Genomic DNA, 922,746 nt, shown 5'->3' on the forward strand with positions numbered 1-922,746 from the left:
GTCTTCTCCGTGTGGTACTCGGAGTTGCGACCAATCTGATTTTCACGATTCTTGTAGCCTATCCACTCTCCAAAGAGGCAGCGAAGTTTCGTTCCAGAACGTTCTATGCGTGGATATTTGTCTTTACCATGCTGTTCAGTGGAGGATTAATCCCGGGTTATCTGATCGTCAAAGAAGCAGGTCTGTTGGATTCGATCTGGGCCCTGATCTTACCGGGAGCGGTTCCGATCTTCAATGTGTTGCTTATGCTGAATTTCTTCCGAGGTTTGCCAAAGGAGTTGGAAGAGGCGGCTTGGATGGATGGTGCTGGCCATTTCCGCACGCTATGGAGCATTTATCTTCCTATTTCATTGCCCAGTATCGCAACCATCACATTGTTTGCCATGGTGGGACACTGGAACGCCTGGTTTGATGGCATGATCTATATGAAAAGTCCGGAAGGTTATCCACTAGCCACGTATCTGCAATCGATGCTCCAGCAAGTGACGATGATCCAGAGTGAAATGATGACCCTTGAGGATGCGACACTGTTAAGTCAGGTGTCGGATAGAACGACCCAGGCATCCCAAATCTTTTTGTCCGTGATACCCATTCTGCTCGTGTATCCGTTCCTGCAAAGGTATTTCGTTCATGGACTTGTTGTCGGTAGTGTAAAGGGATAAGATCGATGGAGGAAAACCAATGGGAGGAGCCGATTTCCGGCTCCTTTTTGCCGTTGAGGAGAGGAGTGTAGTGAAATGAGATTCACATGGGGGAGATGGAAAAATGCATCCATCGTCGTCAAACTGATGATTGCCTTTGTGCTCGTCATTCTGCCCTTATATGGGATCAGTATTATGATCACGCATACCAGCTCCAAGCAAATGCAGACGGAAGTGGAGAAGGCGCATGAATCAAAGCTTTATTTTTACCACAATCATCTGCAATTTGAATTGGAGCGAATGAGTGGACTTGTTACCGAATTTTCATTCGATGAAACGATGTCCACCCTAAGTACACGAGCTGCAATTATGGGCAGATATGAGGTGACTTCCAGTCTCAATAATATACATAACAAGCTGGGGCAGATCATGGTGACGAGTCCCTATATCAGCGATGTTGTGTATTATGTTCCGGCTCTGCATAAACGGGTCAGCGCGGTGGACGGAATTCGCAATGTGGAGGATACAGAATGGAAGGATCTGCTGGCGACCATGGGCAATCTGAATGGTGAGTTGTCTTATTCGGATAACAATCTTTATTTTCTCAAAAGCAATCCGTATAACATGAATCATGAGGAACCGCCCAATTTTATATTAGGCATACGTTTGTCTGCGGAAGAACTGAAGCACAGATTGCAGCAGCTCGCGGAAACGGGAGGCAGTGATATTACACTGAGCTTCGGTGAGCAGCACAATGTGGTCATTTCTTCTTCTGATAAACCTGTATCGGCAGCACAATTGCAGCAGGTATCACCGGAATCACCAGAATCCATGCAAGTGACGAGATTTCAGTCCGATCCATATCTGTATTATTCGCTTTATGATCCTGATCACTCGTTCACGCTGACAGCCAGCATCCCTAATGATGTGCTCCAAGCTCCCCTGGAACAATATAACCTGTGGCTGTGGACATTGACGCTTATCTCAATCATTATCATTATGATCTTCTCCTTTTCAATCTACAGGTCAATTCACAAGCCGTTATCTGTGCTCATTCGCGGGTTCAGAATGGCGGAGCAAGGTCAGACAACTATTCATATTCCGCAATCCAGACGAGATGAATTTGGTTATTTATACTCTCGCTTCAACCACATGATAGAACGCTTACATATTTTGATTGATGAAAATTATGTTGCCCGGATTCGAACAAGCGAGGCAGAACTCAAACATTTGCAGTCCCAGATTCAGCCTCACTTTCTATATAACAGTCTGTTCAGCATCAAACAAATGGCCGAGGTCGAGAATGTTGAATTGATTCAGGAATTTACCGACTATTTGGGTCAATATTTCAGGTATATGTCCAGGGATTCTCATTCTGAGGTTTCGCTCGGTGAAGAGGTGGAACACGCCTTAGTCTATGCTTCTATTCAGAAAATCCGATTTGGCTCAAGAGTCCAACTGCAATTGGAGGAACTGAGTAGGGAGTACCGAGACATCGCCATTCCCCGAGTCATTATTCAGCCGATTGTGGAGAATGTCTTTGAACATGCCCTTGCCAAGCGCAGTCAGGGAGGGATTCTGAAATTATCCTATCAAGTGGACCACCAACAGTTGTCCATTCGGATAGAGGATGATGGCGATCATTTAACGGAGGAAATTCTGAGTAGCCTGCAAGTATCCTTTCAGGAATCTGCGAACCAGAGGCATGGGAATGAAGAGATTACAGGACTGATGAATGTGAATCAACGTTTAAGGATCAAGTTTGGGACAGGCTATGGCCTTTGTGCGCAGCGCAGTGAGTTGGGCGGTTTATGCATGATATTAAATATTCCATGGAGACAGGAGTAGTCGTATGCAGCGGATGTTAATTGTAGATGATGAACCGGTTATTTTGGATGGTCTTTATGCTTTTTTTCAAAAAGCGGATTTTCACGATATGGAGATCATTAAGGCATATTCTGCCTTTGAAGCAATCGAGTGGTTGAATTCCGTTAAAATCGATATCGTACTCAGCGACATCTGCATGCCTGGCATGGATGGCATGGAGCTGATCGAGAAGATTATGGATCGTTGGCCACGATGTAAAGTTCTGTTGCTGACAGGTCATAACGAATTTGATTATGCACATCAAGCGATACGCAACCCTTGTGTTGTGGATTACCTGTTAAAGACAGAAGGCATGAGTCATATTCGTGCAGCGGTAGAGCGGGCTTTAACACAAATATCGGAGGAAAATGATTTCCGTTACCAACATGCCTGGTTTCGCAGCAAGCTGCCCAGAGCGCTGCCGCAGCTGCAAAGACAGCTGCTGCTGGATCTCCTAAAACGAACGGAAAGACATGATATCGCCTCGCTTCAGGAAGAATTGGATGCAGTCCAGTTACCTTTCATGTCGAATGAGTCGGTAATCCCGATCATCATACGGGTTGAGGAGTGGAACAACTATCAATCCCATTCGGACCGGAGTTTAATTCGCTATGCGGTTGCCAACGTTGCAGAGGAACTGCTTCAGGATAAGGCCAAGGTCAAAGCTATTGATCTGGATTATCAGGTGATTGCCTGCTTTGTTCAGCCCAAGGCTCAGCCATCGAGCTTCCATACAGGACAGCAGGAGAAGTGGGAACAGACACTGCGTTTTGTCTATGGAACGCTGGAGTCTGTGCAGCAATCCTGTGCGGATTGTCTGAATCTGTCCGTCTCCATTATGGTGAGCGAACAGGCGGTGGAGTGGATGGAGTTAAGTCAGGCCATTGCACAGCTGCGCCTGTCGATCCATGAGGGCCCTGGACTTGGGATGGAGAAGCTTCTTCGGGTCAAAGTACAGCATGATTCGCCTTACATCCCCAATATTTTGAATCAGCAGAGTGTTGCCAGTCTTCATCTGGATCAGATCAGGCAGCGCGTTACATCAGGGGATCGGGAGTGGATGGAGTCATTTCACAAGTGGACAGAGGCTTCAAAAGAAGGACTTCAAGATCCATTCTTTCGAATGAGAATCTATTCAGGTGCAGGTAATGGACTGATGGAGCTTCTTCATGAACTGGGCTTGTATGAATCAGCAATGGAGGAAATTGCGTTATCTCGAATGCTTCATTTTAATATCCATACGCCTTGGTCTGATCTGGTCGTTTTCTATCAATCGGCTTATGAATGGATCATCTCCAAAAGAAGTGTTACTCGCATCCATGATCAGTCGCAGATTCTCGTCACTATTCATCATTATATCAAGCATCATCTGGAGGATGACCTTTCACTAACCCGAATTGCACAGGAGGTTTCCCTCAATCCGTCATATCTATCCCGTTGGTACAAACGTATTACTGGCAAAGGCATATCCGACTATATTCATGAACGGCGCATCGAGCGCAGCAAGGAATTACTTCTCGGCTCTACCTGCAAAATGCATGAAATATCCGCCAAGGTTGGATTTAGTGATCAGCACTATTTTTATCGTTTCTTCAAAAAGGCCACCGGCTGCACACCACAGGAATATCGGGATCAAAAAAGTTAGATCAAGTATGAAATGGTAAATCAAAGATACCAGATGTCAACGGGGTACACTCGAGGTGATAGCGCTTTCTTTATACAATAAAATTATACCTCGCTGGAGGAATAAAAAGGGGGATTCGCATGAACACGTCATTAAAGAAATTCTCATTGTTAACGTTAACCATGGTTCTGGCAACCACGCTTGCAGCCTGTTCATCGGGTACGGGAAGTGCTGAGAATGAAGCCCAACCGAACACACAGCAGGATGCCGGAGGTCCGCTTACGAAGTATGATCCACCCATCAAATTAACATCAACCATGAATGAAACCGGGAAAGAGTCGCTTGCTGAGGGAGATACACACGCCAATAACATTTGGACCAGAGGATACAAGGACGAGCTGGGGATCGATGTCACCTATGACTGGATTGTCCCGGATGCCAATTATAACGATAAAATGAACGTCACCCTGGCTAGTGGCGATTTGCCTGATGTTCTGAAAGTAAGTGCTGTGCAGTTTGAACAGCTGCATGAAGCGGGGATGCTGGAAGATTTGACCGAAGTCTATGATAAGTACGCATCCGATCTGGTCAAGGAATTTATGTCTGCTGAGGATGGAGCAGGTTTGAAGCCAGTGACCAAGGAAGGCAAGATATACGCAATGGTCAGTTTCCCAGGCTCGCTGGATTCCTCAGATATGATCTGGATTCGTCAGGATTGGTTGAAGAAGGTCGGACTTGAAGCACCAAAATCGATGCAGGACGTTATCAAAATTGCCGAAGCCTTCACCTTTGAAGATCCGGACGGAAATGGCAAAGATGATACGTATGGAATTGCGCTCAACAAGGATTTACCAATTAATGCGTTCCTGCTTGGTTATCATGGTTATCTCGAAACCTGGATCAAGGATGCTTCAGGTCAGGTTGTGAATGGAACCATTCAGCCTGAGGTGAAGCAAGGATTACACGAACTGCAAAATCTGTATTCAAAGGGTGTTCTCGACCCTGAGTTTGGTGTTAAGGATTTTACGAAGATGATGGAAGATGTGAATGCAGGCAAATCAGGCATGTTCTTTCTACCACAATGGGCACCATTTCAGGTTAGCAGCATGATCAAGAAGGATAAGAATGTGGACTGGCTTCCTTACCCGGTTCAATCGATCGACGATCAACCTGCCAAAACGCAGAATCACTTAAGCTTGGGCGGCATATTTGCCGTACGTAAAGGCTACGAGCACCCGGAAGCATTGATCAAGCTGCTGAATTTTCAGGCAGAGAAAATGTTCGGTGAGTCGGCCAAGGAAGAGCGTGCTGCGTATTTGAACGGCTTGACCGGACTTGGTTTTCATAATGCGACTGTATCCAATCTGCCTGCCAACAAAAACGTGAAGGCACAGGATGAGGTCGAGCAGGCGCTCAAAACGGGAGATACATCCGGATTAGAGCTTGAAGCGAAGCTGTTCTACGATGATATTATGGATTACCGCAATGGAAATCTGGATAAGTGGCATATGGAACGTATTTTTGGACCGGAAAGCTCGCAAGGCGTCATTAAATATTATCGGGATAACGATCTCATTGTCATGAATGAATTTATCTACGCCCCAACGAGAACCATGAACACGAAACAGGCAACCCTGGATAAACTGCGCGCTGAGACGTTTCTGAAAATCATCTACGGCAACCTGTCTATTGACGAGTTCGACAATTTTGTTGCAAATTGGAAAAAGCTTGGTGGTGACCAGATCACTCAGGAAGTGAATGAAGTCATTAATACGAATAAGTAAAGTGCAGTAAAAGAGCAAATGCCACCCTGCGTGCGATACGCAGAGTGGCATTTTTTAGCGAAAACATATAAATCAGAGGAATCACACTCATACAATTAAAGTATAAGCTTTTAATTCTCCGCTAGGGTACCCGGGTCATCCGGTCTCATGTGAGCCTTCTTTCTGCTTCTTGCGATATTCATTGGGGCTGCAGCCCATCTCTTGCTTAAACAGTTTGGTGAAGTGAGAGTAATTGGTATAGCCAACATTTCCAGCAATGGTATGCACCGATTGTGCGGTGGTCTCCAGCAAATGTCGGGCCGCCACAAGACGGGTATGGATGACATAATGGCCCAGTGAAATGCCCATCTCTTTCTTAAACAACCTTGCCAGATAATCCGGATTCAGATAGACCATCTCTCCCAGGTTATTCCTCGTTAAATCTTCTCCGTAGTGCGTGCGTATATAATGGGTAATCTCATGTACAACTGACTTCGGCTGCTCGGCAACATTCAGATATTCCGCAGCCGTATTAACCAGGTAGGCAATGTAGGATTGCATGTCTTCAATTGAATGCAGAGATTGCATGAATAATTGATCGTTTGTTTTGCCCATATACAGCTTGTGCACTTCGATCTCCTTACTTTTCAACTGGGCATACACAAGTTGTACCAGATCAAGACGTAGCAGACTTAGAACGGCGGTACCCACCACACCTTCACGCACCAGTTGATGCATATAACGACCCGTTTCATCCAGAAACGCCTGAAATCGATTTTCATTTAACAATTTCTCCAGCAATCCCAGATCAGGCGGTGTGTAATTCAACTCGGGTCTATTATAGTTTTCAAGTAAAAAGGTTTGGTTACGATGTTTAATTCGTTCTTCATTCATAAGCAACAACTCGTTGATGGTATGACGAATCTGACCCAGTGGTAGAGAGAATCCGATACTACAGCAAACATCGGACTTTAGGTAATTATTAACCTCGGGGATGAACAAACCACACATGGATTCGATCAGCTGTGCATCCGGCGCTCCGTTCCATTTTAGAATAATCATCCAGTTATGATCCTTGATCTCGATAATGGCTTCAATGGAGAACAACGTGTTCTGGAACCGCTCAACCATTACATTCAAACACGCGTAATCGAACAGATTCTTGTCCGTCTTGCCCAGCGTATGATCGTACGGAAAAAGGTTAACCAGAATAGGAAGAAACAGATCGGTTATTTCATAAGGCAGATTTTGTTCTGTCAAAAAGGCAGAGACGTTGGTCGGGCCGGAAGGAAAAGCTTTACCGGAGATTAGCCTGCGCCAGCTGTCCTCAATCAGTTTGCTTCGGTTTTTCTGCCAGAGCTCACCCTCATGAATGGCTTTCTCAATGAATTGCTGGTCGCGGGCTTTGGCAACCGCCTTTTGAATAATAAGAGTTAACTTGTCAAATTCAATAGGCTTCAGAAAATAATCAAAGCTTTGCAGCTCAATTGCTTTCTGGGCATAGTTGAAATCGGCATAGTTGGTCAGAAATATCGTCTGTACATTATGCGATTCCTCCCGGACCCATGCGAGTAATTCCAGCCCGCTGCCCTGGGGCATCTCAATATCACATATGAGAATCTGTACGGGATGATTTTGCAAAACTTCCTTGGCCTGCGCAATATTGTAGGCGGTGAATATTCTATGGATCCCCAATGCCTTCCAATCAATTTTCTTTTCCAAAGCCATGACAACAAAGTAATCATCATCAACCAGCAATGCATTCATGGTTTGTCACCTCTCCCGGAGTATCTGAATTTAGTATCATTTTAGGCAAGGAAAGCGTGATCCGAGCGCCACTTTCGTCGTTTGCAAACGTAATATTTGCTTCATCTCGATATAACAACTCCAAACGTTGGATGGTATTCATAATGCCGATCCGGTTACCGCCAGTTTGTTCCAGCGCTTCTCCACGCATCAGAGCGTCAAGCACATCCGGGCTGAAGCCTGGTCCTGTATCCGAAATCTGGATGAGTACATGATCGCCATTTTCCTGTCGTTGTTCCGTCACGGACAAAGTAATACATAGTTCCCGGTCCCGAGAGACCCCATATTTGACTGCATTTTCGATGAATGTCTGAATGACAAGTGGGGGCACGGCGATGCCCGTGATGACCTCAGGCTGTTCGATTCGATAGGAAAAAGCGTCGCGGTAACGCGACTTCTGGATGTCCAGGAACGTTCTCACATGTTCAATTTCATTCTCCAGAAGAACGAAATTCTCTCCACTCTGAAAGATATATCGGAAATATCGGGACGTAGCCATGGCCATGCTCTCAATTTCTTCGTACATCTGCATCTGTGCCATACTGTACATGCTCGTCAGACAATTCAGGAAAAAGTGGGGCTTAATCTGTAATTTCATATAATCCAACCGTATTTTTTGTTTCTCCAATTCCTGCTCGTAGCGATCGATCTTGAACCGTTTAATCTGGCCCACCAGTTCCTTAAACTGTGCATTGACCTGCTCCAGTTCCATAATCCGGCTGCTCTTGAAGTCTGTCGCTTCGTCCCCTTCGTTAATACGCGCCAGGTTTTTGGAGAATCGCTGAATGGGAACAAGCAGATTTCTTCTGAAAAACATGATGATTGCGCTTAACGTGGAGGTCACGATCAGAAAAAGCAGCATAATGAGCAGCTGAGCGACCATGATTTTCTCGAATGCGCCAAACTTGATGGCCATATGTACGCTGAATGCCGCATTGGAAAAGTCGCTGCTGACAATGTTATGAGACTGGAACAGATCGAGAAACGAATGTCTCTCTTCTGGTATGTGATCCCCGCCGGCAGGTCCGGAAAGTTGTACTCCATTCTCATCTACCAGAGAGGCGTACCCGTTGGCACCCAGATTAATCTGCTGGAGAGGGGCGATCAGTTCATCTGCGGATATCAAGGCAACAAGATAACGGTTGTAGTACGGCACAATATTGATAAGATAAGAAGTGCCATTCACGTGAATTGGTGTCCAATGGGAATAGAACTTCTCATATACACCTTTATCACGGGTAAGCGTAATGATCTGCTTTTTAACTTCTGAATAATCCGAATAGGAGATACTTATTGGTGCGCAGTTGAGGAAATATTCACTATTCTCCAAATAATAAAAGAAATTGTATGACTGCCCGTAGTTTCGCTGTAGTTCGGCGAAGAGCAAATGTAGTTTCTCGTTGGCCTTCAGGAACGGAATACTGTTCACGCCATATGTATTCATGTTGTCGAGATTCTCGTCATTGGCCAGTGTCCACCCCATGAAATGGTTAATGTACGCAAAATCGTGATTAATGCGATTGATGTACAGATCGGCTGCATCCTGCAAGTATTGGGTGGATTGCTGTTTGACCATGGAGATGGAAGCAATGCTGATCACGAGATCCAAGATGAGCACGACAAAAGAAATGACGAACATCATGCGGATATAATGCCGGATGGGGTAGGGTTTGATGGTGTTCAGGTTTGCCATGGAACAATGCACCACTTTCTTGATTGCTTGGTTATGAATACGCTTTAATATCTCAGGAATAGTATAAAACCTTTATCTAAAAAAAACATAAAGATTTGCATCTTTTGATTCGGAAGTCCGGATTACACACACGAAAGTCTGGATAACGATATGATTTTTGCTCGTAAGCATCTTGGTTACTTGTAAAGTTCATGGATGGAACTATAGAGGTCCGAATAACGTCCTTAGCGGTCCGATAAACCCAATGTGAAGCAGTTTATACTGAAGCTATTCCAGAGATGACAGGTCCTACGGGAGAGCAGCATCAGTATATTTACAGGAGGGAAGGAAGAACCATGAGGACCAATCCACTTTATATTGGAAGAACGCTGGAGAGAATCAGGCGAAACTGGGGCCTTTACGTTTTGCTTTTTCCAGCGGTTCTGTTGACACTTTTATTTGCCTACAAGCCGATGTACGGCGTATTAATCGCCTTTAAGGACTATAGTCCGGCGCTTGGGATCGGAGACAGCCCTTGGGCTGGATTCAAATACTTTGAGAAATTCTTCAAATCCTATCAATTCACCAACACGATACGTAACACACTTGTGATCAGTCTGTACAGCTTGGCTACTTTTCCGATCCCAATTATGCTTGCATTACTGGTAAACCAGATGAGAGCAGGAAGGTTCAAGAGGTTTTTTCAGACAGTCTCCTATATGCCTCACTTTATCTCAACGGTAGTTATGGTCGGGTTGATGCTGATCCTGTTCTCGCCAAGTACAGGACTTGTTGGTAATATGTATCAGCTGTTTGGAGCACAAGCACCGGACTTAATGGGTTCATCAGCTCTGTTCAGCAGTGTGTATGTATGGTCTGACGTGTGGCAGCATGTCGGTTGGGACAGCATTATCTACATTGCCGCACTGTCTGCCGTAGACCCAAGCCTCTATGAAGCGGCCAAAGTTGATGGGGCAAGTCGATGGCACAAGGTTCGTTATATCGATATACCGATGCTGCTGCCGACTGCTATTACGCTGCTTATTCTGCGGGTAGGCGGATTACTCGGAGTAGGATTTGAGAAGGTTTATCTGATGCAAAACGACTTGAACATTCTCTCAAGTGAAATTCTGTCCACTTATGTATACAAAATCGGGTTACTGAGCAGCCAATACAGCTTCTCCTCAGCGATAAACCTGTTTAATACCGTCATTAATTTCATTTTGCTTATTCTGGTCAATCAGTTGTCCAAGAAATACAGTGAAAACAGTCTATGGTAGGGGGGAGACAAACAAGATGAGTGTTATGGAACCGGCAGCAATGACCAGAACTCCCCGTACAAAACGTCGATCACGTGTTACGGTTGCAGAAGTTGTGCTGTATGCCTTTGCTGTTCTTTTTCTAATTGCTATCATTTATCCGATCTATTTTATTGTCATCGCCTCGTTCAGTGATCCTTCATCTGTGGCTAACGGACAGGTGTGGGTTTTCCCTAAAGGTTTTACGCTGGAAGGGTATAGGGAACTGCTGCGACACGAGAACATCTGGATTGGATATCGAAATACCATTCTATACACGGTGGTAGGAACGCTCTTCGGGCTTGTTGTTAATATTTCGGCGGCCTATGCCTTATCGAGAAAAGATCTGGTCGGACGCAAATTTTTCTCGCTGTTCTTTATATTCACGATGTTCTTCAGCGGGGGATTGATCCCAACTTTTCTGACGATTCGCGACTTCCATCTGTACAACACGTTCCTCGTAATGGTGCTCCCGTTCTCCGTGGTCGTGTTCGACATGATCGTTGCCCGGACATTTTTCCAGACCAGCATTCCGGGAGACTTATGGGAAGCGGCCCAGATCGATGGCTGTGGTAACTTGCGGTATTTCGTACTGATCGTATTACCGTTGTCCAAAGCAATCATCGCAGTCCTCGGACTATGGATTGCAGTAGGGTATTGGAACTCCTATTTTAACGCCCTGATTTATCTGAAAGACCCGAATCTGTATCCGCTGCAATTGATTCTGCGCAATATACTCATCACAAATCAGATGCAGTCCGGCATGGGCACAGGCGAAGCAGCACAAGTAGCCCTGCGTCTTGCCAATTTGATGAGATATTCCGTTATTATTATCGCTACAATTCCAATCATGTGTGTGTATCCGTTCATCCAAAAGTATTTCAATCAGGGGGTGATGATCGGCGCAGTGAAGGAGTAAGTCAGGTTGAATTTCATTACGAATCGAGGGGGTTCCCAAATGGGGAAAAAGATAGGCAAGAAGTTATTTACCAAAATGAGCAGCGTGCTTCTCGCGTCGGTCATGTTGGTCAGTGTTGTTGGTTGTAGTAGCGGGAATGGTAGTGATCCTGCCGAAACTACAGTATCAAGCGATTTTAATCAGGAAGGACTGCCTATTGTCAATAAACCGGTCACACTTAAGGTGCTGACGGTTCGTTGGGGGAATATGGGCGACACCTTTACTCAGAATCAATGGCTCAAGGATTTGGAAAAGGATTCCAATGTAAAAATTGAGTGGCAGGTCATGTCCTCCAATGACTGGGGTGAACAGAAATCCATTATGCTTGCCAGTGGTACGCTCCCGGATATTATCTTGGGTGACCAGGTGTTCAGCGACTCCGACATTGTTAACAACCTGAGCTATTTCCGTCCACTGGATGAGTACATTGACTCGTATATGCCCAACTTGAAGGCGGCTATGCAAGAGACGCCAGACATGAAGAAAATCAGCACGTTCCCTGATGGCAAAATCTATTCCATGCCAACAAGACTGCCTGCCCGTCCGAAGAGCCGGAATCAGCCTGTAATCAATAAGGCTTGGCTTGATAAGCTGGGGCTGAAAGCACCAACGACTACGGAAGAATTGTATCAGGTGTTGAAAGCGTTTAAGGAAAAAGATCCGAACGGAAATGGAAAACAGGATGAGATTCCGTACACGGAAACGGGGCTGAATGTGGACTTCCTGAATCCATTCGGAATTACTGACATTAATGCCAGCAGTATGATTGTGCAGGACGGTAAACCGGTCTTCTTCCCAACGACCGATGCCTATAAAGAAGCTCTTATTTATACACACAAGCTGTATTCAGAAGGTCTGATTGATCAGGAACTGTTTACACAAGACAATACAATGACATCAGCCAAATGGCAAAATGCAGACATTCCAATCGTCGGCTTTAGCAACCAATGGACGCCTGATGCCGTGTTTGGCAAGTGGAGCGACCAATATGAAGCGATTGCACCTATTGCCGGACCTGATGGCAAACGCTATCAGCCAGGGGATCCTGGCGGCATGAATCTGGCCCGTAATGAACTGCTCATTACAAGTTCATGTACTGTTCCTGAAGTAGCCGCACGCTGGGCAGATCAGTTCTATTCCAACGAAGCCAGCATTCAGAATTTCTGGGGTGCGATCGGAACTGTAATTGAGAAAAATGATGATGGCACATACACGTTGATGGACCCGCCGGCAGGCACCAGCGCCGATGCTTGGTACTGGGATCAATCCTTGCGTGATTTCGGACCCAAATATGTAAGCCCTTCCTTTGAAGAGAAAATTAAGCTTAATCCGAAGGCTGGTGACGGACTCAAGCTGGAAATCGATCAGTTGGGAAGTGCCGATGTAACGACACCTTATCCGAAGGTTATGTACAATGCAGAAGAGTTCCAAGAGCTGCCAACATTAACGACGGATATTGACGGTTATGTAGCAACGATGCGTGCCCAGTGGGTAACCAAAGGCGGCATCGAGGAGGGCTGGGATGCTTATATCAAAAAGTTGAATGATATGGGACTTGAACAGTTACTGACCATCCGTAATAATGCCTTCGAACGTTATATGAACGTCAAATAGAGTGGAGTTCAGTCACATAATTCATTGAATAAATAACAAACAGGTGCGCTTCCTTATTGAAGGAGGGCACCTGTTTGTTCGCTTATGATCTGCGTTTCAACAATAAAACACCACTGATGCTCGATGTTTTTTTGCTGTAGACCACTTTAAAACCAATATCATTGTCCAGCAAACAGTTTAAGGCATTAATCAGCAATGCACCACGCACCAGTGTGAAGGTACAAGGGGACGTGTTCCCAATCACACGTACACTTCTGATTCGGCGTGCAGAACCGGGAACGAGCGGATTTCTGGACCAATAGATCAGTACCAAATCCGGTTGTGGAACAGCTTTTACACTAGCCATCCTCATCATCTCTTTTCTATTAGATTCTTTATAGTAAATGAAAAGCAGATTCAGAAGGTGCTAGACAGAAGACGCGATATTTAATAAATGGACAATCACCAGAGATGCCTCATGGCAAAGCTCATGCAATTCGTATTTGTAGTCACACACGGGATTTGCATCAAAGTATGGTATACCGGGCAATCATAAGTGTTCTTCCAGTCCCATACATATAATGCTGGAGGTGATTGGAATGAGCAAGGAACCCATGGATGAGAACAAAAAGATAGAGCAGCGAAATGCCTTTCTTCGGGATAATAACGGCAAAGAAATGTCCTCCAACGAAGGGATTAAAATATCGGATGACAGCAACTCGCTAAAAGCTGGGGATCGCGGGCCCACGCTGCTTGAAGATTTTCTGATGCGTGAGAAACTGTCTCACTTTGATCGGGAACGCATTCCGGAGAGAGTTGTGCATGCACGGGGATATGGAGCCTACGGTGAATTTGAGTTATATGAGTCACTTGAAGAGTTAACAATGGCTCATTTTCTTCAGGATCCCGGTGTGAAAACACCGCTATTTGTTCGTTTTTCCGAGGTAGCAGGCTCCAAAGGAGTGAACGAAACGAATCGGGATGTGCGTGGGTTTTCAGTAAAGTTTTATACCGATGAAGGCAATTTTGATCTGGTCGGGAACAATATTCCGATCTTCTTCATTCAGGATGGGATCAAGTTTCCTGATCTGATTCATGCCTTGAAGCCGGAACCTAATAATGAAATTCCACAAGGCTCCACTGCGCACGATACTTTCTGGGATTTTATTGCAAATAATCAGGAGTCGGCAGCGATGGTCATGTGGATTATGTCGGATCGCACAATACCGCGAAGCTTTCGAATGATGCAGGGATTTGGAGTACATACCTTCAGGCTGGTGAACAAAGAAGGTAAATCCAGATTCGTGAAATTTCATTGGCGGCCGGTACTTGGTATGCATTCTTTTGTGTGGGATGAGGCGCAGAAGCTGGGCGGAGCGGACCCCGACTTTCATCGCAGGGACCTGTGGGAGAATATCAATGCAGGTAACTTTGCTGAGTTCGAACTTGGAATACAGGTGCTGGAGGAAGCGGATGAGTTCAAGTTTGATTTTGATATTTTGGATGCAACGAAATTATGGCCAGAAGAAGACATTCCGGTACGAATCATTGGCAAAATGACGATTAACCAAAATGTCGAGAATGTATTTGCGGAAACGGAACAGTCGGCTTTCCATCCTGGCAACATTGTACGTGGTATTGATTTCAGTAATGATCCACTGCTTCAAGGCCGGCTATTCTCGTATACGGATACACAATTGGCAAGGGTGGGCACGAATTATCAGGAATTGCCGATTAATCGTCCCGTGTGCCCTGTACATAACAACCAGAGAGACGGAGCTTCCCGTTACACCATTGATCGGGGAAGAGTCGCCTACCACGAAAACTCTCTTGCCAACAATTCTCCTTATACTGTTCCCGGTGCCAAAGGAGGCTTTGTAACCTATCCTTCCACCGTGCAAGGTCTTAAGGAACGGAAAACAGCACCCAGCTTCCTGGATCATTTCTCGCAAGCACGTTTATTCAGGAACAGCATGACAGACGTGGAAAGGAGTCATATCATTCAGGCACTCACGTTTGAGCTCGGAAAGGTAAAGGATGTTTCGATTCGTCAACAGGTCGTTGATATGTTAGGAAATATCAGCTCAGAGCTGGCGAACATTCTGGCCCGCGAACTTGGAGTCGCTGTACCGAACGTGCTTGAATCCACAGTGACAAAAATCTCCCCTGCGTTAAGTATGTCCAATACCGTGTTTTCTCCCAAAACGCTACGCGTCGGGGTGATTGTCGGTGAAGGATTCGATGGTCCGAGCACACAATACATTTTGGATGAGCTTAAGAGCGCGGGACTACGTCCAGTCATTGTTCATGAAAGACAAGGTGTGGTCCATGGAACGGGTGGTGTGGGGTTGAAGGTGGACGACAGTTTTTTGACCGGGTCACCTTTGGTATATGATGGGTTATTCATTGTTGGAGGACAGAAGGAAGATGATTATTTTCAAAAATACACCCGGTCCTATGCCATTGAAACATACAATCATTTTAAACCGATAGGAGCTACACCGGTGGGGGCAGTACTGATTCAGCCAGTCGGCATTATCGGCAAACCTGGTGTCATTGTTGAGCAGCAACCTGCGGCTTTTGCAGATCAATTCATTCAAGCAATGACCCAACAACGCTTCTGGAATCGAACGTAGCAGGCAGGGTGCCTTCAAACAAGCGGATCTCAAATAAAAAGAAAAGGACCTCACTAGAGATCCTTTTTCTTTTTTTCTTGTGCCTGAAAAAATAAGAGCGCTATTTCCCTAATTTGCTTCAATTGATTATTGCCCTTACTTATTGGTGCTATGCTGTTTCGCCGGCAGTTTATCCGTTGGTGTACCTTTACCATTGTTTTTGTTATGCCGTGCCTTTTCGGCGTTCTCATTCACTTTTTTTACAAAATCATGGGTGCTCTCCATGTTTAAGCAAACCTCCTTCAAAAAATCAAAATGTGCAGCCTGAATCTTAATATAACCATTGGGAGGTCATTATATTTGGATGCTCCACTCTGACCGTAATATCATTACGATTAGAAAGAAACGACGGTGGGATAAACTGGACATGGGAAGTTCAGGCGTCTAAACTGTATAGAACGATACAAAAGAAAAAGGAGCCCGAATCGAACCATGTTGCAGAAATTCGGTTTTACACAATATGAAAGTCAGGTATATGAGGCCATATTTGCACAGGATGCACCGCTCGATGCCACATCCATTGTTAATTACTCCAATGTACCCAAGGCCAAGATATATGAAGTGCTTAATCGGCTTATTGATAAGGGTACCGTCCTAACAACCATGCATGGAAAGAAAAAATTGTATATGGCAGTTGATCTTCAGTCCATTATCCTCAAAATAAGGGCTGACTTTGAGAAGGATATTGAGGAATTAAAGACATATAAAATCAAACGTACATTCACAGATGAACATATCTGGACATTGAAGGATGCATCATCCATTGCATCAAATATTGAACAGCTTATTGAGGAAGCGGATTCATCTATCCTTTTTCTGGCCTGGAACGAGCAAATGGAAAAGTACAGGGAGCTTCTGGAGCAAAAAGAAGCTGAAGGTGTACATGTAGAGGTCCTGGCTGTAGGAGGAATGCAAACTTCTCTAGCCCATAAATATTCGTTAATACCTATGCTTGAGGATAGTAATCTTGAGCCCTCGCAGCTAATCATTGTTGACCATGGTTATCTTTTGTTTGCAGGAATCGAACATGATTCCTGGAAGGCTATCAAGACAACGTCCAAACCAATTGTTAAAGCAATGACGGATTATTTCTATCATGACGTCGCTCTTACTCAAATCACCAAAAAATATGGTGACCAGCTGCTTCAAGATGAAGAAATTGCACGTCTGCTGGCACGATTAATTTATTAATATGATGATTCCAAAGCTATTCTTTCTGTTGAGAATAGCTTTTTTGTATTGAAATCTTCTCTTGATTAAGTTACTATCGTAGTTGTAACTTTCGAGGGGGATTCAAAAATGAATAAAAAAGTATATGTCCTGGCAATCGCAGCATTTGTGGTTGGTACCGTTGAACTCATTTTAGGCGGCATTCTGGACTTGATCGCGACAGATCTTCACCTGACTTTGGCAAAAGCCGGATATTTAATTTCCATCTTCTCACTTGTCTATGCGCTATCTGCGCCTATTTTGTTGAATATGACGGCCAGATTCGAACGTAAAAAAGTATATATGTGCACTTTATTCGTTTTTCTAATCAGCAATCTGATCTCTGCGTTCAGTGCCAATTTCTATATGCTCCTGGCAGGCAGAGCACTGGGGGCCGCGACGGGATCTCTGATTTTTGTCCTGTCTCTGACGCTGGCAGCCCGTATTGTAGAGCCCCAGTATAAAGGGCGTGCTGTGGGAATTATCACGATGGGAGGAAGTGCTTCACTGATCCTGGGTGTACCTATCGGAATCTTTGTGGGTAACCTGGCCGGATGGCGTGAAGTGTTTATGTTAATCGCAATTCTGACTGCAGTGGTCATGGTTGCCATTGGCATTGCCATGGATCGTGTGCAGCCGATTCCGGCAGTGCCCCTGAAGAAGCAGCTTACTGCTCTATGGAACCCGAAAATGCTGGCAATCCATGTTACAACATTGCTTGTGCTCGCAGGACATTTGACGTTATATGCCTATTTCACACCATTTCTCCAGGAAGCGCTGGGAGCCAGCTCAACAATGGTCACCTTTATCTATATGATGTTTGGTATTGCTGCTGTAGCAGGCGGCGGGATCGGCGGCATATTATCAGATCGCTTACACCCAGCCCAAGCCATTATCATCGTGCTGATACCCTTTATTATAAGTATGGCGGTAATTCCGTTTAGTACCGGCTTGCCTTTGATTGCTTTCTTGATTCTGCTAAGTATCTGGAGTGCATTAAGCTGGACTGTTACCCCGGTACAAAATAGTCTGATTATCAAAACCTCTCCGGCAACGGCTGAAACGTTAATTAGCACCAATTCAGGAATTGCACATGCAGGTATTGCTCTCGGAACCTATATTGGCGGCGTAGTTATCGATCATTCGTCCATTATGTATACAGGATGGGTGGGATCGGTTCTGATCCTGATGGGTCTGGTGTCGGCAGTTTACGCAATTAATCGCAAAGAGCAAACGGTTCAGGCAGTTGGTTAATGCATTCATTTAAAAGTTGTCTATGTAAACTGCTCGATATTGTTTTACTTCAACAAACCTCTGTGATCCAAAAATTATTGGATCACAGAGGTTTTTTTAATAACATTAGGCATAATATCTCTATATTCAATTTGCAAAGGAACTTGATTTATTTAAGTTATCCCATATAATTATAATAGCTTTATAAAGTATCTTAATTTATAAGTTCAAATATCAATATTAGACGTAGAGGGGAAACAATCATGAGCAATATCACAACAAAATCGGAAAAACAAAAAATGATCGATGGTGAGCTATACTTGGCTTCCGATCCCCAATTGTCTCAAGACAGGGAATATGCAAGAAGAATGACACGCATGTACAACCAGACGACAGAAACAGATGGTGAGCTCCGTACAAAGGTATTGAAAGAGCTGCTAGGTTCAACGGGTGAACACCTGAGCATGGAACCGAATATTCATTTTGACTATGTTTACAACATTCATGTTGGAGAGCATTTCTATACCAACTTTAACTGTACGATACTTGATGTATGTGAAGTGCGCATCGGGGATAACTGTTTAATGGGACCTGACGTTCACATATATACCGCTACGCATCCCTTGAATCCATTCGAACGGATAACAGGTGCCGAGTATGGGAAACCAGTGACAATCGGGAATAATGTTTGGATCGGAGGCAGGGCAGTCATTAATCCAGGGGTCACCATTGGGGACAATGTCGTTATTGCTTCCGGCGCTGTAGTCACAAAAGATGTTCCGGACAATATGATTGTTGGTGGAAATCCTGCTAGAATCATTAGAGAGATAGAGCTTTAATCTATTCAATTTGGACAGAAGAGTTGGAGGCATAAGAATTCATGACAGAAAAAGAGAAATCACAACTGGGACTACTGTATAATGCGAATTACGACAAAGAATTAATTGATGAGCGGCTGTACGCAAAGGGGCTTTGCTACGAGTATAATCAGCTTCATCCAGGCAAGATCTCTGAGAGAGAGGCGCTGCTCAAAAAGTTGCTTGGAAAAACAACGGATCGTTTCCTGATCGAGCAGCCTTTTGTATGTGACTACGGCTATAACATTGAAATTGGTGAGAACTTCTATAGCAATCATAATATCGTTATGCTGGACGGGGCAAAAATTAGTTTTGGTGACAACGTTTTTGTTGCACCGAATTGTGGATTCTATACTGCTGGTCATCCTTATGATGTGGAGCAACGTAACGAGGGTCTCGAAATTGTAGGTCCGATCACAGTGGGCAATAATGTATGGATTGGTGGCGGCGTGACTGTGCTTGCAGGTGTGACCATTGGAGATAACACAATTATCGGAGCAGGAAGTGTAGTTACCAGGGACATTCCTTCGGATGTAATTGCTGCGGGTAATCCATGCAGAGTTATTCGCAAAATAACAGAAGCAGACAAAACGAAGTATAGAAGAAGCTAATTCAAGTGTATAGAAACCCTCAGAATGCCCGATGTTTTTCATCGGGTGTTTTTAAACCCTTTGGAGATATTGTATAGTTACTACATTGGAGAAGAAACTATGGAGCAGGGGTGCTTATGAAAATAGCGAATGCGTATTTGATGAAAGAAATTAATATAAACCATGTACGCCAGGTCATGAAACGGATGGAAACAGCAACCAAGCCACAACTGGCCTCCTTGACCAAGCTCAGTGTAGTAACCGTCAATTCACTGGTAAAAGAGTTGTGTGAACTGGGTGAACTGTTTGAGGACGAGACAGTACCTTCCAACGGAGGGAGACCTGCATTAACTTACCGATATAATTACGATTTTAGCTTGGCTTTGGTCATGTATATCAACGAAAAGCAGGGGCAAGATCTGATTACAGCCACTGTCATTAATCTAGAGGATAACATGGTGTTTAGAGAAGAATATACAATGCCCACCTTTGACCAGAAATATTTCTATGAAATCATTGGAAATGTACTGTCTCAGCATACTTCCATTAAAGTGATCGGTATCGGTATTCCGGGGCAAACCGTGAATGGAGAAATTACGGTGAGCAGTCATCGGCAGTTAGAAGGTATCCGCATGATTGAAGATCTTGAAGCACAGTTCGGAGTACCAGTTCTGGTGGAAAATGATGTGAACGCTGCAATTAGCGGATATTGCGCCAAAAAAGAGTTAGACGAGGATCAATGTGTCATCGGAATTTATTTTCCAACCAAATATCCTCCAGGCATGGGCATTTATCTGAACGGTAAAGTGATCAGAGGAAAACTTGGCATGGCCGGGGAGGTCAAATACCTTCCTATGGGAATTGATTGGTATAATTCAGTGGAAAAGGAAGCATTTATTGCAACGGTATGCAAAATGATTCAAACGGTAAATGCGATTCTTGCTCCAGACCAGGTTGTGATTTATCAGAAGATCGTTGAAGAAGATGCTTTGGTTCAAGCATGGCAAATGTATCAAGCGGATCTGTCCATGCCATCTTATCCTGATGTCATTCTGATCGATTCTTTCCGGGAAGACTTTGAAGCAGGGATGCGATGGCTGACATTGAAATCGTTGGAACCGGATCTGGTTCAATTCAACTGAAGTCGGGACTCACTATATTAGTAAAAAATCCTCCAGCAGCAAACAATACATCATCAGATCGTATATCAATGCATGTCCTTGTTTTCTGCTGGGGGAGAGCAGGAATGTACCTGCTACGGATGTAACAACTACTTAACGTTTTAGGCTCATGCCGTTACTGCCGATGACATCTTTGTACCAGTGGAACGACTTTTTACGATACCGTTCAAGTGTTCCTGAACCATCGTCATGGCGATCAACATAGATATAACCATAACGCTTTTTCAATTGTGCTGACGAAGCACTGACCACATCAATACATCCCCAGGACGTATATCCCATAACTTCAACACCGTCTTCAATGGCTTCCCCGACCTGAACAAGATGATCATTCAAGTACTGAATGCGATAGTCATCTTCAACTGTCTTTTCACCATCAGGTCCGGTAATAAGCTCGTCCACAGCGCCCAACCCATTTTCCACAATAAAGAGTGGTTTCTGATAACGGTCATAGAACATGTTCAAAACATAACGCAGTCCTTGCGGATCGATCTGCCATCCCCATTCACTTGCAGGCAAGTAAGGGTTAGGTATACCGCCAAGCAGATTACCTTCACCTGCAACTTGTTTTTCCGGATCAGCCGTTTGGCAGATACTCATGTAGTAGCTGAAGGAAATGAAGTCGACGGTATGGAGCAGCAAGTCTTCGTCACCATCTTCCATTTGAATCTGGATTCCATTTTCACGGAAGTAACGTTTCATGTATCCAGGATAACGGCCTCTTACATGCACATCTCCGAAGAAATAATTACTGTGTTCGAATTCCATCACTTTAATCATGTCATCGGGATTCGGTGTTAACGGATAGGTCGGCATACTGAGCATCATACAACCAATCTGTGCAGTTGGAATGATCTCATGACAGAGTTTTACAGCAGAAGCGCTGGCTACAAACTCATGGTGTATCGCCTGATAAAGATCCTGTTTACTCAATTTCTCTTTTGGTGTGTAGATCCCACCACTCATGAATGGTGCTTCCAGAATTGAATTGATTTCGTTGAATGTGAGCCAGTATTTCACTTTATTTTGATAACGTTTGAATACGGCTGTCACATAACGCTCGTAGAAGCCGACCATCTTCCGATTAACCCAGCCATCATATTCCTTGGAGAGATGAAGAGGTGTCTCGTAGTGGGAAAGGGTAACCAGTGGTTCGATTCCGTATTTAAGACACTCGTCAAAGAGATCATCATAGAATTGAAGGCCTTCTTCATTGGGTTCCAGCTCATCGCCCTTAGGGAAAATACGAGACCAGGCGATGGAAGTGCGGAATACCTTGAATCCCATCTCAGCGAACAGTTTTACGTCTTCTTTATAGCGGTGATAGAGGTCAATCCCAATCAGTTTCATATTATCTTCAGTCGGTTCTTCAGTAATGGGACCCATGATACCTCTGGGAGCCACATCCTGAGTGGATAAACCTTTTCCACCTAAATTATATGCACCTTCAGCCTGGTTGGCGGCAATCGCACCACCCCACAGAAAGTTTTCGGGGAAATGAAATGATGGATGTTGAGAATGAGTCATGTGTATCGCTCCAATCGTTATGAATTCGTTGTGGATGTTACATACAGCAGCACTGCATAAAAAAAGCTTAATCGTTGGAACGGGTTACACGTCAAGTTTTACTTTTTATTTATTTTGAGGCAAACTGTAAATCATCATAGAAAATCAGCAAGGGAGGAGACTTCATGTGTCCAAATTCGATGAAATTATGAAGCTATCCGGCTACTCGAAGGCCACGGTGTCCAGAGTAATTAATCATTCACCGCATGTAAGTGACGAGGCCCGGCAAAAAATAACGCAAATCATGAAACAGCTAAACTATATTCCGAACCGAAATGCCGTTTCGTTATCCACCGGACAGACCAAGCAGATTGGAATTGTCACATCCGCAACCAACGAAATTATCCTTACATTCATGAATCAATTCATTGATACAGCGATGGATTATGGATTTCAGACCCTGATCTATACTTCGCGTGGAGATAAAGAGATTGAATTGCAGGCGTTCGAGGATCTGCGGAGTAAACGGGTGGATGGACTGGTGATTATGACCTGTGTCAATCATCCAGACAAACTGAAAGCCTACTGCGAGTATGGTCCGATTGTATCCTGGCAGCGGATGGGAGATGACGAAATTCCGTCAGTGGCTATGGACCAGGCGCAAGGCTATAAGCTGGCTCTTGAACATCTGGTGTCCAAGGGCTATACCCGCATTGCTAATGCCTTTGGCAGAGCAGAAAGTCTGAATACCCAGAGTCGGCGTGAAGCCTATGAATCATTTATGGCAGATAAGGGGCTGCCTATATTGCGTGAAGCTTATCAGTATTCCGTGTTCAGTTCATCTGACGGGGAAGAGGCGATGCGAAGAATGGCAAATGGGCCTGAACTTCCTCAAGCGGTGTTATGTTCAAATGATTATGCAGCAATCGGGATCTGGTCCGAAGCACGCAAACAGAATATACAAGTTCCCGAACAACTTGCTATTGTTGGTTTCGATGATATAGAGCTGTCCCGTGTGCTTGGAATAACGACCATACATAATCCAATTGCAGAACAGGCTACTCAGGCATTTCATCGATTATGGGCCGTTCTTGGCAAGCAGGAGCTAGAGCCTCAGCAATTGGAATTCCAACTGATCGAACGTGCAACTACCTGAATTTTTTTGTAGGGAAACGTACATCTTTGCCTATAAAATTTTTACAACATATAGAGGCTGGAAGCATAATAAAGGAGGGGTAGCTGTGGCCCGTGTTTTATTTATTAATGGTGGATCAGAGGGACATGTCAATCCAACGATTGGCGTGGTACAAGAGCTTATTACACGCGGGGAAGAGGTTGTATACTTCACTATAGAAGCGTATCGGGAACGAATGGAGAAGACGGGTGCTATAGTCCGAACCTTTGACGGTCAAAAATTCATTAAAGCTTTTGTCTCAGGTGGCAGAACTTATTTGCTCGAGCGAGTCAACGGTCTTTTGCTTACGGCAGATATCATCATTCCAAGTGTGCTCGAACAGATCGAGGGTGAACATTTTGATTACATCATCCATGATTCCATGTTTGGCTGCGGACATTTGCTTGCGCAAATTCTGAAGCTGCCTGCAATTAATTCATGCACTTCTTTTGCGCAGACCGAAGAATCTTTCGATCATTTGATGCAACACTTTTTCTTAAATGTTCCTGCAGAAATCGTCCAACCTATAAAGGATTCATTCCATAGCCTGACAATCAGGTTACAGGAAAAATATGATGTGGAGATTGCTTCGCCCTACGAGGTGTTTTGCAATCCTGCGCCGCTTACCATTGTATATACGACAAGGGAATTCCAGCCCAATGGAGAAGAATTCGACCACACGTATCAATTTGTAGGACCGTCCATATTTTCGCGATTAACGGATGATGACTTCGACCTGACAGCTATTAAAGGGAAAAGACTTATTTACATTTCACTGGGTACAATTTTTAACCAAGCTCTTGATTTCTATAGGCTTTGCTTGAAGGCATTGGGGAATACCGATCATACCATTGTCATGTCTGTAGGGGATAGAACACAGCTTGCTGATCTGGGAGCAATTCCGGAAAATTTCATCGTTAAACGTTATGTTCCGCAAATGGATGTATTGCAGTCCGCTAAATTATTTATCACACACGGTGGGATGAACAGTACCAATGAAAGTTTATATTACGGGGTGCCCCTCATTATACTCCCTCAGAGCGCGGATCAGCCAATCATTGCAGAGCAGGTTGTTACTAGGGGAGCAGGCCTCCGTTTACAAATGCAAACCTTGACTGCCAGTCAGCTGCGTGAAGCTGTGGATCATGTGTTGAGCGTTCCTTCTTTTGAGAAAACTGCTGCGAATTTGAGGGAATCCTTTCGAAAATCAGGTGGATATCATTATGCTGTTGATGCCATTTTCGAATTTAAGACTCAACATATCATTCACGGATAGTTCAGTCATTAATTATTCAAAATTGAAGCATTTCCGGACCAGAACCATGCGGTATACTGAACAAGACGTTTCAAGAGAAGCTGCATTATTACAAATTATGTGGCTTCAAGTTGAAACATCTTGTAACAAGTTACATATTTCACAAACTAGCCGCTGGAAAGGTGAGATTGAACAGGATGAAGACAGTCACGGGTCGATTCAGAATTGCAGGCATATGGGAAGGTGTATCATTATTGCTATTGATTTTTATAGCCATGCCGCTAAAATATTTTGCCGATATGTCTTCCCCAGTAACCATTATGGGAATGATTCACGGTATTCTTTTTCCGCTATATCTGATTGCACTTGTTCATTTAGCAGTTGTGAAGAAGTGGAAAGCTTCACGCTGGTTCATGGGATTGGTAGCAGGCTTATTGCCTTTCGGAACATTTGTATTCGAGTCCTATCTTCGCAAGAGAGACTGGAAGTAAGGATTGCAGAAAAAACAATGACAATGACAGCAGGCGACCAACTCCGGATGTTATCCGAACTGGTCGCCTGCTCGTTTCTGTGCAGGTTCTTTTCTTGGAAAGAGTGTGAAGCGCTTATTTTACGGTGCCTGTTTGACGATCTGATAGCAGGCTTACTCCAATATCACCAGAGGCATCAGTTGCAGGTGCATACGCGGAGAAGGAGATAACAGCAATCAGGGCAGTAAACAGTAAAAGAAAGGATTTTTTCATACAATAACCTCTTTTCATATGGGATGATCTTCCAACTATATTTTAATGCAGGTAGGCTGTGTTTGAAAAGGAAATGTTTAGGCGAACGCAAAATTTGTACAGTAAGTCATTCGTGATAAAATATAGTTTAACTCTTGCTTCAACTGACTGAAAGGGGTGATCCTTATGGAAGAGCTTAATGACATAACATCGATAGAATTGATCGAAGAGATGATTCAACAAAATGAATTGGTCTTTTTGTACGTATCACGGCCAGAGTGCAGTGTATGTCATGCCTTACTCCCTAAAATTAGGAATTTGCTCAAACCCTATCCACTGGTGCACCTTGTTCACATCAACGCGAGCCAAGTGGAAGAGGTGGCGTCCAGATTTCTTATTTTCTCAGTTCCCACGATGATTATGTTGGTGGAGCAGAAGGAATTTATTCGAGCTGATCGCTTTGTTCGCTTCGATCGATTGGAAGAGCAGGTGCAGCAGATTTATCATATGTACACCCGTCTTGAGGAATAGGAAGCATAATTATCGGCAGCTCACATAGGAGCTGCTTTTTTACATATCTATCTCTAACGTCGGTGCTAAGTGATCAAGCTATCGCCAAAGCAAAAAAAAAATGTGGAAAATAATTAAAAGAAAAAGTGTTGTATTGAAAACGGTTTTATGCTAATTTAAAATATATAAAAACGTTTTTATAGCAAAGGAACAAAAATTATGGGAAAGATTACAATTAAAGATGTTGCAAGGGAAGCCGGTGTTTCCATTTCTACGGTTTCGAACGCCTTGAACGGCGTGGATGTCTTAAATCCGGAAACTAAATCGCATGTTCTGAAAGTGGCAGAGCGTTTAAACTACGTTCCCAATCTGAATGGCAAGCTGCTGAAATCCGGGCAAACCAAAATGCTGGGCTTTTTCACTACAAGTGTATCGGGTCCGTATTTCTATAAGCTGGTTGAGTCCATGTCTCGCGAATGTGATCGTTTAGGTTACGGTCTGAACGTATTTGTGACCAAGGATAAGCAGGTCATTATGAGTAATATTCTGGGACGGCGTGTGGATGGCGTCATCATCTATGAAGAGCTTCGGATTGATGAGCAGGATATTGTCGCTATGGAGAAAGACAAGATCAAGGCTGTATTTCTGGATCGGGTCTATCAGAGTGATACGATGGGAAGCGTCATTTTTGACTCCTATGTGGCGGGTTACGAAGCGACCAAGTATTTAATTGGACTGGGGCATAAGAAAATCGCCTACATATCCGGCGTGGACACCATGTTTGACAGTAATCAGCGTAGAGATGGATATCTGGCCGCTTTGCGTGAGTACCAGCTTCCACTGGATGATGATTACATCTTACAGGGATATTTTGAGGAAGAGGGCACCTATAGTGCTGTAAAATCTTTTCTTCATCTTCATCCTGCCAAGCTGCCTGATGCTTTTCTTGCAGGAAACGATGTGAGCGCAATCGGCTGCATTCATGCCCTGAAGTCTCATGGATTCGAGGTTCCTCAGGATATAAGTGTAGTAGGCTTCGATGATATTGATATTGCCCAATATTTTTCCCCACCATTGAGTACCGTAAGAAACCAGATTGCAAGGCAAGGCATCCTGGCGGTCAATCACCTGGTTCGCATGATTAAGAAGAAGGAACATGGGGTTTCGCAAAAGCTGGCGGGTGAACTAATCATACGGGGCTCAAGTCATGTGAAGATCGACCGGAGTGATTTTTTAACATAGCGGATTCAATCATTTCCGGTCTTTTTTAATTATAGATTTGAGATTAGGGGGTTTTTTTGTCGGAAAATAAAAACGTTTTTATGAAGGAATGCTTAAGTTGGAGGGGAGCAAAAGAGCGTGAGTAAATTAGCCGTAGAGACGTCGTCAACCGGTAAAAAGCCTATAAGACCGGGGGGAAGGAAGCCAATCGGACAAAGAGTAAAAGAGTTCGTCATCGATTATCGTAGACAATGGGAAATTCAATCGATGATAATACCCGGCATCATTTTTATGATTATTTTTTGTTACATTCCAATATACGGATTGACGATTGCATTCAAAAATTACACCGTCATTGACACGCTGTCTAGCGCGCCATGGGTTGGTTTGGAAAATTTCAGAATCATTATGTCAGACAAATACTTCTGGGATGCCGTAGTGAACACGCTGGGAATCAGCTTTTTGAAATTGGGTATCGGATTCGTTATTCCCATTATCCTGGCGATCATGATCTATGAATTAAACAGCGGACGTTTCAAGAAGTTTGTGCAAACGATTTCATACCTGCCTCACTTTCTATCCTGGATCGTATTGGGCGGTATGCTTATCACTTGGTTCTCAACAACGGGATTGTTTAATCAATTGTTACTCAGTCTTGGACTGATCTCACAACCACAAAACATTTTGCTGGATGCAGGCAAGTATTGGTGGATTGCAGTCTTATCCGATATTTGGAAAGAGGCCGGCTGGGGAACGATTCTGTATTTGGCGATTATGTCGAAGATTGATCCTACGTATTACGAGGCTGCCAAAATTGATGGGGCAAGCCGTCTCAGACAAATTTGGAATATCACATTACCCAACATGAAATCGATCATTAGCCTTAATCTGATTCTAACTGTAAGCGGTTTACTTGGTTCCAATCTGGACCAGACGTTGGTGCTGATGAACTCGCAAAACCGTGATAAGGCAGAAGTTATCAATTCGTATGTATATCGTATGGGGATGTCACAGGGTGACTTTTCGTATGCTACCGCGGTTGGTCTGGGCGTCTCGATCGTGTCCGTTATTCTGTTGGTCACCGCGAACAAAATTACAAGCAAATTAAACGATAATCAATCTGTGCTGTAGAAGGAGGCATCCCGTGTGAATGGAAAGGTGGCTAAAGAAGATCTCGATAGTCGGATCTTTGATACCTTAAATATTATTTTGCTCGTTATTTGTACTGTCATTATTGTGGTTCCGCTCTGGAATGTCATTATCTCTTCTTTTAGCTCAGGCAAGGCTTTGGCGGAAGGCGGGTTCATCTTCTGGTCACCGGAGTTCTCGCTGGAGAATTATAGAGCTGTATTCAACGATTCAAGCATCTGGCAAGCGTTCTTCATCTCCGTATCCAAAACAACAATCGGAGTTGTTACACACGTGTTCTTCTGTGCCATGGTCGGTTATGGTCTGAGCAAAAAGTACATACGTGGCCGTAAGCTTTACGTAGCCATGGGGGTTATCACGATGTTCTTCTCTGGCGGGATGATCCCAACGTACCTGTTGATCAAATCACTTGGCCTGCTCAACAGCTTCTGGGTGTACATTATTCCGGCATTGTTCAGCTTCTATGATGTTGTCATTCTGATGAATTTCTTCCGGAATGTACCGGATTCCCTGGAGGAGTCGGCCAAAATTGATGGCGCAGGAGACTGGCATATTTTCCTGAAAATTTTCATCCCGCTGTCCATGCCTGCGATGGCAACCATCGCACTGTTCAATGGGGTAGGGCAATGGAATGACTTTATGACAACCAAGTTGTACATTACCGATCAGTCTCTATATCCATTGCAAATGATGTTATACGAGATTATCGTTCAGTCCCAAACGCAATCGATGCAAAATATCGGTGGGTCAGCTGTTATCGAAACAACGACCAAAGGCGTTCAACTTGCCACGATTGTTATTACCACATTACCTATCGTACTAATCTATCCCATACTTCAAAGATACTTTATCTCGGGTATGATGCTTGGTGCAGTCAAGGAGTAAGAGTAAGAGGAATCTAAGCTTGTTCGAAAGTTCGTGCTATTCAATATTTCTTACCTAACCATAAGGAGGAAACAATATGTTCAAGATGAATAAGGCAGCTGGCAAAAAAGGAGTTAAACTGTGCGCGGCATTGCTGACAGCGGTGATCATGATTACAGGCTGCAGTGGTGGATCAGGGGGTTCGAGCGAAGGGAACTGGGTTTCCATTGAAGATCGCTATACAGTCGATCCGGAAAAACCAGCTTGGCAGCTGGATAAAAAGGAAGAAGCAACAGATCTAACTTGGTATGTTAATGCCGACTGGTGGAACACGGATTTCGGCAAAGACATTGTAACCAAGAAGATTAAGGAAGATCTGAACATCAATATCAAATTCATTACAGGTGACGACACGAAGTTAAATACTTTCTTTGCCGGTGGAGATATGCCTGACCTGCTGACCGTGTTTGATTCCAACTCTCCTGTGGTGCAAAAAGCCGCAACTTGGGCTATGCCGCTGAACGATCTTGCAGAGAAATATGATCCATATTTCAATAAAGTTGCGGCTGCCGATACCCTGAACTGGTTCCAGCTAGCTGATGGCAAGACGTACGGCTATCCAAACTACTCCAATACGCAAGCCGATTATGATAGCGGCAACATACCTGCCAAAACGGCATTTATCATCCGTAAAGATGTGTATGAAGCTTTGGGGAGTCCAGTTATGGGAACGCCAGAGGAATTTGAAAATGTGATGAAACAGATCAAGGAAAAGTTCCCAACGCTGATTCCATTTGGTTTTAACTCGATTGGGGAAGGAACTGGTTCACTCGGAGATACGCTGCAAGACTTCATCGGCGTACCGCTTGAAACTGAAAATGGAGAATTCTATGATCGCAATCAGGATGAAGATTATCTTACATGGCTGAAGACTCTAAATAAAGTATACAGAGACGGAAATATCAGTGATGACAGCTTTGCTGATGATGGTACGGCCTTTGAGGAAAAAGTGAAATCCGGAAAATATGCGACGATGCTGTTAGATGGTACTCCACAACAGGGAGGAAATCTGCAAATTTATCTGAGTGCCAATGAAGGCAAAGAGTATGTTGCCGTTGATGGACCGCAAAGTACCAAAGGGAATGCAGCAACACTCAATCAATCCGGTATTACAGGCTGGATGATCAACTTCATCTCCAAGGATGCCAAAGATCCAGCCAAAGCGATTCAAATCTTTACGTACCTGCTGAGTGAAGAAGGTCAGCTTCTGATGAACTATGGTATTGAAGGCGAGACGTATAAAAAGAATGCAGATGGTACGGTTGAGCTGCTGCCGGCTGTGAAAGACCTGCAACTGCACAATGCGGACAAATTCAAGAAGGAATACCGGTTGGGTGAATTCATGTTCTTTGGCCATGACCGTCACAAAGCACTGAGTGCGGATGCTTTCCCGGAAGCGATTAAACAAATGCAAGAGTGGGGCAAAGGAAAACTGAAACCACACTTCATTCTGGAGAATATTAGTCCGGATCAAGGAACACCTGAAGCACGTGCGTTGTCAGCAATCAACGCCAAGTGGAATTCAACACTGGTAAGCATGGTACGTGCCAAAGATGATGCCTCTTTTGACAATGCGCTCGCAGCTTACAAGTCATTTTTAGGTGAAAACCGTTGGGATGACATCCTGAAGGTACGTAGTGAGAAAATGAAACAAAACAAAGAGAAATTGGGTATCCAATAAGAGGAATGTGGAGGGAAAACATATGACGAAATTCAAAATGTACAAATCCACGGGAGAAGATGCATTGTTTGTATCCGTGTCCCAGGATCAATTGAAATCTCAGGACTCCGGCAAGGAGACAACGACTGTTCTTCTGGATGATCAGCAGACGTATCAGGAAATGGATGGTTTTGGAGCTTCTTTTACCGATTCTTCTGCCTATCTAATCAACCAGATACTAAGCGAAGAGCAGAGAGCTGAAGTCATGACCCGGTTGTTCCATCCCGAGGAAGGCATCGGATTGTCGGTCATTCGCAATCCGATGGGAGCTTCAGACTATGCCAGAACGGTATACAGCTATAATGATCTGCCAGAAAATCAAACGGACCCGGAATGTTCCGGGTTCAGCATTGCACACGATGAAGCAGATGTTATTCCTTTGACTCAGAAGGCTTTGGAGCTGAATCCTCAATTGAAGCTGTTCGCTTCTCCTTGGAGCGCGCCCGGCTGGATGAAAACAAGTGGCTCCATGATTACAGGACAATTGAAAAATGAGTGGTATCCGGCATATGCGGAATATTTTGTGAAATATATTCAAGCCTACGCATCCCATGGATTGCCTATCCATGCAGTAACACCACAGAATGAGGCGCTTTATGAACCAGGTCATTATCCCGGCATGTTGATGCCAGCTGAAGCGCAAGCGAACTTTATCAAAAATCATCTCAAGCCGGCTTTCGTCAGAAATGACATTCAGTCCAAAATCCTTTGTTATGATCACAACTGGGATCGTCCGGATTATCCGCTGACAGTGCTTAATGAGGCGGCAGAAGAGGTAGATGGAGTCGCTTGGCATTGGTATGGGGGCGATGCCTCGGCACAAACAAAGGTATATGAAGCCTTTGCCGATAAAGAGGTACATTTCACCGAAGGATCAGGAGGAGAATGGATCCCTCCATTCGAACAGGCTTTCTCCAATGTCATCAGAACAGGGATTGAGATTCTTCGCAATTACAGCAAATCTTTTGTGCTCTGGAATATGGCACTGGATGAGAACAACGGTCCTACCGTTCCTGGCTTCGGGAAAAGTACGTGCCGCGGCATTGTAAAGGTTAACCAACAGACGAAAGAACTTACTTATACACTGGACTATTATGCTCTTGCTCATTTCAGTGCATTGATTCGTCCCAAAGCGGTACGTATCGATTCGTCCTCCAATGAGGCAGCCATTCGTTCCGTAGCCTTCAAAAATACGGATGGTTCGATTGCTCTCGTGCTTTTCAATGACGGGGAAGAAACAGGAAATGTGCAGGTTCAGCTAAGAGAAGAAGAACTGTTAAGTTTCCAACTCGAATCCAAAAGTGCTTTGTCCATATTGATTAACCAAGATTAATAATGTTGTAATGAAAGAAAAGGCGATACTCAGAGAATTAACTCAGAGTATCGCCTTTTAATATTGCATCCAGTGATCTATACTCTTTGGATTGCTAGATTTGGTGTTCCTCCACTCTCATCAATAAATAAAACATACTTATTTCCGTTGGTGCCTGTTAACACTAGCCCCGGTTGATTCAGAACACCGGGATTATAATATAACAATTGCTGGACGAGTGGCAAGGCAACTGGATGAGTCGGCTGATTCATGGCCATTAACTGCGTCGTTGCTTTTACACTGTCGCCCGCCTCGATAACCCCACCGACACCTAGGTTATTGGTAATGGAGGAGCTATCGTTAATCTGCAAGCTGCCAGCAACCGTCTGGTCTCCGTTCACTTGCAGGTCCAATCCAATCGTTTCATTACCGTTTACCTGCAAATCCTGATTAATGGTCTGGTTTCCTGTGACAAGAATGCTATCGAATGTTGGCAATCATATCAACTCCTATCTGGTTTAATATATTTTATGAGGACAAGAACCGTATGGACACGGGGTTGTGGCACATTTAAAGACACGGGTGAAGCCCATCTTTGAGTAGTTAAACACCTAAAAATCAGTCGATAGAAACCTAGCCAAAGACAGATGCATATTGTAGGCAAAGAGAGTCAATCCGTATCGTGATTGGAGGGTATGATCATCAAAAAAAGGAGGAGTACGCCAACTAAGTCCCAAAAGAATCGGCGCACTGTCCAGCATCCCAATCAGGTGTATCTTAGAAAAATAAACGCAACATTGAACCGTAAACTCAAATCAATCCAGCATCATCTGGTTGTACAGCAATCGGATTTGCAGCAGCATCTTATGAAAATAATTCAAGACGGCAAGGAACAGATCGTGGAAAGTAAAGACAGCAGAATAGTATCAGATTTTCCCCGTGTTCAATATAAACAGCTGAATGTTCTCCTCATAACTCCTGTTATGGAAAGAGATAGCTCTGCGAATTCTGTTTTGATTGAACAGAGCTTGAGGCATCTGGTTCAATATGTCAATGAGATCAAAACGATCCAGCCAGTGGCAGATCACACTTCAGGACAGCAATTGGATTTGATTCTAGTTCTGCATGGAGAAGATGTTCTGTCGAATCAGAATTTGGAAGCAATGAGCGCTTCCTCTGCCAAAAAGGCAATTTGGTTGACAGATCAGTCGGATCTAAAACAGATGGAATCGATAATCCATTTTTTTGATTATGTTTTCACACAGAATTCCGCTCACACTCCATCTATGGGAAATGTCTCATGTCATGAACTTCCTTTCCCACCGAATCCCACAGTGTTCTGTCCGCAGGTGGTGGGAAGAGAATACGAGTCAGATGTCTATATCATTGGGGATGCACATCCTGGCAGTTGCCTGTTTGCTCTTGCCACTCATGCGTGGTTATCAGATAAAAAAGTGCGTGTTGAGGGAAAGGGATGGGAGGGTTTCGGTGCATTTGTACCCGTGCAACCTCATGAGCTTCGGGAAAAGTTGTACAACGGCAGCAAACTTGTTGTTCAGGACAACTCATCCGCGAGACGTATCATGGAAGTAGCGGCATGTGGTACATTTCAACTCATTTCGGCTTCATCTAACGCTCCTGCGAACACGGATGCTTTCCAACGCTATGCAACTTTTGAAGAACTTGTACAGAAGCTTGGACAATATTGGGACCATGTGGAACAACGAAGATTGGCTGCTTCCCAGGCACTTTCTTATATGAAATACAATCAATCCTATCTTCATAAAAGTTTGCAACTTATGGATATTATTTTCCAATGAATACGTCTGTTAATTGGAGGAGTCCTGCTTGAAGCTTATTGCGTTACATTTGCCCCAATTTCATCGAATTGCGGAGAATGACAAGTGGTGGGGAGACGGATTTACAGAATGGACGAATGTAAAAAAAACAATCCCTCTTTATCCAGGCCATCTGCAGCCAAGGAAGCCATTGTATCAAAACTACTATGACTTAACAGATCCCAAGGTGCGCAAATGGCAGGCCGAAACAGCCAAAAACTATGGAATATACGGCTTCTGTTATTATCATTACTGGTTTAAGGGCAAACGATTGCTTGAAAAACCGTTTGATGAGATTTTGGACAGTGGAGAACCGGATTTCCCTTTTTGTTTGTCATGGGCCAACGAAACCTGGACACGTAAATGGGACGGACGCGAAGAGGATATTCTTATTTCGCAAGACTACGGGGATGAGACTGATTGGAAAGAACACTTCGATTATCTGGTCAGAGCGTTTAAGGACAAACGATACATTTGTGTAGGGGGAAAACCGTTATTCTTGATCTATCGGCCTGCAAACATACCCCGATGTCAGGAAATGATCCATTATTGGCGCAGGCTTGCGATAGAACACGGGTTGGAGGGTATCCATTTTGTGCAGACAATAGGTGGTTTTCCTACCTTTAATTCTCCTGTCTTTGATGCGAGCATGGAATTTGAGCCCCACTATACGTTTGCGCATGGTCAAATGAATGGAATCTGGATTGAACTGGACATTAAGGGGCAGAAGCACATTGTGGTAAATTACGATAAAGTATGGTCATCCATTCTCGAAAGAACACCTCACCGAAACGGCGAGGTTGTATATCCTGGTGCATTTGTAAATTGGGACAATACGCCGCGCCGATCGATTGATGGACAGAGTACGGTAGGATCAACACCTGAAAAATTCGGAATGTATTTATCGCGACAGATGACGAGAGCAAAGGAATTGAACAGGAGTGGTTTCCTGTTCGTCAACGCATGGAATGAGTGGGCGGAAGGGGCGTACCTTGAACCGGATGACGATTATGGGTACGCCTATCTGAGAGAGGTCAAAAGAGTGGTTGAACAAGGAGCGGTCAAGCGCAGCAAGTTATGACGATGGAGTTCCCTTGTGGAGCTCCGTTTCATTTGGCTGTGTGCGATCCTATTATCTCTTTCGCTGTTCTTCCTGTGATTTGTTTGCGGTACTCCGTTGGATTAAGACCTGTATGCTTTTTGAATTGCCTTGAGAAATAATATAAGTCACTAAACCCAAGGTGTCCGGCAATAGCAGTGACTGTTTTTGGCGTACAGGTCAGAAGTTCTTTTGCCTTATCCATTTTTTTGCTGGCAATGTAGTGGATGGGTGGAACGCCGATGTGCTGTTTAAAGAAACGAATAAAATAATTGGGATGCATGTAGGCAACCTGAGCCAGATCCCGTACAGTAATATTTTCTTCAATGTTGGAATCGATATAGGCCAGTACGGCAGATATTTTCTCCATAACAGGCACATTGATATAACTAATCTGTTCCTGATCCAGATGCATAATGTAATGTGACAACAGCTCTATTAACTTGCTTTTTGCCATCATATGGGCATAGACTTCACCTGATCGTGCGTAATCAAGAATGCTGTTGAATATTTCCTGTATCAGTTCGGGTCGATCCGATGTACAGAAGTGGGGGAAATTAAGAATTTGAAATAGGTTGATGCCTCCCACTCTCGCACTAAAATGACACCAGTATTTGAGAAAAGGACGATCATTGATGGCCGAGTAAGATTGTGTAACCCCCTCAGGCATTAAAAAAAGCTGTCCCGGTGCAGGGTAATACTCCTGATCACCGATCTTGAGCCAGCCCTCGCCTTCGCAGATTAAATAAAATTTGCTGTAATCGGGTGTGTAATCGAGGTCCCGCCAATCCGTATCGCAGCGATTGAAGTTGACCATGAACAATTCAACCTGCAGATTGGATAAGTGGTTTGTAAGCAACTTCGTATGATTCATTATCCTCAACTCCCGACAAAGGTTAGTATTGTCCATCCTAAAGTTAACGTTCTGCATGTCTATCCGCTGGTCGTGCCACTACAATACAAGTGGATATGATAACGGAAGGAATGAGAATGATCATGGATAAAAATGAATATTTGCAACAGATCGAAGAGACCATTGCCGAAGGAAAGTATAAGGACAATTGGAATTCCCTTAGTGCATTCAAGGTTCCCGAGTGGTACCAGAACGCCAAATTCGGTATTTTCATTCACTGGGGGCTGTATTCTATTCCGGCTTATGATAGTGAATGGTATTCACGAAATATGTATATTGAGGGCTCCAAAGCTTATGAACATCACCTTAGCGTTTATGGTCATCCGAAGGATTTTGGTTATAAAGATTTTATTCCGATGTTCCGTGCAGAGAAGTTTAACGCAGATGAATGGGCTGTGCTTTTTAAAAAGGCGGGGGCCCGATATGTGATGCCAGTAGCCGAACACCATGATGGTTTTCAAATGTACAAAAGCTCCATCTCCCACTATAACACACTTGAAATGGGACCCAAACGTGATCTGCTGGGTGAGATGAAGGACGCGTATGAGAAGCAGGGACTTACATTCTGTGTCTCGTCACACCGTGCGGAACATTGGTTTTTCATGTCTCATGGAAAAAGCTTCGATTCAGATGTCAAGGAGCCGCTCAGACGTGGTGATTTCTACTGGCCAGCCATGCCGGAACCGGATCATCATGACTTATACGGCTCACCTCCAACGGATGAATATTTGGAAGATTGGCTGATTCGTTGTTGTGAACTGGTGGATCAATACCAGCCGGGTGTTTTTTATTTTGACTGGTGGATCCAGACGGCAGCGTTCAAACCTTACTTGAAAAAATTCAGCGCCTACTATTATAACAAAGGTGAAGAGTGGGGCATTCCGGTAGCGATTAACTATAAGCATGATGCCTTTATGCTCGGTTGTGCCGTACCGGATGTGGAGCGTGGACAATTCGCCGATCTGAAACCGTATTTCTGGCAAACGGATACGGCTGTCGCCAAAAATTCCTGGTGTTATACAGAAAACAACAACTATAAAACAGCAGATGAGATCATCAGGGACCTTGTTGATATTGTGAGCAAAAATGGCAGCCTGCTGCTGAATATTGGACCAAAAGCAGATGGCAGTATTCCAGATGAAGACAGAGATATTTTGCTCGCTATAGGACAATGGCTGGAAGTGAATGGCGAGGCGATCTATGACACGACGTTCTGGCGGACGTATGGGGAAGGGCCGACCGAGGTGAAGGAAGGACAGTTTACAGATGGCGAAACCAAGATCTTTACAAGTGAGGACATCCGTTTCACCGTAAAAGAAAGCTGCCTCTATGCCACGGTTATGGCCTACCCGGAGAATGGGATCGTTCATATTCGTTCGCTGAAGGAAAACTCTCATCATTTCCATGGACTGATCAGGGACATTCAGATATTGGGCTTTGACGAAGAACCGGAATGGAGCAGAACTGAAGAGTCCTTGGCGATAACGACAAGAAACGTTCAAAGCAGCTCACCCATCGTATTTAAATTAGAACTGGATTAAGAGAAAAGGACAAAGGGCTATAACCAACAGGAACATGTACTGGTTATAGTCCTATTCTTTGTGCGAATCTGCAATGGACTACACTCGTTTGCGGGTTGAAAAAGATCGAGGGAGCGTTCTTCGTTTTTTGGACAAACGATGTAACTTCGCCAAACGCTGCCGCTTCAATAAGCGTTGGCGCAGATGGCGAGGCCGTCTTTTTTCTACTGTTTTGAGAGGTGATGTCATTTGTATTTGTGGTAGTTCGCATGATTCTTCCGTGGTATCCAGCACGGCTCTGTAGTTTATTGGCACAATGCCCAGCGCCTGTATCGTTCGGGGAACATCCTGATTGACAAACACGGCAAGCTCATGCTCGCGGATGTCCAGCCAGTTGGAAATTTCACGCAGAGCATCATCGACATATCCCGGATGACATACAATCTCCGTAATGCCATCTGGGAGCGTAGATAAATGTTGAAGTAATCGTTGCAAACCCTCATGATCTCCATAAGTATCCAACAGAATCGTATCCGTCATCCGAGGGGATGGCAGATCAGGGCTTGCATGCCGGACCTGAGATCGCCGAAGCGGGATGTTTTCCCGGACAGCTTTCTCGGCCATGATTTTGAATATGATGGGATCGTTTTGATGCAGCAGCTGATGGGAGTCGAGATGTGTAGGAGGAAGTAACGCTTGAGCCAAAACATTCCATTGAGCATCGAGTTCTATAGCAATATCAGCGAATTCTCGTATTAATCCGCACTGGCCTTGATGAAAAGCACCGTCAGGCTTCACCAAAGAAGGCACAAGAGCCGGATCGGACACAGGTCTCCCGTATGTCAGGTTGAAATGCAAACCGACTCCGAGGTCTGGCAGCGACCGGGCTAAACTCAATGCATGATCAAGGCCCGGCATATTTACCATCATTGAAGTGCTCGTAATTCCACCAGCGCGATACGCTTGAATAATTCCCTGACTAACGCCGGGCGACAGTCCGAAATCATCCGCATTAATGATCACTTGCCTGCTCATGCCTTTATCTCCTTCCTTATTTTGAGAACGAATCATTCGCCATGTCCCCAATATATTAAAGGTCACAAGGTATGGACCGTTCATTCGCACAGGCCAGATAAAATACTTGGAATGCTGCCTTGTCCATGGTATATCCAGTTCGCAATAAGAAATAATCGAGCTACATACAGAATACATTTAATGTAAACGTTGTTACGGATTGAGAAAAATGGGATGTCCCTTTTCGGAATCAGTCCGTTAATATGGGGAGGGAAAAGATTGTTGAGAAAAAGAAAAATCGTAAGTATGTTGGTGCTGTTCAGTTTCCTAATCGCTTTACTGCCTGGCACGACGACAAACGCAGCGACCAATTGGAATCTGGTGTGGAGTGACGAATTCAATGGAAGCTCTCTGAATACGTCGAACTGGTCTGCAGAGATTGGTACCGGCAGTGGTGGATGGGGAAATAATGAATTGCAGTATTATACGAATCGCACCGAGAACCTGCAAGTTACAGGTGGCAATCTGGTCATCACTGCACGCAAAGAAAATTACAATGGCAGTAGTTATACCTCGGCGCGAATCAAAACCCAAGGCTTGAAGGATTTTACTTACGGGAAAGTCGAAGCACGTATCAAGCTGCCGTCAGGTCAGGGACTCTGGCCTGCTTTTTGGATGCTGGGAAGCAACATTAATTCCGTTGGCTGGCCAAAGAGCGGAGAGATCGACATTATGGAGCGGGTCAACAACAATGCTTTTGTAAACGGTACCGTTCACTGGGATGCTAACGGGCATGCCGATTATGGAAAGATATCGGAAAATCTTGATTTTTCCCAATTTCATGTGTATAGCATCGAATGGGATTCCAAATATATAAGATGGTTTGTGGATGGCAAACAATTCAATGAGTTTTACATTGAAAATGGAACAGGCAATACTGAGGAGTTTCAGCGTCCTTTTTTCCTCCTGTTGAATATGGCTGTGGGCGGGAATTGGCCTGGCAGCCCTAATAACGCGACACCTTTCCCATCCCAAATGCTGGTGGATTACGTACGGGTATATCAAGCAGCGAATACACCGAACATTATCAGCGGAGGCCTCTACACAATTGGTTCCAAAGCAAGCGGTAAAGTGTTGGATATCGTGGATGTATCCACGGCAAGCGGAGCCAAAGTACAACAATGGACCAATTACAGTGCGAGTAACCAAACGTTCAGGGTCGACAGCACAGGGGATGGTTTCTATAAACTTACGGCGGTTCATAGCGGAAAAGTTCTTGATGTGCCCAACTCAACAGCGTCACCCGGTGTGCAGCTTCAGCAATGGGATGATAACGGCTCTAACGCCCAAAGGTGGAGCATCCAGGATGCAGGGAACGGTTACTATAAAATCATTTCCAAAGTGAATGGATTGGCAGTAGATGTGTCGAGTTCTTCAACGGCAGATGGGGCTGTAATCCAGCAATGGAATGATAACGGTACAGATGCACAAAGATGGTCGTTTAACAAATTGAATTAATTAAACGGCAATAATTTTAGGTGTATTCATCACAAAATTTGATGTTGGTAATATATTGTTGACATCAGGCAAGTGATGTTCGCCCGGCCTGCGGACATTATCAAAGCTCCCAAGGAGGAGATTATGGAACATGAAATACAAAAAACGCAGTGGAGCCGGGGGAAGCGGCTTTAGAAAAGGCGGAGAAGAATTACATCATACGGGCATTGGTGAAGAAGCTCATTTACTCCTCAAATTAATAGGTGAATTGAGAACTACCATTGCACAGGTATTTGCTAATCCAACTCAGGTTAATGTTTCTGTCTTAATAGAAATTTTGCGAAAGTTGCTGGCTTTGGTTCATCATTTGAAATTAAAGAAAGGAAACAAGTCGAGCCTGGAAGCAGCTTTGGAACTTTCGATTGCTTCAGCGGAGGTCATTCCCTTCTCTCCAATAAGTGTAGGCATTAATTTGCAGCAATTGCTTGATTCGCTGTTGTCTGTAGTTTTACAGGAATGCATTCATTCCGCGGACAAAGACCAGTTGGTCATTGCTATTCGAGCAGCAGAAGTAGCTCTTGCCAACACACTTAGAAACTCAGGACTTCCAGGACCTGCGGGACCCGCAGGCCCAGCAGGTCCTGCCGGACCTCAAGGTGTTGCGGGTGCTCAAGGAACGATAGGTCCAGTGGGATCACAGGGTAACCCTGGCCCAGCGGGTGCAGCTGGTCTGAACGGAGCTACGGGAGCAACCGGAGCAACGGGCCCAGCAGGTGGTGCAACTGGAGCCACAGGAGTGACTGGAGCGACGGGAATTGTTGGATCAGCAGGCGTAACCGGAGCGACGGGCGATCCTGGTGTGGCGGGAGCGACGGGAGTAACTGGTGCTACGGGAGCCGCAGGATTGGCCGGAGCCACAGGGGTGACTGGAGCGACAGGAACAGCCGGCGTCACTGGTGTGACTGGTGCTACGGGAGCCGCAGGATTGGCCGGAGCCACAGGGGTGACTGGAGCGACAGGAACAGCCGGCGTCACTGGTGTGACTGGTGCTACGGGGGCCGCAGGATTGGCCGGAGCCACAGGGGTGACTGGAGTAACGGGAACAGCCGGCGTCACTGGTGTGACTGGTGCTACGGGGGCCGCAGGATTGGCCGGAGCCACAGGGGTGACTGGAGCGACAGGAACAGCCGGCGTCACTGGTGTGACTGGTGCTACGGGAGCCGCAGGATTGGCCGGAGTAACTGGTATTACAGGCGTTACAGGAGCTACAGGTTCGGGAGCGATCATTCCTTTTGCTTCTGGTGGTCCAGCCATTTTGACAACGATCGTTGGTGGATTGGTTGGTACAACAAGCCTGATTGGTTTCGGTAGCTCAGCAACGGGAATCAGCTTGGTGGGAGGCGCCATTGATTTAACAGGATCGGTAGTTGGACCACTCATTAACTGTGCTTTTTCGGCTCCAAGGGATGGAGTTATAACTTCCATAGCTGCGTATTTTAGCACAACCGTAGCCTTATCTTTGGTTGGTTCAACGGTAACCATCACAGCACAACTGTTCAGCTCGCCTACGCCAGACAACGCATTTACGGCTGTTCCTGGAGCTGTCGTGACACTGGCGCCTCCACTTACAGGTATTATCGCATTGGGCAGCATCTCCAATGGTATAACAACCGGATTGGCTATCCCTGTGACTGCACAGACTCGTCTGTTGTTGGTGTTCTCGGCGACGGCTACCGGACTCACACTCGTGAATACCGTTGTCGGTTATGCAAGTGGTGGCGTGAACATTACCTGATTTAGTTTAGCGAACAACAGAATTAATAAATTGATGAAACAAGCTGCGCTCCATTTGAATTGGAGACAGCTTGTTTTTTTGTTCTTTTAGGTTTATCTTCGACACAAACAGGATTGAATGAATTAACTGAGAAACCATCATCAGCTGAATGTCCCTGTATATTAAACATGCTACTCTTTGGAAATCCTGAACAGGTGAACTGGAAGAGTGAATAATACAATTAGACGATATGTGCGTGGAGGGAACCATGAATATAGAACAGCTCTTTTTCCATATTTTATACTGCAACTCAAGAAAGCCGAAAGAACTTCGAACATTTTCAAATAAAGGAGTGCGAACGCTTCAGCATCATGAACTTATATTTATTACAGGTGGGAAAGCGGAGATTACCATCGATAGTAAAAGATATTCCATTCAGGAAGGCGTTCTAATCTATCTTCAACCGGATGTCCCTCACTTGATAGAGATTGACTTTAAAAATCCCATCAGTTTTTTTCAGTTCACTTCAGTTATGTCCGGATCGAGCAGAATGATAATACATGGACTGTGAACAATGACGTAGAGGTGTTTCCCTTGCCTGCTGTCCAGCAATTACAGGACTATTACCAATTGGAAGAAGTATTTAAACATATGGTGGAGACCTGGTATACGAAATTACCGGGTTATGAGTTTAGCACCAAGTCCTTATTACAGCAGTTGATTATCGCGATCGGCCAAAATGTAAAAAAGCGTCATCGTAATTATGCGACATCCCTGAAAGTGGAAAAGATCATCAACTATATGAATCAACATCTGCATCGTAAAATCACCTTGACCGAATTATCTGAGCTCGTACAGTTATCAGCCCCGTATTTATCAAGAGCTTTCAAAGAGATTACAGGATACTCCATCATAGAATTTTTCAACAAACTGAAGATGGATAAGGCAAAAGAGATCATTTTGGAAGGAAACAACAAAGTTAAAGAGGTTGCGCAGTTACTCGGTTACACGGATGAATTCTATTTCAGTAGGTTATTTAAACAATTGGAAGGGATGAGTCCAACGGAATTTTACAGCAAAAATGTCCATGGAGTTTAACATAATGCATGGTGTACAGTCGTTCTGATCGCTAAGATGAGGATATGATTCTGAAGCGGGAGGAAGGCTTGTTGATATGCCGCTGTGGAAAAAAAATTTGATTGTATGTTGGTTTGGAATGTTTGTGACCGGAGTTGGGATGAGCCAGATCGCACCGATTTTGCCGCTGTACATCAAGCAGCTTGGTGTGAACGACTCAGCAGCGATTGCCCAATTCTCCGGAATTGCCTTTGGCATCACATTTGTACTTTCTGCCATTTTCTCCCCCATATGGGGAGCGGCTTCCGACCGATGGGGAAGGAAACCGATGCTTCTTCGAGCTAGTTTGGGCATGGCTATAGTAGTAGGTTGTATGGGATTCTCAACAAATGTGTACATGCTCATTGGACTTCGGCTACTACAGGGTGTCATCACAGGATATAGCACCGCCTGTACGACGCTGATTGCGACCCAAACCGATTCCAAACATGCGGGCTATGCTCTGGGCACACTTTCAACGGCCAACATTGCAGGTTCCTTGATCGGACCTACAATTGGTGGTTTCATCGGGGTGAATTGGGGACTCCAGAATTCATTTTTTATAACGGGTGGGCTGATGATGATAGCCTTTATTACGACCGCCTTGTTTGTGAAAGAATCGTTCACGAGAGAGGACAAAGTGGTGCTTGGCCTCAGGGAAGTATGGCGAAAAGTGCCCGAGAAAAGTTTGACGATTAACTTATTCGTTACTTTTTTTGTACTCACTGTGGCCTTATATTCGGTGGAGCCTATCATTACCGTGTATATTACGCAGCTTTCCGGTAACACTTCGCATGTTGCTCTGTTGGCCGGAATCGTATTCTCGGCATCAGGACTCGCCAATCTCATTGCTGCACCAAGGTTGGGCAGGCTTTCGGACCGAATAGGCGCACAGAAGGTCATATTGGTTGCTCTTCTAGCTGCCGGAATTCTCTTCATAGCACAGGCGTTTGTAGCGAGTCCGTGGCAATTGATGGGCCTGCGTTTTTTATTGGGATTGGCGGCAGCCGGGCTGATTCCTTCGGTGAATACTCTGATCAAAAAAATTACACCAGCTTCACTTACAGGTAGAATGTTCGGTTTCAACATGTCAGCAGGATATCTAGGAGTATTCGGCGGTGCCGTTTTAGGTGGACAAGTGGCTGCCTGGATGGGAATACGATATGTGTTCTTTATTACCAGCGCATTGATATTGATCAATGCTGGCTGGGTGTATTTTAAGGTCTACAAAAAACTTGAAACGAATGGGAGAGAAGATCATGGAAAACTTGAAAAAAGCAGAAGCTGAGCAGCTTACAGCCGAAAGAACAGCGTTGGTTGTGATTGATTTGCAAAAGGGGATTGTGAATAGCCCGCTACAGGCTCCACATACAGGTGAGCAGGTGGTGCAGAATGCGGCCAAGTTAGCACAGGCTTTCACGGAAAAGGGAGCCTTTGTCGTGCTTGTAAAAGTCTCGTCAGTCGATGGAAAAGACATGTTGAAACCAAAAACGGATATGGAACGGGGAGCGATTCAGTTTAGCGCAGACTGGGATCAATTCGTGCCTGAAATGACTGCCCATACTCCTTATCATACGGTTGCCAAGCGTCAATGGGGTGCGTTCTTCGGTACCGATCTTGACCTCCAGTTGCGACGTCGGGGAATAGATACCATTGTATTAAGTGGCGTTTCCACGTCGATCGGTGTGGATACTACAGCGAGAGAAGCTTATCAGCACGGTTATCAACAGATTTTTGTTGAAGATGCAATGACGGCTGCTACCAAGGAAGAGCATGACTACGTTTGTAAAACCATTTTCCCCAGATTGGGCCGCATTCGCTCCAGTGAAGAAGTGGTTACGGCGCTGAAATAGTATAAGCGGGTGTATAACCAGGGATTCTGAGGCAGATAAGGATCTATCAACAATAGCGCTAAAATACTCCAAGAAGGAGACATCTGATCAGATGTCTCCTTCTTGGAGTTTGGCATACAAGATTAGAACAAATTATTGGCTGCAATCAACAATAAGAGAACCCCGCTGACAAGTGTTCCGAACTGTCCCAATGTGAACGAACCAATACGAACGTTAGCCGCTTTGGCCCCCATCCACACGCCAAACCATACGGTAACAAAACTGCCGATGGCTGCGGTAAGGGAAATATACAAGGGGGATAGGCCCATCAGCCCGGCGCTTAGACCATTCGTCAGTGCATTTGTCGAAAGAGCAACGCCCAGAATCAATGCTTCAAGGATTCCAATATGGTTTGATTTGTCTAAATCTACCCGTTCTGGATTTTGCAAAATAGACCCAATCCCGAGGGTTTGAGAGTCAGTCTCTTCGTGATCTTTCTTCTTGCGGGGAACCGATAATAAGATGATACGAAAACCGATAACGAGTAGGATGAATGTCCCCAGCAGTATAGGAAAAACGCCAGGAAGCACGATCGAAATCCATTTTCCGAACAAAATACCTGAATAGCTGAACAATAAACAAACAACGGCGATCAAAAAATTCGAAAATAGGCTGATTCTGATTTTTCGGATCCCGTATGATAGTCCGACACCCAGATTGTCAAGACTCGAAGAGACGGCCAAAGCAAGAATAAGCATCCACGCCATAAAATCACCTCATGATCTGTAGTCTGCTCTTAATGTATGTCGTGTTGAGATTCATGTGCCCGTCCTTGAGAAAAATGCAACAAACCGTTGTTGATGAAGAAAGAATAAGGTAAACTTTCACCACGTTGTCCCATATACTAGACTATGGATCATATCTCTGGAGGGATGCTGGTGAGAGCACATGATCAAACAAAGGATTGCCATATTGGAGATTTGATCAAGCCTCTACTTGCCAGACGTGAGCTCTCGATGCGCAAATTTAGTACGTTGTGCGGAATGGACACGGCTACCATTTCTCGGATTCTGAACGGGAAGCAGCAACCGAAGCTCACACATTTGCAGATTTTTTCCGAACAGTTGGACGTTTCACTGGATCATCTTATTGAGGCTACAGGCTACAAAATCAATCATGTCAAAAGAGAGACTGAGCGGGGTATTCTGGATTCGCTTGAATCGATCAAAACGGTTCTGCAACATACGAAATTATTGGACCTCGATATAACAACAGAGCGGATAGAACAGGAGATGGTTAAGTATGAACAATACGCACGTACGGATGAAGGGCATCGAATAATATGTAAGGAGTTTGATCTAAAAATCAATCAGATAAACGGTGCGGGACCGTTTATAGATCACTTGAAGGAAATGCATATTCAATACTGTGATGAGATTACACCCGAGAACGATCGTACTCTGATCGGTAGTGCGTTATTATACTTTATTTCGTCTGCCGATCTGATCCCGGACTATCTCTTTCCGATTGGTTATCTGGATGATGCCATTGTTGTGTATCTGGTGTTGGATCGTCTGAAGCAACGCTCATGACGGGAATGGTTTGGAAGTACCCCAAAAGAACGGCGCGAAGTATCTCGCATCGTTCTTTTTGATGTGAATGAATCAGATATAGTTAAAAAGAACTGTTTGAATCAATCGAAACGTCAGAGTTTTCGTATTCGCGAAAAGAAGATGCATTACAGAGAGTCATTAGACTTATGAAAGCATTAAAAAGGCTTATTTTCTATATTTTTCTATAAAAGTGCTTGTATATCTCATTTTGTGACTCTATAATATACCATAAATATACAATTTGATTCTAAATTTTATATTATATGTAATTTTAAGAGTTTGTTTGTACATAGGTTAAGAAATCTCCCGTTCTACCCAGGTCCATAATACTCCCATGTAAAGTATGCGTTCTTGCTAACGCCGGTGATTACCCTCCTTAATGCATGCGAATAAACTTCCGCTCACAAGATGGATTAATTTGAAGTCCACCTCTTCCATATATACGCTGAAATTGGCTATCTAATAATCTTTCACATACGATGTAATTTAATAACCTGTCCTGTAAAGGAGGTGAGGCTTGATGTAAGTAAACGCAATCAGTCTGTCCAGTTGAGGTTGTTTCATCGTTTCATTTAAAGAAATGGATACAGTGAATCACTGTATTACAAAAACCGGGTAAAGGGAGTGGAAAAGTTTGATAAAGATGAATCGTTTGCGTAAGCCGCTTTCCATGGGCCTGTCGCTTCTCCTTGCATTATCTATCATTCATCCGGTTTCAGCTGAAAACGCCGCATCGCAGAAGATCGACATGAAATCCAGTTCGGGCAAGATCACCACCTCCAAAGTTAACGCAAAGCTGAGCAAGGAATTTGAGAGCAATGATTATGTTACTTATCTGGTGAAAATGAAAGAACAGGTAGATACAGCCTCAGTATCCAAGCTAGCCTTGGAAAAGGCGACGATTGACAAGCAAACGGCTTCGGCAACGAAATTGTCCGTGCGAAGCACGGTTGTAAGTACTCTGCGGGAAACGGCCTCACGATCCCAGTATACCCTGGAAAGTTTTCTTGAAAAGGAACTTGACCTTGGCAAGGTCAAAGAATATAAAAGCTACTTTATCGTTAATGCACTCGCAGTAACGAGCACGAAGGAAGTCATGGAACAGATTGCACTTCTTCCCGAAGTGGATAAAATACTGCCTAACGAGCAGCGTTATATGCAGAAAACCGAGATCAGTAGTGAAAGTGCAACAGCTGCTCCAGCAACGGAGTCTGCCAAGTCACCAGCCAAAGAGGCAGATAAGAAGGAAAGTGCGGCTGCTAACGATAAGAGCCTGCAGACAGAGAACGTTGAATGGAACATCGATTCTATCAACGCGCCAGCAGTCTGGGATAGAGGAATCGACGGTACAGGTATCGTTGTTGCCAACCTGGATAGCGGGGTCGATTACACCCATCCAGCACTCCGCAGCAAATGGAGAGGACTTGATGCTTCGGGAAATGTCGTTGATCCCGAGCTAAGCTGGTATGATCCCCATAGCCATGCTTCCCTTCCTGCGGATGGAGATGGCCATGGTACACATACAATGGGTACCATGGTAGGCTCCGAAGCGAATGGCACCAACAAAATCGGGGTTGCACCCGGAGCAAAATGGATTGCTGTTCGAATTTTCAATCCGAGTACGACCGATGCCATTATACTGGATGGCGGGCAATGGCTGATTGCTCCAGTGGATGCTGAAGGAAACTTGCACCCTGAGCTTGCCCCGGATGTGGTTAACAATTCCTGGGGTGGTGGCGCAGGATTGGACGAGTGGTTCCGTCCAATGGTACAAGCTTGGCGTGATGCACAGATTTTTCCGGAATTCTCAGCCGGGAATGTGACACTGACGAATCCGGGAGGTCCAGGTTCAGTCGCGAACCCTGCGAACTATCCAGAGAGTTTCGCAACGGGAGCAACGGATATCAACGGGAATCTAGCTTCGTTTTCCCTTCTGGGTCCTTCCCCTTATGAGGAAATTAAGCCGGAAGTTTCGGCTCCAGGTGTTAACATCCGTTCCTCTGTTCCGGGCGGTGTATACGAGGGTGGCTGGAACGGCACGTCCATGGCAGGCCCACATACCACTGCACTGGCCGCACTCCTGCTTCAAGCCAATCATTCCCTTACGGTTGATCAGTTGGAGCAAATTATTATGGATACAGCGACACCGAGAACAGACAGCCGGTATCCAACTTCGCCCAATAACGGCTACGGTCACGGTATTATCAATGCACTGGATGCTGTGGGCTCCGTCCTCGAAGGTATAGGGACGGTATCTGGCAGGGTTGTCACAGCAGGTGACGATCTAGAAGCGCCGGTCCTGGAACATGCGCCTGTCAATTCTGCTTTTACGGGGCTTGATATTCCACTTACTGCACGTGTTACCGATAATGTCGGTGTAACCACAGTAGAGGCTTTTGCCAAAACAAAGGGCACGAGCCAGTACGTATATCTGCCGATGAATCGAGTAGCTGGGGATGCCAAAGATGGAACTTACACAGCGACAATTCCGGCATTTCTGATCGAGTCACAAGGCTTGGAGTACTATATCCGGGTCAATGATTATGGCAATAACGGATTTGAGAGTGAAGTTTATAAGGTCGCTGTCTCCAATGGAGTTCAGCCTGGGTATCTGCAAGACTTTGAGGAAGACAATCTGGGCTTTACCTCGGGGGGAGTTGGCAACACCTGGGCATGGGGAGCACCAACGAGTGGACCGGGAAGTGCATACTCTGGTGACAAGGTGATTGCAACCAATCTGACAGGGACATATGCAGCCAACAGCAATGCCTACTTGCTCGCACCACCAATTGATCTTACCCAGAGCTCTGAGGGAGCTTTGTTATCCTTCAAGCACTGGTATGATTTGGAGAGCAATATCGACTTTGGCAAAGTGTACATTGCAACAGAGGATAGTGATTTCGTATTTGAAGAGGCATTGAGCTTTACAGGTGCCGGTGGAGGTTGGAAAACTCAATATATTGACTTGCGTGACTACGCCGGCCAACAGGTATTTATCAAGTTTAATCTGACCAGTGACAATTCCGTTCAAAAGGCTGGTTGGTATATTGATGACTTTTCCGTACAAGCTCCAGATGATATTGCTCCGGGAGCGCCAAGCGGATTGTCCGCTTCTGCCGACATTCTGGGGAACGTAAACTTGTCCTGGACGGGATCGGACGATGAGGATCTGAAATCCTATAACGTGTATCGTTCAACGAATTCCGGCTCAGGTTATGAATTGCTCGGAAATACATCATCAACAACATTTACGGATACGGCTACAGTAACAAATTCGACTTATTTTTATAAGGTAGCCGCTCTTGACTATAGTGGCAATGAGAGTGACAAGTCGAATGAGGTATCCGTTACCGTGGAGGTCCCGGAAGATATCTTCATCGACCACTTTGATGGTAGCAGCGACAATGGCTGGACTCATTCCGGCACCAAGGATGAGTGGGAACGGGGAGTTCCCGTCGTTGGACCTGCCAATGCAGTTTCTCCGCCAAATGTATGGGCAACCGATCTGGACAGCACTTATGAGAACGGTTCAAACTACTCTCTGGTTTCGCCAGTTGTAGACTTAACCCAGGTAGATCAAGCTACGCTGACGTTCAATCATTGGTATGAAATCGAAAGTGGATACGATTATGGTTATGTTGAAGCCACGAAAGACGGTGGCAACACATGGTCGGAGCTTGGTAAATTCTCTCATTCTTCAAATGGAAAACAATGGACTCCAGTATTCTACGATCTGGCTGCACTGAAGGGGAATGAAGTTCAATTCCGGTTCAGATTGACTTCGGACAGCAGTGTCGTCAAGCAAGGCTGGTACATCGATGACTTCCGCATTCTGGGTATCGCCGCTGAGACGGTTACGGAAGATACGGCGATTGTTCTGAACAGTGACAAGCCTAAGCCGGAATATGATAATGCTTGGTACAAAGTTTCAAGTACGGACAAGGCTGAATTCAATAAAACCAAACAGGAACAGCCTGAAATACAGAAACCTGGAGCAGGCTCTGTAACGCCTCAAAGCTTGCCTGCAAGTGCAACGGTTACCGTTCTGGAAACAGGACGTTCCGTGAAGACGGACCCAACGACAGGTAAATACAGTTTCACTCATGTGGCTGGTGATTACACGTTGAAGGCTGAGGCCTATGGCTATTATCCTCAAACGAAGACGGTAACCATCACGGATGGAAGTGGAGCAACAGCCAACTTCAATCTGGAAACCATTCCTCAAGGAAAGATTGAAGGTATTGTGAGCGATGAGCGTACAGGGAAACCTATTGTTGGAGCATCAATTCTCGTGTTGGAAGATGCTCAAGTAGGCGCTGTTCGCACAGGAACAGATGGTAAATTTACTCTGGATGTTCTGGAAGGAAGTTATACACTGTCGATCATCGCAAAGGACTACTATAGCAAAACTGTGAATGTAACAGTGCCTGGGAATGGTACAGCCGAAGCGAAAGTTATTTTAAAACCATTTATTGGATTTCCTGGAGAAATTGCTTATGACGATGGATCGGCTGAAAATGCAAGAGCCTTTGTGGCCGCAGATAATGCATGGGCTGTACGTATGACACCAGAATTGGAGACAGCACAGCTTACAGGTGCATCACTTCGATTCTGGAATACGGAGTGGCCAGTACCAGGAGGAACAGCATTCAAATATGCCGTCTATGATGCCACTGGATCGGGTGGAGCACCAGGCCGATTGCTGGCGGGACCGTTCGACGGTACGGCATTGCGCAATAATCAGTGGACAACCGTTGAATTTCCCGAGCCAGTAGTGGTACAAGGCGATTTCTATATCGTATATGTTCAGACTGCAGTTGGAACGAGCGCACCAGGACTCGCAACCGATGAAAATGGTGTGAATGCAGGGCGGAGCTGGCAGCGTGTAGGCGGTGTATGGAGTACTGCACCAGCAGAAGAGGGTAATTATATGATTCGTGCAGTTGTGAAATATCCGGTGAATGCACCTGTACTGACGCAACCGACGAACACCTATACCAACCAGCCGACATTTGATGTATCGGGAACTTCTCCAGCTTCTGGAGCCCAAATTAAGATTTATAACGGAAAAGAAATAGCGGGAACCACAACAGTGGAGAATGGAAAATTCAAGCTGAATGTTAAACTTCGTGCAGGGGTTAATGCCATAACTGCCGAGGCAGTAGTTAACGGAAAAACAACGGATCGCTCCCTTCCAGTTGTGGTCATCTTGGATCAGACAGCACCTGTGCTAACGGTCCTTACACCTGAAGAAGGAAGTCGAATCAACACCGAAGTGGTTCATATAACCGGAGATGTACAGGACCAATTCCTCGACAAAGTGACCATTAACGGACAGAAGGTGAAATTGGAGCAAAATAGAAGCTTTAATCACCGCGTACTTGTGAATGAGGGCAAGAATACGATCACAATCATTGCGACAGATATTGCAGGCAATAAAACAACCGTGACACGGACTGTTTATGTGGAAACGTCTTTGCCTGAACTGACCAATATCTCTCCGGCTGAGGATGTACGGATTGTAGCAGGAGAAACCGTAACAGTTTCGTTCGACAGTAACCCTAAATTACAGGCCTCTTTCCGGATTGAACTGCCATCCAATTTGAGCACACAGGCTGGCGCAGAGATTCCATTGGTGGAAACGGAAGCTGGTCATTATACAGGCACCTATACAACTGCTTCTTCGCTGGTGCTTGAGGGTGGAGTGATCGTGATCCGTGCTCAGGACGCAGCGGGGAATAAAGTTGAAGTGGAAGCGCCCGGACGGTTGTTCGTATCTGCAGCAGAAGCTCCCGACACGAATGTCCCAGTTGACGAAAATCTGTTGCCATAATCGAACAATCAAGAAGAGGCGTATATTCCAGTTCAGCTTCAAATAGAAACAGAAATGATATCTGAACATGTAAATTGAAAAGCCGACAAGCTCACGAGATAGTGGCTTGTCGGCTTTTTGTGTGTAAATTCAGGAGGTATTGCCTAAGATTCGTTCAATGATATTGCATATGATGCATCAGATTAATGTAACAGCGAATGTGTTGAATTTGAAAACAGGAGGAACGATCTGTGGGTATTGAGAAATCACAACCGTTACGAAGCAAATGGCTTAAAACAAAGCAGCTTATCAATAATGACTCAATAAAACCGTTCATACCTGATACACAAAAGTTTAACAAGGTGAATCTAAAATCTATGATAGCCAGATATGGGATGTTATATATCAAGCCTGAAATAGGAACCCATGGAATGGGCGTAATAAGGGCTGAGATGAAAAATCAACAGGATTTTGCGTATCAGATAAATCAAAAGCGTCTGACGTTCAATAGCTTCGATTCGTTCCATAAAAGTCTTGCACATGTTGTAAATCAGAGAAGCTATCTTATTCAGAGAGGGATTCATCTGCTAAAACACAATAAAAGGCGCTTTGATATCCGCGTCATGGTGCAGTTAAGCCCAAAACAGCTGTGGGAAGCAACGGGGGTCATTGGCCGACTTGCACATCCCCAAAAAATAGTAACCAATTATCATAACGGCGGTCAGCCAGTGGATATTCACAAACTACTGGAATCTCACGTATCCGCCAAGCGCAGCAAAGAACTGATTCAGGAAATGAATGAGCTTGGTGTTGTGATCGCTCGTCATATGAATAAGAAATACACGCGATTGAAGGGAATTGGCGTGGATATTGGACTGGATCAAAGTCTGAAACCTTGGGTCATTGAAGTGAATGCCAAGCCGGACCCTTATATATTTAATCAATTAAAAGACAAGACGATGTATCGCAAGGTAATCCGGTACTTCCGTTACACAGATCATAAGCCATAAAATCTTCAACCTAACTTTGGACATCCTTGATTTCGAACGGTTACATGCAGCGAAAGCTTCCTATTATCACGAATTGGTGAGCAGGAAGCTTTTTTGCTTGTTTTCTTAAGAAGGTCATTCTGATTCATGTCGTAATTTTATATAGTTATTGTCGTAAGTTCCTATTAAAATTAGATCAGGTCTGTGTTAATTTATAGTTAGATGTCAGAATATCATATAGTATGGAGGTTAATCATAGTGACCATTCGAATAGGTAAAATAAGCTTATGGCACGTACATGCCTGGGATTATATTAAACAGGCTCAGGAGCACGAAGATACGGTGATGGCTGCTGTATGGGATGAAGATGCCAAGCGTGGACAGGAAGCTGCTGAACGTCTGAATGTACCATTCTATGCTTCGCTTGAAGATATGCTGGCACAGGACAACATCGATGCCGTCATTGTAGATGCACCGACACGTCTTCACGAAGAAGTGATTACTGCTGCTGCAAAAGCGGGCAAACACATTTTTACAGAGAAAGTTATCGCTTCAACTATTAAAGAAGTAAATACAATCATTTCGGATGTACAGGATAACGGAGTGAAAATGACGGTTTCTTTACCGCGTTTGAACGATGGATATACATTAACGATTCAAGATGTTTTGAACCAAGGACTACTTGGTAAGGTAACTTATGTTCGTGTGCGTCTATCGCATAACGGTGCGATTGCCAATTGGTTGCCTGAGCATTTTTACGATCTAAAAGATTGTCAGGGAGGGGCACTAATTGACCTCGGTTGTCATCCGATGTATCTGACGAATCTGTTCCTGGGTCAAGAAGTGACAGGTGTTAATGCTAATTTTGGATATGTTACTGGAAAAGAAGTGGAAGATAATGCGGTAGCTACCTTACTTACGGATTCCGGAGCGATCGGTGTGGTCGAGGCTGGATTTGTGAACAGTCATTCGCCGTTTGCGATAGAAGTGCATGGTACGGAGGGTACACTGTTATACGGAACACCGGACGATAAGCTATTGATTCGCACGAATGTTGGTTCAGATCAACAGAAAGAATGGACGGAAATTCCTTTGCTGGACAGAAGAGAAAGCGCATTCAGCCAGTGGGTATCCCATATTCAAAATAATACGAGTGCTACCGAGAATTTGCAGACGGCTACTCAGTTAACTCGCCTGATGGAGGCGGCCAACCTTTCTGCGAAGGAAGGGCGCAAAATCTCCTTGAAGGAGTTACAGGGATAGGGTATTGGGAGGTGCCGCATTGAGCCGATATCCTTTTGAGAAGATGCTTGAACGACAGGATATCCTGGAAAGGCTGGATGTCTCGATTCTGTGGGGGCACTACGAAATACGCGTACTGCGATTTCATCTGACTTCTTTTCCAGCAGGCAGAATCGTTGATTTTCATAACCATGCAGAATTCGAGTTACATTTCATCCCTAGAGGGAAAGGGAAAGTCATTCTGGGGGATGAGATGCATCCGCTCTCTGAAGGCATGCTGTATTTAACGGGCCCGGGTCTTGTTCATTATCAGGAGGCGGATTCACAAGAGGCCATGGATGAATTATGCCTACACGTGGATATCATCGAACATCCCAGAGAGGGTGTAGATCCGTGGGAGGCAGCAGAATCAGAGGAAACGATCGAAAAGCTTAGAACACTTCCGCTTGTTCCGGTACATGATTATCATCGCGCCATGAATTGCTTCTTGGAAGCCTATGAGGCTTGTGACCGAAAACTGATCGGATATTACACGTCTATTAAGCAGCAGGTAATCAGTATTCTGCTGAAGACTGTCCGAGCCTACGATATCGGAGGAAATCGGGCGGAAGCTCCCGTGCGAGACATGTCGGTGTACAGGTACGATTATGCCATTCAGTATATGGAGGCAAATCATCCTTCGGCAGTAACGCTGGAGAATGTAGCGGAGAAGCTGCATATTAGCAGCAGACAACTGCAACGCATCTTTTATCAGGTTCAACCGGAAATGCCTTTCAGCCGTGTGTTGGAGGATATCCGCCTGCGCGCGGTATGCCGCAATCTGGAAGAAAGTAATGTTTCCATCGAGCAAATTGCCCTGGCTTCAGGGTTTACCAATGCGAATTATTTGCATGCTGTTTTTCGCAAGCGTCTGGGGATGACCCCATCGGCTTTCCGTAAAATGAAACAACCAAACCAAAAGTGAGGGTGATTAGATATGAGTAAAACGTATCGTGTAGGGATTATTGGCTGTGGCGGGATTGCAAACGGCAAACATCTGCCAAGTCTGAGCAGGCTTGATAATGTTGAACTGGTTGCTTTTTGCGATATCGTTCAGGAACGTGCCGAAGAAGCCAAAGAAAAGTATGGTAGTGCCGAAGCACAGGTATACACGGATTATCAAGAATTACTTCAGGATGCGACAATTGATATTGTTCATGTTCTTACGCCAAATATCTCTCACGCAGAGATTTCGATTGCTGCACTGGAATCCGGAAAACACGTTATGTGTGAAAAACCAATGGCCAAGACTTCTGCTGAAGCGCAAAAAATGCTTGAAGCAGCGGAGCGTACTGGTAAAAAACTGACTATCGGATACAATAACCGTTTCAGAGAAGACAGCTTATACCTGAAGCAGATGTGTGAAGCTGGCGAACTGGGTTCGATTTACTTTGCCAAAGCACATGCGATTAGAAGAAGAGCGGTACCGACTTGGGGTGTTTTCCTTGATGAGGAGAAACAAGGCGGCGGACCGTTGATTGACATCGGTACACACGCACTTGACCTGACACTCTGGATGATGGATAACTATCAACCGAAGGTTGTTCTGGGCACAACGTATCACGAGCTTTCACAAAGAGAAAATGCAGCCAATGCATGGGGCCCTTGGGACCCGGAGAAATTCTCGGTTGAAGATTCCGCTTTTGGTATGATCGTAATGGAGAATGGCGCGACAATTATGCTGGAGTCCAGCTGGGCGCTCAATTCACTGGATGTGGATGAAGCGAAATGCAGCTTGAGCGGAAGCGAAGCGGGTGCGGATATGAAGAATGGTTTGCGCATCAATGGTGAGAAATTCAGCCGTTTGTACACCAACGAAATTGAACTGAGTGCAGGCGGTGTCGCTTTCTACGATGGGAAGAGTGAAAGTGCACCGGATGTAGAGATGAGAAAGTGGATCGAAGCGATCGATAAAGATCTGGAGCCGGTTGTAACACCTAAACAGGCTTTGGTAGTTTCACAGATCCTGGAGGCACTCTATGAGTCTGCTCGCACAGGTAAAGCCGTTTACATGAACGAATCCAATCAAGCCTAGAATGAATTTAAAAACCCTTTGTCTGGTATTATCCCCTTTAAGTAGACACTTGAAAAAACCTTCATGTTATCATGAGGGTTCAAGTGACACTTGGAGGGGATATTTTTATGGCCAAAAAAGGACAAACATTTCAGACGTATACCGAAGAGTTTAAATTGAATGCAGTTAGATCCTATGTCGAAGGTTCTTCAAGTTACAAAGTGGTCGCTGATCGCGAAGGAATTCGAAACTGTTCACAACTGAAGGTGTGGGTAAAAAAATGGAAAAACGGGGAAGTGTTTGATGAGCGAAAAAACAATGTTCCGAATCCAATGAAAGGACGTCCTCGTACTGCCTTTAGCAGTGTAGAAGAAGAACGGGATTACCTTCAAGCACAGGTGGATTATTTAAAAAAGCGGTATCCAAATCTAGTAAAGGAGAAGCGCTGAGCCAACGGGAGAACTACGATATCATAGACGAATTGCGCTGCTCGCATGGCATTACACGCCTATTATCGATTACAGGAATACCCCGTTCCAGTTACTACAAATGGCGAGCAACACAGCCGCAGCGAGACGCAAGACAAGACCGTGAGCGTGAGATCAAAGAACACATGATGGCTATTCATTTTGCAAACCGAGAGTTTGGTTATCCTCGCATGACAACGGCGTTGTGGGAGGCTGGTCTGAACGTTAATCACAAGAAAGTATGGCGAATCATGCGGGAACTATCGATCCAATCGGTAATTCGTAAGAAGCGGAAGAAGTCCAGCTATACGCCATCTGTGATTTATCCGAATCGCCTGAAGCGCCAGTTTCATGCGACAGCACCCCAGCAAAAAATGGTGACGGATATTACCTATATTCCGAATGGAAGTACATTTGTTTACCTGTCCGTGATTCAAGACCTGTTCAACAATGAGATTGTAGCTTGGCAGTTGTCTAAACGGAACGATGTTCAGCTCGTATTGGATACGGTGGAACAATGGACACAAAAAAGAGACGTTTCAGAAGCCGTGCTCCATTCGGATCAGGGCTTCCAATACACGTCTCAGGCGTACAACACACGATTAAAAGCATTCGGCGTGAAGGGCAGCCACTCTCGCAAAGCAACCTGCCTAGATAACGCATGCATCGAATCCTTCTTTTCGCATCTCAAGACAGAGAAGCTGTACCTTAACCAGTGTAATTCAGAAGTAGAGATTCGACAAGCCGTGGAAGATTATATGTACAATTACAACTACCGACGCTTTCAAGCCAAACTCAAACAGCGCGCACCGATTGAATATCGATGCGCACTGGCAGCATAGCTTTTTTTATCTGTCTACTTGACAGGGGTAAGACCATGTCCTGATCTTGAGGACAGAGGGTTTTTTGGCCTTTTATACGCTATCGATTCGTCTATACCATTCTCTACTTCTGAACGTATGATGAAAAAACATATTTGTGCAGAAAAGAGGGTATGTCATGACAGCAAATAAAACGGGAAACGGTGTCTCTATTATAGTATGTACCAATCGGCCACAATTCTTTGACAATATCCTGCAAAATTACAATCGACAGCGCTATAAGGCAAAAGAGCTAATCATCATTTTGAATCATGACAGCATGAATCTGCAATTATATCAAAATCGCGTTCGAAAACATGCAAATGTTAGCGTATATCAAGTACCAGAAAGCATATCGCTTGGACAAAGCCTGAATGCCGGGATTACCCGAGCCCGATTCCCGTTGATCGCCAAATTTGATGATGATGACTACTACTCGCCATTTTATTTGAAAGAACAAGTGAATGGACTAAAACGAACGAAAAGCGATATTGTGGGCAAACATTCATGTTTGGTTTACTTGGGTGCTTCAAAAACGCTGCTGGTGAGATCACCCAAAGAAAAGAATAAATATGTGGAATTTATACAAGGCGGCACACTTCTGTTCAAAAGGGAGATATTGAAGAAGGTTCGTTTCACGGATCGTTCCGTTGGAGAAGATGTAACCTTTCTAAGACAATGCAGAAAAAGAGGATTCAAAACCTATGCTACGTCACCATATAACTATGTGTATCACCGGAGACAAAATAAAAAAAGTCATACCTGGAGAGCAGATGATAGCTTTTACCTGGAAGGAAGCAAACGGTTAGCAGTTACGGAAGATTTCAGATCATATGCAGATAAGGGATTATAGAGGGGATAATTCAAACTAAAAAGATGTGTCTGTCTAATGCAGATGCATCTTTTTTTGTTTGGAAAACGGGCCGAGTTGAAAACTATTTATAAAATCATCAAAAAAAGTATTGCATATCTGTTTAGTCGGAATTATATTAATGGTATAAGGTCTAGACCATTTACAGATCGGAGTGTTCACATGTCCAGTACGTTTTCATTTCGTTTTGAAAAAGTATCTACCAAAAAGGTCAGTGAATTTATTAGAGAACAACTGGAGGAAGCCATCATACTAAAAGAATTAATGAGTGAAGAACAGCTTCCTTCTGAACGAGAATTGGCCGAGATTTTTAATGCGAGTCGCATTACGGTACGTGAGGCGTTATCCACGCTGGAAGACAAGGGTCTGATTGAGAAACGCGTGGGAGCTAAGGGTGGAACTTTTGTCTTGCCTTTGACAGCCAATTCTCATAAACGCACAAGAGAAGAAATTAAACGGGATTGGGAACAGATGCTGAAAGTGTTTGAATACCGAACCATTATTGAGCCGGAAGCGGCTTTTCTGGCTGCTGAGCGGATTACTGCAGGCGAGCTTGAGCTGCTGGAAGCTTATATGGAGCAAAGCATTGAACCTCATTGTACAAGGGAATGGTTCCGGGCTCTGGATGTGAAGTTCCATCTAACCATTGCCAAGGCTTCTGGGAATCCTTACTGTGAGGCCGCTGTGAGACAGATCAGAACAAAAATTAATCCGGCATTGGATCTGATGCCATATGATGACCGAATCCGCTCCGTCAATCATGGGATACATATGGAGATTCTTGAAGCACTGAAAGCACATGACAGTATCAAGTCCCGGGAAACAATGAAAAGACATATTGAATTCTCGGCTGATGCGATCTATGCGCGACTGGTATCAGAATCGGATGATAAAAAAGGGGATGAGAACTAATGGACCAATCACAACTATATCAACTCGCACAAGCATTGCAGCCCCAACTCATTGCCTGGCGGAGAGATTTTCATCGCCATCCGGAAATCGGCTATGAGGAGTTCAGAACGTCAGAGATCGTAGCCAAACATTTGGAAAGCCTGGGTCTTGAAGTAACGCGCAATGTCGGAAAAACCGGAGTGGTAGGTTTGCTGAGGGGAGAGACTGAGGGCCCCACGTTTGCACTTCGGGCAGATATGGACGCATTGCCTATACAGGATCAGAAGTCGGCTGAGTACAGTTCCCAAGTAGAAGGCAAGGCGCATCTGTGCGGGCACGACGCCCATACAACCATTCTGATGGGAGCGGCTGAGCTGCTAACGAGCCTCGGCCGACCGAAGTCGGGCAACATCAAATTTGTGTTCCAGCCTGCGGAGGAAGGATTGGCAGGTGCACGTGCCATGATTCAGGATGGAGTACTTGAAAATCCGAAGGTGGACGCGATCGCAGGACTGCATATGACTCCAGGACAAGATACGGGTACCGTCGGGGTAAGCAAAGGCGTAGCGTTTGCTTCGGCAGACCGTCTGGTAATTCGGGTACTTGGCAAGGGTGGACATGCTGCGAGGCCGCATGAAGGTATCGATGCCATTGCTGTATCTGCTCAGGTCATCACTGCACTACAGAATCTGGCTAGTCGTATGGTAGACCCGCTGGAGCCTGTTGTGGTAACGATTGGTAAAATCACCGGGGGCTACATGGGAACAGCAATTGCACCGGAGGTTGAGATGATCGGCACGGTTCGAACACTCTCTCCAGCCATTCGTGAACGCATGCCAGCCTTGATTGAACAGGTCGTAAGTGGGGTGTGCAGTTCGTTCGGGGCTGGTCACGAGGTCATCTATGGCGATGGTTACCCCGTAGTGGTTAACGATCTGGGTATGGTTGACCTGCTGACGGAGACCGTTGACGGACTCGAATGGGCGAAGGGATGGAGCAGTATTCCACCATCCACGGGTGGAGAAGATTTCGCATTCTATTGTGAACAGATTCCGGGTGTTTTCTTCCGATTGGGTTCAGGAAACGAGGAAGAGCGAACTCGTTATCCGCTTCACCATCCGATGTTCGATCTGGATGAGGCGGTCATGCCATATGGTGTGGGCATGCTGTCCGCCGTAGCGCTTGAATTTTTGGCAAGACACACAACTTCTGAGGGGGAGCATGGAAAATGAAAAAAAGACAATGGACTGGCATGTGGATCACATTATTGGCTGTAGTACTGGTGCTGAGCGCTTGCGGTGGCAAGACCACTGGCACGGATAGCAATTCAGCATCAAGTGAATCTGGCAGTAGTTCTTCTGCCAGCACTACGCTTACCATCGCAGCTGCTACGGATATTGAGAGCTTTGACCCGCACAACAACAATAATACATCCAGTGAAGCGGTGCTGGTCAACGTATTTGATTATCTAATCAAAAATGATAGTGAACAGAAGAAGGTTCCAGGTCTCGCAACTACATGGGAGCAAGTGAATGACACCACATGGCGCTTCAAGCTGCGTGAAGGAGTGACCTTCCATAACGGTGATCCATTCACCTCAGCAGATGTGAAGTATACACTGGAGCGCGTAGCCAAAGACAGCACTCTGAAACAAAACAGCTACTTCAAAAACATTGTAGAAGTGAAAGTGGTCGATGAATATACGGTAGATATTATTACCGACGGACCAGATCCGTTGCTGCTTAATCGTCTGTCCAAGATGGGGGCTGGCATTCTGCCTGCCAAATATATTAAGGATAATGGGTTTGATAAATTCCTGAAACAACCTGTTGGCACAGGTCCATATAAGTTTAGTAAATGGACAAAAGATGATCGCGTCGAACTTGTGAAAAATGAAAATTACTTCGATGGTGAACCGAAATGGAATGAGGTTGTATTCCGTGTCATCCCCGAAGCTTCCACACGTGTATCTGAACTGCTGGCAGGTGGTGTTGATATCGCAGCTTCCATTCCGTCGACAGATATTGCCCGCATTGAAGGAGAAGCAGACAAGAAGATTGTCAAAGCGCCGATTCAGCGTGTACTTCAGTTGATTTTCCGCCAAACAGAGGGCAGTGTCACAGCTGATCCGAAGGTTCGGGAGGCTATTGATCTGGCAATCGACAAGCAGGGCATTGTAGACAGCATTGCCGGAGGTGCAGGTATTGTGACTCGCACATCCGTAACACCTGGTAACTTTGGGGCAGATCCTTCGTTGTACCAAACATCACTTTATGATCAAGAGAAGGCGAAGCAGCTGTTACAGGAAGCAGGTTATGCAGAAGGTGAAGCGGAGATGACCATCTCGGTATCCTCACAGTACAAAGAGCCTGCCGAAGTTGTGGCAGCGATGCTGGAGCAAGTGGGCTTCAAAATTAATCTGGACGTGCTTGAACCAAGTGCTTTCAGTGAACGTTACAGTTCCAAATCATTCAAGGAAATCTTCATGATTGGAATTGGTAATTCCCTCTTTGATGCTTCAAATAACTACAATCGGTACATGTTGGACGAGGCCAAAGGAGAGTCGGATTATAACAATCCGGAAGTGGAGAAATTGCTTCAGTCCGCACTGGTTAACATGGACCCGGCATCCAGGGAGAAAGAGTACCAGCAAGTACAGCAAATTCTTGCTGAAGATCGCCCAGCTGTGTATTTGTACCAGATGGAAGGGGTATATGGTACCGATAGCCGTGTGAACTTCGAGCCGCGCAGCGATGAAATGTTCTATGCTGACGAGATTACACCTGCACAGTAACATCAGACAGAACAACCTGTTATGACAAGGATAAGCCGAGAACGGCAGGGACTGTACCACGTTCCTGTCGTTCTTTTTTAGAAGGAGGTGGACAGAGAAATGGGCAAATATGTACTTAAGTCACTACTGCAGGTTATTCCGGTCCTGTTCATTGTTTCACTAATCGTATTTATATTAGTCCGCGTCACGGGTGACCCGGTTGCTCTGATGCTGCCCGAAACAGCAACTGCTGAAGACCGCGCTGTATTAACGCAGGCACTCGGATTGGACCAGCCGTTATACACACAGTATATGAAGTTCCTTGGCAGCGCTTTGCAGGGAGACTTTGGTCAATCCTTCCGTTATGGAGAACCTGCTTTACAGCTTGTACTGGAACGATTACCGGCCAGCTTTGAACTGGCTGTTGCAGCGATGTTTTTTGCCATTGTTATGGCTGTACCGCTTGGAGTTGCCTCAGCAGTCAAACGTAATACGTTTACCGATCTGATCATCTCCGGGATATCGGTCATTGGTAAAGCTATGCCGAACTTTTGGATGGGCATCATGCTCATTTTGTTATTTTCCGTGATGTGGGGAGTTTTGCCTGTATCTGGCCGCGGCGGAGTATCACATCTGATATTGCCTGCCTTTACATTAGGGGTCGGGCTTGCTGCTCAGATGACTCGTCTGATTCGCTCTAGCATGCTGGAAATTCTGAGTCAGGATTACATCCGTACAGCACGAAGCAAGGGGCTTGGAAGGATGGTCGTGATTGGCAAACATGCGTTTCGTAACGGATTGATTCCGGTCGTAACGATTATGAGTTTGCAGTTTACAAGCTTGATTGGTGGGACATTGATTACGGAGACGGTATTCTCCTGGCCCGGGCTGGGTCAGTTGCTGGTTGTTGCAGTCAACACCCATGACATGGCGATTGTACAGGCAGCTGTTTTTGTTATTGCGTTTATCGTGGTTGTAACGAATATTCTGACGGACGTGGCCTACCGACTGCTTGATCCACGCATTAAATACGATTAGAAGGAGGTGCAATCGATGACAGGCAGCAATGAAATGCCAATGCCGGGTGCACAGGAACATGAGAATGTACGTACACCAACAGGACTTCGCTATATCTGGAAACAACTGATCGTCAGCAAGACCGGAATATTTGGTGCTGTGCTCGTTTTGTTGGTTGTGTTAATCGCCATATGGGCACCTCTGTTAACGAGTCATGACCCTGGTGCAGTGAATCCCATCAATCGTCTTAAACCGCCAGCTTGGCTTAATGGGGGAACGGCTGAATACTGGCTGGGTACGGATAATCTGGGCAGGGACATGTGGAGCCGAATCGTATATGGTGCGCGTGTTTCATTAATCGTAGGAATGGGAGCAGTCATCGTGTCCGGAATCATCGGTGCCATTCTTGGTCTCTTGTCCGGATTTTACGGAAAATGGCTGGATGCAGTTATTATGCGCGTGGGTGATGCATTCATGGCCATCCCTACCATTCTGTTTATGCTCGTTGTGATGGCTATTGTGGGGCCTGGGATTACGACACTGATATTGGTTATCGGTGTGACGAACTGGGTTCCTTTCACCCGTGTGGTCCGCAGTGAAGTGTTAAGTATCAAGGAACGGGACTTTGTTCACGCTGCAAGATCGATCGGTGCCAAGAATGGGAGATTGATTCTAAAACACATTCTGCCGAATATCTTATCTTCCTTTATCGTGATCTGCGGTATGAATGTTGGGACCACGATCATAATGGAAGCTTCGCTCAGTTTCCTGGGCCTGGGCATTAAGCCACCTGACATTTCCTGGGGAGGTATGCTCAGTGATGGAAGACAATATGTAGCAACAAGCTGGTGGGTGGCAACTTTCCCTGGATTGGCAATTACCCTGACGGTTCTAGGTGTCATTTTCCTGGGAGATTGGCTGCGCGATGTACTTGATCCACGTACGGATACAAACAAGAAATAAGAAGAACGGAGAGGAGAGCCATGGACATGAATAAAAGACCGATCTTGCCAGAGGACTTATATCATTACCGCTGGATTAGCCAGCCTGTAATCAATCAGGATGGTCAGGTGGCGTATGTTGAACAGACGATTGATCAGCAGAAAAATGAATATATTACGCAAATTCGTGGCGTTTCACTTGATGGCAGTAGGGACAAGCCGCTTACTGACGGAGTAAAGGATTCATCTCCTTCCTGGTCACCAGATGGAACACAGCTCGCTTTTTTACGATTGGAAAGTGGGGGTAAAGGGTTGTGGACCCTTGTCTCAGGTGATACAAAGGCTATAAATCTCATCTCGCCTGAGCGCAAGCTTTTACAATTTGTCTGGTCTCCGGATGGGCAATATATTGCATTTACAAGTAAAGTTGTGGAAGGCAAAGAAGAAGCGATGGTAGACAAAGAATCAAAGACAGAAGAACCACCTAGGGTAATTCCCCTGCGCGGCAAGGTGTTTGAACGTACGACACCCAAGGCGGAAGGCTCCGGCTGGTGGGATGGTCTGAATAGCCATCTGTTTGTATATGAGATTGGAAGTGGAAACATCACACAGGTCACAACCGGATCATGGAATGTTACTGCTCCGGTCTGGTCGCCAGACGGTCAGGCTATTTCCTTCATTTCCAAGCAGGTACAGGATGAGGGGGCGGATGCGGATCTGTTGTACTTTGCAGATGTACATACCGTGAAGCTGGCAAGCGGCGAGCAGTATAGAGTAACGAATTCCAGTCTTCAGGTGAGCCAGTTCGCCTATTCACCCGACGGAGAGCAGCTGGTTCTGATCGCCAGCGACCGAGAGTATGGCAGTGGAAGTCACAATAGACTATATGAAGTGCCGAGTAGTGGAGGTATTCCAAAGCAGCTGGCACCTGATGTCGATATGCAGTTGGGGAACGCAGCACTTGGGGACATGAAATCGGCAAGTCCATCCCCGTCGCCACTGATGGATGACCATCATGCGCAACTTACGGCATATATATTGGGTACCCGGGGTGGAAATGTGGACGTGTATCAATTCACCGAGGATGGGCATTGTCAATCCGTTACGGGAAGCGGGGAGAAGGATGTATATCAATATACCCTGTCACCTGATGGTAAGACGCTGGTCATTGGTACATTGACTGAGGATCACCCTGGAGAACTGTACCGTGTGGATATTAACAGTGGTGTTATGTTCAGACTCACCCGGCGCAACGATGAATTTTTGGCAGGTTTGGAAGTCAATGTACCTGAACGTGTCGAGTTTACTTCGTCAGACGGATGGCCTATCCAGGGTTGGTTAGTGAAGCCGGCTCTGCAGAAATCGGATACGAAAGTGCCGATGATCTTACAGATTCACGGTGGACCGCATGCCATGTATACAGGCATCTTCAGCCACGAAATGCAGACACTTGCTGCACAGGGGTATGCCGTCCTATGGGTGAATCCCCGAGGAAGTATGGGGTACGGGCAGGAATTCGCCAGAGCTTGCCGCGGAGATTTTGCCGGGGGAGACTGTCGAGATCTGCTTGAGGCGGTGGACTATGCACTGGCAACATATGATTTTCTGGATGAAACACGTCTTGGTATAGGTGGGGGCAGTTACGGAGGTGTCATGACCAACTGGATCGTTGCTCATACCCATCGGTTTAAGGCGGCAGTAACGCAGCGCTGTATATCCAATTGGTTGTCCTTATATGGAACAAGTGATATTGGAATCTCTTATGTGGAGGGCGTAATAGGCGGCAATCCGGCAGAACATCCAGATATGTTATGGTCTCGTTCTCCCCTTGCTCATGCGCACAAGATTGAAACACCACTTCTGATTATGCATGGAGAGCAAGATTATCGTACACCGATCGGACAAGCGGAGGAGTTATATACGACGTTAAAACGATTTGGAAAAACGACTAAACTGATTCGATATCCAGGCTCCAATCATACTTTGCTCAAAAGCGGAAAACCCTCGCTGCGCGTGGATAGCTTTGAACAGGTAAATGCCTGGTTTAATCAATACCTCAGAGATGGAGAGGGTGGAGTATGAGCCGTGTTCAACTATCCATTCCTGTAGCTCTGTTCGTGGAAAATGTGCTGACGAGCGGTGAACCGGGCGAATTAATCATTGATTATTTGCAGAGAAAAGACTTCTCTTCGTTGTTATCCAAGATTAAGGAACCAACGATGGATATGAAGGAGAGACTGGACACAGCAGCTGAAGTTGGAGACAACTGGGAAGAGGCCATACGAAGCAGAGTCTATGAATTCAAATTTTTGCATATTAACGCCCTGAAAAGACTGCTCTATTTCCGGTTTGATCTCAAGGTAGAACAGGATTATATCCAGAATGAACTGTCACTGAAACATATTCACCTGACCTTACAAGAGATCGAGTTGCTGCAATTGTTGGTTGGCAGACAGTGGATTGTGCAAGAAGAAAAACAAAACCAAGACGAGCATAGAGACAAGGGGGGAGATGTATCGTTTCGCATCCCTGTTCATATCCGATTGAAGTACTAGCTAAACACATTTATGGAGCCAAAAAGCCGCGTTTTTCGCGGTTTTTTTTATTAGAAGTAGCTACGTTTTTTAGAAAAAAGTAACTTGACTTTTGCAGACGTTTAAGCAGGTACTTGACAGCCGTATGGTATATTATAAAAAGCTCTTTAATGGTGAACACATGATAATCTACAAGATGAGGTGTACGTGATGTATCAATATAAGGATCAGGAGTATGAAGGTGTGCATTTTGAAGGACGTGACTTGCGTTATGGAGAACTAATCAGCTGTGTTTTCAAACAGTGTACCTTTATGAACGCTTCGATGGAAGAAATCGAGACAAGCAACTGCCGTTTTATCGAGTGTGACTTTAAAGGTGCTTCCATGAATGGCTCCATCCATAGAGAATCGGCGTTTGAAAACTGTTTATTTGGCGGTGCTAATCTTTTTGCTTCCAAATTCACTTCCTGCAAGATGACTGGATCGGACTTTTCAGGTGCACAAATGGATGGTATTACTCTAAGTCAGGGTGATTGGTCTTATACGAATCTGAGACATACCCGATTGGGCAAACAGGATTTGCGAGGAATTCGTTTCTTTGAAGCTGACTTTACGGATACGGATTTTACGAAAGCAGATCTGAGAGACTGTGATCTCACAAGAGTAGTTTTAAGCAGAGCCAAGCTGCAAGGGGCCGACCTTAGAGGCGCTAACCTGGAAGGAATCGATCTGAAATCATTGGATATTAAAGGTGTGCGTTTGGATCGCGAACAAGCGGTTCTATTTGTACGCTCTTATGGTGCGAAAGTAGATTAAGCTGAACCAGAAATAAGAAACCGCCTATAAGGCGGTTTTTTTGATATGGAAGTATTCCTATTCCATATCAAGCAATTTGCAGGAATAAGAGATATAAACTAGAAATTATAAATAAGTTTCAAATAAAAGGAGGCCGTTTATGTCGCCTACATTAATTACTATTGTTGCTGTTATTGGCTTTGGGCTTATAACAGGCACAATCACTATGATTATGGTATTTAAACTGCTCCGTAACAATAAACAGAGACATCACCTTCGAAAGAGTGTTTTAAGGGATGGAATTCCCGCAGAGGCGATAATTCATGACATTACACAAACTTCATCCAGTATGGATGGAAGGCCGGGAGTTCGATTGGATTTGACCGTAACTCAAGTTGACGGCCGTACCTTTCCCACGATTGTAGAAACATATATCCCGGTTACACATATTCCCCAATTCCAGAAAGGAAGTGTCATTCACGTAAGATACATAGCAAACGGAAATGAACGAAAGGTTGAAGTGGAGGATGCTTACATCCCGTAATTGAACTTGAATTTGAAAAACTTAGCTGAGACAAATAAAACAGAAATCGATTTAATCCAGGGGGGGTATTTTTTGGAATTCATTAAAACCTATGATATGGATTTGAACGAAGAATGGTCAACGAATCTTCAGGAATTGCTTATTGCCAGTTTCCCAGAGGTTTATCCGAAAGACCGATTGTTTTTCCAGCAAATTCCACATTGCAGAATATTAGCATTCACTTCGGATAATCAACTGATTGGGCATGTAGGATTAGATTACAGAATGATGAATTTGAATGGAAAAGCAATAAGAGTCCTGGGTATCATTGATCTGTGTGTTTCCACTGCACATCGCTCTCAAGGGATCGGTTCCTTGCTGCTAGCGGAAGTGGAGAAGCTGTCCAAAGGGCATATTGATTTTGTGCTATTATTTGCTGATCATGAAGGCTTATATAGTAAAAATGGATACAAAACGGTTAACAACACTTGTAAGTGGTTGAAAATTGAGCATGAAACCTTAACAACAATTGGAGTTGGAATTCAGAAGGTTGAGGGGTTAATGGTTAGAGAAGTCGGAGCCATGCCATGGAGTGAAGGAGAACTCGATTTTTTAGGTTATCTGTACTGAGTACAAAGAGCATTCACCCAAAAAGAATGAGAAATACTTGAGCCCATAAAAAAGGTGATCGAGCCACGAAATTTCGTGGTTTTTTTGTGTTTTAGGAGGATTTGTTCATAAAATTAATTTGTTGATAAATCTCAAATTGATAAATTTTATTTATCGAAGTGAAATTGAATTTCATTCATGAAAGTTTCATGGGTTCGTTTACATGCCATAGAAAATATTTTATAATTGTCATCGGAAGAACTGTAACTAACTAAAAGTTACTTGGTGTTAAAAGTAAATTAAAAAGACGTTAAAACGTCAAGAGACATCATGAAAGAAGGCAATCAGTAAATGAACTCATTTTTTGTAGATTCTGATGGAAACTTGAAAACCTCTTTGAAAGGTAAGGATGTTCTGTCCAATCCTATGTTGAACAAGGGTACTGCCTTTAACGAAGAAGAAAGAAGAGAGCTTAACCTGAATGGCATCCTGCCACCGATGGTTTTAAATATTGAAGAACAAGTGAGTCGGGTATATCAGCAATTGCAAAATGAATCGGATAATTTGCGGAAAAGCATCATGCTTAGTGATTTGTTCAACCGAAATATTGTACTATTTTACCGACTAATGAAGGATCATCTTAGTGAAATGCTGCCGATTGTGTATACACCTACGGTCGGACAAGCTATCCAGGAATATAGCCATCAGTACCACAGACCAGGTGGTCTATATTTATCCATTGATGATATGGATGGGCTGGAGGAAGCTTTCCGCAACAGTGGATTACATGCTGGAGATGTGGATTTGATTGTGGTGACCGACTCGGAAAGTATTCTGGGTATCGGAGACTGGGGCGTTGGCGGCATTAAAATTGCAATTGGTAAACTCGCGGTTTATACAGCAGCCGTAGGCGTTGATCCAAGCCGTGTATTGCCTGTTGTGCTGGACGTGGGAACCAATAATCCCAAACTGCTTAATGATCCATTGTATGTAGGTAATCGCCATGAACGTATTCGCGGGGAAAAATATGAGCAATTTATCGAAGCCTTTGTGAAAGAAACAACAAAGTGGTTCCCGGATGTGCTTCTGCACTGGGAAGACCTGGGCAGCGTGAATGCCAGAAATATTATTCAGAAATATGGGGAAGAACTGCTTACGTTTAATGATGATATACAGGGGACGGGTGCGGTAACACTTGCGGCGATTATGTCCGGGGTTCAAGTGACGGGTGTACCTCTTCGTGAGCATCGTGTTCTTGTATTTGGTCCAGGGGCCGCTGGTATTGGCAACGCGGATCAGATTCGTGACGCCATGATGGAAGAAGGGCTTGAGCAGGAGGAAGCGGAGAGCCGCTTCTGGGCATTCGATTACCGCGGAATCCTTACCGATGAGACGGAAGGTCTATTTGAATTCCAGAAACCATATGTACGTAAAGCTGCCGAAGTGAAAGATTGGGTATTGAATGAGCAGGGGCAGGTCAGTTTGCTGGAAGCTGTGAAACAGATTAAACCAACGATTCTGATCGGGACGTCCGGTGTGCCAGGTGCCTTTAATGAACAAGTTATCAAAGAAATGGTGAAGCATGTGGAACGTCCAATCATTATGCCCATGTCCAACCCAACCTCGCTTGCCGAGGCAGCACCAAGAAGCTTAATTGAATGGACGGATGGCAAAGCACTCATTGCAACAGGCAGTCCATTTGAACCGGTCATGTTTAATGACACGTTGTATGAAATTGGTCAATCCAATAATGCTTTTGTGTTCCCTGGTTTGGGTCTGGGAGCGATTGTAGCGAAAGCATCTAAATTCACCAAAAACATGTTCACCGCAGCTGCAGTGGCCGTAGCTAATTCAGTAGACTCCTCTGCCCCAGGTGCTCCACTTCTGCCCAGAGTGAAAGAACTGCATGCTGTTTCGTACAAAGTTGCAGTGGCGGTCGCCAAGGCGGCAGTGGAAGATGGCGTTGCGCGTGTAGAGCTGAAAGACGTTGAAGAGGCTGTAAAAGCTGCCATGTGGCATCCGGTGTACAAACCGCTGTATGCGGCTGTTTAATAATTGAATACAGCGCGTAGTGACTATAAATCCTTATGGGTCTACTAAGGTGAATTTAGATTCTAATAGGGGCTCAAATTGATTTCTCGCCTTGACCCATGGCTGTATTCCATGTTAAGTTTCTGATATTAAATTGTTGAGCTTTTAAAAGGGGGATAGAGCAATGACTGAATTAGAGGTTGTAGATGTTTATGTGGACCTGTCAACGAACATGAACACTGACATGGTTCACAACATAACTAATCAGAATCCGGTACTTTATCCTCCTATGCATAGATCATCTTGGCGTTAAGTTCTTAGACGCCAGGTTTCTTTATCGTATAGTCAGGTTGATGTAACGCAAAAAAGCACCGGTGAATGGGGGCTTTTTTGCGTTTTTTCATTTGAGGATATTCTAATCACTCTGACACGACAAATATGTCATTCATGCAAGAGCGGATTGAAATTCTGAATTATGTTCAAATATAAAGTGAGGGACCATGTCGTAATAAATATCCCGTCGGTTTACTTTTATATTTCACATAAAAAGGATGATCTTTATGTCTTTAATTAACGTTACGAACCTAACTTTTGCCTATGATGGCAGTTACGATAATATATTTGAAAATGTGAGTTTTCAGCTGGACTCCGATTGGAAATTGGGCTTTACCGGAAGGAACGGCAGAGGCAAAACGACGTTCCTAAATCTGCTGCTTGGTAAATATGAATACAGCGGAACTATTTCTGCGAATGTTAGCTTTGAGTACTTTCCTTTTCAGGTTGAGAATAAAGAAGCTATGACTCTAGATGTCATTGAGGAGGTCTATCCTGAATATTTACACTGGCAGTTGGTGCGAGAGCTTAACTTGTTAAAAGTTTCCGAAGATATCCTGTATCGGCCTTTCGATTCCTTGTCAAATGGAGAACAAACGAAGGTGATGCTGGCTGCCTTGTTCTTGAAGGATAATCGATTTTTGCTCATTGATGAACCTACCAATCATCTCGACATTCATGCGAGAAAACTCGTCAGTAATTATCTTCGTAGCAAAAGTGGATTTATTCTGGTGTCGCATGATCGATCCTTTCTGGATAACAGCGTAGACCACATCCTGTCCATTAATAAAAATAACATTGAGATTCAGAGAGGGAACTTCTCCGCTTGGTGGGAAAATAAACAAAGGCAAGATCAGTTTGAACTTGCAAGTAATGAGAAATTAATAAAGGACATCAAGCGTTTATCCGATTCTGCCAAACGGACGGGTGGATGGTCGCATGAAGTGGAAAGAACCAAAAATGGTACGAGAAATTCCGGTTCAAAGGTGGATAAAGGCTATATTGGACACAAGGCTGCCAAAATGATGAAACGTTCCAAAAATATTGAGCAGAGACAGCAATCTGCCATCCAAGAAAAGTCCAAACTGCTCAAAAATATCGAAAATGCAGAACGCCTCCAGATTCATCAACTGGATTTTCACAAAAAAGAACTTGTCGAATTGGAACATGTGTCGATTGCATACGGCTCCAATACGGTATGTAAGGACGTGTGTTTCACAGTTGAGAAAGGGGATCGTATTGCACTTTATGGTAAAAACGGATCGGGGAAATCAAGCATCCTTAAACTGATCTGTGATGAGGATATCCCTTATACAGGTCATTTTCGAAAGGATCATCAGCTTAAGATCTCCTATGTGTCGCAGGACACGTCTGATCTCGGCGGCCAATTATCGGATTATGCTGTCACGCAGGGAATCGATGAAAGCCTGTTTAAATCGATACTAAGAAAGCTTGATTTTTCCAGGCTGCAATTGGAGAAGGATATCTCAACGTATAGCGCAGGCCAAAAAAAGAAGGTGCTGATTGCCAAAAGTCTCAGTGAGCGAGCTCATTTGCACATTTGGGATGAACCTCTCAACTTTGTTGATGTCATCTCTCGTATGCAAATTGAAGACTTGCTGCTGGAGTACTCCCCAACCCTTCTGTTTGTAGAGCATGACAGTGAATTTTGCGCAAATATTGCAACCAGAATTATCGAGTTATGAGCAAAAGGGAAAGATAAAAGGTATATTCTAAGAGTCGCCGCTTGGCGGCTCTTAATCATTACATCTATCTTTGCAATACATAACCAATCATAGGTGATGCTTGTTACGTGTTCAGACATCGGAATTGTGAGCAACTATGCTATAATTTTATAGTCACAGCCAATCAAATGAGGGTTCATTGAATCAATTTATTGAATATATTCTCCAAGAGGTGTAAACCCGTTGAAAAAAGAAATGACATCGATGAAGCAAACGAGACTTAATTCCATCCTGGACGAAGCGACCAAACTGCTGATTGAAAAGCCCAATGCATCCATGAATGATATCGCAGACTCTGCAAAAATCGGCATTGCGACTCTTCATCGTTACGTGGAGAGTCGTGAACAATTAATGGTTTTTCTGGGCTTGCGTGCGATCGAGGTGGTCAGTGAGGCCATGCAAAACGTTCATCTGGATGAGGAAAACTGTGAAACGTATATTCCGGAACTGATCGAAGTGCTCATTCCGTTAGGGGATAAAATATTTTTCCTTACCCATGACGCAGCTATACACTATAACCCTGAGATTGAAGGAGCAGATTTGAAGCTGAGAGAACCTATACTGCATGCGGTCAGCTTGTTGCAGCAAAAGAATTATTTTCGCCAGGATGTCAATAAAAACTGGATTGTAGATGTGTTGTATTCTATCCTGTTTCTGACGTGGCAGCAGGTTGTAAGTGGTGACATTGCTCGTAAATCAGCAGCTTCGCTAGTTGTGGATACGTTCTATCATGGTTTTAGGGCCAGATAAGTAGCCGCTACCTTATAGCAACGTACATTAATGCAAAATAACACCCCATTGTGGAGTCGGTCGTGTCATTGGATACGGACTCACTTTGGAGGTGTTTTTTTTGCGTGGAGAGCTATCGGCGCTACTTGAAAGGCGCATATTTTGTTTTCGGTACATATTCATATTTTAACAGAGTTCAGAATTTAAGATTTAAAACTTACAAAAAATGATATAAATTTCTAGTAGATTCAAATCATTACCAAAATAATACAGTGGATCTGCGACAAGGAGGTCGATAATCTGCACTGAACACGGTACCGTTTCAACTCGCTTTTACACTCATTCCATCATATCCAACAGGAGGGATTCCATGCTTTACACCATTATTGTGCCAGTTAACCAGGACTATAACATTTTGAACCTGTTCACGGACTCATTGCTACGGACTGTAAGCCCGTCCACTCAAATCATTTTTATCAACGATGGTTCCGGTTCTGCTGTCTCACAGCATTTGGAGAAACTGAAACAAGAGGTTAGAGAAGGTGTAACGATTGAAATTCTTCAGCATGATTTTCCACTTGGCTGTGCCGTATCAATCAATAGCGCGCTTCGGCGAGCAGAGGGAGATTATATTTTCTTCCTGGATTCCGATACGATTCTTCAACCGAACTGGCAATTAATGATGAAAGAGACGATGGACAGCGACATCACAATCGGTATGATTGGCGGTGTTCTGCTCTATCCGCAAACGGGAGGCGTGCAGCATTGTGGAATTGCATTTGCCGATACAATTGGTCGCCACTTATTTCTGAACGCTTCGCCTGAAGATATTCCGAAGGAAACATTTTCAGTTCAGCTTGTCGTATTCGCCATGTTTGGCATGAAGAGGGAAGTGTATGAAACGGTAGGCGAGCTGGATGAAAAGTTCTTTAACGGATATGAGGATTTTGATTATCAGATGCGAGCACGGGCAGCCGGATATGATACGGTCATTAATCCGAATATTCTCGCCTATCACTGGGAACGGAGCAGTGGCATTCATCGCAACTTCAACCGGAAAAACAATCTGGCACGTTTCTGGAAAAAGTGGGGTGGGGAAATTGAAGCCGATGTTTGGCCATTTGTATTCGGTCATCTGAAAGAACAGCTGGATAGTCAGAGTGAATATCAGCATCTGCCGATCGTTGGCATTGATCTTGCAGAGGTTCGCAGTGACGCGGATACGTTCTGGACCAAGCTGGAGGAAGCTGATATTGCACCTGTTGCTGAGGTACGTGACTATTCCAACCGTTTTAACTCGAATGGAGCCATTTGGCTACCGCAGGTTCTGGGCAAGGAGCTGATTCATAGCGAGAACCGATTATTGTTTCTGGTGGACAATTTCGCCCGGTTGTTGGAAAACCGTTACTGGATAGAGATGAGACATGCTCATCGGGCTAAAGATCTGATTATTGATCTGTATGGCAATGTCATCACCATGGATCGTATATATGATGGCTGCTGGCCAGGCTCCAAAGTTCGCTAACGCACAAACCAAGTAAACAGGGAGGAACCAAAGGTGAAATCAAAAGAGAGCACGCTGGATCGTGCCGTAAGGTTTACACGGAATCTGGAGTGGTTGGAACATGTCGAAAAGGTTATTCCGAGCGGATGCAGTACGTTAGCCAAAGCACCAGAACGCTTATTTCCGGGATATACACCCGTATGCTGCGCAGAGGCACGCAATTCCCGTTTTATCGATATCGATGGAAATGAATGGTTGGATTGTGAGATGGCCATGGGTACGGCTCCATGGGGACATGCACGACATGAAGTTCAACTGACCGTCATCCATCAGCTGAAAAAAGGGACAAGTTATTCTATTCCTGCTGACATTGAACTTGAATGCGCTGAATTGATTTTGGAACGGTTTGAAGGCCGCTACCCCTCATTGCGGTTCACCAAAAGTGGCGCCGATGCAGTCAGTGGAGCCGTACGTCTGGCTCGTGCGGGAAGTGGCAAAAGCAGGGTCATCGCGACGGCCTATCATGGGTGGCATGACTGGTCTGCCTATGGGTACTATGGCCGCGAAACGAAAGAACGAGGCATCCCCGTGGATATCGAACGCACAACAATCTGGATAGAAAAGCCCTCACCAGAGCGTATCGAGGCCCAAATCCAATCCTCTCCCGAGGATATCGCCTGCATTGTCCTTTGTCCAAATGAATGGAAACGTGAGCCGTTGGCACAAGTTGTTTCCCTATGTCGGTCATTGGATATCATTGTCATATTTGATGAAGTCACCTCAGGCATACGAATGGGCAAGCAAGCTACAGCTGGGGAATATGATATCTGGCCGGATCTGCTCTGTATTTCCAAAGGCATGGCGAATGGACTGCCACTCGCAGCCGTAATGGGGCCAGAACATCTGATGTCATTATCAGGACAGGTCAGATTCAGCAATGCCCATTCCAGCGAGACCACTGCACTAGCGGCAGCGATTGCATGTGAGAGATTGATGAAAAGCGCTAAAGTATGGCCGAGCTGGCGCGAGGCTACTATCCGGATTATGGATCTGATTGAAGCTGAACTCGTACTTCTTGGATTAACCGATCAATTGGTGCTGAAGGGTACTTATGCGAGTTTCTCCATTAGCTCTATTTCGGAGGAAAACTTTCATACTGATCCTTTTCGAGAGTTTATGGTCAAACGAATGGCCCACTTCGGAATATTCACCAAAGGGTACTTTATTTTCTCTGATGCTCATACCCGGGAAGAATTATTGTGGGTGGAAGAAGCTCTCTTGCAGACACTATCCGACTGGAAAGAAGTTCTGAAACAGGAACACTTTTCGAATTGAGATTTACGAAAACGTTTAAAATTATATTCAAATTATATTCGTTGAACTATTCATTTACACGTGAACGGAGAGGACAGAATAAACCTGAAAAAGCGGAGCGGTCGCCTTTATCCCCGGATTTTCCCCTTTTAAAAAGAATTAAAAAATCTGGGGATAACAGCGATTGGAAGGTTGTTCTGTCATCGGAGTGGATTGTGTAAAATCTTTATTTCAACTTATATAAAACATCGACTAGGAGGAATATTCAATGAAAGCACTCGTATATCAGGATCTTAAACAGGTGACTTACCAGGATATTGAGGAGCCAACCATTCAAAAGCCAAACCAGGTAAAAATTAAAATCTATGGTTCAGGTATTTGCGGTACAGACCTGAATATTGTCAAAGGCAAAGTGCCTGCGAATAAAGGGACGATTATTGGTCATGAAGGTGTCGGCACAGTAGTTGAGGTGGGCGATGAAGTTCGTGGTTTCAAGATCGGTGATCGGGTATTGGTTGATCCCACGCAATCTTGCGGTACCTGCTCCTATTGCCGCGAAGGTCTGTTCATCTATTGCGAGAATTTTGATGACTATCAAGTAGGCATGACGACACACGGAACCTTTGCTGAATATTTTGTTGGGGACGAAAAGTATATCTATGCCATCCCGGATTCCATGAGCTGGGAAACGGCCATGATGATCGAACCACTGGGATGTGTACTTCAGACGTTCATGAAAGCAGGGACTAAGCCTAGTGACTCTGTACTGGTCCTCGGTTCTGGTGCAATCGGTTCCCTGTGTCAGCTTGTGAGCAAACGATTGGCAAGGCTTACTGTAGGCACGGAAGTTGATCCATTCCGCAAAGAGTTCGCTTCAGAGATCGCGGATCATGTGTTCTATCCTCAGGATCTGACACTGGATAAAGTATACGCGATCAATAATAACAAGAAGTTTGATATTGTAGTGGACGCGGTTGGTAACCAGCTTCATGTAGGCTTTGAGATGATTGCCAAAGGCGGCAAGATCATTCCCATGGGTTATGACGACAGCTATGAGGTCACGTTCAAATCAACTGCCGTGATTAATGATGGCATTAGTATCATTGGTGCGGTAGCTAATCACTCGATGATCAGTACAGCATTGAAATTTGCACAAAGTATTCCGGAACTGGAGCAAATGGTTACCTCTACGGAACTGCTGAGTGATTATGAACAGGCATTCAATGGGACAATCGGTTATCATCTGCGTACCGGAGAGAAATTGCCCATGAATTCGGTTAAAACAGCTCTGATCTTGTAAGCATGTAGACATTAGCGGTTTTACCGCTGCGAAAAGCAGGAATACGCAGCGGTGAAACACCGCAGAAAAGGGGAGATATCGATTGAAGCTGCTACAGGATTTGCCGAGAAATCCGCGGTACTCCATCTTACTTGAACCGGTATGGGCCATTCCGGGCACGATTGTTCTTTTTTATGCTCCCTTATATATGAAGGAAGCCGGACTTTCGGATATTGAAATTGGTTTGATCAATTCGGTGAATCTTTACTTTGCCTTTATATTTCAGTTATTTGCGGGTTCAATCACGAATAAGCTTGGTCGCAAGCGAACAACACTGATTTTTGATCTGATAGCCTGGAGTGTTCCCATGTTCATCTGGGCGTTTTCCCAGAATTTTTGGTTGTTTTTGATCGCTTACCTGTTGAATGCAACCTCCAAATTTGTGACAGTTTCCTTCAACTGTCTCATTATCGAGGATGTTGAGGAACACAAGCGCTCCAAGGTATTCGCCATTCTTAACATGATCATTACTGGTGCTGGAGTACTTACACCGATCGCCGGGGTAGTGATTGCCGATTTTGGCATTGTGCCAACACTAGCCAGTATTTATTTTGTCGGTGGCATCCTCATGACCGTCATGTTCTTCATTCGCAACCGATATACGGATGAGACCGCAGTAGGGAAGGAACTTATGGGAATGCATAGCCAGACCCGGGTGATTCAGAGTCTGGCTTCCAGTCTGCGACTTTTCGGCAAATCGTTCTACAAACGGAGGCTTTTACCGATTATTCTCATCACGGTGCTTTCCAATCTGATCCTGCAGCTGAACTTTTTTCAGGTGATTTTTTTCAAGGAACAGTTAAAATTCAATGATCAGATTATTTCATTTATCCCGGTCGTCACCGCAGTAACCGTCATGCTCTTGTATTTAGTCATTATCCCGCGTCTGAAACGGCGTTCAGAAGAAACGTATGTCAGTTTCTCGATCATTCTGAGTACAGTGGGTGCAATACTTTTTCTGTTGATACCTGCGGGGAATATGGCCATGTTATTTCTGACTCTAATTATACTTGCGGCAGGCAATTTCATCTTGCAAACGTATCGGGATTCACTGCTTATGAACCGATTGGGTACACATGAAAAAGCAGATATGTTCTCGGCTGTGCAGACCGTTATGACGTTAACAGCGATTCCATCAGGTTACCTGACAGGGCTGCTGTATCACTATAACCCCGTGCTGTTATTCAGTGTCATTCTTGTACTTTATATCGTACTCATGGTCATCATGTTATTCCTCCCTGATCCCCGGAAACACTCCCAGGCAATCAGTACTTACAAAAATATGTAGGAGAAGGGGTTTTCTGTATATGAAACGAATATATAATACAGAAAATGAACCTGGGAGGCATAGCAATGACAAACGTATTTGCAACAGAAACAAGAAACCAAATGAACTGGATTAATGAGCCGAAGAGCTGGTCTTATACCGATCAAGGAGTTCTAATTGTAGAAGCTCAGGCTGATACGGACTTTTTTCAAGATCCAGCGGGTAAGCATATCCGTGCAACCGCGCCATTTCTGTCGATGCCGGTGCCTAACGATTTTGAAATGACGACCCAGCTAACCGTGGACATGCAACATCAGTATGATTCCGGATGTTTGATGGTGATGGCGGATGAGCGAAACTGGTGCAAACTTTGTTTTGAGTATGATGGAAAAGCGGCGACCATTGTGTCGGTAGTAACAAAGGAAGGTTCATCCGACGATTGTAATTCGGTTGAAGTTCCCGTAACCAATCCTTATCTGCGCATACGCAAAGTGGAGGACTGCATTTCATTCTTTTATTCACCCGATGGGGTGGAATGGAAATTAATTAGATATTTCGGCATGCCGATAGAGGGGGAGATCCGGGCTGGAGTTGTTGGACAGTCACCAGCCGGAACGGGATGCACCTGTCACTTTTTGTCGATGAATGTTACCCGTCCGGACGTGACTGCACGCTTCTAAGCCCATCTCCCTGCCAATCGGCTGATCATTGGAGGGAGAAAAGCGGAATGGTAAAAGCTTTTATTTTGGATTTTGATGGACTTATTGTGGACACGGAGACACCTTGGTTCTATGCTTTTCGCGATATTTATAAAGAGCATGGACTTGAACTTGGCCTGGAGCTTTGGTCGAAAAATGTAGGGACATCGTTTGAAGAATTTCATCCTTTTCTATATCTGGAGCAAGCGTTGCAAAAACCGATCGATCATGATCATATCAAGTTGCTCTCTGAACAGAAATATGAAGCATATCTGGGGCAGGCAGCCATTCTTCCAGGCGTGCATGAGCTGCTCCAGTCTGCCCGTAAAAAAGGGATTGGGCTTGCCGTTGCTTCCAGTTCTACCCGGGATTGGGTTCATGGTTATTTGCGGACACTCGGCATTTTCGAACTATTTGATGTCATTCATACAGCAGAGGACGTCAAGCGGGTCAAACCGGACCCGGAATTGTATCTGCTTGCCCTGGAGAGTCTCGGGATCGGGGCGTCCGAAGCGGTTGTGTTCGAAGACTCACCGAATGGACTGAAGGCAGCCAAAGCCGCGGGGATTCGCTGTGTCATTGTGCCTAACGAGGTAACGCGTAATCTGGAATTCTCGAAGTATGATCTGCGGTTAACCTCGCTGGCAGAGATCACGATGGAAATTCTTTAACCCTGGTATTGCTTGCGTAACTCAATAGGAGAGATCCCTTCATATTTTTTGAAAACGGATCCAAAATAACTGGCGCTGTTGAAACCGACAGCCCGAGCAATCTCGTGGGCCGTTATTCCAGCGTTATGGACGAGCATTTCCTTGGCCTTCAATAACCGATATCGTGTCAGATAATCAAGCGGAGTCATTTGGAATTCCTTTTTGAATATCCGATTTAGATGCTGTTCGGTGACGTCCATTTGCTGAGCCAGCATGGAGAGCGAGATATCCTGATCATAATTTTGCTTGATAAAAGTAACCAGTCCGCCCAGCTTTAATCGGGCATCCGAACGTTCATAAGCACCATAACGATCGCCATCAATCGTTAACCTGACCAGAAGCATGTACAGCAATGCGGATACGTGCCAGATCTGATCCTTGTGCCGGGACTGTAGCGCCAACGTTATTTCATGCAGCAGGATATGAAGCATTCCATCCGGCTTGAAGGCGCGCAGCTCCCCGATTTGCAAGGTATGCAGAAACCGTGGCAATAAATAGCCATTAAAAGACAGACAATCGAACAACAATGAATCACTCAGATTGTCGTAACGATATGTCACCTCCGGAAACATAATAAGAGCTGTTCCTTTTCGAATTGAAAACTCATGATTTTGGGCTGCGATTTTCCCTGTTCCCCCGATACACTGCACAATACTGTAATCCCGCGAATGGCCGTTCCAATTCATTAATTCATCTACGGTCAGCTGGTTTTGACCTGTAATCATAAGCGGCATATCGGGATCCAGTGAATTCCCCATACTAGGTTTCGGCATCGTTGTGTTATTCCTCATTTCGTTAAAGGTCGTGTGCGTAAATGGCGTGGATACAGCGTTAAAAGAAACCTGATTTGAATTATATTACATAAATAACATTTTATCGAAAACCTTTTAGGAACATGTATCATAATGTCGATGCCGTACCATTATCAGACGAAGCAGTATGCGTTATAATGGTTACAGTGATTTAGGAAAGGGATGCAGTCATGAAGAAAGTCATCGTCGTAGGATCAGGAATTCTTGGGGCTTCCACAGCGTATCAATTGGCAAAACGGGGTGCGGAAGTTCTTATTATAGACCGGAAAGATCGGGGACAGGCTACGGATGCTGCTGCCGGGATTATTTGTCCATGGTTATCTCAGCGCCGTAATCAGGATTGGTATCAGCTTGCCAAGGCAGGTGCACGTTTTTATCCCGGGTTGATTGAAGAACTCAAGAGTGAAGGGGAAACGGAAACAGGTTATGCTCAAGTTGGCGCTCTTAGTATCCATACGGATGTGGAGAAAATTAACAAGATGCAGGAGCGGGCACAACTTCGTAAAGAAAATGCGCCGGAGATTGCCGATATTACCCGTCTGGATGCAAAAGAAACCCATGAGCGTTTTCCTCTTCTGGAGGAGAACTTTCAGTCAGTCTACATCAGCGGAGCTGCGCGTATCGATGGACGCGCGCTGCGTGATGCTTTAATTCGATCGGCTCAGCGAAATGGGGCGGTCCTGATGAATGGGGACGCGACACTTCAATATGAATCGGACCGAGTAACTGGAGTGGTTGTTGAAGGTAAAGTCATATCGGCTGACGAGGTTATTGTGTGTGCCGGCGCTTGGGCTAATGAACTGTTGAAGCCCTTGGGCATTGATTTTAAGGTTCATTATCAGAAGGCGCAAATTATGCACTTGCAGGTTCACGATCGAGAGGACACTGGGAACTGGCCTGTTGTCATGCCTCCTTCGGATCAATATCTGTTAGCCTTTGATCAACAGAAGATTGTGATCGGAGCGACTCACGAAAATGATACTGAAGGATACGATACAAGAGTAACCGCAGGCGGAATGCAGGAAATTTTGAATAAAGGATTGGAACTGGCTCCCGGTTTAGCTGATAGCACGTTTCAGGAAGTAAGAGTAGGATTTCGTCCATTTACACCAGGTTTTCTTCCAGTAATGGGTGCTGTTCCAGGTTGGAATGGTTTGATCACAGCCAACGGGCTTGGAGCGTCTGGTCTAACGATGGGGCCTTTTATTGGAAGTCAACTTGCCAAATTGGCTCTGGGTATGGATTTGGATATCGATATTCAGCCATATGACCTTGGAAAAGCAATGGATGATCAGAAATGAGGTGAACTATGACGTATTCACAGCGCTTAACCCACGGCTACTCCTCAGACATCATCTATCTGGAGCACCAGATTGCCATCGAAGAAGAGGAATTGGCAAAAGCTGAGGAAAAGCGGCGGACATACGAATCGGATTTAGATCAGTTAAGGACGTCTCCCGGGCATCATTCAACTTCAGCAACGAACGTCTCTAATGAGCAAAAATGGGTCGATGAATTAAACAAATTACAAAGTATAATTAAGGATATCCGGACCCGACTTAAGAACTTGCAAGAAGATTTAGCAGAACTTGAAGATTAATAGGAATGGATTGACATTTGGAAAAACACATGTTGTAATAAGCCTGAGCTATTTGCAGGGGGACTGTTCGCAGTTGAGAAGGTTAAAACCTGACCCTTTGAACCTGTTAGTTAAGACTGACGTAGGGAGCAAATGACATGTACTCATGTTATTTTGCCCTTGCCGAAAATAGGTCAAGGGCTTTTTGGTCTGCATTTTGTACGACAGAACGCGATAGCTGGATGTGAAGCGGGACATTATGATTTTAATAAAAGGAGAAATGATCATGTCATTTTCGAGAACGTTAAAAGACAAGTCCAGAGCCGTATGGGAAGATGGATACAACCATCCTTTTTTACACGAGATGGGAAAAGGCACATTGGATCAGGAAGCGTTTAAGTTTTATCTTCTTCAGGACTATACATATCTGATTGAATATGCGAAGATTTTTGCCATGGGTGCGGTGAAGGCGACAGATGAAAAACTGATGACGAACTTTACGGTGATTCAACACGCTATTCTGTACGAAGAAATGGATTTGCATCGAAATTATATGAATGGATTTGGGATTACACTGGATGGAAATCATGCTGTCAAACCATCACTATACAACAAGGCGTATACGTCGAATATGATGAGTGTTGCACAAACAGGTGGGGTAGCCGAAATCATCGCCGTCATTTTCCCTTGTGCATGGACGTATTACGACTATGCCACAAGATTAAAAGAACAATATCGAGATTCATTAGAGGGCAATTTCTATCAGACTTGGATCGAAAATTATGCAAGTGATGAATTCCGCGACTCATTCGAATGGTTCTATGATACACTTGATGCATTATGTGAACATAAAACCGAGCAGGAGCTGGAGGCCATAGAAGACATATTCAGAAGAAGTGTTGAATTTGAATATCTGTTCTGGGATATGGCGTATAAACGGCAACTCTCGTACTTCTGATGAATGCAATCTACTACAACCAGAGATAAGGATGAACATACAGATGGACAATCGTGAGGAACGTATCTATTTACGATTTTTGAATGTGGAGGACGCGCCGACACTGCTGGATTTGCAGATCCGGAACCGGGCTGTTTTCGAAGAGATATCGGCAAGTGAACGATCGGAGACATTCTATACACTGGAGGGTCAAGTTGCACTTCTCGAAGGTTGGAGCAAGGCCAGGGAAGAAGGGAAACGATACTCTTTCGGGATCTTCCTGAACCATACACATGAGCTCATTGGAGAGATTTCTCTGTTCGAACTTGAACTGGATTCCACAGCCAAATGGATTGTCGGTTATGTGCTGGATCAGGTACAGAATGGCAAGGGATACATGAGTGAAGCCCTTCGGCTAGCCCTGGATTTCGCCATGAATGAAGCGGGAATAAAACGAGTGGAGGCAGGTGCACTTCCCGACAATGCCGGATCAATTCGAGTGTTGCGTAAAGCGGGCTTCCAGGAAACAGATCGCCAGAATATTAAAATCAAGGGGATTTGGAAAGAACATGTGATGTTTGCAGTGGATTTGCAGTAGATTATTAGATGTCTTGAAGTGAACCGCTCAAATCATCCAGGGGGAGCTTATGAATAAACGGAAACAAATGTTATTGGACTCAGCACTTGTGCTCTTTGAGAAACATGGAGTAACCAACACCTCCATTCAAATGATCCTAGACGAGTCAGGTGTGTCCAAAGGAACATTTTATAAATTCTTTGGTTCCAAGGATGATTGTATTCTTGCCATTCTAGAGCAGCGTGTAGAGGAAGATATGATGATTCGCAAAGATTTGGAGAGCCGAAGCTATGCATCCGATTTTGACTTACTGGTAGATCAAATTATGGTTCCGATGATTTTGCCGGAAAAAAAGCTTGTTGTGGAGCTATTCTGGACAGGCTTCTACTCTGGAGAATGCAATCTGGAGAACTTGACTCGTATGCAGTTAAATTGGTTATCTGACCGACTGGTTCAGGTATTTGGTGAAGAATTGAAACCCTTTGCTTATGAAGGGGCTATTTTTGGTTTTGGCATGATACATCAAATCTCGAATATGTGGAGAAACTTCCAACTTGCCCAGCCGAATTGGAAGCATCTTGTACCCAAAATCCTGATTTACATTGAAATTTTGCTTCGTTCCATGCTGGAAAGACAAGAGCATATTATTGATTTTCCAAGTCTGTTGGTGATCGCTCCTGGTTCCAAAGAAATTGCACTGGATAAAAACAACCTGATTGCGAGTCTTCAGAAATTCAGTCATTCCATTCTCCACTCGGAAGCGTCTATGAAAGCGAAAGAACTGACCAAAGGGCTGCTTGCTTTAGTCGAGCAGAAAGAGATCAATATTTCCATGTTGGAAGTAACGCTGCAAGCGTTTCAAACGGAATTTGAATTGTCTTCTCTGAACTGCGAAGCTAGTATGATTGTCAAAGATTGTAGCTTATATCTCGAACAAATCAGACAGGGTCCGATGGATAGCACGAAATAGAGCACACCTTAACACAGCGTTTATCCCTGAAGTGGAGAGGCTTCTGTTTATTTGTAATACACAAAAAAAGCGGCAGATTGGACGTAAAGCTTAGGGTCCTAATCTGCCGCTTTTATATAAGATACGATAGGCTCTACATGAAGTAATTCATGTAAATGTTGTTCTTAATTTGTATTCATCGAGACTTTTTGTCTTACAGGCTGCTTGGAGTCTTCCTCCGTCGCTTGTTTGGTACGTTTGATGAAGAAGGAAAGTAGCAATCCGAGAACGGCAATACCGATAATGACTACATAAGCATCATTAATTCCCTGGATCATGGATTCCATTCCCAACTGCTGCTGGGTTAAGCCTTTGGCTGCACCCGTTGCCACCATATCCTGTACATGTGCCGTTGTGCGACTAGTCATTACACTTACGAGCAATGAAGTACCCACAGCGCCAGCTACTTGTCTCACGGTGTTGGATATCGCTGTACCGTGTGGCCCAAGTCTTGGAGGCAGTTGATTCAAACCTGCCGTTTGGATAGGCATCATGAGCAAGGCCATACCAATTCGGCGACCTGTTGACATTAATACCAGGTAAGTATAACTGGTAGAATCCGATAGATCAATGAAACCAATGGTGGTTACGATCGTGATAACCATCCCGATAATCGCCAGCCATTTTGCACCAAACCGGTCAAACAATCTACCTGTTATTGGCATCAGGAAGCCCATGACAAGTGCCCCTGGAAGCAATAATAATCCGGACTCCAATGCAGTGTAACCCCGTGCATTTTGGAGGTATAAAGGAAGCAACATCATATCAGCATACATGATCATCGTGATCGCGATATTAATGACCGTGGTCAGTGAGAACATATTATACTTGAAAGCACGCAGATCGAGCAGCGGATTTGTAGACGCGAGCTGTCTCCATGTGAACAGTCCAAGAGCAACTACTCCTGCTACAAGGCATATGATTACTTCAGCGCTTGACCATCCCAGACTTCCCGCCCGACTGAAGCCGTACAGCAATGCACCGAATCCAATCGTGGACAGCAACACGCTGAGTGTGTCGAACTTGAGTTTGATTCGTTCCGATACATTTTTGAGATATACAAACGCAAAACCAATAACAATAACAGTTAGTGGGATCATCCCGTAAAACATCGTTTGCCATGTGTAGTTCTCAAGAATATATCCAGCAAGTGTCGGCCCAATCGCTGGAGCGAAAATGATGGCAAAACCGACCATGCCCATCGCGGCGCCCCTTTTCTCAGGAGAGAACAGGGTTAGAATGACATGCATCAACAATGGCATGATAATACCAGCACCAGCTGCTTGAACCATACGTCCTGTCAACAATGTACCGAAATTACTCGCAAGGGCAGATATAATCGTACCGATGAGGAAAATAAACATCGAAGCTTGAAATAATTGCCGTGTCGAAAAGCGTTGCATGAAATAGGCCGTGATAGGAATGAGTACACCATTCACCAGCATGTAGCCTGTCGTAAACCATTGGGCTGTTGCTGCTGAGATATTAAAATCCCCCATCAGCTCCGGAGTTGCCACGCTCATAACGGTTTGGTTCAATGTGGCAAGAAATGCACCCAAAATCATAACAAACAGTATGGGGCCCTTTTTTACGTCATCTTTTTCTTTTAATCTAGCCTGACTCAATCCATTCCATCCTTTCAATCCACACGTGACTAAATTTACAACGTGTTGTATAGTTTACATTGTATTTATTGAATTATATACATATTCCCGGAGATTACAATTTACGATTTTGGGTATTTTCGTTGCTTATTTTACGAAAAAATAAAATATGTCGTCTAATTCGGAAATAAACGACTGATCATTTAAAATTGTAATTTTTAAAATTTGAGGAGTGATTTGCATGAAGAACGAAAAGAAGTCTGCTACAGATCCTCGTATACTTCGTACAAGACAGTTGATTCGTGATGCTTTTGTAGATCTTTTACAGGAAATGGACATCGAGAAACTATCCGTCAATCGGATTGCAGAACGAGCGACGATCAACCGCGTGACCTTCTATCTGCATTATCGGGATATCACAGACATGATGGAGAAAATGGCGGATGAGATGATTGAGCACATTGAACGGATTGTGGATGAACATGCACCTCAATTTGAGTATGCTGCCAAAGATGATGGTTGGCCAGTACTAGTGAAATTGCTTGAACACTTTGCTGATCACTCCAAATTCTATCGCGTCGTTCTCGCGTCCAGACGAACACCCATTTTTACGGAGAGACTATTGAAATTGCTAACGAAACTCGTTTCAGCCAAGATTGAAAGTTTGGAGCTGGGAAGCACACTTGAACAAGCAGGTATCCATAAGGAGATCGCCATCTGGTACAGTTCTTCAGCCCTGATTGGGACCATTGTATCCTGGCTTCGCAATGACATGCCTTATGCACCTCATTTTCTAGCCAAACAGTTCTCTTTAATTCGCGCTTATTCTTACAATGATTTGATATAAAGAAAAAAAACATCTAGCTATTGTCAGAATCAACCATACGCAGATGTTTTTCAAGAATTTAATGGGCTACTCTCCTATCGGAGTTCGTAATATCATATACAGCCCGATGAGTGCTGCCAGGGCACCAAAAATGATGCCTGACATTCCATTGTAAAAGGTGGGATCCCCTTTGAATGAAAATGACATGATCGCAGTTTGTGTTAATGAAAGTGAGATCAATGATGAAGAGAAGTTCGTCAGTTTGATGGCTTCAATGACCGGTTCATTATTTCGTCTCGCCATAATGGCACCACCTAAAGAAACCGCGATTTCGGTAAAAGTAACGGCAGCTATGATGAAGGCGACATAATGAGGATAATGTGTTCTGCTGCCTGTAACAAATAATAATTTACTGCAATAAATGATGTACACCGCACTTGAAGCGAGCACAATATTACCTATAAATCGGTATGCAGCGTATTGTTTTTTTAGGATTTCCTCCGGGCTGGAATCATCAAGATTCGAGTCCTCATGTGCTTTTGCTGCGTAATACTTGGCAACAGCGATGCCGATATTATAAAAGGCGTTAATGCATAAAAAGAAGGAGAGCGTAAAAATCCCTAAGAGTATTTTTCCAACTGCGATAAGGGCATTTAGTGGAATAGATAATTTTGCAAAGTAGATAATGCGATTATTTTTAACTTTAAAGACAGATTCTCCTCTATTCACTGGACGTATCCAATTCACTGTATCCCTCCCGAACGAAACCCCGATGTACAAAGAATGGCCTAGTGTTCAAGCATACCATAGTAAACCATATGGTCCACGTTTTAGGTTTAGACATGTTCATGCTTACCTATCTGTAATCCTGTATTATAACCGTTAAGAACTTAATTTTCGTCATAAATATACTATTAGTATAAAAACACACCTTAAAATATCCAAAATATGAATATAGTTCAAAAGTTTCATTCCAAATAATATACGGTTGGTATAAAATTGTTGTGCGCTGAACTGTCAATTCATGTGCCAACCAAAGGAGGAATGAAAAGGAACCGAAGAACTGGAGTGACGCCGTGGCATGATTATCAAAGGACATGGAAGAAATCCCTCTTTGCACTGAATAAAAATAGTTTTAAGGCGGTGTTTGGATGTACAAAGAAGTGATTCGAGTTCACGATATAACCAATTTTCAGTCCAGATCGGAAGAGTTTTTTCCACTTCACTGGTTTCGGAAAATGTTGTCGGAAAAACCTGTTTACTATCATGAGGATACGGATACCTGGAATGTATTCAGATATGACGATGTTAAGCAGGTACTAAGCAATCATGAATATTTTTCATCCGAAGGCTTAAGAACAACCATTGCAGTTGGGGCGAAAAACAAGGAAGGCACACCGCCGGACAAAATGAATATTTCGAGCATAGATCCACCGCGTCATCAAAAAAGCCGTTCGTTGCTCTCTGCTGCTTTTACACCCCGCAGCCTGAAAAACTGGGAGCCGCGGATTCGGAACATTGCGAAGCAGCTGGTGGAGGATATTGAACTTAATACAACGATCGACATCGTGCAAGCCCTGGCAGCGCCATTGCCTTCCATGGTTATGGCAGATTTGTTGGGCATACCGCTGACGGACAGCCACCGCTTCAAAAGCTGGGTAGATATTCTGTTTCAACCCGCCAATAGAGAAAATGCAGAGGAAATGGAACTGAAAAAGCAAGTCGCAGCACAAGAGTATTATCAGTTCCTTTATCCCATTGTCGTTCAGAAACGGACTCAGCCTGGCGACGATATCATTACAGACCTGTTGAAAGTGGATGTGGATGGCGATAAGTTTTCCGATGATGAGGTTGTTCGAACCACAATGCTCCTGCTGGGGGCTGGTATCGAAACCACCAGTCACATGGTTTCCAGTACATTTTATTCTTTTCTCTATGATGAGCCCAACTTGTATGTTCAATTACGAGGGAACCCTGAGTTGATCCCACTTGCGGTAGAAGAGATGCTTCGTTATCGCTTCCATAATGCCAAGCGGCACCGGACCGTGAAGAAGGATAATAATCTGTTGGGTGTTGAATTGAAAAAAGGGGATGTCGTTATTTCCTGGATGAGTGCGGCGAATATGGATGAAAAAATATTTGAAAATCCATTCGATTTGAACATTCACCGTCCCAATAACAAAAAACACCTTACCTTTGGCAATGGTCCACATTTCTGTCTGGGTGCTCCACTGGCGAGAATGGAATTGAGTGTTGCTTTGACTGCATTTGTAGAAAGAGTGCCTTCCATCGAATCGGTTGAATCATTTGAGTTGGAAAACAACCTGACCGTCTCGGCTCCAGGCCAGTCTCTGACATACTTGCCTGTGAAGATTGTTCATTAAGAAGAAGATAACTATCATATAGTCCAAATAACAAAAGCCGTAGATTTGATGCTTACAGCATCCGATCTACGGCTTTTAAAACGTTCAGGTTATTTTCTGAAATGCCGACCAGTTGTTCTCATGTTGAATAAGGGGAGCCTTCATTCATTCGTCTCGATTATCTTTCCCAATGAATATTTCATTGTTTTTTGTGCTAGGATGGTTCATAGAATTAAACCATTCGACAGAGGGGAAGGTTCATGGCTAAACAGGATCGCATGAAAAGATTGGCAAGTGAATTTAATGATTGTCAACAAGCACTGGTTGCTATTGGAGATCAGACACGTCAGTCCATTATTATGGCATTAATTCAGAGTGAAATAGATAGTGATCGGGGAATCCGTGTGGGGGACCTGGCCAAACAGACCAATTTATCTCGTCCAGCGGTCTCCCATCACCTGAAGATATTAAAAGATGCAAATCTCATTGAAGTGAGTCGGGAAGGCACCATGAATTTTTATTTTCTGGATATTACGAGAAGTGATTTCTCGAAGCTTAGGAAACTTTTTGGCAATATTGAAGCATTTCTTCATGAATTTCAGGACGAATCGTCCGAAGGAGAGTGAGTATATGAATATCATTATTTTTGGAGCAACCGGAAGAACAGGAAATGAGCTGATGTTACGAGCACTGGAAGCAGGCCATACAGTTACTGCATTTGTTAGAAATCCATCCAAGATTAGTGTGTCACATCGTAATCTGAACGTAGAGAAGGGTGAGGCAACACGTTATTCGGATATCAACGATGTGCTGAGCAAGGAGAAATATGATGCTGTTTTTTCAGTGTTGGGTGCCAAAGGAATGTTTAAAAGGGACTTGCCTTTGATTGATGCCATGAAGAACATCGTGCGGGCAGCGGAGAATAACGATACCGGGAAACTCATTCACGTATCCTTTATCGGTGTTCATCCAGACGCAGGGAAACTGGGCTTTTTATACAAGTACATCATCCCAACATTCATGACCAACTTGCTTCGCGATCACCGGGAAAAGGATGCAATCATCACCAGCAGCAAGCTCAATTGGGTTTTGATTCAACCTCCGGTTCTTACATCAGATGTTTACAATGGAAACTATATTCATGAGGCAGAGATTCATGGGGATAACTCACGCAAGCTGAAGCTGTCCCGAAGTCATTTGGCTGAATTTATGCTTAAGCTGGCAAATGATCATACGTATGACAAAAAAGCTGTTTACGTAACAGAGTAAAGAGTGACTTACAAGAGTAAACATAAATATCATATGAGAAGATCACATTAGAGGCGTTTGCGATGAATGCTCGAAGTGGTCTTCTTTTTGCGTCATATCTTGGTTTGTGTTAGGGACGGAAAACCGCTGAGCGAGAAGCTGTTGTTCCTTGATGAGCAGATCGATTTTATGGTGAAGATGGTCCAATTGTTTGTTGTAATGCTTGTAGGTATAGAATCCAATTACAGCCTTAATTGCGAAGAACATAACAGCAGCCGCAATAATCAATATATAGTTAGAAGCAATATGTCTGATCCAGCTATTGATTTCGCTTATCACGTATATCCTTCCTTTCGCAAGAAATGCAGATTACTTCTATTCATTGCCTTTACCATAAGAAAGATTACGTGGAAAATGTTCTCAAATGATTTCATTCGGAAGCGTGATTAAGCATGGCAACATTGTGTTTATTCCTCTTATTCAGTAGAATTATTTTAAATTAATATTTTCCAAAGGAGAGCAAACACGTGCTGGAACTCAGCTTTAATGACCCGGAAAAACTGGTAACTGTAACCCACGCTTTGTCGACTCGTTCCCGGATAGACATTCTCCAGCTTCTTAATTCCAACAAATTAAACATTATTGAAATTGCAGAAGCACTTAACCTGCCGGTCTCAACGGTAGCCAACCATATTAAAGTGCTGGAGGCAGCCCATTTAATACATACGGAGATGCTCCCGGCCTCTCGCGGGGCCATGAAGGTTTGCAGCCGCAATTATGATGATATTCATATTGCCCTTAATCGGGTGAATTCCTTTCCCGCACGGGATACCAATATCTATGAAGTGCAGATGCCGATAGGGCATTACAGCGACTGTGAAGTAGCGCCGACATGCGGCATGGCGAGTACGGAGGATATGATTTTGAAGGAAGACGACCCGGCAAGCTTCTATCATCCCAAGCATATTGATGCTCAAATCATCTGGTTGGCAAAAGGGTATTTGGAATATTTACTTCCTATGGATATTCCGCAAGGTGCAACGATTGAAGCTTTGGAATTGTCCATGGAAATCTGTTCTGAAGTAGCGACCTATAACAATGATTGGCCCTCGGATATTTCCGTTTGGGTGAATGGTACTGAGATCGGGATGTGGACTAGTCCCGGAGATTTGGGCGACCGTCGTGGTAAACTGAATCCGGTATGGTGGTCTGATGGTTCCACTCAATACGGTATTCTCAAAAAATGGCGTGTGGACAGCAACCAGACCATGCTGGACAAGGAGAAAATTTCGGATGTGTCCCTGTCAGATCTTCATCTTGAGGATAAACCCAAGTTAAGATTACGCATTGGAATCCATCCGGATGCCAGGCATCAGGGAGGCATGAACCTGTTTGGCAATGAGTTCGGGGACCATGAACAGAACATTATTATGCAGGTAAGGTATACCATGAATGCGGGTGATAAGGATGCGAGATATGCCAAATAACGATACTTCATTTATCGTGAGTATCGAGCGTTTTAAACCGAACTTGTTTCATCTGGAGCAGGGTGAAGGTTTATTCAAATCCCATTCACATGCCTATGATGAATTGACACTTATACTGGATGGAGAAGGGTATTATAGTTCACCAGAGCAGAATGTCAAAGTGGTTGCAGGTGACCTCATTATGATCCCGCCAGAGCTGTATCACGGTTATGTCTGTACCGAGCCATGGCAGGGCATTTCCGTACATTATTACCATGACTCCTTGCCCGTGCATTGTCGATATCTCTTCCATGGGCAGGAGCATCAGAGGAATCGCATTCAGCTTGCCCATCTCAATCAAGACAGTCTTCGCTGGGCAGATATCAGTTTGTCCGAATTAGAAAAGGAATGGCGTTCCGAAGACAAGCAGAGTATTGACTCCAGTCATTTAATCCGTCTAGCGCTGGAGACTGCACTGCTACTGTTCCAGCGGAATTGCTCAGTCAATGCTTCTCATGCTGTTAAAGATCCAACGGTTCAAGGCATCATTCAGGAAGTACTGAAAGAGATCCATTCGTCTTACTACACGCCGATTACGGTTAGTGAATTGGCCTCCCGACACTTTCTGTCGGAGAGCAATCTGCGAAAGAAATTCACAGAAACGGTGGGGGTTTCTCCAAAGCAGTACATTATCAATCTTCGTTTAATGGAAGCCAAACGACTGTTACAACAAACCAACAAAGCGGTTGAAAGGATATCTTCGGAAGTAGGGTTCACCTCGTCCAGCCGATTTTATGATTATTTTGTCAGATCTGTAGGAGTTACCCCACTCGAATGGCGGATGCAGAACATTCAGTAAAGCTCCAATAGGAAAAACCGTCTTGAGGGCGTTTTTTTTCGACCGACGAAATCGCTTGAAGGTTGTCTTTTTTTACAACCAAATTAAAGCGTTTTCACAATTGTCCGCAAACCAATCCTGCCAGATAATAGAAAATAGCATGACATGAAGGGAGAGATAAGAAATGACAACCAGTACATTTTGTAACCCGGTGGCGTTGCAGTCCGCAGACCCTTGGGTCTATAGGCACTCCGATGGCAATTATTATTTTATGCGCACACGCTCTAATTATCTGGAGCTTATTCAGTCCCCTCGATTATCGCAAATTAATGAAGGGACTCGGAAAATCATTTGGTCACCGGAACCTGGAGGGCGTTACAGCCATCATTTGTGGGCACCGGAAATCCATTTTTTGAATGGGAAATGGTACATATACTTTACGGCCAATGATGGGGGAGGGGACGATTCACGGCGGATTTGCGTGCTGGAGAATGAAAGCCCGAATCCACTGGATGGCGAGTGGGTATGGAAGGGGGCTCTGGACACTCCTGTCCCTGGTTTGGATGGTACCGTGCTGAAACTGGATGGTCAGCTCTATTTTCTGTACGCAGGCTACGGTCATTTTCCGGACTATGGATCAGCGATCTATATTATGCGGATGTCTAACCCTTACTCTCTGACAGGCGACCATGTGCTGTTAACGGCTCCAACCTTTTCGTGGGAAAAGCAAGGCGGAATGGCCATTAATGAAGGTCCGGTTACGCTGCATCGCAATGGACGGGTTTTTCTGATTTTCTCGGCCAGCACAACCTGGTCAGAAGATTATGCACTTGGTATGTTGACCATGAATGAAGAGGATGATCCGATGCTGACTTCATCATGGACCAAGTCCCCGCAGCCCGTTTTTCGGAAAAGTGTGGAAAATGGAGTATATGCCACAGGACACAATAGCTTCACAACGTCACCGGATGGTATGGAGGATTGGATCGTATTTCATGCCCTTCCTGCGGCGGGTGCAGATACCGGTTTAAGGGCAACGCGCATTCAAAAATTTGAATGGAACAGGGATGGAACACCTGATTTTGGTATACCTTTCAGCGATGATCATGCGCTCCAAGTTCCATCGGGAGAGTAAGACATAAGACTCGAGAATAGTGGATGAGTATGCCTATAGTTACAATTATTTTGTAATTAAAGAGGGAATAGATAAACGCTACGGTGAAAATGTATGTTGTCATGAGATGAAGAAGGCTATGTTCATGTTAGCTTTGAATAGGATTATATCGCGCATTAACAGCGGTTCGACGGTGTTTATCAGTGATGTAATCAACTTTCCCATGCTGTTTGAAGGGAAAAAAGCAGGAATATTAGATATATTTTATTACAAGAAAATAAATTGAAAACGTTGACATCTAATTATTGTGTAATTATACTTTGATTCAAATACAGAACAAATATTGCACCATTGTTGTGTCCACCATTCCAATACTGATGGTATACATCGGTTCAATCAAAGGTTAATAGGAGTGATTTGCAGATGAATGAACAAAAGTTGAAACCAATCCCACGCCCTGAGTATCCCCGGCCTCAATGGGTACGAAGTAATTGGATCAATCTGAACGGAACTTGGCAGTTCGAAATGGATCATGGCAAAAGTGGGAAAGAACGCGGTTATGAGCAGTCCGAGCATGCCCTCTCAGGAACAATCACTGTTCCGTTTTGTCCAGAGAGTAAGCTGTCCGGAGTGGCCTATACCGATTTTATGGCGGCAGTATGGTACAAACGGGAATTCTCGATCCCGGAAACTTGGATGAATGGACGCATTTTGCTTCATTTTGGCGCTGTTGATTACGAAGCCGAGATCTGGGTCAACGGAAAAGCCGCTGGCAGGCATCGGGGAGGCTATTCGCCATTCCATTTGGACATCACATCCCATGTTTCGCCAGGGGCGAATGTGGTCACGGTCTATGCCGAAGACGATGTGCGTTCTGGACTTCAGCCGCGAGGGAAACAGAGCGAACGATTCCACTCGCATGGCTGTGATTACACGCGGACGACCGGCATCTGGCAAACGGTGTGGCTGGAGCAGGTGCCAGAGGTGTATCTCTCTGACATGAAAGTCGCCGCTGATCCGGATAATGCTTGTGTGCACCTGGACCTGAAAATATGCGGTAACGCTGCTGGAGGGGAGCTGGCTGCAATTGCCCGCTTTGACGGCCAGGATGTAGGGTCCGCAACAGTGGTTCTTCATGGACCTGCTGTGAAGCTTACTATTCCATTATCCGAAATCCACTTATGGGAGCCGGGGAACGCCAAACTGTATGACTTGGAACTGAAGCTGCATGGGCAGAATCAGACCAGCGATACGGTTGACTCATATTTCGGACTGCGGACAGTGAGGTTGGATGGCATGGCTTTTCGCATCAATGAGAAATCTGTTTTTCAGCGGCTCGTGCTGGATCAGGGCTTTTACCCGGATGGGATCTACACGGCACCCAGCGACGATGATCTGCGCAAAGACATCGAGATCTCCATGGGACTTGGCTTTAATGGAGCGAGACTGCACGAAAAGATGTTTGAACCGCGTTTCCTGTATTGGGCTGATCAGCTTGGTTACCTGGTATGGGGAGAACACGCCAACTGGGGACAGGATATTACAACAACCGAAAGTCTCGCACGGTTCCTGCCGGAATGGATGGAAGGCATGGAACGTGACTTCAATCATCCATCGCTTATCGGCTGGTGTCCGTTCAATGAAACGTGGGATCGCGATGGAACCCGGCAGGATAACGATGTGCTCCGCGTTGTCTATGAGATGACTAAACGTATGGACCCGACTCGTCCTGTCATTGACACCAGCGGCAACTTTCATGTGGTGACAGATATCTTCGATTTGCATGACTATGATCAGAACCCGGAAACGTTCCGGGCCAGATATGAACCGATGAAAAGCGGCGGGGAAGTATTCAATACGTTTCCGGAGCGGCAGACGTATGAAGGGCAGCCTTATTTTATTAGTGAGTATGGCGGTATCTGGTGGAATCCGGATCAGCAAGATGAGAAAGCTTGGGGCTACGGGGACAGACCACAATCCGAAGAAGCTTTCATTGCACGTTATGAGGGACTAACCAATGTCCTGCTGGACCATCCAAAGATGTTTGGTTTTTGTTATACCCAGCTATACGATGTGGAACAGGAAGTGAACGGACTGTACACCTATGACCGTCGTCCCAAATTCGACCCGGAAACGATTCGTCGCATTAACACCCGCAAGGCTGCCATCGAAGATTGAACGTTGCAGGTCAGGTGCGCGCATGATTCATAATCCTATAGGGAGCGTGGCTGTAGATGAAAATAATGAATTACAGGAACAAATTGTTGCTGGCCTTATGTGCATTTCTTATTTTCCCAATGGGACAGACGACGCATGCAGCGACCGTTCAGAATAACTTCTACAATGTCGTGATGCAGGATGGAGCAGATCCTTGGGTCTACAAGCACACTGACGGATTTTATTATTTCACCAAAACAACTGGTGACAACGTTACCATCTGGAAGTCAGCTCAATTAACAACCATTGATGCGGCTCCAACCACTGTGGTGAATACGGGTTGCTGCGGCATCTGGGCTCCAGAGCTTCATTACATCAATGGTGCATGGTACATCTATTATGCCAAGGATGATGGAGACAACGTCAATCACCGCATGTATGTCATGGAAAATACGTCAGCTGACCCCACACAGGGAACCTGGCAATACAAAGGACAGATTACGGATCCCACTAACAAGTGGGCTATCGATGGGACGGTATTACAGGTGACCGGACAGCTCTACTTCATCTGGTCGGGCTGGGAAGGAGATACGAATGTTAGGCAGAATCTGTACATTTCCCATATGAGTAATCCCTGGACCATCGATTCAAATCGTGTGGAGATTTCACGACCAACGTATGCCTGGGAAACCAATCATTCCCCGAATGTAAATGAAGGACCGCAGGTGATCGTTCGAAACGGTGTCATCAGTCTTGTGTATTCGGCAAGTGGCAGCTGGACCAATGATTATTGTCTGGGGCTTATTACCGCCAACGCCTCAAGCAATTTGCTGAATCCGGCATCATGGAACAAGCGCAGTCAGCCTATCTTCCAATCGGGGAACGGCTTGTATGGTCCGGGTCATCATTCCTTTACGAAATCACCTGATGGGACTGAGGACTGGATCATGTACCATACAGCGAAATTCAATAATTCCGGATGGAATCGTGAAATTCGTTTACAGAAGTTCACCTGGAATGCCGACAATACCCCGAACTTGGGTACACCGGTGAATCCCAACGCACCTATTGCTCTACCTTCGGGAGAGCAATCAATCGTTCGATATGAAGGAGAAGAGGGAACTTTTGGAGGGATCGCTTATGCATCCCAGAGTCCTTCTGGTTCAGGCAATATGAAAGCCGGTCATATCGATACGGCGGACAGCTATGTAGAATTTAACGTTAATGCAGCAACTGCGGGCCCGTATATTCTACTGGCGAGGACAGCGAATGGCACAACAGGCGGTAACTGGTCCAACCTGTTGCTAAGAGTGAATGGAGGCACATCCAGTCCTTTCTACATTACGAATAAGGGATGGGAGAACTGGGGACTGTCTACAGCGAGAGTTCAGCTAAAGGCTGGTGTGAACAAAATTCGTTTCTCCAAAGGTGAAGGCTATGGAGAACTGGACTCCTTTGATATCAAACCTGTAAATTAGAGATTGATAAATCCGATTCGAACCCTGCTGGTGTCCATTTGGACATTGGCGGGGTTTTGTGATTTGAAATTGAAAACTTTCCGATTCCATTCATATTCAGTTCATAAAAGTACGATATTCTTCCCCTATAAACGATATGGGAGGAACCACAATTGACAAACATACAGCAAAGAACAACAGGTAATGAACTTGGAGATTGGGCCATTGAAGCAGAGGGTCTTGTAAAAATCTTCGGAGATAAGCGTGCAGTTGATGGTGTAAATCTGAATGTAAAGGCAGGTACAATTTATGGCGTGCTGGGTCCGAATGGAGCAGGGAAAACAACAACAATTCGTATGCTGGGCACACTGCTTCGGCCCGATGGAGGATCAGCCAAAATATTCGGGCATGATGTGGTGAAGGAGTCACATATCGTACGCCAGCTGATTGGACTTACAGGGCAATACGCATCGGTTGACGAGTCACTTAGTGCCAACGAAAATTTGATGATATTTTCACGGCTCCTGGGTCTTGGCCACACAGAAGCGAAGCGCAAGACAGCCGAGCTGCTCGAAGAATTCGGCTTGACGGAGGCGGCGAAACGTCCGATCAAAGGGTTCTCGGGAGGCATGCGCCGCCGTCTGGATCTGGCAGCAAGTCTTATTGCTCAGCCGCCGCTGATCTTTCTGGATGAACCGACGACGGGACTTGACCCGAGGACACGTGCACAGATGTGGAATACGATTCGCCAGTTGGTCAAGACGGGCTCAACGGTGCTTCTGACCACACAATATCTTGATGAAGCGGATCAACTGGCCGATCGTGTGGCGGTAATCGATCAGGGCCATGTCGTTGCCGAAGGCACGGTGGATGATTTGAAAGCATCAGTTGGCACTGCATCACTTCAACTACGTATCCAGGAACCGACACGGATTGAACACGCCCGTCAGATTGTGGAGCAGATCCTTCGAACAGATTCCAGCGTATCAGCGGAAGCAGGAAAGATTACTGCACCGATGGCAAATGCGAATATTGCAGCAGATCTGCTGATTGCCTTCCGCTCCGCAGGCATTGACCTGGCAGAGATGAGTGTACAGAAACCCACACTTGATGAAGTATTTCTTACCATTACGGGCCAAGGTGCGAGCGGCAATACGTCTCATACGTCTCAAGAATCAAAAGCAGTGGAGGAGTTGCAAGTATGAACAGTACAATAGCGAAACAAAACCCAAGCCGTAGGCTGAGAAAATACACAAGCTTTGGGCAAACCGTCCGAAATTCCTTAACGATGGCTTATCGCGGAATTTTGAAGGTTCGACGAACACCAGAGCAATTATTCGATGTCACCCTACAGCCGATCATTTTCACATTGATGTTTACGTACATTTTTGGTGGTGCGGTCTCGGGAAACATTCAAGCTTATTTGTTGGTCATTATTCCGGGTATACTTGTGCAGACAGTAATTACAAGCTCAGTCGTTACGGGTGTGCAATTGCGTGAGGATATGGATAAAGGGGTGTTTGACCGATTCAAATCACTGCCTATAGCGCGTATTGCGCCACTGGCCGGAGCACTGCTGGCAGACACGATCCGATATACTATTGCAACATCCCTTACCTTTGCGATCGGCTATTTATTGGGATATAGCCCTGCAGGTGGATTGGGTCATGTCGCCATGGCTGGATTGCTGGTTATTGTGTGTGCTTGGGCGATCAGTTGGATTTTTGCTTTTCTCGGTGTTATTGCGCGTACAGCGTCCAGTGTACAAGGGATTTCCATGCTCGTATTGTTTCCGCTCACCTTTGCTTCGAATGCTTTCGTTCCGGTAGATACGATGCCAAATTGGCTTCAGTGGATTGTTAATGTCAATCCGATATCCCATTTGGTCTCAGCTGTACGGGATTTGGCGAATCAAGGTACAATGGGCACAGATCTAGTGACTAGTCTTGCTGGAGCGGCGGTTATTGTAGCCATTTTTGCACCATTAACAGTCCGGGCATATATGCGCAGAACGTAATTGAAAATCATAACATTTTCTGGAAATGTTGAGTTATCAGGAAAGAGACGTTATGCCTTCATGGTATGAGGTCTCCTTCTTGAAGGGGTGTGAAGTATAAGGCAAAGTTAAAAAATGGAGGTGATCACTTTGACAAGCATATTGGTCGTTGATGACGACCCGCATATCCGAGAGTTGGTAGGACATTTTTTACAGCAGGAGGGTTTGCATATAATTGAGGCTGTTGACGGTTTGGATGCACTGCGATTACTCGCTGACCATAAGGTTGACCTTGTCGTTCTCGATATTATGATGCCAGGCATGGATGGATGGGAATTGTGCCGCCAATTGCGACAGCAGACGGATCTACCACTACTGATGTTGACGGCCAAAGGGGAAACCTCGCAGATCATCAAGGGTTTTACCCTGGGAACTGATGATTATCTGGTGAAGCCTTTTGATCCGCTGGTGCTGGTTGCACGGGTGAAGGCTTTATTGAAACGATATCGGATTATGACTTCACAAGTGATCTTTCTTGGTGAACTGGTTCTACGGGGGGATACGTTTGAGTGCAAGAAAGGTGATCAGGATATTGTGTTGCCACGCAAGGAATTTGAACTGCTGTTCACCCTTGCGAGTTATCCTGGCAAAACCTTTACCCGTGATCAGTTAATCGAAAAGATCTGGGGTTATGATTACGAAGGGGACGAGAGGACCATTGATGTGCATATCAAGCGGCTTCGTGAACGGTTTCCGGAGGAAGAGCATGCTTTCGTCATTCGTACCATGCGAGGTTTGGGCTATCGCCTGGAGGTAAGGCAATGAAGAGGAAGGAGCCTGGATTTCTTCATATTGCCAGAAACGTCATTCTGGTATCTTTGGCCCTGTTTTCCTGCTGGACAGCGGCTTTCTACCTTACGAGATATGTGTATTCATTTATCCCATGGGAACCACATGAATTGCTTGCTTTTCTGATTAATGCCATGCTGGGGTTCGTTTTCTTTGGAATAGGCATTACATTCATCGGTCCGCTGGTTAAAGGCAGGCAGTATGAATTTTTTAATGAGATGATTCAGGCTTTGAAAAGTATTTCCCGGGGGGATTTTCGTGTGAATCTGGATCCTGAATTTGCCAATAGAAACGGGAGACAGCGAAATCCCCACCCGTTTGTGCAGTTGGTTGAGAGTATCAATGATATGGCGGCAAATTTGAAAGTGATGGAAGATTTGCGTCAGGAATTCATCTCTAATGTTTCCCATGAAATTGGATCGCCGCTTACGTCAATCAGCGGCTTCGCCAGAGCGCTGAAAAATAAAGATATGGACCAGGAGACACGGGAAAAGTATCTGACAATTATTGAGACGGAATGTGTTCGTTTGTCCAGACTCAGTGACAATTTAATGAAACTCGCCGTTCTGGATTCATCCGAGCATGCATCTCATAAAACAACTTACCGATTGGACCGGCAGCTGGTGACTCTGGTTCTGGCTTGCGAACCCCAATGGGATGAGAAGAAAATTGATATGAACGTAGAGCTGGAAGAAGTTGGAATTTTTGCTGATGAGGACTTGATGATTCAGTTGTGGATCAATCTGATTCATAATGCAATCAAGTTCACGCCAGAAGGCGGAAAAATTGATGTTTTCCTTACAGAAAGTGATGGCAAGGTCAGTGTACGTATTACTGACAGTGGACCCGGCATCACCAAGCAGGATCAGCTTCGCATATTCGAACGGTTCTACAAAGCGGATCAATCCCGGACACGTGCCTTGGGCGGCAGTGGGCTGGGCCTTTCCATCGTGCATAAAATTGTGGAGATGCATAAGGGTGCGGTCTCCGTGTTCAGTGAACCTGGAGAAGGTGCGACATTTACTGTACAGATACCTGTCCATTCAGAATAATAAAAAGGGTAATCGATGGATGTTGTCCGTCAATTATCCTTTTTTTCAATGAATTCGGCTGTTATTGTACAAAATAAGGTATATAAGCGATAATCTGCAGGGGAGCTAATACATAAGGCTGCAAGGAGTGAGCAATCTGCTGATATCTTCCACTCACCTACAACGTCTGATTGATGTGATGAATTCATTACCGATTCAACCAAAGTACTCCAAAGCACAGCTGCTGATTAAGGATTTGAAATTAAGCTCAGCGGGAGAGGTGGAGATGTTCTACTCTCCACATAATGAATATATCAATCCTTCCGCAAAAGTCATGCTTGTGGGCATCACACCAGGTTGGCAGCAAATGGAGATTGCATATAGAACGGCTATCCAGGTTTTGAAAGCACACAAATCATACGAGCAAGCTTGTAAAGAAGCCAAAATATCGGCAAGAATGGCCGGCTCCATGCGCAGCAATTTGATTCAAATGCTCCAGGAAATAGGCTTGCATGAATATGTGAAAGTGCCCCATGTGCAAAGGCTATTTGAAGCAGATTGTACATTGTTACATACAACTTCTCTGATTCGATATCCAGTCTTGGTAAACAAACAAAATTATAATGGACACCAGCCTTCCATTCTTAAAAATACATTTTTATATCAAGCCGTACTTGAGTCTTTTCTGCCTGAGTTGGAACAGTTGAAGTATCCTCTTATCATTCCCTTAGGAAAGTCAGTGGAGGCTGTACTACATCAATTGCTTGATGAACATCGGATAAAAGAAGGGAAAATTTTATGGGGATTTCCACATCCATCGGGTGCCAATGGTTCTCGTGTGAAACAGTTTCTTCATACCAAGACTGGCATGCAGAACATTCTAAGGGAGTGGCGTCATTAAATTTCTTACTTGCTTCTTGCTTTTTACAAATTCAATAATAGTATAATGATTACGACTACATGACATGGAAACAGGAAAAGAGGAAACACATGCCTACAATACTGGTTGCTGACGATGATCCGAACATTCGTGAACTCGTCTGTTTATTTTTGAGAAATGATGGATTTGAAACGGCTGAAGCTGCGGATGGCAAGGAGGCACTGACCGTTTACGGCTCAACACATGTCGATCTTGTTGTGCTTGATATCATGATGCCTATCATGGATGGTTGGACATTATGCAAGGAGCTGCGAAGAGCCAATCCAGATCTTCCGTTGCTCATGCTGACGGCGAGAGGGGAGACCTGGGAGAAGGTGAAGGGATTCGAACTGGGAACGGATGATTATCTGACAAAACCGTTTGATCCATTGGAGCTCACGGCACGTGTTCGAGCATTACTGAAGCGATACAAAATCGGCTCCACGCAGACGATCCATTTCGGCAACGTCATTCTGGATCGACAAACCTACAAGGTGACGAGCGGAACAGAGTCGCTTACGTTGCCGCTGAAGGAATTCGAATTGCTCTATAGACTCGCTGGAACGCCCGGACAAGTCTATACACGTGAGCAATTGATTGATCAAATCTGGGGAATTGATTACGCCGGTGATGATCGAACAGTAGACGTACATATTAAACGCCTGCGTGAACGGTTCGCAACAACACCCGATTTTCGGATTGAAACGGTGCGAGGTCTGGGGTACCGGCTTGAGGTTTACGAATGATTAGATCGTTATATATCCGTGTGGTCCTGACATTTCTGGTCTCCGTCATCGCCGGCACGGTCATTTCTTTTTTTGTGTCCACGATGATATTCGAAGATCAATTGAATGAAAATGCTCAAATTAACATACGTAACTTCGGCCAGGATATCGTGCAGATTTACAAGACCCTTCCATTAAGTGAAGCAGAATCGTACGTTAGTGGAATGAAGCTACTGAATTCATATCATATTCGAATTTACGATGCAACGGGTCAGTTCCAGTCGTATGGAAAGCTTAACGGACATAAATCGGCCACGGTGACGAAAGAGCAACTAAAGAAAGTGCTAGATGGAGGCGTAGTTCAGGACAATCCGAATGGTATTGCAACAGTTCTTTTAGGTTTGCCGGTGAAAACGGAAATGGGAGCGAAAGCGATGTTTTTTGAGACACTCACTCCCCCTTCTTCCTTGTTTGTCGTCCAATGGGCTTCGATCTTTGCAACTTGTTCATTGATTGCAGGAAGTATTATCATTCTGATTGCTTCCATATTTCTGGTTAGACCGATCAAAAAACTGACAAAAGCAACGAAGCGGATCGCTGCTGGAGATTTCAACGTCAAGCTGAATATTAAGCAAACCGGAGAACTGGGCACACTGGCGCGCAGTTTCGAAGAAATGATTCATGATTTGCAGCAGTTGGAGCAGATGCGCAGGGAATTTGTAACGAATGTGTCACACGAGGTTCAATCTCCGCTGACTTCGATATCCGGTTATGCTCAAGCACTGAAACAAGTAAATCTCTCAGAGCAAGAACGAAGCCGATATCTTGAGATTATCATCGCTGAGGCGAAGCGGATGTCCAAAATGAGTGATAATCTGCTCAAGCTGAGTATGCTTGAATCGCAGTCACAGCAACCACGACTTAGCACACTTAGCCTGGATGAACAGATCAGGCGGGTCATTGTAACTCTCCAGCCGCAATGGTCTGCTCGCAACATTCACTTTGAGCTCGATCTCCAAGCTGTTAAAGTATTGGCTGATCACGACCAACTGAACCAGGTATGGACGAATATTCTCAGCAACGGTATCAAATTTTCAAAGGATGGCGGCGTAATTCACGTCAGCACCAAGCAGGATATCAAGAACGTGACTATTCGAATCTCCGACACAGGTATCGGTATCCCTCTTGAAGACCAGAAGCGCATATTCGAACGATTTTTCAAGTCGGATCGTTCTCATAGTCGCAAGTATGACGGCAGTGGTATGGGACTTGCTATCGTTAAACAGATTGTATCGCTTCATCAAGGGGACATTCGAGTAGAAAGTGAACCTGGTCAGGGAACGACTTTTATTGTCACGTTGCCAATCACTCCACCAACGGAATAGTTAATTTTACAGGATAAGGTGGATATGTAGAATATCCATCCGATTGTCTAAACCATATTTTCTGGCCACGTTTCACATGCAAGCTTCCTCGCATGTGAAACGTGGCCTTTTTTTTGTTAGTTCATATTCCGTTCATATTGTCGTCATGATGAGGACATCTTTGATAGTTAATCTTGAATTAAAGGCTTGTTACAGCCATTAAACAGATGAGGACAGGAGCAGATGAGTGTGACACAAGAAACGGAGAAGAAACAGTCGGGTGGATCCAAAACAAAGAAAGTGTTAAACATTTTGCTTAAGGTATTAGGTGCAATCGTTATAGTCATTCTACTTTTCGTGGCCACCGTGTATAGCGTTAACAAAATTAGCAGTCATTCGGAGCAAAAAAGAATGGAAACGTATGGACAGCGCGTATCTGTAGATGGAAAACAGATGAATGTCAGCATTCAAGGAAAAGGAGAAGAAACGATCGTCCTTTTACCAGGGTTTGGAACAGCGTCACCTGCACTTGATTTTAAGCCACTTATTTCAGAACTATCCCCATATTATAAAGTCGTCGTGGTTGAACCTTTTGGTTATGGATTGAGTGATCAGACCGAAAGGGAGCGCAGTACAGCAAATATCGTAAGTGAAATCCACGAAGCGTTGCAAAGTCTTCATATTGATCGTTATATCCTTATGGGTCATTCCATTTCCGGGATCTATAGCCTGGATTATGTGAACAAATATCCAAACGAAGTAAGTGCATTTGTCGGACTGGATAGCAGTGTTCCAACAATCAGTGAACAAAAGATTGATTCTTCAGATACGCAACCGATTAAATGGTTCCGTAACTTAGGATTCGCACGATTACAATTGAAACTGAGTGCTGATCCTTATGATGGACTGCCTTATGATGAGCAGACTAAAGAACAATTGAACATTATGATCCGAAAAAATATGTATAATACCACTCAATTAAATGAGGCAGAGAGTATGTATTCCAACTTTAAAGCAGCTGAACAGCTAACGTTCCCTGTTAATCTGCCGGTTCTATTCTTTGTTCAAAAGAATCATCCGGCAGCGGAGAATTGGATTCCCGAGCATGAGAAGCTTATAGAGAACACTGTGCATAGTGAAGTGGTGCTGCTGGAAGCGAATCATTATTTGTATCGTTCCCACGCCAAAGAAATTGCGGAAAAATTCAGGGGGTTTATGACGTCCCAGTAAGTAATAATTTATTTGCTTGTTCATATTCAGTTCATATTGACGTCACGGGGAGTACATTTTCATCGGTTAAGATTTCATTAGCAGCAAAGAAGAAAGCCGAACTAACAGTTCAAGACAGGAGAAGATGAGAGTGACACAACCAGAGGAAAAGAAAGCGAAGAATGGATCGAAGGCCAAGAAAGTACGGAATATTATACTTAAAATACTAGGAGCAATCGTAATCGCCATTATTTTGTTTCTAGGTATTGTTTATATCACGAATGTGATCAGTAGCAATTCCGAAGCGAAAAAGATTGAGCCTTATGGTCAGCACGTATCTGTAGACGGGAAAAATATGAATGTGCTCATTCAAGGTGAAGGCAAGGAAACGATTGTGCTTCTGCCCGGTTTTGGAACAGCGACACCAGCGCTTGATTTCAAGTTGCTTATTGATGAATTATCTCCATATTACAAAGTTGTTGCAGTTGAGCCTTTCGGTTACGGATTAAGTGATGGAACAGAAAAAGAAAGAACCACAGAAAATATCGTAAGTGAAGTTCATGAAGCTCTGCAGCAACTTGATATTCATCAGTATATGCTCATGGGTCACTCTATTGCAGGCATTTACGGCATTGATTATGTGAATAAATATCCGGATGAAGTGACTGCTTTTGTCGGTATTGACAGTAGTGTCTCCACCCAACCAAGTATTACAGATGCGAAGTTCCCATTAAAAACGTTTGCTCTTCTCAGAAATACAGGTCTCTTAAGATTAATAATGAAAGTGAGTGCAGACCCCTATGAGGGACTTGCATTTGATGGTCAGACGGTTGAGCAGATGAAAATGATCTCGAATAAAAACATGTATAATCCTACGTCATTAAACGAGATGGATCATATTTATTCCAATTTTAAAGGTGCTCAAGGTTTAACCTTCCCTAAAGACCTTCCACTTCTTCTCTTTGTACAAGCAAATAATGAAGGTGTAGAAGGATGGATACCGCTGCATGAAGGGCAGATCAAAGATTCCGTACATGGGAAAGTAATCCCAATGGATGGTTCACATTATTTACACCATACTCAATTCAAAAAAATTGCTGAAGACGTTAGAGCTTTTATGAACGAAGCGAAATAAATAGGGTGTAAAAGTACACGCTTTGACTTAACAGGTGTGTATTAATGAATATGAAAAGCCGTCCTGTGGGACGGTTTTTCCATAGTATGTCCAATTCGGTCGATGTCCGTGATGAAAGAGAGGAATTCAAATGAGATTATTTGAGATACTTTTAGTTTTATCCTGTTTCGCTTTACTGGTAGATCTATTGTTTATTAAAAGAAGTGCAAAGAAAATAGGCTTGGGTTTGGGTATAGGAAGTAGCGTTATATTATTATTTCAATTGTTTGTTGAGGGATACAGATGGCAGTTGCTTTTGGTATATATCATGACGGCGCTATTCATACTCATCGTTTTATTCAGACATTCCGAAAAGATGGTGAATCTAAAAATAGGGAAGTTCTTGAAATATAGTTTATCTTCCCTAGTCGTCATTCTGCTGGTTGTTTCTACTGTCTTGTCTGTGTACCTACCTGTTTTTAATTTGCCGAAGCCGGATGGTCCAGAGAAAGTGGGTACTCAAACATTTCATTTTACAGACCAGAATAGAGCTGAAGTCTTAACTGAAGATCAGAGTGATAAGAGGGAACTCATGGTTCAAGTCTGGTACCCTACTGAAAACAGCAATAACCACAAGCGTGACACGCTGTTTCCAAATAATAAAGAAATGTTCAAAAAGTATATTCAGAGCTTCTCAACTTCTTTAAAACTGCCCGAATTTGTGCTCGACTACTTGAAGTACAGTAAAACCAACTCTTATGAAAATGTAGAAATATTACCTTCTACAAGTCCTTATCCTGTGGTACTACTATCTCATGGTATGGGAACCAGTAGAGTTTTACATGCATCACAGGCCGAGAATCTGGCCAGTAATGGTTTTATCGTGGTCACCATCGATCATACGTATAGCACCTTTGCTACCCTTTTTCCAGACGGCCGTGTAACGGATTATAAAAAAAGTACGACTACACTAGATGAACGTACAAAAACAGGGAATATATGGACGAAAGACGTGGAGTTTGTAATCGATCAAATCGAAAAGCTGAATTCAGGTGCAATCGAAAGTCAGTTTAAAGGAAAAATCGATCTAGATAACATTGGCGCGATGGGTCATTCTTTTGGGGGTGCAACCGCGTTTAATGCAACGTATTTAGATGAGAGAATCAAGGCCGGGGTTAATATGGATGGGTCACTATATGAAGTGGAAAATAGAGATGATATAAACAAGCCGTTTATGTTCATCCGATCGGGAAGTTTTGAAGACTGGTTAGCCAATTTTGAAATGGATAGAAATTCGGATGACGAAGTAACTAAATCTCTTTCAGATGAGTTGCACATTATGAAAAATGTTATCAATCAGGGGGGGAGTGTGGTTTATGTAGAAGGAACCCAGCACTTCAATTTCACGGATCTTCAATTCTATTCGGAGCTGATTAAAATGTCCGGGGTCACAGGAGACATCAATGGTAAAAGAGGATCAAATATCATAAATCAATATGTACTCGATTTCTTTAACAAGCAGCTGAAAGAAACGGGTGGAAATCTGATTCAGGGACCGAGCGACTTGTATCCAGAAGTGAAGTTTATAGATCCAAAAGAACTCTAATCAACCAAAATATTAAAATCAGGAGATGATGTGAATGGGACGACAAAAGGGAAAACGAACTTCAATCGCTGCGTTAACCCTGGTGTTAACGATGTTAGCTCCGATGTCAGTAATGGCTGCACCAACTGCCGATAACAGAAGCAATCTTTCGTATGAACCAACCAAGAAAATAGTAGCGGAGAAAGCCAAGATCCTTACGGAGACGTACGGCACGACCAGTGTGCAATATGCACTAATTGATGGTGGAGAGATTGTGGTGTCCGGTCAAACGGGCAAAAACGATATCAATAACAAGGTGCCTCTTACTTCAAATACGATCTATGGCATCGGTTCAACCAGTAAAATGGTACTTACCACTGCTGTAATGAAGCTGGTTGACGAAGGCAAGATTGATTTGGATGTGCCTGTTGTGAACTATATCCCTGATTTTAAAATGAAAGACAATCGCTACAAACAAATCACATCACGCATGCTGTTAAATCATTCTTCAGGTCTGATGGGCAGCTCCGGAAGCAATGCCACATTGTACGGGGATAATGACACCTATTCACACGATACGTTTCTGGAGCAATTGGCGAATCAAAACCTGAAGGCAGATCCCGGAGCCTACTCTGTATATTGTAACGATGGTTTTACATTAGCGGAGATTCTAGTCGAAAGAGTTAGTGGCATGGGCTTTACAGCTTTTATACACAAATATATTACAGAGCCTCTAGACATGAAATATACCAAAACACCGCAGGATGTGGTTGAACCAGCAGAAATGGCGGGAATCTATTCCTCTTTGGTTGAAGGCCAGCTTCCGCAAGAGAATTATAATATCATCGCTACTGGAGGCATCTACTCTACTGCTGAGGATCTTGTGAAATTTTCACAAGTTTTCACTGGAGAGGTCAAAGGCATTCTTTCCAGTAAGTCGGTAGAGGCTATGGCGCAAGAAGAATACAAAAGAGGCATGTGGCCGGAGGATAGCGATACGTCTATATCTTACGGGCTAGGGTGGGACAGTGTGAATTTGTTCCCATTCAGTGAGTACGGCATCAAGGCCGTTACGAAAGGTGGAGATACCATATCGTATCACTCATCATTAGTCGTACTGCCGGAATACAATCTGGCTGCAGCTGTTACCTCTTCAGGTGGGACAAGTGCCAAAGATCAGTTCATTGCGAGTGAATTATTACTCAGCGCACTTGAAGAAAAAGGCATTATTACAGAACGGAAGCCGGAAAAATCATTTGGGATACCCGTAAAGGCAGATATACCTAAAGAAATATCCACGTATGCAGGTATGTATGGCGCCAATAATTCGGTTAAGAAGATCGAAATAAATCATGCTGGAGAAATGACTGTATCCACACTCGAAGCTCCGAGTGATTCGGCTCAAACATACACATATACAGCGGATGGTACTTTTGTTAACGATAAAGGTACAGAAAAGTTGAAATTCGTTACGGAGAAGAACGGAAGTATGTATCTGTGGTCTCGATCTTATATATCCTTGCTGGGACTTGGGCAGTTGGCTTTCTCAGAATATACAGCGGAGAAGCTGGAAACCAATGAATTATCCCAGGATATTACGGCTTCGTGGGAGGAACGTGAAGGTAAAAGATATTACGTGGTGAATCAGAAATATACATCAACGGTTTATCTCCATTCATCACCAATCCTTCCTATTCATTCAAATAAAGAGACACCAGGATATATGTCTAATATTAAGATTATTGGAGCAAACGAAGCAGCCACTGAGCTGCAGATCCCTGGCATGGCTGGTCGTGATACAAAGGAAATCAATTTCTCTAAAAAGAACGGAGTAGAGTACATTACAGCCGTAGGTAGCGTATACGCCAGTGAGGAATTTGTACAACCACTCTATTCGGGTAAACAATCTGCAACAACGATTCAAACAGATGGATATGCCAAATGGTTTTCGGTACCAACAACGGTGAAAGGAAAAGTTATGACCGTTAAAATGCCTTCACATGGTGCCTTTGCCGTATATGACCAGACGGGTATTTGTATTAATCACACCGTGGTCAGCGGTAAGAATGAGGTTGTTTTACCGGAAAACGGACGCATTGTATTTGCAGGTGACGTTGATTCCACATTTGAAATTTCATTAAAATAGATGAATTCTAGTAAGGTAGCATGTTTAACGAAACTAAGAAGGCAGCCGTTCAAAGTAATCGGCTGCTTTTGTTCAATTTAACTATAATTAGTTTGTCACTTCAGTTAGAAAGAAGTACGTGTGTTATAAGGAGTTTATCTTTGAGGTTCATACAGTGATAGAAAAGAGAACGGAAAAGGGGCATTATACAAAGAGCGAAGGGGATGCAGCTTGCAACGCCGACTCAGGATATATATGGGAGCAGCGGGACTTGTTTATGGAATTATGCAAAGAAGAAGATGTATTTATAGTAGAACAGAGTGATTTCAACCAATGAGGTAGCATGATTTAGATTTCTTCGCTCTTGTTCAACTGGAGAATTATTCTTTTTTAGGAGAGTGGAAACGATGCCCACGATATTGGTTGCTGACGACGATGCGAACATTCGCAAACTCGTCTGTTTATTTTTGCGCAACGACGGATTTACAACCATCAACGCCGCAGACGGAAAGGAAGCCCTGGCTATCTATACCTCCACGTCAGTCGATTTGGTCATTCTTGATATTATGATGCCGGTCATGGACGGTTGGGCATTATGTGAGGAACTCCGAAGAGCCAATCCGGATCTTCCGTTACTAATGTTAACGGCAAGAAACGAGACCTGGGAGAAAGTACAAGCATTTCAACTAGGGACAGATGACTATTTGACGAAGCCATTCGATCCGCTTGAGTTGATGGCTCGCGTCAAGGCACTGTTGAAACGATACCGTATAGGTTTAACGCAGACCATCCAGTTAGGCAACGTCATCCTGAACCGGCAGACTTATAAGGTCATGAGGGGTACAGAGTCGTTTACCTTGCCACTTAAGGAGTTCGAATTACTGTATAAACTTGCTGGATTACCGGGACAAGTCTATACGCGGGAGCAATTAATCGATCAAGTTTGGGGAATTAATTATACTGGCGGTGATCGAACGATAGACGTGCATATTAAACGTCTTCGCGAACGTTTCACTGATATCTCCGATTTTCGTATCGAAACGGTGCGGGGACTTGGCTACCGGCTAGAGGTGCAGGAGTGACAGGTTCCTTATATACACGCGTAGTCCTGACTTTTCTGGTCTCCGTAATCGGGGGCACAATCCTTTCTTTTCTTGCTACAACCTGGATATTTCAAGATAAATTAAACGAAAACCTGCAAAGCACCTTGCTTGACTTTGGCGAGGATATCGTCCGCATCTACGAGACATTGCCGTTACGTGAAGCAGAAATGTTTATAAGTGAAATGAAACAACTCAACTCCTACCACATTCGAATCTATAAAGCAACGGATCAGTTCCAGTCCTACGGAGAACTTAAAGGACAACATCCTTTCCCAGTGACTACAGAACAAGTGAAGAAAGTGCTGGATGGAGGAAGGGTCCAAGTCAATGGGATCAATACGATCTTCTTGGGATTGCCAATAAAAACTGAAATGGGAAGCAAAGCGATGTTTGTAGAGCCCCTCACTTCCTCTTCCACCTCATTTCTCATCAAGTTTGTTGTAACTTTTTTGATTAGTTCATTAATAGCAGGAAGTCTATTGATACTAATTGCGGCTATGTTTCTGGTGAGACCGATCAAAAAATTGACAGAAGCAACCCGGCTTATAGCTGCTGGAGATTTCAACGTCAAGCTTAATATTAAACATAAGGGTGAGATAGGTACTTTGGCTCGCAGCTTTGAAGAAATGATGCACGATCTAAAGCAGCTTGAGCAGATGCGCAGGGAATTCGTAGCAAATGTGTCCCATGAAGTTCAGTCTCCGCTCACTTCCATTTCCGGTTTTGCTATAGCGCTCAAGCAGGTAGACCTCCCGGATGACGAAAGAAGCGAGTATCTCGACATTATCATCACTGAAACTGCACGAATGTCCAAAATAAGTGATAGTCTGCTAAAGCTGAGTTTGCTTGAATCTCAATCATTGCAAATGCGGCTCGCCACGCTCAGTCTGGATGAACAAATCAGACGAGTAATCGTCGCTATCCAACCCCAATGGTCAGCCCGAAACATTCAGTTCGATCTTGATTTACAGCCAACCAAAATCACGGCTGATCATGACCAGTTAAATCAAGTGTGGATCAATATCCTAGGCAATGGCATCAAATTTTCCGAAGATGGTGCCCGTATTAGCATCAGCATCAAACAGAATATCAAGAACGTGACGGTCCGTATATCGGATTCAGGTATTGGTATTCTCCCGAAAGACCAAAAGCGTATATTTGACCGTTTCTTCAAAGCTGATCGTTCCCACAGCCAGAAATATGAAGGCAGCGGTATGGGACTGGCTATTGTAAAGCAGATCGTATCGCTTCATCATGGGGACATCCGAGTAGAGAGCGAATACGGAGTAGGAACGACCTTCATAGTAACCTTGCCAATCACAACACCAGCAGGGTGATTGGATTTCATGCCTTCTCTAGGCAATGACACCATGTATAAACCTTCTTGCATGTGATGATGAAAACTTTTTTTGCTTGTTCATCCTCCGTTCATAGTGTAGTCATTAGGGGGACATCTTGTTTGGTTATACTGTCTTTAGCGCCCCCGTTAAGGTGGCCTAACAATGATGAAGACAGGAGTAGATGCAATAGTGAAACCAAGAGAGGTAACAAAACTGAAGATGAGCGTGAGGACAGCAACAAAAAGAAATACTTTAGCTGCTGTGACTCTCATGCTGACGATACTTGCCCCAATGTCTGCAATGGCCGCACCGACTGCCATGAATAACAACAGCAACCTGACGTATGAGACAACGAAGAAAACCGTAATCGAAAAAGCCAAATTACTGACTGAGACGTACGGTACGACGAGTCTGCAATATGCGCTCATTGATGGTGGAGAGATTGTGGTGTCTGGTCATACGGGCAAGAACGATATAAAAGACAAGGTACCTCTTACTTCAAACACGATCTATGGCATTGGTTCAAGCAGTAAAATGATGCTTACAGCCGCTGTAATGAAACTGGTTGACGAAGGCAAGATTGATTTGGATGTGCCTGTTGTGAACTATATGCCTGATTTTACAATGAAAGATAACCGATACAAACAGATTACACCGCGCATGCTGTTAAATCATTCCTCTGGTCTTCTGGGCACCTCAACCAGCAATGCCACATTGTACGGAGATAATGACACGTATTCACATGATACGTTGCTCGATCAATTGGCGAATCAAAACCTGAAAGCAGATCCCGGCGCATACTCCGTCTACAGCAACGATGGCTTTTCGTTAGCCGAGATTTTGGTTGAAAGAGTGAGCGGCCTAAATTATACCGCATTTATACACAAGTATTTTACGGAGCCTTTGGATATGAACCATACCAAAACACCACAGGATGTGGTTAATCCGGCAGAAATGGCGGGAATCTATTCCCCTTTTTATAAGGGACAACTTCCAAAAGAGAATTATAATATCCTCGGTACTGGAGGTCTGTATTCCACCGCTGAAGATCTGGTCAAATTTTCACGAATCTTCACGGGAGAAGTTAAGGGTATTCTTTCAAATAAGTCTGTAAAAGCTATGGCACAAGAAGAGTATAAAAGAGGCATGTGGCCTAAGGATAGCGATACGCTGATGTCTTACGGGTTAGGATGGGATAGTGTGAACTTGTTCCCATTCAACGAATACGGTATTCAGGCTGTTATGAAAGGAGGAGATACGTTATCTTATCATTCTTCACTCGTGGTACTTCCGGAATACAACATGGCTGCAGCCGTTATCTCTTCAGGCGGGTCAAGCTTAACCAATCAATTCATTGCGAGTGATTTATTACTCAGCGCACTTGAAGAAAAGGACATTATTAAAGAACGGAAGCCGGAAAAATCATTTGGCGTACCTGTGAAGGCAAATATGCCTAAAGGAATATCCAAGTATGAAGGTATCTATAGTGGTAATAATTCAGTTACGAAGATCAAAATAAATACGGCTGGACAAATGACGCTCTCCTCACTCACAGCTCCAAGTAATCCGGTACAAGAATACACCTATACATCAGAGGGTACTTTTGTGAATGATGATGGTACAGAAAAGTTGAAATTCGTTGTGGAGAAAAATGGGAATACCTACCTGTGGTCTCGATCTTATATATCCGTTCCAGGGCTCGGACAGGTGGCTCTCTCGGAATATAATGCGGAGAAGCTTAAAGCCAATACATTACCCAAGGAGATTAACGCCGCATGGGCAAAGCGCGATGGTAAAAAATATTATCTGGTGAATGAGAAATACACATCCATGCTCTATCTTAATGCTACATCGATCCTGCCTATTCAGTTGAATAAAGAGAATCCAGGGTATATGTCCAATAATAAGATTATTGGAGCAGGCGAAGCAGCCAATCGATTGCAGATTCCAGGTTCTGCTGGACGTGATACGATGGACATTCATTTCTCCAAAAAGAACGGAGGAGAGTATCTTACATTTTCAGGTTATGTATACGCCAGTGAGGAAATGGTGAAACCCATCTATTCGGGTAAACGATCCGCAACAACCATTCAAGCAGATGGATATGCCAAATGGTTTTCGGTACCAGCTACTGCGAAAGGAAAAGTCATGACAGTGAAGTTGCCTGCAAATGGAGCTTTTGCTGTCTATGATCAGAACGGAATTTGTATTAATCACAGCGTGGTCAGCGGTAAGAATGTTGTGGTTTTACCCGAAAACGGTCGTATTGTATTTGCAGGTGAGGCTGGTTCACAGTTTCAAATTTCATTAAAAAAGTAAAAGGAATAGAGTTTCAAACGGCTGTACCATAAACGAACTCAACAGGAGAGAAACATCATGATGAAAAAAATATTAATCATTTTGCTCAAAATATTTGGTGCGATCGTTATCGCTTTTGCATTATTTATTGCGACTGTCTTTATTGTTAATGCAGTTAGCAACAAATCGGAGGAAGGGAAAATAAAACCTTATGGCCAGTTTGTAGCGGTTGACGGCAAAAACATGAATGTATTGATTCAAGGAAAAGGCAAAGAAACGGTGGTACTGCTTCCTGGATATGGAACACCCGCCCCAGCCCTTGATTTCAAACCGCTTATCGATGAGCTATCTCCATTTTACAAAATCGTTGTCATTGAACCTTTCGGTTATGGATTAAGTGACATTACTGAAAAAGAGCGTACTACTGAAAATATGGTTAATGAAATTCATGAAGCGTTACAGCAACTTGGTATTGATCGTTACACGCTCATGGCTCACTCCATTTCAGGGATATACGGCCTGGATTATGTGAACAAATATCCAAACGAAGTAACTTCCTTTGTCGGCATTGAGAGCAGTGTCCCAACGCAGGGAGGTAACGATGATCCATTTCCAACTGAAACGTATAAACTGCTTAAAAAATCAGGATTCTACCGTTTGTTAATGAAACTGGCCCCTGATCAACTGATTGAACCCGATGTTGATGATGAAACCAGAGAGCAAATTAGAATACTTTCACTCAAAAATACGTTTAATCCGAACAACCTGAATGAAGGCGAAAATTTTGGTCCTAATTTCAAAGCAACTGAGAACTTGTCCTTCCCTAAAGATCTTCCTGTAATTTTCTTCTTACAAGCAAATGATACCGAAACGGAAGGCTGGATACCCTTGCATGAAGAGCAAATCAAAGATTCTGTGCATGGAAAAGTGATGATATTTGAGGGAGAACATTATTTGCACCACACCCGATCCAAAGAAATAACCGAAAACTTCAGAAAGTTCATGAATGAAATAAAATAAGCGTAGTACCTTTCAGAATTGATTTCAGAAAGAACGAAACGCCCGTTCCCCATAAGAACACCGGGGAACGGGCGTATTTTCCATACTCATTACTATTGATTTGTTAACGAAATTTCGAACCTTGAACCAGCTTCACCAGCAAATACAATCGTACCATTTTCAGGCAATTTAACTTCATTCTCGCCACTAACCACGGTATGGTTCGTACTGATACCTGTCTGGTCATATACAGTGAAAGCGCCTTTCGAAGGTATCTTCACTGTCATCACTTTACCTGCGGCGGATGACGGTATCGAGTACCATGTCGCATAACCATTTGTTTGAATCGTTGTCTTCGATTGTTTCCCTGAATAGAGTGGTCTCACAAGTTCTTGACTGACGTAGACCTTTCCTCCTGCTGAAACGTATTCCACGCCGTCTTTCTCAAAGAACTTATACTCCATCGTATCGCGCCCAGCCAAGCCTGGAATTTGCAGTTGGTTCACAGCCGAATTTGCATCAATAATTTTATTGGTATACACATACCCTGGTGCTTCATCGAACATATGAATAGGGATGATCGGCGTTGCACTGTCATATACCGTTGAGGTGTATTTTTCATTCACCAGGTAATAAATGTTGCCTTCGCGCTTCTGCCAAGCGGCTGTTACATCTTCGGGCAATATATTGGTTTCAAGCTTTTCTGCCTTGTATTCCGAGGAGGCGATCTGTCCAAGCCCTGGCATCGACTGATACGAACGGGACCACAAGTATGTATTCCCGTTATCCCCTTGGGCGAATTTCAACTTTTCTGTACCTTGCTCGTTCACGAAAGAACCATCTGCGGTATACATATACTTTTGTTCCGTACTGTTCGGCGACAATAGCAGAGACATCGTCAATTGCCCTTCATCATTCACTTCCAACTTCAATAACGAGCTGCCAACAGCCCCATAAATGCCAGCATACTGCGTTAGTTCCTTCGGCATGGTTGTTTTTACAGGTACGCCAAATGATTTTTCCGGCTTCCGTTCTTTAATAATATCTTTTTCCTCAAGCGCGCTAAGCAACATTTCGCTCGCAATCAATTGGTCGGTTGTGCTTGACCCACCTGAAGAGGTAACGGCTGCAGCCATATTGTATTCCGGAAGCATAATTAATGACGAATGATAGGCAATTGTATTCCCGCCTTTGGTAACTGCCTTGATGCCGTATTCGCTAAATGGGAACAAGTCTACACTATCCCAACCTAACCCGTACGAAATCGATGAATCGCTGTCCTCTGGCCACACGCCTTTTTTGTACTCTTCCTGCGTCATGGCTTTTGCCGACTCACTGGAAAGAATACCTTTAACCTCTCCCGTAAAGATTTGCGAAAATTTGACGAGGTCTTCGGCAGTAGAGTAAATGCCTCCAGAGCCAATCATGTTCGTTTTCTCTAGTGGAAGTTGTTCCTTATTCAGCTGCGAATAAGTTACTGCCATTTGGTCGGGGTCAACCAGATCCTGTGGCGTTTTGGTGTGGCTCATGCCCAAGGGTTCCGTGAAATTCTGTTGGATGAAACGGCTAAAGCTTATTCCACTAACCTTTTCGACCAGAATTTCAGCTAAAGTAAAGCTGTCGTTACTATACACCGAGTAGGCTCCCGGATCTGCCTTCAAATTTTGATCGGCCAATTGATCCAAAAATGTATCATGTGCATAGGTATCATTGTCTCCATACAGAATGGCACTACCGCTTGAAGTCCCGAGAATCCCAGATGAATGATTCAGCAACATACGAGGTGTAATTTGTGTGTAACGGTTGTCCTTCATCTTAAAATCCGGGATATAGGTCACAACCGGCACATTCAGATCAATCTTGCCTTCATCAACCAGCTTCATCACAGCGGCGGTAAGCACCATTTTACTGGTTGAACCGATGCCATACATTGTAATAGAAGAAAGGGGGATACGGTTCTCTGGGTCGTTTTTGCCTACTTGTCCGGAGATTACGATCTCTCCCTCATCCATGAGTGCGTACTGCACACTTGTTGTACCATATGTTTCGGTAAGGAGCTTGGCCTTCTCCATCACTGCTTTTTGGGTCATATCATACTTAAGGTTCTTACTGTTACTGGTTGCCGGTGCGGCGAGAACAGTCATTGGGGCTAACATGGTTAACACCAGGGTTACGGCGGTTATTGAAGTTCGTTTTTTCAGTGTCAATCTCATCTTCTCCTGTCTTGTCTGTAAATTGGGGATCTCTGTGGTGGTACGTAAGTTAGTGTACTCTAGGGCGGTGAACTGAATATGAATTAACCCAGAATAAAATGGAAAAATACGGGTTGACAGAAAATTCCTTTACGTATACAATCGTATACATAAACAATTTGTATACAAATGTATACGAAAATGGAGGTGCTTTACAAATGAGAGAAAGACATATAAATGTGAACGAACAACCGGATCGCCATGAAGAGCGGTCCAGACGTGGTCGTGGTGAAGATGAGCAACAAGGTGAACGTTCAAGACGTGGGAGAGGGCATGGAGAGCATCACGGAAAACGGGGTAATGGGGCACAAACGTTTCGTCGTGGAAGAATTCTAGTCTTTTTGGAACAAATGCAGAATCGAAGAGCTACGTTGGCCAGACAGCTTGGTCAGGAGGAGTTCCGTAATATTCATCAGATGATAAGTGGTGAGCTGAAAGCCATTGATCAGGTCATTGATGAATACATCCAACTTTTTGAATTACAAAATGAAGAAGAAAGCCCTAATCAGGATCTGGAGAGTGAATAAGAATGATTCGTCGTTTTTTCTCGTATTATCGTCCTTACAAAAAACTATTTTTAATTGATTTTGGTTGTGCAGTACTAGCTGGTTTACTAGAGCTGGCATTTCCACTTGCTGTAAGCAAATTCATTAATGAGTTGCTGCCAGGTCAAGATTGGCCACTCATTATCCTCGCATGTGTTGTATTGCTGTCGATCTATGCGCTGAATACCGTCTTGAATTATGTCGTGACCTACTGGGGACATATGCTTGGCATTAACATTGAGACCAACATGCGCTCGAAGATGTTTGCTCATTTGCAAAAGCTATCCTTTCGGTTTTTCGATAATCGTAAAACGGGTCATCTGATCGGTCATCTTACGAATGACCTTAACGATATTGGCGAGGTGGCTCACCATGGACCAGAGGATGTTTTCATCGCGATTATGACTCTAATTGGATCTTTCTGGCTTATGGCGAACATTAATTTAGAGCTTGCACTGATCACCTTTGTCATTATTCCTATCATGGCCTGGGTCATTATCGTATTTGGCGGGCGCATGACGAAGACCTATCGGCGCCTCTTCGGAGATGTGGGGAATTTCAATTCCCGTATCGAAGACAACGTAGGCGGCATTCGTGTCGTACAATCGTTCGCTAACGAAGAACATGAGAAAAAACTTTTTTCCGTAGACAACGAGAACTTCCGCAAAACAAAGCTGCTTGCCTATAAAACGATGGCGAAGAGTATATCGGTCAGCTACATGATGATGCGTCTCGTTACCGTGTTCGTTATGATCAGTGGTGCCTGGTTCTTTATCGATGGCAGAATTGATATGGGTGATTTCATGGCATTCCTGCTGTTATCCAACATCTTCTTCCGTCCGATTGAAAAAATTAACGCCGTAATCGAAAGTTATCCTAAGGGTATTGCAGGATTCAAGCGTTACCTGGAAATCATTGATACCGAACCCGAAATTGCCGATGCGAAAAATGCGGTTGAGCTAAAAAGCGTCCGTGGAGATATTCGCTTCGAAAATGTCTCGTTCGGTTATGAGGAAAATCGACGTATTCTGAATAATATCAGTTTGTCTATCAATCCAGGCGAAACCGTTGCATTTGTGGGTCCTTCCGGTGCAGGTAAAACGACCATCTGCAGTCTTCTTCCGCGATTCTATGAAGTAGAGGAAGGTCGAATCACCGTTGATGGAGTTGATATTCGTGAGGTTCAGCTGGAATCCTTGCGTAGACATATCGGTATTGTTCAACAAGATGTATTTCTCTTCTCAGGCACAATTAAGGAGAATATCGCTTATGGCGATTTAACGGCAACAGACGAACAAATCTGGGATGCGGCCCGTCGTGCCTCTTTGGAAGAGTTGCTTCTTACTTTGCCAGAAGGGATCGATACCATTATTGGTGAACGTGGTGTCAAACTGTCCGGAGGTCAAAAACAGCGTTTGTCCATTGCTCGTATGTTCCTGAAAAATCCACCGATTCTCATCTTGGACGAAGCAACGTCCGCTCTGGATACCGAAACTGAAGCATTAATCCAGAAGTCCTTGGCGGAACTGTCAGTGGGTAGAACAACACTTGTTATTGCACATCGACTGACAACCATCAAGAATGCAGATCGCATCCTTGTAGTCAATGCTGATGGCATCGCAGAGCAGGGGAACCATGAGGAACTGGTCGCTGCCGGAGGCATATACAGCAGACTTCACCAGGTGCAATACAGACATTCTTAATAGCCAAAAAACAAACCGTGCATTTGCGCGGTTTGTTTTTTTTGTTTTTCAATAAAATGGGATTCATTTAAAGTATAAAGTTCATTGATATTATATTGTTGACAACGTCCACTAAACTGATTAATATTATGTTGACAATGTCCACTAAAAGGGAGGGTTTGACATCGACTCTCAGCAAATAAATGCAGATATGTTGACTGAAATGCGGCGTTTCAACCGTTTTTATACCAATATACTCGGTGTACTTGATAAACATATCCTGGGCACGGGATACTCCTTCGCCGAAGCAAGGGTCATTATTGAAATTGGCATTCAAGGGGAGAGCATTGCGAACAATCTGGTGGATACACTGACCATTGATCGCAGTTACATGAGCCGAATTGTAAGTAAACTGACCAGAGAGGGACTGCTGATGAAAGTGGATTCTGCTGCTGACAGCCGGGTGAGTTTGATTCGCCTGACTGCGAAAGGGCAGGAGCTTTACGGTGAGTTGAATGAACGTTCAGATCAGCAGATTGTGAAGTTAATGCAAGGTTTGGATGAGGAAGAGATCAGAGAAGTTTACGCTTCAATGATGAATATTCAGGATAAGTTGAACAAAAGAGCAGGAGAGACAAGACGATGATACGATTCGAATGTGATTACAACGAAGGTGCGCATGAGCGCATTTTGCAAAGACTGATTTCAACGAATATGGAACAAACGAGCGGTTACGGTAAAGATGCCCATTGTGATCGGGCGAGAAGTCTTATTCGACAAGCTTGTAAAAATGAACAGGCGGATGTGCATTTTTTGGTTGGTGGTACACAGACAAATACAACGGTTATTGCCTCCATTTTACGTCCATACCAAGGCGTGATTGCAGCGATTTCGGGCCACATCGCGGTCCATGAGACAGGAGCGATTGAAGCCACAGGTCACAAAGTGATCACGGTACCAAGCGAAGATGGGAAGATCACTTCAGATCAGGTCAAAGCCGTCTATGATGCCCATTGGAATGATGCAGCACCTGAACATTGTGTCCAGCCCGGAATGGTTTACATATCCCAGCCTACTGAGAACGGTACGATGTACAGTAAGGCAGAGCTGCAAGCATTATTTGATGTGAGCCAACAGTGTGGTCTCCCGTTCTTTATTGATGGGGCGCGTCTTGGTTATGCTCTTGCTTCCCGGAATTGTGATATGACTCTCGCTGATCTCGCCCGTCTATGTGATGTATTCTATATTGGCGGAACCAAGATCGGAGCATTGATGGGAGAAGCGGTAGTCATCCTGAATGACAAGCTCAAGCCAGATTTTCGTTATATGATCAAACAAAAAGGCGGCCTGCTTGCCAAAGGCAGATTGCTGGGGATTCAATTTGAAACGCTGTTTGAAGATGGTCTGTATCTTGAAATTTCCCAGCATGCGGTGGACATGGCTATGTTGATTCATGATTCACTTGCGGAGCAAGGTATTACTTTCCTATATGACTCGCCAACCAATCAGCAATTCCCGATTCTGCCAGATGACCTGCTTCAGGATTTACAAAACCGTTACTCGTTCACATTCTGGGAAAAGGTGTCCGATTCACACAGCGTCGTTCGTTTTTGTACCAGTTGGGCAACCCAGCGGGAAAATGTGGACTCACTGATTCGTGATATTTCCCAGGCTTTGAACAAATTGAAAGCTTGTGTGTAATCATTAATTTCTAAAGGTTAGTTTATATGGGGGAGTAATCCGCCAATCAGGACCACCCGTCCAACGGGTGGTTTGCTCTTGGGGTATAACCCCCTGTTGCCAAACTGCGCCTAAAGACGCTAGCCTGACAGCAGGGCCGTTCAGGCTCATTGTTATTTGTCTCTTTCACTTACCAGTTAAACTGGTTTCACTTCTTTTGCTCCGATTACTGCTAAATGGATCTTCGTATTCTTTTACACTCAGCTTATCTAACGCCTGATCATGTGCTTCTTGCTCACGAATATACTTTCTCACTGTTGCTTCATTTAGCCCCACTGTGCTCACGTAGTACCCTTCGGCCCAAAATTTTTGATTCCCATATTTATACTTGAGCTGGGCATGCTTTTCGAAGATCATGAGCGAACTTTTCCCCTTCAGATATCCCATAAATGTTGAGACTGCAATTTTAGAAGGGATAGCTACCAGCATATGGACATGATCGGGCATCATGTGACCTTCTATAATTTCTACTCCTTTGTACTTACACAAACGTTTGAAGATTTCGATTAAATCTCTTCTCACTTGATTATAGATTTCTTTCCGTCTATACTTCGGGGTAAATACAATGTGGTATTTGCACATCCACTTTGTGTGAGCTAGACTGTAGCTCTTGGTTGCCATTGAAGACCATTCCTTTCTTTTGAGCCTGAACATCTCAATTTTATCGGAATGGTCTTGGTGGTCAAACCCTCGATCCCTCCACCCGCATAGCGGGTGGTTTTTTGTTTCGCGCGTTTCACGCACTCAACTGGCTAAAGCCATAATGAAAAAGTCGCCATGTTGAATGGCGACTTCTTTTTTTGTCTAATGTTATATGTTTATAACTGTACTTCTAAAATTGAATCACGATCATTTGATGACAGGACCACTCCGGTATCGTGTAGGTCACAAGGCCGTTCACCTGACTGAATGGAAGACTAAGGTTCTGAGGAGCCAGATACACGTCCTGTACTTGTTCGGCAACCGCCACCGCCACCTCTGTATTGATAAGTGGAGGGATATCCTCGATAACTTCCACACCTTGTCCTCTACGTACTGGAGAGGCATACAGCAGATGATTCACCCAACGATTCGAGTTCGTCTGCATCTGCAGCGTGGTAACCCCTTGGGCTGGCAGGTTGGTCATCAGCGACTTGTTGTTACTCAGTAAACGGTCAAGCGCGTAACAGATGATTTCCTTGACAGCCAAGCTCCCCTTCGTCGCATAATCTTCAAAAACATTCCATGCGATATAGATTCCATCCTGACCCTCAGCCATGCCAGTTCCCGATTCCTGCAGATCAGAAGGCGTATGCTGGTGAGAGCAGAACGTGAACAATTCACGGTTAAAATATGAATTTTCCTTACTGCCAAGTACGATGCCATCTGTCGTTGGCACGGTGTTTTGTCCTTCGGTGTACATGACGAAAGAGGCTGTACGCAGGGAAGGAAGTTCGAAATTCGGACGGAAATAGGAGGGGCGGAATGAGGAAACCTCCTGATATTCTACACCCAAATCGAATTCAAAGCCCGTTCCATCCGGTGAGAGTCCGGAACGGCCAGTGGCGAGAATTTTGCCGCCCCCGGCAAGAAAGGTTGTCAGTTTGATTTTGATTAACTCTGTAACGCTAATGGCATCCGGCAAAATAACAACTTTATATTTGGAAAGATCAGCCTGCAGATCTACCACATCGAAGAGATAGTGGCCTTCCAGCAAAACTCTTACAGCGCCTGTATCGTGGTGGTGCATGTGCTGGTTATGAGGATCGCTTCCAGATTCCCATAAAGTTGCCTCCACTGACAGCAACGCGATATCGGCAATAGCGGTAGTATTTCGGCACCATTCTTCCTTTGCTTCTACCTCGCGGTAAGCTTCCCCGATCAACGAATACGTGGCATGATCCATCTGACCACCCGGATGCAGCTGATCTCCAATGGAGCAGCGTGCCCCGTTCGCAAGACTCAGTGCAGTTTCATAACGCAGCGCGTTGGGATGTTTGTATCCACCAAATTCACCCCAGGAAGTATGGAATTTTCCGGTCATGCCGAGGAAATCCATGCCCAGTGTTTGCGCATAACGTGCAGAGAGCGGGAAGTGGTCATACCCCCAGCCGCCCGTTGGTAGCGATTCCAACTCCAAATGGGTATTCATATGGGCGAGATCCCGCCGCCCACGGTCGACGTGACTGCTGTTGTGGAACACTGGTAATCCGGGTTTCACTGCATGCACAGTCTCATTCATTCGATTAGCGTAACGAGCATACGTCTGTTCCCACAGTTTTCTCATATCTTGAATGTTCCGTGGATCGGAACCCTGTGAGCGAATCTCGGCAACACAATATTGACAATAACATTCCCGAACACCAACGATATCGAGGAAAATGCCGTCCACATCATATTTCTTTACAACTTCCTCGACCTGTAGGGTAAGAACGTCAAGATAAGGGGTGTTCATGCAAAATTGATGATATCCTGGCGTCATGAAGTCGGCTGTCCAACTGATCTGCTCCTGCTGATTGCGGATGAGCCATTGTGGATGTTTGCGTGCGAGTCGCTCATCCAGGCCAGCAGAGAGATAGACCGGTGTTTTCACGCCTATCTCATGAGCAGCCTCAATCTGGGCACCCAGAAGATCGAAATTCAGATGTGGATGCATTTGATTAGCAGTAGTTGGATGATATGCCCAGCCATGATGGCACTTGGAGAATATGGTGATGGAATCGACATGCCCAGTTTTGAGCATCTCCTGAAATTGCTGCTTCGAAAAATCACGGCCAATGCCTTCAATGGCTTCTGACGTATGAAAGTCGAGATGAACCTGACGAAATTTCATGCTTGCTTCCCCCTGGTTATTAAATGATAGAATCATATTATATCTACCACTCTAATCGATCATTAGCTCCGATACAGCTGACAATTACGACTATATATAGCACATTATCTACATTTTGAACTAAGGGGGGACCTTATGCTTGTACTTGAACTTCAAGTTCCGCCGTTTCCGCTACTAGCAGCCATTGGACACACCGAATGGCAGCCGGGGATGCAGCATGCCCAGCGTAGCTTTGAGGTGTTTGATCTTATTATTTGCGCCAAAGGAACGCTGTACATGGAGGAAGATGGCATCCGTTACGAGATTGTGGAAGGTATGATGCTTGTTCTTGAACCTGGCAAAGACCACCGTGGCTATAGACCAACGGATGTGCAGACGGAGGTATACTGGATTCATTTCCAGCTTCCCTCTGTGCAAAAGATGATTTTAAAAGAAAAGACGACTTGGGAGCAGCCTTTGCTTCAACAAACAGACCAGGATATAGAGGCTCCCCCAGGAGTCATTGAAATTCCCAAATTCGCCGGGGTGGATCTACGTAACCTGGAGCCGATACTGAAAGAAATGCTTGAGCTGCACCATGTACTCACCCGTCAGCGTGCCTTCGAGCTGCATGTTTTGTTGGGCCAATTCCTACTGCAATTACAGAAGGGAATGAGACAGAACAGCCCGCAGGCTCGTTCCTATTTTTTGAGCGAAAAGGTGGCGAATTATCTTGGTCAACGCTTGGAGCAGCCGTTTGATTCGGGACAGATGGAGCGTGATCTGCTTTATCATTTTGATTACCTGGCCCGCTGCCTGAAGCAGTATACGGGGATGAGCCCGCTGCAATACAGGCATCACCTGCAAATGGAGAAGGCCAAGCGGTTATTGGCACATTCGGAGCTTCCGCTGAAGCGTATCGGCGAGTTGTGTGGACTGCAGGACCATAACTATTTTACACGGCTGTTCAAACGTCAAACTTCCCTTACGCCTGGAGAGTACCGCAAAAAACATCAGTTATATTTCATGGAATAGATAGGATCAAACAAAAAAACCGCCCGTAAGGGCGGTGGATGATGACGTATTCAATGTCCTGGAATTTCAAATGCTCAAGCTTTAAAGTCATTGCTTCGTACAGGACTAGCATTCGATAAGGCCTGCCGAAGACTATCCGCTCCATGCTCCTGGTAACTGGGAGTGCCCGGTTGTTGGCGCCAGGATTCATCCAATCCGCCGGCGTCTATGGCGTCAAATCCCAGCTCCTCGACAAGTTGAAGCACAATTTTCTTTGTATCAGGATCATCACCAGCTATCGGCAGAGCAAGTCGATCCGGTGAACCGGCAGGCAGTCCACGTTCAAGCAAATTTATAGCGGAAATGCCATTAAAGGCTTTGTTAACAGGATGTTTCAAATATTTCTCGACCCAGCGACTTTCAGGTAAGCCACCTTCGATCTCGGGAATCAAGCCGTCACGCTGTCGGGGGTAATAGTTCCCGGTGTCAATAATGGCAGCACCAGGTGCAATGTGATCTAAGATACCATCAGGGAGATCCGGAATATTTTTTTGTGGAATCGTTACAATGACCAGCTCGGCTCCATGGGCGACTTCCGTTACTTCAAGTGGTTTTGCGCCTGTCTCTTCAGCCAGATCCGTCAAGGTATGAGGACCACGTGAGTTAGCAATCGAGACATCATGACCAAGTTTGGTGAGACGACGGGTGAGATTACCACCGATATTTCCGGTTCCAATAATTGCGATTTTCATTTATTCCGACTTCCTTTCCCGATTTAATATGGTATGACAGTTTTACTGTAACAGAGAACAATGAAGCTGTAAACTACTTCTTGACTGAACGTTACAAATTACCTATACTAAGATTTATTATTTCGTTGAGAAGGGAGGGAATGCAGTGACCAGAGGTGGAAGACCACGAGAATTTAAGGATACGGCTGTAATTGACGCAGCCATGGATGCTTTTTGGTTGAATGGATACGAAGGGTGCTCTACTGAGGATCTATGTAAACAGACCGGTCTCGGGAAGGGCAGTTTATATAATGCGTTTGGCAGCAAACATGATTTATACGAAAAGGTACTCCAGCGTTACCATGAGGAAGGGATACGGGAGCAAAGCGAGATTTTACAGAGCTCCTTGCCGTTGAAAGAAAGATTACGCGGCCTGCTGGAGTGGGGTATACAGGAGGATTTTTCGGAATCAGGACGAAGAGGCTGTCTTCTAATTAATGCAGCAATGGAACGGGCACGGGTTGATCCTATGGTTGAACAAGTGGTAACACGTCATATCGGATTTTTGGAGGATGCACTTTGTGATCTGATGGAGCAGGGTACGCAGTCAGGAGAGATTACTTCAGGGAGACCAGCCAAAGAACTGGCAAGCCTGTTTCTAAGCAGCTATTACGGACTTCGTGTACTTAACAGCTCTTCACAGAACCGTGATCTGGCAAAAAGTATTGTAGAAGGTACATTGGCAGCTATTTACTAGCCGGGGAATCCGGCACTTTTTTTGCATTAGTTTTGTACCGATCATTACAATAGTGTGATTTTATAAGTCATATGAAAAGGGGAATTGAACATGCCATTGGCAATCTATGTGCTTAGCTTGGCTATTTTTTGCATGACTACCTCAGAATTTATGGTAGCTGGAATGATGAATACCCTTGCTGGGGAGTTTGGAGTATCTGTCTCGCAAGTAGGCTATTTGATAACAGCCTTTTCAGCAGGAATGGTCGTAGGAGGTCCCTTACTAACCGCTGCTCTGCTGAATATGCCTAGGAAAAAAGCGTTTATTATGCTAACCGGACTGTTTCTCGTTGGACAGTTGCTTGGCGCGATCGCTGGCAGTTATGAGGTTATGATGGCCTCACGCATCATAGCAGGTGTTGCTTCCTCGGCTGCGTTTGGCGTATCCATCTCGATCTCTGCATCGCTCGTGGAGGAAAACCAGCGGGGACGGGCGGTGTCGATAATCTTCGGTGGTCTTATGATCGCCACGGTTCTGGGTACACCTGCTGCAACGTGGGTGGCCGATGCATATGGCTGGCGTTTCAGTTTTTGGGCGGTCGCCATTCTTGTTCTACTGTCAGGTGTAACTGCATTGCGGTTGATCCCCGTATTATCCAGACCGGAGCCCACAAGTTTGCGTCATGAAATGAAATCTTTTCGCAATCGCAAGTTATGGGCGGCTTACCTGACAAGTTTTCTTATTATAGGAGCCGCCTTTGCAGCATTCAGCTACTTTGCTCCAATTTTTACAGAGTTGACAGGCTTTTCAACGTCCGCGGTGCCACTATTGTTTGTTGTGTATGGAGCTGCTACGGTTGTTGGTAATCTGATCACTGGTCGACTGGCGGACCGATATACTATGCTGATTCTAACGATAGGGCTTGTTCTCTTGACGTTTGGTCTTCTGATATTCGCTATTGGCGTACATACAGCTGCCGTGGTTATTCCTGCCGTAATCATCATCGGGTTGGCCGGAGTTCCAATGAACCCGCCTATGGTCGCGCGAGTGATACGTACGGGAGGAAGTGGTCTGATGGTGAACACCGTTCACACCGCAATCGTCACCTTTGGTGTAGTGGTAGGGTCTTCTGTTGGAGGCTTGGCTATTAGTGCCGGTTATGGTCTGGTTGCACCGATCTGGGTCGGGGTTGTGTTGGCTTTGGTAGGTGTAATTTCACTGCTTCCGTATATGCGAGGAATCTTCAAAGTTAAGGTTGTAGATATGGATATAAAACATTAAAAAGTGTTTGATTGTGGGTAGTCTTTCAGAACATGGTGTTCAATCATAGGAATAAAAGCAGCCCAGATACGATAAAAGTACTGGACTGCTTCTATTTTTTTGAAATGTGCCCCGGGACATTTCTTCGTAATATTTATAATCCTAATGAATTATTCTAATAGATTATTCTTCTGAGATAAATCTTTTGCCAAGCAACCACATTACGCCGCTAATGATTAGAAAATATAAGGGCATTACCAGCAGTGAACCGTTATGCAGAGCACCCATTCCCCATGTGGTCAGGCTTACCAGCAAGTAGTAGCCCAAGCTGAATATGGCACCTGCTGTGCCGATTACATCTTTAAAATGGACAAGGGCAAGACTCAGACAATTGGGCAAAGCAATACCTGCGCCAATCAACAGAACAAACATGGCAGTTAACATGCAGATGATCTGCAAAAGATTGGGCAGCATAGACAAGCTGCTTCCAAGGGTTAGGAGCATAGCTCCACTGGTCATGACCAGACAGCCCAAACGAATGATCTTTTCCGGTGTGTAAACGGTCAATAATCTTTTGGAAATCATTGCACCGACCACCGATGCCAAAGCCACAATAATGCCCAGAAAACCATATACGCCAGGCGACAGATCAAAGTGTTCTATGAAGATGAAGGGAGCTTCGGCATAATAACTGAATAAAACTCCGTTAATACCTCCGATCAATACGCCAAACACCATTACGCGTGGCATAGCTAGCATCTTTTTAACAACCGGAAGTATAGCGACTTCGGACCGTAAAGAAACGTTCGTTGTCTCTGGCAGTTTAAGAAAAGCATATATGAACAACAAAACGCTCATCAGTACTAACGCCAAGAATACCCATCTGAAGCCAAGGGCCTGATCAATCCAACCACCAATAAGTGGTCCAACTGCCGGCGTAAATGCAATAACGGCAGAGATTTGGGCAAACATCGCATGTCTTCGATCTCCCGATACACTTTCTCGAAGCATGGTTTGGGTGATAATCGAGCCAGTTGCGGCACCAAAAGCCTGTACGAAACGGCCGACGAGAAGCAACTGAATCGATTCCGAATAAAAGCACATCAAGCTTCCAATCCCATATACGATGAGACCGCCCAGCATTGCAGGTCTACGACCAATCAAGTCGGACAGCCAGCCCCAGCAGAAGACGCCCAGGGCAAACCCTATAAAGTAGATGCTTAACGTGAATTGTACGGAACTATTAGATACACCAAGTGCTGCTGCGATATCTGGCAGCGATGGAGTGTAGATGGTCTCACTGATTTGTGGAAAAGCGATAAGAACAATCATTAACAGCAAAGATGGTACTGCATATTTCTTCATTATATATTAGCCCTCCTACAAGCTTATACTCTGTTATGACAACAAGAATATGAGCCTAGCTAGGGAAAGGGGGGCATCATGATGGCGAGACGACTATATATCATCATTTGTTGAATTACCTTTCATCATTATAAGAGTAGGAGGGTTTGACAATCATTGCTAATACTCGGCCTAGGTTAACATGCTTGATATGGCAAGTCAACCAGCTCTGGCTAATCGTACGATTAAGCGGTTTTGTCCCAAGCTCTGAACGTACTTGATTTGGAATTATGAAATTTAATGAAGCTAGCTATTCGCCAAATGGCGATATAGGATAAGGCGACTACATTATTCAGGAATCCAAGAGTCTTGGGATCAATGCCTGAGATGAACAAGAAGTCAAAGAATCGGATCGAGAAGATAACAATAATCAAAACATAAAGAGATACGTTTCTTTTATAGTACATCTTGCCATCCGATTTCCGCTCGAATTGCGTCACCAGAATTAATGGGATCGACAGAATTGCACCTATAGCGATTGAAATGATCATTCTGCCAGATGTAAGCACCAACGTAGGGTCAAACAATTCAAACAAAGACGTAGAGATATAAAGGATCGGAATTAATAATTTCCGGCCAGATTCGTGCAATGGTTTCTTGCTGCCCTGGATAACGCCCCTCAAAATAAGTACGACAATTACTAATGAGATCGTTAAAGATATTGGATTCATGGTAAGCACCTCGTCTGTTTTTTTGTGTAACTTAAGTATCGAGGATATTTAAAATTTATATCAGTGTACAAAGTAATTCGTTTAAGGTGACTTTTGTCATCTTCCCGCAAAGATTTATTTTCACAACATGGAACGTTTCCAAAACAAATAGGGCGACCTTTCCCTAATTGAATTCCGGGAAAAAGTCGCCACTTCATCAAATTTCTTTTTTTTATTGTCTATGTGACAGGGCTATGACCTCGGAAGGCACCTGAATGATCTGCTCATATCTCTCCTGAATCATCTATACGTTGTAAAATTACTAGCCCAGCTCTTGCGATGGGCAGCTCGTGCAAACCGTCCTGAAGCTCGATTTGACGAAGTAGCACAACTTGACCGCAGCAATTTTTTACAGTTAGATTGTAACGACCCGGATGGTGGCAACGGACAACTACTTGTTCGTTATAAGTTCCGTTGGCTACAATGAATCGGTCATAGGAAGCATCCATTGGGACAACGATATTAGCGTAAACAGCGACAATTTTCGCATCTCCTTTTTGAGCACTGATAAGTGGGTAAAGTAGCTCGGGTTGTTCCGGAACTAACTTACCTTTTAGCAGAATGTCACTATTCTCCTTACAGAAGGAGAGCCAGAAGCGGATCATTCCAGCGTACACTTCTCCAATCTCATCGAGACGAACAGAAATTTGAGGCACGGAGAAGAGAACGTTGATCAGCTGCATGGCTGCGCTTTCGACCGATTCTTTAGGGTTGAACATAATCATGTCGGAATGTACGGCTGTATTCCCCGACAATAGTCGCAAGTCGAGCGTACGGATGCGATTTTGGATGGAGTCGTTCGGGCAATCATTGGCCCGAAACATGTTGCCGTATTTTCGCATTAACGGGCCGATGTACGTTTGACGGAATTCGATGAGAATATCCGGCTTGATGGCTCTCAGTCGCTCCATAACATCAGAGAGCAGAAGGTCCACCGCTTCAGGCACTGATTCATAATCCCGACCTTCCGCCGTTCCCTCCTTCTGATCCGGGCTCAGTCTGAAACTATCCACGAAATCCAGCTTCAGACCGTCAATATCCCACCCGGATACGGCCTGTTCATAGGTGTTGATCAGGTATTCCCGCACATCCGGGTACCGGGGGTCCAGTACTCCCGCATTCAGCTTCTCATCTACGCGCAATAGTTTATTCTCGAACTTGCTCCATACCTTGCTGCGCTTCCCTACAAATGGAACGGAGTACCATAACATATATTTCATACCCAGCCGATGTACGGTATCCACATGAGCTCTCATGTCCGGAATCTTGCCCGCATAGACTTCCCAGTCCCCGGTATACGCATAACCCCGGTTGTTGTCGTCCGTCTGCCAGCCATCATCAACAATAATGGTGTCACATCCAAGTTCCTTAGCAAGTCTGCATTGCTCCTCCAATTCGGCAGCGGTCAGTTTCTGATGATAGGAATACCACGTGGAGTACATAGGGCGGAGGGCCACATCAGGAACTGCGGCGGGTTCATAGCCGGGAAGGCCTTCCCACCACTTGGTTACATCTTCAAGCGCCTTATAGAAGGGGATATCCCTACGGTCGATTCGAAGCATTGCTTCGTAATGATCGAGTTTGGGCATCGCTTCTTCAAATAGGGTAACAGAGCATAGGAAAGTGGAATCCTCTTCATGAATACCGGCTTTTATCGATACGTTGTTCAATGCATCAGTAAAAGCGAAGGTCATTCGATTTCGTCCCTCTAGATTATATAGAGAGGCCACAGGCGCAAGAGAAGTGCTTTTGGACTGGAAACCATCACCCCAATCGACTTGAAGGGCTTTATTGCGGTCGGTTCCCGGATGCCATAAAGAGTGGATGTCAACGGCGGGAGTAGACCACTCGATCCGGCACACTGGCGGCTGTTCTTTTTTCACAGCTGTTAGCCGGATATGGACCAGAAAAAGGTTCTCCGTAATGGTTTCGATGTTGGTAAAGCTTTCAAACAAGGTGCTGTTACCGTCAATAATTACAGTGGGACAATCGTAGTTGATTAAAGTTTTCATAATACCTCCTGCTTGTATAAATAGATAATGGAATAATGATACCTTGTTTAGAGTATAATGTTTACAAAATATTTAGTAAACAAATAAAATAAATATACGTAATGCGGGATATAATCATCGTTTTATACTAATAAAATAGATTGTAAGCGATGACAATAAGGTATTGTCAAACAAATTGATCTCTGATATATTGAAAACACACATTAGTTCGCTAATGTTTAGTAAACAAAATACAATGTGATTGGCAAGTTGTCAGCAAAACTATAAAATGATTGTGAGGGGTGTTTCCCAAATATGAAGTGAAAAGGTGATCAGTAATGCCAACAATTCGTGATATTGCAAGTCTGGCCGGTGTTTCTCCATCTACAGTTTCCCGTGTACTGAACGGAGATCCTTCCTTATCGGTTTTGGAGGAAACAAGAAGAAAAATTCTTTCTGCTGCAGAACAGCTGCAATATAAAGTAACCCAGCGTCGTCATACCAATCAAGCGGCGCAGTTGAAAGATTATAAAATCGGATTGGTGACCTTCTGCTCGGAGCAATTTGAGTCGGAGGACCCGTATTACCTGACTATAAGGTTGCAAATCGAGAAAGAATTCAATCAGCTGGGGCTTCACATTACTCGGACGATTCGCTGGGTGAACCATGATTCGTATGAAAGCCTGTCGGGGCTTGATGGACTTATAGTGATTGGCAAGTTCGAATTTGATCCATACAATTTGTACTTCAGCCGAATACATAACATTGTTTTTGTCGACTATTCGCCGGATGAGGACCGCTTTGATTCCGTCGTTGTCGATTTTGACAAGGTAACTCGGATGGCTTTGGATCATCTTACCGGACTTGGCTATACAAAAATTGGCCTGATCAGCTCACGTGATTTCATCAATCGTTTTGGTTCCAACTCAGGTATCGATTCAGTGGATCAACGGCAAAGCAGTTTTGAATCTTATATGAAGCAGAAAAATCTGTACCTGCCTGAGCATGTCCATATCGGTAATAATTTCTCCATGTCTACCGGATATCAGCTCATGAAGGAAGTGATTGATAAGCAGGATTTACCGGAAGCTTTCCTGATTGGTTCCGACCCCATGGCGATAGCTGCAGGGAGGGCATTAAAAGAAGCCGGTTTAAAAGTTCCGAAAGATATCGCAATGGTCGGCATCGATGATATTGAAATGGCTTCTTACGCCAATCCGCCGTTAACCACGGTGAAAATTTACACTGAACAAATGGGCCAGAGCGCGGTGAAAATGCTGCTGGAACGGATCGGCGGCAGAGAAGTGCCTTTAAAGATCGTGATTCCGTCGAAGCTGATTATTAGAAGCAGCTGCGGCGCGAAAATCAGATCCATAGGAGACGTGGAAGATTGATTTTTTTTGAAATATTCAATTCAATAGGGGGAAAAATGATGAAAAAATGGTCTTTGATTATTTTATCTCTACTTGTTGTAATTGCATTGTCGGCGTGTTCCGGAAATGGAGGGAACTCGTCGGAAAGTCAGGGCGGGACAAAGGACAAGGGGAAAATAACATTTGCCTTCTGGGGAGCTCAGTCAGAAGCTGATGCGATCAAGCAAGCCATTGATAACTTCGAGACAAATTACCCCGACATTCAGGTTGAGAGCCAGTGGATTCAGAAGGATTATCTCACCAAGCTACAAACGATGATTGCAGGAGGTACGACTCCTGATGTCATGCTGATCTCAGGAGGGGATTTGCCTGGTTTTGCAAACGCTTTCCAAGAATTGAAGTTGGATGAATCGCTCTTCAGTTCACCTTCGCTCGTCGATTCCATGAGTGTGGATGGCAAAGCATATGCAGCACCATTTATTATCAAGCCTAAAGTTATGGCGATTAACGTCGATCTTTTTGAGAAAAACAACATTCCGCTTCCAAGCAAGACTGAACCGATGACGGTTGAACAATTCAATGACATCGCAAAGAATCTCACGTCTGGAGAAGGGGCAACAAAGATTTTTGGTTCAGAACCACTGTGGCTCGGTAACTGGATATATGCGTTTGGTGGTCAATTTTACAGCGATGATCTGAGTAAGTCAGCATTAGATTCACCAGAAGTCATAGCCGCTGCCGAGTATATTGTTTCTAGCAAACAAGCCGGCATCGTGCCGAACGATAGTGAGAAGCAGGGACAAAGCATGATGAACTGGTACCTGGGTGGAAGAATTGGCATGTTCACCGACTTTGGTCCTTGGTATTTACCGCAAATGGCTGATGTGCAGAAGTTCAAATGGGATATTGTTCCTTTCCCAGGGAACGGCGGTTCCAAAGAAGTTAATGGACTGGCTCTAAGCAAGGACAGCAAGAATGCTGAAGCCGCAGAAACGTTCATTAATCACCTTACACAAAACGAAGAGGTGCAAAAAATCATCGGAGGGAACAAGAATGCCTATGGCGTTCCGGTTATTTCCAGTGCAACAAGTGCGTTTGAAACGGTTTCCCCCGACAAGAACCTGAAAGCCTTCGTACTTGCCGCCGAGAAACAGCATACACAGGAAGCCCAGAAGGGTACGAATGAAATCAACAACGAGATGAAAGCTATCGATGATACAACACCAATCGGAATTGGAAACAAGGATGTTAAGGAAGTATTCCCGCAGGTGGCAGAGAAGATAAACAAGATTTTACAACAAAACTAACGGGAGCAAACTATGAATGGAATAATAGAAGGGATCTACAGTTTCTATGAAGGAATAGGGGCACCGGCATCATTGTTGCCTCTTCTCCCTTTTCTGACCGTAATCGTGCTAATATTCGCTATTATTTATACCATTACCAGAGTTCTTGTGAAAAAGAGGATTATCCATACCAAAACGGCAAGTTTTTATTTGTTCGTCTCAGTCTGGATTATTGGCTTTCTGTTATTTACGGTAGGTCCGATGATTTTCTCATTCTATATCAGTTTCAACAAATGGGAGGTCGTCAGCGACCCGAAATGGATCGGTTTGGACAACTATCGCATGCTGTTCAAGGATACTATGTTTTATAAATCGCTGTCCGTGACCTTCTATTACACACTCGTAAGTGTACCCTTGCAGGTCATTCTCTCTTTAGCGATTGCCTTGCTGATGAATTTGAAGCTGCGCGGGATCTATTTTTTCCGTACCATCTATTATTTGCCAACGCTCGTGCAGGGTGTAGCACAAATGGTGCTGTTTATCTGGATCTTTAACCCGAATGTCGGTCTGGTCAATTCATTACTGCGTTTGATTGGTATCGAAGGCCCTGGCTGGTTCTCCAGTCCAGAATGGTCAATGCCGGCAGTCATTATCATGAGTCTTTGGACGGTCGGAGGCAATATGATTATCTATCTGGCCGGTCTTTCGGATATTCCACAAAGCTTGTATGAGGCGGCTGAGATTGATGGAGCAACGGCAGCAAGAAAAGCCTGGCATGTGACGCTACCACAGATTTCACCGATTTTATTTTTCAACACCGTTACAAGCATGATTGGGGCATTCCAGACCTTTACCCAAGGTTTCATGGTTAACGGCGGACCTGATAATTCATTGTTATTTTATGCCTACTATCTATATCAAAATGCCTTTATGTGGTTCAAAATGGGTTACGGTTCGGCCCTGGCCTGGGTACTCTTTGTGATTATCCTCGTGTTCACTGCGCTTGTATTCCGCAGCAGTGCATTATGGGTTTATTACGAAACAGAGCAAACCGGAAGGAGGAAGCGTCGTGTCCGTAAAAAAAGAGCGTAAATCTGCTCACAAAAAGGTGCATTGGCTGGCCTATATATTGCTGCTGATCGGAGCCGTTATGTTCCTGTATCCCTTTCTGTGGATGGTTTCTGCCTCTCTAAGGAGTCTGGAAGAGGTTGCAGTTTCAGGAATGAGCATATGGCCTGATCACTGGCGCTGGGATAATTATGCGAAGGCGCTTACCGCGTTCCCGTTTGGTCGTTATCTGGTCAATACGGTAATTACAACGGTGTTCCCGATCGTGGGTACGGTTCTTTCTTCATCTATTGTGGGTTATGCCTTTGCCCGTTTGAAGGTGAGGGGAAGCGGGATCTTGTTCGTACTGGTGCTGTCAACCATGCTGCTGCCGGGCGAGGTTACGATGATTCCGCAATTCATTCTGTTCAAGAATCTGGGCATGCTCGATACGCTGTACCCGCTGATCGTTCCATCCTTCTTTGGATCGGCGTTCTATATCTTTTTGTTACGTCAGTTCTATTCCCGGCTACCCGTCGCATTGGAGGAAGCAGCGATCATCGACGGCTGCGGTTACTTTAAAATTTGGTGGAAGATTTTCCTGCCGCTGTCCAAACCGGCTCTGATGGCGGTTGGCGTCATGGTCTTTATGGGCTCCTGGAACAACTTCATGGGACCGCTGATTTATATCAACAGCGACAAATGGAAGACACTCACGCTCGGTTTGGCGGGTTTTCAGGGTACCTATGCCACAGATACCAACTTGTTAATGGCAGCGGCTGTTGTAATCACTTTACCGTGTATCCTATTATTCTTCACCGCGCAAAAAGCGTTTATGGAAGGTCTGACCTTCTCAGGTTCCAAGGAAAGTTAAACCGAAAAAGGATAGGAGTGACTTTGACATGCCTTATGATAGAGAGATAGAATCCCAAGCTGGTGCAGTAACTTTTCAATCTTCCGATAAGGAGTTGAATGAAGGTTTTGTTTGGGCCAAACGGCAGGCGCTGGAATATGCCCACTTTGGTGAAGATCCCGTCGGACTATGGTACGAAGCCGCTCTTCCAGCCAGAGAAGCATTTTGCATCCGTGATGTCATGCACCACAGCACCGGAGCTGCTGTTCTCGGACTTCGTTTCCATACCAAGAACATGATCATGCACTTTGCCGAAAATATTGCCGAGTCACGTGACTGGTGTACCTACTGGGAGATCAATAAGGACAATGTTCCTGCCCCAGTCGATTATGAAAGCGATGAGGATTTTTGGTATAATCTCCCTGCGAATTTCGACATTATTGACGCAAGCTTACGTCAGTACTTATGGACAGGAGATAATTATTATTTGAATAACAGCAAGTTACTGGATTTCTTTAGTTTAACTTTAAATGAATATACAAACACCTGGGACAAAGACGGAGACGGGGTATTGGAATATTATCCTGAATACGGACGCAGGGGCCTGGCTACCTTCAACGAGGCTGGACATCAGCCTTTGATAGGTGGTGATATGATTGCTGCTCAAATTGCCGGTTACCGTGCATTTGTCCATCTTGCCCGTCTCAGGGGCCAAACGGAGATAGCGGAAGTGTACGCCACCAAGGCGCAAGACCTGAAACAGCGTTATGAGCAGGAATGGTGGAACGAGGAGGAGGGGCGCTTCTTCGGAGCCAAGCTGCAAGATCATTCTTTCCTAACAGGTTATAATGCAGAAGGGACATTTCTCCCCCTCTATTACGGTTCGGTCAGTGAACAGGAGAAACTGCACAAGGCGCTTGAGGATGTCAAGATCCATCGTGTTGCTAACGTTGAAGGAAAGACTTACCTGCCGGATATTTTTTATCGGTATGGTCAAAATGAAGAAGCTTTTAGTGAATTGAAAGAGCTGATAAATCCATCATTGGAGCGACGGGATTACCCGGAGGTATCTTATTGCGTGATAGGTTCCGTGGCCGCGGGATTGATGGGAATTACAGGAAACGGTGCATCGGTAATTAGCACCTTGCCCAGACTTGCGCATTCACTGGAATGGGCGGAAATGGGGAATATTCCTATCCTTGACCGGGACATTAGGGTTAAACATAAGGGGAATACAGAGAGTGAAGTGACACTGCAATCTGGAAAACCTTTTGTCTGGAAGGTTGCTTTCCCTGTAAATACCGAGACGTTATACCACAATGGCATAGCCGTTGCTGCCGAGCAGGAAACAAACGAAGGTGGAGAACTGATCAGCTTTATTTCTGTAAAAGTGGCTGAAGATGAGATACACCGCGTTTCCATTGCGCAGGAAGGTTAATACTCAAGATCTCTAGTCTCTTCCAATGGAAGACAAACATCAGTATGAGGAAGGGCTTCTGTCTGCTGCAATGCGGATAGAGCCCTTTTTTTGATGATTGCCTCAAAAGCCTTGTCAATACACTAAGAGTTGAATACCTTATGACATAACACAAAAGAGGAGGAGATTACATGAGTGAAGTAGGATATGGAAATGTTGGAGGTCTTGGTGGATACGGTGGTTTCACATCCATCGGCGCAATCCTTGTTCTGTTCATCTTGTTGGTCATCATCTCTAAAGCTTTCCTGGTTTAATTCCTTTACCATAATAATAACTCTGCTGGCATTACGCTGGCAGGGTCTTTTTGTCATAAGCACAATTTGAAAGCGTTTGACATATTGAATTATCAATCTATAATTATGGAGTTATGCATTCAACATAGAATGGATGAAGTTAAGGAGAATAGGTTGGAATGACACTTAAAAAAAGAATCTTTTTGCTGTTTTTTCTCAGTGCGTTTATTCCCTTCATTAGTATAGTTGCGATTTCCTACTACACCATTGATTCCATTTTTGCGAATAAGATCGATGATGGCATTCGGAGCAATTTACAGCAGGTGACTTCCTCACTGGAGAATTCGATCACCAACCTGAATCATGTTACTCAGCAATTATCCTACAGTGGTACATTAGGCAAGAAGTTGGATGAGGTCTTGAAACCAACCTCCAATATATTTGAATTGATTGAAACTCGGGATGAACTAAAGAGCGAATTAAATGTCGTAACCTTTACCAACCCGAATATAGGTTTGACATTGTATTATTTTCAGAAGGATGGCTCCACACAGTTTGGAAACTTTCCCATAAAGGATCGTTTTGCACCCGAATCATTGCCTGTGCTCTCCAAAGCATATGGGATTACCTACTATGGTCCTCATGTCAGTATGAACCGGTTTGATGATCAGCTCGTCTTATCCGCGATGCGGAAGGTAAAATTACCCCAGAGGGACGATGTGTATATTTACGTTGAATCCGGTTTTCACCTTGCGCAGGATATATTGGGTTACAATCAGTACAAAGGAGATTTATCCCACTTGATCCTCGATGGAGAGGGGAATATTGTGTATAGTGAGATTCCGGAAGCGATGAAAGTCGGGGAGAACTTCTCCAACTTATCGAATGGTGCAGCATCGGACGGAATAGCTCGCGATTATCATTGGTTCAGACAGGGTTCCACTCAGAACTGGAGCGTTGTGTCGGTGATCTCGCAGGCCAAATATCAACAGGAGAAAAACCAGTGGTTGCTTCAAATATTACTGGTCGCTTTATTTTTCCTTGGTTTTACGGTATTTCTGGCTTGGTTGCTGTGGAAGATGGTTTATAAACCCCTCGGTCTGTTCCATTCGGAGATCAACGGCATGTCTCAAAATCCACAAATGGCAGGCAGTCAGACCCGCACGCAGATTCCAGAATTTGATTTTCTGTTAGGCGAATTCTCGAATATGCAGCATCAAATCGGTGACCTCTTCAAAGAGGTGCAGCAGAAAGAGAAAATTCGTGCAGACCTTGAAGTAGAGAAGCTGCTGTACCAGATCAATCCTCATTTTTTGATGAATACGCTGGATACGGTCCACTGGCTGGCGGTAATGAATGGACAAGGTGAGATTGACAAGCTGGTGCAGTCCCTGAATAAACTGTTGTACTACAATTTAGGTAAATTAGGACAGGTTTCCACGATGGAAGAGGAAATTGACGCGCTTAGACAGTACTTGATCCTGCAGCAAATCCGCTATGACTTTGAATTTGATGTGCGTATTTCCGCTGATGAGCAAGTGCTTCAAATACCTGTACCTCGTTTTATTCTACAGCCACTGGTTGAAAACTCACTATACCATGGACTGAGCGACGAAGGTTTTATTCAAATTGAAGTGACACGCAAAGAAACGCTGAACATTATGATTCAGGATAATGGAGCTGGCATGACGGAGGAAGCGATTGAAAGACTTCTGAACAATCGTGTAGCAGATCATCAAAAAGTAGGGATGGGCATCGGGCTCAATTATGTTCACCGCATGTTACAAGCACAATACGGGGATCAAGCTCAACTGGTGATTGAGAGTGAATTGGGAACTGGCACAAGCATATTGCTTATACTTCCGATCAAAGGAGAAGATATCTCGGCATGATTAAGGTATTGATTGTGGATGATGATAAATTGGTGCGAAAAGGAATAAGCTCCGCAATGCCATGGAACGAGTTCGGCATGGAGGTTGTTGGAGAAGCAAGTAACGGGGCTAAGGCGCTGGATTTTCTGGAATCCAACTCGGTGGATCTGATGCTAACGGATCTTGCGATGCCTGTGATGTCAGGCATTGAACTGATGCGCTCTGCAAGGCAGCTATACCCGGAACTTCATATTGTCGTGCTTACCCTTCATCAGGATTTTGATTATATCCAGGAAGCGCTTAGGCTGGGAGCGATCGACTATATAGCCAAAGTTCAGCTTGAGAAGGAACAATTCGAACATGTACTGAATCGAATACATACCCGGATTGGGGAGCTCACGAATACAAGACGAAAGATGCCGCAGCTAGGTGAAACCAACGTCCATTATCGTAAAGTGTATGCACTTGTTTCACTGGACCGAAAATCCGGCCAGATCTGGCCTATCGGTCTCGAATCCGGTTCAGACGAGGTCCAATTTGAAGTGGAACGGAACAGCTGGATGTGGGCGGTACCTCAGGATGGAGAGGATCAGCTATTCGATAAATTGAAGGGATATTTGGATCAAATTCCTCAAGGTGCGCTACTGGTGTTGTCTGATGTACAGGAACGGACATGGTCGCAAATTCAAAACTGGATTATAAACTATACAGAAACGTCCTTGTTTTATGCGTATGAACCCCAAGATCCAGTTATTTCCGTTTCCATGAATGAAGAAGATACAGCTCCAACAGAACCTCGGGATGAGGACTTGGATCGTATTAAACGAAGTTGGTTTTTATCTCCGTGGACGCATAACGATCATTATTATAACCAGCTTGTTGAAGAGTTTAGATCTCTAAGGTTGCAAAAAGGGCAGCTGATGGGATTACTGTACTCCCTGGTCATGGAGTGGAACCATCTTTTCGCAGAGACTACGCTGGGCAGAATCTCCATGATCCATTCTTTTCAATCATGGTACGAGGTGGAACAGTGGATCAAGCTGACCTCTGAAAGTATTCGAAAGGCGGATGAACAGGTTTCTTATTCTCAGGAAATGATAGATGGGGTGAAAAAAGCCGTGATGATTATGCAGAATGATCTGGATCAGGCATTTACAGCTTCAGGGTTGTCCCAGCAACTCAACATTAGCCGCAGCTATTTCAGCCAATGCTTCAAGGACATCATGGGAAAAACCTTTAATGATTATTCCCGATATATACGAATGGAGAAGTCGAAAGAGTATTTATTGAACACAAACAACACGATTTTCTGGATTGCAGAGCGGGTGGGTTATACGGATGAGAAATACTTCAGCCGAATCTTTCGCGAACTGACAGGCGTGCTGCCAAGTGAATATCGACAATTAGGCAGAGGCGACAAATAGTATAATCTCAGCATAACCGACTGACAATCCGGTGAAAGAAGGTAAAGCAATGATCAAGAAGATGGCTGTGTGTGGTGTTGTCGTCAGCTTGATTGCAGGTATCGTATTTTTTAATATTTCATACTTTCGGGAATCGCCAATTGGTCCAACGACAACCGCTCCTGACACAGCTGTCACCGAGCCATTCGGTAAATATAAACATCCCGTTTCCATCCGGTTGGGATATGTGGTTGACCCCACAGGTACGGATCTCTCCGAAGGAGAAACATTAGAAAAGAATATGTGGAAAACGGTGATTAAGCAAAACCTCAACATTGACGTCGAGGTCATGTGGCAGGTATCCAAGGAGAATTTTGGACAGAAAATCGATCTGGCTATTGCCAGCAATGATTTGCCTGACGCAATGATCGTTAATCAAGTTCAGTTGAATGAGATGGTCAAAGCGGGAGAGATTGAAGATCTGACCAAGGCATATGCAAGCAGCGCTTCACCTGAGATGAAGAAAATCATCGACAGCACCAATGGATTGGCTCTGGAACAAGTGACCTTTGAAGGGAAAATGATGGCTGTTCCGTCTGTGACGGCGGAGGACTTCAGTATGCTCTGGATCAGGCAGGACTGGCTGGATCGTCTTGGATTAGAACCACCGAAAACAGTGGACGAATTGGAAGCTGTTGCGAAAGCCTTTGTGGAGCAGGACCCGGATGGGAACGGAAAACGGGATACGATCGGGCTTGCTTCAAGTACAAGTCTGTTTAACGATTTCAACAACAGCGCTTTTGCCTTTGATCTAACGCCGATCTTCGCGGCTTATGGAGCCTTCCCTGGATATTGGCTCGAAAAAGATGGAAAACCTGAATACGGTTCGATTCTACCAGAGACAAGGAACGCTTTGGTCAGGCTTCGTGATATGTATGCCACAGGTCTCCTTGATCCAGATCTGGGCATTCGCAAAGAGCCGGAGGAAACTGTCATTAGCGGACAGGCAGGGATGTTCTTTCAAGGTTTCTTTGCAGGATACTGGCCGCTTCCAAGCGCTTGGCTGAAAGATCCCAAGGCGAACTGGCAGGCTTACGCGCTCCCACTGGATGCAAACGGAGCATTTCGTGTGAAGGTGGATAATCCCTCAAGTTCTTTCCTGGTGGTTCGCAAAGGGTATGCTCATCCCGAAGCGATCATCATGATAAACAATCTGTACCTCCGTGATGAGTTCAAGTATGGTACCAGTTTTATGCTCAGTCGCAATTTCTTTGCCCCGGCAGATGAAGCACGATATGAATCCAAAGCCGTGCAGGAGATTCTGGCCGGAACCAAAACCCCAGCTGATTTTAAGGACAAGTCCGAATATAAGCTGCTGGAAAATACAGTTTCGACGATAAAACAAACTAAGCTAAAGCCTTATGATCAACTTGGCATTTCGTTTTGGGATCAGCACAACGAGAACTTTATGCGTGGTTATTCACTGCTCGTGGGTGGAAGAAATTTTTTTGATCCGAATATCCATAAAGTTCGAAGTCTTACCTACAAACGAACGCCAGCGGTGGAGAGATTATGGAGCAAATTATCCAAGCTGGAGCATGATACATTTTTGAAAATTATTTTAGGTGCTGCACCGATCGAGTCATTCGATCAATTTGTACAAGAGTGGAAAGAACAGGGAGGCGACCAAGTGACTGCTGAAGTGACTGCTTCCCAGAATCAACGCTGAAATGCTAACATATCTGCGTGAATTCCCACGTTTTTTACTCCATTTGATTATTCATAGCCGGTAGACTCCTGATTGAGGAGTTTGCCGGTTTTTCTTTGTGCGACACTAGCTTTGCTACCCTCACTTATTAACGAGGATAGACAAATGTAAGTCAGTAGGTGAGATGAATGTTCACAACCTCCAAGTTGCTCGTTGATTCGAGTGAAAACTGTATACATTTCTCTATCCAAACTAGCGTTTAATCCCTATCTCGATTAAGCTTCTCCAAGTTTTATAATGAAAGCGCAAACAACATGATAGAGAAATAATCAGAACGAAGGGGAGTTGAATTTGATGAGAAATAATTGGTCAATAAAAAGCAAAATGTTGACGAAACGACTGGCAGTGCTGTCCATGTCCGCATTGATGGTTTCCGTCCTTGCAGCCTGTGGGGGATCCTCCAATCCGCCGACTGCTGAGGATGCAGGTCAATATGAGGTAACACCTGGAGATCCATTCAGTGCTTATAAAGACGAAGTGACGGTAACGATGGGGCGTGTTACGACGGCGAATCCGAAATTGCCGGCTGGAGATACATATGAGAACAATGCGTATACCCGTCTGGTTAAAGAATCGTTTAATGCACAAATTAAGGACCAATTTGAGGCTAATGGTGAAGATTACAGTCGTCAGGTCTCTCTTGCAATCGCTTCCGGGGAATTGCCCGATATGATGCGCGTCGATTCCAAGGATGAACTTAAAGAATTGGTTGATAATGATCTGATTGAAGATCTGACGGAAGTATACAAACAATATGCCACCGATAATATCAAGCAGATTTACGACTCTTACGATGGCCGTGCACTTGACAATGCCACGATTGATGGCCGATTGATGGGCCTTCCAGCGACCTCTCTGGACTCCGCACCAACTATGGTTTGGGTTCGTCAGGATTGGTTGGATGTGCTGGGAATAAAACTTGATGCTGACGGAGACGGTGCCATCAAGCTGGAAGATGTAGAGAAAACAGCAGAAGAGTTCCTGAAAAAAGATCCTGGGCAAACTGGGAAACCGGTGGGCATTCCTTTTGTGAACACCTTGAATACAACGGACTATAACGGTTCTGCATATACCATGCTGGGTGTTGCTTCAACCGAAGGCGCGTATCCTCAATATTGGATGAAGGGTGAAGACGGCAGCATCGTTTATGGTTCGACTACAGAGGAAACCAAGCAGATGTTGGGCGTTATGGCCGACTGGTTCAAGAGAGGTATCATTGACCCGCAATTTGGAACCCGTACATTTGACGATATTACTGCACTTTATACCAATGGTCAGAGCGGAATTGCTTTTGGACCGTGGCACATTCCAGACTGGGGACTGAGCAGTGTCAAGCAGATGGATAAACATGCGAAATTCACGGCTTACACGCTGGAGGATGCAGACGGTAAGGTAAACGTGGCACACGCCAATCCATCCGGTCAGTTTATCGTTGTGAGAAAAGGTTATGAACATCCGGAACTCGCGATTAAAATTATTAATCTATTCTACGATAAATTGGCAAATGACAAAGATGTCGCAACTACCATGCCAGAGGCAGCCAAGTATTTGGAAAGCGGCGTAGACGGTTCAACCAGACCTTTTAATATTGAAGTCAACTCGGCAACATCCCTGTTGGATGATTACTCCGACGTTGTTCGAGGAATTAAAGGTGAGATCGGTTTGGATCAGGTCCGTACAACGGAATCGAAGAACAATATTGGCAGTATCCAAACATACTTGAAAGACCAGGATACGGATGATTTAACAGCTTGGTCGAAATATCACTCACGTATGAACGGAGTGGGGCTGATCGATAAGTTGACACAGGAAGGTAAATTCAACTGGATGACGCCAGCGTTCTCTGGAACTACACCAAGCATGAAACAGACGTGGGCTAACCTGACCAAAATGGAACAGGAATCTTTCATCAAAATCATAACGGGTGCGGAACCGCTGGATTACTTCGAAACATTCGTCAGCAATTGGAAGAAACAAGGCGGAGACCAAGTGATCCAGGAGATCGAAGCCGAGACTACATCCCAAAAATAATTAAGCTAACACTGCTGATGGGCTGCGCTAAGCAGCCTTTCTTCAGGAAAGGGGTTCATCCATGAAGCAGGAAAAATATAAAGCAAGAAACCGCTTGGGCACGGGTGCCATGTATCATATGATGATGCTGCCTGGCATTTTATTTTTGCTGGTATTCAGCTACATTCCAATGGTTGGTGTCATTACGGCATTTCAGGATTACGTACCAGCCAAAGGTATGTTTGGCTCCGAGTTTGTTGGACTCAAGCATTTTATTTATATGTTCAAGCTGCCGGACATCGGGCAAGTAATCAGTAATACGTTGGTGATTGCCATCGCCAAGATTCTACTCGGCACACTGATGGCCATCATTTTTTCCATTTTATTAAACGAAATCCGCTTTAAATTTGTTAAAAAATCCGTGCAGACCATTGTATATCTGCCTCACTTTTTGTCTTGGGTTGTTCTGGCCTCCGTGGTTGTTAACATGTTCAGCCTGGATGGAAGTGTAAACCAGATTTTAGCCTTTTTCGGCTTGGAAAATATTAATTTTCTCGGAAGCAACACCTGGTTCCAGCCGCTGATTATCGGGACGGACGTATGGAAGGAATTCGGTTATAGCTCCATCGTTTATTTGGCTGCAATTACCTCGATTGATCCCGGCCTATATGAAGCGTCAGGTATAGATGGAGCGAGCTGGTGGAGAAAAGTATGGCATATTACGTTGCCGGGCATGCTGCCTATTATTCTGCTCATGGGGGTTATGAGTCTGACCAATATTTTGAGTGCAGGCTTCGATCAAATCTACAATCTGTATAACCCGGTTGTCTATGAGTCGGGCGATATTCTGGATACCTATGTATACCGGATTGGTCTCGTTGGCAGACAGTATAGTTTCGGTACGGCTGTTGGGTTGTTCAAATCAGTGATTGGTATTGTTCTATTATTGTCCGCCAATGAATTGGCCAAAAAATACACCGACAGAAAGATATTCTAAGGAGGCGAAACTTGTGTCTTATTCCGCAAGCCTGAAAGACCGAATGGGCCGGTTTGTCATCTACGCCATCGTTATATTGCTGGCTTTGATCTGCCTCCTTCCATTATGGAATATCGTTGCGATTTCATTCAGCAGCAGTGAGGCCGTATCGGCCAATGCCGTAGGTCTGTTACCCGTTAAGTTTACAACAGCCGCTTATTCGAAAATTATTGATGATGCGCAGTTCTGGCGCTCCTTTGGCATTTCCGTTCTACGTGTGGCTCTGTCCCTTGTGCTCAACATGATTCTTATTGTTTTGATGGCTTATCCGCTGTCCAAATCAAAAAGGGAGTTTAAGGGCAGAAATATTTATATGAATATCATGATTTTTGCCATGCTGTTCAGTGGGGGCATGATCCCCAGCTATCTGTTGATCAAAAACCTGGATATGCTCAATACGATTTGGTCGCTTGTACTGCCAGGTGCTGTTCCAATATTCAGTGTCATTCTTGTGATGAACTTCTTCGCCGCAGTGCCAAAAGCGCTTGAAGAAGCGGCATTCATCGACGGGGCAAATGCATTGCAGGTCTTGTTCAAAGTGTATGTGCCCGTGTCTATTCCTGCGCTGGCGACCGTATCCCTGTTCAGTATTGTGGGCACGTGGAATGATTTCTTCAGTGGTTTGATCTATATGACCAAAGTTAGCAATTATCCGCTTATGACCTATATTCAGTCGCTTAATGTGAATATTGCGGAGCTTCTTCAATCTGGCACAAACTCTGCTCAGCTCAGCAATCTGACTGAGATTTCGAACAAAAATCTGAATGCAGCCAAAATCGTAGTAGCTGTCATTCCGCTGCTGCTAATTTACCCGCTGCTGCAAAAATACTTTGTGACCGGAATTGTTGTGGGGTCGGTAAAAGAATAATCGTGAATGGAACGGAGTCCGGATGAGCAGAATCTGGTTTAAGAGAAAGGTGGTGCGTTATGGGAAATCAAAAATGGTGGAAAGAAGTTGTCGTATATCAAATTTATCCCCGCAGCTTTCAAGATAGCAATGGTGATGGCATCGGCGATCTGAAAGGTATTTTATCCCGACTCGATTATTTGAAGAATCTTGGCATCGGTGCGATCTGGCTGTCACCAGTGTGCAAGTCCCCGCAAGATGACAACGGGTATGACATTTCGGATTACCAGGATATCGATCCGATGTTTGGTTCGCTTGAAGATATGGAATTGCTGATTCAGGAGGCAGGCAAGCGGGACATCCGAATTATTATGGATCTGGTGCTTAACCACTCTTCAGACGAACACCCCTGGTTCAAGGAAGCCCGGAAAAGCAAGGATAATCCGTACCACGATTATTACGTGTGGAGAGATGGTGTGGAAGGAACACCTCCCAACGATTTAGGTTCAACATTTGGTGGATCTGCCTGGGAATGGGTTCCCGAGTTGGGACAGTATTACCTGCATCTTTTCTCTGTTAAACAACCGGATCTGAACTGGGAGAACCCCAAGGTACGGCAGGAAATATACGATATGATTCAATGGTGGATGGATAAAGGCGTAGGTGGTTTCCGTCTTGATGTTATCGATCTGATTGGCAAGCAGCCTGACCTCAAAATTACAGGCAATGGGCCAAATCTGCACCAATATATGCGTGAACTCAGTAAAGAGACATTCCAAAAGGGTGACCTGCTAACTGTCGGAGAAACCTGGGGGGCAACGCCTGAGAGTGCCAAGCTTTATAGCAACCCTGACGGCAGTGAACTATCCATGGTCTTCCAATTTGAACATATTAGTCTGGATGAGCAGGAGGGAAAAGGAAAGTGGGATCTCCAGCCGCTGGGTCTGCTTCAATTAAAGAAAGTGTTGTCCAAATGGCAGACTGAGCTAAAGGGCGAAGCCTGGAACAGCTTGTTCTGGAATAACCATGACCTTCCGCGGATCGTGTCTCGTTGGGGAAATGACGGGGAATATCGTGTACAGTCTGCCAAAATGCTGGCGACTCTTCTTCATGGCATGCAAGGTACGCCATATGTGTATCAGGGTGAAGAGTTAGGTATGACGAATGTACGTTACCCTATTGAAGAATACCGTGATATTGAGCTGCTGAATCTGTATAAGGAACGGGTCGAGAATGGGTATCCTGAGGAAGAAGTGATGGAATCCATTTATGCAAAGGGCCGTGATAACGCACGTACGCCGATGCAGTGGGACGCTTCCGAAAATGCGGGTTTTACCGAAGGCAAACCATGGATTTTGGTAAATCCGAATTACACGGAGATTAATGCGGAAGAATCTATACATGATCCGGATTCCATTTACCATTACTATAAAACACTGATTCAGCTGCGAAAAGAGCATGAAGTGATCATTTATGGGGATTATGAACTGTTGTATCCGGAAGACCCCAACCTTTTCGCTTACACACGGACACTTGGTGATACCAAACTGCTAGTCCTGTGCAACTTCTATGGCAAAGTTGTTCCATTCCAGCTTCCAAGCGAATTTGCAGGGGATAAACGTTTATTAATTAGTAACTATTCGGACGTTGTTTCAGAGAACGCACTTCGTCCTTATGAAGCAAGAATGTATCTGCTTGTGTAGTTCGAAAGAGGGTTGAAGGCGAATAGCCTTCAACCCTCTTTTTTGACGAAAAGAAGCTTTTGCAAGAAAACATCAAGCGCCATGGAATGTGAATATTCGTTGAGGCGAATGATGGAGAAATTGCGCTCCAGATGCAGCTGTCTGATTCGCAGTTCTTCGACTTCCCCGGTGGCCAGCTCCTTATGAACAATCCATCTGGATACCATTGCAATACCGAGTCCCGCAGCAACCGCTTCCTTCACACCCTGACTGCTGGTGAAGACATAGGAGCGTTTGGGACGGATCGCAGTCTGTTCCATAAAATGATCGCTAAACGCGCGTGTTCCCGAACCCAACTCACGAAGAACCCAGACCTGATCCTGAAGCATATTCTGCTCTACCACTACCGAACCGGAGAGAGGATGGCCGGAAGGAGCTACTACGATCATCTCATCCTTCATGTAAGGGATAACGTCAAGGTCTGACGAGGCTTGTGCCTCACCCTCCACAAATCCGATATCCAGTTGGTTTCCCCTAACCGCAGACAGAATCTCCTGGGTATTGCCAATCGTAACCTGAATGTTGACCTGCGGATACTGCGCTGCGAATTCTGCCAGCTTCTTAGGCAAAATATATTCACCGATGGTGAAGCTGGCCCCGATCTGAATGCTTCCGGTCACCTCATCCCGCAGCATTTGAATCTCCTGGCGCGCTTCATCGTAGCGGGCCTGAATGACTTTGGCATGTTTGTAGAGGATTGCCCCCGCTTCAGTCAGGGACACATGCTTTGGCGAACGATGCAGCAGCTTGGCTCCTAGCTCATTTTCCAGATTTTTGATGTGCAGGCTCACCCCGGGTTGGGACAGGTTCAGCAGTTCTGCGGCCTTGGAGAAATGGCTTTGTTCCGCAACGGTAACGAAGACTTTTAATGCATCAGTTATCATTAGAATTCCTCATTTAAATAATGTGTTTTTATAGTTATAAGCCTATTGAGCTCATTTTAGCACAAGATACCTAATTAATCATAAGTTTTTGTAATGGTTAAAATCGCAGATTCATATTTCACTTCCTTCCTGTCTGCTTCTATAGTAAGGATATACTTTATCCGATAAGGAAGTGTAGAGCTATGATTTTACAGACACAATTGAGATTCGTTAAAAACATAAAAGGTGTTAGGAACAGGGGATTTCTGCAGGGGATCGGACTGACTTTACTGCTCTCGTTGATCGCCAAGCTGCTGGGTTATCTGCCGCTCTTAAATATCATGGGACAACTCGTTATTGCAATTCTGCTTGGCATCTTGTACCGGGCGGTGCGTGGCGTTCCGTTGACCGCGCAATCAGGGATATCCTTTTCGGGAAAGCGATTGCTGCGGTTCGGCATCATCCTGCTGGGTTTGAAGCTGAACCTTATGGATATTGTTCATGCAGGCTACAAAGTCGTTGCGCTAGCGGCAATCAATGTTGTTGTTACGATTTTTGTTGTTTACGTGCTGAGCAAGTGGTTAAAGATCGACAAACGAATAGGGCTGTTGACTGCTTGTGGTACAGCCATCTGCGGTGCAGCGGCAGTGGTCGCGATTGCGCCACAGATCAAGGCCAAAGACGAAGAAACAGCAGTAGGAGCGGCTACGGTGGCGATATTGGGCACAATCTTCACCCTTGCATATACTTTGTTATACCCTGTGTTGGGTTTAAGTGCGAATGGATATGGCCTATTCACAGGGGCTACGCTGCATGAAGTGGCACACGTCATTGCTGGAGCTGCACCTGGAGGGCAAGCGGCAACTGATATGGCAGTCATCGTAAAGCTAACCAGGGTCGCCATGTTGGTGCCCATTGCGCTGATCATCGGTTTGTGGAGTGGACGACAGGCGCGTGAGGGAGAGCAAAAATCATCTAAAGGAATCTCTTGGCGTGAATTGCCAGTACCCTGGTTCATTTTCGGGTTTCTGGCTATGAGTGGTTTAAACACGCTGGGTATTATTCCGCAAGAGTTGATCTCGGGACTTCTGGTTCTGTCCTATATGCTGCTCGCGATGGCCATGGCTGGATTGGGGTTGGGTGTGGATATTGCAACCTTCCGTCGTCTGGGTAAGAAACCTTTTTTGGCAGGATTACTGGGCTCTATAGTGTTGTCCATTCTAGGCTTCATGCTCGTTTGTGGCTTTGGCCTGAACTAGGGCGTGTGTTTCAAAAATAGGTATCCCGCTGCATGAATTTAACAAAAAGCACGCATTGACCATAGGTGGATCAATGCGTGCTTTTTGTTGTTTGAAAGATGCTGATCATCAGATCCAGAACGAACAGGACAGAAATAGTATAAATTCATTGCTTGAAAAAATATAAATATTTACCTCTTTTGGTTCAAAAGTCCGAAATGCACACAGGAAAGTCTGGATAACGATGTATTTCCTGATCGCAAGCCTTAAGGCTGCTCGTAAACATCCAAAAAGGAACATCAGAAGTCCGAATACCGTCTCTAGGGGTCCGATAAGAAGGAATGAAAGTGGTTTATACTAAATCTATTCCAGAGATGGCAAATCCAAGCAGGAAAGCAAATCAGTATATCCGAGAAACTCCTCAAAGTAAGTAGCGTCCACGAATTACTGTCGTGAAGTCCATGTTGTTGTATGAGTTTGCCATTTTTTTGTCTTGTACTTTGATAAGGGGGTGATGATCGGCGCAGCGAATGAATAAGGCAGATCAACCGTCCATTTTTCTTTGAAAAACCATTTTGCTAATAACCTGAGGAGGAATTGAATTTGCGCAACAAGTACATTGTGTGGTCACTCGTATTAACGATGCTGATCTCGAACGTATTCCTGACTGTCGGATTTCCATCTCCTGTATCAGCAGCCGAAAGACCGGATCTGGCACAGGGCAAACAGGTTACCGCGAGCGGGTACAACCAAACATACAGTCCAACCAATGTGATTGACAGTAACCAAGCAACCTATTGGGAAAGTACTAATAGTGAGTTCCCCCAATGGATTCAAGTGGACCTTGGCACCAACACCAACATTGACCAAATCGTATTGAAGCTTCCGACAGTGTGGGAAAAGAGAACCCAAACGATAACCGTGCAAGGCAGCACGAACGGTTCATCGTTCACAGATATCGTAGGTTCTGCGGAATATGTATTTAATCCATCAGATGGGGAGAACTCGGTTAAGATTGATTTTCCTGCTGTGGAGACAAGGTACGTTCGCTTAAGCATAACAGGCAATTCCGAGTGGCCGGCAGCTCAACTGTCGACATTTGAAATTTACGGCCCAGGCAGTGAGGGACCAACGTTACCTGGCCCCGATCCTGTGGATCCCCCAATCATCCCTACAGAGGGAAGCAACATCGCCATCGGCAAGTCGATTACTGCATCATCGAGCACTTTATCCTTCGTAGCTGCGAATGCAAACGATAACAATATCAATTCGTACTGGGAAGGGGGCAGCAATCCAAGCTCACTGACGTTGGATCTAGGCTCCAATCATAAGATTACATCCATTGTACTTAAACTCAACCCGGATTCGGTCTGGAGCACCCGAACACAGACCATTCAAGTGCTTGGACATAACCAGGATACAACAACCTTCAGCAATCTGGTTTCCGCTCAATCATATACATTTAACCCGGCTTCCGGTAACACGGTGACCATTCCCGTTACAGCAACGGTTAAACGTCTTCAACTCAACATTACCACGAACTCGGGCGCTCCTGCCGGGCAAATTGCTGAGTTTCAGGTATTCGGCACACCTGCACCCAATCCTGATCTGACGATTACAGGCATGTCCTGGTCTCCATCGTCTCCAGTCGAGAATAATGCCGTCACCCTCAATGCCATCGTCAAAAATATTGGTTCTGCCGCTTCTCCAGCTTCTAGCGTCAACTTCTATCTAAACAATGAACTGGCGGGTTCCTCCCCAGTAACTGCTTTGCAAGCAGGGGCTTCGACAACGGTCTCGCTTAATGCTGGCAATAAAGCAGCTGCATCATATACGCTCAGTGCCAAGGTAGATGAGAATAACCAGATCATCGAAGAGAATGAAGGAAACAACAGTTACACACACACCTCTTCATTGGTGGTTGCACCGATTACAAGTTCTGATCTGGTAGGCATTCTCTCTTGGAGTCCTGGAACCCCTACAGCAAACAGCACAGTAACTTTTACGGTTAATCTGAAAAATCAAGGCAACATGGCCTCCGCAGGCGGTGCACATGGAGTTACAGTAGTTCTCAAGAACGCTGCCGGGGCAACACTTCAGACGTATAGTGGTTCCTATACTGGTACATTGGCACCTGGAGCTTCGGTCAATGTCAATGTAGGTACCTGGACTGCTGCAACCGGTAACTACAATGTGACAACTACCGTAGCAGTGGACAACAATGAAGCTCCGGTCAAACAAACGAATAACGTCGTTACAACAGGTTTGAACGTATATTCAGCCCGTGGTGCAAGCATGCCTTATACCCGGTATGATACGGATGATGCTACGCGTGGTGGCAGTGCCACACTGAAATCCGCACCAACCTTTGATCAGGCTCTGACGGCTTCGGAAGCCTCTGGCCAGCGCTATATCGCTCTTCCTTCCAACGGTTCCTATGCACAATGGACGGTTAGACAAGGGGAGGGAGGCGCAGGTGTAACCATGCGATTCACGATGCCGGATTCCACAGATGGCATGGGTCTTAACGGCGCACTTGACGTCTACGTTAACGGGACCAAGGCCAAGACGGTTCCTTTGACCTCCTACTACAATTGGCAGTACTTCTCCAGTGATCATCCGGGGGATACACCAAGTGCAGGACGTCCGTTGTTCCGTTTTGATGAAGTGCACTGGAAACTTGATACACCTCTAAAAGCTGGAGACACCATTCGTATTCAAAAAAACAATGGAGATAACCTGGAATACGGTGTGGATTTCCTCGAAATCGAACCCGTTCAGGCGGTGATCCCGCGTCCGGCCAACTCCGTCTCTGTAACCGATTTCGGCGCGATTGCAAATGATGGAAACGATGACCTTGCCGCATTTGAAGCGGCAGTCCAATCCGCGGTATCCACAGGCAAGACTCTATATATCCCTGAGGGCACGTTCCATCTGGGCAATATGTGGAAAATTGGTACGCCGACGAATATGATTAACAACCTCACCGTTGTAGGTGCAGGCATCTGGCATACGAACATTCAGTTTACCAACCCTAATGCAGCCTCAGGCGGGATTTCTTTCCGTGTGCAGGGCAAGCTGGATTTCAGCAATATTTATATGAACTCCATGTTGCGTTCGCGCTATAACGAGAATGCAGTGTACAAAGGATTTATGGACAATTTCGGTAAAAATTCGAAGGTTAGCAACGTATGGGTCGAGCACTTTGAATGTGGTTTCTGGGTAGGGGATTACGCCCATACACCTGCAATCATTGCCGATGGCCTAGTGATCGAGAACAGTCGTATTCGGAATAACCTTGCTGACGGTGTCAACTTTGCCCAAGGCACGAGCAATTCGACTGTACGCAACAGCAGTGTCCGCAACAATGGTGATGATGGTCTGGCCGTATGGACCAGCAACGTGAATGGTGCGCCTGCCGGTGTGAACAACACATTCTCGTTCAACACGATTGAGAACAACTGGCGCGCAGCAGGCATTGCATTCTTTGGTGGCAGCGGACATAAGGCAACCAACAACCTGATTGTTGACACGGTTGGCGGTTCGGCGATCCGGATGAACACTGTTTTCCCTGGATACCATTTCCAAAATAACACAGGTATTCTGTTCTCCGATACAACGATCATTAACAGCGGCACAAGTAAAGATCTGTACAATGGTGAACGCGGAGCTATTGATCTTGAAGCTTCCAACGATTCCATCAAGAACGTAACGTTTACCAATATTGACATTCTCAATACCCAGCGCAGTGCTATTCAATTCGGGTACGGCGGCGGTTTCCAGAACATTGTGTTTAATAACATCAACATTAATGGTACTGGTCTGGACGGTATTGAGACATCTAGGTTCACAACGCCGCATAAAGGTGCAGCAATTTACACCTATACCGGTAATGGTTCTGCCACATTCAATAATCTGACAACAAGCAACATTGCGAACCCTAATGTGAATCAGATTCAAAATGGCTTTAATTTGATCATTCAATAAATGAGTTCAAACAAAAACAGGGAGCTCTAAGAGTTCCCTGTTTCTTAGGTTAATTTGATGAAGTATGGGTGAACATTGAGCGGGATCTGAAATATTAAAAAATAGCCGCGTAAAGCAAGTTTTTAAGATGCCCCATATTTGCTTCTGTAGTGACTTAATGTGAGAAGAGGCCAAATATATGTATAGCTGTGATAATGGGAATAAAAATTCCCGGGCAAACCAGCTCCTGTTGGATAAGTGGTTCTCCAATCGTTCTCGTGCATTGATGCAATAAGCCTTAGAATGCCTTGATTCATCTCAAGTGTAGGTTCGGATTGGACTGCAATTAGTGTGTCAAGTGCCCAAGCGGTCTGAGAAGGGGTGCTCTCCCCTAATGGCACATAGTGCAGGAGTCGGTCACTCTGACAGGATTCTCCCCAGCCACCGTCGGAGTTCTGGATATTTAAGAGCCACTGCACTCCTTTTTGCACTGTATCATGGTTTGCAGGTAGCCCAACTGCCGTAAGACCGGTTAATGCTGCCCAGGTACCGTAGATATAACATACGCCCCATCTTCCGTACCACGAGCCATCTTTCTCCTGGTTTCGAATAAGCCATTTCGTTCCACGATTAATCCATTCATGCCTGGTGTCAAGCCCGGCAAAGTTACCGAGGTACTCCAAGGTACGTCCCGTCAGGTCAGCTTCTGAAGGGTCTGTAGCCGCGGATTTGGCACCATCAATGGCAAGCCAGGTGAGCATCTCCTTGTTTGTATTTTTTTCGAATGCCGGCCAACCGCCATCTTTATTTTGCATGGACAGAACCCAATTCAGTCCGCGATTCCAGGATTCCTGAAACGTTGGAAGAGTAGTGGACATGCTTCGGATAGCCCGTAAAGCTGCCGTTGTATCATCCACGTCTGGATTGATTGTATTCGACTCCGAAAATCCCCATCCTCCAGCGACTGTATTCGGATTATGGATGCTCCAGTCGGCTCTTTTATTTTGCTGACGGGAGAGCAAATAGGAGGCCGCGAGCTGAATAGACTTATGGTCATCGGTGAGAGAAGCCTCCTGCAATGCGTAAGTGATTAAGGCCGTATCCCATACGGTTGATGGAGAGTTTTGAATCGTTGTTTTACCTCCTGAAGAACGGCACTGCATTGCCGTGAGTCCGGTTATGGCTTTTGTAATCAAGGGATGCTGCTTATCGTATTTTAGGGCCAATAGGGCAAAAATCATGAGAATTGTACTACTGGCGTAGCTGTATAATGTGCCATCAGACTCAATCCGTTCTATCATGAACTGTTCCGCCTTCGTTCTTGCCGTGTTGTGGATGTGGCGAGGATTACCGAGCATTCGGCTTCTCCCGCTTAGAATGTTGTTCTGCATTTCCTGATATCCACGAGCAGTTGACTCATCAGCAACATTCCGTAAGTCTGTCAGATCAGACAGATCGGGAGCATGGGTTGCTGTAATGGAGAAGCGCAAGTCTGCCATAATGAGCATAGGAGTGAGGTGAACTCTGGAATAACCGGAAAATTCAAAATAGTTGATGGGAAAATAGTTAGGGAACATGAGTATCTCCAGGGGGATCATAGAGATGGATAAAGGCCATTTCATTTGTCCGGTGGCGGCAAGTATGGCTTTGGTCAAAATGCTGGTAACTTTTTCGATACCTCCTTTGGACTGAATATACTGTTTGGCCCGCTGAATTGGCTCGTCCGTGCTCTGGCTGTACCCGGAGTAAAGAAGGGCGTAATAGGCTTCAACCGATGCGGATAAATTTCCATCCTCTTCATCGGTGTACAATCTCCAGCATCCATCCTTTTGCTGTTCTTTAAGGATACGATCATGCAACTCCCGGATCAGCGCTTCATTTGGGACTTCCAATATTCGAAAGAGAATGATGACATAAGCATCAATTACTGTACCGTTCTCAAAACAGAAATGCCAGGAACCATCTTGTCGCTGCTGTTGAAGTAATGAAGTCGTCATCCGACTTATTTCCTCATCAATCGTGCTCAGTATATGGCTCATTGCGCGGATACCTCCAGAGTACGTCATTTATGTATTATATGATGGCAATCAGGGGGAAATGAGGAGCAGAATGAGCGTAAAATCCAGTCCTTTTCAGGTTTTTTTACAATTTTAAATAAAAAAATAAAATTTACTGTTGAAATTTTTTCCAATAAAGTGTATAAATATCTTTGTTAACGCTTACAAGTTTTTTGATCTATATCTTTCTCCGATACCCTTCAAAAAGGAGGTGTTAGTACTACGGTATGCAATAAAGTGAAAAAGGACTTCATGATTTTAAAAATGAAATCGATTTCATTTTCTGGTATTTGATATTTGGCTGTTCAAATAATAACAAATTAAAGGAGATATGTTGATGAAGATATGGAAAAAGAGTGCGTTAGTGTTGCTGTCCACTTTTCTGGTAACGGCGGGTTCATATGGTTCATATATGCCCAAGACTGCGCATGCAGCAGGTGAACAGGTGGAGGTATGGATTTCAACTTCAGACCCCAATTCCGAACCGGCAGTGGGGCTTAGAACAGATGCGAGACTCACCAAGATTGCATCCAAAAACTTCAGCAGCAACTCAGGCAATGCTGATGTTACTATTACGGTAAATGAGAACAAAACGTATCAGCAAATGGATGGTTTTGGAGTGTCGTTAACGGATGCTTCCGCATGGCTCATGAACTACAAGCTGGATAACAATAAGCGCGCGGAAGTGATGGAGAGGTTGTTTGGCACCACAGGCATTGGACTTAGCTTATTGAGACAGCCGATCGGAAGTTCTGATTTTGCCTGGGCCGCCTACACTTATGCCGATACGCCAAATGATACTTCTCTCAACCAATTTACGATCGACCGGGACAAGGCTTACATACTGCCCATGGTCAAAGCGGCAATCGCTAAGAATCCCAATATCAAAGTCATGGGTTCCCCATGGAGTGCGCCTGCCTGGATGAAATATTCCAACAATCTGAACGGCGGCAAACTGAGAGCAGAACACTATGGCACATATGCAAACTATTTCAAAAAATACATTGAAGCCTACCAGGCTGAAGGTGTACCCATCTATGCTGTTACGTTGCAAAATGAGCCAATGTACGAGCCATCCCATTATCCTTCCATGGGTATGAATGTACAGGATCAGACGGGCTTTATCGGCGATTATCTTGGACCAACACTCCGCAATGCCGGAATTAACACGAAGATTATTGCATTCGACCATAACTTTCTGGACTGGAACTTCCCGAACCAAGTTATTACGAATCTGAAGAACGCAGGCAAGGGTAGCTACGTATCCGGTAGCGCATTCCACCATTATGACAGTGGGGACGGATCGACAATGACCTCCATGAATAACAGTCACCCGGACAAGGAAATTTGGTTCACGGAGGGTGGTTTCGGCAACTGGAATGATCCGCAGAATGGGACCTCTTCAGGCTTCGATAATATGATGAACGAGTTCATTAATATTACGAGAAACTGGTCCAAATCGATCATTCTCTGGAACGCTGCCCTGGATCAAAAAGACGGTCCAGCATTGCTTTCACCGAACAACACGAACAAAGGCATGATTACAATCCGTAACTCGGACAACCGTAATGATGCTCCTGAGAATAATGTCACATATCACAAACAATATTATTTGCTAGGTCACTTTAGTAAATTTGTAGTACCCAATGCATACCGCATTGACAGCAACACCGGATCTGAAGTCAAAAATGTGGCTTTCCGCAATCCGGACGGTTCCAAAGTGGTAGTTGCCTACAACTCTTCCAGTGCGTCAAAAAATGTGAAGATCCAATGGGGCAGCCAAAGCTTCGTTGTCACTATTCCAGGCAAGTCGGCCATGACGTATAAATGGTATGGAAATGTATCTTAAGGGATAGCAGGAATTCAGATTCCCGCATCCAGCAACCTGGGGGCCGCGAGCAGTCGCGGCTCTTTTATTTTCTTTTATTAAAAGATCATCCACTGTATACATTTGTTGTGATTTTTACATATTCAAGGATTTTACAATTTTAATAATATGATTTTTTAGTTTAACTGTCCTCTTACATTGGGTTGATATACTAGCCTGAGCTTTTACATGGGAGAGGGGTTAACAACTTGAAAGATATCAATCAACGCTGGGTAGCAACGATCCTTGTGGCCGTAATGGTTATTCAAACATTCTGGACATTTGCAGGAATCGGCCATGCTGCAGCATCAGAAAACCTTAACACCAGCAATTTAGCGAAAAACGTGGTGATCAGCCATTTTTATGGAGGCAAAAAAGACGACGTACTCGACGTGTACGGCAACGATTTTGTAGAACTATATAATCCGACAGCAGAACCTGTTTCGCTGAGCGACTGGTCTATACAATTTGCGGATACCCAAAAGAATAATTGGAAGTTAGCCCAGCTAGGGACAACGACTGCCCAGATTCCGGCATATGGTTATTATTTGATTGCGCTTGGCAGCAACGGAAACGTCGGAGAGCAGCTTCCACAGCCGGATGCCACTGAAGCTTCATTTAAATTAGGCAACAACAGTGGCAAACTCGTTTTGTTAAATACGACACAACTGTTGACAGCAAACGATCCAACGGCAGATGTTTTACAGGAACATGTAATTGATTTTGTTGGATATAGTGCTGACGCTTATTTGGGGAGTCCGGCGCCGGAAGCGGGCAAGCAGAGTACCATGCAGCGTTTGGTGTATGATCCGCTAAATCCAGAAAGTAGCACGACTGCAGCTGCGTTTCCGAATCGCGGAAACAACTGGGACACACGGAATAACGGAAATGACTTCGAGAAGGTCAAAGGGGCGAAGGCTCGCAATTCAAGCACAACTTCCGCCTATGTCATTTTGGAAAGTAATCAAAGGTTAGAGATGCAATCTGCTTCGAGTGTTGATCCTGTACATAACAAGATTACGTTAAATGCATTTGGAGGCTTGGTTAAGCAGGGACCATGGTCATCCGATGACTTCAGTGTACTAGGCCTCCCGGCAGGATTCACTGCTGAAGCCAATGCGAACGGAGATCAGATCGAAGTGACCATAACTGGAGACGGTACCGGGAATGTGGTTTCAGACAGCCTTCTGACATTTGAGATTCAACCTGGTGCGTGGGATCAAGTACACAGACCAGTCTCATCCTTAACGGTGTATCAAGGAAGCAATACTGTAACATTGGCACAGTTCATACCTTCCAATAAGATTGTAGCCACATTGGACTCCTCATCGTCCAACATTCGAATGAACGGTGCGAAGAACTTGAATACCACGATTCAACTCAATCTTAGCGCCGGCCTTCCCGTGGATGGAGTACTGGACTCGAATGCTTACAGTGTGACGGGCCTTCCTGAGGGAGACTGGAGTATCAAGGCTGAGGGCCGAAGCAGTGATCGTACAATTACACTCTCCATTTCGGGTACATCCACTTCTGCTGTCATGAACTCCGTCATGCTGAATGTGACGTTAATGGCTGAGGCAGTACAGGATACAGACTGGCTGGCTTCGGAAATGATCGGCGTCCCCCTGCTTCGGTACAGTCAACCACTTCTGGCTGATGAGAATCGCAGACATGCCGTTGAAGACAGCATCATAGCGGACAATACAGGTTTTAATGACCCTGCCACCAAAGAATATAAATATGGAAATGATGCCATGGGAGCGAACGAATACACCTTCCTGCGCGGTACACATTCCTTATTCAAAGCGGATCTGGCAGACGGCCTTATTCCTTCTCCAAATTCGATAATTCCAGGCTGGAATGAGAAGGACATTCTTACGTACACGCAAGGCGACGCGCATATTCAGAATGTGGGGACTTTTAACGATAGTACCAACCAAATGGTGTTCAGCTTAAACGATGTGGATTCTTCCGGAATCGGCAGCTTTTATGACGATCTGATTCGCTTTGTTACAAGTGTTTATGTAGTCAAATACGAAAAAGACAGCTCTGCGATTACCAATCTGCAGGACGCCGATTTCCGGGATGTATCTCGAACCTTTCTAAATACCTATAAAGATACGCTGATAGAGATTAATAGCGAGAAAAACCCCAAGAACACCAAGTTGACCAAAAGCAATGTAACGGCTTATACGAAAGAGGTCATGGACAAAGTCTCCAAAGTGTCTTATGAGGAAGCTTTGCAAAAATTGCTCGGCAAGCGGGCACTTGATGGGAAATTGAACATTGCTGGCAACTCCGATAAGTTTGAATCCGCTACAAATGCAGAGAAATCTTCCCTGCAAGCCGCTTGGGAAGCATACAAATTACAAGTCAGAAGCAATTTCCCGAACCTGAGTGACGATGAGTTCGATGCCTATTTTAAGATCAAGGATATTGTACGCCGTATTCATCAGGGAATTGGCAGCATTGGAGTTGAACGGTACAATGTGTTAATCGAAGGAGCAAGTGAGGCCAATACGGATGATATTCTGCTTGATGTGAAAGAGCAGACTCGGGACGCCAATGTATCGAAAGATGCTTATCTTAAAACTTCAGTTGATCCCGATTCTTATCTGGGTGTACTTGAAGCAATGAATCGCTCATATCTGATCAAGGAAGTCTCACCTTTTAAAGGTGATTACACAGATAAGCCATTTAAGAACAAACAAGAGCTGGAGCAGTATTTGGTCGATGCGGCCAAGGCTTATGCTTATGCAAGTTCACGCTTGGACAAGGTATCCGATGAGTTGGACTATCGTTTTGAGGAACGTTTTGTAACGAATATTGTACCCATCTGGGATGATTTGCAGAACTTTATTCTTAATGCAGCGGAGGATTACTCCCACCAGGTCGCAGCGGATTTTGAGCTTGTAAAGGAAGATATGCGAAACGGGAAGCTGATTGACGTTTCCACATTGGATGATATATCCGTTGATCAAGGTTCTTTGACTCCAGCATTCAATCCTGCAATTACAACGTATACTCTGAATGTTGAACAAGCAACAGACTCCATCAACATTACGGCGAAGGCTACGGATAGCCAGGCTGCCTTGTCTGCCAAAGGTGAACCTTATCCAAACGGAATAAACCAATCGTTCGGGCTGTCCGTTGGAAAAAATGTAATTCCAATTACGGTGCAAGCACGTAATGGATCAAGCAAGACTTACAGTGTAACTGTTGTTAGAGCCGGAGAATCCACCTCCGTTCCACCAACGCCTTCGAATCCTTCAACTCCAACTGGAGGAACGAATGGTGATCAAACGGGTATCACTGCCAACAGTGGAACGATTACTGTGAATGGTGGATTGTTGAGCCTGGGCGGGGTCAATATCAATGTGCCAGCTGGATCGACGGATAGCAGCATCGTCATTTCCGTAAATAAAGTAAGCCAAACGGCGAATCTGTTCACCAATTCCACATTGAAACTGCTCGGGGATGTCTATGAGATTACTTCAAGCAAGAGTGGAGATTTCAGCAAGCCGGTAACTGTCACTTTGCCATTTGACAAGAACAATGTAGACTTTGACAAATCAATAGTGGGATTGTATTGGTTCAATGAGCAAGTCCAAAAGTGGGTTTCACTCGATAATATGAAAGTGGATCAAATGAATGGAACGGTATCGGGGACCATTAATCATTTTACCAAGTTTGCTGTTCTGGTATCCGATAAGACCATAACGCCAACTCCGGAAGGAAGCAAGAATTTCACGGATCTCGTAGGACATTGGGCTTCCGGCAGTATTATGGATTTGGTTGAACTCGGGGTAATCCAGGGTTACCCGGACAACAGTTTCAGACCGGATAAAAAAATTACCAGAGCCGAATTTATCACTCTTATCATTAAGGCTTTACATCTGCAAGGCTCTTCTGACAAAGGATTTGCGGATACTGCGACGCATTGGGCGCAAGACGCAATTTCCACTGCGGCAGGTCTGGGCATTGTGAATGGATATAGTGATAACACCTTCCGTCCAGATGAATTGGTGACCCGCGAGCAAATTGCGACTATGGTCGTTCGTGCAGCGCAGATCGCGGATTCAGATAGTAATATCAGCTTCTCCGATGGCGCTGAAATATCCGGTTGGGCACGTTCTGCACTTGCTGTGGCCATTACCAACGGGCTCGTTAACGGTTATCCAGACGGAACATTGAAACCGAAAGGGAATACAACTCGCGCAGAAGCTGCTACACTCATCGAAAGAACTATTCAATTGACAAAACAATTCGCAAAATAAATCATAGATTTCAGAAAGGCTGCTCTCCAGCAGGTTTAACTTGTTGGGAAGCAGCCTTTTTGTATTCTTTGTATATTTTTGTATCTGGATCATTCGTTTTGTTACAACGAGATCCCATTTTCGATAATGACACGATTGAGCTTGGTATTCACTGGGTTGGAGATCGTATCACCCACAGGACATTTACTTTCTAAAAATTGTACAAATGATTCAACTTTTTCTTCAGATGAGCTGGTTTTAATATAAAATGTGTATCGAATATCGGAATAACCGGGACGTACATCAGATCGGTTAAAAAATCCGTCAAGATCCAGATCACCTTCAACTTCAACTCTGAAATCATCAAGGATAACATCGAATTTGGAGGCATATACCCGGGCCACAATGGATTGACATGCGCCAAGTGAGGCGAGTAAAGCTTCTACAGGATTCATTCCCGTATCCGTACCACCAAGGTTTGTTGGCTCATCGATGATCAGTTCGAATTGTCTTGCTTTGGTGATCACTTTAACCCCATCTTGTAGATGGGCAGTAGCTTTGAAAGTCTGAACATTAGCCATCTGATCCCTCTCCTTTATAAAACATTGTATGTAACTTGGTTTAGTAAGGATTATAGTTCCATGAATCATATGCTGTCAATATAAGGATGGGAATAGAATTAGATATTCACTCTTTAAATTAAAAAATGGATAGCCCAATGGCTATCCATTTCTCTAACATTTCCATTTCTCAGCCGATGTACTTATTCGCTCATAACATGATCGTATTTTTCTTTCAACCGTTTGATATCTGCTCTCGGCGGCGCGCCGAACATGCGGGAGTACTCCCGGCTGAATTGGGACGCACTCTCGTAACCAACCCGGAAGGCTACATCCGCAGCATCAGCTGACTCGGCCATGAGGAGTCGACGTGCTTCCTGAAGCCTAAGCTGCTTCTGAAACTGAAGTGGGCTCATGGCGGTAATTTCTTTGAAATGTCGATGGAATGAGGACACACTCATGTTGGCTGTCTCCGCAAGATCTTCAATTCGAAATGGTTGTTCCCAATGTCGAACAATATGCTCAATGGCTTCCCGAATCCGGTAGCTGCTGCTGCCTTCCACTGCAATCTGTGCCAGTTCAGCTCCATAAGGTCCCTGCAAAAGGCGATACAGTATCTCCCGCGTATAGAGTGGGGCAAGGAACGGGATTTCTCCCGGTGTATCCAGCAGCCGAACCAATCGAAGTACAGCATCTTGAATGGAGGGCTCCATCTGTCCAACAAATAGGGCGCGTCTGGCGTTTTCTTTAGAGGTGACCTTAATATTACAATCATTCAGTACTTCAAGAATCTGGTTCTGTGTAAACTCAAGCTTCAGACTTAAGTAAGGCGTATCAGTGGATGCTTTTATAATCTGACCAATCACTGGAAGGTTCATGGAAGCAATCAGATAATTGGATGGTCCGTATTCGAATCTTTCCTGTGCCAGCAAGATTTCTTTCAAGCCTTGAACGATCACACAAAAGGAAGGCTTGTAAACCCGGTAAGCAGGCTCACTTATGCTGGAATGCTGATAGACATAAAGGGAAGGGATTGCTGTTTCCTTAGAGCTGTTATGAATGGAGTGACGTTGGATTAGTTCGGTGAGTTCCTGTTTCTGCTGCACTGCATTATCGGACATACATATCCTCCTTGCGAGTTGTTCTTGCTTCATTATAAGACTTAACGACTTTAGAAAAAAGTGGGCCTGAGAGGATCAGGCAATCAATTAAGACAAATGATATACCGCTTCGCTTCTTCAGTTCGGCATAATAATATTAGGCTCGCAGAATCAAGCAAGAGGACCGAAAAGGCAATCAGACAGCATAGCTGTAGTACCTCTACGAAAATAGCAACTTTATCCTGAACAAAAGGAGGTAAGGAAATGAGTCACGTATTAGTTTTGGGTGCCAACGGTCAAATCGCCCGTGAAGCGATAGACTTGTTTCTAAATGAAACCGATGTCAGGCTAACACTTTATTTGCGGAAATCCAGCAGGCTTGGAAATATCGATTCGAATCGTGCGCGTGTGATCGACGGTGACGTGATGGATCAAGTCAAATTGAAAGACGCCATGAACGGCGTGGACGTTGTCTATGTCAATCTTGCAGGTGACCTGGAACAGTATGCCAGAACCATCGTGGAAACAATGAAATCTGCAGGAGTGAAACGTCTGATTTTTATCAGTTCCATGGGGATCTATGATGAAGTGCCTGGACAGAAGTACAGCAGCATATTGGACCCTTATCGTAAAGCTGCTTCCATTGTTGAAGCTTCAGATCTAGATTATACAATCTTACGGCCGGCGTGGTTTACCAGATCTAACGAGATTGATTATGAAATAACCCAGAAAGGCGAACCATTCAGAGGTAGCGAAGTATCCTGCAAAAGCGTGGCCGCTTTGGTTGTTAAGTTGTCAGAGTCACCAGAACTGGAAATACGTCGCAGTATAGGTGTGAGTAAACCCCATTAATTCAGTGTACTCCTAAATGGAGATAATAAATTCATGTACGTTAGTTCACATTCACATCATTTGAATGAAGAAAGGAAGTTATATGATGCAAAAACGAACACTGGGAAATAGCGGATTGGAAGTTTCGGCAATTGGGCTTGGTTGTATGGGAATGAGTTACGGGTATGGTCCAGCTTCGGACAAAACGGAAATGATTGCGGTCATACGGGAAGCTGTTGAACGCGGAGTAACTTTCTTTGATACCGCCGAAGTCTATGGTCCATATATCAATGAAGAACTCGTTGGCGAAGCACTTTCCTCTGTACGCGATCAGGTTGTCATAGCGACAAAGTTCGGATTTGACATTCAAGGTGGCAAACAGAGCGGGATGAATAGCCGTCCTGAGCAGATCAGGAAAGTTGCCGAAGAGTCTCTTAAACGACTTAAGATCGAGACAATTGATTTGTTTTACCAGCATCGTGTTGATCCTGACGTGCCGATTGAAGAGGTTGCCGGAGCCGTGCAGGATCTGATTCGAGAAGGTAAAGTGAAGCATTGGGGGCTGTCGGAAGCTGGCGTGAACACGATTCGACGTGCACATGCCGTTCAGCCGGTCACTGCTGTTCAGAGCGAATATTCCTTATGGTGGAGACGTCCGGAAGAAGAACTGATTCCAGCGCTTGAGGAGCTCGGTATTGGTTTTGTCCCTTTTAGTCCTTTGGGTAAAGGATATCTCACGGGAAGTTTTAATGCGAAAACAACGTTTGATCAGGGGGATTTGCGTAATATTCTGCCACGCTTCACTCCAGAGGCCCTCGAGGTCAATCAAGTGCTGGTTGATCTGTTGAAAGAGAAGGCGGATAAGATCCAAGCAACCCCTGCACAGATTGCACTTGCTTGGCTGCTGGCCCAGAAACCGTGGATTGTCCCGATCCCGGGAACGCGCAAGTCGAGTCGCCTCATAGAAAATATGGATGCCGCGGATATTAAACTTTCACCCGATGATGTACAGAGCATTAATGATACAGCTTCAAAAATCACCCTGATGGGTTCCAGATATACGGAAGAATTGGAGAGAAGAACGGGTCTTTGATCCATTTTAGTATGCCAGAAAGATGGGTGGAAAGGTTGAGTAAACGCTTATCGAACCAAATGAAGCAAATTGTAATCGAGAGATTGGAGTCCCAGATCAGATGGGAAGAAAATCCGATTTTCAAAGAATTGTATCTCAGTTATTGGATAAAATTAACTTCATAAAGGGGTGTTTGATTTTGGAATATGTAAAACTGGGTAGTACCGGACTGGACGTATCGAGATTATGTCTTGGTTGCATGAGCTATGGTGTCCCTGAACGCGGAATCGCTCCATGGTCGTTGAACGAGGAAGAGAGTCGTCCTTTTATCCAAAAAGCGCTGGACTTGGGTATTAACTTCTTTGATACAGCCAACGTCTATTCGGATGGTACAAGCGAAGAAATCGTGGGTCGAGCGTTGAAGGATTTTGCTCGTCGTGATGAGGTTGTTATTGCAACAAAGGTTTATTTTCGCATGAAGCCGGGGCCGAATGGTGCAGGTTTGTCCAGAAAAGCCATTATGAATGAGATTGATAACAGTTTGAAGCGCCTTGGGACCGATTATGTGGATCTGTATCAGATCCATCGATGGGACAGCAGTACTCCAATTGAAGAAACGATGGAGGCGCTTCATGATGTCGTTAAGGCGGGAAAAGTCCGATATATTGGAGCTTCTTCAATGTACGCCTGGCAATTTATGAAGGCTCAGCATACGGCGGAACGCAATGGATGGACCCCATTTGTCTCCATGCAGAATCTGTTGAATCTGATGTATCGGGAAGAAGAGCGGGAAATGCTGCCTCTCTGTCGTGAAGAGGGGGTTGGGATCATTCCGTGGAGTCCTCTCGCCAAGGGGCGTCTTACCCGAGATTGGGATGAGAAGACTGCGCGTTCATCGAACGACGAAGCAGGAGACCGACTCGCTGCGGGAATGGTTGATGCCGATCGTAAAATTGTGGAGACTGTCGCTGATATTGCGAACAAACGAGGTGTTTCCAGAGCGACCGTTGCACTGGCATGGGTATTGCAAAAAGAAGGTGTCACCGCACCAATTGTGGGTGCAACGAAAGAACATCATCTGGAGGAAGCCGTATCTGCCTTGTCCGTCAAGCTGGATGCGCAGGAGATTGCAAGCTTGGAGGAATTCTACGTACCGCACAAAATATACGGCATGTAAGATCCTCTTGCCCTAGTAGAGAAAAAGGGTTGCCAATCAAAAAGAATTGTGTATAATTGGAGTCACATCAAAATATTCAAATGTTTTCTAGGGTTCCGCGACAGTTATGTCGGTCTGGTCCGAGAGGAAACTCACAGCCTATTGGTTGTGTCACGGAGGGACAAAAGCCTGGGAGATGAACTGCTTAATGCAGTTTGTTTCCCGGGCTTTTTTATTTTGGCTTCATGTAACTAATAATACACGTAGCAAAATTTGATAAGGAGTGTGACAGAAATGAACAAAACATGGTTGTCCGTCGTTATTGCAGCTTTATTTGAAGTCGGTTGGGTCATTGGATTGAAACATGCCAGTGGTTTTCTGGAGTGGGGGGTTACAGTGATCGCCATTATTGTCAGCTTCACCTTGATGATTGCGGCATCCCGCTCACTTGATGTAGGAACTGTTTATGCAGTATTTGTTGGACTGGGTACAGCAGGGACTGTACTAGCAGAGATTATATTGTTTGATGCGGCAATTCAATCTGAGAAAATGCTGCTCATTGGGGTTCTTTTATTGGGCGTAATCGGTCTTAAAATGCTCAGCAAAGGAAAAACAAAGGAGGTAAATGAATCATGAACTGGGTATATCTTATTTTGGCAGGTGTCTTTGAAATGATTGGGGTTCTGATGATTAATAAATTGCACAAAGATCGTAACTTGATGTCAATCATACTGCTGGTTGCGGGTTTTGGACTAAGCTTTCTGTTCCTATCGCTTGCGATGAAGACTCTTCCGATGGGGACGGCATACGCCGTATGGACGGGAATCGGCGCTTCCGGGGGAGCCATTCTCGGCATGATATTTTATGGGGAACCACGAAATGCGTTAAGAATTCTGTTTATTGCCATGGTGCTTGGATCAGCAGTAGGGTTGAAATTGGTGAGTTAATGGACTGATTGATATGAACGAAAAAGAAAAGCGTTGACGTTCAGATTGTATTCTGAACTTAACGCTTTTCTCAAATTTAAAAGGTTTAGTTTAAGGTTGAACTATTTTATCGAGATAGTAATTCTGTATCCATCCCCACGCCTGATATTTGTAACTGTAGACATATAAGTAAGTCATCCCATCTACAAGAACGCTCTCAGTCCCACCATAAACCAAATCGCCGTAAACATGTGAGCCAATATTCACGCCAGTAGGTGACGGGGTTTTCCGGAAATTAGAATAATCATTTACTTTATAGTAGGAAGACAAAGCCATTATGCTAACTTCTGAATTAGGTGACTCCTGAACAACGACTGGTGTGGAAGATGGAATGATGGCTGTATCACTTACAGCTTGAGCTGCAAAAGCTCCCGAAGCGGGAATTAACGTCGTGGCCAAAAGAGAAGCTGCAATGAATTTTTTTAACATTTGAAAGTCTCCTTTTTCATTAGGATTAGAATACGTCACCTTTTTAAGTATTAATAATCTCTAGATGATGTTAAAAAAATGGATCTTCTCTAACATTGAGATGGAGTGATATTTTATTGAATAAAATTAAATATATATACTCCTTTCTGTGTACTATTCACTCTATATGCACCTGTGAACATGTATAATATACCATATTTTGTAATGGAAAATGTTTGAAATGTTTATGTCATTTGGAATAATAAATTGAGTACAATTTATGAGAAAGTGACTTATTTCATAGTGATGAGCTGATATAAAGAATAATACATAGGGTATTAGTCCAAAGAAAAATTAATAATGCCAAGATGAAGCCGCATAAGTTTATTTAAAAGGAATTGTTAAGAAACTTTTAAAAGAACATATACAGATAGCTCTTTTAATGTTATCCTTATGTGTTACGTTTTGAAATGAGATATACGTCAAATGAATATTTGTTGCGTAAATTAAGGAGACCTAATGACATTTAAAGACTTGAATATTATACCCGCAATTTTGGAAGGCTTAAGCAAAGCAAACTATACTGCCCCAACACCTATACAGGAACAGGCGATTCCAGCCGTATTGGCGGGAAGAGATTTGCTTGGCTGTGCACAAACAGGTACAGGAAAGACAGCAGCATTTTCTGTTCCTATCATTCAGTTATTAAGTGAAAAGTCGAACGGCCCCAAAGCTGCACGTCATATTCGCTCATTGATTTTAACACCTACAAGAGAACTTGCGATTCAGATTTCAGATAATATTAAGGCATATAGCCGTTTTACCGATATTCGTTGTGCCGCAATCGTGGGTGGCGTTTCACAAAAAGTCCAGGAGCGTGCGCTCAATCAAGGTGCAGATATTATTATTGCAACGCCCGGTAGACTGATTGACTTGGTTAATCAAAAGCGCATTGATCTTAAACATGTACAAATACTGGTTCTTGATGAAGCAGACCGTATGCTGGATATGGGCTTCATTCATGATGTGAAACGGATCATCGCCAAGATGCCGAGCAAGAAACAGACGTTGTTCTTCTCAGCTACAATGCCTCCGGAAATTACAAAAATGGTAAAAACGCTGTTGGTTGATCCGGTAAGAGTAGAAATTACGCCCGTCTCCTCCACAGTGGATCGAATTGAACAGTCTGTGTATCTATTGGAAAATGGCAAGAAACAGAGTCTGTTGAATCATATTTTGCAGGATAAATCTATTGTTTCAGCACTGGTGTTTACTCGTACAAAGCGTGGAGCTGACCGTGTAACTCGCGATTTGTCCAAAGTAAATATTACGGCTCAGGCCATTCATGGCAACAAATCTCAAAATGAGCGTCAAAGAGCTCTAAATAATTTCAAAAGCGGAGTTACTCGAGTGCTGGTGGCGACGGATATAGCGGCAAGGGGCATTGATGTTGAAGAGCTGTCACATGTAATCAACTTCAACCTTCCTAATATTCCAGAAACGTATGTCCACCGAATTGGCCGTACGGGCAGAGCAGGGCATAGCGGAATGGCGATTTCGTTTTGTGAAAAGGAAGAGCTTCCATTCCTGAAGGATATTGAGAAAGTAATCAAGAAGACCATTCCTGAAGTGAAAAATCATCCTTATCCGATGACAAGTGTGCCTGCGTTTGTAAAATCGAATCAAACATCAAAGTCCGCTCCCCATAAATCTGCAGCCGATAAACCAGGGAAGTCAAAAGTGAATCCGGCTCGCAAGCCTAAATCCGAGTGGTTTAAAAAGAGCGGTAAAGCTAGCCACAGTAAGCCAAACAGTAGTAAGCCTAACAGCGGGAAACCAAACCACAATAGTACAACTCACAGTAAACAAAGAGCAGCAAAGTGAATAAAGCTCTTTAAATAACGAGTAAAATGCCTTCTCCATTTCGTGGAGGAGGTTTTTTTATGGACACAAAATCGATGCGATATTGATAATCATTTTCAATAAGAATAGAATAAGAGAGTGGGAAATTAGCAAATGTCCCAAGGCCATTGTATTCAAGCAGTGACTTGTGGCGATTAGGAGGCGTAATTCATGTTCATTCAAACTCGTATTATGGTAGTCGAAAAGGGTCACAGTCATAAACTGGTGGAACGTTTCAGTGCCCCTAGCCCTGTAGAAGAAATGCCGGGACTGATTGATTTCAGTGTAATGGTTAACAAAAAGAGTAAAGAACACGAAGAGGTAATGGTGCTGATTCGTTGGGAATCAGAAGAAGCATGGAAGAATTGGGAGAAGAGTGATGTGCATATTAAAGGTCATCGGGAGAAAAGAGGACAGGAGAAACCCGAGTATCTGATTAGCACTACGGTGAATATGTACGAAGTACAGAAAGTAAAGACAGCTAGAGTATCGAATGCTTAATTTGAATGATGAAAAACCGATCTCATGAATTATTTCATGGAGTCGGTTTTTTTGTTTGTATGTCCATAGAAGCTTTGTCGCATCATTCTATGTAGAGGTACATTGTAAATCTACAACCTGATCCATCTGGTTGGCCCTGCGCGAAGGTCAATGGTTTCTCGACACTACCCGATTACGTATCGTAGTGATTAAAGAACCTGTCTGAGAAGATAATTCCTATATTACTGGAAGAATAATTGAAATGAAATGCTTGATATTTACATGCAAACGTACATTCGGTATCATTAGATTGGGTAAGGAAGTTGTTGTCTTCTGCGCAAAGGAGAGATACTGAATTGAAGAATAAGATTATCGAGTACTGTTTGAAGAAAAAGGGTGCAACGAAGGATTATCCCTTCGGAGCCGATCCTGTTGCTATGAAAATTGCAGGGAAAATGTTTGCGCTTATTTTTGAGGACAAGGCGGATAACGTTCGCTTGAACTTAAAATGTGATCCGATCATTGCGGAAAACCTCAGAGAGCAGCATGAAGCCGTTCAACCGGGGTACCATATGAACAAAAAGCATTGGAATACCATTGTTATAGATGGTTCCTTGTCCGAGCAGGATATCTTTGTGATGATTGATCATTCGTATGATTTGGTGGTCAAAACCCTGTCCAAGAGTCTTTTGGAATCCATATCGTAATTAGTCCACATGCAATAACAATTTAGATAGCAGGTAGTTGGCTCCAAGTGCAGAAAGATCAGTTTTTTTGAAAAGTAATAGCGGTAGTCCTGGGATGTTAACTTCGTATCCTGAGACTACCGCTATTTTGGTTACGTGCACTTTGCATGTTATCCCAAATTCATTTTAATTAATTCTCCTAATTGCTCAGACATGACCTCAGGTGGATGTGGCATTTCGTTCTTGATCCACCACTCAACGACCCCTACATAAGACATAACCACATATTGGCGAATAATATCCTCACTTAATCCGGATTTTCTGGCCTGAGATAACTGTACTTCCTCCTTGAAATCCTCATTCAGAAACTCAACCAGCCGGTTGCGGAATTGTGCCGCTCCCTTACTGGCCAGCATCGTCGAGAAGAACAAGTAATTCTGTTCCAAATAGGTAAACCAGGGAATAATGGATTCTTTCCAATCCAAGTCGGCAACCGAATGGCAAATTTCACTTAATTCTTTGATATGCCCGTCAATCAGCTTGTCCAGCAGATCATACTTATCGACGTAGTGAAGATAAATGGTGCCTCTGCTTACGTCTGCCCTATCGGAAATATCTTGTAGGGTAATATCATCAAAATTTTTTTCAGCCATCAATTCAATTACTGCTGCCTTGATGGCTTCTTGTGATTTTCGAATTCTTCGATCCACTTTGGTCATATGATTCTCACCAAACTTTCTATAGATAATGAACATTTTTATGATTCATGTTCAGTAATTAACAAAATGCGTTCAATTAACAATGGTAAGCTTTCTTATTCTGTCTATAATTATTAACAGATGTTCATTAATATATCAATATTTGTTTTTGTACAAGAACAGATCAAGTTATAGATATCATAATAAAAATGAGGGGGATGAATGATGCAGCGTTTATGGACAAAGTCATTTATTTTAATGACGCTGGGTTTGCTTTTTTTATTTACTGCATTTTATATGCTGTATCCTACACTGCCGCTTTTCATTAAAGAGATGGGTGGCAATGAAAAACAGGTGGGCTTCGCCATGGGTGCATTAATGTTATCTTCCGTCATCATTCGTCCTTTTGTCGGTGGACTATTGGATCGATTCGGCAGACGTCCGTTTATGATCGGGGGGTTGCTTTTATTTATATTGGTGATGTACATGTATAACTGGGTTGGTGGGATCATCATGCTGATCGGACTTCGTATCGTGCATGGAATGAGCTGGGCTATATCCACAACTTCCATGATGACAGCTGTGACTGACATGATTCCCTCCGCACGGCGCGGGGAAGGTATGGGGTGGTTTAGCACCTCCATGACGCTGGCGATGGCGGTTGGCCCCATGATTGGTCTAGGGATTATGCAAGGCACATCATATCAGACGATGTTTCTCTTTGCTGTTGGTTTGTCCGTCGTGGCCCTGCTTTTGACGCTGGGAGCCAAAATGCCATTTCAACCACATACGGACAGAAAGAAAATCCAAATCTTCGAAAAATCAGTCTTGCCTGTGATGGCGCCAATCTTTTTTCTTTTCATTGCATATGGCGGAATTACTACATTTGTACCCTTGTTTGCGGAGCAGATTAAAGTCAATTCCGGCACATTCTTTCTGGTCTATGCCGCAACACTTGCGCTATCCAGGCCCATTGCCGGAAAGCTGTCCGATAAGAAAGGAGAAACAGCAGTCATTGTCCCGGCCCTCATCATTACGATCGTTGCTTTGATTGTGCTTAGCTTCGCAACCAATTTGCTTGGCGTGCTCGCTTCAGCAGTTCTGTACGGGATCGGCTTTGGTTCCGCTCAGCCAGCTCTTCAGGCCATAACGCTTCGCCTTGCCCCCGAGGATCGGAAAGGGGCAGCCAATGCTTTCTTTTCAACGGCGACTGATCTCGGTATCGGACTGGGTGCCATGGTCCTGGGGCTGGTATCCGAATACATGAGTTATCACATCTTGTTTATGGTTAGTGCCTTGTCGGTGATGGTTTCTTTTTTGCTTTTCATAATCTACGTAAGACGGTTGTTGAAAATCAAGCAGACACAGCCTTCCGATACGAGTGATTCCGTTTCATTGTAGTTGAATGGTAGTGTGTTACATCCAAATTGTAGTATAATTTGTGCAGTTAAGAGCAGCAATTATTTCATGATGTGGAGGCTTACTGCATGTTCATTAGAGAGATAGAGGAAAAAGATAATCAAGAAGTAGAGTCTCTGATTCGAAGCTGTTTGATTGAATTCGGGGCCAATAAGTCAGGAACGGCCTGGGCTGATCCGAATCTGGGCGATTTTTATCATCTTTATCAACGGGAGGGCTCCAGGTATTGGGTGGTGGAGCATAACTCAACCATTGTAGCCGGCTGCGGAATCGGACCCGTGGAGGGATTTTCACATATTTGTGAATTGCAGAAGATGTATGCATTAAAAGAAGCACGAGGCACCGGAATCTCATATGAATTGCTTCAGATTTCGCTGGAATATGCCAAAGACCACTATGAACAATGTTATCTTGAAACGTTGAGCAGCATGGTCGCAGCTAACAAGTTCTATATCAAGAACGGTTTTATAGCATTGGACGAACCGTTAAATGCTACGGAGCATTTCGCTTGTGATGCATGGTATATCAAAACATTATAAATTCACACCTCAAGCTCCAAAAGCCTAGTTCAAGCGTCAGATTGTCGACGATGAATTAGGCTTTTTTGCATTTTTATATACCCATATACGTTAAAGAAAGGTCAAACAAAGCTGCTCCACGATGCGATTGGGAGAGTTACCGCGCACGTTTTTTTGAAAAAGATACGAGTCATTGCTCATGGCCGTCAGAAGCATGTCCGTTTTGAACAAACTGATGGCCTGTGATTCGTTACTCTCTGTTGCCATCTCTTCGAATAGTTCAAATAGCTGCTGATGCAATTGGTCATAAAGAGGACTTGAGGTTCTGGACTCTGATCCTTGATATACTGCATTCTCAATACCCGAGAGCAATTCCGCATTTTTCTCTCTAAATTGGATAAATAACGTCAGCAGACCCCGCAATCGCTCAGATGGTGGACGCTGTACATTCTCCTGCAAGTATATCTCCACATCATCGAAGAACAGCGCTGCATTATCTTTGATCAAGTCCATGCATAACTCACTCTTATTACGGTATCGGCGGTATAAGGTACCCGCTCCAATCTGCGCTGCGGAAGCGATCTGATTCATGCTGACCCGCTCGACGCCGTGCAGCTCGAATAATTTGCTAGCCACATCCAAGATACGTTGGCGATTCTCGGCGGCATCCCGTCGCTCCGAACGAGAGGTGGTATTGGTTATATCCACTGTCTGTCACTTCCTATCCTTCGACGTCCAAAATTTGACAAGAGGAGAACCCTCCGTTTAATATCAAGAAGAGGTTAAGCGGAGAGTTCTCCTCTTAATCTTAATCAAAATGAGAGGGATGTGCAACCCATGGAAAGTCATCATAACCAAGCTGCACTTCTGGTCATGGATATGCAGAACATCATTGTATCGCAATATGTGAAGCACGAGGATGCACTGTTCCCGTTTCAGAAAGCGGTAGAAGCAGCTCGCAGACATAACGTACCCGTGATTTTTGTGAAGGTTGGTCATCGCCAGGAAGTCCCTCCAATAAGTGAGCGCAACAAGTTATTTGGAAAAAAGTCTAGCCGCGGCGATGTGAGCGAACCCAATCCGGCGATGAAAGTGGCAATGGACATTCATGAGTCGGTGCAGCCACTCCCAGGCGAGCTCATTGTGGACAAGTTCCGCGTCAGTGGATTCTCGGGAAGTGAATTGGAAAATCTCCTTCAATCCCATGGCATCAATACACTGGTCCTCAGTGGTATCGCAACCAGCGGAGTAGTTCTTTCTACATTATGTGAAGCGGCGGATAAGGACTACGCGCTGACCGTACTTTCTGATGCCTGTCTGGACAGAGACCCTGAAGTTCATCGTGTTCTCATCGAGAGTGTATTCCCCCAACATGCCGATGTGCTGACTGTAGATGATTGGATAAAAGCATTAATTTGAACCTAATAAAATTTTCGAAGTGAAAGGGTGGTTATAATGAGCGAGCTAGATCCTAATGCTTCACAACAAGCAGCGCTGAGTCTGTTTAGTGGGGATAGTGGTGAAAACCCGTTTTCACTGATCAAGCAGTTGCGTGATACAGGTCCTGTTATTCCGGTATCTTTGCCAATGGGTGGTACAGATCGCGGGCAGTGGTTGGTCACACGAATGGAAGAAGCTTCACAGGTGCTTAAAGATCATGCCCACTTCACAGTTGACCCATTATCCATCGACGGCAATGAGAATGTCCTGAAAGCCTATGTGGAGAATATCGATCCAGATGCTCCTCCAACGTTCTTCACCGGGAAATCAATGCTCTCTGTAGATGAGCCTGATCATCGGCGATTGCGCCGACTGGTCTCCAAAGCTTTTACCCCAAAATATATGGAAAGTCTTCGCCCGCGTGTGCAGCAGATCGCTGATGAATTACTGGATCAGGTTCAATCCCAGGGCGAGATGGATTTGGTCAAGGACTACGCCTATCCCTTACCGATTCATGTGATATCCGATATGCTGGGAGTACCTAAAGCGGATCGCCCACAGATCCAGACCTGGTCCTCCGCAATTGCACATGGTCTGGGCCTCGGAGTGCGTGAACCGGGAGTGGAGGAACACCTCCGAGCTTTCGGAGACTATACTGCGCAGCTGGTAGCTGAAAAACGCAAATATCCTGCGGATGATTTGATCAGCCAATTGATTGCCATAGAAGAAGAGGGCGATCGACTCAGTGAACCGGAACTGTTATCCATGATTACGTTATTGATTTTTGCTGGCCATGAGACAACATCCAATCTGATTGCTACGGGTGCAATGATGTTATTGGATCATCCTGAACAATTGGAGAAGCTCAAGGCTGATCTTAGTCTGGCACCTTCTGCTGTAGAGGAATTGCTGCGTTTTAACGGGCCAGCAACCATTGCCGGACCTCGTTTTGCAACTGAGGATTTAGAGCTAGCAGGGCAACAGATCAAAAAGGGAGATATGGTCATCCCCGTACTGAAATCAGCCAATCGGGATGAACTTCAATTTGAACAGTCAGAGGATCTGGATGTTGCCCGTCATATTAATCGTCATCTGGCTTTTGGTCATGGCATTCATTCCTGCTTGGGGGCTCCACTTGCTCGTGTGGAGGGAGATATCGCTTTTACAACGTTGTTAAAACGCATGCCTAATTTGCGACTTAATATTCCTCGGGAAAACATTGAGTGGCATTTGGCGCTAAGTTCGCAGAGCTTGGCTGCCTTACCTGTCGCATTTTAGCAGCAAGAGTTAGCGTTACGTTTTTTCTTGCGGCAAGAAGAAATGTATAATTCAAAAAATCCGCCATGTTTGGCGGATTTCTTGTTTTGGGCTATAAGTTTCATGACGAATGGCAACACTCCAGAAATATAGCTGTTTCATTTCAATATTATGTCAGATCAATGACCACTTTAACGGTTCCCTTGGCTTCAATGGCTGTAGTAAAGGCTTTCTGAATATCATCCAGTTTAAATACATGGGTGACCAGTGTGGACAGTTCTTCTTGGAAGCTGGTCAGATGCTCCACCACCTTGGCAAAATCCTCGTGCGTATAGCCGCTGGAGCCTTTGACCTGAACTTCTTTGGACATAATCTGTTGTAAACTGATTGGTACTTCAGATTTATATACGGCGATAATTGAAATTCTAGCTTTAGGTTTAACGATCTTCATCATGTTCTCAAACAAAACCGGAGCACCTGCCGCATCAATAAACACATCGACATCCGGGACGTCAACACCGTATACGTTCACAGAACCGTAATGCCGGGTCAATCCTTCTTCAAGAGTGGTTTCACCTGTATTCACGGTTAACGCCCCAAGTCCCGCAGCTTTTGTCAAACGCCATTCATCCATGTCCACCACGCAGACATGTTTCATGCCTTCGGCAATCAAACTGGCAGCGGCCAGCAAGCCGATTGGACCAGCCCCCATTACAACAATGTGGTCTTCGGTCTCAGGGTTGGCACTGAAAGCGCCGTGTCGCCCAACACTCATTGGTTCAATCAGTGAAGCGACTTCTGCGGATACCGTTTTATCCATTTGGTACAGATTATAATCAAGCTCGGCGTCTTCGATTAATACATATTGGGAAAATCCGGAGCATTCCAGGGACTTGCGTCTTCCTGCTTTTTTGGCAGTGATGGGATTAATCCCAACGCGCATTCCAATTTTGATCATCGCAGAAACTTCTGATCCAATTTCGACAATATCGCCGACCATTTCATGTCCAAATTCCGAACCAAGGCTGATGCCCATGTTACCGTTGCCTGCCTTAACAATATTAATATCCGTACCGCAGATGCCAGCCCGTACATTTCTGACCAGTACATCTCGGGGACCTACGACCGGGGTTGATCTTTCTTCAACACGAATATCATTTTTACCATAATAGATGGCTGCTTTCATCATGACTTTCACTCCTTATGACTGATTATCGTCCATCTGCAGGTGCTGCCTATGAACGATTCGATAGGGCAATCATGAAGTACTGATGTTTCCAAGTTGTTAGCAAGATGTTTGAGAGATATGAATTTAAATCATGAATTGAGAATAATAGATCGGTGTGCGCCGCCATAAACAATTTGTTAACAACTTTTTATTATAATGACCCCATTCAGTCAGCCGGAAAGGATGTTTTTTATATGATCCATATACTTGTTGTGGAAGACGATACCAAGCTCAATCGAATTATTTGCACCTATCTATCGAATAATGGGTATGAGGCCAAAGGGTGCTTTAATCCGCGTGAGGCTTATGATTTGATGTATAACCAGATGTACGATCTTCTCATTTCCGATGTGATGATGCCAGAGATTGATGGTTTTGAATTTGCCGAGACCGTAAGAGGCATCAATAAGACGATTCCCATTCTTTTTATTACCGCCCGTGATGATATTTCCTCCAAACAAAGAGGTTTTCTTGCAGGCATCGATGATTACATGGTCAAACCGGCGGATCTGGACGAACTGGTCCTGCGCGTGGGTGCTCTCCTGCGGCGGGCTAATATCGCCCATGAGAAGAAATTGATTGTAGGCAGTCTGCTCATGGACGCCAATGATATGACGACTACGGTGGATGGCATAGATATTCCTGTGACAGTCCGGGAATTCAACATTCTTTACAAACTGTTATCCTATCCGAAACATACCTTTTCAAGAGCTCAGCTTATGGATGAGTTCTGGGGTATCGAAAGTCAGACGAGCTTGCGTGCCGTGGATGTATACATTGTCAAACTTCGCGATAAGTTCTCCTGTTGTGAGGATTTCAAAATCATGACGGTACATGGTCTGGGTTATAAGGCTGTACTGCAATGAACAAGAAGCAGAAACCTGATGCACGAATCAAGTCCCACCTTTTTTCTTGGAAAGAGTTCTTGCTTACCTACCTTTTGCTGTCGATCCTGACGGCGGGTCAAGCCCTAATCTATGATGCGTATTTACCGGTGGAAGTTGTGCCGTGGCAGTACATTTTTGGAATCTCGGGATATTGGAGCATTGTGAGTCTCATTTTTTGCCTGGTCACCGCACGACAAAGGTACAAAACGTTTGATAAGCCTATGCGAAAACTCAGTGAGGCTGCAAAGCAGGTAGCAGAAGGTGACTTCTCGGTATATCTCGAACCGATTCATAGAGCGGACAAGCTGAACTATGTGGATGTCATGTTTGAGGACTTTAACAAGATGGTGGAGGAATTGAACAGCATTGAGACGTTGAAAAACGACTTTATTTCGAATGTATCCCATGAAATCAAGACACCACTGTCTGTCATTCATGGCTACGCCACGGCCCTACAGCAGGATGATTTGGAACCCGATCTTCGAAAGGAATATACGGATACTATTATTTCCTCTACCAATAAGCTGGCGACGCTCGTCGTCAACATCCTCAAGCTGAACAAGCTGGAGAACCAGGAGATTCTGCCTGTTGCCGATCCGTATGATTTATGTAGGCAGCTCGTGGATTGCGCGATATATTTTGAAAATACATGGGAAGAAAAAAATATTGAATTTGTGGTCGATATTGAGGATCGCGCGATGATTCAATCTGAAGAGAGTATGCTGGAGATCGTATGGCACAACCTGATCTCCAATGCGCTTAAATTCACACCCTCCGGTGGAACAATTACCTTGAAGCAAAGTTCGGATGACGATACGATCACGGTTATGGTATCCGATACAGGCTGTGGGATGGATGAGGAAACGATGAGGCATATCTTCGATAAATTCTATCAGGGCGATGCTTCCCACCATGCGGAGGGGAACGGTCTGGGGCTTGCTCTTTCGCTCCGCGTTATTGAGCTGGTAGGTGGCGTCATATCGGTAAAAAGTGAGCCTAATAAGGGCACGACATTTACAGTCCAGTTACAAGTTAAACGTTGATATGCAATGCATAAGGACAGCCTGAATTCGGATTATTTCGAATTCAGGCTGTCCTTATTAATATTTCGTTAACATTTTATAAGCAACTTATAAACAACTTACCACTACGATAGGAACATCCAATACAGGGTGAAGAAAAAAGTTGAAGGAGTGTTGAAAAGCCATGAAAGAGCTAACGAAAAATGAACATAACTTTATAGGCTATGAATACAAGGACATTACGGTAAAACAGGACTCCGAGTCCGTCTATGCCGATGGCTATACCCATTTTGGCTGGATGTTGGAAGGAACCTCGACGCCGTTTCAGAATGTGGGTTCTGTAACAATGAAATTCAAGCGTGATCGCAAAATCCGCAATAAAGCGGAGCTGACTCGTCTTCAGCGGCAGTTCGAAGCCTGTGTGACTGACATTGAAACGTTGGAACGCTCGAAGCTTACGAGTGCTTCTATCGTTGCCTATGGGATCGGTCTCTTGGGAACGGCATGTATGGCTGGTTCCGTGTTTGCCTATCTGGACAATATGCTGCCACTGTGTGTCATTCTTGCCATTCCCGGTTTTGCGGGCTGGATCATTCCGTATTTCAGTTTCAATGGTATTCGACGGAAAAAGACAGATAAAGTAACACCTTTTATTGACAAGAAATACGACGAAATCTATGAAGTATGCGAGAAGGCCAATGGTTTGCTGGCCAAGTAAGAAAAATGCATTCGGAAAGGAAGATATATATTAAGGCAATCTTTGTTCATTACCTCGGAAACAAGCAAGATCGAGCTGCCATGTCTAACGCTGCATCTCTTGTCATCAACGCATTGATCGGCATAGGCAAGTTAATCCTTGGTTTATATCTCTTTTCCGGATGGTTTATTACGAATGCGGTATATTATCTGATCCTTTGTGTCGCCAGAGCACAAGTACTTCATCAATATAACGTAGCCAAAAGAATCGAATCCCCGCAGGAAAGGTATGTATTGGAGATTCAAGTCTATAAACGTGGAGGAATTCTGTTATGCATACTGGGCGTTTCCTATCTGTTGGTTTGTCTAAGGATGTATCTGCTTGGTGACACTTTTGTATTTAAAGGTTACATCGTGTACCTTGCAGCCGCCGTTGCTTTTACCAAACTGGCTTTTGGTATTTCCGGAACAATAGCTAACCGGCATTTGAAAAATCCCTTGATCTCCACATTAAAAATGATTAACTTTACCGATGCCATGGTATCCATTGTTGTTACTCAAGCCACGTTGCTGACGATGGAAGGCTCACCTCATGCAATAAACACGAGTGCCTGCTTTGGCATGGGGTGCAGTGTATTGTTTTGTCTTATCGGGGTATGGATGATGCTTCATAAGAAAAAAGAGCCTGTAACGGAGGGATGAACATGGAACTATGGTATGTAATCCTGCTTAATATCTGTCTAATTCTGATAAAAATCATCAAAGAGAAGTTCACAAGTCGCTGAGGGGGAGCAAAACATGAGCATCATGCACAACAGCTTTTTTAGAAGCAATACAATCAAAATAAACAAAATTATCGTTACGATTTTATGGTTAACCCTGTTATCATTCTGTTTCTTCATTGCGAGCAATAAGGTTCAACTCGAAGTCGTGTTCTCACTGTTAATTGAGCTGTCTATTGCTACTGTATTGATTATTCGCAAAAAAACAGTCTTGACGATGGTCGTTCTGATGATTGCCATACTGACCTGTACGACGCCATATATTGAATCACCTGCTGCAGGCATGCTCATTATGGTTGTTCTCTGTGTGATCTCTCTTTATTTGAATAGAGTTCTGCTATACGGGTTTGGGGTGATGTACAACATTGCTTATATTGTGATTTATTATTCAGGCCATCAGCAATATGATTCGACTTTTTTCATGACGATTGGGTTTATCGAACTGACGATCGTTGCTCTATATTTTGTCTGCAAACGTGGCAGAGATCTGATTCAGGTGGCTCTTAACAAGGAAGCGGAAGCGAGAGAGCTTGTGATAGCACTGGATACTATGGTAAGAGCCGTTCGCGAAAATACATCTATGCTGAACACGGATATTGCCAGCTGCAATAACGATATTCAAATGTTGAAAAACATGAGTAATACGATAACCACGAATATTCAGGAAGTGACGGAAGGCATACGCGATCAATCCGGGAGCATTGCACAAATTAGTGAGGAGGTAAACAAAGCTGATGGGAAAATGTCCGAAATCAACCAAATGTCACATCGGCTCGCCGACATCTCAGAACAAAATGGTCTGGTTGTTCGCCAAAGCTCGGATCGAATTGTTCAAATGGGCAATCAGATGACTATTATTAATGCCACAGTTACAGAGTCAATGACTACCGTTGAGGAATTGAACAAAAGCATGGATGAAGTGAATACCTTCCTGACAGCCATCAACCAAATCTCTGATCAGACCAACCTGCTAGCCTTAAACGCAAATATTGAAGCCTCCAGAGCAGGGGAAACAGGAGCGGGGTTTGCCGTCGTAGCCAATGAGGTCAAAAAGCTCGCGAAGGAGTGCTTCAACACGGTTAAACAGATCGACGAAATTATTCATAATATCAAGCGTAAGACACAGCTTGTAGTTGAAAAAGCGACTAACGGAAGTGAAGCAGTACAAGAAGGTAAAGCCATCTCCAGTCAGGTACTTGAGAGCTTTGACCATATCAAGTCTACGTTTGAGCATATTGATCAATACATAGCGAAGGAAATGGATATGACCGATCAGATGAGTCTGATTTTTAATCGAGTCCGCCAACAAGTGGATCATATATCAGCTATCTCGCAGAAGCATGCAGCAGCGACGGAGGATGTTCTGGCAACAACGCAGGAGCAGAAAAGCAATATGGATATCATGTATGCATTAATGGGAAAAATCAACCATTCCAGTAATCGTTTGCAGGATCTGATCGGGAAAAATGAAGAAGAATGATGAAGTAAAAAGCAATTTGATACAAAATAAATGTTTTGTTACAATATTATCGACTGAATTAAACTTTACGTTTAAATTTCCTGTTTCATAAATACATAAGAGGTGGTGAACGAATGCTTGAGCTGAGTTTTGATAATCCGGATGAGCTGGTCATGGTCACGCATGCGTTGTCGACTCGATCCAGAGTGGATATTCTACGACTGCTGATCTCCCAAAACCTGAATATCGTTGAAATCGCGGAAGCTCTCAAACTTCCAGTATCCACGGTAGCCAGCAACATCAAGGTGTTGGAAGCTGCAAGGCTGATCAATACGGAATTGCTGCCTGCCTCTCGAGGGGCGATGAAGGTATGCAGCCGCAATTACGATGATATTCATATTGCTCTTAACCTGGAGAAAGCAATTCCCAAAGGCGATATCCAGGTGTACGAAGTGGATATGCCTATCGGTCATTATAGTGATTGTGAAGTGTCACCCACTTGCGGCATGGCGAATGGTGAGGGCATGATCATTCGTGAGGATGAACCCGCCAGTTTTTATCATCCGAAGCATGTGGGAGCGCAAATTATGTGGTTTCGTAAGGGTTATGTCGAATATTTGATGCCACTGGAGATTCCGGCAGAAGCGGTAATCGAATCATTGGAACTGTCCATGGAAATATGTTCTGAAGCACCAAACTATGATCATAATTGGCCTTCCGATATCTCTGTATGGATTAACGGTGTGGAAATTGGTATGTGGACATGTCCTGGTGACTTTGGAGATCGGCGCGGAAAGCTCAACCCAGCGTGGTGGTTTGAATGGTCAACACAGTATGGTTTATTAAAGACATGGAGAGTGGACAAAAACAAGACGACGCTGGATATGGAGAAAATTTCAGCAGTTGATCTGGCTCAGCTTAATCTTCAAAACAGCCATAAGTTAAGGGTGCGAATCGGTATCAAACCGGATGCGGTTCATCAAGGTGGCGTAAATCTATTTGGTCGACAATTTGGAGATTATGACCAAAATATTAAGATGACTGTACATTATGCCATTCATTAGAATGAAATGAGGAAGAAAGACCTTGGTTGCAGATATTATGTAACTAAGGTCTTTTTTTATTTGATAATTACATTAAATATGTTTGAAAGCGTTGACAAGAGGTGATTACCCTTATATAATCCCCTATAGATACAGTAATAATGTAATAAAACAATTATATCGTTTGTATCTACAAATTAGAGTAAAGGGGATACTCGCATGAAAAAAAAGATCGGCAGGTTAGCACTGACATTATTGCTCTCATTCTCAACCGTTTTAAGTGCATGTAGCGGAGGCAGTAACGAGGCGGTTGATAATGGCTCCGGTGAAGGAAAAGTGACATTGTCCTTCTGGACATTGTTCGATGGCGGTGATGGTGCCAACATGCAGACTCTAGTCGATGAATTCAACAAAAGCCATCCGGACATTGAAGTCAAAAATACCAAATTGGCCTGGGGTGAGTATTATACGAAGCTCGTAACTGCTGTGGGTAACGGCAATGGACCGGACATTGGGATTTCCCATTCCTCCAGACTTCCCGACCTGATCAATCAGGGGGTTGTCACAGAGCTTGATACTCCGGCTACGGATGCAGGTGTGGACTGGAGCACCTATAACCAGAATCTCTTGGATGCGGTTACCGTAGAAGGTCAACATTATGCAGTCCCCATTGATACACATCCCTTTATCATGTTTTACAACAAAAAACTACTAAAAGAAGCAGGCTTGCTTGGTGAAGACGGAAAACCGATTCTGGAGCAATCTGCTGACGGGTTTATTACGTTTCTTCAAACTTTAAAAGAGAAGCTGCCTGCCAAAACGACCCCGTTTGCATTATCCAATAATAATGATGACCCTTACCGCTTGTGGTGGTCGCTGTACTCCCAGTTGGGTGGCAACGATGTGGTGTCGGATGATCTGAAGTCCGCAGCCATTGACAAAGAGAAAGGTATCAAAGCTGCTGACTATATCCAGAAGCTCTATACCGAAGGTTATATCAAGAAAAATGATCCGGACTTCTATAAAAATTTTCAAAGTGGAACAGCCGCTATTATCATGACAGGGGTCTGGACGACAGGAACGTGGGAATCCACCAAAGGACTTGAGTTTGGAGCTATGCCTATCCCAAAATTCTACGACCAGGAAGCTACGTGGGGAGATTCCCATACCATAGTTTTGCCACTGACTAAGGATGAAGACCCGGCTAAGCGCAAAGCCGCGATGGTTTTTGCCGACTGGGTTGCTGACAATGGTCAGGTCTGGGCGAAGGCCGGACATATCCCTTCCAAGCCATCCGTGCTGGAAAAACAGGAATTCAAGGATCTGCCATACCGCAGTGATTATTCCGAAGTTGCAAGTGTAGTTAAATTCAGCAAACATTCTACCAAAAATGCACAAATCCGCGATGAAGCTGCCTTTAAATTTCTGAATGAAGTATGGATGAACAAAATGACCCCAGCAGATGCCATGAACAACATGGAGACCGCCATTCAGAAAATAGTGAGCGAATAGAAGGAAGACGGGTCGCGCAAGCCTGCGTAATCACCATCTCTAAATAAGAAATCGCCGGCTTGCGTGCCAATCAAAGGGGAGACGCATATGAAGATCAAAAAAATGAGAGCGGATATGCAAGCGCTGGTATTTCTGCTTCCATTCTTAATTATTTATGGTTTATTTACGATCTGGCCCATGATTAAAGGTGTGGAGATGACGTTCTATAAATGGACGCTGATCAAGAAAATGGATTTTGTTGGCCTGGATAACTTCCGAAAGGTTTTTCAGGACAGGGAGGTATGGGAGGCAATCTGGCATTCAACCTTCTTTGTTTTCTTGAGTACACCGACCATGATTATCCTCGCGATTCTGCTGGCTTTGATAGCTAACCGAAAATCGTCATTACAAAAGTTCTACCGTATCATCTTCTTTATACCTAGCGTACTCTCCGTCGCCGTCGCAGCTTATCTGGGTTTATTCGTATTTCAGCCTTATACGGGATTTGTCAATTCCGTCCTGCACCTTGTCAGGTTATTGCCTCAAAATGCCGAGATTTTCTGGTTGACGGAAACAGGGCTCGCATGGGTCGTTATTACCGTAATTACCTTGTGGTGGACAGTCGGATTTAACTTTATTTTGTATCTTTCCGCCATGCAGGAAATACCGGATGAAATTTATGAAGCAGCAAGGCTGGATGGTGCGAGTGACACACAAATATTTTGGAGGATTACTCTTCCTTATCTGAAACCACTGACCAAAACCATTACCATGTTGCAGATCATCGCTTCTTACAAGGTCTTTATGCAGATTTATGTCATTACAGGCGGGGGACCCCTGGATCAGACACGTCCGATTATTCAGTTAATCTATCAGACCGGATTCAAGAACAACAACCTGGGTTATGCCGCAACGATGTCCTATATTTTATTCGTGATCCTGCTGGTGCTGTCGGCGCTGCAATACTGGATGACTAACCGGAAAGGGGCGGAATACTGATGAAATGGTTATATCGCACCGGTTCTGCGTTGATGGCCGTTATGTTTGCGGCCCCACTTGTGTGGATGCTGATGGTCTCCATCAAAGAAGAAGGCATGAAGATTATTACGGTCCTTGACTGGTTTAAACCGCCATACTCACTTGCCGTCTATAACGAAATTCTGACAACGACAAAGCTGTCACAGTGGGTGGTTAACAGTTTGTTTGTCGCAGTGGTTGTGACTGTATTGACTGTTATTTTCGCGGCGATGGCCGGATTCGCTCTCTCCAAAGTGCCGTTCCGTTTCCGTACCTTTGTATTCTTTTTTATTCTTGGTGGATTACTTATCCCCGGAGAAGCTACCATTATTCCACTCTATCAGGTAGCCAAGGATTTGCATTTGCTGAACTCATACAGTGGGTTGATTATTCCTGCATTGGCTTCACCTGTAGCTGTCATAGTACTCAAAAGCTTCTTCGATGGCGTTCCCAATGATCTGCTGGAGAGTGTGCAAATTGACGGTGGAGGCTTTTGGCGAATCTTTACCAGCATCATGCTGCCTTTGACACGTCCAGCCATGGCATCCATGGCAATTCTTACATTTATCGGTTCGTGGAACAATTTCCTATGGCCATTCCTATCCATAACCGATGATAATCTGTTTACGCTGCCAATGGGGATCCCAACGCTAATGGGCCAGTATTCAGAAGATTACGTTAAACCAATGGTTATCAATGCCGTGGCTTCTGTTCCCATCATTATATTGTTTATCATTTTTGAGAAACAGATTGTTAAAGGCATCAGCATGTCCGGTATTAAGGGTTAACACTTTTTCAGGCCTATGAGCCAAATACAGAGGAGATCGGAGAGAAACAAGATGACAACTAAATTTTACAACAAGGATTATCCAAGACCGCAATTTGTACGCAATGAGTGGTTGGATTTGAATGGAGAATGGGATTTTAGTTTTGATGACAATCAGGCGGGTGAAAGCGAGCAGTGGTACGATCAGAATCAGTTTCCGGAAGGGACCAAAATCAAAGTTCCCTTCACGTATGAGACCCAAGCGAGCGGTATCGGAATCGAGACATTTCATCCTCTAGTCTGGTACCGCAGAAGTGTTCAGATTCCCGAAGAAGCAAAAGGAAAACGGAGCATTCTGCATTTTCAGGGAGTGGATTATCGCGCAAAATGTTGGGTGAACGGAACGGTTGTTGGTGAACATGAGGGAGGGTATGCAGCGTTTTCATTCGACATTACCCCTTATATCACTTACGGCTCGGAGAACAATATTGTTCTTGAAGTAGAAGACAGTCAGAGCGCGATGCAGCCTCGGGGGAAACAACGCTGGGTGGATGACAATTTTGAATGTTTTTATGTGCAGAGCACCGGGATATGGAAAAGTGTCTGGATGGAGCATGTGAGTGAAGCAAGGGTTGAAGCAGTCAAGATGACACCGGATATCGATCGTCATATGATTCGTTTGGACTTTCAATTGAATGGGATCGAAGGCAAGAACAACTTGCGTTTGGAGACACGGATTGAGCTGAAGGGTCAGCATGTGCAAACCATCAGCCTATCTCCAGACAGACCCTGGATGACCGTGGAAGCCAGTGTTAAACATGAAGCAGGCGGTCCGTGGAAACAGTCGTTATGGTCACCGGACTCACCGAACCTGTACGATATCGAGTTTGTGATGTACGAAGATGAGAAAGAAATCGATCGGGTTCATTCCTATTTTGGTATGCGAAAAATATCGATTGAAAATGGGCAGATTCTGCTGAACAATGCTCCATTGTACCAAAGAATGATTCTGGATCAGGGCTATTGGACGGAGAGCCATTTGACTCCACCTTCAGTGGAAGCACTGATTGAGGATATCGATAAAATTACCGAGATGGGATATAACGGAATCCGTAAACATATGAAACTGGAAGATCCACGCTTTTTGTATTGGTGTGATGTGAAAGGCATGTTGGTCTGGTCAGAGATGGCAGCAACCTTCGAGTTTAATGATGAGGCAGTGAGCCGATTCACCAAAGAATGGCTTGAAATTGTTCCCCAGCAATACAATCATCCCAGCATCATTACCTGGGTGCCATTTAATGAATCGTGGGGAATACCGACAATTGGTCACGAGGTAAGGCAGCAGCAATTCACGCAATCCATATACCATCTGACCAAAGCCATTGATCCGTATCGTCCGGTCATTACCAACGATGGATGGGAGCATACAGTTTCGGATATTTTGACAATCCATGATTATGTGGAGACGGGAGAAGCTTTTCTGGAACGGTATCAGGATAAGGACTTAATCGTAAGTAACAAGATTGCTTCCAATCGATGGAAGTTTGCTTTTGCGGAAGGTTACCACTATAAAGGACAACCCATTATCATCAGTGAATTCGGCGGTATTGCTTTTCAATCGGATAAAGGCTGGGGTTATGGCAATCAGGTGGACTCGGTTGAAGCCTTTATTGAACGTTTCCGTTCCATCACCGAAGCGATCAAAGCCATTCCCTATATCTCGGGCTATTGTTATACACAAGTCACTGATGTGCAGCAGGAGATTAATGGTCTGTTGACGGAAGACCGTAAACCGAAAGTGCCACTGGAAGTGATTCGGAAAATCAATCTAGGGTGACAGGAGAGCTGAACATCATGCTGCGACAGGATTATCCAAGGCCTCAATTTGTACGTAAAGATTGGTTGAGTTTGAATGGGGAATGGGAATTTGAATTCGATGATGATAACAAGGGACGTTCGGAAAAATGGAGTGAGGGCAAGCGAGTATTCAGCCGCCGAATCCAGGTGCCCTTTGCTTTTCAAAGTCAACTGAGTGGCATTGCAGATCCGGATTTTCACGATAATGTATGGTACAAACGGACTTTTGACATTCCGGAGAACTTCACTGGCAAACGTCTACTGCTGCACTTCGGAGCTGTGGACTATGAAGCCTCTGTCTGGGTCAATGGACAGCTTGTGGTTCGGCATGAAGGGGGACACACCCCTTTTCATGCCGACATTACGGATTCTTTGCTCGAAGGAAATAATGTGCTGACCGTACAAGCGATAGATTATAGCAGGGATGTAACGTTACCACGAGGGAAGCAGTTCTGGCAGGAGCAATCTGCCCAAATTTTCTATACCCGCACGACTGGAATATGGCAATCGGTGTGGCTTGAAGCTGTCGCACCCGTTCATCTACAGAAGGTGCGTCTGACTCCTGATGTCGATCGCAACGAAATCGAAGTTACAGCGCATCTTCAAAGGAATCAAACAGAATCAAGGGATTGGGAAGTGCAAGATATCAGACTACGAGTACAAATTGCCTATCAGGGAAAGCAGCTTTCTGAGGATGAATATCGAATCAGCGGCAGGACAGAGACCCGTACCATCGGGCTTCACACCTTTAACGAGCATGGCCTTGGCAGGCTATGGTCACCAGAGCACCCCAATCTGTATGATATTCATTTCACTGTATTGGTGGATGGTGTGTCCGTCGATGAAGTCGACAGCTATTTCGGTATGCGCAAAATCTCCATTGAACAAGGCAAGCTGTTTCTGAATAATCGTCCTTATTATATGAAGCTCGTTCTGGATCAAGGGTATTTCCCGGATGGAAATCTGACTCCGCCGAGTGACGAGGCCATCCGGCGTGATGTGGAATTAACGAAGGAACTGGGATTTAACGGTGCCAGAAAACACCAGAAGATTGAAGATCCAAGATACCTGTACTGGTGTGATAAGCTGGGACTGCTGGTATGGGGAGAGATGGCGAATGCTTACGATTTCTCAGAACAATATGTCGCCCAGGTAACACGGGAATGGCAGGAGGCGCTGGAAAGGGACTACAACCATCCATGTGTTGTGGTCTGGGTACCTCTTAATGAAAGCTGGGGTGTTCCCAACATCCTGACCAGCAAGGAGCAGCAGTATCATGCCTTGTCGATGTATTATTTGACCAAGTCGCTGGATTCCACTCGTCCGGTCATTTCCAATGATGGCTGGGAGATGGTTCAGACCGACTTGTATAACATCCATGATTATGAATGGAGAAGAGAGGTTCTGGAGGAACGCTATCGCACTCGTGAAAATGCGGTAAACGCCCTTCCGGGTAGTCGAAAGCTTAGCGTGGGTGACTATCGTTATGAAGGACAGCCCATTTTAATTACCGAATTCGGTGGAATCGGGTATAAGAAAAGTGACTGGGAAGGCTGGGGTTACTCTGGAGCGGAAAATGACGAAGATTTCGCACAGCGATTGCATGCCGTAGTACAGCCGCTATTGGATTCTCCAGTAGTAGAAGGATTTTGTTACACACAGCTGACGGACGTGGAACAGGAGATTAACGGTCTGCTGACGTATGACAGACAACCCAAGATGCCGATGGAACAGATTCGGGCCATTATCGAAGGACATTATCTATCGTCCGCTGGCGAATAAGGAGGGGAATACGTGTTGAATACAAAGGAGACAAGTAGATCCTGGGAAGGCGATTTTCTAGGTGAAAAGGCTATTTACCTTCGCTTTGGCTCCAGTGAGGCTGTGATGCTGCCGAATATTGGTGGAAATCTGGTCGCGTATCGTGATCTTGAGCGAGGGCTTCGCTTCCTTCATGAACCGTCACCCGAAGAAATGCAATCATTTAAAGCTAGACCCATGATTCACGGGATTCCCGTTTTGTTTCCGCCGAATCGCTATGAAGACGGGCAGTTTGCCTGGAACGGGCAGACACTTCAGTTTCCGGTCAATGAGGAAGCAACAGGCAATCATTTGCATGGATTTTTGTATAATGCGCCATGGGTTGTGGATGAGTATGGACATACCGAGAAGGAAAGCTATGTCTCGGTGTCCATTACCGTTGATGAAACTCATCCGGCATACGTATCCTTTCCTTTTCAATTCAGTATTACATTACGCTACTCGCTGAGCAGTGATGGATTAATGCAGCATGTCCGCATTCGCAATCATGGAAGCTCCTGCATGCCATGCCTGATCGCTTTTCATACCTCCATTAACGCTCCCTTTAATCCGGGAGGATCAGCTCGGGATTACAAGCTCAAGCTGACCATTGGAGACAGATGGGAATTGGATCAACGTATGCTGCCAACGACATGTTTTCAGCCGCTGATTCAGGAGGAAGAGCATATGCGAGACTTAGGGGTATACCCGTTCTTTGCAGCAATGGATAATCACTACACTGCTGTACCGCAAAACGGGAGAAACCGGATGGAGCTTCAGGATACGAAGAATGGAATGACACTGATCTACGATGTGGGAACGTCCTATAAACAATGGATGATCTGGAACAATAACGCGGAAGAAGGTTTTTTCTGCCCCGAACCGCAGATTAATCTCGTGAATGCACCTAATCTGGATATGCAGGCCGAGGAAGCTGGATTATTCAGTTTGCAGCCGGGAGAGATCTGGGAAGAAACGAGCAGATTATATCTGCGTCAATCGTAAAAATAAAGATAAAGGGAGCAGCCAGGACAGCTAATGCTGTGATCGCGCTGCTCCTTTTAAAAACCAATCAAGGAAGTGGCTACTGCTGTCGGTCGCCACGCTGAATTTAAAATAAAATAATGCCTGCTGCTCCAGCGACAGTGAGAATCAGAAGGGGATGAAGCTTGTATTTGAGCAGAAGAAACAAACAAACTCCGCTAATCAGCAGTGTCGCAATCCATACCCAGCTTAAGCCTGTGTCTTCAGTTGGATAGCCGAAATGAATGGCAGCATAGATAATGAGTCCCGTCGTTACGGGGCGCAAGCCATATAAAGAGGACTTTACCCATGAATTGTCGTGTATCCGGTAAAATAATGCGGAGAGTATGACAATTACAACGAGTGAAGGCAATATCATACCTGCAGTAGAGACAGCGGCTCCGATATAACCTGCCGTCCGATAACCAATCAACGTTGCGGCATTGGTTGCAATCGAGCCGGGCGCCATACCGGCCAGCGCTACGGTTTGTTGGAATTCAGCGCTTGTCAGCCATCCTTTTTCTGTTACCTCGTGTTGAATGATCGGTATAACGGCGTAACCGCCACCAAATGAAACGAGGCCTACACGTATAAACATCATGAACAGGTCCCAGTACATCTCAATCGCTCCGATTCTTCTTGCTTAAATGTAATATTCCAGTTCGGGGTAGCTTCCTGTTCCAGACTTCTTCTCCATTTTCACTTGAAGGCCCAGCCGGTTTTTGATCCGAATCACGGCCATACCGCATATCAATCCTGAAATAATAAGATAGAGGGGGTGGATTCCTGCAAACAGAAGCACAGCTACGGTCACAATGGCAGCTATCGCTGTTGTTGTATCTAGGATGGAATACCTGGCCGTCCGATAAGCTGCCATGCTAATTAGTGCAATAATGCCACCGTTCATTCCGTTTAAAGCAGCCTCAACTTTGGGTTGGTTACGAAATAGGATGGCGAACACGCTGATCAGGATCACAATCAAAAACGTGGGACATGTCACGCCGATGACGGCAGACACAGCTCCCATAATTCCTGCCTGGCGATGTCCGATCATCGCAGCGGCATTAACGCCAACTCCTCCGGGAGCCGAGCCGGCAAGCGATATAAGCTCACCGATCTCGTCCTCTTGCATCCATTTTTTCTTGTGCACCACTTCGCGTTCGATAATTGGCAGCATCGCATATCCGCCTCCGAAGGTGGAAGGACCGATGCGAAAGAAAGTCCAAAAAAGCTGGATCAGTAACATAAATTGTTCATTCAGGTTCTTGATGCTACCCTCAACCTTTCCATCACGCATGATGAATTCGAGGCATCGGCATGGACTCCTTGCCAAGCTCAGCCCAGATGTATTTGAGCAGAAGCTCAGACTTGAGCCCGGTGTACTCAGGTTCATTCCACAAGTTAAAACGTTCATCTGGATCCTGTTCAAGATCGAAAAGTTCACCATAGGTTTGATTGTAATAGACGGTGATTTTATGCCGCTGTTCGACATAGGTTTTTTGATGAATCGTCGTGGGTTCTTGTCGAAATTCGCAGAGAGCATGATTACGAACGGCTTCCTTGGCGCCCAGCCACACTTTCTTCTGATCGATTCCCGTCATGGCGTGCGGAATTGCAATGTTGCAAAAGGACAAGAAGGTAGGAGCCAGATCGACCAGCGATTGTATGGCATTTGACTTTTTCGCAGCAGGCACCTCACCAGGATATCTTACGATAAATGGGATTTTGATAAGATCCTCGTAATGGAATCCGCCCTTGGCCTGAAGACCATGCTGTCCGAAGAAATGACCGTGATCGGTAGTGAAAACGACGATCGTATCGTCTGCAATACCCAACTCATCCAACTTATCGAGGATTTTGCCAATATATTTATCCATCATGCTGATCATTCCATAATACACGCCGACCAGTTTTTTCTTGTCATACGCCGTTAACCGGAATTTGTCGCCATATTCATAATAATGATGCGAACGGTAACCGTGGATGCCGAAGCCGGTTTCAACCAGATGCTCAAAATTCGGATTCTCCTCCTGGGTCAGTTGAAAATGGGGTGGGTTACGATCATGCTCTCCAGGTGTTATAGAGGGAATTGTCAGATCATTGGGGTCATACATGGAATCCCAAGGTTCTGGTACCAGATATTCAGGATGCGGATCGAAAAAGCTGGCCCACAGAAAAAATGGATCATCAGCATGGGTGTACTGCTCCAAAAGGGAATTGGTTCGTTCGGCGATCCAGGTGTTGTAGTGATATTTCTCAGGGATGGGCCATGTATAGGTTGAAGATGGATCCATCGTTCCGGTTGGGGGAAGGAAGTAATCTCTCCAATTCGTACATCCCTGTTCTTCCAACCATAACGCGTAATGCTGACCGACATGCGCTTCATTCGTATGATTACGTGTTAACTCTACGTGGTCAAAGCCGTAAAATGGACCGTGGAAATGTCTCCAGTACTCCAAATCCTGCAGGATGGGATACGCTTCAGACGACGGGTATTCCTCTGTAGATTTTAGAGGCTGAAAATGTGCTTTACCTACTAGGGCAGTGCGGTAGCCTGCCTCTTTGAAACTCTCCCCGACGGTATGACGATCTTCAAGCAGTTTTGTGCCTAATGTCCAGGCTCCATGCTGACTGGGGTACATACCTGTAATAATAGAAGCACGGCTCGGGGTACAGGTAGGGTTCGGGCAATAGGCCCGATCAAACGTTGTTCCTTGATGGGCGAGCCGGTCCAGATTGGGCGTGGAAATTTCAGACTGAAAAGCTCCGATCGTGTTCCAGTGCTGCTGGTCGCTAGTGATTAGCAAAATGTTAGGTGTTCTCGACAAGTGTAATCGCCTCCTAGTAAGATGATATTGAAAAAAACGAGTTATCAAAATAGCCCGGTGTTATATTTTTATTGTCATTTTGTTATGATCAAACAAAATAGGTGAAGGAGGGAACTCCCTACGATGCAGGAATATGAGTACGAGTATGCAGAATTCATCTACTATAAGCCAGGATATTTGGATAAAGAGGAACACATCTGGCCAGTCCGGGCAGGGAGAAGTATAGCCAAATCCAATTACAGGGTTGGCCCCAAACGTATCGAGTGTTACAGTCTTCATTTTGTGCGTGAAGGTATGGTCAGGCTTGAGTTTGATGGCAAGCGAGTGGACCTGCAGAAGAATGATCTGTTTTGTCTTTTTCCCGGCAGAACCTATTACTATCACATGCTTCCCTCGGAATCTCCACTGCAAATGAACTGGCTGGCATTGGATGGGTCTAAAGTCAAACCTTTATTGGAGCTGGCTGGCTTGACTCCGGAAAGTCCGTTTGGCAAACAGATGTGTTCTCCACAGGTCCAGCAAACGTCTGAACGTCTGATTCATGCATTGGCATGTGTGGAACGATGGAAGCCAGCAGTATCGCTGGAGTTGCACGGGCTGGTATATGGCTTGTTGGCCAGTCTTGTTCCAGACACCAACAATGCACAGCCTACAGAACTGGCGGGCTGGATACATGAGTGCATGGATTACATGGAATTGCATGCAACAGAGGGCATTTCGGTGCAGCAGGTTGCTGACTTCGCAGGGGTGCATCGTTCATACTTCTCCAATATGTTCACCAGTCAGGTTGGTCTGCCCCCGTTAAAATTCATGCAGAAAATACGTATGGATAAGGCCAAACAGCTGCTTAAAGATACGGATGCTACCGTTACGGAGATTGCTCTATCACTCGGTTATCCCAATTTATATTCATTTACCAGAGCATTCAAAATCTACTATAAAGTACCTCCTATCATGATGCGGAGAACCTCAAGCTGATCCTGAAGATACCGATGTCCAGTATGGAGAACGCTTACTTTTTTATTGGATCATGAAAAAGGAGACTTCCACAATGAAACTCTCTACATTGCAGAGATGGATATCACCGAAACGCAGCATTCAGGGCAAAATTTTTATCGCTTTTATTGCAGTTACGCTAGTATCCATCGTTTCGATTACGGTCATTGTTTATATGAGTATGCGTGAGACAATTACGCAAAATGCCATTACGTCTGTATCGGACAGCATAAGGCAGGCAGATGAATCATTGAACAGAATGCTGGAAGAGATCGACCGGCTGAATACGGTCGTGGTGACTAACAAGAACACGGTCATTGACACTTTGCTCAGTCCAAATGAGGAGATCAGCTATGAGTGGTTTCAGGAGCAGAAGCGAATGGATGAATTTCTATCTTCCCTCATCGATTATAAGGCTTACATTTCACGGATAGCCGTTGTGGGCCTGAGCGGGAAAGTTTTTTTCTCAGGTGGACCTTGGCTGGACAGAACCATCTTGGGCACGCCATTGATGAACTATATGCTTCAAAATGGTTCAAGGCACGCATATTTCAAGCAGACAGGAGTGTCAGATGCGGTTACCATTGGTCGGGAGATTCGTTATAACCGTGCGACTATTGGGTTTGTCATGGTGGATCTTAATTATGAGTTTATCCAGAAAACATACGACGTGAGGCCAACTACAGACAGCATGATCTATGTGCTGGACAAGGGGAATCAATTCATCTATGAAACCCGATCTGCCTCACCTCTTACTCCATCTTACCAGCAAATTAAGGAGATCAATCAGCAATTTAAGACGGATGGTGAAGCGGTCAGACGGTACATTGATGGAAAAGAATATATCGTTGTTTGTCGTCAATCCGACTATACTGGGTGGAGTACTATTTCTTTGGTTCCGATGGATTCTCTTCTGACCGAATCTGTGAAGCTGCGCAACCTGCTCGCAGAGGTGTCCATTATTGTGTTTGTCGTTGTTCTGATCGTTTCACTTCAAGTCTCTTCCCGAATTACCCTAAATATCCGGAAACTAAAATCACTGATGATGTTGGTGAAGGACGGTAATCTGACACTCCCCCAAAATGAGATTAAAACTGAAGATGAAACAGGACAACTGTACCATGTCTTTAACGGAATGGTGGAAGAATTGAAAGATCTGCTCGAAGGAATCCGCGTCAGCGAGAAAGAAAAGCGGGAAGCTGAGCTAACTGCGCTCCAAGCACAAATCCATCCTCATTTTTTATACAATTCGCTCAATACAATCAAGTATCTAGCCAAGCTGAACGGAGTGCCAAACATTGAAGAGGTCTCGGGTTCATTAATTGAGCTCATGCGGAGTGTCCTTGGTAATTCTAATGAATTTCTTACGGTACGTGAAGAATTGGCATATGTTGAACATTATATTTCAATCATGAAGTACAGGTATATGAAGCCGATTAGGATGATTACCGAAATTGAGGATGAAACCTTATTGGATTGCCTGGTGTTGAAGCTGATGCTGCAGCCCCTGGTTGAAAATGCAATTATTCATGGAATCGGACCACTCGAACAGGATGGCTTCATATTGATACGGGTGTATGAAGAAGGAAATAATCTCAATATTGATGTGGTGGACAACGGTAAGGGGATCACGGAGAAGCAGCGGGAGTATTTACTGAAAGGTACGGGTACAAACGGCGATACATCACGTTTTAGTGGAATGGGTGTACGTAATGTACACGAACGAATCGTTCGCACGTATGGCGCACCGTATGGGGTTCATTTGTGCAGTGAACCGGGATTGTACACCAAAGCCGAGGTTCGGCTCCCCAAAATGGAGAAAAGTATGGAAAATACCAAACGAGAGGTGAAATAAGCCATGTTTCAGGTGCTACTCGTCGATGATGAGCCGTTAGTATACCATAATTTATGGACGTTATTGGACTGGGCTAACTATGGGTTCGAATTATGCGGTCAGGCGCATAATGGGTTAATTGCTTTAAGAATGATTGAGCAGTCGCCACCGCATATGGTCATTATTGATGTAGATATGCCTGAAATGAACGGTGTAGAGCTCAATCGAGCAATCAAGGAACGTTTTCCGTGGATTAAGACGATTATGCTTAGCAGCTATGACGATTATGACTATGTGCGGGACTGCCTGAACAATGGCTCCATGGATTATTTGCTCAAGCATCGATTGGACGAGTCAACACTGCTCAACATCCTGAATAAAGCCGTATCGGAATTGCAGCAGGAAGATCAGATGCGTGTGAAACACGTCACCGAGAGCGGCATGGTCGAGAAATTGAGTTCAGAGGCTATACGCGATTACTTACTGTATATGCTCAAAAGACAGACGAAGGCAGCCTACAGATTTGAAGATTTCTCCCGGAGAGACAATCTGTATCCGCATGCGTCCAGATATGCAACAGCAGCGTTACAGATTGTTCCGTTCCTGCTGCTGACAGAGTCATACAGTGACGTGCAGACGAATGGTCTGGTTCAACAGGTTGTTGATATGATGCAGCAGAGCCTGGGTGATATCCATGAGCGGACAGCGGTGTACGTTGAGGAAGGGCGATTTGTCATCGTGTTTTCCTTCAGGGAACGAAGCGAACACATCATGCAGCGTGAGGTAGACGGACAACTGCGGAAGATTCAGCATGCATTGGAACTGTTCCTGAATCTGCAAAGCGTAACCGCTGTAGGACCTATATGCACCAGTCTGTCACAACTGGAATCCAGCTATTGCTCAGCCGAATATGAACTTGATAAATCTTCTTCTGCAAAAACGCTCAGAAGCCATATCTCCCAGGTGGAAGCCCCATGCTCGGACAAGCATTCCAATGAAAATGATGAGCCACAGCGTGTTTCTCTGACCATTGAGGAGCACAAACAGCTTCTGTTATCCATAGAAAGGTTTGACAAGCAAGGTGTGCATCAATTGATTTCCTCCATTTTTGCTTCGATCGACCACCTGCCTATCCATTCACATAAAGTTCAGATGATTGTCAGCGAGATCATGCAAACGGGCGATAAAGCATGGAGAACCTTCTTGCCTTCCACAGATCCAGCGGTAGCTAATCTGCCTTCAAGAAGCGAACTTGGGCGGATGAAAAATATAAGGGAATTGGAGCAAGGCCTGCAATCCTTCTTCTCCGGCCTGTTTCATTTGTTGCGTCAGCATCGTGTTATTGGGTCCTATTCTCGCCATGTCACGCAGACGATCCATTTCATACTGGAGAGGTATTCCGGTTATGTCACATTGGAGCTTGCGGCAAGCGTAATTGGTCTGAACGCATCCTACTTAAGCAGAATATTCAAGGAGGAGACGCAGCGGACTTTTTCGGAATATCTGAATCAGGTTCGGATTGATGCAGGCTGCAAGCTGTTGGACAGCGGCCGATATTCAATCAAGGAAATAAGCATGCAAGTGGGATTTACGACACACAACTATTTTTTTAAAGTATTCAAAGAAATAACGGGTTTAACACCGCAAGCATATTTGAGCGATCCGGGAAAAAGGAAGAACGCCACGAAGCTGACGTCTTTGCACTTGGGGGACTAGGCCGATAAGGGCAGAACTCTAAACTCGTAAAATATGTGGAGTAAAGGGTCATATTATTGTAATTACCTTCCATGACCGGTGAATTATAATGAGCACACACCAATCGGAAACGCTTACAAGTTACGTTGGTGATAAAGAATTGTGGGGGGCACAACTTTATGCGCAAACGCTGGGGAAGAAAGATGATCATGATGATGATCGCTTCCAGTTTGATGCTGGCTGGATGCAATTCCGGTGGAACCAATAACGAAGCTGCACCGGAGGTTTCGAAGAACGATGTTCATACGACGGGGTTTCCGATTGTGGACCAACCGGTAAATCTCAAGATGTTTACCCGAATTGCACCTGTAAATGGCACTTTCAAAGAAATGCCGGTTTTCCAGGATTACGAGAAATTAAGCCAAGTGAAAGTGGAATTTATTGAAGCTCAGACAGATGGTTTCCAAGAGAAAAAAAATCTGTTGTTTGCTTCGAATGAGCTGCCGGATGCCTTGTTCCGTTCAGGTATTTCCCCACTTGAAGCCATCCGATATGGCTCTGCCGGCCAATTGATCCCACTGGAAGGTCTTATCGATGAATATGCTCCGAATTTGAAGAAATTAATGGATCAATATCCCGAAATCCGCTCAGGCATTACTACACCAGAGGGCCACATTTATGCGATCCCGGGTATTGTTACGCTAAGTGCGGCGCGTACAGATAAGAAATGGATCAATCAGATGTGGCTTGACAAGCTGAATCTGGAAGTGCCGGAAACTACAGAGGAACTGTACAACGTGTTGCTTGCCTTCCGTGATGGTGATCCGAATGGAAACGGCAAACAGGATGAAATTCCGATGACTGCACGCGTGGGATTGGCTGTTGTAAGTGCGATGAGCGGCTCATTCGGATTGGATTCGCAGCTTGGATATAACATCAATATTGAAAATGACAAAGTACACATCTGGATGGGCAGTGACCAGAACAAAGAAATGCTGATGTATTTAAATAAGCTGTACAAGGAAAAGCTGCTGGACCCAGAAATATTTTCACACACAGAGGCGCAATACCTGGCCAAGCAGGGATCGGGAAATACAGGTTTTTTCTTTGACCAGACGAACAATAACTTCTTGTCGATCAAAGACCAATATACCGGTATTGCCCCACTGGAAGGTCCCCAAGGTGACCGATTGCAGAGTCAGGCTCTGCCAATTGCCAGAGATTTTGGAGCCTTTGCAATCACATCCGTCAATCAATATCCGGCAGTGACGATGCGCTGGATTGATTATTTCTACAGTGATGAGGGTTCCACCCTGCTCCGATTCGGAAGAGAAGGTGAGCACTACGAGATGAAAGATGGTATTCCTTATTATAAAGAGGACTTCCTGAAAGAAATCAGTAACCAGGCCAAAATTACCCCTTATGCCGGCGGAGGCGCGCCACATCTCATTAGCGAACAGGTTGCTTCTTTTATCAACCCGCCTCAAGTGCAGGAGGCGCAGCAAAAGCTCGATCCGTTCATGCCAAAAGTCCGCTATGCGGCTCCAATGTTTGATGAGCAAACTGCCCAGGAAGTCAACATTCTGCGAAATGATATTGATAAATATTACGAAGAACAGAGTACAAAATTTATTGTGGGTGCAATCGGTTTTGACAAGTGGGAGCAATTCCAGACGACGCTCAAAAAGATGAGAGTTGAGGAACTGGAGAAGTTGTATCAGGATGCCTTTGACAAGATGCAGAAATAATGCTGAAACATCATGGATAAGGAGCAGTTGCCTATGAAAAGCGTCAAAACCGATACAACGATTACGATGCCACGAAGTCATCCGAAAAAGAGTTCAGGCCTGTTAAGGCAAATGGGCAAAAGATTGGACCTGTACCTTATGCTGCTTCTGCCAGTCACTTGGTATGTGGTATTCCACTATGCCCCGTTGTATGGACTGCAAATTGCGTTCAAAAATTTCAATCCGGCCAAAGGGATTCTGGGCAGCAGCTGGGAGGGATTTGGCCACTTTCAACGATTTTTTGATTCCTATTATTTCTGGAGACTTCTATGGAATACACTTTCCATTAACTTGTTCTCCTTATTGATCGCCTTTCCAATTCCGATTCTGCTGGCATTAATCATTAATGAAATTCGCAATAAAACCTTCAGCAAATGGCTGCAAAATATTACGTATATTCCCCACTTTATTTCAGTAGTCGTTATCGTTGGCATACTGAATGTGTTTCTCTCACCCCATACGGGTCCAGTCAACCTGCTGATCGAGGCATTCGGAGGTACACCGATCCGTTTTCTTGAAGAAGCCGGTTGGTTTAAGACTATTTTTATCAGTTCGAATATATGGCAGAACATGGGCTGGCAATCCATCATCTATATTGCAGCCTTGAGCGGAGTGAACCCGCATCTGTATGAAGCTGCCAAAATGGATGGGGCGTCAAGGCTGCGGCGTATATGGCATATATCGCTACCCGGCATCGCTCCAGTCGTCATCATTTTGCTCATTTTGGATATCGGTCATTTCATGAACATAGGGTTTGAGAAAATTTTGCTGATGCAAAACAATCTCAATCTGGAATCTAGCGACGTCATTTCAACCTTTGTCTATACGACAGGTATCCTCAAGGGAGAATACAGCTATACAGCTGCTATCGGGCTCTTTAATTCAATCATTAATCTGGTGTTACTTTTACTGGTCAATCGGATTGCACGTAAGACGTCTGAGACGAGCTTATGGTGAAGGAGGGCAAGAAGCCATGTCCAAGCAGGCGACATTACAAACCAGTTCCAATGAACGGATTTTCGATGTAATCATATACGTCATAGCCTCAATTATTATCATCGCTGTGTTGTACCCGTTGATTTTTATCGTGAGTGCTTCATTCAGTGATCCCACGAAAGTATTGAATGGAGAAGTCTGGTTATTGCCCAAAGGACTGACGTTGGACGCCTATACGAATATTTTGCACAACGAAAAGATTTGGCTGGGATACCGTAATACGATATTTTATACGGTCGTGGGCACGGTGATTAACATTATCATGACCGTGTTGGCCGCATACCCTCTTTCCAGACCCGACCTTCCTGGACGTAATGTAATCATGGTGTTCATCACGCTAACGATGTTTTTCAGTGGCGGATTAATTCCAACGTATCTATTGGTCAAAAATTTGGGCATGGTGGATACGATGTGGGCTCTGATCATTCCCGGCGCGATCGCCACGTACAATCTGATCGTGATGAGAACGTATTTTCAGTCGAGTATTCCCTGGGAGCTGCAAGAAGCTGCCCACATGGACGGGTGCTCTAATTGGCGGCTGCTTGTGAGCATTATCCTGCCCTTGTCCAAGCCGATTCTTGCCGTGATGGTGCTGTTCTATGCCGTAGGCCACTGGAATTCATTTTTTAACGCACTCATCTATATTCGTAACGAAAATCTGCATCCGCTTCAGTTGATACTGCGCGAAATTCTGCTGATCAGCCAATCCGATGCCGTGGACGGAAGCCTTGGATTGGAAGACAAAATCCTGCTTGCGGAGAGCATCAAGTATGCGGTCATTATCGTCTCCAGCTTGCCTGTACTGTTGATGTATCCTTTTGTGCAGCGGCATTTTGTTAAAGGGGTCATGATTGGATCGATCAAAGGTTAAATCCATATCAACCACAATGATGGAGGAGTTATGTTGAAATCAAACGCCAGAATTAGTGTAGATTGTAGTCGCGTAAGTGAGCATAAGGTCAACCCGTATTTGTTTGGGCATTTTGTGGAAGACATCCGGGATCATATGGAGGCGATGCTTGCCTTTCCATTGAAGGATATGGACTTTGAAAGCGAGGCCGAATCAAGCACTTCTGTATCAGGAAGCTGGTACGCCTCCACCAACGGGAGAAATACGCAATATGCGATGGAAGCTCCAGCCCCCAGACATTCGGGCCGCGCTCAGCGTATTCGTATCTTTAGTGATGATGAAGCGCATGCCGGAATTGCACAAAGCTGCGCATTGAAAGGGCCCATGGATTACACCGTACGTATCGTTGCGCGAGCCTCTATCGAACTCCGATATTTGATGGTGGAAGCCGTCGATAGACGTACGGAAGAAGTGCTTGGTCAGTTGAAAGTCGAATTAAACAGCCATAATTGGCAGGCTTATGAAGCACGGCTGACGATGTTACGAGCTTGTCCCGATGCGGAGGTCAGGGTGTATATTCCGGCAGAGCATCCAAGATGGATCGATCATGTCTCCACGGGAATGCTCTGGCTGGATCATGTGTCTTTATTGCCTGTCGATCATATTGCCCTGGTAAAACGTGAAGTTGTAGAGATGACCAGAGCGTTAAACGCAGGCATGATGAGACTTGCAGGGAACTACATTAGCGCCTATCACTGGGAGCATGGCATCGGCCCGATGCTGGAGAGACCTGTTATGTACAACGAGGCATGGGGAGGATGGACCAGCAAGTATTTCGGAACGGATGAATTTATCCGCTTTTGCCACGAGCTGCAAGTGGAACCTCTGATTTGTGTGAACGATGGATCGGGTACACCTGAAGAGGCAGCCCAATGGATTGAATATTGTAATGGAAGTGTAGATACGCCAATGGGAGCTCTTCGGGCGAAGAATGGATCGCCGGAACCATATCATGTGAAGTATTGGGAGATCGGCAACGAGGTGTGGGGACAATGGCAAGTTGGAGCTTGCTCTGCCGAGCAATTTGCGGAGAGGACCGTACAGTTTGCGAAGACGATGAAGGAATCAGATCCTTCCATTGTATTACTGGCCTGTGGACATTACGAGCAGGATTGGAATAAAACAGTGCTTGCTCTCGCCGGGGAACATATCGATTATCTAACGTTGCATTTGTATCATGGCTATGGTCCCTTTGGCATGAATCGGGATACGCCGGTGGAGGATCGGTATAAAGCAATGGCCAGCTATCCCGAGTGGACGCGGCACTATATACGTCAGACAATGGAGGTCATTCATTCCGACATCAAACATCAGCATGTGAAGCTGGCCATCACCGAATATAACACGATGTATTATCCAAACACTGTGCGAAAAGGACTGCCAGACGAGCATACCCTTGGAGCAGCCGTGGCGAATGCCGCCAATCTGAATGAAATGATTCGTTGCAGCGATAGCGTGCACATCGGCAGTTTCTCTGATCTGGTCAATGGTTGGCTCGGCGGATGCATCCGTGTCGGAGATTTTTATGCTGATCAATATCGAGGCAAGCAGGCTGGATGGAGTGGACACCCGCTCACGATATATGGAACTCCAACCTATGAAGTATTAAAGCTTTACGCGAATCGGGATATTCGTCATATCCTCCCCGTAGAAGCTGAATGTGGAACATTCTCTGTAATTTCCAACAAAAAAACGCCTGTAGAGCTGGACGCACTTCCCAATCTGGATGTTGTAGCCGGAACGAATGATGATCGCAGCAGGGTCACCATGTTTATTGTGAACCGAAGCTTGGAAGAGGTACGGGTTGAGCTCGATTTACAATCTTTCGATGCGAGCGAAGAGGGGACCTTATATGAGATTACCAGCGATTCGCACCATAACATCAACTCGGTCTTTCAACCCGATCATATCAAGTGCACAGAACGGAGTGTTTTGACCGAGAACTGGCAGCAGGGTTATGTTTTATGTCCTTCATCTATCTATGTACTGGAGTTTGGAAAGGCAGACTAATTGAATTGACATTCTGGGGTGGAGACAAATAGGGTTTCAGAACTTATACCTAAGTTCTGAAACCCTATTATCTGTTCTATGGTGCCTAGGCACCCATCAATTCAATGCATACCTGATGAAAGTTGGCATTTTAAATAGTTACTTGCGTTCGCTTATACAAAACGGGTATTGCCGCTGCAATAAGGATCACGCCCATAATGGCGGGTGCAGCATGACCAAGTGATACATAGATTTGACCTCCAATGATAGGACCAATCATTCTTGCTAAAGCCTGTATAGATTGACTACCACCTTGAATCCTTCCTTGTTCACTAGAATCGACAGACTTGGAGAGCATGCCATTAAAGGAAGGCCCGAAGATCGAATCACCAAAACCGAAGATAAACATGCCGGCGATAAACAGAGGGTAAAATGAGAACAACGTAGACAGTGCGATGAAACTGTAGCCTATAATCTCTGAAATCATTCCAAGAATGGCAATCTGTTTATCACTAAATCTTTTCAGAAGCTTAGGCATGATGAAAGCTTGTGAGATGATGTCCTGAACACCCATAATCGAGAACATAAGTCCAATGATTGCAGGCTTCCAATTGAAAGTATCCACTGAAAATTGTGAAAAGACGGCCTGTAAAGATCCGTTGGGTATCCAAAGTAAAAACGCTGAGATCAGTAGTCTGTTTAAGTTTTTCATGGAAAGCAGGTTTGCAAGCTGTATGAATGGATTAAGTCTCGCCAGTGTAATTTCTTTCAGTCTATGTTTCTTGTCCAGACTCTCAGGCATAAAAAAGAATCCATACATAACATTCACTAAAGTGATGATTGCTCCAAAATACATGGGTGCAGAATAATCAATCTTGGCGAGTAATCCGCCTACAGTCGGGCCAATGACGGTGCCTACACCGACAACCGCACTTACCCATCCAAAGTATTTGGTTCTCTGTTCGGGTGGGATGATGTCCGCAAAATATGCGAAGATGGTGCCTATGCTTCCGCCTGTTATACCCTCAATTATGCGCCCCGCAAAGAGTACCCACAGCGCTCCACCTATCCCGAAAACCAGGTATCCGATTGCAGAACCCAAAAGGCATACCAGGAGTAGTGGGCGACGGCCATATTTGTCGCTGAGAGCTCCAAGCACGGGGGACGCAAAAAATACGCAGAAGGCGTAAACAGAGGTCAGCAGCGTAACAACGGTAGCTTGTTCTCCCGGAGTGCTTGTGTAAGGCTGTACTAAGAATGGGACGACAGGTGCTATGATGCTGAATCCTATTCCGCAAAGAAACACAGAGATTAGACCGAATAGCAAAGCATGCTTGTCTATGGTTTGTTCAGCGTTCTGTGTATGTTGTGATCGTGATTTAAACATTCAATTCTCCCCTCAAACGCCGTTATTTTATTTCCTTGGAAACATTAATATCGTACAACCACTTTGTTTCCTTGTCAACAAAATAATAACGATAAAAAAACAGCCTGTACTCCAATAGAGTCCGGCTGCGTTTAGTTTAACTTGCATAATTCAGATTTATTCCGACTTCAGATCTGTACCCAGTTTCTTTATTTCTGCGTCGAGATGCCGATTATACTTATCCACGAATTTAAGCATACTGTCAAATTGACCATCGGTTATCTGTTCAAATACGGCTTTATCTCGCTCATGAAACTCGTTGTGCAGGTCCTCATGGATTTGATAAATGACTTTCCCTTGCTCGGTAAGCCTAAAATAGATTTCTTTCTTGTTATCCGACTTCTGGTAGCTTTCGATCAGGCCTTTTTCGATGAGCTTCTTCGTTAATTTACTTATCGCACCGCGAGTCATATAAAAATACTCCGCAAGTTTTGTCACATTGGAATCTGCATTCTTTTCAATGTATTCGATGCAATGTACCTCAGAAGGCTTATAACCCTTAAGACTTTCTTCCATCTTATCTTTATTAAGCCAAACCAGCTTGTTATATAAGTCCCTGAAACCCAATAGGACCTGTTCTTCTTTGTTCATGGACTATCCTCCCACCTGTTGGTGCATTACAATATTATATAAAATTTTGGGTTCCAGTTCAAAAGTATTAATGATTAAGGTAGGGATCCGTACGTGATAAAAGAGAGATAAAAGCCTTTGTGGCTACTGCATAACTCAAGGTGATTTTCTGAATAAACTTTTATCTTAACGACATACTACTTCAAAAGAGGTGGTAAAATTTGCAGCAAATCCATGAACAAGATTTTCACAATATAGAAAAGCAACTCAAAGATCATTTCAAAAAGAGCTCGGATTTCTTAAGCAAGAATGTGGTTATCGCGGATCAGGAATTCAGAGCGTATTACATGGAGACCCTTGTCGATCTTCCAACAACATTGTCTACAATTAACCAGGCGGCGAGTGGCGATGATAACGGATCATTTCAAAATATGTTCAGGCCATTTGAAGAAGAGGCCTCCATGTCAATGGACGAGATACGCAATCATATTTTGCATGGAAAGCTTGTTCTGTTCAGCACTGAAGGGATGGCAGCTGTTATGGAACCGGAGCATACTGATATTTCGCGATCTGTCAGTGCACCGGAGAGTGAGAATCCACTTCAATCCGCGTACGATGCTTTTACAGAAGATATTAATAAAAACATCGGTTTGCTGCGGAAAAAGATGATTTCCGAAGATTTGGTTATTGAGCGACGAGAAACGGGGACCCGATCTACCAAGAAAATTGCCATGGTGTATTTGGAGGGAGTTGCCCAAGCCAAAGTCATCGAGTCTATTCGCGAGAAACTGGAACAAAACAAGGACGAGGAATTGACTACGGTAAGGGATCTGATACGTATACTGGGGCATCCAAAATTCTCAATAACACCAACGTACATCTCTTCGGAGCTACCTGGGGAGATGGTGCAGAATCTGATGAACGGAAAAGTGGTTATTCTAATTGATCAATTTTCGTTTGCTTTTGCTTTTCCAGCCATCATCACGGATCTATGGTCAACAACACTGGACGTTAACTACCCTTATTTGTTTCAAGTGTTTTTACGAACCGTACGGGCCATTGGGGCACTTTTGGCCATTACGCTCCCAGGTCTGTATATTGTGCTAAATTCGGTGAATCCGGAACTGTTGCGAATCCAGTTAGCCATCACGGTTGCCAAGAGCAGGGAAGGGGTTCCTTATCCTTCGTTGATCGAAATGCTGCTGGTTATGCTGCTTTTGGAGATGATTATCGAAGCCACCATTCGACTCCCAAAGAACATCGGACCCACCATAACCATGATTGGCGGTATTCTGTTGGGACAAGCCATCGTTCAAGCCAAACTCGTCAGTAATCTATTAATTATTATTCTGGTTGCCTCGGCAATTGCCAACTTTGTATTGGCAGGCTATATGAACACGACGGGCATACGAATGTACAAATACGTTGTTATGCTCATCAGTTCCTTTTTCGGGATATGGGGTCTTGAGGCTGCGATGATTTGGATCATACTGTATTTTGCCACGTTGAATACTTTCTCCGTTCCCTACTTAAGTTTAAGTGTGAAAGGAAAGGCTTCGGATGAATAAAGCCCAGATTCTAACCATGTTTGTGCTGCTTCACTTCGCTTCGATCTTTGCCATCTTCCCTGAACGTATCATATCTGCGACTTCCAAAGGACACTGGGAACCCATAATGATTCTCTTTTTGGCAGAGCTACTTGTTCTTTGGATGTACTTAAAAGCGTTATCGCAGTTTCCAGGGAAAACAGTGGTGGACATCTGTAATGAATCACTGGGCAAATGGGTAACGAGACTGATCGTTCTGCCGATGCTTTTCTTCCTGTATATTGAGCTGCTATTACTTATGTACTTTCAGTCAGTCGAGATTAAAGCCGTATTACTACAGAGAACACCGCCAGCAGCAACGTCGGCTCTTTTTATCATTCTCTGTTTCTATGCTGTTTGGAAGGGACTTAGCGTAATGATTCGGGCCAGCATCGGATTGTGTATTCTCTTGATGCCATTCATTTTCTTTTCCATGATGATCAGCATCCAGAATTTTAGAATCAGCTACATTTTTCCGATTTGGGATAGCGGAATGTCGTTTTTCTCCAATTCGGATTTCTATGTATGTACGGTCATTTCAGCCGGATTTCTATTCCTTGGTATGATTCCCTCCAAACAACGGCTTAGCTTTGGCAAAGCAGCTGGTGCAGTGGGTATCATATTTGTGTTTGCTTTGGGATCTGTATATGTTCCGCTTCTTGTATTCGGACAGGAAACGGTAATCCATCTGCAATATCCGATGCTCATGGCATCGGATACTATTGATCTGGAGTGGGTTGTATTTGACTGGCTTCCAAGCTTTTATGTGGTGGCCTCCAGTGCACTGGGTGTTTTGAAGGTTTCCGTTTTACTCTGGATGCTGGTGGCCCTGCTGCATCAGCTCTTTATGCCAAAAATCAACCGATTATGGATTCTTTCCGTGGTGTGCCTCACCTTGTACGTGATTAGTCTTTTGATACCGGATGTTAACGCTTTGAATTCATACCTGTACCTGAATTCTTTCTTTTGCGTTTATAGCGTTATCGGTTTTCCAATCATTGTATTCCTCGCCGCGCAATGGCAGCGAAAGAAGGTGAGTACATGAACATGCGCACCATAAAAACTCTGATTGTAACTTTATCTATGATCATGTTACTTCCGGGATGTTGGGATACAAAAGATATTAACAAACAATATTTGCCTGTTGTCATGGGTGTGGGGAAGGGAAAAACGGAGAAATACAGGATCATTCTCCAAATCCCCGATGCATCAGGCAAAACCCAAATTCTTGACAAAGAGGCGAAATCCATCAGTAAAGCGATTGATTTGATACGAACGGATTCTGAAAAAAGCATCGAATTGGTACATTTGAGGCTGTTGTTAATCGACAGGAAAGTCGCAGAGAAGGGGATTGACAACATTATCGATTTTGCCGTTAGAGCGAACGATATTTCGATTAAGGGCTTGGTGGCGGTGATTGACGGTGATTTTGAGAAGACGATGTATCATCAAATCTCGCCAACACCTGAAATTTCTTCTTACGACTTTTTTAGCCAGGATGCCGGATGGACGCCGAATCAATCCATCGTCCGAATATGGGAAGCCTATCAAAACCAAAACTCATATACAGAAGACATGGCCATCCCCATGCTCAAAAACGGCGATCGAACCTTGTTCACTTTTAAAGGCACGGCTGTAATGCGTGAGGACCGCATGGTTGGGACGCTGAATCAGGAAGAGACCCTTTTATTTAATTTATTTAAAGGGAAATATTCAGGGGGAACCATTGAAGTCGCTCAAAACACGAGTGTCCTTATTCAGGATGCTAAAACAAAACATAGGACCCAGTGGTCGGAAAAAGGACCTTCAATCCAGACGGATGTTACACTTGACGTCGTCATTACTGAAAGCCCTGAAGGAAAAGGCAACGCGGTGATTGAAAAAGAAATGAAGGAACAATTGAGTAGTCAATTCAATGAAACCGTGAGAAAAATTCATTCCTTAAAATCAGATGTACTCGGAATAGGCATGATATTCCGTCCGAAGATGTCGGAAGGGAAATTAAAGGAATGGAAAACCAAGTGGTTTCCGAAGTTGGAGCAAAAGATCAACGTTCGTGTAAACGTTCTGAACGAAATTTATTTTAAAGAAAATGCCAACGATAATGAGAGTCAGGGACAAATGTTAAAAAAATAGCGTAGCACTGTTCACCCTGCCATAAGAGAGGAGAATGCTTTACCGTTATGGAGTCGCCCTGGTGGCGACTTTTTTTATAATATCAGCAAGGTTAAGCATAACGTGTTATTTATGAAAGATTCAGTTCCAATATCTTATTCACTTGCTCTTCCATGACATGAGGTGGATAGGGCATTTTGTTTATAAACCACCATTCCACGATTCCCACATAAGCTGGCGCAAAAAATTGAAGCAAAATATCTTCACTTATCCCGCGATTTTTCCCATCAATCATGTCCCATCCGTTCTTTATGTCCTCGATGACAAATTGGAGAAAACGGCTGCGAAAGAAGGGTGCTCCTTTACTTGTTAACATAGCTGAGAAGAATAAATAGTTGGTTTCAAAGTATTCAAACCAGCTCATTCCCCCATCTGTAGTGCTCATTTCAGATTCCGGTTCACACAATACTTGTAGTTCGTTCATGTGTTCCTCGATGAGCTTATCCAGTAAATCATACTTATCCATGTAGTGAAGATAGATGGTTCTACGGCTAACGTTCGCTGTGTCGGAAATATCCTGAATTGTAATTTGGTCAAAATGCTTTTGAGACATAAGTTCAATCATCGCTTTTTTAATGGCATCTTGAGATTTGAGTATTCTTCGGTCTACTTTGGTCAATTCGAGCACCTGACTTTCCATGTTTGTATCCAGATTTTCATGATCTGTGCACTAATGCACAAATCCTCATCAATTAGTCATTGTAGATTACCTGTGCTTCTATAATAATACACACAAGCGCAAAAATACATTCTTGTGTATTTATTTTATTTATATGCCATTCGTAAGTTAAAAGAATGAATCAGAAATAGTGAAGGAGTTTTGCACGTGGTCAGATCAAATCATGTATTGATGTATATTTTAATTGTTGGTGTTTTCGGCATCCTGACTACGGAAATGGGAGTCATTGGCATATTGCCTCAAATAGCTGATTATTTTCATGTCAGTGTTTCCAAAGCTGGATTGCTCGTGAGTCTCTTTGCACTCGCTGTTGCGATCTCCGGTCCTACAATGCCGTTATTATTCTCCGGTATCAACCGCAAAACGGTAATGTTGCTCGTGCTCGGTATTTTTGTAGCATGTAATATTATTTCCATCATTGCACCAACGTTCACCGTTGCCCTCGTGGCTCGCATCATCCCTGGCTTTTTCCATCCTATTTATTGTTCATTGGCTTTGACCGTAGCTTCGACCTCTGTAAGCAGGGAAGAAGCTCCCAAAGCGGTCTCTAAAGTCATGTTTGGAGTTACCGCAGGAATGGTACTTGGTGTACCGATCACCAACTATATTGCGAATGGAACATCCGTAGAGATGGCGATGTTATTCTTTGCGATTGTAAACGCAGTGGCGTTTGTGGGTACATGGATATTTATCCCTTCTATGCCTGCTAAGGAAAAACTTTCGTATGGAACACAATTGGGCATCTTAAAAAGAGGCATGACCTGGCTAGCTATCACTGCCGTGATTCTTATGGCTTCCGCAACGGCAAGTGTGAACAGTTACATCGCAGAGTATTTGGGCTCTATCACTCATATTTCAGGGAAAACATTGAGTATCGTGTTATTTATATATGGTTTGGCAAGTCTAGTGGGAAATGTGGTGGGAGGCAGATTGCTTTCTAAAAACACGCGAAAAACAGTCATCCTGTTTCCCGTGGTATTGGGGATCGTATATCTGTTATCTTTTTGGACGGGCACATCCACTGGACCTATGATTTTAACGGTGATTTTATGGGGAGTATGCTATGCCATAAGCAATTTGATTGGTCAGTATTGGATTGCCTCTGCCGCTCCAGAAGCGCCCGATTTCTCCAATGGTTTGTTCCTGTCATGCGGTAATTTGGGAATAACGCTAGGAACTGCTGTAGGCGGGCTGTTCATTTCGGGGATTGGCACACAGTACATTGTACTTGGAGGTGTATTGTTCCTGATACTAAGTCTGCTATCCATTTTGCTGAGAATTCGTTTATTTGACCCTGTAAAAAAACATGTAAGCTAAGTAACCTTAAGTGACATACACAAAAGGGAAATGTTCATTATTCATCTTCTTGCTTACCAAATAATGAACATTTCCCATCGTGTTGTTTACTAATGCACGTTTTATAGCCATTTGGGAATTGCGAGATTATTTCTCATGCTTAATACTATACTCAAGACTAGTTATTCTTCCGTGTGTATCATATTCAGGCATCAGAGCTATTTGCAAAGGTAGCAAAAACCATCCGAAAGCGAGGAATACGCAAATGGATTATGTGAAGCTTGGCAATACAGGTCTGGATGTGTCCCGTCTGTGCTTGGGCTGTATGGGGTTTGGTACAGCCGTTCCTGGAGGCCATCAATGGGTTATTAATGAAGAGAACAGTCGTCCCGTTATTAAAAAGGCGTTGGATCTAGGCATCAATTTTTTTGATACAGCGAATGTATATTCAGCCGGAACCAGCGAGGAAGTGATTGGGCGCACCTTACGTGACTATGCCAATCGAGATGAAATTGTGCTTGCAACGAAAATTAATGGTCGTATGCACCAAGGCCCAAATGGTGCCGGACTTTCCCGTAAGGCCATTATGAGTGAGATAGATAAAAGCCTGAAGCGGCTGGAAACAGATTATGTGGATTTGTATCAGATTCATCGCTGGGATTACACTACACCCATTGAAGAAACGATGGAAGCCTTACATGATGTGGTCAAAGCAGGAAAGGTAAGATACATAGGCGCTTCTGCGATGTATGCCTGGCAATTTTTGAAAGCGTTACATGTAGCCGAGCAAAATGGGTGGACCCGCTTTGTATCCATGCAGGATCATTACAATCTTATCTATCGTGAGGAAGAAAGAGAGATGCTTCCGCTCTGTAAAGCTGAGAAAATCGGTGTGATTCCGTATAGTCCGCTTGCGGGAGGCCGATTGACAAGAGACCCTCAGGAAAAAACACATCGTTCCGAAACCGATCAGATTGCAAAGCAAAAATATGATGCAACTGCAGATACCGACCGATTGATCATTGATCAGGTTGCCGCGATTGCCGAGAAGCAAGGGGTTGTTCGTGTACAAATCGCACTTGCCTGGTTACTGCAAAAGGAACCGGTCACAGCTCCCATCATTGGCGCTACCAAAATATCGCATCTGGAGGATGGCGTAGCCGCTCTTTCGATTAAGCTAACACCTGAAGAAATAGCATCGTTAGAAGAACCCTATGTGCCTCACCGAATTGTTGGTCATCAATAACAGGTTCATCACATATACAAACAGAAGTCGCCTAAATTGGCGGCTTCTTTATGTTTTTATCTGGCGATGCAGCATCAAATTTATTCATTTTAGAGTGTAATGAAATTAAGCATTCTGAGATGGGGGAACTCTTCGTAAAATAACATATCCTAGCTCTTACGATTATAAGATTTTGTTAAGGGAATAACTGTGAATTGGATAAACTCACTCACAATTTATAGCTGTAAAGGAGCGGGATCATGTCCTTCTTTAGAACACTATCCGTACGGGCAAGGGAAGACGAGTTGAGCGAAGCCCTCAAACATTTGAGACGCCTCAACAAAATATTCGCTGCCCCCGGTCCAACCCGTGCAGGCGTGGAGAAGTTATGGAAAGCGATTGGCAGTCCAACTACGCTGACCCTTCTTGATGTGGGAGCAGGTTCAGGTGATGTAAACCAGAAGTTATTGCGCTGGGCGGACCAGAAAGGAGTTAAGCTTGAGATTACTCTGGTAGATCTGACAGAGGAGGCATGTGAGGAAGCGAGAAACCTTTTTCGGAATGAACCGAGAATCAATGTGCGACGTGCCGATGTCAGGGAATTACCGGATGCCTCAGCAGACATCGTGACTGGCTCGCAATTTGTCCATCATTTTGAAGGAAAGCAGCTCGTTGAGATGGTCTCCCATATGCTCCGTGCCTCCAAATATGGCGTTGTCATTAACGATATCCATCGGCATCCTGTATCCTATGCGGCTGTCTGGGTAACCACTCGAATGATCTCACGCAATCGGTATATTCGTCATGATGGTCCGTTGTCTGTTGCAAAAGGCTTCACGGGAAGAGATTGGCAGGACTTGAAACAGCAGTTGAACCATGACACCTTGACCTATGAATGGAAGCCTCTGTTCCGCTATTCCGTCGTGATACCCCAACAAGGGACGTTATCATAGCATCATTACATCAATAGGCAGTTATCTTAAATGGACAATGAAAGGCGGGTGTTCTTACGTGTCTACACCAATGGATGCCATAGTCATCGGAGCGGGAATTGCGGGCAGTACCTGCGCGTTGCAACTTGCCAGGCAAGGACATCGGACACTGCTGCTGGATCGGCAAGAATTTCCACGTCACAAAACATGCGGTGAATTTATGTCGCCTGAGACAACGGAGATGCTGGATTATTTGGGGATCAACCTTAGTGAACAAAAGATAAAGCCGAGTACCCTGGATCATGCCAAGATCATTATGCCTCAGGGCGGGGAGATCGTGGCACCTTTGCCTGGATTGGCCTATGGCATTAGCAGATATGAGCTGGATCGGATTTTACACGAGCAGGCCACAGCCGCAGGCGTTGAGATCGTTACAAAGGCAACGATAACCAACATTCAGCAGTTAGATGATTATAGTTATGAAGTCGAAGCCCAAAAAGGAAATGAGCGGATTCATTATAGCGCAAAAACCGTTATCGGAGCCCATGGCTCGAAGAAGCTGAGGGGGATGACCTCGCCAGCAGAGCTGCGGGATAAAACAGCATATGTTGGTATCAAATCACACTATCGGGGGATCACCATCCCCCTAAGGGTAGAGTTGTATTTTTGCGAGGGAGGGTATGTCGGGATTTCGCCGATTGAGGATGGTATCGCAAATGTAGCTGCATTGCTGACCCTTGATTCGGTGCGGGGAAGCGGCAAGTCTATAGAAGATATTTTGCAGTCTGCTTCCTTGACCAACGAAAGATTGGCAGCGAGGCTAGCCGAGGGAAGCTCAGTTCCAGGAACACAAGTCTCGATTGCACCACTCCATCTATCCAATGTTCCTGATCCGTGGTCCCATTATCCTCATATTGGGGATGCCATGCTAATGATACCACCTCTGTGTGGTGACGGAATGTCTATTGCGCTTCGTTCCTCACTGTTGTGTGCTGAATGGACTGACAGGTATCTTCAAAGAAAGATCAGCTTTACGCAGTGGCAGTTAGGGTATTCGAAGGAAGCCAATCTTGAATTCGCCCGACTGCTCCGGCGTGCACGACGGATTCAGAAGCTGGCTTTTGCCAAAACGAACAAGTTCTATCCTGGTTTGGCCCGCATGGTCCCTGGTCTGGCGACTTATCTGGTGAAGGCAACACGGTTATCGGAGATTAATCTTGTCCATCGATCTTAGATGGCAGCAAAGTGAAATTCATAGAAAATGGGGCGGCTTATGTCAGCCTCTTTTTGTTTCTCTGCCAATTTTGACGAGACCGTTTAGAAATCTGCCAAATACTCGTATAATAGAATCTAATTGTAGCTATAGAGACAAGAGTCTGATTTGAATTCGGGAGGCATTATTTTAAGATGAACTATTCATTTTCCAACCGGATTGCTGCATTGCAGCCATCCATCATTCGTGAGATTCTGAAGGCTTCTTCGGGTCAAAATGTAATTCCGTTCTCTGCGGGAAATCCCGCTCCGGAGACTTTCCCTATTGAGGCAATTCGCACATTCACCCAATCGATTCTGGAACAGGATCCGGTAACAGCACTGCAATACGGAATTACCGAAGGTTATGCCCCGCTGCGGGATACATTGACTACACATCTGAAGACAGGCTTTGACACAGGCAAAGCGTCGGATGAACTGTTCATCGTATCTGGAGCACAGCAAGGAATTGAACTCGCTTGTAAAGTATTCTGTAATGAAGGGGATACGATTATTTGTGAGAGCCCAAGCTTTATAGGTTCACTGAACTCTTTCCGTGCTTCAGGAGCAAACCTGGTCGGCGTTCCAATGGAGACGGACGGTATGGATATCGGGAAGCTGGAGCATGCCCTGCAAACCGAGCAGAATGTAAAACTGATCTATGTCATTCCGAGTTTCCAAAACCCTACAGGTTTTACGACCAGCCTGGAGAAACGCAAGGCAATTTACGACCTTGCCAAGAAGTATGGAGTCATGATCCTGGAAGATAACCCATACGGAGAACTTCGGTTTAGCGGAGAAGATGTAGCGACGATTAAGTCGATGGATGATGAAGGTCTGGTTATTTACGTAGGCTCCTTCTCCAAGATTCTGTCCGCTGGCCTGCGTGTTGGTTATGTTCTGGCTCCTTCCGAGGTTGTGCAGAAGATGGTTGTTGCCAAACAGGGAGAGGACGTACATACAGCCATGCTGCCGCAGATTCTGGCACACAAGTTCATGACTGAGTATAACTATGCAGAGCATATCAGCAGTATCCGTGCGATTTACCGCAGGAAGTCTGCCTTGATGATTGACAAGTTGCAGGAGCATATGGGTGAGTCCATTACCTTTACTCAACCGGATGGAGGGCTGTTCCTCTGGTGTGATCTGCCGGCTCATATCCCGATGCTGGATTATGCCAAAACAGCCGCTGCGGAAGGCGTAGCTGTTGTTCCGGGCACTGCTTTTCTCGTTGATGAGAACGAACCCTGCAATGCAATCAGACTTAATTTCTCAACACCTTCCGATGAGCAAATTGTGAAGGGCATTGAAATTCTGGGACAGGTTCTGCACAAATTCTAATTGGAGGCATATTTCATGAATCAACGTTTTCGAATCACTCGATCCATGCAAGAAAATAACGAAGAGAAATCCATTTCCTTGGAAGAATGCAAACAGTATTTTGCATCCAAACCGGACTTTATGTACTCACCTGTTCTTACCGTTCAGGGGCCAGAGAGCGTCATGTCTATCGATGGGGATTTCTTCATGTGGACGTATGAGAACCAACAGATTCCATTTCGCCTGTATATGGGAGATCTTTATGTTGCCATTGTCAATGAAGCTGTCGTTCCGCAAATGGTTGAGGTTGCAACGGATTTGCGAGCCGATGTGGTTGAAGGGTAAGAAGAGGCCTGAAATGAAGTGCATCTGTACAATCGTATTTATGGAGTTTCGGGAAAGTCGCCAATCTGGCGGCTTTTTTGCTGTGAATCTATTCTTCAATTTGCTTATTGAAATATTCAATCGATGGGGGAATTGACGCTCAGGACCTGTTCGTGATAATTTATATAAATCACAAAATCCAATAAATCCAATGAGGGAAAGGGGTTTTACGCAATGTCGTCAATTGTGCTTGCAGCTGCCGAAGATATACGAAGCGAGGATTCGGAACTATTAATCAAGGAGCTAAGCCAAGAACTAGGGTTGTTATATGGCGGCGATGGGACGGCGGGATTTCAGCCATCCGATGTGGAGACACCGCGAGCAGCCTTTATTGTAGCGCGTTTGGATGGATATCCGGTAGGTTGCGGAGCCATCAGGCCCCTTGATGACACATCCGTGGAGGTCAAGCGTATGTATACACGTTCTGATTTCCGTCGCAAGGGTGTGGCCCAGGCTATTCTGGCCGAAGCGGAACGTCTTGCGCTCGAATTTGGCTACACCAATTTGAAACTGCAGACTGGCCCCAAGCAGCCGGAGGCGGCGGCCCTTTATGAAAGAGTTGGATACTATCGGATACCGATTTTTCACGGGGACTGGGATCAGGTACTTGCTTATCAAAAAGATCTGGTACTCAGCGCAACCCACAGAAATGAGCCTTCCTCATTGAACGCATAGATATCATCTATAACAAATGAACCGAAATCTCTTGTCAGCATCCAGAGATTTCGGTTCGTTTTTTTGGTGTGTGGAAGCCGATGGAGTCAAGAATATCAGAAATCCTTTACTCTTTTATAACAGAGGCATTGACAGCGCCTTCCATCTGATTATTGTAAGTACGGAATAATCCAAGGCGCCAGAAGGCAGCTCCCTTAAGATCATATCGCTTGGCAAGACCCAGTTTATCATCTATGGAAGATGAAGTTTCACTATTTAAGCTGATACCGAGCAAAAGTTTTTGCTTGGAGACGCCAGCATCCAGCGCAAGCTGGATGGCCTGATCCACAAGGCTGTTCGGCTCGGGAACCTGCGATTTGGTGCCGACGGGATTATATTGGTAAGCCATAATGATGATGTCGTCTGCCAACGAAGCGAGCGTTTTGTAATCATAGCCTTTATACGCACTATTTAATGGAGGGACCGCCAAGGATAGAGCGATATCTTTAGGTAAAGAATCCTTCAGCTGCTTGACGTAATTGTTCAGCAGTTTCTGTTGCTCTACAGCGTCCAGTTTAAAACCCAGTCCTTCAAAATCAAGAACAACGCCTCCAAAACCATTCTCAGCTATGGCAGCAGTTATCCCCTCAATGGATTTCTGGCGCATGCTGCTATCACTCAGCACCTTGGTCAATTCTCCATTACCATCCAAAGCATACACCATAAGATACGGTTTAATACTCTGATTCGCTGCATCGGCAACGATGGATTGAGGTGTAACGTCCCCGGCAGCAGCTGGGAGGCGGTACTCATCACCCTGAAGCGTAAATTGTCCTTCGCGATCAATGCGACTCCAGCCAAAAGAGACAGAGTTCATCGAAGACACCAAATCGATTTCCTTATAGGATTGCAGCGCATAGAAAGCTCTTAAATGCATTTCGCGTTGAGGTGAAACAAGAGAAACGGTGCGAGAGGACTGGTTCCAGCCGACACCAACACCGAACTGACTACTGAACGAACTGAGTGGAATAAGCACACGACCTTCTCGCTGAACCGGTGGCGCTGCGAGCTTCACTTTTTCTCCATTGACGGTTGCTATAGTGCTTCCCACTTGAAGCAGAACTTCCGTCGCCTGACCTTTTACTTTTCCAATCGCTTTTACGGTTTGTGCCTTGCTGTTCCAGGTAATATTAATTCCCAGGGCTTCGCCAACGGTCCGGAACGGAACATAGGTAACGCCTTTATCAATCCGAGGGTCTGCATCGAATTTCAGAGGAACATCATCCAGCAAGACCGAAATGACCGGTGCAGCATAGGCATCATTAAGGTTTGCAGTGGTTCCGAGCAAGGATATGGCAAGAATAGTGGCAGCAGCAGTCTTTCCTATTCGTGTATGTAACATGTTTTTTGCTTTCCTCCAACTCATCAAATATAGTAGAATTGCATCTCATCTAAATGAAATCTAGCATAAGTTAGTATAGCAAAATTTTCATAGAGTTCCAATTACAAGATATAATGGACGTATGAAGAGTAACAATTGAAACAGCGAAATTAATTTTAGTAGGGGAGGAGAATGCTATTGGATTTTCATGAAAAATTACAGCGTTACGCAGCACTTGTGATCAACATTGGTGTACATATTCAGAGGGGACAAATACTTGTCATAACCGCGCCGATAGCGGCTGCGGCGTTTGTTCGACTAGTTGTAAAACATGCTTATGGGGCAGGCGCTTACGATGTTTATATCGAGTGGAGCGACGATGAGATTACGCGTTTGAAGTATGAACTTGCACCGGATTCGGTGTTCCACGAATATCCTGCGTTCCGGGTAGCCGGATGGGAAACTTTTGCCGAAAATAATGCTGCTTTCCTGACGATCACTGCACCCAATCCCGATCTTCTACATGGAATAGATCCACAGCGAATCATGAATTCGAATGCATCCAAAGGTAAGGCATTAGCCAAATTTCGCAGCTACGGCATGTCCAACAAGGTCAGTTGGTCTATAGTTACGGTTCCCTCAATGGCTTGGGCAGCCAAGGTGTTTCCTGATGTTGTCGAGGAGCATTTGATCGATACGATGTGGGAAGCTATTTTTGACGTTACGAGGATTAATTCGGACGATCCCGTTGAGGCATGGAAGACGCATCTTGAGCTGCTTAGAAACAAGACGAATCAACTTAATCGTAAAAAGTATCGAGCACTGCGATACCGTGGTCCTGGTACCGATCTGCGGATAGAATTGTCGCCTAAACATATCTGGGTTAGTGATGCGGATAACATCAACGAAAAGGGTGCTTCATTTTTGGCAAACATTCCGTCAGAAGAAGTATGGACTGTTCCGTTAAAGCAGGGCGTGAACGGCACGGTTCGCAGTACTAAGCCGTTAAGTTATGAAGGATATTTAATCGATGATTTCTCCTTGACGTTTGAAAACGGGAAAATTATTAATATTCAAGCAGCGCAAGGGCTTGAGGTGCTAAGTAAACTAATTAGCGTCGATGAAGGCGCGGCGTATCTGGGCGAGATTGCGCTGGTACCTCATCATTCCCCGATTTCGGAATCAGGGCTTGTTTTTTATAACTCTCTCTTTGACGAAAATGCATCCAACCATCTTGCGATCGGTAATGCGTATTCCTTCTGTCTTGAGGGAGGGAACGAGATGACTGAAGCGGAAAAGGCGGCAAACGGTGTGAACTCAAGCCTCATTCATGTCGACTTTATGATTGGATCGGCTAATATGGATATTGATGGAGAACTTGCAGATGGTGATTTGGAACCTGTGTTTCGTCACGGTAACTGGGCGTGAAATTAATATTCATGGATCAATAACTGGTAATAAAGCGGAGGAGGATTCAAATGTCACCCAGAAACATACTAAAGGACCAACAAATGAGAAAGGAACGCATCGAGCACATCTTGGATTCAGCATTACAAACCATGGCCAAACGTGGAATTGATTCAACCAATATTAAAGATATTGCCAAGGAAGCAAAACTTAGCGTCGGCAATATTTATACTTACTTTACATCGAAGGATGAAATTTTCAGTGAGGTTCTGCTTCGAGGACAAACAATGTATGGAAGGACCATTGCACTGCTAGCAGACCTGGATATAGACCCTCGTGAAAAACTATTTGAGATTGGTAAAGGCTGGTTATCAAACGAGAGTAATTGGGCCTTCACCATCATGTTGCAAAGTATACGAACGAATCAGGCCGTCAGCACCGAAATAAAACAAGCTGCAACCCAGAGATTTACCGACAATCTGGAACCTTTGGCAGAGATCTTTCGCCAAGGACAGAACGCCGGAGGCATCATACAAGGAGATGCTCGGCAACTTGCGTTTTATTTTGTAAGTCTGATTCAAGGTCTGACCTTGCAGCTCGCTCCAGGTTATGAAATACAAGTAGATATTGACCCGGAGAAAATCGTTCGTCTTTTTATGATACCAGAGAAAGAGGGTTCAACAAGCGATCTGTTTAAGAAAAACAATGATTTAAGTTACATAAATAAAAAAATGTTTGACAGGTAAGAAATGGTATTGATAATATATCGTATAACAAAACGAACCGAAATTCACTTTGTTGATTTGGTCACATTGAGATTTACACTGCACCGCTTTATACGCTGTGGGAATGGGTAAATCTCTTTTTTTTGAATCAAATCCAAGTAAACAAGTAAGTATTATTGATTAAATGCGAAAGGGTGTCTTTAATGTCTGGGGATATGCTTATGATCAGCGATCTGAACAAAACGTTTGTCGCCCCTGTTGGCGAAATCATTGCATTAAACAACATTCAGCTCAACGTTCGAAAAGGTGAATTAGTAACCATCATTGGTCCGAGCGGATGTGGTAAAAGCACTTTGCTTAAAATTGTGGCTGGCTTAGATATGCAGTATACGGGAACCGTTTTGCTCAACGGAAAACCTATTACAGGCCCCAGCATAGAGAAAGGATTTATTTTTCAGGAGCCCCGGCTATTCCCATGGTTAACGGTGGAGAAAAACATTGCATCTAATCTCTCTCTTAGAGATCCGAATGTGCGCAAAAAGGTGGAGGACCTGATTGAGCTGGTCCGTTTAAAAGGATTTGAAAAATCATATCCTCGCGAATTATCGGGTGGTATGGCTCAGCGCGTCTCCATTGCCAGAGCATTGCTGCGTAATCCGGATGTATTACTGCTCGATGAGCCGTTCGGAGCACTCGATGCATTTACTCGCTCTCATTTGCAGGAAGTGCTGCTTGATATTTGGCAACGTAATGGAACAACCATGCTGTTTGTAACCCATGATCTCGATGAAGCCGTCTTCCTGGGGGAACGAGTCGTCATTATGAATCCGCGTCCAGGCCATATTCGAAGTATTCTTTCGATTGACTTGCCTTTTCCCCGAAAAAGATCAGGTAGTGCGTTTCAGGAGATGCGCAGACTGGTATTAAATGAGTTCGAAAAGGTAGATGAGCCTTTATATGACGTAGGCGGCGGTATATAGCGTAATCCATAGACGAATAAGGATGTACAGCATATTAAAGGGAGAGTGATTATATGAAAAAATCTCATCTGGTTCTAGTTATGGTGCTCGCGTTGTCTTTATTGACAATGGCTTGTGCATCCAAAACTTCAAATGAAAATGCAAGTGGTTCAGGTACGAGCCAAAATGTAACCGTGAAAATCGGGATTCAGGGCAGCGGTGGCTTATTCGGTAAAGCACGCGAAGAAAAATGGTTTGAACAAGAATTTGAAAAAACAGGTGCCAAAGTGGAATGGATCGAGTTTCAGAGCGGACCGCCCATGACAGAGGCAATTGCATCCAATAAGCTGGATATTGCCAGCCTGGGGAACATGCCAATTATCGCGGCACAAGCCGCAAATATTCCTTTCAAAATCGTATCGCAAGTTCTGGACGGAAAAAATAACGTTGCAATTATTGTACCTGCTGGTAGTACCGCTCAGTCACTTAGTGACCTGAAAGGCAAAAAGATTGCCGTTACAAAAGGAAGCAATGCTTACAACTTTTTATACCGTGGTTTGGAGAAATCTGGTTTAACGGATAAAGATTTTGAAATCATTCAGTTACAGCCAGATGAGACACAGTCTGCGTTTGAAACCGGCAGTGTGGATGCCTGGGCGACATGGGACCCTTACATTACACTCAATACCTTAACTGGAAAAGGAAAAGTGCTGTCCGACGGAGAGCAGCTTGGTGTATTGTCGCCTTCATTTACGATTGCGGGAACTGGTTTTGCAGAGGAACATCCAGAGCTTGTTACTCTGTACTTGAAGGTAGTTAATAAAGCATTGAAGTGGGAAAGCGAGCATGAAACCGAAGCGATCGACAGATATGCAGCTGAACGTAATGTTCCTGCCAGTGTAATCAGTGGGACATTCGAACGTTCCCGCATGATTAACACGTCAGTTAATGAAGATATCGTAAACGAAATGCAGCAAACTGCGGATTTTCAATACGAAATGAAGAACATTCGAAATCAGGTCGTCATCAAATCAATAACGGACAATCAATATATCGACGCAGCTCTCAAGGATCCACTGAAATAAACATAATGACCCCTATAGAAGAGAGGCGTTCACTACATGCAGATGCGTGCGGAAAAGGCGGTTATCCCGCCTTTAATTCCAAAGAAAAACTCGGTTAAGAGGCGAAAACTTTACTTAAGGGCTAGCAATACGGTACTAGGGCTTTTCGTTCCGGTGACTCTGCTACTCGTGTGGGAGGTGGCCGGGGTTATGGGATATTTGAACCCCGTTCTACTGCCAACGCCAAGCAGTATATGGAAAGAGCTTGTCAGCATGACGGAGACGGGTGAACTTGTGAAGCATTTGGGCATATCAACGTGGAGAGCTCTGCTTGGTTTTCTAATCGGAGGTGGTCTTGGCCTATGCATGGGTTTGTGGGTGGGATTCTCTTACAAGACAGAGCGACTGCTGGACCCTTCTTTTCAAATGTTGCGGACGCTGCCCCACTTGGCCATTGCTCCCCTGTTCATTTTGTGGTTCGGTTTCGGTGAAACTTCAAAATTGTTGCTGATCGCTAAAGGCGCTTTCTTTCCGCTGTATGTTAATACTTTTCTGGGTATCCGATCGGTTGACAGCAAGCTTTTTGATGTAGGAAAGGTGCTGCAATTCAGCAAATGGCAGATGATCACGAAGTTAATTCTTCCCGCATCTCTGCCGAATATCTTTCTGGGTATCCGATTATCCGTCAGTGTCGCCTGGCTGGGTTTGGTCGTTGCCGAATTGATGGGTTCTAGTGCAGGCTTGGGTTACCTGATCAATGATGCCAGATCGTTCTCACTGACCACCGTAGTGTTTGTGGGAATCATTGTTTTTGCTGTCGTGGGAAAACTATCAGATTCCATCATTAAGTTTCTGGAAGCGAGAGCGTTACGGTGGCAAGACGGTTTTAAAGGAGAAGAATCAAAATGAGCAAGCTGGAGATTGGAAAACAAACCGAACGAGCAGGAGACTGGCTGAGCAGAATTCCGGGTCGTCTTCACGGGTGGATTATTCCGTTAGCTATTCTCCTCATCTGGGAATTGGCTTCTGCCCTTCAGCTGGTTTCAGCGACTATGCTACCTGCTCCTTCCAAGATTGCAGAGCAGTTCATGCGTCTAATCTTGAACGGCGAGTTGCTGGAACATCTCGGGATCAGCTCCTATCGAGCGGGCTTGGGATTTCTGCTTGGAACAGCTGCCGGGCTCATGCTCGGTCTATCCACAGGGCTTGGGAAATTAGCAGAGCGCACACTTGACCCCTCATTACAGATGCTGCGGATGATCCCGCTCCTTTCCCTTATTCCACTATTCATTTTATGGTTTGGTGTAGGAGAGTTTTCAAAAATTCTAATGATCTCGCTAGGCGCGTTTTTTCCTGTATATGTGAATACATTTCTCGGTATACGAAACGTTGATATGAAGCTGATTGAAGTCTCCCGGATTTACCAGTATTCAAAATGGGAGCTACTCGGAAAACTCATTATTCCTGCGGCGCTTCCCAATATTCTACTTGGAGTCAGATTGTCTCTGGGCGCGGCGTGGCTAGTCCTTGTTGTGGCTGAAATGATGGGAACCAGCGCAGGTGTCGGCTACATGATACAGGATGCCCGTGCTTACTCGCAAACGGATATTGTATTTGTCGGTATTGTAGTCTTTGCGGTTGTAGGAAAGCTCTCGGATTCGACTGTCCGGCTCCTTGAAAACAGATGGCTTCGCTGGCGAGATACGTTCAAAGGGTAATCCGATAATTGAAACAAGAAGGGAAGATTTATATGGGGACGAGACAAGAGCAACTTCATCTAGGAGCATTCATTTATTATACAGGTCATCATCACTACGGCTGGCGCCGTTCGGATTCAGGTGCTGAACAGATTTTTGATTATAAATTTTATCGTTCCATCGCACAGACGGCTGAACGTGGGAAGTTTGACATGATGTTTCTGGCTGATCTCCTCTACGTGATGGGCGCTGATCAATCGGCTGCAGGAATGCTGGACCCGCTAACGCTCCTGTCGGCATTGGCTACAGATACGGAAAAGTTGGGTTTGACCGCCACAGTGTCGACGACCTATAACGAGCCGTATAACGTAGCTCGAAAATTTGCCACATTGGATCATATCAGTGAAGGACGCGCAGGATGGAATATCGTGACCTCCCAATTGGATGTTGAAGCCAATAACTATGGAAGAACCGAGCATCCCGAGCATGGGCTTCGATATAAAATGGCCCGGGAATTTGTCGAAGTAGCCACCCTGCTCTGGGATAGTTGGGAAGATCAATCCTTAATTGTGGATCGGCAGGCTGGACAATTTGCGGACCCGTCTAAACTAAAGGAAGTTTCATATAAGGGGCAGTGGTATTCTACCCAAGGTACAATCAATGTGCCTCGTTCCCCGCAAGGATATCCTGTACTCATCCAAGCCGGATCATCCGAACCGGGACAGGATTTTGCTGCCAACTACGGTGAAGTGATTTTCACGGCCCAGCAGTCTCTGAATGCTGCGAAAGAGTTCTATAAGAACGTCAAATCCAAACTCGCACGATATGGGCGCGAACAAGGCAGCATGAAAATAATGCCTGGTTTATCACCGATTTTGGGTAAGACGGAGCAGGAAGCTCAGCGAAAATATCAAGAACTGCAGGAGTTAATTCCTCCGGCTGCCGCAGTGGGTATGTTATCCGGAATGCTTAAGTTTGACCTTTCGGAGTATCCTGTCGAAGGCCAGCTGCCTGACATTCCAGATCCCGTGGAGGCTTCCAATGGCATGAAAAGCCGGGTACAGCTGATTATGGACATGGCTCGAAAAGATAAGTTGTCCATTCTTGAGTTGGGTCGGAGGCTGATAGGGGCAAGAGGGCATATGCAGTTTGTAGGTACCTATGAACAACTGGCTGATTTGATGCAACAATGGTTTGAAGAATATGGTTGTGACGGATTTAATATCATGCCGCCCGTTCTGCCGGGAGATTTGAATGAATTTGTGGATCATGTGGTGCCGATTCTTCAAGCACGTGGACTCTTCCGCACGGATTATACGGGCAGCACGCTTCGTGATCATCTTGGGCTGGATCGTCCGGGAATCAACCATTTTCAAAAAGAGAACGCGTTAGACAAGACCTCCATAATTATATGAACATATTTGTCTCAACCTAATCCAGTTTCAATCACATTTCTTCCGATAGTAAAGAGAAGAAAACAAGTCGCCTATTGGCGGCTTTTTTCGTTTGGGACGAGATAAGTTCTTGTTCTCAGATAAAAAAATCAAAAAATTATATCTTCTTTAAAACTATTTTCGACTCTCAGCTGTCTAACATGCGAAACAACATACAAAGTAAGCTTTATTAAAAATGCGGCAATAATCAAAATATACAGTCGCAACGGGGGTGGACAAACTGAGCAAGGTAAGTACAGCACTAACTGAACAGCAGTTCAGTGATCGTCTGGAGGCATGTAAAGAAAAGCTTTATCGCTTCGCATTCTCTTATGTGAAAAATGAACAGGAAGCACTGGAGATCATATCGGAAGCCTCTTATAAAGGTTTTCTATCTTATGAAAAAGTGAATAGTCCTGATTATTTTGAAACCTGGATGACCCGGATCGTCATCAACTGTTCTCTGGATCACATCAGACGAAAGAAGAAATACACGTATATGGAAGACAGTATAATACCGTTTGCAGCCGAAGAGAGTTCCATGGGGCTTGAAGAGCAATGGGATTTGTACGAAGCACTTGATCACCTGCATCCCGAAGATAGGGCATTTATCGTTTTGAAATTTTTCCAGGATCAGCGATTCAAGGATATGGCAGAGGTGCTGTCCCTGCCGGAAAGCACGGTGAAGACCAGGTTCTATAAGATCTTAAACAAACTCAAAAAACATCTGACCAAGGAAGAGGTTGATTTTACATGACAGGAAAAGAACGATATGAACAGATCAATATTCCATCCGGCCTTTCCGGAGTTATTCAGCAAGCCCGTCAGCGTGCACGAAATCAAAAACGAAGAAAAATGATGATCTGGCGCAGTTCCTCCCTGGTTGCAGCCTGTGCTGCGGTGATGATAACAGCCAACGTACCAGGTGTGGCCAAGGCATTATCCGATGTACCTGTTATAGGTTCTGTCGTCAAAATTCTGCAAGTTGGTGGTGGCGGGGAGCGCACAGATGGGGTTTCGGTTACCACGACCAAAGAATCGGATACACTAAACATTAATTTTCAGATCGATGGTGAACAGATCACCTCTGCTCCATCATATACTGTGGATCACAAGGAAGGGCCGAATCGCTTGATCTTCACCTTCAATGGGGTACGTCATCTGGATTATGACAAGCTGGAGCAGGATATTAAAGCACTTAAGAATGTAAAAGATGTCTATCAAAATATCATTTTGGATGATTCTGCGATTGGCTTTGTGGTTGAACTTAAGGATGATGTGGATTATTCCGTGTCAGAGTATCAGCAGCCTGGATATATTCAGTTGAAGCTGTCTTCCGGCGGCGGGAAGTCAACACAAGCGCATGAACTTTTCTTCGTGCGAAGCGAAGACATGGAGCAGGGTGAGGCACTGGCCATGTTGGCTGAGCAGTATTCTGCCGATGGCAGTAGCGTTGTGCAGACTCAAAATGGAAAATTCACCGTCGTTATGGGTGCCTTCGATAACCGTGCAGATGCAGAGAAACACCTGAAAGAATTTACTGACCGGGAAGACTACAGTGAACCACTGCATGTCGACAGCTGGATGAGTAATGAAAATCCGCAATAATGTTAGAAGCCTGCCCTAGCGCAGGCTTCTTCTTGTAGACTTTATTATCTGAAGTCCATTTCCGTTATCTTTTACGAGTCGCCTATTGGCGGCTTTTTTTGTTGTAACTATGAGATGTTCAAATCTGTAATCTTACATCGTTGTCAGTTTTGTGTAAGTTTGATCGATAGGAGCTGAAGTCGCCTTAATATACACTTAAATCAATTCAACGCACTACATTCACACCTTTAGGAGGCCAAAAAAATGAAAAGTGCATATGCGGATCTGCTGAAAATAGAAACTAAAAACAAGCCATCTATTCGGTTGGGGAGATCATGGGATGTACCGAGATACTTGGGCTGAAATAGATTTAACGCAAATTCGCGAGAATGTCATACAGATCCGCAAATTTCTACCCCGTTCGACCAAACTAATGGCAGTTGTTAAAGCAAATGCATACGGGCATGGAGATATTGAGACAGCCAAAGAAGCAGTAGAGGCAGGCGCGGATTATTTAGCGTGTGCCTTCATTGAAGAAGCCATCCGCATTAGAAATGCTGGCTTAAAACAACCGATTCTTATTTTGATTCCGATTCGTCCCGAACTTGTACCTCTGGCTCTGGAACATGATTTGATGCTTACCGTTACACAAGCGTCGTGGTTTCATGAGATGAGAAAATACAAGCCTGTTCATACCCCGCATAAGTTATCTGTGCATGTGAAAATGGATACTGGACTTGGGCGAATCGGTATACGCACGCAAGAAGAGTGGCTTGAAATGGTTCCATGGCTCAGAGCGCCAGATGTAGTAGTCGACGGGTTCTATACCCACTTCGCGACTGCAGGTGAGGCAGACAACCGTTATCTACAGCTTCAGATTCAACGCTTCCTGGAAATGAAAGAGTGGAGCAGTATGTCACGGATTCCAATCAATCATTATCACTGTGCCGGAAGTGTAGCGGCACTTCGATTCCCGGAATTGTGCATGGATATGGCTCGCATAGGAGCTGCAATCTATGGCTTTTATCCGAAAAAACTAGTACCTAACATCCAACTAAAGCCGGCATTCAGTATGCATAGTAGATTATTACAAACGAAAAAATTAAAAAAAGGCGAATATGTGGGCTACAACAATGCTTATCAAACAGACTCAGATCAATGGATCGGAACCGTACCTATCGGCTATGCCGATGGATGGTCGCAGAGAATGCAAAATTCGGAGGTGTTGGTGGAAGGGGTTCGTTCAGAAATTATTGGGAAAATCTCCATGGATCAATTGATGGTCAAGCTTCCGATGTATTTTCCGGAAGGATCAAAGGTGACCTTCATTGGCTATTCAGGTGAGCAGGAAATTCCGATTCAGGAGCTGGCCCATCATATCGGTGGTGTCTCTCAAGAAATAACGAGTTCCATCACGGACAGAGTATTACGAATTTATAAAGAAGGTGGGGAGTTTCATCATGAAATCACGGGGAGTCGTACAAGAACCTATTGAAACCAGCGTAAGTAACGAAGAATTATTTCAAGGGTACTTAGTGTTAATAAATGATCAAAACCCAATCAGAAGGCAAGTACAAGTCCATCAACTAGAGTCATTGGATTCCCTGCCTTCAATAAAGAAGTTAAATAAGGAGATGCTTCTGGAGAAGCAGTGCTTCAATCAATTTCATGCTCTGCTTAAAGCTTGTGGGGGGACGGATGAAATTGTCGCTGTCAGCGCATATCGAACCAAAGAAGATCAAGTCCAGATCTATCAAGATTGTTTGATAGAACAGGGTTCCGAATATACTTCCAAATACGTAGCCTTGCCTGACCATAGTGAACACCAAACGGGGTTGGCTATCGATGTGGGTAAATTGAAATCGAATATCGATTTTATTGCTCCTTCCTTTCCGGATACGGGCATTTACAAGTCCTTCAGACAACATGCCATAAAATTCGGTTTTATCCTTCGATATAAACAAGAAAAAGAATCAATCACTCGTATTGCTTATGAGCCATGGCATTTTAGATATGTAGGATATCCCCATTCCAAAATCATGGAAGAAAACAATCTATGTTTAGAGGAATACATCGATTTTGTACAGCAATATCGATACTCTGGAGAGCAGCTCACGATGAAAGAAAAGGACATGACAATCCAGATATATTATGTTCCCGCGGATAAAGGGAAATCCAGCCATATCCCGATCTTGAGTTGTGATTCTTATCGGATATCAGGAACGAATCGTGAAGGATTCATTGTTACGACTTTTTCCAAAAATTAAGTTATAGCAATAAGGATGAGTTAGACATATCACATTATAGGAGGCTATTGCGATGCAGAAAAAGTCGATTGCGGTCTTGTTTGGCGGATGTTCAGGTGAGTATAACGTTTCTTTGAGCTCGGCCGCTTCAGTGATTGAAAATTTGGATACGGAAAAATACAATCTTGTGTTAATTGGAATTACACAGCAAGGTGCTTGGCTCAGATATAGTGGAACGGTTGAGGATATTCGCAATGATCGATGGCATTTGCATCCGAGTTGTATCCCATCCTTTTTCTCGCCGAGTAGAGAAGTCAGAGGACTCATTGAGCTTGTTCATACGGAATATCATGTAACACCGATTGATGTTGTGTTTCCAGTGCTTCATGGCAAATACGGTGAGGATGGGACCTTGCAAGGATTATTGGAACTGGCGGGTATACCGTTTGTTGGATGTGGCATGTTATCCTCCGCGTTATGTATGGACAAGGAACTGGCTCATAAACTGGTGCAGGCAGCAGGAATAGATACGCCTCGTTCCCTTACAATACATAGGAGTGAACGCATGGAAGAAGTGCTACCAGCAATAGAAGCACTGGGTTTCCCACTCTTTGTTAAGCCGGCTAGATCAGGATCGTCATTAGGCATATCGAAGGTGAATAACATGCAAGAGTTGATTACCGGAATAGAACACGCCTTCATACACGACAGCAAAGTAGTCATTGAGCAAAATGTTAACGGTTTTGAGGTGGGTTGTGCTGTATTGGGCAATTCTGATCCCATAATCGGCATGATTGATGAGATTGAGCTACAGGGGCACTTTTTTGACTTCTCGGAAAAGTACTCCTTGATCAGTTCGAAGATTCACTTGCCAGCCCGCATTGATGAGCACACTGCAATGAAGGTTAAAGAGAGTGCTCTGACTATTTATAAAACGCTTGGGTGTAGAGGGTTAGCACGCGTAGATATGTTCCTGAACACTGATGGAAGAATTGTGTTCAATGAAGTCAACACGATACCTGGCTTCACATCGAATTCCCGCTATCCTAACATGCTCCAAGCTGGCGGCATGACTTATGCAAATATTCTTAACCAGCTCATAGATCTCGCCATTGATGAGAATTGAGAGTGGTTGAATGGAATATAAACTGAAAAGAAAAATTTTAATTACCCATTGTGTAATAATGCACAATGGGTAATAATATTATTGTGAAGGAATGAAGATTTAATCTATCGTAAGAGAAAGGCAGGCGTCATTTAGGGATGAATAAACCAAGCTTGCGTGATATCAAAAGAGAAGCAACTACCAAAGCGCTGGCCAGCGCAGCGTTTGAACTTGCGGTTGAGCGGGGATTGGATGGATTCATTATCGATGATCTCGTTCAAAGGGCCGGATACTCCAGAAAAACGTTCGCTAATCATTTTTCCTGTAAAGAAGAAGCGATAGCCATGGCGGCAATACTTACAACAGATCATTACGAAGACGAGCCATTAAATGAAATCATACAAGAAAACATACTGCCGTTGGATGCTCTATATGTGTTGATAAAGAGATCTCTAACCACAGAGTATGTTTCTAAAATGCGTCAACTCGTATCGCTTTCCACACAATATCCGACGCTTGAACCCTATCTTCTCAGCGTGCTTTCTCGTTTGCAAGCTACGGCTCAGGAAACATTAACTGATTTATCCCAGGGACGGTATCCCCAAGGATATTCCCATCTTCTTTCGGGGGCTGTATACGGTGCTGTTCTCGCAATATTTGATGGAAGTATCAACGTGCTGCTGCCAGGGCAAGGAACCACGGATTCTCCTGGGGAGATGACATTGGATCAATATTTGTATGACATGTTCAACTACTTGCGAAGCGGATTTTAGAATACTCCCGAAAGGAAGGGAACATGATGAGAGTTACAACTAAAATGATTGATAAACAATTAAGAGTGAAAGGCAAACTGATTGATTTATTAATGAAATCTTCCCATGAAGAAAAGTGGCTTAACTCGATGAGGAAAATCAAAAAAAGATCGGATGCGACAGCGGGGAAAGACATCGACGGTTTACAGTGCAGTGAAGAGTGGATACCACGTACAAGTGACGGTTCCAAGATCCGTGTTCGAATTTATAAACCTCTACATCCCAAAGGAAATGCGCCAGGTGTACTTTGGATACATGGAGGGGGATATGCGATGGGAAACCCGGAGCAATTCGGGGCAACCTACAAGAAATTAATTAATGCAAGTCATTGTGTAGTCGTTGCGCCAGATTATCAATTATCGATTGATGCTCCCTATCCAGCAGCGTTAAATGATTGTTACGATACCCTTTTATGGATGAAAAGCCATGTGAAAGAACTTGGAATTAGAGAAGATCAACTCATGGTAGGTGGAGAAAGCGCTGGAGGAGGACTTACCGCCGCACTTACTCTGTATGCCAGAGATAAGGGAGAAGTGAACATTGCATATCAAATGCCACTGTATCCCATGATCGATGACAGAATGATTACTGAATCCGCTAAGGACAATAATGCCCCTATTTGGAACTCTGATTATAATCAATGGGCTTGGACATTGTATCTTGGCGAATTGGCAGGCAAGGATGTACCTTCTTATGCGGCTGCTGCCCGAGCTACCGATTACAGTAATCTTCCTCCGACTGTCACTTTTGTTGGTGATTTGGAACCATTTCGTGATGAAACGATTCAGTATGTAGAAAACTTAAGAAAAGCAGGTGTACCTGTTGATTTCGAAATCTACAAAGGCTGCTATCATGGTTTTGATATCATTCAACCCAATGCAGAAGTGAGTAAAAAGGCAGTTTCCGTTTTTATTAATTCATTTAAATACGCAGTGGATCATTATTTTGCTGAACAGACAGCAAAAAGATGATATTAAAAGGCGGACATTCCATAGCCTAGGAATGTCCGCCTTTTATAAACGAATACTTGAGTTATTTATCTATTCAACTTAAACCGTTGTTGCAACGTGCTTTTCACGAGCAATCTTAGTTGCATCAACCATGTTGCGCAAGGAAGCAACGGTTTCTTCGAGTCCACGAGTTTTGAGACCGCAATCCGGATTAATCCAGAACAGTTTAGGATCCAATACACGCAAGGCGCGTTCGATCATGTTCGTCATTTCATCCACACTTGGAACACGTGGGCTATGGATATCGTATACGCCAAGTCCGATGCCCAGTTTATACGTGTTCAACTCAAAGCTGTGAATCAGTTCACCGTGACTACGGGATGTCTCGATCGAAATAACATCGGCATCCATCGCTTCGATGGAATCGATCATGTCATGGAATTCGCAATAGCACATATGTGTATGAATTTGAGTCGTGTCTTGAACCGTGCAAGTGGAGATACGGAAAGCTTTGACAGCCCAAGCCAGATAATCGGCTTGCTCGTTTTCCTTCAACGGCAGTCCTTCGCGAACCGCTGGCTCATCGACCTGGATCATGCCAATACCTGCTTGCTCCAGTGCTTCGACTTCTTGTCTCAGTGCATACGCCAATTGATATGCGATGTGCTCGCGCGGGATGTCTTCACGTACAAATGACCAGTTCATGATGGTGATCGGTCCGGTGAGCATTCCTTTTACAGGACGTTTTGTTTGGGACTGTGCGTATTTGGTTTCTTCAACGGTCATTTCTCCGGTAAATGCAACGTCTCCGAAAATAATTGGTGGTTTTACGCAACGGGAACCGTATGATTGTACCCATCCAAATTGTGTGAAGGCAAACCCTGCAAGTTTTTCGCCAAAGAACTCTACCATGTCGGTACGCTCAAACTCACCATGCACGAGAACATCAATCTCAATCTCTTCCTGAATTTTGATCCAGATATCAATTTGATCCCGGATGAAAGCAGCATACTGCTCATTGTTCAACTCACCCTTGCGCCACAATTGACGTGCTTTACGCACTTCTGCGGATTGTGGGAAGCTGCCGATAGTCGTTGTCGGGAAAAGTGGCAATTTCCATTTGTCCTGCTGCGCGATATGACGCTCGGCAAACGGACGGGAACGTTCCGGCTGTTGAACGCTGAGTGTTGCCACGGCTTCTTGAACAGCAACACGATTGCGCTCTTCGGATTGCTGGAGAGCCTGGATCGTACGATCAGAATTTTCAATTTCAGCGATGATTTCAGCGTTTCTTGAAGACAATGCTTTTGTCAGAAGAACGATCTCGTCCAACTTTTCATCTGCAAAGGCCAGAGCATTTTTCAGTTCGGATGTGAGTTTAGTTTCACGTGCTGTCGTTACCGGAACATGAAGCAAGCTGCATGAGGATTGCACGATTAAACGTTCAGGTGTTACGAGTTCAGCCAGTTCATCCAACAGCTTCAGTTTTCCTGGCAAAGAGGCTTTCCAGATCCCGCGGCCGTCAATAACCCCAGCACCCAAAACTTTATCCGCTGGGAAACCGGACGTTTGAATGGACTGAATGTTACCTGTGGCTCCGTGTACAAAATCAAGTCCGATACCTTGAACCGGCAGGGCAACAATGCTGCTATAGTTCTCTACGGATTCAAAGTAGGTTTGCAGCATAATGTTCAGACCCGGTACAGCAGATGCAAACGTCTCATAAATTTTACTCAGCAGCTCTAGGTCAGCGTCACTTGTTTTGGTAACGAGGATTGGCTCGTCAATCTGTACCCACTGAACTCCTTCATTTGCAAGCTCTTGAAGCACTTGTACATAGAGCGGAAGCAAGCGGTCCAGCCAAGCATTCGTTTCGGATTTATCGTATCCTTTGGACAGTTTCAGGAAGGTCAATGGACCGACAAGAACCGGTTTGCCTTCAATGCCAAGCTTTTCTTTGGCTTCACGATAAGCAATAAGGGGTTTATTTTCCGTAAGAGCAGGGGAAGCGTCGTCCAGTTCAGGTACGATATAGTGATAGTTCGTGTTAAACCATTTTGTCATTTCACTTGCTGCTGCATCTTTCGTTCCCCGGGCAATTCCGTAATAGACGGACAAAGGTACAGCGCCACCGTCATATGCAAACCGTTTTGGAAGAATTCCGAACATAACGGCAGTATCCAGAATGTGATCATAGTAACTGAAATCATTGACAGGAATAAGATCAATACCTTTTTCTTGCTGCTTGCGCAGATGATTTAACCGAATCTCCTGCAATCTTGCTTGAAACTCTGTTTCTTCGAGCTTGCCTGACCAGAATGCTTCCAAGGCTTTTTTCCATTCCCGATCCGCACCAATTCGTGGATATCCCAATACGCTGCTTTTTGCCATGACGTAAAACTCCTCTACAATATGTTACCAAAAAGTTATCACATATCTGGAGTTATAATGTAATTCCATTAAGTTATATCTAGCTATAGCCTATGGCTATATCGGTGTGGCATGAAGGCTATTTGTAATGGCAAACATCAAAATAGTATAAAACTGTACAAAAAACCGTCCGGACGGTATAGTTAACTGGAGATTGAATATTGTTATTTATGTGGGAGGTGGAATGAGAGCATGGTTGCATATTTTTTATTGGGATTGGCGATTGTATCTGAAGTTTTTGGTAGTTCCATGATGAAATTATCAAATGGATTCCAAAAGAAACTTCCGATAGTAGGATTGGTTTTGGGAATGGGTACAGCGTTCTTTTGTCTTTCTCTGGCGTTAAAAACCATTCCGCTTGGTACCGCATATGCAACGTGGTCGGGTGTGGGAACTGCTCTTACAGCACTCGTTGGTATCGTGTTTTATAAAGAGAGCGTGAACCTCAGAAAAATCTCAGCATTAATTTTAATCATTGCTGGGGTTGTCATTATGAAATTGGCTCATAGCTGAGCAAGAATGGAGGGATGAATAATGAAAGGTTATTTCGCACTGGCCATTGCCATTATTGCTGAGGTTTTCGGTACAACCATGTTAAAATTGTCGGATGGATTCACGAATTTGCTACCTTCAATTGGACTTGTTGTTGGCATGGCATTATCATTTTATTTTTTGACAATGTGTTTGAAAACCATTCCTTTGAGCACGGCTTACGCCATATGGGCAGGTGTAGGGACAGCAATAACCGCCTTACTAGGCGTCATTTTATGGAACGATCCTTTCAACATGCTTTCGGGAATCGGACTTATTTTGGTTATCGGGGGTGTAGTACTATTAAACTTATCGAAAAGTCTCGTTCAATCATCAAACGCAAGTCAGTCATAAATAAACGTATTTAAAGGAGGTTATCTTTTGAGAAGTAATTCAAGACGTCATGAGCTTTTGGCATCCGCATCCTATATTGTTGAACATTTGGGCATGGAAAAATTAACGTTGGAAGCTGTAGCCAAACATGCGGGAGTAAGCAAGGGCGGATTGCTTCATCATTTCCCGAATAAAGAAGCCATCGTTACAGCTATGATCGAGGAATTCGGAGATTCGTTTTTCTCGGAACTACAGCAAAAATCGAGCGAAAGTATAAACGAAGCCGGGAAATGGAGCAGGGCATATATTGAAACAACCTTCCATGACTCCAAAACAACTGCAGCTTTGAGTACGGCACTTTTGGCCGTGTTATTTTCAAAGCCCGAATTACTTGCAGCGTACAATAAAAAAAATAACGTTCTCCAAGAAGAAATGTTAAATGATGGCATTGATCCTGTGAATGCTGCTATTATCAAATTAGCAACAGATGGGTTATGGTTTTCCGAGATTTTCGGAATTGGAATCTTGGATCAGGATATTCGAAATCAAGTGGAAGAAAGACTCATGAAGATGTCTTTCGAAGCAAAATGAGAATGTCCGCATCAACTCTTTTTTTCATATTTGAAATTAGAAAGGAGAGGTATTCCATAATGCGAGGACTGATGGCTTTCGCAGGATCAAGGCATTTTCAATTAAATGAGGTGACTGAGGGTGTCTTTGCTGCGATTGCAGTTCCCGGTACAGGTTCATTGGGGAATGCCGCAATCGTTGATTTAGGAGATACAACGTTAGTTGTGGATACATTCACGACAATACAGGCTGCAGAGGATTTGCAGGCGGCGGCTGAGTACCTTACCGGAAGAAAGGTTTCCTATGTAATCAACACGCATTGGCATAGTGACCATACTTGCGGCAATCAAGTGTTTGTCCCTGCGGCTCAGATTATTTCGACAACAATTACTCGTGAGATTATGGATACCTTTGTAAGGAACAGGATAACGCAGCAGCTGGCAAAACCGGAAGCAATATATGATGCTATAGACGAACTCGATGAACAAATACAACGAGAGACAAACGAAAAGTTAAGACAGGAAATGCAATGGGATAATGCCAGTGATCGTGAATATATGAAGATGCTCCCCGATCTGGTATATACATTACCGAACTTAACGTTTGATCAGCACATGACGATTCATGGCAGTAAGCGCAGTGTTGAACTTATTACTTTTGGTGGAGGTCATACCCAGAGTGATGCCCTGGTCTTTATTCCGAAAGACAGAATTGCAATAATGGGGGATCTGGTGTTATCTAAACATCATCCGGTTCTTATGTATGCCAATCCTCAGCAATGGCTGGATATTTTGAACAAAGTTGAACAGCTGGATATAGAAATCATCGTACCGGGGCATGGAGAAGTATGCTCATTGGCTGCATTGCATGAAGTCAAAGCCTACATAGCGAATCTATTGGAGATCGTGACCGACGCTGCTCAAAGTAACCAAAGCTTGGACGAAATTACTGTACCATCAGCCTATCAGGACTGGTTCTTTACTACGTATTTCAAGTCCAATTTGCAAAGCATCTATGAATGGATCAAGAAAAGTGGTAAAAGTTGAACCTGACACCACCACTTTTGCGGTCATTTGTGCATCTGGTTGTAAAGAAAGTAAATCAATTTTAGGGCTCCTTAACAAATGTTGGGGGGCTTTTTTTGTTTTTTTATCCGTTTTTTTTAGCTCGATTAGAAGGGACAGCTATACTTGATGCATAATAATGATAACTAGATCATTGTTGAACTGGAAAATGAGGAAAGGGTGATTCGATGGGGGTACCTACTTTTCTTGAAACAGGTCATATGACAGAAGGTTTTCCAATCCGGGTGATTCATACCGAGGAACAGTTTAATTTTGCCGCACACTGGCATGAAGAGGTTGAATTGGTTGTAGTCAATGGCAAAAGCGCGAGAATTGGCGTGAATAACCATGTATTTGACCTTGAACATGGAGACGTGCTGCTTATTAAACCGGGAGACATTCACTGTTTCTTGCCAGGTACAGATCATTTAACCATTATCCTGTTTCGACTGGAATTATTAGCAGGAAGCTTTACAACCGAAAGAGAAACCCAGGACCTGGGTGAGCTTTTCAATAAAACGACGGTCATCCCGTGCAGCCTTTGTCATGAGAAAAACCTCGGGAAATATATAGACGCCTTAGCCAATGAAGAGAAGGATCAACAGGTGGGGTATCGCTGGTTAATGGTTGCCAGATTATATGATCTTATTGTTCATATGCTGCGCACAAAGGCACCGATTACAGATAAATTAACTTCAGGTTGGCCCTGTACTCCTTCCAAAAAATTCGAATTTCTCGAATCGGTCTGTGAATACCTGGAAGAGCACTATGCTGAACCTATTAAACTCGATCAGGTCGCGGAGCACATTAAATTCAGCAAGTTTCACGTATGCAAACTGTTTAAAGAAATCAAAGGAATCACATTGATGGAATATCTGAATCATTTTCGAATCATCAAATCGGAATGGGCGTTATTGTTTCGCGAAGAATCCATTCTGGATATTGCCATTGGTCATGGGTTCAACAATGTGAACTCATACAACCGTCTTTTCAAAAAATATAATGACTGTACTCCGTCCGAATTTCGGAAGAAGCATCGTACGAACATCACAACATATGATGGATGATTCACAATATTTGGGGAGAAAGCCTTCTTCAAAATCCATATACTCTAATAAATTGTAAGCGTTTCCTTTTTGAAGGAGGGGGCCCATGAAGAAGTTTAAGCTTAAATATATCTCCATGATTGCACTCGTAAGCGCAGTGATAATGGTGTCCGGCTGCCAGCCAAGTGGAGCCAACCAGTCCAAGCAGGAGGAGATCACCGTCTGGAGCTTTACGGATGAAGCAGGTTATGCGATTGAGAAATTCGAGGAGAAATACCCTGATATTAAGGTGAACTTTGTCAATATTCCAGGCAATTTCTACATCACCAAGCTTAAGTCTGCACTACAGACAACGTCCAAGGCTCCGGATGTGTTTATGATCGAGAATGCCAATATAAGAGAGCTGATTGATGTGCCTTATCTGGAAAATTTATCGGAGGCACCGTATAACGCAAATGAACTAATTCCAGAGCAATATGCCTTTGTGCAAGCTAATGAGAAGGATAGCGAAGGAAATGTTAGAGCAATCGGTTATCAGGGAACGCCTGGAGGCATTTATTATCGGAGAGATCTGGCCAAAGAATATTTGGGTACGGACGATCCGGAGAAGGTAGCGCCGCAAATGGATACATGGGAGAAGATATTCGAGATTGGAGAGAGGGTAGAGCAGCAAAGTGGAAGTAAAGTTCATGCCCTTGCCAACTGGAATGCAATATCCAATTCGTATGATGGTATCCCATGGGTTAAGGAGGGGAAGTTAGTCATCGATCCCACCTATATGAAGGTGCTTGACCTTGTTCGTGAAGCCCGTCAGCGGCATGTGCTTGCAGAGTTGGATGATGGTAGCGCCGGATATGCGGCTTCAATGCAAAAAGGCCAGGTGATGTTCTATCCGGGAGCAACATGGGCGTTGCAATATACATTTAAGGCAAATGCTCCGGATACCGAAGGATTGTGGGGTCTCGCACCGGGGCCATCCGCTTTTAGTGCCGGAGGAACTTATATTGCAATGTATAGCAAAAGTGAAAAAAAGGATCTAGCCTGGAAGTTTATTGAGTTTTATAACTTTAATCATGATTTTCTGTCTGGGCTTGCGAAGGAACAGGACTATTTTACAAGCAATATGGTCGTGAATGATCAGCTTGCTGGATCTGCAACCTCAGCGTATTTGGGCGGGCAGAAGCATTTTGAGTTTTTCTCGGAAGCGGCCAAGCAGGTCCCTGTATATGAACGAACCAAATATGACTCAATCATTAACAATGATATCTTCAAAAATGTACTCCAGTTGTATCTCAATAACGACATTCAGACCAAAGAAGAAGCCGTAAAACGGATCAAACGTGATGTCAAATTGAGATTTCCGGAGCTGGAAGTGGATTAGCTTAGAAGTAAGCAAATGACTTTTAATCATCCGATGACTGGGGGTACAAAACATGTTTGCCAAGTCCATCCGCAAAGACCATTACGGATACTATTTCATTGCTCCGTTTTTCATTCTTTTCGCCATTTTTGGGCTATACCCCATTCTGTATTCTCTCTATATCAGCTTCACCAACTTTGATGGGATTACTACGCCGGACTTCGTCGGAATGGGTAACTATATTGCTGTTCTGCAAGATCCTTTGTTCTACAAGACGTTATTTAATACCCTTTTTATCTGGGGTGTCTCTGTAGTTCCACAACTAACCGTTTCGCTTGTACTCGCCTTTATCCTCAACGACAAGCTACTTAAGGGAAGAGACATTTTCAGAGCGGTTTATTTCTTTCCCAACATCGTGACCGCTGCATCATTGGGTCTGCTTGTGAGTCTGATCTTTGATTGGCAATCCGGCGGTTTGAATCATTTTCTGGTTCAGGTTGGACTCATCGATAATCCAATTAACTGGAAAAATAATCCCTGGTTTATGCGACTGATCGTTTCATCCATCCTGTTCTTTCAATACTTTGGTTACTCCATGGTCATCTATCTGGCAGGGCTTCAGGGTATTGATCCCGCTCTGCAGGAAGCCGCTCAAATGGATGGGGCGAAAAAGAAACATATTTTCATTCATATCATCGTTCCAATGTTGCGCCCAATCATTCTGTTTCAGATGATCACATCCATTATTGGGGGCATTCAGATTTTCGATCAGCCGTTTACACTGACGAATGGATCGGGTGGTCCGGACCGTGCAGCCATGACAAGTATTATGTATCTATATAATGTGGCATTCCAAAGTACACGTTTTGGTTATGGGGCGGCGATTGCATTCTGTCTGTTCATCATCATTATCCTGCTATCGGTCGTATCCTTCATGATGACGAAGCGCAAGAGCCGTGCATAGGGAGGGGGAAATGTAATGCAAACCGTCAAACCAGTCGAACAACAAAAAGTCACTCTACAGCAATACGATACTGTAAGGCGTCTGACCCTGGGCAAAGTCATCATATATTTGTGTCTGATTAGTCTTGCCGTAATCTGTATCATCCCATTTTATCTCATGCTCATCTATTCCACACATAACAATGCAACGATTGCATCGACATTTACGTTTCTGCCTGGACCCTTCCTGTTGGATAATTATACGAACATGGCTTCCAAAATCAATATCTGGCGCGGGTTTGCCAACAGTTTTTTCATTGCCGGAACTTCTACGGTGCTATCCTTGTATATCGGTTCCCTGACGGCATATGGCTTCGCCAAATTCAAATTCAAAGGTCGCAACTGGCTATTTCTGTTCCTGCTTGCCACCATGATGGTACCTGGGCAGCTCGCACTGATCGGGATGTATCGTCTGTTTAGTACGTTAGGTTTGCTGGACAGCTATGCAGCGATCATTTTGCCGGCAGCGGCGAATGCATTTAATGTATTTTTTATCAAACAATTTATGGAGAGCAGCATTCCGGACGAGATTATTGAATCTGCACGTGTAGATAGCGCAGGGGAGTTCCGTACGTTCAATCAGATTGTTTTGCCCATACTGGGTCCGGCCATCTCAGCCCTTGGCATATTTACCTTTATCGGTTCGTGGAATAATTTCCTTACGCCGCTGGTGCTGTTTTTCTCCCTGGATAAATATCCGCTTCCGGTACTCGTTGCGCTGGTGCAAGGATATTATGGCATGGATTACGGACTGTTGTATCTGGGGGTTGCGATCTCGATCTTGCCTATTATCATTGTGTTTGCGATATTCTCCAGACAAATTATAGGCAGTGTTGCCTTGGGTGCGGTTAAAGGATAACATGTGTACGGAACTAGTCGCCTTCTTGGCGGCTTTTTTTGTTGTTTATATAAGTATGCCTATTGCAAAAGTGGCGGAACACCATTTTGAAAGCCTTTTCAAAAATCTATGATATACTACGGTATGACTGGCATACCATGGAAAAAAAGATGTTCCAACTTATCGTTTCCTTCAATTTCACCTGCAAAGGAGATGTCATGATGTTTAATGTTCTTGTTGTTGACGATGAGTGCGCTCAAAGAGAAGGCATTAAGGATTTGATCTCTCACTACGGCTTTCCCTTTCAAGTATTGGAAGCTGAGAACGGGATGAGCGCAGAGCGGATTCTGGTTCAGAACGCGATTGATATCCTCATCACCGACGTCAAAATGCCGCTTATGGACGGACTGGAGCTTAGCAAACAAGCCAGGAAAACGCAGCAGAACATAAAAATTGTCATCTGCAGCGGTTATGATGAATTTGAATATGCCCGCAGTGCGATTCGGCTGGGGGTAGTTAATTATTTGCTCAAGCCACTGGTCAGAGAAGAGTTTCTACAGGTGATAGAAGATATTACGCAAATCCGTCCTTTTGGCGGAGGTCCCGAACCGGAATCAGTGGAATCGAAGGTTATTCGACAGGTGAAGGATTATGTAAAGGATAACCACCAGAGAGATATTTCATTGTCCGAGGCAGCCCATGATGTTTATTTATCGCCAGGGTATTTGAGCATTTTGTTTAAAAAAGAGACCGGAGAAAACTTCTCGAAATATTTGACCGATTATCGTTTGCGGCGTGCAAGCCATCTGCTGGCTCATTCGAATATGAAAATCAATGATATTGCAGAGGCAGTTGGTATCGACAATCATTCTTATTTTGCCAAGCTGTTCAGAAATAGGTTCGGTGTCAGTCCGTTACAGTTCAGAGAGTGCGGGGTGCTTCATGATCGGATGGATCAAGAGCAAATTCAATGATATCAAGTTCCGAAACAAGCTGCTGCTGTCGCATTTGGTGATTGCACTCATTCCGATTCTTCTGCTGGGGTTGCTCTCCTTCATTCAGTCTTACCGAATTCAAATGAAGGAGTTGCGGAGCGAAGCAGAAGCGAGTCTGGAGCAGGTGTCTAACATTATGGATTATAAGATTAATCGGTATAACACGTTAAGTGAGTTCATGGTGCTTAATCGGGACTTATCGCAAATATTTACGAAAGACTACGAAGAAAATTATTATCATATGTACCTGGATTTCCGGGATATCCTGGAGCCGTTGATCTCGAACATCCGGCTGATGGATGATGATATTGAAGACATTACCTTTTATACGTCCGGGGAGTTATTGGGAATCCGCAATAATATTTTGCCAATCGGGGATCTCAAGAGCAAGTCCTGGTATGACGGATTTCGAGGCAGACGCTGGATTGTGGATGGGGAGAAGCTTTATCTCGTTCAGGAATTGATCAGCAATCCGAAAGACAGCAATTTCATGGTGATCTCCATTCAGCATGATAGCATCTTTGCAGACCTGGACAATCTGTCGGAACATGTAGCCGTTTATATTGAGGATGCGAAGCAGCGTCTGATTTTTCAGGAAAACCACGAGCGTGCTGCTGTGGCCGCAGGTTCGAAAGTTGGGGAATCTGGCGATCTAAGTCTTAGCCGCTCACTCGCCAACAACGGATGGACCATTCACTATAATCTGCTGAATACCAATGCGTACGCCAATGCAATGAGTATTTTTCAAATTACGCTGTTTGTCATCATTCTCAGTCTGATTATTACCTTCCTGCTCATTTATGTCATTTCTAATAACTTTACGCAAAGAATTATCCATATCAAGAACAAGGTGGACAAGGTAGAACGGAACAATCTGGATGTGATTATCCGAAGTTCATCCAGGGATGAATTTGGTGAGCTGACTAACGGTATCGGGAAAATGCTGACAAGGATCAACAGCCTGATCTCCCAGGTGTATCATGCCGAGATCGCCAAGAAGGAGAGTGAATATAATAAGTTGATTAGTCAGATCAACCCTCACTTCCTGTACAACACACTTTCGTTTATACGCTGGAGGGCCGAGAAAAGGGCGGATATAGAAACGAGTTATATGGTATCTGCATTAGCCCGTTTCTATAGGACAACACTTAACCAGGGGAAGAATATGGCCACCCTCAAGGATGAGGTTCAGCATATTAAGGCATATTTGGATTTGCAGCTCATCATGAACGATGGCCGATTTGATGTGGATTATCATATCAATGACGAGGTATTACATATCGAGGTGATTCATTTTATTTTGCAGCCTATTGTGGAGAACGCTATCAAGCATGGTTTTGTGGAGCCAGATGCGTCCGATTGTCACATTCACATTGCGGTTAGCCGGGTGGAAGAGGGGATTAAATTAACCGTTCGTGATAACGGTGTTGGCATGACGCCGATGCAGACAGCTGGCTTGTTAACAGGAGAGAACGGTGGATGTGGTGTTCGGAACGTTAATGACCGAATTAAGCTGTATTATGGTCGGGATTACGGGCTTGTTATCCATAGTGAGCCAGGCAGCGGAACGGAAGTGTCAATTGTCCTTCCTGCCCCTTGAGTGCGTGTAATTCTATTAAAAACATAGCGGTAGTATTGAGGCGGTTGCTGCGGCAACCGCTTATTTATTCCTGTTATAAACTTTTAATACCCAGAAATAAAGTAAATTGGAGGTCATAAAAAAAGTGTTACATATCCGAAAAATGTGGCATATACGCCATTTGTGAAAACGCATACAATTTGGTTATCAAAAGCAAATCAGATAAAGGGGATGACAGGATGAAGAAGCGCAGCAAGATGGCTACGCTGCTGATCGGTAGCATGATGATGGCTGTGATCAGTGGCTGTACCGGAGGCACTAACGAGAGCGCACAACCGCAAATTTCAGAGCAGGACTATGAACCTTATGGTAAATATGAGACACCCGTGGAATTTACGATTGGCCGAAATACCAATCATGTGAACAACCTGCCTTCTGGTGATACCATTGAAAACAATCTGGCTACACGCTATGTAGAAGACCGGGTGAACGTCAAGGCCAAGGTCGCTTGGGAAACAGATGATATGGATCAGAAACTGTCACTCTCGATGACGACAGGCGACCTGCCGGATGTCATGCTTGTCAGCCGTGAAATATTTAATCAACTGGTGGATAACGATCTCATCGCCGACATGACAGAGATTTATGAGAAGACAGCTTCCGAAGGTGTTAAAAATATTTATGGTTCTTACGGAGATTTACTGCTGAATCAGGTAAAGGTGGACGGCAAAATCATGGGTCTGCCCATGACGAATATCGGCAATCAGCATCAATTGCTGTGGGTCCGTAAGGATTGGGTGGATAAAGTAGGCGCGAAGCTGCCTGAATCCGTCGAGGATGTATGGAATCTCGCCAGAACGTTTGTAGAGAAGGATGTCTCGGGAACAGGTAAGACCGTAGGCATGGTCATGGATTCGAATGCGATGAATTTTACGCCAATCTTTGCCGCGCATGGTGCCTTTCCCATGAACTGGATACAGAAAGACGGTCAGGTTGAGTATGGATCTGTTCAGCCTGAAGTAAAGCAAGCACTGACAGAACTGAGCGCCATGTATAAAGAAGGTTTGATTGATAAACAGTTTGCTGTCCGGTCGAACGAGGAGAAGGAAGCCCTAGTTATCAACGGACAGGCAGGAATGGTATTTAATCCATGGTGGATCGGCTACACCAACTACAAGGATTCCATTAAGCAAGATCCTAAAGCAGTCTGGGTTGCCGTATCTGCACCAGTAGATGAGAATGGCAAGTTCAAGACGATCCGGCAAGATCCGGTGGGCGGCGGCATTGTCGTTGTGAAGAAGGACTTTGCGCATCCTGAAGCCATCATGAAATCAGTCAATTTAACAACGGATTTTCTGTACTCCTTAACGGAAGACGCAATCAATTACAAGAAAGAGCATCCTGACGAGTTGCTGACCGATGCAAGCCGCTGGAACAATGATCCTACCCAGATTCCGATGCAAGTCGATTATGATGATGTACTCAAGCGTTATTACGACGATCTGATCAAAGCAGATGAAGCCGGTGATGCTTCTGCTGTTCAGGAAGATCGAGTGGTTTCTTTCAAGGCCTATCAGGAATTCAAAGAGAAAGGAAATGCGATTGATGCAAACACCTACGGTGAATACCTCTCCCGGATCGAAGGGCAGCGTGAGGCGAACAATCCAAACCTGGAAGTGATCCCCGCAGGCTTTTATGGGACAACTGAGACGATGAAGCTGAAGTGGGCGAATCTGCAGAAGCTAGAAGAGGAAACCATGCTCAAGATCATTATGGGGGAAGCGCCTGTAGATGAATTCGATAAATTTGTCGACACTTGGAAACGTACGGGTGGCGATGAGATTACAGAGGAAGTTAACGAGATGAGCAACAGATGACAACTGCGTGAGCTTAGGTGCGGAAGCCTGATTGTGGACTTTCGCACGGGCTTTCGCCGATAAAGCCTGTCCAATTAGGCACATGATGGAGGTGGAAAGGACAATGGCCCAAATGGAAACAACCGTTAATCAAGAGCGGGAAATGCGTTACGGGAGGAAAAAGAAACGTAAAACGTTTGATGAAATGACCTATCATTTTATGCTGCTGCCTGGCATGATCATGCTGTTCATTTTCTCAATTGTACCGATGTTCGGGGTTGTGATGGCATTCCAAAAGTTCATTCCTGCCAAAGGAATATTCGGGTCCAAATGGGCAGGGCTATCCAATTTCACGTATATGTTTCAACTGCCTGACGCGAAGCAGATTTTCATTAACACATTGGTCATCGCAGTTGGAAAGATTGCTCTAGGATTGATTGTACCCATCATTTTCGCTCTGCTGTTAAACGAGGTGCGACTGAAAGTATTCAAGAGTACAATTCAAACCATCGTCTATTTGCCGCATTTTATGTCCTGGGTGGTTCTGGGCACGATGCTGACCATGATCTTTTCCTTCGATGGTATGGTGAACAACTTCCTTGAGTTTCTCGGACTGGAGCGAATTATGTTCTTGGCAAGTAATGGCTGGTTCAGGCCGCTGCTCATTGTGACGGATACGTGGAAGGAATTTGGCTATGGGACGATAGTCTATCTGGCTGCATTAACGGCAATTAATCCTGCATTGTACGAATCAGCCGCAATGGACGGCGCAAGTCGCTGGAAACAGACGCTGAATATCACGCTTCCGGGTATGTTCCCGACGATTATCCTGCTGGGTACGCTGAGTCTTGGTAATGTACTGAATGCGGGTTTTGATCAGGTGTTTAACCTGTATAATCCGTTGGTATATGAAACGGGCGATATTATCGATACTTTTGTGTACCGTATGGGTCTGATCAACATGCAATATTCATTTGCAACAGCGATCGGACTGATGAAATCGGTGATCAGCTTTGTGCTGATTGTGATTTCCTACAGATTGGCTTCGAGGTATGCGGGGTACAGAATTTTCTAGGAGGGTTAGCATGATTCAATCCAAATCGCTCGGCTCCAGGCTATCCCGCCTGTTGATTATGTTTGCGTTAATTCTGATTACGTTCATGTCTTTGGCGCCGATTGTCAATACCATTATGGTGTCTGTCAGCAGCAGTACGGCTGTTAATGCAGGTCGGGTCTATTTTTTTCCGGTGGAGCTGAATTTCTCATCGTATGGCCAGATTCTGAATGATACGAAGTTTTGGAAGGCTTTTTTCATCTCGGTCGAGCGGGTGGTGCTTGGAGGAGCAATCAATATGTTTTTGACCATCCTCATGGCCTATCCGTTGTCACGAAGCATCACACAATTCAGATCGAGAAACACATATATGTGGATTATTGTGTTTACAATGCTGTTCAGCGGCGGAATCGTACCCTGGTATATGGTTATCAGCAAGTTGGGGTTAATCAACAGCATTTGGGCGCTAGTTTTGCCGGGGGCAGTTCCTGTCTTTAATGTAATTCTCCTTATGAACTTCTTCAAAGGAATTCCAAAGGAACTGGAAGAGGCCGCATTCATTGACGGTGCCAGTCCGCTTAAAATTCTGCTCAAAATCTTCATCCCCATTTCCATGCCGAGTCTGGCAACAATCATGCTGTTTGTCATTGTCGGGCACTGGAACAATTTCTTTGACGGGATCATTCTGATTAACGACAGCTCCAAAATCCCGCTCCAGACCTATCTGCAGCAGCTCAGCCTCACACGGGACCAGATGCAGAATCTTTCAGTCGAACAGTTGCAGCAGTTCAATAAAATCTCCAATACAACGTTAAATTCTGCCAAAATTCTGGTATCCATGATTCCCATTCTGCTGATTTATCCTTTTCTGCAACGTTATCTAATCCACGGAATCGTACTCGGAGCTGTAAAAGAATAGTTCTGGTTATCAGCATCATTAGCCGTTCTGCCTGAGAAACGTGGGAGGGGGTGAAGGAACATCGTCAGGGAAAGGCGCGAACAGAGCTGGAGCAAGGGATTGACACTGCTTTACGAGTGAACTGTTAGTTAAACGTCGACTGGAGAAGGGAAGGGATCTGATGAGCAAAAGGAAAATGGTGAGCCTCACGCTGGTAATCAGCATTATTCTGGTCACCACCATGGGGGCAACAAGCGGTGGCAAGAATCGCTATGCCGATCAGGCGCAGTGGTCGCAAGAGAAGCTGCATGAGTACTACTGGAATGATGCATCCAAAATGATGAATAATGCTTATCCGTCAACACCAGAAGGTGAAAAGGCCTTGAATTACTGGTGGAAGGCTCATGCAGTCGATGCATTGGTGGACGGATTCGAACGTACAGGAGACAAAGCGTACACTGAACGTGCGGAAGAACTCGTTCGCAGTATCATTGCACGCAACGGTTCACTTCACAATGAATTCTACGATGATATGGAATGGCTCGCGCTCGCCGGGCTTCGTCTGTATGATGCAACAGGCAGTGAAGAGATGAAGGGATACGTAATGGAGCTGTGGGATGACATTAAGACCGCCTGGTGGGATGATGAGCTTGGCGGCATGGCTTGGAAAAAGGATCAGCGATATAACCGCAATGCGTGCTCCAGTGGGCCTGCCGCCATCTTGGCCGCAAGGCTGTATGAACATTTTGGCGATGTACGGGATCTGGAATGGGCCAAAAAAATATATGAATGGGAGAAACAATATCTGGTAAATCCGCAAACGGGCCTGGTAGCGGATGGTTTGGTGCTGAAGGAGGATGGCACACTGGATGTGAATGAAGCATGGATCTTCACATACAATCAAGGCACGTTTATCGGAGCGGGTGTTGAACTCTACCGGATAACAGGGAAGAAGACGTATTTGAAAGATGCCGAGAAAACGGCAGCAGGTTCTTTGAAGACCTTAACGGATGAGAAGACGGGCATATTTAAAGAGGATGGCGACGGCGACGGTGCGTTGTTTAAAGGCATCCTGATCCGCTACATGGTTGAGTTATATGAAATTGGACATAACAAAAGTCTGAAAAAGGCGGTTTACCGTAACGCCGATGCCTTGCTGAAAGGTAGCCGGGATACTGGCTTATTCGGTCAAGCTTGGGGCAAAGCACCCCAGAACCCACTCGATCTTACCGCTCAGCTCAGCGGCGTATTTCTGCTGGAAGGAGCGGCTAAGCTGGAAGCAGGCAAAGTGGGTAAGCCAGATAAACCGGAAAAACCGTAAAAACCAGTGAAAAAGTAGGCATTTGAGTGGAAGATAGGCTAATTAGAAAAGTAATTATCGGAGGTCAGCGCCGTATGAGTCTTTCCAAGAGAAAGATCATGCGGTGCTGTTCTGTTCCGGTGTCACTGTTAAACGGTAAACAGCGGTGAGAGGTCTCATCAGAAAAAAGCATCGTACCCGATTCCTCAGGGTACGATGCTTTTTATGCGTTTGCAGATTCATTGTAAGTATGGTTATTACTTGCTAGGGGGTAAGTGGTAGCTTTCTCGGATTAAGGAGAAGTAGTCATCAGCACGGACAACCTTAAATTCTGTTCCAAGTTCTTCGGTGATCGCCAGTGCATCGGATGGAGTCGTGCTCCATGCAAGCAATCCAAGGGAAACGAACAATGGGGACTTACCATCCCAATTCGCTTTCGCTTCATTCAGCACTTGTAATCCGTCCTGCACCGTACTTATTCCACGAATCGTGGACACAGGCAGGCTATCGTCAACGATTTCCACACCATAGTTGTCTTCATAGCTGATGAATAAGCCGGGCGCATGATAATCCTGTGCATAAGCCTTGGCTTTAAATGGCGAGAGAGGTACATTCTCGCTGTCTACACGGTTCAACACATAAGGGATGGTCATGCCGGTCTTTTTCATATATTTTTCGGTCTGCTGCAAAAATTGCCGGAAGCTTGAGTCGGGCCATGGCTCTGGATAGAAGTATCCTGCACCGGACGGTCCTGCGATCAGCAGGTCATTCGGGGTTGCAGTGTTCACATAATAATTCAATATTGCTGGTGCGCCTTCGTAGAGAAGCGGGCTTGAGGTCCAGTTAATCGGAACCTTTCCTCTGGCCGGATCATCCCACATCACACGCATGCGATGCTGGTTATACTGGAAATTATCGCCTTCCGTAAAGGTATACGTTACATAGATTTTGTTCTCCAGCGCAGGTCGCGGAGATTTTTTCACCGGGGTGAGATTCGGTTTTGTTCCCGAGAAAACAGTCAGGTTGCTGAACCAATCGGCTGCGAGAACATAGACACCATATCGAGATGCAATCTCAACGGAGCTGAACTCACCTTCGACATCATTGCTGAACCAGCCAAGGTAGGGAGTTCCGGGTTTTACTTCAGACATGATCTTCTCGAAGAGTGCTTTTTGCTCAGGTACATTGGAATCCAGCCAGAATACCATCGCTTTATTAGCGACTGCATAATCCCTTAAATATGCATAAGGCTCCCGTTGCTCAGCGGAGAGAGGGCGGATATTGCCTGCGGATACTTTATACTGGTTCCACATGTCCACTTCAACCGTCAGGTTCTGAGTACCTGCGGGAGGAGTGAATTCATACACAAAATAATTGCCATTATCTGCAAAACGATGGCCGCCTTCTCCTTCGGCAACCTTGGAATTCTGTCTATCATACAGGAATTGTTCTTCTTCCGGTGTTCCTGCGATGAAGTTAGCGATCTCTTTTCCATCCGCCTTGACCGTAACCTCATGTACAGCCGGCCCCCAGCCATCCTGAGTAAAAGCGTCATCAAATCGGAGATATACCGAAGATTTTCCCAAGAGTGAAGAAAGATCCAGGGAATACGTATCACGGTTGCTTGCATCTCGAATCTGTTGTTTCTCCTCCGCAATCGTAACGAAGGATTCAGGCATGCCGGATGGGATGCGAATCGCTGTATCCGGATCGAGTCCAATTAACATCTGGTGATTCGTTTTCTTCCACAGATTCTCATATTGCCAGGTATAGGCATCTATCCGATTATTGAATTTACCCCGCAGGTCATCCATAATCTTCAATTTGTAAGGAGCTTTGGACAATTTGGCTGCTAACTCGGGACTGGCAACCACAGCATTCTTCAGTCCTGCAAGCGTGGTTGCTACGTTGATCGTATCAGGTACGTTGGGATCATATACAATCATGCCTTTGACTTCGCTGCGATAAGCGGAGAACACTTCCCAATAATCCTGATGAAGCGTGTAAGGTACCTTGATGTCCTTAAGCCAGGTCAGTTTTCCTTCTTCCTGGGACTCAATCAGATAGATTCGGGGTTGCTCTCTGTTAACGATTCCCTGTAATGTTCCCAGCAACAATTTGATATCACCTGGCGCATCATAGATGTCGGCTGCATCCAAATGTTTCGGCTTTTTGAAACTTGGCAGTTCACGGTGTTTGGACCCATCAGTTTTAGCTGTCTGTACCTGTACATCCGTTTCCGAAGCTGAAGCTGCACCGGCGGTTAATGAAAAAGCGCATATGAAAGCTAAACAGAGCATCGTGAATCTACGAGCCATGGCGAATTCACTCCTTGTAATAGTCAGAAATTAGAGCATGTGCCTTTGTAGTACCAACCCTCCTCTTGTGGCCAAAAGCCAATCCACACATCTCTATCCAACACATATTAAATATATTCATATATAATTTTACAAGGGGTTCGACAAAACTTCCCATAATTCCTGGAAATCAGGCATATTTAATGCGATGATATCAAGGAGATGTTCTATGCAACTGCAGATAAGCTCAGCTTGTTTATTGCACTTGCAGGTGAAAGGATATATTATATATCTCAAATATTATGAATGAATTGGTGATGTGATCAAAATGAGTACAAATGATCGAATTCCACTGTATCAACAAATCCAGGACTATATCAGACATGTCATAACTCAAGAAAATATGAAACCCGGTGATCGCATACCAACAGAGAAGGAACTGATGGATCAGTTTCAGGTCAGTAAAATTACGGTTGCCAATGCCTTGACCGGACTAGCAAATGAAAAGTTAATTGCACGTGTGCCGGGGAAAGGCAGTTTTGTAGCTGAAGAAGCGGATAGTGCTTCTGTGACCTCAACGCAAGCGACCCCCATGAAAGGTAGAGAGGGGACACTATCTACAGGAATGATTGGCATCATTGTGCCATCCATCCATGATTACTTTGCCATTCGGCTCGTTGAGGGAATTGAGCAAGCCTTGCGTGAGAAAGGATATCGCAGCATGATCATGTTTACGCATGGCAAGGTGGATAAAGAGAAGGATGTCATCAAGGAAATGAAGGCGCTTGGTGCAGAAGGTCTGTTAATCTTTCCCGTCGATGAAGAAAACTACAACGAGGAGATCCTCGGCATGAAGCTCTCGGGTTTTCCTTTTGTACTAATGGATCGCTATTTGCCAGGGGTCGAGACACATTATATTGCGGCAGATGGGAGACGGGGCACGAGGCTAGCTGTGGAGCATCTATGGGAGCTGGGACACCGGGATATCGCTATTTGCTCCGATTCTCCCCTTCAGACAGTCACGGTTCAGGAGCGGATCGAAGGTTATATTGAGGCATTAAAAGGCAAAGGCGCGTTAATCAATCCTGCTCATATGATTACGGATTTTCAACCGTTAAGTGAACTTAAGGAAGCGGAAGCGCACCCTTTGTATCGATATATCCAAAATCGAATGGTCACAGCCTATGTTTCGCTTAACGGCAGGTTAGGTGTGCAAATCTATCAAATGGCCAAGCAAGCAGGGCTTCAAGTGCCTGAAGATGTGTCGATAGTAAGCTTCGATGATCCCACCTCAATCGTGGAGGAATTCAGTATATTTACCCATGTGAAGCAGTTTGAGCGGGATATGGGGTATCGGGCGGCTGCTAAATTACTTGAAGTATTACGTGGTCATGGGGAAGCGAAAAGTTATAGCAAAATGCTGATTGAACCCGAGCTGGTCGTACGTCAAACCACCGGAACGGTTCCTCGAACTTAAATTTCACAAAAAAAGAAAACCTTTTCCGTAGAGAAGCGGAGAAGGTTTTTTTTATATTTGTGTAAAAAAACATATTGAATATATTCATATCATATATTATAGTCTAGAAAATGATGGATAGTCATACATTGCAACCCAAATCAAATACAAGCTTGGGGAGGTTAAGAAGATGGCACGAGATCGAAAGGAAGAGCGTACGGGATTTCAAGAATCTGCTGCTTATCATCCCGATTATGATTTACAGACAGACTTTGTGATGGTTTACGGGATTGATGAGTCGATGCAGGAACGCATTCTGAAGTGGAAAGAAAAAGGCTATGTGGTTCATTTGATGACAGGAGTTGCTTGGGGGACCTACAACAGCTATCTGGATGGCGAAGTCGATGGGGCAACACATTGGGATGAAGCTCAAATGGATCGGGAAGGCAACATGATTCTTCATGGGAGCGAGCCAGTCATTCCATATATGGTGCCTACCATTTCTTTTGGTCATTACATAGCGGATCGAATACGTATTGCCGTTGACGCCGGTGTGGAAGCCATCCATCTGGAGGAACCTGAATTCTGGGTAAATGGGGGCTATTCGGAAGCTTTCAAACGGGAATGGCAGCTGTATTACAAAGAGTCTTGGATTCCGCCACACGCTTCACCTGATGCACAATTTCGAGCTTCCAAATTAAAAGCGTATTTATATACACGTGTTCTGGACCGATTATGTGCAGAAATGAAGGACTACGCGTTAAAACGTTATGGTCGTGTCCTTCGCTTTTATGTTCCGACCCATAGTCTGATTAATTACACGCAGTGGCGTATTGTCAGTCCACAATCTCAACTTTTGGAGCTGCCCTCCATCGATGGGTATATTGCACAGATCTGGACCGGGACATCCCGAACCCCCAATGTGTATGAAGGGTTGCGTAAGGAACGTACGTTTGAAACCGCTTACCTAGAATACGGCGTCATGCAGGAACTGGTTCGTGGAACCGACAGACGGATGTGGTTCCTGCATGATCCGATCGAAGATAACCCGAATTACACCTGGGCTGATTACCGCCAGAACTACTTACAAACGGTGGTTGCCTCACTGCTGCATCCCGGGGTCGCTCATTATGAAGTCGCACCTTGGCCTCGACGAATCTTTCAAGGGAAATATCTTTCAGAGGATGGCTCAGGCAAGGAGCAAATCCCGTCAGATTATGCCACAACTTTGCTTCAGGTCATGCACACCCTTGGTAACATGAATCAGGATGTGATTGAAACCGCAGAGGAGCCATTACAAGTCGGCGTTTTTATTGCAGACTCAGCGATGTTTCAACGAATGAAGCCAGATCCCCATGCACCTCATGCCGGTAAATACGATGGAACAGATCCTGAAGGATTCCAGCAGGATGGCGATACAGAGCTGCTCGATTTCTCTCCTTTTTACGGTCTGACACTGCCGTTATTGAAACATGGTATTCCTGTCCGTCCACTTCAACTGGATAATGTAAGGCGGTATCCGGGTTACTTGGCAACTTATCGTGTACTCATACTGAGCTATGAATTTATCAAACCGGAATATCCGGACATTCATTATGCCCTTGCACAGTGGGTACAGGATGGCGGAGCGTTAATCTATGTAGGAGATGACAGCGACCCGTACCACGATATTCGTGCATGGTGGAACCATGACCGCAAGCAAGGGCAGTCAGATCCGACGTATAACTCCCCTCGAACGCATTTGTTTGAACAGCTAGGTCTAAAAGATAAGAGGCAAGGTGTCCATAAGGTAGGAAAAGGGGTAGTTTGCTGGCTGGATGAACACCCGGCTGACTTCACTTTATCCAAGGCAGGGGCTGATCGGCTGCGCCAATCTGTCAAAGAAACGATGGAAGTTGTCCTCGGACCAGAACTACGGTGGGAATCGAAGCCTTATTTCAAAATTAGACGAGGTCCCTATCTGATCGTATCGGTTCTCGATGAATCGGTCAGCGAAGAGGCAGTAGTCATTCCAGGTCCGATTGTGGATTTGTTTGATTCAAAGCTCTCCGTGCTGAGCCAGGTGACCCTAAATCCGGGTGAGCAAGCCTTGCTCTATGATATTGAAGCGGGTCGTCCAACGGATGGAGAAGTATCCGTCATTGCTGCTTCTTCCCGAATAGAAGATCTGTCCTCGTCGGCCACAGGTTTTCGATTCATTGCAAGAGGACCTGCCAGCATGAAGGCAACGGCAAGGTTGTACTGCAAGGCCAAACCATTATCTGCCGAGTATGTGGTTCAAGAGCAGTCGGCGCCAGTCGTATGGGATTGGGACCCGGAATCAAAGACAGTTCTTCTTCAGTACGAACATGGCAACGAGAACAATGCAGAGGTTCATGTCCGCTGGACTTCCTGAATTTACAATACAACCTGATTGATGTAACAGAGAGGAGTATACTAGCATGCCATACGAACCGATAAGGCCAGAACGGTTAAAACAGATGTTAAACAAACTTCGGGAAGCCATATATGAGCCGATTGCCGAATTGGAAGTGACGGCTTGGGTTACACCAGAGCCTGTACCTTACGAGGAACGGACGACTGGCGTAAAAGTGACACTCAAGCAAGGAGAACAATGGGGGCAGTTATGGGACTGTGCCTGGTTCCGTTTTGCAGGTAATCTTCCGGCAGTCACAGGTAACCAAACCACGGTCCTTTTGCTGGATGTCAACGGTGAGCTGTGTCTGGTTGACCATGAAGGATCACCTATCCAAGGATTGACGACGATTAACTCCGAATTTGATTTTTCATTAGGTCTGCCTGGGAAACGAGTCGTGCAGCTTCATGAGACTTCTGTAAATGGACAGGAAGTTGAAGTGTGGGCAGATGCAGGCAATAACGATCTGTTCGGCAAGTATCGGGGAGGGACGTTGAAAGAGGCACTCATCGCCTTCTGCAGGGAAGATATTCGGGATATCTATTACGATACCGAGGTGCTATTGGAGACCGCAGAGCAGCTTCATGACGGTTCCGCTCGGAAGGAGAGAATCTATCAGACGCTCTATGATATTTCGGTACAGTTAATTGATTTCTCGAAAGAGAATGTCGAGCAAGCGAAAAAACGACTAAATGAACAGCTAACCCTGCAGGGGGGCGATCCGGTCTTAACCCTAAGCGCTGTGGGCCATGCTCATATTGATTTGGCCTGGTTATGGCCGATCCGTGAAACGATCCGTAAAGGAGCTAGAACGTTCTCAACTGTGCTTCGCATGATGGAGCGTTATCCCGATTATGTGTTCGGAGCGAGCCAACCGCAGCTGTACGATTGGATGAAGCAGCATTATCCCAAGCTGTATGAGCAGATCAAGGAGCGTGTACGTGAAGGCAGATGGGAACCGCAAGGCGCCATGTGGGTAGAATCGGATACCAATGTGCCTGGTGGTGAATCACTCGTACGCCAGATTTTGTATGGCAAACGTTACTTCCAGCAGGAATTTGGCCTGGAAATGAAATCGCTCTGGATGCCTGATGTATTCGGCTACTCGGCCAGTTTGCCCCAGTTATTAAAAAAATCCGGTGTGGACTACATGATGACCCAGAAGCTCTCCTGGAGCGAGTACAACCGGCATCCGCATCATTCCTTTCTATGGGAGGGAATTGATGGTTCAGCGGTATTAACACATATGCCGCCAGAGGATACTTACAACAGTCCAGCAGCTCCGCGTTCAATCATCAAAGCTGAACAGGGGTATCTGGATAAAAATGTATCAAGCCATGCACTAATGCTCTTTGGTATAGGAGACGGAGGCGGAGGGCCTGGCGAAGAGCATTTGGAGCGGCTGACACGGGAGAAAAACCTGCTTGGTTTGTCCCCTGTTATACAGGAACCTTCTTGGAAATTTTTCGAACGACTCAATGAAGAACGTGAACGGTTCCAGACATGGCGCGGTGAGCTTTACCTGGAGAAGCATCAAGGAACCCTGACCAGTCAGGCGCGAAGCAAGCGGTATAACCGGAAGATGGAGAAAGCACTGCGAGAGTTGGAGTTCGCCTCCGTACTTGTGGTTTCACAGCTAGGCAAGTCTTATCCGTCCGAGACACTGGAAACGATATGGAAGGAAGTTCTCCTGTATCAGTTCCATGATATCCTTCCCGGGTCTTCCATCAAGCGTGTGTACGATGAGTCACTCATACGATATGCAGAACTTTTAGATCAGACGGAAAATATGATCAACGAAACCTACAGCCATATGGCAGACCAGATCTCTGCAAATATCGAATCCTCATCCAGCTCTTCCGTGGTGATATTCAATTCATTGCCTTGGGAGCGTCAGGAATGGATTAATACGAATGGAAGCTGGCGCAAGGTGCATGTTCCATCCATGGGATACACAATGGTATCAGATCATGTGGACCAGGATGCTATAGATGAGATTGCATCATGCGTTCAGGTAGTTCCGGGAATACAGGGGTCGGAATTTCACGTTTCCGCTGAAGAACGCTGTGTGGAGAACGACACATTCATCTTGAAGTTTGATCGGAATGGAGCCATCATCTCCATCCGGGACAAGGCTGAAGCTCGGGAAGTCATTCCGCAAGGTCATCCCGGAAATGCACTTCGTGTGTATCACGACGAAGGAGATGCTTGGGATTTCAGCCATGACTATTCCGCACATACAGGAATGCCATTAACGCTCCATGATATTCGCGAGCTTCGTGAGGGTCCAAAAGTCGGGCTGGTCTTCGAATATAACCATGGAGAATCCACTCTGATCCAGACCGTGGTTCTGACAGAAGGCAGCAGACGGATTGATTTCGAGACGACCGTGGATTGGAGAGAGAACGGGAAAATGCTTCGTACTTCATTCCCGGTGAATATTCGTACAGATCAGGTTCACTGTGAGATCCAATTTGGCAGTTTGACCAGACCGACTCATCGGAATACCATGTGGGACTTTGCCAAGGATGAGATATGTGCTCATCAGTGGATTGATTTATCGGAGCCGAATTATGGAGTCGCCTTGCTTAATGATTGTAAATATGGTCATAGAGCCATCGATAATGTGCTTGGTCTAAATTTGCTGCGAAGCAGCTCGTATCCTGATCCGGAAGCGGATCGTGCGGAGCATACGTTCACCTACTCGTTATATCCGCATCAAGGCAACCATGTTCAGGCTGAGATCTATCGAAGAGGTAATGAACTGAACATCCCGCTTCGTCCCGTTTCCTTATCATCTGTATCTGCGAAGCAGAACAGTAAGCTCCCGTATTCCAAAGCATTTCTTCAGCCGGAGCATCCGCACATCATGGTGGAATCCGTCAAAAAAGCCGAGGAGGGAGATGACATCATCGTCCGTCTTTATGAAACTTCGGGAACACATGCCACCACGGCATTACATCTTGGATTCCAGGTAGCAGAAGCGTGGACGACGGATCTTATGGAGAATATCCTTTCACCTGTTTCCATTGCAGGAGCATCCGAGATGGCTTTGTCCTTCACGCCATTTGAGATCATCACATTACGATTGAAGCTAGGACAGCTATAGCTGGGATGGTTGACCGCCCATCATGAGAAAGGAGAGGTTGGAATGTGATCAAGACACGAGTGAGCAACAATCGATTGATGAAGCGAATCTGGCAGCATAAACTCTTTTATTTGTTTATGCTGCCCGGAATCGTCTGGTTTTTCCTGTTCTCCTATGTACCACTATATGGAATTCAGGTCGCTTTTAGGGATTACAATTTCGTTGGCGGATTCACCGGAAGTCCATGGGCAGGTCTTAAGTACTTTCAACAGTTCTTCAATTACTACCAATCCGGTGACATCATCCGTAACACGATTATCATCAGTCTCATGAAATTGCTAATTGGCTTTCCGATGCCTATCATTCTTGCACTCCTCTTAAATGAAGTACGAATGATCAAATTCAAAAAGACGGTTCAGACCCTTTCCTACTTGCCTTATTTCGTATCCTGGATCGTTGTGGTTACGCTGATGCAACGGCTCCTAACGCCGTATGGGGGGCCAGTCAATGACTTATTGGGTTCATTTGGAGCGGAGTCAATTCAGTTCCTGAACAATCCAACATGGTTCTATCAGATGATCGTCGGTTCAGACATCTGGAAGAATATCGGTTGGAATTCCATTATCTTTATGGCCGCCATTGCGGGTATTGATCAGCAGCTTTACGAAGCTGCCAAAATGGATGGTGCAGGACGCTTCAGACAGATGTGGCATGTGTCGCTTCCAGGTATCCGCAATGTAGCTATCATATTATTCATACTCGCTGTGGGCAGTCTGATGAGCGCAGGTTATGAACAACTGCTGCTCCTGAATGGACCAGCAACCGCAAACCTGGGCAGTGTACTGGACGTGCATGCCATTAACTCAGGGATTCGAGAGGGGCGTCTCAGTTATGCTGCAGCTGTCGGACTATTCCAAAGTGTTATTGCACTCATTCTGGTTGTAACCGTTAATCGCATCGCCCGCAAAGTCAGTGATGTATCCCTGTTCTAAGGAGGTGACCTTATGGAACGAAAATGGTCCTTATTCTCGGTACTTAACTATATCTTTCTCGCTTTGGTTGGATTCTCGATGATTTACCCGTTTATATATATCTTGGCTTATTCACTGAACGACGGTAAGGATTCGATGCAAGGTGCGATTTATTTTCTTCCCCGCCAATTCACGTTGGATAACTACGCCCAGGTATTCGATAACGCACGGATCTGGAAGGCATATCAAATTACGATTATGCGTACCGTGCTGGGTACGTTCCTCCACGTTGTATTGTGTACACTCATGGCCTATGCACTTTCCAAAAAAACGTTGCCAGGTCGCTCCTTTTTCACCTTTTACATCTTTTTGCCCACGATTTTTAGTGCAGGATTCATCCCGTTCTTCATTACGCTTCAAAAACTGCATCTGATTAATAGTTTCTGGGTGTACGTTTTACCCTTGTTGTTCAACTTCATGCACATCATCATTATTCGGACATTCCTGCAAGGCATACCGGAGGAACTGGAGGAATCGGCGCGTATTGACGGGTATGGTGATTTTCAAATTTTTGTACGCATCATTTTGCCTCTTTCCGGGCCAGTACTTGCAACAATCTCGCTTTTTATCGGGGTAGCCCACTGGAATGACTGGTTCTCGGGCGCTTATTACGTCTCGAACAAAGATTTGATTCCGGTGCAGACTCTACTGCAAGAAATGCTGACGGAAGCAGAGGCGTTATCCAATTCGATGCAGCGTGCAGCACAGCAGGGTGGACAGACGGTTGGTGGTGTCGGTGGAGCAGGAGCAACACCTGAATCGCTTCGAATGGCCTTGCTTGTCATTACGGTTTTCCCGATCTTATGTATATATCCGTTTCTGCAACGATATTTCGTGAAGGGGGTAATGATTGGTTCGGTTAAAGGGTAGATCATCCTGACCTGAATTTGCTAGAGCTTTACCGAGATCATTTATTCAAGGAGGCGATTGGTTTGAACAGGATTTGGTCGAAAGGCGTATCCATCTTGCTCGTGTCCATCATGGTTGGAGGTTTGCTGAGCGGTTGCACGAATTCATCAGGGAACGGGGAAGGCGCAGAAGGCGAGAACGGAAATAAACTCAAAATCTTGCACAACTGGAATGGCTCAGGCGGATCGGATAATGGGATAACCCCTGTCGAGGAAGTCATCAAAGAGAAAACGGGTGTCACTTTAGAGTGGGAATATACGAAAGGCAGCGAGACGGAGAAAGTAAACCAGATTTTCGCCACACAGGATTTGCCGGACATTTACACCGGACCTGCATGGGGCGGCGAGCTGGACGGGATCATCAAGGCTGCCAAAGAAGGACAGCTGGTCGATATATCCGATAAATTGGGAGATTACCCGAACCTGGCGAAATCCATTGCGAAAGAGAATGTGCCACCAGCGTTATATGAAAAAGCAATAGATGCGTATGACGGCAAGAAATATTTACTTTTACAAAATCAGCCCGCAACGAACGAAGACGGCATGGATTGGCTGTATGGCTTCTACGTTCGTAAAGACATTGCCGAGAAAGTCGGCGTGGATCCTCAGTCTGTCGTGACGAAGGAAGACTTCTATAATTTTCTCCAAAAAATCAAAGATGCCAACCTGAAGGAGAGCGGTCAGCCGGTGTTTCCACTGGGGGGATTTAGTAACGGATGGTCCGTAGGCATCGGAAACACGATGTTCTATTCGGGAGCAGGCTATGTAGACAAAGGTGACGGAACGGTAGAACATAACTTTTTCACCAAAGGATACGAAGAATATACGCTGTTCTATCGTAAACTGGTTGCAGAAGGGTTGATGGACCCTGAAGCCTTTACTCAGACGGATCCTATTGCCAAAGAAAAAATTAATCAAGGACGCATTGCTATCCTTGCCGCACATTATCCGGCCATTTTGGACGCCTCCAAAGAATATGTTACTTCACATCCTGGGAGCGATTACATCCCGATCGGACCATTGGAGCGGGCAGATGTTGACCCGAGCCGGCCTGTTGATCTAGGCATTCAAGGAAACAACGTAACGGCTATCACCAGTAGTTGCAAGGGTGCGTGTGTAGATGCGGCGCTCAAGTTTCTCGATTACATGGCTTCTGACGAAGGCTTCATGCTGGCCCGGTACGGAGTCCAAGGGGTTCATTGGGATATGAAGGATGGTAAACCTGTACCGAATAAAGAATGGTTTGATAAGTTTACCGCAGATCAATCCGGTAAAGTTCGCAAAAACGAGGGCATTTCCATTGGTCTGGAATCGATCACAGGGCTTGACCGCATCAATTCGGCAGCAGGCGGCGACATCTGGGCAGACCAGGAAAGACTCGATGCCATGGAAAATGCCCGGAAAATCCTGCGTCCAAACGGCATTCATGTGATCACAGCCTATAACCCGGGCGATGTGATTACCAAATCACCGGAATGGGAAATGTTGAAGCCTTCCATGGATCGGATGGGAGATGCCTGGAAGGAGGCTATTTTCGCCAAATCGGATGAAGCGGCCCTCAGCATTATTAACGACCTTAGGGAACAGCTTCGGAAGACTGGATACGATCAAGCGATGCAGTTCACCAATGAGAACCTGAAAGGAAAAGAAGTAGTAACTGTTCAAATGCCGAACTGATGTTGAAGGGTTAGGATACCAATTATCACGGAAATCAAATAGGCTTTGCAGCGCCTTGGCTAACAAGGCGAGCGAAGCCTTTCCCTTTTATCAGGACGTACCGTTTGCGTTGAAAAAATGAATTGAAGGAGATGAAATAAATGACGACATTTAGACCACCATCCGTACCTTTGATCACGGTAGACCCTTATTTTAGCGTATGGTCTGCTGCTGACCATCTCTATGATGATCACACCAGACACTGGACGAACAAAACGCAAGGTATGGTTGGCATGATTGTCATTGACGGCAAAATCAGAAGGTTTATGGGGAAAGTAGACGTTCACGAAAATTCAACCATTGAGGAGCCTGACGTGCTCAATCAGACGAATCTAATTGTTGAGCCAGTAACCACCCGTTACACTTTTGAAGGAGAAGGCATCGAACTTGAGGTTCATTTTACCACACCGCTATTGCTCGATGATCTTGAGCTGTTATCCAGACCTGTGACGTATGTTACGTTCCATGTTCGAGCGATAGATGATCAAGGCCATCAAGTGAAAATCTATTTTGATGTGACAGGGGAATGGTGTGTACATACTCCTGATCAGCAAGTCACCTGGGCGTCTCATGTAATCAATGAACAATTACACGCCATGTCCATGGGAACGGTGGAACAACCTATATTAAAACGTACAGGCGATGATACGAGAATCGACTGGGGTTATATGTATCTGGTGGTTCAGCGATCCCATCAATCGCAATCAGTCATCCGTTCGGTATCCAGGCGTGAAGAGTATGCCCGGTCAGGTCTTTTGAAGACAGGAGATGATTCTACCAAGCCGAAATCCATATCTGGCGATATGCCTGTTATGGCAACCGAAATGGACCTGGGTCTTATCCATGAAGAGTCAGCATCCCGCTACCTGATGCTCGCCTATGATGATATTCATGCGATTGAATATTTTCACAAACCGCTGAATGCGTATTGGAAAAAAGAGGGTGTGACATTTCAGGAGATGCTGGTAAAAGCTGCGGATCAATATGAAGAGGTAGTGCAACGGTGCAACCGCTTTAATCGGGAACTCTTAGCAGAGAGTCAGGCTACAGGCGGGAACCAATATAGAGACATTCTGGCATTGACCTATCGGCAAGCGATTGCTGCACATAAATTGGTTGCTGATGAAGCAGGAGAAGTATTATTTTTCTCAAAGGAAAATTTTAGTAACGGTTGTATCGCTACGGTGGATGTGAGCTACCCGTCGATTCCGTTGTTTCTAAGGTATAACACCGAATTGGTCAAAGGTATGATGCGACCAATCTATAGGTATGCCGAGAGCACGGATTGGACGTTTGATTTTGCTCCACATGACGTAGGGACTTACCCCCAAGCCAATGGCCAGGTATACGGAGAGAACAAACTCGAATATCAGATGCCCATCGAGGAATGTGGCAATATGCTCCTGATGGCAGCAACGGTATGCAACTATGAGAAGGATGCGGAATTTGCCCGTGAGCACTGGGGACTTCTCACAACATGGGCTTCATATTTGCTGCAACATGGACTGGATCCTGACAATCAACTGTGCACGGACGACTTTGCCGGACATCTTGCGCACAATGCCAATTTATCCATTAAAGCGATATTAGGCATTGCCGCCTATGCGTATATGTGTGATGAGCTTGGTTTGCCGGATGGTGCCGTTTATCGTGAAGCGGCTGAAAAAATGGCAGAGGAGTGGTCTTCCATGGCCGCAGCAGGTGATCACTACAAGCTAACTTTTGACAGCTCGGATGAGTCATGGAGCATGAAATACAATCTGGTGTGGGATCGTCTGCTCGACTTCAACCTGTTCCCAAAAGAAATGGCGGCCAAAGAGTTGGTGTATTATCAGCTAAAACAGAATCGATATGGCATACCGCTGGATAGCCGTGAGATGTACACCAAGTCCGATTGGCTCGTATGGTGTGCCTCCATGAGCGAATCGCAGCCTCTATTCGAACAGATAATTTCGCCTCTGTGGGACTTTATGAATGAAACATCGAGCCGTGTACCTGTAACAGACTGGTATGACACCATCACCGGAAAGCAGTTGAATTTTCAAAATCGATCGGTTGTCGGTGGATTTTTCATTCCTCTGCTGAGAAAGACATCTGTATCAAAATCATGATGAGATCAGGTGATGAAGGTGGAAACGAAAATTACGGATATTCATGCATTACAACAGCAGTTCAAGAATCCTGAGGCAACGTATCGTCCACAGCCCTTTTGGTTTTTGAACCACAGTTTTACCAAGCCAGAGCTGGAAAACCAAATTCAATCCATGGTTGAAGCCGGTGTTGGCGGCGTTGTATTGCATGCGCGTCACGGGATGCAGGCCTCGTACCTGTCAGAGGAGTTCATGGAAACGCTGGATTTCTGCACAAAAGAGTGCCAGAAGCGCGATATGGTTGCCTGGCTCTATGATGAGGACAATTGGCCGAGCGGAACACTGGGAGGTAAGCTGACGAGGCAGTATCCCGAATATCGGATGAGATATTTGAGGGTTGAGGAACGAAGATATTTACACGATGCACAGCAGGAAATGTTATCTCTCGATTTTGCCTCCTACGCTAACAATGAACTGATCGCAATTCTCGCTTATCGTGCCATCCAGCAAGAAGGGGAATGGCTGATATATGATCAACCTGAGGTTATTACAGCGTTATGCGGACAGAAATGGAAGCCTGAAACCGACGAAGATTATATTATACTTGCCTGTTGGTCCTGTGAAATTGCTGAAGGGATCACGTTTGCAGAAGGGTATTATCTGGACACGTTGAACCCGGAAGCCGTGCAGGCTTTCATTCAATCGGCATACGAGCCCTTTCAGCAATTTCAGCCTCATTTCGGCGTGACCATTCAAGGTGTATTCACGGATGAACCTGGGCTCATGATCCACGACGGTTTTTTCGGAGTCGAAGCCATCCGAACGTCGGTTCAGGATGTGAATGCCACTCTTCCGGGTATTGTGTTCGCTTGGACCCATGGGATGGTGGAGCGCTATCAACAGGAGAACGGATATGATCTGATTCCAAGATTAGGCGCGTTGTTATATGGTATGGCTGACGGCAGCAGGTCTGCGAGGCAGGACTATTATGATACGATTACCCGTTGGTATGTAGAAGGTTATCATGAAGCTATTCGTTCGTGGTGTGAATCACACAGCTTGCTGTACATCGGCCATACGCTGGAAGAACCCGTCTGGGGGCAGGCTCGGTCACAGGGTAATCAAACCCGCGTATTACAGCAGTTCCATTATGCGGGTGTGGACTACCTGACACATGGGATAGGTACAAAGGAGAATCCACATCGAATCGTATCCGTAAAGACGGCCGCGTCTGTCGCACAGTTGGACGGGAAAAAAAGAGTTATTTGCGAGTCATTTGGTGCAAGCGGTCATGCTTATGCCATGCGACAAAGGCGGCTTGATGCCAATTTTATGGCATTTCTGGGTGTTAATCTGTTTATCCCGCATGCATTCTACTATTCATTTGCAGGGTATCGGAAAACAGACTTTCCACCTACCGAATTCAAGCATGCACCGCATTGGCCGCATTATCGGACTTTTGCCGATTATCTTGGTCGGTTGAGTGTACTGGGTACTTTCACGAAGCGTACACCTGAAGTACTTCTGTTATCACCCATCCAAACGGTATATGAGCATATGTTTTTATCCGGTGAATCGAACCAGCATCCAGCTGCGGATCAACTGTTTTCGTTATTGTCAGACCGCATGCTGCGCAGCTCTATTGATTACGATTATGTGGATGAGTGTCAGCTCAGAGAGGCCAAGATTACTGATGCTGGAGGATATCAGTTTAACGGAGAACGAAATGAATATTCGATTTTGATATTGCCAGAAATTACGGTCATGTCGATAGACATCGCAAAACAGCTTGTTACCTTTGTAAACCGCGGTGGAACGCTTATTGCGGTGGGGGCAATTCCTTGTGATAGTGAGCGACAGCGCCAAGATCCGGAATTACGGAAGTATATGAACGAACTATATGGCTCCGATCATCAGTATGGGAAATTACAAGCGATTGGCAAAGGGTACAGCTTATTCTATTCCATGAAAAACACCGCTCATAACGACACACTTATGAACTTTTGTGTTCGGTTAAGAGAGTTAACGACATCATCCCCGGCGATTGCCTGGAAACAGATCGAAGGAAACACCGAGGATCTCATTACCATCGAACGCAAATTTGAAGATCATGTGCATATATGGCTGATGAACTGGTCGGAGCAGCCCGTGACTATTCAACTCCATCAGAACCCTGTAAAAGAACACATTGAAGAACAGATGGAAGAATGGAACTTGGAAAACGGGAGCATGAATCAGTTGAGAGATGATGCTGTTCTAACATTTGTACCGGGTGAGCTCCGGGTTCTATCCGTTAGACAGGATCATGTACCTGATTCACTTTTTACGGAAGAGACGACTCTTCCCAACGCGCAAGAGCCTATAAATCATAAAGTGCAAGATGCCGCCGATGTGTGGGTACTGGGTGATCATTGGCAGTTTCAGACTCTCGAACCCAATGTACTTGTATTGGATCAATGGCAGGTTACATTGAATGACCGCCAGTCCAGAATGAATGCAACAATGCCAGGCCAAGTCAACACGTACCGGACAACATTTGTCGTAACTGAAGAATGGATCGAGCTTATGAAGTCACAGCAAGATGCAGTTCATTTAAACGAATCTGGAAATGAGCAGATCTTCACGATTGAGCTAATCCTTGACGATATCGAGCAAAAAATCCCATCCCATATTGGCTTCCTCCAACGCAGACGTAATGTTGAAATCTTTGTGAATGGAGTGCGGATGAAAGCACTTCGGCCTTCACTGTGGCAAGATACTCATTACGCTGGTGTGGATATTACCCAACATCTGGTGATAGGCGAGAATGTGCTTGAAGTTCTCACGGTTTCATTGCTGGAACCTATGCCGGCCATTTCCTTTCCTGCTTATCTGATTGGTTCATTTGCTATACAAAATCAGACTACATTAACCGTTGAACCTGAACAAATGACCGGGGTTTGGAATGTTGAAGGTTATCCTTTCTATTCAGGAGCGGGAGTGTACTCGCAGCAAGTGGATTTGTCTGATGTCAGCTTGAGTCCGGAAAATGAAATTTGGCTGGAAGCGGAAGAGATTAGAGAGACGGCTTGCCTGTATGTGAATGGGGAGAGAGTTGGCATCCGGTTATGGCCACCCTACCATTGGAACGTCACACCTTACATGGTGCGAGGTAATAATGTAATCGACATTCATGTGGCCAATACACTGGAGAATATTTACGGAAAGTCATCACTACCTTCAGGCATAAATGGGCAGGTAAAACTTGTAACTAAAATTTAAAATAATACACGATTCAGGTTTAGGTTTTGGATTCGCCGGGGAAGAATATGAACGCAATAAAGTCGCCATACTGTCGGCTTTTTTTGCATTGAACCAACATGACTGAGCTTTGATGTGCTGGAAATAATTATATTTGAACCGGGTTATTCCTCAAATGATTAGACCTCACACGTAATGAAAGCGATTTAAAATTGTATTGACGAAAACCATTTTCATAATTATTATGTAAATGAAAATAGTTTTAGAGAGGTGGATCACTGTGAAACAATATTTTGAGAAGGCTCAGAAGTTTGGTAAATCGTTCATGCTTCCTATTGCTGTTTTACCAGCGGCGGGTCTATTACTGGGGATTGGAGGGGCCTTGTCCAACGCCAATACGATTAACTCGTATCCATTTTTGCAGATCACGTGGCTGCAGCAAGTGTTTACGGTGATGAGCAGTGCAGGAAGTATTGTATTTGATAATCTGGCTTTGATCTTTGCCATTGGTGTAGCCGTCGGACTCGCCAGGGCGGACAAAGGTACAGCGGGTTTGGCAGCTGGACTTGCCTATCTGGTCATGAATGCATCGATCAATGCGATGCTTGTCAATTCGGGTAAACTTGCGGCAGATCATTTGGCTAGTGCCGGTCAAGGTATGGTACTTGGAATCCAGACCTTGCAAACCGGTGTACTCGGAGGGATCGTTGTCGGATTGGTTACCGCATGGCTTCATAATCGGTACAACAAAATAGAACTTCCTCAATTCTTAGGATTCTTTGGAGGTTCACGTTTCATTCCTATCGTTTCATCTTTTGCGGCCATCTTTATTGGTATTGCTTTGTTCCTGATCTGGCCAACGATCCAGCTTGGCATAACGCAGCTTGGAGGTTTGGTCGATAGAACTGGGTATATCGGAACATTGTTGTACGGATTTATTTTACGGATGCTGGGTCCACTTGGGTTGCACCACATCTTTTATCTGCCTTTCTGGCAGACGGGAGTTGGCGGAACAATGGAAGTTGCGGGAAAAGTTTACGAAGGGACACAGAATATTTTCTTTGCTCAACTGGGAGATCCTGCAACCGAGAAATTCTTCTCGGGTACATCCCGATTTATGTCAGGTCGTTTCATCACGATGATGTTTGGTCTGCTCGGTGCGGCGCTCGCTATTTATCACACGGCCAAGCCAGAACGTAAGAAAGTGGTTGGCGGATTGATGTTGTCTGCGGCGCTCACTTCGTTCCTGACAGGAATTACGGAGCCTCTGGAATTCTCATTTCTGTTTGTTGCTCCAATCCTGTATGTCATTCACGCCGTATTTGATGGTTTGGCATTTATGCTTTCACATATTTTTGAGATTACCATCGGTCAGACTTTTTCAGGTGGTTTAATCGACTTTATCTTATTCGGGGTACTTCAGGGTAATGCCAAAACGAACTGGATTATCGTTCCCATCATCGGTGTGGTCTGGTTCTGCCTTTATTACTTCACCTTCCGAATCTTGATCGTGAAGCTCAATTTAAAAACTTCGGGACGTGAGGAAGAGGTAACATCGGAGCCAGACACCAAAACGCAAAGTCAGCCCTCCAGTACACCCGCATCAGCGAAGGGTGAAGAACGCTCCATTGCTATCCTGAATGGACTTGGCGGTGCAGACAACATTAATGAATTGGATTGCTGTGCAACACGGCTTCGCGTATCTGTGAAGGATATCGAGAAAGTTCAAAAGGATGCGCTTACAGCTACAGGAGCCAAAGGGGTAGTACTTGTCGGTAACGGAGTGCAGGTTATTTATGGCCCTCAGGTTACGGTGATCAAAAATGAAATCGAAGAAATTATGGAAACGGAGTAATTGCAATGAATTTAGATAAATTAGATAACTTAGGTTTACAAGGTGGTCTCGTTGTATCATGTCAGGCTTTGGAGCATGAGCCACTTCATAGTTCGCTGATCATGGGACGCATGGCAGTCGCAGCAAAAGAGGGGGGAGCCATCGGTATTCGTGCGAATACGGCGGCAGATGTGAAAGAGATCAAGGAGCAAGTTGATCTTCCCGTCATAGGTATTGTAAAAAGAAACTACGGAACCAATCCGGTATTCATTACTCCAACGATCTTGGAAGTGGATGAGCTTGCCGAGGTTCATGCAGAGATTGTTGCAATTGATGCCACTTTGCGTGCGCGACCGGACGGTAAAACACTGGATGAATTCGTAAAGGAAATCCGCACCAAACATCCTCAACTTCTATTAATGGGGGATATTTCAACCAAAGAGGAAGCCATTAATGCAGAACGACTTGGTTTTGACCTGATCTCTTCTACATTGGTTGGATATACAGAGGAGACAGCAGGGCTTAAACTGTACGATAATCAATTTGCAGCCTTGAGGGAAATTTTATCTAGCGTACAAACGCCTGTTGTTGCGGAAGGGAATATCATGACACCGGAGATGGCGGCAACGTGTCTGGAAGCTGGAGTCTATTGTGTAGTTGTGGGAGGAGCCATTACCCGCCCGCAACAAATTACGGAACGTTTTGTCTCTGAAATTGCAAAATTGAAGCAGTCTTCTCCTTCTGTCCAATAAAAAAAGAGAAATAAACAAACAGCCAACGAATCAAGTTGGCTGTTTGTTTATTCAGCTGAATAAAGAGCTTTTAACGTTTGCTGCCGCGCAAGGAGTAAATGTTCATCTTCAAGTAATAGAAGAGAAATCACATCCAGGATGTAAATGATAGCCAATTGGCTGTTGATGAAGTGTACATCTCCGGTTCGCCCGATATCGGGTGTGAAAATGCATAAATCCGAGACTTCAGACAGCGGTGTGTGATCAAAATTAGTAATTCCAACAACTTTGCTTCCTCTTTTTTTGGCGGCATTTAATGCATCACTGACTTCCAGTGTTCGTCCTGAATTGGATAAACCAATGACCAGATCATCTTCACCCAAAAGGGAAGCGCTCATGATCATCATGTGCGAATCCGTCACCGCATCAATGACGATATCCATCCGCATTAGTCTGTATTTGAACTCCAGTGCAGATAAACCTGAACTTCCCAAACCATAAACATAGATTTTGCGTGCTTTTTTTATGTACTGGACCACTTGTTCAATCCTGTCGGTATCCAGCATTTCTGCGGTTGCGTTAATGATATCATTGTGGATCTGCTGTGTTCTTATAAAGAAATCCGTTTGATTGCGGGGTTGATCCACTTCACGGTTAAGCCGAATTTTAAAATCTACAAATGTAGAACAACCTACTTTTTTACAAAATCGAGTAATGGTCGACATGGAGGCATTGGTGTAAGCAGCCAAATCCCTAATATTAATGTTATTAATGGATGATTTATTGCGCATCACATAATCAGCGATTTCCTTTTCTTTTGCTGAAAAACGCTGGTATTCAAGCTGCAGCATGTCAATGACACTGGATGACATTACGAATCCCCTTTCCCAGAACATGTTAACTTTTGTATAGTCTGTCCTCATTAGTCTACTTCCTAAAAGCCAATTCATCAAACTTTAAAAATAGTGAGTATATTTTATCTAAATAGGAGTGAAAACCATATTAATTATTATGTTAACTTGAAATGTTATCGAAATTATAAGTTTAATAAATGTAAGAGTTTACATAAGTTTTACTTCCCGCTAACCGGATGCTGATCTTCCCTTGTTATGCTAGGCCTGTTTGGATTTACATAAGCCAACCAATCATACATACAAAGGAGAGAATTATGATCAGTCACCTCTACAAAAAAGTGTTATCCATCCTGTTATCGATTGCTTTGGTATTCGGATGGCTTGCGGGATTTGGGGGAGTTAATTCAGCCCAAGCCGCATCATTGTCGGAGCCTGAGATGCTATTACAGCGTAATGCCAATTGGAATTATTTCGATCAGGGACAGGATCTGCAATCGGATTGGCGTGCTTCATACGATGATTCGTCCTGGAATTCGGGACTAGCTCCATTCGGTTATAAAGACAATGGTAATGGCGTAAGCACTTCCTATTTTGGACCTCTTCAAACGGAAGTCAGTTACGGTCTGGACAAAAAATTCAAACCCCGTACAACCTATTTTCGGACAAACCTTACCGTTAACAAGGACCGAATTGACGATTATGGTCAAATTCTCGGCACATTCGGTATTGATGACGGTGCAGTGATCTATGTGAATGGTGTGGAAGTCATTCGTTTTGGCATGCCGGACGGCGAGATTGAGTACTCTACCAAAGCAACTTCTGGTAAGGATTTGCCGGTAATGTATGAGGATATTGACCTCACTGCGCCGATGAAAGCCAATTTACGTGATGGCTCAAACGAAATTGCGGTCGAAGTACATCAACAGAGCGACAGCAGCTCGGACCTGTATTTTGACATGGAACTTAAAGCCTTGGCTAACGCGCCATCGCTGGATATCAGCAAAGTTACGGTTACCTTCTATGGGGATGCAACAAGTAGCAAAGGCTTCACTTGGTATACGCCTCTTGCATCTGCACAGAGCACTGTTCAAGTGGTGCCGAACCTGGGAGGCGTTGCCGACTTCAGTCAGGCCCAAAGCTTCAGTGGACGTGCAACCGTAGCTTCCAACTCCCCTGGAGAAATGGTGCATAAGGCGGAAGCGACAGGCCTTTCCCCTGACACTTCTTATTCTTTCCGTGTTGGTGATCAGGATCTGGGCCTATGGAGTGAAGTTGGAACGTTCAAAACGGCTCCGGTTGACGGAGCGTTTACCTTTATCGACCTGACGGATACACAAGCGAAGGAAGAGGATGAGGCGATCCTGTCCGGATCAACTCTGTCCAAAGCACTCGCAACGGTTCCAAATGCTGAATTCGTTGTCCATAACGGAGACGTTGTAGAGAATGGTACTTCAGAACAAGAATGGAATTGGCTGCTTGGTCATTCGCAAGTCAGTCTCATGAACACGACCATTGCACCATCTGCTGGCAATCATGAGAATCAAAATTATGCGTTCTACGAGCATTTTAATGTGAAGCAGCCAGTCGGTGCTGCAACGGAAACAGGCGCATATTATTCTTATAATTACAGCAAAGCCCATTTTATCGTATTGAACTCCAACGAGAATTCAACGGAGTACGCCAACTTCTCGAATGAGCAAGTCGCATGGATGAAGCAGGATGTAGCGGAAGCAAAAGCCGCAGGAGCCAAGTGGATTATCGTTAACATTCATAAAGGTCCATACACGACATCGAATCACGCTACCGATAGCGACATTATTGGTGCAAACGGGGAACGAAAAAAAATCGCCCCGCTCATGAACGAACTGGGGATTGATCTGGTCCTTCAGGGACATGACCATATCTATGCACGGACGAAACCGATCAAGAGCGATGGCACGGCTGAAGAAGTGTCCAAAATAACGGAGACCTTCAATGGGCAGAGCATCGAGTACGCGGTTAGACCGGATGGAACCATTTATATGATTCCTGCTACTGCCGGGGCCAAAGTATATTTCAAAAACGTAAAACCGGCGCTGGGTGAAGCGTACTTCAGCTTGTTCGAGCGTGCGGAGGAAAACCACGCACGGCAATATGGAGACACTACAAGTTTGGCCAGAGGTCATGTGCAGAACTTCGTTTCATTGACCATTGATGGAGAGAAGCTGTCCGCCATAACCTATGAGATTGACCAAAATAAAAATAATGCTGAGCCATTTATTGTGGATACGTTCGGAATCATCAAGGAATCGGATACAGTTCCTGTTCCAGAACAGGTAAACAAGGTAACGGTAACGTTCCATGGAGATCCTACCAAGAGCAAAGGCTTCACGTGGTACACTTCCGATCAAGTAACGAATAGCAACCTTCAGGTTGTAGAGAAAACAGCTGCAACACCTGATTTCACGCAAGCCAAATTGGTTCAAGGGCGCTCTGCAAAACCTGCTAATGCTCCTACAGAACTGATGCACAAAGCAGAAGTGACAGATCTGAAAGCTAATAAGACCTATTATTTCCGTGTAGGCGATGCTTCTCAGCAAGTATGGAGCGAGACAGGTACCTTCCGTACAGCACCGGAAAATGGAAAATTCACTTTCATTGATCTGGCGGATACACAAGCGAAGGAAGAGGATGAGGCAATTCTATCCTCTGAGACATTGGCCAAAGCATTGGCTACAGTACCAGATGCACAATTTGTCGTTCATAACGGGGATATCGTCGATAATGGAGTGAAAGAGGAACAGTGGAACTGGCTGCTAGGGCATTCGCAAGAAAGCCTCTTAAATACAACCATCGTTCCGTCCGCAGGGAACCACGAGGACAAAAATTATGCATTTATCGATCATTTTAATATTCAGTCACCGGTGAATTCCGCTACGGAGACGGGAGCTTACTATTCTTATAATTACAGCAATGCGCATTTTGTTGTGTTGAACTCCAATGAGGATTCGGACGAGTATGACAACTTCTCTTTAGAGCAAGTCGAGTGGCTGAAGAAAGATGTTCAGGCTGCCAAGAAGAATGGATCCCAGTGGATAATCGTTAACATTCACAAAGGGCCGTACACGACGTCAAATCACGCAACGGATTCGGACATCATGGGAGCAAACGGTGTACGTACCAAGATTGCACCGATCATGGCGGAGCTTGGCATCGATTTTGTACTCCAGGGACATGATCACATCTATGCCCGCACAAAACCGATTGATCAGCAGGGGAAAGCGCGTCAGCCAGAAATGATCACGGAGATGCAAAATGGACAGAAAATCGAGTACTCTGTGAATCCGGATGGCACGATCTATCTGATTCCGGCAACAGCTGGTCCAAAAGTGTATTATAAAAATCCGAGCACAAGTCTTGGTGATGCTTATTACAATCTTTTTGAACGTGCAGAAGAGAATCATGCAGCCAAATATGGCCCTGATCCGAATGACAACCGTCGACCAATGCGCAGTCAGGTGCAGAATTTTGTAGGCATTACGATTGACGGCAGCAAACTGACAGCTGTAACGTATGAAATTGACCAAAATCTGAACGGAGCAGCCCCGTTCATTATTGATCAGTTCGGTATTGTGAAGAAGACAGAACCATCAAATCCGGGACCAGGAACGTCCAACCCGGGAACGTCCAACCCGGGAACATCGAATCCCGGCTCCGGTTCAGGCTCAGGTAACGGTTCCGGCAGCAGTAATGGCTCTTCAGGAACCGGTGGCGATACAACAACCGGAAACGGTTCGAACAGCGGTAGTGGTAGCGGAACTGATTCCGGCAACAAACCGGATACTGGATCAGGCAATAACGGAAACGGAGGCACAGCGCCAGCGTTGAAAGATACAGCTGGACACTGGGCAAAATCTGCAATTGATAAAGCCCTGGCGGCTGGATTCGTCAATGGTTATGGGGATCAGACCTTCCGTCCGAATCAGAAAGTCACACGTGCCGAGTTCATTACGATGCTGGGCCGTGCCCTGAATCTGAATACCGTAAGCGAGAGTATTCACTATACGGATGATAACAAGATTCCTTCTTGGGCGAAGCCGTATATTACAGCAGCTGCGTCCGCTGGCATTGTCAATGGTTACGAAAATGGCTCGTTCGGCCCTGGCAAGACGCTTAGCCGGGCAGAGATGGTAACCATGATTGCACGTGCTGGCGGAATCCAAATGAATGCCAATGCGAAGCTGGATTTCAAAGATGCAAAGGATGTCCCGGCATGGGCAGTATCCTATGTAGCTTCTGCCGTGGAAGCAGGTCTGGTGGGCGGTGTAGGTGGCAATCGATTTGCTCCGATGCAGACAGCTACCCGTGCTGAAGCAGTTACACTTATTATTGGTCTTCTTGAACAATCGAAATAACACTAAACCTAATTTCTTCGAAACCAATGCGGAACGTTCCCGCATTGGTTTCTTGTTTTATTCTGGGGACCAGAAAATATTGGAGACATTGCAAAAGAATCAGAGTCCCTGTACAGTGGATGAATCATTGAGCAAAGAATCCCAGAAGGAAGGTATTTATGAAATCCCACACCTCTGAGCGTATTAAATTCCCGGCAGGGTTTTGGACAGGCTTGCATCAATTAGGGATTGCCGCCCACGATGTAGCCCGCAATGCACAACTGCCGCTCACGATTATAACTGAACCAGCCGTCACGACCGCTCAATATTTTGCGATCTGGCAGGCATATTCCGATCTCGTCGGTGACACGGCCGAAGCAATCATCAAGCTTGCAACCGTCTTTGAAACAGGGAAATACCCGCCAAGTGTATTAGCAACCTATCATGCGCGTGACTACCGTGATGCATTACACCGAATGGCTCGGTACAAACAACTTTGTCCCCCTGAAAGCTTACGTATTACTGAGGAAGGCGATGATTGTTCAATTGAACTGGAATGGTTAACTAACGAACAACCAGGTCCGTCATTGCTGGTTGGAGTCACATTGGCATTTCTCCTCGAACTTGGGCGCCGGGGAACAGGTCAACCTTTGACCGCTCGGCTTGTCGAATTTTCGCATACCATGGGCGATGTTCACACCCTTGAGACTTATTTTGGCTGCCCAATTCGAATTGGTGCAACATGTAATCGGCTCACCTTACATCGTAAAGATTTGGACCGTTCGTTTCTTTCATACAACGAAGAGTTACTGGAGATCCTTACTCCCGCCCTGGACCGATCGCTGGATGAACAGCAGGGCAGTCGTTCTATTACAGAGATGGTCAAATGGATTATGAAACGCAGTCTCACAGGAGGTCGCCCTGACATTCAGGTCGTTGCCAAGGAATTGGGTATGAGCGATCGGACCTTGCAGCGCCGACTTACAGAAGAGAATACAAGTTTCAAGCATCTATTGACACAAGCCAGACATGAGCAGGCACGAGCCTACTTGGCAGACCCTAGACTGGACATTAAAGAAGTGGCTTTCTTAATTGGATATGAGGACCAGAACTCGTTCTATCGTGCCTTTCGTTCATGGGAAGGGGATACGCCAACGAATTGGCGTACGGAATATTTAGGCACGAATTCACGATCCGAAGGACCCTCAGCATCAACAACTCTTCATTAATTAAGTGCTTTGTATCATTTGGCGTGTTATGCAAGAACTTTGGCGTAACACGCTAGTTACTGGACAATGTAGACAAGGTAATATAAATCCTATCCGGAGCACAAGACTGTTTTTAACACGAAAACGAATCAGCTTGCCGCTACAAGAAAATAAAAGGAGTAGTGTGATATGGATATGGGTTTATACGGTAAAACAGCTTTGGTTACAGGATCGACGAAAGGGATAGGGAAAGCCATTGCGATTGAACTTGCCCAAGAAGGGGTTAATGTAATCATCAATGGACGAAATGATGCAGAGGTTGAGCGCACGGTTCATGAAATAAAGTCCGATTTTCCCGCTACCTCACCTCAAAAAGCTACAGTTGATCTGGTGGACATTGGTCAAAGAGAAGCCTTATTTGAAAAACACCCCCAAATTGATATCCTGGTGAACAATATGGGGATATATGAAATGATGCAATATGAAGATATCAGCGATGAGATTTGGGAGAAATACTTCCGTACGAATGTGCTGGTTGCAAATGCATTGTCCAAATTTTATATGCCTAAAATGTTGCAAAATAATTATGGCCGCATTATCTTTATTGCGAGTGAAGAAGCCATCATGCCTTCAGGACAAATGCCTCAGTATTGCATGACCAAATCCATGTTATTATCGTTGTCCAAAAGTTTATCGAAATTAACGGTAGGAACAGAAGTTACCGTCAATACAATCATGCCGGGACCAACCCTCACTGAAAATGTGCAACATATCATAGAGAGCATCTACCCTGATGAATCGATGACTTTTTTAGAAAAAGAGAAGGATTTTATGCGGAAAAACCTGCCTCAATCCGAAATTCAACGATTTATCAAGCCTAATGAGATAGGCAGATTGGCTACATTTGTATGCAGTCCTTATGCATCGGCATTCAAAGGTTCTCCAATTCGTATGGATGGGGGAATGGTGCCTACCATCTTCTAAACTTACTATACAACTGAACGAAAAGAACCATGAGCTGAGCTCAAGGTTCTTTTTTTGTTTCCAAATATCGATAATCTTAATGAATCAAATCCAATTCGTTATCTGATACAGAGATTGATTTTATAACAAGCTCACTGAATGTTTTCACGGCATTTGATCATATCCTCACGAATATCTCGATATACTGGTTTACCAATACGATTGCATCCTCCATGCGAATCTATACCGAAGGTAATCACGAATGATGTTCTCTAACCGTATATATGCAGTTTCTTCCTCCAGCCAAAATATACTCTCCCCGTTCAATATGAACTTGATCTCCAAGAACTGTTTTGAATAAATGCAATTCATTCTTACATAACCCGGTACATACTGCTGCAGCTTCACAGATTGGACAATGCTTCTCTATAAATAAGAGGCTACCATCGCCTTGATCCTTGACCTCAGCCATATATCCTTCATTTGTTCGAATTTCAGCAAGTTTTTCAAGCCTTTCCTTCACGCCGCATGCATCACCAATGTATTGAAGATATTGATCTTGCATGTTTTTATTCCGCACACTGAGCAGCTTGTCCAGCCCTTCATTTCCGAAAGCTTCTTTCATGGAATTGATCAGACTGACGGATAACTCCGAATAGCCACTAGGGAAAAAACGATCAGCAGCGGGGGTTAATCTCCATAGTTTGGTTGGTCGGCCCATAGGACGAGCCTCTTCTTCGAAAGTAACCAATCCTTCTTCTTTCAGTGCATTTAAGTGCTGCCTGATGGCCATGCCAGATAACGCAAATTGGGAGGAGAGTGCAACCACATCCATTCCACCTTGATGCTTAAGCAGGTTAATGATTGCTTTTCGGGTACTGGTTGAGGCATCCTTTTTCGTTTGATCCCGGCTCATGGTGAACCTCCTTTTTAAGCAACTGGATCTTCATTATTTCATACATTTTAAACAAAAACATTGACAAAGTCAAAAGTGAACTGTAGTTTAAACTTTGTAAAGTATAATGTTTACTAAGTATCCGGATACGGTGTATACATAAAAATCTCTTGGAGGTCACATATCATGTCGTCCCATTCTCAAAGTATCTTCAGTCCGCGTTATTTTGCATTATCCATAGGAATTATATTGTCAGTGATGGCTGTTGGATTTGAAGGTTTGTCGGTAACGACGATTGCACCTTCCATTGCTGGAGACCTGAACGGTCTTAACCTGTTCGGCTGGATATTCAGTACATATCTGCTTGCACAGATTATCGGAACCTTGGTTGTTGGTCGGATTATTGATAGGAGGGGACCCGCAATACCCTTTACGCTAGCACTTCTTTTGTTTATTGTTGGGCTGGTCGCTGCCGCAACTGCAGGAGATATGTATACCATGATCGCCTCACGGGCCATGCAGGGTTTGGGGGCCGGGGCTATGATGACTTGCGTATACACGGCCATTTCCTTAAGTTATCCGGACGAATTACGTGCCAAAATACTGGGAGCATTCGGTACAGCCTATGTTCTTCCGTCCATGCTCGGTCCATACATTGCAGGCCTTATTGCAGATCAGTGGTCATGGCGCTTTGTGTTCTGGGGGATTCTACCGATCCTGTTGGTTTCAGCACTTCTTAGCTTACCTGCGTTTACAAAGTTAAAATCACAGCCTGTACAAGGGGAGAATGGATCTGCCGCTACATGGATGGCGCTGCTATTAACGATAGGTACAGGGACTTTATTAGTGGGACTTGGCAAGCTTCCGTCAATTATTGGATTTGTTATTGTCCTCATCGGGGGAGTACTGATGGTATACCCACTGCGCAAACTGCTGCCGGCGGGAACCCTTGTTTTGCGAAGAGGTATGCCCGCTATACTCGCTACGCGTGGACTGTTCTTCGCTGCTTATACCAGTACACAAAATTTCTTGGTATTGGCTTTAATTGAGGTGAAAGGCATTACACCTTCTCAGGCCGGATTAATTGTAGCAAGCGCTGCACTGAGCTGGTGTGTCATTGCTTATTTGCAAGGGCTTTGGGACTCGGCAGATCAGGGTCGTGGACGTCATACACGAATTATTATTGGTGTACTCCTGCTTGCCATCGGAATCACCATCGTATTTTGGGTTCCTGTTGTGACCGTTACTGTAGCGGTTATAGGTCAGATCATAGCTGGAATAGGCATTGGATTAGCGCATCCGATTAGCGGTGTTGTGGCGTTTTCCCAAACAGGAGAGGGCGGCGTTGGCAAAACTTCGGCAAATCTGCAATTTGCAGATTCGTTTACACCAGGCGTAGTCATCGGGATCGGCGGTTCCATCCTGGTGGTGTGTCAAGCTGGCGGGATGTCATTGCAATCAGGATTAATCGTAACGTTGGGTTTTCATCTGGTGTTGATCGTATTGAGCTTGATTGCCAGTACTCGGATTGCACCAGAAACAGGACAAATAAAAATGGGGCTGCGATCGTTGGGATTGAAAAACAAATAAACGGGGGTAAGCCAAGGAAGGTGTGTTCATGCGATGCTGACTTCGGATACCGAGAAACTTTTCACAGCCTATCGTATTATCGGAACGAAATGGACGATCCATATCCTATGTACTCTTTCGCAAGGTCCTAAAAAATTCAGCGAAATTTACGAACATGTGCCTTCCATCTCAGAAACGATCCTCTCCAAACGATTAAAAGATCTTCAGAATGATCAGTTGGTGAAGAGAAAAGTCCTAACACATCCCATACAAATCATGTATGAACTTACACCCAAAGGGGCTGCTCTAGCTGCTTTCATACCCTGTTTGATGGAATGGTTTACTACAAACATGAATTAACCCAAAGGAATATCCTGAGATTGCCATCATTTTATCCGGAGGTTTTCTGAATGAACCATGTGTTAATCCTATCCGATACGCATCACATTGTTAAAAGTTTAAGTTTGTTGATTCAAACCGAGCCGTCTTTACATGTATTGGACGTTACTCGTAATGTGATCGGTAACATGGATCAACTTCCGGATAATTCTGTGATCATCATAGATATGAATGTGGACAATATCGAGCTGCTTATAGAACAATTTCCCGAGAAATATCCAGTGATATTGTACAGCGGATCGCTGGAACTTATGGATATTCCTATTCATTTGCAATCAGCAGGTTGTCGTTATTTTAATGCATATACGAGTCCTGAAGAAATCATTAAGATTTTAATGGGCTGCTTTCAAAATATAATAAGCTAGCCAAAAAATACGCTCCAAGGAGGTATAACAATGATTCAGGTCAGTGAAGCAGCAGCAGAAAAAATCGTTGAAATCCTGGCAAGTGCGGATACACAGAAATCTTTCCTTCGGGTAGGGGTGGATGAGGGAGGATGCAGTGGACTATCCTATACCCTAATCGTAGATGAACAGCAAGCAGAAGGGGATATCTTATTAGATAAAGGTGTGTTTCGTATTTTGGTTCACACCAATACGGTTCCATATATTGATGGACTGGAAATTGATTACGAAGAAAGTGGAATGTTAGGGGGATTCACCATGAATAACCCTAATGCAAAAGTTTCATGCGGATGCGGGGCCAGCTTCCGGATGGCGAATTATCGTGGTGAGGTCAGAAAATGTGATTAATTGTCAGGATCACGGAATAATATCAACCAATATCTCATATTAAACATACAATGAAGGAGCTTTCTATTCGGCGCTCGTGTAATCATGTCTTTTCAACTCAGGGAGAGAATGTCATGGATATTTTTGAAAATCAAATACCTTTGGAAAAATTAAAATGGAATGAACCATTAAAAGACCACACGTATATAAAACTTGGTGGTAAAGCAGACATACTTATCCATCCTACAACGAAAGAAGAAATTGTTAACACGGTTAACATTGCAAAAACACATCAAATACCTCTGACGGTTCTTGGAAAAGGATCAAATGTCATCATTAAAGATCAAGGTGTGCGTGGAATAACGCTCTCTCTGAGTCAATTCGATCAGATTAAAGTCTATGGTGACAAGATTGTCGCGCAGAGCGGTTCCAATATTATTGATGTGTCACGTACTGCTTTGCATAACAGCTTAACAGGTCTGGAGTTTGCATGTGGAATACCCGGAAGTACAGGTGGCGCTTTATATATGAATGCGGGAGCTTACGGTGGTCAGATGGATGAGGTCGTTGAGCGAGCGCTAGTGGTTACTAAAAATGGAGAGTTGCTTAACATGGTCCGAGATGACATGCAGCTTGGCTATCGAAACAGCATCTTCCGAACGGATCAATACATCATACTTGAAGTCGAGTTTAAGCTTAAACCAGGGAACAAGGATGTTATCTCCAGTACCATGCAGGATTTAACGTTTAAACGGGAATCCAAACAACCGCTTGAATTTCCCTCTTGCGGAAGTGTATTCAAACGTCCAGAGGGACAGTATGTTGGAAAACTCATTCAAGAGTGTAAGTTACAAGGCACTCGCATTGGGGGAGCGGAAATTTCCAAGAAGCATGCAGGTTTTATCATTAATGCAGATGACGCCACTGCTGAGGATTATTTGGAATTAATCAAATTAATTAAAAAAACAGTACGTGATCAATTTAATATTGAATTGGAGACAGAAGTCATTATTTTGGGGGAGTAGGCTGCTATAAACAGTGAGCTAAGTGTTGTCGTCTATATTCTGGTTCTCCTTAGTGCAGAATGCTTCATGTGATGAAGGAATGTGCGTTGGAAACCATGGCATAGTTTCATAATGAAGAAGAAATCATTGGAGGTTAATGTTGTGAAATTAATCGGATTGTCCGGGTCACTGATTGGATCAAAGACACCAGTGGGTGTGGATGCTGTGCTCCAATTCGTGAAAAATAATCATCCCGAAATTGAAGTGGAGCTCATAGACCTAAGAGATTATAAAGGGATCGAATTTTGTGATGGCCGCAAGTTGGAGGATTATAATGAAGACACCCAGTTGGTTGTTCAAAAATTGATTGATGCTGACTTTTACGTGATCGGCACACCCATTTATCAATCCTCTCTGACAGGTGTACTAAAGAATGTATTCGACCTATTGCCTGTGCAGAGCATTTACAATAAAGTAATGGGTTTTATAGCAACTGGGGGCACCTATCAGCATTATTTGGTAGTGGAAAATCAATTAAAACCGATTGCCGGCTTTTTCCGCTCCTATGTTGCCCCAAGCTACGTATATCTGAATAGTGATCATTTTGATGCTGAGAATAACATTAAAGATACTGAAGCAATAAGTCGGCTGGAAAAATTGGCTGAGGAACTGGTCTTCATGCAGACTCAATTAAAAGCTTCATCCCGCTGAAATAAGCAAGAATTAAAATTTATGTTTCAATAAAGAACAAAGGTAGCCGGTCAGTGTGATCGGCTGCCTTTGTTTGTTTTTCAACTTCATAAGTTAGCAGAATTCATATCAAAGAGGTGGGTAGTCAAAAATTATTTTTTCTCATGCGTGGCTTTTTTGCTTCCTCCGGTGTCTAATTAAATGTAAATCAAGAGGAGGTTCCCCACCATGTCAGGAGCTCATGACACGAAACCTGTTTATCCGGATGAACAGGACAGCATCACCATCTTTGAGAACACGTATGAGCAATATCGTCAACGAATCAGCAAATACTTCTCACTGAAATTGAATCCAGTGGTTGCAGATGATTTGACCCAACAGGTATTTTTGAAAGCAGTCGAAAATATTCACAATTTTAAAGGGAGCTCAAATTTATTCACCTGGATCTTTAAGATTGCTCAGAACACGGTGAAGAACGAATATCGCAGGTTATCGAGACAAAAAGAATCTCCTTATGATTTTACAGATTATGAATCGCAATCGATCTCTCTTGAATTTACGAAACATGTTGATATTCGAATTGATATTGGCTCTGCGTTACAAAAGCTGGATGAGATTGATCAGGAAATTATTGCATTACGCTTTTTCGTTGACTGCACCTTGCCCGAAATATCCAAGATAATTGGACGACGGGAAAGCGCAGTAAAGAACAGACTGTACCGGGCTTTGGAGAAATTAAGAAAAGAACTGAAAGAGTGGGGGGATATTGCCATCATGTCTATTCAAGACCTGATTTCCATTGTAAATAAAGGTGATAACCAAGATACGAATGATCATACGAAGAAAGTGCATCAGGATTTGTTCGATGAGCTCAACAATAGTGTTGAACAAGTGTCGACCAAATATAAACATCATCCATCACAAAAGGTAGTTATTGAAATATATCCTGATTTGCCAACGTTCCATCAAGCAGTCGGAGAAACAGATGCCCCGAATTGGTTTATGGGGACATATGAAGGGCGTACTCTGAAAATTGTCTCTCCATTGGAACCGGGACCGGAGCATACGTATCAATCCATTCTGAAAGGTACAGTCCACTTGTTCGCCATGTGGCTAATCAGCGATATTAATCCTGCAGCTCCCAAATGGATCAGACAGGGCATTGGTGGATATGAGGCGAAACAGATGTCCCGAGATTTCATTAAAGGTTCGACGGAAGATAGCATTCGCAACCAGACCATTCCTTCTTTTGATGAATTAAATAACGATACGTGGGATTTTGAAACGATGAAAGGTTTTCAGTTCTCTTATATGATGGTGGAATTTGTGGTTGAGCGATACGGAGTAGATGCATTGAACAAACTGATCCGCAGTCCTCAAGATTTCGAAGGGATCTTTCAATGTAGTGAGACTGAACTGTATGAGCAATGGGTGAAGTATATCAATGCATAATAGAAATACAACCAACCTTATACTTTGACTGTAGGCCCGGTGATGAACCGGGCTTTTTTTGTATTAGTAAAGGTTTGGGACATTCATTGAGTAGAGGAATTCGTTCATATTTGACTTAGAGTACACTCTAAGCTGTAAACTTGAAGAAAACACATCTGAAAGGAGCTTATTTTAATGACCCAGAATAACAATTCAAAAACCTTACAACATAAAATCGGTTCCGGATTCAACCATCGCACAACAGCTGCGGAAGTATTGAGTAACACGGATCTATCCGGAAAACTTGCCATCGTCACGGGTGGATATTCCGGATTGGGACTGGAGACTACGCGCGCACTCGTTCGTGCTGGTGCCAAGGTTGTTGTGACCGCACGTCGGCCAGATACCGCCAAAGAGGCTCTTGCAGGACTAGATGGTGTAGAGATTGATGAACTGGACCTCGCAGATCTCCCTAGTGTCCGTGCTTTTGCCGATCGTTTTCTGGCAAGCAACCGGAATATCGACATGTTGATCCTGAATGCGGGCATTATGGCTTGTCCAGAGACTCGCGTAGGCCCGGGTTGGGAAGCTCAATTTGCTACGAACCACCTTGGACATTTCACACTGACTAACTTATTATGGCCGGCACTCGTCAGCCATGGAGGAGCACGAGTTGTATCCGTTGCATCAACTGGGCATCATTTTTCACCAATTCGCTGGGACGATATGCAGTTTGAGAACGGCTATGAAAAGTTTCCTGCATATGGACAGTCCAAAACAGCAACCATTCTGTTTAGCGTCGAACTGGATAGACGTGGTGCGGATCAGGGAGTGCGTGCATTCTCTGTACATCCAGGTGGAATCATGACGCCGTTGCAACGACATATGCCGAAAGAGGAAATGATGGCATTGGGCTGGATTGATGAGTCTGGTCAAGTCGCTAATCCAAACTTTAAAACGCCTGAGCAAGGGGCAGCAACGCAAGTATGGGCAGCGACCTCTCCGCAACTTGATGGAAAAGGTGGCGTGTATTGCGAGGATTGTGACATCAGTGAGCCAGCTCCTGCGGACGGAGCCTTCTTTGGAGTCAAGGACTATGCCATCGACCCAGAGCAAGCCCGTCGTCTATGGGAAGTTTCAGCCCAGTTGACTCAAACGGATCTACCAATCTCTTAAGATCTGTTTTCTGTTCACGAGGAAAGTCGCCTGAAATGGCGGCTTTTTCGTATTATCAGGTTAGCCAGTAATTACTGGTTGGCCTTTTTTTGTGGTCGTTTTACGATGGGGGGAGCCGGGAGAACGTGGCGGCTTTAGGGGCTAGGACCTCGTAACAAAAACAGTTCTCCCACGACCTCCAAAAGACCATGTTTGGGCTGGTAGGGGCAGTTGACCCCGTATAACAAGCGAAGCTATGGGTTTGGAACCATCGTGGAAAAGGACCGGCGAAACAAAAGATAAGGAGTGAGGACATGGAACCTGTTGTCGGTGTGGATGTTGCCAAAGGTTCGAGTGTAGTTCAAGCGTTTAGGAAGAGAAATGAACCGTATGGCAAAGCAGTAGAGATTATACATGAAAAGAATGGATTCGAACGTTTCTCGGTCATGCTAGACACGCTTCAGGCCGAAACGGGCTTGGCGCCCGTGGTGGTTCTGGAAGCGACAGGGCATTACCATCGCGCATTGGTTTCGTACTTGGAACGAAGTGGCTACACCTACTATATGGTGAATCCGTTGCAGTCCAAACGAGCCAAGGGAGCCCAGCTACGCAAAGTCAAAACGGATGCACTGGATGCTTGGCATCTGGCAGAGATGTACTACCGTGGCGACGTGAAGCCGCACCGGACCTGGGATGAGACGTATACGGAGTTGCAACATTTGACACGGCAGCATGAATTCGTTACAGGAATCTTTGTGCAGGCAAAACTGAACAGTAGAGCCCTATTGGAGCAAGTGTTTCCGAGGTACGAAGGGTTATTTTCGAATGTGTTTTCGGTAACGTCATTGACGATACTAGCCCGTTGTTTAGAGGAAGGTACAGCGGATTGGATTGAAATTATTCAAGGAGGCACACGAAAATCTCGTTCCCAGCAGTGGGCGATTGAAAAAGTCGGAAAACTGGAGGAAATGCTGTGTGACTGGAAAAAAACTCGGCGTAGTCCGTCTCAAAGCCAGGCTCTTCTCGGGATGGTCACGTTATTGCTGACAATAATCGGGCAACTGGAGGGGCTCGAAAAGCAAATGGAGGAAATAGCGGCAAGCCTACCCGAAGTTGAACTTGTGAAAAGCATCCCGGGAATTGGAATGAAATTGGCGGCAGCTATTGTAGCTGAACTAGGTGATGTAAAACAGTTTAGTGATGCGAAGCAACTTGTGGCGTTTGCAGGCCTTGACCCAGGGATTTTCAGTTCAGGAAAGTTCACAGCGACCAGTACACGAATCACGAAACGAGGCTCTAAAAGGCTCAGACGATCGCTGTATTTAGCGGTGCAATGCGGAATGCGGAAGAATGCAAATGCAAGAATCCATTCGTACTACGAGAAAAAAAGAAACGAGGGCAAGCCCTACAAGGTGGTTGTGATCGCTTGCGCGAACAAGCTGTTGCATCACATTTTCGCCATCTTGCAGAAGGGGCAGCCCTACCAAGCGTAATCCATATTTAACCAAAACCTCCATGGCCGTGGAGGTTATTCGTGTTGGTCGAAAAAAGTATAACACGAAAAGAGAACTCATCCAACCTGAAATGCTTGACAAACATTAGCTGGTTTTTGTGTTGGAAATGCCCTTCGTGAACAGCCTCCTGTGTAAAAGATGTTTTATAATCGTTTGTTATATACGCCTCCAATGGTCTGTTCTGTATAATTCGTTGTACATCTGGATTCGCTTTCGGATGATGAATGAGGAGGACAATGATGACTTTTTTTCAAAATGGGACGCATGAAGAACTTCAAAGTTTGCTCGTTCAGGCGAGAAGTATTTGTCGAAGGGCATTAGATCAGTATGAATTAGCATGGGATTGTGTACATTTTATTCAGGTGTCAGATACCATCACGTACAAAATCGATACAACTTCATCGAAAAGCTATTTGCTTCGCATTCATTCCAATCGGCTAAGTAAAGAGACTATTCGTTCAGAACTTACTTTGCTTCAATCATTGGGCACATCCGATGAACTCCATGTACCTCAGGGTGTGGTGAGTCGCGATGGTTCATATGTTTTGTTTATGGAGGCAGAAGAAGCAGGAATGTACTTTTATGTCACGATGATGAATTGGGTAGACGGAGAGCATATGGATGAAAATGAGCTTGATGAACGTTGTGCATACCGTATGGGCTTTATGGCCGCAAATCTCCATGAAGCAACAGCCCGTTTTGTGCCATCTGTTGATTTCGCTCGTCCCGCATGGGGCGAAGAAAGTTTCAAAGTGGATATGGCCAAACTGAGACGTTATTACACAAGGTTTTTATCCGATCAGGCATGGAAGACATATCAGAAAGCATCCAGTAAAATATTATCCCAACTCGCAGACTTGGATCAGAATCCACAGCATTACGGAATCATCCACGGAGATTTACATATTGGTAACATCGTTTTCAACGATGAACAACCTAATCCAATTGATTTTGGCCGATGTGGCTACGGGTATTATCTTTACGATATAGCACACACAATAGTAGGGCTTTACCCAGCACAACGTTGGGAGTTCATCAGAGGTTATGAAAGTGTAAGGACACTTCCATCAAATTATGTTGAGGTTCTGGAAAGTTTCTTTATCATGTGCATAATTGAGAATTACAGCCACCACTCTTCCGACCCTAGAGAAACATCAGGATTAATAGATGAGCAGCCGTATGCACAAGCGTGTATCAGAGAATATTTAAGGAATGCTCCATTTCTTTTCAATGCGATAGAGGAGCAGGAAGTCACGGAAAAGTTCAAGATTTAGAAACTTAATCATTTCAAAAGAGAAATGTAAAACGCATCGAGTCCATGGACTCAATGCGTTTATTTATATTTGGTCGTAGATTTAATTTTTAGTATAAGATCCTAATTGTTTCTGTGAAAAAGGATGAACAGAGTTTTTGTTTCTCAGCCATATATTGCCTTTAACAATTAAAACATAGACAGCTACAACAAAATAAATGGTGCTCCACATCCAATTTGCTGGTGTTAACATATTCTGTTCATAGGCACTTTTAATGTACCAGATTCCAATTGGCAAATGAAGAAATATCGCTGAAAATAATCCGGGATTATATATACTTTTTGCCTTTATATTAGCGAAGATGCCATGCCAGATAATCTGAAAAAAACCCATTAATACAGGTGCCAGACCCAGCCATACAATGGAAGGGAAGAATACAGGCGGTAAATAAAACACATAGGCGATAATCAGATTAATAATCATGGCTGACTGCTGATTTAACGGATATCTCTCAGGTATCTTACTTTGGAACAGAACTTTATTAAACAAGCCTGCAAAGTAACCCGGCCATCGATATTCTTCAAATTGATGCAGGAGAATGGCAATAAAGCTTAACCACAAAATGCTGTTAATGCGCGGAAGTGTTCCCCAATCCAAGATGAGATAAATACATACAAGGAATGCAATGATCAATCCCAAGTCCTGCCAATGTTTTCTTAACGTGTTCATCTGAATTGCCTCCATCAATGTTGTTTAATGAAAGTATCTTTCAAAGAGCAAGTCAATTTGTTCTTCTATAGGAGCAATCTTGACAGAAGGTCCTTTTTCCAGAATAGGACTCATAAGTGCCGGAAGAAAAAGCGCCCCAAAAATTTGCGTCATCATTGTGGTCAGTCTTTCCGGTTGTTGTTCTCCGGTTATCTCTTTTAATGTATTTTGAACTTTGGGGAACCCCAATAGATTTAAAAACGACCCATATTCCTGTTGAGATGAGAAATCTGCTGAACCCATAAGAATAATTCTGGATAACAATTCGGGATATTCACGAATGACTTGTAAATAATCCATCAAGAATTGCTTTAATCGATCTCGGGCAGGGATGGATAATTCATCGAGTATAGCAAAGGTATGCTGAAAGCTACTCAGAATCATTTTAATAGATTCACTGATCAGATTTTCTTTGGAGCCAAAGTAATAATTAACCAGGGATACATTTGTGCCAGAGGCTTCGGCAATTTTTCGGATGGTGATGCCTTCAAATCCACTTTGTTTGGTGAACTCCAGTGTGGCTTGCATAATCTTTTCCTTTGTTTCACTTTTCTTGTCTGGTTCCATATATAAAACCTCCAATGAAGTCATTTAAACGATGTTTTAAACGTTGTTTAAATTTATATTATCATGTTTTCCTAATATTGCAAGGCACACATATGGAAGTATTGACCACTAACTAAGAAACAAAAAAATCTCTAAACAAAAAGGGCTATACCTGTGGTATGTTTTACGTACGAATACCGCTTTAATGTGAGAGGAGATTGTATGCCACTATTGAAAAGAGTAATTCGAAGCAAGTGGTTTCTATGGATAACAGGTGTTGTCGGTATTTTAATCGCTGCATTTTGCGTATTATCCTTCATTCTCGTAAATTCGGTATCTGCTACTTTCGAAGCCGGAAGTGTTGAAGAACAATATGCTCTACCCGGCACGTACGAGGTAGATACTCTGGAGATCAAGGACGAATATGGCGAGAAGCTCTACAGGGTTTATTCTCCGCAATCAACGGATGTCATGCACCCGCTCATCGCTTGGGGCAATGGAACCGGGGCATTACCTGACAATTATGATCAGTTGTTAAGACATCTGGCCGGTTGGGGATTTATTGTCATCGATACATATAGCCAAACCACGGGTACAGGAAAAGAAATTATGACTGCCATAGAATATATGCTTAGTGAAAATGAAGCGAGGGTCAGCCCGTTCTATCACAGGATTCAAAAAGATCGGGTCGGTGCGGCAGGGCATTCGCAGGGATCAACGGGTGTGATTAACGCTCATACGAATTTTGAGAACGGGGGTCTCATCAAAACGGTTGTATCGATTGCTCTGCCTGATCTGAAATATTGTGATCCAGAGGATGTGTATGATACATCAGCATTGAAGGTACCATTTTTTGTTATAGGGGGAACCCGGGATTTCATCATCTCCCCCTCAAACTCCAACAAATTGGCCTTGAATAATACCAATTCGGATCTTCCGGTCTTGATGGCCATGGCTAAAGGAGCTGCACATACAGCGATAGAGCAGGATGGAGGACAGCATCGAGGTTATTTGACAGCTTGGATGAGATATCAATTGATGAATGATTCGGAGGCAAGAATGGCCTTTGTTGGAAAGCATGCTGAAATACGAACGAATAAACATTGGAAGGATGTTACTTCCGCAAATTTACAATAGTCATCGTTCACATAGCTAGAAGGACCCTTCTGAAATGGAAGGGTCCTTCTTCGTATTTACGTGAAAAACATTTTGAGGCATTGAAATGGCGATATCTAATACCACTATAAACGTTTTCAGTAAAGGCATCCTGTTAAATGCCAAGTAACGGTAGCTATAATTTCGCTTTTGCTGTTGACTGTCTGGGAATAAGCATCGTGGGTAACTTAACCTGAAGATACTCACTGCTTGGATTCTCCACTTGTTTCAGGATGACTCTGCCCGCTTCTCGTCCGAGTTCAAGTTCCTGCTGGACAACAGCCGTGGGCGGAATGATACAGAACTCCGGAAATTCGACATCATCGAAGAACACGACAGATAAATCTTCTGGTACAGAAATCCCCATCTGCATCGCCGCTTGAATAACATGAGGGCTGAAATTGGAGGATAGAAGGGCCGTCATCTGCGGATTTGCCTGTAAAAACTTCTGAATCATCATGATAACCTCTTCATCGCTGTCACTCATGGCCAGACGTGTCATCTGTATACTGCGATCAATCAGAATATGACGGTCCTCCAAGGCTTTCTCATACCCATGCAATCTGTCCTCAATACTTGATGTCCCCTCAGCAAGAGTGGAAATAAAGCCAATTCGACTGTGTCCAAGCTCATAAAGATGCTTAACTGCCTGAATAGCTGCCTCATGGTTGTCCGAGCTGATGGAGTTGGTCTCTACCCCTTTCAGATTGCGGTCCAGAAGGACCAGGGGAAAGCGATTTAGCGTAAGGGCAAGAATCTCGTTGTTATAGTGCTCACCCTCAACGGGATAAATGATTAGTCCTCTGACGCCCGCCTGTTTCATTTCCTGGATTTTGAGAATCTCCGTCTCTTGTGAATCATTCGTCTTGGCAAATAACAATTGATAGCCATTCTCTGAAAGGGTGTCCTCAATGCCGCTCAGCAGATTGGCGGTAAACCGATTGTCGAGACGGGGGAGAAGGAACCCGATTGTTGGTGCTGTGAGCTGCTCTTTTACCGCTGATGTGATGTTATGAATCTCCTCGGGGCTATGATCGTTAACAAAGGTGCCTTTGCCTTGAAGTCGGTAGACAACTCCTTTATCGACCAGAGCAGTAAGGGCATTTTTCACCGTGATACGGCTCACACTGAATTGTTCAGCCAGTTCATTTTCGGAAGGAATTCGGCTGCCCGGTTTCCAATTTCCGCTTCGAATCTGGTCAATGATATATGTTTCGATTTTCTTGTACATTGGCTTGAAGGTTCTCACCATCGCATTTTATCTCCATTCACTATTAGTTCGTTCTAAATATATTATATTAATACAACATATACAAGTGCTAAAAATCAATAACAAGTGAGTAAGACAAGAAGATTGAAATTACGAACAAATATAATAAAAAAACCTTATGAATAAACAATTTATTAAGAATGTAGTTTGTTAAGTTGTATCTAAAAATAAACATTTACAAGTAAAAGTATGTTGTTTATATTGTTTTTAAAGTTTGTTGGATAAAGCGTTTCCAACGAGCCTTCACAATCTTATCTATGCCAAGAATTTTAATCAAGTGTTCCTTAGTTCAAAAAGGGGGTGCAGCGGTTTTCAACGCCAATTTGTTGTCGTGGAATATTCATTAAGCCAGAAACGATCCAAAATTAAAGATAAGGGTGGTTGCGGGATGAAAAAAAGAGCAGGCATGATCGTTACTTTGTTAACTGTTTTCTCACTCATTGTAAGCGCTTGCGGTGATACGCAGTCCGGGGGGACGGAACCCAAAGCGAGTAAAGAGCTGACCATGTGGACGTGGAAGGTTGCTTACACGCCAGGGATTGAAGCAGCTGCGAAATTGTATGAAGAGAAAACAGGAATCAAAGTCAAACTCGAGACCTTTACACCAGATGATACGTATCGCCAAAAATTCCAGGCAGCAGCCAACTCCAAAAGTTTGCCGGATATCGTGAACTGGTGGGCAACGGCAGGGGATTCCATCGAGAACTCGGTTCTCGAGCTGTCTGGTGAAGTCGACGATGATCTGTTGAACAGCTACTACAGTGCTGCAATGGACCCGATCATTGTTACACAGAGCCAGGTTGACTCCTGGAAAGAAGACAAGAATGCCACCACCATTCAAAAGTCACTGAAGACTGGACAGTTCTATGGACTGCCGCTCGATATCGGAGGATTCTTTACTTTCTACGGTAACAAGAAGCTGATAGAAGAAGCGGGTCTGACAGCGGAAGCGCCAAAAACGTGGGAAGAATTCGTCACCATGATGGAGACTGTCAAAGAGAAAACAGGCACTCCTGGGCTTGTGTTTGGTGCAAAGCTGCCTGATCTGTGGGAAAACTGGGCCGGTTCGGCACTGTCCATCATGCTGAACGAACCTCAAGGTTATATTGATCTGCTTGAAAGAAAGTCCAAACTAAGCGACCCTTCTAACCTGCCGGTAGTGAAAGCGATGGAGACACTGGCAAACAAAGATCTGCTTATGCCGGGAATTTTATCAACGGATATTGATGGAGCAGATCAGGCGTTTGCCGCTGGCAAGGCCGCTTTCGATCTCGGTGGTTCCTTCACAATGTCTACGCTACTGGCTATGGGAATGAGTCCTGACGATATTTTCACCTTCCCGGTACCACCGCTTGAAGGATCAAAAATTAACAGCTGGACGACTGATCCATTCACGTTAACGATGTTGTCAGTGAATAAAGATTCGCAGAACAAGGCTGAAGCACTCGATTTCATTAAATTCCTGACAGGTGATCCGGATGCTGCTGTTGCTTTTGCTAATGCGGCCTATACAGTACCTGCGCTGAATCTGGGCGATCGTGCAAATGATCTGGACCCGAATCTGAAATCAATTTCAGAAGCATTCGCTGCCGAGCCTGGCCCTTACAGTCAAGCTTCACCAGCGATCAATACGTATCGTGGCAAGCACAAAGAGTGGGAAGTGTATGCTCAGTCCATGCAATCCATGATCGAGAAAAAGATGACCGCTGAACAAGTCGCCAAGAAGTTCGACGACACCATGGAAAGTCTGAAAGCAAGCGGGAACTAGAACATCAAAGCAATCGGCAAGCCCCGTAAGGGGCTGTCGATTGCCAAATTGAGAGCAAAAGGTGATTGATCATGATAAAAAGTCGAAATAAGTGGATGCCGTATCTCTTCTTACTGCCTGGCGTGCTTTTGTTTCTCGCCATTGGGGTGTATTCGGTCGGATTCTCGATCATGCTCAGCTTTTATAACTGGTCCGGGATCGATTTTTCCACCGCAAGGTTTGAAGGTCTGGCGAATTTTCGTCAGTTCCTGCTCGGTGATGATCCGATTGTAACCCGGAATTTCTATAATGCCGTTCTGCACAATCTGATTATTGCGGTTTCACAGGTTGTGGTCGTCGTTCCAATCGCACTTGTGCTGGCATTTGTGCTGCAAAATACGAAGGCAGCAACTTGGTACCGGACGATTTATTTTCTGCCGATGATCGCATCTGGCGTAGCTATCTTTTATGTATGGAAAGGCTTGTTTGAACCTAGTGGAGCATTCAACTCACTCTTCTTATGGATGGGCTTGGATTTCCTTGCTGTACCTGGTGGAATGCTGGGGAGTTCATCTACTTCTTTACTCGGTATTATTTTGACATCAATCTGGGGCGGTCTGCCGGGAACACTGATTCTGTATTACGCTGGCCTGACTTCCATTGATCCGACACTGTATGAAGCAGCAAGTGTGGATGGTGCCAAGAAAACAACCATGATATTGAAAATTACCTGGCCGTTGCTGAAGCCAATTACGCTTATTGCCGTCATTCAGATGGTGAACGGAGCCTTTCAGGCCTTTGAGAATGTGTTCATCATGACGGGCGGCGGACCGGCAGGCAGTTCCGAGGTTATTGGTACACTCGTATACCGTACAGCTTTTCTAAACAATGATTATGGTCTGGCCAGCGCAATCGGGTGGGTATCATTTCTGATTACAGGTGCCATTGCCATATTCAGTATTCGCTCATTCAAGGCAGACATCTAAAAGGAGGAGCACATGGTCAAATATATTAAACATATCATTCTAATCTTGTACGGATTGACCTGCCTGTATCCTTTTGTCTGGATGATCGGCACTTCGCTGAAGACATCACAGGATGCACTAGCCAATCCACAAAGTCCGTTTCCGCAAGCTGCACCGATGTGGTCCACATTTGGTGACGTATGGAACAAATTGAATTTCTATCAGTTTTTCATCAACAGCGTGATCGTAAGTGCGGTCGTGATTATAGGCGTCATTCTCATCTATACCATGATGGCCTATTCGTTTGCCAAATTTGTTTATCGGGGCAAAAAATTCATCTACTACACGTTTATTGCCTTGCTGCTCGTTCCAGGGGTAACCACATTGATTCCACTTTATATCAACATGACCAATCTGGGGCTGCAAAACACGTATATTGGCATGATCCTGCCCATGATTAATGGTGCTGCACCGTTCGCGATTTTCCTATTCACCAGTTACTTCCGTACTATCTCACATGAATTATACGAGAGCGCCGTCCTGGATGGATGCAACAATTTCAAAATCTACTACAGAATCTATCTGCCATTAGCGTTGCCAGCTATCGGAACCATTGCGATTCTGAACTTTATCGGAAGCTGGAACAATATTTTGTGGCCGATGATCATCGTGGATAGCAGGGATATGTTTACGTTACCGATGGGACTTATGTATCTGGATTCATCTTCATTTAAGAAATGGAATGAACTCATGGCAGGGGCTTTGATTACGGTCATTCCAATCCTGCTGGCCTTCCCGTTCATGCAGAAGATGTATGTCAAGGGCATGACAGTAGGGTCAGTAAAAATGTAAATACACAACAACTAAATCATACACGATTGGAATGAAATGAATGACTACAAAAACCGCGCATATTGTCGCACATTCTCACTGGGACAGGGAGTGGTATCTGTCCTTCGAGAAGCACCGAATGTTGCTCGTTCAGCTTATGGAGGATTTAATCCAGACGTTTGAAAAGGACCCGGAATTTACGAATTTCCATCTGGATGGACAGTTTATTGTACTCGAGGATTACCTGGAAATCATGCCGCACAGGTCGAATCAGGTCCGCAAGTTGATTGAAGAGGGCAAGCTGATCGTTGGTCCATGGTACATCCTTCAAGATGAATTCCTCGTCAGCAGTGAAGCCAATGCACGAAATCTGTTAATTGGGATTCAAGCCTCGGAACAAATGGGAGGATATGCGAAAATCGGATATTTCCCAGATTCCTTCGGCAATATGGGTCAGGCACCACAGCTCATTAGCCAGGCAGGCATTGAAGTAGCTGTATATGGACGTGGAGTGAAGCCAGTTGGATTCAATAACGAAATTCAGTCTGGCAATGAACATACCTCCAAATACTCGGAGATGTATTGGGAATCACCCGATGGTACTCGTGTACTGGCGATCCTGTTCGCCAATTGGTACAACAATGGCATGGAGATCCCGGTGGAACCGGAGAAGGCGAAAGTTTATTGGGCCGAAAAGCTGGCTGCAGCAGAAGAGTTTGCTTCAAGTTCGGAACTCCTATTCATGAACGGATGTGATCATCAGCCGCTCCAGAAGGATCTGACGCAAGCGTTAAAAACAGCCACGGAGATTATCCCAGATGTGACGTTTCGTCATTCCAGCTTTCCCGAGTACATTCAGGCTTTGCAAAAAGCGAAACCCCAATCATTGGATGTCATTCGCGGTGAACTTCGAAGCCAATGGACCGACGGCTGGATTACACTTGTAAATACTGCTTCAGCAAGGGTATATATCAAACAGCAAAATGTAAAAAGTCAGACGTTACTGGAGAAGGTGGCTGAGCCGCTGGCAGTCATGGCCTCTCTGTCCACAGGCATTTATCCACGGCATGAACTGTTATATGCCTGGAAGACATTACTGAAGAACCATCCCCATGACAGCATCTGCGGGTGCAGTGTTGACGAAGTCCACAGGGAGATGATGACCCGATTTGCCAAATCGCAAGAAGTGGCTGAAGGGATATCGGTTCAGAGTGCTCGTACAATAGCCGAATCCGTGGATACATCTGGCTTTGACGCAGATTCTGCGTTGCCTTTTGTAGTGTTTAACACTTCGGGGCATCGCCGATCCAATGTGATTGTAACTAGAATGGACGTTGAGCGACGTTACTTTGACCACGAGCCTCCGCATGAAAAGTATCAGGAATTTAAGCGCGAATATGAAGCCTTTGACCCGAACGACTGGATTGTATGGAACGCGGAAGGCAAGCAAGTGGAAGCCGTTATCACACCCGTTGGAACCACATTTGGATATGATTTGCCGGATAACCGATTCCGTCAACCATACTGGGCATATCAAGTGGATGTAGAGCTTCATGTCCAGAACATCCCTGGTTTTGGATATCATACTTTTGCTCTTGCGCCTAAGCGTGTTTCTGGAGAGAATGCGTTTAGCGAATTGACTACCCCTGAACTTGTTACAGAAGAGCAAGTGATGGAGAACGATTATGTGCGGATCGAGATTGCGGGGGATGGATCGTTTACCATGCTGGATAAAGTGAACGGTCGTAATTATACAGGGCTTGGTATTTATGAGGATACTGGGGACATCGGAAATGAGTATATGTACAGACAACCGGATCATGAAGCTCCGTTAACTACGCAGGGGCTGCCTGCCCAGATTAAGCTGGTGCATCATACACCACTGAAAGCCGTTTATGAGATCGTGCATAACTGGAAGCTCCCGGTCGGTGCAGATGAACTGTTGGATGAAGAGATCCGCTCCATGGTTCCATTTCGTTATCGTAAATCCCGGCGGCTTGATGAAACCAGGGAGGTGAGCATTCGTACAGAGCTGAGCCTTGAAAAAAAGGGGCGTTCGGTTGGCATTAAAAGCTATATCGACAACACGGTTCAGGATCATCGTATCCGCATGTTGTTCCAAACGGGACTCGAAGCAAGTCATGTTACCGTTGACTCCATATACGAACTGGCAGAGCGCCCGATACAGCCGGAAGCGGAATGGAGAAATCCCAGCAATGCGCAGCATCAGAATGCATTTGTCAGTATCAGCAATGGTCGTGAAGGGCTGACGATTGCGAATAAAGGTCTTAATGAGTATGAAGTATTAGCTAGTCAGAACACCATTGCGGTGACACTCTTGCGTGGGGTTCGTGAGCTTGGGGATTGGGGAGTATTTGCAACGCCGGAGGCCCAATGTCACGGACAGCACATTCTGGAAATGGAGCTCATCTCGCATGATTTGGATGTTATTGAGTCCGATGCTTATGTGCAGGCGTATCAGTTCCCGGTTCCCTGGACTGTTCAACAGACAGGAGTACATGGCGGCACGTTACCCGCTACCCACGAGTTTTTGCAATGGGAGGGTGATCATCTTGCTTTTAGTGCGCTTAAACGGGGCGAAGCAAATGATGACATGCTGTTCAGGGTGTTCAATGTATCATCGAAATCGACTTCACTGAAGGTAACGCCTTCGTTTGAGGCCAAGGAAGTGTATGAAAGTACAATTGTTGAAGATCAAGGTGAAGCCATGAAGGTAGTGGATGAGGAAAGTTATGTTTTGAATGTGGGACCGGCAAAAATTCAGACGATCGGCATTCAACCCACAACACGTTTAGTATAAACAATTCAGTCTTGGAGTTCTCTCCACTGCTGCGGATTGAAAACGGATGCATCATGTTCCACATACGACAACCCTGTTTTCGTGCAGCTTGATTACATGATCAAGTGAATGGGAGGTACGATTGTGAACAAACGATTATGGTTAGGTGCCAGGTGTACCATTTCAGTGCTGTTGACGATTGTCATGTTATGTTCAGGGCTATACATCACACCAGCAACCACACACGCGGCAGCAGAGGGGGAAGAAACTGAACAGGGAGACGTCCATCCAAATGATGTGTCACCTGACTCGGTAAGTATTACGTTGGGAGAAACTCCTGTACAGCAGGGCATAACGGCTCGTCCCGGCGATGGACCTCCAGAAGGTCTGCTAGTGGGGATGACTGACGGCAAGGAGTATTGGAAAACAAATCAGACGGTGAATCCAACAAATCCAGCCGATAACATCCTGTATTTTTACTTCAATGTTGCGGATGAATATTTGTTTGAAAATACGGATCAGGACGTATTCGTCACGGTTGAATATTACGATAGCAATAGCGGAGCGATGTCTCTGCAATACGATTCGAAGCAATCCAATTTCAAGGATGCTCCTTTGTTCCGGTATGAAAATACGGGAACCTGGAAGACACATACCTTCAAGCTCAGCGATGCCAATTTCGGTAACCGCACCCATGATGCGGATTTCCGGATCGGGGTTAGCGGCGCAGGGGCACCAGCCAACAATTCGGAACTTCATCTGGCCACAGTAACCGTCCATAAGCAGCCTCAGCAGCAGTCGGGGACTCAGACCAAGGTCTATGATACGGAATTCCCTACATCAGATATCGTCATTGCAGATCGGAGCGTAACCGATTATGGAGCAGCAGGAGACGGGGTCTCAGATGATACTCAAGCATTCAAAGAAGCGCTGGCAATAGCGGGAAATCAAGGCGGTGGCGTTGTGTTCGTACCATCTGGAACCTATAAATTAACCGGAGAGCTGGTTATTCCAACAGGCGTTACGCTTCGCGGCGATTGGGGGAATCCCGATGAGCATGGCGGGTTAGTCAAAGGTACAATCCTTGCTGTATATGGCGGCAAAGGTCAAGCTAACGGGAACAGCTTCATAAAGATGGAGCCTTCCAGTGGGGTAACCCATGTGTCTATCTGGTATCCCGAACAGAATCTGAATAACCCGGTGGCTTATCCATGGACGATGGAGCAGCTTCCAGGTGACAGTGCTACGGTGAAAAATGTAACACTCGTCAATGCGTACCAGGGGATTAAGATTGGCCCGGAATGGAACGAACTTCATTATGTGAAGGATGTATACGGCACCACCCTGAAAACCGGTATCTTTCTGGATTTCACAACAGACATTGGGAGACTGGAAGAGCTTCACCTGTCCCCGGATGTATGGGCGAACTCTGGTTTGCCAGGAGCACCTGAACGGTCTCAATTGCGGGAATATATGATACAGCAATCCGAAGGTATCGTAATGGGGCGCTCGGACTGGGAGTACATGTCGAATATTCATATCTCGGGTTACAAGACAGGGATACGAATCACGACAAGAACAGGAAGCCTTGAAACAGCCAATGCGCAGCTGTACAAAATCCAGATCGACGACTGCAACGTAGCGTTGAAGATTGAAGGCGTCAATGATTATGGATTGCTGGTGACTGACAGTCAATTTGAAGCGAGTGCTGGTCCGAATCCTGTTGCCATTTATGCAACGGAAGGCTTTCACTCCATTGCCCAGTTTAACAAAGTAACGGTGGGCGGGGAGCCCAAACATGCGGTTGTAAATGAAGGGCGTGGAACGTTGTCCTTTGAGAGCAGCTCTTTCGAGAATTGGGGTGAAGGAAACGGAGATTATGCCATTGTTGCGAAGAGTGGTTCGCTTATACTGGGCAGTTCTACCTTCGTCAAGCCGGATCGTCACCTGCTTCTTCAGGGAGATGTGGCAACAATCAATGCCATTCATTCCGGATACGAAGGCAATCTTGCGGTGAACGATGAAAGTACCTCGGCGGAACTGAACATCCATCAGGAAGAAAATTTGGTGTTGGAAACCATCCCCGATGTTCCTTCAGTGGATATGGCTGTGCAGCCCAAGCCGGGTACTCGCGAGTTGTTTAACGTCGTGAGCCAGCCCTATTTGGCTGATAACACAGGGAATACGGATTCATCCCAAGCCATTCAACAGGCATTGAATGATGCCGAAGCGGCAGGTGGAGGAACGGTCTATATGCCGGCTGGCATATACCGCGTTGAGCAGGCTTTAGTGGTACCGACTGCCGTAGAACTGCGCGGCAATTATGATGTACCTCATCATACGATCGGGAATGGAACGGTTATTTTTACGAACTATGGAGAAAACGACCCGGATGCCGATGCCTTCATTCAGCTGAAGCAAGCAGCGGGATTGCGCGGATTATCCGTCTATTACGATCAACAAACATGGTCTGATGCCAATCCGGTGAAGCCTTATGCCTGGACTGTGCAAGGTCAAGGGAAAAACGTATACCTGATCGATACAACCTTGGTTAATCCCTACCAGGCTGTCGACTTCGGCACCCATGATACAAGTGGTCATTATATCGATTATGTAGCGGGATCACCGCTCAAGGAAGGCATATATCTTGGTGGCGGTTCAGACGGAGGATACATGCGGAATGTGCAGTTCAATCCGCATTATTATGGACGGAACAATTATCCGAATCATCCATCGAATGATGAAGAATTTAATCAAATTTGGAATTATCAAAAAGAGAACCTGGACGCCTTCCGTATAGGGGATGTCACCAATCAGGTTATTTTCAATACATTTGTATACGGTTCAAAGTACGGTATTCATTTTGAAGAACAGAATGGAAGAGGGCCCGAAGCCGTCGTTATTGGTCATGGCACGGATGGCAGCAAAAAGGGAGCCGTATTGCAACATGCGGGAACAGCAGGTCTGTCGTTTATCAACACAGAGCTTGTTTCCATGAGTACTACAGACAAGGTATACGTGGAGGTTGGGCCAGATTTTGGCTCTAAAGCGGTGTTCTTCAATACGTCCATGTGGGGAGATACAACCAGGTCCTTTGATATACACGGAGGAGATATCCGCATACAGCAGGGAAACTTCACGAACGTTGGTGAAATCGGCATTAATGCAATCGGTGGTGATATTACTCTCTACAATTCCTATTTTCAACAGCCTCGTACGAATCACGTGGTTGCAGGACCAAACGTAGAGAAGATGGTGATATCCAACAACCTGTTTAATGGCGGTTTTCAGATTGAGAATGAGGCACCTCCTGGAAAAGTGACGGGTACCAATCTGTTTCCTTTGGCATTCAAACTGAACCAGCTTGGGTATGATCCATCCAGACCAGGTGAACCCGGAAGCACACTGACTTTGACTAACGTTGCAGGTGAGGCTCTGCTTAAAGGGCAGATCGAACTGATTGAACCGAGTGTGTATCATGCGATGTTTAAGCCAGTGCGATTTGAGGGACTGGGCATTGGAAAAAGCATGGATGTGGCGCTTCCCTATATATCAAGTGACTTGCTCAAATTCAGAGTAACGCTTGAGAACGGGTTCCGTTATGAGACTTCAGTCAAGCTGTCACAATCCTTTGCGGCACAAAAAGATGCTGTTGGAACGCTGCCATTCATTGAGGTTTCGAGTCCGGAGCATTACAACAGCGTCGGTGGAAGCTGGGGAGGTCCGAATGACCTCAGCATTCAAGCTAAAGCAAGTTGGGATGCGGAAAATTTGGTTCTCAAGGTGGACGTCAAGGACGATATTCACCATCAAACCAATACCAATGGCGATATATGGCAAGGTGACAGCCTACAACTCGGTATTGACCTTGGCAAAGAGGATGGTGCGGCCAGCAAACAGGTGAATGAGCTTGGTTTTGCACTGAATCAGGATGGTGTCGTCACGAAATGGAGATGGCGAGCTCCAGAAGGGGTTGCTTCAGGATTGTTGGAATCCGCTTCAGCAAACATTACCCGAGACGAGACGACTCATATTACGCATTATCAAATTACGTTGCCTTTTGCAGCACTTCACCAGGAAGGATATTCATTCCAACCTGACAAACCTATCGGTTTTGCACTGCTTGTCAATGAAAACGATGGGCAAGGGCGATCTGGCTTTATGGAGTTTAATGGAGGGATCGGTACAAGTAAAGATGCACGATTATTCGGAAACTTGTATCTGCTTACGGGTGATTATGTGACATTGTTGGAGCAATCGGCTGAGGCGAGTGTTCGTACTGCGGAGCAAAAGAAAGATGTGACCTCTATAGACACAGCAACCAACTTCGTCAATCTGCTACCGGGCGGCACATTAAAGTCCTCATTACTCGTGAGACTCACTGCTCTTACATCAGGTTCCAATCCGAATCCAGGGGGACCCAATCCCCATCCAGGCTCGGGCTCTGGTTCGCAGCCAAGTGCTGGAGGGGGCTATACGACTGGAGGGAAGAATGAAGCAACACCTGACTCTCCTGGTGCTACAATGCAGCTTCAGCCCAAGCTGGATAAAGCTGCTGCATTAGCAACAGCCGACCTTACCAACAAGATGATGGAGGATGCATTCAACCGCATCACCCCTGATCAGGACGGGAAAAAGAAGCTGATTGTAGACATCGAATCCGTGGATGGTGCTGAAGGGTATGCTCTTACACTTCCATCCAGATTTTTGCAGGAAACACCATCTACCCATTGGTTGGAAATTCGAACAGTATGGGGAGTGCTGCTGGTTCCGAGCAATTTGCTGGCCAATACCCAAGGAACGATTGGAGATCGTATTACCTTGGTATTAAGCAAGGCTGACCGAAGCTCTTGGAGTGCCAAGATGAAATCAGACTTAGGAGAGCGGCCTGCAATTTCATTATCTGTGATATCGGATGGCAAATCCGTTGCATGGCAACATTCCATTACGCCAATCACAGTAAGTTTGCCCTATCAGCCTAATGTAAGTGAACTGCTGGACCCGGAAAAACTCGCAGTACGACGTATCGCGGATGACGGGCAAATGATCTCCATTCCGAATGGAAAGTTCAATAAAAAATCGGAACAAATGATTTTCAAAACAAGGCAAAACGGAGTTTATGCAATTACTCAGGATAATCGAACATTCCAGGATATACGGCAGCTATCATGGGCCCGCCATGCCATCGAAGTTCTAGTGTCCAAAGGGGTTATTCTTGGAATGTCAAAGGCAGAATATCAGCCTCAATCCATGATCCGCCGAGCGGATTTCGTGACCCTGCTTACCAATGCCTTGGAACTACAACCTGATCAGGGAACCAAGGTGGAACGTTTCGTGGATGTACCTGAGCATGTTTATTACGAACAGTCCGTGAACACAGCAAGAACGCTGGGCATTATTCAAGGGGCAGGAGCTGATCGATTCTCGCCAGCGTCTCCAATTACCCGTGAAGAAGCAGCCGTTATGATCTACCGAGCTATGCAAGTTATCGGGATGCAGCCACTTCCTGAAGGTGAATACGGTCTGAATGACTATAAAGATATTCATTTGATTAAGGCATATGCTCGCGATGCAATTGATTCGTTAACCAGATCAACAATTATGGAAGGAAGTAATGGCAGCTTCCGTCCGGGAGATACAATGACTCGTGCTGAGACCGCAGTGCTGCTGTATCGTTTATACAACCGTTTGCCTTAAATCTTCCAGTAGGATCGAAATGGAGCAGATGAGGAGAGTGAACACATGGCTAAAATTACACGGATAGAGTGCATACGTACAAGGCACGACGGAAGCTGGACCATTGTGAAGATTTCGACGGATCAGGATGGTCTTTACGGATTGGGTTCTGCTTCCGATCTTTATAATCCCGAAGCGGTGGTACAGGTCATCGAACAACTGCTGGCACCATTACTCATGGGGAAGGATGCATCCCAAATTGAAGATTTGTGGCATCTCATGCATATGAGCGGATATTGGAGAAATGGGGCAATACTTCAGACGGCCATTGGTGGAATTGACATGGCCCTGTGGGATATCAAGGGCAAGGAAGCGAATCTTCCGGTATATCAATTGTTAGGAGGGGCCTGCCGCTCGGCAGTTCCCTGTTATGGCCATGCCGGAGGTGCTGATATCAGCGAGTTGAAAGAAGACGTATCTCGTTTTATGGAAGAAGGATACACGGTCATTCGAGTGCAGATGGGAGGTTATGGTGGCGGGGGGTTTGTCAGCGGCAAGGACGCGAATTTGCCGCGCGAGCCCTGGAGCAGTGGTCCTGTATTTGATGAACATGCGTATCTGCATGCTATACCTGACATGTTTGAGAAGTTGCGCCTGGAATTCGGGAATGGAATTCAGTTTACCCATGATGTGCATGAGCATTTGTCTCCCATTCATGCCATTCAGCTATCGAAGCGGCTTGAACCTTATCATCTATTCTTTCTGGAAGATGCACTGGCACCGGAACAGATCGGATGGTATCGACAGCTTCGTCAACAGAGTGCTACGCCGCAGGCCGTGGGAGAATTATTTGTTAATCCTCAGGAGTGGACGGGTTTGATTCAAGAGAAGTTGATCGATTTTATCAGAGTTCGGGTATCGAAAGCAGGCGGAATCAGCGCTTGCCGCAAGATCGCTACGCTGGGCGAAGCTTACGGAGTACGAACAGCCTGGCAGGAGGGTGGGGAGAATGATCCTGTTAACCAGGCAGCTGCTGTCCATCTGGATATGGCCCTGTGGAACTTTGGTATTCAGGAAATCAATCATTTTAAACCTCATGAGTTGGAGGTATTCCCGGGACATATCGTCAGAGAGGGCGGATATCTATATCCTTCCAACAAACCGGGACTGGGCATTGAATTGGATGAAGTGAAGGCCAAATCATTACTAAGTGACTTATGGAATCCCAACAAATATCATCGGCCGTATCCTCTGGACCGCAAAGCGGATGGGACATTGGTGCGACCCTAACGAAGTGACAAGAACAGACAGGAGAGATATAGGAATGAAGACGATTGCAGTTACAGGCGGAGGCGGAAAGCTGGGTTCACAGGTCATTGAGAAGCTGCAATTACAGGGTCATGATGTGGTATCGCTGGATAAACACCTGTCTAATCGGGTGCGTTGCAAACAGATCATTGTCGACCTGAACGATTATGGTCAAGTCGTGGGAGCGCTCGCCGGAGTGGATGCGATCATCCATCTGGCTGCGATTCCTGCGCCGCTTCACTACCCACACACTTACATTTTCGCTAATAATACAATTTCCGGATACCATGTGCTGGAAGCAGCCACTTTGCTCGGTATAAAAAAGGTGGTCATGGGCTCCAGTGAATCATCCTACGGATTTGCCTGGGCCAACAAACCCTTCTCTCCGGATTATTTCCCGGTGGATGAACAGCATCCTCAACAGCCGCAGGAATGTTACGGCCTGTCCAAGATCGTTAATGAGGTCACTGCAGAGATGTTTCATCGGAGAAGCGGGATGCAAGTAATTTCCCTCCGTTTTTCAATGATTGTGGGACCGGGAGAGTACAGACATTTGGCTATTGCGAAGGCGGAGACGTTCAAGCACATATTGTGGAGTTACATTGATATAAGGGATGCCGTGGATGCTTGTTTGGCTGCTCTGCACGCCGATTATGATGGGGCTGTTCACGTTAATGTTACCGCTAATGATACGTTAAGCGATCGCCAAACGACAGAATTGCTCGCCACCTTTTATCCTAATGTAAAAGATCTACGGACACCTTTCTCTAATCGAGAAGCCATTGTCAGTAACGGAAGGGTGAAAGAGGTTCTATCCTGGGGTCCGAAGCATTCGTGGACGGATGGAGAACAGGAGTAGCTCACACGCAACTATAATGAATAGGGGGATACTATGCTAAATTTCATGCAAAAAAACAAGAAGGTTTTGGCTTTTGCAAGTGCGGCATTATTGATTCTTACGTTGTGTTTGTCTATTTCTCCTTCCATCGTATCGGCAGCTTCCGCGTTTAATCAAACGCAGGCTTCCAGTTATAACAGTCAATCCGGAGTCCAGCTGGAAAGTTCCAGCGAGGGCGGGCAAAATGTCGCATTTATTGACAACGGTGATTATATTGTATTCAACAATGTTGATTTTGGCAGCGGTGCCAATTCAATTGACGTGAGAGTAGCCAGCAATAACAGTGGCGGTACCATTGAGGTCCGTCTGGATAGCCTAAACGGGACACTCGCGGGAACGGTTGCTGTTCCAGGTACGGGCGGCTGGCAATCCTGGCAAACGAAGTCCGGTTCAATCAATGGTGCCACTGGTGTACACACGGTCTATCTTAAATTCACGGGCGGAACCGGAAATTTGTTCAATTTGCTCTGGTTCAAGTTCAGTGCTTCCGCCGCAGGCAGCGGAGGCGATGTTGTAGGCAAACTGTATGCCGGATATCAAGGCTGGTTCAACGCAGCCGGAGACGGCTCACCGAACGGGGGCTGGGTGCACTGGTCCAAAAATAGCAGTGCGCCATCAGCAAATGGCAACGTGAATTTCGAGTTGTATCCAGACCTTCGCGAATATTCCAAGCTGTATCAGACAAGTTTGGCGAACCTCGGAAATGGTTCTCCTGCCAAATTGTTCTCTTCATATGATCAAGAGACGGTCAACAAACATTTTGAGTGGATGCAAACCTACAATATCGACGGTGCAGCGTTGCAACGGTTCGGCGCAGATGAGAGTGATACACCTAACAACTGGAAAAACAACCGGGACAGCGTAGCCGTCAAGGTTAAGAATGCCGCGGAATCCTATAATCGCAAGTTCTATGTCATGTATGACATTACGGGAATGAATGCGAGCAATTGGGTACAGGCAGTCAAGCATGACTGGACGACCAATGTCGTGAACAACATGCACCTGCCATCATCTTCGGCCTATGCGAAGCAGAACGGTAAGATGGTTGTCTGCATCTGGGGTATTGGCTTCACGGATCGGCCGGGTACAGCAGCAGAGGCTGCCGATCTGATCGGTTGGTTCAAAAACCAGGGGATCTATGTCATCGGTGGTGTGCCTACGTATTGGAGAACGGGTAATAACGACTCCCGATCTGATTTTATGAATGTCTACAAGTCGTTGGATATGATCTCGCCATGGTCCGTTGCTCGCTTCGGCAATATTCAGCAAGCGGACAGCTTCAAAACCAATCAGCTTCAGCCCGATCTGGCCTTCACCCAGCAGAATGGAATTGACTATCAGCCAGTTATCTGGCCGGGTTCGGCTTGGTCAAACATGACTGGAGGCCCAAGAAACGAGAATCCGCGTCTGCATGGTGACTTCATGTGGAGGCAGGCCTTCAATCTGAAGAGCATTGGTATCAATACCGGATATATCGCAATGTTTGACGAATACGATGAAGGTACAGCCATTGCCAAGATGGCAGAGAATAGCTCCATGATTCCAACCAATCAATATTTTCTGACACTGGATGCTGACGGTGTTGCCCTATCTTCAGACTTTTATCTCCGACTTGCAGGGGATATCAACCGCATGTTCAAAAACCAGATTCCAGTGACGGCAAACCATCCAACGAGTCATCAATAGAGCCCAAGTGCACGATTTTAACAAGCAAGTTTACGTTCAGGAGGATTAAAATGACCATAAATGATATTGACTTTGAAACCATACGCCAAAAAACTACATCCATGAATCCAGCAATCACATCTATATATACAGCAGATCCTTCGGCCCATGTATGGAATGACGGTAAAGTTTATATTTACGCATCTCATGACATGGACCCAGCCAGAGGATGCGATCTCATGGACAGATATCATGTTTTCTCCTCGGAGGATATGGTTCACTGGTTGGACGAAGGGGAAATACTCCGTTCAGACGACGTTTCCTGGGGCAGACCAGAGGGCGGCTTCATGTGGGCGCCTGACTGTGCATATAAGAATGGGACCTATTACTTCTATTATCCACATCCAAGCGATTCGAACTGGAATGATTCGTGGAAGATCGGGGTTGCCACCAGTCGCTATCCAGCGCATGGCTTTACGGATCAAGGGTATATCGAGGGACTTGGCGGGTTTGCATTGATTGATCCGTGTGTACTCGTAGACGATGACAATAGCGCCTATATCTACTACGGTGGGGGAAGTGTCTGTCTGGGAGGCAAGCTCAATGAAGATATGATGTCCCTGGAAAACGGCATGACAGAAATGCAAGGTCTCGAGGATTTTCATGAAGCGGCCTGGGTGTTCAAAAGAAATCATCTTTATTACCTTACCTATGCGGATAATCTGGAAAACAACAACCGTATGAGATACGCAACAAGCGAGAATCCGCTTGGTCCATGGACGTACCGAGGCATTTTCCTGGAACCGACCGGCTGTTCCACGACCCACGGGTCGGTAGTGGAATTCAAAGGACAATGGTATCTTTTTTATCACAATCAAGCGATCTCTAGGGAAGGCACGCTGCGCAGTGTATGTATTGACTATCTGGAGTTCGATGAAGATGGTTCCATCAGACCTGTGGTTCAGACAAGGGAAGGTGTATCCTCCGTCGGTCCAGCCCCGGTTCCTGTCCAGCAACGGAAGATTTATGCAAGTGCAACTAGTGAGGTTTTTGGAGGAGCTGAAATTAGGGCATTGCAATCCGGTCAATGCGTGGTCGGGAATCTTCAATCCCCAGAAGCTTACGCCTTATTTAAGAATATAGATGGAGGCGAAGGTGGCAGAGCATCGATTGAGCTTCATTATGCGACAGGTGAACGACTGGCCAAATTGCATCTGACCGTTAATGACCAGGACTATTCCTTACTGAATGCGCTATCTACTGGTGGTTTGCAGGAATTCGGTGGAATCACCAATATCACCGTTCCTTTGGAGCCGGGTAATGTTAACACAATCCAAATTTCAGGTGGACATGGTGAGATCAATCTTTTAAGCCTCACCGTTACCCCGTTGTTGGATTAATACGTAAGAAACGGGATAGACGTTTAAACCTCAGGAGAGTTTCCTGAGGTTTTTTCTTGTAAATATGAACGAGTGAGTTCTAATAAAAGATAAGCACTTTTTTCCAACAAAATGCCAAATAAATGACAACGAAATGTTATTTCTATTTGTAACGGCTTACTTTATGCTAGATTTCAACACCCGATGAAGAGACTGGATTATGTCTGTAAATACGGTTATGAGGCTTAACCGTTGTGCAGAAGAAAACAAGTTCTTCAGATGTTAGACAGAAGCGTACGTAAAGAACCTTGATGTATTTGTAAGCGGTAACAAAAAACAGACTAGGAGGAAATCATGTGAGGAAGAGTCGTCGATTCATGTTCACGCTGTTGGTCATTTTATTAATGGTTTCGTCGGTGCCACTCCCTGCCACAGCCTATCAAAATCCGCAAACGTTACCGGATGAATGGGGACAATATGGACTCGGGGACCCCTATGTATTGAAATTTAATGGATACTATTACCTGTATGTAAGTACAAGAGATACGGACGACGGTGTCAAAGTCTGGAGCTCCAAAGACCTCGTGAATTGGTCGTATCGTGGGTTAGCTGCAACAGATCCCATTACGCACGGAGCTTATGCTCCTGAAGTCGTTTACTGGAATGGCATGTTCTACATGTATACATCACCTGCCGGTAACGGTCATTACGTGCTGAGCAGCACAAGTCCTACCGGACCCTTCAACGTAGTAACGGGCAACCTTGGAAAGTCGATTGACGGTAATGTGTTTATTGACGACGACGGCTCGTTCAGCTTCTATCATGCCGCACAGGGCCGCATAGATGCAGCACCGATGAGCAGTCCGACTGAGATCGGAGTGAGTGCGTCTACAGGAGTGGGGATGGGAGGCTGGACTGAGGGTTCAACCGTCTTCAAACGAAATGGAAAATACTATATGACCTATACAGGTAACCACGTATTTAGCAAAGGATATCGGGTCGATGTGGCTGTTAGCACCACAGGTCCGAGGTCCGGATATGTTACGGATAGCACCAACCCGGTATTAATTCGTACAGAGGGCCCAACCGTGGGATTGGGACACAATACCGTAGTAACAGGACCTAATCTGGACGCACATTATATGATGTATCACAACTTGGAAGGTAACGGAATAATTGGACCGCTGCGGCATCTGAACATGGATCGAATTGTATGGAATAACGACAAGATGATTGTGCAAGGTCCGACTTCAACGGATCAACCCAATCCGGAAATGCCTGTGTTCTATGACTACTTCGATCGTTCTGCAATCGGAAGCAATTGGTCCAACGTGAACGGTGGTAATTGGGGCATCTACAATCAGGAACTCATGTGGCAAAATTCAATGGGCAGCTCAACTTGGTATAAACAAGTGACGGCTTCGAGCAGCGCATCGGATTATACGGCTGAATTTAACATGAAGGAAATGAATCGGGGAACGTCCACCAATCCGAGATACGGCGCTACTTTCTCCTATACGAATGAGAACAATTACGGTGTTGCGCTGATCAGTTCGAAAAACAAAAGACTTGAGACATTTTTCCGGATTAACGGGGTCGATCAGGCTTGGCAAACATTCGATCTGCCTGCCGACTTCAATTATTCGAAATGGCATAACATACGGATAGAAAAATCGGGATCAACGTTTAAATATTACGTAGATGGTATGTTCAAAGCAACGCGTACCGCCAATGTAGGAGCAGGTAAGATTGGTGTTCTGACAGAGGATACGCATGCAGACTTCGGCTATACTGCTTTTAACAATGATGTGAACGGAAGCAGTGCATGGAATGCCTCCAAGCCGATTCCAGGCACAATCGAGGCTGTTCATTATATGAAAGGAGGCGAAGGTGTCGCTTATCACGATACGACGGCTGGGAACCTGGGCGGGGCATATCGGAACGATGCTGGGGATATTCGCCTGAATAACGAAGGACTGTTCAACTTAGGCTGGAATCAGACTGGAGAATGGTATAAATACAAAGTAAACGTGGAGTCAAGCGGATATTACGATATTGATTTTCGCATGGCCACCTCGTTGGATGGAGCTCAGATCCGAGTGTGGGATGGTTCGACCGACTTAACGGGTATCGTCAATGTACCTAATACGGGCGGATGGGATAATTGGAAAAACATCTCCAAGAAAAAAGTCTATTTAAACGCTGGACAACGGGAATTAAAGGTTGAATTCGTAACAGGCGAGGCCGATTTCTCAAGAATGACGTTTCAGAAGAATGTTGATGTGACAAGTGTAAGTGATAATTTCAACGATGGCGACGATAATGGATGGACACGGTTTGAAGGAACCTGGGCTGTAGAGAATGGTGAATACAGTGCAGGAAGCACGGGACCGGCCAAATCTACATTTGGGGATTCGCGATGGGCGGATTATACAGTCGAGGCTGATATCAAGATGATTGACTCGGGGGGAGACGGAGGTTTACTTGTCAGAGTGTCCAATCCATCCCACGGTACAGAGCGAGGCCAGAACAATTATGATGCTTTACAAGGATATTACGCCTATCTCACCACAAGCGGAGTCAGTTTGGGCAAGATGAATTATAATTGGGCGCTCCTCAAGAGCAACGCGCAATCATATTCCACTAATACCTGGTATCATATGAAAGTTGCCGTTAATGGCACAAACATCAAGGTGTATGTGGATGATATGGTCAATCCGAAGATCGATTATACGGACAACAGCCTGAATCCGTTTACGCATGGCAAAATCGGTGTCAGAACGGCAAACAAGCATACGCATTTCGATAACGTATCCGTTTCTCCTTGAACCGGAAGCTAGGCGTTGAGAATGCAAATGGTTGTAATGAGAAGTGATTGCATATTAAGCCGCCAATTGGCGGCTTTTTGCTTTAAACGATAACAAGCTATGGCAACCCAATGGTGCCTTCCTCTGATCTCCTTCACCACCGTCATTTCCCATTAGCCAATCCATCCCATATCATTGATAATTAAATGATGGATTCGACAGGAGAGGGTGGTTGGTAATGAAAAGTAGTGAACTGCTAATTGGATCTCATGTATCCTTTGGAGGAAAAGAGATGCTTCTTCAGGCTAGTAAAGAAGCTGCTTCTTATGGTGCATCTACTTTTCTGATGTACACCGGCGCACCGCAGAATTCGAAACGAAAACCTATTTCGCAATATAATATAGAAGCAGGGCATTTGCACATGAAGCAGCATGGCATTTCCAATATTGTCGTGCATGCTCCATTCCTGATTAATCTGGCGAATAGTTGTAAACGAGAGGTATTTGATTTTAGCATACAATTCCTGCGGGAAGAGATCGAACGAACAGCATCGCTTGGATCAAAACAGCTTGTTCTTCACCCCGGGGCCCACGTCCACGCTGGATTGGACATCGGTATTCGCCAAATAATCCGAGGCTTAAACGAAGTATTACAAGACGATAATCATCCAGAGGTACAGATTTCGTTGGAGACGATGGCGGGAAAAGGAACAGAGTGTGGAACAAGCTTTGAAGAACTGGCACAGATTGTCGATGGCGTGCAGCGGAATGAACGGATTTCCATATGTCTGGATACTTGTCATATTCATGATGCCGGATACGATATTGTTCATAATTTTGATGGGGTACTCGAGCAGTTTGACAAGGTGCTTGGCCTTGATCGATTAAAAGTCCTGCACATCAATGATTCCAAAAATGTGCGGGGATCGAGGAAAGATCGCCATGAGAACATTGGGCACGGACATATCGGACTTCAGGCTTTGGATTATATCGTACATCATCCCCAACTCGTGTCACTTCCGAAACTGCTTGAGACGCCATCGATTGGCAAAATAAAATATAAAAGTGCACCTTATCGACATGAAATTGCCCTGTTAAGAAGAGAGTGCACCGAACCCGTGCAGAAGGAAGAGGATTCTTTAGAAAACAGTAAATAGAGAGTATTACAAACATTCGCTCACTCATTCCATGTTTATTCTCACGGGACATATGTTAAAATGGATGTTGAACGTTACTTTTTACTAAAAAGGAGGCCGCCATGCAGCCAATAGAGCCTCAAGACATCCAACACCGGATCAATCAACTTCTCGATCAGGACCTATATCTACACCTCGAACTCACGTCAGGTGCTTACGCCAGTCACTTCGATAGCACCAGGCACCCAGGGTCGGCATTCATTTCCAATGCGGTCATACGATATACGCAAGGATCTATCTCGGGCACAGGCCCATACCGAGTTGGCTTAAAGACCACTCACGGCTGGATATACGCTGAAGGACTTACACACATTGACGAGCTGGAACAAGAAAGACTCATTTTGGCTGGTCACGATAGTCAAGGAAAACTGGTTGTAGCTTTACAACTTAGTCGGGAATTGTTCTGATGAAAGCGGAGGATCAAATAAGCATGAATAACAAACAGATTGAACATCAGCGTATTTTAGTTGTGTTTCCCCATCCCGATGATGAAGCATTCACTGCTTCGGGAACGTTGGCGAAGTACATAGAAGGCGGTGCTCAAGTCACTTATGCTTGCCTGACTCTAGGGGAGATGGGACGTAATATGGGCATCCCTCCATTTGCCAACCGGGTCACCTTGCCAATAATCCGTAAGGATGAACTCATAGAGTCCTCCAATGCGATTGGTATTCAAGACTTAAGAATGCTCGGTTTTCATGATAAAATGATCGAATTTGAAGACCCTGAATTGCTAGATGGCCACATCTTGGCCCTGATCAAGGAGCTTAACCCATCACTGGTCATTACTTTCTATCCAGGGTATAGTGTACATCCCGATCATGATGCGACCGGAGCCGCAGTTACTCGAACGATTGGTCGATTGCCAGTAGGGGAGAGACCTATTGTGTACTGCTGTGCATTCTCGAACAATCACGAAGAGAGCATCGGGAAAGCGGATGTAATTGAAGACGTGAGCGGATTCCTTGCCAAGAAAATGGCTTCGATTCGAGCTCACCGTTCACAATTCCAAGCGCCTGAACTTGTCGGCAAGCGGGAATTGGATGATGAACAAATCCGAAATCGGTTTGGAAGAGAAGCGTTTTGGACCTATAAGTTCGATTAATTTTACAGTTTGTAAAATCTAATTTTCGTTAAAAGTCGCCATTATGGCGACTTTTTTTGTTATGGCTTCAGCCAGTTGAGTGCGTGAAACGCGCGAAACAAAAAACCACCCGCTATGCGGGTGGAGGGACCTGAGGTTTGACCACCAAGACCATTCCGATAAAATTGAGATGTTCAGGCTCAACGAAAGGAATGGTCTTAGATGGCAAATAAGAGCTACAGCCTAGCTCACACAAAGTGGATGTGCAAATACCACATTGTATTCACCCCGAAGTATAGACGGAAAGAAATCTATAATCAAGTGAGAAGAGACTTGATCGAAATTTTCAAACGTCTATGTAAGTACAAAGGAGTAGAAATTATAGAAGGTCACATGATGCCCGATCATGTTCACATGTTGGTAGCGATCCCACCGAAAATGGCTGTCTCCACGTTCATGGGATATCTAAAGGGAAAAAGTTCGCTCATGATCTTCGAGAAACACGCCCAGCTCAAGTATAAATACGGAAATCGAAAATTTTGGGCAGAAGGGTATTACGTAAGTACAGTGGGTCTAAATGAAGCAACGGTAAGAAAGTATATACGTGAACAAGAAGCACATGATCAGGCGATAGATAAGCTGAGTGTAAAAGAATATGAAGATCCATTTAACAGCAACAAGAGCAAAAAGAAGTAAAACCAGTTTAACTGGTAAGTGAAAGTGACAAATAACACTGAGCCTGAACAGATTTGCTGTCAGGCTAGCGTCTTTAGGCGCAGTTTGGCAACAGGGGGTTATACCCCAAGAGCAAACCACCCGTTGGACGGGTGGTCCTGATTTTTAGACATACTATATTGTTCAGGTATTGAATGGAGTGCGAAGGGGCAATCGTATGGTTTCCATACGTTTTCATGGGTAATAACATATTGACCATTAAACTCGTAAGGAGTGATACAATTGAAAGAACTTCGTTCTGTTTTTGTTAAAATCCCGATGTTCGTCATGTTTCTTGCACTTACAGCTTGCTCTGGAGAAACAGAGCCGCCAGCAACCTCTGAACCGTCAGCACCAACAAATGAATCGGTTACAGCTCCCACCACAGAAAATGAGGAAACATCGGAAACGACACGACCGCACACAGAAAATTTTGATTTGATGACAGGTGAAGGGAATTCATCACGAACGGCCACCTTGCATCAAGGAGAAGGTTTTACATTGTACGTGTTTGAGAAGTTTTCTTTTGAAGCTGCCAAAGGTCGCTTGTCGCTGACAAGCAATCCGGACTACTATGTGGATATTAAACCGCTGCCCTCTGATTATGATCTGGAAAAGCTTGAGACAGATGGGCGAGAAGAATTGGACAAATTCGGTGCGGTGACTGATTATAGTGGGGAGCTGATTGAGCACCCGCTTGGTTTCGCTGAGCTTTATCTTCAAGCCTCAGGTGAAAAAGGGATAAACGATTATATGGTCTGGAAATCAGAAAAAGGTGACGCTTTTTTATTCCGTCTTCATAATCCCAAAGGGGAAGAAGCCTCCGATTTCGCTGGTCCGGTCCTTGTGTCCTTATCTACGGTTCAGGGCGAATAGTTATCATCGTCATCTTAAGGAGTGAGTGGACATCGTAATGCCGAAAATGCGAAGCAAACGAATCATTCGAATTACTGCGTTAATCATTTTACTTTTGCTCATATCATGCATCGCATTTGTTTATGTTAATGACAGACCTGGCGGATTAGCCGATCGGCGTATGTCCAAAGCGATGGGAATGAGTGAAACCATCCATATTCCTATAGGGAAAACTGCTGAAGAATCCATTCAGAAGTTTAGAGGTAAGGATGATTCATTACAAATTATTTTTCAAGAACCGGTAGACGGCGGCATGATTTTGTTTAAACAAAAAGTTGGTCAGAAGAATAACAGCAATCTTCAAATGGAATATGCTCGGAAGATAATGTTCGGATGGAAGTGGGCTTGGGGTGGCGGATATTCTATTGGGGAATCATCTCAATTCACGTCTGCAATGGATTATATGAGCATGCCTGAATTGAGTCATATATCGACACCTTTCCCTATGCTGTTTGGACATATATTAGACCAGGCTATTCAGCGTGTAACTGTCGAGTTCGAGGGGGATGAGAAACCAGCAGTTACCGAAGCCAAGTTGGTTGAGGTGGGACCGGAAAGCATAATCTGGTTTGTATCACTGCCCTCGTCTGCAACAATTCCTTATGAAATAAAGGGATTCAACGATAGAGGAGAGCTCATAACCCATAAACAAATTGATGATCCGAATGGCATGGGTTCCATGGTTCTTGGAGAGCGTTAATGAGTATTCGTACGGAACCTGCAAGTAGGGCGGGATCGTCAAGTTTGGAAAACAATAAAAAGGGAACAACCACTGTTGAGGGTTGTTCCCTTATACGTTACAAGGAAATTCGGGTTTACAAAAAAATAAGTAAAAGTATTCCGACTATAAAGCAATAGTATGAAAAGTAAATCAAGTTCCCTCTTGCCATAATTCCCATGAACCATTTCATTGAAAAGTAGGTTACGATAAGGGTCGTAATGAACGCTAAAATGTAAGGTATAGCCAACTGCGCTCGGTGCGGATCGGTTACGATGTCAGAAGCTCCTAATATTACCCCGCCGATGCTAATCGGAATGTAGAGCATAAAGGAAAATTTCAACGCCGTTTCTTGTTTCATCCCGACAGCAATTGATGCAATAACTGTTGCACCAGAGCGGCTTATTCCCGGAATAAGAGCCACCGCTTGAGCCAGACCCACCAGTACTGCGTCTTTTGCAGACAAATCGCCATCTCTTTTGCGCCCACGAAGGTTTCGAATGAGCCATAGGGCAACCCCTGTAATCAGTAGACTAATCGCAACCGTATAGACAGAAGTGAATATTTCTTCAATTTTATCCTTGAATAGCACGGCCCCGATCGCAGCAGGGAGGGTACCAATGATTATGTATAGACAAAACATAAAATCTGCTCTGTACTCCGCATTGCGAGAGACTAGGAATCGCCAGCCTCCTACAATAAGTTTTTTGATATCTTCCCGAAAGATAAACATAATGGCAATCAGTGAGGCGGTGTTCGTCAAAATTTCAAAGGATAATCCGTTCTGCTCCATGCCAAGCAATCGTTGAACGATAATCAAATGTCCGCTTGAAGAAACCGGAATAGGCTCTGTAGCCCCTTGCACGACACCCAATAACACATATTTCAACCACAAAATAAAGTCTTCCATTGTATCCTCCTACTCATTATTTTCGATTAGCTTTGACATATTTCAATTGGGCCACAATGATGACACTAATAATCACCAAAAGGAACCACGAACTGATCTTGCTAAAACTGACCAGCTGCCAGGAGTCATGCTGGTCAGGATATTTCCAGCCGTTAAAAAATGTAGCTATATTTTCAGCGGTCCAGATGAAAAAACCTACGATGATAAAAGCGAGTGTTAACGGCATTCGATAGGTAGTTAATCGTACCCGATAGATAATCCATGTTTTTCGAAAAACAATAAATACCAGAGCGGTCAACCACCAACGGAAATCGGGAATAAAATGATGTGTGAAAAAGTTGATATAGATGGCTCCTCCTAACAGAACCGAAGATGCAAACCCAGGCCAGCCCGTCATGTCCATACGCAATCTGCGCCATATTTGACACATAAAGCTTGCTACACTTGCATACATAAATCCGCTATAAAGGGGGACACCAAAGAGCTTGGTATAACCAGGCTCGGGGTATGACCAGGACCCCATCCATACCTTATACATCTCCAGTACCAATCCAATCACGTGAAATATACATATGACTTTGATTTCATCACGTGTTTCCAATCCGCTCCGGTACATAAGGTATTGTACTGCTAATAAAACAAGCAGAATGGCATCATAACGATAGAGAAGAGGTATCTGAATAACGCTAGAAAGGGCCAACGTTCCAAAGATCGCCACAGGAAAAATGCAACTCATCGCCTGATGATAACCGAAATGCAGGAGCTGTACTAAAGGTTTCAAGTTATGTTTATCTCCTTCCTAAGCCTTGTTCATAATAATATAGATATGGTCCGTTTGTAAAAAGAGAAAAAAAGAAATATATATTTTCTTATTTTCAATTCGAGCTGATTCAAAGACAAAACAGGCCCCTCGTCAAATGGAGGGACCTTGTTTTTTGGCTAATTCATTTATGCATTTTCAGATAGCTTGTAGGCAGATTTAATCGTATGTTCGATGAGCGTCGCAATTGTTACAGGACCAACACCGCCCGGTACAGGTGTAATTGCTGAAGAAGGAACAAAGCAAGCTTCGTAGTCCACATCTCCGACGTTGCCTTTGTTATAACCAGCATCAATAACGACAGCACCTGGTTTAATCCAGTCGCCTTTAACAAAGAGCGGTTTGCCCACGGCTGCAATTATGATATCGCCAAGCTTCACGATTTCCTCCAGATTCACGGTTTTGGAGTGGCAAGTCGTCACCGTTGCATTCCGGTTTAGCAGCATGGCTGAGACAGGTTTGCCCAGAATAGGGCTTCTTCCGATGACAACCGCATGTTTGCCCTCGATCTGAATATTGTAGAAATCCAGAATACGCATAATAGCCTGTGGTGTACAGGAAGGGAATTCTGCGTCTCCAAAAGCATTAAGTGCAAAACCGAGGGTCGTTACACCGTCAACGTCCTTCTCGATACTAATGGCATCAAAAGCTGCTCTTTCATCGATGTGATTCGGGACAGGGTGCTGAAGCAAAATACCGTGTACGGAAGGGTCATCATTTAGCTTGTTAATTTCTTGAATTAATTCATCTGTGGTGGTATCCGCAGAAAGAACAACCTTAATGGATTGCACGCCTAAGCGAGCACAAGCATTTCCTTTCATACGTACATAGGTCGCTGAAGAAGGATCATCTCCGACGAGAATTGTAGCGAGACAAGGCTGAATGCCTTTTTCCTTAAGTATGGCAACCTTCGAGGCCATGTCTTCCTTCATAAAGTCCGCTACCGTTTGTCCATTCAAGATCAGTTTGTCAGTACTCATTATCACATCGCCCTTTCAACATAAAAAAGAGGCAAGGAAATAAATATTCCTTACCTCTGCCCAGGCGTACGGCTTATTACAAAACCATATGCTCCCTCACGGTTCACCGTGTTCGCCAGTTACATATGATCGTTTTAAATTGTTTAGATTGATACTACTTGAAAAAGCAGAATTGTTCAATAGTTAATGGATTTGATAACTGTTCTCACTTATGATATATTATTGTTAACCAGTAAACTATTTGCGGTTGAATTAGTGCATTAGATTCATTATTTAAGGTTTTTTTATTATTTATAGGTAAATAAGGAGCGATTGAAGAATGGATTCAAACGATCGATCAAAACAGTTACTGTATGACCAATTTATCCGCTTTTTACATGTATATGAGAATCACAAGGATACGGAAATTGAACATTTTCTAAGTATCGCCCAGCGGGAAAGCATGGACAAAATCCCTCAGCATTTGACCGCGATTCATATGATAGATTGCATTGGCAAGCATGAGCCTATTAACAACACGGGTATTGCCGAGGCGATGAATTTGTCCAAAGCAAGCATTACCAAGATAGGCAACAAACTGCTGGAGGAAGGATTCGTTAAACGTACGAAAATGAATGACAACAAAAAGGAGAGCTATTTCCGGTTGTCACCACAAGGCAAGAAGATCTTTGAACTGCATGAACGTCTGCATGTACTCGAGGCTGAACGGTTTTATCAATCTTTGGACAAATATTCGGAACCTGAGCTGAAAATAATACATCGATTTCTTCAAGACAGCAGCATGGATATGGAGTCCAGATAAACTGAAGGAGAGTGAATAACTTGAGCCTGACAGAATTAATCAGGGAACGCAGAAGTATTCGTAAATGTAATTCAAAACCGGTGGAACAGGAGTTGGTTGTTGAATTGTTGCACAAGGCCACACGGCTTCAACCATCTGTTGAAGCTGGCTCATGGCGTGTTGTGTATGCTGGAACTCCCGAAGCACGCAAACGGTTGGTGGACTGCATGCTGGAACAGATGTCGCAGAGCAAGCTCGGCAAGCTGATTCCAGGTAAATTGCTGGATGTTTTTAAAAAGAGGTTTACCGATATTCCAGCTCACGTCATTGTTATGTCGACTGTAGGACCGGATCGTCTGACCAATGACCGCAATTATGCGGCAGCCTGCGGGATGATGCAGAGCTTCCAACTGCTGGGATGGGAAAAAGGGTTAGGAATGTTGTGGGATACAGAGTCCATGATTCAGAATGAAGGATTTTTCAAAGGCATTGGACTACGTGAGGATGAAAGATTTGTTGGCATTCTTCATATGGGATATTACGACAAAGCGCCAAGAAGCCGGAAAAGAACACCTGCTGAGCAAAAGTGGACTGTATTTCAGGGTCAAACTACGTAGAAGGGGAGGAAGTAAAAATGGAATTAGCCGATCTGCAAGGAGGCATACATAGTCCAAAAGATTTTTTGGATCGACCGGTATCACAGGAGCTAATCCTTGAATTGCTCAATCACGCCGTGTGGGCGCCAAATGATGGACTTCGTGAGCCGTGGCGATTTATTTTTGCCGATAACCGTAATGGGAAACTCATGCAGGGATTACAGGAGCACGCTCCAGCCTATCTTCTGGTCTTGGTAAAGGAAGAGGCGGATTATCATAAGCGGGAAGAGGACTTTGCAGCCGTCTGCTGTCTGATCCAAAATTTCCGTTTGCTTGCCCATGAACAGGGCCTGGGTGTGCGCAGCACGCTGCATGACTGGATGTACGACCGGAATCGTGCTGAAACGTTTGGCGTGTTAGGCAATGAGCGAATTGCTGCGGTTCTGGAATTGGGATATGGTGCCGAACAGCCGGAAGCGAAAGCTGAGATAGCTGAACCTCAGCTTCATTTCGAACTATTGTAGCGGGGAAGATATAGGGAAGAGAATTGATATGAATGAGGAACGACAATGCCTTGATCAGGATTGTCGTTCTTTTTTATGTGGTGTGTATCCGGTTTGCAGATTAAAAGTCAGCTAAACCGGATACACACGACTAATCCAGAGATTCACCTATTTTTTATAAATGATATTCCTATAATGTTTTTATTACCTTGTTATGAGAATTTAATTGCGTTCTGTTCTGTAAAACAGATAAATCACCATCTAAATTCTTCAGATTTGGAAGGAATGCTGCAGCAACCGAACAAAGCAAGGGGAGCAGACCCAAAGACAAGAATAAAAAAGGAATACCATATAGTTCTGCAATCGCTGCACCTGCAAAAGCTCCTACAGGTTGCAGGCCGCCACCAATGAGGAACCGTATTGAGTTAACTCGGCCTTGCAGAGGTCCAGGGACGAGCGTGCCATGTAATGATGAACTGAGAGAACCAAAGAAAGGTCCTGCTGCACCAGCGGCACATAAAGCAACGAGCGCAAATGGGTAACTCGGGAACAGGCCCAGTAAGGCGTTAAAAAGCCCCATGGCGGCTAGGCTGCACAGCATGACTGTCCGTCGTCTTTTGATTTCGCACATGCACGAGATGATCAAAAGTCCTACTAATGTGCCACATGCTGAAGCAGTGGTGAGTGTGCCCATAGCAGCGGCATCCCGATCTAACACTTCACGAACAAAAGGAATCATCATCGTCCAGATCGCTATAGAAGACATGTTGCTGATCGAAACTATCCCCATAATCGAAAGCATGGCCGGAAAACTACGATAAAAGGAAAAACCTTCATGGATATCTCTAAAATAAGCCTTAAATGAAAAGGAGGGCTTAGCTGCTACTGGCTTCTGCATTGTGGGCAGATAGAGCAACGTGGCAATGGCGGCGGTGTAACAAACGGCGTTGATGCCCAGCGTCGGCAATGCCCCAGCTACAGCAGTAAGAGCTCCGGCTAAGGCTGGGCCCAATAAAGCAGCTGCATTACGGCAGCCGTCGATTACCGCGAATGCACGCACCAGTTTCCGCTCATCTGATACTCCGGGAACAATTGCCATTGCGGTGGGCATGAATAGAGCAGAACATGCCCCGCTTAGTCCTGCGGCCAGAAAAAGGTGCCATAATTGCAAGTGGCCTGCGAGTCCCAGACTCAGCGGTAATAAGAGAGCAAGCAACCTTACAGAAGCAAGCACTGCCATGAACCGCCCTCGGTGTAACCGATCGGATAACGGCGACCCGAGCAACCGAATGACCACTTCTGGAATGCTAAAGCTTAGTGCCATCGCACCCATGGCCATCTTAGATGCAGTTATTTCATAGACAAGCCATTCCATAGCCAGAAGACCAAATACGTCACCAAATGAACTCAGAGTGACAGTAGCTAGTAAACCATAATAACTGCGCTTAAGCATGAGTGTTCCTCCGTGTGCGTGGGTTAAAGGACATTATCATCATTCTTCAATATAACCTGAAATCTGGTCCGATAGCTTGTTGAGAGCTTCTAAACGCAAACTGTAAGAGGTCGTTTTCTGGTTATAATGCACGATGACAAGCCCCGCAGCCCTCAATGAAATCAGGTGGTAGTGTACCGTACTCTTGGATAGTTTAACCTCGCTAACGATCTCCGTGAATGTTAACTGCCTTCCAGCCAACAGGCGGAGGATGTATAATCTGGTTTCGTCGGACAATGCTCGAGTTAGACGCAACAACCGATGTTCAGGCCGACCCGTTGCTGGTGGGAGAATATCGGCAGAGTAACTCGTGAAAATCACTTCATCAAAGATGGCTGAGGTGACAAAGGGCCGAGCATGATATTGAGGGATTAGAATCACTTGTTTGAGCAGAGGGGTGGGGTATAGACGCATGCCTTCCGTTGCTTTCTCATAGACCTCCAAGTCATTGGTTCCGTTCAGACTGGACCGTCTGGTTTCAGCTTCTAAGGCAAGACCTTCAATAATTGCCGAATCAATTTGGCTAAAATAGTGGGTATCCCATTCACGAAGCGCTTCGGATGTCCGGCTGCGCAGTTCAGGAAGATTAGAGGGAACGGACAACTTCACGTTAGCGGCGATGTCATATAGCTGGCCTGTGGTTAGGTCTTCAAGCCAATCCAAAAAACCACTCACTGAGCGCTCTCCAGGACAACTCCAAATATAAGGTGCTAGGCTAAAATCATCTACAAGTTTCATCGTCTCCCGCATTTGTTGCAATTTGGCAGGAGCGAACCGATCTTGCACTTCTCTGACCCATAATTTTCCAGCATCTAGAGCATTATGGTTCTGTTTGCTCATGAAAACCGTAAGGCTACTTACACATTCATAGATGGGCGCGAAATCAACTTCCACTTTGTAGTTCATAGCTCGAATTTCCCCCTGTTTTTTCTTGTTCTACATTTATAGAACAACTAATTTGTTTTATTGTATACGAACAATTATAGGTTTGCAACAAAAATGTCCAATGATTTGCTTATTCTCTTCAACGAAAAAAGACGTTCCCACGGGTGGCGAGCACCTGAAGAAGCGTCTTTATGATTTATAATGACAGAAAAATGAGCAGTCTGGTTTTAAAATAACTGAATAATACTCACCGATAGTGTATATTGAAAATTTAATCTTGGTTGAGTGCTGCTATCTGATCTTTCACATTTACATTACTTAATCCCCCGTGGTAACAAATGACAGATGTAATATCGAAATCTGCATATTTTCTCAACGAGAGCTTTGCTGCGTTCATATCCGGTGTAGTCGGGGCGTGAATTCCACCAAGTATACCTTCTACACTGTACATGGAATCCCCGGCAATGAGAGTTTTACTTTCCTTCAAATAAAGACTGATATGACCGGGTGTGTGTCCAGGCGTGTGAATAACGCGAATCCCGCCGCAAAACGGCAGTTCCTGACCATCTATTAAAGTATGGTTTACTGTACCCTTCGGGGGATTCTCCAGGTGACTATCTTTGATTAGAGGCAGTTCCCCTTGGATGTACGGCTTATCCATTTCGTGTGCATATACTTTAATAGCGTTGCCACACGTCTGTAAAATCTCCGGTAGATTCCCTATATGATCTACATCCTGATGGGTCAAAATAACTGCATTTAATTGGTCTATTGAAACGCCAGCCTTCTCCATTGCCACACGTAAATCCTCAAATTGACCTGGAAAACCAGTGTCTATTAGAATAATCATTTCTTGATCCTTTAAAAGAATAGGGTGTATCACATTCCCATGATAGTCTAGATGGAGCATTTCGACTCCCTTTGCAATTTCCATAATATTAGTCCTCCGTAGAATGAAATAGTATCTCTTTGTAAACGAATCAACTTCGTAAAAGGATACGGGGATAGAATTGAAAAAAATTAGTGTTTTCTTGTGAACCAAACCAAGTATAGGATGATCTAATGAATAGAAGGAATGAGAGGAAAGGGGGGAGCATTGGTGGATTTATCAGAAAAAGCGGAACTTGCAAGAAAAGGGGATAAGGAAGCTTTTGTCTATTTAATTCGAGCTGTCCAGCAAAGTCTATTTGTTATAGGAAGATCAATTGTTAAAACGGATGAAGATTGTGCAGATGCAATACAGGAGACCATTGCTAAAGCTTTTTCTAATGTACATACACTGAAAGAGCCCACTTATTTTAAAACGTGGATTATTCGGATTTTAATCAATGAGTGTAATCGGATTATTAAGAAAAAAAAGCGAGTATCCCTTGTCCCTTATGATATGAGAAAGACATCTTATAAAGGGGATTTCGAACAAATTGAGCTGTTTGAGGTAATTGACGAATTGGATGAACAGCTTCAAACCATCGTGACACTTTTTTATATCGAGGATTTATCGGTCAAGGAAATATCTAGAGTGCTTGAACTTTCTGAAGGAACAGTAAAGTCAAGGTTATTCAGGGCCAGACGACAATTATCAGAGCTCGTTCTAGGGGAAGGAGAGGGCAAATATGAATTTTCATGATCCGGTTGACCGTGAGATCAAGCAAATATTAGATGTTAAAAGAAAAGACCTGATCATTCCTGATACAGTACAACTTGCTATGGAGAACGCACTTTCCTCCATTTCTGAGCAGAAGGTAAAAAAGAAATATCCCCGTAAACGATGGAGATGGGCAGCAGCAGTTATAGCCCTCTTTTTCATCCTAGGAGCGGTTTCGATTTATTCCGTACCAACATTTGGTGAGATGATCCGGTCTTTATTTGCCAAGGATAACCCGGATATTGGACTATTACGTGCACAAGAACTGGGACTAGTGCATAATCCTCACATCAAAGTAAAGGACAAAGGTTATACGCTGGTAATTGATGAAGCTGTTGCAGACCCTACCCGAGTGACAATGGCTCTTCAACTTTTTGATAAAAAAGGTAAACACGATCGCTATAAGTTACTCCTTGGAGATCTGAACAACATTACTATTAAAGATGCTAACGGTAAAGACTTGGATACCATGTACGATATGGGATACACAAATGATTTTTATTATATGGTTGCTTTTTTCAATGAGCCATTGCAGACAGACAAGATTACGATAGAAGGAAACATTGGGATGCTTGGCAACAAGAACGAGCCTTCCGTTGAAGGAGATTGGAACTTTAACTTTGATATAGATATGAGAGAGGCTAACCAGCAAACGAAAATAGAAGAATTATCAGGTAGCTACACAACGCCACACGGAATGACAGTCACTTTAAAGAGGTTAACGAGAATGGTGCAGGGAGTCCGTTTTGAACTGGAGACTGAACTTAATGATGCTGCAATGGCAAGGTCACCCGGTGATTTATGGGAAAAGCAGATGCTGAGTTTTCACTTTGAAACCATAGAGAATGAAGAAATTCATTCGGTAAATTCGAGAAAGAATGGTGACATGGTTAGTTTGATGTCTACTGATTATGCTGTCATAGGCGACGGGAAGATCCGATGGAGTTATATTTTCAAGTACTTGCCAGAGGATGAACCGTATCGTTTTATTTTGGATGGTTACTCGGTCGCTGAAATAGACGGCAGCAAAATTTCCTTTAGCCCATCGGAGCTGATAGAACCCAAATCTTTTCAAATATTAACAGATCGCATAGAGTTGGTTGGGACCTCGCTTGAGGACTCACAAAACCCTGATGCCACATATGAAACAGCCGTATCGTTCTACGGGGAAATGGATAATGAAATAAACAATGAAGAATGGAAAGCATACGATTCAGCAGGCAAGCAGTATGAGGTTAGTAAGTGGGGGGTCTCAACCTTAAAAAATACGCTTTCTGATAATTGGAGAGAGGGATTTATTAGTATGGGAAATCGCGATATGCAGCAGCCTTATGAATACCGGATCACGGGGTTAAACCACATCCCAGAGGAACTTATCCTGGTAAGACGAGTAGTAGATAAAAGGTACAAAGACCCTGACTGGTCTGTATTGCTAAAATAATTTAATAATGTGTAATCTATCGATCACTAATACCCTCATTTTTACTTTCTCTGCCGCCCTTCTGGGCGGCTTTTTGCATATTTGTTTTCCTATAGGTACAAGTCGATTTTTAGAAGGGGAACAGACATAAATCTAAACATATTAGAGATTAATCTTTAGTTTGTCAGGTTTTTATGTAACCGCTATCATTCTATAATTTAGTCAGAAAGGAGGTAAAAGTAAAAAAGAATTGCTTCAAATGGCAATAGAGAACTTCAACCGAGAATCAGACGAAAGCAGTCGATAGTGAAAATAAAACCATATTAGGAGGTAGAGTATGTTTAAATTTAGCAAAAAAATGTTGACGGTCATTCTTGCAGCTTCCATGAGTTTTGGCGTGTTTGCAGCAACCTCAAGTGCAGCGACAGATTATTGGCAGAATTGGACCGATGGGGGCGGCACGGTTAATGCTGTGAATGGATCGGGCGGAAATTACAGCGTGACATGGCAAAATACGGGGAATTTTGTTGTTGGTAAAGGCTGGAATGTTGGATCTCCAAACCGGACAATTAACTATAATGCAGGTGTCTTTGCACCATCTGGCAATGGGTATTTGACGCTCTACGGGTGGACGAGAAATGCACTCATTGAATATTACGTTGTAGATAGTTGGGGCACATACCGACCAACAGGAACGTTTAAAGGAACTGTCAACAGTGATGGAGGCACTTATGACATCTATACAACGATGCGATATAATGCGCCTTCCATTGATGGCACACAAACCTTTGCCCAGTACTGGAGCGTAAGACAGTCGAAGAGAGCGACCGGGGTTAACTCCGCAATTACTTTCAGCAACCATGTTAACGCATGGGCAAGCAAAGGAATGAATCTGGGTAGCAGTTGGTCTTACCAGGTGTTAGCGACAGAAGGATATCAAAGTAGTGGAAGTTCCAACGTAACGGTGTGGTAAGCAATCCACGATCTTCCGTTTAATGAAAGTAAATCAGATTTTTATACATTAGGGACAGGCTCAATGTTCTTTCTTCAGTTCTACCATCATTCCGGATATGTTGAAGGCCGTTTCAGTCAGAAAAACGGTCTTCGATGTTGCCGGATGCGAATGGCCGGCATCATATCCATATCTTCCCATTAGCTTAAAGGAGATCGTTCAATGAGAAAGCTATTAATGTTCTTTTTAATAGCAACAATGCTAGTAATTAGCGCTTGTTCGCAGGATAAACCCGAACCGAAGGATAACCTTGTATTCGTGCAAGGTGGAACGTTTAAAAACAATAAGTCCAATTTTGCTGGAAGAAATGTGACTCTGTCGAACTTTTATATCGGGAAGTATGAGGTAACTCAAAAAGAGTGGGAAGATGTGATGGGAAATAACCCCTCCGGATTCAAAGGTGATCAATTACCGGTAGAAATGGTGAGTTGGTATGACGCGGTAGAGTATTGCAATCAAAGAAGTATAAAAGAGGGCTTAAAGCCGCACTACAACATCGATAAGAATACCCAAGACCTGAATAATAAGAATGATAACGATAATATAAAATGGACAGTAACCATCAATGAGGGAACTAACGGATACCGACTGCCTACAGAAGCGGAATGGGAATATGCTGCAGGCGGAGGTCAGGAGAGCAAGAATTACACGTACAGCGGCAGCAACAAAGCTGACGAAGTCGCATGGTATTGGAAGAACGCCGGGGACAAAATTTTAACTGGAGACTGGAACTGGCCTGCCATAGAGAGCAACAAAAACAAAACCCAATCGATTGGTACCCAACAGCCCAACGAGCTTGGTATCTACGATATGTCTGGCAATGTAAGAGAATGGTGCTGGGACTGGTATAGCGATGCTGAGAATCAAATTGCTTCATTTCGGGTTGTAAAAGGCGGAGGCTGGATCGGTGGTGTTAACAATAACGAGATCGCTTTTCGAGGCAAATTCGATGCAAATGGTTTTGGTCCGGATCAGGGTTTTCGTGTTGCTCGCGGAGAATAGTCGAAATAATCAAAAGTATTCTAACTATACTATTGCAGTACGCCCAGGCTCATACGTTGAAAATTAAATCGTTGAACATACAGGGATGCTCACGCTAATGTAGATTAGCGTTGGCATCCCTTATTTGGACTGTTGTATTCCTTCTAATGCATCGGTTGATCATGTCCCACTTGAGCTTCATCAGGAGCTTGGGTACGTTTAACGAAGAATCCTAGCAACAAAGCAAGAAGACTAATAAAAAAAGCAACCTGAATCGCGACTTGCATCCCGCTCACCAATCCGTTTATCGCTTCGGCAGGTGCCATGGGATCTGAGGAGGATTCCAAATATTTTTTAGTTCCGTTTGAAAATATGCTAATGAACAATGCTGTACCGATTGCTCCCGAAACCTGCTGTAACGTACTCATAATGGCAGTGCCATGTGGATAAAGCTTCTTGGGAAGTTGATTAAGCCCAGTCGTTTGTGCAGGCATCATAATCATGGAGATGCCAATCATCAAAATGATGTGAAGCGTAATTAATACTCCTGTACTCGTTCCGAGATCAACTCTGGATAGCAGGAATAAGGAAACAGCTGTAATGACAAGTCCAGGTACGATCAACACTCTCGGTCCAAATTTATCGAAAAGCTTGCCAGAGATTGGAGACATGATTCCATTGGCGATACCTCCCGGCATTAATGTCAAGCCTGCTGCCAAGGCTGTCATCATCATAGCCTGCTGCATATATAGTGGCAATATAAGCGCTGTCGAGAAGAGTGTCATTGTCATGACGATCATTAGAGAGACAGTTAGAGCAAACATCGGATATTTGAATGCCCGCAAATCCATCATGGGTTCTTTGACGACCAGCTGTCGCCAGGTGAACAAGATAAGGGATACGAAGCCTGCAGCAATGGTCCAAATGACCTCTGGTTCTGACCATGATACTTCGCCGGCTGTACTGAAACCGTAAACGATACCACCGAAACCGATTGTTGAGAGTAAGATCGATAACAGATCAACCTTCGGTTTTGTAATATCAGAAACATTTTCCAAATACATAAATCCGAACACAATGGAAACCACGACTAACGGAATAACAAGGAAAAATAACCAATGCCATGATAAGGAATCAATAATAAGACCTGATAAGGTAGGACCAATAGCTGGACCGAACATGAGAACGAGACCCATCATGCCCATAGCCGCACCACGATTGCTTGGTGGAAAAATAATAAGAATGGTATTCATCATAACCGGAATCAGTAATCCAGTACCCGATGCTTGAATGATTCGTCCAATTAAAAGTACAGGAAAAGAACCGGAAAATCCGCAAATTATTGTACCTACCAAAAAGAGTAGCATCGCCGATAAAAACATCTGTCGTGTGGTAAACCATTGCTGAAGCATGGCTGTCACGGGTACCAGTATACCGATAATCAGCATATAGACAGTGGATAGCCATTGAATTGTGGACGCTCCTACTTCGAATTGCTTCATTAAATCCGGAAATGCAATACCAAGCAATGTTTCATTTAATATCGCTACAAATGCGCCTATGATCAAGGCTATGATAATGGGCCCTCGTTTTATGGAGCTTAAATCCAAATCTCTCTTCGTTGAACTACTTCCTTCTGATATCATTTTATTGCCTCCTATTGATGTGGTTTCTTTTTTTTCGTTTCATCCACTACCTAAGTATAAGGAGGTTTATTTACTCGAAATACACCGGATATTTTGTTGATTAACAATTCAAATAGTATAATAACTTTAAAAAACTAATTAGAATCGTTAAGGAGACAAGAAAGTGGAGCTTCAGCAATTAAAATATTTTGTGGAGGTTGCCAGTCAATTGCATTTTGGCCGTGCAGCTGAACGTTTGCATGCTTCCCAGCAGACGGTAAGCCACCAAATTGGGCAATTAGAGAATGAGCTTGACCTCAAGCTATTCAAACGAACAACACGCAAAGTCGAATTGACTATGGCTGGAGAGGCACTATTAGCAGAAGTCCAACTCGCTTTCAAGCATTTGCAACGGGGGATAGACGAAGCCAAAAGATCAGAAACCGGCAGAAGAGGGAGGCTGACCATCGGTTATTTTGGAATTATGCTATATACCGTTTTGCCAAGTGCTATACGGCTTTATCGTGAGCTCTATCCCGATGTCGAGATTGTTATGCAAGAGATGGAATCCGATCAAGTGGAGCAAAAACTGTTACAGGGCGAAATAGATATTGGTTTTTCAGTTGATCTAAATGACAAGCATAGTGAACACAGCATGAATTGGCTTCCATTTTCAACGGAGCCCCTCGTCGTAGCTCTGCCCAAAAAACATCTTTTATCGGATAAACAACACATTACTCTCGCAGATTTAAAAAATGAATCCTTCGTTATCTTAAATCGGAATGATTCGCCAGCCTTGTTCGACTCCTTTATTCTGTTATGTCGCCAGGCTGGGTTCACACCCCATATTGTGCAGCAAGCGGCAAGTGACCAAGCGGTAGTCGGTCTCGTAGCCACGGGCATCGGTGTCGCTTTTGTACTTGGATGCATGAGTAAAATGTTTGAGAATGACGTTACGTTTATCCCGCTCACGGAACCAAGTTTTGAATTAACTTTGGCAATCTGCTGGCTGCGCAGCAATCAGTCCTCGCAAGTCGATCATTTTGTAGACGTCATGCGAAGCTTTAATGAAGTCTAGATATATAACATATAGCATAAGATTCGAGAAAGAATGAGTTACTTGGAGAGTCGCCTAACAGCGGCTTTTTTTTACTGTACCTGCAAGCTCGTTTTACAAGCACAGGATGGAAAACTTGTTAAAAAATCGTACCATTCGATTCTTTGTTTTTGCAGGATCAAAAAGTATCCTACGACACAAAAATGATCGGATCATACAAAAAAGTGCGTACTATTCAGCGATCAGGACACCTGATAATCTAACATTCGAAGGGCAAGTTGAATTGTCGTTCAATATATAAATCGTACTGAAGGGGTGGAATAAATGCCAGCGTATCAACTTCACTTGAAAGATAAACGTATCGAATGGGGAAACGCAATAGATGTGGAGTATCTCATTGGCACATATTCACAGGACTCGATTAGAACAGGAGAGAATGCGGCTTTGAATTGGAAATTGCCTGACGGCATATATAGAGCAAAAGAGGTCGTCATAGAGCTGGATAAACTACTTGAAGCCATACTGGTTCAGCTTGGCGAACCGATAGACGGTAATCCTTCGGTGTTATTGGACAGCCTTCAGGCCAATTTGGCAATCTCCGGTGATCTTTCATCACTACCGCTTGGACCTTTGGCTTTGAAGGATAAAGCGGGTGTTGAAATTACGGCACAGGCTGCACGCATTGGTGAACAATTGGTTCTCTGGGCACGAGAGATTAATTATGAAAAGAGGGCACTGGCGCAATATGGGGCGGAAACTCTTGGAGAGCTGGAATTTAGAAGTCATTGCTACGGTCATACTCTGATACCGGAAGCTATAGCTCAGGTTTGGGGACCCGCTGGGGGACCAAAAGTTATGCAGCTATATAATGAATACTTGCACCAATTTGTATTGCTGCGTGATGCATTACTTCCCTTTGCCAATTGGGAACAAGTACCCTTTGAAGTCAAGGAACACACGCAATTCAAAGGATTACGTTTTCTGGAGCCTGCCCGTAAGATCTTTTTAACTCAATTGCTCGGGAAGGAATTAACTCACAAGGCGATTGTTCAATATGCACAGAGTGTCGTTAGCTCGGGTTTGACCTCTGCTGGTTATGGTTTTCAATATTCTCTAGGAACCGTATTTCCAGCTGGCTTGGGAGAGTCGGCTGGCACGGCTGCGCGTTATCTTCTGAAGTGGCATCCAGTACAAACCATTGAGACTGAAGATACAAAAGATATAGTTGCCATCTCATTCGAATATGAATATGACGATTATTATGCTGCACCACGCGACGAAACAGGAACGGGTATACCTGGTAGCAAGAATCATCTTCACATTTCAGAAGATCACAGTGATCTTCCATCCATCGCACGACTGCTTCCGAATATAGAGTCAGATCGAACAACCCTGCGTTTCAGTGTGGAGAGAGAAGGTCATGCATCATCTAGTGTAGAATCTAGTGTGGATCTCGGTCAGCTCTTTAGGGGGCATCGATTTTCATATCGGCCTGAAAAGAACAGCCATTCCAAGGATGCTGCCGTGGAGCGACCATCGACCAGCATTCATCAGGTAGCAGACATTCTGTCGCATCCCGGGTTGGTGACAAATACGGACGCAGGAGTCCATTTCATTTCAACAGGTGGGAATGAACTTGTACAGTGGGCTTTGTTAGGCAAGCTGTATCCTGAAAATGTGGTGTTATTGGAAAAAGGAGATCAAGAGGAGCTGGAAGCAGCTTTGGTTTCCGGGAAGGGGTATGGAACGCAATTTCTGGTGTTGTAATGCCTTAAACCATTCGTGACAGATGATATGACGGCGGCAGCGTATTCGTACACAGCTGCTGCCGTCAAATTACGAATACTCTAATTTACATTAGCGATGTCACGGCGAGAGTCATCATTGTCGCAAGATACTTCGTCGGGGAACTTCTCGATATAAGTCGTGCCAAACTTGCACAACATCTGAAGCATGGGGGCCAGTTCCTCACCCAGATCGGACAAATAATATTCTACTTTTGGCGGTGCAACCGGATAGACCTTACGAATAATCAGACCGTCACTTTCAAGCATTCTAAGCTGCATCGTAATCATGCGTTGGGTTGCATCAGGAAGAAGTCGCTGTAGCTCATTAAATCGAATGGGACCTTTTGTTAAGTGATTGAGTATAGAAATTTTCCATTTGCCGCTAAGTAAGCTCATGACAATTTCCGATGTACAGCGATAGGTTTTATTTCTAAAGTTAATCATCCTCCGACACATCTCTTTCACTTTGATTTTGTACTCCCCACTCGCACAAACCTTCCAGAACGGGCAATAATGTTTCTGCTTTATTGGTCAGACTGTACTCGACTTTAGGTGGGACTTGAGGATACTCTTTCCGTTCGACCATACCATCCGCTTCCAATTCTTTGAGTTGTGAACTCAATGTTTTAAATGTAATTGCTCCAATTTGTCTTTTCAGTTCATTAAAGCGTACCGGTTGGTTTTCTGCCAAAAGATAAATAATGACCATCTTCCATTTACCGCCAATGACAGACAGTGTGTAGCCAAACGGCGTATCTTGAATATGTTTAACCTTACCCTGATATTCAGCCATGCTCATATTTATGCTATCCTTTCGGGTAGTACCTGTCATAATAGTGCGTACTACTTTTTGATTTGCGTTCAGTTTATACTAACCTTACTTTGAAGTAAAGGAGAGAAAAACATGAATCAAAAAACAATACGTCTGTTAATGCCACAGTGGCAAGGCGGGAATAATCCTAACTACTCTTTTGGGGCGGAACTGCTTGCCTGGCTGGCTCCTGATAATGATCAACCACTGATTCAAGTACCTGTACGAGCATATGATGGAACTCCACTGGAAAACGAGGATGGTGTCAATGGGAGAAAACAACTCATCGAACAACTGGAAGCGGCCCAGCATATTATTCATGCTCACATGCCTGACCGCATCGTCATGTTTGGTGGGGATTGCTTGGTCGAACAAGCCCCATTTGCCTATTTAAATGAACGGTATAATGGAGAATTAGGATTGATTTGGATCGATGCGCACAGTGATTTGGTTGGTTACGTGGGTTATGATAACGGACATACGCTACCACTAGGAAATCTTTTGGGAGAAGGGGATGAGGAGTTTGCAAAACATGTAAAAATCCCTCTAAAACCTGAAAATGTCTTTATCGCGGGGTTGGCAACACCTACAGAAGAGGAAAGCGAAGTAATCTCAGCAGCATTTGAAAGATTGGGTATAACAACCGCTGAATCAGATACAGAAATGATTCAAAGACTTGGCATTAAAACTGCCGGAGCCGAAGAATTAACGAAAAGTACAGCATCCATCAAAGAGTGGATTAAAGAAAGCGGCATTAAGCATCTGGCTGTTCACCTGGATCTGGATGTGCTGGATCCCAAAGCTTTTCGCTCCTTACTATTCGCGAGTCCTGAAGGACCTTATACGTTCTCTCCTGCGGGAAGCTTGCAAATCCCTCAGCTCCTGCATCTACTTAAAGAAATATCGAAAGAAACAGATGTCGTGGGGTTAGGTATAACCGAGCACATGCCATGGGATGCAATTAACCTGAAAAACCTGCTGGGGGAAATACCTATTTTAAATCAATAAAGTTGTACACGAGAAGAAATTATCGTTGAACCATAACTGATTTGCTTCATCAAACCCAAAAAAGCCGTATATTACTACGGCTCTTTTGGGTTTGATGCTAATTCAATACACCGCTTCCGATCACTTTGACCTTCACTTCCGGGTGAAAACGAACCTGAGCATATTCTTTGTTCCAATCCAACTGTTTCCACAAGTCCGGATAATGTGCAATTAACTGCCTTCCAATACCAAATGAATCACATCCACTTCGCTGTAGTGTCTGGATAATTACCTCAGCATCCCGGGTCATGGCTTCCGATAGCTGACGGTTTAGACGTTCAATCGTACCCTTTTCCTGAAGATGATCTCTTGGATATTCAACAATAGTAACAGGAAGATTTACACGGAGACTCACATCAATCTTACTGTCGTTACCCACCTTTACGTTCAGCTTGCGTTTAATTTTTTCCGTATTTGCTTCATAAGTAACGTAATTTCTCGGATCATTGGAAGGACCGGAGTGTATCTTTTTGACAAAGCGCGCAGCCTTATTCCATTTCCCGCTCATAATAACGTAAAGTGGCCCTTGTTCCGTGTTCAGACTCCCGGTGAACTTTTGATCATGGAACAGGGCAATCCCCCGTGCAGCAATCTCTTCTCCGTCCTGATAAAGATAGGGCAGCGCAAAATCCTGACCTGGGTCAAGCATGGGTGGAAGCAGGGTTTCCAACGTCATCTCGGGGAAAATGCACAATTCCTCCAGACTTTTAATCTTTTTCGTTATAAACTCACCAATCAAAATGCTGCCGACTCTTTTTTGTTGTAACAAATCTCCGGCTGCGCCATCAACGATGCCTATTTTTACGTGTGAGGTTGGATAATCGGGTTCCCGATATAAGACGTCCAAATAGGGATAAATATCGTTTTGTGCAAGTTTGTTACCATATAGAATCATTCCATACTTGAAGAAACGAATGTCCCCAGTGACTTTGGCCCGAATTCGATCCGTGCTCTGACGAACAGATCTCCCCGTACCTGAATGAATTTCATTATCGCTGTTGCCTTGTTCACTTTCAAAATCATCGACAATTTCGAGAGTTTGCTTGATTTCCCCCTCAGAAGTTATATCATACGCAGAAGCATTAGCTAATCTTGCATCCTTTAGACTGTCCTGATCCCAGCAGCCTGTCGACAGCATAAGTAGTGTCAGCGTTCCAAGGACCGTTCCTCGCTTTCTCATATCGTCTTCTCCTTTCGTCTCAATATATAAGACAGGATCAGCAACAAAAGAGGAAGAATGATGAGAAATAGGTAGGCTGATTTGTTGGCATCCGTACTAACCATCTCGAGATTTTCTTGCTGCTGTGGCAGGTAGGCAATGATACAAGATGCAATGACGACATACGGCACGGCTTTTTTATGGTTTTTTTGTTTAAAAAGATAACCTAAACCATAGGAAGCAGCATAATAATAACCGCAAATCGCGCCGAAAATGGAGATTAACCAAATCGGGAGGAACAGAAAATCGGCCCGATCCATTGTCCCGAGCGGGATGGAACGGAGCAGATATATAACAGGTTCAGGCATCATATCGAGCTGCTGGGGACTGAATGCCGTTGAACATATGAACACGCTGAACGAATACAGTACAGCGACGACTGCACTTGCTGCAGCAATGGATTTGAGCTTACCCGTACTTTTGCCTTCTACCATGGGATACACAACGAGGAAAAATTCAAATCCAAACATGGCCATTAACGTTTCGGTTGAGCCGCTTATAATATTGGGCCAGCCTGCTTCGTCCAAAGGCAGCAAATACAGCAAATTAACTTTCTTGAGTCCATAACTGATCAAAACCATCATGGGTATAACCAAAAACGAAATCAGTACAAGCACTCTCGCAATAATTCGCAGGTTTTGACGAACCAGATAAATGCTGCTGAACAGAAAGAGGGACAGTATGGCCCACCTGGGTGTGTCCTGCAGCATCCAGCGATTAATAACACCGTAAGCGTTCACCAGCACAGAAGTCCCCATGAACAGGTAATATCCAATGTAGCCAATTGTAAGAATTTTTCCAATCACATTACCGGTAATCAGGGTCGTGATTTCATATATGGAAGAGCTAGGGAAACGCCGCATGAGCATCCAGCACATGAATATGATTAATTGGATCAAAATACCGCCAAGGAAAACAGAGATCCACCCGGCGCCATGGGATAGAAGATGGATGCGATAAGGGAGTGACAAAATATCCACGCCGATTTCGAATTTCAAAATCAGGAAAAATAATTGTCCCCGAGTGATCGTAATATCTTTATTCACGTTTTTTCCAACTCCTAGAGAACTTCTGCTGTTTCAATTGTTGTGGTCTGGCATCATGAGGTCGTTGACGAAGCGCCCAGATCGGAAAACGAATGAATACATCCTTCATGTCGGCTAGTCGAAAAGGTGCCACTGGCGCAAAATAGGGAGAACCGAAGGTTTCCAGCTTGCACAGATGAATTGTAAGAAATACCAGTCCAAAAGCAATACCAATGTATCCAAAGATCGCTGCGCCAATCATCATTGGAAAACGAAGAATACGTACTGCTGAACTCATCTCATGAGATGGCACGAGAAAGGAGGAAATGGCAGTTAACGATACAACGATGATCATCGTATAGGATACAAGGCCTGCACGAACAATGGCATCTCCAATAACCAAACCGCCAACGATACCGATGGTTTGACCCACGCGGCTGGGCAGTCTCACTCCGGCCTCTCTCAATACTTCAAAGATTAGTTCAAGCAGCATTGCCTCAATAAGAGCAGGGAACGGGATGTTCTGCAAAGATTTTTTGATTGTATGTGCCAGCTCCAACGGTAAAATGGCCGAGTGGAAGGAGATGGTTGCGATATAAACAGCAGGCAACGTGAAAGCAATGATAAAGCTCATCATTCGAATTAATCTTAAAAATGAACTTACCATCCACCGACCGTGATAATCATCCGGGCTCTGGTAAAATGCAAAAAATGTAACGGGAGCGATAAGGGCTGAAGGGCTGCCTTCTGCAAGAATGGCTAAACGCCCTTCCAGCAGATTGGCAATAACCCGATCTGGCCTTTCAGTGCTCAGCTGTTGCGGGAACAAGGAGAATGGGCTATCCTCTATGAGCTCTTCAATAAATCCGGGTGCCAGAACCATATCTGAGGTAATGGACAAAATTCGCTCTTTCACTTTATCCACCAACTCCGGATTGGCTACATCCTGTAGATAGACGACAGCAATTTTGGTACGGGTTTTCTCACCCACATTAAAATAACGAACTATTAATGACGGACTAATAATTTGTCTGCGAATCAGATTCAAATTGACGGAAAGCTGCTCAATGAATCCATTATGCGCACCTCGAATAACGCCTTCGTTTTCCGGTTCCGTCGTTGTACGGGCATACATTTTCTCTGTAGAAAGAATATAAAACTCGGTAGCTCCATCCAGTATGTAGAGGCACTTTCCTTGAATGAGTGAATCTATTGCCTTTTGCAGATCCGTTTCCAGATGACTACCCAATGTGGTAAATAAGGGATGGTCTACAGGATTGCAGTGGTCGTACAACGAGGCTAATACATGTGTCTGTATGATCTCCTGATCCACAAGTGACTCAATATAGAGAAGTACACCCTCGACACCATGTAACGAGATAAAGTGTTTATTCAGATCATCAGTTTGAAAAAGGGACTGCTCCACATAGGAGATGTTTTTCTTTAATTCAGAAAAAGTAGTGTGGGGTTGGGTCATGAGACACCTCTTGTCCAATATGAGATGTTCATAATGTGTACTTAGCTAGGATGATTTATCCAACAAGGATTCGGATGAACACAAAAAGTCGCCAGAAATGGCGACTTTTATCATTAGAAAGGGTCAGATATCAAGTTTACGGGTACCGAGCCATTTTACCATCTCTGGGTCATTGTGAGAAAAGAACAGACTCTGCTTCGTATCTAAAGCAGTAATTGATTCCATATCATTTGGGCTTAATTCAAAATCAAAGATATCAAAATTCTCCACAATTCTTTCTTTACGAACAGACTTCGGAATGACAACGACTTCTCTTTGTGTCAACCAGCGTAAAACGACCTGAGCAACGGATTTATTCAGCTTTTCCGCGATGGATACCAACAATTCATTCTGGAACAGATTATTTTTACCTTCAGCAAAAGGAGCCCACGATTGAATCTGAACATGATTCTCTTTCATAAATGCAGCACTCTCAATTTGTTGATTGAAAGGGTGTGTTTCCACCTGGTTTACCGCAGGAACTACCTCATTATGAATGATTAAATCGATCAGACGATCCATCTGGAAGTTACTTACCCCTATGGCACGGATCTTTCCTTCACGATACAATTCCTCCATAGCTCGCCAAGAGCCGTATACATCGCCAAAAGGCTGATGAATTAAATACAGATCCAACACATCCAACTGCAAGCGTTCCAGAGATTTTTCGAATGCTTTTTTAGTGTTTTCATAACCCGTATCCTGAACCCAAAGCTTCGTAGTGATAAATAGCTCTTCTCTTGCCACACCACTTCGTTTAATGGCTCGACCAACGGCTTCTTCATTCAGATATGAAGCAGCTGTATCAATCAGGCGATATCCTGCCATAATGGCATCGTAAACGCTTTGTTCGCATTCATTTTGATCTGCAATTTGAAAAACACCAAAACCCATAATGGGCATCTCTACACCATTGTTAAGTATTACTTTTTCCATGTTAAAAGCCCTCCTTTTAATATCTTTATTATGTACCGAATCATAATTCTGGCGTTATATCATTCATATCAAATGTTTGCCTAATTATCTCACTGGGTGTATAAATTCACTCTTGACCTTCAATTGAAAGACTTCTATTCTGCCTCGAATAGAAGTCTTAGGATTTTCCTCTGAAATTACCCTTGCTCGAAACGTCCAAGCTGATCGAAAGAACTAACCTTTCTTTTTACAGCTTGACCCAGGCAACCAGCCCATCCGGTTGATCCGGGTTAATACCATGGCGTTCGGCATTAGCCAAAGCAGCGATTTGCGAGATGAAAATGAAAGGGATACCTCTTACCGCTGTATTAAGCGGACGATCAGTTGTGATTTCAAGGTCAATGAACTCCTGCGGGATGTCCATCGTCCGGTCGGCAAACGTAATAATGGTGGCTCCACGCTCCTTAATATCCCTCAACAGATTGCGCTGATGCTCAATACCGCTGTCCGACAAGGCAGCAATCACTAGTGTATCTGAACCTACAGTGACCATCGGCCCGTGCCGGACGTCAAGAAGATGGTATGCGTGGGCTTGCGTCTTGGCAATCTCGGTCAGAGCGATGGCACCCTCGGCTGCCAGCCCTTGTAGTTCACCGTCTGCGAGCAGGACTGCGTTCGTCCAATTGAAGTTGGAGACGCGGCGGATGCTGCCCTCTACACGTGCCATATAGGCTTCACCTTGATGAATCGCTTCCTGCAAATCAATAATCAGCTCCTCATCACCAGCAAGAAAAGCGGCAAGAAGGAGATTGGCTGCATACAGATTGGTCACTGTGCGGGTCTGGCAAACGCTATGGTCAAAAGCCCAGGGCAGTTCCAGAGGGAAATCGGCGCTTTTGGATAACGGCGAGTCCGTTACACAAGAAATCGTTAATAAAGGAATACGTTGATCGGACTGGAGTAAACGTAACGCTTCAACGACCTCACTCGTACTGCCAGATCGTGACGGCGCTATGATCAGGCTGCCCTCCAGCATGGGACGATAGCGGTCTGCATGGAGCATGAGATCACCAGCAGCAAGTGACATTGCAGGCAGGCCAGCACGCAAACGGAAGGAAAAAGCGGCCGTTTCGCTCAAGCAATAGCTGGACCCGGCGCCAACGAAGGTTACGGAGGTAATCGCTTGAGCTTGGACAAAGGCAGTAAATTCCGTGCGCTTGGCCAGTAAATAGTTGTAGGTCTGCTGCAATGCCTTATATTGTTCTTTTACTTCGTGATACGTCAAACTCATAAAAATACCTCCCGGGAATGATTTAGATTGATAAGTTCAGTTTTTGATCTTTTCGATCAATTATATAGTTTATTGATTGTGTTAATCATAATTATGCCTTTATATCCCTGTAAATTGCAATAGATTTCCAAAATAATGATTGATTTAATCAAATTAAAGGATTATTATGATCACAAGCTAGAAATTTTCAAATGTTTCCCAATCTCATCTGACCCGTGAAGGGAGGTGCAGGATAGATCGAATCATCGCCATGTATCCTGATAGAAGGTGTTAATTAACTTGAAGCCTTGAAGCAGGAAGTGACGAAACCTTAAGAGGGGGAATGGATATGCCACTGATCTCGTCCACTGAAATGCTGCAAATAGCTCGTAGGGACCAATACGCCATCGCTGCATTTAACGTTCATACCCTGGAGATGCTTCAGGCTGTCGTTGAAGCGGCTGTAGAAACCGAGTCACCACTCATTATTCAAACTACGGTGGGCACAGTCAACCACTTGGGTCCGGATTACATTGCCCATGCGGCCAAAACCGCAGCGGACTTGACGGATATCCCCATCGCACTTCATTTGGATCACTGTACTGATTTTTCGACAATTATCCGATGCATACGAGCAGGTTATACCTCCGTTATGATCGATGCATCCATGTACCCTTTTGAAGAAAATGTGAACCTAACCCGTAAAGTGATGGAGGTTGCACAGGCATCTGGCGTGAACGTGGAGGCGGAGCTTGGCAAGGTCGGGGGCGTTGAGGACGATATTGTCGTCGATGAACACGATGCTTCCCTGGCAGATCCTGAAGATTGCGTGCAGTTTGTTGAACGCACCGGCGTAACTACGCTCGCTCCCGCAATCGGAACCGCACACGGTATTTATAAGGGACAGCCGAACATAGATTTTGAACGAATGGAAACCATTGCGAATCGAGTATCGGTTCCTTTGGTGCTGCACGGTGGTTCGGGTATACCAGCTGAACAGATTCATCGGGCGGTTGCACTGGGGATGTCCAAGGTAAACATAGCCACAGAGCTGCGTATTGCTTTTTCCGAAGCTATCAAAGATGTATTTGTAATCCATCCGGAAGAGAATGATCCACGCAAATACATGGCTCCAGCGAAGGAAGCGGTTAAACGGCTTGCCATGGAGAAAATACGGTTATGCGGAAGCACTGGCAAAGCCGGCGTAGTCCGATGATTACCACAGTCACACTCCATGCGGCCATCGACCGGACGTTGTACGTTGACAAGTTTGGCGTAGGCCAAGTGCATCGGGTGACAAGACAGGTTAATGAGCCAGGTGGCAAAGGCAATAACGTAGCCAAGGTGATCCGGCAGCTCGGCGGTGAAGTCACAGCTACAGGCATTATTGCCGGCAATAACGGTGTATTTATTGAGAGAAATCTGACTGAACGAGGGATACGGACTGCTTTTATCCAATCAGCGGGAGACTCACGAGTTTGCCTCAACATTGTGGATGATTCCAGTGGTAGCTCTACCGAGCTGCTTGGGCAGGGTCCAAATATGTCAGAAGCTGAAGTTGAAGCGATCAAGAAAAAAGTACAGGAGCTTGCCACCCAGTCCAGTACAATTGTGATGTCTGGAAGTTTACCTCCAGGTGCACCGGACACATTGTACGCAGAATTGATTTGTATTGTCCGTTCAGCAGGCACGAGAGCCTTTCTGGATACTGGTGGAACAAGTTTCAGCATTGGGCTGAGTGCAACGCCCCATTTCGTGAAGCCAAATGAGCTGGAACTGGCCGAATGGCTGGGGCAAAAGCCGAAAGACGTAAATGGATGGGCCCGTGCAGCGCACAGGTTGGCGCATCAAGGCATTGACGAAGTGTGCATAACACTCGGTAGTGACGGTGCTTTGGCTATTATAAACGGAAATGCATATCTGGCGAAGCCGCCATCCATTCAACCTGTGAATACGGTAGGTTGCGGAGACTCCTTTGTTGCCGGCATGGCATATGCAGGGGAGCGCGGCGAATCGCCCGAGTCCAAACTGCGTACGGCTATCGCGGCTGCCGCTGCGAATGCAATGTCTTCCAAAGCAGGAGACATCGACTATGTTCTCTTTGAGGGGTACGAACATCAGGTGCAAATTATACCTTTATGATGGTTGAAGGTTTGGATAATCAGCCTCTTATCCCTCATGAATAACCGTTAGAGAGATGCTTTTCTTATGGGATGCAGTTCACGTCGACATATTGCAATCCATCCTTTCATCCTACACAATAGAGCTAGCACGGGCTGAAGTTAACGGATATCATGCAGGCCCAGACATATTAAAGGAGAGACTTATGCAATATTCAAAGGGTGAACTGCGCAGAGCACAAACACTGGAACTGATTAAATCGCATGGAAAAATATCGCTGCAAGAGATTGTCCAAACAGTTGGCTGCTCGGAAGCAACCGCAAGACGGGATTTGGACGTACTTGAAAAAGCGGGCGAGATTATTCGAACAAACGGGGGAGCCATATATGAAGGGGGTCTGACGTCGGCGGTATCGGAGCTGCCTTTTGCAGCAAAACGCGATTTCCGACGGATGGATAAGGAACGGATTGCCGCTACAGCGGCAGCCCTTGTTAAAGAGGGGGACATTATCTGCCTGACGGGAGGTACAACAACGTTCTTTATTGCGAAAGCACTCAAAAAGCAGCGTAATATTACGATTGTCACCAACGCGGTGAATATCGCTTATGAATTGGCTGATGCCGAAGATATTCAGGTCGTCGTCATTGGCGGTGTTATGCGGTCTAAAAGCTACGAGTTATGCGGTCCGCTGGCGGAAAGCGTGATCGACAAAATTAACATTACGAAAATGTTTCTCGGGGTGGACGGATTAACGCAGAATTTCGGCTTTACGATGCATTCCGAGCTTGAAGCCCGTATAGCCCAATTAACGATGGAACGATCCAGCGAGGTTTATGCTGTATTCGATCAAAGCAAAATTGAGAAAAGTGCTTTGTTTACCATTGCTCCTTTAACGCAGGTGACGGGGGTAATTACGAATAAACAGCCGGAAGGTTGGTTTGAGCAGGCGTGCCGGGAGCATCAGATTGCCATACATACAACTACAGAGCACATTGCTTCTATATAAATACGCGTAATCCTCAAACGCCCTTCCCTTCATATGCTGGCAAATTTGCAGGACAAGGGAGGATATGCGAATGCATTTTTCCAAGTTTATGCTGATCCTTGCGATGGTTTGTGTTGTATTCGCTGAAGCGGGCTGTTCCAGCTCCTCCTCTTCAGGCGGCGATACATCCGCAAACCCGCAAGGAAAGGTAAATCTGGTCTTTTGGAGTCATCAGGAAGACGCCATTGTGGGCGCATACAAGAAATTAATATCCAAATACCAGACCTTACACCCCGATGTAACGATTGAGTATCAGACCTTTCCATATGATGTATACAGCCAGAAGCTGAAAGCCTCATTCTCCGCGAAGAAACCACCCGATATTGCTGAATTTTTCGGTACGTGGGTGCCCGAATATTCCAAGAACGATCTGCTTGTCGAAATCCCTGATAGTGAAAATGTAAAAAAAGAGTACTATGATGCTCCCCTTGGGGGATATTTGCGAGATAACAAGCTATACGGATTGCCACTTGAGTACAACATTGAGAATGGCGGCATGTTGATTCACCCGCAAATGCTCAAAGACCAAGGTTTCGATCACGCACCGTCCAACTGGACAGAGCTTGTGGACTACGCCAAAAAATTGACTGTCCGTGAGAACAATGTCATCAAAGTCAAAGGCTTCGATTTTGTATCGGCAGACAATATTACGTTTACATTCTTATCCCTTATTTTGCAGCAAGGTGCAAGTTTTATGGGTGAAGACGGACATGTTAACTTCCACTCACCGGAAGCAGAGAAAGCGATGTCCACCTTGGTCTCGCTCGTGGCCGATGACCAAGTTGCGGATTTAACCACGTTTGGCGGTGAGCTGGATACCTCTGACTATTTTTTTCAGGGCAAATCAGCCATGACCTATCGTGGTCCCTGGACAATTGCTGCGGGACAGAACAACTACAAGGTTGATGATTTTGAATACGTTTCCGTTCCTTCCTTTACTGAATATCCACCCGTTTTTGCTGCCGAATCCGGTTGGGGTCTTGCGGTGTCTAAGAAAAGCAAACAGCAGGCGGCCGCGCTCGATTTCATCCAATTCATCTCGGAGAAAGAGAACCTCACGACCTGGAATACGGACACCTTTACCGTTCCTGCCAAAAAAGAAATTGCCGAAAACCCGGAATTCCTGAAGAACAATCCTCATCTAAAGCCTTCGCTGGCTATATTGGCGTTAGGTCAATGGATCGGCCCGATAGCCGACCGGGATTTCTTCTTCAAGCAGGTTAACGACAATTTCCAACTGATGGCCAGTGGACAGCAGAGTGTCCAGGACGGATTGGCGAATATCGAACAGACGATCAATGATAATCAGGATCAACATAAGTGATAGGGGTGCTGGGGCATGAGTACTGCTATATCAACCAATAAGGCGGACAAGGTTAACCCAGCGGTAAAGTCAACAGCTTACAGGGCAAAACGAAGGTTCATCATCATCTCACTCGTACCGATCTTGCTTCTGTTCGGGGTGTTTGCCTTCCTTCCCATCGCATGGAGCCTGGGCTTGTCCGCATTCAAGTATGACCCGCTCAGCTCAAACGCGATATTTGTGGGGGCGGAAAACTATATTCGCATGTTCCAGGATTCCATCTTTCTGAAGTCACTGTGGGTAACCTTCAAATTTGTATTTATCGCCGTATTGATCAACATTGTTATTACGCTTTTGATTGCTTCAGCGATTCAGCGAGTCCGCATCCCTTGGCTTAAAAATGGCTTTCGAACTGTCTTCTTTCTTCCCACGATCGCTCCGCTGGCGGGAACGGCTATCGTATGGAATACCATGTTCAATTACAATGACGGCTTGTTCAACATGATTCTCGCCAAGGTGAATATGGCCCCGATCCAGTGGCTCAGTGATCCACATTATGCGCTCTATTCCGTTATTATGATGACCTTGTGGGCTGATATCGGCTATAATATCGTTCTTTTCATTGCCGGTCTCGATTCCATTCCGGATATGTACTATGAAGCAGCAACGCTGGAGGGGGCGGGCCGCTGGCATGTCTTTCTTCACATCACACTGCCACTGCTGCGCAGAACGCTGCTGTTTGTTTCCATCACGACAGTTGTTTCCTATTTTCAGGCCTTCCCACAATTTCAGATTATGACCAAGGGCGGACCCTTTAACGAAACACGAGTGCTGTCCCTGCAAATCTATGAACAGGCCTTCTCCAGCTCCAATATGGGGTACGCATCGGCTATGGCAACCGTGTTTCTAATGATCATCCTGCTTGTGACCCTGCTGCAACTTCGATGGGGACGCACGCAATGGGAACATTGAGAGAGAAGGGAGAAAAAGTAGATGCCGCGTAAAATCAGCCTGTGGGAAGGGTTTACTATCGCAGTACTTACAATTATAGCTTGTGTTATGCTTTTGCCTTATGTCTGGATGGTGCTGTCATCACTGAAAAGTAACATGGACATCGTCTCGGGTTCCGGCGGTTTTTTTCCAAGTAAGCCCAGTCTGGACGGATACCGAACGGTTTTTAGCGAGGCGCCGTTTGTCACATGGTTGCTGAATAGTCTTGTGACTTCTGTCATCATAACGGTGGTCACCTTGTTTACTAGCGCTTTAGCCGGATATGTCTTTGCCAAACATCAGTTTAAAGGCAAGAAACTGCTGTTTATTCTAATCCTGGCAACCATGATGATTCCCTTTCAGGTTATTATGATTCCCACGTATTTGATCACGGCTGAGCTTGGATTGGTTAACCATTTGCTGGCAATTATTTTACCCAATCTCGTCAGCTCCTACGGCGTATTTCTGGCTAAACAATTCATAGAAGAGATTCCACAGGAGCTGCTCGAGGCAGCAAGAATGGACGGTTCAGGGGAATTCAGACTGATGCTTCGCATCGTTATGCCGCTTATATTGCCGATGTTGTCAGCGCTGGGAATATTCACGTTTATGAACTCCTGGAATAATTACCTGTGGCCACTGATTGTATTGAATGATGAGAGCAAGATGACCGTTCCGCTGGCATTGGTCTATTTTAACGGAACGCACCAGGTCAATTACAACGTCGTTATGTCAGCTGCAGTACTGATTACAATACCGGTTATTATAATGTTCCTGATCTTCCAGAAGCAATTTATTAAAGGCCTAGCTATGACGGGCATGAAATAACGGGTGAGGAGAAGAGTTATGACTAAAATCTCAATTATTGGAGCAGGCAGTGCATTCACAGGAGAAATCGCTATGGATATTCTGCTGATTGAAGGTTTGGAGGGTGGCACGATTGCCCTGGTTGATATCGACGAGCGGCGGCTTGAGTTGGCACGCAGGCTGGTGCTTCAGATCGTGGAACGGACAGGTAAGACGTGGGAGGTGATTGCCTCTACGGATCGCAGAGAGGTTATCGGCGGTTCACAGTTCGTGATTAACCAAATTGAAGTAGGCGGGCTGGAGACGGTTCGTTATGAATATGAAATTCCATTGAAATACGGGGTAAAGCAGTGCATTGGCGATACGCTGGGACCCGGAGGATTGTTCAAAACACTCCGTACCCTTCCCAGCTGGATGGAAATCGTACGGGACATTGAAGTACTCTGCCCAGATTGCATCATTCTAAACTATACCAACCCGATGTCTGCGGTTACACTCCTGACTTCCCGCATTACGGATATTCCGGTAGTGGGACTATGCCACTCCATCCAGAACACGTCGGCTCAACTGGCCGAATATGCCGGAGTTCCATATGAAGAGATGTCATGGAAAGCCGGCGGCATTAACCACATGTCCTGGTTTGTGGAGCTGTCCCATGCCGGAAGGGATTTGTATCCGGTTCTGTTAGAGAAAATTCAAACTCCTGAGCTGCTGCGGCAGGACCCGGTCCGCTTTGATGCGATGAAATACCTGGGTGCTTTCGTCTCGGAATCGAGCGGTCATTTCTCGGAGTATATCCCGTATTACCGTAAACGCCAATCGCTGATCGACCAGCACTGTAACTCAGGTTATAACGGAGCCACGGGATTCTACGCTGACAACTGGCCGATCTGGCGGAGAGAGAATGATGAGCAGATCGTTTCACAGCTTGAGGGAACGGCACCGCTTGAGCTGAAATCCAGTAATGAATATGCAGCCATGATCATTGAAGCAGTATTGAAGAATGAGCCGAAGGTCATTTATGGTAACGTTCCTAACCGGGGATTGATTGAAAATTTGCAGGCTGATGGTGTGGTGGAAGTGGCCTGTCTCGTTGATGGGAAAGGCGTTCAGCCTTGTCGCTTTGGAAGACTGCCCGAGCATTTGGCCGCATTGTGCCGCTCGAACATGGCTTTTTTTGACCTGGCTGTGGAAGCTGTGCGGTGGAGTGACATGGAAATGGCTCGCCATGCACTGATGCTGGACCCGCTAACTGCTGCCGTATGCTCCCTGGAGGAGATCGGAAGTATGTTCGATGAACTGTATGAGGCGGAACGGGGCTTTGTTCCGGTATTGAAATGATGCAGAGACAGCAAACAAGTCCCGTTGTTGTCATCGCTGGCGAGCTAAATGTAGATGTTATTGTATCGGGAACGGATGTCATGCCGGAATGGAATCGGGAGAAAATGGTTGATGGCTTCGAAATAGTACTTGGTTCCTCATCAGCAATTACGGCCTGTGCGCTGGCAAGCCTGGGAGCGGATGTGAGATTCGTAAGCGTAGTGGGAGATGACGATTTCGGAAAATTCTGTATAGCTGAGCTGCAGCGTATGGGCGTAAATACAGAGCATGTAACCCGATTATCTGGCATCAAGACAGGTGTAACTCTGTCGCTCTCCACACCCGATGACCGCGGATTGTTAACTTACGCTGGCAGTATCCCTTTGTTAACACCGGATTATATCCCGGAGTCCCTGTTGCAGCAGGCCACACATCTTCATTTTGGTTCCTATTATTTGCAGGATGGAATGAGACCTCATTGGCGAGAACTCTTTACAAGATTGCGGGCAGATGGAATCAGCACATCTTTTGATACCGGTTGGGATGTATCCAATCAATGGGACCGTGAGGGCATAAGTGCACTACTGACGGTGACTGATTTGTTTATTCCCAGCGAGGATGAACTGCTGCACATTTTCCCTGCCGATGGGGTAACCCATGTGCTTGATTCCATGCTTCCTGCTGTGGCAGGAATTGTAGCGGTCAAACAAGGGTCAAAAGGGGCTACGCTACGCGAACTGGACGAAAGTAAAATATCGGCCAGATCTTACACTTTGACCCCCGTCGATACGACAGGAGCAGGAGATTGTTTCAACGCAGGAATCATATACGGATACTTGCTTGGGATGCGAAGCGATGAACTGCTGCGATTTGCCAATGCATGTGGGGCTCTATCCACACTTGGCATTGGTGGCACAGGAAGCTTGCCGACGGTGGAGGCAGTCCTTCTTTTGCAAGCAAAGCATGAACAATAAATCCTGGTTTTACGCTATACATCCAATTTGATCAAAGGGAGTTGAGGATATGTTGAAATTCGGTAAAACATTGTTGGTGGGATTAAGCATGGCGGTAGGAATAGGACTGGTTTCAGGCATTGAATGGTCCTCCTCTGCTGCCGCAGCAGGCACAGATTACTACGTAGCGACAAACGGAAATGACTCCAATGCTGGAACGAGCAGCGCGCCATGGAAGACACTTCAACACGCAGCGGATGCTGTTCCTGCCGGCAGTACAGTGCATGTTCGTGGCGGTGTGTACAACCAGAAGTTGAAGATCACTCGCTCAGGCTCCGCTTCACAGGGACCGATTGTATTCACTAACGATGGCACGGAGACTCCAATTATTGACGGCACAGGACTTTCGGTTAGCGGGATTGAAGGGTTGATTGACCTGACCGATGTGAATTACGTTACTCTTCAAGGATTTGAAATTCGCAATTATACTACAGCTACCAAGGACGTCATGCCCGTAGGCATTTATGTTCACGGATCAGGCAGCTTTATCAATTTGTCTGGCAACAAAGTCCATGATATCAAAAACACGGCCACTCCAACTGGTAGTGATCTGCTTGGCCGTGACGCACATGGGATCGCCGTATACGGCACAAAAGCACCTGAATCCATTCACGATATTACGATTAATGGTAATGAACTGTATAATCTTGTGCTCGGCTCCAGCGAATCGCTGGTTCTCAACGGGAACGTGGACACCTTCGCGGTGACGAATAATGTCATTCACGATAACGACAACATTGGCATTGATCTCATCGGTTTTGAGGGGAAAGCGCCGAATACGGCTTACGATCAGGTGCGGAACGGACTCGTGAAGGGCAACAGAGTCTACAATATCACTTCCAACAATAATCCTTCGTATGGGAAGTCACTTCCGAATAACAGTAATGCGGCCGATGGCATTTATGTCGATGGTGGCAAGGATAGTATTATTGAACAGAACTACAGCTACAACAATGATATCGGTATCGAGATTGCGTCAGAGCATGCCGGTAAATCTACCAGCAATATTACAGTACGCAGTAACGCAGTCTACAACAACCGACTCACCGGCATCGCGATGGGCGGGTATGATACTAAACGCGGCTCCACAGTAAACTGTAAGATAGTTAACAATACCGTGTACAAAAATGATACGCTTGGCGATGGCAGCGGCCAGCTTTACGTCCAATACGACACACAAAACAACGTAATTAAGAACAACATTTTCGTAGCAAGCTCTACCGATGTATTGATCTACAATGAATATACCAAGAATTCCGGAAACGTTGTGGATTATAATCTCTATTTCGCCCCTGCCGGAAGCAATGGAGCGAGCTGGACCTGGAAAAATAAAGATTATACAGGATTCTCCGCATATAAAACGGGAACTGGCAATGACGCGCATTCCTTGTTCATCGATCCCAAATTTGTGAATGCTTCGGGATACGATTTCCATCTTCAATCTACATCTCCAGCGATTGATGCGGGGAACACGGACAATGCAATTATCGGAACATTGGACATTGAGGGGAAACCAAGAGTACAGGGAGCTGCTGTGAATATCGGCGCTTACGAGTGACACTTATAAACGAATGGGAAGATTCTTCCCAAGGACAAACCGACAAAGGTAGCTGAGTGATCAGCTACCTTTGTTTTAATTAAATATAAGGCTATGTTACATCTTAATTAATGTTTTAAAAACTAAAATAAAAACTAAATAAAAACTGATTTTTCACTAAAAGGCAGTTAATTAAACGATCGTGTCCTGTTACCTCAACGATTTAGCTTATAAAAATCATTTTATTGTATTTGCTATGTCAATCAATGTTTGGTAATCGTATAACGGTTCAATATTGTTATTTTTTCCTGAAATAAGAGAGTAAGTTAAACCCTCGTTTCTCCAATAGATGGCATTTACATGTTCGTCCCCTTGGTCCCATGTTTGCGAACCGTTAGTTAATTTTAGACCTTTTGTCCCATTCGGTAGCGTATCAGCCTTTGAGTTTGTAATCATTGTTATCAGGGTCAATCCTTCGTCGGTATTTGCATACGTAATTTCAACTGCATCAAATTTACCATTGGTCTCAAGAATCCTTGCTGATTCTTGAGTAACTTGGAAAGGAACAGACGGTTGTTTGATTTCAAAAGGGATGTTTGCTTCCGCTTCTTCAAGTGAAATTTCAACTGGAGGACTTAGATCCGAAATATTGGTTGGTTGATTACTTTCCGCGTTTTGGAAGCAGGCAGATAATAAAAGAGGTATCATGCATAGGAACAGCAACTTACTTACAAATTTCATGTAATCACCTCGATATCAGAATAGATAATTTTATTACGTTTCTATTAACTGGATAGTTGCATTATTCTACCATTGTTGTTTTCCATGACCGCCAACCACTGCTTTCAATTTTGTAGTCTGAATACGTCACGTCCAAGAAAACAGAATAATTCATCTTCTATTTAGGTAGGGAGCGGCATTTCCATTTCGAGCCAAGGATAGTAAAATCGGTTATAGCATGATTAATGATAAGGTTAATTCACAACTGTAGCAAAGAAAGGAGGGGATGGAATGAAACTCGGCTCCCTCAAGCACTGCATGGTCATTTGTTGGAGCTTAATCTTAATGCTAGTTTTGGCTGCATGTTCCCGATCAGAGCAAAATGAGAATCTGCCACCTCTACAGCCTGCTCACCCTTTACAACAGCCCGTTGAATACAAGGCGAACCCAGATCAACCCGCATGGAAGCTTGATAACACGCCTGTGGATTTGACCTGGTTTGTCGGCGCGAACTGGTATGGTCACACATGGGGTAAAAGTATGACCTCCAAGGTTGTAACAGAGAAAACGGGTGTTAACATCAAATTCGAAGTGCCCTCCGGTGAAACCAGTGAACAAATTGCGCTCATGATGACCTCTGGTAAGCTGCCGGATTTGATGACAATAGGCTCATGGGAAAGTGCGATTAATAAGTTGTGGGAAGGCGGACAGGTATATGCTTTAAATGAACTGGCGGAGAAATACGATCCTTACTTTTTCAAGGTCGCAGGGGACGGTGCATTGAAGTGGTATCGTCAAGAAAATGGCAATACATATGGCATTCCAAATGATTCATACAGCCCCAGCCTGATGCAGGCTACCGGTTTGACGGCTGCGAACCAAACTTTCTTAGTGCGAAAAGATCTGTATGAGGCTATGGGGAGACCGGATTTGAGCACTCCGGAAGGCTTTCTGAATGCACTGCAATTGTTGAAAGATCAGTATTCTGTGTACAAAGGACAGCTCATCAGTCCCTTCTTTGCTCAGGGGAATGTCTCTTATGGAATGACCGAATATCTGCAAAACCTGCTGGCTATCCCGCATGAAAAGGACGGTAAATTTAACGACCGTATGACCGACCCGGACTATATCATCTGGCTGAAAACGTTCCGCACAGCTTATGAGCGTGGCCTGATTAATGTGGATTTTCTGGTGGATTCGAATGCTCAGGTAGAGGAAAAAACCAGTAATGCCCGTTATTTTATGATGATTCGCGAGTGGACTGGTATGGTGGCTATTAATCCGATCCTGGCTGCGGGTGCATATCCGAATTCGTACTACATCGCTGTAGATGGACCGCAAAACAGTCACGGTGATCCCGCCAGACTGTTTCCTGGCAACATGGACGGTTGGATGGTTACGATGATCAACAAATCCACCAAGAATCCTGAGCGAGCCATCCGATTTTTGACCTATTTAGCCAGCGAAGAAGGACAAAAGGATGTATTTTTGGGCAAAGAAGGCGAAACATGGGCGATGAGGGATGGCAAACCGAAGTTGACGGCCGATATGGTCCAATTGCTTGACACAGATAGGGAGCGGCTGGAAAAGGAATACGGTATCATGGATACCTACTGGATGCTGCGTAACCCTGCCTTCGTTAATCAGTGGAGACCAGAAAAAGTGCCATCCGTTAAGCAAATGGAGGAGTTCGCGAACAAACAAGCGGATCTGGACAGCGGCATCTATAAGGGAATAGATCCTGTTGGAGATTCCGATATAGCCTTATCCTGGTCGCGTATTTCTCAGAATTGGGAAGAAGTTCTGCCAGAACTGATCACTGCCAAAGATGAAGCTGCATTTGATAAAATTTTCGAAAATTTCTTGGCCCGCCGAGTAAATTACGGTTTTAATCAGGTAATGGAATACCGTCAGACCGAGCTGGAAGCGAGAAAAGCCAAGATGGCTGAATAATCATTCCTAACATCCGCGCTCTCTATCGGCCAACTTGTAATATATGGTATAACAAAGGTGGTGAGGAGTTCAGAGTGAATTACCTACTGACTAGATTGAGGAAACTTTACCGCAATGCCCGTATATCCCAAAAGCTGTTTTTGGCGTTTAGCCTGATGATTGCCATACCTGTTATTTTAGTATCCTTCTTATATATTCGCATGCAGGAAACTCAGCTATATAAGGACGCTATGGCAGCAGGTAATAGCCACGTTTCATGGTTAAACGAACAATTGCGCAGCAGAATGGATATCATTGAGAACGCTTCCAACACGGCACTCACTCAAAAATCATTTGTTGATTTTATTCATTCCAATATGCTTGTGGATGGACTACGACTGGTGAAATTTAAGCAAAACCAATTTGAGCAAATGCAAAATATCATTCAAAGCAATGCAATGATCAGTGAGCTCAGCTTTTACGTCGATAACCCGAACTTGTATGAAATCTGGCCTGAAATCTATCATTATCAGAAATTTTGGCCGCAGGATTACTGGGCTAAGCTTCGGGATGAAGGTGGGGCTGCTTACCGCTTATTTTCTTTTAAGGATGGTGAACATACGCTATCATACTACCGGCTGGTTCGCCTTCAGGGTCAGGAGAAAAAACGACCTAGTATTATGGAAATTCGCGTTCCACACAGTATGTTTTTCAGCGACCTGCTCCAGGAGAGCAAGGGGGATTTCTTTTCTGTTTTAATGAACGAAAGCGATTCTCCCCAATATGTTTATAATTCCCAGCATGAGTTTTCTCGAAAAGCCGGAGAGGGACTGGATGAAATTCTTGGCGGTATTCATCGCCAGTTGGATGTACTGCCACAGGAAAGTCCAGTTAAGATTAAGGTTGGAGATCAGAGCTACTATGCACTATACCGTTACATCGCTCCGCTAAACACTTATGTGGTTGATATCGCCTCCCATCAGGCATTGATGAAGGGGCCACGCAGCTGGTATGCATTTGTGGTAACGATTACATTATGTGTTCTGCTGCTTATCATGCTGCTCGTATCACATACAACTCGGCGCATTTTCCGACGGCTGGACAGCGTATTGGCTTCAATGCGTCAAGTGCGAAAAGGAGAACTGGATGCAACGATTGATACCGGTCTTGATGAGAACGAAAGAGGGGATGAGATTGATGAAGTGGCTGTGAGCTACAATAAAATGTTACATGAGGTCAAACGTCTGATGACACAGGTCGTGGATAAGCAATTGATCGCCAAAAACGCACAGCTGCATTCACTGCATTCGCAGATCAACTCTCATTTTTTGTATAACGCACTGGAATCTATTCGAATGCTCGCGGAGGTTCAACGACAACCTGCTATTGCAAATTCATTGGTATCATTAGGTTCACAACTTCGTTACAGCATGCAGTGGCGCAGCGATACGGTTGCGCTTCGTGAGGAACTTGCCAACATTCAAAGTTACATTCAATTTATTAATTTGATGGAAGGCGGCAGCATCAAATTGACATCAGATCTTCCGCTGAAGGTGCTCCGCTATGCGATTCCTAAAATGTGTATGCAGCCTATCGTTGAAAACGCAGTGCATCACGCTGCACCATCAGGCGGTAGTGTGTGTATTCAGATCACCGTATCAGTGGAGAATGACCGCTTGCTCATTAACATACAAGATGATGGAGAGGGGGTAGACCGGGAGATGTTACTTCGACTGCAAGCGGCACTGCGGGGAGACTCGGATTCGCCGATTGTTACCAGCAAGAACGGACTTGGTTTGGAAAATGTGAATAAGCGGCTGCAGCTTCATTATGGCGAGGATTGCGGTCTTTGGATTGATAGTGTTCAGGGCGCTTATACCTGTGTAACGATACGTTTGCCTTGGGAAAATGTAAATCTTGGAGGGTGGTAGGAGTGATCAATATTCTGGTTGTGGACGATCAAAAGCACATACGTGACGGTCTGCAGGCGATGCTGCATCAATTTCCTCTGGAGCTGAACAACATTTACTGTGCTGCAAGCGGGATGGAGGCGCTAATCTTTTTGCGCCAGCATAACATTCACATCGTTATTACTGATATTATGATGCCAGACATGGACGGGCTGGCACTGATGGCACAGTCCAAAGATGAGCGTATCGAGGTGGAATACCTCATTATTAGCGGTTATAGTGATTTTACATATGCTCAGAAGGCCATCGAACTAGGGGCAAAGGGATACTTGTTAAAACCTCTGAAGCGAGGGGATCTGCTAACTTCACTAGAGCATGTTTGGCAAGAAATTCAGACACGGCAGGCTCTTGCGGACAACATACAGCATGTCTCCCGTCTCGCCCAAGAGACAGATCGCAAAGAATTAAGAATGTTTATGCACGGAGCGTTAAACGATGAGGCCTGGATCCTCCAAATCCAGGAACAACATCCTGCACTTTGGCACAATTATCGCTTATGTTTGCTGCGAGAGAAATGTTGGATCAATCAGCCGGGTTCCAGCAGTGTCCATAGCATGGAAGCTATTGCTTATGATGTGTTCGGTAGACAAGGTTGCGTTTGCCTGCAACACAGCCCGTATCTGATTCTCGCAGTGGATTCATCGATAGATCCGGAGGCTTTACCAGCGGCGCTCAAGGAAGGGATGATCGATGCCATAACCGTTATGACTGACCCGCAGCAAGGATTAAAGATGTTGCCCGGTAGCTATACACAAGTACATGAGTTATTCCATCATAGTTATCTGTTTCCAGATCAATATATCATCCTGCCAGCAACTATTGAGCATATGGAGCAGCAGTGGCAACTCCCTTATGAAGAGCTTTATGAACTGTTCCAGTCTGTTGGGACCGACGATAGTGGTAGAATTGCTCAGGGCATTTCAGCAATATTTAACAAAAATGTACTGCAACGCTATCATATTCGCTATACCCAACAACTCTGCGGCGCCACAGTGCAGATGATGGAGGAATACGAACGAGTTATTCGTCCCTACATGGGTGAAGAAGCGCTGGATCTTGAATCTTTGCGTAATCTCTTTGATTATCCGGGGATGCGCGATTATATTCAAGCGCTGCAACAGCAGCTGCTTCGATTGAATCAGTTCTATTTTGAATATAAACAGAGTTATCGCAATTCTCAGGATCTAAACGAAGCCATCCGTTTTATACACGAAAGCTATCATAAGCCGCTGGACCTCGCGATGGTATCCAATCATGTGTCGCTTAATTATGCCTATTTCTCAAATCTGTTCAAGAAGAATATTGGTAAAGGATTTGCAGAATACCTGAGAGATGTACGTATGGATAAAGCGCGGCGTCTCCTAGCCGAAACCGATCATAAGATTGTTGAAGTTGCTGCTATGGTAGGCTATGAAAGTTACAAAAGCTTTACGCGAGCGTTCCGCCTAGCGATGGAAATTCAACCCACAGAGTATCGACAAATGATGCGTCAAAAGGTAGAACGTGAAGTGCAATACCACAGTACAAATATATAAATTGAATCAAAACCCAAAAAAATGGGATATAACAAAAATAATTGTACCTTTTCAGCAGATTATCCTATTCGATAGAATAAAGATGTTCCCCGATGTAAGCGATTACCTTTAAACGCATAGATTGGGAGAAACTATTATCTTATCAAAGGAGGGCAATTATGAAACCATCTCACTTTACGGGGAAACGGTTTATGAAAAAGGTACTTGGCTTGTTCCTAGTGGTTGTGATGCTAGCTAGTGTTGGCGTGCTGCCAACATCGAAAGTTCAGGCAGCTGGAACGACAGTTACCTCAATGGAGTACTTCTCACCAGCAGATGGACCTGTTATTTCAAAATCTGGGGTTGGCAAAGCCAGCTACGGATTTGTTATGCCTAAGTTCAATGGGGGCTCCGCCACGTGGAACGATGTCTACAGTGACGTGGGTGTTAATGTGAAAGTGGGTAACAACTGGGTTGATATAGATCAAGCCGGAGGTTATATCTATAACCAAAACTGGGGGCACTGGAGCGATGGTGGTTTCAATGGTTATTGGTTCACCCTTTCTGCAACAACCGAAATTCAACTGTACTCCAAAGCGAATGGCGTTAAGCTTGAATATCAACTTGTATTCCAAAACATTAACAAAACAACCATCACAGCCATGAATCCGACACAAGGGCCGCAAATTACAGCAAGTTTCACAGGCGGTGCAGGCTTTACATATCCAACTTTCAACAATGATTCTGCGGTAACCTATGAAGCCGTAGCGGATGATTTGAAGGTGTATGTAAAACCTGTAAATAGCAGCACATGGATTGATATTGACAATAATGCAGCCAGCGGCTGGATTTATGATCACAACTTTGGCCAATTCACCGACGGTGGAGGAGGTTACTGGTTTAACGTAACGGAGTCGATCAACGTCAAATTGGAATCAAAGACTTCCTCGGCTAACCTTGTTTATACCATTACGTTTAATGAACCTACAAGAAATTCATATGTCATTACGCCATACGAAGGAACAACCTTCACAGCAGATGCGAATGGTTCCATTGGAATTCCACTTCCCAAAATTGATGGGGGTGCGCCAATCGCCAAGGAACTGGGCAACTTTGTATACCAAATTAACATCAATGGGCAATGGGTGGATTTGAGTAACTCCAGTCAGAGCAAGTTTGCATACTCGGCAAATGGCTACAACAATATGTCTGATGCCAACCAGTGGGGTTACTGGGCCGATTACATCTATGGACTTTGGTTCCAGCCAATCCAGGAAAATATGCAAATCCGTATCGGATATCCGTTGAACGGGCAGGCGGGTGGAAATATTGGCAATAACTTCGTCAACTATACCTTCATCGGCAATCCTAATGCTCCACGTCCGGATGTATCCGATCAAGAGGATATCGCGATCGGAACACCAACCGACCCGGCTATCGCGGGCATGAATCTCATCTGGCAGGATGAATTTAACGGAACTACGCTGGATACCAGTAAATGGAACTATGAAACAGGATATTATCTCAATAACGATCCTGCTACTTGGGGATGGGGTAATGCAGAGCTGCAGCACTACACGAACAGCACCCAAAATGTATATGTACAGGACGGAAAGCTGCATATCAAAGCCATGAATGATAGCAAATCTTTCCCGCAGGATCCGAATCGCTATGCACAGTATTCTTCAGGTAAGATTAACACCAAGGATAAACTTTCCCTGAAGTACGGTAGAGTAGATTTTCGTGCCAAGCTTCCTACAGGGGATGGCGTTTGGCCAGCACTGTGGATGCTTCCAAAAGATTCAGTATACGGCACATGGGCTGCATCAGGTGAAATTGATGTTATGGAAGCGAGAGGACGTCTTCCAGGGTCTGTAAGCGGTACCATACATTTTGGTGGACAATGGCCCGTGAACCAGTCTTCAGGTGGCGATTATCACTTCCCTGAAGGGCAAACTTTTGCCAATGATTATCATGTGTACTCGGTTGTCTGGGAAGAGGACAACATTAAATGGTATGTCGACGGCAAGTTTTTCTATAAAGTGACTAACCAGCAGTGGTATTCTACAGCTGCACCGAACAATCCGAACGCTCCTTTCGATGAGCCGTTCTACCTCATTATGAACTTGGCAATCGGCGGAAACTTCGACGGAGGCCGTACTCCGAACGCGTCCGATATCCCAGCGACCATGCAAGTGGATTATGTACGTGTGTATAAAGAACAGTAATAAAACAGCCGTTTCCGCGATTGGGGTCGTGTCGAGGCCATTCACCATAGTTACGGGTGATGAGGCAAGTTGAACGGAGAATAAAGACAGGGAAGACCAACAACAAAATGTTGTTGGTCTTTGTTGTTCAAGAAGGTTGACGGTTAGGCTCAAACGAAATGCCTCTTCTCTACAATAATGAAGCAGCCTTGGTTCAACAATTGAACAAAGGCTGCTTCTTGGAGTCTTTATATCTTGCCTATATATTTTGTGATTTCATGTAAAAAGCTTTTAATGACGGGAAGCTTCTTGAGCTGGCACTACAGAGGGCTCTTCACGAACTGCCGATTGTAATGTTGGGCGTGTTACCCCAGCTGCTTCTTCACGAACTGTGGCTTGAGCTGCCGAAGGTCTTACCTCAGGAGCTTCTTCACTAACAACTGCTTGTGCCGATGGACGTGCTACTACAGTCGCTTCTTCGTGAACTGCCGCTTGAGCTGATGGTTGTGTTACTACAGGAGCTACCACTTGGTCATCTGAACGTGTTACAACCGAAACTTCATCACGAGGTGTCGCTTGAGCTGATGGGCGTGCTACCACAGGAGATTCTTCACGAGCTGATGGACGAGTTACTGCAGGAACTTCTTCGCGAACAGCCGCTTGCTCCGATGGACGCGTTACAGCGGATGTTTCGTCACTTGCAACCACCCTCGGAGTATTGCTCGAAGCCCAAGCCGTTGTCACTGTACTAATTGTAGCAACGACGAAAAGCGTCGATATCGCTATAATAAAGGTTTTCTTGTTCGCATTCTTTACGTTCAGCATAAAAGTTAATCTCCTTTTTAATTGTTTGCCGTCCCCTGATAAAGAGGAGCAGAATTGTATGGGTAAATTCCTTGACCCTGCCACTACGTTCAAGATGGTTTCCCCATAGCGTTTACGATCCGCAAAGGACATTCCCTTTACGACTTCTTCATCGCAGGACAGTTCGCTCCACGTATGAATATCTTTGGAAAGCATATGAACTAATGGATTGAACCAATGCAGTGAACGGGCTACTAATATGAAGGCCTTGATCCATAGATCTTTCCTTTTCAGGTGAATCAGTTCATGATGGAACACCATACCGATATCCACGTTTGCAGAATTCTTCATAGGCAGATAAATAGTAGGTTTCATCAATCCAACTAGAAAAGGACTGCGAACCAGAGGGCTGTAAGCAAGCCGAACCTCGTCCTTGAGACTCAGATTCTCCTTAATTGCAGGGAGCAGCATAGCAACCTCACTGGTCTTCGGAACGATGGTTCGCGTCAGTTTTAATGTCTTGAGAAACCTGTGATAACAATAGGTTTGCCATGCTGCAAAAACTATGGCTCCGATCACCCACAAGCATATTAAAGTGAAAGCTATGTTTGGTGAAATAGTCTGTACCTGTATGGTAGGAGCCGGATTGAATGGTACAGGTAACACGTGTTGAACAGTTAAGGGTGACTCATTTACAGTAGTACGGGATGTAAACAACGAAAAAATCCAATGAAATACCAGAAAGATAGGCAATAGATACAAACCTAAAGCCATTTTCCCAATTCCAAAACGCCATTTTGCAGGAATGACTTGAAAGGGGGCAAGCCGCAAAGACAGAATGAAAGCGACAACGACACTTCCGGCAACGGTCAGCGTAGACAGTAATACAAGAATGGTATTCATAGACTACACCTACTTTTCTGAAAACCATTGTCTCAGCTCTGCAATGTCTTTATCCGAGAGCTTGTCGCCATCATACAAAGCTGAAATCATATTTTTTACAGAGCCTTGATATAATCCATCCAGAACTTGCTGTGTCTCCAATAGCTTGTAGTCTTCGGGCGAAATACGAGGCACATATTTGTTGGTCCGTCCATCCCTTGTCGCTGTAAGGGCCCCTTTGTCTACCAGCCGAGAGAGAAAGGTGGAAATTGTTTGCGCCTTCCATGCCTTACCCCTTTGGGAAAACATGTTCAGCAGTTCGGTGGAGGTGACTGGTGGCTCACACTCCCAGATCACTTCCATCAGTTCCATTTCAGTATCCGATAATTTTTGAAGATGGTTCACGGTGAACACTCCTTAACTTCGTTATGCGTCCATATCGAAGGTTATTACTACACTACGTAGTACATACAAGTTACTACAACGTGTAGTAGATAGTCAAGTGTTGAATGAATACTGCAAAATCAGAGTCAGGTTCTACTAGCAGTATGTTCAATCTTTGATTGATTTTAATGCAGAGACGAATGTCTGGAGTATATACTTAGTCTTAAATCCTGAAATCACTATGGGGGAGGAACCACATGAATCTATTTCACATACAATCTACACTGCAAGAGATTGATTGGACCGCATTGTTCCTTGAGAATAACTTTATCGGCATTGGTTGGCCAGCGACAGGAGATTTGGAGAACGAGCCTGCTGCAGAATGGACAGAGCAATTAGTTCAACGCTACAGGATAGGAAAGACGGAGCTTAGTGATGTCCTGGATACGCTCCATACTTTTGTCTACATCATGCAGGATGGGGACTATGTCTTGATAAACGATGATGAGTGGGCATATGTTGGGGATATGGGAGATTATTTTTACGATGATTCCAACGGAACCGGAGAGGAATACATATGCCACCGACGAGGTGTTACCTGGCTGGGACGCATTCCCTTAGCAGAGTTAAACGACAAAGTACTTGAACTTGTAAGTCATTACTCAATTATTGCAAAGTTCGAACATCCAATTTCCCGGGCTCAACTGGAGCCATGGGTTTCGATCACCTCTGCAACCACTGAAGAAGATAAATATTCTTCAGTTAGAGTAGATGAAGGCACAATTCAAGAAGCGCTCAATGTTCTAAAAAACGCATTGCAAAGCGAAAAAGAGGACCTTCGCATCCAAGCAGCGACGGCAATTTTACAATATGCAAAATCCTAGGGGTTTCTCTCCTTGGTTTCTTTAATATGGGTTGACCCGACGCCAAAAGGTATCATAATATTAAAGCGACACTACATGGTATGAAATGAAATTAAAGGCTTTTTCTTGGCAATCATATGTAGAGAGAAGCATTTAATAAAATTCAATTACAATCTCAATAATATGACTAGCATGATGAAGGATGGTCCCTGATGACAGCTAATAAAACAAATCCCAAGGTGGATGAATATTTAAACAAAGCAAAGAAGTGGAAGGAAGAATCGGAGAAGCTAAGAGAGATCGTTCTTTCCTGCGGGCTGACCGAAGACTTTAAGTGGATGCATCCTTGTTACACGTTGGAGAATAAAAACATCGTTATCATTCATGGATTTAAGGAGTATTGTGCGCTTCTTTTCCATAAAGGAGCCTTGTTAAAGGATAAGCAAGGTATTCTAATCCAACAAACAGAAAATGTACAAGCAGCTCGCCAGATCCGGTTCACCAACCTTCAACAAATCGTTGATATGGAAAACATTCTGAAAGAGTACGTTCTTGAAGCCACTGAGGTTGAAAAGGCAGGATTGAAAGTGGAACTCAAAAAGAATACAGAATATGTTGTTCCAGAAGAGTTTCAGGCTAAACTGGATGAAAACCCTGCTTTGAAAACGGCATTTGATGGATTAACGCCTGGACGTCAGCGGGCATACCTTTTTTATTTTTCCCAACCCAAGCAATCCAAAACCCGCGTCTCCAGGGTTGAGAAATCTACACAGCAAATTCTGGATGGAAAAGGATTAAATGATTAAACCGTTAATGACCAGGGAAGCAGTCTGTTTTGAAATTAATTTATATGCGTCAAAGCACCTGCCTTCGTAGGTGCTTTTTTGTTTGTCTTTTGTCGAATTTGAAATCATCTTGTCAAATGTCTTATCGCATGGTATCGTTGATAACGATTATCAATATCATTTGAAGAGGTGGGTTTATTTTGCTGAAACGAAGAAATTCGATATGGATAATGTCCGCATTGATTGTATTGCTCGTACTGAGTGCATGTGGTCAGTCCGTAACATCAAGCAATACAACGGAGACTATAAACACAACCGGAGCTGCGGACACGGGATCATCAATCGACTCAACTTCTGCTTCTGATGCCGATACCACAACAGGTACTGAAGGAGAGACCGTTACATATCAATCGGATGCAGGTGAAGTGGAAGTACCTGTGGAGCCGAAACGGATTATCGATTTGACCGCATTTTCAACAGGGTACTTTGTTGCACTCGATGCTCCAGTCGTCGGAGCCTTATCAGGTGCAATAAACAACAAGTACATCAAGGCTCAGCTCAAAAGTGAGGGGACAACAGATCTAGGAGAGCAGCCAACAGCCGAGCAATTGATCAGCCTAAAGCCTGATCTGATTATCGCATACACAGGTACGGAGGGCCTCGACAAGTTGTCGCAGATTGCACCAGTAGTACAGTTACAATATGGTAAGCGTAATTTCAAGGATCTCATGTTGGAGATGGGGAAACTGACCAATAGAGAAGCCGAAGCAAAAGACTGGCTCACACAATGGGAAGCGAAGATCACTGAGCTGAAACCGAAAGTACTTGCTGCTGTGGGTGATCGTACAGTCTCCATTTTGAATCCATACGCCAAGGGATTATTTGTATTTGGTCATAATTACGGTCGTGGTGGTGAAATACTGTATGACGAATTTGGCCTCAAGGCACCTATGAGGGCTCAGACAGAGGCCATTGACAGTGGTACAGGCTGGGCCTCAATCTCGATGGAAGTATTACCTGAATATGCAGGCGACATCATCTTCACTAGCCCGTGGTCAGGGGATACAACCGATCCCAAGATTGTTTACGATAATACGGTGTGGAAAAACCTAACTGCAGTCAAAGAGGGCCATGTGTTCCAGCTTGATCCGACCTCTGATACATACAACGACCCTGTATCGCTTGAAGGTCAGCTGACGTTTATCTCGGACAGTCTGCTTTCGGTGAAGTAGTCCATGGTTAAATGTTTGAAGAGGTCCGTGCACTTTAGCACGGACCTCTTCAAATTATACTTGTTTTGATTTGCTGACTCGTGTTCAATCACTCGTCGCAGTAATTACTTCAAAACCTGCTTGATAATCTAAATTAGCATATCCCGTTCCAATTCAGATGTACGTGTATCGATTGTATTTTACAACCGGAAAAATGGCTTGGGAGGGTTGCTTGTGAAACGCATATGATTTAATTCCTCTGCAATGATGCCGATTCCCTCTTCAATCGCTTTTTCGTCGGTACGAACGATACTAAGACGTAACAAGTTCAGCTTGCGAAACGATGAGAGAAACTGATTATCAGTGGCCAGAACGTCAACGCCACAATTCTCCAACCGTTTGATTAAATCTTCTATGTTAATGGAATCGGAAAGGCGTATCGTTGCGAAGAGTCCTCCACAAGATTGAACAGTATATAAGCACTCCTTGGGAAGTAATCGCTGTGAAGCTTCCTTTAGATACCTAATGCGCTCATGGTACAAGGCTTTCATCTGTTTGGCATGATGATCATACATACCCGACTTCATATAAATTTCAAGAAAACCTTGGGACAATACTGAGGTGCTTAAATCAGCTGCATGTTTGTGCCATTGCATTAATGGAATTAGCGAATCGGGTATAACGGCAGCAGCAATCCTTAATCCAGGCAACAGCACTTTGGAGAAACTTCTGAGGTAAATGACATGGCTGGCACCATGATATGCGTGGATTGGATCAGCTTTACTGTTAGTTTCAAGATCTGCTAGATAGTCATCTTCAACGATGTAAACATCATAGGCCTTGGCAAGTTCAGCCAGCCGCTGCTTTTCTTTCTCCGTATATGAAGTTCCTAAAGGATTATGGAAACGGGGGATTGTATAAAAAAATTTGATCATATTACTCTGAAAATGCCGCTCCAAGGTCACCCAGTCAATTCCTTCATGAGTTCTCTCGATACCAATGACGGTTTGGTTCTGTGTCTTAAGTGCTGCAAGCATGCCCCAATACGTCGGCTGTTCAACCAGAATGTTAGATTTGCCGTTAGGGAAAGGCATGCCAGCTAACAGATGTAATGCCTGTTGAGCACCTGAATAGATAAACACCTGCTCCGACGAAGGGAACACCTGTTGTCTTTGAAAAAGCTTTATGAGCTGTTGCCTAAGAGACAGCAGCCCCTGCGGGTCTGCATAAGTGAATATGGACGATTCAAATAGTTCCAGAGCTTTATTCATACATTGACGAAATTCAGCTTGAGGAATCGAAGATGAATCTGGAGCAGCAGATGCAAAATCGATTCGTTTTGTTTCCAACAACGGGAGAAGGGCTTCCTTGGCTACGACAAAATAACCACTCTTTGGGCGTGAATATATAAGATATTGATCTTCAAGCTCTTGATATACTCCAATAATGGTATTAAGACTACAACCAAATCGTTCACTTTGCTTACGGATGGAAGGCAGTTTCTGACCGGGTCCAATCAAACCATCAACAATCTCAGAACGAATCAGTTCAACAATAGATTCTTTTTTATTGCCCATTCCTATGCTCCTAACTTTATAAATGACCTGTTCTAATCTGTACCCATACAGATCGATAAATATTCAATGTACGAGATGATTTGTATCTAATATAATACAAATCAATCATAAAAGTGCACTTATGAATTGATTTTTTTGCATTATTTCTAAACTGTACAGTTAATTAGGATCATATGGAGTGGATTGGATGAATCAAAAGAGTAACGGTTGGATCAATGGTTTTCTGGGCGTACTTATTTTCAGTGGGTCACTTCCCGCAACACGATTAGCAGTAATAGACTTTGATCCGGTGTTCCTCACTGTATGTCGAGCGGCTATTGCTGGGGTGTTGGCTGGAATTCTGTTGCTGCTATTCCGACAACAGCGTCCAGTGCGAGGTGATATCTTTCCTTTATTCGTAGTAGCATTATGTGTAGTAGTTGGTTTTCCGCTGCTTACAGCCATAGCTCTTCAGTATGTAACATCTGCACATGCAATCCTCTATCTCGGCCTGTTACCACTTTCAACAGCTATATTTGGGGTGCTGCGGGGCGGTGAGCGTCCAAGAGCTGCTTTTTGGATCTTGTCAGTTCTGGGCAGCAGTCTTGTTGTGGGCTTTGCGCTGACAGAAGGAGCAACATCGTCGCCTATTGGTGATACGCTTATGCTTGCCTCGATCATCGTATGTGGTTACGGTTATGCGGAAGGGGCACGACTATCACGGAGATTAGGAGGCTGGCAAGTAATCTCTTGGGCACTTGTGTTATCGCTTCCCTTTATGGTTTTGCTTTCAGTTTATTACATGCCTGCTTCATGGTCGGATATTCATGGTTCTTCATGGTTAAGTCTTGGCTACGTTTCCCTCTTCAGCATGCTTATTGGTTTTGTGTTCTGGTACCGTGGCCTGGCCCAAGGCGGGATAGCTGCGGTAGGACAACTGCAGCTTCTTCAACCGTTCTTCGGATTAGTGCTTTCGGCGCTCGTTCTCCATGAGTCCATTGGCTGGTCCATGTTTGCAGTAAATATCGGTGTCGTGTTATGTGTGGCAATTGCCAAACGTTTCGCATGAATTCAGAGCCTATTCATATGCTGATATGTTATGCTAAATATCGTTACTTCTGAGACTTGTATAGAGTCATAATCCGTATATTCTTCCAACCCTTTGGCGAATCTGTACCAAAGGGTTTTTCAATTTCATTTTCATGATAATATGAGATGAAGTATGCGAATTAAATTCTGGTTAGGAGAAGATAATATGGACGTTTTTGCAGAATATCTGGCACGAATTGATAACCTGGGACATCGGGATCGTACGGAAGAAGTATTAGAGTGGATTATCAACAAGTACCCCAATTTAGTACCTAAAATAGCGTGGAATCAGCCCATGTTTACCGATCATGGCACATTTATTATTGGATTTAGTGTATCCAAACATCATTTGGCTATGGCGCCTGAAAAGGCAGGGATCAATCATTTTTCCGATGAAATTGCGAAAGCTGGTTATGATCATACGAAAGAGTTGGTGCGCATCCGGTGGGATGGGCCGGTTGATTTTTCATTACTGGAAAGAATAATTGACTTTAACATCACAGAAAAGGCAGACTGTTCAACCTTTTGGCGGAAATAGGCATGCGAATATCCTACAACAAAAGACCTCGCTCTCACTTACGTCGGTGAGCGGGGTCTTTATAATGCTCATTCATCCATTGAGTTGGACATTGCACCAAAGTAATCTATAACTACGCTGCGAAACGCGATAGCTGCATTCGAGATATATCTGTCTCTATGCGACAATAAAGCAATTTCCCGCACGAGGCTCTGATCCTCAATTTGAAGATATACAATGCGTTCCTGCGGGTTTCCTGCTGTATTGGGTTTGAATGCAAGCCCAATCTCCGCTTCCACAAGTGCAGTTAATCTTGCAGGTTCATCTCCTTCATAAACATACTTCGGTACAAACCCGACGGATTGGCATTTGGAGTCCACCAGATCACGAATACCATATCCTTTTTTCACCCCCACAAACCATTCATCCTTAAGCTCTTCTAAAGTGATGCTGCTTCGATCCGCATATCGATGACCGAGAGGCACAGCGACTACAATGGGGTCCTCGAACAGTATCTGACATTCAATATCATCCCCATGGATCGGAGGGGATGATAAGCAAAAATCAATTTCACCGCGGTGGAGAAGGGTGGACATCTCTTCCAAAGTAACCATTTGTACATGAAACTGAACATTCGGCTTATTTTTTCGGAATTCCCGCAAGATTCCTGGTAATGTGCTTGCTGTAGTGACTGCCAAGTTAAGTGTACCGTGATCCGGGTTGGAGAGATCAGCAATTTCCTGTTTTCCCTGTTCCAATTCGAATAGTGCTTTTTCTGTCCGTCGAAGGAATGTTCTTCCGAATTCATTTAATCGCAGCTTTCTGCCCAATCGATCAAATAACGGTGCACCCAAGTCATCCTCCAAACGTTGTATCGTTTTGCTCAGTGAGGATTGAGTGACATGCAGCTTGCCCGCAGCTTCCGTAACATGTTCACATCGGGCTAACGTTAGAAAATAGCGTAGCTGAAGAAGTTCCATTTCGCACCACTCTCTTATTCCTTTTGGTTCATCAAATCATAACATAAAATGCGTTGGAATAAATAACGGGATTCCATTAAGATGACAACAGAAGAAGGGGGGATATACGTAATGAACGCTCGAAATATATGGTTAATGATATCTGTGGGTTTGGGAATCATGCTGAATCCGCTCAATTCCTCCATGATCTCTATAGCAATTGCAAGACTACAACAGGAGTTTTCACTTGATGTTACAGCCGTTTCATGGATTATTTTTTCCTTTTACATTGCAAGTGCAGTGGCTCAACCCGTCATGGGAAAATGCAGTGATCTGTTTGGCCGAAGACAGATATTCCTTATCGGTCTGGTTGTTGTCTTCGTTTCCTCCATGTTAGCTCCGTTATCACCAAACTTTTCTTGGCTCATCGTATTCCGGATCATTCAATCTGTTGGCACAAGCATGATGGTAGCCGTCGGGATGGCGATTGTAAGAATCCACGTTACTGAGAAACAGGCAGCTGCCCTGTCTATCCTTGCGATGTTCCTGTCTGGTGCAGCCGCGGTAGGCCCTTTTATTGGCGGTGTATTGATTCATTGGTGGGACTGGCAAAGTATTTTTCTTGTGAATATTCCATTGGTGATTGCAAGCTTTATATTCGCCTGGAAAACCATTCCCAAAGAAGGGGCACTTAAATCCAACTATGGTGACTTGTCCATCAGAAAATGGTTCCTGCTGATTGATGCGCCAGGCATACTCTTGTTCACTGTCGCTTTGGTGACTCTGCTAATGAGCGTGCTTTCCGTTAAATCAACCGGACATTTTTCATCATGGCACCTTATGGCAGGGGGAATCGGTTTGATTGCATTAGCAAGTTTTATACGACATGAATTGAAAACACCGTCTCCTTTTATCCCGCTGAGGGTATTTGCCAAATATCCCGAAATGACCTGGGTGAATGTACAATTTATGCTGGTTAACACGTTGTTTTACGCGCTGTTCTTTGGTGTGCCGTCTTATTTGCAGCAGGTACGCCATCTGAACGAAGTTCATACAGGACTAATGATGCTAACCCTCGGTTTATGTTCACTCATTAGTTCTCCACTCGCCGGACGCTGGATTGACAAATCAGGTACGCGGCCAGCTTTGATCGTTTCAGCGGTGTTAATGACGTTCGGTTCCATCTTGATAGTGGCATTGGATAAAAATTCACCCGTGGTGAGTGTCATCTTGCCCTTAGCTATATTCGGCATAAGTAACGGGCTGAACAGTGTCGGGATGCAGGCGGCTTTGTTTACGAGCACACCCAAAGATATGATCGGGGTCGCATCAGGCATTTTTAATACATCGAGATATCTGGGGACCATTTTGTCGTCGTTGTTGATTGGCATTGTCATGGGAAACACTTTCAGTTTTATCGGATTTCAAACGCTCGGAATCATCCTGTCGGTATTAGCTGCATCTTTAATCATGATGACCTTACGACGCCATAAATCATCCGAAGCACAAGCGATATAGTGACAAACCACATGATTCACATTTTTACGTAGTCATATATTGCTTTCGAAATTGAAGCGGAGACAACCCGATATACCGTTTGAAACAAGACGAGAAGTAGGGTGCATAACGAAAACCCACTTCTTCCGCAATGCGGTCGATTAACCAGTCTGTAGTAACCAGTAATCGCTTTGCACGTTCTAAACGAAGCTCATTTAAATACTCAATCGGTGTTTTACCATACTTCATTTTCATGCAACGGATAACATAGTTGGGATGAAAATGGAGAGCTGCGGCCAAGGTTTCATTTGTGACCTTTGTCTTGTAATTCTGTTGAATATATATTGCTGCTTGTTCTGCTAATCGTGTCTGCACGGAATCCATCACCCGCAAGCTACCTTCTTCCAGCATGGACAGCAATTCACCTAGCAAGCGCTGCTCCTGCCAAAAGGAGCTTTCCATTTCAAGTGTCAACAATTGCTCCAGAAGGTTGAAAACCGCTTGTGGATTGGCTAATTTTGAATGCTTAGGAAGCCTTAATGTATAAGGGTTGCCAAACGGTCTGGAGGAGTCTTGCAACTCCGGTTCATGGATAGAAGAGGTGAGCAAACTTTCATATCTTTCAACATGCTCGAAATGCAGCCAGTAAAACACCGTTTTCTGTGTACACGGCCTGACCGAATAGTGTTCTCCTTCTGGCAGCAGGATTAGTGAATCTCCTTTTTCCAAGGTCCATTGCTGATCATTCTCTCCTATATATAACTCTCCCTTGACCACAATCAGTACATCGTAGATACCAAGCTTTTTTCGGTTCGGATGATGATCTCCAATTTCATATTCTGAACGTCCTGCTCCTAAATAATAGGGGAGTTGGGGGACTTTAAGCTCTATGATTCCTTCTCCATTCAAAACAGATAACCCTCCCTATTAGTGTTAAATTTTATAGAAATAAGTTCAATTCAATTCTATTTTCCCACGTAATCACAGCTTATAATTGAAAATCATAAGAGTCAATTTTATAGGAGGAATTCCATAATGCCAAAAACCAAAGTAGCCATTCAAGACACCTTCTGGAAAGAATACTCCGAATTAGTCCGTCAGACTGTCATTCCTTATCAATGGGAAGCGTTAAATGACCGAATCGAAGGTGCGGAGCCGAGCTATGCCATCCGTAATTTTCGAATTGCAGCTGGTTTGGAGAAAGGTGAATTCGGGGGATGGGTGTTTCAGGATAGCGATCTCTATAAATGGTTGGAAGCGGTTGCTTATTCGCTCGGTAACCATCCTGATTCCAAACTTGAGAGCATCGCTGATGAAGTGATTGACCTGATTGGTCAAGCTCAACATGAAAATGGGTATGTAAATACCTATTTCACCATTAAAGAGCCTGGAAGACAATGGACCAATCTGTATGAAGCTCATGAGTTATATTGTGCCGGTCATATGATTGAAGCAGCAGTTGCATATTATCAAGCGACAGGGAAGCGCAGATTGCTTGACATCGCATGTCGATTCGCTGATCTCATTGACAGCATGTTTGGAACCGAGCCAGGTAAAATTCAGGCGTATTGCGGGCACCAGGAAATAGAGTTAGCCCTGGTTAAACTGTATAACGTTACGGGAGAACAGCGTTACTTGGATCTGAGCAGTTATTTCATTAATGAACGCGGCAACCAACCCAGTTATTTTGTGGAAGAATGGGAACGCCGGGGAAGGAAGAATATTTGGTCGCAAGGAACTCCCAATCTTGAGGTCTATCAGTCTCATCTGCCTGTGAGAGAACAATCTGTGGCCGTAGGTCATTCAGTTCGTGCGGTGTATATGTACACCGCCATGGCCGATTTGGCACGCCTCACGAATGATTCAAGCTTGCGAGAAGCCTGCGAACGGCTCTGGATCAATACAACGCGCAAGCAAATGTATATTACCGGGGGCATAGGTGCAACACATTTGGGGGAAGCATTCACGTTCGACTATGATTTGCCTAACGATACGGTATATGCGGAGACCTGCGCTTCCATTGGGCTGATTTTCTGGGCACGTCGGATGCTGCAATTGGAAGCCAAAAGTGATTATGCTGACGTCATGGAAAGAGCACTATACAATAATGTACTTGGCAGCATGTCCAAGGACGGACAACATTTCTTCTATGTAAACCCACTAGAGGTATACCCGGATGCGAGTGAAAAAAATCCAGATAAACATCACGTAAAGCCCGTACGTCAGAAATGGTTTGGTTGTTCATGCTGTCCGCCTAATGTGGCACGTTTATTAAGTTCACTTCATGATTACATTTACGACGTAACCGATGACGGAAAAACGGTGTATGTTCACTTGTTTATCGGCAGTGAGCTTCAATGGGTGACAGGAGACGGTTTGCAATTGACAGTACACCAACAATCTGAATTACCGTGGCAGGGGAAGGTGGAATTTTCGATTTCTATTGGTTCCAACCATGCTAAAGCCGCACCATTTGAGATTGCACTCCGAATTCCTCAGTGGTATCAAAGCCAAGATCCAATATTAAAGATCAACGGGGAACCTCAACATTATCGTAAGGAAAATGGTTATGCGAAAATGGAACGTAATTGGTCCGATGGTGATACAGTACAGTGGATATTGCCACTGGAAACCCAATTGATTGCAGCACATCCTCTGATTCGATCGGATGCTGGCAAAGCTGCCATCCAACGCGGACCGCTCGTTTATTGTCTGGAGCAAGTGGATAATGGATCTCCACTGTCTTCTCTCTCGTTTGCCGAGGAGCCAAAGTTGGGAGAACATGATGCGCCTGAACTGCTTGGTGGCTGCATTACTGTAGAAGTTGATGGACTACTTGTCGATGAATCTGCTTGGGTGGAGAATCAGCCATACCAACCGCTGCACAAAAAATTAAAACCGGTACAACTCACAGCAATCCCTTATTATTTATGGGGCAATCGACAAGCGGGAGAGATGAATGTTTGGCTTCGTACCTGATTATATAATTCGGATGTGACAGCTTTAATTGAAAATCGGAAAGAGTCACAAAGTAAAAAGTCGCCTAAATGGCGACTTTTTGCTTTTAAGGTCAGGCTCATTTAATGCAAACAGCTACTTTTTTTAAACGAAATTTAAGATACGTATTAAAACAGTGTAAGGTTGATCTTCTATACTTGCCTCTGAGCTTCAAAAATCATTCGAGGGAGAGATTTTTATCAATCATTCACGTTCATTCACATCAAATCGAATCAGAATAACAGCCATAAGCGCACTCGCTATGATTCTGACCGCATGCCCGATCATAAGTACGGGTAGTGCTGCCGCTAATGCAGCTCCTGTATCTGCTATTTCACAAGCCACCAAAGATATTCAGGCTCAAGCGCCTATCCAATATCGAATTCAAGCCCGGCTGGATGAGAAGAAGATGACGATAGAGGGGAGTGAATCCATTACTTACCGCAATACAAGTAAAGATACATTGAAGCAACTGGTTTTTCATACTTATGCTGATGCCAACCTTTCGGAATCGACACAGACGACCATGTTTAAACGTTCCAATGAAGAGATTAGCAAAAATAACCCTGATAAGAAACCGGAAGACTTTCTTGGAGGAATTAATATTGAGAAGGTGACGTCCGGCGGACAAGCCCTTGATTTCAGTAATAAAAACCAAGCTATGTCGGTGAAATTGGAGCAACCCCTTCAGCCGGGTGAATCCGTGTCGGTTCAAGTCCATTTTAATCTAAAGATTCCCTATGGCTCACAGCGCTTATCGTATTACAAAGATATTATCAATGGCGCTCATTGGTTCCCTGTAATGTCGGTCTATGACGAGGCCAAGCATGAATGGGATAGCAAACCTTATAGTAAGACATTTGAAACGGATTATTATACTTCCGCGGATTATGAAGTTCAGTTCAATGTTCCCGATCAATATCAGGTAGTGATGCCTGGTACGATAACCACACAGGATGATGCAGAGACTGGACGCAAAGTGGTATCCACTGTAGCCGATAATACGAGGGAGTTTGCTTTCTTTGCCAGCCCGAACTTCAAAGTGGACAGCGTAACCCGGAATGGCCTCACCGTAGAGTATTATTATTTCGACAACCAGCCAGGTAAGAAAAAAATCGTTGATGGATATATTGACCAAGCATTCAAAGCCATTGATTTTTTCAGTGATAAATACGGTAAATACCCTTATCCGGAATTCCGGGTTGTTGAATCATATGTAGAAGGTGTAGCTATCGAGTATTCAAGAATTATCCAAATGGGGCAAATCGGAATAAATTCCGACCCAGAACAAGACACGGTATTTGTCCATGAAATCGCGCACCAGTGGTTTCATTCGTTAATTGGGAATAATTCGGAGACAGAGTCTTTCCTGGACGAAGGCTTTGCAGATTTCTCCAAAGTGTATTTCTCTGAGAAGCAGGGGGATACGATGAATGGTTTTAAGTCCATCCAATTTGGCGATTCCACTGTGGATAAGGCCATTGCTTCAACCAATGATGAGGTGGGAGATTGGGCAAGTCCGGTTTATTACGATAAAGGCCGCCAAGCGATATACCAGTTGTACCGTTCCGTCGGGGAAGAGAAATTCGATGCCTTTATGAAAGAGTACTTTAAACGCTATGTGTACCAAAACGCTACGATTGACGGACTTCTGCAAACGATAGAAGATGTACTGGGAAAAGAGGTACGTAATGATATGAAGACGGCTTTATATGAGCCTAATTTTGCTCTAAAGTCTGAGTATCAACTGTCGAATGAGGAGAAAACGGCATATCTGCATTATCAGTTTCAATCGCTGTATGAATCAGCATTAACTCAGGTTCCGAATTTACCTTTTGAAACGATGAGCCGTGTGATGGAAAAAGCCCTTCAAGGTGAGCCATTAGCCATTGTGCTTAGTGATCAGGTGAGCAAGGCAGCGAACAACCAACAGGAAGCCATGGTAAACCAACTGACAACTCTACTGGATTTGAGCGGAGTGAAGTATGATGTGATCCGGGACCGCAAGGAGTTGAAGCAAAAAATGAAAAAAGAACTGGCTACCAGCAATCTGATTGTACTTGGTACTTCCAAATCAAATGGTTTTGTAAAAGCATTGAAATCCAGCATTATGGACCGTGCTAGCCATATCGGGTTTCACTGGAAAACGACTATGAACCAACCTTCTGCTGCTGGAGCATATGTGATCAAGCATCCTTATAATCAAAATCGTTTGATGCTGCATTATTTCTGGAATGAAGATCATCTAAGCGGTGGGAGTCTTGAATCATTCGTGATGAAAATGCAGGAATCCATTGGATTCAGCAGCGCTTATTATCAGTATTATGTGTTGGACAAGACGGGCAAGGTGACACTGGATAAAAAAGTTGAAAATCCACTTTCAAAATTTTTCGCTGAAGAATAACCGGAAATGTTCATTATATAAAGAAAGATTAAATTCCCTTTGGGAATTATCATTTAAAAATATAATATTACCTGTTATGGAGTCGCCTATATGGCGACTTTTTTTATTTAAGTTCAATTTAGGTTTTTAAAAGCTGTTCTGAAGGGTAAATATAACGTGGATCTTTAAATGGATGTCAAATAAAACGTTACGGAGGAACATGAAGAATGTTAGGGAAAGCATTGATTGTTAATATACTGCAAATAATAACAATATAATGTGCAAGACACCTAAAAATGTACGACAGTAACATCAATGACAAGTAAATGATCAGAATTCGGAGAACACCGAGATGAGGAGGACATATGAAAACAACCAAGGTCTCATTTTATGTACTATCACTAATTCTGCTCCTAGTGGCGGGGTTATCCGGATGGTCGGGGGATGCCAATGCAAACTCCAATTCAGGTAAAACCTATGTGATCGGCACGGACATCACATTTGCACCGTTTGAGTATCAAGATGAAAATGGGGATTATGTAGGCATCGATATGGATTTGCTGGATGCGATCGCCAAAGATCAGAACTTTAATTATCAAATCAAAGCGCTGGGATTTAATGCTGCTGTGCAAGCTCTTGAGTCCAATCAGGTGGATGGCGTCATCGCCGGGATGAGTATCACGGATGAACGAAAACAAAAGTTTGATTTCTCAGATCCTTACTATGAATCAGGTGTTGTTATGGGGATTAGTGCCAATAATGATACTGTAAAAAGCTACGAAGATCTTCGCGGTAAAAAGGTCGCCGTGAAAACGGGAACAGAAGGATACAGCTTTGCTGAATCCATCGCTTCAAAATATGGTTTTACCATTGTACCATTCGACGATTCTTCGCAAATGTATGATGATGTGAAAACTGGAAACTCGGTTGCATGTTTTGAAGATGAGCCTGTTCTAAGATTTGGAGTAAAACAAAATAACGGCTTGAAAATCGTGACCAAGAAAGAGGACGGAGCTTCTTACGGATTTGCGGTAAGCAAGGGGCAGAATCAAGAACTCCTAAAGATGTTTAATGAAGGATTAGTGAATATCAAGGCTAACGGTGAATTTAAGCGCATTACCGAGGAATATGTCGGTGAAAATGCCGTTGTCGCAAACCAAGGTCGTTGGGAATTAGTTCAAAAATCTCTGCCCGCACTATTCAAAGGTCTGGGAAATACTCTCTTGTATACGATTATTTCGCTGTTTTTCGCCTTTATCATCGGCTTGATTTTTGGCTTTATGAAAGTGGGACAGAATAAGGTCCTTCGCGGGATTGCTACTGTATTCGTGGATATTTTCCGCGGAATACCGTTGATCGTCCTGGCATTCTTTATATATTTCGGGATTCCTCAGGCGATGGGCTTCACCATGCCACTGTTCCTGGCAGCCATTCTAACGCTTAGTTTGAATGCAGGAGCGTACGTAACGGAAATTATTCGCGGTGGAATTCAATCGATTGATCGTGGACAGATGGAGGCTGCCCGTTCATTGGGACTTCCTTATCGCAAAGCGATGATAAAAATTGTAATCCCTCAGGCCATACGGGTTATGATTCCTTCATTTATTAATCAGATGGTTATTACATTGAAAGATACTTCGATTTTGTCTGTCATTGGCCTGGTGGAGTTGACGCAATCCGGTAAGATTGTTATCGCAAGGACTTTCGCCTCTTTCGACATTTGGTTGACCGTTGCGATTATGTACCTGATTGTAATCATCACATTGACTAAAATTGCTGACTATCTGGAGGTGAGGGTTCGTCGTGGGTAAAATTAAAGTTGAAGGATTAAAGAAAAGTTTTGGTACGAATCATGTGCTGAAGGGCATCGATATATCGGTCAACGAAGGTGAAGTTGTCTGTGTTATTGGACCTTCAGGTTCAGGTAAAAGTACGTTTTTGCGTTGTATTAACCAGTTAGATGAGATCACAGCTGGACGGGTTATCGTAGATGATCGGGATCTAAATGATTCCAAAACGAACATTAACAAGGCTCGCGAGAACATAGGTATGGTATTTCAGCACTTTAACCTGTTTCCTCATTTCAGCGTGCTCAAAAATATCATGTTTGCACCCAGAGAACTTGGCATATTAAAAGAACAGGAAGCCCGCGATACGGCACTTCGTTTACTGGATCGGGTTGGCTTGTCGGATAAAGCTGACAGCTATCCCAACCAACTTTCGGGCGGACAAAAACAACGCGTAGCGATCGCACGTGCGCTTGCCATGAATCCGGACGTGATGTTATTTGATGAACCAACTTCAGCGCTCGACCCCGAGATGGTAGGAGAAGTCCTTGGTGTAATGAAGGATCTTGCGAGCGAAGGTATGACGATGATTATCGTGACCCATGAAATGGGGTTTGCCCGTGAAGTTGCGGATCGGGTTATCTTCATGGATGGTGGATATGTTGTAGAGCAGGGCACCCCTGTTGAAATATTCGGGAATCCAAAAAATGAACGGACGATCAGCTTTCTGGAGAAAGTACTTTAAAAAGCCAAACCAACCCCCCCTTCAAGATCCGTTCTTGAGGGGGGGTTGGTTTGTATTTAATTTTGATGGGTCATTGCCCGTAGACGTTTGACATCTTCCCTTGGCGGAAAACCAAACATGCGAGAATATTCACGACTGAATTGTGAAGGGCTCTCATAGCCGACCTGGAAAGCGACATCCGCAGCATCCGTTGATTCAGACAATAAGAGGCGCCTGGCTTCCTGCAGTCTTAATTGTTTTTGGAACTGAATTGGACTCATGGCGGTAACCTCTTTGAAGTGTCGATGAAGTGAAGCCACGCTCATTTTTCCAATCTCCGCAAGCTCCTCAATCCGAAATGTTTGATTATAACTACTCACAATCCGTTCAATCACATCTCTGATTCGATAAGTAGCACTTCCTTCAAGTGCGATCTGCTCCAACATGCCCCCATGCTCACCTTCAAGAACTCTGTAGAGAATTTCCTTGATATAAAGGGGGGCTAGTATCGAGATGTCCTTTGGTTTATCCAGTAATCGGACTAATCGAATTACGGCATCCAGCATCGTTAACTCCGTCGGGCTGACATATATGCCTCGCTTGGCATTTTTCTTCTGCCTGCCTTGAATTTCGGAATCGCGTAACACGTCCAGCACTTGCTCCGGCGTAAATACAAGATTGAGAGCCAGATAGGGGGCATCCGAGGAAGCCTCAACCACTTCCGAGGTAACCGGAAGATCCAAGGAGGCTACAAGATAATCGGCTGGACTGTATCTGAATCGCTCCTGTGCCAGCCATACATCTTTGGCACCTTGAACAATAATGCACAAGGAAGGTTTGTAAACACCATGCTTTGGACCGGTAACTGTTGAGCGACGAATAAAAAATAATGAAGGAATTGCAGTCTCATTTAAACCTTCATATTGTGAATAATGCTTAATAACATGGGCAAGCTCTTCCTGTTGCTTATAAATGGGCTTAGACATAAGATCCTCCTTACTCCTTCAACGGAATAGCCCAATTATAAACCATGAAGATCTCATATAAAAATAGTCTTGAGAAGATTAGGCAAGCTTTTGCGATGATTTGGTTATCGGTCATTCATTCATCTGGTGCATAATTGGATGACAGAGACACCACAACAGTCTTACTTTCTTTAGAGAGGAGAATCAGAATGGAAAATCGTTCACTTGGAACTACGGGATTAAAGGTAACGAATCTATGCCTGGGTACAATGACTTTTGGTAATCAGGCAGATCAAAATACTTCATTCCATATTCTTGACCAGGCTTTTGATGCAGGTGTGAACTTCATCGACACAGCCGATGTATATCCCATTGGCAGGGCATCGTATGCAATCGCAGGAGCTACCGAATCGATCATTGGGGAATGGATGAAGGGTAAACGGGACAAGGTTATTCTGGCTACAAAGTGTTTTGGAGCAATGGGACCTGGTCCTAATGACAAGGGTTTAAGCAGAAAGCACATCATTACAGCCTTTGACGAAAGTCTTCGCCGCCTAAAAACGGATTATATTGATCTTTATCAAGCTCATCAATTCGACCCAAGTACACCCTTGGATGAAACGCTGCGTGCATTTGATCAGCTTGTGGAACAAGGTAAAGTTCGTTACGTGGGGGTATCCAATTGGCGTTCCTGGCAAGTGGCGAAAGCAAATGGAATTGCAGAGAGAAAAAATTACACACGAATTGCAAGCGTCCAGCCACGCTACAACTTGTTGTTTCGGATGATAGAGGAAGATTTGATTCCAATGGCTCTCGATGAAGGTGTTGGAGTGATCAGCTATAACCCACTGGCGGCTGGTTTGTTAACGGGACGATACAGTAATTCTGCAAACATTGAAGAAGGCACCCGCTTTGGTCTCGGAAACAATGCAGGAAACTTGTATCAAGAGCGATACTGGCAAAAGGCTAATTTTGATGCAGTTCAAAGATATGTTTCCTGGTGCCATGAGCATAATTTGAACCCTACCACAACAGCTGTACGTTGGGTTATCCAACAACCTGGCATTACTTCAGCTATCATCGGAGCGAGTCGTCCAGAGCAGTTGGAGGCAAGTCTGAGTGCAGCGGATGTAAGTGAATTGACTCAACAAGAGCTGGAATGGCTCGATGAGTTATGGTTTTCATTGCCTCGTCGAAAAGAGCTCAGTTAATATGCAACCAACCAAATAAATAAATTTCAAGCGAAGGAAGGGATTGTACAATGTCGGATGCTAAAGAACAAACTGTCGCTCAGAAGAAAATTGGGGATTTTGCACCAAAGCTTGTGTCATTAACCGATGATGTGCTGTTTGGAGATGTATGGAATCGGAAGGAACTTTCCCGCCGTGAACGCAGTTTGATTACTGTATCCAGCCTGATTACTGGAGGAAATACACAACAATTGAGATCCCATCTGGATCTGGCGAAACAGAATGGTTTGACTGAAGAGGAATTAATCGAAGTCATGACACATCTTGCTTTTTATGCTGGTTGGCCTAAGGCCATGTCCGCTATTACGGTTGCAAAAGAAGTATTTTCAAAAGAAAAATAGAAAAGGAAAAGGGGTTAATTCCAAATGTCCAATATTCAAGGGAAAGTTGTCATTATTACCGGTGCTTCCAGTGGGATTGGAGAAGCTACAGCCAAGGAACTCGCGTCCAGGGGAACAAAATTAGTACTGGCAGCTCGCCGTGAAGAACGATTAAAGACATTACAACTTGAGATTCAAAACAACGGTGGGGAAGCGATTTATAAAGTTACGGATGTAACTTCGCATGAACAAATGGAGGAACTTGCCGAGCTCGCCCTGGGTACGTTCGGAAAAGTGGACGTATTGGTCAATAACGCGGGACTTATGCCAAACTCATTCCTCCATACGAAGAAAATTGGAGACTGGAATAACATAATCGATGTCAACATAAAAGGTGTGCTTTATGGGATAGGTGCTGTTCTTCCTTCAATGAGAGCAAGAAAAGAAGGTCATATTATTAACATTTCCTCTGTAGCCGGGCATTCAGTTGGTGCCGGAAGCGCTGTATATGCAGCTACCAAGTTTGCCGTGCGAGCAATTTCTGAGGGTTTGCGTAAAGAGGAGTATGCCAACAATATCCGAACAACCATTATATCCCCAGGAATGGTTACAACCGAATTAACCGAATCCATTACTGATGGGAATTTCAAACCGGTCGTTGAAAAGATGTATGAAGGGGCCATCGATGCAGACAGCATTGCTCGTTCCATTGCATTTGCCATTGAACAACCCTCTGACGTGGCAATTAACGAAATGATCATTCGCCCTACAAGTCAGGAGCGGTAATCTAGGGGATATGCGTTCTGCTGCTTGGAGGTGAGCATTTGAATACACGGATTAAAAATCTGTTTGAGATAAAAGGATATCGTTTATTCATCATTTGCATACTATTGGTCGGAATAGGTATTTCAATTACGCAGCCATACTTATCCTTATATGCCACCGAAGTTTTGGGAATGAGTATGGGGAAATTTGGCGTTTTCATGGCGATAAGTTCATTAGGTGGAGTATTGGTCAACTCGCTTATTGCCAAACGGTCTGATAGCGGTTTGGATCGAAAATGGTTAATTATTTTGGCTATGTTATCATCTGCGTTGGGATACGCTTCCTATTTGGTGTTTGATCATTTCATTATTTTATTGATTGTCATTACTTTTTTTAGTGGATTAGGCGCACCGGCGATGCCGCAAATCTACGCCTATGCACAGGAATCAGCAGTAGCAAGTCAAAACAATGATAAAACATTTGCGATGTCTATTTTACGTTCACTTGTGTCTTTAGGCTTCCTGATAGGACCTCTTGTCGGTACAGTCATTTTGGGTGTACTTGGATATAAAGCTCTCTTTCTAGGCACATCTTTTATCTATATTACCATTGCGTTTCTTGTGTTCTTTTTCTTACAAAGACGAAAATTGGTCCAGCAGAATAAGAATAAGGTAAAAAGTGCACATACTTCATCGTTGAAAAACAAAAAAATCATGCTGCCGTTTATCGCTTTTATCTTCCTGTTTGCTGTAAATGCGATGAATACCATCAACACACCGTTGTTTATTGTTCATGAGCTTCAGGGTACACCGATGGAAGTTGGATTGGTCGTTAGTATCTCTGCTTGTTTGGAAATCCCTATTATGCTTGTATTAGGTTCCTTGGGCAAGAAGATATCAAACCACGCCTTGTTGATCATCGGTTGTTTTGTGGGGCTTTTTTATTACGCCATCTTAAGTCTATCCACCCATTCTTGGCAGCTTATCGCGGCGCAGCTCCTGCAGGCAATATATGTAGCCATTGTGATGGGGAATGGGCTAAGCTATTTCACGGATTTATTGCCTCATTCACCGGGACAGTCCACGACCCTTTATTACAATGGCTCCATTATTGGCAGACTTGTAGGAAACATGGGTGGGGGTATTCTTGCCCAGTTCATCGGATTTCGTCATGTGTACTGGATGTGTATCGCTATCATGATTTTGTCTCTGTTGATCCTATGGGCGACAAGGGCTCATTCAAAAATCAAACCATCAGTAGGACATTCACTATAGTTCGTAATCCTCCATTTCCAGTTTAAAAAGAAAGAGGCTGGCAGGTATTCACCCAGGTGAATCTTGTTTAGGCTTCTTTTCCATCTGTGATGGTCTTTTCGGCCGTTGCATAAACCAATCGGTTGCGAACCAGAGAGGGCAGAAATTTCAGATAGAAAAAGCTGACGGCTAGCGTGCAGAATGCCAGCATGTAATGCAGCCAGGTGACCGACAACCAGACTGGAAAGGCGAGAGCAATACCTCCCAAAGCCAGTGAGTGCCCTAGCATCATAATCGGTTCGATCAATGAATTAACTCGGCCCATATTCTGAGGGGGAACAAGTTCCGGCATCCAACTACCCAGCGCAATGTTAATAGGAGCTATGGCGATTCCCGCCAACAGGATGAGAAAAAGATAGATTTCAATCCGCATGGTTGTTCCAAGTCCTCCGATAAGCAGGCTGGAAATGAAAAGTCCCGATATCAGAATCGGAGTTCTTGTGAAGCGCTTGATGAAGTGAGGAGCGATAATGCTGCCAATCAGAAATCCGATCCCCAGAAAGACAGTAATGAGCGAAGAATGAACAACGTAATTGTCGGGACTTAACTTGTATTTCATGGCGAAGATAGGGAGTACAGAGAAGACACCGTTTACAATACCGAAAAACAGAAATCCACTAATCAGTACGAGAAGCAATCGATTCCCGGCAATATACCGAAGACCATGCCAGAAATCCTTAAATAGAAGTGATAGCCGCAGTTCCCGAATAGCGGTTCTTCCATTGGGAGTTCGGGCACGTTCGGGAAAATCTCCCCAAGCTAAAAGAAGACCAGAGATCAGGAAACTAACACCGTCGATGATAAAGGCGCCTTTAATGCCGATATAATGATAGGCCGCTGCGCCCAAGCTCATGCCAAAGAGCATAAACATCCCCATGATCATCTGATTGAGGCCGGAGGCCTGAACATATTGTTCCTGATCAATGCTGCCTTGCAGCAATCCCATTTCTGCGGGACCAAAAAATTTGGATATCGAACTGCGTAAAAAGAGCATCAAAAAGCAGAAGAACAGCATGTCATAATGAACAAATAACAGCAGTAGCAGAGTAAGCCCTGCCCTGATCCAGTCGCTGTAGGCAGCGATATGCTTGCGGTCGAATCGGTCAGCAATGACACCAACGATCCAGAATACAGCCAAGGGGGGCAGCGAGTACATTAGCTCCGCCAACGTAGCGAGCGACGGACGCTCACTGTACCGGTCTACCAGATAAAAGGCGAATGCCATATTTCCAATTACGGTGCCTAGCTGCGACGCAAAAGCTGCAATGAACAGCTTGCAAAATGTCGGATTACGAAAAAGCGTCTTCATTCTTTCTCCCCCTAACACTACATCTCTTTCATCGATACTGGATGGAGCAGATTTTTCAAATAAAGCATCAGGGCATCATATTGCATTCGAGTGTTCGCTTTTTGGGGACCAATTGTGATGTAGTGGGTCATAATGCCCTCCTGAAAGGAAGCAGCAAGTCTCGAGATATCCATAACATCCATGGCAGGTGAGAATTCTTCACGTTCCACACCGATCCGAAGCAGCTCCGCAAATTGTGCGATTCCTTTTTCATATCGTTCAAGAAGCAGCTCGCGGCGTGGCATATCCCGCCATCCGACCAGAAAGTACTCATAGAACGCAGGCATCAATCCTCCGTGGGGAGAGCGATAAAGCTCCTGCCACTGCTGGGAATAAAGTGTAGTCACCGTTTCCCATATGGAGGAAGAGGACTCCATTAGCTGATTGATATACTGTTCATAATCTGCGTCTTGATAATCCAGTAATGCCTCGAAAATATCCTCTTTGGTCTGATAATACAAGTAAATCCAGCCACGGCTCATTCCGGTTTCCTGAATGATATCCTTTAACGTTGCAGCGCCATAACCCTTTTCGGTAAACACCCGTTTGGCTGCTTCAAGGATTTGCAGATTTCTCCGTTCTTTTTGACTATCTGTTAATCTGGGTGACATTTCACCACTTCCTTTCCGTTTTGACAAAATGAACCTCGTGTCATTTTAATAATAATGACACGAGGTTCATTTTGCAACAAAAAAATAATCAACGCAAGAAAAATTCTTCAAGTGCGCTGATCATGTTAATATCATTCATCCAAATTGAAATTCTTTAAAGAATATGTAGTCATTTGCATGTTTTTGGCGTAGTCAATTTGAAATATACAGGAATATATCACGTTTAATACGTAATCAAAAGCAATTTGCGATGAAAAAGTACCGATCTTTGCGTGTTTTGTTTCATCATTCGGAACTTGGATACAGATCCTACTGAATTTGGCCAACTCACTTTGATGATTTGCGGTAATCGTGATAAATGGTATTTTTTCATGCGAGAAATGTTGGGCTGCCTTTAGGAAAATGGGCGATTTTTCATGATAGGTCAAAAAAATGGCGCAATCCTGTGGGGTAAGATTTATGGTGTGGTAGGCCCATTCAGATAGCTCTGTTGTAATCACGACGTATTTATTGATTTTAATCAACTTATTCTGAAAGCTCTTCGCGCGGATTTGGGAATCCCCCAACGCATAGATGAAGATTCGTTTCGCCTGATCCAGCAAATGGGCTGCTTCTGTTAGAGAGGCTTCATCCATAAAAGCAAAGTTTTTCTCAATCGTTTCTTTCATTAGTTCAGCTATATCTTTTGCCACCTGGAGTGAAGATTCACCAATTGCGAAGGGATAATTGGGATCAACATTGGAGATGTTCTGAGCATTCTGCTGAAACTCTCGAGCAAGCTTTATACTGAACTCCTTAAACCCTGAAAGTCCAAGCTTATGAGTCAAGCGGTTGATAGCAGAATGTGACGTGTATGTGGCTTTGGCAAGCTCCTGAATATTCAAGTGAAGCATTAACTCCTTATGAGTCAGAATATAAGAAGCGATGCTTTTTTCATTTGGTGTAAAGTTGTTCATGTCTGTTAATTGGGTCAATATTTTCAACAGGTTCACCCCGGATTCATTGAAATAACGTTGATGTAGAGCATCCAGTAAACATTTTGTTTAAAAAGAGGGCATTAGAATACATAATATTGGTCAAATGTACCGTAATTTCTCCAAAGCTCCTCCGGAGGATTTTCTTCTTCTATAATAAATGAAAAAGAGCCTAAGGGGGAATTCATATGTTAACTATCGGTTACATTGGCAATGGCAAAAGTACAAATCGTTATCATCTTCCTTTTTCATTGAATCGAGATCATTTGAAAGTAAAAACGATATATGCTCGGCATCCTGAAAAAACAGAATGGGAGAAAGCTCCTGGCGTTCTCTACACAGATGATCTCGCAGCTTTAATGAATGACGATGACATTCAGTTGGTCGTGGTCTGTACACATACCGAATCCCATTATGAGTATGCAAAAATGGCGCTAGATCACGGAAAACATGTACTTGTTGAAAAACCTTTTATGCTGAGCAAAAAAGAAGCCGAATCCATTTTCCAGTACGCCAAAGAAAAAAATCTCTTGATTCAATGTTATCAGAACCGACGATATGATTCGGATTTTCTGACAACCAAGAAAGTGATTGAATCAGGAAAGCTTGGCGATTTGCTGGAAGTGGAGATGCATTACGATTATTATCGACCGGAGATCCCGAATGCTACCACCCATTTTTCCAAATACAAAAGTTATTTATACGGGCACGGTGTTCACACCATTGATCAGGTATTATCCTATTTCGGGCAACCGGACAAGATACATTACGATGTTCGTCAATTGCTGGGTCCTGGCAGAATGAATGATTATTTCGATCTGGACTTTTATTACGCTTCACTCAAAGTATCAGTCAAATCCAGCTTTTTCCGTTTGAAGCCCCGCCCGAGTTTTGTAGTATACGGCAAAAAGGGGGTATTCGTAAAACAAACAGAGGATCGTCAAGAGGAACATCTAAAGTTATTTTACCTTCCCAAAGGACATGCCGATTTTGGCAAGGATTTGCCTCAGCATTATGGAGTACTAACGTATCTGGATGACGCAGGAATGTACCATGAAGAAAAAGTGATTTCTGAACAAGGAGATTATGCAAGAGTCTACGACGATATCTATGAAGCCATCAACCATGGCAAAGAAAAAGTGATTCAAGACAAAGAAACGATCGCAGTTATGGGAATATTGGAAAAAGGTATGGAGGAGTGTAACTAAAATGAGACTGGGAATTGTCGGAGCCGGAATGATTGTAAGGGATCTATTAAGCTTTATTCATGAAATTTCTGCGATTACGTTGGAGGCCATCTGTTCCAGACCTGGTCATCAGGATAAGTTATTGTCTCTGCAAGAGCAGTATGGTATCGCACAAATATATTCGGAGTACAGCGATATGATTGCAAATGATGAAGTGGATACAATCTATATCGGACTTCCAAATCATCTTCATTATGCATATGCCAAAGAAGCGTTAATGGGCGGCAAACATGTTATCTGTGAGAAACCGTTTACTTCCAACCTGCAAGAATTTGTTGAACTTAAAGAGATTGCACAGCAAAAACAGCTGGTGTTGGTCGAAGCCATCACAAACCAATATTTGAAGAACTATTTGTCCATGAAGGAGAATCTGCCCAAACTGGGTGACATCAAAATCGTGGAGTGTAACTATTCCCAATATTCATCCCGCTATGCGGCTTTTCAGGCTGGAGAAGTCCTGCCGGCATTTAATCCGGAAATGTCTGGTGGAGCCTTGATGGATATTAATTTGTATAATATTCACCTAGTTGTAGGGCTTTTCGGGAGCCCGAAGAAGGTGGAGTACTGGGCCAACATGGAACGCGGGATTGACACTTCAGGCATGTTGCTTTTGGACTACGGTGAGTTCAAATGTGTTTGCATAGGTTCCAAAGACAGCACCGCTCCCAATGCAACGAACATCCAGGGGAATAAAGGGTATATTCATATGACAAGCTCCGCGAATCAATGTGAATCATTCGATCTTGCGCTTCATAAAGAAACGCCGATTCGGATAGATAACAAGGATCATCGTCATCGCATGTATGACGAGTTTGTTGAATTCGAGCGTATGATCTGCGAACAAGATTTGGAGAAAGTTACAGCTATGCTTGAGCATAGCGAGAAGGTGATGGAGGTTATTGAACAAGCCAAACAATCCGCAAATCTTGTATTTGGACCTGATCGATAATATATTCTGAAATTCCAGTATGTTTGTATCTTTTTGTGCATTTCCCAAGATGACTGTGTTAAAATGCGATGAATGATATAAAAATCCTTAATGCCAGTGACCAAAAACAGTCTTCTTGGGGAGTATTTAATGATAACGATTAAAGATGTAGCAAAGTTAGCGGGTGTTGCGAGTTCAACCGTATCCTATGTACTTAACGGCAAAAAACATGTAAGTGAGCACACAAGACAGAAAGTGCTTGCAGCAGCAAGTGAGCTCAATTACATCAAGCATGGAGCCGCATCCGAATTAAAGCGAAAAAACACACAAACGATCGGTGTTATTGTTCATGACATGTCCGTTCCCTATTTTTCCGACTTGGTGAGTGGAATTGAATCCAGTGCCATAAGTCAGGGATACGACCTGATCGTATGCAGTTCTTTAGGCGGAGAGCGATCAACAGCAGCACGCTTTATCAGAGAGAGAAGGCTGGACGGCGTGATTGTAATCGCTGAAAATATTGAAGATGAGTTGTTGTTGCACGCTGCTGAAACGGGATTTCCTATTGTTGTGATGGATCGGGAACTCCATAATAAGCATATTGTAAATGTTCTGATGGATGATGAGCAGGGTGGTTATATGGCAACCCGTTTCCTTCTGGATAAAGGGCACCGCGCAATAGCCTATATTAGTGGACCTTTAGGTTCGGATTGTAATCAGATGCGATATCAGGGTTATCTGAGGGCCATGCATGAAGCTGGGGTGGAAGAGAATGAGAATTGGAGACTTGGCGGTCAATTTCTGAAAACAGGCGGCTACAACGCAGCCAAATTGCTAATGGAGGGAGAGCTTCCAACGGCAGTCTTTTTTGCGAATGATGAAATGGCCATCGGTGGCTTAGAGGCTTTTAAAGAACACAAGGTCTCCATACCCGAAGATCTATCCATTATTGGATTTGATAATATACATGTATCCGAATACTTAAACCCACCTCTTACGACTTTTCGACAACCCAAAACAGACGCAGGTTCTTTTGCTGGACATGTGCTCATTCAAATGTTAAAAGGAGAAGCTGTAGAATCTACTTATAAGATCAATATACAGTGTGTCGAACGTGAATCCGTTTCAGAGTTATCCCTTTCTAAACGTTAAGGATGACACGTAGAGGCCCAACCTCAAACAAAGGAGGTTGGGCCTCTACGTGGTTAATTCTTATTTGCAAGCAACATTCTCATGATCACTAACAACTGTTCCATGTTGATTGGTTTACTCATATACTCTGTAGCTCCGGCATTAATAATCCTCTTGCGATCTTCAATCATAGCCCTTGCGGTCAAAGCAATAATCGGCAGATTTTGATATTCTTCCATCAGCCTGATCTGTTGAATTGCTTCATAACCATCCATAACCGGCATCATGATATCCATCAAAACAAGATCTATTGCCGAGGACTGTTCTAGTTCCAGCAACGCTTGTTCACCATCCTTAGCAATGGATACATCCAGGTGGTGTGCTTTCAGTACCTTGCTTAAGGCAAACAAATTCCGATCATCGTCATCCACAAGCAGCACATGTTTGTTCTTTAATATATCATGTTCTACCAAGGATGCTGATTCTGCAGTGGATAATACCCGTATATTTTCGGAATTTTCCAAGTCATCGGTGGTATGCTCCTTTGTGATGGGCTGCTCATGCTGGGCGAAAGGGTTGTATTGGACAGGTAAATAAACGATAAAGGTACTTCCACGTCCAATATCACTTTCTACAACAATATGGCCACCTAATAACAAAGTAAGTTCTTTCGTAATAGAGAGGCCTAAGCCCGTTCCTCCGTAGTGACGTTCCGTGTCTTTTTCAGCCTGTTGGAAGGCCTCGAAAATGATGGATTGTTTATCTTCTGAAATTCCGATTCCTGTATCTTGAACGGAAAACGCCAAAAATGGCTCTTCTGTCAATCTTTCCGTTTCCGTTAATTCTTCCTCATTGGCCATTCTAATATCAAGTAGAACAGACCCTTGAGAGGTGAATTTTAAAGCATTGGATAACAGGTTATTGATGATTTGTTTTAATCTCTGTCCATCCGTGAACATTATATCCGGTACAGTCTCTTCAACACGAACTTGAAGATCAATTTGTTTTTCTCGGGCAATCTCACCAAAGTATTGCATCACACTTTCCGGAATTTCGGAGACATTGACGGCTTCAGCCTCAATATTCAATTTGCCGGCCTCCACTTTGGACAGATCCAAAATATCATTGATCAGATTTAACAGATCCTGCCCGGATGAGTGTATGGCCTGAGCATATTCCAATTCATCTGTTGTCAACGAATTGGAATTGTTCTCTTTAAGAAATTCGGATAATAACAAAATTCCATTCAGTGGTGTACGAAGTTCATGTGACATATTGGCTAGAAATTCCGACTTATAACGTGTGCTTCGTTCAAGCATTTCCGAATAGGTAGTCATTTCGGCTTGGGCTCTTTGTGCCTCAATGGTTTTTTCGTCTGCAATGAGCTGTCGTTCCTCCAATTTGCTATTTAGCAATTGTAATGTTTCGGATTGCATCTGAAGCTCCTCAGATTGCGTCTGTAATTCTTCCGTATACACCTGCAATTCCTCATTCAATCGTTGGGACTCTGTTAACAAGGAATCAATTCTCATTGTATTTAGTGTGCTGTTGATTGCAGCCCCAAAATCCTCTGTAATCGACTCCACATATGAGATTTGTATAGGTGTTAACGGTGAGAAAGCAGCAATTTCCGCCACAGCAAGAACTTCACCCAAGAAACAGATGGGAAACAGTAATAGCGAATCGGGAGGAGCGGTACCAAGAGAAGAAAAGACCTGGACATAATTTTCGGGTACCTGACGGAATTCCATAAGTTTGGCTTCCTTGGCACACTGACCCACGAGCCCTTCTCCCATCTGAAAAGAGGTGCGAACATTTAATTGGGCATCACCAGCATAAACAGCAGTTCGAATCATGAGATCCTCTGCTTTCTCCTCTTGACGTACATAGAGTGCTGCATAGGGATAATGAAGTTTATCTGCCAAATTGCTTAGGAAAATGTCACTGAGCGATTCAATTTCATGGACTCCCTGATATTTTGACATCATACTATTGGTGTGTTCCTGCAGTTCAATTCGTTCCTGCTGAGAACGAAGCAATTCATTCGTAACATGTCCCAAATCACTAATCTCATCATTGGATGTGATGGCGATTCGGCTCATCAGGTTTCTGGATGACGTAAAGCCCGATATACTCTCCGTAATATTCTGTACGGGTTTGGAAATTGCTCGCGACATTAACCAGGCAGCCGATATTGTCACAAGAGCAATGAGCCCCCATATGAGATAAAGAAGTTCAATTAATAATTGGTTTCGTTCTGCTTGCCTGACTATTAAATGATCTGTGTTTGCAGTCATGATTGTACGATACTCATTAATTTGAGAACGGATTTGATTCATTTGATTGATACCGTCATCCGTTTGATACTGTGCGATAACATCACGGTCCCGTCCATCTCGTTTTAGAGTAATCAAAGGTTCACTTGAAGAAGCGATCCATTGATCAACATTCGTTTTTAGGCTGGCAAGACGATTGGCCTGAGTTGAACCTTCCGTACTCCACGACATCAGTTCATCATAGTTGTTCTGCAAATCTATACGACCAGCCAGATAAGGTTCCAAATATTTGTCATTACCTGTAATGACATAGCCTCGCTGACCTGTTTCCATATCCAGAATATTTTTCTCCATCTGATTGGTCAGATTGGTGATCTCGCGATCCTGATGCGTGATTACGTTTGTTTCCTCCTGAAGCGCGTTAATTCTGGAATGCATAATAAGTACAAAAATCAGTAAAGCTGTGATCATAAAAACAGTTAATGATAGTATTTTATTTTGAATCGTAAAACGTCTTCTGATGACACATGGCCTCCATTCGGGTTATAAAAAAAATGTAGTACGGACCCGTTCAATTCTACGCGATTTCCCTAGGATAAGATAGGTAAGTATACCGGTTTATCAGGATTGATCAATCCTCTGGATGATGTTTGGGCTAAATGGATAAACTTTATGGGCTTTACAACAAAGCACCCATTCACGTTTCCTGTTATTCTATTATCAAAAGCTGAAAAGGCGGGACTGTTCATGTCCATGAAAAACGGAAAGATAATTAAAGCACCAGAAGGGCTGGAACGTGCCCCGGACAAACAAGGAAGCTTAAAGCAGAATGGTTTGTCCGTCATTAAATTCTGTTTGCACACAGAGGGAACAACAGGTTCCTATTTTCTGAAGGATCACATGTTGTTGTTCGTTATATCAGGCGTATACACGGTTCGATTCAATGATCAGGAGTACACGGTGCGCAGTAATGAAATGGTATTTCTTCATAAATCAATTCGCATTGATTACATAAAGTCGGGTGAACCCGGCGCTGAATTTATGCTGGACTATATGATGTTTTTCCTGAATGAAAGTATGCTTGAAGAATTTGTTCAATTTTCTGGCTTCAAACCGACGAATAACGTGAATGAAATCACTCCGGTGTCCATTATTCAGGTCAATGAAATCACTCGCTCTTATATAGCATCATTGAAACCCTATTTCGAAAATCCAGACGAGGTACAAGACGGACTGATCCGGCTAAAATTCATGGAACTCCTGTTCCATCTGGGGCATGCCAATGATCAATTCTTACATCAACTTCTGCAACCGAATCATGATAAAAATAATGACTTTGGCAAAATAATGGAGGAGAATATCACGAATCCCATTTCAATAAGTGATCTGGCTTATTTGTCTGGCAAAAGCTTATCTACTTTCAAAAGGGATTTTCAGACCCTATACCATACTTCACCCCTGAAGTGGATTCGTAATCAGAGGTTGGATAAAGCCAAGAAAATGTTGGCCGAGACGTCTCTGTCCGTCACCGATGTCTGTTTCTCAACAGGTTTCGAAAACGTTGCCCATTTTTCCAAAGTATTTAAACTTCAGTTCGGACTCCCGCCATCAGAGTTTAGACAGCAATGCAAGCGAAGCGAGGAAAAGATAAAATAGAGGGCCTCACAAATGAGCTAAATAAACAAATCCTATGAGCTTAGTAGCAAAGAAGCACAGCTATTTTCTTGTTATTCTTATCTCATGCGTTACACCGTTATCGCGGAACCAAAACTTCTGAGGAGGATTAACCAATGGAATATGTGAAATTAGGAAATACAGGTATGGATGTATCTCGACTTTGTCTTGGCTGCATGGGATTTGGTGAACCAGGGCGTGGATTTCATCAATGGGTGTTGGATGAAGAGAATAGTCGTCCCGTCATTCAGAAAGCGTTGGAGCTAGGCATTAATTTCTTTGATACGGCCAATGTATATGCAGGTGGAACAAGCGAGGAGATTCTGGGACGGGCTCTAAAGGACTACGCGAGTAGAGATGAAATTGTCCTTGCCACCAAAGTGTTTTCCCGTATGCATGATGGTCCGAATGGAGCCGGACTTTCTCGAAAAGCAATTATGAGTGAGATCGACAAGAGCCTCAAAAGGCTGGGGACCGACTATGTGGATCTGTATCAAATTCACCGCTGGGACAACCATACTCCTATTGAAGAGACCATGGAAGCATTACATGATGTGGTGAAGGCAGGGAAGGCAAGATATATTGGTGCTTCTGCCATGTCAGCATGGCAATTCCAAAAGGCTTTATATGTCGCCGAAAGAAATGGATGGACCCGCTTTGTATCGATGCAGAACCACTATAACCTAATCTATCGTGAAGAGGAAAGAGAAATGATGCCTCTTTGTCAGGAAGAGAAAATCGGTGTGATTCCTTACAGTCCACTTGCTTCTGGCCGGTTGACCAGAGATTGGCAGGAAACAACACAACGTTCCGAAACGGATCAGGTTCAAAAGGCAAAATACGATGCAACAGCCAGCACCGATCGATTGGTAGTAGAGCGGGTTGCAGAAATCGCGGAAAAACGCGGCGTTCCCCGGGTACAAATCGCTCTTGCCTGGTTGCTGCACAAGAATCCGGTTACAGCTCCGATTATTGGCGCTACGAAGACATCTCATCTTGAAAATGCGGTTGAAGCTCTGTCGATTGCGTTAACATCAGAAGAAATGGCGTGCTTGGAAGAGCCGTATGTGCCTCATCCGGTATATGGACTTAATGTTGGATTTAAGTAGTAACCATAGGCTAACACGAGTCGGCATTAACCGTTTCATCCACACGGAGAATAGACAAACAGGTCAACGGAAAAGAGACAAGATGGCTAATCATGAACCATCTTGTCTCTCTTTTCTTATTCTTTTTTTTAGAATGCTGAATTCAGTTCATGAGGGAACGTTTCTTCAAATTGGTCCTTTTTCGTATAGAGGCTATACCATGTTTTTGCAATAAGATCCGGATCTCCATCCGTCCCGACTTGAATCAAAGTGCCAACAGAGAGATGGCCAACATATATTCCTTTTTCCTTCAATTCGTTATGCAGGTTTGTCGCATAATTACGAATACCTGTCATGACGATGCCCATGTTTCCGAGAGGTGGATAAGGAATCATTGCAGATATGCCAGTTGTAAAAAGAATTGCGCCTGAACCTTTACTCAACATGTCGGGTAATATTTCGTTCACCGAAAGCACCGCTGGTAATAAATAACTATTCATAGGTTCCATTACGTTCTCAGGTGTTGTTTCTAACACATGTCTAAATACATTGGGACCTCCATACGGACTAAATTCAAGTACATCAATTGGACCAAAGTCTTGTTTAACAGCTTGTAGAGCCTGTCTTAAGGCAGGCATATCCGTGATATCCGCTACATATGACTTCGCTTCAATAGTTAACTTTTGAAGTTCAGATACAATCTGCTTAAGTTTCTCGGCGTTTCGCGAAATAACAGCCACCCTAAATCCGTTTTCACCAAACTTTTTAGCGAGCGATAAGCCTAATCCAGGTCCGGCACCAATAATGACAATGGTTTTCATCTTTGAAAAACTCCTTTTATGTGGTATATATATCAACACGTGTTGTTTTAATAGCTTAGATCGATTAATCCATCGGAACAACCAACAATGTGGTACGAAATGTTGCTATAGCAACAGAAACAACCATTTTATCGGCTTAGGAGGGTATGCCGTGGGAAACAAGGTAAGAGATATGCGAACAACCCAGACGAAGCAATCTTTAATAAATGCTTTTTTTTATTTCGTGAGTGTAAAGGATTTTGAAAAAATCACAATTGCTGATTTGACCCAGGAAGCAAAAGTAAATCGGGCAACCTTTTATGCGCATTTCAAAGACAAATATGACTTGTTGGATTACATTATGGGTGATTCGGCGATCATGGCGATTGAAAGACGAACTTTAGGAGTAACTAAATTCAACCAGGAAAGCATAAATCAGCTCATTTTAGCGGTCTGTGATTTTTACCAGCAACCCAAATTGAAATGCCGCCAAAGCTATATCGGATTAGTCATACCTCAGTTGAAAGAAAAAATAATATATGAGTTGAAACAGTATTTGTCCAAAAGTACTGATCATCCATTTTCAGATAGGGAGAAGGATTTATATATCCCGATTTATGCACAAATTATTCATGAAGCTGGCTATCTGTGGGCTTCGGAAAATATTGAATTTAGCAAAGAGGAAGTAGCGCGCAAAATTTCTAAATGGATATAAGAAGGTGTCGTTTTGACTCTAAATATAGTTAACAGCGAGGTACACAGCCTTTTTGATCAATTTACTGGTCTGATACAAGCACAATCCCGGCTTCAGACATGGGAGCAGCATATTACGATTCCGCAAGAGATGGGCCAAGGAAGCATACACAGAACACATATCCGTCCGGGTATGGAAATTGTTAAAACGGATGTGACCTATGTCCAGGATATGAAACTTCGGATTCAGGAGGCTTGTCCGTTATTTGAGATAAGTTATTGTCTTAATGGCGATATCTATTGTGAGTGGGAAGGGAAGGAAAGCTATACCCATCATTGGACAGGCAACGTGTTATTTTTCGAGGATGAATTGGTATATGAAGAGAAAAAAGCGGACGTCCGGCATCATATGCTTGAAGTTCGTTTATCCCCGCATGAACTGTTGCATTATGCGGCAGATCTAACCGAGAAACAGAAAATGCAGTCTTGGCTGCAGCGATATAAAGGAAATATTGATAACTATCCCAATACACCGGAGATTCATCGATGTGTTTCGGATATGTTAAATTGCACGTATAATGGAGCCTTGAAGAGGTTGTACATGGAGAGCAAATCCATGGAATTAATTGCTTTGTTTGGTGAAGTAGAAGGGCATCAGGTGTTAACTGGAAAAAGCTTCCTGAGCCGTGATGATCTGGGGAATCTTGATTATGCCAGGGAATTGGTTATTCGTCATTTTGAACGACCCTTATCCATTCAGGAGCTGGCCAGAAAGGTAGGGATCAATGAATTCAAGCTTAAAAAGGGATTTCGCGAACGCTTTGGCATGACTGTATTTGAGCTGGTACGCAAGCAAAGAATGGAAATGGCGCTTTATTATATGGAAGTACAGCGAATGAATGTCGGAGAAGCGGCGGTATCCGTTGGCTATAGTAATGTCAGTAATTTTGCGACAGCCTTTCGTAAGATTTATGGATATAACCCCAGTGAGCACCTCAAAATGTTACCTCAACGGGATATAAAAACCGATTAGGGCAATTCAGAAGGAATTTCAGACATGACGATCATGTTGAGATTCCTTTTTTCGTTTACCCACGCTCCTTCTATAGGGATAGAAAATCCCTTTGCAGGTAGACCCTCTCTCACCAATAACTGATAATTATTATCAATTGGAGAAGGATAGGAGAGGATCATAATCATGCATAAATCAACTGCTACAGTTACAAGTGAAGCATATACAGCACCACAGGTGGACCCGCGCCGCTGGATGGCTCTAATTCTGATTTTGTTGCCAACACTGCTGATTTCGTTGAACAATTATATGATACAGGTGGCTCTTCCAATGATGCAATCCAGCATAAAAGCAAGCTTTGGCGAGGCCCAGCTTATTTTTTCTGGATATTCGTTAGGACTTGCAGTTGCATTGATTCTGGGTGGGAAACTTGGGGATATATATGGTCGAAAACGCATGTTATGGATTGGCGTATTAGGCTTCACCCTGATGGGTCTGCTCGGTGGCCTGGCTTCTCATCCAACGATACTCATTGCCATTCGTATCATCCAGGGTCTATCTGCAGCGATGATCCAACCCCAGGTTTTGTCGATTATACAGAGCAGCTTTCCGGAGAGCGTAAAAGGGTTTGTTTTTGCCATCTATGGTGCTGTTATCGGTGTAGGTTTTACACTTGGTATCATATTAGGCGGCATATTAGTGGACTGGAACCTGTTCAATCTTGGCTGGAGGATCGTTTTTCTATGCAATGTGCCAATAGGATTGCTTGTACTAGCAGGACTCCGTATCATTCCCGAATCTCGGGGACATTACAGGCAGAGTATTGACTGGCTCAGCATGGCTGTGGTCATATTCGGCTTGCTTATGCTCATTTATCCGTTAACGATCGGGCAAAAATCAGGATGGCCGTTATGGACTTGGGGCTGTGTGTTTGGCTCACTCTTGCTGCTATTCCTATTCGTGCTTCGTCAGAAACGGAGGGAAGAGGCAGGACGCACGCCGTTAATGGAGCTATCCATTTTCAAAATAGGTTCGTTTCGGATAGGTATTATCACAGAAATCGTTGTATATCTGAGCATGTTCTCTTTTTTCTTCATCTTAAATTATTATGTTCAGGTGGGATTACAATTGGATGTTCAATCAACCAGTCTTGTTTTTTTGCCGCTAGGCCTTGGATTTTTCGCCACTTCATTATTGTCCTCGCGGATGGTGAAAAGGTGGGGAGATGCGGTATTGAAAGCAGGTACACTTACCATGGGTGGAAGTGTATTTTTACTGATGTGGTCTTTGCATACGGATGCCGTTCATTTATTCCATTACCACAATATATTGATTCTCTTGGTGTACGGGCTTGGTCTGGGCATGGCCACAACCCCACTCGCCAATACGATCTTGAATCGCGTGCCAGCGGCCTCGGCAGGAACCGGATCAGGGCTGTTCACAACCTTTATGTATTTGGCGAACACATTGGGTGTGGCGATGATCAGCATGTTGTTTTCTGCCGTACTGCATTTGCCCCTTGACGAGGCCGGCCTTGGGGATTATGTAAGAGCTTTTTCCATCTCAAGCGCCGTGAGCGGTATACTTGCCTTTGCTGCTTGTGCCTGCATTTACATGTTAAAAGAAAAGTGACGAAATGCATCATACTAATTATTTCTTTGATGTTTGATCTCATTACTCGAATTCCGAAAACCCTTAGGTGTTTGGTTTTGATGTTTTTTGAAAGACTGAATGAAGTTATTTACATGATTAAAACCAACCCTGTGAGCTATTTCGGTTACTGTATAATCGGTTGAAATTAATAACTCCATGCTTTTTTTGATCCGGTACTTAATTAAGTAATCATACGGTGTCATATGAATGGTCTTCTTAAAACTCCGGGTGCACTCCGAGATGCTCAGATGTGCTGTATCAGCAATTTCTTGCAGTGTGATATTCATTGAATATTGCTGATGGATAAAGCTGAGCATGAGTTGAAGGCGCTCTTGCTGAAGTTTTACATATTTGGGCGCCTCCTCGGAGGAAAGCGTAATATTATGAATCAAAATTAACCACAATTGTACTGTCTTGATAGAAACCTCATATTCCCAACCCCACTTTTTTGTCATGTCAAATCTCTTTTTCATATCCCATAACATATCTAGCACAATCTGTTGCCATTCTACATCACCCTTGATTACCAGCGACACCAGGGAAGAGTCTGTATAAGGTAAAACATAATTTTTCTCCATGGAACTATCTGCGTAGAAGGCTAACAGCTTTTCAGGGAAATTAAAACTTACATATTGACCGTTGTGAGTCAGATGCGTTGTAACATGCAAAACTCCCTTATTAATTAGGATAGCTTGACCCGCCATTAACTCATGATCAACACCGTTTACCTGGATAACCAACCTTCCTTGAGTAACCAAAGTAATTTGTAGTTCTTCGTGCCAGTGCAAGTCGTTAAATCCTCTACCTTCAGGAATAATTTTCTCGGAATTAGCTGTGTACATAATGTATGGGAATGAAGCATCAGGGAAAAGAATCGTCTCGTGGAGCTGCTTTGACATTTAAATGCGTCCTTTCAAATGGTGATATTTATATATAATATAGCGATATTATTACACAATTAAAATATTAACGATGATATTATTATATCCAATCTTTGTTTTATCACTATAATCCTGTGCACAGAATTTGGATAGAACATATTGAAGGAGTAAGTATGAAAATGAATAAAAGGTTGTATTCGCCTCATCCGTACCTTTTGCTTTTTATCAGCATTTTGTCCATCTCGATCTCTTCCATATTGATAAAGTCCTCAGAGACGCCAACCTCTGTAGCTGGGATGTACAGATTGTTCATAACCGTAATACTAATGCTTCCTTTTGTACCTTGGAAAAGTCTTCGAAATCTTAAGATGAGCAAAAAAGATTGGAGTGTTGTGTTGTTAGCGGGGCTCTTTCTCGGGTTGCATTTCTTATTCTGGATGGAGTCATTGGTGCATACCTCCGTTGCAAGTTCCATGGTCATTTTATCGTTGCAGCCTTTATTTGTAATGTTGGGGTCATACTTCATCTTCAAGGAACGAGCAAAGATGGTTACGATACTATGTCTGGTCACAGCGCTTGCAGGATCAGTTATTATCGCATGGGGTGACATCGGGGTATCTAGAGAGGCGTTGGTTGGGGATGGATTATCTTTACTAGGTACAATCGCGGTTTCGGCATATATGCTTGCTGGACAAAAGGTCAGTCACAAAATCGATGCAAATGTGTACAGCGTTATTGTTTTCTTCCTTGCGGGAAGTGTCTTGCTTATCTACAGTCTATTCAATCATATCTCCCTGACCGGATATAACACTTCAGATTGGATGTATTTCTTGTTACTTGCCATAATCCCAACCATTTTTGGTCAATTTCTTATTAATCTATTATTGAAATCTTTAGGAGCAACGACGGTTTCTGTAGGCATTATTGGAGAGCCTGTTCTTGCGATCATACTCGCCTTTGTATTTCTGGGAGAAACCATCTCTTTGTTTCAGTTTATAGGTGGGATGATGACTGTACTCGGCATGGGGGCATTTTTTGGGGCAAAATCCTGGCGTTACGCCGTTCCTGAAGTTCGAACTTAATGTGAATTTATAACAACTATTGTATCCATAAAACAAGTAGAAGAGGAGAATATATATGGCTACCATTGATGATTTTTTGAAACTGGATATTCGCGTCGGAACCGTTAAAAAAGCTGAGTTTTTTGCAGAAGCGAAAGTGCCTGCGATCAAACTTGAGATTGATTTTGGACAAGAAATTGGAATAAAAAAGTCTAGTGCACAAATTACCAAAAGATATGCAGCCGAGAAACTGGTTGGACAACAAGTCATAGGGGTAGTCAACTTTCCACCGCGCCGGATAGCCGGGTTTAAATCAGAAGTATTGGTTCTGGGAGGAATACCCGAAAAAGGGGATGTCGTTCTGTTAAAACCAGATATCGAGCTGTCTGACGGAACACCGATTGGATAATAGAACATATTGTCATATTGGCGTAACAGACAACGGGTAAGATGGCTATCGAGGTGATTGACCATGAAGAAAATATCAACCAAATCGAGTTGGCCCATCGGAAAAAATGTCTTACTCTCGGCGGCCATATTGGTTGCACTAGCTGGATGCAGTTCTAACTCAGCTTCTCCAAAGCCATTGGAGATTTCAGGGATGAACAGCAGTCAGGAGGAGAAGCAGGCTGTTCCTTCGGAGAAAATGAGCTATTGGAATGAACAGCGAAAAGGGACTAATTTTATGAACTCCACAACTCTTCCTGACAACTATGAAGCAGCCAAGGAACAGGGCATAGAGTTTGTACGGCTTGCACCCGATAAGTGGAGTAAGGATCGAGATTTTTTGTTTAACGACAAGCCAGATGCCAATATCAACGCAGATTTTTTGATAGGCAGCTCGGATAAGTACGAAGGTATCGTGGATGCGGATTTTGCCCGACTCAAAGCAGATCTGGACGCCGCCGAGGCTAAAGGGATGAAAGTGATTATTACAGTGCTTAGCTTACCGGGAGATCGCTGGCGGCAGTTCAACGGGGCCAAGAATGATGATCGGATCTGGAATGATACTGAATATCACAAACAGGCCGCTGAGTTTTGGAAGGATCTTGCAGCACGTTTGAAGAATCATCCTGCCGTTATCGGCTATAATCTGATTAATGAACCTCATCCGGAAACGGGTACGGGTTTTCATGACTTTTGGACGCAGGATTATTCGGAGTGGTATGCCAAAGTAGAACATACCGCAGCTGATCTGAATTCACTCTATGACACGATAACCAAAGAGATCAGGACGGTAGACCAGACAACGCCCATCATTGTGGATTCGGGGCTCTACGCAACGCCTTGGGCCTTTACGTATCTGAAGCCGATTGATGATCCTAACGTGCTGTATGCTTTTCATATGTATGAGCCTTATGAGATGACAAGCCAGAACAAGAAAAAAGGATTTACGTATTCATATCCGGGGATCGTAAAGGTTGGAGATGATGAGTCTGAAAAAGAGTTTAATCGTCAGACGCTGAAACAATTTGTCGGACCTGTCGCCAAATGGGCATCTGATCATAACATACCTGCGAACCGGATTATAGCTTCCGAATTTGGAACGAATCGAATGGTTCAAGGTGCAGACCGGTACATTGCGGATCTGATATCTATCTTTAATGAGTACGGATGGCATTGGGCGTTCTATGCATTTCGCGAAGATACGTGGGATGGTATGGATTATGAATTAGGTAGCGCGAAGCCCGACTGGAAGTATTGGGATGCCATTGAAAAAGGAGAGCAGCCTGCACGCGGTACGGCTGACAATCCGATCTGGAATAAGATAAAAGCAAGTCTGACGAATTGAAATAGAGCAGACAAGGATCACCATTGCATTCTTACTTGTTCTACTAAAGCTAGAATGCAGAACAGCCTCCGAAAGATTATTCGGGGGCTGTTTTCAATTTGAAGTTCATTCTGATGATGAATTCTGGAATAACTAGCAGCAAAGCAACAGAGCCATAAATACTTATAGTGTAGCTTGTAGCATAAACCAACCCAAAACCCAGATGAAAAAGGGAAGTGATGAGATGAATCAACATGTTCGTGAAGCAAAAGGCATAACTTCGAATCATCCAGTTCCGGTGTTGGATCATTCGTTTCTGTTTAATTTGAATGAGAGCGGTAATTGTAATGAATAGCCAGATGATATTAAGCGCATTGAAACCAATACTGCTTATTTTCCCTCCAGTAGCGTAAGGTGCCATATAGCCGGAAGTCAGTACAACAAGCGCAACGGACACAATATAAACATAACCGTTTATACGGTGGAACCTGCGGCTCTTTTCCAAAGTCCAACTAGAGAAGTTGAGCAATCCAGACGCCATCGCCAAACATGCAAACGCAACATGAACGTACATGACATTCAGCCAGATCGGAAGATGAAGCTCACGCTTCAAACCTGTCTTATGGCTTAAAAAGCCTGAGGCTTCTGGGTCTATCCAATAGTTCTTCACTAAAGCGTACACAATAAATAAAATAGTGACGCAGCCTAGCCATCCGTACAGTCTTCCTCGTTTCTTCATATCTACCTATGCAACCCCCGAGACTCCTTTTGTGAACATAGACAACAAGGCTAGTTTATTCGTTTTCCCGTTAATTTGGAAGAAGGAAGAAGGCCAGCCTTAGCGGTTCCGCTCATCTGATCTTCATCCACGGTAACTTCGAATTTCAGATTCAAACGCATGGGTTTGGTAATCGGCAGGGTCCAGGTCAACTTGTTGTCGCAGAGTACAGGGTTCAAAAAAGCGATTGTTTCATCACCTTGTGTAGCCGTGCCCTGGATCACATCGGTACTTGTCTTTATATAGAGCTCGACTTCCAGTTTACCAACTGGTGTATTGATTGTTGTATTCCAATTACCGTCAAAGAAGGATATCTTTGTTTTCTCGTTTTGCAATATCTCCGAGGTTCCTATCGTTTGATTGAATACAATGCTTGGTTCATTGTCCGTTAACGACTTGTGAGTGCTGGGTACAATGCCTTTTGCACTCCAAACGGTTCCTCTTCGCTCATACTCAAACAATTGCTCTATCTCGTGTGCAATACGTGGTCCCAGTTCACGTTCGACCAGATATAGCGCAACATCGAGTCCCGAGGTCACACCGCCACCGGTAACCAAGTTACCATCATCCACTACGCGTGCCGGGACTGGAATTGCCCCGGCTGCACCAAGTAAATCCATACCCAAACGATGTGTTACCGCATGTCTGCCTTCCAGGACTCCTCCCATGGCTAACAAAAGGGAACCGCCGCACACCGTAGCGATTACGACGTCTTTGCGTTCGAAAGCTTCCTTGATCTTATTGGTCAATCCCGTATTCATGGCTTTGCCCAGAATAACTGGAATCGAGTCTGGACCATCTCCTTCTACATCGCCGGCTGCGCCTGGCACAAGTATGATACCCCCACGTTCCGGGTCCAGTGTGTCGTGCGCTTCAATGGTCAATCCGTTCATACCGCTAGTAACTGATCTTGGTCCTTCAGCCGTGACCAGTTCTACCTTTAACATGTTGTCCATATGTGTGGAAGCGGCGCAAAATACTTCGTAAGGTGCAATAGCATCCAGTAGGTCGAAGCCGTCAAATAAAACAATTTGAACAGTTATCATTAACCCATCCCCCTTATCATAATTTGGTCAAAATATCTTTCAGCAAGTGATATTCCTTCACGTCAATTTCTCCTTTAGCCATTCGAATGGACAAAATGGGATGCGGGTCGTCCTTGCTAACAGGTAGAATCATAACAAATGAATGTCTCAAAGGAAGTTGTAGAAAGGTCACAAAACGATAAACAAATCATCACAGATTACAGCCTCGTCTTGGTAATGGAAGAAAAAATGGTAAACTAGATGGCAGAGGTGGGATAGACATGAGTAAATATCATACGATACTTGTTGTAGATGATGACCTAAGTATCGTCGAACTATTAAGAGACTTTCTAGAGAATGACCATTTTCACGTAAAGACTGCTTGTGATACGGAACAATCGTGGACCATACTTCAACAGCATTCCATAGATTGCATTGTTCTGGACATCATGATGCCGGGACAAAATGGATTTGAGCTATGCCGTCGAATACGAGGGGAAAGCAATGTTCCAATCCTTTTCTTGAGTGCCCGAAGTGATGATGTGGACAAGATCCGTGGTCTGACGCTCGGCGGGGATGATTATATCGTCAAAACGGCTTCACCTGGGGAAATTGTTGCCAGAGTGAAAGCCGTTTTGCGGCGCACCACTTCTAGGCAACCCATGGAGGGAAAAGTCTTGGATTACGGCCGCATCCAGTTAAATCTTACCGCAAGAGAAGTCCTGGTCGAAGGAGAAACAGTCGAGCTTACGCCTAAAGAATATGAGTTACTGCGATTATTTGCTGAACACCCGAGACATGTTTTTTCCTATGAACAGTTGCTTGCAAAGTTTTGGGAGGGTGTGGGCGACAGACATACCATTCGGGTCCATCTTAGCCGACTTCGCGAAAAAATTGAATCCGATCCAAACCATCCACAATTCCTCATTAACATATGGGGAGTAGGATACCGCTTTGAGGGAGTGTAGCATGAGAAAACTTCGCATTCGGACTTTTACTATGCTTTGCCTATTCTTTTTGCTTACGATGCCTTGGATCTTCTTTGTCACGGCTCACTTTATGGATACTCAGACGTTTAGCATCTCAGCAAACCAACAGCAAAATGAAACGCTGCAAAAGCATCTCAGCGAGATGATCCACATGATTGAAGTTGGTACGGATAAATGGGCGAGTACCGTTTGGCAAAACGAACTTCACACCGAGCTGAGCAAAGCAAAGATGGATGTGGTGATTGAATCTGCGTCCAATTCGGAAATTTATCGTTCCAGCCAAAAGCACCATAGTAGATTATCGTCTACTGAACAGTTTTCTGTCATAAAAGATGGACAATTACGGGGAAGAGTGGTTCTTTATCTTCCTAAATCCAATGGAGTTCCAATGCTTGCGGCATTTTTTGGGCTGCTGCTTGCTTTCTTTGTGGTTGGAGTTGAAATGAGAAGGTTCCTTCTTAAACCGCTTGAGAAATTGAGCAAGGCAGCCAGACAAATTGCAGCTGGGCATTGGGAAGTGCAGTTACCTAACTCCAGAATTACGGAAATTGCCGAAGTCCGGGATGGATTCGATGTTATGGTAAAAGGACTCGAGCAATCCCACCGAAAACAAGTGGAGCTGGAGGAAGAACGCAGATTTGTCATCGCTGCCGTTGCACATGATTTGCGCACGCCGTTGTTTGCCTTGCGGGGTTATTTGGATGGATTGGAACAAGGGATAGCTCAGTCACCGGAGAAGGTCGCCCGATATATTGCCGTATGTAAAGAGAAATCTGCCCAATTGGATCGATTGGTTGAAGACCTTTTCACTTATACAAAAATGGAGTACTTGGACAATGAGCTTAAAACTCATAAGCTAGATTTGACGCACATCCTTCGAAAGTCGATTGACAGTTTGAGCCCGCTAGCTGAGCAGAAACATATTTCTATCTTAAAGGAATTAACAGACGGTTGTTTCATTAGCGGAGATTCTCATGTATTGGAGCGTGCGATGAACAACGTTTTAGAAAATGCTGTTCGATACACACCTACAGGTGGCGAAGTAACGGTCCAATGCTGGAAAGATGGCAACAACATTAGGTTTATAATACGGGATACCGGACCAGGTTTCTCTTCCGAAGAACTAGAGCGCGTTTTTGAACCCCTATATCGTGGGGAAGCTTCCAGAAGTCGTGCAACTGGGGGCAGTGGATTAGGATTAACGATCTCACAACGAATGATGAGGCAACATGCAGGCGAGCTTATGGTAAGCAACCACCCTGACGGTGGGGCAGTTCTGACAGGATGGATACCTCGATATAATACTTGATTTGTTTAACGTGTTAGATATAATGTGTTTATATGTTTAAACTTATAAACACAATGGAGTGATTTAAATGCAGGCCATGGTAATTGAGAAATACGGGAAAGATGTTCCCTTGTTACGGAAAGAAATGCCTATTCCTCAGATCGGAGATCATGATGTATTGGTGGAAATCCATGCAGCAAGCTTAAATCCAATTGATTTTAAAATAAAAGAGGGCAAGGTAAAGCTCCTGCTGAATTACAAGATGCCATTGATCCTTGGAAATGATTTTTCCGGTGTTGTGGTCAAGGTGGGTAAACAGGTGAACGCTTATAAACCTGGAGATGAGGTATATGGCAGACCCCGTAAAGACCGAATTGGAACTTTGGCTGCATACATTGCTGTCCATGAAGAAGATATCTCGCTGATGCCCCAAAACTTAAACTTTGAAGAAGCAGCATCCATACCACTGGTCGGTCTTACGACATATCAAGCCTTTTACGATATTTTGAACCTTCAGAAAGGCCAAAAAATATTAATTCACGCAGGATCAGGAGGAGTGGGCACGTTTGCCATCCAATTGGCCAAATTAATGGGAGCTTATGTTGCCACTACTGCCAGCGATAGAGGATACGAATTGGTCCAATCCCTTGGCGCGGATCGTATCATCAATTATCGTAAAGAGAATTTTGAAGAAATGCTGTCGGGATATGATGCCGTGTATGACACGATAGGAGGCGAGGTACTAGAAAAATCCTTTCAAGTACTAAAGCCAAATGGAAATATAGTATCTGTTTCCGGCTTGCCGAACGCGAGATTCGGTCGAGAAGCCAACTTGGGCTGGTTAAAGACAACATTGCTATCGATTGTGAGCCACAAGATTACAACTCTTGAGAAGAAAAACCAAGCAAGATATCATTTCCTGTTTATGAAACCAAGCGGGATGCAATTAGAGCGAATAAAGAGTTACTTGGAGGAAGGTCTCATCAAACCCGTGATTGATAAGGTTTATGATTTCAAGGATGCCGGGCAAGCGTTTCGGTATCTTGAAAGTGGAAGTGCCAAAGGAAAGGTCATCGTGAAAATGAAGTAAGCGTTCAAAGGAGATGAATACCGTTCTTGTCCAAATGGAGGGCAAGAACGGATACTATAATACTCTTTATTTTATCGGTATCCAGATTTGAGGTGGCTGGTGAGGTCCTGGATATACTTCAAGCTCAGGTATACCCGCATGCTCGTAAGGGTTGGAAGGGAACCATTCAGAAATAATCTGCTTCCATAAACGCTGCATACTGTCTGGCATCGGACCTTCAACTTCAAAGACACTCCATTTGGAAGCTGGAATTGTGAATGATGATAACCCTTCAGGTACTTCGCCATCATAAGCCGTAGCAATCCAATATTCCATCTGCTTCTCCTGAATTTCGTTCTGATCCACACATACACCAAGCAACCCTTGGATTACACCATTATTCAATTCAAATAAACGATCTTCTGTACCGCTCGTATATGCATCCTGCCACATCTTGCCTATGCCTCGTAAGTTTTCCCCATCAATATAAGAGAAAGCCTGCTTTATCCCTACTAATGTAAACGACGCTTGTTCAACAATTCTGTGATTCATTGGTTCTGCTCCTTTTAGACTTAATTGAATAACCAAACGATTATACGATTTGACAGAGGTACTGTTCTTACGTGCTTCACTGGGGGCAATTCCGTGCTGTCTACGAAAGGCTTTGGAGAAAGATTCAGGAGTGTCATAACCATACTTGAGCGCCAGATCAATGATTTTGTAATCACTCTGTATCAGTTCATTGGCTGCCAATGTTAACCGTCTTCGTCTGATATATTCGGCTACCGTAACATCAGTTAATAGGGCAAACGTACGTTGAAAATGAAAGGGAGAAATATGGGCTTGAGCTGCAATTTGCTCCATAGTCATATTTTCGAGTAAATGTTCTTCCATATATGCAATAGCTAGCTGTAATGATTCGATCCAGTTCATACGATTAACCACTCCTTGATTCCTATAATAGATGAAGACTGATCCAAGAACCTGTCATTATGTGCTTTCATTTGTCCGGTTAGGGAAAGCGGGGGAGGGTGACCCAATAGACATGAAAAAAGATGACCTCTGGTGAATTCAAAGGCCACCTTTTGGCAAACAAAAAAAGAATTGAACGAAAAATAACGCTATGATATAATCGTTAGCGCCATTGACAAACAAAATCAAAGTATGTACTTGTTTTTATCCCTACTTTAATTTTACATCTGGAATTTTGATTTGTCAATGCTCTTTTTCATCCCAAAAATAGGAAAAGGAGTGGTTCGGAGAGATGCAATCAAAAGATTGGCAACTGGAACAGGAACGTCTGGAGTCTGTAAGGAACAAACTGCAGGCCAAAATCACAGAATTGGAGCCAGAGGTTGCCGGAATGCGTGACCAGGCTTCGGAAATTCGCAAGCGCTTTTGGGAAGAGGTGACGATCAATACCAGCACCCACGAAGATTTCGAAGAGACCTTCTATACCATTAACCAGCAGTCTGCGGTACTGGCCGAGCGGGAACGTGGTCACATACGGTTGATGCAGCAATGGAACAACATGAAGCGTTTGCTCCCGTCCCCTTATTTTGGCCGTATCGACTTTCAGGAGAAAGGTCTGGCCCTCACCGATCAGATTTATATCGGCGTATCTTCTTTTATGGACGAAGACGGTTTGAGCTTTCTGATCTATGATTGGCGTACACCGATCGCGAGCATGTATTACGACTCTTCCCCCGGCATAGCGTCCTATGTGACTCCGATTGGACGAATCGATGGCACAATGGAGCTCAAACGGCAATTTCAGATCCATAACGGACAAATCCGCAATATGTTTGATGCTAACGAAACGATTGGAGACCAATTGTTGCAACAAGTGCTCGGCAAAGGTGCAGATTCACAAATGAAAAGTATCGTGGCAACCATACAGAAGGAACAAAACGCCATTATCCGTAATGACACAAGCCGAATGCTTATCGTACAAGGAGCAGCCGGTAGCGGTAAAACTTCCGCAGCCTTGCAGCGGGTGGCGTACTTACTATACAAACATCGCCAGACGATCAGCGCTGATCAGATCGTCCTTTTCTCACCAAATCCGATGTTTGGCAGTTATATTTCCACTGTCCTTCCGGAGCTCGGCGAAGATAACATGCAGCAGACTACTTTTCAACAATTCCTCGACTATTGGCTTGGCTCTTCGTTGCGTCCAGAGGATGTCTTTGATCAGATTGAATATGTACTGACCTCGCATGAAGCTCCGGGCTATGAGGCTCGGCTTCAAGGGATCGAATATAAAGCTTCCGATGCTTTTCTGCAGGCCTTGCAGAACTATGGAAACTGGTTGGGACAGGAAGGTATGCGATTCAACAGCATTCGGTTTCGGAACCGTGATTTGATTACTGCAGAGCAAATGAAAGCCAAATTTTACGGTTATGATCGGTCCCTACCCTTGCTAAATCGCGTTGTACTCTTGCAGGAATGGCTGCTGAAAGAGCTGGCTTCTCTGGAACGCAAGGAACGTGAAGAGTCGTGGGTACAGGAAGAGTTGAATTATCTCGACACTGATCAGTATGCGGATGTCTTTGAAGTGCTGCATAAAGATAAGGAAGTATTCGATATCGCGGAACAGTACGCCCAAATTCGCGAGAAAATAAGCAAGAAGCGCCGAGAAGACGAAGGTGACTTTGACTTTGCCCAGAAGGAGGAGGAGCTGCTCGGCCGTAAGATCGTGAAAGAACGTTTTAGCCCACTAAGAAAAAGTGTCAAGAAATTCGCGTTTGTTGATATCAAAGGTATATATGGTGAATTGTTTGTTGACGAAGCAGCTTACCGGCAGAAAACAAATACTGAGGTTGTCCCATCGCTATGGCTTGAGATATGCATTCAAACCAAGGAAACTCTGCTCCGGAACGAGTTGTTTCATGAGGATGCGACTCCCTATTTGTATGTAAAAGAACTGATTGAAGGTGTCCGGACGAACACGGAAATCAAGTATGTCTTCGTTGATGAGGGTCAGGATTATTCAACATTTCAATATGAATATCTCAAAAAGTTGTTTCCCCGTGCCCGAATGACTGTGCTGGGCGACTTTGGGCAAGCGATCTTCACGCAGGCTACCAAGTTGGCCGCAGCTGATTCACCACTAGTCCGTCTCTACGGTGAAGCCGAAACAAGCCGTTTCTCTCTAGTACGCAGCTATCGCTCAACGAAGGAAATCGTTGAGTTTACAAGAGCGATGCTTCCAGGCGGAGATGAAATTGTACCCTTTGAAAGACATGGCCTAAAGCCCCTGCTGACGAGAAGCATCGACAGGGAGAAGCTGAATACACAAATGGTTGCAGATATCGCTGCGCTAAGAGCCGAGGGCTTTGATTCCATCGCTATTATTACGAAGACCGCCGCCGAAAGCCTCAAGGCCCATGAATCGTTACAGATTCAAGGAGGTGAAGCGTTGCAGCTCGTAACGAAGGAAACGTTCAACTTTGAAAAAGGTGTAATGGTCATTCCTGTTTATCTCGCCAAAGGTGTCGAGTTCGATGCCGTCTTGGTCTATGATGCTTCGTCTGGAACTTATGGTCGAGACAATGAACGCAAGCTTCTTTATACGGCGTGTACGCGGGCTATGCATCGGCTTCATCTATACACGACGGGCGATTGGTCGCCTTTCATACAGGCCTTGCCAGCAGATTTGCATGAGGAATCGGAGGTCTATACAACGGAATAACTTTGCCGGTATTTTCTGATCTAGCTGTGTATAAGAATAGAACAACCCAAATAAGTAACACTAGTCGCCTTTGGGCGACTTTTTTTTGAATTTTCAAGTCATTATAGCGACGAACTTGTTAGCGACAACCTTTGGATTATTTCCATATTGTTATACTCAGCATAAATTTTATTATATGGGTGGACTAAGGTTACAGTTATATAATAGTAATACGAACTAGAAGAATAGATTACATACATAAAGGAATAGAGGAGTTGGGATCATGTTAACCAAAATGAACTTGCAGGGAAGCTGGGAGCTTCAACTGGATGAACATAAACAAGGCGTTCAAGGCCCATTTGAAGACACTATAACACTGCCGAACACAACTTCTCATGCGCGCAAGGGTAGGAAGAATGATGTGGCTCACATCGGGTCTCTGACTGATGAATATTCATATGAAGGATGGGTATGGCTGAAACGGGAAATTGATATACCAGCTACACATGCTAGCAAGAGATGCAGTTTGTATCTGGAACGCACGCGTATAACGAAGTTATGGGTCGATGGTGAAGAAGTTGGAACACAGGATAGCCTTAACACCCCCCATGTGTACAGTTTGCCGGAAGGACTACTGGAGGGAAAACACACCCTCACCATCCGGGTTGATAATACGGACTATCCGACGAAAGGCGGGCATCTTACATCCGCCGATACTCAGACCAACTGGAACGGAATTACCGGGAAGCTGGAGCTTCATTTTTACCACGACGTGCATATGGGTGAGGTACAGATCTATCCCGATGCGAAAGAGCGATCCTTTAGAATCGCAAGTACTTTGTCCAAATCGATACCAGGTACTGTATTGTCTGTTACTGCGCAAACCTTCAAGCCTCTTTTAGAAGAGACTCATGGATATATAGCTTCAGACAGAAATCATGTGGTGAGTGAGCAAACCTACCCATGCAGTCAGGACGAAGTGAATGTGCTCTACAAGATGGGAGACGACGCATTGCTCTGGAGTGATTCGGACCCACATCTGTATGTGCTGACCCTTAATCTGTTGGGTGAACATGGCGATGTGCTGGATACAACCGAAATCATAACAGGACTGCGAGATTTTGAAGCTGCTGGAGATTCTTTTACTATCAATGGTCGAAAGACTTTTCTTCGCGGAAAACATGATGGTTTAATCTTTCCACTTACAGGTTACGCACCAACCGATGTGGATGATTGGCTGCGAATCCTGAGCATTTCCAAATCATATGGTATAAATCATTATCGTTTCCATACCTGCTGTCCGCCTGAAGCAGCGTTCACCGCTGCAGATATGCTTGGCATCTATATGGAGCCTGAATTGCCATTCTGGGGTACAATCACGGATGAACTCGACCCACAGCATAATCAGGCTGAACAGGACTATCTTATTCGTGAAGGCTTTGCCATGCTCAAGGCGTATGGGAATCATCCTTCTTTTGTCATGATGTCACTCGGTAATGAACTTTGGGGAAGCAAAGAAAGACTAAATGCCATTATCAAAGCGTATAGAGCATTTGATCCACGACCTCTGTACACTCAGGGTTCAAACAATTTTCAGTTCACTCCGCACATTCTAGAGGAAGAAGATTTTTACTGTGGTGTGCGTTTTTCCAAAGATAGACTTTTCCGCGGCTCCTATGCCATGTGTGATGCCCCGTTGGGTCATGTGCAAACCGACGTGCCTGGTACTCTGAAGGATTACGACAACATGATCTTGCCCGTTGGGACAGTTTCGGAGAACGAGGGAATTCAAGCAGAGGAATCTGAAATTCAAATTCAATATGGCACGGAGGCCAAGACCGTGAAAGCCGCTTCTGTTGAACAACAGCTCATTCCACACCTGCCCGTCATCTCCCATGAAATTGGACAATATGCCATGTATCCGAATTATGAAGAGATCGAGAAGTATACCGGGTCGTTGAAAGCAAAAAACTTTGAGGTGTTTCGGGAACGATTGCAGTCCAAGGGAATGGGACATCTGGGTGAACCCTTTTTCAGAAACTCTGGCAAACTTGCCGTTGACTGCTATAAGGAGGAGCTTGAGGCGGCATTTCGATCCAATCATCTGGCAGGGTTTCAATTGCTTGATCTTCAGGACTTTAGTGGACAGGGGACAGCACTGGTAGGTATTTTGGATGCCTTCATGGATTCGAAAGGGTTAATTACTCCCGAGGAGTGGAGGACGTTTTGCTCCGATGCAGTCCTTCTGGCCCGATTCGAGAAATACAACTACAATTCAGGAGAAGATTTCAATGCCCACATTCAATTAAGGTACTACCGAGCAGATTCATTGACAGGTCATGCTGTGGTGTGGGAATTACGTGATTCGGATCAATTGCTTGCGCGAGGAAAAGAAGAGATTTCCTTTATCTCTGGCGAAACTTGGTTTGAAATAAGTCAAATCAAGTTCAAGCTGCCTGATGTGAAAAAGATGACGCCAATCACTCTATCCCTGCATATTCCAAATACCGATATTCGGAAACAATATGACCTTTGGGTATACCCTGATCATGATGTGACAGCTATTGAACATGACCATATTTATAAGGAATTGTCCAATGGAGTCATTAGCTTGCTGGAAAAAGGGGAGAGTGTGCTTCTGCTTCCAACACTCGAGGATAACGATAATTCAATCGAAGGCACATATTGTACCGATTTCTGGTGTTATCCGATGTTCCGATCCATTTCGGAAAGCATGAACAAGCAAGTGCCGGTCGGCACGCTTGGTCTTCTAATCGATAACGCGCATCCAGCATTGAAGCACTTCCCAAGTGAGACGCATTCCACGTATCCTTGGTGGCATATCGTCATGAATTCACGGTCTATTATTTTGGATAAGGTTGCCGCGAATGTTCAGCCTTTCGTTCAAACTATCGATAATTTTGAACGTAATCATAAGCTGGGGCTGCTGTTTGAATGCCAGGTTGGAAAAGGCAAGCTGTTGGTTGGGGCGCTAAATTATGATAAATTGATTAGCCAAACGGAAGGGCGGCAATTGCTTTACAGCCTTGCACAATATGTGAGAAGTGAGGAATTCCAACCGGAAGCCCAGATAGAGATGGTTGAGCTTCAACAATTGTTCGGCAACAAATAGAACCTTCATTATGTAGGTTATTAGCTACAAGAACATCCACCGACAGATTCGCCTTAACAAACGAGAAGTTTGTTCTCAGGAACTAACAAGAAACCCTTCAAACTGTTTTTCAGTTCGAAGGGTTTTCATTAATGATAGAAGCTTAAAAGTGTTACTACTGTTTTATTCCAAAAGCATTGATGTATCAACAGCAACACCATTAGTTAACGAGATTATTATTATGTAAACTAAATATATTGTCAGTTTCATTTTCTTTTTTACTTTAATGACATAAAAAATCCATCATATGTAAACCGTAATGGGGTACGCATGAAGGAGGATACATATGAAAAGTCATGTGCATCAAAAAGAAGAAGATAAACTGAGCTGGATTAGTCTTTCCTTATTTGGAGCAGGATGTACGCTAGGAACCGGATTTTTCCTCGGAACAAGTCTGGCTATTCATTGGTCCGGTTTATCCGTGCTTGTACTTTTGGTGCTGGCTGCTGCAGGGACCTACTTTGTTTTTGGAGCATTGGCTCAGATGACGGCAGAAGATCCGAAGGAAGGGGCTTTCCGAACATATGCCGGGGAAGCGTTCGGCCCATGGGCCGGTTTTGGAAGTGGATGGATGTATTGGTCTTCCGAAATGCTGATCATGGGGAGTTCATTAACGGCGCTGGGATTGTTCTCTCAATTTTGGTTTCCCAAGTTTCCATTATGGGTGTTCGTTGCGGTATATGCATGCATTGGATTGTTCATCGCCGCATTGGGAGCCAAAGGGTTAACCCAAACGGAGAATGTGCTCGCCGTAATCAAGCTAGCTGCAACGGTTGCTTTTATCGGGATTGCAGCAGCGGCTTGTCTTGGCTGGTTAAATGTAAAGATTACACCGCAGAAAATAACGAATGAATGGTTCCCTCACAAAATAAAAGGCGTGTGGACCGGGTTTATTTATGCTTTTTTTGCCTTTGCTGGGATTGAGGTCATGGGTTTAATGGCAGCCAAGCTGAAAGAACCTAAGGACGCTGTGAAGTCAGGAAGAGTGATGTTGTTAACCGTCAGTACGCTGTATGTTGTGGCGATTGCCTTGATCCTGCTACTGGTCCCCGCTGCTAAGTTAACACCAGATGAGAGTCCTCTCGTCAAAGCGATGTCATCGATTGGGTTTACGGTCGTGGTTCATATTCTCAACGGAATTTTGATAATCGCTGGATTCTCCACGATGGTTGCATCAATCTATGCGATTACATCCATGCTGGTTAAATTGGGTGAGGACGGAGATGCACCGAAGATGTTTACGAAGACTTGGGGAAAAAAGAGCATGCCCCTGTATGCATTAGGATGCACTGCGGCCGGATTAATCCTTTCTACTCTCCTGGCATTATGGATGCCTAAGAGCCTATTCGAATATGTAACAACCGCAGGCAGCTTGGTATTAATGTATACCTGGCTTTTGATTTGCATCACGTATATCAAGAAAATGAAGCCAACGAGTTGGAATCGGATCAAAGTATGGATCGCCATGGTCCTTATACTTGCAGCAGTAGCTGGCACGGCTATGGAAAAAGCCAGCAGAAGAGGTCTGCTGGCCAGTATAGGTCTTGTTGTATTGATAGCCTTGATCACTTACATTGTAAACAAAGTACGAAAACCGCGACCATCTCCAACCACTGAACCATCAAAGACTTGAAAGGGTGTCTCGTATAAGCTATTTTGTCATTTTGCTAATGGCTTGCTTCATGCGCATGAATGGGCACTTGGAAGGGGTCTGCTCGTCATCGGGCAGGAAATATTGTTTCCATTCCAGGTTATCCTGCTGTCCATACCACATGAGGGAAGGATGAGCAGGAATGGCATCATAGGCTGCTAACCGCTTGCGGATCAAAGTTTTCATTTTCCGGCCAAGAGGTGTGTTGTCATTAATCGATTCAAACACCCATCGTGGTTGAAAAGCAAACATAAGATAGGGGAAGTGCCTGCTGGCTCTAAGCTCGTGCGCGGGAGTGGCACAGAAACAAAAGTAAGGCTCCCCGCCAAAGCAAAATTCCCATGTCGCTTCATGCGGATCAGTTGAAATATGTTCAGGCCAAGAGGCGGTATCGAGTGAGCTTACCCGGTTAAGCATCTCCCAGAACAAGGACTGATACTGCTCTACCGTAGTGTTGTTTCTCAAATCATCTGTTGTATCGCAAATGACAACCAAAGAAGCATAATGTCCCGTATCCCGAGAAATGGGACCATATTGACGAAGTAATTCCGCCATGTCTTCAGCAGAAGCTTGTGTACGTGGATCCCTTGTGAATCCATATCTCAGATGTCCTGAGAGAAAACCCATACGTCCAGGTACACAAGGATACGTATTATCCTCATCTGCAATCATATTGGAAAATTTTGAATACGCGTCCTGCTGCCATTCGGGCAGGCCTTTGAATGATGCATTTATTTCATCGGCACTGTACAGCTCTGCCATTGATTCCCCAACTCCATTCCACATGATACCGTTAACGTATTAATGCGGATGGTGTTGGGTGACTGTCCAGTGTAGTTTTTAAGTTAGAAAAAGATAGATCGTACAGCTTCAAGCCCGAAGTACAGGCCAAAACCAATCAGGCAGATACCCGAGATGATGGAGATCCAACGCAAAACGGTTTCGTTGCTGCGTTTATGGAATCGACTGGCCATGCCAGCCATGATGACATCCCATACAAGGATGCCTATGAAAATACCAGAACTGTATATTAGCAGATGAGCGGTATCGGTATGCTTCACGGTTGTAGCGAGAATAGAGCCGTAAATGCCGAGCCAGAATAGAATATTCAGGGGATTGGACAGGGCCATGAGAAAGCCAGAGACAAAAGATTTCCCAACCCTCGCTTCTGCTGTAGAAGAGGCCTGAATGCCGTCTTTTAACTTGGACAGTGTTTCCACACCGGTATACACCAGAATAAAGCTGCCAAATGACCAAAGAAACGAGCGCATGAACGGCGTGTCCAGAAAATGAGCAACTCCAAAGTAGATCAGAAGCATGTACACCAAATCTGCAAACATGGCACCAAGTCCCAAAATCCAGGCATGCATAAATCCATGGCGGGCTCCGCGATCCAACTGAGCGGCATTGATCGGACCAATTGGAGCTGATAGTGAGATTCCCAGAATAATATAACTAAACAGTACAGACATGTACGCGTTCACTCCTTAACGGGTTCGACGAATTGTACCGGTAAGTCAGACCATATGGGTACAAGTCATCGTATTCCCGACTGGAGCAAATTAGAACAAGCTGTGCGTCGCTTAATCTGCCATGGATTCTACATCCAGCTGAATGGCTGTGCAATGAAATCCGTTGCATGAGCTCTCTTCACATGGGCAGGCGGATAAACCGATAATCAGATCGGTCAGTGCCTCCATCTCCACATAGTCACCGGCGCGCGAATCTGGAGCTACAACGTCAATCTTGCCAAGATCATCTACAACCGATTTCATAAACAGATTAAACGGATAATGCTGATCCGGCGGCAAGATCCCGAACGGTTCAAGAGCCTGATTTAGGTTATGATAGCAGCTGGCATGATCCTTTTTATCGTATAAAACTTCATACATTTCCGGACGACAGGCGGAGTTGAAAAAATCATGAACACCAACCGTGTCACGAACGATCTTAAGCAACGGCTGATATTGATTGGAATACACGGTTTGTCCTGGTTTGATCCGGTAGGACCGCAGTACGTCCATCGTTACACCTGGGTCTAGTCGATTATTGGCATTTTGAGCATCATATGCAACAAAATCAACGACCTGCTGCCCCTCCAAATCGGTCACCCGAATTAATGAACCCTTATTTACCTTAACGGCATAACCCGTTTTGGCCGGGATGCGAACAGACTGTTTGTGGCGTTCCGTTGTATTCATATTCATTCGTCACATTCCTCCGCTGTTTTTGCTTTCAGTATGCGGAGCTGACATGGCTTTCATGCATTTTGGCAAACATACGGCTCCGGCTCACATTGAAAATGATATAGATTGTAATCAGAGTTTATACTGGAAACAGTGGATTACCCTGCATGCCGACCCATAGTTCGGATGTTTCCAGCTGACCAGCCAGATGAAGCAACCAGTCTTCACGGCCTTTCGTTGCCATAATTTGTACACCCATGGGCAGGCCTTCAGGAGTCAGGTGAACAGGAACACTCATGGCTGGTTGACCTGTCAGATTCGCGAGCTGAGTGAACGGTGTGTAGGTAAGACTTGGTTCAAACATCTCATAAATCAACTGTTGCTGCTGGATCTTGTCCAAATCACTAATGCGCATCAAATACTGAATCTGTTCATCATGAGGTGTCAATTCTCCAATCTTGGGAGCGGAAAAAGCATTGACGGGTGTGACATAAAAATCATACCGTTCAAACAACGTAGACATCTGAGCTGCGGCAACATCCCATTCGGCCAAACTATGTACGAATTCGGCAGCGGATACTTTTTTGCCGGCCTCAGCCAGAACCCAAGACTCGATCTCCATATCATCAGAGGTTAATGCTCTACCCATAGAACGTTCCATCGAAGAGATCATCGCCGCCATTTCGCCGCTGTTCATCATGTAATAGTTCTCCATTAATTTGACACCATTCACCGGACTTAGTTTTTCTTCAACCTCATGACCTTGTTCTTCCAGCCAGCGGACTGTCTTATATACAGCTTGTTTGGCTTCTTCACTCACTGGTGTACCTACAGGCGAAGCTGTCGTGTAAGCAACTCTCAGTTTGCGTTGATGAGGGTAGTTCATATCAGCCAGATAGCTGCCTGGGAAGAGGGGAGCATGAAACGCAGCTTCCGGTTGAATCACTTGCAATGTATCCAGTAAAGCAGCGCTGTCGCGAACGGAACGGGACAAGGCAAAATCAATCGAAGCACCCTGCCACTGACGGCCAACCCCTGGTCCAACAGGTGTCCGTCCACGTGTAGGTTTGAGTCCGAACAAGCCGCTGAATGAAGCAGGAATTCGGATGGAACCGCCGCCGTCACTTGCTCCTGCAATGGGGACAATACCCGAGGCTACTGCGGCAGCGGCACCGCCACTTGAACCGCCTGGTGAGTGATTCGTATTCCATGGATTTCGAGTTGGACCGTGAAGACGGGGTTCGGTAATGTTTTTCAGGCCAAATTCCGGCGTATTGGTATGTCCAATGATAATGAAGCCTGCATCGCGCAGACGGGAAACGAAATTGGAATTCCGTTGTGAACGATGCTCACGGAGAAGGTGGGAACCTGAGGTGAGAATTTCACCTTCCAGGGATTGAGAGATATCTTTCAATAACAAGGGCACGCCGGCAAAGGGTTGCTCTCCCGGATGAACCATACTTGCTTCCTGGCGAGCGCGTGTTTCATATGTACGAATGACTGCATTGAGCTGCGGGTTCACTTCTTCCAGGCGAGCATAAGCCGCTTCAAGCAATTCGACAGGAGATATCTCCCGAGCGCGAACCAATTCAGCCAAACCTATGGCATCGTAAGATGTATATGAAAATGATGAAGATGAAGACATGATGATCGTTCCTCTCTAAATTAACTTGATCTATTATTCCCTAAGTCATCGTACCATCGGAATAGTAAAAAGACAAAAGGCACTATACATCTCTAAGGATGTGCAGTGCCTTAATTGATTTGCGTTTATATACAATTTCAATTCGTACGAAGCTTCGGTGCAGCATCAGCCGGACTCGCTGAGCGTTCTTGCTGTTTGGAGATAGCGAATAGCGCAATCCAGATGAGGATGAAGCCCACCAGTTGCTCCCATGTAATTAATGTACGGAATGCAATCCAGTTTACCAGTACACCGGCCATCGGGAAGCTCAGTTCTGCGAGCGTTGCGACTGAGGCTTTGGTGGAAGAGAGCCCTTTGTAATATAAGAGAAGACTCAGTAACCCTGGCAGTAATGCCTGACCCAGAATATTAAGTGCTACAGCCGCCTGTTCACCTGTAGCGGAAGGGAATGTCCAGGCAGCACCTTCGTTCCACGTCATAAAGATCAGCAGCGGCAAGGCTACGACAAAGCGCAGGGAGGTGACCGTTTCATAACGGGTTTGCCCCAGCATCAGCCGTCCCATAACCGTTGAACCGCCCCACAATGCAGCTGCACCCAGTGATAACAGGCTGCCTGCATGAACCCAATTGTCCCAGTTGCCAATGGGAAGAGTGAATCCGAACGTGAGCAGGTATGTTCCTGCAAGTGCAATGATAAACAGTCCGCCGAAGCGGCGAGGCAATGTTTCTTTCAGCAAAAGCTTAGCCAGAACAATCGCAAATAGCGGCTGCATCTTCTGCAATAACAAAACGGTGTTGGGATCGTTATGTGTCAGCGCCAGGGTGAATAAGACCGTGGCGAGAGCAGATCCTCCCCAGGAGATAAAAATCACGGCAATCCAGTGGCGTGCACGCAGGTTTTTCAGATCAGCCCGGAACTTCCACAACACGGGAATTGCCACAAGGCTGACAATAATATGTTCCACCAGTACAATCTGAGTGGAGGTCATCGTTTTGAGCAAAATAATACGAAACAGTGGATCTACACCCCAAAAGGCGGCGCCGAGCACGACGAGCCAGAATCCGGTATTGCTTCGTTCCTTGCGGTAAGCTGTTGATGCAGATTGGGTCTTTTCCATATTCAGGACTCCTTCGTCAGAACACGGAATCTTCAGTTGGCAAAATCGACAAAAGCCCCCGTTTTGGTATACACCAAATAAACGGGGGCTCAATCATAAACATGTCGTACGAAAATAAGCCTTTCCGTAACGGCATGTCAATGTGTTGATCTTCTCTCATCCGGACTGTACCGTCGGCCTTGGAGTCACACCAAGTCAGTCGCTGAATCCCTACATCGGGTCAAACAGCGAGTCGCGGGCTGGTTCCGAAGAACATCACCGCCGGTTGGGAATTGCACCCTACCCCGAAGATCCTATTCAATTATATTGTGTATTGAACAAGCTGTAACATTAATAAGTCCATCTTATTCCTGTAAGCGCTAGCAGTTCAAGTGTTTTTTTTAGAATATGATATTCCAGCTCCCTTGTTGTCTGCGTAGTAATACAATCTGGCCTGCATGATACGCATCGTGTAGTACCCAGCGAGCTAGTTCATGAGCCCATTTTTCATCCGTATCCATATATGGAGCTTCAAGATCGGATTCTTCCAATGAAGCTAGTTGATCACGAAGCTGTCCGGCTAATTGTGTTGTATGTTGCATAAGTGTATTCCAGCCAGTGGTATCGGAAGGGTCGCCGGGATCACCGAAGGTGGATTCATTGTTTTCGGCAGGTGTACCGGAGGGTGTTTTGCCCTGAATGCGACTCATCAAACGATAATTATAGTAATACATATGGTTAGCCAACTGCCAGATGCTTAATCCACCGGATGATGGAACCCAGGCTGCCTGTTCAGCAGTAAGTCCTTCGAGTGCCTTGGATAAAGGCACAATCCAGTTACATTGATCCCAGGTGTCATCTTTCTGAATGAGCAATAGTTCTGTTACTGTTGTAGTCATCGATTTTCCTCCCTAAAATAATTTCGTGGTAACTAGCTAAAGTGCTTAAATGTGGTTACAATTAATATAACCCAAACAGGAGTGGTTGTAACTATCTTTTTCACCATTAGAACGTTACAATTTAGCGGAGGTATATATGGATAGACTATGGACTGATTATGTGAACAGTGATTACCATGACTGGCGTGGCGGAAATCGTTCAGAGGACAGGCTTGGTAAAGCTCAATGGCAGCAGGCATTCCTCAAACAATGGCAACTGAACGCATTGGTACCTGCTTCTTCAGAAGAGCATGGAGCCTTGAGAAACTTCAGAAATGAATTGCAGGCGCTTGCAACTCGTTTATCTGATGGTAATACATTATCGGACAAAGACAAGGAATGGCTTAACGGCATAATGGAGAAAGGTCAAGTCATAAGAAGATTGAACACTGGAGATGAGGGACTGAAACTTTCACTTATTCCTGTAGGAAGTCAATGGCAACAGGTCATGGCAGAGGTCGCGGCCGATTTTGCCAACACATTGGTTGAAGGGGATGGGAGAAGGATACGTATCTGTGATAATGCGGATTGTCGCTGGATTTTCTATGACGATACGCGTAGCAGAACTCAGAAATATTGTGATGACAAGATGTGCGGTAATTTAATGAAGGTTAGAAGATTTCGGGCAAAACAGAAGAAGGATCAGCAGCAAGAGTAAGATGTACGCACAGAAAGTGTGATTTGCTGTACTTTGTTGTTATAGACAGGAAAATACTAGAAAGAAAATATGAAATCCAGAAATTGCATGTTCCCAATAACTGCTATATAATATATATGAACTTAAAATAATTCAGTTAGTAATTCAGTCAGAGATTAACATCCGGGATTCAAGCGTAAATCCAAAAAAACAATGATTGGAGATGTGTCTTGTGGGGACAAGTTATCTACTGAAAAATGGTTGTGTATTGTCTATGGATTCGTCGGTGGGTCAGTATAGACGGGCAGACGTTCTCATTGAGGATTCTCTTATAACTGCCATCCAGCCCGACCTGAATTGTATTGAAGCGGAAGTTATAGATGCATCGGAAATGATTATACTCCCTGGACTTGTAGATACGCATCGGCATGTATGGGAGTCACTTGTAAAAACAGCGGGAACCAACTGGTCACTGCCGGTCTATCTGCAAAATCTCTATTATGGAGCGATGGGAAGTAAACTCCGGCCACAAGACAGCTATATCGCCAATTTGTTGGGTTCATTGGAAGCGCTTAATGCAGGGGTGACCACGGTGCTTGACTGGAGTATGCCGTATTCCTCGGAGCACACGGATGAACTGATTCGTGGACTTCAAGATGCGGGTATTCGGTCGGTTTTCGCTTATGGTCTACCAGGTGAGACGCCCTACTGGAACAGAGAGAGCCAGCTGACGTATTCGAATGATGTGAGAAGAGTCAAGGAACAGTATTTTTCCTCACGGGATCAGCTGCTTACGTTCGGCCTTGCTATTCGTGGTCCGGAGTTCAGCCATTGGGATACCGCGGTGAAGGAAATTCAGCTTGCCCAAGAGCTGGATGCGATATGTTGAATGCATGTCGGCTTTGGAAGCTGGGGATCTGTAGATCGATCGATAAGTAAAATGTATGAGGCTGGTTTGCTGAGCCCAAGTCTGAACGTCGTACACGGAAATACGATGGATACGGATGAATATAAAATGTTGGCCGACAGCGGGGCCTCGCTGTCCGTCACACCGGAAGTAGAGATGATGATGGGACACGGGTACCCGGCAACAGGGTACTTTCTTGAAAATGGAGGAACTCCAACCCTGGGAGTCGATGTTGTAACATCAACGGGTGGAGATATGTTCTCCCAGATGAAATTTGCACTTCAAGCTGAACGTTCCCGGGAAAATGAACAACTTTTGCTGCAGGGTGAAATGCCAGGTGAGCTTAATCTGCAATCCAGTCAAGTGTTGAGATTTGCAACTTCTGCTGGGGCGAAGGCTCTGGGACTTGAACAGAAGATTGGTACACTTACGCCAGGTAAAGAAGCGGATCTGATTATGATCCGAACTACCGACCTTAACTTGTTCCCGGTGCATGATCCGGTTGGAGCCGTCGTTCAATTTGCCAATCCATCTAATGTGGATACTGTATTTGTAGCAGGTCGTCCGGTGAAGCGCGAAGGTAAGCTGCTGCATGTCGATCTGAATGAGGTCCGGCGGAAGGCTTTGGACAGCAAAGAATATCTGCTATCTCAATATCGCATGTCGGATGCAGAGCGAATTGTATTTTCATAAGTGTGATGATCCATGTGAGTGAAAGAGCGATTCTCATAATGAATGGAAAGTGAGAGTGTTCTCATCTGTCTCATATATTTCTCTTAGATCTAATAGCGTAACAAGTGATGGGCCGCATAGGGATATGCGGCTCTTTGGCGTACCTTTTTATCGTGCAACATGGCAGGGGAAACAAGGATTTAGCAACAAAAAGAGGCGAAAAGGCACTGTATTTGCACAATTGCATGTAACAACGGATTTATGATGTTTTGCTGAAGAAAAAAGCTGTTAAAAAACTGCGCATAATATAAATTATACGCAGTTTTGATTTAAAACGATTTTCATAATCACCCCTGTCCAACAGATCATGATAATTTTCGTCTGGAATGAACAAAATATACCATCATCCCGAAATAAATTTAACAAAGCAACGCGACAAAGTGTAGAAATCGATAGATTTTTGTAGTTGATAGGTAAGATAGAACAAAGGGCTTTTTCATAGAACAGATGAACCAAAAAAAATATTAGAAGTTTAGGGATACAATCATCATTTTCAATACGAGAGGAAACTGTGTATGAATCAAAACCAGAATCGATCTTCCCTGTTTAGAAAAAAGCCGATAGCCACCGGAGATAACGAAAGCAACATGTTGAAAAGGGTGCTTGGCCCATTTGATCTGATGACTCTCGGGGTAGGAGCAATCATCGGTACGGGTATCTTTGTACTCACAGGCGTTGCTGCTGCAAAATATGCAGGCCCCGGTTTGGTACTGTCTTTTCTGCTGGCAGGTATTATCTGTGCCTTCGCTGCATTGTGTTACTCGGAGTTTGCATCCAGTGTGCCTGCTTCAGGAAGTGCGTATACATATAGCTATACCGCTTTTGGCGAAGTCATTGCCTGGATTCTCGGATGGGATCTTATTCTGGAGTATGGATTTGCAAGTGCGGCTGTTGCTAGCGGTTGGTCTGGATATTTTCAAACGTTATTGTCCGGATTTGGGTTGCAATTACCCCATGCACTCACCAGTGCATTTAGTCCTGAAAAGGGGACCTATTTTGATATCACCGCAGCAGCGATCACGTTAATCATTACATTCCTGCTCACCCGTGGAGTGAAAGAGGCTGCTCGTGCCAACGGAATCATGGTAGCGATTAAAATTATCGTTGTTCTGATCTTCATCGGTGTGGGTGTGTTCTATGTGGAGCCGGATAACTGGAAACCATTTCTTCCATTTGGCATCTCCGGGGTAACCGCAGGGGCGGCAACAGTATTTTTTGCTTACATTGGTTTCGATGCGGTCTCTACGGCTGCGGAAGAAGTGAAACGTCCTCAACGGGACTTGCCAATCGGTATCATTGCCTCCCTTGCGATCTGTACCGTGCTTTACATCGTTGTATCGTTGATCCTGACAGGGATGGTACCTTTTCACATGTTGAATGTGAGCGATCCGGTTGCCTTTGCCTTTGAATTTGTTCAGTTGAAAGGATTGTCCTGGATTGTTTCGCTTGGAGCGATTACGGGAATTACCACGGTATTACTTGTAATGATGTATGGTCAGACACGTTTGCTTTATTCCATGTCACGGGACGGACTCTTGTCTCCGGTATTCTCCAAAGTCAGTGGCAAAAGCCAAACACCCGCTACGGGAACTTGGGTTGCTGGGATCATCGTCGCTTTATTCTCAGGTTTCATATCACTTGGCCATCTGGCAGAGTTAACCAACATCGGAACACTGTTTGCTTTCGCGGTTGTGAGTCTGGGGATTATCGTATTGCGGAAAAACAACCCCGAACTGAAAAGGGGATTCCGCGTGCCTTTGGTTCCACTGATTCCTATTCTCAGCGCTGTTGGCTGTATGTATCTCATGACACGTCTTGCGGCTCTGACCTGGATCACGTTCTTTGGTTGGTTAATTATTGGTTTAATCATCTACTTTGCCTACGGACGTCATCACAGCCATTTGAATCCGGCACGCCGCATATCGGACACGTTCAGAACAATAAAGGGAAAATAGCTACCATAGCAGATGCCCTACATTGTAGAGATATCTTAAAAGGTTAGTAAATTAAATTAATTTGTAACATTGGAGCTATACGTTAATAGAGTCAACTCCACAGTCTCATACCGCATCGCCAAAACGGCGTGGTATGGGGCTTTTTTTTGTGAGAGCAGTTCGTGTGTTATGAAAAAAATGGTAATATTTAAGGTTATATATGGGTATCTAATAAGTAATACATCTGTCCTTGTGAGTGGAACCGGGGTTGCGGTCAGGGCAAATATAACATATATTTGGGGGTGTGACATGCCATCAGACATAGGAGAGGGGATGTATCATGAACACACCATTACATACCAATCAACATCACCAAAATTCGAATTTCGGTTTTGCATTGGCTGACTCAGCCGTACTTGCCGAGACGAAGCTAATCCTTTCACATCCAGAAGACACAAACGAATTTGTATTGGACATTGATCCGCAGCGCCTTTTGAAGGATGGACGCAAAGTATCGGTTGTTGCGCAGCATATGGATACACCGCCAGTTCGGCAAGATACCATTATCATATATGGGGAGGAGCTGGGATTCTCACAATATACAGTTACCCTGCGACCAGACAGTACATGCTCGCTCACTCCCATTGAAGGAATAGATCATCCGATCGTATTGGATTTGAGAGACTTTGCAGAAGGGGAGTACGAGCTGCGAATTTCACTGCACGTCAAAACACCCCGCATCGCGGAGGGGCCACTGGAGCCCGAGCAGCATGCCATGGTGAAATATGCTCAGGTGGTAACTGTAGCGATATGTCTGTTTCCAGCCGAAGCTTCGCAGATGAATACAGCGCTTGAAACGGTGTGGACACGGGATAATCATGTGTTTGACTCCTACGGCAGTGGTGGCTTTATTCTCGCAGATCTGTCTCGTATGGCGAGACGTGTAGAAGATCTGATCGGTTCTGGAAACCATAATCTGATTGAACAATTCAGTGAGGGTGATCTATCGGATACCTTGCTGGAGGAAGGTCTCATGGCGATTGCCTGGGGAGTAACACCATGGTGTTATTCGATATATTCGGCTCCAGATGAACATTCGAGAACTATAATTTCGGTAGACAAGCTGGGTGATAAACCTCAGACCACGGGAATATACCGTGTGCATCCTGAAATTAAACAATTAAGTATCGTGCCGGTAAACGAATTGGCTTACTGGCCATCCTGTACAGAGAAAACATGGCCTGTAATTGATGTTGCGGGTGAAGGTGAGACCTTGCGTATGGACTTGTTTGTTCAGATCTGTGAATCAGTGAATGGACTGCACGAAAATCCACTGCCTTCATTTTTACTCACCCGCAGTGAGGGAAAACCCGAAGCGATCATCCCACTAATCGACGTCATTATAGTAGACTAATAAATAGAAGTGTGGTGACAAACACAGATGATGACTGAAGAGATTCAGGAGCAATACGCTGATGAGCTTGAAGCTTTTCATATATGGATGAAAGATGCAGGGTACACGGGACATACGGTAAAATCATATACAGGTGACGTTGCTGAATTTCTCGTCTCTATTCATGGAAAGTCACTGGAGCAGGTCAAAAAACTTCATGTGTTATCCTTCTTGTCCCGAGCTCGGGAAAGAGGGGTCAGTGACTCGACGCGGAATCGGAAACACGCAGCGGTTAACTGTTTTTACAAGTCATTGATTGAGCTTGAATTGGTGACCAATAACCCCGCTTTCGGAATCAAGAAATCCAAAACCGAGCAAAATCGGGCCCCCGTCTTTCTTGACGAAAGCGGTTTGGAACGATTTTTGCAATCGGTCGAGGGCAAGTATCGTACACGAAATCTGGCTATTTTTCTACTCATGGGATATATGGGGTTGCGGGTTGGAGAGGTGCATGCCTTGAACTGCAAAGACTATAATGTGGATCGGCGCACGTTGGATGTATTCGGTAAGGGCCGGAAATGGCGTACATTGCCTGTACCTGAGACCGTTGCCGAACTGTTATCGCAGGCTCTTCAGGAGCGGCTGGATCCATGGCGGGCGAAGGAAGAGGCATTATTCGTCTCACAAAAGGGGAAACGATTGTCGATTCGCAGTATTCAGCTTATATCGACTGAAACCTTCGAACGTTTTCAACAGGAATCAGCCTCCAATCAGCGTGTGAACTATTCCAGTCATAAACTGCGTCACTCATTCGCAACCATGATGCTTAGACGCGGAGCAGATCTGCGAACGGTTCAGGAGCTGTTGGGTCACTCCTCCATTCAAACCACCACGGTGTACACCCATGTAACCAGCCGCGAGAAGGAAGAAGCGATGGCCTTACTGGATGTCAAACTTCCCGCATTTGTGGCTGATATGTAAAAGAGAAGCTTCATTTATATAATAGAAGCAAGTAATGGTAGAGAAACCTGTCCAAAATGACAGGTTTTTTGCATTTTGATGATAGAGCAGCAATAATACATTTAATGGAAGTATGAGAGGGGATCAGAAATTATAAAATAATCTCGTGATATTAACGGAATAATTATTATGTTAACTTAAAATTATATAATCAATGTTTGCTTTTCTTGTTCATAAGAAATAGGGTGATAAACTAGCCAGAGATTGAATTGAAACTTAACGATATACAACAGTGTAAGCTATTTACAAGACTAAAGGACCACCCGTATCCTCTTAAGGAAGTTACAGGTGGTCCTTTAGTTATACAAACTTAACGATTTTGCTCATGATAAAACGTGATTGGTCCAACACCAGGATTTACTCCAGTCCGGCAATCTGCTCTTTCAATTTGTTGGCAGAGGCCTGGAAAGCGACTTTCTCCGTCTCATTCAAAGGAAGGGGAAGAATCTCGCGCACGCCGTTGCGGTCAACCACACATGGAACACCCAGATATACATCGGATACGCCATTGTAATCTTCCAGCAATGTGGAAACGTTCAGTACAGAGCCTTCATTGCCCAGAATGGCAGCGACAATACGGTCCAAAGCGAGCGCAATTGCATACGAAGTGGCTCCTTTGGCATTAATAATCTCATAAGCTGCATTTTTGGTCCGGTCGAAGATATCCTGCTGTGTTTCTTCATCCAGCTCCAGATTCGTTCCTGCAACGTTGGCAAGACTCCATACTGGTACTTCGGAATCACCATGCTCCCCGATAATATGCGCGTGAATACTGCGTGGGTCGATTCCTTTGTTTTTACCAATAAGGTAACGGAAACGTGCGCTGTCCAGTAACGTACCAGAACCAATTACGCGAGAAGCGGGCCAACCGCTTTGTTTCCAAGAAGTATAGGACAAAATATCTACAGGATTCGTTGCAATCAAAAGAATACCATGGGAATTAACTTCAGTAATACGTTCAATGATTTCTTTGAAAATGCTTGCATTTTTCTTCAGCAGATCAATGCGAGTCTCTCCTGGTTTTTGGGAAGCACCCGCAGTAATAATAATAATGTCTGCGTCTTTGCAGTCAGAGTAATCGCCTGCCCATACTTTAACACCTCCGGTAAATGGGAGACCGTGGTTCATATCCAGCATTTCGCCGGTAGCCTTATCATGATTCACATCCACAAATACCAACTCGGACGAACGCTGTCTTAACATCAGCGTGTATCCCGTTGTTGTTCCCACCGCACCCATGCCTACAATAACGACACGACTTGGTTTGAGCGCTGCACTGTTTACCATTTTCATATCCTCTCCTTTTTGGGGTATACTTCCATCCATATTAAGGGATAAGCGTGTGAAAAGCGAGCGATGTCTATAAACTTTTTCACATTTCATGTCTTTTTGCGGAAGGTTTCGTCGAAACCCTGGTTTATGTTCCACAGAAGAAACAGATACAGTAAAAAGATCGCTGTTTGCTTCCAGAGAGTGGAGATGAGCCTTTTCGACATCGTTTGTGGTAGAATAGGAGCAGTGGATTCAGATGAATCGTAAAAACAACATGAATGGACAGGCATGCGCGCCTGCTTATTGGATGAGAGAGGTGGAAACCACTTGCGTTCGCAATGGATCAAAATCGCGCAGACAGTGTTGCTGTCTATCGGTATAGCTGCTCTGCTGGCGGCTTGCACCGATTCGGGAGAGCCCCCGGTGGCAGAACCGCCACAGGAGCAAGAAGATAACGGGAATATGGGCCAAACATTAACTGTTGTTCCTCCCGCAAACAGTACACAAGCTGCGGATACAGCTAAATATCAAATTCAGACCCGTTTAACTGATTTCCAGTTGCTTAACGGTAACGGTGGATTAGCATGGGGCGTGACGCGGAACGCCTTGCGTCTGTATTATACTCAGGATCAGGGAAGTACCTGGATCAACATCTCACCTTCTGAAAATGTCCAGTTTCCAGCTAATCCGCAATATGGACAAAGCATTTATTTTGTAGATAGTACACATGGATGGATTGTTCGTGAAGGGATGGGCGGAACAGATACAATGGTACTGCGCACGAACAACGGAGGAGCGAGCTGGAGTCTGTCCTCCTTGTCGAAGACGGATAAGGTGACGGCCATTACATTTGTTTCTCCTGAAAAGGGCTGGATATTGACCACAGTGGATACTTCCATTGGCAAGCAAGACAAAAAACTGTATCTTACCGAAGATGGTGGCATTACATGGAATCAGATGACTTCCAGTGACGAGGACGGCAAACCAGCATCTGCAGAGATCCCCACACGGGGATATTCAACTGGGATGACTTTCTCGGACTCGGATCACGGGTTCTTGACCGCTCTAGAGTTCGGTACGCCGAAATTGTACGTTACAGCGGACGGTGGCCAACACTGGAAGGTGGGACCTTCGTTTTTTGACCGAAATAAATTTAATGGATGTGGTAATTTCAACATCAGCTCCCCACAATTTTTTGGTCGGGAAGCTAAAACAGCTTGGATGTCGATATCCTGTTCTCAGGGGGAGAGTACCAAATTTAACGGATTTTTCACTACCAATGGTGGAGAGAGTTGGCAGTTATCAACGTTCAGTCTGAATAAACAAACCGGAATCAATCGCGGTCTGACTCCTACATTTCTGAACTCTTTGGAAGGTTGGGTCATGCAGAAAGGCAAGACTTATTACACCAAAGATGCCGGTAAAACCTGGAAGGCACTTCCTGTAAGTGAAGTGTTGGAAAACATTCTCAAAGAGTATCCTGAAATCGTCAAGCTCCAAATGGTTTCTTCGAAACTGGGCTGGATTTTGGTCGAAAATACGGATGCCAAAAGATCGCTGTTGCTGCAAACCGTAGACGGCGGTGTACGGTGGAAAGTACTGTAATTGCGGTTGAATATAACGTGTTTAGAAGAGGAACCTCCGGGTTTCTTTTCATTTTAATTACTTTGTGAATTAAATCACAATAAATCCCTTCAAATGATGTTATATTGAATTCAAGAAGAGATGGGAGTGATGAACATGAGAACGAATGAACAAGCTCAATTCACGCAGGCGGACGAGTTAACCAGATACATGCTCCAATTATGCTACACATGTGATGATGCCAACCGTTGCACTACTGAGGAAGAAGTCAAAGCATGCATGGCGAAGTACGCACAGGCTGATGAGCCGGAGCAGACGGATGGCGGAGAAGTTACACGCGGATATATGGATATGATGTACGCTTAACAAACGAGCAGATAACATGTAGCTTATAGCAATATATTGCCTCCAGATTGGGGGCATTTTTTTATTGTGATTTATAAATCGCATCTGGATACAAATAAGGTCAATTCAGGATTTTTACTTTTTAAGGTTCGTTAGCATGGAAAATGCATTTAAGTCTGATATAGATCATTTGGAAAAATTACAACCAACAGAAAAACCAATTTGAATCCGAAATAACAATTTCCCTGTTCAAGCGCATATATATTACAGAAGACGGGTCAAGACTCCGGCTGTCCTAGGTTTGATGAACGGAGGGGAGAGACATGGGCATTGAATCATCCTGGATGTTTGATTTTTTTGGAACCGTCTTTCCGGTAGTATTTGTCCTGATTATAGGTATTGTTCTTCTGTCGGTAGGGAAAGAAGTATGGAGATGGGGGCGCAATAACTCAGAGCCTCTGCTTACCGTACCTTCACGGATTACCAGCAGGAGAATGCAGATGAGTCAGTCGCACTCCGAACCAGGAAGTACAGCCCGTACGCTTTATTACATTACTTTTGAAGTGGAGAGCGGGGATCGGCTCGAATTCAAAGTGAATGGTGATGAGTACGGTTTGTGCGCCGAGGGAGATGAAGGTCGACTCTCTTTCAAGGGAACGCGTTATGTAGGCTTTGAACGCTACAATCGTTTGTATTCAGAACGTGTACGCGGATAAACCGGCTGGCTTGCGCCATAGTGGCGTAAGCTTTTTTTAATTTCTTTTACGGACAAGCGTTTCTTAATGGGGCTAACGTGTTTGTATATAAGAAGAGACTTTATTCAATTTATGGTTCATATTCGGTGAGTTGATGTAGACTTATGTGATGAATGGACCATCCCAATAGAGGAGGAAATGATGATGTCATTTACAGATCAAGTCGTGGTTGTGACGGGAGCAGCCAAAGGAATCGGTCGAAGTGTAGCTGAGGCCTATGCGGTTGCAGGGGCTAAAGTCGTACTTGCAGACCATGAGGAAGCGGAAGGGGCTGCTGCAGCAGCTTCGATTCGCAATGAAGGCGGAGAAGCCATCTTTGTCCAATGTGATGTACGTCAAGAGAAGGATATAACGAACCTCATTCAAAAGACAATGGATGAATTCAAACAGATTGATGTACTTATAAACAATGCGGGTGTCTCCAGATGGAAATCTCCCTATGAGCTAACGCTGGAAGAGTGGGACGATATACTCAATACCAATGTGCGAAGTTGCTTTCTCGCAAGCCGGGAAGCGGCCAAACATATGAAGCACAACGAAAATGGCGGAGCGATTGTGAACATGGCCTCAACACGTGCGTTTATGTCAGAGCCAGAAACAGAGGCTTATGCTGCTTCGAAGGGAGCTATCGTGGCATTGACGCATGCCATGGCTGTATCCTTGGGTAAGGACAAAATTCGGGTCAATTGTATCAGTCCGGGATGGATTGAGACAGGCAATGTTGAAAAATTGAAGCCAGAGGACCATGAACAGCATCCGGCAGGACGTGTGGGTGTTCCTTCAGATATCTCCCGCGCTTGTTTATATTTGTCCGATCCGAGCAATACCTTTGTCACAGGGACCAACCTGATTATTGATGGAGGCATGACCCGAAAAATGATATATGAGGACTAGTACCGGGATTTCTCCGGTCAATTGTAAACTTTTGAAAACATAGCAGAAATAAGCCCAAGTTAAGCACTTGGGCTTATTTGTTTTTGATAACTCGGTTGCTATAATAAATGTGATTTTACCACAGTACAGGAATGGAGGGAGATTATGTTCGGGAACTCATCCCGGAAAGTGTTTTGGCTATTACTGCTGATTGGAGGGATTATAATGACAGGCTTTGAATCTACTGCGGAAGCTGACGCAGATATACGAGCAGCCTGGGTATGGCAGGCCAAGTCTGTCAGTGATGGAGGAAATGAGCTGCTGGAAAATGCAGCTAAACATAAGATTAACAGACTGTATGTGAATGTAGATATGAATCTGTCAGAGGAGGTCTATCATACGTTTATATCCAAAGCCAGCAAGGCTGGAATTGCAGTTGAAGCTCTGGGCGGAGATCCTTCATGGGCAGTGAGTGGTCGTGAAGGTCCAATGCTCAAACTGGCGTCCTGGGTGAGCAATTATAACTTGGCTGCTAAACCGGAAGAGCGATTTGACGCCATTCATCTGGATATCAAACCTTATGTATTGCCACAGTGGAAAGAAGATGCCAAACCGCTGGTCCAATCCTGGGTTGTCAATATGAAGCTCTTGCTGGAACAGGTGAAACAGGCTGGTGCGGTTGAAGTGAATGTCGACTTGCCTTTTTGGCTAGATTCTTATACTGTGACGGGTAGCAGAATTACTGACGATGCGGATAACGAGTCGTTGTCACACTGGTTTATCGGACAATTTGATCATATTACGCTGCTCGCTTACCGTGACAGCGCGCAAGGAAATAATGGAATTATACGTTTGGTAGAACAGGAAATGATATGGGCGGACGCCAGAGATGTATCTGTTACCGTTGGCGTAAATACCAAGCCGATGCCTGGGGAAGAGTTCACTACTTTTGCCGGAAAAGGTGCAGCACAATTGGAGAGTGTCATAAGGGAAGTGGCATCTGCATTCTCGGATCATGCTTCCTACGCAGGTTCAGCTGTGCATGACATCGTGTACTGGGGGCAGCTGGAGCCAGAGGAAGTACCATTACCAGAGAATCCATCCAATCAACCGGAAATCAGGGGAACCTATATCTGGCAGGCTTCTCAAGTTACAAATGACGGTGGAGATCATATTCTGGAATTCGCCAAAGAGCAAAACATTAATTGGTTATACGTCCGGCTTGATTTGGATCAGCCATACTCCAGCTATCGCAGTTTTGTGAAGCGCGCACAGGCTCAAGGTATTGAGGTTCATGCCATGGGCGGCCATCCAATCTGGGGGAAAAAGGAAAATCGGCCACGGATACAACGCTTGATTGATTATGTAAAAAATTATAACGCTGAGTCTGAACCGGATGAACGTTTTAAGGGAATCCATCTCGATATTGAACCATATACCTTACCTGAATGGGAAAATGATCGGGATACGCTGCTGACTGAATGGGCTGCCAATATTGCTTATTTCCATGAAGAGACGAAAAAGGACAGTGATCTGGAAACGAGTGCCGATCTGGCCGTTTGGCTGGATACGTATCCGTTACCAGGAAGGGACATGTCTGTCAGTGAATACATGATCACAACACTGGATCACATATCGCTGATGGCATTCCGTAACATTGCTGAAGGCTCCAATGGAATTGCCGACGTCGTCAGTCAGGAAATGAAAATTGCGGATCGTTTGGGCAAGCCACTCTTGATCTCGGTGGAGATGAAAGAGAATTTTGAAGGTAGGCATATTTCATTTTATGATAAGGGCGCAGCGGAGATGGAGCGTCAGCTGGCACTGCTTCCCGATCTGTTAAGTGAGTATAAAGCCTACAAAGGTAATATCGTACATGCTTACGATTATTGGATTCAAGCCAAGCCCTGAATAGGCAGGTTATATAGGAAATGTTATGTCTCGGGACTTCACTTAGGGTGAGGTTCCGGGATTTTTTTTACGGTAAAAAAATAAAATCGTGTCACCGAATAGGCATCTGCACAATACGATATACGGTGATGAAGAGGTTCAACAAGGGAGGAAACAGGATATGGCTGTTATTAAAGCCAACTCGGAAGACGTCAAGCTGCTCGCTAGACTGATGAGAGCGGAGGCTGAAGGTGACGGCGAACAAGGCATGCTGCTTGTAGGCAATGTGGGTGTAAACCGGGTGCTCGGCGATTGTTTGGATTTCGGTGATATTCGGGACATTAATCGAATGGTGTTTCAGAACCCGGGTGGCTTCGAATCTACGCAAAAAGGATATTTCTACCAACGGGCAAGACAATCGGAAATACGCTTGGCACAGCGTGTCATTAATGGTGAACGCTTCTGGCCGGCCAGCAACTCTCTCTGGTTTTTCCGTCCGGTGGGAGAATGTCCGCCAACTTGGTATGATCAGCAAAATACAGGCCGCTTCAAGGCGCATTGTTTCTTTAGTCCGACAGGCGAAGACTGTCCGAGTGTATTTTAAATTTTGGGAGGAATCAATATGATTAACCAGCCTTATCAACCGACACAAGTTATGGGCCAACAAGCCAATTCACAAGTGCAAGGAACGTCTTATAAAATCGGTAACGGTATGCCGATGATGTCGCCAACACCAGGCATGGTTTCACCTAGTTCCACAAGCGTACCTCCGCTTGTTTCAAGCGGCGCTCCAATGACACCTACGGGTGGAGTGGTAACCACTACTGCGCCACAGTTTGAACAATCCTACATCGAAAATATTTTACGGCTTAATCTGGGTAAATGTGGAACATTCTACATGACATACGAAGGCAATAAAGAGTGGAATGCCCGCATTTTCCAAGGTATTCTGGAAGCCGCTGGTCGTGATCATATCATTATCAGTGACCCGAACACTGGAAAACGGATCATGCTTCTCATGGTCAATTTCGACTACGCAACATTCGATGAGCCATTGTTGTATCAATATCCAGGTGTGATCGGCAACTATCCGCAACAACCAAGCAGACGCTAATCTGTAGAGAAAAACAGAACATAATATAATATGGCGATACACAGGCTGTCTCGAATGTGGAAGTTATTCCGCAAACGGGGCAGCTTTTCCTATAATATGATAAAGAGCATAATCAAATAGAAAATTAAACATAAGCAGAAGTAACCTTTTTCTCAAATCATGGCACTTAAAGATAAATACATCAAGCAGCAAGCGCATAGGAAGGAGCAAAACATATTGAAAACATGGATCGATGGAGCAATCCAGGGGGAAGCCGAGGCTTATGAACAGCTGGTGAAGCAATTTCGCGGGATGGCACTGGCTGTCGCCTATCAAAAATTAGGGGATACGTTCCTGGCCGAAGATGTGGTACAAGAGGCTTTCACGGAGGCCTTTGCGAATTTGTCCAAACTGGACAATCCTGATGCTTTTCCCGGGTGGTTCAAAATCATCGTGGAAAGACAGTGTTACCGTCTTATGAGGCGTAAGCAGCATGGCACCATCCCGGTCCTGGAGATTCAGGATGCAATTCAGGAAGAGAATCAGGCTCATAATCCTGAAGAACAGGCTTTGAAAGGAGAGGTGCATCGCCTCCTGCGAGATTCGATTTCCATTTTGCCAACTTCCATGCAGCTTGCTGTTGAACTGTTTTATTTTCAGGGCTACTCGCTCAAGGAAATGTCGGAATTCCTCGGGGTTAATGTTCCGGCTCTAAAAAAACGGTTGTATGATGCCAGATCCAGGCTCAGACGTTCTTTGCCTGTGGCGGATGTGATTTCAGTATTTAGTGATCTATACGAAGGAGGAAAAGGAATGCTTCACATTATGAATGGTGACCATGCGGCAGATCGATTAAGACAAAGCGGGATTCAAGGTGAAATTTTGGTCTGGCGAGAGCTCTATACATTTGGACCGATAACAAGAGATATGGGTAATGAGAAGGATCGAAGTGAACGTGCCATATATTTGGAGCAGCACTTGGGTATTCCACAGAATGAATATTTAAAAATCAAAGAACTTGAGCAGACACTTAAGTCATTCCATCAGCACGAAGAGATCGTCCTTTGGTTTGAGTATGACCTTTATGATCAGGCAATGCTATCGTATTTGCTGCATTATTTCAGGGAACAGGACCTAAAGAATACAAAGCTGAATCTGTTATGCATCGATACCTATCCGGAAATAGAACATTTTCGGGGACTTGGGCAGCTTACACCATCACAGATTGGACGTTTATCAGGTACTTGGCACGTGATGGGGGCAGAGGAAATTCAGGCTGGCAGCGAATTTTGGACAGCGTATGCATCATCAGACATTCAGGATCACAAGGACTACTTGCTGAAAAATACATCGCTTCTCCCTTTTGCACATGCCGCTTTCAAGGCCCACCTGTCACGTCTGCCCTCTGTATCGAACGGACTGGGCATCATTGAGCAATCCACACTGGAGGCCGTAAGAGAGGGCGTGGATAGCCCTTATCCATTATTCAAGCACGTTGGAGACCAATTGCATGTCTTGGGAATGGGTGATCTGGAGTATTGGGCTCATCTGAAGAGAATGACGGATGAACCTCATGCTTTACTTCAACTAAGTGGTGTACAAGCTTTTCCAAACTTCCAGCAGCATCATGACGAATTCCGTCACGGTGTCTTGTCTTTGACCGAACTAGGTATTCAGGTACTGAACGGAGAAGCAGATTGGGCACTATTAAGACATGATACATCCTGGATTGGAGGTCTTCAGATAGGGGAAGGGGAAGACACGCTGTTGCGCTGGGACACCGTTAATGAGTCCGTAGTGATCCTATAGAGAATGAGATGGCATCAGAAATAAAATCAGTAGAAGCAGTAAAGAAGTGTTAAGTAAACAGGCTAACTGATCCTCATCATCCAAAAAATCGTGAAAAAAGAGTATCCCGCCATGCCCGAGCATGAGCTAGGATACTCTTTTGTTAGTTCAACCGTTATTCTACTTGGACGCATCCAACTTCAATGCAGTTACCATTTTGCGGAACACGTCCGTATTATCGAGATAGCCAGAGAACAAGCGGGACCCTGGTCCCGAAGCGTTGATGGGCACATCGTCGAATGTGTGGACTTCCTGCCCTTCATCATGAGGCAGGTTACCCGTATAGTGAACACCGTCCGGGTCTTTGTCCGGGTTAGCGATATACCATGTTTTGTCTTTCACGTTAGGGTCCTGGATGGTAGGGCTGATTGGCACCGGATTAGCGAGATAATCCTCATTGTTATCCGGCATATTGCCCCAACCAACAGCAATCTTCCACTCGGAATCCGGATTGTCCGGGAATCCATCTCCGTTTGCATCCACATACGTCGGGAACTTGGAATCAGCATATGTGCCGATCAATTCGCGGAGTTCGTCACCCGATTTACCTTTGGCGGCTTCCGTGTTGTACGTTCCGTTTAGAGTAAGGGAATGACCGTGGTCGGATGTGACGATAACGAGCGTATCCGGGTGTTTCTTCGCATATTCCTTAACCCGACCAACCGTTTGATCGAATTCAATGGCATCCCATACGGAGCGTTCAAAATCCATCGTGTGAGCCTGTTTATCAATCGATGCACCTTCGACCATCAGAAAAAATCCGTTTTTGTTCTGTTCCAGTACCTGAAGAGCTGTGTCGGTCATTTCCATCAACGTTGGCTGATCGGTATCCTTGCCTACAATTTCTGCATTGTTAGGCTGAGTATACTCCCGGTCATAATATACGTTCATGTTGCCTTTGCGGAACAATCCCAGCAAAGATTTGGTAGAGGCAGACTTGTCCAGATTTGTTGCATCCGTAACGTAGGTATACCCTTCTTTTTTGAACTCCTCCACAATATTGCGTCCATCTTTGCGTTTTCCGCCGTCAGCTGCTGGAAGGAACCACTCCAGACCACCGCCCAGAATAACATCCGGTCGATTGGCTTCATTCAGATACATGCTGGCAATCGCTTCTTGCTCCCCGCGCTTACGTGTATGTACAGCCATCGCAGCAGGTGTCGCGTCTGTCACATCCGCAGTCGTTACAAGGCCAGTAGCCATACCACGTGTCCGTTTCACCAGCTCAACGATGTTTTCCACCTTCGGATCGTCAAATGGGTCTGGTGTATTGTCCGGGTAGACACCTTCGGCATTGACGGCCGTTTTGTGACCAGTTGCATAAGCGGAAGCACTATTGGCGGAATCAGTGACGATCGAATCCATACCGGACGTGGTGACCATGCCCATGGCATCCATTTGCTCCATCTCCAGCCAACCCTTGAATTTACCTTCGTTAATACCCTTGGATACAACACGAGCGGCGGTGCGAATATTGGCACTCATGCCATCGCCAATCATCAGAACGACATTTTTGGCTTGCTCACCGTTTGTCAGTGTTGCCGAGTCTTTGGAAGGATCGAACACTTGGTATACGACCCGTGAATATGTACGCTTGCCTGTAGCCGTCGTCTCGGCGGTTACCACAATGGAATCACTCTCTTTAAAGGCAACATCCCGGATGGTGTATTCCGTGCTCAGGTCGGTGCTGCTTGTCCACGTTCCAGACTTGCCAAAGTATTTGTCCGGTGACAAGCCATTAACCTGGATTTTAATGTCTTTCGAATTCAACTTGGCACCGTTTAGCTCAACCCGGAAATCGAGCTTTTGGCCTGCCAGAATTTGAGCGCGGTCAATAGGTAAAATGGTAAATGCGGCAGGGGCCGTCTGTTGCTGAACAGATACGGGTTCAGCATTGACCTGCCAAGGCACTGCTGTAATTGCAACAGCCGCGCTGAGTAGTAGAGCATTCCATTTCATAGCATGATGGCTTTTCATGAACATACCTCCGAGATCAATTTGTTGTTCTATTTGGAAGTATATAGCTGAATGATTAACGGAGCGTAAGAGAAAAGTTAAACCGAAAGCAATAAGATGCATATATTTGTTTGTAAAACGTAAAAAAAACGGCGTATTCGGCACATTTGTTAACGAAATAGCCTGTATGCATCATTTCGTTGTCATAGGACACGGATTGACTGTGTAGTGTAGAATTATATAATAAAAGAAGCATATCCTTGTTATTCGACAGAAGAAGGTGGAGGTGAACGCATTGGGAAGTTGAAACTGCATATGAGCGGCAGAATGGCAAATATCCTACATTTTCGAAGGAGGTGGACCTATTTGCCGAAGAATGACGGCGAATAGGAAGATAATTTGAGTGACCCCTTACCGAGTATATTAAATTTATTTTTAATTGCTTTGCTTGTATTGATGAATGGTTTCTTTGTCTCGGCAGAATTCGCGATGGTCAAAGTTCGTGGCAGCCGGATTGAAGCATTAGTGGAAACGGGTAATAAAAATGCGATTTATGCTTCCAATATTGTACGCAACCTGGATGCTTATCTGTCCGCGTGCCAATTGGGCATAACGCTTGCTTCACTTGGACTTGGGTGGCTGGGAGAGCCGGCGATTGCTCATCTGTTAGAGCCCATGTTTACTGCATTTGGAATGGGTCCGGTATACGTACACGGAATCTCCATTGCGATTGCTTTTGTTATTATTACGATTTTGCATATTGTACTCGGGGAACTTGCTCCCAAGACGATGGCTATCCGCAAATCAGAGACGATCACGTTATGGTCTGCGGCGCTGCTTACGTTCTTTTACAAATTAATGTATCCCTTTATATGGGCATTGAATGGTATGGCGAACAGCCTGCTGAGAGTGTTTCGCATGGCACCGGCCTCGGAGCATGACTCGGCGCATAGTGAAGATGAAATACGCATTCTGATGAAAGAAAGCAATAAGAGCGGTTTAATTGATAATACTGAATTGGCGCTTGTTGATAATATATTTGATTTTACGGCAACAACCGCCCGTGAAATTATGATTCCGCGGACGGAAATGATCTGCCTGAATGCCAATCAGTCCATGCTGGAAAATCTGGAGATTGCCAGTGAAAGCATGCGTACCCGTTATCCGGTTTATAACGGTGACAAAGACCATATTATCGGTTTTATTCACATTAAAGACCTGATGCGATCTCAGCTTACAGATACCATTTCGGTGATTCGGCCGATTCTCGCAGTACCCGATTCCACTCCGATCAGTGACCTGCTCAAGCGGATGCAACGTAGTAAGACACAGATTGCCATCCTGATTGATGAGTACGGAGGAACCTCCGGGCTTGTAACGCTTGAAGACATCATGGAAGAGATCGTGGGCGAGATTCAGGATGAATTTGACCAGGAGCGTCCGGCGATTGAGAAAGTGGATGAGATGGAATACTCCATTGACGGCCTCATGCTGATTGAAGAAGTAAGTGAGCGCTTTGGGCTGGATATGGACCGGGCGGATTATGATACGATTGGTGGTTGGTTATACTCCAGAGTAGAGACCATCCCACCCGAAGTAGGGCAGTCGGTAGAGTATGATGGATATGTCTTTGTAATTCAAGAGACCGAGCATAAGCGGATTTCACGTGTGAATGTGATTAAGCTTGATCTGATGGTTGAAGGCGAGGGCGCCTAATCCAAAGTATTATTTTTGGAGACAGGTGATCCCGGTCTATAGGGAGGCCGTACGGTGGATGATTCCACTGTGCGGCTTTTTGTTTACCCTATAATCGTAGCATGCACGGCTGCAAACAGGGTATAATGGAACGACTTTGCAAGATAGGAGAGGTTGAGATTGAGCTATCGCATTGAGGTTGGATTTACGCCTGTATTTGAATTCATGGCCAGTTTGCATACATATATTTGCCGAAAATCGCATAAAAAGATTGATTTATCCATAGCCTGGGCGCAAGAAACAGAAAGGCAGCTAACCCCTGAGCTTGCTGCTGTCTTGCAAGAGATGAACGTGAATGATGATTGGAAATGGATGTATCTGCTTGTCTGTTTGCGAGTGGAAGCTGAGGAGCCAGAGGATTTTATTGAATGGTTCAGCCAACGAACAGTACTTGACCTTCATGACATTTTTAGTCGGTACAGTTTCCCGTATACGGATGATATCGCTGCTTTCCAGACCAATATGACCTATGTCCTAACGGGCTGGAATGAGCAATATTTTCGCTTGTTGGATCCCGTAATCCTACAACATCTGCGCCAGGAGGTTCTGAACCGTAAGGAACAGTTAAATCAATCTCCCCAGAAAGAGGTACTGGATGATGCGACCAACGGGTTGATGTTCCGGGACATGAAGGGGCTGGATAGACTGCTGCTTGTGCCACAATTTCATTTTCAGCCCCTAAATGTCATCCTGCATTTTGGGGATACTCTGCTGTGCCATTATTCCTCCAGATTGTATATGGGAGACCAGGAATATATTCCGACCCATCATTTGCGTGTGATTCGCAGCTTGGGAGAGAAGAATAGACTGAAAATCATGCGTTTTCTGCATCAGGGACCACGTTCGTTCATCGAAATTGTTCGTCACTTGAAGCTTTCCAAAGGGATTACTCATGACCATCTGTCCAAGCTTCGTGGAGCAGGGTTGGTCTATGCGCATTTTGAAGGAGAGAGCCTGGTTGAGTATTCACTTCGTGTTCATGCACTGGAGCAAATTTTACCGAATGTCATGAATTATTTGGAGCAATAACGTTTATCAAAATGTGGTTTTTAGAAAAAAAGTATTCCCTCGATACAGCCGTATGTTTGTTGTGGCCGAACTGAAATTTATTCAGGAAATCCGCGCAAAACATACGGCTATTTTATCGCTTTAAAGTGGATATTAATGGGTTTAATATAAATATTTTTTTGTGGTTCTCTATTTACAGAACCAAATGCGGTTCTTATAATAGGGCTTATCGAACTTATACCTTACTAATTTCATAGGAATTATATATATTCTGGATTACTCGGGAATTAGGAACGGCTGAGCGAGAAAAATATGGATTATTTACGAATTGGGGAGGATTTTATGAGAATGAAAGGTTTATCTGTGGCATCGTTAATCATCAGTAGTGCAATTGTGTTATCGGCATGTGCTGGAGGTGGGGGAGCAGAGACTACTACTGCTGGAAGCGGGACAACAAATTCGGGCACACAAGCGACTCCGGTTTCAGCAGCACTGGATGCACCCTTTCAGGCAACGGACCTGAATCAATTACCTGAGACGGCAAAAAAACGAACGGATACGGTGATTGTGGGACTTACGGATCCCAGTGGGGCTTTCACACCGTACTTCCATCAGAGTGGATATGATGGCAACGTTGCTTCATTGTTATTTGCTTCACTAGTGACCGTAGATGAGAAAGGTTTACCTGTTCCTGATCTCGCTGAAAGCTGGGATGTGTCCGAGGATCAGCGTACATACACGTTTCATCTGAGAAAAGATTCCAAGTTCAGTGACGGCTCGCCGCTCACCGCAGAGGATGTCGCTTTTACATGGACCATTCTGCATGATAAGTCGTATGACGGGGGATTTGATATTTTCTCCACCAAGGTAAAAGGCGGCAAAGCGTATACCGAAGGAAAGGCAGATCACATTGAGGGTATTCAAGTCATTGATCCGTTAACGATCTCGGTCACGCTGGAACAACCAAACGCAACTGCTCTGCTTACATTGGGCTCAGAGGTGTTGTCCAAAGCCTACTACGGCAAAGACTATCTATTTGGAAAGCTTGAATACATTAAAAATCTTCATGCAGCACCTGTAGGCAATGGCCCTTACAAACTTGAAAAGTTCATTCCGGGTCAGGAAGTACGATTCGTTGCCAACGAATTCTACTACAAGGGCAAACCGAAAACGGAGCACTTCATATATAAAACATCGGAAGGAGACACCTGGCAGTTTATTGAGACCGGAGAGATCGACTTCACTTCGTTCACGGCTACCCAGGAGAATATTGATAAGCTGAAAAACATCCCATACCTCAACCTTCTGCCTTACACACCAAGTACATACGGATATTTACAGCTTAATCTGGAGCATGAACAACTTCAGGAAAAAGAAGTACGGCAAGCCATTACCTATGGCCTGGATCGTCAGTCCATCTATGTGGACGCCAACCAAGGGGCAGGCGCTGTTGCCAACATTCCGACTTCACCAATTTCATGGTCTTATACGGAAGACGGCATTAATCCATACGCCTATGATCCGGACAAAGCGAATCAATTGTTGGATGATGCAGGCTGGGTGCCTGGAGCGGATGGCATCCGCGAGAAAAACGGGAAGAAGTTGTCCCTGCATTTCCTCGGAACGAAAAGTCCGGCCACGGATATCTTCATTGCTGTAGCCAAAGAAAACTTCGAAGCGATTGGTGTGCAGTTCCAGCCTGAAGTGTTTGCCGATTTCAACTCACTTGTATCCAAAGTGGAGGGCGGAGATTACGACGTGGCTTCCTTCTCCACCCCGATGTTAACAGATCCTTCAGACGGTGTGCTGCAATTTGTAGATGGTGAGCTGAAAGGGTACGACAATCCCAAAGTGAAAGAGCTGTACAACAAAGGACTGGCTACGACTGACATTGAGGAGCGTAAGGCAGTATACAAAGAGCTGTACCAATTGCTCAATGATGAGCTGCCTGTCATTTTTACCAGTTACAAAAAAACAGTTTATGCCTATAACGGTCGGATCGATGGGCTCTCTGTCAGTCCATACCGCGGGATTGCAACCAGCTTGCCGGAATGGTCTTTGAAATAAGCGGTTTTATGAATCAAGTAACATCAATACCGAAATAAACAAAACGTCCCTTGTGTTTGCGATGTCGCAGATGCAGGGGACGCATTGATAAGGAGCCTGATATGAGCACTTACATTGTGAAACGGATGACATACATGGTTCTTATTTTGCTGGCCGCTTCCGTTCTGATATTCAGCCTGTATGCACTTACCCCTGGCGACTACATCTCCAGCAACATTAAGCTGAGTCCAGAGCGCAAGGCCGAGCTGCGAGAATTGTATGGACTGGACAAGCCTGTTATCGAACGGTATCTCATCTGGATGAAAAATGCTGTACACGGGGACTTCGGATATTCATTGGCACAACAAAAGCCTGTGCTCGCGCTGTTCAACGAATATATCTGGAATTCATTCCTGTTAGCTGCGGTGTCCACGTTCCTGACCTGGTTCATCGCGGTTATTATCGGTGTGATTGCTGCTTATAAGCAGTATTCGTGGTTCGATACTTTCGTGATGATAGGCATATTTGCAGCCATGTCCGTGCCATCTTTCTTTATCGGATTGTTTTTGATCAAACTGCTGGCGGTTGACCTAAAATGGTTGCCTCCAGGCGGCATGATGACTACAGGAAGTAATGCTACCGGTCTGGCCTATGTCAAAGAGGTGATTCAACATATGACCTTGCCTGTAATTGTGATGACTCTGCTTGGGGTAGGCTCACTTACCCGTTACTTTCGCAGCAACATGATTGATGTGATCAAGCAGGATTATATTCGGACAGCACGAGCCAAAGGTTTAAAAGAAAGCAAAGTGTTATACACCCATGCCTTGCGCAATGCTCTGCTGCCTGCGATAACACTGATTGGATTCGAGCTGCCGTCCTTATTCGGTGGTTCACTGATTATTGAGAAAATATTCAGTTGGCCCGGTATCGGTCAGTTATATATGCAGTCCTTCTCACTGCGGGATTATCCACTGCTGATGGGCTTTACGATGTTTATCGCCATCCTGACCGTCATTGGAACGCTGCTGTCCGATGTGCTCTATCACATCGCAGATCCGCGTGTCCGTTTGCAATAAGGGGGCTATAAACATGACAATCTCTTCATCGTCTGTAACGAGAAATGCCACAGAAGCTGCATTACCTTTAAAGGTTCCGGCCAAGTCTTCTTTATGGAAATTGTCGATCCGAAGACTGCTCAAGAACAGACTTGCTGTTGGCGGATTCATCGTGGTTTTGTTGATGTTTGTAGCTTGTTTCATTGGACCGCTGTTCTCACCATATACCGATAACAAGATCAATATGACAGCAATGAAACAAGGTCCTGGCATTCATCACTGGCTTGGTACGGATGCGCTCGGCAGGGATGTGCTTACCCGTGTGCTGATGGCAGGTCGTATCTCGCTCACTGTTGGTTTGGCTTCCATGGTTCTATCCGTATTTATCGGCTCCTTGCTTGGAGCCATCGCCGGATATTATCGCGGCATTGTTGATCAGGTCATTATGCGGATTGCCGATTTGCTGCTTACGATCCCGGGACTGCCGCTGCTGTTCATTTTCGGCGCGTTGTTATCGGATTGGAAAGTTCCGCCGGATTCCAGAATGTATATCGTCATGCTGATGCTCAGCTTTGTCAACTGGCCTGGTATGGCCCGAATGGTGCGAGGACAGATGTTGAGCTTGCGGGAGCGGGAATTCATGCAGGCTGCAGTTGTTCTTGGCCTGCGTGACCGTCGCAAACTGTTTCATCATCTTTTGCCCAATATCGTTCCACTTCTCATCGTCATGGCGACTCTGAATATCGGAGGGTCCATTCTCAGCGAATCGGTACTCAGCTTTTTTGGACTAGGTGTCATGCCGCCAACGCCTACATGGGGCAATATGATCGATGCGGCCAACAACATGATTGATTTTCAGCAGCACCCGTGGTTATGGATTCCGCCAGGGCTGTCCATTTTCGTGACCGTTATTGCCATTAACATATTTGGTGATGGACTTCGAGACGTATTAGATCCCAAACAGAAGAGAAGGTGAGCACGCCTCATGCAAAATATGATTGAAATTGAACAATTGGAGACTCATTTTTACTCGGAAGAAGGCCATGTCAAAGCCGTGGACGGCGTAAGCCTGAATGTACGAGAAGGGGAGACGGTGTGTATCGTTGGTGAATCGGGCTGCGGCAAAAGTGTAACCGCCATGTCGATTATGGGTTTGATCGAGGAACCGGCAGGCAAGGTGGTAGGCGGTGCAATCCGTTTTGGTGGACGGGATCTGCTCCGTGAAAGTAAATCCTCATTACGTGCCATCCGGGGCAACGATATATCCATGATCTTTCAGGAGCCGATGTCCTCGTTGAATCCCGTGCTTAAGATCGGTGAGCAATTGATGGAGCCGCTGATTGTACACTTGAAAATGAGTAAAAAGCAGGCTCGCGCACGAGCGGTTGAACTTATCTCCGAAGTTGGTATTTCACGTCCGGAACAGATTGCAAACAGCTATCCACACGAGCTGAGTGGAGGCATGCTGCAGCGCATTATGATTGCCATTGCCATCTCATGTAACCCGAAACTGTTAATCGCAGATGAACCAACCACCGCACTGGATGTGACCATTCAAGCGCAGATACTGGATATGCTACAACACATTAAGTCCCAGTCAGGAACTTCCATTCTGATGATTACGCATGACCTTGGCGTTGTAGCCGAAATGGCGGATTATGTCGTTGTGATGTATGCAGGTAAAGTAGTGGAAGAGGGGGAAGTTGTGCAATTATTTGAATCTCCCAAACATCCATATACCCAAGGATTACTACGCTCCAAGCCAATTATCAATCAACGGCAGGATGAATTGTATTCAATACCCGGACATGTACCTGATCCACTGTCCTTAAAAGATTCTTGTCATTTTGCTGACCGTTGTGAGCACTGTATGTCGATATGCACCACGCAAATGCCTACGCTGAAGCAGCTTGGGCCCGGACAGAAGGCTGCGTTCTGGCTGTATGAGGAGGCGTTGAGTCATGTCTGAACCTCTATTGGAAATCGAACATCTCAAAACCTATTTTCCTGTGCGCAAAGGCTTATTGAATCGTACAGTAGCCCATGTGAAAGCAGTCGATGATATCAGCATCACAATCCATGAAGGCGAGACGTTTGGATTAGTGGGTGAATCCGGAAGTGGCAAGAGCACCGTTGGCAGAACGATCGTACGCTTAACGGAGAAAACGGAGGGACAGATTCGTTTTCAAGGTGTAGACTTGCATCATTTGTCTATGCAGGAAGTACGGAAGATCCGTCCACAGCTTCAACTTATTTTCCAGGACCCCTACAGTTCACTGAATCCGCGCATACGCATTGGTGATGCGATCGGGGAGGCTGTATTGGATCACGGGTTGGCGACCGCAAGCGAGGTGCGTGATCTCGTCAAGGAGGTACTCGGAGCCTGTGGATTATCAGCTTATCATATTGATCGTTTTCCCCATGAATTCTCTGGTGGACAGCGACAGCGGATTGGGATTGCACGAGCTTTGATCTTGAATCCAAAACTGATTATTGCAGATGAACCGGTATCTGCACTGGACGTGTCCATTCAGGCTCAGATTATCAACCTGTTCAGACGGCTTCAGCAAGAGCGAGGTCTTGCTTACTTGTTTATTTCGCATGATCTGAGTGTGGTGGAACATCTGTGTGACCGTATTGGCGTAATGTATCTGGGCTCCATGGTCGAGACGGCTTCCAGAGATGACTTATTCGGCAATCCATTACATCCGTATACGAAAGCCTTGCTATCAGCTGTACCTGTGCCGATTCCCAAATTGAAACGGGAACGCATTGTTCTTAAAGGGGATATCCCCAGTCCGGTGAATCCGCCAACAGGCTGCAAGTTCCATACACGTTGTCCATGGGCAGAAGATATCTGCAAGCAGCAAATTCCAGCGTATCGGAACGTTGGATCGGATCATTTTGTAGCCTGTCATTTGGTCTGAAGCATGTGAGAGTAATTTCATATCAACGGTATCTTATGGATACGTAATGGAATTATTTAGGTTTCATCCATTCTGTATGTGTTCATTCGAAGAAGTATCAAAGTACCAAAAGACGCTGCCGACATGTAAGTCGGAGCGTCTTTTATTTTTTTGAAACCTTCTAACCACTACATCCGTTTAATATTTACACAAAATCAAATTTGGAAAATGAAGGGTGGATACACATGCGAAAAATAAGAATAACGTCCATGCTGAAAGTCATGATTGTTGCAGCACTATCGGCTCCCATAATTCTTTCCATACCAACCGCCGGGGTAGCTGTCGCCAGTCCAAGCATCAAGCCTCACGCGCTTACTCCACCACCACCGCCTTTGGAACCAAGTATTCATGCACTGACTTCCCCGAAATATATTTATCAGGCAGTGGGGACGGTTACACCTGGAGGTGGACTGACTGCGATTGTAAATACAACGACAACGACCTTCTCGGAAATGAAATCATTGCAAGTCGATTATCGACTTGAGCGCTGGACGGGATCAGCCTGGATACTCTATCAATCCGGTTCCAAGAAGAAAACGCAAACGCAGACCCTTAATGCCCAATCGAGCTGGACCGTTATAACCGGATATTACTATCGAGTAGTAAGTCTTCACACGGCGGACGATGGGGTCAAGCCTGAGTCGTCAACACATATTTCAAGCAACGTATTGTTTTAATTTACTTGCGAGTACTACCTGGAAATTTTTGTTCCTGCAGGTCATTGGCAATGGCAGTCATCTCTTCTTCCGAGATGGTTCCGAATAAGCTCATGTTGACAGAACCCATCATCCATTGAAAGGTATTATAGGGGGGGCCGAGGTACATAAATGCATCGCTGCCATCAGCCAATTTGACGATACTTGTTTCGCGAAGCATGGGCCCCTCTATGACCTGACCAGGCGAAACATATGCATAATCAAACTGAATGACTTCTTCTTCACCATTTTTGCCTTCGCCGCTATAACGAACCCTCATTCGTTGAGATTCATAATAATCTTCCGGATTGACGGGATAGAGGGTGTCCAGCATAAGTTCATATTTAATCTTTGTAAACCGCTTCGGTATGGCTTTTGACAGCAGAAAGTCGCCCTTAAATCCCGATCGTGCGATATCCTTTGTTACTATAATTGGTTCAAGCATGTGTGACTCCTCATAGAAGGGGAGTTTAATCTCTTCATCTTCTTCTTCAGGTGTTTCATCCCTACTGGAAAAAGTGGGAGCCTCATTGATACCTCGCTCAGGAGGTGGAGGCGTCTTGGCAGTCGACGGATCGGCGCCTAGTTGGGTGGTACGATCCTCAATAACAATGGATTTCATCCCATTGCCCCATTCCTTGATCGATTGTACAAAAGGGGAGACGGCTTGTGTCCCAGTGGGCATACTGAAGATGACGGCGCCGATGGTCACGGACGCAGCAACAATAACAGATAAACGTATGGTGCGCATTCTTTTCTTGCGTGCGCCAACCCGGGCAATTTCCTTTTGAACTCGGAGCCAGGATTGACGCATAGGTTCGGTGTTGGAAGCAGGGGTGGCAGATGCAGCCTGATGGAAGGCTTCGTCAAAAGCCATATCAAACGCGGCATCGAAAAAATCGTCTTTCAGCTCTGAATCGAATGAATCAATATGCTTATCGGACTTGCCTTTGCTCAATACTTCCACCCCATTCCTTATGTAATTTCTTTTTGATACTTCCGCGGGCTCTGAACAAACGTTGCTTCACAATTTCTTCGGATGTATCAAGCAGATCGGCCATTTCCCGATAGGAAAGACCCTCTTTCCAGCGTAGCTCCACAAGTACACGGTATTCCGGCTTAAGCTGTTCCAGATAGAATTCGATGGATTCCTGCATCATTTGAGTCTCCACCGTGCTCTCCACGGAAGCGGCCGTTTGATTAATTGTCTCCATATCTATAAAAACACTATCCGTATCCAGTTGGTTACGGTTATTTTTATTTTTTCTTAGATAATTAATGGCGGTATTCCGTGTGACAACCTTCAGCCATGCTTTCAGTTTGACTTCGTTGTCGAAGAGAGGTTTGTTTTTAATAATTTTAATAAAAGCTTCCTGAATGATATCTTCTGCAGCTGCACGTTCTTTGATGATGTAAACGATGAGACCATGTACCATATTATAGTATTCGTAGTACACTTCTTCTTGAAGCTGTGGGCCCAAATTATGGAAATCTGAGGCTAAGAGTAATTGGAGCCGATTGGCCATGATGTTCTCCTTTCTGGTGAACAATCCACAAACATTGGTATCATTTCATTTTACAACATTATATGGAAGCGATACAATGGGAGGTTAGTCCGACAGAAGTAGAAAAAGTATAGCGAAAATAGTTAGAGGCTGCCCTATTAACCAGTAAATCATGGTTAGTAGGGCAGCCTCTATGAGTTATTTAATAATCGTAGAATAACTGATACAAATGGCTTAGAAAGCCCAGTCACCGTTAAGGAAGATGGCTTCACGCTCACCATTCGCTGTCACGCCATAAATATTCGTTTCGGGTGATCCCATCATGAAGTCCACGTGAGTAATGCTGGAGTTCATGCCGCGAGCTGCAAGCTCTTCGGTTGACATGGTTTTGCCACCATCGATATTGAAGGCATAGGAACTGCCGATTGCGAGGTGACATGAAGCATTCTCATCATATAACGTTGTGTAATAGAGAATACCACTTTCCGAGATTGGAGAGTGGAAGGGCACCAGAGCGACTTCGCCGAGATAATGGGAACCTTCATCCATATTGATGAGTCTTTCTAGTGTATCCTGACCTTCTTCAGCATGGAAATCAATGATGCGTCCTTTTTCAAACGTAAGAGAGAAGCGATCAATGATACTTCCGCCATAACTGAGTGGTTTGGTGCTAGACACTTTACCGTTCACCCCAAATTTGGCTGGTGCTGTGAACACTTCCTCTGTCGGGATATTGGCCACAAAACGGGTGCCTTGTTCGTTAATGCTGCCTGCTTGCGCCCAAATGTGCCCTTCAGGAAGATCAACGGTAAGGTCAGTTCCCGGAGAAACAAAATGTAGAGATTTATATTTTTTGCTGTTCAGGGCAACTGCTTTGTGCTCCAAACGCTCAATATGTTGCTCCCAAGCCGCTACAGGATCTTCCAGATCAGCTCTTACAGCAGCAAAAATGGCATCCCAGAGCTGTTTCATCTGCTCAGCAGGGGGAAGGTCAGGGAATACTTTGGCGGCCCAATCCGGCGAAGGACAAGCTACTCCTGTCCAGCTCATTTTGTCGGCCTGCTGGTACTGACGATATTTGGACATCGCCTGACCATATGTACGCTGATGGGTGGAAATGCGTTCTGGATCGATGCCTTTCAACAGGTCCGGGCTGGATGACAATACGGTCAAGAACGAAGCATTGTTCGCTGCCAGCTCCTCAAGCTCAGCAGCATGCCATTTCGGCGGATCTTGGAAGGAATCCTCAGGCGCCATTTCAAAGCGCAGCCGATTGACAGTTTCGTCTCCATATTTGACGATAACTTTCTTTGCTCCGGCCTCGTAGCCTTTGCGCACCAACAAACGCACAAATTCAGCTGTATCAATCATCGCGCTAATAACGAAGATTTGCCCGGGCTGAACGTTGGCTCCGACTTTTACGGCCAGTTCAGCATAACGATCCAGTTTTTGTTCAAAACTCAACATATCAAGTTCCTCCATATCATGAATGCCCCGCATACGCAGGAAAAGAGAGGAGTGACCCTCTCTCTCATTTACACTATTTTAAATTAGAAAGCCCAGTTGCCTTGCAAGAAGATTGGCTCTTCGCTACCTTCGGAAGTGACACCGTGAATGTTCATTTCTCCTGATCCAATCATGAAATCCACATGAGTTAGACTGGAGTTCATGCCATGGCTGATCAATTCCTCTTTGGACATCGTTTTGCCGCCTTCCAGGCAGAAGGCATAGGCGTTACCGATAGCCAAATGGTTAGATGCATTTTCATCAAAGAGGGTGTTGTAGAACAAAATATTCGTATCTGAAATCGGCGATTGATGTGGAACGAGAGCTACTTCACCCAAATAATGTGCGCCTTCATCCATTTCGATCAAACTTTTCAATGAATCAAGTCCTTGTTCAGCAGTATAATCGACAATTCGACCATTTTCGAAAGTGAGGGAGAAGCCGTCGATCAGGTTGCCGCCATAACTCAGTGGCTTGGTGCTGCGAACTGTACCGTTAACTCCAGTTTTCAGTGGAGCAGTGAAAACTTCCTCTGTAGGCATATTGGCAACGAAGACATGTCCCTGCTCATTAATACTGCCACCGGAAACCCACAGATGACCTTCAGGAAGCTCGATAGTCAAGTCTGTACCTGGGGCAGTATAGTGAAGCTTTTTGTATTTCTTCTCGTTAAGCAGATCAGCACGGGAGTCGAGATTCAGCAAATGCGTTTTCCATTCAGCGACAGCATCCTGCTCACCAATGCGAACGGTTTTGAAGATGACATCCCACAATTTATCAATTTGTTGCTCGGCTGGAAGATCAGGGAATACTTTGGCTGCCCATTCAGGGGAAGGAACTGCCACAATGGACCAGCTGAATTTGTCTGCCATCTGATAGGAACGATATTTCTCCATCGCTTTACCACGAACCTTCTGACTAGTCACGATCCGTTCCTGAGGAACACCTGCAAGCAGGTCCGGATTTTCTGCGATCACATGCAGAATGGCGGCACCTTCTTCTACGAGTTCGGTCATTTCTCCTGCAAACCATTTTGGTTCAATGGAGAAGGATTCCTCTGGTGCGAGATCATAATGGAGACGTGTAATCACCTCATCGCTCCAGTTTACTTTGACCAGCTTGGCACCTGTGCCATAAGCCGCTTTGACGATCAGGCGTACAAAATGTGCTGCCGAGATTGGTGCATTCACGACGAGAGTCTGCCCAGGATGGACATTGACACCGACTTTGACAGCCAGTTCGGCATATTGTTGTAGATTCGTTTCAAAATTGTTCATGCTATTTTTTCCTCCAATTTGGTATAATGTCGTAGCTGTTTGTTATTATAGTCCTCATTACAGGTATGTAAGGAGTCAGTTAGGTTCCCTCATGGAATAAGGTATACGTTGCTACGATATATATTGTACAATTAACCAATAATAATTACCAAACTAGGTTTACCATAAATTGTGGAGACCTGCAACTGATGAGAGTTTAAAGGAGAGAACGATTGTGAATATTGAGATTATTCGTGCAGAGATGCGTCGTGAAGATGAAAAGAATTTTGTGGGAAATACCGTTTTTCGTGCAGAAGGCGAAAAGTCCGTTTATGAGATTACGTTTATGAGCAAGAACGGCAAGGATTGGGATTATAGTCTGCATTTCACTGAACAATCCGGTGATGAAGATGAATTGCTGCGTATGGACGAGCTGCTGGAAAACGATGACGATATGTACAATCAGCTGCTTGATGCGGCACTGGACGCTTACCCTGCATAATCGGACCGAGAGGTTCTTGTTCTAATATGGAATGAAGCTGATTATACTAGACGGTGTATGCCTGAAACAGGGCGTCCATCGTCTATTTTATTTGGAAATAAAGAATAGTTAATCCAGAAAAGGGAAGTCTATGACAGATGAATGGAACCAGAGAGACAATCCGCCTGAATGGGAGGTAACCGTGAATGGCATCTGACAATCTGATTACAGCAGGAATGACGGGACTTGAAGAAGTCGCACACGATATCCTCAGTCTGCGTACACTGTTCGTTAATGTTGTGTTCATCGGGGAGCCTGGAAGCAGGAACTGGGTACTCGTGGACACTGGAATGGCAAGTTTCACTGATCAGATTCTTCATGTTGCAACTGAACGCTTTCCTGGTCCACCGTCTGCGATTATTTTGACACATGGTCATTTTGATCACGTCGGGACCGTCATCGAACTGGAACAATTCTGGGGCGTCCCGGTGTACGCACACCCGCTGGAACTGCCTTATTTGACAGGTGTGAAGGATTATCCTCCGGCCGACCCAACTGTTGGTGGCGGTTTGATGGCACGGCTGTCATTTGCTTACCCTAATGAAGCTATTAATCTGGATGATCGGATATTCAGTCTGCCGGATAATCATTCCATCCCAGGTGTTTCTGGCTGGGAATGGCTGCATACACCAGGTCATACACCGGGCCATGTGTCGCTATTTCGAAAAGAAGACCGTACACTGATTGCGGGAGACGCGATCGTCACTGTGAAACAGGAATCGCTCTGGAGTGTGCTGCTTCAGGACAAACAGTTGCACGGTCCACCCGCGTATTTCACGACGGATTGGGAAGCGGCTCATCGCTCAGTTCAGCATATTCGTCGACTGCAGCCCATAGTTGCTATTACCGGGCACGGACATTCCTTAACCGGAGAAATGCTGAGAGATTCGCTGGAGCGACTCGATCTTGATTTTGAACAGACCGCCGTTCCGGATCACGGCAAGTATGTGGATTAATATAGCAGATGCCATACATGGGTATTCCATTGAAATCTGGAATGATTCCATTACGGCAGCATAAGGGGATGGAGACAGCCACGGAGCATCGTAGCTGTCTTTTTTGTTGTTCCATCATGAATTTGTTCTCTATCATAGATTGGTATTTTGTGCCCGGTCATGATATAGTCGAGCCGTATAATATAACCTTAGTATGCAGGAGGTACATATAACGATGACACAGCAAAATGCAGCTTTCGAAGAACAATTTGGTGGTATACCAGCCGTCTGGCTTCGTTTTAATCAATTCGAAGCGGCAGTTATTCCGAGCGTGGGTGCCAACCTTGTCGCTTTCCGTGATACAGAGCAGGGATTCCGTTATTTGCGTGAGCCGGACCAGGAACATATGGACGAATTTATGGCAGCACCTGCCGTATACGGTATTCCGATTCTTTCCCCACCAAATCGTTATGAGGATGGTCGGTTCCCATGGAGTGGTGAAATCTATCAATTACCTGTGAACGAACCGGCTACAGGTAACCATCTGCACGGATTTCTGCATGATGCCGAATGGAAGGTTGAAGGCTACGGATCTAACGAGCTAGAAAGTTATGTTGTGCTTAGTCAGGAAGTGAAGGAAGGACATGAGTTCTACAAATACCTGCCATTCACTTTCACAGTGACACTCCGTTACTCGCTAAGTAGTCTGGGACTTCAGCAACAATTGAATGTCAGCAATAACGGGAAGGAACGTATGCCGAACCTGTTCGCATTCCATACAGCCATTAGCGTACCTTTTGCACCGGAAAGCCAGGCATCCGATTACACGGCCAAAATAACGATTGGTCAGCGTCGTGAATTAAATGAACGTTCTTTGCCTACGGGACAATTTCAACCGCTTACACCAGAGGAAGAGCAATTAAAGGGTGAAGGTGTTAGTCCGTTTTTTGCAGCCATGGACAACCATTACACGGCAGAACCGCAGAATGGGCGTAACTATATGGAACTTACTGATCATCGTACTGGAGACAAGCTGGTATATGATGTCGGCACGTCCTACAAGCACTGGATGATCTGGAATAACAACATGTCGGGTGGCTTCTTCTGTCCTGAACCACAGATGAACCTTGTTAACGCCCCGAATGTACAAGGTATTCCTGCTGAAGAGATCGGTCTGATCGGTCTTGAGCCAGGGGAATTATTTGAGCAAACCAGCCGTCTTTATCCGATCAAAGCGCAAAAATAAATACTCAAACACTTTGCGTCACGCTTACATTTTTGTCGAAAAGGTGAAAATCGGACAGGCAATCATGTATAATATGACAAGATACACAAGCTTTGCTCATAAGAGCATTTTGCATAAATGCCAAAGTTCACTTTGGAATCACTCAATGCAAGATGCTGTGAAGAAAAGAATGTATACGTATTTTTGTAGAGCCCAAACCATCTTTTTGGAGGAGGAAAAGCAAGTGGAATACCGCATTGAGAGAGATACGTTAGGTGAAATGAAAGTACCAGCCGACAGGCTGTGGGGAGCTCAAACGCAGCGCAGCAAGGAGAATTTTCCGATTGGTCGCGAGCATATGCCGATGGAAGTTGTACGTGCTCTTGCCATTTTGAAAAAAAGCGCTGCTGCCAGTAACCATAAATTAGGTAAATTGTCCGCTGCCAAAGCCGATGCAATTGCTTATGCCGCAGATGAAATTATTGCAGGTCGCATTGATGATCATTTCCCGCTCGTGGTATGGCAGACGGGTAGCGGAACACAGTCCAACATGAATGTAAACGAGGTCATTGCCAATCTGGGTAACCAGCTGCTGGAACAAAAGGGCAAGGAAGAACGTCTGCATCCGAATGATGATGTAAACATGTCCCAAAGCTCCAATGATACATTCCCAACGGCTCTGCATGTTGCAGGAGTACTTGCTGTTGAAGATCAACTCTTGCCGGCAATCGCGGTGCTGAAATCCACTTTTGCAGACAAATCGGAAAAATTCAAAGATATTATCAAAATTGGACGTACTCATCTTCAGGATGCAACGCCAATTACACTCGGTCAGGAAATCAGCGGCTGGGAAGCGATGCTCGATAAGAGTGAACGTATGATCCGCGATAGTGTGAATTATATGAAAGAACTCGCAATTGGTGGTACAGCTGTGGGAACCGGAATTAATGCACATCCTGACTTTGGTGATTATACTGCCAAGGAAATTGGCAAGCATACAGGCAAGGATTTCGTATCTGCACCTAACAAATTCCACGCACTTACAAGTCATGATGAAGTGGTCTATGCTCACGGTGCAGTTAAAGCGCTTGCAGCTGACTTGATGAAAATTGCCAATGATGTTCGCTGGCTGGCTAGTGGCCCACGCAGTGGTCTGGGAGAGATTCGTATTCCGGAGAACGAACCGGGCAGTTCCATTATGCCGGGTAAAGTGAATCCAACCCAGAGCGAGGCGATGACCATGGTGGTTACGCAAGTAATGGGGAACGATGCGGCGATTGGCTTCGCGGCAAGTCAGGGTAACTTCGAGTTGAATGTGTTCAAACCGGTTATTATCTACAATTTCCTGCAATCTGTTCAGCTTCTTGCGGACTCCATCGTTGCATTCAATGATAAATGTGCGGTGGGCATTGAGCCGAACCTCGGTCAGATTGAACACAATTTGAATAACTCGCTTATGTTGGTTACCGCCCTTAATCCGCATATCGGTTATGAGAATGCAGCTAAAATTGCCAAGCTCGCGCATAAGGAAGGACTGTCTCTGAAAGAAGCAACATTGCAGACCGGTCTGCTTACGGAAGAGCAATTCGATCAGTATGTTGATCCAGCGAAAATGATTGCACCGAAAGCCTAATCAGTCATTATCATGCGAACTTCATTCCAATAAAAAAGCGACCTGCATACGCAGGTCGCTTTTTAGCTCATGAGGTCTTTGAACTAATGCTTGTCAGTATATACGTATACATATAAACTACATATGCGACTGTTTTTTTTATTGATCGGAATTGTTTATTTCATTGGAGGTTTCTGCGTTGTCGAAAAAGAGAAGATTCACGATACGCTCCAAAATTTTATTGGGCTATCTAATGGTTGTGTTGTTATTTGGTGCCGTTTTGCTGGTGTTATCTGCCCAAATTGATGCATCGCAGAAGGAAATCGATTTTATAAGCCACCACGACCTGGAAGTGCATAACCTGACCAATGCAATTGAGAAAAATGTTCTGAATATGGAAACAGGACAGCGGGGATTCATGATCACCGGGGAAGAAAGTTATTTGGAGCCATACAATCAAGCGCTTACCCAGTGGAACTCCAATTATGCCGAACTGTATGAGCTTGTTAGTGATAACCCATCCCAGCAGATGACTCTGGAAACCATCAAAACTCATATTGTCCGCTGGATTGATGTTGCCGGTTCAGCCTCGGTGGCCCTAAAGAGACAAGGAGATCAGGAGAAAGTCATTGAATTTTTCCATGCCGATCCAGGGAAAAGTGAAATTGATCTGTTAAGATCCGAGTTCGAGAACTTCCGCAATACAGAGTTGCGACTGACGGAAAGCCGGGTGACCGAGCTCGCAGCACGAAGCTCCACATTGCTTACTATTATGTATACCCTTTGGGCTGCCGTTGCCGGACTATCTGTAGCCGCAGCGCTAGTCATTTCGGGCAATATCGTCAAAACTCTTCGTGAAGTCAAACATACCATCAGCGACATATCTCAAGGCGGCAATCTCACACAGCGTATTATTGTCCGTACGCAAGATGAGGTCGGTGATTTAGGTAAAGAGACGAACTTATTGCTGGACACGGTACAGGAACAGAATCGACTTAAGGATCGGGTTGCCAGCATAGCTACACTCCTGCAGAACCCTACAAGTTTGGAGGGGCTGTCACGGTTGTTCCTAAACCAAGTCGCGATCCTGCTGGAAGCCCCTTATGGCGTGTTATATGCAATGAAAGAGAATCGTCTCATTCGTGTAGCTGCGTATGCGGCAGATGGAGAGAAAGAGCGTTCCCTCGGTAAAGTATCCGTTGCACCGGGCGAAGGATTAGTCGGTCAGAGTGCGATTGAGAAGCGAGTTTTGCAGATGAACGACTTGCCTCAAAATTATATTCGCATCTCATCGGGACTTGGTGATGCGTCAGCTGCATCACTCACGGTAGCTCCGGTGGTATTTGAAGGTAAAACAATAGCTGTAATCGAACTGGCTTCCATGAAGCAGATCGAACCAAAGGAAACAAAGCTGTTAACCGAACTCATAGAAATCTTCGGTGTCTCGCTTCATTCCACCGTAACACGCATGGAATTACAGCATTTGTATGATGAATCACAGGTGTTGAATGAAGAATTACAGACACAATCGGAGAAACTGCAGGCACAGACCGAAGAGATGGTGTCCCAGACGGAAGAATTACATATGCAGACAGAGGAACTGCACATGTTGAACGAGCGGCTGGAAATGCAGAAAAATGCGGCTGAGACATCTGCTAGCGAACTTGCAGAAGTAGCCGATCAGTTACGGACAAGCTCTGGTTATAAGTCTGAGTTCCTGGCGAATATGTCGCATGAACTGCGTACCCCGCTGAACAGTATGCTGATTCTGTCCGAGATTTTGGCTGAAAACAAACATCAGCACTTAAATAGTGAGGAACAGAAATATGCTTCGGTGATCCATGCATCAGGTAAGGACCTCTTGAACCTGATTAACGACATTCTCGACCTTTCCAAAGTGGAGGCAGGGGAGATGGAAGTGGATTTGGATGATGTCTATCTTGGAACCCTACCGGAAGCGATGAATCAATATTTCCTGAAAACGGCGGAGCAAAAAGGAATTGATTTCCGGATTCAGCTTCAAAGTCCTCTGCCGGAAACGATTGTTTCCGACGAGATGCGGTTACACCAGATTTTACGGAATTTGCTCTCCAATGCATTTAAGTTTACCAATGAAGGGGAAGTAGCCTTAACCATCTCCAGAGTGAGTCTGTCCAATCCTGAAGCGAACGGAGCAGAGACGGATGTTATAGCCTTCTCGGTTAGTGATACCGGGATTGGCATTGCGGACAACAAACTGCTGCAGATCTTTGATGCTTTCAAACAGGCAGATGGGGCCACAGCTCGAAAATACGGGGGAACCGGACTGGGACTGTCGATCTCTCAATCCCTTGCCAATCTGTTGGGAGGATCAATCTCGGCAACAAGTCGTGAAGGACAAGGAAGTGTCTTTACCCTATTCCTCCCGCTTAGAAGGGAAGAGCCTGAGGTTGTGCAAAACTCCAGATTGTTCTTGAACGAGGTTGCCGTGACTGCTCCTGAAACCAACAAAGCTTCAGGTGAGAATTCAACAAACGTCGAGATGTTTCTGACTCCACTTGAAGAATCATTATTGAATGGCCGCCAGGTTCTTGTTGTCGATGATGATATTCGAAATGTATATGCCTTGGCCAATGCCCTTGAACAGTATGACATGAAGGTGATTACAGCTCAGAATGGCTACGAGTGTCTGGAGATGTTAGAGAGCGGAGAAGCGAATCCGGATATTATCTTGATGGATATCATGATGCCAGAGTTGGATGGGTATGAAACCACTCGCCAAATCCGTGAGAGATTAAATCTCAAGCAGCTCCCTATTATTGCTTTGACTGCCAAAGCCATGAAAGAAGATCGTGATAAATGTATAGCGGCAGGAGCCTCAGATTATATTAGCAAACCGCTCAATATGAAAGAGGTACTGTCCCGGATGAAATTGTGGCTGAGTCACGAAACATTGGGAATCTGATCCTTTCCGTTTGTAATTCAACATGTATCAACTCGAAAAATAAAACCTATGCCAGTTGCGCAACGATTGCTGCAATTGTGTGATGGGTTTTATTTTTTTTCATGTAAGCTATTCAAAAGAAAATGATGTTATAATACTTAACAACATTCAAGATTTATTTCAATAAAATGGTTAAAATCAAGTGTTACACCTTTGCTTAGATCCGGATAAAGGATATAAACTGCTCTACGCGTTATATATATGGGAGGTAATGTCCATGCAGCTTACGGTTAAAGAAGCTTTACAGGTGTACCCGTTGTCTGAGGCCAGACTGGTTGCAGGTGGGGAAGGGACTTCGCGGATGATGAAATCCGTTAACGTCATGGACGCTCCAGATATAGCGGATTGGATCAAATCCGGAGAACTGCTGTTCACAACCGCATTTATTATGAAAGACAACGAGACCGATGCACTTCGTTTGATGCGCCGTCTGAACGAACGTGGTTGTGCCGGATTAGGCATTAAATTGGGCCGCTTCTGGCAGGCCATCCCGCAAGGAATTATCGAAGAAGCAGATCGACTGCGGTTGCCGCTGCTGGAACTGCCGTTCCAGTTTACATTTTCGGATCAAATGAATGCGTTATTCAAGGCTGAACATGAACGCAGCAATCGTTTACTGCACGAGGTGGTTCAAAAACAGAAAAAATTGATGCAGTTTGCATTGCAGCAGCAACAGCATCGGAATGTATTTGCCGAACTTGCTACCGTGTTAAATTATCCACTTGCGGTTATTGGCTCCCGCGGCCATGTGCTGTATGGAAGTGAAGGCATTTCAGGAGATGCAGTAGTACAGGGTTGGCCCTGGAAATCCGTCATGCACCGTGTGAAATGGAATCAGGGAAGTTGCCACCGGGTACCTATCAAGCAGAATGATGAAGAATACGGATTTTTACTCGTCTTTACAGACTCGGCGCTGTCACTTAGAGCTGAAGAAGAATTGTTTCAGCAGGCTGCGGATGTCCTGGCCTTCTATATGGATATGACCTATCGAGAACACATTAACCCCACGGTTCAGGATGAGATGCGCACGCTGTTAACCCAATATCTAGATAACAAAATGACGGTAGATGAACTCACCAAACTTAGCGAGAATAAAGGCGTTCATTTGTTCCAGGGGACTTATCAATGTGTGTTGATCACGCTGGAGCCATCTGTTTTTGCAGAAGGGAAGCTGCTGAAGCAGATCCATCGCGAGTTGCAGTACAATCCACTGATGCAATTCACGGCCTCGCAGCATTTTCAGATCGAAGATGGCATATTATCCATCTATACCTGTCCAACAGGGCGGGATTATGGAGAAGAATTATCAGCATTCCTGCTAAATCGGTTCAGTGATGTTCTTGCAGCACAGGAAGCTAAGCGAGCATCTGCACCACGGTTCTGGATCAGCAAAATGAAGCATGAACCGAAGTCGCTGCGCGAGGCCTATCAGGAATGTCTAGATACGCGTCAACTGGCTCGCCGATTTGGTATGAAGGATCGGGCTCTCCAGTTTGAGATGCTGGAATTCGCCTATGTGTTCCAACATGTTCCGGATAACATCATGGAGAATTACTGCAATAAAGTACTTGAGCCCTTATTGGCTAGGGATGGTGATCCCAATCAGGTGCTGATGAATACATTGGAATCATTTATCGAGAATGATGGACTCATTAACGAAGCTGCCAAGCAGCTGTTTGTGCATCGAAACACTGTTACCTATCGGATGGAGAAGGTCGGAAGTTTGCTGCAAATGGACTTTAAGAAGACGAATGATCTTTTGAAATTAAAGCTGGTGTTCACCTTCCGCAAGTTTGTGCGGGATAAAACCTCGGCAAGACCTCATTCGCAGCATCATTAATCGGTCGACAAACCTTAATACTCATATCCAGTTATGATCATAATCATTATCCCTAACAAGGTTTGTGCAGCATAACAATGAAGCAGGCATGTCAGATAAAACCGTACTTCCCTTGAGAAAGTGCGGTTTTTTTGCGCTTTTCATTACATTTGAACAACCAAATCCCGTGCACTACTAACAAATCACATAACTGATGTTATGTTATATTACAAAATTGCGTAAATATTGTTGTCGCTGTACGAAGAGACAACTAAAATGAAGAACAATAATCCACAGAAGACCGGAGGTTCTAACATGGGCGACTTCATTAAACTCGTTAACAACTGGTCTATAACCCAGTTCGTGCATACGTTTGGCGGACTATTCGAAGAATCACCTTGGGTGGCGGAGCGTTCTTGGCCTTCGCGGCCATTCGACTCTTTTGAACACATGATGAACGTGATGAAGAACGTGGTTCAGACATCCAATGAAAAGGTGAAGTTGCAACTGCTTTGCAATCACCCGGATCTCGGTGCGCGAATCAGCATGAGCAGCAATTCCGTTCAGGAACAGGCTGGTGCAGGGCTGAATTCACTTTCGGTGGAGCAATATAACGAGCTTAGTAAATTAAATAAAGAATATACAAGCCAATTCGGCTTTCCTTTTATATTGGCCGTGAAAGGTCACACAGCTCAGTCCATCCTGGAGTCCATGCGGAACCGCAATCAGAGAGGAAGAGAGGAAGAATTTCAGACCGCCCTGAAGGAAGTGTTCAAGATTGCTTCCATTCGATTGGAGCAGTGGCTGCTACAGATTGGTCATGAACATGAATTTGAATTAAAGCCACCCGAAATAAAGCAGCGGACTATGTATTACGGCAAAGGGGATGTATGGATGTACCGTTCATACGCCAAACCGTTGACGGGTATTCAGGCCATTCCGGAATCTCCATTTACTGGACGCAATAATATCCTGTTCGGATTAAACATTAAAGTAGCCGTGCAAGGCGACGAATTTCTGCCTTCTTTTATCGAAGGAGATAATTCTCGCGTCGTTGCAACGGATTCAATGAAGAATTTCATCCTGAAACATGCTGCGGATTACTACGGAGCTACGGTGGAAGGTTTTCTCGCTTACGTCAGCCGACGTTTTCTGGAGACATATCCACAGATGATCAAAGTGCAAATGACGGCAGATCAGATTCCTTTTGAAGATGTGCCTGTTCGCAAAGAAGGAAGCCTTCGTGCAAGCGAGCTGGTATTCCGTTATTCCCAGAATGATCGCGCGACGGCAGCAATTGAAGCGCAGCGAAAAGGAAATCAGGTCGAGCTGAGCAATCATTTCAGTGGTGTTGCAGATATCAGACTTATTAAGGTAAAAGGCAGTGAATTTGCCGGTTTCGTCAAGGATGAGTACACCACCTTACCCGAGTCATGGGACCGTCCGCTCTTCATTTTCCTGAATATCAATTGGCGTTACGAGGACCCGAGAGATGGCATGGACGATCAGCTCGGACGTTATGTAGCGGCAGAGCAAGTACGAGATGTAGCTGCTGCCGTATTCCATGCGTGGCGTTCGGCATCCATTCAGCATCTGATTTATCAGATTGGACTAAGGCTCTTGCGGAGATTTGGACAGCTCAGTGAGGTTTCATTTGAATCCAACAATCGGACATGGGAAACGGTGCTGGAGGAAGTAAAAGAAGGAGAAGGCAAAGTATTTACCGAGGCCAGACCTCCTTATGGGTTTCAGGGCTTTTCAATGACAAGAGATGATCTAGAGGTTGACAATTCGGGCTCGAAAAAAGAAAGGGAGGCATGATGCCGGTGGCTGGAGGACGGATTACCACGCATGTGCTGGATACTTCCAAGGGTGTTCCGGCCGCAGGTGTGCGGATTGAACTTTTTATATTGCATAGGGATGGCGAAAAGGAAAACAAAATGAAAGTTGCTGAATCGTTGACCAATGCCGATGGGCGTCTGGATGCACCGTTGCTTGAAGGTGGGAAGCTTGAGCAAGCGGTCTACGAGCTTCAGTTCAACGTTGAGAGTTATTATGCACAGCGACCATTTGAAGAATTAGGGCAGGTATTATGGACGGTTGTACCGATTCGGTTTGCCGTTTCCGATGATGCAAGTCACTACCACATTCCTTTGTTGATTGCGCCAGGAGGTTACAGTACATACCGGGGAAGCTGAAATATACGAATCCGGTTCTGATCAAGGGAGGGTCATCCATATGACAAGATTAGACACGATCATCCGGGGGGCCCGGGTTGTATTGAGAGATAGCGTGGAAGAACTGGATATAGGGATTACTGGTGAAAAAATATCGGCTTTATCCTCACAGCTGGTGGGTGATGAAGATACTGAAATCATAGAAGCAAATGGCCTTACTGTAATGCCGGGAGCGGTGGACATTCATGTTCACTTCAATGAACCCGGACTGGAGAGCTGGGAGGGATTCAGATCTGGATCAGCGTCACTGGCTGCTGGCGGAATTACGACGTACGTTGATATGCCGCTTAATGGTGTCCCCCCAACGATAAGACCGGAGGCATGGGAGTCGAAAATGAAAGCAGCCAACGGTCAGTCCTATGTTGATTATGCGTTCTGGGGAGGACTTGTTCCCGGCAATCAGGGCGAGCTTGCGCCTTTGGCTGAACTGGGGGCGGCGGGATTCAAGGCATTTATGTCCGAACCTGGCGGCGAAGGGGATGACATCTTCGCCAGAGCGGATGACGATACACTTTTAAATGGCATGTATGAGATAGCAAAACTAAACCGTGTGCTGGCGCTTCATGCCGAAGACGAGACGATGGTTGCTGAACTGGGGGCCAGGAGTATTGCAGATGGACGAATTGGCCCGATGGATTACGTACAATCTCGCCCAGCAGAAGCAGAGGTTAAGGCGGTGTCCCGAGCACTGCAACATGGGGAGCAAACCGGATGTGCGCTGCATTTTGTTCATATCAGTACACGGGAAGCGCTTGATCTGATTGCAGAAGCAAAACAGCGCGGGCTGGATGTAACTTCTGAAACATGTCCCCATTACCTGACTCTGACAGATGAGGAAGTTGTCCGGTTGGGAGCTGTAGCCAAGTGTGCGCCGCCATTGCGGAGTCAGGCTGAACAAGATCGGTTATGGGATGCGCTGGCAGCAGGTCTAATTGATGTTATTGCATCCGACCACTCACCCTGTCCGCCATCGATGAAACAATCTGATAATTTCTTTGAAATCTGGGGTGGCATCTCGGGTGCGCAAAGCACGCTGCTGCTCATGTTGGAGGAAGGACATCTTCAGCGAAGTGTAGCCCTTCCGTTGCTCGGAAAAGTCCTGGCTCTGCAACCTGCCCGAAGGCTCGGGCTTGAGAGTAAAGGTGAGATCGCCATTGGCAAGGACGCGGATCTGGTACTAATTGATTGGGAGAAGAGTACAACCTTAAATACGGATGATCTGCACTACACACATAAACAGAGTCCTTATGTGGGACGCACTTTTTCCTGCAGCATTGGAGATGTGTTCTGCCGGGGCACACGAGTATATAGTTCAAAAACAGGATTATCGGATGAACCTGTGGGACGGTTTATCCGTGCTTACTCATCTGTTCCGGTTGGTGTTGAAGGAACGGAGGGGATGTCATGAACGACTTCGAAGTACACACATCTTCTGGAACGAAACGTCCCGCCCAACCTTTGCCGCAATTGGAGCAGGTGGGGCTGAAAGGCATGCTTAACTGGTTGTCCGCCTATGGCGCTGACCCCCAGGGAGGTGTGACACGTCTATTGTACGATCAAGCATGGTGTAAGGCACAGCATGCGCTTGCGGCAAAAATGCAGGAGAAAGGGTTGGCTCCTGAATTCGATCAATCGGGCAACCTGTATGGAACTCTTCAAGGTACGGGTTCAGGAACAGGAATGGAAAAGGCACCGATTGTTACGGGGTCCCATATCGATACTGTGGTGAATGGTGGAAAGTATGACGGTGCTTATGGCGTAGTTGCAGGAGTGCTCGCTCTAGAGTACCTGCAGAAACATTTTGGGGCACCCAAACGAACGCTTCAAGTCGTGTCCTTATGCGAGGAAGAAGGTAGTCGATTCCCCTTCGCTTATTGGGGATCACGGAGTATAACGGGAGTAAGCAGGTTGGTAGAAGTTCAGCATTTGAAGGATCAAGAAGGCATTACCTTTGCACAGGCAATACATGATGCAGGCTTTGGACCAGATAGCAGCTATAGATCGGCTTCACACACATACGGTGCGTTTATCGAACTTCATATCGAGCAAGGTCAGGTACTAGAAAGATTGGGCCATTCGATCGGTATTGTATCGGATATTGTAGGCCAGAAACGCTTTAGCATTACAGTAAGTGGCGAAGCTAATCATGCCGGAACTACACCGATGGCCTGGCGCAAGGATGCACTTGCGGGTGCAGCCGAGATGATTACAGCCGTAAGAGGCATTGCGCTTGAAGCGGGAGAACCACTTGTAGCCACTGTGGGACGAATAACAGCTGATCCAGGTGTGGGTAACGTCGTTGCATCCCGGGCTGTATTCTCGCTCGATATCCGGCATATCAGGCAAGAAAGTATTGATCGATGCTGGCACAATATGCTACAGGAATTTAGCAGAATCGCAGCCGAGCAACAGCTCGGACTGAACTGGGAGGAGCACTTGTCTGTCACGCCTATTCCGATGAACGAACAGATTACGTCAGACATTCGAGATATCTGTGAAGTGGAGCAATTATCCTATATGCACTTGCCAAGCGGCGCAGGACATGATTCGCAGATCTTTCAGCCGGCTTGCCCCACAGCGATGATTTTTGTCCCTAGCCATGATGGAATTAGCCATAATCCCCTTGAATATACAGCTGAAGAGGACCTAATGAAAGGTTTCAGGGTTCTGGTTCAGCTACTCTATAAATACGGTTACGGGAGTTGAGTGAAGATGTCCAACTATAAAGAATTGTCCCCGTCCTTGCGGACGATCATGACACCGGGGCCAGTTGAAGTCGACCCAAGAGTTCTGAGGGCATTATCCTTCCCGATCCTGGGGCAGTTTGATCCGGAGTTTACTTCCCTGATGAATGAGACGATGGTCATGCTGCGTGAACTATACATGACAGACAATGAGTGGTGTTATCCGGTAGATGGCACATCCCGCTCAGGGATTGAAGCCGTGCTGGTCAGTCTGATTCAGCCGGGGGACAGAGTGCTGGTCCCCATCTATGGTCGCTTCGGACATCTGTTGGTTGAAATTTCGGAGCGTTGTGGTGCCGAAGTTATCTTCTTTGAAACAGAGTGGGGAACGGTATTTGATCCCGAAGAGGTAATCAAGGCGATCCATGCACATAAGCCGAGTCTGGTTGCGATGGTTCACGGCGAGACATCAACCGGGCAAATGCAGCCGCTCGCCGAGATTGGCAAAGCCTGTCGTGAACTTGATATTTTACTTGTGGTTGATGCGGTTGCCACCATTGGTGGAACACCTGTCGAGACAGATGCATGGCATCTGGATGCAGTCATGGGAGGAACACAGAAGTGTCTGTCCGTTCCGTCCGGGATGGCGCCATTATCGTATAACAGCCGTGTGGAGAAGAAATTGATGAGCCGCAAAACCGTCGAACGGGGCCTTCGCGATGCAGCAAGTGCTCGGGCTGAAGGGCGCACGATTGCCAGTAATTATTTTGACCTGAGCCAATTACAAGACTACTGGAGTTCGGCACGGTTAAACCATCATACAGAGGCTACTTCGATGCTCTACGCTCTTCACGAAGGACTGCGAATTTTGCTTCAGGAAGGTCTGGATGCCCGTTTTCAGAGACATCGAATCAATGAACGAGCGTTGGTCGCGGGGATTCAGGGCATGGGGCTCAAACTGTATGGAGAAATGTCCAGTAAACTTCCGATGGTCACCTGTATCGAAATTCCGGATGGTATAGACGGCGAGTTGGTACGCAGCATGCTTCTGAACGATTTCAGTATTGAGATTGCCAGTTCGTTTGGACCATTGAAAGGCAAGATTTGGCGTATTGGTACGATGGGATTCAGCTGCCAGCGCAAAAATGTACTGCATGTGCTAGGTGCGCTGGAAGCTGTCCTGTTGCGTCATCGTCACAACTTGCCAGCAGGGGAAGCCGTGCAGGCAGCACTGGATGTGTATGCCGGGAAGGAGGGTGTCTTATGTTGAACCAGATGCCGATATCCAGGGAGGTAATGGTTACCTCCCCGCATTATTTGGCAAGCGCAGTTGGCAGCTCAATCCTCCAGCAGGGAGGGAACGCTTATGATGCTGCTGTAGCTGTAAGTGCAGCACTCGGCGTAGTCTACCCGCACATGACAGGACTTGGCGGAGATGCATTCTTTCTGATTCACGATGGAGCAAGTGGTGACATAACGGCCTACAACGGAAGCGGTCGTTCGGCAGCAGGCATTCATGCCGACACATTCAAAGCAATGGGGATGAGCACCATACCTCAGCGAGGTGTGCTTAGCGCGATTACCGTTCCTGGAATGGTAGACGCATGGTGGGAAGTCTGGTCCCGCTACGGGAAGTTAAAGTGGGAACAGTTGCTTGAACCAGCCGCGCAATATGCGGAAAAGGGATGTCCTGTATCCCGAAATCTGCGCCTATGGCTGGAACGTGATGAGGATTTCATTATGGGGCATACACCGTTGCGAGCGGTATTTGCCCCTTTTGGTACACTTTTGCAGGAAGGGGATCTACTCTTGCAGCCTGATCTAGCTTCCTCCATTCGCCTGATTCAGGCAGGTGGGCGCGATGTTTTTTATAGCGGGGAACTGGCAGGGCAGCTAACTTCAGCTATTCGTGAGGATGGCGGCATGCTTGCCCCAGCGGATTTCGCAGCTCACAAGGGAGAGTGGGTGAAGCCGATCACTACTGATTACCGTGGCTATCAAGTTCATCAGATGCCGCCGAATTCACAGGGTTTCTCGATGCTGATGATGTTGAATATGCTGGAACATATTGATCTATCTTCCGTGGCGCGTACGTCCCCCGAGTTTTATCACCTGATGGCTGAAGTGGTCAAAAAGGCTTTTCGTGACCGTGATCGTTATCTCACAGACCCGGAGTTCAGGGATATTCCGCTGGAAAATCTGTTATCCAAGGTTTATGGAGATGAATTATGGAACGAGATTCAGTCCACTCCACCTGTGGCACAGCCTTTTTTGTCCAAAATGATGGGTCAGGATACGGCTTATGCGGCGGTTGTGGACAATCAAGGCAATGCCGTCTCGTTTATTCAAAGCCTGTATTTTGATTTTGGTGCTGCTTATGTGCCGGGGGATACGGGTGTGATCATGCAGAATCGCGGGTCCTTTTTCTCACTTGATCCGAAGGACGCTAACGTATTGGAACCAAATAAACGCTCATTCCACACCCTAATGCCGGGTCTTGTCACTCGTAACGGGAAACCTTATATGCTCGTAGGCACGCAAGGCGGTGAGGGCCAACCTCAGACACAGTTATCAGTTCTAACAGGTGTGCTGGACTATGGTCTGAACATTCAGGAAGCCATTGGGCTACCGCGATGGGTATATGGGCGCACTTGGGGCGAGGAAGGTGACACGATGCGAGTAGAGAACCGCTATCATGACGATGTATGTGACACGCTTGCCCAATGGGGGCATAACGTCGAAGCCAGAGCGCCGTGGGACGGGATTATGGGGCAGTCACAAGGAATTGTCATCCGTGAAGATGGCATGATCAGCGGGGCAGCAGATCCCAGGGGAGATGGCATGGCTATCGGGTGGTAACGTGATTTAAGTAGTGCATCATGCATAGAACCGAAGAAGATTATCCTCAATGTGCAGGATCAGAATAAGTAAAAATTACGCAGATAGATACGGATAGGGGAGATTATCATGGGAACGATCCTGCTAAAAGGTGCACAACTCGTCACAATGAATGCAGAAGAGGATGTATTTACGGGAGATTTGCTGATCGAGGACAATAAAATCAAAGAAATTGCAGAGCATATCGATGTTCTGGCGGATCAGGTCATTGATGCTCGAGGCAAAGTGCTGCTTCCAGGTTTTATCCAGACGCATATTCATCTGTGTCAGACCTTGTTCCGCGGACGTGCGGACGATCTGGAACTGATGGATTGGCTTCGTCAACGCATCTGGCCGCTTGAGGCAGCGCATGATGAAGAGTCTGTCTATTACTCGGCGATGCTCGGCTTGGGCGAATTAATTTCCAGCGGTACAACGACGATTTTGGATATGGAGACCGTGCATCATACCGATTCGGCTTTTCAGGCGATGGCACAGAGCGGCATTCGGGTAATTTCCGGTAAAGTGATGATGGATCACGGGGATGAAGTTCCTGAACCGCTGCGTGAAAATACAGCTACCTCGCTGCAACAAAGTGTCGATTTGTTGGAGAAATGGAATGGATTCGGCGGTGGCCGCATTCAATATGCTTTTTGTCCACGCTTCGTTGTCTCGTGTACCGAGGAATTGCTGGTTGAGGTGCGCGACCTGTCGAATAAGTACCATGTGAAGGTGCACACCCATGCCTCCGAAAATCGTGGCGAGATTGAATTGGTGGAACACGAACGCGGTATGCGGAACATCGTCTATCTGGATCATATCGGTCTGGCTACCCCAAGATTGGTGCTTGCCCATTGTGTGTGGCTGAGTGAGGAAGAGAAGGAGATTATTCGCAAACGCGGGGTAAAAGTCACCCACTGTCCCGGGTCGAATATGAAACTCTCCTCGGGTATAGCGGATATTCCTGATCTGTTGAATCGCCAGATTGCGGTAGGGATTGGTGCCGATGGTGCGCCGTGCAACAACAATCTGGATATGTTTCAGGAAATGCGCCTGACCGCGCTCATTCAAAAGGTACCTCATGGTCCAACAGTGATGGACGCCCGGACGGTGCTGCGCATGGCGACGATGGGTGGAGCGGAAGTGCTAGGAATGTCCAAAGAAATCGGAAGTCTGGAAGTGGGTAAAAAGGCAGACATGTTACTGCTGGATCTGGATGATTTCCATACGTATCCTTCCTATGAGACCGATGTGTACTCCCGCGTAGTCTATTCTGCAACTCGCAGCTGTGTAGACACCGTTATTATTGATGGAAGTATCGTGCTCCAAAACCGGAAGATTCAAACGATTGATCGCGGTATCGTACTTCGTGAATCGGATAAAAGTATTGCAAGATTGATGAAACGCATCTAATCAAAAGCAAACGGATGAAACTCATCCAATGGACTGTCTGAGCAGGAGTTGGCATTCAACTTCGCCCAAAACTTCGCCCAAAAGGTCAAGAATTACTTCTTCGGATTCGGATTCAAATCCCTGAAAGGATGGAGACACGATGGAAATGCATGATCTGTGTGCAATTGCAGGGCGGGAACCGCGCTGTGTTCTCGCAACAGCGGTTAAGGTAGAAGGTCATGCTTACCGTAAGCAAGGAGTCTCTATGCTTTTGACCGAAGAAGGCGCGATGTATGGCAGTATCAGTCCAGGTTGTCTGGAGAGTGATCTGCTGGCTAGGGTGGACCGTGTGCTGCATACACAGCAGTTGGAATTCGTGGAGTATGATATGCGTCCCGAAGATGATCTGTCCTGGGGAGAAACGATAGGCTGCGGCGGGTTAATTATAGTGTTGCTAGAGCCGGTTTGTGTTGAACTCAGGTCGATCATGTCCCATATGCATGCGTATTTTCAATGTGGCTCAGCTGTGGTACTAACCCGTTCATTCAACGATCAATACACCGAGATTCATTATGTGATTCAGCTCGCTGAGGAAGCTGATGCTGTAGCATCTAATTCTGGAGAGAATGATCTTCAGAGGCATGAATTGACCGAGGCAGAGCGGTGGGATCTCCCCCTACAGATCTCTGCAAGATATGAGCCCAAACCCCGTCTGATTATCATTGGAGCCGGAAATGATGTGATTCCGGTCGCCCGACTAGGCATATCAGTAGGATTTCGTGTGGTCGTAGCAGATTGGCGAGAAACCTTATGCACCGCTGAACGCTTTCCGGGTGTTGAGCTTGTCCGGGGTTTCCCAAGTGAGATCATGCCTGTGCTGAATATTCAAAGCGTGGATTATATCGTATTGATGAGTCATCAGTTTCCGAGAGAACGGGAATTCCTTGAATTACTTGAGGATCGGAACTATGCGTATCTTGGTATTATGGGCTCCAGAACACGGACAGCACGTTTGCTGAACGATCTCCCCCCGCTAAAAAATTTGCATTCACCCATCGGCTTGACCATTGGTGCGGATGGACCGGAAGAGATCGCAATTAGTATCGCAGCAGAACTTATTGCCTGTAAAAGTGCAGCTGTTGCCGCAGAGCGTCGCAACTTACAAAGGGGGATTGCACATGCAACTGACGGGCATCTTGCTAGCGGCAGGTAAGAGCAGCCGAATGGGGCGGGATAAACTATCTATCGTCATGCCTGACGGAAGATGTTTGGCTGCATGGACATTGGAAGCTGCTCTGAATTCCGATTTGGAGAGAGTCATTTGTGTGGTCAAACCGGAGGATTCATTGGCATGGATTCCCTCCATGTGGCTCAATGCAGCATCATATGGCTGTAGTCTGGATATGAGGACGAAGCTAGAGATTGCAATCTGTACCGATTATGCATACGGTATGGCCATGTCCCTTCACTGTGGCCTTCTGTCTGCCATGGCATACAGGCCAGAAGGTGTGATGATGATTTTGGCAGATCAGCCGCTATTGCAGGCACAAGATATTAACAGGGTTGCTGAAGCGTTAACCACCAACAAACTGTGTGATTATGCAGCAGCTACGGATGGGGGTGGAGGCAAGCCTCCGGTAGCCTTTCGTGAGCATATGCTGGGGCAACTTTTGTCGCTTAGCGGAGATGAGGGGGCGCGAAAGATCATGCGCAATGCCAAATATACAGGCACACATGTATCGTTGTCTGAATTTAGCTTTTGGGATGCGGATACCGAACCAGAGCTGGAGCGCATCTTGGATTATGTGAATGGGATAAGATGATTGAAAATAAAGGCAGAAGGAGCGATTCCTTGTGTATTATTTCTTGAAGTGAAGAGGTCAGCCGGACCATCTGGTTGGGCTCTTTATTGTTTTTATCTAATTGGTTATGAAGTGGCTTATGTTAGCTTTTGATAGTTAATAATGCATCAGGCACAAATCAAACAATCTATTTATACATTTATCCAAAATGATGTGAAGATAATTGACCTAATTGTTGCAGTGCCATATGATTTGAAGAATTATTTGGATCATTCGTTCATATCCAACACCCCGCAGACAGATTCCAGATAGATAGAGAAGGGAGATGGAAGAATGGTCATGGAGTCCTATGGATCTGGAGCGCAGCCAACGGTTTGGCAGCCCGTAAATCTGGATGAACTTCAAGCTTTAAAGAATAAGCTGTCCGGGAGTTATTGTTTTGCAGCAGGGGCCACTTTATTACGTACTCAGTGGGAGGGCGGCCTTGTTCCTGTACCCGAGCATATGATCAGTCTTGCTCGTATTCCAGATGCTAGCGGCATATATGTGGATGGAGATCATCTGGTCATTGGAGCACTGACGCGATTAAGTCATTGTGCCACAGACGTTCTTCTACAACAGCTGCCCTTATTACAGTCTGCAATGAATGCCATAGCGGCTCCTTCTATTCGGAATATGGCGACAATTGGCGGAAACATTGTATCGGGTGTCGGTGACTCCATCCCCGCACTTCTTGTCTACGATGCACAGCTGTACTGGAAAACGGACAACGGAATGGAGATGCGCAGTCTTTCGTCCTGGCTGAACGGCGGCCGTGAAGGCAGGCGCAATCCGAATGATGTGTTAATCGCCATTCATATTCCGATGAAACATAGGCCTTTCCTTGATGCCAATAGGGAACGGAGATCTGCGGCGCGTGAAATTTCATTTTACCGTAAGCTGGGTCGGCGGGAGACCTTTACAGCATCGCTGGTGACGATTGCATTTTACGGAGAATTGGGTGCAGATGACCGCTGGAAAAAGATTGCGATCGCTGCAGGTGGAGGTTCAGGTATCGCCATGCGACTTACGGAGTCGGAAAAGCTGCTTCTTGGCGTGAAGGCTTCTGTTATGCAAGCTTCATCTCTAGCTACCACGGTGATGACGGAATTCGAAACTTATAGTGATGCATTCGCTACAGAACAGTACCGCAAACAAACGGCAGGGAATATGTTCGGTGCCGGGCTCTGGGAAGCACTTCGCTCTTAGAAGAGAACCATTTTGGAGAAGCAAAGCGTAAGACCATAAGCTTCTTAGGGAGAAAGGGGAGAGAGCATGCTGTTGAATCGGGAGAGTAGCGGGAAACGCTGGCATCTGCGGCCAGATGGCGTAGGCAAAGTAACAGGGAAGCTTCAATACCTGACAGACATGACTCTACCTGATATGGTTCACGGAAGGGTTCTTCGAAGCTCTTACCCATATGCCCGAATATTGTCTATCGATATTACCGGAGCAGAGGCTATGGAGGGTGTACTTGCTGTACTCACCTCCAAAGATGTACCCGGTTTGAACCTATTTGGCATTGCAACTCCGGATCAGCCAGTATTTTGTGAGCATGTTGTTCGTTATGTCGGTGATGCCATCGCTGCGGTTGCAGCAGATTCTCCGGAACGTGCAGCGATCGCTCTGGATGCCATCCGGGTAGAGTATGAAGAATGGACTCCGCTGGACAGCCCAGAGGCTGCCCTGGCACCCGGTGCACCAGAGCTCCATGAACATGGTCCCGGCAATGTGCTGCACCGTACCGAAATCAAGCGAGGTAATGTAGATGAGGGCTTTGCTACATGCCAACATATTGTGAGTGAGACTTATTATACCCCTCGCCAGATGCATGCATATATGGAGACAGAAGGCGGATTATTTGTTCCTGATGAAAATGGGAGACTCCATGTCTACGCGGCTACACAGCATGGTTACAAGGACAGGATGCAGCTTGCCCGAATCATTGGGTGTTCTGAAGAAGATATCCGGGTGGTCTCGTCTCCGATAGGCGGTTCTTTTGGCGGGAAAGATGAGCTGAATGTACAGCCTTATGGGGCACTACTTGCTTTAAGGTCCGGACGTCCTGTGAAAATGCACAATTCACGCAAAGAATCGGTACGTGCAGGATTGAAGCGCCATCCTATGAAAATTGAAATGCAGACTGGTATCAGCCGTGAAGGCATGATCCAGGCTCACCGAGTTCGAATTACCGCAGATACTGGAGCATATGCCACGCTAGGGGCACCCGTCCTGAATTTTTGCACAGAACACTGTCTCGGGCCTTATTCGATTCCCCACGTAGATGTGGAGGGTGTCTCGGTGTACACGAATAATGGGGTGTCGGGAGAGTTTCGCGGATTTGGCGGCAATCAGGCAATCTTTGCAATGGAGGGTCAGATGGATCGACTCGCCGAGATTATGGATATGGACCCTTGGGAGTTTCGGAGACGTAACATGAGAGGGAAAACCGATCCTGGGCCATTAAATCAACGGATTCTGGTTACGGATGGACTGTCGCAAGTATGGGAGGCGATGGATCGTTCGGAGTTATGGCAAAAACATCAACATCCCCCGGCAAATCCTGCTTCGCCTCCCTGGATTAAACGTGGAGTGGGGGCAGCCATCGCGATGCACGGAGCAGGACTGGGTTATGGCATTCCCGATCCGGCGGGAGGGCGTCTATCCCTGAATGCCGAAGGTAAGATTGAAGTGGCATTCAGCTACGAAGAATTCGGTCAGGGACTTATTGCCACGCTTGAAATGATGCTCTGCGATCTGTTCTACTGCTCAACATCTGATCTGAGTATTGTTATTGGGGATACGGATCGAGTGCCGCACAGTGGTTCAAGCACCGCTTCACGTTCAACGACGATGGCCTGGATGGCTCTTCAGCGATTACAGACACCATTCCGTTCCAAAATGTTGTCAGTAGCCTCGGCCTTGTCAGGTATTCCGTCAGATGAACTGGTGACAGGGCCTGGTGGTATATGGTTAAGAGGAAAGTCGACTGAAAGTAAAGCCGAGAAAATAGCCATGTCTCCGGTAATCACCGAAGTGGTGGGTGAACGGACGAGTGGAAGTTCAGAGTCCTTCAATGATACGAGTGACACTGTGGATAATGCGGCCTTGATATCGGGATTGGTTGTTTCTTACGTAGATCTAGCGAAGCAGGGGAAATCCGAGGAATGGATATTTGATACTCAATTTGAATATCCGACCACGCCGGACAATGTTGTGGGTGGGCATTATCTATATACGTATGCGGCAGTAGCAGCAGAGGTGGAGGTAAACACGCTAACAGGTGAAGCCAAATTGCTGGATACGAGGCATGTAGTGGCTGCTGGCCCTGTCATCAATCCAATGGGATTCATCGGACAGATCGAAGGTGGGAGTGTGATGGCTCTGGGGTTTACATTGACCGAAGATGCCTTGATGCAAGACAGTCGTTACATGACAACCAATCTGGACACCTACCTGATCCCGACGATTCGCGACATTCACACCAACCTGGAGGTGGAGGCAATAGAAAATCTGCCGGAAGGTGATCCGTTTGGACCGCGGGGGATTGGCGAGATCGGTTCGGTGGCGCTTGCTCCGGCGATAACCGCTGCGATTCATCAGGCTACAGGTGTGTGGGTTAATCGTTTGCCAGTTCCGCGTGATCAACTAATCAAACCACTAGACGTCTCGCTTCAGAAAGGAGTGAGCTCAACATGACTGAACCTTTGGGCAATTTCTGGACAGCCGTTGTGAATGGGGAAAAGAAACAATTGCGCATCGCCCAGACAACCCGTCTTGTGGATGTACTACGGACGCAACTGAGTCTGACCGGAACGAAAGTCTCATGCGAAGTTGGCCGCTGCGGTGCATGTATGGTACTGATGGATGGAGAGCCGGTCAATTCCTGTCTCGTTATGGCTTATCAATGTGTTGGCAGTGAAATAACAACAATAGAAGGGTTGCACGGTGAAAAAGAAGGTGAGTTACATCCAATTCAACAGGCTTTTGTGGAGGAGGGCGGCTTCCAATGCGGATATTGTACTCCCGGAATGGTCATTTCCACCAAGGCATTGCTGGACCGCTATCCGCAGCCTAGTCAGGAACAGATTGAAACGGGATTATGCGGTAATCTGTGCCGCTGTACCGGATATGGAGGGATACTACGAGCGGTAAAAAAGGTGATCGATGAGCAAGATAGAATGGGTTCTACCTAATGATCATGGAAGTAGTAAGGTCCGAGCTTTCTCTGGATTTCAATATCATAAGAGTTTTAAAGACCAACCTATGCTCTAGGGTTGGTCTTTGTTGTTCTATGAAACATCTTACGAAAAGAGTGGACACAGGCACACTGAGAACTTGTTAATCGGTCTGCTTTTCAATTGTCCATATGTTACTTATAATAGATGTCCAATGAAGATGAGTATAATTAGTATTACACAAAAGGAGGTGTGTTCTTGAACAAATCAGATCGTATGCTAGCCATCGTACTTGAACTGCAGCGTGGGAAGGTTCAACGTGCGGAAGATTTAGCCCTCTTGTTTGAAACAAGTGTCCGAACCATATACAGGGACATTCAGGCGTTATGTGAGGCAGGAGTTCCTGTGGTGGGAGAACCCGGAGTGGGATATTCACTTATGGAAGGGTACTTTTTGCCGCCGATCAGCTTCACTGCTGAAGAAGCAGTAACACTTCTCATCGGACTTGATTTTGTGGAACAGCGCTTCGATAATTACTACAAAAGTACATCCTATACATCTCGTTCCAAAATCGAAGCAATTCTGCCCGTGCCTCTTAGGGAAGAGGTAGAACAGATACAACAGGGTATCCGTTTACTTCGTTCACCGGACAGTGATGCACGTGAGCGAGAGATCGAACATATGGGAATCATCCGAAAGGCAATGCAGCATAAGCTCAAAATTCGCTTTCATTATCATAAACCTGGAACTATTAATGAAACCGTGCAAAAGACCATTCGTTTGGCCTCCCCATACGGGATGCTTTGGATGCAAGGCTCATGGATGCTGATTGCCCGATGCGATTTGCGACAGGAGATTCGTCATTTTCGTATATCCCGCATGAGTGATCTGGAGATTAGTACAGATCCATTCGATCTTCCTCCAGGTTTTAATATTCATAGCTACTCGCCCCCTGACAACCGGGATGTTCATGTCCGTGTATGGTTTCATGGCCGAATTGCAAATAGAGTGATTGAAGCGAATAATTACTACATGGAGAAAGCAGAACTGCAAACAGATGGATTATACGCAGATTTTCGTGTAAGGCATCCAGAAGACGTACTGCGTTGGATACTTGGCTGGGGAGCCTCGGCTCTGGTTTTGGAGCCTGAATCATTGAGAAACCGTATTCGCGAGGAAGCAAGCAATCTCCTTAAACACTACTGACATAACGCTGTCAGTAGTGTTTGTGTATGATCGGTTTATAACCGATTGAAGGAGTTGTGTATTTGTATGGAAACTAAAAGAACAAGAAACAACGAAGAGATTCGACGTGATTTTGAACGGATGCTTGAACGTTATTTGCAGGAACTGGAGCTGATGAGTGATGCTCAGTTAAGCTACAAACCCAGTGAGACTGAGTGGTCAGTGGGCCAGATGTACCAGCATTTAATTCAGTCTGCGATGAAAATGCATTTAGCCAATGTTAGGCTGTGCATTAATGCAGACGAGAAAGCAGTCAAGAAAACAGAACAAGGCAAAACAGAAGCTGGTAAAGCTGTTTTTGCGCAAGGAAGTTTTCCTCCGATACGTATCCACGTTCCTGCTTCTCCTGAGTATACTCCGCTTCAACCGAATGGAAGAGAATCAATAATTCAAGGATTCAGTGAGGTAAAGGATGAAATGCGGAGAATGGAACTGCTGCTGGAAGAAACAACGCTGGAATCTACGTTGCCACATCCCAGTTTCGGTAGATTAAATGCTGAGGAATGGTTTGCATTGGTGGAGATGCATTATCGTCATCATTTCTTGCAGCTCGAGCGCCTGAAGAAGGCATGGGAAGAACGGGTGCAGAAATGAATGAACAGGAAAAGCATGATTTGATGGCCACCAGCAAAGACATTATGCAGATTCATACAAGCGAACCCCTACCTTCCCTATTAGATGTTGAGAATGAACCTGAAAAAGAAAACCGTTACTGGATCGGCGTTGTGTCTGCATCACATGTGGAAAAAGGAGTGGAAGGGGGCTTCGCCCAGCTCTGTCACGGCAAGGTAGCTTCACTGCGCAAAATGAATGCAGGAGACTGGCTGATCTATTATTCGCCGCGAACAAGCATGCAAGGAGGCAAGGTACTTCAAGCATTCACCGCCATTGGGCGCGTAATAGACAATCATGTCTACACGTACCAGGTGTCAGATTCCTTTGTACCGCATCGGAGGAATGTTCAGTATTATCCTTGTCAGCAGGTGAAGATCGCCGATTTACTGGAACAACTGCTCCTTACTCGGGGACAGGCACGTTGGGGATATCATTTTAGATATGGTCATTTGCAGATTCAAAGAGAGGATTTTCTGAAAATTGCAGCTGCCATGTTAGGGGCTGAGGTAGAAGACCTTTTGAGTGGAAGTAATAAGAACTGAGTTTTTAATAACGTAATAATTATTATGTAAACTTATTATTTTCGATGCCCTCCATAAGCTGTATCTATATTGCAGACGATTTTTAAGGGGCGGACAGAGCAGGATTCAGGTGGATTTTCAGTTCGAATTTTTGAATTGAAAACCTTACTTATAAGGTTTTCAATATTGTTACTTTGAAAGTGCAGAATGGTTGTAGCAGCCTTAATTAAATCGTTTTCGACGAACGTGGGAATGGATGATAATTCTCTTTGGCAATGTAAGTTTTATTACATAAATAACGTTGTTATATGAATTATATTTGCGATAATCTGTTCCTGAGACACACTCAACGCAATGAAAATGAAGTATCGAAATAAAAAGATGCAGCCACTGCTACAAACCAAATATAACCCGTAGATTAGACCTGAAAAACGGCATGTTCAAATGTGTGTAAATGTGTTCATTTATTGATGAAGGACATAATGAGTTCATTTCTCAGTATCGGCTTATTGCTTCCGTTTTAGATCAATTTCATATGGATTTGCGATGGATTTAGTACCGCTTTCAATGTATGCTTTTGGAAACTGGAAAGGAAGTGGGAAAAATGGAACGCGAACTGGCGTTGGAAATTGTCCGAGTAACAGAATTGGCTGCGTTAGCTTCAGCACCCTGGATGGGGCGGGGAGACAAGAATAGTGCAGATGAGGCGGCTACTTTGGCTATGCGCGCCATGTTCGATTCCGTGTCCATTCGCGGCACGGTGGTAATCGGTGAAGGAGAAATGGATGAAGCACCCATGTTGTATATCGGCGAGGAAGTCGGCAACGCTGAGGGCCCCGAAGTTGATGTGGCTGTAGATCCTTTGGAAGGTACAGAGATCGTTGCCAAGGGTCTTAACAACGCTTTATCGGTTATTGCAGTGGCGGGAAAAGGCAACCTGCTCCACGCACCGGATATGTACATGGAGAAGCTGGCTGTAGGGCCGGCTCTGGTGGGCAAGGTCAGTATCGAAGACCCGGTTGAAGTGACATTGGAGAAAGCTGCTGAAGCATTGAACAAAAACATCTCAGATCTTACTGTCATGATTCTGGACCGTGTTCGACATGAGAGCACGATCAAGACATTGCGCAAGGTTGGTGTGCGAATAAAGTTCCTCAGCGATGGTGATGTTGCAGGTGCAATGGCACCTGCATTCCCAGAGGCGGGTATTGATCTGTATGTCGGATCAGGAGGAGCACCGGAAGGTGTGCTTGCTGCAGCCGCCTTGTCCTGCCTGGGAGGCGAGATTCAAGGTCGCCTGATGCCTGCAAACGCAGACGAGTTCCAGCGCTGCTTGCAAATGGGAATCGACAATCCCTACAAAGTATTAACGATGCAGGATATGATCGGTACGGAAGACGTTATTTTTGCAGCAACAGGTGTTACCCCAGGAGAAATCCTTGGCGGTGTGCGCTACCTCGCAGATGACCGGGCAGAGACCGATTCCATTGTTATGCGTGCCAAAACCAAAACGATCCGTTTCATCCGTTCTCAGCATTTCCTTCCTAATAAGGAAGTGTTGCACAAAGTACGGAAGCTTCAATCTACACCTGAGCCTTCGGATCGTATTCAAAGTCATGTCACTATTCTGGAACAGGCAGAGTTCAGTCAATCATCGGTTGGTAACGGTGTGACGACCTGATGTAGTTCTGTACTATAGTTAGCTGGGTCAACATGAATCCATGTGAAAGCATGTGAAGAAGAAGGTCATAGAGGACAAGTTACAAAAAAATATAGTAAGCATGAGGTGGGGAATTTGTTTACACAAATCCTCATCTTTTTTTGTGTTAAAAGCATTGACAACGGTTACAACACATGAGAAGATGTACGCGCGTACATAATTATTTGATACATTGCATCGGTTTTGCATGTGTTCAGGAAACATGAAGGAGGTGAGATCCATGGCATCCCGTAAAGAAGTGGCTGATCTTGCCGGTGTTTCGGAAGCTACAGTATCCCGAGTTCTTAATGGCGTTGGTCCTATTAAAGAGGAAACCCGACGCAAAGTACTTGAAGCTTCCGAGCAATTGGGTTACGTGCCCAGCGCACTGGCCCGCAGCTTTGCGAGAAGTAAGAGTGGTAACCTCGGCGTGGTGTTACCTTACGTTCCGAAAGCGCATTTGTTCTCGGCGTATTTCTTCTCGGAAATGCTTAGTGGGATTGGGAGTAAAGCCAGAGACAGCGGCATGGACTTGCTGGTCATGTTCAGGACACCGGGTGAAGTGATGAATTATAAGGATCTGTTTCGCCGTCAGAAAGTGGATGCTTGCATCATTCTTGGCGCTCGAGATGATTATGGAGAACTGAATGCCTTGCAACAGCTCCAGCAGGAAGGACATCCCTTTTGCATCATGAACCAGCACTTTGGCGGCGAATCATTCATGGAAGTGGATGCTGATCATGTGGAGGGTAGCAGACTGGCAATCCGTCACCTTACCGATCAAGGGTATCGGAATATTGCTTTTCTCAATGGACCAGACAGCTATTCCAACAGTCAGGAGCGGCTTCAGGGCGTCCAGATCGGCTTGAGTGAAGCCGGAATGAATTTGGATTCCAGTCTGTTGTTGGAGGGGAATTATGGCAGACGAAGCGGTGTGGAGGCAGCATCCACCATTGCAGCCCGACTTGACGAGATTGATGCTGTATTTGCTGCGAATGACCGGATGGCGATCGGTGTTATGCATGGTTTGCGTGAGCGTGGGATCAAGGTTCAGGATTTCCCCGCCTTTGTAGGTTACGATGACTCCGATGCGGCCGAGATGGCAGTTCCACCGCTGAGCAGTGTCAGGGTCCCCTTTTATGAAATGGGAGAACTGGCTGCATCCAAGCTTATTCATGCATCATTGGGGGCAACAGCTTCCATAGTGAATTCCGAAGTTCCCTCAGAAACTGCAAGGCAGTTGTTGCCTACAGAGCTGATTATCCGTGCATCTTCAATCCGTAATTAATACATGGCTATATAGAATGAACTAACCATTTACACGTGAACGGAGAGGACAGAAAAAACCTGAAGAAGCGAAGCGTTCGCCTTTATCCTCAGATTTTCCCTTCTAAAAGGATATCAAAAAAATCTGGGGGTAACAGCGATCAGAAGGTTGTTCTGTCATCGGAGTGGCAAGTGTAAATACTATTTAGATCAACCTGTATAGCATTATCCCAAAGGAGGAAATGACCATGTCAAATCGTCTTCGTGTCGGAATGGTTGGATACAAATTTATGGGAAAAGCCCACAGCAACGCATATCGCAGTCTGCCGATGTTTTTCCCGTCTGCCCCGCTGCAGCCAGAGATGTCTGTAATCTGCGGACGGAACGTGCAGGGAGTTGAGGAGGCTGCCAGTCAGTTCGGCTGGTCTGAAAGTGTAACAGACTGGCGCGAATTGGTGCGCCGTGATGACATCGATCTAATCGATATCAACGCTCCAAGTGATGCCCATAAGGAGATCGCACTGGAAGCCGCCCGCCAGGGTAAACATCTGTTCTGTGAAAAACCGCTGGCTCTGTCGCTAGCTGATTCGCGTGAAATGCTTCAGGCAGCTGAAGAAGCAGGGGTTGCACACATGGTCGGATTCAACTACCGTTTCTCTCCAGCAGTGCAGCTGGCCAAAGAGTTGGTGCAAAGCGGACGCCTGGGCAAAATCTATCATTTCCGAGCGTTTTTTCTTCAAGATTGGATCATGGACCCTTCGTTCCCATTGGTATGGCGTCTGCAAAAAGAAGTTGCAGGTTCCGGTTCGCATGGCGATCTTGGCGCACACTTGATTGATCTGGCACGTTTTCTGGTAGGTGAATTCAAGGAAGTAATTGGGATGAGTGAAACGTTCATTAAAGAGCGGCCGCTGGCATCGGAAATGACCGGACTTAGCGCCAAAGGTAGTTCGAATGCAGATGCTCCGAAGGGCGAAGTGACTGTAGATGACGCCACTTTGTTCCTGGCACGATTTGCAAATGGTGCACTGGGAAGCTTCGAAGCTACACGCTTTGCAGCAGGCCATCGTAGTACGAACTCTTTTGAGATCAACGGCAGTCTGGGCAGCGTCCGGTTTGATTTTGAACGGATGAATGAACTGGAAGTGTATTTTACAAAGGACGATGAAGATGTGCAGGGCTTCCGCCGTGTTCTGGCGACCGATCCGGCACATAAATATGCTGAGGCGTGGTGGCCTGCGGGACATACGATTGGATTCGAGCATACGTTCACACATGAAATGCTGGAACTGGTGACTGCGATCTCGGAAGGAAGGCAGCCTGAGCCAAATTTCCATGATGGTGTTGCCTGTCAAGCAGTATTGGAAGCCGTTGAACGTTCCGTTACAGAGCGCCGATGGGTGCCGCTAGAAGAAATGTAAGAATTGAGCCGCTCACTGAATTGTGAAGTGGACATCGTGTTGGCACTCGTTTGACATAAATAAGCTGGATTGCAGCTAGGATGTTGACCTCGGAGAGGTCTTAAGTTTGCACAAGATTTAATAGAGAATGACAATAACTTTACTACCGGAAAGCGAGTGATGGGTGATGAGCAAAGCACTAATCGTATGGGGCGGCTGGGATGGACATGAACCAGAACAGGTAGCAGCGATTTTTGAACGCATTTTGAAAGAAGAACAATTTGAGGTTGAAGTTTCAGATACACTGGAAGCCTATGCGGATGCAGAGAAACTGCTGGGTCTGGATCTAATCGTTCCGCTGTGGACAATGGGACAGATTGAACAGGAACTGGTCAACAACGTATCTGCAGCTGTTCAGAGCGGCGTGGGACTTGCGGGTCTTCATGGCGGGATGTGTGATGCGTTCCGCAACAACGTCGACTGGCAGTTCATGACGGGTGGACAGTGGGTTGCGCATCCAGGGAACGACGGTGTGGAGTACACGGTAAATATGAAGCGTGGATCCAGTCCGCTATTGGATCATATTGAAGATTTCCAGGTGAAAAGTGAACAGTACTACCTGCACGTGGATCCTGCTGTGGAAGTACTGGCAACAACACGTTTTCCTATTGTTAACGGTCCGCATGCAGCGAATGGCCCAGTGGATATGCCGGTTGTTTGGACCAAACGCTGGGGTGCAGGCCGTGTGTTCTACAATTCCCTCGGACACCATGCAGATATCGTGGAGATGAAACAAGTTACTGAAATGATGCGTAGCGGTTTCAAATGGACTGCGGCAGGCAAGACGCTTGCGCAGAGCCGTTCGAACGAAGTGTCTGAAGTTTACACAGGAATGGCTGATAACCAAAGTCATTAATAATAAATTTAATCTAAGTTAATCTAATTCAAATTTGTTGAAATAAATACATTGACCCACATGACAGCGGTCTAGAGTTTTTTATGGAAGCGCTATATCAAATGGGAACACGAAGGGAGTCCAGGCATGAAAACAATGAAAGTAGGCATTATTGGCTGCGGTAAAATCAGCGGTATTTATATGGAAAACTGTCACCGATTTGAGGTTCTCGATCTTGTTGCGGTTGCGGATCTTGACCGAAAAAGGGCTGAAGAGCAGGCAGCTGCTTATCATGTTCCTAACGTATATACGGTAGATGAAATTTTGGCAGACCCTGACATCGACCTAATTATCAATTTGACGATTCCTGCTGTTCATGCGGATGTGTGTTTGCGAGCGCTCGAAGCAGGTAAACATGTCTACGTGGAAAAACCACTCGCTGTTACACGTGAAGAGGGTCAGGCGGTCCTGGAAACGGCTAAGCGTAAAGGTCTGCTGGTAGGCTGTGCACCAGAGACGTTCTTCGGTTCAGGTATCCAGACGGCACTCAAAGTGGTAGAGGATGGTGTCATTGGCAAACCTGTGGCAGCCACCGCATTTATGATGAGCCGTGGGCATGAGCATTGGCATCCAGATCCAGAGTTCTACTATGCAGCCGGTGGCGGGCCGATGTTTGATATGGGGCCTTATTATCTGACTGCGCTCGTACAATTGCTGGGACCAATCAAGTCAATTGCTGGCATGACGGGCAAAGCGATGGAACAGCGGACGATCACGAGTGAGAAAAAGCGGGGTCAGAGCATTCCTGTTGAAATTCCGACACATGTAGCGGGATTATTGCAATTTGAGCAGGGAGCTATCGGCACGCTGATTACGAGTTTTGACGTATTTGGCGGAAGTGTATTGCCACCGATTGAAGTATACGGCACTCATGGAACCCTACAGGTTCCTGATCCAAACACATTCGGTGGTCCAGTTCGGTACCGTTTGCTAGGTGATGAGGAATGGACTGAGGTACCACTTCTGCCAGGGTATCAGGAGAATACACGTGGCATCGGTGTTGCAGATATGGCTTATGCCGTGGGCAGTGGACGCGCTCACCGAGCAAGTGGAGAGCTGGCCTACCATGTGCTTGAAGCAATGTGGGCGTTCCATGATTCTTCGGATGAACAGAGTTTTTATAAAATGGATAGCACATGTCAGCGACCAGCTGCACTGCCGGCAGATCTTCCATTGTACACACTCGATCAATAATCGATTAAGTTAGAAGAATAGCCCTGACTCCCGATGCGAGGGAAGCAGGGCTATATTTATTTTATATCAAGGCATGATTAGGGTTCGAATCCGGCCTGGCTAATCCAGATTTCATCTTCCTCAAAATGTGCCTTCATTCGTTCGACTACCATTTTGTATGCCTCAGGACTATACCAATCTTCCCTGTCCACTTGTTCGTAAAGCGGCTGCATGCCAAGTCTCCGGGTTCGTTTGCCTTCACTTCCATCTCCCATGAAGTAATCATCTACGCATATACGCTGTACAAGCGGCCTCAGGATGGCTGCAAAGTTTTCGCTGCTGGGTAATACTGGCGCAATAGCAGCCTGTGTGGGTATACCGGCATCTCGCAGTTGTTCAAGGGCACGCAATCTGCCTGCGATTGGAGGTGCTGCGGGACTGAACTGCTTGCGGATATCATCCAGATCCGTTTCTACGGTCATGCTGACCCGGACCCGGTCACCCAACTTTTGCAGCAGATCGATATCTCGGGTCACCAATGGACTTCGGGTCTGCACCAATATAAAATCGGGTGGATCCTGGGCCATGACTTCAAGTAAAGAACGCGTGATTTGCTCCTTATATTCTACGGGCTGATACGGGTCTGTACTGGATGACATAAAAAGAGTGACTTTACCTTTCGATTTCGCACGCTTAAGCTCCTTGGCAAACACATTGGCGGCTTCCTGTTTCACATCAACCCAGCTGCCCCATGGCTCTTTGCGAAATAAAGATACAGGCATTTGCCTTACATAACAGTAGGAACAGCCAAAAGCGCAGCCTGTGTAGGGATTCAGCGTATGCGTATAGCCATTCAGAAATCCTGTTCCTTTGTTCAGCAATGTTTTGGGTACTTTGTATACCAAGCTGGTCTTCATAATTGATCACGCCTTTGTTCACGATAATTGGCAGGTGTGCTTCCTGTATGTTTTCGAAATACAGTAATAAAATACGCCGGATTGGCTATGCCGACCAGTCGAGCGATATCGGTGACGGTTAGTTCAGTGCTTTCTAGCAATTTCCGGGCTTCATTGACTCTTTTTTCCTGAATATACTCCACCGGAGTTAGACCAATAATCCGTTTGAACACCCGATGCAGATGATATGGGCTACCGTGACTTACATTTGCAAGAATATCAAGTGTAAGGGGCTCGGCAAAATGATGTTCAATATAGTCTGTTACAACAGAAATCCATTCCTGATCGGGGACACGCTCGCCTGTTGGTTTGCACCGTTTGCATGGACGGAAATGTAGAGCCAATGCTTCTTCAGGGTTGTTAAATATAGAGACATTCTCATATTTGGGTGTTTTCGACTTGCAGGAAGGTCGGCAAAAGATGCCTGTTGTTTTGACACCGTAATAGAATTTTCCATCAAAGCTGCTGTCGTTGTGGATAATGGCATTCCACTTTTTGTCATCTATAGGGTCTGAATCTTTGTGATAGGGGTTGTGACTGTCCAAAAGAATCACCTCAAGTCTCATTATACCCCTGATTTATGGAGATCGACGAAGTTTCAAACAAAAAAGCAAGATATCAATATGTTGGAAATGGACATCCCTTCAATCTGATTGAAATATAGGCTACAATGTACAGGATGGCAAGCTGTATAATTGTGAAATTTATTTACGAAAGAGGTAGATTGAATGGTTCGTTTTGGAGTGGTAGGTACCAATTGGATTACAGAGAGACTTCTTGAGGCTGCTGCACAAGTCGAAGGATTCGAATTGACCGCCGTATACTCAAGAACTGAAGATAAAGCTAATGCGTTTGCAGATCAATATCAGGCTGCACTTCGATTCACCAACCTGGAAGAGATGGCGACGAGTGATGGTCTTGATGCCGTGTACATTGCTACACCGAATACCTTTCATGCCGAGCAGGCAGAGTTGTTTCTGAGAAACGGCAAACATGTACTGTGCGAGAAGCCTTTGGCTGCCAATGGGGCAGAGGTCCGTCGTATGATTGATACAGCGAAAGAACATGGAGTTTTGCTTATGGAGGCCATGAAATCGACCCTTGTTCCCTCGTTCAAAATGGTACAATCTCACCTACATAAAATTGGCCCGGTACGTAAATATGTTGCGAGTTACTGCCAGTACTCTTCACGGTACGACAAGTATAAGGAAGGAATCGTCCTGAATGCGTTCAAACCCGATCTTGCTAACGGAGCGTTAATGGATCTTGGGGTGTATTGTCTCTATCCTTTAATTACGCTGTTCGGCGAGCCTAAACAAGTTCAGTCTCAGGCGATGATGCTGGAATCGGGAGTAGATGGACAAGGCAGTGTCATTCTGAATTATGATCAAATGGAAGCGGTAGTGTCGTACTCCAAAATCTCCAATTCTCATGTTCCAAGCGAAATTATGGGCGAAAGCGGCAGCATCCTCATTGACAAAATTGGTTCACCCGAACATGCAGAGATACGCTACAATGATGGTACGGTGGAAAAACTCACTGCCGAACAAATTCATCCGTCAATGTATTATGAGGTGGAGGAGTTTGTCAATCTGATTCAGCAGGGCAAAAAGGAATCGGACATGAACACGTATGAACGTTCCTATATTACCATGCAGGTGATGGATCAGATCCGACAGCAGATCGGTCTTGTTTTTCCTAACGATTAATTCTGAAAGTGAGCTGAGACGAGATGAGCAGAGATGAGCAGAAGAGCAGAGTAGCCGGGCTGGAGCTGGCACAGATTATTTTTATCGGGCGAACCTTCGAGGAATATATGAAGATGTTCAACCTGACCGTGGAAGATATTAAGGGTAAGTCTATTCTCGATTGTCCGGGCGGGGCTTGTTCATTCAGTAGTCAAGCGCGGGAGTGGGGTGCAGATCCCATGGCAGCGGATATTGCTTATGAACATGAGATCGGACAACTGGAAGTGAAGGGACTTCAGGATATTGAACATACGATGAAACAAATGGAACAAGTACAAGACAAATATAGATGGGATGATTTCGGTTCGATTCATGGCTTGAAAGAAGAACGTAGACGTGCAATCACCGACTGTGTAGCGGATATGAGATGTTTCCCTGACTCTTATGAGGCTGCTGTACTGCCAGAGTTACCTTTTGCCGATGAACAGTTTGATCTGACATTGTCTGCGCATTTCCTGTTTACGTATGCAGATCGCCTGGATGCGGAATTCCATCTACAGACAATCTTTGAGCTGTTGCGTGTGACCAAGCGGGAGCTGCGGATTTTTCCTACGGTAGACTTGTCCGGGAGACGTTATGAGCACATGGATGAACTAAAGGCTATACTGGAAGAACGCGGATATATTACATCTGAAGAGAAAACTTCATACGAATTCCAGCGGGGAGCAGACACAATGCTCCATATTGTGAAATCTCGGTAAAAATACCTGAATTGCAACAGCACTTCATTCATGAAGGTTTTAATAAGTTACGCATGAACATAACAGGTTAGGAGGTTTTATCGGATGAAAAAAGTACTTATACTTGGTGGGACACGGTTCTTCGGCAAACGTCTGGTTGATCATTTGCTGTGGGAAGGAAAGTCTCAGATCACCGTCGCAACTCGTGGCAAAACGGATGTAGACTTTGGGCCTGAGGTCAACCGGATTAAAATGGATCGTGAAGACCCGAAATCTCTAGCCGAGGCTGCGCAGACCGACATGTGGGATATTGTCTATGACAACATCTGTTACTCGCCGGATGCGGCGAAGTCGGCTTGCGAAGCTTTTGCGGGACGTACCGAAAGGTACATTTTGACATCAACACTTTCTGTATATGGAGATCCCAAACCGGGATTCACCGAAGCCGATTTCGATCCGTACACCTACCCGGTGCAATACGGAAGCCATGAAGATTTCTCCTACGGCGAGGGTAAACGTCTAGCGGAAGCTGTGTTTTTCCAGGAAGCGGATTTCCCGGTGGCAGCGATGCGCATTCCGATTGTACTCGGAATTGATGATTACACACGAAGACTCCATTTTCATATTGAACATGTGCAAAAAGGAAAACCTATCGGCATGCCCAATCCGAATGCTGAAATTGGATTTATCAATTCCACCGAAGCCGCGAGATTTCTCGCTTGGCTCGGACATTCATCCATTACAGGACCTGTAAATGCAGCGTCCAAAGGGACGATAACACTTTCCGCCATGATGCATCTAATCGAAACGGTAACTGGCATGCAATCACAGGTACTGGCCGAAACGATCAAAGAAGACATGTCACCCTTTGGAATTTCGGAATCCTGGACAATGGATACATCCAAAGCAGAGCAGGCAGGATATACGTTTGAAGCATTAATGGATTGGTTTCCGGGTCTGGTTCGGGAAGTCGCTTTGGCTCTTCAATCCGAGGGCTAGATTCCATATATAAGAGGTACATTTCATAAAAAAGGACGCAATCAGAGAGATATTCTCCGCTGCGTCCTTTTTGTGTATTTGCTTCAACAAAACAGTTTCTCTCAAGTCAGGGTTGATCTTCGAATGATTTTCCTCTTTATTCGCAAGGTACAGAGGCCGAAGCGCGAATACGCAGCTCAGATGGCATAATGACGGTCTGTGGTTCCTCAGGAGCCTTACCTTCAATTCGGTCAATCAGCATCTGCATGCCGATTGCACCGAAATCATAGGCAGGCTGTGCAGCAACCGTGAGAAAGGGATCAAAGGCAGAAGCCAGATCGAGATCATCAAAACAGACGACCGAGATATCTTCAGGCACACGCAGCCCCCGTTTACGTAAAAGTCGAATGACGCCAATGGCGAGCATGTTGTTTGCTGCAAATATGGCTGTGGGTTTGTGCTCATGTGCAAGCAAACTATCGATACCCACTTCATCGCTGAAATCCCGGTAGCCTGTTCGAAGGATTAAATCTTCATCAAAGGGCAGGTCAGCTTCCCGGATTCCCTCCATGTATCCTTCTTCTCGCAGCCGCGCTGTCGAAACCTCGGAAGAACCATTAACCAGAGCAATGCAGCGATGTCCCAGATTCCTCAGATATCGAATCAATTGAAGCGCCCCATCTCGGCTGTCCCCAGCGATAACGTCGGATGTGATTCCCGGGACAGTACGGTCCAAAATAACAAACGGAATGTTACGTTCTTGCAACTGCTTCAAGTGATTCAGCGAGCGGTCCCCTGCAGGTGCAAACAATACACCATCGACCCGGGTAGACAGAATGGTTTCCACATAATTTTTTTCCTTGTCATAATCCTCGTCGCTATTGCTGAACAAAAGGCGGTAACCACGCAGATTGGCAGCGTCCTCCGCTCCTCGGGCCAGCGTAGTATAGAAGGGGTTGGTAATATCCGTAATCAACAATGACAGCATCTGAGTTCGTTGCAGGACAAGACTGCGCGCATTCGAGTTGGGTATGTAACCAAGTTCTTCGATGACCTGTTGTACACGCTCGCGCGTCGCCGGGCTGATGCGGCCTGTTTGATTAATGACTTTGGAGACAGTCATAGCGGAGACGTTGGCCTTTTTGGCAATATCATAAATGGTAATCAATAGGATCTAACCTTTCCGCAACATAGTCTTTCCATTCTATAGGATAATGCCGATTGACAGCAACATAGGCTCATGCTATCTTAGGGTTACCGATAACCCTAATCACAAAAAAAGTTGATTTATTTCAGTCTAACCGCTCTTCATTTTTGCTCACATCGCTTCCTTCATACTTCATAACAGGGCAGTAGAACGGAGCCAATAATAATAGAGCGTTTTTTTTAATTAAATATTTGTAAACGCATTCATTACAAGAAAAAGAATTGACCATTGGCATGAAATGGTAGTGTGTTACCTCGGGTATCGGTGAACAGAAGGAACAGAATCCCTAATCTGCCTTAACAAACTACACAGAGACAAGTCACAAGTAATTCGTACCTATTCTATGAAACCATTGAAGGAGGACGTTTTAGTATGACACATCAGGATTATCGTTATAAACAGGCATTTCCCAAGATTGGTATTCGTCCCACAATTGACGGCAGACGCAAGGGCGTTCGTGAATCATTGGAAGAGCAGACGATGCGCATGGCAACTTCCGTTGCTCAGCTGCTCGCAGCAGAACTTCGGTATCCCGATGGTTCGCCGGTAGAATGCGTCGTTGCCGAGTCCTGTATTGGTGGCGTGAACGAGGCGGCAGCAGCAGCGGAGCTATTCAGTCGCTCCAATGTGGGCGTGACCATTACTGTTACACCTTGCTGGTGTTATGGAACCGAAACGATGGATATGTCTCCATCTATTCCAACGGCGATTTGGGGTTTTAACGGAACTGAACGTCCGGGTGCAGTATATCTGGCAGCAGTACTCTCAGCACATGCACAGAAGGGGATTCCCGCTTTTGGTATCTATGGCGAGGATGTTCAGGATGGTGGAGATACGACGATTCCTGATGACGTTCGCGAGAAATTGCTGCGCTTCAGCCGTGCGGGTCTTGCCGCTGCAACCATGAAGGGACGTGCTTATCTGTCCATCGGCTCGGTATCCATGGGTATTGCCGGCTCCATCGTGAACGATTCCTTTTTCCAGGAGTATCTGGGCATGCGGAACGAATATGTGGATATGAGTGAACTGACTCGTCGTATAGAAGAAGAAATCTATGATCCTGAGGAGTATAAGTTGGCGCTAGCTTGGGTGAAGGAGAACTGTAGTGAAGGAGCGGACAACAATCCTGCCCATCTGCAGACAGATCGCAAACGTAAAGAGTATGAATGGGAAACGGTTGTGAAAATGACGCAGATCGTACGTGACCTGATGGCAGGCAATCCGAAGCTGGCGGAGCTGGGATTCACTGAGGAATCCATGGGCCATCACGCGATTGTCTCCGGGTTTCAGGGACAACGACAGTGGACGGATCATTCACCCAACGGAGATTTTCTGGAATCCATCCTGAATTCTTCCTTTGACTGGAACGGCAAACGCTCTCCTTATCTGGTGGCAACAGAGAATGACAGTCTGAATGGTGTGTCGATGTTATTCGGTTCCCTACTTACACATACCGCGCAGATCTTCGCAGATGTACGCACCTATTGGAGCCCGGATTCAGTAAAACGCGTGACAGGGCACCAGTTGGAAGGAAATGCAAAAGATGGTATTCTGCATTTAATCAACTCCGGTTCAGCTGCTTTGGATGGTACAGGGCAACAATCAAGAGCAGGTGAGCATGTGCTCAAGCCTTTCTGGGAAATTACAGACGAAGAGGTTCAAGACTGCCTGAAAGCCACCTCATGGCGGCCGGCATCCGTAGAATATTTCCGGGGCGGCGGCTATTCCGCTGATTTCCTGACCAAGGGCGGTATGCCTGTTACGATGACACGTCTCAATTTGGTCAAAGGACTAGGTCCGGTACTGCAAGTGGCTCAAGGTTACACCGTCGATCTGCCTGAGGATGTGCATGATACGCTGGATCAACGGACAGATCCGACATGGCCATCCACCTGGTTTGCACCAGTTCTGACGGGATCAGGGGCTTTTACTTCGGTCTATGAAGTGATGAATCAATGGGGCGCGAACCATGGCTCGATCTCTTATGGACATATCGGAGCGGATTTGCTGACACTGGCCTCCATGCTTCGTATCCCGGTGAGTATGCATAATGTACCGGAATCCGAGATTTTCCGTCCACGTGCTTGGGGACTGTTCGGCACAAGTGAACCGGAGAGTGCCGATTACCGCGCATGCAGCGTCTTTGGACCGTTGTATCGTTAACATCCAAACGGCTTGTCGCGGAAGCGAAGGAGGCATGAGAGATGGGAACTCAAGCAACACATGTGCTCGCTGCCGATTACGGCGCCGGGAGCGGCCGAGTGGTCCGTGGGACTTTTGACGGGAGCAAGCTTTCGTTAGAGGAAGTGCATCGATTCAGTAACGATCCTGTACTCCTGGGGGATGGATTATACTGGGATTTCCTGCGACTTTTTCACGAACTGAAACAAGGGATTGCAAAGGGCATGCAAGGCATCTCCCAACCAGTCCGTTCCATTGCTGTGGATACGTGGGGAGTCGACTATGGATTAGTGGACGGAGAGGGAAGATTATGCTTCAATCCCCGCCATTACCGGGAATCACGTAATGCGAAGTGGATGGAAGAAGCCCTGCGCATGGTAAATGAAGAAGAGCTATATTCCATGTCCGGTGTCTTGCCACAACAAATAAACACCGTATTTCAACTGCTTGGAAGTGTGCGTGAGCACTCGGAAGGTTTGCGGCCAGATGTACGCATGTTATTGATGCCAGATTTATTTAACTATTATCTATCTGGTCAGCAGGCCTGCGAGTACACAATTGCCAGTACAAGCGGACTATTGCATGCCGGAGAGGTCCGTTGGAATGAACAATTGATTGGGCGACTGGGTATTCCGGAGACGTTATTTCCACCTCTCGTACAACCAGGCACGGTGCTGGGGCAGTTAACGGATGACTTGTGTGCAGAGTTGAAGACTGGACCGATGCAAGTGATATCTGTAGGTTCACATGATACAGCTTCTGCATTAGCAGCCATTCCTGCGACAGATTCGGAATTTGCCTTTATTAGTTGTGGTACCTGGTCACTCATGGGGGTGGAACGCGAACGTCCTGTATTGGATAATCGTAGCCTTCAACTAGGGTTTACCAATGAGGGCACGGTAAATGGCAAAGTGCGAACCTTGAAGAATCGCTCAGGCCTGTGGTTATTGCAGGAGTGCAAACGGCAGTGGGAACGGGAGAATCAACGTTTTACCCATGAGGAATTGGTCCAACTCGCTGCTTCGGCAACCGCACATCAATGTTATGTATTGCCCGGTGATGGAGTGTATTTGGCTCCTGGTGACATGCCATTGCGAATCCGGCAACAGTGCAGTGCCAGCGGGCAAGCAATACCCGAAACGACCGGAGCCATTGTGCGTTGCATTCTCGAAAGTTTGGCACTGGAGTTCAGGCAGACTTTAGATGAACTGGAGCTAGTTACAGGCACCCGGCCACGGGTGATTCATATGGTCGGTGGTGGTGTGCATAATCGCTTATTGTGCCAATTTACGGCGAATGCAGCAGGGATTCCGGTGATAGCGGGTCCTGCCGAGGCAACTTCAGCCGGAAATTGCATGCTGCAATTCCTGGCACATGGCGAAGTGAGCAGCTTGTCCGAGGTGCGAGAAGTTATGGCTTCTTCCTTTTCTCCCGAAACCTATGAGCCAGAAGATAGCGCAAAGTGGCAGGAAGCCTACGTAAGATACCAAAACTTGAATCAAACATTGGCAAGCAAAACCAATTAGATAAGCATTTTGTAAAATGCTTAAAAAGAAAAATCAAAGGAGTGGAGCAGAACATGTCTGAACAACAGGTAAGGGAAGAGTTGACCAAATATGCCCGCAGAGCGGTTGCTCAAGGACTAGTGGTTGGACCTGGGGGAAATCTGAGCGCACGTTTTGAAGGAACGATGCTTCTTTCGCCGAGTGGTTACGCACTAGAGGATCTGGAGCCTGACGAATGGATCGCGATTGATATTGCGACAGGAGATACACGTGCCGGATCGACACGCCCTTCCTCCGAGGTGTTGATGCATCTGTATAGCTATCGGGTCAATCCTGACATTCAAGCCATTGTGCATACACATCCGGCATACACCATTGCCCTGAGTCTTGTTTTCGATGAATTGCCTCATTTGTTCCCTGATCAGTCGGCACTGGTGGGAGATATTGGCTTTGTCCCTTATGTTCTGCCCACAACCAAACTTCTTGCTGATGCGGTGGCTGCCAAGGTTGAAGAACACACAGCGCTTATTCTGGTTAACCACGGATTGGTTACGACAGGTAAAAACCTGCGCGAAGCCTACTACCGCACTCAAGTGGTTGAGGAAAGCGCCAAGGTGTACATGATCGCCAAGGCTGCAGGGGAGCCTAAAGTACTTACCGCGGAAGAATACAAGGAGATCCAATCTCTTGAAAGTGAAGCCTACCGTGTACAACTACTGCAACAACTCAAGTCGTAAATGAATATTTATAATTAAACGAAGTTTAAGGTTATCTCAACAAAGAGCAGATTACGTCCTCCAGAAAAAAATCTGGGATACAGGATGTGAATTGCTCTTTTTTTATTTTGGATCAAACGGGGAGTACATGGTCGGAAAAAATAATACATAGTAATTAGGTAAGAATTATTGAAATTATTGTCGATTGAAGTTATACTTTCGTTAATCATCAGTGAGTAACAACAAAAAAGAAATACAATTATTTATATATGAGGAGTGAATTTAGTGGGTCCTGAGCTAAACGAATTGGAGTTGGAATACGAACTGCTGAAGCAGCTTCGGGACGCGAGCGCTCCCATCGGGGCCAGCACGTTGGTTCATACCCTGGGCAAAACGTATGGTCTAAGTCAGGCTACAATCGGAAGAAGACTTATGGAGATGGACGTTGAAGGTTTCACGATACTGGAGGGACGGAAGGGAAGGGTTCTGACCGAACAAGGGCTGGAGCGAATCAAGATTCTGGAGAAGGATTTACAGCAAAAAAGTGTGAATTCCCAGCTCATTCAGATGCTGAACCATTCCGGTGAAAAGGCTCTGCTCGATGTCCTTGTAGCCAGAAGGGCTCTGGAACGGGAAATTGCTTCCCTTGCAGCACAACGAGCCTCAAAAGAATACATATTGCTACTGGAAGCCTCTATCGCTACACAGCATCAATTGCTTTCCCAGAATATTATTCCTTACGAGGAGGACCGGGAATTTCACAGGCTGCTGGCTTATGCGGCTCAAAACCAGATTCTGCTGCATGCGGTTGAACTGGTCTGGGAGACAAGCCGTGATTTCCTGGAAACAGCCTATATTAGGCAAAGAGTAGGAAGTGAACTGGTTGTGGACCATCAGCGGATTCTGGAGGCAGTAGCAGCGGGCTCCCCGGAACAGGCTGAAGCGGCAATGGTGAATCATATTAACCAGATGATTGAGGATGTTAAACGATATTTTGCTATGCAGAACCTTAATATAGCTTCGGATGAGGCCCGGTGATAAAGGAGTTGAGCTTGTGAAAACAATTTATCGATTAGGTATAGATATCGGAGGCACATTCACGGATGCCCTCGTTATGGACAATCATGGCAGGGTGATTGCGGCACTGAAGACGCCATCGATTGCAGTAGCTCCGGAACAGGCGATTTTTAATGCACTTGATCAGCTCAAGGCGGGTGGAGTGGATCTTCAGGAGATCGATCTGTTTGTACACGGAACAACGCTTGGTGTTAACACCCTAATTGAGCGTAACGGCGCAGTTACAGGTCTGTTGGTCACCAAAGGGTTCCGAGATATTCTCGAGATTCGGAGGCTACGACTCGAGGATACTACCAATCTGTATGGTGACAAGACCGATGCGCTTGTTCCGAGACATCTCGTTAAGGAAGTGGATGAGCGAGCGCTTGCGAGCGGTAGCATACTTCAACCACTGGATCAGGAACAACTGCTTCAAGCGGTAGACGAGCTGGTGGAAGAGGGGGTTACAGCCTTGGCGATCAGTTTCTTGCACGCTTATGTCAATCCTTCTCATGAACAGCTCGCGGAAGAGTTAATCAGGGAACGTCATCCGCACCTGTTTCTCTGCAGAAGCAGTGCCATTTGGCCGCAGCAGCGTGAATTCGAACGTACACTCGCGACAGCCATGAATGCATATGTTGGGGAACGCATGGGATCATACTTTCTGCGTCTGCAAGAAGGAATTGGCGCTTACGGTTTGAGAGCCAATCTGCTATCCACGATGTCCAATGGTGGAATCATGACGGCGGCCAGAGCAGCCAAAGAGCCTGTCCGTACTCTTCTGTCCGGTCCTGCTTCAGGCGTAATCGCTGCAACCCATATTGCCGAACAGGCAGGCATTCATCAAGTCATCACGTTCGACATGGGCGGGACAAGCGTTGATGTTGCGCTCATTGATAAAGAGCCTACCTATTCTACCGAGAATAAGGTTGGGGATTTTCCAGTTATCATTCCCGCTGTGGATGTAACCGCGATTGGAGCGGGTGGGGGCTCGATTGCCTGGCTTGATTCCGTAGGTGTACTCAAGGTGGGACCACGAAGCGCAGGAGCCAATCCGGGTCCAGCCTCCTATCACCGTGGGGGAGAAGAGCCAACAACCACGGATGCCTATCTGCAACTGGGCATTTTGCAGGCTGATCGCTTCCTTGGCGGACAGATGCGTCTCTATCCCGAGCTTGCAGAACGTGCTCTAGGCAATCTTGGCGAACGTCTTGGACTAAGTCCCACGCAAACTGCACAGGCCATTCTTGATGTGGCCACCGCCAATATGTATGCCCAGTTCTCTCCGCTCATGGCACGCAAAGGTGTTGATCCCCGTGACTTTACGCTGCTCGCCTATGGTGGAGCTGGGCCGATGCATGCTTTTCTCATGGCGCGTGAAGTAGGCATCCGCCGAGTGCTGATCCCGCCATCTCCAGGAACACTTTGTGCCATGGGCTGCACCGTTGCCAACCTTCGCAATGACTTCGTTCATACCTTGCACAAAAGCAGTCACACGCTTGAGCCTGGTGAGTTATCGAATCTATACACCAGATTGGAGGATCAAGGCCATAGTTGGGTTGAGGAGGAAGCTCGCGGCGGAGTGAAACTAGAACACATCTATTGTTTATACAGCGCCGACATGCGTTACGAAGGTCAGGCCTTTGATTTGGAGGTTACGCTCACATCCGGAGAAATCGCCGATCCTGAGAAAGCAAGGAACAAATTTCATATGTACTACCAAAATGTGTTTGGCATCAGCCAGCCTGAAGCTGATGTGATGTTTGTTAGTCTGAGGGCGACCATTGTTGGCATTCTGCCTACCCAAAGCACGGCTTCTCCGGCAGAGTTGCCATTCGATGAGAGTGAAGCAGAAGAGCGGATCATTACTTTTGACCACGAACAGCGAACAGCAAAAGTTCTAAAAAGGGGACAGATCCCACTGGATATGCCCATTCTTGGGCCCATTATTGTGGAAGAATATGATACAACCATTTTCATCCCGCCTGGCTTTACGGTATACCGGGATGGTTACGGAAATGTGATTGGGGAGGTGGAGCAATGATTGGCGATAAGGTTTTTCTTGAAATTTTCAACAACCGGATCCAGGCTGCGGTGGAGGAAATGGCCAATGTTGTGCTGCGTACGGGATTCACCGCGTTTGTTAAAGAAACAGGCGATTTTGGAACCTACCTCTTGTCACCATCGGGGGAAACGTTTGGGTCTCCATTGGAGACGGGTTACAATCTGTCCCTTGGCATCCCCGCAGCGGCGACCATAAACAGCATTACAGATTGGAAGGAAGGCGATCTAGTCATCTGTAATGATCCTTATTCCACCAAAGGCATGGTGACACATCTACCGGATGTTCATCTGATCAAGCCCTACTTTCACAAAGGAGAAATCATCGCATACGGCATGTGCTTCGTTCATTCCTCCGATGTAGGTGGTAAGGTACCGGGGAGTGTATCTCCAAGCGCCTACGATATTCATATGGAAGGCATTCGTATTGCTCCAGTCAAGCTGTATGAAGCAGGCGTTCTTAATGAGCAAATACTCCGTATGTTTCTGGACAATAGCCGCATTCCGGAGCAAAACCTCGGTGATCTCAAGGCACTGATGGCAGCCTTGAATCGGGGGGAGCAGCGAATAGAAGAGCTTATCGGCCGCTACGGTGTAGAGCGAATTCAGCAGGGTATTGAGCATTTACTGGAATACGCTGAGTTGAAGGCCCGCGCCATCGTACAGGAGATCCCGGATGGTTCGTATGAGTTCTGGGACTATCTGGAGAAAGGTCCTGGCGGTTATCCCATCCGATTGCGCTGCAAAATGACAATCGCTGGCAGTGATATTCATCTGGACTTTAGCGGAACCGACCCTCAGGTCAGAGCTTCGTTCAATATTCCTACCCACAATCAGCAGGGGCATTACATGTTGGTTCCCGCACTCATTCGTTATTTCCGTACGCTCGATCCAACGATTCCATGGAATTCGGGCATGATTCGCATGGTTCGAAACTACGCACCACCTGCTTCAGTTCTCAACCCGGATCCGATGGCAGCAGTTGGGGCACGAGCAGCTACCTTTATTCGGCTAATGGATGTCATCACAGGCGCTCTCAGCAAAGCTCAGGCAAGTAAGGTTCCCGCCGCAGGGGCCGGACAGGCATGCATCGTTATGATGGCGATGACAGATGCGTCAGATGGCAAGAAAAAGGTTGGCGTGATCCAGCCGATATGTGGCGGTTCAGGAGCAAGACCGATGAAAGACGGGATTGATGGCATGGATTTTGCCGTAGGTCATCTTCGAAACATTCCTGCGGAAACAGTGGAATCCGAAATGCCTGTGCTCATAGAGCATTATGGCCTTCGTGCTGATTCCGCTGGTGCGGGAACCTTCCGTGGTGGAAGCGGAATCGACCTGTGCGTCAAAATTCTTACACCAGATACCGTAATGACCGCCAGAAATATGGAGCGTATGGAGTTTCATCCGTGGGGCAGGCTTGGCGGAGGTGTTGGTACCCATGGGGAAGCGATTCTCAATGCTGGACGTGCAAGTGAACATCAGCTGGGAAGAATTGATGAGTTGCTGCTCCAACCCGGAGAGACGGTGACGTTCCTGTCACAGGGCGGAGGTGGATACGGCGATCCATTTGATAGGGATCCACTGCTGGTTCTTGAGGATGTTAGAAGAGGACTGGTATCCACTGAAAAAGCTCTTGAACTGTATGGTGTAGTCATAGAAGGCCTTAACCTGAACGTGAGCGAGACCAGACAGTTGCGGGCAAAGCGGGAACGGCAGCAGGAAGAATTCGATTATGGCTGGACAAGGAAACAGTTCGAGGCGATATGGACTGACGAGATGCAAGTATCGCTGAATCAGGCACTGCTGAATGTTCCGCTGGCACTCAGAGACTACCTGAAGCGTCAGACCATGGGTGTCGTGGAGGAGAAGCAAACCGCTTCCGTATCCGTATCTCCACATGAGATATCAGGCATTATGGAAGGATTGCGTCAGAAAATAGGATTGCATTGATTAGGTACATGAAGGAAAAACGAATTGAATTTTGTCACATTCATAAAACCAACTAAATCGATGGGGGAAATTCTCATGTTTAAATCAAACAAGAAACGCTTTCTCAGCCTCGCCTCACTGACACTGGCCGGTACACTGGTTCTATCTGCATGCGGTGGAGCAAGTAGCTCCAGCAATACAGCAGGAGGGTCCGATTCTTCTGGAGGAAGCGGAGACAAGGTTAAACTGACTATGTTTATCTGGGCTGGTTCCAATCAGGATGTCGTTCCAAAAGAAGTGGTTGCAAATTACGTCAAAGAGCATCCAAACGTCGAAGTTACCTTTGAGGAATCATCCAACGCAGTGATGTATCCGAAAATGGTCGCTGGCAAGCAGGCTGATCCCAACAATCCAGTTGTCAACTTTGGGTACTTCAACGCAGATGCGACGGCAAAAGGTTTGAACGATGATATGTGGGAGCCTCTGGACACAAGCATCGTGACCAATATCAAGGATATCCCGGAGCAGTTCCACAAGCCTGACAATAAGGGTGTCGTGTGGGGAGTTTCGAGCTTCGCGCTCGTATATAACAAAGACCTTGTAAAAACACCGCCAACAAGCTGGAATGATCTGTGGGATAACGAGGAATTCAAAGGGAAAACGGCACTCTGGGACTACATGTTTTATTCCTATATTTCTCCACTCCTTGCAGTCAAAGGACCGGAGCTTGGCGCATCGTATGAGAATCCTGAACCAGCATTCCAGTTCTGGGCAGATCACAGTGATCAGATCGGCACTTTGGTTACATCCAACGACCAGTTGAAGGCTCTTCTGGAGTCGGGAGATGCTCTGATTGCTCCTTTTAGCGCACAGGTTGCACAGACATGGATTGATGGCGGTTCTCCACTCGCTGTAGCATATCCGACCGAAGGAGCCATTTCCTTCCCATACACACTTCAGGTTGTGAAGGGGTCAACACCTGAGCAGACACGTGTAGCCAACGAAATTATCAACGAGCTGCTGAGCGCAGAGGCGCTGTCACAATATGCAGAAGCAACAGGTACACCGGTAACAAGCACCACTGCAGCCGTTCCGGACAATTACAAAGACGATCCTTCCTTCTCCGTGGAAACACAGAGTAACGGTATTAATCCTGACTGGGATATTCTTGCTCAGAACAGCTCTGCCTGGAAAGAACTATGGGACCGACTCGTCAAAACCAAACTTCAATAAATGATGGTTTTCAGACAAACCAAGATAACGGTTTCTATTTCGAACCCGTTATGGACGGGAGGGAAACTGAGATGAGCAGTGAACAAGAACTCATTTCCATTGAAACAAGAGAAGTTACGAAGATCTACGGAGAGCGAGCCGCAGTTAACCATGTGTCACTACAGGTGAAGAAGGGAGAATTCGTTTCCCTATTAGGCCCGAGTGGCTGCGGCAAAACAACACTGCTGCGGATGCTTGGCGGACTTGAGCAGCCGGATCAGGGGAGCATTATGTTGGGAGGTCGGGATGTAACCGGCATCCCAGCCTATGGTCGTAACAGCAACATGATTTTTCAGCAGCTTGCACTATTCCCACATATGGACGTTTTCAACAACATCGCCTATGGGCTAAAGGTGAAGAAGTTACCGAAAGCCGATATCAGAAGGCAAGTACACGAAATGTTAGAGCTGGTACAGCTCGGAGACTATGTCAGACGGTCTGTTTCCCAGTTGTCCGGAGGACAGGCTCAACGCGTAGCGATTGCTCGCGCTTTAATCAACAGACCCGAAGTTTTGCTGCTCGATGAGCCACTTTCCGCACTGGACATGCAGCTGCGTCTGGATATGCAGCGCGAACTGAAACGCATACAACGAGAGTTCGGCGGTACGTTCATTTTTGTAACGCATGATCAGAATGAAGCCATGAACATGTCAGACCGGATCGGAGTCATGCGCGCTGGCAAGCTGCTGCAATATGCTACGCCGGATGAAATCTATGAACGACCGGCAGACAGCTTTGTGGCCAAGTTCATCGGCGATACCAATCTTCTGGCAATAACGGTTCTTGGACAGGATACGAATGGAATCCGCGTTGAATGCTTCGGCTATTCGCTGCTGGTGAAGACAAGTGAGGAATCCTCAGTTGTCAAAGTGGGAGCCGGACACTCGTTGTCCATCCGCAACGAATATATTCGACTTGGAGAGGATGCGATTCCTTGCTTGAACAAGCTGGATGGACGTGTCATAGAAGCAGTATATGGCGGGGCAAATATTCGTTACACGATCCAGATTGCTGAGGGGTTTCTGGTTCAGGCCAGTGTACTGCATCAGCGGGGAGCCTCTCGTTTTAGCCCGGGGGAGCCAATTCGGATTGGCTTTGATCCGGAGGACGCGCTCTTGTTATCCGAACCAATGCTGCCTGATACAGCACAGGAGGCAGGGATATGAATCGGATTGCGGATCGGATCGTGAATCTATATTCTTCGAAAAACCGCCGATGGATTACCCAGTTGCTGCTTCTGCTGCCTGCACTGGCCCTGATGGGCATCGTGTATCTGGGTGGGCTGCTCATCTTTGGCAGGTACAGCTTTGATATCTATGAAAATGGCAAGCTCATCCGAGGATGGGAGTGGGATGCATATCGCGCTTTTCTGTCCGATCCGTACTATTGGAAACTGATAGGCACCACGTTTCGCGTTGCCTTCAAGGTTACGCTATGGAGCCTGCTGCTTGCATACCCATTAGCTTATTGTATTGCCGGCCTGAAGAAACCGGGCATGAAGCAATTGCTGCTGCTGCTGACGTTTCTTCCACTGCTGGTCAGCGCAGTTGTTCGATCCTATGGCTGGCAGCTGCTGTTATCCAAACAGGGCTTCATGAACTGGCTGTTCATACGGCTTGGAATTACGGATGAAGGCTTCAGTATGATATATAACGAGACTGGTGTGGTCGTTGCACTTGTTCATATTTTTCTGCCATTCATGGTCTTTCCGATCCTGAATGTATTGTCGCAAAGTGACGTTTCTCTAAAAGCGGCTGCTCAGGATCTGGGAGCAGGAAGCTGGCGGACATTCCTGACGATTACCCTGCCTTTATCAGCGAGAGGTATTGCTAGCGGGGTACAGATTGTATTCACGTTATGCCTTACGGCCTTTACAACGCCCCAACTGATTGGCGGAGGCAGAGTCATGACACTGCCGGTATTTATTTACCAGCGAACACTGGACACCAACTGGCCGATGGCTGCGGTAGCAAGCATGTTCTTGCTCGTTTCTTCCATCATCGTTTCACTTTTGGTCAATAAAGGAGCGGAACTGCTGATGTTCCGTCGTTCCCGGAAGGGAGGTCAGGCTTATGGTTAAGTCCAACAGGCTCACCAAACTACTGCTCTATATATTTGCAGGGGTCGTGGCGGTTTATCTGCTATTGCCATTGCTTATGATCCTATTGACATCGGTAGGTTCCGGATCGGCCAGTAAATTCCCGCCAGAAGGTCTTACCCTGAAGTGGTATGCAAATTTGGGAGAGCAGACTCAATTTCTCGTTGCATTTAAGAACAGTCTGATTGCCTCCACAGGAGCGGTATTATTGGCTCTGATTACCGGAACACTTGCGGCGCTGGCTATCGTACATCACCCTTTCCCGGGTGCTGGCATCTTAAGAGCCTTTTTTGTATCCCCAATGGTTATGCCGAAAATTACGCTTGGTATTGCGTATCTAATTTTGTTCTCCAAAATGCATATTGCGGGCGGATTGTTCGCTCTTATTTTGGGTGAAGCGGTCATCGTGCTTCCATTCGTGCTGACGCTTGTTGGCAGTGCATTGGCCAACCTGCAGCCCGCACACCGAGAGGCGGCAGCAGACCTTGGAGCAGGTCCACTGCGTATCTTTTTTACAATCACCTTGCCACAGCTTAGACTATCTCTGCTCCTTTCAGGATCAATCGCATTTGTCTTCACTTTTGATCAGGTAGAGGCTGCATTGCTGCTGCTTCGTCAGGACAGCTACACACTACCGATACAACTGTTCCTGTATATGGAGAAGTGGCAGGACCCAACGATCGCGGTTGTATCTGTCGTACTTATCGCTTTTGCACTGGCCTTGTTCATGATCATCAAGCTGGTACTGCGCTCAGTACCCGGACTTGAGAGTTTGTTTGGGGGCAGGAAAAACAAAAGGAGGACTGGATCATGATAAATTCCCATCATATCTCCCATAGCTCAGGTCTAAACCGGGACCGGGCGGAAGACGTAATGAAAACTCAGGGACTTAGTGCCCTGATCGCAACCACACCGGAAAATATTCACTATGTCATCGGCTCACAGCTACGCGCAAGCAACTGGACAATGCAGATTTACGCCATTTTGCCTGCCGACCGATCCGCTCGGCCATGTATCGTCATTCCGACGAATCGTTTGGGCGTTGTGGCTCAATTCGGTATCACTGGAGTAGATATATTTGCCTACAGTGACTTCTTCGTGGAAGGTTCGATCGAAGGCAAACCTTCTACGGATGATATTGATCTGTTCTACTCTCTGCTACAAACGACAGTCATTCATCCGGGGCCGATCGAAGCGCTTAAGGCTGCACTGAAACAGCTCGATATCGAGAATCAACCGATTGGAATCGATGAGATGCGAATTGCTCCTGAACTTTTGGCACGGGTCAAGGAGGATGCTCCTCAAGGAGCAGTTGTTCCCGCGTATAAGCTATTTCGTCAAATTCGCTTGGTTAAGACACCTTTCGAGATTGAGCAGCTCCGACAGGCTGCCGAAGTGAATGAGAGAATTGAGCAAGAGCTGATTGATCTGATCGCAGCCGGTGTTCATGAGAAGCAGCTTGCCGACCATTATCGGCTGGCTGTGATGAGAGCAGGCGGGACACCTGCAATGACTGCGGTAGGGGCGGGTCCGCGCAGTGCGCTGCCGCTCATCGAAAATTATTTTCATGCCATCGAGTCAGGGGATCAGATCCGCTTTGATCTGTGCTTGCAGTTGGAAGGATACTGGGGAGATACAGGACGTACCGTTGTGGCAGGAGAGCCAACCCCCTGGATGAAAAAGCATTTTAATGCGGTAAAAAGCGGATGGGAGACTGCACTTGAAACCGTGCGCCCTGGCGTCAAGGCTTCCGACGTATTTCATGCGGTTGTGTCTCGCGTGCAGCGTGACGGAATTCCGCATTACCGACGTCAGCATGTTGGTCATGCCATTGGCTTGGAACTGTACGACGACATGACTCTCTCTCCTGGTGACCAGCGCATACTGGAGCCCGGCATGGTACTGTGTGTGGAGGTACCCTATTATGAGCTCGGCGCTGGTGGCTTCCAAATCGAGGATACGGTTGTTGTAACTCCAGATGGATATGAGTTTTTGACTCATATGGAGCGTAAACTGTTCATTAAATAACGATTAATGGAAGGCTTCAGCCAAGCGATCAGTCAGCAGCCGATCATGGAGCTTTCCTGCCGAGAAAGTTGGAATATCATGATTCAGCAGGGAACTAAGACGTTTCGTAACATTAGCCTTGCGCTGTTTGCCGGAGGTTTTGTGACTTTTGCGTTACTATACAGCCTCCAGCCCCTGATGCCCGAGATTAGCGAGGCATTTGCGATCTCGCCAGCACATTCCAGTCTTACCCTCTCAGTTACGACGATTGCCATGGCACTGACCATGTTGTTCATCGGTTCCTTATCCGATTCATTGGGAAGACGCTTTATTATGACAGCAGCTTTAGTTGTTTCTTCTATTATTGCAATGATTAGCGCGTTTAGCCCTGGATTTACTGAACTGCTTCTGCTTCGCATTCTCCAGGGAGTTGCACTTGCCGGGCTGCCCGCGACAGCCATGACATATCTGTCTGAAGAGATTGAGCCTTCCAGTCTAGGGTATGCGATGGGCCTTTATATCAGCGGGAACTCGATTGGAGGTATGGCTGGTCGTTTTATCAGCGGCGTGATCACAGATTGGATCAGTTGGCGTGCTGCAATTGGTTTTATCGGTATTCTAGGCCTTTGTGCGGCTGTTATCTTCTGGCTTGTCATCCCGCCATCCCGCCATTTTGTCAAAGCGACTCCTGGACTCAAAAAGATCATTCCTCTTTTGTGGTCACAGTGTCGAAATCCACGTCTACTTTGCCTGTACGGACTGGGCTTTCTTCTGATGGGGGGGTTCGTGACGTTATTCAACTACATCGGATTTGAATTGACAGGAGAACCTTATCATCTTAGCCAATCTGTCGTTGGTAGCCTTTTTGTCGTGTACCTTATGGGTACATTGAGCAGCACCTGGATGGGCAGGCTTGCAGATCGGTATGGAAGATCGAATGTCCTTGGAATCGCGCTGGGTATTATACTGGCTGGTGCAGTTTGTACCATTCACCCAGAGCTTTGGGTCAAAATAATTGGACTTGCCCTGTTTGCCTTTGGTTTCTTTGGCGGACATTCCATCGCAAGCAGTTGGGTTGGACTCGTGGCAGATCATCATAAATCCCAGGCCAATGCCTTGTATTTGTTTTTCTACTACGTTGGATCAAGTGTCAGCGGAACTGGAGGGGGCCTACTTTACAGCCATGTGGGTTGGATTGGCATTGTGGGCTTGATTGGTGTGTATGTGATAATCGGCTTTATTTTGTGTCGGTTGCTTATAGAAAGGGTACAAGAACATACCAAGCTTACTTTTTAACTAAACATAGATCGAAAGTTTGTTCATTAAAGCACTCATTTTGACCCATAATCATCCAATAGTCCCTTGTACAATAAATAACTTTTTTCGACAAGTCTTGCATATCCCGAAATACCGAGTATAATACTGGGTAAATAGTTGCAAAGGGGATGCAATAAACGATGAAAACACATGCTGAATTGAACTCACTTCTTGTTGACGATTATCTGGATCTCCTGAACATAGCGAAACAGCTAGGTGATGAGGAGTGGAAAGAAGCTATTCTGCAAGCATTGAAAGAAGAAGTGGATGCTAATCATCATCTGGATTCAACCGAGGTCAGACAGGATCTTTGGAGTCAATTTGAAGGTATAAACGAACAGATGCATGATCTGTTAATGCAACTCAAAAATGCCGATGGGCCTGAAGAGAAAGAACAGATTATTGAAGCCATTTGGGGACTGAAAGTGGATCGCAATGCCATTACTCGCAAACTTGAAACCATGAGCCGTGCTAGTGCTGGACATCAATAAAGCTCTATCGGTTATTATAAAAAAAATTAAAACCCGCGTGCCTCCCTTGGAATTAATATCCTTGGGTTGGCATGCGGGTTTTGTGTTTGTTGTTGTACTTGTTCTATTTAAGGGTTAGAACTGTTTAGCGAGTGTACGTGCCTCTTCTATAGCTTGCTGTTTGATCTCATCTGCGCGTTCCTTATATTGGTTATGTCCTTCCACAAAAATGCCTTCAAGCTTAGGCACACCCAGGAAAGACATGATAATGCTCAGGTAACGATGACCGGATTCCATCTGAGCCGCAGGCCCTTCGGAATAAATGCCGCCACGAGCCTGAATATGCAGTGCCTTTTTGTTGGAAAGCAATCCAACCGGGCCTTGTTCCGTATAACGGAACGTTTTACCAGCTACACAGATGGAGTCGATATAAGCTTTCATAATTGGAGGGAAAGAGAAGTTCCACATCGGAGTTACAAAAACATATTTGTCAGCAGAGGCGAATTGATCCGATAATTCATTCAAACGTTGAACCTTAACCTTTTCTTCAGAAGTCAATTCGCTGCCGGATTGAAGTTTCCACCAACCACTGAATACATCTGCATCAATATGAGGAATATCTGAGCGATAAAGATCCAGATGAACAACCTCATCCGAGGAATGGCTTTCACGATATGCATCCACAAACGCTTTACCTGCAGCCATGCTGAATGAAGTTTCATGATCATGAGGATGGGCAGTAATATACAATAATGTAGACATACGATTCTTCCTCTCTATGATGTTTTTTACAAAAAGGGCCGACATTAATAAGCGACCGATGTAGTATGCATCGTTTGTAACGTTTTATACCTGGATAGTGACCTGATACTCATTCATGTATAATACATTGGTGTAAGGTGAATCGAACGATAATAGGAATGAGTGAGATGAGCGCATATGGGAATGGATCTGGAGAAGCAACGATTAAGCATTGAAGCAGCGAAATTGTATTATCAGTCGGATTACAGCCAGCAAGACATTGCGGTCAGGCTGGGTGTGTCACGTCCAACGGTATCAAGATTACTTCAGTACGCGAAAGATCGTGGTTATGTTCGCATTGAAATCATGGATCCGCTGGAGGATATCGACATTATCGCCGGGGAACTCAAAGCCAAGTACAATCTCGATACTGCGCTTGTATGTTTTGCCCCGTTGAAGAGTGACGAAGAAATTTTGAAACATATTAGCAAAAGAGCAGCAGATTACTTACAGGATACCGTTCAGGATGCGGACATTATTGGGGTAACCTGGGGCACAACGATGAACGCCGTAGCCCGTCAGCTTCGTCCCAAGCAGGTCAAAGGCGTGGAAGTGGTTCAACTCAAGGGAGGCGTAAGCCACTCCCATGTGAATACGTATGCGGCAGAAATTGTTCATTTATTTGCGGAAGCTTTCCATACGGTTCCCCGATATTTGCCTTTGCCCGTGATCTTCGACAACATTGAAGTCAAAAAAATGGTAGAAGCAGACCGACATATTGGCAGGATTGTGGAACTTGGCCGACAGGCGAATATTGCCATGTTTACTGTAGGTACAGTGAAGGAAGATGCACTTTTGTTCAGACTGGGGTACTTCAATGATGAAGAACAGCAATTGCTGATGCATTCAGGTGCAGGTGACATTTGTTCACGTTTTTTTGATGCCGAGGGCCGCTTGATCAGTGAAGAAATTAACAACAGAACCGTCGGAATTGATCTGGCCGAGCTGCGAAATAAGGAAAAATCGATTCTTGTGGCCGGGGGAAAACGTAAAATAGAAGCTATTCATGCTGCGCTCAAAGGTCATTACGCCAACATTTTGGTAACAGACCAATACACAGCCCAAGCTTTGCTTCGATTATAATGCAAGGGATGACAACATCTGCCACGCGACATGGGCGGATGTTTTGCTTTCTTAGGCAGAAGCTATATTATACGATTGCATCCCGGTGAGCGAAGTCATTTGTTTAGTGAAGTTTCTACGGAATGTGTTTAAATTTCAAGAGTGAACAAAAGTTCATATTGATTTTTACATATGTTCATGTTAGGGTAGGGATATAGAAAATAACTAGTTCAGATAAGGGGAGATTAAATTGACTACACCACAATTAGCCAAAATGATAGATCATACCTTGCTTCGTGCAGATGCAACACAAAGTGAAATGGCCAAATTGACCGAAGAAGCGAAACAATATCAATTTGCTTCTGTATGTGTTAACCCGGGCTGGGTTGCTTATGCTGCTGAACAGCTTCAAGGTACTGGCGTGGATATTTGTACTGTTATCGGTTTCCCTCTGGGAGCTTCCACTTCCGAGACCAAAGCATTCGAAACCAAAGACGCCATCGCTAAAGGTGCTACTGAGGTGGATATGGTCATCAACATTAGTGCTTTGAAGGATGGCAAAGATGACGCTGTTGAACAGGATATCCGTGCAGTTGTTGAAGCAGCAGCGGGTAAAGCATTGGTGAAAGTCATTATTGAAACTTGTCTGTTGACGGACGAAGAGAAAGTACGTGCATGTCAGGCAGCAGTAAAAGCTGGAGCTGATTTTGTCAAAACGTCTACAGGATTCTCCACGGGTGGAGCAACTCCAGAAGATATCGCTTTGATGCGTCGTACCGTAGGTCCTGATGTAGGGGTTAAAGCTTCCGGCGGCGTGCGTAGCCTGGAAGATATGCAAAAAATGATCGCTGCAGGAGCAACTCGGATTGGCGCTAGTTCTGGTGTGAAGATCATGCAAGGTGAACAATCGACTTCTAATTATTAATTTATTCGTGAGTTAATTGTTTTCGATAAATTTTATTAGATTGAATGCTTGGATGCTTTAAAGGTACTAACTTGTTCTTCATATCTATTCGGTGGATGTGGAGAACAAGTTTTAAAGCTGATCCAACTTTCTATATTTTAATTAAAATTGAATCATAAAAAACCGAATTTATTGTAAGCGCTTCAACCGTTTTCTGAAAGGTTAATTCATCACATATATGGGAAACCTTTGAGCTGAATAAACATCCGGCTTAACTACCTTCAAAGGAGAGATAGAATGAAATTCCTAATTGCCCTTCTTGGTATACTTGTTGTCTTTGGACTAGCTTATCTGGTCAGCAACGGTAAGAAGAAGATCAGATATCGTCCACTAATCATCATGATTGTTTTGCAAGTAATATTGGGATACGCATTATTGAACACAGAAGTGGGTACATTTTTGATTGGCGGTTTCGCAACCGTATTTGAAAGCTTGCTTGGCTATGCGAATGACGGTATCTCATTTGTATTCGGTGGCTTGACTACCGTTGGTGCAGACAGTGGGGGCGCGCCGTTCTTCCTCAGTGTACTGATGCCGATCGTTGTTATCTCAGCGCTCATTGGCATATTGCAGTATATCCGAATCTTGCCTTTTGTTATAAAATATATTGGTCTGATATTAAGCAAAGTCAACGGAATGGGCAAACTGGAATCATATAACGCGGTTGCTTCGGCTGTATTGGGGCAATCTGAAGTGTTCATTTCTGTGAAAAAACAAATTGGGTTGCTGCCTAAACATCGACTGTACACTTTGTGTGCCTCAGCGATGTCCACGGTATCGATGTCCATTGTCGGTGCCTATATGTCCATGATTGATCCTAAATATGTGGTTACGGCACTTGTGCTGAACCTGTTTGGCGGTTTTATCATTGCTTCCATCGTGAATCCTTATGAGGTTTCCCCGGAAGAAGATATATTGGAAGTACAGGAAGAGGAGAAACAATCCTTCTTCGAAATGTTGGGCGAGTACATTTTGGATGGTTTCAAAGTTGCGATCGTCGTAGCTGCAATGTTAATCGGTTTTGTTGCTCTGATCGCACTGGTTAACGGGATCTTCAGTGCAGTGCTCGGCATTTCGTTCCAGGAACTGCTTGGTTATGTGTTTGCACCATTTGCCTTCATTATGGGTGTTCCTTGGAAAGAAGCGATTCAAGCGGGAAGTATTATGGCTACCAAAATGGTATCCAACGAATTCGTTGCCATGCTTGATCTGACCAAACAGACTACATTGTCTGCCAGAACAACAGGAATCGTATCCGTCTTCCTTGTATCGTTTGCGAACTTCTCCTCCATCGGAATCATTGCCGGTGCGGTGAAAGGACTTCATGAGAAACAAGGTAATGTGGTGGCCCGCTTCGGTCTGAAACTGCTTTACGGTGCATCGCTTGTCAGCGTGCTGTCTGCGATCATCGCCGGACTGTTCTTGTAAAGCCGGATTATTGGAAGGAGTGCTTAAATTATGTCAACATTCAAAAGAGTACATCTGATTGTTATGGATTCAGTGGGAATTGGTGAAGCGCCGGATGCAGCGGAATTCGATGATTTCGACGTCGACACCTTTGGTCACATTGCACGTGAACGCGGAGGATTGAAGATGCCGCATATGGCCAGTCTTGGACTGTCCAATATTAAGGAAATTGAAGGTGTGCCTGTAGCGGATGCACCAAAAGCTTTTTACACCAAGATGCAGGAAGCATCCAGAGGTAAAGACACCATGACAGGCCACTGGGAACTAATGGGTCTGTACATTGATACTCCTTTCCGCGTGTTCGCTGACGGGTTCCCGGATGAGTTGATTCAGCGCATTGAGGAAAAAACAGGCCGTAAAGTGATCGGGAACAAACCGGCAAGCGGCACGGAAATCATTGATGAATTGGGCGAAGAACATGTAAAAACAGGTGCCCTGATTATATACACATCCGCAGATTCGGTTCTGCAGATTGCAGCTCATGAGGATGTTGTTCCACTGAAAGAATTGTATGAAATCTGTGAGTTCTGCCGCGAGATTACTCTCGACGATCCTTACATGCTGGGCCGCATTATTGCCCGTCCGTTTGTAGGCGAAGTAGGTAATTTCAAGCGTACAGCTAACCGTCATGATTATGCGCTCAAACCTTTTGGCCGTACCGTGATGAATGAACTCAAAGACGGTGGATTTGATGTTATCGCTTTGGGTAAAATCTCAGATATCTACGATGGCGAAGGCGTAACCAAGTCTGTACGTACCGTCTCCAACATGGATGGCATGGACAAACTTTCCGAAACGATGGATGAAGAATTCACTGGACTCAGCTTCCTGAACCTGGTTGACTTCGACGCCCTGTTCGGACACCGTCGTGATCCACAAGGGTACGCCCAGGCGCTTGAAGAGTATGATGCTCGACTGCCAGAAATCTTCAGCAAAATGACAGACGAAGATCTGCTGCTCATCACAGCCGACCATGGCAACGACCCAACCTACCGCGGCACGGACCATACACGTGAGTATGTGCCATTGCTTGTGTACTCTCCACGCTTCAGCGAGGGTAAAAAGCTTGAACTGCGCAGTACATTTGCTGATGTTGGAGCAACAGTGGCTGAGAACTTCGGAGTAAAACTGCCGGAATATGGAACAAGCTTCCTGAAAGATTTGAAATAATCAGCATTCTTATCTTTAACTCAACATGGGGAAACTGTTGTTTTCTTGAAACATAAAAGTCGGACAGGATGACCGTGGGGGCAGCTTCGGCTGCTCCGGTTCCTGACCTTCATTCAATCATATGGATAACTGGAGGAGATTTAATCATGAGTACACATATTGGAGCTAAACCCGGAGATATTGCAGAAACAATCCTTTTGCCAGGAGATCCATTGCGTGCAAAATTTATTGCAGATACGTACCTTGAAGATGTCGTTTGTTACAACGAAGTTCGCGGAATGCTCGGATTTACGGGTACATATCAAGGACACCGTATCTCGGTGCAAGGCTCTGGAATGGGTATTCCATCGTTCAGCATCTATGCCAACGAACTGATCAGCGAATACGGTGTAAAAAACCTAATTCGTGTTGGAACTTGCGGAGGTATGCAACAACACGTTCGCGTTCGTGATGTTATCCTTGCTCAAGCTTCATGTACCGATTCCAGTATGAACAAGCTCGTATTTGGTGGATATGATTTTTCCCCGATCGCGACGTTCTCCCTACTGAAAGAAGCCTATGACCGCGCAACTGCCAAAGGCATGAAAATCCATGTCGGTAACGTGTTCAGTTCCGATTCCTTCTATCGTGACGACCGTTCCGTGACTGAGAAATTGATGCAGCACGGCGTACTGGGCGTTGAGATGGAAACAACTGCACTGTACACACTCGCAGCCAAATTTGGCGTAAATGCACTGACGATCCTGACGGTAAGTGATCACTTGCTGACAGGTGAAGAGACTTCCGCCGAAGAGCGCCAAAAAACGTTCAACGACATGATGGTAGTAGCACTGGAAACAGCAATCACGCTGTAATTGTTGCATTTTATATTCAAATCAGTTGATTTTAATCGATACTTTTGTTCCACGAGCGTAGTGGAGGAACCGGAATCGATTCTGTAGAAGCGTTCGCCCTATTACAAAGAACATAAAATTTACACGATAACGAAGAGGGCAGAAAAAACCTGAAGAAGCGAAGCGTCCGCCTTTATCACCGGATTTTCCCTTTAAAAAAGGGAATCAGAAAAATCTGGGGATAACAGCGGTTGGAAGGTTGTTCTGCCATCGGAGTGACGCGTGTAAATCACCCACAACGAAGGAGAGATCATCATGAGAATGGTAGACATTATTGCTAAGAAACGCGACGGAAAAGAACTGACAACAGCTGAGATTGACTTTGTTGTTCAAGGATATACACAAGGCGAAATCCCGGATTATCAAGTCAGCGCTTGGGCGATGGCTGTATTCTTCAAGGATATGACCGACAAGGAACGCGCTGATTTGACGATGTCCATGGTGAACTCGGGCGAGACCATTGATCTGTCAGCAATTGAAGGTATCAAAGTAGACAAGCACTCCACGGGAGGCGTTGGTGATACTACAACGCTGGTACTGGCACCGCTTGTTGCTGCTCTGGATGTTCCAGTTGCCAAAATGTCCGGACGTGGATTGGGTCACACTGGTGGTACAACAGACAAACTGGAATCTGTTGCTGGTTTCCACGTGGAGTTGGAGAAAGAAGAGTTCATCCGACTCGTTAACGAACATAAAGTTGCCGTTATCGGTCAAAGTGGCAACCTCACGCCGGCGGACAAAAAGCTCTATGCATTGCGTGACGTTACAGCTACCGTTAACTCTATCCCACTGATCGCAAGCTCCATCATGAGCAAGAAAATTGCTGCAGGTGCAGATGCGATCGTATTGGATGTCAAAACAGGTGCTGGCGCATTCATGAAGACCACAGAAGATGCAAAAGAACTGGCACATGCCATGGTAAGCATCGGTAACAATGTAGGACGTAAAACAATGGCCGTCATTTCCGATATGTCCCAACCATTGGGTCTCGCTATCGGTAACGCGCTTGAAGTGAAAGAAGCCATTCTTACGCTGCAAGGTAAAGGACCGAAGGATCTGGAAGAACTCTGTCTGGCGCTTGGACGTCAAATGGTATTCCTTGCTGGCAAAGCTGACTCCCTGGAACATGCTGAGGAGAAATTGAAAGAAGTGATCCAGAACGGTAAAGCACTGGATAAATTCAAAGACTTTCTGGCAAATCAAGGCGGAGACGCTTCAGTTGTAGATCACCCGGATCGCTTGCCACAAGCCAAATATTTGGTTGAAGTACCAGCGGATAAAGACGGATATGTAGCTGGTATCGTCGCTGACGAAATCGGTACTGCTGCAATGCTGCTCGGCGCAGGTCGTGCAACAAAAGAATCCGAGATCGATCTTGCTGTGGGCTTGATGCTCAACAAAAAAGTGGGTGACCAAGTTAAAGCTGGCGAATCACTCGTAACGATCCATGCCAATCGTGAAGACGTAGCAGACGTAATCGCGAAAATCAAAGAGAACATTACTATTGCTGACCATGCGGATGCTCCTGTATTGGTCCATGATATTGTAACTGAATAATATATCAGGCAAACAAGTTTAATCTTATGCCTGAATCAAATTTAAAGCCCTGAAGCTGTGCGTTCCATAGCTTCGGGGCTTTTACTTATTCATTTTGCAACTTATCATACGTCACAATTGAATCTGCACTGGTGTAAATGTAAGGGGTGGGTGGCTGATCGACCGGAGTTACCTTCGTCGCCCGAATCTCAATGGTGTCTTCGCCATTCACTTGAGCAGAACCAATGGTGCCATCGATTTGTACCCAACTGTCTGTAGGAAAGCTGTCTGCATTCGGGACATGAATCATCACGCCAAAGGGCGCAGCGTCTGCCGGGCAGCACATCACGAGAAATCGCCCTAATGCAAAATGAGATTCATGCTCCATGCTTTTGTCTCGATATACAAACCCGGTAAGGCTTATGGCCTTGCCTGCAAATTGTCGTTGGAACATGTCGATGGACCCTAATGTCTCGGAGAAGATTTCAGGATATACCTTAATGACCGATTCCGCATATAACTTCTCAGCGAGTTCGGCAAATTCACGACTATACTCATCCGGAGGAACGAATTGTACTTTCGTGGCAGGCACAGATGATTCAACATTTGCAGTTTTTTTGGATAGATCTTTAATATCCAATTCTGCTGCATCTGGTAAGGGTTCTTTTCGAAGAATCTCGGGAGGTCCATAGGTTAGGGACATGCCTTTTTGACTGGCCATGGAACTGCCTAGTGCCTGATCCGGCAAAAGAAAACCAAGTACTAATGGAATGGCAATCAATCCGTACATTAGCGAGCTGCGTACCCATCCTGAAGGAGGCGGATGCTCACAATCGCAATGGATCTCGCTATTACCAAACAGTCCGTGCCAGGCCATTATGGCGGCAATAAATAAAAAGGGAACAGGGCAGCAGAGAAGCAATCGCTGCATTGTCGGCGCCAAGTAATAATGAAGAGAATCCGTTGTATTCAAATGAATGATGTATACAGCGAGCCCGCCGATCCACAGCGCACGAATCAGGTTATGCCATTGGATAGCATGAGATTTGGTAACCGGAGCTTTGGTCACTGTATAACCAGGATGGTTCATGTAAGCACCTCTTTTGATCAGATATTATACTCAAAACTGTCATGCCAAAAGGTTAATCAACCACGACCCTGCGAAAACCAAAGCAATAATGGCCAAGCTCAGGCCAATAACAAACCGGGTGCGGAAGGTGGAGAGCAGCATCAATGTGCTTTTAAAATCAAGCATTGGACCGAGAACGAGAAAGGATAACAGCGGTCCTAATGCAAACGTGTGAGAGAAGGCAGAGGCTACGAATGCATCTGATGTCGAACAGAGAGACAATACATACGCAAAACCCATCATGAAGGCATAGGAGGCGACAGGTCCGTTACCTAGAGAAATGAGATCACTCCGGCTGATAAAGGTTTGGATGCAGGCTGTAATAAGAGCGCCAATGACCAAATATTTGCTCATATCGACAAATTCGTCACCTGCATGGATGAAAAAGCTGCGCCAATTTTTATCGTGCACGTGATCATGATCGGCTGAATGGGAATGAGGTTGTGCCATTTTAAATCCGGGATGTGTCTTGACCTCTGTCACTGTAGCCTTCGGTTTACGCAATGGATTCTGGCGGACGAACATATAGACCAGACCCCCGATGGAAGCTGCTACAGCAAAGGCCAGTCCCATACGGGCGATCGTAATTTCGGGATGGGAAGGAAAAGCGAGCAGGGTTGCGGTAAAAACAATGGGATTTACAACAGGACCGCTAAGAATAAAGGTCACCGCGATATAAGGCGGCATGCCTTTGTGCATCAAGCGTCGCACGACCGGAATCATGCCACATTCGCAGATGGGAAAAATGATTCCCAGCAGCCCCGCTACCAGAACACCCCCTACAGGGTTCTTGGGTGTTAGTTTGCGAATCATTTCCTCCGAAACAAACCATTGCATTAGCGAAGACAACAGCACTCCTATGAGCAGAAAAGGAACGGCTTCGAGAAAAATGCTGATGAATACCGTTTTCATATTTTGTAAGGCTTCACTGTTCCATGCTTCTTTCAGATTGGGAGCCATCGTGATCAACACGGGAACAAGAAATGCACAAGGAATCAGGAATGACAGGAGCTTAAGATTGGCTGCCATTTTCATGGGATAGACCTCCAGAACCGGGACTTTGGTAAAATATATGCTTGTACCGTCCGCATCATACTCGTTCTCGTTAATTAATCGACATTTTTACGATTTACATATTTGGACCTTGAAAACTTCTAATATTGACAAAAGAAATGACATTCAGGTATAGTTTGTTTTGTTAATCGTAATAATTACTATTAATTATTATTTTTAGCCCATTAGTGGAGTGGAAGCTACATATCATTCCGATTTTTTAGTTTTAAGAGGATAAATGGAAGGGAGTCATTGAAATGAAAGAACAACAGGTACAACCCCGAGTTCCGGTGACGGTATTGAGTGGATATCTGGGAGCAGGCAAAACGACATTACTGAACCACGTGCTCCATAATCGCGAGGGCATGCGAGTTGCTGTCATTGTGAATGACCTGAGTGAAGTGAACATTGATGCTGGCTTGATCCGGGATGGTGGTGGATTGTCACGTATTGATGAGAAGCTGGTGGAGATGTCTAATGGCTGCATCTGCTGCACGCTGCGGGAGGATTTGCTTAAAGAGGTGGAGCGGCTTGCGCTGGACGGTTCTTTTGACTATATATTGATTGAATCGACAGGCATTGGAGAGCCAGTACCCGTTGCCCAGACGTTTACATATATTGATGAAGAGCTGGGGATTGATTTAACGAAATTTACGCGGCTCGACACGATGGTAACGGTAGTGGATGCTGCTCAGTTCTGGCGTGACTTCTATTCCAAAGAAACGTTGAAGGATCGGGGGCAGGAAGCGGGAGAGGATGATGTAAGGGGGATCGTTCATCTGCTGACGGATCAGGTTGAATTCTGTGATGTGCTGATTTTGAACAAGTGCGATCTGGTATCGGAAGAAGAGCTGCTCAAACTTGAGAAAGCACTACATGCGATGCAGCCGGAAGCCCGACTTATTCGCACCACTCATGGGCAGATTGACCCGAGGGAGATATTGAATACCGGACGGTTTGATTTTGAAAAAGCAAGCCAGTCTGCGGGCTGGATCCGCGAATTAATGAAGGAAGAACACACGCCCGAGACAGAGGAGTATGGCATTCACTCATTTGTTTACCATCGGAAACGTCCGTTTCATCCGGAGCGTTTGCTGCGTTGGATTGCGAAATGGCCTGATAGCATTGTACGTTCCAAAGGCTTAATGTGGCTGGCTACGCGTAACCATATGGCGGTGTCGTTCAGTCATGCGGGAACATCCAAACAGTTGGGACCAGCCGGATTGTGGGTAGGCGCAATGAGTGACGAAGAGCGACACATGCATTTTGGTGATACACTTCCACCGATTCCGGATTGGGATGAGCAGTGGGGTGATCGGGTAACGAAACTGGTGTTCATCGGGATAGACATGGACCGATTGGAGATCGAACGGACATTAGATGAGACACTGCTAACCGACGAAGAGATGCTGATGAACTGGCGAGAACTGAAAGATCCATTTCCAGCATGGAGTTGACAAACGTAAAAGCATGGGCTAAACTCATTAAATAGTAATTATTACGATTAGAAAAAATCAGAGGAGGCCATTCCATGAGAGTCATTGTAACCTTAGCTTGCACCGAGTGCGGAGATCGCAACTATACAACAACCAAGAACAAGCGTAACCATCCGGAACGGATCGAATTGAAGAAATATTCACCACGATTGAAGAAGATGACCATTCACCGGGAAACCAGATAAATTTTTTTGTCATTTTTACATCGTAATATTTACGAAAAGAGGAAAAACCATGATTTTATCTTCCATTCGTGATGTGGTATTTGGATACGGCAAAGAGCCAGTCATTGATCAACTGTCGCTGGATATCCATGTGGGGGAGTTTGTCGGCATTACAGGACCGAATGGTTCTGCGAAGACAACCATGCTGAAATTGCTGCTGGGGCTGTTACAGCCTTGGAGCGGCACGGTACATATGAATGCGGAGTCCGTACGTGGCAGTAAGCTGAACATCGGATATGTACCCCAACAGGTCGCATCGTTCAACAGTGGATTTCCCAGTACGGTGATCGAACTGGTGCGATCCGGATGTTACCGCAAACTCGGTTTGTTCCACAGATTCACAATCGAGCAGGAAGCCATTGTGGAACGCAGCTTGCGGGAAGTCGGCATGTGGGAATACCGCAACGCTCGGGTTGGCGAACTGTCTGGTGGACAAAAGCAGCGAATCTGCATTGCCAGAGCCTTGGCAGGCCAGCCGCAGGTGCTTGTACTGGATGAGCCGACTACAGGCATGGACCGGCGCAGCCGTGAAGGGTTCTATGATCTGATGCGCCATTATGCAGACGTCCATGGACTGACCATTATTATGGTCACCCATGGATTGGAAGAGATGGGCAACCGGTTGGACCGGACGATTACCCTGGAGCGGCAAGAAAGTGAGGAATGGCAGTGTTTGAGTACGAATTCATGCAGCGTGCTTTCTGGGCAGGCGGACTGATCGGAGTCATTGCTCCAATTTTAGGAGTTTATCTGATGCTGCGACGGCAGGTGCTGATGGCGGATACGTTATCCCATGTTTCATTGGCAGGGGTTGCCCTGGGTTCCGTGTTGAATCTTGATCCGGTGATCTGTGGATTTGCGATTGCGATTATCGGCGCATTGCTGGTGGAACAACTCCGGCGGAATTACCTGACATATAGCGAGGTGCCTGTAGCAATTATTATGACGTCGGGTCTGGCCCTTGCTGTGGTGCTCATGAGTCTGAAAACCAATCTGTCCAAGACATTCAGCTCCTACCTGTTTGGTTCCATCGTTGCAGTTAGTGATATGCAGTTGTGGATTATGGCGGCTGTGTGCGTCATCGGACTGATTTTTTTCATCGTGCTCCGAAGACCATTGTACAATTTGACGTTTGATGAAGAGACAGCTTCGATTGGAGGCATTCAGGTTAAAGGGTTGTCCTTTGCCTTTGCCGTTCTGACAGGAATGACCGTTGCTTCAGCCATGCCGATTGTCGGCGTATTGCTAGTGTCTGCTTTAATTGTACTGCCCGCTGCCCTGGCACTTAGATTGTCACGCAGCTTTGCTGCAGCGATCCTTATTGCAGTCGTCACCGGATTAATCGGTATCTTTAGCGGACTAACAACCTCTTACCATCTAAACACACCACCGGGGGGAACGATTGCTCTCATCCTGTTGGTCTTTCTATTGATTGGAATATCAGCACAAAAGCTGATTGGACGATATAACCGTAAACGTCATCGTAAAGAGAGAAAACAACAACGTGCAACTCTATTCATACATTCAAGGGAGAATACGCCACATGAAATTCAATAAAAAATCTGCTCTCGCTCTATTGTTCAGTCTTACACTTATCGTTGCCGGTTGTGGACAAAATCAATCCGCTTCCGATTCCAGCACCAGCTCAAACACGCCGGTACCAACAGAGACTGAAGAAGCCAAACTGAACGTTGAAGTCAGCTTTTATCCGATGTACGAATTCACCAAAAATGTAGCAGGTGATCTGGCTAATGTTCATACACTCGTTCCAGCGGGTATGGAGCCGCATGATTGGGAGCCGACACCACAGGATATTGCGAGCATCGAAAAAGCGGATGTGCTTGTCTATAATGGGGCAGGAATGGAATCCTGGATCGATCAAGTTACGGATAGTCTGAGCAATGCCAAACTCATTCAAGTGGAAGCGAGTCATGGAATCGATCTGCTGGAAGGATCGGAAGAAGATGAGCATGATCACGAACATGGCGATACAACGGATGCACATAACCATGCGGATGAAGCCACAACTGAGGAGCATGATCACGATCATGACGCTGAGGCAGAAGAAGGACATACACATGATCATGATCACGGTGGACTTGATCCCCACATATGGTTGTCACCTGCACTTGCCGTGAAGGAAGTGCGGAATATCGAAGCTGGACTCGCACAGGCTGCGCCTGAACATGCAGAGCAATTCAAGCAAAATGCCGATGCCTACATTGCCAAACTGGAGGCACTGGATCAGGATTTCAAAGCAGCTGTAGCAGACAGCAAACGTAAAGATTTCATCACACAGCATGCAGCATTCGGATATCTTGCACAGGAATATGGTCTGCAGCAAGTACCGATTGCCGGTCTGTCTCCTGAACAAGAGCCTTCCGCTGCGCAAATGGCATCCGTTATTGATTTTGCCAAGGAGCATCAGGTGAAGACAATTTTCTTTGAAACATTGGTTTCATCCAAAGTGTCAGAGACTATCGCCAACGAAGTAGGTGCCAAAACGGCTGTGTTGAACCCGATTGAAGGGTTGACGGAAGAGGAGATCGCTGCTGGAATGGATTACATCGGCGTAATGCGGCAGAATTTGGAGGCACTGAAACTGGCGCTGAATGAATAGCGTTGTTGCTTCTTATCAAGTTGAATTTACGAAAAAAGAAAACCCATTTGATGCATGTCATCGAAAAAGGTACAATAATACAACATGCTGAGGAATGGCACAGCCATTCCTTCGCCTTTGGCCACGCAGAGAGCACAGGGATGTGCTCTTTTCGCTGTTCAAGGTGACGGAGATCATGCGGGGAACGGGAGGAAACGCATTATGGATTTACATGAAGAACAGGAAGTACTGTTAAGCCAGCAACCTACCCATTTATGGAGAAGACGCAAGCTCGAGTTAATGCAGTGGACGGAACGCGAAAAGCAGACCGTGGCAGCGAAGAGAACAGAGATTTGGAACGATGTCGAAGTAGATGCTGAGCTTGTCGCTGCCTTGACTTTGCTTCACAGAGCAGGTGTACGTACCGAGTTTTCTTGCGCTGGTGTAAGCCCACTCGATGAGCCGATAGATCATTCTCTTTATGCTTATGTTACACTTGTTCAAAACGAGGCAGCCGATCGATTTGTGAACTTTGCGCTGTCGAAGATGCGGAGCAGATTGCTTGCTACACTGGAGACAGGAACGGGTCGGTATGATCTGTCTTCTTTTTTCATCGGCCATAACCGGAGTTTCTGCTGGTGGATGCAATATTGCGCCGCACATTTTACGGATCGAAACGATTACAGTGTAGCCACGTAGTACAGTGATAGGCATTTTTACTTGGAGGCAAGGGAGGTAGGACCCGATTGAATAAATGGCTCAAAACCATACTGTTTCTGGTGGGTTCAGCGCTACTGACCCGCTTTATCCCATTTTCTTCATTGTTCCGTAACCTGGATACGATGATTCACGAATTTGGCCATGCGCTGGTAACACTGTTGTTATCAGGCAAAGTATTGCGCATTGAATTGTACGCAGATCACAGCGGCGTTACCTATTCATCCATGCTGACACCAGGCAGATCGATATTGGTTTCGTTAGCGGGGTATGTCACGGCGTCTCTCTTTGCCTGGCTGCTATTCTATCTTTACCGGAAGGGACGACACATGTGGGGGCTCGGCATTATGACTGGTGTAGCTCTTGTATCGCTTCTCTTCTATGTAAGGGGAGAATTCGGCATGCTCTGGCTTACAGGCTTTAGTGCGCTGAATGTTGTGATTATGATCTTTGGTGCCAAAATCGCAAAATTCTATTATTTATTATTGGCTTTCCTCACACTGGAAGAGTCCGTAGTTAGTGCCATGTACGTTGGACTAATGTCCTGGACACAACCGTCCCGGGCAGGGGATGCAGCCAATCTGGCTCAGCAGACATTTCTGCCAGCGCTGTTCTGGGGAACGTTGTTTGCATTGTTTGCACTGTGGTGTGCGAAGGGGGCACTTACGCTCTTTTTCCGAAAAGAAAGCACGGCCCGCACGTCAAAATCCCGTGGATTGCGCGGGCGTAATGTTTAGAAAGAAGAAAAGGCACTTCCTTTTTCATTAAAGGAGAGTGCCTTTTTGGTGTCTTGGGGTCAATCTCCAAGATTGTCCCATAACACATAAAAGTAATAAATTTCTTCCATGATCGCCTTATCATCCTCTGCGGCAATACCGCCCTTCATCCGGGCAAGCGTACCCAGAATATCGTAAATCGTCTCACGCTCCACACTGAACTGTATGCGATTGACGATCTTGTCCCAGGCTTTCATCGCGTAATCGATTTGGGACTTGGCTTCAGTCCATTTTTTGCCCTCAACCTGTTTCTGCAATGTTTGTACAGATTCAAGCAAGCGATCATCAGCACCAAAGGGCTTTTTGAGAAGGGCTCCGCTTGCCATTATCGCAACGAACACAAGAATGAGGCAGATCGGAAGCACATACAGCAACCAGAAACGCGTTTTCATTCCATCGCCTCCTTCATGTAAATTTAGAAAGGCCCCTCATAATCGCCCATATCGATTTTTTCAGTAATCTTGTCCTTAAATAGATCAATATACAATTTATCGTTAGGCAATATGGCGGCAAAAGCAATATCCTGTATTGTCACTTTTTGCTTCTTAAGCTGCTCGCTGAGCCAATTTGTATCTTTGTTTCGTTCCGCCAGATTTTGCTTAATCAGCACGCCATCAATGATAATCTCGGTCATCAGCTTATTCTTAGGAGGATGCATATGCATGTCTTTGGCCGTTACAGGTTGATTCTCAGGTTTCAACACAACAGAGAGACTTCCATCCGGTTCAAGAATCGCATAATCCAGCGTAGTGATGTCAAATACATCCTTTTGCCGCAGCATCATGGTCAATTCGTCGAATTTCACCCGCATTTTATGCAGGTTCTGTTCAAGAATTTTACCGTTCTGGATAACCAGTGTAGGGTCGGAGTCCATCAGTTTGGAGATGGTACGATTTTTCAGCGTAATATACTGAAAGATAATCGTGATGATGGTAAAAATGGTCAAGGCCACAAAATGAATCCACGCCTTGGAAGATAGATCAGTCGCAAATGTACCTGCGATGGAACCGATCGTAATACCGTTAATGTAATCAAAATACGTCAAGTTGCCCATTTGTTGTTTGCCCAGCACCCTCGTATAGATAATTAGGGTCAGAAAGGCGATAATTGATCGCACAGCAACAACCCATGTTTCTTCCATCATGTATGTATCACCTTCCTTCGCTTCGTCTTACAAATTGAAAACGTGAATGCTTTGAACCAATTTTTAATTCCACCCAGCATAGTAGTGGACTATAACAAGCTTTTCCTAGGCAGGATAATCTTATTCTTGAACGCAAAAAACCGAAACCTGGCTAAGTGCTCCAGGCTTCGGTTAATCATTCAACACATATCTTTAATTCGGTCAATCCATGTAAGAGTAAAATAGAATAGAGATCATACACCCGAATAAGCCATAAACCCACCATCCACAGGAATAACCGTACCTGTAACAAAACCGGACTGACGTTCATCTGCTAGCCACATCAGCGTGCCCAGAAGATCTTCCGGTTTGCCGAAGCGGCGCATTGGCGTGTGCGCAATGATTTTGCTTGAACGTTCGGTCGGTGAGCCATCCGGCTTAAGCAGCAGATTACGATTTTGTTCAGTCAGGAAAAACCCTGGTGCAATGGCGTTTACCCGGATTCCCGATTCGGCCAGATGTACCGCAAGCCATTGCGTGAAATTGTTAATCGCCGCTTTCGCTGCACTGTACGCAGGAACTTTGGTCATGGGCGAAGGGGCACTCATGGACGAAATATTAATGACGGTAGCTGGAACATCACGTTCAATCATTTGTCTTGCGAAGATTTGGGTAGGGATGAGGGACCCAACAAAATTCAGATCCATCACCTGACGGAATCCTTCGACACTTACATCAAAAAAAGTAGTGATATCCGGCTGCTCCAAATCTTCCTGTCTGAAAATTTCATTCGTGGTATTGGCGCTGGCATGGTTGCCGCCCGCTCCGTTAATAAGGATATCGCAAGGTCCAAGCTTCTCCTGAACAACAGCTGCTGCCGCTATTACACTATCGGCCTGGGTCACATCACAAGCTACCGCGATCGCTTTTCCACCTGCCGCCTCGATTGCCGTAACAACTTCTTCCCCTTTGGATACGGTACGGTTCAGAATGGCTACACTTGCACCATGTCGCGCGAGCTCTTCAGCCATGGAACGACATAGAACACCAGCCCCACCAGTAATTACAGCTATTCTGCCTTCCAGACGGCTTGATCTTTCTTTGGCAAAGTCACTCATGCTTTTGACCTCCTTTGCAGGGAGTCCCAGACGCCCCACAGATACATAATTCCCAGAGCACGATCATAGAGTCCATATCCTGGTCTGCATTGTTCTCCCCAGAGATGACGTCCATGGTCCGGTCGTGCATAACCTTCAAATCCAATATCGTGATAAGCTTCCACAACACCGGCAATATCGACATTTCCATCCTGACTTCGGTGGGATGTCTCGATAAAGTCTCCATTATCGTAGATTTTGACATTACGGATATGGGCAAAAGGAATACGGTCCTTGAACTCGTGAATCATGCCGATAATATCATTGTTCGGATTAGCCCCCAGAGAGCCGCTGCACAACGTTACACTATTGTAAGGGCTATCATAGAGGTTCAGATATCTGCGAACATTGTCTTGACTCGTAATAATCTTCGGCAGACCAAAGATCGGCCATGGCGGATCATCCGGATGAATGGCCATTTGAATACCTAACCGTTCAGCAGTAGGAATGATTTCCTGCAGGAAATAACGAGCGTGTTCCCACATATGATCCTCGGTTACATCCTTATAGGCTTCGAACAGACCTGTTAAATACTGCAATCGTTCCGGTTCCCAGCCTGGCATAGTTAAAGCCGAATTCTCGGTAATCCGGCTTACCAGTTCAAGAGGCTCAATATCGGCGAGTTTGCTGTGTTCGTAGAAGAGGGCAGTAGAGCCATCTTCCATCTCCTTATGCATATCGGTACGCAGCCAATCGAAGATCGGCATGAAATTATAACAGATGACTTTGACGCCTACCTGGGCGAGTTTTTCCATCGTTTTTTTGTAATTCTCAATATATTGATCACGTGTAGGCAGGCCGAGTTTGATGTCTTCATGAACATTAACACTTTCAACAACATCCAGATGCAATCCGGCTTTGTCGGCAGCAGCTTTCACTTCCAGAATTTTGTCCATGGGCCATTCCTCACCTGCAGGAACATCATGCAGCGCCCATACAATGCCTTCAACACCAGGAATCTGCCGGATATGGTCAAGTGTTACGGTATCATTGCCTTCTCCAAACCAGCGAAAAACCATTCTCATCACATTCACCTCATCAAGATTAGTTTAAAGAACAGGTAGATCCATCATTATTGAAAATAGGAAGGGTATGTATCCCGCAGGACAGCCAGATCCGTAACGGTCAAATGCAGATGTTCCTGCATCATGTGCTCCGCCGTTTGGGCATCGTGCTGTTGTATCGCCTGAACCATGGACCGATGCTGCTCAAGCAAGTGATCCCACTGATGATCCGAAGACAGGCGGAGCATTCGGCTCCGGTTCAGATGCACGTTCATGTGCTGGATCACGGACCAGGTGTTTTTTTTGTTGCAGCCTGCAAAGAGAGTACTATGGAATTCCTCATCCAATCCGAACATTCGCTCATCATCCGGTTCAAGTATGCATTCCTGCTGCTGTGCAAGGTTTTGCTCCAGTATTGTCATGTGTTCATCTGGAAATTGCACGCATGCAAGCCGTATGACGGCCCGCTCAAGCTGTTCACGCATGAAACGCGCTTCCTCCACGAGATCAACTTGAATCAATGATACATAGGTACCTCGCTGCGGATAAACTTCCAGCAGACCTTCCTGAGCTAATCGGACAAAGCTTTCTCGAACAGGGGTCCGACTTACATTGAACTCAAGCGAGATCTCTTTCTCCGAGATGGCGGTGCCGGGAGGCAGCTTCAAACTCAGAATCAACTGCTTCAACGTTGTATAGACAGCCTCACGAGAAGAGAATGCCTGTTTGTTCAGAGAAGACGGGTTTATTAAGGATGATAATAATTCGGCTTTGGACGAAGACCTAGGGGGAAATTCCATATTCTCAACTCCTTCAAGGATATACTACCATACTTGTATGGTAGTGTGGAAGCGCTTTATATAAGTTGTTCTAAAATCTATCGCACATGGCTTGCTGTTAGCGGGATGCTGGGGTAAACTATAGACATTAGGTTCAAATGTTTAAACCAACAGACATGACAGTTGTGATATCTGTAGAACATATAGAGGTGAAATTATGGGACAAAAAGCGATATCTATTTTTCAAACCTGCATCCCCTTATTCCAGGTACTTAGCGACAATCACCGTCAGGCGATTTTACTTGCTCTTAGTGAGAAGGGCAGCATGACAGTGAATGAAATTACAGAACAGTTCAACCTGTCACGACCTGCTATATCTCATCATCTCAAGCTATTGCTTGAAAAAGGGCTCATCTCCGTAGAACAGAAGGGTACACAACGGTATTATTCCGCTTCGTTAAGGTCTTCAGTGGAATTATTGAAGGAACTGGTTGGGGCGCTGGAAGAAGAGTGCTTATAGGCAAGAGTTGTTAACATGCTTAGGCATGTGGGCTATATGTTCGTATGTTTAAACGAATCATCATTAACTCGAAGAGGGGTTGTATTAATGAGTGTCATGCAGGAATTAAGCGAACATGAAGTCGAAGAAATTTTACAGCAGCAACGGCAGTTTTTTCGCTCAGGGGCTACTCGTTCGGCAGAGTCTCGCATTACACATTTAATCCGATTGAAACAAGCCATTCAGCAATATGAGTCACATCTTACTGAGGCGCTCTATCAGGATTTGGGCAAGAGTGAGTTCGAATCGTACACTACAGAGATTGGATTCATGCTGGATAGTATTACACACACCATTCGGCAATTGAAGAAATGGGTCAAGCCAGTCAAAGTCAAAACCCAATTCGCACTGATCGGGTCCAAAAGTTATATTATTCCTGAGCCTTATGGTGCGGTATTGATTATTGGACCTTTTAACTATCCATTCCAGCTTTTAATTGAACCTCTGGTTGGGGCGTTGGCAGCAGGCAACACGGCAGTACTCAAAGCATCTGAGAACACACCAGCCGTATCAGCTGTTATTCGCGAGATGATTAGCTCGGTATTCGAACCAGCATACGTTCACGTGGTCGAAGGAGCCAAAGATACAACCACGGCGCTTATTAATGCGCCTTTTGACTATATCTTTTTTACAGGAAGTGTACCCGTTGGCAAAATCGTCATGGAGGCTGCTGCCAAAAATCTCGTTCCGGTTACGCTGGAGCTTGGTGGTAAAAGTCCGGTCATCGTGGATAAGCATGCAGATCTCAAAGTGGCTGCACAGCGTATCATATGGGGGAAGCTGCTTAATACGGGTCAGACCTGCATCGCTCCGGATTATCTGCTTGTGCATGAACAGGTGAAGGATTCGTTAATCACCGAAATGAAAGCAGCAGTGGAGTCGTTCTTTGGGACAGATATCCAGCACAATCGTGACTATGGAAGAATCGTCAACAAGGCCCATTTCAAACGTCTCACGACTCTTATTGAACGGGATCAGGCTCATATCATCTACGGTGGCCAATCCGATGAGGACGATCGTTTTATTGAACCGACGTTTATTGATGCTGAATCGTGGGAAGCAGCAACGATGGAGGACGAAATTTTTGGTCCGATTCTGCCGATTATCAGTTATTCCCATATAGATGAGGCGATTGCAGGTATTGTAAAGCGGCCAAAACCGCTGGCGCTCTACCTGTTTACATCGGATACACAATTACAAGATAAAGTGATGCGAGAGGTTTCTTTTGGGGGAGGATGCATTAACGATACGATTACCCATGTAGCCAACCCACGTCTGCCTTTTGGCGGGGTAGGACATTCCGGCCTTGGCTCGTATCATGGACGTTACAGCCTCGAGACCTTCTCTCATATGAAAAGTGTGCTTAAAAAGAGCACCAGATTAAACTTGTCGATTTTATATCCCCCATACGATAACAAGCTGAAGACCATTAAACGTCTTCTGAAATAAAAAAACGGACGTTTAATCGTAAGCAAATTAAGTGTCATACTGGAACGATGTTCAATGGTTAAAGCTCATTCCGGAGCAGGCTGTTCCTGTCTGTAGCGTGTGGGTGAAATCCCTGACCAACGCTTGAATTGACGACTGAAATGGGCAATATCCTTATAACCTAGCATGGCAGCGATGTTCTGAACCGACAGCTTGGGGTTACCCAGCAGAACTTTGGCTTCATGCAGAACCATTTCAGATAAATATACACGCGGAGACTGACCATATACCTGCCGAAATACACGGTTACAATGTGAGGAACTGATGCCCAGCTCTGCTGCAATATCATCAATGCCATAATGGCTGTCGGACTCACGTCCCTGCTTGAACTGCTGACTCACCAGTCCTTGCAGCCGATTGCGAATTTGATGGGCCAGTTCGATCTTCTCATATCCGTCCGTAAACAATTGAGCGGCTTCCTGAGAGACGGCCTCCCACAAATGGCCGAACAACTCAAATACCGCCGATTGCAGCTGCATGCGCTGCACCATCGTACTCGCTGCCCGGTTGTCCGCAGAAGACATTAATTTACGAAGTACAGGCTCGATCTGGCGGGTAACCGGACTATCTGCATCGAACAAAACCTGCTGGATTCGTGCAAGCAGCGAGAGAAATAACTGATCATCGATATCAAAATGCATGCAAAAATACGTAAACCCCTTGCCGTTATGGCTCAGGCTGGAATGAATGCTTCCTGGAGGAATCAGGAGCAATTCGCCAGCCTTTTGAATATACAGCTTGCCGTCCACGGTCATGTATTGTTCGCCTTCCGTTACATAATTCAGCTCATATTGTGGATGTTCGTGGGCTGGATAATCCCAATCCGATCCGACACTTCGCAAATGTATAGCGAACAAATTCACCGTTGTTTGGACATCCGGGTAAAACACCTCATGCACACTTTCTCCCAAAGCGGGAGGCAAATAGGTGGAAGACATGGAAGACCCCCTGAATAAATAATATGGAAACAGATGTAACCGCTTTATTTATATTATAGTCCATTAGCTTGATTTGGGTAAACATCCGATTGATTTGACCATGGTCTATGGTGGAATGCCCGTGGTAGGATGGGGCTAATGAAAACGTATGCAAACCATTTTGAGAGGGGTCATCGTTCATGAGCACATCCAAATCCATCTTTTATAATGCCCATCATTCACCGATCGGGGCTTTTGCCAGCTTTACGCTTGGATACAAAGGAGCCAAAGGCGGATTAGGCCTGGAGCTTGGCAAGCCAGCAGATCAGAATATATATATCGGTTTACAATCTCGCGACAGTGACAACTACGAAGCTTTACCATTTTTCGAAGCCGTTGAAGATGCAAGCGTTCGATATGATGTAGAAAAAGTCGACAATTCGGATTCAGATCAGGTGCCTTCGGCCTCGACAGAAAGTGGATTGAACACGCTAGCGGTAGGGGCAGCACAGGGAACACGCCCGCTAATTTCAGCGTTCCGCGATGAAGAGATTACGCGCGAGTTTACTTCGGGAACAGATACGTGGACGGCGGGTGATCTGACTTTCCGTATTTACTCACCTGTGCGTCCTGTACCCGAACCGCTAAGTGGCGATCGTGAAGCATTAATGGATGCGCTTGTGCCTGCGGTGCTGGTGGAGATGACGATTGATAACACGCAAGGACAGCAGCCGCGTAAAGCCTATTTTGGCTACCAGGGTAATGATCCCTACGCAGCCATGCGTATCATCGGAGGGCCTGAGGGTGGGTCATTAACCGGAGTTGGACAAGGTCGCGTAACCGCCATTTTATCTGCCGATGAGGGACTATGGCCTGCACGCGGATTTACATTGGAGAAGATATTGCAGGAGAAGCACCGTGAGAATCTCGCGTTCGGACTGGGTGAAACAGCTGCCTTGTTGATGGACGTTCCCGCCGGAGAGAAGCGTACGTACCAATTTGCCGTCTGTTTTTATCGCGGTGGAATCGTTACTTCGGGTATAGACACGACGTATTGGTATACCCGTTATTTTGCAGATATCCTGGAAGCCGGGAAATATGCGCTTAACCGCTTCAATGAGCTGACTGCTTCCTGTAAGGAAGTTGAGCAACGTCTCGGTGTAGCTGCTTTGAGTGAAGATCAGTCATTTATGCTTGCCCATTCCATTCACAGCTATTATGCAAGTACACAACTGCTCGATGCGGATGGAGAGCCGTTCTGGATCGTAAATGAAGGTGAATACCGGATGATGAACACACTCGATCTGACCGCAGATCAGTTGTATTTTGAACTTGCTTTGAATCCATGGACAGTGCGTAACGAGCTGGAGTGGTTTGTGAAACGCTACAGTTATACGGATCAAGTGCGATTCCCGGGCGAAGAGAAGGAATATCCGGGTGGCATTACGTTCACACATGATATCGGCGTAGCCAATGTATTTTCACGTCCGGGACACTCGGCCTATGAACTGGTGGGCATCGATGACTGCTTCTCGCAAATGAGTCACGAGGAGCTGGTCAACTGGCTCTGCTGTGCAACTGTATATATTGAGCAGACGCAGGATCGGGAATTTGTTAAAGAGATGCTGCCCGTCATACGGGATTGCTTCGAAAGCATGTTAAACCGGGATCATCCCGACGAACAGCAACGCAACGGCCTGATGGGGCTGGATAGCAGTCGTACCAAGGGCGGAGCCGAGATTACCACTTACGACAGCCTGGATGTGTCGCTTGGTCAGTCCCGCAACAATATCTATCTGGCAGGCAAATGCTGGGCCGTCTACGTTGCACTGGAGAAGTTGTTCGCTACAGAGAAGCTGGCTGAACTGTCTCATCATGCAGGACGTCAGGCGGATAACTGTGCAGCCAGTATTGCAGCCCAGTTAACCGATGGTGGCTACATTCCGGCAGTGATCGCCGAAAATAATGATTCCCGTATCATTCCGGCCATTGAAGGCTTGGTGTTCCCATACTTTACTGGCTGTGAAGGCGCGCTGGATGTAAATGGCCGTTTCGGTCCTTACCTGCAAGCGCTCCGAACCCACTTTAAAACGGTTCTTGTCCCTGGTACATGCCTGTTTGAAGATGGAGGCTGGAAGCTGTCATCTACGAGCAATAATTCATGGCTCAGCAAAATATATCTGTCCCAGTTCATCGCACGAGAACTGCTGGACGTGGAATGGGATGAAACAGGGAAGGCATCTGATGCTGCCCATGTAAACTGGCTGCTGCATTCAGAGGAGTCCTACTGGTGCTGGAGTGATCAGATCCTGGCAGGTGTGGCGGTCGGAAGCAAGTATTACCCGCGCGGAGTAACATCTATTCTATGGCTGCTCGAAGGCAAAGGTAATCGTCTGGAGCAGATCTATGCCAGCAAGGAGGCTGTACAATGAGCAATACAACCGTTCAATCCAATATTTCCGGCCCGCAATATGATGCGTGGCTTGGATATCTTCAAAGTCAATCTGTAGTGAATGGAGCCGCCAAAAAGGCTGCCCCTGTCTGGAGTCATAACGTGTCTGTGACGGAAAATCACGAAATCATATCAACAGCAACAGCCGAGCTGATTCAGGGATTGGATAAGCTGTTTGGCACCAAACCGAAAGTTAGTCAGGAAACGGCCAGTCAAGTAAGTAAGTCGGATTCAGCACACCAGGAGGCACAAGGGATCTGGCTTGGCACATGGACGGGCTCTGAAGCCGTAGCTAAGGCCTTCAGCGACACGGAACGCTCTACCGTGCAAGGAGAAGGTTATATTATCCGCCAAGATAAGGAACGGGGCAGTCTGTATATTGGTTCTGAAACTCCTCAAGGTGTTCTTTATGGTACTTTTCATCTGTTAAGGGAGCTTGTTCTGGAGCAAGAAAATTCAAACGATGTACATCCTGCTGCGGGAAGATTAAGTTACATTTCCGAGCAGCCTGCTAATGCATTACGCATGATCAATCAGTGGGATAATGTAGACGGCAGCATTGAGCGTGGTTATGCTGGAAAATCGATTTTCTATGACAATGGAGAATTCACTCGTGATCTCGGGCGTATCCGTGATTATGCCAGGTTGCTCGCTTCTACAGGCATTAACGCCATTTCAATCAATAACGTAAATGTGCATCAGCGTGAGAGCCTATTCCTAACGGAACGTTTCCTGGGTGATGTTGCGAAGGTTGCTGCCCAATTCAGAGCGTACGGCATCCGATTGTTCCTTAGCGCCAACTACGCTAGTCCGATAGAGATTGGTGGCTTGCTTACGGCAGATCCGTTGGATGAGCAGGTCCGTGAATGGTGGAACATTCAGACAGCCAAGGTATATGCGGCAATTCCGGATTTTGGCGGCTATCTGATCAAAGCAGATTCTGAAAATCGGCCTGGACCCTTCACATATAAACGTGATCATGCAGATGGAGCGAACATGCTAGCCGAGGCACTTCGCCCGTTTGGTGGACTGGTGATTTGGCGCTGCTTCGTCTATAACTGCAAACAAGACTGGCGTGACCGCTCCACGGATCGCGCACGGGCGGCATATGACCACTTCAAACCACTGGATGGCCGATTTGCGGATAACGTCATTTTGCAGATCAAAAATGGGCCGATGGACTTTCAGGTTCGCGAGGCCGTATCACCGCTGTTCGGTGCAATGGAGAACACAAATCAGGTATTGGAATTCCAGATTACGCAGGAGTATACTGGCCAGCAGCGGCATCTGTGTTATCTGATTCCACAGTGGAAAGAAGTATTGGATTTTGATACGTTCTCCAAGGGACCGGGTTCTGAGATCAAACGCATTGCTGACGGTTCTCTGTATAACAGACCCTACAGCGGCTTTGCCGCAGTATCCAATATTGGTGCAGATGCTTGCTGGACAGGACATCCGCTCGCTCAGGCAAATCTATATGGATATGGGAGACTTGCCTGGAATCCGGAACTGTCATCCGAAGAGATCGCGGGGGAGTGGGTCAGACTTACATTCGGACATGACGAAGAGGTCGTTCGTCTCATCTCTGGCATGCTTTTGAATTCATTGGATATCTATGAAAGTTATACGGCACCACTCGGTGTAGGCTGGATGGTTAATCCGGAGCACCATTATGGGCCTAATGTGGATGGCTATGAATATTCCAAGTGGGGGACGTATCATTTTGCCGATTGTGATGGCATTGGTGTGGACCGGACAGTGGGCAGTGGAACGGGATATACATCGCAATACCACCACGAAAATGCCGAAAGATATGAATCCGTAGACTCCTGTCCGGACGAGCTGCTGTTATTTTTCCACCATGTCCCGTATACGCATGTTCTGCATTCTGGCAAAACGGTCATTCAGCACATTTATGATACACATTTTGATGGAGCAGAGCAGGCGGAAGCATTAGCACAGACCTGGAGACAGCTGGAAGGCAAGATTGATCCGACTGTATTTGATAAGGTGTCTGCGTTACAGGTAGGGCAGGCGGAACACGCCAAAGAATGGCGAGACATGATCAATACGTACTTCTATCGCAAAAGTGGTATTGCCGATAAACAAGGAAGAACGATATATTAATCTGGATACGAAAACTAGAATCTTCGGATCTTCTTCGGAGGAAAGAACAACGTTGGTATACACGAGATGGAGGGAACATATGGGACATCATCAATTACCCGAGACCATGAAGGCTGCTGTCATGACAGAGCCAGGGCACATCATCATTGAGGAACAGGCTGTACCACAGCCTGCTGAAGACGAAGTGCTCATTCAAGTGATGGCCGTTGGCGTCTGCGGATCGGATGTGCATTATTTTGAACATGGCAGAATTGGCCGATTTGTAGTGGAGAAACCGATTATACTTGGACATGAATGTGCAGGTATCGTAGCGGGCGTAGGCTCGAAAGTATCACGGCTGAAAGAAGGAGATCGGGTAGCTATTGAGCCTGGGGTAACCTGCGGACGATGCACGGCATGCAAAGAAGGTCGTTATAATCTGTGTCCCGATGTGCAATTTCTGGCGACGCCTCCGGTGGATGGGGCATTTGTACAGTACATGACCATTCGGGAGGATATGGTTTTCCCGATCCCGGATCATCTGTCTTTTGAAGAGGCAGCCATGAACGAACCTTTCTCGGTTGGCATTCATGCTGCAAGACGTAGTAAACTGGCTCCTGGCACCACACTTGCTATTATGGGCATGGGACCTGTTGGACTGATGGCTGTTGCAGCTGCAAAATCGTTTGGCGTAGAACGCATCATCGTGACAGATCTGGAGGAAGTACGGTTGGAGGCTGCTCGTCGTATGGGCGCCACCCATACCATTAATGTACGGAACGAGGATGCACAGGCGGTAATCCGTGAGTTAACGAACGGCGTCGGTGTAGATACAGCTTGGGAAACTGCGGGGAATCCAAAGGCGCTTCAGTCGGCATTATATTCGCTCCGGCGAGGTGGCAAGCTTGCTATTGTAGGACTGCCTGCACAGGATGAAATTGCCCTGAATGTTCCTTTTATCGCGGACAACGAGGTGGATATATACGGAATCTTCCGTTACGCCAATACGTATCCGGCGGGAATTGAATTTCTAAGCTCAGGCCAGCATGATGTAATGTCACTGATTACTGACCGTTATTCGCTTGAGGAGACACAACAGGCCATGGAACGGGCATTGCACAACAAGAGTGGCAGTCTCAAAGTAATGGTGTATCCGAACGGCAAATGAATTTATTTTCAAAGAAGCCCTGATGTTTAGGGTTTCTTTTTTTGTATTTTTCGCCATAAAAGGATTAAACAAGCTTCCATAACGTGGTATAATGCTTGAAGATTTTAATATATAAAATTATACACACCAAATTGGTTAAATAGCATCTAGCGAAAGGAACTGAAGGTTGTGAGAACACATGAATTTATGATTCACTCTGATTTCCACCGGGATGATCTGATGTCTGTATCTTCTCAAGCGTCGCGTTTTGCCTCGGATATCTCATTGTCATTTATGGATGCGAATCATGAGCATCGTGTAGATGTCAAAAGCCTGCTCGGGATGGCGCTACTTCCCATTCGACATGGCAGTGTGGTGAGATTGCAGACACGGGGAAGAGATGAACTTGAAGCATTGGAATATTTGCTAAATGTGCTGGAGAAAGGATTAACTTGAACTCTGAAACCTGTGCAAATCACAGTGAATTGTAAAATATTTATCGTTTCTTCAATTCCGACTGGTACTTCGTCCAAAAAAAGAGTATAATAAAATTTAGTTCTATTCTAAGAAGTACCCATATTAAAGGAGTGTAAATAGATTATGCCAAAAGCTGATATCCATCCAAAGACACAAACAGTAATTTTCTTCGATGCAAGTGCTGATTACAAATTCCTGAGTTCTTCGACTAAATTCTCGAACGAAACAATGGAATGGGAAGATGGTAACACTTACCCAGTAATCCGTGTGGACACTAGCTCCGCATCCCACCCATTCTTCACTGGTAAACAAAGAAACGTGGACATCGGTGGTCGTGTTGATAAATTTAACCGTAAATACAACATCAAATAGGTTGTCCAACCATTACAAGAAAACCTCGGGATTAATCCTGAGGTTTTTTTGCATGCATGCCGATAGGAAACTCACGTAGTTCAGAGTTAAAAGTAATTCTAACACCCGTACATATTCATTTCCTCTAAAATTAATTCAACCAATTATTGCGCTTACAACACTTTCGGATGTACACTAGAAAACAGAGTCAGACATATTGGAGGAGGAAATAGAGATGAGCAGCATCAATCATATGGTAACGTTTACACTTTACGCAGGTAAAGATACACCCGAGGCAGAGGCATTTTTAAAAGAGAGCGCGGATGCACTGGCGAATATTCCCGGTGTTGAGCAATTCCAGATCCTGCGTCAGGTGAGCGGAAAAAATGAATTTGACTATAGTTTTTCAATGGTATTCGCCAATCAGGCAGCGTATGATGCATACAATGATCATCCGGTTCACCGCCAATATGTAGAAGAACGTTGGGAAAAGGAAGTTAGTCGCTTCCAGGAAATCGATCTCATTCAGCACGGAGAGTAAAGAAGTGATAAATCTCATTGAACCGATCATAGAATTCCACTGAAATCCGAAAGCGTTTTCCAGTTTAATTAATGAGATTGAAATCATTTGAAATCCTTCTTTCTTCATCGCTAAATTTCGTGATTACACATGTGGCTTAAAGGAGGGGACTGTCCCTATGAAATTGGATCTTACAGGTAAGACAGCACTGGTAACAGGCGCAACTGGTCAATTGGGAAGGGTCATTGCACGTACGTTGGCAGATTGTGGTGCTGATCTCGCGCTGCATTACATAAATAATGAAACGAAGGCTAAAGAGCTTCAGGCTGAGATTGAAGCCATCGGTCGGAGAACCCTCATTGTTCAGGGCGACATCACGAAGCAGGATACGGCATTTCGGTTGCGGGATGAAATCCAGTCCAGCCTTGGCGATGTGGATATCGTGGTTGCCAATGCAGTTATACAATATGCCTGGACAACGGTGCTGGAACAATCACCGGATGATTATATAAGTCAGTTCGAATCTTGTGTGATGCAGAGTGTGTATCTTGCCAAAGCATTCATTCCTTATATGAAAGAAGCGAGAGCTGGTCGATTCATTGGTATCAATACGGAATGTGCGATGCAGAATTTTGCTACCCAGTCTGCATATACAGCGGGAAAACGCGGAATGGATGGTTTGTACCGTGTACTGGCGAAAGAGGTAGGCGAGTATCAAATTACGGTCAACCAGGTTGCGCCTGGATGGACGATCAGTGAACGCGACCGCAACAACGAGTCGGGGCATGATGAGGGCTATATTCAAACTGTACCGCTGAAACGTAGGGGGGAAGATCAGGAAATTGCCAATGCCGTAGCATTTCTGGCATCCGACCTGTCCTCTTTTATTACAGGAGCTTATATCCCGGTCAGTGGTGGCAATGTGATGCCCGCCATTTAATTTGGCTTTGGTGATGTGAATGAATTACTAAATATGCAATGTACGCATTTTAAACCATAGTAGCGCATGATCCGTTTGTCAGTCCATGACAAGCGGATTTTTATATATATCCATAAATACATATGAATTTGTTTCTAATTTCAAAAGATTGGGGTAAAAGAATAGGTAGTTTAACGCGGTGGAAACATAACTCAAAATAAGCGAATAAAGGAGACCGACCTGTCATGAAAAAAACAATTGCAGACGTTCTGGTCGAAGCACTATTGAACGCAGGCGTCAAACGCATCTATGGTATCGTTGGAGACTCCTTGAATGCGGTACTCGATTCCATCCGTCGTTCGGGTAAAATTGAATGGATTCATGTCCGCCATGAGGAAGTGGCTGCTTTTGCAGCTGGGGCAGATGCCCAAGTGAGCGGAAGTATTGCCGTATGTGCGGGCAGCAGCGGACCGGGAAACATGCATTTGATTAACGGTCTGTATGACTGTCATCGGAACCGTGTTCCGGTACTTGCCATAGCTGCTCATATTCCAAGTGATGAGATCGGGAGTGAATATTTTCAGGCGACTCATCCAGAGTATTTGTTTCAGGAATGCAGTCATTATTGCGAAGTCATTACAACGGCCAAACAGATGCCGCGTTCCTTTACGATGGCGCTTCAGACTGCAGTCTCACGTTCAGGCGTTTCCGTCATTATATTGCCTGGTGATGTAGCGGCTTTGGAAGCGGCTGATTTGCCTGTGCCGGAGCATGTGTATCATGCCACACATCCTGTCGTACACCCTTCCGAACCTGAACTGCGGAAACTGGCGGAATTCCTGAATCAAGGAAAAAAAATTACGTTGCTGTGTGGTGCAGGCTGCGCCGGTGCGCGTGAACCTCTGATGCAGCTCTGTGATCGCTTAAAATCCCCTATGGTCATTGCTTTGCGAGGCAAGGAATATCTGGAATATGATAACCCGTATTCGGTGGGACTCACGGGATTAATCGGGTATTCCTCCGGTTATCATGCCATGATGGACTGTGATGTGCTCCTGATGTTGGGAACAGATTTTCCGTACCGACAATTCTTCCCGGAAGATGCGGTTGTACTTCAAGTAGATATTCAGTCTTCACACCTTGGTCGCCGTACAAAGCTCGATTATGGAGTGTGCGGAGATGTGAAAGCTACCATTGAAACATTATTACCTTATCTCACGGAAGAGCATAGCGACAAACATTTGCATAAAAGTGTGGAACGTTACGAGAAAGTTCGTAAGGAATTGGATGAGCTTGCCGTAGGTAAACCCGGAAAAACGCCAATTCATCCTCAGTATTTAACCAAGGTCATCAGCAATGCTGCAGCAGAAAATGCAATCTTCACCTGCGATGTAGGTACACCTACGGTATGGGCAGCTCGCTATATTGAAATGAGCCGCAATCGCCGTTTGTTAGGTTCATTCAGTCATGGCACCATGGCAAATGCTCTTCCACAGGCGATTGGAGCGCAAGTGTCTGATCCGGGAAGACAAGTGATTTCATTATCTGGTGATGGTGGCATTGCCATGCTGATGGGTGATCTTCTGACGCTTAAACAGCATAATCTCCCAATAAAAGTTGTCGTGTTTAACAACGGTGCACTCAGTTTTGTTGAACTGGAGATGAAAGCTGCCGGATTGCTTGAATCCGGTACCGATCTCGTAAACCCCAACTTTGCTATGGTAGCTCAAGCGATGGGCCTGGAAGGGATACGGGTTGAAGATCCAGCTGATCTGGAAGGGGCTGTAGAGCGTGCATTGCAGCATGATGGCCCTGTTCTGATTGATGTTGTGGTGAACCGTCAGGAACTGTCCCTGCCTCCGAAGATTAATATAAAACAGGCCGAAGGCTTCACCTTATGGATGATGAAGGCGGTGCTGAATGGGCGTGGCGATGAGCTGATCGAGCTGGCCAAAACGAATTTTCTAAGATAAGTATTAGGTTTTCCTTAGCAATATCGCAACATGTTCCACCGTCGTTCCGACAAAGTAAATGCATGAAAATATACTTTACATCTCACTAAAAAGAAGGGGAATGTTACACGCTTTTATTAAGGAGTTCTCCTTCTTGAGATGTGTGGAATGTGATGAATTATATAGTATGTATTCATATTATATGGTTTGTTTTTAAATTGAAACTCCTTTAAAATAGGTAAAGTCAGGCAGGATTCAAGGCTTTTTACCCTACATATGTTGCATTCCAACGCAATACCGCTTCATATCGAATTAATCGATCCGATGACAGATGACGAACACACATGGAGGAGATCAAAATGAGTCACAAAGGAAAAGTAGCAATTATCACTGGAGCAGGAAGTGGATTGGGCCAAGCGACTGCACTGAAGCTGGCAGAGAAGGGCGCATTTATTGTGGTCGTTGATCTGGTGGCAGAGACTGGTCAGGAAACTGTAAAACAGATTGAGAAGCTGGGCGGTAAAGCCATTTTTGTACAAACAGACGTAAGCAAGGCGAACGAAGTAGAGAATTATGTTAACAAAACGATCGAGGAATTCGGTCGAATCGACATGTTCTTCAATAATGCCGGGATCGCTGGTCCTGGTGTCAAACTAATTGAGCATACTATCGAGCAGTTTGACCAAATCATTGATATTAACCTGAGAAGTGTATTTTACGGATTGAAGTATGTGATTACCGAAATGCTCAAAACTGGCGGTGGTTCCATCGTCAATACGGCATCTACAGCAGGAATTGTGGGTGTTCAAGCAGTTGCACCTTATGCAGCGACAAAGCATGGCGTAGTTGGACTAACACGTACTGCGGCCATTGAGTATGGCAAAGAAAACATTCGTGTGAATGCTATTGCCCCAGGTACGATTGAAACTCCAATGGTGGTTCAGTTTGGTAAGGATAATCCTGAAGTATTCAAAGCAACCCTTGATAGCATTCCGTCCGGTCGTCTCGGTAAGCCTGAAGAGATTGCCAATCTGGTATCCTTCCTGCTGGGAGACGAAGCTCCTTATATTAATGGTGCTGTATATCCCATTGATGGTGCTGTAACTGCACAATAAGGCATTCATCAAACGTAATAAGAAAGAGAGGCGACTGTAATGTTACAGTGCCTCTCTTTTTGCGTGGTTTCATTTTATTCTTGAGCTTACGCTCCATTATGCCACATTGGAAGATTCGGTCTGAGCTGTTGTGGTAACTGCCGGACGATAGGCAAGTATGATGATGATCATTGCAATGACCACCCCTGCAGCTCCTATCCAGGTGATAGATGACAATGAAACTGCGCTGACGGCGATTCCCCCAATACCAGCACCCGCAGCCATGGCCAGCTGCATAACGGAACTGTTCAGACTTAACATAATCCCGGACGATTCTGGAGCCATTGTAACCAGATTATATTGCTGTGTTGGGCCGGAAGACCAGGCGGAGAAGGACCATAGAATTAACACAATGAAGATGGCCATACCTGAATGAGCCGTGATGTTCAGCATCAGCAGACTTATGACATGCAAGGCCATTCCCAGGATGAGTGTTCTCTTTACCCCCATACGATCTGCGCTGTACCCTCCCGATTTGGAACCAATCAGACTTGCGATCCCAAAAGCCAGCAAAGCGGAACTTAACAACGTTTCGCTCATGCCTGCAACAGATACCAAGTAGGGTGAAATGTAGGTATACGCAATAGAATAGCCTCCTAACCAGAAAAAGCTGACAAGCAGCGCAAATCCAATACGAGGTTGTTTGAGGAGCGCTAATTGTTTTCTCAAAGGAACGGGTGCTTCACCTTCAGATGGGGGAATCGTAGATGCAATAACAATCATGGCAATCACGCCCAAAATCGCGATACCTGCAAAAATCAGTTTCCAATCCCAAGCTGCAGCGACCATTCTTCCCAGTGGAACTCCCACGATCAGAGATGCGGTAAACCCTGTAATGACCGTTGCGATTGAGCTGGCTTGTTTGCCTGCGGGCGCTATTTTGGAAGCGACTGTCAAGGCAGTTACAACAACAACTCCGGCTCCCAGCGCCATGAGGACACGTGCGGCGATAAAGAGTCCATATCCAGGTAACAGGTAGGCCAAAACGTTACCTGCAACAAAAAGTCCCAGAAAGTATAGCAGCAGCTTTCTTCGGTCCATGCGGGATGTTAAGGCAATGATGATGGGCGTACCGAGTGCATAAACGAGTGAAAAGATTGTGATCAGCTGTCCCGCAGCAATCAACGATATATTCATGGTGTCCGAGATCCGATCCAGAATGCCCGCAATGACATATTCGGAGGTCCCTACAAGAAAGCTGACCAAGGCCAGGACATAGATTTTCCATGTGTTAGACATGAGTATATAACCTCTTTCTGATTGTAATTATTATATTTTTAGAAATATAGAAATAAAGACGAGAGAACAGGATTAAGATAAAACTAATCTACCAATGAGGCAAAGGGAGTACTTAATTTATCAAATGTACCGCGTGTTATAGCAAAAGGGTATTTTATACGACTATGATAAGGCTCAGCGGACTAGGTAGCATTACTAATCATTGATTTTATATTTCTAGTATTATAGAAATATAAAACAAAAATTTCACTTCTCCAACAGATAAGGAGCGAATCTCTGTACCGTGTCCGTATTCAGACTGTAGTAAATATACGTACCTTTCTTTTGTGAGGTCAACAAACCACAATCGGAAAGTTGTTTCAGGTGATGAGATAAAGTGGAGAGTGCTACGGTCACAAGCCGATTCTCCAAATCAGCTGGGCACAGGTTGCTTTCACCCGAAAGGATCTGAATGATTTTATATCTCGTTTGTTCACCCAGAGCTTTATGAATTTTGACGGCCTGTTCAGTTTCAATCGACTTGGATTGCATCAAAATCGGTCCTTTCGTCTTTATTTCTTATTTCTATAAATATTGAAATAACTTTATCATGTCTTTAGAAAAAAGTAAACTCCCCACGAAGATCGTTGTTTCCAGTCAAACTATGAAACAACTGAAAGCAAAACCTTTGCAGGGAGTTGGGAAGTCCATCTAAACTCATTAATTACAGGCGTTCAAGAGACTCAACGTAATCTTTGGCTTCTTTAAGAGACAGGTTTCTGGCTTCACGAGCCTTTTTGATTGCTATTATTTTTTTGCCCTGTTGTGCAAGTGCCTGCAATTCTTTATCAAGTTCAGTCAGCCCAGCCTTTGCCGGTGGAAGTGGAGATATATTCACTGCAGAATTGTTATAACTGAGAGGGGAGTGTGTGTTAAGGCCTGAACTATTCTCCAGACGTTCAACATCCCTTTTCAATTCATTCAACTGTGTCTGTAAGCTAATGACGCGAACTAATAAGATGAGAATAAGAAATAAAAAAACGACTAGAACAATGGTGTTAATTCCCATGCAGTCAGGTGCCTCGCTTTCCTTCCTTCAAATACATAACTATTTAAGCTGTACCGGGATCTCCTTAACGCCTCGAACAATCATTCCGGGTCTCCATTCAAGTTCATTAACATCCGTCTGAAGCTGCATATCGGGAAAGCGGCGAAGCAGTGTGTTAATCGCAATCTCGCCTTCAAGTCGCGCGAGAGGGGCTCCCAGACAGAGATGAATGCCTTTGCCAAAAGCCAAATGTGGGCTCTTCTCACGAGTGATGTCAAAAACATCCGCATCCTTGAACTTCTCTTCATCCCGATTGGCTGAATCCAGTGCTACGATAACAAGTTCACCTTCAGCGATGTGATGTCCATGAAACTCTATGTCCTCGGACGCCCAGCGAGACGTGCTGAATTCAACCGGGCCGTTATAACGAAGCATTTCTTCAACAGCATTATGGATTAACTCAGGTTGCTTGATCAGCAGGTCGCGTTGCTCCGGATGCTCCAATAGCGCAAGTACACCATTACCAATTAGGTTAACAGTGGTTTCATGTCCGGCAATGATCAGCAGAGCGACAACACCAAGCAGTTCCTTTTCTGTGAGTTGTTCTCCTGATTCTTCTGCCACAACGAGCTGACTGATCAGATCGTCACCCGGCTGCTCACGTACTTTGGCAAACCAATTATTCAGGTAATCAATGAACTCCTGGGCATGCTTCTCAAACACTTCGGAATGCTCCGCACTTGTCGCATCGATAATGGAATTGGACCATAAACGGAATTTGTCCTGATCTTCAAGAGGTACACCCAGGATCTCGCTGATGACAATGATCGGTAATGGAAATGCAAACTCATCAATCAGATTCATCTTGTCCTGGGAATTGAGATTATCCAGGAGATCGTCAGCAATATCTTGAATATGGCTTCTCATGCCCTCAATCAATCTGGGAGTAAAAGCCTTCTGTACGAGTCCACGTAACCGGCGATGATCAGGTGGATCGGAAAAAAGCATGTTATGCACGAATATGTTTTGTTGATCGGGTCCATAACGTTTGACTACATCCTTGCTGAAACGGTTGTCTTTCAATACTTCCACTGCATCCTCATAGCGGCTAATAATCCAACCGAAATCACCATGAGGGAAAAGGACTCTGTGAATAGGATCATTTTGTCTCAGCTTTTCGTATACGGGGTAAGGATTCTGTGTAAATTCACGGGTGAATAACTCAGACTGTGAAGTTTCATTAGTACTCAAATGGTTAATCTCCTCTCATCAAAAGCTCGTATTGTTACGCATCTTATCTAAGGGATCATATGTTAATTTCGGTGGCTTCATACGAAAAGCCTGCACCATCTATATATTCAATATTGGAGCAATTGAAACCTTGTTTTTGACTAAGCAATATGGTATGGAAAGCTTACATATTTTAGAGGGAATAGCACTCGGAATAAGGAATAAAATCAATAGAAATGAAGTAAAGACACAGACTACTGCTGTGTTTTTTTGTGAGATTAGACTTAATCTGCTTGAACCATATTACGTGGTGTTTAATGAACTATAGGGACGTATGACCTATAAATTGAAGTTTTCTACAACAACAACACGGAATCAAATTAGTTTTGAATGCAACCGCCATGATGTAACGATATAAGTAATTCACAATTGTGCTATGCACCATGTCCACGGACTTATGAAGAATGCTGATAAGAAGGACGTTTCAACCATTTTTGTCGTTTTCTACGTTCGTTCAAAGGCTGCTGTGATAAGATAAAATGTAATAAGAACATACGATCTGTTTATGCGAGAGGAGAAACCTTGACGATGGAAATGCTTAAGCCGCCCGCCGAGACACTATATGAGACAGAATTAAGGGCACTGCGAGAAGAAGATACGGGAAAACGTCCTCCAAACTGGCTGCTGTCCCCAGCCTATGTCAGAGATTTTATTATTGGCAGGGATAAACCTGCCATATTGGACGGAGAAGAGATCACAATTACACGGAAATTTTATGGCAACGATGTTCTCATTGAACGAGCCGTGGTAACCTTGGCAGGAAATCGGGGATTGATGCTCGTTGGAGAACCCGGAACTGCCAAGACTATGCTCAGCGAATTGCTGACCGCGGCCATTTCTGGAACCAGTTTGAACACAATTCAGGGTACGGCAGGTACAACTGAAGACATGATCAAATATTCCTGGAATTATGCCATGTTGCTGGATAAGGGTCCATCCGAAGCGGCGCTTGTGCCCTCACCGTTGTACAACGGAATGAAGAAGGGGATTCTTACGCGTTTTGAGGAAATTACGCGTTGTCCTGCTGAAGCGCAAGATAGCCTGATCAGTATTCTCAGTGACAAGGTAATGAGTATTCCTGAACTGGACGGCGGTGTGCTGTTTGCCAAACCAGGGTTTAACGTGATTGCTACGGCGAACATTCGCGATAAAGGTGTCAATGAAATGAGTGGTGCACTGAAGCGCCGTTTCAATTTTGAGACGATCAAACCGATTAGCAGTGTGAAAATGGAAGCCAAAATTATTGAATCCCAGGCACGAAGCCTATTATTACATAGCGGAATAGACACCGAGATTAATACGGATGTGGTTGAATTACTGGCCACGACTTTTATGGAGCTTCGCACAGGAATGACGCGGGAAGGTTACAAGCTCGATACGCCCCAAGCGTCCATGAGTACGGCTGAAGCCGTATCTGTATATGTACAGAGTGCAATGACTTCCTATTATTACGAAGACAAGGGGATTGCATTGGATCGGCTGGTACAAAACATGTTGGGGACGATAGCGAAAGAAAGCGACAAGGATCTGTCCATTCTCAAAACCTACTTCTCTAAGGTCGTAAAGGAGCGTTCGAGAGAAGAAGGGATTTGGAAGGATTACTATGAGGAAAAGAAATGGATCGGTTAACAGGAAAAGCGGATTTGGATGTTGCCCGGTTACAGACGCTATTTGAGTTCCAAGTGTATAACCTGAACAACGGAACGCTTTATTTTCCCATACGCCATCATAGCCCGGCCTGTTCCTATCATTTGCTGCGATTGATTGAAGAATACAAGCCGGACATCATTCTAATCGAAGGCCCTGAGAGCGGCAATCCCTTACTTCAAGTTCTGGCTGATGAGGCGACGATACCTCCTGTCAGTCTTTACTACACCTATGAGAATGAAGGTGAGAGAGCAGCCTGTTATTATCCGATGCTTCGTTACTCTCCTGAATATGTAGCGCTGAAAGAAGCAGCTCGGCTGAGCATCCCTGCGACTTTTATCGACCTGGATTATCATCATTTCTCCAAGCCCAACAAGGCAGAACAGCGTGAGATATCCATTCAAGACGAGACATTGCTTGCAGGGTCTGAGTTTATCCACCGTTTATGTCAGAAAACAAACTGTCGAAGTTTCGATGAGTTGTGGGAGAACGTATTTGAGATTGGTGGTCTGGAGAAGTCAACACAGGCATTTGTACAGGATGTATTTACGTACTGCACCTTATCTCGGATGTGTTATTCTTCGGCACGCTTGCACAGTACAGGTGATTTGGCAAGAGAAGCTCATATGAGAAGGCGTATTAAACAAGCTGGGCAGGATCATGAACGTGTGCTTGTCATCACTGGCGGATTTCATACGTATGGACTGGTGATGCCCGAGAATCATGTGACGGATTCAGAAGAGATGACGATGCAAGAGCATGTGAAGGCTCAGAATTCGGTGCATCAGCAGATGTATCCCATGGTCTACACGTTTGCCGAAGCAGATCGGCTGAATGGGTATTCAAGCGGTATGCCTTATGTGAATTATTACGAACAGATCTGGACCCAGCTGCTTCGGCATAAGAACTCCGTGTATAATTTGACCGCTTTGGACTTGTTATCACGACTAACCCGCAAGCTGAGGGAAGGGCATGAACATGTATCAACCAGCGACGCTATTGAGGCTTACAGCATGGTTCAAGGACTCGCAGGACTGAGAGGGAAAAGGGAAGGCGGAGTCTATGAGCTGATGGATGCAACCCTTTCTTCCTTTGTTAAGGGTGAACTTACGTTAGCTTCAGACAAACCTCTGCAAGAACTGCACAGCTTGCTAACCGGGGATGTCATCGGAAAAGTGGCTCCCAACCCATTCAGTATTCCGATCGTTGAGGATTTCAAAGAACGTTGTGGAGAATCAAAACTTCTAATTCGTACTACAGGCCAACATAAGAAGATACTTGATTTATATGCCAAACCAGATCATCGTCGGCAAAGTCAATTGTTTCAATGTATGGTCTATCTCGTTCCGGATTTCGCGAAGCGACAATCAGGCCCGGATTGGATTGCTCAGCGTGACATGAACCTTGTTCGGGAGACGTGGGTATATACCTATTCCTCCAGAATTGAGGCTCGATTAATCGAGAATTCTCTCTATGGAGGCACAATTCGGGAAGCCTGTACGCGCAAGATGGAAGAGGAAATGCAGGGAATACCGGATCATCACAGTGGTGACCTCGCCAAATCCATGCTTCAGGCTCTGCTCATGGGCCTGCAGGATACCGCCATGAAGCTGTATGAACAAGTGAAGTCAGCACTCCGAAAGGATGGAAATTTCTTGTCGTTGTGCGGAAGTCTGCATATTTTGAATCGAATTCAGCAGCATCGCAGACTTCTTGGGTTGTCTGAGGAACAGCAGCTCCTTAATCTCGTATCCGAAGCTTATAACAATGCCGTTGACAAACTGATACTGCTCTCAAGAACGAATCCGGATGAACATGAAGCGATTGTCCAGGGACTAAAGCTGCTTGCCATGCTGGCGGAATCGTCCGAAGAGCATTTCCGGGATGAACCATTCAGGGCACACCTGGATGAACTTCTGTCAGACAGCCAGCTTCCGGCACAGCTGGAGGGGGTGTGTATTGCCATATCTTCAGGATTTGGGGACAGGCCTAGAGATGAGATCGTGGATCGGGCACGTGCATATATCCGGGGATCGCAAGAACAGACTCGCCAGACTGCACTTTATCTACAGGGTGTTTTCTCTGTAGCACGGGACGCTTTTCTGTATGAAGATCAGCTTTTATCAGAATTGAACTATATGATCAAGCAACTTGATTATGAAGAGTTTATTCGCATGATCCCTGAGCTTCGCTTGGCGTTTACTTACTTTACCCCCATGGAGACAGGCCTGATTGCGGATCGGGTTGCGAGCTTGCATCAGGTAGAGAACGAAGAGATGTCATGGCCTTCCGTTGACGAGCGATTGCTGATCCAGACGAAAACATGGGATGAAGCCCTTCGGAAGGAGTTTGATGCATGGAAACTGATCTGAATGAGCTGGATAAAACCAAGGAAATGGTGAAAGACAATGCTGAGCTGAATCGGGTGGAAACCTTAAACCGTTGGCGCCTTATTCTAGGTGAATCCGCCGAAGAAGGACTGTCCAATGCAGAAGATTACTCCCCTGATGATTTTAAATATACCGAAGTCGATGAGATTCTGGGATATCTGTATAATCGCGAATACGGTGAAGAGCAGGGTTACAGAAAAGGGGGAGGTAGGGGCACCTCGGATCTAACCGTTCCCAAATGGTTGCATAAGGTCAGGGAACTGTTCCCGAAATCAACGGTAGAAATTCTGGAGAAACAGGCGCTTGACCGTTATGGTCTAACCGAATTGTTAACGGACAAAAAGCTGCTGGAATCCCTCGAACCCAATATGAACCTACTCAAGAACATCATGCAATTTAAAGGACGAATGAAAGGCGACGTATTAAAGAGCGCCAAGGAAATCGTACGAGTCGTGGTTGAAGAGCTGCGACGCAAACTCGAATCTCAGACCAAAGCGAGCATTATGGGGAAACGCAGCCGTTATGCATCCAGTTCGGTGCGTTCCTTACGCAATTTGAATTTCAAGCAGACGATTACCAAGAACTTGAAGAACTATGACAAAAACAATCGAAGATTTGTAATTGATCGTCTATATTTTGACGGGAATATCCAGTCTCACAACAAGTGGGACATCATCATTGGTGTGGATGAGAGCGGAAGCATGTTAGATTCAGTGATATACAGTTCGGTGATGGCAAGCATTTTCTATCGCCTAAATGCACTACGAACGAAATTGTTCATTTTTGACACACAGGTCGTCGATTTGAGTGACAGGCTGGAAGATCCGGTAGATGTGCTCATGAATGTGCAGCTTGGCGGGGGAACACATATTACCAAGGCACTCCGTTATGGTGAGACGTTAATCGAAAATCCTGGTAAAACAATATACATTCTCGCTAGCGATTTGGAGGAGGGTTATCCGATCCAGCACATGTATAAGGCATGTAAGGATATTCTGGATACGGGCTGCAAATTGCTTGTGTTGACTGCACTCGATTTTAACGGAGATACCGTGTACAACAAACATGCTGCGCAGACGTTATCCAATATGGGTGCACATGTTGCTGCGATTACACCCAATGAGTTGGCGGACTGGATTGGCGAAATTATTACTTAATTGGTTATATACAAGATGATTTATACACTCATATTCAAGGAGGAATGTGTAATGTTAACCGCAGACCGCGCAGTAGAAGCTTTGGTGGAGAAGTTTGCAGAGGTGTGTTCCAATGAATATTCGTTGAAAACGGATCGGAGTTTGGAAATCATTGATTTTGTGATGGGAACGACGGACAAGTTTCCGGATATGATGGGAGGTTCCAGTCATTATGCCTACCAGACGATAGACGTACTCATGAAAATTGCCAAAAAAGATGACGGAGATATCTTTTTTCGAGCTGGAGCCATTGTAATTCATATGGAATCCAATTATTCCAGAAGAAATTCATGGAGAACCGATGGTTTTACACTCTGCCTTGGGAACGACTCCGAAGCTTATGGACTGAGTGGAAAGAGCAAAACCAATGATCGGATGGGCGGGTTGCTGTCCCGTTTGGAGAAAATCAATCGCTATGCTGGAGAGAAGGAAATTCTGGATGAATTGAAGAGCAGACTGAAGGGGAATTTCAAGGATGTAATCAATGGAATGATACTCCTGCGACTCTATTCAGATCTCAATGATAGCCCTTCTCATTTTGCCCAGGTGCAACAGTTCACTCAATCTCTGCCAACATTGTTTCAACATGTGATGACCCATGATACAAGTAAGCTGCGGAACGAATTGCATGCATTGATTGAGCCACTGGTGGTTTGCAATTTTCAAACGAAACATAACAGATCTGCATATGAATTGAATGATGAATTCCTCCGGGAGAAGCATAATCAGGTTATAGCTGAGAACTATTTGAGTTCTTCTCTCTCCAAAAAGGAGCAGCTGTCTTACAGTGAGTTCGACAAAACGATGATCCTTTTGAGCAATGCATTGTTGTATTTGGTTAACATCAGTGGCGGCAAACAACGTTTCCTTGAAGACCAAAGTGAGACCGGTCTTATTTTGCTCGAAGCCATAAACCAATTACATGAGATCTATCCACTTGAAGTCCGTCGCTACTTGTTAAGCATGGATCCAAGAACAAAAAATGCTAATGAATTGCTGTCAGGGCTGTTGCCTCTAGACGAGCCATATCAACTCATCGAAATGTTGCGTAATGAACTCGAATCGTACACCATACCCTGGCAATTTCTGCAATCTGCGATTGTGAATGAGCCGCAGCAAGCGATTCGTGCATACCACATTTTAAAACCCCCGTTCCTCAAATTGTGTATTCAAAAAATGCTGGAGGACCATGGAATCGAAGTGCCAGATGTGGATGAAACGGTTGAACAAGCCGTGTTCAGTGCGCTTCGACATCCATTAGATGGAGGGAGACAGGGGCTTGCGATTGCACGATATTTGCACGGTGAAAGCTCCCTTGAAGAATACTGGGAAGATCCGAATAGTCGTGGGCTGTTTAATAACCTGAATCGTGACAAAAAGCGCGTTCATAACTTGATCAGCATTAGCTTCCTGCCTTTGGATTCGGAGGCGATGCGTCGGTTCGTGATTCTGACTACGTATCCCGAGTGGACTCTGGATATCGTTTCTGATATGTATCAGTCTTACGCATTTAGCGGTGAGAAGCTGTTGGAACTTTACGGCCAAGATCCAGAGGTAAAACAAGAGAAATTGCTGTCCAGTCTGATTTCTCTCAACGGTATGACCGATTACAAGTACAAATCGATGCCTCAGGATGAATATCGCCGGATCATTCAGCAAAATCTGGACTTTGCTCTGGGACAGTACAAGAAACTACCCACGGACACGCGCATCATCATTTTGGAAATCACCTTTGAACAACGTCACGAGCTATCAACAAAACAAGTAGCTGAAGCGATTCGTGCCGGATTGCAGGATTCATCCAAAAAGGCAAATGGCGTGGCGTTATCTGAATTCAATCGGATTCCTGACCAGGACTTATACACGACAATATATCGTTCGGAGAAAAAAACGGGTGTGAAAGAAATGGCTCTGAGCGCCATCCGCAGTTTGGATAATAGCAAGGATATATACCTTGGGCTTCTGGAGGGTGAGAAGTCTGCCGAATGGAAGAACCTGATTCAAATTCTGCTGGATACCACGGATCAAAGCCCAGAGTATGCTCATGCGGCACTTGCAGATCAGGCAGATGCCAAAAAGCTGACCAGACTAAGCTGGTTGTCTTTGAACGATCTTCCTTCTCTGATACGTTCAGAGGACAATCAACCATTAGATGATCGAATCAAGCAGTATATCTTGGTGCAATCAATAGATCATACATCTGCTCCAAACGAAAGACTGAATGAACTACGTGAGTATGCAAGCGAGGAGTCGCTCGCAAGGTTTGCTAGCGAGCTGCTACAGTTGTGGATTCAGGACGGTGCTTCTGCGAAGGAGAAGTGGGTAATGTACCTCTCGGCACTCTTTGGCGATATTCAAATTGTGAATACATTGGCTCCCCAAATTAAGGAATGGACAGAAAACAGCCGAGGGGCCATTGCGGCTGATGCTGTAAAAGTACTGGCCTATCTTAAGGAACCATCCGCTCTCATGGCGATTGACAAGATCAAACGCAGTGTGAAGAACCGACAGGTTAAGGGTGCGGCTGAAGAAGCATTGCAGCTGGCTGCAGAAAATTTGGGACTCACCTCGGAACAGTTGGAAGATCGACTCGTCACCACACTTGGTTTTGATCAGAATGGAACGATGCAGCTGAGCTACGGGGAGCGTTCATTCCTGATAAAAGTGAATGGAGATCTGCAGGTGGTTGTTGTAAATGAAGAAACGGGTAAATCTGTGAAGAGTCTACCTGCTCCTGCACAGAAAGATGATGCTGAACTTGCAGCACATTCTAAGGCGCGTTTCACACAATTGAAGAAGGATCTCAAAACAATGGTTAACATCCAGGCACAACGTCTGGAAGAATCTTTGTCTAAACAACGGCTGTGGTCTGCTGATGAGTGGACAGCATTGTTTGTACAGAATGTAATCATGCAGAAATTTGCTGTAGGTCTGATATGGGGCACATATGAAGATGGTCAGTTGGTCACCACGTTCCGTTATATGGAGGATGGCACGTTTAATACCGTCGATGAGGATGAATACGAGCTGCCTTCGGGATCTCTAGTGGGATTGATTCATCCACTCGAACTTGACCAATCTACGCTCGAAGGATGGAAAACGCAGTTGGAGGATTATGAGATCAAGCAGCCGTTTGAGCAACTGAATCGTCAAATTCATGTGCCTGAGGATGAAGACAAAAACAAGGTTGAATATGACCGCTTGCCGGAGTCTGATTTCTCTCCCACCGCATTCCCCAAAGCACTGGAGAAATACGGATGGATCAAAGGTCCAGCACAAGACGGCGGCTGGTATCATGAATTTTACAAAGAGTATGGAGATCTTGTCGCAGAACTGCGCTTCAGTGGTACCAGCATTTCATATTATGAAGGATTGGAAGATATCACGCTTGAATCTCTGCACTTCTTCAAACCCGGCAGTCAGAAACACTATTATTATAGCGATAACAAGTCCATTGCTTTGGGTGAAATTGCAGGTCGTGTGTTCAGTGAGACGATCTATGATATTTTAAGAGCGTCAGGACGTTGATCACGTGAGTGGATTTGAACAGAAATATCGGATATTTTTGGAGTTGTGTACGGAGGATTATTTGATTCGATACGCTAACAAGGGATTGTACAAACGGTCTCTGAAAGAGTTGGATAATGGCGTGACTGTGCAATACACCTGGAATGATGCCTCTGTGAGTTGTCAGTTGAGTGATGGTACACATTGTACACTTGAAAATACACTGGATCATTGGCAGTGCTCCTGTCCTTCAGACAACATTTGCAAACATATACTGATTTCAATTTTGTATTATCAACGGGAACATCAGACAGAGGATACATTAAATCAGGGTGAAGCAGCGTCATCAGCAGAGTTGGAGCCTGAGTCTGTTCTGGTAACGGAGTCCCGCTTCCGCTGGATGATTGAATCGGATCTTGCTCCTTTAATTAAATCGTTTAGTTCTTCCTTGATTGAGGAGGTTCTGTTCCGATTAAGATATCCCGAGCAGATTGAAGTATTGGAAGATTCTCTTCTAACGGTGCGACTGGTGAAACAAGAAATTGAGGTTTCGTATACAGAGGAAGCTAGTCTCGCTAAGGCACTGTGCAAAATAAAACAAACTGCCGGCAATATGGCCAAGCTTGAAGCATTATTGCGATATCGTATGCAACAAGGTTTGGATGATACGGAAGCCATAAGTGGAAGAGTCCATGATACCACGTTTTCACTTCAAACGGTACGGGAATGTCGTTCCATGCTGGCAGGTCTGTTAAAGACGGGACTTGCTCGTCTACCGCAATCGTATATGACTCAATTGGAGACACTGGCCATTACGGCCCATAGTGGTCATCTTCCTGAAATTGAGCGGAGTTTACGCGGGATTCAAGGGGAACTGCTACTGTTTTTTAACCGACACGTGCGGTTCTCCATGCAATCGATGCTTGATCGGGTAAGCAAGTTGTATCTTGCATTACAGGTGCTTGAACAAGAGAAGGTATCTGCGTTCAAACAAAGTCAGCTCATAGGCAGTTTCCGAAGTAAATACTATACGGTTCCAGAGCTGCATCTGTATGGACTGGGTGCTGATGCATGGCAGACACGCTCTGGTTACCGTGGAATCACTTATTACTTTTATTGCTTTGATGATGCGGAGATCTATACGTACAGCGATGTGCGGGCGGTATACTATGAAGATAATCAATTCTCATATACAGAGCATTATGGTTCCTTCACTCCGTGGCTGCCCAATCTGACTTTTCGTCAATTTGCCGGGGAAGAGATGCAGTTTCGCTCGGTCAAAGTAAATGAAGAGCATAGACTCTCCTCCGGGGAAGGTGCAAGACTTACGGTGCTGCCCCGAACAGGAGTTGAAGAGGTAAATCTGGGCAAGTACATGCAAGATGTAGCTTCCGTACTTGCTGAGGATTCACGCCCATTTGAGTTATTTTCCGTTCCGCAAGAGCGACTGGCAATGATTAAGGTTGCCCGGGTTGTAGAGCATCGCTTCGATAAGCAATCTCAGGACCTTATTCTAACCATGGAGAGTGACCAAGGGGAGACGTTGGATCTGACTCTTCCTTATTCAACGGAATGGGAGACCATGATCAAAAGGTTGGGGTCAGGTTATGGACCAAGAACACTCGAACAATTTTATGCTTTTGTACGTATAGAGCAACAACGGATATACCCGATCAGCTTTCTGAAGGGTCCAACAGTGATCAGTCTGAAACTGGATACGGGTTATGGAAGGACGGGGAGAATTGGAAGACTATAGTCAGTTGATGCAGAAGATCAGCAGCTGGTCAGAAGAGCTGTTGCTTCGCGGGTTATCCCAATTCACACTGAAAGATATTGAAGTATTGGAACAGCTAATCGTGGAGACCTCGAGGTTCCAAATGACTTTCCTTCGTGAAATACTGGAACTCATGATCGAAGAGGGCCGAAAAACTGCTCTGGGGAGCGGTAATGAGGAGCATATGTTGCTTCATTATTGCCGCCTCACACAGTATGTACAGCTCAGCACTCAGGAATCATCCTGAACTGATTGACACATAAAGAATTGCAGAAGCGTGAGCCTCTGCAATTCTTTTTATTTCATTTAAGTAAATTAGGTTTTTAAATCCTCCAAAGTTAACGGTTATATTCGCTCAGATGTCATATCCCCGCTTATGATGCATACCCATACCATTAGGCGAATGCTGTCTTAAGGAGGAAACAGGCATGTCCATGAGCGAACCTCTATTAACGCAAATTTTCAATCAACATATCCCGGCTGACGCAACTGTCGTCACCATTGATAAACCGGTCAAACATCCGGCTATTTATGCTTCAGATTTAACGGGAGACGGAATGCCGGAGATTGCTGCTGTATATCAGCAGGGCGGAGAATTAATGCTGCTTGTTCTGAAATTTTACCAAGGTCACTGGATCAAGATGTCTTTGACGAAAGGCTTGGGTTATGGCGTTACCTTGCTGACAGCGGCATCTGTAACATCCACAGCGAGGAACAATCTCATTGTCGGCTGGCAGATCGGTGCGATCTGGTCGAAGCTTGCTGTATACGATTGGACGGAATCAGGACTGACAGATCAGGCGCCAAAAGATTTGTATTACAGCCATGCGGAAATCATCGATATGCCGGGTCACCACGGCAGAGATGGTAAAGTAGAAATTGCACTCTGGATTCATGATACAGGTGAAGCTTATCGGGTCGAAATCATCCGCTGGCAGAATGGGAAATGGGTTCCCGCAACAGATGTATACCCGTATTACTTCCCCAAGGTCGTACAGTATTACGAACAATTGACTGAACAATTTCCAGACTACACGTTCTATTGGTACTATCTCGCAGATGCCCAGTACAAGGCCGGATTATTTCCTGCTGCACTCGTTTCGGTCCAAAAAGCGCTAAGCTTCAGTTCCCCGTACCCTTCACGGGAAGTTCTGCTTGAGCTGGAAAAGAAAATTAGGCAAGCCATGGGTACAGAGGGTCCGCGTGAAACGACGTGGTTATTTCCGATATCGGTCAGGACAACGACTGGAACCCGGTGGGGTTATATGGACGCCCAAGGTCGTATTCGACTGGAACCAATACTTGACGATGCCCAAGACTTCCAACGAAATGGCCTGGCTGTTGTGGTAAAAGACGGGAAGACTGGCATCATCAATCTTAACGGACAATTTGTCGTTCAACCTGTATACGATTCCATTAATTCTTTTTCAGAAGGTCGGGCCATTGTCATTGATTCCCAAGGGTTCAAGATGATTGATGAACAAGGCGCAGTATTGACCAAACGGGCATATCCCTTTATTGCCGATGTGAAGGACGGTCGAGCGTTGTTTTACCTTTCAGACAGCAGTCAGGCAGGTGGGGAAGTCAGTCGCTACGGTTATTTGGACACCTCTGGAAATGAGGTCATTCGGGCGCAGTTCGCTTCAGCGAACGATTTTCAGGATGGCAAGGCCGTGGTGCAGATCAAGGAAAATGAATATGCGTTAATTAACCAAAATGGTCAGCGGCTGGCGACGTATCCATATGCCTATGTAGGACCTCTGGGTAACGGATTACTTCCTTTTCAGAAAGAGGCATCGGGGAAATACGGTTATATCGACGAAAGTGGTCATATCCGAATTCAGCCGAGCTTCACATCGGCATTTCCGTTCAGTGGTGGGTACGCTATTGTGAATACCGCGGAGGATTACAACTACATCTATGGCGTTATTAATACACAGGGCACATTTACCATCCAACCCGCCTACAATGACATTCGAGACCTGGGAGAGCATCGGCTGGCCCTGGGGCAAGCAATTGATCCCAAACAGTCTTTTCTAGGTTCGGTCTATGCAATTGCAGATGTCAATGGTAGAAAACTTTCGGATTTTGTATATACGGATGTATCGAATTACAAGGGAGGCCTGGCTTCAGCCACGAATGGAACACAAACGTTCTTTCTGGATCTAAATGGTCGACCTGCATCAGGATACCCCCGTGTAGAAGGCTCGGGCACACTTGAATTGGTAGCTCCCGATCTGATCAAGGCGTATGTGGATCAACGCGTATCCTATGTAAACCGGGCCGGGCAGATCATTTGGCGGCAAAATACGATTGTTCCGCTTCACCCACCTTATCGTGTAAGGGAAGAGAAATATAAGCCAAACCCTAATTACCTCGTGTATTATCCGCAGGTGGAAGGGTTAACCGATCAAGCTGCTCAACTTGCACTAAATGCGAAGTTAAAGGCACTTTCCCAAGTGAAGCCCATCCCTGCGGATCAGAAGCTGGATTACACATATACAGGGGATTTTGATATTACCTTCTACCAGCAGCAATTGCTTCAACTCAAACTCACAGGTTATAACTACCCTGCTGGTGCAGCACACGGCATGCCAACGATGATCTATGCAATCATTAATCTGAGCAGTGGTCAGATGTATGAACTCAAGGATTTGTTTAAACCCAACAGTGATTATGTGAAGGTGCTTAGCAAAATCGTAGGAGATCAGATCAAGAATGATCCACAGTACTCTTATGTTTTTCCGGACACCTATGAGGGAATAAGCCCGGATCAGCCTTTTTTTGTCACAGCAGATGCACTGCATCTATACTTTAGCCCTTATGAAATTGCTCCTTATGTCGCGGGATTTCCGACATTTACAATTCCTTTTACCCAGATCAAGGATATCATTAATACAGAGGGTTCATTCTGGAAAGCTTTTCACGAGCTACCGTAACTAATCCATTTCACCCCGTAACCTAATGCCTACGAATGGTGTTTAGATAGGGGAGGGGATTTGGATTGTTGCTGAATGCTGTTCAACGTTTTCTGATTTTGGGAATTGAGTTCGTTATCGTGATACTGAGTGCCTTAATCGCACTTGAATTTCTGGAAGGGTTCAAAATCGCAACGAGTGAGTATTATGGCTTACGAAATGCGGGTCACATCTTTTTTCTTCTGATTTTCATCACCTTTAGTCCATACGTATTCGCATTTTATACTGTAGTTGTAAGTCCAATTTCATGGCTTCTGCGTAAATATGTCCCCTTTATTATCGCCAGGGTACTTATATATAGTGTCAGTTGTGGGTTATTAGGCTCGTGGGTATTTGATCAGATGTTCAGTGACTACATGATCGAGTCGTATTCTCTGAACCGAGCGACTTCCATCTGGCTATTTGCTCTTGCGGGGCTGATTTACGCAGTAGTAGAAAATAGGGTTATACAACGGCATAAAATGCGAGCAGAGAACATGGAAATTTCAAATCAGGTTTGAGAAGCAGAAGGGTGGTAAGATCTCTCAAAGAGATCCATTTTCTGCTCCGGATTATTCCTCACGAAGTTCGAAATTATTCATTCGTCATCGACAAGAGGCCATATGTTCCATATGGTCTTTTTTTGTTTGCCTCAATTTTATTTGAAACAAAACAGAAGGATGCCATTTATTATCCGTATAGAGGTATTTTTGCTCCGTTTTGAGGTAGTAGCCGATCGATATCCTGTGAGATATTAATTGGGCGTATATAACACTGCGTGATATTGAGAATGATTATTAATGTCAGGAGGAGCAGGATGAACACCACATCTGAAGTATCCGGTTTAATGGAAGTAACCAAGGAGCGGAAAGGTTTGCTAATTACAGCAAGTATCTTCTCGGTATTATCGAGTCTGCTGCAAATGGTTCCATTTATCGGAGTGTATAAAATTGTCGAAGAACTGTTGATCCATGCTCGGGAGCCATCTGCCCTGGACAGGGATTTGCTGATGTATTGGGGATTCGTCTCTTTTGGAGCGCTGATCGCCGGTCTTATCGCACTCTATATCGGAGGAATGTGCTCGCATATCGCTGCGTTCAACATCCTGTACCAGCTCAGAGTAAAGCTTGCCAACCATGTGGCAAAAGTGCCGATGGGGTATCACACTCGAACTGCGACAGGTGAGCTGAAAAAAATCATTGAAGTCAGCGTTGAGAAAATAGAGAAGTTTATCGCGCATCAGCTTCCCGATCTGGTGAGTGCGATCGTCATTCCACTGGTACTGCTTTGCTATTTGTTCTGGCTTGACTATCGTATGGCACTGGTCTTGCTTGTTCCCATGATTATCGGGTTTTGGCTGCAAAGCAGCCTCTTCCGAAGTGAACGGGGGCGTCAGGCATATCGTGATTTTCAGCATGCGATTGAAGAGATGAACTCAACAGGGGTGGAATATGTAAGAGGAATGCCGGCTGTAAAAGTATTCGGTATTACAGCGGACTCGTTTCTTACCTTTAAACAGGCGGTAACGCGTTATCGCGATATTTCGTTGAGAATAACCGATTTATGCAAGACGTCGTATGGCATGTTTTTCATCATCATTATTTCACTGGTGACCTTTATTGTTCCGATTGGCATTTTACTTTCCAGCGGAAACGCAGGCAATCAGTCTTTCGCGATCACCTTTATTCTTTTTCTGATCATTACACCAAGTTTGTCCGCGCCACTCTTGAAGCTGATGTATCTGGGCAGTGGCATGCGTGAGATTGTGGAGGGTCAGAATCGAATCAAGGCTGTATTTGCCGAGTCGGTTGTACAGGAACCTCTCACTCCGCAAGTGCCCGATACATATGAAGTGGCTTTTCGGCAGGTATCCTTTGCTTATGAACAAAAGGATAGCGAAGCGTTCAAACCTGTACTTCAAGAAGTTGATTTTGTAGCTAAAGCAGGACAAATGACCGCATTGGTTGGACCTTCAGGTGGCGGAAAATCTACTATTGCCAATCTGCTTCTGCGTTTCTGGGACGTGCAGCAAGGCGAAATTACGATCGGCGGGGTTCCCATTCAGAAAATGGGGACAGAGAAGCTGATGGAGACGGTTTCGTTTGTCTTCCAGGACGTACATCTGTTCTACGATACGATTGAGGAAAATATCCGAATGGGCAATACAGCTGCATCACGGGATGACGTCATTGGTGCGGCTCGAACAGCTTGTTGTCATGAGTTTATTGAGAAGCTTGATGAGGGATATGACACCAAAATTGGAGAAGGCGGTACGTACCTGTCTGGCGGTGAAGCTCAACGGATTGCCATTGCGAGAGCTTTACTCAAGGATGCTCCCATTCTCGTATTGGATGAAGCGACAGCGTACGCCGATGCAGAGAATGAACATAAAATCCAGCAAGGTCTGGCCCAACTGGTTCAAGGTAAAACGGTCCTGATTATTGCTCATCGTCTAACAACGATTCGTTCAGCTGAACAGATCCTGGTCATTCGCCAGGGTACCATTATTGAGCGAGGTACACATGATCAATTACGCGAGGCAAACGGTTTGTATGAGAAGATGTGGCAGGCCCATATTCATGCAGCTTCCTGGAAGCTTGGAGGTGCGAAGCAATGAGGAACTATTTATACAACATATCGGGTGGTAACCCCCGCAGTCTGCTTCCATCCATCATAGCCGCCATTCTGGACGGGATTGCCAAGATCGTTCCGGCTGCGCTGCTCGTTGATATTTTCAATACGATATACAAATCCTTCGCTGAACCGGATAAGGGACTGGACATCCAGCGCATGTGGATGGTGTGCTGCATTCTGTTTGCATGGCTGTTGGTGGAATATGCGGCTTACTCTTCTCTCTATGATAAAACCTATCGGGCAGCATACAGCCTCGCCGCAACGGGGCGTTTGAAGCTGGCTGAACATATTCGTCATCTATCATTGGGTTTCTTCGGCAAAAGGGACCCGGGGGATCTGACCAATCTGATTCTGAGTGATTATGGGCAGGTGGAGCATACGATCTCTCACAATCTGTCACAGCTCATCAGCGCCATTGTGCTGCCGGTGTTGGCTTTTGCTGGACTCCTGTTTATAGATTGGCGCATGGCAGTGGCGATGTTCGTCGCTGTTCCACTTGGTGTGGCCTTGTTATGGATGACAGACTCCATTCAGGCTCGCTTAAGCGAAAATCATGTGAGAGCCAAGAACGAAGCAGCCAGTCGACTGCAAGAGTATTTAACTGGAATTCGTGAGATCAAAGCCCACAATATGGGCGGAGAACGATTTGAACGGCTGCGTCGCTCTTTTGATGAGTTGAAGTCGGCATCCATTCGGTTGGAAGGCATTATGGGTCCGATGATAATGGGGGCGATGCTGCTTGCGCGTTCCGGGATGACGTGGATGATTTTGGCGGGAAGTTATTTGCTTGCTGGCGGGGAATTGACATTGCCGATATTTCTGCTGTTTTTGCTGGTCGGTACAAAAGTATTTGAACCTCTGACCGTTGCGCTGATGAGTTATGGTGAAATGCGATACTCCGCATATAGTGCACGGCGCATTATGGAAGTGCAGCAGGAGGCGCCAATGACAGGAACAGACAGCGTACAACCTAATCAGGCCATTTCGTTTGACCGCGTAACCTTTGGCTATGATGATGAGCTGCCTGTGCTGAAGAATTTGTCATTTACCATCCCTCCGCATACGATCACTGCACTTGTTGGGCCTTCCGGCAGTGGCAAAAGTACGGTTACCCGTCTCATTGCGCGTTTCTGGGATGTGCAGTCAGGTATCATTACGATTGGCGGACAGCCCATTAGCGGCATGGACCCGGAAAAACTATTGGAGGATATCTCTGTTGTCTTCCAGGACGTCTATCTGTTCCAGGATACAATCGGTAACAACATACGTGTAGGGAAGAAAGAGGCTACCCAGGCAGAAATCGAAGAAGCAGCACACCGGGCTTGCTGTCATGAGTTTATCGCAAGTTTGCCTCAAGGATATGACACGTTAGTGGGAGAAGGCGGCTCGACGTTATCTGGTGGGGAAAAACAGCGTATATCGATTGCTCGTGCGTTATTGAAAAATGCATCCATCGTATTGCTGGACGAAGCTACGGCGTCACTCGACCCGGAAAATGAAGCCGCAGTACAGCAAGCGATTAATGAGCTGGTCGCGAACAAAACGGTAATCCTGATCGCCCATCGTTTGAAAACGATCCAAAATGCGGATCAGATCCTTGTTCTGGATCAGGGCCAGCTGGTGGAACAAGGAACGCATGAGCAATTATTGATTGGCTCGGGCATCTATTCGCGTCTGTGGCAATTACAGCATGATGCCGAGGGATGGCAGGTAAAGGTATAGCGATGCACGCAGTCTTCCAAACCAGATAGATGAATTGACTCAAAAGGAGAATAATTTAAATGTTAAAACGAATTTCTATATGGATTGCTTTATGCTCCATACTGATGCTTACGGCTTGTGGAACGGATCAGACAAGCAGTCAGGAGGTTAGTTCGTCAGAGGGAACGGCGCAAGCGACAACGAAAGTCATCACCAATCCAAATGGAGAAGAAGTTACGATTCCCCTTCATCCGGAGCGGATTGTGGATCTATCCGGCTCAACAGAAGAATTACTGATCGTTGGCAAAACGCCTGTCGCTACCACCAGCGCCGATTATGGGCAGCAGGATCAGATCACTCCACCCCTTAAAGACAAGTTGGATGCCAATACCGTGGTTCTGGGGTGGCTCGGCAGCAAATTCAGTATAGAAGCAGTGACTGCATCAAACCCGGATCTGATCATTCTGGGAAAGGATTTTAATACAGATCAGTATGAAACCTTATCCTTGATCGCTCCGACGATTGTATTACCATACTCGTATTATGATTGGAGAGAACGTCTGACGTTCCTGGCAGATGCGTTCGGAGAAGAAACCAAAAAGGATGAGTTCCTGGCTAAATATGATGCAAAATCAGCGGAGTGGAAGCAAAAACTCGAATCGGCTGTGAAGGGTGAATCTTTTGCGGTCATTGAAACCTATCCCAATAATCTGGTGATCTATTCGAATAAAGGTGCGGCCGAGATGTTGTACGGCGAGTGGGAACTTAAACGCACAGAAGGTATTCCTGAGCCCGAAGGCTGGGGAGGCAAACAGATCAGTATAGAGGCGCTGATCTCCGTCAATCCGGACCAGCTGGTGCTGATGGAGAATAGCGAGAACAAGATGGAAGACAGCAAGGTATGGAATAACATGAATGCCGTCAAGGATGGCAAGATCTATAAAATCTCCAGCGTAGATAACTACAATTATTCTTATACGGCTATGGGACGAATGGAGCTTATGGATCGTTTGGGTAACATGATATTGGAAGGACAGAAGTAACGCAGAACAGAAATATAACGAAAGCTTTAAAAGTTAACGATTCGCCATGGAGGGGCTTCTCAACAAAAGTTGAGAAGCCTTTCTTGATTCCTTGAATAGGATGATTAAGAACATAATGGAATATTTTTCTGTTATACTACATGGATATGTGTCTACATACATTCAACTAAATCCATATGAAAGGAGGCATTCATTTGAGAGAAGCGGGATTTTGGATTAGATTTGGAGCAAACTTGTTGGATGGAATTATCGTTTCAATACCTTTAGCCATTATTGTAGGTGTACTGACAGGGAATTTTGATCGTGACGAGCCTTTAGCCAAACTACTGGGTGGATTATATTCCATTTTATTACCTGTATTATGGAGTGGCCGAACGATAGGAAAGCGAATTTGCGGAATTCGAATTCGAAAATACGGTACACATGAGCCACCAGGAATAGGAACCATGCTGATGAGAGTTGTTGTTGCAGGACTGGTATATGGAATTACATTTGGTATTGGTTTCATTATAAGTGTTTTCATGGTGGCGATACGTGAAGACAAACGGGCAATACATGATTTTATCGCGGGTACCGAAGTTGTATGGGACTAAACATGAGAAAGCGAGCCCTGGCGTAATATAATTGTGTTATTGTATTCCACTTATCACTCATATTCACCCACACTACAGACGATGAACAGTGTTCATCGTCTGTTTTTTTTATGCTCTCATAAGTACAGTCACAAACCCGCGCCACCACTGCATTTTTAAGGCATTGCAGAAGATTATATAGAGAATTCGTCTATCGTTTTGGCTAAATGATCATTTGGTTATGACGAAATCAACATGTCATTTTAACTTTTGCGAATATCGCTATAATGGGCTCTCCCTTACTCTGAGGTAGAGCACAGACATTCCCAAAAGGTGGAGGATAAGATCCATGAGAAGAAAAGTGTTAGCTACAAGTTTGATGATGCTGTTATTAGGTACAACGATCCTGGGGTGTTCGTCCGGAGACAGTAAAACGGGCGAGGCTGATAAAGGAACACCAAGCGGATCAACGGAAGCAACCACTTATCCGATTCAAACGGATAAGACGCTTACGTACTGGGGTGAAATTAACGGAAACCTGATCGGGGTCAAAAATTCGCACAGCGAAATTCCATTCTTTCAAAAATGGCAGGAAAAAACCGGCGTGCCACTCAAATTCACGGCACCACCGACAGGTCAGGTCAGAGAATCCTTTAACGTAATGCTGGCTTCCGGGGATTTGCCTGATATGCTGGAGTACAATTTCATTGGAGATTTCCCGGGTGGACCGGAGAAAGCCATCAATGATGGTTACATCCTTAAGCTGAACGATCTGATTGACCAGTATGCTCCGAATCTGAAGAAATACCTGCAGGACAATCCGGATATCGACAAGATGGTCAAAACGGATAGTGGCAGCTACTACGTATTCCCTTTCATTCGGGGAGATGAGTATCTTCGTGTCTTCCAGGGACCCATCATTCGTCAGGATTGGCTGGATGAACTGGGACTGCCGGTTCCGGAAACGATTGATGAGTGGACTACAACCCTGAGAGCTTTTAAAGAGAAAAAAGGCGCATCTGCTCCGTTCTCTGTTGTAAGTAAGCCACGATTCTTTAACGATTCCGGTAATGGTGCTTTCCTAGGCGCCTTCGGTGTAAACCGCGGATTCTATCAGGAAGACGGACAGATCAAATTTGGTCCTGCGGAAGAAGGTTTCAAAGAATACTTGACGTTATTTCAGGAATGGTACAAAGAAGGTTTGATTGATAAAAACATCTCAACAGCAGATACCAAATCCGTTGACGGCAACCTCGCTTCGGGTGCTACTGGCGCTAGTGTCGGTAACGCAGGCGGAGGTATCGGCAAATGGCAGCCGCTCGTAGAAGCAAATGATCCGGATGCCGTTCTGGTCGCCGCTCCATATCCGGTACTTAAAAAAGGTGATATTCCTAAATTCGGCCAGCTTAATCAGGGTTATGCCTCGGAAGGCACGGTTGCCATCACGACGGCAGCCAAGGACCCGGAACTTGCCGTTCGCATGTTGGATTACGGCTACAGTGAGGAAGGACACATGTTCTTCAACTTCGGTGAAGAAGGTGTCAGCTATAACATGGAAGGCGATTATCCGAAATTCACGGATTTGCTGCTGAAGAATCCGGATAAACTCGCTCCTGCACAAGCAATTTCACTATATGCCCGCAGCAGCTATAACGGTCCATTCGTTCAAGACAAACGTTATGCCGAGCAGTTCTTTGCATTACAGACTCAACGTGATGCCATTGATGTATGGAAGAATACACAGGCTGCCAAATATAATCTGCCATCAATCACACCTACACCTGAAGAGAGCTCCGAGTACGCGACCATCATGAATGATATCAACACGCTCGTCGACGAGATGACCATCAAGATCATTCTCGGCAACGAACCAGTGGATCAATTCGAGAGTTATGTCGCGAAAATGAAATCGTTACATCTGGATCGAGCGATTGAAATTCAAACAGCAGCACTCGAACGCTACAACAACCGGTAATTGTAAAAGGGGAGGGCACTTGCCCTCCCGATTGAAAAGAGGTGAAAAGGTACATCATGAGCAATCGTCAATCCTTTAGAAGCCGGTTCGTACGGGACTTCATGATGAACAAGTATTTATACATCATGATGATTCCCGTTATTGGATATTATTTAATATTTCATTACGGTCCGATGTACGGGGCAATTATTGCCTTTAAAGATTATTCTCCGATGAAGGGCATTTTGGGGAGTGATTGGGTTGGGCTGAAACACTTTGAAGAGTTTTTCAACAGTTATTATTTCTTGCGTGTGCTGAAGAACACCCTTCTTATCAGTTTGTACACGCTGGTCTTTGAATTCCCCGCACCGATTATTCTGGCGCTGCTAATTAACGAAGTACGCAAGCGCACGTTCAAGCGGGTCGTTCAGACGATAACGTATATGCCTTATTTTATCTCTCTCGTCGTCATATGCGGTATTATTACGGACTTCACGAACGCGGATGGTTTAATCAACCGTCTGATCATGATGCTTGGATATGACGGTCAGGCGATGCTGCAAAAGCCGGAGCTGTTCCGTCCGATCTATGTTCTGTCTGAAATATGGCAACGAATCGGTTGGGAATCCATTATCTATATCGCTGCGTTGATGAGCATCGACCTGGAGCAGTATGAAGCGGCGAAGATAGACGGAGCAAGCCGTCTCAAGCAAATGTTTCACATTACGCTCCCCGGATTGCTGCCTATTATTACGATCATGTTCATTCTCCGGATGGGTAATATGCTGAATGTCGGGTTCGAGAAAATCATTCTCCTTTATAATCCGGTGACCTATGAAACGGCTGACGTAATCTCCTCCTTCGTATATCGAAAGGGATTGTTGGAGTTCGGATGGAGTTACAGCTCGGCAGTTGGTCTATTTAACTCGGTGATTAATCTCGTTCTTCTGATTTCGGCGAACTATATCAGCCGCAGAGTGAGTCAAAACAGCTTATGGTGAGGTGGTAACTTTGATTAAGGAAAGCGGTTGGTTTGACCGAATCTTTACAATCTTCAATTATACGTTTCTAATCCTGCTCGTCATCGTCACATTGTATCCGCTGCTCTACGTGTTATTTGCGTCTTTAAGTGATTCGGCGCAGTTGTTAGCAAACAAAGGTCTCCTGTGGAAGCCGGTCGGCTTCAGTCTGGAAGCTTACAAGAGTGTACTTGCCAATCCAGGTATAGCCACAGGTTTCCGTAATACATTATTTATTCTTGTGTTCGGAGTTATCGTCAACCTGTTCATGACTGCGCTTGGTGCGTATGTGCTATCCCGTAAAAATGTGATGTGGAACAAGGTGTTCATGTTCTTTATCGTGTTCACGATGTTCTTTGGCGGCGGGTTGATTCCACTATACCTTGTTGTAAAAGGCGTTGGCCTGTTAGATACATTGTGGTCGACCATTCTGCCTTTTGCCATCAGCACATTTAACCTGATCATCATGCGAACGTCATTTATGGGCATTCCGGACAGCCTGGAGGAATCGGCCAAGATTGATGGAGCCAATCACTTCACCATTTTGTTCCGCATTATTATTCCGTTGTCCATGCCAGTCATTGCCGTGATGATTCTGTATTACGCGGTAGATAAGTGGAACGGATGGTTCTATGCGTCTGTATTTATCAAAAGCCGAGAACTGTTCCCACTGCAATTGGTGCTGCGTGAGATTCTGATTGCCAATTCCACGGAGAGCATGTCGGCAGGTGCATCGGCCGGAGATCGCTTCCAGATCGGGGAAACCATCAAGTATGCAACGATTATGGTAGCGACGATACCAATCCTATGTATCTATCCGTTTTTGCAGCGCTTTTTCGTGAAAGGTGTCATGGTTGGTTCATTGAAAGGTTAAATGAGAGAATTGAAGAACGGTAAGGAGGTATGAGATTACATGAGCGTATTAAATGAAGTGAACAAGGACGTGTGGGATCAGATTAAAAGTAAAGCCGACCAGATGCTTGCATCTATAGGTGAAAAGTCTCCGCATGTTGCTGGAGCAAATGGCATCTATGACGACATGAGGATCGATTGGTGGACCTCGGGATTCTGGCCGGGCATATTATGGATTGTGTACGATATGACAGGTGATGAGAAATATAAAGAAGCTGCATGGAATTGGGATGAGCGACTATCGGAACGTTTTCTAGAAAACAACTACTTTGATCACGACGTGGGCTTTCATTTCCTGCCTACGGCCGTCATCAAATTCAAGCTCACCGGAGATGCCGATGCCGCAAGGCGTGCTTTATTTGCCGCCAACTTCCTGGCTGGCCGCTTCAATACCAAAGGCAGCTTCATCCGGGCTTGGAATGGAGACATGCTAGGCTGGTCGATCATCGACACCATGATGAATCTTTCCTTGCTCTTCTGGGCATCTGAGGAGAGCGGAGATCCTCGTTTCAGCCATATCGCCAAAGCTCATGCGGATATGGTCATGAAGCAATTTGTGAGGGAAGATGGTTCTGTGCATCACATCATTCGATTTGATCCCGAGACCGGTGAACGTGCAGAAGCGATAGGGGGACAGGGAGCGGCACCGGATTCGGCATGGAGTCGTGGAGCCGCGTGGGCTTTATATGGATTAACGAATACGTATCGTTATACAGAGGACCCGGCATATCTGGATGCTGCACAGCGTGTGGCGAACTTCTTCATTTCCAGCCTGCCCGAGGATAGTGTTCCGCATTGGGATTTCCGTGCTGAGCCGGAAGAGGGGGAGGAGATTCCACGAGACAGCTCCGCTGGTGCTATTGCTGCTTCCGGATTGCTTGAGCTTGCAGATGTACTTCCTGATCCAGAGGGCAGACTTTATGCTACCGTCGCTAAACGTATCCTGAGTTCCTTGCGGGATCATTATGGAACCTGGCATCTTCCTGAGCACGAAGGTATGCTTCTCGAGGGAACCGGTCATAAACCGGCAGGTCAGAACGTAAACGTTTCACTTATTTACGGTGACTATTTCTACATCGAAGCGAGTGCCAAATTAAACGGTTGGAAGCATCGCATTTTCTGAAGTCTTCTGAAATTAACAAAAAACATTCTCAACTTGATACCGAATGCCCGATAGACGAAATTAGTCTATTGGGCTATTTGTGCTTGATTTGACGGGGAAAATCGGGGCTTGCTACCCTTTTTGTCAATCGAATTGAACTTTTTATCTATATCCCAATCACGCTCTTACCGTTATAATAAATTCCTGATCCAAACATAGATAATCTACGAAGAGTTGGGTGATGAGTTGTTGCTAAACATTCGATATTTGTGGCAAAAACGTGAAAGCATAATTGTGACCTGGCTTGTCTCTTACAGTGCTGTTTTAATTGTGCCGATTTTGATCAGTTTGGTTATATACATACAAGCCAATGAGACATTGAAGAGTGAAATCCATCGGGCCAACGATTCTTTATTGAAGCAGATGCGATATACGATCGATACTCAAGTTGATCTGATGAAGCGGTTAAACATGGAGATGACATGGAGCCCAAATCTGCAAACGCTGATGTATTCCAATCAGCCGGCCAAAGAGGCGCCTTATACGGCATACCAACTGGTAAAGGAACTTCGTCTCTATAAAACATCCTACGCATCCATCGATGAATTCTACGTCGTGTGGAAAAAAGATCAATCCATTCTCCGTTCAGGTAATATTCGGGATATGCGAACGGCATTTCATACCTTACATAACACAGGTGCCATGTCTTTCGAAGCGTGGCGGGATCAGATTCTGGGTACAGAGACGAATCAGTTCGTCATACTGCCACATCAGAATGCAGCTCCGGTGGAGTCTTCCATTGCATACGTTACCCGTCTGCCTGATGATTTGAATGGTCAGGAGACCGGTACGGTTGTCGTCATGGCGGATACGCGAAGATTTCAGGAAGCGATTGAGAGCATTTCGGGTTTTAGTGACGCCACGCTGCTGATTCTGAACCAGAATAACGAGATTCTGATGAGCAATCGTCCCGGATCGGAGGAATTGAAGCCATTCATGAATGGTAATCAGGTTCAGTTGGATAACGCCAAGGTAGGCAAGTCGGAGATGTTCTACATGGACTCCGCGGTATCCGATCTGAAGTACGCATTGATTATTCCCAGCAGTCTGTATTGGGAAAAGGCAGTATATGTCCGCAATTTTACGTATATCAGTATCGTGGTGAGTCTCATTAGTGCGGGTGTACTGACCTGGTTCTTCATGCGCCGGAATTACTCCCCAATCCAACAGCTCGTGGAATCGCTAAAAGACAAAAATTCGCAGAACGAACCTGCTGATCGGAACGAACTTCGGTTTATTCAGAAAGTCATCATGAACACACGGTCAGAAAAGAACGAGATTGCCCAGCAGCTGCAGAAACATCAGCAGGTGCTGCGCTCCAATATGATTAATCGACTTCTGAAAGGCAAACAGGATACGCTCGTGCCTTATGAAGATGCATTCCGGTCCTTTCATATGCCGCTGTATTCAAGTGAATTTGCTGTTATCCTATTTGTCATCGAAAATGAAGAAAATCTCTATGGAAAGCTGCCAGGTATTGATATCAATGAACGAAACAAATTGATCCATCTCATTATTTCCAATGTGGTTGAAGAACTGGCTTCAGAGCGTCAGCACGTCGGATATGTAGCAGAAGTTGATGATATGATGGTTTGCCTTGTAAATATGAAAGCGGATTCTTCGGATTGGAACCAGGATCTTCATCACATTGCGGCAGAAGCGCAGCGCTTCTTGGAACGCTATGATATGGAACTTACGATTTCCATCAGCGGACGCCATACGTCGTGGATTGGCATTGCCGAAGCATACCAGGAAGCAGTCGACGCAATGGAATACAAAATGGTTCTTGGCAAGAAAGGCATCATTACCTATGGGGATGTACGCAGCGATGCGATGGCGGATGACCCGTTTGGCTACTACTATCCGCTTCAGGTGGAACAGCAGCTCCTTAATTTCATCAAAGCGGGAGATACAGACCAAGCCAGCGCTTATATGAACGAGATTACAGAGCGAAATTTTGATAAACCGATTATGTCACTCACACTCGCACGTTGCCTGATTTTTAACCTGGTAGGTACAATGATAAAGGCTATCAATGATCTGGGGGACAGGGATAACCATACGCTAACCCAATACCCGCATCGGATTGAGGACATTATTGCCGGGGATACCATCCAGGAGATGCAGGAGGCTTTGCAGAATTTGCTTGAGGAGGTATGTTCCTACGCCGCTGACAAGCGCGCAACGAATGTATCACAAGAACGTGAGGATTCTCTGCGTCATCTCAGTACCCAAGTCACACAGTATATTGAGAGCAACTATACAGACGTGAATTTGAACGTCAACGCGATTGGTGAACATTTTGAGCTTAAGGGCAGTTACTTGTCCAAACTCTTCAAGAATCAGACTGGTGAGGGTCTGCTGGACTGCATTCATAAGTGCCGTATCCGACAGGCGAAAGAAATGATGGAGCATAAACAAGAATCCATTACCGAAATATCCCGATTGGTCGGGTATAACGATGCAGCAACTTTCATCCGGGTATTCAAGAAATATGAAGGCATTACGCCCGGTAAATATAAAGAAATCAGTTAATTGATTTGAAAGGAGACCGGAACATGAACGTAAAGAGGGAGTTGGCATTCATAACAAAGGTGACAGGATTCATCCTGCTGCTTGGCATGCTGACTGCTTGCGATCAGAACGGGACAGATTCGAATGCCAAGCTGGATGAACGTTCCGGCTCATCAGAGTACCAGACCGTCTCAATTACTTCACCCAATGACGATGGAAAATTAACCTACTGGGCAGAATTGAATGGCAATGCAGCAAGCATTAAGTCCAGCTTCAATGAAGTTCCTTTTTTTCAGGAGTGGCAGCGGAGAACCGGAGTCAACCTTCAATTCATCCGGCCTCCCGCCAATCAGGCCAAAGAAGCGATTAATGTACTGCTTACGTCTGGAGAACTGCCGGATATGATTGAATACGAGTGGAGCAATTATCCCGGTGGGCCGGAGAAAGCGATCAAAGACGGTTATATTCTGCGATTAAACGATGTTATTAATCAATACGCACCTCATCTAAAACAGTACCTGACCGAGCATCCAGACATTGATATGCAGATTCGCACAGCGAACGGAAGTTATTACGCGTTTCCTTTTATTCAGGGAGATGATAAGCTGCGAACCTATCAAGGGCCGATTATTCGGAAGGACTGGCTGGATGAGCTTGGACTTGATGTGCCAACCACGATTGCCGAATGGCATACGATGCTTCAGGCATTTAAGGACAAAAAGGGAGCTGAGGCCCCGCTTACTTTTCTAGGTGTTCCGAATCCGTTGTTCGGTATTGAAGGTGGCGGTTTTATTGGCGCTTTTGGCATTAAAAAGGGGTTCTACGTGGAAGATGGCCAAATTAAGTTTGGGGCACAAGAACCTGAATATAAGGCTTTCCTATCCTTATTTCGTGAATGGTATGCAGAGGGACTCATTGACAAGAATCTGGCTGCTGTCGATTCGGAGACTCAGGATACAAACATGACCACAGGACGCAGCGGCGCGAGTATCTGGAATGCAGGGGCAGGGATTGGTACATGGCTACCGATCTTGCAGGAGACGGATTCCCAGGCAAAGCTTGTGCCAGCGCCATATCCTGTCATGAACAAAGGGGATCGCCCGAAATTTGGTCAACTTGCTCCCGCTATCGGTTCCAGTGGAGTCGCCATATCCAGCAACAGTCACCATGTAGAAGAAGCAGCACGGATGCTGGACTACGGGTATGGGCCTGAGGGACATTTGCTGTTCAACTTTGGCATAGAAGGTGTTAGTTTTGAGATGAAGGACGGGTATCCGACGTATACCGAGACTATTTTGAAAAACCCTGATAAGTGGTCGCCGGCACAAGCGCTTGCGATGTACACCAGAGCGAGTTATTTCGGTCCATTTGTGCAGGATACGCGATATATGGAACAATATTATATTTTGCCGGAACAGAAAGAGGCGGTGCAGCTATGGTCCAGTACAGATGCTGTTCTCCATCAGGTACCGACCCTGCCCAAAACCGAGAAAGAAAGCACGGAGATGTCAGTCATCATGCAGGAAGTGAACAAGGTGGTGGACGAGATGTCGCTTAAAATCATTTTTGGTATTGAGCCGGTGGATGCTTTTGATACGTATGTCGAGCAAATCAAGTCATTACAGATTGATCGTGCGATTGAGATTCAGCAACAGGCGTTAGAGCGATATAATCGCGCTGTATCCTCTAAATAAATCCTTATATTGTATAAAATAGGCATTTAAGTGTCGTTTTTGTTAATGTAATTTCGTTCCCTCGTGCTCTACAATCGGTTATGACATGCTGAGTTGGCATGCACATGACTCTTGCTTGAGCAGGATCGGAGGTGACTATAGGGTTTCTTGAAACCGCTCACATACTCTGGAATCCAAAAGGAGGAGAACGAAAGTATGCGTAGAAAGTGGCCTTTTTTAGTGTTGGCATTTACGTTGACCGTTGGATTGTCTGTACCTGGAACCCAGGAGGTTCGAGCGTCAGAGGGTGACTCACAGCCATCTATTGATCGTGTCGGTGAGAATCTGTCTCTGGGTACGGATGGCAGAAGCAGACTCTATCCAAACGATTGGTATCCAGGATTTAAAGATGAACAGGGAAGGTTTCTGCATGACTTTTCGTATGCCGGTTATCAGCGCGGGGAAACAGAACTACCTAAAACGCCTAAAAACAAACGTATCGATGTTACCAAATCACCGTACTTTGCTGATCCTTCAGGGAGTCGTGATGCAACGCAGGCTATTCAAAAGGCAATTGATGCTGCTGTTGCGTTAGATGGGGGTGTCGTGTATCTTCCCAAGGGTACATATCAGGTTAACCCTCAGGACGGCAAAGATTATTCACTAAACATTCCTGCAAGTCGTGTGGTCCTGAAAGGTGACGGGATGAACAAGACTCATATCTATAATGCACAGCAAAATATGAAAAACAAGGATATTATCCGGATCGGTAACGGAGATTGGAAGAAAACCGGAATTTCCACGAAACTTCGCAAATCGGTTACTGATCCAACCGTCCTGCTACCCGTTGAGGATACGAGCGGGTTTGCAGTGAATGATTACGTGGTCATTTCATTTGAAACGACGCCAGGTTTCTTACGTGAACTCGGCATGCAAAACAAGTGGTCGTCACGTCTCGGGAAAGTAGAACCGTTATTCTATCGCCAAATCGTGGGCGTAGATTCAGAGAACAAAACGATTACGTTAGACATTCCGACGCGTTATCCAATGAAGTTGCGCGATTATATTACGATTAGTCAGACCGCTGATCCGATTGTCGAAGTAGGTTTGGAGGATTTCTCGATCGCCAACATTCAAAATGCGAAATCGGGGCTTGGTGAAGATGACTTCAAAGTCGTTGGGACTGCTGGATATGAAGCCGATAATGCCAAAGCGGTCAATGTGATTGCAGTGGCCAACAGCTGGATTCGAAATATTAACACCTATAAACCAGCCGGCAATTCAGATTATCATCTGTTGTCCAAGGGTATTATTCTGGACCGTACGAAGAACATCACTGTGGATCATGTAACCATGCAGTACCCGCAGTATCGTGGAGCGAATGGGAATGGTTATTTATATCAATTTATAGGCAATGATAATCTCATTAAGAATAGTAAGGCAATAGGAGCTAGACATAGCTTCACATATGCCAACTTCTCTGCGAACGGGAATGTCCTGCAAAGTTCGTATTCTGAGAAGCCTTCATTATTGACTGATTTTCATATGTATTTAAGCATGGCGAACCTGATCGACAACCTGGTCGTTAACGGGGACGGGATCTCTGCCATTACACGGGATTATGGATCATCCGAAACGAATCGTCATGGGGTGGTAACCACTGAAAGTGTGTTCTGGAATACGACCGGACAGGCGGCACACCCTAGTAAATCCGGCGTTATTGTAGAATCAGAACAATTCGGGAATGGATATGTCATTGGAACAAAAGGAAAGGACACCGGCGTGAACGTCAACATTGTAGGTTCCATACCCGATGCGAATACGCAGCCATTTGATATGGCAGAAGGCATTGGGGAGGGCGATCGTTTATCCCCACAAAGTTTATATCAGGATCAGAGCAAGAAGCGAATCAAAGATATTCATCTGGGGCTTCAATCCCTGTTGGTGAACGGCGAAGCTATCGGGGGTATGCAGTTTTTAAGAACCGATTACGTTCACACTTTGCCTTATGGCACAACCGAAACGCCGATCATCTCTGCAAAAGCTTATGCCAAGGATGCAAAGGTAAAAATTAAGCAACCGCAACAGACTAATGGAACTGGAGAGATCACTGTATCCTATCGGGGCCACAAACAGAACGTGCGAGTTAAGTTTAAGGTAGCTGAAACACCCGTACTTCCAGAGAATATCTCCATAAGTCCCAATAAAACAGTACCCGGCTGGAGAGTTGCAGGTAATGCGATCAGCGCAGGCGGAAGCGGAGAATTATCCTCTTTTCTAACATTAGATAATGGCGAGATCGTAAATATTGCAGAATTGAATGTTCCTGTGACGTACACATCAAGTGATGATACGATCGGATATACAGAAGGAACTACATTCCATGCAGTAAAAGCGGGAAAGGTCGACATCGTCGTGAGTTGCGTCTTTAATGGAGTAACAGTCGAGGCACGTGAGAAATTTGAGGTCAAAGAGCCTATGGCTGAACCGGAAGGACCTTTCGCTGTCATAAGCAAGGTTACGGCAAGTGCAGATGATGGCAATCTGCCGATCCATACAATCGATCGTGATCCAGACTCCAGATGGTCTGCAGATGGAAAGGGACAATACCTGCAGTTGGAGCTTGAGCAACAGACTCAAGTAGGGCAGGTAAGCATTCAATTCTATAATGGACATACACGATCCAATTATTTTGATTTGGAGATATCAACTGATGGTATTAATTACCAAAAAGTGTTAAGTAACGTGGCCAGTCAAAAACAGGCGGCTTATGAGACATTTGAATTTGAACCGGCTCAGGCCAAATTCATTCGTTATGTCGGCCAAGGCAACGAATCGAATACCTGGAACAGCATTATTGAATTTTGGGTGCACGAGAATTAAAAATGACGTAGTAGGATAAAATCAGAAGAAATTCAGAATCAAATATAATATGCGTTCAATATAAAGCTGTAATGGGCGCATATTATATTTAAGATAACTGAGTTGTGTGATACGACAATTATAATTATGTGCGATCACATATTTATCCATACGAAATTAAAAATATCTCGGGGGTTATAAAAAGAAAAAGCCACATTTATCCATGGGATGTAAGTGTAAGTGAGTTGATTATTGAATCATCAGTTAACTGAAGAATGTGTTGTGATGAGGTTCGTAACAACTGTTTCACAAAACTCGTATTTTGTACATATGTAATATTGCGTTGTAATAGGTCGGTCGTTCCTTCCGTTCGTTGTTCTAAATCATGATCAATAAAATAACCCATGCAATCCTTTACTCCCAGGACTGCATGGGCTTACTCGCGGAAGAGCAAAGCATGCTTAAAATATTATTTTTGCACCGCTTCTTTCAGAATTTTGACCTTTTGTTCCTTGGACATATCCCATGTGGTTGAAATGCTGTATTCGAATCCGCCTTCATGCCAAAAAACGTATTTTGGATAGATATGTGCCGGTAAGTCATCCTCAAAGAAACCTTTTTTCTTGTTTCCTTCTGAGTCTAACATATATTTAGAAATGGCCAGCGTATCGTTCCCGTTCGTATATTCAAGACGGATGGTTGCCGCCTCTTTCCAGCTTATCTTTTTCGCGTAGATGGGTTTTCCGCTCTTCTTGCCTTCCGCCCTTATTTCATCAAGGAACCTTCCTTCGGTTGGACCTTCAATTCTCGCTTTGGAAAACTTATATCCCTCCGGCAAATTTTTGGGCTGCTTCAGAATGGAACCCTCCAGAGTGGAAGCTTTTTTCAAGTAGTCCTCGTAAGCAGAGAATCTTTCTACCGCTCCCCAATAACTCAGGTCGAGACCGTTGTTAAGATCCTTATATTTATAATACAGAACGTACATATCACCTGTCTCTTTACTTAGCTTCTTCACTCTATTGGTCTCATCTTCGATATACTTCTTTTCCTCTGGAGTTAGAGCCTTGGCTGCTGCTTCTGCTTTTTTTCGGGCCTTTTCCAGTTCTTTCTTATAGAACTCGCGGTCTACATCCCCCTCGGGATAGATCATATCCGGATCATTATTCAAAGCAGCGTTTAAATCCTGTTCCGATTGCACGGAAGCCTTTGGTGTTACGCTCCCCGCATCGCTTTCCTTGGCATTAACTAATGTCACGCTGCCAAGCGCGAGAATCATCCCCATCCCCAGAATGGACAGGCGGTATGATTTTTTATGAAAATGTTTAATCATCGTAAGTCTCCTTTTCATTAGTTTATGCGTGGCGGACAGGCCGGCAAGTCCCGGTTGGCGTTGGTTTCCTGAAAAATGCTCCAACACATGGATGATCGTTTGTCCGTATGCAATATTTTGCTGCGGGTTCATCCGATTCAAGACACATGCATCGCAGGCCATCTCCTGGTCCTGTCTTGCTTTATATACGGCTAGCCATAATAACGGATTAAACCAATGGATGATCAGGATGATATGGATCAACCAGTTCACTGCGACGTCCCGCCGCTTAATATGTGCAAACTCATGCGCGAGAATATATTGAAGTTGATCTTTTTGCAGCGTGATGAGCAGACTGGGCGAAATGACAATCGCTGGCTTGCTAAAACCGACCACGGCAGGTCCGGGAATTCGATCGCTGGCCACAAACTGCACTTTTCGCTTTACACCTAATTGTTGTTTCGTCTCGTGAAAAACTGCCAACAGAAAAGGCGTGTCCATTTTTCGGCTTTCGCGCAGGGCTTGTTTTAATCGAAGCTGGTCGTATACCGTTTTCGCGGCAAGAAGCAGCACGCCCGCAAGCCAAACCGACAGCAGCATATTGTTGGAGCCATTCCACCAAAGGCCGCTCTCCTGCACGGGTCCCGATTCAAGGGATGGATCAGGTACTTCTGAAGTTCCACTCACTTCCGGGCCTGTAAAGCGCTCAATATGAATCGTCGCCTCGCTCATTCTCCCCGCTTCCTTCCAACCCGATGAAGTTTGAGTTTGTTTATGAATACCGGGCGCTATGGCCTCCAGGGACAAAACATTGTATAGGCTAAGCGAGGATTCCGGGGCCCAAGGGAGCAGCAAACGAATGACCACAGGAAGCCAAAGCCAATATTTCCATCTGGCTTCAATCTTGTTTCTTAATAGAAATTGCAGGATTAGGACAAGTAGAATCAGGATGGAGACCATGAACGATCCGCGAATTACCCAGCCTAAAAAAGACAATAAATTTTCATGCAATGTAAGACTCATCAGGGCTCTCTCTTTTCTGTTTCCCCGTCTTCTCTGCGGTTTTCGTCAAACAAAGCCTTTAGATCCTCGATTTCTTGTGCATTCAGTTTTTTATCCTGTAGAAAGTTGGCCAGCATTGGCTTTAAAGCCCCCCCATAAAGTTTTTTCATGAAGGACTTGGTTTCAGACTGCAGATACTCCTGCTCGCTGATGATCGGATAAAATAGTTGGGTGCGCTTTGAACCCTTTTCCAGTTTCGCACCCGCTGCTTCCTTCTGCACCAGACGGCTGAGGAGCGTCCGGGTCGTATTGGGGCTCCACCCCATTCGATCCGTCATTTGTTTTACGACCTCGCTGGAAGGGCAGGACGGATTTATCCATAATACGCGCATAATTTCCAGCTCTGCATCCGTAATCGGTGGTATTTGATTCATGCATGAAACCTCCAAAGTCAATTTACTTAGACTACATATGTAGTTACAATACACATGCTACATTTGTAGTTTAGTAATGTCAACTTGTTTGTCAGAGAGTAATTTCCTCGTTTTTGTTACACGCAAAAATGCTTCGTACCGCTAGTCCGACATGATGATCCACAAAAGAAACCCACTGTAATCACATTTTGGAGCACCTGTTCGAGAAAACTTTTAGCTGACGTAAAGTGTTATTTTTTCACGGCTGCTTTTAGCATTGCGATTTTCTGTTTCCGTGAAATATCCAACGAAGAGGTTGAAATGTTGTATTCGAATTTGCCACCATCATTCCAAAAAACGTATTTTGGAAAGATATGGGCCGGCAGCGTATCATCAAAGAAACCTTTCTTCTTGTTTTCCTCCGAATCTACCGTATACTTGGAAAAGCCCAGCGTGTCTTTTCCATTCGTATATTTAAGACGGATGGTTGCCGCCTCTTTCCAATCTATCTTTTTCACATAGATGGGCTTTCCGCTCTTCTTACCTTCGGCCCTTACTTCATCAACGAATTTCCCTTCGATCGGACCTTCAATGACCGCTGATAAAAACTTATATCCCTTTGGCAGGTTAGCGGGCTGCTTCAGAATCGATCCCTTCAGGGTAGTTGCTTTTTTCAAGTAGTCCTCGTATGCAGTGAATTCATGTACCCCTCCCCAATAACTAATATCAAATCCGCTATTTAATTTTGGGTACTTATGATACAGGACATACATATCACCCGACTCTTGAGTCAACTTCTTCACTCTTTCAATCTCTTGTTCGATAAACTTTTTTTCCTCAGCAGTTATAGGCTTGGCTGCTTCGGCTGTTTTTTTAACAACGGCTTGTTGGGCTTTCTCGTAGGATTGCGCCTTCGCCACAAGGCTTACGGAAGAACCCATTAATAAAATGCTGCTTAGTGTCGCAATGGCTACTTTCGTTGCTGCTTTCATTTGGTAATGCTCCTCTCCTATAATTTTTTTATGAACTACAGTTGTAGTTCGGAATTAATACTACATCTGTAGTTTAATAATGTCAATACGGTTTGTTCAGAAATTTTTCAGTTTTCGTTAAACACAAAAAAAGCCGCTAATCTAAGCGACTTATTATGGGACCATGTTTTTTGTCCCTCAACCAGTTTAGTAAAGCGGAATTAAATTGATTAAATCCCTTCAGTTTGAGCCTCTTTAATTCCTTTTACGTTTCTCTTTAGCAAGCCAGCTCAGTACCCGAACATCAGATCCCGTATGAGCTGCACGATCCCTTCCAGATCTTCATACTTATGTGTATCCAGAATGGAAACGTCGATGCCACAACATTAATTTTGATCAACCACTGCCAATCTTCATTCTGATCTTTGGTTGATACTCTAGCGTGTTATTTTAAGCTGCTCTAAAGACATACAAAAAAAGGATCGTCAGCAATTCTGCAACGATCGCTATTGTCAGTCCGCTAGTTAAAAACAGCAGATGATCATTTTGATGACTTCTCAGTTAGTTTCCCGTTAGTTTTACGAGTTTTAATAATTTCTTGCCAGTTAGGAGGCAAGTTATAATCCCTAATGTGCTTATACTCAAGAACTACTACTGAACCGGAGTTATCTATACTAAACCTCATCGAGTCGAGTCCAACATCCAAATGAGGTCCTACGTACGGGATTGTTTTAACCTGAACATCAATATGCGAAGAATGATATTTAACGTCTACATCAGTTCCATCCAAAAAAGGCGCATACGTAGGTGATACAGTTAATTTACTTATATAGTATTGGTTAATCTGTTCCTGTATTTTTGGAGCTAACAAAGTAAGTACAAGTCGCTTCAATGGTTCATCGTTTGGCTTTGCACAGACGTGCTGTATTGTCACAAAGAAAATGATAACTGTTAGCAGTAATCCGATACATCTTTTCATTTCTAAAGCCCTCATCCTAAGCAATTTTTAAGGGTAGTTTTCACTAAATGAAGAGAATTTATTATGCTATCCTGTCTGTTAGTTTAATGAATTAACAGGCAAAATAACGATTAGATATAAGCCTAATCGGCAATAGGAGCATGTTCTCGTCCAATACGGTAATCGGTACAAGTTCTTGTCCTTGGCTTGGGACAAGAACTTGTACCGATAAAACAAAAACCAGCTAATGTTTGTCAAGCATTTCAGGTTGGATGAGTTCTCTTTTCGTGTTATACTTTTTTCGACCAACACGAATAACCTCCACGGCTATGGAGGTTTTGGTTAAATATGGATTACGCTTGGTAGGGCTGCCCCTTCTGCAAGATGGCGAAAATGTGATGCAACAGCTTGTTCGCGCAAGCGATCACAACCACCTTGTAGGGCTTGCCCTCGTTTCTTTTTTTCTCGTAGTACGAATGGATTCTTGCATTTGCATTCTTCCGCATTCCGCATTGCACCGCTAAATACAGCGATCGTCTGAGCCTTTTAGAGCCTCGTTTCGTGATTCGTGTACTGGTCGCTGTGAACTTTCCTGAACTGAAAATCCCTGGGTCAAGGCCTGCAAACGCCACAAGTTGCTTCGCATCACTAAACTGTTTTACATCACCTAGTTCAGCTACAATAGCTGCCGCCAATTTCATTCCAATTCCCGGGATGCTTTTCACAAGTTCAACTTCGGGTAGGCTTGCCGCTATTTCCTCCATTTGCTTTTCGAGCCCCTCCAGTTGCCCGATTATTGTCAGCAATAACGTGACCATCCCGAGAAGAGCCTGGCTTTGAGACGGACTACGCCGAGTTTTTTTCCAGTCACACAGCATTTCCTCCAGTTTTCCGACTTTTTCAATCGCCCACTGCTGGGAACGAGATTTTCGTGTGCCTCCTTGAATAATTTCAATCCAATCCGCTGTACCTTCCTCTAAACAACGGGCTAGTATCGTCAATGACGTTACCGAAAACACATTCGAAAATAACCCTTCGTACCTCGGAAACACTTGCTCCAATAGGGCTCTACTGTTCAGTTTTGCCTGCACAAAGATTCCTGTAACGAATTCATGCTGCCGTGTCAAATGTTGCAACTCCGTATACGTCTCATCCCAGGTCCGGTGCGGCTTCACGTCGCCACGGTAGTACATCTCTGCCAGATGCCAAGCATCCAGTGCATCCGTTTTGACTTTGCGTAGCTGGGCTCCCTTGGCTCGTTTGGACTGCAACGGATTCACCATATAGTAGGTGTAGCCACTTCGTTCCAAGTACGAAACCAATGCGCGATGGTAATGCCCTGTCGCTTCCAGAACCACCACGGGCGCCAAGCCCGTTTCGGCCTGAAGCGTGTCTAGCATGACCGAGAAACGTTCGAATCCATTCTTTTCATGTATAATCTCTACTGCTTTGCCATACGGTTCATTTCTCTTCCTAAACGCTTGAACTACACTCGAACCTTTGGCAACATCCACACCGACAACAGGTTCCATGTCCTCACTCCTTATCTTTTGTTTTGCCGGTCCTTTTCCACGATGCTTCCAAACCCATAGCTTCGCTTGTTATACGGGGTCAACTGCCCCTACCAGCCCAAACATGGTCTTTTGGAGGTCGTGGGAGAACTGTTTTTGTTACGAGGTCCTAGCCCCTAAAGCCGCCACGTTCTCCCGGCTCCCCCCATCGTAAAACGACCACAAAAAAAGGCCAACCAGTAATTACTGGCTAACCTGATAATACGAAAAGCCGCTAAAATAGCGACTTTTAATGGGACCATGTTCTTTTCTTTCGACAATTCCTCTATTTTTATTACCTTTTCTGCGATATCTCTTAACTACTGAATTTCAACTAGAATTACTTCTTCCGTTGGGAATACTTCTTCTTGTTCTACGGCAATTTCAGTAATCGCTTTAGCCCAAGCCATTTTGTAGGTGTTATCAAATGAACAATTGCGAATGATATGTAGCCATTATTCTAAGAAGTTCACTCATTTACTCCGATCTATCATATGGTTATTCCACAATGCTAATACAACATCCATCTGTGAGTCATGAGACATGTGTTCCCCATTCATCACCTCTCTCCACAAACCTAGCTTGTCCTTTGACAATTCAGGTTTGCATTTCAAAACTTCAATCGCATCGATAGCGTAATTTTTATTCTTATTTGAGCCACTTCTTACAGAGTAATTGCCATAAGATACACCATGTACTAAGCCCTTCTCGCATAATCCAATAAATGCATTCTTAGGACAGGATTTACGCTGCCCCCATGTCCCCTCTCCGAAAGAAATTGACGCTGCTTTCTTCCAAGCAGAGAGTGGATGGGTTACTTCACCATTTATTATGAAAAGAATTGCACGAAGCGCGACTTCACCGTACTTGTTCACCACTATTTCCTCCAGTAAAAAGTCCATGGGCTTTGACAAGATATGTTGTACTCCCTATATCCTAACATATCCAATTGATCTCAAGGTATAGATTTAGGAGTTGTTTGGTTCTTGTCCTATCATTACGTCCCCAGTCAGCGTCCTTCTACGTGTTCACATAGCATTTTTGCTAGCAGCATCCTCGATCCCGTTAGTTTATTAGTGAACGATCTAATCATAGCTAGGCTTATAGAACAGTAAGAAAAAAAGAGCACGTCTTTGTAGACATGCTCTCATTGATAGATTCTATCCCATATGTAAATAGTTTGAAGTAGCTCGAATTACTTGGGCGTAGAGCTTGACGTTAGCAATGCAGCAGACAAAGCACAACAACAGTTAATCATGGATCTGGGATAAATTAATCATTTTCTTTTAATGAGAGGGCTCCTAATATAAGACCGATAATTGTCGTCGAATATAAGAAATACTCGATATACTTTGAATCATTCATGCCGAGTAATTTTAGTATTAGGCCAATTAATCCAAATACAATAATACAAGAGATCAACACTTTCTTTTTATTTCGTTGTAAAAATTCAATTGATTTAAGATAAAGATTTGATTTATTTGGTTCAGGTTTGTAATGATTTATTTCATCTACATATTTTAAAAGCATACTAAATTCATCTTTATCAACATGTCTTTCATTAATTTTACTCTCGTATATGTTATTTAACGTTTTGTAAAAATTTAATACTGATACTGATACTTTTTTATCAGTAACATTACGTAACTTATTTGATGAGATATCAGCAAGTTTAGAAATATTAGAACTTATCTCATCGTTTTCAAATACGTATATAGAATTTGCATGAACAGACATCCTATACAGATACCTTTTAAATAGCAAAGTTAATTCAGTTAAGTGATAAGACCCAGTTTTACTCTTCTCAATTTCTAAAATCAGTAACTCTATAAGTACAAAAAGTTGATTATTAAACTTCCCAACCTTTGAGATTGGATTGTAACTATCAGACCAAACTACTCCAATTATTGATAACAGCCAACCACCAATAATAGATAAGGACCAATAGCTCATCTTGTCGATATTTCCGAATATATTTACGTATAGTGATCGGAATAGCATAAGAATCATTAATAGGGTAAACAATAGCATTAGTAAAAGTGATAATCTTTTAAGATTAGTTCTTCTACGCAAACTCTTTGGTAAATTTCTGTCTCTTGTCAAAATATCTAAAAACTCTAATCTTTTCATAATAGACGACTCCTCTGAACAAGATACCTAAGTCAATGCTCTTTCATTTTTATCCAAGTCGGATCTTCTTTGACACGCCGAAGCCTCCGAACCGAGTCGGAGGCATCTTCGCCTTTTGATGTTGAGTTTGCGAACATGTTTGTGGGGACTTTTTTCTTAGCTTGAATAATCCGACGCGTTCATAGTACCTCTTTTGACCCTGATAGCATAGGTCGTTCCTTCTGTTCTTAGATACACATTCAGGAGCGCGTCGCTATACGTACCTGTGGACGATACAGAGAATCGCCCCGACGAATCGATCTGCACTGGAATTTTTGCTAGCATCTTCCCACTTTGCAAGTTATCCTTGTGTTGATCAATTTGGATCTCCAACTGCTTGTTCGCCTGATCCACGAATTGTCCTTCCACCGACAGGGTGCCGTCCGCGTGAAATTCGACGATTAACGTCTTGCTGCCAAGCGCAGGTTTGAGATACACTTCCGGAAACAGACGTTCAGGTAACTTCTTCTCGGACGTGACCGACTTCGGTGCGCCGACCAATTGCTTCATGCCGGAATGCAATTGCATCAATATCACTGCCGCCTGCGCCCGAGTAATGATATCGTTGGAACCGAACATCCAGCTCTGATTGCCTTCGGTCCCACGCATGTAATTATGAGCCAGCACGTAGTTCACCGCATTCGAAAAATCGAAATTCACGCCGTCCGCCGACGCGATCAGGCCAGCCGCGCGATAACGGTTAATTGGTTTGTCCCGGAAGTCGCTTTTGCCCGGACTTGCACTGAACAGCAGCAAGTTGCGGGCCGTCGCCACTTTGTAGGCGCCTTCTGCCCAGTGCTTCTTCTTCTTGGAAGCGTACGATTCGTCATCGACTTTGTAGGTGCGCAGCAGCATGATGAGGAACTGCGCTTCGCTCACGGAATCTTCTGGGCGGAATTTGCCGTTTGTGTCCACTCCGGCGACGCCCGAACGAAGCGCCCACTCGATCGCCGCTTGATCAGAGCGTCTTGCGATATCTTTAACCTTGGTCGGATCAGTTGCTGGATAGCTCTTGCTCTTGAGGCGCTCGAATACCCGCACTGGTACCGTTCCTCTCACCGCCCCAGAGCTGAGCGTCACCTTGTAACTGCCGGGCTTAACCCCACTGAGTGTGCCGTCCGCCGAGACTTTCAGACCGGCAGGCGAACTGCTGGAGTAGGTGATCGCCGTTTTCGGGGTTCCGAATGTGCCATCATCGTAAGATGCCGTGATCTGAATAGGCAACTTGCTTCCCGGATTCAGCACCAATTCGTCGTATTGGGCAGATAAGCCCTTTAACGTGCGCCCTTTGCCTGTCGTGAACGACCAGGACTTGCTGCGAAGCTGCGACTCCTTATACAGCGTATAATCGAGCTTCACCGTATAGACGCTGTACCCGTCCAGCACATCTTTCGGATACAAGAACACCGTATCCCCTTTCAGTTCACTGTAGTACGGGACTTCTTGCCCCTGCGAGTCCACGATGTTCGCTTCGAACGAATCGATGGCGAAGCCTGCCGCAGCCGATATAATGCCACCCGAGTGTTCAACACCGAAGCGGACAAGCGGATTTGGAATCTCGTTTCCGTAGAATCCAACGTCGGCTCCTTTCATGCCGTCATACGGATACACTTTGGCTTCCGGACCATTCTTTTCGAATTTCACATAGGCCGGGTTCATGACCGCAGTACCACCTTGCAACCCGATGCCGACCGATGTATATTTGTCATCCAATATAATCGCGCGATGATAAGCGGTGCTAAGCCAGGAATCGATCGCTTCGCGTGTTGTTGCATTATTAAAAGACATGACTTCAGCTACCGAAGTGTTTGGCCATCCGGCTGCTTTGCCCCGGTCTCCAGCAGTCACTCCCGTAAATCCTGCCGTACCCGGCTCCTCCCGATGGGCCGACAATCCTTCGAAGTGGGTGGTATTGTAATAAGCCGCGTGCGCCTGCGACGCCTGCGTCAATCTCGTATCCAGCTCCAACGGGCCTACGCCTACCTTCGCACGAATCTCGTTCAGATAAGCCAATCCGTCAAGTTGATCCTGCGTGAAGCCTCCTTGCGAGGCCGTCGTAGCGGATGCCGCGGATGCACGTTCTGCCGGATAAGCCGGTACGACGACCGTTAGGCCCAAGACCGCGGCGAGCAGACATGTTACCCACCTGCGCCCCGATCTCCGGTTGTTCTTGCTGCGTTTGCTTGCTTTCATTGTGTTTCTCCCCTCATCTTCCCTTTTTTTACGAATCTTTCTAACAGACTTGTCAGTATTTGAACTGATAGTCTTTTTCATCGAATCATTTCACTTACTTGAATGGATTGATAATGGCTACGGCGCACTCGTCCAAATCGCCATCACGCAAAAGAATATAATCTGCTGAAGAAAGCTTGAACTTCGTGTAATCATAATTCTCTACGAACTTTCCATATTGGAAGAGATCCAAGCTACTCACTACCGGATAGTTATTCATTCCTGTTTTATCACCATTATTTATAAAAGCAGCATCTAGCACATGGCGCCCCTTTGCAAAACTCTTCTTTACTAAGAACGCGATAGGATTTCCTCTGACACTACTTCTGATCTGTACCACATTCCCGCTACGTACAGGATCTTTTACCAAATCAATGCTATATACTACTTGACTATTCGCTAGTTGGATGGGTAAATCACTCTCTTTGATAATCTTCACGCCAGGGGAAGTTTCATTCTTCAGGTTTTTAACTTAAACGCCTTATCATCTGTACTACGGAAGTCTTTGTTCCCGATCCAGACCCAGCGGCCAATCTTGTCCAACTCTACCTTCTGGCCAAATCCTTCACTCACCAGACGCAGGGGAACAAAGGTCCGGTTTGGCTTCAGGATGATTTGCGTGCCATAGTCTTTCTTCTGGCCATCGACGAGGGCTGAAGTATGCCTGATCGTCATGTCCACTTGATGATCTTTGCTGACCATCCCAACCTTGGAAACTTTTCCTTACTTGGAGCACGTCACCTTTGCACCCAGCGCTTTAGATACAAAGCGGATCGGAACCATGACACTACCTTGGCCATCTTGGAATGGCTTCGCATCTGGAAACTTCATTTTAACGGTATTCAGCAATACCTCTACTTGCTTCGGAGTACTTGCAGCTGCAACTGCTTCGTTTCCCGAACCTATCATGCTTACAGTCAATATACTTGCTATTACTGTTAATAACAGTTTCTTCATTATCTAAATCCCTCTGCTTTCCATATGTACTTATTCTCACTATCACATCCCAGTATCTTTTTCTTTACATAGGTCTACAAATCCTAAATATCAAACAAACTTGGCAATAGTAAGAATATTTTACCATGTACTATAGTTTATAAATAGGTATTTTATCCCATTTTTATTATACAAGACTTTCTATGTGAATTAATTAGATGCACCTCTAATCAAATTACAAAATTCATCCTTAGTCCAAGTAACCAATGTAAAAGAGCGGTAATTTATTGTCATTGCTAGCCGCCATTTGGCTAAGACTCCAACATAATTAGCAAAAAGATGTACAGAGTTTTTTTTCAATCCACCACCTTTTCTAAAGAGACTAATCACTGAGTCCCTACATTTTTTAGAGAATCATGGTAGTTCTTATCTAGCTGCAGCCAAAAATCAGCTGGCGGCTGAACAATTTAGCAAACTTTTCGGCAAAATATAATACGGTTCTTTGGTGATATTTTCAATATCATTCATTAAACTAACCTGCCAGTTAGCTTAATGAAATAAGGCAAAATACCGATTAGATATACGCCGAATCGGTAATTGGAACATGTTCTTGTCCATCTCGGCAATCGGTACAAGTTCTTGTCCTTGGCTCGGGACAAGAACTTGTACCGATAAATTAAAAAAGCCGCTAAAATAGCGACTTCAATGGGATCATGTTCTTGTCCCTCGACATATTTCTTGTAAAGAAAGATTTCGATCATAATTCTCTACCGAGTAACGTATGCCCGCATCAACAAGCGCACTGTATAGAGACATTGCCATAGGAGGATGATGAGATGATAGATGCTGTAATATTCGGTTCATAAATCGGCTCATTTCGTCCGCTGTAGTAATATCAGAGATATCTTTATGGATTAGATGAAAAATCTCCTGGTACTCCTCCGTGAGCCTCCCCTCCGCGATTACCTAAATCGTCGTTAACTTATCGTTTACGCCCTTTATTTAGTGCCTGTGCTCCTTCTACCCTCGCTATTTTTATTCCTCGACGGCGATGCCGGCAGCTCTTAAATGCCCGTAGGCAACTATTCTACTAAACTGAGATGAAACTTCATCTGCAGGAAGGGGTTTTTCGTATTTAATCCACCAAATTACAATCCCCATGAAAGCCGATCCGAGGTATTCGAGCAGCAATTCCTTGGATACCGCTAAAGGGGAGTTTCCCTGAACAGGTTTCCACCCCTCAGTCAATTTAACTTTAATGATATTCTCCATTTTCACTTGAAACTGATAGATTCGATTCTCTTCAATTAACATGGAATGGTAAAAAGTCATATTAAGAGAAATATGTTCCAGTACAGTTTCCATCACTGTCTCAAGTAGAGAAATACTGAAAGGATTCATGCTGATCGGACAAAGAACGACTGCATCCTTTAAATCGCTTAACAATTCATTCATACATGTATCTAATAAATCAGGCTTGTTTTGGTAGTGAAGATAAAAAGTGTTTCGATTGATCATAGCCCGATCGGCAATATCCTGAATCGTTATCGCTTCATATCCTTTTTCCTGAATAAGCTCATAAAATGCCTTTCGAATCGATTGTTTCGTACGCAGTATTCTTAGGTCGGTTTTCTTGTTCATTGTGTTCGAACCCCCTCAATTTATTTAGCGGATTATGCGACAAAGTTATATGAGTTGTCTATTATACTTCAAAACTAAAAATATTGAATATTGAGCGTTATATTAACCTCTAATATAATGAGCATCAGATAAATAAACAACGTTTTGTTCATTATTTATCTAATGACCAAAAAAATTCCGAGGAGGATTTACCAATGACATTCAACCATCAAAATGAGCTTGTTCGTAAGACAGTCGCCGTGCTGGAAAGTTTTGAGAGCGGCAATCCCGAAGCGATTACGGCTTACGTTCATCCAGATCAATATATTCAGCACAACCAGGCCTTACTCGATGGTCGTGAAACCATGCTTGGTGCTCTTGATCATTTAAAGGAAATTGGTACAAAGGTAAGCATTAAGCGGGCTTTAGTTGACGGAAATTATGTGGCTCTTCATTCTGTATATCATTTTCACGGCCCTAAAATCGTATTTGATATCTTCCGTTTTGAGAATGGGATAATCGTTGAACATTGGGACAATTTACAAGAGATGGTGGAAAAGACACCAAGCAATCATACAATGATTGACGGACCGGTTACGATTAAGGATATCGACAAGACGGAGGCCAACAAAGCATTTGTCAAAAGCTATGTTGAAAACATCTTGCTCGAAAAGAACCCTGACCTGCTTGCCTCTTACTTTGATGGAGATACCTACATTCAGCATAGTCCTCATATTGCAGACGGACTTTCTGGTCTTCACGCTGCTTTGCAGGCTCTGAAGGAGAAAAAAGTTGAGTTTCAATATACTCATGTCCATCAAGTTATCGGGCAAGGCGATTTTGTTATTACCGTGAGCGAAGGTCAATTTGGTGGTCAACATACTGCTTTCTACGATTTGTTCCGCGTACAGGATGGAAAGATCGCTGAGCATTGGGACGTAATTGAGGCCATTCTGCCGGAAGAAAAACGAAAAAATACGAACAGTAGATTTTGAAGTTTGTGTAGCTGAATCGCAAGAAAGACATCGCCGAATTTATTTACGGTGATGTCTTTCGCTTCACGAAAGTACTTGAATGGAAAACTTTAAAGTCCAATGGATACAGGAGCGTTGCTTCAGCAACGCTATTTTTGTTCATTGCAATGAAGTGATGAGGGGAAGAGAATCATGAAAATATTGACACAAAAAATGATGTAGCTCGGATTAGTGCTCGTCCTGATCGTGCTGACCGTATTCGGGGTAGCGATGATGGGATCGGTGCTGGGATCGAAGCCCAAGGAGCTTCCGGTGGCCCTCGTTATCCTTGACCGGCCAGCGGATCTGTCGACTGGAGGAATGATTTCGGTTGGGGAAATGATTCGGGAAACGTTGGTGTCAGACCCGGCAATGCCGTTCGTTTGGCATATCGTGGATTCCGAGGAAACGGCTCGGGAAGGATTGGATAAACGCGAATATTACGGAGTGATAGTGATTCCGGCGGATCTGAGCAGCGGTTTACTCTCGTTAGCAACTCCCTCACCGATTCATCCTAATGTGAAGATCATCGCCAACGAAGGGATGAACAGCCAAGCCTCGTTGGTTGTAAGACAGACCATGAGACAAGCGATGCAAATGATAAGCGAGGAACTGTTGCAGCTGCTGCTTGAGCAGATCGGGCAGCAAACGGAGCAAATTCCCGTTGAATCGGCTACAGCTTTAATGACACCGGTGACCGTTCAGGAGGACGTCGTGCATCCACCGGGAGTGAATAATGCGTCGGGGAATGCGCCGGGTTTGTTGACCCAGATCATGTGGATCGGCAGTCTGGTGACCGGGATAGTTTTGTTCCTGGCTAGCCAGAAGGCGGTCGCCAAGGGTTCAAGGAAATGGACAGTAAGTGCACTGCAAGCTATCGTGGGACTTGCGACCGTTGGTATAGCGTCAGGCTTCACCTTATGGATGGCTTTGTCGTGGTACGGCATGGAACTAGCGAACGCGAGGGAGACTTGGTTCTTCTTATGGTTGGCTGGATCGGCGTTCTTCTTGTTGCAATCTTCATTGATCAATTGGATCGGATTTCCGGCTATGCCTCTGCTCGTACTGCTGATGTTCTTCTCCATGCCGCTGCTGAACATGGCTCCGGAGTTCTTGTCGCAGACAACGCGAGATTGGATCTATTCGTGGACGCCACTGCGGTTCACGGCAGAAGGGCTGCGGGAAGTGATGTACTTCGGAGGACTGGACGCGGTCGGCTCAAACGCCTTCGTTTTGTGGGGCGTCGCCGTGGGATTTTTGGTCCTGCTGCTCGCTTCCGGATTTAAGGCCGGTCGAACGACAGATGCGCCCCTACTTCTGTTACAGGAGATTAAAATATGGTAAGAACAAACAAAGTTGTGTTGTCGGTATTTGGTTCGGTTAGTTGGGTTCGATATTCTCCATCATGATATTATTTAGATAATTACCTAATCCGAAATGACACAATGTTCTTATCCCGATACAGATATCCTTTACTCTTGAAGAATAGCAAAGAATCGCTAATCCACATATTTATGGATTAGCGGCTAAAAAATTTTTCTCTTCGACGAATTGTCAAACCAAGTGCGACAGTTCCTCTGTGAAAGATTCGTGAGCGGTTCTCCAACCCAAGCATTTTCGGGGTCTGTGGTTAATCAGATCCAGTGTTTGGCCGAGTTTTTCATCCTCTACGAGAGCGAAATCGGTTCCCTTGGGGTGGAATTCCCGTAATAACCCATTCCCATTTTCGTTGGAACCGCGTTGCCAGGAAGAATACGGGTCAACAAAATAGATGTGCACACCATGGGTGTCTTTCAGGTTGGCATAGCAAGCAAATTCCTTACCTCTGTCAGCCGTGGCTGTAAGGAAGGTGCCTTTAGGGTATTGGGAGATGGCCACACCAAGCGCAATTTCCATGGACAAAGCGGTAAGATCAGGCATGAGAATGGCGGTATACAGACGGGTTTTGCGTTCAATGAGCGTGGCTACACATCCCTTACTTTTCCCACGACCCGATACGACGGTATCCAGTTCCCAGTGTCCAAACGTTTCACGGGAACGAACCTCATTGGGGCGATCCGAAATGGATCTGCCGATCGCAAATTTACCGCGAGTTTCTGCAGGTTTCTGACGCTTCCCTTTGTGTCGAAGGACCTGTAACGCGCCTCGAACCAAACGCCCCGTGTAGAGCCAGCGATAGATGGTTTTGAAGGAGATTACAGGCAGGCCATCGACTCGGAAGTGTTCGGTAATTTGTTCGGGAGACCATGTGGCCCTCAGTTTTTCCTCAAGCAAAGCAGCTAGGGAAGCAGACCACTTGCCGGTGGATACAGATGCCTTACGACGTTCCACACACGCATTCTGGGCTTGTTCTGCTTCATAGGCTTCAAATGAAGCTGTACGCTGTAATTCACGACAAATAGTCGAAGGGTGTCTGCCGAGTTCCTTTGCGATCGCTCGTGAACTTTTGCCTTGCTGGTGGAGGATTTCTAGCTTGCTGCGTTCGATTATGCTAAGATGTTTGTAGCTCATGGTGGATTCTCCTTGTGTGAATGGTGGTTATGGTGACTTCATTCTACACGAATCCGGCCATGGGCCCTTTTTTATTTATTTCCAGTAGGTGTCGCACTTCATATTACAATCCGTCCTTCATAAAAACTTCAACAGATTATTGAAGTATCTTATATTCAATAGTTTGGACCATCGCGTTGACGAGTTAATTGAAGATTCGGAGTACTTTGCGGCGATTCCTTGTAACTCTGACCAATACATCGCCTTTGGCGAGCTTGTAGTCAAAAGTCGTGAACTTCACATCGAGAACCTCTTGTGGATCACAGAAGCGATTCTGATGGTACTTTGCCTTTGCGGCCCATAGTATGTCTTCCTTGCAAATAACTCTAATCTTTTGTTAGAATTAAGTTGGTAACATGCCAGTTTTCAATCTTCAATTTTAGAAAACGGCGATTTGATTTTAAAGAATTCTTTATACGTTATTGGTTTTCGGCCAATCAGACGTTCAAGATCTCCAGACGCCTCCGAGAATTCTCCAGTGTTGATTCCTCGCACCCTACCTAATAAGAAATCAGTCATAAGAACAGGTAAACCATTCGCTACCATTTAAAGTATATGACTTATTTTCGTGCCCGTTTTGAGTGAGAACGGCTACGTTTGCTGCCGCCAAATCGTCCAGAGATGCAGCGGCTACTTTGCCGGAACCCGCGGGTACTCGCACGCCGACTTTAAGCGCATCTCCGAAATACGAATGCATGACTTCAAGATACGGTGGATTCCACAAAATGGTATAGTCTAATCCGGATGCTTTAAGCGTTTGTTCAGCAAATAAGTCTGACATCGATACTTCGGGCACAATAAGATTTGAATGTTCTCTTTGTATGATTGACGTGAAAATCACTTGTTTGACACCAGCCTGTTTTGCAGCTGCGATGACATTGAAATGTTGCGTATTGCGGTCGGTAAATGCTTGCGCGGCTTTAATCTTATAACTAGAACCAATCACAACTTCCGGATCATTCACCTGTTTTATGACCATATGATTGACTGAAAGTCCTTAACGTTAGGTGGTGCATGAATATGGGAGTTGGTAAATGTCCACAAATAACGAAACATTTCAACCAATAAGATTTGGTTCACACATCTGCTGGCACTTGCAACCTAGAATAGCGTTATCGTACACTGTATCGCTCCAACAGATTTAAATTCAATCCAGCAAGAGGACCTCCTATTTGCTGCAGCAGACCGCCCTGGCTTAAGGAGCCAAGATCAATACAGGCAAAACCAATATTCTCCCAAATTTCTTGCAAGACTTGTTTTGTTTGGATGTCGTCACCGGACATGAATAGGACAGTCTTTGGCTTCTCTTCCGTGTAATTCTTAATCCATTCCATCGGAACACTGTTAAAAGCTTTGATTACCAGAGCACCCGGAGCATATTGTGCTACGATTTCACTCGAATTCTTTCTGATAATTCACCGACCAAAGGTTCCATATTTTCAAAACGGTTGGTAGCATCAATAAGAACACGGCCTGTCCAGTCAGGAACCATGGACAAAGCAATAGGCATTTGCGGCCACATTACGCTCAAAATTACAAAGTCCTGCTCAGCTGCTTCTAAAGGTGTTCCAGATTTTGCGCCAGTACCGAGCGAGCTTACCAGCTCTGAGAGCGTTTCGGGACCACGGCTATTACTGAGCATAACTTCATGACCGTAAAGCAAGAGATGCCTTGCTAGCGTTTGAGCAACTATTCCAGCACCAATAAAGCCAAATTTCATTAGGCACCTCCATGAAATTATATTTGTTTAACATTCTCATCTTACTCTTCAATGAAGGTAAGTTAAACGAAATCTAACAATATAAGTTACATTGTGGTCAAAAAAAAGGTTATCATATCGTCCAGATCATCTTTTATCGTGAAGCTAGCGAGAACTCTTCCATTGATTAAGTTTGGCAGTAGATCGAGTGACTGTTGTTTCACGGTGAAATATTCAGAGATTATTTGTAAAATTCGAATTTGGAGGTACTGAGTGGATTGCACGTGATAATCCTTACCATTAAAAAACTTACCGTCTTACATTCGTCAGTGTACTTCCCCATTCACCGACTGGTTCAAGCCAGCTTACGATTCTATCATCAATTAGGTTGGTAAGTGCACCTTCATACTCAGCACGATAAGGTTTATTAAGTTCGTGTTGAATCCAACTTTCTCTTGTACCCTGCCAGATCTCATAGATGACAAGATCATCAGAATGATCAAGATCATTGGAGACGATCGCATTGACAAAGGTAGGTTCACTCTTGAAGTTGCTAATCATTGCATCATTAGAACACTCCTCTTATTAATTTTTTTATTTTCTTCATGGTCACAAGTCTCATTATGTACTATGTATCACTTTTAAAATAGTACGTACTTTTTGGTTATATAGTAACCAAATAGTGATAATTGTGATGAAATGCAGAATAAATTGATTTTTTAAATTACTCTATTCTACATTTAATCTCCGATATTCATCCTTGTTCCATGTCTTCTCTGCATAATCCTGACCCCAATCACAAAGAGCTCGCAAAGTGGGTTCAAGTGACATACCCATTTCTGATATTGCATATTCCACTTTTGGTGGTACCTGATTTTTCATTTTTCTTATAATCAAATTATTACTCTCCAACTCCCGCAATGACTGTACTAACATTTTCTGAGAAATTGATGGTATGAGCCTTTTCAATTCACCGGTCCGTTTAGGACCTTTTATTAAGTAATACAGTATAAGAGGTCTCCACTTTCCGCCAATGACATCTAAGGTTATTTCCAGATCACAATAAAAAGTTTTCAATTGAGAAACACCATCCCTTATTTAATTTCCATTATTATAGTACATGTGTTGATTAAATCCACCTCCCTTGCCATATATTCTGTCTGTTTTTATCAATGCTATTACATGGTCTGTTTAAATCAGATAATTTTTAAGACGATTGAACTAACGGGAAATGATTGCTCAAAATGCCTGAGTTGTTTATCCTTTTTCAAGATTCAAATACGAAAAAAAAGAGCTGGACGCGTACCTTAACTGGAATGGATAAATCCAGTTCAGTCAGGGGCTTGCTCCAGCTCTTATACATTCTTATGTATAACTCCTATGAGTGCGATTATCCGTTAAGCTTTGACATTTGAAGTAATCTACACTCTCAGATTCACGAAGAAAAAACGAGTATTCTCTATGGAGCTGGGATATCGAAGATGAAATCCTGCCTACGGTGCAAAAACTTGCACGATTCATGGATTACTACAATCACAAACGCATTAAGACAAAATTACAAGGTATGAGCCCGGTACAATACCGAGCTCATGCCCAACAAGTTGCATAGAAATATTGGTCTAACTTTAAGGGGGCACTGTAATGTTGGTCGGCTGGTTTCTTAATTATACTGAGTTATCGTTTCTACGTTAGCTTACCGTTTTCTATGCAACGATCCTATTTTTAAACCGTTAGTTGTAAGCCAAGATCGTCCACGTGGTGAGCTAGCGAATTCAACTTTATTGAGCTATAGTTTCCCGTTAGCTCAACGGGTGTTGCTATTTAACCATTCTTCTTTAATAAGTCCGTATACTACCCGGTCAAAGTATTGATTGTGAAGCACCTCGTAGTTTCTAATAATCCCTTCTTGACCTTGGCTAAATGTAAATCATTAAATGCGTGTTTAATGATGGCTTTACACGATTTAGTCATAATGCCCTTACCCTCAAAGTTAGACCCTAACCAATAACCTATTTCGATTCTTCTAGAATCCCAATCAATCCATAAATACCCTATTGAACCTACGAGTTGTTTTTTTATGCCAGATACCAGCCCAGTATCCATCATCATTTGAAAATCTACTTAAAGAACGATGAATAAAAGCCATTGTATCATCAATTATTGCTAACCACATCAAGTTCAATCCCTTTTCTATCTAAAGCGCTCAAAATTTCATTTGTACCGTTGAACGTGCCCAGGCTACTGAATACTGCATTTGCCTCGTGATGCAAATGATTTTTTGCGGATATGAGATCTAACGTTTCCCGTTAGTTCAATGATCAAAGGAGCAGTGACCAACTTTTGCTCCTTCTTTGTTTTTTTAAACAACCATTTGGCGAATGGCAACCTCATACGGTGTAACTGGACGAGCTAGCAATAGCTCTAAATCGTTGCTCTCTACGTCCATAGCTCCTGCTTGAATCGCCATTTGAATGGCGATTTGGACAGGAATCATTTGCTCAGGAATGCCAGCACCAAGCATAACTTTGCCGTAGGTTTCAAAATCAACCTGCTGAACCGGCACTTCTTTTTCAATCACATCGGAAATGATTGCTACAAGCTCTTTTTGTGTTAGGGGTTTACCGCCTAACTCGTAAACGGTATTGTTGTGATCATCGCCAAGCAATACATTTGCGGCAGCTTCGGCATAATCTTGGCGGCTAGCCCAGCTAATTTTACCTTCTCCAGCTGCAGTTACCCAAGGCGCACCTTTAGTTGCTGCTTGAATTTTTGGCAGTTCATTTTCGATATACAAGTTATTGCGCAAGATGCAGTATGCAATTCCTGACTCCTTGATGGCTTGCTCGGTTAAACCGTGATCTTGTACTCCTTTTGCACCGCTCGTATAGGCAATGAAGGAAACACCAGCTTCTTTAGCTGCCTTTACTGCAACCTTTTGCTGCTCTAATCGATTTTGCGGGTCATTGGTTGAAATCATCAAAAGTTTATCTACGCCTTTAAAAGCAGTTGCAAGCGATGCGGGGTCATTGAAATCGCCGTAACGCACATCGATACCAAGATTGCTTAGATCTTGCGCCTTTATCGTATCTCGAACACTTACGGCAATATCAGCTGCGGACAGAGATTTCAATAGGTTTTGGACAACCATTCTTCCCAATCGACCTGTTGCGCCAGTTACTAATACTTTCATTTAAAAATTCCTCCAATGGTTTTAATTATACTTCATTTGTTATAACACTTATCGTTCTAACGAGGGTAAATAAAAAGCTCACAAAAAGGAGCTATTTTACTTAAATTGTGGGATAAGCTGACTTAACGTTGTTTGGTTCAATTGATTTTCCATTGCCGCTTGTGCCTGTATAAATTCGGTATGCAAAACTGCTTCAATGTTTCGACCTACGCGGCATTGTGTGCTCGAATCCCCGTGAATCCGAAACAAAAACAAATCGTCGTCTTCAATTTCATTGACCGCTCGATAAATATCGAACAGGGTAATTTCCTCCGGGGCTTTAAGTAAAAAAGCGCCGCCAATTCCTGCACGCACATCCAATAGTCCAGCTTTTTTTAGCATCCCCATAACTCTGCGAATCACTACAGGATTATTATTTACGCTTAGAGCGATCTGGTCTCCCGTTAACTCGCTGTCATTGATCGCAATGAGCGAAAGAATATGAATCGCCATTGAAAACCGTGTACTTATTCGCTGTTTCAAGCTTACCACCTCGCAAAAAAAAGTGTTATAACAATTAGCGTTACAACCATAATATTTGATTATCCCCACTAAGTCAATCTGGAAGTTGATTTCATGCTAACCTGCCCTTTCGTATTATGAGATCAACCAGTTCTTTCTGGTTGATCCTTTTTTCGTTATCATAGAGGATTAAGGTAGCCTGGTCGAACGTACCTGCCCGTGGGACTTGATCCCGAGCGCTATAGTGTCGCCCCTACTTGTCATGACCATGATTGAGGCTGGTTGGGACGTAAGATCCCGTATAACAAGCGATGCTATGGAGCGACGAGAAGAACCTTAGGGGATGCCGGTGAATCTAAACTTACAGGGAGAGATGAGATGAAATGAATCCAGTTGTCGGTCTAGATATTTCAAAGGAAGAAAGTCATGGACAAGCCTTTTTAGCGCGCGGAAAGCCTTTCAGAGGGACATTCCACTTCGAGCACACTCGTGATGGCCTAACAAATCTACATCAAGTTTTAAAGGACGTGGAATCTGTATCCAAACAACGTCCTTTGCTTATTCTAGAAGCAACCGGACATTACCAAAGCCCAGTTGTTCAGTTCTTAGAGGAACATAACGATATTTACATTGTCATTAATCCACTCATCTCCAATCGGCTTAGAAAGTCTCAGCTTCGTAAAGTAAAGACGGATGCTGCTGACGCTTACCTATTCGGTGAGTTGTACTACAAGGAAGAGTTTGAACCTTTTAAGAAAAGAGGCGTGCAACTTCTCAATCTGCGCTATCTTACAAGGCAATACGAGTCTCTTTCAAAGATGTGTGTACAGACTAAACTGCAATTCCAAGCTGTTTTAAATCAGGTTTTCCCTGCCTACAGAGGTGTCTTTGGAGCTATGTATTCAGGTATTTCACTACGGTTTTTAAGTGAGTTCCCAACCTCATATTCGGTTTTGAAAACGGACAAAGAAACACTTAAAATCAAAGAAATGCTTTCAACGAAACGAGGCCGTTCAGAGGCTTGGATTAACGAACGAGTAAAGCGGCTACTTCATGCGGCAAAACAAAATCCTTTCGAGCAAACCATGTATGCCAGCCACTTAATCAATTTAAAAGTTCTTATAACCTTGATTCTTCAGTACCAGGAGCATCTTACTGAGTTAGAACGAAACATAAATGCCCTGGCAGAAGAGATCGAAGAGTATGATTTAATTCAATCTATTCCCGGTATTGGCCATAAAATTGCAGCAACAATTTTATCGGAAATTGGGGAAATTGACCGATTTGATCATCCGAAAAAACTAGTAGCCTTTGCTGGTATCGACCCAAGTGTCTTTGCTTCGGGTAAGTTTACGGCAACCCGCAATCCAATCACCAAACGTGGTTCTCGGCAGCTTCGTTATGCGCTGGTTTTGGCTGTTCAGTGCGGACTTATCCGTTGTCGCAATACACGGATCAAAGAGTTTTATGATCGCAAAAGGGCCGAAGGGAAACCGCATAAAGTAGCTCTAGTCGCATGTGCAAATAAGCTTGTTCATTGGCTCCATGCTATTTTTCTCATTTTTAACTATAACACATGATTTAGAATGACTTGACTGGTAATCTTGACAAGCTATTAGCTGGTATAGTTGAACAAAAGCAGCCGGTCACAGGGATCAGCTGCTTTCTACAAATCCCCATGGAGCTAATAAAATGAGCCGTTTGAGGCCGGTAACCTTCATTGCTTCCACAATGCGGGCGCGTTCAGCGTTTAATTTCCCTAATCGGTTGGCATTGCGCAGATAAAGAGTTAGTCGGGCATCCGTATCCTTCAGGACTCGTTCAATGACGTGACGAGCGATACCTCCGTTCGCACCTAAGATCAGCACGTTGATCAAGTCTAATCTCCTCCGTTTCTTTATGGTTAGACTCTTAGCTGTGTTGAACTCTCCTACTATTTTCTTGTAAAGATGTGATAATTAATTGCTTAATTAATGAATGGTCTTTATTGCAGTACTGTCGGTTGTGAAGTTCGCGTTCAGATGTTCTGCGCGCCAACGAGAAGGCGTATCCCCTTCCCATTGGCGAAAAGCCCGAAAAAACGAATTTGTATCTTCATACCCAAGTAGGAATGCAACTTCTTTCAAATCGAGCAAAGGATTTTCCAAATATTCAAGGGCACTCTCTCGCCTGATATCAGTCAGCAATTGTTTAAAACTCGCGCCTTCATCCATCAGACGGCGATGCAAGGTACGCTCGCTCATACCTAGTTCGCTTGCAACGACCTGCATGTCGGGCCGTCCCGAAGCAAGTTTCTGCTTCATAATCCATTTCACCGTTTCCTTAATTGAGTTGTTGCGTAACTTCTTTTCTAGAGACTTGTCTAGCGCAGGAGTCAGAATTTCCAAAAGCTCTTCGTTATAGGAGATAAACGGGCGGTCAAGATCGCTTCGGCGAAGGATCAATCGACTTCGATGTGATCCAGTCCGAACGCTGCAGCCGAAGAAAGCTTCAAGGGCTTGAATATTTCCTATTGGGCGAGAAAGTACGACGGCGTGTGCGTTCAAGGGCTTACCGGTTCCGCGTCGCCCTAATTCCACCAACGAAGCTAATGACACTCCAACAAGCATCGGCGGTTCGGATCGCTCGGAAAAAAGCCACGACAGTTCAATAGTACATAACTCGCCTTCCTCGACGATGTGAATCCGTTCGGGGGCACACAATTGTTTGTACCTCGCCATTCGGTTTAATGCATCGCGATAGTCGCGCGCATGATAGGGAGCCATGACACTCGGCGGCAATTGCGCATTTTCAAAATTCGTTGAAAGTTTTACAGTGCTCTCGGCTGGATCCTCGACAATATCGGAGAACGCTTGCCAAAGCGCAAAATATTGGTCCGTTGTCACGAAACTTTGATCATTCACGATGGTGAGTGGCAGACCCGCTTCACGAACCACAATACTAGGGGCAATATTCAAATAATGTAGTCCCAGCCAAAATCCCTTAGGTATTTTAATACGATCAAAGGAGTTTATCGTCATCTCTCTTTCGCCTCCTTACGTTATCCAATTATGAAACATAATGAAATAACGGCAGCTTCATCTAAGCTACTTATGTTTCGTTTCGTCGTTAAGAGTGTATAGCCTGTTTGTCTTGCCAAGCGAAGGTCGAGGTTCTTTTTGCGATCAACCACTTTCCGTTTTCACAAACATATTCATCGCGATAATAAACGCCGCTGGTTGTTTTCATTTTTTTATCATCTTCCACAGATATCAGATCAACCAGACAATAAAGGGTACCTTCTGCCTTATTTCCACTTATCGACACTTGATGTTGACCGTTAAAATGATACACCGTTTCGAAATTGCTCAGATAAGCTTCGAAGGCATCCCCCATATCCTTTGTTCCCTTCAAACTCGAAACCAATTGACCACCAACGTAGGAATCAACGGTTGCGTCTTCGGTAAAAAGCAATACTTGCTTGCGAATATCTTTTTTGTCCGCGAGTATGGAGAAGGTATCCACAAGTTCTCGAAGAGTCGCTACGTTTTCTATTTCTTGAAGTCTTTGATTCAGACGGGTCAATTCTTGCTCGCTAATATTTGTCATGTTCTTCCTCCTTAAGTTACGCCTCAAATTTATAACTGCTGAGCGATTTTACGATTTCGGGATCGTAGTGAGACAGGAACAAACTCTTCTTCGTATCCAACGTTGCGATCTTGGCCATGTCGTCTTGGTTCAATTCGAAGTCGAAAATATTGATATTTTCCATGATTCGTTCCTTATGAACGGACTTCGGAATCGCCACGACTCCTCTTTGCGTCAACCAGCGCAATACCACTTGTGCAACGGATTTGTTGTGCTTGCCAGCGATTGAAACGAGAATATCGTTCCGGAACAGGTTGTTGCGTCCTTCCGCGAAAGGTCCCCAGGATTCGATCTGAACATGGTGCCCCTTCATGTATTTCGCGTTGATCTTCCCATCACGGTATAACTCTTCCATTGCGCGCCAAGAGCCGTATACATCTCCAATTGCAGCTTGGCTAGCGACTTTTCAAATGCTCTCTTGGTGAGATCATAACCGGCATCCTGAATCCAGAGCTTTGTTGTAATAAACAAGTCTTCCCTAGGAACGCCGCTTCGTTTAATAGCTTTACACACTGCTTCTTCCTACCGATATGATGCCGCGGTATCGATGAGACGATATCCTGCCTCAATAGCGTCTTAAACGCATTGTTCACATTCATGAGGATCTGGAATCTGGAAAACCCCATAGCCGAGAATTGGCATTTCGATCCCATTGTTCAAAATCACTATTCGCATTAAGCACCTCCAAAGTTGCATACTATGCAAATCAGCATATATTTATACTACAAAGAGAAGGTTCCGCTGTAACTAGCGCGGGAGGACAAAACACTTGCCTCAAACGCCATTTCTGACTCAGCTTCTTCCAATCTGATAGGCTCCTTATAAAAGAAAGTCACACATAAGGATCTTACGGTAATCGTCACAGGCCCCACCAGCCAGTAACCTCTTTCGTCTGCATCTGCTGTGAATGAACGGTCAACGACATTGAAAAATCCTATTCTTGAAACTGGCGTCGGTACATGCTGTTATCAGTTGGTTTTAATTTACACTTTGGTCGTCTTCGGTTGTAAAGATATTTCGATTTAGTGCCTTTACCAGATTTCGTATATTCGTAACCTGGTTTTATTTCAAAGTTTATTTTGAATAAATCTTGGTGTCAGAAAAAACGTCGCATCTTGGACAAGTCAAGTCAGAGACAGAGTGGATAATAAAACCGTCCTCATATATATCATATCCCTCTTCATTATCCGCTTCTGTTTTCTGACCCATGTTAACTTACTACGTATCTTTAATCGCCGTTCATTTGTTATATCCAGTCTTGAGCCTACAGTTGTTCCTTGTTTAGATATCCACCTAATCGGCAATCGGAATATGTTCTTGTCCTTGCCTTGGGACAAGAACTTGTACCGATAAAATAAAATAAAGCCGCTAAAATAGCGACTCTTGGTCTTACCCCTGTCAAGTAGACAGACGAAAAAAGCTATGCTGTCAGTGCGCATCGATATTCAATCGGTGCGCGCTGTTTGAGTTTGGCTTGAAAGCGTCGGTAGTTGTAATTGTACATATAATCTTCCACGGCTTGTCGAATCTCTACTTCTGAATTACACTGGTTAAGGTATATCTTCTCTGTCTTGAGATGCGAAAAGAAGGATTCGATGCAAGCGTTATCTAGGCAGGTTGCTTTGCGAGACTGCCCTTTACGCCGAATGCTTCTAATCGTGTGTTGTACGCCTGAGACGTGTATTGGAAGCCCTGATCTGAATGGAGCACGGCTTCCAATACACGTCTCTTTTTTGGGTCCATTGTTCCACCGTATCCAATACGAGCTGAACATCGTTCCGTTTAGACAACTGCCAAGCTACAATCTCATTATTGAACAGGTCTTGAATCACGGACAGGTAAACAAATGTACTTCCATTCAAAAATATAGGTAATATCCGTCACCATTTTTTGCTGGAGTGCTGTCGCATGAAATTTCGCTTCGGCGATTCGGATAGATGACAGATGGCGTATAGCTGGACTTCTTCCGCTTCTTGCGAATCACCGATTGGATCGACATATGATCTAACTACTCTTCGGTATACGTCTGAAATGTTTGCCCTTTTTTTTCATAAAAATATCCCCTCCAAGTGTCACTTGAACCTTCATGATAACATGAAGGTTTTTTTACTACATTTTCTCAAACTATTCCGGAATGATATTATTTACACAATTCAATGCGTTTAGTGTTCTCGGAAAACCAATATACGGTAGACAATGCGTTATAGCGCTGATAATCGTATCCTTGTCATTGCCAACATTCAGATTGCCCTGCACATGCGCCTTGACTTGGCTATCAGCCCCACCGAGTGCGCTTATCATGCAGAGTGTAAGTAGCTCCCGCATTTTCAAATCGAGACCTCCACGGGTATAAAAGTCGCCAAAACAAAAGGCTGAAAGATAGTCCTGTATATGCTTCTGATTGGATGGAGCATTCTCCCGATTTTTTTTAATCACTTCCCCAAAGATCTCTACCTGCACGGAAAGACCTTTGTCCAATCGGTTCTCTTCTTCAACCTGCTTTTGGCTTTCGAGAGGTAATGCTATATTTCTGTCTGTGAAAACTTCATTAATCTCCTCGATGGCATTTAGCGTTTTAGGGAATCCTAAATAAGGCGCACATTGATATATGGCCTCTTTTATTTCAATCGGAGTCAGTCCCACGTTCAGCGCAGCATGAGCATGTGCCTTTAGTTGAGGCAAAGTTTGGTTCGTTGCAAGCACCACCAGAGTAATAAGCTCACGTTGCTTATCTTCTAGGTTACCTTGATAAAAAACTTCTCCAAAAATGAAGCGGCTCAGGAGATCCTGAAAATCAGGATCAGTTGCAGATGTCGCAGACTCTCCATCGCCAAACAGCTTTTTAAACGTTACTCTGCTCTTTTCAATACGATTCATAATAACTATGCCTCCTATTTATTATACGGCTCTTCCAACGAGGCCATCTCTGCGGTTCTTTTGGTGCAGCCAGGCAAGTGAAGCCTGTGTGGAGAACCACCATGTTTTATATATTGGATAGGTTACTTTTCCCTTTTGTGTGAATGTTTTCATCCCTGTCAGCTAAAAGCCGTTTTTCTTTTCTGTTCTTTAGTTAATTTTGCTGCTTCAATTGTGATTACAGGCATAAGAGAATCTCCCTTCTATACTTAGAAATGGCCAACAATTCGGTGCGGTACATACGGCTCTTCTAAAAATGTAATTTCTTCAGTTGTTAATTTAATGGAAAGAGCGGCTTCCGCATCTTCGAGCTGGGATATCTTTGTCGCACCGACTATTGGAGCAGTTACCGGCTCTTTATGGAGCAACCACGCAAGTGCTATATGAACACGGCGAACGCTATGTTTCTCAGCGAGGATCGCAACACGGTCTACCACTAACTGATCCGCATCAGCTGTTGCATCATATTTTTGTTTGGCGATTTCATCTGTTTCGGAACGCTGTGTGTCTGCCTCTCTAGCCAATCTTCCTCCTGCGAGCGGGCTATAAGGAATGACCGCAATTTTTTCTTCCATGCAAAGCGGTAGCATTTCCCGCTCCTCTTCACGGTAAATGAGGTTTAAATGATCCTGCATTGAGACAAAGCGGTTCCACCCATTTTTCTCTGCTACATGAAGCGCCTTCTGAAACTGCCATGCCCACATAGCGGAAGCACCAATGTAACGCGCCTTACCGGCTTTGACTACATCATGAAGGGCCTCCATCGTCTCTTCAATAGGTGTATTGTAGTCCCACCGATGAACTTGATACAAATCTACGTAATCGGTTTTTAGTCTCTTAAGACTTTTATCGATTTCGCTCATGATTGCTTTGCGGGAAAGCCCGGCGCCGTTCGGGCCTCGATGCATTCGTCCATGTATCTTAGTCGCAAGGACAATCTCATCTCGATTTGCATAATCCTTTAATGCATTCCCGACAATTTCCTCGCTTGTCCCCTCAGCGTAGACATTTGCTGTATCAAAAAAATTGATTCCCATTTCCAAAGATTTTTTGATGATTGGACGTGACTGTTCTTCATCCAGCACCCATTGATGATGTCCTTTCGAGGCATCCCCAAATCCCATACAACCCAGACAAATCCTTGATACTTCCAATCCGGTATTTCCTAGTTTCGTATAATCCATTATCTTGTTCCTCCCTTTTTATTGAAAATTTGCCCATATAATCTGCATCATTGATGGATATCAGGCGTTGATTTTGCACGGAGCCACCGAGCAACAAAAGTTATTTCCGTTATAGGCACGTACATAAATCGTGTCATCAACTATAACGGATCAAATTAAGGTAGGGGTAACATAGATTTCTACGTCTGTACTTAAGGACGAAATGTGCAACTCATCGATTCCAGCAATTCATATGCAGTTCTTCATTAGACCATGTGCTCATGATCGGCTTCCTTAAAACTTGATATTATAAGTGTTTGCCAAACATGAATTAATAATTAGTAATCCAAAAATAAATTAACAGGTCGAGAAAAACTCGGCGCATTACTATTCGGGATATTTCCAATAGATCAAATGTCAATCGAGGAACATTACTGATTATAAGGGAACTTCGAGTAGAATTCTACGAATGCTATTTCAATTCATCGATTTTATCTCCGTAAAGATTTTCTTCAAATTGTTCATGTAGATGTTTTACGTAACTAATAATTCGAGGGGATTCAAGTAAACTAGCTATTGTAGTATAGATCCCAATCAGAATACATACTGAAATAATCAATTCAACAATGAAAGGCATGTTTATGTTCCTCACTTTATCAAATTTATGTGGTTGCATAAAACATACTGTATTTACCGCATGGCCAACGGGGCAACTACTGGATTCAATACATAAGCCAAGTATTCGTTAACAGTCCGCTCAATCTGTTCTTCAGATAATTGCATGACACCGTATGCGGCATATGGGGTTAGATAACGAGTGCCAATCATATTGCTTGTTGCCTGAAAAGGCCGCAGCAGCTCTGCGAGTGTATAACTGAACGCACCGTCAAGTGTGTACGAAGATTCAGGAGCTCCTATGCTAACAGCAAGCAACAACTCCTTACCGTGCAGCTTATTGCCAGTGCTTCCATATGCCCAACCATAGGTAAGAACGGTATCTTGCCATTTCTTAAGCAAAGAAGGTGTACTATACCAATAGAACGGGAATTGTAGAACGATGCGGTCATGCATTTCTAATAGCTTTTGCTCGGCTACAACGTCGATCTCCTCATTTGGATAAGCTTCATATACACGATGAACAGTAACATCGGTTTGCTTGTCCATTTCTTTCGCCCAACGGCGATTAAGACGGGAATCAGATAGGTTGGGATGGAATACGAGTACCAGTGTTTTCATTTAGAACCTCTCCTTCTTTCTGTTTAGAATAGAATATCAAGAAACCTCAATAGTTTCTTTTCTGAAAGGCTCATTTTGTTTGTTCATTTAGCTCAAGCCAGATTGAAATTTAGTCTTACGTATTAACGCATCGGTTTTTCCCATGATCCTCTGACTTCAACATTGGTTTTTTTCGCTGCAGTTTCAAGCTCACGTATTTCTTCCACTGTCAGCTCGATCGCAGCAGCTTTTATAACATCCTCAATATGGGATAATTTCGTAACACCGATTATAGGTACAGTTCCTTTTGCCATAGACCAGGCCGTTGCTACCTGTGCAGTAGACACGTTATATCTATTTCCAATATTACGCATAATTTGGATTAAGCCCTCCAGCTTGCTAAGCGTTTCTGGGTTAAATGCCTCACCTCTTCTGGTGCCATTTGGGAAAGGACGCAGGGCGTTATAGTTGTCGGTTAACGCACCTTGTTCCAATACCATGTATGCGAAGAAGACTATATTGTTCTCTATGCAATAATCGATAATTCCTGCTTCCTCAGATGAGCGATACAACAGGCTGTAATGATTTTGTACTGCCGAAATTTTCAGTCCTTCTGCCGCCAAGATACTGGAAGCCAGTTTAATTTCCTCCAAGTTATGATTGGAGACTCCCGCATACTTTATTTACCCACTTTTCATCAGAGGGATCAGTTTTGGCGTCCATCTTTTCACATCTGCTGGGTTGTGTATCCAATAAATATCTGTATGATCTACACCGAGCCGATATAGGCTATCGTCCAGTAGTTCTTCTACAGCATTATCGCTATCCGCCGCAATCTGGGGAGTAAATTTCGCTGAGATCAGGACATCAATACGATCTTTAGTAAAACTTCCTAAGATGTTTTCTGAAGCACCCATTCCATATACAGCTGCTGTATCCCATAAATTGAATCCAGCATCCATAGCCGCTTCAAATATCGGCTTTAATTTCTCTGCCGTAAGATGGTTTCCAAAGATAGCATCTCCACCACTTGTACCAGAACCCCAAGACCATGTGCCAAGAGCGATGGGCGGAATGTTCTCATTCTGCAATTTCAACATTCTCATTGTTTACACACCTTCCAAAATAACAAATTGTTAAGATCACTTTCCAAGAATATCAGAAAGGACAGTAAGTATCTTTGCTGACAAGCTCACAATATTTGTTTATTTAGCTCAATGAAATTGTATATAAAAAAACGTTTCACGGAATTTCCCGGAAAACGTCTTTCCATGTAATTTTATGTTCTGTCCCCATCCTCCGTTGCCTTAACCTTCTGTCTAAACTCTGATGGCGAAAGACCACACCTTAGCTTAAACACTTTGGAGAAATGCGCGATGTTCTCGAATCCGGTAGCATAACAGACATCAGTGACAGAAAGCGTCGTTTCTAACAACAGGTTCTCTGCTTTATCCAGTCTCCGATTACGGATCCACTTCAATGGAGAAGTGTGATAGGTTGCTTGAAACTCTCTTTTAAAGGTCGAAAGGCTTTTGCCCGATAAATAAGCCAGATCTTGAAGATGTACAGGATTAGTAAAATTTTCCTCCATAATTCTGTTAATGCTGTTATTGTCATTTTTGCCGGGTTGAAGTAGCTGATACAAAAACCGTTCATTTGAATTTGTCAGATGAAACAGCAATTCCATTAGTTTGATTTTAACCAATCCGTCACTTACTTGGTCAGGCTTGTCAAAATAAAGTTGTAATGACTCAAAATAAGTTCGGGCAAGATCATTAATCGGAATAATGGATACCGGAACAACATCACTTACGGGATAAACCGGTTTCACTCCAGCGAACTGCACGAATTCTTCCAGCAATTTCTCGTTTAGGAAAAACATCATATAATCCAGCATATACTCGGAACCGGGTTCCCCCGATTTGTCATATTCGATTAGAGTTGATTTGTGAATGAATACCATTTCGTTACTTTGAACAGTATACTCCCGATCTCTGAAACAAACCTTATAAATGCCTGATTTGACGTACAACAACAGATTATCCTTCAGAAAGTACGATCCTTTCTTCCCTTGAGTATGCAGGCAAAAAGTAATTACAGATAATCCGTCTTGTTGTAAGCTTCCTGTTTTATCTGGTGCATTGATTAGTTCTTGTGGTGCCTTGAATGTTTTTCCGACACTAATGGACATGAGCAGTTCCACCTTTTTAGCTTTTAACTATAGAATATCAGGAAACAAGAAAAGAAACTTTGCTATTCAGCTCAAATCATTTGTCTATTCAGTCCAAAATATACAACCTTTATTCTTTTAGCATCACATGTAGCACTTACAACATCATGTTAACTTGAAGTCAAATAAAATCTGTTGTATTGAATTCTTTGACCACTCTTCTTTTTTGATATACGTAAGCCACACCAAAACCAGTTATGGCCATCATTAAGAGAATTATTGCATTAGTAAAAACCACTGATTGTACACTTTGGACATGAAATAGTCGTCTAATCAACGTCCCTTCATAAGGTGAAAGTGTAGCCCCTAAGTTATAAGCGACCAACACGATAGTAGTACCCAATTTTGCCATTCTCGAAATTTGCTGCGTAAAAGTATGCAACAAATAGGGCATTATACACCGAAATGAAAAACCGATAACCATCGAACAAAATGTAGTAAGAAGGATACTTTGTGAGATCGTAGTCACACACATGGATACTCCAAGTAAAAGAATGGCTAAAGGAACAATATAATTTCTGACCAATTTATATATCTTGCCAAAAGAGAAGCCAGCAGTAAATGCTCCTAAACCTATAAAAGCAAGCATATTGCTGCCATTCGTCGCGTTTCCAATATTTTTCTCCAAAATCAAAGGAGTAATCTGGATATTGTAGTTGATAAAAATAATTACAATCACAAACAATAAAATGCCAAAGCCGGCCATCACCTGTAAGGGCCTTTTATCTCTTGAATTGTCTGATGTCGTTGTTAGTTGTTCCGTATTGCGTTTCTCCATTTCCCTTGTATCAGCCGGAACAAAGAAAAAAAATGCCACTAAAATAGGAAGTGCCAGAGCATAAACGTAAAATGATGTATACCAATTGATTTTCAATAATTGACCTACGAGTAGTGTCAGACAGATACCTCCTAATCCTTCAAAGGCACTCTCAAGTCCAATTAAAGATGCCTGTTTACCAGGATTATTTTGGTATATCTCGCTGATCATTTGAATGATTAAGCGGTTAAATAAACCAATACCCAAACCAAACAAACAGCGGGAAATGAATACCAGTGAAAAAACCTCGTGCATAATTACCGGGAAAATCCCTGCAATGAAAAAGAATCCTAATCCCATTAAAATGGTACTCTTCTTCCCAATCCATAATTCTAGTCGATTTCCGATTAAAACACCAAGAATGACAAACAAAGAAGGTATTGTAGTCAGTAATTCTACCTGTGTCAGAGATTTATCTGGAAAATCCTGCGCTATTTCTGGAATATTTGCAGCAATTATCGGACCTGAAGAAATTAGTAACGCAACTGACAGTAATGAATATGTCTTTAGTTTCTCAATAGGTATAATAAAAATTCAACTCCTTTAGCATCCGGGTTTCTTATTTATTCATGCTTTGATTCCAGTTATAAGCGTGTATTTTGACAGCTTTATGCTTTCACCTCAATAACAAATATGCATCTGATTTCTCATTTAACTTAAAGTCAAGGTAAGATGGACGATACTTATAAAGCAACAACGCATCGAGTCCATGACCCCATGCGTTGTTGCCGCTTCATTAATAGCTGATTACAGTTCTTTACCATTGCTGTTAATTACTTTTTTGTACCACTCAAAGGATTTTTTCTTGCTGCGTTTCAACGTACCTTTTCCAAAATCATCCTTATCCACATAAATGAAACCATATCTCTTACTCATTTCTCCGGAACTGGAGCTTACTAGATCAATACAGCCCCAAGTTGTATATCCCAGCAAGTCAACTCCATCCTCCTCCACTGCCGTTAAAAAGGCATGGATATGTTCCCGCAAGTACTCAATTCTGTAATCATCTTCGATATATCCAGTTTCATTCGGTGTATCTAACGCTCCCAATCCATTTTCTACAATGAATAACGGCTTTTGATAGCGGTCATATAATGCATTCAAAGTAATTCTTAGTCCAAGCGGATCAATCTGCCATCCCCATTCACTTGTTTTCAAATGTGGATTGCGCAGTGTCGGAAACAAATTAGCGGCGGTCTGTGTATTAACTTCCGGGTCCGCACTGGTTAAGCGTGAACCATAGTAACTGAATGAAATAAAATCAACCGTATTATTTTTTAAACATTCCTCATCCCAGTCTTTCATTTCTAAGTGAATATCCATTCGTTCAAGCATTTTTTTGGCGTAGCTTGGATATTCTCCACGGGACTGTACATCCACAAAGAAGTAGTGCTCTCGATCTCTTGTCATCGCTTTCCAAACGTCATCTGGTGCACATGTATACGGATAAGTGCTTGCCCCCGCTAACATACATCCAATCTTAAATTCGGGATTTATTCTGCGTGCAATTTCAGTTGCTCTCGCACTTGCGACCAATTGATGATGTGCTGCCTGATATTTTACTGCATCTTCATTTTCACCCTCTTCAAATACTAGGCCAGAGCTTCCAAAGGGCAAATGTAATAACATATTGATTTCGTTAAAAGTTAACCAATACTTCACTTTATCTTTGTAACGGGTGAAGATGGTTTCACATAGTTTCTCATAATAATCCACCATTTTGCGGCTTCTCCATGAGCCGATTGTTTTCACCAAATGGATAGGTACATCAAAATGGGTAATGGTTACTAAAGGCTCTATGCCATATTTTAAACATTCATCAAAAACACGTTCGTAGAATTTCAATCCCTCTTCATTGGGAAGTTCGTCATCTCCATTAGGGTAGATCCGCGTCCATGCTAATGATAAACGGAAACACTTAAATCCCATTTCCGCTAATAATGCAATGTCTTCTTTATATCGATGATAAAAATCAATGGCTTCATGACTTGGATAAAAATGCTCTTTATCGCATTCCAGCATGCTGACTTTACCTTTCATAACAGGAATACGATCTTTCCCAGATGGAATTACATCGACCGTTGACAGCCCTTTGTTACCTTCTGCGTATCCGCCTTCACATTGGTTTGCAGCAACAGCTCCACCCCACAAAAAATCTTTTCTTAAGGTCATTTCAAGTACACTCCTAAGTTTAAGTATTGTTATTTATGCTTTTACAACCAGCAACGCATTGTTAAAATCAATATTTTCATGACTGCTCTCTGATACCACATCAGAATAATTATACGAATTGGTTACAATAATAGGAGTTTGAGTAATATACCCCTCTTGTTTGATTTTATCTAAATCAAAGGTCAGCAGCGTCTGTCCTTTTGTTATTCTCTGTCCCTCTTCAACAAAGGCTTCGAAATATTTCCCATTCAGTTTAACGGTGTTCAATCCAACATGGATAAGAATCTCGACCCCTTCATCGGATATTAAACCCATTGCATGTTTCTTAGGAAACAGTGAAACAATGACTCCATCAAAAGGAGCAATCACTTTCCCCTCACTCGGTTCTATGGCAATCCCTTTTCCCATTGCTTCTGAAGCAAATGCTGCATCTTGTATATCCTGGAGCGGAATTAATGCCCCCTTAATAGGACTCATAATCACTGAGTCTTTAATAGTAATCGTTTCGTTTTCTTTGATATTAGTTACTTCTATGATTAATTCTTTTTCATATTTCAAACTTAAGAAGTAGGTAATCACTGCCGTTACAACAGCTGTAATCACTAATGCAATTAGTATATTATATAGATTCCATATATTATCTCCAACGTACAATGGAATGGCTGGTATTCCTGAAGCACCTATCGCGTATCGTGAAACGTTCATTAACCCTGCGTACAGCCCTCCACAGGCGGAACCAATCATTGCAGCAATAAGAGGATACTTTTTAGGTAAGTTAACGCCGTACAGTGCTGCTTCCGTAATACCCATCAAGCCTGTAATCCCACTAGAATTTGCGATTAATTTATTTGCTGGGTCTTTTGTTCTCCCACCAACAACTAATGCAGAAACACCTAGTGAAATGTTGGATATGATCGCACCAGGACCTATAATATTTTCGTATCCCAATGTAGTAATCTGAGTTAATGATAAAGGAACGATATTATGGTGTAGCCCAAACATAACTAGGATCGGCCAGAAAGTTGCAATCATGAAAATTATCAACCAAGAACCATGAGATCCCAGGAAATCAAATCCCATTGCTAAGTAAGTCCCGAAAACGGATCCTAATGGTCCCAATACAGTTAAGCTAAAGAGTCCAACTACCAGAATCGTAAACATCGGAACAAAAATTATTTTCACTGCATTTGGAGTGATTTTTTTGAATATCGGTTCAATGTAAGACTGTGCCCAGACGGTTAAGAGAATTGGAACAACCGAAGAGCTGTAAGTAGCTAGTGTCAATGGGATACCAAAGACGCTAACTTCGTCCCCATCTGTTCGTAATTGAGTTAAGTTCGGATGTAGCAAAATACCTGCTAAGACCAATGCCAGTACGGGGCTACATTTTAATTTGTTGGCAGCCGAATACGCCAATAAAAAAGGCAAAAAATAAAAAATGGCATCTGACATGAAACTTAATACATAGTAGGTTTGAGACTCTCTTGATATCCAACCGAACAAAATAAGTAGAGCCAACAGTGCTTTTATCATACCGGCACCGGCAATAGCTGGTACGATTGGACTAAATGTCCCTGAAACGAAATCAATTAATTTGCCTAGAACATTTGTTTTTCTAGCAATAGCTGATTCAACATTCGAATTATCCACAGGATGTAAATGCTTAGAAACCTCATTGTAAACTTCTTCAACATGTGTACCAATGACCACCTGAAATTGTCCACCGCTCTCTAAAGCATCAATAACACCATCTAACGCTTTAATCGCTTTTATATCTGTCTTGTTATTATCGTTTAGTGCAAATCTAAGCCTGGTCATACAATGCGTTAGTGTGGAGACATTTTCATTCCCACCAACTTTCTCCACGATATCCTGAGCCAATTTCTCATACTTCTTGCTCATACAATAATGCCCCCTCTTGTTGTTGCTGCCTCAAATGAATAGAACCGGAAGCGCTTTATAAATTCCTATTTATAAGTTCCACCTCCACAAATAACTTTTCCACAAAATAAAAAGCCATTTATATGTAATACATAAAGGCTGCATTCGCTACACCTTTAAAATATCATCATACAAACAGCTATAGCCAATGCCTATATTTCATTCTTCATTATGCCTGTAAGGCATGTTTAATAAATTGTAAAAACCGGTTCGCAGTCTGACTGAAAATTTTGTGTTTTTTCCAGACGATTACACACCCAAATTGAAGTTCAGGATAAAAGGGCCTGAAGCATAAATGATCAGAATGCTTCATTGCAAAAGCACCCTCAATACAAATTGCAGTTCCCATTCCCTGTTCCACGAGATTAACTACATTGGATATTAAGTTATAAGTAGCTACAAAACGTAATTGCGAATGCTCATCGGCAAACCAACTAGCAATTTCACTCTGTAATACAGATCGGTTGGGTATAAGCAAGGGCTCTCCGGCTAGATCTTTAGAAGTTACATATTCCTTCTGTGCAAGCGTTGACGAGGTCTTTGTCAGAACTCCCCAGCGTTCCTTTTGCGGTAGTCTAATAAAATCATATTTTTCAATATGAATCGGCTCTAACAAAACTCCAATCTCAAGTAATCCCTTATCTATTTTTTCCTTTATGTCATCACCTGTCCCGCTAAAAATATGATAAGTGACTTGCGGATATTCAATATTAAATGCTTTTAACAATTCAAAAATAACATTTGAGGTTAAAGATTCAACACTTCCAATGGATATTGTTCCTCCAACCAGATTGTTATGATCTTTAAATTCTTTCTCTGTTTTATCCGCAAGGATAAGGATTTCTTCTGCTCTCTGACGCAGAAGCATTCCCGCATCCGTTAGTGTTATCTTACTTTTTCCGCGTATAAACAATTGAGTTCCTAAGTCTTTTTCCAGATTGGCTAACTGTCTGCTTAACGTAGGCTGTGTCACATGTAGAATAGTCGCTGCATGCGTAATATTTTCTACACGGGCTACTGTCAGAAAATACCGAAGTACTCTTAATTCCATTGTTCCTCCTGGGCTTTATTCATTTTAAAATTTCAATAATTACGGTGAAATCACCGTTTATATCTATGAAAGCTTCCATTCCTGAGTCAATCATACCTAATTGTACGAGGCCGCTGGAGTAGCCCCGAAATCCATATAAAAGACAGCTAAATTCCCCCACGGAGCATACAAGGTCAAGTCTCCCACTGAAGGATCGAACCCACCTGGTGCTTCTTCCGTCGTAAGACAATGGGGGAGGTAACTATTTTTTTCGGTTCTATTATAATCCTCAAAGGACAGCGTCAACGGAAGCCTGCTTAGAAACTCTCGGTTCGGTGGGATTATTGTACATTGAGGCTATGATTTCTTTGCCATTTACAGACAGTTTAACTTTTCGTACTCTGTACTTCAGAAAGCGGTTTCACCGCCTATACCTAAACTGTCACCTCCATTTTCACTGAATATATTAATCAATAACGACAAACAACCCATTATGGGCAAATGGTCTGCAAAAATAATAATTAAGTTTGTTTTAAAATCAAAGAAAACAACATCGTGGTTAAAAGGAGGTATGACGCAACATTACATCGTGAAAGAACACCATACTTTACGCGGATCTCATAGCTGCAATGACTCTTATACAATTTACAAGTATCAGATGATCTTTCAAGAGAACCTACCTACTTTACTTGTTTTTTGAATGGGTGTATAGAATATTCCTCTTTACATTAAAATACTTCGGTATCAATGTTCTAAAACACATACCAATAGTGACGAAATGAAATTACTTTGTACTTACAGAGAGTATCAGAGTATTTAAAGATCCGCTTTGTAAAGAAACTCATTTGATTTGTATATTCAGCTCATATTGTATTGGTAATTTACTCCTTCCTCCGAAAGAATAATTGTAACGCCTTCCCCATCAGCTTAGCTGGCATTTGTTTCAATTATTCGCATATCTCCTTTAATAACTAATTTCAGAATGATTTGCCGATTATCCGATGTTCGAAGCAACATTTATGTCATTATTGATTTCCATTACTGGTGTTGGAGCATGCATTTTCCAGTTAATTTTAAAGGACTAGGTGTATTTTGCAGCCCCTATTCCTCCTGGCAACAGGCTCAAAGGAGAATGCCAATGGTCTTTTGCGAGAATTCTTTCCTAAACTAAAGGCACGGATTTCTCTCAAATGACAGACGAAGCTTTATGCCGTGTTCTTTATCTGATAAGCCACAGACCACGGAAATCTCTGGGCTGGAGGATGAAAAAGAAGCTGCAACAAAATGTCCGGGTAACGCCAAACCTTTTGATGCAGCTTTGTATTTCTACTCGCTTTACACAGCGAATTCATAATAACTTTAAGCCTTGCGAAGCATTTGTCTCTCGCTTAGCTGTGAAAGCATATCCTTCGTCATGGCCTTCAGGTCGTAGCGGGCATGAAATCCCCATTCTGTTTTCGCTGCCGTCGCATCAATGGAATGCGGCCAGCTATCGGCAATTGCCTGTCTCTTCGGATCAACGTCATAATCGAGGATAAAGCCGGGAAACTCATCCCGAATCGCTGCAGCGATCGCCTCCGGATCCACGCTCATTGCGGTGACATTAAATGAATTTCGGTGTATCAACCGGGAAGAATCCGCTTCCATCAATTCGATGATAGCGTTCAGGGCATCCGGCATATACATCATGTCCATGTTTGAGTCCTTGGCGATATAAGATGTATACCGGCCAGCCGTCACGGCTGCGTAATAAATTTCCACCGCGTAATCCGTCGTTCCTCCGCCTGGAGGCGTCATATAAGATATCAAACCTGGGAATCGCAGCCCCCTAGTATCTAGGCCATATTTGTGAAAATAATAATCACAAAGCAGTTCGCCGGACACTTTGTTCACGCCGTACATCGTATTGGGCCTCTGGATCGTATCCTGCGGGGTATTGTCTCTCGGAGTCGAAGGACCAAAAGAACCAATGGAGCTTGGAGTGAAAAATCGGCAGCCGAGTTCCCTGGATATTTCAAGTGCATTCATCAATCCGCCCATATTCAAATTCCAGGCAAGCAGCGGTTTCTCCTCTGCGGTAGCCGACAGCAGCGCAGCCAAATGGATGACGGTATCAACTTCGTAACGCTTGGCGATTTCGAACATCGCCTTATCATTCGTCACGTCCAGCAGCTCGAATGGCCCGGATCGGGTAATTTCGTGGGCTGATGACCTGAGATCCGTAGCAACAACGTGATCCGCACCATAAATTTCACGTAATTTAACAACCAACTCAGAACCGATTTGGCCCAGTGCTCCGGTCACCAAAATCTTGTTCATAAGACATCCCTCCCGAAATATACTCCCGCGAATGCAGCTAAATCAGCTTCATTTCCTTGCCAACTTTCTCATAAACGGAGATTACCTGGTCGAGCATCTCCTTGGTATGGGCAGCTGTCGGCATGTTGCGTATTCTTCCAGTTCCTTTCGGAACCGTCGGAAACAGGATTGCCTTGGCGTAAACGCCTTCTTCATAGAGCCGTTTGCTGAACTGTTGGGTGGTCACTTCATCACCAATGATACAAGGTGTGATCGGCGTTTCGCTTTGGCCTACATCATATCCAAGCCGGCTCAAGCCATTTTTCAAATGATTTCCGTTCTCCCACAGCTTCTCGATCAGCTCTTTGTCATTCATCAAAATGTCGACAGCAGTGCTGCAAGAAGCGATTGCAGCCGGAGGTAGCGATGTCGAGAACAGAAACGGACGGCTTCTCAGCTTCAACCATTCGATCAGTTGTTTTTCCCCCGCCACATAACCGCCGACAACGCCGATCGCCTTGGAAAGAGTACCAATTTGAAAGTCAATGCGGTCGGACAAACCAAAATGCTTCACGGTCCCCGCACCCGCTCCGAGAACGCCCGAACCGTGGGCATCATCCACATAAGTAATCAGATCGAATTCTTCTGCTATTTTCACGATTTCGGGCAGCTTTGCTATGTCACCATCCATGGAGAAAACCCCGTCGGTGATGACCATAATTTTATGGTACTGACCGGATTCCTTGGCATCTTTCGCCTTCTGTCTTAAATCATTCATATCCGAATGCTTAAATCGAATCACCTTGGCTCTCGACAGGCGGCAGCCATCAATAATCGAAGCGTGGTTTAGCTCATCTGATAAAATCGCATCATGCTGGTCCATTACCGCCGATATAGCAGCCATATTACAGTTAAATCCCGATTGATACACGATAACGGCTTCCGTTTTTTTGAAACGGGCCAATTTTTCTTCAAGCTCAATATGAAGATCCATCGTACCATTAATTGTTCTCACAGCTCCTGCGCCTGCCCCGTATGTCTGCGCCGCCTTAACTGAAGCATCAATCAGGCGGTAATCTGTTGCCAGTCCCAAATAGTTATTGGAAGACAAATTGATTAGGGACTTTCCGTCGATACGAATAACAGGACCATTTGCACCCTGCAGCGTATCGATGACGTTATATAGACCTTTAGTCTTTAGATCTTCAATGTTCGAACTTAAAAATTGGTCCAATGCTTGACTTGACATTCCATTCCCTCCTCGATACACGTATGTCCTCGTACAAGAGACATAGTATTTCTCCAAAAAACCCTGTTATAAAAGGAATTAAACTAATTTCAATGTATCATCTTTTTTATTCTTTGTACACATGTGGCGGACAAAAAAATAAAAATATCCGCAAAAAAACATAGCGGTTGCTTCCCCCATTCCCGGAAGCAATCGCTACTCAATCTTTGCTTATATCTTTGCTGCTCCGTAACTTCTTGTGCAGCCATTATTTCTTTTGCTTATTCCTTTGAATCAATCCACGATGTCGTGTTCGACACCATCGGCGGCAACACATTGTCGCGTTGCCCCGACACGCAAGCACTCCTTGAACGAACCTATTTTTCAAGCCCTTGCGCAAAGGGATACTGCCTTAGCAAAAATAATCATGCAGTATTCTCAATGGAACATCAATGAAGGTGTCGTCAGCATCGCGAAGGGCTGGCAACGGTGAAGCACGTACAACACCCGTCGCTCTCAACATTTGCTGCCGTATTCCATATCATTATAATCCGGTTGCCGACGCAGTATTTTACTTGAACCAATGGACCCGCTTTACTAGAACATTTCGTTGATAGTGACATACCCTCCATCTTTACAGCTCTTTTATGATGAATATACACGGGTAAAAACACAAAATATCAATATGACCCGGGTATATTTATTAAATCCTATAGATTCTGTGCACTCTTTCTAGAGCATCACATTACTTTTTTGGTTCATATCACCGACCACTCGTATTGGTAATTTCTTAATATCGATAGTCGGACTAAGTTCTTGTGTTCGGCTCAGGACAAGAACTTAGTCCGATAAAATTAAAAAGCCGCTAAAATAGCGACTTCAATGGGAATATGTTTTTGAACCCCGACATTTGATCGTCCTCATTCTTCTACTTCATATAATTTATATGAATCATCCCTTCTTCAGTGCGGCGATCTGGCGTGCTACCCTTTCAGCTAATGTTGCATCAGCCTCGAATAAATACCCCAACACAATCCTCTGGATCTCATGAGAAGCCGCCGATAAGTCATCAGCTATATTCTGAACAAGATGATCCTGCTGAACTTGTGTTAGCGATTGGTAGAATTGTCCCGCTTGCGTGAAATTATCAGCCTTCGAAATATCGGATCGAACGAGCCGGCCGGCTACATAGCGCCCTTCCCCGTTCGTTACCTGATCCGTAGGTGACCAGTTTGCTTGATGGTTAATCGGAATTTTGCGAAAATTCGATCCAAGCCGATGCCGCTGTGAATCCCAATAAATATTACTACGGCCTTGCAGCATTTTATCATCGGACAGCTCAGCACCATCCAGAAGATTGGACGGGGAGAATGCCAGCTTCTCGACCTGCTCCTGATAATTCGTAGGGTTCGTATCCAAGACGAGTCGACCAACTGGCAGCAGCGGGAAATGACGTACATCCCACACTTTCGTGTCATCCAACGGATCGAACGACAGCATTGCCTCATCCTGTGGGTTCATCAACTGCACATAAAGCCCATATTGGACTGGTGTACCTTGGGAGATCGTGTCATATAGATCTTTACCCGAATAATCAGGGTTCTCGCCGGCCAAACGAGCCGCTTCTTCCGCATCAATATATTGCTCTCCAGCAAGCGGAATCCAGCGATATTTGACGTAGAAGCGTTCGTTTTGTGCATTTCTCCAAACATATGTGTTAACACTGTGCCCAGGCATATGGCGGAGACTCTTGAGCGTCCCTTCGTCCGAATATAGTCGTACAACGAAATGGGTTGCCTCTGGTGCTCTAGCAACGAAACCCCAGAATCGATTCGGATCGATGAGATTGTTAACGGGTGATGGCAGAAAAGCATGAATTGACTCAGGAAACCGGATCGGGTCCCGTACGAGGAATACAGGGATATGATTACAGAGCAGGTCGAAAACGCCTTGCTCGGTATAAAATTTAGTAGAGAATCCACGCACGTTGCGGGATGTATCGGGTGTCCCCTTGTTGCTGACCGCAAGTGAGAAACGCACGGTAACGGGTACCCGTTGTCCCGGCTGCTGTAAGAAGCACAGGTTCGTATAAGCGGCCATCGAGTGAAGGGTTTCAAAATAACCCAAGGCTCCAAATCCCTTTACGTGGACCGGGCGCTCCAATATTTTTTCGTGGACAAAGGTTTCAAGTGTTTCATGCAGCATGCTGTCCTGTTCCAAAATCGGTCCCCGTTCTCCTACTGTCTGCGAATGGTGTTCCGGCGACTGCTTAGCATGCCATTGTGATTGTACGTTGCCACCCTGCCAGTTTCCACCGTTTGCGTGATTGTTAGCTTTGTTACCGTCCATTGATCCGCCCCCCCATATCTACATTGTCGGGGATATATATGCATGGCTATGTACGGATATGTCAGCATGTCTGTCTCAAACTTATAACGAGTAAATACTGGGACGATCCTTAACTTGGGACTAGAACATGTACCGATAAAATTAAAAAGCCGCTAAAATAGCGACTTCAATGGGACCATGTTCTTGTCCCTGGACAATACATTTTCTCCTTCTTCATTTTTATATGATGTTGTTGTCATCCATCTACAAATGATTTGGTCTCTTCCATACTTCTGGCATATACAATTCAAACTCCCTGAAGGCCTATTCCAAGTCCGTTTGTCTCGTTATATCTTCTTTATAGTTAGTTGAGTCATCCTAGTGTAAGAAAGATACACGTATTATGCACCCAAATCCCTAAATCAGTTACATAATACGTATGGAAGTCCGCAACCGTAAAATTATAAACTGTTACTGGCTTATCAAGCTTTACAGTCTCCACGTAGTCAATTGTAAGATTACTTCCATCAGCCTTTTGGAGTTTGTCGCCCACCTGAAGTTCATCAGCGAAGACCCAGCCTTTGTCTTCGACCCAAAACGATTGATTTTATCTACATTTAAACGTTTCCTAATTGAAATAAGCTCAGCACCCAATGGTATATGAATAATTTACTATTCATACACTGTATAGGCTGTTGACTAATTTTACTAAGGGGGCAATTAATAATGTTTAATTTCCGGAATGAGCGTGAGATGATGCCGCATCCAATTCTTTTGGAAGCCAAACAGAGTGCAGCAAATCAAATTCTAATTACATATGATCAGCGGACAGATTTGGGATCAGCAACACATATTTCAAACTACTGGATTAGGAGTACTATGGAAACACCTTCCGGTATTGCAACTGTGGGAATGAGTGATGCACTCATGTCTTCCAACTCAATACGTCCAGATATGGCCCAGATCACACCAGTCGATAACTCAAACATGAGATTTCATATCACGTTTAGGGTTAATGCAGTGCCAGGTGTATTGTATACCGTACTGCCTTGTTTTGTTAACCTTGAGGGGATGACAGGTTATATGGGGGCGAATTGGGGCCCCACAAGTAGAAATGTATTTATTGGTATGTAGATAAATTATAATACATACTCATATACTCATTGTTAAGTGCCAGAACGCTAATAAATCTGGGCAACTCTAACTTCTCCTATGAAGTGCAGCCCTTAGAATAGACATTGGAATAAACACTGATTTATCCGATGAAATCTAAGGGATGCTTTTCATAACCAGTGAAATGGGACAGAAAATATAGTTCAATAATATTGGTATTATTTTTTTAATGGTACAGCAAACCAAAAGGAGTGCTCATTCCCTTTTGACCGCAATCCTACTTTTCCACCCTGCTGCTCAATAATTTCCTTCACTAAAGATAACCCTAATCCTGATCCTCCTGAATCCCTACTCCGGGATGAATCTATCCGATAGAATCTTTCGAATATTAGAGATTCATGTTCTTCAGGAATCGGCTGACCTAAATTCTTGACGATTATTTGGTAGTTCGACTCCTTCTGCTTCCCTGTAATCTCAACCCATCCACCCTCGTCATATTGCAGTACATTGGTCAGAAGATTGTGAAGCACCTGTTTTAGCCCATCTTCATCTCCTACTACTTTCGCTACTTCAGTCTTAATATCAATAATGACTCCTCTATTCTTGAACTCTAATGAAAAGTGATCCATACAGGATTCAATCAGCTTTTCTATAGAGAGTACATTCATCTTATTCTCATTGGAAATCCTCTTTCCTTGCCACACATTCAATTGGTGTAACTGCTCAACTAAACGGGTAATACGTATCGATTCTTCGTGAATGGATTCGAATAGCTCTTTATTTCCCGGAATAACCCCTGTGCTTAAAGCTTCCAAATATCCGTTTATATTCGTTAATGGTGTCCGCAGTTCATGGGAGATATCAGACAGCATTTTTCTTCTTAAATCCTCTACCAGTTTCAATTTCATGCTTAAATGATTAAAATCAGCCGTTAACAGACCAATTTCATCGTGAACACGAATCGATAAAGGTTTTGGCATTTCCCCTTGAGCCATTTGTCGTGTTGCATGACCCAATTCCTTGAGAGGAAGAATTAACTTTTTTACCAAAAAGTAGTGGATAAATGCTGCAATCAAAACAGCCGTCAGACTTGCTTTCATTAAAAAAGTCTGCATCGTTTGAGTGAAAATGGCGCTTTCTTCTGGAGTCACAGACGGGGAACTGGCAAACAAAAGACAAGCATAGTCTTTGACCGAAACTCCTGCGAGCCAAATGGCAATACCAATCACCGCAACATTGATCAGTGTGAATTTCCACATGATATTGATTCGTAATGGATTATTTTTGAAAAGCAACAAAGCGATACCCCATTCCCCGAATAGTTTCGATTAGTTCGTTGTCCCCGTCCCACCTCAGTTTTTCTCTCAATCTTCCTATATGAACATCGATCGACCTTTCAGTTACTGCCTTTTCATTATTGGGATACAGTTCATCAATGATCTGTTCCCTAGTTAGAATTTGATTGGGATGCACCATTAGAAAATACAAAAGACGGAACTCATGCTGTGTGAGTTGAATGTTTTCCCCGTTATAATGTACTTCACCCCGTAACTGTTTAATGGTTACTCCGCGGTACGTTAGTTTGCTACACCGCTGGCCCGTCCTCCGCAAAATGGATTCTACCCTTGCAACCAGTTCACCCGGACTAAACGGTTTCGTTACATAATCATCGGCTCCCGATTTTAATCCTTTAATCCGGCTATGTTCCTCTACTTTGGCTGTTAACATAATAATAGGAATTTCTTCTTTCAAATCAGCTCGAATACTCTTACAGACTTCTTCACCACTTATTTTCGGAAGCATTAAATCCAAAATAACAAGACAAGGGTCATATTTTTTAAATGCATCTAGAGCTTCCTTCCCATCCCCAGCCTCATATACTTCATACCCTTCCTTTTCCAGGTACAAGATAATCAACTTTCGAATTTTCACATCATCTTCTACTACTAAAATTCCGGTTCCCTCTACTCTCATTCCAAATACCTCCAAATTTACTTAGCGTATTTCTTTAACTAGTTTTTCCATCATTTCATAATTCATTGGACCTGTAACTTTTTGCTGAATAACGCCCTGCGAATCAATAATATAACTCGTAGGAAGAGCACGAACCTGGTATATTTCTGCTATTTTATTTTGCTTATCCAATAAAATTGGGAATGTAATCCCAAATTCATCTAAAAATACAGGAATTCTATCTACACTTTTCTCTGAAGTTGTCATATTTATGGCAATTACTGTAGTATTTTCATCTGCATACTTATCATAAAATTTTTGCATATCCGGCATTTCTGCTCTACACGGCGGACACCAGGTTGCCCACATATTGACGATTACCTTCTGTCCTCTGAAATCAGAAAGCTTAAAGATTTTACCATCCAGACTATTTAACTCAAAGTCTGGTGCAATGTTCCCTTGGTTAATACCTATAATCAGTGAAGAGTCATCTATTCCCTCCATTGCTTGTTCACTAGTTGCCAAGCTTGCTTGACGTTCATTATTTTTCTTACTTGTATCGTAAATTCCCCACCCAACCAAACCGAGCAGGATTACAATGACAATAATATTTTTATTCATAGGAAAGATCATCCTCTCTAATTAGAACATTGGCGCAAAGGAAGCGAGCCACGCACTTAACTTTTGCAATTGGCCCGAAAATAAAAGCAAGCCCATCGCGATCAAAATCCATCCGTTCAGCAGAGCCAAACTGGGTAACCATTTATTTATTTTTCTCATGATACCCTTAGACTTGGTAATCAAAATGGATATCAATAAAAAAGGAACTCCTAAACCTAACGAATAAAACAACAATAAAAAGATTCCATTGTACATCGTTTCAGAAGATCCAGCCAACAGCAAAATTGAAGATAAAGCCAGACCGACGCAAGGTGTCCACCCCGTTCCAAAAGCAACTCCCACGACAAATGAATTCCACCCGCTTCCGTTCTTTGGAGCTTTGGTTTCCCGCTGCTTTTGAAACATGAGAACACGAAGATTTAAAATCCCTGCAATCTGTAGGCCAAATATAACAATAAGCAGTCCACTAATTTTTTCCAGTAGCCCTCGATTCGCAACGAAAATTTGTCCAATCATACTCGCAGAAGCACCCATAAGCAGGAAAACCACAGTAAAACCAAGGATAAAGAGTGTGGAACGAATCATAAGTGTTCTATTTGAAACACTTGTTTTCTTCCCACTCCCATATGAGCCTGTAAGATTAGCAAGATAAGCAGGCAAAAGCGGAAAAATGCAGGGTGAAAAAAAGGATAGCATCCCTGCCACTAATGCAAATAGAATTGAAATATTGTCCATTTGTGATTCCTCCAGCAAAGTATTCCTAACAACCGTAACGCAGGATGGTTAAGATTCATTAAAGCTCTCTTTTTTTATAAAGATGTGAATAAACAAACAACATAGAGCAACAGTCAAAAAGACAAGCTGCTCACTAGATAATCCTAAGAACACTACTACAGAAAAGCTTTTAAAAAAGTAACTGAAAATCTGTCCGATGCTGAACCAAAGAATAAGTTGATTGATTTCTTGTGGTTTTTCAAAGCTCTCTTTTCTGCTATACATCCAAACCAATAGTACGATTGCTAAAACAATTTGACTGAGATCATACAGAAATAATGATGTTGTCGGATTGTTAAAAATGAGCTGGAATATAGAATAGAAGATTATATAAGAAAATAAGCTTGCCGCCAATACTGCCGCATACACCCAAAAGGTAATTCTGCGCTTCCTACTTTGAAAAAATAAGAAGACAAGAACTACAATCGCCGATAGCAAGATCCCACGCTCACCCCCGGTAAAATAAAGAAGGTAGTACGGATTATTCAAAACAGTAACGGGATTAAAAATAATCACACTAAACTTCCAAATCAAGAATGCCCCAAAAAGTACATTGGTTATATCATTTAGAATAGGCTTAATTAAATCGCTCTTACCCTTCAACCAATGTTTCATGGTTACATGTGCTGCCATTACAGAAAAAATTATTGCAATCCAATTGTATTTAATAATTAGCGGCCCCCAAACGACAGCTTCTTGCATCATGTTTCCTCCTCCTTTTATTATTACTTTAGAGCCTAATTGTTAAGATTCGTTTAACTAGAAATAAACCTACTATCAGGCATTTGGCCTATCAGTAGGTTTATGTTCTTTATATGAATTTTGTTGAATTTGCAGCATGATATATTATGATAAATAATAGTTATGTAGTTTAGTTCCAATCATTTTCCGGGTGCTTTACACATGACTGTTCTTTACAAAGTATTGTCATGCTTGATTCTTGCACTGAACCTTCGTCCGTTAGCTGAGGTACAAAAAAACCATCAACCCTCTAGTTCTTAAATTCATACGCTCTTTTCTCGCCAGAAGATCTCCATCATGGTACTAGTTAGATAACTACCTAATCAGAAATGACACAATATTCTTGTCCTCAGCTTGGGTCAAGAACTTTGTTTTTGTCCAGCGACAAACGACATCTGCGCTTGGGCAAAATCCGGCCTTTTTGGACCTGCCAAGTACCTCCACCTTAATACTCTCATTTCTAAATAGAATCCTTAAAAAATAGGAAATTGCCTAACATTTTTTACTTAACTACCCGTTAGTTGGACGAAAGCAGCTGATCACTTGATCAACTGCTTTCTTAGTTCTATTACGATATCGTTTCCACCAATGTTTGTAAAAGAATATTCTTACAGGACATTCAAGGCACGGTACATCATTGCCACAAACTGTGCACGTGTCACGGGTTCCTCCGGCTTAAATTTGCCATTATCCCCTAGTACAATCTTTAGTTCTGTCAGTGCAGCGATGTAATCATAGCTCCAATGCGTTGTAGGTACATCTTGGAAAGCAACTGTTCCACCTGGTTCGATCTTAAGGGCGAGCGTCAAAATTTTGGCCATCTCTGCACGAGTCAGCAAGTGATTTGGATTAAAATTCCCATTTGATCCATCGACGATACCCGCTTGTTGCATTGACATAATGGCTTCATAGTTAGGATGGCTTGGTGTTACGTCAGAAAATAAAACTGCCTCACGTACTGGTTCAAACTCAAAAGCACGCATCAATAGTAGAGCCATGTGCTGGCGCTTGATGCTTTCATTGGGATGAAAAGAACCGTCTGGATATCCTGTAATCATCCCTTGACTTGCTAATTCCTCAATCATTTCTTTTGCCCAATGTCCTGAAATATCGTCAAAAGTTACAACGGGTAGTTCAGATTGTGGTTCTTCCGGGGTTGGTACTGGTGTTGGGTTTTTGACCCATTTTGCATACAATGTTGTATCTTTTGTCACTCGATCCTTCGTGAGTTCCCACTGTTTTGTCAAAGCCAAATCATGATACCATCCACCAAATGTATATCCTTCTTTTGCGGGGACGGGTAGCTCTGCCAGCCTTGTATCATACGCGACAGACAGATGAACTAACAGCTTCCCTCCATTCGTTTCAAAAAATACAATTAAATCTTGGGGAGGCGTTTGAATAGTTCCTCCTCCATTATTTTCAGAAGAGTTATTTTTAATCCACTTCGCATACAACGTTATATTCGCTGTAATGGCATCTTTCGTAAAATTCCACTGGTTAATGAGGGCTGCCTCTTTAAACCAACCAGAAAATGTATAACCTTGTTTAGTTGGTGCTGTCGGTTCTGTTGCTGTTGCATTGTATGATATATTCTGAGTCGCCACAACATTGCCGCCATTTGATTCAAATGACACTGTATAAGAACTAACCTTCCACAAGGCATACAGTGTGACATCTGAGGCGTTAATATTAAACTTGTTATTTAGCACATAATTTATCCCACTACCATCTGCTTTGGTATTCCAACCATCAAACGTAAATCCAGTCCTTACTAAATTCCCACTATTATCAGATACTGTAACGGTATCTCCATTCTCATAAGTCTGAATATCGACTGGTTTTTGTCCTCCAGTAGCACCGTTCCCGTCGTATGTTACTGTATATTTAGTTGGAGCTATTTTAATAATAGTAAATGTTATGGTAATCGAGTTACCAGCGCTATCCGTAACAATGAGTACATAGGAACCATCAGCATCCACGGACGTCCCACTTACAAACGCGCTACCATTAAGTGTTGCAGTACCTTCGTTAAATGTAATGGTTTGTGAAGAATCGTAACTCTCTCCTTCTTCTACACCACTGACAACAGGGGCTGTCGTATCCAGAGTGATACTATCTTGAGCTGACCCGACATTACCCGCCCGATCAATCAATCGTACATAGACTGACTTGTTTCCATCTCCTGCTGGTAGTGTATAGCTCATGCTCGCGTTATATGTCTCTTCAGTTGACCATGTGACATTGTCATTCGAAAGCTGTATAAGCTCTACATCGTCAACGCCTGCTCCTAACGTGAGACCAAGCGTTACCTGTAACGATGCTGTGTACGCTGCTCCTCCATTAATCGTTATTGATCCTGTTGGCGCTATCTTATCCAAAGTTACTGTTGCATTGTACACTGGAGATACATTCCCTGCTCCATCTATGAGCTCAATTGTAATAGCTTTTTCTCCATCCGTATTACCTACATTAATAGTAAAACTATTTGTATACGCTAGAGTTGTTGGAGGTAATCCGTTATGCGTATAGCGAATGTTCACAATATCCGTCACGCCTGCTGCTGGTGTTATATCAACGTATACGTTGGAGTTATTCGTATAAGCTCTACCGTCATTCACAACGACCGTACCTGTTGGTGCTGTTGTATCTAATATAATACTGTCTTGAATGACGGTAATATTGCCTGCTCGATCAATTAAACGAACATATACCGTTTTATTTCCATCGCCAGTAGGCAACGTATAGCTTTTGGTTGAGCTAAAGGCTTCAACAGACGTCCAAACACTATTATTAGTTGAAAATTGTACCCCAACCACATCTGTCACGCCACTATCCAAGGATAGATTAAGTGTTACATCACGATTCGTTGTATACGCATTTCCATTATTAATAACGACCGAGCCTGTTGGCGGTACCGTATCCAGCGTTATAACTCTTTGATATTCCGGTGATTCATTCCCTGCACCATCAACAAGCTTAAAGCTCAATATTTTATCTCCATTCGCAGCTCCTATAGCTAGCATAAAGCTTGGTACATAAGGCATCTGTGTAAATGGATTTCCATTAACCGAATATTGGATATGTGTAATATCATTTACACCAACAAATGGCGTTATTGAAACAGATACAGCTGTATTATTCGTATATTGGTTGCCTTGGTTGACAATTACCGTTCCTGTCGGAGGCGTCTTATCTATTCGGAATTGGATCGTTTTTGATTGACTGCCTTCTGTAACTGTTAACGTATAAGAACCTTCAGCAGAAACCTGTGTTCCACTTGTAAGTTGACTTCCATTTAAAGTTGCTGTGCCGACATTAAATTGCGGTGTTACATTCGTGTTGTATAGACCACCATCTACAACACCTGTTATTTCGATGTTCACAATTTCAGAGTATGTAATAATCAAATACGGACCCAGACTGCCGTTATGCACATGATTTTCGGTCATTTGTATAAAATGATCAGAATACGCTATTCCTGCTTGAGCTGCTTCTTGAGCGGTCATTCCTGAAAGAATGAAGGTTGCTCTAGGATCAGCTTTTGCGGATTCCGCTGATATGTAGCTAGTAAAATTAAAGGGAGCCAGTGTCGGTTTAAGTAGAGGTACATTATTGGCTAATAGTCTTGATTGTGTAGAGCCTGAAGTTGGAACTGGTGGTGACATTAAATTACTATCCTGTGCCCAGCTATGATCTATACTCGTAGAAACTTTTAGCGAAAAATTAGTTGTTGCCTGAAAATTACCACCTGTTACAGGAATATAAAGATTTGCAGTTTCAACCTCATATCCATTGGGAGTTGGCGGCAAACTGAACTTAAGTAATACTTGCACCTCTAAAGGGCCACCGAATGTTCCCTGATAACCTACATCAAGATAACCGAGGTGCCCATCTTCATAAATCATTCCTGCATTAATTCCCTCATAAATCATTGTTGTATCCTCTGCCGCATAAATAGGTGTCGGAACGATGTTTGCAGATGCCGCACTTGGATGAATAAAAATTAGGAAAAATGCCATACAAACGAATAGAACTAGCAAGCTTGCAGTCGAAACAACTCTCTTTCTCACCACATACACATCCTTTCATACAATTGGTCTCTTCTGCTCCCGTATGAATTCGAACCGATTGCTTAAGAAGACCTCCTATCACTTGACTCCATCTAGACATTATAGTCTCACCATAGAATATTTAAGTCCTACTAAAGTAGTACACCAAAAAAAGTTTGATACAGAAATTAATCGGACCCATTTTTGTGCATTTCTAAGACTTCTTCCTTTCTACAATACGGAATGACCAAAGAACTCGATTTGTTATCTGTTTGAAAAAAACAAGGAAGCGGCCCTTTCAGGCTCGCTTCCTTGTTTGTCACTCTATTAATTGTAACTCTCTGGCACGTACGACAGCTTGTCCACGCCGTTTTACACCTAACTTGCCGTATATTCTAGAAGTATGTGTCTTGACCGTCGTCTCTGCGATACCAAAGAGATCGGCAATCTCTCTGTTCGACAAGCCTTTTGCTATCGCAACTATAATTTCCGTTTCTCGTTCTGTCAGTGGTTCAGTTCATCCCCGGTTGAATGAGAATAGGCACCACGGATGAAGTGTTACTTTCGAAAACCTTCGGGAATGTTCTATCCGCAGATTCTTCTTCCAGCAGCTTGAGATATATGATCCGTGTCGCTATAAGCTCCAACATCTGAATATCCCTCCTTGTGAACACGCCCGGCATCTGTCGATTTTCCAAGTATAGTAGATAGGAAGCTTGTTCTCCCGGAAAATCAATTGACATACACAGAATCGACCTCTGTTTTCTTGTTGCAATATAAGTATCCCTCACCCAAAAACTCTGAAGCGCGTCATGCAGAATTAGCGGTTTCGCCGTCATCGCTGTATGACGTAAGACGCTCTCCGCATACAGGTCGGCTTCTTTTTCCTTATCAGTCCAGTAAGAAGAGTTAGCTTCAATAATGAACTCATTATTTTGACGCTTCAACAACAGACCACGCTCTGCTCCGGTTTGTCTTAGAGCTGTTTTTAAGAGATTTAACTTCCAGTCTGCCTTACTCGTCTGTGCTAGCCCATTGATGATTCGTTGTAAAAGCTCGAATTGCTCTTCGCTCTTCGAACCTTCACCTAGCTTGGGGCTGTTCTCCCAAGCTAACTCTGTGATGGTTTGAGTCATATGTGCTCGCTCCTGTAATACGGGACCCTCATATCGTTTGTAAACCGGGTCCAGCAACTCAGCGTGTCTGCTTCTAATTTGAGTTACTTTGGAGGTGATTCCCCATTCGGCGTATGCCGCACAAGCATCCATCATCGTAATTGCCGCTCCGGATCGGCTGAGCAGTTCATCTTGATAACATACAGCAAGCCGTTCGCAAGCAATGGCTTCCAGCAATACGTATTTCTCTGTTCTCGCTCGCTTAATTGCAGCCGTATATTGTTGCATGGCGCCCAACGAATTCCCTGCAATCCGTTCACCCTCTGCTTTGATTAGCAAATATGCGGAGGACTTACTGTCTAGAAATCCTCGCCAACTCTTCATCAATCGCAATTGCGCGCGTATGGTCTTCCGAATCCGCTTACGATCCTCCCTATTCGTCTCAAAATAAAATCCAGCTAATGCCAAACTCTCGTAAACACGTTGTTTGCGAACTCGCATCCAATCCAAATGAAATTCGTTTCCCCTTCCTCGCTGCGACCAATACAGCGCTTCCTTGTACCTGCCCGACAGCAACGCCACCTCGAGCCGACAACCGCAGCTATAGTTGTCCTCTCCCTGGTGATCCAATTCACTGCCAGTCGACACTAGTGGAATAGAAACAAAACTGTCGATCAAAGAATCGTCTTGCAGCACTGCTGTGTAACTACTCGTCAGCCGCATCATTTCCAGAATATTGTCGTCGGCAATCTGCCGCATGTTCTCCTCAAAGTATCGGAGCAATTCATTTAGGACATATGCATTCCCATGATTACCCATAACACAAAAAATCAAGGCGGAATTAGCAAAGTCATGATCGCCCGCTTCCATCCCTTGACGCATCGCATTGAACAGGACAATAGAAGATTCCAAAGGACTGTCCATTTGCTTGATCATTCCGCTCAGAAAAGTAAATACATGCTTTTTCCTCAATGTAGAGGTGTTCGCGATCTGCAGAAACACCCCCTCAGCAATCGGAGTCGTTCGAGCAAAGCTCGGAAATGTCCTTTGCACAATCAGCTCATATCCTCCGATCATTGATGCTAGCGACTCATTTACCCCTTTATGCAACCCATGACGAATAAATCGGGCATACAATTCCAGTAGCGATCGTGCATCGTGTGTAAGCAATGGAAGAAACAACAGCTCCATTAAATGGCATAATTCCTCATAATCCTCATACTCCTCGTCAAGCGGGTTGGACAGCAGAAGGTGCTTCTCCCGTTTTCGATGTAAGAGGACCGCGGTCGAGGCCACTTCCTTGGCGATAGACAACAGGGAACTCTTCTTCCCAAGCTTCCAACCGTACGAGCCTAGCGCCTCCATTCCAAATTGAACCGCAGTCTCATTGTCCACGAATGCATGGAATTGTATCAAAGGTGCCCAGATTTTGAGTCGCTCCGATCGGCTCAGTCGATCGCTGTTTTGGTGCAAGTCCACCAACAGTTCTTTCGCCCGTGCGCTATTGCCACCCATATACTCCGTCCATGCTAATACCAACTGCAACTCGACATCGAGTGTACCTGGTACTTCCGCCTTGCATGTTGCCAGCAGATGAAGCCCATTTTCGGCATAATACTTCCCTTTTGCATAGCGCGCCGCTGCCAACGCCTCTTGTCCCGCTTGAAGATTGTACTCGATCAATTGCTTCGTTTCTTGGTCTGATAATGCCGAAGCTGCCAGGTTCAGATGATCAATCGCTGTTCTTGACAGGTCATCGTGTGACTTCTGAGTGCGATCCAGTAGGAACCGTCCAATTACCCGGTGTCGGTGGATATTGCGTCCTGAATCGAAGGCATATACCATTCGGTGAATGAATTCATGGACAAACACATAGATCAAATCCTGTTCATCTTCTTGCTCTGCTTCGTCTTCCCGATAAATAAACCCTTCAGCTTCCGCCTCTTGAAGAATAAGGAATACCATATCCACTGATATGCCGCACACTTCGGCCAAGAGTGTTAACTGAAATACCGGACCAATTGCGGCCGCCATAGCCAAGAACTCCTTACGATCTTCCTTGAGCTTGGAGAAGCCTACCTCCAGCAAACGCAGATGTTCTTCGGACCTGCCTAGTTGCCGGGTTATTTCAGAGTCCCATACCCACTGACGTCGTCTTTCATCAAAACGTAGTCTGTTCTCCTTTATCCATCCCTCCAGCAAGAGACGAACCGAGCCGGGATTACCACCTGTCTGATCGTGGACAGACCGCGCCAGAAGTTGAATGCGACCGGATTTCTCATATAGAGCATCAGAGATCAACTGCCTCACATCCTCATAAGCCAGCGGTGGCAGAGTCACTTGTTCCTCAGGATTGGCACGGCATCTATAGGTTAACCAAGCCAGCAATTCCTTTTGATCAAAATTCGTTACATCCCCCGTGGAAGTGATCAACTCCTCCGTACGATAAGCCCCAATTAGGAATAATCCATGCGCTTTTTGTGATAATGCAAGTTCACGAATTACCTCTTGTGTACCATTGTCGACCCACTGCAGATTGTCCATAAATAGCACAAACGGTGGCTTGCATTCAGCCATACAACAGATCAAGTCGGGCAGAAGTTCTTCAAACCGTTCCCAGACCTTCGCATCGTCCGAGATATGTGCTACCTTCACATCGTTGTCGAACAACAGCTTGGCCTCAGGCCAGCAGGAGACGATCACCTGCATTTCTGGACCGAAACCGGCTTGTAGTTTGGCTTTCAGACGTGTAATGATTTCAACCGGCTCACTCCACAGTTGATAGACCCATTCCCGCATTCCCTGAAGGATCGGCCCACATCGAATATTTTTTTGGGAAAGTTCCGCTTTCATAGTGATCATCCGGCCACCATGTCGAACGACGTGTTGTTCGATTCTATGGACAAGCGCCGTTTTACCCGTTCCTTCTTTGCCTAGCACCCAACGAAAGGCATTCATTCCTTGAAAAGCCTGCTCCAGCCCAGCCTCCATTTGCATCACTTCAGCAATACGTCCATACCACGATTCCGATAGGGAAAGCGTACGGATTTTATCCAAACGTCCCACTTCCAATGGCTTAAACGCTCTATCGTTATCCATCATCATATTCTGATACAACTTCAGATCTTCAAGCACACCATATGTACTCTGATAACGCTCCACCTGTGATTTGGCAAGTAGTTTCATCAGTATAGCTTGCAACGTTTCGTCTAAACTCGGTCGAATATCGGATAAAGATTGAGGTACCTTGCGGGTATGTACGGTACCCCAGTCTTCATCATTGTCAGCATGAAAAGGCAATTGTCCGGTTAACAACTCGTAGAGAATAACACCTAATGCGTAAAGATCACTGCGTTCATTCGGCACGAGATTGAATCGTCCAAATTGCTCGGGAGAATGATAAGCTGCATGACTTTCCGTATGCCAGGATACATGAGCAGTTTTCCCCTCCCACTGTACGCTGATATGGTCAGGACTAAGGTATCCAATTATCCTATTCCGCTCGTGTTCACGATGCACCATTTCTGCAAGTATAATAGACAGTTCAATGAACACCGCCAACTCTAAAGGGGACTGCGTTATGTACGCTCTTAAAATCTTAATAATGATGCACACCTATCTGAGTTATATTTGCGTTTCGAGAAAAGGATATTTTTGAATTTAATAATAATAATTTCGGCTGGATGAGATTGATTTATTAATCTAAAATAATCTTAATCTATGATGCATTTAGAGTCTAGCCACCGAAATAAACACTATATATTTGCGAATGGTGGAATAAATAACCGGAAACATAAGTCGTATTTTTCTCTACACGTATATAGAAAGATAGAGATGAGCTGCGGCATAAGAATAGCTGTCTATATAAATTAAATCATCGTGTACAAAATGAAAAAATAAAGAGCACCTGATTAGGCGCTCTCTAGTAACCACTATTTCGTTGCAAGTAAACCTTCTACATAGACGTTGGAAGCGGCTTGAATATCGCCATACGCCCAGAACCCTTCCGCAAGGAGTCATCGATGATGCCTAGCTCTATTCCGATGTGCAGTCCGCCAGATTAACCGATCTTTAAGCAGCATTGCTGCAAATAGGACGAGAAGATTTTTATATTCATCAGCATGTGCTTGTTATCCCCATCCAACTTACTGAGTAAAATCCCTCCTTCCAACAAGGAAAATGCAAATGATGCTAGCGCATCCACATCCAGATCCTCCCTAAACTCTCCAGCTTGAATGCCGTCACGAATAATACTCTTCATCATATCCAAGAAGTTATGCATCCCTTGCTTTGCCTGACCACAAAGCTCCAGATGAGTATCGTCACTTTCTACAGCTGTATTCTGCATGGGACATCCGCCAATAAATGGGGGATCGTTGACGACATTCTCATAGACACGAAAAAAAGCAACCAACTTTCCTGTTGCAGACTGCTCTTGATCGACCGCTTCAGAAAATTTACTGGCGACCATACTGGCAGCATAATTGTAAGCTTCCAACGCTATCTCGTCTTTACTGGCAAAATGTCGATAGATGCCCCCCTTCTTAATTCCTGTGTCGGCAATAATATCGTTTAGCGATGTACCGGCATATCCTCTCTGATTGAAAATTTCAGCCGATTTCATAATGATATGTTCCCGTGTTCTGTCCCCTTTTTTCATGAGTTCCTCCGTATAAAGCTTTTTTTATTTCTTTTGTTTTAAATGAATTATTCAATTTTCGCCTTGCAATTCACTAATATCATGCTAATATAAAGATACCGATCGGTCTCTTTATACATTATACAACAGGCCATTCTAGAATGAAATAGCGCTGGCCCATTTTTATTGCATTACTGGCATTCGCTTATTGAAATAAACAAAACTTATTGGGGGATTTTTTAATGACTGTAAAAGTTGGTATAAACGGTTTTGGACGGATCGGACGACTCGCTTTTCGCCGAATTCAAGATGTGGAAGGCGTCGAGGTTGTAGCGATTAACGACCTCACGAACGCTAAAATGTTAGCTCATCTGCTCAAATATGATACGACGCAAGGCACTTTTCATGGTGTCATTGAAGTCCATGACGGAACCTTCAAAGTAAACGGCAAAGAGGTTAAGGTTTTGGCTAAGCGGAATCCTGAAGAGCTTCCTTGGGGAGAGCTTGGCGTTGATATTGTTCTCGAATGTACAGGCTTCTTCACTACAAAAGAAAAGGCCGAGCTTCACCTGAAAGGCGGAGCGAAGAAAGTCGTCATTTCCGCTCCTGCTACAGGCGACATGAAAACCATCGTATACAACGTGAACCATGACACACTGGACGGAACGGAAACCGTCATTTCCGGCGCTTCTTGCACAACCAACTGCCTGGCCCCTATGGCTAAAGCTCTGCACGACAAGTTTGGTATTCAATCCGGGCTGATGACGACCATTCACGCATACACGGGTAACCAAAACACGCTTGACGCTCCGGATCCAAAAGGCGATTTCCGAGCTGCGCGCGCCTCAGCGGAGAACATCGTACCCTACTCCACAGGTGCCGCAAAAGCCATTGGCCTGGTTCTTCCGGAACTGAAGGGCAAACTGGATGGGGCATCTCAACGTGTACCTGTGCCAACAGGTTCTGTGACTGAACTCGTTGCCGTTTTGAATACTAAGGTAACGGTAGAGCAAGTTAACGCTGCTATGAAAGAAGCTTCCGATCCAGAAACTTTCGGCTACACGGAAGACGAAATTGTATCTTCCGATATCAAAGGCATCACATTAGGTTCGCTCTTCGACGCCACGCAGACGAAAGTTCTGACTGTCGGTGACCAGCAATTGGTGAAAACCGTAGCTTGGTACGATAACGAAATGTCTTATACAGCCCAATTGGTTCGTACTCTGGAGCACTTTGCTAAGATCGCTAGATAAATAATCAAAAGATGGAGAGAAGGAAAACTCTATGAAGGATGCGCTCCACAGTACGATGATCGATTGTTCGGCATGAGTCTGGTTTTGACGGGAGACGAGTCGGTTGAGCTATACCATCAATCCGTCGGAGCCATGCGGTCTATCCTGAATTCCGAACCGAAAGGACGATTACAATGAAAATTCTCGTCACAGGAGGCACCGGCCTGCTCGGCGGCCGCCTGATTCCGAAGCTCGTGGAGGATGGTCACCAGATTTTCGCCCTCACTCGCTCCGTATCATTTCATGCCAAACTTAAGGCCATGGGTGCGACGCCGGTCTATGCCGATCTCGAAAGCAGCAAGCCATTCGTGTTACCGGAGATCGATGCGGTTGTACATGCAGCCGCCCTTTTCCGCTTTTCAGGACCTCGCGAACCCTTCTTTCGTACCAACGTCGAAGGCACCGCAGCCTTGCTGAAGGCAGCCGAGTCCGCCTGTGCGAAGACATTCGTCTACATCAGCGCGGCGGGGATCCACATGGATAACGGCGGTACGCTCATCTGCAACGCTGATGAAAGCGCGCAGACTTTCCCGAACCACTTCTCCGCCTATCTGGCGAGCAAGGCACGGGCAGACTCATTGGTTCTGGCAGCCAACAAACCCGGATTTCGTACGATCGCGCTTCGCCCACCGGCTATCTGGGGGCCTGGTGATCCGTTTAGCCGAGCGCTTCCCGAAGCAGTCAGATCTGGACAGTTCGCGTTCATCGACCGCGGCGATTACCCTTTTTCAACCTGCCATGTAGACAATGTGGTTGAAGCCATACAATGCGCTCTTGAACGCGGAGAAGGCGGTCATGCCTTCTTCATCAAAGACCAGGAAGAGCAGACTTTCCGCGAGTTCGTCGCCTCGCTTGCGAACTTGCAGGGCTTGTCCATCGATAAGATGCGTTCGCTGTCCTACTGGTTCATCTCTACCATTGGCCGGCTGTTCGACACGATCTGGACCGTCACGCGGAAAGACGGCGATCCGCCGATTTCACGCTCGATGATACGCATGATTGGGCGTGAGTTCACCGTCAACGATGCCGCTGCACGTCGAGAGTTAGGCTATGTCGGAAGAACTTTGCGCGATGCCGGCTTGCAAAGTTACAATGAACCATCTGCTCGACGATAGGGTTTGGAGGGCAAATGCCGGCAATCGCTGGTAAGTTGTTCTCTGGGCTAGCTATTTTGTTCAATTTGGTAAGCATGAGCACTACTGGATCAACAAAAGCCTATTAGCGTAATAAAAAATGGAGCAGCCGCCCCCGGCGATACTGCTCCTTTATTTGTTGACTAACGTGCTTCGTTAGTTTAGTGATTACTTTATTAAGTATGGGATTGCTGCTTTAGACCGTTTTGGACCCTATCCCATACTGAAAGTACTTAGGGGTGTATTGGACATGCAATTCAATTCCCACACTAGCAGCAATTTGCTCAATCTCTTTATCGCCAAAGAAATTCTTCACTATAGTAGCATGATTACCATTATTAAGCTTCCGAACCATCGTTTGCCCAGCTGTCCCCACTACATGAGACTCACGGGTTCCTTCTACTTCTCGATCGTCGATAAAGAACATTTTCCCTCCAGGCTTCAAACAGCGTGATACCATGGTGAAGAAGTTCGTCAGTCTCTCTCTGGGTAAATGAGATATCCAAAAAGTAAAAGCAACTGAATCGTATAACTGATCCGGAGACCAACTGAAAAGATCTGCAATGATCGTTCTTACATTGGGGTCAGATACTACCGGATTATGCGAAAGCATTTCTTCTGAACCGTCTACAATGGTCAATATAAGGGCTTCTTTTAAGAACAGACTACTCCAAGTGCCAGTCCCCGCCGCAAGTTCAAGAAAGTCACCATGAAAATGTTCAGCTTTAAAAGCATCCTTAATCGTACTGATCTCATCAAACCAGATTTGGTTGGCTTCGTCTCCTTGATTAAATGTGCCTCGACGGTACCACCAGTCATCATACTCTGGAGCTCGTTCTTTATAATATTTCAACTGATCCTGAAGCTGCTGATCTGTCACACTTTCGTACGAAGCACCGTTGGTTTCCTTGCTGTTCACGCAAACATCTTTCCCTTCTCCCATCAGGGCTTAAGTCCATGATTTTCCATTAACAAATGTCCTAATTTAATTAAATTTCCCACATACTCTCGTTGAATTTCTCCTCGCCAGAATTCAGCTTTCTACATAGTAAAACCGGTCAATTGGAAGCAAGCACCTCTGGTTCGCTTTTGATCCGTTCTAAAGGTAACGAAAACGAATTATCCAAAACACTCTCTTGCTTCAATTCCCTGTACTAATACTCCGTATAAAATCATTATGTAATTCGCATTCAATATAGATGTTCCCGCGCTCCTGTGCTTCTATCTCGCCAGATGATCTACATCATGATACTATTTAGATAATTAACTAAACCGAAATGACACAGTGTTCTTGTCCTCACCATGGGACAAAAACACTTAAAAACCGCTCACCCGTCGGATGAGCGTTTTTTTTATTTAAGAGTTAATACACAATGCTACTGGATGAATTGCGCTCATCAAAGTTGTATCTGAATGCAACACCGGAAGAAGACTGATCCTTCATCTGCTCAATTTCTTTTATTGGTAATATTTACTTATTAAACTGTGTTCTCTTCTTTGTTAAAGTGGATAAGCATTATCAAGACAAAGATGGGAGTTTTAATAGACATGAAAGTTCTCACTAAATCCATCATTGGTCTGCTTTGCGCGACGACACTAGCGGGCACGTATTTGAGTTATACGGAACATCAGAATAATCGACAATGGGAGCAGCAACAACAGCGCAATACGCAATACTGGTCGCATATGCAATCGATCTACTTGGGCAATTTCGACTATGCGCTTGCGGAGTCCCTTGCGGCACCTACGTTTGCAGATCGGCAAGCAGCACTTCAATCTGCGATTGAAAATGCTAATCTTATATTGCAATTAGTAAGGAGTGCATCCGCTACAACGAACTTTCAATCTTGGCCAGCGTACGAATCGTTTATCACGAACGGCAGTCGCTACTTGGCCTATCCCGCTAACGAGAGGGAAATTTCGCTCAACCCGGATCAATTAGACCAAATTCAGCGTCTGAGAAAGTTCGCAAGGACAGCCCTACCGTATCTTGATTTGATGAGAGAGAAAGGCGATGATATTTCTTTATCGGATATAGAACGGATCTCGACCGAAATGGAAGAGGCCTTGTCTCAACTCGACTCGGTCTCCACGTACGGCAATAAAGCCTTTAACGAGTTCCTGTACAATCAGAATCCTTACGCACCTCCGAAGCCAGGAACCGTTTTCGCCAGTGAAACCACTTATAAGGCTACGGAGCTTGCGGCAAAAGCGAAAATCTTCATGGGAGAAGCTTGGAATAAAGGAGCAGGTAAGCAAATCGTCAACATGGTCTCAGGCGGGAGCAGCCCCCAATTAGGAGAAGTCATGGATTTCAAATTATCAGACACCGCTGGAAAACCAACCAGCTCCTATATTGCAACACTGAGTAAAAGCGGACATGTGCTCCAAGTGACACGCGACGGCTCGACTTCCGAAGAAGGAGCTCTGGAGCAATCTATGGACTTAAAGCAGGCTATCGCGGTTGCAGAAACCTGGATGGCGCGTTGGTCTGACGAACGTCTGACAATAGTAGCTAAAGAAATACAAGGTACCTCAATTCATATCACTTATATTCCGGTTCGGGAGCAAGTTTCCATTCCGCAGATGCAAGTCTTATGGGAGTTTGATCGCCGTACTGGTGCGTTAAAGAGCTTTAATGCGTATAATTATTTTTACAATTACAATAAAACCTTTCCACTTCACCCGAAACTGACAGCGAAGCAAGCCTCTGAGAATCTCGGTCCAAAAGTAAACGTCTCAGGTAAGCCAAAGCTGGAGATCCACAACAGCAAGCTTGTATACGCATTTTTCGTCAATGGAATCGAAGGCGTTACTCACGTGTACATAAACGCCCTCACAGGCGCTTACGAAGATATTGATTACAGCTTGTAACCGCAACAAAACTAGGCAACCCCCACGAACACCTCGCTGCGGGTAGCCTAGATTTTTGCGTGCCGATGTGGGACCACCACAATTCACCTATTCTGTGTCCGTTAGTTGAACCAAAAGCAGCTGATCACGTTGGTCAGCTGCTTTCTTGGTTTTATTAAGCTAACGTTTTCTGTTGTTTCAACAAGGCCAGCATCGCATATTTGAAAACTGATAAAATTTCAGGTCGAAGCCACCATGGTGCTAACAAACCTAGTTTATTGAAAGGTGTTGATTTTAGGTTGTGTTATGTCTTATTAATTGAAACAATTATGAAGATTTTATTCGTCTAGAGATTATCGATGCCAATGAGTATAACTGCAATCAAGTAAGTACGGTCAGTGCCTCTCTCGTAAATGGAACCAGATCATCGGTACGTCCTTCTTGAATTTTTTTAGCCCATTCAGGGTCGACTAGAAGAGCACGTCCTACACCAACCAGATCAAACTCATCATTCTGAAGTCGTTGTACCAATCCATCGATACCGACGTTACTTGCGCCTTTACCTTCTGTGAACAGACTTGTAAAGTCACCATCAAGACCAATCGATCCAACGGTGATTGTCGGTTTGCCAGTCAGTTTTTTGGTCCATCCTGCAAAATTCAGATCAGACCCTTCGAATTCTGGCTCCCAGAAACGGCGTGTGGAACAGTGGAAGATATCGACTCCGGCTTGAACCAACGGTGCTAGAAGCTGCTCCAGTAATTCCGGTGTTTCAGCCAATTTAGCCTGATAATCATCTGTCTTCCACTGAGATAAACGCAGTACAATCGGAAATTCCGGTCCCACTACTTCACGGCAAGCCTCAATCACTTCAACTGCAAAACGTGTGCGAGCCATCATATCTCCACCGTAACGATCCGTACGAGAGTTGGTTTTCTCATACAGGAATTGGTCGATCAGATAGCCGTGTGCTCCATGGATTTCAACACCATCGAACCCAACGCGTTTCGCTTCTGAAGCTGCTTGTGCGAATTCCTGAACGATAGTAGTAATCTCAGCTTCCGAATAATCATTAACATGACCTTTGGCTCCCATATGCCAGATCTGCGGAATAATTCGACCGCCAGCTTCATGTACTTCAGATACAACATGTGCCCAACCATTCATTGCAGTTTCGCCATAAAAGTGCGGCACATTGGCTTGATTGGATGCATCCGGGTGATTAATTATCGTCCCTTCCGTCACAATAAGCCCCACTGCGTTCTCAGCTCTGCGGCGGTAATAGCCCGCAACATTCGAACCCGGGATACCCTCCGGAGAAAATTGACGCGTCATCGGCGCCATCACGATCCGATTGGATAACTTCAAGTGACCTAACTCTATAGGTTGGAACAATGCTTCTACGGATTGAGAATAATTCATAATAACCTCCACATATTTCGTTTTATATAATTTGACCTAGGAGATGTTAAACAGCAACCAGCCTGGTTAACAGCTAGACGTTACTTCCAAATGAATCAATACACGATTTTTATCGAAAAACCCCACCTCCTTCAAGGTTTCGTGGTGCATTAATCCGCCTTTAATCATTTTTGACTTCGAAGTCAAGAATTTCACAAAAAAAGATCAAGACATGATCATGCCAAATGAAGTACGCAGAACCGTCTCGATCTGTTCACGGGATGAACCTGATTTCTCCATAACTCTCACACCAAAAATCGTGTTATTTAGATAAGATGCAAGCTCTATACTCGTATACCGGTTGGAAATTAACTGTTGTTTCTGACCACTACTTATGATCTTCTCTAATACCAGTTGAACCTCTTCTACCATGAGCTCAGCTTCACGTGTGACCTGCTCGTCATCTGTTCCGAATTCGAGTGATGCATTCACAATTAGACACCCTTGGCAGCCAGTTTCATCGTCTAAAAGGGAATATCGTAATGCATCCAGTTTATCACCTGGAGACGAATCTAGGGCTTCAATCTCCTTCAGTTTCGCTATAACCTGTTCACGGTAAAGTGCCAGTGCCTTCAGGAACAACGATCGCTTATCTTTAAAAACACAGTACAAACTTTGCTTTTTAACTCCTGTAGTACGCGTAAGGTCCTCATAAGAAGTTGCTTTGAAGCCTTGATTCCAAAACACTTCCATAGACTGGTGTAATACACGATCAACATCAAATTCTCTTGGTCTGCTCATGGGATTAATATATCAGTTATTGACCATGCAGTCAATAACTGATCATTTTACTTCATATCTCAAAAAGGATGGTTACAATGGATAAACATAATCCCCGTCCCTATCCAATTCCCCAGTTAACCGAAAAGTTTCGATCATCGAATCATATGGAAATATCTTCCTTAAATTTCATATTCTTATCGTTGCCGTAGCTGCATTGCTGAGAATCTATAACTCTAAGGTTCTATGCTGTTAATTTGAATCACACTTATTACGGTTCTCGGCGCTGTCTGTAACGGCAAGTTTAAAGTCCATCCTTTGTGGGATGGCCCTTCTTTTTCTGCCTTTGTTAAATTATCGTACCCGTTAACACAAAAAGTCCATATCAATATAGGAAGTGTTATTTAACAAATTTTCATAATAGAAGCGTCGGGCTTGCTCATCCCATTCGCTCCAATCAGGAGCGTTAAAATCTCTGCTTCTATAGAATGCGGCTAAAACTCTAGTTTGCCTTAAATTAATAAATAATGGGATTTTGTTTAACCAACCTTGACTCACGGTGTTTTCCCTACAATAGCCGTTTAAGAAATTGCAATAGTAACGCTTTGCAATCTCCTTTCTTACATCTCCAGACACAACCCACGGAATAGGGATTTCATAAAATAATGGTGTAGCGATATCAGAAACAAACCAGCTATATTCCGCATCGTCATAGTCAATAACAAAGGCTTTGTCCCCATCATTAAGATAATTGCCAGGGCTGATATCCCCATGAATAAGACCGTACGTATCTTTTTCCTTGGGTAAAGCGCTAACCTCAGTAATTAAACGATCAAAGTTATCGTGTAATTCTAACGGACAATACTTCTTAAATGAGGCTAATAGGGCATTATCATTCCATTCATAGCGTGAATGTTGGGACGAATAATGAAGTGAAAACTTATGTATTTTCCCGACCATTTGACCGATATTCTCATAAAACGTATTGCTCTCCTCGGCTATTACTGCATTTCTGCCGGGTGCTTTCTCAAAAGCTGTCACAACAAAGGATTCGTCAATTATATGAATAAAATCCCCTGATAAAGACTGAATGGGCTTCGCTACTTTCATTCCGCGATCAGCCAGGAACGTGATAAACTCTTGTTCCGCTCTGGTTAATAATTCATTCCGATGTGTGACATGGGCAATTCGTAAAATAACTTCTCGATTTCCAATTACCCCGGAATAAACGAAATTTTGAAACCCATTTAATTCGAAAATTGAGTCTTCACGTATTCCAAAACATTGCGCGGACTGTCTCAATATATCTTGTGTGTATAGTAGTTTAATCTTTTTATCCATATAACCTCTCCCCTTTAATTTAATGGTAACAAAAGGTGCTGATTGAAAATATACTTAATTTGATTCAGAATTAAATTCTACACAAAAAGCCACATCGGAAAGCTCGATGTGACTTACAAGTGAATCTATTTTTTAGAGTAAATGATTTTCTTAATGCTTTCGTAGGAAAGACCGAATTCTTCCGAGAGTTCATCGATCGACTTTCCATTGAAATATGTTTGACGGATCGTTTCATTTCTTAGACTTAGCTGTTCTCTACTCCCCGATTTTTCTCCCCATTTTTTGTGCAATTTTTCAGGGGTCGGGACATAAACCATGTGGCCATGAATGTACTTCTGAATTTCTTTTAGCAACTCTTCCGGAAAGATAGTGTCTGCATTTACATATTTCATGATAGCTCTGCTCCTTAAAACTTTTTTTAAAAAATTTAAGGGAGCAAAGTCATTCTATAAACAGTAAACATCATACCAGAGATGATTCAGCGGTTTAAATATCATTCGTTCTTGCTCCATACAAACAACCGCCGTTGTTTATAGAATAGACTTTGCATGGAGCAGATTGTGGATTTTCCCATCAGTTGTAACCCTCCCTCTCAAAATTATAAATGTAACACTTCCCAAATATTCGTAATTACTATTTCTCGGATATTTCCTTACCGCACAAATACCCCGAAAACCGCGGCTATTTGTTTTACTACGGCTTCTGGAGTTGAACTGTTGCTTGCATGTCTAACTGGTTAAGTTCAATAAAACATCAGTCTAATACTGTAGTTGTAGAGGGGACTTTTTTTGTGTTCAAGGTTAAAAATCAAAAGATAAAGTAGACGAATGGGTGCTACCGTCCTTAACCACGTGTGCTAAACGCTGCCTGCTATATGCCTCATTTATACATAGGCTTACAGTTTATTCTCATTCTGTGAACCAAAAACTCCCCTGGTTGCTTCAATGAAAGATAACATGATTGGTGAAAGCCACTTGTCTTTGTGCCACAACATTTGCGTATATACCCGCAAGTCCGGAATTTGCCATGGGAGGGCAACAAGTTCACCGCGTTCAATTTCAGATTCCGCGACGATCTCAGGAAGAAAGGCAATACCGATTCCTGAAATTGCACATTGTTTAATGGCTTCAGCACTTTGAAACTCTAGATACGTGATGCTATCAATGCCCTCTTTCTCAAATGACCGATCAAACATCGTTCGATATGGACAACCTTTCTCATTCGTCAGGAACACTTCTTCATGAAAATCTTCCAATTGCAGCACAGTTCGTCTAGCGAGTGGGTGATCTGGAGCAGCTAACAATCGGAAATGTTCTTCCAGCAAAGGTTCCACGGAAAGTCCACTCGAACGAATGGGTTCATCCAACATATAAACAATATCCGTGGTTCCCTCAAAGAGTGTTTGCTTGAGCTCTTGATTCGGAACTGAGCGGAAGATTAGACGAACTCCCGGATGCTGCGAACGAAACCGTTGAAAGACAGGTGGAAGCCGGTAGGAACAAATCACCTCATTCGCACTTATTGTTAAGGTACCACTTAGAAGTTCATTATCATGGACAGCACTACGAGCTTCGTCCATTTTTTCAAGAACGCCTTGGGCGTGTGTTAAAAAGCGTTTACCCGCAGTTGTGAGCGCGAGTTGCTTGCCTAACCGATCAAAGAGGCGAACTCCTAGCTCATCTTCCAAGGCTTTAATTTGCATCGTGACGTTGGAAGGAACGTAGCTCAGCACTTCTGCTGCCCGCGTGAAATTCAATGTTGTTGCAACCGTACAAAACGTATTCAGTTGACGTAATTCCATCCAATGCCCCCCTTCATCTTTCAATTTTATTGAATACTATCTTGAATTATATTCACTTTTATTGAGAGTATCATAGCTCTATACTGAGCACAAGAGATCACAGTGAACATGTGATTTCATTTTGAAGGGAGCGACTATACGATGGACTATGAAATTTTTAATTTGGGTGATGTACTCTTACAATCAGGAGTGACGTTACCAGATGCTTTTCTTGCTTATAAAACATACGGAAAATTAAATGTACAGAAGGATAATGTTATTGTCTATCCAACGGCTTTTGGGGATCAGCATGTTCAGAATGAATGGCTCATTGGCAGCGGGATGGCAATCGATCCAGAGAAATATTTTATTATCGTTCCCAATTTGCTGGGCAATGGGCTATCTTCCTCTCCCAGTAACACGCCTCCTCCATTCGATCGGGCTAACTTTCCACAGGTAACCATCTATGATAACGTTCGATTCCAGCACCAACTGCTGACCGAAAAATTCGGCATTCAAAAGATTGCTCTCGTCGTCGGGTGGTCGATGGGCGGCATTCAGGCATTTCAATGGGGGGCAAGTTACCCGGAGATGGTCGAACGAATCGCACCTTTCGGAGGCATCGCCAAACCTTGGCCTCACACATTTGTGGTCCTGGAAGGCGTGAAAGCTTCGCTGCTATCTGCAGTCGGCTTCGATTCTAGTAAATTAAACCAACTAAGTTCTACAGACATGCGTGCGGTTGGTCGGGTGTATGCGGGATGGGGACTATCACATGCATTTTATAGAGAAGAGCTTTACCGTGAGATGGGATTTGACACTTTGGAGGATTTTGTAGCTGGTGTCTGGGAAGATAGCTTTATGAATATGGATCCTCATAATGTTCTTGCAATGTTATGGACAGGCCAACATGCAGATATCAGTGCAAACCCCTCCTATAACGGAGATTTTGATAATGCACTTCAGAGCATAAAAGCTCTTGCCTGTATCATGCCGGGAAGCACGGATCTCTTCTGTACAGCGGACGATAATGAATACGAAGCTAAGCGTATACCTAATGCTGCCTTGAAACCAATCCAATCGATATGGGGCCATTTTGCCGGTCGTGGAATCAACCGTGCTGATAATCAATTTATTGATGACAATCTAAAACACTTGTTGTCACTTAGCACTGAGCGTTCATGAATAGTTCTCTTACTTATTTTTAACAAGTTGGATGAAATGAGGAAGAAGAAAACACCCGTCAGACAAGCGCAATAATCATCCCGAAAATGAGAGCATCATGCACACGGGCAGTCATTGCAAATGGTACAAGCGATGTGTCACTTGGGTTCTCAGCACTTTTCATGAACTTCTCAGCCCCATTGCTCATCACACTAACCAAGATAGCCGTACCGGTGGCTCCGAACACTTTATAAGTTCTAAAACCGAGCCGGATTGTTCAATGAAACAAAAAGACCTCCAATCAACTCATTTGATTGGGGGTCTTTTTGAATATGGTATTGTCTGATGGATACGCTATCTAGAAAACAATATTTTTCATAGAAGCCGCAAGACCAAAAACTTCCCTAGTTTACTTAAAAATATCTCGAAGCTTCCAGTAAGCGTTTCGACAAATCATTTAGACTGGCTAACGTCTCTTCAATTCCCTTGAATTCAACAGACTGACGCAGCACCGTCGCATCGACCGTGGAGGTCTTGGAGAGAATAGTCTCAACCTTCTCCCTCATGCGGCCGATACGCTCTTCGGCTTGCTGTACCGCATTCACACTATCGCCGGCAAGCTTGCGCACTTCGTTAGCTACCACTTGGAACGCTCTACCTGCGCTGCCTGCACGTGTCGCTTCAATACCAGCATTAAGTCCAATGATGTTTGTCTGCGAGGCGATCTTTTTTACCAAATCAGTTATCTTCATTGTCTCAAGAACTTCTTTCTTCGTTTGATCCGCTGACTTGCTCATCGATTCCTGTGCTTCCCGAAGCTCTTTGGACGTTTCCAGCAAATTGCTCATACTTGACGTAATTTGTGTATTAGCCGAGACGAGCAGTTCTGCCAAGTCGGACAGCTTGGACTGCCTAGCCAAGCTAACTCCGAACGCAATCGCGCCCACTACCTCATCGCTTTCATCGATTATAGGAATAGCAATCGTACGCGATGGGATGCCAAACACTTCTTTCGGAATAGACTTAATGACCATCTGTCTGGTCGTCATCGCCATTTCTATACCTTGACCTTTCGAGATCATTGAACCTGGTTTTACATCCAACGGATTGCTGCGATCCGGCGAATAAAATATCATTTTCTCTTTATCAGCGATAGCTAGAGCAATATCTTCTTCCTGGCAGAGCTGGGCAAAAAACGGTGCAGCTTTGAATATACTCTCCAATAATTCAGAGCGACTTACTGTAGATTCCAATCGAACCTCTCCTCTGTCCGCATAATAAATCCATTTTATGTACTCTAGAATATTGTACCTCTAAAATGTTATTTCATTGTTAAGCGGAACTTGCATGCTTCACGTTCATATTGTCAACTCTGAGGTCAATACATGGACAAAAGCAACTTAGCCATCCCACAGAGTGGGACGGCTTCAAACTGGCTATATATGTGTTCGCAGTTAAGCGGGTACCTGTCGTAACTCAAGCTTTCTTTTCATGATGCTATCGTTTGCGTCGGGCTGTCCGTACGATTCCATCAACAACAGTTTCAAACAACTGTGCCGGAAGATCATGTCCCATGCCTTCAAGTAACATGAATTCTGCACCAGAGATGGCATGAGCCGTGTCTTTTCCGCATGCTGGGACAAACATAGGGTCGTCCACCCCATGGATTACTAATGATGGAACATTTACTTTTGCCAATTGAGGACGCCGGTCTCCAGAAACAGCAATAGCTGCAATTTGCCGCCCTACACTCCCCGGATCATAAGCTCGCTGAACCTCTTCTCGAATAATTGAATGATATTCGTTCTCGTCAAATGGATAACCTGTACCGGCAATACGTCTGGCAAAAGCAACACTATGAGCTAAGTATCCTGCTTCATCCTCCATTGGGTTTGGTGCCGGACGAGTCATTAACGCCATTACATCAGGCGATGTTGGTGGGAGTTCGGGATTTCCTGTTGTTGACATGATGGAAGTAAGAGATAAAATACGCTCCGGATATCGGCTGGCAACAAGCTGAGCAATCATGCCGCCCATCGAGCGTCCAACGACATGTGCCTTTTGTATTCCAAGAGCATCTATCAGTCCAATCGTATCATCAGACATATCGTTGAGCGTGTATGGAATATCCGGGCGCTGTCCCGACATCAGAGTTTTTGCAAGTGCTTCAAAATCTAACGTAGCGTAATGGCTAAAGTGTGTGGATAGGCCGGTATCACGATTATCAAAGCGAATGACTCGAAATCCGCGCGCCGCCAACATCTCACAAAATGGAACGGTCCACCGGATCATTTGGGTTCCAAGCCCGGCAATCAGAAGAATGGTTTCGTCCTTTTCGTTGCCATAGCTATCATAGGCGAGATCAATACCGTTTACTTTTATTAACATATTCATTGTGCTATTCTCCTTAAATTGATGTATAGTCTGCGGTTTCACCAAAATGCTCCTAACTCTATTCCTATATGAATGCACCCTTGGCTAAAGTTTTAATATAGTCTCTGATATCAGGTGTCCAATCATCAATTAATCCATAAAAGAGATCCTCGTTCCCGGCATACAATGCTCTCAAAGCCTCCTCATACTGAGGGAAATCGCCAGCCATTGCCGTCATAAAATGATAACTTGCTTCTTGTGCGACGCGAACTTTACTTTCGTTCTCTCCCATACGGCGAGCTTCATCAATCAGTTTTCGCAGCGTTACAGAGGCCCCTCCGGGTTGAGCTTTAAGCCAGTCCCAATGCCTGGGAAGCAAAGTAACTTCACCAGACACCACGCCCAACTTGGGACGGCCAACCCTGCGAGAGGGTTGTTCATTTTCTTTCGTATCCGATATATGTCCAGCCTGGCTGTTTAATCGCTCAAGCACCTCAGCTGTGTTTCCACGAAAATCAATATCTAGTGGTTTACCCGTCAAATCGTCAAAAATAAGCAATTGTACGAACTTACTGTCCTCCAAGGTATCTTTTACAATTCCGACAACGTAATGTAATGTGCCTTTGGCAAAACAATCTTTCTCTAAAAAAGCAGTACAGCTTATTTGAGCAGGTGAAGCCTGCATTGTTATCCCTCCTTTTTCTTTCTTCCTCAATCATTATACCCGGGTAAAATAATAAAATCAATATTACCCGGGTATTATTCATTTCACATCCAGATATCAACAGCAGATTTTGATTTGAATAGTCTTTGTTGTAAAATCCTCGATATTCGCATTGACGTACGTACTCGCCCAGGTCATAACAAAAAACAGCCGCTGGGGGCTGTTTTTTAGGAATCAATTTTTTATAAACATGGATACTGAATCAGCAAAAGACTTGATGTCCGCTGTATATACGAAAAGCCGCTAAAATAGCGACTTCAATGGTAATATGTTCTGATCCTCGACAGTTAAATTTTTTTATCGATCTAACGTTTTTCTTTAGCGTAATAGAGAGTTGTTCGTAAAAAGTTAAGATGATCTTTCCTTGACTTAACTAAGGTAAATTATTTTGAAACTGTTTAAATCAGTCTCACGTCATCGGGACACTGCTGTCTTTTCTTTAGTGAATGCTTTAATCAAGTACGTTTTTCCGTGAGATACGTTCTGACAGGAGGAGCAGTATACATTGAAAATTGATTAAGTATCCCTTCCGGAGTTTGATCTAATAAGACCATATCACGAACGTTCGGTTGCATGAAACGTTCCCGGTCCATAACATTAAACATGGATACAATGGGATCGAAGTATTGATTAACGTTCAATAAACCACAAGGCTTTTGATGCAGGCCAAGCTGGCCCCAAGTAAATATCTCAAAATATTCTTCCAATGTCCCTGGCCCACCTGGGAGTGAAATAAATCCATCTGCTAATTCAGCCATTTTGGCTTTACGTTCATGCATAGAATCGACCATAATAAGTTCAGTCAAACCTTTATGCGCAATCTCACGAGTCTGTAAAAAATGAGGAAGCACTCCAATTACACGGCCCCTTTTTTCCAACACCGCATTAGCAACTTCTCCCATGAGTCCAGTAATAGCGCCTCCGTAAATCAGGGTGATTTCGCGTCTGGCTAGTTCATGACCCAGTTCTATTGCAGCTTCTTTGTAAATTGCAGATTTTCCTTCTTTGGAACCACAGAATACAGCGATTGATTTCATAGTTACATTTTCTCCATTTCTTTTGTTAAATGCTTCATACTTTCTATATATTACAGGTGAAACTATGACATCATTATGTCATAATTAGATTAAAAATTTTGGGGGATCTCCGTGAAAATTGAAAGAATTTTATCGATAGTGTTACTTTTGTTAGAACGTAAAAAAGTGAGTTCCTCTGAATTAGCGAAAATGTTTGAGGTCACTCCTCGTACTATCTTTCGAGATATCGAAACTATTACTAAAGCTGGAATTCCAATCACCTCTTCCCCTGGTGTGAATGGGGGCTTCAGTATTATGGAACGTTACAAATTTGAGAAGAAGATCTTTACGCAAGCGGAGATATTAGTTTTAATACTTGGATTGAACAGTATCCATTCAACTGTTTCTAGCGATGAAGTCTTGAATGCCATTGCTAAAGTGAAATCTTTGATCTCGGAAAACGAAAATCGACTGGTAGATAAACTAATAGCCATTGATCCTTCACCTTGGTTCGGAAGTACTCCTGTCAAACCACCTGAATTGGGGCAAATTAGAACCGCAATTGAAGAAGACCGCTTAATTACATTTGAATATCTAGATCCTTTTGAAGGTATGACTCCGTTGGAACTCTCCATTGAGCCTTGCCGATTAGTATTGAAGAATTCTGTGTGGTATATGCAAGGATTTTGTACAGAGAAAGGGGGGTTCCGAATGTTTAAGGTTTCCCGCATTTCTTCTCTTGTTACTCACCATGATACATTTAAGAAAAGACAAATTGAAGACGAGGTTTTAGATATAACGGAGAAAGAACTCATACACTTAACTCTGCTTTTTGACCAATCACTTATTCCTTATATGAGGGAGTACTGTGGAGAGAAGAACATTCGACTCTATGAAGGAGCTAAGTGGATAGCCAAGTTCCCCTTCATTGCAAATGATCATGGATATACTCATTTACTTAGCTTTGGGGACAAATGCGAGTGTATCGAGCCTGAACATGTAAGAAGCGAGTTGACCAAACGAATTGAGGGTATTTACAAAGTCTATTCCAATTAAAAAAACGCATCGATTTATTCCATCGGCACCTTTATTACACGCTTCAATGTCTCCTGCCTCGTGTTAAATAGCTCTGTAAAAAAAAGGATCGCACAGGCAGGGGATTATTACTTCCCTGCCCAATACGAGCGTCTACATCAAATTGCACTGAAAAGGTTGATTCAGGTGTCTATTTTAGCAATCGTTTCATTTCATGTAGCGATATTCTAGTAGATCCTTCAATTTTGAGATTTTCTGCAGCAGCTTCTCCCCGACATTGGTTTCCCTCACCAGCTTCCGCTCCAGTTCTTTGTCCACCAATCTTTTTACAGATAACACGTCCGTTCCGTTACATAGCACATCTTCTTTTGAATTAAATTTCTTATGGGCGACGAGCTGCATGCCAAAGGAATTGTACAACAAGGTATATCCGGCAATACCCGTTGTGGATTGATAGGCTTTGGAAAAACCGCCGTCAATCACAATCATTTTTCCGTTTGCTTTAACAGGGTTCTCTCCACGACTTTCTTTGACTGGCGTGTGGCCGTTAATGACATGTCCATGATCCGGATTCAATTCAAACTCCAGCAAGATTTTTCGACAGATCTCTTCATTTTCACGTAAATGGTAGTAAGGATTCTTTTTCTCTTTATGTGCTTCTTTATCTTGGATAAAATACCGTTCAAAAGTGGTCATTTCTCTCTTTCCAAAGAGCGAGGAACATTCCCCTGTCCAGATGTACCATACCATATCTGTCGCTAGATCTTCTGTCTCTTCCGGATGCGCAAAGGCATAACGTAAATAATCTTCAAAAACATCTAGCAATTGACGGCCCGCATATGTCTTGTCTTCAATCTGCATTTCTTCCATATTTCCTTCTTCATCCAAAGGAATACAGCCGTGGATTAACAAATTCCCGTTGTATTTTAAATAAAGGCTACCCTTTTTCATGAGAAAATTCATATGTCTGGCCAGCTTTTCGGAATGCTGAACGGAGAACAGCAGCTTTTCCATCACCTGACGTTCTTCCTCCAGCAATTGTTCAGGCTTCTCTGGATTTACGGTTGAGAAACAGGTGTTTTCCAGCAGGTACGTTTTTTCGCAGATTTTAATTTCATTTTTGTCGTAATCAATCTGTTCCAGCAACAGTCTTTCAGACATATTAAAGTTTGGGCGTCTCTTGATAATCGGGATTTCAAGTTTAAACTGGATCATAGCAATGGCTTGGTGAATTTTGGTGATCTGAAGAATTTCCTGCTCAGATACGTTATGGCCAGCCTGTAGCTTAGGTCTAAAGGGCGGATTGTCTTCATAGTATTTTTCCGCCAAGTTTAGCAGTGGACGTAGATTAATTCCGTATACATCTTCAATGATGTCCAGGTTGTCGTATCTGGCACAGATCCGGATAATGTTCGCAAGGCAGACCAGAGAACCCGCGTAGGCACCGATCCAGAGGACATCATGGTTCCCCCACTGAATATCTACAGAATGATAGTTGATTAGTGTATCCAAAATTTTATCGGGGTCCGGCCCCCGGTCATAAATATCTCCAACCACATGAAGATGGTCAACCACCAGACGCTGGGTCGTATAAGCAAGGCCAATAATGAGCTTGTCCGCCTGGCCCAAGGATATAATTTGCCGATATATTTCCTCGTAATAGGGATCCTTATTGTTGGTCGAATCCGTTTTATATAGAAGCTCTTCTACAATATACACATACTGCTCCGGCAGAGCTTTACGCAATTTCGAGCGCGTATACTTGGAAGAGGCATAAGAAATAAGCTTAAGCATTTGTTCAATCGTTTGTCTATACCACTGGTTCAAAGCCTGTTTATTGCTCAGTTCCCCTATAACCAGCTGTATTTTTTCTTCCGGATAATAAACCAACGCCGCAAACTCATTGATTTCTTGATCCGTCCAAGCCTCCCGGAATAATTCTTTGATTTTCTCTTTGACGGTACCCGAACCGTTTCTTAGTACATGTTGAAAAGCCTGGAACTCCCCATGCAAATCACTTACAAAATGCTCGGTTCCCTTAGGGAGATTGGAGATCGCTTCAAGGTTGATGATCTCTGTTATGATTTTTTCTTCCGTATCATATTTCTCGGCTAATAAATCTAGAAACTGCTCATCCAAAACAGATGTCCCCCTTCAAGGAAGTATGGTGATGCACAGATTAATAATGTTCGAAGATATCGCTCCATATGTGGCATTAATTTATAGGAAATTTTCAAGAACAATTCTATTGAACAATAGTTAAAAAGAAAAACATTAGGTTTTTGGTATCTCTTACTGTATGGTTCACAATAAAAATAAAATTATTTATATAGTGATTATCAACATTGCCTTCCCCATCATACTCCAGTTTCGCATATATGAACAAATTTCATTAATTAAGCCCAAAGTGAATTTTAATGATACAACTGCTCTTCAGTTATTTTGAAAAACGGTAAAACTTAAATTAATTAAGATGCCATTCAATGGAAGTGTCATAAAAGTTTTACTGGACCTATAAGTGTTTCACACTGACCACATCTGGTTTGCTTAAATCCCAGCTCCGATATATACCGATAAAATAAAAAAGCCGCCAAAATAGCGACTTCCATGGGAATATGTTCTTGTCCTTCGACAATTATTGAAGTTCTTTCATTAAGTCGGAAAATCAGTCAGCCAATCTCTACTCAAATTTCCTTGCTGGTCCCTTGAATACGGTCTAACTCTTCCGGTAAGCAACTTTGTGAAAAGCATTAATATAACGAAACAGTGCTTCACCGTCATCAGGCACATGCGTGCTTTTATCCAGTGGCAGCATCATTGCTTGATACGGCTCTGGCACCATTCTATATTGATGGACATAGGAAGTCAGGATGAACCCGTTACGTTGCCAGAACTGAATGCGTTCCTGATGAGCCTCCGTTGTCCCGGACTCCGCCTCGATAATCATACCTTTGATCCCGTGTTCCTTTAACGCCCAGTCTCTGAGCTGATCTAGCATCCAGGTCCCAATGCCCAACCCGCGCAGCTTCTGTTCAACCGCGAGGTAATCGATGATCAGGATGCGCTCCCCAGCCTGCCCCTCCAGTCCAGTAACAGCCATTGCAACCACTTCTCCATGATGCACGCCCATGTGTAAATAACCAATCCCCCGGTCCAGCATACTGTGCAGAATCGCTTTTGTCTTAGCGCCGCTTTGAAAAGCTTCATGATAGATCCGCTCCATCTGCGCCCACAATGCTTCATCCCACTCCTCTATAGTAGTAAACTCTAATTCCTGCATCTCATTCGCCTCCAGATAAAAGTAGCGTTCCGAGCTCTACTTCTAGATGATATTCAATACCGGTTGTTTCCGATAAAATAAAAAGCCGCTATAATAGCGACTTTAATGGGAATATGTTCTCGTCCCTCGACGTTTATTTAATAACTTCAACCTTTTTATCCCCAGCTGTCTTCGCTACCTCTAACGTTGTTTTACCTTGGATAGCGACTATCACGCCAGTAGCCAGCATGGAAACGATTAAAGCTGCGCTGAGAGCTGTGGAAATTTTCTTCTTGACCATAATCAAACCTCCAATATGTATTATGTAATAAACAACTCAAGACTATTACGAGCCCAGGGTGACTACATGACTGCGGTAATATGATTACAATATTTCACTTTTTTTCTTAGGTAATCCACCTGGTGATTGTATTATAACGTACTGACAATGATTGTAAAAGGATTTTTTCCTTGTGTTCAAATAAAATATAGTATTAGGCGCAGAAAATAAAGTTGTCGACTAACCCCGTCAATTATGCTCAATCTTCTCCAAGCCTGATCGGACTGCTTCCATCCGCTTGTAACTTGATGACCGCATCCTCATATTGCTTTTTCTTCGCTTCCCTTAGATTGGCAACGTATCGTTGCCTCGCCTATTCAAATTGTGCTTCCGTACCGTAGCGATAGACAAAATAAGGGCTGCCTGTCCTTTAAGCGTCCGGGAGGACGGCAGCTGAAATTTTCGGAACTGCAATAATCCCTGCACCGACGATTGTAACAATAGTTCCGAAAACAATAAGCGCAGGTAAAAGTCCTACGAACGTTGATAATGAACCTACACCAATCGTAGGAATTGCCATCCCAGTGTAGCCCGCAAGATAATACGTGGAAATAATGGTAGGACGTTCGGCAGGTTCTCCTAAACTGCCAGCTAATTGCATACTTGCTTGAAATGTCCAACCATTACCAATGGCTAACATAATCATTCCGACAATTAATAAAAACATACTTGATGTGAATCCTGCCGAAATCATAACCCAGGCACCTATGAGCAACAAAACAATTCCTACTTGAATACGATGATTGGTTCGACTTGGCCATGCAATCTGTTGTGCAATTGCTCCACCACCAAGAAAAATAAGAAGTAACAAACCAGACCAAGCCAGATTATTCGAGTGTAAAATGGTGTGAACAAATGTTGGAATTAGAGAGATAACTACCCCATTTAAAGCAAGCATTACAAACACAGCGGGGCAAACAAAAAATATAAACATCGTTCGGGATTTCGAGGGGATTCCAAGTCGAAGTCGAATCGGAGTCTGCTTATTTTTCTTTTCATTCGTAGGTGGTAAAGAAAGTAATAATCCCATCGCAATCAATAACAGAACGAGTAATACCACGTATGGAAAAATTTCAGAACTAAACGAAGAGTATTGGACAATCAATCCACAAATTGCTGGACCTAGACCGAATCCCAATAAAGTCGCCATACTGGAATAAGCGAGCGAACGTTTTATATGCTGCTGGGAAGTGTGGTGTAATAATAATGCATTACTTGTTCCCATAAAAGCGCCTAAAGCAATTCCTTCTACTGCTCTTGCCAAATATAACATCCAAGGAGATGTTGCACCAATGAAAGTAATACCCCCATAGTTACCATCCATTTTGTACCTCTTCTTTCAAGCCGCTATAATAGCGGCACATTTCCAGCAAAATAATCATCTTCAATTTTTTTATCACTATGACTCTGGCGGGCTTACCCCCAGGAAATGAAGAAGAACCGATCACTTCTTCATGACCGGCTCTTCTCATTAAAATTTTATAGATATCGCGAAATTATGTCTCTTGTGCAATATGTGTATTATCAGGCGCTTTTTGGTTCATGATTGGAACCATGACCAGTGCGCCAAGAAGAAATAATAATCCTGCACCACTATAGATTGTACCAAGCGAAAAGGCTCCCTTTAATGCGCCAGCGAAAGACATGGAAACGACCATCATGCCAACGAACATCGGATTCAAAACCCCGTTCACCCGGCCGACAATCGAAGCGTCTGACCATTTCAGAATCATTGTGCTGATCCCAATATGAATGCACGGGAAAACAAGTCCATTCAGAAATTGAACGGTCAGGGTGAGTGGCACGCTTGTCGAATACCCTACAATGGCTGTGCAGATTGCGCCTGCGATCATACCTATTGCGAGAAGAATCTGCGGCGGAACCCGCTTGGCGAAAGCGGCCACGATCCCACCACCAATCAGCATAGCTGCACCATTAACCATTAGCAGATACTGCAGGAATTCCTTGCTTCTGCCCAGCCGCTCCGTTACGATAAACAGGTTGAGCGCTTGGGCTACGCCAACAGCCAGTCCCGCGAGAATAAATGCCAGTCCGAGCATCCGCAGTACTTGGCTTCGCCAAACATAGCGGAAGCCTTCAATGAATTCTTTACGGAACTGCCCTTTTACAGCGACGGTTTGAGATTGCATTTGATCTTCTGGCAGACGAATAAGAACGAGTGCAGAGAGCAGAAATACCAGGCCCATGACAGCGATTGATATTTCAAGGCCAAGTGTGCTGTATACGAAGGTTCCGAGCATAGGACCAAGCACCATGAAGATGGCCATCAGTGATTGGAATAGAGCCATCCCTTGCTGGAGCTGTTCTTCTGGCACATGATACTTAAACAAACGCATGCTTGAAGGTTGAGAGAACTGGGAAAGAATAGCTGAGATGAATGCGACAAGGTAAACGGAGTGCCAAGAACCGTAATGTATGGTCAGAAGTACTACGAATACCGATACCGCGGATAATAAATCGCACCAGATCATCGTTCGCTTTGGCCGCCAGCGGTCGGCAAATGTACCTCCAATGAACGAAAAAACAAAAATTGGTGCGAATTCGGCTACGCTGATTAGCGAAATAGCGTATGGATCATTGTTTGTTCTCTCCGCAACGTACAGAAGAATTGCGAAATTACGTACCCAAATGCCAACCTGCAGGAGCACGCTTGATAATAAAATCGTCTGCAGGAACCGATTGCGAAACAAGCTTGGTGCATTCATGTTTTTTTCGTGCCGCTCCAATCTTTTCAACCTCCAATTTGTTCAAAAAGATTCCCATTTTGAGTAAGATATGACTCTCCTTTCAATTCCTAATTATACGGACTTCCACATCGTTCACCTCATACTAAAGACTGAATTTTCAGAGTGCGTCTCCCAAAAGAGATCCAGCCCGATAATGTACAGTTCACCAACACAGTTAATTATGTCTACTCGGCTTTTACCTATGCCTATACAAGTGTTCAACCTTACGTGTTTCGGAAAATTGATGTTCTGAGAAAATAAAGTTTCAGACTGAATCCAATAAATAAAGCAGCGACAGAACAAGACTTAATAAATAAAGTCTTAGACTGCCGCTGTTGTTGTTCAATTATCGTTTCCGTTAGTTTAGTCAAGGATTTCCGGTTTGATATCATTTTGACTTAAAAATTTCATTAAATCATTACTCAACTGCATAATCTCATTGTTAGCATTACTCGCATAATCCGGCAACATCATATCTCTAACCATCTTAGTTCGTAGCCATGTCATAAAGACAAGATCCAAAAATAAGTTTGGAAATTTAAGAACCATGTTAAGCATTGGCGGATCAATTGAAACGCCAGCTTTTTGAATTGCCCTTAGATACGCTTTTAAAGTGACTGTTATTTTGCGTGCTGTCTTTCTGGTTCTGGCAGTTTTATTGTCAATTGTCTTATTTCCAGACTGTAAAAAGCTTAACATGGCAATGTCTGATACGGAATGTGTAATTAGATACGCTTGCATATCCTTTTTAATAACGTAAGGAAGCTTTGCTGTTTTAAATAATATTGCGAGATTTTCTATGCGCTCTGTTACTACACCATTAATTTCTCCAAATGCAGTTGCCGCTATAATCTTTGGTAGAAATCGAGTATGCAATACGCCATCTTTAATCTGTCCACCGAAACCGGGAAAAGCTGGTAAAAGTCTGTCCCCTATGATATCCAGCCATGAAGAAAATCCAATCGAATTACTGGTCATCGTAACTATATTTTTGCTTTGATTATCTTTTAGTGCTAACAAAGCTGATTCGGAGCGATCATAACGAACGGTAACGAAAATAAAATCGTATATATCATCATTTTCGAGCCTATCAATGACATTCACTTTTATCGATCTAACTGTATTTTTTTCTTTATATTGCAGGCCATTTTCTCTTAATGATTTAGATCTATTAGATTGTGCAAACAGGGTAACATCAACCCCTGCTTCAATAAGCTTAATTGCGTACATGCTCCCGATCACACCTGCACCAAAGATTAAAATTCTATCTTTTTTTGCTGACATATAAGCCACCCCTATTTATTAACAATTAGTTTCTATTATCCGACAACATGTTGTATGATGTGATTGTAAATCTTTATTATTTCTTGATCAACCATCAGTTTTTCATGATTTGTCGGATGATAATCTTATTGCTATTAGGAGGGAAACATGAAAAAGCAACCCCAAATAACGGAGAAAACAAGACAAAAATTTGTAGAAGTTTTCTGTGAGTTATATAGCCAAAAGCCGATTGAGAAAATTTCGGTTCAGGAAATTTCGAACAAGTCAGGATTTAACCGAAGCACTTTTTATCAATACTTTACTGACATTTACGAATTGTTAGACTCTGTTGAAAATGATTTATTGAATGAATTGAAAAAAGAAATGGCGAATAAAGAGCTATCGGTGAATATGGTTCAAGATACGCTTAATTGTCTGGACAAAAGAGAACATCTCCTGGTTCTTAATGCCCTTTTGGGTGATTACGGAAGTACCCGTTTTTTAAAACGCTTAAAAAAAGAAATCACTTTGAATCAATTAGAATTAAACGTGCCACAAAACCATTCCTTAACACCATACTTCATTGAGTTTTATCTGACAACCTCCCTTTCTTTATTTCGTCTTTGGCTCCAGCGTCAAAAAGATTTATCGTCAGAAGAATTTTTCAAGTTAGTGGAGAACTTATACTCAAGAGGAATTACGCCCTATTCAAAAGAATGAGTCTGTCATGTGCTTCGGTTCTCCGCGCTGTCTGTGACGGCAAGTTAAAGGCCATCCTTCGCCGGATGGCCCTGATTTTGATCTCGCTTTATACAACTATTCTTCTCCCATAGGTTGATGTAGATGTTCCGCTGGCTTTTCAATTTCCCGACGTTCGCGGAACTGCCCATGTGGAGCTGGACTTATCCCATGGAGCCGTATTCGAGCCGGACGTAGCGAAGTACGCCGCACCGGAATATTGATTTTACGCTTCTGATGCAGCGTGAGCCGGCTGCGTTGAGTCAGTCCCTCCGTTAGTAAAATTCCATGCTTTCAAGTTAATGAATACTATTATGAATGCTTTTAAATTCTTGAACAAAATCAATCGGCAACATAGGTTCGTCAGAAGCGGCTACTCGTTGAAGCTCTTTTAACCAGTTCATTGTTTCTTCATTCAAATTTGACACATCATTTGCTTGATGAAAATAAACATACAGCAATGCATGACGTAATTTAATAAAATCTTGTAAATATACTATTTCTTCTTCTTGGATTGTATTATTCTTCAGATATCCTTTCATAAAATGGCGGAAAAACAATCTATAATATTCCGTTTTATTTTCAAATTCCTTAAACGGATAAGAAAGTGCATAGTACAATGTAATCCCAATATCGTTTACGAAATATGTATAACCGCAATCATCAAAATCGAACAAATAAATGTCTCCGTTATGCAGATAAAAATTACTTTGATGAAAATCAGTATGTGTCAAACCGTATGTATCTTTGGACTTGGGCAGAGAAGCAAGTTTTGTTAATCTTTCTTTTAGAATTGAAATCATTACATCATCAGGTCGCAGATATTTCTCCGCCTTTAATTGAACTTCTTGATCCCAGGCTTGTCGTTTAAACGCCGGATTACTCCATTCATAACTCTTTGTGGCATGATGAATTCCCCCCAGAAATTCGCCCCATTTTTCGTAAAGCGATTCATTCCAATCTTCAACCGACACTTCTTTTCCAAGAGACATTTCGTATGAAATAGCTAGGAACGAACCATTTTCTGAAGCAATTTCTTCAACCATATTACCCCTGGTCGATGGAACAGCATTTGAAACTGCCAGTCCTTTATTCGACAAAAAATTTAAGAATTCAATTTCACCCTGTATATTATTTCTTGATCTTCTAATTGTATGTGAAATTTTCAATATGAAAGATTCATTGTTTTTATGGTATTCATAAACAAAGCTTTCATAACCGCCCAATAAACGAACGGTGTCATTATTTTTTTCTAAAGAAATCGAACTTAATCACATAATCAAAAAGAGACGTAATTACAACAACTCCGAGTGGAAACAATGAATATACCCAAAACGGATTATTTGGAGCTTCACCAGGGGGGCATCAGTTAAAAAAACATAAAGAACAACACAATAAATTACGGCCACTACAATACCTGTTATGTTTCTATTTTTCATAGCTGTTTTCCACCTCTTGTTCACCTCATTAACCATTAAGTACTGATCACACAGCATCAAGGTTAAATTAAACATAAACTAATCTTTATAAATTAACTCATTATAATAGGAGTCCCATTCTCCTGTTACAAACCTAGCATTGACTGCTTTTTCTAAACTAACAGGTGACCAAGACTCCAACTCGGGAACATTTTCAATCTCTGAAGCACTGGGGTCTTCATTTACAACATCACCCTTATGATCCACCAACAGATATCCATTTTCAGTTTCCACTTTGTACAAAGGAAATGTCATGCTTAATATTGGCCCATTTCCAATCACATTCCAGATGCCATCTTCAATCCTAGAATTCACAGTCTGTATTAAGAAAATGATTGGTTTCGACGTGATTTCACTGACCTTTGGGTGTTCCATTGATACCAGATCATATACAACCATACAATCTGATATCCTTCCTTCAGAAACAACTTGTCCATAACAATAACGAGTCTGATCAAGTCTTATCGCGAAGACATCTCCTAACTTCACTTTAACCCTTTTCTTTCCTGCCATTACTGGCCTCCCATACTATAACGGCTTTTTAACAGATAACGTTGTTCACGATGTTAGTCAAAATATGTCACTCACAATGATATTTCCCCATAAACTTTTTAATGTTTTATCATTAATCTTGAACTCATTTAATAGTTGCTCAACGGACTCATACTTAATTTGCGATTCCTCATTTTCCTTAATACAGTACCAGCCACTTTCATTATAACTGATTAAGAAATGAGTATCATTCAAGTCAAATTCTATTTCGTGTCCACGATTTAAGTCTTCAGTGAATTCATCGTAACTATACATCTTGAGTCTCCCTTCACGATCTCCATAGACTTCTATGAAGCTTCCAATCATGTTCATGTGGGACCTTTAAGGTATTTCTTTAAATTTCCATGAGATGATCGATGTTTTTTAACATTACCATTTTTATTATTTCTCTATGCTTGAAGCCCAATTTTTAAAGTAAACTAGTATCTCTTCTAGATTCATTGCTCCTCCTGCACCATGAAACACTCCATCCCTCACAATACAGTAAAACCAATCTTTATCATTTCTCTCTTCTTCTACCGAATCAAAAAACATATCCTCTAAATAAGTATCTGTCAAGTCGATTTCAACAGACCAACCGGGATTATCCACTGTATCAATTTTCACACCATATGAATGTTCCCAATCCCCGTTGCAGTTTTCATAATACCAGTTCTGAAGCCATTTTAATGTATTCATTATCTACACCTCTTTTTTTGAAATTTATACCATATACTTAGAATATTTACGAAATGAAAAATTTGCTAAAGTTTTCCCTCCCCCAAATACTTATTGATTTCTGGGTAAAAAATCCTATTTCAATGAAGATTACATTGCTTGAAGATTTTTGCTATGCTGAATGCAAACATTTAGATATGGGAGACAGAGCATTAATGCCTAAAATACTGATCGTGGACGATGAAGCAGATCTTCGAAAGTTGCTGACCGATTACTTTGAAATAAACGGATATTCCGTCATAACGGCCAAGGACAGCCGGGAGGCGCTGCGGAAGGTGGAACAACAACCCGATCTCGTTTTGCTAGATATCAACATGCCTGAGCAGAACGGCCTTCAATTATGCGAGAAAATTCGAGACTTTGTCTCTTGCCCGATCTTATTTTTAACAGCTCGAATCGAAGACGCAGATAAAATAGCCGGGTTTCGGGCCGGAGGCGATGACTATATCCTGAAACCTTTCAGCATTCGCGAACTGGGAGCCAGGGTCGAAGCGCATATGCGCAGGGAACAGCGAACCCAAAGCAAATCCTCGGTAAGGTTTAGTGATGACTTGGTTATTGACTACACAGCCCGGGAACTCTACTACCGGGAGAGGCGAATTCCTCTGGCCAAAAAAGAGTTCGACATTATCGAATTGCTGTCCACGCATCCCGGCATGGTGTTCGAAAAAGAACGCATGTACGAAACGATTTGGGGCATGGACAGTCTGGGCGACAGCAGCGTGATCGCGGAGCATATCCGGCGTATTCGCTCCAAATTAAAGGAATACAGCTGCGATAACCGAATCGAAACAGTTTGGGGAGTCGGATACAAATGGCTAAACTCATAAATAGGCCGCTGCTAAAGCGATTTACCTTATTGCAATCTTTTATCCTGTTGTGCGTGGTCACGCTCATTGCTGTGCTGGTCGTCATAACATTGGAGTTCTCTTGGGCAGAGAATCTGCGCCTGCGTTTTGGAGAAAAGGATTGGGTGCTGCCCTCCCTCGTTGCGGCTGTGCTGCTAACCGTGGCCACTGGAATTATCACCATGGCAGTTCTATTTTATAGATGGAAACTAAAACGTCCGCTGGAGTTATTAAAGCAAGCATCCGAAAGCATTTCGGCCAACGATTTAAGCTTCAGAATCTCCTATGACAGCCGGGACGAGATGGGCGAGTTGATCGCGGTATTTGAAAACATGCGTTCACAGTTGGAGAAAAACGTAAAGACGCTCTGGCGTTCAGTTGAGGAGCGGAAGCAGCTCAATGCGATTTTTGCCCATGATCTGAGAACACCCCTGTCAGTGTTAAAAGGAAACGCTGAGCTTCTCGCCACCTATCTGCCCGAGAAGAAGTTATCGGAAGAAAAGGTGTTGGATCTGATTCAGACCATGAACCTTCACATCTTGCGTCTGGAGAGCTATGCGGAGGCCATGAACTCGATTCAGAGGCTGGAGGATGTCCTGTTAAACATCAAGTCGATGGATACGATCTCATTGACGACTTTACTGGACAGCAGTGGCGAACAAATAGCAAGGAATTTCGGTATATGCTTCGTCTCTTCTTTGAAATATGATAATGCCTTAATACATGTGGATCCCTATCTTGTCATGCAGATTTTCGAAAATGTGGTGGCCAATGGGGTCAGATACGCAGCCAGTCAAGTGAACGTTCGTTATGACCTTCTGGAAGGCACGCTGAAAATCACCGTTTCAGACGACGGTCCTGGTTTCTCGGACGAAGCCCTGTATAAGGCTGTACTCCCTTTTTATCGTGGCGAAGTGTGGGATGCGACCGAACATCGCGGGTTGGGGCTTTACGTTTGCAAGGTGTTTTGCGAAAAACATGAAGGAAGTCTCCAGGTCGCAAACGGATCTCACGGCGGCGGAAACGTGACGGTAAGCATTGGGACCCAAGTTGATAAATAGTTGAAAATTATCTGATAGCATTTCCTTATCTTGAATTCAAGGAGTGTTATCATGTTAAAAATGAAAAGAAGAATGTATATCACAATCAGCTGTTTGTTGTTGTTGTTATCTACCATGTGCAATACCTCCGTATCCGCCAATGAAGCCAGAGACAGGACAGAAGTCTTGCAGGAGATCGACGAATATATGACTCGGAGCATGAAGGCCAATCACATTAAGGCTGCTTCGCTGGCGATTGCCAATAACGATGAGGTCTTCTACGCAAAAGGCTACGGGACATTCGCGGATGGTCAAAGCGTTACGGAAGAAACCCCTTTTCCTATTGCTTCGTTAAGCAAGTCCTTTACCGCATTGGCCGTTCTGCAGCTGGCGGACAAAGGCATGATTGACCTGGATGCGACTTACGCCTCCTATTTTCCCGAGCTTTCTCCTAAGGATCCCCGTGTTCTTGACATCACGATCCGTCATTTATTGAATCAGACCAGTGGTCTCAATGACAAAGTAAATCCCGATATGACGAGAAATCCGCAATTCCAATCGCTGAATGAGACCAACCGATTATTAAACAAGGTTCAACTTGCCCATAATCCAGGAACAGCATACAGCTATCATAATCCCAATTACGTATTGCTGGCGAACCTCGTGGAAAGCGTCAGCGGTGAATTCTTTTCCGATTACCTGAAACAACATATTTTTGAACCGTTAGGAATGAACCATACCTTTAGCGTCACCTCGACGCAGCAAATCAATGATAATAAAACGATTCCGCTAGGACATTACTTGAGTTTGGGACGTTCCATAGGTCAATCGGAACCGCTTTGGTTCATTGAGGGCCCCGCAGGCATCGCTTCAACCGCGGAGGACATGTCCCTATGGATGCTTGCCCAATATCACGGCAGCTTGCTTTCCCCTGCATTGATGAAACAATATCATACAGCCGGAGCCATCGGTCCGTACGGCATGGGCTGGCTTGCTGACCATGACGAGTCCGGCGGCCAAACGATTTCCCATAGTGGCATTTTCTGGACGTACAAGTCGGAAGAAATAGTTTATTTGGACGATCAAATGGGTATCGCGGTGATGTTTAATTCCGGATTAAACGCTTTTGTGAATTACTCGGCTTTCATCGATGGAATCGCGGATATAATGAGGGGGGAGAAGCCCACAATCTCTTTTCTGAACGGCAGAAATATGGAAACAATCATGATTCTGCTGATCCTGGCTACCTTTATATGGAGCGTGTACACCTATTTTCGCATCCGTCGGAGGAACAAACGCCTAACGATCAGCAAATTGATTCTAATAACTGTCGGAAGGCTGATCCCGGTTCTAATTCTCTTGTCTCTATCTCCTCTGGTGACGTTTATCGGCGGAGGACGCGTGCTGCCTTGGTTCGGCATCTGGACTACCCTGTCGTCTCCAATCATATGGCTTGTTGTATGGTCGATATTCAATTTCGTACATTTGGCTTGCTATTATTACATCTATGTTGAGAACAAAAAGAACGGCTATGCATAGACATTTCAATTCCTCCAAATAAACAAAAGTGCTACTCCTCAAAATAATGAGGAGTAGCACTTTTGATATACTTACCTTACTTCGGTTCTAATCACTTAAGGTTTAATGGATTGCCTCAAACATTTCGGTCTACTTTCGTACTGTCACATTTATTTTGGATGATCTGGTTTCCCCTGAAGAATTACGAAGTATAGCTTCATATTCATAGATTCCAGGTACCCTTCCAGAGATTGCGGTAACCGCAGACTGTGCACCAGGTGAATGAGATTGCAGAGATTGTGTGTCAACCAACACACCATTTTCGTAAAGTTCGTATTCGGTTGCGTTTGTTCCCCACCACAGATTCATGGTGACATTAAAGTTGCCGTCACCGTCCCAGTTGTCGTTCGACAGAACGGCTTGCCCCGGAGAAGCATCCGTGACGACGACTGTAAGTGGAACACTCATGGTTGTACCCAGTGCATTGATCAATTCTCCAGTATAGATATAGGTGCCGTTTTTCTTTCCAGTAATATCAACTTGAACAGATTGGGCGGATGGGGATTGATCGACCAGAGAAATTTCCTTGATCAATTCACCATTCTCATACAGCTTGAACTGATTGCCGTTATTTCCCCACCACAGATTCATCGTGACTGTATAGTCACCGTCTTTGAGCCCTGTGTCGTAACCATTATTGTCAGATAACACCGGAGTGCCAGGAGCCCCGTTTGCTAGTGGGGTCGTCTGATGGAGCCATTCCTCCCACTTCATTAGCACACTTGCCTGCTCATCCGTAAATACGGTTTCTTTAGCTGCTTGAACGTTATTACCGTAGGATGCAAGCAGTTGACGCGCTTTTGCTCCTTCACGATCGTTTGCTGCCTGTTTGGCCTGCTGTAACTTGTTCGCAAGCTGATTAGCAAGAACGCCGGCATTCGGATCTATCGATTCATCAGCAAAGGAGTTGGTCAGATTGATCAGGCTGTCGAAAGTAGCAATAACCCCAAAACGATATTCTACCGTCTGTTCCCAGCCTGCCAAATCGGGGACGGTTGCCGTAACCTGGTTCAGGCCGGGTTCGAGTGTATACGCCGGAGTGTCAAGGAGCACACCCTCCGGTTCTACCACACCGGATACCGTATCGGACGCTGTATAGCCAATTTCCACGTGCTGATCAATGGTGTATTCGGTTTGACCATGAATTTCAATGGTTGGAGGTATGAGATCAATGGAAATGGACAAAGTTTGTTCGCTCTCTTTGTTACCATCAACATCGATGCTCCAGTAGGTGATGGTGTGTGTACCTTCTTCAGTTAGGGTCAACTGTGTGCCACTCACCGTTTCGCCACCATTGATTTGATAATAAGTCCCTTCAATTTCGGAATCTTCATCGCTTGCTGTGAAGGTTACTTGTACTGGAGAAGTATACCAGTCGTTCTGCGATTCTCCTTCCACAGTTGCAGTGGTATGCGGTGCCTCCTGCTCCGGTGATCCCCCTTCCAGCGTTACAAAATCAGATAACGGTATATTCAAATCTTTTACAAGGCCTGCCACGAGTTCAGACACCTTGATTGCACCGTTCATTTGCAAATGTGTATTGTCTTCCGTAGTGCCTACCCACATGAATATCGATTTGGTTCCTTCTGTGCCAAGCTCCTGGAAATGCTCCCAACTGGCCTGGTTCAGATCGATGATGAGTGTTTCTGTTTCCTGCGCCGTTTCTTTCATCGCCTGCACGTATTCCGGGAAGCTTTTGTTCAGCACCTCTCCGGTAAAATCACGACGATTCACTGGCGTAACCAGAACCGGGATCGCACCTCTTTGCTGAGCACCGTTAATGTATTCTTTCAAATATACCTTAAACTGCTCGGGCGTAAGATAACGCTCCGGTCGGGACGGCGTGGAATCGTTATGAGACCACTGCATGAACAGATAATCACCTTCGTGAATGTCGAGCAAAATATCGTTAAGATATCCGCCGACCAGGAAGGTCTTGCTGCTCAAACCTCCAACTGCCCGGTTATCAATACTGACTTCATTTGGATCAAAATATCGACCCAACGTTTCGCCCCAGCCCGCTTGCGGACGATAGTTCTCCGCGTAATTGGCCACAGTGGAATCGCTGGCCAAATAAATAACAGGTTTATCGCTTGCACTGTGATCTGGCAGACGTTCCAGCTTCAGCGCATTGATCTTCGGTGCATTTCCGGTGAAGTTGAAGTTGAAGATTCCATCAATCAGGGCAATGTCGTACGTAATTTCTTTGAATTCGCCCTTGGCAATGGTTGTGAGCGGCAGCTTTGTCATCTGCTCTACAACAACATTTGCGCTGGTTGATTCCTCCGCATCCCCGATGATCATCGTTACCCGGTAATTGGCTGGCTCCATCTCCACCAGGAAGGAGGTGCCGTTTACCCGTGTGAAATCCTCTTTAAGCGCATCCCCGGTCTCCCGGTTTTCATCTTTGGTCAGCGCAGTATCGGCAAAGCCGTACCCATTGCCTTCGATGTACGCTCTTTTGGCATCTACCTTGATGTATCCTTCGGCAGCGCCGCCGGAACCAAAGTCAAATTTGTATTCGTTTATTTCTTCGCTTGGTTCACTTGTCAATGAATCCTTTGCAACAGTTAACATGTTAAACGCATGGTCAACTTGAGCTTGGGTGGCTTCCGTATTGAATATCGCTTCCGCAGCTACCAAAGCCCGATTCACCACAGCTTTCGATGCTTCTGTATAATTCGACAGATCAAGTGCTTTGATCTCATCGTACAGAGCGATTAAGGCCGTCTGATCACCGCCCTCTGAAGGAAGCTTCGTGCCTTCAATCCGCACGTTGTCAATCTGGGTAGTCCAGTTCAACGTGCCTCCACCACCTTTTCTCGTGCCCAGGAATCGAATCGCTCTGACGTTGTCAGCATATACGCCAGAACTCAGCGGGATATCATTAATCGTTTGTGTAACTGTCGGATTCGCCAGATTTGTTAATGTCAGATCTAGCGTTTTCTTCGCAAAATTAACGGTAGCATCCACAGTGACCCACTGATTCTTGGAAATCTCAGTAGCCGTTCCCCCTTCGGGTATAGCTGTATCTCCTGTGCCGTAGTCCGGATTATATGCACCGACATAATAATGAATTTTGGTGCTTCCGGTTTTGGTAAACAGCGTGAACAGGGCATTTTCGTTGGAATCCTGGACCGTGAGATGACCTTCTGACGGATAGGCACTCACATTACCGGATTGCCAGTCAAAGTTCACATTCACCTTGTCACCGTTTACGGCATCGAATAGACGGAATACCTTGGCCCGATTGCCCGATCCGGACCCTGTGACGGACAGTACCTTATTTCCGGACTGTTCAACCACTGTTCCTGCCATGGTCCCTGCAATACCCGTGGCATTGACCATTGCATACTGGTAGTTGGCAGCGTCGCCTTCAAAATCCTCCTCATATAGCTGGATTTCCGGCTCTGGTTCGGGTTCAGGAATATCCGGGTCGATGACCAGGGATGAAATGCTCAGCTTCATGTCTTTGACCGCACCAGCAACGAGTCCGGCAATTTTGTGCGCACCATAACTGCTGAAATGGGTATTATCGTTGATCCCATTCGGGTATTTTGGATATTCACCCGGATTAGCATATAGGAAAACTTTTTCCGTAGCGGTATTACCAATTTTGTCGTAGTACGCAATACTTAACTTGCTCAGATCAATCAGCGGCACGTCAAGCTCCTCTGCCACTTCTTTGGCAGCCTGCACGTATGCCGGGAAGCTGACGTTGAACTCCTGAGTCACCGTATTGAAGTCTCTGCGTCCAACAGGAGTGAGCAATACTGGTGTAGCACCGCGTTGTTTGGCACCGTTTACATAACGAGCTAAGTAGATTTTATAGTCTTCTGGTGATGCATACCGGTCCGGTATCCCTGCACTGGCGTCGTTATGACCAAAGGAAATGAAGAAGAAGTCCCCTGGCTTAATTCGCTGCAGGATCGTATCGAGACGACCGTCTACCATAAAGGATTTGCTGCTTCGGCCGCCGATCGCCTCGTTCACGACGACTGCCCCATTGGAGAAATAACGTCCGAACTGCTGACCCCATCCTTCTTGAGGAGCCTGCATTTCACTGTAAGATTGCATGGTTGAATCACCAGCCATATAGATCGTTGTTGCCGCACCGGCCGTTTTCTCCGGATATTTCTCGATGAGGATGTCCTGAATGTCTATGGCTGTACCGGTGAATAAGAAATCGAGCTGTCCATCCACCAATGCAACATCATAGGAATACTCCAACGGTGCTCCAGCTGTCACATTCGTTACGGCAAGCTTCTGGACAAATTCGGATTTGACTCCAACGTTCGAGTCATGCGCATCATTGCCCAACCGTAGTGTCACCTTATAATTGGCATTTGGCAGGTCAACAGCAAAGATCGTACCGGTCGCAACCGAAACCTCGTTTACTCCTACGGTAACACCGCTTGTATCCTTGAAGCCGTATCCCGTCTCTTGTCTGTATAACGTGTCCTGTATAGACGTATTTCCTGAAGCTGTCTCTGTACCAAAATCAAAGCGGTAAACCGGCTCCGGCATCTCTGCTTCGCGGGTCAATGCCAGATCGGCTTTAGGAAATGCTGTAGCTTCCGCTCCAAGATAAAAGCCGGTATGAGGCGGCTGATTGTAGGCTACATTTTGCCAGGCTACACCAAGTCGATATACAGGGTCCTGCATCAGCGTAGGGATGCGATAATCTGAAGGAATGGTCGTCGTGTAGAGACGATACTCCGAGCTATCTTCGCTCCGCAGCAGAATTTCCTCTCGCCAATCTCCCAGAATGTCCGCCTGAAGAGCCGGATTCCCTTTGGTATGATTGTTCGTTAACGTACCGGTCGCCCGGAAGATTTCATTCAGCTTTTTGTTTTCGTAATCCCATTTATATATGAGGGGGATACCTTTGGCTGTACTGTTATCCCATTCATGGTCAAACAGCTCCCGCTGAAGATCTCCGTCCCACCAAATGGCGAAATTGGCGGTTTTGGGCCCTTCATCCACCGTGTAGATAGCCTCTCCGGCAGCCGAATAGGTATTGGTCACGGGAACGCTCTGCCCATTGGTAATGGTTGTGGCCCATGATTCGTATCCCGGATAGTTCGGATCAATATCCGCCGACATCCCGCGACCGGTGTCAAAACCTGTTTTCTCCCCCCATAGAATTTCACCTGTTGCCGCATCGCGCATCTCCAGTCCGTATGCAGCATCCGAATGCTCATGCACGCTTACGACCTGATAGCCCTCACGGTTTGGATCTAGCTGGCCGGCGTGCATAGCGTCGCCGTGGCCGAGTCCGGTGCTGTACATCAAGCTGCCGTCATCGTCTATGGCTAGAGCGCCAAACATGATTTCGTCCTTGCCGTCATTGTCGACATCCAGCACACTTAGATTATGATTACCCTGTGATTGATATTGTGATCCTGCTTCGTTTGTGTCGAACGTCCAGCGTTTGACGAGTTCCCCACCAACATAATCATAAGCAACAAGCACAGTGCGGGTATAATACCCCCGGCTCATCACGACACTTGGTTTCGTGCCATCCAGATAAGCGATTGCGCCAAGGAACCGGTCTACACGGTTGCCATAGCCGTCGCCCCAATCGCTGACATTGCCTCTTGGCGGATCATAATTCACGGTGGATACGGCCGCGCCAGTCTCACCGTCAAACAACGTCAGATATTCCGGCCCTGACAGTATGTATCCGCTCTCGTTTCGGTAATCTTTCGTACCGTCGCCAATGACCGTGCCTTGGCCGTCTTTCGTGCCGTCCGCCGTCTTGACAACAACTTCGGCCTTTCCATTGCCATCCAGATCATACACCATTAATTGCGTGTAGTGCGCTCCTGCACGAATGTTAACGCCCAGGTCAATCCTCCACAACTTCGTCCCGTCCAGTTTGATGGCATCGATATACACATTGCCGGTGTATCCTGCCTGCGAATTGTCCTTGGAATTGCTCGGACTCCATAGGAAGACGATTTCATATTCGCCGTCGCCGTCCAAGTCCGCAACGGAAGCGTCACCTGCATAATACGAATAAGTTCCACCGTCTTTGGTCCGGCCGTCGGCCGGCTTATCGAGCGGAATAGGCAAGTAATCATTATGCCATACCGATACAACCTCTGGCAGCATTTGCTCCTTGCCCGCAACGATGGTGGAGATCTGATATTGGGAGCTGTCAAAGCCAGTTGTGTCCACATAGTTCGTCACATCACTTATGGGCGATGCGTTTACTTTAGTTCCGTTTTTATATATATTGAAAGCGATCTCATCAGGATCATTGTTTAAATACCTCCAGCTTAAAAAAACGCCGTTGTCTACAAGAACCGCAACCAGACCCCGGTTAAGATATTCTGCCTGGCGACCAGGCAGACTTGCTGATGACTCTGCACGCACCGGCGCCGGGGGGATAGCCAGTGAAATAACCATAAGGAGTGCTAATAAAGATACAAACATTGATTTCTGGATGGAAACAGTTCTTCGGTTCATCGGATTAACTCCTCCTTATCTAAAAATTCATTTTAGAATCTGGGGAAAGATATCTTTTTGTCATTAAGGCAGCCCCATGAAATCTCAAGTTCGATCTGCCCTTCTGGTTGTCAAATGGTCACAAACTACAGTCACCCCCTTCTTATGTTACCGCTTACATTTATCTTACAGGTCTAAAAAAAGACAGACAATCTAAAAAATGTGACGTATTATATAATATAATTGACTTTTTTAGGCAGGAGATGAAAGTATGGTTCATACGGTCTCTTATGCTTTTCGTAATGACGATACATCAATCATGACACTGGACTCTATTGGATGGCAGACCGTCTCAAGCGAGGAATATCGCTGTCCAAGTGATAACAGACCTGACCCGGGGCACGTTGTTTTTCAATATACGCTAAATGGTCAGGGCTATCTGGATATTGAAAATCAAACGATTCCTTTACCAAAGGGACATGCCTTACTTGTTAAAATCTCCGGAGAACATTGCTATTACTATAAGCAAGAGAACAACGAACCATGGGAATTCATATGGATAAACATTCGCGGGGATGAAGCCAACCGAATTTGGGATATGATCCATGATAATGAGGGACATGTCATTCGACGAAACGCGGACTCTCCCTTGATTCAAGAGTTATGGCAAATTATCCATTTGATTCATCAAGAGAAAATTACGGACAAGTATCGCTTGTCCATGCAAATCTATCGATGGTTGCTTATCCTAGTGCAGACGAGTCGGGATGCGGAGAAGGATATCGGTGCCCTTTCAATAACAACGATCGAGAAATGTAAAAAATTCATCCGAGAGAATTATGCATCTCCATTGACGCTCGATCTGCTGGCCAGCCATTGCGATATCAATAAACACTACTTGTGCAGGTTATTTCAGAAATCTGAGAAAACATCACCGCTAGCCTATCTCAAAGACAGACGGATTGAGGTTGCAATTAGACTACTCCGCACGACGGAACTTCCGATTTCCCAAATTGGCCAACAATGCGGCTTTGAGAGTCCCAGCTATTTCGGCAAAGTTTTTCGGCAATATATGTCCATATCGCCCAAAGAATATCGTATGAATAAGTTAGAGTTTCCTTATGAGGCCATTTATTATGAATAGCCAGACTCGATTTGTTAGGCAAGAAAGGAATTTAGATGTAAATCTAGTATAAATTCGGAACATATTCTTATCATTGGATTTAGATATACGGTTTTCTGTTGTACCGATAAAATAAAAAAAGCCGCCAAATAGCGACTTTCAATGGAACAATGTTCTTCGGTTTTCTGAGATGTAAGAGAATTCATGGATTAAATTACTTCTTTGTTACGTTCGTTTTGATACGGGCAATTCTAATGAGATACCAATTGGCTCTCCGCTCTGCCTGTAAAGGTAAGTTTAAGGCCATCCCTTTTTGGGATGGTCCTTTCGTTTTGCGCAACTATCGTAACCCTAGGACAATTGTTATTTTTTCTTTACTGAGATCCAGATCTCATGGCCCGTTTCCTATTAGCTTAATCATATTTCACACGAACTCAATTAACTTCCTATCTATTTCTGCGACATCACCAATCTCTGATATACCATCCCAAAGGATAATTGACGAAGCTTCATCGTTTTCAACAAAATCATCAAGTTGGTACAGTTCACCCACGAACAGAGCTCCATACTCTGTCCGTTCAGGTCCATGAAAACTTGGCTGCAGTCTAAACTTCATTAAACCTTTGAATTCAGCCGTATCAATATTTTGATTGGTTTCCTCAAATAATTCTCTAATTACACATTGTTGAGCATCTTCTCCAGCTTCAATAATACCTCCTGGCAGTTCCCATTTCTTTCTCCACTTATTATGCATGAAGAGATACTTTCCTTGGTACTTCGCCACGATTAGAGCATGTGTTAGTGGAGCATCCAGTGTAATTGTTGTGACCTTATCATACTCGATATTAATAAATTCCAAAAAAATATTACCTCTTGAATCTGTCATGATTGCCATTTTTACTCCTCCATTTCTTTTGTAACAACAAAATAAAAAACGCGCAGACCTAAGTCCTGCGCGTTGCATATCGCAGGATGGTAAGCGCGAACAGCGTTAACCCATCCCCAATTTTTAAAGGAATGGATTAACGCTTTCCATGATGGTGAGATTGTTTTAATTCTAAAATTAACATCGTCTATTCTCCTAATCATCAATGTATGGAAATAATACCCACTATAATGCACTAGAGTCAAGTATATCATTTTTCCTCATTCCCAATAACGTACCTGCCTGATAACTTATTGAGAATTTTCCCGTTATTGTAAGAGACATTAACTTTTAATATCTTTATTAGGCTTTATGTTTTGTCTGTATCGAATTATGGCTAGAGGTAGATTAACTATTCCACAGATAAAAGAAGAGACAATAGATATCCATTGAGGTATTGTAGGATAATTCGGTTTCCCGTCTCCGACAGGTCCTATTTTGGGTTGGTGGCTATCCCACAAACCATATAAGAGACCAACGGCAGGTGTCAATATACAAATTACACTTGCAACGATATGTAACACATACTTGTTCAATCTAACCCCTCCATTGAATGTATTCATGTCTAGAATCCTGTTTAAATTATACGTTATCTAAAAGTTGAAAGTTACACTAACCTCCTTTAATTGAATGAAAGCAGCCAATCATCGTTAGCTCGGGACACGAACTTGTACCGATAAAATCAGGACCACCCGTCGAACGGGTGGTTTGCTCTTGGGGTATAACCCCCTGTTGCCAAACTGCGCCTAAAGACGCTAGCCTGACAGCAAATCTGTTCAGGCTCAGTGTTATTTGTCACTTTCACTTACCAGTTAAACTGGTTTTACTTCTTTTTGCTCTTGTTACTGTTAAATGGATCTTCATATTCTTTTACACTCAGCTTATCTATCGCCTGATCATGTGCTTCTTGTTCACGTATATACTTTCTTACCGTTGCTTCATTTAGACCCACTGTACTTACGTAATACCCTTCTGCCCAAAACTTTCGATTTCCGTATTTATACTTGAGCTGGGCGTGTTTCTCGAAGATCATGAGCGAACTTTTTCCCTTTAGATATCCCATGAACGTGGAGACAGCCATTTTCGTTGGGATCGCTACCAACATGTGAACATGATCGGGCATCATGTGACCTTCTATAATTTCTACTCCTTTGTACTTACATAGACGTTTGAAAATTTCGATCAAGTCTCTTCTCACTTGATTATAGATTTCTTTCCGTCTATACTTCGGGGTGAATACAATGTGGTATTTGCACATCCACTTTGTGTGAGCTAGGCTGTAGCTCTTATTTGCCATCTAAGACCATTCCTTTCGTTGAGCCTGAACATCTCAATTTTATCGGAATGGTCTTGGTGGTCAAACCTCAGGTCCCTCCACCCGCATAGCGGGTGGTTTTTTGTTTCGCGCGTTTCACGCACTCAACTGGCTGAAGCCATAATAAAAAAAAGCCGCTAAGATAGCGACTTTTAATGGAACAATGTTCTTGTAATCATTTCAATCAGAGAGCTGTAATTAAAGCAACTTAATCAACTCTTCAAGCTCATCAACTAAAACTTTGGCAAGTTCAAAATTAGTATCTTTTAAAGCCAATTCGATTTTCATCTCAACAGACTTTTTCTTTTGTTCATTTTCTAGATAGTCTTCATCAAAATGACTCGCATAAATCATCTCTCTAAATTCTTGTATACTCATTTTGCTAATCGTCTTGTCCTCAATAATTAAAACATAATCCATACCATTTACAACAGAATAGAAATCATGAGAAATCATGAGAATCGCACCTTTGTAGTCTTCAATGGCTTTCTCCAATGCGATTTGTGTATATATGTCCAAATGGCTTGTCGGTTCATCTAGAAGCAATACGTTGGCTTGACTGGCAGAAACTTTAGCCAATTGGAGCATGTTTTTTTCTCCGCCAGATAACGATTCAATCTTTTGATCAAGGATTTCTCCTTCAAAGCCATAGTTTGGAAGATACGATCTAATCTCATCATACGTTTGAAACCCAGCATCTATGAATTCATTTAGTATGGTATTCGAATCTTTTAGCATTTCTCCTTGAACCTGAGATAAATAAGCCACGTTAACATCAGCATTGATTTCAATGGAATCCTGATTGTTTTTAAAGATTTCTCGGAGTAAAGTCGTTTTCCCGGTTCCATTTGGACCAATCAGGGCTACTTTATCTGTCGATTTGATCTCAAAGTTCACATTTTCCAGAAGCAGCTCATCAAAGGAAACGCTATAATTATTGACTTTAACCACAACAGCTTCTTCCATTTCCTTATCGATACCAAAACTGATATTCGGCTGTTTGATATCGACAAAGGGTTCTTTTATTCGACGTGCTTCCAATCTCTCTTGAAACTTGACTCTGGCTTTTAACGCTCTGCCTCTGGAGGCTTCCGAATTATACGTGGCGATCTCTCTAAGATTGTCGATGATGTGATCGTATCTCTCAATTTCTTCAGCTTCAGCAACCGCGATTTCTTGCAGCTCGATCTTAGTCTGAAGTAGCGAGAAGTTGTAATCGATAAATCGTCCGTCAAACTCCTGGATTTCTGTGTTTTCAAGGTGTATGATTTTGTTGAAACAATGATTCAACAGATACCGGTTGTGCGTAACGACCAGCAGCATTCCCTTGTGGGAGTTAATAAGCTTTTTAAGTGCATTTAGGTTTTCAAAGTCTAAAAATACATCGGGTTCGTCCATAATCATTAAGTCTGGACGATTCAGCATTTCCTTCATCACTTGAATGAGTTTGAATTCCCCGCCGCTTATGGCGGATATACTAAGATCTTTGAGCTTCATGAGGTTGGCAAGGTTTAACTGTTTATTGATGTTTTTTTCGAAATTATCCCCATCCATCGCCTCGAAGGCATCCAAAGCCAATTGAACCTTTTCCATCAGCGAATCCATATCCGATGTGGTGGCCATCTCCGCATAAATCGCTGTAATTTCATCTTGTATCTTGATGAATTCTTCCGCGATATATTCAAAAACGGTCATTTCTTTCGTTTTGTCTACTTGTAAAAACTGACTCACATACCCGATTCTGCAATCAGGGTCTATCTCTAACTTGCCCTCGAACAAATATCGTTCCGGATCCATCAGGATATCGATCAGTGTACTTTTCCCACTGCCACTTGTTCCGATAAATGCGCAATGTTGTGCCTCTTCAAACGTAAATGAAATGTTGTTATATAGTTCTTTTTGTGGAAACGAGAAGGATAGTTTATCAACTTTTATCATAGTGTTACCTTTCTTTACAACTAAAATGGTGGCTATTATTCAAATGTATTGTCGAACACAGACTTTTAGAGTAACACTGTTTACCACCAAGTACAATCCATTTTGCATTGATGAAATCGACGCAGCAATTGGAAAACGTCATTTCTCCTCTGTTTTTTATCAACATACTTGATTCGGTTAAATTTGATTAAAGAACAATTTACATATGAGCAGATTAAAACCGTGTTAGGTGTGATGCTGCTTGAATTATTCATGAAAATGACGTAGTCGATGTATAGGCCATTGTTATTCAAGGTTTTATTGTAAATATTTTCCGTTAAAATAAACAAAAAAAGTGTATCCTGCCGCAATAGGAAGGCTACACTTTTGTTTGCGTAACATGTTATCGTTTGTACTTATCCATACAGCTGCTTCACATCTCCGACAGCTTCATCTGGTCGTTAATTTTAACCATTGTCTCTCGTTTAGTTTGTGCTTGGTTCCTCTTCATAATCCCCAGGAATGTTAAAAAACCTAATTTTATCTGGATTTCGGATAAGATAAATGTTGCGAATCAACTGTCCTTCAGCATGAATCAGCGCAACAGAATCGACTTGCTCACCCAAACGGATAACGACTCCGATCTGACCGTTGATCTCGCTCATTTCTAACTGAATACCGCCCTCATGTTGGGATGACTTATGGAATAAACCAAGAAGAAATTTGGAAACGGCATCTCGATATATGATCGAGCGAACAGCGGCAACCACTTTGCCTCCCCCATCGGAAATAAGCACGACATCGTCGGCTAGCATAGAAATAATCTGCTTGGTGTTGTCTTGCTCCAGCGCGGAAACGAACTGGCGAATCCATGTTTCTCTATCCGTCTTGGCAGCATCTGGCTCTCCTTCACCGATCCCCATCTTTACCTTAGCTCGGCTGAAAATCTTCCTGCAGTTCATCTCGCTTTTACCGATAACCTTGGCTATACCTACATACTCGATACCGAGAGCCTCACGCAATACAAACACCGCTCGTTCTGACGGAGACAGCTTCTCTAAAAGCACTAAGACTGCATAAGATAGAAGCTCATCGCGGACTATGAGATTGAGCGGATCCGCTTCCGAAGTCGGAATGGGTTCGGGTAGCCATTCTCCGACATAGTGTTCCCGCCGTCTCCGAGCCGATTTATACAGGTCACGACAGCGGTTAACGACCATTTTACACAAGTATGCTTTTGGTTCTTCGGTCAGACCAGCCGGATTTACATCGCAAACTTTCAGAAATACGTCCTGCACAGCATCTTCCGCTTCGGACCATGTACCTGTCATCTGATAAGCAAGTGTGAGCAATAACTTTTTGTATTGTCTGTATAGCTCCTCCATCTTCAACACTTCCTATTCCGTCTTCATTCTTTCTTAAGTCGTTAACATACTTGCTGTATCCCAAGTATATTTTTTAATTTTCCAGCTCAATTTACCTGTGACGACGAAATCAAGCCCCCATTTGTTTACCCAGGTTAAACCTTTGTCGGGACCTAGCCCGATGCTGAACGATTTAATGTAGCTTTCATGAACCGGCGCTTGGCGCCCTTCGAGATCTGCTAGTATAATTTTGGCAAGCCTAGCAGCTTGGGGTATTGCTTCCTTGCACGTCTTGCCATCGACATGCCCGTTTACCGGGTCTGTGATTCTGGCGCAGTCACCAATACTATAAATACCGGACATATCCGATACCCTGTAACTGACGTCAACATGCACATACCCTCCGGGCGTTACTGGCAAGCCGATCGTCGATAGCATGGGATTAGGCTGCAGCCCGAGCGTCCAAATACACAGGCCTACAGGTTGCTTTTCACCATTGGATAACCATAAAATTCCATCTTTTTCCTTGATTACACTTTTATTATGCATGGTGTTTATGCCGATGTCTTGGAGCAATTGTTCCAGTTTCATTCCTACTTTAGCAGGACCATCTAAAAATAGACGTTGGTGAGGATTGTACAGATAGATTTTTACATCTTGCGGGTCAAGTCCAAAATCTTTTGCATCCTTGCGGGCGTAATAAGCCATTTCTGCGGCAGTCTCCATACCACTAATTCCAGCTCCCGCAATGGCGATTTGCAACAATCGCATCCGTTCTCTTGGATTATTTTCTGAAGTTGCTTGTTTTAGATTAGTGAGCCATATACTTCGAATTTTTTGCGCATTTTCCAATGAGGAAAGTGCAATTCCACCCTGTTCAGGCTCGGGTTGCCGGATCACACTACCCGCAGTTACAACGAGCACATCGTAGTTCATCTCATATTCCACTCCCAACGGATTCACATACAGTAGCTTCTTCTCTTCCGTATTAATCTCTGAGACGATTGCCTGCACCAATTCAACTCCCTCCGGAAACAGCTTCGTAAGCGGGATTCGTATTTCTTGATCCGTAACGGCGGGTCTAAACATTAACACTTTACGCAGATGAAAAGAGTTTTTGTCAATCATGACAAGGCGTAGCGGATACTTATTTACCTGATCCTTGAACAGTTTTCGGATTTCCTTAACGGTATGAATTCCCGCATACCCGGCACCGATGATGACGCAAGTTAATGTTTTCATAACATCTACTCCTTCTATGTTTGCATATAGAACGAGATAGCGGCTGTTAATGTGACACTGACCATAGAAAGTTACAATTTCCTGAGAACCACGAAAATTTCAAGTCAGAATTATCTCCTAGCTTCTCACCGCTTATCGAACGCAGTTCATGAGCTGGCTCAACGTTTGGAAAGCCGTACGGTGGATATGCACTCTATTCGTCAGGAAGTGGAGCGGCACTAGAAAACCCTCTTTAAATTATATAAGTAGTCGCTTTATGGGATAGGTATCGCAAAATTGTTCTTAGAAGAAAAGCTAGTTCTACTTAATTAGCGCCGTTACGAACTTCACCTCCGGAAAGCGGCTATCCGGTCCTTTTATTAAGTCTCCACCTTGATTTTTCAGATACATATCGAAGAAATCCAGCATATATGCATTGATAACGGAGTTTGCTCTCTCTGGCCCAATCTTTCCTGTAATGCCCAGCATTTTGAAAATCGGAGAAATGAACTGTACGTCGGCGAAATTTAAATGTTCTGTATTTTCGATATACATGATTTGTCCCCCTTCGTCGACCGTTTCGTGCATCCGTTCAAGCTCCAACTTTTTATCTTCCGTTACTTGATCCATCCACTCTCTTGTTGACCCCATACGGTTAAGCTCTGCATCTGTGAAGATCCGATTATCCATAACCATTTTTAATTCTTCGAAATAGCTTTCCGAGTTGATGAACAAAAACGGTTTTTGCAGTTCCTCTCTGTCACGCAGTCGATACAGCCCTCAATCCAAGTCTATACCAGCCGCAATTCGCGGATCGTAAGAAGCGTCGTAGGCCGTCGCTCCGCCGATGGAATGACCGAACACGCCGACATGATCGAGGTCAATCCTCCCTTTTAGATGACTTGGAATCTGCCCGGATTGGATGAGCTCGAATTGGTCCAGCACAAACGCCACATCGTCCGTTAAAACTTTCCCTAATTTGTCGCGACTTTCTCTTCCTGTTCGGTAATCATCTTCGGGTGAGAATAAGTCATTGGTTGTGCTGGTGGTGATTCGACCGTCCGGAAACTCGGTTGCAAATGTATTGTAGGTGTGATCGATCACCGCCACGATATATCCATGGCTCGCGAGATTCTCAGCTTGCGACGTATGGAGGAACCTGGACGAGCCGAAGCCGGGATTCGCAAGGATCAGCGGATACGAAGTCTGTGCCGAGGAGACCTCGGCCCCCGAATAAGCATGACTGGATACGTACTTCAAGTGCTGAAGAGTAAACTCAGGAAGGCCATAGTTCGCGGCCATATATCGTAAAATTGGAGTATCGGGAATAAAGGGAGCGTACTGGCCGGTGCCAACTGTAACCGGATACCATACCTGAACCATCAACTCCCTCTTACCATCTCTGGTTTTGTCGAAAATCTCCTCCCTATTTCTATCCACGAGATGAAAAGTTTGCGTTCCTACCTTAAATTCCCCAGCCGGTTCAGGTAGATTAATTACAGGGAAAGCATACATTAGAACTGCTGTCACACCCAGCATTATCGCTATAGCGGTATTAGCTAACCCCAACAATAATCGTGGAATTTTTTGGGGGCCTTTTTTTCTAAAATAGCTATAACCTGAAGTAGCAAAAAAAATGATCGGTATGCAATATGAGAAGAATAGCTGAACTCTGTATCCTTCCACTGTCCAATGAATGACCAGTAAAAGTGTGGCGATCCCGCTTGCAACGAATAGAGGAATTCTGGGCCGTCCCTTTTTTAATAAGAATGTTAATGCAAACAATCCGATGTTTGACAAAAAAAGCAACAGTTCAAACAGCCTCATCTCGATTCTCCTTTTAAAAAATTCTATTTTTGCTTGTTCCAATATTATCCTGCTACGCTTCCCTAAGCTATCGATTCAACTTACATCTGCCTTACACTTTTGTAATTCTAACTTGCGGTTTGTAGGACTCGTAAAACTGTGGAATTGATCATACGAACCGATACATACTTAGATCACCTTTTAAACGGAAGTGACACAATGTTCTTGTCCTCGACTTTGGAAATGAAACTCAGTTCATAAAACAAAAAAGCCGCTACAATAGCGACTTTGAATGGGATTAAGTTCTTGTACTGCATAGAATCTATCCGACGTATTGAAGTATTAACTGGTATATTGCTACGGAAAGCCCCAAAATACTCGCTTTCATTTTAGATGGATGATATCTTTTGCTGCGAAACAAATAAAGAAAAATTACTATAAATCCTAAGGGAATCCACAGCTGAAAGACACCTTCTGTTGTATAACGAGAAAAAATTGGAATAATGGAAGTACTGATCAAAAAGTAAAAGAATACTGTAAAACGTCTTGTCTCTAATTGCTTGCTCCACCTTACTAAAAAGAAAAAAATAATGATACCGATAATTGTAATGTATAAAGGGGGGAGAAGAATAGAAACGTCCCCAAATTTAAATTCCATTTTGCATTGCCCTCCTCTTTTTAAACATCCCCGTTTTTTTCGGATGGTACATACGGCGGCTTCTGGATTCAGGAAACATGTACATTATATGTTATAATCGAAAGGTTGATTTTACCAAAAGCAAGGAGGACCTCATATCATGAAAAGAATCACTAAACGTACATTTCTAATCACTACTCTAACAGCGTTCTTTAGTATTTCCTTAGCCCCTATCTCCTCTCCCGTATCTGCTTCTGATTACAAGCAACTTCCAAAGCCAGAGTGGACCTATGACGTACCTACCGATACGACAGCCCAAATACATAGTAAGAACTATTATTTCACAGGAAATATCTTCTACCCTATCGTATCAGAACAGACTAACTCTCAAACTGCATATACATTCTTGTATCAGACAGATCGCTCCACCGGCAAAACTAAATCCGTAAACTCCCTATTAGCGATAGACGACAAAACTGGAAAACAGAAGTGGATTCATAAATCGCCTATGCCCTACAATTCGTTTGAGTTAGATCAGAGCGGTAACGTCTACTACTTCGATGAGGTGAATTCCGGTAACAAGAAGGTATACCAGTTGATCTCTCTGGATTCAAATAACAAACCACGCTGGGTCAAAACATTCAAAGAGTACTTTCAATTCAATGTCCTAGAAGATGGGCGCATAGCTGTGGTTACTTTCACAAAAGACAGCAGTGTGATCTCTCTTTATACAAGGGAAGGCAAGCCACTTATCAAAAGGGAGTTGCCTGGCCATGTACGTCATATTCAGGGGAACTACGTCGGATTGATAAATTCTGATGCTCCGAAAAACACGACAACAATAGATATTTATTCCATTCCTACAGGAAAGAAGATTATTTCCGCTGTCCAACCGCAGGATCACGTCAATATTGTGCATGCTGACTGTGAAGTTCTAAGTGGCGGAACTGTGATTGTTCCCATCTACGATGCAAAGATGAAAGTGGAAACCTTGCACGCCTACAAGCCTAACGGGGAAAAAAAATGGATCAGACCTTTGCCTAAGCCAGCACAGGATGCCGTTTTCGGTACAACGTATGCGCATAATATGTACGATTCTTTTTACGTATCCTTAGGTAATAACTATCTGATTCAAGAGAAAAATATGCTTAGTCTCTACAATACTAACAATCAATTGATTGCGACCAAGACGTTTACTGATTTACCTGCACAAGGACTGTTACAACGACTAAATGATCAGAGCATTGTCTTCGGAGCCGTCGACAAAACACAAGCTTGGTATGATTCATCTAAACCGGAGCCGAAGAAAGCCGCCTACTATATTCTGGACTCTAATACACTAAAAATAAAAAACTCTTTTGTAATCGATGACGCACTTTTTCACCAAGCCGATGTTCGTTTTCACGATGCAAATACATTCTATATCCAGATGAGTAAAACCATTGCCAAATACGTTCTAGAGTAGCATATACAGGCTGGAGTATCCCCCCAGTATAACGAAGTATGCCTAGCCTCTGTCCAGAAGCGAAATCATATGTCGTTTCTTTTTTATCACATGAGCAGCCTGCAGAACTGCAGACTGCTCTTTATTTTTATTGAGATATCGTTTCCCATTAGCTGAGTGAGAGAACCTCAATGTTTTCCTTTATCCAAGAACGCAACTTATCAGCATAGAAAGCGCGTTCATCTTGATCGGACTGAGAACCCTTTGACAGATAAAGTTGATCATTCACATATCTAGGGTAAACATGGAGATGATAATGCCACACGTCTTGATTGCCAGCGGGCTCATTATGTTGCCGCGTAGAAATCCCATCACATCCATATGTACTTTTCATTGCAAATGCTGTAAGCTGAGCCGCACGGTGAATTTCAACAGCGTAATCCGCAGGTAGTTCAAAGATGTTCTCGAAATGTTGATTAGGAATAACAAGAACATGTCCTTTATTGTTTGGCCACCATTTGCTTGCAATAAATGCCGTTACCTTTTCATTCTGATAGATGATATCCTTTTGCTTTGTTCCCTGATTAGGTCGCTCAATACCCCAAACACAACAAAATGGACATTCGTATCCTTCGGGCTTATGTGAAAATGATGCCGTCATCTTTTTCACTCCACTCCTTTCATATTTTCCCAACCTTCTTTTAGACGCAAGCGACTGCTGTTCGTTGCGTTATCCTCAACATTGGTAATCAATCTGAGCTCGCTTTTATTCCGGCATGCCCGGCTCTCGACTGCAAAGTGGCACGTTAACGTTAAATCATGTGAAAAGCATTGTTGTTGTGACTGTGTCACTTGACCACTACTCCTGAATATATCCACCCTATCAAGTCTTGCCAGTAAGTTAGCAAGGCTTTTTGTCTTGCATGTACCGTAGTATCGCTTTGCCTATGTAATCTTTAGATTTTCTTCAGAATTATGCTTATTAATTCCTTAGTTTTTTTCATTATGATTTCTATATCGACAAGAGAGGGGGCAAAACAATGATCAGTAATACGATTTTAGAGCTACTACATCAGTATGGATATCTGATTTTTTATTTTGCCTTCACATTAGGGCCATTTGGCATTCCAATTCCGAATGAAATCACGATTATCAGTGGTGCCATTTTAAGTCACACCGGTGTTATCAATTCATGTATCACATACTTCTGCATTTTAACAGGACTATTAACCGCCATTACCTTTGCTTATTTTGCAGGGAAGTTATTTGGACCCAAGATAAAACAAAGATTTCAACGTAATAAGCACTTCGTTAAGGCTGAACTGATTTTGAATAAGAGTGGCAATTGGGCGATGTGCATAGGTTTATTCATTCCAATCGTGCGATATGTTCTCCCTCTGATCATTGGACTAGGCGGCGTTCAATATCGGAAATTTGCTCTCATTTCATATTCCAGTGCTTTGCTTTGGACCATAACGTATTTTACAGCGGGAATCTACTTCGGCGCTCCAATTCTATCAATGCTTCATTTATTACAATTCTAATCGATTTTGATAACATACCATCACGTATACGGAGGAACCACAATCATGAATTCCAATGAACCTATTTTATTTCTGAAAAGCTTTCTTCAAAGCCCAAAACATGTTGGCAGCATCATACCCAGTTCCCGGTTTCTCGCTAACAAAATGGTGAACCAGGCCCCTTGGCTAGACGTAAAAGCAATCGCCGAACTCGGATCAGGCACAGGCGCCATCACTCGTTATATTCATCAACAAGCACAAGATTCAACCCAGGTGTTATTGTTTGAGATGAACGAGACGATGAGGATTAAGCTGAAGACTGAATACCCTACATTCCCCTGTTATCCAGATGCCTCTCGATTAGTGGAATCCATGAAGCAAGAGAGTGTTGAGCAACTGGACTGTATATTTAGCGGGTTGCCTTTCTTTAACTTTGAATCGGAATTAAGGAATACGTTGGTAGAGCAGATTCATAAGGCACTCAAACCCGAGGGGTTATTCATCGCCTTTCAATATTCGCTTCAAATGAAAAAAACACTATCCGAAAAATTTATCATCGAAAAGATAGAATTAATGCCCTTGAATATCCCTCCTGCCTTCGTTTATGTCTGTCGCAAAAAGGAAACAATTTAAACATCTTAGGCTATAGTTTACACTGATATCATCCACTTATAAGCATTTAAAATTTCATTTAAAACAGGTCACATAAGGAGTGTTGAATTGTGAGTACCGTTCTCATTGTTGATGATGAGCCAGACATCCGTGATGTCATTCATGTCTATTTACGTAACGAAGGATATCAGGTCATTGAAGCAGCCAATGGTGAAGAAGCACTAAATATTATCAAAACTACATCTATCCAGCTCGTTATACTGGATGTCATGATGCCCATTATGGACGGAATCAAAGCCTGCTTCAAAATAAGAGAAGTATCAACCACACCCATTATTATGCTATCCGCCAAGGAAGAGGACATTGATAAAATTACAGGCCTGACTACCGGGGCTGACGATTACATGGTCAAACCGTTTAATCCGTTAGAATTACTAGCTCGCGTTAAGGCTCAGCTACGACGTCAAACACTGATTGGCAAAGCAGAATTCAATTCACTTATCCTGATCAAGGACCTTGTTATTGATACAAGTAAACATTCCGTGAAGTTAAAGGACAATGATATTTCGCTTACGCCACTGGAGTTTTCCATTCTGGTGTTGCTTGCCAGCCATCCTGGTCAAGTTTTCAGCTCCGAAAAGATTTACGAAACCGTATGGAAAGAACCTTACGGGTATTCGGATAATACGGTTATGGTCCATATTCGCAATCTGCGAGAGAAACTGGAAGTGAACCCACGAGAACCTCAGTATATTAAAACGGTATGGGGAGTGGGTTATAAAATTGATTAAACGATTACCACAGTTTAGAAAAAAGATACAGATTAACATCCTATATCGAATGTTGATCAGTTTATTAATTTCGTTTGTTGGCTCTGTTGGTGTAAATAATATGTTGATCATAGGTGCCGCAAAAATTAGTGAAAGATTTGAATGGCCCTCGCTTCTCTACATCTTTCCTTATATTCTAACACCAATCTTCATCGTAATTTTCACGTTAATTTTTTTGTTTTCTACACGAAAAATTGTCCGAGATCTCATTACATTGGAGAAAGGATTGCAATTCATTTCAGAAGGAAATCTGGACTACCGGGTGCCCGTTAATAGACAAGATGAACTTGGGCGAGTGGCTTCCAACATTAATCACATGACTGAACAGCTGCAGCTGCAGATGGTTAAGGAGCGCGAGCTGGAGAAATCCAAGATGGATATGATCACGGGCATCTCACATGACCTGCGCACACCGCTAACCAGCATAATCGGCTATATTGAGCTTCTAAGAACAGAATCATTTCAAGACAAAGCAGAGTATGACCGCTTCATTCAAAATACCCATAACAAAGCAACGCATTTAAAGAAGCTGCTCGATGATTTATTTGAATACACACGTCTAACCTCAGTGGATACCCGATTGGATTTGAGAAAGGTTGACCTATATCAACTATTGGACCAGTTGCTGTTTGAATTTGAACCTTTAGCTCAGGAGAATGGAATTCATATTGAGAAAGAGATTGGCGATTCCCCAATCATGGCCTGCGTGGATAGTGATAAGATTGCTCGTGCCATCGATAATCTTCTTATGAACGCCCTGAAGTATTCCTTGAAACCTGGTACGATTCACATTCGAATGAGTATGGGTCACGAGCACATTACCATTAAAGTCGAAAATAAAGGTACGCCGCTCACAATAGAGCAAAAAGATAAGCTGTTTGATCGATTTTATAAGGTGGATTATTCAAGAAGCAGCGAAGGCATTCAAACGGGGGCTGGTTTGGGTCTTTCGATTGCAAAAAATATTGCGGAGTTACATCAGGGTACCTTAACGCTTCAACATACGCTTAACGTTTTTACATTCCAACTAAGCTTGCCTTCTAACATCCAGTGAAACATCAAAGAATTCAACAATGGAGGATACCGCAATGAAAACATCCGAACCGTTTCTTTTCCTGCAAGGATTCTTAAAGAACCCCAAACGAGTAGGAAGTGTCCTGCCCAGTTCCAAATTTCTAGCCAATAAAATCGTCCAGTCTGTACAATGGGATGAAGTTACAACCATTGCAGAGCTGGGGCCAGGAACAGGTGCCATCACACGTCTTATGAGATCAAAATTACCACAATCTGCAACCGTGTTTTTATTTGAAAGAGACCCAAAAATGAGGAGTAATCTGAAGAAAACATATCCTGAAATCATGTTCCATTCGAATGCATCCTATCTTTTGAAAAGGATCCATCAAGAACATATCGATCAGTTGGATAGCATCATTTGCGGACTGCCCTTTTTTAATTTTTCCAGAGAAATGAGACAAAACATCCTGTCACAAATCCATACAGCGCTCCGACCTGGAGGCACATTAGTTTTGTACCAGTACTCACTTCATATGAAGAAACGATTGGCTGATTTATTCGATATTGAGAAAATTAAATTTGTGCCCCTCAGCTTCCCTCCTGTTTTTGTGTATACTTGTCGCAAAACGAAAGATGAAGGACACAGTGAAACGAGGGAATCCGTATTCTAACCATACGAAGCGTTATAAAAAAAACCATCTATAAAAAGATGGTTTTTAATGAAATTAACATTACCGCGCCTTCTCAACACGAGCAATACGCTGAGCAGGCTGAACTTGTGGAACGTAACTTCTTCCTTTCCGAAGTTGCAATGCAAATGTTCGGTGATTCGGATGTCTCTGGATGACCTACCCAGTGCGATTTGGAAAAATCCACTCTCTGTAACCCAACGGTTATACTTCATGTTGTAGTATGAGAAGTCTCTCTCTTCAAGATCGAAGACGATTCTGCGTTTTTCGCCCGGCTCAAGCTCGATTTTGGCAAAATTTAATTCCTTCTCTGGACGGGTTTAGTTGCATCTTGATGAGAGTTCCATAGCTCGCCCGCTTGTTGGGAGCAAACGTAATGCTAAATCGCGATCTCATGATGAAACAATTTAATTGAGCTTATGAAGTGTGCCGTTCTTATGTTCATTGAGCAGCTTTGAGAAAAGCTTGCTAGAGTAATCAATCTTGCGCTCTGGGAACTCGCCTGTAAGTATAATCTTCAACATATGAAGCAGACGTTTACCCGTTAGTTCAGTAGGCCCGAGAGTCCATTGTCTAATACTGGGATATAAGTATATCAACCCAGAGTAACGAAATGCTGCCCTTAATCTTTCATAAAAATCATCATAGCTAAGTGATATACCGTTTGCAATTAATTCCTTATAATAAAGTTTGGCATCCTCAAAGTTAAAATAACTGGCCAGATCAATATAAAAGGGCGCAAAATAACACCATCCGAAATCAATAAAATAGGGTTTTCCTTTGTAATAATGGATGTGGGAACCATCTACCGATTGCAAATCTCCATGCGTGAGAGTCTGGCTTTCCTTCTCATCGTACAAAGCCGCCATATCACGTGCAAAATCGTTGGCTTTTTCACGTAGTAATGGCAGATACGAGCCAAATTCCCTGTAAAATTCGGGGTTCTGCTCTATAAGCGTTTGAAAATGGTCCACAGACACTTGTGTAACTAAATAATTTTCCCAATAATGACGGTCAGCATGGGGGAGCCACAGCATCTCCGACCCTCTATGCATATTACGGGCATGGATTCTGGCTAATGCCTCCGCAACTCTTGGCGACCAGTCTACGCCAGGCGGAGGAGATTTAACACTACCCAAATCTTCTATCGCCATCCATCCGGGCTCATCTGTTTCTATATCTAGTGAAAAAGTGGCGGGCGTGTTCTGATGGCCCTGGTCAGTTAACGTTTTCATTGCCATACGTTCTTTTAGAGCAGCTTCTTTAAATATCATGCTCTCCTTTTGACCATTTTCATAAGTAACCTCTATACGACGTACATCCGCACCAGACCACCCACGTTCAGCATCTGTCATATACCCTTGATCTAAATGACGTATCTTTCCACGTTGTAGTTCTTCGGCTAAACCTTGAGCAATTATGATCATATTATGTTCCACATTAATCTACCTACCAATCTAGTTAATATAGGTTTACCCATTAGAGCAAATTTTTTAAACTCCTAAGAATATCTCTAAGCAAAGAGGTCTCCGACGTGCCTTCGAGTTCACTTCCTTCCTCATTATTTTTCAAAACAAAAAAAAGGGGCAGAAAATGAACATATTGTTCATCTTCTGCCTCTGTAGAGAATTGACTAACGGATAACATGATATCCCAATTCAACCGAATGTCAAATAAATAACACCTGTCAAAACAGGATTAATGTAAAAAAACCATGCATGAGAGCACGGTTCCGCAGTCAACTAGAAGTAGTCGATGTCCCATGTTCTTAACTAATGCAAGAGTTATTCCATTTTATTGCATGAAGAAATAAACCACTTAAATAAGCGGATTTCTGCAATTTAAATGAAATAAACCTAATGCAATTAACTAGCTAAGAACAACAGCAGACACTTGATACTTCCCCCTTATATTCAAACTAGCTATAGTATAGATTGAAAACAGGAACTAGTCAAAATTCTAAATGCTTTATGAGGAGCAGCGTTAAACAAAAGGATTACCTCCGAGCCGTTGATACATGCCCTAGGTAATCCTTTTCAATTTATTTAGTGCATGGAATCATGTGAGACATGCTGCTCCTTCAGCTGATGCCCGTCGAGTGCACGAGTCTCTTGCTCCTCATTCGTCCTGCAGCCGATGAAAGGCCACCAGTTTGCTGGCCCGAACGTACGGACCATAACGGGAATGAATAGCGGTAGCATGAGCAAAGCGTATATAAACAGTCCACAAAGCACAATTGTTGCAATTTGCAGGAGTGACATTACGCCAGAAGGGAGCATCGCCGCAAACGTACCGCCCAGAATAACCGCTGCAGACATAATGACTGTTCCCATGTTTTTCATCGCTTCAAGAATAGCTTCCTGCGGCGAGAGATGGCGGTACTCCTTGAACCGATCCATCAGGAAGATACTATAATCGATGCCGAGTGCTACCAGCATGACGAAGCCGAAGAAAGGAACCGCCCAGCTGATGCCCGATTGGCCTAACAGCCGTACAAATATGACCTCTGCAATCGCCATCGAGGAATAAAAGGTAATCAGCAGTGAGGCTATCATATACAATGGCATGACGATCGACCGGAACAAAATGATCAAAATGATCGATATTCCGATCAACATCAAAATAACTGTACGCGAATAATCTGCTTTCGATATGTTGCTCAAATCGTTGTTCATGCTCGTTATACCGCCACTCGCCACCTGAGCGCCGCTATATGCAGAGCCTTGAATTGCGCGATTTACAGCCGCTTCAAGACCGTCAATTTGCGCCATTGTTTCTTGGGAGTAGGGGTTGCTGCCAAATACGACATCGAACTTAGCTGTTTGACGATCCTCCGACATATACACATCAAGCGCCGTTTGGAATTCCTCGTTCGCAATGGCTTCTTCCGGGATGTACCAGCCCGTCATTTGTTTATTCGGCGATCCGGCAAGGCCATTCAGGTAGCCTCCTGCCGAAGCGAGCCCATCTTTTACCTCAGTCAAACCATCTACACTCTGATCAAGGCCGGTTGTAAGCCCGCCAAGCTGAGCATTAAGTGAAGCAAAGCCCGCTTGCAACTCTTTCTGGCCATCGGTTAGCTCGTTAAATCCTTGTGTTACGCTTGGTAGCTGAGAGACGATTTGTCCTTGGCCTGTAGCGGCCTGCGCAATCCCTTTTTGCAGCTCGGACAGTCCAGCTGCCAGCTTGCCAAGACCCGCAGCCAGTGACGACTGTCCTTCTACTGCCTGTAAGAAGCCTGCATTGGCCTGCGTCATGCCAGATGAAATGCCGGCAAGCTGCTCGTTCAGCTGTTTCAATTGGCCGCTAATGCTTGAAGCTCCCACTTGCAGTTGAGCCAGTGTGCTTAGCGCTTGTTTGTAGTTTGCATCATTTTGCAGCTCTGGGTAGCTCTCTTGAAGATCTGAGAGCCCTTGCTCGACCCCTGACAAACCACTCGCAAGCTTCGCTTGGTCCGATGCAATGGCAGTGTAAGCACCTGTCAATGTTCCAAGACCTCCGCCCAGCTTATCATAGCTGGCCTGCAGCTGCTTGCTTGCGCCAGCCAACTGCTCGGCACTAACCTGCGCTTGCTTCAGGCCCTTGCTAAGCTCGCTCGCACCAACCGTGCCGTCCTTCAAGCCTTGCTGGATTCGTTTTAAGCCATCACCAAGCTGCACAATGCCATCCTTCAGCTTATTGGTACCTACAACTAGCTGCCCGGCGCCATCTACTGCCTCATTTAATTTTGGTGCATTTTCATTCAAGGCGCTGCTTGCTTCTGACAGCCCATCCCCAATTTTACCTAAGCCTTCGCCGCTTTGGCCAAGGCCATCCTCCAAAGACACCACTTGATCGGAGACAAGAAATTGCTCCATAACCTCGCCTGTAGGGCGAGTAGCGCTGCGCACGGCTTTTACGCCTTGCGTATTTGCCAGTTCTCGGCTTACTTGCTCCAACGTAGCAAGCCCCTCAGGTGTATCCAGCGGCTTATCGGTTTTGACAATTACAGTTGTCGGCAGTGAATCCCCAGGGCCGAAGCTGTCTGATATGATGTTGAAAGCTTTAACCGAATCGTATTTATCGCCAATCTCGTCTAACGAATTAAAAGAGATCGTGCCTTTATAGGCTGTTAAGAACGGGACAATAATGACAGCTAATATAATGAGCGCCCATAATGGACGTTTCAAGGAAAATTTGCCGACCGCTCCCCATAACTTGCTTGGCTTATGCTCCAAAGAACCTTTTGCCGGCCAAAACAGCTTGCTTCCGAGCAGCGCCATAAAGAACGGTACAATCGTAAATAATGCGATGAGCAAAATAGCTACGCCGACCGCAACGGCAACCGCCGAACGATAAAGCATAAACGTAGAGAAGCCAATAGCCGAAAAACCGACCAATACAGCTAATCCAGAAAACAATACGGTTTTTCCTGCTGTACGGTACGTATTGACGATCGCTTCCGTCGTATCACCGCCATTATGGTTAAGCTCTTCCTTGAAGCGGCTGATGAGCAGAATGCAATAATCGGTTCCTATACCGAACAAAACGGCGACCAAAAAGATCTGCGTAAAATTAGACAACGGGAAGTCGAAGTATTCGACCAGAAAAGCAATAATGGACTGCGAAATTAAATAAGTAAATCCTACCGCTACAAGCGGCACGAACGGTGCGATGGCCGAACGGAATACTACGAACAAAATAACTAGAATAAAACCAAGTGTAATGAATTCTGTTTTCTTAAGTCCATCTTGCGAGCTTTGGAGAACGTCCTCGGAAATCAGCCAGTTACCCGTATAATAATGCTCCACTTTTACGTTCGAGATCGCCTCGTATAGGCCATTGCGAAGCTCAGAGATCTCACGGTCGCCGGCCTCGACATTCACGAGGGCAATGATGGTGTTGCCATCCTTTGATACCATCTGCTCTGCCAGCCCTTTGGTATCAAAGTGGGTCGTGACCGACAACACGCCGATCGATTCCCCATCGCTCTTAAGCTTGTTGATACCGCCCTTCACCTCTGCAAGGTCTTCAGCTGACAACCCTCCATCCTTATGGAATACAAGCACAGTTGGCATTCCGCTGCTGGCGCCAGAGCTGTCGTTCTCTCCAATGGCTTTTTCTAATTCGCGGGCTACGGTCGAGGAGTACCCATCTGGAACATTAATCTGCCCCTTTGTTCGTACCAGATCCTGCATCCCCGGTGCGGTAACCATCAGTCCCACCGTTGCAATCAGCCAAACCGCAAGTACCAGCCATCTAAACTTCAGTATTGTTCTCATTTCTAATCTCCCTCTTAATAAAGTAAAACTAAGGATTCATCATTTCCATTGCGAGTCTCTCGAAGGAAGATTAATTCCCGTTCTGTGTATTCTTTTTGTTTTTAATCAAAATTGCACTCGCGAATGTACCAATTATTAAGAAAATACCAATCAATAGTGTTACATTTTGCATACCTGAATTAAAAGCATTAAACACGAGTGACTTCATTTCATCAAAAGCTGGCATAGCTTTATATGCTTCAGCTTGCTTGCTATCAAAAACTTGTGAACCTCCAAAAGCTCCAGCTTTATGGAAAACATCCAGCATTTGATTTCTAAACTCGGTAGGAATATTGGCTAAATTCATGATACTTGTGTTCAATGAAGCGTTATAACCTTCCGTTAATTTAATTCCAAGCATTACAACACCAAAGGAGATACCCACTTGTCTAAAAACATTTAAAATACCAGAAGCCATACCTACATACTCTTTATTAACTGAACTCATAGCAGCATTAGTAATAGGTGGATTAACTAGAGCATTGCTAATACCTAAAAGAATAAAACCAGGCATCAGATAGCTCCACTCAAACGGAGCTTTGATCATATAACGCATAACAAATATTCCGATTGCACCGATCAATAGTGCTCCACTAACTAACCAACGGTTACCAATTTTCCCCGAGATAATTCCGGCAATTGGACCAAGAACTATCGTAAAACCACTAATGAGTAACATTTTTGCACCTGTATCAAAAGCCGAGTAACCCATGTAATTTTGCATAATAATGGTTAAATAGGTAAATCCTCCGTATAGTCCAGCACTTAATACAAAAGCTGCGATATTAGCCCCATTAAATGTCCAATTTCTAAAAACAGATAATTCAATCATCGGCTGTTCTACTTTTCTTTCGGTAATGATAAAAGCTATAAGTAAAATAAGTGATAATCCAAGTAGAGTTAAAATGTGCCAATTAGTCCATGCGTAATCTCCATTCACTGACTTTTGAATTAAGGCTAAAATCATCGTAAAAATCATCGCTGTACTGAAAATCAGTCCCCAAATATCAATTCGTCCATTTTTGTTTGTTTCACTTTCTTTAATCACAAACATTCCTAATATAATTGCTACAACCGCAACTGGAATGTTAACAAGAAAAATAGATCTCCAACCAAAAGCATCGACTAATGCTCCACCGACCAAAGGACCACCGGCAATAGCAAGCCCAACGGCACTACTCCAAATACCTAGTGCAAGTCCTCTTTGTTTTTCAGGAAATGAAGAAGTAACTATCGTTAATGATAATGACATCATAGCCGCTCCACCAATTCCTTGAAATCCACGGAAGATGTTTAACCAAATATCACTGTTTGCTAATCCGCTGGCTAAAGAGCCAATCATAAAAATACCCAATCCTAATAAAAAGACTTTTTTACGTCCGATAATGTCGCCTAATTTTGAAACTGGCAATAACATTGCAGCATAAACTAAAGTATAGGCATTCAGCACCCATTGTAGATTTGAAAAACTCGATGAAAAAGCTTGTTGTATATCTGGTAATGCAACATTGACAATTGTAATGTCTAACATGGCCATAAATACGGTTAAACTAACCGTGGCTAAAACCCACCATTTTCTTCTTGATTGTGTCAAAATGAAAACCCATTTCATGTATATGTGTGCATTAATGCATATATATATTAAAATGAAGAGCACTGCATTATTTCGAATTCATGAGTGCTTTCATATTGTTAGATGTTTGCTATAACTGCTGCGGATACAAACCAACCACTCTCGAATCGCTAAGTAGCGCTCGCCGTTATCTGAATGTCAACAGAGGAAAAGTTATAAAAATACCCTGCAAGTTCACTTCATATTCGGAAAAATCCAGATCATGCATCTTTGATTGAATTAAAATAAACTCTTTATCGTGTATATGTGTGTACAAATGCATATATATATCAATATAAAAAGCACTGCATTATTTCAAATTCATGAGTGCTTTCATATTGTTAGCTGTTTGTTCAAATTTATCTACAATGAAATTATTATTCGTTTTGTAATAAACTTCTCGTCCATCTTTTCTCCTTTGAACGATACCAAAACGACTCATGAAATCAAGATGCCGAGAAATAACTGAACGATTCTGCGGAAAATATTCTGCAATACCACCGATTGTCATTTCACCATTTGCAGAAAGAAAAATCAACAACTCACTCCGCACTGGATCAAGAACTGCTCGAAAAAACTCAATATCGATATTGTCTTCTATCAGCTTTTTACATTTATTTGGATCAAAATTTACTCCCATTTCCCTACCCCCTAAACTTATTATATGCATTCGTGTGCACATGTCAATGTTTTCAGAATAATTCAATAAAAATACTTTTGATATCACATACTCACATATGTGAACCCCTCAAAAGCTGCTGCTCAATCCCATTTCTTTTCGGTAGCTTTATGAATTTCTGATCCGATACCTAGGTTTCTCAAATCAGGGCGAGTATAAACATTCGTAACATACTTCTTTTTATCATACCTTTACACTAACCTGCCCGTTCGTATTATGAGATCAACCAGTTCTTTCTGGTTGATCCTTTTTTCGTTAGCATAGAGGATTAAGGTAGCCTGGTCGAACGTACCTGCCCGTGGGACTTGATCCCGAGCGCTATAGTGTCGCCCCTACTTGTCATGACCATGATTGAGGCTGGTTGGGACGTAAGATCCCGTATAACAAGCGATGCTATGGAGCGACGAGAAGAACCTTAGGGGATGCCGGTGAATCTAAACTTACAGGGAGAGATGAGATGAAATGAATCCAGTTGTCGGTCTAGATATTTCAAAGGAAGAAAGTCATGGACAAGCCTTTTTAGCGCGCGGAAAGCCTTTCAGAGGGACATTCCACTTCGAGCACACTCGTGATGGCCTAACAAATCTACATCAAGTTTTAAAGGACGTGGAATCTGTATCCAAACAACGTCCTTTGCTTATTCTAGAAGCAACCGGACATTACCAAAGCCCAGTTGTTCAGTTCTTAGAGGAACATCACGATATTTACATTGTCATTAATCCACTCATCTCCAATCGGCTTAGAAAGTCTCAGCTTCGTAAAGTAAAGACGGATGCTGCTGACGCTTACCTATTCGGTGAGTTGTACTACAAGGAAGAGTTTGAACCTTTTAAGAAAAGAGGCGTGCAACTTCTCAATCTGCGCTATCTTACAAGGCAATACGAGTCTCTTTCAAAGATGTGTGTACAGACTAAACTGCAATTCCAAGCTGTTTTAGATCAGGTTTTCCCTGCCTACAGAGGTGTCTTTGGAGCTATGTATTCAGGCATTTCACTACGGTTTTTAAGTGAGTTCCCAACCTCATATTCGGTTTTGAAAACGGACAAAGAAACACTTAATGCTAAAATCAAAGAAATGCTTCCAACAAAACGAGGCCGTTCAGAGGCTTGGATTAACGAACGAGTAAAGCGGCTACTTCATGCGGCAAAACAAAATCCTTTTGAGCAAACCATGTATGCCAGCCACTTAATCAATTTAAAAGTTCTTATAACCTTGATTCTTCAGTACCAGGAGCATCTTACTGAGTTAGAACGAAACATAAATGCCCTGGCAGAAGAGATCGAAGAGTATGATTTAATTCAATCTATTCCCGGTATTGGCCATAAAATTGCAGCAACAATTTTATCGGAAATTGGGGAAATTGGGGAAATTGACCGATTTGATCATCCGAAAAAACTAGTAGCCTTTGCTGGTATCGACCCAAGTGTCTTTGCTTCGGGTAAGTTTACGGCAACCCGCAATCCAATCACCAAACGTGGTTCTCGGCAGCTTCGTTATGCGCTGGTTTTGGCTGTTCAGTGCGGACTTATCCGTTGTCGCAATACACGGATCAAAGAGTTTTATGATCGCAAAAGGGCCGAAGGGAAACCGCTAAAGTAGCTCTAGTCGCATGTGCAAATAAGCTTGTTCATTGGCTCCATGCTATTTTGAAAAACAAAAAGGCATTCCGTCCAACTTAAAGGAATTTAACTGGTATAACCTTCCAAGGCGTAGGAGTAATTGGAGGGTTTTTGGCATGCTCATTTTTAACTATAACACATGATTTGAATGACTTGACTGGTAATCTTGACAAGCTATTAGCTGGTATAGCTTAACGAACGAAGATCGATTAGAAATATGTCCAATCGGTAATGGGAGCATGTTCTGTCCTCCAACTTACTTTTTGCACCGAAGTCATTCCAACTAAATTGGATTGGCGCCGAACACACACCCGAATTGTTAATGATCTTTTCGTCCGAAATGTTTTCTACACATTCTATTAGGACTTTCCAACAATCTTTCGTCTTTACTTCCCAAATAAACGTTCATACATCGCTGTAATACAGCGAGTTTCCAATCTGAATGAACGTCTTTTTCATTAACAATTCAACTTATAGTCTAATTTTGTTGCTTGGTGTCTAAATCAAATTCTTATAGATGCATTTGATCATCTCCTTATATTACTCTCATGGGCGTGCCTTTGTTGTTTACTCATTGAATTGCCTTGTCCCATAGTTTCAAATTTGGGAGCAGCCGATTCGATCATTGTTACAAGCATTTTGAAGACACATCTTCAGAAAATTCAGCACAAGTAGGATTTACAGGTAAAAACAAAACAAGAAAAAGAACCTTGATTGAAGACACTATCCAACCAAGGTTCCTATTTTGAATATTGCGTAATTATTGTCTTTCTATGCTTGAAGCCCAATTTTTAAAGTAAATGAGTATCTCTTCTAGATTCGATGCTCCGCCTGCACCGTGAAACCCTCCATCTCTCACAATACAATAAAACCAATCTTCTTCAGTTCTCTCTTCTTCAATTGACTCAAAGGGTACGTCTTCTAAATAAGTATCTGTCAAGTCGATTTTGACAGACCAACCGGGATTATCTACAGTATCAATTTTCACACCGTATGAATGCTCCCAATCACCATTACAGTTTTCAAGATACCAGTTCTGGAGCCATTTTAATGTGTTCATCATATTTACCTCTTCTTCGGAATTTTATCAGGTCTAGCTGGTCTAACTCCCTGAGGTATTGATTTACCATTAATATAGCTATAATTTAGTTTCCTTCCAAATCCCCTTCAAGCTCCAGATAACGATTCCGCAGCATTTCAAGCTCCTCCTCGGAAGCATTCCAATAATTCCGCTGATGGCTCTCAAGCAAGGTTTCCAGCATGCCGTGATAAGCCCAGCGGTTATTGTCCCGCATTTGTTTGCTGCGATGTTCATCTGCTACATATTCCTGATGGACGGCAGAAAAGATCCAGGAATCCACCTGGTTGGTCGTTGCGGCGAGACCCAGCAGATTCTCCATTCGGTCAGCCACCTTCTGTGCCCCATGATAATCATGCTTCAGCATTCCCTCGATCCATTTGGGATTGAGCATACGCGTTCGCACCCCACGCTTTACTGCATGCTGCAGCTCTTCTGTCAGAACATGCTCGCGCGTCGTATCGGAAATGAATATATCCGCTGTCTCCCCTTTGGTGATCTCGACTGACTTGGCCAAACCGCCAAAAAATTCGTAATAATGATCCAGATCGATAATTTCGTGCTCATGGTTGCTCCGGATTTGCGAAACGATATCCACTGCCGCCAGATTGGCCTTGTACAGCTCATACATCTCCCTGCCTCGATAATTCGCGCTGTACACATGTTTCAGGCTGTGCATAAAAGCTTCTCCCAAACGGCTTTCGTCTTCCCATTGTTTGGTCTCCACCAATTTGGCCACAGACGTCCCGTATTCTCCTTCCGCAGGACCGAAAATACGTGCGCATGCCAAATCCCATGCCTCATCATGCTCAGCTCCGGCCTCGCGCAATTGTTTATACAACTGCTCGGAACGCTTTTTAAATACGTTCTGCTCTGCCGGTTCATCGAGTTCCGAGACAGCTCTAAACAGTTGATGAAGCTCCACCAGCAGATCCGGAAACATATCCCGGAAGAAACCGCAGATATGTACGACCACATTCAGTCGGGGTCTGCCAAGCTCTTGTGCCGGAATAATTTCAAACTCCCTGTGCATGGAGCCTTCCCGTTCCTTGACTCTGACTCCGAGATAAGCCAGAATCTGTCCCAGCGTTTCTCCCTGGGTACGCGAGGTCTCCAGTCCCCACATGACAAGTGCGGTCGTTTCCGGAAATTTCTGATGGGCATCATGATACAGATTTAGCGTATTCTCCGCGATCTGTAACCCACTTATCACGGCCGTACGGCTCGGAACAGCTCTGGGATCGAACTGCACCAGATTATTGCCCGAGGGCAGCACCTCCGGATTGCGAATACAGTCGCCTGCCAGAGAAACTGGAATATATTTTCCATCCAGCGCTTTGAGAAGATGCTTCAGCTCCGCATCAGCTTTGGTTGAACGGTATGCAGCCAATCCATGATTCCATGTTTCCTGCCAGTTAATCCGCAGTTTCTCCGGCAGATGCGGAGGGTCGGGAATTTCGCTGTTGTGAATAAAAAACAAGACTGCGTCCTCTACATACTTGTCCAGCTGTTGGAGCTTGTCAATACTCTGGCTTTCCAGCAGGTTGTCATAATCCCAAGTCAGCGAGGCGGCATACAATCTCTGGAGCGAAGCATGTGAACCGCGATCATGACAGAGAATCATTTTCATATGCCTGGCAGCCTGTTCATGCCCATAACCTTCCCCTAAAACATGTAAACCCTCGGGGATAAAGGATCTTCCGATGCGGTACAACTCCTTCTCGATCTCTTCCGGTTCCTCGGCGTCAAGAAACAAGGCAGCTGCTTGCTCCTGCAGCAATTTCCAAGCTTCGGCTACTCGTGCCGGATTCAGCTGTTCCTCAGCCCGGTACTGATGCAGCAGCGCTTCAAGTTCGGCGTATTCGCCATATAAACCACTTACCGTGAAGGGCGGTGATTGATATCCGATCAGAGTTGCATGCGTTCTTCGCTTGGCAATCATGGCTTCGGACGGATTGCCGACATAATAGGCATAAACATGCGGAAGATCCTGAATCAACGCATCCGGCAGGCAGTCGCCGGACATTCCGCTCTCTTTGCCCTCCAGAAACTCAAGGGTCCCATGAGTTCCTACATGCAGGATGGCATCGGCCTTGAATTCGTCCCGAATGTATTGATAGAAAGCGAGATACTGATGATGTGGAAGCAGGCTTTTATCATGATAGGCCGCTTCGGGATTCTCATGAATCCCGCGGCTGGGCTGCACTCCGATAAACAGATTGCCGCTTATCAGCCCCGGAATTCGGAACGCACCGGACTCTGTAGTCATGATATCGCCAGGGGGTTCTCCCCACTGATGAACGTACTCTTCCCGGCGTTTGGCAAACACTTCGTTATTCCGAACGTAGTCATCGCTGTCGTACTTCAGTAAAGAGTCAGACTCGCATTCGTCTGTCCAGATCCCGGAATTCACAATTCCCTCCTGGATAAATCGCTCTCGCAGCTCTGTTCCGGAATACGTTTCCGTTAAGTAGCCATGTTGTTTCATCACTTCCAGGATTCGCGAGACGGATTCGAAGGTATCCAGGAAGGAAGCCTGGAACAGATGCCCCTCTCCCGGTGGATAATTGTAGCCAATGATGGCAATCCTCTTCTCGGCTGGCGGTTTGATCTGAAGTTCCAGATATCGCCGGACTCGGTTCACAAGCCGCTGTGCACGATCTTCGATTAACTGCAGCTCCTTGATATGAAGCTGCATTTCTTCATCATAGTCCCGGGCGAATAATGCAGCAACCGGAAGCATTTCAATGCTCCCATCCAGCTCAGGCAGCATCATTTGCACAAGAAATTCCGAAGGAGACAATCCCTGACGGGAGTGTTCCCATTCCTCTTTTTCCCTTCTGGTCAGGAAAAACGGATGAAACATCGGCGCCTCCACTTCCCTCAGCAATGCCAGAATCTCTTCGCTTTTACCGCCGGTCGGGCCGGCACCCAACCGAAACGGGATAAAATTGACGAGCAGATTCACTTTCCCTCCACCGGTGCCGCCAAACATCAGGAAATTTCTCAACTTTTTCGAATCCACGTGGACCAAGGAAGTCATGGCGATAGGCAATACATGGGCGAATTTCCGAATCTCCTGAATGATTCCGCCGATGAGATCCCCCGTATGGAGCGGATAACTGTGCCCCATGAACAAAACAGCTACAGTTGGCAGTTCTTCCCGGGTATCGGTCATGGCCCGATAAGTTTCCAGCGATTCATACATCTGCTTCTTATACGGGTCATAAATGCTCAAGGCTTCCAGGACCACCGGCGGCTCAACCGACGGCCAGCTCGCTTCATTTCCGTAATGCGTTACAATATACCCCAGCATGTGGTGCAGATTGCTAGCCCCTGCATTCCTCCAATATTCAAGCAGCGTACGATAATGCCGCAAATCGTTTGATTTGCCCGGCTCCTTATGGGAACCCGGAGGTCCTCCGTGCAGTCGAACCCCCGCAATATCCTCATACTTCAATGCTCCTAATCGAAACAGATCCTGAATCCCTTCGGCACTTCCACCCAGTATCACCTGCTCGGCTTCTGCTTCGGTACACCGTTCATGAATACGGACAAGCGTTGGAGCCGGTGTTCCATGAGGATCATGAATGATAAACCCTGCCCTTGCCACACCGAATTCAAGCGATTGCCATTCCTCTTCCGAGAGCGTTCCTTCAATATTAAATACAGATAACGTTAATTGGCTGCGCAGAGCAGGCTCCAGATTCCTATAAACCTGTGACAGGTCTTTCATAGCTGCATGCGATGTTGTTAAAACAACGATATTCATCGGATCTCCCCCTCTCAACTTGTTTATAGACCGACTGACTCAGCTCAAAGCGGAGCGAAGGGTATTCAGCATTCTCTGATCATCTGTATGGTCCAGCATTCTGTAATCTGCTCCAAGCGCTTTCGCCAGCTGTTTGGCGCGCCCCAATCTGACATAGCCCTGCTCCGTATCCAGTACCAGACTCGGGACTCCTTCAGCGCTTATCTGCCTTGCGATGGCCAGACATTCGTCCCAAATATCAGAAGAGGCAGACAAGCCTTTGAAACTTTCGTTGGCTCTGCCGTCCGACACCACAATCATCACAGGCCATGTCCCTTTGTTTCTTCGTTTTTCGGAAAGAATGGTCTCATAGCCTTTAACAAGCCCGGCTGCCAACGGGGTTTTCCCGCCTGTAGGGATGTCCCTCAGAGGTTTGGAAGCGGCATCCACGCTGCGAGTAACGGGAAGAATAAGCTCCGCCTGTCCCTTTCTGAAAGCAATCATGCCGATCTGATCTCGCTTCACGTATGCTTCCTGCAGAAGGGACAGAATTGCGCCTTTCACAGCTTTCATGCGCTTTCGAGCGGCCATGGAGCCGCTGGCGTCCACCACAAACAGCAGCGTGGCGCCAACCCGGCTCTCTCTTTTCTTCTGGCGTATATCATCAGGTTCAATGACAAATGCCATTCCCTTTCGTTTGGGCCTGAAACTCTGGAAAGGGGCAGCCGCTCGAATGGTTGCATCAAAAGCGACATCCGTTTTATGCTTGTTGGCTGGATTCATGGAACCGATCGTTCGGCCCTTCTTCTGAATCGAACGGGTTTTATTGCGCTTGCCGGGCCCTTCGTGATGGCTCTTCCGTTTCAAGTCCAGTTCTAGAGGCACGATCGTGAACGCCTCGTCCGGCGGCAGCACTTGTTCCTCACGGCCATCGGTTTGCCCGTCAGCCGCACCGTTGCCTGTCGGCGAATCCGAATCGGGTGAAAAGTCCCCGCTCGAATTATACTGCCGATTCAGTTCATGGTCATCATGCGCCTGGGCAGAAGCCGACGATCTGATGCCCTCCTCTTCCTTTGAAGAAACAGGGGACTTCTCCCCCTCATCTTTGTCAAAGGTGCTCTGGGGAATGATGCGGTTCTCCACCGCACTTCGCATTCGGTGAGGCAAGGCATACTCTGCGGCTTCACAAACATCCGCGGCGTTAACTTCCTTCCGCCCTTCCCATGCAGCCGCCGCTTTTGCGCCTTCAATCAAACAAAGTTCGGCCCGAGAACTGCCGCTTCCCGATTGGTGTGCAATCGATGCTGATAACTGAATCATTTCTTCACTTACCGCCACATCGGAAAGCGACCTGGAGGCTGCTTCCAAACGAATGCACAGCATTTCCTCATCAGGCAAATAGCGGTCCCTAAACGCTGACCGATCTTCCTCAAACTGAAGTGCTCTTCGAATAATCTCTGCTCGGCCTTGCGGTTCGCTGAACTGGTCCATCGTCACATAAAATCCAAAGTGGTCCAGCAGTGGAGGGATAGGAATCCCTTCTTCCGGATCCATGGCGGCAAGCAACATAAACCTGCTGTTCCGCACGGCGGATAACCCCTCCCTCTGTACGTAAATCCTGCCCGTTGACAGGGCGTTGACAATCTCCTTCATCATGGGCTGCGGCAATAGATTCATATGGTCTGCAAGCACCAATTGTCCGTCAGCTTCTTCAAGCAGCCCTGGCGCGTGGACTATTCTCCCGTTTTCCATGGTCGATTGGATGTTCAATGAACCCAGTAGCCGGTCCACAGTGAGATTAGCCGGTACGGATAACTTCCGGCGTCCCCGAGCCAGAGACGAAGTCGCGTGCAATAATAGACTTTTGCCTGACCCGGAAGGACCGCTGATGAGAACCCCGCCAATAGCTGGATTAACAAGATACAGCAGAAGCGCTCGCTTCGCCCGTTCCTGCCCCCATATTGCACTAAACGGATACGGTCTGGTCAAAAGCTCATGATGATGTATATTCATCGCTCGCGTCATACCGTCAGGGCGGGTTCCAGCACGGCCTGCAGGCGTTGCTCCATACCGCCGGTTTCTTCAAACGGCTGCCGTCTCATGCGATGAGGCAAAACAAAGCGCGCCGCATGTTGTATATGTTCCAGGCCAACAGCTTCCTGCTCATGCCATGCCGCTAATGTTGCTGCTGTTTTGATCAGGGTTATATCGGAGCGGTGTCCGTCAACCTCAAGGGCAATGCCGATTTTTGCCGCCAGCTCCAGCATATCATCAGCGATCCGTATACCGTTAAGCCGTTTGCGGGCTTGCAGAATTTGCTCCAGCATTTCCTTCTGTTCCGACTGATACTGCTGAGCGAAGGAGGCCGGATCCTGTTCGTATTCCAGCCGTCTGCGAATGACGTCCGCACGTTCCTGCACATCCCGCTCACCGCCTACCTCCACCGACAATGCAAAACGGTCCAGAAGCTGAGGGCGCAGATCGCCCTCTTCAGGATTCATCGTCCCCACCAGAAGGAACCGGGAAGGATGGGAATGGGATATGCCTTCCCTCTCCACCGTGTTCACCCCCATGGCTGCTGCATCCAGCAGCACGTCCACAATGTGGTCATCCAGCAAATTGATTTCATCGACATATAGAATGTGCCCGTGCGCTGCCGCAAGTAATCCCGGTTCAAATTTCTTCTCTCCTGTTTTGATTGCATGCTCGATGTCCAGAGCGCCCACGACCCGATCTTCAGTTGCACTTACCGGCAGATTGACCACTTTTAATTCGGGAACAAGTCCGGACAATGCACGAACGGCTGTCGATTTGGCCGTCCCCTTCTCGCCGCGGATCAATACGCCTCCAAGCTTGGGATTGACAACGTTCAAGATTAACGCAAGCTTTAAATGGGATTGACCGACGATAGCTGTAAAGGGATACAGCGTATTAAATGTCTCCAATGCTTTCAACTCCTTTATTTCTGTATTAATCCGGTGATCCGGCAAAATGGCTTGTCATATACGGAGCCGGATTCCACGGAAGCCATCACGCCGAATACGCGGCTAAGTAGTTCTGGTGTCAGCACTTCCGAGGGAGAACCGTATCCTTCGATTGCTCCGGATTTCATGGCCAGAATAAAGTCGGAATACGCCGCAACATGGTTGATGTCATGCATCACCATAATGATGGTCATTTTCAGCGTTTGATTAAGCTCCCTAACCATCTCCATTATTTCCAGCTGGTGGGCGATGTCCAGATAGGTTGTCGGCTCATCCAGCAGCAGCACGCCGGGCTGTTGGGCCAGCGCCATCGCTATCCAGGCTCTCTGTCGTTCACCGCCTGATAGCGTGTGGAGCATCCGATCCTGATATGAGTCAAGCCCTGTGGCGCCCATTGCCCACTCCGTAATCTCGCGATCTTTCTGGCTGGTTTGGTGCCAGTAAGGCTGATGAGGTGTCCTGCCATATCCGACCAATTCTTTTACCGTTACCTCCACTGGGTCCTGGGATTGTGCCATGTAGGATAGTTTCTTGGCCACATCCCGACTGTTTAAGTTGGATAGCGCTTTGCCGTCCAATAGAACCTGACCTGCAGCCGGTTTCAGTTGGCGGGCCAGCGATTTCAGAAGCGTGCTTTTTCCGCAACCATTGGGGCCTATAATGCTGTGCACCGCTCCTGAAGCAAAGGATATATTCAGCTGCTCAATGATAAACTTGTCATGGTACCTGAGTGAAAGCTGCTTTGTCTCGATACTGTTCAAACTTGTTTCCTCCTTAGGAGATACAGGAAAAAGGGAGCACCTAACACACCCATTATGATTCCCACCGGAAGCTCAATGGGTGTAAACATGATTCTGGCAAGCGTATCGCAAATCGTCAGCACGGCTGCTCCCAACAGTGCGGATGCCGGTATAAGAAGACGATAATCTGCCCCGATAAGCAATCTCGCGATATGGGGAATAATCAGACCCACAAACCCCAACAAACCTGCGATGCTTACCGCGCTTGCCGCCAGCAGCGTAGCCGTAGCCGTTATCAAGACCCGCGACAGCTCCACACGTGTGCCCAGGTTTCGTGCGTTGGAATCTCCCAGCATCATAATGTTCATCCGCTTCGAACAAGCGAGCGCAAGAAGCAGACCGACAATTGAATAGGGCAGTATCGTTGACAGGTCGGGCCAACTCTTGGCAGCCAGCCCGCCAACCATAAAGATTAAGGCGCCCTGCACCCGGTCACTGTAAAAGGTCAGCATCGCGGATATCCCTGATCCCAAAAATGCCGAAACCGCAACTCCAGCAAGAACAATCCTCAGCGGACTAACCCCATCTTTCCAGGACAACAGGTAGATGATGAAGGCTGCCAGGGTGGCTCCGATAAACGCGGCAGGAGTCAGGAAATGATCATATTGAGGCATAACGACCAACAGAAAAATCCCAAACAAACCGGCTCCGCTGGAGACGCCTATAAGATGGGGATCCGCAAGCGGATTCCGCATGACTCCCTGCAGCAGCGCGCCGGAGACTGCAAGATTGGCGCCTACCAGCATGGCAACAAGCGTCCGCGGAAGCCGAATGTTCCAGATAATGTCCCGGTTCATGCCTGAAAGATCAGGATGCAGAATGACGTTTGCAATATCTTGCAGGGAGATCATGACCGCTCCTGTAGCAATACTGAACAGACACGCTGCAATTGCAGCTATCAGAAAGATCAGTATGATCCACACAGGGCGGGTTGTTTTATTGAACATCACCGAAGATCTCCGGGTAGATTAGCTTCCCTAAATACGCCAGTGCTTCATCGTAATGCAGTCCGGGATTCGTAAGAAACAGATCTGACGGCACTACAATCACCTTTTGATTCTTAACAGCCCCCAGAGAGGCCCATGCCGGGTTGCTTTCCAATTCGTCTTGGATCTTCTTGTCACCAACCGCCTTTTGTCCGTGGATAATCATAAAAACATAATCCGGATTTTGCTTCACAAGCGTCTCCATGCTGTATGGCGAGGTCGTCGGGCTGTTAGCCGAGGGTTTTAGTTCCTCGGCTGCATTGGTAAGTCCCAGCATTTTGGCGATCTCAAGCCCCGATGTGCCGTTCTTCTGAATCGAAATCCCGCCAGGTGTTACGTTCAGATTGATAAAAGTCGGTGATTCACCGGGCAGCTTTGCCAAGATGTCATTTACGCGGTCATCCAATGCCTGCAGCTTCGTCGGCAATTGCGCTTCCGTTCCGGCAATCTTGGACATCCACTCGGCTTTGGATTTCATGTCCTCATAACCCGATAGGCTCATCAAGGCTATAGGAATTCCGCTGCTCTCGAGAGACTGGACAAGTTCCTTGTGGAAACGGGGCTGTCCGATCACCAAATCAGGGCTTAAAGCGACAACCTGCTCCAGATTAATCTGGCTGACCGTACCGACGGATGACACGACCTCCGCCTGTTCAGGGATGGAAACCCCCGAGGCTTCCATTCGCCCGGCCGCCTCCCCTCCCACGGCATAGAGCAGCTCGAGGAATTCAGGCGATAACACCACTATACGCTTAGGTTGTTCCTTAAGGGCTATGGTTCGTCCCGTTGAATCCTGGAACGTTATGTAATCCTCTTTAACCTGTGTAAGGTTTGAATCCCCCTGTTCCGTCTGAGAAGTTTCAATGCTTGCAGGAGCTGCCTCTTTGCTTGTGGAATCATTCACCCCACAGGCTGACAAAATGAATGCACACAGGACAATGCCTGAACTTAATGCCACATACCGTGATGACCTCTTGCGTTGCTTAGATAAATACATTGGATGAACTCTCCTTTCAGCTTATACGTAATTATTACGATTAAGAAATCGTAAACTCATTTGATATCTTTGTCAATAGCTTTGATGCATAAAAATAAAAAGTATCGACAAGGCACTCACCTTTTTAAAGGATTTGTTGCAATAGATAATAATCTAAACGTAATGACAAAATATTGTCCTTGGCTTGGGACAGGAACTGGGTCCCTTAAATGTAGAATAGATTTCTCGTCCGCCCTAAATGATAGCAAAACCTGCTATCCATCGGATACGCCAAGCGATTTGTTCCGTTCTTTAAACTATTTCTAATTAAATAAAAATAGGGATGAAAGCAATCATCTCTAAGACGACTGTTTACATCCCTATTATGAAATCCTTTTTTCGGAAAAATTATAACTAATAAATAGCTATTGGTCCGTAAGGACCATCGATAATTTCTATTTTTGTTTGACGGATTGTCAAGCCAAGTGCGACAGTTCCTCTGAAAAGGATTCGTGAGCGGTTCTCCAACTCAGGCATTTACGTGGTCTATTATTGATGAAGTCAAGAGCGTTTTCCAGAGCTTCATCTGTGATTTGGGCGAAATCCGTCCCTTTGGGGAAAAATTCTCTCAGGAGACCATTCGCATTTTCATTCGAGCCGCGTTGCCAAGAAGAATAGGGATCTGCAAAATACACCCGCACGCCATGAACGGCTTCCAGGCTGGTGTAACAGGCGAATTCCTTGCCACGGTCCGCGGTAGCGGTTTGAAATGCACGGATAGGGTACTGCGAAGCCGCTACTCCAAAGGCAATCTCCATGGATAACGCGGTACGATCAGGCATGCGAATCGCTGTGTACAAGCGAGTCTTTCGTTCAATGAACGTCGCTACGCAGCCCTTGCTTTTCCCACGGCCCGAGACCACCGTATCCAATTCCCAATGGCCGAAGGTTTTCCGGTGACGAACCTCTTTCGGGCGCTGAGAGATGGACTTACCCACTGCAAACTTGCCGCGTGTTTCTGCTGGCTTCTGCCTCTTCCCTTTGTGCCTGAGAACGGCAAGCACACCGTTCACCAGACGGCCTGTATACAGCCAACGATAGATCGTTTTAAAACATACCATCGCTTGACCTTCCTGACGCAAACGCTCTACGATCTGTTCGGGAGACCAGGTCGCCTGAAGCTTTTCTTCGATGCGACTCGCGAGTTCGGGATTCCACTTCCCTGCGGAAACGGAGGCCTTACGGCGATGGACATAGCCCTCTTGAGCGTTCGCCGCGCCGTAGGAGTGTTCTGCTGTATTTCGGCGGAGTTCCCGGCCAATGGTGGCATGATGTCTGCCAAGTTCCTTGGCAATGGCTCGGGTACTTTTCCCCTGCTGGTAGAGGATTTCTAGCTTGCTGCGCTCGATTATGCTAAGATGTGTGTAGCTCATGGTGGATTCTCCTTGTGTGAATGTGGTGTAGGAACCTTCATTCTACACGAATCCGGCCATGAGCCCTTTTTTATTTATTTCCAGTAGGTGTCGCACTTCATATTACAATCCGTCATTTCCAAAAACTAAAGACAAACTAAATTCCAGTTAAGTCTTCTTTCAAACGTCTCTTATTTATTACTGAGCTCTTCCGCCAAACCGATTAGAAGTCCTTCATTTCCACGAATGTAGCATAGTCGATACGAATCCTCGTACTGAACAATTTCGCCAACGAGTTGAGCACCATACTTAGTGAGTTTGGATACCATTTCGTCAATGTCTTCAACGGTGAACATGACACGTAAATAACCGAGGGCATTTATAGGAGCAGTTCGGTGATCTGACATAGTAGGTGGTGTGAGAAATCGCGAAAGTTCAAGTCGGCTGTGGCCATCTGGGGTAACCATCATAGCAATCTCTACAGACTGTGAACCCAGCCCAGTTACGCGGCCAGCCCATTCACCTTCGACAGTAGTTCGCCCTTCGAGCTTCAGGCCAATCTCTTCGAAAAAAGAGATTGAGTCATCGAGGGATTCTACGACGATGCCAACATTGTCCATTCTTAGAAGTTTGTTTTTTCCCATATCTTTTCTCTCCTTAATATGTACAAATTTAGTACCGGATCATCTTCATATTTATTCAATTAAGAATTACAAATTCCTTCCGAACGATTAACATCTTGTCACTTCACCAAAACATCCTAAAATTTATTTATGTTCAACCTCGAAGTTCTGAATGGTCAAAGTATAGGGGCTTCCCGGAGCCCCATAGTTTTGAATCACTCTCGGCTCTTTCAACAAGGCAACTTGTTATCGCAGCGAAACCACTGCTTCACCCTGTATACGCGGAATAAGCAGCGCAATCAGAAAAATAGCTGCAAAGCCTAGTAGTGCAATGACTCCGAATACTGCCTTCCACTCATAGGCGGTAGCCATGATCCTCCCAAGGGGCACCCCGAAAATCAAGAAAGCTGTAAAGCCCATCAGAACTGCTGCCAGCGCACTTCCTTCCTTGCCCGGTCGGGCTAGGAACAGTGGCTAGACGCTTGATGATTGATAATCCTACAAAAAAATCCCCTTCAAAATTAGATATCATCAACTTTGAAGGGGAACGGATACCTTAGCGTGTCCAGTTTGTTTTTCTGAAAAGAAAGAACCTCTTTAAGAAAGATTAAGCTTTACCTTATGACTGGTTAGTCTAACTACAAGTTAAATCTGAATAGATACTGTTATTGGAAACATAAGAGGCTAGAAATCATCTGATTTCTAGCCCTCTTATGTTTACTAAACGAATTCAAAGATAAATTCATGCTTTCAGTTGCAATATCAATACATTGATAATTAAGGAGATTTATGAACCTCTTGACATCTTCATGAGTTAAAGCGCGGACTTAGAGTTAAATCATATTCTTGTTCATTAATATTCTTTACATTACTTACTTCCCTTACCTTCCACGGAAGAACTGAGGCAAATATGTGCGGTTCTGCTCCAGCATTTCATTCAGCATCGCTTCTGCGATACACACTGAATCGGTCAGCGGATGTGAGCTAAGGGCGAGCAGTGCTTTCTCCCTACTTCCCGAAACCGCCGCTTCGATGGCCAGACTCTCATAGGTCTTCACCGCTTGAATCAGGCCGACTGCGGCATCCGGTACTCGTGTAATTGGTACCGGAACAGCGCCGTTCTTCATCACAACGCAGTTCACTTCGATACTGGCATCCTCCGGCAAAAAGTCCAGAGTGTCGCCGTTCATGACGTTTAGCGTTAGAACTTCTCCGCTATCCGTATGAATTGCCTTCATCAGATTGACAGCCGCCTCCGAATAATAGGCACCCCCACGTTGCTCCAGCTGCTTCGGTTTCTCCACTAGTTCTGGCCGCTTGTAAATCTCAAATAGTTCATCCTCAAGGCGCTTGACCATCTCAGCCCTCGTCTCCCCTATGGCTGCGGCAGCCTGCTGCTCCGCCAACATCTCACGGTGAAGGTAAAAATATTTTAGATAATAGGACGGAATGGCGCCAATCGCGCGAATCAGCGTCTCATTCCAAGCAAGCTGCGGCACGTTGCTGGCCGAGTAGCTCCCCCCTGTGTCCAACAACTCCTCCAGCTTTGACTTCCCATCAATCTCGATCCGGCTGATCCAGTGCAGATGATTTAACCCGACAAACTCGCAAAAGATGCGTTCCTCAGGCACCTGATAGAGTGCAGACAGCCACTTGTAGGCGGCGATCGGGGAATTGCATAAACCGATGGAACGTATGCTGGAATGCTTCATGATGGCTTCCGTTACCATTCCGGAAGGATTCGTGAAATTAAGTAGCCAGGCGTCAGGACATAACATCTCCATATCCTTGCATATTTCCAAGAGTACAGGTATGGTACGCAGAGCCTTCATCATTCCCCCGGCTCCGGTCGTCTCCTGTCCGAGCATTCCATATTTCAACGGAATCGTTTCGTCCCATGCTCTGGCCTCCAACAACCCTACTCGCATCTGTGTCGATACATAATGGGCATCCCGCAGTCCTTCCTTGCGGTCCAAAGTTAAAGTAATACTAATCGGCAGTCCGCTTCGTTCAACCATTCGCTTCGCCAGCCCGCCAACAACGGTGAGTTTATGAAGACCTTCCGAAATATCCACCAGCACGATATCCTTAACCGGAAAGCTATCATAATGACGGATGAAACCTTCAATCAGCTCAGGGGTATAGGAAGAGCCTCCCCCAATAACAGCAACCTTTAATCCTGTGCCCATTTCACATTCCTCTCCTTCACGGCAAGTCCTTGGTGCAATTGGTCATATACCGTGGAATCTGGTCTTACCCCGTTCTCATCCATTGCGAGCAGGATGGCACCTGCTGCTGGCTCAAGGGCCAAGATTCGCAACCGGCACTTTGGTGCTGCTGTAGTAACCTGAGACTCGATATACCGAACCACATAATCTCCTTCTCCACGAGTTAGTACGCTGCCAGCCAATACAACATCAAAGGAATCATTGCCCATGCCAAGTTTGTGAATAACCGCACTGGCGACTTTCCCCAGCTCCAAACCTTGCCTCTCCAATATTTTTCTTGCGACTTCATCCCCAGGCGCAGCCTGAAACAGCAGTTTCGCCAGCGTATGTGGAGCCCTTCTTCCATCGTCCAAAAATCGGTGATACATCTCTTCCACGGTCTCGAAGGTAAGCGCCTTCAATGTAAGCGAAGTCAAAGCAGTTGGCTGCTCCCTACCTTCCCATGAACGAATGACTGTCCGAAACACCTCGACAGCCAGTTCACCGCCTCCACCGAAATCGCCAAATTCATAACCGAATCCTCCGATCTGAACCTCCTCGCCTGCAACGTTAACACCATATCCATTCGTCCCGCTTCCGCATATAAGGACGACCCCGTCTGTCTGTCTTGTGCCGGCTCTCATGGCAATGACAGTATCGCATACGATACGGTATTTCTCTAAACCCATTGCGCCTATTATTGGCCGTAAGATGCGGAAGTCCGCCTCACGATCGGCTCCCGCAAGCCCGAATGTAGCGTAAGTGATATTTTCTTTGCCAAGCCCTGCCTGTGCATACGCCTCATCAACGGCCTGGGTTATACTGCTCTCTGCAATGGCAGCACCAAGCTGATGATTGCCGCAGCCGCTGATTCCTCTTCCTAATATTCGTCCCGTTTCGTCCGTCACGACAGCCAATGTCTTGCTTCCTCCACCGTCTACTCCCAAGTAATAGTTCAAGTATGATCTCTCCTATGTCGCCCAGCTAATGAAGCCGCCAGCCAAGACTTTGGGGCGAAAGCTTCGCGCAAAAATCTTAACGAAAGGACTGCTTCCAGCCATGACTTTTATTTCGCTGCTGCCATTTTCGCCTTATTCTCCTGCCATCTCGCTGTTTTGTACTTCAACAACTTGTCATAACCGGATTTTTGCGCATCCGCCTCAGCCTTATCCAGAAGCGAAAGCACTTCCTGATCCGAGGTCGTGGAGCTTATCGCTTTAGCTCTAACTTGCTCATAGATCTCAAACACGCGCTGCGCAATAATGCCTTCTTCCGAATCGCTTGCAGGATCCAGATTGGCATACTCCGTTGTGTTCATCTGCGTCTTCCATGTAATCTCCGATTGCCAGTACGTTTCAAAATTCCGCTTCTCTGGCGGAAGGGTAGACTCGAATTTCATCTTAGAATTGTCCACATAGACCGTGTTGCCGTTCCATTGAAAGTTGACCGTTGCGTTCATCAACTCATCACGACCTTTAGCGTCGCTTGTGAATTTGTCGGTGAACAGCGGCATATCCTCCTCGTCCGTTCCATCCCAATATAATCCTTCAGGACCCCACATAATCGTACGTTGGCCATCAGGACCTGTGAACCAATCCAGGAAGGCGAAGATGGCTTCTGGATCTTTGGCCGCTTTCGTAATGACGCTGACATTCCAGCCCAGCTGTTTATAATCGCCAGGGAAAATCTTGTTGCGATCCAACTCCGCTTTGTGTACAGGCCATACCATGATGTAACCAGCATCCGGGTCTTGCGCTTTAAGCAGATTGTTGCCCTTGGAGCCAAACTCGGTGGGACTTGACGCTACATAAACGGCTACTTTGCCGTTTATAACCTTCTGCTCAACCTGCTCCAGCTTCTGTGTGAAGGCATCCTGAGTGACAAGTTTTTCACGGTACAGACGGCTCATATACTGCAGCAGCTCACGATAGACAGGATCCGTGAACAGGGATACGAGTTGATCCCCTTGTGGAACGGCGATCATACTGTTGAATGTATGTGGGCGATTTTCTGCAAACGCAGATACCATGATGTCCACTCCTGCAGCAGTTTGACCAACCTCCAGCGGAACGACATCTGGATACTTTGACTTCACTTGCTTCAAATAGACGTACAGATCCTCTGGTGTTTCCAGGCTCGGCGAGCCGAGTTCCTCATAAATCTTCTTATTGACAAGATATCCTGCGTTGCCGTTTGGCTGCGTCGTATACCAGTTAGGGAACTGATATAGCTTACCGTCAGGTGAGCGAAGCAATTCGAGCGTAGACTCCCCAGCCCACTTTTTCAGATTGGGGTATTTATTCAGATAATCATCGAACGGGACCAACATCCCCTCAGAACGGAGCTTTTCGACATCCGCTCCACGATCCATCCATATAACATCCGGCAGTTCACCGGCCACGATCATGGTACTGAGCTTGTTCTTGGCGACGCCACCGGAGCTGATCGGCACGACGTCAATCTTTTTATTCTCTTTGATCCACTTCGTCGCAGCATCTGTACCCCAATCCGGCATTGTGTACCAGTCATAATGGCCGTAGAATGAGAATTCCAGCGGTTTCTCTCCCAGTACAAAGGTATCCCCCGAAACTGGGTAATCCTTCTCTTGGCTTGCAGTATTTCCTCCTGAACCCGAACATCCCATTAAAGCCATGACAATGATAAGTGTGACTGACAAGCCAGAGAGAAGGTTCTTTTTCCCTTTTTTCATTATGAGTGCTCCCTTCACGATTCATCTATGGTCAAAGCGGACGCTTAAAGCCTTGGCCGGAATTTGCTTGAATTACTCCTTCAAAGAACCGATTAATACGCCCTTCACAAAATATTTCTGTACGAATGGGTAGACGCAGAGGATCGGAATGGTTGCCACCATCATCGTCGACATGGACAACGATTTGGTAGTTACGGTTTTCATCGCGCTCATCCGGCCCTGTGCAGCAGCATCCATGTTCTGCATCTGTTCCATCATGATATTGGCATTAAGTATCTGCTGAAGCTTAGTCTGAATGGGTAGAAGATCCGTGTTGGATATGTAGATACTTGGCGCAAACCAATCATTCCAGTGATACACTGCCGTAAACAGCGACAGCGTTGCAATGACCGGTCCAGATAAAGGAAGTACGATTCGGATGAATACCCCCCAGTTTGAGGAACCGTCGATACGGGCGGACTCCTCAAGCCCCGGCGGGATTCCCTTAAAGAACGTCCGGAATATGATCATATTCCACACGCTGATAATTCCTGGTATGACCATAACCCAAAAAGAGTTCATCAGACCCAGCTCCCGAATAAGCAAATAGTTGGGTATAAGTCCGCCGCTGAAGTACATCGTTATGATGCAAGTTACCATATAAAAGTTGCGACCCATCAATTCGCGTTTAGAAATGCCATAAGCTAATATGGCTGTTGCCACAATGGAGAGCAGTGTACCCAGCAACGTTCGGAGCACCGAGATGATGAAACCGTCAATCAATCGCTCATCTTTAAACACCACATGATAATTTTCAAGCGTGAATTCACGCGGCCAGAATGTAATGCCGCCCTGCATCGTATCTGTCCCCGAGTTAAATGAGATGACGGCAGCGTTCCAGAACGGATATAGCGCAATGAATGTAAACAAAGCCAATGATACATAAATTATGCCAACAAACCATCGATCCCCATTCGACAGCCTCATATATACCGCTCCCCTTTCTCCCCTACCAAAGGCTGTTCCCCGATCGACGAGCCCAATAGTTGGCTCCGGACAATAACACAACGCTGATGACGGCCTTAAACAGCCCTGCCGCCGTTGCGTAAGAGTATCGGCTGTTCTGAATGCCAATTCGATATACATAGGTGTCCAGCACGTCGCTGACATCTCGCAAAACCGGATTGCCTCCCAGCAGCAATATGTCCTCAAATCCTGCATTTAGGAAATTACCGATAGCCAGAATCGAGAACACAACGATAATTGGCATAATGGATGGAATAGTGATGGAAAAAATCTGCTTCAGACGGCTCGCACCATCAATGGAAGCGGCTTCATAAAGTTGGGGATTGATGCCCGCAATTGCCGCCAAATACACAATGGAGGAGAAACCAATCTCCTTCCACACATTCGTTACCGTCAAAATACTCCAAAAGTACTTTGGCTCCGATAGAAAGTTAATCGGCTCATCGATAAGACTCAGCTTCTGCAGCAGTATGTTCAGGCTGCCATTGTCCACAGACAAGATGGAGATCACTAAGCCCGATACGATGACCCACGACAAAAAGTGAGGCAAATAGCTGATCGTCTGAACAATTCGTTTGAAAGAATGTTTCCCTACTTCATTCAGCATCACCGCGAGCAGGATGGGGGCCGGAAACCCGATGCACAGCTTAAGCATGCCAATGACGAGAGTATTCCGCATAATGGTCCAAAACTCCGGCGTCCCGAAAAACACGTCGAAATGCTTGAAGCCTACCCATGGACTGTTCAGAAACCCTTTGAATAAACTGTAGTCCTGAAACGCCATCAGCACTCCGTACATGGGAATGTAGCTGAAGATCAGGATAAACATCATGGCCGGAAGCACCATAAGTTGAATGTCCCATTGCTTCATAAAGCGGCGCAGGCGACTTTTCTTAACAAGCGGCTTCGTTTTACTGCCGATCTCCATTTGCGGCATTGACATCCCCCCTTTTCAACTTAGTGTTAGATTTATTGACATAGTTATGAGATGCTTGCCACTTCATTGTATCTCCTGACCCAGTTCATTTCTCTGCTAATACCAGTAAAATATAGCACTATATTACTGTTTTCTAAGGATTTTGCTTTTGTGAAGTCTTTGGCGTCATGCCGATGTGCTTCTTAAACAGCCGATTAAAGTTGGTCAGCGTGCGGAAGCCACATTCCAGGGCAATATCCATTATTTTCATATGACCTCCTTCCAGCATCATGACAGCTTGCTCCAGGCGAATATGGATCAGGTACAGCATCGGAGGCATGCCGACTGCGCGTTTGAATATTTCGCTGAACCTTGAAGGACTGAGATAGACAAGAGAGGCCAGCTCCTCCAGCGTCCATGGATGGGCGAAGTTTTGTTCCATAACCATAATCACCTGACGTATTTTCTCATACTGCCTCTCACTGATGAGGTGTTGGCTACCGCAAATCCCCTCTATTCGACACTCCCGATTTACGACAGTCAGAAACTGGAGAATAAGCGAGTATACAACCGTAGTGTAGGAACGCTGCTCCCTCTCATGCTCCAATTGGAGTTCAAGAAGAAGTGACCGCAGCCTGTCCATGGCCGGGTGATCACGGTGGATCAGATTCATGTAATGTTTGTCTATGTCGCGGAACGGGCTGAATAGCTCCGGATCGAATCGGAGGTTATGAATAAACCAGTTCGAATCGAATGTGATGACAGTCATGACAAGATCCTTCGTTTCGTAAGCACAGTGAAGATCATTCGAATTGATGAGCAGCACATCTCCCTGCTGGAAATCAAATTTTTGCCCGTTGATGATGTAGTAGCCCGTGCCGGATTTAATATAATTAATCTCCAGAACATTATGCCAATGAAGCTTTTGATAAGGGATAGTCACACCAATCGTGTCGCCGACATAAACTGGATAATTCTTATTCATTTTCACCTTTTCCTTCGGAACCACTTCTTCCCTCATGATAGTTGGCATTCATAACTCCCCCTACATTTTTTGTAAGCGCTACCAAATACATATCTTGTAAAAAACTCTATCATTTATATTCCATTGTTGTAAATAAAAAAGCTATCCCAAGAGCCACTATGGTATTATCCCCTTTAAGTAGACACTTGAAAAAACCTTCATGTTATCATGAGGGTTCAAGTGACACTTGGAGGGGATATTTTTATGGCCAAAAAAGGACAAACATTTCAGACGTATACCGAAGAGTTTAAATTGAATGCAGTTAGATCCTATGTCGAAGGTTCTTCAAGTTACAAGGTGGTCGCTGATCGCGAAGGAATTCGAAACTGTTCACAACTGAAGGTGTGGGTAAAAAAATGGAAAAACGGGAAAGCGTTTGATGAGCGAAAAAACAATGTTCCGAATCCAATGAAAGGACGTCCTCGTACTGCCTTTAGCAGTGTAGAAGAAGAACGGGATTACCTTCAAGCACAGGTGGATTATTTAAAAAAGCGGTATCCAAATCTAGTAAAGGAGAAGCGCTGAGCCAACGGGAGAACTACGATATCATAGACGAATTGCGCTGCTCGCATGGCATTACACGCCTATTATCGATTACAGGAATACCCCGTTCCAGTTACTACAAATGGCGAGCAACACAGCCGCAGCGAGACGCAAGACAAGACCGTGAGCGTGAGATCAAAGAACACATGATGGCTATTCATTTTGCAAACCGAGAGTTTGGTTATCCTCGCATGACAACGGCGTTGTGGGAGGCTGGTCTGAACGTTAATCACAAGAAAGTATGGCGAATCATGCGGGAACTATCGATCCAATCGGTAATTCGTAAGAAGCGGAAGAAGTCCAGCTATACGCCATCTGTGATTTATCCGAATCGCCTGAAGCGCCAGTTTCATGCGACAGCACCCCAGCAAAAAATGGTGACGGATATTACCTATATTCCGAATGGAAGTACATTTGTTTACCTGTCCGTGATTCAAGACCTGTTCAACAATGAGATTGTAGCTTGGCAGTTGTCTAAACGGAACGATGTTCAGCTCGTATTGGATACGGTGGAACAATGGACACAAAAAAGAGACGTTTCAGAAGCCGTGCTCCATTCGGATCAGGGCTTCCAATACACGTCTCAGGCGTACAACACACGATTAGAAGCATTCGGCGTGAAGGGCAGCCACTCTCGCAAAGCAACCTGCCTAGATAACGCATGCATCGAATCCTTCTTTTCGCATCTCAAGACAGAGAAGCTGTACCTTAACCAGTGTAATTCAGAAGTAGAGATTCGACAAGCCGTGGAAGATTATATGTACAATTACAATTACCGACGTTTTCAAGCCAAACTCAAACAGCGCGCACCGATTGAATATCGATGCGCACTGGCAGCATAGCTTTTTTCATCTGTCTACTTGACAGGGGTAAGACCACTATTGACCCGGGACAGCTTTTTTAAAAGGTAATCCATCTTTCAAACGTCAGTTAGCCGGTTTAAATTTAATCCAATCAAAATAGGCACGTACCGGCATACCTGGGTAATTGAATTTTCCTGTCCATATTTCAGCCGGTCCCGAGCCCGACCACAGATTTACCATAATATAGCCAGGATTGGTCGGGAGCGGTCCACGTGATCCATTCTCCGTGTGGACCAGATTACCGTCTACATACCACTTAATGGATGATGGTGACCATTCGAACGCATAATTATGAAAATCGAGCGAGGCATCAAACCCCAGATTAATGATCGTGCTATGTTGACCTACACCATTCGTAAAATAATTGGTTTCCATCTTCGTCGTGTCTTTGCCCAATATTTCAATGTCGATTTCGTCATTGGATGTACCTATCCCTTGTCCGGAATACGTGAAGAGACTTGTGACGAGTCCTACTCCTGAAGCCGCTTTTAAACGTGCTTCAACTCGGCCATATCCATACTTCACATGGGTCGAATATTCAGCTGAAGCATAATTTTTCCCCGAGCAACTGGCTGGACACCCTGTATTGTCAAGTCGCAAAGCCATAATTCCATTTACGAATTCCTGGTTAACCGCCTTCCAGCCCACTCCGAAATCAGGACCATTAGCCCATCCATCTGAGGTATAGAACAAATTGGGATTCACGCCGTTTAACGGTTCGTTAAAAGCAATGTCAGCCGCCGACGCTTGAATGGGTAACAGCATCGCGCATATCAGGCCACTTGTCATTAGCACGGCCGACATTTTCTTTCTAAAATCCATTAACTTTTTCATGAAAACACCTCTTCCTTGGAATGTAATTAAGAAAACATAAGCACGACAAGTTATGCACTTCTGGGATTCCGGAATGAATAATTCCATCCTGAATCATCTTCATACTACATGTAAAAATGTAGTAAATCTCAATCATTTCAATGATTAAACTGCACTATTTAACGGTTTTTCTCGTCAGTCCATTTAGTGAAAAGGCTACAAACAGCCTATAGTTCCTTCCTGTCACGGCCTTCTTCAGCCTCATTATCTAATCTTAGGTAGCGATGTGCGATAGTATTTAGCAAATATTCTCGGAAATCTGTTCAGATTGGAGTACTATAGTGACGCTATTGCCAATGAACTGTCCTGCCGGCTAGTTAAACAAGAAGACAGCCGATCGTGATCGGCTGTCTTCTTGTTTTTTTGCGCTATCGTTTCCTCTTAGCTTAATGAGGTGTGTTGCTTTATTTCTTGTATCATGAATTCAACGAATGCTAAAAAATTTGTAATTCAACAATGCTATTATCTATCTGTTTCTCTTTTATCTTAGTTAGGATCCATATTTCGCATCATAAGCACTTGCTCAACATTTGATGTGAAACCTAATTTTATCAATAGATCGTTCAAAAGTTGATTGGATTTACGCAGGTTAGATGTCCCTCGTCTGCAAACATAGTCTAACGGGGCGAACAGTTCACTGAGAGCAAGCTTATAAATCTCCTCTGCATCTTCCCGCCCTGGAAGGACCTCACATTGATAGAGCGAGATGGTTACCAATTTACCCTCTTGATCAAATGTTCGCTTATACAATGCATAGCATATAGGCTCACTATCTTGTCTAATGATTATAGATTCACCCTCCTTCATACTAGGCCATTGTGTCTGCCAAGCAGATAAGCCTCGATAGAAGTCTAGCGCACACACATCACGGGGCAATCCTTTGGTGATAGAAAAAGGATGCGCAACAAATCGCTTCAGTAATTGGGGATCTATTGTACCCGTATGTTGTAAAATCATTAATCGATCCGTAATTTCATACCCCACATACTGATATAGCTTGATCGCACTCTCATTCTGAGTGAGCGCTTCAAGTAACGCAAGCTCCACGCCTTGTTCTTGGTACAATTTAAGATTTCTTAACATGAGCGCTCTGCCAATGCCCTGACCTCTAAATGCAGGCGCAATACCTGTCCCTCCGTTCCATGCCACTTTCTTTCCATCTACGTCACGAAATCCATTCATGACAAACCCTGCAGGTTCACCATCCACATAAATAGCAAGTGAATTCTCCAAGGAAAGCCCTTCGTTAACAACCCTGGTCATCAAAGCATCAATCGTCATAACCATCTGGATAAAATAGCCCTCGAATCCCAGATTCCAAATACGTACATTTTCCTCGATCGATAGCTCACTTAGTTTCCTAAACGTCATTGTCATAAGTATGAACCTCTCTTTACTTCATTTAATGTGATCATTTTCGTATTTTCGCCCAACCTATATATGCATTCTACTTTAACCGCTCGACAATAAAAAGTAATGGAGCCTGAAGGCCCCACTACTTTTATTTCGAACTTCAAATTAATCTGTTGTAGTTGGACAATAGTTGATGCATGACTATTTCGGCCATATCTTCGGGGGCGCGTTTGTTATTCTTAATCCACTGGTCTATTGATCTTAATTAGCGCTTCAATCAGTAGAGTGTTACTCGACCAGAACGTACAAAAAGGTTTGCTAAAGGCCCGCCCTGGTAGTACGTCATACTGTGTTTGGGAATCCGATGAAGGAACCCCCTTCTCACGATGTATACTATTATATCTTCGATAAGGCCAGATGCCTCGCAGAACATATATGAATTTCTTTGACGATTATGAGAGAAGAACCTACAATAACACCCATTATGATCAATTCGATAAGTTTTGCAGCTCTCTGTTATTTGTGAATTCAGGCAAATTTCTTGTCTCGTCACGGAATAAGAACTTAATATTATGTAGCAAAAAGGACGGCTTCGCCGTCCTTTTGTACCTTATGGCAACTACAATTGAAGGAAGTTCACTAGTTACTCTGCTTCTTCTGTGCAACAATGATATATACGGGTTGATTAGCAACTTGTGTTGGTGGATGAAGCGTATCAATAACTGAAAAACCAGCCTTAACGATTTCTTCCTCCATCTCCTTCGAAGAAACCCTTGGAGCATTAGTCATTTCCGTCTTCTCTAATTCAATGCACAAAAAGATCCCTTTGTCTTTTAAAACTCTGTGGATTTCATCCAACACCAACGAAAGAGGTTGAACCTCGTGCAAGGAGATTGAAGCAACAGCTTTTTCGAATCTTGCGTTCTCTAATGGCATTTCTTTAAAGTTTGCAGCGGTTGTTTCAATATTGGTTATCCCTTTTTCCTTAGCTTTTACCTCTAGATACTGTAAAATATCATAATCGTAATCAAACGCAACTACCTTTTTCACATATTTAGCAAAAGAAAAGCTTATATAACCTGTACCGGCTCCAAGGTCTAATAGTTCGTCCTCTTTATTAAGTTGTATAAACTCAAATAACTCCTCTGCTGGGAACCTCTCAATACTCTCCAAGCGCTCAATTTTTCTTTGTAGTTTTGGATTCATTTTTATACTCCTTGTATAATCGTATTTGTAAGAATATTTGGTTTTTTTCCAGCTGACGCCAGGATAGATCTCAGTCCTGCATGTGGAACTACAGGATCCACAAGTTCTGCACATTCTGACCATTTGAAATTATACCACTCGGTTCACATTAAAGATATTAATTATCTTTAATAACTATATTATACGGAGTAAGATTTGTAAATAGCAATGTTTAATACAGCACCGCCCAGTTGTTGTACACCAAAAGATCTCTTCAATAGTGAAGAGATCTTTTGGTATTCACATATAACAACAACAGATATCTAAATCCCAAAAATTCAATTATTCGCCTGCTTACTACATACCAATACAAAATGAGGATGGTGATTTTTGTTTGTCTGTGATATAAATCTATTGCTCCCACCCTCACATATGAAATCATGCAGCTTTAACGCTATTCTTCAGAAAGTGTCGGTTCACCTGGCGCCTCATTCGCAAGTAGCTCCAAGCCATCGGAATGCCGTTCGAACTTCACTGCATCAGCCCTTGTATAGATCATATCAGCAGGAAGCGTTGGCGGGTCTACCGTTGTAGGAGTAACTCTGGTTAACCGAACGTACTCGCTACCGTCTCCCGTAAAGTCGAACGTTCCTAGATCAACCCAACCTGATGAGCCGGCCGTTGCATCGATATAGGTGACCTCGGTACCAGTCTTGTGCTTCACTTCCACTTTGACATGATTATCATTTCCCGTCGTATGGACGAGCTTATAGATCGAGACCGTATATTTCCCCTCTGGAAACTGGCCTTTCCACGTTGCGGATGATCCTTGAACTGTAGAATAACGGGATTTAACCCCAATTTTATATCCTGCTAAATTACTTTGGCTCCAAGACCCTTCTGTCGTGTATAACCCAGTTGTATTTGTACTATCGACGATAACCGTTAGGTCTTTGATCGTGATGTTCAAAGGCGGTGTGGTTAAGGTCACTCCGTCAATCGTAACAGTAGCCCATACCTCAATGTGATTCGTATCCCCATCGAGATTGAGAAGGGTCAACAACCCATTGCCATCCACTTCGGCCAGATCCGTACGATCAACGAAATACTGCACATTGGCCTGTGTTAGATCACCGATCAAACCGTTATCCAAATAGCCGGTTACGCTCAGCTGTGCGGTTTGAGTCATCTGCAGCTCGTTCCGATCGGACAGGATCACAGCAGATTCCAATTGCGGTGTCCGGTTCGCGTCCACCCACATGATCGCATCGGCAACAACCCTGGACTTGTTGGCCTTGTTGGTTAGTTCCACGTATCCGCTATCGCCGGCAGCAAACGGATAATCCCCTAGGTGCACCCAAGTACCATTCGCTGTTGTCTCATCAACAGTAACCGTCTCGGAGCCCCCGCTATAATAAACGGTAAATGAGGCATTCGTTGTCCAATTTTCACTCGCAGCGGTAATTTGCGGAATCTTGTAATACACACTGTAAGTGACACTTTCCGGCAGCTCAGGCCGCCATCTCATTTTACTTGTTGCTGCGCCGGTCGTAGATTTAGCATACACATAGTTATCATAGTAATAGTTGTCAGCCGTCGTATCCCTTATCCAGACGCCTTCTGTCTCCGCCTCCGTATTATCCACTATGATAGATGAACTCTCCTGCCCATCGGGTTGGACTGGAGTTTCCGTAACCTGATTAGGCAGATAAAGTGTCCGCTTGCGGGTCTGTTTCCCCTCTGATTCCACGTAATATGTGAAGGTTTGGGATAAATCATTGACCCGTATCGACCATTCCATCGGGTATATCGTATCTGGGATGGTCGTGTACGTGGCCCCGCCATCCAAAGAATAATGGATTGTCGCTGGTTTCGTCGTTTTGGCCTGCACATATGCATCATAGACCGTTTCGTCGGGCTTAACCATCAGCATGCCTTTAACCGCATCAATTGGACTGTGGGTATCAAAGAAATAGCTTGCATCCGATGTATCAGCCGTTCTGACCTGATGCAGCGGCACATTAATGTTAAGTCCTTCTACAATGATCGCTGTGATGCCCTTGCCTGAAACCGTCGCTTGAATGATTCCACCACTCATAACCGTTTGCTCTGGTGTACCATTGTCGCGGATGATCGTTACGGTATAATCCTGTGCCGGGTTGAATCCAATGATATGTTCATTCAATTCGATCGGAGTCTGAACTTCTTCTGACGATGCATTGCTTAACCCGATGTAGAATTTATCCCCGCTCTCACCCGTTATCCAGTTCAATTGAGGATGGTTGGTCTTAATAATTCCCTTGGGCATCCAAAGCCAAACGTCGGAAAACCCATAAAACTGACCTGGCTTATTCCCATAGAGGTGATATTTGAACCATAAAAAATTCGTTTCAAAAACGGAAGGAAATGAAATACTCCCGTTTGATTTCAATGATTGCTCGCTAATCAAATAATCCATCGTTTGCCCGAGCTGCCCCGGAATATGGTGATAATAGATGGATGTAGCCCCGCTTGGGCCTTCCAGAGGGAAGTCCGGTTCGAGTTGGCTAACGGCGAAGCCTTTATAGTAATAACCTGGATAACTGGAATATCGACCAATAACCGCATTGTGAGCGATATCCTGCAGCAGTTTATCCCCTGTATAGAGCGACAATCTCAGCATGAACGGAGCTTCCTGAGCATTCATCCGATAATAGCCGGTTGTACTTCCTGCTTCAAACGTCAATCCGCTCGGTGAAACAAGCCAACGTTCCGCTTGAACGCCTCCGGCAATATCTTCTGGAAGCTTCAGCCTAGGATATTGAAATTTACCACTTTCCGGCCAATGGAAAGACTCCGCGTAATTATACGTCTCAGGCTGAGGAATCGTAACGTTACCTTCAGGAACTGGACGAGCAACGAACATGGTTGCATACCGTTTGGCTTCTTTGTATGCGGCATTCAAGTATTTGGGATCCTGAGTTTCCTCATAGAGCTCCAAAATCTCCATCCACAGCTTGCTATAATAATAAATGAACTCATTTTTACTCACATCCACGGTTGCAGGCGTATCGATATATTGCAAGATATAGCTGTCGGCTGCATCCTTGGCAGCTTGTAGATACTGTGCCTCTCCCGTCATGCGATACATCATCAGGGGCTGAATGACGGGCCCCCGGTCTTTCTGGTCAGGGTCTCGCATGAGGTACTCTTCCTGTGCCAGCGCTCCAATTCCTGCGGAAGTGCCCATCATCTGATTGACAGCGGCTACGCTTGAAACATCGAACGGCAGAGTAGCCATTTTCCATAACGAAGGCACACCGTATACTTTCTTCTGCGTCGGCGACCAACCGATACCATTTCGCGATACGCCATACTGGACGGACGGCAATGCTCTCGTATCGTAAAGCTGGTCATCCCCCGTCAAATAGTAAGCCCCCAAAAGAACCGCATTCGAGCTTGTTCGGACGCTATCCTCGTTTTCGATATCAATAAAGCCCTTGGCACGGCTCCACCACCCGCTGGGTGACGGGACATAATTAACAGAGTCATCCCCTTGCGGCTCAATCTTAAGCAAATCGATCATATTGAACATCGCGTCAGTAAGCGACTGATCTGACACATTTTCGCGGTATGCCGAATAATCGTACTCATTGCGAAGAATATCCGAGTAGGAATCATACAGATTGCTTTTTTGAGCGATTAGCCCCATATGAAATTGATAAGTGCTCTCTGCAGTCATTTGAGAATAAGTCCCTAATTGAGGCGCATACAGGATGGGCTGCACACTGCCTTCATTGTTGACCAGACTCATGCCAAGCCGTTGTTTCGTAACGCCTCCCGTCGGTTCAAATTCAACCGGAAGCTCTGCCGAAGGTACAAATAAGCCATACGTTAATGGATTTCCCGAACCATCATTCTTCTCAACCAGGCTCATCGGAGCGCTCAGCTCTCTCAGGCTTGTTGATTCCACCGTACCTACCATTTTGGCATGAGACCGGAATCCATTTAACACTTCATTGATGCCCGAGACTGCCTCTGTTGTGAAGGACTGATATCCAATCACATAATTGCCGTCGCGGCGAGGCGTAAAGGCAAAAGAAACATCTGGTTTCTCCCCTGCCATGGACCAGTTCACTTCAAAATCGTAATCACTGCCATGCGTAGAATCGGTTAATACCGCCGTCTGGCTGTCGGGAAAATGGACCCCGTCGAATGTAATCCAGCGTTTGTTCATCGTATCGTAGTAATTGGTTCGGCTGCCGGCATTCCCATCCAATAAAACCCATTGCTCCTCAAGTCTTTCCGACACATTATTGATTGGCGTCCAGTTTCCCGTGTCCGTGTTCTTGTAGAACATGTCACGAACGATGGATTTGCCTCCATCCCATTCTGCCTCATAGAAGGTCGCCTTATAGTTAGCGTTTTCGACGCTGCCTTTTTCCGTGTAACTGAGATTCGCTAAGGTGCGGCTCCGCAGCGGGGGCAACGGTGGTGCTTGCTGCCGGATATTCCCTTCGAACTTGACTGCATCTGCCCTAGTAATAATTGTACCCGTCGTAGGTTGCGTTCGAGTCAGCCTGACAAATTCGCTATCATTACCACTAAACTCATACTCCCCCAGATCCACCCATCCAACCGATGGTCCTGACGAAGGTCTTAGATCCATAAACTTGACATCCGTTATCCCGTTATGAACAATCTCAATCTTCACGTTACTATCTGCTTTATCCGCCCAATCCAGCTTATAGAACGATATTCTCGCCGTCCCTGCTTCCAAGCGCGGATTCCATGTGATAGTTCTATTTACGGCATCCGTATATTTGGAACTGGAATTATTGTATCCCTTTACTCCTGAGCTCGTGGTCCAATAAGGAGCAGAGAACCCGTTATTGACGTTACCTGAATCAACAGTGACGACATTATCAATCGTAAGGCTTCCATCATCAATGATGATCGTCTTATGCGGATCTTTCTGCCTTATATTTCCTTCGAATTTGACCGCATCAGCTCGCGTAAGGATCGTGTTCGTGGTGCCGGTAGACCGGGTCAATTTAACGAATTCTTCACCAACTCCAGAAAAATAGTACTCTCCCAAATCAACCCACCCTGCTGGAGCGCCAGATGAGGGTCTTAGATCCATAAAGACTACATCCGTCGTTCCATTATGAACGATTTCGATTTTTACATTACTATCTGCTTTATCCGCCCAATCCAGCTTATAGAACGATACTTTCGCCGTTCCTGCTTCCAAGCGTGGATTCCATGTTATCGTTCTGCCTGCTGTACTTGTATATTTAGTGCTGGAAAGATCATACCCCTTTACCCCTGTGCTTGTGGTCCAATTTGGAGCCGAATATCCATTGTTCTCGTTACCTTCATCAGGTGTCACAACATCATTAATCTTAATGCTACCGTCATCGATGATAATCGTCTGATAAGGTAAGGTCTCCGCATAAGCGGCCCTTATTCCGATCAGGCTGGAAGGAACTACTATCGTCAACATGAAAACGATGAATAAAAACAGCTTCCTTTTGACCATACAACTCACAGCCTCTCCTATTAATGATAACGCTTCCAAAACAAGATACCTCTTTGCTCAAATAATCGTTAAAAAGCAATTAACCTTAGCTATCTGGCTAATCCTGTTCTATCATTTTTATCTTAGCATGCCATATCACCGTGAAATTTCTTTCATTTTAAGAATTTCTTATAAGATTTTAAGTAAAAGGCTAAGTTAAATTCTAATGTTGATATTTGAGCATAAGAAAACCGCCTTGGTGAAAAGGCGGTTTATTAAACATTCGTTCCCCATTAGTGGAATCAACAGTATAACCAAAATTATTAAAACTTACGTTTATGATAGGGGATACCATCGCCATCTTCACAATAGGATTTGAGACTATAAAGGAAAATGGCCCAGTTGTAGTTACAGGAGCGATAAAATGGCGTTACTTCTTTCCAGTTCATATGACGCAAAGTAATAAAAGACTTCCCGTTCTTCTCTTGAATATCAAAGGAGATCATCGTGCCAATCCATTCTGGATCTGAATCTATACACTGCCAAACGACTTTTTTATTCGTGATCAATTGCTCTATTCTCATCTTCGTTATGTCATTGCTGCCAAATCGAAATTCATTAATAAAGCCAATCTGATTATTAATAATGAGTTCATTGGTCCATATTTCCGACAGTCCTTCAGCGGTGGTTAAAGTTTCATAGATCTTCGATGCTGGAACATGTACGGTTTGCAAGTGCTCGATATTGGCCATCCTTTACTCCCTTCTAACTTCAATAATTTATTTTTAATGCTTATGATAACATATGAAGAATATATTAGTTTCTTTTGTCTTCAAGCGGCTATGATGTAGGTTTTCCAAGTAAACAAAGCTTCATGATCCATTATAATGGCGGCTGCACCAGTAGCAATTTCCCAAGCTGAATGACCGTTTGATCATACCAAGCTGAATTCTGCCGAACATGTTCCATACTTCTCTCATTGCCACTTGCTTCAAACACGGCCGCTTTGTCTGTCTTCTTGTGATCGATTTCGAAGCGAACCGTATGTTTCCCGTTCGGTAGCTCCGGTAAGAAAACATATTGATTTCGATTATGATCGTTATATGATGTGAATCGATCGATAAGAAAGGGTTCCCCTCCATCCACCGTCACCTTCAATCTGCCGGAATCCGGCCCCCCAATATCGAATAATCCGATATGGGTTCCCTCAAATTCCACTGTGATCGTCTCTCCGGGATCGACTGCTCGCCATAGACCGGGGAACAACCATTCATACTCGCGCACTAAAGCAAAATCATCAGGGGTCATGTAAGACCACCCCGCAGAAAAATGAGTAAGACTATCCAGTGGCAGCATGGTTGCATACTCCCAAGGATTGGCCGGGACCAATGGGTCCTGCGGCAAGTGATGCTCGACCTTTCCCACGTGATCTCGAAGTTCGCTCATTTTCTCAAATGACCGGGTGATTGTATCCGTGTAGATCTGGTGTCCTTCGGGAATCGTTGGATGGATCGAATCATGCGTAAAAATAACGGCTCCGGGAATAGATACGTCTTCTCTTAAGGAGAAAATGAGCTTTCCATCCAAAACCAATTGACTGACTGCTACGCCCAGATGAATCGAAGGAATGCCGTAATAGTCGGCGACTTCCTCTTGCATACGAGCGCCCTTCTGGTATTGTCCGGATTGAAATGAGGTCAAATCCCGTTCCTTAACCGTATACACAAACAGGATATCGGTAAACCGGCTGTGCTTGCGAATCTGTCGGACAATGCCTTCGATTCGCGCTTTGGATTCGGGAACTCCGCCATCGTTTCCAACAAATTCAACAAATACGAGATCAGGCTGATGACGCAGTACATCTGTCTCCAAACGGGCGCAGCCGAGGTCCGATCCTGTCCCATCAATGCCTGCATTCACAGAGCGGATATCCGCATTGGGATATTGCCCTCGCAGCCAATCCGCCGTCATGACCCTGTATCCTTTAGAACGTGTATTACTGCCGCCAAAATAGACAATTGTTACTGTTTCCCCATTTTCCAACTTTTGAATGACATTAGGCAGCCCTCTTCGAGGGAAAAATTCCTTCATCGTGACTTCACCCGCCCTCACTTAGCGTTTTTAGGAGCAAAAAATTTTACAGCAAACACTTCATAATAAGGCGAACCATACGTTGCAGAGAAATCAAACCGGATTCGGGTTACACCTTTTGCATGCACTTGATGTTTGCTCAACGAAAGATAATTACCACGGATATTAATTTCACTCTCGGTTCCGTCTTCTAAGGTTAAGGTCACATCATAATCCTGAATCAATGGCTCGATCGGATCGTCGAAATGCTCCAAATTCAGCTGCGAATTGAAAACAAGATGGATTTCATCCAGATTCTTGGGGCTTGCAAAACCAAATTCCAACCATTCCTGCCCTTCCGAATGTTCCGAAATCCAGCCGTTCGGCAGACCATAAGGTCTGGAGAAGCCGTTGACGACATTTGCGGGATCATACATATCCTGGGATGGTATCAGATCCTTGAAGCAAATGCTTCTGTTAAATTTCTTCAATCTGGACGGCTCTTCAGGTCTATAATAGAAGCTCACTGTTCCTGTCATTTTTTCTTCATTGCCATATACGCCAAGGCTCGCCGTACCTTCCAATACGATGTAGATTTTGTCGTCAGTCGGCTTTTCGCAACCCAAGTCCAGCGTAATCCAGTCATCGTACCCCGGTGAAATCACCAATTTGTAGTCCTTCAGCTCGCTGGTGGGAATATAGTTTTCCTTCCGTTCCCCGCCAAACAGCTTCACTTGCAGCGTTTCCGAATGCTCGGAACTGTTTTTAATTTTGATCTGCACGCTTTCAGCCACGGATGTCTGAATCGGCAAGACCAAACATAATGCTTTCTCCAAGGAGACCTCTTCGGTTGGATGAAGATGTTCATAGCTTCGCTGAGACGAGGCACGAATCGTTAATCCGTCAGCGAAATAAGGGTCCAACTGCTCCTGAAGCCCTACAATCGTTTGCCCGTCTCGAAGCAGCTGCGTCTGAAGCTCATCCATATGCGCTTTGACGATGTCCGCGGGGTCTGTCTCATATTTTACGCATAATGCAGCAGCCGTTCCTACCGCCTGCCCCATGCAACCACAAGTTGCCATCACCCTTGTGGAGCCGAAAGCCACATGGGTAGCGCTTATATTGCGGCCAGCGAACATGAGATTGGGAACGTTGCGTGAAAACAAGCTGCGGAAAGGGATATTATACAATCCCGGTACGAAATTCCACGCTGTAGCCGGCCCCTCATCGTAGATGCCTTTATTCGCATGCAGATCCATATACCAACCTCCGACGGATACAGCATCTTCGAAATGAGTCTTTTCTGTAAGATCGTTCTGAGACAGCATATGTTCGCCGATAAACCGCCTCGACTCCCGCTTTCCCGGAATCGGGCATACATAATCCAAGATGAGATTGTCTACATCATCAAACTCGCCGCTATTTTTGATATAATCCCAGATTCCGTACACCAATTTCCGCAATTCCAATGCGATGTCTTCATTATTCTTGATAATATCCATATGGCCGCCGTATTCCAGCCACCACAATCCGCCAAGTCCATTGATTTTCCTTGGAAAAGACCGATGGTTTAATCCTTTTCTGATACTATCGAAAAACTCCAGCTTCGTAATATCATACGCAAAGCCAGGCCTTTTGTAAGGAACGGAATAGTTTACGTCACGGGCTTGAAACAGAATCGTATCGCCCATGGTGTAATGATCTGCCACTTCTGGAGCAAGCTCCTCCTTGTATTCATGCTTCGCCTCTCTTCCCCATCGGAAGTCAGCACCTGCTTGGTATCCAACAATTCCATCCCCGGAGCAATCGATATAGGTGGGACTTTCAAAACGAAATTTTCTTTCGGAAGCCAATTGAAGGCCCTCCACCCATTTAATTCTGCCGTTCTCCATGCCCGTTTCATGTACGCATGTATTCAGAAATAGAGAAATGTTAGGCTCATCATAAACCATGTCGAGCAAGACCGTATCCGAAAGCGAAAGCATAAGCTTCTTGTTGTATAACGGATTATAATGAAAGATCTTCAGCTTGAGTTCTTCTATTAGCCCGCCCTCGCGAGCATAATAGGATGGACTGTTTCCGAGATATGCCGACCCGTTGATATGAACCCTGACCTCGCTGCTCGCATTTCCTCCAAGCACCGGGCGATCATTAATAAGTGAAACCTGCAGCCCTTGGCGTGCAGCTGCAATGGCAGCGCATATCCCGGCAATTCCTCCACCTACGACGGTTACATCTGCTTTTATAAGCTCCATTTTGATAACCTCCATGATTAGATGCTTCTATCATGGTAATGGTTTTGGTCCCTTTTTTTTTACAGGATTTCGCGAAAAAATCATACATTTTTTGCATCCTTATTTGGACTCGTACCGTGTCATTTTGATCCGATATTGCTTAGGTGTATCACCCGTATATTCTTTAAACAGTTTGCAAAAGTAACCTTCATTGACGATGCCTACTTCCTCGCACAATTCCAACAAAGAATAATCCCTGCTATTCAACAACTCGAGAGCGAGGTGGATCTTTTTACGGTTGATGTAACTGATTACGCCTTCGTTCATTGTTTTCTTGAATAAACTGCTAAAATACGATGGTGCTAAATTCACTTCCTCGGCAATCGCCTCCAACGTTAAGCGTTGTTTCAGATTTTTCTCGATAAAATGCATGGCACTCATGATTTCTGCCCGATGTAATAGTTGGCCCGCGTGTACGTATTCGAATGTGAAGTCGCCAATATAAGCGAGTTGCTCCTGAAAAGCCATAAATTCCATGGGGAAGTCTGCAACTTCCGTGGCCATCTTATTCCCTGTTTTAAACTTTACGGTAATGTCTCTGTACAAGTCTCTAATCATTGGCGCCATGATGGACTTGTGGATTTTATGGTCCGTCACAAATTGGTTCAGATTGGCAAGCGCATTCTCCAGCTCATCCTTGGAAATCTTCCTTTTCAGCCGTATAAGAAAATCAGCCAGTTTCTGCTGAAAATCTGCTTTTTTGTCATTATGGTATTGGAACCGATGCATCGGTGTTTTTACTACTTTTTCCGTATGATAATAGAAATCCTCACTCACATTTTTAGCTTCCGTGTACGCCTGTTTGATCGACTCCCAGCCTCGGTGTGGACCACCAAAAGCAACAGATACCTTTTGATTCAGATATTGATGCAAATGAGAGACGATCTGTCCACCCAAGGATAGGCAAGCATATTCCGTTTCCATATCACTGCGGTTATTTTCCCAGGATAGAAAGCCAATAAAACAATTTTCGGACAGATCCGCAGCTACCCCACTGCCACCATTCATCACCGTTTCTTCGATGATATTCGTAATCGCATATTTCAAGATGTTTTGATCTGCGGCTGCGTATTCGTTTCGGAAACTTTCATACGTATTCATTTCAACGATGAAGCAGCAATAGTTGGCTTGAAAGAAATGAAACTGCATGCGATTGGCAAAATCCGATGCCCGATGAGAAGGAATTTCGCCTCTGATCAGTTCGTTAAAAAATTGCTTGCGCACTCTATATTTATTTTCAAGCACGGATACGTTTAACGATTGAAATTCCGCTTCTTTTTTCTTAAACTCATTTAAAATTCCGGCTGCTTTATCCAAAGCTCGATTCAAATCCGCTTCCCTCAGCGGAACTTTTACAATGTATTCCAATACATTGGCTTGAATAGCTCGCTGGGCGTATTCAAAGGATGAATAGGCGGTCAAAAGTATGTATTGGGTATGGGGGAGCTCCGCCTTGAGCTGCTCAATCATGGAGATTCCGTCCATTCGCGGCATAACGATATCGGATATGACGATGTCCGGCTTCAGTTTTATGATCTCCTCGATCCCGTTCAGCCCATTATTCGCTTTGCCCACTAGAACAAATCGCTTATCCCTGTGAGAGAGTTCATTAAAAAACAATTCCAATCTTTGAATAATCAGGTCTTCATCGTCAACAATGAAGCAGGTATATTCTCTCACCATTATGCATCTCCTTTTTGCAATTCTTCCGGGAATATAGCGCGTACACGGGTTATTTCCTTAGGTATGCTAATGATTTGCAGTCCAAATTGATCTCCGTAGTGAAGTCTTATTCGGCCATGAATATTATTTAGCCCGATTCTTTTCCTCTTCACTTCCATTTCACTCGGTTCTGAGATTAAAATATGCTTTATTTTATCAGCAGGAATTCCCTCGCCTTGATCAACAACTTCTATGATGACGATACCACCCTCCCTGTACGCATGAATCGTAATAGGCCCCTCAATTCCCCCTCCGTTATAACCATGGAAGATGCTATTCTCCACAAGAGGCTGCAGCAGCATTCGAAAAACTGGGAAATCCATTAACCCTGCTTCGATATTTTCTATCAAGTGGAAGTTTCGGTTATACCGAATGTTCTGGATCTCGATATAGTCCGCTACATTGCGTAGTTCCTGACGTAAGGAAACCTTCTCTGAAGCATCGTCTATCCCGTATTCCAATAATGAAATGAGCGATCCAATCACCACATCTACTTTCTCTATTTGCCCGAGACGTATAACGTTGCTGATCGAACCAAGTGTGTTATACAGAAAATGAGGGTTAATTTGAGACTGCAGCACCTGGATTTCCAACTTCCGTTCGAGTTCATTATGAAGCTCCGCTCCCCGAATCAGTTCCACAATTTGTTGCAGCATACGATCAAATGCTCGTGAAAGATCTCCAAACTCATCGTTTCGATTAATCGTTATTGTCGTTGTGAGTAAGCCTTGCTCCACTTGCTTCATTTTTGTTTTGAGTGTATAGAGTGGTTTCCTTATATATTTGGCAACCAAAAAAGAAATGAGCAAACTTAAGAGAAGACCTGCAGCTAGCAGCTCAATATAATAGGTTTCCAATCTGGACAAAGCTGCTTTCAAGCGTGATTCATCGTTAATTGAGATTATGGTCCAGTTAAATTTCTCCGTCGGTTTTTTTAGAAGGGAGACCGGAACACCCTCCATGGTATGCAGTTGAAGACTTGTTTCTGTCGTATCCAGGATTTGTTCAGCTGACGTTTCCCCGATCGAAAACGTATGATCCTGAATATTCAGTAGTCCTTTATTTTCAGAAAAACCGGCAATGATTTTACCTGACGCTGTGATCAGAGCCAGATTCATTTGTTCTTGTTTATTAATCTTGAACAAGGTTTCTTCAATGGCATTTAGATCCAAGTCAACCGCAATGGCCATAGGAAACGGAGCACCATTAAGATATCGAACCATCGTAACGGTCCAGCCGGAATACTTTGATTTGTAAGGTTCACTAACAAAGGTAGTCCTTCTGTTCTTGTCAGCCGCATCAAACAAAGGTTCTCGTTCAGATAAAGGTTCATCGAAGATTCGAGTAGCTGTACTTCCACCTAAAATGGATAAATCGCTTTTGATCAAATAAATATTACTGACGTAATTACTATTGAGTTCATACAGTTCTCTTAATTGCTTTTTAATCACTTCCGTATTGTCAATATTGGCTTTCACTGATGTTTCGACTGAGAAGAGAATCGTCTGGAAGGAGGAAAAATTAACAGTGAAATACTGGTCTACCTTGTCAAGAATTTGGTTGGTGTAAAAAATGTCATTGGTTCTTATTTCCTTTTGGACATAGCGATAAGACAATTGGCTTATCAAGATGATGCACCCTAATACAAATGCAAACACGAGAAAAAATAATTTTAAAGGCAAGCTGATTCTTCTTCGCATCCATCATCTTCCTTTTAATTCTGTAGTAAACTAAGAATAGCATATGCTAATAAAGAGAGGGGCTACGAATAGCCACTCTCTTCGTTTATTTATTTTACTTGATAAGGCCGGCTTCTTTAAATTGATTGATTGCTGTTTCCTTATATTTCTGCATGTCAAACTTGGTATCCAACGTTTGGAGGAAATTATCCCAGTTTGAAAGAGGTTCTTTGCCTGTCATAAATTTAACTAAACTTTCATTAATGAAACGTGTGCGGTCAGCATCCAAGGTATCGCTGGGGTCTGGGGTCAATAAATTTCCGGGCAGCGTTGGCCCCACATATTGCTGATTGTCCTTGAAAGCTTCCGCCGTCTTCGGATTCTGGAAGCTGAAGTACTCCGCATCATCACCACGGCGCGGCATTCTATAATGATCGACCCACAGGTACTTCTCTTTCATTTCCTTCGATAACTCGGAGGTTTTATTTTTGATTTTGCCGTCCACTACATCCCAATGAATCCCTTTAATCCCGTATGCAAAGTTTGGATAAGCTTCTTCGTCTGTAAAGAGATAATTCAGCATGGACAAGATCCGAATGATTTTGTCCTTATCCGCTTTCGCGGAAATGGCCCATGAATTGCCTTGGAATGATTTTCTCTCTACAATTTGATCACCATAAGGACCTTTCATCGGAGGAATGACGATCCATTCCGGCACCTCGCCACTAATTTCTTTCATTTTCTGTTGATAATCCGGCTCAAGCCTACGGGCATCTCTGATCATGAAACCAACTTTACCCTTAAACATCTTTTGGTCCAACAGATCAGGCGAATTCATCGTCACCCAGTCTGGGTCTACCACTTTGGCTGCCATCATTTTGTTAATGTAAGCAAGCGCCTCTTTCATTTTGGGATCGATAAACAGGAATATCGGTTCATTATCTTTTATTTCGATGGCCGAAGGAGGATTGACGCCAAACATCCACATCAAACTATCGAAGCCGTAGGTTTGCAGATTACCTTCTTTGTTCATACCGCCGATGAATCCGTACGTATCGTTTTTGCCATTACCGTCCGGGTCTTTCTCTGTAAAGGCTTTCATAACTTCGAACAGCTCATCCGGTGTCGTTGGCACTTCCATATTCAGCTTTTTCAGCCAATCATTACGGATGAAGAAACTTCGGCTGATACCGTTAACATTATCATAGCCTGGAACTCCGATCGTTTTTCCTTGATAGGACATTGCCTCCCATGAGTCGTTGCCAAACCGTTTCTGTAATTCAGGGAATTGATCCAGATACGGTGTCAAATCCGCAAGCACACCTTGGTCGTAATATTGTGCGAGATCAGCCCGACTTTTCAAGAAGATCAAATCTGGAATATCTCCGCCTGCAATGAGCGTATTCAGTTTGGTTGTTGCTTGCCCAGCTTGAGGAATCATCATATCCAAGTCGATGTTCATCTCTTTTTCCAACATTTGACGTTGAACATCTTCATCACGTGGTGGTACCGGAGCAGCAGCGTTGAAAGTGCCTTGGTTAAACATTGAGATTTTCATTTTGGTTGCAAACTGGCCAGACTGCCCTTGTGAATTACTCGAAGTTGTTGATGTAACTTCTTCATTTCCCCCACATCCTGATAATAGCGTTCCCAATCCTAAGATTGCCGACAGAATAGCAAATGAAATCTTCTTACGCTGCATATTGACCTCTCCTTTGCTTGTATATTATCACGGTTTCACCGTAATAAGTTAGGTTGGAACACCATTTAACCTTTAACGGATCCCAAGAGTACACCTTTGGTAAAATGCTTTTGTAAAAAGGGGTAAACGATCAAAATCGGAACCGTAGTCACAACAACGGTAGCCATCTGCACAGCGAACGTACTTACAGCTCCGGAATTGGCGAGCGATTCAGCGCTTTGTGTTGCGACGTTAAGCAGGATGTTGCGCAAGACTACTTGAAGCGGCATGAAGTTGGAATCATTGATATAAACAATAGCATCGAAATAACTGTTCCAATGCCCCACTGCGTAAAATAAAGAAATGGTGGAAATGACGGGCAAAGACAGTGGTAAAATGATCCGCCATAACGATTGAAGTTCACTTGCACCGTCAACCCTCGCTGATTCCTCGATTTCACCAGGCAATTGCTCGAAAAAGCCTTTAATAATCACCAGGTTAAATGCACTAATGAGATTTGGAATGATCAATACCCACGGACTATTTAGCAACCCCAGAGAGCGAATTAGTAGATAAGTCGGAATTAACCCCCCACTAAACATCATGGTAAACACAATGAATAGTAAAAACGGACTGCGTCCCGGCAAATATTTTTTGGATAACGGATAAGCTGCTAAGACCGTAAATAACACATTAAGCATCGTGCCTACAATCGTTCGAAACAACGTAATTTTATATGCCTGCCAGATCCCATGAGAGATGAATACTTCTTTATAGGCCAGGAAGGTAAAAGATTCTGGTATAATCACAATCCCTCTTCTTAACACTTCCGATTCTGGCGTTACTGAGACAGCAATCACATATAGAAAGGGTAGTAAGCAGAGTAGTGATAAAAAAATAAGAATAACATAAACGACGGATTGCCAGACTTTTTCCCCGATTGTCAAATTGATCATATTAAAACCACCTCACCAAATTTGCCCATCGAATTTTTTGGCGAGCTTATTTGCTGCCAAAACTAAACCAAATCCAATGACAGCTTTAAACAATCCTACAGCAGTAGCCAAGCCAATCTTAAGACGCTCCAACCCTTCACGGTATACCCATGTGTCGATAATGTCGATCTTCTCCTGGTTAAAGGTGTTGGCAAACATGAATATCTGGTCAAAGCCAGCATCCAGAATATGGCTTAATTTAAGGATCAGCATCAGAATAATGACTCCTCGAATGCCGGGTAAAGTGATATGCCAGAGCTGTCTCCATTTGGAAGCACCATCCATTCGAGCCGCTTCATATAAGCTTGGATCAATACCTGCTAATGCAGCGAGGTACAGTATCGCTCCCCATCCAATGTCCTTCCATATTTCAGATGCGATGACCAGCAGTCTTCCCCAAGCAGGCTCCGTTAGAAATGAGATGGGCTGAAAACCACTTTCCTTCAAAATCATATTAAAAAGGCCATCGCCTGGGGCTAATAATGCTACCATCAATCCATACACAATGACCCAAGACAGAAAGTGGGGTAAATACGTAATGGTTTGTACGATTTTCTTAAACCATTGGTTATGAACTTCATTAAGCAGTAAAGCAAGTAAGATGGGAGCGGAGAAACCAAACAACAGCTTATACAGCGATATAACAATTGTATTTTTCATGATGTCCCAGAAATAAACGCCGTTCATAAAATCCGTAAAATTTTTGAATCCCACCCACGGGCTATCCCATACGCCCAAAGCTAGGTTGTAGTTTTTAAAAGCAATCAATATTCCCGCCATAGGAATGTATTTGAATACGGCAAAGTAAATTAAGGCTGGTAATAAGAGAGCATACATCACTTTATATTTTTGGATCGTCCTTATCCATGACTTCCGCTTTTTGGAGAGGGGAATGGCGTCCGCTGCCAATTTCACTTGCATATCATCACCTCGTCTTTGTTTGTATTTGTATATTAGCACCCCCCTATCGCTTAAATTTCTGAAATTTCAAGAATTTCTTATAAAATATTAAGGAAGTGTGTCTTGGATCGTTCCAATAGCTCATTCCGGAAAGCGGGACAAGAACTTGTATCGCTAAAATAAAAAAAAGCCGCTAATATAGCGCCTTTAGTAACTTTTTTCGGGTCCATGTTTTGTCTCATGACAAGGTGTTTAGAACATAGAATTAAAAACCAACAATAACATTGCTCTTGTTTTGCGGTTGACTTAAAAAAAACATGCTGTTAATATTAGTTTCACAATCTAACCGTTAGACAATGAAACTAATATGATAAAGGAGCAATTAACTATGGATATGGATAGAAAGCAATTAGAACAACATATTGATCTGTATACTCAGAGAGCCATATCAATCTCAATTAGTATGCAATCTATTCAGAAGAATATTTCAAAAGATAGCAGTGTTACTCCAGACCAGTTTAATTTATTGAATGTCATTAATACGACTGATCATTGCACATCCAGTTTTTTGGCTAAAGCACTAAATGTCAAAAAAAGTTCTATTACTGCTATTGTGAATCGATTAACAGATAAAGAATTAATTAAACGTGAGTATAACGAAAAAGATAAACGAGTGGTCTGGCTTGAGTTAACCGAAAAAGGACAGCACATTGTGTTGGAAGAGAGACAGAAAATTTTGGCTGTATTGATGCCTTTAGGAAACAAACTCACTGTTAAAGAGCTGGAGGAATTAAACCAATATCTATCTGTGATTGATACACAACTAAATAACATAAAGAAGGATATGGTTAAAAATGAAATTTAGTATGAGGTTATACGGAGTTATTGTAGGGTTAATTACGATCTTATTGTCTTGGTCACAGTCATTTTTCATCAATTATCTTATCCCATTAGGAATCGTAGCCATGGTTGTGTCTGTAATTCATATTCTAGTCGTTAAGAAGCACTTAAATGAAAAGGTTTATCGTGCCTGGTTAGGTATATCGGCTTTGTTTATGGCTACTGAAATCCTATGGATGATATTTGATAAAATTGGATTATTTGTAGTTGCACAAATTTCATTTGTAATAACCGGGTTTGCATTATTTATCTTTGCCTTAGGCATGCATAAGAAAATGAATCGAAGCTTCAAATCATTAACGTTGAGAATTAGCAAATGGGTTCTAGTCCTTGTTTTGATGTTGGGGACATCCATATTAATATTATTTACAGCAACGCCAAAGCCCGTTGCTTTATATTTGCAAAGCAGTTCTGGAGCAGAAAATACTTATACAGCAGAACCATCTACTACCACAATTATTGATGGCAAGTATCATCTAACAACCAATATTCAATATGGAGAAAAGTATCCAAGAAGTTTTTTAAATATCATTACACCCGATGGTCCATTTGATAAAGAACGTCCAACATACTTTTATGTGCATGGTGGTGGCTTTATAGCGGGAGATTCAATTGGAGGTGATCCTAACGCAGGAGCGGCTTCAAATACAATGTTATATCATTATGAATTAATGGTTGATCATGGTTATAATGTGGTGACGATAAACTATGCTTTAGCTCCTGAATATATACACCCAACACCCATAAAACAATTATCAGAAGCCGTGCAATATATGCAGCAAAATGGAAAACAGTACGGAATTAATATGAACAATGTAATCTTTGGCGGGGGAAGCGCAGGTGGATTTATTGCTGCAGACTTTGTGACAATTCAAGCTAACCCTGAGTATGCGAAAGAAATGGATATTAATCCTGTCATAGAGCTTGCGGATATCAAAGCTTTAGTATTAGAAGTACCCATTCTTGACTTTAGTCGGGGCCATAGAACCGTAACCGAAGACATCGTGACTGACTATATTTTCGCTCAATCAGGGAGTGCATACATTGGTCAGCCGGTGGTTAGCGCTGATAAAGATATCTTACAATCCTTAAATGTAATACCAAGAACGACGAGTAATTTCCCTCCAACTTTTATAACGGATGGCAACACGGGGACATTCCCAGATCAGGCTGAAGATTATTATAACCGCTTAAAAGAATTAGGGGTCAAGACAGATTTATATATTCCTGAACTCAATGAGAGCAAAGAAGTTCATGGATATATGAACACGATTGATACTAAAGCAACTCGAACTTATATTCAGAGAAAACTAGCCTTCTTGGATAGTTTAGATTAATCATGATAGAAATATAAAAACAAAAAATCGTTGCCTACTTTATACTTAGGCAACGATTTTTTTGTTTGAGCATCACATCGACAGCAAGACGTATGATTTATTCCAGTTAGACTATTTCGTGAAATAATGTCCTTGTTCCAGATCTGCGAGAAGTCCTTGCTGGACAGGCTCCCAGTCGAGAAGCTCCTTCGTCCCTTCACTTGATCTGGCTAAGTCAAGCGACGCGACCATGCCTAGAAAACCGAAGATGGCTTGCGCTTCTTCAGGCGGGATGCTGACTACTGGCACATTCACATGACGGCCAATAGCTGCGGCAATGTCTCTGAACGTAATACCTTCATCGTGCACGCCATCCAGTCGTGCGCCCGCAGGCGCAGATTCCACAGCGAGCCGGAATAAAACTGCCGCATCCAAGCGGTGAATTGCTGGCCAACGGTTAGAACCATCTCCAATGTAAGCGGAAGAGCCTCTTTCCTGCGCGATCCGGATTAGTTGCGGGACGAAGCCTTTATCTCCTTCTCCATGAACGGAAGGTGCAAGCGAAACGATCGATGCTCTCACGCCTTGTTCTATAAATGAAAGTGCCGCATCCTCCGATGCTTTGCCATTCGCATGTGCTGTAATAACAAGTGGTTTACCGGAGCCGGCAAGCGCCTCTCCCATTGCTTCGATGGCGCGAAGATCAGCTGCCAGGGATGCGGCGAAAATAGAGAAATCGTGGTTAAATGCCAGATGAATAACGCCGTCTGAAGTGGCTGCACAGCTGCGCAGTATATCCAGATCCTCTAACACACCACAAGCCACCTCAGCTCCCAGGCTTTCTAATACGTGAGCACCACTCTCCGATCGGGTCAGCCCAACGACCTGATGGCCCGCACTGATAAGTTCGCGGACAACGGCTGTACCAATATAACCTGCTGCACCAGTAACAAATATACGCATAATATTTTTACGCCTCCTTAAGCATTTGACGAAGATATGACTTCAGTCTAAACTATGAAGTGAACTCTAAGGCAAGCGTTTGGAGGTAGGATTTTATATGAAAATTCAAGAATTAGCAGACTTAATGGGTTTAACTCCCCACACCATTCGATTTTATGAGAAGGAAGGTTTGCTTGATAGCAGGCATATTCAGCGAGAGAAGAATAATTACCGCAACTATTCTGACGAAGCAATTGAGCGATTAAGGCTAATTAAGAAATTTCAAGGCATCGGCTGCTCGTTAGCTGAACTAAAGACGATTTTGCAAGATCACGATACGAACGCACGCACCAACCAAGAAGTAATCGAATGGATTCTTCAGAAGATCAATGAGATCGAGCGCAAGAAGGAAGAATACGATCATATGCTTGTAACTTTGAATTGGATGCTGACATACAGGAAGCTGCTGAATGAAGATCCACAACAAGCCGAGGCTATGATGGCTGAATTACGACTTAAAATCAACATCTAGGCTTACAGTCGTGACAAGGCTCTATGGACGTAAATTCTACAAACATACCCAGCTATATCCTCAAGCTATAGCTGGGTATCATTTTGATCATCTATACTTCGCCCCAATAAATCTCAGTTTCATAATCGAATTCAACCAAACCATCTTGATTATTCCTATTGAATATATTCCGCAGTTCTCTCATCATGGGATCGTAATTTGGATGTTCGGGGAAAGGGCTGTAGGAAGATGATAACAACCTGCCATTCAAACCCTCGAAATCGAACTCCTGACTCATTCTGAATCGCATTTCATGCATTGAACTTTCCTTAAAAAAAGAGAGCAGCATATTCTGAGAAATATTTTTGTGATTGACTTTTTCGTAATCGGTTCCGTATGTATGAAGCAGTTGATTGTACTCTTCCCGGAACGGAGTACCGTTTGTAAGACGAGAATTCCAGATGAGTATTACCTTCCCACCTGGTCGCAGAATTCTGCGAAACTCGATTTGGGCTGCGGAGCGATCGAACCAGTGAAACGCCTGAGCGCAGACAATAAAATCAACCGACTGATCAGGTAATCCAGTAGACTCTGCAGAACCTGATGTACTCATAAATTTCGGATTACTTTCTAACATTTGCTCAGCGGCTTCCCGCATTGCTTGATTTGGCTCGACCGCGATTACATCGCTTCCGCGTTCCAAAAGCAGCTTTGAAATCATCCCAGTACCTGAACCGATGTCTGATATGTTACTGTTCGCACGTAAACCGACGACATCATACAAATAGTCAATAGCCTCTTTTGGGTAGCTCGGGCGGTATTTCAAATACGAATCGACCCGGCTCGAAAACCGTTCTCTGTTGTTCATCGATCGTCACGCTCCCATCAATATTTTGACAGCTTATATACCGGCCACAGTACCAGCTTTAAAATCTTACTGCCCCAGAAAGCCAATACGGTCGTTCCGGTCCATGAACTGCGCTTATCTTGGCTGTATTGATCGTTGATCATATAAGTCCGAGTCGAAATAGGACTCTTCAGGCCGAACTCTTCCCATTTCGCCGGATCATTCGAACCTCCAAGTTTTCTAAGCATATTCGCCGACTCATGATCTATTTTAGCCGGAATTTGCTCGAATGCTTGGGTGATTTGCGTATGAAACTCGTCGATCGGATTGCGACTGGTAATACTCTCGAGATGGATGCTTTCGCGAATGTAAGAAACGTATGCCAGATGGTCAGCCCAGAACTCGTCGATATAAAAAAGCCGTACCCTCTGCTCCGATTGACTCAGCACTCTCTCGCCTTTCAATATTCCGAGCCGTTCTTCGTATAGGATTCGCCTCTGATCCTCCACCATATCCGAATACCAGTTCAATTCCCGCTGAATATCGAAGTTTTGACCTATGATAACGCGCTGTATATGTTCGATTTTGCTGCGGAGCGCCGGATCATTAACAATCTCCTCCTGCCTGGGAGCGCGAAACAGTCTATGAATGCCGAAACGAAGCATCAACTCGTCTTCCAGGCTTATATAAAACACGGAAGATCCCGGGTCACCTTGGCGGCCAGAACGCCCGCGCAGCTGGTTATCTATCCGCATGCTTTCATTCACATGTGTACCTATCACGTATAATCCACCCAGTTTGGCAACCAATTCTGCCTGAGTGGGATTACCGCCGCCGAGACGAATGTCTACGCCGCGCCCTGCCATATTCGTAGATACCGTTACCGCGCCTATTTCTCCAGCTTTAGCGATGATTTCGGCTTCTTTCGCATCATTTTTTGCATTCAGAACCTGGCAAGGTACGCTAGCAGCGGCAAGCGCCTCCGCCAGCATGTCAGACTCCTCGACGCTTGACGTACCAATAAGAATGGGGCGTCCCGCCTTATGAACGGAAGAGATTTCTTGTACAAGCGCTTTATATTTGGCTTCTTTATGGGTGTAAACCCGATGCTGGTGGTCGGTCCGTATGTTTGGCTGGTTCGGCGGAATTCGCACAACTTGCAGCGCATAGATATCTTCGAATTCCATTGCTGAAGCGTGCGCCGTAGCCGTCATTCCGCAAATTCCTGAATACAGGCTTATGAAGTGTTGAATGGTAATCGTACCAAGAATTCTCCCGCCGGCCTTCCACTGCAACCCTTCTTTCGCCACCAGCGCAGCTTGCAGCCCGTCCGGCAAATACCTGTTCTCGGCCACACGGCCGGTATGTTCTTCGATTAGCTCAATTTCACCGTCTCGGACGATGTAATCGACGTCTTTTTTTAATAACGATTCCACATGCAGCGCACAATTCAATGAAGTTAACAAATGACTATTATGGCTATCGTACAAATTGCCGCATCTCAGCAGCAACTCCGCTTTTGCAGCACCCGCATCATTCAAATAAACGTTCCGCTGGAACTCGTCAAAATCGTAATGCTCTGCTGGCTGCAGCTGCCGGGCCACTTCTGCGAAAAGAACACCATCACCCTTGGAAGCGCTCGAATCGCCACTAATGACTAGCGGCACCCGAGCTTCATCAAGAAGGAGCGAATCCGCTTCGTCGACGATGACGTAATGAAAAGCACGATGTACGGTATCAGCTTCATTTAATGCGATAGTATCGCGCAAATAATCAAACCCTGCTTCTTTAGCCGTAACATAGGTTATATCCTTCGTGTAAGCTTCCCGTTTGTCGACCAGGCTCATGCCCGCTTGAACCGAGCTAACCGTTAACCCGAGGAAACGGTAGATTGGACCCATCCACTCTGCATCTCGATTTGCCAAGTAGTCGTTAAATGTGAGCACATGAACGCCTTCGCCTGTCAACGCGTTGAGATAAGCAGGCATAACAGCAGAGAGTGTTTTTCCCTCACCGGTATGCTGCTCGATCAAAAACCTCTCGTGCAAAGCGATAGCAGCCATAATCTGGACATCGTAAGGCCGTAATCCGAGTGTTCTCTTCGCAGCCTCGCTGACTAACGCATAAGCATCAACAAGCAGCTCATCCAAAGGCGTGCCTGATCTTGCTTCTTCTTGCAGCCGAAGGGATTCCGCATGCAGCCGCTGATCGTCCCAAGCTTCCAAATTCCGTTTCCTGATAAGCTCCACTTTGTCTCGATAATCTTTCAACAAACGCCGGGTATCGCGCTCTTTGAATTCACGTATTAACTTGACGACTACATTCATCGGAATTTGATTCCTCCTCAGTAGAAATAAGCGGTTTAAAATATGACTTTTTAGGCAGCATCCATTCCGTATATCCTCATATTGCCCCATTATAAGAAAAGACTCCATATGGAGTCCCTTCTTTAGATGATTAACACGCCAGCAAAATTATTTTTCCGCTCTAGCTTATAAGAGACAACTATATTACTTCTCCGATGGGAGCGGCGTAAAGAGTAAGCTAACCGGCAGGTTGCTTCCTGGCGCGGCAGAGAAAAGAATCGTTACGCTCTCTCCATATGCCCCTGTGCGGTAAAGAACGCTTTGTTCACTTGAATTGCTTACAGCTACATTACCATCGGCAATGGGTACAACCTGATTGTTTACTAGAGCAACTCCTGAGTACTTCCCTCCACGAGGGTTAAATGAAATTAACGTACGTGGAGCCACATTGTTCAGCGTGATTTTGTACAATACACCGAAATTACCAGCATTGGATGCGTCTGTGTAAGCCATTGGATCTGTTCCAACCAGATTGGGATCGCTTGAATTGTCACCAAGTGGCAGACGAGCTGGTTTGGCTCCAACTTGCTGATCATACGTTATGATACGAGTCGCATTCGGGTACGTTCCACGATTGTGCACACCATCACGATCAAGCACAGGCAGCATTGGCAAAGCCTCGAACGGATCTTTATTTTCTTCAACCAGAATAACGTTATAGTCCAGGGAATAATCACTATAAGCATCCGAATAGAGTGAAATCACTTGTCCTTCTTTCATCGGAGTTTTATTTAGTTCGGTCAGAATCAGTTTGCTTTCTCCAGGTTGAATAACCTCTTTCTTCTGATCGGCTCCGGTCTGAATCGATTTGAACCATTTATCAATCGACAATTTCCCGGCTACGGTAGCATACGGTGTAGGTCCAGCAAAGCCCATATTTTGTTGTTCGAATACTGCCGGAGTGGAGTTATTATTGGTTGCAATAACATACATTTTTACTCTTTTGCCTGTATTGTTCACATGATGAATCATGAAACGGGTCTGCCCCGAAGATGATTCTTTATACACGATTCCTTCCGTATTAACCGTTTCAGGACTGTTACTGCGGATCAGCAGACTCGGCTCATCCGTGTAGGTATAAGGCACTTTTTCCATGGAAGTTACTTCTCCACCGTTAAAGGTAAATTTCTGTCCTACCGGCGTGAAGAGTAAATTGAAATCGGAAAATGAATATAATGTCTCATTGGTTATGGTTATAACTTTGGAGTACGTGTCCGTCGCGCCGTGATTGTCAGTAACGGTGAGTGTCACCGTTTTTGGACCGGGTTCAAAGAAGGCCAGCGAATTGTTTTCCCATACCGTTTTATCAATACTGTTTTCATCATCTGTACTTTGATCAATGTATGTTATTTTTTCACCCATTTTATATTGTTCCTTGTCTGTGGTGAACATGGCTACAGGAGGAAGATTAGGATTCAGAACCTGAATCGTCATCGAATAGGGATCGCTCCATTGACCGTTGGAATCCTGTACTTGATATGAAATCGTATATGTACCCGCTTGATCAAACGATTCCTGACGACCTGTCCAGCGTTCGTCTAGGATATCCAGTCCATTTGGAGAACTGGAAGAAGTCACATAGTCCACCTTATCACCTGCAAAAATTTCCTTTTGGGAAATTACAAAGCTTGCAACAGGTTTAGTATTGAGATTCAGCACAACCGTTTTAGCAGACTGATTCACTTTATAGGTGATGTTCAGAGCTTGAGTAATGGAAGTTAACGGCACCATGAACGTATTCTTTTGCTGATAAGCAGGGCCCTTCATCGTTCTGGACTCTCCATTTACGGTATAGACCGTGCTGTTGGTTTTGAATCGGAGCTCATTATCACCACTGATGATGATGGTTTCCTTGGTTTTGTTATCGTATTTGACTCCGTATCCCACACGGTCCACCAGTGCACGGATCGCAACATAGGATACGCCGTTCTTTACAGTCATTGGCTGACCAGCAAGATACGTATTCCCATCCTGCTCCATTTTGTTGCTATTCATGTACAACGTCAGATTGCCGCCTGATGCTACGGCAGAATTTCCATCAATGGATGGTTGCTCTATTTGAGCTGGCGTAGCTGGCGTTTCAACATCCTCAGTGGATCCATCCTGAATCGTAGTAGAGCCCGTACTCGTTTCCTTTGTAGTCGTCTCTCCCCCATCTATGGCGGATTTCTCGATATTTGTTTTAGGTGTTGACTCAGTGCCTGTCAAAGTTCCAGTTTCTTTGCCTTTAGTGGACGGAATACTGCTGGATGCGTTACTGCTACCCGTTTTCACTTCACTCTCTGCAATCGTCTGCTCTTTCTTCAGTACCTCAACCGATTCTACTTTTGCTGTATTTACTGACGCTGTGTCATCTTGCGGCGCTGACTGCGCATTCACAGAACCGACTGCAAATGCTTGTAAAACGGCTAAAGTGGTAAAAATGGACAATTTCTTCTTCAGATTCATGCTTTGTCTTTGGCTCCTTCTGCTCCCAAGTAATGTTTTACACTCTCAAAAAGTCATAGTATTAGACGCTAGTTTCAGGGAAAAGTTTCTAGTGAATTTGTAAATTGTGGATTTAGTGCATCTATTTTTCAAAGAGAATGCGATTCATTCACATATGTATACTCTCTCAAGAATAGTTTTTTTGATGATTTTTTTAATCTAAAGAGCACCAAACATGTTCATATCAAACCGTATTACGTAACAAGAGCTTTTTCGGATGACGGATTGTCAAGCCAAGTGCGACAGTTCCTCTGAAAAGGATTCGTGAGCGGTTCTCCAACTCAGGCATTTACGTGGTCTATTATTGATGAAGTCAAGAGCGTTTTCCAGAGCTTCATCTGTGATTTGGGCGAAATCCGTCCCCTTGGGGAAAAATTCTCTCAGGAGACCATTCGCATTTTCATTCGAGCCGCGTTGCCAAGAAGAATAGGGATCTGCAAAATACACCCGCACGCCATGAACGGCTTCCAGGCTGGTGTAACAGGCGAATTCCTTGCCACGGTCCGCGGTAGCGGTTTGAAATGCACGGATAGGGTACTGCGAAGCCGCTACTCCAAAGGCAATCTCCATGGATAACGCGGTACGATCAGGCATGCGAATCGCTGTGTACAAGCGAGTCTTTCGTTCAATGAACGTCGCTACGCAGCCCTTGCTTTTCCCACGGCCCGAGACCACCGTATCCAATTCCCAATGGCCGAAGGTTTTCCGGTGACGAACCTCTTTCGGGCGCTGAGAGATGGACTTACCCACTGCAAACTTGCCGCGTGTTTCTGCTGGCTTCTGCCTCTTCCCTTTGTGCCTGAGAACGGCAAGCACACCGTTCACCAGACGGCCTGTATACAGCCAACGATAGATCGTTTTAAAACATACCATCGCTTGACCTTCCTGACGCAAACGCTCTACGATCTGTTCGGGAGACCAGGTCGCCTGAAGCTTTTCTTCGATGCGACTCGCGAGTTCGGGATTCCACTTCCCTGCGGAAACGGAGGCCTTACGGCGATGGACATAGCCCTCTTGAGCGTTCGCCGCGCCGTAGGGGTGTTCTGCTGTATTTCGGCGGAGTTCCCGGCCAATGGTGGCATGATGTCTGCCAAGTTCCTTGGCAATGGCTCGGGTACTTTTCCCCTGCTGGTAGAGGATTTCTAGCTTGCTGCGCTCGATTATGCTAAGATGTGTGTAGCTCATGGTGGATTCTCCTTGTGTGAATGTGGTGTAGGAACCTTCATTCTACACGAATCCGGCCATGGGCCCTTTTTTATTTATTTCCAGTAGGTGTCGCACTTCATATTACAATCCGTCGGATAAAATAAAAAAACCACGGGATTCCGTGGTTTACTGCTGGTGTAAGCCAATTCAGGCCACCCTTAATTCCCCTAAGTACTGAGCCATTTACAACGCCCCGCGCACAAGCCGTCTCTCAATCCACGCGGCTGCTTACAAACTCTGGTTACTGCTTAAGAGATTTCAAGTGTCGTAATTGACCAGATAATGATGAAGCTCTGTGTTATAGCAGCCAATGCTGTGTTCAATAAGTCTTCCTTCCCCATCGAAGGAGTTACGCAGACGCTTGAGTACATGCGTCCCTGGTGGGATCTCCAGCAACTGACACACCACAGGAGGTGCCGTCTCTACAAAGAAACGGTCTCTGAAGTTTTCCAGCGCAATGTCATTTTCCTCCAGTGAGTCATACAGCGACTGAATGTTTGTGACCATTTCTGACGTACCTCCACCGGGCAATGCAGCTGCAGCCAAGAAGTGTATCAGATGAATATAAGGCTGTCCATTCAAAATATAGAGCCGTTCAATTCGCTGACAATACGGTCCATAGCGGTCATATTCCTCCGTTCCGGCTTCATTCGTAATTAACCGGGATTCCAGCTGTTTCTTTTCCAGCTTGTGACCCTCTTCTACGAGCAGCTCCGTAAACCGTTTGCCCTTAGAGAGCTTCTGATGGGAGGTATTGCGCATGACAATCGTTCCGATACCGCTTTTTTTCTGCACATAACCTTCTTGGGACAGTTCTTGAACTGCGCCGCGGACCGTCATTTTACTGACACCAAATTCCTTTTCCAGCTGTGGTTCGGAAGGAATGATGCTCCCTAAAGGGTACACGCCATGCAAAATCCGATCTTTGAGAATTTTCTGGATTTGCTGATATAAAGGACCTTGCTTTCGTTTTAAAGACACCCGTTGTTCACTACCTTTCAACATCTAAGGTATGGTTCGACAGCGCCCGAAGTACCTCGCTCTCGGTAAAAAGCGCTGTATCACCCTGAGTGGTGTGGGCCAGCATCGCTGCTGCCGTTGCCATATTAACCGTCTGCTGCTGCGGATATTGCTGTAATTCCCCATGAATGACGGCACTGGCAAAGGCATCGCCGGCACCGATCCGATCATACACCGGAAAAGTCAGCTTGCGAGAAAACAGAAACGTACCTTGATGATAGATATATCCTGTCAGGGAGTGCGTATGGTCAGCATTAATCTCACGGTGGGTTCCCGCTGCCGTTCCGATTTCGAAGCGCTCAACCACTTCGGGAATCGCTTGCTTCAACTGTGTCATTCTATCATATTCTCCGGTTCCAAAGCCAAGGATAAACTGTGCGTCCTTCTCATTCATCAGCACCAGGTCTGTCAGCTCCAGCAGTTCCTCATAATGCGGGCGGGCCTTGGTATAGCCATCCGCTCCCCATAACGCAGGACGGTAATTGCAGTCAAAAACAACTTTTCCCCCGGCACTCTTCACTTCCGCAGCAAGCCGTTTCATTTGCTTGCGAACGCCTTCATTCATAGCCAGCGTAATACCGCATAAATGAAGAACGTCGATCCGGGAGGCAAGAGCAACCATATCGTAATTGCCTGCCTCCGCAGTATTGAAACTGCTGCCCAGTCGATCTGTGTAAGTAACTCTTCCGGGGCGGGCTCCAAAGCCATTCTCCAGAAAATACATCCCCAGCTGCTTGCCTCCCCGGCAAATTAGTGAAGTATCCACCCCAAGTTTGCGCAGATAAGCAATTGCCGCTTCGCCTACTGGTGTTTCTGGCAAGGTGGTAATAAGAGCACCGTTATGGCCGTACCCAGCAAGTGCTGCCGTTACATTAACCCCGCTGCCGGAAAAAGAATACTCCAGCCTGTTGCTCTGAACCAGCGTTTCATGGCCTGGGACCTGCAGCCGCATCATTACTTCACCAAAAGCCGCAATCCTAGGCATACCGATCCACCAGGAATTTCATCGTTTCAAGCAGTCTGACGACATCCTGGACGTTTGTACTTCCTGTCTGCGGATCAATAATAGATGAATACACATGCGGGATAACCTGGGGTACCCCAGCCTGAAGCGCAATTTCCAGAATGGGTCCGAAGTTATCCAGGTCGATTCCACCCGTAGGCTCCAGAGCAAATTTGGCTTCCCCGCAGGCCTTGGCAACCGCACGGTACTCCTCCTCCAGTTTCAACCCCTGCATGGGATAATATTTCAGCGCATTGCCGCCCATGTCACGAACCAGCGCGATGGCAGCATGTACCGGAATAATAGCATGCGGAGTCGTACCTGAACTGACGGGGCCGGTTGAAATATTTACGTAGCCTGGCTGTCCGCAAGGAGAGACCAAACTGTTAATCCAGCTATCCTTGGTGCCCAGATTGGCGCGGGTTGCCCCAACTGCTGGAAACACCTGATTAATATGGCTTCCCGGATAGCTTGTGGCAATCTCCGCCACCACCGCGGCCTGTCGATTGTCTCCGGCACCCAATCCGATGGATACAGCGTCCTCAATCGTCTGACCGTATTGGATCATCGCAGCTGCCGCTTCCGATGCCGTCGCGTAATTTTTGGAGAGCACGCCTACCAAAACATATCCTTCCGCTGCATCGTACACTTCCTTCGCATTCCCGATACTGCCGGCCAGTACATTAAGTGCGGCTCTGTTTTTATATAGACGCTGCTGAATATTACTCATTCTTGGTTCCTCCCACGATTTCATGTATTCTGCTGACGATGACCTGAAGATCATCACCTTGAAGCGACCTTGGATCAATATCGAAATACCCCTGCTTAACTCCGTAGTCCCTGGTATATACCGCAATTACGCCTTCACGTAGCAAATCATTGACATGCCTGGCATCCACTCCTGCAACAGAGGAATCAATCTGGATACGCCCACGGAAAATCGCTCTGCCCGCTTCATCCTGCACGATGTGGATCGAAACTCCAGGAAGCTCGCCAAGCGACTGAAGTGCCTCAAGCGCCTGCCTCTCCCGTTCGCTGTTGTCAGCTTTGTCCTGGTATTCCTCCAAAGCCTGAAGCAGCCCAAAGGTGGTCTCTTTGCCGACCTTCATGCTGCGGCCGATCCCGTTCAGCTGTACCTTTAGCCACTCGACATATTTCAATTTGCCGGCGACTATGCCAGAGGTAGGACCTTCGATAGCTTTAGATCCGCTGTAAATCGCCAGATCCGAATACTGGACATATTTGCGCAGATCCTCTTCCGCTGCCGCATCGACGATCAGTGGCACTCCTCTACGCACGGCAACCTCCCACGCCTCCTCTATAGAAATCATGTTTTTCTGGACGGCGTGGTGGGATTTGACATAAAGGATGGCTGCGGTGCGTTCACCAATCGCCTGTTCAATATGCTCTTTGCGACCTTCATTGGCATATCCAACTTCTACCACCCTGCCTCCGCCAAGGAATACCATGGTTTCAACTGGCGCTCCATACTGCACGTTATGGCCCTTCAGCATAATAATTTCATTCTTCAGTACAGGCTCCTGATGCAGCCGAAGGCTGAGTCGCGGATCGCCGGAAGTCACTAAGGCTGCCACCGACAGTGCAATGCCACTGGATGCTGAGTTCACGACAACCGCTGCTTCCGAACCAAGCTGGCGTGCAATGTATTCTCCGGATTTGTCCACAAGATCCGCAATTTCCACGTACTGCTGTCCTCCCTGCTTCATCGCCTCCATGACCGAATCTGTTGGTGCGGAAACACCAAGGATGCTCATTCTTCCACTGGCATTAATAACACGTTTCAATCCATATCTAGCCTGTAATGAATGACCCATTAGTAAAAACTCCTTTAGCCTCAATATAATACTGCGCGACTCGAACATCGCCTTCCGAGTCCTTAAGCTGCTTCTCACCTGTTTCCAGTGCAAACAAAGTCAGGTTCGCTTGCTGTCCCACCCTGATCTGTCCGAGCTCCGGCTTGCCAAGCCACTCCGCTGCGCTGGTTGTGACAGCTTGGATGACCTCTTCAAGGCTGTAGCCGAGAGTCAAAAATTTCGTCAGCACATTGGACATACTGTACACCGGTCCGTTCAGACGGTTGCCCCGGTAGATATCCGTGCTGATGGTATTCAGCGCAATGCCTGCCGCCTTGGCCTGTTCTGCAATCTGGAAGGAGAAGCTCGCCGTGCCATGTCCCACATCCAGATGAACGCCTCGGGCAGCTGCATCCAGCAACCCTTGCAGGGGTGTTCCGTCCGCGTGGAACAGATTATTGGACTTGCCGTTAAGGTAATGAGTAATTACATCGCCCGGTTGCAGCAGCTCCAAAACCTCGGATATCGATGGCGGAGCGGAGCCGATATGCACCATGAGCGGAAGCTTCGTTTCTTCCGAAAGTGTGCGTGCCAGCTTGAGCGGCTGTATACCGCTGTCTTTGACAACACTCTGGCTGATACGGGCTTTCAGACCGACAATGAATTCCGGATAGGTTGCTACCGCCTCCAGAACCTTGTCTCGATCAATCCATTCCAGCTGAGACAGTTCATCTGTCCGTTCGAGCCCTATTCTTGAAATATTCAATAGAGCAAAAACTTGGGTATTAGCCTTCAGACTCGCGGTATACAAAGCTCCGATTCGGTCCGCACCACAGCTTCCGGCATCCACCAGCGTTGTTACGCCCTGCTTTATACCAATTTCGTCGATATCATCGCCATAGGGATCAAGCTCCGGTACAGCATGCACATGCAGATCAATCCATCCGCTGGACACATATAACCCGGAACAGTCTAGCCCGCTCTCTCCTTCTGCCTTAGTTGCAGGTGTAATGGCGGTGATAATCCCATCCTGAATGGCTATATCCATGATTCGCCCATCCACAAGCTGCAAATTGCGCAGCACATGCTCTGTGCCCACTTATCTCATCTCCTTTTTTTAACCCCGGTATAAAGGAAAAACCAAAAAAATGATTAATGTCATGGAAGCAATACATCCCTAAATTTACTAATAAACTTGGAGAACTGCTCCATTTTAAAGATTATAATGTTATAATGTTTATATTAGCACAGGTGTAATCTAGAAGAGAACAGTGATTTTTCATCCCAAGATTTATCATCCGAATATTTAACTCTGGAGGGACTTCTTTATGGCAAATCAGGCACTCAAGCCATCCTTGATTAATAGGTTCCGGCTCAGCTGGAATCATTTCAAATCAAAGCTTCTGCTGAAATATGCATTTTCCTATATCCTAATATTTCTTATTCCTTTAACTGGTGTAACCATTTTCGTTTATGAGAACGCTGTCAAGGGCCTGCGTGTCGAAATTGAACAATCCAATGTCAATCAGCTCAATCAGGTGAAGAGCACCATAGATTCCCGTATGAAAGAGCTCCAGGAATTAGCAGGGAGAATCGCCTATGACAGGCATTTGACCCCCTATATGGTACGGGATCCCTACTACAGTCTGGAGGCGATTCAGACGCTGGCGAATTACAAGGCCAGCAGTAATATAGCAGAGGATCTGCTTCTCTATTTTCATGGCGATTCCAACATCTATTCATACCGCGGTCTGGCTGATCTTCATGTCACCTTTGATTCCTTCTATCAGTTCGAGCGCTGGACCTCGGAAGAATTGCGACGGGATTTGAATGAAACCCGGCAGCCTTTGGTACGTCCCGCCGAGAATGTAACGGTCAATTCACGTATGGATCCGATGCTCGTCATGCTTGTCCCCATCAAACCGAATGACCCGTTTCCGTACGGAACCGTAATCTATTTAATGAAAGAATCCAATCTTACCGGGGTCATGGATTCGATTCTGGGTGATTTCTCCGGTAGTAGTTATATTTTCGGTCCCTCCGGAGAGGTGTTGACAACGAACAACCATGGCGTCAGCCTTCCCACGGACGAACTTGAAAATTTATCCGCACTTGAGCCTGGTATTCATAATCTGGAGCTGGACGGGGAACCATACTCCGTCGTTTCCGTAAAATCTGAAGAAAATGGCTGGACCTACGTGACAACGATGCCAAGCTTCCAGTTCTTCAGTCGTGTCGCACATGTCCAGACTCTGATTCTAATCGTCTTCTGTATAACAGTCATTACTGGCATAGCTGCCGCACTTCTGCTGGCCAAACGGCAGTACCATCCAATTAGGGATCTGATGGAATTTGCGAAGCTGAGAGGAAGCGGCCATGATGCTCCCAAGATCCGTAATGAATGGGAATGGATACGGCAGACTCTCCATGATTACAGTGCCAGAATTGATCTTCAGGAACCCTTCGTCCGTAATCAATGCATGCTGCTGCTGCTCAAGCATGGCAAGCCGGATGATCCTGAAATTGAGCAGATGATTCTTAGCGCAGGTTTCAAACATCCTCAGGGAAAAGGCCTCTATTTCTCTGCGATCCTGTCCTGGGATGAAACTGTGCCTGGCGACAAGTCTTGGCACGAACGCCATCTGTTGCAGGAAATACTGAGCAATGTATGTCTGTCCGGTACCGATGCACAAATCTTCGGTGTGGAATTCTCGGTCAAGGACCAGTTTGCCCTGATTATTTCACTTCCTGACGATACGGACATACCGGTTCAAAGCCGTATGGAGCAGGTTATTCAAGCCATTCTAGAGGTAATTCGCAAGCACTCGCAGCTGTCTCTGAGTATTGGTGTTGGCATGGCCTACCGGGACCTGGCCCTCCTTAATCAATCCTTCATTGAAGCCGCTGCAGCTTTGGAGCACCGGATGATCCGGCGTAGCGGACAGGTATCCTACTTTGAGCAGCTCGTAGAGCTAGTCCCTTCCGCTGCCCAGAGCTTCTGGATTCCGCGTAAATCCATGCTGAAGCTGGAGCAGAGCCTGAAGCAGGGCAATGAATCGGTAGCCGCCCAGATGATTGCTGATACCATTGATAAAATCAAAGACGAACCGCTGCAGGTTCATCTGCTGCGCTGCATCTGTTTTGATTTGCTGAACGCTTTTCTGCGCACTGCCTCCGAGTTTGGCATGCATGAAGTGTTCGCCAATATGCCGGATTTGACCTCCTTTGAAACCCTCGAAGAGCTTGAGAACCGTCTGCTCTCTTTGGCTGCTGCTATTTGCGCGCAGGTCGAACAGAATACGGAGACAAGCGAGCCTTCGTTATTGGATGATATTCTGGCTTACGTGGACAAGCAGTTCGCAGACTACACCCTCAGCCTGGAGCATGTGGCGCTTAAATTTGCCATCTCAACCTCTTATTTAAGCCGTAGTTTCAAAGATAAGACCGGCAGCAATTTCTCACAATATATCTGGCAGCGGCGTATGGATGAGGTCATCCGGCTGCTACAGAGCACTAGTGCACCGCTCAAAGAAATTATTGAGCAGGTCGGTTATTTGGATGCACCTAATTTCATTCGCAAGTTCAAAAAAGAAACCGGTCTGACGCCGGGGCAGTACCGCAAGGAACATGCCTTGAAGGGGGCTGCTGCGAAAAGACCGGTTAACTTGGCGGATCTTCCGCCCTTTCAGAAAAGCTAAGCTATCACTTTATGGGTTGTTTTGCTACTGCGCTTCCTGGAGGATATGATCCACCAGCTCATCCAAAGGAACAGTTGCGAGCGCAATCGCTGTATCCGTTACCCCGTAATAGATATAGAGCAGTCCGTCTTTGACCACATTTCCAGTCGGGAAGATGACATTCGGAATCTGGAACCCGAATTTCTCATAGTACGTCTCCGGCTCCATAATAAAATTAGCTGTCCGGGCAATGATTTTCTCCGGCTGCTCCAAATCCAGCAGCATTGCTCCCACACGGTAGACAATATCCTCATCAACGCCGTGATAGAGCACCAGCCAGCCTTTGTCCGTACGTACCGGTGGCGTAGAACCTCCGATTTTCCGCGATTCCCAGGACAGACTTCCGGCGGTGGCGAGAAGCTTGGGCTCTTCCCAGTTCACAAGATCCTCAGAGTAGGTAATCCACATGGCCGCATTATTCGTTCCGTAGTCTTCTCCCACGTATTCCTCAGGGCGGCGCAGCAGCACGAATTTGCCGCCTATCTTCTCGGGGAACAGAATGTTGTCCCGGTCATTGATATCGAGTGGTGTCGTGTCCGACACAAACTCCCAATCCAACAGATTATCCGATTTCAGAATGGAGGACCGGGTCAACCAATGTCCCTCTTCTTCCCCCCACCCGTCGGGATATTCCGGAATGGAGCGCAAGGGAACCCCTGCCCCAGTAGGATAATAGCTCATAGCACAGGGTCGCAGAGCGTAATTCAGGTAGAAGGTCCCGTCAATTTTGACAATCCGCGGATCCTGCACACTGCCATAAGGGAATCCCAGCATATCAGGCGTCACAATCGGTTCATCTCTCACATGGGTAAATTTCACGCCATCTTCGCTCTCAAGCAGACCCAGGTAATTCTTACATGGCGTTAGGGAACCTGCGGTGCGCTCAATCATATAAAATTTACCGTTATCAATGATGACTGCAGGGTTGAAAACCGTAACCTTGCGCCATTCATATCCGCCCGGGACAACAATAGGATTATCCGGATGTCTCGTGATTTGCATATCTATCCCTCCTGCAATTCATGTTCATGGTATAGTTTAATCGTCTGGACTTTATAGGGTTTAAAAGAAATCGGGATACTCCGCCGGAAGTCGTCACTGAACCGCATTGGCCTTATTAGTTGGATTTCCACCGATCATATGCAGCTTGGTTGATTTCAGCTACACGCTCACCGCCCATTTTCTTGACGGTCGCCACATAATTATCCCAACCCGTAAGCGGCTCGGCACCAGTGATGAACTTCGCTTCCATCTGATTCACATATGTTCTCAAATCAGAATTGAGGCTGCTGATTTCGGTCTGCTCTTCCACGGTGAAGAACAAGGTCGGGTATGGAATTCGTGCGCCTTTATCGAGAAGCTTCTGCTGGGTTTCCTGCTCTACCCATAGGTCAAAGTCTGTCTTCAGCCCCTTACTAATATCATCCATGGACAGGGTTGGAGCTGGAATGCCGTAGTTGGGCGTCAGAGTTGCCCGGTAATCTTCCATTTCCTTGCCGTCCGGTACAGGTAAGTACTTCTTGACCCGATTCTCTTTGTCGGTGTATTCCCAGAGAATTCCCTCTGGCCCTTTATTGAAGAACATCGCCCCTTCATAAGAATAGAGATAATCCACCCAGCGCATAGATGCTTCCGGAGCGGGATTACTTTCCGTGATGGCAAATGCGCCAGTTGTGATTCCTCTGTTCTTTGCAATTGCAGGAGCAGCAATGGATTCACTGCGGACGGGCGCAAACATCGGATCTGCCGTCGAAGGCTCTCCGCCCTTGGACATGTAGGCATGCCAGTCTGAAAAGAGTGCAACTTGATTATTTTGCGTTTTGGCCTTCTTCTGCTCTGCCGTCTGCGAGAAGCTCTCGTGATCCAACAGGTCTTCGGACCACAGGCGGTTCATATAGGTCAAATATTCCTTATAACCTTCTTCAAGCGGTGTATAGTGTACCTTGTCCGCATCGTCCACGTAGATTTCTTCTTCATAAATACCGAAGGCGCCAAGCAGCCAGGTACGGATATCGCGGAGGTTCGCAGCGGGTGTTGTCACTGAGGAAATCGGAATTTCATCGGCTTTGCCATTGCCGTTTGGATCTTCCTCCTTCACACGTTTCAGGTAGGTATACAGCTCTTCCGTCGTTTCGGGAAGCTTATCGATATTCAGCGCCTTTAGGAAGTCCCCGTTATACCACATCGGATTGCGGTACCAGTGCTGGCTAAGTTCTACTACCGGCAAGGAATAAATATGCCCGTCCGGTGCTGTAATTGATTTACGGACGTCCGGATTCTCCTCCAGCAGTGACTTGAAATTGGGAGCGTATTCTTCAATCAGATCCTCCAGGGGTATGATGATACCCTGCTCTCCATAATTCATCTGCTCTGCGGTCGTCAGGCCCGCAGCATAAAGAATATCCGGGTAATCCCCGCTGGCGAGCACCAAATTCTTCTTGGTCTCGAAGCTGTCCTTCGGTGCATTCTTGTATTCCAGCTTAATGCCGGTCTTCTCCTGCATCTGCTGGAGCACCGCCATCTTCTCCCAGTTCTGAATTCCTACATCTGGCGCCATAAGCGTCAAAGTCACGGATTCATTGACAATGGGGAAGCCTTCTTTATTGATAGCGACCTCCCCGGTACTGTTATTCGCTGCACCTTCATTTGAATTGCTGCAGCCTGCCAGCAGTGTAAGAACTAGAGCTGAAGAGAGCAGAAGCTTCCATGGTTTGCGTGTAATCTGCATGAATAATTCCTCCCTTGTTATATATAAACATTCTAATCGTTTAGCCTTTAACAGAGCCAATCATGACCCCCTGGACAAAGTAACGCTGCAGGAACGGATAGACTGCAACGATGGGCAATGTGGAGACAACTATGACTCCATATTTGATCAACGATGCCGTTTCTGCCTTATTATTCATAGCGGTCGCCACCTCGCCATTGATCGAAGCGCCCGTGGTTTCGGCCGACATTTCCTGAAGGACAAGAATCTGGCGCAGAACCATCTGCAGCGGATACTTGGCTTCATCATTCAAATAGATCAGGGACGGGAAGTAGCTGTTCCAATGGCTTACTCCATAGAATAGGGCCATAACGGCCACAATTGGTGCCGACAGCGGCAGAATAATGCGTATAAACAGCTTTAAATTCGTACAACCGTCAATATGCGCCGCTTCCTGCAGTTCTTTTGGGATGGTCGTCTGAAAAAAGGTGCGGGCTACGACAATATTCCAAACCGAAGCGGCCACTGGCAGGATCAATGCCCACATACTGTTAATGAGGCCAAGATTCTTGACCAGCAGATACGTCGGCACGATTCCGCCGCTGAAGAACATCGTGAACAGAATGAGGCCCATAAACAACTGGCGCCCGACAAAATCAGATCTGCTTAGGGCATACGAGGCCGGCAGAGTAACGACGAGATTGACCAGAGTCCCCACTACAGTGTAAATGATCGTGTTCCAGTAACCATTCCATATCTTCGGGTTCTCAAATACAAGCTTGTAGCCGTCAAGTGTCACATTCTTCGGAAATAGCCACATAGCTCCCGAATTGACGTCCTGCGGTGAACTGATTGAAGCACTGAGAATATAGATTAGAGGATAGAGAACGACCAGCAGTGCAAGGCCCAAATAGATATAGGTGCTAATCAGGAACAGCTTGTCCCCCTTGGATTCTTTCATGGCAGTAACCACTGACTTCAACTCCTTTCTACCAGAGGCTATTCTCGCTGGTGCGTTTGGCGATCTGGTTGACAGTAACAAGCAAAATAACGTTGACTACCGAATTGAACAATCCTACAGCTGTTGAGAAGCTGTACTGGGCGTTTACAAGGCCCGCACGGTATACATAGGTGGAAATTACATCGGAAGCCTCCATATTGAGCGAATTCTGCAGCAGCAGAATCTTCTCGAAACCAAGGCCCAGTATATTACCCATATTCAAGATCAGCATGATCGTTATGGTGGGCACGATCGTCGGCAGATTGATATGCAGCATCCGTTTAAAGCGGCTAGCTCCATCCATAATGGCCGCTTCATGCAGCTGGGGATCTACGCCTGACAGAGCCGCGAGATAAATAATAGTTCCCCACCCTGTACTCTGCCAGACGCCCGAGAAGACATACACTGTCTTAAACCAGGCCGGATCAGTCAGAAACGCCGCTGGTTGTAAGCCCAGGAACTCGATGAACCGGACAATCATTCCACTAGAGGGTGATAAAAAAGTAATGATCATCCCTGCCATAACAACTACAGAAATGAAATGTGGCGCATAGGTTACCGTCTGAACCGATTTCTTGAACGGGCCGTTGCGGACTTCATTGAAAGCCAGTGCCAGAATGATCGGAAGCGGAAAACCGATAGCAAGTTCATAGAAACTGATACTGAACGTGTTCCATAGCAGATCCCAGAAAAAATAGGAATTGAAAAACCGTTCAAAATGGTCAAAACCGACCCATTCGCTGCCCGTAATTCCTTTCGAAGGTACGAAATTCTTAAAAGCAATCTGAATACCGTACATCGGACCGTAATGAAAAACGAGGAAATACAATAACACGGGAAACATGAACAGATAGAGTTCCCAATTTTTCCAGATTCTTTTGCCAAGGGATTTGTTCTTTATTGAAGGATTTACGGATACATCAGCATAACTCCCCTTCATTCTCCCACTCCTCTCTAAGTTGTTTTTCGTTACATGAAATCATGTAGCTGATTCGCATTCTTGCTCATCCAATCTTGCGAACGCTTACAATTCGAAGTGTAGTGAAACAAAGTTGACACCGTAAATATGTAGGTTCTGCATTGTCATGTTAAGAGAGTGTAAAACCGCGTTGCTGTGGTATTTTCCGCCCTGCCTTGAAGTGAATATTTTCAATCGAAGCATTGCTGCAAATATGTCACTTATGAACCTCTTATCCCACTTCATAAGTGACATATTGTGTTCATTGGGAAGGTATGCAAACATTTGCTACGAATGGCAACCAAATTAAGATAGTGTCCTGCGGTAGTACAAAACGTACAATCTATAATCTTAACTTTAGAGGAGAGTTAGACTATGAACATGCCAGCTTCCATAACTACGTATCTTACTGAAGCCGATGAACGGCTCGCGCATCATCCGAAATTGCAGCAACTATTCCGCAACTGCTTTCCGAATACGCTGGAGACAACAACCAAGCTGCTTGAAGACGGTACCACCTTTGTATTTACCGGGGATATCCCGGCCATGTGGCTGCGTGATTCTACGGAGCAAGTGCGCCATTATATCCCTTTTGCCAAAAATGACCCTGCGCTGCAGCGGATTCTCCGCGGCCTGATCGCCCGTCAGATGTTCTATGTCAATATTGATCCGTACACCAACGCTTTCAACGAAACGGCAAGTGACAAACATTACCGGGCTACGGATGACTGCAATCTAAACCCGTGGATGTGGGAGCGCAAATACGAGCTGGACTCCCTCTGCTTCGTTGTACAGCTGGCTTATATGTACTGGAAGGAAGCGGAACAGACTGATATCTTTGATACTGCCTGCTTCCAGGCGCTGACCTCTATCGTAAACGTTATCGAGACGGAGCAGTACCACGGGGAGAAATCACCGTACCATTTCATCCGGGAGACGCTTCAGGATACGGAGACTTTGCACAATAACGGACGTGGCATGCCTGTCAATTACACCGGTATGAGCTGGTCGGGCTTCCGTCCGAGCGATGACAGTTGTGAGTTTGGCTACAATATTCCATCCAATATGTTCGCTGTAGTGATTCTGGACTATATTCGCGAGATCGCAAGCGTAATTTACACGGACGAAAGACTGGCGGCCCGGGCAGCAAAGCTGCGCAAGGAGATCGACTTCGGCATCCGGACCTACGGAATTGTAAATCATCCAAAATACGGCCGAATTTACGCCTACGAAACGGATGGATACGGTAATTATTCTCTAATGGATGATGCCGGCACACCAGGGCTGATATCTATTCCTTATATTGGTTATGTGGGTGTGGAGGATGAAATTTATCAGAATACCCGTCGCTTTGCCCTAAGCTTCGATAACCGGTTCTATTTCGAGGGTAAACATGCCAGAGGCATCGGTAGTCCGCATACCCCGGGAGGTTATGTGTGGCATATGGCATTGTCCATGCAGGCGCTGACAGCAGATAATGATGAGGAGGTCAAAGAATTAATTGATATGCTTGTTCGGACCGATGCGGATACCGGATATATGCACGAAGGCTTTCATCCGGATGATCCCTCCGATTTTTCGCGTGAATGGTTCGCCTGGTCCAACAGTTTGTTTGCTACACTGATTGGTAAAGCCATGGACAAAGGAATTGTCTAAGTCTATCTAAACCTTACACTTTTAAATGACAACATGGGAGAACCGTAACGCATTCCACCTATTGACGAACCGGCTGGTCCATCCAATTTAGAAGGAAGGCACAGCCGGATATTACCAATTTGTAAAATTAGGAAATTTCCAGGTGTTCGCTCCTCCCCTTTATGGATGTTCAACACGCCAAGCGTCAAGCTGCCGTTGTATTTCTTCCCGTACCTCGTCCAGGCCCGCCTGCTTCAGTTCCTCGTTGAATTTGGGCAGTACCCTGTCCACATCCACACTGCCAGTCATCAGGCTCGGATAGTACTTTTCCCAAACCATTTTTATGAGGTTAATCTGAATGGACATACTGGTCAAATTTGGCGTGAATCCGAGCAAGTTCGATTTGACGTATTCAGCGTTTGCTGCTCGGAACTGATCCCACTTATCCAACGGATCGGGAAATTTTCCCCCAATCGTTTTGAGAATGAACCAGTTTCCTTGCGTATACTGTACACCTTCATAGCCAACTACTGCGACTGGATCGTCGCCGCTGTCTTCAGAAGATTTCAGCAGCACCTGTCCGTTCTTGTCCAACGTATAATGAACACCTTCAATACCGTAATTAAACAGATTGCGGATCTCCGGGTCCGTGTTGAGCAAATTCAAAAACTTTACACTTTCAACGGGGTGCGCTGATTTTGCGTTTATTGCCATAATTCCGCCGCGAACGGACTCCGTCGTGATCAAAGGCGGGGTCACGGGATAAGCAACAACCTTGTAGCCGCGATCCTTGCTCCAGCTATTTTCCGAAAGAGGTCCTCCTCCCGCAGCTTTCCAGAAAACCCTTTCTTCGCGTTTGAGATTTTGGCCCTCCCGCAGGGCGGCGTCCTCATTGATGTAACCCTTGACGTAATAGCTGCGGAGTATGTCCAGCACCTGCCTTACTTCCTCGGTCTCAAATATATTGAATACTTGAGCATCTGGATCCAGAGAACGCACCATCAGAGGTAGCGGTTTATCCAGCACATATTCGTAACCGTACATGGCGAAGAAGTTCTGGGAATCCTTGTCCAGCTCCATCAACTGATAAGAGGGTTCCTTTTCCTTGATCATTTGAAACAGCGGATCCAAAGACTCCAAGGTGTTGTACTTTGTAATGTCGATGTCATACTTTTGGACAAGCGACTCCGGATACATCCATTGCATGCGGACCGCAAGCTCCTTATTCGTGGGCACGCCGTAGATGCCGCCGTCTTCCATCCGAACGCCCTGCCATAGGACAGGGTTGACCGCGTCGTACATATCCTTGCCGAAGCTGGATAAGTAGCTGTCCAGTCTCAGCCATGCTCCCCGCTGAACATAGCTTGAGTAATCCGTGGTAAAAGCAATGTCAAAAGGAGTTCCTGTCGAAATTAGCGTATTGATACGGTCATTATACTCCTGCCACCCAATCTTGATATATGTAATAGTGATTCCGATTTTTTGAGCTAACACTTCATTGATTTTAGCATTTACCATTTTCAGATCCGGGTCAGGATTGCCAAGCGTATAATAAATCAGATTCACTGTGTTGATATTTTTGTCGAATTCCTCGTTCTTGCCCGATATGGATATACACCCGGACAGAGGCAGCGTCAACATGGCTAGAATCAGGATAGCCTTGATAAATATGTTCCAGATAGATGAATGTATCATTTCTGGTCTACTCCTTTCTCCGCAGAGCGGAAGGCGATTTGCTGAAGTAGGCTTGGAAATGCGTGTAAAAGTAGTTTAGATTGGCGTAACCGACGGAGAGTGCAATCGTCGATATCTTCTCATTTGTAGCCTGAATACGATCTCGTGCACATAACATCCGGTATACCATCAGATACTCCGAAAATTTCATCTTGGTTTCTTTCAGAAACAACTGTCCAAGATAGGTTCCGTTCATCCGAAAACGGCTGGCCAACACTTTAAGATTGATATTTTGGTCGTATTCAGCCTTAACCATCAGCAAAATGCGATTGGTTAGCTTGGATAAGCTGTCGTAGCGCACTTCCAATACGGGGTCAATGTCACGACAGTTCAGATTTCTTCCCTCCAGCGTACCGTTCAAATTTTCAACAATAACTCGTTCAATCAGAGTTTGAAGCTTTGCTCGCTCAACGGGCTTGAGTAGATAATCCTTAACCCCACAATGAATAGCCTCCAGGGCGTACTCGAACTCACCGTAACCGCTCATCATAATATAGGTAGTCGGGAGCCCTAACTCATTAAGCTTGTGAATGGCGTTATAGCCGCGCTCCTTGCCAATGCAAACGTCAAAGATTGCGAGGTCTGGCAAAAACTCCACGGCCTTTGTTAGCGCATCCCCATAGGTTTCGCTGGTCTCAATCTGTCTGAAGCCGAGCATTTCCCAGTCCAGCGTTCGCTTGATTCCCTCCAGGATTAGTGGCTCGTCATCAACGATCAGAAGTTTGTACATACATTACGCCTCCTTCGCTATGGTTAAGGTAACTTTGACACCTGCTTCCACATTATTATCAATTTGCATGGTAAAGCCTTTTCCATAGAAGAAATGAAGCCGTGTATACACGTTGCGCAGGCCAATGCTCTCCGATGCCGATTCCCCCACAGAAGACAGATTGCGGCGGATATCAGCCAATCGATCTTCCGAGATCGAGTTCCCGTTGTCGACAATCTCCAATACATACGAGTGGGCATTTTCCAAGCCATTTACAACAAGCAGATTAAATTCGTGGTCCGAATGGAAGCCGTGAACGAAAAAATTCTCGGCGAGCGGCTGCATCCAGAATTTAACTGTAGGTTGAGACAGCAGTCCCTGGTCTACATTGATCTGATAATAGAATTTGTCTGGATATTTAAACTCCATGATCTTTAAGTACTTTTCAAGCAAAGCCAACTCACTGGCCAACAGAATAATATCCTCGTTCTTCACGATTTCACGATATAACGAGCCTAGGGTAGCTACCGCTTCAGCCGTATCAACCGCGCGGCCTGCCAGCGCAAACGATCGGATAATTTCAAGTGTATTGTACAAAAAATGAGGGTTGATTTGATTTTGAAGCGCTTTCATTTCTGTTTCCTTCTGTTTCAGTTTTAGCAAATATTCGGTTCGAATATGTTGGTTAAGCTGATGCGTCATATCGTCGAGTTCCCTCGCGATCATTCCGTACTCATTCTTTCGATAACGGGTCGGACTGATTGGCGTAAAATTGGCGGATTTTACACGTTGGATGGAATAAATGATTCGTTGCAGAAAACCTGCGTCTTCACGAAGATTGTATCCGATTAACAGGAGAAAACTGACCATAGCTGTCAAGAAGATCAAGAACACCATAATCAGCATGCCGGCTTTTTGCCGGAAAAGCACTGCCATGTCTACAACACTGATGAATTGGTAGTCGTAAGCATTGGACGAATGGGTCACATAAAACACGCGGTCCAGCTTGCCTAACTGCATAAAGCCCTTGCTACGTTCGTGCGACGCAGCCTGTCTGAATAATTCCTGGTTGGCTCTGCCTCCTGCGTCCATGAGATAGACATCCCCAGCCGTGCTGACGACTCCGTTTTCAATCCACCGATTTTTCTGCACGCCTTTGAATAATACATCGCTACTGACCAGAAAACGAAATTCACCGAGCTGACGTGAGATTTGATTTTCGTCCAGCAGCTGCTTGCGGATGACGAATCCTCTTTGGATTGTCTCTCGAAATATCTCATCCGTGTTAGGTAGATTAAACAAAAAGCTCATCGCACCGTTACTGGCAAAACGCACTACGTTGCCTCGTTCCTCAGTATGTAGGCTCACCTGGATGATATCTTCCTGCCCGCTGCCGAGAAAAGCTTTCACGTCTTCTGGAAACGAAGCGAGAGGCTGATCATAGCGGCTGTTCTGGAGTCTTCCCGTCAGATAGCCCTCCGCACTGTTGGCGAGAAAAAAACGAACGTCTGCCACCAGACCGTTATTAGAGTAAACTCGCTGTAAATAGGCTTCAATCCGATCAGCATCGTTTTGAAGAATGCTCTCAACCCGGGAGAATGCATCTGCCGCTTGATTCTGAGCATTCTCTAACCACTGCTGCAGCAAAACAAGTGTGGTCAATACGCTTAAAATCAGACCCATGAATAACGTGAAAATCGCGTAAGCAATAAATTTGCGGCGGTAGATTTGGATTTGAAAGAAGGAAAACATGCAGCTCTCCTTAGCAGTTGGATTATTATTGAGACTTATAGTTTTACCATATAGCTATTTGTCAGACAAATCAATCCGTTATAATCTCAAATTAAAAGCAAATGTCACCAGTAAGATTGGAAAACCCGAACGGCCACAACGGCTCCGTTCGGGTTATTGTCACAAGTCTCAAGGATTATTTGAAATATGCGTTGATCTGTTCTTGTGCGGCTTCCATAATCTTATCCAAGCCAGCTTTCTTTAACTCTTCTATAATTTGTGGTATCTTCTGCTCCGGATCGGATGCACCAGTGATCAGCTCATAATTGTATTTGTTCCATACAGCCTTCACGTTGGCTACTTCAGTGCCGAGTTCGCTAATATCCAGTGCAAAGCCAAGGATCGAAGATGAAGTGGCTGCTTCATTCAGTTTGCGAACCTGGTCCCACTGATCTTCAGGTGCACCTTTCGTGACAGCCATGTTGAAAAACGTTCCTTGCGTATAGGCCGCCAGTGGCCATGAATCGGTTTTCCGTTCAACTGTATTGTCGTTTACATAATCGAAATCGACACCCTCTTCGCCATAGGCAAGCATATTGCGCAGCTTGGAGTCGGTGTTTACCAGTTCCAGATATTTAAGCGCTTCTTCCTTGTACTTGGAGTTGGCGGAGATTGCGTTCATGGATCCCTGAATTGTGCTGGTTGTATAGATCGGACCCAGAATTTGAACCATGTCGTATTTATCAATACCCGCGGAGATCTGCCAGTTCACTTCTGCACCAGGGAACGCCTGCGCACTGAAGAACGGGCGATAAGGGTCGGCCTCGATCTTGGTCGGCGCATCCGGATTGATAATGCCGTCCTTGTACCATTGATGCATAAGCTTCAGCTTTTCCTGTATATCCGGTTGTTCCAGAACAGAAACGACTGTGCGGGATTCATCTTCGGCCTTGACGCCGATTGGCTGAAAGCCGAGAGTCATATCGTCATAGTCATTAAAGAAACCGTTAATGCCCTCTCCCTGGGTCACGGACAGTGGATAGAACCCTTTGCCTTCACCAGCCTTGATATCACGGAATGGCTTGTCCAGATCCTGTAGTGTCTTCATGCTGCCGAGGTCGATATTGTACTTTTGCACGAGCGCATCGTCAAACACCCAGTACTGGGTTAAAGAAGAATCCTTATACGTAGGAACAGCGTAAATCTTGCCACCGACTTTCGTTCCATCCCACACCAATTCTGGGATATAACTGTGCAAGTCCGGTACCGTGCTTGGTACAAGGTCGGTAATATCCGTGAATGCGCCCATATTGACCTGTTGACTGTATTTTCCGTTATTCGTAAACATAATGTCGAAAGCTTCACCGGAGTTTACAATCGTATTGATCTTGGTGTCCCAATCACCCCAACTGGCAACGCGGAGATCGATTTTCACACCAATCTTTTCTGCCGTATATTCGTTTATCTTCTCAATTGCTTTATCAAAATTGGCTGGCACTTGTCCGCCGATCGTCCACCACACCAGCGTAGGCACCTCGCCGGAACCTTCGCCTGCATTCGATCCTGAGTTTTCCGCTGGCGTGTTGTTTGACGCGTTATTGTTGTCTGAACCGGAACAGCCTGTTAAACCAAAGATAGCCAGCGTTACCACTCCAATCAAAAGCGGAGCTTTCATCCATGCTTTAAACCTTGTCCTCATTCCTCTATTCCCTCCCTTTAGTTAACACGCACCGATCCTGCGCAAAATTATGATAAACCTGAAATTTCCAGATTTATTTCGATTTATCCCTTAACTGCACCCACGGTCAAACCGGAGATAAAGTATTTCTGGAAAAAGGGGTACGCTAGAGCAACCGGCAGTACGATAATGATCGCAACAGCCATACGTGCCGATTCTTTGGGCATGGTGGCGACAAGTTCAGCGTAGCTTATGCCCATCGTCGAGGCGTTTTTAGCCAGCGCGTCAACGTTACTCATCAGGCTGTTCAGTAGTGCCTGCAGCGAATACAAGCTTTGGTCGTCAATATACAACATCGATTGAAACCAGTCATTCCAGTACGAGAAGCAGAGAAACAGACCAATCGTCGCTAGAACAGGTAGTGAGATCGGGAGCACGATCGTGAAGAAGACGCGGAATTGACCTGCTCCGTCGATTTCTGCCGATTCGATCAGCCCGTCCGGAATGGTCGTCTTGAAAAAGGTTTTGCAGATGATGACATTAAAGGAGGACACGGCTAAGGGTAAAATCAGCGCCCAGATTGTGTTGCTTAATCCCAACATCGTCGAATTGATATAATAGCTGGAGACAAGACCGCCGTTAAAAACCATCGGGATGAATACAATCCATGTCAGCAGTCCTTTTAGTTTGAATTGTGGACGGGACAATGCATACCCCATCGAAGTGGTGAGCAGTACGCCGATAAGCGTTCCTACTACCGTAACGAACACGGAGACTCCGAGTGCACGTATAATCATCGAGCCCTGCTTAACGATATAGTTGTAGGACTCAGCCGAGAATGCCGACGGCAGGAGTTGGTAACCGGTCTCTCGAATGGAAGCCTCGCTAGACAGTGAAATGGATAGCACTACGACGATAGGGACTACGCATAACAAAGCTAAAATGATAAAGATGAGGTGAAAAAAAATGTTCGTTCCTTTGCCGACTCGGTTAAACTTTTCAAGACCGGAGTCGTAGCTTGATTGTGTTGACATCTTCCTGCCTCCTCTCTAAATCAGTGCGCTCTCTGGATCAACTTTGCGAACGACCCAGTTCGCGAATAGGATCATTCCGCAGCCCAGTACAGATTGCATGAAGGCAGAAGCGGATGCCATACCGACCGTCGCGGTTTTGAGTTGTTTGTACACGAGCACATCGACCGTCGTGGTCACATTGTAGAGAGAATTGGAATCCCGCGGCACTTGGAAGAACAAACCGAAATCCGTGGAAAAGATACCTCCAACAGACAGGATAAACATCAGCACAATAACAAATTTCATTAACGGCAGTGTAATATACCGTGTCTGCTGCCACTTGCTAGCGCCATCAATGACAGCCGCTTCATAATACGTTGAATCCATGCTGGTGATTGTTGCCAAGTAGACAACCATGCCATAGCCGAGGCCCTTCCACATGTTCATAAATACAAGCAGAAAAGGCCAATAGGATGGTTCCATGTACCAATTTTTTGGATCCTGGTTGAAATGGGTCAGTACTTGATTGGCTATCCCCTTGTCATAGCTCAGGAATGCCCAAAGCACCGCGGAAACGACAACCCAAGATAGGAAATACGGGAGAAACATCATCGTTTGATACACCTTGGCTGCCTTGCGGCTGTGCAGCTGTCCAACCATCAATGCAAGTGACACAGGCACGATGATACCTAAAATAATAAAGATCATGTTGTAACCGATTGTATTGCGAATTACGATCCAGACGTCATTCGAACTGAACAGGAATTCAAAGTTTTTGAACCCGATCCAGTCGCTGTTTATAACATTACTGAGAAAATTCCCGTGAATCTTAAAATTCTTGAAAGCGATAATGACACCGAACATCGGCAAGAAGCTGAACAAAATGTACCAGATTGTGGTCGGAAGCACGAGCAGCGTGAGCTCGGTATCATGCTTGCGCCAGCGTGTTCTTACTCTTTTGCGGGTGACTTTTGCTCCCATATCATTCTTCCCTTCTTGTAGAACCTATCCTCGATTAGTTGTAATTCTATGAAAATCGCCAGATGATTCCTAGATCAAAAACGTAAGACAATAGTCAAAAAACAATAGGTTTCAGTATATTTCACATCAATACTTGGTTAGAGAATAAAAGAAAGACCTTGAGACTTTATAACCCTCAAGGCCTGGAACTATGTATGAACGTACGATCCACAACACTATTTTTATAACTCATCTCATCTGCGGAGGCAAACATTATACGTAGATGGATACTTGTCTACCGTAAAACCGACATTATGATATTCTGGGTATCGCTTAAAGATACAAACCAGTTTTGTAGAACAGTATTATGATGTGTAATGATTTGATCTGCAATTAAAGAGGAAGAGTCCGCGGTACTGTGACCATCTTTTGCTAAAATAACGTCATATCCCAAGCTAAATGCTCTACGACATGTCGCATCAACACATATCTCAGTTTGAATTCCTGCGACAATCAGTTGATTAACGCCTAGTTGAGTTAAATGTGATTCAAGGGTGGTATCTTGAAATGAATCTGGAAAGTTCTTTTCAATTATCACATCTTGAGTGATCAAGGGTAAAGCGGGATGGAGACTCCACCCTGAGGATGTTTTTGAGGTAAGTGTCCCTAATTTACCATTATGCTGCGTAAGTATGACTGGAATCTTACTTATGTGGGCACCAATCATAAGTTGTTTGATATTATTTAATAAATTTTCACTGTTATGAATAAAGAGAGGATTTATAAATGATCCGGTTTGTACATCTATAATTAATAAAGCTGGCTTGTAGATCATAACTATCCCCTCCTCATTCTGGATACTTCTTCATTCATTTCTAGAGGTTAGAATTGCCCGTAAGCATAATTATATTCATCAATTTTTACATCTAATCAGCTATGACACAAAGTTCTTGCCCTCCGTTTGGGACGAGAACTTTGTTTTTATAACAAAAAACAAATATTGCGGGGGACGCTACGTCACAATCTACAATGAAAAAAATGAGATAAAAGGAGTTTTATGATGACTAAGCCTACTGCAAAGGAACAATACAAAATACTGTTAAGAGCATCACTAACGCTATCATCGTTTCTCTTAATCGGATTGGTTTTTATTGGGATATTTAAGTGGGGAGAAATGTTATCATTTATAGCTTCCTTATTTATACCAAACGAAATTAGTATTTTATCTACAGTACTCATTGGTCTTATTTCCAGTTTGTTTATAACAACTATTGTACTAATTACATTCATCAAAACAAGAACAGAATTACCCAAAACCGAGGGATCAGATATGATTAAAAAAATAATGATCAGACCAAGTGGTATAGCTGTATCTGCAATAGGTGGTGGGGTGTTTGAAGATTTCTTTTTTAGAGGTGTCCTGATAGGATTATTTATTGGATATTCTATAATTGTGGATTGGCTCGTTATTCTAATCAGCACTTTCTTATTTTGGGCAATACATGTTCCCCAATATAAAGGAGCAACTGGTATTCTTACTGGTGTGTTTGTAAACGGTTTGATTTTTGCACTACTCTTTTATTTTACCGGGTCATTAATTCCGCCGATGCTTGCCCATGGGATTTATAATATTTCTATTGGAATTATATTGGCGAATAAATACAAGAATGATTTATGAAAAGAGGAATTTTAGATGAGATTAACGGTGAGTAAATTTGCAATGCTGGCAGACACAACGGTCCGTACATTACGACATTATCGCCAACTTGGCATACTAGTACCCTCACAAAAAAATGAAAATGATCATTATATATATGTAAATGCGGATTTTAAAAGGCTTCATGAAATCCAATTACTGCAAAGTTTAGGCCTTTCATTAAACGAGATTAAAGTCTGTTTGGATAATCCGAATTATTCTTTCGAGGAAATCATTAAAGTTCAAGAACAATCACTTCGACAGCGGAGGGAAGCAATTGATTGTTCCTTAGCATTAATTGAACGAATACAACTGTTAACCGAGCAAGATCAACTTAATGAATCAAACTCTGAAATACTAATGCTCCTTATGAATTCCATGCGTGTTGAACAGGCTCAAAAAAAGCTGCTGCAAAAGTATGTATCTATAGATGTTATTGATCAGGTGTTTCCAGAGGATTTCTCTAAACAAACGTACTTGGATGGAAAACTTTATAATTTGTTATTGCTTGTCCATCGAGCTATCGTAAAGGATCTTAACCCAGACCATCCTTTCATACAGCAGCAGTTGCACGGTATATTTGCAGATACTCCATTAAGTGATCTGATTTTCAATGAAGAGGTAAATAACGAAGAACTGTATAAAAACGTAAAACCCTATGAATCGTTGGTGCCTAAGCATACCATGGATTTTTTAAAAGAAGCATTTGAGGTATTCAATACGAAGAAGAACTCTTCTCTAAAGGATTAAACCGAGGATTACATATAAAAAGGAAAACTGCTTTTTTACGAGCAGTTCTCCTTTTTTGATGAAACCCGTTTCTTAGTGGTCCAGGAATACAAGCTGAATGAAGAACAATACGGCAAAAATATAGAATATCGGATGAACATCCTTGCCCTTTCCGCGAAGCAACTTGAGTACCGGATAGAAAATAAAGCCAACACCGATACCTGTCGCAATACTGTGCGTCAACGGAGTAAGAATGATTATCAAGAAGGCAGGAAATGTTTCTTCGAGATCCTTCCAGTTAATTTTGCTGATAACACTAATCATAAAGTAACCAACAATAATCAGTGCCGGAGAAGTAATCGCCGGGATACCTGATATGACACTTACGATAGGTGTAAAGAACAAAGTAAGTGCAAGCAGTACACTTACTGTTACCGCCGTCAGTCCTGTTCTTCCACCTGCAGCCACCCCTGTGCTGGATTCGATATAAGCCGATGTTGGGCTTGTTCCGAGTAAAGCGCCAGTGGTAGTCCCTACGGCATCTGCCAATAGGGCGCCGCGTGAGCGCGGAAATTTACCTTCCTTCAGCAGTCCTGCCTGCTCAGCAACGCCGAGCATTGTCCCCGTCGTATCAAACAGCGTGATCAACAGGAACGTAAATATGATGGTATACAAACCATTAGAGAATACGCCTGCCAAATCCAATTGGAAAGCTGTTGACGTGAGGCCATGCGGCAAGGATACAATCGACTCCGGCATTTGAAACAATCCCATGATCCAGGCGAGTATCGCTGTGACTACCATTCCGATGAACAGATAACCTTTTACATTGTAAGCCATAAGCACAACAGTGATAATTAATCCGATAATGGTCAAGTAAGTCATAGGTTCTGCCAAGTTCCCGATCGTAATCAAATTTGATTCTGAATCAGCAATAATCCCGGAATTTTGCAGCCCAACCGTAGTAATAAACAATCCAATCCCTGCTGTTATCGCGTGCTTAAGGCTTGCAGGAATGGCATCAAGCAGCATGTAACGAAATGAAGTAAGCGATAAAATAATAAACAAAAGCCCTGCTATAAATACCGCTCCTAGTGCAACCTGCCATGACACCCCATATCCAGCCACTACACTATAGGCAAAGAATGCATTCAGACCCATACCAGGCGCTATGACAATCGGATAATTGGACCCAATTCCCATGATCAGCGTCGCCACAATACTTGCCAATACTGTAGCAATGAATACTCCGTTAAAGTCCATGCCTGTACTGCTGAGTATTCCTGGGTTTACGATCACTATGTATACCATCGTGAAAAATGTCGTAATCCCTGCGATGATCTCTGTTGATACGGTCGTGCCTCTTTCTTTTAGTTTGAACCAATTGTCCATGATTAAAGCCAGCCTCCAACTTTCAAATTATTCTCCAGAGCAAAAACAAAAAAAATCCTAATCATCGTAATAGGATTGTAATATTACCGCTCCTATATTCGTCATTAGGATTAAAAAGCTAAGATTCTAAACCAATGATAAGGATACTCATATCTGCTTTACCCTGATGCCCTTTCGAATTTTAATTAATATCACACTCATTGTCAATGAATTAACGTATTGTTCACAGTTATTTACGAACTATACAGAGATAACATTAAGTATTTATTCGCTTTTTTAGAGTAAGCTATACTGAATTAAGTCCTATGATTTGGACTATATTTCTGTCTTGGATAAAGTAAAATTGACAATAAAAAGTTCCATTGTTGTTTGATACCCCAAGCCTTCATATAAGCGAACAGCAGGCAGGTTATTTGCTAATACACCCAGATAAACATCTGGTGACAGTTTTTTACCGAGGTGTGTCAATTCACTGGTTAGGCGTTTAGCTAATCCTCTGCCTCTGTAATCTAACCTGGTAACAATATTCCCAAGCTCTACTAGCTGAGAGTCATAAAAATGGTAGCCACCAACAGCTATGAAATCTTCCCCTTCCTTAATTCCAAGAAAAGGGTAATTCTCTAACTCACTTCTTGTGAAAAACCTCATTTCCCCATTATGTAAAAAATCAATTACCTTAGAATATTCATTTTCATTTATCTTTTTTGCAATGTGAGCTTCAAGGAGTTTCGATTCATCCTGATGTTTCATCGTTAGAAAACGCTGGGGAATTCCTTTGATCAGACCAAAGGATTGAAAAAGTTCAAGGTCCCGTTGACAGAGTATCGTGCCACATACAGCACTTTCGTCAAGTTGGATCGTTTTTCTTGTAAAAGCAACGAGTTCTGGCAAAAAGATGTCCCGATCTGCAACTCGGAAGAAAGAAAATGCAGGAAAGGATAGTTCGCTATAATAAGCTAATACGGCTTTAAGTTGACTATTCATAAATTGACCAACATATTGAGCCTTATCCTTACGTTGCGTTAAATAACTATAAAAAAGCAAATTCTGTTCTGTATTCATATTGGGCAATAATTCAATAATTGTATCGTGAGTAAGCAAGCGATGCGAAATCATTTTAACACCTCTCAACCTATAATTTCTTATTCTCTTTTTTATCTTGTTTTCGTTCAACAAATACCCAGATATAGTATGCCAACCAAAATACAATAGGAACTAAGAATACATATGATCTCTGGTTTGCTGGAAGAAAGTAAATTACAAGCAGTCCAATGATTAACATCGGCAGCATCAGGATAAAGTACTTCTTCTTATCTATGTCCGTCCCTCCGTTTGTTCAATATTCATAATAATAACATTCATTTATTTCTTTGATAAGATTCGCTTCTGCTGCCAGAAGTAGAGTATATTAAGCTTAGTTAAAATTTTATTTTAGGAGGCTATAACCATGCCACAGGAGATCTGGATTAACCTGCCAGTCAAAGATGTTGAGAAGTCAACTGCCTTTTTCAATGAAATTGGATTCCATGCGGTAAGCGTTGGGAACGAAAGAGCCAAGCTATCCATAGGACAAACAACTATTTTATTGTTCCCGGAATCGGCGTTTGAGAAATTTACAGGTTCGAAAACAGCAGATACTTCCCATAGCGCTGAAGTGATATTCTCCATTGGCGCTGAAAGCAGAGAAGAAATAGATAAATTTATTCAAAAAGTGGAGTTTGCCGGAGGAAGCATCTTTGGCAAACCGAGTGAAAGCGACGGCTGGATGTACGGCGCAGGATTTGCCGACTTGGACGGACACCGCTGGAACCTGCTTTACATGGATGAGAGTAAAATGCCGAAAAAATAAGTGAAACGCCGGTTACCTATTAAGGGCGCCGGCGTTTGTTTCATATGGTGCTTCGTACCGTTTTAATTGTATTTTTTGATCAATTATGAAGCTGCACCTATTTTTGCAATGTAAGATTTAATTGCCCTGTGAGTTCTTCCACATTATGACAAACAACCGAAGAATTCATCAACATGAGTTGTCCCCATTGATTGATATTGAATTCACCTTCATGTAGACAAAAGATAGGTTTCTTATGCGCATAAGCATAACCAATCTCCCAGCAGGTATTACTTAAATTCAAGTCATTGTTTATTACAGCGACAAACATATCACATTCTTCTATCGCCTTAACAGCGAATTTGAACATTTCATCTCTACTTTTTGAATCCACAGATTGAGTTTCTATGTCTCTATGTGGCAGATGTGTGGTTAAGAAGTGTGCCTCCATAATCGTATTTAACCGTTCCAACTTCCGTCGTTCCCCAGAAGTAAGTATAGAGCCTGACAAATATACATTTTTGTGCAAATATCCCACGCTCCTTTTCACAGGCTTCGTCATGTAGTAATTTCTGATTGAATCTTTAGAGCAGTTCTACTGCAAATCCATCATTTTTTGAATGGTTATAAGAACGCCGTTTTCTTCATTAGATTTTGTGATGAAACTCGCTGCTTTTTTGGTATTCTCACAAGCATTGCTAACAGCAAAGCTGTACTTAGCGATGGCCATCAGTTCAACATCATTTTCTCCATCACCGAACGACATCGTTTCCTCCGCAGTTACCCCCAGCATATCCTGTAATTTTTTTACCGTTTCGCCTTTATGGGTATGAAGAGCCGTAATATCCAGCCATCTGGCTTCAGAGTCGACAATGTAGATTTGGCCATGTAACGTTTGTTCCACATGTTTTCTAAGCATTGTGCTTCTGCCTTCTGTATCAAATACGGTTATTTTGATAAAATCACTATCGATTTCGGAGAAGGAATCCATTTTTATGACTTGTTCATAAGAGCCTTTAACTACGTTGTACATATCATCAGAGATAGAGGAATGTACGTATGCTGCATCGCTTGCACATACAATGATTGTCATATGGGGATCAAAACCTTGAATTTCTTCAATGGCTCGCAGAACGAGTGTGCGATCCATGCTAAACTCTTTAACGACTTTTCCATCTTTCTTGATTCTGGCTGCGCTATCACCAAGAATCCAGATACCTTTCCCGTGTTCACCAAACAACTTTTCTACTCGTTCACACTGTTTTCCCGTACAGGCAACAAACGTTATTCCTTTCTTTTGCATTTCTTCATGCACTTCATTAAAAAGTTCAATATCAAACGAACCTTGATTATTCAAAAATGTTCCGTCCAGATCAGTTACTACAAGTTTGATCATTTAAAATCCTCCTAGTATAACAACATTCTTTATAAAGAATACTCATTAAGTGCCTATGACAATTCCTTTCGTTATTCAAAAAGATCATTAATGGATCGAATCGGCTTCACTTCTATAGGCTGACCCGACCATTTCAGAGCCGCATATGCCCCAACCCAAATAATAGCTGCTAAAATTATATAAACCATAACTATCACCTCCCGTATCTCGGTAGATCCTTCTAATTGTAATCAGTTCTTTCTATAACCCTCTTTATAAACTAACTTTATAAAGTCAGTATGCAGGAAACCTTAATGCTCTGTCAAAGGGTATTTAAGGAATCTTTTATAGCTTAAGCCATATGTAAAACAAAACCTCTAAATTATTGAAGAAGTCTTCAATGATTTAGAGGTTTATTTCGATTTGATCATCTGTTTTCAGATAAAATCATCCTGTATCTCAACTAAATTAATGTGCGGTATAACCGCCATCAACAAGCAAGGTCGTACCATTCACGAAACTAGCATCATCGCTGGCTAAGAACAACACAGCTTTTGCTACTTCTTCTGGTCGTCCAAGTCTGCCCTGTGGATGAAGTGAAGTTAGATATTCTTTGCTTTTTGCATCTACATTCTTCAACAGAGGCGTTTCAATATATCCAGGACATACTGCGTTGACACGAATCCCCTTGCTTGCATAAGCGGTACATAAATTCTGAGTTAATAGCTTAACGCCTCCTTTTGCTGAGGCATAAGCTGTTGTTTTAGGCAACGCAACGAAGCTGTGGATCGAGCCTGCATTAACAATAACGCCCCCATTTCCTTGCTTAAGGAACTGCTCAATCGCATATTTATCGGAAAGAAATACACCTGACAAGTTAATATCGATCGTTCTTTTCCATTTATCATATGAAAGTACATCAGCGATTTCGTCATCGGCAACCCCTGCATTTGCATACATAATATCCAACTTACCGTATTTCTCAACGGTTTCATTAATCATGTTCTTAATATCGTCTTCTTTAGTCACATCTGTTTTGACAAATAACGTATCATGACCTTCCCCATTGAGTTCGGCAGCTAGCTCTTTACCATGTTCAGAGAAGTCAGCGATGACCACTTTTGCTCCTTCTTTTGCGAAAAGGCGAACGGTCGCTTCACCAATTCCACTGGCACCACCTGTAACAATAGCTACTTTTTCATTTAATTTCATAAGATTCAACCGCTCCATTTCTTCATAGTAAGATTCATGAACTTGTACTCCTCAATCTTACTCCTTTAATTTTGAAATACTATCCTATAAAGTTCTGTGTAATAATGGATTGTATACCCCCCATTTGTAGGGTATTTCATTTAAAGGGGACGGCTTATTATGACACAAAATTTTCATCCATATACTGAAATGACTTTTCAGGAATTTGTATTATTTTTCAAAACGCATAACAAACAGCTCGAAGAAAACACAAACATTTACCTGATCGCGGAAGCTAATATTTCTGAAACACATCGGATCGAAACGGAAGTACTGATGAGATCCTTTTTTCGGATGTTTACATATTCAGACTTGGATCATATGGATAATCATTATTCTTCCTATTTGGATACCTGGGTTCAATCCCAGCTAACCATTTTAAATATGGCAAGCTTACAATGGCTTCAAATTATATTGGAAAAAGCTTTACTGACACTATTAATACAACTGAAACATCAGCGGATGATGGACCCGCTCATGTTCCTGTTATCTGTCTTTTCGTATCTGATGCACAGCTTTCATAAGTGGGCTGATACGGAGTCTGTTAACCATGAAACGGGGGAAAACGAGGAATTAAAAAAACTGCGTTTGCTGGACCAATTAAACCAACTCCTAGTCAGTTCTTCCGGAGCTTCAGATCTAGCCTTTATCCTGAAAAAATGTGAGAAGTATTTCAATTATAAACGCTGTGTCTTCTATGCATATGTACCTTGGTCCAACCAGTTCTATGGGGTCATCGGCGAAGAACTTCCGAAAATTCAGAGTATGAAAGGGCAATTGACCGAGCAAAATCTAATCTTCAACTCTAAAAGACCGATCTATTTAAAAAATCCAAAACCTTATCTAAGGGACGAGCATATCCAGTTATTTCAGTTGTCTTCGATTATATTTATACCGATTTCCCACGAGCATCAATTATATGGATGGGTCACTTTTGACCAGATGGGAGATTCATTTGATTGCACGAAGGCTGAGCTTGATTTACTTGAACAAGTGGGAAAGAGGATTGGTTTGTTTTTATCTAGAAAAGAGAAGGAAAACACCGCCAAAACGATGGCCATCGCTTTAACAGAACGAGAGTCTACCGTTCTCGAACTTTTGGCAGAAGGTTATGATAACAAGAAAATCGCTTCCTTGTTGTTCCTCAGCGAGTATACAGTGAGAGATTACGTAAGCAGCTTGATGACCAAGCTGCGCGCAAAAAATCGGACACAGGTCGTTGCCTATGCTTTCCGTTGGGGATTATTGAGTTAGTATGGGTAAATGCACAATAACGTTGAATTGATCGCCGTGAATTTCGACTTTGATCTGTCCTCCATGCAACTCAACGATGCTTTTCACAATAGCCAGACCTAGTCCCGAACCCTCTGTCTGGCGGGATTCGTCTGCTCTTTTGAAACGTTCGAACAATTCTTCCGCATCAAAATCAATCTCATAGGCAGAGGTGTTTTGAATTTTGAATCTTACCAGTTCATCCGTCTCGTCCAAATAAATATAGATGCGTGTTCCTGGAAGCGAATATTTCTGCGCGTTGCTAATTAAATTCTCAAATACGCGCCATATTTTATTACCATCCAAATACGCATGGATCGGGAACTTGGCAATCCTCTCCCGTATTTCGAGCGACGATTGTCCGACATGGGTATTTGATTCCGCTATCGCTTGTGTCAACAACATTGCCACATCGACGTACTCCATATCCAGCTCTATTGTACCGCTGGCCATCTTAGAGATATCAAACAGGTCTTCAATTAACAGTTTCAGTCGAAGCGACTTGCGCTCCAGCGTTTCAATATAGGCTCGGGTTGTATCCGAAGAATGATTTTCTTTTTTTAATAAATCGACATAGTTGATAATTGAAGTAAGTGGAGTCTTTAAATCATGCGATACGTTGGTAATCAGTTCGGTTTTTAACCGTTCGCTTTTCATTTGATGTTCCAACGCGCTTTGATACCCGGCTTTCATATTGTTAATATAGCCAGCAAGTTCAGATAGGGAGTCGTTCCCGGCATCTTGAATGGAATTTTGAATATTTCCTTCGGCAATCTCTTTACTTCCATTGATGATGGCGATGAAACGTCTAAACTTGGAGAGCATATAAGGAACCACAAACAGCACAAATAGCAACAAATAAAGGTTGAGCCATGCCTCTCCATAATATGTGACTGCCTCCCAAAAACAAATGCCGGCTACTGCAACCAGCAGAAACATAATAATGAGGCCAATCGTTAGTCTCCCGTTTTGCAGACTGGCCCTAAAGCCGCTTCTCCAAATATGGAAGTAATCTATCAGCACACTGCCGTCCCAGAAGGAACGTTTATCATGATGCGTTTTAAAATAACGAAATAGTCTTGCTGTCAACAAACCCAAGATAATAATGGAAAGCAGTCCCCAGAGGAAACGTGAAGTTGAATATCTCAGACCCACCCCTAGGTATGAAAACTCGTTAATAAGTAGGAAGATCCCTAAAATAAATGCGCTGATGATGACAAGAAGGTCGATTCCAATCGTTCGATCTGCTTTACTTTTTCTCGATTTTGTATCCAATTCCCCATACCACCTTTAAATATTTTGGGTCTTTAGGATTGATCTCAATTTTTTCGCGAATATTTCTTACATGTACGGCAACCGTATTCTCCGAAGCAAAGACCGGTTCATTCCACACACGTTCATAAATTTCTTCAATGGAGAAAACTCTGCCCTTGTTCTCCATCAACAGCTCCAAAATTTTGTATTCCTTCGCGGTCAGTCTAACATCCTCTCCATCCACTTCAACAGTCTTCGAGCTTTTGTTCAGCACGAGTCCCTTTACTTGAATGATCTCTTCCCCGATGGAGTGAAAGGAACCCAAATTCGTAAACCGACGTAGCTGAGATCGGACTCGAGCGACCAGTTCCAAGGGATTGAATGGTTTTGTTATATAGTCATCGGCTCCAACATTAAGTCCCAAAATCTTGTCACTATCCTCCGATTTGGCGGAAAGCATAATGATCGGTATATTTTTATCTTCACGAATTTTAAATGTCGTCTTGATTCCATCAAGCTGCGGCATCATGAGGTCCATGATAATAAGATGAATCGTTTCTTCTTCAAGGATCTTCAGTGCTTCCAATCCGTTAGAGGCCGTAAATACATCTACATCATTGCTTTTTAAGTAAATAACGAGAGCTTCTCGAATTTCCGGTTCATCGTCTACAACAAGAATATTATTGATCTCCATCTTTCTCACCTTCATCGCGTAATTGCTCCTACAACTCTACAATACTTTGTGCAGACGCACCAGTTACGTAAAGCCGATACATTTTTCCATTTTCGTTTCATCAGACCATCATACACAATCTAAATGAAAAATCTCTGGTATAAAAACGAAGGAATTTATGAAGTTTTATATAAGTCGTCAGGAAGTGATTGAGACTTGCACTTTGAAAGCTCTTTAATTCCTCTATAATTTCTCAAACTGCATTCTAGGAAATATAAAAAAACCAGTGAATGAATTAAAATTTCACTGGTTTTGCATTCTATTTTTACTTACACAGATTCTTTCAATACTTAGGATGGCCTGGGGTTACGGCACTATTCATGAAAAAGAATATCTGAAAAGCCCATAGTAAAGAGGTCCGAGCATGATAACTAATGTTATTAACATCCATACTCTTCTCACCACAATCGGTAAGTCCTCCAGTATTTCTTGACCTTCATAATCCTTTAGGAGCATCGCGAATAATATATCCCACAGAAAAGCTGTAACTGTAACAATTTTCCATAAATCAGGAGTTAGAATAGTGGTTTCTGTAACAAACCCTAACAACCCAATCCATGTAATGACAGATACGACGAAATCTATTTTACTAAGTTTTGATCTATACTTTCCTTTTAGTAAAAATGCGAGAGATGCCGTTCCCAGCAATCCAAGATACATTGTCCATAAAAAGTGAACCACTTACATTCCTCATTTTTGTATTTTTAATCGTATTTCCTTTTATACCTTTTGCATTATAGACAATCATTTTCGCAATGGATATATCAAAATACTTCCAAATTCAGATGCTATTCCTCAGTCTGCTCACAGCCTACCTGATAGTGATGATGCTACTAATCTCATTCCGCATCTGCCGAGGCACTCGGCGCGTTTAACAAGTTCTGCTTATTCTTCTCGCTTATACCGTGCGATTTCTTGAGGCGCCCAAGCCAGACAGGAGCAGCAGAGCGCTAACGACAAGCAGCAGCAATAGCGGGGGATTCCAGCTTGCCGTGATGTCATGAAGCAGACCAAACAAGATCGGTCCGGTTGCAGCCAGCAAATATCCGACGGATTGCGACATACCGGATAAAGATACTGTATCGTGCGCATCTTTCGTCCGTAAGCTCAAAAAGATCATGGCCAAGCTGAACGCACATCCCCCACCAATTCCGAGTAAAATTGTCCATAACGAAATGAGAGCATTTCCCCCAAAGTAAAGGCCTCCCAATGAAACAAACAACAGGATAGTCATGATGATGACCAGTATACGTTGATTCTTCATACGTCCCGCAACAATCGGCACAATGAACGCTACGGGCAGCGCAGCAGTTTGAAACAGCGATAACATCCATCCGGCACTGTCTTCACTCAACCCCCGGCTTGTCATGATTTCTGGCAACCAAGCGACCAAAACATAGAAAAGGAGAGACTGCATCCCCATAAAAATCGTAACCATCCATGCCAGAGGCGAACGCCACAGACTTCGCCGCTTGAGCACACCACTTGTTGCTATTGCAGCCCCTCTACTCGCCCGAGCTTGAGGCAACCAGAATAACGCGGCTAACAGAACGAGTACGCCCCAAATGCCAAGCGCACCATTCCAGCCGAAACCGAGGTCGCGGGCGACCGGAACACTGACACCGGATGCAATCGCCCCGGATAAATTCATCGACACGGAGTACACACCGGTCATGAGGCCGACGCGATGAGCAAAATCACGTTTGACCAGACTTGGTATGAGCACGTTGCACACCGCAATCGCCAGCCCAATCAAAGCAGTGCCTGCAAACAAAGAAGCTGTTGCGGCCAACGAACGGATCGCAATACCTACTATGAGTAAAACCAACGCATAAAGAAGGGTTCGTTCCACCCCAAAACGGCGTGCCAGAATGGGGGCGAACGGCGAGAGCAGCGCGAAAGCAAGCAACGGCAGCGTAGTGAGCAGACCTGCCGTAGCATTTGACAGTCCGAGAGATTCACGAATCGAGCCGATCAATGGGCCTACCGATGTTAACGGTGACCGCATAATCATTGCAATCAGGACGATGCCGAGGATGATTGGCCAAGCCAACGACAATGGTTTCTTCCCAATCGTTGACTTTGTATCGCTTAGTACGCTCATGGCTGCTCGTCTCCTTTGACTTCAAGAACAGCTTTCGATTCAGCAATATGACGGTGAACCGCTGCCACGGCGCGATCGGCATCTTGATCAACAATCGCTTCAACCAGCTGCCGGTGCATCTCCTTGAAACTCGCCTCAATTTCATAACGAGTCAAGCTGATAATCGTATCTTGCGATGCGTCCGCGATATGGTTGTATAATTCGATCAAGATCTCATTATGAGACGCCGCGATGATGCCTTGGTGTAGACGAATATCCTCCGTTACAATTCCATCCATGTCACCGCTTGCTGCCGCCCCCTCCCAGCGTTCCAATTGGAGAAGAAGTTCGCGCGCCTCATCGTCCGTTCTGCGCTGTGCGGCAAGATGGGCTCCCTCGCGCTCAAGCGCATGACGGACTTCCAATGTCTGAATCGTGTCGGAGCGCATGATTCGTTTATGTAGCACAACTCCCAGCACGCTTGAAGAGCAGACGTACGTCCCGTCCCCTTGCTTCGTCTTCAAGAGTCCTGCGTGGACCAACGCCCGAATGGCTTCCCTCAATGTATTACGACTGACATTCAATTCGACCATCAATTCCGGTTCAGCCGGAATACGTGCCCCGACAGCCCACTTGCCAGATTCGATCTGTCTTTCCATTTGCAATGCGACTTGCTCGACCAAAGTCAGCCGATTTGTTTTCTGAAGCATACGTAAGCCCTCTTTTCATCTATTTTTTCAAACGTAGGATGTTTGGTTAATAGGTACTTTAACACACTTATATCCTCTAATCAACTCCTTATCTAAAATAGCCTATGCGCATGCAGGTCAGGACCAAAATCCCATAAAAACAAAAAACCGCTAAAATAGCGGTTTTCTTCAATGAGTTTTCGTAAGAGGTCTTTGCATTTTCCCCAGGTTTTGACAAAAACATCGATCGGTACCTCTCAGCTTGTCTCTTCTCTCAAATCATGCTCCATGAATAGAATATCTCGTTTCATCTCCTTCACGCCCTGTCTTGAAATCCTGCCTGTCTCGAACATGGACTGGATGTTGTCTCTCTCCAGCTGAATTCCGACTCGGGCCAGCTCCTGCAGCGATATGCCAAACTCTTTTCGGGTGCCGGTTTCCTTTTCATTTCTGGTCAGACCCAGCAACATTCGTTCATACTGCAGAATTAGCGAGCTGACCATCTCCATATCTTGCTCGCCTTCTGCGAGTTGAACATTTAGCTGCTTAATGACATAAGTAATATTTTTAATTCTAAGACTATTCAATTCAGCCCTTCTTTCACGGAAGCTTAACCGGACTTGCTGCAGCATCCCGAACACTTCGTCCCAATGCTTAACAGGGAAAAACTCTTTTTTATAGCGGGCATCTCTTGTGTGCATAAACAACAGTTTGTTAATTCGGTTAAGGTAACGGTACGCTGTGTATGGATTCACTTCTTTCTTTTCAAGCGCATGCAGCGTATTCTCTCTTTCCCATTTCAATACGGACAAACCCAAGGACCGCTGTGCCTTATCCTTCTTCTCATCTTTCTTGAGTGTTCGTATTCTGGAAGTATACGTATTGATGATTTGGGCGGTCGCAAGACGATTCTGGTCCGTGATCAGTTCATTTAATCCGGTAACCACATTCCTCAGAATCTCAATTTTCGCCTGAATTTCGTCCTCTTCCTGCTCCGTTTGTGTTTCTTTACCCAATAAAAGCGGCAACAGATAGTTGGATGCCAGAAGTGTCCACAGGATAACTCCAGCTGCGAGGAAAATGATCAGATCTCTGGCTGGAAATGCAGTGCCATCATTAAGTAAAAACGGCAGTGACAAGGTACTCGCCAGTGTAATCGTTCCCCGAACTCCCGAAAGACTGAGGATAAGCGCCTTCTTCAACCTCAGCGCCCAAGGATCACGCGGTTTGGTCCCTTCGAAAATATCCATCAGCATTGCCCAGATGAGACGCAGTCCGAGTACAGCCAAAGTCAATAATAGTGTGTACATAATGATTTTAAAATTACCTATTTCGGGGTTACTCCAAATTGTCTGGATAATATCAGGAAGCTGTGTTCCAAGCAAGAGGAAAACGAGTCCGTTTAATACAAAAATAATAACTGACCAGGTGCTTTTGGATACAACACTTAACTTGGCTACTTCAGGGTTCATTTTCTTGTAACCGAAAGAATGGGCAATTCCTGCGGCGACAACGGCCAGGATACCATTGACCCCCAATTCCTCTGCAGCCATGAAAATTAAAAATGGAGTCAGGATCTCAATCAGCATATGAAGCGTGACATTCTCCATTCCCAGTTTGCGCAACCACTTCACCACACCATATTTCACTAAGGTGAGCAGCAGGCCCAACACCACACCGCCAAGTGAAATCGCAATAAAGCTGATACTGGCGGTTTTGAAAGAGAATACACCTGTGACCATTGCGGCTACGGCAAACTGAAAGGAGACCAGCCCTGATGCGTCGTTTATCAAAGACTCTCCCTCAAGAATTTGCATTGTCTGATGGGGAATCTTCACTTTCTGTTCCAGTGCGCCTACGGCCACAGCATCAGTGGGCGCCAGTGCCGCTGCCAATGCGAAGGCAGCCGCCAGCGGGATGACGGGAAGTAGCCAATTCAGGAAATATCCCATTACAGCCACCGTCACAAAGACCAGACCCAGCGCCAGCAAAAGGATCGGTTTCTTCAGCTTCCACAGTGCTTCTTTATCCGCATGCCTGCCATCATTGAACAGCAAAGGGGCAATGAACAGAAGCAAAAACAGCTCCGGATTTAATTTCAGTTCATAGTGCAAGGGCAGTAAAGTAATCAACATCCCCAGCACGATTTGAATAATAGGCACGGAGATTGAAGGTATAAACCGGTTTACCAAATTGGATAAAGAGACCGCCACCAGCATCAATAAAATAAATTCAAACAATTCCAAACGAATCTTACCTCCATATTTATCTGTAATAAGCAGCTTTTCGTAAACAGGTTTCTAACAAGAATTTATCTTATTGTAAAATGCATTTGTGAACTGTATATGAATGGCTTGCACCTAGGCTGCCCAGAGCAATATTCTATAATTCCCTAGAGTATTTTTATCGGACTTGTCAATAATTTTGTTAACAGTTCCCAATCAAATTTCTTTCATAAGTGGTGATTTGGAAATGAGGTTCATTCTTTTATCCCAACCGTTTGAGATCGACATATTTCCTAAAACAAAAATAAGCCGCAGATACGCGGCCTTTTAGCATTGTATGATCATGAAAGAAGCAGCTACTCCTTCACCGAACCGAGCGTAATACCATGGATGAAAAAGCGCTGCAAAAATGGATATACAACAAGCACGGGAAGCATGGCAATGAAAATTTTCGCGGCATTCAGCGTTTGATTCGATAACTCATTCAGTCGCTTATACTGGTCTTCCGTCATGTTGGACGAATCGATGACTACAACGAATTGCTGGATTAACGTTTGTAACGGATAATGATCCTGCCCTGAAGTTAGCACCAAGCCATGAAAGAACTCGTTCCAATGATACACAATGGTAAACAACGTTACCGTAGCCAGTACTGGCACGGCCAATGGAACATAAATGGTGATCAACATTCGCCACGGTCCGGCACCATCTACGAGAGCTGCCTCATCAAGCTCCTTGGGTAGATTGCGGAAATAGTTCACGATAAGGATGACGTTAAATACTGGCACTCCCCCACCAAGGACAAGCGCCCAAATAGTATCGTACAGCCCGATAGCCTTAACGGTCATGTACCAGGGAATCAAACCTCCGTTGAACAATAGCGTGAACACAAGAATCCACATGAACACGTTGCGCATACGAAATTCGCGCGGGCTCCTGGATAGCGGATAAGCCATCATCGTAGTCACGATGAACGTGATTGTCGCACCAAGTACAACCCGCTGAATAGAAATCCAAAAAGAATTGAAAAAGGAACGGTCTCCAATAATTTGCTGATATGAGTTGAAGTTGAAGCCTACTGGCCATAACCATACTTTGCCGGCAGCAGCAGCCGATTTTTCGCTTAAAGATACGGCCAATGTATACCAGAGAGGCAGAATGCACAGGAACGCGATCAGGAGCAGCACGACCAGCAGCGTGGCATCGAACACTCTGGACCGCAGCGTTGTTTCTCTTATCATGTCGCTCGTCTCCTTCTCATTGTCAGAATATGCGGTAATTGGCGAACTTCGAAGCAAGCAAATACGAAATGATGATGAGTACGAAACTGACCACCGATTTTAGCAAACCAACCGCGGTTGCGAGGCCATACTGCATGTTCAGTAACCCTTCGCGGTATACCCAGGTATCGATAATATCGCCCGTCGAGTACAACAACGGATTGTACATATTGAAAATTTGATCAAATCCTGCGTTGAGTACGTTTCCTAAACTTAGCACCGCCAAGAGAACAATCGTGGTTCGCAAGCCAGGCAAAGTTACGTGCCAGATTCTGCGCAACCGAGTTGCTCCATCAATTGAAGCGGCTTCGTAGAGGGACGGGCTGATGCCCGTCAGTGCAGCCAGATAGATGATCGTGTTAAAACCGAACTCCTTCCATACGTCACTACCTACGACAATAAACGGGAACAAGTCTGCTCGGGCAAAGAATAACACCGGTTCAATACCCAGCATATGGAGCAGTCCATTGACGGGACCCGTATACGAAAACACATCGAGCAATATGCCGGACAAAATAACCCAGGATAAAAAGTGCGGAAGATACACGATCGTTTGAACCCAACGCTTTATCACCATGAGACGCAGTTCATTGAGCATGATCGCAAAGATCAACGGCACGATCAGATTGCCACCTATTTTCATGACAGCAATATTTACCGTATTAAAGAAAATGGTTTTGGTATCGTTAAGGCTGAACATATATTCGAAATTTTCGAGCCCGATCCAAGGTGATTTCCAGATGCCTTGGCCCGGGTTGAAGTCCTGAAAAGCGATGGCAATCCCGAACATGGGAATGATGCTGATTAACAGCAGCCATACAAATCCGGGCAACAACATGATGTAATAATGTTTGATGAAAGTTCGGTTTCGCATCCGGTGTCCCTCCCTCTGAAATCTCCCATCCTGATTTTCTCAAGAAGAAGCGCCGGTTGGACCCGGCGCTCTGGGCAGCTGCCTACTTAACATACTCCTTGACTTCTTCAATAATTTTGTCACCGCCTTGTTTTTTCCAGTCGCTGACGAACGTATCGAACGTGTCCAGAGGGGCGGCTCCCATAATAATCTTCAGGAAGGTTTCATCCTCCAACTTCTTCAAGTTGGACCAGCGGCTTTCCATCGTTCGAGTCTGGGAATACAGGAGGCTATATACCTTGTTATAATCCTGCTGCAAGGACGATGAACCTACCAATAGCGAATAGATGCGGCTCCATACACCAAGGTCTGCTTGAGGATCCCAATACTGGATATCCATATTGTCATAGGGCTCTTTCTTCACTTTTTTGACATTCTGGATATCTGCGGCAAGCAGTTTGTAGCCCGGATCGGTAAAGTCTTCGGATTGCTTCGAGCCGGCAAGTACCTCCTGCAAAGCTTTCGCCGAATATTCGCTCTCATCCATGTAGGACATTGGAACACGCAGCGGGTAGTGTCCGACAGGTACGGAGATATCGAATTTTGACTCATCCCGGATAAGGAGGTTGAGCATTTTGATAATGGCTTCGGGATGCTCGTATCCTTTGCGAACGACGACAAATACGGTAGATGGCGCCCCCATGTGGGCATTGAATTGTCCCTCAGCATCCAGCGGTAACAGATACGCTTGCCAGTTGGCTTTAGGATCATTTTTAATCGCATCCGGTAAAGGTCCGTATCCCATCCACCACGGTGCGAAGAAGATGCCTGCTTTGCCGTTAACTACTGGCTCGGATGCACTTTTACGAATGCCAAGTTCTTTGTCAATCAGTCCGTTTGCATACATCTCGCGCAGTTTGGCGAGAGCCTCCTTCGTCTCCGGCAGAATAGAACCGTAGACCGGGTTGCCCGAATCGTCTTTTAACCAGTAACCCGGATAAGCCTTGTATGCTCCAAAGATCGGATCAAGTCCATACGTGTTGTTCGTCGACTCCAGAAAATTGGCATATAAACGACCGCCGTTCTGCTGTCCGGCAATACCAATCGTATCGTTTTGGCCGTTGCCATCCGGGTCCTGTTCCACAAATGCTTTCGCTACGTTTTCCAGTTCCTCGATCGTTTTTGGCGGTTCAAGTCCCAGCTTATCGAGCCAATCCTTGCGCACCCACATTTGGTGAACACCGTCAGAGTGTACTTGTATACTAGGAATGGCATACATTTTCCCGTCAAATGTTACTGCCTCGGCCGATACACCGTTCGTTTTTTCCATATAACTCTTCATAGCGGGAGAGGCATATCGATTAAATGCATCGGTGAGGTCCTCCAGCTGGCCAGCTTTCACCATCGCACGCAATTGGGTATCCTTGACCACAAGCGCATCGGGCAAATCGTTACTTGAAATTGCCAGGTTTACCTTCTGCTCATAGTTCGTTCCGGTAGCTGCCTGCCAGGTTACCTTGGTATCAATGTTTAGATTGTCTTTCACATAACGTGAATACTGGTTATTCTCTGGCGTATCTCCGGCTGGCAAACTTTTATCCGTTGGATCGACCTCTTTGCCGTACCTCAGGGTAATCGTCTGTTCATACTTGCCGAACGGATCTGCCGGCCCTTGTTCAGTAACACCAGGCGTGGTATTGTTTTCCGCCGTTCCGTTCTCCTTGCTTCCCGTACTGTTGCAGGCACTCGTAAATGCGAGCATCAGCATCATCGCCACCATGACCGTTTTTTTGCCCAAATGGATGATCCCCCTTTAATGAAAAGACATTAGCGTCGAGCACCAACAATATAACACGGCCGGAAAACATTTATGGATAGAGAGCCGAACGAGAAACAGGCGGTGAACTGCCCGAATTTGATAACGCTTACAAATCATTTGTCCCCCCTGCCCTCCATCCGTCTACCCCTCATCTTGGTGCATTGCGGTACTCGCTTGGCAACATGCCTACCTGCTCCCGAAACATCCGACTGAAGTACTTTTCGTCCGCATAACCCGTTTGCTCTGCAATCCAGACAATCGGTTTGGCCGTTTGGGTCAAATAGTCACGTGCCTTGTCGATCCTGATCTTGCGAAGATATTCATTAAAAGAATAACCGACCAATTCTTTGAAGCATTGATTAAAATAACTGCGGCTGAGATTGACACGCTTCGAGACATCGCTGGCAAATAACGGCTTCTGCAACTCGTCATGTACAATTTTGACGGCAGCCATGATGCTACTGCTAACCTCTTTCCGAAGATACTGGCCACCTGATAATACAAGGGCTTCTTTACGAAACTTCGTCATCCACTCCACCACATCTTGCCACGACGCAAAATGAACCGGCGTGGTCATTTCCGTACAGACAATGTTCTTGAATGTGCGGTTCCAGTCTACCGTTACGCCATAAAGCAACTGCATCAATCTGGACACAGGCAGTCTTAACGTCCTCAATTCTTGCAGCAGATCATGCAAATATCGCTCATCATGAACCCAGCGAAACGAATGCAGCTTCTCCTTTACGCATTCATCTCCCTCTGCAACGAATGTTAATCCCACCTCTTCACACTCGTTATTCGCCTCGTTAAGTGATCTTCTACCTCTTTCATTCCTCTCGTAAAACAATGCGTCTTTATCGGATTCCGAGGCGGCATCATCTTTTGACCCTTTTTTCCTGTCGGCCTGTATACGGTCATGGATGCGTCCAAGCACTTCATCGAAATGTTCTTTCTCCAGCTGTACTTTGGCAATATAATCGATAGCACCCAAACGCAGTGCCTCCTGAATGTATTCAAAATCCTGATGCAGTGTCAGAACAGCGATTGGTAAATCCGGGAATTGCTTGCGTGCGGTGCGGATTAGCTCAATCCCTGACATGACAGGCATGGCCAGATCAGTAATCAATAAATCCACATGGTTTTCTGACAAAAATTCAAGTGCTCTCTCACCGTTTCCCGCTTCGCCGACAACCTTCATATCAAATGCAGCCCAAGGCATTGCGAGCATGAGTCCTTTGCGTACAAGTTGATCGTCATCGACGATCAGCACCTTGATCATGATGGTTCCTCCTTTTTGCATTGAATTGGCAATTGAATGACAATCTGAGTTCCTTTTCCCGGCTCACTCGTAACGCTCAGGCTGGCTTGTCCTTCATAATAAGACTCCAGCATACGCTTGACATAATTCATGCCGATTCCCATTCCAACCCGGTGGCGTTCGGCTTGTTCTTGTTCCAGCAGCGCTTTGATTTTTTCTTCGGATATGCCTCTGCCGTTGTCCCTAATCGAGATTTCAAGTTTGTTGTTGTGCCTGCTTACTTCCACTTCGATCCTGCCTTTGTCGTCCAGCCCATGGTACAGCGAATTTTCCACCAGCGGCTGCAGGATGAACCTCGGCACCGATACGTTAAGCAGTTCGTCATCGATGTGCATGTGAACATCGAATTGAAAATTATAGCGAATCTTTTGCAGAATAAGATACTGCCTTAGCGAATCAATCTCCTCACGAATGGTAGAGCTCTGGCCGCCCTTCCTCAAATTGTAATACAGTAGTTTGTTCAGCGAGGTCACGAGCCGATCAATTTCTTCCTGTCCATTCATCACAGCCAACCAGTGCGCAGTATCCAGCGTATTCATCAAAAAGTGTGGGTTGATCTGGTAAAGCAGCTTTTCAATTTCCAGATCTGCCCTGCGTTTCTCTTTCAACTCTACCTCGGAATATAACCTCGCAATATGCGCCTTCATCCGACCGAATTGCGTCAGCAGCATTTCGAATTCCGGAATGCGCGAGTTCGCATCCACCACGTTGAAATTGCTGTTAAGCATCTGCTTCATTTCCCGGTGGAATTGGGACAAGGGTCTGTATACCATTTTCCACAACAACCAGCCGATGGCCAAACTAACTGCAGCAAACAGCAAGGTTAACAGAAACATCTGCATCATCCAATGGTTTTTCTCCTGATTGTAATCCGCCTTGGAGACTAGGGAGACCACGCTCCATCCCTGGTTGCTGTATTGCCTGTACCAGTAATAGCCTGAAGCGATTCCTGAAGTTGACACAGCAAGCGAAGGATCGTCAGGAACCGAAAACGTTGTATTTTCGGGAAAAACATCCTCTAACTCGCTGTAAGAGACCCTTCCATGGTTATCCAAAATGAGATGGGCCGTATTTTTGCTGATACCGTCTAAATCAAGAATGCTTTGCGTTAGCTTGAAGCTGGATTCACTGTATATGTAGGCATCATCACGTTCCGGCAAATCCACCTTTCGCAATGCCGAAAGGACGTATTGATCGTTAAACCTGTCGTTGCTGATATGGGGCCCGAAATAAGTGATTCCATAATAACTGGCCATGATCGGCAGCTTGTCTGGATCGAATGAATCCTTTACTCCCATTGTTTCAAATAGATAGATACCGTCATCGCGGAAATAGTACATGGATAACCCAATATTGGGATTGGTAAATGCAATTAGGTTCAACTGGTATTTGATCTGGTCGGTCAAATCACTGCGGTCATAAGGTTGATCCGCAATCATGAGCTGCTCCAGCTGTTTGCCGATGCTTCCCTCAAAGGCGAGCTGTTGGGATACATGGTTCAGGTTGCTGAGCGTATTTTCTAGGGATAACGTCACCTGTTTCAGATTGTTCTGAATGCCGGATTGTAATTTGGTTGTCAGAATGGAATTGATCGTACGGTAGGATAGGTAGCAGGAAAAGAGGAATGGAATGAGGGCTACGGCCGAAAAAAGAAAAAGAATTCGATTTTTGAGAGAGATTCGCTCGATACGAGACTTTCGTACATGATCTGTGTTCATGCATTCATCTCCGCTTCCGAGGTTTCAACACGCCGATATGGCGGAACCAAACTCCCCTGTAAAACACAAGGTCCTTCTGTCCTGCCAGGCTCAAAACCCCCGTTATGTTAGGTTACCATTCAATGCATTGAAACAATCGATTTGCTTGGATGGCACCTCTGTACAAGCTCAATTATATGCTTGGTATTACCTACTTAATAGGAGTGGAATGAACCAATTTCTATAAAATATAACACAATGAAAGGGTTCACATATCCCCCCCATTTACTCACAGGATAAAGAAGAACACCAACCTGTATTTTGCTCAAGCCTCTGTTATATAGACACTGAAAAAGCCTCCAACCAAATTAATCGCAGATTTTGTTGCTCCGCTTAAGAATAATATGATCTCGTTTATTAAGATTTTTTTATTCTTCTCACAGAGAATTCTTAACAAACAAGAGTAGACTGGTGAAACGTTAAAGCGATTAAATACATTGCATGGAGGAATTATGTTTAATATGTCTAATTTCAAGAAAATACTTCCAATCCTCATACTTCTCGTTTGTTTTACTAGCTTCGGTGTGGATGTTTTGAGTATCTATAACAATCACATTCGCAATTTTGACCAAAGTGTTGGATCATGGATTCAAGGTTTCGAGACACCTGCAATAACAAGCCTAATGAAGTTGTTTACGGACATTGGCGGAGGGTTACCATTAATCATTATCATTCTTTTGGCTCTCTTCATTATGTATCGATATTTGAGTTACCACAAAGAACTGGGCTTCTTGATTGGTGTAATGGTTGGCTCTACCGTGTTAAATGCAGGCCTCAAATTCCTATTTCACCGAGATCGACCACTCATTCACCGGATCATAGATGCTCATGGTTACAGTTTTCCGAGTGGTCATTCGATGTCTGCTTTTAGCTTCTATGGTGCTTTGTCTTTTATGCTCTGGAAACATGTGCCTACATTGGTGGGACGTATAATCTTAGTTCTGATAAGTTCCTTTTTAATTCTTGGAATCGGAATCAGCCGCATATATCTGGGTGTACATTATCCTAGCGACATCATTGGAGGATATTTTGTAAGTGCCTCTTGGTTAATAACCTGTTTCATGTTGTACAGGAAATATATAAAGCGAGAATAACAGCTCAACGAATATTCTCATAGACCTACAAATTTAAATACATGGATTCCTTAATGGACACCTGTGCTTATTACTTCCCTAAGGCTTGGATGATTTTAGTAGCCGTACTTACCATTCCCTTGTTCGATGCCATAGCTGTCAGCAGTTTAGATTGATTTTGTTCATTCATTTTTTTTATTACTTGGATTGTAGTATCTGAATCCGTCTTCATCATTTCCTGAATCAGTTTGGCTGCTGCAGTAACTGGCATATCCGAATAAAGATTAGATAGATCTTGTATCGACTTGTTTTGTGTATCCTTTGCCTCAGAATGGATTTTTTTCTGTAAAGCTGCAAGATCCTTATCTTTTGCGAGAGCCCGCGGTTTTATTTGAGCTGAGACATCTGCAACAACAGCAGGATCCATTTTACTCCATATTTTCGATCTTTCTTCCGTCGACATCTCTGTCATTGCATAAACGATCGTTACAGTGGATTGCTTCTCTAGAATAGCTGCTGCTTTGTTTGGCATCATTGCCGCATACACTTTTGCTATATCTTTTGCTTCGGCAATGTGTACACCTGCCTCGAGAGTTTCCTTGGACGGTATAATCGTGCCCGCATTATTTGTTAGCGTTGTACTCGGCATTTGCCTGTCTGTTTTCGTCGGTTTTGGTTTAACATCCGTAACCAGTGTCGGTTTAACTTCTGAGGGATTGTTACTTGATGAACCGCTCCCACCTAACGCAGTAAAAAACAAATCCTTGGTAGCAGGTACCTTTAGGACTGTATACCCCCCAAGTACGCCCAACATGACTAAAATAAACAACCAAATTTTCCATGCAGATTTCTTTTGATTTGGTTTCTTTTTAGTTTTTTTCTCAATGGTTTTCGCTTCACTTTCCATTCCGGTATGTACTGCTGTTCTGATTTTTGTGACTTGACTCACATCATCACTTCCTTTTAATAATTTAATTAGTTCACTTCAAATCCAAGTGTATACAATCTTTCTTAAGAGACAATAAGAAATAAAGCATCCTTTTTAAGGATTTTCTAATGTAATCGTTATAAACTCAGATAGACCAGAAGAATCCATACTAAAGGGACCGATGACAATCATGAAAAACATTTTACTGATTGAAGACGAAAAGAATATTGCGAGATTTATTGAACTTGAACTCAAACATGAGTCTTATCTAGTGACCGTGATTCATGACGGACGTAAAGGATTAGATCAGGCGCTTGAGGAGGAGTGGGACATGATTATTCTTGATTTGATGCTACCCAGTATCAATGGTATGGAGGTTTGTAGAAGAATCCGAAGAGAAAAAGATACGCCCATCGTAATGTTAACAGCCAGAGACGGTGTAATGGACAAGGTGATGGGACTCGATAGTGGAGCAGATGACTACATTGCCAAACCTTTTGCTATTGAGGAACTACTGGCTCGTATGAGATCACTGTTCCGCAGAGCTCTTTCTAAAGAAGAACGGCCGTTTCTTGTATTTGATGACCTAGAATTAGAACCTGAATCCCGCACTGTGCAAAAAAAAGGAAGACAGATTGATTTGACTAAGAGAGAATTCGACTTGCTGTTTATTTTAATGAAAAATATGGGACGTGTAATGACTAGAGAGATGTTGCTTGAAAAAGTCTGGGGGTATGATGCTGAGGTAGAAACAAACGTTGTAGATGTTTACATCAGTTATTTGAGAAGTAAAATCGATGACATCGAATGTCCCAGTATTATTCAAACCATTCGTGGATTGGGGTACAAAATACAGTAATGCGATATATTAATCTAAGATTCAGCCAACTGCCTATTCGCTGGAAATTGGCTACTTGGTCATTTTTCTTGTTAAGTACCCTCTTCATTGTCTATAACGTAGGACAGTATTTTGTCCTCAGTCAATGGTTGATTCATCAAGAAGAAGATGCCATTCGAACAAAAATGCAGGAGATCAAAAGCCATCTAGTTGAAAAAAATGATACTACATTGATTCAGAAAAGTCGTGGATTCATTGATGATGTCATTCAAATGAATCAGATGGTGCGGATTCTCGATGAACATGGTTATCCAATATTATCAGTATCAAATCACCTATCAGAAGATTGGGTGACACCACAAACAACGGTTTCCGACGAAGTAATTACCATGTGGCATCATGACGACCATTTGTTGATTATGCGAAGCCCACTCCATTTAGGTTCATGGATGGGAACCATTGAGATCGTCAAAAACATGGAAAATGAAGATAAGCTCAGCGACAAGATGCTCATCGTTTTGCTCGCCGGTGGAGTAGGCGCCGTTTTGTTAAGTGCTGTTGGAGGTGCTATCTTATCACGCACCTTATTGAAACCTATTACAGCCATGAACAAAACGATGGATAGTATTGCCCAGAAAGGTTTGCACGAACGTGTACGTGTAACTGGTCATCATGACGAGCTTGCTGATTTGGCATTTACCTTTAACCGATTAATGGATCAGTTGGAATGGTCTTTTGAACAACAGAAACAATTTGTGGAGGATGCCTCCCACGAGTTGCGGACACCACTTACTGTTATAGAAGGTCATATTTCGTTGCTGAATCGATGGGGCAAACATGATCCGAAAATTCTAGAAGAATCCCTACAGTTATCTGTGCAGGAATTGCAACGACTTAAAGCGCTTGTAAAAGAACTGCTAGACTTAAGTCGTGCAGAGTCTGAACCCATAAGCAAAGAAGATTTCTCCACTGAAATTCATCAACTGATCCTGTACACAATTAATCAGTTTTCAGTTCTACATCCAATGTTTGTTTTTGAACAGAATATCAATCAAGCCAAAGGATTGAATGTGCGGATACCTCCTCAACATTTGGAACAGATTCTGATGATTTTACTGGATAACGCTGTGAAATATTCGAATGATTCCACCTGGATTAAAGTAGCAGTTCAGCGATATGAAGGAGCAGTTGGTATAGAAATAACTGATAAAGGTATAGGGATACCAGAAGAAGATCTCCCTCACGTTTTCAATCGCTTTTACCGAGTTGACAAAGCCAGAAGCCGAGCTGAAGGTGGGTCTGGATTGGGACTTGCCATCGCGGAACGCTTGGTAAAACGATATGACGGAAGAATTCAAATTTTGAGTAAAGAACATGAAGGGACTACAGTTCAGATCTTTTTTCCTTGTTAAGGATGCACCGTAGAACGAACCCAAAGATGTAATTCGTGTTGTGCCATACTGTAGTTAGTTAATAAAAAAAGACTTTACTCGCATAGTGCCAGTAAAGTCTTTTTTAAGATGCTCAAGGTCAACTAATTCAAGTTACCTATTGAGCTTTCTTGTGTCTAATAGTTTTAAACACAACGTAGATAAACATCAAACCGACAGCTCCCCATAAAAAAGGTTGTGTATATGGGGCGGCTATCTCATTAATATTTTTCCAATTCTCGCCTAATGTTTTACCTAGAAATACGAATAGAATCGCCCATGGAATTGAGGCCAAGCCTGAAAAAAGTAAAAAAATAAAAATATTCATTTTGGCAATACCTGCTGGAATGGAGATTGCTTGTCTAACAACAGGAATAAAGCGCGAGGTGAACACCACACCAACTCCATACTTCTGGAACCAGCGTTCAGTCATATCCACGTGCTTGGATTTTATATGCAAATATTTTCCGTACTTATCTACTAGCATTCTTCCTCCGTATCTTCCAATTGCATACAAAATCACATGCTGCAGCAAACACCCCAGTGTCCCAAAAATTACTGCCTCAACCAGACTCAATTGTCCGTGATAAACTAAATAACCTGCATAAGCTAAAACAATTTCACTTGGAATAACTTCAAGCGTCATACCCAGCAAAATCCCCCAATATCCCATCCCCGTGATAACTTCCAATATTTGATTAATGATATCTCCCATGGCTATTCCTACCTTTACGTTTAATTAATCCGTACACCCAATAGAACTATATCAAACTAAAATTGGAATTTGATTAAAATTGATATTTGTTTAACCTTTGGATATTAATTTCAATTCAAATAAAGAATAGGGATGTAAGCAATCGTCTCTAAGACGACTGTTTACCTCCCTATCCCTATCATAAAATGATTTCTCAGAACATTGTAACTAATAAATCGCTATGGGCCCATAAGGACCCTCGATAATTTCTATTTTTGTTTCAAAAATATCTGTCAAAATTTCTGAATTCATAATCTCTTCTACTGCTCCAAAAGCGGCAATTTGACCATCTTTCATAGCACAAATCCGATCAGAATATTTGGCTGCAAAATTGATGTCATGCATAACAGTCAGAATGGTTCTTCCAAATTCCTTTGCAGCAAGCCTCAAATGTTCCATCATTTGAACAGAACGAGCAACATCAAGATTGTTCAGCGGCTCGTCCAAGAGCACATATTCCGTTTCTTGGCACAGAACCATTGCTACATATGCCCTTTGCCTTTGCCCACCAGAAAGCTCATCTAAATATCTATTTTCCAGATCAGTCAAGTCTAAAAAGTCGATATATTTAGAAATAATAGCCTCATCTTCTTTCGTTAATCTTCCCTTTGAATAGGGAAAACGCCCAAATCCAGCTAGCTGTCTAACAGTAAGCCTTGTAACAAAGTGATTCTCTTGTCGCAAGATAGTCACAATTTTGGCTAAGTCTTTTGATTTAGATTCAGAGATATCCATGTCCGCCACCATAATTTGGCCTTCATCTATACCCAAAAGTCTTCCAATCATCAAGAGTGTCGTAGACTTTCCAGCACCATTTGGCCCAATTAAAGAAGTAAAACAAGCCTTTGGTATTTCAATATTCAAGGGTCCTATTTTCACCTTATCGGCATACAGCTTTCTTGCGTTATCAATCTTTATCATAAAGCCCTCTTCCTTAAAATCACAATTAAGAATATGATTCCACCAAACAGTTCGATTATGACTGAAACCACACCTTGTGCATTGAATATATGATACATCAAAAAGTAAGCACTTGTTATGATCAAGAATCCGATAGCAAGAGCCATTGGAAAAATATATCTGTGATCATAAGTTGGCGCTGCTTGGTAACTCAAAGTTGCAATTAAAAACCCATAGAACGTTAGTGGTCCAACCATAGCCGTAGAAATTGACATCAAAACGGCAACTAATATAAGTGTATAAATTATACTTGCTTGATGTTTTACTCCAAAAGTAGTAGAGACATCTTTTCCAAGTGATAATACATTTAACTTCTTAGCAAACGCAATTAGAAGAAATCCTGCAATAATCACAATTGGAATGGCAACAGGATAATATTCAGAATTCGCATTATTCACAGAACCAAATAATCTTGCCTGTAAAATATCAAACTCAGACGGCGCAAGAAGTCTTCTCATAAAAGTTGACACAGATCTCAGTCCAGCTCCAATAATAATTCCCACCAAAAGCATAAGTTGCAGATTTCCATACTTTCCAGAAAGCAACCATCCATAAAGGATTAAACTCATCAAGACCATAACAATAACCTGAAATGCAAAGGATCCAATACCAGTAAAATTGATGAATGCACCAGCACCAAAGAAAAATATTGTACTAGTCTGAATGGTTGAGTATAGTGACTCGAATCCTAAAAGTGAAGGAGTTATTATCCGATTGTTCGTAATCGATTGGAAAGCAACGGTCGACAAACTCTGACAAATCGCAGCAATAATCATTGCAACAAGAGCATCTACCCTTCTTCTAACCACTGGAATAAAAGAAGGAGAATCAATGGGAACTGGATTGTTATAAACTAAAAGTCCATACGAAGAAAGTACACCCAAAACAATTAATGTGATCAGCAAAATCCAATACCGCTTCTCTTCTTTCTTAGAACGAAAAGCTCTGGCTGATCTTTTTACATGGAGGCTGGAATCGATTTCGACATTTTCTTTATTTCTATATTCCAATGTTGTCATCTTAGCCTCCCTTGTTTCCTTTGTCTCAACAAAATAAGAATAAATACGATTGCCCCTACGGTTCCAAGGATCAATGAGACCGGTACTTCAAAAGGCTTGATAATGGTTCGAGAAATGATGTCGCAAACCGTTATAGTACCCATGCCTATCACACATACCCAAGGCAAATTACTCCTCAGATCATCGCCTCTGAACATTGAAACAATATTGGGTACAATCAAACCTAAAAAAGGCAAGTTTCCGATCACTGCTGCAACAATTCCAACTGCAAGAGAAATGAGACCCGTACCCACAAAAACGATCCGATTATAGTTCGCTCCAAGACTTGTTGCGACATCTTCTCCTAGTCCAGCTAACGTCAATCGATTAGCATACATGAAAATAAGAAAAGTAACGATAACAATCAGCCATAGATATTCATATCTTCCAGCTTGAACAGGTGCAAAAGAACCTACAAACCAGGTTTCAATATTTTGTGTCATTTGAAAAACAAGTCCAATAAAAGTGGAAAATGCAGAAATGACTGCTCCAAGCATCATCCCGATAATCGGTACAATCAAAGACGAACGAAGTTTAACTCTTTTTAAAAATAAAAAGAAAACCATCGTTCCTATAAAAGAAAAAAGAATTGCACCAGTCATTCTTTGAACTAAAGTAGGTGCAGGAAATAATAAATAAACAGAAAGAAGTCCCAGCCCTGACCATTCAATAGTTCCAGTTGTGGTAGGTTCAACCAAACGGTTCTGTGTAATAAGTTGCATTACAAGTCCCGCCATGGACATGGCAGCTCCAGTAAGCATTAGAGCAGCTGTTCTTGGAACACGAGTGATGAAAAACATTTCCATTCCATCCTCTTGTCCGCGTATATCATACGCTCCAGTAAACAATGATATAATGCTTAAAATAAAAACAACTATAATCGCTAATATAAACGGTTTTGTCCATATCTTATTGTACTTATAAAGCCGAGGTTGAGAAGTGTTCTCAACCTCGGCGATTATATTTTTCGGCACTATGTTATACTCCTTTAAACTACTTAGCTAAAGTGTTTGCAAGGTTTTCAAATACCTCTATGAAAGTTTGGATAGATTCATTGGTGTATGTGTCATTTGGCGCATAAACAATCTGCCCTTTAGAAATAGCAGTTACGTTTTTAAGAGCAGCTGAATTATTAATAACATCCTGCGCTGGAACGGCATCCGTTGTAGAAGATACTGCAGCATCACGATCTAATACGAGAAGCCAATCCGGATTGCTTTGTGCAATAGCTTCTACAGAGATCTCGTCTCCTTTATGATCAGAAGTAGCATTTTCGATTTCCAGGGCTGGTTTCCATCCAAAAATATCATACATGGGTCCCCACACACGTCCGAAATGCGGAGCTGAGAAGCCGATATTTCCACCTGCAACTTCAACCCCCATAACGGTATCCGTTCCATTATAAGCTGACTTGGCATCTGCAATTGCTTTATCGAAATCAGCTACCAATTGTTTAGCTTCTTCATTTTTATCAAAGATTTGTCCTAAAGAAATGGTAGCATCCTTAAATCCATTTACGAAGTTTTCTCCAGGCGTATCCGCTTCCTCAGAAACATCAAAATTAAGATCAATAACAGCTGCGTTCGGCACTAATTTTTTTATTTCATCATAATAGCCAGCAAATCGTTGCCCGATAATGACAAGTTCAGGGTTTGCCGCTGCTACAATTTCAAGATTGGGTTCACGGTGATTTCCAATATTTTGAACGGAATCATCACTTACATATGGTGAATCCGCAGGCATAACGTCCTTTGGAGCAGCTGCTAATGGGATACCCCAATCTGCTAAAGTTTCAAAAGTTCTGCTATCTAAAGAAATCACATTTTTAGGGTTCACTGGAACAGTAACCGTACCATGAGCATCAGTAATTGCAACCGTTGAAGCTTCAGTAGATGTACCTTCTTGTCCATTATTCTCAGTGTTACCATTTTCATCACTCGCACTTGAACAAGCTGCTAACATCAACACAAAAATTGCTAAAAAAACAGTTAATTTAAAATTTCTCATTCTTCATACTCTCTCCTTAAATAAACGTTATAGTACCTGAGCTCACTCACAATCAATCTTGGAATCCGCAACATCTACTGATTTAAATCCACCAACCATTGTAGCGCGCATTACTTAGTTAAATTTTTCTTTCCCCCTTGCAAATGCTTTTTCTGAAAAATGATTAGCAATAGTCATCTCTATCCGATCTAATTGCTATTGATAATCATTTTCATTTAAACGCTCTGTGGAACAGTATAACTATTAATTATGTGAAAATCTTGTGGAAAATTTTACTTTTCAATCATTGAATAGCCTCTACCATGTATGGTTTGAATGTATCTGTCTTTCTTCTCGCATTTTAGTTTTTTTCTTAGATACCCAATATATAAATCTACTACATTTGGATTTACTGCTGCATCATATCCCCAAACCTGATTTAAAAGCATTTCACGGCTCAATATTCTATTTTTATTCTTGATTAAAAACACAAGTAAATCGTACTCGCGCTTAGTGAGGCGGAGATTCTCATCCTTTTTTTTCACAATACTACTGGATACATCAACGAAGAGTTCTTTAAACTGATAAAAATGTGTATCGCTTGACTGGATGCCGTCTCCTCTTCTTAAAATAACTTTTATCCTTTCTACTAACTCTTCTTTTGCAAATGGTTTTCTTATATAATCATCTGCTCCAGCTTGTAGTCCTGCTATGCAATCCTTGCTGGACACATTGTCGGTCAAGATGATGATCGGTGTCGTTTTAACCATTCGGATTTGTCTGCAAATTTCCGGTCCAGATATACTTAATGAATCCCAATCCAATAAAATAATGTCCCACTCATGCTCGTATACTATATCTAAACCTTGATTTTCATTATGAAGTGTTAAACTGAAACATCCTTCTTGCTTTAGACCGCTTACGATTTTCTTCGCCAAAGACCGTTTGTTCTTAATCACCAGTACCTGCTTCACCTTTCTAAACCCCTCTTTCAATATTACTCATCACTTGACCTTACTACGATCGCAGAAATTTTGTCAAAGCAGAGCCAGGTTAACGATCCGAGTTTCAACATAATTTGGATCAGCATGCTGAATCAGGTGATTCGTTGACAAAAAGATTTCCAGTTGATAGCATAATTTGAGTTACCGAGACAAGGAGGTTTTCCATATACAACCCCAACAACGCTTGGAGCATGAACGAAGTGAATTGCGAGAAAAACGTCGTTCATGCATTATTGAAGCTGGCATATCTGTATTTGAACAACAAGGCTTCGAAAAGGCCACCATGCACGAAATCGCCAAGGCTGCAAGCCTTGGCGTCGCTACTGTATTTCGCTATTTCCCCAAAAAGGAACATCTAATTGTTGCGGTAGCATCACAGATTGTTCAAACCGAGGTGCTGATTTTTAAGAAAATTGTGCATGGTGAGGGAACCTGTTACGAGAAATTAAATCAGATTTTTGACACATTAATCTTCTTTCAGCAGGCAGAGCATCAACAAAAATCCAAATTAATTGAGGCCTTTGAATGTTATGTCGCACTTTCCAAAGAACCTATAGAGAACATTGAGCTATATCAAGCGGAGTACAATAAAATTATTCTTCTGTTCTCTCAACTGGCAGAACTGGGTGAACAGGACCATTCCGTTAGAACGAGCACACAGACTGCTCATACGCTGATTACCATGATCAATGTATTTGCGAACTTTTCCAAAAAAACGGCCATGAATGAGAGTGTTCATGCGTTTCATACGGGTGTAGACACATCCGTGCAATTCAGCATTCTTAAACAGCTTTTTCTGGATGCACTCAAGCCTTAATGACTTCAAATATTTCTTGTTCTCATTTTCTCAGCACAAAACTGATGGCCAAGCTGCGCGGACCACTATGTGAGCAAATTGCACATCCGCCTTCTATGATGTGAACTTCACGTACCCCGGCTTCCTCCATAAGTATGTTTCGCAGCCAATTTGCAGTTTTTTGCTCCATGGTGTGAGCAATAATAAATTGAGCCAAATCAATTCGTTCTCTATGTTGAAATATGCTTGTTATAAGATTTCTGATTATTTTACGAGGAGCCCCCCGATATTTAACACCAGAAAGGATCATGCCGTTGGTAACGTACAGGACCGGACGAACACGAAGCATACTTCCAAGCAGGTGCTGAAGATTCCCAACGCGTCCGCCTTTATGAAGATAATCCAGATTATTGACGAGCACGTTCAACTGAACCTGACTGCGCACCCGCTCCAGTTCTTCAATGATGGTCGCTACATTTTCTCCTTTTGCTGCCATACGAGCTGCCATGAGCACATGCATAGCCAAGCCTGCTGATACGTTCAAGGAATCAATAATGGTCACTCGATCAGATGGAAACTCCTTTGCAGCCAGCACTGCGTTCTGATAAGTGGACGACATTTTGGAAGACATGCTGATATATATGATGTCTTCTCCACTTGCGATTGCCGGTATAAAATAATTTAAGAAATCGGAGGGAGAGGGCGCCGCTGTTTTGGGTAAATGCCCCTCCTCTTCAACGCGTTCATACATCTGTTGAGTATTCATATCCAATCGATCCCGATAAGCTGTATTACCAAACACGATGTATAGGGGGATGACCCCTATGTGATAGCTCACCATCCACTCCTCTGGAATATCCGATATGCTATCGGTGAATATATGCACTTTAGCCATTTCATTCACCGGAGACAGCTTCGGCAGCTATGGAATGACTGGGAGACGCACTGGTCACCTTGTTGTTATTATCATTCATCACCGATTCGCCTTCTACATCGATGTTAGGCAACAACCGATCCATCCAGGCAGGTATATACCAGGCGCTTTTCCCAAGAATCGTCATCACCGCTGGCACAAGTGTCATACGTACAATAAATGCATCGACAAGTATGCCAAACGCCAGAGCCAACCCCATGGACTTGATAATCGTATCTTCAGCAAATATAAAGCTCGCGAATACAGCAATCATAATTAAGCCTGCTGCAGTAACCACCGGCCCGCTGTGATTCATCCCGCTTTTTACCGACTGACGTGCATTGCCCGTGTGGGTATAATCTTCACGCATTCGGCTCACAAGGAATACCTCGTAGTCCATGGCCAGCCCGAACAGGATACCTGTGACGAGAATCGGAAGGAAACTCAGCACCGGTCCCGGCTCAGGAATACCAAACAAACTTCCCAGATATCCGTCTTGAATCACCCACACAATAAAACCAAGTGTTGAACCCAGTGTAAACAGAAAACCCAGAACTGCCTTAATTGGCACAAGGATAGATCTAAAAACGAGCATGAGCAGCACAAAAGCCAGGCCAACAATTAACAATGCAAATTTCGGTAATGCTTCCTGCAGTTTTTCTGAAATATCAATATTGACTGCGGTTCCGCCGGTTACCATAATTTCAACATTACTATTTTTTGTAGTCTCATCCGCCTTATCGCGAATCGTTTCCACCAATTCGGTGGTTTTGATATCGTGGGGGCCAGTCTTCGGCAACACAGTAATGATTGCTGCATTACCCGAAGGGCTAGGAATCGGTGGTGTCACACTGGCTACATTGGGCAGCCTAGAGACATATGCCGTTGCCAGGGATATTGACGCCTGAGGATTATCGCCACCATTCGCTTTAGCTACAATCACGAGTGGACCGTTAACCCCTTCACCGAACCCCTCCGCCATCAAGTCATACCCGCGACGTTCTGTCGTCTCCGTTGATTTAAGTCCATTGTCTGGCAAACCGAGCTGCATATGCAGGAACGGAAGTGTGCACATGATCAAGATAGCGATGGATAGAATACTTGTCAGCCAAGGCTTACTGGTTACCATTCGACTCCAGACATTCTCATTTTTTGTATTCTTTTTGCTGCCAGACCATTTTCGCAGCCAGCGATTTTCTCTGGCCGGACTAATGCGGTCACCTGCGGCAGCCAACATCGCCGGCACAAAAATAACAGCAATGAGAACGGCAACAAATACGCTAATGGCTGCAGCCAAGCCCATCATTGTAATGAAGGGAATTTGCACTACGGATAAACCGACCAACGCGATAATAACCGTAAGACCAGCGAATACAACTGATCCACCCGCCGTAGCATTAGCCTGGGCAATTGCGGTTTCACGGTCAAAACCTTCTGCGAGCTGTTGACGATATCGCGAGATAATAAACAAGGCATAATCAATACCAACGGCCAAGGCCAGCATGACAGCTAACGTAATGGAGAACGAGGACATAGATACGAAATTGGAACCAATGACTACGGTCATAAGTCCAATACCAAGTCCGATGACTGCGGTCAGAATAGGTAGTCCCGCAGCAAGAAACGAAGTAAATGTAAACGCCAGAATCATAAAGGCAATCAGGATACCAATGACTTCCGAAACACCGCCAACTTCAATTTCTGAAAAGGCAACACTGCCTCCAAGCTCTGTTTGAATGCCTTCCTTACGCAACGATTCAGCAATCTTTAACATATGCTCTTTCGACTGTTCACCTACTTCAGCAGCCGGCTGAGCGTACGTAATGTCTGCATAACCGATTTTTTTATCCGCACTTAGTGTCATCGTCTCAAACGGACTTGCCACAGCTTGGACCGCGGAATCGGTCTGAGCCTCTTTCAATGCCTGCCGAATATAATTTTTGTTTACCTCCGAGGTCAAAGTTCCCTGTTCCGCTTTGAAAATGAGTCTGATCTGCCCTCCATCATCAGTAGATGGAAATTCAGCGTTCAGTATTTCCCCCGCCTGATCAGACTTTGTTCCAGGTATCGTCATTTCTCCTGTAAACGAGGTACCCATGCCAAGTCCTAGAGAAGCCAACACAATGAGGAGTGCCAGTCCCATCGTAATTACAATTTTTCGTTTTCTCGCCGACCAGGCGCCAAGACGATATAACCATTTCGCCATATTTATTTCTTTCCCCTTTCACTTCACTGAAATCGTGGAGCTGTTATAAGAACAACCCTGTGCACTCATGATAGCGGAAAGTAAAAAATAAAAAATCGTACAAAAGGGCATACCCTTCATGTACGATGGGGCAAGAAACGAATAAGCTATAACGAATACTATCGTTGTTCAATCCGAAGGAAACAGAGCTTTACAAGTGTAAAATCCCCTTCTCCACAGCCACAGCAACCGCTTCTGAACGCGAATTGACACCAAGCTTGTTATATATGTTCGTCAGGTGTGCCTTTACCGTCCGCTCGGCAATTCCCATATCAAATGCAATATCCCTGCTGCGCAAACCACGCGCCACACCTTGTAGAATCAATAGTTCCCTCTCGCTAATCAAGGTGGATTCCTTGTCAATCAGCAGTTGTTGCTCTGCTTTTGTTTTATCTGCAGTCCTGACATGGTACGCAAAAACGCGCGATGAAATTTCAGGCTGAAGCAATGTTTCTCCCCGAATGGCTGATTCCAACGTTCGGAACAAGTGTTCCCGACTCGTATCTTTGAGCAAGTATCCTTTGGCTCCGAGGGAGAGGCCTTCAATCATCAATTCATCCTCATTATACGTCGTAAGAATTATGACGGGGATATGAATCTGTTGCTCATTCATTCGTTTCAATGTATCCAAACCACTGAGTCCACCGGGCATGTTCAAATCCAGGAGAATGACGTCAGGCTGGCTTTCCAGCATCATTCGTAGTGCTTCTGCCCCTTCCTCAACCTCCCCAACAATTTGATAGTCATCACTGGTCTCCAGGATGAGTTTCAACCCTTCACGCACCACCCAATGATCATCCACAATCAGAATGTTATGCTTCATTATGCTTGCTCCTTCTTCACTGGAACGCGCAGCACAATTGTCGTGCCCCGTTTTCCACTGTCAATTTCAATATTGCCGCCAATTAACCTGGCACGCTCATTCATCCCGATCAAGCCATAATGCCCGGATTGTTTACCGATTCGTCCAGTACTAAATCCCTTCCCGTTATCGCTTATGATTAGATAAAACATTTCTAATTCTTCGGACATCGTAATTCTCACGCTTGTTGCCTTGGCGTGCCTGGCTACGTTCATTAACGATTCACTTAAAATATGCAGCATATGCTCCATACCCACTTTGGACATGAGATTAGGAGCCTTGCCCTCCAAAGTAACCCTGATTCCGGTCGCCTGCTGAAAACGTTGGATTTGCTCCTGTATGGCCTCTCCAAAGCTCATGGCCGGTGTTGCTTTGGTTCGCAAATCATCAATGGCTTTGCGTGCATCAGCCAGAGTTTTGCGTGCTTGTCCCATGGAGCTGCGCACGATCTCGTGGGCACGCGGAAAGCTCCCCCTGTTCATGTGTTCATCCACAGCTTCAAGCTGCATAATAATTCCCGCGAGCCCCTGAGCTAACGTATCATGCAAATCTCTCGCCATGCGTTGTCTCTCACTGGTCAGCGTCAATTCCTCTACCTTATTATGCGCCTTTTCCAGCTCATGCAGAAAGGTTAATGTTCGGACACGGGCGTTGACCTGACGATAGAACAGCACCGCATAGGACACCACAACCACAATCATCATTAACAACAGAAGAATTAACAGTGCCACATCTGTCCCGGATCTTGTAAACAGAGTTACTGCACAAAATACGATGTATAATACAAAAGCTACCAGCACCACCTTTGCTGTCTCATAAAAAAGTGCAAAGGACTGCCCAATCAACACAGGGATCAACCCAATCGTTACGGCTGGCATTCCGTCAGGCATTAACATCGCACTGCCATAGATTAAACCGGCTTGAAGCAGTAGGTATAACCATTTCGAACGTTGTATGAGCTTATTCACTTCCCAATAAACAAACGTATGGGCTAACATGGCCAGCACAAAGAATATGCTGGGCATCCATAAGGGAGCTGACATTGTTTGCAGAATGAGAGTGGCTGTAGCGACAAGCCATAGCCAAATCATAATAGGAATACGTGAAGACGCAATAGGGCCCGTTTCTTCATTGATTCGGGATGGATTCGCCTTCTTGGAGATTGTGTTCACGAGATCACCTCTTTGTCAGTCATTATATCCCATATAACCTCCATATAGTTGTACGAGCGGGCATGCCCTTTCGTACATACCCCTTCGTAACGAAAATCGTCCACAAGTTTAACTTATGGACGTAAAAGGTTAAAACTATTTAACTCGCATTTTCATTTTACACAGTACCGAACCAATTCCAACCCTTTCTTTTCATTATGTATTTTTAGTTTATGCGTTCCGCTGGTACATCCAGTTCAGATACCACTTTTTTGTATACGCGGGTTTCCTGCGATGAGTGCAGAGGTGTCCAGACCTGTGCAAAGAATGGATCAACCTTTGCACGCTCCGAATAGTTCCAGCTCTCACGTTCACATACAGGACACCAATGCCCCGCCTCCAGTACTAGTCTCGGACTGGCTTCAAACGTATGTCCGAAAGCGCAAGTAAAGGTTAGCTTGTTGCTCCAGTTGCCGGTCTCCATTTCACCGGATACATACTGCCCTCCCCTGAACGCGGCAGCTTTTTTCAAATCATGCAACTCCAGTTGTTCTTGCGGTTTGGTGTCATCATACCCATGGTCAATCGGAACAACCGTGTTCCAATCCGTGAAATGCCTGAATTCGCTCAGTTTATCAGGAAGCTTCGCCCATTGCTCTTTGCTGCCCCAATAGGCATCGATATGATCCTCTACCTGTTCTTCAATGAATCGCACCGTTCCATGCTCGCTTCGTGCAGGCTTGGAGAACATTTTTCGCATCACACTGCCCATGATGCGCTCACCGAACGGCAGCTTGCACAGTAGCTTGGCTGCGGTACCTTGTGAACCCAGATTCTCCAGATAACAACGATAGAAATAATCCATACCGTCCTGCCGGAAGTTCAGATAATCGTTCAACCGATCAGAATCGAGATAGTACTGTCCATGAAAGTTACGAGTGGCGTACCACTTTGGATGAATGACATGATCCAGATTTTTGAATCCGATCGCACCATATAATACCTGATACATCTCATAGGTACTTACACGGCAAGATTCGCCTCCGCCAATATTGTATACATGACACCAGAAATCCTCCGGAAGGTTACCTGTGAATTCATAATTGCACAAATTCTTCATCATCGTTCCCGAATCGCGGTCAGATACATACTCCAGCACATTGTCCAGGCAATTGTGGAACATGATGGCATCCACTATTTTACTCATGGCTGGGCCCATGATTCCCGTTTGACGCAAACTGACCCAGTATTTCAGCCCGGATTCGATCACAAGACGTTCAGCCGCTATTTTGGAAACCGCATAATAATCGAACATGCTCGGTTTAATCGGATCTCCAACCCGGCCCCAGTGGATGGGTGGCATACGGTCACCTGTCTCGGCAACCGTTCCGATAAAGACCAGTTTGGTATGCTCCTCCTGCCCTTGTTCGAAGATAGCCTGAATCAGATTCTTCGCTGCTCCATAGTTGATGTCCATCGCTTTCTTTGGAAAATAGTCTGCCGCAGGAGATACAAAAGCAGCGATATGGAGAATCAGATCCGCATCTTTCACACATGCCAGCACGGTTTTATAATCCAGAATATCGCCATATGTAATCGTTACTTGCTCCTGATATGGCTCAAGCGCCTGACGATCTTTCTCGGTGTCCAGACATAATGTAACAATGTCGTATAGATGGCTATCATGAACCATTTTTTTCAGACTTTCCTGCCCCATCCCTCCGGATGCACCGGTAATAAATACTCGTTTTTTACTCATTCAAATGACCCTCCCGGATTAATCTGCGTGTTTTCCTGCTGCATTTAAACTGCTATCCCTGATTTCTGGTCAAAGGCGGCGAGCGTAGCTCCAGTCGGAAATTCGTTTGCTCGCGTTTGTTCAATCCCAGATGATCCACCTGCTCCACCTGCTTACGAAGTCCACAAGGTTCGTCGGTCATATATAGAGAGACGGTATGGTCAACCGCGGGATCGGGTTGGTTTTCCAAAAGTCTACGCCAGCCATGAGGGAAACTTTTTCTTCAATAGTCAAATCCTGAACCATAGATTCTCATGACCGCATAGCGTACTCTCTTCCTTGCTGCTCCTATCATTGTAACGAAAATGCAACCACGAATATTGCGAATTTGTTCGGTTTATTTCAGATTTGTATTTAAAATCAATTGACGCCATGTACGTATTTTGTTAGCTTGAAAGTAGATTCGGTAACTACAGAATGCATGAGCATGATTTGTACATGGAGGGCTGTCTGAAGATGTCAAAAATGTCTGGCGAGTTTGATAAAACACTGAAATTTTTATATCAATCCACACTGATTCCTACGTATGTTTACGTTAATCATCAATGTGTTGTCAGCTATCCGGTGCAGGACGTACTAACGCTTCCCCCGCTGGACTACACTTCTCAGCTCGTAGCCTCCAATGAACAGGTATCCTATTTGTCCACTTCCTTTTTTGCGTATTACGGTGCAATTCAAGTGAGCTCGTCCCCGGATACAGTCATTATTGTCGGTCCTGTCAGTCAAATTCCCTACTTGAAGGATACACTCCGGATTATGAAGAAGGAGTTCGTCATTTCAGCTTCAGATGAAGTCCAATTTGAAGTTTTTTTGAAATGGATTCCGCCTATGCAATTGCAGCAATTTCTCAACCATTTGTTAAGCATCCATTATTTCGTCAATGGTGAAGAATTGGAGTATTTTGATCTGCTGAAGCTGGAATCCTTGGAACGAATCAATCATAAGCAAACGGAACGGAATTACGAAAATAAAGAAAGCCGGTACTTTAACAATTCATATGAAATCGAAAACCAGATGTGCTCGTATGTGGAGTCTGGAAACGAGGCAGGTTTGCGGCGTTTTCTGGAACGGCCGTTTGTGACTCATGAAGGCATAACGGCAAGCGACAGCCTGCGTCAGGCCAAAAACATTTACATCGTAACCATTACACTGGCTACAAGAGCGGCCATTCGCGGCAGCCTGGACACTGAAATTGCCTATCAATTGTCAGATCTCTATATCCAGCAAATAGAGCAATTACCTTCATTGGAAGCGATTCAGAATTTTGCGAAGGAAGCCATTTTCAACTTTGCCAGAAGAGTACAGGGAGCAAAATACAACATTCCAGTAGACCACAGCATGAGCCGAATTATTCAATATGTGTTCAAAAGTGTAAATCAGCCTTTAACGGCAACGCATATAGCTCAGCAATTCGGATACAGCCGAACCCATCTCTCCACGGTGTTCAAAAAAAATGTTGGCACATCCCTGCATCAATTCATCGTTGACTGTAAACTAAAAGAAGCCCAGCATTTGCTTGTTTTTACGAACAAGCCCATCAGTGAAATTAGCAGCTACTTGTGCTTCTCCAGTCAGAGCCATTTTCAGACGGTATTCAAGCGTGCTGTACATTTGTCTCCGTTGCAATACAGAAAGCATCATCAGGGAATACACTCTGGTTAAAGCTTCCGTTAAAGTGAACATTGCAACATTGCACAAAAAAGCGCACTTGTCAGATGATCACAAGCACGCTGAACTTTGAATTCTGAAGCCTCAACCTCATCCTATCTTCTTCGGTTAACATTCTTGAGGCATATGCCAGGTCAAAACGACTACTATTTGTTTCATAGCAATTGCCTGTTAATATACGACTGGAAGAGCTGTCAGCCCCCGGATAATCATCCCTGGTCTCCACTCCAGCAATTGCGGATCTCTGTTTAACCTTATCTCCGGCAGCTGGCGAAGCAACGCATTGATCGCTATCTCGCCTTCCAGTCTCGCAAGCGGAGCACCTAGACAATAATGGATGCCTTTACCAAAGGCAATGTGATCGTTAACCTTGCGGGTAATGTCGAATGTATCAGGTTCTTCGTAATGAGCAGAGTCCCGATTCGCTGACGATAACGCAACAAGCATCATGTCACCCTGACGAATTTGCTTACCTTCAAACTCCATGTTTTCTGTTGCCCAACGAATATTGCTAATCTCGGCCGGACCATTATAACGCAGCACTTCCTCCACCGCCGACTGAATCAGCTCTGGCTGCTCCATAAGCAGCTGTTTCTGTTGTGGATGCTCCAGTAATGCTAGCATACCGTTTCCGATCAGATTCACCGTTGTTTCATGTCCCGCAATAATGAGTACGAATACAAGCGCGTACAACTCCTGCTCGGTAAGTTTATCGCCTTCTTCTTCGATGCTGATGAGATCACTGATGAGATCCTGTTGCAGGTGATTGCGTCGCTGTGTAATCAATTCACGAAGGTAGTCCACAAAAGCTTTCATCACATCATCGCTCTCCTGGCTCATTTGCGGATTGCTGACCCCTTCCATAATGGTGTTGGACCATCTTCTGAATTGCTCCTGATCCTCCAGTGGAACGCCTAACATTTCACAAATGACGATAATCGGCAATGGAAAGGCATAGTCCTCAATCAGGTCCAACTCTCGCTTGTTGCCTGCCTTGATCTTCTCCAGCAAATCATCGCTTATTTCGGTAATTCGTCCCCTCAGCCTTTCAATCATGCGGGGTGTGAATGCCTTCTGGATTAATCGTCTTAATCGACGATGATCTTCAGGACCTACGCTAATCAGATTCCTCAGAATTATCGCCTGATGTGGAGGGAGGCTCCCCCCGACTTCATCATCTCGGCTATCGGAAGCCCCGGTCACAAAACGGCTGTCCTGCAAAATTTTGACGGCATCCTCGTATCGGGTAACCATCCAGGCAGCATGCCCGCTTGGCAACAAAAGGCGATGGACGGGTTCTTCGGCACGCAATTTTTCATAGACAGGAAAGGGCTGCTGAATGAAAGATTGATCCATAAAATCAACGTTGGAATCGGACTTACCCTGATTTTCATTGATAAACATCGGAACGCCTCCCAAAATGATATTGATAATATCAATACAATATTAAGACTACCATTTTGAGGTATCATTTTCAAATAACTTCAATTAATTCCATAGATTCATTGTCCATTGTTTTCTCTCTGTCCAATCTGTATCGTTTTACTATCTAACTGTTGCGGCGTTCCTCCAGTTCCTTTACAATCTGAGGATATTTCTCATCCAGATCGTACTTGCGCAAACAAAGATACGTAAGGACAAAAATCGCCAAAGGAAGATATACCGTCAGAACCAGAATACTCGTCATTGCTGAATCCGTCTGGGATGCCAGCGTTCCATCGTAATGCCCGATTGCGAGAATCCAGCCAATTAATGCAGCTGCCAGGCCGATGCCAATTTTCATACCAAAGCTGTTTGCGCTGTTAATCATACCTACCAAACGTTTGCCCGTTTTCCATTCACCGTACTCCACCGTGTTATTCACCAGTACACCTCCCACAGCCATCATCGGAATGGTTGCCAATGTCGAGATGCCCCCCAGAACTAAAGCTGCGATAAAATGATATGGCATAAAGCAACGAATGAAGGATGCAACGATGCCTAGCATCAACCCAATGCGTGCTGTCCTTGCGAGTCCAAATCTTTTGATCATGGGACCTACCATCACGAAACCCAAAAATACGGGAATGAGACCGATTGCTCCCATAATTCCAATAAGATCCTCATTCCCCAGAATGTACTTCGTATAATAGATTCCAGTTGATCCGTTTAGCGTATACATCATGTTAATCAACAGCTGAGCGAACAGCATGATAATCCAGTACTTGTTTCTAAATAAAAGCCGGATGCTCTCCCAAAATGGAATGTTATCGCTTTCAACTATATTTATGCCTGCATTGTCTTCCTTCGACGCCAGAAAAGTAAGAATCAAGGAAATAAAGGATACCGTACCCAAAATTACAGCAACGATAATCCAGGCCTTCTGATTTCCACCCAGCATGTTGGTAATCGGAATCAATGCAATAGAGATAATCATGCCAATAATATAACCAAAGATCGTGCGGGTAAGGCCCATTTTGCTGCGTTCCTCAACACTTCTCGTACGGATTGCCATTAAGCTTCCGTAAGGGATACCGATCCCCGTGGACACAATGGCTGAAGCAAAAACAACCGTTATTAACGCATAAAGGGTTTTTACAGCGGTTGAAGCTTCAGATGGGACGGTAAACAGTAATATAATTGAAGCCATCGCCGGAAGTGCCATCCACAGAATCCATGGACGTGCTTTCCCATATTTTGATTTTGTTGAATCAATTACTTTGCCCATAATTAAATCCGAGACAGCATTAATAATTTTGGTAATAAGCATAATCGTACCTACCGTAGCGGCTGTAATTCCTACCTTGTCCGTATAAAAATACGTTAACATGCCGATCAATCCGCCAATCGAGTTTAAGGCGACTTGTGCAGCACCATCGCCAAGATAGTGGTAAGGTCGCATCGTTTTTTGAATGCCTTGAGCATCCAAACCCAATACTCTGGGTTGTTTCTTTTGGTTTACAACCGGCGTGTTAAAAATATTTCGTTCTGCCTTCATTGTGCTCCCCCTATTCAATTCGCTGTATGGTACCGCTTTCAAAACATATTGTAGTCCTGTAATGGATCTAAATATGGTACTGTCATGCTTTTTTTAGTAATTTCATTTTAGTTGCATATCTTTTTTACCATCGTCTCGAATATGCAACTGGAGGTCCCATTTTTTTGCAACACAAAGTGACACTGTCCGCTCGCAGTGCCACTGATTTCAGTGTATCGAATTTCCAATTACAGCTTCCCTGCATTGAGCGTATGGCAGACTGTACGGAATAGCTGTTCCATCTCGGCAGGTGCATTCGCCAGCATTTCGCTTAAAGATAAATCATAGGCATACTGAATCATTGGATGATCAAGCATGCCTGGTGCATGCTCATTCAACATCTGAACGGCTGCCGGTTCTTCCACAATCTCCTTGAGTGTCGAGTCCATCGTATAGCGTTCTCGTTCCAGACTGGTTTGCGTAGCATATTCAAAAATATAAGAACCGGAGCCAACCTCCACATGCTCTGCTTTTTCGGGTAGTACAATGATGGCTGTCGAATTGGCCGGAATGGTTACACGAACGACTATCTTGCCAGCCATGCATGACCATGAGCTTTTAATCTCACCATAAACGGACTGATAGGCAGACTCTACCCAGGTAACTCCAATGATGAATTGAGGCTTGATTAAGATTTTCTTAAAGCCTGCTTCAAGCTGGTTGATTCCTGCTAATTTCCTATACATCCACTCACCGATCGAGCCATAAGCGTAATGATTTAAAGAATTCATCCCAGATGTATCAAAGTCGCCATTAGGCAGGATGGAATTCCACCGTTCCCAGATCGTCGTTGCTCCTTTTTTCACGGCATATAGCCAGGATGGAAAATCCTCTTTCAGAAACAGCGTACCGGCAAGATCATGCAGATCATTGTCCGACAAGACGTGACATAGATATGGAGTGCCGACAAAACCTGTCGTGAGATGATTTTTATGTTTTGCAATATTGCTTTCAAGCGTTTTGCAGATTCGCTCCCTGTACTTCTCCTCCGCCAGATTGAAATGTAACGCTAACACACAGGCCGTTTGAGTTTCGCTAACCAGTCTGCCGGTTGAAGAAATGTATTCGGCATTGAACGCTTGTTTAATCTCGCTATACAGTTTTTCGTAACGAACGACATCTGTGGTTTTCCCCAGAAGCTTGGCCGTCTTGGCAACCAATTCGGTGGAATACGCATAGTAAGCATTGGCGACCAGATAAATATCTGTAGCCCCTGTTCTCTCGTTGCTGAATTCCTCCTTGTCCAGCCCTAACCAGTCACCATATTGGTACCCGGTCTGCCACAGCCCATTGGCCCCGCAACGTAACGAAATATAGTCGATCCAGCCCTTCATGCTGTCATATTGCTCTTCCAGTAGCCGGAGGTCCCCATAAGTCTGGTACATCACCCAAGGAACAATAACGGCCGCATCGCTCCAAGCTGCCGCCCCCTCCTGATTCCCAAGAATATTAGGGACGACATGCGGGACGCCGTATTCTTCAGACTGCTCCGATGCAAGGTCTCGCAGCCATTTGGCAAAGAAGGAAGCAACATTCATGTTAAACGCAGCAGTACCGGCGAACACCTGGGCATCCCCTGTCCATCCCAAACGCTCGTCTCGTTGCGGGCAATCCGTCGGGATATCCAGAAAGTTGCCTTTTTGGCTCCATCGGATGTTGTTAACCAATTGGTTTACCAGCGGGTTTGAAGTCTTCAGGCTGCCCGTTTCCTCCAGATGGGAATGCAGCACACAAGCTGTAAAGTGTTCAGGCTGCACCACCTCCAGTCCCTCAATGGCAATATAGCGAAAACCGTGGAATGTAAAATGTGGACGGAAGGTTTGTTCCTCGCCATTACAGATGAAGCGATTAATGGATACTGCCTGTCTCAAGGTCTCAGGATAAAAGTTTCCTTCCTTATCCAGCACCTCGGCGTGTCGGATTGTAATGACTTGACCTTTACATCCCGATACCTTGAACTCGACAAATCCCGTCAGAATTTGACCGAAGTCGAGAACCTGCTCCCCTTTTGGCGTTGTAATCCTTTGCTGCGCTGAACGTTTTTCGATAATTTGTACAGGCTCGTTTTCCTGGGCAACCAGCCGGTTGTTATCAAAAGAAGCCAGCACGACTTGAGATAACTGCCCTTCTTCATAACAAGAATCATATGTTTCGCCCATATAAATTTCGCTGGAACGAATCGGTCCGGTTGCCACCTTCCAGGTTTCATCTGTAGTTATGACGTCTTTTGTTCCATCGGTATAGTCAATATGAAGCTCCGCAAGTGCAGCAACCTGATCCCCGTAATGGTCGGGCGTACAGGTAAATCCAAAAATGCCTTTGTACCAACCGTTTCCTACAGTAATTTCTATTTTATTTTCTTTCTCAAGCATGCCTTCCACAGGGTACGTCTGATATTGCAAACGCTCGTTATAATTCGTCCAGCCAGGGGTGAAATAACGGTCTCCCACTTTCAAACCATTGATAGCGATTTCATAAATCCCCAGGCATGATGCGTAAATGCGGGCTTGCTGAATTTTTTTGCTTAGGTTAAACGTTTTGGTGAAAACGGGTGGGGCGGTCTCTTCGGTTGGAAAAGGATGCGATATCCACTGCGCCTGAAAGTTGCTGCCCTTCATTAAACCGGTCTCGAAATACCCCGCAGTGGATGCATGCTGGCCTTGGTTATCCCAAACTTCAACATGAACCGGATACCGGGTTGAGGCCTGCAAATAAGGACCCGCATATTCGACCAGAACGGAGGTATCAGCGTCCACCCTTCCTGAATCCCAGACCATCTCCCCTTCCTGTGTGACAACGATCCGATATGCGGATTGCATCACACCTTGCTCTGCGGACCCGATTTGCCATGAAAACCTGGGTCTGCTCGTATCCAGTCCGATTGGATTCTCCATGTATTCAACACGAAAGTTTTTCAGTTCCATCTGTGAACCACCTTTCAGCCCTAGTTAGCTCAGCTCTATTACCTGTTATCGCTTACTTTAGTTATTATAGTGATTATTCTGCATGCAATATGGTAGTATGATTGTGATTTTAGAAATCTGATGGAATCAGACATAAAAAGGAGGCCTTTACACCAATGCAGCTGTTGCAGCGTCAATGCAAGCTCATTGCTGAGCTTTTTGACATGTCTATTTTTTGTGTGAATACCCGCGGAGAGATTGTATTGGAGTGGCTGGGGGATCGGATACTTAATCCACTTTACGGCAACGACAAGCAATTTTTCTTTCGGTTATTAGGCTTTGACCCCACGGTTCGCAGAGAACGGCCCGCTATTATAAAAACAATGTTCTTTGAGAACTACCTTCTTATTCCATTTGTTCATGATTCCAATGAAGAAGAGACCGTTATTTTAGGCCCCTGCCTCCCATTTGCTCTGTTCGAACATAAGATTAACGGGCTTATTAACGACACTCATCTTTTTGCGAACCGGGAACACGTATTTCATTATTATCAATCTGTTCCTGTCATTTCCCATGAGCAGCTGATCAAAATTGTGATTTCGGTAAACCAGATGCTCAACCATACATGGATTGAGGCCGAGGGCATAGCACAGGTTCCTTTACAGGGAATGTCCATACAGGAATATAGCCAGCCGGGTTCCATGTATCCCTCACCAAACGACGAAGAGGCACCGCATCATAATCCGTTAAACGAGAAGAAGTTATTAACCATTGTCAGGGAAGGTAAAATGGAGGCACTTGGCGAGTTTTCGCAGCTTGGGTATGAGAATACGGGAGTGCTGTCCAAATCAAGCCATATCCGATCTAAAAAAAATCTCGGCATCATCGGTATTGCCCTTGCTGCCAGAGCCGCAATTGACGGCGGGCTCTACTCGGAGATCGCTTTCTCGGAAAGTGACCGCTATATACAGCGCCTTGAGGATTTGAGGACTGATCAGGACATTGATCAATGTTGTCTGGAAGCTTTTTACTCCTTAACCGAGAAGGTATCTCTTGTCAAAGAAACGCGGCATTCCAAAATCGTGACGTTATGCAAAAACTATATATACAACCATCGTTATTCTAAAATCTCACATGAAGAAATCGCTGTGCATGCGGGCATCAGCGCCAATTATCTTTCTGTGCTTTTTAAGAAAGAGGTCGAAATCTCCGTAAATGAATATATTCAGCAGATCAAAATTGAGGAAGCCAAACATATGATTCGGTTTACAAGCACTCCCTTGTCTGAAATCGGTTCCCTTTTGTGTTTTACGGATCAGAGCTATTTCACCAAAATCTTCAAAAAACATACGGGCAAAACGCCTAAACAATATCAACAAACGCATCATCTGATCGAACAATAAGCCCGGCAATCGCCGGGCGCTTGTTTAGACTGCTCGTATTCAGCTGTTCACAGCTGCAAGAATGTGTTGAAGTGTCTCCTCTGTAAACTGTCCGTTGCTCATCAGTGCGGCATTATGCAATGTGGTTCCCATAATCAATTCCTGCATGCCTTCTCCAAGCCCGGCATCATTTGTATCATATCGCCCCATCGCCCCCATGATCTCCGCTCCGGCAGGATGCTGAAGCAACTCGCCAAACGTGGAGTGCCTGGTTATTTTCAGGGTATGAACAACACTTGACTCTACTCTCACCGTTTCAACAAGTACAATCTCTCTTGAAGATTTACCGATTAAAATATTGAAATTCCCCGTCTCTACATGCCAATCTTTTAACTTAACGTCATAGTAAGCAAAGGCTCTTTTGTCCAATTCGAATTGAACCGTTTTCTCTTCCCCGGGCTGAAGTAAGATTTTGGCGTAGCCCTTCAATTCCTGAACCGGACGGGGGATCGTTGATTCTACATCGCGTACATACAGCTGAACAGCCTCTTTCCCGACTACTGTACCTGTGTTTTTAATGGTTACAGCTACCCTTACGCTATCGGTATCTGTGATCTGTTTATGGCTAACCTCCATTTTGCTGTATTCAAATTGCGTGTAGCTCAGACCAAATCCGAATGGAAACAAAGGCTCTACATCCCTTGTATCATAATGACGGTAGCCCATAAATATACCTTCCCGATATTCGGCAGTCTCGCCGTCCCCGGGGAAATGCAAATAAGATGGATTGTGCATCATCTTTTTGGGGAAAGTTTCAGCCAGCTTACCACTCGGATTTACACTTCCAAAGAGAATGTCAGCGATTGCTCCACCCAATGCCTGTCCCCCCAGATATGCCTCTAATACACCTTTAACGTTGTCCAGCCAAGGCATTTCAATAGGACCACCGTTGCTAAGAACAACTACGATATTGTCTTGTACCTTCGCAATGGCTTTAATTAAAGCGGTATGATTCTCTGGCAAGTGAAGGTGTTTCCGGTCAAACCCTTCCGATTCATAACGTTCAGGCAGCCCGGCAAAAATAACCGCCACTTGTGCTTTTTTGGCATGGTCCACGGCTTCTTGAAGCAGCTGTTCGTCTACCTCATCTTCGTTCGGAGCATAACCCGCGGCATATGAGATGTTTGCATTCGAGCCAGCGATTTTAAGAATTTCTTCATAAATATTATCAAGATTCGTCGGCGTGATATGGGAGCTTCCGCCTCCCTGATAGCGTGCTTTTTGGGCAAACGCTCCGATAACCGCAATGGAATCGTCGGTTTTCAGAGGAAGAATGCTTGCTTCATTTTTAAGCAGGACCATACATTCTCCGGCAATCTCTCGAGCCAACTGATGCTGTGCTTCTACATCTACGGAGACTCTATCCCGTTGGTTATTTACAGCCTTGAATACAAGGGACAATATTCTCTCAACAGACTGATCCAGCACTGCATCGCTCAATTGACCGGATTGAATGGCCTCCATTATTTTTTGGTATCCGATTCCGTTGCTATAAGGCATCTCCAGATCCATTCCGGCTGCTAACCCAAGGTCCCTTTCATTAACAGCTCCCCAGTCGGAAACCACTGCACCTTCAAACTGCCACTCTTCACGGAGAATATCAGTCAATAATCGGCTGTTCTCGGAACAAAAGGCACCGTTTACCTGGTTATACGCAGCCATGACGGTCCATGGCTTCCCCTCTTTGATGGCAATTTCAAAGCTAGCCAGATAAATCTCGCGCAAAGTCTGTTCATCGACCACGGCATCGACGGACATTCGCTTGAATTCCTGATTGTTGACAGCGAAATGTTTAATGGAGGTGCCTACACCCTCGCTCTGTACGCCTTGAATGTAGCTTGCTGCCAAAGTCCCCGACAAATAGGGATCTTCGGAATAGTATTCGAAATTCCGGCCGCATAGCGGTGAACGCTTGATATTCACACCTGGCCCCAAAACGATTGAAATACCGGCCGCGGCCGCTTCTTCTCCGATGGCCTTCCCCATTTTGTGGGCAAGCTCACGATTCCATGACGAGGCAAGTCCACTTCCGGAAGGAAAGCAAGTAGCCGGAACGCTTTTGTTTAAGCCTAAGTGATCCGCACTCCCCTCTTGTTTTCTGAGCCCGTGAGGGCCGTCCGTCATCATAATAGAAGGGACGCCCAGGCGTTCATATGATTTGGTGTGCCAGAAATCTTTACCTGAGCAAAGTTCCACTTTCTCTTCCAAACTCATTTGATTGATGATTTTTTGCACATTTTGCTCCATTCGCTCTCCTCCGTTGGTATACACATTGTCGAAACCGTTTGCCATTTTAGAATAAATGAAATGCATCCATTATTATGGTAAAATCGTTTCTTTTTTAGAAAATTACTCCGCAAGAATCAATTCGTTTTTCATTCATCTCTCTGCGTGAGCTAATGTGAGGTCACCTTAGACAGCCTAACCGCCATATATTTCCTGCCAGGCAGCGAAAGCCTGAAGTCCCCTTCATACACATCGGGGAGTTCATGGATGGTCATCTTCCACGTGTCAATCACCTCAGCGTTGTAACGGATTCCGGGCTCAAGAGCTCCTCCAGGGCTCTCTTCCACAATACGTTGGAGAAAGGCTAGTCTTTCAGAACTCGCTCGGGACAAGATTCCCCCCTTGGACAACCAATCAATCCTTGCGGGATACCCAGCAGCCTGAGGCGGTTGAAAAAACAAATGTGTCACACGTACACACCACCAAAAAATCCGGTTAACATCCATTCAAACAAAGCAAAGACAAACGGACGAAGCAGAGATACATTCTGCTTCGTCCGTTTGCCTTTATTGGTTAGTTTTCAATTCCATGCCATGTGTGATTTCTTTTAAAGTTTGAATGGATTGTTTCAACCAGCCCTTCTCCTGCTCTGACAACTCGGGCATTAAGATCTGTTGTATGCCTCCACGGTTCACAATGGAAGGAAGGCCAGCAAACACATCCTCTTCCTCCAGGTACACAGACAGTGGCAGGATGCTGTTCTCATGATTCAATATGGCTTTGGTTATTCGAGTCAATGACATGCCAATTGCATAAAAGGTCGCTCCTTTGCGGTCGATCACTTCGTATGCAGCATCCCGTACGCCCTCGAATATGTCCTGTAATGCCTGTTTGTCCTCTGGATTGTTGCGTCGTCTCAGATACCTCTCCAATGGATCCACACCAATATCCACCTGCGACCATACGGGTAATTCGCTATCGCCATGCTCCCCTATAATTACTGCGTGCACGTTCCGGGGGTCAACCTCGAAATATTCTCCTAACAAATAACGGAATCGTGCACTATCCAAAGTTGTGCCAGAGCCAATAACGCGAGATTTATCCAACCCCGATGCTTTCCAGGCTACATGTGTCAATACATCAACGGGGTTTGATGCAATCAGAAGCAGACCGTTAAAACCACTGGCCATAACCTCTGACACAATATGTTGCATAACGGCTTTATTTTTTCCGATTAATTCCATTCGTGTTTCTCCAGGCTTCTGCGGAAGCCCGGCAGTAATAACAACAATATCCATATTCGTACAGTCTGAATAATGACCATTCGTGATCTTGGTTGGCGTAGGTGCAAACGGTATGCCGTGGGATAAGTCCATCGCCTCACCCTCTGCCCTCTTCTCATTAATATCAATTAATAGCAATTCCTCGGCAACCCCTTGGTTTAGCATGGCATATGCATAAGAGCAACCTACTGCACCTGTGCCAACAACGGCAACACGATTAATTTTGTTTCGAATCACCCTAACACCCCATAAACGATATAGTTAACTACACAAACAATGACCAGAAATGCAATGCTGATGCCAATAGTACTTTTAAATATCTGACCCTCTTTTCCTGTGAGCCCTACGGCTGCAACCGCTACTGCAACGGATTGCGGGCTAATCATCTTCGCGATATCCCCACCAATCACATTAGCCGCAACCAGCGCCGTTGCATCTATGCCGATCTGTCCTGCTGTGACGACTTGCAACGGCGCAAACAAGGAACCACTATTAACGACTGAACCGGTTAGAAAAACACCCAGCCAGCCCAAAACAGGAGAGAACAATGGGAACAGCGTATTGGTGGAAGCAAACGCGATGCCCAGTGTAGAGGACATTCCGGAGTAGTTTGAGATGTAGGCAAAAGCCAGGACGGCACAAATAGTAAGGATGGGAGCCTTTAATTCCTTAATGGTTTCCTGAAATGCCGCTTTTACGGTCTGTCCATCCACTCGAAAAAGCCAGATTGTCAACAGTCCCGCTATAAGTATGGCTGTGGCCGTTGATGTTAATACGTCAAATTTAAAAATAGCCGCATAAGGAGATGCCTCCGATACAACCGGTGGTGATCTGACAATTCCATTATGCAGCGTGGGGATCGGCACCTTTATTACTCCGAACTCGATTCTTGAGAAAATGATAACAAGAGCGGTCAATATGTAATATGGTGCCCATGCTTTGCCAATCACCTTAAGAGATTTCCTGAATTTGGGCTTGGAGTAAAACGCGAGCGACAACATAGCAACGATGGCGGATATGATATCAACCAGCACTGCACCCAGCGTAATTAATATTACAAATTGAGTTACCGCAAACGCTCCCGCACAGATCGCAGTTGGCACCAGCGTCTGTCGAACACCCCGAACACCATCAGCCAAAAATACCAATATGAACGGGATGATGAAGCTAATAACGGGCACAATCATTGCCGTTTTGATGGCAACATCAAGGGAGTCAACACCGGTTAACTCCGCGGGAACCGTTACGGGGATACCCATTGCGCCATAGGCACCACCAGCGATATTTGCCACCAGGCAAATGGCTGCAGCTTTAACCGGATTAAACCCTAACCCAATCAGCATGATTGACGTAATTGCAACAGGAGCACCAAAGCCGGCCACCCCCTCCAAAAATGCGCCAAAGCAATACGCTATCAAAAGCACTTGCAGCCGTTTGTCACTCGTAACATCGGTGATGCTGTCCTTGATAATCTCGAATTGTCCTGTTTTGACGGTTAACTTATACAGCAGTATGGCAAATACCACAATGGCCGCAACCGGCCAGATGCCCGCCAATACACCGAAAATGGCGGACCAAATCCCCTTAATCAGTGGTAACCCATATACGAGCACGGCCAGAACTAAAGCAAGAAGTGCAGCAAACACTCCTGCAATAAAGGCCCTCATTTTGAACATGGTCAGTGCGACAATGAAAAACATGATCGGGATGGCAGCCACAATTGCAGACAGCCAAATGTTCCCTACCGGATTGTATATTTGCTCAAAAGCGCCCATATGTCTCACCTCGTTCATTTTTGGTGATAGTATGAGTGTTTTTCTTTGTTTTTTATTCGCTTAATTCCCCTTAATCCATCGTTTCAATATACTAACGACAATCAGCAAAACAGGCAGACCGATAGCAAATGTGGTTATCCAGCCGATCCAAACCGTCGCATTAAACTTATTCTCGTAAATAGAGTTGGGGAAAATGTCTACAGAGATCACAATCAACAAAAAAGCCAAAGGGATAACAAAGGATCTTTTGTGTTTTATGTTCAAGATTTGTGTAAAACCGAGGAAGGCGGAATGGAAATATACAAATAATTTAACAAATGAGGTTAACAACCAAATTAATGCAATCACAACTTCCACCCGGGTTATAAATCCACCAATTTCAATTTTTTGAGCTAAATGGTACGCCGGATATTCTTGAATGGACGTAACGTTTGATCCTACAACCAAAATATTCAATAAAATAATGGATGCATTGATCAAAGAGCCAATGAGGATTCCGACAACAAAAGATTTAAAACTATTTTTGGGATTCTGGAGCTCATTGGGTTGAAGCATGAGAAAGAAAATAAGAGGAAAATACACTACACTGGCTAGAGCGAGGGTCGAATACGTATATTTATATAATGGAGCTTCAAATATCGGTTCAATATTTTGAAGCTTGATTTCTGGAGTTAGGGCAATAACCATCAGGACAAACAGAAGAACACAAAATGGAAACATAATCTGTACCATTCTGACCAGTGTGTTAAATCCAGACATTAATCCGTAAACCAGCAATAAAGTGAACAGTGAATTAATAAATATTACCGAAGTCTCCGGCATAAAAACAGTCTTGATAAACCTGCTTACATCATAAAGTACCATTGCAGCCGCCAGGAATGCCGTAATGATAAATAATAAAGATATACACTTCCCAAACCATGAACCCAGGATCTCCTGCATCATTTCTACTATAGTTTTGTTAGGTTGATTATTAAAAAGCCACTTATACACACCCAAGAAGATGACTGCCGGTATAACGGAAAAAAAGGGAACCAACCATGCGTCCTGATTTAGAGCTTGTGCCAAACTGCTCGGGGTTATGAGGATTGCAGTGCCCACTGTAAATAAAGTTGTTAGAATCGTAAATTGAATATGGTCTGCTTTTGCGGCATTTTTCATCGTAATAATCCTCACATGTTCTGCAAATTGGAAATGAACTGACTTAGGGGATGCAGTATCCAGCTCACCAAAACAAGAGGTGTTGGTGGGCCCCATCGGAGTAGTTTTAATACACCAAGACCTCCTGCAATAACAACAATCGCACTGTAAATAAACCATTCTTTGGGTGATGTTCTCAGAACATATGTACCAACCCAAATAAAAATGGCAACGAGCATGAACATTCCGGTGATTTTAACACTGATCATCAACCCTATCACTCCTTCATTTTATCTAAAAAGGAATTTTTGGTTCTCCCTGTTTCACGTATTTTAAAATTCACATTAATTTCAATTGGCATTCCCCGCAAATGATCGGACCAGTCGTGCTTTATTTTCTTCCAAAGGGTTGGATCTGACTGATGAATACGTTTTCCAAGTCCTAATAAATCTGCTTTTATCGCATATTCTTTGTTTAATGCTTTTTGAATGAACGATTTAATCTCCTCCTCGATATATTGTTCAAGATCGGATATTTCTCCGGGACTCATAAGATCCATCTCACATTGAACTTCATCTATATTTCCTTCAGCACGAATTCCAATGCCAAGATACTGTTTTTCATTCTCTTTTCTGAGACTGATATCACTTTTGGAGTTGAGTACCTCGATAGAGAATCTGCCGCTTTTGTTTGGGCAAAGGATAGTGCCCACAGTCCCTTTTACTTTGTTTTGCACATAATTGTATCCTTTACTCTCATCCTTATCTAACCAGTCAATTAATTTATCTTTATTAAAAACAGCCAGCCCATCATACTCTAATCGGGCAGGAGGGCTCGTCGTTTCAAAAATTTCTTTTTTGTTAAGTTCAAGCTTATCTCCTTTTAATTTCACACCAGTCACGACAAGAGAGCTTCCTTCGGTCATTAATGCATCAATTAAATCATCAATTTTGACTGAACTTGTGGATGCCCACTGTTTACTTGATAGTTCCAGCGTCGAAAACAGGTTTTGTGCTGGTATTTTGTCAATCACCGATAGACTTTCGATCACCGCGGTAGCCTTCAGATCTTTGGCAACAATGATGTCAAAATCGGCTCTGAGTTCATGATCCCGGGAGACAAATTCAATGATTTTTCCGAGTCCGTCCTTTCGTGCAGTCTCTTCCCCAACGACAAAAATTCTAAGATGTGAGAAATATATTTTTCTCGGTGTAGTATTGGTCAATTTCCGAATGGCTTCAAAAACGGTTTTACCCGTTCCTTTATACACGGTCACCGGAGCCTCTCCACTTCCCTTGCTATTGACTCCAAGTTCATTCGGGTTTACCACCTGTACAGACACTAAATAATCATTACCAACCTTATCAATGCCTAAACCCACAGCAATAACGAGTTGTTTTATTTCCGTTTTATCCCAACACCCCGTCATCAGAGTTACCATTGCCGTTAATATTAACAGAATTCCAAGTTTTCTTCCCATTTCCATCACCTATTCGTTTCTTTTTTTGTATACCCCGCGCAAAAGCAATCCATAAAGCGGAACCCGAATGAGCGTGTCTCGTTGATCGGCAAGCTTAAAGGGGGATAATGGTGATAAATAGGGGGTTCCAAAGGAATATAAACTGCAAAGGTGAATGATCAGTAAAGCCAGGCCTATAAAGATGCCAAATAATCCGAACGAAGCACTCATCAACATGAGAGGAAAACGTAAAATCCGAACAGATATGCCCATATTGTAAGCTGGCAAAACAAAAGAGGAGATTGCGGTAATGGAAACAACAATAACCATGCTAGGTGAGATAATTCCTGCTTCAACGGCAGCTTGGCCAATGACAAGAGCACCAACGATAGAAACGGCTTGACCTACCGCTTTGGGCATTCGAAGACCAGCTTCTCGCAAAATTTCAAATGTACCTTCCATAATAATCGCTTCAATCAGCGTGGGAAACGGAACGCCTTGTCTTCCTGCCGTAATACTGATGAAGAGTTCAGTGGGAATGATCTCTTGATGAAATGTGGTCAGTGCAATATACAAGGAGGGACCAATTAATGCTATGAAAAAAGAGAAAATCCGTAATAGCCGCAACAGGCCATAATCGGTACGTTGATAATAGTCTTCTGGTGCTTGAATAAATTGAATAAAGACAGCGGGAACCAATAACACAAAAGGAGAGCCCTCAACGATTATCGCTACTCTACCTTCCATTAAACCCGCTGCAATAATATCTGGTCTCTCCGTGTTATAAATTGTGGGAAAGGGAGAGAATGGATTTTCCTCAATGAATTGCTCTATGATTCCGCTATCCAAAACACCTTTGATTTGGATCTGATCCAGCTTTGATTCCAGTTCTTGTATAACTTCATCACTAGCCAGCCCTTTTATGTAAACGATTGACGTGCTTGTTTGAGAGACGGAACCTATTGTTTTGGTCTTGATCCATAAGTCTTTACTTTTTATTTTCCTTCTGATCAGGGCTGTATTCGTAATTAAACTCTCGGTAAAAGAATCCCGTGGTCCCCGTAGAACCACCTGTTCTTCAGGCGGAGATATACTTCGTTGATCCCCTCCTGGTGTATCAGCTACAATGGCGGAGTTATGCCCATCCAACAGAATGAGTGTATTCCCGTTAAACATGGAAGAAAAGACTTCATTTAAATGAGTAATCTCTTGTGTGCCAATCGCATTTTTCACTAAAGAGAATAAGTCAGCGTTGGAATTTCGTTGTTTGGAAAAACCTTTAGTGTTCAGTGTCTTCAAAATACTTTCATGGATATCCTGGGTATCCGTTAATCCATCAATGTATATCAGACATGCATACAAATCAGCCTGCTCATTTGTTTTCAATTCTCTAACAATCAGATCACTGCTATACCCCAATTCCTTCCGAATAAAAGCAATGTTGGCATCCAGATTGGATGAAAACGGGGTCTCCACCGGTTGCGTGTCTTGAGAATTTTCACTGCTATCCATACTGATCCTCCTTTACTAACTCCAAAAATTATTTGCGTTAGTAAAAGGATTTATTCATAGGATAAATAATGATATGTTCGTATGAACACAAAAAAATGACCTTGAGCACGTCAAGCAACTCAAGGTCCAACTTCGGAAGTTTTCATTTCAATTTCAGTTCATTTATACTTCCCTGTTCCTCCATTATCGTTTTACTCCTCTTAGCTTACCCATCTGATTTTCATCTAATTTAATAAGATAATCAGGGTTCGGAAAGCTTAAGCTTATGTTCTGATCCCGATAGGATACGATCACATCTGTTTGCTCCACGGAACGGATTTCCACTTGAACAAGCTGTCCTTCCTCCCATGCCAGATCCACCTCGAATCCCCCGCGTGCCCGCAAACCCCGAAACGAACCTTTGGACCAGACAGCGGGTAAAGCAGGAAGCAGGCGAATTTCACCCCCATGGCTCTGAAGAAGCATCTCTGCGATGCCTGCCGTTCCGCCGAAATTCCCATCAATTTGAAACGGGGGATGATTGCAGAAGAGATTCGGTAAAGTGGAGGAGCGCAAAAGTTCAAACATATGATTGTAGGCCAGTTCAGGCTCTTCCAGTCGGGCACACATGTTGAGAATCCATGCCCTGCTCCATCCGGTATGTCCCCCGCCGTGCTTTAGCCTTCGGTCCAAAGTAACCCGGGCGGCTCTGGCTAATTTGGGAGTTGATTGCAACGTGATCTGTGATCCCGGGTGGAGAGCGAATAAATGGGAGATGTGTCTGTGACCCGGTTCCAATTCATCATAATCAATACTCCACTCCTGAATCTGGCCATGTTTTCCAATAGCAGGCTTCGGTATTTGGGCCATTGCCCTGATTAAAGATTCCGCGAATGCCTGATCCGTTTGCAAAATACGAGTACAGTCAATACAACGCATAAACAGCTCCCTTACGATTTGGTTGTCCATGGAAGCCCCATAACATAAAGCCCCGGATTCACCATTACTCAACATGTACCGGTTCTCCGGTGAGGACGATGGGCATATGACCAGATTTCCGTCAGGATCTTCAATTAGAAAATCGAGAAGAAATAAAGCAGCGTCTTTTATCGTTCCGTAAACCTTCTCCAGAAAGTGTATATCTTTTGTGTAATCATAATGATCCCATAAATGCAAAGACAGCCATGCCGCCCCCATAGTCCAAAACGTGGAAGTCACGCATACATCCTGAGGAGCTGTATCTGCCCAAATATCGGAATTGTGATGTGCCATGAATCCTCTGCAACCATACATTTTTTCTGCCGTTTCCGTTCCTCTCAGGTGTATTCTCTCGATAAAATCAAACAAGGGCATGTGGCATTCAGAAAGGTTGCAGCTTTCGGCAAGCCAATAATTCATCTGTGTATTAATGTTAATGGTATATTTACTGTCCCAGATCGGAAGCATGTCCTTGCTCCACATCCCCTGGAGGTTGGCTGGCAATGAACCCGGGCGGCTGCTCGCAATGAGCAAATAACGACCAAACTGAAAGTACAGACTCATAAGCTGCGGGTCATGCCCTCCGGATTGAAGTCGTTCCAGTCGTTGATCCGTCGGCAGCAAGGACCACATGTCGTTGTTATCTTCACTGTCCAGATTCAATTCTACTCTGTTGAATAAAGCACAGTAGTCCGAGACATGATTGGCAACCAATTCAATGTAAGGCCTGGCTGATGCTGATTGAATTCTTCGCATACATTCTACTTCCATCTGGTTCGCAGGTATTCTGAAATCAGTACAAGCAGATACCAGAAGGGTAGCTGCATCTCCATGCTCTAATGAAATGCTGCCGCCGGCACAATGGAGCTGCCCTCCCTCCGCGATCACCCGGATCGCGCAACAGAAACGAATGCCATCTTCCCCGCCACTTCTGCCGCGAATGATTAAACCGTCTGTTCCCCGATGTTCAATCCGATCCAGGTATGCCTGAAAGCCTACCGGATGTTTAAGAATATCGGACCAGGGGGTCGGCTCAAGTACGGTCCCCCTGCCAAACAACGTAGAAAAGGATAGTTTTCCAGGCTCGTTTGATTGCAGACGCACCGCCAGAACCTGATCCGGAAAACTGGAAAAATACTCACGGCGATATGTGGTCTGTCCCGATATATATTCAACATGTACCGTGCCTCGATGAAGATCCAGATGTCGAAGGTAGCTGCTGATCTCTTCCTGAGGATGCTTCATTTCAATATACAAATCACCCAAGGGCTCATAGTGACGCTGCCCGTCAGGCACACCGATCAGAGCCACAGAAGCCAGCTCCTCTGCTGCGCTGATTTGCCCTTCTAATATAAGGTTTCTAATCTCATTTAAATGCTGAAGAGCGTGCGGGTTATTTCGGTCCATTGGCCCCCCGTACCACAGACTATCCTCATTTAACTGGATTCTCTCAATCTGCTCCTTGCCAAAAACCATTCCCCCGAGTGTTCCGTTTCCGATTGGCAATGCTTCCTCCCAGGTTTCAGCCGAGCGGTCGAACCAGATTTTATCGGTATTCATGTTATAGCCTCCAAAGCATTCAGTATTCCCAAGCGATGCGCATTTCAGGTTTGTTTCGTTGGGTTATGCTGTTTCATTCTACGTCAGCTCTGGAAGTAAATAAATGAATAATACTAACCTTGAACATTCACGATTCTAACCTATTAAAGTATTTCATTAACTGAATCTCATTTCATCAGTTTGTCAACCTTTCCAAATATCAGCTTGATTACCTGAGTGGGACCGGGAACGTTGGGCAAGAAAAGTATTACAATAGCAAGAAATACCGCTGCAACCGTAATTCCCGCGACAGGCACTCTTGCTCTTTTTTGTTTGGTGCTGAGCCATTCGCCATATATGATACCTGAGGCGAGTAACATGATGCCAAGTACCGATGCCAATCTCACTCATTCACCCCTCCCTTAAGTTTTAGGATTTAAATACGGCACCGCTAATATGCACTTTGCTCCGGTATTCCTTGAGGTCCAATGGATTTGCCTGTACTGACAATAGCTACTTTCACGTCAATATTCACGTTCATTTCAGAGTATATTTTCTCCCATTCTTGCTGATGTATTGTCCATTGATGCGGGTAATATCTGCGAAACTGTGTAGCGAATTTAAAAAAATCGCTTTTCAACTCCTTCTGTGACATCTGCAGTGCCTTCTCCGCTAATTCTTTCAGTCGATCCGTCCAGGCCTGCTGAAGCTTGGCCATTTTGGAAGGGTCTGTCAAATCATCATCCGTTGTATTTAATACCACTTCACCTTTGGAATGAATATGAATCTCCATAGTCCATTCTTGATTCCGAATATGTGGAACCAGAACGGTTTTGACATCGACCGCACGGATGGAAAATGATCCTTTTGAAGGTTTTACCTCAACAGGCATAATAATGTTGTCCAATTCGTTGGAGAGGAGCAGAACCCCAAGGCTAAGAGGCTCTTGAACCGTTTTGACATATGTATCGTTCTTATACAAGCTTAATCCTTTGAGATAGGGTGTGGTCGCAAGCCTGTCTTGCCCTGGTTCTGTTGGCAGAATCAGCATTCGGGATAAAATGGCGGATCGGGATGGACCTTCAATGGATTGTGCCAATTGTAGAACAGTCACACGCGTGCCCAACTTCATGTTCGCCATTTCACGTAATGATTCTGCCGAGCTTCTCTCCAGAGGATCAAGAATGGCAAGCACATCCTTTGCAGCCTCACTGCTGGAAAAAACATATGCATGCTCCCTGAACTGAGGATAACGGAGTAAAAAATCGATATATTCACGAATTCCGTTTTTACCTGCCTGCTCACTAATAACAATGACCTCGCAATGCCCCCAGAACATGTTGCGAGCGACCTTCCTTTGCAGGCGATTTAATGCTTCAGCGATGGTCTGCCCTTCCGCTGTGCGAGTCATCGTCACACCACTTGCACTTGTTCCACTGCTACCACTCTCTGCTCCCCCGCTTCCCTTGCGAGGAATAAAGATTTGAGCCGTCAGTTGTACCTTCTCGTCAACATAGTCAACGCCGGTAGCCAGAACAATTGCCAAATCGTTAATCTCTGTCCGGTCCCAACAGCCAGTCAACAGTAAGCTGCACAACATTGAGATCAATCCAACTCTTTCTATCCATAGTCGATGTTTTTTCATTTGCGAGCTCCATCCTTACTTCCAGGCTTCCAGATCTTCTTCAAAAGTGCAGCCATGTATATCAGACCCGGGATTACCAAGAGGAACATCATGGTGTAGACGTTGGCCGAAGCACTGACTAAACTTGCAATCCCTCCGCCACCATTAGTAACGATCCAATATGCATACACCATGCACAGGAAAGACAGTGGAGATACGAGCGGTTTATAGTCTTTCAGACCGAGCCACTCTGCCATAGATGTCGCAAAAATGTAAAGGAAGACGGAAATCTTAATAAAAATCCCGAAAATCCATATTGCAATAATAATGGCTTCAATATGCTGCAGGAAATCCGCTATAGTAATATAACGTGCAGCAATCAGTACTGGAAATACGAAGGTGTCCGTCAAATCTCCAATCAGAAAAAGGCAAAACAGATTGGTTACGGTCATAGCTGTAGTTGTGAAAATGAGAGAACCAAGCATCGTTCTGCCTATCCCTTTCCTTCTGTTTACATACGGAAGCAAAAAGGCCAATACAATATATTCGCTAAACCAGGCAGCAGGTGCAAGTGCGCCTTTCAGTATAGGTACAAACCCTTTCTCCATAAAAGGAAAAAACTCGGCAGGGTGAAGCTCACCAATGAGCAGAACAAAGATGAGAGCCAGCAAGACAATAAACAACGTTACAAACACTTGGGAGGTTCGTCCAACCACCTCAATTCCCAAACGGACATTAATGGCACATACAACTACCATCGTTCCCATCACCACAAACATCGGTGTCCGGGGAAGTGCGTTATATACAATAAATTCACCATATTCCCGAATGATCAGTCCGGTCAGATGAGGAAGAAAAGTCAAATAGAGTAGGCCAACGATCTTGCCCGGCCAGCGCCCCAGAATTAGCAGGCTTGATTGAATCAGTGTCTTCCCTGGATACATACGATCCAACCCCAAAGATATGCCAATGGCGAGCATTCCAACCATTGAGCCCAAAAACGGGGACATCCACATGTCATGCCCTGCGTAATGCATCGTAATGCCCGGAACCGACAGTATCGCTGTAGCAAGTATGGCAGGAAACATCAAGAACGCCAGTTGAGTGACGGATATTTTTCCTTTATCCGTTAACATAAGATAAGACCCCCTGTTTCTTGAAGTTAATTGCATTTATTTCTGCTTGCTCCAAGGCATCGGACGCCACCACACATCCTTCAGCTTTCGGCTGAACGTAGGGGCCACGGGAGACAGGTATGGCGTGCCGAATGATCGCAGACTGCTTAAGTGAATGACAATGAGAATGACACCAAGCATCACACCTATAAGTCCTAATGTCCCGGCCAGCAACATCATCGGGAATCGTAACAGCCGGGTTGCAATGCTGGCCGCATAACGGGGGATCATGAAGGAGGCTATCCCCGTAATTGCCACGATGATAATCATGGGAGCTGATACGATGCCAGCAGTTGTAGCAGCCTGACCGATAATTAAAGCGCCTACGATACTAACGGCTGACCCTACCTGTTTGGGCAATCGCACACCTGCCTCGCGCAGTGCTTCAAAGGCGATTTCCATAATGAGTGCTTCCACTAATGCGGGAAAAGGGATCTCCTCCCTTGCCCGGGCGATGCTCAACATTAATACCGTTGGAATCATTTCCTGATGAAAAGTTGTTATGGCAACATAAGCGGATGGTAGTAAAAGCGACAGCACATAAAAGAAATACCGGAGCCAGCGAACAAATACAGCCATAAACATATTTTGATAATAATCCTCTGGAGATTGCAGCATGGAAAAAATCGTTACAGGTGCGATCAGACTGAAAGGGGTCCCGTCAACCAGCAGGGCGAAGCGGCCTTCCAATAGATTGGAGGCAACCACGTCCGGTCGTTCTGTCGCAATCATCTGGGGAAAAGGGGAATAATGCTGGTCAATGATGCCCTCCTCAATGTACTGACTCTCTAATACATCCTTAATCTTTAACTGACTCAGGCGTGACTCTACCTCTTTGACCAGCTTCGGATCAATAATCCCTTCCATATAAGCAAGTGCAACATTGGTACTTGTGTACTCTCCAATGGTAAGCGCCCTCAGCTTAAGGTCTGATGTCTTCACCCGTTTTCGCAGTAAAGAGAGATTAGTCGCTAACGATTCCGTGAATCCGTCACGGGAACCACGAACCGTTGATTCCGCCGCCGGCTCCTCCGGCGTTCGATTAGCTGCTTTGTAGAGGGGATATACGGTGGCCAAAGCTTCTCCTTCCAGAATCAGCAAAGCTTGACCATCCAATATGGACTCTACCGCCTGACCGACAGTGTGCACATTCTGGATGGAGGAGAGCGGAACTTGGGTCGGCGGAAGTTTAATACGTTTGTCTATATGTCCAAAGGAAAAGTATTGAAGCCCTTCCTGAGGTTGAACGGAATCGTTACCGAAGAAATTTAATTCATTTACTGGGGTAACATATTTACCGGTTTCTTGTAATGGAGCGAGCACTTGGCGCTCAAGTCGTTCTGTATCACAGAGTCCGAGGCAGTAGATACAGAGGGCGGAAGTGCCCAAGGCCGTTTGAAACGAATGAAAAATAATATCGGAGCAACCCGAAAAAATGGAGCGTAACGCAGCTTCGTCCACAGAAACATGTCCGGTTAACGGTTCATCCTGTCCCTTGATTATTTGTGAACTCATTCTGCTTCCTCCCTGTGGTTACTCTGAATACGAATTCTCATAGATAACGATATTCTGCGCTCCACAAGAAAGATTTATACGAAAGGCTAACCATATCTTAATGAAAGACCTATGAAAACAAAATAGCCCCTGCGTTAACAGGGGCTATTCTTTATTACTTTTAGAATGACAGAATCACTTTACCCTCAGAGTGACCCGTCGACACTTTTTTTAACGCCTTTTTGTCCATCACCAGAAGGTTGTGTACCTTCCGTAATCAGGAGTTCCATGGTGGCACGCTGAGCGTAATAAAGTGCAGCCAGCTCTCCAGGCGTTCCATTTTCATGTACTCGACTTCGTGTCATAGGCGCCATAACGAGTCGATGTGGTTCAATCCGGCTTGCTTATCTTATCCTTTTAGAATGAACAGTAAAGAATGTTTCTTCTTTCCCGTCAGAAATATCCATTTTGAAGGAGAACCTGTACCGTTAAAATAGAAATAGAGAAAACCGCTAACGCAGCGGTTTTTCTGGAACCCTTTCACAGTCTAATAATTATTAATCAAATAGATCAGTCCGATAAGATTACCTTCAACCTCATACGCCAAGTTCAATGTATAGTATCCTTTTTCTTCATTAGATATATCTACAGTAAACTTCTCAGGAGTCTGCTGCCAGTTGCTCACATCTACCAGGGTCTCTTTAAACGTTTTGTTGTTTCTAACACTTGCTGAATAGGGGATCACTTTATTACCATCTATCCCTGTAACCAGATTAGTAATTTCAATGACGGAGCCCTTCAGCTCTCCTACTTGGACGATTTGAGGGTTTGCTATCAATTGATTGAGTTTGGTTAACCCTTTTAATGGAGAGAAATCCGTAATTGCATTGCCCGTGATATCTAACGTCACTAGGTTATTTGCGTACTGCAACCCATCTAGGGATTCAATTCTTCCAGATTTACTATTAAGTGATTTCAACTTCAGGATATCGCCATGGGTTAGATCTCCCGCTATTCCTAATGTTGTCTTAATAGAATCTCTTAAATAATCATCTTGTATGACAATCGGCGCAGTTAAATCAACTTCGGTTAATCCAGCCATTGCTGTCCGTAATGCTGCTAGTACTGTATCCACTTCATCTTGCGTAACTTCCTTATTAACCAAGGCCGCCTCGGCGGCGGATAAGCTAGCGGTGAGCGCCGTAGCACTCTCCTCTGTGTACCCATTAAGATTAATCGCTTCAGCCTCTGTTACGGCGTGTTCCAGATCTCCAGTAAACAGTTTATCCGTGTTGACAAAATGTAGCTTTGTATCTCCCCATGTGGCATGATCAGATCCATTGCCATTTCCGCCGTCGGTTACAACTAATTTAAGCTCTTTCGCTTCGTTAATGTCTACATCAATGAATTTTTGAGGATCTTTGGAGTTCATCATGCCACTGTCGAATTTCTTCTCCCCGTCCACATAAACCTCAAAGCTTACCGAACCAACAGAACCATACATCTGCCGATCTACACCCACATATGACGTGAAGTAATTATAATCCTTATCGTTTAAATCATACACAATTGTAGAGTTCGAATGCGCTCCAATGCCCCTGTCATAGATTACTTCACGATTATTCTCATCCGTTAATCTCAAAGCATGATTACTGATTGAAATATCCTTATGCGGAGCAGTATAACTATTTTTTGTAGAAGTCCAATCATAATCGGTCAAATACTTGTAATCTTCCATGTTAACTACTGCAATCGTACGAGTTCCCGTAACTGTATTTCCATCGCTATCCGTTACGGTATAGGTAATGGGATATTTCCCAACTCTATTGAAGTTCACTTGTTCTCTTCCAGAAACCACGACATTAGAAGTTAAATCCCCATCCTCAGCATCCACGGCAGTATAAAGTTCAATGATTGGGAGGGTATGTCCTACTTTAGTCGATATCGATTTTGGTATCGTAAGTGTTGGCACACTATTTAATACAAGGAACTTGGCATCTGCCCAGACCGTGTGATCCGCTGTATTTCCATTATGATTCGCATCGGTTGTTACGAGCTTAATTTCTCTTGCGCCTGTGACAGAGATCTGTATAAATTCATGTTCTGTACTCGATTTGAACACATCACTGCTAAATTTCCGTTCCCCATCAACGTAAATTTCAAACGTTGCAGAGGAAGCTGCATTGCCTTTCATTGCTTGATCGATGCCGATATAACTTTCAAAATAGTCATAGCCTTTGCCTTCAATGTTATATACAATTTCAGAATTGGCATGAACACCTAATCCCTTAGCATACGCTGCAGGTAGACCTTGTCTTATTAAAGTGATTCCGCTGCTTGATGGTGCCAAATCCTTTCGCAAGGAGCTCCAGCCAACCGTAGCTGATGCTGTATCCAGATCCGAAGCATACACATAATCACTGGTTACAGTGACATGTGCAGTCTTGGTTTCGGTAGCCCCTTCATTCTTGATTTCATAGACAACCTCATAATTTCCTTTTGTCGTGATATCCACGTTATTCGATTTTACAGTAACAGTATTCACAATATCTTGACCTTGATAATTCGTCGCACTAACGTAGTTAATCGGATTAAAAGCCTGGTTCAGCTTGAGTGTAATATGCTCTTCAACCGATAGCGTTGGTTTGAATGCTTTAACCTCTACCGGACTTAGGGTGTTCAATCTTTTGTCATAACCAACGATTCTATAGGTATAGTTTTGCGTCCCATCGATATTGTTGTCTATAAATTGATTTTTAGCCGTAAATCCAACCAAGACATTGTCCCGGTATATTTCATAACCCAGAAAATCTTCCTTGTATGCTTTATCCATATTAAAGGTTAACGTATTCGTTTTCACTGCTTCATTCGAGCTGATATTGACGTGGATAGGAACATTTTTTGTAGCCATTCCAGTTCCTTCATAAGAGACAACCGAATTATTTAAATACCACAACTTATTGGACGCCGGATATTTACTTACCTTCAATTTTGTCTCGGGATTGACTGTAAAACCGTGTCTAGCAAAAAAGCTGCTCAAATCCTGACCTAATACTTCTGAAGAGAATTCTACTAAATATTGTTGTCTGGAGCTCTCGCCATTAGGAAGAGATACTTTACGATCTCGATATAGACTATTTAACTGCGCCCAGTACCCAGGATGGGCCAATTCCAATTGCCAAAATGCGCCGAGTCTCGCAAAAAGACCTTGCTGTTCCATTGCTACTTTATTTTCTTGGATAACATATTTATAAATATCAGATTCGAATGGGATGCGTGTATCTATGGAATTACGCTCTACGGACAACAACATGGGTAACATGTTATTGCTAACCTCACCGTACTCCCGTTCTCCTACAGCCATGCGGTGTCCGATTTCGTGTGATAAACCCCAACCAGGATATACCTTACTGAAATCCTCCAGCATCAAAGCTACGGTCTCAGCCTGAATTCCGGTATGGTCACCTGCTGCATACATTGCACCATACGGTTGCATTAATCTAATATTCTCTCGAATAAGCTTAGGGTCATGATTAACATTGCGGCCATCCAGACCAAAGTAATCAAATAATCGATTAATCCATACATCATAACCCGTTAAAGTATCTAGAGGATTTTGGTTCTTTGTAATAAACGCATTGTAGGCTTGTGTAGTGGTACCTGTGAAAATAATACGATTGCTCACCATTTCAACCACGTCAATCATTTCACGGTCTTTTACGTTGGGATGGGCTGTTTTATCTGCGTCTAATCTTTGTTTATAATCGTTCAATAAGGCTTTAAATTCGGCCGGATCTGTGTCTTGCGTCATCATCGGGAATCGTTCCGCACCTTCAAAACGGATACGAGGCGCTTGCCCTTGCTCTTCCGATGTATAAGGGTTAACGATGTAGATTGGTCCACCTTTCGTTACATCATGCGCGTATGCGCTGGTTGTAGGATTCTCAGGTACCACGATCGTATTTTTTCCAGGTCGCAATTGCACCCCTTTTGCCCAGCTATTCCAAGCGCCTTCTTGCTGCGAAAAGATTAATGAAGGTACTTGATCAGTAGAACTGACATCTACATATACGTTGATCGTATCGCCCGGCATGGCTATAAGTCCGGTAGGCTGGTTATTGGTGCCCATACTAAATCTTAAGTTTTGCTGTGCATGCTTCTTCATATCGCCATGTTGTTCAGCAGTAATGATTAACCCTTCGGTCTGTAGTTCACCGCTCACGATCTTTTGGGCTAAATCAAGCTGAGCTTTAAACTGAGAATATAAAGGATGAGCAACTGCCTCATTTTCCAAAGAAGTTATTTTCTCTACTGTGTTAAACTCCCCGCTAACCTGACTATATGTATTATCCGTAAATAGTTTGTTCATCTTATCCGACACAGCATCTTTTTTATAAAAAGCAAACTCCGCCGCACTCGCCCAGTCTTGATTTGCCTTCTTGAAGACAAACTTGATTCGCTTAAATGCTGTTGGCGCAAATTTCATTTCAACGACGTCACCTGTTGAACCTTTATACTCCCCCGAGGTTACTAACGTAAAATCATCACCTGCATCCGTCATAGAACTGTAAATCTCAAACTCTTGAGCGAATCCTTTTCCTTTAGCTCCAGTTTGTCTAGCAGCATACACAATTCTATCCAATGTAGTCGCTTCATCCAATAGAAATACGACCTCATTTGTAAAAGTTGAAGAATTGGGTTTACCTGTTTCCCAGTGTGTATTTAGTTCTCCATCAATCGCCTTATTTATGGTAGAACTTGAGTAGTTCCCCCCATTATTAGTGATTGACTTAATATGAGTAGTGTTCATTTTAAAGACATCATTATAAGCATTTAAAATGTCTTTTCCGTATAAATCAAACGGTTTAACGAATGCCACAGTCGGTACAATAGTGCCGCGATCCCCTGCCTTGTTTGTGACAGTAGCATTAGAAACACTGGATGGTTGACTTGCTGCAGCATACCCTGCTTCACTTGACAGGGTAACGAGTAGTGCTGCAGATGTAGCGATTGCAAGCATTTTTTTCATGATTGTTTCCTCCTGATGAATGATAGTTATGACAACTGACCTAAAATAGCGCAAAAAAAACTACCCTTAAGAGTAGTTTTATCACGCGAAGATATTAAAAGATGAAATCTTCACCTTTTATAAACTTCAAATAACAAAAAGCATCGTATACTCTTTGGCAACTGGCTGACATTGTCATAAAACTTGAAACTTTAGTCCCTGTAGCTTTGCGTCCCTACGTTTCCATAGGTTTGCCTATTCAGTTGTAAGTACATTTAGACATATTATCACAGCTATACATCAATCACATGGTTAATTAGTATGATATAAGACTAGGTAATTTAAATTATTTTTTAATGATTGTCCTTGTAAGCTGCTCGCTAGTTGAACAAAGGCAGCTAATCACGTTGATTAGCTGCCTCTTCATTTTATTTAGCTATCGTCACTCGTTAGTGCAAAATTTTTTAAAACACAACCTTGTACAATTTACACACGCCTTTGAACCTTGACATCACATTCTGACATCGTCCCAGTGACGTATTCCATATAATTCACAGAACCACTAAAGTTCAAATAAGCTTCATAACGCATGCGGATGGCGGGTAATGTAATCCAATCCAGAACATTCTCCTTGGGAACCCACCTACATTCGCTCGTTTCATCAGAAGTAGCTAACTCTCCACCTACAGCTTTGCACACAAAATCAAACATAACTTTTGTAGGAACATCAGTTACACCGTCATACCATTTATGTATCGCTGTATTCGAAACAACATTAATTAAATGGTTCACCTCCGCATCTATTCCGCTTTCCTCTTTAATTTCACGAATCACGCCATCAATCAGATTTTCTCCAACTTCAGTTATACCACCAGGATACACCCAACCATCGTCATGGGCTTTTACTAATAGAATATTCCCATTCCCATCTTCTACAATCCCACCTGCTGAGACAATATGTGTCGGAAAAGCCATTCTAGGACCTCCAAATTCAGTAAAGTTGTATATTTATTCCACACAGTTCCTGGATTGTCCTGCTTTGGTGAGCATCTTTAGAAATCGTATATATTCCCTAACAAAATTAATGTATGGAGATCGGTCATTACGGAATTGAACATAATATTCATCAATTGCTTATTGCCTTTATAATTTAAAATAGTTCAGGCTATCTATATCATTAAGAAGCCCATGCTGTTTGGGTTTCCATCCTAACTTTTCTTTCGTTTTTTCACTTGAGGAAGCTAGATCCATTTCAGCAAAATGAGTGAACCACGTGAAGTGGTTGTTAGCTTCCTCGCGAGCTATGCTTTTAATAGGAACGTTAAGTCTTTCCCCTATCACAGCAGCTATTTCTTTAAAAGCTACAGCCTCCTCTGCAACTGCGTGATATACTCCTGTTGTTTCGTTCTCCAGAACCAGCCTAAATAGTTGAGCAGCATCAAGCCTGTGTACCGCCGGCCAACAATTAATTCCTTCTCCAATAAAAGCCGAAACACCTTTATTACGAGCTAAATCAATTAGTGTTGGAATAAAAGCACGATCACCATTTCCATGTACGGAAGGCGGAAGCCGAACTATAGAAACGTTAACCTCTTTCTCCATCGCTACCACTGCTGCCTCTTCTGAAGCGATACGAGGATTGGCATTTGGCCCGAACATTGGCAACGTATCTTCGGTTACGCGTTTCCCCTTTGGAAGAACTGCCAGGGCAGATGTAATAATAAGCGGACGGTCTGAACCAGCTAAAACAGAGCTCATAGCATCAATAGCCCTCTTATCCTTCTCACAGTTCTCTTTGAATTTTGAGAAATCGTGATTAAATGCAGTATGAATAACTGCATCAGCCGTCGATACTCCACTGCGCAAACTATCTAGGTCTTCCATATCGCCTCTATGAATTTGTGCACCTATTCCGATAAGAGATTGAGCAGCTGCTTCTGATCGAGCAAGCCCAAGCACCTCATGACCCGCACGAATTAATTCTTGAACAATAGCAGAACCTACAAACCCGGTTGCTCCCGTAACAAAAATCTTCATTTCTATTCCTCTTCTCTTTAAATTTCATGATTTTCTTTTACTTATATAATTTATCATCATGAAATCTTTGAGGCATGGATAATAGCAACACAATGTAGCACAATATTATCTCAGAGCATTAGTACTTATCTTCTGTACGAGCATTAAAGTTCTTGCTCAGTTAACTGTGTAAGAAGAGATGAATGAACTTAGCGATTTAGAAATTTGCATCTAAAATTGCTAGGAGTTTCATTTTTAATTTTTTAAAGATTCTACTAAAATAGTTACCGTCATTAAAACCTACTTCCAATGCGATTTCAATAATCGTTTTATCCGTGGTTATCAAAAGCTGTGCTGCTTTTTGAACACGCATCTGATTTAGAAAATCCATCGGCGAGAAGCCTGACACCGTTTTAAAAACTCTTGAAAAATGGACTGGACTTAAATGAGAAACCTTTGAAAGATCATTTAATGTAATTTTTTCGGAAATATGCTTCTCCATATGTTTAATAGCTGACTTAATTTGACATAGTTTTCTATATTGGATGTCTATTTCTGATTGCTCTGGTATTTTCTTCGTATAAGATCGAATAAGATCAGTCAATATTTGATAGGTTAATCCCCTTAAAACAAGTTCAAATCCTTCCTTCTTCCCTTCATACTCTTGAATCATTTTCTGTATACTGCCAAGGATAAATTCATCCTCCGTAATCTTCTCCTCAAACAGAAATCGATTCTTTAAGAGCAGATCAGTGTATATGGATTGTTGTAAATCAGGCTGGTTTCCTAAAAGCAATAAAAGGTCAATTTTGAATAAATAATATGCTAATTCCGAATTTATATTTTCCCCTGAGTGAATTACATTAGGGTTCACAATTAAAATTGAACTTTGCTCTCCTGTTATCTGTTGATTACCAGCCTGGAGAATCATCTTTCCTTTTTCAATATATAAAATCATAAGTTGTTCATGCCAATGAGGAGGGAAAATACTACCCTTTTCATGAAAAGAACAGTATTCCGTAATAATAGGTTTTGAAATTTCCTGTTCTCCACATAACCATACATATTTTCATTCACAACTAATTCTCTTCCCATTAACCAACACTCCAAACGCTAATATTTTCCCGTCAATCATTTTTGGGGTTAAAAGTAATCTGATTATAGCAGTAGAATGTTCAAATTTGTATGAATTGAATTACTGGCATCGTTCTTCTGAAAATCATTAAACACGTGCACGCTGTACATGCTTGACTCCTGCACGCAGAGTAAGCCCAAAGCAAAGAATAAGGATGATTCCGGCAACCACATAAGGGTAGTTAACATTAATATCAAACATCAGTCCAGCTACTATCGGCCCAATGATATTGCCAAGGCTGGTAAAAGCGGAGTTAAGTCCAGCCAAATACCCTTGATGTTCTTTTGCGACCATGGTATCCAATTCGTCGTCCCGAATTTGAGTAAACAGACGAAAAAAGCCGCTAAAATTAGCGACTTTAATTGAATTTTTTTATATCCCTCGACATCAACCGTCCTTTTGGAACAGCTCCATTTCGAGTTAAATCGAATACAAATGAAACGAGATTCAACTAAAATATTATACCGATAATTATAGCGGATAAAACGCTTACAAGTGTAGCCCCATATAACAGCTTCAATCCAAAGCGGGCAACAATATTCCCCTGTTTTTCATTCAAACCTTTTACTGCACCCACGATCGTACCAATGGATCCAAAGTTAGCAAATGAGATTAGAAAAACGGAAACAATGGCTGTAGTGCGCCCACTTAAACCGTCTTGAATCTTAACAAAGTCAAGCATGGCAACAAATTCATTTGCAACTAGCTTCGTGGCCATGATACTTCCCGCATGAACCGCTTCATGCCATGGAACACCGATCATAAAGGCAATTGGTGCAAAAACATATCCTAGAACTCCTTGAAACGAAATACCAAATATGCCGCTGAAAACTCCGTTAATTAAAGCAATAATTCCAACAAAACCAACTAACATTACCCCAACCACTATGGCTACTTTAAAGCCATCCATAATATACTCGCCCAGCATTTCAAAAAACGTTTGTTTGCCCTCTTCCTGAACTTCAACAATATCTTCTTCAGCTGTAACTTCATACGGATTAATGATGGATGCAATGATAAAGCCGCCGAACAGGTTTAATATTAATGCAGCTACTACATATTTAGGTTCCAGCATCGTCATATATGAACCAACAATGGACATGGATACCGTGGACATTGCAGATGCACATAATGTATACAAGCGATGTTTTGGTAATAATCCCAGCTGATTTTTCACAGATATAAACACTTCATTTTGTCCTACAATTGCGGCTGCAACCGCATTATAAGATTCCAATTTCCCCATGCCGTTTACTTTACTTAGCACCAAACCGATATACTTGATAATAAACGGCAGTATTTTGTAATGTTGCAGAATCCCTATTAATGCTGACATAAAAACAATTGGCATCAACACAAACAGGAAAAAGGTATGAGCTCCTTCATTGGCAATGCCACCAAAAACAAAGTTTGTTCCTTCGTTGGCATATCCAAGTAATTTCGAAAAACTATCCGCAAACCCTTTAATTAAGAATTCGCCTATACTCGTTTTTAGTATAATCAATCCCAAACCTAACTGAATAACAATCATTATGATGATTGGACGATATTTGATTTTCTGCTTATTATTACTCGCAAGCCAGGCCAATAATAGAACAATAACCAGACCAACAACAGAAATTAGATAATGCATAATTAACCCTCCAAATTAGCGATACATTTTTTTGGAATCCTCTATCGATTTGCATCTTTCCACATTAACGCTTGTTCCAAAATAATCGCCAATAGACTTCCGCAAATTAACCCATTATTCAAAATGGCTATTACAATCGGAGATAAATGGCTCGTAGCGGATGTAGGAATAAACATTAAACCCACACCCACTAAAAGAGAAACTCCGCTAACAACAAAAGTTCGTTCTTCGTGAAGAACCTTCTTCAATTCCATCAGCGATAATCCAACCATTTTCACAAAGATGACGAATGTAACGGCATAGCCTATAGGCGCTGGAATACCGGATATTACGTTCATTATTGGCGGAAATAAGGATACAGAGATGACTAAGATGCATCCAATTAAAAACGATTTCTGTTCCCTCATCCCTGTTTGTTCCACATATCCCGCTGCTCCCGAAATAGGCACTGAGCCAATTGCTCCGAAACTGCCACCAATAAAATGTGTAATGCCAGAAGTAAATCCAGCACGCAAATACCGGCTATGATCCAATTTCTTTTGTTTCAGAACGGTCTCCATCAACCGAATGGATGCAAGCGCATTGGTTATTAATAATAGTGTTAATAGAAAGGCAGTCGTGATTGTCCCACTATCAAATCTCGGTCTTCCAAAAGGGAATAATTGGGGCAGCTTAAATAGTGTATCCGCCGGTGAAATCATCGGCATCTTGTCGCATATGACAAACAATAAGCAGCCTATCAATATACTGATTATTACTGAAAATTGGCGCAGCAAAACAAAGCGACTGTTCCCTAACCCAAAGGTAATGCAAATCACAATCACGCTCAGCAAGAACACGTTAACATCTAACAAGGTGTGGCTTGACGTGATCCCCATCATACCTTTCATAAAAGAACCGCTTAATTGAAAGATCAATAAGAGCAAATATATAAAAGTGACCGTTGGCGTAAATAGACGAGCGATTTTATCCATTAGCTTAAAAGCTGAAATGAGGATAAATAAAACTCCACTAGAGATCATTCCGCCACTTAAAGCTTGCAGAGCAGCAATATTTGATGTATATAATACCCCTACTAAACTCGCGTAAATGGTAAAAATGCTCCACCATAACCCGGCTGGACCTTCATGAATAGGGAATTTGTGGCCGATGACACCTTGTAAAAATCCAGCTATTCCTAGAGTAATCAGTGTGCTCTGGATGAGCCCAGAAGTCTCCATAGGTGTTAGGTTATATAAATCTGCGATAGCAATTGGCGCAGCGATTGCACCTGCAATCATAAACATCATCCACTGCAATCCAGACAGTATTCCCTTCATAAGATTAGCTTTCAATGCCTGTGTTAAGAGCGATTTCTACCATTTCATAAAAAGATTGTTCACTTTCTTGATGAGTTAAATATTCCTGTGTTAACAGTTGACTGCCTACTGTCAAAATGGATAGAGCTTTCACTCCATATTTAGCGGCTAACGTATATAAGGCTGTGCTTTCCATTTCTACCCCTAATACACCAAAATCCATAAACTTGTGAAGTGGATCTAAGCTCTCACGGTAGAATTCATCGGAGTTATAGATGTTGCCAACAAAAACATTTACTTGTTTAGCTTGTGCTTGTTGATACGCTTTCATTAACAATGAGAAATCTGCTGTAGGTGCATAATTGCAGCCATGGAAGATCTTATCCGTCATATTACTATCTGAAGACACGGATTGGGCTATTATAATATCGCGAATATTAATTTCTTTCTGCATCGCGCCACAAGTACCGATACGAATCAATTTCTTCACTTCATAATCGACGATCAATTCCGTTGCATAGATGCTCATCGATGGATTTCCCATCCCTGTTCCCTGAACGGATACCCGTATGCCCTTGTATAATCCGGTGTACCCATACATGCCTCTTACTTCGTTATAACAATTGACCTCATCCAAGAAGTGTTCTGCTACAAATTTTGCACGTAAAGGATCTCCTGGAAGCAAAACGATGTCCGCTATGTCTCCTTTTTTTGCGCCTAAATGCCTACTCATATATCTGCCCCCTACTCTCAATGTTGAACAAGTCTTACCGAAACCTATTCCGCTTGCCTTCAGAAAATCAGTTCGGAAAGTACATTGAGCATAAGATTTTTCAGCATAACAAACTAGACCAAAATCTTACGGAGGGTAAGGGAAATAATTGAACAAATTATAAAAGCAACTCTTTGCGAATATTGTCTAGATCTCTCTTGGACGGGATCGTAGAGATAATAACAACAGGCACGGTCTGTAAGGCAACCGGGATATTACTAATGACAAAATCAATCTGATGCTGCTGCATCATTTCATCGGAGAGTCCTTTCATTATGGAAGTATTAATGATCAGCTGATCCCCAATTTCCTTCTTGATCAAATCCGCTATGTAATGACGAATTGAGAATTCTTCTCCAATTACCAAGAAGGCCCTTTTTTGTTTATAACGTAAACTGGAACGAACAATTAAGGTTAACTTGGTTAGATGAAAATTATTGTACATGACGGCAGGATAAGCTTTACTCCACGTTTGCATGCAGGTTTGCAGTTCTTGATAGAGCTGCTGGCATTCCTTTTGAACATATGCTGTTAAATTACTTTGTGAAATTATCATCCATTCAGGAATTGCATTATCGATTAATAATTTGTCAAAGAATGCGTATATCTCCAATATAAATCGTTCTTCCTTCTCCAAGTTGGGGTATACGTTGGCCAGTAGTTCTAGCAGCAGATTACCCATTTGATATTCTTCTTTGTCTTTATGCAACTCGACTTCTTTCATCGGTGTAATTTCCGATCCTTCATAGTAGTGATATTGGCTGAGGCTAACCTGGGATTGCATAAAACAAATTTCACTAATGGGAAAATTTATGGAAAACTTCTCTTCTAGACGCTTTACAAGAGACTTCACGGGTAAATGAAACATCCCCTTATCCCAGGGGTAAGCACTTTCGTCGATCTTTACGCATTTCCCTTGAGCGACTCTTTCCACAACAATGGCCAACAAAAAGGATAATCTCCTTTTGGAATTAATAAAATATACAATGTTTTTCTCATTCTCTATATTCGTGATTAACTGATTGATATAAGCATAATCGACGTTCACAAAGGGCCATCCTGTGAATTCATGCGCATCACAATATAACTTCCAATAGAAATATCGAATATTCATTTCATTTCCTTTGATCATGGGGGTTGAATACGTAATGCGTAACTTATACGCTTTTAGATCATTATTATTTAATTGCACAATCAGTTTCTTCAAAGACGAGGTACTCATAAACATGACCCCGGCAAGCTCCTCCACAGACAGTCGGTTCACATTCGTGAACAATACATTCATCAGTCGATAAAAGACGGTTTGTCTGAACATCGAAGAAATCACTTCACTTATCGTCTCACTTCGTCCATCTCGCTGAAGAACGATTCCCTTTCCTCTAGAAACTTCTATAGTTACGGTAGGAGGTAATTGCTTACTGATTTCCTCAACCATCTTACGTATGGTTTTATCGGAGATACCTAAACTTTTTTCAACTTCAGCTAAGGTAAACCATCTTTGTTCCGTATCAAGCAGCGTTAATAGTTGACTAGCTAATGTAAATCCCTTATCCATTTTCCCCACCCTATTTCAATTTAAATTAAATGTCATCGTGTTTTTGGTTAAAGAAAAGTCGATTCCCTCATAAGGAAAGAATCGGCTTTTTAAAGTGTTTAAATACGATCTATGATGAACCAATGTGAATAAGCTTAAACTATCCCACACGTTAGTTCAATCCATATACATGCTGATCCTTTCGGTCACACCATTGATCAGATCTCCCCTTTTTAAACCATAAAAAAACCCTCCGCTCAGCAAGATTAAGTCCATCTTAACAGATGTCTTTTTTCTCTTGCCTACGAAAAGGGTTTAACAGCAATTTATCCTATAATTCCTATACCTTATTATTCATTTTGTGTTGTCTTCATAAAGATTAAGATTTTTTTCAAATTGTTCTTCTAGATGCTCTGCGTAACTGACAACACGTGGGGACTCCAATAACCTACCTACTACACAATATAAACCGATCAAAATACTTACTGATATAATGATTTCAACAATGAGTGGCATCATTTCTTCTTATCCTCTCCTTGCCAGGTAAGATCTAGTCGGCCTAAGTTAGAATTGATTATTTGCTTGGTTATCCATTACCATTCGACTTGGTCGAAACGCATGTTTTTGTAGTAATACTCTCTGTCATGATCGGTGATTTCACGAAGGACCCTGCATGGATTATCCACAGCGATAACATTACTAGGAATATCCTTGGTCACCACACTTCCTGCACCGATCACACTACCCGCACCAATAGTAACCCCTGGCACAATCACAGCGCAGCTACCAATCCATGCGCCATCCTCGATGACTACCGGTAGAGCGAACATTCCACCTTCTTTGCGTTTTTCAGGGTGCACTGGATGATTGGTTACAGCAATCGTCACATTTGGACCAAACATGACATCGTTTCCAATCGTAACTTTATAGTCATCAACAACAGTTAAATTAAAGTTGATATAGACATTGTTACCTACTGTAGTGTTTGATCCATAAGACATCCGAATAGGAGGTTCCATCCAAACATTTTCACCAATACTACCGAAAAGTTGTTCCATCAGAGCCTTGCGCATGTCAATATCATCGGGATGTAAGCGATTGATCTCATAACATAGTGCCTTTCCTCGTTGACGAGCCCGAGCCAGATCAGAAGCTTCCTGAGGATAATTCGCATCGTGATCAGTAAATAATTGTCGGCTTGCCATTCGTTCTGTAATATTCATGCCTTAGTCCCCTCGCATTTAATCTATTTATTTAACCTACTGGTGAAAAAGTCCTTGTAATATTATTCAGCCATTTGTATTGGCGATAACGGTAAAATGCCAGTGGCAACTTAATGATCTCATCCAAACTTATGACGATATATAATACCAGGGGAGATACGTGCCAGACAAAAGCACAGAGATAACCAAGCGGTAATATAATACCCCACATTACGATCGAATCACACCAAAAGCCAAACTTAGAGTCACCGCCCGCAGTGAATATTCCTGAGATATTGGTTGCATTAATGGATTTAGCAATACAATAAAATGCACTAATATATAACATTCCATCCAAGTAATTTTGAGATATGGCATTTAGATTTACTACAGAGAAAACAAGCGGTTTTATCAGGATAATTGTACATCCTGCTATTATTCCAAATAGTAAAGCATAAAGATTCATTCTGCTTCCCACCTGTTTTGCTTTGTCGATCTACCCTTTACCTAGATATTTCCCAACCAATATTGATCCTCCACTAGCAATACCTCCACACAGGACAATGGTTAAATTCTTAACCACGGATGCAACAGAATTCGCTGCAACCATATCAGCACTTACATGTCCAATAATTGCGGCAGTCGCAGTTAGTGCCCCTCCCCATACAATATAATTGCCTTGTACAGGCATGGTGTATTTCAGGAAATCCTTTAAGAGATTGCGCTGAATACCATCCCATATGGGAAAACGAAAACGAATCGACCCTCTCGTCGCAGAATAAATAACACAGCAGCCCAACTCCATAAACCGAGCAAGAACTGTAGCGAGAGCTACCGCCATGATTGCCATTTCAGGTCTGTCCGGGAAAAGGACAAAGATGCATAACGCATTAAACAAAATGTTTAAAATTAAACATAGTGAACTAATCCAAGCGCTTAGTTTTGCATTTTCCATACTTCTAATCACGCTGAGATACATTTGAGAAATACCCATTGCAAGATAAGAAAACGAATTCATCTTTAGAAATATTGAACCATAACGAATTAATTCACTATCATTTGTAAAAAAACGCATTAACGTTTCTGGGTATAAAAAAGATACTAAAAAAAACAAAATAGAGATACTAATTGAGAACAAGCAGGCCGTGCTGAGAATACGCTGTATGGTTTGTACATCTTTCTTCCCCCAATATTGTGCAGTCAAAATCCCTGCTCCCGTAGCCATTCCCATGTAAAACAATGTTAATGCAAAAGTGATTTGTCCCGCTAGTGATACGGCCGACATTGTAGATTGGCTTATCATTCCCAACATAACTACATCAGCTGATATGACCGTGGCTGAGATTAGATTTTGTAATGCAATGGGAATGACAAGCGTGATTAATTCCTTGTTAAAATCTCGCGTCATAGGAGTAGTTAACTGTATGCGCTTTTTCTTTTTAACTTACATCCACTCCTCTCTGTTGCCATCCATATTATCAAGATAGGATAAATTTATTGTCCTTTCCACAAATATTGGCTATACTTTTATCAAAATCGTATATTTATCGGAGGCACTTTGTTTAATGGAAAATTTAGAGGTATTTTCTGATTTATCGGAACGATTGAATTATAATTTACCTGATCTACCCTTGTATGTCCGAAAGGGAAGCTTGAATCAATTTGATAATTTTGCAGCTGCCGCCCATTGGCATTCGGATGTAGAGTTCATTTATATTCTGGAAGGCTCGATGGAGTATTCTGTTAACGGACAGATCGTTAGTATAGAACAAGGAAATGGGATTTTTGTGAATAGCCATCGTTTGCATTTTGGTTTTTCTCACACTCATTGTAATTGTTCATTTATTGTTGTAGTGATCCATCCCTCTCTCATCGGGGAAGGTTCGTTCATACGAGATTACTGGGAAGAAAAGTTTGGTCCAAACATGGATGATTTTGTATTACTAGCAGAGCAGATCTCCTGGCAGCACGAGATATTGTTAACCATTCAATCGATCTATGCTGAAATGCACAATAACTTTGCTCCAAATCCGTTCCGCTTAACTTCAGAGGCTCTATCTTTATGCGCTGGTATTGGGGATCACTTGCAACCGAAGGTGGGAGATATCGACGATGTGCAATTATGGACGAATATTCAGAAAATGACTCGATTCATTCATCAAAACTACGAGCAAAAAATAACTCTTGAAGACATTGCATCCTCAGGAGCCGTTTGTCGAAGCCGCTGCTGTACTTTATTTCATAAATACGTGGGTCAAACTCCCAACAATTATCTAACTCGATACCGCCTTCATAAAAGTTGTGAGATGTTGAGAGAAACCAAAAGATCTGTAAGTGAAATCGCACTTGCCTGCGGCTTTCAAAGTGTGAGCTACTTCTCCTCCCTTTTTCGCAAGCACATAGGACTAGTTCCGCTAGCATATCGAAAAAGCGGCATAAATGGATACAAGTAAATAGACAATAATAATGACAAGAAGCAACCGATTCATCTCCATAACAGGCTCCACTAGGGCATCCATCGGAGTCAGACTGATAATCGTCCAGGGGAGGCTGTCCATCCGGACGAAAGTGATCAAATGCTCTTGATCATAAATCGACAATTTCTCAACGCCTTCGTTATACAGATTGCGCTTGGCTAGCAGTTGTGGAGAAGGTAAAACATCACCAGTCCATTCGTTCCCGACCGAATCAAAAAGAATAGCCCCTTTTTCATCAATGATCAGAAATTTTTGCCTTTGCAGTCGTTTGGTAGGTGAAAAGAATCGGCTTAGGTGATTGTCATCCAGATCCGTTATCACAATGCCGCGGGGTGTCCTACTGTGCAGACTTGTGAACGTCTTGATATAAGACAACAGCGGGCCCCGATTCGTACCATCACTTCCTGATTGACGGCAGGGCGGAATTCGCCTTTATACCGCTTAAATACATGATCAAAAGTAATGCCTCCCACCTATTCTCACCTCTCCCTTACTCAACTTCCGTTTGTATTTTTAATGGTAGCGCAAACATTTCCAGTAAAAAATGAGATAAAATTAATCTTTGTAGTTCATTCTTAATCTGTATTTCAAAACAGTAACTAAAGCTAACAAAAGCCCGTGTATGGAACCACTGATCATGGCTCTATACACGGGCTTAGTTAAAAGATTGAGATTAGTCTTCAAAATATTTAGCTATCTAGACAATACGCACCTGTCTGCATGATGAGAATATATAGGACTTCAACGCTCACACGTTATTTCATCGAGATCTTCCTTAGGCATTTCGTTAAAAAAAGCTACATCATCGACTGCCAACCTTACCGTCGGATGACCCGGCTTGGCCGCCTTGCCGATGGCAATCAGCATAATCGGAACGTAGCGTTCGGATATACGAAAAGCTTCCATGAACTTTTGTTTATCGTAGCCGCCCATCGATACTGTGTCGTAGCCTTTAGCCCGGGCGACAAGCATGAGTTGCATCGATACTAGCCCGCCGTCGGTATACACTTTTTCGCGGATGGCCTCGGGCGGCAGGCTCGAATACATCCCGGTATAGCGTTCCACGAACGATTTAGCCGTCTTTGCAGGCATGTAACCCGCATCGACCGTCATTCCGTATATTTTTTCGGCCAATTTATAACATTCTAAATCTCCAAGTACCGCAATAACAGCCGAAGCCTCAACCACTTGCTGTTGATTGAATGCAATCGGAAGTAGTTTCTGCTTAAGCTCCGGCGAGTCGATTACGAGAAAACGCGACGGCTGCAGGTTAGCAGCTGAAGGAGCCAGCGTAGCTTGCCGCAATACTTCAGTCAATTCCTCCCTCGAAATCCTGATCTCTGGATCATAACTACGAACCGACCGACGTTCTCCAATAACATCAAAAAAAAGTTGTTGTTCCATCGTTAGTGATGGTTGTGAAACTGACATGTTCTCTCCTCCTTTTGAAAAATGCAGTGTTCTGCTATGGTTTCAATACAACATAAGTAGGGTAGTTTGAACAACACATGTTGTATTTGTATGTTATAATACCAACCGAATGGTGCGCAATCATCAATAACCGTAAACCGTTGGATAGACAACATCACTTCTATAATGTCGTTTTATGAGGGGAGATTTTAACGATGACAATTCAAAAGAATGACGCGGATCCTCGTGTGATACGTACACGGCGACTGCTTCAAGACGCTTTTGCTTCATTAATTCAAGAAAAAGATTTTGAATCGATAACTGTCAAGGATATTGCAGAGCGGGCTACTGTGAACAGAGCGACTTTTTATGCGCACTTTGTAGATAAATTCGAAATTCTTGAGGCCAAACTAATGGAATCATTTATGAGAATCATAAATAATAGAATAAACGGTCACGAAGTGTTAAATGAACAAACCATTCAGAGTATTTTTCTGGGTGTGTGCGATTTTCACGAGGGTTTAAGCACGATGTGCAAAAGAAGGTATACAGCACTTGGAGCAGTATTCGAACTTCAGATCAAGGAAAAAATTCAATCGATACTTCTCTCCTTTATAGACAAAGACAAGATGCCATCGAGTCCAAATGCAAACTTACTTATAAATACAGCTTCTATCATGTTAAGCTGGGGGATGTATGGTGCGGCTTACGTTTGGAACAATGAGGGGCGTCCATCAAGTGCGGAATCGTTCGTTAAACAGACGATGCCCTTAATAATGAACGGAGCCAAGGAAATAAAATCGCTAATTTAGCGGCTTTCAAGAGAACCCTATTTTTGCCTCATGACATAACGGATATTAACAGTATAAAAATTCTTTTAGATTCATTGTTCCACTCATCTTTTATCTTTTTTCCATTATGATCGTATCTGTTCTAGGGTTACCGAAACCTTCTCATCACCTTTTTTATTAATTAAAGCAACTTCAAAATCAGATAACCATTTAAGTTCACCCAGATGTCTAGCATAGGCGAATTCATCTGGTAGTTCTGATATGACATTTTCTAAAAGTATCTGGGTACCATCTGGATGCTCAATAGATATAAATATATCCAAACTTTCTACTGTATGGTGACATATCACTTTAGCATTATACAACTTGTTTGGACTCTTTATGGTTTTTTTCCAAATCCATTCATTTACATAACCTAACTGCTCTATTTGCAAAGCGATCTCTCTAAATGGCTTAACGTCCCAATTATTATATATTGTAAGCTTTTCTATCCCGTCCATCAGTAGTCGAAGCGTTGCCTTTTTTTTCTCCAACTCACTCTTTACACCAAAGTCATTTAAACTAAATTGGATCGGCACTGAACACACACCTGAATCGTTAACAATCCTTTTGTCCGAAATGTTATCTACACATTCGATTAGGACTTTCCAACAATCTTTCGTTTTATATTTCCCAAACAAACGTTCATACATCGCTGTAATACAGCGAGTTTCTAATCTAAATGAACGTCTTTTCCATTTCCAATTCAATTCATAATCTAATTTTATTGCTTCTTTGTACTCGCATTTTTGATTTTTTATTATTAAATTCACACTATCTTGATCTACAATATATGGTAAATCTAAATTAAACTCTTTTAGTAGCATTTGATTCTCTCCTTAGATTCCTTTCATGGGCGTTTCGTTTGGTGTTCACCCTTTTATGAGCCAAATTCATCTTCCGTTTTTAACTCACTCTTTGCAGTACCGATGAAGGCAGACATTGATGGAGAAATCCATTTCTCACGGTGCCAGAGCATCTGTGCGGAAAAAGATACCTCCGATAAATCCCATGGTAAATCAACTAATCTACCCTCTCTTAATTCTTCCTTCAAAGCCATCTCAGGTAACAGTGCAACACCAAGACCAGCCACAGCACATTGTTTAATTGCTTCTACACTATGAAACTCCAGTTCGGTCAAAGCATCGGCTCCTTTTTTCAATAAGGACTGATTAAATGAAGTGCGATAAGAACAGTTTTTTTCAGTCAACAAAAAATGCTGTTTGTGAAAGTCATCAATGATCAATGAAGAGCGAGTTGCTAACAGATGATCTGGAGAAACCACCATTTTAAAATACTCCTCTTTCAAAAATTCTGAATGCAGGTCTTTGGCTGCAACGAATTCATCCAATACAAATATCACATCTACAAGCCCTTCTCTTAGGCTATTTCTAAGCTCTTGTCCGGACAAGGGACGAAACAAAAGATGAACGTCTGGAAAGTCTTCGCGGAAACGTTTAAACAAAGCAGGAAGAAAGTATGCACAAAGGACTTCGTCTGCCCCGATAGTAACGGTTCCTGTCGTTCCACCATGCTGACTCGATACACACTTGGCCTCTTCTACATCGTTCAAAATTTTAGTAGCATAAGGCAAGAATTGTTGGCCAGCATCCGTTAACATGACATTTTTCCCTAATCGATCCAGCAATTTCACGCCCAATTCTTCTTCCAGTGATTTGATCTGCATGGTTATGGTAGATGGTACGTAGCTCAATAGTTCAGCAGTCCGAGCAAAGCTGCGTGTAGAAGCCAAAGTCCAAAAGGTTTTTAGTTGACGTATTTCCATAATCGAACACCTTCTTTGTTCAAAAAAATTGAATGTTAATACTGCTTCAATCTGGTCAGCAACTCCCTCAAGCATTTATTGCTTATAAGACCTATGGTACCTTAAATGCCGCAAAAAACAATGTCATTCTGTATCCGACTTGGTTTGCTGGTCTTCACACCGACAATGAATGGTTAATTGGAGAGAACAAGGCATTAGATCCCAATCGATATTTTATCATTGTGCCCAATATGTTGGGTAACGGATTATCGTCCTCTCCCAGTAACACTCCTGCGCCCTTTGATAAGTCCAATTTCCCTCTCATCTCTATGTATGACAATGTACGTGTTCAACACCAACTACTCACTCAAAAATTTGGTATCAGCAAAATTAAGCTAGTTGTGGGTTGGTCTCTGGGTGCAATGCAAGTTTTTCAATGGGGGACAAGTTATCCTGAAATGGTCGAACGTATTGCACCGTTTGGCGGAACAGCGAGAACGAGGCCACTTGCTCAACTGGTATTCCAAAGTATGATCGCAGCATTACAAGCAGATTCAAAATGGGAAAGAGGACTTTACAAGCAACCACCTGTTGACGGTCTCGCCGCGATGGGGAGAGTATATGCCCCGTGGGGATTTTCGCAGGCTTACTATTTGGAGAAATTGTATCAATCCGAAGGTTACGATTCTTTGAAATCTTATGTAGAAGAATACTGGGACCAAGTGTTTTTATCATTCGATGCGAATGATTTGATTACCATGTTACGTACAGGAATAAGTGGAGACATTAGCGATAATCCCATCGACCAGTACAACTTCGAACAGGCATTGCGTAAAATCTCCTCTCCTGCACTCGTTATGCCCGGGACAAGTGATTTATTTTTTACTCCTGAGGACAGTAGGTATGATATTCAACATATGCCGAATGCTGTTTTTCAACCCATAGAATCCAAGTGGGGACACTGCTTTGGAATCGGAGCAAACGAAACGGATTCACTTGTTATAGATAATCATTTAAAGCGATTTTTGGAGTTAGGTTTTCAACGGGACTAAAACCTTTTTGTCATTTATCAGAATTCCCCAGGTTCTCTAGATCGTAATCACATGCAAATCCGGGACAACCTATTTTCAAAGGATTAAAGTTGTCCCCATCAGTTCACAGGAAATTTTCTTCTTATATCGTCTCATTGATTTTGATCAACAATTTCTTTAATACTTGTTTCTCCTCGTCGGTAAGGACTTGAACGATTTCTTCCTCCACCTTTTGGAAAGAGTCTTGAAAGTCTTCAATCAGTTCAACCGCTTTTGGCAATACGTATATATTTTTTTGCCGTTCATTATTGGCCGGGATTTTACGCTCGATTAACCCTTTTTGCTCTAGAGCTTGAAGCATACTTGTAATGCTGGCCCGACTTAGATGAAATCGATCTGCAAGATCCATTTGAATAATATGACTATTTGGATTTTCGTAAATATAATCGATTACTTTTCCTTGTTGAGCGTTTAACCCCAGCTCTTTTATACTTTCGTCCGCTCTTTTCTTTAACTTAAGACCAATAATCTGAAATAGATCCAGATAAGGCGTTTCCTTTCGGGATTTCATAATCTTCCCTCCTGTGATTGTTAGGAATCTAATTGTAAGTATATAAACTATACTGCGATCCTTTTAGCTTGTCAAAAGAATATTAGTCAGTTGACAGTTAGAAAGCTAACAGTTATGATTCGAATTGTTCATAAGAAAACACTTAGGAGGATTTCAAATGGAGAAGGTAACTAAAAATGCTGCGTTAGAACAAGTTATTGCGATTGAAAATGTACGTATCTTTGATGGGGTGCAAATCATTACGCCTAGGCATGTTGTCATTAAAGGGGAATCTATTGTTTCAGTCGGTGGAGACCTCCCGGCCGATGCAACCATTATCAATGGAGAAAACGCGACTCTAATGCCTGGTCTAATTGATGCACATGTCCACACTTCCATCGGAGGATTACGAGATGCCTTAAAATTCGGCGTTACCACTGAACTCGAAATGAACGGTGATTTTACTAAACGAGGGCGCGAAATTCAGTTGAAAAATGTGAACGACATCGCTGATGTCCGTTCTGCTGGCACAGCAATCACCGCTCCGGGTGGCCATCCGGATGAATTATTGCCAGATGGAGATGAAATACCTGAATTCGTATTAAAGGAACTAGAGAAGTTATCAGAGGCAGACCGGGAAGCAATGTTAGCCGCATACGCTCACGATCACGATGAAATCCCGCAAGTGACAACGGTCGAAGAAGCGATTAAACATGTGCATACCCAGGTCGAGAATGGGGCCGACTATATTAAGATCATGATTGAAGAAGGTACGGTCATGGGAGCACCTGGCCTGCCTGTATTAAGCGACGAGATTCTAAAAACAGCTGTGACAGAAGCCCATAAGTTCGATAAGCTGGTCATCGCCCACGTTTTGACGGCTCTTTCATCGCAACAAGCCATCGATTTTGGAGTCGACGGTTTGGGCCACTTGTTTATCGACAGACCCGAGTACACCTCCGAGTTGGTGAAATCTATAGCAGGTTCAGGCGCATTTGTTACTCCATGCTTGGTGTTGAATTCATCGATTATTGGAAATACGGCATCCGAATTGGCCAATGATTCGCGTGTTCATTCCAAATTAAGTCCTGATTGGATTGATATTTTGAACTCAAGCTTCAATACGTTCCCTCAAGGAAACATGGAGAACAGCTTTAAGAATGTAATGGACCTTCACCGTGCAGGAGTTGATATTCTAGTAGGGACAGATGTCGCACCGGTTCCCGTTCCGAACCTCGGCGGCCTTGCTCATGGGGCAAGTGTCCACCATGAAATGCAGTTGCTGGTGAAAGCCGGTTTCACTCCGATTGAAGCTCTTCAGTCGGCTACATCGAAACCGGCCCGTTGCTTTGGTCTTCACGATCGCGGCCGTATTACCGAAGGTGTGCGTGCTGATCTCATTCTCATAGACGGTGATCCAACAACTAATATTTCAGATAGCTTATCGATCAAATCCGTGTGGTTCAATGGTTCGCAGCAACTAGGTTAATCCAATCGATCTGCCCATATAATAGAAAACTCCGTGCCAATGCACGGAGTTTTAAGCATTTTCTTCTGCACTACTAACTTCTTCGTTTCTTCGCTGACCTAACAAAAACCCCCTCCGGTATCCAGTGTTTGAGTTTCACTGTCTACCATGAGGGAATATACCTGATGTTATATTGGTATTCGTTCCTTTTCCTCTTGGAGAACGAACCCTGCCCTGAAATTTGTATTCACTCTAGGACTCTTCAGGATTTACGGTTACAGAGAAAAAGACATAGGTTCACATTCACATCCATATCACTTCTCTGGATACGGATCAATCATGCATATGGTGCCATCCGGGTTGTACGTCAACTCGGCAAATTTTACACAGCGCTTGTAATCGACGCCGCCGGAAAGGGAACAATCGTGATAGAACAAATACCACTTTTCCTGAAATTGTACAATCGAATGATGCGTTGTCCAACCCATGACAGGCGGCAAAATGGTACCTTGGAACGTAAACGGTCCCATGGGATTGTCACCGATCGCGTACACCAGCTTATGAGTTGTTCCTGTGGAGTAGGACAAATAATATTTACCGTTATATTTGTGCATCCAAGGGCCTTCAAAATATCTACGATCCTCGTCCCCAGCGGTCAGCGGCTTTCCTTCCTGATCCACGATGGATATCTCTAGAGCCTCCGAAGCCATGGAGAGCATATCTTCACTTAGCTTTGCAACTCTTGGGCCGATCGCCGGAGCATCCTGAGCAGGGCCCTCCGCATGTTCCACATAGCTTCCGGTCTGCCATTTTTCCAACTGTCCCCCCCAGAGCCCGCCAAAGAGCATATAGGCCTGCTGATCCTCGTCCACGAACACAGCGGGGTCAATACTGAAACTGCCCTGAATATATTGCTCCTCCGGCTTGAACGGTCCTGCCGGAGACGACGACGTAGCCACGCCGATGCGGAAAATGCCGTCATGATCCCGTGCCGGGAAAAATAAATAATAGGTTCCTTTTCTGTATGCAGCATCCGGAGCCCACATCTGACTGGACGCCCAAGGGACATCCTTCACATGCAGCACTTCGCCATGGTCCATCACTGGTGAATTCATGTCCGCCATCGACAGCACATGATAATCCTCCATCTTGTACTGATCTCCATTGTCATTCACTGGACCGTCGTGATCCAGGTCATGGGAGGGATAAATATAAATGCGATCCTCGAATACATGCGCTGACGGATCAGCAGTAAATATATGGGTTACTATTGGTTGATTCGGTTTAGGCAATTCGGACATACAAATGACTCCTTCCAAAAGATATATACACCCCCGAATGTCTGTTCGAGACTGCTATGAGTTAAAAAATGATATTGATCCGTTCATGTCACTTGGGTACAACGATTTGCGCAATACGCTGATATGCTTCCTTCGGACGATGTGACTCATCGAACAGGAATGGCCAGTTTTTCCGCCCACGGACAGGGAAATTGTCAAGCCAGGTATAATCGTCGGCAGCCCCCCAAAATGTTACGGCGCTAATATGCTTCTTATATTCGTGAAGCAGGCGGAAGATGGATTCATATCGCTCAGCTTGCAATTCCAGCATCTCCTGCGAGGGCATAACAAGATCCGTACGCTTGTCTTCAAAGCGAAATACGGATACATCCAGTTCAGTGAGCTGAAGTTGCAAGCCAAGCTGCGCATATCGCTCAATCGCGGCCCGCATATCATCCAGAGACGGATCATACAGATTCCAGTGTGCCTGCAGACCAACGCCATGAATCGGTACGCCTTGATCGAGTAATGAACGAACAAGCCGAAAGATGCGTTCCCGCTTATGCGGACTGGATTCGTTATAATCGTTATAGAACAACAACGCTTGTGGGTCTGCTTCATGGGCGAATTCAAACGCTTTGGCAATAAAATCCTCTCCGGCGATATCCAGCCATTTGGATGGGCGCAGGAATGCGTTTTCGTCATCCGCATCATCGGAAATAACCTCGTTTACAACGTCCCAAGCATAGATAACGTCCTTATATCTGCCAACGACGGTCTGAATGTGCGCCTTCAATCGCTCCAGCAATATACTGCGCTCCACCAGTTCGCCAGTTTCATTCTCGAACAGCCAATCCGGAGTTTGGTTGTGCCAGACCAGCGTATGACCGCGCAGCGCCATGCCTTGCTCCCTCGCAAAGGAAGCGATTGCATCTGCATCCTCAAACGTATACACTTCCTGCTGTGGATGCACACTGGAGAATTTCATTTCATTTTCCGCCGTCAGGCTGTTGAAGTGATATGCAAGCAATGAACGCTGGCTTTCAATTGTCTTCAAATTCACTGCTGCTCCAATGTGGAACGCATCCTTGTACAATTCCTTCAGTGGTGCCTCTTCTCGAAATGAACTCATGATTTCCCTCCTCTAAATTCCCTTCTTCGTATTGATTTATTAGCAAGTGAATCAGACCGAGTACTCGAACCACTCAAAATAGGCAGGTGTGCTACTTACCTTACCATTGCCGGTAGCATAGAGTCCGACCACTGCTCCGGTAAAGCACATTTTGTGTACAAAATCCTCTGGGGATAATGCTCTTGCCGAGCCAGAACCCAAAACTGTCCAGTTCTCTCCATCCTTGGAACAAGTCAGTTTGTATTCCTTCTCTGTCGATTCGATCCGGAGAAACAGCTGCTCCGCTTCAGTCTCGTCCTCATACACGATTTCCGACTCTCCGCGTACCGTGAGACAGGCAAACATCAGGTTGCGGCCTTCTGACCGTCTTATGCCAAGTTCATAGTGCGCATCCTCATCCCGGCGGATACACATGCCGGCCTCTTCTCCATCAGCAGCCGGAACGAATGCCATGCTAGTTGTATAACACGCTTCAACATGCTGCTGCCTCCGGCCAACAAACGTAACCTGACCAACGTCGCCGAGACTTGCTTCCTGGCCATATAGGGTCAGAAAACCCGGTTTTTCCGTAACAGAACATGCTCCTTCTGACGGATTGCGAACGAACATCCACTGTGGCCCAAGTTCTTCCTTGAAGTCTTCTCGCCCTACAACGACTGCTGTATGACCATCCAATATTGAAGATGCCGTCATCGGCGAACGTTGAACGGTCATATCCAGACTTACCGTTCCTTCATTGTTATCTATGTGCGGCCAGCCCTCGTTCCAAACGACCGGTGCGAGGAACGTCTCCCGTCCAAGCACGCTATATCCGTCCTCTGTCAAACGCACGCCAAGGAAGACGGCCCACCAGTCCCCATGATGATCCTCCACCAGATCGGCATGGCCCAAATACTGAATGGGATGATCCACATGGCGGTGAGTCAGGATGGGCTCGGGATAGCGTTCAAACGGACCGTATGGATTGTCGCTGCGACCAATGATTTCGCGATGCTCCTTCGCTGTGCCTCCGGAAGCAGACATCATGTAATACAAGCCGTTGATTTTATACAAATGCGGCCCTTCGGTCCATGGCCCGCCGTCCCCATGCCAGATAACTTGTGGTTCGGAAAGCGCCTCTCCTGTCGTTATGTCGATCTCATACTGAATGGCGTGAGAATCGTAATCCGCACCTTGTTGAGCGGTCACGTATACTTTGCCATCGTCGTCAAAAAACAGCGAGGGGTCAATGCCCCCGTAGGGAATACGAATTGGATCGGACCATGGTCCGGCAGGGTTGGTTGCCGTAACATAGAAGTTCCCGATGCCTCTCACGTCTGTCGTAATCATATAAAATGTACCTTCATGGTAACGCAGTGTCGGAGCATAAATGCCGTCCGAGCTCTTCTGCCCGGTCAAATCCAGCTGGCTGATTCGGTCCAGTACGTTGCCGATCTGCTCCCAGTGAATAAGATCCGGACTCCGAAAAATCGGCACTCCGGGAAAATACTCAAATGAACTGCAAATGAGGTAAAAAAATGGTTCAGCCTTCACAATACTGGGATCCGGATAAAATCCGGGGAGAATCGGGTTGGCATAACGGATCAGTTGTGATTGAATCTGTGACATCTATTCCTTCACACTCCCTACATTTAGTCCAACGACAAAGTATTTTTGCATAAACGGATACACCAGCAAGATCGGAACAGAAGCGACAATCGTAACTGCAGCACGAATGGAAATGGGCGTTACCTGTGTGGAATGCTCCACCCCCACGCCGTTGGCAACGGAAGGATTACTGTTGGCGTTCATACTGGAAGACAACAACTTCATCAGTTCGTATTGCAGTGTGCTGAGCTCTTGACGTGATGACGTGTACAGAAAAGCATCGAACCAGGAATTCCACGCACCGACTGCGACAAAGAGCGCAATGGTCGCCAGCACAGGTTTGCACAGTGGAAAAATAATTCTCCAGAAAATTCTGAAGTCTCCTGCTCCGTCAATTTTGGCTGATTCAATCAAGCTTTCAGGGATCGTGTAAATATAGGTACGAATAACGATCAGGTTAAACGCACTAATCAGCGATGGTAAAACATACACCCAGAAGGAGTTAATCAAGTGCAGATCCTTCATCAGGAAGTACCCCGGAATTAGCCCGGCATTGAAATACATCGTCAGTACAAAAATGGTCGTAATCAGCTTGCGGAAAATATAATCGCGCCGACTCAGTGTGTACGCCAGCATGGTGGTCAAGAAAATGTTCAGAACGGTGGATAGTACTGTACGTGCAACGGAAATCAAAAATGCATTATAAATGGTGCCTGATGCAAATACGGCTTTGTAATTCTGCAGGGTGAAATCGCGGGGCCATAAATATAAGCCTCCTCGAATGGTGTCATTCCCTGCATTAAATGAAACCACAATCGTGTTCAAAAATGGATATAACGTCACAATCACCAACAGAACCATGAAGATGGTATTAAAGGTGTTGAACAGAAACGGTTCCATGCCTCTGCCACCCGGGCGGCGAACGGAAAGCGCCGCTGTATTTCCTAAACCAGACATTGGTGTTTTTTTCGTCATTATAACAGCCTCTCTTCCCCAAGCCGCTTGGCGGTCCAATTCGCTACAAGTAACATCGTAATGCTGACCACGGTCTTGAATATTCCGCCTGCAGTGGCGAGCGAATAGTTGCCCTGTGCAATCCCGTATTTGAGCACGAAGATATCAATCGTTTCCGCCCAGTCAACAACCAATCCATTACCCAGCAAATACTGAACCTCGAAGCCAGCTTCCAGAATATGTCCAATCGACATAATCAACAGGATGACAATGGTAGGCTTGATTCCCGGCAAGGTGACATTCCACATTTTTTGATATCGATTGGCGCCATCAATATCGGCAGCTTCATACTGTGCCGGGTCAATCGAGGCCATGGCCGCCAAATAAATAATGGTGCTCCATCCGACTTCTTTCCAAATATGAGAACTTGCCACAACGCCCCAGAAATACTTGCCTTCCGTCAGCCACAAGATGGGCTCGTTAATTAGGTGCAGTCTCATGAGGATATCGTTGATAATGCCGTCAGAAGCAAGCGATGTCGCTACGATGCCGGTCACGATAATCCATGATAAGAAGTGAGGAAGATAAGAGATGGTTTGTACCGTCCGCTTCCACATGACCTTCTTGATCTCATTGAGTAACAATGCCAAAACAATAGCGGTAACGAAACCCAAAACCATGTTGATGATACTCATGGCCAGCGTATTGCGGAGCACGCGCAAGAAATTGTCATCGGTAAACAAAAATTGAAAATGCTTAAACCCTACCCACGTTTGCTGCGAGAAACTTCTGGCCGGTTTGTAATCCTGGAAAGCCATCGTCCAGCCCCAGACAGGCACATAAGCAAAGATGATAATGTACGCAAGCAGAGGAACAGACATCCATATGAGTTGTCTCTGTGCTTTGATATTTTGCCAGGTAATCCGCTTAATTTTTGGTTTTTTCTTCGGGCGGAGCGGCTTGGTACCCACTACAATTTCCTCCATAATATCAGGCCCCTATCCATCTTTATATTGAAAGGAATAACGTCCAGCGATATGTTCTTCAAAAAAATCAGGAAGGAAGGTAACCTTCCTTCCCGACAACAATTTCTTATTTCACAGACCAGTTATCGATTCTCCACTTCAAGACTTCATTGATACGATCTTCATACGTTTTGATATCCAGCTTTTGAATTTCGGAAACGTATTCGCTCCATACACTGCTGAATTCAGACGTGTTAGCCAAAATCGCTTTAGGCAAATATTTGGTTGATAATTCGTTCAACTTCGTATTGGCAATCTTGGCTGGAGATCCCTCAACCAGATCGACAGACCAAGCAGGGTAAGTCACCGGATTCTCTGGTGGAGCACTGAAGAAATCGACATAGCTGTTGAAACCATAAGCGCCCAAAACTTCCTTATCAAACGGTCTCAAGCTGGCTTGATATTCTTCCGGCTGATTGCTTGCTGAAGTGGCGTTGCCATCGCTAAAGTAACCTTCCATTTTCGGTGCAGTTCCATAAAATGCATCTGCTTTATTGGCCAGTTTCCAGGCCGCATCTGCGGCATTGTCACGCTGCTCTTGGGTTTTCATGAAACGGCCTTCGTCATTGACATAATAGTCTTCATCCTGAATGCCCCAAGTGAGTGTCTTTTGCCAATCTTCTTCCATAAGCTTGTCGAGTGCTTTAATGATTTTCACAGGGTCTTTGGCACTCACGGTAATACCGAAGCCATTGTTCAGGTTAAGCGCTGCGCGGTCACGATAATAGTCTTTGGTGCTGCTGTCATACACGAGCGGGAACCCCACATAAGTGCGTTCAATTTTGTCCTGTGTTATGAGCGAATCTTCCGCGCTGCCGAAATTCCAGTGTTGGTCGAACATGCCGAGTACTGCCCCACTGGACAATTTGGCCATATATTGGTCGTAGTTTTGTGCAAACGCTTCCTTATCCAGCAAGCCTTGTGCATTGATCTCATTTAGTTTCTGATAGTACGTCTTGGCATAATCCTTATCTGCAAAGATCTCTGCCTTGCCGTCGTTGACGACCACACCACCATCATTCGGATGACCGATCAAATGTTGCGGCGGGTTCAGCAAGCCCCAGTTTTTCCAATCGTAGTTCAATACCTCAAAACCGACTGTCGGTTTGCCGTCAATGGTTGGATACTTTTCCTTGTACTTCGCGATCAAGTCAAAGTATTCGTCCAGTGTCTTCGGTGTCGGATAACCGAACTCTTTCAACACGGCTTTTTGGATCCAAAAGGCAGGTCCACTGTAGTAGGTATCAGCCACTTCGCCGTTGTATGCACCGTAGTTTGGCAGGTAGTAAATGTGTCCATCATTCGGGTCCTTCATTTGATTCCAGTACTTCTCGTAATGCTTCTTCAAATTAGGCGCGTGTTCTTCAATCAGATCTTCAAGCGGAATGACTGAACCGGCTGCCGTAAGTTTGGTATCGGCTGAGATCAGATCCGGATAATCTCCACCGGCGATCATGACGCCGAGCTTTTGGTTCTTGTCACCAGCCAGAAATTCGAATTTGAATGTAACGCCGAGCTCTTCCTTGATTTTTTTGTAAATCTTGTTGTCAGCGGTTGGCTGCTGTCCGGCCTCGTTCAGGAATACCGAGATTTCTAACGGACTATCAGTCCCCACCTCACTACCTTTGCTACTCTCCTCTCCGCTGCCTGAATTGCTACCTGAGCAACCTGCTAGCACAACGCTCAATGATAATAACAACGTTGCCCCCATACGGAAAAATGATTTTTTACTGTCCCCCATAAAGCACCTCCAAAGTTTGATCTCACAATATGAAAGCCCTTTCATTTGAATAATTTAATTATAAATTTACATCTTCATGGAAACTATATTCGAATTATAGCTCTTTCCGAGAAAACCTCAGGTTTTCTTAAAATATCGAAATGGGCTTCTTTGAAGATACATCGCTAGACGTTTTTCTTATATTCGTTAGGAGACATGCCCATTCGTTTCTCGAATTGTTTTAAAAAATGATGGTAATTAGCGTATCCAACCTTTTCCGAGACCTCGCTATTTTTGTACTGATTCATATGTAGCAATCGACATGCCTCTTCAACCCGCAGGTTATGAAGCAGTTCATTAAAGCCGATTCCATTTTTTCGTATCAACAGTTGTCCCAAGTAGGCTGGATGCAGGAAAAAACGCTCCGCAAGCAACTTAATGGTCAATCCCTCCCGGAAATGCGCATGAATATAATCGTTAATATCCTGTACAATCCCCTGTGCTTCGAAGACGCTCTCTTTAAGCAAAAACTCAAAGCAGACTCTTCCGCACGAACGCAACATGCCGATCAAATCATCAAAGGTTAACAGTGTTTCATCCAGATCGGGAATTTCGAACAAACGGTAATTCTCTGAATCTTCTGCCATTTGTGACCTCACGTAGGCCCGAATTTCATGCAAAAGATAAATGACAAATTTTCGAGCCTCATCCGGATGGACCCTCATCTGTCGAAACGATTGCTCCATAAACTCCACAGCGGATTGGTAATTGGCGTAATCAATGAGCTGAAGTGCTCCGAGTACTCGCTCAATCAGTTCAACCTGTTTGTTGTGTCTTTGAAAATCACGGTTCTGAAGATCAGCATAATCCATTATGCTGTTCACTTCCGCTTCATAAAAGGCGTGCAGCAACGCCTTCTCTGCTGTTATTCGGGAGTTGCTGATTCGATGAAGAGAGGATTCCGTTGAGCCAATCGCCATATATGTACGAAAGCCCGCCAGACGGCGAGCCAGTCCTTCTAATAGTGTTCTTAAATTCTCGCTCGTTCTCTGCGGTCCGGAGGAAACATCGCCGAACACAATGGATACGAGATCATTTCGCATACGAATAAAATAAATGACATGCCTGCCGTTCAGAACCTCTGAAGCAAGACTACTCCACTGGCCAAACTCTTTCTCGGATACCTGAACCAGACATACACACCAGGATTCAGCTGACTGGGAAAGGGACTGAATTAGTTGAGTACTTTCTGGAGATCGCACTTTGCCTAATAAAGCCTCTTTCATCGTCAGAATTTCCTGCTCTCTCCATGCAATCTGCCCAATATATTGCTGCTCTTGCTCCTTTAGCAGTTCCATGCCCATTGTACGAATCTCGGACTCCGCCTGTTCCTCATCTAGTGGTTTTAACAGATAACCGGAAACTTTGAATTTAAGCGCTTTTCGTGCAAACTCAAAATCGCTGTACCCCGTAAGTATAATGAACTTGGTTGACCAGTTTCCTCTACGACGCCATTCTTCAATCATCTCCAGTCCATTCATAATGGGCATATGAATATCAACCACGACAAGATCCGGCTTTTGCTCTTCCATTTGTTGCAATCCTTCCGCACCATTGCTGCACAAAGCGCATACCTCAAAGCCAAGACTTTCCCATGGAATCCACAGCTGCAAGCCCTCTAGCGCCAATGGCTCGTCATCAATCAACAGTACTTTAAATGCCATTGTCCCTGCCTCCTTCTTTACCCTGATGCTCTAGCAGTTGCAATGGAATTTCGAAGGAAACCTCTGTCCCTTCACCTATTATGCTCACCAGGTTAAAATCCACTTTATCGTCATAATACAACTCAAGACGGCGATATACGTTACGTATGCCAATATGACTCCCTCCGCACTCCTCCTTGCTCCGCATATGGTACAGAACCTCTTGTAAGCGTTCCTTATCCATGCCCTTACCATTATCAGATACAACGACTCGCAGCCGCTCGCTCACAACTTCCGCTTTAATTTTCACATAGCCGAGTCCCTCAATAGCCTGAATTCCATGTTTGCAAGCATTCTCAGCCAATTGCTGGATACTCATTTTTGGAATTCTATACTGCCTCGCCTCATCGCTAATATCAATGTAATATTCAAACTTGTCTCGAAAACGAAATTTCTCAATCCCAAGATACATGACCGTAAAACTCATTTCCTCTTCCAGGGTGACCAAATCGTCCTTCCAATTCAATAAACGGCGAAGCAGCTTGGATAAGTCCTTGATAATATCCTTGACATCCGCATAGTTGTTTTTGGTGCTAACCACCAGCAGCGCATTTAGTGTATTGAATAAAAAATGGGGATTCATCTGGCTTTGCAACAAATTCAGCTCAGCACGAATGCGCTCAGCCTCCTGACTCCGCTGTTGAATTTCAAGCTTGTACACATTATTGATCAAGGAATGGATCTGAGCAGTCATCATGTTGAAATTACGTATCAGATGACCTATCTCATCCTTTCCACCATCAATGTTGATCAGATCAAATTTCTCGTTACCCACCTTTTGCATATGTCTTGACAGGCGTTTTACTCGATAATTGTATGATCGCAACACGACATAGATAAAGATAGAGGTAACCAAGGTAATGATACCAGCGAGCATGCCAAAATAAAGCTTCATGGAAAGCATCGCTTGTTTGACACGTGTTTCTTGAGGCACACCAATGAGCTTCCAACCTTTTACATAGCTGGCATTGCCAATTGGAACGATATGTAGATCCTTGTCCGATGCCTTGCTCATATTAAATAACGCATAATCACTATCGACCTCGCCCTGATACTTGTCATCTGTGGATACGATAATCTGATTTTTGGCGTTGACCAAATACAGATCCAGTGAACTTTTCTCTCTCGCAATAACGTCATAGAATCGATTAAGGTAAAAATCAATGCGCACCAGCTTCTTGTAAGAGTTGTCCGAGTTGTAATAGTCCATTTTTTCAATTACGCTAAAATACGACGAGATCGCCGCGCGATCATTTGCTGCCTTATCGCGGTATGCGAGCACACTCAGTGACTCCCCTGACGTTTCCCATTGATTGAACCAGGTACTGGTGTTCATTGAGCTGTCCAGATAATAATAATCCCCTCCTGAGACAATGGTTGGGTTATCCGTGTAGATGCCAATTCGCTGAATCTGATTGTTCACGGGAATATAGGAAGTCACCCGATGGCGAAGCTGTTCATCGAACGTATTGTAAAAATCCAGTTGACCATTGTATACACGATCCATGGATTCGGACAACAGTTTATCCGTGATTAATGCGTGACTGACAGCGATTCCCCCGTCAATCATGGTGTGAATGTCCTTTCTGGCCCGCTCCAATGAGATTTGCAAATTCTGTTCTTCCCGCTCCTTGATCAGCCCTGACATACGATCCATGAATAAGTAATTGCTTGCTATGATCGGAAGCAAAATACCAATAACGTATATCAGTATAAACTTGTAGTTCAAAGGAATATCGTTCACGATACCGCGAAATCGGAATTTCCTAAACATGTCTTCCATCGCCATCCTTCATTTGTTACTTGTCGAGTCAGACCTATGGTTGTTTTCTGTAAGTAGAAGGAGCCATACCCGTCATTCGCTTGAACTGACTTACAAAATAGTCAGCATTGGGGTACCCTGAACTGATCGCAACTTCGGCTATGCTAGAACAGCTCTGACGCAATAGTATCTTGGCCTCCTCGATCCGTTTATCATTCAGATATTCCCGAAAAGACTTGCCAGTCTGCTGTTTGAAGGCTTGCCCCAAGTAGTTTGCATTCATATGAAATTTCTGTGCAAGTTCCTGGAGCTGCAGCTTCTGCCGAAACTCATGGTTAACATACTGCACTACACGAAAAATCGTGCTGCATTCCTTTTCTTTTCGCTGCTCCTGCAGAGCTCTCAAAGCGTTGATACTTAATATATGCGCATATTCCCGAAATGCAGGATAGGAATCAATGTCGGTTAAGCCGCCCAATAAATGTTGTAGCTGAAACTTAAACCTGTCTACATCCCCATCCAGCTCCTTCAGGTGCTTGAGAACTCCCATCTCAAGGGCAAGTAATTGAACCCGAACATATTCTATATCCGACACACTCAGTCCTGAACCTGGATTTGAAAGCAGCTCGTTTACCTCTCTCTCGATCCCGTTCTCTTCACCCGTTAAAATGGTATTAAACAGATTAGTTAAAGCCTTTTGGTTCACAGTCGCCATGATACCATTCCTTGGCAAATCTTGATCGCAAATAATGCCACTCTCTTCTTGATAACGTTTCCATTTCAAAGCGGAAAATGCTTTTTCATATGCCTGCCGCATAGCGACTACTCCACCTGAGTGATATCCAAATGCCGCTATGATCGATGCATGACCGGAGTACATCTCAAACAGGCTTCTCCCTAGCCTCTCAAGCCAAATCAGTGAATCTTCAATTTCAGCAGCAAACACACCCATTCTTCCGTCGGCATCCATAAAAAATTCGTAGTGAGGAGCGCTAGCAAAACGCTGTACATGTAATTGTATGTCCTCATTACAAGTATCCGCCTCAATTAAAAGACAGGCCATGTTCTCATGACCCTCCATTTGCAATATACTTTCCACTTCGGCTTGCAGTTCACTGCTGTCCTCACCCTCAAACAGACGGTTGAACAAACAATTTACATATAAATTACGCTCATGTTGATACAGTTTTTCCGAGACAAGTTCGTTCTGAATTTTTCGACTCATCTGTTCTAATACGTTTTCAATCTCAACCTCATCAATGGGCTTGAGTAAATAATCCTCCACACGCTGTTCCAGCGCTGTTTTCACATAATCGAAGCTATCGTATCCGCTTAGTATGACAAAACGCGGCGGTTTGGCTAGATTTTGTATCGAGCGGTCAATCAGTTCAAGTCCGTTCACTGAAGGCATATGAATATCTGTAAATACCAGATCTGGCCGAAGGTTCTCAATAATGGACCAAGCAGCGTTTCCGTTCTCTGCCTCTCCACAAATTTGAAAACCGTATTTATTCCAATTTACCATTGTTCGCAGACCTTCAAGTACCCATGGCTCATCATCCACCAACAAAACATTCATCATTCTTATTTCCCCCCGTTATATCGATGAATAATCTGCATTTACCTTGGACACAAACGTGGATCATTGCACATTGGAAAATGTGTTCCTATATAATTATTCAGATCTTTCAGCTCTTATACAATAGACAATACTTGATTTAGTATCCAAAGCTTTACTCTTTTATAGCTTTTGGTATAGTTCTCAATTTATGATAGCAAATTTTTTTCAGCCCACTCCTCAGTAGCTTTAAGTACCACATTTGGCGATGATTCTGATTCAATTCTGTCATTGTACACCTCGAATTTGGGACTTTTAAATAATCATAACATCCGAGAAGAGAATGCCAATACTTCAAACCAATAAACAAAAATTTTTAAAGAAAGTTCTTTAATTTGAACAGTAACTCAACTTGCCTATACTGCCTAGCAACAGATTTAATGTCTATGAGCAAGGATGTTGATTAACTTACCAAATGGATCACGAACATAGAACCGACGAACTCCCCAAGGTTCATCCGTAAGTTCATATTCTATTGTGTAACCAGCACTTTTCATGCGTTCGTACACTAGATCGACATCATCAACTTCAATCGAAAGGTCTGGTGTAGGTGTATTGGAGCCACCTTGTGTGGCGATACTTATTTGAACGTTCTCCTCTCCAAGTAATCCGTAGGTCTCAATCCAACCGTGATTCATCAATACATCAAGTTCAAGCATGTCCTGGTAAAAGCTTTTTGCTGCCGGAACGTTTTGTGTATTAATATTGGTGACAATTCGTTTTACCCTCATTTTCAAAACCTCGATTCAAATAATATAATCCCCCATGAGGAAGCCTCGGCCTTATTTCACATTATCATCTAGTAACATGTTATTCAATCGACAAAGAGGCCAACCAGAAAATTCTGGCTAGCCTGCTAATCCAAAAGTGAGATGCACCCCTTATGAAATTTTAAATTTGGTTAATAATAAGAAATTATTCAGATGAAAACCTATGGGAGTGATTCGATGCTGGGGAATGTCATTTTTGGTTTGCTTATCCCCATCTTAATTGGTGGGTGGATTCTACGTAGAAACGTCAACATCCTCTTAGCTTATTATCCGCTGGGTGTAGCCACCTCATCTTGTATAAACAGTGCGGGTTTCAATTTTTTTTGGAATATCCTGCCGAACACACGTAACCAATCCTATGCAGCGCTCCCTTTCGACTTAGGTATCTACCCTATTGCAGGGTGCCTCATGATGTACATGATTCTTATAAAAAATGCCAGGTCATGGCCAGCAATTCTCATAACATCTTTGACTTTAACGCTGATCGAATGGTTGGCTAAAGAAATGGGTAGAGTTATATATTTTAATGACTGGAACATCTATTTGACTTTCTTTTCTTACCTTCTTCCTTTAGTCGTAGTATACGGATACAGTAAAGTATTCACTCTGATGTACGACGTTTCTGAAAAGAATAGAAAATAAAGTTTGATTCTTAACCAAATAACAACTATATCGATTCAAGAATATTTCGGTTCCATTTCTGTTGCCAGGCGATATCGTCCCAGAATGGATGATGCGGCGCACAATTAGAGCATAGAGTCATTCCCCAGAAGCCGAGAGCCATTCCTTTTCGTAGTGCGTACTCTGCAATAAATTTCCCTACAGGCCCTTCCTCGAATCCCGCTAACAACGGCGTATAACCAACATATCCTTCTCCTATAACGACCGGCAAGCCAGAATGAGCCGCCCATTCGTGAGCCTCCTCGAAGCGCATATCTGCCTTTTGCAGCATAGCCAACTTATGTTTACTATAATTGTCGTATAAAAAAAGATCCCATTTATCCGGCTCCACCCAGTCATGCAGGTAAAGCAGTCTTAGCCCTACCGGATTTCCTTCCATCCTCCATTCTTGGCCACGAGGTAGCGAGTACTCTTCAAATGGCGGCGCATTCTCCCTTAGGAGCGATTGGACGAATGAACCGGGAAAAATCGTTTGCTCATCATCAAGTCCGGCCGCTTCGGCTAATTCATTCAGTACCCCTTTGATATACAAATGGAAATGAGCAACCTGTAAATTCCTTGCTACATAGGACTTGGGATACGCTTCATTTAGTGTATAGCTTGCTGTCATCAGGATATCCGGGTGAACACTTCTAAGATAACCTACAGCCTCTTCAATATAAGGCTGCATGGCTTCCACCAGAGCCGGTACATTGGACGGGGCAATGCCTTGAGCGGTTCCAATCTCGGTCAATTGCCCGAACTCCACCTCATTATGCAGCTCTGCGTAGACGATCTGCTTGTCGTATCCTTCCGCTTTTATATACCGGATGAGCTGATCCATGGATCTCGCAATAGCCATAAATCGCTCCTCAGGAGCGATAGCAGCCAGCTCATCGCGCAACCCGGGAAAAGCCAGGAAGCTGGGGCTCTGCTGATATTCCCACGAAGACAGGATGATATAACAGCCATGGGCCTTGGCCTGTCTGAATAGCTCTAGCAAATGCGCATGTCCATCCAGCTCGGCGCCGCCCCGGCAGTTATACCAACGTGTCCGCTGCCCGATCTCTCCAAGGCTACCGAAGTGCAACGGCCCCGGCCGCTTTCCTTCCGCCGTGAACAATAAAAAGGGCATGGCACAGATTCGTATCGTATTGTATCCCCTCTCCACTGCTTCCTTAAATCTCGCTTCAAGGTCGCTATAGGGTTCTCCCGGCAAGGTCATGGTGTACCAGGAAAAATCCCACATCGTGATGGATAGTTTGCGTGGCAGCTTGCTAAATACTAGATCCATTATCATTACACCTCTTTTTTGTTTGCAGCAATACAGGTTTATTCCCTGTAATGCAGCCAAGTGATAATATATCTCTTCATCTCTTTGATGATGGAGCATTAAGATTGAAATCCATCGCTCAGTTGCCGGAGATACCGTCTATGAACCATTGCCCCTTGATGATTAGGCTCCATTTCCAGAACCAAATCAATTTCGGTTCCGGCTTCTTTGTCACGACCAAGCCCCAGAAGTCCCAACCCCCTCATGTACCGGCAATGGATTTCATTGCGCCGGTTCAGATTGTCCTCAAATACCAGGAAGTCAGGCAAAGATACCGCAAAGTAATCCATTTTAATGTCGTCAAAAATATGCTTTTCAGCATAATCAATCAATTTATTAAAACGACGCTTAGCTTCCTTCCCGTTACGAAGCTTCAACCAGGCCAACCCTTGGTAGAAAATCATTTCTGGCGGCTGATCGTTGTAAAACAACGCACTTGTCGGCTCGGCAAGCCCCTGTGAAGCTATAGTGTAACTAGCGATGGCTTCTGATTCCCGCTGCTGACCTTCGTGGGCTATGCCGAGATAATAATAAATATTATTTTCCTGAGTTCCTTCCAACTTCCCTTCACCCAGATTCAACGGATAGACTAATGCTAGTTGTAAATGCTGAGCTGCTGCTTCATAATGACCGTTTTGCAGTGCTTGTTTACCAAGCTCGGTATGAGCCAACTTATATTGCCCCGTCACTTTCCCCTCTCCGCCTTCCCACGGATGGAAATTGCGCAGAGACAAGGCAGTGATTGCCTCTTCATAACGTTCAAGATTGTTTAACAGGGTTACGTATTCCACATATAGATCATCCCGCTTCTCAACCAGATCTCGCCGCTCTTCAAGGATATGAAGACGTTCGTCTGTAGACCACGCAAGCTTCTTACGCAGCTGATCCAGTTCAAAGAAAATACGCCCATCATCCGGTGCGCAAGCAAAGGCCTGTTCAAGCGAAGTTAGGGCCGCTTGCGGATTGTTTTGTTTGTTATAATAGGCCAACCCCAAGTTTCGGTGTACAGTCGGAAAATCATCCCGCAGTTCGCGGGACTTCTCCCAGCTCGCAATCGCCTCGATCGGCCTTTTTTTGTCATAATAGAAATTACCGAGATAGTAATGAGCCTTGTCGTCCTGCGGATTAGCATGAACTGCACTTACCAGCAGCTCAAGTTCAAACAACGTGTTCGGGAAACAATAGGTTGGGTTGGCCAATTGTCCTTTACTGCGAGCAACTTGAGCATGTTCATGCTGTCCGGTACGTTCATATAACTCAGCTAGTGCATAATGCAGCATTGGATAGACTGAATTTTCCGGGTCCATTATTCTTTTCCCTACTGCAATGGCTTCTTCATAGAAACCGCTGTTCATATAATCTGCAATGACATTCAGATAGTTGTGGGCGTCATTTCTCATCAATTGCTGCAATTCAGTCAGAACACCTTGTGCAGCCTCCTTATCTCCCATAGCTGCATGAGCCAAAGCCAACTCATTATATGCTCCAAAATCCGCAACATCCAATTCAAGGGTTTCAAGCGCACAGGCCTTTGCATGATCAATCAGACCAAGCTTGCGCAGCAATGCGGCTTTCAGATTACGTGCTTTGTAGTTTCGTGAATTGCGGTTAAGTGAACGCTCAATCTGCTCCAGTGCCTCGGCGTACTGGCCCTTCAAGCTGGAAATCTGAGCAAGGGAGAAGTACCCTGCATCCTGCCACGCTGCCGACCATACCGATTTGTGAAAAGCAGTAAAAGCTTCATCCAAACGGCTTTGGCCACGAAGTGCTACTCCGAGCTGATAGTAGGCCTCACTATCGTATGGGTTCGGATTTCGCCAGGTCAACCGCTCAATAGCTTTGCGGAAATACTGCTCGCTGTCTATATATAATCCACGGCGAAGCAGTAACGTTCCGTAAGCTACATTTAACCTGATATCACCGTTGTCCCGCTTCAAACCTTCCAGATAGTACGCTTCGGGCTCAAACGTTGCATGACGATATTGCTCTAGATGCAGGCCTGCCAGATATAGTTCTTCGGTCGAACGCAGTTCTTCTGGTGCTGCCAGTGGTTTAGCAGCTTCAGGGATCTGTTCAATATCCGGACGTTTCGGTTGATAGGAGATAAGTAACCTGCCTTCCTTATTTCGGACCAAAAGCTTCAGATCATGCTCTTGCTCCCCTCTCTCCAGCGGTATAACTTTCTGATATACATTCACCGGAGACAATTCAACCGTTTCCTGCAAATACCGGGTTGCTTCTCCACTCAACTCCACGACGGCATGTTCAAGTTTAGATGTTGCATATACCTTGATCACTGCCTCTCCGGCTTGAGCATCAACTTCCAGATTGATGGCTGCTTCGATGGAGGCATTTTTTACGACACCGATGTTCTTGTAAGGCATGAAATACTGAGTGAAGGTCTTCTCCTCGTAAGGCTGTAGCCATGTGAAGTCGGGCTGATTATCTGTGTACACTCCAGTCATGAGTTCAATGTACGGGCCATCTTCATCCGTCAATTGACGGTCCCACGCCTGACCGAACTCCCCATTCCCCCACGTCCATTGCTTCTTGCCGGGAGAAATATGATGATTCGCCACATGCAGCAATCCGGCTTCTACGTCGTGATCATATGCGCCGACGAAATTATAATCGGATTTATAAGCCATGTACGAAGTCGGAACCGGGATGTTCTTATACCGGGAAATATCTACGCCTTCCGAGTAATCCTGTTTATAATACGTTCCGGTAGCGATAGGGAAACGCGAGACATCCCTTTTACCATGATCAAATACAGCCGTTACATCTGGAGGAAACACGGATTGCGTGTAATCATTAACTGCTACAGCCGGATTTGCCCACCACAGAAAGGTCTGCGGCTCCGGTGTCCGATTGTATAATTGAGCATGGATCTCCAAATAAGCCTTGTCCGGATAGAGCTTGAAGGCTGCAGTTACTTTTGTGCCGTACATCCGATCAATCTCACTTACCCATACTGTAGCACTGCCATCGCCAGTTGCTTCGTATTTGTATTCAACCGGACCAAATGTATTAGGACGGTGATGCTGGGGCCAGTTAAATTCAATTCCTCCGGAGATCCAAGGACCGGCAAGGCCCACCAGTGCAGGCTTAATGACGCGGTTATAATAGACAAAATCATAATTGTTCGTCTTGTCAAGCGCACGATAGATCCTGCCGCCGATTTCCGGCATGATCTCAATACGGATATATTGATTCTCCAGAATAACCAATTTGTAATTTTTATCATGCTTCACATCCGAGATACTCTCGATCACTGGATGCGGATACACACGGCCGGTGCTTCCCTGATAGATTCTTTTCTCCAGAAACATAGGATTAGGGTCAGCTTCACCCGCCTCATATGTAGGTATCAACACACTTGTCTCCCACACTTGTACCTGACTGGATCCGGTTGGATCCACCTTCATCTTGTGATCCACAGCCTCATGCTTCATGTTAGAACTGCCTCCCTTGACTTTATAGTTATACTGTATATTCTGGGAAGGAAGGTTCCAATTGACGAAATGCGGGAAGTGATGGATTATATTCTTATTCAGATTATGAATTACGGAGGTAACTGGAATGACCCCAGACCACATACGAAAGCGTGAGGGATTTGTAGAGGAGAAGCTATATGTACTTCCAGAATACTGGATGAAAGAACTGGAACAAGAAGAACTAACCTCTACCTTATTTATTACGGACATCGGCTATTTCCCTAACGCTCAGTATCATTTCAGGGAGCGCCTGGAAGGCAGCCCCTCGCATATTTTCATCTTTTGCGAAGCGGGAGAAGGCTGGGTTGAGTTGAATCATGGAGAGCGATTTATGATGCAGCAAGGCGATATGATAATAATCCCACCCGAAACTGCACATCGTTACGGGGCAATGTACGAAAATCCATGGAGTATCTACTGGTTTCATTTCAAAGGTAGCCATGCGAATAGATTAGTGAAGTTGTTTGGTTTATCTAATGCATCACTCGCTTTATCCCCAAGCGGCAAAGCCCGCTTAATGGAATGGTTCGTACCTACCTATGAAATGCTCGCCGAACGGACATATACCCTGACTACCCATGTACATGTGGCCCAAACTACAAGACAGTTGCTCTCCGGGATTGGCTTAAATGCCGTCAAATCGGCACAAGAGAAGAAACGTGAAACTTATCTGGAACAGGCAATTCAATACATGAATGTACATATGAGTGGCTCTATTTCTCTTACGGAGTTAGCTAATCATGTCGGGGTATCGAAACAGCATCTGATCTTCCTGTTTAATTCTGAGACGGGCGTCGCTCCGATTGAATATTTCCTACGGCTCAAAATTCAACGGGCAGGTCATCTTCTTGATCTTACCGAAATGAGCATCAAGGAAGTCAGCTCTACAGTGGGCATCAGTGATCCCTATTATTTCTCCCGACTCTTCAAGAAGATTTCGGGATTCTCCCCTTCCAGCTACCGAAAGATTCCGAAAGGTTAGACTTTCGAAAGTTCCTTGACGTCTTTCCTTCATTACCACAATATAAAAAACCGTTGAGTCTTTAAATTAAAGTTCAACGGTTTTTTTATATCTAATAGGATCAATGCCTCATATTCTCAATTAAAAGTTAGAATCAGACTGAGCATGTTGAGGTGTGTGATGCGATATGTTTTTAACGAGTAGGAAGTACGTAAGAATCGCCACGAGACTGGTCATTAATAACGTGAGTCCAAGTGGGACGGCAGTGTCTTCACCTGCGATACCAACCAGAGGAGCAACCAGGGCGCCTAAAAGAAAAGGAACCACGCCGAGCAGCGCTGCTGCACTTCCAGCCATCTTGGCTTGGCTCTCCATTGCAAGCGGAAATGCTGCAGTAGACGTAATACCGATGGAGCAAACAAAGAAGAACAATGGAATGACCAATGCGAAAAGCGGACCATGAACTATAGTTACAACCAAAGCAGCAACGCTTGCCGCTAAAGCAAGCCACAGTCCAGACAATAGAAGGGTCTGCTCAGGAATACGGTGTGCCAACCGCCCCACGATTTGGGAACCAATGATCAAGCTGATCCCGTTCGAAGCAAACAATATAGCAAATACAGTTGGTGTGACCCCATAAATATTTTGGTAAATAAACGGTGTTCCTGCTACATATGCAAAGACCCCAGCCGTCATGATCCCCTGGGCCAGCATATAGCCAACAAACTTGCGGTCACGTAGAAGCGTTCTGTAATTCCCCAACTGTTGTTTGAAGTCGGCAGCCATGCGTCGTTCAGGCGGGTTGGACTCCTTCAAACCCCATTTTGTCATTATTAATAAGAAAACGCCCAAAAATGAAAGTGAGATAAACACACCAATCCATGTCGTGAATGAAAGAATACCACTTCCAGCGATCGGTGCTGCCAAAGGCCCCAAATTCCCTACAAGCAACAGCAAAGAGAAAAATTTAGTGAGTTCATGTCCACTATAAAGGTCCCTAGCTATCGCACGAGAAATGACAATTCCTGCTGAAGCCGCAAACCCTTGAGTGAAACGAAACAAAATCAATAGTCCAATATTAGGAGCAAAAGCGCACGCCAAGGAGCAAATAATATAGGCTGCCATGGAGATTAACAACGGTTTACGTCTACCGTGAGCATCACTCAAAGGACCCATAACGAGCTGCCCCACACCTAGCCCTAATAAACAAGCCGTAAGACTAAACTGAACAAGTGATGCACTTGTATTGAAATTCTTTGCAATCTCAGGAAAAGCCGGTAAATACATATCAATAGTAAATGGACCTAACGTTGAAAATAAACCCAACAACAATGCCAGGCCAAATACATTCCAATTATTACTCTTTATCATTGTTAATTAAATCTCCAATTCATTACGTAATTTAGTTTATTTGAATCGTCATTACAATCCATTATGCATTACCTATCCCCCGTTCACACCCCACATCTATTGATCCTAACAAATTGTAACTGCCCTACTCCAGAAAAGCCACTTATTTTTCTTTCCTATTCGGAGTATAAGACATAGAGTTAACTGTAAGTCAAATCATATATTTTAATATTTAAAAAAAGAGTTTCGGCTTAACCACTGGATTCGCTTATCCGCTTCATACCGAAACCAAAGTTCTCTTAAAAACAATAATAAACCCCCTACTAGAGCAAATTATAGTTTTGCTTCAGGTAGGAGGTTATTATTTTCTTCATTTCGTTCAAACGGGAACTGTCATCTATGAGAATCATATAAGCGAATTTCGTACACTTCTGCCCGATCGCCGCCGTGCGTTTCCTTGATGATGACCCTAATCCGTGTTGATTGGATGGGATTCTCAAGGCGATGAATCTTTTTGCGAGTAAGGTTATGGCTATCTCCAGCAAAACGTACCCATTCCCCATTAATATATGCCTGCACCTCATAGCTCTTAACCAACTCTGGAATGACCAGAAACGGTGTTTCATGATGGTGCAAATTGATCAAATCCTCATTAACATCGTCATTAAAGGTAAGGTGGATTTCCCGAATATCCACTGGTTCTGGAAGTTTGACTTCAATCCATTCTTCACGGCCATTAGCGATGGGTTCCGATACCCACAGCTGTGGACCGCCAAACGGGCGGACATAGCCGTTGATGACTTTATCAGGTGAATACGCGCCAGTCTCAACTGCAAAACAAAATGGCTTTCGGACAAGGCGCTTCATCGACCATTCGATAATGGGCTGATTCGGCTGATGATCCTCCAGATCGGAGCTGACTATTGGCTTGACTCCTCGCTCGAAGGCGAGGACACCACTGATCGGGACAGCTGATGTATAAAGACTGACTGCTTCATTCGCACGAACAATGATAAATACATTACAAGGATCACCTCCAAACATTGCACTGTCAGCAGGCACCTCCAACCATTGTTTCTGACCTACATCGACCTCGATGTCCATAGCTTGCTTGAAGTTTGCCGGTACATAATTCTCAGGGCGACCTGTATCCCACAGTTCTATAGTCAGACTTGTGGCTTCACGAGCAGAGACCAATAGCGTTAATCCTTCAATTCCACCCTCGGCCGGGAACAGCCATCCAACGTCAGCAAGCAGTCGGTACTCCTCGGAAGGTTCGTTAATCAAAATCCGGGTCATCGTGCTTGAAGCCGAGATGCTCCCCTCTCTCGCAAGGTCAGCAGAATCCATATTTCTGAGTCCTATAATTGAGGCATCGGTTCGCAACATCGTTTGCTGCAATTCGGTCAAGTGCTGCTCGCGCAGTTCACGAGGCGTGATGCCTTTGCTTACCGACAAGGCAGCGCCTGCACCTGCCGCTTCTCCCATGACCGCACAAGTTGCCATGACACGGGTTGTTCCGAATGCAACATGCGATGCACTAATATTACGTCCCGCAAACAGCAGATTGCTGACATTTCGGGAGTACAGGCATCCAAACGGAATATGATAAATGCCATCTGCATGCAGATGCTTGGAGCCGCTCTCGCTTGCATACATCCCTTGCGGAGGATGCAGGTCGATAGACCAACCGCCAAAGGCGACCCGGTCTTCGAATGGGCGCTGAGACATAACATCATTTTGCGTCAGGATCGTATCACCAAGGAAGCGGCGGTATTCGCGTTTGCCTGGAATCGAGCCTACCCATTCCAGCGTCATATCCTCGGCCTGAAACTTGCCGGAGTTCTTAATATAATCCCAGATGCCATAAATAACAGACCATAACTCATCCCGAATCTGTTCATTCTCATGTACCGTATCCAGCTCGCCGCCCCATTCAATCCACCAGTAATGACAGCCGGAATCTCCGCTGCGGATCACACGCTTTAGCGGAATTGGGGTTGTAGTAATGTCTCTAGCAAATGATGGAGCTACAAACCGTACCGGTTTTCCGGTATCTTTTGTATAGAACAGCAGTGTGCTGCCAAGCGTAATATCATCAGCAACTTCCGGTGCCCATTCTTCCCCAAACTCATGACGGGCTTCACGGCCAATCCGGTATGCTGCTCCAGCGAGAAAACCGATGAGTCCGTCACCTGTACAGTCAAGGAACATCTCACTTTCAAACGTAATCTCACGCTCGGAGCCCATCATCCAGCCTTTCACGCTACGAATTATTCTCGCATCCTTCTCACCGTCTGCTTCTACTTCTCTAACATCCGTATTCATATACAGAGTCAAATTAGGTTCGGCTCTTACCGCCTCCAGCAAAGTAACGTCCCACAGATAGGGGTTGCCTTCCGGATTCCGCTGTTGATTCTGAATGAACAATTCACCCATAATGCCGGTCTCCCTGGCATAACGGTTCACACCATGCCCCGTTGCACCACATACCCATACACGGACCTCGGAGCTGGAATTGCCGCCAAGTACAGGACGATTATGCACGAGTGCAACCTTTTGACCTAATCTCGCTGCTGCAATAGCGGCACAAATTCCGGAAAGTCCTCCGCCAATGACCGTAACATCGAATGATATTGTTTCGCGTCTCATTATAAAAACCTCCTTTGAATTAGCCTTTTACAGCTGAACTGGATACGCCCTGAATAATATATTTCTGACCAAGCAAAAAGATTAGAATCATAGGGATAATCGCTGCGGAAGAAGCTGCCATCATGCCGTTATAGTCAACGTTGTTTTCCAGAACGAAATTTTGCAGACCAAGCGGAATTGTATAAAGCTTTGGACTCTGCAGGAAAACCAGAGCATTCTCATAATCATTCCATTGCCAGGAAAAATCGATAATGGCAAACGTTGCAAGCGCGGGTTTGGCTAACGGTAACACCAGCTTGAAGAAAATTCGAAAATGACCCGCACCATCGAGTAATGCAGATTCTGTAATCTCGTTCGGAATACTGAGAAAGAATTGACGGAGCATAAATACGCCAAAGATTGAGAACATGGCTGGCAGAATTAATGCCCAATGCGTGTTATAAATATGAAGCCAGTTAAACAGGATAAACTTCGGAACAAAAACGACTTGAGGAGGAATCATCATCATGGATAGATACACGATGAAGAGGGTATTACGTCCTTTAAATTCCGTACGGGCGAAGCCATAAGCAGCAAAGGCCGACAAAAAAACGGCACCTGCTGTACCAATCACGGCAATCTTAATTGAGTTCAAATAATAAGGGAGAAAATTATAGTTTCCCGTCCAGATCCGCTTATGGCTGGTCCAGTCCAGCTTCGAAGGAAGCCATTGACGGAAGACCTCACTTGGAGTCTGGAAGGAAGTACTGAGCATCCATAAAAAAGGGACAATCATAAACAACCCCGCAATTAGCATAAGGATCGTTACAGAAAGCTTAACTGAGCGTGTCTTCGTTGTTCTAAACATAGAGCCAGCTCCTCTCTAGTAATGGACCCAGCGTTTTTGGCCGACCCATTGGATAATGGTAATGACGAGAATAACCGCAAACAGGAACCAGGAAATGGTTGACGCATAGCCCATCTCATAATAGCTAAATGCCGTTTTGTAAACGAACAGCGACAGAATCGTGGTGCTTCCGCTTGGGCCGCCGCCAGTAATCGCTTGGATGAGAGAGAAGGATTTGACCGTCATTATCAGCCCGGTAATCAATAGCATAAATGTCGTTGGACTAACAAGCGGCCATACAATTCTCCATGTAATAGTCGCTTTCCCTGCACCGTCAATACGTGCCGCTTCAAGCTGCTCAGTCGAAATCTCCTGTAGGGCTGCCAAATAGATAATCATGTTGTAACCTAACATAAACCATATTTGTACGACGTCAATGGCATACATCGCCGAACTCGAATCAGCAAACCAGCCCGGAGGCGATACAATGCCGATAAAGCGAAGTACTTCATTAATTGGCCCCTGAGATGGCTGGAACAGAAGCATCCATACAAAAGCAACGGCAACTCCGCTTGAGATATATGGCAGGAAGAACATGCCTCTAAGCAATCCTTTCAGATACACACTCCGGTTAAGCACAAGAGCAACAAGAAACGCAATTGCCAATGAGACTGGAACGGACATCAGGAATATGATCGTATATTTGATTGATGCATAGAACTGATCATCACCAAAAAGGCGTTTGATATTATCTAATCCGGTGAACGTCCAATTCGGATTGGCGAATTGATAGTCCGTGAACATCATAAAGAAGGAGTACAAGGCAGGCAGAATAAAAAATGCGAGGATACCGAGCATATTAGGCAAAATAAATACGTAGCCCACCCAGCCTTGTTTCCGAATCCAGCTGTTCCTTTTCACAGAAAACGCCGCCTTTCTTCTCGTATGGAACTTTTTAAATACAGCAAAGAGAGAAGACGGAAGCGAAGAATCCTTCTTCTCTCTTAAGGATATTGTCAGTATTCGATTATTTGATATATTCCTGATGGCGTTTGGCCATATTCTTAAGCGTTGTATCAATATCCTGCTCATTCAGGAAGTATTTCTCGTATTCTTCCTTGCGGGCATCCAGCTCTTGCTGCGGTACATTCAATTGGAATGATGGGAACTCACCGAACACAACGCTATTCATCGACTCTGTATCGTATTTGTCTTCAACACCCTTGAGCAGCAGGTCCATTGCCTGCTTGTTATCAACGCTCTTCGAGGATGGAAGGCGTCCTCCGCTTGCCATCGGCAACATTCCGCCGTCCGCATACCACTTTGCGAATTTCCATGCCGCATCCTGATGCTTGGATTTTGCATTAACGGAGAGCATATCCCCTAAACCGCCAGCATATTTATAATCCTTCTGATCGGCAGATACTTTCGGAATTGTAGCGAATGCGATTTTGAAGTCATGCGGAAATTCCTTCAGGTTATTGGCGTTGCGGAAAATAAATTCTCCTGCGGCTAACATAGCTGCCTCCCCTTTGAGGAACATGGTGTCTACCGGCATCTTACTTGTTACCTGTTCTCCATATTCGGGTGTCGATTTGTCCACAAACATCATGTCATGCACGATTTGAAGCTGCTTTTTCCAAAGATCATTATTGAAGTTAGATGTTCCTTCCGGCGTGGTTACGCCAAGGCCCGCTATGGTACCGTCGATTGCAGCGGTAAAGGCAGCATCATGCTGCATAAGACCGTACACATTCGTTTTTGTTAGCGCTTTCGAATATTCCCTCAAGTCATCCCATGTCCAATCAACGGGAGGAATCGGAAGACCGGCTTCATCCAGCATGCTTTTGTTAAGCCAGATGAATAACATGTTTTTCTTTGTCGGAATGCCATAATACTTATCTCCGATTTTCCATTGAGCGGCGTCTACTCCCATTTGCTCGTCGATGTTGTAATCTGTTCTGTTGCTCAGATCCAAAGCGACTCCTGCATCCACACGTTTCTGTAAACGGTTAATCGTGTAGTTGACGAACAAGTCTGCGTCCTGACCCGTCATGAGCGCGGTATCCAGCTTCAAGTTGCCGGGGTCATCATTTACATAACGGAAGTACTCGACCTGAATGTCAGGATTTTCTTTGTTCCAGCTGTCAATCACTTCTTGAGGTCCAGCCTCGGCAGGAACAGCTCCCCAAAGCGTGAGATTAATGGTCTCACCAGCTTTTTGATTCGCCGATCCCGCACTCGCTCCCTCGTTGTTAGCCCCTCCGCATGCACTGAGCATCGAAGCTGTCAAAGTCGTAATCAAAGCTGCCTTTAACCAATTTCTATATTTCATTTACAGTCCCCCTTATCGAGTTGATAAGCTGTTTGCTACGTCTTTAACTTTATCACCAGCCTGACATTGGGGGTATGAACGGTGTTTGGTTATTCATAGAACGATTTTTTGTTCTTTACGGTATTCGTTCGGGGTCAGCCCGCACCACCGCTTGAATATTTTAATGAAATAATTGTCGTTCTCGAAGCCTACCAACCTGCCAATTTCACTCACCGTTTTCTCTGTCTCTGTCAGCAGCATTTTCGCTGCTTGAACGCGGCGGTTTTGAATAAAATGCGTCATCGTGATTCCCATCTTCTTCTTGAATAAGTCACTAACATAACTGGCATCCATGCGAACATATTCAGCCAATCTTTTTAATGTCACATCCTCGGCGAAATGCTCCTCAATGTAGGTAATCATTCGGTTCAGTTCCGGATGATCCGTTGGTTCTTGGGCAGTCTTATCCGGGAACCATTTATCTGCCAGGCGAAGCTTATCCATTCTCGTCAGTTCTCCGGCTACTTTGTCCATGGTTTGCTTCAGTTCCTTCAAATCCAGAGAAAGTTTCATTAAATAACCTGAAGCCCCGTATTCCAATGCTTGTCTGGCATACTCAAATTCACTTACTGCCGTCAACATAACGAACCTGCATTCATGTCCCTCCTTTCTCGTGAGCTGAAGTAAACGGATGCCATCCATGAGCGGCATGAAAATGTCGGAAATGACAACATCGGGCTGCAGTTCCCGAATCAACTGCAAACCTTCCTCGCCATTTACCGCCTCACCGATAATTTCAAATGGGATATTCGCCTTTGTAAACAATTTGCGCAAGCTTGCTCTTGCGTACTGTTCATCTTCAACGATCAATGTGCGCCACAATGGTGCTCCCCTCCTTCAAATATGGTTTGGATAACAATAATGGGAAATGCATGAAGACCTGCGTTCCTTCCTCCGTCGACTCTATGCGAAGTCCTGTCGGCTGGTTCTTAAACATAAGTTCCAAGCTCTCGCGAAGGTTCTGTACGCCAATGCTTTTTCGTTTCCGGTAGGACTGATTCGCCTGGGATTTTTTCATTCCTATGCCATTGTCCGCAACCTCCAAAATAAGCAGCGAATGGTGGATTGATGCACGAATGTTAATCCGCCCCTCAAGCTGTGTTTGTCCAAACCCGTGAATCAACGAATTTTCTACCAGCGGCTGCAGACAAAATTTTGGAATCAGTGCATACTCCAGGTCCCTGGAAACTTCATAGTGAAGCTCGATGCCATGTCCAAACCGTTTCCGTTGGATATCCATGTAGGATTCAATTAGCACAATCTCCTCCTTCAGAAGAATAAGATCAACCTCCAAATTCAGCGTAGTTTCTAATATTTTTCCTAGCGATACACAAATCTCGTAAATCTCATCTTCATCCTTATCCAGTGCAATGCTCTTGATTGTATTCAGCGTATTCAGCAAAAAATGAGGATTCATTTGACCAAGCAACACCTGAAATCGGACAAACTGCTTTTGCCGCTCCTCCAGCTTTAACTGTTCCAACAGATTATTGATGTCTGCGATCATAAAATTAAAGCTTCGGGTTAGCGCCAGCAATTCACCTCTTCCTTGTTCCGGCAGCTTTGTCTTCAAATTCAATTTAACGGTTGTCTCCATCTTTCGTTGAAGATGCTTTAAAGGACCGGTAACGGTTGAAGAAATGAAATAAGTTAGCAGCACAAACAGCAGCAGGATGGCCCCATATACGGTATAGAACCTCAGCTTTTGTTTGTTCACTTCTTCAAATAACAAGGACAGGGGAATCTTTTTCACAAGATAACCGTCAAGCTCTTGAATCTTGCTATAGGTATACATCATATGATTGTTCACAATGGATTGGGAGGAGTTATCCTGTCCTTGGCTCTGACTTGCTGCTGTAATGGCAGATGACACGGTAGAGGGTATGTTATCCCCCGAATTGGATTGAAGCATAATTCTCCCATATCCATCCATTAGAAAATAGGCCCCTTCACCATCGCTGCCAAATGTATTTTCTTCCGTTTTTTCCTGGAACCATGCTTCATAATCGATACTAAAACGTCCATATGCGAAGGGTTTCAGCCCGTCGTCACGCAACACTTCGTAAAGGCTCAGCATCCGATTTCCTTTTCTCTCACGAACGCCGGTCGTCAAATCATTGGATTTCCATAAGTAACGCTGTCCCTCGGTCCTCTTCAGCTCCTGTACCCAGGGCTCGGAACTGATGTGGGCGTAATTCAGAGAATTCTCTGGCGTATACGAAGTGTAAGCATTTCCTTTTAAATCGATCAATGTGTAGAATACGGTAGCTCCCGTAAGGAAAAAGCTGTTCTCAATACTAGCAAATTTATTTTCCACAATTCGTTTTCGATGGATGGCATCATATAATTCCGGCTTCTGCATCACTTCGCGGAGGACAGAATCCTGATCCAGCAGCATCCCAGTCTTCATCACAAGACTCATCAAATCGATAAGATCGGCTTTGATGCCTTCGAGTTGCTTGACGTTAATGTCCGAAGCGTCCCGTTGAAGCATAACTTCCGTTTCTCGGAAGTTATAGAGGAATAATATGGCTATGGGCGTCAGGAGGAATAACAGAAAGGAAAATAGTATTCGGTGTTTAAAAGTGCCTGGCGTTATTCGTCGCAGCCATGTGGTCAACATGATTATTTCTCAGCCCTCCCATCGGTGTATACCTCCCAATTTACTGAACATTACGGTTGATCGCAATAGTAAATTGTAAGCGCTTATATGAGAAGTTGGGAGCCTCCTCTTTCCTATGGAATAAAAAAACGACAGCCAAATAATTGACTGTCGTTAGGTTCTTACTATTTCCGAATCGACTTGAAGGACTCCGTCTGCTGTGTAATGCCTTTCTCTGCCGCAAATCGCTCGATGCTGGATGCGCCGAAGAATCCATCGATGCCCTTCGTTCTCTCCATGACATAGGCCGCATCCTCCGGATCCGCAATGGGTCCACCGTGGCAAATAATCATGATCTCCGGGTTCACAGCCCGCCCTGCTTCAATAATCGCCTCGATTCGTTGTACACAGTCGTCCAGAGTCAGCGCTGTTTTTGCACCAATCGAGCCCTTGGTCGTCAAGCCCATGTGCGCAACCAAAATGTCAGCCCCCGCCTCCGCCATGGCTTTTGCCTGAGCAGGATCAAAAACATACGGCGTAGTCAGCATATCCAATTCATGAGCGACACGGATCATTTCAACCTCCAGATCGTACCCCATACCGGTTTCCTCCAGGTTTTGTCTGAACACCCCATCAATCAAACCAACGGTTGGGAAGTTCTGAACTCCGCTGAAGCCCTGCTCCTTCAGCTGCTTCAGGTATACCTCCATAATTCGGAAAGGGTCGGTGCCGCATACCCCTGCCAGAACAGGCGTATGCTTGACAACAGGCAGCACCTCGGCTCCCATCTCAACAACGATTTGATTGGCGTCTCCATAGGAGAGCAAGCCCGCCAGCGAGCCGCGGCCCGCCATTCTGTACCGACCGGAATTATATACGATTAACATATCTGCTCCGCCCGCTTCACTGCTCTTGGCCGTAATGCCTGTGCCTGCCCCGACACCTAGAAGAATTTTACCCTGCTTTACCTCTTCCTTAAATTTGTCCATAATTTCTGATCTGTTCAGCTTATTCATTTCGTATTTCCTCCTTATTGGATTCATTCGGAATTTGATGTCATGAGATCGATCAGCTTTTGTGCTGCGGCTTCTGCAAAGGCTGGATCGTTGATGGCGCAATCCATTTCAATCACTTCAACAATTGAGTGATCGACATGCTCACGTAGGGTATCAAACAACATCCGGTCCTCCTCCGGTCCGTAGAAAGGCTCCCCCTCCACATCAATTGAGGAGACGCCTCTAAGCGGCAGCATTAACACGGTTTTTTCCTTTGCCATGTTCAGCTTCTCCGCAAGTTTCCTGCCGATCTGTTCATTCTCTTCCACCGTGGTTCTCATCAGAGATACAGTCGGATTATGCTGATAAAACTTATGATCCTTGAATTTCTCCGGCACAGTATTGCTCGGCCCAAAATTGCACATATCCAAAGCGCCCACCGAGACTACCTGCGGAATACCATTGCGGCCTGCAGCCTCCAAGCGATTCGGCCCCCCATTTAAGACACCGCCGATGATTTCATCCGCCCACTCCGTCGTCGTCAAATCCAATACACCTTCAATGAAGCCTGCTTCAATCAACGCCTCCATGGACTGCCCTCCGATGCCCGTAGCGTGGAAGACAAGCACCTCGTAGCCCCGCTCCTCCAAATATTTTCTTGCCGCTGTCACACATGGTGTTGTCACTCCGAACATCGTGGCTGCAACAAGCGGCTTCTTATCCGGTTTGTGCGTATGCTCAAACTTGAGCATGCCCGCCATCGCAAATAATGCATTTGTAAATATTTTCGTGGAAATTGAGTTCAACCCTGCTACATCCACCACAGACGGAATCATGACAATATCACTCGTGCCTACGTAAGGAGCTGTGTTTCCAGAAGCAACGGTTGATACCATCACCTTAGGGACACCAATCGGCAGGGCTCTCATGGCAGGTGTGACCAGGGAGGTTCCACCAGTGCCACCAAAGGAAATGATTCCGTCAAATTTACCCTGTTTGTACAACTGTGGTACCAGCTTCTTCAATCCTATGGACAAAACTTCTGTAGCCAAAGCCCGATCCTTCTTTGCCGCAAGTTCTTCTATGATCATGCCTGCGGCGTGAGCGACTTCCTGATTGGACACATCCGGAACAAAGGACGGTTCAAATACGCCTGTATGAATCATTAATGTCCCCAACCCAAGCTCCTCTGCAATGCTCTTGACGTAAAGGTATTCATCACCCTTTGTATCAAACGTTCCAATGATTGCGACTGTTTTCATTCCACGGCCTCCTCGTATGACTCTTTAGAAACCAAGCTCGATCGCAGGTAGCATGCTGATTTTTTTGGCTAACAGAAAAACCAGTACGATCGTTATAACTTCATCATACTGGTCCTGTTTATTTATGAAAACGCTTTTATGTTCTATGTTTTTGTGTTTAGGTTAGATCTGTACTTCTTGGGAGAGCAACCCTTAAGCTTTTTGAACATTTTGCTGAATTGTGCGTAATTGGGATACCCAACCATTCCGGCCACTTCGGATAATTGAAGCTGCGGCGCATGAAGAAGCGTGACGGCTTTATTTATGCGGAAACTCACCAGATAGGTCTGAAAGCTGCAGCCAACCTCCTTTTTAAACAAACTGCTCAAATAGCTGCGGGAAACATGAGCAACCTTGGCCAGATCCGAAAAAACAATTTCACTGCTGTAGTTTTGCGCCACGTACTCTTTGACAAACTCAACGTAATCATAATGATGGGTGATGCCTTTCAGCATTTTGACCATAAAATCGTCCTCATCCAGTTTACCCAGGCGTTTAAAATCGCGTGTAATTGCCGTAATCGACTTCTCGGAAGGAATTCGTTCAAAAGCAGAACCGCCAATATAGCCCATAATATCTGTGTTGTCGCTATACATGTACTGGACATCGACCGGCGTCTTTACCGGGCCGCCATAAATCATCTTGATCAAATTCGGCTTAAACTGATTGCAGGTATCAAAAATACGCAGCGCCTTTGATTTGGCGGCCTCCAAGGATACAACCTTCCGTGCACCCAATAACCCGCCTTCGGTCAGGCCGAGATGAGCACAGATTACATCTGCTCCCGCTTCAATCATCTGGGCTGCCTGAAGCTCATCAAATACGAACGCCACCGTAAACAAATCCTGTTGATGGGCCAGGCGTATAGCCTCAACCTCAATGTCATAACTTATTCCGTCTTCCTCCAGAGCCTCTCTGAACAATCCGTCTATCAAGCCAACTGTAGGATAGTTGTTGACTCCCGAAAACCCTTTCCTCTTGATTTCCTCTATATAATCAGCCAATACTATGGTTGGATCATTCGCATTCAGTCCAAAGAGTACGGGAGATTGCCTCACCAGCGGCACAATTTCTCTTGACGCAAAATCCATCACCATATCATTACTGTTGCAAAACGGCAAAAAGCCGGCTAGAGAGCTCCTCCCCATCTGGCGAAACTTGCCGGAGTTCAGCATTAATATAAAATCCGCTCCATTCTGAGCTGCATACTTGGCTGTAATGCCCGTGCCAGTTGAGACACCGATGATGTGATTTCCCTCGCGCAGCTGTGATTGAAGACGCTCCAGTATGACTGTTCTGTTCAAACTCATCCGCTCCTCAACACAATTTAACAATTGTAGTTTTTGCTCCTCATTATTATTGTACATCATTCCATATAGCTCATTCCCTCCTTCCTCGAACCGTTTTGTTAAGGGGCATCAAAAAAGCCGATTTCCCAGTTGGGAAATCGACCTCAGACAATGCTCTTGATTCGTTACTGTGTGACAATAATCGGACCATTTTTAGTAAGGATAATCGTATGTTCCACTTGAGCTACATAGCTTTTTTCTGTAGCAAAGGTCCATTCGTCTTCTTTTTGATACACTTGTTCTTCTAAAGTTGAGATAAATGGTTCGAATGCAATAACCATGCCTTCTTTTAATAACTCATCATCCGATGTATCGTTATAATTATAAATATGGTCAGGTGCTTCGTGTATGTTACGTCCAACACCATGTCCTGTAAGGTTTTTAATTACGGTTAATCCATGCTGTTTTGCTGTTAGGAATACCGCTTTTCCGATGCCGCTTTTTTTGGAACCAGGTTTTGCTTTTTTAAGACCTGCTTCAAATGCTAGCTTAGCAACGTCGCATATTTTCGTTAACACTTCTTCTCCTTCGCCTACTACAAACGAGATTCCTGTATCTGCGAAATAACTGTTTTTCGAGCCAGAGACATCTATATTGACTAGATCTCCTTCTTGAATAACCCGTTGCCCCGGAATACCATGTGCCACTTCTTCATTAACACTAATGCAAGTATAGCCAGGAAAATTATATGCACTTTTTGGAGCTGAGACTGCGCCTTCTTTCTCAAAAAGCTCTCCAGCTATATCATCAAGTTCCTTCGTCGTTATGCCAGGAACTGTTCTTTGTACCAATTCATCTCTGATAAAGGCAACAATTCTGCCAATTTCCTTCAAACCATTAAAGTCTTCTTCTGTTTTTGCAATCATTGTTTTCTGACCTCACTATCTTTTATCATCAATTAAATATATAAGCTGAAACAATCAATTAGATAATCATATCCAAATGGTCAAAGCTTCGCAACTTTTTTTAGAAACTCAATTTATCAATAACACATTGACACTAAAAAAGAAAAGCCCCTTCCGTCTTCAAAGGGGCTGAATATCGCATTATACCTCTTCTTCTCCGGCCTGACTCGGCGGAGCCATCAGACCTTTGACGGCACCCATAAATGGATGGATGGATTTGATCATGCCGTAGCCCATTTTCATGACCGGCATGAATTGCTGGATCATGCCGAATAGCCGCATGCCGCCGCCAAGTATGCCTCCAGCCGAAGCCGCACCACCAAGCCCGCCAAACAGCGAGCCCATCATCGGTAGAAAGGACGAAACCTGCGCACGTGATACTGCGCGCGAGCGGGTAGACGGTTTACGTGTACCATTTACCCGTTTCCGGTTCTGAGAACGACCGTTTTTGTTGCGTGAAACGCCCTTTCTTTTGGAACGCGGGGAACTGTGGGTTGTGGCCACCGTGTTGGATAACTTTCCTCCCCCGGTAAGCACCACGCCTCCGCTATTCACGTCAGAAATGTAACCGATGTACGTTTCACCACTATGAAGAGTCACGCAGACGGGCCGGGCCTTATACCGCTTTGCCTTTAGGCGTATTTCATTGGTTTTAGCCATGGATTTTCACCTCGCTCTACTGAATCTACTTCAGTTTACGCAAGAAGTGGACTACTTGCCTGTGCGAATGAGACATACGTGCGGTATTCGCTATAGGTCAATTCATCAAATTAAATGATAGCAGTGGAAATATAACTACAAATCTCGCGGAGCCCACCACCAACAAAAGCAAAGAGCTAAGCGGGACATATGCCGCTTAGCTCTTTGGTCTCTTTAAATGCTAACTCTACTTATTCAGCAAGGCATTGGCCTTCTTCGCCGCTTCAGCTACAGCGGCCTCTGCCGAAACGGAAGAATCAACAACCGCACGAAGAATCTCATTCTTGATCATCTCACCAATCTCTGGATAAACCTTCTGCATTGGACGTGGACCCGCATATTCCAGTTGGTCTACCGCCACCTTGAACAGTGGCTTTTCCTCATAAAGCTTTTTCATTTCATCGCTCTCCACTGCACTGATTCGGCTAGGCAAATAGCCCGTGAAGGAGCTTGCATAAATCGTTTGTTCTTTGGAGGTCATCCACTTGATAAACTTCCACGCCGCTTCCTGCTTTTCTGGAGTCAAGCCAGAAGTCATAACCAGGTTGGCACCGCCTGTCGGCACTCCAAACGTATCATTTGCAGGCATAAATGTCGTTCCAAGTTCAAAGCCCTGCTCTTCTGCAACCTTCATATTATTGGTCAGATCCGCAGTGGAGGAGAACAGCATCGCTGAACGCTGATTGTGGAAATCCGTTTTGGCTTGCGTACCCGCATCATCGGTCGTACCGATGCTCATAGTACCTTCATCCTTCATCTTGAGCCACAGCTTCACAGGTTCAATGCCGGTTTCATTATCAAATGCCGCACTTTTTCCGTCCTCGCTGATCATCGTGCCTCCACTCTGCCTTACAAAAGCTTCATAAAGCCAAATATCGACAGGCATCGAGATACCGTAACGCTGATCCTTAATCGTTAGCTTGCGTGCATAATCTTCAAATTCTGCCCAATTCTTGGGTCCAGCAGGATCCAGTCCCGCCTCCTTCAGCATCGTACGATTAAAGTACAGAATCGGGGTGCTGCGTAAATACGGGAGAGCATATAGTTTTCCATTCACATAGGAATTTCCCATTAGCCCTTGAATGAAATCTTCCATATCCAGCTGGTCCTTCTCAACAAAAGAAGTCAACTCCTGCGTCATGCCTGATTCGGCAAACACACCCACTGAAGCAATTTCATTTTGCCATACTTCGGGGGCATTGCCCGCTGCAAAAGCAGCCTGTGCCTTTGAATGCTGATCTGCATACGTCCCTTGATATTCCGCCTTCACGATCACTTCATCTTGGGATTCATTAAACATCTTAACCAAGTTCTCATTGTTCTCGGCGATCTTGTCTCCCCATGAGTACCAATATGTAATCTCTATTGGTTTGTTGGCCGTATCATTGGAATTGCTACCGGAAGCAGCGCCGGTTGAACCATCGGAGTTGGAAGCACCACAAGCTGAAAGAGTAAGCGCAAGCGTTGCCGCTAACAAAACAGATCCAAATTTTTTCATGAATAAACCCTCCTGTTAATCTGATTATTTAACACCCGAATAGACAAATGCTTTAATAATTTGACGTTGTCCAAATAAGAAAACAATAAGAATCGGAACGACCAAAATCATGTTTCCAGCCATCAAAATATGCCAGGCAGCTCCTCCGTCAACCTCGCGCAGCTTAGAGATCCCGATCGGAAGCGTTCTTGCTGCATCGGAGGTTGTCATCACGAGCGGCCAGAAATAATCATTCCAGTGTGCAATGAAGCTGAACAATGCGAATGTTACTAACGTTGGACGCGCCATTGGCACCATAATCTTAAGAATGATCTTCCATTCCGGCGCCTGGTCAAGTCGCGCAGCTTCAATAAGCTCTTCCTGTACTTGCTTGAATGACTGCCTGAGCATGAATATGCCAAAGGCACTGGAAGAGAAGGGCAGAATGAGTGCCAGCAAATTGTTAATAAGTCCCCACTTGCTCATCAACAAATACACAGGTAGGAAAATGAGCTGACCAGGAATCATCAAGGTCACCATCGTAATCCCGAATAACAGCTTGTCTCCTTTGAAGGAGTATCTTGCAAAAGCATAGGCCGCCAATATTATCGTCGTGAATTGAAGAACGAGTATGCTGACCGATACAACAACGCTGTTCATTAGATATTTCAAAAAAGGCCCCGATTCCCACGCCGCTTGGAAATTGCTCCACATCACCTTGGAGGGAATCCACTTGGGTGGAAAAATTACCGTCTCCGGGTAAGACTTCAAAGATGTTGAAATCATCCATAGAAAAGGGATAGCAAAAATCGCAACCAATGCTATTGTGGCAGTAATATTGAGCGTACGTAGCAATGACTTCCTTGCCATAAATTCCCCTTCTCCTCTCTATTGGTAGTGAACCTTGCGGCTCAGCAACTTGAAGTAGACTAGCGTAAGCAGACCAACGACAACGAGCAGTATAACTCCTGCTGCCGATGCATAACCGATCTTGAAATAGCGGAATCCATACTCGTAGATGTAAAAGACGAGCGTATTGGTTGAATTGATTGGACCCCCGTTTGTCATAATGGCAATGGTCTCAAACACCTGGAATGAACTGATCAGATTAATGATGATTAAGAAGAATAGTGTCGGCGAAAGCATGGGAAGCGTAATTTTGTAGAATTTGCGCCACCAATTGGCCTCGTCCAGCGCTGAGGCTTCATACACATCCCTGGGAATGCTTTGGAGGCCCGCGATGAAGATGAGGGCGTTATAGCCCACGCCTTTCCAGACCGAAACAAGCACAAGCGACAGTAATGAACTGTCTGGACTACTCAGCCATGCCAGTTTGGGCAAACCAACCATATCAAGCAAACCGTTAAGCAATCCGAATTTGGGATCCATCAGCCACATCCACACCAGGGAGACCGATACAAGTGAAACAATATGTGGACTGAAAAGCGCACCCTGAACAAACCCGTACCATGCCCCTTCCCGATTCAGCCAGATCGCAAGCAGAAGTGAAATCACAATGGATAAGGATACGGAAAGAAGCGTATAGTTCAAGGAATTACTTAACACCTGAAGAAATGCACTATCCTTAAATAATTCAACAAAGTTATTAAATCCTACGAACTCTTTGACAGGATTAATAAAATCCCAGTTGTAAAAGCTTAAGAAGATCATATAGAAGATTGGATAAAGGAAAAAAATGGAGAATACTGTGATGGAGGGAGCCACCAATACATAGGGACGGAGCTTGGACCAGACAGTCATGAATATCCTCCTCCCAGGACAATCAGCTCTCCCGTTTCGGACAGCTCATGCTGACGAGCACGCACACCGTTCCGATCAAAATAGTACAGATCCTGCATAGACACGATGATGTTTACCTCGAAAGCTGACTCCAACGGTTTCAAGAAGCTCTTCACGGCGATAAGTCCAAGCGCGGAATCCAGTTGATAGATGATCTCTGCTCCCAGTGTCTCGCGTGTCATGATATGAGCTGAGAACTGAATATGCCCGGTCTGCGGTCTGTTTTCAAGCGTCATCGTTGCTTTCTCTGGTCGAAAGCCAATATGGCCAATATCATCATGAAGCTGCCCATTCCAAAAAGGCAGGATACGTTCACGATCAATAACATTCATCGGCGGTGTACCGATAAACTGCGCTGTGAAAACATTATCCGGATCATTGTAGATTTTCATAGGACTGTCTGCTTGTTGAATACGCCCTTTATTCATGATGACGATGCGATCTCCCATGGACATGGCCTCAACCTGGTCATGAGTTACAAAAACAAAGGTTGCGCCCAGCCGTTTGTGAAGCTGAATCAGTTCCGTGCGCATCTGATGGCGTAACTTGGCATCCAGATTCGATAATGGCTCGTCCATCAGGAAGACTGCGGGACTTTTAACCATGGCCCGAGCCAAGGCAACCCGCTGGCGTTGACCTCCGGACAGAGCTTGGGGTTTCTTATGCAAATACTCTGCCAGGCCGACGACCTCGGTGATCTCCTTGATCAGTCGCTCACGTTCGGGCCGAGGCACCTTGCGATTTACTAATCCAAACTCAATGTTTTCCTTAACTGTCATCATTGGATATAATGCATAGTTTTGAAATACCATCGCCACATTACGCTTGCCCGGCTCTACCTCATTGACACGATGGTCCCCAATCCAAATTTCACCACCCGTTTCTTTCTCAAGTCCTGCAATCATGCGGAGTGTCGTCGATTTTCCACAGCCGGACGGGCCGACCAATACCGTAAAGGAACCATCCTCAATGGTCAGATCGAGACCTTCGATAACTTTGTCCTGCTTGAAGCTTTTTTCGATCTGCTTTAATACAATTTGAGCCACGACATTCCCTCCTTTTTCTTCACATTATTGTGTGGCCGATGCTATTCGAACGGATAAGATAAGGTCGTTTTCTTCACCCAATGCATTAGCAACAGGTCCAAAGCCGGGCGTATCAAGACAAAAACTCTGAATATCATTACTGAGATCAGTATCCAGCATACGTTGGTGAGTTATTATTACTTCACCCTCATGAACTTCAATAACGCGGTATGCTGGTACATCGAGACAAGCTGCAGTCTGTACATAATGCCATGCTCCTTGCTTAACGATGGAATTCATGTGGTTATGCCCGCAAAAATAGATTCCACCTTCCGGTCGACTGTTGAATATGCTCCTCAGTTCATCCTGGGGGCGGATGTAAAGCTTATCTAATGTCGAGCGCGCAGTCGTATCAAATACCGGATGATGCCCGAAGACGAGTACTTGCTTTTCATGTGAATCGGCAATTTGGCCTTTAATCCATGTCAGCTGCTCTTCGTCTAGCTCCCCTCCCCAATCCTCTCGATTCATTTCCTGGGCAGTATCCATAAAAATCAACCTGACGTGAGGCGTATCAATAGCCCGGTAGCGCACCTGACCTGTTATCATGGAAATTTCATGCTTTGGCAGCGAATACGTATCATGATTACCCAGCACATGAATGAATTCCCGTTCACTTTTTGCAAGCATGGAGAAAATGGATCGAAGTTCCTGAGCCGTTCCTTCATGCGTTAAATCACCAATTGAGATATGATAGTCCGCATCCTCCTTCAGAAAAGCCTTGAACATATGCTCATATGCCCGGACTCTTGCAGCCCTCATTTCTTCCGTCCCGTGACTCATGCTTGAATAGTGAAGATCACCAAGTAATGCCAGACGCATAAACGCCACCTCCATCTTTATTTTGTATACCTTGTGGTTCAAGCCTTCTCCACATGCATCACATCGGAAGGCTTTGGATAGACCTGCTGCTCCATGATGAATTCGTTAAATGAAGGCCATATATAATCCGGAACGATATCTGTCTTTCCGATATCCTCTTTTGAAGAGATCCCCGTAAGCACGAGCGCAGTCTTCATTCCATTTTGCTGTCCAAATAAAATATCTGTTTCCAGCCGATCACCTATCATGAGGCATCTGCTGCGATCCACATCCAATAGTTGAAGTGCCTTCTCTGCATAATAGCGGGAAGGCTTGCCAATCACGACCGATGCTTTCCGCTGGCTGGCCGCCTCAATCGAGCTTAGAATGGCTCCTGTATCCGGAATGATATCCCCTTGAACGGGACAACAGTTGTCCGGATTAGTTGCAAGCAGAGCCGCTCCGTGCCGAACTGCTTTGGCCGCCAGATGGAGCTTATCGTAGTTAAATCCCCGATCCATTCCGACTAACACATGTGTTGATTGATATGGATCTTCGGTCATGGCTATCCCAAGTGCCCGAAGTTCCCTCCGCAAAGCCTCCTCACCTACAACCAGCACCTTGGCGTCCGGCGCATGCTCTGCAAAATACATTCCCGACAGGTAACCTGCAGTCAGAATTTCATCAGGCTGGCACGAAATGCCCAAACTCAGCAGGCGTTGGTAGCAATCTTCCTTGGTATGAACAGGAGTATTGGTAAGGAACAGCAGGCGTTTGCCTTTTGACCGCAAGCTGTTTATGAAGCTATTCACGCCAGGAAGCCTCATCTGGCCAATATAGATCGTCCCGTCCAAATCAAAGCAATAAGCATCGTAAGCATATACATCTTCCATGACGTTAATCCTGCCCGCTCACAATGAGCTGGACAACTCCAATACATCGATGAAGCTTTCCAGTTCGTCAGTGCAGATCCATACGGACGGATACTCCTGAAATTTTTTCATGACGGAAGTCTCGTTGATTGTCCACGCCATCAACTGGATTCCTAATTCTTTGCATTGATGAATGTAATGCTCGGTCACAAAAGCATGGTGTATGGACAAGAACGTCGCACCTATCTCTAATGACCAGTCCAGAATAGCTTTCGAACAGCCGAAGGTAATGAGACCGATACGCACATCGCCAGATCGTTCCCTGATCTTCTCCAGGGCATCGAAATCAAATGACGTAATGACCACCTGATCCAGCATGCTCAATTCCTCGATAACTTCAAGCACCCTTTCCTCCAAAAGAGGGTAATAGCTTCCCATCTGCTTAAGCTCAATGTTAAGTTGAATCTTACCCTTCAAAGCACGCAGCACCTCTTCAAGGGTTGGAATATGTTCATCTTGCCTGATTTCTAAAGATTGCAGCTCCGAAGCAGTATAATCAGCCACTCTGCCTGTTCCATTTGTCATGCGGTCAAGCGTATGGTCATGAATCACCACTGGAATTCCATCCTTGCTGAGATGAACATCCAGTTCGAGATGTGTGAAACCAAGCTCTACCGCCTTTAAAAAGGAAGACATTGTATTTTCAGGATACTTACTTGGATAGCCGCGATGAGCAACTGCTTGAATGATCATGCTCTGTTACCTCCTGTTATATATTTTTGGACAACACAAAAAACCCAGCAGCAAATCACCCTCCTTCAACATCAAGGTTGTATTGATTTACTTACCACCGGGTTTTCTCGTCGTCTCCACCCAAGGATAAATGTATGAAATTAATTAATTCCAGAATTTCTCATGGCCTACTGAAACAAAATCTGCCCCGCTCTTTAATGCTTGTTGTATTTCTTCCTCATACCGGATAAGGCCACCCACAATCAATGGCTGCGAGATTCGTTCTTTTAGTTCTTGGATGACTCGAGGCATCAACCCCGGCATCAGTTCAACCTCATCAGGCTTATAGCTCATAATCATACGAACCGCTGTCGTTATTGCTGCCGTATCAATGGCGAATATGCGCTGAATGCTTAATATTCCCGCTTGCTTGGCCGCAGAAACTGCGTTGCTCTTTGTCGTCACGATCCCGTCGATGTTGAACACATCTGCAAGATATTGAATTGCTGAGGCATCTCGTCCAATCCCCGACACCATCTCGGTATGCACATATGCCTGTTTGCCACTTTGATGCAGACTCTCTATGATTGAACCCAGATTGGTAATGTTACCTGTCATCAGAATAACTCGCTGCACATCGCTTGCTATAGCTCGTGAAATTTGTTCATCTGTCGTAATGGAGGCTATGATGGGATAATTATTCATGAGTCAGTCCTCGTTCCCTCGTTTGTCTTCTTAAATGTTAAAGCTAAAGTATTCGTTATGTATCATTGTGATGTAAACGGGTTGTTAATTTTCACCTTTGTCAAATAGAGAAAGTCGTGATCCTGTTTTCCCATCAAAAAAAAGCGCCCCCTATAAAGGAGCACTTCGGCTTTTGACACCCCGTCTAAATTTTCGCCTTCTCCTCTTCCGCCATTGACCGGATGTAGAAAGCACCCAGCACCGAGCAGAGCAGGAATGAGAAGAAAGCAATCGCTGCGGCTTGTTCACGCTCCTGGAAAACGCTGAAGACCTGCTGCATGGAAACACCAAGCATCTGCGGAGAGTTGGCTCCGATCAGATAAGGCGCAGTGAAAGAGCCAATAACCCCCATGAAGACAAAGGTCAGGGCAACAAGGAATGTCTTGTACGACAGCGGGAAAATAAACCGGGTAAACAGCGTCAGCCTGCCTACACCCACATCCTTTGCACTCTCAATGATCGATGAAGGAATGCCCGACAGCGCGGAACTGAGCAGCATTGTCGTAAATGGAATGTTGAACCATAGGTTGGCGATGATAATCCCTTTCTCGTCAAAAATGATGCGTGGCAGCGTGATTCCGACCACTTCAAGCATTCGGGCGAGCCAACCATGATTGCCAAGCAAGTTGATTAAACCATAAGTTGCGATGACACCAGGGATGAACAGCGGAATCATGTACGTTTTACGAATCAGATTAACGATCGGCCCCTGGTTGAAGCGCATATAAATCGCCAACGTGTAGCTGACCAAGATCACGGCAACACACGTAATGGCAGTCACCTTAAGTGTAAATACGATATTGCTTCGCATCCCCTTATCTGTGAACAGATAGGTATAACGGCTTAGATCGTATCCGCCTGAACCGTTGCTTAGGCTCATGATGAAAGATTGAACAATCGGAATAATGACGACGATCAACAGGATAGCGAAGGAGGGGAGCACCATCGCCAGGCCTGTGATCGACTGTCTAGCTTCCTTACTCATTTCGCAGCAACGTCGCTCTGCCAGCGTTTGTTAATTTCCGTGCCCAGATCCCCGATGTTGAACGTACGGAAGCCTTCTGCCACACCGTCGAATTTATTCTGCATTTCCTGTGACATGTTGGAGAGTTCAATGCCTGGGAAACCATTCATTTTGTCAACGATCACTTCCTGAGCTTCAGGGGACAGTACAAAGTTCAGGAATTCATTGATCGCTTCCTTCTTGTCCGACTCCTGGTTGACCATCAGGTATGTTGGTCCCCCGTTGAAGCCCGGCGTGATCTGCTGCATCTTAATTGTATCCGGCAACAAACCTTCGTTCAGCTGCTGCAACACCATGTCGGACCAGGCCGGAATTAAGGATACTTCGCCATTCATCAACAGATCCAGCGTGCCCTGGTTTTTCTTCGGATAGATTCCCTGCCCATAGACATACGGTCCGATTTCTTTGAGCGTGTCGAAACCGCCGTCCCACTTCTCCATGATCGCCGGATCAGAGTTGTGAATGTCTTCTTCCGGCAGGTCCTTATAGACAATCGTCTGCACGAACGAGCTGCCGGAACCACCCGTTGACGGGTCATTGTAGGCGAACTGCTCAGGATTGGCTTTGATCCATTGCAACAGCTCGTCCAGCGTAGTTGGTGGATTGGAGATTTTGCTGCTGTCATAGGCCAGAACCACGGCGGACGAGCGATACGGAACAGCGAAGTTGTCCACGTCCTTCATCGTGTCTGTGTTGACTTTGCTCAGGTTAGGAATGTCTTTCGCGTTCAGTTGCTCCCAAACACCATCCTTTGTGCCCTGCGCGACGGAGGTGATTCCGTCCTCGTACAGATCAATGTCTCCTGAGCCCTTACCCGCTTTCTTGGCGGCCACGATCCGGTCGTAGGTCGGCTCAGCGCCAGTACCGGACGGGATATAGACCAAATTCACGTCGATATCCGGATGCTGTTTCTCAAACATTGGCTCCAGTGAATCCCACAGATCCTTGACGTTCTGAGAGCCCGTAAAGTAGAAGTTAAATTTCACCGGATCGCTCGATGCAGCAGCGTTCCCCCCGGTGGTGGTACTTTTAACCTCGCTTCCGTTTCCACACCCGGCCAGCAATGACACTGATAATCCCACAACAGTCAACAATGATAAAAATGGCTTTTTCATACGCATATCATTCATCCTCCTCAGTTCGATTCATCGACCGGAAATCCGGTCATTTTCGAGATCGAGACGCCGACGTCTTTTCCTACCTGCAGCTGCACAACCAATTCCTTGTTCAGAAAAGCACGTATAATGCCGAATTCCACCAGTTCCACGGTAACTTCGGCGTAATGTCCAAGAATCATTACCTGCTTGACCTTGCCCGCCAGTGTACCTTCAACCATCGTAGTACTGCTCACCTGTACGTCTTCTGGTCGGACCGCAGCCGTCACCTGTCCGCTTAACCCTTTCTCGTTCGGCAGGCTAAGATGTCCAATCCGGATGCTCTCCCCTTCCGCCACCCCCTTAAGGAAATTCATTTTGCCTATAAAACCGGCGACATATAATGAAGCAGGCTCATCATAAATCTGCTGCGGATGAGCAATCTGCTCGATGCGTCCGTGATTCATGACGATAATGCGGTCGGACAACGACAGTGCTTCTTCCTGATCATGCGTGACAAAGACCATTGTCAGCCCGGTCTTCATTTGGATCTCACGTAGCTCCTCACGCATTTCGTGCCGCAGCTTGGCATCCAGCGCCGAGAAAGGCTCGTCCAACAGCAGTACCGCCGGATTTAGCAACAGCGACCGAGCCAGCGCAACCCGCTGCTGCTGTCCACCCGAAAGCTCGGCCGGATATTTCTTCTCGAAACCCGACAGTCGGACCAGCTTGAGCGCATCCTCGACCGCTGTGCGGATCTCTTCCTTCGGCATTTTGCGGATCTTCAGGCCAAACGCCAGATTGTCGTATACCGACATATGCGACCACAAGTTATAGCTCTGAAACACCATCGAGGTCGGCCGTTTCTCCGGTGGCAGTTGAATGACACTCTTGCCCTCGATCAAAATGTCACCAGAGTCCGGTTCGAGAAATCCGCCGATGCTCCGTAATACGGTAGTTTTCCCGCACCCTGAGGGACCAAGAAGGGTGACCAGTTCGCCTTTTTCGATATCGATGTTGATGCCGCTGACCCCGTCACCCGTTTTGTAACGTTTGGCTAACTCTCGTACAGACAACTGCATACTTCTGCCTCCCTTTGCTTCGGTATATCGACCGAAACACTTTTATTTCATTTGAAAACCGCTCGCCAGCACATCCGCACTCACCAGCCGCTGGGCTGCCACTAGCAGAATAATGGTCGGCAGCGTCAGGATGATTGAGAATACGGCTCCGGCGCTGCTCGGAAAGTCGGAAATAATGGAGTACATGACGATTGGCATTGTTTTGTAATCCGGAATACCGACCAGGAACGTCCCCTGCGCTTCATCGAGCGAATTGAGGAACGTGAAGATTGAAGCGACCATGATGCCGGGCATCGCCATTGGCAGGGTGATGCTGCGGAACACTTTGAAGGGGCTTGCCCCAACGTCACGCGCCGATTCCTCCTGCGCCCGGTGCACGTTGCGAAAGGCGGAGGTTGGAATCCAGGTCATGAACATCAGCACATTGATCATATGGATCAGCACAACGCCGAGCAGCGTATTCATTAATCCAATCCGGTAGAAAAGAACCGCGATGGAGACGTACAACCCCATTTTCGGAAAAGCGTGCGTCAGCAGGAATGAGAACAGGAACATCCGCTTCAGCGGAAACTGGAGTCTTGCGAAGGCATACGCTGCTGGGATGCAGACGACGATGGACAGCAGGGTCACCAGAGTAGCAATGAGGAATGACAGTGAGATCGACGAGACAATATCGTCCTTCGCCAGTACGAACTCCCACCATTTGAAGCCCCATACCTGAGGCAGAATATCCGGATAATTCCACTTTTCGCTAAAGGCAAGTACAAGCAGGTTGACCAGCGGACCCGCGAAAAAAACGGCGAACACGGTCAGCAGCACAAATTCGATTATTCTTCTCGGACCTACGTGTTTCCAGTACCAGGACATGTTCCGTCCTCCCTTCCATTCGTCGATTGACGGACAATCACTTCGCTTTCGTATTCAATCAGGCGTGGCACACTCCCCTCGCCGCTAATCAGACGATCCAGAATCGATACTGCGTCTCGACCGATACCAGACGCATCCACGCTGACGGTAGTCAGCGATGGGTGGTACATGCCGGCCACTTCGGTATTGTCGTAGCCCATAACGGATACTTCCTCCGGAACGCTGACTCCGCGTTCCATCAGCACCTTCATCGCCCCTAGTGCAAGCATGTCATTTGTACTGAACAGAGCGCTGTATCGACCCTCGCGGAAGGCCACATAATGCTCTTCCATCAGCTTCCGACCGGAATCAAAGCTTGATTCCGATGACTCGACGACGATAAACCCGTCTTGTTCACAACTAACGCCGAGGGATTCAAGCCGCTTTCGGAAGCCCTCCAATCGCAGTGAGTGGCTCCGATGCTCACCCGGTCCGGCGATGATAAAGAATTTGCGGTGTCCGATATCATATAAATGCTGTGCCGCCCGTTCTCCACCGGCCTCATCGTTGCTAACGAGATGCACGACGTCCGGATCTTCCGTCGATCCGTTCACCATCAGATATGGGATATTGAAGTTTTTGACGTAATCAATGACGTTCTTCTGCAGCCGACTGACCAGAATGAGTCCATCCACCCGCTGTTCCAGCATATAATCGGTGGAGCGCAGCGACATTTCCCGGTCGGTCTTCAGGAAAATCGAGTAGCCCATCTCTTCAGCGGACATCAGTATCTCGTCAATGATTCTGCCATACAGTGTGTGGGACACAATCGGCAGCCTGTCACGGAAAACGATAACTCCGATATTGTAGGTACGCTTGGCAACCATCGCTCTGGCGACGGCGCTCGGCTTGTAGCGAAGCTGCTCGACCGCCTTGAGAACACGATCCCGGACTTCAGGACTCGCGTATCCATTTCCGGAAATCACCCGAGAAGCGGTCGATTTCGATACACCGGCCAGTTGGGCCAGCTCCCGCAGACTATGATTCAACTTATTGTCCAATCCCTATTCTCCTTTGCAAAATTCGTTTCATCCCGGACGGCAATCAGCTTCTCCGGATCACGGGTTGTTATCGAGTCCACGCCCAACTGTGCTAGTCGCCGCATGTCGTCCGCCTCCATAACCGTCCAGACGTAGATAGCCAGGCCGCTCCGCTGCACAGCTTCCATTAATACTGGCTGGACAACCTGATATGGCACGTTAATTCCAAAGCAGCCGGCTTCGCGAGCATTTGCACACGCCTTGAACACTGCCTCGTCGTAGCTCAGACTCCCGAAGCTTTGCATGTTCACATTAAGCAACCTGCGGATGCTTGGAGCGTACTGGCTAGCTTTAACCGCTGACCCGTAATCGCAGCCACTGAGAAACACCATCTCCTCCATATCCATCCGATTCACCAGGGTGGAGACCGGCTCCAGAGCGCTGTCTGATTTGATATCAAGATTCATAATTTTACCAGCTGCGCGTATCTGCTCAAGCACATCCTGAAGCGTTAGAATAGGCGCTAGTCTAGCGTTGTTCAACTCCTTCAGTGTCATTTCTGCAAGACTGCAGCAGCTTCCATCTGCCAAAGTAATATCGTCATCGTGGGCGAGCACCGGCACGCCGTCCCGAGTCGAACGGATATCGTCTTCGTAAATATCTACGCCAAGTGTTATGGCTGCCTGAAGTGACTCGAAAGAATGATCTGGATGGCCCATGCAGCCAGTATGGGCTGTGATCAGGGGGAATTTGTTCATCGCTGGAATCCTCCTTCTTCGAAATAGATCGCGTTGGTAAAGGCAATCAGCACATGGACTCCTCGTACGGTTCCCCACAGCTCGGCACGAATCCACCTGCGGGGGATATCTGGAGCGGACTCCCTCAGTTGTGCTTCAAATTGCATCAACTGTTCATCCAATGAAAACGGAACTTCAAGATTAAGCTCCTCGCCCAAATTGGAACACAGCTTCAATCTGCAGACCTGCTTCTGTAGCGACCACAGTCCGGTGCGTACCGAAAAGTCCAGCAGCAAGTTCGCCCGGATCGGCTCCTCTGCAGCTTCCCGTTTCTCGACTACCGTTGGAACCGTAGAGCCGATTGCATAGAGTGCACCTCCAGCTTCCAGCGTCAGGGTCAGCTGAGGACCTATCGTTACGGACGCACGCCCTTCCCGCAGCGCTTGGATAAGCGTTTCTTCATGGAGCGAAAGGGCTGTCGATCCCTCATTCCCTGCCACTGCGTTGTCTTCGATGCCGAGGTACGTAACCGAGATCGGATCGTCTGTATCGCCCTGCGCATGCCAGTCCCTGCCTGAAGTGGCTGCAATCCGATATCCTTCATTCAGCTTGTGAGTCCAAAGATCAAATGCTCGCCGATTGTTCGTTTGAATGGAAGGGAACGTGCCGGACCAGACTTCAATGTAATCGACTGCGGACCAGTTCCCAATCTCGTATTCCCAGAAACAACCGGTACAGGCCGGACTGCCGATTCGGAAGGGATGAGCAAGCCCGGCGATTCCACCGAGGCGATGCACGTTCTCGATCCCCTCATCGATTCCATCCCGATTCGATTGACGCCAGTCGGCAAAAGCACTCAGCCCTATCGTCACCATATGGCCGTAAAAAGTGGTCCACTCCATGCCGGGGATGATTCGCAGTCCGTATTTCTGCTCGATTTCCGCTTTGCCGCTTAAGCCGGACATCGTATTGTGATCGGTCAGCGCGATGGCGTCAAAGCCCAGATTGACTGCTCCCTCTGCCAGTTCTCCCAGCGTCTGACTGCCATCGCTGTGCAGCGTATGTGTATGCAGTTCACAGGCGAACCACTTCATATCGAGTCCTCCTCTGTCGTCCAGACTTCCAGCCGGTAAGCGCACGTATCGGTCACGATACAGTGCAGGCTTAATGTGACGCTCCAGGGCCCCGGAACCAGCTCGCCCGCCATAAGGCCGGGAGAAGCTTCTCTCTCCGATACGTATAGATCCTGTACCTCGTCTTGGCGGTGGCATGCCCCACGATATCCCCGTGCATCGTCCAGCGAGAGTGTGATCAGATTTTTCAGAGGGAGATGCCGGTCAGCATTGGCAATCGCGTATTCCCGATGTTCCGGCAAAATGTATAGATCGTAACTGTCCTTGAGCAATCGCATTGCCTTCTCCCGATTTTCGAGCTTCTTCGGCGTATATTGTAATCGCAGGTTCAGCTTTCCACAGCCCTCTTCCAATTCAAACGGAATGCGGATATGTGTTTTGGAATCCTCCGGAGATGCATATCCTTGTAGATCCAGCAGCTTCATTGCGCCGCACCACCTTTCATTATTCCGTTATCTTCATGACTTACGTTATGCATGTTTTTCTGAATGTGGGACCGTTCCCACAACCAATACTTATGTTACGCGCAAAAAATCAGATCTGTATCTGCATCGTGTTAATATTCTGTAAATGCAAAAAAGACCAGACTTCTATTAAAAGAAGACCGGTCTTTTTATCTTTTTATCACTAGATTGTTTTCGCACTGCATACGAGTAGCAGTACATAAATTTTCTCTTGAATGGATTATTAAAATCGATTGATTGAAAATGGAGAAATATTATGTTCCGTTTTCCCTGATATAATCAAATCACTTAAAATCTGTCCAACTACACTACTAAATTTAAAGCCATGTCCTGAGAAACCTGAGGCAATGGCAACGTTAGGATAGCTAGGATGTGTATCGATAATGAAATCTTCATCGGGAGTCATTGTATACATACACGTTTTACCAAACTTCAATCCTTGTGCAGAGGGCATATAATGTTGTAAAAATTGTTTTAAATCTGTCGTGTCTTCCTCTAGTTCACCAAATCCCAGGATAGCTTCATCTGGATCGATTGTATCTCCTCCATCATGTCGGCCTAATTTTAATCCGGAACCATCGATGCTTGGGAAACCATAATAATGCCCGTGGGCTGTTTCAAACGAAAAGGCGGGGAACTCCTTATGATTATATAAATCTTCATTAGTATCGAACCAGGCAAATGTTTTTCTTATAGGATTGAGAGGAAGATTTAAATCCAACATGGAAAGGAGACTTCCTGACCAGGCCCCTGCTGAAACTACTAACGCATTAGCACTAAAAGTATGATCATCGGTCTTGATGGTAACTCTTTTATCATGAACCATGATTTCTTTTACTTTACTATTGGTTATGATGGTGGCTCCGTTTTGCTCTGCGAGTTCTCGATATGCTTCAATGCATTCCTCACATTTCAACACTCCTGAGGTTGGTTCGTAGCAACCAATGTAATTGTTCGGTAAATTGATGCCTGGCCAGCGCTTATTTACTTCAATGGAATCTAATATCTCAAGTGGCAACGAATAGGTTCTCGAGCTTGAAATGATATTTTGGATAAAATCTGTTTTCTCGTAACCCACGTTTATAACCCCCGTAGGAAGAAATAATTGTTTTCCTGTCACTTTCTCTAAGTCATTCCATAATTCTTGAGCCTTGAGCGCTAACGGAACATAATTTTCACCTTCACCATACGCATGGCGAATGATTCTCGTCTCTCCGTGATGACTGCCTTGGTTATGGGGTGGGTTAAAGGAATCGATTAATAATGTACTCTTCCCACTCTTGGATAAAAAATAACCAGCTGCCATCCCCATTGAACCTGCTCCTATTACAATTACGTCATAATGCATTGCAAGTTACCTCCTTGTAAGAAATCCCCATGTAACTTAAGTATTAAGTATGGCAAGTATTCTTCTATATTACTAATGATATTAATACTTAACAATTGCGCTATCCTGGGCATGATACCCAAGTCATAATAAAAAAACCGCATAACAACGCGGTTTTCTTAGATTCATAAATTTATTATTACTGAGCCGTTAAAATCAGCGGTCCATCCGACGTGATTGCGATCGTATGTTCATATTGTGCCGACAACTTGCCGTCGGCCGTTCTCGCTGTCCACTGATCGTCGTCGATCGTGATACGGAACGTACCTTCGTTGATCATCGGTTCAATCGTAAACACCATGCCTTCTTTTAATCGAATGCCTTTGCCGGCTACACCGATATGCTCATAGGTCGGCTCCTCGTGCAGGCTCCGCCCGATCCCGTGTGCCAGCAGATCTCGTACGACCGAGTACCCATGCGCTTCCGCATGCTGTTGAATCGCCGACGTTATGTCGCCGAGCCGGCCCCCGGGTATAGCCCGGGCAATTCCCAGATCTAAGCATTCCTTTGTCACCTTCATTAATTTTTGCACTTCCGGCCGAATATTTCCCACGGCATAGCTCATACACGAATCACCTAACCATC

Annotated in this window: 752 protein-coding genes, 11 pseudogenes and 5 riboswitches (2 of these 768 cut by a window edge); of the genes and pseudogenes, 427 read left to right on the forward strand and 336 right to left on the reverse strand. The window is 44.6% G+C overall.

What is annotated here, in order from left to right:
• The 4 genes from RS891_RS13885 to RS891_RS13900 all read left to right on the forward strand — a co-directional run.
• Nucleotides 1-662, forward strand: the 3' portion of a protein-coding gene (locus RS891_RS13885; protein WP_113052243.1) for a carbohydrate ABC transporter permease. Its footprint begins 229 nt before the window's first position; the window shows 662 of its 891 coding nt (coding positions 230-891); its start codon lies beyond the left edge, outside the window; the stop codon is at nucleotides 660-662.
• 75 nt (nucleotides 663-737) lie between these two features.
• Nucleotides 738-2,489: a sensor histidine kinase gene (locus RS891_RS13890; RefSeq protein WP_113052242.1), complete on the forward strand. Its 1,752-nt coding sequence runs from the start codon at nucleotides 738-740 to the stop codon at nucleotides 2,487-2,489.
• Between the two features lie 4 nt (nucleotides 2,490-2,493).
• Complete coding sequence (locus tag RS891_RS13895; RefSeq protein ID WP_113052241.1) at nucleotides 2,494-4,152, forward strand: response regulator transcription factor; 1,659 nt, start codon at nucleotides 2,494-2,496, stop codon at nucleotides 4,150-4,152.
• Between the two features lie 119 nt (nucleotides 4,153-4,271).
• Entirely contained in the window at nucleotides 4,272-5,915 is a 1,644-nt protein-coding gene (locus RS891_RS13900) for an extracellular solute-binding protein (RefSeq protein ID WP_113052240.1), read from the forward strand.
• 135 nt (nucleotides 5,916-6,050) lie between these two features.
• Here RS891_RS13900 and RS891_RS13905 read toward each other — a convergent pair whose 3' ends face one another.
• Nucleotides 6,051-7,661: a response regulator gene (locus RS891_RS13905; protein ID WP_113052239.1), complete on the reverse strand. Its 1,611-nt coding sequence runs from the start codon at nucleotides 7,659-7,661 to the stop codon at nucleotides 6,051-6,053.
• Complete coding sequence (locus RS891_RS13910) at nucleotides 7,642-9,393, reverse strand: sensor histidine kinase (RefSeq protein WP_258530566.1); 1,752 nt, start codon at nucleotides 9,391-9,393, stop codon at nucleotides 7,642-7,644. Before RS891_RS13910 ends, RS891_RS13905 begins: the two co-directional genes overlap by 20 nt.
• A 335-nt stretch (nucleotides 9,394-9,728) precedes the next feature.
• Between RS891_RS13910 and RS891_RS13915 the strand changes: the two genes are divergently transcribed.
• The 3 genes from RS891_RS13915 to RS891_RS13925 are packed head-to-tail and all read left to right on the forward strand — an operon-like array spanning nucleotide 9,729 to nucleotide 13,242.
• The gene (locus tag RS891_RS13915) at nucleotides 9,729-10,652 is read left to right on the forward strand and encodes an ABC transporter permease (RefSeq protein WP_315795603.1); all 924 of its coding nucleotides are present in this window, start codon (nucleotides 9,729-9,731) and stop codon (nucleotides 10,650-10,652) included.
• Between the two features lie 40 nt (nucleotides 10,653-10,692).
• Complete coding sequence (locus RS891_RS13920) at nucleotides 10,693-11,589, forward strand: carbohydrate ABC transporter permease (RefSeq protein ID WP_231952759.1); 897 nt, start codon at nucleotides 10,693-10,695, stop codon at nucleotides 11,587-11,589.
• Nucleotides 11,590-11,628: 39 nt separating this feature from the next.
• Complete coding sequence (locus RS891_RS13925; protein ID WP_113052238.1) at nucleotides 11,629-13,242, forward strand: type 2 periplasmic-binding domain-containing protein; 1,614 nt, start codon at nucleotides 11,629-11,631, stop codon at nucleotides 13,240-13,242.
• Between the two features lie 82 nt (nucleotides 13,243-13,324).
• On the opposite strand, the gene RS891_RS13930 is transcribed toward RS891_RS13925, so the two are convergent.
• Entirely contained in the window at nucleotides 13,325-13,588 is a 264-nt protein-coding gene (locus RS891_RS13930) for a hypothetical protein (protein ID WP_063563578.1), read from the reverse strand.
• 232 nt (nucleotides 13,589-13,820) lie between these two features.
• Here RS891_RS13930 and RS891_RS13935 point away from each other — a divergent pair, with 232 nt between their 5' ends.
• The gene (locus RS891_RS13935; protein WP_397386915.1) at nucleotides 13,821-15,857 is read left to right on the forward strand and encodes a catalase; all 2,037 of its coding nucleotides are present in this window, start codon (nucleotides 13,821-13,823) and stop codon (nucleotides 15,855-15,857) included.
• A gap of 135 nt (nucleotides 15,858-15,992) precedes the next feature.
• Here RS891_RS13935 and RS891_RS13940 read toward each other — a convergent pair whose 3' ends face one another.
• Nucleotides 15,993-16,121, reverse strand: a complete 129-nt coding sequence (locus RS891_RS13940; RefSeq protein ID WP_036664828.1) for a DUF4023 family protein — start codon at nucleotides 16,119-16,121, stop codon at nucleotides 15,993-15,995.
• A 207-nt stretch (nucleotides 16,122-16,328) separates the two neighbouring features.
• Here RS891_RS13940 and RS891_RS13945 point away from each other — a divergent pair, with 207 nt between their 5' ends.
• From RS891_RS13945 to RS891_RS13965, 5 genes are all read left to right on the forward strand, one after another.
• Nucleotides 16,329-17,087 (forward strand): TrmB family transcriptional regulator, encoded by a 759-nt coding sequence (locus tag RS891_RS13945; protein ID WP_113052237.1) that lies wholly within the window; start codon nucleotides 16,329-16,331, stop codon nucleotides 17,085-17,087.
• A 108-nt stretch (nucleotides 17,088-17,195) separates the two neighbouring features.
• Nucleotides 17,196-18,359, forward strand: a complete 1,164-nt coding sequence (locus tag RS891_RS13950) for an MFS transporter (RefSeq protein ID WP_315795610.1) — start codon at nucleotides 17,196-17,198, stop codon at nucleotides 18,357-18,359.
• A 242-nt stretch (nucleotides 18,360-18,601) separates the two neighbouring features.
• A complete protein-coding gene (locus RS891_RS13955; RefSeq protein WP_315795613.1) occupies nucleotides 18,602-19,177 on the forward strand; it encodes a sugar O-acetyltransferase in 576 nt (191 codons plus the stop codon).
• A gap of 41 nt (nucleotides 19,178-19,218) precedes the next feature.
• Nucleotides 19,219-19,806 (forward strand): sugar O-acetyltransferase, encoded by a 588-nt coding sequence (locus RS891_RS13960; protein WP_076288349.1) that lies wholly within the window; start codon nucleotides 19,219-19,221, stop codon nucleotides 19,804-19,806.
• A 116-nt stretch (nucleotides 19,807-19,922) separates the two neighbouring features.
• The gene (locus RS891_RS13965; protein ID WP_315795616.1) at nucleotides 19,923-20,927 is read left to right on the forward strand and encodes an ROK family protein; all 1,005 of its coding nucleotides are present in this window, start codon (nucleotides 19,923-19,925) and stop codon (nucleotides 20,925-20,927) included.
• A 132-nt stretch (nucleotides 20,928-21,059) separates the two neighbouring features.
• Here RS891_RS13965 and RS891_RS13970 read toward each other — a convergent pair whose 3' ends face one another.
• Nucleotides 21,060-22,493, reverse strand: a complete 1,434-nt coding sequence (locus RS891_RS13970) for a glycoside hydrolase family 1 protein (RefSeq protein WP_315795618.1) — start codon at nucleotides 22,491-22,493, stop codon at nucleotides 21,060-21,062.
• A gap of 166 nt (nucleotides 22,494-22,659) precedes the next feature.
• Here RS891_RS13970 and RS891_RS13975 point away from each other — a divergent pair, with 166 nt between their 5' ends.
• The 3 genes from RS891_RS13975 to RS891_RS13985 all read left to right on the forward strand — a co-directional run bounded on the left by RS891_RS13975 (nucleotide 22,660) and on the right by RS891_RS13985 (nucleotide 25,392).
• Complete coding sequence (locus tag RS891_RS13975) at nucleotides 22,660-23,628, forward strand: LacI family DNA-binding transcriptional regulator (RefSeq protein ID WP_113052232.1); 969 nt, start codon at nucleotides 22,660-22,662, stop codon at nucleotides 23,626-23,628.
• Nucleotides 23,629-23,713: 85 nt separating this feature from the next.
• The gene (locus RS891_RS13980; protein ID WP_113052231.1) at nucleotides 23,714-24,922 is read left to right on the forward strand and encodes a macrolide family glycosyltransferase; all 1,209 of its coding nucleotides are present in this window, start codon (nucleotides 23,714-23,716) and stop codon (nucleotides 24,920-24,922) included.
• A gap of 176 nt (nucleotides 24,923-25,098) precedes the next feature.
• Nucleotides 25,099-25,392, forward strand: coding sequence for a DUF3817 domain-containing protein (locus RS891_RS13985; RefSeq protein WP_113052230.1), 294 nt, complete (start codon nucleotides 25,099-25,101; stop codon nucleotides 25,390-25,392).
• 114 nt (nucleotides 25,393-25,506) lie between these two features.
• Here RS891_RS13985 and RS891_RS13990 read toward each other — a convergent pair whose 3' ends face one another.
• On the reverse strand, nucleotides 25,507-25,644 hold the full coding sequence (locus RS891_RS13990; protein ID WP_181586494.1) for a hypothetical protein: 138 nt from the start codon (nucleotides 25,642-25,644) through the stop codon (nucleotides 25,507-25,509).
• A 165-nt stretch (nucleotides 25,645-25,809) separates the two neighbouring features.
• Here RS891_RS13990 and RS891_RS13995 point away from each other — a divergent pair, with 165 nt between their 5' ends.
• From RS891_RS13995 to RS891_RS14020, 6 genes are all read left to right on the forward strand, one after another.
• Nucleotides 25,810-26,154, forward strand: a complete 345-nt coding sequence (locus RS891_RS13995; RefSeq protein WP_315795621.1) for a thioredoxin family protein — start codon at nucleotides 25,810-25,812, stop codon at nucleotides 26,152-26,154.
• Nucleotides 26,155-26,352: 198 nt separating this feature from the next.
• Nucleotides 26,353-27,375, forward strand: coding sequence for a LacI family DNA-binding transcriptional regulator (locus RS891_RS14000; protein ID WP_113052228.1), 1,023 nt, complete (start codon nucleotides 26,353-26,355; stop codon nucleotides 27,373-27,375).
• 117 nt (nucleotides 27,376-27,492) lie between these two features.
• Nucleotides 27,493-28,485 (forward strand): ABC transporter permease, encoded by a 993-nt coding sequence (locus RS891_RS14005; RefSeq protein ID WP_220095234.1) that lies wholly within the window; start codon nucleotides 27,493-27,495, stop codon nucleotides 28,483-28,485.
• Between the two features lie 15 nt (nucleotides 28,486-28,500).
• On the forward strand, nucleotides 28,501-29,388 hold the full coding sequence (locus RS891_RS14010) for a carbohydrate ABC transporter permease (RefSeq protein ID WP_113052227.1): 888 nt from the start codon (nucleotides 28,501-28,503) through the stop codon (nucleotides 29,386-29,388).
• Between the two features lie 76 nt (nucleotides 29,389-29,464).
• A complete protein-coding gene (locus tag RS891_RS14015) occupies nucleotides 29,465-31,108 on the forward strand; it encodes a type 2 periplasmic-binding domain-containing protein (protein WP_113052226.1) in 1,644 nt (547 codons plus the stop codon).
• 22 nt (nucleotides 31,109-31,130) lie between these two features.
• Nucleotides 31,131-32,480 carry a glycoside hydrolase family 30 protein gene (locus tag RS891_RS14020; RefSeq protein WP_315795624.1) on the forward strand — a complete coding sequence of 450 codons (1,350 nt, stop codon included), beginning with the start codon at nucleotides 31,131-31,133 and terminating at the stop codon, nucleotides 32,478-32,480.
• A 77-nt stretch (nucleotides 32,481-32,557) separates the two neighbouring features.
• Here the strand turns inward: RS891_RS14020 and RS891_RS14025 are convergent, their stop codons facing one another.
• Entirely contained in the window at nucleotides 32,558-32,956 is a 399-nt protein-coding gene (locus tag RS891_RS14025; protein WP_113052224.1) for a hypothetical protein, read from the reverse strand.
• Nucleotides 32,957-33,154: 198 nt separating this feature from the next.
• Here RS891_RS14025 and RS891_RS14030 point away from each other — a divergent pair, with 198 nt between their 5' ends.
• On the forward strand, nucleotides 33,155-34,279 hold the full coding sequence (locus RS891_RS14030; RefSeq protein WP_315795627.1) for a glycosyltransferase: 1,125 nt from the start codon (nucleotides 33,155-33,157) through the stop codon (nucleotides 34,277-34,279).
• Nucleotides 34,280-34,307: 28 nt separating this feature from the next.
• Nucleotides 34,308-35,378: a glycosyltransferase WbsX family protein gene (locus RS891_RS14035; RefSeq protein WP_315795629.1), complete on the forward strand. Its 1,071-nt coding sequence runs from the start codon at nucleotides 34,308-34,310 to the stop codon at nucleotides 35,376-35,378.
• Between the two features lie 28 nt (nucleotides 35,379-35,406).
• Here RS891_RS14035 and RS891_RS14040 read toward each other — a convergent pair whose 3' ends face one another.
• Nucleotides 35,407-36,270, reverse strand: coding sequence for an AraC family transcriptional regulator (locus tag RS891_RS14040; protein ID WP_315795631.1), 864 nt, complete (start codon nucleotides 36,268-36,270; stop codon nucleotides 35,407-35,409).
• 122 nt (nucleotides 36,271-36,392) lie between these two features.
• Between RS891_RS14040 and RS891_RS14045 the strand changes: the two genes are divergently transcribed.
• On the forward strand, nucleotides 36,393-37,850 hold the full coding sequence (locus tag RS891_RS14045; RefSeq protein ID WP_315795633.1) for an alpha-L-fucosidase: 1,458 nt from the start codon (nucleotides 36,393-36,395) through the stop codon (nucleotides 37,848-37,850).
• A 78-nt stretch (nucleotides 37,851-37,928) separates the two neighbouring features.
• On the opposite strand, the gene RS891_RS14050 is transcribed toward RS891_RS14045, so the two are convergent.
• Nucleotides 37,929-38,864 carry a carbohydrate deacetylase gene (locus RS891_RS14050; protein WP_181586492.1) on the reverse strand — a complete coding sequence of 312 codons (936 nt, stop codon included), beginning with the start codon at nucleotides 38,862-38,864 and terminating at the stop codon, nucleotides 37,929-37,931.
• A 285-nt stretch (nucleotides 38,865-39,149) separates the two neighbouring features.
• Between RS891_RS14050 and RS891_RS14055 the strand changes: the two genes are divergently transcribed.
• From RS891_RS14055 to RS891_RS14080, 6 genes are all read left to right on the forward strand, one after another.
• Nucleotides 39,150-40,361 (forward strand): RICIN domain-containing protein, encoded by a 1,212-nt coding sequence (locus tag RS891_RS14055; RefSeq protein WP_397386949.1) that lies wholly within the window; start codon nucleotides 39,150-39,152, stop codon nucleotides 40,359-40,361.
• A gap of 130 nt (nucleotides 40,362-40,491) precedes the next feature.
• Nucleotides 40,492-42,135: an exosporium glycoprotein BclB-related protein gene (locus RS891_RS14060; protein WP_315795637.1), complete on the forward strand. Its 1,644-nt coding sequence runs from the start codon at nucleotides 40,492-40,494 to the stop codon at nucleotides 42,133-42,135.
• A gap of 247 nt (nucleotides 42,136-42,382) precedes the next feature.
• Complete coding sequence (locus RS891_RS14065) at nucleotides 42,383-42,685, forward strand: AraC family ligand binding domain-containing protein (protein WP_315795639.1); 303 nt, start codon at nucleotides 42,383-42,385, stop codon at nucleotides 42,683-42,685.
• Nucleotides 42,682-43,212, forward strand: a complete 531-nt coding sequence (locus tag RS891_RS14070) for a helix-turn-helix transcriptional regulator (RefSeq protein WP_315795641.1) — start codon at nucleotides 42,682-42,684, stop codon at nucleotides 43,210-43,212. The genes RS891_RS14065 and RS891_RS14070 overlap by 4 nt, the downstream gene beginning before the upstream one ends.
• Before the next feature lie 76 nt (nucleotides 43,213-43,288).
• Entirely contained in the window at nucleotides 43,289-44,518 is a 1,230-nt protein-coding gene (locus RS891_RS14075) for a multidrug efflux MFS transporter (RefSeq protein ID WP_315795643.1), read from the forward strand.
• Nucleotides 44,490-45,083 carry a hydrolase gene (locus tag RS891_RS14080; protein ID WP_315795645.1) on the forward strand — a complete coding sequence of 198 codons (594 nt, stop codon included), beginning with the start codon at nucleotides 44,490-44,492 and terminating at the stop codon, nucleotides 45,081-45,083. The genes RS891_RS14075 and RS891_RS14080 overlap by 29 nt, the downstream gene beginning before the upstream one ends.
• A gap of 122 nt (nucleotides 45,084-45,205) precedes the next feature.
• On the opposite strand, the gene ytaF is transcribed toward RS891_RS14080, so the two are convergent.
• Nucleotides 45,206-45,829, reverse strand: a complete 624-nt coding sequence (gene ytaF, locus RS891_RS14085) for a sporulation membrane protein YtaF (protein WP_315795646.1) — start codon at nucleotides 45,827-45,829, stop codon at nucleotides 45,206-45,208.
• Between the two features lie 165 nt (nucleotides 45,830-45,994).
• On the opposite strand from ytaF, the gene RS891_RS14090 reads away from it, so the two are divergent.
• From RS891_RS14090 to RS891_RS14225, 28 genes are all read left to right on the forward strand, one after another.
• On the forward strand, nucleotides 45,995-46,654 hold the full coding sequence (locus tag RS891_RS14090) for a DUF1232 domain-containing protein (RefSeq protein WP_397386916.1): 660 nt from the start codon (nucleotides 45,995-45,997) through the stop codon (nucleotides 46,652-46,654).
• A gap of 655 nt (nucleotides 46,655-47,309) precedes the next feature.
• Nucleotides 47,310-52,508 (forward strand): S8 family serine peptidase, encoded by a 5,199-nt coding sequence (locus RS891_RS14095; protein WP_315795649.1) that lies wholly within the window; start codon nucleotides 47,310-47,312, stop codon nucleotides 52,506-52,508.
• 230 nt (nucleotides 52,509-52,738) lie between these two features.
• A complete protein-coding gene (locus tag RS891_RS14100; protein ID WP_113054970.1) occupies nucleotides 52,739-53,497 on the forward strand; it encodes a YheC/YheD family protein in 759 nt (252 codons plus the stop codon).
• A 237-nt stretch (nucleotides 53,498-53,734) separates the two neighbouring features.
• Nucleotides 53,735-54,739 (forward strand): Gfo/Idh/MocA family protein, encoded by a 1,005-nt coding sequence (locus RS891_RS14105; protein WP_315795652.1) that lies wholly within the window; start codon nucleotides 53,735-53,737, stop codon nucleotides 54,737-54,739.
• Nucleotides 54,740-54,758: 19 nt separating this feature from the next.
• Nucleotides 54,759-55,682: an AraC family transcriptional regulator gene (locus RS891_RS14110; protein WP_246318147.1), complete on the forward strand. Its 924-nt coding sequence runs from the start codon at nucleotides 54,759-54,761 to the stop codon at nucleotides 55,680-55,682.
• Between the two features lie 12 nt (nucleotides 55,683-55,694).
• Nucleotides 55,695-56,792, forward strand: coding sequence for a Gfo/Idh/MocA family protein (locus RS891_RS14115; protein WP_113054968.1), 1,098 nt, complete (start codon nucleotides 55,695-55,697; stop codon nucleotides 56,790-56,792).
• Between the two features lie 107 nt (nucleotides 56,793-56,899).
• The gene (locus RS891_RS14120) at nucleotides 56,900-57,220 is read left to right on the forward strand and encodes a transposase (RefSeq protein ID WP_315793342.1); all 321 of its coding nucleotides are present in this window, start codon (nucleotides 56,900-56,902) and stop codon (nucleotides 57,218-57,220) included.
• A gap of 23 nt (nucleotides 57,221-57,243) precedes the next feature.
• Complete coding sequence (locus RS891_RS14125; RefSeq protein WP_315796316.1) at nucleotides 57,244-58,080, forward strand: IS3 family transposase; 837 nt, start codon at nucleotides 57,244-57,246, stop codon at nucleotides 58,078-58,080.
• 157 nt (nucleotides 58,081-58,237) lie between these two features.
• On the forward strand, nucleotides 58,238-58,951 hold the full coding sequence (locus RS891_RS14130) for a glycosyltransferase family 2 protein (RefSeq protein ID WP_113054967.1): 714 nt from the start codon (nucleotides 58,238-58,240) through the stop codon (nucleotides 58,949-58,951).
• A 180-nt stretch (nucleotides 58,952-59,131) separates the two neighbouring features.
• Complete coding sequence (locus tag RS891_RS14135) at nucleotides 59,132-59,881, forward strand: FadR/GntR family transcriptional regulator (RefSeq protein WP_113054966.1); 750 nt, start codon at nucleotides 59,132-59,134, stop codon at nucleotides 59,879-59,881.
• On the forward strand, nucleotides 59,881-61,092 hold the full coding sequence (locus RS891_RS14140; protein WP_315795656.1) for a M20 metallopeptidase family protein: 1,212 nt from the start codon (nucleotides 59,881-59,883) through the stop codon (nucleotides 61,090-61,092). The genes RS891_RS14135 and RS891_RS14140 overlap by 1 nt, the downstream gene beginning before the upstream one ends.
• Nucleotides 61,089-62,654 carry an ABC transporter substrate-binding protein gene (locus RS891_RS14145; protein ID WP_113054964.1) on the forward strand — a complete coding sequence of 522 codons (1,566 nt, stop codon included), beginning with the start codon at nucleotides 61,089-61,091 and terminating at the stop codon, nucleotides 62,652-62,654. The genes RS891_RS14140 and RS891_RS14145 overlap by 4 nt, the downstream gene beginning before the upstream one ends.
• Nucleotides 62,655-62,753: 99 nt before the next feature.
• On the forward strand, nucleotides 62,754-63,671 hold the full coding sequence (locus RS891_RS14150; protein ID WP_063565206.1) for an ABC transporter permease: 918 nt from the start codon (nucleotides 62,754-62,756) through the stop codon (nucleotides 63,669-63,671).
• Nucleotides 63,672-63,710: 39 nt separating this feature from the next.
• Nucleotides 63,711-64,613 carry an ABC transporter permease gene (locus RS891_RS14155; protein WP_315796317.1) on the forward strand — a complete coding sequence of 301 codons (903 nt, stop codon included), beginning with the start codon at nucleotides 63,711-63,713 and terminating at the stop codon, nucleotides 64,611-64,613.
• A gap of 26 nt (nucleotides 64,614-64,639) precedes the next feature.
• Complete coding sequence (locus RS891_RS14160) at nucleotides 64,640-66,673, forward strand: prolyl oligopeptidase family serine peptidase (protein ID WP_315795659.1); 2,034 nt, start codon at nucleotides 64,640-64,642, stop codon at nucleotides 66,671-66,673.
• Nucleotides 66,670-67,146, forward strand: a complete 477-nt coding sequence (locus tag RS891_RS14165) for a hypothetical protein (protein WP_315795661.1) — start codon at nucleotides 66,670-66,672, stop codon at nucleotides 67,144-67,146. Before RS891_RS14160 ends, RS891_RS14165 begins: the two co-directional genes overlap by 4 nt.
• Before the next feature lie 189 nt (nucleotides 67,147-67,335).
• A complete protein-coding gene (locus tag RS891_RS14170) occupies nucleotides 67,336-67,941 on the forward strand; it encodes a pentapeptide repeat-containing protein (RefSeq protein WP_076288368.1) in 606 nt (201 codons plus the stop codon).
• A 139-nt stretch (nucleotides 67,942-68,080) separates the two neighbouring features.
• The gene (locus RS891_RS14175; protein ID WP_113054960.1) at nucleotides 68,081-68,464 is read left to right on the forward strand and encodes a hypothetical protein; all 384 of its coding nucleotides are present in this window, start codon (nucleotides 68,081-68,083) and stop codon (nucleotides 68,462-68,464) included.
• Complete coding sequence (locus RS891_RS14180; protein ID WP_315795663.1) at nucleotides 68,465-69,073, forward strand: GNAT family N-acetyltransferase; 609 nt, start codon at nucleotides 68,465-68,467, stop codon at nucleotides 69,071-69,073.
• A gap of 330 nt (nucleotides 69,074-69,403) precedes the next feature.
• The gene (locus RS891_RS14185; protein WP_315795664.1) at nucleotides 69,404-71,104 is read left to right on the forward strand and encodes an NAD-dependent malic enzyme; all 1,701 of its coding nucleotides are present in this window, start codon (nucleotides 69,404-69,406) and stop codon (nucleotides 71,102-71,104) included.
• Nucleotides 71,105-71,643: 539 nt separating this feature from the next.
• On the forward strand, nucleotides 71,644-73,122 hold the full coding sequence (locus RS891_RS14190; RefSeq protein ID WP_315795666.1) for an Lsa family ABC-F type ribosomal protection protein: 1,479 nt from the start codon (nucleotides 71,644-71,646) through the stop codon (nucleotides 73,120-73,122).
• 222 nt (nucleotides 73,123-73,344) lie between these two features.
• On the forward strand, nucleotides 73,345-73,911 hold the full coding sequence (locus RS891_RS14195; RefSeq protein WP_113054956.1) for a TetR/AcrR family transcriptional regulator: 567 nt from the start codon (nucleotides 73,345-73,347) through the stop codon (nucleotides 73,909-73,911).
• A gap of 349 nt (nucleotides 73,912-74,260) precedes the next feature.
• Nucleotides 74,261-75,415 carry a glycosyltransferase family 2 protein gene (locus RS891_RS14200; RefSeq protein ID WP_113054955.1) on the forward strand — a complete coding sequence of 385 codons (1,155 nt, stop codon included), beginning with the start codon at nucleotides 74,261-74,263 and terminating at the stop codon, nucleotides 75,413-75,415.
• Between the two features lie 33 nt (nucleotides 75,416-75,448).
• The gene (locus RS891_RS14205; RefSeq protein WP_113054954.1) at nucleotides 75,449-76,729 is read left to right on the forward strand and encodes an aminotransferase class III-fold pyridoxal phosphate-dependent enzyme; all 1,281 of its coding nucleotides are present in this window, start codon (nucleotides 75,449-75,451) and stop codon (nucleotides 76,727-76,729) included.
• 247 nt (nucleotides 76,730-76,976) lie between these two features.
• The gene (locus RS891_RS14210; RefSeq protein WP_315795669.1) at nucleotides 76,977-78,008 is read left to right on the forward strand and encodes a zinc-dependent alcohol dehydrogenase; all 1,032 of its coding nucleotides are present in this window, start codon (nucleotides 76,977-76,979) and stop codon (nucleotides 78,006-78,008) included.
• Between the two features lie 82 nt (nucleotides 78,009-78,090).
• Complete coding sequence (locus tag RS891_RS14215) at nucleotides 78,091-79,335, forward strand: MFS transporter (RefSeq protein ID WP_113054952.1); 1,245 nt, start codon at nucleotides 78,091-78,093, stop codon at nucleotides 79,333-79,335.
• A gap of 65 nt (nucleotides 79,336-79,400) precedes the next feature.
• Nucleotides 79,401-79,994 carry a DUF1349 domain-containing protein gene (locus RS891_RS14220; protein ID WP_113054951.1) on the forward strand — a complete coding sequence of 198 codons (594 nt, stop codon included), beginning with the start codon at nucleotides 79,401-79,403 and terminating at the stop codon, nucleotides 79,992-79,994.
• A gap of 47 nt (nucleotides 79,995-80,041) precedes the next feature.
• Nucleotides 80,042-80,683, forward strand: a complete 642-nt coding sequence (locus tag RS891_RS14225) for an HAD family hydrolase (protein ID WP_167434879.1) — start codon at nucleotides 80,042-80,044, stop codon at nucleotides 80,681-80,683.
• Here RS891_RS14225 and RS891_RS14230 read toward each other — a convergent pair.
• On the reverse strand, nucleotides 80,680-81,495 hold the full coding sequence (locus RS891_RS14230; protein ID WP_181586688.1) for an AraC family transcriptional regulator: 816 nt from the start codon (nucleotides 81,493-81,495) through the stop codon (nucleotides 80,680-80,682). The two genes, RS891_RS14225 and RS891_RS14230, sit on opposite strands and share 4 nt — an antisense overlap.
• A 209-nt stretch (nucleotides 81,496-81,704) precedes the next feature.
• Here RS891_RS14230 and RS891_RS14235 point away from each other — a divergent pair, with 209 nt between their 5' ends.
• The 5 genes from RS891_RS14235 to RS891_RS14255 all read left to right on the forward strand — a co-directional run bounded on the left by RS891_RS14235 (nucleotide 81,705) and on the right by RS891_RS14255 (nucleotide 85,597).
• On the forward strand, nucleotides 81,705-82,835 hold the full coding sequence (locus tag RS891_RS14235) for an NAD(P)/FAD-dependent oxidoreductase (protein ID WP_315795673.1): 1,131 nt from the start codon (nucleotides 81,705-81,707) through the stop codon (nucleotides 82,833-82,835).
• A gap of 8 nt (nucleotides 82,836-82,843) precedes the next feature.
• Nucleotides 82,844-83,134, forward strand: coding sequence for a hypothetical protein (locus RS891_RS14240; RefSeq protein ID WP_315795674.1), 291 nt, complete (start codon nucleotides 82,844-82,846; stop codon nucleotides 83,132-83,134).
• A 46-nt stretch (nucleotides 83,135-83,180) separates the two neighbouring features.
• A riboswitch (TPP riboswitch) is annotated at nucleotides 83,181-83,279 on the forward strand.
• A 120-nt stretch (nucleotides 83,280-83,399) separates the two neighbouring features.
• Nucleotides 83,400-84,071 carry a thiaminase II gene (gene tenA / locus RS891_RS14245; RefSeq protein ID WP_315795676.1) on the forward strand — a complete coding sequence of 224 codons (672 nt, stop codon included), beginning with the start codon at nucleotides 83,400-83,402 and terminating at the stop codon, nucleotides 84,069-84,071.
• A 43-nt stretch (nucleotides 84,072-84,114) separates the two neighbouring features.
• Entirely contained in the window at nucleotides 84,115-84,648 is a 534-nt protein-coding gene (locus tag RS891_RS14250) for a GNAT family N-acetyltransferase (RefSeq protein ID WP_113054945.1), read from the forward strand.
• Nucleotides 84,649-84,697: 49 nt separating this feature from the next.
• The gene (locus RS891_RS14255) at nucleotides 84,698-85,597 is read left to right on the forward strand and encodes a TetR/AcrR family transcriptional regulator (protein WP_113054944.1); all 900 of its coding nucleotides are present in this window, start codon (nucleotides 84,698-84,700) and stop codon (nucleotides 85,595-85,597) included.
• Between the two features lie 164 nt (nucleotides 85,598-85,761).
• Here the strand turns inward: RS891_RS14255 and RS891_RS14260 are convergent, their stop codons facing one another.
• A complete protein-coding gene (locus RS891_RS14260; RefSeq protein ID WP_315796319.1) occupies nucleotides 85,762-87,201 on the reverse strand; it encodes a DHA2 family efflux MFS transporter permease subunit in 1,440 nt (479 codons plus the stop codon).
• A gap of 280 nt (nucleotides 87,202-87,481) precedes the next feature.
• Between RS891_RS14260 and RS891_RS14265 the strand changes: the two genes are divergently transcribed.
• Nucleotides 87,482-88,087, forward strand: coding sequence for a TetR/AcrR family transcriptional regulator (locus RS891_RS14265; RefSeq protein WP_113054943.1), 606 nt, complete (start codon nucleotides 87,482-87,484; stop codon nucleotides 88,085-88,087).
• Between the two features lie 66 nt (nucleotides 88,088-88,153).
• Here the strand turns inward: RS891_RS14265 and RS891_RS14270 are convergent, their stop codons facing one another.
• The gene (locus RS891_RS14270; protein WP_315795679.1) at nucleotides 88,154-88,813 is read right to left on the reverse strand and encodes a hypothetical protein; all 660 of its coding nucleotides are present in this window, start codon (nucleotides 88,811-88,813) and stop codon (nucleotides 88,154-88,156) included.
• 404 nt (nucleotides 88,814-89,217) lie between these two features.
• Here RS891_RS14270 and RS891_RS14275 point away from each other — a divergent pair, with 404 nt between their 5' ends.
• The 3 genes from RS891_RS14275 (at nucleotide 89,218) to RS891_RS14285 (ending at nucleotide 91,698) form a co-directional block, all read left to right on the forward strand.
• Nucleotides 89,218-90,450: a cytochrome P450 gene (locus RS891_RS14275; RefSeq protein WP_315795681.1), complete on the forward strand. Its 1,233-nt coding sequence runs from the start codon at nucleotides 89,218-89,220 to the stop codon at nucleotides 90,448-90,450.
• 239 nt (nucleotides 90,451-90,689) lie between these two features.
• Entirely contained in the window at nucleotides 90,690-91,055 is a 366-nt protein-coding gene (locus tag RS891_RS14280) for an ArsR/SmtB family transcription factor (protein WP_315795683.1), read from the forward strand.
• A 4-nt stretch (nucleotides 91,056-91,059) separates the two neighbouring features.
• Nucleotides 91,060-91,698 carry an NAD(P)-dependent oxidoreductase gene (locus RS891_RS14285; protein WP_181586687.1) on the forward strand — a complete coding sequence of 213 codons (639 nt, stop codon included), beginning with the start codon at nucleotides 91,060-91,062 and terminating at the stop codon, nucleotides 91,696-91,698.
• A 42-nt stretch (nucleotides 91,699-91,740) separates the two neighbouring features.
• Here the strand turns inward: RS891_RS14285 and RS891_RS14290 are convergent, their stop codons facing one another.
• Nucleotides 91,741-92,016 carry a hypothetical protein gene (locus tag RS891_RS14290; RefSeq protein WP_113054938.1) on the reverse strand — a complete coding sequence of 92 codons (276 nt, stop codon included), beginning with the start codon at nucleotides 92,014-92,016 and terminating at the stop codon, nucleotides 91,741-91,743.
• Between the two features lie 188 nt (nucleotides 92,017-92,204).
• Between RS891_RS14290 and RS891_RS14295 the strand changes: the two genes are divergently transcribed.
• From RS891_RS14295 to RS891_RS14390, 20 genes are all read left to right on the forward strand, one after another.
• A complete protein-coding gene (locus tag RS891_RS14295) occupies nucleotides 92,205-93,164 on the forward strand; it encodes an ArsR/SmtB family transcription factor (RefSeq protein WP_315795687.1) in 960 nt (319 codons plus the stop codon).
• Nucleotides 93,154-94,002 carry a helix-turn-helix transcriptional regulator gene (locus tag RS891_RS14300; RefSeq protein ID WP_315795689.1) on the forward strand — a complete coding sequence of 283 codons (849 nt, stop codon included), beginning with the start codon at nucleotides 93,154-93,156 and terminating at the stop codon, nucleotides 94,000-94,002. The genes RS891_RS14295 and RS891_RS14300 overlap by 11 nt, the downstream gene beginning before the upstream one ends.
• A gap of 163 nt (nucleotides 94,003-94,165) precedes the next feature.
• A complete protein-coding gene (locus RS891_RS14305; protein WP_315795691.1) occupies nucleotides 94,166-95,116 on the forward strand; it encodes a glycoside hydrolase family 43 protein in 951 nt (316 codons plus the stop codon).
• 402 nt (nucleotides 95,117-95,518) lie between these two features.
• Nucleotides 95,519-97,273 carry a glycoside hydrolase family 2 protein gene (locus RS891_RS14310; protein ID WP_315795693.1) on the forward strand — a complete coding sequence of 585 codons (1,755 nt, stop codon included), beginning with the start codon at nucleotides 95,519-95,521 and terminating at the stop codon, nucleotides 97,271-97,273.
• 56 nt (nucleotides 97,274-97,329) lie between these two features.
• Nucleotides 97,330-98,730 (forward strand): family 43 glycosylhydrolase, encoded by a 1,401-nt coding sequence (locus RS891_RS14315; protein WP_315795695.1) that lies wholly within the window; start codon nucleotides 97,330-97,332, stop codon nucleotides 98,728-98,730.
• Nucleotides 98,731-98,891: 161 nt separating this feature from the next.
• Nucleotides 98,892-99,914: an ATP-binding cassette domain-containing protein gene (locus RS891_RS14320; protein WP_315796321.1), complete on the forward strand. Its 1,023-nt coding sequence runs from the start codon at nucleotides 98,892-98,894 to the stop codon at nucleotides 99,912-99,914.
• The gene (locus RS891_RS14325; protein ID WP_113054931.1) at nucleotides 99,911-100,726 is read left to right on the forward strand and encodes an ABC transporter permease; all 816 of its coding nucleotides are present in this window, start codon (nucleotides 99,911-99,913) and stop codon (nucleotides 100,724-100,726) included. The genes RS891_RS14320 and RS891_RS14325 overlap by 4 nt, the downstream gene beginning before the upstream one ends.
• A 129-nt stretch (nucleotides 100,727-100,855) precedes the next feature.
• Nucleotides 100,856-101,530, forward strand: a complete 675-nt coding sequence (locus tag RS891_RS14330) for a response regulator transcription factor (RefSeq protein WP_315795698.1) — start codon at nucleotides 100,856-100,858, stop codon at nucleotides 101,528-101,530.
• Complete coding sequence (locus tag RS891_RS14335; RefSeq protein ID WP_315795700.1) at nucleotides 101,527-102,606, forward strand: sensor histidine kinase; 1,080 nt, start codon at nucleotides 101,527-101,529, stop codon at nucleotides 102,604-102,606. The genes RS891_RS14330 and RS891_RS14335 overlap by 4 nt, the downstream gene beginning before the upstream one ends.
• A gap of 127 nt (nucleotides 102,607-102,733) precedes the next feature.
• A complete protein-coding gene (locus RS891_RS14340; protein WP_315795702.1) occupies nucleotides 102,734-103,486 on the forward strand; it encodes a hypothetical protein in 753 nt (250 codons plus the stop codon).
• An 89-nt stretch (nucleotides 103,487-103,575) separates the two neighbouring features.
• Nucleotides 103,576-104,250, forward strand: coding sequence for a response regulator transcription factor (locus RS891_RS14345; RefSeq protein ID WP_113054928.1), 675 nt, complete (start codon nucleotides 103,576-103,578; stop codon nucleotides 104,248-104,250).
• The gene (locus tag RS891_RS14350) at nucleotides 104,247-105,614 is read left to right on the forward strand and encodes a sensor histidine kinase (RefSeq protein ID WP_076288396.1); all 1,368 of its coding nucleotides are present in this window, start codon (nucleotides 104,247-104,249) and stop codon (nucleotides 105,612-105,614) included. Before RS891_RS14345 ends, RS891_RS14350 begins: the two co-directional genes overlap by 4 nt.
• A 222-nt stretch (nucleotides 105,615-105,836) precedes the next feature.
• Complete coding sequence (locus tag RS891_RS14355; RefSeq protein WP_315795705.1) at nucleotides 105,837-106,823, forward strand: alpha/beta hydrolase; 987 nt, start codon at nucleotides 105,837-105,839, stop codon at nucleotides 106,821-106,823.
• A gap of 130 nt (nucleotides 106,824-106,953) precedes the next feature.
• On the forward strand, nucleotides 106,954-107,937 hold the full coding sequence (locus RS891_RS14360; RefSeq protein ID WP_315795706.1) for an alpha/beta hydrolase: 984 nt from the start codon (nucleotides 106,954-106,956) through the stop codon (nucleotides 107,935-107,937).
• Between the two features lie 130 nt (nucleotides 107,938-108,067).
• Nucleotides 108,068-109,522 (forward strand): alpha/beta hydrolase family protein, encoded by a 1,455-nt coding sequence (locus RS891_RS14365; RefSeq protein WP_315795708.1) that lies wholly within the window; start codon nucleotides 108,068-108,070, stop codon nucleotides 109,520-109,522.
• A 34-nt stretch (nucleotides 109,523-109,556) separates the two neighbouring features.
• The gene (locus RS891_RS14370) at nucleotides 109,557-111,647 is read left to right on the forward strand and encodes a serine hydrolase domain-containing protein (RefSeq protein ID WP_315795711.1); all 2,091 of its coding nucleotides are present in this window, start codon (nucleotides 109,557-109,559) and stop codon (nucleotides 111,645-111,647) included.
• 386 nt (nucleotides 111,648-112,033) lie between these two features.
• Complete coding sequence (locus RS891_RS14375) at nucleotides 112,034-112,708, forward strand: response regulator transcription factor (protein WP_315795713.1); 675 nt, start codon at nucleotides 112,034-112,036, stop codon at nucleotides 112,706-112,708.
• Nucleotides 112,705-114,066: a sensor histidine kinase gene (locus RS891_RS14380; RefSeq protein ID WP_315795714.1), complete on the forward strand. Its 1,362-nt coding sequence runs from the start codon at nucleotides 112,705-112,707 to the stop codon at nucleotides 114,064-114,066. Before RS891_RS14375 ends, RS891_RS14380 begins: the two co-directional genes overlap by 4 nt.
• 222 nt (nucleotides 114,067-114,288) lie before the next feature.
• Nucleotides 114,289-116,388 carry a serine hydrolase domain-containing protein gene (locus tag RS891_RS14385; protein ID WP_397386950.1) on the forward strand — a complete coding sequence of 700 codons (2,100 nt, stop codon included), beginning with the start codon at nucleotides 114,289-114,291 and terminating at the stop codon, nucleotides 116,386-116,388.
• Nucleotides 116,389-116,445: 57 nt separating this feature from the next.
• Nucleotides 116,446-117,387, forward strand: a complete 942-nt coding sequence (locus RS891_RS14390; RefSeq protein ID WP_315795716.1) for an alpha/beta fold hydrolase — start codon at nucleotides 116,446-116,448, stop codon at nucleotides 117,385-117,387.
• Nucleotides 117,388-117,479: 92 nt separating this feature from the next.
• Here RS891_RS14390 and RS891_RS14395 read toward each other — a convergent pair whose 3' ends face one another.
• On the reverse strand, nucleotides 117,480-119,579 hold the full coding sequence (locus RS891_RS14395) for a serine hydrolase domain-containing protein (RefSeq protein WP_315795718.1): 2,100 nt from the start codon (nucleotides 119,577-119,579) through the stop codon (nucleotides 117,480-117,482).
• Nucleotides 119,580-119,776: 197 nt separating this feature from the next.
• On the opposite strand from RS891_RS14395, the gene RS891_RS14400 reads away from it, so the two are divergent.
• The 4 genes from RS891_RS14400 to RS891_RS14415 all read left to right on the forward strand — a co-directional run bounded on the left by RS891_RS14400 (nucleotide 119,777) and on the right by RS891_RS14415 (nucleotide 123,546).
• A complete protein-coding gene (locus RS891_RS14400) occupies nucleotides 119,777-120,145 on the forward strand; it encodes a hypothetical protein (protein ID WP_315795720.1) in 369 nt (122 codons plus the stop codon).
• A 2-nt stretch (nucleotides 120,146-120,147) separates the two neighbouring features.
• On the forward strand, nucleotides 120,148-121,866 hold the full coding sequence (locus RS891_RS14405; protein WP_315795722.1) for an ABC transporter ATP-binding protein: 1,719 nt from the start codon (nucleotides 120,148-120,150) through the stop codon (nucleotides 121,864-121,866).
• Nucleotides 121,867-122,056: 190 nt separating this feature from the next.
• On the forward strand, nucleotides 122,057-122,491 hold the full coding sequence (locus tag RS891_RS14410) for a MarR family winged helix-turn-helix transcriptional regulator (protein ID WP_258530758.1): 435 nt from the start codon (nucleotides 122,057-122,059) through the stop codon (nucleotides 122,489-122,491).
• Nucleotides 122,488-123,546, forward strand: coding sequence for a threonine aldolase family protein (locus RS891_RS14415; RefSeq protein WP_315795724.1), 1,059 nt, complete (start codon nucleotides 122,488-122,490; stop codon nucleotides 123,544-123,546). Before RS891_RS14410 ends, RS891_RS14415 begins: the two co-directional genes overlap by 4 nt.
• 165 nt (nucleotides 123,547-123,711) lie before the next feature.
• On the opposite strand, the gene tnpA (RS891_RS14420) is transcribed toward RS891_RS14415, so the two are convergent.
• Nucleotides 123,712-124,206 carry an IS200/IS605 family transposase gene (gene tnpA, locus RS891_RS14420; RefSeq protein ID WP_315795726.1) on the reverse strand — a complete coding sequence of 165 codons (495 nt, stop codon included), beginning with the start codon at nucleotides 124,204-124,206 and terminating at the stop codon, nucleotides 123,712-123,714.
• A 211-nt stretch (nucleotides 124,207-124,417) separates the two neighbouring features.
• On the reverse strand, nucleotides 124,418-126,397 hold the full coding sequence (locus tag RS891_RS14425; protein WP_315795728.1) for a family 10 glycosylhydrolase: 1,980 nt from the start codon (nucleotides 126,395-126,397) through the stop codon (nucleotides 124,418-124,420).
• A 135-nt stretch (nucleotides 126,398-126,532) separates the two neighbouring features.
• On the opposite strand from RS891_RS14425, the gene RS891_RS14430 reads away from it, so the two are divergent.
• Nucleotides 126,533-127,411 carry an AraC family transcriptional regulator gene (locus RS891_RS14430; RefSeq protein WP_315795730.1) on the forward strand — a complete coding sequence of 293 codons (879 nt, stop codon included), beginning with the start codon at nucleotides 126,533-126,535 and terminating at the stop codon, nucleotides 127,409-127,411.
• A 74-nt stretch (nucleotides 127,412-127,485) separates the two neighbouring features.
• On the opposite strand, the gene RS891_RS14435 is transcribed toward RS891_RS14430, so the two are convergent.
• A complete protein-coding gene (locus RS891_RS14435) occupies nucleotides 127,486-128,142 on the reverse strand; it encodes an NADPH-dependent F420 reductase (protein ID WP_113054917.1) in 657 nt (218 codons plus the stop codon).
• 145 nt (nucleotides 128,143-128,287) lie between these two features.
• Here RS891_RS14435 and RS891_RS14440 point away from each other — a divergent pair, with 145 nt between their 5' ends.
• The gene (locus RS891_RS14440) at nucleotides 128,288-128,878 is read left to right on the forward strand and encodes a TetR/AcrR family transcriptional regulator (RefSeq protein ID WP_315795733.1); all 591 of its coding nucleotides are present in this window, start codon (nucleotides 128,288-128,290) and stop codon (nucleotides 128,876-128,878) included.
• Nucleotides 128,879-128,968: 90 nt separating this feature from the next.
• Nucleotides 128,969-130,138 (forward strand): MFS transporter, encoded by a 1,170-nt coding sequence (locus tag RS891_RS14445; protein ID WP_315795735.1) that lies wholly within the window; start codon nucleotides 128,969-128,971, stop codon nucleotides 130,136-130,138.
• A gap of 162 nt (nucleotides 130,139-130,300) precedes the next feature.
• On the opposite strand, the gene RS891_RS14450 is transcribed toward RS891_RS14445, so the two are convergent.
• From RS891_RS14450 to RS891_RS14460, 3 genes are all read right to left on the reverse strand, one after another.
• On the reverse strand, nucleotides 130,301-131,482 hold the full coding sequence (locus RS891_RS14450; protein ID WP_315795737.1) for a multidrug effflux MFS transporter: 1,182 nt from the start codon (nucleotides 131,480-131,482) through the stop codon (nucleotides 130,301-130,303).
• Between the two features lie 224 nt (nucleotides 131,483-131,706).
• The gene (locus tag RS891_RS14455) at nucleotides 131,707-132,192 is read right to left on the reverse strand and encodes a CcdC protein domain-containing protein (RefSeq protein WP_113054913.1); all 486 of its coding nucleotides are present in this window, start codon (nucleotides 132,190-132,192) and stop codon (nucleotides 131,707-131,709) included.
• A gap of 263 nt (nucleotides 132,193-132,455) precedes the next feature.
• Nucleotides 132,456-134,243, reverse strand: coding sequence for a glycoside hydrolase family 36 protein (locus RS891_RS14460; protein ID WP_315795739.1), 1,788 nt, complete (start codon nucleotides 134,241-134,243; stop codon nucleotides 132,456-132,458).
• 317 nt (nucleotides 134,244-134,560) lie between these two features.
• On the opposite strand from RS891_RS14460, the gene RS891_RS14465 reads away from it, so the two are divergent.
• The 13 genes from RS891_RS14465 to RS891_RS14525 all read left to right on the forward strand — a co-directional run bounded on the left by RS891_RS14465 (nucleotide 134,561) and on the right by RS891_RS14525 (nucleotide 151,129).
• Nucleotides 134,561-135,616: a LacI family DNA-binding transcriptional regulator gene (locus tag RS891_RS14465; RefSeq protein ID WP_315795741.1), complete on the forward strand. Its 1,056-nt coding sequence runs from the start codon at nucleotides 134,561-134,563 to the stop codon at nucleotides 135,614-135,616.
• Nucleotides 135,617-135,651: 35 nt separating this feature from the next.
• Nucleotides 135,652-136,902, forward strand: coding sequence for a sugar ABC transporter substrate-binding protein (locus tag RS891_RS14470; protein ID WP_146752151.1), 1,251 nt, complete (start codon nucleotides 135,652-135,654; stop codon nucleotides 136,900-136,902).
• A gap of 12 nt (nucleotides 136,903-136,914) precedes the next feature.
• The gene (locus RS891_RS14475) at nucleotides 136,915-137,973 is read left to right on the forward strand and encodes a carbohydrate ABC transporter permease (RefSeq protein WP_315795743.1); all 1,059 of its coding nucleotides are present in this window, start codon (nucleotides 136,915-136,917) and stop codon (nucleotides 137,971-137,973) included.
• Entirely contained in the window at nucleotides 137,951-138,802 is an 852-nt protein-coding gene (locus tag RS891_RS14480) for a carbohydrate ABC transporter permease (RefSeq protein WP_315795745.1), read from the forward strand. Before RS891_RS14475 ends, RS891_RS14480 begins: the two co-directional genes overlap by 23 nt.
• Nucleotides 138,803-138,830: 28 nt before the next feature.
• Nucleotides 138,831-140,219: an MGH1-like glycoside hydrolase domain-containing protein gene (locus RS891_RS14485; RefSeq protein WP_315795747.1), complete on the forward strand. Its 1,389-nt coding sequence runs from the start codon at nucleotides 138,831-138,833 to the stop codon at nucleotides 140,217-140,219.
• Between the two features lie 170 nt (nucleotides 140,220-140,389).
• Nucleotides 140,390-140,512: a sporulation protein YjcZ gene (locus tag RS891_RS14490; RefSeq protein WP_079697598.1), complete on the forward strand. Its 123-nt coding sequence runs from the start codon at nucleotides 140,390-140,392 to the stop codon at nucleotides 140,510-140,512.
• Nucleotides 140,513-140,670: 158 nt separating this feature from the next.
• Complete coding sequence (locus RS891_RS14495; protein WP_315795752.1) at nucleotides 140,671-142,383, forward strand: sensor histidine kinase; 1,713 nt, start codon at nucleotides 140,671-140,673, stop codon at nucleotides 142,381-142,383.
• The gene (locus RS891_RS14500; protein ID WP_113054905.1) at nucleotides 142,380-143,786 is read left to right on the forward strand and encodes a response regulator transcription factor; all 1,407 of its coding nucleotides are present in this window, start codon (nucleotides 142,380-142,382) and stop codon (nucleotides 143,784-143,786) included. The genes RS891_RS14495 and RS891_RS14500 overlap by 4 nt, the downstream gene beginning before the upstream one ends.
• A gap of 49 nt (nucleotides 143,787-143,835) precedes the next feature.
• Nucleotides 143,836-145,494: an extracellular solute-binding protein gene (locus tag RS891_RS14505; RefSeq protein WP_315795754.1), complete on the forward strand. Its 1,659-nt coding sequence runs from the start codon at nucleotides 143,836-143,838 to the stop codon at nucleotides 145,492-145,494.
• A gap of 333 nt (nucleotides 145,495-145,827) precedes the next feature.
• Nucleotides 145,828-147,564 (forward strand): extracellular solute-binding protein, encoded by a 1,737-nt coding sequence (locus RS891_RS14510; RefSeq protein ID WP_113054904.1) that lies wholly within the window; start codon nucleotides 145,828-145,830, stop codon nucleotides 147,562-147,564.
• A 61-nt stretch (nucleotides 147,565-147,625) separates the two neighbouring features.
• Nucleotides 147,626-148,540, forward strand: a complete 915-nt coding sequence (locus RS891_RS14515; protein WP_063565144.1) for an ABC transporter permease — start codon at nucleotides 147,626-147,628, stop codon at nucleotides 148,538-148,540.
• A gap of 13 nt (nucleotides 148,541-148,553) precedes the next feature.
• Nucleotides 148,554-149,447, forward strand: a complete 894-nt coding sequence (locus RS891_RS14520; RefSeq protein WP_113054902.1) for a carbohydrate ABC transporter permease — start codon at nucleotides 148,554-148,556, stop codon at nucleotides 149,445-149,447.
• A gap of 59 nt (nucleotides 149,448-149,506) precedes the next feature.
• Nucleotides 149,507-151,129, forward strand: a complete 1,623-nt coding sequence (locus tag RS891_RS14525) for a glycoside hydrolase family 13 protein (protein ID WP_315795756.1) — start codon at nucleotides 149,507-149,509, stop codon at nucleotides 151,127-151,129.
• A gap of 29 nt (nucleotides 151,130-151,158) precedes the next feature.
• Here RS891_RS14525 and RS891_RS14530 read toward each other — a convergent pair whose 3' ends face one another.
• Nucleotides 151,159-152,052, reverse strand: coding sequence for a LysR family transcriptional regulator (locus tag RS891_RS14530; protein WP_315795757.1), 894 nt, complete (start codon nucleotides 152,050-152,052; stop codon nucleotides 151,159-151,161).
• Nucleotides 152,053-152,234: 182 nt separating this feature from the next.
• On the opposite strand from RS891_RS14530, the gene RS891_RS14535 reads away from it, so the two are divergent.
• Both RS891_RS14535 and RS891_RS14540 read left to right on the forward strand, forming a co-directional pair.
• Nucleotides 152,235-153,290 (forward strand): YeiH family protein, encoded by a 1,056-nt coding sequence (locus RS891_RS14535; RefSeq protein ID WP_315795758.1) that lies wholly within the window; start codon nucleotides 152,235-152,237, stop codon nucleotides 153,288-153,290.
• 621 nt (nucleotides 153,291-153,911) lie between these two features.
• The gene (locus RS891_RS14540) at nucleotides 153,912-157,256 is read left to right on the forward strand and encodes a discoidin domain-containing protein (RefSeq protein WP_425476096.1); all 3,345 of its coding nucleotides are present in this window, start codon (nucleotides 153,912-153,914) and stop codon (nucleotides 157,254-157,256) included.
• A 122-nt stretch (nucleotides 157,257-157,378) separates the two neighbouring features.
• Here RS891_RS14540 and shc read toward each other — a convergent pair whose 3' ends face one another.
• Nucleotides 157,379-159,274: a squalene--hopene cyclase gene (gene shc, locus RS891_RS14545; protein WP_315795762.1), complete on the reverse strand. Its 1,896-nt coding sequence runs from the start codon at nucleotides 159,272-159,274 to the stop codon at nucleotides 157,379-157,381.
• Between the two features lie 355 nt (nucleotides 159,275-159,629).
• On the opposite strand from shc, the gene RS891_RS14550 reads away from it, so the two are divergent.
• Together RS891_RS14550 and RS891_RS14555 are read left to right on the forward strand one after the other, a co-directional pair.
• Nucleotides 159,630-161,141 (forward strand): glycoside hydrolase family 30 protein, encoded by a 1,512-nt coding sequence (locus RS891_RS14550; protein WP_113054896.1) that lies wholly within the window; start codon nucleotides 159,630-159,632, stop codon nucleotides 161,139-161,141.
• Nucleotides 161,142-161,368: 227 nt separating this feature from the next.
• Nucleotides 161,369-165,436: an S-layer homology domain-containing protein gene (locus RS891_RS14555; protein ID WP_315795764.1), complete on the forward strand. Its 4,068-nt coding sequence runs from the start codon at nucleotides 161,369-161,371 to the stop codon at nucleotides 165,434-165,436.
• 101 nt (nucleotides 165,437-165,537) lie between these two features.
• Here the strand turns inward: RS891_RS14555 and RS891_RS14560 are convergent, their stop codons facing one another.
• Nucleotides 165,538-165,996, reverse strand: a complete 459-nt coding sequence (locus tag RS891_RS14560) for an OsmC family protein (protein ID WP_315795766.1) — start codon at nucleotides 165,994-165,996, stop codon at nucleotides 165,538-165,540.
• Between the two features lie 182 nt (nucleotides 165,997-166,178).
• A complete protein-coding gene (locus tag RS891_RS14565; protein ID WP_113054893.1) occupies nucleotides 166,179-167,096 on the reverse strand; it encodes an AraC family transcriptional regulator in 918 nt (305 codons plus the stop codon).
• Between the two features lie 243 nt (nucleotides 167,097-167,339).
• Between RS891_RS14565 and RS891_RS14570 the strand changes: the two genes are divergently transcribed.
• The 5 genes from RS891_RS14570 (at nucleotide 167,340) to RS891_RS14590 (ending at nucleotide 171,081) form a co-directional block, all read left to right on the forward strand.
• On the forward strand, nucleotides 167,340-167,927 hold the full coding sequence (locus RS891_RS14570; RefSeq protein ID WP_315795768.1) for an NAD(P)H-binding protein: 588 nt from the start codon (nucleotides 167,340-167,342) through the stop codon (nucleotides 167,925-167,927).
• Between the two features lie 85 nt (nucleotides 167,928-168,012).
• On the forward strand, nucleotides 168,013-168,999 hold the full coding sequence (locus tag RS891_RS14575; protein WP_315796325.1) for an aldo/keto reductase: 987 nt from the start codon (nucleotides 168,013-168,015) through the stop codon (nucleotides 168,997-168,999).
• Nucleotides 169,000-169,177: 178 nt separating this feature from the next.
• Entirely contained in the window at nucleotides 169,178-170,155 is a 978-nt protein-coding gene (locus RS891_RS14580; protein WP_315795769.1) for an aldo/keto reductase, read from the forward strand.
• A 76-nt stretch (nucleotides 170,156-170,231) separates the two neighbouring features.
• A riboswitch (guanidine-I (ykkC/yxkD leader) is annotated at nucleotides 170,232-170,332 on the forward strand.
• A gap of 96 nt (nucleotides 170,333-170,428) precedes the next feature.
• Nucleotides 170,429-170,770 (forward strand): DMT family transporter, encoded by a 342-nt coding sequence (locus RS891_RS14585; RefSeq protein ID WP_315795771.1) that lies wholly within the window; start codon nucleotides 170,429-170,431, stop codon nucleotides 170,768-170,770.
• Entirely contained in the window at nucleotides 170,767-171,081 is a 315-nt protein-coding gene (locus RS891_RS14590; RefSeq protein ID WP_113054889.1) for a DMT family transporter, read from the forward strand. Before RS891_RS14585 ends, RS891_RS14590 begins: the two co-directional genes overlap by 4 nt.
• A 90-nt stretch (nucleotides 171,082-171,171) precedes the next feature.
• On the opposite strand, the gene RS891_RS14595 is transcribed toward RS891_RS14590, so the two are convergent.
• Nucleotides 171,172-171,549 (reverse strand): hypothetical protein, encoded by a 378-nt coding sequence (locus RS891_RS14595; protein ID WP_113054888.1) that lies wholly within the window; start codon nucleotides 171,547-171,549, stop codon nucleotides 171,172-171,174.
• 498 nt (nucleotides 171,550-172,047) lie between these two features.
• On the opposite strand from RS891_RS14595, the gene RS891_RS14600 reads away from it, so the two are divergent.
• The 3 genes from RS891_RS14600 to RS891_RS14610 all read left to right on the forward strand — a co-directional run bounded on the left by RS891_RS14600 (nucleotide 172,048) and on the right by RS891_RS14610 (nucleotide 174,617).
• Entirely contained in the window at nucleotides 172,048-173,412 is a 1,365-nt protein-coding gene (locus RS891_RS14600; RefSeq protein WP_315795773.1) for a DEAD/DEAH box helicase, read from the forward strand.
• A 189-nt stretch (nucleotides 173,413-173,601) separates the two neighbouring features.
• Complete coding sequence (locus tag RS891_RS14605) at nucleotides 173,602-173,931, forward strand: antibiotic biosynthesis monooxygenase (RefSeq protein WP_113054886.1); 330 nt, start codon at nucleotides 173,602-173,604, stop codon at nucleotides 173,929-173,931.
• Between the two features lie 335 nt (nucleotides 173,932-174,266).
• Nucleotides 174,267-174,617: an MmcQ/YjbR family DNA-binding protein gene (locus tag RS891_RS14610; RefSeq protein WP_113054885.1), complete on the forward strand. Its 351-nt coding sequence runs from the start codon at nucleotides 174,267-174,269 to the stop codon at nucleotides 174,615-174,617.
• Nucleotides 174,618-174,766: 149 nt separating this feature from the next.
• Here RS891_RS14610 and RS891_RS14615 read toward each other — a convergent pair whose 3' ends face one another.
• Nucleotides 174,767-175,315 (reverse strand): TetR/AcrR family transcriptional regulator, encoded by a 549-nt coding sequence (locus RS891_RS14615; protein ID WP_113054884.1) that lies wholly within the window; start codon nucleotides 175,313-175,315, stop codon nucleotides 174,767-174,769.
• A 204-nt stretch (nucleotides 175,316-175,519) separates the two neighbouring features.
• Here RS891_RS14615 and RS891_RS14620 point away from each other — a divergent pair, with 204 nt between their 5' ends.
• Nucleotides 175,520-176,695 (forward strand): MFS transporter, encoded by a 1,176-nt coding sequence (locus RS891_RS14620; protein WP_113054883.1) that lies wholly within the window; start codon nucleotides 175,520-175,522, stop codon nucleotides 176,693-176,695.
• A gap of 86 nt (nucleotides 176,696-176,781) precedes the next feature.
• On the forward strand, nucleotides 176,782-177,252 hold the full coding sequence (locus RS891_RS14625; protein ID WP_113054882.1) for a GNAT family N-acetyltransferase: 471 nt from the start codon (nucleotides 176,782-176,784) through the stop codon (nucleotides 177,250-177,252).
• 90 nt (nucleotides 177,253-177,342) lie between these two features.
• On the opposite strand, the gene RS891_RS14630 is transcribed toward RS891_RS14625, so the two are convergent.
• Nucleotides 177,343-177,939, reverse strand: a complete 597-nt coding sequence (locus RS891_RS14630; protein ID WP_315795777.1) for a TetR/AcrR family transcriptional regulator — start codon at nucleotides 177,937-177,939, stop codon at nucleotides 177,343-177,345.
• Between the two features lie 129 nt (nucleotides 177,940-178,068).
• Here RS891_RS14630 and RS891_RS14635 point away from each other — a divergent pair, with 129 nt between their 5' ends.
• Together RS891_RS14635 and RS891_RS14640 are read left to right on the forward strand one after the other, a co-directional pair.
• Entirely contained in the window at nucleotides 178,069-178,650 is a 582-nt protein-coding gene (locus RS891_RS14635) for a cysteine hydrolase family protein (protein ID WP_113054880.1), read from the forward strand.
• Between the two features lie 36 nt (nucleotides 178,651-178,686).
• Nucleotides 178,687-179,949, forward strand: coding sequence for a cytochrome P450 family protein (locus tag RS891_RS14640; RefSeq protein ID WP_315795779.1), 1,263 nt, complete (start codon nucleotides 178,687-178,689; stop codon nucleotides 179,947-179,949).
• 148 nt (nucleotides 179,950-180,097) lie between these two features.
• On the opposite strand, the gene RS891_RS14645 is transcribed toward RS891_RS14640, so the two are convergent.
• Nucleotides 180,098-181,117, reverse strand: coding sequence for a zinc-dependent alcohol dehydrogenase (locus RS891_RS14645; protein WP_315795780.1), 1,020 nt, complete (start codon nucleotides 181,115-181,117; stop codon nucleotides 180,098-180,100).
• Between the two features lie 233 nt (nucleotides 181,118-181,350).
• Between RS891_RS14645 and RS891_RS14650 the strand changes: the two genes are divergently transcribed.
• From RS891_RS14650 to RS891_RS14705, 12 genes are all read left to right on the forward strand, one after another.
• Nucleotides 181,351-182,022, forward strand: a complete 672-nt coding sequence (locus RS891_RS14650; RefSeq protein ID WP_113054878.1) for a response regulator transcription factor — start codon at nucleotides 181,351-181,353, stop codon at nucleotides 182,020-182,022.
• Complete coding sequence (locus tag RS891_RS14655; RefSeq protein ID WP_315795782.1) at nucleotides 182,019-183,086, forward strand: HAMP domain-containing sensor histidine kinase; 1,068 nt, start codon at nucleotides 182,019-182,021, stop codon at nucleotides 183,084-183,086. The genes RS891_RS14650 and RS891_RS14655 overlap by 4 nt, the downstream gene beginning before the upstream one ends.
• A 163-nt stretch (nucleotides 183,087-183,249) precedes the next feature.
• On the forward strand, nucleotides 183,250-183,783 hold the full coding sequence (locus RS891_RS14660; protein ID WP_315795784.1) for a hypothetical protein: 534 nt from the start codon (nucleotides 183,250-183,252) through the stop codon (nucleotides 183,781-183,783).
• A gap of 80 nt (nucleotides 183,784-183,863) precedes the next feature.
• The gene (locus RS891_RS14665; RefSeq protein ID WP_315795786.1) at nucleotides 183,864-184,463 is read left to right on the forward strand and encodes a hypothetical protein; all 600 of its coding nucleotides are present in this window, start codon (nucleotides 183,864-183,866) and stop codon (nucleotides 184,461-184,463) included.
• 96 nt (nucleotides 184,464-184,559) lie between these two features.
• On the forward strand, nucleotides 184,560-186,023 hold the full coding sequence (locus RS891_RS14670) for a methyl-accepting chemotaxis protein (protein ID WP_315795787.1): 1,464 nt from the start codon (nucleotides 184,560-184,562) through the stop codon (nucleotides 186,021-186,023).
• A 113-nt stretch (nucleotides 186,024-186,136) separates the two neighbouring features.
• A complete protein-coding gene (locus RS891_RS14675) occupies nucleotides 186,137-187,066 on the forward strand; it encodes an ArsR/SmtB family transcription factor (RefSeq protein WP_113054874.1) in 930 nt (309 codons plus the stop codon).
• 198 nt (nucleotides 187,067-187,264) lie between these two features.
• Complete coding sequence (locus RS891_RS14680) at nucleotides 187,265-188,557, forward strand: ABC transporter substrate-binding protein (RefSeq protein ID WP_315795789.1); 1,293 nt, start codon at nucleotides 187,265-187,267, stop codon at nucleotides 188,555-188,557.
• Between the two features lie 87 nt (nucleotides 188,558-188,644).
• The gene (locus RS891_RS14685) at nucleotides 188,645-189,535 is read left to right on the forward strand and encodes a carbohydrate ABC transporter permease (RefSeq protein ID WP_113054872.1); all 891 of its coding nucleotides are present in this window, start codon (nucleotides 188,645-188,647) and stop codon (nucleotides 189,533-189,535) included.
• Nucleotides 189,535-190,341 carry a carbohydrate ABC transporter permease gene (locus RS891_RS14690; RefSeq protein WP_062318999.1) on the forward strand — a complete coding sequence of 269 codons (807 nt, stop codon included), beginning with the start codon at nucleotides 189,535-189,537 and terminating at the stop codon, nucleotides 190,339-190,341. Before RS891_RS14685 ends, RS891_RS14690 begins: the two co-directional genes overlap by 1 nt.
• A gap of 51 nt (nucleotides 190,342-190,392) precedes the next feature.
• On the forward strand, nucleotides 190,393-192,159 hold the full coding sequence (locus RS891_RS14695; protein WP_315795793.1) for a glycoside hydrolase family 2 protein: 1,767 nt from the start codon (nucleotides 190,393-190,395) through the stop codon (nucleotides 192,157-192,159).
• A 17-nt stretch (nucleotides 192,160-192,176) separates the two neighbouring features.
• On the forward strand, nucleotides 192,177-193,961 hold the full coding sequence (locus RS891_RS14700; protein ID WP_315795795.1) for a glycoside hydrolase family 2 protein: 1,785 nt from the start codon (nucleotides 192,177-192,179) through the stop codon (nucleotides 193,959-193,961).
• 12 nt (nucleotides 193,962-193,973) lie between these two features.
• Nucleotides 193,974-194,984 carry an aldose 1-epimerase gene (locus tag RS891_RS14705; RefSeq protein ID WP_315795797.1) on the forward strand — a complete coding sequence of 337 codons (1,011 nt, stop codon included), beginning with the start codon at nucleotides 193,974-193,976 and terminating at the stop codon, nucleotides 194,982-194,984.
• Nucleotides 194,985-195,090: 106 nt separating this feature from the next.
• Here RS891_RS14705 and RS891_RS14710 read toward each other — a convergent pair whose 3' ends face one another.
• Genes RS891_RS14710 through RS891_RS14720 form a run of 3 tightly spaced genes read right to left on the reverse strand, consistent with a single transcriptional unit; the run spans nucleotide 195,091 to nucleotide 197,830 of the window.
• On the reverse strand, nucleotides 195,091-195,621 hold the full coding sequence (locus RS891_RS14710; protein WP_315795799.1) for a chromate transporter: 531 nt from the start codon (nucleotides 195,619-195,621) through the stop codon (nucleotides 195,091-195,093).
• Nucleotides 195,622-195,645: 24 nt separating this feature from the next.
• The gene (locus RS891_RS14715; RefSeq protein WP_397386917.1) at nucleotides 195,646-196,299 is read right to left on the reverse strand and encodes a chromate transporter; all 654 of its coding nucleotides are present in this window, start codon (nucleotides 196,297-196,299) and stop codon (nucleotides 195,646-195,648) included.
• The gene (locus tag RS891_RS14720) at nucleotides 196,292-197,830 is read right to left on the reverse strand and encodes a sulfatase family protein (protein ID WP_315795802.1); all 1,539 of its coding nucleotides are present in this window, start codon (nucleotides 197,828-197,830) and stop codon (nucleotides 196,292-196,294) included. Before RS891_RS14720 ends, RS891_RS14715 begins: the two co-directional genes overlap by 8 nt.
• Nucleotides 197,831-197,953: 123 nt before the next feature.
• Here RS891_RS14720 and RS891_RS14725 point away from each other — a divergent pair, with 123 nt between their 5' ends.
• The 7 genes from RS891_RS14725 to RS891_RS14755 all read left to right on the forward strand — a co-directional run bounded on the left by RS891_RS14725 (nucleotide 197,954) and on the right by RS891_RS14755 (nucleotide 208,058).
• Nucleotides 197,954-198,808 carry an AraC family transcriptional regulator gene (locus RS891_RS14725; RefSeq protein ID WP_113054866.1) on the forward strand — a complete coding sequence of 285 codons (855 nt, stop codon included), beginning with the start codon at nucleotides 197,954-197,956 and terminating at the stop codon, nucleotides 198,806-198,808.
• A gap of 73 nt (nucleotides 198,809-198,881) precedes the next feature.
• Nucleotides 198,882-200,681 (forward strand): sensor histidine kinase, encoded by a 1,800-nt coding sequence (locus RS891_RS14730; RefSeq protein ID WP_315795804.1) that lies wholly within the window; start codon nucleotides 198,882-198,884, stop codon nucleotides 200,679-200,681.
• Nucleotides 200,682-200,684: 3 nt separating this feature from the next.
• The gene (locus RS891_RS14735; RefSeq protein ID WP_315795806.1) at nucleotides 200,685-202,376 is read left to right on the forward strand and encodes a response regulator; all 1,692 of its coding nucleotides are present in this window, start codon (nucleotides 200,685-200,687) and stop codon (nucleotides 202,374-202,376) included.
• A gap of 158 nt (nucleotides 202,377-202,534) precedes the next feature.
• Nucleotides 202,535-204,103 (forward strand): type 2 periplasmic-binding domain-containing protein, encoded by a 1,569-nt coding sequence (locus RS891_RS14740; protein ID WP_315795807.1) that lies wholly within the window; start codon nucleotides 202,535-202,537, stop codon nucleotides 204,101-204,103.
• Between the two features lie 33 nt (nucleotides 204,104-204,136).
• Nucleotides 204,137-205,099 (forward strand): ABC transporter permease, encoded by a 963-nt coding sequence (locus RS891_RS14745; RefSeq protein ID WP_315795808.1) that lies wholly within the window; start codon nucleotides 204,137-204,139, stop codon nucleotides 205,097-205,099.
• 16 nt (nucleotides 205,100-205,115) lie between these two features.
• Nucleotides 205,116-206,009, forward strand: coding sequence for a carbohydrate ABC transporter permease (locus RS891_RS14750; RefSeq protein WP_113054861.1), 894 nt, complete (start codon nucleotides 205,116-205,118; stop codon nucleotides 206,007-206,009).
• Between the two features lie 30 nt (nucleotides 206,010-206,039).
• A complete protein-coding gene (locus RS891_RS14755) occupies nucleotides 206,040-208,058 on the forward strand; it encodes an alpha-L-arabinofuranosidase C-terminal domain-containing protein (RefSeq protein WP_315795810.1) in 2,019 nt (672 codons plus the stop codon).
• A 130-nt stretch (nucleotides 208,059-208,188) separates the two neighbouring features.
• Here the strand turns inward: RS891_RS14755 and RS891_RS14760 are convergent, their stop codons facing one another.
• Nucleotides 208,189-209,424 carry an MFS transporter gene (locus RS891_RS14760; RefSeq protein WP_315795812.1) on the reverse strand — a complete coding sequence of 412 codons (1,236 nt, stop codon included), beginning with the start codon at nucleotides 209,422-209,424 and terminating at the stop codon, nucleotides 208,189-208,191.
• Between the two features lie 156 nt (nucleotides 209,425-209,580).
• Nucleotides 209,581-210,054, reverse strand: coding sequence for a MarR family transcriptional regulator (locus RS891_RS14765; protein ID WP_315795814.1), 474 nt, complete (start codon nucleotides 210,052-210,054; stop codon nucleotides 209,581-209,583).
• A gap of 200 nt (nucleotides 210,055-210,254) precedes the next feature.
• Between RS891_RS14765 and RS891_RS14770 the strand changes: the two genes are divergently transcribed.
• Genes RS891_RS14770 through RS891_RS14780 form a run of 3 tightly spaced genes read left to right on the forward strand, consistent with a single transcriptional unit; the run spans nucleotide 210,255 to nucleotide 213,755 of the window.
• Complete coding sequence (locus RS891_RS14770) at nucleotides 210,255-211,601, forward strand: spore germination protein (RefSeq protein ID WP_113054858.1); 1,347 nt, start codon at nucleotides 210,255-210,257, stop codon at nucleotides 211,599-211,601.
• On the forward strand, nucleotides 211,594-212,664 hold the full coding sequence (locus RS891_RS14775) for a GerAB/ArcD/ProY family transporter (RefSeq protein ID WP_315795815.1): 1,071 nt from the start codon (nucleotides 211,594-211,596) through the stop codon (nucleotides 212,662-212,664). Before RS891_RS14770 ends, RS891_RS14775 begins: the two co-directional genes overlap by 8 nt.
• Entirely contained in the window at nucleotides 212,661-213,755 is a 1,095-nt protein-coding gene (locus RS891_RS14780; RefSeq protein WP_315795816.1) for a Ger(x)C family spore germination protein, read from the forward strand. Before RS891_RS14775 ends, RS891_RS14780 begins: the two co-directional genes overlap by 4 nt.
• 109 nt (nucleotides 213,756-213,864) lie before the next feature.
• Here RS891_RS14780 and RS891_RS14785 read toward each other — a convergent pair whose 3' ends face one another.
• Nucleotides 213,865-214,413: a TetR/AcrR family transcriptional regulator gene (locus RS891_RS14785; protein WP_315796328.1), complete on the reverse strand. Its 549-nt coding sequence runs from the start codon at nucleotides 214,411-214,413 to the stop codon at nucleotides 213,865-213,867.
• A gap of 207 nt (nucleotides 214,414-214,620) precedes the next feature.
• Here RS891_RS14785 and RS891_RS14790 point away from each other — a divergent pair, with 207 nt between their 5' ends.
• The 7 genes from RS891_RS14790 (at nucleotide 214,621) to RS891_RS14820 (ending at nucleotide 221,556) form a co-directional block, all read left to right on the forward strand.
• A complete protein-coding gene (locus RS891_RS14790) occupies nucleotides 214,621-215,790 on the forward strand; it encodes an MFS transporter (RefSeq protein ID WP_315795818.1) in 1,170 nt (389 codons plus the stop codon).
• 244 nt (nucleotides 215,791-216,034) lie between these two features.
• Complete coding sequence (locus tag RS891_RS14795) at nucleotides 216,035-217,015, forward strand: aldo/keto reductase (protein ID WP_315795820.1); 981 nt, start codon at nucleotides 216,035-216,037, stop codon at nucleotides 217,013-217,015.
• 239 nt (nucleotides 217,016-217,254) lie between these two features.
• A complete protein-coding gene (locus RS891_RS14800) occupies nucleotides 217,255-217,947 on the forward strand; it encodes an SAM-dependent methyltransferase (RefSeq protein WP_315795821.1) in 693 nt (230 codons plus the stop codon).
• Between the two features lie 58 nt (nucleotides 217,948-218,005).
• Nucleotides 218,006-219,160, forward strand: a complete 1,155-nt coding sequence (locus RS891_RS14805; RefSeq protein WP_258530751.1) for an NAD(P)/FAD-dependent oxidoreductase — start codon at nucleotides 218,006-218,008, stop codon at nucleotides 219,158-219,160.
• A gap of 173 nt (nucleotides 219,161-219,333) precedes the next feature.
• On the forward strand, nucleotides 219,334-220,518 hold the full coding sequence (locus RS891_RS14810; RefSeq protein WP_076288472.1) for an aminotransferase-like domain-containing protein: 1,185 nt from the start codon (nucleotides 219,334-219,336) through the stop codon (nucleotides 220,516-220,518).
• A gap of 15 nt (nucleotides 220,519-220,533) precedes the next feature.
• Nucleotides 220,534-220,842, forward strand: coding sequence for a hypothetical protein (locus RS891_RS14815; RefSeq protein WP_113054852.1), 309 nt, complete (start codon nucleotides 220,534-220,536; stop codon nucleotides 220,840-220,842).
• A 213-nt stretch (nucleotides 220,843-221,055) separates the two neighbouring features.
• On the forward strand, nucleotides 221,056-221,556 hold the full coding sequence (locus RS891_RS14820) for a GNAT family N-acetyltransferase (protein WP_113054851.1): 501 nt from the start codon (nucleotides 221,056-221,058) through the stop codon (nucleotides 221,554-221,556).
• A 106-nt stretch (nucleotides 221,557-221,662) separates the two neighbouring features.
• Here RS891_RS14820 and RS891_RS14825 read toward each other — a convergent pair whose 3' ends face one another.
• On the reverse strand, nucleotides 221,663-222,937 hold the full coding sequence (locus RS891_RS14825) for a stalk domain-containing protein (protein ID WP_315795824.1): 1,275 nt from the start codon (nucleotides 222,935-222,937) through the stop codon (nucleotides 221,663-221,665).
• A 177-nt stretch (nucleotides 222,938-223,114) separates the two neighbouring features.
• Here RS891_RS14825 and RS891_RS14830 point away from each other — a divergent pair, with 177 nt between their 5' ends.
• The 14 genes from RS891_RS14830 (at nucleotide 223,115) to RS891_RS14895 (ending at nucleotide 236,922) form a co-directional block, all read left to right on the forward strand.
• Entirely contained in the window at nucleotides 223,115-224,344 is a 1,230-nt protein-coding gene (locus RS891_RS14830; RefSeq protein WP_397386918.1) for an aminopeptidase, read from the forward strand.
• Nucleotides 224,345-224,394: 50 nt separating this feature from the next.
• Complete coding sequence (locus RS891_RS14835) at nucleotides 224,395-225,069, forward strand: TetR/AcrR family transcriptional regulator (protein ID WP_113054848.1); 675 nt, start codon at nucleotides 224,395-224,397, stop codon at nucleotides 225,067-225,069.
• A gap of 182 nt (nucleotides 225,070-225,251) precedes the next feature.
• Nucleotides 225,252-226,028 (forward strand): ABC transporter ATP-binding protein, encoded by a 777-nt coding sequence (locus RS891_RS14840; RefSeq protein WP_113054847.1) that lies wholly within the window; start codon nucleotides 225,252-225,254, stop codon nucleotides 226,026-226,028.
• 53 nt (nucleotides 226,029-226,081) lie between these two features.
• Nucleotides 226,082-227,092 carry an aliphatic sulfonate ABC transporter substrate-binding protein gene (locus tag RS891_RS14845; RefSeq protein ID WP_315795827.1) on the forward strand — a complete coding sequence of 337 codons (1,011 nt, stop codon included), beginning with the start codon at nucleotides 226,082-226,084 and terminating at the stop codon, nucleotides 227,090-227,092.
• Nucleotides 227,093-227,134: 42 nt separating this feature from the next.
• Nucleotides 227,135-227,980: an ABC transporter permease gene (locus tag RS891_RS14850; RefSeq protein ID WP_315796330.1), complete on the forward strand. Its 846-nt coding sequence runs from the start codon at nucleotides 227,135-227,137 to the stop codon at nucleotides 227,978-227,980.
• Nucleotides 227,977-228,789 carry an ABC transporter permease gene (locus tag RS891_RS14855; RefSeq protein WP_315795829.1) on the forward strand — a complete coding sequence of 271 codons (813 nt, stop codon included), beginning with the start codon at nucleotides 227,977-227,979 and terminating at the stop codon, nucleotides 228,787-228,789. The genes RS891_RS14850 and RS891_RS14855 overlap by 4 nt, the downstream gene beginning before the upstream one ends.
• A 32-nt stretch (nucleotides 228,790-228,821) precedes the next feature.
• Nucleotides 228,822-230,183: an LLM class flavin-dependent oxidoreductase gene (locus tag RS891_RS14860; protein WP_315795830.1), complete on the forward strand. Its 1,362-nt coding sequence runs from the start codon at nucleotides 228,822-228,824 to the stop codon at nucleotides 230,181-230,183.
• Nucleotides 230,184-230,433: 250 nt separating this feature from the next.
• Complete coding sequence (locus RS891_RS14865; RefSeq protein WP_309304342.1) at nucleotides 230,434-230,958, forward strand: sigma-70 family RNA polymerase sigma factor; 525 nt, start codon at nucleotides 230,434-230,436, stop codon at nucleotides 230,956-230,958.
• A complete protein-coding gene (locus RS891_RS14870; protein WP_315795832.1) occupies nucleotides 230,955-231,809 on the forward strand; it encodes a hypothetical protein in 855 nt (284 codons plus the stop codon). Before RS891_RS14865 ends, RS891_RS14870 begins: the two co-directional genes overlap by 4 nt.
• Nucleotides 231,810-232,128: 319 nt before the next feature.
• The gene (gene alr, locus RS891_RS14875; protein ID WP_315795833.1) at nucleotides 232,129-233,283 is read left to right on the forward strand and encodes an alanine racemase; all 1,155 of its coding nucleotides are present in this window, start codon (nucleotides 232,129-232,131) and stop codon (nucleotides 233,281-233,283) included.
• Nucleotides 233,249-234,055 (forward strand): D-alanyl-D-alanine carboxypeptidase family protein, encoded by an 807-nt coding sequence (locus RS891_RS14880; protein WP_315795835.1) that lies wholly within the window; start codon nucleotides 233,249-233,251, stop codon nucleotides 234,053-234,055. The genes alr and RS891_RS14880 overlap by 35 nt, the downstream gene beginning before the upstream one ends.
• Nucleotides 234,056-234,107: 52 nt before the next feature.
• Complete coding sequence (gene vanG / locus RS891_RS14885) at nucleotides 234,108-235,160, forward strand: D-alanine--D-serine ligase VanG (protein ID WP_315795837.1); 1,053 nt, start codon at nucleotides 234,108-234,110, stop codon at nucleotides 235,158-235,160.
• 137 nt (nucleotides 235,161-235,297) lie between these two features.
• Nucleotides 235,298-235,912, forward strand: coding sequence for a TetR/AcrR family transcriptional regulator (locus tag RS891_RS14890; protein WP_315795839.1), 615 nt, complete (start codon nucleotides 235,298-235,300; stop codon nucleotides 235,910-235,912).
• A 23-nt stretch (nucleotides 235,913-235,935) separates the two neighbouring features.
• The gene (locus RS891_RS14895; RefSeq protein WP_315795841.1) at nucleotides 235,936-236,922 is read left to right on the forward strand and encodes an alpha/beta hydrolase; all 987 of its coding nucleotides are present in this window, start codon (nucleotides 235,936-235,938) and stop codon (nucleotides 236,920-236,922) included.
• Between the two features lie 78 nt (nucleotides 236,923-237,000).
• Here the strand turns inward: RS891_RS14895 and metE are convergent, their stop codons facing one another.
• Nucleotides 237,001-239,292: a 5-methyltetrahydropteroyltriglutamate--homocysteine S-methyltransferase gene (gene metE / locus RS891_RS14900; protein WP_315795843.1), complete on the reverse strand. Its 2,292-nt coding sequence runs from the start codon at nucleotides 239,290-239,292 to the stop codon at nucleotides 237,001-237,003.
• Nucleotides 239,293-239,523: 231 nt separating this feature from the next.
• On the opposite strand from metE, the gene RS891_RS14905 reads away from it, so the two are divergent.
• The 14 genes from RS891_RS14905 (at nucleotide 239,524) to RS891_RS14970 (ending at nucleotide 253,778) form a co-directional block, all read left to right on the forward strand.
• On the forward strand, nucleotides 239,524-239,844 hold the full coding sequence (locus RS891_RS14905; protein ID WP_315795845.1) for a DMT family transporter: 321 nt from the start codon (nucleotides 239,524-239,526) through the stop codon (nucleotides 239,842-239,844).
• A 21-nt stretch (nucleotides 239,845-239,865) separates the two neighbouring features.
• Nucleotides 239,866-240,216: a DMT family transporter gene (locus RS891_RS14910; RefSeq protein WP_315795846.1), complete on the forward strand. Its 351-nt coding sequence runs from the start codon at nucleotides 239,866-239,868 to the stop codon at nucleotides 240,214-240,216.
• A 27-nt stretch (nucleotides 240,217-240,243) separates the two neighbouring features.
• The gene (locus tag RS891_RS14915; RefSeq protein WP_113054834.1) at nucleotides 240,244-240,786 is read left to right on the forward strand and encodes a TetR/AcrR family transcriptional regulator; all 543 of its coding nucleotides are present in this window, start codon (nucleotides 240,244-240,246) and stop codon (nucleotides 240,784-240,786) included.
• 59 nt (nucleotides 240,787-240,845) lie between these two features.
• A complete protein-coding gene (locus RS891_RS14920; RefSeq protein WP_315795848.1) occupies nucleotides 240,846-241,811 on the forward strand; it encodes an MBL fold metallo-hydrolase in 966 nt (321 codons plus the stop codon).
• A gap of 206 nt (nucleotides 241,812-242,017) precedes the next feature.
• On the forward strand, nucleotides 242,018-242,896 hold the full coding sequence (locus RS891_RS14925; RefSeq protein ID WP_113054832.1) for a helix-turn-helix transcriptional regulator: 879 nt from the start codon (nucleotides 242,018-242,020) through the stop codon (nucleotides 242,894-242,896).
• 85 nt (nucleotides 242,897-242,981) lie between these two features.
• On the forward strand, nucleotides 242,982-244,256 hold the full coding sequence (locus RS891_RS14930) for an ABC transporter substrate-binding protein (RefSeq protein WP_315795850.1): 1,275 nt from the start codon (nucleotides 242,982-242,984) through the stop codon (nucleotides 244,254-244,256).
• A 52-nt stretch (nucleotides 244,257-244,308) separates the two neighbouring features.
• Nucleotides 244,309-245,199, forward strand: coding sequence for a carbohydrate ABC transporter permease (locus tag RS891_RS14935; RefSeq protein ID WP_315795852.1), 891 nt, complete (start codon nucleotides 244,309-244,311; stop codon nucleotides 245,197-245,199).
• 15 nt (nucleotides 245,200-245,214) lie between these two features.
• Complete coding sequence (locus tag RS891_RS14940; protein ID WP_113054830.1) at nucleotides 245,215-246,096, forward strand: carbohydrate ABC transporter permease; 882 nt, start codon at nucleotides 245,215-245,217, stop codon at nucleotides 246,094-246,096.
• Nucleotides 246,097-246,293: 197 nt separating this feature from the next.
• Nucleotides 246,294-247,049, forward strand: a complete 756-nt coding sequence (locus RS891_RS14945) for a response regulator transcription factor (RefSeq protein ID WP_315795854.1) — start codon at nucleotides 246,294-246,296, stop codon at nucleotides 247,047-247,049.
• Nucleotides 247,018-248,670, forward strand: coding sequence for a sensor histidine kinase (locus RS891_RS14950; protein ID WP_315795856.1), 1,653 nt, complete (start codon nucleotides 247,018-247,020; stop codon nucleotides 248,668-248,670). Before RS891_RS14945 ends, RS891_RS14950 begins: the two co-directional genes overlap by 32 nt.
• A 218-nt stretch (nucleotides 248,671-248,888) precedes the next feature.
• Nucleotides 248,889-250,526 (forward strand): extracellular solute-binding protein, encoded by a 1,638-nt coding sequence (locus RS891_RS14955; protein ID WP_315795858.1) that lies wholly within the window; start codon nucleotides 248,889-248,891, stop codon nucleotides 250,524-250,526.
• A 142-nt stretch (nucleotides 250,527-250,668) separates the two neighbouring features.
• Nucleotides 250,669-251,580, forward strand: coding sequence for an ABC transporter permease (locus tag RS891_RS14960; protein ID WP_315796332.1), 912 nt, complete (start codon nucleotides 250,669-250,671; stop codon nucleotides 251,578-251,580).
• A 10-nt stretch (nucleotides 251,581-251,590) separates the two neighbouring features.
• On the forward strand, nucleotides 251,591-252,478 hold the full coding sequence (locus RS891_RS14965; RefSeq protein ID WP_315795860.1) for a carbohydrate ABC transporter permease: 888 nt from the start codon (nucleotides 251,591-251,593) through the stop codon (nucleotides 252,476-252,478).
• A 160-nt stretch (nucleotides 252,479-252,638) separates the two neighbouring features.
• Nucleotides 252,639-253,778: a glycoside hydrolase family 76 protein gene (locus tag RS891_RS14970; protein WP_315795862.1), complete on the forward strand. Its 1,140-nt coding sequence runs from the start codon at nucleotides 252,639-252,641 to the stop codon at nucleotides 253,776-253,778.
• A 236-nt stretch (nucleotides 253,779-254,014) separates the two neighbouring features.
• Here RS891_RS14970 and RS891_RS14975 read toward each other — a convergent pair whose 3' ends face one another.
• The gene (locus RS891_RS14975; protein WP_315795864.1) at nucleotides 254,015-256,075 is read right to left on the reverse strand and encodes a GxGYxYP domain-containing protein; all 2,061 of its coding nucleotides are present in this window, start codon (nucleotides 256,073-256,075) and stop codon (nucleotides 254,015-254,017) included.
• A 307-nt stretch (nucleotides 256,076-256,382) separates the two neighbouring features.
• On the opposite strand from RS891_RS14975, the gene RS891_RS14980 reads away from it, so the two are divergent.
• The 10 genes from RS891_RS14980 to RS891_RS15025 all read left to right on the forward strand — a co-directional run bounded on the left by RS891_RS14980 (nucleotide 256,383) and on the right by RS891_RS15025 (nucleotide 274,585).
• Complete coding sequence (locus RS891_RS14980) at nucleotides 256,383-257,531, forward strand: GntR family transcriptional regulator (RefSeq protein WP_315795865.1); 1,149 nt, start codon at nucleotides 256,383-256,385, stop codon at nucleotides 257,529-257,531.
• A gap of 169 nt (nucleotides 257,532-257,700) precedes the next feature.
• The gene (locus tag RS891_RS14985) at nucleotides 257,701-259,905 is read left to right on the forward strand and encodes a hypothetical protein (RefSeq protein ID WP_315795867.1); all 2,205 of its coding nucleotides are present in this window, start codon (nucleotides 257,701-257,703) and stop codon (nucleotides 259,903-259,905) included.
• 46 nt (nucleotides 259,906-259,951) lie between these two features.
• The gene (locus RS891_RS14990; RefSeq protein WP_315795868.1) at nucleotides 259,952-263,035 is read left to right on the forward strand and encodes an alpha-mannosidase; all 3,084 of its coding nucleotides are present in this window, start codon (nucleotides 259,952-259,954) and stop codon (nucleotides 263,033-263,035) included.
• A 44-nt stretch (nucleotides 263,036-263,079) separates the two neighbouring features.
• On the forward strand, nucleotides 263,080-264,006 hold the full coding sequence (locus RS891_RS14995; protein WP_113054820.1) for an ABC transporter permease: 927 nt from the start codon (nucleotides 263,080-263,082) through the stop codon (nucleotides 264,004-264,006).
• Between the two features lie 12 nt (nucleotides 264,007-264,018).
• Entirely contained in the window at nucleotides 264,019-264,915 is an 897-nt protein-coding gene (locus RS891_RS15000; RefSeq protein ID WP_063565068.1) for a carbohydrate ABC transporter permease, read from the forward strand.
• A 62-nt stretch (nucleotides 264,916-264,977) separates the two neighbouring features.
• Entirely contained in the window at nucleotides 264,978-266,630 is a 1,653-nt protein-coding gene (locus tag RS891_RS15005) for an extracellular solute-binding protein (protein ID WP_315795871.1), read from the forward strand.
• 140 nt (nucleotides 266,631-266,770) lie between these two features.
• The gene (locus RS891_RS15010; RefSeq protein ID WP_315795873.1) at nucleotides 266,771-268,780 is read left to right on the forward strand and encodes a glutaminase family protein; all 2,010 of its coding nucleotides are present in this window, start codon (nucleotides 266,771-266,773) and stop codon (nucleotides 268,778-268,780) included.
• A 12-nt stretch (nucleotides 268,781-268,792) separates the two neighbouring features.
• Nucleotides 268,793-272,020 (forward strand): glycosyl hydrolase, encoded by a 3,228-nt coding sequence (locus RS891_RS15015; RefSeq protein ID WP_315795875.1) that lies wholly within the window; start codon nucleotides 268,793-268,795, stop codon nucleotides 272,018-272,020.
• A gap of 259 nt (nucleotides 272,021-272,279) precedes the next feature.
• Nucleotides 272,280-273,854 carry a glucose-specific PTS transporter subunit IIBC gene (gene ptsG / locus RS891_RS15020; protein WP_315795876.1) on the forward strand — a complete coding sequence of 525 codons (1,575 nt, stop codon included), beginning with the start codon at nucleotides 272,280-272,282 and terminating at the stop codon, nucleotides 273,852-273,854.
• 5 nt (nucleotides 273,855-273,859) lie between these two features.
• Nucleotides 273,860-274,585 carry an N-acetylmannosamine-6-phosphate 2-epimerase gene (locus RS891_RS15025; RefSeq protein ID WP_315795878.1) on the forward strand — a complete coding sequence of 242 codons (726 nt, stop codon included), beginning with the start codon at nucleotides 273,860-273,862 and terminating at the stop codon, nucleotides 274,583-274,585.
• A 47-nt stretch (nucleotides 274,586-274,632) separates the two neighbouring features.
• On the opposite strand, the gene RS891_RS15030 is transcribed toward RS891_RS15025, so the two are convergent.
• Nucleotides 274,633-275,436: a MurR/RpiR family transcriptional regulator gene (locus tag RS891_RS15030; RefSeq protein ID WP_315795880.1), complete on the reverse strand. Its 804-nt coding sequence runs from the start codon at nucleotides 275,434-275,436 to the stop codon at nucleotides 274,633-274,635.
• A gap of 296 nt (nucleotides 275,437-275,732) precedes the next feature.
• On the opposite strand from RS891_RS15030, the gene RS891_RS15035 reads away from it, so the two are divergent.
• The 3 genes from RS891_RS15035 (at nucleotide 275,733) to RS891_RS15045 (ending at nucleotide 281,983) form a co-directional block, all read left to right on the forward strand.
• On the forward strand, nucleotides 275,733-279,812 hold the full coding sequence (locus RS891_RS15035) for an S-layer homology domain-containing protein (protein WP_315795882.1): 4,080 nt from the start codon (nucleotides 275,733-275,735) through the stop codon (nucleotides 279,810-279,812).
• A gap of 158 nt (nucleotides 279,813-279,970) precedes the next feature.
• The gene (locus RS891_RS15040; RefSeq protein WP_315795883.1) at nucleotides 279,971-281,020 is read left to right on the forward strand and encodes a helix-turn-helix transcriptional regulator; all 1,050 of its coding nucleotides are present in this window, start codon (nucleotides 279,971-279,973) and stop codon (nucleotides 281,018-281,020) included.
• Nucleotides 281,021-281,188: 168 nt separating this feature from the next.
• On the forward strand, nucleotides 281,189-281,983 hold the full coding sequence (locus RS891_RS15045) for an SDR family NAD(P)-dependent oxidoreductase (RefSeq protein ID WP_315795885.1): 795 nt from the start codon (nucleotides 281,189-281,191) through the stop codon (nucleotides 281,981-281,983).
• A gap of 235 nt (nucleotides 281,984-282,218) precedes the next feature.
• Here RS891_RS15045 and RS891_RS15050 read toward each other — a convergent pair whose 3' ends face one another.
• Complete coding sequence (locus RS891_RS15050) at nucleotides 282,219-282,878, reverse strand: helix-turn-helix transcriptional regulator (RefSeq protein WP_113054810.1); 660 nt, start codon at nucleotides 282,876-282,878, stop codon at nucleotides 282,219-282,221.
• Between the two features lie 165 nt (nucleotides 282,879-283,043).
• Here RS891_RS15050 and RS891_RS15055 point away from each other — a divergent pair, with 165 nt between their 5' ends.
• The 10 genes from RS891_RS15055 to RS891_RS15095 all read left to right on the forward strand — a co-directional run bounded on the left by RS891_RS15055 (nucleotide 283,044) and on the right by RS891_RS15095 (nucleotide 292,624).
• A complete protein-coding gene (locus RS891_RS15055; protein ID WP_315795888.1) occupies nucleotides 283,044-284,447 on the forward strand; it encodes an MFS transporter in 1,404 nt (467 codons plus the stop codon).
• A 33-nt stretch (nucleotides 284,448-284,480) separates the two neighbouring features.
• The gene (locus tag RS891_RS31665; protein WP_113054809.1) at nucleotides 284,481-284,786 is read left to right on the forward strand and encodes a winged helix-turn-helix transcriptional regulator; all 306 of its coding nucleotides are present in this window, start codon (nucleotides 284,481-284,483) and stop codon (nucleotides 284,784-284,786) included.
• Between the two features lie 50 nt (nucleotides 284,787-284,836).
• Complete coding sequence (locus RS891_RS15060; protein ID WP_315795890.1) at nucleotides 284,837-285,190, forward strand: hypothetical protein; 354 nt, start codon at nucleotides 284,837-284,839, stop codon at nucleotides 285,188-285,190.
• Nucleotides 285,191-285,220: 30 nt separating this feature from the next.
• A complete protein-coding gene (locus RS891_RS15065; protein ID WP_113054807.1) occupies nucleotides 285,221-285,577 on the forward strand; it encodes a HesB/IscA family protein in 357 nt (118 codons plus the stop codon).
• Between the two features lie 113 nt (nucleotides 285,578-285,690).
• A complete protein-coding gene (murB, locus tag RS891_RS15070; RefSeq protein WP_315795893.1) occupies nucleotides 285,691-286,581 on the forward strand; it encodes a UDP-N-acetylmuramate dehydrogenase in 891 nt (296 codons plus the stop codon).
• A gap of 141 nt (nucleotides 286,582-286,722) precedes the next feature.
• Nucleotides 286,723-287,271: an NADPH-dependent FMN reductase gene (locus tag RS891_RS15075; RefSeq protein ID WP_113054805.1), complete on the forward strand. Its 549-nt coding sequence runs from the start codon at nucleotides 286,723-286,725 to the stop codon at nucleotides 287,269-287,271.
• Between the two features lie 207 nt (nucleotides 287,272-287,478).
• The gene (locus RS891_RS15080) at nucleotides 287,479-288,702 is read left to right on the forward strand and encodes an RNA polymerase sigma factor (RefSeq protein ID WP_315795896.1); all 1,224 of its coding nucleotides are present in this window, start codon (nucleotides 287,479-287,481) and stop codon (nucleotides 288,700-288,702) included.
• A 174-nt stretch (nucleotides 288,703-288,876) separates the two neighbouring features.
• The gene (locus tag RS891_RS15085) at nucleotides 288,877-289,857 is read left to right on the forward strand and encodes an SDR family NAD(P)-dependent oxidoreductase (protein ID WP_315795898.1); all 981 of its coding nucleotides are present in this window, start codon (nucleotides 288,877-288,879) and stop codon (nucleotides 289,855-289,857) included.
• Nucleotides 289,858-290,150: 293 nt separating this feature from the next.
• Complete coding sequence (locus RS891_RS15090) at nucleotides 290,151-291,329, forward strand: IS110 family RNA-guided transposase (RefSeq protein WP_315792330.1); 1,179 nt, start codon at nucleotides 290,151-290,153, stop codon at nucleotides 291,327-291,329.
• 257 nt (nucleotides 291,330-291,586) lie between these two features.
• A complete protein-coding gene (locus RS891_RS15095; protein ID WP_315795900.1) occupies nucleotides 291,587-292,624 on the forward strand; it encodes a phosphotransferase enzyme family protein in 1,038 nt (345 codons plus the stop codon).
• 81 nt (nucleotides 292,625-292,705) lie between these two features.
• Here the strand turns inward: RS891_RS15095 and RS891_RS15100 are convergent, their stop codons facing one another.
• Entirely contained in the window at nucleotides 292,706-293,332 is a 627-nt protein-coding gene (locus RS891_RS15100) for an HXXEE domain-containing protein (RefSeq protein WP_315795902.1), read from the reverse strand.
• A gap of 24 nt (nucleotides 293,333-293,356) precedes the next feature.
• Nucleotides 293,357-293,938: a TetR/AcrR family transcriptional regulator gene (locus tag RS891_RS15105; protein ID WP_315795903.1), complete on the reverse strand. Its 582-nt coding sequence runs from the start codon at nucleotides 293,936-293,938 to the stop codon at nucleotides 293,357-293,359.
• A 201-nt stretch (nucleotides 293,939-294,139) separates the two neighbouring features.
• Between RS891_RS15105 and RS891_RS15110 the strand changes: the two genes are divergently transcribed.
• The gene (locus RS891_RS15110) at nucleotides 294,140-295,054 is read left to right on the forward strand and encodes a poly(ethylene terephthalate) hydrolase family protein (protein WP_113054799.1); all 915 of its coding nucleotides are present in this window, start codon (nucleotides 294,140-294,142) and stop codon (nucleotides 295,052-295,054) included.
• A gap of 154 nt (nucleotides 295,055-295,208) precedes the next feature.
• Here RS891_RS15110 and RS891_RS15115 read toward each other — a convergent pair whose 3' ends face one another.
• Nucleotides 295,209-296,324 (reverse strand): GntR family transcriptional regulator, encoded by a 1,116-nt coding sequence (locus RS891_RS15115; protein ID WP_315795905.1) that lies wholly within the window; start codon nucleotides 296,322-296,324, stop codon nucleotides 295,209-295,211.
• Nucleotides 296,325-296,730: 406 nt separating this feature from the next.
• Here RS891_RS15115 and RS891_RS15120 point away from each other — a divergent pair, with 406 nt between their 5' ends.
• From RS891_RS15120 to RS891_RS15195, 16 genes are all read left to right on the forward strand, one after another.
• Complete coding sequence (locus RS891_RS15120) at nucleotides 296,731-298,110, forward strand: ABC transporter substrate-binding protein (RefSeq protein WP_315795907.1); 1,380 nt, start codon at nucleotides 296,731-296,733, stop codon at nucleotides 298,108-298,110.
• Nucleotides 298,111-298,181: 71 nt separating this feature from the next.
• A complete protein-coding gene (locus RS891_RS15125) occupies nucleotides 298,182-299,075 on the forward strand; it encodes a carbohydrate ABC transporter permease (protein WP_024631712.1) in 894 nt (297 codons plus the stop codon).
• A 12-nt stretch (nucleotides 299,076-299,087) separates the two neighbouring features.
• A complete protein-coding gene (locus RS891_RS15130) occupies nucleotides 299,088-299,906 on the forward strand; it encodes a carbohydrate ABC transporter permease (RefSeq protein ID WP_024631711.1) in 819 nt (272 codons plus the stop codon).
• A 40-nt stretch (nucleotides 299,907-299,946) separates the two neighbouring features.
• The gene (locus RS891_RS15135) at nucleotides 299,947-302,706 is read left to right on the forward strand and encodes an alpha-mannosidase (RefSeq protein WP_315795909.1); all 2,760 of its coding nucleotides are present in this window, start codon (nucleotides 299,947-299,949) and stop codon (nucleotides 302,704-302,706) included.
• Nucleotides 302,707-302,829: 123 nt separating this feature from the next.
• Complete coding sequence (locus tag RS891_RS15140; RefSeq protein WP_315795911.1) at nucleotides 302,830-308,382, forward strand: glycosyl hydrolase family 28-related protein; 5,553 nt, start codon at nucleotides 302,830-302,832, stop codon at nucleotides 308,380-308,382.
• A 45-nt stretch (nucleotides 308,383-308,427) separates the two neighbouring features.
• Complete coding sequence (locus RS891_RS15145) at nucleotides 308,428-309,651, forward strand: enolase C-terminal domain-like protein (protein ID WP_315795912.1); 1,224 nt, start codon at nucleotides 308,428-308,430, stop codon at nucleotides 309,649-309,651.
• Nucleotides 309,652-309,685: 34 nt separating this feature from the next.
• Nucleotides 309,686-310,528 carry an NAD-dependent epimerase/dehydratase family protein gene (locus RS891_RS15150; protein ID WP_315795914.1) on the forward strand — a complete coding sequence of 281 codons (843 nt, stop codon included), beginning with the start codon at nucleotides 309,686-309,688 and terminating at the stop codon, nucleotides 310,526-310,528.
• A gap of 33 nt (nucleotides 310,529-310,561) precedes the next feature.
• Nucleotides 310,562-312,253, forward strand: a complete 1,692-nt coding sequence (locus RS891_RS15155; protein ID WP_315795916.1) for a carbohydrate-binding protein — start codon at nucleotides 310,562-310,564, stop codon at nucleotides 312,251-312,253.
• 50 nt (nucleotides 312,254-312,303) lie between these two features.
• Nucleotides 312,304-313,632: a family 43 glycosylhydrolase gene (locus RS891_RS15160; RefSeq protein ID WP_315795918.1), complete on the forward strand. Its 1,329-nt coding sequence runs from the start codon at nucleotides 312,304-312,306 to the stop codon at nucleotides 313,630-313,632.
• Between the two features lie 335 nt (nucleotides 313,633-313,967).
• On the forward strand, nucleotides 313,968-316,439 hold the full coding sequence (locus RS891_RS15165; RefSeq protein ID WP_315795919.1) for a family 43 glycosylhydrolase: 2,472 nt from the start codon (nucleotides 313,968-313,970) through the stop codon (nucleotides 316,437-316,439).
• Nucleotides 316,440-316,656: 217 nt separating this feature from the next.
• Nucleotides 316,657-317,574: a deoxyribonuclease IV gene (locus RS891_RS15170; protein WP_181586680.1), complete on the forward strand. Its 918-nt coding sequence runs from the start codon at nucleotides 316,657-316,659 to the stop codon at nucleotides 317,572-317,574.
• Nucleotides 317,575-317,675: 101 nt separating this feature from the next.
• Nucleotides 317,676-318,020, forward strand: coding sequence for a YojF family protein (locus tag RS891_RS15175; protein WP_024631702.1), 345 nt, complete (start codon nucleotides 317,676-317,678; stop codon nucleotides 318,018-318,020).
• Between the two features lie 23 nt (nucleotides 318,021-318,043).
• On the forward strand, nucleotides 318,044-318,718 hold the full coding sequence (gene bshB2 / locus RS891_RS15180) for a bacillithiol biosynthesis deacetylase BshB2 (protein ID WP_113054992.1): 675 nt from the start codon (nucleotides 318,044-318,046) through the stop codon (nucleotides 318,716-318,718).
• A 201-nt stretch (nucleotides 318,719-318,919) separates the two neighbouring features.
• Nucleotides 318,920-319,393: an IS200/IS605 family transposase gene (gene tnpA / locus RS891_RS15185; protein ID WP_315793911.1), complete on the forward strand. Its 474-nt coding sequence runs from the start codon at nucleotides 318,920-318,922 to the stop codon at nucleotides 319,391-319,393.
• Nucleotides 319,394-319,645: 252 nt separating this feature from the next.
• A complete protein-coding gene (locus tag RS891_RS15190) occupies nucleotides 319,646-320,287 on the forward strand; it encodes a hypothetical protein (protein ID WP_397386919.1) in 642 nt (213 codons plus the stop codon).
• Between the two features lie 37 nt (nucleotides 320,288-320,324).
• Nucleotides 320,325-321,026 carry a hypothetical protein gene (locus tag RS891_RS15195; RefSeq protein WP_315795925.1) on the forward strand — a complete coding sequence of 234 codons (702 nt, stop codon included), beginning with the start codon at nucleotides 320,325-320,327 and terminating at the stop codon, nucleotides 321,024-321,026.
• Nucleotides 321,027-321,141: 115 nt separating this feature from the next.
• On the opposite strand, the gene RS891_RS15200 is transcribed toward RS891_RS15195, so the two are convergent.
• From RS891_RS15200 to RS891_RS15210, 3 genes are all read right to left on the reverse strand, one after another.
• A complete protein-coding gene (locus RS891_RS15200; protein ID WP_315795927.1) occupies nucleotides 321,142-321,954 on the reverse strand; it encodes an undecaprenyl-diphosphate phosphatase in 813 nt (270 codons plus the stop codon).
• A gap of 16 nt (nucleotides 321,955-321,970) precedes the next feature.
• On the reverse strand, nucleotides 321,971-322,735 hold the full coding sequence (locus tag RS891_RS15205) for a DUF817 domain-containing protein (protein WP_113054786.1): 765 nt from the start codon (nucleotides 322,733-322,735) through the stop codon (nucleotides 321,971-321,973).
• A gap of 167 nt (nucleotides 322,736-322,902) precedes the next feature.
• Nucleotides 322,903-323,754, reverse strand: a complete 852-nt coding sequence (locus tag RS891_RS15210) for a bifunctional 5,10-methylenetetrahydrofolate dehydrogenase/5,10-methenyltetrahydrofolate cyclohydrolase (RefSeq protein WP_063565033.1) — start codon at nucleotides 323,752-323,754, stop codon at nucleotides 322,903-322,905.
• Between the two features lie 51 nt (nucleotides 323,755-323,805).
• Nucleotides 323,806-323,887, reverse strand: a riboswitch (ZMP/ZTP riboswitch).
• Between the two features lie 186 nt (nucleotides 323,888-324,073).
• On the opposite strand from RS891_RS15210, the gene RS891_RS15215 reads away from it, so the two are divergent.
• Genes RS891_RS15215 through RS891_RS15225 form a run of 3 tightly spaced genes read left to right on the forward strand, consistent with a single transcriptional unit; the run spans nucleotide 324,074 to nucleotide 325,655 of the window.
• Nucleotides 324,074-324,556: a MarR family transcriptional regulator gene (locus tag RS891_RS15215; protein ID WP_113054785.1), complete on the forward strand. Its 483-nt coding sequence runs from the start codon at nucleotides 324,074-324,076 to the stop codon at nucleotides 324,554-324,556.
• Nucleotides 324,557-324,567: 11 nt separating this feature from the next.
• Entirely contained in the window at nucleotides 324,568-325,152 is a 585-nt protein-coding gene (locus tag RS891_RS15220) for a nitroreductase family protein (protein ID WP_315795931.1), read from the forward strand.
• 17 nt (nucleotides 325,153-325,169) lie between these two features.
• Entirely contained in the window at nucleotides 325,170-325,655 is a 486-nt protein-coding gene (locus RS891_RS15225) for a nitroreductase family protein (protein ID WP_181586678.1), read from the forward strand.
• 169 nt (nucleotides 325,656-325,824) lie between these two features.
• Here the strand turns inward: RS891_RS15225 and RS891_RS15230 are convergent, their stop codons facing one another.
• From RS891_RS15230 to RS891_RS15240, 3 genes are all read right to left on the reverse strand, one after another.
• A complete protein-coding gene (locus RS891_RS15230; RefSeq protein ID WP_315795933.1) occupies nucleotides 325,825-327,087 on the reverse strand; it encodes an MFS transporter in 1,263 nt (420 codons plus the stop codon).
• A 39-nt stretch (nucleotides 327,088-327,126) separates the two neighbouring features.
• Nucleotides 327,127-328,032 carry an ArsR/SmtB family transcription factor gene (locus tag RS891_RS15235; RefSeq protein WP_315795935.1) on the reverse strand — a complete coding sequence of 302 codons (906 nt, stop codon included), beginning with the start codon at nucleotides 328,030-328,032 and terminating at the stop codon, nucleotides 327,127-327,129.
• 250 nt (nucleotides 328,033-328,282) lie between these two features.
• A complete protein-coding gene (locus RS891_RS15240) occupies nucleotides 328,283-328,945 on the reverse strand; it encodes an MBL fold metallo-hydrolase (RefSeq protein ID WP_315795937.1) in 663 nt (220 codons plus the stop codon).
• Nucleotides 328,946-329,110: 165 nt separating this feature from the next.
• Here RS891_RS15240 and RS891_RS15245 point away from each other — a divergent pair, with 165 nt between their 5' ends.
• From RS891_RS15245 to RS891_RS15260, 4 genes are all read left to right on the forward strand, one after another.
• The gene (locus RS891_RS15245) at nucleotides 329,111-329,638 is read left to right on the forward strand and encodes a sigma-70 family RNA polymerase sigma factor (RefSeq protein ID WP_315795939.1); all 528 of its coding nucleotides are present in this window, start codon (nucleotides 329,111-329,113) and stop codon (nucleotides 329,636-329,638) included.
• Nucleotides 329,625-331,097, forward strand: coding sequence for a DUF4179 domain-containing protein (locus tag RS891_RS15250; RefSeq protein ID WP_315795941.1), 1,473 nt, complete (start codon nucleotides 329,625-329,627; stop codon nucleotides 331,095-331,097). Before RS891_RS15245 ends, RS891_RS15250 begins: the two co-directional genes overlap by 14 nt.
• A gap of 316 nt (nucleotides 331,098-331,413) precedes the next feature.
• Complete coding sequence (locus RS891_RS15255; protein ID WP_113054780.1) at nucleotides 331,414-332,049, forward strand: glycoside hydrolase family 11 protein; 636 nt, start codon at nucleotides 331,414-331,416, stop codon at nucleotides 332,047-332,049.
• Between the two features lie 201 nt (nucleotides 332,050-332,250).
• On the forward strand, nucleotides 332,251-333,090 hold the full coding sequence (locus RS891_RS15260) for a formylglycine-generating enzyme family protein (protein WP_315795944.1): 840 nt from the start codon (nucleotides 332,251-332,253) through the stop codon (nucleotides 333,088-333,090).
• A 143-nt stretch (nucleotides 333,091-333,233) separates the two neighbouring features.
• Here the strand turns inward: RS891_RS15260 and RS891_RS15265 are convergent, their stop codons facing one another.
• The gene (locus RS891_RS15265) at nucleotides 333,234-334,715 is read right to left on the reverse strand and encodes a DHA2 family efflux MFS transporter permease subunit (protein WP_315795946.1); all 1,482 of its coding nucleotides are present in this window, start codon (nucleotides 334,713-334,715) and stop codon (nucleotides 333,234-333,236) included.
• Nucleotides 334,716-334,878: 163 nt separating this feature from the next.
• On the opposite strand from RS891_RS15265, the gene RS891_RS15270 reads away from it, so the two are divergent.
• Both RS891_RS15270 and RS891_RS15275 read left to right on the forward strand, forming a co-directional pair.
• Nucleotides 334,879-335,772: a LysR family transcriptional regulator gene (locus tag RS891_RS15270; protein ID WP_315795947.1), complete on the forward strand. Its 894-nt coding sequence runs from the start codon at nucleotides 334,879-334,881 to the stop codon at nucleotides 335,770-335,772.
• A 303-nt stretch (nucleotides 335,773-336,075) separates the two neighbouring features.
• Complete coding sequence (locus tag RS891_RS15275; RefSeq protein ID WP_315795949.1) at nucleotides 336,076-337,518, forward strand: hypothetical protein; 1,443 nt, start codon at nucleotides 336,076-336,078, stop codon at nucleotides 337,516-337,518.
• An 80-nt stretch (nucleotides 337,519-337,598) separates the two neighbouring features.
• On the opposite strand, the gene RS891_RS15280 is transcribed toward RS891_RS15275, so the two are convergent.
• Both RS891_RS15280 and RS891_RS15285 read right to left on the reverse strand, forming a co-directional pair.
• A complete protein-coding gene (locus RS891_RS15280) occupies nucleotides 337,599-337,934 on the reverse strand; it encodes a winged helix-turn-helix transcriptional regulator (protein ID WP_397386920.1) in 336 nt (111 codons plus the stop codon).
• Nucleotides 337,935-337,974: 40 nt separating this feature from the next.
• The gene (locus RS891_RS15285) at nucleotides 337,975-338,337 is read right to left on the reverse strand and encodes a winged helix-turn-helix transcriptional regulator (RefSeq protein WP_315795952.1); all 363 of its coding nucleotides are present in this window, start codon (nucleotides 338,335-338,337) and stop codon (nucleotides 337,975-337,977) included.
• Nucleotides 338,338-338,442: 105 nt separating this feature from the next.
• Here RS891_RS15285 and RS891_RS15290 point away from each other — a divergent pair, with 105 nt between their 5' ends.
• The gene (locus RS891_RS15290) at nucleotides 338,443-339,357 is read left to right on the forward strand and encodes an arginase family protein (RefSeq protein WP_315795954.1); all 915 of its coding nucleotides are present in this window, start codon (nucleotides 338,443-338,445) and stop codon (nucleotides 339,355-339,357) included.
• Nucleotides 339,358-339,454: 97 nt separating this feature from the next.
• Here RS891_RS15290 and RS891_RS15295 read toward each other — a convergent pair whose 3' ends face one another.
• The 5 genes from RS891_RS15295 to RS891_RS15315 all read right to left on the reverse strand — a co-directional run bounded on the left by RS891_RS15295 (nucleotide 339,455) and on the right by RS891_RS15315 (nucleotide 345,362).
• The gene (locus tag RS891_RS15295) at nucleotides 339,455-340,576 is read right to left on the reverse strand and encodes a Ger(x)C family spore germination protein (protein ID WP_315795956.1); all 1,122 of its coding nucleotides are present in this window, start codon (nucleotides 340,574-340,576) and stop codon (nucleotides 339,455-339,457) included.
• Nucleotides 340,573-341,661: a GerAB/ArcD/ProY family transporter gene (locus RS891_RS15300; protein WP_113054771.1), complete on the reverse strand. Its 1,089-nt coding sequence runs from the start codon at nucleotides 341,659-341,661 to the stop codon at nucleotides 340,573-340,575. The genes RS891_RS15295 and RS891_RS15300 overlap by 4 nt, the downstream gene beginning before the upstream one ends.
• Nucleotides 341,654-343,117, reverse strand: a complete 1,464-nt coding sequence (locus RS891_RS15305; protein WP_315795958.1) for a spore germination protein — start codon at nucleotides 343,115-343,117, stop codon at nucleotides 341,654-341,656. The genes RS891_RS15300 and RS891_RS15305 overlap by 8 nt, the downstream gene beginning before the upstream one ends.
• 123 nt (nucleotides 343,118-343,240) lie before the next feature.
• Nucleotides 343,241-344,092 carry an aldo/keto reductase gene (locus RS891_RS15310; protein ID WP_113054769.1) on the reverse strand — a complete coding sequence of 284 codons (852 nt, stop codon included), beginning with the start codon at nucleotides 344,090-344,092 and terminating at the stop codon, nucleotides 343,241-343,243.
• A 226-nt stretch (nucleotides 344,093-344,318) separates the two neighbouring features.
• Nucleotides 344,319-345,362, reverse strand: coding sequence for an SIS domain-containing protein (locus RS891_RS15315; RefSeq protein ID WP_315795960.1), 1,044 nt, complete (start codon nucleotides 345,360-345,362; stop codon nucleotides 344,319-344,321).
• A 328-nt stretch (nucleotides 345,363-345,690) separates the two neighbouring features.
• Here RS891_RS15315 and fba point away from each other — a divergent pair, with 328 nt between their 5' ends.
• The 9 genes from fba to RS891_RS15360 all read left to right on the forward strand — a co-directional run bounded on the left by fba (nucleotide 345,691) and on the right by RS891_RS15360 (nucleotide 355,498).
• Entirely contained in the window at nucleotides 345,691-346,557 is an 867-nt protein-coding gene (gene fba, locus RS891_RS15320) for a class II fructose-1,6-bisphosphate aldolase (RefSeq protein WP_315795962.1), read from the forward strand.
• Nucleotides 346,521-347,483, forward strand: coding sequence for a 1-phosphofructokinase family hexose kinase (locus tag RS891_RS15325; protein ID WP_315795964.1), 963 nt, complete (start codon nucleotides 346,521-346,523; stop codon nucleotides 347,481-347,483). The genes fba and RS891_RS15325 overlap by 37 nt, the downstream gene beginning before the upstream one ends.
• 184 nt (nucleotides 347,484-347,667) lie before the next feature.
• Nucleotides 347,668-348,468, forward strand: a complete 801-nt coding sequence (locus RS891_RS15330; RefSeq protein WP_315795966.1) for a DeoR/GlpR family DNA-binding transcription regulator — start codon at nucleotides 347,668-347,670, stop codon at nucleotides 348,466-348,468.
• A gap of 70 nt (nucleotides 348,469-348,538) precedes the next feature.
• A complete protein-coding gene (locus RS891_RS15335; protein ID WP_315795968.1) occupies nucleotides 348,539-349,831 on the forward strand; it encodes an ABC transporter substrate-binding protein in 1,293 nt (430 codons plus the stop codon).
• A 15-nt stretch (nucleotides 349,832-349,846) separates the two neighbouring features.
• Nucleotides 349,847-350,782, forward strand: a complete 936-nt coding sequence (locus RS891_RS15340; protein ID WP_113054763.1) for a carbohydrate ABC transporter permease — start codon at nucleotides 349,847-349,849, stop codon at nucleotides 350,780-350,782.
• 21 nt (nucleotides 350,783-350,803) lie between these two features.
• The gene (locus RS891_RS15345; RefSeq protein ID WP_315795970.1) at nucleotides 350,804-351,628 is read left to right on the forward strand and encodes a carbohydrate ABC transporter permease; all 825 of its coding nucleotides are present in this window, start codon (nucleotides 350,804-350,806) and stop codon (nucleotides 351,626-351,628) included.
• An 18-nt stretch (nucleotides 351,629-351,646) separates the two neighbouring features.
• Entirely contained in the window at nucleotides 351,647-352,948 is a 1,302-nt protein-coding gene (gene melA / locus RS891_RS15350) for an alpha-galactosidase (protein WP_315795971.1), read from the forward strand.
• Nucleotides 352,945-353,901, forward strand: a complete 957-nt coding sequence (locus RS891_RS15355) for a carbohydrate kinase family protein (RefSeq protein ID WP_315795973.1) — start codon at nucleotides 352,945-352,947, stop codon at nucleotides 353,899-353,901. The genes melA and RS891_RS15355 overlap by 4 nt, the downstream gene beginning before the upstream one ends.
• Before the next feature lie 49 nt (nucleotides 353,902-353,950).
• Entirely contained in the window at nucleotides 353,951-355,498 is a 1,548-nt protein-coding gene (locus tag RS891_RS15360; RefSeq protein WP_315795974.1) for a choice-of-anchor Q domain-containing protein, read from the forward strand.
• 216 nt (nucleotides 355,499-355,714) lie between these two features.
• On the opposite strand, the gene RS891_RS15365 is transcribed toward RS891_RS15360, so the two are convergent.
• Entirely contained in the window at nucleotides 355,715-356,218 is a 504-nt protein-coding gene (locus tag RS891_RS15365) for a hypothetical protein (RefSeq protein ID WP_315795976.1), read from the reverse strand.
• A 270-nt stretch (nucleotides 356,219-356,488) separates the two neighbouring features.
• Here RS891_RS15365 and RS891_RS15370 point away from each other — a divergent pair, with 270 nt between their 5' ends.
• From RS891_RS15370 to RS891_RS15385, 4 genes are all read left to right on the forward strand, one after another.
• Complete coding sequence (locus tag RS891_RS15370; RefSeq protein WP_315795978.1) at nucleotides 356,489-358,150, forward strand: extracellular solute-binding protein; 1,662 nt, start codon at nucleotides 356,489-356,491, stop codon at nucleotides 358,148-358,150.
• A gap of 74 nt (nucleotides 358,151-358,224) precedes the next feature.
• Complete coding sequence (locus RS891_RS15375; RefSeq protein WP_315795980.1) at nucleotides 358,225-360,060, forward strand: sensor histidine kinase; 1,836 nt, start codon at nucleotides 358,225-358,227, stop codon at nucleotides 360,058-360,060.
• A 2-nt stretch (nucleotides 360,061-360,062) separates the two neighbouring features.
• The gene (locus tag RS891_RS15380; protein ID WP_315795982.1) at nucleotides 360,063-361,634 is read left to right on the forward strand and encodes a response regulator; all 1,572 of its coding nucleotides are present in this window, start codon (nucleotides 360,063-360,065) and stop codon (nucleotides 361,632-361,634) included.
• Between the two features lie 158 nt (nucleotides 361,635-361,792).
• Nucleotides 361,793-363,841, forward strand: a complete 2,049-nt coding sequence (locus tag RS891_RS15385; protein WP_315795984.1) for a glycoside hydrolase family 16 protein — start codon at nucleotides 361,793-361,795, stop codon at nucleotides 363,839-363,841.
• A gap of 270 nt (nucleotides 363,842-364,111) precedes the next feature.
• Here RS891_RS15385 and RS891_RS15390 read toward each other — a convergent pair whose 3' ends face one another.
• Together RS891_RS15390 and RS891_RS15395 are read right to left on the reverse strand one after the other, a co-directional pair.
• Nucleotides 364,112-365,527: a M56 family metallopeptidase gene (locus tag RS891_RS15390; RefSeq protein WP_315795985.1), complete on the reverse strand. Its 1,416-nt coding sequence runs from the start codon at nucleotides 365,525-365,527 to the stop codon at nucleotides 364,112-364,114.
• 9 nt (nucleotides 365,528-365,536) lie between these two features.
• Nucleotides 365,537-365,911 (reverse strand): BlaI/MecI/CopY family transcriptional regulator, encoded by a 375-nt coding sequence (locus tag RS891_RS15395; RefSeq protein WP_113054753.1) that lies wholly within the window; start codon nucleotides 365,909-365,911, stop codon nucleotides 365,537-365,539.
• Nucleotides 365,912-366,147: 236 nt separating this feature from the next.
• On the opposite strand from RS891_RS15395, the gene RS891_RS15400 reads away from it, so the two are divergent.
• The 3 genes from RS891_RS15400 (at nucleotide 366,148) to RS891_RS15410 (ending at nucleotide 368,770) form a co-directional block, all read left to right on the forward strand.
• The gene (locus tag RS891_RS15400; RefSeq protein ID WP_113054752.1) at nucleotides 366,148-366,774 is read left to right on the forward strand and encodes a hypothetical protein; all 627 of its coding nucleotides are present in this window, start codon (nucleotides 366,148-366,150) and stop codon (nucleotides 366,772-366,774) included.
• A 191-nt stretch (nucleotides 366,775-366,965) separates the two neighbouring features.
• Entirely contained in the window at nucleotides 366,966-367,559 is a 594-nt protein-coding gene (locus RS891_RS15405) for a YdeI/OmpD-associated family protein (RefSeq protein ID WP_113054751.1), read from the forward strand.
• 179 nt (nucleotides 367,560-367,738) lie between these two features.
• A complete protein-coding gene (locus RS891_RS15410) occupies nucleotides 367,739-368,770 on the forward strand; it encodes an ABC transporter substrate-binding protein (protein WP_315795991.1) in 1,032 nt (343 codons plus the stop codon).
• A gap of 179 nt (nucleotides 368,771-368,949) precedes the next feature.
• On the opposite strand, the gene RS891_RS15415 is transcribed toward RS891_RS15410, so the two are convergent.
• Entirely contained in the window at nucleotides 368,950-370,326 is a 1,377-nt protein-coding gene (locus RS891_RS15415) for an aminotransferase-like domain-containing protein (RefSeq protein WP_315795993.1), read from the reverse strand.
• Nucleotides 370,327-370,513: 187 nt separating this feature from the next.
• On the opposite strand from RS891_RS15415, the gene RS891_RS15420 reads away from it, so the two are divergent.
• Together RS891_RS15420 and RS891_RS15425 are read left to right on the forward strand one after the other, a co-directional pair.
• Complete coding sequence (locus RS891_RS15420) at nucleotides 370,514-371,374, forward strand: DMT family transporter (RefSeq protein WP_315795995.1); 861 nt, start codon at nucleotides 370,514-370,516, stop codon at nucleotides 371,372-371,374.
• A 186-nt stretch (nucleotides 371,375-371,560) separates the two neighbouring features.
• Complete coding sequence (locus RS891_RS15425) at nucleotides 371,561-371,932, forward strand: iron chaperone (RefSeq protein ID WP_113054747.1); 372 nt, start codon at nucleotides 371,561-371,563, stop codon at nucleotides 371,930-371,932.
• Between the two features lie 68 nt (nucleotides 371,933-372,000).
• Here the strand turns inward: RS891_RS15425 and RS891_RS15430 are convergent, their stop codons facing one another.
• Nucleotides 372,001-372,891 carry a LysR family transcriptional regulator gene (locus tag RS891_RS15430; RefSeq protein WP_315795997.1) on the reverse strand — a complete coding sequence of 297 codons (891 nt, stop codon included), beginning with the start codon at nucleotides 372,889-372,891 and terminating at the stop codon, nucleotides 372,001-372,003.
• 111 nt (nucleotides 372,892-373,002) lie between these two features.
• Between RS891_RS15430 and RS891_RS15435 the strand changes: the two genes are divergently transcribed.
• Complete coding sequence (locus tag RS891_RS15435; RefSeq protein ID WP_315795998.1) at nucleotides 373,003-374,388, forward strand: MFS transporter; 1,386 nt, start codon at nucleotides 373,003-373,005, stop codon at nucleotides 374,386-374,388.
• A 24-nt stretch (nucleotides 374,389-374,412) separates the two neighbouring features.
• On the opposite strand, the gene RS891_RS15440 is transcribed toward RS891_RS15435, so the two are convergent.
• Nucleotides 374,413-375,276 carry an AraC family transcriptional regulator gene (locus RS891_RS15440; RefSeq protein WP_113054744.1) on the reverse strand — a complete coding sequence of 288 codons (864 nt, stop codon included), beginning with the start codon at nucleotides 375,274-375,276 and terminating at the stop codon, nucleotides 374,413-374,415.
• Nucleotides 375,277-375,402: 126 nt separating this feature from the next.
• Between RS891_RS15440 and RS891_RS15445 the strand changes: the two genes are divergently transcribed.
• The 4 genes from RS891_RS15445 to RS891_RS15460 all read left to right on the forward strand — a co-directional run bounded on the left by RS891_RS15445 (nucleotide 375,403) and on the right by RS891_RS15460 (nucleotide 382,279).
• Nucleotides 375,403-377,346, forward strand: coding sequence for a glycoside hydrolase family 127 protein (locus RS891_RS15445; RefSeq protein ID WP_315796000.1), 1,944 nt, complete (start codon nucleotides 375,403-375,405; stop codon nucleotides 377,344-377,346).
• A gap of 280 nt (nucleotides 377,347-377,626) precedes the next feature.
• Complete coding sequence (locus RS891_RS15450) at nucleotides 377,627-379,768, forward strand: M1 family metallopeptidase (RefSeq protein WP_315796002.1); 2,142 nt, start codon at nucleotides 377,627-377,629, stop codon at nucleotides 379,766-379,768.
• Between the two features lie 344 nt (nucleotides 379,769-380,112).
• A complete protein-coding gene (locus RS891_RS15455) occupies nucleotides 380,113-381,558 on the forward strand; it encodes an amino acid ABC transporter substrate-binding protein/permease (protein WP_315796004.1) in 1,446 nt (481 codons plus the stop codon).
• Nucleotides 381,551-382,279 (forward strand): amino acid ABC transporter ATP-binding protein, encoded by a 729-nt coding sequence (locus RS891_RS15460; RefSeq protein ID WP_113054740.1) that lies wholly within the window; start codon nucleotides 381,551-381,553, stop codon nucleotides 382,277-382,279. The genes RS891_RS15455 and RS891_RS15460 overlap by 8 nt, the downstream gene beginning before the upstream one ends.
• A 56-nt stretch (nucleotides 382,280-382,335) precedes the next feature.
• On the opposite strand, the gene RS891_RS15465 is transcribed toward RS891_RS15460, so the two are convergent.
• Nucleotides 382,336-383,244 carry an AraC family transcriptional regulator gene (locus RS891_RS15465; protein WP_315796006.1) on the reverse strand — a complete coding sequence of 303 codons (909 nt, stop codon included), beginning with the start codon at nucleotides 383,242-383,244 and terminating at the stop codon, nucleotides 382,336-382,338.
• A gap of 188 nt (nucleotides 383,245-383,432) precedes the next feature.
• Between RS891_RS15465 and RS891_RS15470 the strand changes: the two genes are divergently transcribed.
• The 4 genes from RS891_RS15470 to RS891_RS15485 are packed head-to-tail and all read left to right on the forward strand — an operon-like array spanning nucleotide 383,433 to nucleotide 386,832.
• Nucleotides 383,433-384,434 carry an aldo/keto reductase gene (locus RS891_RS15470; protein ID WP_315796008.1) on the forward strand — a complete coding sequence of 334 codons (1,002 nt, stop codon included), beginning with the start codon at nucleotides 383,433-383,435 and terminating at the stop codon, nucleotides 384,432-384,434.
• A 50-nt stretch (nucleotides 384,435-384,484) separates the two neighbouring features.
• Nucleotides 384,485-384,814, forward strand: coding sequence for a carboxymuconolactone decarboxylase family protein (locus RS891_RS15475; protein WP_113054738.1), 330 nt, complete (start codon nucleotides 384,485-384,487; stop codon nucleotides 384,812-384,814).
• Between the two features lie 24 nt (nucleotides 384,815-384,838).
• Entirely contained in the window at nucleotides 384,839-385,579 is a 741-nt protein-coding gene (locus tag RS891_RS15480; RefSeq protein WP_315796010.1) for an SDR family oxidoreductase, read from the forward strand.
• A 38-nt stretch (nucleotides 385,580-385,617) separates the two neighbouring features.
• Entirely contained in the window at nucleotides 385,618-386,832 is a 1,215-nt protein-coding gene (locus RS891_RS15485; protein ID WP_113054736.1) for a sugar efflux transporter, read from the forward strand.
• Nucleotides 386,833-386,899: 67 nt separating this feature from the next.
• On the opposite strand, the gene RS891_RS15490 is transcribed toward RS891_RS15485, so the two are convergent.
• The 3 genes from RS891_RS15490 to RS891_RS15500 all read right to left on the reverse strand — a co-directional run bounded on the left by RS891_RS15490 (nucleotide 386,900) and on the right by RS891_RS15500 (nucleotide 389,813).
• The gene (locus RS891_RS15490; RefSeq protein ID WP_315796012.1) at nucleotides 386,900-388,180 is read right to left on the reverse strand and encodes an MFS transporter; all 1,281 of its coding nucleotides are present in this window, start codon (nucleotides 388,178-388,180) and stop codon (nucleotides 386,900-386,902) included.
• A gap of 17 nt (nucleotides 388,181-388,197) precedes the next feature.
• Entirely contained in the window at nucleotides 388,198-388,830 is a 633-nt protein-coding gene (locus RS891_RS15495; protein WP_113054734.1) for a TetR/AcrR family transcriptional regulator, read from the reverse strand.
• Between the two features lie 131 nt (nucleotides 388,831-388,961).
• Nucleotides 388,962-389,813, reverse strand: a complete 852-nt coding sequence (locus RS891_RS15500; RefSeq protein ID WP_315796015.1) for a MurR/RpiR family transcriptional regulator — start codon at nucleotides 389,811-389,813, stop codon at nucleotides 388,962-388,964.
• A gap of 179 nt (nucleotides 389,814-389,992) precedes the next feature.
• On the opposite strand from RS891_RS15500, the gene RS891_RS15505 reads away from it, so the two are divergent.
• The 3 genes from RS891_RS15505 to RS891_RS15515 all read left to right on the forward strand — a co-directional run bounded on the left by RS891_RS15505 (nucleotide 389,993) and on the right by RS891_RS15515 (nucleotide 393,131).
• Nucleotides 389,993-391,012, forward strand: a complete 1,020-nt coding sequence (locus tag RS891_RS15505; RefSeq protein WP_315796016.1) for a Gfo/Idh/MocA family oxidoreductase — start codon at nucleotides 389,993-389,995, stop codon at nucleotides 391,010-391,012.
• 1 nt (nucleotide 391,013) lies between these two features.
• Nucleotides 391,014-392,000 (forward strand): Gfo/Idh/MocA family protein, encoded by a 987-nt coding sequence (locus tag RS891_RS15510; protein ID WP_315796017.1) that lies wholly within the window; start codon nucleotides 391,014-391,016, stop codon nucleotides 391,998-392,000.
• Between the two features lie 129 nt (nucleotides 392,001-392,129).
• Nucleotides 392,130-393,131 (forward strand): LacI family DNA-binding transcriptional regulator, encoded by a 1,002-nt coding sequence (locus RS891_RS15515; RefSeq protein WP_315796019.1) that lies wholly within the window; start codon nucleotides 392,130-392,132, stop codon nucleotides 393,129-393,131.
• Between the two features lie 53 nt (nucleotides 393,132-393,184).
• Here the strand turns inward: RS891_RS15515 and RS891_RS15520 are convergent, their stop codons facing one another.
• Nucleotides 393,185-395,857 (reverse strand): CHASE3 domain-containing protein, encoded by a 2,673-nt coding sequence (locus tag RS891_RS15520; protein WP_113054729.1) that lies wholly within the window; start codon nucleotides 395,855-395,857, stop codon nucleotides 393,185-393,187.
• A gap of 276 nt (nucleotides 395,858-396,133) precedes the next feature.
• Here RS891_RS15520 and RS891_RS15525 point away from each other — a divergent pair, with 276 nt between their 5' ends.
• Together RS891_RS15525 and RS891_RS15530 are read left to right on the forward strand one after the other, a co-directional pair.
• Nucleotides 396,134-397,042, forward strand: coding sequence for a helix-turn-helix domain-containing protein (locus RS891_RS15525; protein WP_113054991.1), 909 nt, complete (start codon nucleotides 396,134-396,136; stop codon nucleotides 397,040-397,042).
• A 134-nt stretch (nucleotides 397,043-397,176) separates the two neighbouring features.
• On the forward strand, nucleotides 397,177-398,169 hold the full coding sequence (locus RS891_RS15530; protein ID WP_315796023.1) for an aldo/keto reductase: 993 nt from the start codon (nucleotides 397,177-397,179) through the stop codon (nucleotides 398,167-398,169).
• A 128-nt stretch (nucleotides 398,170-398,297) separates the two neighbouring features.
• Here the strand turns inward: RS891_RS15530 and RS891_RS15535 are convergent, their stop codons facing one another.
• Nucleotides 398,298-398,969, reverse strand: a complete 672-nt coding sequence (locus RS891_RS15535) for an SDR family NAD(P)-dependent oxidoreductase (protein WP_315796024.1) — start codon at nucleotides 398,967-398,969, stop codon at nucleotides 398,298-398,300.
• A gap of 151 nt (nucleotides 398,970-399,120) precedes the next feature.
• Here RS891_RS15535 and RS891_RS15540 point away from each other — a divergent pair, with 151 nt between their 5' ends.
• From RS891_RS15540 to RS891_RS15550, 3 genes are all read left to right on the forward strand, one after another.
• Nucleotides 399,121-399,663 (forward strand): TetR family transcriptional regulator, encoded by a 543-nt coding sequence (locus tag RS891_RS15540; RefSeq protein WP_315796025.1) that lies wholly within the window; start codon nucleotides 399,121-399,123, stop codon nucleotides 399,661-399,663.
• A gap of 12 nt (nucleotides 399,664-399,675) precedes the next feature.
• A complete protein-coding gene (locus tag RS891_RS15545; protein ID WP_315796027.1) occupies nucleotides 399,676-400,674 on the forward strand; it encodes a helix-turn-helix transcriptional regulator in 999 nt (332 codons plus the stop codon).
• Nucleotides 400,675-400,839: 165 nt separating this feature from the next.
• A complete protein-coding gene (locus RS891_RS15550) occupies nucleotides 400,840-402,285 on the forward strand; it encodes an MFS transporter (RefSeq protein WP_315796028.1) in 1,446 nt (481 codons plus the stop codon).
• 14 nt (nucleotides 402,286-402,299) lie between these two features.
• Here the strand turns inward: RS891_RS15550 and RS891_RS15555 are convergent, their stop codons facing one another.
• Nucleotides 402,300-403,205: an AraC family transcriptional regulator gene (locus RS891_RS15555; protein ID WP_315796030.1), complete on the reverse strand. Its 906-nt coding sequence runs from the start codon at nucleotides 403,203-403,205 to the stop codon at nucleotides 402,300-402,302.
• A gap of 155 nt (nucleotides 403,206-403,360) precedes the next feature.
• Here RS891_RS15555 and RS891_RS15560 point away from each other — a divergent pair, with 155 nt between their 5' ends.
• From RS891_RS15560 to RS891_RS15570, 3 genes are all read left to right on the forward strand, one after another.
• Entirely contained in the window at nucleotides 403,361-404,269 is a 909-nt protein-coding gene (locus RS891_RS15560) for a DMT family transporter (RefSeq protein WP_397386921.1), read from the forward strand.
• Between the two features lie 55 nt (nucleotides 404,270-404,324).
• On the forward strand, nucleotides 404,325-404,657 hold the full coding sequence (gene csaA, locus RS891_RS15565; protein WP_113054722.1) for a chaperone CsaA: 333 nt from the start codon (nucleotides 404,325-404,327) through the stop codon (nucleotides 404,655-404,657).
• A gap of 192 nt (nucleotides 404,658-404,849) precedes the next feature.
• Nucleotides 404,850-406,040, forward strand: a complete 1,191-nt coding sequence (locus RS891_RS15570; protein WP_113054721.1) for a glycoside hydrolase family 5 protein — start codon at nucleotides 404,850-404,852, stop codon at nucleotides 406,038-406,040.
• A gap of 76 nt (nucleotides 406,041-406,116) precedes the next feature.
• Here RS891_RS15570 and RS891_RS15575 read toward each other — a convergent pair whose 3' ends face one another.
• Nucleotides 406,117-406,758, reverse strand: a complete 642-nt coding sequence (locus RS891_RS15575) for a DUF2306 domain-containing protein (protein WP_113054720.1) — start codon at nucleotides 406,756-406,758, stop codon at nucleotides 406,117-406,119.
• A gap of 50 nt (nucleotides 406,759-406,808) precedes the next feature.
• A complete protein-coding gene (locus RS891_RS15580) occupies nucleotides 406,809-407,843 on the reverse strand; it encodes a DJ-1/PfpI family protein (protein ID WP_315796035.1) in 1,035 nt (344 codons plus the stop codon).
• A 260-nt stretch (nucleotides 407,844-408,103) separates the two neighbouring features.
• On the opposite strand from RS891_RS15580, the gene RS891_RS15585 reads away from it, so the two are divergent.
• The 3 genes from RS891_RS15585 (at nucleotide 408,104) to RS891_RS15595 (ending at nucleotide 411,189) form a co-directional block, all read left to right on the forward strand.
• A complete protein-coding gene (locus tag RS891_RS15585; protein ID WP_315796037.1) occupies nucleotides 408,104-408,790 on the forward strand; it encodes a response regulator transcription factor in 687 nt (228 codons plus the stop codon).
• A 1-nt stretch (nucleotide 408,791) separates the two neighbouring features.
• Complete coding sequence (locus RS891_RS15590; RefSeq protein ID WP_315796039.1) at nucleotides 408,792-410,120, forward strand: sensor histidine kinase; 1,329 nt, start codon at nucleotides 408,792-408,794, stop codon at nucleotides 410,118-410,120.
• Nucleotides 410,121-410,187: 67 nt separating this feature from the next.
• On the forward strand, nucleotides 410,188-411,189 hold the full coding sequence (locus RS891_RS15595; RefSeq protein WP_315796040.1) for an NADP-dependent oxidoreductase: 1,002 nt from the start codon (nucleotides 410,188-410,190) through the stop codon (nucleotides 411,187-411,189).
• A gap of 66 nt (nucleotides 411,190-411,255) precedes the next feature.
• Here the strand turns inward: RS891_RS15595 and RS891_RS15600 are convergent, their stop codons facing one another.
• Nucleotides 411,256-412,101, reverse strand: coding sequence for an AraC family transcriptional regulator (locus RS891_RS15600; RefSeq protein ID WP_315796042.1), 846 nt, complete (start codon nucleotides 412,099-412,101; stop codon nucleotides 411,256-411,258).
• 331 nt (nucleotides 412,102-412,432) lie between these two features.
• On the opposite strand from RS891_RS15600, the gene helD reads away from it, so the two are divergent.
• From helD to RS891_RS15615, 3 genes are all read left to right on the forward strand, one after another.
• Nucleotides 412,433-414,862 carry an RNA polymerase recycling motor HelD gene (gene helD, locus RS891_RS15605; RefSeq protein ID WP_315796044.1) on the forward strand — a complete coding sequence of 810 codons (2,430 nt, stop codon included), beginning with the start codon at nucleotides 412,433-412,435 and terminating at the stop codon, nucleotides 414,860-414,862.
• A gap of 262 nt (nucleotides 414,863-415,124) precedes the next feature.
• Nucleotides 415,125-417,974, forward strand: coding sequence for a glycoside hydrolase family 2 TIM barrel-domain containing protein (locus RS891_RS15610; protein ID WP_315796046.1), 2,850 nt, complete (start codon nucleotides 415,125-415,127; stop codon nucleotides 417,972-417,974).
• Between the two features lie 325 nt (nucleotides 417,975-418,299).
• A complete protein-coding gene (locus tag RS891_RS15615; RefSeq protein WP_315796048.1) occupies nucleotides 418,300-419,646 on the forward strand; it encodes an amino acid permease in 1,347 nt (448 codons plus the stop codon).
• Nucleotides 419,647-419,664: 18 nt separating this feature from the next.
• Here the strand turns inward: RS891_RS15615 and RS891_RS15620 are convergent, their stop codons facing one another.
• The 6 genes from RS891_RS15620 to RS891_RS15645 all read right to left on the reverse strand — a co-directional run bounded on the left by RS891_RS15620 (nucleotide 419,665) and on the right by RS891_RS15645 (nucleotide 425,491).
• A complete protein-coding gene (locus RS891_RS15620) occupies nucleotides 419,665-420,426 on the reverse strand; it encodes a YqcI/YcgG family protein (protein WP_113054711.1) in 762 nt (253 codons plus the stop codon).
• A gap of 83 nt (nucleotides 420,427-420,509) precedes the next feature.
• Entirely contained in the window at nucleotides 420,510-421,136 is a 627-nt protein-coding gene (locus tag RS891_RS15625; protein WP_113054710.1) for a LysE family transporter, read from the reverse strand.
• Between the two features lie 111 nt (nucleotides 421,137-421,247).
• Nucleotides 421,248-421,871 carry a DUF1989 domain-containing protein gene (locus RS891_RS15630; protein WP_315796051.1) on the reverse strand — a complete coding sequence of 208 codons (624 nt, stop codon included), beginning with the start codon at nucleotides 421,869-421,871 and terminating at the stop codon, nucleotides 421,248-421,250.
• 118 nt (nucleotides 421,872-421,989) lie between these two features.
• Entirely contained in the window at nucleotides 421,990-423,495 is a 1,506-nt protein-coding gene (locus RS891_RS15635; protein WP_315796053.1) for an amidase, read from the reverse strand.
• Between the two features lie 137 nt (nucleotides 423,496-423,632).
• A complete protein-coding gene (locus RS891_RS15640; protein WP_315796054.1) occupies nucleotides 423,633-424,613 on the reverse strand; it encodes a DMT family transporter in 981 nt (326 codons plus the stop codon).
• Between the two features lie 144 nt (nucleotides 424,614-424,757).
• A riboswitch (FMN riboswitch) is annotated at nucleotides 424,758-424,909 on the reverse strand.
• A gap of 84 nt (nucleotides 424,910-424,993) precedes the next feature.
• On the reverse strand, nucleotides 424,994-425,491 hold the full coding sequence (locus RS891_RS15645) for a DinB family protein (RefSeq protein ID WP_315796056.1): 498 nt from the start codon (nucleotides 425,489-425,491) through the stop codon (nucleotides 424,994-424,996).
• 136 nt (nucleotides 425,492-425,627) lie between these two features.
• Here RS891_RS15645 and RS891_RS15650 point away from each other — a divergent pair, with 136 nt between their 5' ends.
• The 5 genes and pseudogenes from RS891_RS15650 to RS891_RS15670 all read left to right on the forward strand — a co-directional run bounded on the left by RS891_RS15650 (nucleotide 425,628) and on the right by RS891_RS15670 (nucleotide 432,114).
• Complete coding sequence (locus RS891_RS15650) at nucleotides 425,628-426,188, forward strand: CGNR zinc finger domain-containing protein (protein WP_315796057.1); 561 nt, start codon at nucleotides 425,628-425,630, stop codon at nucleotides 426,186-426,188.
• 202 nt (nucleotides 426,189-426,390) lie between these two features.
• A pseudogene (locus RS891_RS15655) lies at nucleotides 426,391-427,767 on the forward strand (amidohydrolase family protein).
• Between the two features lie 554 nt (nucleotides 427,768-428,321).
• Complete coding sequence (locus RS891_RS15660) at nucleotides 428,322-429,761, forward strand: branched-chain amino acid transporter BcaP (protein WP_113054704.1); 1,440 nt, start codon at nucleotides 428,322-428,324, stop codon at nucleotides 429,759-429,761.
• Between the two features lie 319 nt (nucleotides 429,762-430,080).
• On the forward strand, nucleotides 430,081-431,154 hold the full coding sequence (locus tag RS891_RS15665) for a hypothetical protein (protein ID WP_315796059.1): 1,074 nt from the start codon (nucleotides 430,081-430,083) through the stop codon (nucleotides 431,152-431,154).
• A 27-nt stretch (nucleotides 431,155-431,181) separates the two neighbouring features.
• Complete coding sequence (locus tag RS891_RS15670; RefSeq protein WP_113054702.1) at nucleotides 431,182-432,114, forward strand: tyrosine-type recombinase/integrase; 933 nt, start codon at nucleotides 431,182-431,184, stop codon at nucleotides 432,112-432,114.
• Between the two features lie 396 nt (nucleotides 432,115-432,510).
• Here RS891_RS15670 and RS891_RS15675 read toward each other — a convergent pair whose 3' ends face one another.
• A complete protein-coding gene (locus RS891_RS15675; protein ID WP_090898036.1) occupies nucleotides 432,511-433,440 on the reverse strand; it encodes an L-lactate dehydrogenase in 930 nt (309 codons plus the stop codon).
• A gap of 312 nt (nucleotides 433,441-433,752) precedes the next feature.
• Between RS891_RS15675 and RS891_RS15680 the strand changes: the two genes are divergently transcribed.
• From RS891_RS15680 to RS891_RS15715, 8 genes are all read left to right on the forward strand, one after another.
• Nucleotides 433,753-435,030, forward strand: a complete 1,278-nt coding sequence (locus RS891_RS15680; protein ID WP_181586675.1) for a WD40/YVTN/BNR-like repeat-containing protein — start codon at nucleotides 433,753-433,755, stop codon at nucleotides 435,028-435,030.
• Between the two features lie 135 nt (nucleotides 435,031-435,165).
• On the forward strand, nucleotides 435,166-435,375 hold the full coding sequence (locus tag RS891_RS15685; RefSeq protein WP_146752149.1) for a hypothetical protein: 210 nt from the start codon (nucleotides 435,166-435,168) through the stop codon (nucleotides 435,373-435,375).
• 302 nt (nucleotides 435,376-435,677) lie between these two features.
• Complete coding sequence (locus RS891_RS15690) at nucleotides 435,678-436,070, forward strand: DUF2500 domain-containing protein (protein WP_062319566.1); 393 nt, start codon at nucleotides 435,678-435,680, stop codon at nucleotides 436,068-436,070.
• A gap of 183 nt (nucleotides 436,071-436,253) precedes the next feature.
• A complete protein-coding gene (locus RS891_RS15695) occupies nucleotides 436,254-437,003 on the forward strand; it encodes an SDR family NAD(P)-dependent oxidoreductase (RefSeq protein ID WP_315796334.1) in 750 nt (249 codons plus the stop codon).
• 204 nt (nucleotides 437,004-437,207) lie between these two features.
• Nucleotides 437,208-438,893: a hypothetical protein gene (locus tag RS891_RS15700; RefSeq protein ID WP_258530736.1), complete on the forward strand. Its 1,686-nt coding sequence runs from the start codon at nucleotides 437,208-437,210 to the stop codon at nucleotides 438,891-438,893.
• Nucleotides 438,894-439,053: 160 nt separating this feature from the next.
• Complete coding sequence (locus RS891_RS15705) at nucleotides 439,054-439,476, forward strand: cell wall hydrolase (RefSeq protein ID WP_113054697.1); 423 nt, start codon at nucleotides 439,054-439,056, stop codon at nucleotides 439,474-439,476.
• 18 nt (nucleotides 439,477-439,494) lie between these two features.
• Entirely contained in the window at nucleotides 439,495-439,986 is a 492-nt protein-coding gene (gene gerQ, locus RS891_RS15710) for a spore coat protein GerQ (RefSeq protein ID WP_397333696.1), read from the forward strand.
• Nucleotides 439,987-440,202: 216 nt separating this feature from the next.
• Nucleotides 440,203-441,774, forward strand: coding sequence for a sigma-70 family RNA polymerase sigma factor (locus RS891_RS15715; protein WP_315796064.1), 1,572 nt, complete (start codon nucleotides 440,203-440,205; stop codon nucleotides 441,772-441,774).
• A 159-nt stretch (nucleotides 441,775-441,933) separates the two neighbouring features.
• On the opposite strand, the gene RS891_RS15720 is transcribed toward RS891_RS15715, so the two are convergent.
• On the reverse strand, nucleotides 441,934-443,790 hold the full coding sequence (locus tag RS891_RS15720) for an alkaline phosphatase (RefSeq protein WP_315796066.1): 1,857 nt from the start codon (nucleotides 443,788-443,790) through the stop codon (nucleotides 441,934-441,936).
• A 378-nt stretch (nucleotides 443,791-444,168) separates the two neighbouring features.
• Here RS891_RS15720 and RS891_RS15725 point away from each other — a divergent pair, with 378 nt between their 5' ends.
• The 8 genes from RS891_RS15725 (at nucleotide 444,169) to RS891_RS15760 (ending at nucleotide 453,279) form a co-directional block, all read left to right on the forward strand.
• Nucleotides 444,169-445,485, forward strand: a complete 1,317-nt coding sequence (locus RS891_RS15725) for a hemolysin family protein (protein ID WP_110000146.1) — start codon at nucleotides 444,169-444,171, stop codon at nucleotides 445,483-445,485.
• A 159-nt stretch (nucleotides 445,486-445,644) separates the two neighbouring features.
• A complete protein-coding gene (locus RS891_RS15730; RefSeq protein WP_315796068.1) occupies nucleotides 445,645-446,553 on the forward strand; it encodes an ArsR/SmtB family transcription factor in 909 nt (302 codons plus the stop codon).
• 321 nt (nucleotides 446,554-446,874) lie between these two features.
• Nucleotides 446,875-448,599 carry an ABC transporter substrate-binding protein gene (locus RS891_RS15735; protein ID WP_315796069.1) on the forward strand — a complete coding sequence of 575 codons (1,725 nt, stop codon included), beginning with the start codon at nucleotides 446,875-446,877 and terminating at the stop codon, nucleotides 448,597-448,599.
• Nucleotides 448,600-448,700: 101 nt separating this feature from the next.
• On the forward strand, nucleotides 448,701-449,657 hold the full coding sequence (locus tag RS891_RS15740; protein ID WP_315796071.1) for an ABC transporter permease: 957 nt from the start codon (nucleotides 448,701-448,703) through the stop codon (nucleotides 449,655-449,657).
• 13 nt (nucleotides 449,658-449,670) lie between these two features.
• The gene (gene opp4C / locus RS891_RS15745) at nucleotides 449,671-450,612 is read left to right on the forward strand and encodes an oligopeptide ABC transporter permease (RefSeq protein WP_315796073.1); all 942 of its coding nucleotides are present in this window, start codon (nucleotides 449,671-449,673) and stop codon (nucleotides 450,610-450,612) included.
• Nucleotides 450,613-450,621: 9 nt separating this feature from the next.
• On the forward strand, nucleotides 450,622-451,605 hold the full coding sequence (locus tag RS891_RS15750) for an ABC transporter ATP-binding protein (protein ID WP_315796075.1): 984 nt from the start codon (nucleotides 450,622-450,624) through the stop codon (nucleotides 451,603-451,605).
• Nucleotides 451,598-452,563 carry an ABC transporter ATP-binding protein gene (locus RS891_RS15755; RefSeq protein ID WP_315796077.1) on the forward strand — a complete coding sequence of 322 codons (966 nt, stop codon included), beginning with the start codon at nucleotides 451,598-451,600 and terminating at the stop codon, nucleotides 452,561-452,563. The genes RS891_RS15750 and RS891_RS15755 overlap by 8 nt, the downstream gene beginning before the upstream one ends.
• A 224-nt stretch (nucleotides 452,564-452,787) precedes the next feature.
• On the forward strand, nucleotides 452,788-453,279 hold the full coding sequence (locus RS891_RS15760; protein ID WP_315796079.1) for a hypothetical protein: 492 nt from the start codon (nucleotides 452,788-452,790) through the stop codon (nucleotides 453,277-453,279).
• Nucleotide 453,280: 1 nt separating this feature from the next.
• Here RS891_RS15760 and RS891_RS15765 read toward each other — a convergent pair whose 3' ends face one another.
• The 4 genes from RS891_RS15765 to RS891_RS15780 form a co-directional block, all read right to left on the reverse strand.
• The gene (locus tag RS891_RS15765) at nucleotides 453,281-454,255 is read right to left on the reverse strand and encodes a hypothetical protein (protein ID WP_315796080.1); all 975 of its coding nucleotides are present in this window, start codon (nucleotides 454,253-454,255) and stop codon (nucleotides 453,281-453,283) included.
• A complete protein-coding gene (locus tag RS891_RS15770; RefSeq protein WP_063563940.1) occupies nucleotides 454,233-454,823 on the reverse strand; it encodes an RNA polymerase sigma factor in 591 nt (196 codons plus the stop codon). Before RS891_RS15770 ends, RS891_RS15765 begins: the two co-directional genes overlap by 23 nt.
• A 213-nt stretch (nucleotides 454,824-455,036) precedes the next feature.
• Nucleotides 455,037-456,269 carry an aminopeptidase gene (locus tag RS891_RS15775; protein ID WP_315796081.1) on the reverse strand — a complete coding sequence of 411 codons (1,233 nt, stop codon included), beginning with the start codon at nucleotides 456,267-456,269 and terminating at the stop codon, nucleotides 455,037-455,039.
• An 83-nt stretch (nucleotides 456,270-456,352) separates the two neighbouring features.
• Complete coding sequence (locus tag RS891_RS15780; RefSeq protein WP_315796082.1) at nucleotides 456,353-457,585, reverse strand: aminopeptidase; 1,233 nt, start codon at nucleotides 457,583-457,585, stop codon at nucleotides 456,353-456,355.
• Nucleotides 457,586-457,799: 214 nt separating this feature from the next.
• Between RS891_RS15780 and RS891_RS15785 the strand changes: the two genes are divergently transcribed.
• The 26 genes from RS891_RS15785 to RS891_RS15910 all read left to right on the forward strand — a co-directional run bounded on the left by RS891_RS15785 (nucleotide 457,800) and on the right by RS891_RS15910 (nucleotide 490,783).
• A complete protein-coding gene (locus RS891_RS15785; protein ID WP_181586674.1) occupies nucleotides 457,800-458,066 on the forward strand; it encodes a hypothetical protein in 267 nt (88 codons plus the stop codon).
• Between the two features lie 185 nt (nucleotides 458,067-458,251).
• Entirely contained in the window at nucleotides 458,252-459,061 is an 810-nt protein-coding gene (locus RS891_RS15790) for an MBL fold metallo-hydrolase (protein WP_113054687.1), read from the forward strand.
• A gap of 214 nt (nucleotides 459,062-459,275) precedes the next feature.
• Nucleotides 459,276-460,286 (forward strand): aldose 1-epimerase, encoded by a 1,011-nt coding sequence (locus tag RS891_RS15795; protein WP_315796085.1) that lies wholly within the window; start codon nucleotides 459,276-459,278, stop codon nucleotides 460,284-460,286.
• A 223-nt stretch (nucleotides 460,287-460,509) separates the two neighbouring features.
• Nucleotides 460,510-461,898 carry a class II fumarate hydratase gene (fumC, locus tag RS891_RS15800; protein WP_315796087.1) on the forward strand — a complete coding sequence of 463 codons (1,389 nt, stop codon included), beginning with the start codon at nucleotides 460,510-460,512 and terminating at the stop codon, nucleotides 461,896-461,898.
• A gap of 178 nt (nucleotides 461,899-462,076) precedes the next feature.
• Nucleotides 462,077-464,821: a CHASE3 domain-containing protein gene (locus tag RS891_RS15805; protein WP_315796088.1), complete on the forward strand. Its 2,745-nt coding sequence runs from the start codon at nucleotides 462,077-462,079 to the stop codon at nucleotides 464,819-464,821.
• Between the two features lie 256 nt (nucleotides 464,822-465,077).
• Nucleotides 465,078-466,700, forward strand: a complete 1,623-nt coding sequence (locus RS891_RS15810; protein ID WP_315796089.1) for a PucR family transcriptional regulator — start codon at nucleotides 465,078-465,080, stop codon at nucleotides 466,698-466,700.
• A 294-nt stretch (nucleotides 466,701-466,994) separates the two neighbouring features.
• Nucleotides 466,995-468,500: a factor-independent urate hydroxylase gene (gene pucL / locus RS891_RS15815; RefSeq protein ID WP_315796091.1), complete on the forward strand. Its 1,506-nt coding sequence runs from the start codon at nucleotides 466,995-466,997 to the stop codon at nucleotides 468,498-468,500.
• On the forward strand, nucleotides 468,500-468,877 hold the full coding sequence (uraH, locus tag RS891_RS15820; protein WP_315796336.1) for a hydroxyisourate hydrolase: 378 nt from the start codon (nucleotides 468,500-468,502) through the stop codon (nucleotides 468,875-468,877). The genes pucL and uraH overlap by 1 nt, the downstream gene beginning before the upstream one ends.
• A gap of 40 nt (nucleotides 468,878-468,917) precedes the next feature.
• A complete protein-coding gene (gene allB, locus RS891_RS15825; RefSeq protein WP_315796093.1) occupies nucleotides 468,918-470,324 on the forward strand; it encodes an allantoinase AllB in 1,407 nt (468 codons plus the stop codon).
• Entirely contained in the window at nucleotides 470,321-471,622 is a 1,302-nt protein-coding gene (locus RS891_RS15830; RefSeq protein ID WP_315796094.1) for a Zn-dependent hydrolase, read from the forward strand. Before allB ends, RS891_RS15830 begins: the two co-directional genes overlap by 4 nt.
• Before the next feature lie 6 nt (nucleotides 471,623-471,628).
• Entirely contained in the window at nucleotides 471,629-472,870 is a 1,242-nt protein-coding gene (locus RS891_RS15835) for a pyridoxal-phosphate-dependent aminotransferase family protein (RefSeq protein WP_113054679.1), read from the forward strand.
• A complete protein-coding gene (gene ggt / locus RS891_RS15840; protein ID WP_315796096.1) occupies nucleotides 472,864-474,459 on the forward strand; it encodes a gamma-glutamyltransferase in 1,596 nt (531 codons plus the stop codon). The genes RS891_RS15835 and ggt overlap by 7 nt, the downstream gene beginning before the upstream one ends.
• A 108-nt stretch (nucleotides 474,460-474,567) precedes the next feature.
• Entirely contained in the window at nucleotides 474,568-475,890 is a 1,323-nt protein-coding gene (locus RS891_RS15845) for a 5'-deoxyadenosine deaminase (protein ID WP_113054677.1), read from the forward strand.
• Nucleotides 475,891-476,029: 139 nt separating this feature from the next.
• Complete coding sequence (locus RS891_RS15850; RefSeq protein WP_315796099.1) at nucleotides 476,030-477,082, forward strand: XdhC family protein; 1,053 nt, start codon at nucleotides 476,030-476,032, stop codon at nucleotides 477,080-477,082.
• Entirely contained in the window at nucleotides 477,048-477,692 is a 645-nt protein-coding gene (locus tag RS891_RS15855; protein ID WP_181586672.1) for a nucleotidyltransferase family protein, read from the forward strand. The genes RS891_RS15850 and RS891_RS15855 overlap by 35 nt, the downstream gene beginning before the upstream one ends.
• Nucleotides 477,693-478,004: 312 nt before the next feature.
• Nucleotides 478,005-478,919 carry an FAD binding domain-containing protein gene (locus RS891_RS15860; protein WP_315796100.1) on the forward strand — a complete coding sequence of 305 codons (915 nt, stop codon included), beginning with the start codon at nucleotides 478,005-478,007 and terminating at the stop codon, nucleotides 478,917-478,919.
• Nucleotides 478,920-478,985: 66 nt separating this feature from the next.
• The gene (locus RS891_RS15865) at nucleotides 478,986-481,409 is read left to right on the forward strand and encodes a molybdopterin cofactor-binding domain-containing protein (protein WP_315796102.1); all 2,424 of its coding nucleotides are present in this window, start codon (nucleotides 478,986-478,988) and stop codon (nucleotides 481,407-481,409) included.
• The gene (locus tag RS891_RS15870) at nucleotides 481,406-481,906 is read left to right on the forward strand and encodes a (2Fe-2S)-binding protein (RefSeq protein WP_113054672.1); all 501 of its coding nucleotides are present in this window, start codon (nucleotides 481,406-481,408) and stop codon (nucleotides 481,904-481,906) included. The genes RS891_RS15865 and RS891_RS15870 overlap by 4 nt, the downstream gene beginning before the upstream one ends.
• Nucleotides 481,907-482,146: 240 nt before the next feature.
• Complete coding sequence (locus RS891_RS15875) at nucleotides 482,147-483,094, forward strand: helix-turn-helix transcriptional regulator (RefSeq protein ID WP_113054671.1); 948 nt, start codon at nucleotides 482,147-482,149, stop codon at nucleotides 483,092-483,094.
• Between the two features lie 66 nt (nucleotides 483,095-483,160).
• A complete protein-coding gene (locus tag RS891_RS15880; protein ID WP_181586671.1) occupies nucleotides 483,161-483,727 on the forward strand; it encodes a DinB family protein in 567 nt (188 codons plus the stop codon).
• Nucleotides 483,728-483,771: 44 nt separating this feature from the next.
• The gene (locus RS891_RS15885; protein WP_113054984.1) at nucleotides 483,772-484,290 is read left to right on the forward strand and encodes an EVE domain-containing protein; all 519 of its coding nucleotides are present in this window, start codon (nucleotides 483,772-483,774) and stop codon (nucleotides 484,288-484,290) included.
• Between the two features lie 583 nt (nucleotides 484,291-484,873).
• Nucleotides 484,874-485,950, forward strand: coding sequence for a class II fructose-bisphosphatase (glpX, locus tag RS891_RS15890; RefSeq protein WP_113054670.1), 1,077 nt, complete (start codon nucleotides 484,874-484,876; stop codon nucleotides 485,948-485,950).
• A gap of 259 nt (nucleotides 485,951-486,209) precedes the next feature.
• Nucleotides 486,210-487,256, forward strand: coding sequence for a LacI family DNA-binding transcriptional regulator (locus tag RS891_RS15895; protein ID WP_113054669.1), 1,047 nt, complete (start codon nucleotides 486,210-486,212; stop codon nucleotides 487,254-487,256).
• Between the two features lie 226 nt (nucleotides 487,257-487,482).
• Nucleotides 487,483-488,655: a Gfo/Idh/MocA family protein gene (locus RS891_RS15900; RefSeq protein ID WP_113054668.1), complete on the forward strand. Its 1,173-nt coding sequence runs from the start codon at nucleotides 487,483-487,485 to the stop codon at nucleotides 488,653-488,655.
• Nucleotides 488,656-488,821: 166 nt separating this feature from the next.
• Nucleotides 488,822-489,550: a ThuA domain-containing protein gene (locus tag RS891_RS15905; protein WP_113054667.1), complete on the forward strand. Its 729-nt coding sequence runs from the start codon at nucleotides 488,822-488,824 to the stop codon at nucleotides 489,548-489,550.
• A 126-nt stretch (nucleotides 489,551-489,676) separates the two neighbouring features.
• Nucleotides 489,677-490,783 carry a Gfo/Idh/MocA family protein gene (locus RS891_RS15910; RefSeq protein ID WP_315792185.1) on the forward strand — a complete coding sequence of 369 codons (1,107 nt, stop codon included), beginning with the start codon at nucleotides 489,677-489,679 and terminating at the stop codon, nucleotides 490,781-490,783.
• A 77-nt stretch (nucleotides 490,784-490,860) separates the two neighbouring features.
• Here RS891_RS15910 and RS891_RS15915 read toward each other — a convergent pair whose 3' ends face one another.
• Together RS891_RS15915 and RS891_RS15920 are read right to left on the reverse strand one after the other, a co-directional pair.
• Complete coding sequence (locus RS891_RS15915) at nucleotides 490,861-491,679, reverse strand: SPL family radical SAM protein (RefSeq protein WP_315792187.1); 819 nt, start codon at nucleotides 491,677-491,679, stop codon at nucleotides 490,861-490,863.
• Nucleotides 491,676-492,284 (reverse strand): bifunctional transcriptional activator/DNA repair enzyme AdaA, encoded by a 609-nt coding sequence (locus RS891_RS15920; protein ID WP_113054664.1) that lies wholly within the window; start codon nucleotides 492,282-492,284, stop codon nucleotides 491,676-491,678. The genes RS891_RS15915 and RS891_RS15920 overlap by 4 nt, the downstream gene beginning before the upstream one ends.
• A 162-nt stretch (nucleotides 492,285-492,446) precedes the next feature.
• Here RS891_RS15920 and RS891_RS15925 point away from each other — a divergent pair, with 162 nt between their 5' ends.
• The 3 genes from RS891_RS15925 to RS891_RS15935 all read left to right on the forward strand — a co-directional run bounded on the left by RS891_RS15925 (nucleotide 492,447) and on the right by RS891_RS15935 (nucleotide 495,145).
• Nucleotides 492,447-493,427, forward strand: coding sequence for a Gfo/Idh/MocA family protein (locus RS891_RS15925; protein ID WP_315792189.1), 981 nt, complete (start codon nucleotides 492,447-492,449; stop codon nucleotides 493,425-493,427).
• 23 nt (nucleotides 493,428-493,450) lie between these two features.
• Nucleotides 493,451-494,167 (forward strand): class I SAM-dependent methyltransferase, encoded by a 717-nt coding sequence (locus tag RS891_RS15930; RefSeq protein ID WP_315792191.1) that lies wholly within the window; start codon nucleotides 493,451-493,453, stop codon nucleotides 494,165-494,167.
• A gap of 84 nt (nucleotides 494,168-494,251) precedes the next feature.
• On the forward strand, nucleotides 494,252-495,145 hold the full coding sequence (locus RS891_RS15935) for an NAD-dependent epimerase/dehydratase family protein (RefSeq protein WP_315792193.1): 894 nt from the start codon (nucleotides 494,252-494,254) through the stop codon (nucleotides 495,143-495,145).
• Nucleotides 495,146-495,281: 136 nt separating this feature from the next.
• Here RS891_RS15935 and RS891_RS15940 read toward each other — a convergent pair whose 3' ends face one another.
• Complete coding sequence (locus tag RS891_RS15940; protein WP_113054660.1) at nucleotides 495,282-496,292, reverse strand: LacI family DNA-binding transcriptional regulator; 1,011 nt, start codon at nucleotides 496,290-496,292, stop codon at nucleotides 495,282-495,284.
• Nucleotides 496,293-496,703: 411 nt separating this feature from the next.
• Between RS891_RS15940 and RS891_RS15945 the strand changes: the two genes are divergently transcribed.
• The 13 genes from RS891_RS15945 (at nucleotide 496,704) to RS891_RS16005 (ending at nucleotide 512,967) form a co-directional block, all read left to right on the forward strand.
• Complete coding sequence (locus RS891_RS15945) at nucleotides 496,704-498,494, forward strand: L-fucose isomerase (protein WP_315792196.1); 1,791 nt, start codon at nucleotides 496,704-496,706, stop codon at nucleotides 498,492-498,494.
• A 41-nt stretch (nucleotides 498,495-498,535) separates the two neighbouring features.
• On the forward strand, nucleotides 498,536-500,038 hold the full coding sequence (locus RS891_RS15950) for a rhamnulokinase (RefSeq protein ID WP_113054658.1): 1,503 nt from the start codon (nucleotides 498,536-498,538) through the stop codon (nucleotides 500,036-500,038).
• A gap of 53 nt (nucleotides 500,039-500,091) precedes the next feature.
• On the forward strand, nucleotides 500,092-500,754 hold the full coding sequence (locus RS891_RS15955; protein ID WP_113054657.1) for a class II aldolase/adducin family protein: 663 nt from the start codon (nucleotides 500,092-500,094) through the stop codon (nucleotides 500,752-500,754).
• 264 nt (nucleotides 500,755-501,018) lie between these two features.
• Nucleotides 501,019-501,771 (forward strand): FadR/GntR family transcriptional regulator, encoded by a 753-nt coding sequence (locus RS891_RS15960; protein ID WP_113054656.1) that lies wholly within the window; start codon nucleotides 501,019-501,021, stop codon nucleotides 501,769-501,771.
• Nucleotides 501,772-501,787: 16 nt separating this feature from the next.
• The gene (locus RS891_RS15965; RefSeq protein WP_315792201.1) at nucleotides 501,788-503,833 is read left to right on the forward strand and encodes a hydantoinase/oxoprolinase family protein; all 2,046 of its coding nucleotides are present in this window, start codon (nucleotides 501,788-501,790) and stop codon (nucleotides 503,831-503,833) included.
• Nucleotides 503,830-505,803, forward strand: coding sequence for a hydantoinase B/oxoprolinase family protein (locus tag RS891_RS15970; RefSeq protein ID WP_315792203.1), 1,974 nt, complete (start codon nucleotides 503,830-503,832; stop codon nucleotides 505,801-505,803). The genes RS891_RS15965 and RS891_RS15970 overlap by 4 nt, the downstream gene beginning before the upstream one ends.
• A gap of 75 nt (nucleotides 505,804-505,878) precedes the next feature.
• The gene (locus RS891_RS15975; RefSeq protein ID WP_315792205.1) at nucleotides 505,879-507,015 is read left to right on the forward strand and encodes an ABC transporter substrate-binding protein; all 1,137 of its coding nucleotides are present in this window, start codon (nucleotides 505,879-505,881) and stop codon (nucleotides 507,013-507,015) included.
• 71 nt (nucleotides 507,016-507,086) lie between these two features.
• Nucleotides 507,087-508,220 (forward strand): ABC transporter ATP-binding protein, encoded by a 1,134-nt coding sequence (locus RS891_RS15980; RefSeq protein WP_315792207.1) that lies wholly within the window; start codon nucleotides 507,087-507,089, stop codon nucleotides 508,218-508,220.
• Nucleotides 508,217-509,134: an ABC transporter permease gene (locus tag RS891_RS15985; protein ID WP_315792209.1), complete on the forward strand. Its 918-nt coding sequence runs from the start codon at nucleotides 508,217-508,219 to the stop codon at nucleotides 509,132-509,134. Before RS891_RS15980 ends, RS891_RS15985 begins: the two co-directional genes overlap by 4 nt.
• Entirely contained in the window at nucleotides 509,127-509,966 is an 840-nt protein-coding gene (locus tag RS891_RS15990) for an ABC transporter permease (protein WP_113054650.1), read from the forward strand. The genes RS891_RS15985 and RS891_RS15990 overlap by 8 nt, the downstream gene beginning before the upstream one ends.
• Nucleotides 509,963-511,180 carry a M24 family metallopeptidase gene (locus tag RS891_RS15995; protein WP_315792212.1) on the forward strand — a complete coding sequence of 406 codons (1,218 nt, stop codon included), beginning with the start codon at nucleotides 509,963-509,965 and terminating at the stop codon, nucleotides 511,178-511,180. Before RS891_RS15990 ends, RS891_RS15995 begins: the two co-directional genes overlap by 4 nt.
• A 78-nt stretch (nucleotides 511,181-511,258) precedes the next feature.
• Nucleotides 511,259-512,455, forward strand: coding sequence for an MFS transporter (locus RS891_RS16000; protein ID WP_113054983.1), 1,197 nt, complete (start codon nucleotides 511,259-511,261; stop codon nucleotides 512,453-512,455).
• 161 nt (nucleotides 512,456-512,616) lie between these two features.
• Nucleotides 512,617-512,967 carry a hypothetical protein gene (locus RS891_RS16005; RefSeq protein WP_113054648.1) on the forward strand — a complete coding sequence of 117 codons (351 nt, stop codon included), beginning with the start codon at nucleotides 512,617-512,619 and terminating at the stop codon, nucleotides 512,965-512,967.
• Between the two features lie 114 nt (nucleotides 512,968-513,081).
• Here the strand turns inward: RS891_RS16005 and RS891_RS16010 are convergent, their stop codons facing one another.
• Entirely contained in the window at nucleotides 513,082-513,708 is a 627-nt protein-coding gene (locus RS891_RS16010; RefSeq protein WP_315792218.1) for an FMN-dependent NADH-azoreductase, read from the reverse strand.
• A gap of 183 nt (nucleotides 513,709-513,891) precedes the next feature.
• Between RS891_RS16010 and RS891_RS16015 the strand changes: the two genes are divergently transcribed.
• The 6 genes from RS891_RS16015 (at nucleotide 513,892) to RS891_RS16040 (ending at nucleotide 520,860) form a co-directional block, all read left to right on the forward strand.
• The gene (locus RS891_RS16015) at nucleotides 513,892-514,830 is read left to right on the forward strand and encodes a DNA-binding transcriptional repressor DeoR (RefSeq protein ID WP_053780650.1); all 939 of its coding nucleotides are present in this window, start codon (nucleotides 513,892-513,894) and stop codon (nucleotides 514,828-514,830) included.
• Nucleotides 514,831-515,083: 253 nt separating this feature from the next.
• A complete protein-coding gene (gene deoC, locus RS891_RS16020; RefSeq protein WP_113054982.1) occupies nucleotides 515,084-515,734 on the forward strand; it encodes a deoxyribose-phosphate aldolase in 651 nt (216 codons plus the stop codon).
• Between the two features lie 276 nt (nucleotides 515,735-516,010).
• On the forward strand, nucleotides 516,011-517,201 hold the full coding sequence (locus RS891_RS16025) for a NupC/NupG family nucleoside CNT transporter (protein ID WP_315792220.1): 1,191 nt from the start codon (nucleotides 516,011-516,013) through the stop codon (nucleotides 517,199-517,201).
• A 30-nt stretch (nucleotides 517,202-517,231) separates the two neighbouring features.
• Nucleotides 517,232-518,410 (forward strand): phosphopentomutase, encoded by a 1,179-nt coding sequence (gene deoB / locus RS891_RS16030; protein ID WP_113054645.1) that lies wholly within the window; start codon nucleotides 517,232-517,234, stop codon nucleotides 518,408-518,410.
• Between the two features lie 146 nt (nucleotides 518,411-518,556).
• Nucleotides 518,557-519,264: a purine-nucleoside phosphorylase gene (gene deoD / locus RS891_RS16035; protein ID WP_113054644.1), complete on the forward strand. Its 708-nt coding sequence runs from the start codon at nucleotides 518,557-518,559 to the stop codon at nucleotides 519,262-519,264.
• A 294-nt stretch (nucleotides 519,265-519,558) separates the two neighbouring features.
• Nucleotides 519,559-520,860: a pyrimidine-nucleoside phosphorylase gene (locus RS891_RS16040; RefSeq protein ID WP_113054643.1), complete on the forward strand. Its 1,302-nt coding sequence runs from the start codon at nucleotides 519,559-519,561 to the stop codon at nucleotides 520,858-520,860.
• Between the two features lie 85 nt (nucleotides 520,861-520,945).
• Here RS891_RS16040 and RS891_RS16045 read toward each other — a convergent pair whose 3' ends face one another.
• Nucleotides 520,946-521,929 carry a TIGR03943 family putative permease subunit gene (locus RS891_RS16045; protein ID WP_315792226.1) on the reverse strand — a complete coding sequence of 328 codons (984 nt, stop codon included), beginning with the start codon at nucleotides 521,927-521,929 and terminating at the stop codon, nucleotides 520,946-520,948.
• 39 nt (nucleotides 521,930-521,968) lie between these two features.
• A complete protein-coding gene (locus tag RS891_RS16050) occupies nucleotides 521,969-523,003 on the reverse strand; it encodes a permease (RefSeq protein ID WP_315792228.1) in 1,035 nt (344 codons plus the stop codon).
• Between the two features lie 275 nt (nucleotides 523,004-523,278).
• On the opposite strand from RS891_RS16050, the gene RS891_RS16055 reads away from it, so the two are divergent.
• The 7 genes from RS891_RS16055 (at nucleotide 523,279) to RS891_RS16085 (ending at nucleotide 528,794) form a co-directional block, all read left to right on the forward strand.
• Nucleotides 523,279-524,478 (forward strand): GTP-binding protein, encoded by a 1,200-nt coding sequence (locus RS891_RS16055; protein ID WP_315792230.1) that lies wholly within the window; start codon nucleotides 523,279-523,281, stop codon nucleotides 524,476-524,478.
• A 74-nt stretch (nucleotides 524,479-524,552) separates the two neighbouring features.
• Nucleotides 524,553-524,702, forward strand: a complete 150-nt coding sequence (gene rpmG / locus RS891_RS16060) for a 50S ribosomal protein L33 (protein ID WP_024631975.1) — start codon at nucleotides 524,553-524,555, stop codon at nucleotides 524,700-524,702.
• A gap of 49 nt (nucleotides 524,703-524,751) precedes the next feature.
• On the forward strand, nucleotides 524,752-525,459 hold the full coding sequence (locus RS891_RS16065) for a metal ABC transporter ATP-binding protein (RefSeq protein WP_315792243.1): 708 nt from the start codon (nucleotides 524,752-524,754) through the stop codon (nucleotides 525,457-525,459).
• Complete coding sequence (locus RS891_RS16070) at nucleotides 525,405-526,298, forward strand: metal ABC transporter permease (RefSeq protein WP_113054640.1); 894 nt, start codon at nucleotides 525,405-525,407, stop codon at nucleotides 526,296-526,298. The genes RS891_RS16065 and RS891_RS16070 overlap by 55 nt, the downstream gene beginning before the upstream one ends.
• Nucleotides 526,285-527,361 carry a metal ABC transporter substrate-binding protein gene (locus RS891_RS16075; RefSeq protein WP_315792245.1) on the forward strand — a complete coding sequence of 359 codons (1,077 nt, stop codon included), beginning with the start codon at nucleotides 526,285-526,287 and terminating at the stop codon, nucleotides 527,359-527,361. Before RS891_RS16070 ends, RS891_RS16075 begins: the two co-directional genes overlap by 14 nt.
• 201 nt (nucleotides 527,362-527,562) lie before the next feature.
• The gene (locus RS891_RS16080; RefSeq protein ID WP_113054638.1) at nucleotides 527,563-528,039 is read left to right on the forward strand and encodes a hypothetical protein; all 477 of its coding nucleotides are present in this window, start codon (nucleotides 527,563-527,565) and stop codon (nucleotides 528,037-528,039) included.
• 47 nt (nucleotides 528,040-528,086) lie between these two features.
• A complete protein-coding gene (locus RS891_RS16085) occupies nucleotides 528,087-528,794 on the forward strand; it encodes a M50 family metallopeptidase (protein WP_110000202.1) in 708 nt (235 codons plus the stop codon).
• Between the two features lie 59 nt (nucleotides 528,795-528,853).
• Here the strand turns inward: RS891_RS16085 and RS891_RS16090 are convergent, their stop codons facing one another.
• The 5 genes from RS891_RS16090 to RS891_RS16110 all read right to left on the reverse strand — a co-directional run bounded on the left by RS891_RS16090 (nucleotide 528,854) and on the right by RS891_RS16110 (nucleotide 532,917).
• Nucleotides 528,854-529,225 carry a DUF4363 family protein gene (locus RS891_RS16090; protein WP_110000203.1) on the reverse strand — a complete coding sequence of 124 codons (372 nt, stop codon included), beginning with the start codon at nucleotides 529,223-529,225 and terminating at the stop codon, nucleotides 528,854-528,856.
• A 23-nt stretch (nucleotides 529,226-529,248) separates the two neighbouring features.
• Entirely contained in the window at nucleotides 529,249-529,977 is a 729-nt protein-coding gene (locus RS891_RS16095) for a DUF421 domain-containing protein (RefSeq protein WP_113054637.1), read from the reverse strand.
• Nucleotides 529,978-530,210: 233 nt separating this feature from the next.
• Nucleotides 530,211-531,074 (reverse strand): SDR family oxidoreductase, encoded by an 864-nt coding sequence (locus RS891_RS16100; RefSeq protein ID WP_315792253.1) that lies wholly within the window; start codon nucleotides 531,072-531,074, stop codon nucleotides 530,211-530,213.
• Nucleotides 531,071-532,138 carry a mannonate dehydratase gene (gene uxuA / locus RS891_RS16105; RefSeq protein WP_315792255.1) on the reverse strand — a complete coding sequence of 356 codons (1,068 nt, stop codon included), beginning with the start codon at nucleotides 532,136-532,138 and terminating at the stop codon, nucleotides 531,071-531,073. The genes RS891_RS16100 and uxuA overlap by 4 nt, the downstream gene beginning before the upstream one ends.
• A gap of 47 nt (nucleotides 532,139-532,185) precedes the next feature.
• Entirely contained in the window at nucleotides 532,186-532,917 is a 732-nt protein-coding gene (locus tag RS891_RS16110; protein WP_315792257.1) for a GntR family transcriptional regulator, read from the reverse strand.
• A gap of 196 nt (nucleotides 532,918-533,113) precedes the next feature.
• Between RS891_RS16110 and RS891_RS16115 the strand changes: the two genes are divergently transcribed.
• Both RS891_RS16115 and RS891_RS16120 read left to right on the forward strand, forming a co-directional pair.
• Nucleotides 533,114-533,416, forward strand: coding sequence for an ArsR/SmtB family transcription factor (locus tag RS891_RS16115; RefSeq protein ID WP_076288684.1), 303 nt, complete (start codon nucleotides 533,114-533,116; stop codon nucleotides 533,414-533,416).
• A 96-nt stretch (nucleotides 533,417-533,512) separates the two neighbouring features.
• Nucleotides 533,513-534,904, forward strand: a complete 1,392-nt coding sequence (locus RS891_RS16120; protein ID WP_113054981.1) for an aldehyde dehydrogenase — start codon at nucleotides 533,513-533,515, stop codon at nucleotides 534,902-534,904.
• Nucleotides 534,905-534,969: 65 nt separating this feature from the next.
• On the opposite strand, the gene RS891_RS16125 is transcribed toward RS891_RS16120, so the two are convergent.
• Nucleotides 534,970-535,881, reverse strand: coding sequence for a helix-turn-helix domain-containing protein (locus tag RS891_RS16125; protein WP_315792262.1), 912 nt, complete (start codon nucleotides 535,879-535,881; stop codon nucleotides 534,970-534,972).
• Nucleotides 535,882-536,060: 179 nt separating this feature from the next.
• Between RS891_RS16125 and RS891_RS16130 the strand changes: the two genes are divergently transcribed.
• The 9 genes from RS891_RS16130 to RS891_RS16170 all read left to right on the forward strand — a co-directional run bounded on the left by RS891_RS16130 (nucleotide 536,061) and on the right by RS891_RS16170 (nucleotide 546,899).
• The gene (locus RS891_RS16130) at nucleotides 536,061-538,292 is read left to right on the forward strand and encodes a glycoside hydrolase family 52 protein (RefSeq protein WP_315792264.1); all 2,232 of its coding nucleotides are present in this window, start codon (nucleotides 536,061-536,063) and stop codon (nucleotides 538,290-538,292) included.
• Nucleotides 538,289-540,439, forward strand: a complete 2,151-nt coding sequence (locus tag RS891_RS16135; RefSeq protein WP_315792266.1) for an alpha-glucuronidase family glycosyl hydrolase — start codon at nucleotides 538,289-538,291, stop codon at nucleotides 540,437-540,439. Before RS891_RS16130 ends, RS891_RS16135 begins: the two co-directional genes overlap by 4 nt.
• A 79-nt stretch (nucleotides 540,440-540,518) precedes the next feature.
• Entirely contained in the window at nucleotides 540,519-541,586 is a 1,068-nt protein-coding gene (locus RS891_RS16140) for an NAD(P)-dependent alcohol dehydrogenase (protein ID WP_113054630.1), read from the forward strand.
• Nucleotides 541,587-541,754: 168 nt separating this feature from the next.
• Nucleotides 541,755-542,021 (forward strand): HPr family phosphocarrier protein, encoded by a 267-nt coding sequence (locus RS891_RS16145; protein WP_315792269.1) that lies wholly within the window; start codon nucleotides 541,755-541,757, stop codon nucleotides 542,019-542,021.
• A gap of 144 nt (nucleotides 542,022-542,165) precedes the next feature.
• Complete coding sequence (locus RS891_RS16150) at nucleotides 542,166-542,414, forward strand: type B 50S ribosomal protein L31 (protein WP_062319704.1); 249 nt, start codon at nucleotides 542,166-542,168, stop codon at nucleotides 542,412-542,414.
• 214 nt (nucleotides 542,415-542,628) lie between these two features.
• Nucleotides 542,629-542,934 carry a Dabb family protein gene (locus RS891_RS16155; RefSeq protein WP_315792274.1) on the forward strand — a complete coding sequence of 102 codons (306 nt, stop codon included), beginning with the start codon at nucleotides 542,629-542,631 and terminating at the stop codon, nucleotides 542,932-542,934.
• 157 nt (nucleotides 542,935-543,091) lie between these two features.
• The gene (locus RS891_RS16160) at nucleotides 543,092-543,853 is read left to right on the forward strand and encodes an SDR family NAD(P)-dependent oxidoreductase (RefSeq protein WP_315792276.1); all 762 of its coding nucleotides are present in this window, start codon (nucleotides 543,092-543,094) and stop codon (nucleotides 543,851-543,853) included.
• A 224-nt stretch (nucleotides 543,854-544,077) separates the two neighbouring features.
• Nucleotides 544,078-545,805, forward strand: coding sequence for a ubiquinone-dependent pyruvate dehydrogenase (gene poxB, locus RS891_RS16165; RefSeq protein WP_315792278.1), 1,728 nt, complete (start codon nucleotides 544,078-544,080; stop codon nucleotides 545,803-545,805).
• A gap of 338 nt (nucleotides 545,806-546,143) precedes the next feature.
• Nucleotides 546,144-546,899, forward strand: a complete 756-nt coding sequence (locus RS891_RS16170; protein ID WP_113054626.1) for an SDR family NAD(P)-dependent oxidoreductase — start codon at nucleotides 546,144-546,146, stop codon at nucleotides 546,897-546,899.
• Nucleotides 546,900-546,995: 96 nt separating this feature from the next.
• Here the strand turns inward: RS891_RS16170 and RS891_RS16175 are convergent, their stop codons facing one another.
• From RS891_RS16175 to RS891_RS16190, 4 genes are all read right to left on the reverse strand, one after another.
• Nucleotides 546,996-548,177 (reverse strand): MFS transporter, encoded by a 1,182-nt coding sequence (locus RS891_RS16175; RefSeq protein WP_113054625.1) that lies wholly within the window; start codon nucleotides 548,175-548,177, stop codon nucleotides 546,996-546,998.
• A gap of 246 nt (nucleotides 548,178-548,423) precedes the next feature.
• On the reverse strand, nucleotides 548,424-548,708 hold the full coding sequence (locus RS891_RS16180) for an ArsR/SmtB family transcription factor (RefSeq protein ID WP_181586670.1): 285 nt from the start codon (nucleotides 548,706-548,708) through the stop codon (nucleotides 548,424-548,426).
• A gap of 172 nt (nucleotides 548,709-548,880) precedes the next feature.
• The gene (locus RS891_RS16185) at nucleotides 548,881-549,225 is read right to left on the reverse strand and encodes a ribosomal L7/L12 family protein (protein ID WP_113054624.1); all 345 of its coding nucleotides are present in this window, start codon (nucleotides 549,223-549,225) and stop codon (nucleotides 548,881-548,883) included.
• Nucleotides 549,226-549,264: 39 nt separating this feature from the next.
• Entirely contained in the window at nucleotides 549,265-550,455 is a 1,191-nt protein-coding gene (locus RS891_RS16190) for a cytochrome P450 family protein (RefSeq protein ID WP_315792283.1), read from the reverse strand.
• A gap of 567 nt (nucleotides 550,456-551,022) precedes the next feature.
• Between RS891_RS16190 and RS891_RS16195 the strand changes: the two genes are divergently transcribed.
• The 19 genes from RS891_RS16195 to RS891_RS16285 all read left to right on the forward strand — a co-directional run bounded on the left by RS891_RS16195 (nucleotide 551,023) and on the right by RS891_RS16285 (nucleotide 582,032).
• On the forward strand, nucleotides 551,023-552,123 hold the full coding sequence (locus RS891_RS16195; RefSeq protein WP_113054622.1) for an ATP-binding protein: 1,101 nt from the start codon (nucleotides 551,023-551,025) through the stop codon (nucleotides 552,121-552,123).
• Nucleotides 552,111-554,513, forward strand: coding sequence for a DUF5682 family protein (locus RS891_RS16200; protein WP_315792286.1), 2,403 nt, complete (start codon nucleotides 552,111-552,113; stop codon nucleotides 554,511-554,513). The genes RS891_RS16195 and RS891_RS16200 overlap by 13 nt, the downstream gene beginning before the upstream one ends.
• Before the next feature lie 23 nt (nucleotides 554,514-554,536).
• Entirely contained in the window at nucleotides 554,537-555,688 is a 1,152-nt protein-coding gene (locus RS891_RS16205; RefSeq protein WP_397386951.1) for a VWA domain-containing protein, read from the forward strand.
• 51 nt (nucleotides 555,689-555,739) lie between these two features.
• Nucleotides 555,740-559,255: a DUF4132 domain-containing protein gene (locus RS891_RS16210; protein ID WP_315792290.1), complete on the forward strand. Its 3,516-nt coding sequence runs from the start codon at nucleotides 555,740-555,742 to the stop codon at nucleotides 559,253-559,255.
• A gap of 4 nt (nucleotides 559,256-559,259) precedes the next feature.
• Nucleotides 559,260-560,990 carry a hypothetical protein gene (locus RS891_RS16215; RefSeq protein ID WP_315792292.1) on the forward strand — a complete coding sequence of 577 codons (1,731 nt, stop codon included), beginning with the start codon at nucleotides 559,260-559,262 and terminating at the stop codon, nucleotides 560,988-560,990.
• Nucleotides 560,977-561,255: a hypothetical protein gene (locus RS891_RS16220; RefSeq protein ID WP_315792293.1), complete on the forward strand. Its 279-nt coding sequence runs from the start codon at nucleotides 560,977-560,979 to the stop codon at nucleotides 561,253-561,255. Before RS891_RS16215 ends, RS891_RS16220 begins: the two co-directional genes overlap by 14 nt.
• A 181-nt stretch (nucleotides 561,256-561,436) precedes the next feature.
• A complete protein-coding gene (locus RS891_RS16225) occupies nucleotides 561,437-563,947 on the forward strand; it encodes a WG repeat-containing protein (protein WP_315792295.1) in 2,511 nt (836 codons plus the stop codon).
• 65 nt (nucleotides 563,948-564,012) lie between these two features.
• The gene (locus tag RS891_RS16230) at nucleotides 564,013-564,486 is read left to right on the forward strand and encodes a hypothetical protein (RefSeq protein WP_315792297.1); all 474 of its coding nucleotides are present in this window, start codon (nucleotides 564,013-564,015) and stop codon (nucleotides 564,484-564,486) included.
• Between the two features lie 296 nt (nucleotides 564,487-564,782).
• Complete coding sequence (locus RS891_RS16235) at nucleotides 564,783-566,582, forward strand: ABC transporter ATP-binding protein (RefSeq protein WP_315792299.1); 1,800 nt, start codon at nucleotides 564,783-564,785, stop codon at nucleotides 566,580-566,582.
• Entirely contained in the window at nucleotides 566,579-568,321 is a 1,743-nt protein-coding gene (locus tag RS891_RS16240; RefSeq protein WP_315792301.1) for an ABC transporter ATP-binding protein, read from the forward strand. The genes RS891_RS16235 and RS891_RS16240 overlap by 4 nt, the downstream gene beginning before the upstream one ends.
• Nucleotides 568,322-568,380: 59 nt before the next feature.
• On the forward strand, nucleotides 568,381-569,343 hold the full coding sequence (locus RS891_RS16245; protein WP_315792303.1) for an ABC transporter substrate-binding protein: 963 nt from the start codon (nucleotides 568,381-568,383) through the stop codon (nucleotides 569,341-569,343).
• A gap of 176 nt (nucleotides 569,344-569,519) precedes the next feature.
• Nucleotides 569,520-569,936 carry an RDD family protein gene (locus RS891_RS16250; RefSeq protein WP_397386841.1) on the forward strand — a complete coding sequence of 139 codons (417 nt, stop codon included), beginning with the start codon at nucleotides 569,520-569,522 and terminating at the stop codon, nucleotides 569,934-569,936.
• A gap of 328 nt (nucleotides 569,937-570,264) precedes the next feature.
• Entirely contained in the window at nucleotides 570,265-571,890 is a 1,626-nt protein-coding gene (locus RS891_RS16255) for a type 2 periplasmic-binding domain-containing protein (protein WP_315792305.1), read from the forward strand.
• A 56-nt stretch (nucleotides 571,891-571,946) separates the two neighbouring features.
• Nucleotides 571,947-572,870, forward strand: coding sequence for an ABC transporter permease (locus RS891_RS16260; protein WP_072732961.1), 924 nt, complete (start codon nucleotides 571,947-571,949; stop codon nucleotides 572,868-572,870).
• Between the two features lie 10 nt (nucleotides 572,871-572,880).
• Nucleotides 572,881-573,762 (forward strand): carbohydrate ABC transporter permease, encoded by an 882-nt coding sequence (locus RS891_RS16265; RefSeq protein ID WP_063563855.1) that lies wholly within the window; start codon nucleotides 572,881-572,883, stop codon nucleotides 573,760-573,762.
• Between the two features lie 102 nt (nucleotides 573,763-573,864).
• Nucleotides 573,865-574,923 carry a glycoside hydrolase family 88 protein gene (locus tag RS891_RS16270; RefSeq protein WP_397386952.1) on the forward strand — a complete coding sequence of 353 codons (1,059 nt, stop codon included), beginning with the start codon at nucleotides 573,865-573,867 and terminating at the stop codon, nucleotides 574,921-574,923.
• Nucleotides 574,924-575,151: 228 nt separating this feature from the next.
• A complete protein-coding gene (locus RS891_RS16275; RefSeq protein ID WP_315792317.1) occupies nucleotides 575,152-577,497 on the forward strand; it encodes a helix-turn-helix domain-containing protein in 2,346 nt (781 codons plus the stop codon).
• Between the two features lie 23 nt (nucleotides 577,498-577,520).
• A complete protein-coding gene (locus RS891_RS16280) occupies nucleotides 577,521-579,170 on the forward strand; it encodes an extracellular solute-binding protein (RefSeq protein ID WP_315792319.1) in 1,650 nt (549 codons plus the stop codon).
• Nucleotides 579,171-579,365: 195 nt separating this feature from the next.
• A complete protein-coding gene (locus tag RS891_RS16285; RefSeq protein ID WP_315792321.1) occupies nucleotides 579,366-582,032 on the forward strand; it encodes a discoidin domain-containing protein in 2,667 nt (888 codons plus the stop codon).
• Nucleotides 582,033-582,480: 448 nt separating this feature from the next.
• On the opposite strand, the gene RS891_RS16290 is transcribed toward RS891_RS16285, so the two are convergent.
• The 11 genes and pseudogenes from RS891_RS16290 to RS891_RS16345 all read right to left on the reverse strand — a co-directional run bounded on the left by RS891_RS16290 (nucleotide 582,481) and on the right by RS891_RS16345 (nucleotide 595,192).
• Entirely contained in the window at nucleotides 582,481-584,343 is a 1,863-nt protein-coding gene (locus RS891_RS16290; RefSeq protein ID WP_315792323.1) for a M56 family metallopeptidase, read from the reverse strand.
• Nucleotides 584,343-584,756, reverse strand: coding sequence for a BlaI/MecI/CopY family transcriptional regulator (locus RS891_RS16295; RefSeq protein WP_113054604.1), 414 nt, complete (start codon nucleotides 584,754-584,756; stop codon nucleotides 584,343-584,345). The genes RS891_RS16290 and RS891_RS16295 overlap by 1 nt, the downstream gene beginning before the upstream one ends.
• Before the next feature lie 230 nt (nucleotides 584,757-584,986).
• Entirely contained in the window at nucleotides 584,987-585,727 is a 741-nt protein-coding gene (locus RS891_RS16300) for a hypothetical protein (RefSeq protein ID WP_315792326.1), read from the reverse strand.
• 520 nt (nucleotides 585,728-586,247) lie between these two features.
• On the reverse strand, nucleotides 586,248-586,700 hold the full coding sequence (locus tag RS891_RS16305) for a DUF3888 domain-containing protein (protein ID WP_315792328.1): 453 nt from the start codon (nucleotides 586,698-586,700) through the stop codon (nucleotides 586,248-586,250).
• 317 nt (nucleotides 586,701-587,017) lie between these two features.
• A complete protein-coding gene (locus RS891_RS16310; RefSeq protein WP_315792330.1) occupies nucleotides 587,018-588,196 on the reverse strand; it encodes an IS110 family RNA-guided transposase in 1,179 nt (392 codons plus the stop codon).
• Nucleotides 588,197-588,687: 491 nt separating this feature from the next.
• The gene (locus RS891_RS16315; RefSeq protein WP_315792332.1) at nucleotides 588,688-589,128 is read right to left on the reverse strand and encodes a DUF6979 family protein; all 441 of its coding nucleotides are present in this window, start codon (nucleotides 589,126-589,128) and stop codon (nucleotides 588,688-588,690) included.
• A gap of 358 nt (nucleotides 589,129-589,486) precedes the next feature.
• Entirely contained in the window at nucleotides 589,487-590,344 is an 858-nt protein-coding gene (locus tag RS891_RS16320; RefSeq protein ID WP_315792334.1) for a hypothetical protein, read from the reverse strand.
• 156 nt (nucleotides 590,345-590,500) lie between these two features.
• On the reverse strand, nucleotides 590,501-592,576 hold the full coding sequence (locus RS891_RS16325; protein ID WP_315792336.1) for a CAP and S-layer homology domain-containing protein: 2,076 nt from the start codon (nucleotides 592,574-592,576) through the stop codon (nucleotides 590,501-590,503).
• A gap of 94 nt (nucleotides 592,577-592,670) precedes the next feature.
• Nucleotides 592,671-593,054: a hypothetical protein gene (locus RS891_RS16330; RefSeq protein WP_315792337.1), complete on the reverse strand. Its 384-nt coding sequence runs from the start codon at nucleotides 593,052-593,054 to the stop codon at nucleotides 592,671-592,673.
• A 20-nt stretch (nucleotides 593,055-593,074) separates the two neighbouring features.
• Nucleotides 593,075-593,572: pseudogene (locus RS891_RS31670) on the reverse strand (copper amine oxidase N-terminal domain-containing protein).
• A 1,014-nt stretch (nucleotides 593,573-594,586) separates the two neighbouring features.
• Nucleotides 594,587-595,192, reverse strand: coding sequence for a TetR/AcrR family transcriptional regulator (locus RS891_RS16345; RefSeq protein ID WP_315792343.1), 606 nt, complete (start codon nucleotides 595,190-595,192; stop codon nucleotides 594,587-594,589).
• A gap of 194 nt (nucleotides 595,193-595,386) precedes the next feature.
• Here RS891_RS16345 and RS891_RS16350 point away from each other — a divergent pair, with 194 nt between their 5' ends.
• Nucleotides 595,387-596,166, forward strand: coding sequence for a nuclear transport factor 2 family protein (locus tag RS891_RS16350; RefSeq protein ID WP_315792345.1), 780 nt, complete (start codon nucleotides 595,387-595,389; stop codon nucleotides 596,164-596,166).
• 210 nt (nucleotides 596,167-596,376) lie between these two features.
• Nucleotides 596,377-597,528, forward strand: coding sequence for a YhgE/Pip domain-containing protein (locus RS891_RS16355; protein WP_315792347.1), 1,152 nt, complete (start codon nucleotides 596,377-596,379; stop codon nucleotides 597,526-597,528).
• A 210-nt stretch (nucleotides 597,529-597,738) separates the two neighbouring features.
• Here RS891_RS16355 and RS891_RS16360 read toward each other — a convergent pair whose 3' ends face one another.
• From RS891_RS16360 to RS891_RS16380, 5 genes are all read right to left on the reverse strand, one after another.
• Entirely contained in the window at nucleotides 597,739-598,695 is a 957-nt protein-coding gene (locus RS891_RS16360) for an IS30 family transposase (protein WP_315792349.1), read from the reverse strand.
• A gap of 550 nt (nucleotides 598,696-599,245) precedes the next feature.
• Complete coding sequence (locus RS891_RS16365) at nucleotides 599,246-599,713, reverse strand: NAD(P)H-binding protein (protein ID WP_315792350.1); 468 nt, start codon at nucleotides 599,711-599,713, stop codon at nucleotides 599,246-599,248.
• A gap of 405 nt (nucleotides 599,714-600,118) precedes the next feature.
• Nucleotides 600,119-600,454 carry an NADPH-dependent F420 reductase gene (locus RS891_RS16370; protein WP_315792352.1) on the reverse strand — a complete coding sequence of 112 codons (336 nt, stop codon included), beginning with the start codon at nucleotides 600,452-600,454 and terminating at the stop codon, nucleotides 600,119-600,121.
• Nucleotides 600,455-600,742: 288 nt separating this feature from the next.
• A complete protein-coding gene (locus RS891_RS16375; RefSeq protein WP_315792354.1) occupies nucleotides 600,743-600,994 on the reverse strand; it encodes an antibiotic biosynthesis monooxygenase in 252 nt (83 codons plus the stop codon).
• A 168-nt stretch (nucleotides 600,995-601,162) separates the two neighbouring features.
• The gene (locus RS891_RS16380) at nucleotides 601,163-601,510 is read right to left on the reverse strand and encodes a winged helix-turn-helix transcriptional regulator (RefSeq protein ID WP_315792356.1); all 348 of its coding nucleotides are present in this window, start codon (nucleotides 601,508-601,510) and stop codon (nucleotides 601,163-601,165) included.
• Between the two features lie 424 nt (nucleotides 601,511-601,934).
• Here RS891_RS16380 and RS891_RS16385 point away from each other — a divergent pair.
• A pseudogene (locus tag RS891_RS16385) lies at nucleotides 601,935-602,042 on the forward strand (IS3 family transposase); the annotation flags it as partial.
• A gap of 242 nt (nucleotides 602,043-602,284) precedes the next feature.
• On the opposite strand, the gene RS891_RS31675 reads toward RS891_RS16385, so the two are convergent.
• The 3 genes from RS891_RS31675 to RS891_RS16395 all read right to left on the reverse strand — a co-directional run bounded on the left by RS891_RS31675 (nucleotide 602,285) and on the right by RS891_RS16395 (nucleotide 604,145).
• Nucleotides 602,285-602,542, reverse strand: a complete 258-nt coding sequence (locus tag RS891_RS31675; RefSeq protein WP_397386842.1) for a GNAT family N-acetyltransferase — start codon at nucleotides 602,540-602,542, stop codon at nucleotides 602,285-602,287.
• Between the two features lie 250 nt (nucleotides 602,543-602,792).
• Nucleotides 602,793-603,623, reverse strand: a complete 831-nt coding sequence (locus RS891_RS16390; protein ID WP_315792358.1) for an SDR family oxidoreductase — start codon at nucleotides 603,621-603,623, stop codon at nucleotides 602,793-602,795.
• A 96-nt stretch (nucleotides 603,624-603,719) separates the two neighbouring features.
• Nucleotides 603,720-604,145 carry an Rrf2 family transcriptional regulator gene (locus tag RS891_RS16395; RefSeq protein ID WP_397386843.1) on the reverse strand — a complete coding sequence of 142 codons (426 nt, stop codon included), beginning with the start codon at nucleotides 604,143-604,145 and terminating at the stop codon, nucleotides 603,720-603,722.
• A 362-nt stretch (nucleotides 604,146-604,507) separates the two neighbouring features.
• Here RS891_RS16395 and RS891_RS16400 point away from each other — a divergent pair, with 362 nt between their 5' ends.
• The gene (locus tag RS891_RS16400) at nucleotides 604,508-605,704 is read left to right on the forward strand and encodes an IS110 family RNA-guided transposase (protein WP_315792360.1); all 1,197 of its coding nucleotides are present in this window, start codon (nucleotides 604,508-604,510) and stop codon (nucleotides 605,702-605,704) included.
• A 75-nt stretch (nucleotides 605,705-605,779) separates the two neighbouring features.
• Here the strand turns inward: RS891_RS16400 and RS891_RS16405 are convergent, their stop codons facing one another.
• The 16 genes and pseudogenes from RS891_RS16405 to RS891_RS31685 form a co-directional block, all read right to left on the reverse strand.
• A complete protein-coding gene (locus RS891_RS16405) occupies nucleotides 605,780-605,992 on the reverse strand; it encodes an NAD(P)H-binding protein (protein WP_397386953.1) in 213 nt (70 codons plus the stop codon).
• A 102-nt stretch (nucleotides 605,993-606,094) separates the two neighbouring features.
• On the reverse strand, nucleotides 606,095-607,144 hold the full coding sequence (locus RS891_RS16410) for a helix-turn-helix transcriptional regulator (protein ID WP_315792364.1): 1,050 nt from the start codon (nucleotides 607,142-607,144) through the stop codon (nucleotides 606,095-606,097).
• Between the two features lie 88 nt (nucleotides 607,145-607,232).
• Nucleotides 607,233-607,712 carry a nuclear transport factor 2 family protein gene (locus RS891_RS16415; protein ID WP_315792366.1) on the reverse strand — a complete coding sequence of 160 codons (480 nt, stop codon included), beginning with the start codon at nucleotides 607,710-607,712 and terminating at the stop codon, nucleotides 607,233-607,235.
• 16 nt (nucleotides 607,713-607,728) lie between these two features.
• Nucleotides 607,729-608,426: pseudogene (locus RS891_RS16420) on the reverse strand (aldo/keto reductase).
• Between the two features lie 745 nt (nucleotides 608,427-609,171).
• On the reverse strand, nucleotides 609,172-609,471 hold the full coding sequence (locus RS891_RS31680; RefSeq protein ID WP_397386954.1) for an IS3 family transposase: 300 nt from the start codon (nucleotides 609,469-609,471) through the stop codon (nucleotides 609,172-609,174).
• Nucleotides 609,404-609,613 (reverse strand): hypothetical protein, encoded by a 210-nt coding sequence (locus tag RS891_RS16425; RefSeq protein ID WP_315792367.1) that lies wholly within the window; start codon nucleotides 609,611-609,613, stop codon nucleotides 609,404-609,406. Before RS891_RS16425 ends, RS891_RS31680 begins: the two co-directional genes overlap by 68 nt.
• A gap of 262 nt (nucleotides 609,614-609,875) precedes the next feature.
• A complete protein-coding gene (locus RS891_RS16430) occupies nucleotides 609,876-610,628 on the reverse strand; it encodes a carboxymuconolactone decarboxylase family protein (protein ID WP_315792368.1) in 753 nt (250 codons plus the stop codon).
• Nucleotides 610,629-610,876: 248 nt separating this feature from the next.
• Nucleotides 610,877-611,851 carry an aldo/keto reductase gene (locus RS891_RS16435; RefSeq protein ID WP_315792369.1) on the reverse strand — a complete coding sequence of 325 codons (975 nt, stop codon included), beginning with the start codon at nucleotides 611,849-611,851 and terminating at the stop codon, nucleotides 610,877-610,879.
• Between the two features lie 669 nt (nucleotides 611,852-612,520).
• Nucleotides 612,521-613,066 (reverse strand): NAD(P)H-dependent oxidoreductase, encoded by a 546-nt coding sequence (locus tag RS891_RS16440; protein WP_315792370.1) that lies wholly within the window; start codon nucleotides 613,064-613,066, stop codon nucleotides 612,521-612,523.
• Nucleotides 613,067-613,188: 122 nt separating this feature from the next.
• Nucleotides 613,189-614,151, reverse strand: a pseudogene (locus tag RS891_RS16445) (aldo/keto reductase).
• 173 nt (nucleotides 614,152-614,324) lie between these two features.
• Complete coding sequence (locus RS891_RS16450) at nucleotides 614,325-615,236, reverse strand: helix-turn-helix domain-containing protein (protein WP_315792371.1); 912 nt, start codon at nucleotides 615,234-615,236, stop codon at nucleotides 614,325-614,327.
• A 160-nt stretch (nucleotides 615,237-615,396) separates the two neighbouring features.
• Nucleotides 615,397-616,626, reverse strand: coding sequence for an MFS transporter (locus RS891_RS16455; protein ID WP_315796342.1), 1,230 nt, complete (start codon nucleotides 616,624-616,626; stop codon nucleotides 615,397-615,399).
• 213 nt (nucleotides 616,627-616,839) lie between these two features.
• Nucleotides 616,840-618,264 carry a 6-phospho-beta-glucosidase gene (locus RS891_RS16460; protein ID WP_315792373.1) on the reverse strand — a complete coding sequence of 475 codons (1,425 nt, stop codon included), beginning with the start codon at nucleotides 618,262-618,264 and terminating at the stop codon, nucleotides 616,840-616,842.
• A 33-nt stretch (nucleotides 618,265-618,297) separates the two neighbouring features.
• Nucleotides 618,298-620,166, reverse strand: coding sequence for a beta-glucoside-specific PTS transporter subunit IIABC (locus tag RS891_RS16465; RefSeq protein WP_315792374.1), 1,869 nt, complete (start codon nucleotides 620,164-620,166; stop codon nucleotides 618,298-618,300).
• 208 nt (nucleotides 620,167-620,374) lie between these two features.
• Complete coding sequence (locus tag RS891_RS16470) at nucleotides 620,375-621,256, reverse strand: LysR family transcriptional regulator (RefSeq protein WP_315792375.1); 882 nt, start codon at nucleotides 621,254-621,256, stop codon at nucleotides 620,375-620,377.
• Between the two features lie 96 nt (nucleotides 621,257-621,352).
• Complete coding sequence (locus RS891_RS31685; RefSeq protein WP_397386955.1) at nucleotides 621,353-621,580, reverse strand: cyclophilin-like fold protein; 228 nt, start codon at nucleotides 621,578-621,580, stop codon at nucleotides 621,353-621,355.
• A gap of 745 nt (nucleotides 621,581-622,325) precedes the next feature.
• On the opposite strand from RS891_RS31685, the pseudogene RS891_RS16475 reads away from it, so the two are divergent.
• Nucleotides 622,326-622,497, forward strand: a pseudogene (locus RS891_RS16475) (transposase); the annotation flags it as partial.
• Nucleotides 622,498-622,594: 97 nt separating this feature from the next.
• Here RS891_RS16475 and RS891_RS16480 read toward each other — a convergent pair.
• The 4 genes and pseudogenes from RS891_RS16480 to RS891_RS31690 form a co-directional block, all read right to left on the reverse strand.
• Nucleotides 622,595-623,554 carry an L-threonine 3-dehydrogenase gene (locus RS891_RS16480; RefSeq protein ID WP_315792376.1) on the reverse strand — a complete coding sequence of 320 codons (960 nt, stop codon included), beginning with the start codon at nucleotides 623,552-623,554 and terminating at the stop codon, nucleotides 622,595-622,597.
• A gap of 37 nt (nucleotides 623,555-623,591) precedes the next feature.
• A complete protein-coding gene (locus RS891_RS16485) occupies nucleotides 623,592-624,782 on the reverse strand; it encodes a glycine C-acetyltransferase (protein ID WP_315792377.1) in 1,191 nt (396 codons plus the stop codon).
• Nucleotides 624,783-625,712: 930 nt separating this feature from the next.
• The gene (locus tag RS891_RS16490; RefSeq protein WP_315792379.1) at nucleotides 625,713-627,110 is read right to left on the reverse strand and encodes a catalase; all 1,398 of its coding nucleotides are present in this window, start codon (nucleotides 627,108-627,110) and stop codon (nucleotides 625,713-625,715) included.
• Nucleotides 627,111-627,462: 352 nt separating this feature from the next.
• Nucleotides 627,463-627,678 (reverse strand): annotated as a pseudogene (locus RS891_RS31690) (polymorphic toxin-type HINT domain-containing protein); the annotation flags it as partial.
• Between the two features lie 137 nt (nucleotides 627,679-627,815).
• Here RS891_RS31690 and RS891_RS16495 point away from each other — a divergent pair.
• Complete coding sequence (locus RS891_RS16495) at nucleotides 627,816-628,223, forward strand: hypothetical protein (protein ID WP_315792380.1); 408 nt, start codon at nucleotides 627,816-627,818, stop codon at nucleotides 628,221-628,223.
• Between the two features lie 197 nt (nucleotides 628,224-628,420).
• Here the strand turns inward: RS891_RS16495 and RS891_RS16500 are convergent, their stop codons facing one another.
• From RS891_RS16500 to RS891_RS16535, 9 genes are all read right to left on the reverse strand, one after another.
• On the reverse strand, nucleotides 628,421-629,500 hold the full coding sequence (locus RS891_RS16500; RefSeq protein WP_315792381.1) for a sensor histidine kinase: 1,080 nt from the start codon (nucleotides 629,498-629,500) through the stop codon (nucleotides 628,421-628,423).
• Nucleotides 629,481-630,176, reverse strand: coding sequence for a response regulator transcription factor (locus RS891_RS16505; RefSeq protein ID WP_315792382.1), 696 nt, complete (start codon nucleotides 630,174-630,176; stop codon nucleotides 629,481-629,483). Before RS891_RS16505 ends, RS891_RS16500 begins: the two co-directional genes overlap by 20 nt.
• Before the next feature lie 21 nt (nucleotides 630,177-630,197).
• Nucleotides 630,198-630,776: a peroxiredoxin family protein gene (locus tag RS891_RS16510; RefSeq protein WP_315792384.1), complete on the reverse strand. Its 579-nt coding sequence runs from the start codon at nucleotides 630,774-630,776 to the stop codon at nucleotides 630,198-630,200.
• Nucleotides 630,777-630,797: 21 nt separating this feature from the next.
• On the reverse strand, nucleotides 630,798-631,511 hold the full coding sequence (locus tag RS891_RS16515; protein ID WP_315792385.1) for a cytochrome c biogenesis CcdA family protein: 714 nt from the start codon (nucleotides 631,509-631,511) through the stop codon (nucleotides 630,798-630,800).
• Between the two features lie 48 nt (nucleotides 631,512-631,559).
• A complete protein-coding gene (locus RS891_RS16520) occupies nucleotides 631,560-632,255 on the reverse strand; it encodes a hypothetical protein (RefSeq protein ID WP_315792386.1) in 696 nt (231 codons plus the stop codon).
• A gap of 644 nt (nucleotides 632,256-632,899) precedes the next feature.
• Entirely contained in the window at nucleotides 632,900-636,364 is a 3,465-nt protein-coding gene (locus RS891_RS16525) for an InlB B-repeat-containing protein (RefSeq protein ID WP_315792387.1), read from the reverse strand.
• 298 nt (nucleotides 636,365-636,662) lie between these two features.
• Entirely contained in the window at nucleotides 636,663-636,851 is a 189-nt protein-coding gene (locus RS891_RS31695) for a response regulator transcription factor (protein WP_397386956.1), read from the reverse strand.
• Between the two features lie 4 nt (nucleotides 636,852-636,855).
• Nucleotides 636,856-641,013, reverse strand: a complete 4,158-nt coding sequence (locus RS891_RS16530) for an AAA family ATPase (RefSeq protein ID WP_315792389.1) — start codon at nucleotides 641,011-641,013, stop codon at nucleotides 636,856-636,858.
• 505 nt (nucleotides 641,014-641,518) lie between these two features.
• Nucleotides 641,519-642,118, reverse strand: coding sequence for a TetR/AcrR family transcriptional regulator (locus RS891_RS16535; protein WP_113055545.1), 600 nt, complete (start codon nucleotides 642,116-642,118; stop codon nucleotides 641,519-641,521).
• Nucleotides 642,119-642,339: 221 nt separating this feature from the next.
• Here RS891_RS16535 and gap point away from each other — a divergent pair, with 221 nt between their 5' ends.
• Nucleotides 642,340-643,350: a type I glyceraldehyde-3-phosphate dehydrogenase gene (gene gap / locus RS891_RS16540; RefSeq protein WP_315792390.1), complete on the forward strand. Its 1,011-nt coding sequence runs from the start codon at nucleotides 642,340-642,342 to the stop codon at nucleotides 643,348-643,350.
• A 173-nt stretch (nucleotides 643,351-643,523) separates the two neighbouring features.
• Entirely contained in the window at nucleotides 643,524-644,504 is a 981-nt protein-coding gene (locus RS891_RS16545) for an NAD-dependent epimerase/dehydratase family protein (protein ID WP_315792391.1), read from the forward strand.
• A gap of 214 nt (nucleotides 644,505-644,718) precedes the next feature.
• On the opposite strand, the gene RS891_RS16550 is transcribed toward RS891_RS16545, so the two are convergent.
• Nucleotides 644,719-645,441 carry a class I SAM-dependent methyltransferase gene (locus RS891_RS16550; protein ID WP_315792392.1) on the reverse strand — a complete coding sequence of 241 codons (723 nt, stop codon included), beginning with the start codon at nucleotides 645,439-645,441 and terminating at the stop codon, nucleotides 644,719-644,721.
• A gap of 629 nt (nucleotides 645,442-646,070) precedes the next feature.
• Between RS891_RS16550 and RS891_RS16555 the strand changes: the two genes are divergently transcribed.
• Nucleotides 646,071-647,396, forward strand: coding sequence for a hypothetical protein (locus tag RS891_RS16555; protein ID WP_315792393.1), 1,326 nt, complete (start codon nucleotides 646,071-646,073; stop codon nucleotides 647,394-647,396).
• 360 nt (nucleotides 647,397-647,756) lie between these two features.
• Here the strand turns inward: RS891_RS16555 and RS891_RS16560 are convergent, their stop codons facing one another.
• From RS891_RS16560 to RS891_RS16580, 5 genes are all read right to left on the reverse strand, one after another.
• Nucleotides 647,757-648,797, reverse strand: coding sequence for an NADH:flavin oxidoreductase (locus RS891_RS16560; RefSeq protein ID WP_181586727.1), 1,041 nt, complete (start codon nucleotides 648,795-648,797; stop codon nucleotides 647,757-647,759).
• A gap of 204 nt (nucleotides 648,798-649,001) precedes the next feature.
• Nucleotides 649,002-649,577 carry a TetR/AcrR family transcriptional regulator gene (locus tag RS891_RS16565; protein ID WP_315792394.1) on the reverse strand — a complete coding sequence of 192 codons (576 nt, stop codon included), beginning with the start codon at nucleotides 649,575-649,577 and terminating at the stop codon, nucleotides 649,002-649,004.
• Nucleotides 649,578-649,922: 345 nt separating this feature from the next.
• On the reverse strand, nucleotides 649,923-650,897 hold the full coding sequence (locus RS891_RS16570) for a phosphotransferase enzyme family protein (protein ID WP_315792395.1): 975 nt from the start codon (nucleotides 650,895-650,897) through the stop codon (nucleotides 649,923-649,925).
• Between the two features lie 125 nt (nucleotides 650,898-651,022).
• On the reverse strand, nucleotides 651,023-651,289 hold the full coding sequence (locus RS891_RS16575) for a CD3324 family protein (protein WP_315792396.1): 267 nt from the start codon (nucleotides 651,287-651,289) through the stop codon (nucleotides 651,023-651,025).
• Nucleotides 651,290-651,792: 503 nt separating this feature from the next.
• On the reverse strand, nucleotides 651,793-652,698 hold the full coding sequence (locus RS891_RS16580; protein WP_315792397.1) for a LysR family transcriptional regulator: 906 nt from the start codon (nucleotides 652,696-652,698) through the stop codon (nucleotides 651,793-651,795).
• 141 nt (nucleotides 652,699-652,839) lie between these two features.
• On the opposite strand from RS891_RS16580, the gene RS891_RS16585 reads away from it, so the two are divergent.
• Nucleotides 652,840-653,862 carry an alpha/beta fold hydrolase gene (locus RS891_RS16585; protein WP_113055536.1) on the forward strand — a complete coding sequence of 341 codons (1,023 nt, stop codon included), beginning with the start codon at nucleotides 652,840-652,842 and terminating at the stop codon, nucleotides 653,860-653,862.
• Between the two features lie 392 nt (nucleotides 653,863-654,254).
• Here RS891_RS16585 and RS891_RS16590 read toward each other — a convergent pair whose 3' ends face one another.
• From RS891_RS16590 to RS891_RS16605, 4 genes are all read right to left on the reverse strand, one after another.
• Nucleotides 654,255-655,094 carry a methyl-accepting chemotaxis protein gene (locus RS891_RS16590; protein WP_315792398.1) on the reverse strand — a complete coding sequence of 280 codons (840 nt, stop codon included), beginning with the start codon at nucleotides 655,092-655,094 and terminating at the stop codon, nucleotides 654,255-654,257.
• Nucleotides 655,095-655,338: 244 nt separating this feature from the next.
• Entirely contained in the window at nucleotides 655,339-656,235 is an 897-nt protein-coding gene (locus RS891_RS16595) for an alpha/beta fold hydrolase (protein ID WP_315792399.1), read from the reverse strand.
• Between the two features lie 64 nt (nucleotides 656,236-656,299).
• Nucleotides 656,300-656,899, reverse strand: coding sequence for a DUF2239 family protein (locus RS891_RS16600; protein WP_113055534.1), 600 nt, complete (start codon nucleotides 656,897-656,899; stop codon nucleotides 656,300-656,302).
• A gap of 494 nt (nucleotides 656,900-657,393) precedes the next feature.
• Nucleotides 657,394-657,975: an LOG family protein gene (locus tag RS891_RS16605; RefSeq protein WP_315792400.1), complete on the reverse strand. Its 582-nt coding sequence runs from the start codon at nucleotides 657,973-657,975 to the stop codon at nucleotides 657,394-657,396.
• A gap of 111 nt (nucleotides 657,976-658,086) precedes the next feature.
• On the opposite strand from RS891_RS16605, the gene RS891_RS16610 reads away from it, so the two are divergent.
• Entirely contained in the window at nucleotides 658,087-659,010 is a 924-nt protein-coding gene (locus RS891_RS16610; RefSeq protein ID WP_315792401.1) for a helix-turn-helix transcriptional regulator, read from the forward strand.
• 186 nt (nucleotides 659,011-659,196) lie between these two features.
• On the opposite strand, the gene RS891_RS16615 is transcribed toward RS891_RS16610, so the two are convergent.
• The 6 genes from RS891_RS16615 to RS891_RS16640 all read right to left on the reverse strand — a co-directional run bounded on the left by RS891_RS16615 (nucleotide 659,197) and on the right by RS891_RS16640 (nucleotide 666,619).
• Entirely contained in the window at nucleotides 659,197-661,128 is a 1,932-nt protein-coding gene (locus RS891_RS16615; RefSeq protein WP_315792402.1) for a fructose-1,6-bisphosphatase, read from the reverse strand.
• A gap of 577 nt (nucleotides 661,129-661,705) precedes the next feature.
• A complete protein-coding gene (locus RS891_RS16620; RefSeq protein ID WP_113055530.1) occupies nucleotides 661,706-662,269 on the reverse strand; it encodes a GNAT family N-acetyltransferase in 564 nt (187 codons plus the stop codon).
• Nucleotides 662,270-662,402: 133 nt separating this feature from the next.
• Entirely contained in the window at nucleotides 662,403-662,549 is a 147-nt protein-coding gene (locus RS891_RS16625; protein ID WP_179132638.1) for a hypothetical protein, read from the reverse strand.
• Nucleotides 662,550-662,958: 409 nt separating this feature from the next.
• Nucleotides 662,959-663,912 carry an MFS transporter gene (locus RS891_RS16630; RefSeq protein WP_315792404.1) on the reverse strand — a complete coding sequence of 318 codons (954 nt, stop codon included), beginning with the start codon at nucleotides 663,910-663,912 and terminating at the stop codon, nucleotides 662,959-662,961.
• Between the two features lie 172 nt (nucleotides 663,913-664,084).
• Nucleotides 664,085-665,335 carry an MFS transporter gene (locus RS891_RS16635; protein WP_315792405.1) on the reverse strand — a complete coding sequence of 417 codons (1,251 nt, stop codon included), beginning with the start codon at nucleotides 665,333-665,335 and terminating at the stop codon, nucleotides 664,085-664,087.
• A 363-nt stretch (nucleotides 665,336-665,698) separates the two neighbouring features.
• Nucleotides 665,699-666,619 (reverse strand): ketopantoate reductase family protein, encoded by a 921-nt coding sequence (locus tag RS891_RS16640; protein ID WP_315792406.1) that lies wholly within the window; start codon nucleotides 666,617-666,619, stop codon nucleotides 665,699-665,701.
• A gap of 147 nt (nucleotides 666,620-666,766) precedes the next feature.
• Here RS891_RS16640 and RS891_RS16645 point away from each other — a divergent pair, with 147 nt between their 5' ends.
• A complete protein-coding gene (locus RS891_RS16645) occupies nucleotides 666,767-667,318 on the forward strand; it encodes a TetR/AcrR family transcriptional regulator (protein WP_315792407.1) in 552 nt (183 codons plus the stop codon).
• A 317-nt stretch (nucleotides 667,319-667,635) separates the two neighbouring features.
• Here RS891_RS16645 and RS891_RS16650 read toward each other — a convergent pair whose 3' ends face one another.
• The 4 genes from RS891_RS16650 to RS891_RS16665 form a co-directional block, all read right to left on the reverse strand.
• Nucleotides 667,636-668,562, reverse strand: a complete 927-nt coding sequence (locus RS891_RS16650) for a phosphotransferase enzyme family protein (protein ID WP_315792409.1) — start codon at nucleotides 668,560-668,562, stop codon at nucleotides 667,636-667,638.
• 291 nt (nucleotides 668,563-668,853) lie between these two features.
• Nucleotides 668,854-669,327 (reverse strand): Imm26 family immunity protein, encoded by a 474-nt coding sequence (locus RS891_RS16655; RefSeq protein ID WP_113056415.1) that lies wholly within the window; start codon nucleotides 669,325-669,327, stop codon nucleotides 668,854-668,856.
• 57 nt (nucleotides 669,328-669,384) lie between these two features.
• Entirely contained in the window at nucleotides 669,385-669,621 is a 237-nt protein-coding gene (locus RS891_RS16660; protein ID WP_113056414.1) for a hypothetical protein, read from the reverse strand.
• Between the two features lie 126 nt (nucleotides 669,622-669,747).
• Complete coding sequence (locus tag RS891_RS16665) at nucleotides 669,748-670,044, reverse strand: immunity 53 family protein (RefSeq protein ID WP_113056413.1); 297 nt, start codon at nucleotides 670,042-670,044, stop codon at nucleotides 669,748-669,750.
• Between the two features lie 194 nt (nucleotides 670,045-670,238).
• Between RS891_RS16665 and RS891_RS16670 the strand changes: the two genes are divergently transcribed.
• The 3 genes from RS891_RS16670 to RS891_RS16680 are packed head-to-tail and all read left to right on the forward strand — an operon-like array spanning nucleotide 670,239 to nucleotide 673,510.
• Nucleotides 670,239-670,913 (forward strand): response regulator transcription factor, encoded by a 675-nt coding sequence (locus RS891_RS16670; protein ID WP_113056421.1) that lies wholly within the window; start codon nucleotides 670,239-670,241, stop codon nucleotides 670,911-670,913.
• Nucleotides 670,898-671,992: a HAMP domain-containing sensor histidine kinase gene (locus RS891_RS16675; RefSeq protein WP_315792418.1), complete on the forward strand. Its 1,095-nt coding sequence runs from the start codon at nucleotides 670,898-670,900 to the stop codon at nucleotides 671,990-671,992. The genes RS891_RS16670 and RS891_RS16675 overlap by 16 nt, the downstream gene beginning before the upstream one ends.
• 51 nt (nucleotides 671,993-672,043) lie before the next feature.
• Nucleotides 672,044-673,510, forward strand: a complete 1,467-nt coding sequence (locus tag RS891_RS16680; RefSeq protein ID WP_315792420.1) for a serine hydrolase domain-containing protein — start codon at nucleotides 672,044-672,046, stop codon at nucleotides 673,508-673,510.
• A 129-nt stretch (nucleotides 673,511-673,639) separates the two neighbouring features.
• Here RS891_RS16680 and RS891_RS16685 read toward each other — a convergent pair whose 3' ends face one another.
• A complete protein-coding gene (locus RS891_RS16685; RefSeq protein WP_315792422.1) occupies nucleotides 673,640-680,023 on the reverse strand; it encodes a rhamnogalacturonan lyase family protein in 6,384 nt (2,127 codons plus the stop codon).
• A 250-nt stretch (nucleotides 680,024-680,273) separates the two neighbouring features.
• Here RS891_RS16685 and RS891_RS16690 point away from each other — a divergent pair, with 250 nt between their 5' ends.
• A complete protein-coding gene (locus RS891_RS16690) occupies nucleotides 680,274-681,146 on the forward strand; it encodes a helix-turn-helix transcriptional regulator (RefSeq protein WP_315792424.1) in 873 nt (290 codons plus the stop codon).
• A 403-nt stretch (nucleotides 681,147-681,549) separates the two neighbouring features.
• Here RS891_RS16690 and RS891_RS16695 read toward each other — a convergent pair whose 3' ends face one another.
• The 7 genes and pseudogenes from RS891_RS16695 to RS891_RS16725 form a co-directional block, all read right to left on the reverse strand.
• A complete protein-coding gene (locus tag RS891_RS16695; protein WP_315792426.1) occupies nucleotides 681,550-682,020 on the reverse strand; it encodes an NUDIX domain-containing protein in 471 nt (156 codons plus the stop codon).
• An 853-nt stretch (nucleotides 682,021-682,873) separates the two neighbouring features.
• Nucleotides 682,874-683,347 carry an IS200/IS605 family transposase gene (gene tnpA, locus RS891_RS16700; protein ID WP_315792428.1) on the reverse strand — a complete coding sequence of 158 codons (474 nt, stop codon included), beginning with the start codon at nucleotides 683,345-683,347 and terminating at the stop codon, nucleotides 682,874-682,876.
• Nucleotides 683,348-683,563: 216 nt separating this feature from the next.
• Nucleotides 683,564-685,303, reverse strand: coding sequence for an ABC-F family ATP-binding cassette domain-containing protein (locus tag RS891_RS16705; RefSeq protein ID WP_315792430.1), 1,740 nt, complete (start codon nucleotides 685,301-685,303; stop codon nucleotides 683,564-683,566).
• A 464-nt stretch (nucleotides 685,304-685,767) separates the two neighbouring features.
• Nucleotides 685,768-686,667: an RNA polymerase sigma factor SigJ gene (sigJ, locus tag RS891_RS16710; RefSeq protein WP_315792432.1), complete on the reverse strand. Its 900-nt coding sequence runs from the start codon at nucleotides 686,665-686,667 to the stop codon at nucleotides 685,768-685,770.
• A 33-nt stretch (nucleotides 686,668-686,700) separates the two neighbouring features.
• Nucleotides 686,701-687,888: an NAD(P)/FAD-dependent oxidoreductase gene (locus RS891_RS16715; RefSeq protein WP_315792434.1), complete on the reverse strand. Its 1,188-nt coding sequence runs from the start codon at nucleotides 687,886-687,888 to the stop codon at nucleotides 686,701-686,703.
• A 300-nt stretch (nucleotides 687,889-688,188) separates the two neighbouring features.
• Nucleotides 688,189-689,694, reverse strand: a pseudogene (locus RS891_RS16720) (alpha/beta hydrolase family protein).
• A gap of 301 nt (nucleotides 689,695-689,995) precedes the next feature.
• Nucleotides 689,996-690,331, reverse strand: a complete 336-nt coding sequence (locus RS891_RS16725) for a hypothetical protein (RefSeq protein WP_247897711.1) — start codon at nucleotides 690,329-690,331, stop codon at nucleotides 689,996-689,998.
• 139 nt (nucleotides 690,332-690,470) lie between these two features.
• Here RS891_RS16725 and RS891_RS16730 point away from each other — a divergent pair, with 139 nt between their 5' ends.
• Complete coding sequence (locus RS891_RS16730; protein WP_315792440.1) at nucleotides 690,471-691,775, forward strand: hypothetical protein; 1,305 nt, start codon at nucleotides 690,471-690,473, stop codon at nucleotides 691,773-691,775.
• A 148-nt stretch (nucleotides 691,776-691,923) separates the two neighbouring features.
• Here the strand turns inward: RS891_RS16730 and RS891_RS16735 are convergent, their stop codons facing one another.
• Nucleotides 691,924-692,415 carry an HIT family protein gene (locus tag RS891_RS16735; protein WP_315792442.1) on the reverse strand — a complete coding sequence of 164 codons (492 nt, stop codon included), beginning with the start codon at nucleotides 692,413-692,415 and terminating at the stop codon, nucleotides 691,924-691,926.
• A gap of 379 nt (nucleotides 692,416-692,794) precedes the next feature.
• On the opposite strand from RS891_RS16735, the gene RS891_RS16740 reads away from it, so the two are divergent.
• From RS891_RS16740 to RS891_RS16760, 5 genes are all read left to right on the forward strand, one after another.
• Nucleotides 692,795-693,298, forward strand: a complete 504-nt coding sequence (locus RS891_RS16740) for a DedA family protein (protein WP_315792444.1) — start codon at nucleotides 692,795-692,797, stop codon at nucleotides 693,296-693,298.
• A 45-nt stretch (nucleotides 693,299-693,343) separates the two neighbouring features.
• Nucleotides 693,344-693,910 carry a class I SAM-dependent methyltransferase gene (locus RS891_RS16745; protein WP_315792446.1) on the forward strand — a complete coding sequence of 189 codons (567 nt, stop codon included), beginning with the start codon at nucleotides 693,344-693,346 and terminating at the stop codon, nucleotides 693,908-693,910.
• An 86-nt stretch (nucleotides 693,911-693,996) separates the two neighbouring features.
• On the forward strand, nucleotides 693,997-694,680 hold the full coding sequence (locus tag RS891_RS16750; RefSeq protein ID WP_397386957.1) for a response regulator: 684 nt from the start codon (nucleotides 693,997-693,999) through the stop codon (nucleotides 694,678-694,680).
• Nucleotides 694,681-694,729: 49 nt separating this feature from the next.
• On the forward strand, nucleotides 694,730-695,773 hold the full coding sequence (locus RS891_RS16755; protein WP_315796343.1) for a sensor histidine kinase: 1,044 nt from the start codon (nucleotides 694,730-694,732) through the stop codon (nucleotides 695,771-695,773).
• Nucleotides 695,774-695,807: 34 nt separating this feature from the next.
• The gene (locus RS891_RS16760) at nucleotides 695,808-696,404 is read left to right on the forward strand and encodes a class I SAM-dependent methyltransferase (RefSeq protein WP_315792450.1); all 597 of its coding nucleotides are present in this window, start codon (nucleotides 695,808-695,810) and stop codon (nucleotides 696,402-696,404) included.
• On the opposite strand, the pseudogene RS891_RS16765 reads toward RS891_RS16760, so the two are convergent.
• From RS891_RS16765 to RS891_RS16785, 5 genes and pseudogenes are all read right to left on the reverse strand, one after another.
• Nucleotides 696,401-696,730 (reverse strand): annotated as a pseudogene (locus RS891_RS16765) (fibronectin type III-like domain-contianing protein); the annotation flags it as partial. The gene RS891_RS16760 and the pseudogene RS891_RS16765 sit on opposite strands and share 4 nt — an antisense overlap.
• A 99-nt stretch (nucleotides 696,731-696,829) precedes the next feature.
• On the reverse strand, nucleotides 696,830-697,849 hold the full coding sequence (locus RS891_RS16770) for a hypothetical protein (protein WP_315792452.1): 1,020 nt from the start codon (nucleotides 697,847-697,849) through the stop codon (nucleotides 696,830-696,832).
• 618 nt (nucleotides 697,850-698,467) lie between these two features.
• Nucleotides 698,468-701,683: an efflux RND transporter permease subunit gene (locus RS891_RS16775; protein ID WP_315792454.1), complete on the reverse strand. Its 3,216-nt coding sequence runs from the start codon at nucleotides 701,681-701,683 to the stop codon at nucleotides 698,468-698,470.
• 70 nt (nucleotides 701,684-701,753) lie between these two features.
• Nucleotides 701,754-703,316 (reverse strand): MFS transporter, encoded by a 1,563-nt coding sequence (locus RS891_RS16780; protein WP_315792456.1) that lies wholly within the window; start codon nucleotides 703,314-703,316, stop codon nucleotides 701,754-701,756.
• 328 nt (nucleotides 703,317-703,644) lie between these two features.
• On the reverse strand, nucleotides 703,645-703,974 hold the full coding sequence (locus tag RS891_RS16785; protein ID WP_315792458.1) for an ArsR/SmtB family transcription factor: 330 nt from the start codon (nucleotides 703,972-703,974) through the stop codon (nucleotides 703,645-703,647).
• A 501-nt stretch (nucleotides 703,975-704,475) separates the two neighbouring features.
• Between RS891_RS16785 and RS891_RS16790 the strand changes: the two are divergent.
• Nucleotides 704,476-705,692 (forward strand): annotated as a pseudogene (locus RS891_RS16790) (IS110 family transposase).
• Nucleotides 705,693-706,392: 700 nt separating this feature from the next.
• On the opposite strand, the gene RS891_RS16795 reads toward RS891_RS16790, so the two are convergent.
• The 16 genes from RS891_RS16795 to RS891_RS16870 form a co-directional block, all read right to left on the reverse strand.
• A complete protein-coding gene (locus RS891_RS16795) occupies nucleotides 706,393-706,695 on the reverse strand; it encodes an immunity 53 family protein (protein WP_315792460.1) in 303 nt (100 codons plus the stop codon).
• Between the two features lie 82 nt (nucleotides 706,696-706,777).
• Nucleotides 706,778-710,482 (reverse strand): cobaltochelatase subunit CobN, encoded by a 3,705-nt coding sequence (locus RS891_RS16800; RefSeq protein ID WP_315792462.1) that lies wholly within the window; start codon nucleotides 710,480-710,482, stop codon nucleotides 706,778-706,780.
• Between the two features lie 39 nt (nucleotides 710,483-710,521).
• Nucleotides 710,522-712,474, reverse strand: coding sequence for a VWA domain-containing protein (locus RS891_RS16805; RefSeq protein WP_315792464.1), 1,953 nt, complete (start codon nucleotides 712,472-712,474; stop codon nucleotides 710,522-710,524).
• A gap of 8 nt (nucleotides 712,475-712,482) precedes the next feature.
• Nucleotides 712,483-713,406 (reverse strand): magnesium chelatase ATPase subunit I, encoded by a 924-nt coding sequence (locus RS891_RS16810; RefSeq protein WP_315792466.1) that lies wholly within the window; start codon nucleotides 713,404-713,406, stop codon nucleotides 712,483-712,485.
• 14 nt (nucleotides 713,407-713,420) lie between these two features.
• Nucleotides 713,421-714,206, reverse strand: a complete 786-nt coding sequence (locus RS891_RS16815; protein ID WP_315792468.1) for an ABC transporter ATP-binding protein — start codon at nucleotides 714,204-714,206, stop codon at nucleotides 713,421-713,423.
• The gene (locus tag RS891_RS16820) at nucleotides 714,203-715,192 is read right to left on the reverse strand and encodes a FecCD family ABC transporter permease (RefSeq protein WP_315792470.1); all 990 of its coding nucleotides are present in this window, start codon (nucleotides 715,190-715,192) and stop codon (nucleotides 714,203-714,205) included. The genes RS891_RS16815 and RS891_RS16820 overlap by 4 nt, the downstream gene beginning before the upstream one ends.
• A complete protein-coding gene (locus tag RS891_RS16825; RefSeq protein ID WP_315792472.1) occupies nucleotides 715,182-716,228 on the reverse strand; it encodes an ABC transporter substrate-binding protein in 1,047 nt (348 codons plus the stop codon). The genes RS891_RS16820 and RS891_RS16825 overlap by 11 nt, the downstream gene beginning before the upstream one ends.
• Nucleotides 716,229-716,683: 455 nt before the next feature.
• A complete protein-coding gene (locus RS891_RS16830; RefSeq protein ID WP_315792474.1) occupies nucleotides 716,684-717,640 on the reverse strand; it encodes an IS30 family transposase in 957 nt (318 codons plus the stop codon).
• 170 nt (nucleotides 717,641-717,810) lie between these two features.
• Nucleotides 717,811-718,263, reverse strand: coding sequence for a VOC family protein (locus RS891_RS16835; RefSeq protein WP_315792476.1), 453 nt, complete (start codon nucleotides 718,261-718,263; stop codon nucleotides 717,811-717,813).
• Nucleotides 718,264-718,488: 225 nt separating this feature from the next.
• A complete protein-coding gene (locus RS891_RS16840; protein WP_315792478.1) occupies nucleotides 718,489-718,614 on the reverse strand; it encodes a hypothetical protein in 126 nt (41 codons plus the stop codon).
• 509 nt (nucleotides 718,615-719,123) lie between these two features.
• Nucleotides 719,124-720,431 (reverse strand): 6-phospho-beta-glucosidase, encoded by a 1,308-nt coding sequence (locus tag RS891_RS16845; RefSeq protein WP_315792480.1) that lies wholly within the window; start codon nucleotides 720,429-720,431, stop codon nucleotides 719,124-719,126.
• The gene (locus RS891_RS16850; protein WP_315792482.1) at nucleotides 720,416-721,408 is read right to left on the reverse strand and encodes an N-acetylglucosamine kinase; all 993 of its coding nucleotides are present in this window, start codon (nucleotides 721,406-721,408) and stop codon (nucleotides 720,416-720,418) included. The genes RS891_RS16845 and RS891_RS16850 overlap by 16 nt, the downstream gene beginning before the upstream one ends.
• 107 nt (nucleotides 721,409-721,515) lie before the next feature.
• Nucleotides 721,516-723,159: an extracellular solute-binding protein gene (locus RS891_RS16855; RefSeq protein ID WP_315792484.1), complete on the reverse strand. Its 1,644-nt coding sequence runs from the start codon at nucleotides 723,157-723,159 to the stop codon at nucleotides 721,516-721,518.
• 72 nt (nucleotides 723,160-723,231) lie between these two features.
• Nucleotides 723,232-724,125, reverse strand: coding sequence for a carbohydrate ABC transporter permease (locus RS891_RS16860; protein WP_315792486.1), 894 nt, complete (start codon nucleotides 724,123-724,125; stop codon nucleotides 723,232-723,234).
• Nucleotides 724,126-724,147: 22 nt separating this feature from the next.
• Complete coding sequence (locus RS891_RS16865) at nucleotides 724,148-725,092, reverse strand: ABC transporter permease (RefSeq protein ID WP_397333821.1); 945 nt, start codon at nucleotides 725,090-725,092, stop codon at nucleotides 724,148-724,150.
• Nucleotides 725,093-725,234: 142 nt separating this feature from the next.
• Complete coding sequence (locus tag RS891_RS16870) at nucleotides 725,235-726,113, reverse strand: AraC family transcriptional regulator (RefSeq protein WP_315792488.1); 879 nt, start codon at nucleotides 726,111-726,113, stop codon at nucleotides 725,235-725,237.
• Between the two features lie 195 nt (nucleotides 726,114-726,308).
• On the opposite strand from RS891_RS16870, the gene RS891_RS16875 reads away from it, so the two are divergent.
• Both RS891_RS16875 and RS891_RS16880 read left to right on the forward strand, forming a co-directional pair.
• Complete coding sequence (locus RS891_RS16875; protein ID WP_315792490.1) at nucleotides 726,309-726,629, forward strand: transposase; 321 nt, start codon at nucleotides 726,309-726,311, stop codon at nucleotides 726,627-726,629.
• Between the two features lie 23 nt (nucleotides 726,630-726,652).
• Nucleotides 726,653-727,489, forward strand: coding sequence for an IS3 family transposase (locus RS891_RS16880; RefSeq protein ID WP_315796124.1), 837 nt, complete (start codon nucleotides 726,653-726,655; stop codon nucleotides 727,487-727,489).
• A gap of 84 nt (nucleotides 727,490-727,573) precedes the next feature.
• Here RS891_RS16880 and bglS read toward each other — a convergent pair whose 3' ends face one another.
• From bglS to RS891_RS16940, 12 genes are all read right to left on the reverse strand, one after another.
• Nucleotides 727,574-728,344 carry a beta-glucanase gene (gene bglS / locus RS891_RS16885; protein WP_315792492.1) on the reverse strand — a complete coding sequence of 257 codons (771 nt, stop codon included), beginning with the start codon at nucleotides 728,342-728,344 and terminating at the stop codon, nucleotides 727,574-727,576.
• 525 nt (nucleotides 728,345-728,869) lie between these two features.
• Nucleotides 728,870-729,760: a GNAT family N-acetyltransferase gene (locus RS891_RS16890; RefSeq protein ID WP_113056437.1), complete on the reverse strand. Its 891-nt coding sequence runs from the start codon at nucleotides 729,758-729,760 to the stop codon at nucleotides 728,870-728,872.
• 615 nt (nucleotides 729,761-730,375) lie between these two features.
• Nucleotides 730,376-730,942, reverse strand: coding sequence for a class I SAM-dependent methyltransferase (locus tag RS891_RS16895; protein ID WP_113056436.1), 567 nt, complete (start codon nucleotides 730,940-730,942; stop codon nucleotides 730,376-730,378).
• Nucleotides 730,943-731,375: 433 nt separating this feature from the next.
• Entirely contained in the window at nucleotides 731,376-736,442 is a 5,067-nt protein-coding gene (locus RS891_RS16900; protein WP_315792493.1) for a golvesin C-terminal-like domain-containing protein, read from the reverse strand.
• A gap of 302 nt (nucleotides 736,443-736,744) precedes the next feature.
• Nucleotides 736,745-737,173, reverse strand: coding sequence for an SRPBCC family protein (locus RS891_RS16905; RefSeq protein WP_113056434.1), 429 nt, complete (start codon nucleotides 737,171-737,173; stop codon nucleotides 736,745-736,747).
• 130 nt (nucleotides 737,174-737,303) lie between these two features.
• Nucleotides 737,304-738,512 carry an SGNH/GDSL hydrolase family protein gene (locus RS891_RS16910; protein ID WP_315792495.1) on the reverse strand — a complete coding sequence of 403 codons (1,209 nt, stop codon included), beginning with the start codon at nucleotides 738,510-738,512 and terminating at the stop codon, nucleotides 737,304-737,306.
• Between the two features lie 17 nt (nucleotides 738,513-738,529).
• The gene (locus tag RS891_RS16915) at nucleotides 738,530-740,746 is read right to left on the reverse strand and encodes an FAD-dependent oxidoreductase (RefSeq protein WP_315792497.1); all 2,217 of its coding nucleotides are present in this window, start codon (nucleotides 740,744-740,746) and stop codon (nucleotides 738,530-738,532) included.
• Between the two features lie 99 nt (nucleotides 740,747-740,845).
• On the reverse strand, nucleotides 740,846-742,468 hold the full coding sequence (locus RS891_RS16920) for a response regulator (protein WP_315792498.1): 1,623 nt from the start codon (nucleotides 742,466-742,468) through the stop codon (nucleotides 740,846-740,848).
• On the reverse strand, nucleotides 742,468-744,135 hold the full coding sequence (locus tag RS891_RS16925) for a sensor histidine kinase (RefSeq protein ID WP_258530973.1): 1,668 nt from the start codon (nucleotides 744,133-744,135) through the stop codon (nucleotides 742,468-742,470). The genes RS891_RS16920 and RS891_RS16925 overlap by 1 nt, the downstream gene beginning before the upstream one ends.
• A 166-nt stretch (nucleotides 744,136-744,301) precedes the next feature.
• Nucleotides 744,302-745,888 carry an extracellular solute-binding protein gene (locus RS891_RS16930; RefSeq protein ID WP_315792499.1) on the reverse strand — a complete coding sequence of 529 codons (1,587 nt, stop codon included), beginning with the start codon at nucleotides 745,886-745,888 and terminating at the stop codon, nucleotides 744,302-744,304.
• A 65-nt stretch (nucleotides 745,889-745,953) separates the two neighbouring features.
• Entirely contained in the window at nucleotides 745,954-746,823 is an 870-nt protein-coding gene (locus RS891_RS16935; protein ID WP_076291360.1) for a carbohydrate ABC transporter permease, read from the reverse strand.
• 12 nt (nucleotides 746,824-746,835) lie between these two features.
• A complete protein-coding gene (locus RS891_RS16940) occupies nucleotides 746,836-747,783 on the reverse strand; it encodes an ABC transporter permease (RefSeq protein ID WP_315792500.1) in 948 nt (315 codons plus the stop codon).
• 367 nt (nucleotides 747,784-748,150) lie between these two features.
• On the opposite strand from RS891_RS16940, the gene RS891_RS16945 reads away from it, so the two are divergent.
• Both RS891_RS16945 and RS891_RS16950 read left to right on the forward strand, forming a co-directional pair.
• Nucleotides 748,151-748,627: a MarR family winged helix-turn-helix transcriptional regulator gene (locus RS891_RS16945; protein ID WP_315792502.1), complete on the forward strand. Its 477-nt coding sequence runs from the start codon at nucleotides 748,151-748,153 to the stop codon at nucleotides 748,625-748,627.
• Nucleotides 748,617-749,999 carry an alpha/beta hydrolase gene (locus RS891_RS16950; RefSeq protein ID WP_315792504.1) on the forward strand — a complete coding sequence of 461 codons (1,383 nt, stop codon included), beginning with the start codon at nucleotides 748,617-748,619 and terminating at the stop codon, nucleotides 749,997-749,999. Before RS891_RS16945 ends, RS891_RS16950 begins: the two co-directional genes overlap by 11 nt.
• Nucleotides 750,000-750,110: 111 nt before the next feature.
• On the opposite strand, the gene RS891_RS16955 is transcribed toward RS891_RS16950, so the two are convergent.
• Nucleotides 750,111-750,941: an SDR family oxidoreductase gene (locus RS891_RS16955; protein WP_315792505.1), complete on the reverse strand. Its 831-nt coding sequence runs from the start codon at nucleotides 750,939-750,941 to the stop codon at nucleotides 750,111-750,113.
• Nucleotides 750,942-751,038: 97 nt separating this feature from the next.
• On the opposite strand from RS891_RS16955, the gene RS891_RS16960 reads away from it, so the two are divergent.
• Nucleotides 751,039-751,452 (forward strand): MerR family transcriptional regulator, encoded by a 414-nt coding sequence (locus RS891_RS16960; RefSeq protein WP_053781113.1) that lies wholly within the window; start codon nucleotides 751,039-751,041, stop codon nucleotides 751,450-751,452.
• A 91-nt stretch (nucleotides 751,453-751,543) separates the two neighbouring features.
• Here the strand turns inward: RS891_RS16960 and RS891_RS16965 are convergent, their stop codons facing one another.
• The 9 genes from RS891_RS16965 to RS891_RS17005 all read right to left on the reverse strand — a co-directional run bounded on the left by RS891_RS16965 (nucleotide 751,544) and on the right by RS891_RS17005 (nucleotide 763,222).
• Nucleotides 751,544-752,299: a class I SAM-dependent methyltransferase gene (locus RS891_RS16965; RefSeq protein ID WP_315792507.1), complete on the reverse strand. Its 756-nt coding sequence runs from the start codon at nucleotides 752,297-752,299 to the stop codon at nucleotides 751,544-751,546.
• 17 nt (nucleotides 752,300-752,316) lie between these two features.
• Nucleotides 752,317-754,605 carry a preprotein translocase subunit SecA gene (locus RS891_RS16970; protein ID WP_315792508.1) on the reverse strand — a complete coding sequence of 763 codons (2,289 nt, stop codon included), beginning with the start codon at nucleotides 754,603-754,605 and terminating at the stop codon, nucleotides 752,317-752,319.
• Nucleotides 754,606-754,788: 183 nt separating this feature from the next.
• A complete protein-coding gene (locus tag RS891_RS16975; RefSeq protein ID WP_315792509.1) occupies nucleotides 754,789-757,092 on the reverse strand; it encodes a stalk domain-containing protein in 2,304 nt (767 codons plus the stop codon).
• Between the two features lie 267 nt (nucleotides 757,093-757,359).
• Nucleotides 757,360-758,316 carry an IS30 family transposase gene (locus tag RS891_RS16980; protein WP_315792510.1) on the reverse strand — a complete coding sequence of 319 codons (957 nt, stop codon included), beginning with the start codon at nucleotides 758,314-758,316 and terminating at the stop codon, nucleotides 757,360-757,362.
• A gap of 279 nt (nucleotides 758,317-758,595) precedes the next feature.
• Nucleotides 758,596-759,342 (reverse strand): GntR family transcriptional regulator, encoded by a 747-nt coding sequence (locus RS891_RS16985; protein WP_181586795.1) that lies wholly within the window; start codon nucleotides 759,340-759,342, stop codon nucleotides 758,596-758,598.
• On the reverse strand, nucleotides 759,329-760,342 hold the full coding sequence (locus RS891_RS16990) for a sugar kinase (protein ID WP_315792511.1): 1,014 nt from the start codon (nucleotides 760,340-760,342) through the stop codon (nucleotides 759,329-759,331). The genes RS891_RS16985 and RS891_RS16990 overlap by 14 nt, the downstream gene beginning before the upstream one ends.
• A complete protein-coding gene (gene dagF, locus RS891_RS16995; RefSeq protein WP_315792512.1) occupies nucleotides 760,335-761,090 on the reverse strand; it encodes a 2-dehydro-3-deoxy-phosphogluconate aldolase in 756 nt (251 codons plus the stop codon). Before dagF ends, RS891_RS16990 begins: the two co-directional genes overlap by 8 nt.
• Entirely contained in the window at nucleotides 761,083-762,195 is a 1,113-nt protein-coding gene (locus RS891_RS17000) for a DgaE family pyridoxal phosphate-dependent ammonia lyase (RefSeq protein ID WP_315792513.1), read from the reverse strand. The genes dagF and RS891_RS17000 overlap by 8 nt, the downstream gene beginning before the upstream one ends.
• The gene (locus RS891_RS17005; protein WP_315796346.1) at nucleotides 762,173-763,222 is read right to left on the reverse strand and encodes an amidohydrolase/deacetylase family metallohydrolase; all 1,050 of its coding nucleotides are present in this window, start codon (nucleotides 763,220-763,222) and stop codon (nucleotides 762,173-762,175) included. The genes RS891_RS17000 and RS891_RS17005 overlap by 23 nt, the downstream gene beginning before the upstream one ends.
• A 280-nt stretch (nucleotides 763,223-763,502) precedes the next feature.
• Here RS891_RS17005 and RS891_RS17010 point away from each other — a divergent pair, with 280 nt between their 5' ends.
• Complete coding sequence (locus RS891_RS17010; RefSeq protein WP_315792514.1) at nucleotides 763,503-765,872, forward strand: helix-turn-helix domain-containing protein; 2,370 nt, start codon at nucleotides 763,503-763,505, stop codon at nucleotides 765,870-765,872.
• 24 nt (nucleotides 765,873-765,896) lie between these two features.
• On the opposite strand, the gene RS891_RS17015 is transcribed toward RS891_RS17010, so the two are convergent.
• The 4 genes from RS891_RS17015 to RS891_RS17030 form a co-directional block, all read right to left on the reverse strand.
• A complete protein-coding gene (locus RS891_RS17015) occupies nucleotides 765,897-766,913 on the reverse strand; it encodes a glycoside hydrolase family 130 protein (RefSeq protein ID WP_113056377.1) in 1,017 nt (338 codons plus the stop codon).
• A 115-nt stretch (nucleotides 766,914-767,028) separates the two neighbouring features.
• The gene (locus RS891_RS17020) at nucleotides 767,029-768,639 is read right to left on the reverse strand and encodes an extracellular solute-binding protein (protein ID WP_113056378.1); all 1,611 of its coding nucleotides are present in this window, start codon (nucleotides 768,637-768,639) and stop codon (nucleotides 767,029-767,031) included.
• Nucleotides 768,640-768,679: 40 nt separating this feature from the next.
• Complete coding sequence (locus RS891_RS17025) at nucleotides 768,680-769,591, reverse strand: carbohydrate ABC transporter permease (protein ID WP_113056379.1); 912 nt, start codon at nucleotides 769,589-769,591, stop codon at nucleotides 768,680-768,682.
• A gap of 16 nt (nucleotides 769,592-769,607) precedes the next feature.
• Nucleotides 769,608-770,558 (reverse strand): ABC transporter permease, encoded by a 951-nt coding sequence (locus RS891_RS17030; RefSeq protein ID WP_113056380.1) that lies wholly within the window; start codon nucleotides 770,556-770,558, stop codon nucleotides 769,608-769,610.
• A 393-nt stretch (nucleotides 770,559-770,951) separates the two neighbouring features.
• Here RS891_RS17030 and RS891_RS17035 point away from each other — a divergent pair, with 393 nt between their 5' ends.
• Nucleotides 770,952-772,232 (forward strand): glycoside hydrolase family 125 protein, encoded by a 1,281-nt coding sequence (locus RS891_RS17035; RefSeq protein WP_315792515.1) that lies wholly within the window; start codon nucleotides 770,952-770,954, stop codon nucleotides 772,230-772,232.
• Nucleotides 772,233-772,391: 159 nt separating this feature from the next.
• On the opposite strand, the gene RS891_RS17040 is transcribed toward RS891_RS17035, so the two are convergent.
• The 7 genes from RS891_RS17040 to RS891_RS17070 form a co-directional block, all read right to left on the reverse strand.
• Nucleotides 772,392-773,906, reverse strand: coding sequence for an ABC transporter substrate-binding protein (locus tag RS891_RS17040; protein WP_315792516.1), 1,515 nt, complete (start codon nucleotides 773,904-773,906; stop codon nucleotides 772,392-772,394).
• A gap of 7 nt (nucleotides 773,907-773,913) precedes the next feature.
• Nucleotides 773,914-774,675 carry a response regulator transcription factor gene (locus RS891_RS17045; RefSeq protein ID WP_315792518.1) on the reverse strand — a complete coding sequence of 254 codons (762 nt, stop codon included), beginning with the start codon at nucleotides 774,673-774,675 and terminating at the stop codon, nucleotides 773,914-773,916.
• A gap of 3 nt (nucleotides 774,676-774,678) precedes the next feature.
• Nucleotides 774,679-776,406, reverse strand: coding sequence for a sensor histidine kinase (locus RS891_RS17050; RefSeq protein WP_315792520.1), 1,728 nt, complete (start codon nucleotides 776,404-776,406; stop codon nucleotides 774,679-774,681).
• Nucleotides 776,407-776,581: 175 nt separating this feature from the next.
• Entirely contained in the window at nucleotides 776,582-778,084 is a 1,503-nt protein-coding gene (locus tag RS891_RS17055) for an ABC transporter substrate-binding protein (protein WP_315792521.1), read from the reverse strand.
• A gap of 83 nt (nucleotides 778,085-778,167) precedes the next feature.
• On the reverse strand, nucleotides 778,168-779,097 hold the full coding sequence (locus RS891_RS17060; RefSeq protein ID WP_315792522.1) for a carbohydrate ABC transporter permease: 930 nt from the start codon (nucleotides 779,095-779,097) through the stop codon (nucleotides 778,168-778,170).
• A 15-nt stretch (nucleotides 779,098-779,112) separates the two neighbouring features.
• Nucleotides 779,113-780,057: an ABC transporter permease gene (locus tag RS891_RS17065; RefSeq protein WP_315792523.1), complete on the reverse strand. Its 945-nt coding sequence runs from the start codon at nucleotides 780,055-780,057 to the stop codon at nucleotides 779,113-779,115.
• A 274-nt stretch (nucleotides 780,058-780,331) separates the two neighbouring features.
• On the reverse strand, nucleotides 780,332-780,871 hold the full coding sequence (locus RS891_RS17070) for a cysteine hydrolase family protein (protein WP_113056388.1): 540 nt from the start codon (nucleotides 780,869-780,871) through the stop codon (nucleotides 780,332-780,334).
• A gap of 222 nt (nucleotides 780,872-781,093) precedes the next feature.
• Here RS891_RS17070 and RS891_RS17075 point away from each other — a divergent pair, with 222 nt between their 5' ends.
• Nucleotides 781,094-781,714: a CPBP family intramembrane glutamic endopeptidase gene (locus tag RS891_RS17075; protein ID WP_315792524.1), complete on the forward strand. Its 621-nt coding sequence runs from the start codon at nucleotides 781,094-781,096 to the stop codon at nucleotides 781,712-781,714.
• A gap of 15 nt (nucleotides 781,715-781,729) precedes the next feature.
• Nucleotides 781,730-782,482: a MerR family transcriptional regulator gene (locus RS891_RS17080; RefSeq protein WP_315792525.1), complete on the forward strand. Its 753-nt coding sequence runs from the start codon at nucleotides 781,730-781,732 to the stop codon at nucleotides 782,480-782,482.
• 72 nt (nucleotides 782,483-782,554) lie between these two features.
• On the opposite strand, the gene RS891_RS17085 is transcribed toward RS891_RS17080, so the two are convergent.
• Both RS891_RS17085 and RS891_RS17090 read right to left on the reverse strand, forming a co-directional pair.
• The gene (locus tag RS891_RS17085) at nucleotides 782,555-783,853 is read right to left on the reverse strand and encodes an NCS2 family permease (RefSeq protein ID WP_113056391.1); all 1,299 of its coding nucleotides are present in this window, start codon (nucleotides 783,851-783,853) and stop codon (nucleotides 782,555-782,557) included.
• 315 nt (nucleotides 783,854-784,168) lie between these two features.
• Nucleotides 784,169-784,969, reverse strand: coding sequence for a GNAT family N-acetyltransferase (locus RS891_RS17090; RefSeq protein WP_315792526.1), 801 nt, complete (start codon nucleotides 784,967-784,969; stop codon nucleotides 784,169-784,171).
• Nucleotides 784,970-785,300: 331 nt separating this feature from the next.
• Here RS891_RS17090 and RS891_RS17095 point away from each other — a divergent pair, with 331 nt between their 5' ends.
• Nucleotides 785,301-785,702, forward strand: a complete 402-nt coding sequence (locus RS891_RS17095) for a VOC family protein (RefSeq protein WP_113056393.1) — start codon at nucleotides 785,301-785,303, stop codon at nucleotides 785,700-785,702.
• Between the two features lie 97 nt (nucleotides 785,703-785,799).
• On the opposite strand, the gene RS891_RS17100 is transcribed toward RS891_RS17095, so the two are convergent.
• The 3 genes from RS891_RS17100 to RS891_RS17110 all read right to left on the reverse strand — a co-directional run bounded on the left by RS891_RS17100 (nucleotide 785,800) and on the right by RS891_RS17110 (nucleotide 788,268).
• Nucleotides 785,800-786,210 (reverse strand): nucleoside 2-deoxyribosyltransferase, encoded by a 411-nt coding sequence (locus RS891_RS17100; protein ID WP_181586807.1) that lies wholly within the window; start codon nucleotides 786,208-786,210, stop codon nucleotides 785,800-785,802.
• 66 nt (nucleotides 786,211-786,276) lie between these two features.
• Nucleotides 786,277-787,077, reverse strand: a complete 801-nt coding sequence (locus RS891_RS17105) for a Cof-type HAD-IIB family hydrolase (protein WP_315792529.1) — start codon at nucleotides 787,075-787,077, stop codon at nucleotides 786,277-786,279.
• A 447-nt stretch (nucleotides 787,078-787,524) separates the two neighbouring features.
• Nucleotides 787,525-788,268 (reverse strand): SDR family NAD(P)-dependent oxidoreductase, encoded by a 744-nt coding sequence (locus RS891_RS17110; RefSeq protein ID WP_315792530.1) that lies wholly within the window; start codon nucleotides 788,266-788,268, stop codon nucleotides 787,525-787,527.
• A gap of 159 nt (nucleotides 788,269-788,427) precedes the next feature.
• On the opposite strand from RS891_RS17110, the gene RS891_RS17115 reads away from it, so the two are divergent.
• Nucleotides 788,428-789,561: a LuxR C-terminal-related transcriptional regulator gene (locus RS891_RS17115; RefSeq protein ID WP_315792531.1), complete on the forward strand. Its 1,134-nt coding sequence runs from the start codon at nucleotides 788,428-788,430 to the stop codon at nucleotides 789,559-789,561.
• On the opposite strand, the gene RS891_RS17120 is transcribed toward RS891_RS17115, so the two are convergent.
• The 10 genes from RS891_RS17120 to RS891_RS17165 all read right to left on the reverse strand — a co-directional run bounded on the left by RS891_RS17120 (nucleotide 789,550) and on the right by RS891_RS17165 (nucleotide 803,551).
• Nucleotides 789,550-790,854: a sensor histidine kinase gene (locus RS891_RS17120; RefSeq protein ID WP_315792533.1), complete on the reverse strand. Its 1,305-nt coding sequence runs from the start codon at nucleotides 790,852-790,854 to the stop codon at nucleotides 789,550-789,552. The genes RS891_RS17115 and RS891_RS17120 overlap by 12 nt on opposite strands.
• A complete protein-coding gene (locus RS891_RS17125; RefSeq protein ID WP_113056465.1) occupies nucleotides 790,829-791,527 on the reverse strand; it encodes a response regulator transcription factor in 699 nt (232 codons plus the stop codon). The genes RS891_RS17120 and RS891_RS17125 overlap by 26 nt, the downstream gene beginning before the upstream one ends.
• 937 nt (nucleotides 791,528-792,464) lie before the next feature.
• Entirely contained in the window at nucleotides 792,465-793,670 is a 1,206-nt protein-coding gene (locus RS891_RS17130; protein ID WP_315792535.1) for a CynX/NimT family MFS transporter, read from the reverse strand.
• On the reverse strand, nucleotides 793,667-794,359 hold the full coding sequence (locus tag RS891_RS17135; protein ID WP_315792537.1) for a FadR/GntR family transcriptional regulator: 693 nt from the start codon (nucleotides 794,357-794,359) through the stop codon (nucleotides 793,667-793,669). The genes RS891_RS17130 and RS891_RS17135 overlap by 4 nt, the downstream gene beginning before the upstream one ends.
• Nucleotides 794,360-794,595: 236 nt before the next feature.
• On the reverse strand, nucleotides 794,596-796,584 hold the full coding sequence (locus tag RS891_RS17140) for a Na+/H+ antiporter (RefSeq protein ID WP_315792539.1): 1,989 nt from the start codon (nucleotides 796,582-796,584) through the stop codon (nucleotides 794,596-794,598).
• A gap of 335 nt (nucleotides 796,585-796,919) precedes the next feature.
• Nucleotides 796,920-797,804: a carbohydrate ABC transporter permease gene (locus RS891_RS17145; RefSeq protein ID WP_113056452.1), complete on the reverse strand. Its 885-nt coding sequence runs from the start codon at nucleotides 797,802-797,804 to the stop codon at nucleotides 796,920-796,922.
• A gap of 22 nt (nucleotides 797,805-797,826) precedes the next feature.
• Complete coding sequence (locus tag RS891_RS17150) at nucleotides 797,827-798,717, reverse strand: ABC transporter permease (RefSeq protein ID WP_113056451.1); 891 nt, start codon at nucleotides 798,715-798,717, stop codon at nucleotides 797,827-797,829.
• Nucleotides 798,718-798,799: 82 nt separating this feature from the next.
• Complete coding sequence (locus RS891_RS17155) at nucleotides 798,800-800,467, reverse strand: extracellular solute-binding protein (RefSeq protein ID WP_397386958.1); 1,668 nt, start codon at nucleotides 800,465-800,467, stop codon at nucleotides 798,800-798,802.
• A gap of 196 nt (nucleotides 800,468-800,663) precedes the next feature.
• Complete coding sequence (locus tag RS891_RS17160) at nucleotides 800,664-801,794, reverse strand: response regulator transcription factor (protein WP_315792545.1); 1,131 nt, start codon at nucleotides 801,792-801,794, stop codon at nucleotides 800,664-800,666.
• Entirely contained in the window at nucleotides 801,791-803,551 is a 1,761-nt protein-coding gene (locus RS891_RS17165; protein ID WP_315792547.1) for a sensor histidine kinase, read from the reverse strand. Before RS891_RS17165 ends, RS891_RS17160 begins: the two co-directional genes overlap by 4 nt.
• 731 nt (nucleotides 803,552-804,282) lie before the next feature.
• Between RS891_RS17165 and RS891_RS17170 the strand changes: the two genes are divergently transcribed.
• Complete coding sequence (locus RS891_RS17170; protein ID WP_397386959.1) at nucleotides 804,283-804,684, forward strand: phosphatase PAP2 family protein; 402 nt, start codon at nucleotides 804,283-804,285, stop codon at nucleotides 804,682-804,684.
• Nucleotides 804,685-804,754: 70 nt separating this feature from the next.
• Here RS891_RS17170 and RS891_RS17175 read toward each other — a convergent pair whose 3' ends face one another.
• The gene (locus tag RS891_RS17175) at nucleotides 804,755-805,612 is read right to left on the reverse strand and encodes a hypothetical protein (protein WP_315792549.1); all 858 of its coding nucleotides are present in this window, start codon (nucleotides 805,610-805,612) and stop codon (nucleotides 804,755-804,757) included.
• A gap of 169 nt (nucleotides 805,613-805,781) precedes the next feature.
• Between RS891_RS17175 and RS891_RS17180 the strand changes: the two genes are divergently transcribed.
• Together RS891_RS17180 and RS891_RS17185 are read left to right on the forward strand one after the other, a co-directional pair.
• The gene (locus RS891_RS17180; RefSeq protein ID WP_113056243.1) at nucleotides 805,782-806,450 is read left to right on the forward strand and encodes a response regulator transcription factor; all 669 of its coding nucleotides are present in this window, start codon (nucleotides 805,782-805,784) and stop codon (nucleotides 806,448-806,450) included.
• The gene (locus RS891_RS17185) at nucleotides 806,450-807,841 is read left to right on the forward strand and encodes a HAMP domain-containing sensor histidine kinase (protein ID WP_315792552.1); all 1,392 of its coding nucleotides are present in this window, start codon (nucleotides 806,450-806,452) and stop codon (nucleotides 807,839-807,841) included. Before RS891_RS17180 ends, RS891_RS17185 begins: the two co-directional genes overlap by 1 nt.
• A 136-nt stretch (nucleotides 807,842-807,977) precedes the next feature.
• On the opposite strand, the gene RS891_RS17190 is transcribed toward RS891_RS17185, so the two are convergent.
• The 6 genes from RS891_RS17190 to RS891_RS17215 form a co-directional block, all read right to left on the reverse strand.
• On the reverse strand, nucleotides 807,978-808,574 hold the full coding sequence (locus RS891_RS17190; protein ID WP_315792554.1) for an undecaprenyl phosphate transporter UptA: 597 nt from the start codon (nucleotides 808,572-808,574) through the stop codon (nucleotides 807,978-807,980).
• A gap of 207 nt (nucleotides 808,575-808,781) precedes the next feature.
• Entirely contained in the window at nucleotides 808,782-809,534 is a 753-nt protein-coding gene (locus RS891_RS17195) for an iron ABC transporter ATP-binding protein (protein WP_315792556.1), read from the reverse strand.
• Entirely contained in the window at nucleotides 809,531-810,592 is a 1,062-nt protein-coding gene (locus RS891_RS17200) for an iron chelate uptake ABC transporter family permease subunit (RefSeq protein ID WP_315792558.1), read from the reverse strand. The genes RS891_RS17195 and RS891_RS17200 overlap by 4 nt, the downstream gene beginning before the upstream one ends.
• Nucleotides 810,589-811,605 (reverse strand): ABC transporter permease, encoded by a 1,017-nt coding sequence (locus tag RS891_RS17205; protein ID WP_315792559.1) that lies wholly within the window; start codon nucleotides 811,603-811,605, stop codon nucleotides 810,589-810,591. Before RS891_RS17205 ends, RS891_RS17200 begins: the two co-directional genes overlap by 4 nt.
• 19 nt (nucleotides 811,606-811,624) lie before the next feature.
• Nucleotides 811,625-812,638 carry a siderophore ABC transporter substrate-binding protein gene (locus RS891_RS17210; RefSeq protein ID WP_113056237.1) on the reverse strand — a complete coding sequence of 338 codons (1,014 nt, stop codon included), beginning with the start codon at nucleotides 812,636-812,638 and terminating at the stop codon, nucleotides 811,625-811,627.
• A 272-nt stretch (nucleotides 812,639-812,910) separates the two neighbouring features.
• Nucleotides 812,911-813,591 (reverse strand): response regulator transcription factor, encoded by a 681-nt coding sequence (locus tag RS891_RS17215; RefSeq protein WP_315792562.1) that lies wholly within the window; start codon nucleotides 813,589-813,591, stop codon nucleotides 812,911-812,913.
• Nucleotides 813,592-813,826: 235 nt separating this feature from the next.
• Between RS891_RS17215 and RS891_RS17220 the strand changes: the two genes are divergently transcribed.
• Nucleotides 813,827-814,438 (forward strand): TetR/AcrR family transcriptional regulator, encoded by a 612-nt coding sequence (locus tag RS891_RS17220; protein WP_315792563.1) that lies wholly within the window; start codon nucleotides 813,827-813,829, stop codon nucleotides 814,436-814,438.
• A 22-nt stretch (nucleotides 814,439-814,460) separates the two neighbouring features.
• Here RS891_RS17220 and RS891_RS17225 read toward each other — a convergent pair whose 3' ends face one another.
• From RS891_RS17225 to RS891_RS17250, 6 genes are all read right to left on the reverse strand, one after another.
• On the reverse strand, nucleotides 814,461-815,312 hold the full coding sequence (locus RS891_RS17225; RefSeq protein WP_315792564.1) for a DegV family protein: 852 nt from the start codon (nucleotides 815,310-815,312) through the stop codon (nucleotides 814,461-814,463).
• A gap of 1 nt (nucleotide 815,313) precedes the next feature.
• Nucleotides 815,314-817,536: an MMPL family transporter gene (locus tag RS891_RS17230; RefSeq protein ID WP_315792565.1), complete on the reverse strand. Its 2,223-nt coding sequence runs from the start codon at nucleotides 817,534-817,536 to the stop codon at nucleotides 815,314-815,316.
• Between the two features lie 190 nt (nucleotides 817,537-817,726).
• The gene (locus RS891_RS17235; RefSeq protein ID WP_315792566.1) at nucleotides 817,727-818,398 is read right to left on the reverse strand and encodes a response regulator; all 672 of its coding nucleotides are present in this window, start codon (nucleotides 818,396-818,398) and stop codon (nucleotides 817,727-817,729) included.
• A complete protein-coding gene (locus RS891_RS17240) occupies nucleotides 818,398-819,609 on the reverse strand; it encodes a sensor histidine kinase (RefSeq protein ID WP_315792567.1) in 1,212 nt (403 codons plus the stop codon). The genes RS891_RS17235 and RS891_RS17240 overlap by 1 nt, the downstream gene beginning before the upstream one ends.
• Before the next feature lie 205 nt (nucleotides 819,610-819,814).
• Nucleotides 819,815-821,347, reverse strand: a complete 1,533-nt coding sequence (locus tag RS891_RS17245) for an NAD-dependent epimerase/dehydratase family protein (protein WP_315792568.1) — start codon at nucleotides 821,345-821,347, stop codon at nucleotides 819,815-819,817.
• Nucleotides 821,348-821,399: 52 nt separating this feature from the next.
• The gene (locus RS891_RS17250) at nucleotides 821,400-821,576 is read right to left on the reverse strand and encodes a hypothetical protein (RefSeq protein WP_315792569.1); all 177 of its coding nucleotides are present in this window, start codon (nucleotides 821,574-821,576) and stop codon (nucleotides 821,400-821,402) included.
• Between the two features lie 266 nt (nucleotides 821,577-821,842).
• On the opposite strand from RS891_RS17250, the gene RS891_RS17255 reads away from it, so the two are divergent.
• Nucleotides 821,843-823,048: a helix-turn-helix domain-containing protein gene (locus tag RS891_RS17255; protein WP_315792570.1), complete on the forward strand. Its 1,206-nt coding sequence runs from the start codon at nucleotides 821,843-821,845 to the stop codon at nucleotides 823,046-823,048.
• 177 nt (nucleotides 823,049-823,225) lie between these two features.
• Here RS891_RS17255 and RS891_RS17260 read toward each other — a convergent pair whose 3' ends face one another.
• From RS891_RS17260 to RS891_RS17270, 3 genes are all read right to left on the reverse strand, one after another.
• Nucleotides 823,226-824,458, reverse strand: a complete 1,233-nt coding sequence (locus tag RS891_RS17260; protein WP_315792572.1) for a cytochrome P450 family protein — start codon at nucleotides 824,456-824,458, stop codon at nucleotides 823,226-823,228.
• Between the two features lie 145 nt (nucleotides 824,459-824,603).
• The gene (locus RS891_RS17265; protein ID WP_315792573.1) at nucleotides 824,604-826,031 is read right to left on the reverse strand and encodes an MFS transporter; all 1,428 of its coding nucleotides are present in this window, start codon (nucleotides 826,029-826,031) and stop codon (nucleotides 824,604-824,606) included.
• A 227-nt stretch (nucleotides 826,032-826,258) separates the two neighbouring features.
• Nucleotides 826,259-828,994 carry a family 78 glycoside hydrolase catalytic domain gene (locus RS891_RS17270; protein WP_315792574.1) on the reverse strand — a complete coding sequence of 912 codons (2,736 nt, stop codon included), beginning with the start codon at nucleotides 828,992-828,994 and terminating at the stop codon, nucleotides 826,259-826,261.
• 155 nt (nucleotides 828,995-829,149) lie between these two features.
• Between RS891_RS17270 and RS891_RS17275 the strand changes: the two genes are divergently transcribed.
• On the forward strand, nucleotides 829,150-830,376 hold the full coding sequence (locus RS891_RS17275) for a helix-turn-helix domain-containing protein (RefSeq protein ID WP_315792575.1): 1,227 nt from the start codon (nucleotides 829,150-829,152) through the stop codon (nucleotides 830,374-830,376).
• A 39-nt stretch (nucleotides 830,377-830,415) separates the two neighbouring features.
• Here RS891_RS17275 and RS891_RS17280 read toward each other — a convergent pair whose 3' ends face one another.
• The 26 genes and pseudogenes from RS891_RS17280 to RS891_RS17400 all read right to left on the reverse strand — a co-directional run bounded on the left by RS891_RS17280 (nucleotide 830,416) and on the right by RS891_RS17400 (nucleotide 862,605).
• Nucleotides 830,416-832,662, reverse strand: coding sequence for a glycoside hydrolase family 3 C-terminal domain-containing protein (locus RS891_RS17280; RefSeq protein WP_315792576.1), 2,247 nt, complete (start codon nucleotides 832,660-832,662; stop codon nucleotides 830,416-830,418).
• Between the two features lie 149 nt (nucleotides 832,663-832,811).
• Nucleotides 832,812-833,147, reverse strand: coding sequence for a DUF5605 domain-containing protein (locus RS891_RS31700; RefSeq protein ID WP_397386845.1), 336 nt, complete (start codon nucleotides 833,145-833,147; stop codon nucleotides 832,812-832,814).
• Nucleotides 833,148-833,207: 60 nt separating this feature from the next.
• Nucleotides 833,208-834,158 carry an L-lactate dehydrogenase gene (locus RS891_RS17285; protein WP_315796349.1) on the reverse strand — a complete coding sequence of 317 codons (951 nt, stop codon included), beginning with the start codon at nucleotides 834,156-834,158 and terminating at the stop codon, nucleotides 833,208-833,210.
• The gene (locus RS891_RS17290; protein WP_315792577.1) at nucleotides 834,158-835,699 is read right to left on the reverse strand and encodes an L-lactate permease; all 1,542 of its coding nucleotides are present in this window, start codon (nucleotides 835,697-835,699) and stop codon (nucleotides 834,158-834,160) included. The genes RS891_RS17285 and RS891_RS17290 overlap by 1 nt, the downstream gene beginning before the upstream one ends.
• Before the next feature lie 60 nt (nucleotides 835,700-835,759).
• Nucleotides 835,760-836,860, reverse strand: a complete 1,101-nt coding sequence (locus tag RS891_RS17295) for a GerAB/ArcD/ProY family transporter (protein ID WP_315792578.1) — start codon at nucleotides 836,858-836,860, stop codon at nucleotides 835,760-835,762.
• 11 nt (nucleotides 836,861-836,871) lie between these two features.
• Nucleotides 836,872-837,108 (reverse strand): hypothetical protein, encoded by a 237-nt coding sequence (locus tag RS891_RS17300; protein ID WP_315792579.1) that lies wholly within the window; start codon nucleotides 837,106-837,108, stop codon nucleotides 836,872-836,874.
• Nucleotides 837,109-837,116: 8 nt separating this feature from the next.
• Nucleotides 837,117-838,319, reverse strand: coding sequence for a Ger(x)C family spore germination protein (locus tag RS891_RS17305; protein ID WP_315792581.1), 1,203 nt, complete (start codon nucleotides 838,317-838,319; stop codon nucleotides 837,117-837,119).
• Nucleotides 838,320-838,328: 9 nt separating this feature from the next.
• Nucleotides 838,329-839,810, reverse strand: a complete 1,482-nt coding sequence (locus RS891_RS17310; protein ID WP_397386846.1) for a spore germination protein — start codon at nucleotides 839,808-839,810, stop codon at nucleotides 838,329-838,331.
• A gap of 183 nt (nucleotides 839,811-839,993) precedes the next feature.
• On the reverse strand, nucleotides 839,994-842,327 hold the full coding sequence (locus RS891_RS17315; RefSeq protein WP_315792583.1) for a glycoside hydrolase family 95 protein: 2,334 nt from the start codon (nucleotides 842,325-842,327) through the stop codon (nucleotides 839,994-839,996).
• A gap of 167 nt (nucleotides 842,328-842,494) precedes the next feature.
• Nucleotides 842,495-842,713 carry a hypothetical protein gene (locus tag RS891_RS17320; RefSeq protein ID WP_315792584.1) on the reverse strand — a complete coding sequence of 73 codons (219 nt, stop codon included), beginning with the start codon at nucleotides 842,711-842,713 and terminating at the stop codon, nucleotides 842,495-842,497.
• A 44-nt stretch (nucleotides 842,714-842,757) separates the two neighbouring features.
• Nucleotides 842,758-843,951 carry a Ger(x)C family spore germination protein gene (locus RS891_RS17325; protein ID WP_315792586.1) on the reverse strand — a complete coding sequence of 398 codons (1,194 nt, stop codon included), beginning with the start codon at nucleotides 843,949-843,951 and terminating at the stop codon, nucleotides 842,758-842,760.
• Complete coding sequence (locus tag RS891_RS17330) at nucleotides 843,948-845,066, reverse strand: GerAB/ArcD/ProY family transporter (RefSeq protein ID WP_315792587.1); 1,119 nt, start codon at nucleotides 845,064-845,066, stop codon at nucleotides 843,948-843,950. Before RS891_RS17330 ends, RS891_RS17325 begins: the two co-directional genes overlap by 4 nt.
• Nucleotides 845,067-845,102: 36 nt before the next feature.
• On the reverse strand, nucleotides 845,103-846,620 hold the full coding sequence (locus RS891_RS17335) for a spore germination protein (protein WP_315792589.1): 1,518 nt from the start codon (nucleotides 846,618-846,620) through the stop codon (nucleotides 845,103-845,105).
• Nucleotides 846,621-846,805: 185 nt separating this feature from the next.
• On the reverse strand, nucleotides 846,806-846,973 hold the full coding sequence (locus RS891_RS17340; RefSeq protein ID WP_397386847.1) for a hypothetical protein: 168 nt from the start codon (nucleotides 846,971-846,973) through the stop codon (nucleotides 846,806-846,808).
• A 173-nt stretch (nucleotides 846,974-847,146) separates the two neighbouring features.
• Nucleotides 847,147-851,628: an NPCBM/NEW2 domain-containing protein gene (locus RS891_RS17345; RefSeq protein WP_315792591.1), complete on the reverse strand. Its 4,482-nt coding sequence runs from the start codon at nucleotides 851,626-851,628 to the stop codon at nucleotides 847,147-847,149.
• Between the two features lie 153 nt (nucleotides 851,629-851,781).
• A riboswitch (cyclic di-GMP riboswitch) is annotated at nucleotides 851,782-851,873 on the reverse strand.
• Between the two features lie 220 nt (nucleotides 851,874-852,093).
• Complete coding sequence (locus tag RS891_RS17350) at nucleotides 852,094-852,582, reverse strand: NUDIX hydrolase (RefSeq protein WP_113056230.1); 489 nt, start codon at nucleotides 852,580-852,582, stop codon at nucleotides 852,094-852,096.
• Between the two features lie 168 nt (nucleotides 852,583-852,750).
• Nucleotides 852,751-853,644 (reverse strand): SDR family oxidoreductase, encoded by an 894-nt coding sequence (locus tag RS891_RS17355; protein ID WP_315792592.1) that lies wholly within the window; start codon nucleotides 853,642-853,644, stop codon nucleotides 852,751-852,753.
• A 196-nt stretch (nucleotides 853,645-853,840) separates the two neighbouring features.
• Complete coding sequence (locus RS891_RS17360; protein WP_397386960.1) at nucleotides 853,841-854,662, reverse strand: helix-turn-helix domain-containing protein; 822 nt, start codon at nucleotides 854,660-854,662, stop codon at nucleotides 853,841-853,843.
• 183 nt (nucleotides 854,663-854,845) lie between these two features.
• Nucleotides 854,846-855,049, reverse strand: a pseudogene (locus RS891_RS17365) (MFS transporter); the annotation flags it as partial.
• Between the two features lie 160 nt (nucleotides 855,050-855,209).
• A complete protein-coding gene (locus RS891_RS17370; protein WP_113056226.1) occupies nucleotides 855,210-856,391 on the reverse strand; it encodes a NupC/NupG family nucleoside CNT transporter in 1,182 nt (393 codons plus the stop codon).
• Nucleotides 856,392-856,432: 41 nt separating this feature from the next.
• Nucleotides 856,433-857,710, reverse strand: coding sequence for a purine/pyrimidine permease (locus tag RS891_RS17375; RefSeq protein ID WP_397386848.1), 1,278 nt, complete (start codon nucleotides 857,708-857,710; stop codon nucleotides 856,433-856,435).
• A gap of 4 nt (nucleotides 857,711-857,714) precedes the next feature.
• Nucleotides 857,715-858,422: a purine-nucleoside phosphorylase gene (gene deoD, locus RS891_RS17380; protein WP_113056224.1), complete on the reverse strand. Its 708-nt coding sequence runs from the start codon at nucleotides 858,420-858,422 to the stop codon at nucleotides 857,715-857,717.
• A 157-nt stretch (nucleotides 858,423-858,579) separates the two neighbouring features.
• A complete protein-coding gene (locus RS891_RS17385; protein WP_315792595.1) occupies nucleotides 858,580-860,016 on the reverse strand; it encodes an AcpB/EbpR/MafR family transcriptional regulator in 1,437 nt (478 codons plus the stop codon).
• A 572-nt stretch (nucleotides 860,017-860,588) separates the two neighbouring features.
• Nucleotides 860,589-861,218, reverse strand: coding sequence for a DapH/DapD/GlmU-related protein (locus RS891_RS17390; RefSeq protein WP_315792596.1), 630 nt, complete (start codon nucleotides 861,216-861,218; stop codon nucleotides 860,589-860,591).
• Between the two features lie 31 nt (nucleotides 861,219-861,249).
• Nucleotides 861,250-861,663, reverse strand: coding sequence for an MATE family efflux transporter (locus RS891_RS17395; RefSeq protein ID WP_315792597.1), 414 nt, complete (start codon nucleotides 861,661-861,663; stop codon nucleotides 861,250-861,252).
• 30 nt (nucleotides 861,664-861,693) lie between these two features.
• Entirely contained in the window at nucleotides 861,694-862,605 is a 912-nt protein-coding gene (locus RS891_RS17400; protein ID WP_315792598.1) for an MATE family efflux transporter, read from the reverse strand.
• A 157-nt stretch (nucleotides 862,606-862,762) separates the two neighbouring features.
• Here RS891_RS17400 and RS891_RS17405 point away from each other — a divergent pair, with 157 nt between their 5' ends.
• Nucleotides 862,763-863,650: an AraC family transcriptional regulator gene (locus RS891_RS17405; RefSeq protein ID WP_113056220.1), complete on the forward strand. Its 888-nt coding sequence runs from the start codon at nucleotides 862,763-862,765 to the stop codon at nucleotides 863,648-863,650.
• Here the strand turns inward: RS891_RS17405 and RS891_RS17410 are convergent.
• On the reverse strand, nucleotides 863,612-864,049 hold the full coding sequence (locus RS891_RS17410) for a cache domain-containing protein (RefSeq protein WP_146752173.1): 438 nt from the start codon (nucleotides 864,047-864,049) through the stop codon (nucleotides 863,612-863,614). The two genes, RS891_RS17405 and RS891_RS17410, sit on opposite strands and share 39 nt — an antisense overlap.
• Nucleotides 864,050-864,415: 366 nt before the next feature.
• Complete coding sequence (locus RS891_RS17415; RefSeq protein ID WP_315792600.1) at nucleotides 864,416-865,105, reverse strand: nitroreductase family protein; 690 nt, start codon at nucleotides 865,103-865,105, stop codon at nucleotides 864,416-864,418.
• A gap of 194 nt (nucleotides 865,106-865,299) precedes the next feature.
• On the opposite strand from RS891_RS17415, the gene RS891_RS17420 reads away from it, so the two are divergent.
• The gene (locus RS891_RS17420; RefSeq protein ID WP_315792602.1) at nucleotides 865,300-865,896 is read left to right on the forward strand and encodes a TetR/AcrR family transcriptional regulator; all 597 of its coding nucleotides are present in this window, start codon (nucleotides 865,300-865,302) and stop codon (nucleotides 865,894-865,896) included.
• A 104-nt stretch (nucleotides 865,897-866,000) separates the two neighbouring features.
• Here the strand turns inward: RS891_RS17420 and RS891_RS17425 are convergent, their stop codons facing one another.
• Both RS891_RS17425 and RS891_RS17430 read right to left on the reverse strand, forming a co-directional pair.
• Nucleotides 866,001-866,741 carry a hypothetical protein gene (locus tag RS891_RS17425; protein ID WP_315792603.1) on the reverse strand — a complete coding sequence of 247 codons (741 nt, stop codon included), beginning with the start codon at nucleotides 866,739-866,741 and terminating at the stop codon, nucleotides 866,001-866,003.
• A 53-nt stretch (nucleotides 866,742-866,794) separates the two neighbouring features.
• Entirely contained in the window at nucleotides 866,795-867,700 is a 906-nt protein-coding gene (locus RS891_RS17430) for a LysR family transcriptional regulator (protein WP_315792604.1), read from the reverse strand.
• Between the two features lie 32 nt (nucleotides 867,701-867,732).
• Between RS891_RS17430 and RS891_RS17435 the strand changes: the two genes are divergently transcribed.
• Nucleotides 867,733-868,731: an alpha/beta fold hydrolase gene (locus RS891_RS17435; protein WP_315792605.1), complete on the forward strand. Its 999-nt coding sequence runs from the start codon at nucleotides 867,733-867,735 to the stop codon at nucleotides 868,729-868,731.
• Between the two features lie 121 nt (nucleotides 868,732-868,852).
• Here the strand turns inward: RS891_RS17435 and RS891_RS17440 are convergent, their stop codons facing one another.
• On the reverse strand, nucleotides 868,853-869,281 hold the full coding sequence (locus RS891_RS17440; protein ID WP_113056213.1) for a MarR family winged helix-turn-helix transcriptional regulator: 429 nt from the start codon (nucleotides 869,279-869,281) through the stop codon (nucleotides 868,853-868,855).
• 157 nt (nucleotides 869,282-869,438) lie between these two features.
• Between RS891_RS17440 and RS891_RS17445 the strand changes: the two genes are divergently transcribed.
• Entirely contained in the window at nucleotides 869,439-870,749 is a 1,311-nt protein-coding gene (locus tag RS891_RS17445) for an amidohydrolase family protein (protein WP_315792607.1), read from the forward strand.
• Nucleotides 870,750-871,042: 293 nt separating this feature from the next.
• Here the strand turns inward: RS891_RS17445 and RS891_RS17450 are convergent, their stop codons facing one another.
• From RS891_RS17450 to RS891_RS17495, 10 genes are all read right to left on the reverse strand, one after another.
• On the reverse strand, nucleotides 871,043-872,029 hold the full coding sequence (locus RS891_RS17450; RefSeq protein ID WP_315792609.1) for a glycoside hydrolase family 43 protein: 987 nt from the start codon (nucleotides 872,027-872,029) through the stop codon (nucleotides 871,043-871,045).
• Nucleotides 872,030-872,117: 88 nt separating this feature from the next.
• A complete protein-coding gene (locus RS891_RS17455; RefSeq protein WP_315792610.1) occupies nucleotides 872,118-873,140 on the reverse strand; it encodes an endo-1,4-beta-xylanase in 1,023 nt (340 codons plus the stop codon).
• A 51-nt stretch (nucleotides 873,141-873,191) separates the two neighbouring features.
• The gene (locus RS891_RS17460) at nucleotides 873,192-874,748 is read right to left on the reverse strand and encodes a glycoside hydrolase family 43 protein (RefSeq protein WP_315792612.1); all 1,557 of its coding nucleotides are present in this window, start codon (nucleotides 874,746-874,748) and stop codon (nucleotides 873,192-873,194) included.
• Nucleotides 874,749-875,702: a carbohydrate ABC transporter permease gene (locus RS891_RS17465; RefSeq protein ID WP_113055699.1), complete on the reverse strand. Its 954-nt coding sequence runs from the start codon at nucleotides 875,700-875,702 to the stop codon at nucleotides 874,749-874,751.
• Entirely contained in the window at nucleotides 875,702-876,667 is a 966-nt protein-coding gene (locus tag RS891_RS17470; RefSeq protein ID WP_113055698.1) for an ABC transporter permease, read from the reverse strand. Before RS891_RS17470 ends, RS891_RS17465 begins: the two co-directional genes overlap by 1 nt.
• Nucleotides 876,668-876,773: 106 nt before the next feature.
• Nucleotides 876,774-878,447 carry a type 2 periplasmic-binding domain-containing protein gene (locus tag RS891_RS17475; protein WP_315792614.1) on the reverse strand — a complete coding sequence of 558 codons (1,674 nt, stop codon included), beginning with the start codon at nucleotides 878,445-878,447 and terminating at the stop codon, nucleotides 876,774-876,776.
• Between the two features lie 164 nt (nucleotides 878,448-878,611).
• On the reverse strand, nucleotides 878,612-880,150 hold the full coding sequence (locus tag RS891_RS17480) for a response regulator transcription factor (protein ID WP_113054269.1): 1,539 nt from the start codon (nucleotides 880,148-880,150) through the stop codon (nucleotides 878,612-878,614).
• A complete protein-coding gene (locus RS891_RS17485) occupies nucleotides 880,140-881,963 on the reverse strand; it encodes a sensor histidine kinase (RefSeq protein ID WP_315792616.1) in 1,824 nt (607 codons plus the stop codon). Before RS891_RS17485 ends, RS891_RS17480 begins: the two co-directional genes overlap by 11 nt.
• Nucleotides 881,964-882,006: 43 nt before the next feature.
• Nucleotides 882,007-883,533: a response regulator transcription factor gene (locus RS891_RS17490; RefSeq protein WP_315792617.1), complete on the reverse strand. Its 1,527-nt coding sequence runs from the start codon at nucleotides 883,531-883,533 to the stop codon at nucleotides 882,007-882,009.
• A 413-nt stretch (nucleotides 883,534-883,946) separates the two neighbouring features.
• Complete coding sequence (locus RS891_RS17495) at nucleotides 883,947-884,300, reverse strand: VOC family protein (RefSeq protein ID WP_315792618.1); 354 nt, start codon at nucleotides 884,298-884,300, stop codon at nucleotides 883,947-883,949.
• A gap of 216 nt (nucleotides 884,301-884,516) precedes the next feature.
• On the opposite strand from RS891_RS17495, the gene RS891_RS17500 reads away from it, so the two are divergent.
• Nucleotides 884,517-884,981, forward strand: a complete 465-nt coding sequence (locus tag RS891_RS17500; protein ID WP_315792619.1) for a CBO0543 family protein — start codon at nucleotides 884,517-884,519, stop codon at nucleotides 884,979-884,981.
• Between the two features lie 25 nt (nucleotides 884,982-885,006).
• Here RS891_RS17500 and RS891_RS17505 read toward each other — a convergent pair whose 3' ends face one another.
• Both RS891_RS17505 and RS891_RS17510 read right to left on the reverse strand, forming a co-directional pair.
• Nucleotides 885,007-886,293: a cellulase-like family protein gene (locus tag RS891_RS17505; protein ID WP_315792620.1), complete on the reverse strand. Its 1,287-nt coding sequence runs from the start codon at nucleotides 886,291-886,293 to the stop codon at nucleotides 885,007-885,009.
• Nucleotides 886,294-886,391: 98 nt separating this feature from the next.
• The gene (locus RS891_RS17510) at nucleotides 886,392-889,787 is read right to left on the reverse strand and encodes a DUF5107 domain-containing protein (protein WP_315792621.1); all 3,396 of its coding nucleotides are present in this window, start codon (nucleotides 889,785-889,787) and stop codon (nucleotides 886,392-886,394) included.
• 127 nt (nucleotides 889,788-889,914) lie between these two features.
• On the opposite strand from RS891_RS17510, the gene RS891_RS17515 reads away from it, so the two are divergent.
• Nucleotides 889,915-890,811 carry an AraC family transcriptional regulator gene (locus RS891_RS17515; protein WP_315792622.1) on the forward strand — a complete coding sequence of 299 codons (897 nt, stop codon included), beginning with the start codon at nucleotides 889,915-889,917 and terminating at the stop codon, nucleotides 890,809-890,811.
• A gap of 120 nt (nucleotides 890,812-890,931) precedes the next feature.
• On the opposite strand, the gene RS891_RS17520 is transcribed toward RS891_RS17515, so the two are convergent.
• From RS891_RS17520 to map (RS891_RS17665), 30 genes are all read right to left on the reverse strand, one after another.
• Nucleotides 890,932-892,161 carry a multidrug effflux MFS transporter gene (locus tag RS891_RS17520; RefSeq protein ID WP_113054276.1) on the reverse strand — a complete coding sequence of 410 codons (1,230 nt, stop codon included), beginning with the start codon at nucleotides 892,159-892,161 and terminating at the stop codon, nucleotides 890,932-890,934.
• Between the two features lie 372 nt (nucleotides 892,162-892,533).
• On the reverse strand, nucleotides 892,534-894,792 hold the full coding sequence (locus RS891_RS17525) for an FAD-dependent oxidoreductase (protein ID WP_315792623.1): 2,259 nt from the start codon (nucleotides 894,790-894,792) through the stop codon (nucleotides 892,534-892,536).
• A gap of 19 nt (nucleotides 894,793-894,811) precedes the next feature.
• Complete coding sequence (locus RS891_RS17530) at nucleotides 894,812-895,639, reverse strand: carbohydrate ABC transporter permease (protein ID WP_064637560.1); 828 nt, start codon at nucleotides 895,637-895,639, stop codon at nucleotides 894,812-894,814.
• Between the two features lie 15 nt (nucleotides 895,640-895,654).
• Entirely contained in the window at nucleotides 895,655-896,539 is an 885-nt protein-coding gene (locus RS891_RS17535; protein ID WP_076289323.1) for a carbohydrate ABC transporter permease, read from the reverse strand.
• Nucleotides 896,540-896,645: 106 nt separating this feature from the next.
• Nucleotides 896,646-897,953, reverse strand: a complete 1,308-nt coding sequence (locus tag RS891_RS17540) for an ABC transporter substrate-binding protein (protein ID WP_315792627.1) — start codon at nucleotides 897,951-897,953, stop codon at nucleotides 896,646-896,648.
• Nucleotides 897,954-898,046: 93 nt separating this feature from the next.
• Nucleotides 898,047-898,814: a response regulator transcription factor gene (locus RS891_RS17545; protein ID WP_315792629.1), complete on the reverse strand. Its 768-nt coding sequence runs from the start codon at nucleotides 898,812-898,814 to the stop codon at nucleotides 898,047-898,049.
• Complete coding sequence (locus tag RS891_RS17550) at nucleotides 898,792-900,615, reverse strand: cache domain-containing sensor histidine kinase (protein ID WP_315792630.1); 1,824 nt, start codon at nucleotides 900,613-900,615, stop codon at nucleotides 898,792-898,794. Before RS891_RS17550 ends, RS891_RS17545 begins: the two co-directional genes overlap by 23 nt.
• A gap of 164 nt (nucleotides 900,616-900,779) precedes the next feature.
• Entirely contained in the window at nucleotides 900,780-901,610 is an 831-nt protein-coding gene (locus RS891_RS17555) for a phosphoenolpyruvate hydrolase family protein (protein WP_315792631.1), read from the reverse strand.
• A 23-nt stretch (nucleotides 901,611-901,633) separates the two neighbouring features.
• Nucleotides 901,634-902,851 (reverse strand): Tm-1-like ATP-binding domain-containing protein, encoded by a 1,218-nt coding sequence (locus RS891_RS17560; protein WP_315792633.1) that lies wholly within the window; start codon nucleotides 902,849-902,851, stop codon nucleotides 901,634-901,636.
• 143 nt (nucleotides 902,852-902,994) lie between these two features.
• Nucleotides 902,995-904,200 carry a phosphoenolpyruvate hydrolase family protein gene (locus RS891_RS17565; RefSeq protein WP_315792634.1) on the reverse strand — a complete coding sequence of 402 codons (1,206 nt, stop codon included), beginning with the start codon at nucleotides 904,198-904,200 and terminating at the stop codon, nucleotides 902,995-902,997.
• A 164-nt stretch (nucleotides 904,201-904,364) separates the two neighbouring features.
• A complete protein-coding gene (gene map, locus RS891_RS17570) occupies nucleotides 904,365-905,105 on the reverse strand; it encodes a type I methionyl aminopeptidase (RefSeq protein ID WP_063568306.1) in 741 nt (246 codons plus the stop codon).
• 180 nt (nucleotides 905,106-905,285) lie between these two features.
• Nucleotides 905,286-905,804, reverse strand: a complete 519-nt coding sequence (locus tag RS891_RS17575; RefSeq protein ID WP_315792637.1) for a hypothetical protein — start codon at nucleotides 905,802-905,804, stop codon at nucleotides 905,286-905,288.
• A gap of 226 nt (nucleotides 905,805-906,030) precedes the next feature.
• A complete protein-coding gene (locus RS891_RS17580) occupies nucleotides 906,031-907,341 on the reverse strand; it encodes an ABC transporter substrate-binding protein (protein ID WP_113054285.1) in 1,311 nt (436 codons plus the stop codon).
• Between the two features lie 24 nt (nucleotides 907,342-907,365).
• Nucleotides 907,366-908,190 carry a carbohydrate ABC transporter permease gene (locus RS891_RS17585; protein WP_064637538.1) on the reverse strand — a complete coding sequence of 275 codons (825 nt, stop codon included), beginning with the start codon at nucleotides 908,188-908,190 and terminating at the stop codon, nucleotides 907,366-907,368.
• Between the two features lie 18 nt (nucleotides 908,191-908,208).
• A complete protein-coding gene (locus tag RS891_RS17590; RefSeq protein WP_315792638.1) occupies nucleotides 908,209-909,081 on the reverse strand; it encodes a carbohydrate ABC transporter permease in 873 nt (290 codons plus the stop codon).
• Entirely contained in the window at nucleotides 909,078-910,166 is a 1,089-nt protein-coding gene (locus RS891_RS17595) for an ABC transporter ATP-binding protein (protein ID WP_315792640.1), read from the reverse strand. The genes RS891_RS17590 and RS891_RS17595 overlap by 4 nt, the downstream gene beginning before the upstream one ends.
• 24 nt (nucleotides 910,167-910,190) lie before the next feature.
• Complete coding sequence (locus tag RS891_RS17600; RefSeq protein WP_315792641.1) at nucleotides 910,191-911,027, reverse strand: metallophosphoesterase family protein; 837 nt, start codon at nucleotides 911,025-911,027, stop codon at nucleotides 910,191-910,193.
• 38 nt (nucleotides 911,028-911,065) lie between these two features.
• On the reverse strand, nucleotides 911,066-911,899 hold the full coding sequence (locus RS891_RS17605; RefSeq protein ID WP_315792643.1) for an HAD-IIA family hydrolase: 834 nt from the start codon (nucleotides 911,897-911,899) through the stop codon (nucleotides 911,066-911,068).
• 18 nt (nucleotides 911,900-911,917) lie between these two features.
• Nucleotides 911,918-912,631, reverse strand: a complete 714-nt coding sequence (locus RS891_RS17610; protein ID WP_315792645.1) for a glycerophosphodiester phosphodiesterase — start codon at nucleotides 912,629-912,631, stop codon at nucleotides 911,918-911,920.
• Nucleotides 912,632-912,775: 144 nt separating this feature from the next.
• Entirely contained in the window at nucleotides 912,776-913,315 is a 540-nt protein-coding gene (locus RS891_RS17615) for a glycerol-3-phosphate responsive antiterminator (protein ID WP_064637529.1), read from the reverse strand.
• 184 nt (nucleotides 913,316-913,499) lie between these two features.
• Nucleotides 913,500-914,339, reverse strand: a complete 840-nt coding sequence (locus tag RS891_RS17620) for an ABC transporter permease (protein WP_064637527.1) — start codon at nucleotides 914,337-914,339, stop codon at nucleotides 913,500-913,502.
• Nucleotides 914,336-915,499: an extracellular solute-binding protein gene (locus RS891_RS17625; RefSeq protein WP_113054291.1), complete on the reverse strand. Its 1,164-nt coding sequence runs from the start codon at nucleotides 915,497-915,499 to the stop codon at nucleotides 914,336-914,338. The genes RS891_RS17620 and RS891_RS17625 overlap by 4 nt, the downstream gene beginning before the upstream one ends.
• A 14-nt stretch (nucleotides 915,500-915,513) precedes the next feature.
• Nucleotides 915,514-916,554, reverse strand: a complete 1,041-nt coding sequence (locus tag RS891_RS17630; protein WP_315792651.1) for an ABC transporter ATP-binding protein — start codon at nucleotides 916,552-916,554, stop codon at nucleotides 915,514-915,516.
• Nucleotides 916,555-916,596: 42 nt separating this feature from the next.
• Complete coding sequence (locus RS891_RS17635) at nucleotides 916,597-917,421, reverse strand: ABC transporter permease (protein ID WP_113054293.1); 825 nt, start codon at nucleotides 917,419-917,421, stop codon at nucleotides 916,597-916,599.
• Nucleotides 917,397-918,461, reverse strand: a complete 1,065-nt coding sequence (locus tag RS891_RS17640; RefSeq protein WP_113054294.1) for a LacI family DNA-binding transcriptional regulator — start codon at nucleotides 918,459-918,461, stop codon at nucleotides 917,397-917,399. The genes RS891_RS17635 and RS891_RS17640 overlap by 25 nt, the downstream gene beginning before the upstream one ends.
• Entirely contained in the window at nucleotides 918,446-919,198 is a 753-nt protein-coding gene (locus tag RS891_RS17645; protein ID WP_315792654.1) for a glycerophosphodiester phosphodiesterase, read from the reverse strand. Before RS891_RS17645 ends, RS891_RS17640 begins: the two co-directional genes overlap by 16 nt.
• Nucleotides 919,195-920,271, reverse strand: coding sequence for a CehA/McbA family metallohydrolase (locus RS891_RS17650; RefSeq protein ID WP_315792655.1), 1,077 nt, complete (start codon nucleotides 920,269-920,271; stop codon nucleotides 919,195-919,197). Before RS891_RS17650 ends, RS891_RS17645 begins: the two co-directional genes overlap by 4 nt.
• On the reverse strand, nucleotides 920,268-920,735 hold the full coding sequence (locus RS891_RS17655) for a hypothetical protein (RefSeq protein ID WP_315792657.1): 468 nt from the start codon (nucleotides 920,733-920,735) through the stop codon (nucleotides 920,268-920,270). The genes RS891_RS17650 and RS891_RS17655 overlap by 4 nt, the downstream gene beginning before the upstream one ends.
• 262 nt (nucleotides 920,736-920,997) lie before the next feature.
• On the reverse strand, nucleotides 920,998-922,122 hold the full coding sequence (gene solA, locus RS891_RS17660) for an N-methyl-L-tryptophan oxidase (protein ID WP_315792659.1): 1,125 nt from the start codon (nucleotides 922,120-922,122) through the stop codon (nucleotides 920,998-921,000).
• A 178-nt stretch (nucleotides 922,123-922,300) separates the two neighbouring features.
• On the reverse strand, nucleotides 922,301-922,746 hold the 3' portion of the coding sequence (map, locus tag RS891_RS17665) for a type I methionyl aminopeptidase (RefSeq protein ID WP_113054299.1). The gene runs 301 nt beyond the window's last position; the window shows 446 of its 747 coding nt (coding positions 302-747); its start codon lies off the right edge, out of view; it ends in the stop codon at nucleotides 922,301-922,303.

Origin of the sequence: Paenibacillus sp. BIC5C1 (assembly GCF_032399705.1) — a bacterium.
Classification (GTDB): domain Bacteria; phylum Bacillota; class Bacilli; order Paenibacillales; family Paenibacillaceae; genus Paenibacillus; species Paenibacillus taichungensis_A.

Bases quoted from the DNA above. Each gene is read 5' to 3' on its own strand.
- RS891_RS13890 (WP_113052242.1), top strand. From the start codon at position 738: ATGAGATTCACATGGGGGAGATGGAAAAATGCATCCATCGTCGTCAAA.
- RS891_RS13895 (WP_113052241.1), top strand. From the start codon at position 2,494: ATGCAGCGGATGTTAATTGTAGATGATGAACCGGTTATTTTGGATGGT.
- RS891_RS13900 (WP_113052240.1), top strand. From the start codon at position 4,272: ATGAACACGTCATTAAAGAAATTCTCATTGTTAACGTTAACCATGGTT.
- RS891_RS13905 (WP_113052239.1), bottom strand. From the start codon at position 7,661: ATGAATGCATTGCTGGTTGATGATGATTACTTTGTTGTCATGGCTTTG.
- RS891_RS13910 (WP_258530566.1), bottom strand. From the start codon at position 9,393: ATGGCAAACCTGAACACCATCAAACCCTACCCCATCCGGCATTATATC.
- RS891_RS13915 (WP_315795603.1), top strand. From the start codon at position 9,729: ATGAGGACCAATCCACTTTATATTGGAAGAACGCTGGAGAGAATCAGG.
- RS891_RS13920 (WP_231952759.1), top strand. From the start codon at position 10,693: ATGACCAGAACTCCCCGTACAAAACGTCGATCACGTGTTACGGTTGCA.
- RS891_RS13925 (WP_113052238.1), top strand. From the start codon at position 11,629: ATGGGGAAAAAGATAGGCAAGAAGTTATTTACCAAAATGAGCAGCGTG.
- RS891_RS13930 (WP_063563578.1), bottom strand. From the start codon at position 13,588: ATGGCTAGTGTAAAAGCTGTTCCACAACCGGATTTGGTACTGATCTAT.
- RS891_RS13935 (WP_397386915.1), top strand. From the start codon at position 13,821: ATGAGCAAGGAACCCATGGATGAGAACAAAAAGATAGAGCAGCGAAAT.
- RS891_RS13940 (WP_036664828.1), bottom strand. From the start codon at position 16,121: ATGGAGAGCACCCATGATTTTGTAAAAAAAGTGAATGAGAACGCCGAA.
- RS891_RS13945 (WP_113052237.1), top strand. From the start codon at position 16,329: ATGTTGCAGAAATTCGGTTTTACACAATATGAAAGTCAGGTATATGAG.
- RS891_RS13950 (WP_315795610.1), top strand. From the start codon at position 17,196: ATGAATAAAAAAGTATATGTCCTGGCAATCGCAGCATTTGTGGTTGGT.
- RS891_RS13955 (WP_315795613.1), top strand. From the start codon at position 18,602: ATGAGCAATATCACAACAAAATCGGAAAAACAAAAAATGATCGATGGT.
- RS891_RS13960 (WP_076288349.1), top strand. From the start codon at position 19,219: ATGACAGAAAAAGAGAAATCACAACTGGGACTACTGTATAATGCGAAT.
- RS891_RS13965 (WP_315795616.1), top strand. From the start codon at position 19,923: ATGAAAATAGCGAATGCGTATTTGATGAAAGAAATTAATATAAACCAT.
- RS891_RS13970 (WP_315795618.1), bottom strand. From the start codon at position 22,493: ATGACTCATTCTCAACATCCATCATTTCATTTCCCCGAAAACTTTCTG.
- RS891_RS13985 (WP_113052230.1), top strand. From the start codon at position 25,099: ATGAAGACAGTCACGGGTCGATTCAGAATTGCAGGCATATGGGAAGGT.
- RS891_RS13990 (WP_181586494.1), bottom strand. From the start codon at position 25,644: ATGAAAAAATCCTTTCTTTTACTGTTTACTGCCCTGATTGCTGTTATC.
- RS891_RS13995 (WP_315795621.1), top strand. From the start codon at position 25,810: ATGGAAGAGCTTAATGACATAACATCGATAGAATTGATCGAAGAGATG.
- RS891_RS14000 (WP_113052228.1), top strand. From the start codon at position 26,353: ATGGGAAAGATTACAATTAAAGATGTTGCAAGGGAAGCCGGTGTTTCC.
- RS891_RS14015 (WP_113052226.1), top strand. From the start codon at position 29,465: ATGTTCAAGATGAATAAGGCAGCTGGCAAAAAAGGAGTTAAACTGTGC.
- RS891_RS14020 (WP_315795624.1), top strand. From the start codon at position 31,131: ATGACGAAATTCAAAATGTACAAATCCACGGGAGAAGATGCATTGTTT.
- RS891_RS14030 (WP_315795627.1), top strand. From the start codon at position 33,155: ATGATCATCAAAAAAAGGAGGAGTACGCCAACTAAGTCCCAAAAGAAT.
- RS891_RS14040 (WP_315795631.1), bottom strand. From the start codon at position 36,270: ATGAATCATACGAAGTTGCTTACAAACCACTTATCCAATCTGCAGGTT.
- RS891_RS14045 (WP_315795633.1), top strand. From the start codon at position 36,393: ATGGATAAAAATGAATATTTGCAACAGATCGAAGAGACCATTGCCGAA.
- RS891_RS14050 (WP_181586492.1), bottom strand. From the start codon at position 38,864: ATGAGCAGGCAAGTGATCATTAATGCGGATGATTTCGGACTGTCGCCC.
- RS891_RS14055 (WP_397386949.1), top strand. From the start codon at position 39,150: ATGTTGGTGCTGTTCAGTTTCCTAATCGCTTTACTGCCTGGCACGACG.
- RS891_RS14060 (WP_315795637.1), top strand. From the start codon at position 40,492: ATGAAATACAAAAAACGCAGTGGAGCCGGGGGAAGCGGCTTTAGAAAA.
- RS891_RS14065 (WP_315795639.1), top strand. From the start codon at position 42,383: ATGAATATAGAACAGCTCTTTTTCCATATTTTATACTGCAACTCAAGA.
- RS891_RS14075 (WP_315795643.1), top strand. From the start codon at position 43,289: ATGCCGCTGTGGAAAAAAAATTTGATTGTATGTTGGTTTGGAATGTTT.
- RS891_RS14080 (WP_315795645.1), top strand. From the start codon at position 44,490: ATGGAAAACTTGAAAAAAGCAGAAGCTGAGCAGCTTACAGCCGAAAGA.
- ytaF (WP_315795646.1), bottom strand. From the start codon at position 45,829: ATGGCGTGGATGCTTATTCTTGCTTTGGCCGTCTCTTCGAGTCTTGAC.
- RS891_RS14090 (WP_397386916.1), top strand. From the start codon at position 45,995: ATGCTGGTGAGAGCACATGATCAAACAAAGGATTGCCATATTGGAGAT.
- RS891_RS14115 (WP_113054968.1), top strand. From the start codon at position 55,695: ATGAGTAAAACGTATCGTGTAGGGATTATTGGCTGTGGCGGGATTGCA.
- RS891_RS14120 (WP_315793342.1), top strand. From the start codon at position 56,900: ATGGCCAAAAAAGGACAAACATTTCAGACGTATACCGAAGAGTTTAAA.
- RS891_RS14130 (WP_113054967.1), top strand. From the start codon at position 58,238: ATGACAGCAAATAAAACGGGAAACGGTGTCTCTATTATAGTATGTACC.
- RS891_RS14135 (WP_113054966.1), top strand. From the start codon at position 59,132: ATGTCCAGTACGTTTTCATTTCGTTTTGAAAAAGTATCTACCAAAAAG.
- RS891_RS14140 (WP_315795656.1), top strand. From the start codon at position 59,881: ATGGACCAATCACAACTATATCAACTCGCACAAGCATTGCAGCCCCAA.
- RS891_RS14145 (WP_113054964.1), top strand. From the start codon at position 61,089: ATGAAAAAAAGACAATGGACTGGCATGTGGATCACATTATTGGCTGTA.
- RS891_RS14150 (WP_063565206.1), top strand. From the start codon at position 62,754: ATGGGCAAATATGTACTTAAGTCACTACTGCAGGTTATTCCGGTCCTG.
- RS891_RS14155 (WP_315796317.1), top strand. From the start codon at position 63,711: ATGCCGGGTGCACAGGAACATGAGAATGTACGTACACCAACAGGACTT.
- RS891_RS14160 (WP_315795659.1), top strand. From the start codon at position 64,640: ATGAATAAAAGACCGATCTTGCCAGAGGACTTATATCATTACCGCTGG.
- RS891_RS14165 (WP_315795661.1), top strand. From the start codon at position 66,670: ATGAGCCGTGTTCAACTATCCATTCCTGTAGCTCTGTTCGTGGAAAAT.
- RS891_RS14170 (WP_076288368.1), top strand. From the start codon at position 67,336: ATGTATCAATATAAGGATCAGGAGTATGAAGGTGTGCATTTTGAAGGA.
- RS891_RS14175 (WP_113054960.1), top strand. From the start codon at position 68,081: ATGTCGCCTACATTAATTACTATTGTTGCTGTTATTGGCTTTGGGCTT.
- RS891_RS14185 (WP_315795664.1), top strand. From the start codon at position 69,404: ATGAACTCATTTTTTGTAGATTCTGATGGAAACTTGAAAACCTCTTTG.
- RS891_RS14190 (WP_315795666.1), top strand. From the start codon at position 71,644: ATGTCTTTAATTAACGTTACGAACCTAACTTTTGCCTATGATGGCAGT.
- RS891_RS14200 (WP_113054955.1), top strand. From the start codon at position 74,261: ATGCTTTACACCATTATTGTGCCAGTTAACCAGGACTATAACATTTTG.
- RS891_RS14210 (WP_315795669.1), top strand. From the start codon at position 76,977: ATGAAAGCACTCGTATATCAGGATCTTAAACAGGTGACTTACCAGGAT.
- RS891_RS14220 (WP_113054951.1), top strand. From the start codon at position 79,401: ATGACAAACGTATTTGCAACAGAAACAAGAAACCAAATGAACTGGATT.
- RS891_RS14225 (WP_167434879.1), top strand. From the start codon at position 80,042: ATGGTAAAAGCTTTTATTTTGGATTTTGATGGACTTATTGTGGACACG.
- RS891_RS14230 (WP_181586688.1), bottom strand. From the start codon at position 81,495: ATGCCGAAACCTAGTATGGGGAATTCACTGGATCCCGATATGCCGCTT.
- RS891_RS14235 (WP_315795673.1), top strand. From the start codon at position 81,705: ATGAAGAAAGTCATCGTCGTAGGATCAGGAATTCTTGGGGCTTCCACA.
- RS891_RS14240 (WP_315795674.1), top strand. From the start codon at position 82,844: ATGACGTATTCACAGCGCTTAACCCACGGCTACTCCTCAGACATCATC.
- tenA (WP_315795676.1), top strand. From the start codon at position 83,400: ATGTCATTTTCGAGAACGTTAAAAGACAAGTCCAGAGCCGTATGGGAA.
- RS891_RS14250 (WP_113054945.1), top strand. From the start codon at position 84,115: ATGGACAATCGTGAGGAACGTATCTATTTACGATTTTTGAATGTGGAG.
- RS891_RS14255 (WP_113054944.1), top strand. From the start codon at position 84,698: ATGAATAAACGGAAACAAATGTTATTGGACTCAGCACTTGTGCTCTTT.
- RS891_RS14260 (WP_315796319.1), bottom strand. From the start codon at position 87,201: ATGATTTTGGGTGCATTTCTTGCCACATTGAACCAAACCGTTATGAGC.
- RS891_RS14265 (WP_113054943.1), top strand. From the start codon at position 87,482: ATGAAGAACGAAAAGAAGTCTGCTACAGATCCTCGTATACTTCGTACA.
- RS891_RS14275 (WP_315795681.1), top strand. From the start codon at position 89,218: ATGTACAAAGAAGTGATTCGAGTTCACGATATAACCAATTTTCAGTCC.
- RS891_RS14280 (WP_315795683.1), top strand. From the start codon at position 90,690: ATGGCTAAACAGGATCGCATGAAAAGATTGGCAAGTGAATTTAATGAT.
- RS891_RS14285 (WP_181586687.1), top strand. From the start codon at position 91,060: ATGAATATCATTATTTTTGGAGCAACCGGAAGAACAGGAAATGAGCTG.
- RS891_RS14300 (WP_315795689.1), top strand. From the start codon at position 93,154: ATGCCAAATAACGATACTTCATTTATCGTGAGTATCGAGCGTTTTAAA.
- RS891_RS14305 (WP_315795691.1), top strand. From the start codon at position 94,166: ATGACAACCAGTACATTTTGTAACCCGGTGGCGTTGCAGTCCGCAGAC.
- RS891_RS14310 (WP_315795693.1), top strand. From the start codon at position 95,519: ATGAATGAACAAAAGTTGAAACCAATCCCACGCCCTGAGTATCCCCGG.
- RS891_RS14315 (WP_315795695.1), top strand. From the start codon at position 97,330: ATGAAAATAATGAATTACAGGAACAAATTGTTGCTGGCCTTATGTGCA.
- RS891_RS14325 (WP_113054931.1), top strand. From the start codon at position 99,911: ATGAACAGTACAATAGCGAAACAAAACCCAAGCCGTAGGCTGAGAAAA.
- RS891_RS14335 (WP_315795700.1), top strand. From the start codon at position 101,527: ATGAAGAGGAAGGAGCCTGGATTTCTTCATATTGCCAGAAACGTCATT.
- RS891_RS14345 (WP_113054928.1), top strand. From the start codon at position 103,576: ATGCCTACAATACTGGTTGCTGACGATGATCCGAACATTCGTGAACTC.
- RS891_RS14350 (WP_076288396.1), top strand. From the start codon at position 104,247: ATGATTAGATCGTTATATATCCGTGTGGTCCTGACATTTCTGGTCTCC.
- RS891_RS14355 (WP_315795705.1), top strand. From the start codon at position 105,837: ATGAGTGTGACACAAGAAACGGAGAAGAAACAGTCGGGTGGATCCAAA.
- RS891_RS14365 (WP_315795708.1), top strand. From the start codon at position 108,068: ATGAGATTATTTGAGATACTTTTAGTTTTATCCTGTTTCGCTTTACTG.
- RS891_RS14370 (WP_315795711.1), top strand. From the start codon at position 109,557: ATGGGACGACAAAAGGGAAAACGAACTTCAATCGCTGCGTTAACCCTG.
- RS891_RS14375 (WP_315795713.1), top strand. From the start codon at position 112,034: ATGCCCACGATATTGGTTGCTGACGACGATGCGAACATTCGCAAACTC.
- RS891_RS14385 (WP_397386950.1), top strand. From the start codon at position 114,289: ATGAGCGTGAGGACAGCAACAAAAAGAAATACTTTAGCTGCTGTGACT.
- RS891_RS14390 (WP_315795716.1), top strand. From the start codon at position 116,446: ATGATGAAAAAAATATTAATCATTTTGCTCAAAATATTTGGTGCGATC.
- RS891_RS14395 (WP_315795718.1), bottom strand. From the start codon at position 119,579: ATGAGATTGACACTGAAAAAACGAACTTCAATAACCGCCGTAACCCTG.
- RS891_RS14400 (WP_315795720.1), top strand. From the start codon at position 119,777: ATGAGAGAAAGACATATAAATGTGAACGAACAACCGGATCGCCATGAA.
- RS891_RS14405 (WP_315795722.1), top strand. From the start codon at position 120,148: ATGATTCGTCGTTTTTTCTCGTATTATCGTCCTTACAAAAAACTATTT.
- RS891_RS14410 (WP_258530758.1), top strand. From the start codon at position 122,057: ATGTTGACTGAAATGCGGCGTTTCAACCGTTTTTATACCAATATACTC.
- RS891_RS14415 (WP_315795724.1), top strand. From the start codon at position 122,488: ATGATACGATTCGAATGTGATTACAACGAAGGTGCGCATGAGCGCATT.
- tnpA (WP_315795726.1), bottom strand. From the start codon at position 124,206: ATGGCAACCAAGAGCTACAGTCTAGCTCACACAAAGTGGATGTGCAAA.
- RS891_RS14425 (WP_315795728.1), bottom strand. From the start codon at position 126,397: ATGAAATTTCGTCAGGTTCATCTCGACTTTCATACGTCAGAAGCCATT.
- RS891_RS14430 (WP_315795730.1), top strand. From the start codon at position 126,533: ATGCTTGTACTTGAACTTCAAGTTCCGCCGTTTCCGCTACTAGCAGCC.
- RS891_RS14435 (WP_113054917.1), bottom strand. From the start codon at position 128,142: ATGAAAATCGCAATTATTGGAACCGGAAATATCGGTGGTAATCTCACC.
- RS891_RS14445 (WP_315795735.1), top strand. From the start codon at position 128,969: ATGCCATTGGCAATCTATGTGCTTAGCTTGGCTATTTTTTGCATGACT.
- RS891_RS14450 (WP_315795737.1), bottom strand. From the start codon at position 131,482: ATGAAGAAATATGCAGTACCATCTTTGCTGTTAATGATTGTTCTTATC.
- RS891_RS14455 (WP_113054913.1), bottom strand. From the start codon at position 132,192: ATGAATCCAATATCTTTAACGATCTCATTAGTAATTGTCGTACTTATT.
- RS891_RS14460 (WP_315795739.1), bottom strand. From the start codon at position 134,243: ATGAAAACTTTAATCAACTACGATTGTCCCACTGTAATTATTGACGGT.
- RS891_RS14465 (WP_315795741.1), top strand. From the start codon at position 134,561: ATGCCAACAATTCGTGATATTGCAAGTCTGGCCGGTGTTTCTCCATCT.
- RS891_RS14470 (WP_146752151.1), top strand. From the start codon at position 135,652: ATGATGAAAAAATGGTCTTTGATTATTTTATCTCTACTTGTTGTAATT.
- RS891_RS14475 (WP_315795743.1), top strand. From the start codon at position 136,915: ATGAATGGAATAATAGAAGGGATCTACAGTTTCTATGAAGGAATAGGG.
- RS891_RS14485 (WP_315795747.1), top strand. From the start codon at position 138,831: ATGCCTTATGATAGAGAGATAGAATCCCAAGCTGGTGCAGTAACTTTT.
- RS891_RS14490 (WP_079697598.1), top strand. From the start codon at position 140,390: ATGAGTGAAGTAGGATATGGAAATGTTGGAGGTCTTGGTGGATACGGT.
- RS891_RS14495 (WP_315795752.1), top strand. From the start codon at position 140,671: ATGACACTTAAAAAAAGAATCTTTTTGCTGTTTTTTCTCAGTGCGTTT.
- RS891_RS14500 (WP_113054905.1), top strand. From the start codon at position 142,380: ATGATTAAGGTATTGATTGTGGATGATGATAAATTGGTGCGAAAAGGA.
- RS891_RS14505 (WP_315795754.1), top strand. From the start codon at position 143,836: ATGATCAAGAAGATGGCTGTGTGTGGTGTTGTCGTCAGCTTGATTGCA.
- RS891_RS14510 (WP_113054904.1), top strand. From the start codon at position 145,828: ATGAGAAATAATTGGTCAATAAAAAGCAAAATGTTGACGAAACGACTG.
- RS891_RS14515 (WP_063565144.1), top strand. From the start codon at position 147,626: ATGAAGCAGGAAAAATATAAAGCAAGAAACCGCTTGGGCACGGGTGCC.
- RS891_RS14525 (WP_315795756.1), top strand. From the start codon at position 149,507: ATGGGAAATCAAAAATGGTGGAAAGAAGTTGTCGTATATCAAATTTAT.
- RS891_RS14530 (WP_315795757.1), bottom strand. From the start codon at position 152,052: ATGATAACTGATGCATTAAAAGTCTTCGTTACCGTTGCGGAACAAAGC.
- RS891_RS14535 (WP_315795758.1), top strand. From the start codon at position 152,235: ATGATTTTACAGACACAATTGAGATTCGTTAAAAACATAAAAGGTGTT.
- RS891_RS14540 (WP_425476096.1), top strand. From the start codon at position 153,912: ATGCTGATCTCGAACGTATTCCTGACTGTCGGATTTCCATCTCCTGTA.
- shc (WP_315795762.1), bottom strand. From the start codon at position 159,274: ATGAGCCATATACTGAGCACGATTGATGAGGAAATAAGTCGGATGACG.
- RS891_RS14550 (WP_113054896.1), top strand. From the start codon at position 159,630: ATGAAGATATGGAAAAAGAGTGCGTTAGTGTTGCTGTCCACTTTTCTG.
- RS891_RS14560 (WP_315795766.1), bottom strand. From the start codon at position 165,996: ATGGCTAATGTTCAGACTTTCAAAGCTACTGCCCATCTACAAGATGGG.
- RS891_RS14565 (WP_113054893.1), bottom strand. From the start codon at position 167,096: ATGTCCGATAATGCAGTGCAGCAGAAACAGGAACTCACCGAACTAATC.
- RS891_RS14570 (WP_315795768.1), top strand. From the start codon at position 167,340: ATGAGTCACGTATTAGTTTTGGGTGCCAACGGTCAAATCGCCCGTGAA.
- RS891_RS14575 (WP_315796325.1), top strand. From the start codon at position 168,013: ATGCAAAAACGAACACTGGGAAATAGCGGATTGGAAGTTTCGGCAATT.
- RS891_RS14585 (WP_315795771.1), top strand. From the start codon at position 170,429: ATGAACAAAACATGGTTGTCCGTCGTTATTGCAGCTTTATTTGAAGTC.
- RS891_RS14590 (WP_113054889.1), top strand. From the start codon at position 170,767: ATGAACTGGGTATATCTTATTTTGGCAGGTGTCTTTGAAATGATTGGG.
- RS891_RS14595 (WP_113054888.1), bottom strand. From the start codon at position 171,549: ATGTTAAAAAAATTCATTGCAGCTTCTCTTTTGGCCACGACGTTAATT.
- RS891_RS14600 (WP_315795773.1), top strand. From the start codon at position 172,048: ATGACATTTAAAGACTTGAATATTATACCCGCAATTTTGGAAGGCTTA.
- RS891_RS14605 (WP_113054886.1), top strand. From the start codon at position 173,602: ATGTTCATTCAAACTCGTATTATGGTAGTCGAAAAGGGTCACAGTCAT.
- RS891_RS14615 (WP_113054884.1), bottom strand. From the start codon at position 175,315: ATGACCAAAGTGGATCGAAGAATTCGAAAATCACAAGAAGCCATCAAG.
- RS891_RS14620 (WP_113054883.1), top strand. From the start codon at position 175,520: ATGCAGCGTTTATGGACAAAGTCATTTATTTTAATGACGCTGGGTTTG.
- RS891_RS14625 (WP_113054882.1), top strand. From the start codon at position 176,782: ATGTTCATTAGAGAGATAGAGGAAAAAGATAATCAAGAAGTAGAGTCT.
- RS891_RS14635 (WP_113054880.1), top strand. From the start codon at position 178,069: ATGGAAAGTCATCATAACCAAGCTGCACTTCTGGTCATGGATATGCAG.
- RS891_RS14640 (WP_315795779.1), top strand. From the start codon at position 178,687: ATGAGCGAGCTAGATCCTAATGCTTCACAACAAGCAGCGCTGAGTCTG.
- RS891_RS14645 (WP_315795780.1), bottom strand. From the start codon at position 181,117: ATGATGAAAGCAGCCATCTATTATGGTAAAAATGATATTCGTGTTGAA.
- RS891_RS14650 (WP_113054878.1), top strand. From the start codon at position 181,351: ATGATCCATATACTTGTTGTGGAAGACGATACCAAGCTCAATCGAATT.
- RS891_RS14655 (WP_315795782.1), top strand. From the start codon at position 182,019: ATGAACAAGAAGCAGAAACCTGATGCACGAATCAAGTCCCACCTTTTT.
- RS891_RS14660 (WP_315795784.1), top strand. From the start codon at position 183,250: ATGAAAGAGCTAACGAAAAATGAACATAACTTTATAGGCTATGAATAC.
- RS891_RS14665 (WP_315795786.1), top strand. From the start codon at position 183,864: ATGTCTAACGCTGCATCTCTTGTCATCAACGCATTGATCGGCATAGGC.
- RS891_RS14670 (WP_315795787.1), top strand. From the start codon at position 184,560: ATGAGCATCATGCACAACAGCTTTTTTAGAAGCAATACAATCAAAATA.
- RS891_RS14675 (WP_113054874.1), top strand. From the start codon at position 186,137: ATGCTTGAGCTGAGTTTTGATAATCCGGATGAGCTGGTCATGGTCACG.
- RS891_RS14680 (WP_315795789.1), top strand. From the start codon at position 187,265: ATGAAAAAAAAGATCGGCAGGTTAGCACTGACATTATTGCTCTCATTC.
- RS891_RS14685 (WP_113054872.1), top strand. From the start codon at position 188,645: ATGAAGATCAAAAAAATGAGAGCGGATATGCAAGCGCTGGTATTTCTG.
- RS891_RS14690 (WP_062318999.1), top strand. From the start codon at position 189,535: ATGAAATGGTTATATCGCACCGGTTCTGCGTTGATGGCCGTTATGTTT.
- RS891_RS14695 (WP_315795793.1), top strand. From the start codon at position 190,393: ATGACAACTAAATTTTACAACAAGGATTATCCAAGACCGCAATTTGTA.
- RS891_RS14700 (WP_315795795.1), top strand. From the start codon at position 192,177: ATGCTGCGACAGGATTATCCAAGGCCTCAATTTGTACGTAAAGATTGG.
- RS891_RS14710 (WP_315795799.1), bottom strand. From the start codon at position 195,621: ATGTACTGGGACCTGTTCATGATGTTTATACGTGTAGGCCTCGTTTCA.
- RS891_RS14715 (WP_397386917.1), bottom strand. From the start codon at position 196,299: ATGCGTGATGGAAAGGTTGAGGGTAGCATCAAGAACCTGAATGAACAA.
- RS891_RS14725 (WP_113054866.1), top strand. From the start codon at position 197,954: ATGCAGGAATATGAGTACGAGTATGCAGAATTCATCTACTATAAGCCA.
- RS891_RS14730 (WP_315795804.1), top strand. From the start codon at position 198,882: ATGAAACTCTCTACATTGCAGAGATGGATATCACCGAAACGCAGCATT.
- RS891_RS14735 (WP_315795806.1), top strand. From the start codon at position 200,685: ATGTTTCAGGTGCTACTCGTCGATGATGAGCCGTTAGTATACCATAAT.
- RS891_RS14740 (WP_315795807.1), top strand. From the start codon at position 202,535: ATGCGCAAACGCTGGGGAAGAAAGATGATCATGATGATGATCGCTTCC.
- RS891_RS14745 (WP_315795808.1), top strand. From the start codon at position 204,137: ATGAAAAGCGTCAAAACCGATACAACGATTACGATGCCACGAAGTCAT.
- RS891_RS14750 (WP_113054861.1), top strand. From the start codon at position 205,116: ATGTCCAAGCAGGCGACATTACAAACCAGTTCCAATGAACGGATTTTC.
- RS891_RS14755 (WP_315795810.1), top strand. From the start codon at position 206,040: ATGTTGAAATCAAACGCCAGAATTAGTGTAGATTGTAGTCGCGTAAGT.
- RS891_RS14760 (WP_315795812.1), bottom strand. From the start codon at position 209,424: ATGTTTAAATCACGATCACAACATACACAGAACGCTGAACAAACCATA.
- RS891_RS14765 (WP_315795814.1), bottom strand. From the start codon at position 210,054: ATGAACAAAGAAGAACAGGTCCTATTGGGTTTCAGGGACTTATATAAC.
- RS891_RS14775 (WP_315795815.1), top strand. From the start codon at position 211,594: ATGAATAAAGCCCAGATTCTAACCATGTTTGTGCTGCTTCACTTCGCT.
- RS891_RS14780 (WP_315795816.1), top strand. From the start codon at position 212,661: ATGAACATGCGCACCATAAAAACTCTGATTGTAACTTTATCTATGATC.
- RS891_RS14795 (WP_315795820.1), top strand. From the start codon at position 216,035: ATGGATTATGTGAAGCTTGGCAATACAGGTCTGGATGTGTCCCGTCTG.
- RS891_RS14800 (WP_315795821.1), top strand. From the start codon at position 217,255: ATGTCCTTCTTTAGAACACTATCCGTACGGGCAAGGGAAGACGAGTTG.
- RS891_RS14810 (WP_076288472.1), top strand. From the start codon at position 219,334: ATGAACTATTCATTTTCCAACCGGATTGCTGCATTGCAGCCATCCATC.
- RS891_RS14815 (WP_113054852.1), top strand. From the start codon at position 220,534: ATGAATCAACGTTTTCGAATCACTCGATCCATGCAAGAAAATAACGAA.
- RS891_RS14820 (WP_113054851.1), top strand. From the start codon at position 221,056: ATGTCGTCAATTGTGCTTGCAGCTGCCGAAGATATACGAAGCGAGGAT.
- RS891_RS14825 (WP_315795824.1), bottom strand. From the start codon at position 222,937: ATGTTACATACACGAATAGGAAAGACTGCTGCTGCCACTATTCTTGCC.
- RS891_RS14835 (WP_113054848.1), top strand. From the start codon at position 224,395: ATGTCACCCAGAAACATACTAAAGGACCAACAAATGAGAAAGGAACGC.
- RS891_RS14840 (WP_113054847.1), top strand. From the start codon at position 225,252: ATGTCTGGGGATATGCTTATGATCAGCGATCTGAACAAAACGTTTGTC.
- RS891_RS14845 (WP_315795827.1), top strand. From the start codon at position 226,082: ATGAAAAAATCTCATCTGGTTCTAGTTATGGTGCTCGCGTTGTCTTTA.
- RS891_RS14850 (WP_315796330.1), top strand. From the start codon at position 227,135: ATGCGTGCGGAAAAGGCGGTTATCCCGCCTTTAATTCCAAAGAAAAAC.
- RS891_RS14855 (WP_315795829.1), top strand. From the start codon at position 227,977: ATGAGCAAGCTGGAGATTGGAAAACAAACCGAACGAGCAGGAGACTGG.
- RS891_RS14860 (WP_315795830.1), top strand. From the start codon at position 228,822: ATGGGGACGAGACAAGAGCAACTTCATCTAGGAGCATTCATTTATTAT.
- RS891_RS14870 (WP_315795832.1), top strand. From the start codon at position 230,955: ATGACAGGAAAAGAACGATATGAACAGATCAATATTCCATCCGGCCTT.
- alr (WP_315795833.1), top strand. From the start codon at position 232,129: ATGTACCGAGATACTTGGGCTGAAATAGATTTAACGCAAATTCGCGAG.
- RS891_RS14880 (WP_315795835.1), top strand. From the start codon at position 233,249: ATGAAATCACGGGGAGTCGTACAAGAACCTATTGAAACCAGCGTAAGT.
- vanG (WP_315795837.1), top strand. From the start codon at position 234,108: ATGCAGAAAAAGTCGATTGCGGTCTTGTTTGGCGGATGTTCAGGTGAG.
- RS891_RS14890 (WP_315795839.1), top strand. From the start codon at position 235,298: ATGAATAAACCAAGCTTGCGTGATATCAAAAGAGAAGCAACTACCAAA.
- RS891_RS14895 (WP_315795841.1), top strand. From the start codon at position 235,936: ATGATGAGAGTTACAACTAAAATGATTGATAAACAATTAAGAGTGAAA.
- metE (WP_315795843.1), bottom strand. From the start codon at position 239,292: ATGGCAAAAAGCAGCGTATTGGGATATCCACGAATTGGTGCGGATCGG.
- RS891_RS14905 (WP_315795845.1), top strand. From the start codon at position 239,524: ATGGTTGCATATTTTTTATTGGGATTGGCGATTGTATCTGAAGTTTTT.
- RS891_RS14910 (WP_315795846.1), top strand. From the start codon at position 239,866: ATGAAAGGTTATTTCGCACTGGCCATTGCCATTATTGCTGAGGTTTTC.
- RS891_RS14920 (WP_315795848.1), top strand. From the start codon at position 240,846: ATGCGAGGACTGATGGCTTTCGCAGGATCAAGGCATTTTCAATTAAAT.
- RS891_RS14925 (WP_113054832.1), top strand. From the start codon at position 242,018: ATGGGGGTACCTACTTTTCTTGAAACAGGTCATATGACAGAAGGTTTT.
- RS891_RS14930 (WP_315795850.1), top strand. From the start codon at position 242,982: ATGAAGAAGTTTAAGCTTAAATATATCTCCATGATTGCACTCGTAAGC.
- RS891_RS14935 (WP_315795852.1), top strand. From the start codon at position 244,309: ATGTTTGCCAAGTCCATCCGCAAAGACCATTACGGATACTATTTCATT.
- RS891_RS14940 (WP_113054830.1), top strand. From the start codon at position 245,215: ATGCAAACCGTCAAACCAGTCGAACAACAAAAAGTCACTCTACAGCAA.
- RS891_RS14945 (WP_315795854.1), top strand. From the start codon at position 246,294: ATGATGTTTAATGTTCTTGTTGTTGACGATGAGTGCGCTCAAAGAGAA.
- RS891_RS14950 (WP_315795856.1), top strand. From the start codon at position 247,018: ATGATCGGATGGATCAAGAGCAAATTCAATGATATCAAGTTCCGAAAC.
- RS891_RS14955 (WP_315795858.1), top strand. From the start codon at position 248,889: ATGAAGAAGCGCAGCAAGATGGCTACGCTGCTGATCGGTAGCATGATG.
- RS891_RS14960 (WP_315796332.1), top strand. From the start codon at position 250,669: ATGCGTTACGGGAGGAAAAAGAAACGTAAAACGTTTGATGAAATGACC.
- RS891_RS14965 (WP_315795860.1), top strand. From the start codon at position 251,591: ATGATTCAATCCAAATCGCTCGGCTCCAGGCTATCCCGCCTGTTGATT.
- RS891_RS14970 (WP_315795862.1), top strand. From the start codon at position 252,639: ATGAGCAAAAGGAAAATGGTGAGCCTCACGCTGGTAATCAGCATTATT.
- RS891_RS14975 (WP_315795864.1), bottom strand. From the start codon at position 256,075: ATGGCTCGTAGATTCACGATGCTCTGTTTAGCTTTCATATGCGCTTTT.
- RS891_RS14980 (WP_315795865.1), top strand. From the start codon at position 256,383: ATGAGTACAAATGATCGAATTCCACTGTATCAACAAATCCAGGACTAT.
- RS891_RS14985 (WP_315795867.1), top strand. From the start codon at position 257,701: ATGGCACGAGATCGAAAGGAAGAGCGTACGGGATTTCAAGAATCTGCT.
- RS891_RS14990 (WP_315795868.1), top strand. From the start codon at position 259,952: ATGCCATACGAACCGATAAGGCCAGAACGGTTAAAACAGATGTTAAAC.
- RS891_RS15000 (WP_063565068.1), top strand. From the start codon at position 264,019: ATGGAACGAAAATGGTCCTTATTCTCGGTACTTAACTATATCTTTCTC.
- RS891_RS15010 (WP_315795873.1), top strand. From the start codon at position 266,771: ATGACGACATTTAGACCACCATCCGTACCTTTGATCACGGTAGACCCT.
- RS891_RS15015 (WP_315795875.1), top strand. From the start codon at position 268,793: ATGAAGGTGGAAACGAAAATTACGGATATTCATGCATTACAACAGCAG.
- RS891_RS15025 (WP_315795878.1), top strand. From the start codon at position 273,860: ATGAATTTAGATAAATTAGATAACTTAGGTTTACAAGGTGGTCTCGTT.
- RS891_RS15030 (WP_315795880.1), bottom strand. From the start codon at position 275,436: ATGTCATCCAGTGTCATTGACATGCTGCAGCTTGAATACCAGCGTTTT.
- RS891_RS15035 (WP_315795882.1), top strand. From the start codon at position 275,733: ATGATCAGTCACCTCTACAAAAAAGTGTTATCCATCCTGTTATCGATT.
- RS891_RS15040 (WP_315795883.1), top strand. From the start codon at position 279,971: ATGAAATCCCACACCTCTGAGCGTATTAAATTCCCGGCAGGGTTTTGG.
- RS891_RS15045 (WP_315795885.1), top strand. From the start codon at position 281,189: ATGGATATGGGTTTATACGGTAAAACAGCTTTGGTTACAGGATCGACG.
- RS891_RS15050 (WP_113054810.1), bottom strand. From the start codon at position 282,878: ATGAGCCGGGATCAAACGAAAAAGGATGCCTCAACCAGTACCCGAAAA.
- RS891_RS15055 (WP_315795888.1), top strand. From the start codon at position 283,044: ATGTCGTCCCATTCTCAAAGTATCTTCAGTCCGCGTTATTTTGCATTA.
- RS891_RS31665 (WP_113054809.1), top strand. From the start codon at position 284,481: ATGCTGACTTCGGATACCGAGAAACTTTTCACAGCCTATCGTATTATC.
- RS891_RS15060 (WP_315795890.1), top strand. From the start codon at position 284,837: ATGAACCATGTGTTAATCCTATCCGATACGCATCACATTGTTAAAAGT.
- RS891_RS15065 (WP_113054807.1), top strand. From the start codon at position 285,221: ATGATTCAGGTCAGTGAAGCAGCAGCAGAAAAAATCGTTGAAATCCTG.
- murB (WP_315795893.1), top strand. From the start codon at position 285,691: ATGGATATTTTTGAAAATCAAATACCTTTGGAAAAATTAAAATGGAAT.
- RS891_RS15080 (WP_315795896.1), top strand. From the start codon at position 287,479: ATGTCAGGAGCTCATGACACGAAACCTGTTTATCCGGATGAACAGGAC.
- RS891_RS15085 (WP_315795898.1), top strand. From the start codon at position 288,877: ATGACCCAGAATAACAATTCAAAAACCTTACAACATAAAATCGGTTCC.
- RS891_RS15090 (WP_315792330.1), top strand. From the start codon at position 290,151: ATGGAACCTGTTGTCGGTGTGGATGTTGCCAAAGGTTCGAGTGTAGTT.
- RS891_RS15095 (WP_315795900.1), top strand. From the start codon at position 291,587: ATGATGACTTTTTTTCAAAATGGGACGCATGAAGAACTTCAAAGTTTG.
- RS891_RS15100 (WP_315795902.1), bottom strand. From the start codon at position 293,332: ATGAACACGTTAAGAAAACATTGGCAGGACTTGGGATTGATCATTGCA.
- RS891_RS15105 (WP_315795903.1), bottom strand. From the start codon at position 293,938: ATGGAACCAGACAAGAAAAGTGAAACAAAGGAAAAGATTATGCAAGCC.
- RS891_RS15110 (WP_113054799.1), top strand. From the start codon at position 294,140: ATGCCACTATTGAAAAGAGTAATTCGAAGCAAGTGGTTTCTATGGATA.
- RS891_RS15115 (WP_315795905.1), bottom strand. From the start codon at position 296,324: ATGGTGAGAACCTTCAAGCCAATGTACAAGAAAATCGAAACATATATC.
- RS891_RS15120 (WP_315795907.1), top strand. From the start codon at position 296,731: ATGAAAAAAAGAGCAGGCATGATCGTTACTTTGTTAACTGTTTTCTCA.
- RS891_RS15125 (WP_024631712.1), top strand. From the start codon at position 298,182: ATGATAAAAAGTCGAAATAAGTGGATGCCGTATCTCTTCTTACTGCCT.
- RS891_RS15130 (WP_024631711.1), top strand. From the start codon at position 299,088: ATGGTCAAATATATTAAACATATCATTCTAATCTTGTACGGATTGACC.
- RS891_RS15135 (WP_315795909.1), top strand. From the start codon at position 299,947: ATGACTACAAAAACCGCGCATATTGTCGCACATTCTCACTGGGACAGG.
- RS891_RS15145 (WP_315795912.1), top strand. From the start codon at position 308,428: ATGGCTAAAATTACACGGATAGAGTGCATACGTACAAGGCACGACGGA.
- RS891_RS15150 (WP_315795914.1), top strand. From the start codon at position 309,686: ATGAAGACGATTGCAGTTACAGGCGGAGGCGGAAAGCTGGGTTCACAG.
- RS891_RS15155 (WP_315795916.1), top strand. From the start codon at position 310,562: ATGCTAAATTTCATGCAAAAAAACAAGAAGGTTTTGGCTTTTGCAAGT.
- RS891_RS15160 (WP_315795918.1), top strand. From the start codon at position 312,304: ATGACCATAAATGATATTGACTTTGAAACCATACGCCAAAAAACTACA.
- RS891_RS15170 (WP_181586680.1), top strand. From the start codon at position 316,657: ATGAAAAGTAGTGAACTGCTAATTGGATCTCATGTATCCTTTGGAGGA.
- RS891_RS15175 (WP_024631702.1), top strand. From the start codon at position 317,676: ATGCAGCCAATAGAGCCTCAAGACATCCAACACCGGATCAATCAACTT.
- bshB2 (WP_113054992.1), top strand. From the start codon at position 318,044: ATGAATAACAAACAGATTGAACATCAGCGTATTTTAGTTGTGTTTCCC.
- tnpA (WP_315793911.1), top strand. From the start codon at position 318,920: ATGGCAAATAAGAGCTACAGCCTAGCTCACACAAAGTGGATGTGCAAA.
- RS891_RS15195 (WP_315795925.1), top strand. From the start codon at position 320,325: ATGCCGAAAATGCGAAGCAAACGAATCATTCGAATTACTGCGTTAATC.
- RS891_RS15200 (WP_315795927.1), bottom strand. From the start codon at position 321,954: ATGGAAGACTTTATTTTGTGGTTGAAATATGTGTTATTGGGTGTCGTG.
- RS891_RS15210 (WP_063565033.1), bottom strand. From the start codon at position 323,754: ATGAGTACTGACAAACTGATCTTGAATGGACAAACGGTAGCGGACTTT.
- RS891_RS15215 (WP_113054785.1), top strand. From the start codon at position 324,074: ATGGATTCAAACGATCGATCAAAACAGTTACTGTATGACCAATTTATC.
- RS891_RS15225 (WP_181586678.1), top strand. From the start codon at position 325,170: ATGGAATTAGCCGATCTGCAAGGAGGCATACATAGTCCAAAAGATTTT.
- RS891_RS15230 (WP_315795933.1), bottom strand. From the start codon at position 327,087: ATGCTTAAGCGCAGTTATTATGGTTTACTAGCTACTGTCACTCTGAGT.
- RS891_RS15235 (WP_315795935.1), bottom strand. From the start codon at position 328,032: ATGAACTACAAAGTGGAAGTTGATTTCGCGCCCATCTATGAATGTGTA.
- RS891_RS15240 (WP_315795937.1), bottom strand. From the start codon at position 328,945: ATGGAAATTGCAAAGGGAGTCGAAATGCTCCATCTAGACTATCATGGG.
- RS891_RS15250 (WP_315795941.1), top strand. From the start codon at position 329,625: ATGAATTTTCATGATCCGGTTGACCGTGAGATCAAGCAAATATTAGAT.
- RS891_RS15255 (WP_113054780.1), top strand. From the start codon at position 331,414: ATGTTTAAATTTAGCAAAAAAATGTTGACGGTCATTCTTGCAGCTTCC.
- RS891_RS15260 (WP_315795944.1), top strand. From the start codon at position 332,251: ATGAGAAAGCTATTAATGTTCTTTTTAATAGCAACAATGCTAGTAATT.
- RS891_RS15265 (WP_315795946.1), bottom strand. From the start codon at position 334,715: ATGATATCAGAAGGAAGTAGTTCAACGAAGAGAGATTTGGATTTAAGC.
- RS891_RS15275 (WP_315795949.1), top strand. From the start codon at position 336,076: ATGCCAGCGTATCAACTTCACTTGAAAGATAAACGTATCGAATGGGGA.
- RS891_RS15280 (WP_397386920.1), bottom strand. From the start codon at position 337,934: ATGAGCTTACTTAGCGGCAAATGGAAAATTTCTATACTCAATCACTTA.
- RS891_RS15285 (WP_315795952.1), bottom strand. From the start codon at position 338,337: ATGAGCATGGCTGAATATCAGGGTAAGGTTAAACATATTCAAGATACG.
- RS891_RS15290 (WP_315795954.1), top strand. From the start codon at position 338,443: ATGAATCAAAAAACAATACGTCTGTTAATGCCACAGTGGCAAGGCGGG.
- RS891_RS15295 (WP_315795956.1), bottom strand. From the start codon at position 340,576: ATGAGAAAGCGAGGAACGGTCCTTGGAACGCTGACACTACTTATGCTG.
- RS891_RS15305 (WP_315795958.1), bottom strand. From the start codon at position 343,117: ATGACCCAACCCCACACTACTTTTTCTGAATTAAAGAAAAACATCTCC.
- RS891_RS15310 (WP_113054769.1), bottom strand. From the start codon at position 344,092: ATGGAAAAAGTAATACTTAACAATGGTGTAGAGATGCCCATTATGGGT.
- RS891_RS15315 (WP_315795960.1), bottom strand. From the start codon at position 345,362: ATGAGTTTGACGTATCACGAAGTAAAAGAACAATATAAGGCATTGCAG.
- fba (WP_315795962.1), top strand. From the start codon at position 345,691: ATGCCACTGATCTCGTCCACTGAAATGCTGCAAATAGCTCGTAGGGAC.
- RS891_RS15325 (WP_315795964.1), top strand. From the start codon at position 346,521: ATGCGGAAGCACTGGCAAAGCCGGCGTAGTCCGATGATTACCACAGTC.
- RS891_RS15330 (WP_315795966.1), top strand. From the start codon at position 347,668: ATGCAATATTCAAAGGGTGAACTGCGCAGAGCACAAACACTGGAACTG.
- RS891_RS15335 (WP_315795968.1), top strand. From the start codon at position 348,539: ATGCATTTTTCCAAGTTTATGCTGATCCTTGCGATGGTTTGTGTTGTA.
- RS891_RS15340 (WP_113054763.1), top strand. From the start codon at position 349,847: ATGAGTACTGCTATATCAACCAATAAGGCGGACAAGGTTAACCCAGCG.
- RS891_RS15345 (WP_315795970.1), top strand. From the start codon at position 350,804: ATGCCGCGTAAAATCAGCCTGTGGGAAGGGTTTACTATCGCAGTACTT.
- melA (WP_315795971.1), top strand. From the start codon at position 351,647: ATGACTAAAATCTCAATTATTGGAGCAGGCAGTGCATTCACAGGAGAA.
- RS891_RS15355 (WP_315795973.1), top strand. From the start codon at position 352,945: ATGATGCAGAGACAGCAAACAAGTCCCGTTGTTGTCATCGCTGGCGAG.
- RS891_RS15360 (WP_315795974.1), top strand. From the start codon at position 353,951: ATGTTGAAATTCGGTAAAACATTGTTGGTGGGATTAAGCATGGCGGTA.
- RS891_RS15365 (WP_315795976.1), bottom strand. From the start codon at position 356,218: ATGAAATTTGTAAGTAAGTTGCTGTTCCTATGCATGATACCTCTTTTA.
- RS891_RS15370 (WP_315795978.1), top strand. From the start codon at position 356,489: ATGAAACTCGGCTCCCTCAAGCACTGCATGGTCATTTGTTGGAGCTTA.
- RS891_RS15385 (WP_315795984.1), top strand. From the start codon at position 361,793: ATGAAACCATCTCACTTTACGGGGAAACGGTTTATGAAAAAGGTACTT.
- RS891_RS15390 (WP_315795985.1), bottom strand. From the start codon at position 365,527: ATGAATACCATTCTTGTATTACTGTCTACGCTGACCGTTGCCGGAAGT.
- RS891_RS15400 (WP_113054752.1), top strand. From the start codon at position 366,148: ATGAATCTATTTCACATACAATCTACACTGCAAGAGATTGATTGGACC.
- RS891_RS15405 (WP_113054751.1), top strand. From the start codon at position 366,966: ATGACAGCTAATAAAACAAATCCCAAGGTGGATGAATATTTAAACAAA.
- RS891_RS15415 (WP_315795993.1), bottom strand. From the start codon at position 370,326: ATGGGCAATAAAAAAGAATCTATTGTTGAACTGATTCGTTCTGAGATT.
- RS891_RS15420 (WP_315795995.1), top strand. From the start codon at position 370,514: ATGAATCAAAAGAGTAACGGTTGGATCAATGGTTTTCTGGGCGTACTT.
- RS891_RS15425 (WP_113054747.1), top strand. From the start codon at position 371,561: ATGGACGTTTTTGCAGAATATCTGGCACGAATTGATAACCTGGGACAT.
- RS891_RS15430 (WP_315795997.1), bottom strand. From the start codon at position 372,891: ATGGAACTTCTTCAGCTACGCTATTTTCTAACGTTAGCCCGATGTGAA.
- RS891_RS15435 (WP_315795998.1), top strand. From the start codon at position 373,003: ATGAACGCTCGAAATATATGGTTAATGATATCTGTGGGTTTGGGAATC.
- RS891_RS15445 (WP_315796000.1), top strand. From the start codon at position 375,403: ATGCCAAAAACCAAAGTAGCCATTCAAGACACCTTCTGGAAAGAATAC.
- RS891_RS15450 (WP_315796002.1), top strand. From the start codon at position 377,627: ATGATTCTGACCGCATGCCCGATCATAAGTACGGGTAGTGCTGCCGCT.
- RS891_RS15455 (WP_315796004.1), top strand. From the start codon at position 380,113: ATGAAAACAACCAAGGTCTCATTTTATGTACTATCACTAATTCTGCTC.
- RS891_RS15465 (WP_315796006.1), bottom strand. From the start codon at position 383,244: ATGTCTAAGCCCATTTATAAGCAACAGGAAGAGCTTGCCCATGTTATT.
- RS891_RS15470 (WP_315796008.1), top strand. From the start codon at position 383,433: ATGGAAAATCGTTCACTTGGAACTACGGGATTAAAGGTAACGAATCTA.
- RS891_RS15475 (WP_113054738.1), top strand. From the start codon at position 384,485: ATGTCGGATGCTAAAGAACAAACTGTCGCTCAGAAGAAAATTGGGGAT.
- RS891_RS15480 (WP_315796010.1), top strand. From the start codon at position 384,839: ATGTCCAATATTCAAGGGAAAGTTGTCATTATTACCGGTGCTTCCAGT.
- RS891_RS15490 (WP_315796012.1), bottom strand. From the start codon at position 388,180: ATGAAGACGCTTTTTCGTAATCCGACATTTTGCAAGCTGTTCATTGCA.
- RS891_RS15495 (WP_113054734.1), bottom strand. From the start codon at position 388,830: ATGTCACCCAGATTAACAGATAGTCAAAAAGAACGGAGAAATCTGCAA.
- RS891_RS15505 (WP_315796016.1), top strand. From the start codon at position 389,993: ATGTTAACTATCGGTTACATTGGCAATGGCAAAAGTACAAATCGTTAT.
- RS891_RS15510 (WP_315796017.1), top strand. From the start codon at position 391,014: ATGAGACTGGGAATTGTCGGAGCCGGAATGATTGTAAGGGATCTATTA.
- RS891_RS15515 (WP_315796019.1), top strand. From the start codon at position 392,130: ATGATAACGATTAAAGATGTAGCAAAGTTAGCGGGTGTTGCGAGTTCA.
- RS891_RS15520 (WP_113054729.1), bottom strand. From the start codon at position 395,857: ATGATCACAGCTTTACTGATTTTTGTACTTATTATGCATTCCAGAATT.
- RS891_RS15525 (WP_113054991.1), top strand. From the start codon at position 396,134: ATGTCCATGAAAAACGGAAAGATAATTAAAGCACCAGAAGGGCTGGAA.
- RS891_RS15530 (WP_315796023.1), top strand. From the start codon at position 397,177: ATGGAATATGTGAAATTAGGAAATACAGGTATGGATGTATCTCGACTT.
- RS891_RS15535 (WP_315796024.1), bottom strand. From the start codon at position 398,969: ATGAAAACCATTGTCATTATTGGTGCCGGACCTGGATTAGGCTTATCG.
- RS891_RS15550 (WP_315796028.1), top strand. From the start codon at position 400,840: ATGCATAAATCAACTGCTACAGTTACAAGTGAAGCATATACAGCACCA.
- RS891_RS15555 (WP_315796030.1), bottom strand. From the start codon at position 403,205: ATGTCAAAGCAGCTCCACGAGACGATTCTTTTCCCTGATGCTTCATTC.
- RS891_RS15560 (WP_397386921.1), top strand. From the start codon at position 403,361: ATGAAAATGAATAAAAGGTTGTATTCGCCTCATCCGTACCTTTTGCTT.
- csaA (WP_113054722.1), top strand. From the start codon at position 404,325: ATGGCTACCATTGATGATTTTTTGAAACTGGATATTCGCGTCGGAACC.
- RS891_RS15570 (WP_113054721.1), top strand. From the start codon at position 404,850: ATGAACAGCAGTCAGGAGGAGAAGCAGGCTGTTCCTTCGGAGAAAATG.
- RS891_RS15575 (WP_113054720.1), bottom strand. From the start codon at position 406,758: ATGAAGAAACGAGGAAGACTGTACGGATGGCTAGGCTGCGTCACTATT.
- RS891_RS15580 (WP_315796035.1), bottom strand. From the start codon at position 407,843: ATGATAACTGTTCAAATTGTTTTATTTGACGGCTTCGACCTACTGGAT.
- RS891_RS15585 (WP_315796037.1), top strand. From the start codon at position 408,104: ATGAGTAAATATCATACGATACTTGTTGTAGATGATGACCTAAGTATC.
- RS891_RS15590 (WP_315796039.1), top strand. From the start codon at position 408,792: ATGAGAAAACTTCGCATTCGGACTTTTACTATGCTTTGCCTATTCTTT.
- RS891_RS15595 (WP_315796040.1), top strand. From the start codon at position 410,188: ATGCAGGCCATGGTAATTGAGAAATACGGGAAAGATGTTCCCTTGTTA.
- RS891_RS15600 (WP_315796042.1), bottom strand. From the start codon at position 412,101: ATGAACTGGATCGAATCATTACAGCTAGCTATTGCATATATGGAAGAA.
- helD (WP_315796044.1), top strand. From the start codon at position 412,433: ATGCAATCAAAAGATTGGCAACTGGAACAGGAACGTCTGGAGTCTGTA.
- RS891_RS15610 (WP_315796046.1), top strand. From the start codon at position 415,125: ATGTTAACCAAAATGAACTTGCAGGGAAGCTGGGAGCTTCAACTGGAT.
- RS891_RS15615 (WP_315796048.1), top strand. From the start codon at position 418,300: ATGAAAAGTCATGTGCATCAAAAAGAAGAAGATAAACTGAGCTGGATT.
- RS891_RS15620 (WP_113054711.1), bottom strand. From the start codon at position 420,426: ATGGCAGAGCTGTACAGTGCCGATGAAATAAATGCATCATTCAAAGGC.
- RS891_RS15625 (WP_113054710.1), bottom strand. From the start codon at position 421,136: ATGTCTGTACTGTTTAGTTATATTATTCTGGGAATCTCACTATCAGCT.
- RS891_RS15630 (WP_315796051.1), bottom strand. From the start codon at position 421,871: ATGAATATGAATACAACGGAACGCCACAAACAGTCTGTTCGCATCCCG.
- RS891_RS15635 (WP_315796053.1), bottom strand. From the start codon at position 423,495: ATGTCTTCATCTTCATCATTTTCATATACATCTTACGATGCCATAGGT.
- RS891_RS15640 (WP_315796054.1), bottom strand. From the start codon at position 424,613: ATGGAAAAGACCCAATCTGCATCAACAGCTTACCGCAAGGAACGAAGC.
- RS891_RS15645 (WP_315796056.1), bottom strand. From the start codon at position 425,491: ATGACTACAACAGTAACAGAACTATTGCTCATTCAGAAAGATGACACC.
- RS891_RS15650 (WP_315796057.1), top strand. From the start codon at position 425,628: ATGGATAGACTATGGACTGATTATGTGAACAGTGATTACCATGACTGG.
- RS891_RS15660 (WP_113054704.1), top strand. From the start codon at position 428,322: ATGAATCAAAACCAGAATCGATCTTCCCTGTTTAGAAAAAAGCCGATA.
- RS891_RS15665 (WP_315796059.1), top strand. From the start codon at position 430,081: ATGAACACACCATTACATACCAATCAACATCACCAAAATTCGAATTTC.
- RS891_RS15670 (WP_113054702.1), top strand. From the start codon at position 431,182: ATGATGACTGAAGAGATTCAGGAGCAATACGCTGATGAGCTTGAAGCT.
- RS891_RS15675 (WP_090898036.1), bottom strand. From the start codon at position 433,440: ATGGTAAACAGTGCAGCGCTCAAACCAAGTCGTGTCGTTATTGTAGGC.
- RS891_RS15685 (WP_146752149.1), top strand. From the start codon at position 435,166: ATGAGAACGAATGAACAAGCTCAATTCACGCAGGCGGACGAGTTAACC.
- RS891_RS15690 (WP_062319566.1), top strand. From the start codon at position 435,678: ATGGGCATTGAATCATCCTGGATGTTTGATTTTTTTGGAACCGTCTTT.
- RS891_RS15695 (WP_315796334.1), top strand. From the start codon at position 436,254: ATGTCATTTACAGATCAAGTCGTGGTTGTGACGGGAGCAGCCAAAGGA.
- RS891_RS15700 (WP_258530736.1), top strand. From the start codon at position 437,208: ATGACAGGCTTTGAATCTACTGCGGAAGCTGACGCAGATATACGAGCA.
- RS891_RS15705 (WP_113054697.1), top strand. From the start codon at position 439,054: ATGGCTGTTATTAAAGCCAACTCGGAAGACGTCAAGCTGCTCGCTAGA.
- gerQ (WP_397333696.1), top strand. From the start codon at position 439,495: ATGATTAACCAGCCTTATCAACCGACACAAGTTATGGGCCAACAAGCC.
- RS891_RS15720 (WP_315796066.1), bottom strand. From the start codon at position 443,790: ATGAAAAGCCATCATGCTATGAAATGGAATGCTCTACTACTCAGCGCG.
- RS891_RS15735 (WP_315796069.1), top strand. From the start codon at position 446,875: ATGAGAATGAAAGGTTTATCTGTGGCATCGTTAATCATCAGTAGTGCA.
- RS891_RS15740 (WP_315796071.1), top strand. From the start codon at position 448,701: ATGAGCACTTACATTGTGAAACGGATGACATACATGGTTCTTATTTTG.
- opp4C (WP_315796073.1), top strand. From the start codon at position 449,671: ATGACAATCTCTTCATCGTCTGTAACGAGAAATGCCACAGAAGCTGCA.
- RS891_RS15750 (WP_315796075.1), top strand. From the start codon at position 450,622: ATGCAAAATATGATTGAAATTGAACAATTGGAGACTCATTTTTACTCG.
- RS891_RS15755 (WP_315796077.1), top strand. From the start codon at position 451,598: ATGTCTGAACCTCTATTGGAAATCGAACATCTCAAAACCTATTTTCCT.
- RS891_RS15760 (WP_315796079.1), top strand. From the start codon at position 452,788: ATGCGAAAAATAAGAATAACGTCCATGCTGAAAGTCATGATTGTTGCA.
- RS891_RS15770 (WP_063563940.1), bottom strand. From the start codon at position 454,823: ATGGCCAATCGGCTCCAATTACTCTTAGCCTCAGATTTCCATAATTTG.
- RS891_RS15775 (WP_315796081.1), bottom strand. From the start codon at position 456,269: ATGTTGAGTTTTGAACAAAAACTGGATCGTTATGCTGAACTGGCCGTA.
- RS891_RS15780 (WP_315796082.1), bottom strand. From the start codon at position 457,585: ATGAACAATTTTGAAACGAATCTACAACAATATGCCGAACTGGCTGTC.
- RS891_RS15790 (WP_113054687.1), top strand. From the start codon at position 458,252: ATGGCATCTGACAATCTGATTACAGCAGGAATGACGGGACTTGAAGAA.
- RS891_RS15795 (WP_315796085.1), top strand. From the start codon at position 459,276: ATGACACAGCAAAATGCAGCTTTCGAAGAACAATTTGGTGGTATACCA.
- RS891_RS15810 (WP_315796089.1), top strand. From the start codon at position 465,078: ATGCAGCTTACGGTTAAAGAAGCTTTACAGGTGTACCCGTTGTCTGAG.
- pucL (WP_315796091.1), top strand. From the start codon at position 466,995: ATGGGCGACTTCATTAAACTCGTTAACAACTGGTCTATAACCCAGTTC.
- uraH (WP_315796336.1), top strand. From the start codon at position 468,500: ATGCCGGTGGCTGGAGGACGGATTACCACGCATGTGCTGGATACTTCC.
- allB (WP_315796093.1), top strand. From the start codon at position 468,918: ATGACAAGATTAGACACGATCATCCGGGGGGCCCGGGTTGTATTGAGA.
- RS891_RS15830 (WP_315796094.1), top strand. From the start codon at position 470,321: ATGAACGACTTCGAAGTACACACATCTTCTGGAACGAAACGTCCCGCC.
- RS891_RS15835 (WP_113054679.1), top strand. From the start codon at position 471,629: ATGTCCAACTATAAAGAATTGTCCCCGTCCTTGCGGACGATCATGACA.
- ggt (WP_315796096.1), top strand. From the start codon at position 472,864: ATGTTGAACCAGATGCCGATATCCAGGGAGGTAATGGTTACCTCCCCG.
- RS891_RS15845 (WP_113054677.1), top strand. From the start codon at position 474,568: ATGGGAACGATCCTGCTAAAAGGTGCACAACTCGTCACAATGAATGCA.
- RS891_RS15850 (WP_315796099.1), top strand. From the start codon at position 476,030: ATGGAAATGCATGATCTGTGTGCAATTGCAGGGCGGGAACCGCGCTGT.
- RS891_RS15855 (WP_181586672.1), top strand. From the start codon at position 477,048: ATGCAACTGACGGGCATCTTGCTAGCGGCAGGTAAGAGCAGCCGAATG.
- RS891_RS15860 (WP_315796100.1), top strand. From the start codon at position 478,005: ATGGTCATGGAGTCCTATGGATCTGGAGCGCAGCCAACGGTTTGGCAG.
- RS891_RS15865 (WP_315796102.1), top strand. From the start codon at position 478,986: ATGCTGTTGAATCGGGAGAGTAGCGGGAAACGCTGGCATCTGCGGCCA.
- RS891_RS15870 (WP_113054672.1), top strand. From the start codon at position 481,406: ATGACTGAACCTTTGGGCAATTTCTGGACAGCCGTTGTGAATGGGGAA.
- RS891_RS15880 (WP_181586671.1), top strand. From the start codon at position 483,161: ATGGAAACTAAAAGAACAAGAAACAACGAAGAGATTCGACGTGATTTT.
- RS891_RS15885 (WP_113054984.1), top strand. From the start codon at position 483,772: ATGCAGATTCATACAAGCGAACCCCTACCTTCCCTATTAGATGTTGAG.
- glpX (WP_113054670.1), top strand. From the start codon at position 484,874: ATGGAACGCGAACTGGCGTTGGAAATTGTCCGAGTAACAGAATTGGCT.
- RS891_RS15895 (WP_113054669.1), top strand. From the start codon at position 486,210: ATGGCATCCCGTAAAGAAGTGGCTGATCTTGCCGGTGTTTCGGAAGCT.
- RS891_RS15900 (WP_113054668.1), top strand. From the start codon at position 487,483: ATGTCAAATCGTCTTCGTGTCGGAATGGTTGGATACAAATTTATGGGA.
- RS891_RS15905 (WP_113054667.1), top strand. From the start codon at position 488,822: ATGAGCAAAGCACTAATCGTATGGGGCGGCTGGGATGGACATGAACCA.
- RS891_RS15910 (WP_315792185.1), top strand. From the start codon at position 489,677: ATGAAAACAATGAAAGTAGGCATTATTGGCTGCGGTAAAATCAGCGGT.
- RS891_RS15915 (WP_315792187.1), bottom strand. From the start codon at position 491,679: ATGAAGACCAGCTTGGTATACAAAGTACCCAAAACATTGCTGAACAAA.
- RS891_RS15920 (WP_113054664.1), bottom strand. From the start codon at position 492,284: ATGAGACTTGAGGTGATTCTTTTGGACAGTCACAACCCCTATCACAAA.
- RS891_RS15925 (WP_315792189.1), top strand. From the start codon at position 492,447: ATGGTTCGTTTTGGAGTGGTAGGTACCAATTGGATTACAGAGAGACTT.
- RS891_RS15930 (WP_315792191.1), top strand. From the start codon at position 493,451: ATGAGCAGAGATGAGCAGAAGAGCAGAGTAGCCGGGCTGGAGCTGGCA.
- RS891_RS15935 (WP_315792193.1), top strand. From the start codon at position 494,252: ATGAAAAAAGTACTTATACTTGGTGGGACACGGTTCTTCGGCAAACGT.
- RS891_RS15945 (WP_315792196.1), top strand. From the start codon at position 496,704: ATGACACATCAGGATTATCGTTATAAACAGGCATTTCCCAAGATTGGT.
- RS891_RS15950 (WP_113054658.1), top strand. From the start codon at position 498,536: ATGGGAACTCAAGCAACACATGTGCTCGCTGCCGATTACGGCGCCGGG.
- RS891_RS15955 (WP_113054657.1), top strand. From the start codon at position 500,092: ATGTCTGAACAACAGGTAAGGGAAGAGTTGACCAAATATGCCCGCAGA.
- RS891_RS15970 (WP_315792203.1), top strand. From the start codon at position 503,830: ATGATTGGCGATAAGGTTTTTCTTGAAATTTTCAACAACCGGATCCAG.
- RS891_RS15975 (WP_315792205.1), top strand. From the start codon at position 505,879: ATGTTTAAATCAAACAAGAAACGCTTTCTCAGCCTCGCCTCACTGACA.
- RS891_RS15980 (WP_315792207.1), top strand. From the start codon at position 507,087: ATGAGCAGTGAACAAGAACTCATTTCCATTGAAACAAGAGAAGTTACG.
- RS891_RS15985 (WP_315792209.1), top strand. From the start codon at position 508,217: ATGAATCGGATTGCGGATCGGATCGTGAATCTATATTCTTCGAAAAAC.
- RS891_RS15990 (WP_113054650.1), top strand. From the start codon at position 509,127: ATGGTTAAGTCCAACAGGCTCACCAAACTACTGCTCTATATATTTGCA.
- RS891_RS15995 (WP_315792212.1), top strand. From the start codon at position 509,963: ATGATAAATTCCCATCATATCTCCCATAGCTCAGGTCTAAACCGGGAC.
- RS891_RS16000 (WP_113054983.1), top strand. From the start codon at position 511,259: ATGATTCAGCAGGGAACTAAGACGTTTCGTAACATTAGCCTTGCGCTG.
- RS891_RS16005 (WP_113054648.1), top strand. From the start codon at position 512,617: ATGAAAACACATGCTGAATTGAACTCACTTCTTGTTGACGATTATCTG.
- RS891_RS16010 (WP_315792218.1), bottom strand. From the start codon at position 513,708: ATGTCTACATTATTGTATATTACTGCCCATCCTCATGATCATGAAACT.
- RS891_RS16015 (WP_053780650.1), top strand. From the start codon at position 513,892: ATGGATCTGGAGAAGCAACGATTAAGCATTGAAGCAGCGAAATTGTAT.
- deoC (WP_113054982.1), top strand. From the start codon at position 515,084: ATGATAGATCATACCTTGCTTCGTGCAGATGCAACACAAAGTGAAATG.
- RS891_RS16025 (WP_315792220.1), top strand. From the start codon at position 516,011: ATGAAATTCCTAATTGCCCTTCTTGGTATACTTGTTGTCTTTGGACTA.
- deoB (WP_113054645.1), top strand. From the start codon at position 517,232: ATGTCAACATTCAAAAGAGTACATCTGATTGTTATGGATTCAGTGGGA.
- deoD (WP_113054644.1), top strand. From the start codon at position 518,557: ATGAGTACACATATTGGAGCTAAACCCGGAGATATTGCAGAAACAATC.
- RS891_RS16040 (WP_113054643.1), top strand. From the start codon at position 519,559: ATGAGAATGGTAGACATTATTGCTAAGAAACGCGACGGAAAAGAACTG.
- RS891_RS16045 (WP_315792226.1), bottom strand. From the start codon at position 521,929: ATGAACCATCCTGGTTATACAGTGACCAAAGCTCCGGTTACCAAATCT.
- RS891_RS16050 (WP_315792228.1), bottom strand. From the start codon at position 523,003: ATGAAAATGGCAGCCAATCTTAAGCTCCTGTCATTCCTGATTCCTTGT.
- RS891_RS16055 (WP_315792230.1), top strand. From the start codon at position 523,279: ATGAAAGAACAACAGGTACAACCCCGAGTTCCGGTGACGGTATTGAGT.
- rpmG (WP_024631975.1), top strand. From the start codon at position 524,553: ATGAGAGTCATTGTAACCTTAGCTTGCACCGAGTGCGGAGATCGCAAC.
- RS891_RS16065 (WP_315792243.1), top strand. From the start codon at position 524,752: ATGATTTTATCTTCCATTCGTGATGTGGTATTTGGATACGGCAAAGAG.
- RS891_RS16070 (WP_113054640.1), top strand. From the start codon at position 525,405: ATGGCAGTGTTTGAGTACGAATTCATGCAGCGTGCTTTCTGGGCAGGC.
- RS891_RS16075 (WP_315792245.1), top strand. From the start codon at position 526,285: ATGAAATTCAATAAAAAATCTGCTCTCGCTCTATTGTTCAGTCTTACA.
- RS891_RS16080 (WP_113054638.1), top strand. From the start codon at position 527,563: ATGGATTTACATGAAGAACAGGAAGTACTGTTAAGCCAGCAACCTACC.
- RS891_RS16090 (WP_110000203.1), bottom strand. From the start codon at position 529,225: ATGAAAACGCGTTTCTGGTTGCTGTATGTGCTTCCGATCTGCCTCATT.
- RS891_RS16095 (WP_113054637.1), bottom strand. From the start codon at position 529,977: ATGATGGAAGAAACATGGGTTGTTGCTGTGCGATCAATTATCGCCTTT.
- RS891_RS16100 (WP_315792253.1), bottom strand. From the start codon at position 531,074: ATGAGTGACTTTGCCAAAGAAAGATCAAGCCGTCTGGAAGGCAGAATA.
- uxuA (WP_315792255.1), bottom strand. From the start codon at position 532,138: ATGAGAATGGTTTTTCGCTGGTTTGGAGAAGGCAATGATACCGTAACA.
- RS891_RS16110 (WP_315792257.1), bottom strand. From the start codon at position 532,917: ATGGAATTTCCCCCTAGGTCTTCGTCCAAAGCCGAATTATTATCATCC.
- RS891_RS16115 (WP_076288684.1), top strand. From the start codon at position 533,114: ATGGGACAAAAAGCGATATCTATTTTTCAAACCTGCATCCCCTTATTC.
- RS891_RS16120 (WP_113054981.1), top strand. From the start codon at position 533,513: ATGCAGGAATTAAGCGAACATGAAGTCGAAGAAATTTTACAGCAGCAA.
- RS891_RS16125 (WP_315792262.1), bottom strand. From the start codon at position 535,881: ATGTCTTCCACCTATTTGCCTCCCGCTTTGGGAGAAAGTGTGCATGAG.
- RS891_RS16130 (WP_315792264.1), top strand. From the start codon at position 536,061: ATGAGCACATCCAAATCCATCTTTTATAATGCCCATCATTCACCGATC.
- RS891_RS16135 (WP_315792266.1), top strand. From the start codon at position 538,289: ATGAGCAATACAACCGTTCAATCCAATATTTCCGGCCCGCAATATGAT.
- RS891_RS16140 (WP_113054630.1), top strand. From the start codon at position 540,519: ATGGGACATCATCAATTACCCGAGACCATGAAGGCTGCTGTCATGACA.
- RS891_RS16150 (WP_062319704.1), top strand. From the start codon at position 542,166: ATGCCAAAAGCTGATATCCATCCAAAGACACAAACAGTAATTTTCTTC.
- RS891_RS16155 (WP_315792274.1), top strand. From the start codon at position 542,629: ATGAGCAGCATCAATCATATGGTAACGTTTACACTTTACGCAGGTAAA.
- RS891_RS16160 (WP_315792276.1), top strand. From the start codon at position 543,092: ATGAAATTGGATCTTACAGGTAAGACAGCACTGGTAACAGGCGCAACT.
- poxB (WP_315792278.1), top strand. From the start codon at position 544,078: ATGAAAAAAACAATTGCAGACGTTCTGGTCGAAGCACTATTGAACGCA.
- RS891_RS16170 (WP_113054626.1), top strand. From the start codon at position 546,144: ATGAGTCACAAAGGAAAAGTAGCAATTATCACTGGAGCAGGAAGTGGA.
- RS891_RS16175 (WP_113054625.1), bottom strand. From the start codon at position 548,177: ATGTCTAACACATGGAAAATCTATGTCCTGGCCTTGGTCAGCTTTCTT.
- RS891_RS16180 (WP_181586670.1), bottom strand. From the start codon at position 548,708: ATGCAATCCAAGTCGATTGAAACTGAACAGGCCGTCAAAATTCATAAA.
- RS891_RS16185 (WP_113054624.1), bottom strand. From the start codon at position 549,225: ATGGGAATTAACACCATTGTTCTAGTCGTTTTTTTATTTCTTATTCTC.
- RS891_RS16195 (WP_113054622.1), top strand. From the start codon at position 551,023: ATGGAAATGCTTAAGCCGCCCGCCGAGACACTATATGAGACAGAATTA.
- RS891_RS16200 (WP_315792286.1), top strand. From the start codon at position 552,111: ATGGATCGGTTAACAGGAAAAGCGGATTTGGATGTTGCCCGGTTACAG.
- RS891_RS16205 (WP_397386951.1), top strand. From the start codon at position 554,537: ATGGTGAAAGACAATGCTGAGCTGAATCGGGTGGAAACCTTAAACCGT.
- RS891_RS16210 (WP_315792290.1), top strand. From the start codon at position 555,740: ATGTTAACCGCAGACCGCGCAGTAGAAGCTTTGGTGGAGAAGTTTGCA.
- RS891_RS16225 (WP_315792295.1), top strand. From the start codon at position 561,437: ATGTCCATGAGCGAACCTCTATTAACGCAAATTTTCAATCAACATATC.
- RS891_RS16235 (WP_315792299.1), top strand. From the start codon at position 564,783: ATGAACACCACATCTGAAGTATCCGGTTTAATGGAAGTAACCAAGGAG.
- RS891_RS16240 (WP_315792301.1), top strand. From the start codon at position 566,579: ATGAGGAACTATTTATACAACATATCGGGTGGTAACCCCCGCAGTCTG.
- RS891_RS16245 (WP_315792303.1), top strand. From the start codon at position 568,381: ATGTTAAAACGAATTTCTATATGGATTGCTTTATGCTCCATACTGATG.
- RS891_RS16250 (WP_397386841.1), top strand. From the start codon at position 569,520: ATGAAAGGAGGCATTCATTTGAGAGAAGCGGGATTTTGGATTAGATTT.
- RS891_RS16255 (WP_315792305.1), top strand. From the start codon at position 570,265: ATGAGAAGAAAAGTGTTAGCTACAAGTTTGATGATGCTGTTATTAGGT.
- RS891_RS16260 (WP_072732961.1), top strand. From the start codon at position 571,947: ATGAGCAATCGTCAATCCTTTAGAAGCCGGTTCGTACGGGACTTCATG.
- RS891_RS16270 (WP_397386952.1), top strand. From the start codon at position 573,865: ATGCTTGCATCTATAGGTGAAAAGTCTCCGCATGTTGCTGGAGCAAAT.
- RS891_RS16280 (WP_315792319.1), top strand. From the start codon at position 577,521: ATGAACGTAAAGAGGGAGTTGGCATTCATAACAAAGGTGACAGGATTC.
- RS891_RS16285 (WP_315792321.1), top strand. From the start codon at position 579,366: ATGCGTAGAAAGTGGCCTTTTTTAGTGTTGGCATTTACGTTGACCGTT.
- RS891_RS16290 (WP_315792323.1), bottom strand. From the start codon at position 584,343: ATGAGTCTTACATTGCATGAAAATTTATTGTCTTTTTTAGGCTGGGTA.
- RS891_RS16295 (WP_113054604.1), bottom strand. From the start codon at position 584,756: ATGAATCAAATACCACCGATTACGGATGCAGAGCTGGAAATTATGCGC.
- RS891_RS16300 (WP_315792326.1), bottom strand. From the start codon at position 585,727: ATGAAAGCAGCAACGAAAGTAGCCATTGCGACACTAAGCAGCATTTTA.
- RS891_RS16305 (WP_315792328.1), bottom strand. From the start codon at position 586,700: ATGAGGGCTTTAGAAATGAAAAGATGTATCGGATTACTGCTAACAGTT.
- RS891_RS16310 (WP_315792330.1), bottom strand. From the start codon at position 588,196: ATGGAACCTGTTGTCGGTGTGGATGTTGCCAAAGGTTCGAGTGTAGTT.
- RS891_RS16320 (WP_315792334.1), bottom strand. From the start codon at position 590,344: ATGAAAAGATTAGAGTTTTTAGATATTTTGACAAGAGACAGAAATTTA.
- RS891_RS16325 (WP_315792336.1), bottom strand. From the start codon at position 592,576: ATGAAAGCAAGCAAACGCAGCAAGAACAACCGGAGATCGGGGCGCAGG.
- RS891_RS16345 (WP_315792343.1), bottom strand. From the start codon at position 595,192: ATGAACAAGAAAACCGACCTAAGAATACTGCGTACGAAACAATCGATT.
- RS891_RS16350 (WP_315792345.1), top strand. From the start codon at position 595,387: ATGACATTCAACCATCAAAATGAGCTTGTTCGTAAGACAGTCGCCGTG.
- RS891_RS16360 (WP_315792349.1), bottom strand. From the start codon at position 598,695: ATGAGCTACAAACATCTTAGCATAATCGAACGCAGCAAGCTAGAAATC.
- RS891_RS16365 (WP_315792350.1), bottom strand. From the start codon at position 599,713: ATGGTCATAAAACAGGTGAATGATCCGGAAGTTGTGATTGGTTCTAGT.
- RS891_RS16370 (WP_315792352.1), bottom strand. From the start codon at position 600,454: ATGAAATTTGGCTTTATTGGTGCTGGAATAGTTGCTCAAACGCTAGCA.
- RS891_RS16375 (WP_315792354.1), bottom strand. From the start codon at position 600,994: ATGATTAGCAACTTCAAGAGTGAACCTACCTTTGTCAATGCGATCGTC.
- RS891_RS31675 (WP_397386842.1), bottom strand. From the start codon at position 602,542: ATGATGATGGATACTGGGCTGGTATCTGGCATAAAAAAACAACTCGTA.
- RS891_RS16390 (WP_315792358.1), bottom strand. From the start codon at position 603,623: ATGAAAGTATTAGTAACTGGCGCAACAGGTCGATTGGGAAGAATGGTT.
- RS891_RS16400 (WP_315792360.1), top strand. From the start codon at position 604,508: ATGAATCCAGTTGTCGGTCTAGATATTTCAAAGGAAGAAAGTCATGGA.
- RS891_RS16410 (WP_315792364.1), bottom strand. From the start codon at position 607,144: ATGACGATAAACTCCTTTGATCGTATTAAAATACCTAAGGGATTTTGG.
- RS891_RS16415 (WP_315792366.1), bottom strand. From the start codon at position 607,712: ATGACAAATATTAGCGAGCAAGAATTGACCCGTCTGAATCAAAGACTT.
- RS891_RS16430 (WP_315792368.1), bottom strand. From the start codon at position 610,628: ATGAATCGTATTGAAAAGAGCAGAGTAACGTTTAAAAAGCTGTTTGGC.
- RS891_RS16435 (WP_315792369.1), bottom strand. From the start codon at position 611,851: ATGGATTATACGAAACTAGGAAATACCGGATTGGAAGTATCAAGGATT.
- RS891_RS16440 (WP_315792370.1), bottom strand. From the start codon at position 613,066: ATGAAAACACTGGTACTCGTATTCCATCCCAACCTATCTGATTCCCGT.
- RS891_RS16450 (WP_315792371.1), bottom strand. From the start codon at position 615,236: ATGTCCATTAGTGTCGGAAAAACATTCAAGGCACCACAAGAACTAATC.
- RS891_RS16460 (WP_315792373.1), bottom strand. From the start codon at position 618,264: ATGACCTTAAGAAAAGATTTTTTGTGGGGTGGAGCTGTTGCTGCAAAC.
- RS891_RS16465 (WP_315792374.1), bottom strand. From the start codon at position 620,166: ATGAGCAAGAAGTATGAGAAATTGGCTCAGGATATCGTGGAGAAAGTT.
- RS891_RS16470 (WP_315792375.1), bottom strand. From the start codon at position 621,256: ATGGAATTAAGAGTACTTCGGTATTTTCTGACAGTAGCCCGTGTAGAA.
- RS891_RS16480 (WP_315792376.1), bottom strand. From the start codon at position 623,554: ATGAACAAGATTTTGGTGACCGGAGCACTGGGCCAAATCGGTTCTGAG.
- RS891_RS16485 (WP_315792377.1), bottom strand. From the start codon at position 624,782: ATGTCAAGTCAAGCATTGGACCAATTTTTAAGTTCGAACATTGAAGAT.
- RS891_RS16490 (WP_315792379.1), bottom strand. From the start codon at position 627,110: ATGGACGGTAACAAAGCTAACAATCACGCAAACGGTGGAAACTGGCAG.
- RS891_RS16495 (WP_315792380.1), top strand. From the start codon at position 627,816: ATGTTTAATTTCCGGAATGAGCGTGAGATGATGCCGCATCCAATTCTT.
- RS891_RS16505 (WP_315792382.1), bottom strand. From the start codon at position 630,176: ATGAGAGTAGAGGGAACCGGAATTTTAGTAGTAGAAGATGATGTGAAA.
- RS891_RS16510 (WP_315792384.1), bottom strand. From the start codon at position 630,776: ATGAATAAAAATATTATTGTCATTGTAATCCTGCTCGGTTTGGTTGGG.
- RS891_RS16515 (WP_315792385.1), bottom strand. From the start codon at position 631,511: ATGGACAATATTTCAATTCTATTTGCATTAGTGGCAGGGATGCTATCC.
- RS891_RS16520 (WP_315792386.1), bottom strand. From the start codon at position 632,255: ATGATGCAAGAAGCTGTCGTTTGGGGGCCGCTAATTATTAAATACAAT.
- RS891_RS16535 (WP_113055545.1), bottom strand. From the start codon at position 642,118: ATGAAAAAAGGGGACAGAACACGGGAACATATCATTATGAAATCGGCT.
- gap (WP_315792390.1), top strand. From the start codon at position 642,340: ATGACTGTAAAAGTTGGTATAAACGGTTTTGGACGGATCGGACGACTC.
- RS891_RS16545 (WP_315792391.1), top strand. From the start codon at position 643,524: ATGAAAATTCTCGTCACAGGAGGCACCGGCCTGCTCGGCGGCCGCCTG.
- RS891_RS16555 (WP_315792393.1), top strand. From the start codon at position 646,071: ATGAAAGTTCTCACTAAATCCATCATTGGTCTGCTTTGCGCGACGACA.
- RS891_RS16560 (WP_181586727.1), bottom strand. From the start codon at position 648,797: ATGAATTATTCTCAATCCGTAGAAGCATTGTTCCAACCTATAGAGTTA.
- RS891_RS16565 (WP_315792394.1), bottom strand. From the start codon at position 649,577: ATGAGCAGACCAAGAGAATTTGATGTTGATCGTGTATTACACCAGTCT.
- RS891_RS16570 (WP_315792395.1), bottom strand. From the start codon at position 650,897: ATGGATAAAAAGATTAAACTACTATACACACAAGATATATTGAGACAG.
- RS891_RS16575 (WP_315792396.1), bottom strand. From the start codon at position 651,289: ATGAAATATGTAAATGCAGACACTATCTTTCCGGAAGAGTTGCTAAAA.
- RS891_RS16580 (WP_315792397.1), bottom strand. From the start codon at position 652,698: ATGGAATTACGTCAACTGAATACGTTTTGTACGGTTGCAACAACATTG.
- RS891_RS16585 (WP_113055536.1), top strand. From the start codon at position 652,840: ATGGACTATGAAATTTTTAATTTGGGTGATGTACTCTTACAATCAGGA.
- RS891_RS16595 (WP_315792399.1), bottom strand. From the start codon at position 656,235: ATGAATATGTTAATAAAAGTAAACGGTATTGATCTCGCCTATGATAGC.
- RS891_RS16600 (WP_113055534.1), bottom strand. From the start codon at position 656,899: ATGCAGGCTTCACCTGCTCAAATAAGCTGTACTGCTTTTTTAGAGAAA.
- RS891_RS16605 (WP_315792400.1), bottom strand. From the start codon at position 657,975: ATGAAATCAATCGCTGTATTCTGTGGTTCCAAAGAAGGAAAATCTGCA.
- RS891_RS16620 (WP_113055530.1), bottom strand. From the start codon at position 662,269: ATGCAGGAATTAGAGTTTACTACTATAGAGGAGTGGGATGAAGCATTG.
- RS891_RS16625 (WP_179132638.1), bottom strand. From the start codon at position 662,549: ATGGTCAAGAAGAAAATTTCCACAGCTCTCAGCGCAGCTTTAATCGTT.
- RS891_RS16630 (WP_315792404.1), bottom strand. From the start codon at position 663,912: ATGGATGGTAACTATGGGGGTATTACTTTCATTGGTGCAACATCTCCT.
- RS891_RS16640 (WP_315792406.1), bottom strand. From the start codon at position 666,619: ATGTCAGCAAAAAAAGATAGAATTTTAATCTTTGGTGCAGGTGTGATC.
- RS891_RS16645 (WP_315792407.1), top strand. From the start codon at position 666,767: ATGAAAAAGCAACCCCAAATAACGGAGAAAACAAGACAAAAATTTGTA.
- RS891_RS16655 (WP_113056415.1), bottom strand. From the start codon at position 669,327: ATGGCAGGAAAGAAAAGGGTTAAAGTGAAGTTAGGAGATGTCTTCGCG.
- RS891_RS16660 (WP_113056414.1), bottom strand. From the start codon at position 669,621: ATGTATAGTTACGATGAATTCACTGAAGACTTAAATCGTGGACACGAA.
- RS891_RS16665 (WP_113056413.1), bottom strand. From the start codon at position 670,044: ATGAATACATTAAAATGGCTTCAGAACTGGTATTATGAAAACTGCAAC.
- RS891_RS16670 (WP_113056421.1), top strand. From the start codon at position 670,239: ATGCCTAAAATACTGATCGTGGACGATGAAGCAGATCTTCGAAAGTTG.
- RS891_RS16675 (WP_315792418.1), top strand. From the start codon at position 670,898: ATGGCTAAACTCATAAATAGGCCGCTGCTAAAGCGATTTACCTTATTG.
- RS891_RS16680 (WP_315792420.1), top strand. From the start codon at position 672,044: ATGTTAAAAATGAAAAGAAGAATGTATATCACAATCAGCTGTTTGTTG.
- RS891_RS16685 (WP_315792422.1), bottom strand. From the start codon at position 680,023: ATGAACCGAAGAACTGTTTCCATCCAGAAATCAATGTTTGTATCTTTA.
- RS891_RS16690 (WP_315792424.1), top strand. From the start codon at position 680,274: ATGGTTCATACGGTCTCTTATGCTTTTCGTAATGACGATACATCAATC.
- RS891_RS16695 (WP_315792426.1), bottom strand. From the start codon at position 682,020: ATGGCAATCATGACAGATTCAAGAGGTAATATTTTTTTGGAATTTATT.
- tnpA (WP_315792428.1), bottom strand. From the start codon at position 683,347: ATGGCAAATAAGAGCTACAGCCTAGCTCACACAAAGTGGATGTGCAAA.
- RS891_RS16705 (WP_315792430.1), bottom strand. From the start codon at position 685,303: ATGATAAAAGTTGATAAACTATCCTTCTCGTTTCCACAAAAAGAACTA.
- sigJ (WP_315792432.1), bottom strand. From the start codon at position 686,667: ATGGAGGAGCTATACAGACAATACAAAAAGTTATTGCTCACACTTGCT.
- RS891_RS16715 (WP_315792434.1), bottom strand. From the start codon at position 687,888: ATGAAAACATTAACTTGCGTCATCATCGGTGCCGGGTATGCGGGAATT.
- RS891_RS16725 (WP_247897711.1), bottom strand. From the start codon at position 690,331: ATGGAATTTAAATTTGGGGACGTTTCTATTCTTCTCCCCCCTTTATAC.
- RS891_RS16730 (WP_315792440.1), top strand. From the start codon at position 690,471: ATGAAAAGAATCACTAAACGTACATTTCTAATCACTACTCTAACAGCG.
- RS891_RS16735 (WP_315792442.1), bottom strand. From the start codon at position 692,415: ATGACGGCATCATTTTCACATAAGCCCGAAGGATACGAATGTCCATTT.
- RS891_RS16740 (WP_315792444.1), top strand. From the start codon at position 692,795: ATGATCAGTAATACGATTTTAGAGCTACTACATCAGTATGGATATCTG.
- RS891_RS16745 (WP_315792446.1), top strand. From the start codon at position 693,344: ATGAATTCCAATGAACCTATTTTATTTCTGAAAAGCTTTCTTCAAAGC.
- RS891_RS16755 (WP_315796343.1), top strand. From the start codon at position 694,730: ATGTTGATCAGTTTATTAATTTCGTTTGTTGGCTCTGTTGGTGTAAAT.
- RS891_RS16760 (WP_315792450.1), top strand. From the start codon at position 695,808: ATGAAAACATCCGAACCGTTTCTTTTCCTGCAAGGATTCTTAAAGAAC.
- RS891_RS16770 (WP_315792452.1), bottom strand. From the start codon at position 697,849: ATGATCATAATTGCTCAAGGTTTAGCCGAAGAACTACAACGTGGAAAG.
- RS891_RS16775 (WP_315792454.1), bottom strand. From the start codon at position 701,683: ATGAGAACAATACTGAAGTTTAGATGGCTGGTACTTGCGGTTTGGCTG.
- RS891_RS16785 (WP_315792458.1), bottom strand. From the start codon at position 703,974: ATGGGAGTAAATTTTGATCCAAATAAATGTAAAAAGCTGATAGAAGAC.
- RS891_RS16795 (WP_315792460.1), bottom strand. From the start codon at position 706,695: ATGATGAACACATTAAAATGGCTCCAGAACTGGTATCTTGAAAACTGT.
- RS891_RS16800 (WP_315792462.1), bottom strand. From the start codon at position 710,482: ATGAATATCGTTGTTTTAACAACATCGCATGCAGCTATGAAAGACCTG.
- RS891_RS16805 (WP_315792464.1), bottom strand. From the start codon at position 712,474: ATGAATATACATCATCATGAGCTTTTGACCAGACCGTATCCGTTTAGT.
- RS891_RS16820 (WP_315792470.1), bottom strand. From the start codon at position 715,192: ATGTTCAATAAAACAACCCGCCCTGTGTGGATCATACTGATCTTTCTG.
- RS891_RS16825 (WP_315792472.1), bottom strand. From the start codon at position 716,228: ATGTATTTATCTAAGCAACGCAAGAGGTCATCACGGTATGTGGCATTA.
- RS891_RS16830 (WP_315792474.1), bottom strand. From the start codon at position 717,640: ATGAGCTACACACATCTTAGCATAATCGAGCGCAGCAAGCTAGAAATC.
- RS891_RS16835 (WP_315792476.1), bottom strand. From the start codon at position 718,263: ATGGGAAAAAACAAACTTCTAAGAATGGACAATGTTGGCATCGTCGTA.
- RS891_RS16840 (WP_315792478.1), bottom strand. From the start codon at position 718,614: ATGGCTACCGCCTATGAGTGGAAGGCAGTATTCGGAGTCATTGCACTA.
- RS891_RS16845 (WP_315792480.1), bottom strand. From the start codon at position 720,431: ATGGGCACAGGATTAAAGGTTGCTGTTATTGGGGGAGGCTCTTCCTAT.
- RS891_RS16855 (WP_315792484.1), bottom strand. From the start codon at position 723,159: ATGAAAAAAGGGAAAAAGAACCTTCTCTCTGGCTTGTCAGTCACACTT.
- RS891_RS16860 (WP_315792486.1), bottom strand. From the start codon at position 724,125: ATGAGGCTGTCGAATGGGGATCGATGGTTTGTTGGCATAATTTATGTA.
- RS891_RS16865 (WP_397333821.1), bottom strand. From the start codon at position 725,092: ATGGAGATCGGCAGTAAAACGAAGCCGCTTGTTAAGAAAAGTCGCCTG.
- RS891_RS16870 (WP_315792488.1), bottom strand. From the start codon at position 726,113: ATGCCAACTATCATGAGGGAAGAAGTGGTTCCGAAGGAAAAGGTGAAA.
- RS891_RS16875 (WP_315792490.1), top strand. From the start codon at position 726,309: ATGGCCAAAAAAGGACAAACATTTCAGACGTATACCGAAGAGTTTAAA.
- bglS (WP_315792492.1), bottom strand. From the start codon at position 728,344: ATGAAAAAGTTAATGGATTTTAGAAAGAAAATGTCGGCCGTGCTAATG.
- RS891_RS16890 (WP_113056437.1), bottom strand. From the start codon at position 729,760: ATGACAATGACGTTTAGGAAACTAAGTGAGCTATCGATCGAGGAAAAT.
- RS891_RS16895 (WP_113056436.1), bottom strand. From the start codon at position 730,942: ATGAATCCAAAACTACAAAGAAAAATTGAGCGCTTGGAGAGTATTGAG.
- RS891_RS16900 (WP_315792493.1), bottom strand. From the start codon at position 736,442: ATGGTCAAAAGGAAGCTGTTTTTATTCATCGTTTTCATGTTGACGATA.
- RS891_RS16905 (WP_113056434.1), bottom strand. From the start codon at position 737,173: ATGGCCAATATCGAGCACTTGCAAACCGTACATGTTCCAGCATCGAAG.
- RS891_RS16910 (WP_315792495.1), bottom strand. From the start codon at position 738,512: ATGAAGGAATTTTTCCCTCGAAGAGGGCTGCCTAATGTCATTCAAAAG.
- RS891_RS16915 (WP_315792497.1), bottom strand. From the start codon at position 740,746: ATGGAGCTTATAAAAGCAGATGTAACCGTCGTAGGTGGAGGAATTGCC.
- RS891_RS16920 (WP_315792498.1), bottom strand. From the start codon at position 742,468: ATGGTGAGAGAATATACCTGCTTCATTGTTGACGATGAAGACCTGATT.
- RS891_RS16930 (WP_315792499.1), bottom strand. From the start codon at position 745,888: ATGCAGCGTAAGAAGATTTCATTTGCTATTCTGTCGGCAATCTTAGGA.
- RS891_RS16935 (WP_076291360.1), bottom strand. From the start codon at position 746,823: ATGATCAATTTGACAATCGGGGAAAAAGTCTGGCAATCCGTCGTTTAT.
- RS891_RS16940 (WP_315792500.1), bottom strand. From the start codon at position 747,783: ATGCAAGTGAAATTGGCAGCGGACGCCATTCCCCTCTCCAAAAAGCGG.
- RS891_RS16945 (WP_315792502.1), top strand. From the start codon at position 748,151: ATGGATATGGATAGAAAGCAATTAGAACAACATATTGATCTGTATACT.
- RS891_RS16950 (WP_315792504.1), top strand. From the start codon at position 748,617: ATGAAATTTAGTATGAGGTTATACGGAGTTATTGTAGGGTTAATTACG.
- RS891_RS16955 (WP_315792505.1), bottom strand. From the start codon at position 750,941: ATGCGTATATTTGTTACTGGTGCAGCAGGTTATATTGGTACAGCCGTT.
- RS891_RS16960 (WP_053781113.1), top strand. From the start codon at position 751,039: ATGAAAATTCAAGAATTAGCAGACTTAATGGGTTTAACTCCCCACACC.
- RS891_RS16965 (WP_315792507.1), bottom strand. From the start codon at position 752,299: ATGAACAACAGAGAACGGTTTTCGAGCCGGGTCGATTCGTATTTGAAA.
- RS891_RS16970 (WP_315792508.1), bottom strand. From the start codon at position 754,605: ATGAATGTAGTCGTCAAGTTAATACGTGAATTCAAAGAGCGCGATACC.
- RS891_RS16975 (WP_315792509.1), bottom strand. From the start codon at position 757,092: ATGAATCTGAAGAAGAAATTGTCCATTTTTACCACTTTAGCCGTTTTA.
- RS891_RS16980 (WP_315792510.1), bottom strand. From the start codon at position 758,316: ATGAGCTACACACATCTTAGCATAATCGAGCGCAGCAAGCTAGAAATC.
- RS891_RS16985 (WP_181586795.1), bottom strand. From the start codon at position 759,342: ATGTTGAAAGGTAGTGAACAACGGGTGTCTTTAAAACGAAAGCAAGGT.
- RS891_RS16990 (WP_315792511.1), bottom strand. From the start codon at position 760,342: ATGCCTAGGATTGCGGCTTTTGGTGAAGTAATGATGCGGCTGCAGGTC.
- dagF (WP_315792512.1), bottom strand. From the start codon at position 761,090: ATGAGTAATATTCAGCAGCGTCTATATAAAAACAGAGCCGCACTTAAT.
- RS891_RS17000 (WP_315792513.1), bottom strand. From the start codon at position 762,195: ATGGGTCATTCATTACAGGCTAGATATGGATTGAAACGTGTTATTAAT.
- RS891_RS17005 (WP_315796346.1), bottom strand. From the start codon at position 763,222: ATGGATATAGCCATTCAGGATGGGATTATCACCGCCATTACACCTGCA.
- RS891_RS17010 (WP_315792514.1), top strand. From the start codon at position 763,503: ATGGCAAATCAGGCACTCAAGCCATCCTTGATTAATAGGTTCCGGCTC.
- RS891_RS17015 (WP_113056377.1), bottom strand. From the start codon at position 766,913: ATGCAAATCACGAGACATCCGGATAATCCTATTGTTGTCCCGGGCGGA.
- RS891_RS17020 (WP_113056378.1), bottom strand. From the start codon at position 768,639: ATGCAGATTACACGCAAACCATGGAAGCTTCTGCTCTCTTCAGCTCTA.
- RS891_RS17030 (WP_113056380.1), bottom strand. From the start codon at position 770,558: ATGAAGGGGAGTTATGCTGATGTATCCGTAAATCCTTCAATAAAGAAC.
- RS891_RS17035 (WP_315792515.1), top strand. From the start codon at position 770,952: ATGAACATGCCAGCTTCCATAACTACGTATCTTACTGAAGCCGATGAA.
- RS891_RS17040 (WP_315792516.1), bottom strand. From the start codon at position 773,906: ATGATACATTCATCTATCTGGAACATATTTATCAAGGCTATCCTGATT.
- RS891_RS17045 (WP_315792518.1), bottom strand. From the start codon at position 774,675: ATGTACAAACTTCTGATCGTTGATGACGAGCCACTAATCCTGGAGGGA.
- RS891_RS17050 (WP_315792520.1), bottom strand. From the start codon at position 776,406: ATGTTTTCCTTCTTTCAAATCCAAATCTACCGCCGCAAATTTATTGCT.
- RS891_RS17055 (WP_315792521.1), bottom strand. From the start codon at position 778,084: ATGAGGACAAGGTTTAAAGCATGGATGAAAGCTCCGCTTTTGATTGGA.
- RS891_RS17060 (WP_315792522.1), bottom strand. From the start codon at position 779,097: ATGTCAACACAATCAAGCTACGACTCCGGTCTTGAAAAGTTTAACCGA.
- RS891_RS17065 (WP_315792523.1), bottom strand. From the start codon at position 780,057: ATGGGAGCAAAAGTCACCCGCAAAAGAGTAAGAACACGCTGGCGCAAG.
- RS891_RS17070 (WP_113056388.1), bottom strand. From the start codon at position 780,871: ATGATCTACAAGCCAGCTTTATTAATTATAGATGTACAAACCGGATCA.
- RS891_RS17075 (WP_315792524.1), top strand. From the start codon at position 781,094: ATGATGACTAAGCCTACTGCAAAGGAACAATACAAAATACTGTTAAGA.
- RS891_RS17080 (WP_315792525.1), top strand. From the start codon at position 781,730: ATGAGATTAACGGTGAGTAAATTTGCAATGCTGGCAGACACAACGGTC.
- RS891_RS17085 (WP_113056391.1), bottom strand. From the start codon at position 783,853: ATGGACAATTGGTTCAAACTAAAAGAAAGAGGCACGACCGTATCAACA.
- RS891_RS17090 (WP_315792526.1), bottom strand. From the start codon at position 784,969: ATGATTTCGCATCGCTTGCTTACTCACGATACAATTATTGAATTATTG.
- RS891_RS17095 (WP_113056393.1), top strand. From the start codon at position 785,301: ATGCCACAGGAGATCTGGATTAACCTGCCAGTCAAAGATGTTGAGAAG.
- RS891_RS17105 (WP_315792529.1), bottom strand. From the start codon at position 787,077: ATGATCAAACTTGTAGTAACTGATCTGGACGGAACATTTTTGAATAAT.
- RS891_RS17110 (WP_315792530.1), bottom strand. From the start codon at position 788,268: ATGAAATTAAATGAAAAAGTAGCTATTGTTACAGGTGGTGCCAGTGGA.
- RS891_RS17115 (WP_315792531.1), top strand. From the start codon at position 788,428: ATGACACAAAATTTTCATCCATATACTGAAATGACTTTTCAGGAATTT.
- RS891_RS17125 (WP_113056465.1), bottom strand. From the start codon at position 791,527: ATGGAGATCAATAATATTCTTGTTGTAGACGATGAACCGGAAATTCGA.
- RS891_RS17130 (WP_315792535.1), bottom strand. From the start codon at position 793,670: ATGAGCGTACTAAGCGATACAAAGTCAACGATTGGGAAGAAACCATTG.
- RS891_RS17135 (WP_315792537.1), bottom strand. From the start codon at position 794,359: ATGCTTCAGAAAACAAATCGGCTGACTTTGGTCGAGCAAGTCGCATTG.
- RS891_RS17145 (WP_113056452.1), bottom strand. From the start codon at position 797,804: ATGATAAGAGAAACAACGCTGCGGTCCAGAGTGTTCGATGCCACGCTG.
- RS891_RS17150 (WP_113056451.1), bottom strand. From the start codon at position 798,717: ATGCGAAACCGAACTTTCATCAAACATTATTACATCATGTTGTTGCCC.
- RS891_RS17155 (WP_397386958.1), bottom strand. From the start codon at position 800,467: ATGATGCTGATGCTCGCATTTACGAGTGCCTGCAACAGTACGGGAAGC.
- RS891_RS17160 (WP_315792545.1), bottom strand. From the start codon at position 801,794: ATGATCAAGGTGCTGATCGTCGATGACGATCAACTTGTACGCAAAGGA.
- RS891_RS17165 (WP_315792547.1), bottom strand. From the start codon at position 803,551: ATGAACACAGATCATGTACGAAAGTCTCGTATCGAGCGAATCTCTCTC.
- RS891_RS17170 (WP_397386959.1), top strand. From the start codon at position 804,283: ATGTATCGATATTTGAGTTACCACAAAGAACTGGGCTTCTTGATTGGT.
- RS891_RS17180 (WP_113056243.1), top strand. From the start codon at position 805,782: ATGAAAAACATTTTACTGATTGAAGACGAAAAGAATATTGCGAGATTT.
- RS891_RS17185 (WP_315792552.1), top strand. From the start codon at position 806,450: ATGCGATATATTAATCTAAGATTCAGCCAACTGCCTATTCGCTGGAAA.
- RS891_RS17190 (WP_315792554.1), bottom strand. From the start codon at position 808,574: ATGGGAGATATCATTAATCAAATATTGGAAGTTATCACGGGGATGGGA.
- RS891_RS17195 (WP_315792556.1), bottom strand. From the start codon at position 809,534: ATGATAAAGATTGATAACGCAAGAAAGCTGTATGCCGATAAGGTGAAA.
- RS891_RS17200 (WP_315792558.1), bottom strand. From the start codon at position 810,592: ATGACAACATTGGAATATAGAAATAAAGAAAATGTCGAAATCGATTCC.
- RS891_RS17210 (WP_113056237.1), bottom strand. From the start codon at position 812,638: ATGAGAAATTTTAAATTAACTGTTTTTTTAGCAATTTTTGTGTTGATG.
- RS891_RS17225 (WP_315792564.1), bottom strand. From the start codon at position 815,312: ATGGCTAAAGTGCATATATTCACCGATAGCATATCGGATATTCCAGAG.
- RS891_RS17230 (WP_315792565.1), bottom strand. From the start codon at position 817,536: ATGGCGAAATGGTTATATCGTCTTGGCGCCTGGTCGGCGAGAAAACGA.
- RS891_RS17235 (WP_315792566.1), bottom strand. From the start codon at position 818,398: ATGAAGCATAACATTCTGATTGTGGATGATCATTGGGTGGTGCGTGAA.
- RS891_RS17245 (WP_315792568.1), bottom strand. From the start codon at position 821,347: ATGAGTAAAAAACGAGTATTTATTACCGGTGCATCCGGAGGGATGGGG.
- RS891_RS17255 (WP_315792570.1), top strand. From the start codon at position 821,843: ATGTCAAAAATGTCTGGCGAGTTTGATAAAACACTGAAATTTTTATAT.
- RS891_RS17260 (WP_315792572.1), bottom strand. From the start codon at position 824,458: ATGTTTATCAATGAAAATCAGGGTAAGTCCGATTCCAACGTTGATTTT.
- RS891_RS17265 (WP_315792573.1), bottom strand. From the start codon at position 826,031: ATGAAGGCAGAACGAAATATTTTTAACACGCCGGTTGTAAACCAAAAG.
- RS891_RS17270 (WP_315792574.1), bottom strand. From the start codon at position 828,994: ATGGAACTGAAAAACTTTCGTGTTGAATACATGGAGAATCCAATCGGA.
- RS891_RS17275 (WP_315792575.1), top strand. From the start codon at position 829,150: ATGCAGCTGTTGCAGCGTCAATGCAAGCTCATTGCTGAGCTTTTTGAC.
- RS891_RS17280 (WP_315792576.1), bottom strand. From the start codon at position 832,662: ATGGAGCAAAATGTGCAAAAAATCATCAATCAAATGAGTTTGGAAGAG.
- RS891_RS31700 (WP_397386845.1), bottom strand. From the start codon at position 833,147: ATGGATGTTAACCGGATTTTTTGGTGGTGTGTACGTGTGACACATTTG.
- RS891_RS17290 (WP_315792577.1), bottom strand. From the start codon at position 835,699: ATGGGCGCTTTTGAGCAAATATACAATCCGGTAGGGAACATTTGGCTG.
- RS891_RS17295 (WP_315792578.1), bottom strand. From the start codon at position 836,860: ATGAAAAATGCCGCAAAAGCAGACCATATTCAATTTACGATTCTAACA.
- RS891_RS17300 (WP_315792579.1), bottom strand. From the start codon at position 837,108: ATGATCAGTGTTAAAATCACCGGAATGTTCATGCTCGTTGCCATTTTT.
- RS891_RS17305 (WP_315792581.1), bottom strand. From the start codon at position 838,319: ATGGGAAGAAAACTTGGAATTCTGTTAATATTAACGGCAATGGTAACT.
- RS891_RS17310 (WP_397386846.1), bottom strand. From the start codon at position 839,810: ATGGATAGCAGTGAAAATTCTCAAGACACGCAACCGGTGGAGACCCCG.
- RS891_RS17315 (WP_315792583.1), bottom strand. From the start codon at position 842,327: ATGAATACCGATAAAATCTGGTTCGACCGCTCGGCTGAAACCTGGGAG.
- RS891_RS17325 (WP_315792586.1), bottom strand. From the start codon at position 843,951: ATGAAAAAACATCGACTATGGATAGAAAGAGTTGGATTGATCTCAATG.
- RS891_RS17330 (WP_315792587.1), bottom strand. From the start codon at position 845,066: ATGTTAACGGATAAAGGAAAAATATCCGTCACTCAACTGGCGTTCTTG.
- RS891_RS17335 (WP_315792589.1), bottom strand. From the start codon at position 846,620: ATGAGTTCACAAATAATCAAGGGACAGGATGAACCGTTAACCGGACAT.
- RS891_RS17340 (WP_397386847.1), bottom strand. From the start codon at position 846,973: ATGGCGCCTATGACACGAAGTCGAGTACATGAAAATGGAACGCCTGGA.
- RS891_RS17345 (WP_315792591.1), bottom strand. From the start codon at position 851,628: ATGAAAAAAATGCTTGCAATCGCTACATCTGCAGCACTACTCGTTACC.
- RS891_RS17350 (WP_113056230.1), bottom strand. From the start codon at position 852,582: ATGGCTTTTCCGACACATATTGTCTCAGCAGGTGGGATTGTAGAAGAT.
- RS891_RS17355 (WP_315792592.1), bottom strand. From the start codon at position 853,644: ATGAAGATTTTTGTTACGGGAGCAACCGGGTTTGTAGGTTCTGCTATT.
- RS891_RS17370 (WP_113056226.1), bottom strand. From the start codon at position 856,391: ATGCATTATCTAATTTCTGTTGTTGGTCTGGTTATTGTTCTATTATTG.
- RS891_RS17375 (WP_397386848.1), bottom strand. From the start codon at position 857,710: ATGAAGGGAATACTGTCTGGATTGCAGTGGATGATGTTTATGATTGCA.
- deoD (WP_113056224.1), bottom strand. From the start codon at position 858,422: ATGAGTAGGCATTTAGGCGCAAAAAAAGGAGACATAGCGGACATCGTT.
- RS891_RS17385 (WP_315792595.1), bottom strand. From the start codon at position 860,016: ATGGATAAGGGATTTACATTAGCTAGTCAACTATTAACGCTGCTTGAT.
- RS891_RS17390 (WP_315792596.1), bottom strand. From the start codon at position 861,218: ATGAATATTACAGAACGAATGGCAAGCCGACAATTATTTACTGATCAC.
- RS891_RS17395 (WP_315792597.1), bottom strand. From the start codon at position 861,663: ATGAATCTTTATGCTTTACTATTTGGAATAATAGCAGGATGTACAATT.
- RS891_RS17400 (WP_315792598.1), bottom strand. From the start codon at position 862,605: ATGACGCGAGATTTTAACAAGGAATTAATCACGCTTGTCATTCCCATT.
- RS891_RS17405 (WP_113056220.1), top strand. From the start codon at position 862,763: ATGGAAAATTTAGAGGTATTTTCTGATTTATCGGAACGATTGAATTAT.
- RS891_RS17415 (WP_315792600.1), bottom strand. From the start codon at position 865,105: ATGTCAGTTTCACAACCATCACTAACGATGGAACAACAACTTTTTTTT.
- RS891_RS17420 (WP_315792602.1), top strand. From the start codon at position 865,300: ATGACAATTCAAAAGAATGACGCGGATCCTCGTGTGATACGTACACGG.
- RS891_RS17425 (WP_315792603.1), bottom strand. From the start codon at position 866,741: ATGCTACTAAAAGAGTTTAATTTAGATTTACCATATATTGTAGATCAA.
- RS891_RS17430 (WP_315792604.1), bottom strand. From the start codon at position 867,700: ATGGAAATACGTCAACTAAAAACCTTTTGGACTTTGGCTTCTACACGC.
- RS891_RS17435 (WP_315792605.1), top strand. From the start codon at position 867,733: ATGTTAATACTGCTTCAATCTGGTCAGCAACTCCCTCAAGCATTTATT.
- RS891_RS17440 (WP_113056213.1), bottom strand. From the start codon at position 869,281: ATGAAATCCCGAAAGGAAACGCCTTATCTGGATCTATTTCAGATTATT.
- RS891_RS17445 (WP_315792607.1), top strand. From the start codon at position 869,439: ATGGAGAAGGTAACTAAAAATGCTGCGTTAGAACAAGTTATTGCGATT.
- RS891_RS17450 (WP_315792609.1), bottom strand. From the start codon at position 872,029: ATGTCCGAATTGCCTAAACCGAATCAACCAATAGTAACCCATATATTT.
- RS891_RS17455 (WP_315792610.1), bottom strand. From the start codon at position 873,140: ATGAGTTCATTTCGAGAAGAGGCACCACTGAAGGAATTGTACAAGGAT.
- RS891_RS17460 (WP_315792612.1), bottom strand. From the start codon at position 874,748: ATGTCACAGATTCAATCACAACTGATCCGTTATGCCAACCCGATTCTC.
- RS891_RS17465 (WP_113055699.1), bottom strand. From the start codon at position 875,702: ATGACGAAAAAAACACCAATGTCTGGTTTAGGAAATACAGCGGCGCTT.
- RS891_RS17470 (WP_113055698.1), bottom strand. From the start codon at position 876,667: ATGGAGGAAATTGTAGTGGGTACCAAGCCGCTCCGCCCGAAGAAAAAA.
- RS891_RS17475 (WP_315792614.1), bottom strand. From the start codon at position 878,447: ATGGGGGACAGTAAAAAATCATTTTTCCGTATGGGGGCAACGTTGTTA.
- RS891_RS17480 (WP_113054269.1), bottom strand. From the start codon at position 880,150: ATGGCATTTAAAGTACTGTTGATTGATGACGAGCCATTGGCGCTAGAG.
- RS891_RS17485 (WP_315792616.1), bottom strand. From the start codon at position 881,963: ATGTTTAGGAAATTCCGATTTCGCGGTATCGTGAACGATATTCCTTTG.
- RS891_RS17490 (WP_315792617.1), bottom strand. From the start codon at position 883,533: ATGATGAATGTTTTGTTGGTGGATGATGAGCCATGGGTACTTGAAGGT.
- RS891_RS17495 (WP_315792618.1), bottom strand. From the start codon at position 884,300: ATGAGGGTAAAACGAATTGTCACCAATATTAATACACAAAACGTTCCG.
- RS891_RS17500 (WP_315792619.1), top strand. From the start codon at position 884,517: ATGCTGGGGAATGTCATTTTTGGTTTGCTTATCCCCATCTTAATTGGT.
- RS891_RS17505 (WP_315792620.1), bottom strand. From the start codon at position 886,293: ATGGATCTAGTATTTAGCAAGCTGCCACGCAAACTATCCATCACGATG.
- RS891_RS17510 (WP_315792621.1), bottom strand. From the start codon at position 889,787: ATGAAGCATGAGGCTGTGGATCACAAGATGAAGGTGGATCCAACCGGA.
- RS891_RS17515 (WP_315792622.1), top strand. From the start codon at position 889,915: ATGACCCCAGACCACATACGAAAGCGTGAGGGATTTGTAGAGGAGAAG.
- RS891_RS17520 (WP_113054276.1), bottom strand. From the start codon at position 892,161: ATGATAAAGAGTAATAATTGGAATGTATTTGGCCTGGCATTGTTGTTG.
- RS891_RS17525 (WP_315792623.1), bottom strand. From the start codon at position 894,792: ATGAGACGCGAAACAATATCATTCGATGTTACGGTCATTGGCGGAGGA.
- RS891_RS17530 (WP_064637560.1), bottom strand. From the start codon at position 895,639: ATGTTTAGAACAACGAAGACACGCTCAGTTAAGCTTTCTGTAACGATC.
- RS891_RS17540 (WP_315792627.1), bottom strand. From the start codon at position 897,953: ATGAAATATAGAAATTGGTTAAAGGCAGCTTTGATTACGACTTTGACA.
- RS891_RS17550 (WP_315792630.1), bottom strand. From the start codon at position 900,615: ATGTTGACCACATGGCTGCGACGAATAACGCCAGGCACTTTTAAACAC.
- RS891_RS17555 (WP_315792631.1), bottom strand. From the start codon at position 901,610: ATGAATAAGCTGAACAGATCAGAAATTATGGACAAATTTAAGGAAGAG.
- RS891_RS17560 (WP_315792633.1), bottom strand. From the start codon at position 902,851: ATGAAAACAGTCGCAATCATTGGAACGTTTGATACAAAGGGTGATGAA.
- RS891_RS17565 (WP_315792634.1), bottom strand. From the start codon at position 904,200: ATGAGTTTGAACAGAACAGTCATACTGGAGCGTCTTCAATCACAGCTG.
- map (WP_063568306.1), bottom strand. From the start codon at position 905,105: ATGATTGCAAAAACAGAAGAAGACTTTAATGGTTTGAAGGAAATTGGC.
- RS891_RS17575 (WP_315792637.1), bottom strand. From the start codon at position 905,804: ATGGCTAAAACCAATGAAATACGCCTAAAGGCAAAGCGGTATAAGGCC.
- RS891_RS17580 (WP_113054285.1), bottom strand. From the start codon at position 907,341: ATGAAAAAATTTGGATCTGTTTTGTTAGCGGCAACGCTTGCGCTTACT.
- RS891_RS17585 (WP_064637538.1), bottom strand. From the start codon at position 908,190: ATGGCAAGGAAGTCATTGCTACGTACGCTCAATATTACTGCCACAATA.
- RS891_RS17590 (WP_315792638.1), bottom strand. From the start codon at position 909,081: ATGACTGTCTGGTCCAAGCTCCGTCCCTATGTATTGGTGGCTCCCTCC.
- RS891_RS17600 (WP_315792641.1), bottom strand. From the start codon at position 911,027: ATGCGTCTGGCATTACTTGGTGATCTTCACTATTCAAGCATGAGTCAC.
- RS891_RS17605 (WP_315792643.1), bottom strand. From the start codon at position 911,899: ATGGAAGATGTATATGCTTACGATGCTTATTGCTTTGATTTGGACGGG.
- RS891_RS17610 (WP_315792645.1), bottom strand. From the start codon at position 912,631: ATGATCATTCAAGCAGTTGCTCATCGCGGCTATCCAAGTAAGTATCCT.
- RS891_RS17615 (WP_064637529.1), bottom strand. From the start codon at position 913,315: ATGAATAATTATCCCATCATAGCCTCCATTACGACAGATGAACAAATT.
- RS891_RS17620 (WP_064637527.1), bottom strand. From the start codon at position 914,339: ATGAGTAAGGAAGCTAGACAGTCGATCACAGGCCTGGCGATGGTGCTC.
- RS891_RS17625 (WP_113054291.1), bottom strand. From the start codon at position 915,499: ATGCGTATGAAAAAGCCATTTTTATCATTGTTGACTGTTGTGGGATTA.
- RS891_RS17630 (WP_315792651.1), bottom strand. From the start codon at position 916,554: ATGCAGTTGTCTGTACGAGAGTTAGCCAAACGTTACAAAACGGGTGAC.
- RS891_RS17635 (WP_113054293.1), bottom strand. From the start codon at position 917,421: ATGTCCTGGTACTGGAAACACGTAGGTCCGAGAAGAATAATCGAATTT.
- RS891_RS17645 (WP_315792654.1), bottom strand. From the start codon at position 919,198: ATGAACAAATTCCCCCTGATCACAGCCCATACTGGCTGCATGGGCCAT.
- RS891_RS17650 (WP_315792655.1), bottom strand. From the start codon at position 920,271: ATGAAGTGGTTCGCCTGTGAACTGCATACACATACGCTGCACAGCGAT.
- RS891_RS17655 (WP_315792657.1), bottom strand. From the start codon at position 920,735: ATGAAGCTGCTGGATCTACAAGGATATGCATCTCCGGAGGATTCCAAA.
- solA (WP_315792659.1), bottom strand. From the start codon at position 922,122: ATGCATTATGACGTAATTGTAATAGGAGCAGGTTCAATGGGGATGGCA.